Annotated in this window: 802 protein-coding genes, 3 rRNA genes, 16 pseudogenes and 2 CRISPR repeat arrays (2 of these 823 only partly in view); of the genes and pseudogenes, 371 read left to right on the forward strand and 450 right to left on the reverse strand. The window is 70.9% G+C overall.

Annotation, left to right across the window (positions count from 1 at the left end; all coding sequences use genetic code 11):
* The 3 genes from H4W80_RS12195 to H4W80_RS12205 all read right to left on the reverse strand — a co-directional run.
* A protein-coding gene (locus H4W80_RS12195) for an RHS repeat-associated core domain-containing protein (RefSeq protein ID WP_192785197.1) crosses the window boundary here: on the reverse strand, positions 1-4461 show its 5' portion. It extends 1662 nt beyond the left edge of the window; 4461 of the gene's 6123 nt are visible here — the first part of the coding sequence; the start codon lies at positions 4459-4461; the stop codon falls past the left edge of the window.
* Positions 4462-4940: 479 nt separating this feature from the next.
* Positions 4941-5228 (reverse strand): hypothetical protein, encoded by a 288-nt coding sequence (locus H4W80_RS12200; protein ID WP_192785198.1) that lies wholly within the window; start codon positions 5226-5228, stop codon positions 4941-4943.
* Between the two features lie 777 nt (positions 5229-6005).
* Positions 6006-6659 carry a TetR/AcrR family transcriptional regulator gene (locus H4W80_RS12205; RefSeq protein ID WP_225963384.1) on the reverse strand — a complete coding sequence of 218 codons (654 nt, stop codon included), beginning with the start codon at positions 6657-6659 and terminating at the stop codon, positions 6006-6008.
* A gap of 93 nt (positions 6660-6752) precedes the next feature.
* Here H4W80_RS12205 and H4W80_RS12210 point away from each other — a divergent pair, with 93 nt between their 5' ends.
* The 4 genes from H4W80_RS12210 to H4W80_RS12225 all read left to right on the forward strand — a co-directional run bounded on the left by H4W80_RS12210 (position 6753) and on the right by H4W80_RS12225 (position 11425).
* Positions 6753-7985 carry a metal-dependent hydrolase family protein gene (locus tag H4W80_RS12210; protein WP_192785199.1) on the forward strand — a complete coding sequence of 411 codons (1233 nt, stop codon included), beginning with the start codon at positions 6753-6755 and terminating at the stop codon, positions 7983-7985.
* Complete coding sequence (locus H4W80_RS12215; RefSeq protein ID WP_192785200.1) at positions 7982-8836, forward strand: alpha/beta hydrolase; 855 nt, start codon at positions 7982-7984, stop codon at positions 8834-8836. Before H4W80_RS12210 ends, H4W80_RS12215 begins: the two co-directional genes overlap by 4 nt.
* Positions 8826-10133: an NAD(P)/FAD-dependent oxidoreductase gene (locus tag H4W80_RS12220; protein WP_192785201.1), complete on the forward strand. Its 1308-nt coding sequence runs from the start codon at positions 8826-8828 to the stop codon at positions 10131-10133. Before H4W80_RS12215 ends, H4W80_RS12220 begins: the two co-directional genes overlap by 11 nt.
* 305 nt (positions 10134-10438) lie before the next feature.
* Positions 10439-11425: a serine hydrolase domain-containing protein gene (locus H4W80_RS12225; protein WP_192785202.1), complete on the forward strand. Its 987-nt coding sequence runs from the start codon at positions 10439-10441 to the stop codon at positions 11423-11425.
* A 104-nt stretch (positions 11426-11529) separates the two neighbouring features.
* On the opposite strand, the gene H4W80_RS12230 is transcribed toward H4W80_RS12225, so the two are convergent.
* Both H4W80_RS12230 and H4W80_RS12235 read right to left on the reverse strand, forming a co-directional pair.
* Positions 11530-12099: a cysteine dioxygenase family protein gene (locus H4W80_RS12230; RefSeq protein ID WP_192785203.1), complete on the reverse strand. Its 570-nt coding sequence runs from the start codon at positions 12097-12099 to the stop codon at positions 11530-11532.
* Positions 12096-12743, reverse strand: a complete 648-nt coding sequence (locus H4W80_RS12235) for a dihydrofolate reductase family protein (protein ID WP_192785204.1) — start codon at positions 12741-12743, stop codon at positions 12096-12098. The genes H4W80_RS12230 and H4W80_RS12235 overlap by 4 nt, the downstream gene beginning before the upstream one ends.
* 106 nt (positions 12744-12849) lie before the next feature.
* Here H4W80_RS12235 and H4W80_RS12240 point away from each other — a divergent pair, with 106 nt between their 5' ends.
* Positions 12850-13734, forward strand: a complete 885-nt coding sequence (locus H4W80_RS12240; protein ID WP_192785205.1) for a LysR family transcriptional regulator — start codon at positions 12850-12852, stop codon at positions 13732-13734.
* A gap of 533 nt (positions 13735-14267) precedes the next feature.
* Complete coding sequence (locus H4W80_RS12245; protein WP_192785206.1) at positions 14268-15470, forward strand: hypothetical protein; 1203 nt, start codon at positions 14268-14270, stop codon at positions 15468-15470.
* 751 nt (positions 15471-16221) lie between these two features.
* On the opposite strand, the gene H4W80_RS12250 is transcribed toward H4W80_RS12245, so the two are convergent.
* Positions 16222-16365, reverse strand: a complete 144-nt coding sequence (locus H4W80_RS12250) for a hypothetical protein (RefSeq protein WP_192785207.1) — start codon at positions 16363-16365, stop codon at positions 16222-16224.
* 476 nt (positions 16366-16841) lie between these two features.
* Complete coding sequence (locus tag H4W80_RS12255) at positions 16842-17732, reverse strand: helix-turn-helix transcriptional regulator (RefSeq protein ID WP_192785208.1); 891 nt, start codon at positions 17730-17732, stop codon at positions 16842-16844.
* 249 nt (positions 17733-17981) lie between these two features.
* Here H4W80_RS12255 and H4W80_RS12260 point away from each other — a divergent pair, with 249 nt between their 5' ends.
* Complete coding sequence (locus tag H4W80_RS12260) at positions 17982-18680, forward strand: SDR family oxidoreductase (protein WP_192785209.1); 699 nt, start codon at positions 17982-17984, stop codon at positions 18678-18680.
* A 752-nt stretch (positions 18681-19432) separates the two neighbouring features.
* Here the strand turns inward: H4W80_RS12260 and H4W80_RS12265 are convergent.
* Together H4W80_RS12265 and H4W80_RS12270 are read right to left on the reverse strand one after the other, a co-directional pair.
* Positions 19433-19660, reverse strand: coding sequence for a hypothetical protein (locus H4W80_RS12265; RefSeq protein ID WP_192785210.1), 228 nt, complete (start codon positions 19658-19660; stop codon positions 19433-19435).
* Positions 19661-19884: 224 nt separating this feature from the next.
* Positions 19885-20628: an MBL fold metallo-hydrolase gene (locus tag H4W80_RS12270; protein WP_192785211.1), complete on the reverse strand. Its 744-nt coding sequence runs from the start codon at positions 20626-20628 to the stop codon at positions 19885-19887.
* A gap of 211 nt (positions 20629-20839) precedes the next feature.
* On the opposite strand from H4W80_RS12270, the gene H4W80_RS12275 reads away from it, so the two are divergent.
* From H4W80_RS12275 to H4W80_RS12285, 3 genes are read left to right on the forward strand one after another with little or no spacing between them, the layout of a single operon-like run.
* Positions 20840-21355, forward strand: coding sequence for an ArsR/SmtB family transcription factor (locus H4W80_RS12275; protein ID WP_192785212.1), 516 nt, complete (start codon positions 20840-20842; stop codon positions 21353-21355).
* Entirely contained in the window at positions 21352-21879 is a 528-nt protein-coding gene (locus tag H4W80_RS12280) for an MFS transporter (protein WP_192785213.1), read from the forward strand. The genes H4W80_RS12275 and H4W80_RS12280 overlap by 4 nt, the downstream gene beginning before the upstream one ends.
* Positions 21860-23074: an aminopeptidase gene (locus H4W80_RS12285; protein ID WP_192785214.1), complete on the forward strand. Its 1215-nt coding sequence runs from the start codon at positions 21860-21862 to the stop codon at positions 23072-23074. The genes H4W80_RS12280 and H4W80_RS12285 overlap by 20 nt, the downstream gene beginning before the upstream one ends.
* 56 nt (positions 23075-23130) lie before the next feature.
* On the opposite strand, the gene H4W80_RS12290 is transcribed toward H4W80_RS12285, so the two are convergent.
* The 4 genes from H4W80_RS12290 to H4W80_RS12305 form a co-directional block, all read right to left on the reverse strand.
* Entirely contained in the window at positions 23131-23373 is a 243-nt protein-coding gene (locus tag H4W80_RS12290) for a hypothetical protein (RefSeq protein ID WP_192785215.1), read from the reverse strand.
* A gap of 139 nt (positions 23374-23512) precedes the next feature.
* Positions 23513-24238, reverse strand: coding sequence for a GntR family transcriptional regulator (locus H4W80_RS12295; protein WP_192785216.1), 726 nt, complete (start codon positions 24236-24238; stop codon positions 23513-23515).
* Between the two features lie 49 nt (positions 24239-24287).
* Positions 24288-25286 (reverse strand): acetylxylan esterase, encoded by a 999-nt coding sequence (locus H4W80_RS12300; RefSeq protein WP_192785217.1) that lies wholly within the window; start codon positions 25284-25286, stop codon positions 24288-24290.
* Positions 25287-25303: 17 nt separating this feature from the next.
* Positions 25304-26170 carry an amidohydrolase family protein gene (locus H4W80_RS12305; RefSeq protein WP_192785218.1) on the reverse strand — a complete coding sequence of 289 codons (867 nt, stop codon included), beginning with the start codon at positions 26168-26170 and terminating at the stop codon, positions 25304-25306.
* Between the two features lie 78 nt (positions 26171-26248).
* Between H4W80_RS12305 and H4W80_RS12310 the strand changes: the two genes are divergently transcribed.
* Together H4W80_RS12310 and H4W80_RS12315 are read left to right on the forward strand one after the other, a co-directional pair.
* Positions 26249-28141 carry a DUF8034 domain-containing protein gene (locus H4W80_RS12310; RefSeq protein ID WP_192785219.1) on the forward strand — a complete coding sequence of 631 codons (1893 nt, stop codon included), beginning with the start codon at positions 26249-26251 and terminating at the stop codon, positions 28139-28141.
* The gene (locus tag H4W80_RS12315) at positions 28138-29043 is read left to right on the forward strand and encodes an aldo/keto reductase (protein ID WP_192785220.1); all 906 of its coding nucleotides are present in this window, start codon (positions 28138-28140) and stop codon (positions 29041-29043) included. Before H4W80_RS12310 ends, H4W80_RS12315 begins: the two co-directional genes overlap by 4 nt.
* A 58-nt stretch (positions 29044-29101) precedes the next feature.
* Here the strand turns inward: H4W80_RS12315 and H4W80_RS12320 are convergent, their stop codons facing one another.
* Positions 29102-29896: an RraA family protein gene (locus tag H4W80_RS12320; RefSeq protein ID WP_225963386.1), complete on the reverse strand. Its 795-nt coding sequence runs from the start codon at positions 29894-29896 to the stop codon at positions 29102-29104.
* Between the two features lie 95 nt (positions 29897-29991).
* Here H4W80_RS12320 and H4W80_RS12325 point away from each other — a divergent pair, with 95 nt between their 5' ends.
* The 9 genes and pseudogenes from H4W80_RS12325 to H4W80_RS64515 form a co-directional block, all read left to right on the forward strand.
* Positions 29992-31251, forward strand: coding sequence for an alpha-L-fucosidase (locus H4W80_RS12325; protein WP_192785221.1), 1260 nt, complete (start codon positions 29992-29994; stop codon positions 31249-31251).
* Positions 31252-31335: 84 nt separating this feature from the next.
* Entirely contained in the window at positions 31336-32577 is a 1242-nt protein-coding gene (locus H4W80_RS12330) for an ABC transporter substrate-binding protein (RefSeq protein ID WP_192785222.1), read from the forward strand.
* Positions 32556-33518, forward strand: a complete 963-nt coding sequence (locus tag H4W80_RS12335; protein WP_318786828.1) for a carbohydrate ABC transporter permease — start codon at positions 32556-32558, stop codon at positions 33516-33518. The genes H4W80_RS12330 and H4W80_RS12335 overlap by 22 nt, the downstream gene beginning before the upstream one ends.
* A gap of 18 nt (positions 33519-33536) precedes the next feature.
* Entirely contained in the window at positions 33537-34391 is an 855-nt protein-coding gene (locus tag H4W80_RS12340) for a carbohydrate ABC transporter permease (protein WP_192785223.1), read from the forward strand.
* Positions 34392-34427: 36 nt separating this feature from the next.
* On the forward strand, positions 34428-37457 hold the full coding sequence (locus H4W80_RS12345; RefSeq protein ID WP_192785224.1) for a right-handed parallel beta-helix repeat-containing protein: 3030 nt from the start codon (positions 34428-34430) through the stop codon (positions 37455-37457).
* Positions 37458-37800: 343 nt separating this feature from the next.
* Positions 37801-38523, forward strand: a complete 723-nt coding sequence (locus tag H4W80_RS12350; RefSeq protein WP_192785225.1) for a hypothetical protein — start codon at positions 37801-37803, stop codon at positions 38521-38523.
* A 405-nt stretch (positions 38524-38928) separates the two neighbouring features.
* Positions 38929-39522 (forward strand): pyridoxamine 5'-phosphate oxidase family protein, encoded by a 594-nt coding sequence (locus tag H4W80_RS12355; protein WP_192785226.1) that lies wholly within the window; start codon positions 38929-38931, stop codon positions 39520-39522.
* A gap of 201 nt (positions 39523-39723) precedes the next feature.
* A complete protein-coding gene (locus H4W80_RS12360) occupies positions 39724-39954 on the forward strand; it encodes a hypothetical protein (protein WP_192785227.1) in 231 nt (76 codons plus the stop codon).
* 87 nt (positions 39955-40041) lie between these two features.
* Positions 40042-40191 (forward strand): annotated as a pseudogene (locus tag H4W80_RS64515) (helix-turn-helix domain-containing protein); the annotation flags it as partial.
* A gap of 177 nt (positions 40192-40368) precedes the next feature.
* Here H4W80_RS64515 and H4W80_RS12370 read toward each other — a convergent pair.
* A complete protein-coding gene (locus H4W80_RS12370; RefSeq protein ID WP_192785228.1) occupies positions 40369-42237 on the reverse strand; it encodes a DUF6528 family protein in 1869 nt (622 codons plus the stop codon).
* A 312-nt stretch (positions 42238-42549) separates the two neighbouring features.
* Here H4W80_RS12370 and H4W80_RS12375 point away from each other — a divergent pair, with 312 nt between their 5' ends.
* Positions 42550-42726, forward strand: a complete 177-nt coding sequence (locus H4W80_RS12375) for a hypothetical protein (protein ID WP_225963387.1) — start codon at positions 42550-42552, stop codon at positions 42724-42726.
* Here the strand turns inward: H4W80_RS12375 and H4W80_RS12380 are convergent.
* Complete coding sequence (locus tag H4W80_RS12380; RefSeq protein ID WP_192785229.1) at positions 42701-43312, reverse strand: TetR/AcrR family transcriptional regulator; 612 nt, start codon at positions 43310-43312, stop codon at positions 42701-42703. The two genes, H4W80_RS12375 and H4W80_RS12380, sit on opposite strands and share 26 nt — an antisense overlap.
* Before the next feature lie 86 nt (positions 43313-43398).
* Between H4W80_RS12380 and H4W80_RS12385 the strand changes: the two genes are divergently transcribed.
* Positions 43399-44910: a carboxylesterase/lipase family protein gene (locus H4W80_RS12385; protein WP_192785230.1), complete on the forward strand. Its 1512-nt coding sequence runs from the start codon at positions 43399-43401 to the stop codon at positions 44908-44910.
* Between the two features lie 54 nt (positions 44911-44964).
* Here H4W80_RS12385 and H4W80_RS12390 read toward each other — a convergent pair.
* A pseudogene (locus H4W80_RS12390) lies at positions 44965-45261 on the reverse strand (MFS transporter); the annotation flags it as partial.
* 111 nt (positions 45262-45372) lie between these two features.
* Between H4W80_RS12390 and H4W80_RS12395 the strand changes: the two are divergent.
* The 4 genes from H4W80_RS12395 (at position 45373) to H4W80_RS12410 (ending at position 48463) form a co-directional block, all read left to right on the forward strand.
* Complete coding sequence (locus H4W80_RS12395) at positions 45373-45822, forward strand: nitroreductase family deazaflavin-dependent oxidoreductase (protein WP_192785231.1); 450 nt, start codon at positions 45373-45375, stop codon at positions 45820-45822.
* A gap of 385 nt (positions 45823-46207) precedes the next feature.
* The gene (locus H4W80_RS12400; RefSeq protein WP_192785232.1) at positions 46208-46606 is read left to right on the forward strand and encodes a sensor histidine kinase; all 399 of its coding nucleotides are present in this window, start codon (positions 46208-46210) and stop codon (positions 46604-46606) included.
* Positions 46607-46747: 141 nt separating this feature from the next.
* Positions 46748-48064, forward strand: coding sequence for a cytochrome P450 (locus H4W80_RS12405; protein WP_318786829.1), 1317 nt, complete (start codon positions 46748-46750; stop codon positions 48062-48064).
* A gap of 216 nt (positions 48065-48280) precedes the next feature.
* Entirely contained in the window at positions 48281-48463 is a 183-nt protein-coding gene (locus H4W80_RS12410) for a hypothetical protein (RefSeq protein ID WP_192785233.1), read from the forward strand.
* A gap of 28 nt (positions 48464-48491) precedes the next feature.
* On the opposite strand, the gene H4W80_RS12415 is transcribed toward H4W80_RS12410, so the two are convergent.
* Entirely contained in the window at positions 48492-49121 is a 630-nt protein-coding gene (locus H4W80_RS12415; RefSeq protein ID WP_225963388.1) for a DUF305 domain-containing protein, read from the reverse strand.
* 78 nt (positions 49122-49199) lie between these two features.
* Positions 49200-49598: a hypothetical protein gene (locus H4W80_RS12420; protein WP_192785234.1), complete on the reverse strand. Its 399-nt coding sequence runs from the start codon at positions 49596-49598 to the stop codon at positions 49200-49202.
* Between the two features lie 298 nt (positions 49599-49896).
* Between H4W80_RS12420 and H4W80_RS12425 the strand changes: the two genes are divergently transcribed.
* Positions 49897-50877 (forward strand): C40 family peptidase, encoded by a 981-nt coding sequence (locus H4W80_RS12425; protein WP_318786830.1) that lies wholly within the window; start codon positions 49897-49899, stop codon positions 50875-50877.
* Positions 50878-51004: 127 nt separating this feature from the next.
* On the opposite strand, the gene H4W80_RS12430 is transcribed toward H4W80_RS12425, so the two are convergent.
* Both H4W80_RS12430 and H4W80_RS12435 read right to left on the reverse strand, forming a co-directional pair.
* The gene (locus H4W80_RS12430) at positions 51005-51613 is read right to left on the reverse strand and encodes a class I SAM-dependent methyltransferase (RefSeq protein ID WP_225963390.1); all 609 of its coding nucleotides are present in this window, start codon (positions 51611-51613) and stop codon (positions 51005-51007) included.
* 533 nt (positions 51614-52146) lie between these two features.
* Complete coding sequence (locus tag H4W80_RS12435) at positions 52147-54072, reverse strand: hypothetical protein (RefSeq protein WP_192794441.1); 1926 nt, start codon at positions 54070-54072, stop codon at positions 52147-52149.
* A 128-nt stretch (positions 54073-54200) separates the two neighbouring features.
* Here H4W80_RS12435 and H4W80_RS60600 point away from each other — a divergent pair, with 128 nt between their 5' ends.
* From H4W80_RS60600 to H4W80_RS12455, 4 genes are all read left to right on the forward strand, one after another.
* Positions 54201-54938: a helix-turn-helix transcriptional regulator gene (locus tag H4W80_RS60600; RefSeq protein ID WP_225963391.1), complete on the forward strand. Its 738-nt coding sequence runs from the start codon at positions 54201-54203 to the stop codon at positions 54936-54938.
* Between the two features lie 79 nt (positions 54939-55017).
* Entirely contained in the window at positions 55018-55545 is a 528-nt protein-coding gene (locus tag H4W80_RS12445; protein ID WP_225963392.1) for a hypothetical protein, read from the forward strand.
* Between the two features lie 197 nt (positions 55546-55742).
* The gene (locus H4W80_RS12450; RefSeq protein ID WP_192785237.1) at positions 55743-56783 is read left to right on the forward strand and encodes a GNAT family N-acetyltransferase; all 1041 of its coding nucleotides are present in this window, start codon (positions 55743-55745) and stop codon (positions 56781-56783) included.
* Between the two features lie 67 nt (positions 56784-56850).
* Complete coding sequence (locus tag H4W80_RS12455) at positions 56851-57813, forward strand: ankyrin repeat domain-containing protein (protein WP_225963393.1); 963 nt, start codon at positions 56851-56853, stop codon at positions 57811-57813.
* Between the two features lie 197 nt (positions 57814-58010).
* On the opposite strand, the gene H4W80_RS12460 is transcribed toward H4W80_RS12455, so the two are convergent.
* Together H4W80_RS12460 and H4W80_RS12465 are read right to left on the reverse strand one after the other, a co-directional pair.
* Positions 58011-59366 carry an FAD-binding oxidoreductase gene (locus H4W80_RS12460; protein WP_225963394.1) on the reverse strand — a complete coding sequence of 452 codons (1356 nt, stop codon included), beginning with the start codon at positions 59364-59366 and terminating at the stop codon, positions 58011-58013.
* 36 nt (positions 59367-59402) lie between these two features.
* Positions 59403-60374, reverse strand: a complete 972-nt coding sequence (locus H4W80_RS12465; protein ID WP_318786831.1) for an antibiotic biosynthesis monooxygenase — start codon at positions 60372-60374, stop codon at positions 59403-59405.
* Positions 60375-60486: 112 nt separating this feature from the next.
* On the opposite strand from H4W80_RS12465, the gene H4W80_RS12470 reads away from it, so the two are divergent.
* The gene (locus H4W80_RS12470; RefSeq protein ID WP_192785240.1) at positions 60487-61053 is read left to right on the forward strand and encodes a nucleoside deaminase; all 567 of its coding nucleotides are present in this window, start codon (positions 60487-60489) and stop codon (positions 61051-61053) included.
* 180 nt (positions 61054-61233) lie between these two features.
* On the opposite strand, the gene H4W80_RS12475 is transcribed toward H4W80_RS12470, so the two are convergent.
* The gene (locus tag H4W80_RS12475) at positions 61234-61887 is read right to left on the reverse strand and encodes a CAP domain-containing protein (protein WP_192785241.1); all 654 of its coding nucleotides are present in this window, start codon (positions 61885-61887) and stop codon (positions 61234-61236) included.
* Between the two features lie 218 nt (positions 61888-62105).
* On the opposite strand from H4W80_RS12475, the gene H4W80_RS12480 reads away from it, so the two are divergent.
* From H4W80_RS12480 to H4W80_RS12490, 3 genes are all read left to right on the forward strand, one after another.
* Positions 62106-64088, forward strand: coding sequence for a hypothetical protein (locus H4W80_RS12480; RefSeq protein WP_192785242.1), 1983 nt, complete (start codon positions 62106-62108; stop codon positions 64086-64088).
* Between the two features lie 89 nt (positions 64089-64177).
* Entirely contained in the window at positions 64178-64594 is a 417-nt protein-coding gene (locus tag H4W80_RS12485; protein WP_192785243.1) for a GntR family transcriptional regulator, read from the forward strand.
* Entirely contained in the window at positions 64591-65448 is an 858-nt protein-coding gene (locus H4W80_RS12490; protein WP_192785244.1) for an ABC transporter ATP-binding protein, read from the forward strand. The genes H4W80_RS12485 and H4W80_RS12490 overlap by 4 nt, the downstream gene beginning before the upstream one ends.
* A gap of 32 nt (positions 65449-65480) precedes the next feature.
* Here the strand turns inward: H4W80_RS12490 and nusG are convergent, their stop codons facing one another.
* On the reverse strand, positions 65481-67175 hold the full coding sequence (gene nusG, locus H4W80_RS12495) for a transcription termination/antitermination protein NusG (protein ID WP_192785245.1): 1695 nt from the start codon (positions 67173-67175) through the stop codon (positions 65481-65483).
* A 129-nt stretch (positions 67176-67304) separates the two neighbouring features.
* On the opposite strand from nusG, the gene H4W80_RS12500 reads away from it, so the two are divergent.
* Both H4W80_RS12500 and H4W80_RS12505 read left to right on the forward strand, forming a co-directional pair.
* Positions 67305-68336: a CHAT domain-containing protein gene (locus tag H4W80_RS12500; protein WP_192785246.1), complete on the forward strand. Its 1032-nt coding sequence runs from the start codon at positions 67305-67307 to the stop codon at positions 68334-68336.
* Positions 68337-68346: 10 nt separating this feature from the next.
* Positions 68347-69006 carry a hypothetical protein gene (locus H4W80_RS12505; protein WP_192785247.1) on the forward strand — a complete coding sequence of 220 codons (660 nt, stop codon included), beginning with the start codon at positions 68347-68349 and terminating at the stop codon, positions 69004-69006.
* Here H4W80_RS12505 and H4W80_RS63550 read toward each other — a convergent pair.
* The 7 genes from H4W80_RS63550 to H4W80_RS12540 form a co-directional block, all read right to left on the reverse strand.
* Complete coding sequence (locus tag H4W80_RS63550; RefSeq protein ID WP_192785248.1) at positions 68988-70775, reverse strand: tetratricopeptide repeat protein; 1788 nt, start codon at positions 70773-70775, stop codon at positions 68988-68990. The two genes, H4W80_RS12505 and H4W80_RS63550, sit on opposite strands and share 19 nt — an antisense overlap.
* Before the next feature lie 30 nt (positions 70776-70805).
* Positions 70806-71714: an LLM class flavin-dependent oxidoreductase gene (locus tag H4W80_RS12515; protein WP_192785249.1), complete on the reverse strand. Its 909-nt coding sequence runs from the start codon at positions 71712-71714 to the stop codon at positions 70806-70808.
* A gap of 36 nt (positions 71715-71750) precedes the next feature.
* Positions 71751-72854, reverse strand: coding sequence for an NAD(P)/FAD-dependent oxidoreductase (locus tag H4W80_RS12520; RefSeq protein WP_192785250.1), 1104 nt, complete (start codon positions 72852-72854; stop codon positions 71751-71753).
* Positions 72855-72941: 87 nt separating this feature from the next.
* Positions 72942-73409, reverse strand: a complete 468-nt coding sequence (locus tag H4W80_RS12525; RefSeq protein ID WP_318786832.1) for a MarR family winged helix-turn-helix transcriptional regulator — start codon at positions 73407-73409, stop codon at positions 72942-72944.
* Between the two features lie 48 nt (positions 73410-73457).
* Positions 73458-73694 carry a cupin domain-containing protein gene (locus H4W80_RS12530; protein ID WP_192785251.1) on the reverse strand — a complete coding sequence of 79 codons (237 nt, stop codon included), beginning with the start codon at positions 73692-73694 and terminating at the stop codon, positions 73458-73460.
* The gene (locus H4W80_RS12535; RefSeq protein ID WP_192785252.1) at positions 73691-75607 is read right to left on the reverse strand and encodes a DUF2264 domain-containing protein; all 1917 of its coding nucleotides are present in this window, start codon (positions 75605-75607) and stop codon (positions 73691-73693) included. The genes H4W80_RS12530 and H4W80_RS12535 overlap by 4 nt, the downstream gene beginning before the upstream one ends.
* 77 nt (positions 75608-75684) lie before the next feature.
* A complete protein-coding gene (locus H4W80_RS12540) occupies positions 75685-76698 on the reverse strand; it encodes a LacI family DNA-binding transcriptional regulator (protein ID WP_318786833.1) in 1014 nt (337 codons plus the stop codon).
* 169 nt (positions 76699-76867) lie between these two features.
* Here H4W80_RS12540 and H4W80_RS12545 point away from each other — a divergent pair, with 169 nt between their 5' ends.
* On the forward strand, positions 76868-77320 hold the full coding sequence (locus H4W80_RS12545) for a GNAT family N-acetyltransferase (RefSeq protein WP_318786834.1): 453 nt from the start codon (positions 76868-76870) through the stop codon (positions 77318-77320).
* A 27-nt stretch (positions 77321-77347) separates the two neighbouring features.
* Positions 77348-78580, forward strand: coding sequence for an epoxide hydrolase family protein (locus H4W80_RS12550; RefSeq protein ID WP_192785254.1), 1233 nt, complete (start codon positions 77348-77350; stop codon positions 78578-78580).
* Position 78581: 1 nt separating this feature from the next.
* On the opposite strand, the gene H4W80_RS12555 is transcribed toward H4W80_RS12550, so the two are convergent.
* Both H4W80_RS12555 and H4W80_RS12560 read right to left on the reverse strand, forming a co-directional pair.
* The gene (locus H4W80_RS12555; RefSeq protein ID WP_192785255.1) at positions 78582-79457 is read right to left on the reverse strand and encodes a dioxygenase family protein; all 876 of its coding nucleotides are present in this window, start codon (positions 79455-79457) and stop codon (positions 78582-78584) included.
* Positions 79458-79522: 65 nt separating this feature from the next.
* A complete protein-coding gene (locus H4W80_RS12560) occupies positions 79523-80839 on the reverse strand; it encodes a M28 family peptidase (protein ID WP_192793447.1) in 1317 nt (438 codons plus the stop codon).
* A gap of 76 nt (positions 80840-80915) precedes the next feature.
* Here H4W80_RS12560 and H4W80_RS12565 point away from each other — a divergent pair, with 76 nt between their 5' ends.
* Together H4W80_RS12565 and H4W80_RS12570 are read left to right on the forward strand one after the other, a co-directional pair.
* Positions 80916-81743 (forward strand): poly(ethylene terephthalate) hydrolase family protein, encoded by an 828-nt coding sequence (locus H4W80_RS12565; RefSeq protein ID WP_192785256.1) that lies wholly within the window; start codon positions 80916-80918, stop codon positions 81741-81743.
* Between the two features lie 46 nt (positions 81744-81789).
* On the forward strand, positions 81790-82434 hold the full coding sequence (locus H4W80_RS12570) for a HEAT repeat domain-containing protein (RefSeq protein WP_192785257.1): 645 nt from the start codon (positions 81790-81792) through the stop codon (positions 82432-82434).
* On the opposite strand, the gene H4W80_RS12575 is transcribed toward H4W80_RS12570, so the two are convergent.
* From H4W80_RS12575 to H4W80_RS12620, 10 genes are read right to left on the reverse strand one after another with little or no spacing between them, the layout of a single operon-like run.
* Complete coding sequence (locus H4W80_RS12575; RefSeq protein ID WP_192785258.1) at positions 82420-83367, reverse strand: phosphotriesterase family protein; 948 nt, start codon at positions 83365-83367, stop codon at positions 82420-82422. The genes H4W80_RS12570 and H4W80_RS12575 overlap by 15 nt on opposite strands.
* Complete coding sequence (locus H4W80_RS12580) at positions 83364-84587, reverse strand: FAD-dependent oxidoreductase (RefSeq protein WP_192785259.1); 1224 nt, start codon at positions 84585-84587, stop codon at positions 83364-83366. The genes H4W80_RS12575 and H4W80_RS12580 overlap by 4 nt, the downstream gene beginning before the upstream one ends.
* On the reverse strand, positions 84584-85276 hold the full coding sequence (locus H4W80_RS12585) for an SDR family oxidoreductase (protein WP_192785260.1): 693 nt from the start codon (positions 85274-85276) through the stop codon (positions 84584-84586). The genes H4W80_RS12580 and H4W80_RS12585 overlap by 4 nt, the downstream gene beginning before the upstream one ends.
* A complete protein-coding gene (locus H4W80_RS12590) occupies positions 85273-86037 on the reverse strand; it encodes a sugar isomerase domain-containing protein (RefSeq protein WP_192785261.1) in 765 nt (254 codons plus the stop codon). The genes H4W80_RS12585 and H4W80_RS12590 overlap by 4 nt, the downstream gene beginning before the upstream one ends.
* Positions 86037-86900, reverse strand: a complete 864-nt coding sequence (locus H4W80_RS12595) for an ROK family protein (RefSeq protein WP_192785262.1) — start codon at positions 86898-86900, stop codon at positions 86037-86039. The genes H4W80_RS12590 and H4W80_RS12595 overlap by 1 nt, the downstream gene beginning before the upstream one ends.
* Positions 86897-88912: a GH36-type glycosyl hydrolase domain-containing protein gene (locus H4W80_RS12600; RefSeq protein WP_192785263.1), complete on the reverse strand. Its 2016-nt coding sequence runs from the start codon at positions 88910-88912 to the stop codon at positions 86897-86899. Before H4W80_RS12600 ends, H4W80_RS12595 begins: the two co-directional genes overlap by 4 nt.
* Positions 88909-89709 (reverse strand): carbohydrate ABC transporter permease, encoded by an 801-nt coding sequence (locus tag H4W80_RS12605; RefSeq protein ID WP_192785264.1) that lies wholly within the window; start codon positions 89707-89709, stop codon positions 88909-88911. Before H4W80_RS12605 ends, H4W80_RS12600 begins: the two co-directional genes overlap by 4 nt.
* Complete coding sequence (locus tag H4W80_RS12610; protein WP_192785265.1) at positions 89706-90623, reverse strand: carbohydrate ABC transporter permease; 918 nt, start codon at positions 90621-90623, stop codon at positions 89706-89708. The genes H4W80_RS12605 and H4W80_RS12610 overlap by 4 nt, the downstream gene beginning before the upstream one ends.
* On the reverse strand, positions 90620-91906 hold the full coding sequence (locus H4W80_RS12615; protein ID WP_192785266.1) for an ABC transporter substrate-binding protein: 1287 nt from the start codon (positions 91904-91906) through the stop codon (positions 90620-90622). The genes H4W80_RS12610 and H4W80_RS12615 overlap by 4 nt, the downstream gene beginning before the upstream one ends.
* A 24-nt stretch (positions 91907-91930) precedes the next feature.
* Positions 91931-92698, reverse strand: coding sequence for a GntR family transcriptional regulator (locus tag H4W80_RS12620; RefSeq protein ID WP_192785267.1), 768 nt, complete (start codon positions 92696-92698; stop codon positions 91931-91933).
* A 165-nt stretch (positions 92699-92863) separates the two neighbouring features.
* Between H4W80_RS12620 and H4W80_RS12625 the strand changes: the two genes are divergently transcribed.
* From H4W80_RS12625 to H4W80_RS12645, 5 genes are all read left to right on the forward strand, one after another.
* Complete coding sequence (locus tag H4W80_RS12625) at positions 92864-94633, forward strand: ATP-binding protein (RefSeq protein ID WP_318786835.1); 1770 nt, start codon at positions 92864-92866, stop codon at positions 94631-94633.
* Positions 94634-94647: 14 nt separating this feature from the next.
* A complete protein-coding gene (locus H4W80_RS12630) occupies positions 94648-95787 on the forward strand; it encodes an exonuclease SbcCD subunit D (protein WP_192785268.1) in 1140 nt (379 codons plus the stop codon).
* Positions 95787-98213 carry an AAA family ATPase gene (locus H4W80_RS12635; RefSeq protein WP_192785269.1) on the forward strand — a complete coding sequence of 809 codons (2427 nt, stop codon included), beginning with the start codon at positions 95787-95789 and terminating at the stop codon, positions 98211-98213. Before H4W80_RS12630 ends, H4W80_RS12635 begins: the two co-directional genes overlap by 1 nt.
* Entirely contained in the window at positions 98210-99154 is a 945-nt protein-coding gene (locus tag H4W80_RS12640) for a hypothetical protein (RefSeq protein WP_192785270.1), read from the forward strand. The genes H4W80_RS12635 and H4W80_RS12640 overlap by 4 nt, the downstream gene beginning before the upstream one ends.
* 100 nt (positions 99155-99254) lie before the next feature.
* Positions 99255-100259, forward strand: a complete 1005-nt coding sequence (locus tag H4W80_RS12645) for an ABC-2 transporter permease (protein ID WP_192785271.1) — start codon at positions 99255-99257, stop codon at positions 100257-100259.
* 36 nt (positions 100260-100295) lie between these two features.
* Here the strand turns inward: H4W80_RS12645 and H4W80_RS12650 are convergent, their stop codons facing one another.
* On the reverse strand, positions 100296-100694 hold the full coding sequence (locus H4W80_RS12650) for a cupin domain-containing protein (RefSeq protein ID WP_192785272.1): 399 nt from the start codon (positions 100692-100694) through the stop codon (positions 100296-100298).
* 167 nt (positions 100695-100861) lie between these two features.
* Here H4W80_RS12650 and H4W80_RS12655 point away from each other — a divergent pair, with 167 nt between their 5' ends.
* Positions 100862-101275, forward strand: coding sequence for a ribonuclease domain-containing protein (locus tag H4W80_RS12655; RefSeq protein ID WP_318786836.1), 414 nt, complete (start codon positions 100862-100864; stop codon positions 101273-101275).
* 12 nt (positions 101276-101287) lie between these two features.
* Positions 101288-101665, forward strand: coding sequence for a barstar family protein (locus H4W80_RS12660; protein WP_192785274.1), 378 nt, complete (start codon positions 101288-101290; stop codon positions 101663-101665).
* A gap of 68 nt (positions 101666-101733) precedes the next feature.
* Here the strand turns inward: H4W80_RS12660 and H4W80_RS12665 are convergent, their stop codons facing one another.
* Positions 101734-102927 carry an MFS transporter gene (locus H4W80_RS12665; protein WP_192785275.1) on the reverse strand — a complete coding sequence of 398 codons (1194 nt, stop codon included), beginning with the start codon at positions 102925-102927 and terminating at the stop codon, positions 101734-101736.
* Positions 102928-102996: 69 nt separating this feature from the next.
* Between H4W80_RS12665 and H4W80_RS12670 the strand changes: the two genes are divergently transcribed.
* Entirely contained in the window at positions 102997-103479 is a 483-nt protein-coding gene (locus H4W80_RS12670; protein WP_318786837.1) for a MarR family winged helix-turn-helix transcriptional regulator, read from the forward strand.
* Between the two features lie 160 nt (positions 103480-103639).
* On the opposite strand, the gene H4W80_RS12675 is transcribed toward H4W80_RS12670, so the two are convergent.
* The 5 genes from H4W80_RS12675 to H4W80_RS12695 form a co-directional block, all read right to left on the reverse strand.
* Positions 103640-105295 carry a hypothetical protein gene (locus tag H4W80_RS12675; protein ID WP_192785276.1) on the reverse strand — a complete coding sequence of 552 codons (1656 nt, stop codon included), beginning with the start codon at positions 105293-105295 and terminating at the stop codon, positions 103640-103642.
* The gene (locus H4W80_RS63555; protein WP_192785277.1) at positions 105288-106736 is read right to left on the reverse strand and encodes an FAD-dependent monooxygenase; all 1449 of its coding nucleotides are present in this window, start codon (positions 106734-106736) and stop codon (positions 105288-105290) included. Before H4W80_RS63555 ends, H4W80_RS12675 begins: the two co-directional genes overlap by 8 nt.
* Positions 106737-106882: 146 nt before the next feature.
* On the reverse strand, positions 106883-107560 hold the full coding sequence (locus tag H4W80_RS12685; protein WP_192785278.1) for a fasciclin domain-containing protein: 678 nt from the start codon (positions 107558-107560) through the stop codon (positions 106883-106885).
* 248 nt (positions 107561-107808) lie between these two features.
* Entirely contained in the window at positions 107809-110196 is a 2388-nt protein-coding gene (locus tag H4W80_RS12690) for a YhgE/Pip domain-containing protein (RefSeq protein ID WP_192785279.1), read from the reverse strand.
* Positions 110196-112883, reverse strand: coding sequence for an MMPL family transporter (locus H4W80_RS12695; RefSeq protein WP_192785280.1), 2688 nt, complete (start codon positions 112881-112883; stop codon positions 110196-110198). The genes H4W80_RS12690 and H4W80_RS12695 overlap by 1 nt, the downstream gene beginning before the upstream one ends.
* Before the next feature lie 72 nt (positions 112884-112955).
* Here H4W80_RS12695 and H4W80_RS12700 point away from each other — a divergent pair, with 72 nt between their 5' ends.
* The 3 genes from H4W80_RS12700 (at position 112956) to H4W80_RS12710 (ending at position 115035) form a co-directional block, all read left to right on the forward strand.
* Entirely contained in the window at positions 112956-113573 is a 618-nt protein-coding gene (locus tag H4W80_RS12700; protein ID WP_192785281.1) for a TetR/AcrR family transcriptional regulator, read from the forward strand.
* Positions 113574-113626: 53 nt separating this feature from the next.
* Positions 113627-114109 carry an NUDIX domain-containing protein gene (locus tag H4W80_RS12705; RefSeq protein ID WP_192785282.1) on the forward strand — a complete coding sequence of 161 codons (483 nt, stop codon included), beginning with the start codon at positions 113627-113629 and terminating at the stop codon, positions 114107-114109.
* Between the two features lie 110 nt (positions 114110-114219).
* Positions 114220-115035 carry an alpha/beta fold hydrolase gene (locus H4W80_RS12710; protein ID WP_192785283.1) on the forward strand — a complete coding sequence of 272 codons (816 nt, stop codon included), beginning with the start codon at positions 114220-114222 and terminating at the stop codon, positions 115033-115035.
* A gap of 9 nt (positions 115036-115044) precedes the next feature.
* On the opposite strand, the gene H4W80_RS12715 is transcribed toward H4W80_RS12710, so the two are convergent.
* Positions 115045-115899: a nuclear transport factor 2 family protein gene (locus H4W80_RS12715; RefSeq protein ID WP_192785284.1), complete on the reverse strand. Its 855-nt coding sequence runs from the start codon at positions 115897-115899 to the stop codon at positions 115045-115047.
* A gap of 104 nt (positions 115900-116003) precedes the next feature.
* Between H4W80_RS12715 and H4W80_RS12720 the strand changes: the two genes are divergently transcribed.
* The 4 genes and pseudogenes from H4W80_RS12720 to H4W80_RS60615 all read left to right on the forward strand — a co-directional run.
* Positions 116004-116570: a TetR/AcrR family transcriptional regulator gene (locus tag H4W80_RS12720; protein WP_192785285.1), complete on the forward strand. Its 567-nt coding sequence runs from the start codon at positions 116004-116006 to the stop codon at positions 116568-116570.
* Between the two features lie 29 nt (positions 116571-116599).
* Positions 116600-116815: pseudogene (locus H4W80_RS12725) on the forward strand (LysR family transcriptional regulator); the annotation flags it as partial.
* 340 nt (positions 116816-117155) lie between these two features.
* A pseudogene (locus H4W80_RS60610) lies at positions 117156-117359 on the forward strand (NAD-dependent formate dehydrogenase); the annotation flags it as partial.
* Positions 117360-117394: 35 nt separating this feature from the next.
* Positions 117395-117709, forward strand: a pseudogene (locus H4W80_RS60615) (NAD(P)-dependent oxidoreductase); the annotation flags it as partial.
* Between the two features lie 160 nt (positions 117710-117869).
* Here H4W80_RS60615 and H4W80_RS12740 read toward each other — a convergent pair.
* The gene (locus tag H4W80_RS12740; protein ID WP_192785287.1) at positions 117870-118418 is read right to left on the reverse strand and encodes a TetR/AcrR family transcriptional regulator; all 549 of its coding nucleotides are present in this window, start codon (positions 118416-118418) and stop codon (positions 117870-117872) included.
* Positions 118419-118505: 87 nt separating this feature from the next.
* On the opposite strand from H4W80_RS12740, the gene H4W80_RS12745 reads away from it, so the two are divergent.
* Together H4W80_RS12745 and H4W80_RS12750 are read left to right on the forward strand one after the other, a co-directional pair.
* Complete coding sequence (locus H4W80_RS12745) at positions 118506-119720, forward strand: cytochrome P450 (protein WP_192785288.1); 1215 nt, start codon at positions 118506-118508, stop codon at positions 119718-119720.
* Positions 119721-119733: 13 nt separating this feature from the next.
* Complete coding sequence (locus tag H4W80_RS12750; RefSeq protein WP_192785289.1) at positions 119734-119934, forward strand: ferredoxin; 201 nt, start codon at positions 119734-119736, stop codon at positions 119932-119934.
* 56 nt (positions 119935-119990) lie between these two features.
* On the opposite strand, the gene H4W80_RS12755 is transcribed toward H4W80_RS12750, so the two are convergent.
* Positions 119991-121445, reverse strand: a complete 1455-nt coding sequence (locus H4W80_RS12755) for a PucR family transcriptional regulator (protein ID WP_318786838.1) — start codon at positions 121443-121445, stop codon at positions 119991-119993.
* 21 nt (positions 121446-121466) lie between these two features.
* Between H4W80_RS12755 and H4W80_RS12760 the strand changes: the two genes are divergently transcribed.
* Positions 121467-121829, forward strand: a complete 363-nt coding sequence (locus tag H4W80_RS12760) for a hypothetical protein (protein ID WP_192785290.1) — start codon at positions 121467-121469, stop codon at positions 121827-121829.
* Positions 121830-122508: 679 nt separating this feature from the next.
* Here the strand turns inward: H4W80_RS12760 and H4W80_RS12765 are convergent.
* From H4W80_RS12765 to H4W80_RS12790, 6 genes are read right to left on the reverse strand one after another with little or no spacing between them, the layout of a single operon-like run.
* Entirely contained in the window at positions 122509-123573 is a 1065-nt protein-coding gene (locus tag H4W80_RS12765) for an ADP-ribosylglycohydrolase family protein (protein WP_192785291.1), read from the reverse strand.
* Positions 123570-124532, reverse strand: a complete 963-nt coding sequence (locus H4W80_RS12770; RefSeq protein ID WP_192785292.1) for a carbohydrate kinase family protein — start codon at positions 124530-124532, stop codon at positions 123570-123572. The genes H4W80_RS12765 and H4W80_RS12770 overlap by 4 nt, the downstream gene beginning before the upstream one ends.
* Entirely contained in the window at positions 124529-125512 is a 984-nt protein-coding gene (locus tag H4W80_RS12775) for an ABC transporter permease (protein WP_192785293.1), read from the reverse strand. The genes H4W80_RS12770 and H4W80_RS12775 overlap by 4 nt, the downstream gene beginning before the upstream one ends.
* Positions 125509-126501 (reverse strand): ABC transporter permease, encoded by a 993-nt coding sequence (locus H4W80_RS12780; protein ID WP_192785294.1) that lies wholly within the window; start codon positions 126499-126501, stop codon positions 125509-125511. The genes H4W80_RS12775 and H4W80_RS12780 overlap by 4 nt, the downstream gene beginning before the upstream one ends.
* Positions 126498-127994 carry a sugar ABC transporter ATP-binding protein gene (locus H4W80_RS12785; protein WP_192785295.1) on the reverse strand — a complete coding sequence of 499 codons (1497 nt, stop codon included), beginning with the start codon at positions 127992-127994 and terminating at the stop codon, positions 126498-126500. Before H4W80_RS12785 ends, H4W80_RS12780 begins: the two co-directional genes overlap by 4 nt.
* Before the next feature lie 7 nt (positions 127995-128001).
* On the reverse strand, positions 128002-129030 hold the full coding sequence (locus H4W80_RS12790; protein WP_192785296.1) for an autoinducer 2 ABC transporter substrate-binding protein: 1029 nt from the start codon (positions 129028-129030) through the stop codon (positions 128002-128004).
* A gap of 199 nt (positions 129031-129229) precedes the next feature.
* Between H4W80_RS12790 and H4W80_RS12795 the strand changes: the two genes are divergently transcribed.
* The gene (locus tag H4W80_RS12795) at positions 129230-129943 is read left to right on the forward strand and encodes a GntR family transcriptional regulator (protein ID WP_192785297.1); all 714 of its coding nucleotides are present in this window, start codon (positions 129230-129232) and stop codon (positions 129941-129943) included.
* A 185-nt stretch (positions 129944-130128) separates the two neighbouring features.
* Here H4W80_RS12795 and H4W80_RS64520 read toward each other — a convergent pair whose 3' ends face one another.
* Entirely contained in the window at positions 130129-130422 is a 294-nt protein-coding gene (locus tag H4W80_RS64520; protein WP_192793451.1) for an RICIN domain-containing protein, read from the reverse strand.
* 330 nt (positions 130423-130752) lie between these two features.
* Here H4W80_RS64520 and H4W80_RS12805 point away from each other — a divergent pair, with 330 nt between their 5' ends.
* The 3 genes from H4W80_RS12805 to H4W80_RS12815 all read left to right on the forward strand — a co-directional run bounded on the left by H4W80_RS12805 (position 130753) and on the right by H4W80_RS12815 (position 131824).
* Positions 130753-131178 (forward strand): hypothetical protein, encoded by a 426-nt coding sequence (locus tag H4W80_RS12805; RefSeq protein WP_192785298.1) that lies wholly within the window; start codon positions 130753-130755, stop codon positions 131176-131178.
* Between the two features lie 147 nt (positions 131179-131325).
* Positions 131326-131565 (forward strand): hypothetical protein, encoded by a 240-nt coding sequence (locus H4W80_RS12810; RefSeq protein WP_225963396.1) that lies wholly within the window; start codon positions 131326-131328, stop codon positions 131563-131565.
* Between the two features lie 4 nt (positions 131566-131569).
* On the forward strand, positions 131570-131824 hold the full coding sequence (locus H4W80_RS12815) for a hypothetical protein (protein WP_192785299.1): 255 nt from the start codon (positions 131570-131572) through the stop codon (positions 131822-131824).
* A gap of 88 nt (positions 131825-131912) precedes the next feature.
* Here the strand turns inward: H4W80_RS12815 and H4W80_RS12820 are convergent, their stop codons facing one another.
* Both H4W80_RS12820 and H4W80_RS12825 read right to left on the reverse strand, forming a co-directional pair.
* Entirely contained in the window at positions 131913-133487 is a 1575-nt protein-coding gene (locus tag H4W80_RS12820; RefSeq protein ID WP_192785300.1) for an N-acyl-D-amino-acid deacylase family protein, read from the reverse strand.
* A 6-nt stretch (positions 133488-133493) separates the two neighbouring features.
* A complete protein-coding gene (locus H4W80_RS12825; protein WP_192785301.1) occupies positions 133494-134747 on the reverse strand; it encodes an MFS transporter in 1254 nt (417 codons plus the stop codon).
* A gap of 108 nt (positions 134748-134855) precedes the next feature.
* Between H4W80_RS12825 and H4W80_RS12830 the strand changes: the two genes are divergently transcribed.
* The 6 genes and pseudogenes from H4W80_RS12830 to H4W80_RS12855 all read left to right on the forward strand — a co-directional run bounded on the left by H4W80_RS12830 (position 134856) and on the right by H4W80_RS12855 (position 140521).
* Positions 134856-135488, forward strand: coding sequence for a GntR family transcriptional regulator (locus H4W80_RS12830; RefSeq protein ID WP_192793453.1), 633 nt, complete (start codon positions 134856-134858; stop codon positions 135486-135488).
* Positions 135489-136181: 693 nt separating this feature from the next.
* The gene (locus H4W80_RS12835; protein WP_192785302.1) at positions 136182-137318 is read left to right on the forward strand and encodes a mandelate racemase/muconate lactonizing enzyme family protein; all 1137 of its coding nucleotides are present in this window, start codon (positions 136182-136184) and stop codon (positions 137316-137318) included.
* A gap of 51 nt (positions 137319-137369) precedes the next feature.
* Positions 137370-138845: pseudogene (locus tag H4W80_RS12840) on the forward strand (sugar porter family MFS transporter); the annotation flags it as partial.
* A gap of 25 nt (positions 138846-138870) precedes the next feature.
* Positions 138871-139647: an SDR family NAD(P)-dependent oxidoreductase gene (locus H4W80_RS12845; protein ID WP_225963397.1), complete on the forward strand. Its 777-nt coding sequence runs from the start codon at positions 138871-138873 to the stop codon at positions 139645-139647.
* A gap of 45 nt (positions 139648-139692) precedes the next feature.
* Positions 139693-140076, forward strand: a complete 384-nt coding sequence (locus tag H4W80_RS12850) for a sensory rhodopsin transducer (RefSeq protein ID WP_192785304.1) — start codon at positions 139693-139695, stop codon at positions 140074-140076.
* A gap of 76 nt (positions 140077-140152) precedes the next feature.
* Positions 140153-140521 carry a hypothetical protein gene (locus H4W80_RS12855; protein ID WP_192785305.1) on the forward strand — a complete coding sequence of 123 codons (369 nt, stop codon included), beginning with the start codon at positions 140153-140155 and terminating at the stop codon, positions 140519-140521.
* Between the two features lie 18 nt (positions 140522-140539).
* Here H4W80_RS12855 and H4W80_RS12860 read toward each other — a convergent pair whose 3' ends face one another.
* The 3 genes from H4W80_RS12860 to H4W80_RS12870 all read right to left on the reverse strand — a co-directional run bounded on the left by H4W80_RS12860 (position 140540) and on the right by H4W80_RS12870 (position 142237).
* Positions 140540-141040: an IS3 family transposase gene (locus tag H4W80_RS12860; RefSeq protein ID WP_192785306.1), complete on the reverse strand. Its 501-nt coding sequence runs from the start codon at positions 141038-141040 to the stop codon at positions 140540-140542.
* The gene (locus H4W80_RS12865; RefSeq protein ID WP_192785307.1) at positions 141027-141314 is read right to left on the reverse strand and encodes an IS3 family transposase; all 288 of its coding nucleotides are present in this window, start codon (positions 141312-141314) and stop codon (positions 141027-141029) included. Before H4W80_RS12865 ends, H4W80_RS12860 begins: the two co-directional genes overlap by 14 nt.
* A 368-nt stretch (positions 141315-141682) precedes the next feature.
* On the reverse strand, positions 141683-142237 hold the full coding sequence (locus H4W80_RS12870) for a TetR/AcrR family transcriptional regulator (RefSeq protein WP_318786839.1): 555 nt from the start codon (positions 142235-142237) through the stop codon (positions 141683-141685).
* 88 nt (positions 142238-142325) lie between these two features.
* Here H4W80_RS12870 and H4W80_RS12875 point away from each other — a divergent pair, with 88 nt between their 5' ends.
* The gene (locus H4W80_RS12875) at positions 142326-143549 is read left to right on the forward strand and encodes an FAD-dependent monooxygenase (protein ID WP_192785309.1); all 1224 of its coding nucleotides are present in this window, start codon (positions 142326-142328) and stop codon (positions 143547-143549) included.
* A gap of 3 nt (positions 143550-143552) precedes the next feature.
* On the opposite strand, the gene H4W80_RS12880 is transcribed toward H4W80_RS12875, so the two are convergent.
* The 3 genes from H4W80_RS12880 to H4W80_RS12890 form a co-directional block, all read right to left on the reverse strand.
* On the reverse strand, positions 143553-144026 hold the full coding sequence (locus H4W80_RS12880; RefSeq protein ID WP_192785310.1) for a hypothetical protein: 474 nt from the start codon (positions 144024-144026) through the stop codon (positions 143553-143555).
* Positions 144027-144202: 176 nt separating this feature from the next.
* The gene (locus H4W80_RS12885; protein WP_192785311.1) at positions 144203-144430 is read right to left on the reverse strand and encodes a hypothetical protein; all 228 of its coding nucleotides are present in this window, start codon (positions 144428-144430) and stop codon (positions 144203-144205) included.
* The gene (locus H4W80_RS12890) at positions 144421-144657 is read right to left on the reverse strand and encodes an ATP-binding protein (RefSeq protein ID WP_192785312.1); all 237 of its coding nucleotides are present in this window, start codon (positions 144655-144657) and stop codon (positions 144421-144423) included. Before H4W80_RS12890 ends, H4W80_RS12885 begins: the two co-directional genes overlap by 10 nt.
* Before the next feature lie 10 nt (positions 144658-144667).
* On the opposite strand from H4W80_RS12890, the gene H4W80_RS12895 reads away from it, so the two are divergent.
* The 4 genes from H4W80_RS12895 to H4W80_RS12910 all read left to right on the forward strand — a co-directional run bounded on the left by H4W80_RS12895 (position 144668) and on the right by H4W80_RS12910 (position 148156).
* On the forward strand, positions 144668-144970 hold the full coding sequence (locus H4W80_RS12895) for a DUF397 domain-containing protein (protein ID WP_192785313.1): 303 nt from the start codon (positions 144668-144670) through the stop codon (positions 144968-144970).
* A 711-nt stretch (positions 144971-145681) separates the two neighbouring features.
* Positions 145682-145843: a hypothetical protein gene (locus H4W80_RS12900; RefSeq protein ID WP_192785314.1), complete on the forward strand. Its 162-nt coding sequence runs from the start codon at positions 145682-145684 to the stop codon at positions 145841-145843.
* Positions 145844-146621: 778 nt separating this feature from the next.
* Entirely contained in the window at positions 146622-147170 is a 549-nt protein-coding gene (locus tag H4W80_RS12905) for a PadR family transcriptional regulator (protein WP_192785315.1), read from the forward strand.
* A 74-nt stretch (positions 147171-147244) separates the two neighbouring features.
* Positions 147245-148156 carry an alpha/beta fold hydrolase gene (locus H4W80_RS12910; protein ID WP_192785316.1) on the forward strand — a complete coding sequence of 304 codons (912 nt, stop codon included), beginning with the start codon at positions 147245-147247 and terminating at the stop codon, positions 148154-148156.
* 266 nt (positions 148157-148422) lie between these two features.
* On the opposite strand, the gene H4W80_RS64525 is transcribed toward H4W80_RS12910, so the two are convergent.
* Both H4W80_RS64525 and H4W80_RS62655 read right to left on the reverse strand, forming a co-directional pair.
* Positions 148423-148962, reverse strand: coding sequence for a hypothetical protein (locus H4W80_RS64525; RefSeq protein WP_420540605.1), 540 nt, complete (start codon positions 148960-148962; stop codon positions 148423-148425).
* Positions 148862-149668 (reverse strand): hypothetical protein, encoded by an 807-nt coding sequence (locus H4W80_RS62655; protein ID WP_264085982.1) that lies wholly within the window; start codon positions 149666-149668, stop codon positions 148862-148864. Before H4W80_RS62655 ends, H4W80_RS64525 begins: the two co-directional genes overlap by 101 nt.
* 608 nt (positions 149669-150276) lie before the next feature.
* On the opposite strand from H4W80_RS62655, the gene H4W80_RS12920 reads away from it, so the two are divergent.
* The 7 genes from H4W80_RS12920 (at position 150277) to H4W80_RS12950 (ending at position 155390) form a co-directional block, all read left to right on the forward strand.
* Positions 150277-150996, forward strand: a complete 720-nt coding sequence (locus tag H4W80_RS12920) for a Hint domain-containing protein (protein ID WP_225963400.1) — start codon at positions 150277-150279, stop codon at positions 150994-150996.
* Positions 150997-151150: 154 nt separating this feature from the next.
* The gene (locus tag H4W80_RS12925) at positions 151151-151459 is read left to right on the forward strand and encodes a hypothetical protein (RefSeq protein WP_192785317.1); all 309 of its coding nucleotides are present in this window, start codon (positions 151151-151153) and stop codon (positions 151457-151459) included.
* A 601-nt stretch (positions 151460-152060) separates the two neighbouring features.
* Positions 152061-152381 (forward strand): hypothetical protein, encoded by a 321-nt coding sequence (locus tag H4W80_RS12930; protein ID WP_192785318.1) that lies wholly within the window; start codon positions 152061-152063, stop codon positions 152379-152381.
* A 513-nt stretch (positions 152382-152894) separates the two neighbouring features.
* Positions 152895-153509, forward strand: coding sequence for a DUF4328 domain-containing protein (locus H4W80_RS12935; RefSeq protein ID WP_192785319.1), 615 nt, complete (start codon positions 152895-152897; stop codon positions 153507-153509).
* Positions 153510-153565: 56 nt separating this feature from the next.
* On the forward strand, positions 153566-153736 hold the full coding sequence (locus tag H4W80_RS12940; RefSeq protein WP_192785320.1) for a hypothetical protein: 171 nt from the start codon (positions 153566-153568) through the stop codon (positions 153734-153736).
* A gap of 355 nt (positions 153737-154091) precedes the next feature.
* Entirely contained in the window at positions 154092-154499 is a 408-nt protein-coding gene (locus tag H4W80_RS12945) for a class I SAM-dependent methyltransferase (RefSeq protein ID WP_318786840.1), read from the forward strand.
* 90 nt (positions 154500-154589) lie between these two features.
* Positions 154590-155390, forward strand: coding sequence for a phosphotransferase enzyme family protein (locus H4W80_RS12950; RefSeq protein ID WP_192785321.1), 801 nt, complete (start codon positions 154590-154592; stop codon positions 155388-155390).
* Positions 155391-155560: 170 nt separating this feature from the next.
* Here H4W80_RS12950 and H4W80_RS12955 read toward each other — a convergent pair whose 3' ends face one another.
* From H4W80_RS12955 to H4W80_RS12990, 8 genes are read right to left on the reverse strand one after another with little or no spacing between them, the layout of a single operon-like run.
* A complete protein-coding gene (locus H4W80_RS12955) occupies positions 155561-155860 on the reverse strand; it encodes a hypothetical protein (RefSeq protein ID WP_192785322.1) in 300 nt (99 codons plus the stop codon).
* 48 nt (positions 155861-155908) lie between these two features.
* Positions 155909-157987: a hypothetical protein gene (locus H4W80_RS12960; protein ID WP_192785323.1), complete on the reverse strand. Its 2079-nt coding sequence runs from the start codon at positions 157985-157987 to the stop codon at positions 155909-155911.
* 3 nt (positions 157988-157990) lie between these two features.
* Positions 157991-158845 carry a carbohydrate ABC transporter permease gene (locus H4W80_RS12965; protein WP_192785324.1) on the reverse strand — a complete coding sequence of 285 codons (855 nt, stop codon included), beginning with the start codon at positions 158843-158845 and terminating at the stop codon, positions 157991-157993.
* Positions 158842-159807, reverse strand: coding sequence for an ABC transporter permease (locus tag H4W80_RS12970; RefSeq protein WP_192785325.1), 966 nt, complete (start codon positions 159805-159807; stop codon positions 158842-158844). Before H4W80_RS12970 ends, H4W80_RS12965 begins: the two co-directional genes overlap by 4 nt.
* A 3-nt stretch (positions 159808-159810) precedes the next feature.
* The gene (locus H4W80_RS12975) at positions 159811-161409 is read right to left on the reverse strand and encodes an extracellular solute-binding protein (RefSeq protein WP_192785326.1); all 1599 of its coding nucleotides are present in this window, start codon (positions 161407-161409) and stop codon (positions 159811-159813) included.
* Between the two features lie 42 nt (positions 161410-161451).
* Positions 161452-164739 (reverse strand): glycoside hydrolase family 38 N-terminal domain-containing protein, encoded by a 3288-nt coding sequence (locus H4W80_RS12980; RefSeq protein WP_192785327.1) that lies wholly within the window; start codon positions 164737-164739, stop codon positions 161452-161454.
* Entirely contained in the window at positions 164736-166241 is a 1506-nt protein-coding gene (locus H4W80_RS12985; RefSeq protein WP_192785328.1) for an FAD-dependent oxidoreductase, read from the reverse strand. The genes H4W80_RS12980 and H4W80_RS12985 overlap by 4 nt, the downstream gene beginning before the upstream one ends.
* Before the next feature lie 8 nt (positions 166242-166249).
* Positions 166250-167896 (reverse strand): FAD-dependent oxidoreductase, encoded by a 1647-nt coding sequence (locus tag H4W80_RS12990; protein ID WP_192785329.1) that lies wholly within the window; start codon positions 167894-167896, stop codon positions 166250-166252.
* Between the two features lie 142 nt (positions 167897-168038).
* Here H4W80_RS12990 and H4W80_RS12995 point away from each other — a divergent pair, with 142 nt between their 5' ends.
* Entirely contained in the window at positions 168039-169097 is a 1059-nt protein-coding gene (locus H4W80_RS12995) for a LacI family DNA-binding transcriptional regulator (protein ID WP_225963401.1), read from the forward strand.
* 617 nt (positions 169098-169714) lie between these two features.
* On the forward strand, positions 169715-170170 hold the full coding sequence (locus H4W80_RS13000; RefSeq protein WP_192785331.1) for a DEAD/DEAH box helicase: 456 nt from the start codon (positions 169715-169717) through the stop codon (positions 170168-170170).
* A 245-nt stretch (positions 170171-170415) separates the two neighbouring features.
* Here H4W80_RS13000 and H4W80_RS13005 read toward each other — a convergent pair whose 3' ends face one another.
* Together H4W80_RS13005 and H4W80_RS13010 are read right to left on the reverse strand one after the other, a co-directional pair.
* Positions 170416-171393 (reverse strand): hypothetical protein, encoded by a 978-nt coding sequence (locus H4W80_RS13005; RefSeq protein ID WP_192785332.1) that lies wholly within the window; start codon positions 171391-171393, stop codon positions 170416-170418.
* 150 nt (positions 171394-171543) lie between these two features.
* Positions 171544-172780: pseudogene (locus H4W80_RS13010) on the reverse strand (IS30 family transposase).
* Positions 172781-172884: 104 nt separating this feature from the next.
* Between H4W80_RS13010 and H4W80_RS13015 the strand changes: the two are divergent.
* Positions 172885-173802, forward strand: a complete 918-nt coding sequence (locus tag H4W80_RS13015; protein WP_318786841.1) for a sulfotransferase domain-containing protein — start codon at positions 172885-172887, stop codon at positions 173800-173802.
* Between the two features lie 75 nt (positions 173803-173877).
* Positions 173878-174694 (forward strand): IS5 family transposase gene (locus H4W80_RS13020; protein WP_225963403.1). Its coding sequence is split into 2 segments (ribosomal slippage): positions 173878-174429 and positions 174431-174694, totalling 816 coding nucleotides; the frame shifts between segments, so codons are not numbered across the junction.
* 71 nt (positions 174695-174765) lie between these two features.
* Here the strand turns inward: H4W80_RS13020 and H4W80_RS13025 are convergent.
* Entirely contained in the window at positions 174766-175980 is a 1215-nt protein-coding gene (locus H4W80_RS13025) for a WD40 repeat domain-containing protein (protein ID WP_192785334.1), read from the reverse strand.
* Positions 175981-176704: 724 nt separating this feature from the next.
* Between H4W80_RS13025 and H4W80_RS13030 the strand changes: the two genes are divergently transcribed.
* From H4W80_RS13030 to H4W80_RS13050, 5 genes are all read left to right on the forward strand, one after another.
* Positions 176705-177358: a C39 family peptidase gene (locus H4W80_RS13030; protein WP_192785335.1), complete on the forward strand. Its 654-nt coding sequence runs from the start codon at positions 176705-176707 to the stop codon at positions 177356-177358.
* A 16-nt stretch (positions 177359-177374) separates the two neighbouring features.
* Positions 177375-177959: a hypothetical protein gene (locus tag H4W80_RS13035; protein ID WP_192785336.1), complete on the forward strand. Its 585-nt coding sequence runs from the start codon at positions 177375-177377 to the stop codon at positions 177957-177959.
* Between the two features lie 497 nt (positions 177960-178456).
* Positions 178457-178780 (forward strand): hypothetical protein, encoded by a 324-nt coding sequence (locus tag H4W80_RS13040; RefSeq protein ID WP_192785337.1) that lies wholly within the window; start codon positions 178457-178459, stop codon positions 178778-178780.
* 524 nt (positions 178781-179304) lie between these two features.
* On the forward strand, positions 179305-179469 hold the full coding sequence (locus H4W80_RS13045) for a hypothetical protein (RefSeq protein WP_192794442.1): 165 nt from the start codon (positions 179305-179307) through the stop codon (positions 179467-179469).
* A gap of 69 nt (positions 179470-179538) precedes the next feature.
* Positions 179539-181626 carry an ISAzo13 family transposase gene (locus H4W80_RS13050; protein WP_192785338.1) on the forward strand — a complete coding sequence of 696 codons (2088 nt, stop codon included), beginning with the start codon at positions 179539-179541 and terminating at the stop codon, positions 181624-181626.
* A 128-nt stretch (positions 181627-181754) separates the two neighbouring features.
* Here H4W80_RS13050 and H4W80_RS13055 read toward each other — a convergent pair whose 3' ends face one another.
* The gene (locus H4W80_RS13055) at positions 181755-182741 is read right to left on the reverse strand and encodes an alpha/beta fold hydrolase (protein ID WP_192785339.1); all 987 of its coding nucleotides are present in this window, start codon (positions 182739-182741) and stop codon (positions 181755-181757) included.
* A gap of 141 nt (positions 182742-182882) precedes the next feature.
* On the opposite strand from H4W80_RS13055, the gene H4W80_RS13060 reads away from it, so the two are divergent.
* The 8 genes and pseudogenes from H4W80_RS13060 to H4W80_RS64535 all read left to right on the forward strand — a co-directional run.
* Positions 182883-183533: a helix-turn-helix domain-containing protein gene (locus H4W80_RS13060; protein ID WP_192785340.1), complete on the forward strand. Its 651-nt coding sequence runs from the start codon at positions 182883-182885 to the stop codon at positions 183531-183533.
* A 234-nt stretch (positions 183534-183767) separates the two neighbouring features.
* On the forward strand, positions 183768-183905 hold the full coding sequence (locus tag H4W80_RS13065) for a hypothetical protein (RefSeq protein WP_192785341.1): 138 nt from the start codon (positions 183768-183770) through the stop codon (positions 183903-183905).
* Positions 183906-184389: 484 nt separating this feature from the next.
* A complete protein-coding gene (locus H4W80_RS13070) occupies positions 184390-185667 on the forward strand; it encodes an acyltransferase domain-containing protein (protein ID WP_192785342.1) in 1278 nt (425 codons plus the stop codon).
* Positions 185664-188600, forward strand: coding sequence for an SDR family oxidoreductase (locus H4W80_RS13075; RefSeq protein ID WP_192785343.1), 2937 nt, complete (start codon positions 185664-185666; stop codon positions 188598-188600). Before H4W80_RS13070 ends, H4W80_RS13075 begins: the two co-directional genes overlap by 4 nt.
* Positions 188597-191242 carry a KR domain-containing protein gene (locus H4W80_RS13080; RefSeq protein ID WP_192785344.1) on the forward strand — a complete coding sequence of 882 codons (2646 nt, stop codon included), beginning with the start codon at positions 188597-188599 and terminating at the stop codon, positions 191240-191242. The genes H4W80_RS13075 and H4W80_RS13080 overlap by 4 nt, the downstream gene beginning before the upstream one ends.
* On the forward strand, positions 191239-192573 hold the full coding sequence (locus H4W80_RS13085) for a cytochrome P450 (protein ID WP_192785345.1): 1335 nt from the start codon (positions 191239-191241) through the stop codon (positions 192571-192573). Before H4W80_RS13080 ends, H4W80_RS13085 begins: the two co-directional genes overlap by 4 nt.
* On the forward strand, positions 192570-194981 hold the full coding sequence (locus H4W80_RS13090; RefSeq protein WP_192785346.1) for an SDR family NAD(P)-dependent oxidoreductase: 2412 nt from the start codon (positions 192570-192572) through the stop codon (positions 194979-194981). Before H4W80_RS13085 ends, H4W80_RS13090 begins: the two co-directional genes overlap by 4 nt.
* Before the next feature lie 262 nt (positions 194982-195243).
* Positions 195244-195420: pseudogene (locus H4W80_RS64535) on the forward strand (bifunctional 5,10-methylene-tetrahydrofolate dehydrogenase/5,10-methylene-tetrahydrofolate cyclohydrolase); the annotation flags it as partial.
* A 40-nt stretch (positions 195421-195460) separates the two neighbouring features.
* On the opposite strand, the pseudogene H4W80_RS13105 reads toward H4W80_RS64535, so the two are convergent.
* Positions 195461-196325: pseudogene (locus H4W80_RS13105) on the reverse strand (NmrA family NAD(P)-binding protein).
* A 242-nt stretch (positions 196326-196567) separates the two neighbouring features.
* On the opposite strand from H4W80_RS13105, the gene H4W80_RS13110 reads away from it, so the two are divergent.
* The 5 genes from H4W80_RS13110 to H4W80_RS13130 all read left to right on the forward strand — a co-directional run bounded on the left by H4W80_RS13110 (position 196568) and on the right by H4W80_RS13130 (position 208985).
* Positions 196568-197434, forward strand: coding sequence for a DUF4132 domain-containing protein (locus H4W80_RS13110; protein ID WP_192785347.1), 867 nt, complete (start codon positions 196568-196570; stop codon positions 197432-197434).
* Positions 197431-202254, forward strand: coding sequence for a DNA-binding protein (locus H4W80_RS13115; protein WP_192785348.1), 4824 nt, complete (start codon positions 197431-197433; stop codon positions 202252-202254). The genes H4W80_RS13110 and H4W80_RS13115 overlap by 4 nt, the downstream gene beginning before the upstream one ends.
* A 73-nt stretch (positions 202255-202327) precedes the next feature.
* Entirely contained in the window at positions 202328-203458 is a 1131-nt protein-coding gene (locus tag H4W80_RS13120) for an ATP-binding protein (RefSeq protein ID WP_192785349.1), read from the forward strand.
* Positions 203455-207015 (forward strand): vWA domain-containing protein, encoded by a 3561-nt coding sequence (locus H4W80_RS13125; protein ID WP_225963404.1) that lies wholly within the window; start codon positions 203455-203457, stop codon positions 207013-207015. Before H4W80_RS13120 ends, H4W80_RS13125 begins: the two co-directional genes overlap by 4 nt.
* Positions 207012-208985 (forward strand): SWIM zinc finger family protein, encoded by a 1974-nt coding sequence (locus H4W80_RS13130; RefSeq protein WP_318786842.1) that lies wholly within the window; start codon positions 207012-207014, stop codon positions 208983-208985. The genes H4W80_RS13125 and H4W80_RS13130 overlap by 4 nt, the downstream gene beginning before the upstream one ends.
* Before the next feature lie 35 nt (positions 208986-209020).
* On the opposite strand, the gene H4W80_RS13135 is transcribed toward H4W80_RS13130, so the two are convergent.
* From H4W80_RS13135 to H4W80_RS63560, 5 genes and pseudogenes are all read right to left on the reverse strand, one after another.
* Positions 209021-210826 carry an alpha/beta fold hydrolase gene (locus H4W80_RS13135; RefSeq protein WP_192785351.1) on the reverse strand — a complete coding sequence of 602 codons (1806 nt, stop codon included), beginning with the start codon at positions 210824-210826 and terminating at the stop codon, positions 209021-209023.
* Positions 210823-211422, reverse strand: coding sequence for a TetR/AcrR family transcriptional regulator (locus H4W80_RS13140; protein WP_225963405.1), 600 nt, complete (start codon positions 211420-211422; stop codon positions 210823-210825). Before H4W80_RS13140 ends, H4W80_RS13135 begins: the two co-directional genes overlap by 4 nt.
* A gap of 142 nt (positions 211423-211564) precedes the next feature.
* Positions 211565-211849, reverse strand: coding sequence for a protealysin inhibitor emfourin (locus H4W80_RS60625; RefSeq protein WP_225963406.1), 285 nt, complete (start codon positions 211847-211849; stop codon positions 211565-211567).
* Between the two features lie 56 nt (positions 211850-211905).
* Complete coding sequence (locus tag H4W80_RS13145) at positions 211906-213375, reverse strand: gluzincin family metallopeptidase (protein ID WP_225963407.1); 1470 nt, start codon at positions 213373-213375, stop codon at positions 211906-211908.
* A 271-nt stretch (positions 213376-213646) separates the two neighbouring features.
* A pseudogene (locus H4W80_RS63560) lies at positions 213647-213718 on the reverse strand (hypothetical protein); the annotation flags it as partial.
* Between the two features lie 449 nt (positions 213719-214167).
* Between H4W80_RS63560 and H4W80_RS13150 the strand changes: the two are divergent.
* The 4 genes from H4W80_RS13150 (at position 214168) to H4W80_RS13165 (ending at position 219416) form a co-directional block, all read left to right on the forward strand.
* Positions 214168-214761: a hypothetical protein gene (locus tag H4W80_RS13150; RefSeq protein ID WP_192785352.1), complete on the forward strand. Its 594-nt coding sequence runs from the start codon at positions 214168-214170 to the stop codon at positions 214759-214761.
* Between the two features lie 348 nt (positions 214762-215109).
* Positions 215110-216003, forward strand: a complete 894-nt coding sequence (locus H4W80_RS13155; protein WP_192785353.1) for a phosphotransferase family protein — start codon at positions 215110-215112, stop codon at positions 216001-216003.
* Positions 216004-216256: 253 nt separating this feature from the next.
* Positions 216257-216673 carry a hypothetical protein gene (locus H4W80_RS13160; RefSeq protein WP_192785354.1) on the forward strand — a complete coding sequence of 139 codons (417 nt, stop codon included), beginning with the start codon at positions 216257-216259 and terminating at the stop codon, positions 216671-216673.
* Positions 216674-216680: 7 nt separating this feature from the next.
* Complete coding sequence (locus H4W80_RS13165; protein ID WP_225963408.1) at positions 216681-219416, forward strand: tetratricopeptide repeat protein; 2736 nt, start codon at positions 216681-216683, stop codon at positions 219414-219416.
* Positions 219417-219872: 456 nt separating this feature from the next.
* Here the strand turns inward: H4W80_RS13165 and H4W80_RS13170 are convergent, their stop codons facing one another.
* The 4 genes from H4W80_RS13170 to H4W80_RS13185 form a co-directional block, all read right to left on the reverse strand.
* On the reverse strand, positions 219873-222050 hold the full coding sequence (locus tag H4W80_RS13170; protein ID WP_192785355.1) for a tetratricopeptide repeat protein: 2178 nt from the start codon (positions 222048-222050) through the stop codon (positions 219873-219875).
* On the reverse strand, positions 222047-222463 hold the full coding sequence (locus H4W80_RS13175; RefSeq protein ID WP_192785356.1) for a hypothetical protein: 417 nt from the start codon (positions 222461-222463) through the stop codon (positions 222047-222049). The genes H4W80_RS13170 and H4W80_RS13175 overlap by 4 nt, the downstream gene beginning before the upstream one ends.
* A 379-nt stretch (positions 222464-222842) precedes the next feature.
* Entirely contained in the window at positions 222843-223970 is a 1128-nt protein-coding gene (locus tag H4W80_RS13180; RefSeq protein WP_192785357.1) for a CU044_5270 family protein, read from the reverse strand.
* Positions 223970-224527: an RNA polymerase sigma factor gene (locus H4W80_RS13185; RefSeq protein WP_318786843.1), complete on the reverse strand. Its 558-nt coding sequence runs from the start codon at positions 224525-224527 to the stop codon at positions 223970-223972. The genes H4W80_RS13180 and H4W80_RS13185 overlap by 1 nt, the downstream gene beginning before the upstream one ends.
* 357 nt (positions 224528-224884) lie before the next feature.
* On the opposite strand from H4W80_RS13185, the gene H4W80_RS13190 reads away from it, so the two are divergent.
* The 4 genes from H4W80_RS13190 to H4W80_RS13205 all read left to right on the forward strand — a co-directional run bounded on the left by H4W80_RS13190 (position 224885) and on the right by H4W80_RS13205 (position 227248).
* Positions 224885-225265: a peptidase inhibitor family I36 protein gene (locus H4W80_RS13190; RefSeq protein WP_225963409.1), complete on the forward strand. Its 381-nt coding sequence runs from the start codon at positions 224885-224887 to the stop codon at positions 225263-225265.
* A gap of 203 nt (positions 225266-225468) precedes the next feature.
* Positions 225469-226407, forward strand: coding sequence for a TIGR04222 domain-containing membrane protein (locus H4W80_RS13195; protein ID WP_192785359.1), 939 nt, complete (start codon positions 225469-225471; stop codon positions 226405-226407).
* Positions 226408-226577: 170 nt separating this feature from the next.
* Positions 226578-226865, forward strand: coding sequence for an ArsR/SmtB family transcription factor (locus H4W80_RS13200; RefSeq protein WP_192785360.1), 288 nt, complete (start codon positions 226578-226580; stop codon positions 226863-226865).
* Positions 226862-227248, forward strand: a complete 387-nt coding sequence (locus H4W80_RS13205) for a VOC family protein (protein WP_192785361.1) — start codon at positions 226862-226864, stop codon at positions 227246-227248. Before H4W80_RS13200 ends, H4W80_RS13205 begins: the two co-directional genes overlap by 4 nt.
* 87 nt (positions 227249-227335) lie before the next feature.
* Here H4W80_RS13205 and H4W80_RS13210 read toward each other — a convergent pair whose 3' ends face one another.
* Positions 227336-228190: an NAD(P)H-binding protein gene (locus H4W80_RS13210; protein ID WP_192785362.1), complete on the reverse strand. Its 855-nt coding sequence runs from the start codon at positions 228188-228190 to the stop codon at positions 227336-227338.
* An 87-nt stretch (positions 228191-228277) separates the two neighbouring features.
* On the opposite strand from H4W80_RS13210, the gene H4W80_RS13215 reads away from it, so the two are divergent.
* Positions 228278-228718, forward strand: coding sequence for a MarR family winged helix-turn-helix transcriptional regulator (locus tag H4W80_RS13215; protein ID WP_192785363.1), 441 nt, complete (start codon positions 228278-228280; stop codon positions 228716-228718).
* Here H4W80_RS13215 and H4W80_RS13220 read toward each other — a convergent pair.
* Together H4W80_RS13220 and H4W80_RS13225 are read right to left on the reverse strand one after the other, a co-directional pair.
* Positions 228689-229318, reverse strand: a complete 630-nt coding sequence (locus H4W80_RS13220) for a nitroreductase family protein (RefSeq protein ID WP_192785364.1) — start codon at positions 229316-229318, stop codon at positions 228689-228691. The two genes, H4W80_RS13215 and H4W80_RS13220, sit on opposite strands and share 30 nt — an antisense overlap.
* Positions 229319-229323: 5 nt before the next feature.
* Positions 229324-232359 (reverse strand): CARDB domain-containing protein, encoded by a 3036-nt coding sequence (locus H4W80_RS13225; protein ID WP_192785365.1) that lies wholly within the window; start codon positions 232357-232359, stop codon positions 229324-229326.
* A gap of 85 nt (positions 232360-232444) precedes the next feature.
* On the opposite strand from H4W80_RS13225, the gene H4W80_RS13230 reads away from it, so the two are divergent.
* Positions 232445-232927, forward strand: a complete 483-nt coding sequence (locus H4W80_RS13230) for a hypothetical protein (protein WP_225963410.1) — start codon at positions 232445-232447, stop codon at positions 232925-232927.
* Between the two features lie 36 nt (positions 232928-232963).
* On the opposite strand, the gene H4W80_RS13235 is transcribed toward H4W80_RS13230, so the two are convergent.
* The 5 genes from H4W80_RS13235 to H4W80_RS13255 form a co-directional block, all read right to left on the reverse strand.
* Positions 232964-235525, reverse strand: a complete 2562-nt coding sequence (locus H4W80_RS13235) for an alpha-mannosidase (RefSeq protein WP_192785366.1) — start codon at positions 235523-235525, stop codon at positions 232964-232966.
* Entirely contained in the window at positions 235510-236223 is a 714-nt protein-coding gene (locus H4W80_RS13240) for a D-sedoheptulose-7-phosphate isomerase (protein WP_225963411.1), read from the reverse strand. Before H4W80_RS13240 ends, H4W80_RS13235 begins: the two co-directional genes overlap by 16 nt.
* Entirely contained in the window at positions 236216-237184 is a 969-nt protein-coding gene (locus H4W80_RS13245; protein WP_192785367.1) for an ROK family protein, read from the reverse strand. Before H4W80_RS13245 ends, H4W80_RS13240 begins: the two co-directional genes overlap by 8 nt.
* 110 nt (positions 237185-237294) lie before the next feature.
* The gene (locus H4W80_RS13250) at positions 237295-238335 is read right to left on the reverse strand and encodes a LacI family DNA-binding transcriptional regulator (RefSeq protein WP_192785368.1); all 1041 of its coding nucleotides are present in this window, start codon (positions 238333-238335) and stop codon (positions 237295-237297) included.
* The gene (locus H4W80_RS13255; RefSeq protein ID WP_192785369.1) at positions 238332-240164 is read right to left on the reverse strand and encodes an MBL fold metallo-hydrolase; all 1833 of its coding nucleotides are present in this window, start codon (positions 240162-240164) and stop codon (positions 238332-238334) included. Before H4W80_RS13255 ends, H4W80_RS13250 begins: the two co-directional genes overlap by 4 nt.
* A 44-nt stretch (positions 240165-240208) precedes the next feature.
* Here H4W80_RS13255 and H4W80_RS13260 point away from each other — a divergent pair, with 44 nt between their 5' ends.
* Complete coding sequence (locus H4W80_RS13260; protein WP_192785370.1) at positions 240209-241891, forward strand: glycoside hydrolase family 84 protein; 1683 nt, start codon at positions 240209-240211, stop codon at positions 241889-241891.
* Here H4W80_RS13260 and H4W80_RS13265 read toward each other — a convergent pair.
* From H4W80_RS13265 to H4W80_RS13295, 7 genes are all read right to left on the reverse strand, one after another.
* Positions 241812-243548, reverse strand: coding sequence for an alpha-amylase family protein (locus H4W80_RS13265; RefSeq protein ID WP_192785371.1), 1737 nt, complete (start codon positions 243546-243548; stop codon positions 241812-241814). The genes H4W80_RS13260 and H4W80_RS13265 overlap by 80 nt on opposite strands.
* Before the next feature lie 29 nt (positions 243549-243577).
* The gene (locus H4W80_RS60635; protein WP_318786844.1) at positions 243578-244405 is read right to left on the reverse strand and encodes a carbohydrate ABC transporter permease; all 828 of its coding nucleotides are present in this window, start codon (positions 244403-244405) and stop codon (positions 243578-243580) included.
* Positions 244402-245313 (reverse strand): carbohydrate ABC transporter permease, encoded by a 912-nt coding sequence (locus H4W80_RS13275; protein WP_318786845.1) that lies wholly within the window; start codon positions 245311-245313, stop codon positions 244402-244404. Before H4W80_RS13275 ends, H4W80_RS60635 begins: the two co-directional genes overlap by 4 nt.
* A 22-nt stretch (positions 245314-245335) precedes the next feature.
* Positions 245336-246727: an ABC transporter substrate-binding protein gene (locus tag H4W80_RS13280; RefSeq protein WP_192785372.1), complete on the reverse strand. Its 1392-nt coding sequence runs from the start codon at positions 246725-246727 to the stop codon at positions 245336-245338.
* A gap of 266 nt (positions 246728-246993) precedes the next feature.
* Positions 246994-253281 (reverse strand): RHS repeat-associated core domain-containing protein, encoded by a 6288-nt coding sequence (locus H4W80_RS13285; RefSeq protein ID WP_192785373.1) that lies wholly within the window; start codon positions 253279-253281, stop codon positions 246994-246996.
* Between the two features lie 184 nt (positions 253282-253465).
* The gene (locus tag H4W80_RS63565; protein ID WP_192785374.1) at positions 253466-257590 is read right to left on the reverse strand and encodes a LamG-like jellyroll fold domain-containing protein; all 4125 of its coding nucleotides are present in this window, start codon (positions 257588-257590) and stop codon (positions 253466-253468) included.
* Between the two features lie 195 nt (positions 257591-257785).
* On the reverse strand, positions 257786-260530 hold the full coding sequence (locus H4W80_RS13295) for an AAA family ATPase (RefSeq protein ID WP_192785375.1): 2745 nt from the start codon (positions 260528-260530) through the stop codon (positions 257786-257788).
* 335 nt (positions 260531-260865) lie between these two features.
* Between H4W80_RS13295 and H4W80_RS13300 the strand changes: the two genes are divergently transcribed.
* The 4 genes from H4W80_RS13300 (at position 260866) to H4W80_RS13315 (ending at position 263846) form a co-directional block, all read left to right on the forward strand.
* Entirely contained in the window at positions 260866-261558 is a 693-nt protein-coding gene (locus tag H4W80_RS13300) for a GntR family transcriptional regulator (RefSeq protein WP_192785376.1), read from the forward strand.
* Positions 261551-262708, forward strand: coding sequence for an MFS transporter (locus tag H4W80_RS13305; protein ID WP_192785377.1), 1158 nt, complete (start codon positions 261551-261553; stop codon positions 262706-262708). The genes H4W80_RS13300 and H4W80_RS13305 overlap by 8 nt, the downstream gene beginning before the upstream one ends.
* Before the next feature lie 376 nt (positions 262709-263084).
* Complete coding sequence (rraA, locus tag H4W80_RS13310; protein ID WP_192785378.1) at positions 263085-263555, forward strand: ribonuclease E activity regulator RraA; 471 nt, start codon at positions 263085-263087, stop codon at positions 263553-263555.
* Positions 263556-263600: 45 nt separating this feature from the next.
* Entirely contained in the window at positions 263601-263846 is a 246-nt protein-coding gene (locus H4W80_RS13315; protein ID WP_192785379.1) for a hypothetical protein, read from the forward strand.
* A 52-nt stretch (positions 263847-263898) separates the two neighbouring features.
* Here H4W80_RS13315 and H4W80_RS13320 read toward each other — a convergent pair whose 3' ends face one another.
* The 4 genes from H4W80_RS13320 to H4W80_RS13335 all read right to left on the reverse strand — a co-directional run bounded on the left by H4W80_RS13320 (position 263899) and on the right by H4W80_RS13335 (position 267795).
* A complete protein-coding gene (locus H4W80_RS13320; protein ID WP_225963413.1) occupies positions 263899-264546 on the reverse strand; it encodes a glycoside hydrolase family protein in 648 nt (215 codons plus the stop codon).
* A 126-nt stretch (positions 264547-264672) separates the two neighbouring features.
* Positions 264673-265251: a hypothetical protein gene (locus H4W80_RS13325; protein WP_192785380.1), complete on the reverse strand. Its 579-nt coding sequence runs from the start codon at positions 265249-265251 to the stop codon at positions 264673-264675.
* 293 nt (positions 265252-265544) lie between these two features.
* Positions 265545-267566 (reverse strand): beta-galactosidase, encoded by a 2022-nt coding sequence (locus tag H4W80_RS13330; RefSeq protein WP_225963414.1) that lies wholly within the window; start codon positions 267564-267566, stop codon positions 265545-265547.
* A gap of 1 nt (position 267567) precedes the next feature.
* Positions 267568-267795, reverse strand: coding sequence for a hypothetical protein (locus tag H4W80_RS13335; RefSeq protein WP_192785381.1), 228 nt, complete (start codon positions 267793-267795; stop codon positions 267568-267570).
* Positions 267796-267981: 186 nt separating this feature from the next.
* On the opposite strand from H4W80_RS13335, the gene H4W80_RS13340 reads away from it, so the two are divergent.
* Together H4W80_RS13340 and H4W80_RS13345 are read left to right on the forward strand one after the other, a co-directional pair.
* Entirely contained in the window at positions 267982-268992 is a 1011-nt protein-coding gene (locus tag H4W80_RS13340) for a LacI family DNA-binding transcriptional regulator (protein ID WP_318786846.1), read from the forward strand.
* Positions 268989-269441: an NUDIX hydrolase gene (locus tag H4W80_RS13345; protein WP_318786847.1), complete on the forward strand. Its 453-nt coding sequence runs from the start codon at positions 268989-268991 to the stop codon at positions 269439-269441. Before H4W80_RS13340 ends, H4W80_RS13345 begins: the two co-directional genes overlap by 4 nt.
* Here H4W80_RS13345 and H4W80_RS13350 read toward each other — a convergent pair.
* A complete protein-coding gene (locus H4W80_RS13350) occupies positions 269438-269899 on the reverse strand; it encodes a hypothetical protein (protein WP_192785382.1) in 462 nt (153 codons plus the stop codon). The genes H4W80_RS13345 and H4W80_RS13350 overlap by 4 nt on opposite strands.
* A gap of 39 nt (positions 269900-269938) precedes the next feature.
* Complete coding sequence (gene add, locus H4W80_RS13355) at positions 269939-270886, reverse strand: adenosine deaminase (protein WP_192785383.1); 948 nt, start codon at positions 270884-270886, stop codon at positions 269939-269941.
* 65 nt (positions 270887-270951) lie between these two features.
* Between add (H4W80_RS13355) and H4W80_RS13360 the strand changes: the two genes are divergently transcribed.
* Positions 270952-271692 carry an alpha/beta fold hydrolase gene (locus H4W80_RS13360; RefSeq protein ID WP_192785384.1) on the forward strand — a complete coding sequence of 247 codons (741 nt, stop codon included), beginning with the start codon at positions 270952-270954 and terminating at the stop codon, positions 271690-271692.
* Here the strand turns inward: H4W80_RS13360 and H4W80_RS13365 are convergent.
* The 5 genes and pseudogenes from H4W80_RS13365 to H4W80_RS13385 all read right to left on the reverse strand — a co-directional run bounded on the left by H4W80_RS13365 (position 271689) and on the right by H4W80_RS13385 (position 276580).
* Positions 271689-272447, reverse strand: a complete 759-nt coding sequence (locus H4W80_RS13365) for a class I SAM-dependent methyltransferase (protein WP_192785385.1) — start codon at positions 272445-272447, stop codon at positions 271689-271691. The genes H4W80_RS13360 and H4W80_RS13365 overlap by 4 nt on opposite strands.
* 87 nt (positions 272448-272534) lie before the next feature.
* A pseudogene (locus H4W80_RS13370) lies at positions 272535-273551 on the reverse strand (RNA polymerase sigma factor); the annotation flags it as partial.
* A gap of 139 nt (positions 273552-273690) precedes the next feature.
* Complete coding sequence (locus tag H4W80_RS13375) at positions 273691-274011, reverse strand: MmcQ/YjbR family DNA-binding protein (RefSeq protein ID WP_192785387.1); 321 nt, start codon at positions 274009-274011, stop codon at positions 273691-273693.
* 66 nt (positions 274012-274077) lie between these two features.
* Complete coding sequence (locus H4W80_RS13380; RefSeq protein ID WP_192785388.1) at positions 274078-275508, reverse strand: WS/DGAT/MGAT family O-acyltransferase; 1431 nt, start codon at positions 275506-275508, stop codon at positions 274078-274080.
* Between the two features lie 25 nt (positions 275509-275533).
* On the reverse strand, positions 275534-276580 hold the full coding sequence (locus H4W80_RS13385) for a winged helix DNA-binding domain-containing protein (RefSeq protein ID WP_192785389.1): 1047 nt from the start codon (positions 276578-276580) through the stop codon (positions 275534-275536).
* A gap of 9 nt (positions 276581-276589) precedes the next feature.
* Between H4W80_RS13385 and H4W80_RS13390 the strand changes: the two genes are divergently transcribed.
* Positions 276590-277777 carry a cysteine desulfurase-like protein gene (locus tag H4W80_RS13390; protein ID WP_192785390.1) on the forward strand — a complete coding sequence of 396 codons (1188 nt, stop codon included), beginning with the start codon at positions 276590-276592 and terminating at the stop codon, positions 277775-277777.
* An 85-nt stretch (positions 277778-277862) separates the two neighbouring features.
* Here H4W80_RS13390 and H4W80_RS13395 read toward each other — a convergent pair whose 3' ends face one another.
* Both H4W80_RS13395 and H4W80_RS13400 read right to left on the reverse strand, forming a co-directional pair.
* Positions 277863-278174: a hypothetical protein gene (locus tag H4W80_RS13395; protein WP_192785391.1), complete on the reverse strand. Its 312-nt coding sequence runs from the start codon at positions 278172-278174 to the stop codon at positions 277863-277865.
* Positions 278175-278263: 89 nt separating this feature from the next.
* Positions 278264-278980: an AfsR/SARP family transcriptional regulator gene (locus tag H4W80_RS13400; RefSeq protein WP_192785392.1), complete on the reverse strand. Its 717-nt coding sequence runs from the start codon at positions 278978-278980 to the stop codon at positions 278264-278266.
* Positions 278981-279120: 140 nt separating this feature from the next.
* Here H4W80_RS13400 and H4W80_RS13405 point away from each other — a divergent pair, with 140 nt between their 5' ends.
* Positions 279121-280776: an acetolactate synthase large subunit gene (locus tag H4W80_RS13405; protein WP_192785393.1), complete on the forward strand. Its 1656-nt coding sequence runs from the start codon at positions 279121-279123 to the stop codon at positions 280774-280776.
* Positions 280777-280817: 41 nt separating this feature from the next.
* Here the strand turns inward: H4W80_RS13405 and H4W80_RS13410 are convergent, their stop codons facing one another.
* From H4W80_RS13410 to H4W80_RS13420, 3 genes are all read right to left on the reverse strand, one after another.
* The gene (locus H4W80_RS13410) at positions 280818-281375 is read right to left on the reverse strand and encodes a hypothetical protein (protein ID WP_192785394.1); all 558 of its coding nucleotides are present in this window, start codon (positions 281373-281375) and stop codon (positions 280818-280820) included.
* Between the two features lie 244 nt (positions 281376-281619).
* The gene (locus H4W80_RS13415) at positions 281620-283314 is read right to left on the reverse strand and encodes a SulP family inorganic anion transporter (protein WP_378526096.1); all 1695 of its coding nucleotides are present in this window, start codon (positions 283312-283314) and stop codon (positions 281620-281622) included.
* Positions 283315-283476: 162 nt separating this feature from the next.
* Complete coding sequence (locus H4W80_RS13420; protein WP_192785395.1) at positions 283477-284100, reverse strand: TetR family transcriptional regulator; 624 nt, start codon at positions 284098-284100, stop codon at positions 283477-283479.
* Positions 284101-284166: 66 nt separating this feature from the next.
* Here H4W80_RS13420 and H4W80_RS13425 point away from each other — a divergent pair, with 66 nt between their 5' ends.
* The 4 genes from H4W80_RS13425 (at position 284167) to H4W80_RS13440 (ending at position 288580) form a co-directional block, all read left to right on the forward strand.
* Positions 284167-286161, forward strand: a complete 1995-nt coding sequence (locus H4W80_RS13425; RefSeq protein ID WP_192785396.1) for a HelD family protein — start codon at positions 284167-284169, stop codon at positions 286159-286161.
* A gap of 87 nt (positions 286162-286248) precedes the next feature.
* Positions 286249-286554: a hypothetical protein gene (locus H4W80_RS60645; RefSeq protein ID WP_225963416.1), complete on the forward strand. Its 306-nt coding sequence runs from the start codon at positions 286249-286251 to the stop codon at positions 286552-286554.
* A 339-nt stretch (positions 286555-286893) separates the two neighbouring features.
* Positions 286894-287541 (forward strand): PadR family transcriptional regulator, encoded by a 648-nt coding sequence (locus tag H4W80_RS13435; protein ID WP_192785397.1) that lies wholly within the window; start codon positions 286894-286896, stop codon positions 287539-287541.
* A 175-nt stretch (positions 287542-287716) separates the two neighbouring features.
* A complete protein-coding gene (locus H4W80_RS13440; RefSeq protein WP_192785398.1) occupies positions 287717-288580 on the forward strand; it encodes an alpha/beta fold hydrolase in 864 nt (287 codons plus the stop codon).
* 6 nt (positions 288581-288586) lie between these two features.
* Here H4W80_RS13440 and H4W80_RS13445 read toward each other — a convergent pair whose 3' ends face one another.
* From H4W80_RS13445 to H4W80_RS13460, 4 genes are read right to left on the reverse strand one after another with little or no spacing between them, the layout of a single operon-like run.
* On the reverse strand, positions 288587-289801 hold the full coding sequence (locus H4W80_RS13445; protein ID WP_192785399.1) for an ABC transporter permease: 1215 nt from the start codon (positions 289799-289801) through the stop codon (positions 288587-288589).
* Positions 289798-290526: an ABC transporter ATP-binding protein gene (locus tag H4W80_RS13450; protein WP_318786848.1), complete on the reverse strand. Its 729-nt coding sequence runs from the start codon at positions 290524-290526 to the stop codon at positions 289798-289800. The genes H4W80_RS13445 and H4W80_RS13450 overlap by 4 nt, the downstream gene beginning before the upstream one ends.
* Positions 290523-291581 (reverse strand): efflux RND transporter periplasmic adaptor subunit, encoded by a 1059-nt coding sequence (locus H4W80_RS13455; protein WP_318786849.1) that lies wholly within the window; start codon positions 291579-291581, stop codon positions 290523-290525. The genes H4W80_RS13450 and H4W80_RS13455 overlap by 4 nt, the downstream gene beginning before the upstream one ends.
* A complete protein-coding gene (locus H4W80_RS13460) occupies positions 291578-292105 on the reverse strand; it encodes a hypothetical protein (RefSeq protein WP_192785400.1) in 528 nt (175 codons plus the stop codon). The genes H4W80_RS13455 and H4W80_RS13460 overlap by 4 nt, the downstream gene beginning before the upstream one ends.
* Before the next feature lie 152 nt (positions 292106-292257).
* Between H4W80_RS13460 and H4W80_RS13465 the strand changes: the two genes are divergently transcribed.
* From H4W80_RS13465 to H4W80_RS13475, 3 genes are read left to right on the forward strand one after another with little or no spacing between them, the layout of a single operon-like run.
* Positions 292258-292911 (forward strand): response regulator transcription factor, encoded by a 654-nt coding sequence (locus H4W80_RS13465; protein WP_192785401.1) that lies wholly within the window; start codon positions 292258-292260, stop codon positions 292909-292911.
* A complete protein-coding gene (locus H4W80_RS13470; protein WP_192785402.1) occupies positions 292908-294074 on the forward strand; it encodes a sensor histidine kinase in 1167 nt (388 codons plus the stop codon). Before H4W80_RS13465 ends, H4W80_RS13470 begins: the two co-directional genes overlap by 4 nt.
* Positions 294075-294122: 48 nt before the next feature.
* Positions 294123-294719, forward strand: a complete 597-nt coding sequence (locus H4W80_RS13475; RefSeq protein ID WP_192785403.1) for an NUDIX hydrolase — start codon at positions 294123-294125, stop codon at positions 294717-294719.
* Positions 294720-294749: 30 nt separating this feature from the next.
* On the opposite strand, the gene H4W80_RS13480 is transcribed toward H4W80_RS13475, so the two are convergent.
* A complete protein-coding gene (locus H4W80_RS13480; protein ID WP_192785404.1) occupies positions 294750-296417 on the reverse strand; it encodes a TROVE domain-containing protein in 1668 nt (555 codons plus the stop codon).
* 743 nt (positions 296418-297160) lie between these two features.
* On the opposite strand from H4W80_RS13480, the gene H4W80_RS13485 reads away from it, so the two are divergent.
* Genes H4W80_RS13485 through H4W80_RS13505 form a run of 5 tightly spaced genes read left to right on the forward strand, consistent with a single transcriptional unit; the run spans position 297161 to position 301708 of the window.
* The gene (locus H4W80_RS13485) at positions 297161-297820 is read left to right on the forward strand and encodes a lysophospholipid acyltransferase family protein (RefSeq protein WP_225963417.1); all 660 of its coding nucleotides are present in this window, start codon (positions 297161-297163) and stop codon (positions 297818-297820) included.
* A gap of 57 nt (positions 297821-297877) precedes the next feature.
* Positions 297878-299452 carry a penicillin-binding transpeptidase domain-containing protein gene (locus H4W80_RS13490; RefSeq protein WP_318786850.1) on the forward strand — a complete coding sequence of 525 codons (1575 nt, stop codon included), beginning with the start codon at positions 297878-297880 and terminating at the stop codon, positions 299450-299452.
* Between the two features lie 58 nt (positions 299453-299510).
* Entirely contained in the window at positions 299511-300707 is a 1197-nt protein-coding gene (locus H4W80_RS13495; protein WP_192785406.1) for a M24 family metallopeptidase, read from the forward strand.
* A 32-nt stretch (positions 300708-300739) separates the two neighbouring features.
* Positions 300740-301126: a hypothetical protein gene (locus H4W80_RS13500; RefSeq protein ID WP_192785407.1), complete on the forward strand. Its 387-nt coding sequence runs from the start codon at positions 300740-300742 to the stop codon at positions 301124-301126.
* The gene (locus H4W80_RS13505) at positions 301127-301708 is read left to right on the forward strand and encodes a TetR/AcrR family transcriptional regulator (RefSeq protein WP_192785408.1); all 582 of its coding nucleotides are present in this window, start codon (positions 301127-301129) and stop codon (positions 301706-301708) included.
* Between the two features lie 51 nt (positions 301709-301759).
* On the opposite strand, the gene H4W80_RS13510 is transcribed toward H4W80_RS13505, so the two are convergent.
* Positions 301760-302110, reverse strand: coding sequence for a hypothetical protein (locus H4W80_RS13510; RefSeq protein WP_192785409.1), 351 nt, complete (start codon positions 302108-302110; stop codon positions 301760-301762).
* 37 nt (positions 302111-302147) lie between these two features.
* Here H4W80_RS13510 and H4W80_RS13515 point away from each other — a divergent pair, with 37 nt between their 5' ends.
* Positions 302148-302408, forward strand: a complete 261-nt coding sequence (locus H4W80_RS13515; protein ID WP_192785410.1) for a hypothetical protein — start codon at positions 302148-302150, stop codon at positions 302406-302408.
* Positions 302409-302458: 50 nt separating this feature from the next.
* Here H4W80_RS13515 and tnpA read toward each other — a convergent pair whose 3' ends face one another.
* Positions 302459-302875, reverse strand: a complete 417-nt coding sequence (tnpA, locus tag H4W80_RS13520; protein WP_192785411.1) for an IS200/IS605 family transposase — start codon at positions 302873-302875, stop codon at positions 302459-302461.
* A 22-nt stretch (positions 302876-302897) separates the two neighbouring features.
* On the opposite strand from tnpA, the gene H4W80_RS13525 reads away from it, so the two are divergent.
* The 4 genes from H4W80_RS13525 (at position 302898) to H4W80_RS13540 (ending at position 306064) form a co-directional block, all read left to right on the forward strand.
* The gene (locus tag H4W80_RS13525; protein ID WP_192785412.1) at positions 302898-304157 is read left to right on the forward strand and encodes an RNA-guided endonuclease InsQ/TnpB family protein; all 1260 of its coding nucleotides are present in this window, start codon (positions 302898-302900) and stop codon (positions 304155-304157) included.
* On the forward strand, positions 304126-304566 hold the full coding sequence (locus tag H4W80_RS13530) for a helix-turn-helix domain-containing protein (RefSeq protein WP_337959996.1): 441 nt from the start codon (positions 304126-304128) through the stop codon (positions 304564-304566). The genes H4W80_RS13525 and H4W80_RS13530 overlap by 32 nt, the downstream gene beginning before the upstream one ends.
* Positions 304567-304931: 365 nt before the next feature.
* Positions 304932-305576: a GntR family transcriptional regulator gene (locus tag H4W80_RS13535; protein WP_192785414.1), complete on the forward strand. Its 645-nt coding sequence runs from the start codon at positions 304932-304934 to the stop codon at positions 305574-305576.
* Entirely contained in the window at positions 305573-306064 is a 492-nt protein-coding gene (locus tag H4W80_RS13540; RefSeq protein ID WP_192785415.1) for an OsmC family protein, read from the forward strand. The genes H4W80_RS13535 and H4W80_RS13540 overlap by 4 nt, the downstream gene beginning before the upstream one ends.
* A 106-nt stretch (positions 306065-306170) precedes the next feature.
* Here H4W80_RS13540 and H4W80_RS13545 read toward each other — a convergent pair whose 3' ends face one another.
* Positions 306171-306860: a FadR/GntR family transcriptional regulator gene (locus H4W80_RS13545; RefSeq protein ID WP_192785416.1), complete on the reverse strand. Its 690-nt coding sequence runs from the start codon at positions 306858-306860 to the stop codon at positions 306171-306173.
* A 183-nt stretch (positions 306861-307043) separates the two neighbouring features.
* On the opposite strand from H4W80_RS13545, the gene H4W80_RS13550 reads away from it, so the two are divergent.
* Entirely contained in the window at positions 307044-308000 is a 957-nt protein-coding gene (locus H4W80_RS13550; protein WP_192785417.1) for a dihydrodipicolinate synthase family protein, read from the forward strand.
* A gap of 147 nt (positions 308001-308147) precedes the next feature.
* Here the strand turns inward: H4W80_RS13550 and H4W80_RS13555 are convergent, their stop codons facing one another.
* Positions 308148-310046: a sialidase family protein gene (locus tag H4W80_RS13555; RefSeq protein WP_192785418.1), complete on the reverse strand. Its 1899-nt coding sequence runs from the start codon at positions 310044-310046 to the stop codon at positions 308148-308150.
* A 244-nt stretch (positions 310047-310290) separates the two neighbouring features.
* Here H4W80_RS13555 and H4W80_RS62660 point away from each other — a divergent pair, with 244 nt between their 5' ends.
* The 3 genes from H4W80_RS62660 to H4W80_RS13565 all read left to right on the forward strand — a co-directional run bounded on the left by H4W80_RS62660 (position 310291) and on the right by H4W80_RS13565 (position 312594).
* On the forward strand, positions 310291-310416 hold the full coding sequence (locus H4W80_RS62660; RefSeq protein ID WP_264085983.1) for a hypothetical protein: 126 nt from the start codon (positions 310291-310293) through the stop codon (positions 310414-310416).
* A 266-nt stretch (positions 310417-310682) separates the two neighbouring features.
* Complete coding sequence (locus tag H4W80_RS13560; RefSeq protein WP_192785419.1) at positions 310683-311588, forward strand: endonuclease/exonuclease/phosphatase family protein; 906 nt, start codon at positions 310683-310685, stop codon at positions 311586-311588.
* A 163-nt stretch (positions 311589-311751) separates the two neighbouring features.
* Positions 311752-312594 (forward strand): polysaccharide deacetylase family protein, encoded by an 843-nt coding sequence (locus H4W80_RS13565; protein ID WP_192785420.1) that lies wholly within the window; start codon positions 311752-311754, stop codon positions 312592-312594.
* Between the two features lie 326 nt (positions 312595-312920).
* On the opposite strand, the gene H4W80_RS13570 is transcribed toward H4W80_RS13565, so the two are convergent.
* Positions 312921-313205 (reverse strand): DUF3040 domain-containing protein, encoded by a 285-nt coding sequence (locus H4W80_RS13570; RefSeq protein ID WP_192785421.1) that lies wholly within the window; start codon positions 313203-313205, stop codon positions 312921-312923.
* A gap of 134 nt (positions 313206-313339) precedes the next feature.
* Here H4W80_RS13570 and H4W80_RS13575 point away from each other — a divergent pair, with 134 nt between their 5' ends.
* The gene (locus tag H4W80_RS13575; protein ID WP_192785422.1) at positions 313340-314377 is read left to right on the forward strand and encodes an Rv2578c family radical SAM protein; all 1038 of its coding nucleotides are present in this window, start codon (positions 313340-313342) and stop codon (positions 314375-314377) included.
* A gap of 152 nt (positions 314378-314529) precedes the next feature.
* Here H4W80_RS13575 and H4W80_RS13580 read toward each other — a convergent pair whose 3' ends face one another.
* From H4W80_RS13580 to H4W80_RS13600, 5 genes are all read right to left on the reverse strand, one after another.
* Entirely contained in the window at positions 314530-315015 is a 486-nt protein-coding gene (locus H4W80_RS13580) for an SRPBCC family protein (RefSeq protein ID WP_192785423.1), read from the reverse strand.
* A gap of 40 nt (positions 315016-315055) precedes the next feature.
* Entirely contained in the window at positions 315056-315676 is a 621-nt protein-coding gene (locus tag H4W80_RS13585) for a hypothetical protein (protein ID WP_192785424.1), read from the reverse strand.
* Positions 315676-316164: a hypothetical protein gene (locus H4W80_RS13590; protein ID WP_192785425.1), complete on the reverse strand. Its 489-nt coding sequence runs from the start codon at positions 316162-316164 to the stop codon at positions 315676-315678. The genes H4W80_RS13585 and H4W80_RS13590 overlap by 1 nt, the downstream gene beginning before the upstream one ends.
* Positions 316165-316244: 80 nt before the next feature.
* The gene (locus tag H4W80_RS13595; protein ID WP_192785426.1) at positions 316245-316916 is read right to left on the reverse strand and encodes a response regulator transcription factor; all 672 of its coding nucleotides are present in this window, start codon (positions 316914-316916) and stop codon (positions 316245-316247) included.
* Positions 316913-318190 (reverse strand): sensor histidine kinase, encoded by a 1278-nt coding sequence (locus H4W80_RS13600; protein ID WP_192785427.1) that lies wholly within the window; start codon positions 318188-318190, stop codon positions 316913-316915. Before H4W80_RS13600 ends, H4W80_RS13595 begins: the two co-directional genes overlap by 4 nt.
* Positions 318191-318363: 173 nt before the next feature.
* On the opposite strand from H4W80_RS13600, the gene H4W80_RS13605 reads away from it, so the two are divergent.
* From H4W80_RS13605 to H4W80_RS13620, 4 genes are all read left to right on the forward strand, one after another.
* Complete coding sequence (locus H4W80_RS13605; RefSeq protein ID WP_192785428.1) at positions 318364-319917, forward strand: endonuclease/exonuclease/phosphatase family protein; 1554 nt, start codon at positions 318364-318366, stop codon at positions 319915-319917.
* A 321-nt stretch (positions 319918-320238) separates the two neighbouring features.
* Positions 320239-321012 (forward strand): class I SAM-dependent methyltransferase, encoded by a 774-nt coding sequence (locus tag H4W80_RS13610; protein ID WP_192785429.1) that lies wholly within the window; start codon positions 320239-320241, stop codon positions 321010-321012.
* A 61-nt stretch (positions 321013-321073) separates the two neighbouring features.
* Positions 321074-321826: a P-loop NTPase fold protein gene (locus tag H4W80_RS13615; protein ID WP_318787613.1), complete on the forward strand. Its 753-nt coding sequence runs from the start codon at positions 321074-321076 to the stop codon at positions 321824-321826.
* A 22-nt stretch (positions 321827-321848) separates the two neighbouring features.
* Positions 321849-322328 carry a hypothetical protein gene (locus H4W80_RS13620; RefSeq protein WP_192785431.1) on the forward strand — a complete coding sequence of 160 codons (480 nt, stop codon included), beginning with the start codon at positions 321849-321851 and terminating at the stop codon, positions 322326-322328.
* Between the two features lie 158 nt (positions 322329-322486).
* Here H4W80_RS13620 and H4W80_RS13625 read toward each other — a convergent pair whose 3' ends face one another.
* The 3 genes from H4W80_RS13625 to H4W80_RS13635 all read right to left on the reverse strand — a co-directional run bounded on the left by H4W80_RS13625 (position 322487) and on the right by H4W80_RS13635 (position 324923).
* The gene (locus H4W80_RS13625; RefSeq protein WP_192785432.1) at positions 322487-323017 is read right to left on the reverse strand and encodes a GNAT family N-acetyltransferase; all 531 of its coding nucleotides are present in this window, start codon (positions 323015-323017) and stop codon (positions 322487-322489) included.
* Positions 323018-323403: 386 nt separating this feature from the next.
* The gene (locus tag H4W80_RS13630; protein WP_318786851.1) at positions 323404-323907 is read right to left on the reverse strand and encodes a LysE family translocator; all 504 of its coding nucleotides are present in this window, start codon (positions 323905-323907) and stop codon (positions 323404-323406) included.
* Positions 323908-323987: 80 nt separating this feature from the next.
* Positions 323988-324923: a LysR substrate-binding domain-containing protein gene (locus H4W80_RS13635; RefSeq protein WP_225963419.1), complete on the reverse strand. Its 936-nt coding sequence runs from the start codon at positions 324921-324923 to the stop codon at positions 323988-323990.
* Between the two features lie 171 nt (positions 324924-325094).
* Between H4W80_RS13635 and H4W80_RS13640 the strand changes: the two genes are divergently transcribed.
* The 6 genes from H4W80_RS13640 to H4W80_RS13665 all read left to right on the forward strand — a co-directional run bounded on the left by H4W80_RS13640 (position 325095) and on the right by H4W80_RS13665 (position 329515).
* On the forward strand, positions 325095-325649 hold the full coding sequence (locus H4W80_RS13640; protein WP_192785434.1) for an NAD(P)-binding domain-containing protein: 555 nt from the start codon (positions 325095-325097) through the stop codon (positions 325647-325649).
* 43 nt (positions 325650-325692) lie between these two features.
* A complete protein-coding gene (locus H4W80_RS13645) occupies positions 325693-326355 on the forward strand; it encodes a hydrolase (RefSeq protein WP_192785435.1) in 663 nt (220 codons plus the stop codon).
* Positions 326356-326639: 284 nt separating this feature from the next.
* The gene (locus tag H4W80_RS13650; protein ID WP_225963420.1) at positions 326640-327710 is read left to right on the forward strand and encodes an LLM class flavin-dependent oxidoreductase; all 1071 of its coding nucleotides are present in this window, start codon (positions 326640-326642) and stop codon (positions 327708-327710) included.
* On the forward strand, positions 327707-328414 hold the full coding sequence (locus H4W80_RS13655) for an NADPH-dependent F420 reductase (protein ID WP_192785436.1): 708 nt from the start codon (positions 327707-327709) through the stop codon (positions 328412-328414). Before H4W80_RS13650 ends, H4W80_RS13655 begins: the two co-directional genes overlap by 4 nt.
* Before the next feature lie 16 nt (positions 328415-328430).
* Positions 328431-328571 carry a hypothetical protein gene (locus tag H4W80_RS13660; RefSeq protein ID WP_192785437.1) on the forward strand — a complete coding sequence of 47 codons (141 nt, stop codon included), beginning with the start codon at positions 328431-328433 and terminating at the stop codon, positions 328569-328571.
* A 101-nt stretch (positions 328572-328672) separates the two neighbouring features.
* Complete coding sequence (locus H4W80_RS13665) at positions 328673-329515, forward strand: alpha/beta fold hydrolase (protein ID WP_192785438.1); 843 nt, start codon at positions 328673-328675, stop codon at positions 329513-329515.
* Here H4W80_RS13665 and H4W80_RS60650 read toward each other — a convergent pair.
* Positions 329505-329834: a hypothetical protein gene (locus H4W80_RS60650; RefSeq protein WP_225963421.1), complete on the reverse strand. Its 330-nt coding sequence runs from the start codon at positions 329832-329834 to the stop codon at positions 329505-329507. The two genes, H4W80_RS13665 and H4W80_RS60650, sit on opposite strands and share 11 nt — an antisense overlap.
* Before the next feature lie 140 nt (positions 329835-329974).
* On the opposite strand from H4W80_RS60650, the gene H4W80_RS13675 reads away from it, so the two are divergent.
* Positions 329975-330367 carry an ester cyclase gene (locus H4W80_RS13675; RefSeq protein ID WP_192785439.1) on the forward strand — a complete coding sequence of 131 codons (393 nt, stop codon included), beginning with the start codon at positions 329975-329977 and terminating at the stop codon, positions 330365-330367.
* A gap of 223 nt (positions 330368-330590) precedes the next feature.
* Here H4W80_RS13675 and H4W80_RS13680 read toward each other — a convergent pair whose 3' ends face one another.
* The 8 genes and pseudogenes from H4W80_RS13680 to H4W80_RS13710 form a co-directional block, all read right to left on the reverse strand.
* A complete protein-coding gene (locus H4W80_RS13680; protein ID WP_225963422.1) occupies positions 330591-331775 on the reverse strand; it encodes a low temperature requirement protein A in 1185 nt (394 codons plus the stop codon).
* A 74-nt stretch (positions 331776-331849) separates the two neighbouring features.
* Positions 331850-332191 carry a GNAT family N-acetyltransferase gene (locus H4W80_RS13685; RefSeq protein WP_192785440.1) on the reverse strand — a complete coding sequence of 114 codons (342 nt, stop codon included), beginning with the start codon at positions 332189-332191 and terminating at the stop codon, positions 331850-331852.
* A gap of 288 nt (positions 332192-332479) precedes the next feature.
* Complete coding sequence (locus tag H4W80_RS62665) at positions 332480-332713, reverse strand: NAD(P)H-binding protein (protein WP_318787614.1); 234 nt, start codon at positions 332711-332713, stop codon at positions 332480-332482.
* Between the two features lie 6 nt (positions 332714-332719).
* A pseudogene (locus H4W80_RS62670) lies at positions 332720-332884 on the reverse strand (hypothetical protein); the annotation flags it as partial.
* 55 nt (positions 332885-332939) lie between these two features.
* Entirely contained in the window at positions 332940-333257 is a 318-nt protein-coding gene (locus H4W80_RS13695) for a hypothetical protein (protein WP_192785441.1), read from the reverse strand.
* Positions 333258-333376: 119 nt separating this feature from the next.
* Positions 333377-333520 carry a hypothetical protein gene (locus H4W80_RS13700; RefSeq protein WP_192785442.1) on the reverse strand — a complete coding sequence of 48 codons (144 nt, stop codon included), beginning with the start codon at positions 333518-333520 and terminating at the stop codon, positions 333377-333379.
* A gap of 77 nt (positions 333521-333597) precedes the next feature.
* Positions 333598-334530 (reverse strand): alpha/beta fold hydrolase, encoded by a 933-nt coding sequence (locus tag H4W80_RS13705; RefSeq protein ID WP_318786852.1) that lies wholly within the window; start codon positions 334528-334530, stop codon positions 333598-333600.
* Complete coding sequence (locus H4W80_RS13710) at positions 334527-334802, reverse strand: isochorismatase family protein (RefSeq protein WP_225963424.1); 276 nt, start codon at positions 334800-334802, stop codon at positions 334527-334529. The genes H4W80_RS13705 and H4W80_RS13710 overlap by 4 nt, the downstream gene beginning before the upstream one ends.
* Before the next feature lie 86 nt (positions 334803-334888).
* Between H4W80_RS13710 and H4W80_RS64540 the strand changes: the two genes are divergently transcribed.
* Positions 334889-335335: a LysR family transcriptional regulator gene (locus H4W80_RS64540; RefSeq protein WP_378526373.1), complete on the forward strand. Its 447-nt coding sequence runs from the start codon at positions 334889-334891 to the stop codon at positions 335333-335335.
* Here the strand turns inward: H4W80_RS64540 and H4W80_RS13720 are convergent.
* The 3 genes and pseudogenes from H4W80_RS13720 to H4W80_RS63580 all read right to left on the reverse strand — a co-directional run.
* A pseudogene (locus H4W80_RS13720) lies at positions 335298-335423 on the reverse strand (DNA-binding response regulator); the annotation flags it as partial. The gene H4W80_RS64540 and the pseudogene H4W80_RS13720 overlap by 38 nt on opposite strands.
* Positions 335420-335816 (reverse strand): annotated as a pseudogene (locus tag H4W80_RS64545) (ATP-binding protein); the annotation flags it as partial. The pseudogenes H4W80_RS64545 and H4W80_RS13720, both read right to left, overlap by 4 nt.
* 638 nt (positions 335817-336454) lie before the next feature.
* On the reverse strand, positions 336455-337405 hold the full coding sequence (locus H4W80_RS63580) for an AraC family transcriptional regulator (protein ID WP_192785444.1): 951 nt from the start codon (positions 337403-337405) through the stop codon (positions 336455-336457).
* Positions 337406-337527: 122 nt separating this feature from the next.
* Between H4W80_RS63580 and H4W80_RS13735 the strand changes: the two genes are divergently transcribed.
* Complete coding sequence (locus H4W80_RS13735) at positions 337528-338280, forward strand: SDR family NAD(P)-dependent oxidoreductase (RefSeq protein ID WP_192785445.1); 753 nt, start codon at positions 337528-337530, stop codon at positions 338278-338280.
* A gap of 53 nt (positions 338281-338333) precedes the next feature.
* Here the strand turns inward: H4W80_RS13735 and H4W80_RS60660 are convergent, their stop codons facing one another.
* The 5 genes from H4W80_RS60660 to H4W80_RS13750 all read right to left on the reverse strand — a co-directional run bounded on the left by H4W80_RS60660 (position 338334) and on the right by H4W80_RS13750 (position 342093).
* Positions 338334-339161 (reverse strand): hypothetical protein, encoded by an 828-nt coding sequence (locus H4W80_RS60660; RefSeq protein WP_225963426.1) that lies wholly within the window; start codon positions 339159-339161, stop codon positions 338334-338336.
* Positions 339115-340404 (reverse strand): recombinase family protein, encoded by a 1290-nt coding sequence (locus H4W80_RS60665; RefSeq protein WP_225963427.1) that lies wholly within the window; start codon positions 340402-340404, stop codon positions 339115-339117. The genes H4W80_RS60660 and H4W80_RS60665 overlap by 47 nt, the downstream gene beginning before the upstream one ends.
* Positions 340405-340626: 222 nt before the next feature.
* The gene (locus tag H4W80_RS62685; RefSeq protein ID WP_337959997.1) at positions 340627-340935 is read right to left on the reverse strand and encodes a site-specific DNA-methyltransferase; all 309 of its coding nucleotides are present in this window, start codon (positions 340933-340935) and stop codon (positions 340627-340629) included.
* Entirely contained in the window at positions 340817-341638 is an 822-nt protein-coding gene (locus H4W80_RS64280) for a DNA-methyltransferase (protein WP_337959998.1), read from the reverse strand. The genes H4W80_RS62685 and H4W80_RS64280 overlap by 119 nt, the downstream gene beginning before the upstream one ends.
* Positions 341635-342093 carry an XF1762 family protein gene (locus H4W80_RS13750; protein WP_192785446.1) on the reverse strand — a complete coding sequence of 153 codons (459 nt, stop codon included), beginning with the start codon at positions 342091-342093 and terminating at the stop codon, positions 341635-341637. Before H4W80_RS13750 ends, H4W80_RS64280 begins: the two co-directional genes overlap by 4 nt.
* Positions 342094-342475: 382 nt before the next feature.
* Here H4W80_RS13750 and H4W80_RS60675 point away from each other — a divergent pair, with 382 nt between their 5' ends.
* The 7 genes from H4W80_RS60675 to H4W80_RS13785 all read left to right on the forward strand — a co-directional run bounded on the left by H4W80_RS60675 (position 342476) and on the right by H4W80_RS13785 (position 351550).
* Entirely contained in the window at positions 342476-343507 is a 1032-nt protein-coding gene (locus H4W80_RS60675; protein WP_318786854.1) for a hypothetical protein, read from the forward strand.
* 5 nt (positions 343508-343512) lie between these two features.
* The gene (locus H4W80_RS13760) at positions 343513-345105 is read left to right on the forward strand and encodes a conjugal transfer protein TrbL family protein (RefSeq protein ID WP_192785447.1); all 1593 of its coding nucleotides are present in this window, start codon (positions 343513-343515) and stop codon (positions 345103-345105) included.
* Positions 345102-346028: a PrgI family protein gene (locus tag H4W80_RS13765; protein ID WP_192785448.1), complete on the forward strand. Its 927-nt coding sequence runs from the start codon at positions 345102-345104 to the stop codon at positions 346026-346028. The genes H4W80_RS13760 and H4W80_RS13765 overlap by 4 nt, the downstream gene beginning before the upstream one ends.
* Positions 346029-346204: 176 nt before the next feature.
* A complete protein-coding gene (locus H4W80_RS13770) occupies positions 346205-347749 on the forward strand; it encodes a VirB4 family type IV secretion system protein (protein ID WP_318786855.1) in 1545 nt (514 codons plus the stop codon).
* The gene (locus tag H4W80_RS13775) at positions 347746-350091 is read left to right on the forward strand and encodes a type IV secretory system conjugative DNA transfer family protein (RefSeq protein WP_192785450.1); all 2346 of its coding nucleotides are present in this window, start codon (positions 347746-347748) and stop codon (positions 350089-350091) included. Before H4W80_RS13770 ends, H4W80_RS13775 begins: the two co-directional genes overlap by 4 nt.
* A complete protein-coding gene (locus tag H4W80_RS13780; protein WP_225963428.1) occupies positions 350088-350921 on the forward strand; it encodes a replication-relaxation family protein in 834 nt (277 codons plus the stop codon). The genes H4W80_RS13775 and H4W80_RS13780 overlap by 4 nt, the downstream gene beginning before the upstream one ends.
* Positions 350918-351550, forward strand: a complete 633-nt coding sequence (locus H4W80_RS13785) for a C40 family peptidase (RefSeq protein ID WP_225963429.1) — start codon at positions 350918-350920, stop codon at positions 351548-351550. Before H4W80_RS13780 ends, H4W80_RS13785 begins: the two co-directional genes overlap by 4 nt.
* Positions 351551-351837: 287 nt before the next feature.
* Here H4W80_RS13785 and H4W80_RS13790 read toward each other — a convergent pair whose 3' ends face one another.
* Positions 351838-352104, reverse strand: a complete 267-nt coding sequence (locus tag H4W80_RS13790; protein WP_192785451.1) for a hypothetical protein — start codon at positions 352102-352104, stop codon at positions 351838-351840.
* Positions 352105-352215: 111 nt separating this feature from the next.
* Entirely contained in the window at positions 352216-360531 is an 8316-nt protein-coding gene (locus H4W80_RS13795) for a DNRLRE domain-containing protein (RefSeq protein WP_192785452.1), read from the reverse strand.
* A 1532-nt stretch (positions 360532-362063) separates the two neighbouring features.
* Between H4W80_RS13795 and H4W80_RS13800 the strand changes: the two genes are divergently transcribed.
* Entirely contained in the window at positions 362064-362426 is a 363-nt protein-coding gene (locus H4W80_RS13800; RefSeq protein WP_192785453.1) for a hypothetical protein, read from the forward strand.
* A 168-nt stretch (positions 362427-362594) separates the two neighbouring features.
* Here H4W80_RS13800 and H4W80_RS13805 read toward each other — a convergent pair whose 3' ends face one another.
* The 5 genes from H4W80_RS13805 to fxlM form a co-directional block, all read right to left on the reverse strand.
* Entirely contained in the window at positions 362595-363080 is a 486-nt protein-coding gene (locus H4W80_RS13805; protein WP_192785454.1) for a hypothetical protein, read from the reverse strand.
* 588 nt (positions 363081-363668) lie between these two features.
* A complete protein-coding gene (locus H4W80_RS13810; RefSeq protein WP_192785455.1) occupies positions 363669-364025 on the reverse strand; it encodes a hypothetical protein in 357 nt (118 codons plus the stop codon).
* A 343-nt stretch (positions 364026-364368) separates the two neighbouring features.
* Positions 364369-364905, reverse strand: a complete 537-nt coding sequence (locus H4W80_RS13815) for a DUF932 domain-containing protein (protein WP_192793483.1) — start codon at positions 364903-364905, stop codon at positions 364369-364371.
* A gap of 178 nt (positions 364906-365083) precedes the next feature.
* The gene (locus H4W80_RS13820; protein WP_192785456.1) at positions 365084-365395 is read right to left on the reverse strand and encodes a transposase; all 312 of its coding nucleotides are present in this window, start codon (positions 365393-365395) and stop codon (positions 365084-365086) included.
* 41 nt (positions 365396-365436) lie between these two features.
* The gene (gene fxlM / locus H4W80_RS13825; RefSeq protein WP_192785457.1) at positions 365437-366687 is read right to left on the reverse strand and encodes a methyltransferase, FxLD system; all 1251 of its coding nucleotides are present in this window, start codon (positions 366685-366687) and stop codon (positions 365437-365439) included.
* A gap of 99 nt (positions 366688-366786) precedes the next feature.
* Between fxlM and H4W80_RS13830 the strand changes: the two genes are divergently transcribed.
* Complete coding sequence (locus H4W80_RS13830) at positions 366787-367836, forward strand: phosphotransferase (RefSeq protein ID WP_192785458.1); 1050 nt, start codon at positions 366787-366789, stop codon at positions 367834-367836.
* 312 nt (positions 367837-368148) lie between these two features.
* Here H4W80_RS13830 and H4W80_RS13835 read toward each other — a convergent pair whose 3' ends face one another.
* From H4W80_RS13835 to H4W80_RS13865, 7 genes are all read right to left on the reverse strand, one after another.
* On the reverse strand, positions 368149-368466 hold the full coding sequence (locus H4W80_RS13835; RefSeq protein WP_192785459.1) for a MazG nucleotide pyrophosphohydrolase domain-containing protein: 318 nt from the start codon (positions 368464-368466) through the stop codon (positions 368149-368151).
* Between the two features lie 114 nt (positions 368467-368580).
* Positions 368581-369072, reverse strand: coding sequence for a hypothetical protein (locus tag H4W80_RS13840; RefSeq protein WP_192785460.1), 492 nt, complete (start codon positions 369070-369072; stop codon positions 368581-368583).
* A complete protein-coding gene (locus H4W80_RS13845; RefSeq protein WP_192785461.1) occupies positions 369072-370028 on the reverse strand; it encodes a nucleoside 2-deoxyribosyltransferase in 957 nt (318 codons plus the stop codon). Before H4W80_RS13845 ends, H4W80_RS13840 begins: the two co-directional genes overlap by 1 nt.
* A gap of 18 nt (positions 370029-370046) precedes the next feature.
* Positions 370047-370841 (reverse strand): PfkB family carbohydrate kinase, encoded by a 795-nt coding sequence (locus H4W80_RS13850; RefSeq protein ID WP_192785462.1) that lies wholly within the window; start codon positions 370839-370841, stop codon positions 370047-370049.
* A gap of 19 nt (positions 370842-370860) precedes the next feature.
* A complete protein-coding gene (locus tag H4W80_RS13855; protein ID WP_225963431.1) occupies positions 370861-371679 on the reverse strand; it encodes a hypothetical protein in 819 nt (272 codons plus the stop codon).
* Complete coding sequence (locus H4W80_RS13860; RefSeq protein WP_192785463.1) at positions 371663-372310, reverse strand: aspartate racemase/maleate isomerase family protein; 648 nt, start codon at positions 372308-372310, stop codon at positions 371663-371665. The genes H4W80_RS13855 and H4W80_RS13860 overlap by 17 nt, the downstream gene beginning before the upstream one ends.
* A 49-nt stretch (positions 372311-372359) precedes the next feature.
* A complete protein-coding gene (locus H4W80_RS13865) occupies positions 372360-373904 on the reverse strand; it encodes a radical SAM protein (RefSeq protein WP_192785464.1) in 1545 nt (514 codons plus the stop codon).
* Positions 373905-374756: 852 nt separating this feature from the next.
* Between H4W80_RS13865 and H4W80_RS13870 the strand changes: the two genes are divergently transcribed.
* A complete protein-coding gene (locus H4W80_RS13870) occupies positions 374757-375944 on the forward strand; it encodes a helix-turn-helix domain-containing protein (RefSeq protein WP_192785465.1) in 1188 nt (395 codons plus the stop codon).
* Complete coding sequence (locus H4W80_RS13875; RefSeq protein WP_192785466.1) at positions 375944-376879, forward strand: bifunctional diaminohydroxyphosphoribosylaminopyrimidine deaminase/5-amino-6-(5-phosphoribosylamino)uracil reductase RibD; 936 nt, start codon at positions 375944-375946, stop codon at positions 376877-376879. The genes H4W80_RS13870 and H4W80_RS13875 overlap by 1 nt, the downstream gene beginning before the upstream one ends.
* Before the next feature lie 88 nt (positions 376880-376967).
* Here the strand turns inward: H4W80_RS13875 and H4W80_RS13880 are convergent, their stop codons facing one another.
* Both H4W80_RS13880 and H4W80_RS13885 read right to left on the reverse strand, forming a co-directional pair.
* The gene (locus H4W80_RS13880) at positions 376968-377186 is read right to left on the reverse strand and encodes a DUF397 domain-containing protein (protein ID WP_192785467.1); all 219 of its coding nucleotides are present in this window, start codon (positions 377184-377186) and stop codon (positions 376968-376970) included.
* 31 nt (positions 377187-377217) lie between these two features.
* Complete coding sequence (locus H4W80_RS13885; RefSeq protein WP_192785468.1) at positions 377218-378078, reverse strand: helix-turn-helix domain-containing protein; 861 nt, start codon at positions 378076-378078, stop codon at positions 377218-377220.
* Between the two features lie 235 nt (positions 378079-378313).
* On the opposite strand from H4W80_RS13885, the gene H4W80_RS13890 reads away from it, so the two are divergent.
* From H4W80_RS13890 to H4W80_RS13945, 12 genes are all read left to right on the forward strand, one after another.
* Positions 378314-378787, forward strand: coding sequence for an ATP-binding protein (locus tag H4W80_RS13890; protein ID WP_192785469.1), 474 nt, complete (start codon positions 378314-378316; stop codon positions 378785-378787).
* 1528 nt (positions 378788-380315) lie between these two features.
* On the forward strand, positions 380316-380699 hold the full coding sequence (locus tag H4W80_RS13895) for a hypothetical protein (RefSeq protein ID WP_192785470.1): 384 nt from the start codon (positions 380316-380318) through the stop codon (positions 380697-380699).
* 863 nt (positions 380700-381562) lie between these two features.
* The gene (locus H4W80_RS13900; RefSeq protein WP_192785471.1) at positions 381563-382153 is read left to right on the forward strand and encodes an SAF domain-containing protein; all 591 of its coding nucleotides are present in this window, start codon (positions 381563-381565) and stop codon (positions 382151-382153) included.
* A 7-nt stretch (positions 382154-382160) separates the two neighbouring features.
* Positions 382161-382865 (forward strand): CpaE/TadZ family protein, encoded by a 705-nt coding sequence (locus tag H4W80_RS13905; RefSeq protein ID WP_192785472.1) that lies wholly within the window; start codon positions 382161-382163, stop codon positions 382863-382865.
* 20 nt (positions 382866-382885) lie between these two features.
* Positions 382886-384157 (forward strand): TadA family conjugal transfer-associated ATPase, encoded by a 1272-nt coding sequence (locus tag H4W80_RS13910; RefSeq protein ID WP_192785473.1) that lies wholly within the window; start codon positions 382886-382888, stop codon positions 384155-384157.
* 127 nt (positions 384158-384284) lie between these two features.
* Positions 384285-384989 (forward strand): type II secretion system F family protein, encoded by a 705-nt coding sequence (locus H4W80_RS13915; RefSeq protein WP_192785474.1) that lies wholly within the window; start codon positions 384285-384287, stop codon positions 384987-384989.
* On the forward strand, positions 384986-385852 hold the full coding sequence (locus H4W80_RS13920; RefSeq protein WP_192785475.1) for a type II secretion system F family protein: 867 nt from the start codon (positions 384986-384988) through the stop codon (positions 385850-385852). The genes H4W80_RS13915 and H4W80_RS13920 overlap by 4 nt, the downstream gene beginning before the upstream one ends.
* Before the next feature lie 24 nt (positions 385853-385876).
* Positions 385877-386065 (forward strand): hypothetical protein, encoded by a 189-nt coding sequence (locus H4W80_RS13925; RefSeq protein WP_192785476.1) that lies wholly within the window; start codon positions 385877-385879, stop codon positions 386063-386065.
* Positions 386062-386439 (forward strand): TadE family protein, encoded by a 378-nt coding sequence (locus H4W80_RS13930; protein WP_192785477.1) that lies wholly within the window; start codon positions 386062-386064, stop codon positions 386437-386439. The genes H4W80_RS13925 and H4W80_RS13930 overlap by 4 nt, the downstream gene beginning before the upstream one ends.
* Positions 386421-386861: a TadE family protein gene (locus H4W80_RS13935; protein WP_192785478.1), complete on the forward strand. Its 441-nt coding sequence runs from the start codon at positions 386421-386423 to the stop codon at positions 386859-386861. Before H4W80_RS13930 ends, H4W80_RS13935 begins: the two co-directional genes overlap by 19 nt.
* A complete protein-coding gene (locus tag H4W80_RS13940) occupies positions 386858-387268 on the forward strand; it encodes a pilus assembly protein TadG-related protein (protein ID WP_192785479.1) in 411 nt (136 codons plus the stop codon). The genes H4W80_RS13935 and H4W80_RS13940 overlap by 4 nt, the downstream gene beginning before the upstream one ends.
* Positions 387265-390099 (forward strand): AfsR/SARP family transcriptional regulator, encoded by a 2835-nt coding sequence (locus tag H4W80_RS13945; protein ID WP_192785480.1) that lies wholly within the window; start codon positions 387265-387267, stop codon positions 390097-390099. The genes H4W80_RS13940 and H4W80_RS13945 overlap by 4 nt, the downstream gene beginning before the upstream one ends.
* A gap of 374 nt (positions 390100-390473) precedes the next feature.
* A CRISPR array of direct repeats spans positions 390474-391907; the repeat unit is 28 nt; unit sequence GTCGGCCCCGCGCACGCGGGGGTGTTCC.
* Positions 391908-393120: 1213 nt separating this feature from the next.
* Here H4W80_RS13945 and cas2e read toward each other — a convergent pair.
* The 10 genes and pseudogenes from cas2e to H4W80_RS13990 form a co-directional block, all read right to left on the reverse strand.
* Entirely contained in the window at positions 393121-393399 is a 279-nt protein-coding gene (gene cas2e / locus H4W80_RS13950; RefSeq protein WP_185069385.1) for a type I-E CRISPR-associated endoribonuclease Cas2e, read from the reverse strand.
* On the reverse strand, positions 393396-394400 hold the full coding sequence (cas1e, locus tag H4W80_RS13955) for a type I-E CRISPR-associated endonuclease Cas1e (RefSeq protein ID WP_318787615.1): 1005 nt from the start codon (positions 394398-394400) through the stop codon (positions 393396-393398). Before cas1e ends, cas2e begins: the two co-directional genes overlap by 4 nt.
* Entirely contained in the window at positions 394289-395233 is a 945-nt protein-coding gene (cas6e, locus tag H4W80_RS13960) for a type I-E CRISPR-associated protein Cas6/Cse3/CasE (protein ID WP_318786856.1), read from the reverse strand. Before cas6e ends, cas1e begins: the two co-directional genes overlap by 112 nt.
* Positions 395230-396021, reverse strand: a complete 792-nt coding sequence (cas5e, locus tag H4W80_RS13965; protein WP_192785482.1) for a type I-E CRISPR-associated protein Cas5/CasD — start codon at positions 396019-396021, stop codon at positions 395230-395232. Before cas5e ends, cas6e begins: the two co-directional genes overlap by 4 nt.
* Entirely contained in the window at positions 396018-397166 is a 1149-nt protein-coding gene (cas7e, locus tag H4W80_RS13970) for a type I-E CRISPR-associated protein Cas7/Cse4/CasC (RefSeq protein WP_192785483.1), read from the reverse strand. The genes cas5e and cas7e overlap by 4 nt, the downstream gene beginning before the upstream one ends.
* A gap of 27 nt (positions 397167-397193) precedes the next feature.
* Complete coding sequence (casB, locus tag H4W80_RS13975; RefSeq protein ID WP_192785484.1) at positions 397194-397808, reverse strand: type I-E CRISPR-associated protein Cse2/CasB; 615 nt, start codon at positions 397806-397808, stop codon at positions 397194-397196.
* Positions 397809-397822: 14 nt separating this feature from the next.
* Positions 397823-399502 carry a type I-E CRISPR-associated protein Cse1/CasA gene (gene casA, locus H4W80_RS13980; protein ID WP_192785485.1) on the reverse strand — a complete coding sequence of 560 codons (1680 nt, stop codon included), beginning with the start codon at positions 399500-399502 and terminating at the stop codon, positions 397823-397825.
* A gap of 243 nt (positions 399503-399745) precedes the next feature.
* The gene (cas3, locus tag H4W80_RS60680; RefSeq protein WP_318787616.1) at positions 399746-401971 is read right to left on the reverse strand and encodes a CRISPR-associated helicase Cas3'; all 2226 of its coding nucleotides are present in this window, start codon (positions 401969-401971) and stop codon (positions 399746-399748) included.
* Positions 401948-402649: pseudogene (locus tag H4W80_RS60685) on the reverse strand (CRISPR-associated endonuclease Cas3''); the annotation flags it as partial. The pseudogene H4W80_RS60685 and the gene cas3, both read right to left, overlap by 24 nt.
* 193 nt (positions 402650-402842) lie before the next feature.
* Positions 402843-405613: direct repeats of the CRISPR family, unit length 28 nt; unit sequence GTCGGCCCCGCGCATGCGGGGGTGTTCC.
* Between the two features lie 1809 nt (positions 405614-407422).
* Entirely contained in the window at positions 407423-408082 is a 660-nt protein-coding gene (locus H4W80_RS13990; protein ID WP_318786857.1) for a DUF2637 domain-containing protein, read from the reverse strand.
* A 161-nt stretch (positions 408083-408243) separates the two neighbouring features.
* Here H4W80_RS13990 and H4W80_RS13995 point away from each other — a divergent pair, with 161 nt between their 5' ends.
* The gene (locus H4W80_RS13995) at positions 408244-411342 is read left to right on the forward strand and encodes a helix-turn-helix transcriptional regulator (RefSeq protein ID WP_192785486.1); all 3099 of its coding nucleotides are present in this window, start codon (positions 408244-408246) and stop codon (positions 411340-411342) included.
* Between the two features lie 83 nt (positions 411343-411425).
* On the opposite strand, the gene H4W80_RS14000 is transcribed toward H4W80_RS13995, so the two are convergent.
* Positions 411426-411911 (reverse strand): MarR family winged helix-turn-helix transcriptional regulator, encoded by a 486-nt coding sequence (locus tag H4W80_RS14000; RefSeq protein WP_192785487.1) that lies wholly within the window; start codon positions 411909-411911, stop codon positions 411426-411428.
* A 78-nt stretch (positions 411912-411989) separates the two neighbouring features.
* Between H4W80_RS14000 and wrbA the strand changes: the two genes are divergently transcribed.
* From wrbA to H4W80_RS14015, 3 genes are all read left to right on the forward strand, one after another.
* The gene (wrbA, locus tag H4W80_RS14005) at positions 411990-412643 is read left to right on the forward strand and encodes an NAD(P)H:quinone oxidoreductase (protein ID WP_192785488.1); all 654 of its coding nucleotides are present in this window, start codon (positions 411990-411992) and stop codon (positions 412641-412643) included.
* A gap of 10 nt (positions 412644-412653) precedes the next feature.
* The gene (locus tag H4W80_RS14010; protein ID WP_192785489.1) at positions 412654-414072 is read left to right on the forward strand and encodes an MFS transporter; all 1419 of its coding nucleotides are present in this window, start codon (positions 412654-412656) and stop codon (positions 414070-414072) included.
* Between the two features lie 158 nt (positions 414073-414230).
* Positions 414231-415151 (forward strand): S1C family serine protease, encoded by a 921-nt coding sequence (locus tag H4W80_RS14015; RefSeq protein WP_192785490.1) that lies wholly within the window; start codon positions 414231-414233, stop codon positions 415149-415151.
* Positions 415152-415182: 31 nt separating this feature from the next.
* Here H4W80_RS14015 and H4W80_RS14020 read toward each other — a convergent pair whose 3' ends face one another.
* The 7 genes from H4W80_RS14020 to H4W80_RS14045 form a co-directional block, all read right to left on the reverse strand.
* Positions 415183-416529: a glycosyltransferase family 4 protein gene (locus H4W80_RS14020; RefSeq protein WP_192785491.1), complete on the reverse strand. Its 1347-nt coding sequence runs from the start codon at positions 416527-416529 to the stop codon at positions 415183-415185.
* Between the two features lie 157 nt (positions 416530-416686).
* Positions 416687-419797: a S41 family peptidase gene (locus H4W80_RS14025; protein ID WP_192785492.1), complete on the reverse strand. Its 3111-nt coding sequence runs from the start codon at positions 419795-419797 to the stop codon at positions 416687-416689.
* Between the two features lie 177 nt (positions 419798-419974).
* A complete protein-coding gene (locus H4W80_RS62695; protein WP_264085984.1) occupies positions 419975-420100 on the reverse strand; it encodes a hypothetical protein in 126 nt (41 codons plus the stop codon).
* A gap of 86 nt (positions 420101-420186) precedes the next feature.
* Entirely contained in the window at positions 420187-422040 is a 1854-nt protein-coding gene (locus H4W80_RS14030) for a GTP-binding protein (protein WP_318786858.1), read from the reverse strand.
* 136 nt (positions 422041-422176) lie between these two features.
* On the reverse strand, positions 422177-422533 hold the full coding sequence (crcB, locus tag H4W80_RS14035) for a fluoride efflux transporter CrcB (RefSeq protein ID WP_192785494.1): 357 nt from the start codon (positions 422531-422533) through the stop codon (positions 422177-422179).
* Positions 422530-422991, reverse strand: coding sequence for a fluoride efflux transporter CrcB (gene crcB / locus H4W80_RS14040; RefSeq protein WP_192785495.1), 462 nt, complete (start codon positions 422989-422991; stop codon positions 422530-422532). The genes crcB (H4W80_RS14035) and crcB (H4W80_RS14040) overlap by 4 nt, the downstream gene beginning before the upstream one ends.
* Before the next feature lie 63 nt (positions 422992-423054).
* Positions 423055-423843 carry a SigB/SigF/SigG family RNA polymerase sigma factor gene (locus H4W80_RS14045; RefSeq protein ID WP_378526358.1) on the reverse strand — a complete coding sequence of 263 codons (789 nt, stop codon included), beginning with the start codon at positions 423841-423843 and terminating at the stop codon, positions 423055-423057.
* A gap of 217 nt (positions 423844-424060) precedes the next feature.
* On the opposite strand from H4W80_RS14045, the gene H4W80_RS14050 reads away from it, so the two are divergent.
* From H4W80_RS14050 to H4W80_RS14060, 3 genes are all read left to right on the forward strand, one after another.
* Complete coding sequence (locus tag H4W80_RS14050; protein WP_192785496.1) at positions 424061-424210, forward strand: GPGG-motif small membrane protein; 150 nt, start codon at positions 424061-424063, stop codon at positions 424208-424210.
* A 58-nt stretch (positions 424211-424268) separates the two neighbouring features.
* Complete coding sequence (locus H4W80_RS14055; protein ID WP_192785497.1) at positions 424269-424742, forward strand: hemerythrin domain-containing protein; 474 nt, start codon at positions 424269-424271, stop codon at positions 424740-424742.
* 148 nt (positions 424743-424890) lie between these two features.
* On the forward strand, positions 424891-425604 hold the full coding sequence (locus tag H4W80_RS14060; RefSeq protein ID WP_192785498.1) for an HNH endonuclease family protein: 714 nt from the start codon (positions 424891-424893) through the stop codon (positions 425602-425604).
* Between the two features lie 9 nt (positions 425605-425613).
* Here the strand turns inward: H4W80_RS14060 and H4W80_RS14065 are convergent, their stop codons facing one another.
* Positions 425614-426447: a GDSL-type esterase/lipase family protein gene (locus H4W80_RS14065; protein WP_225963433.1), complete on the reverse strand. Its 834-nt coding sequence runs from the start codon at positions 426445-426447 to the stop codon at positions 425614-425616.
* Positions 426448-426664: 217 nt separating this feature from the next.
* Here H4W80_RS14065 and H4W80_RS14070 point away from each other — a divergent pair, with 217 nt between their 5' ends.
* On the forward strand, positions 426665-427894 hold the full coding sequence (locus H4W80_RS14070) for an isochorismate synthase (protein WP_192785500.1): 1230 nt from the start codon (positions 426665-426667) through the stop codon (positions 427892-427894).
* A 13-nt stretch (positions 427895-427907) separates the two neighbouring features.
* On the opposite strand, the gene H4W80_RS14075 is transcribed toward H4W80_RS14070, so the two are convergent.
* Positions 427908-428528, reverse strand: a complete 621-nt coding sequence (locus H4W80_RS14075) for a YigZ family protein (RefSeq protein ID WP_192785501.1) — start codon at positions 428526-428528, stop codon at positions 427908-427910.
* Between the two features lie 79 nt (positions 428529-428607).
* Between H4W80_RS14075 and H4W80_RS14080 the strand changes: the two genes are divergently transcribed.
* From H4W80_RS14080 to H4W80_RS14095, 4 genes are all read left to right on the forward strand, one after another.
* Positions 428608-428949 (forward strand): hypothetical protein, encoded by a 342-nt coding sequence (locus tag H4W80_RS14080; RefSeq protein WP_192785502.1) that lies wholly within the window; start codon positions 428608-428610, stop codon positions 428947-428949.
* A 19-nt stretch (positions 428950-428968) separates the two neighbouring features.
* Positions 428969-429805, forward strand: coding sequence for a metallophosphoesterase family protein (locus tag H4W80_RS14085; protein WP_192785503.1), 837 nt, complete (start codon positions 428969-428971; stop codon positions 429803-429805).
* Between the two features lie 72 nt (positions 429806-429877).
* Positions 429878-430462 carry an ArsR/SmtB family transcription factor gene (locus H4W80_RS14090; RefSeq protein ID WP_192785504.1) on the forward strand — a complete coding sequence of 195 codons (585 nt, stop codon included), beginning with the start codon at positions 429878-429880 and terminating at the stop codon, positions 430460-430462.
* Between the two features lie 26 nt (positions 430463-430488).
* Positions 430489-431772: an MFS transporter gene (locus H4W80_RS14095; protein ID WP_225963434.1), complete on the forward strand. Its 1284-nt coding sequence runs from the start codon at positions 430489-430491 to the stop codon at positions 431770-431772.
* On the opposite strand, the gene H4W80_RS14100 is transcribed toward H4W80_RS14095, so the two are convergent.
* The 10 genes from H4W80_RS14100 to H4W80_RS14145 form a co-directional block, all read right to left on the reverse strand.
* Positions 431762-433390 (reverse strand): hydantoinase B/oxoprolinase family protein, encoded by a 1629-nt coding sequence (locus H4W80_RS14100; protein WP_192785506.1) that lies wholly within the window; start codon positions 433388-433390, stop codon positions 431762-431764. The genes H4W80_RS14095 and H4W80_RS14100 overlap by 11 nt on opposite strands.
* Entirely contained in the window at positions 433387-435411 is a 2025-nt protein-coding gene (locus tag H4W80_RS14105) for a hydantoinase/oxoprolinase family protein (protein WP_192785507.1), read from the reverse strand. The genes H4W80_RS14100 and H4W80_RS14105 overlap by 4 nt, the downstream gene beginning before the upstream one ends.
* A gap of 93 nt (positions 435412-435504) precedes the next feature.
* Positions 435505-436995, reverse strand: a complete 1491-nt coding sequence (locus tag H4W80_RS63585; RefSeq protein ID WP_192785508.1) for a PucR family transcriptional regulator — start codon at positions 436993-436995, stop codon at positions 435505-435507.
* Positions 436992-438044: a DUF917 domain-containing protein gene (locus tag H4W80_RS14115; protein ID WP_192785509.1), complete on the reverse strand. Its 1053-nt coding sequence runs from the start codon at positions 438042-438044 to the stop codon at positions 436992-436994. Before H4W80_RS14115 ends, H4W80_RS63585 begins: the two co-directional genes overlap by 4 nt.
* On the reverse strand, positions 438041-438961 hold the full coding sequence (locus tag H4W80_RS14120) for a hypothetical protein (protein ID WP_192785510.1): 921 nt from the start codon (positions 438959-438961) through the stop codon (positions 438041-438043). Before H4W80_RS14120 ends, H4W80_RS14115 begins: the two co-directional genes overlap by 4 nt.
* Positions 438958-440265 carry an MFS transporter gene (locus H4W80_RS14125; RefSeq protein WP_192785511.1) on the reverse strand — a complete coding sequence of 436 codons (1308 nt, stop codon included), beginning with the start codon at positions 440263-440265 and terminating at the stop codon, positions 438958-438960. Before H4W80_RS14125 ends, H4W80_RS14120 begins: the two co-directional genes overlap by 4 nt.
* A gap of 168 nt (positions 440266-440433) precedes the next feature.
* A complete protein-coding gene (locus tag H4W80_RS14130) occupies positions 440434-441390 on the reverse strand; it encodes an alpha/beta hydrolase (protein WP_192785512.1) in 957 nt (318 codons plus the stop codon).
* 101 nt (positions 441391-441491) lie between these two features.
* Positions 441492-442247: an ATP-binding cassette domain-containing protein gene (locus H4W80_RS14135; RefSeq protein ID WP_192785513.1), complete on the reverse strand. Its 756-nt coding sequence runs from the start codon at positions 442245-442247 to the stop codon at positions 441492-441494.
* Complete coding sequence (locus H4W80_RS14140) at positions 442244-443275, reverse strand: ABC transporter permease (protein WP_192785514.1); 1032 nt, start codon at positions 443273-443275, stop codon at positions 442244-442246. The genes H4W80_RS14135 and H4W80_RS14140 overlap by 4 nt, the downstream gene beginning before the upstream one ends.
* Positions 443272-444267, reverse strand: coding sequence for a sugar ABC transporter substrate-binding protein (locus H4W80_RS14145; protein ID WP_192785515.1), 996 nt, complete (start codon positions 444265-444267; stop codon positions 443272-443274). The genes H4W80_RS14140 and H4W80_RS14145 overlap by 4 nt, the downstream gene beginning before the upstream one ends.
* 118 nt (positions 444268-444385) lie before the next feature.
* Between H4W80_RS14145 and H4W80_RS14150 the strand changes: the two genes are divergently transcribed.
* Entirely contained in the window at positions 444386-445021 is a 636-nt protein-coding gene (locus H4W80_RS14150; RefSeq protein ID WP_225963435.1) for a TetR/AcrR family transcriptional regulator, read from the forward strand.
* Here the strand turns inward: H4W80_RS14150 and H4W80_RS14155 are convergent.
* A complete protein-coding gene (locus H4W80_RS14155; protein WP_192785516.1) occupies positions 445018-445842 on the reverse strand; it encodes an HpcH/HpaI aldolase/citrate lyase family protein in 825 nt (274 codons plus the stop codon). The genes H4W80_RS14150 and H4W80_RS14155 overlap by 4 nt on opposite strands.
* Positions 445839-447026, reverse strand: coding sequence for a CaiB/BaiF CoA transferase family protein (locus H4W80_RS14160; protein WP_192785517.1), 1188 nt, complete (start codon positions 447024-447026; stop codon positions 445839-445841). Before H4W80_RS14160 ends, H4W80_RS14155 begins: the two co-directional genes overlap by 4 nt.
* Before the next feature lie 57 nt (positions 447027-447083).
* Between H4W80_RS14160 and H4W80_RS14165 the strand changes: the two genes are divergently transcribed.
* From H4W80_RS14165 to H4W80_RS14175, 3 genes are all read left to right on the forward strand, one after another.
* Positions 447084-447737, forward strand: coding sequence for a GntR family transcriptional regulator (locus H4W80_RS14165; RefSeq protein ID WP_225963436.1), 654 nt, complete (start codon positions 447084-447086; stop codon positions 447735-447737).
* A gap of 124 nt (positions 447738-447861) precedes the next feature.
* A complete protein-coding gene (locus tag H4W80_RS14170; protein ID WP_192785518.1) occupies positions 447862-448587 on the forward strand; it encodes a hypothetical protein in 726 nt (241 codons plus the stop codon).
* Between the two features lie 31 nt (positions 448588-448618).
* Complete coding sequence (locus tag H4W80_RS14175; protein ID WP_192785519.1) at positions 448619-449323, forward strand: HAD family hydrolase; 705 nt, start codon at positions 448619-448621, stop codon at positions 449321-449323.
* Between the two features lie 81 nt (positions 449324-449404).
* Here H4W80_RS14175 and H4W80_RS14180 read toward each other — a convergent pair whose 3' ends face one another.
* The gene (locus H4W80_RS14180) at positions 449405-450178 is read right to left on the reverse strand and encodes an inositol monophosphatase family protein (protein ID WP_192785520.1); all 774 of its coding nucleotides are present in this window, start codon (positions 450176-450178) and stop codon (positions 449405-449407) included.
* Between the two features lie 104 nt (positions 450179-450282).
* Here H4W80_RS14180 and H4W80_RS14185 point away from each other — a divergent pair, with 104 nt between their 5' ends.
* Positions 450283-451023: a GntR family transcriptional regulator gene (locus H4W80_RS14185; RefSeq protein ID WP_192785521.1), complete on the forward strand. Its 741-nt coding sequence runs from the start codon at positions 450283-450285 to the stop codon at positions 451021-451023.
* Here the strand turns inward: H4W80_RS14185 and H4W80_RS14190 are convergent.
* Together H4W80_RS14190 and H4W80_RS14195 are read right to left on the reverse strand one after the other, a co-directional pair.
* A complete protein-coding gene (locus tag H4W80_RS14190; RefSeq protein WP_192785522.1) occupies positions 450967-451614 on the reverse strand; it encodes a DedA family protein in 648 nt (215 codons plus the stop codon). The two genes, H4W80_RS14185 and H4W80_RS14190, sit on opposite strands and share 57 nt — an antisense overlap.
* Before the next feature lie 69 nt (positions 451615-451683).
* Positions 451684-452673 carry an aldo/keto reductase gene (locus H4W80_RS14195; RefSeq protein ID WP_192785523.1) on the reverse strand — a complete coding sequence of 330 codons (990 nt, stop codon included), beginning with the start codon at positions 452671-452673 and terminating at the stop codon, positions 451684-451686.
* Between the two features lie 150 nt (positions 452674-452823).
* On the opposite strand from H4W80_RS14195, the gene H4W80_RS14200 reads away from it, so the two are divergent.
* From H4W80_RS14200 to H4W80_RS14210, 3 genes are read left to right on the forward strand one after another with little or no spacing between them, the layout of a single operon-like run.
* Positions 452824-453141 (forward strand): hypothetical protein, encoded by a 318-nt coding sequence (locus H4W80_RS14200; protein WP_192785524.1) that lies wholly within the window; start codon positions 452824-452826, stop codon positions 453139-453141.
* Between the two features lie 22 nt (positions 453142-453163).
* Positions 453164-453451: a hypothetical protein gene (locus H4W80_RS14205; protein WP_192785525.1), complete on the forward strand. Its 288-nt coding sequence runs from the start codon at positions 453164-453166 to the stop codon at positions 453449-453451.
* An 18-nt stretch (positions 453452-453469) separates the two neighbouring features.
* On the forward strand, positions 453470-453763 hold the full coding sequence (locus H4W80_RS14210; RefSeq protein ID WP_192785526.1) for a hypothetical protein: 294 nt from the start codon (positions 453470-453472) through the stop codon (positions 453761-453763).
* Here the strand turns inward: H4W80_RS14210 and H4W80_RS14215 are convergent.
* Positions 453753-454490, reverse strand: a complete 738-nt coding sequence (locus H4W80_RS14215) for a hypothetical protein (protein ID WP_192785527.1) — start codon at positions 454488-454490, stop codon at positions 453753-453755. The genes H4W80_RS14210 and H4W80_RS14215 overlap by 11 nt on opposite strands.
* 172 nt (positions 454491-454662) lie before the next feature.
* On the opposite strand from H4W80_RS14215, the gene H4W80_RS14220 reads away from it, so the two are divergent.
* From H4W80_RS14220 to H4W80_RS14260, 9 genes are all read left to right on the forward strand, one after another.
* Positions 454663-455040, forward strand: coding sequence for a DUF3592 domain-containing protein (locus tag H4W80_RS14220; RefSeq protein WP_192785528.1), 378 nt, complete (start codon positions 454663-454665; stop codon positions 455038-455040).
* A gap of 137 nt (positions 455041-455177) precedes the next feature.
* A complete protein-coding gene (locus H4W80_RS14225) occupies positions 455178-457091 on the forward strand; it encodes a glycoside hydrolase family 127 protein (protein WP_192785529.1) in 1914 nt (637 codons plus the stop codon).
* Positions 457088-458791, forward strand: coding sequence for an ABC transporter substrate-binding protein (locus tag H4W80_RS14230; RefSeq protein WP_225963437.1), 1704 nt, complete (start codon positions 457088-457090; stop codon positions 458789-458791). Before H4W80_RS14225 ends, H4W80_RS14230 begins: the two co-directional genes overlap by 4 nt.
* Positions 458792-459706, forward strand: a complete 915-nt coding sequence (locus H4W80_RS14235) for an ABC transporter permease (RefSeq protein WP_192785530.1) — start codon at positions 458792-458794, stop codon at positions 459704-459706.
* Positions 459703-460701, forward strand: coding sequence for an ABC transporter permease (locus tag H4W80_RS14240; protein WP_225963438.1), 999 nt, complete (start codon positions 459703-459705; stop codon positions 460699-460701). Before H4W80_RS14235 ends, H4W80_RS14240 begins: the two co-directional genes overlap by 4 nt.
* Entirely contained in the window at positions 460698-461510 is an 813-nt protein-coding gene (locus H4W80_RS14245; RefSeq protein WP_192785531.1) for an ABC transporter ATP-binding protein, read from the forward strand. Before H4W80_RS14240 ends, H4W80_RS14245 begins: the two co-directional genes overlap by 4 nt.
* Positions 461507-462319 carry an ATP-binding cassette domain-containing protein gene (locus tag H4W80_RS14250; RefSeq protein ID WP_192785532.1) on the forward strand — a complete coding sequence of 271 codons (813 nt, stop codon included), beginning with the start codon at positions 461507-461509 and terminating at the stop codon, positions 462317-462319. The genes H4W80_RS14245 and H4W80_RS14250 overlap by 4 nt, the downstream gene beginning before the upstream one ends.
* A complete protein-coding gene (locus H4W80_RS14255) occupies positions 462316-463590 on the forward strand; it encodes an alpha/beta fold hydrolase (protein WP_318786859.1) in 1275 nt (424 codons plus the stop codon). The genes H4W80_RS14250 and H4W80_RS14255 overlap by 4 nt, the downstream gene beginning before the upstream one ends.
* Positions 463583-464908 carry an aminopeptidase P family protein gene (locus H4W80_RS14260; RefSeq protein ID WP_192785533.1) on the forward strand — a complete coding sequence of 442 codons (1326 nt, stop codon included), beginning with the start codon at positions 463583-463585 and terminating at the stop codon, positions 464906-464908. Before H4W80_RS14255 ends, H4W80_RS14260 begins: the two co-directional genes overlap by 8 nt.
* Before the next feature lie 697 nt (positions 464909-465605).
* Here the strand turns inward: H4W80_RS14260 and H4W80_RS14265 are convergent.
* From H4W80_RS14265 to H4W80_RS14275, 3 genes are all read right to left on the reverse strand, one after another.
* Positions 465606-466424 (reverse strand): ACT domain-containing protein, encoded by an 819-nt coding sequence (locus H4W80_RS14265; protein WP_192785534.1) that lies wholly within the window; start codon positions 466422-466424, stop codon positions 465606-465608.
* Between the two features lie 99 nt (positions 466425-466523).
* Positions 466524-468596, reverse strand: a complete 2073-nt coding sequence (locus tag H4W80_RS14270) for an alpha-galactosidase (protein WP_192785535.1) — start codon at positions 468594-468596, stop codon at positions 466524-466526.
* Positions 468597-468713: 117 nt separating this feature from the next.
* On the reverse strand, positions 468714-469421 hold the full coding sequence (locus H4W80_RS14275) for a hypothetical protein (protein ID WP_192785536.1): 708 nt from the start codon (positions 469419-469421) through the stop codon (positions 468714-468716).
* 142 nt (positions 469422-469563) lie between these two features.
* Between H4W80_RS14275 and H4W80_RS14280 the strand changes: the two genes are divergently transcribed.
* The 3 genes from H4W80_RS14280 (at position 469564) to H4W80_RS14290 (ending at position 472131) form a co-directional block, all read left to right on the forward strand.
* Positions 469564-470148: a TetR/AcrR family transcriptional regulator gene (locus H4W80_RS14280; protein ID WP_318786860.1), complete on the forward strand. Its 585-nt coding sequence runs from the start codon at positions 469564-469566 to the stop codon at positions 470146-470148.
* Between the two features lie 213 nt (positions 470149-470361).
* Positions 470362-470685, forward strand: coding sequence for an STAS domain-containing protein (locus H4W80_RS14285; protein ID WP_192785538.1), 324 nt, complete (start codon positions 470362-470364; stop codon positions 470683-470685).
* A gap of 27 nt (positions 470686-470712) precedes the next feature.
* Positions 470713-472131 (forward strand): RNB domain-containing ribonuclease, encoded by a 1419-nt coding sequence (locus H4W80_RS14290; RefSeq protein WP_192785539.1) that lies wholly within the window; start codon positions 470713-470715, stop codon positions 472129-472131.
* A 92-nt stretch (positions 472132-472223) separates the two neighbouring features.
* Here H4W80_RS14290 and H4W80_RS14295 read toward each other — a convergent pair whose 3' ends face one another.
* The 3 genes from H4W80_RS14295 to H4W80_RS14305 form a co-directional block, all read right to left on the reverse strand.
* The gene (locus H4W80_RS14295) at positions 472224-472394 is read right to left on the reverse strand and encodes a hypothetical protein (RefSeq protein ID WP_192785540.1); all 171 of its coding nucleotides are present in this window, start codon (positions 472392-472394) and stop codon (positions 472224-472226) included.
* A gap of 193 nt (positions 472395-472587) precedes the next feature.
* On the reverse strand, positions 472588-473157 hold the full coding sequence (locus tag H4W80_RS14300) for a TetR/AcrR family transcriptional regulator (protein WP_192785541.1): 570 nt from the start codon (positions 473155-473157) through the stop codon (positions 472588-472590).
* Positions 473158-473304: 147 nt separating this feature from the next.
* Positions 473305-475008, reverse strand: a complete 1704-nt coding sequence (locus tag H4W80_RS14305; protein ID WP_225963439.1) for an ABC transporter ATP-binding protein — start codon at positions 475006-475008, stop codon at positions 473305-473307.
* A 519-nt stretch (positions 475009-475527) separates the two neighbouring features.
* Here H4W80_RS14305 and H4W80_RS14310 point away from each other — a divergent pair.
* Positions 475528-475713 (forward strand): hypothetical protein, encoded by a 186-nt coding sequence (locus tag H4W80_RS14310; protein ID WP_192785543.1) that lies wholly within the window; start codon positions 475528-475530, stop codon positions 475711-475713.
* Positions 475714-475755: 42 nt separating this feature from the next.
* Here H4W80_RS14310 and H4W80_RS14315 read toward each other — a convergent pair whose 3' ends face one another.
* From H4W80_RS14315 to H4W80_RS14345, 7 genes are all read right to left on the reverse strand, one after another.
* The gene (locus tag H4W80_RS14315) at positions 475756-478479 is read right to left on the reverse strand and encodes a DEAD/DEAH box helicase (protein ID WP_192785544.1); all 2724 of its coding nucleotides are present in this window, start codon (positions 478477-478479) and stop codon (positions 475756-475758) included.
* A gap of 86 nt (positions 478480-478565) precedes the next feature.
* Positions 478566-479453 carry a diacylglycerol/lipid kinase family protein gene (locus H4W80_RS14320; protein WP_192785545.1) on the reverse strand — a complete coding sequence of 296 codons (888 nt, stop codon included), beginning with the start codon at positions 479451-479453 and terminating at the stop codon, positions 478566-478568.
* Between the two features lie 16 nt (positions 479454-479469).
* Positions 479470-480354, reverse strand: coding sequence for a twin-arginine translocase subunit TatC (gene tatC, locus H4W80_RS14325; protein WP_192785546.1), 885 nt, complete (start codon positions 480352-480354; stop codon positions 479470-479472).
* A 31-nt stretch (positions 480355-480385) separates the two neighbouring features.
* Entirely contained in the window at positions 480386-480724 is a 339-nt protein-coding gene (tatA, locus tag H4W80_RS14330; RefSeq protein ID WP_192785547.1) for a Sec-independent protein translocase subunit TatA, read from the reverse strand.
* A 29-nt stretch (positions 480725-480753) separates the two neighbouring features.
* Entirely contained in the window at positions 480754-480954 is a 201-nt protein-coding gene (locus H4W80_RS14335; protein ID WP_192785548.1) for a hypothetical protein, read from the reverse strand.
* A complete protein-coding gene (locus H4W80_RS14340) occupies positions 480951-481916 on the reverse strand; it encodes a helix-turn-helix transcriptional regulator (protein ID WP_192785549.1) in 966 nt (321 codons plus the stop codon). Before H4W80_RS14340 ends, H4W80_RS14335 begins: the two co-directional genes overlap by 4 nt.
* A gap of 13 nt (positions 481917-481929) precedes the next feature.
* Entirely contained in the window at positions 481930-482916 is a 987-nt protein-coding gene (locus H4W80_RS14345) for a helix-turn-helix transcriptional regulator (RefSeq protein WP_192785550.1), read from the reverse strand.
* A gap of 38 nt (positions 482917-482954) precedes the next feature.
* Between H4W80_RS14345 and H4W80_RS14350 the strand changes: the two genes are divergently transcribed.
* Positions 482955-484022 (forward strand): DUF3866 family protein, encoded by a 1068-nt coding sequence (locus H4W80_RS14350; protein ID WP_192785551.1) that lies wholly within the window; start codon positions 482955-482957, stop codon positions 484020-484022.
* Here H4W80_RS14350 and H4W80_RS14355 read toward each other — a convergent pair.
* The 10 genes from H4W80_RS14355 to H4W80_RS14400 form a co-directional block, all read right to left on the reverse strand.
* Complete coding sequence (locus H4W80_RS14355; RefSeq protein WP_192785552.1) at positions 483968-484447, reverse strand: DUF3291 domain-containing protein; 480 nt, start codon at positions 484445-484447, stop codon at positions 483968-483970. The genes H4W80_RS14350 and H4W80_RS14355 overlap by 55 nt on opposite strands.
* 33 nt (positions 484448-484480) lie before the next feature.
* Complete coding sequence (locus H4W80_RS14360; RefSeq protein WP_192785553.1) at positions 484481-485125, reverse strand: helix-turn-helix transcriptional regulator; 645 nt, start codon at positions 485123-485125, stop codon at positions 484481-484483.
* Between the two features lie 9 nt (positions 485126-485134).
* Entirely contained in the window at positions 485135-485491 is a 357-nt protein-coding gene (locus tag H4W80_RS14365; protein ID WP_192785554.1) for a hypothetical protein, read from the reverse strand.
* 15 nt (positions 485492-485506) lie between these two features.
* A complete protein-coding gene (locus H4W80_RS14370) occupies positions 485507-486406 on the reverse strand; it encodes an FKBP-type peptidyl-prolyl cis-trans isomerase (RefSeq protein ID WP_192785555.1) in 900 nt (299 codons plus the stop codon).
* A gap of 141 nt (positions 486407-486547) precedes the next feature.
* Positions 486548-487480 carry an FKBP-type peptidyl-prolyl cis-trans isomerase gene (locus tag H4W80_RS14375; RefSeq protein WP_192785556.1) on the reverse strand — a complete coding sequence of 311 codons (933 nt, stop codon included), beginning with the start codon at positions 487478-487480 and terminating at the stop codon, positions 486548-486550.
* A 74-nt stretch (positions 487481-487554) separates the two neighbouring features.
* On the reverse strand, positions 487555-488913 hold the full coding sequence (pafA, locus tag H4W80_RS14380) for a Pup--protein ligase (RefSeq protein WP_185076838.1): 1359 nt from the start codon (positions 488911-488913) through the stop codon (positions 487555-487557).
* A 151-nt stretch (positions 488914-489064) separates the two neighbouring features.
* Complete coding sequence (locus H4W80_RS14385) at positions 489065-489601, reverse strand: hypothetical protein (RefSeq protein WP_225963440.1); 537 nt, start codon at positions 489599-489601, stop codon at positions 489065-489067.
* An 878-nt stretch (positions 489602-490479) separates the two neighbouring features.
* Complete coding sequence (gene prcA, locus H4W80_RS14390) at positions 490480-491274, reverse strand: proteasome subunit alpha (RefSeq protein WP_192785557.1); 795 nt, start codon at positions 491272-491274, stop codon at positions 490480-490482.
* A gap of 21 nt (positions 491275-491295) precedes the next feature.
* Positions 491296-492144 (reverse strand): proteasome subunit beta, encoded by an 849-nt coding sequence (prcB, locus tag H4W80_RS14395; protein WP_192785558.1) that lies wholly within the window; start codon positions 492142-492144, stop codon positions 491296-491298.
* Between the two features lie 467 nt (positions 492145-492611).
* Positions 492612-492800 carry a hypothetical protein gene (locus tag H4W80_RS14400; RefSeq protein ID WP_192785559.1) on the reverse strand — a complete coding sequence of 63 codons (189 nt, stop codon included), beginning with the start codon at positions 492798-492800 and terminating at the stop codon, positions 492612-492614.
* A gap of 78 nt (positions 492801-492878) precedes the next feature.
* Between H4W80_RS14400 and H4W80_RS14405 the strand changes: the two genes are divergently transcribed.
* Entirely contained in the window at positions 492879-493940 is a 1062-nt protein-coding gene (locus H4W80_RS14405; protein WP_192785560.1) for a DNA polymerase IV, read from the forward strand.
* Between the two features lie 195 nt (positions 493941-494135).
* Positions 494136-495200: an LLM class flavin-dependent oxidoreductase gene (locus H4W80_RS14410; RefSeq protein ID WP_192785561.1), complete on the forward strand. Its 1065-nt coding sequence runs from the start codon at positions 494136-494138 to the stop codon at positions 495198-495200.
* Positions 495201-495861: 661 nt separating this feature from the next.
* Here H4W80_RS14410 and H4W80_RS64550 read toward each other — a convergent pair.
* Positions 495862-496230 carry an endonuclease domain-containing protein gene (locus tag H4W80_RS64550; protein ID WP_420540606.1) on the reverse strand — a complete coding sequence of 123 codons (369 nt, stop codon included), beginning with the start codon at positions 496228-496230 and terminating at the stop codon, positions 495862-495864.
* Positions 496231-496316: 86 nt separating this feature from the next.
* Positions 496317-496526: a ubiquitin-like protein Pup gene (locus tag H4W80_RS14420; RefSeq protein WP_192785563.1), complete on the reverse strand. Its 210-nt coding sequence runs from the start codon at positions 496524-496526 to the stop codon at positions 496317-496319.
* Between the two features lie 145 nt (positions 496527-496671).
* Between H4W80_RS14420 and H4W80_RS14425 the strand changes: the two genes are divergently transcribed.
* Positions 496672-497076, forward strand: coding sequence for a hypothetical protein (locus H4W80_RS14425; RefSeq protein WP_192785564.1), 405 nt, complete (start codon positions 496672-496674; stop codon positions 497074-497076).
* Between the two features lie 70 nt (positions 497077-497146).
* On the opposite strand, the gene dop is transcribed toward H4W80_RS14425, so the two are convergent.
* The 6 genes from dop to H4W80_RS14455 form a co-directional block, all read right to left on the reverse strand.
* Entirely contained in the window at positions 497147-498661 is a 1515-nt protein-coding gene (gene dop, locus H4W80_RS14430) for a depupylase/deamidase Dop (RefSeq protein WP_225963441.1), read from the reverse strand.
* Positions 498662-498747: 86 nt separating this feature from the next.
* On the reverse strand, positions 498748-499827 hold the full coding sequence (locus H4W80_RS14435; RefSeq protein ID WP_225963442.1) for an acyltransferase family protein: 1080 nt from the start codon (positions 499825-499827) through the stop codon (positions 498748-498750).
* 67 nt (positions 499828-499894) lie between these two features.
* Entirely contained in the window at positions 499895-501061 is a 1167-nt protein-coding gene (locus H4W80_RS14440) for a pyridoxal-phosphate dependent enzyme (RefSeq protein ID WP_192785566.1), read from the reverse strand.
* An 85-nt stretch (positions 501062-501146) separates the two neighbouring features.
* The gene (gene hypF, locus H4W80_RS14445) at positions 501147-503402 is read right to left on the reverse strand and encodes a carbamoyltransferase HypF (protein ID WP_192785567.1); all 2256 of its coding nucleotides are present in this window, start codon (positions 503400-503402) and stop codon (positions 501147-501149) included.
* 181 nt (positions 503403-503583) lie between these two features.
* Positions 503584-505356: a proteasome ATPase gene (gene arc / locus H4W80_RS14450; protein ID WP_318786861.1), complete on the reverse strand. Its 1773-nt coding sequence runs from the start codon at positions 505354-505356 to the stop codon at positions 503584-503586.
* Between the two features lie 194 nt (positions 505357-505550).
* A complete protein-coding gene (locus H4W80_RS14455) occupies positions 505551-506402 on the reverse strand; it encodes a tRNA (adenine-N1)-methyltransferase (RefSeq protein ID WP_192785569.1) in 852 nt (283 codons plus the stop codon).
* A gap of 55 nt (positions 506403-506457) precedes the next feature.
* Here H4W80_RS14455 and H4W80_RS14460 point away from each other — a divergent pair, with 55 nt between their 5' ends.
* Positions 506458-507546: a GNAT family N-acetyltransferase gene (locus H4W80_RS14460; RefSeq protein WP_192785570.1), complete on the forward strand. Its 1089-nt coding sequence runs from the start codon at positions 506458-506460 to the stop codon at positions 507544-507546.
* A gap of 147 nt (positions 507547-507693) precedes the next feature.
* Positions 507694-508233: a hypothetical protein gene (locus H4W80_RS14465; protein ID WP_192785571.1), complete on the forward strand. Its 540-nt coding sequence runs from the start codon at positions 507694-507696 to the stop codon at positions 508231-508233.
* Between the two features lie 173 nt (positions 508234-508406).
* Here H4W80_RS14465 and H4W80_RS14470 read toward each other — a convergent pair whose 3' ends face one another.
* Together H4W80_RS14470 and H4W80_RS14475 are read right to left on the reverse strand one after the other, a co-directional pair.
* Complete coding sequence (locus tag H4W80_RS14470; protein ID WP_192785572.1) at positions 508407-509885, reverse strand: FHA domain-containing protein; 1479 nt, start codon at positions 509883-509885, stop codon at positions 508407-508409.
* 344 nt (positions 509886-510229) lie between these two features.
* Positions 510230-511366: a site-2 protease family protein gene (locus tag H4W80_RS14475; RefSeq protein ID WP_192785573.1), complete on the reverse strand. Its 1137-nt coding sequence runs from the start codon at positions 511364-511366 to the stop codon at positions 510230-510232.
* Between the two features lie 114 nt (positions 511367-511480).
* On the opposite strand from H4W80_RS14475, the gene H4W80_RS14480 reads away from it, so the two are divergent.
* From H4W80_RS14480 to H4W80_RS14490, 3 genes are all read left to right on the forward strand, one after another.
* Positions 511481-512341, forward strand: coding sequence for a RecB family exonuclease (locus tag H4W80_RS14480; RefSeq protein ID WP_192785574.1), 861 nt, complete (start codon positions 511481-511483; stop codon positions 512339-512341).
* A gap of 166 nt (positions 512342-512507) precedes the next feature.
* Positions 512508-513683, forward strand: a complete 1176-nt coding sequence (locus H4W80_RS14485; RefSeq protein WP_318786862.1) for a sensor histidine kinase — start codon at positions 512508-512510, stop codon at positions 513681-513683.
* Positions 513680-514363 (forward strand): response regulator, encoded by a 684-nt coding sequence (locus H4W80_RS14490; RefSeq protein ID WP_192785575.1) that lies wholly within the window; start codon positions 513680-513682, stop codon positions 514361-514363. Before H4W80_RS14485 ends, H4W80_RS14490 begins: the two co-directional genes overlap by 4 nt.
* Before the next feature lie 31 nt (positions 514364-514394).
* Here the strand turns inward: H4W80_RS14490 and H4W80_RS14495 are convergent, their stop codons facing one another.
* The 8 genes from H4W80_RS14495 to metH form a co-directional block, all read right to left on the reverse strand.
* Positions 514395-515423, reverse strand: a complete 1029-nt coding sequence (locus tag H4W80_RS14495) for an ABC transporter ATP-binding protein (RefSeq protein ID WP_192785576.1) — start codon at positions 515421-515423, stop codon at positions 514395-514397.
* Positions 515420-516448, reverse strand: coding sequence for an ABC transporter ATP-binding protein (locus H4W80_RS14500; protein WP_192785577.1), 1029 nt, complete (start codon positions 516446-516448; stop codon positions 515420-515422). Before H4W80_RS14500 ends, H4W80_RS14495 begins: the two co-directional genes overlap by 4 nt.
* Positions 516445-517458, reverse strand: a complete 1014-nt coding sequence (locus tag H4W80_RS14505) for an ABC transporter permease (RefSeq protein WP_192785578.1) — start codon at positions 517456-517458, stop codon at positions 516445-516447. The genes H4W80_RS14500 and H4W80_RS14505 overlap by 4 nt, the downstream gene beginning before the upstream one ends.
* A 93-nt stretch (positions 517459-517551) precedes the next feature.
* Positions 517552-519318, reverse strand: coding sequence for an ABC transporter substrate-binding protein (locus H4W80_RS14510; RefSeq protein ID WP_192785579.1), 1767 nt, complete (start codon positions 519316-519318; stop codon positions 517552-517554).
* A gap of 57 nt (positions 519319-519375) precedes the next feature.
* The gene (locus H4W80_RS14515; protein WP_192785580.1) at positions 519376-520374 is read right to left on the reverse strand and encodes an ABC transporter permease; all 999 of its coding nucleotides are present in this window, start codon (positions 520372-520374) and stop codon (positions 519376-519378) included.
* 265 nt (positions 520375-520639) lie between these two features.
* Positions 520640-521110, reverse strand: a complete 471-nt coding sequence (locus H4W80_RS14520; protein WP_225963444.1) for a cellulose synthase — start codon at positions 521108-521110, stop codon at positions 520640-520642.
* A 335-nt stretch (positions 521111-521445) separates the two neighbouring features.
* Positions 521446-522090, reverse strand: a complete 645-nt coding sequence (locus tag H4W80_RS14525) for an HAD family hydrolase (RefSeq protein ID WP_192785582.1) — start codon at positions 522088-522090, stop codon at positions 521446-521448.
* A 703-nt stretch (positions 522091-522793) separates the two neighbouring features.
* A complete protein-coding gene (gene metH / locus H4W80_RS14530) occupies positions 522794-526258 on the reverse strand; it encodes a methionine synthase (protein ID WP_192785583.1) in 3465 nt (1154 codons plus the stop codon).
* Positions 526259-526706: 448 nt separating this feature from the next.
* Between metH and H4W80_RS14535 the strand changes: the two genes are divergently transcribed.
* From H4W80_RS14535 to H4W80_RS14560, 6 genes are all read left to right on the forward strand, one after another.
* The gene (locus H4W80_RS14535; protein WP_192785584.1) at positions 526707-527162 is read left to right on the forward strand and encodes a universal stress protein; all 456 of its coding nucleotides are present in this window, start codon (positions 526707-526709) and stop codon (positions 527160-527162) included.
* Positions 527163-528150: 988 nt separating this feature from the next.
* Positions 528151-529005 (forward strand): PAC2 family protein, encoded by an 855-nt coding sequence (locus H4W80_RS14540; protein WP_192785585.1) that lies wholly within the window; start codon positions 528151-528153, stop codon positions 529003-529005.
* Between the two features lie 228 nt (positions 529006-529233).
* Entirely contained in the window at positions 529234-529725 is a 492-nt protein-coding gene (locus H4W80_RS14545) for a TetR/AcrR family transcriptional regulator (RefSeq protein ID WP_192785586.1), read from the forward strand.
* A 158-nt stretch (positions 529726-529883) separates the two neighbouring features.
* Positions 529884-530534 (forward strand): TetR/AcrR family transcriptional regulator, encoded by a 651-nt coding sequence (locus tag H4W80_RS14550; RefSeq protein ID WP_192785587.1) that lies wholly within the window; start codon positions 529884-529886, stop codon positions 530532-530534.
* Positions 530535-530538: 4 nt separating this feature from the next.
* Positions 530539-531363, forward strand: coding sequence for a class I SAM-dependent methyltransferase (locus tag H4W80_RS14555; RefSeq protein ID WP_225963446.1), 825 nt, complete (start codon positions 530539-530541; stop codon positions 531361-531363).
* Between the two features lie 46 nt (positions 531364-531409).
* Complete coding sequence (locus H4W80_RS14560; protein WP_192785588.1) at positions 531410-532363, forward strand: NAD-dependent epimerase/dehydratase family protein; 954 nt, start codon at positions 531410-531412, stop codon at positions 532361-532363.
* A 4-nt stretch (positions 532364-532367) separates the two neighbouring features.
* Here H4W80_RS14560 and H4W80_RS14565 read toward each other — a convergent pair whose 3' ends face one another.
* Together H4W80_RS14565 and H4W80_RS14570 are read right to left on the reverse strand one after the other, a co-directional pair.
* On the reverse strand, positions 532368-533555 hold the full coding sequence (locus H4W80_RS14565) for a glycosyltransferase (RefSeq protein WP_192785589.1): 1188 nt from the start codon (positions 533553-533555) through the stop codon (positions 532368-532370).
* Positions 533552-534784 (reverse strand): glycosyltransferase family 9 protein, encoded by a 1233-nt coding sequence (locus H4W80_RS14570; protein ID WP_225963447.1) that lies wholly within the window; start codon positions 534782-534784, stop codon positions 533552-533554. Before H4W80_RS14570 ends, H4W80_RS14565 begins: the two co-directional genes overlap by 4 nt.
* A 168-nt stretch (positions 534785-534952) precedes the next feature.
* Between H4W80_RS14570 and H4W80_RS14575 the strand changes: the two genes are divergently transcribed.
* Entirely contained in the window at positions 534953-535543 is a 591-nt protein-coding gene (locus tag H4W80_RS14575) for a D-glycero-alpha-D-manno-heptose-1,7-bisphosphate 7-phosphatase (RefSeq protein WP_192785590.1), read from the forward strand.
* Between the two features lie 46 nt (positions 535544-535589).
* Positions 535590-535832 (forward strand): WhiB family transcriptional regulator, encoded by a 243-nt coding sequence (locus H4W80_RS14580; protein ID WP_281398346.1) that lies wholly within the window; start codon positions 535590-535592, stop codon positions 535830-535832.
* A 13-nt stretch (positions 535833-535845) separates the two neighbouring features.
* On the opposite strand, the gene def is transcribed toward H4W80_RS14580, so the two are convergent.
* Positions 535846-536328 (reverse strand): peptide deformylase, encoded by a 483-nt coding sequence (def, locus tag H4W80_RS14585; protein ID WP_185076873.1) that lies wholly within the window; start codon positions 536326-536328, stop codon positions 535846-535848.
* Positions 536329-536557: 229 nt separating this feature from the next.
* Here def and H4W80_RS14590 point away from each other — a divergent pair, with 229 nt between their 5' ends.
* Both H4W80_RS14590 and H4W80_RS14595 read left to right on the forward strand, forming a co-directional pair.
* On the forward strand, positions 536558-537724 hold the full coding sequence (locus H4W80_RS14590; RefSeq protein ID WP_192785591.1) for a uroporphyrinogen-III synthase: 1167 nt from the start codon (positions 536558-536560) through the stop codon (positions 537722-537724).
* On the forward strand, positions 537721-538455 hold the full coding sequence (locus H4W80_RS14595) for a sirohydrochlorin chelatase (protein ID WP_192785592.1): 735 nt from the start codon (positions 537721-537723) through the stop codon (positions 538453-538455). Before H4W80_RS14590 ends, H4W80_RS14595 begins: the two co-directional genes overlap by 4 nt.
* A 51-nt stretch (positions 538456-538506) precedes the next feature.
* On the opposite strand, the gene H4W80_RS14600 is transcribed toward H4W80_RS14595, so the two are convergent.
* Entirely contained in the window at positions 538507-539661 is a 1155-nt protein-coding gene (locus tag H4W80_RS14600; RefSeq protein WP_318786863.1) for a mandelate racemase/muconate lactonizing enzyme family protein, read from the reverse strand.
* 173 nt (positions 539662-539834) lie between these two features.
* Here H4W80_RS14600 and H4W80_RS14605 point away from each other — a divergent pair, with 173 nt between their 5' ends.
* The 14 genes from H4W80_RS14605 (at position 539835) to H4W80_RS14675 (ending at position 558417) form a co-directional block, all read left to right on the forward strand.
* Positions 539835-540902 (forward strand): GntR family transcriptional regulator, encoded by a 1068-nt coding sequence (locus H4W80_RS14605; RefSeq protein ID WP_225963448.1) that lies wholly within the window; start codon positions 539835-539837, stop codon positions 540900-540902.
* 74 nt (positions 540903-540976) lie between these two features.
* A complete protein-coding gene (locus tag H4W80_RS14610) occupies positions 540977-542299 on the forward strand; it encodes an ABC transporter substrate-binding protein (RefSeq protein ID WP_192785594.1) in 1323 nt (440 codons plus the stop codon).
* Positions 542300-542342: 43 nt separating this feature from the next.
* Entirely contained in the window at positions 542343-543224 is an 882-nt protein-coding gene (locus H4W80_RS14615) for a carbohydrate ABC transporter permease (RefSeq protein WP_192785595.1), read from the forward strand.
* A complete protein-coding gene (locus H4W80_RS14620) occupies positions 543217-544062 on the forward strand; it encodes a carbohydrate ABC transporter permease (RefSeq protein WP_192785596.1) in 846 nt (281 codons plus the stop codon). The genes H4W80_RS14615 and H4W80_RS14620 overlap by 8 nt, the downstream gene beginning before the upstream one ends.
* Before the next feature lie 26 nt (positions 544063-544088).
* Positions 544089-545108, forward strand: coding sequence for a Gfo/Idh/MocA family protein (locus H4W80_RS14625; protein WP_318786864.1), 1020 nt, complete (start codon positions 544089-544091; stop codon positions 545106-545108).
* On the forward strand, positions 545105-545881 hold the full coding sequence (locus H4W80_RS14630) for a sugar phosphate isomerase/epimerase family protein (RefSeq protein ID WP_192785598.1): 777 nt from the start codon (positions 545105-545107) through the stop codon (positions 545879-545881). Before H4W80_RS14625 ends, H4W80_RS14630 begins: the two co-directional genes overlap by 4 nt.
* Positions 545878-546897 (forward strand): NAD-dependent epimerase/dehydratase family protein, encoded by a 1020-nt coding sequence (locus H4W80_RS14635; RefSeq protein ID WP_192785599.1) that lies wholly within the window; start codon positions 545878-545880, stop codon positions 546895-546897. The genes H4W80_RS14630 and H4W80_RS14635 overlap by 4 nt, the downstream gene beginning before the upstream one ends.
* Positions 546897-547967, forward strand: a complete 1071-nt coding sequence (locus H4W80_RS14640) for a dihydrodipicolinate synthase family protein (protein ID WP_192785600.1) — start codon at positions 546897-546899, stop codon at positions 547965-547967. Before H4W80_RS14635 ends, H4W80_RS14640 begins: the two co-directional genes overlap by 1 nt.
* On the forward strand, positions 547964-551830 hold the full coding sequence (locus tag H4W80_RS14645; protein WP_192785601.1) for an alginate lyase family protein: 3867 nt from the start codon (positions 547964-547966) through the stop codon (positions 551828-551830). The genes H4W80_RS14640 and H4W80_RS14645 overlap by 4 nt, the downstream gene beginning before the upstream one ends.
* 9 nt (positions 551831-551839) lie before the next feature.
* The gene (locus H4W80_RS14650) at positions 551840-552442 is read left to right on the forward strand and encodes a GNAT family N-acetyltransferase (protein ID WP_192785602.1); all 603 of its coding nucleotides are present in this window, start codon (positions 551840-551842) and stop codon (positions 552440-552442) included.
* A gap of 14 nt (positions 552443-552456) precedes the next feature.
* Entirely contained in the window at positions 552457-553704 is a 1248-nt protein-coding gene (locus H4W80_RS60695) for a carbohydrate-binding protein (protein ID WP_225963449.1), read from the forward strand.
* Between the two features lie 134 nt (positions 553705-553838).
* Positions 553839-555449 (forward strand): beta-N-acetylhexosaminidase, encoded by a 1611-nt coding sequence (locus tag H4W80_RS14665; RefSeq protein WP_225963450.1) that lies wholly within the window; start codon positions 553839-553841, stop codon positions 555447-555449.
* 635 nt (positions 555450-556084) lie between these two features.
* Positions 556085-557122 (forward strand): LacI family DNA-binding transcriptional regulator, encoded by a 1038-nt coding sequence (locus H4W80_RS14670; protein WP_225963451.1) that lies wholly within the window; start codon positions 556085-556087, stop codon positions 557120-557122.
* Positions 557123-557256: 134 nt separating this feature from the next.
* Positions 557257-558417, forward strand: a complete 1161-nt coding sequence (locus tag H4W80_RS14675; RefSeq protein WP_225963452.1) for a hypothetical protein — start codon at positions 557257-557259, stop codon at positions 558415-558417.
* Between the two features lie 234 nt (positions 558418-558651).
* On the opposite strand, the gene H4W80_RS14680 is transcribed toward H4W80_RS14675, so the two are convergent.
* Together H4W80_RS14680 and H4W80_RS14685 are read right to left on the reverse strand one after the other, a co-directional pair.
* Positions 558652-559314: a hypothetical protein gene (locus H4W80_RS14680; protein WP_192785603.1), complete on the reverse strand. Its 663-nt coding sequence runs from the start codon at positions 559312-559314 to the stop codon at positions 558652-558654.
* Positions 559315-559357: 43 nt separating this feature from the next.
* A complete protein-coding gene (locus H4W80_RS14685; RefSeq protein WP_192785604.1) occupies positions 559358-560116 on the reverse strand; it encodes a MerR family transcriptional regulator in 759 nt (252 codons plus the stop codon).
* Between the two features lie 494 nt (positions 560117-560610).
* Here H4W80_RS14685 and H4W80_RS14690 point away from each other — a divergent pair, with 494 nt between their 5' ends.
* Positions 560611-562170, forward strand: coding sequence for an alpha/beta hydrolase (locus H4W80_RS14690; protein WP_225963453.1), 1560 nt, complete (start codon positions 560611-560613; stop codon positions 562168-562170).
* Between the two features lie 345 nt (positions 562171-562515).
* Here the strand turns inward: H4W80_RS14690 and mshC are convergent, their stop codons facing one another.
* The 5 genes from mshC to H4W80_RS14715 all read right to left on the reverse strand — a co-directional run bounded on the left by mshC (position 562516) and on the right by H4W80_RS14715 (position 566501).
* A complete protein-coding gene (gene mshC, locus H4W80_RS14695) occupies positions 562516-563739 on the reverse strand; it encodes a cysteine--1-D-myo-inosityl 2-amino-2-deoxy-alpha-D-glucopyranoside ligase (RefSeq protein WP_192785605.1) in 1224 nt (407 codons plus the stop codon).
* Between the two features lie 10 nt (positions 563740-563749).
* Complete coding sequence (locus H4W80_RS14700) at positions 563750-564397, reverse strand: NRDE family protein (RefSeq protein ID WP_192785606.1); 648 nt, start codon at positions 564395-564397, stop codon at positions 563750-563752.
* Between the two features lie 95 nt (positions 564398-564492).
* Positions 564493-565260 (reverse strand): SCO1664 family protein, encoded by a 768-nt coding sequence (locus H4W80_RS14705; protein WP_192785607.1) that lies wholly within the window; start codon positions 565258-565260, stop codon positions 564493-564495.
* The gene (locus H4W80_RS14710; RefSeq protein WP_192785608.1) at positions 565257-565805 is read right to left on the reverse strand and encodes a DUF3090 domain-containing protein; all 549 of its coding nucleotides are present in this window, start codon (positions 565803-565805) and stop codon (positions 565257-565259) included. Before H4W80_RS14710 ends, H4W80_RS14705 begins: the two co-directional genes overlap by 4 nt.
* A 9-nt stretch (positions 565806-565814) precedes the next feature.
* Positions 565815-566501 (reverse strand): MSMEG_4193 family putative phosphomutase, encoded by a 687-nt coding sequence (locus H4W80_RS14715; RefSeq protein WP_192785609.1) that lies wholly within the window; start codon positions 566499-566501, stop codon positions 565815-565817.
* A gap of 124 nt (positions 566502-566625) precedes the next feature.
* Here H4W80_RS14715 and H4W80_RS14720 point away from each other — a divergent pair, with 124 nt between their 5' ends.
* Both H4W80_RS14720 and H4W80_RS14725 read left to right on the forward strand, forming a co-directional pair.
* Positions 566626-567573, forward strand: coding sequence for an aldo/keto reductase (locus H4W80_RS14720; protein ID WP_192785610.1), 948 nt, complete (start codon positions 566626-566628; stop codon positions 567571-567573).
* Positions 567574-567709: 136 nt separating this feature from the next.
* Positions 567710-568546 (forward strand): hypothetical protein, encoded by an 837-nt coding sequence (locus tag H4W80_RS14725; RefSeq protein ID WP_192785611.1) that lies wholly within the window; start codon positions 567710-567712, stop codon positions 568544-568546.
* Positions 568547-568710: 164 nt separating this feature from the next.
* Here H4W80_RS14725 and fabI read toward each other — a convergent pair whose 3' ends face one another.
* Positions 568711-569475, reverse strand: a complete 765-nt coding sequence (fabI, locus tag H4W80_RS14730) for an enoyl-ACP reductase FabI (RefSeq protein ID WP_192785612.1) — start codon at positions 569473-569475, stop codon at positions 568711-568713.
* Position 569476: 1 nt separating this feature from the next.
* Entirely contained in the window at positions 569477-570172 is a 696-nt protein-coding gene (locus H4W80_RS14735) for a beta-ketoacyl-ACP reductase (protein WP_192785613.1), read from the reverse strand.
* Between the two features lie 77 nt (positions 570173-570249).
* Between H4W80_RS14735 and H4W80_RS14740 the strand changes: the two genes are divergently transcribed.
* On the forward strand, positions 570250-571743 hold the full coding sequence (locus tag H4W80_RS14740) for a TldD/PmbA family protein (RefSeq protein WP_192785614.1): 1494 nt from the start codon (positions 570250-570252) through the stop codon (positions 571741-571743).
* Positions 571740-573110 (forward strand): metallopeptidase TldD-related protein, encoded by a 1371-nt coding sequence (locus H4W80_RS14745; RefSeq protein WP_318786865.1) that lies wholly within the window; start codon positions 571740-571742, stop codon positions 573108-573110. Before H4W80_RS14740 ends, H4W80_RS14745 begins: the two co-directional genes overlap by 4 nt.
* A 41-nt stretch (positions 573111-573151) precedes the next feature.
* Here the strand turns inward: H4W80_RS14745 and H4W80_RS14750 are convergent, their stop codons facing one another.
* Together H4W80_RS14750 and H4W80_RS14755 are read right to left on the reverse strand one after the other, a co-directional pair.
* Positions 573152-573709, reverse strand: a complete 558-nt coding sequence (locus tag H4W80_RS14750) for an arsenate reductase/protein-tyrosine-phosphatase family protein (protein WP_192785615.1) — start codon at positions 573707-573709, stop codon at positions 573152-573154.
* Positions 573710-573844: 135 nt separating this feature from the next.
* Positions 573845-574057, reverse strand: a complete 213-nt coding sequence (locus H4W80_RS14755; protein WP_192785616.1) for a dodecin — start codon at positions 574055-574057, stop codon at positions 573845-573847.
* 99 nt (positions 574058-574156) lie between these two features.
* On the opposite strand from H4W80_RS14755, the gene H4W80_RS14760 reads away from it, so the two are divergent.
* Complete coding sequence (locus tag H4W80_RS14760; RefSeq protein WP_192785617.1) at positions 574157-574471, forward strand: DUF3099 domain-containing protein; 315 nt, start codon at positions 574157-574159, stop codon at positions 574469-574471.
* 303 nt (positions 574472-574774) lie between these two features.
* On the opposite strand, the gene H4W80_RS14765 is transcribed toward H4W80_RS14760, so the two are convergent.
* The 3 genes from H4W80_RS14765 to H4W80_RS14775 form a co-directional block, all read right to left on the reverse strand.
* Positions 574775-575677, reverse strand: coding sequence for an NTP transferase domain-containing protein (locus tag H4W80_RS14765; RefSeq protein WP_192785618.1), 903 nt, complete (start codon positions 575675-575677; stop codon positions 574775-574777).
* A gap of 4 nt (positions 575678-575681) precedes the next feature.
* Positions 575682-576671 carry a GTP 3',8-cyclase MoaA gene (gene moaA / locus H4W80_RS14770; RefSeq protein WP_192785619.1) on the reverse strand — a complete coding sequence of 330 codons (990 nt, stop codon included), beginning with the start codon at positions 576669-576671 and terminating at the stop codon, positions 575682-575684.
* A gap of 122 nt (positions 576672-576793) precedes the next feature.
* On the reverse strand, positions 576794-577162 hold the full coding sequence (locus tag H4W80_RS14775) for a winged helix-turn-helix transcriptional regulator (RefSeq protein ID WP_192785620.1): 369 nt from the start codon (positions 577160-577162) through the stop codon (positions 576794-576796).
* A gap of 105 nt (positions 577163-577267) precedes the next feature.
* Here H4W80_RS14775 and H4W80_RS14780 point away from each other — a divergent pair, with 105 nt between their 5' ends.
* Complete coding sequence (locus tag H4W80_RS14780; protein WP_192785621.1) at positions 577268-577999, forward strand: NAD(P)-dependent oxidoreductase; 732 nt, start codon at positions 577268-577270, stop codon at positions 577997-577999.
* Positions 578000-578882: 883 nt separating this feature from the next.
* Here the strand turns inward: H4W80_RS14780 and H4W80_RS14785 are convergent.
* The 3 genes from H4W80_RS14785 to H4W80_RS14795 form a co-directional block, all read right to left on the reverse strand.
* Positions 578883-579371 carry a hypothetical protein gene (locus H4W80_RS14785; protein WP_192785622.1) on the reverse strand — a complete coding sequence of 163 codons (489 nt, stop codon included), beginning with the start codon at positions 579369-579371 and terminating at the stop codon, positions 578883-578885.
* A gap of 152 nt (positions 579372-579523) precedes the next feature.
* A complete protein-coding gene (locus H4W80_RS14790) occupies positions 579524-580681 on the reverse strand; it encodes a hypothetical protein (protein WP_192785623.1) in 1158 nt (385 codons plus the stop codon).
* Positions 580682-580900: 219 nt separating this feature from the next.
* Positions 580901-582742, reverse strand: coding sequence for an AMP-dependent synthetase/ligase (locus H4W80_RS14795; protein ID WP_192785624.1), 1842 nt, complete (start codon positions 582740-582742; stop codon positions 580901-580903).
* A 140-nt stretch (positions 582743-582882) separates the two neighbouring features.
* Here H4W80_RS14795 and H4W80_RS14800 point away from each other — a divergent pair, with 140 nt between their 5' ends.
* Genes H4W80_RS14800 through H4W80_RS14815 form a run of 4 tightly spaced genes read left to right on the forward strand, consistent with a single transcriptional unit; the run spans position 582883 to position 585652 of the window.
* The gene (locus H4W80_RS14800; protein WP_192785625.1) at positions 582883-584343 is read left to right on the forward strand and encodes a peptide MFS transporter; all 1461 of its coding nucleotides are present in this window, start codon (positions 582883-582885) and stop codon (positions 584341-584343) included.
* Between the two features lie 10 nt (positions 584344-584353).
* Positions 584354-584968, forward strand: coding sequence for a trimeric intracellular cation channel family protein (locus tag H4W80_RS14805; protein ID WP_192785626.1), 615 nt, complete (start codon positions 584354-584356; stop codon positions 584966-584968).
* Position 584969: 1 nt separating this feature from the next.
* On the forward strand, positions 584970-585272 hold the full coding sequence (locus tag H4W80_RS14810; RefSeq protein WP_192785627.1) for an antitoxin: 303 nt from the start codon (positions 584970-584972) through the stop codon (positions 585270-585272).
* The gene (locus H4W80_RS14815) at positions 585269-585652 is read left to right on the forward strand and encodes a type II toxin-antitoxin system VapC family toxin (RefSeq protein WP_192785628.1); all 384 of its coding nucleotides are present in this window, start codon (positions 585269-585271) and stop codon (positions 585650-585652) included. The genes H4W80_RS14810 and H4W80_RS14815 overlap by 4 nt, the downstream gene beginning before the upstream one ends.
* Here H4W80_RS14815 and yczR read toward each other — a convergent pair.
* On the reverse strand, positions 585636-587066 hold the full coding sequence (yczR, locus tag H4W80_RS14820) for a MocR-like transcription factor YczR (protein WP_192785629.1): 1431 nt from the start codon (positions 587064-587066) through the stop codon (positions 585636-585638). The two genes, H4W80_RS14815 and yczR, sit on opposite strands and share 17 nt — an antisense overlap.
* 63 nt (positions 587067-587129) lie before the next feature.
* Between yczR and yczE the strand changes: the two genes are divergently transcribed.
* Positions 587130-587735 carry a membrane protein YczE gene (yczE, locus tag H4W80_RS14825; protein WP_192785630.1) on the forward strand — a complete coding sequence of 202 codons (606 nt, stop codon included), beginning with the start codon at positions 587130-587132 and terminating at the stop codon, positions 587733-587735.
* A gap of 80 nt (positions 587736-587815) precedes the next feature.
* Positions 587816-589570, forward strand: a complete 1755-nt coding sequence (locus H4W80_RS14830; protein WP_192785631.1) for a glycoside hydrolase family 15 protein — start codon at positions 587816-587818, stop codon at positions 589568-589570.
* Positions 589571-589577: 7 nt separating this feature from the next.
* Here the strand turns inward: H4W80_RS14830 and H4W80_RS14835 are convergent, their stop codons facing one another.
* Positions 589578-590540 (reverse strand): lytic transglycosylase domain-containing protein, encoded by a 963-nt coding sequence (locus H4W80_RS14835; RefSeq protein WP_192785632.1) that lies wholly within the window; start codon positions 590538-590540, stop codon positions 589578-589580.
* A 149-nt stretch (positions 590541-590689) separates the two neighbouring features.
* Positions 590690-591466 (reverse strand): helix-turn-helix transcriptional regulator, encoded by a 777-nt coding sequence (locus H4W80_RS63590; RefSeq protein WP_192785633.1) that lies wholly within the window; start codon positions 591464-591466, stop codon positions 590690-590692.
* A gap of 92 nt (positions 591467-591558) precedes the next feature.
* On the opposite strand from H4W80_RS63590, the gene H4W80_RS14845 reads away from it, so the two are divergent.
* From H4W80_RS14845 to H4W80_RS14855, 3 genes are read left to right on the forward strand one after another with little or no spacing between them, the layout of a single operon-like run.
* Complete coding sequence (locus H4W80_RS14845; RefSeq protein ID WP_192785634.1) at positions 591559-592365, forward strand: phytanoyl-CoA dioxygenase family protein; 807 nt, start codon at positions 591559-591561, stop codon at positions 592363-592365.
* On the forward strand, positions 592362-592622 hold the full coding sequence (locus H4W80_RS14850) for a hypothetical protein (protein WP_192785635.1): 261 nt from the start codon (positions 592362-592364) through the stop codon (positions 592620-592622). The genes H4W80_RS14845 and H4W80_RS14850 overlap by 4 nt, the downstream gene beginning before the upstream one ends.
* A gap of 57 nt (positions 592623-592679) precedes the next feature.
* Positions 592680-595265 (forward strand): serine/threonine-protein kinase, encoded by a 2586-nt coding sequence (locus H4W80_RS14855; RefSeq protein WP_192785636.1) that lies wholly within the window; start codon positions 592680-592682, stop codon positions 595263-595265.
* A gap of 189 nt (positions 595266-595454) precedes the next feature.
* Here H4W80_RS14855 and H4W80_RS14860 read toward each other — a convergent pair whose 3' ends face one another.
* From H4W80_RS14860 to H4W80_RS14880, 5 genes are all read right to left on the reverse strand, one after another.
* Positions 595455-598772 carry a PQQ-dependent sugar dehydrogenase gene (locus H4W80_RS14860; protein WP_192785637.1) on the reverse strand — a complete coding sequence of 1106 codons (3318 nt, stop codon included), beginning with the start codon at positions 598770-598772 and terminating at the stop codon, positions 595455-595457.
* A gap of 100 nt (positions 598773-598872) precedes the next feature.
* Positions 598873-600000 carry a sugar phosphate isomerase/epimerase family protein gene (locus H4W80_RS14865; protein ID WP_192785638.1) on the reverse strand — a complete coding sequence of 376 codons (1128 nt, stop codon included), beginning with the start codon at positions 599998-600000 and terminating at the stop codon, positions 598873-598875.
* Between the two features lie 128 nt (positions 600001-600128).
* A complete protein-coding gene (locus tag H4W80_RS14870) occupies positions 600129-601307 on the reverse strand; it encodes an ROK family transcriptional regulator (RefSeq protein WP_192785639.1) in 1179 nt (392 codons plus the stop codon).
* A gap of 496 nt (positions 601308-601803) precedes the next feature.
* Positions 601804-603354, reverse strand: coding sequence for a carboxylesterase/lipase family protein (locus tag H4W80_RS14875; RefSeq protein WP_192785640.1), 1551 nt, complete (start codon positions 603352-603354; stop codon positions 601804-601806).
* Positions 603351-605849, reverse strand: coding sequence for a beta-glucosidase family protein (locus tag H4W80_RS14880; protein ID WP_192785641.1), 2499 nt, complete (start codon positions 605847-605849; stop codon positions 603351-603353). Before H4W80_RS14880 ends, H4W80_RS14875 begins: the two co-directional genes overlap by 4 nt.
* 235 nt (positions 605850-606084) lie before the next feature.
* Between H4W80_RS14880 and H4W80_RS14885 the strand changes: the two genes are divergently transcribed.
* The 14 genes from H4W80_RS14885 to H4W80_RS14950 all read left to right on the forward strand — a co-directional run bounded on the left by H4W80_RS14885 (position 606085) and on the right by H4W80_RS14950 (position 623270).
* The gene (locus H4W80_RS14885; protein WP_318786866.1) at positions 606085-606978 is read left to right on the forward strand and encodes an IclR family transcriptional regulator; all 894 of its coding nucleotides are present in this window, start codon (positions 606085-606087) and stop codon (positions 606976-606978) included.
* A gap of 71 nt (positions 606979-607049) precedes the next feature.
* Entirely contained in the window at positions 607050-608828 is a 1779-nt protein-coding gene (locus tag H4W80_RS14890) for an aldehyde ferredoxin oxidoreductase C-terminal domain-containing protein (RefSeq protein WP_192785642.1), read from the forward strand.
* 86 nt (positions 608829-608914) lie between these two features.
* A complete protein-coding gene (locus H4W80_RS14895; RefSeq protein WP_192785643.1) occupies positions 608915-609673 on the forward strand; it encodes an SDR family NAD(P)-dependent oxidoreductase in 759 nt (252 codons plus the stop codon).
* A gap of 2 nt (positions 609674-609675) precedes the next feature.
* A complete protein-coding gene (locus tag H4W80_RS14900) occupies positions 609676-611016 on the forward strand; it encodes a class-II fumarase/aspartase family protein (protein ID WP_318786867.1) in 1341 nt (446 codons plus the stop codon).
* Positions 611009-611956 (forward strand): thiamine pyrophosphate-dependent dehydrogenase E1 component subunit alpha, encoded by a 948-nt coding sequence (locus H4W80_RS14905; RefSeq protein WP_192785644.1) that lies wholly within the window; start codon positions 611009-611011, stop codon positions 611954-611956. Before H4W80_RS14900 ends, H4W80_RS14905 begins: the two co-directional genes overlap by 8 nt.
* Positions 611949-612929, forward strand: a complete 981-nt coding sequence (locus H4W80_RS14910; RefSeq protein WP_192785645.1) for an alpha-ketoacid dehydrogenase subunit beta — start codon at positions 611949-611951, stop codon at positions 612927-612929. The genes H4W80_RS14905 and H4W80_RS14910 overlap by 8 nt, the downstream gene beginning before the upstream one ends.
* On the forward strand, positions 612926-613387 hold the full coding sequence (locus tag H4W80_RS14915; RefSeq protein ID WP_192785646.1) for a VOC family protein: 462 nt from the start codon (positions 612926-612928) through the stop codon (positions 613385-613387). The genes H4W80_RS14910 and H4W80_RS14915 overlap by 4 nt, the downstream gene beginning before the upstream one ends.
* A 39-nt stretch (positions 613388-613426) precedes the next feature.
* Complete coding sequence (locus H4W80_RS14920; protein WP_192785647.1) at positions 613427-614275, forward strand: amidohydrolase family protein; 849 nt, start codon at positions 613427-613429, stop codon at positions 614273-614275.
* Positions 614276-614300: 25 nt separating this feature from the next.
* Complete coding sequence (locus H4W80_RS14925) at positions 614301-615407, forward strand: Gfo/Idh/MocA family protein (protein WP_192785648.1); 1107 nt, start codon at positions 614301-614303, stop codon at positions 615405-615407.
* Positions 615404-616408: a LacI family DNA-binding transcriptional regulator gene (locus H4W80_RS14930; protein ID WP_192785649.1), complete on the forward strand. Its 1005-nt coding sequence runs from the start codon at positions 615404-615406 to the stop codon at positions 616406-616408. The genes H4W80_RS14925 and H4W80_RS14930 overlap by 4 nt, the downstream gene beginning before the upstream one ends.
* Before the next feature lie 160 nt (positions 616409-616568).
* On the forward strand, positions 616569-617600 hold the full coding sequence (locus tag H4W80_RS14935; protein WP_192785650.1) for a LacI family DNA-binding transcriptional regulator: 1032 nt from the start codon (positions 616569-616571) through the stop codon (positions 617598-617600).
* Positions 617597-619588: a beta-galactosidase gene (locus tag H4W80_RS14940; protein ID WP_318786868.1), complete on the forward strand. Its 1992-nt coding sequence runs from the start codon at positions 617597-617599 to the stop codon at positions 619586-619588. The genes H4W80_RS14935 and H4W80_RS14940 overlap by 4 nt, the downstream gene beginning before the upstream one ends.
* Positions 619585-621876 (forward strand): alpha-xylosidase, encoded by a 2292-nt coding sequence (gene yicI, locus H4W80_RS14945; protein WP_192785651.1) that lies wholly within the window; start codon positions 619585-619587, stop codon positions 621874-621876. The genes H4W80_RS14940 and yicI overlap by 4 nt, the downstream gene beginning before the upstream one ends.
* Before the next feature lie 8 nt (positions 621877-621884).
* The gene (locus H4W80_RS14950; RefSeq protein WP_192785652.1) at positions 621885-623270 is read left to right on the forward strand and encodes a GH1 family beta-glucosidase; all 1386 of its coding nucleotides are present in this window, start codon (positions 621885-621887) and stop codon (positions 623268-623270) included.
* Here the strand turns inward: H4W80_RS14950 and H4W80_RS14955 are convergent.
* On the reverse strand, positions 623267-624130 hold the full coding sequence (locus H4W80_RS14955; protein WP_192785653.1) for an SAM-dependent methyltransferase: 864 nt from the start codon (positions 624128-624130) through the stop codon (positions 623267-623269). The two genes, H4W80_RS14950 and H4W80_RS14955, sit on opposite strands and share 4 nt — an antisense overlap.
* An 84-nt stretch (positions 624131-624214) precedes the next feature.
* Complete coding sequence (locus tag H4W80_RS14960; RefSeq protein WP_192785654.1) at positions 624215-624862, reverse strand: nitroreductase family protein; 648 nt, start codon at positions 624860-624862, stop codon at positions 624215-624217.
* Positions 624863-624923: 61 nt separating this feature from the next.
* Here H4W80_RS14960 and H4W80_RS14965 point away from each other — a divergent pair, with 61 nt between their 5' ends.
* Positions 624924-626330, forward strand: a complete 1407-nt coding sequence (locus H4W80_RS14965) for an APC family permease (protein ID WP_192785655.1) — start codon at positions 624924-624926, stop codon at positions 626328-626330.
* Positions 626331-626335: 5 nt separating this feature from the next.
* On the opposite strand, the gene H4W80_RS14970 is transcribed toward H4W80_RS14965, so the two are convergent.
* From H4W80_RS14970 to H4W80_RS14985, 4 genes are read right to left on the reverse strand one after another with little or no spacing between them, the layout of a single operon-like run.
* Positions 626336-627331, reverse strand: coding sequence for a LacI family DNA-binding transcriptional regulator (locus tag H4W80_RS14970; RefSeq protein ID WP_192785656.1), 996 nt, complete (start codon positions 627329-627331; stop codon positions 626336-626338).
* A complete protein-coding gene (locus H4W80_RS14975; protein WP_192785657.1) occupies positions 627328-628200 on the reverse strand; it encodes a carbohydrate ABC transporter permease in 873 nt (290 codons plus the stop codon). The genes H4W80_RS14970 and H4W80_RS14975 overlap by 4 nt, the downstream gene beginning before the upstream one ends.
* Positions 628200-629084 (reverse strand): carbohydrate ABC transporter permease, encoded by an 885-nt coding sequence (locus H4W80_RS14980; RefSeq protein WP_192785658.1) that lies wholly within the window; start codon positions 629082-629084, stop codon positions 628200-628202. The genes H4W80_RS14975 and H4W80_RS14980 overlap by 1 nt, the downstream gene beginning before the upstream one ends.
* Positions 629081-630397, reverse strand: a complete 1317-nt coding sequence (locus H4W80_RS14985; RefSeq protein WP_192785659.1) for an ABC transporter substrate-binding protein — start codon at positions 630395-630397, stop codon at positions 629081-629083. Before H4W80_RS14985 ends, H4W80_RS14980 begins: the two co-directional genes overlap by 4 nt.
* A 180-nt stretch (positions 630398-630577) precedes the next feature.
* Between H4W80_RS14985 and H4W80_RS14990 the strand changes: the two genes are divergently transcribed.
* Positions 630578-632551 carry a beta-galactosidase gene (locus H4W80_RS14990; RefSeq protein WP_192785660.1) on the forward strand — a complete coding sequence of 658 codons (1974 nt, stop codon included), beginning with the start codon at positions 630578-630580 and terminating at the stop codon, positions 632549-632551.
* Between the two features lie 149 nt (positions 632552-632700).
* Positions 632701-633534 (forward strand): SAM-dependent methyltransferase, encoded by an 834-nt coding sequence (locus tag H4W80_RS14995; RefSeq protein WP_192785661.1) that lies wholly within the window; start codon positions 632701-632703, stop codon positions 633532-633534.
* Between the two features lie 4 nt (positions 633535-633538).
* Here H4W80_RS14995 and H4W80_RS15000 read toward each other — a convergent pair whose 3' ends face one another.
* From H4W80_RS15000 to H4W80_RS15025, 6 genes are all read right to left on the reverse strand, one after another.
* Positions 633539-633913, reverse strand: coding sequence for a YchJ family protein (locus H4W80_RS15000; protein WP_192785662.1), 375 nt, complete (start codon positions 633911-633913; stop codon positions 633539-633541).
* Positions 633914-633918: 5 nt separating this feature from the next.
* Positions 633919-634755, reverse strand: coding sequence for an NAD-dependent protein deacetylase (locus H4W80_RS15005; RefSeq protein WP_192785663.1), 837 nt, complete (start codon positions 634753-634755; stop codon positions 633919-633921).
* A 133-nt stretch (positions 634756-634888) separates the two neighbouring features.
* Positions 634889-636649, reverse strand: coding sequence for an ABC transporter ATP-binding protein (locus H4W80_RS15010; RefSeq protein WP_318786869.1), 1761 nt, complete (start codon positions 636647-636649; stop codon positions 634889-634891).
* A complete protein-coding gene (locus H4W80_RS15015) occupies positions 636646-638391 on the reverse strand; it encodes an ABC transporter ATP-binding protein (RefSeq protein ID WP_225963456.1) in 1746 nt (581 codons plus the stop codon). Before H4W80_RS15015 ends, H4W80_RS15010 begins: the two co-directional genes overlap by 4 nt.
* A gap of 132 nt (positions 638392-638523) precedes the next feature.
* Entirely contained in the window at positions 638524-639999 is a 1476-nt protein-coding gene (locus H4W80_RS15020) for a hypothetical protein (RefSeq protein ID WP_192785664.1), read from the reverse strand.
* Positions 639999-642746, reverse strand: coding sequence for a lantibiotic dehydratase family protein (locus H4W80_RS15025; RefSeq protein ID WP_192785665.1), 2748 nt, complete (start codon positions 642744-642746; stop codon positions 639999-640001). Before H4W80_RS15025 ends, H4W80_RS15020 begins: the two co-directional genes overlap by 1 nt.
* A 313-nt stretch (positions 642747-643059) precedes the next feature.
* Here H4W80_RS15025 and H4W80_RS15030 point away from each other — a divergent pair, with 313 nt between their 5' ends.
* A complete protein-coding gene (locus H4W80_RS15030) occupies positions 643060-644148 on the forward strand; it encodes a PP2C family protein-serine/threonine phosphatase (RefSeq protein ID WP_318786870.1) in 1089 nt (362 codons plus the stop codon).
* Positions 644149-644236: 88 nt separating this feature from the next.
* Positions 644237-645400 carry a pyridoxal phosphate-dependent aminotransferase gene (locus tag H4W80_RS15035; RefSeq protein WP_318786871.1) on the forward strand — a complete coding sequence of 388 codons (1164 nt, stop codon included), beginning with the start codon at positions 644237-644239 and terminating at the stop codon, positions 645398-645400.
* A gap of 66 nt (positions 645401-645466) precedes the next feature.
* Here the strand turns inward: H4W80_RS15035 and H4W80_RS15040 are convergent, their stop codons facing one another.
* Positions 645467-646516, reverse strand: coding sequence for a glycerophosphodiester phosphodiesterase family protein (locus tag H4W80_RS15040; protein WP_192785668.1), 1050 nt, complete (start codon positions 646514-646516; stop codon positions 645467-645469).
* Between the two features lie 212 nt (positions 646517-646728).
* Here H4W80_RS15040 and H4W80_RS15045 point away from each other — a divergent pair, with 212 nt between their 5' ends.
* The 4 genes from H4W80_RS15045 to H4W80_RS15060 all read left to right on the forward strand — a co-directional run bounded on the left by H4W80_RS15045 (position 646729) and on the right by H4W80_RS15060 (position 651800).
* Positions 646729-648327 carry an ABC-F family ATP-binding cassette domain-containing protein gene (locus H4W80_RS15045; protein WP_192785669.1) on the forward strand — a complete coding sequence of 533 codons (1599 nt, stop codon included), beginning with the start codon at positions 646729-646731 and terminating at the stop codon, positions 648325-648327.
* A 113-nt stretch (positions 648328-648440) separates the two neighbouring features.
* The gene (locus tag H4W80_RS15050) at positions 648441-648656 is read left to right on the forward strand and encodes a helix-turn-helix domain-containing protein (RefSeq protein ID WP_020547488.1); all 216 of its coding nucleotides are present in this window, start codon (positions 648441-648443) and stop codon (positions 648654-648656) included.
* A gap of 151 nt (positions 648657-648807) precedes the next feature.
* A complete protein-coding gene (locus tag H4W80_RS15055; protein ID WP_192785670.1) occupies positions 648808-649623 on the forward strand; it encodes an enoyl-CoA hydratase/isomerase family protein in 816 nt (271 codons plus the stop codon).
* 290 nt (positions 649624-649913) lie between these two features.
* Positions 649914-651800, forward strand: a complete 1887-nt coding sequence (locus tag H4W80_RS15060) for an ABC transporter ATP-binding protein (RefSeq protein WP_192785671.1) — start codon at positions 649914-649916, stop codon at positions 651798-651800.
* On the opposite strand, the gene H4W80_RS15065 is transcribed toward H4W80_RS15060, so the two are convergent.
* Positions 651772-652656 carry a sulfotransferase family protein gene (locus H4W80_RS15065; protein ID WP_192785672.1) on the reverse strand — a complete coding sequence of 295 codons (885 nt, stop codon included), beginning with the start codon at positions 652654-652656 and terminating at the stop codon, positions 651772-651774. The two genes, H4W80_RS15060 and H4W80_RS15065, sit on opposite strands and share 29 nt — an antisense overlap.
* A 58-nt stretch (positions 652657-652714) precedes the next feature.
* On the opposite strand from H4W80_RS15065, the gene H4W80_RS15070 reads away from it, so the two are divergent.
* Both H4W80_RS15070 and H4W80_RS15075 read left to right on the forward strand, forming a co-directional pair.
* Positions 652715-653608: a S66 peptidase family protein gene (locus tag H4W80_RS15070; RefSeq protein WP_192785673.1), complete on the forward strand. Its 894-nt coding sequence runs from the start codon at positions 652715-652717 to the stop codon at positions 653606-653608.
* Positions 653609-653641: 33 nt separating this feature from the next.
* Positions 653642-654511 carry a hypothetical protein gene (locus tag H4W80_RS15075; RefSeq protein WP_192785674.1) on the forward strand — a complete coding sequence of 290 codons (870 nt, stop codon included), beginning with the start codon at positions 653642-653644 and terminating at the stop codon, positions 654509-654511.
* Between the two features lie 34 nt (positions 654512-654545).
* Here the strand turns inward: H4W80_RS15075 and H4W80_RS15080 are convergent, their stop codons facing one another.
* From H4W80_RS15080 to iscB, 11 genes are all read right to left on the reverse strand, one after another.
* Positions 654546-656843, reverse strand: coding sequence for an excinuclease ABC subunit UvrA (locus H4W80_RS15080; RefSeq protein WP_318786872.1), 2298 nt, complete (start codon positions 656841-656843; stop codon positions 654546-654548).
* A gap of 111 nt (positions 656844-656954) precedes the next feature.
* Positions 656955-659537 (reverse strand): exo-rhamnogalacturonan lyase family protein, encoded by a 2583-nt coding sequence (locus H4W80_RS15085; RefSeq protein ID WP_192785676.1) that lies wholly within the window; start codon positions 659535-659537, stop codon positions 656955-656957.
* On the reverse strand, positions 659534-660154 hold the full coding sequence (locus H4W80_RS15090; protein WP_192785677.1) for a rhamnogalacturonan acetylesterase: 621 nt from the start codon (positions 660152-660154) through the stop codon (positions 659534-659536). Before H4W80_RS15090 ends, H4W80_RS15085 begins: the two co-directional genes overlap by 4 nt.
* A complete protein-coding gene (locus tag H4W80_RS15095; protein WP_192785678.1) occupies positions 660151-661050 on the reverse strand; it encodes a carbohydrate ABC transporter permease in 900 nt (299 codons plus the stop codon). Before H4W80_RS15095 ends, H4W80_RS15090 begins: the two co-directional genes overlap by 4 nt.
* A gap of 12 nt (positions 661051-661062) precedes the next feature.
* Positions 661063-662037, reverse strand: a complete 975-nt coding sequence (locus H4W80_RS15100) for an ABC transporter permease (protein WP_318786873.1) — start codon at positions 662035-662037, stop codon at positions 661063-661065.
* Between the two features lie 58 nt (positions 662038-662095).
* Positions 662096-663619, reverse strand: a complete 1524-nt coding sequence (locus H4W80_RS15105) for an extracellular solute-binding protein (RefSeq protein ID WP_318786874.1) — start codon at positions 663617-663619, stop codon at positions 662096-662098.
* A gap of 32 nt (positions 663620-663651) precedes the next feature.
* Positions 663652-664281: a YesL family protein gene (locus H4W80_RS15110; RefSeq protein WP_225963457.1), complete on the reverse strand. Its 630-nt coding sequence runs from the start codon at positions 664279-664281 to the stop codon at positions 663652-663654.
* 123 nt (positions 664282-664404) lie between these two features.
* Complete coding sequence (locus H4W80_RS15115) at positions 664405-665061, reverse strand: DUF1961 family protein (RefSeq protein WP_192785680.1); 657 nt, start codon at positions 665059-665061, stop codon at positions 664405-664407.
* A 104-nt stretch (positions 665062-665165) separates the two neighbouring features.
* Entirely contained in the window at positions 665166-666185 is a 1020-nt protein-coding gene (locus H4W80_RS15120) for a LacI family DNA-binding transcriptional regulator (protein ID WP_192785681.1), read from the reverse strand.
* 291 nt (positions 666186-666476) lie between these two features.
* Positions 666477-667133 (reverse strand): acVLRF1 family peptidyl-tRNA hydrolase, encoded by a 657-nt coding sequence (locus H4W80_RS15125; protein WP_192785682.1) that lies wholly within the window; start codon positions 667131-667133, stop codon positions 666477-666479.
* A 163-nt stretch (positions 667134-667296) separates the two neighbouring features.
* Positions 667297-668619: an RNA-guided endonuclease IscB gene (iscB, locus tag H4W80_RS15130; RefSeq protein WP_192785683.1), complete on the reverse strand. Its 1323-nt coding sequence runs from the start codon at positions 668617-668619 to the stop codon at positions 667297-667299.
* 690 nt (positions 668620-669309) lie between these two features.
* Here iscB and H4W80_RS15135 point away from each other — a divergent pair.
* Together H4W80_RS15135 and H4W80_RS15140 are read left to right on the forward strand one after the other, a co-directional pair.
* Complete coding sequence (locus tag H4W80_RS15135; protein ID WP_192785684.1) at positions 669310-670335, forward strand: EAL domain-containing protein; 1026 nt, start codon at positions 669310-669312, stop codon at positions 670333-670335.
* A gap of 60 nt (positions 670336-670395) precedes the next feature.
* Entirely contained in the window at positions 670396-671673 is a 1278-nt protein-coding gene (locus tag H4W80_RS15140) for an aminotransferase class V-fold PLP-dependent enzyme (protein WP_318786875.1), read from the forward strand.
* Here the strand turns inward: H4W80_RS15140 and H4W80_RS15145 are convergent, their stop codons facing one another.
* From H4W80_RS15145 to H4W80_RS15175, 7 genes are all read right to left on the reverse strand, one after another.
* Positions 671674-672279: a response regulator transcription factor gene (locus H4W80_RS15145; RefSeq protein WP_318786876.1), complete on the reverse strand. Its 606-nt coding sequence runs from the start codon at positions 672277-672279 to the stop codon at positions 671674-671676.
* Positions 672276-673418, reverse strand: coding sequence for a sensor histidine kinase (locus tag H4W80_RS15150; protein ID WP_192785686.1), 1143 nt, complete (start codon positions 673416-673418; stop codon positions 672276-672278). The genes H4W80_RS15145 and H4W80_RS15150 overlap by 4 nt, the downstream gene beginning before the upstream one ends.
* Positions 673415-674149: an ABC transporter permease gene (locus H4W80_RS15155; protein ID WP_192785687.1), complete on the reverse strand. Its 735-nt coding sequence runs from the start codon at positions 674147-674149 to the stop codon at positions 673415-673417. The genes H4W80_RS15150 and H4W80_RS15155 overlap by 4 nt, the downstream gene beginning before the upstream one ends.
* A complete protein-coding gene (locus H4W80_RS15160; protein WP_192785688.1) occupies positions 674149-675033 on the reverse strand; it encodes an ABC transporter ATP-binding protein in 885 nt (294 codons plus the stop codon). Before H4W80_RS15160 ends, H4W80_RS15155 begins: the two co-directional genes overlap by 1 nt.
* A 93-nt stretch (positions 675034-675126) precedes the next feature.
* Positions 675127-675972: an ATP phosphoribosyltransferase gene (gene hisG, locus H4W80_RS15165; protein ID WP_192785689.1), complete on the reverse strand. Its 846-nt coding sequence runs from the start codon at positions 675970-675972 to the stop codon at positions 675127-675129.
* 64 nt (positions 675973-676036) lie between these two features.
* Positions 676037-676300: a phosphoribosyl-ATP diphosphatase gene (locus tag H4W80_RS15170; RefSeq protein WP_192785690.1), complete on the reverse strand. Its 264-nt coding sequence runs from the start codon at positions 676298-676300 to the stop codon at positions 676037-676039.
* Positions 676301-677493: 1193 nt separating this feature from the next.
* The gene (locus tag H4W80_RS15175; protein WP_192785691.1) at positions 677494-677658 is read right to left on the reverse strand and encodes an acetylxylan esterase; all 165 of its coding nucleotides are present in this window, start codon (positions 677656-677658) and stop codon (positions 677494-677496) included.
* Positions 677659-677811: 153 nt separating this feature from the next.
* On the opposite strand from H4W80_RS15175, the gene H4W80_RS15180 reads away from it, so the two are divergent.
* The 4 genes from H4W80_RS15180 (at position 677812) to H4W80_RS15195 (ending at position 682242) form a co-directional block, all read left to right on the forward strand.
* On the forward strand, positions 677812-678852 hold the full coding sequence (locus H4W80_RS15180; protein WP_192785692.1) for a LacI family DNA-binding transcriptional regulator: 1041 nt from the start codon (positions 677812-677814) through the stop codon (positions 678850-678852).
* A gap of 206 nt (positions 678853-679058) precedes the next feature.
* Positions 679059-680303, forward strand: a complete 1245-nt coding sequence (locus tag H4W80_RS15185) for an extracellular solute-binding protein (RefSeq protein WP_192785693.1) — start codon at positions 679059-679061, stop codon at positions 680301-680303.
* A 68-nt stretch (positions 680304-680371) separates the two neighbouring features.
* Positions 680372-681283: a carbohydrate ABC transporter permease gene (locus H4W80_RS15190; protein ID WP_192785694.1), complete on the forward strand. Its 912-nt coding sequence runs from the start codon at positions 680372-680374 to the stop codon at positions 681281-681283.
* Complete coding sequence (locus H4W80_RS15195; protein WP_192785695.1) at positions 681283-682242, forward strand: carbohydrate ABC transporter permease; 960 nt, start codon at positions 681283-681285, stop codon at positions 682240-682242. The genes H4W80_RS15190 and H4W80_RS15195 overlap by 1 nt, the downstream gene beginning before the upstream one ends.
* Positions 682243-682852: 610 nt before the next feature.
* On the opposite strand, the gene H4W80_RS15200 is transcribed toward H4W80_RS15195, so the two are convergent.
* The 13 genes from H4W80_RS15200 to H4W80_RS15260 form a co-directional block, all read right to left on the reverse strand.
* Positions 682853-685300 (reverse strand): glycoside hydrolase family 2 protein, encoded by a 2448-nt coding sequence (locus H4W80_RS15200; protein ID WP_192785696.1) that lies wholly within the window; start codon positions 685298-685300, stop codon positions 682853-682855.
* A 41-nt stretch (positions 685301-685341) separates the two neighbouring features.
* Positions 685342-686388, reverse strand: a complete 1047-nt coding sequence (locus H4W80_RS15205) for a LacI family DNA-binding transcriptional regulator (protein WP_192785697.1) — start codon at positions 686386-686388, stop codon at positions 685342-685344.
* Positions 686389-686610: 222 nt separating this feature from the next.
* On the reverse strand, positions 686611-688536 hold the full coding sequence (locus tag H4W80_RS15210) for a DEAD/DEAH box helicase (protein ID WP_225963458.1): 1926 nt from the start codon (positions 688534-688536) through the stop codon (positions 686611-686613).
* A 308-nt stretch (positions 688537-688844) separates the two neighbouring features.
* Positions 688845-689204 carry a metal-sulfur cluster assembly factor gene (locus H4W80_RS15215; protein WP_192785698.1) on the reverse strand — a complete coding sequence of 120 codons (360 nt, stop codon included), beginning with the start codon at positions 689202-689204 and terminating at the stop codon, positions 688845-688847.
* Complete coding sequence (gene sufU / locus H4W80_RS15220) at positions 689201-689638, reverse strand: Fe-S cluster assembly sulfur transfer protein SufU (RefSeq protein ID WP_192785699.1); 438 nt, start codon at positions 689636-689638, stop codon at positions 689201-689203. The genes H4W80_RS15215 and sufU overlap by 4 nt, the downstream gene beginning before the upstream one ends.
* Positions 689639-689640: 2 nt before the next feature.
* Positions 689641-690897, reverse strand: a complete 1257-nt coding sequence (locus tag H4W80_RS15225) for a cysteine desulfurase (protein WP_192785700.1) — start codon at positions 690895-690897, stop codon at positions 689641-689643.
* Complete coding sequence (sufC, locus tag H4W80_RS15230; protein ID WP_192785701.1) at positions 690894-691640, reverse strand: Fe-S cluster assembly ATPase SufC; 747 nt, start codon at positions 691638-691640, stop codon at positions 690894-690896. Before sufC ends, H4W80_RS15225 begins: the two co-directional genes overlap by 4 nt.
* A gap of 5 nt (positions 691641-691645) precedes the next feature.
* Positions 691646-691966 carry a non-heme iron oxygenase ferredoxin subunit gene (locus H4W80_RS15235; protein WP_192785702.1) on the reverse strand — a complete coding sequence of 107 codons (321 nt, stop codon included), beginning with the start codon at positions 691964-691966 and terminating at the stop codon, positions 691646-691648.
* Positions 691963-693084, reverse strand: a complete 1122-nt coding sequence (sufD, locus tag H4W80_RS15240; protein ID WP_192785703.1) for a Fe-S cluster assembly protein SufD — start codon at positions 693082-693084, stop codon at positions 691963-691965. Before sufD ends, H4W80_RS15235 begins: the two co-directional genes overlap by 4 nt.
* A complete protein-coding gene (gene sufB, locus H4W80_RS15245; RefSeq protein ID WP_185076969.1) occupies positions 693084-694496 on the reverse strand; it encodes a Fe-S cluster assembly protein SufB in 1413 nt (470 codons plus the stop codon). Before sufB ends, sufD begins: the two co-directional genes overlap by 1 nt.
* Positions 694493-695191 carry a helix-turn-helix transcriptional regulator gene (locus H4W80_RS15250; protein WP_185079281.1) on the reverse strand — a complete coding sequence of 233 codons (699 nt, stop codon included), beginning with the start codon at positions 695189-695191 and terminating at the stop codon, positions 694493-694495. The genes sufB and H4W80_RS15250 overlap by 4 nt, the downstream gene beginning before the upstream one ends.
* 95 nt (positions 695192-695286) lie before the next feature.
* The gene (locus tag H4W80_RS15255; RefSeq protein WP_192785704.1) at positions 695287-696513 is read right to left on the reverse strand and encodes a multidrug effflux MFS transporter; all 1227 of its coding nucleotides are present in this window, start codon (positions 696511-696513) and stop codon (positions 695287-695289) included.
* Between the two features lie 85 nt (positions 696514-696598).
* On the reverse strand, positions 696599-697384 hold the full coding sequence (locus H4W80_RS15260) for a VOC family protein (protein WP_192785705.1): 786 nt from the start codon (positions 697382-697384) through the stop codon (positions 696599-696601).
* A gap of 146 nt (positions 697385-697530) precedes the next feature.
* Here H4W80_RS15260 and H4W80_RS15265 point away from each other — a divergent pair, with 146 nt between their 5' ends.
* Both H4W80_RS15265 and H4W80_RS15270 read left to right on the forward strand, forming a co-directional pair.
* Complete coding sequence (locus H4W80_RS15265; protein ID WP_192785706.1) at positions 697531-698439, forward strand: ABC transporter ATP-binding protein; 909 nt, start codon at positions 697531-697533, stop codon at positions 698437-698439.
* On the forward strand, positions 698436-699233 hold the full coding sequence (locus H4W80_RS15270) for an ABC transporter permease (RefSeq protein WP_192785707.1): 798 nt from the start codon (positions 698436-698438) through the stop codon (positions 699231-699233). The genes H4W80_RS15265 and H4W80_RS15270 overlap by 4 nt, the downstream gene beginning before the upstream one ends.
* A gap of 4 nt (positions 699234-699237) precedes the next feature.
* Here the strand turns inward: H4W80_RS15270 and H4W80_RS15275 are convergent, their stop codons facing one another.
* Positions 699238-700455, reverse strand: coding sequence for an MFS transporter (locus H4W80_RS15275; RefSeq protein WP_192785708.1), 1218 nt, complete (start codon positions 700453-700455; stop codon positions 699238-699240).
* Between the two features lie 103 nt (positions 700456-700558).
* Here H4W80_RS15275 and H4W80_RS15280 point away from each other — a divergent pair, with 103 nt between their 5' ends.
* On the forward strand, positions 700559-701473 hold the full coding sequence (locus tag H4W80_RS15280; protein WP_318786877.1) for an EamA family transporter: 915 nt from the start codon (positions 700559-700561) through the stop codon (positions 701471-701473).
* Positions 701474-701797: 324 nt separating this feature from the next.
* Here H4W80_RS15280 and H4W80_RS15285 read toward each other — a convergent pair whose 3' ends face one another.
* Genes H4W80_RS15285 through H4W80_RS15320 form a run of 8 tightly spaced genes read right to left on the reverse strand, consistent with a single transcriptional unit; the run spans position 701798 to position 709098 of the window.
* Complete coding sequence (locus tag H4W80_RS15285) at positions 701798-702466, reverse strand: GntR family transcriptional regulator (RefSeq protein WP_192785710.1); 669 nt, start codon at positions 702464-702466, stop codon at positions 701798-701800.
* A gap of 12 nt (positions 702467-702478) precedes the next feature.
* Positions 702479-703414, reverse strand: a complete 936-nt coding sequence (locus tag H4W80_RS15290; protein WP_192785711.1) for an ornithine cyclodeaminase family protein — start codon at positions 703412-703414, stop codon at positions 702479-702481.
* Positions 703411-704424 (reverse strand): proline racemase family protein, encoded by a 1014-nt coding sequence (locus H4W80_RS15295; protein ID WP_318786878.1) that lies wholly within the window; start codon positions 704422-704424, stop codon positions 703411-703413. Before H4W80_RS15295 ends, H4W80_RS15290 begins: the two co-directional genes overlap by 4 nt.
* Positions 704421-705422, reverse strand: coding sequence for a proline racemase family protein (locus tag H4W80_RS15300; protein WP_192785712.1), 1002 nt, complete (start codon positions 705420-705422; stop codon positions 704421-704423). The genes H4W80_RS15295 and H4W80_RS15300 overlap by 4 nt, the downstream gene beginning before the upstream one ends.
* Positions 705419-706312: a dihydrodipicolinate synthase family protein gene (locus tag H4W80_RS15305; protein ID WP_192785713.1), complete on the reverse strand. Its 894-nt coding sequence runs from the start codon at positions 706310-706312 to the stop codon at positions 705419-705421. The genes H4W80_RS15300 and H4W80_RS15305 overlap by 4 nt, the downstream gene beginning before the upstream one ends.
* A gap of 22 nt (positions 706313-706334) precedes the next feature.
* The gene (locus H4W80_RS15310; RefSeq protein WP_192785714.1) at positions 706335-707720 is read right to left on the reverse strand and encodes an NAD(P)/FAD-dependent oxidoreductase; all 1386 of its coding nucleotides are present in this window, start codon (positions 707718-707720) and stop codon (positions 706335-706337) included.
* Positions 707717-707959, reverse strand: coding sequence for a (2Fe-2S)-binding protein (locus tag H4W80_RS15315; RefSeq protein WP_185076981.1), 243 nt, complete (start codon positions 707957-707959; stop codon positions 707717-707719). The genes H4W80_RS15310 and H4W80_RS15315 overlap by 4 nt, the downstream gene beginning before the upstream one ends.
* Positions 707956-709098, reverse strand: a complete 1143-nt coding sequence (locus tag H4W80_RS15320; protein ID WP_192785715.1) for an NAD(P)/FAD-dependent oxidoreductase — start codon at positions 709096-709098, stop codon at positions 707956-707958. The genes H4W80_RS15315 and H4W80_RS15320 overlap by 4 nt, the downstream gene beginning before the upstream one ends.
* 471 nt (positions 709099-709569) lie before the next feature.
* Here H4W80_RS15320 and H4W80_RS15325 point away from each other — a divergent pair, with 471 nt between their 5' ends.
* Both H4W80_RS15325 and H4W80_RS15330 read left to right on the forward strand, forming a co-directional pair.
* Complete coding sequence (locus H4W80_RS15325) at positions 709570-710565, forward strand: COX15/CtaA family protein (RefSeq protein ID WP_192785716.1); 996 nt, start codon at positions 709570-709572, stop codon at positions 710563-710565.
* A gap of 62 nt (positions 710566-710627) precedes the next feature.
* Positions 710628-711335, forward strand: a complete 708-nt coding sequence (locus H4W80_RS15330) for a SanA/YdcF family protein (protein WP_225963459.1) — start codon at positions 710628-710630, stop codon at positions 711333-711335.
* Here the strand turns inward: H4W80_RS15330 and H4W80_RS15335 are convergent.
* Both H4W80_RS15335 and H4W80_RS15340 read right to left on the reverse strand, forming a co-directional pair.
* Positions 711311-712501 (reverse strand): PrsW family intramembrane metalloprotease, encoded by a 1191-nt coding sequence (locus tag H4W80_RS15335; RefSeq protein WP_185076985.1) that lies wholly within the window; start codon positions 712499-712501, stop codon positions 711311-711313. The two genes, H4W80_RS15330 and H4W80_RS15335, sit on opposite strands and share 25 nt — an antisense overlap.
* A gap of 82 nt (positions 712502-712583) precedes the next feature.
* The gene (locus H4W80_RS15340) at positions 712584-713528 is read right to left on the reverse strand and encodes a heme o synthase (RefSeq protein WP_192785717.1); all 945 of its coding nucleotides are present in this window, start codon (positions 713526-713528) and stop codon (positions 712584-712586) included.
* A 248-nt stretch (positions 713529-713776) separates the two neighbouring features.
* Here H4W80_RS15340 and tkt point away from each other — a divergent pair, with 248 nt between their 5' ends.
* Genes tkt through pgl form a run of 6 tightly spaced genes read left to right on the forward strand, consistent with a single transcriptional unit; the run spans position 713777 to position 721917 of the window.
* Positions 713777-715885 carry a transketolase gene (tkt, locus tag H4W80_RS15345; RefSeq protein ID WP_192785718.1) on the forward strand — a complete coding sequence of 703 codons (2109 nt, stop codon included), beginning with the start codon at positions 713777-713779 and terminating at the stop codon, positions 715883-715885.
* A 7-nt stretch (positions 715886-715892) separates the two neighbouring features.
* Positions 715893-716984, forward strand: a complete 1092-nt coding sequence (gene tal, locus H4W80_RS15350; protein WP_192785719.1) for a transaldolase — start codon at positions 715893-715895, stop codon at positions 716982-716984.
* On the forward strand, positions 716984-718597 hold the full coding sequence (locus H4W80_RS15355; protein ID WP_192793515.1) for a glucose-6-phosphate isomerase: 1614 nt from the start codon (positions 716984-716986) through the stop codon (positions 718595-718597). The genes tal and H4W80_RS15355 overlap by 1 nt, the downstream gene beginning before the upstream one ends.
* Position 718598: 1 nt before the next feature.
* Complete coding sequence (gene zwf, locus H4W80_RS15360) at positions 718599-720194, forward strand: glucose-6-phosphate dehydrogenase (protein WP_225963460.1); 1596 nt, start codon at positions 718599-718601, stop codon at positions 720192-720194.
* 1 nt (position 720195) lies between these two features.
* Entirely contained in the window at positions 720196-721110 is a 915-nt protein-coding gene (locus H4W80_RS15365; protein WP_192785720.1) for a glucose-6-phosphate dehydrogenase assembly protein OpcA, read from the forward strand.
* Positions 721111-721143: 33 nt separating this feature from the next.
* Complete coding sequence (pgl, locus tag H4W80_RS15370; RefSeq protein ID WP_192785721.1) at positions 721144-721917, forward strand: 6-phosphogluconolactonase; 774 nt, start codon at positions 721144-721146, stop codon at positions 721915-721917.
* A gap of 48 nt (positions 721918-721965) precedes the next feature.
* Here the strand turns inward: pgl and add (H4W80_RS15375) are convergent, their stop codons facing one another.
* Complete coding sequence (gene add / locus H4W80_RS15375; RefSeq protein WP_192785722.1) at positions 721966-722979, reverse strand: adenosine deaminase; 1014 nt, start codon at positions 722977-722979, stop codon at positions 721966-721968.
* A 98-nt stretch (positions 722980-723077) separates the two neighbouring features.
* Here add (H4W80_RS15375) and H4W80_RS15380 point away from each other — a divergent pair, with 98 nt between their 5' ends.
* Positions 723078-723824: a class I SAM-dependent methyltransferase gene (locus H4W80_RS15380; RefSeq protein ID WP_192785723.1), complete on the forward strand. Its 747-nt coding sequence runs from the start codon at positions 723078-723080 to the stop codon at positions 723822-723824.
* On the opposite strand, the gene H4W80_RS15385 is transcribed toward H4W80_RS15380, so the two are convergent.
* The 3 genes from H4W80_RS15385 to H4W80_RS15395 form a co-directional block, all read right to left on the reverse strand.
* Positions 723813-724388, reverse strand: a complete 576-nt coding sequence (locus H4W80_RS15385) for a TetR/AcrR family transcriptional regulator (protein ID WP_192785724.1) — start codon at positions 724386-724388, stop codon at positions 723813-723815. The genes H4W80_RS15380 and H4W80_RS15385 overlap by 12 nt on opposite strands.
* An 11-nt stretch (positions 724389-724399) precedes the next feature.
* A complete protein-coding gene (locus tag H4W80_RS15390; RefSeq protein ID WP_192785725.1) occupies positions 724400-725269 on the reverse strand; it encodes an oxidoreductase in 870 nt (289 codons plus the stop codon).
* A 64-nt stretch (positions 725270-725333) separates the two neighbouring features.
* Complete coding sequence (locus tag H4W80_RS15395; RefSeq protein ID WP_192785726.1) at positions 725334-726080, reverse strand: hypothetical protein; 747 nt, start codon at positions 726078-726080, stop codon at positions 725334-725336.
* A gap of 72 nt (positions 726081-726152) precedes the next feature.
* Here H4W80_RS15395 and H4W80_RS15400 point away from each other — a divergent pair.
* Positions 726153-726626, forward strand: a pseudogene (locus H4W80_RS15400) (Clp protease N-terminal domain-containing protein); the annotation flags it as partial.
* A gap of 117 nt (positions 726627-726743) precedes the next feature.
* Here the strand turns inward: H4W80_RS15400 and H4W80_RS15405 are convergent.
* Entirely contained in the window at positions 726744-727763 is a 1020-nt protein-coding gene (locus tag H4W80_RS15405) for a GNAT family N-acetyltransferase (protein ID WP_192785728.1), read from the reverse strand.
* 563 nt (positions 727764-728326) lie between these two features.
* Here H4W80_RS15405 and H4W80_RS15410 point away from each other — a divergent pair.
* Positions 728327-729931, forward strand: coding sequence for an amidohydrolase (locus tag H4W80_RS15410; protein WP_192785729.1), 1605 nt, complete (start codon positions 728327-728329; stop codon positions 729929-729931).
* A gap of 79 nt (positions 729932-730010) precedes the next feature.
* Here H4W80_RS15410 and H4W80_RS15415 read toward each other — a convergent pair whose 3' ends face one another.
* The 5 genes from H4W80_RS15415 to gap all read right to left on the reverse strand — a co-directional run bounded on the left by H4W80_RS15415 (position 730011) and on the right by gap (position 733969).
* On the reverse strand, positions 730011-730355 hold the full coding sequence (locus H4W80_RS15415; protein ID WP_192785730.1) for an RNA polymerase-binding protein RbpA: 345 nt from the start codon (positions 730353-730355) through the stop codon (positions 730011-730013).
* 73 nt (positions 730356-730428) lie between these two features.
* Entirely contained in the window at positions 730429-730659 is a 231-nt protein-coding gene (gene secG / locus H4W80_RS15420) for a preprotein translocase subunit SecG (RefSeq protein WP_185076999.1), read from the reverse strand.
* 99 nt (positions 730660-730758) lie between these two features.
* Positions 730759-731541: a triose-phosphate isomerase gene (gene tpiA / locus H4W80_RS15425; protein ID WP_192785731.1), complete on the reverse strand. Its 783-nt coding sequence runs from the start codon at positions 731539-731541 to the stop codon at positions 730759-730761.
* Between the two features lie 7 nt (positions 731542-731548).
* Positions 731549-732736: a phosphoglycerate kinase gene (locus H4W80_RS15430; protein WP_318786879.1), complete on the reverse strand. Its 1188-nt coding sequence runs from the start codon at positions 732734-732736 to the stop codon at positions 731549-731551.
* Positions 732737-732964: 228 nt separating this feature from the next.
* Positions 732965-733969: a type I glyceraldehyde-3-phosphate dehydrogenase gene (gap, locus tag H4W80_RS15435; RefSeq protein ID WP_192785733.1), complete on the reverse strand. Its 1005-nt coding sequence runs from the start codon at positions 733967-733969 to the stop codon at positions 732965-732967.
* A gap of 186 nt (positions 733970-734155) precedes the next feature.
* On the opposite strand from gap, the gene H4W80_RS15440 reads away from it, so the two are divergent.
* Entirely contained in the window at positions 734156-734797 is a 642-nt protein-coding gene (locus tag H4W80_RS15440; protein ID WP_192785734.1) for a hypothetical protein, read from the forward strand.
* A 1036-nt stretch (positions 734798-735833) separates the two neighbouring features.
* On the opposite strand, the gene whiA is transcribed toward H4W80_RS15440, so the two are convergent.
* From whiA to H4W80_RS15475, 7 genes are all read right to left on the reverse strand, one after another.
* Entirely contained in the window at positions 735834-736814 is a 981-nt protein-coding gene (whiA, locus tag H4W80_RS15445) for a DNA-binding protein WhiA (protein ID WP_138670245.1), read from the reverse strand.
* A 71-nt stretch (positions 736815-736885) separates the two neighbouring features.
* On the reverse strand, positions 736886-737854 hold the full coding sequence (locus H4W80_RS15450; RefSeq protein ID WP_192793517.1) for a gluconeogenesis factor YvcK family protein: 969 nt from the start codon (positions 737852-737854) through the stop codon (positions 736886-736888).
* 350 nt (positions 737855-738204) lie between these two features.
* Positions 738205-739071 (reverse strand): RNase adapter RapZ, encoded by an 867-nt coding sequence (gene rapZ, locus H4W80_RS15455; protein ID WP_185077005.1) that lies wholly within the window; start codon positions 739069-739071, stop codon positions 738205-738207.
* An 82-nt stretch (positions 739072-739153) separates the two neighbouring features.
* The gene (uvrC, locus tag H4W80_RS15460; RefSeq protein ID WP_378526324.1) at positions 739154-741082 is read right to left on the reverse strand and encodes an excinuclease ABC subunit UvrC; all 1929 of its coding nucleotides are present in this window, start codon (positions 741080-741082) and stop codon (positions 739154-739156) included.
* A gap of 87 nt (positions 741083-741169) precedes the next feature.
* A complete protein-coding gene (locus H4W80_RS15465) occupies positions 741170-741616 on the reverse strand; it encodes a Rieske (2Fe-2S) protein (protein ID WP_192785735.1) in 447 nt (148 codons plus the stop codon).
* A gap of 45 nt (positions 741617-741661) precedes the next feature.
* The gene (locus H4W80_RS15470; RefSeq protein ID WP_225963462.1) at positions 741662-742129 is read right to left on the reverse strand and encodes a Rieske (2Fe-2S) protein; all 468 of its coding nucleotides are present in this window, start codon (positions 742127-742129) and stop codon (positions 741662-741664) included.
* A 143-nt stretch (positions 742130-742272) separates the two neighbouring features.
* Positions 742273-742689 carry a Rieske (2Fe-2S) protein gene (locus H4W80_RS15475; protein WP_225963463.1) on the reverse strand — a complete coding sequence of 139 codons (417 nt, stop codon included), beginning with the start codon at positions 742687-742689 and terminating at the stop codon, positions 742273-742275.
* Between the two features lie 630 nt (positions 742690-743319).
* Here H4W80_RS15475 and H4W80_RS15480 point away from each other — a divergent pair.
* Positions 743320-744048 carry a DUF2306 domain-containing protein gene (locus H4W80_RS15480; protein ID WP_192785736.1) on the forward strand — a complete coding sequence of 243 codons (729 nt, stop codon included), beginning with the start codon at positions 743320-743322 and terminating at the stop codon, positions 744046-744048.
* Positions 744049-744480: 432 nt separating this feature from the next.
* On the opposite strand, the gene uvrA is transcribed toward H4W80_RS15480, so the two are convergent.
* The gene (gene uvrA / locus H4W80_RS15485) at positions 744481-747321 is read right to left on the reverse strand and encodes an excinuclease ABC subunit UvrA (protein WP_192785737.1); all 2841 of its coding nucleotides are present in this window, start codon (positions 747319-747321) and stop codon (positions 744481-744483) included.
* A gap of 216 nt (positions 747322-747537) precedes the next feature.
* Here uvrA and H4W80_RS15490 point away from each other — a divergent pair, with 216 nt between their 5' ends.
* Both H4W80_RS15490 and H4W80_RS15495 read left to right on the forward strand, forming a co-directional pair.
* Complete coding sequence (locus tag H4W80_RS15490) at positions 747538-748332, forward strand: maleylpyruvate isomerase family mycothiol-dependent enzyme (protein ID WP_192785738.1); 795 nt, start codon at positions 747538-747540, stop codon at positions 748330-748332.
* Positions 748329-748985 (forward strand): MBL fold metallo-hydrolase, encoded by a 657-nt coding sequence (locus tag H4W80_RS15495; protein WP_192785739.1) that lies wholly within the window; start codon positions 748329-748331, stop codon positions 748983-748985. Before H4W80_RS15490 ends, H4W80_RS15495 begins: the two co-directional genes overlap by 4 nt.
* A gap of 345 nt (positions 748986-749330) precedes the next feature.
* Here H4W80_RS15495 and H4W80_RS15500 read toward each other — a convergent pair whose 3' ends face one another.
* From H4W80_RS15500 to H4W80_RS15560, 13 genes are all read right to left on the reverse strand, one after another.
* On the reverse strand, positions 749331-749603 hold the full coding sequence (locus tag H4W80_RS15500) for a hypothetical protein (protein ID WP_192785740.1): 273 nt from the start codon (positions 749601-749603) through the stop codon (positions 749331-749333).
* A 37-nt stretch (positions 749604-749640) separates the two neighbouring features.
* Positions 749641-750465, reverse strand: a complete 825-nt coding sequence (gene pssA / locus H4W80_RS15505) for a CDP-diacylglycerol--serine O-phosphatidyltransferase (protein ID WP_192785741.1) — start codon at positions 750463-750465, stop codon at positions 749641-749643.
* A complete protein-coding gene (locus H4W80_RS15510; RefSeq protein ID WP_192785742.1) occupies positions 750452-751093 on the reverse strand; it encodes a phosphatidylserine decarboxylase in 642 nt (213 codons plus the stop codon). The genes pssA and H4W80_RS15510 overlap by 14 nt, the downstream gene beginning before the upstream one ends.
* A gap of 108 nt (positions 751094-751201) precedes the next feature.
* Complete coding sequence (locus H4W80_RS15515) at positions 751202-752185, reverse strand: TerC family protein (RefSeq protein WP_192785743.1); 984 nt, start codon at positions 752183-752185, stop codon at positions 751202-751204.
* A 177-nt stretch (positions 752186-752362) separates the two neighbouring features.
* Positions 752363-753442, reverse strand: a complete 1080-nt coding sequence (locus tag H4W80_RS15520; RefSeq protein WP_225964885.1) for a glycosyltransferase family 4 protein — start codon at positions 753440-753442, stop codon at positions 752363-752365.
* A 170-nt stretch (positions 753443-753612) separates the two neighbouring features.
* The gene (gene murJ, locus H4W80_RS15525) at positions 753613-755226 is read right to left on the reverse strand and encodes a murein biosynthesis integral membrane protein MurJ (protein ID WP_192785745.1); all 1614 of its coding nucleotides are present in this window, start codon (positions 755224-755226) and stop codon (positions 753613-753615) included.
* Between the two features lie 73 nt (positions 755227-755299).
* Entirely contained in the window at positions 755300-756163 is an 864-nt protein-coding gene (locus tag H4W80_RS15530; protein ID WP_192785746.1) for a hypothetical protein, read from the reverse strand.
* A 1-nt stretch (position 756164) separates the two neighbouring features.
* Complete coding sequence (locus H4W80_RS15535) at positions 756165-757142, reverse strand: copper transporter (protein ID WP_192785747.1); 978 nt, start codon at positions 757140-757142, stop codon at positions 756165-756167.
* A complete protein-coding gene (gene steA / locus H4W80_RS15540; RefSeq protein ID WP_192785748.1) occupies positions 757139-758335 on the reverse strand; it encodes a putative cytokinetic ring protein SteA in 1197 nt (398 codons plus the stop codon). The genes H4W80_RS15535 and steA overlap by 4 nt, the downstream gene beginning before the upstream one ends.
* Before the next feature lie 73 nt (positions 758336-758408).
* Positions 758409-760163 (reverse strand): DNA repair protein RecN, encoded by a 1755-nt coding sequence (gene recN / locus H4W80_RS15545; RefSeq protein WP_192785749.1) that lies wholly within the window; start codon positions 760161-760163, stop codon positions 758409-758411.
* A gap of 60 nt (positions 760164-760223) precedes the next feature.
* The gene (locus H4W80_RS15550) at positions 760224-761123 is read right to left on the reverse strand and encodes an NAD kinase (RefSeq protein ID WP_192785750.1); all 900 of its coding nucleotides are present in this window, start codon (positions 761121-761123) and stop codon (positions 760224-760226) included.
* Positions 761120-761932, reverse strand: coding sequence for a TlyA family RNA methyltransferase (locus tag H4W80_RS15555; RefSeq protein ID WP_192785751.1), 813 nt, complete (start codon positions 761930-761932; stop codon positions 761120-761122). Before H4W80_RS15555 ends, H4W80_RS15550 begins: the two co-directional genes overlap by 4 nt.
* Positions 761929-762090, reverse strand: coding sequence for a hypothetical protein (locus H4W80_RS15560; protein ID WP_192785752.1), 162 nt, complete (start codon positions 762088-762090; stop codon positions 761929-761931). Before H4W80_RS15560 ends, H4W80_RS15555 begins: the two co-directional genes overlap by 4 nt.
* Positions 762091-762218: 128 nt before the next feature.
* Between H4W80_RS15560 and H4W80_RS15565 the strand changes: the two genes are divergently transcribed.
* Complete coding sequence (locus H4W80_RS15565; RefSeq protein WP_192785753.1) at positions 762219-762566, forward strand: SCP2 sterol-binding domain-containing protein; 348 nt, start codon at positions 762219-762221, stop codon at positions 762564-762566.
* A 789-nt stretch (positions 762567-763355) separates the two neighbouring features.
* Here H4W80_RS15565 and H4W80_RS15570 read toward each other — a convergent pair.
* Together H4W80_RS15570 and H4W80_RS15575 are read right to left on the reverse strand one after the other, a co-directional pair.
* Positions 763356-764327 (reverse strand): HAD-IIA family hydrolase, encoded by a 972-nt coding sequence (locus H4W80_RS15570; protein WP_192785754.1) that lies wholly within the window; start codon positions 764325-764327, stop codon positions 763356-763358.
* A gap of 365 nt (positions 764328-764692) precedes the next feature.
* Complete coding sequence (locus H4W80_RS15575; protein ID WP_192785755.1) at positions 764693-765115, reverse strand: tetratricopeptide repeat protein; 423 nt, start codon at positions 765113-765115, stop codon at positions 764693-764695.
* A gap of 120 nt (positions 765116-765235) precedes the next feature.
* On the opposite strand from H4W80_RS15575, the gene H4W80_RS63595 reads away from it, so the two are divergent.
* Positions 765236-766948, forward strand: coding sequence for a DUF1015 domain-containing protein (locus tag H4W80_RS63595; RefSeq protein ID WP_318786880.1), 1713 nt, complete (start codon positions 765236-765238; stop codon positions 766946-766948).
* 472 nt (positions 766949-767420) lie between these two features.
* Here H4W80_RS63595 and H4W80_RS15595 read toward each other — a convergent pair whose 3' ends face one another.
* Positions 767421-767840, reverse strand: a complete 420-nt coding sequence (locus H4W80_RS15595) for a single-stranded DNA-binding protein (protein WP_192785756.1) — start codon at positions 767838-767840, stop codon at positions 767421-767423.
* 110 nt (positions 767841-767950) lie between these two features.
* On the opposite strand from H4W80_RS15595, the gene H4W80_RS15600 reads away from it, so the two are divergent.
* The gene (locus tag H4W80_RS15600) at positions 767951-768886 is read left to right on the forward strand and encodes an MBL fold metallo-hydrolase (RefSeq protein WP_192785757.1); all 936 of its coding nucleotides are present in this window, start codon (positions 767951-767953) and stop codon (positions 768884-768886) included.
* A gap of 827 nt (positions 768887-769713) precedes the next feature.
* On the opposite strand, the gene H4W80_RS15605 is transcribed toward H4W80_RS15600, so the two are convergent.
* Entirely contained in the window at positions 769714-770730 is a 1017-nt protein-coding gene (locus H4W80_RS15605) for a prolipoprotein diacylglyceryl transferase (RefSeq protein ID WP_318786881.1), read from the reverse strand.
* A 39-nt stretch (positions 770731-770769) separates the two neighbouring features.
* On the opposite strand from H4W80_RS15605, the gene H4W80_RS60705 reads away from it, so the two are divergent.
* Positions 770770-772482 (forward strand): hypothetical protein, encoded by a 1713-nt coding sequence (locus H4W80_RS60705; RefSeq protein WP_225966529.1) that lies wholly within the window; start codon positions 770770-770772, stop codon positions 772480-772482.
* Between the two features lie 429 nt (positions 772483-772911).
* On the opposite strand, the gene rrf is transcribed toward H4W80_RS60705, so the two are convergent.
* The 4 genes from rrf to H4W80_RS15625 form a co-directional block, all read right to left on the reverse strand.
* Positions 772912-773028 (reverse strand): 5S ribosomal RNA (rrf, locus tag H4W80_RS15610).
* A 71-nt stretch (positions 773029-773099) separates the two neighbouring features.
* Positions 773100-776201 (reverse strand): 23S ribosomal RNA (locus H4W80_RS15615).
* 290 nt (positions 776202-776491) lie between these two features.
* Positions 776492-778012, reverse strand: a 16S ribosomal RNA gene (locus tag H4W80_RS15620).
* The 16S, 23S and 5S rRNA genes sit together here, the layout of an rRNA operon.
* A 590-nt stretch (positions 778013-778602) precedes the next feature.
* Entirely contained in the window at positions 778603-779046 is a 444-nt protein-coding gene (locus tag H4W80_RS15625) for a MarR family winged helix-turn-helix transcriptional regulator (protein ID WP_225963465.1), read from the reverse strand.
* A gap of 76 nt (positions 779047-779122) precedes the next feature.
* Here H4W80_RS15625 and H4W80_RS15630 point away from each other — a divergent pair, with 76 nt between their 5' ends.
* Together H4W80_RS15630 and H4W80_RS60710 are read left to right on the forward strand one after the other, a co-directional pair.
* Positions 779123-779509, forward strand: a complete 387-nt coding sequence (locus tag H4W80_RS15630) for a PPOX class F420-dependent oxidoreductase (protein WP_192785758.1) — start codon at positions 779123-779125, stop codon at positions 779507-779509.
* Positions 779510-780250: 741 nt separating this feature from the next.
* Positions 780251-781786 (forward strand): glycosyltransferase family 39 protein, encoded by a 1536-nt coding sequence (locus H4W80_RS60710; protein WP_225963466.1) that lies wholly within the window; start codon positions 780251-780253, stop codon positions 781784-781786.
* 153 nt (positions 781787-781939) lie between these two features.
* Here H4W80_RS60710 and tyrS read toward each other — a convergent pair whose 3' ends face one another.
* Positions 781940-783205, reverse strand: a complete 1266-nt coding sequence (gene tyrS / locus H4W80_RS15640; RefSeq protein ID WP_192785759.1) for a tyrosine--tRNA ligase — start codon at positions 783203-783205, stop codon at positions 781940-781942.
* 92 nt (positions 783206-783297) lie between these two features.
* Here tyrS and H4W80_RS15645 point away from each other — a divergent pair, with 92 nt between their 5' ends.
* Positions 783298-783699: a PH domain-containing protein gene (locus H4W80_RS15645; RefSeq protein WP_192785760.1), complete on the forward strand. Its 402-nt coding sequence runs from the start codon at positions 783298-783300 to the stop codon at positions 783697-783699.
* Here the strand turns inward: H4W80_RS15645 and H4W80_RS15650 are convergent.
* The 9 genes from H4W80_RS15650 to argC all read right to left on the reverse strand — a co-directional run bounded on the left by H4W80_RS15650 (position 783639) and on the right by argC (position 793094).
* Positions 783639-784475: a DNA-3-methyladenine glycosylase gene (locus tag H4W80_RS15650; protein ID WP_192785761.1), complete on the reverse strand. Its 837-nt coding sequence runs from the start codon at positions 784473-784475 to the stop codon at positions 783639-783641. The two genes, H4W80_RS15645 and H4W80_RS15650, sit on opposite strands and share 61 nt — an antisense overlap.
* Positions 784457-785893 carry an argininosuccinate lyase gene (gene argH / locus H4W80_RS15655; RefSeq protein ID WP_192793524.1) on the reverse strand — a complete coding sequence of 479 codons (1437 nt, stop codon included), beginning with the start codon at positions 785891-785893 and terminating at the stop codon, positions 784457-784459. Before argH ends, H4W80_RS15650 begins: the two co-directional genes overlap by 19 nt.
* A 167-nt stretch (positions 785894-786060) precedes the next feature.
* On the reverse strand, positions 786061-787260 hold the full coding sequence (locus tag H4W80_RS15660) for an argininosuccinate synthase (RefSeq protein ID WP_192785762.1): 1200 nt from the start codon (positions 787258-787260) through the stop codon (positions 786061-786063).
* A 39-nt stretch (positions 787261-787299) separates the two neighbouring features.
* Positions 787300-787806 (reverse strand): arginine repressor, encoded by a 507-nt coding sequence (locus H4W80_RS15665; RefSeq protein ID WP_192785763.1) that lies wholly within the window; start codon positions 787804-787806, stop codon positions 787300-787302.
* Positions 787803-788750, reverse strand: a complete 948-nt coding sequence (gene argF, locus H4W80_RS15670) for an ornithine carbamoyltransferase (protein ID WP_318786882.1) — start codon at positions 788748-788750, stop codon at positions 787803-787805. Before argF ends, H4W80_RS15665 begins: the two co-directional genes overlap by 4 nt.
* On the reverse strand, positions 788747-789913 hold the full coding sequence (locus H4W80_RS15675) for an acetylornithine transaminase (protein WP_192785764.1): 1167 nt from the start codon (positions 789911-789913) through the stop codon (positions 788747-788749). The genes argF and H4W80_RS15675 overlap by 4 nt, the downstream gene beginning before the upstream one ends.
* 70 nt (positions 789914-789983) lie before the next feature.
* On the reverse strand, positions 789984-790856 hold the full coding sequence (argB, locus tag H4W80_RS15680; RefSeq protein WP_192785765.1) for an acetylglutamate kinase: 873 nt from the start codon (positions 790854-790856) through the stop codon (positions 789984-789986).
* Positions 790853-792004: a bifunctional glutamate N-acetyltransferase/amino-acid acetyltransferase ArgJ gene (argJ, locus tag H4W80_RS15685; RefSeq protein ID WP_192785766.1), complete on the reverse strand. Its 1152-nt coding sequence runs from the start codon at positions 792002-792004 to the stop codon at positions 790853-790855. Before argJ ends, argB begins: the two co-directional genes overlap by 4 nt.
* Positions 792005-792071: 67 nt before the next feature.
* Positions 792072-793094, reverse strand: a complete 1023-nt coding sequence (argC, locus tag H4W80_RS15690) for an N-acetyl-gamma-glutamyl-phosphate reductase (protein WP_192785767.1) — start codon at positions 793092-793094, stop codon at positions 792072-792074.
* Between the two features lie 176 nt (positions 793095-793270).
* Between argC and H4W80_RS15695 the strand changes: the two genes are divergently transcribed.
* A complete protein-coding gene (locus H4W80_RS15695) occupies positions 793271-793804 on the forward strand; it encodes a hypothetical protein (RefSeq protein ID WP_225963467.1) in 534 nt (177 codons plus the stop codon).
* A gap of 25 nt (positions 793805-793829) precedes the next feature.
* Here the strand turns inward: H4W80_RS15695 and H4W80_RS15700 are convergent, their stop codons facing one another.
* The 5 genes from H4W80_RS15700 to H4W80_RS15720 form a co-directional block, all read right to left on the reverse strand.
* The gene (locus H4W80_RS15700; protein ID WP_192785768.1) at positions 793830-795869 is read right to left on the reverse strand and encodes a bifunctional aldolase/short-chain dehydrogenase; all 2040 of its coding nucleotides are present in this window, start codon (positions 795867-795869) and stop codon (positions 793830-793832) included.
* A 6-nt stretch (positions 795870-795875) separates the two neighbouring features.
* Positions 795876-797033, reverse strand: coding sequence for an L-rhamnose isomerase (rhaI, locus tag H4W80_RS15705; RefSeq protein WP_192785769.1), 1158 nt, complete (start codon positions 797031-797033; stop codon positions 795876-795878).
* Positions 797034-797043: 10 nt separating this feature from the next.
* Positions 797044-797361, reverse strand: a complete 318-nt coding sequence (locus H4W80_RS15710; RefSeq protein WP_192785770.1) for an L-rhamnose mutarotase — start codon at positions 797359-797361, stop codon at positions 797044-797046.
* Positions 797362-797499: 138 nt separating this feature from the next.
* On the reverse strand, positions 797500-800223 hold the full coding sequence (locus H4W80_RS15715; protein WP_192785771.1) for an exo-rhamnogalacturonan lyase family protein: 2724 nt from the start codon (positions 800221-800223) through the stop codon (positions 797500-797502).
* A 127-nt stretch (positions 800224-800350) separates the two neighbouring features.
* A complete protein-coding gene (locus H4W80_RS15720) occupies positions 800351-802279 on the reverse strand; it encodes a beta-galactosidase (protein ID WP_192785772.1) in 1929 nt (642 codons plus the stop codon).
* Positions 802280-802617: 338 nt separating this feature from the next.
* On the opposite strand from H4W80_RS15720, the gene H4W80_RS15725 reads away from it, so the two are divergent.
* From H4W80_RS15725 to H4W80_RS15750, 7 genes are all read left to right on the forward strand, one after another.
* Positions 802618-803619, forward strand: coding sequence for a LacI family DNA-binding transcriptional regulator (locus H4W80_RS15725; protein WP_192785773.1), 1002 nt, complete (start codon positions 802618-802620; stop codon positions 803617-803619).
* Complete coding sequence (locus H4W80_RS15730) at positions 803616-805028, forward strand: rhamnulokinase (RefSeq protein ID WP_192785774.1); 1413 nt, start codon at positions 803616-803618, stop codon at positions 805026-805028. The genes H4W80_RS15725 and H4W80_RS15730 overlap by 4 nt, the downstream gene beginning before the upstream one ends.
* A 72-nt stretch (positions 805029-805100) precedes the next feature.
* Complete coding sequence (gene fdh, locus H4W80_RS15735; protein ID WP_192785775.1) at positions 805101-808328, forward strand: formate dehydrogenase; 3228 nt, start codon at positions 805101-805103, stop codon at positions 808326-808328.
* A complete protein-coding gene (locus H4W80_RS15740; protein WP_192785776.1) occupies positions 808328-809125 on the forward strand; it encodes a 4Fe-4S dicluster domain-containing protein in 798 nt (265 codons plus the stop codon). The genes fdh and H4W80_RS15740 overlap by 1 nt, the downstream gene beginning before the upstream one ends.
* Positions 809122-810102 carry an NrfD/PsrC family molybdoenzyme membrane anchor subunit gene (gene nrfD, locus H4W80_RS15745; protein WP_192785777.1) on the forward strand — a complete coding sequence of 327 codons (981 nt, stop codon included), beginning with the start codon at positions 809122-809124 and terminating at the stop codon, positions 810100-810102. The genes H4W80_RS15740 and nrfD overlap by 4 nt, the downstream gene beginning before the upstream one ends.
* A complete protein-coding gene (locus H4W80_RS62705) occupies positions 810099-810224 on the forward strand; it encodes a hypothetical protein (protein WP_264085986.1) in 126 nt (41 codons plus the stop codon). Before nrfD ends, H4W80_RS62705 begins: the two co-directional genes overlap by 4 nt.
* Positions 810221-810757, forward strand: a complete 537-nt coding sequence (locus tag H4W80_RS15750; protein WP_192785778.1) for an NUDIX hydrolase family protein — start codon at positions 810221-810223, stop codon at positions 810755-810757. Before H4W80_RS62705 ends, H4W80_RS15750 begins: the two co-directional genes overlap by 4 nt.
* On the opposite strand, the gene H4W80_RS15755 is transcribed toward H4W80_RS15750, so the two are convergent.
* Genes H4W80_RS15755 through H4W80_RS15765 form a run of 3 tightly spaced genes read right to left on the reverse strand, consistent with a single transcriptional unit; the run spans position 810758 to position 814224 of the window.
* Positions 810758-812338 (reverse strand): arylsulfatase, encoded by a 1581-nt coding sequence (locus tag H4W80_RS15755; protein ID WP_192785779.1) that lies wholly within the window; start codon positions 812336-812338, stop codon positions 810758-810760.
* A gap of 58 nt (positions 812339-812396) precedes the next feature.
* Entirely contained in the window at positions 812397-813284 is an 888-nt protein-coding gene (locus H4W80_RS15760) for a sulfotransferase family protein (protein ID WP_192785780.1), read from the reverse strand.
* A gap of 55 nt (positions 813285-813339) precedes the next feature.
* Positions 813340-814224: a MurR/RpiR family transcriptional regulator gene (locus H4W80_RS15765; protein ID WP_192785781.1), complete on the reverse strand. Its 885-nt coding sequence runs from the start codon at positions 814222-814224 to the stop codon at positions 813340-813342.
* Between the two features lie 85 nt (positions 814225-814309).
* Between H4W80_RS15765 and H4W80_RS15770 the strand changes: the two genes are divergently transcribed.
* From H4W80_RS15770 to H4W80_RS15810, 9 genes are all read left to right on the forward strand, one after another.
* The gene (locus H4W80_RS15770) at positions 814310-815866 is read left to right on the forward strand and encodes an ABC transporter substrate-binding protein (protein ID WP_192785782.1); all 1557 of its coding nucleotides are present in this window, start codon (positions 814310-814312) and stop codon (positions 815864-815866) included.
* Positions 815866-816816 carry an ABC transporter permease gene (locus H4W80_RS15775; protein ID WP_192785783.1) on the forward strand — a complete coding sequence of 317 codons (951 nt, stop codon included), beginning with the start codon at positions 815866-815868 and terminating at the stop codon, positions 816814-816816. The genes H4W80_RS15770 and H4W80_RS15775 overlap by 1 nt, the downstream gene beginning before the upstream one ends.
* Positions 816813-817625, forward strand: a complete 813-nt coding sequence (locus tag H4W80_RS15780; protein ID WP_192785784.1) for an ABC transporter permease — start codon at positions 816813-816815, stop codon at positions 817623-817625. The genes H4W80_RS15775 and H4W80_RS15780 overlap by 4 nt, the downstream gene beginning before the upstream one ends.
* The gene (locus tag H4W80_RS15785; protein ID WP_192785785.1) at positions 817622-818785 is read left to right on the forward strand and encodes an anhydro-N-acetylmuramic acid kinase; all 1164 of its coding nucleotides are present in this window, start codon (positions 817622-817624) and stop codon (positions 818783-818785) included. Before H4W80_RS15780 ends, H4W80_RS15785 begins: the two co-directional genes overlap by 4 nt.
* Positions 818782-819843, forward strand: coding sequence for a serine hydrolase domain-containing protein (locus H4W80_RS15790; protein ID WP_192785786.1), 1062 nt, complete (start codon positions 818782-818784; stop codon positions 819841-819843). Before H4W80_RS15785 ends, H4W80_RS15790 begins: the two co-directional genes overlap by 4 nt.
* A complete protein-coding gene (locus tag H4W80_RS15795; protein ID WP_192785787.1) occupies positions 819840-821429 on the forward strand; it encodes an ABC transporter ATP-binding protein in 1590 nt (529 codons plus the stop codon). Before H4W80_RS15790 ends, H4W80_RS15795 begins: the two co-directional genes overlap by 4 nt.
* A 31-nt stretch (positions 821430-821460) precedes the next feature.
* The gene (locus H4W80_RS15800) at positions 821461-821889 is read left to right on the forward strand and encodes a winged helix-turn-helix transcriptional regulator (protein ID WP_192785788.1); all 429 of its coding nucleotides are present in this window, start codon (positions 821461-821463) and stop codon (positions 821887-821889) included.
* Between the two features lie 25 nt (positions 821890-821914).
* Positions 821915-822646: a carbon-nitrogen hydrolase family protein gene (locus H4W80_RS15805; RefSeq protein ID WP_192785789.1), complete on the forward strand. Its 732-nt coding sequence runs from the start codon at positions 821915-821917 to the stop codon at positions 822644-822646.
* Between the two features lie 111 nt (positions 822647-822757).
* Entirely contained in the window at positions 822758-823420 is a 663-nt protein-coding gene (locus H4W80_RS15810; protein ID WP_192785790.1) for a sensor domain-containing protein, read from the forward strand.
* A gap of 14 nt (positions 823421-823434) precedes the next feature.
* Here the strand turns inward: H4W80_RS15810 and H4W80_RS15815 are convergent, their stop codons facing one another.
* Positions 823435-824238: an SDR family NAD(P)-dependent oxidoreductase gene (locus H4W80_RS15815; RefSeq protein ID WP_192785791.1), complete on the reverse strand. Its 804-nt coding sequence runs from the start codon at positions 824236-824238 to the stop codon at positions 823435-823437.
* 70 nt (positions 824239-824308) lie between these two features.
* On the opposite strand from H4W80_RS15815, the gene H4W80_RS15820 reads away from it, so the two are divergent.
* Positions 824309-824854 (forward strand): TetR/AcrR family transcriptional regulator, encoded by a 546-nt coding sequence (locus H4W80_RS15820; protein ID WP_192785792.1) that lies wholly within the window; start codon positions 824309-824311, stop codon positions 824852-824854.
* Here H4W80_RS15820 and H4W80_RS15825 read toward each other — a convergent pair.
* Entirely contained in the window at positions 824839-828573 is a 3735-nt protein-coding gene (locus tag H4W80_RS15825) for a S8 family peptidase (protein WP_192785793.1), read from the reverse strand. The two genes, H4W80_RS15820 and H4W80_RS15825, sit on opposite strands and share 16 nt — an antisense overlap.
* A gap of 205 nt (positions 828574-828778) precedes the next feature.
* On the opposite strand from H4W80_RS15825, the gene H4W80_RS15830 reads away from it, so the two are divergent.
* Positions 828779-831766: an alpha-mannosidase gene (locus H4W80_RS15830; RefSeq protein WP_192785794.1), complete on the forward strand. Its 2988-nt coding sequence runs from the start codon at positions 828779-828781 to the stop codon at positions 831764-831766.
* Here H4W80_RS15830 and H4W80_RS15835 read toward each other — a convergent pair.
* Complete coding sequence (locus H4W80_RS15835; RefSeq protein WP_192785795.1) at positions 831763-832935, reverse strand: ROK family transcriptional regulator; 1173 nt, start codon at positions 832933-832935, stop codon at positions 831763-831765. The two genes, H4W80_RS15830 and H4W80_RS15835, sit on opposite strands and share 4 nt — an antisense overlap.
* Before the next feature lie 87 nt (positions 832936-833022).
* Here H4W80_RS15835 and H4W80_RS15840 point away from each other — a divergent pair, with 87 nt between their 5' ends.
* The 3 genes from H4W80_RS15840 to H4W80_RS15850 are packed head-to-tail and all read left to right on the forward strand — an operon-like array spanning position 833023 to position 836110.
* Positions 833023-834381 carry an extracellular solute-binding protein gene (locus H4W80_RS15840; RefSeq protein WP_192785796.1) on the forward strand — a complete coding sequence of 453 codons (1359 nt, stop codon included), beginning with the start codon at positions 833023-833025 and terminating at the stop codon, positions 834379-834381.
* Entirely contained in the window at positions 834378-835292 is a 915-nt protein-coding gene (locus H4W80_RS15845) for a carbohydrate ABC transporter permease (protein ID WP_192785797.1), read from the forward strand. The genes H4W80_RS15840 and H4W80_RS15845 overlap by 4 nt, the downstream gene beginning before the upstream one ends.
* Positions 835289-836110, forward strand: a complete 822-nt coding sequence (locus tag H4W80_RS15850) for a carbohydrate ABC transporter permease (RefSeq protein ID WP_192785798.1) — start codon at positions 835289-835291, stop codon at positions 836108-836110. The genes H4W80_RS15845 and H4W80_RS15850 overlap by 4 nt, the downstream gene beginning before the upstream one ends.
* A 468-nt stretch (positions 836111-836578) precedes the next feature.
* On the opposite strand, the gene H4W80_RS15855 is transcribed toward H4W80_RS15850, so the two are convergent.
* The gene (locus H4W80_RS15855) at positions 836579-838246 is read right to left on the reverse strand and encodes an endo-1,4-beta-xylanase (RefSeq protein ID WP_192785799.1); all 1668 of its coding nucleotides are present in this window, start codon (positions 838244-838246) and stop codon (positions 836579-836581) included.
* Between the two features lie 239 nt (positions 838247-838485).
* Here H4W80_RS15855 and H4W80_RS15860 point away from each other — a divergent pair, with 239 nt between their 5' ends.
* The 4 genes from H4W80_RS15860 (at position 838486) to H4W80_RS15875 (ending at position 842623) form a co-directional block, all read left to right on the forward strand.
* Positions 838486-840147 carry a class I adenylate-forming enzyme family protein gene (locus tag H4W80_RS15860; RefSeq protein ID WP_192785800.1) on the forward strand — a complete coding sequence of 554 codons (1662 nt, stop codon included), beginning with the start codon at positions 838486-838488 and terminating at the stop codon, positions 840145-840147.
* Between the two features lie 275 nt (positions 840148-840422).
* Positions 840423-840833, forward strand: coding sequence for a hypothetical protein (locus tag H4W80_RS15865; protein ID WP_192785801.1), 411 nt, complete (start codon positions 840423-840425; stop codon positions 840831-840833).
* A 28-nt stretch (positions 840834-840861) separates the two neighbouring features.
* A complete protein-coding gene (locus H4W80_RS15870) occupies positions 840862-841215 on the forward strand; it encodes a nuclear transport factor 2 family protein (RefSeq protein WP_225963469.1) in 354 nt (117 codons plus the stop codon).
* A gap of 115 nt (positions 841216-841330) precedes the next feature.
* Entirely contained in the window at positions 841331-842623 is a 1293-nt protein-coding gene (locus H4W80_RS15875) for an MFS transporter (RefSeq protein ID WP_318786883.1), read from the forward strand.
* A gap of 1 nt (position 842624) precedes the next feature.
* Here H4W80_RS15875 and H4W80_RS15880 read toward each other — a convergent pair whose 3' ends face one another.
* Positions 842625-843383 carry a metallophosphoesterase family protein gene (locus H4W80_RS15880; RefSeq protein ID WP_318786884.1) on the reverse strand — a complete coding sequence of 253 codons (759 nt, stop codon included), beginning with the start codon at positions 843381-843383 and terminating at the stop codon, positions 842625-842627.
* Between the two features lie 22 nt (positions 843384-843405).
* Between H4W80_RS15880 and H4W80_RS15885 the strand changes: the two genes are divergently transcribed.
* Positions 843406-844017 (forward strand): Uma2 family endonuclease, encoded by a 612-nt coding sequence (locus tag H4W80_RS15885; protein ID WP_192785805.1) that lies wholly within the window; start codon positions 843406-843408, stop codon positions 844015-844017.
* 6 nt (positions 844018-844023) lie between these two features.
* On the opposite strand, the gene H4W80_RS15890 is transcribed toward H4W80_RS15885, so the two are convergent.
* Positions 844024-844257, reverse strand: a complete 234-nt coding sequence (locus H4W80_RS15890) for a hypothetical protein (protein ID WP_192785806.1) — start codon at positions 844255-844257, stop codon at positions 844024-844026.
* A 78-nt stretch (positions 844258-844335) separates the two neighbouring features.
* Between H4W80_RS15890 and H4W80_RS15895 the strand changes: the two genes are divergently transcribed.
* Complete coding sequence (locus H4W80_RS15895) at positions 844336-844950, forward strand: Uma2 family endonuclease (protein WP_318786885.1); 615 nt, start codon at positions 844336-844338, stop codon at positions 844948-844950.
* Positions 844951-844992: 42 nt separating this feature from the next.
* On the opposite strand, the gene H4W80_RS15900 is transcribed toward H4W80_RS15895, so the two are convergent.
* The 7 genes from H4W80_RS15900 to infC all read right to left on the reverse strand — a co-directional run bounded on the left by H4W80_RS15900 (position 844993) and on the right by infC (position 852265).
* Positions 844993-847548: a phenylalanine--tRNA ligase subunit beta gene (locus H4W80_RS15900; RefSeq protein ID WP_192785807.1), complete on the reverse strand. Its 2556-nt coding sequence runs from the start codon at positions 847546-847548 to the stop codon at positions 844993-844995.
* Positions 847548-848588: a phenylalanine--tRNA ligase subunit alpha gene (gene pheS / locus H4W80_RS15905; protein WP_225964899.1), complete on the reverse strand. Its 1041-nt coding sequence runs from the start codon at positions 848586-848588 to the stop codon at positions 847548-847550. The genes H4W80_RS15900 and pheS overlap by 1 nt, the downstream gene beginning before the upstream one ends.
* Positions 848589-848718: 130 nt before the next feature.
* Positions 848719-849810: a sensor histidine kinase gene (locus H4W80_RS15910; protein WP_192785809.1), complete on the reverse strand. Its 1092-nt coding sequence runs from the start codon at positions 849808-849810 to the stop codon at positions 848719-848721.
* A gap of 50 nt (positions 849811-849860) precedes the next feature.
* On the reverse strand, positions 849861-850664 hold the full coding sequence (locus H4W80_RS15915; protein ID WP_192785810.1) for a TrmH family RNA methyltransferase: 804 nt from the start codon (positions 850662-850664) through the stop codon (positions 849861-849863).
* Between the two features lie 222 nt (positions 850665-850886).
* On the reverse strand, positions 850887-851270 hold the full coding sequence (rplT, locus tag H4W80_RS15920; protein WP_185077087.1) for a 50S ribosomal protein L20: 384 nt from the start codon (positions 851268-851270) through the stop codon (positions 850887-850889).
* Between the two features lie 24 nt (positions 851271-851294).
* Positions 851295-851489, reverse strand: a complete 195-nt coding sequence (gene rpmI / locus H4W80_RS15925; protein WP_192785811.1) for a 50S ribosomal protein L35 — start codon at positions 851487-851489, stop codon at positions 851295-851297.
* A 125-nt stretch (positions 851490-851614) separates the two neighbouring features.
* Entirely contained in the window at positions 851615-852265 is a 651-nt protein-coding gene (gene infC, locus H4W80_RS15930; protein WP_225964900.1) for a translation initiation factor IF-3, read from the reverse strand.
* Positions 852266-852537: 272 nt separating this feature from the next.
* Between infC and H4W80_RS15935 the strand changes: the two genes are divergently transcribed.
* Both H4W80_RS15935 and H4W80_RS15940 read left to right on the forward strand, forming a co-directional pair.
* Entirely contained in the window at positions 852538-852819 is a 282-nt protein-coding gene (locus H4W80_RS15935; protein ID WP_192785812.1) for a type II toxin-antitoxin system Phd/YefM family antitoxin, read from the forward strand.
* Positions 852816-853235, forward strand: a complete 420-nt coding sequence (locus H4W80_RS15940) for a type II toxin-antitoxin system VapC family toxin (RefSeq protein WP_192785813.1) — start codon at positions 852816-852818, stop codon at positions 853233-853235. Before H4W80_RS15935 ends, H4W80_RS15940 begins: the two co-directional genes overlap by 4 nt.
* On the opposite strand, the gene H4W80_RS15945 is transcribed toward H4W80_RS15940, so the two are convergent.
* The 10 genes from H4W80_RS15945 to H4W80_RS15990 form a co-directional block, all read right to left on the reverse strand.
* On the reverse strand, positions 853207-854064 hold the full coding sequence (locus H4W80_RS15945) for a shikimate dehydrogenase (RefSeq protein WP_192785814.1): 858 nt from the start codon (positions 854062-854064) through the stop codon (positions 853207-853209). The genes H4W80_RS15940 and H4W80_RS15945 overlap by 29 nt on opposite strands.
* 426 nt (positions 854065-854490) lie before the next feature.
* Positions 854491-855636 (reverse strand): endolytic transglycosylase MltG, encoded by a 1146-nt coding sequence (mltG, locus tag H4W80_RS15950; protein WP_192785815.1) that lies wholly within the window; start codon positions 855634-855636, stop codon positions 854491-854493.
* 211 nt (positions 855637-855847) lie between these two features.
* Complete coding sequence (gene mltG / locus H4W80_RS15955; protein ID WP_318786886.1) at positions 855848-857161, reverse strand: endolytic transglycosylase MltG; 1314 nt, start codon at positions 857159-857161, stop codon at positions 855848-855850.
* Positions 857158-857451, reverse strand: coding sequence for a hypothetical protein (locus H4W80_RS15960; RefSeq protein ID WP_192785816.1), 294 nt, complete (start codon positions 857449-857451; stop codon positions 857158-857160). The genes mltG (H4W80_RS15955) and H4W80_RS15960 overlap by 4 nt, the downstream gene beginning before the upstream one ends.
* Positions 857448-857927, reverse strand: coding sequence for a Holliday junction resolvase RuvX (gene ruvX / locus H4W80_RS15965; protein ID WP_192785817.1), 480 nt, complete (start codon positions 857925-857927; stop codon positions 857448-857450). The genes H4W80_RS15960 and ruvX overlap by 4 nt, the downstream gene beginning before the upstream one ends.
* A 1-nt stretch (position 857928) precedes the next feature.
* Positions 857929-860601 (reverse strand): alanine--tRNA ligase, encoded by a 2673-nt coding sequence (alaS, locus tag H4W80_RS15970; RefSeq protein WP_192785818.1) that lies wholly within the window; start codon positions 860599-860601, stop codon positions 857929-857931.
* A gap of 17 nt (positions 860602-860618) precedes the next feature.
* Positions 860619-860849 carry a hypothetical protein gene (locus H4W80_RS15975; RefSeq protein WP_185077094.1) on the reverse strand — a complete coding sequence of 77 codons (231 nt, stop codon included), beginning with the start codon at positions 860847-860849 and terminating at the stop codon, positions 860619-860621.
* Positions 860846-861238 carry a DUF948 domain-containing protein gene (locus H4W80_RS15980; protein ID WP_192785819.1) on the reverse strand — a complete coding sequence of 131 codons (393 nt, stop codon included), beginning with the start codon at positions 861236-861238 and terminating at the stop codon, positions 860846-860848. The genes H4W80_RS15975 and H4W80_RS15980 overlap by 4 nt, the downstream gene beginning before the upstream one ends.
* A 479-nt stretch (positions 861239-861717) precedes the next feature.
* Entirely contained in the window at positions 861718-862959 is a 1242-nt protein-coding gene (locus H4W80_RS15985) for a replication-associated recombination protein A (RefSeq protein ID WP_225964903.1), read from the reverse strand.
* Between the two features lie 82 nt (positions 862960-863041).
* Positions 863042-863524, reverse strand: coding sequence for a DUF2231 domain-containing protein (locus H4W80_RS15990; protein WP_192785821.1), 483 nt, complete (start codon positions 863522-863524; stop codon positions 863042-863044).
* A 169-nt stretch (positions 863525-863693) separates the two neighbouring features.
* On the opposite strand from H4W80_RS15990, the gene H4W80_RS15995 reads away from it, so the two are divergent.
* Positions 863694-864590: a peptidylprolyl isomerase gene (locus H4W80_RS15995; RefSeq protein WP_192785822.1), complete on the forward strand. Its 897-nt coding sequence runs from the start codon at positions 863694-863696 to the stop codon at positions 864588-864590.
* Between the two features lie 56 nt (positions 864591-864646).
* Here the strand turns inward: H4W80_RS15995 and aspS are convergent, their stop codons facing one another.
* The 3 genes from aspS to H4W80_RS16010 are packed head-to-tail and all read right to left on the reverse strand — an operon-like array spanning position 864647 to position 868331.
* Positions 864647-866398 carry an aspartate--tRNA ligase gene (aspS, locus tag H4W80_RS16000; protein ID WP_192785823.1) on the reverse strand — a complete coding sequence of 584 codons (1752 nt, stop codon included), beginning with the start codon at positions 866396-866398 and terminating at the stop codon, positions 864647-864649.
* The gene (gene hisS / locus H4W80_RS16005) at positions 866395-867651 is read right to left on the reverse strand and encodes a histidine--tRNA ligase (protein WP_192785824.1); all 1257 of its coding nucleotides are present in this window, start codon (positions 867649-867651) and stop codon (positions 866395-866397) included. Before hisS ends, aspS begins: the two co-directional genes overlap by 4 nt.
* Positions 867651-868331 (reverse strand): MBL fold metallo-hydrolase, encoded by a 681-nt coding sequence (locus H4W80_RS16010; protein WP_192785825.1) that lies wholly within the window; start codon positions 868329-868331, stop codon positions 867651-867653. The genes hisS and H4W80_RS16010 overlap by 1 nt, the downstream gene beginning before the upstream one ends.
* A 138-nt stretch (positions 868332-868469) precedes the next feature.
* On the opposite strand from H4W80_RS16010, the gene H4W80_RS16015 reads away from it, so the two are divergent.
* The 3 genes from H4W80_RS16015 to H4W80_RS60715 all read left to right on the forward strand — a co-directional run bounded on the left by H4W80_RS16015 (position 868470) and on the right by H4W80_RS60715 (position 871865).
* A complete protein-coding gene (locus H4W80_RS16015; RefSeq protein WP_318786887.1) occupies positions 868470-869357 on the forward strand; it encodes a peptidylprolyl isomerase in 888 nt (295 codons plus the stop codon).
* 62 nt (positions 869358-869419) lie between these two features.
* Positions 869420-870649 carry a DUF349 domain-containing protein gene (locus tag H4W80_RS16020; RefSeq protein WP_192785827.1) on the forward strand — a complete coding sequence of 410 codons (1230 nt, stop codon included), beginning with the start codon at positions 869420-869422 and terminating at the stop codon, positions 870647-870649.
* A 124-nt stretch (positions 870650-870773) separates the two neighbouring features.
* Positions 870774-871865, forward strand: coding sequence for a cupin domain-containing protein (locus H4W80_RS60715; protein WP_225963470.1), 1092 nt, complete (start codon positions 870774-870776; stop codon positions 871863-871865).
* A gap of 36 nt (positions 871866-871901) precedes the next feature.
* Here H4W80_RS60715 and H4W80_RS16030 read toward each other — a convergent pair whose 3' ends face one another.
* From H4W80_RS16030 to pgsA, 22 genes are all read right to left on the reverse strand, one after another.
* Positions 871902-874094, reverse strand: coding sequence for a RelA/SpoT family protein (locus tag H4W80_RS16030; protein ID WP_192785828.1), 2193 nt, complete (start codon positions 874092-874094; stop codon positions 871902-871904).
* Positions 874095-874281: 187 nt separating this feature from the next.
* The gene (locus H4W80_RS16035; protein ID WP_192785829.1) at positions 874282-874800 is read right to left on the reverse strand and encodes an adenine phosphoribosyltransferase; all 519 of its coding nucleotides are present in this window, start codon (positions 874798-874800) and stop codon (positions 874282-874284) included.
* 120 nt (positions 874801-874920) lie between these two features.
* Positions 874921-875916 carry a protein translocase subunit SecF gene (gene secF / locus H4W80_RS16040; protein ID WP_192785830.1) on the reverse strand — a complete coding sequence of 332 codons (996 nt, stop codon included), beginning with the start codon at positions 875914-875916 and terminating at the stop codon, positions 874921-874923.
* A gap of 1 nt (position 875917) precedes the next feature.
* Positions 875918-877735 (reverse strand): protein translocase subunit SecD, encoded by a 1818-nt coding sequence (gene secD, locus H4W80_RS16045; RefSeq protein WP_318786888.1) that lies wholly within the window; start codon positions 877733-877735, stop codon positions 875918-875920.
* Positions 877736-877778: 43 nt separating this feature from the next.
* Complete coding sequence (yajC, locus tag H4W80_RS16050; RefSeq protein WP_192785831.1) at positions 877779-878168, reverse strand: preprotein translocase subunit YajC; 390 nt, start codon at positions 878166-878168, stop codon at positions 877779-877781.
* A 212-nt stretch (positions 878169-878380) separates the two neighbouring features.
* Positions 878381-879421, reverse strand: a complete 1041-nt coding sequence (ruvB, locus tag H4W80_RS16055) for a Holliday junction branch migration DNA helicase RuvB (RefSeq protein WP_192785832.1) — start codon at positions 879419-879421, stop codon at positions 878381-878383.
* Positions 879422-879922: 501 nt separating this feature from the next.
* The gene (ruvA, locus tag H4W80_RS16060) at positions 879923-880543 is read right to left on the reverse strand and encodes a Holliday junction branch migration protein RuvA (protein WP_192785833.1); all 621 of its coding nucleotides are present in this window, start codon (positions 880541-880543) and stop codon (positions 879923-879925) included.
* A 202-nt stretch (positions 880544-880745) separates the two neighbouring features.
* Positions 880746-881276 carry a crossover junction endodeoxyribonuclease RuvC gene (gene ruvC, locus H4W80_RS16065; RefSeq protein ID WP_192785834.1) on the reverse strand — a complete coding sequence of 177 codons (531 nt, stop codon included), beginning with the start codon at positions 881274-881276 and terminating at the stop codon, positions 880746-880748.
* Positions 881277-881449: 173 nt separating this feature from the next.
* Positions 881450-882592, reverse strand: a complete 1143-nt coding sequence (locus tag H4W80_RS16070) for a GNAT family N-acetyltransferase (RefSeq protein WP_318786889.1) — start codon at positions 882590-882592, stop codon at positions 881450-881452.
* 59 nt (positions 882593-882651) lie between these two features.
* Positions 882652-884328, reverse strand: a complete 1677-nt coding sequence (locus H4W80_RS16075) for a carbohydrate ABC transporter permease (protein ID WP_192785835.1) — start codon at positions 884326-884328, stop codon at positions 882652-882654.
* A gap of 144 nt (positions 884329-884472) precedes the next feature.
* Complete coding sequence (locus H4W80_RS16080; protein WP_192785836.1) at positions 884473-885225, reverse strand: YebC/PmpR family DNA-binding transcriptional regulator; 753 nt, start codon at positions 885223-885225, stop codon at positions 884473-884475.
* A gap of 3 nt (positions 885226-885228) precedes the next feature.
* The gene (pdxT, locus tag H4W80_RS16085) at positions 885229-885807 is read right to left on the reverse strand and encodes a pyridoxal 5'-phosphate synthase glutaminase subunit PdxT (RefSeq protein WP_192785837.1); all 579 of its coding nucleotides are present in this window, start codon (positions 885805-885807) and stop codon (positions 885229-885231) included.
* 63 nt (positions 885808-885870) lie between these two features.
* Positions 885871-886731: an endonuclease/exonuclease/phosphatase family protein gene (locus H4W80_RS16090; protein WP_192785838.1), complete on the reverse strand. Its 861-nt coding sequence runs from the start codon at positions 886729-886731 to the stop codon at positions 885871-885873.
* A gap of 12 nt (positions 886732-886743) precedes the next feature.
* Positions 886744-887916, reverse strand: coding sequence for an MFS transporter (locus H4W80_RS16095; RefSeq protein WP_318786890.1), 1173 nt, complete (start codon positions 887914-887916; stop codon positions 886744-886746).
* Between the two features lie 61 nt (positions 887917-887977).
* Positions 887978-888406, reverse strand: a complete 429-nt coding sequence (locus H4W80_RS16100) for a MarR family winged helix-turn-helix transcriptional regulator (protein WP_192785840.1) — start codon at positions 888404-888406, stop codon at positions 887978-887980.
* A gap of 89 nt (positions 888407-888495) precedes the next feature.
* A complete protein-coding gene (locus tag H4W80_RS16105; RefSeq protein WP_192785841.1) occupies positions 888496-890184 on the reverse strand; it encodes an alkaline phosphatase D family protein in 1689 nt (562 codons plus the stop codon).
* A 219-nt stretch (positions 890185-890403) separates the two neighbouring features.
* Positions 890404-891318 carry a pyridoxal 5'-phosphate synthase lyase subunit PdxS gene (gene pdxS, locus H4W80_RS16110; protein ID WP_192785842.1) on the reverse strand — a complete coding sequence of 305 codons (915 nt, stop codon included), beginning with the start codon at positions 891316-891318 and terminating at the stop codon, positions 890404-890406.
* A 114-nt stretch (positions 891319-891432) separates the two neighbouring features.
* A complete protein-coding gene (locus H4W80_RS16115; protein ID WP_192785843.1) occupies positions 891433-892437 on the reverse strand; it encodes a DUF3048 domain-containing protein in 1005 nt (334 codons plus the stop codon).
* 77 nt (positions 892438-892514) lie between these two features.
* Entirely contained in the window at positions 892515-893057 is a 543-nt protein-coding gene (locus tag H4W80_RS16120) for a LemA family protein (protein ID WP_192785844.1), read from the reverse strand.
* Complete coding sequence (locus H4W80_RS16125; protein ID WP_192785845.1) at positions 893054-894184, reverse strand: glycosyltransferase family 4 protein; 1131 nt, start codon at positions 894182-894184, stop codon at positions 893054-893056. The genes H4W80_RS16120 and H4W80_RS16125 overlap by 4 nt, the downstream gene beginning before the upstream one ends.
* Positions 894181-895089, reverse strand: a complete 909-nt coding sequence (locus H4W80_RS16130; RefSeq protein ID WP_192785846.1) for a phosphatidylinositol mannoside acyltransferase — start codon at positions 895087-895089, stop codon at positions 894181-894183. Before H4W80_RS16130 ends, H4W80_RS16125 begins: the two co-directional genes overlap by 4 nt.
* On the reverse strand, positions 895086-895709 hold the full coding sequence (gene pgsA / locus H4W80_RS16135) for a phosphatidylinositol phosphate synthase (RefSeq protein WP_225963473.1): 624 nt from the start codon (positions 895707-895709) through the stop codon (positions 895086-895088). Before pgsA ends, H4W80_RS16130 begins: the two co-directional genes overlap by 4 nt.
* A 145-nt stretch (positions 895710-895854) precedes the next feature.
* Between pgsA and H4W80_RS16140 the strand changes: the two genes are divergently transcribed.
* From H4W80_RS16140 to H4W80_RS16150, 3 genes are all read left to right on the forward strand, one after another.
* Positions 895855-897996: an elongation factor G-like protein EF-G2 gene (locus H4W80_RS16140; RefSeq protein WP_192793534.1), complete on the forward strand. Its 2142-nt coding sequence runs from the start codon at positions 895855-895857 to the stop codon at positions 897994-897996.
* 130 nt (positions 897997-898126) lie between these two features.
* On the forward strand, positions 898127-899698 hold the full coding sequence (locus H4W80_RS16145) for a glycoside hydrolase family 10-like protein (protein ID WP_192785847.1): 1572 nt from the start codon (positions 898127-898129) through the stop codon (positions 899696-899698).
* Positions 899699-900147: 449 nt separating this feature from the next.
* A complete protein-coding gene (locus H4W80_RS16150; RefSeq protein ID WP_192785848.1) occupies positions 900148-902232 on the forward strand; it encodes a hypothetical protein in 2085 nt (694 codons plus the stop codon).
* A gap of 158 nt (positions 902233-902390) precedes the next feature.
* Here the strand turns inward: H4W80_RS16150 and H4W80_RS16155 are convergent, their stop codons facing one another.
* On the reverse strand, positions 902391-902921 hold the full coding sequence (locus H4W80_RS16155; protein ID WP_225963475.1) for an HIT family protein: 531 nt from the start codon (positions 902919-902921) through the stop codon (positions 902391-902393).
* 80 nt (positions 902922-903001) lie between these two features.
* On the opposite strand from H4W80_RS16155, the gene H4W80_RS63600 reads away from it, so the two are divergent.
* Both H4W80_RS63600 and H4W80_RS16165 read left to right on the forward strand, forming a co-directional pair.
* Positions 903002-903604, forward strand: coding sequence for an Asp23/Gls24 family envelope stress response protein (locus tag H4W80_RS63600; protein ID WP_192785850.1), 603 nt, complete (start codon positions 903002-903004; stop codon positions 903602-903604).
* 72 nt (positions 903605-903676) lie between these two features.
* Positions 903677-904399: a PIG-L deacetylase family protein gene (locus H4W80_RS16165; protein ID WP_192785851.1), complete on the forward strand. Its 723-nt coding sequence runs from the start codon at positions 903677-903679 to the stop codon at positions 904397-904399.
* A gap of 58 nt (positions 904400-904457) precedes the next feature.
* On the opposite strand, the gene thrS is transcribed toward H4W80_RS16165, so the two are convergent.
* From thrS to H4W80_RS16180, 3 genes are all read right to left on the reverse strand, one after another.
* On the reverse strand, positions 904458-906422 hold the full coding sequence (gene thrS, locus H4W80_RS16170) for a threonine--tRNA ligase (RefSeq protein ID WP_378526584.1): 1965 nt from the start codon (positions 906420-906422) through the stop codon (positions 904458-904460).
* Positions 906423-906487: 65 nt separating this feature from the next.
* On the reverse strand, positions 906488-907066 hold the full coding sequence (locus H4W80_RS16175; RefSeq protein ID WP_192785852.1) for a glycoside hydrolase family 25 protein: 579 nt from the start codon (positions 907064-907066) through the stop codon (positions 906488-906490).
* A 60-nt stretch (positions 907067-907126) separates the two neighbouring features.
* Positions 907127-908026 carry a TIGR03564 family F420-dependent LLM class oxidoreductase gene (locus tag H4W80_RS16180; RefSeq protein WP_192785853.1) on the reverse strand — a complete coding sequence of 300 codons (900 nt, stop codon included), beginning with the start codon at positions 908024-908026 and terminating at the stop codon, positions 907127-907129.
* Between the two features lie 98 nt (positions 908027-908124).
* On the opposite strand from H4W80_RS16180, the gene pgm reads away from it, so the two are divergent.
* Positions 908125-909756 carry a phosphoglucomutase (alpha-D-glucose-1,6-bisphosphate-dependent) gene (gene pgm / locus H4W80_RS16185; protein ID WP_192785854.1) on the forward strand — a complete coding sequence of 544 codons (1632 nt, stop codon included), beginning with the start codon at positions 908125-908127 and terminating at the stop codon, positions 909754-909756.
* Positions 909757-909781: 25 nt separating this feature from the next.
* On the opposite strand, the gene H4W80_RS16190 is transcribed toward pgm, so the two are convergent.
* Both H4W80_RS16190 and H4W80_RS16195 read right to left on the reverse strand, forming a co-directional pair.
* Entirely contained in the window at positions 909782-910474 is a 693-nt protein-coding gene (locus H4W80_RS16190; protein ID WP_192785855.1) for a DUF2786 domain-containing protein, read from the reverse strand.
* A 10-nt stretch (positions 910475-910484) separates the two neighbouring features.
* On the reverse strand, positions 910485-911723 hold the full coding sequence (locus tag H4W80_RS16195) for a hypothetical protein (protein ID WP_192785856.1): 1239 nt from the start codon (positions 911721-911723) through the stop codon (positions 910485-910487).
* A 586-nt stretch (positions 911724-912309) separates the two neighbouring features.
* On the opposite strand from H4W80_RS16195, the gene H4W80_RS16200 reads away from it, so the two are divergent.
* The 4 genes from H4W80_RS16200 (at position 912310) to H4W80_RS16215 (ending at position 914952) form a co-directional block, all read left to right on the forward strand.
* The gene (locus tag H4W80_RS16200) at positions 912310-912540 is read left to right on the forward strand and encodes a hypothetical protein (RefSeq protein WP_192785857.1); all 231 of its coding nucleotides are present in this window, start codon (positions 912310-912312) and stop codon (positions 912538-912540) included.
* 147 nt (positions 912541-912687) lie between these two features.
* Entirely contained in the window at positions 912688-913857 is a 1170-nt protein-coding gene (locus H4W80_RS16205; protein WP_192785858.1) for a cytochrome P450, read from the forward strand.
* Positions 913858-913875: 18 nt separating this feature from the next.
* On the forward strand, positions 913876-914631 hold the full coding sequence (locus tag H4W80_RS16210; RefSeq protein WP_192785859.1) for an HAD family hydrolase: 756 nt from the start codon (positions 913876-913878) through the stop codon (positions 914629-914631).
* A gap of 57 nt (positions 914632-914688) precedes the next feature.
* Complete coding sequence (locus tag H4W80_RS16215) at positions 914689-914952, forward strand: DUF4031 domain-containing protein (RefSeq protein ID WP_192785860.1); 264 nt, start codon at positions 914689-914691, stop codon at positions 914950-914952.
* A gap of 13 nt (positions 914953-914965) precedes the next feature.
* Here the strand turns inward: H4W80_RS16215 and H4W80_RS16220 are convergent, their stop codons facing one another.
* A complete protein-coding gene (locus tag H4W80_RS16220) occupies positions 914966-915610 on the reverse strand; it encodes an HD domain-containing protein (RefSeq protein ID WP_378526631.1) in 645 nt (214 codons plus the stop codon).
* Between the two features lie 153 nt (positions 915611-915763).
* Between H4W80_RS16220 and H4W80_RS16225 the strand changes: the two genes are divergently transcribed.
* The 4 genes from H4W80_RS16225 (at position 915764) to H4W80_RS16240 (ending at position 919139) form a co-directional block, all read left to right on the forward strand.
* Positions 915764-916939 carry an alpha-hydroxy acid oxidase gene (locus tag H4W80_RS16225; protein WP_318786892.1) on the forward strand — a complete coding sequence of 392 codons (1176 nt, stop codon included), beginning with the start codon at positions 915764-915766 and terminating at the stop codon, positions 916937-916939.
* A gap of 105 nt (positions 916940-917044) precedes the next feature.
* Positions 917045-917464: a hypothetical protein gene (locus H4W80_RS16230; protein WP_192785862.1), complete on the forward strand. Its 420-nt coding sequence runs from the start codon at positions 917045-917047 to the stop codon at positions 917462-917464.
* Between the two features lie 50 nt (positions 917465-917514).
* Positions 917515-917829: a hypothetical protein gene (locus H4W80_RS16235; RefSeq protein WP_192785863.1), complete on the forward strand. Its 315-nt coding sequence runs from the start codon at positions 917515-917517 to the stop codon at positions 917827-917829.
* Positions 917830-917888: 59 nt separating this feature from the next.
* Entirely contained in the window at positions 917889-919139 is a 1251-nt protein-coding gene (locus H4W80_RS16240) for a hypothetical protein (RefSeq protein ID WP_192785864.1), read from the forward strand.
* 1 nt (position 919140) lies between these two features.
* Here H4W80_RS16240 and H4W80_RS16245 read toward each other — a convergent pair whose 3' ends face one another.
* Positions 919141-919713 carry an RNA polymerase sigma factor gene (locus H4W80_RS16245; protein ID WP_192785865.1) on the reverse strand — a complete coding sequence of 191 codons (573 nt, stop codon included), beginning with the start codon at positions 919711-919713 and terminating at the stop codon, positions 919141-919143.
* Between the two features lie 182 nt (positions 919714-919895).
* Here H4W80_RS16245 and H4W80_RS16250 point away from each other — a divergent pair, with 182 nt between their 5' ends.
* The 3 genes in view from H4W80_RS16250 to H4W80_RS16260 are tightly spaced (at most 22 nt apart) and all read left to right on the forward strand, a layout consistent with a single transcriptional unit that may run on beyond the window.
* On the forward strand, positions 919896-920597 hold the full coding sequence (locus H4W80_RS16250; protein WP_192785866.1) for a Crp/Fnr family transcriptional regulator: 702 nt from the start codon (positions 919896-919898) through the stop codon (positions 920595-920597).
* A 22-nt stretch (positions 920598-920619) separates the two neighbouring features.
* Positions 920620-921903, forward strand: coding sequence for an oxygenase MpaB family protein (locus H4W80_RS16255; protein ID WP_192785867.1), 1284 nt, complete (start codon positions 920620-920622; stop codon positions 921901-921903).
* Positions 921900-922746 carry the start of an ATP-binding protein gene (locus tag H4W80_RS16260; protein ID WP_192785868.1) on the forward strand. 2360 nt of this gene lie beyond the right edge of the window, so only the first 847 of its 3207 coding nucleotides appear in the window; it begins with the start codon at positions 921900-921902; the stop codon falls past the right edge of the window. The genes H4W80_RS16255 and H4W80_RS16260 overlap by 4 nt, the downstream gene beginning before the upstream one ends.

Consider the following 922746-nt stretch of genomic DNA (forward strand, 5'->3'; position numbering starts at 1 on the left):
CGTGAAGCACTGCGTGTCCTGGCCGCTCGCCTTGTCGGCGATCTTGGTGATGTTGCCGACCGCGTCGTAGGTGTAGTTGACGTCGAGGTCGGTCTTGGCCGCGCCCTCCCGGTCGACCCGCATGCTGGTCAGCCTGCGGGTGGCCTCGTCGTGGGTGTAGGTGAGCCAGGTCTTCTTGCCCGCCTCGCCCAGCTCGTACTGCAGGGTCTCGCCCAGCTTGGAGTAGCGGGCCGCGCCCACGTACGCCGACAGGCCGTTGACCTTGGTCGTCTGGCCGAGCTCGTCGTAGGTGTAGACGACCTGCTCCTCGGCCAGCCCGCCCACGCCGGGGAAGCTGACCGACTGGACCTTGTCGTCGGCCGTGTAGCGGGTGTTGAGCACGTACGAGCCGGCGAGCTTGCCCTCCCGCTCGGGGACGGTGACCGTCTCGCGGAGCGGGCGGTAGTTGACGTCGATGGCGTTGATCTCGGCCTTGTACGCCTGCCCGCCCACGTAGCGGATGCTGGCGTTCATGTGGCCCTTGGCCAGGGCGTCGTACTTCCACTCGGCCAGCAGCGGCCCGGTCGCGGAGTTCTCGCGCAACTCCTTCTGCCGGCCCAGCTCGTCGTACACGTACCACAGGGTCTTGCCGCGCGAGTCGGTCGTGCTGACGACCTCGTCGGCGTCGTTGTACGTCATCGTCGTGACGCCCTTGTCGGGGTCCTCGGTCTTGATCTCCCGGCCGCGCATGTCGTAGTGGTGGCGCCACACGTTGCCTGCCGAGTCGGTCACCGTGGACAGCCGGCCGGCGGCGTCGTAGGTGTACTTGGTGGCCTCGTACTCGCCCGTCGGGGTCGCCCCCTTGTACTGGCGCAGCTCGATGAGCCGGTCCTCGGCGTCGCCGATGCGGGTGGTCGCCGTGCCACCGGGCGGGGGCGTGACGTGGACTCTGTCGCCCTCCTGCTTGACCGTGACCCGGTATTTCTCCGCGCCCTTCGCCTTGAGGATCTGGGCGTTGACCTCACCCGCGCCGTCGAAGGTCGACACGACCTGGTTGGGCACGTCGGTGTCGGCGACCGCGAGCAGGTCGGTGGAGGGCGTGCCGGTGGCGAAGTAGCCGGAGTTCGACTTGTACTCCTCGCCCTGGGAGTTGTAGAAGGTGTCGGTGATCGTGCGCCCGTCACGCAGGTTGGGGTCCTGCGTCTGCTCGTCCCTGGGCGAGGGTTCCTGGGTCTGGCGCTCGCGCATCAGGCCGTCGTACAACTCGTGGCTGGCGGTGTAGCCGCCGTCGGCGCGCAGCGTCTTGGTGGTGACGTAGCTGGGGCCGTCGGCGCGCATGACGTAGGCGTACTCGGTGCTGGGCGACTGGTTGCCCTCCTTGCTGCGATCGGGCTGCCAGACCTTGGTCAGGCGGCCGAGCGCGTCGTGTTCCAGGTCGGTACGGCGGTTGTTCGTGTCGATCTCGGCGACGGGCTCGCCCCAGGCCGGTTCGAGGACCGTGCGGTTGACGTGGCCGAGCTGGTTGGTCTCGGCGATCTCGGTCGCGAGGGCACCCGTGGCCGGGGTGTAGCTGGTCACGGACTTGTTGCCGAGCGTGTCGCTCTCGCTGGTCTCGCGGCCGTAGACGTCGTACGTGTGGGTCCTGTCGATGATCGTCGTGCCGTCACCGGAGACGACCTGCTGGACCGAGGTCACGTCGCCCTTGCTCGGGGCCTGGCCGTACGCCTTGCCGTCGTACTGGACCTTCTCATCCGAGATCACCTCGTCGTCGGCCAGTGTGGAGACGGCGGTGCCGCAGCTCGCGGCGACCTTCTGGATGCGGCTGGTGTAGTCGAGCATCCAGCTGGTGTCGTTGCGGGCGTAGGTGTAGCGGGTGCACTGGTCGTCGTCGGTCGTGGCCAGGTCGCCCTTCTCCTCCACCTGGGTGAGCAGGCCCTTGGTGTCGTACGTCCGCTCCTCGCCGACACGCCGCCAGGCACCGCCGGGCAACGCTTTACGGGTGACCGTGGACTTGGCCTCGACCACGTGCGCGGCCTTGGTGACGCCGCCCTGTGTGGACTCCGCGGTCTTCACCGACCACGGCTGCTCGGCGCTCGCGCTCAGGACGGCCCCGCCGTCCCCGTCGTACAGGATCTCCTCGCGCTCGAAGCCGGAGTACTGGTCGAGGTCGTCCAGCTTGACGCCCTCGGAGTCCTCGACCTGCGCGTCGCGCTTGGAGCCGTCGGCCTGCTTGTCACCGTCCATGCCCCGGAAGTACCGAAACTCCGTCAGCGTGCGCTTGGTGTCCTGCCCGTCGCCCTCGCGCACCCGGACCCGGCCGAACCCGCGGAAGTCCGACCACGTGCGGTGCTCGGGCTTGACGAGGATGTTGTCGGCGTAGTGCCAGGCGGCGCCGCCCAGGTATTCGTAGCTGGTGACCACGTTGGGCGAGCCCGAGATGCGGTCCACCTCGACCATCTGCGACACCACGTACTTGTGGAACCAGTCGGTCACCTCGGTCTCGTTCAACGGTGCCCAGCGCTGCGGGAAGCACAACTTGGTGTTCTTGTCGGCCGCCGGCAGTTCGCCGGCCTTGCATTCCGCGGGGGCGTAGTTGATCCGCAGCTCACCGCCGGTCCCGTTGTTCACGGCCTGCACGCGCCACTTGACCAGCGGGGCGCGGCCCTCGTTGGCGTCCACCCGGTTGGCGAGCTGCACGCCGACGAACGTGGTCCTGGGCGCCGTGATCGTGCCGCCCACGTGACCGGTCTGCTGGACCGAGGCCAGCCAGAGCGACGGGCTGAGGCCGTCACCCGTGGCGGGGAACTGGTGTGTCAGCGCCCAGGAGTCGACGTTGCGGTACGCGCTCCCGGACAGGATCTGCGTGGTGACCTTGACCAGGCGCTTGCGCGTGAAGAACGTCGGCGCCAGGCGGTCGGTGCACTTCACGCCGGAGTCACAGATCTGGTCGAACGGGACGTCCGGCCAGCTGCTGGCGGTCTCCTTCTTGAGCTGGTCGGCGGCACAGGTGATGGTGCCGCTGGGCAGGCAGCGCTCGGCCACGTCGAAGACGACGCGGGCGGCGGGAGCCTTGGTGAACAGCTCGTTCTGCAGGTAACCGTAGTCGATGCGGGTGAGGTGGCCCGCGCGGTCGTACACGGTGCCCAGCTCGGGCTTCATGTTGCGGCCGTAGTAGTTCTTCTCCTGGGCGTACCAGTACGTGGTGGCGTTGCCGTGGGTGTCCACCGCGTAGTCCAGGTTCCACCGGTAGGCCTGCTGGCACCAGGCGTTGGCCGGGGTGCTGTTGTAGCAGGGCTCGCCGCTGTTGTTGCCGAACACCGGCACCGTCTGGACCGACTTGGTCTCCGGCTTGCCGGTGGCCCAGCCGGGCAGGCGGTTCAGGCCGAAGGTGTACTGGGTGCCGTCAGCAGTGGTGACCCGCCAGTACTCGCCGTTGTTGTCGCCGTTGGTGGCCCCGGTGAGGTACTCGATCCGGGTGCCGTCGTCGCGCTTGGGCCGCCACTGCTTGCTCGTGGCGTCCTTGACCAGCTCGACGGCCGAGCTGCCGAGCGAGAGGATTGCGTTGTCCTGGTCCCAGCACAGGTCGCCGGTCTTCTTGCCGTCGACCATGCAGGACTTGTAGCGGCGCTCGATGTAGCCGCCGGGGTTGAGCTCGAAGCCCTCACCCGCCCAGGACGCCTGGTTGTTGGTGGAGGCGGTGCGCCCGTCCACGCTCTGGGAGGAGTAGGCCAGCGAGATCTCCGGCTCCTCGCCGCCCAGCGCGGGCGGGGTGCGCATGTCGTAGCCCCAGGTGAAGTCGCCGGTCTGGGTGCCGACGCTCCAGTCCGCCGAGGCACCCAGCGAGGTGGCGGAGTGGTCTCCGGACGGCCCGGAGGCGGCGGCGGTCAGGGCGTACAGGCCGTTCGTCTCGAAGTCGGCGGTCAGCGTGCCCGCCTTGACGTCGTTGTCGCTCTTGACGGGTTCGGGCAGGGCGCAATTGCTCGCCTTGGCGTCGAGCGCGCACCCCTCCAGCTTGACCAGGTGCAGGCGGGCGCCGTAGTCGCCGCCGTAGGCGTAGCGGAAGCCGGAGTAGTCGATCTGCAGGCGGGTCTTCTTGCCGGACGCGGCCTTGAGGTTCGCTCCCTGGCCGGGCGATACGCGCATCGCGAGGCCGAGCCGGTCCGTTTCGAGAAGCTCGACCTTGACCGGGTCGGCTGCGGCGGCGGCTTTGGCGTCTTTCTGCGGGGCCAGCTTCACGGGGAAGCCGGTCGCCGCCAGGGTACTCGCCCCGCTGCCGCCCAGCTCCGCCGCCTGGGGTTTGGGCCAGGCGGCGCCCGGTGGCGCCTTCCACGCCTGCTTCTCGACAGGATCGGCCAGCGGGGGCAGGACCGGGACGCTCGTGCCCTTGACCGGCTTCTCGTTCTCCACCGAGGGGGCCGACCGGGACGCGGCCTGCGCGGGCATGGCGTAGGTGAGGGGGACGACGAGGACGATGGACAGCACCACCGCGAGCCTGCGAGGCCAGGACGACTCGGGCTTGGGCGCCAGGAAACGGTTCCAGTAAGGGTCTGGAATGTCTGGTGCGTCGGATTCGTGAGGTCGATTCCAGCGGGATTCGGGCAGGTCTAACTCACTCGGCAGATCCATGAACCTCTCCCAGTCGAGGGATACTGATCGGGACTTACTGGGCGGGCGGATTTACTGTGGGATCTATTGGGCGGCAAGCGCCGGCCAGCGCGTCGTACGCCGGCGATGCGTGTAAAAGGGCGCCGGTGACTTCGCGGCTGTGGAACGGCCAGAGGACTCCGCCGCGCCAGTGCCCGGCTCCTCATCCAACTGCCAGTGACCGACCAGCGCGGCAGCACTGTTGACCAGGTCGGCGAACACACAATCTACGGCCGTGCCCTCGGCGGTTCCCCAGGGACAAAAGACGTATGAATGGGACCGCTTGTGATCATCGACGGTCCCGCCCCCGGGCATCGTCAGCCGCAGTGCGCACCACTCAGGTAGCGGTCTGCGTTGCCGGCGGTTGCCGAAACGTCGATGCACTTACCGGAAGCCGAGACATACGCAGGCCCGGCATAGTGCGCGTAATGCCCAGAGTCGATGACCCCCGAGCCACCAGCAACCCGGATAGCGGCCGCCTTAAAAGTGGTGGTGCCCGCCGTGGAGCCGTAACCGTAGGTGAGGGCGCAGTTCTTGCCCGAGCTGGAGTTGTAGTAGACCTCCAGGGTGCCGGCCCTGGTGCCGCTCTCCGGGATGGCGTACACGCCGACTCTGTTGTAGCCGCCGCCGCAGGGGCCGGTCGGCGCGCCGGCCGAGGCGGCGAGGCCGGCGAGCAGGCCACCTGCAAATCAGCACGATCCCTGAAACGGCCGCCAGTTTGCTGGTCAACCACTCATCCTTCCGCTTGTGCCGCCCTCCCCGATACGGGACGGCGACCTGGAACGCAGCGATCATCACGAGCAGGAGCAGGTCCGACAGGGGGTGCGCGCACACCAGGAAGTACGGGCTCCCGCCTCAGCGGGACGTCGTCAACGATACACCTTTTATGGAGCACATGCTCTGTTATTCGGCTCTCGACCCTACGGCGGCCCGTCGCCAACGCCGCAGTGATCCCGGGCCGGAGAACCCCTGCTCCCTCGAGCTCGGCGAAACCCGCGCGCAGCGCTGCACCGCTTCATTCGAAATGCCTCGGCGGCGGGCCCGAGGTCGGGTGCATCGCGGGAAAGGCCCGGGATGCGGGGGGGGATAACTGCCGGTCAGCGCTCTACCGGTACCGCGTAGGCGGTGGAGCGGCCGATGGTGAGGGTGCGGGCAGCTCGGTGATCGAGACACCGTTGTCGACCAGGCGGCGTAGGGCGGCCGGCTCGGCGAAGCCGATCACGCGCGGCCGGCCGGTCTTTCTTGCCGGGCAGTGTGGCACCGGTGGCCTCGCGGCGCCTGGCGGCGATCATACCCTCGGCCTGGCGCTCGGCTCGCGTCTCCAGTTCGTATTCCGCGGCCGCGGCCAGGACGCGGGTGCCCAGATCGAAGTTCGCTTCATCTCATACACCATGACGATCACGCGCTGGTGCGGGACGACCTGCTTGATGGTGCGGGCGTACTCCATCGTCTGAGTGAACACCGGCCGCGTTGCCAGGGAGCATGCGCAGGATCAAGTCGACGGCGTTCTCCGAGTGGACTCCTGGAGTCAGGACTTCCTGTAAGAGCAGGCCCCGGATCGCGGCAACGGTGACGGTGGCCATGGTCAGCGCTTCCCCGGCGTCGTGCCCTTCGCGTTCCGCGAGTGAGGCCAGCATTTTGGTCAGGTCGTCGAGCGAGTCGATGAACTCACGGAACTCCTCCGGCCTGTACGCGGCCAGCCCTACGACGTGGAAGAAGCCGCGGACACGCGACAACTGCTCCGGGCGGGTGTAGGTCCGCCAGATCGCCACGACGAGGTCGGCAAAGGTGCCCTGCTGGGCGGCTGCGAAAAGGGCCTCGTTGTCACGAGATCGCTGCGCCTTGAGCATGGCCGCCAGGACGCCCGGGAGTGACCCGAAGTGGTATCGCAGGAGGGCGTGGCTGGTCTCGGTCCGGGCGGCGATCTCACGGAGCGACACCTCCGGTGAGGGAAGGGCCTCGTCGAAGGCGTCGAGGAGCCGGGCCAGGAGGCGCTCGCGTGCGTCGCCTTTGCGTTCCGAGGTTGACAGGATCACTCCCACAGTTTATCCATTGGAAAAGATTGCTGGCGGTGCCGTGTTGCTTCGTACATGGTCGCAGTCAGCTCGCGACGGCGGAGGGAACGACTCGTGGGACGTTTACAGGTGGTCGGCGCGGCGGTCGCCGACGGGACGGGGCGCGACCCCATAGACGTCGACGTCACCGTCGAAGACGGGTGGATCACCCAGCTCGGGGCCGCCTCCAGCGACGAACCCGGCGAGCGGCTCGACGCCGGGGGACTGACGATGACGCCCGGCCTGATCGACGCGCACGTTCACCTGGGCCTGTCGAGCCCGATCCAGCCGCAGTTCTCGTTCCAGATCAGTGCCGCCGAGATCGCGGCGGACATCTTCGCCACGGCCGGCGCAGCGCTCGACGCCGGCTTCACGACCGTCCGGGACACCGGCGGGATCGACGGCGGCGTCGTCACCACGATCGCGAAGGGCAAGGTCAGGGGACCGCGCGTCCTGTCGTGCGGACCTGTGCAGTGCCAGATCGGTGGGCACGGCTACTACGGAGCCGCCTGGGAACCCACCGAGCTCTGGAGCGGCCATCACCTTCCGGGTCTGTGCGCCTTGTCCATGATGTCGGGCAACGCGGACGAGCTGCGAGGCAACGTACGTGAGGCCTTTCGCCGCGGAGCCTCCTTCCTGAAGCTCTGTGTGACCGGAGGAGTGGTCAGCGCTCACGACCGGCTGACCGACACCCAGTTCACCGTGGAGGAGATCGCCGTCGCTGTGCAGGAAGCCGCGGCACGGGGCACTTACGTGACGGTTCACGCCCACAACAACGAGGGCATTCGGAACGCGGTCGAGGCCGGGGCGCGCTGTGTCGAGCACGGCACCGACCTCGATGAGCCCACGGCCACCTTGATGGCCACGCGCGGGGTCGCCCTTGTGCCCACGTTCGCCGTCGTCGAGCGACTGCTGCACGACCCCGCGGAAGCCGGCCTCGGCGAGTCGGTCCGCGATCGTGTGCTGGGTGTCCGTGAGCGGATGACCGAGGCGCTCGCTGCCGCCAAGGAGGCCGGAGTGCGGATCGGGCTGGGTTCCGATCTCATCGGTCCGGCTCAGGACCGCCGAGGTGAGGAGCTCAAGTTGCGCGCGGAATTGGAGACACCGATGGAAGCCCTCGTGGCGGCCACGAAGACCAACGCCGAGATCCTCGGCCTGTCGGACCAGGTGGGGGTCATCGCTCCCGGAATGCAGGCAGACCTCGTGCTCTGGAACGGCAACCCGCTCGAAGATCCGAAGCTCTTCGCCGACCCCGCCAACGCCGTCCTCGTCGTCCAGGCCGGACGCGTAGTGAAGGACCTGCGATGAGCGCCATGTGGCAGGGCTGCCTCGCCGACACCGACTACTTCGAGCTGCGTTCCAGCGGTGGGTACGACTACGGCGTCTGGGTCACCACGCCACCGGGCTACGACCCCGCCACGACGCCGGCGCCCGCGGTGTACGTGCTCGACGGCAATTGGGCCGTGGGCATGACGGCTCCGCTCATCGTCACCCAACTGGACCCCATGCAGCAGATCCAGCCCTATATCCAGGTCAGCGTCGGTTACGCGGGCGAGGAAGCACAGCACTGGGCACGGCTGCGCAACAGAGACCTCGTGCCACCCGGCGAGCCCATCGCCCAGGAGCTCATCGATGCCGTGGAAAAGGGATTCCAAGCGGGAATGACGACGCGCGAGGAAGCCGACGCCTACCTCGCCGAGTTGAGCGACACCCGCGCCGATGCGTTCCTGAGCTTCCTCACCACGGAACTGCACCCGCGGATCGAACGCGACTACGGCACAGCCGCGAGCGGTCACGGCCTTTTCGGCTACTCCTACGGCGGACTTTTCAGCCTCTACACCTGGCTCTCCGGCAGCGCGCTCTTCGAGAGCGTCGGAGCGGGCAGCCCCGGCGTCACCAGTACGGACAGTCAGGTCTTCGCCCAGCTCGAAGAGATGGGCGACAGCCAGCGTGCGGCCAGGCTGCACGTGACCATCAACGTCCAAGAGCTTCTCGGCGACCTGGCCGTCTACCAGAGCATCACGAAGAACACCGCCACCCTCCTGCACCGCCTCACCTCACGCAGCGAAGCCGTCACCAGCGCGATCCTGGACGAAACGCACGTGACCGGCCTGCAGGCCTCGTTCCTCAGTTATCTCAGGACCTGCCGTGCCCGGTAAGCGCACGGACGTCGTGGTGATCGGGTCGGGGGTGATCGGCGCGTCGGTCGCCTTGGAACTCGCCCGCCGTGGCTGGCAGGTGACGGTGGTCGACAAGGCCGGGGGCGCCGGCCACGGCTCCACGAGTGCGTCCAGCGCGGTGGTGCGGTTCAACTTCTCCACCGCCGCGGGCGTCGCCACCGCCTGGGAGGCACACTTCGGCTGGAGGTCGTGGGCGGAGCACCTCGGCCGCGATGTCGGGCCGTTGGCTCGGTACGTACGGTGCGGGATGGCGATGCTGGACGTGGACGTGGCTCCTCGGTCGGTGTACCTGCCGCTGTTCCAGAACGCGGGTATCCCGTTCGAGGAGTGGACGAGTGCGGACCTGTCGGAGCGGATCCCGGGTATCGACGTCGGCAGGTACTGGCCACCGAAACGTATCGACGACGACGAGTTCTGGGCCGAGACCGAAACCACGCTGGGTGCCGTGTACACACCTGATGCGGGGTTCGTGAACGATCCGCAACTGGCGGCGCAGAATCTGGCCGCCGCCGCGCGGACACACGGTGCCGAGTTCCGGTTCCATGCGTCGGTGCGCGGGATCGAACGGGCCCATGGCCGGGTCACTGCGGTGACACTCGCGGACGGAAGCAGGATCCCCTGCGGCGTGGTGGTCAACGCCGCAGGCCCATGGTCGACCCGCATCAACGAGCTGGCCTCAGTCGGATCCGACTTCACCGTGGGATGCCGGCCGTTACGGCAGGAGGTCGCGCATGTCGCGGCCCCCGTGGGTTTCGGCGCCGACAACCACGCCGGGATCTGCGTCGCGGACATGGACCTGGGTGTCTACCTGCGCGGTGAGGCCGGCGGAGGACTGCTGGTCGGTGGTACGGAACCGGAATGCGACCCGCTGCAGTGGGTGGACGACCCGGATGCCGTCACTGCGCATCCGACGACGGCGGTGTTCGAGGCCCAGGTGACGAGGGCTGCGCGACGGCTACCGGCGTTGGAGATACCGAATCAGGCTCGCGGGGTCGTGGGAGTCTACGACGTCGCCGACGACTGGACGCCGATCTACGACCGTACGGAGCTGGACGGGTTCTACGTCGCCATGGGGACGAGCGGTAACCAGTTCAAGAACGCGCCGGTCGTCGGCAAGTTCCTCGCCGCGATCATCGAACAGACCGAGAACGGCGTAGATCACGACGAACGGCCGGTGCGATTCGTCGGCGAGCACACCGGCCTGGCCATAGACCTTTCGGCGTTCTCCCGCAAGCGTCCCCCCGGCACCGAGAACTCAGGCACAGTCCTGGGCTGATGCGCCTTCTCGGATGAGGAGCCACAGCCGGTGCGGGACCTTGCCCGGCGGCGAGGCCAGAAGCACCCACGGGCAGCAGTCGCGCTGCGGCGAACGTGTTGGTCACGGTGAAATAAGCCAGGCGAAGAGGCACGGTCGATCATTCTGCCGCTTGTTCCACACATGCGCTCCTCATGTCTGGATCGAGAGTATTCAACGGTCTCCGGGGCGGGCTCGCTGGTGGCCGCCGTCCTCGTGACGACGGCAGCCGACGGCCTGGGAGGCGCCCGAAACCCTGGGCCTCCTGGTCTGACAAGATCAGTTCCGTGTCTCAGCTGCAACAACGAATGGCCGCACTTGTCGACGAAGCCGGCTACCGCCGTGATGAGCCGATCGTGGTCGGCATGCAGCACGGCGATCGGCCACCCATCCTGCCGGCCCAGGGGCTGACACTCAATGGTGAGCCGCTGGGCGCGGCCACGCTCGCCTACACGGCTTCATTGTCGAAACAGATGACCGCTGCCTGCGCGGCGCGGCTCGCCCAACAGGGTGAGCTCGACATGGAGTCGGCCTTGTCGCGCTGGCTACCCCAGCTACCCGCGTGGGCGAACGCTGTCCGGCTTCGCCATCTCGTCCATCACACGGCAGGCATGCCGGCCGACGCCCAAATCGAAGCCCTCATGGATCGGGACGCCGACCGAACCACAGAAGGCATCATCCAGGCCCTTGCCCAGTTCCCAGCGTTGGATCGCGAGCCGGGCGCTGAGCACGCCTACTCCAACGCCGGATATGTCTGCCTTGCCGCCGTGGTGGAACGAGCGCTCGGCCGGCCGCTGCCCGACTTTGCCCGGCGTCAGCTCTTCACGCCGCTGGCGATGGTCAATACCCGTTACTGGACGGGGCCCGATCCCGCACCGCCCGGCGCCGCCCCGCTCGTCTCCCCTCATCCCGCTCCCCTGTCTCTCGGCGATGGAGGGGTGTGGAGCACCGCCACCGATCTGCTGCGATGGGGCCAGGCCCTCAACGCCGACGAACTCGGCATCTCGGCGCTCATCCAGACCCCCGGACGCCTGGATGACGGAACACCCATCGATTACGCCTGGGGCATCGGTGTCCGATCGCACGCCGGCTATCGCGTCTATCGCCACGGAGGAGGTTGGCAAGGCCTGCGCGTCCTCCATGCCCGAGTACCCGAGCTGGACCTGAGCATGGTCCTCATCGCGATCGCCGACCACACCGAACGCCGAGTAGACCTCCTCAACAGCCTTCTCGACGAGATGACCAGCCGCGGCTTCACCCACTCGATGGACTAGATCACCGTCTCCGTCGAGCAGGACATCCTCAGCCCGCTGGACCAGGCCGAGCGGGCGACCCTGCGCACCTTGCTCCAGAAGATCACCGCAGAGCTGCCGTACCCCTAAGGCTTGTCCCAGCCGGAGACGAACCAGCGCACTTCGCCCGTCTCGGGGTCGTACTCCCGCCGTTTGGTCGTGCCGATGTTACCGCCGTACACGTGGATCCCGATGGTGGGCTCGCCGCCGACGGCCGCGACGGCGTGGACGTCGTCGTCGGTGGTGCAGCAGACGGTCACCTGCCCCGGCGTCCACCGCGCGCCGCCCGCCGGCGTCAGCGGCCCGCTCGGGGTGGACGAGGTCGGCTTGAGGTAGCGGATCTCGTGTTCGACCCCGGCGTAGATGCCGACGACACCCCACGTCTCGTGCGAGTGCACGTTGGTCCGCTGGCCCAAGTCCCAGACCACGGACGCCATCGACCAGCTCTCGTCGGGGGCGATGTGCATCGGGTACGTCAGGTGACGCGTGGACGACGCCCGCGTCAGCTCCGGCGGCAACCGGTACCCCTCGGCCAGGAGGGCCGACAGCAGCTCGCCGACCCGCGCCGTGATCTCGTGCTCGTCGATCTCGTGCTCGTCGCCGGTGCTCCGCACCACGAGTGCGACGTTGTCGATGAACGTCTGGAGGCGGTTCATGACACCCTCCGGTACTTGAGGTGGGTGACGCCGGGCGCCTCGACGGCCCGTACCTGCTCAAGCCGTACGTCCGCGCCCCCGAGGTCGTCGAGGAGGCGGGAACCGCCACCGAGCAGCACCGGGACGACGTGCAGTTCGAGCTCGTCCAGCAGTCCCGCCGCCAGGTACTGCCGGGCGACGTGGCCGCCGCCCCACAGCATGATGTCCTTGCCCTCGGCGGCCTTCTTCGCCTGTTCCAGCGCCGACTCGATGCCGTCGGTGACGAAGTGGTACGTGGTCCCGCCCTCCATCTCCACCGGGCCACGCTCGTGATGGGTGAGGACGAACACGTCGTAGTGATACGGCGGGTTGTCGCCCCACCAGCCCTTCCATTCCTCGTCGCGCCAGGGACCGCCACCGATGGGGCCGAACATGCCCCTGCCCATCACCGCGGCGCCGATGTCGCGGATCGCCTCCTCGAACACCGGTGTGCTCGCGTTCACCTCGCCGCCCTCCCCGCCATGGGCCCGGCGGAAGGCGGCCAGCGCGGCCACCCAGTCGTGGAGCCGCTCGCCGCCCTCGCCGAGCGGGTTCTCCACACTCTGGTTCGGGCCGGCGACGTAACCGTCCAGCGAGATCGAGATGTGACACCTGAGCTTGCTCATTCCTGCCTCCTCAGCCGGGGTCGGCGCTTTCACCTATGAGCATGGCCGGGTGGAGAGATGACGTCTAATGGCAATATTTCGGGATTTACATCGATATTCTCGATACATGCTCAACCTGGTCCATCTCAGGGTTCTGGCCGCGGTGGCGCGCCTCGGATCCGTGACCGAAGCGGCCAAGGAACTGCACTACTCGCAGTCGTCGGTGAGCCACCACCTGGCCCGCCTGGAAGCGGCCACCGGCGTCAGGCTCATCCAGCGCGTCGGCCGCGGCATCCGCCTGACCCCCGAAGGCCGGCTCCTGGCCGGCCGCGCCACCGAGATCATCGGCCGCGTCGACGCGGCCACCAGCGAACTGGCCGCCCAGGCCGGCCTGCAGTCGGGCCGCGTCCGCCTGGCCGCCAACGCCTCACCACTGAGCACGATCGTCCCGAAGGCGGCCACCATCCTGGAGCGGACCCACCCGGGACTCGAACTGATCCTCATCGACCGCCACCCGGTCGAAGCCCTGCAGATGCTGCGCCAGGGCGAGATCGAAGTCGCCCTCGTCTTCCGGTACGCCAACGGCCCCGTCGAGGAGGAGGACGAGGGCTTCCGCCTCGTCCACGTCGGCGACGACCCGATCTACCTTATCAGCCGCCAACCCGACGACAGCCTCGCCAACCACCGCCACTCCCCCTGGATCGGCGGCTGTGAACGATGCCAGAACGAACTGATCAACGTGTGCCGCCGGGAGGGCTTCACCCCGCGCATCGCCTCGCTCAGCGACGACATGGTCGTCGTCCAGGCCCTCGTCGCCGCCGGCAAAGGCGTCACCACCCTGCCGGGACTCGCCCTCCAGGCGCACCGCCGGCCCGACATCCACGCCACCGAGCTGACCGGCTTCACCCGCCGCCTCTACGCCGTCACCTACGGCGACCCACCCGACCCACCGGCCACCGTCGCCCTGATCCAGGCCATCCGAAGCTCTACTGTCGACATCAGCGCCAGGTAGGGGTGCCGTTAACCAACGTGGCACCCGCCGCCAAATACGGATGACCCCTACGTAACCTCGTGTAATACTCGGACTTCACCACCGACCTGGCAGCGAAGGCGTGGTCCCGCGGCAACCGCTCGTGGTGGGAAGCGTTGGCCGGCCGCCACTGCTGACCCCGCCAATACGTCAGGAACGCTCAGCCCCAGCAGAGCCAGCGATCTGGTCCACGCCGCGCTCGTTCTCGTCCATTTCGAACACCGGCAGATCAGCTGAAATTCAGCGAGAAAACGTCATTGGCCAAGGCGCTGGTATACCGCCCCACGGGTCAGAATGAATGATCGTCTGGCCGATCTCGGGACGCTGGCGCTCGATGAGCGTCTTCCGTGACGAATTCTCCTCGCATATCGTCGGCGATGGACCAGCCTACGCGTACACCTATCGTAATGGACGCGCCAGTGGGGCCCCCTAGGGCCCCCTATGATTCGTCCAGGGGCCCCTATGCATTCCCTGGGCCATGTGCGCAGTTGACCGGCGATGGTACGAAAGCGTTCGTGACCAAGCGAAAAATATTATCCCTGACATCCAGCAGAATTCTCGGCGCGGTCGCGCTCACCGCGGGCCTGGCGACCGCGGCACCGGCGGGCGCGACAGCTGCGCCGGTCTGGGACCACCTGTCCTTTCCCTACGGGTACACCGAATCCGAGAAGCAACTCAAGGAACTCAACGATGTCGCCGCGCTGAGCGGCACCCAGGCTTGGGCTGTGGGGCAGGTGCGGATGGAGGGCCGGCCGTACCCGCCGCCGGGTGTGGTCTGCCCCGACCTGTTCCGCTGGAACGGTCAGAAATGGGTGAACGACCGGCCGGATATCACCTGCCGGGGCGCGCTGACCTCGGTGTCGGCCGCCGCGGAGAACGACGTGTGGGCCACCGGTTCGACCATCGCCTACCACTGGGACGGTACGGCCTGGACCCTCACTCCGTACCCGACCGAAGAGAACAACCCTTTCTACCTTGATGATGTCGCCGCGGTGGGCGGCACGGCCTTCGCGGTCGGCAGGTCCAACCAGTCGAGCGGTGAGGTTTCCACGGCGGGCGTGATCCGCTGGAACGGCACCGCCTGGCAGAAGATGAGCCTCCCGCCGCTCGCGGGCAACACCGACCTGAGCGCGGTGCATGCTCTGGCGCCGGACGACGTCTGGGCGGTCGGCACCACCAACCGCTACGGGCCGAGCGCCGATGCGCACACCCTGGTGCTGCACTGGGACGGCCACACCTGGTCCCGGCTGCCGGATCCGCCGAAGGAAGCGCTGGTCGAGACCACCCTGGACGCGGTGGCCGCGCGGCCCGGCGAGGTGTGGGCGGCCGGTCAGCGGACCACCTACGAAGCCAACGGCTTTTCGGTCAAGAAGCGCGAGGCGTTCGCCATGCGTTGGAACGGTAGCGAGTGGACGGTGACGCCGACCCCGGCGACCACCGGCTGGTACGGATCCTCCATCACCTCGCTGGCCTGGAAGGGCACCGAGGTGTGGGCCGGAGGCAGCGGGCAGGACGACGCCACCGCGCGCAGCGTCGGTGTGCTGCTGCGCTGGAACGGCACCGCCTGGCAGCAGGCGCCGAAACCGCCGCTGCTCGACGACTACCGGATCAAGCAGCTCGGCGCTGTACCGGGCGGCGGCCTGTGGGCCACCGGCTACGGCACCAGGGAGACCGACGAGCACGCCAAGGGCCAGTTCCTGGCCCGGGTCACCGGCTGAACCTTCCTCCCCGCGATGGAGTGGGTGATGTGCGCGAGCTGACCGCTGCGTCGGACGCCCCTGCCGCTACCCCGCTGTGGCGGGCGTGGGGGCGGTCGGCGGCGCAGGGCCTCCTTCGTCGGCCCCACGGCCTCGAGCAGGGTCTCCGCGGACCTCGCGATGCGGAGCCCGGCCGCGCCGACGAGCGCATCGGACCCATCCCGGTACGGGAGGCGGCCCTCGGGAGACGAGTCCGGCTGCCGGGATCTTTCGTGGCCGTCGGCCTGGCGTCCATGGCCGTGTACCGGGATCGTCAGTGACGGCCGGCCGGGGTTCTCTGATGATCGCTGACAGTGAGTCATGGGGACGGGAATCGTCGTCGGGTGACCAGCCCGGGCAGTACTGCACGTGGACGTTGGGGCCGGGCTTCCAAAATTGGGGTCCGCAGGTATGGGAGTCGGCAGGACGCGAGCGGCACCCGCGCGGTCGCCGCTGAACTGCGTGCTCTGGCCGACGACCCAGCGCAGGGCGGACCCCACCTGATCGCGCGCCTCTGGGCCGCGGAGAAGGTGCTCAGCACAGTGCTGCAGGAGGATGATTCGGCAGGGGTGAACGCCCGGCTCAGGCCGCGCGAGCGGGCGCAGGCAGAGATGCGGTTGGGCAAAGCACCCCACGGTCGGGACCTCCGGTTCTCATCGAGACGAGTCCGACACGCTGTGGCTGGATGCAAGGACACCCGGCCTGAGGCGACCTGACATCTGGCCCGGACCGGCTATGTTCCCCGGTCCTGACGCACCTGCTCGGCGCCCTCCATGTGCCTCGCATGCTCGGCGAGGTAATCGAGGCAGTTGGCGGCGTGGATCTGCTGGACCAGCGCACCGTCCTCGGCCCTGCGCCCGCCGAAAACTGCATCCATGCAGTTCAAGCGGCATGTGAGTACTCGTGGAGGACTCCGCTGAGTCGGTCCCTTCTGCATATGTTCAGCTCGGCGATTCGCGTCGGATCCGTGATCGGGTCAGTTAACGCGAGCGCAGGGCAACACGCTGGTAGGCGGGCAGATTTTGCCCGTCCAAGGTTTGCCTCGGTACGTCTGTCGCCTCGATGACCGGCTGGTTTCGTTGCAATGCGCTACCACCGTGAGCGCTTCGGTGGCTTACAGCTTCGCCTGGACGATCACCGCTGTGGTTCCCGTACCTGTCGGCCGCAGTCGACCAGCTGCGTGCCCAAGGCATTCCGGTCAAAGATCTCCGACACTGCCCAGCTCTCCGCTCGGCCACGCCCACCTCAACGTCCTGTGTGGCTACTCCATCTCCTCCTCAGCCGGACGCGAGCCTGCGGCAGCTCGGCTGGATTCCGATTCCCGCTGCCTCCCGGTGAGCAGGTCGGCGCGCTTCAACGCGGCTGGCCGGTGAGGTGTGCCGGCTGGGTGGCTGCCAGGCTGGCCAGGAGCTTGAGCCGCTCTTCGGAGGTGCTGCCCGGTTCAGCGGTGTAGATGGTGAGGCCGTACACCGTCCGGCTGGACACGGGCAGGTCGAGAGACTGGTAGGTCAGCTCCAGGTCGCCGACCTGCGGATGCCACAGCTGCTTGCTGCCATCATGGCGGATACGCACGTCGTGGACGGCCCACTGGCCGCGGAACTCGGTGCTGAGCGTGGACAGCTCACCGACGAGGTCGCGCAGGGCCCGGTCGTGGGGCTCGCGTCCGGCCTCGGCGCGCAGCAGCGCGGCGCTGACGACGGCGGCCTCGTTCCAGTCGGCGAAGAACTGCTGCGAGCCCGGGTCGAGGAAGACGTAGCGGGCGATGTTGGCATGGCCGTGCCGCGTGGTGGCAGGGCTGTCGAAGACCGGCGCGAGCAGGGCCCGGGCCAGCGCGTTGTAGGTGACGATGTCCTGGCGGCCGTTGCGTACGAACGCCGCCGACATCGTCATGGAGTCCAGCAGCCACTGGACCCGCTGCGGGACCTGGACGTCCTTGCGGCGCGAAGATGCGCGGCGGGCGGCGTGGGCCAGATGGAACAGATAGGTGCGTTCGTCCTGGTCCAGGCGCAGGGCCTGGGCCACCGCGTCGAGTACCTCTTCCGATACGCCGCTGATGTGGCCCTTCTCCAGCCGCGTGTACCACTCGGTGCTCACACCGGCCAGCACCGCGACTTCCTCGCGGCGCAGCCCGGGGACCCGGCGCCGGCCGCTGGTGGGCAGCCCGACCTGCTCTGGGGTCAGCTTCGCGCGCCGGGTGGTGAGGAAATCCCGGATCTGCGCACGGTTGTCGGGCCGGTGGTCCATGCCTTCCACGGTAACCGCAGGGTTCGCGCAGGTGGCGGTGGTAGAGGGGTTGAGCTTGTCCCCCCTATAAACGCGCTCTGCCTCGCGCGCGGCCAGGCGGGTTTCCTGGGATCAGCAGGTAGAACGCGACCTGCGATACGGAGATGGACCCTGTCCGGCCAGCTCTTGTAGTGGTGATCGGCCCGCCCATCACCGTCGAAGCCCTCCTGTGATGCACCAACTGGACCTCCAACACCCGGGAGTATGACCATGACCGGCAAGACCGTACTGATCACCGGCGCGACCAGCGGCATCGGCGCCCACACCGCACGATTGCTCCTCGACCGCGGCCACCGCGTGGCCGTCACCGGCCGCGACGAGACCAAACTCAAGTCCTTCCTCGACGAGACCGGCCACCCCGACCGGCTGCTCGGCATCATCGCCGACGCCGCCGACTGGCCGGCCACCCAAGCCGCCGTGACCCGCACCGTGGCACACTTCGGCGCCCTGCACGCCGCGGTGGCCAACGCCGGCTTCGTCCCCGCCGACCACCCGCGCACCATCGCCGACGGCGACCCGGAACTGTGGGCGCCCATGGTCCTCACCAACGTCCTCGGCCCCGCCCTGCTGGCCAACGCCGCCCTGCCCCATCTCGAGACCACGGGCGGGCGGCTGGTGCTCATCGGCAGCGTCGCCGGCCTGAAGAACAGCCCCGCCAACCTCTACTCCGCCACCAAGTGGGCCGTCACCGGCATGGCCGAGAACCTGCGGATGTACGCCACCAGCCGCGGCATCGGCGTCACCCTCGTCAACCCCGGCATGACCGACACCGCCTTCTGGCAAGGCGGTGTCCCGCCCTTCGCCCTGTCCCCCGAGCCCGTCGCCGAGGCCGTCTGCTTCGCCCTCGGCCAGCCGGCCGGCGTCGACCTCAACACCCTGACCATCCGGCCGGTCGGCCAGCCCGTCTGAGGCAGATCTGACGCCCTGTGGTGTCGCAGCCGGTCGCGAGCCGTGGTGTTCCCAGGGGAAGCGAGACAGCCACCCCGACAGGTGGCCAGAGATCTCCTGGTCGAGTCCGCGTGTGAGACATGCGGGGTCCCCCTCGTGAGGGATGACCTTCGGGCTTGTGCGAACACCGAGCAGATCATCATGTTGGAACGCCACCATGCCCGCACCGACCGGCGGGCACGGCATGCACGTGGTCCTGGAGGCCGTCGGCCTATCAGGACTGCCCAGGGCTGAGGCGTTGACGTCGAGCCCGGCCACCGCGGCGAGGTCCTCGACCACGCGGAGAGCCTGCCGGGCTCTCGCCTTCCCCACGTCGGCGCACGGTGATCACGCCACCATGACGGAGCATATAGTAACCATTCAGACACTGTTGGCGATTTCCAGAACCCGAGCAACCCGCACTTCGGGCCTGCATATCCATGCATCAGGGCTGCATAAACGGACCCCAAATCGGCACGAATGGGATATTTTTCCGCAGAACACGAGGGGCTCAAATTGACTCGGCGCATTTCCTCAAGCCAGAGCCTCACGAAGATCATTTTATATCAGACAGAATCGTCGACGCACTGTCCCATTACCAGCGGGTAACACGGATTTTGGCGCTGCCGTGTTCCGGCCGGCCCACGGACAGCGGGGAGTCCCGGCCAACAGCCGCCAGACCGCGCGTCGGTGTTCAACGACAGCGAACTATGACCGTTCGTCACGCCTGTCCGTCAGTCGCCTCCGTCGCCTCCGCCGCCGTCACCACCGTCACTGCCACCGTCGCCACCAGCCCCGTCGTGACGGTAGCTGGAACCACCGGATGAGTACTTGTGGCGCCCCTCAAATATCCACCAAAGTACGACCCAAGGTGCCCATAAGAACCAATAACTCAGAAATACGTCCAAAAGGAAGAGTCCGACATTCACCAGCTGGTTGTCGGTCGGTTCGAACATGGTCACAGGCTTCACCCTTACAGTCAAAGGTTTTGGACCGATGCTTGAGGTATAAGCGTGCCACCACCGCCGGTGTTGGTGCGGTACTCCGCCCACATGTCCACATCGCCCGGACCGTCGTCGTCGGGCTCCGTCTCGCCGGCCGCCTACTGCGCCTGCAAGCGATGGAGGGTGGAGTCTCACTCAAGCCCGCGTGCGGTGACATGTTCCTCGATCCCCGAAGCCTTGGCTCACGAAAGGTCGAAGATGAGACCGGATGTGGCGATGCCGATCTCACCGTCGTATCCGGCCCCAGCGGCGGCTCGCGCGGCTGGGGTGTCTGTGCCCGGTTGCAGGTGCGTCAGTAACAGGTGCCGGGCATCGGCTTCCAGGGCTTGCCGGCCCGCCTGACGGGCGCTTGTCAGGTAACGCCGGGAATCCTCCGGGACCTGGTTCACATAGGTGGCCTCGGCCAGTAGCAGGTCAGCACCACGCGCCAGTTCCACCCTGTCTGGGCTTGGGCCGCTGTCACCGGTGTACGCGAGCACCCGCTCGCCGGCTGTCAGCCGTATGCCGGCATTGGGTACCGAGTGCGGCAGCAGACGAGTCTGCGCGCGAAACGGGCCGATGTCGAATCCACTGCCGACGGTGAACTCGTGCAGGACATAGGCGTCGGTCAGCAACCCTGGGCGGTCCAGCGCGAGTACCGCATCCAGGGCGCCGGGCAGCGAGTACACCGGCAACGGCGCCGGCGGGTCATCACGCATTGCGCGCGCCCGCAACAGCGGGCTCAGATCGGCGCAGTGATCAGGATGTCCGTGACTGATGAACACCGCATCGATCTGATCGGCGCTGACCTGTTCCAGCAGCCTCGGCACCGTCGCATACCCAAGGTCGACGAGCAGCCTGAACCCGTCGTGCTCCACGAGGTAACCACTGCAGGCCTGGCCCGCCGCCGGCCACGCACCGCATCCGCCAAGGATCGTGAGCAGCATCCGTGAACTCTAACGGATGCAGCTCGTCCTCAGCGGTCGGCACGAAGTCGCGGTCCGCCGTAAGGCGCTGGAAGCCGAAGGAGGTGCAAGACTTCCTCGCCAGGCTGTCGCAGGTGTGGAATGCGATCGAACAGGTCGTGCCGTCCGGCCTAAGAACGCGTCGCAGAGCCACCTCTTTCCCAATAGTTGTTGGATAAATTAAAATCCCAAGGTGTCTTCGGAAAATCGGGATGACCTTGTTCCACTGCGTGCCCTGGCCAATCCGCTGCGCATCCGCATCGTGTCGCTGCTCACCGGCGCGTCGATGTCGGCCACCGAGGTCGCCGACGAACTCGGCATCGCGCACGCCTCAGCCAGCTACCACCTGCGCCAGCTGGCCAAGGCGGGCTTCCTCCAGCAGACGGATGAGCGGCCGCGGGCAGGAAAGGGCCGCCCGCAGCTGCGCTACCAGTACGATCCGTCCAGCGGCGAGCGCCTCGACCGGTCCGAGGGACGGCAGCTCCTCCACCAGGCGATGAGCACTGACCTGGCCAGGCGCCTGAATGAGACTGATCGCCAGCGCGTGTCCATGGACGCCGAGGTATGGCTGGCCAGGCCCGTCTGGGAGGAGATCGTCGGCCTGATCGGCCAGGCTGTGGCGCTCCTGCACGACAAGGCCGGACCGCCGCGCGACGGCGTCAAGGTCAGCATGACCGCGCTCCTGCTCGAACTACGTGACGAACGGTGATCGGCCGCCTGCTCGGCTGCGCGGCCGGTGCCTTTTTGTCGATCGGGCTGCTCATCCCGGCGGTTCCGCGATACCTCACCGGCCCGCTGGGCCAACAGGCGGGCGTGGTGGGCGTCTCGCCGGCCGTCACCGCGGCGGCCGGGGTGCTCGCCCGCCCACTGGCCGGACGGATGGCCGACCGGGCCGGACGGCGCACGGCCCTGTGCGCGGGCGCGCTGCTGCTGTCCGGCACGTCCCTCGCCCTGATCGGCGCCGGGCAGGGCCTCGGGCTGCCCGCCTTCCTCAGGATGGCGGTGCACGGCCTGCCCGCCGGCGAGCGCGGATCCGCCGTCGCCACCACGACGGCCTTCTTCGACATCGGATTCCTCAGCGCCGCCCTGGCCCTCGGCGCCCTCGCCGACCGGTTCGGCCTGGCCGGCGGCTTCGCCCTCGCGGGCGCCGTGTCGACCGCCGGAGCGCTGCTGTTTATGCCCGTACGCCACAACGAACACGAAGGAGCCCCCCTTGACCATTCCCCTCGCTGACCTGTCCGGCTATGCCGACGTCGTGTTCGACGTGGCCGTGCCCCTGCTGGCGGACGACCGGGTGCTGATCAACGCCGAGATCGAGCACGCCCCGCTCGCCCGCGCCCTGGCCGAGGCCGCCTACGCCAGAGGCGCCCGCTACGCCGACATCTGGTACTTCGACCCGCACGCCAAACGATCTCGCGTCCGGCACGCCGACACCGCGAGCCTGGCCGAGGTGCCCTCGTGGCTCGACGCCCGCAACGACGAACTCGAACGGCACGGCGGCATCCTCGTCAACATCCGCGGCGCCGCCGCCCCCGACCTCTTGGCTGGGCTGGATCCGCTACGCGTCGGGCTGGACCGCATGCCGTCCCTCACCTCCCGGCAGCGGCTCCAGCTCAACAACCTGGTCCGCTGGACGATCGTCCCCTACGCCACCCCCGAGTGGGCCCGCGCCGTCTTCGGCGAACCCGACCAGGCCAGGCTGTGGCGGCACGTACGCCGCATCCTCCGTCTCGACGAGCCCGATCCGCGCGCGGCGTGGCGGCAGCGCATCGCCGAACTGCTCGATCGCGCTCAACAGCTCACCGAGATGCGCCTGGACGCCGTGCGGTTCGAGGGGCCCGGCACCGACCTGACCATCGGCCTGCTCCCTGACGCCCACTGGACCGCCGCCCGCCTGGAGGACATCAAGGGCCGCCCGTTCCAGGCCAACCTGCCGACCGAGGAGGTGTTCACCACCCCCGACTACCGGCGCGTCGACGGCACGGTCCGCGCCACCCGGCCGCTGTCCCTCGACGGCACCGTCATCCGCGACCTGGAGCTGACCTTCGCTGACGGCGTCGTGACCGGTGTCAGGGCGAGCACCGGAGCTGACGTCGTGCGCGCGCACCAGGCCACCGACGCGGGAGCGGCCCGGCTGGGCGAGCTCGCTCTGGTCGACCGTTCCTCGCGGGTGGGCGAAAGCGGCATCACCTACCTGGAGACCCTTCTGGACGAGAACGCCACCTGCCACCTGGCCTGGGGCGCCGGGCTGCCTCCGGGCACGCCCGCCCACCTGCGCACGGACGATCCCGCACGGCTGGACGCGGCGGGCGTGAACACCTCGCGCGTGCACGTCGACTTCATGGTCGGCGGCCCAGACGTCACGGTCACCGGGCTGCGGCCCGGCGGGAAGGTGGTGCTCCTGCGCGACGACGCCTGGGAATTCTGACGTCCTGCCACAGCCGGGAGCATCAACGTAACGGCTGACCTTAGTTGTTGAAGTGGTCAGGCCGGCCGTGTGCCGCTCGAAAATTGTGTTCGCACGATCAACGCCTTGATCAGCCGGCGGGTGCCGCGCCGTCCCGGGCGCCGCCTGCCGGGGCAGGTCCATCTACGTGCCACGAGGTTGCGATGCCAGCGCAAGATCGTCACTGGAGCGACCGGGAACACCTCCACCCACTGACGGCGGTGGACCAGCCGCGACAACGCCGCCGCCGCGCCGATGAAAGCGACCACGGCGGCGACCACGTCGCGAACCCCCGGACCGCTCGCCTCCGCGATCGCGAGCAGGTGGCCGACGGGCCATCTCCATTCGCGCTGGGCGCATGCCGCCGGAAAGGTCGCCGTCAGGGAAATCGCCGTCAGAGCGTTCGCCGCCGGGGGACGGTCACGTGACGCTGCCCGCCGGCTTCCTGCGGGTGCGCCGGTCGGGCACCGGGGAACGGCCGGCGGCGTGATCGGCGAAGGCGTCGGCGGCTGTGGCGACGTCGCCTTCGCGCAGCAGCGTGACCAGGCGGCCGTGCTCGTCGGCCATCGCCCGCCAGTCGCCCTCGAACAGCGGGTCGGCGATGGCGCGCAGCGCGCGCAGGTTGGGTTCGAGTACCTCCCACATGCGGGTCAGGAACGGGTTACCGGCGATCTGGACGACCCGGGTGTGGAAGGCGATGTCGACGTCGCGGAACCGGCCGACGTCGTTGACCTCCACGGCCTCGCGCATCTCGGCGACCAGCTCGCCCAGCTCGCCGAGCTGTTCGGCGGTGATGCGCTCGGCAGCCATGGTGGCGGCCAGCCGTTCGAGCGGCTCGCGGACCTGGCGGGCGTACTCGGCGTCCTGGGTGGAGATCTCGACGACGAAGTTGCCGCGCCGCGGCACGTGCACGAGCAGGCCCTCGCGGGCGAGCTGCTTGACGGCCTCGCGGACCGGCGCTTGACTCACTCCGAGACGGCGGGCGATCTCCGACTCCACCACGCGGTCGTTCGGCGCGAGGTCGCCTTCGACGATGGCCTGCCTGAGCAGTTCGTACACCCGATCGGAGATCAGAGTGGGGCGAACGGAGTCTTTGCTCGTGGCCAGCCGCGAGGCGAAGCCGCTCACTTCCGGTGTCGATGCCATGTGTTCCCCATCATGCGCTGTCGCGTCCCCCTGTTCATCATAAGAGTGATCATCGCTTAGCAGGTATCGATGGTGACAACCGGCCGGCCAGCCAGGCGAGCTTGACGACCTCGTGGTCGGGGCCGCCGCCCTCGTGGTCGTTGAACGGGTAGACGCTGATCTGCTTGTCGCCGGCCGGCAGCGCGGCGCGCTCCCCGTAGTGGTTGAAGGCCGCGTACACGGTGGACGGCGGGCAGATGCGGTCCATGAGGCCGACGGAGAACAGCGCGGGGGCCGTGGCCCGCCGGGCGAGGACGGCGGCGTCGAAGTAGGACAGCGTGCGCATCACGGTCTCCGCGTGCGCGCGGTGGAGCTTCACGTACCGGGTGATCTCCACGTAGGGGGGCTGGTCGGTGAAGGTGGCGGCGCGCGGGAAGCAACACAGGAACGGCACGTCGGGCAGGACCGCCAGCAGGCGGGGCGCGAGGCCGGCCGCGGCGAGGGCGATGCCGCCGCCCTGGCTGGTGCCGGTCACCGCGACCCTGTCCGGGTCCACCGCCGGGTGGGCGCGCACGGCCGCCACGGCGCGCACCGCGTCGGTGTAGAGGCGGCGGTAGTAATAGCGCTCCGGGTCGAGCACGCCGCGGGTGAGGAACCCGGGCGCGGCGACGTCGCCGGTCGCGACGTCGGGGTCGGGGGTGTCGGCCCCCTGGCCGCGGCTGTCCATGACGAGGTGCGCGTAGCCGGCGCACGCCCAGAGCCGCTTCTCGTGCGGCACGCCGCGCCCGCTGCCGTAGCCCAGGTACTCGACCACGGCGGGCAGCGGCCCGGTCCTGGTGACCGGCAGGTGCAGCCAGCCCCGGACGGGATGGCCGCCGTAGCCGGCGAAGGTGACGTCGAAGGTGTCGATCGTCGCCAGGCCGTTCGCCACCGGCTCGGCCGTCATCGCCAGGTCGAAGGCGTCGCTCTCGGCGAGACTCTTCGCCCAGAACGCGTCGAGGTCGGGTGGCTCCGGCAGAGCCGGCCGGTACTGCTCAAGCTGGTCAAGCGGCAGATCGAACTGTGCCATCGCCCACCAATCATCGCTTATCGATCGTCAACCGATGCATCGAAGCAGGGCCCCCGATCGTTGTCAACCTGAGGCATCAGGCCGTACGCGCGCCTGGCGGTGCCGCTCAGCACGAGCCGGCGACCGGCGGCGTCCAGCCCGGCCAGCCCGCGCCGGGCCAGCCGCAGCGAGGCGGCCCGAGAGCCGCGGGCCAGGCAGATCGGCCAGTCGGAGCCGATCATGCACCGGCCGGGGCCGAACTCCCCGGCCGCGTGCGCGACCAGGGCGGCCACCCGCTCCTCGGGCACGCCGTGCTGCTGGGTGAGCAGGCCGGAGATCTTCATGAACACGCCGGACACCCGGGCCGCCCGCCGCACCTGCTCCCGCCACTCCCCCGGATCGGCGGCGGCGAGGTTCGCCGGGTTGCCGAGATGATCGACGATCACGGTCAGCCCGGGGTGGCGGGCCGCGGCCTCGGCCGCCGCTGGGACGGCCGCGTGGTGCAGGTTGACTTCGAGCGCGACGCCGTGCCGGGCCAGGACGGGGACGAGCGCCCGCGCGCCCGGCGGCGTGGCCTCCCACGAGGCGCCGCCGAGCCGCATGCCGTTCGGCCGGGTGCGCGCCAGCAGTTCGGCGAAGCGCGCCGGGCCGAGCCCGGCGCAGGCGTTGAGGTTGCCGACGTGGCCGAGGAGCAGGCCGGGGTGGCGCAGGCGCAGGTCGGGCAGCAGGACGTTCTCTGCCCGGTCGCCCCGGGACGCCTCGACCAGGATCGCGCCGGTCAGCCCGAGGCCCGCGCCCGACGCGGCCAGGTCGTCGGCGGTGAACGTCCGGTGGTACGGCGACCCCGGCCGGATCCAGGGATAGCCCTGGTCGAGGTCCCAGAGGTGGACATGGCAGTCGATCACGTCGGCTCCGTGTTGACAGGCGTATTCGGGCTCAAGAAGATTCATATCATCGGCTATCGATGAACGATTGGTGTTCTCATGCGCATCTCACACCCGCCGGCGCTGCTGGCGAGCCGCACCGTGACCGACCCGCCCGCGTGGGCCGGGCTGCAGCGCGAGCTGTTCGCCGCGCAGGACAAGGCCTGGCGGATCTTCGCCGACCGCTACACCGAGGGCGACGGTCGGCTGGTCTTCCGCGACCGGCTCGGCCAGGGGCTCGACGGCCGCGACGGCGTGGACGACTTCTACGAGGCGTTCTTCAACTGGCCGACCCTCTACCTGCTCGGCGGCAGCGACGACGTGCTGGCCGCGGCCCGCAGGCATTGGCGGGGCGTCACCGCGCAGCTCGCCGAGATGGGCATGCTGGTGGACGGCTTCGAGCGCGGCTACGACTGGTTCCACCAGGGCGAGGGCCTGCTGCTGTTCTACGGCCTCTGTCTGGCCGAGCCTGAGGACGGCGAGCTGAGGGAGCTGGCCACCCGCTTCGCCGACCTCTACCTGCCCGGCGGCCCCAACTACGACCCCGAGCACCGGGTGATCCGTGCGCCGCACAACGGCGCCGCGGGGCCGCGCTGGGGCTTCAGCGACCACGACGTCTACTTCCCGTGGAGCCTGGCGCTGCGCCCCTACGGCCTGCCGCTCGACTGGATCGCCGAGGCCGCCCCCTTCGACGACCTGGCCGCCGACCCGGCGCGGGCCCGCGCGTATGGCAAGGCGATGTGGGAGCGCATGGGTCGCGGCGACACGATCGTCAACCTGGCCGCGACCAGCCTCGTCGCCAACGCCTACCTCCTCGGCGGCGAGGCGCGCCACGCCGCCTGGGTGAGCGAGTACGTGGACGCCTGGCGGGAGCGGCTGGACGGCCGCGAGATCGTCCCGGACAACGCCGGCACACACGGCGTCGTCGGCGAGCACCTGGACGGTCGCTGGTACGGCGGCCACTACGGCTGGTCCTGGCCGCACGGCCTGCCGCCCGTCGGCACCGCCGCGATCGTCGGCGCGGCCAACGCCGCGCTGCTCACCGGCGACCGCTCCTACCTCGAGCTGGCCCGCAACCCCCTGGACGCGGTGCTGCGCGAGGCGGCACCCCGGCGGCCGGCCGAGGTGACCACGATCACCAAGCGCTGGCGGCCCCACCTGCGCGGGCTGGCGGACGAGCCGACGCTGCTGGCCCCGATGCGCCGCGACGACTCCGGCTGGTTCGACCACAACGTCATGCCGACCCAGCTCCCGGTCGCCCTGTGGCACTTCAGCAGGGACTCCGCCGACCGGGAGCGGATCGACCGGCTGCGGGAGGCGTCGAGCTGGGACTGGACGGCGGTGCACAGCCAGCGCACCAAGGAGGAGTCGGGCCACGAGGAGCCCTGGTACGAGTACCTCGCCGGCCGCAACCCCGGCTACCCCGAGCGGATGCTGCGCAGCGCCGCCGACGTCTGCGCCGAGCGGGTCGCCGCGATCGAGAACGACCCGGTGGACCCGGCCGTCGGGCCCGACGCGTTCGGCATCCACGACTGGCAGGACCGCAACCCGGTCGTCACGGAGGCGCTCCTGCAGCTCACCACCGGCTCGCCGCAGGTGCTCTACAACGGCGGCCTGGCCCAGATGCACGTGCGCTACTTCGACGCCGGGCGCCGCCGCCCCGGGCTGCCGCCGGACGTGGCGGCGCTGGTGTCCGCCATCGACCCGGAGCGCACGGTGATCGAGCTGGTCAACCTGGGCGGCGCGGCGTGCTCGCTGGTGGTGCAGGGCGGCGCGTTCGCCGAGCACCGCCTCGACGCGGCCGGCGCCGACGACGAGCCGCCCCGGCCGGTCGGGGGCCCGCACGTCGGCGTCCGGCTGCCGGCCAGGACGCAGGTGCGGCTGACGCTGGCCATGACGCTGCACGCCGCCCGCCCCGCCTGCGCGACGCCGCCGTGGGAGGTGGCGGGATGAGCGTCGCGCTGCCCAGGCTGGGCCTCGGCACCGCGCCCATCGGCAACCTCTTCGCGGAGGTGAGTGAGCGGGACGCCGCCGCCACGGTGGCGGCCGCCGCGGCCGAGGGCATGACGTACTTCGACACCGCCCCGCGCTACGGCCACGGGGTGGCCGAGGACCGGCTCGGCCGGGCCCTGGCGAGCGGCGCGGCACCCGGCGCGGTGATCTCGACGAAGGCCGGCTGGCTGCTGCGGCCCGGGGAGCGGGTGGTCACCGACTGGACCGAGCGCGGCCTGCGCGAGTCGCTGGAGTCGAGCCTGCGCCGGCTGCGCCGCCCGGCGGTGGACGTGCTGTTCCTGCACGACCCGGACGACTTCCGCGAGGAGATCCGGCGCACCGGCTACCCGGCGGCGCGCAGGATCCGCGAGGAGGGGCTGGCGGGGGCGATCGGCTTCGGGATGAACCACTGCGAGCCGCTGGCGGCGTACGTGGCCGAGTTCGAGCCGGACGTGGTCCTCATCGCCGGGCGGTTCTCGCTGCTCGACCACGACGCGCTGACGACCCTGCTGCCGCTGTGCGCGAAGACCGGGACCACGGTCGTGGTGGGCGGGGTGTTCAACACCGGGCTGCTGGCCGACCCGCGGCCGGGCGCGATGTTCCACTACCGCGAGACGCCCCCGGACGTGCTGGCGCGAGCGCGGCGGTGCCGGGCGGTCTGCGCGGAGTTCGGGGTGCCGCTCGCCGCGGCGGCGGTGCGGTTCCCGTACCTGCATCCGGCCGTGGGGTCGGTGGTGGTGGGATGCCGGTCGGCGGACGAGGTGCGCGCCAACGCGGCGGCGGCGCGGGCCGAGATCCCGCCGGAGCTGTGGCACCGCCTCGCCGCGGAGGGCTTCGTCCCGCCCGAGCTCCTGGAGGCATGACCCCCCACCGTGACCGGGCCCGCCGTGACCGGGCCCGGCCGGTCCCGGGGCGCCGGGGTCAGCCCGCGTCCCGGGACGCCAGGTACTCCTCCAGCCCGGCGCCGGTCAGCGGGTAGTAGTCGGACAGCCGGCCGCCCTCGTCCAGCCGCCGCCGGGCGAACTCCTCGCGGTCCTGGTGCAGCAGGGAGTCCTCGGCCAGCGCGACGGCGCTGCGCTGCGGCACGACGACCGCCCCGTCCTCGTCGGCGACGATGAGGTCGCCGGGCGTCACCAGCGCGCCGCCCACGCCGACCGGCACGTTGAACGCCGACGGGAACAGCTCGGTCTGCGAGGCGTAGTGCGGCGTCACCCCCGTGCACCAGATCGGCACGCCGAGGGCGCGCACGCGCGCGGCGTCGCGCACCCGCCCGTCGACCACGATGCCCGCGCCGCCGCGCAGCTTGAAGTAGCGGACCAGCATGTCGCCGAGGCAGCCGGTGAAGTGGCTGGCGTGGGCCGACACGACGAGCACGTCACCCGGCCTGATGGACTCCAGCACCGCCCACAGCGCGGTCTTGCGCTCGGCGTCCTCCTGCTCGCCGCCGGAGAAGACGTCCTCCCGCTGCGGGAGGAACTGCAGCGTGACCGCTCCCCCGGCGACGCGGACGTCCGGCTCGCGGTGCAGCGGCACGGGCCCGTCGATGAAGGTGCGGGTGATGCCCATCTGGTGCAGCTTGGCGCAGGCGGTGGCGGCGCTCACGCCGCCGAGCGCCGCCACCATCCGCGCGGTCGGCCGGACGAAGGGCGAGGACTGCGCCGGCCCCAGCATCGTCTCGTAGGTCTCCTGCTCAACGCCGTGCATGTTCGTGTTCATGCGATGCTCTCACCCAACCGTCGACAATTATCGCCTATCGATGGTAGATGTAACTGCCGATCAGCGAGGGCTGTCAACCGTGGGAGGAGACGCCGGTGTCAGGCGGATCGGCAGAGTGGTTCCGGGCGGCGCGGTTCGGATTGTTCGTTCACTTCGGCTTGTACAGCCTCGCCGCGCGGCACGAGTGGGTGCGCAGCCGCGAGGCCATGTGGGACGCCGACTACGACCGCTACCTGGAGCGGTTCGACCCCGACCTGTTCGACGCCGCCGCCCTGGCCAGGGCGGCGCGCGAGGCGGGGATGCGGTACGCGGTGCTGACCGCCAAGCACCACGACGGCTTCTGCCTGTTCGACTCGGCGCTGACCGGCTACACCTCCGTCCGGGCGGCCGGCCGCGACCTGGTCGCCGAGTTCGCCGAGGCGATGCGGGCGGAGGGGCTGCGGGTGGGGCTCTACTACTCGCTGCTGGACTGGCGCCATCCCGACTTCACCGTCGACCGGTACCACCCGCTGCGCGACAGCCTGCCGCCCGAGGAGGCGGCCGGGCGCGACATGGCGCGCTACCGGGCGTACCTGCACGGGCAGGTGCGGGAGCTGCTCACCGGCTACGGCCCCATCGACCTGCTGTTCTTCGACTTCACCTATCCGGCGAAGGGGCCCGCCGAGTGGGGCGCGGCGGAGCTGATGGCGATGGTCCGGGAGCTACGCCCGGGGATCGTGGTCAACGACCGGCTCGGCATCCCGGGTGACTACGTCACGCCCGAGCAGTACCAGCCCGACGCGCCGCTGACCCGCGACGGCGCCGAGGTCCTGTGGGAGGCGTGCCACACGCTGAACGGCTCGTGGGGCTACGACCGCGACAACCACGACTACAAGAGCCCGGACCTGCTGGTGCGCATGCTCGTGCAGTCGGTCGCCTGCGGCGGCAACCTGCTGCTCAACGTCGGCCCCACCGGGCGGGGCGCGCTGGACCCGCGGGCCGCCGAGACGCTGCGCGCGATCGGCGCGTGGACGTCCCTGCACGCGCGGGCGGTGCACGGCGCCGGGCCCAGCGTGTTCGAGCCGCCGCCGAACGCGCTCTACACCCAGCGCGGCGACCGGCTCTACCTGCACCTGCTCGCCTGGCCGCTCAAGCACGTCCACCTGCCCGGCCTGGCCGGCCGCGTCCGGTACGCGCAACTGCTGCACGACGGCTCGGAGGTGCGCATGCAGGAGCTGGACGGCGGCGACCACGAGCACAACAACCTCGCTCCCCCGGGCCGGGAGCCGGGCACGCTCACCCTCACCCTGCCGGTGGTCCGGCCGGACGTGCTGCTGCCGGTCGTCGAGCTCGTGCTGCGCGGCGAAGGGCACTGACGCCGCACGAAATGGCTCTTGAACAAGTGAGGCAGCCGAAATAACATCTCCTATCGATAGACGATTAATGATGGAAGTAGGCACATGAACAGGCGATTGCTGGCGGCCGCGGTGACGGCCCTCGTGTTAACGGCGGCGTCGGCGTGCGGTGGCGGCGGCGGCACGGAGGGCGGAGCGGGCAAGACCACGCTGCGGATGATCGTCAACATCACGCCCAACCTCACCGAGCAGTTCTGGAACGGGTTGTTCGACCGTTACGAGGCCAAGCACCCGGACGTGACCGTGCAACTGGAGCTCACCGGCACCATCGAGGCCGAGGCCAAGCTGCGCCAGGACCTCGCCGCGGGCGACCCGCCCGACATCGCACAGCACGTGGTGCCCACCCCGGAGACCGCCGAGCTCTTCGTGGACCTGTCCGGCGAGCCGTGGGCCGCGAAGACGCCGCTGTTCGACGAGTACGCGATCGGCGGCAAGCACTACGTGGTCGGCGTCGGCGAGCAGATCCAGTCGCTGGTCTTCTACAACAAGAAGGCGTTCGCCGACGCGGGCCTCGACGCCACCAAGATCCGCAACATCGCCCAGTTCGAGGAGGCGATGGGCAAGCTCAAGAAGGCCGGGCTGGTCCCGCTGCAGACCGCCGGCCAGTGGGTGACCGGGGCGCAGTTCAGCATGCTGGCCGACGCGGGCGTGCTCACCGCCGACCCCGACTGGACGGTCAAGCGCAAGAAGGGCGGGACGACCTTCGCGGCCAGCGGCTACAAGCGCTACTACGAGCTCTACCGGTCCTGGCTCGAGCAGGGCTTCCTCGACAAGAGCGCGCTCGGGCTGCAGTACCCCGACGGCCAGGCCGCCTTCCTCAAGGGCGGCTCGGCGATGTACATCATGGGCTCGTACTTCGTGCCCGCGGCCGACGAGGCGGGCAAGAGCGACGACATCGGCGTCTTCCCCGTGCCGTCCGACGGCGCGTACCCGCCCGGCCAGTTCGGCAACATGGCGCAGCCGTACACGGTGGTCGCGCAGTCCAAGCACCGCGAGGCGGCGATCGACCTGGTCGAGTGGCTGGTGACCGACGAGGAGGCCATCAAGGTCCAGCTCGCCGCCGACGGCAACCTCCGCAAGGGGTTCGCCTACGACGTCTCCAGCCTCGGCGACGGCGTGCAAAAGGTCCTCGACGAGGCACCGACCGTCCTGGTCAAGCAGGGCGACCGGCAGCCGGTCCAGGGCTACGCCGACGAGCTGAACAAGCAGATCCAGTCCCTGTTCACCGGCGCCTCGGCCGATGACGTCGCCACGAAGCTGGACCAGTGGTGGGACTCGCAGGGCTGAGCGCGGACTCCGTGCGGGTGGCCGCGCGGAGTCCCGGTTCCGATCGCAGCACGCCGGGCGGCCGGCGCCGCCGCCTGCGCGAGGCGGCACTGAGCGCGGGCATGCTCGCCCCCGCCGTCGTGGTGTACACGGTCATGACGATCGTCCCGGTCATCGTGGCGCTGTACCTGAGCCTCACCGACTGGAACGGCTTCTCCTCGGCGGCCTTCGTCGGCCTGGACAACTACGCCCGCCTGTTCGACGACCCGGACACCACCCGGGCCGCGGTGGTCACCGTGATCGTGGCCTTCTTCGGATCGGTGGGGATGCTCGGACTGGGCCTGGTCTACGCGCTCCAGCTCAAGGAGCGGAACTGGGCCAACTCCTTCTTCCGCACCCTCGCCTACTACCCGCACGTGATCAGCTCGCTCATCCTGGGCTTCCTGTGGAGCGCCATCCTCGGCACCAACGGCGCGATCAACAACACCCTCGCCGACCTCGGCGTCGGCCCCGTCGGCTTCCTGTTCGACGAGAACCTCGCGGTGATCACCCTGGTGGGCGTCATCGTGTGGGCGGGCTTCGGCTTCAACGTGGTGCTGTTCGTGGCCGGCCTGCAGACGGTGCCGCGCGAGCTCGTCGAGGCGGCGCAGATCGACGGCGCGTCGCGACGGCAGATCAACCGCAGGATCGTCATCCCGATGATCGCGCCGGTGGTCACCGTCGCCATGGTGCTCAACCTGGTGGGGCTGATCAAGGTGTACGACATCGTCGTCAGCCTCACCGACGGCGGCCCGGCCGGGGCCACCGAGACCATCGCGTACGTCATCCTCACCAGGTCGTTCGCCGGCACGGACGTCGGCTTCGCCACCGCCCAGGCCGTGGGCCTCATGATGGCCTCCGCGGCGCTGTCGGTCGTCGTCACCGCCCTGCGCAACCGGCAGGACCGGGCCGCGGCGAGCTAAGTACCCCAGGAGCCTTCCATGACCCCCAACCCCCGCGCCGGCGCGCGGCGGCCTTCGCCGGTCCGCGTCGCGCTGCTGACCCTGCTGTTCGCCGTCATGACCGTGCCGGTCTACCTCCTGCTGGTCAACAGCTTCAAGTCGCAGCAGGACATCCAGAACAGCCCGTTCTCGCTGCCGTTCGCCAGGATCTCGCTGGACCACCTGGCGGCGGCGGTGCAGAGCCCCCAGTACAACGTGCTCAAGAGCTACGGCTTCACGCTCGTGCTGGTGGTGGCCGTCGATGTGCTGTGCATCCTGTTCGCCGGGCCGGCCGCGTACGTGATCGCGCGCAGCCTCAAGCGGCGCACCCAGTTCCTGCTGCTGTTCTTCCTGGCCGGCACGTTCATCCCCGCCTCGGCCCTCATCGTGCCGCTGATCTACGTGCTGCGCGCGATCGGGCTGGGCAACACGGTGACCGGGCTGATCCTGCACGACGTCGCCATGACCCTGCCGGTGAGCATCTTCCTGTTCGTCGGCTTCATCCGGACCGTCCCCCGGGACATCGACCACGCGGCCGCGATCGACGGGGCCGGGCGGCTGCGCACGTACTGGCAGGTCATCTTCCCGCTGACCCGACCGGCCGTGATCACGGTGCTGATCCTCAACTCGATCGGGATCTGGAACGACTTCATCAGCCCCCAGATCCTGCTGAGCCCCGGGTCCGGCACCTACACGGTCACCACCGCCATCTACGCCGGCATCAGCCAGTACTCCACCGACATGACCAAGGTCTTCCCCAACCTCCTCCTCGCCGTGGCCCCGGTGATCATCTTCTTCGTCTACATGCAGCGGCACATCATCAGCGGCCTGACGGTCGGCGCGCTCAAGGGCTGAGCGGGCCCCACCCCCCACCTCCGGAAAGGCGGAAGAGTGTCCATCACACGACGGCTGCGCGCCACCCTGGCGACTTGCCTCCTGTTATCCCTGGCGGCGACGCCCGCGGTGGCTCACGCGGCGGTGCCCGCGGTGGCTCACACGGAGAGCGCGCCGCGGCCGCCAGGAAAGATCCTCTACGTCGCGCCCGGCGGTGACGACGCCGGCAGCGGGACGAAAGCCCGCCCCTTCCGCACCCTCGAAGGGGCCAGGGACGCGATCAGGAAGCTCAAGGCCCGCCACGGCCTGCCCCCCGGCGGGGTGACCGTCTACCTACGCGAAGGCGCTTACCAGCGGAGCGCGTCGTTCGCGCTCGACCAGCGGGACTCCGGCACGGCGAAGGCGCCGGTCGTCTACCGCTCCTACCCCGGCGAGACGGCCCGGCTCACCGGCGGGCGGCAGCTCGACCACGACAGCTTCACCCCGGTGACCGACGAGGCCGTGCTGCGGCGCATCGTGGACGAGCCGGCCCGGGGCAAGGTGCTGCGGGCCGACCTCAAGGCCCTCGGCCTCACGGACTACGGGCAGCTCAGCCGGCACGGCTACTGGAAGGCCAACGACGTCAGCACCGTCCCGCCCATGGAGCTGTACGTGGCGGGCCAGGGCATGACGCTGGCCCGCTGGCCCAACGAAGGCACCGTCCAGATGAACCAGATCATCGACGCCGGGCCCACCGTGAAGGACGCCGACCTGCAGAACCGCGGCGGCACGTTCAGCTACGGCTACGACCGGCCGCGCCACTGGACGCAGGCCGAGGACGTCTGGCTGGACGGCATCTTCGGCTACAGCTGGGAGTGGTCGTACAACAAGATCGCCGCGATCGACCCCGAGGCGAAGACGATCACCCTGCGCTACGGCGAGATGTCCGGCCTGATGAAGTCGTGGTACCCGGACTTCCACTTCGCCCAGAACCTGCTGGAGGAACTGGACGCCCCCGGCGAGTACTACATCGACCGGGCCGAAGGCGTGCTGTACCTGGTGCCCAACGCGGCCTTCCGCACGAAGCAGGGCGACATCACCGTCACCATGCTCAAGGAGCCGATGATCAAGACCGCCGGCGCCTCCCACGTCTCCTTCCAGGAGCTGGCGCTGGAGTACGGGCGCAGCCTGCCCGCGGTGATCCTCGGCGGCAGCCACGTCACCATCGAGCGCAGCGACATCCAGAACTTCGCCGACGGCGGCGTGTACATCAACTCGGCCGGCCGCTACGTCTACGACGGCATCCCGGACAAGAACAAGGGCCGCGACCACGCCGTGGTGTCCTCCACGATCCGGCACGTGGGCGGCGTGGGCGTCGTCCTCAACGGCGGCGACGACAAGACCCTGGAGCCGGGCCGCAACCGGGTGGAGAACTCCCACATCCACGACTTCGCCTACTACCACAAGGCGTACAACCCGGGCGTGATGTTCGACGGCGTCGGAAACACGGCCCGCGGCAACGAGATCCACGACGCGCCGCATCCCGGCATCATCGTCCACGGCAACGACCACCTCATCGAGTACAACGACATCTACGACATCTGCCAGGACTTCCAGGACCTCGGCGCGATCTACATGAACGCCGGCATGACGCCGCACGAGCGGGGCACCGTGATCCGGCGCAACTACTTCCACCACATCGGCGAGGGGCGCGACGGCGTCGAGGGCGTCTACCCCGACAACCTCACGATGGGCCTGACGATCGACGAGAACGTCTTCTACCGGATGGGCAACGACGCCATCAAGAGCGGCTCCGGCGACCACATCAAGACCAGGAACAACATCTTCGTCGACACCCACGTCCCGTACGACAACTACGAGATGTGGATGGGCGACCAGCCGGACAACACGGTGGACAAGAACTACCTGCCCGCCTGGCGGAAGCTGTTCGAGGAGAACGGCGGCTTCGCCGGCACCCCGTACGCCGCGAAGTACCCCGAACTGCTCACCTTCTTCGACGAGAACCACTACTTCCCGGCGAAGAACTTCTTCGAGAACAACCTCGTCTGGAACCCCGAGCTGGCCCGGGCTTCCAGCGTCAACCAGCACGGCGCGCGGGACGTCAAGAACCTGCTCAACTACGCCGGCAACTGGGTCGCCGACCGGAACCCCGGCTTCACCGACTGGCAGGCCGGCGACTTCTCCCTGACCGCGGACGCCGAGGTCTTCCAGCGCATCCCCGGGTTCAAGGCCGTCCCGTTCGCCGAGATCGGCACCCACGGCAAGGTCGGGCTGCCGGGCGGGCCCGACCGGATCGAGCTGACCGCCCTCCACCTGCCCGGCGACGAGCTCACCGTCCCGCTCGGCAAGACGGTGTCCGTCCGGGCCGAGCCGGTGCCGTGGAACGCCACCGACCAGGCGGTGACGTACGCGAGCAGCGACCCGGCGGTGGCCACGGTGAGCGCCGGCGGCGCGGTCACCGCGCTCATGCCGGGCACCACCACCGTCTCCGTCGCCTCCAAGGCCCACCCCGAGATCACCGACACGGCCACCGTCACCGTGAGCAAGGGCGACGGCGTCATGCACGCCACCGACTTCGAGTCCGGCGGCAACGGCTGGCCTGTCGATCCCAACCGCGCCATCGTCGCCGACGCCGCCGGCAACCATTGGTACCGGATCGTCAAGGGCGCCAACGGGCTGCTCGACCGCGCCTTCACCGACTACGCGCTGTCGTACCGGCTGCGGACGCCCGCGCAGGTGCCCGAGGGGGCCGTCCTCATCATGTACGACCGCCAGGGCGGCGCCGGCGGCGGCTACGTCCGCTACCGGCACGCGGCGGCCGGGCCGACCTGGACGCTCTACGACGCGCAGTGGCGGACGCTGAGCCAGGCCGTCCTGCCGGCCGAGCGCGGCCTGCGCCCCGACACCGTCTACGACGTGCGGATGACGGTGCGGGGGGCGTCTGTGAGCGTCAGCGTCGGCGGCGAGGCCGTTCTCGAAGGCGAGAACCCGGCGCACAACCCGTCCGGGAAGGTCGGCTTCTACGCCGAGGGCTTCACGCACCTCGACTTCGACGACGTCACGTTCTCGTTGCCACGGGCGTCCTGACCGGCGTCCGGGGCTGACCTCCTCGCCCACCCGTACCCGTCACGGATCTCCACCACCTCGCCGTCGCCGGCTCCTACGACGACCGTGCCGTCGTAGGAGCCGAACGCCTGCGCCTCTCGGCCGCGGACACTCGGCTGGCTGGTGTGGCCCCTGCTTTGCGCGCTGTGGAAGGGGCCACGACATGCCATTGATGGCGAAGCGCGCCCAGGGCTCGGCCACATCGCGGGCCGCCCATCCGCCTTCCGCCTGTCAAGCGCCGGCCAGCGCATCGGCCGGATAACGATTGCCGCCGGGGGTAGTTGTGATCCCAGGTTGTGATCCTCCTCTGGCACGATCGCCGACCATGAAGAAGATGATCACCTTGGTGGTGGCCTGCGGCGCACTGATGCTGGCCGCCGTGCCGGCGCAGGCCGCGCCGAAGGACCCTGTCAGCGCATTGAAGGCCCAGCTGGTGCCCGGGCACGGCGTGCGGTTCACCGACACCGTCACCTGGTCGGACGGCACCGACAATCGGGAAGCCCGGGACAACAAGGGCAGCTTCCAGTTCGGCAAGAAGGGCATCGCCGCCTTCGACATCACCATGGACTACGGCAGCGACGACAAGGAACGCTTCGTCTCCGTCGGCAAGACCGGTTACTACTCGGGCGGGCGCCTGGAAGGCCTGCTTCCCGAGGGAAAGACCTGGTTCAAGACCGGTGGCGGCGCCATTCCCGACTCCTGGGCCCAGTTCCTCAATCTGGCCGAGCCGAAGACGTTGGCCGCGTTGATCAAGAACGGGAAATCGAAGGGGAACTCCGTCACGGGCTCGATCACGCTGAAGGAACTCAAAGCGGTCTCGGCCTGGGTCGGTGGCGCGAGAACAGGCAAGGAGAACGACGGCGTCAAGATCGCCTACACTCTTACCCTGTCCTCGGCGGGCCTGGTGAGCAGGGTGCAGACGTCGTACACACTGTCACGCGACGGGGAGCTCGACGAGGTCACCGTCGACAGCCGCTACACCGGGTGGGGCAGCAAGGTGTCGATCAAGGCACCGGACCCCGACACGGTGACCAGCAAGTTCCGCTGACCCTCACCTTCCGCCAGCACCCAGGGCGGCCGCGCCTCCTCAGGCCCGGGCGCTCTGGCCACTGCCCCAGCAGTGCGCGCTGGTCCGGCCGGGACCGGAGATCATGGCGGGTCCGCGTGGATCACCGGCGCCATACGCCCGGACTGGGGCGGCGTCGACGCCATCGCGGACAGAATCCTCTTCGCAGAGGATCGGCTGCACGTGTCGTTGCCGGACATCTGCGTCCGGGCCGTGCAGGCCGCCGCTATCCCCACCATGGCACCTGACGCCTTCACCCGGCAGAGTCCCGCACGTCGGCAATCGACCGATGACGCGCAGACGAAGCAGGGCTGGTCGGCGATTCCGTTGGCGCGACCCCTGCCTCCTGCCGCATGGGACGGATCATCATCCCGTCATAATCGGCCCATGGGAAAGAGCTACGAACGGATAGACGGCAGGCTGCGTGCCTTCATCGAGGCGCAGCACATCTTCTTCACCGCTACGGCGCCACTGGACGGCGACGGCACCGTCAATCTTTCGCCCAAGGGCCTGAATGGGTCGTTCGCCGTGCTCGACGAACTCACCGTGGCCTACCTCGATTTCGCCGGCAGCAACGCCGAGACGATCGCTCACCTGCGCGAGAACGGCCGCATCACCTTGATGTGGTGCGCCTTCGATGGTCCTCCCAACATCGTTCGCGTGCACGGCCGTGGAGAGCCGGTCTTCCGCGACGATGCACGTTGGGCCGAGCTGATGGGCTACTTCCCGGACATCGACCCGACCCTGCATGGCCTGCGTGCGATCATCGTCGTGACCGCCGAGAAGATCCGCGATACGTGTGGATACGCCGTCCCATTCATGACCTATGACGAGGACCGCCCACTGCACGCGTCGCGCTTCGCGCGTGAGACCGATGAGTCACTCGACGCGTACTTCCAGAAGAAGGAGCACATCGCGACCAGCATCGATGGTCTTCCGGGGCTGCCCCTACCGCTGCCACCGCTTCCGCGCACCACATAACACCCGGCCGGTGGAGCGACACCCGCGGCGGGGTTCGCCCGGAAGATGGTCATGCCACCCGGGACTCCCCGCTCGGCCAGTAGGCCGCGCTCGAATCGGGCTCCGGAGCGCACCATGGCGACCATGTGGGGCGCATTCACCGCTCGCCGGCGGGCCTGGGCGGTCTAGGGATGATGAGACCGGAGAACCGGGAGCGGAACAGTGATCAACGATCATCTTGAACGCCTGTCAAAGGGCGACGATGGTCCCGAAGGCGCGACAGCCGGCGACCAGCCGTCCACGCCGATCATCGAGACGATGCGGGCGCTGCTGCTCGACCTGCCCATGGGCTCGTCGGGGGCGGTGGCGGCGGCGTGGCTGGGGGGCGCGGTCGTGCTCGGGCTGCCGGTGGCGGCCGTGCTGTTCCGCCGCCGTACCGCTTCAGGCGGCTAGTGTCATCCGCCGGAGGTTGTGGCGCATCCAGGACCGTCCGCAGTGGAGATCCACTTATCGGACAGTGAGCGGGCTCGGCTGATCGGCATGTCAGCGGAGTCGTCGAGGGTGGCGGTCCGGGCGAGGATCGTGCCGGCGTGTGCAGGGTCGGGGATCAGCACTGCGCAGGTGGCACGGGACCTGGGCCTTGCGGAGAGCACGGTGCGCAAGTGGCGTGCGGCTTTCGCCCGAGGTCGGCTCGAGGCGCTGGCCGACGACGCGCGCACCGGCCGACCCAAGGCGGAGCTACAGTGTCCCGGGACGAGCGGGCGGTGCTGCAGCGATGGGTGCGGCGGGCCAAGTCCGTGCAGGTCCTGGCGATGCGCGCGACAATCGTGCTGGGGTGCGCGGACGATATCCCGCCGGCCCCTTGGATCAGCTGAGGTCGGGAAGCGTAAGGAGATGCAGGCCGCCCTCCGGTGTCCCGGCCGCCGTCACCTCCAGCACGCTGCCGCTTCCGTCGGCCTTCGTCGCGCCGGCGTCCCACACCCCGGCGGCGTTGCGCCCGCGATCCCACACCCCGGCCCCCGGCACCACGGTCTGCACGTGCAGCGCGCCGTTGGGCAGAGCAGCCGCCGAGACGCGGGACACGGAGCCGTTGTCGTCGATCCGCGTCGCGCCGGCGTCCCACGCTCCGGCGGAGCTGCGCGCGCGGTTCCAGACTCCGCTCCCGGGCACCACCGTCTGTACGTGCAGCGTGCCGTTCGGGAGGGCGGCGGCCGAGATGGCACCTGCCTCCCCGTTGTCATCGATCTTCGTCGCACCGGCGTCCCATACGCCCGCGGCGCTACGGGTGCGATCCCACACCCCGGACCCGGGCACCACGGTCTGCACGTGGAGAGCGCCGTTCGGGAGCGCGGCAGCCGAGACTGCGCCCACCGCCCCGTTGCCGTCGATCTTCGTCGCGCCGGCGTCCCACACGCCCGCGGCGCTACGGGTGCGATCCCACACCCCGGCCCCCGGCACCACGGTCTGCACGTGCAGGGCTCCGTTGGGCAGAGCAGCCGCCGAGACGCGGGAGATGGTGCCGTTGTCGTCGATCCGCACCGCGTTCGCGTCCCAGGTGCCAGAAGGGCTGCGGGTGCGGTCCCAGACCCCGCTCCCCGGCACCACCGTCAGCACGTGCATGCTGCCGTCCGGCAGCGTCGCCACGGCCACGTCCGAGATGGAGCCGTTGCCGTCGATCCGGGCCGCGTTCGCGTCCCACGTGCCGGAGGGGCTGCGGGTACGACTCCAGACCGTGCCGCGCAGGGGCCGGTCGACGGCCCCGTAGTAGGGGCTCCAGACGCGCGCCTTGTAGAAGGCCGCGCCCGTGCGGGTGCGGGTCATGGCGGGCGCGAAGAAGTTCACGGTGTCCGTGCACCAGGTGTTGTACGTGCATCTGGCCGAACTGGCCTGGGTCTGGACGATCTGGCCGGACGGCTGGTTGCCGATGGACTTGACGGCGCCCCGGTTCGCGCCGCCGGGGAGGGCGGCGTCGAAGGTCTTCGTGGCCTTGTCGTACAGGTAGGCAGCCGAGCCCGTGGTGAGCCAGAGTTTGTTCGGGTCGTGGGCGTGGGCGTACACGTCGTGGCCGCCGGGTGTCGGCAGGACGGACCTGCGTGCGGTGTCCTCGCGCAGCTCCGGCCGGGCCAGGGTGCCCTCGACGGCCAGGGCGGTCAGGATGGGCTGCCCGGTGACGAAGTCCTGGCCGATGACCCACAGCCGCCTGATCGCCGGGTCCCACAGGGCGGCGTGCGCGTCGGTCAGCCGGTACTCGCCGTACGCGGTGGCGTCGGGGCCCTGCGAGGACGCGTACACCCTGACCCAGCCCCCGGCGGAGGCGGCGACCGCGATGTTGCCGTCGGGCAGCAGCTCGGCCGCGTGCAGGTTGCCCGGCAGGACACGCGCCCACTGACGGACACCGTCCGGGTAGGAGACGACGGCGGCGATGCCCCGCCCGCCCCCGGCGGCGACGACGAAGCTCTGTGCGCCGGACGGAAGCTCGCGGAGCTTGAAGTCGGCGATGAGCCCGAACGCCGACACCTCGTCGCTCGTGAAGCGGCCGGGCGTCACGCTGGGCTGCCATGTCCATTTCACGGACGGGGAGCTGTCCCAGTCGGCGGCCGCCGGGTCGAACGCGATCAGCCGCCGGGCCGCCTGGTCCCCGCCCACCACCCAGTAATCCCCCGGCGCGGCGGCCGCCCGCCCCGCGGGAAGCATCATGCCCAACAGCATGACGGCGACCATTGCCGACCTCTTCATCCGGTCCTCCACGATCGATGTTGATCATCGATCATGACTCAAAGCGGGCACGCCGTCGAGGACGGGCCGGCCGGATCCAGGTGTTCTGTCCCCATGAGGTCGGTGACGATGCCCCGCTGATCACCTTCGCCCCCTGATGCACGGGGCGACTCGTCAGGCGGCGTCTCACTGAGATCGCGAGCTGAGAGGTGACGGTCGCCCGGGGAAGCAGCGCGGTTGCTGGTGTGCCTCGGCCGGCGCTTACGCGGCAGGCTCCACCCTCGCGGAACGCCGCAGCATGCGCGATGACGCCCAGATGGCGAAGAGTGGACGTTGCATCAGCTGCGCCACAGCAGCGCGCTGACGCACCTGGCCGCCGCCGGCCGCACCGCTCCCGACGTCCAGGCCAGGGCCCGCCACCGGCATCTGGCTGGTCTTGGCCGCTACGTGCGGTTCGGCGCTCCTGTCCCCGCGCGGGCGCAGGTCACGCGCTCCGATCGTTCCCGGTGAACAACCTGTCCAGATGCAGATCGATCGCGGCCAGCGCGTCCGGGGGCCTGATCACGTCCAGTTCGATCAGGGGGGTGAGGCCGGTGAGGGCGAGGAGCAGGTTGGTCTCGGTCGCCGGGTCGCGGTCAGGGTCGATGTGCCCGTCGGCGACCGCCTGGCGGACCAACTGCTCGACGAGGGCCCGTCCTTGTACGAGGCCGCGGCGCGCCTGCTCGTGGACGGCCTCATCGTGCAGCGCTTCCAGGACGTAGGCGGCGCTCATCCGGCTGGTCGCGCGGGCGTCGGCATGCAGGGGGAGCATTTCCGCGAGCGTCAGCCGCAGCACGTCACGGGGGTGCGGACGGTCACCGAGCTTCTCAAGGCCCTGCTCCACCCGCAGCGAGGTCTGCTCGGACGCGAAGTCCATGGCGAAGGAGAGCATGGCGGCCCGGGAGGCGAAATAGTGCTGCAGCTGCCCGAGGGAGATGCCCGCCTCCTGCGCCACCACGCGCATCGTCAGATGCGCGACGCCGCGCTGCTCCACCACCCGCCACAGCGCGCGGGCGATCGCTTCGCGGCGCCCGCGGTGATCCACCTGTTTCGGCATCGCCGGCCTCTCCCTCGTACCCCGGAGCCTTTCCCATACAGCTGACATAATACAGTTGACCTATAACGTTCGAGGAAGGAAGCGCCATGCCTGAACAGCCAAGGGTGCGCACCACGGAAGGCCTGGTGCAGGGGCGCCGGCGGCAGGGGCACGCGGTGTTCCGCGGCATCCCCTACGCCCAGCCCCCGGTGGGAGCGCTCCGCTTCGCCGCACCCGCCCCGCCGCACCGTTGGGAGGGGACGAGGCAGGCGGTCGAGTTCGGCCCCGTGGTGCCGCTGTCCCTGCCGATCGACGTGCCCCCGCAGGGCACCGACTGGCTGACGCTCAACGTCGGCACTCCGGATCCCGGCGCGGCGGGACTGCCGGTGCTGGTGTGGATCCCCGTGGGCGGCTACCTCTCGGCGGCGTCGAGCGACCCGATGTTCGACCCGGCAGCGCTGGCCGAGGCGGGACTCGTCGTGGTGACCATCAACTGCCGCGTGGGCGCGGAGGGTTTCGCGTTCCTCGACGACGCGCCGCCCAACCGCGGATTCCTCGACCAGATCGCGGCGCTGGAGTGGGTGCAGCGCAACATCGCCGCCTTCGGAGGCGACCCCGGCCAGGTCACCGTGGCCGGGGTGTCTGCCGGGGCAGGGTCGGTCGCCGCCCTCCTGACGATGAAGCCGGCGCGCGGCCTGTTCCGGCGGGCCATCGCCCATTCGGTGCCGGGGCTGCACAGCACCCCCGCGCTGGCACGGCAGGTCACCGCCGCGTTCGCGGACCGGCTCGGCGCGGCGGCCCCCACCGCCGCGGCCTTGCGCGACATCGACCCCTGGCGCCTGGCCGCAGAGCTCACCTCCTTCAACGCCGGCCTCCATGCACACCGGGAGAGCTGGGGACCTCTCACGGAGACCGGCACTGCCCTGTGCCCCGTCGTCGACGGCGAGGTCCTCCCGGAAACGCCCTGGACCGCGCTGAGCGGCGCGCGCGCGAGCGGGACCGAGCTGCTCGTCGGCCACACCCGGGACGAGTTCAGGCTGTTCAGCGTCATGAGCGGGCGGCAGGGCACCTTCACCGAGCAGGACGCCCGTACAGCCCTGGAACTGCTCGCCCCCCAGCCGCACGGCGCGCAGGCCTACCGTGCCGCGTTTGCGCAGGCCAGCCCGGAGGAGCTGGTGGAGACGGTGTACTCCGACGCCCTCTTCCGCATGCCGTCACACAAGCTGGCCGAGGCGAACGCCGCAGCCGGCGGCACCTCGTACCTGTTCGAACTGTGCTGGACCGCCCCGGTCCTCGGCGGCGCCCTGGGCGCCTGCCACAGCCTCGACATCCCCCTGGCGTTCGGCACGCTGGACAGCCCCGTCGGCGCGCAGCTCATCGGCGACAAGCCCACCCCCGACGCCATCGCGCTCTCCCACGAGCTCCAGCAAACATGGATCCACTTCGTCACCACCGGCGACGCGGGATGGCCCGCCTACCGGCCCGACCAGCAGCTCACCCGCGTCCTGGACGCCGAGTCGGAGACTCTGCCCTACCCCGAACAGGCCTCCCGCCGGATCTGGGAAGGCCACTCCCCCGCCCCTTTCGATCTCTCGCAGGACGGAGACACTGCAGGGTGAACCCCAGCCGGTTGTGCGCTCCGCGTCGCTCGGCGATCGACGCCCGGCCGTCACCACTCCCGGGTAGCGCCCTTGCATCCCCTCCGGCGCGCCGGCCGCCGTCGTCGTGAAGGCAGCGGAGGTGACGATGGCCGCAGCCGCCGCGGCGGCCACGCGAGCCGCCATCAGGAACCAGTAGCCAGGAGCCACAGCCGCTGCGACATTGGCCAGCACGAAGACCAGCAGCCCGGCGACCATCACGGTCCGTTTGGGGAAGCGTTCGAAGACGACCGCGAGCGTCGGCGCGCCGATCGCATAGACGACCGCGAACACGGTCACCGTCCGGGGCGAGAGCCTGGCGGGCACGCCCATCGCCCTCTGGTTCTGGGCGTCATGGTGCGCGGCCGTGCGAGTGGATGAAAACGCACCGGCCGGGTGTTACAGCGTCCTGAACGTGAGTTGGCCGATCAAGGGATGGATGCCATGCCTCTTGCAGGTGAGTACGAACCCAGCCCGACGACGTGGGTGCGCGAGCAAGTGGAGCTGTACGAGAGCTCCGGCGGCACCGAGGGCACGACCCTGATGGATACGGGGATGCCCGTCATATTGCTGACCACCCTGGGTGCCAAGAGCGGCAAGATCCGCAAGACGCCGCTGATGCGCGTGGAGCACGAAGGCCGATACGCCGTGGTCGCCTCGCAGGGCGGGGCTCCCCAGCACCCCGTCTGGTACTTCAACATCAAGGCCCACCCTCTTGTGGAACTTCAGGACGGCCCTGCCAAGCAGGACATGAAGGCCCGTGAGGTGACCGGCGCCGAGAAGGCCGAGTGGTGGGAGCGTGCGGTGGCGGCGTATCCGCCGTACGCCGACTACCAGAAGAAGACGGACCGGGAGATCCCCGTGTTCGTGCTGGAGCCGCTGGACAGCGACTGACCGCGCGGAAGCCCTGCTCCACGGGACGTACGGGGTCCGCGCCCGCCGGGCGTCTGTGCGTCCCGTTGTGCTTCTCTCTTGCCTCCTGGTACGGACGGGTCGGTGACGTCGAGGAGGCCGAGCAGCCGCTGCTCGGCCCGACGCTCCTGCCGGAGATCGAGCGCAGGCTCGCCCACGTGAGAAGTCGGGCAACGCGGCGGTGTACGGACCGGACATCGACCGGCCGGCGCTCGCGCGCCTCGTCCTCGCGAGCGACAACACGTCACGCGACTGGACGCCACCACCACCGGCCGCAGAACGCTGACACGATTCATGGAACTCTCATCCCATCACCATGCGGTTCCAAGACCCCTCCACGACCCTGGTGCCGTAAGGAGGGGGAGTCATGACCGTGGTACCGGAAGTGATCATTGGGCCATCACCCGTCACAGGCCTGCGGGAGTCGGTGAAGGCGTTCGTGGCCGATTGGGGTGAGCAGGCGAGGATTCCGGTGGAGGTGTGGGCCCTGCCGGAGGGTGCGGTTCCCCACGAAGCGGCCGTCCTCGCCTTCGCGGTCCTGGTCGACGCGTTCTCGGCCGTCGAGCAGGCCACGTACGTCTCCATGGCGCTGACCGCGGGGGTCACCTTGAGGCTGACCGTCTGCGACGACGGGCCGGGGTCCGGCTCGCACGAGGTCATCGACCGGAGCGAGCTTCACGCCCGGGCCGCCGCGTTGGGAGGGCGGTACGACATCGCCTCATCGGTCGGCAACGGGACGACCGTCACGCTGGAGCTGCCGCTGTGACCCTCCGCCCTCATGTTGCGGGTGAGCGGGTCAGACCGGAGGCGGTGACGGTCGCCGGCGGATCTGCGGGTGCTCGGCGCCTTGCCAACCAGCCGCTCACGGGAGATACGTAGAAGAGATCCGTATGTCCATGGAGGTAACGTGCCGGTGATCCCCGGACCGCCCGTACGAGGTGACGGCGGGCTGCATGACATCGCTACCGCGGGCGGCCTGCACGCCTACCAACTGCAGCTGCACGCCGAATACGGGCCGGTCGTACGTTTCGAGCTGCCCGGCACGGACTCAGCGGTCTCCATCGCGGACCCGGTGCTGCTCGAGGCCACGGCCGGGGTCAACAAACGGCCGGACGAGCTGTTCGAGTTCCTGGCCCCGCTGTGCGAGGCCGGCAACCTGCAGACCCTGCCCGCGGACGAGCACACGCCATGGCGCCGCGCGGTCCTGTCCGTACTGGCCGGTCGCCGCTCCCACGAGGCCCACTTCCCCGGCTTGACCGCGCTCGCCGGCGGGCTGGCGGACCGGTGGGCGGAACAGGCCGGCGAGGGACCGGTCGAGTTGCAGAAGGACCTGAGCGCGCTGTCGCTCCGGATGATCTGCCAGTACGCCCTCGGCAACGGCGTCCACGACCCGGACAAGGTCGTGACGGCCTTCGAGGTCGTGCTCACGGAGTACCTGGGCCGTCAGTACCAGCCGGCCGACCCGGGAACCGAGGAACAGAGACGCAAGCGTGCCCAGGAAGCCCTGACCTACCTGCGCGCAACCGTGAACGACGTGCTCGCCTCGGCCCGGCAGGACGGCAACGCCCTGGCCGCGGCGCTGGTCGCGGCGGGAATGAGCCCGGCCCGGGTGCGGGACACCGTATTGATGATCATGCTTGCCGCCCACCACACGACCGGCGTGGCGGTCTCGTGGACCCTCTACCTGCTCTCCCGGCACCCCGCCGAGGCCGAGCGGGTGACGGCGGAGATCGACGAGGTCCTGTCCGATCGGGTCGCACCCGAGTACGCCGACCTCAAACGGCTGCCCCGTCTTCAGATGGCGCTCAAGGAATCGATGCGCCTGTATCCGCCGGGTCCGTACGGGGCTCGCGAGACCACCGAGGATCTCGTCCTGGCCGGCTACGAGATCCCCACCGGGACGACCATCTTCTATCCGTTCTGGGCCGTCCACCTGAACCCACGGTACTGGCCCGATCCCGAGACGTTCGACCCTGGCCGTTTCACCCCCGACCAGGTCGCCGGCCGACCTCGCTACGCCTACATCCCGTTCGGCCTCGGGCCGCGCAGCTGCGAAGGCGCGAGCCTGGCCATGGTCGAGGCCGAACTGGTGCTGGCGATCCTCCTGAGGAGGTTCCGCTTCCAGCCGGCCTCCGGACACGACGTCGTCCCCGTCGAACGGTTCGTGCTGTGGGCCGCGGACGGGATCCGCATGAACCTGACGCCACGGCCGACAACCCGGTGACGACCCAGGCTCCCCGCCGAGCCGTACGACCTGCGTCGACGCCGGCGCGGCCGCGGCCAGGCGGCTGCTGACCGCGCACGGCCTGAACGGCTTCTTCGCCGAGCGGTCCGCCGGGCCGGGGATCGTCGAGCTGGTCGCCAAGGGCGGGGCCATCGAGGGCGCGGCGCGCACGGAGCGCTGCTGTTCAGCCGGGACTCGGCCGGCGACGCCGAGCTGATGGACACCTACGCGGCGCTGCTGATCTCGTCCTACAACGGCTCGGCGGGCCGCTTCGTCCCGGTGCGGCCGGACGACGCGGTGCTGAGGCCGTTCGCCGAGATCCGCCGGCCGACCGACCTGCGCCGCGGCTACGACGCGGAGGTGGCCGAGCTCGCCGCCGCCCTCACTCAGAAGCGGTAGCGGTCAGGCGGCGGCGGGCTCCCACCTCTCAGAGGCGGTCGAGGATCTCCCGCAGCTGGGCGACCTCGGCCTGCTGGGCGGTCTCGATGGTCTTGGCCAGCTCCTTGGCCTCGGCGTTGGAGCCCTGCGCCTGCTCGGTACGCGCCATCTCGATCGCGCCGTTGTGATGGGCGATCATCAGCTCGGCGAACTGCCGGTCGAACGCGCCGCCCTTGGCCGCCTCCAGCTTCTTCATGTCGTCCTCGGACATCATGCCGGGCATGTCATGACCCATCCCGTGGTCCATGCCTTCGGACGGCATCGGCTTGCCCCAGGCCGTGAGCCAGCCCTTCATGGTCTGGATCTCCGGGTCCTGAGCGGCCTTGATCTTCGCGGCCAGCTCCTTGACCTCCTTGTCGGCGGCCCGGGTCCCGGCCAGGTCGGCCATCTCGACCGCCTGCTGGTGGTGCGGGATCATCATCTGCGCGAACATCACGTCCGCGTCGTTGAACGCCGCCGCGGGCGAGGCGCTCGCCGTCGTCGCGGCGGGTGCGCTGCTGGACATGCCGGCCATGTCCGGCCCCGTCGAGCCGCTGCCGGCGCCACCGCAGCCGGCGACCAGCGCGAGCACGGCTCCGGCCGCCGCGGTGGCAGCCGGGATCCTCATATTCGTGAACATGGTGTTTTCCTTCGGTGATGGAGGTACGCAGGCCGTCATCGCGGACCGGCTTTTCAGCCCATCCGCCGATATTTCGGCCTATATGCGCATCACCGAGAGCACCGCGGGGCCCGGCGCCAGGCGGCGCGGGGGCGCTCTGGCCGCCGTACGCGCCGGGGACCCCCAGCCGCCCATCCCCGCATGCCGGCAGAGTGCGGCGGCCCAGGCGACCGCGAGCAGCAGCGCGATGACCGAGGTGAGCACGGCCAGGCACACGTCGCTCGGGTCGAACCCGGCCGCGTCCCGCGAGCAGATCGCGGCCTCGCTCCGGTCCGTCCCGAAAGACCCCACGGGAGAGGCGTGAACGTGCGAGCCTTGAGCGACGGCGCCACCATGATGAGAGGCGAGGTGCCCGAGCGTGTGCATGCCGGCCACGCCGAACGCGATCAGCAGAGGCAGCAGCCAGGGAAGGCCGGGCAGGAGCGACCGCCGCGCCACGCGCTCCCTCCTCACCCCTGTCGGCCTTAGTATCCGCGCCAGGATAGCCAGCGGCATCACTGCTCACCCGGTCAACAGAACAACTACGACTCATAGTAATAGATGTGCCGGGACCATGAGCCTCCCGTTGAACGCCGCAGGCGCGGCGCGCGTATCTCCTCTTGGACCGGCGCAACCACCCCCTGGCGCAGGTGGCGCCCGCCGTTCCGGATCTTCAATGCCGCAAACAGGCCAGACAGCCCTTTCACTTCTGTACTATTTCGCCCCAGGTTCTGGAGATTTACGAGGAGGCGTCGTAGTGGCCCTGCCGACAAGGCTTGGACGAACAGCGGCGGCCGCGGCCCTGTCCATGGTCGCGCTGGCCGTCACTCCCGGCGCCGCCGTGGCCGAGCCGTCGCCGGCCAAGGCCAGGGCCAAGCTCGTGAAGCTGAACGAGCAGGCCGACCAGGTGGTCGAGCGGTACAACCAGGCCACGGAGGCCCACAAGAAGGCCAAGAAGAAGTACGAGACCCTCAACACCGAGCTCCGCCTCAAGGACGCCCAAGCCGGCGCCCTGCGCGACGACCTCGTCCGGCTGGCCGTGAACGACTACCAGTTCGGCCCGCTCAGGGGGTGGGAGCGGTTCGCCGGCCAGGCCGACCCCCAGGCGATCCTCAACAGCATGGCCTCCTTCCAGGAGATGACCGAGTCCCGGGCGGCCAAGATCCGCGCCTACGAGGCGGCCACCAAGGAGCTGCGCGATCGGCGCAACGACGCCAAGACCACGCTGGCGGAGGCCGACGCCGCGCGGGACAAGGTGCGCGACGAGAAGTCCAAGATCGAGAAGCTGATCGCCGAGCAGACCAAGCTGCTGCGCAGGCTGAACGCCTTCAAGACCGGCGACCCCAACAGTGCCGGCATCAAGTACACGGGCCCGGCCTCCGGCAACGCGCGCGTGGCGCTGCAGTTCGCCTTCGCCCAGGTGGGCAAGCCGTACCGGTTCGGCGGCACCGGGCCGGGCTCCTACGACTGCTCCGGCCTGACCCAGGCCGCGTGGCGGCAGGCGGGGGTCGAGCTGCCCCGTACGACCTGGACCCAGTGGAGCTGGGGCTCCGCCCGCCGCGTCCCCCTGAACTCGCTGCAGCCCGGGGACCTGCTCTTCAGCAAGGGGCTGGGGCACATGGGCATGTACGCCGGCAACGGGAAGATGGTGCACGCGCCGCAGACCGGGGACGTCATCAAGGTCGTCGATCTGGACGACTACTGGCGCACCCGCCTGCTCGGCGCGGTCCGCCCCTGACCGGGGGCGCGCGCTACGCGGCCCTCCCCTGACCGGAGATGCGCTACGCGGCCCTGCCCTACCGGGCAGGCTCGGCGCGGCCGTCCCCTGACCGCTCTACGTGGTCCGGCTCTGGCCGGGGGATGGTCTACGTGGCCCGGTGAGCCCGGCCGAGGAGGTGCGCGAGGGCGGGGACGGGCGGCTGAGGCGCGAAGGCGAACCGCTCGACCTCGTCCACGACGAAGCCCGCCCGCCGGATCGCGGCGAGCGTGTCGCGGTTGGGGCTGCACCCTCCGGCCATGCGCCGCCACAGCGGGGTGATCGCGTGCTGGAGCAGGCCGATCGCCGGGTTGGACGAGCGTACGTGCTCGTAGAAGCGCAGCTTCCCGCCCGGCCTGAGCACCCGGACGATCTCGGCCAGCGCCGCCGGCGGCGAGGGCACGCTGCACAGCACGAGCGAGACCACCGCGGCGTCGAAGACCTGGTCCTCGCCCGGCAGAGCCTCGGCGTGCCCGGCCACGACCCGCACGGGCACGGGTGCCGAGGCGGCCTCGGCCTCGGCGAAACGGCGCAGGGTGTCCTCCGGTTCGACCGCGACGACTTCGCTGACCGTCTTGGGATAGTGGGCGAAGTTGCGGCCGTTGCCGGCGCCGATCTCGATCACCCGACCCTCCAGCCCGTCGAGAAGCCGCTTCCGGTGCTCCCAGCCGCCACGCAGGTCCGCGGCGGCGGAGGTCTCGATGTACACGCGGGCCATGCGGGGATGCTGAAATCCGGACAGGTCAGTCACGACGATCACCTCTGTTAGCGGGCTACCGTCTTCCAGACTGGCTCATGACAGACGAAAACGGCCCACGACGGCTCGCGGCCGGGGTCGCACGACCGCTCGGGGTCCGGAGGCGTGCGACCGCCTCACGGCTGAGCGATGGCCTGCGGGCGCGCCCAAGCAGGACCGCGGCTGTGCGGCGGGCGGCTCGGCATGATCGTGCTCGACCAGCGCGGGTCTCGGCGGTCCCGGGCTGCTTGGCGCGACCGCGCTCAACCGGCGCAGGTCCCGATCGTCCCGGTCGGCGGTCGGCTCGGCGTGACCACGCTCAACCGACGTCGGCCCCGACCGTCGCGATCAGCGGTGGCTCGGCGTGATCGCCTTCAACCAGCGCTGGCCCCGGCCATCGCGATCGGCGGGCGGCTCGGCATGAGCGCGCTCTACCGACGCCGGCCCCGACCCGCCCGGGGTCGGCGTGCGTGCCGTCGCCTGTGCGACGTCCGGGCGGCGGCACGCACGGGCCGTCATTTCTCGCAACGCACGGGATAGGTGGTCTGCGCCGTCGGTTTGTTGTGGTTCAGGACCTCGATCTTGACCGTGCCGTCGGTCCTGGTGGGCCGGCTCCAGCTGAACGCCTGGATGCCGAGAACCCCACCCTCCGGGATCGTGTGGGTGAAGGTCTGCCCGGCCTGGCCGTCGATGACCCAGTGGTAGCTGACCTCCGTACCCGGCGGCGCCTTGAACTCGCCGAAGGCCGTCAGGTACGGATCGGCGACGCAGTCGCCGTAGTAACCGACCGACTCGATCTCGGTGATCTGCACCGTGCCCGGCGACGGGTCGGGCTGCGTGCAGGTCCAGGTGTAGGGCTCCTGCTTGGCGGGCTTGTTGTGGTTCAGGATCTCCAGGCGGACCACGCCGGAGCCGCTGGACCTGGTGTTGCTGTACCAGAAGTCGCCGATCCTGCTCCGTACACCGGGCTTGAGCGTGGCGGTCCTGAGCGTGCCCGGCTTGCCGTCGACGACCAGGCGGTACTTGACGTCCGCCTCGCGGTCCGTCACGACCATGGCGTCCGCCCGCAGGCTGAACGAGCCGTCGCACTGGCCGGTGAAGTGGGAGGTCAGCATGTACTCGACGGTCAGCTTGGCGTCGCCGCCCTCCTCGACGCAGGTGAAGGAGAACACGCGCTCGACCGGCTCGGCGGGGCCGCCCTCGACCGCGAGGCCGAGCGTGTGGGTGCCGTTCCGGCCGGAGTCGAGGCTCCAGGTGGCGGACACGTCACGGGTGCGGGGCTGGTCGCCGGCGGGGAAGTCGACGCTCTGCGGCGTCCACTTGACGCCGTCGAGGATCCACCAGTACGTGACCTTCCGCGCCGGGCCGGCCGGGAGCGAGATGCGGCCGGTGGCCTGGTACGAGACGGGCTCCAGGCAGCTGCCCTCGTAGTCGCCGGGGGTGACGTCGGCGATCCGCGGCACCGGCTTCTGCGCGGGCGGCTCCGACGGCGGAGGGCTCGTAGGCGGAGGCGTCGTGGGCGGCGGCGTCGTAGGCGGAGGGGACGTAGGCGGAGGCGTCGTGGGCGGCGGCGTCGTAGGCGGAGGGGACGTAGGCGGAGGCGTCGTGGGTGTGCTGGAGCAGGTCACCTGGTAGGTGGCACGTCCGGAGTCGCGGCCGCCGGCGTTGAGGATGCGGATGGCCTTCCAGCCGCCGGTGGAGCTGCCCACGGACAGCGGCAGCGTCACCTGACGGGTACGGGGCCCGCCCGCCGCGAAGTACAGCGACTCGGGCCGCCCCTCCCCCGCACTGCCGTCGATCCACTGGTAGTCGACCTTGGCGGGCGTGCGCGACACCTGGACGGTGCCCGTGAACAGCACCGTCGCGGGGCAGGCGCCGCGGTAGGTCGCCGGGCTAGCCGCGACGCCGGCCGCGGCGGCCAGCGGCCTGCCGGGATCGGCGGGCAGCGGATGGGCGCCGTCCCACACCACGACGGGGCCCGCGCACGCGACGCTGAAGCGGCCCTTGGCCGACAGCCCCTTCCTGCCGAGGATCTCCACGGCCTGCCAGCCGGCAGTGGTCCGCTCGAACGTCTGGCGGTCGGTCACGACCACCTTGCGCGTGCCGTTGACGCGGAAGCTCTTGATGGCGCCCTTGCTGCCGTCACCGCGTACCCAGCGGTAACGCACGGTTCCCCGGCCCTTGGCCGCGACCACGGCGGAGAACCCGACCGTGGTGGGGCAGGCGCCGGACTGCTTGGCGGGGCTCGCCTTGACCTTGGCCACAGCCGTCTTCACCGCGGGCCGGACCGTCTTGGCCCCGGGCGCGGCAGTCCTGACCGCAGGCGCGGCAGTCCTGACCGCAGGCGCGGTGGTTTTGACGGCGGGGGCGGCGAGCGCCGGAGGGGCGGCCAGCAGGCTGCTGAGCAGCGCGGCACCCAGCAGCAACGCTGTCCTTCTCATCGGGGGTCCCTTTCTTTCCACAGAAGAGGGACCATGCTTTCCGGCCCGGCTTGGGGATCACTTGGACCTCTCTTGTAACAACCGTCAAGGGATCGGCCAGAATGTTCCAGTACGGCGGTATCGGTCGGATGAGGGGGCGTGTGGACGAGAGCGTGTCGTTAGCCCAGCTAGCCCATCGGCTGGAGGAGGTGGTCAGCGAGCTGCGCGGCATCCCCGTCGACGTCGAACGGGTGGAGGACGACGAGCGGGTCCGGAAGCAGATCGCGGACGCCGTCCGCACGGCCGGCGAGCTGCGCGCCATGCACCCGGTGGGCTCGACGGAACGCGGCCGCGAGGAGCAGAAGAGCCGGCTGCGCGTGCTCGACGCACTGCGGCGCGGCATGACGATGCGCACGATCGTCCACTCGAGCGTCCTGGACCACCCCCGCAGGGCGGCCCGGCTCAGGGAGCTGCACGCCGCCGGCGACCTGCACCGGGTCATCGACGAGCCGATCCAGCAACTGCTCGTCTTCGACCGCGCGGTGGCGTTCGTCCGGATCACGCCCGTCCCGCACTCGCCGGGGGCTCTGGTGATCAGGCAGCAGAGCCTGATCGCCACCCTCGTCGAGCTGTTCGAGCGGACCTGGGCCAAGGCCAGGGAGGTCACCGAGCCCACGCACCGGCTGACCCAGCGGGAGCGCGAGGTGCTCGCGCTGATCGCCGAGGGGCGCTCCAACAGCGCCGTCGCCCGCGCCCTGTCGATCACCGAGGCGGCCGTCGGCAAGCACGTGGCCAGCGTGTTCACCAAGCTCGAACTGCCCGCGACCGCCGACGACAACCGGCGGGTGCTGGCCGTGCTCGCCTACCTGCGCGGCGCGGCGGGGTAGGGCCAGGACTACCCCGTTCTCGCCCCAGCCCCCCTGCGGACGGGATCCGGCTCGCACTTGAATGAACGTCATGCAACGTATGACTGGATTGTTGGTCGGCGCGGTCTTCGGCGCGGTTTTCGTCGTCGTCAACGCGCAGAGCCCGCTGAACACCTTGACCGTGAACGTCCTGCGGGCGGCCGCCTGCCTGGCGGCGGCGAGCGTGGTCGCCATGTGGTTCGTCGCGGCCCGGAGGGAGCACACCGCCGGGGGGCCGCGACCGAACATGTTCGGCCGCGGTTACTTGATCGTCGTCGCCGCCGAGGCGCTCCTGCTCTTCGGCGGCCTCCGGGTGCTGGCCGCCTGGGGGCTTCCCGCGCAGGCCAACGTGGCCTGGGTCGCGTTCGTGGTCGGCGTGCACTTCATCGCCCTGGCGCCGATCTGGAAGGACCGGGGCATCGCCGTACCCGGTGCGGTTCTCACCCTGCTCGGCGTCGCCGGCCTGATCCTGGCCCCGACGGGCGCGGTCGCCTGGGTGCCGCTCGTCAGCGGCGTGCTGTCCGGGGTGGCGCTCCTGACCGGCGCCGTCGCGTTCGGCTGGCGCGGCGTGACGGCGCGCACGGCCTAGCCCGCGCAAAGCCGCGCGCCGTAGGCCGCGCTCGGCGGCTACCTGCCCGAACGGGCCGCCGACCTCGACGACCTCAAGCCGGCGCTGCAGCGCCTCCTGACATGCCCCAGCCGCCGGGCCGGCAGCCATTGAGCGGGGCAACGAAGCCCCGGCGGACGCCCTTCCCCCGCGGCCGACATGCCGGTGAAATCAGGAGCATGATGACTGCCGACATCTCTCCCCACGATCTGGACGACGCTTCTGACGCGGATCTCCGAGGTCAGTACGACCTGGCGGTCGCCGCGTTCGCGGTGGACCGGCCCGACGCGCCGAAGCCTGACTACGACACGTTCGTGGGCCGGTTACGTGCCATTCCGCCCGGCGTGAGCAGGCAGTGGTGCTGGGTGGCGCGCCGGCGAGGTCGCATGGCGGGTATCGCGATCACGCAGTTGTCGGGGCCGGAGAACGACAACAGCGTTGTCGTCGACGTTCGCGTCCTTCCTGAGCTGCGCCGGCAGGGGATCGGGACGGCGCTGCTCCGCCGAGCGCTCGGCGAATCGCCGGTCGGAGACCGTGAACTCGTCGTTGGACGAGGTGTGACCGCCGGTGGCGACGGCGAGCAGTGGATCCGCGCGCGGGGGTTCACCGTCGTGCAACGGGTGGCCCTGCAGGTGCTCACGGTGAGTGAGGCGGACCCGGCACTCTGGGAGGTCCCCGTGCCTCCCGGTCACCGTCTGGAGCGATGGACGGGAGCCGCTCCCGACGCCCTCGTGGAGTCCTACGCGCGAGCCCGCGGGGCCATCGGCGACGCCCCTACCGGCGACTCCAGCTACCGTCATCCGCACTGGTCCGTACCCGGTGTGCGGCAGGCCGAGCAGGACGCGCGCCGGCGCGGCGTCGAACACCGGACCGTCGTGGTCGTGCACGAGGCGAGCGACGCCGTGGTCGGCCTGACAGAGCTGGAGATCTTCCCCGGCATGCCGGGCACGGCCGTCCAGCAGGACACGGCCGTGATGCCCGGGCACCGGGGACGCGGGCTGGGCCGCACCGTGAAAGCCGCCATGATGCGCCGGCTGCTGGCCGAGCGACCGGGGATCGCCGTGGTGGTCACGAACGTGGACGCGAGCAACGATCACATGACGCGCGTCAACCATCAACTGGGATATGTCACGACACGTATCATGCTCACCGCCGAGGCCGCTCTCGGCGCGCTCGAATCCCGGCTTGGCGCACCTGAAGGGCAACACGACCTTCCGTGACTCAAGCATCCGATTCTGTCGGTCCCGTACGCCATGATCAGTCACCCGACCCACGATGAGGAGCGCCATGGGTGACGAAAGGGGATGGTCCGGGATCGGCTGGGATTCCTGGACGGAGCTTGAGCTGATCCGTGCACGGCTCGACGCCGGCGCCGACCCGAATACCCACGTGGATTACCTCGGGACCCCGCTGCACGCAGCGGCCGAGCGGGGCTCACCCGAGGTGGTCGCCGAGTTGGCCGGACGCGCCGACGACGTCGACACCGCGTTCAAAGGCCGCACCGCGCTGTGGGCGGCCGTCTTCGCCAACCGCCCCCGCAACGTCCAGGCCCTCGTCTCCGCCGGGGCCGACCCGTGGCGTCCCATGATGAACGGCTGGTCACCGGGCCGTCTCGCCCAGGCCGGGCCCACCCCCGGCCTCTTACCGCCACCCTCGCCGGGGCTCGGCCTGTCCGAAGCCGAGGCGACCGCCGTGGCCGAGGCCGGACGCCTGATCGCCGCGCTCGGCAGCCTCCACTACGAGGGCCTGAGCCTGGCCTGCGTGGCCGGCATCACCGCAGCGGAGGCGGTCCGGCGGCTCGAAGCCACCCCCGCCGACGAGGACGACCTCGGACTCGTCGAGGACGACCCGTGGTCCGACTTCGACCGCAGCATCACCATCGTCGGCATCACCGACGTGCCCGGCGGCTGCGTCATCTCCCAACCGTGGGGCTACGGCGCCTCCACCCCCGGCGTCATGAAGCGCGTCTCGACCGGCACCGTCTGCTACGCCATGTACGCCAACCCCAAGAGCGGCAACCAGGGATGCGTCACCCGCGACGGCGACTTCACCGCCTGGGACACCCACCCGGGCGGCGGCTCCGTCGCCTCCGACGAACCCTCCGACGAGATCCTCGCCACCTACCTCTACCACGGCCACGCCCTGGCCTACTGCTGTGCCGGCGCGGGCCTCCGCCTCACCGACCCCCGCCCGATCATCGGCCCGCCCGACACGTGGCTCCGCCTCCCCGACCGCGACTACTGGTCCTGACGCGTCGCGGGGCCGAACGAAGCGGTGCCGGCCCCGACGCGACATGGTGTGAAGATCAGCTGACGTGCCTGGCCAGGTGCCGGTGGCGGGACTTGGCCTGGAAGCCGGGGGCGGTGCGGCCGGCGGCGGCCCGGAGGGGGCACGCGCGACCCTGGCACGGCGGTGGCCATCGGCGAGGTGACGGGGCTGCCGGAGCGTCATGGTTGCAGGTAGGGCTGGAAGACGCCCTCGGGGTCCCATCGCGCCCGCACCGCCTGCAGGCGCTCCCACGTGTCGGGCGTGAACGACCGCCGGCTTCGGGACGGAGCGGCCGGCAGATCGGCCTCCGCGATGTAATGCCCGGCCGCCGACGGCATGACCTTGCCCATCGCCTCGCGCAACCAGCGGATGTTGACCTGGTCGTGCGCCGGCGCCTGCCAGATCGCGTAACCGACGACGTAGCTCCTGCCCAGCGCCGAGAAGGCCATATCGGGCATCGCGGCTCCGCAGGGCGGCGCGGGAGTGATGTTCGCCAGCACGAGTGACTTGCCGGACGGAGCCTTGGCGACGTCGTCCGCGAGCAGCGGCAGCAGCGCGCCGAGGTCCTCCGTCGACCAGAGGGTGTCGGCCGCGACGCGGTGGCGCTCCGGCCAGAGCCCGTCGGAGCCCTCGAACAGGGCGTCGAAGGTGGCCGGCTGCTCCGCCGAGCGGGCCAGGGCGCGCCCGGCGAGGGGGCACGCCCGGAACGCCTCAAGAGATCGGGCCGCCTCGTCCGCGGAGTCCGCGAAACAGGTGGCCGTGACGACGATCGCCTTCGTCCCGGGCTCCTGCGGCGCCGTGCCGAGCGTGATGCTGAGCTCGACCGCCGGGGGGAGCGACGCCGCGACCTCGACGGCCCAGGACGTCACGTCCGCCACGTCCGTGAGCGGGAAGACGTAGGAGCCGGTGGTGATCGCCGCCGGGAGCCGGCGCAAACGCAGCCGGAACCGGGTGACGACCGCGAAGAACCCAGGCCCGGCTCCGCGCGCCGCCCAGAAGAGGTCGGCGTTCTCGTCCTCGCTGCACCGGACCACCTCGCCGGCCGCCGTCACGGCTTCGATCTCCGCGACGCTCAGGCAGGCCGGCCCCCACACTCCGGGGTTCCAGCCGAGCCCGCCGCTCAGCAGGTAGCCGCCGAGCGCGACGGAGCCGCAGTGCCCCACGGGGAAGGCCAGCCCGTGCTCGGCGAGCGCGGCGGCGAGATCGCGGCCTCTGACGGCGGGCTGCGCGCTCGCCGTGGCCGAGGCGGTGTCGACGGCGGACGCGTCGAGCCGGGAGAGGTCGATGAGCATGCCTCCGTCGCGCACCGAGGCGCCCACCCAGTTGTGGCCACCCGCCCGCACGGCGAGCCGCATGCCGGCCGAGCGGGCGAACCTGACGGCCGTCTGGACGTCCCGCTCGGAGGCGACCTGGACGATCACGTCGGGGAACCGCTCCGGCTTGAGCCCGTTCCACACCGCGGCCGCCCTGAGGGCCTCGTAGCCGGCCTCGCCTCGCCTGACGAGCAGTCCCTCGAGGTCTCGGCCCAGCTCCATGTCGGACATCCTAAAGGTGGTCGCGCGCCACGGCCGCTAACGGGTGATCACGGCGAAGACGGCGATGGACAGCGCGTAGCACAGCACGATCACGAGCGCTCCGGCGGCGCCGGCGAGGAACGAGCGGGGCACATCGGGGCGCAGCCAGGCCGCGAAGGCCCTGTTGACGAGCGGCATCAGGACCCAGGTGAGGATGGCGACGCTCAGCACGTTGCCGATGAACAGGACGAGGTAGAGGGGCAGGCCCGCGCCGCTCAGCACCCGGCTCACCGTCAGGTTCAGCGCCATCACGGTCGGATAGAGGGCCAGCAGCACGCACATGGCCTGCTTCCAGTTGGGCGGGACGCCCTCGCCGGCGGCTCCGCCGCCGAACCGGAACCAGCCGCCGAACGCCGACTTGACGGTGCGCACGTCGAAGTCGACGACGCAGTCGCGGCCTTCGTCCAGGAGCTTTCTGCGGGTGTCGGACGCGAGCCAGTTCTCGAGGTGTTCGCGGGTGTCGAACCGGGTCATGACCACCCAGTGCGGCTGTATGCCCGGCACGGGCGCGAACGCCTCGAATCCGAGGAAGCCGGGAAACCTCTCCTCCGCCCTGTGGAGTCTGTCCTGCCAGCGCGTGAAGTCGCCCTCGCGGCCCGGCCGCACGTTGTGGGAGATCACCGCCGTGACCGCTTCGCTGCCGGGCGTCCTTCCCGCGAGGACCTCCAGCGCCGGCGGCTCCTCCAGCAGCGGCCGGACCTCGTCGAGCAGAACCCTGCGCGACTCCGAATTCAGCCACCCGGTCAGCCGGGCGATATCCGAGAAACGAAAAACAGACACCCAGGAGGGCTGCTCGCCGGGAATCGGCGGATAAGCCTCCGCCCCCTCGAAACCAGCGAATGAGCGCATGCTCTCATTTATTTCCTGCTGCCAGCGGCGATATTCTTCCTCGCGGCCTTCACGAACCTTTGACGAAATGACCACGGTCACGCCGCGATCCGAGGCCCCACGGTTCGAACCAGGCTTCACCTGGGCAAGTATAGTCCACGACGGCTCGGAGAAGCATGGCGGCAATGACTTTGGGCAGGGCAGTCGAGGGGGACGAAATTTCAGCCGCAATTTACCTGCCGGAGGTTATGAGATGGGACCCAAGGAATTCATGGCCGAAGCCGTGCGACTCGCCACGGAGTCCGTCGTGAACGGCTGGGGCGGCCCGTTCGGCGCGGTCATCACCAAGGACGGGGAGATTCTCGCCCGCGGCCAGAACCGCGTCCTGCTCACCGGCGACCCGACCGCGCACGGCGAGATCGAGGCCATCCGCAAGGCCATCCAGATCCTGAACCCGGAGGCGCCCACCGTTACGGAGGACCGCCTGAACGCCTCGACGCTCGAACTCGTGCCGCGCCCGGAAGGATCGCCCGACCTCCTGCCCGAGCGGGCCCGGATGCTCATGGGATACTCCCTCTACTCGAGCGGGGCTCCGTGCCCGATGTGCATGAGCGCCATCTACTGGTCGCGGATCGACTCGGTCCACTTCAGCTCCGACCTCGAAGCGACCAGGAAGATCGGTTTCGACGACGGCTTCCAGTACGAGGACTTCCAGCGGCCCCTCGACCAGCGCAAGATCCGGATCGAGCAGATCTATCCTGAGCTCGGCGCCCAGGCGTACGCCGCCTGGGCGAACAAGCCGAACCACCACCCGTACTGATCCGCCGGACGCCTGGGCGGGGTCGTTCAGGAGTGCGAGCGCGGCGGTGGCGCGGGCGAGCTTCATGCCCGGCGCCCCGCGCAGTAGCCCGCTCGTCAGGCCCCTGGGCAGGAGAGCCGATGCGTGGCCCCCGCACCCCAGACGAGCGCCGGCGCGCCGAGCGTGCCGCAGCCGGCCCGGCTAGCGCTGGCAGCGCCCGTAGTCGACCACGAACGTCCCGCCGCCCGCCGCGCCCGCGCCGGCCGGGTCCGCCGCCCCCGCCGCCGCGCCGATGCCCACGTCGGTCAGCGTCGGGCTCAGGACGATCTGGCGGTGGCCGTACGTGCTGACGTACACCCACCAATGGACGGCGGCCCGGGGCGTGCCCGACCCGCCCCAGCCGGTGTAGGTGGTCTCGGCGTAGGCCCAGGAGATCGGGTTCGGGCAGTAGCCCGCGCCCGTTATCCGGCTGTACGGCGTCGAACCGGTCTGCGGGTTGGTGTGCGAGTCCGCGCCCGGCCGCCACCACTTCAGGGTCGCGGCGGCGCCGGCGTGCGCGGCCGCCGCGGCGTCGAGTTGGCTGTTGCGGGTGAGCGGCGCCAGCCCGGCGCTGGCGCGCTCGGCGTCGATGAGGCAGTGCACCGCCTGCCGCACCATCGTGAGGTTGGCGCTGGTGGGAGCCTGGTCGTAATACGCTGACGCGGCAGCGCAGTTCGGCGCGGCAGTGGCCGGGGCGCTCTCCACGGCGCTCAGCGCCGTCAGGCCGAGGGCGGCGGCGCCGAGCAGGCGGACGGTGCGCGACCGGACGGCGGGGAGCTGGGGCCGCCGCCGGATGGATGGTGACAGATCGCTCATGACAGGACTCCCTTCGTTGAGCCTCCAGTGAACGGCGGATCCCGGGCGGGCGCCTGAGTAGGCCCTACTCAGATGTCCGCGGGCCGAAGCCCGCCGGAGCGAGGTCGGCCGGCCCGCTCGACAGGGCCGCAGGCCGCGATCACGCCTCCGTTCGCGCACGGCCGTTCTCCCGGATTTCGAGTCGCCGGAAACACCGGAAACGTGCTACCTCTCAGGGGGTGCCCGACAAAGGTGATCTTCATATCGGGGCGTCGCAGGACCACGGCGACGCCATCACCGCGGTCGCGGTCTCCCCGGACGGACGGATCGGGGCGACCGGCGCGCGCTCCGGCGAGATCCGGCTGTGGGATCTGCGCCATGGCCTGCTGACCGCCTATCTGGGAGGGCTGCAGGCCGGACCTGTGGACAGCGCCGCGTTCATCGGCGACGCCAGGCAGCCCAAGTTGCTGACCACGGGCCCGTCAGCCTCGCTGTGGACGGTGACGACTGAGGCCCTGGAATGGCGACAGCTCCCCTGGGACGGCGGGCGGCTCCTCACCCCCTCAGACCGGGAGGCGGTGCTCAGGCAGTGCGGAGACCTTCGTTGGTTGGGCGTCTTCGGCTCGAGCAAGCAGCATGATCCGGCGGCCCTGGGACGCACCGGCTCCGGACTGATCGTCGTGAGCGATGGCAGAGGACCGATCGAGGCCTGGCGACGTCCCCCCGAGGAAAAACCGTACGCCGATGCCGAGGTCGTGTGGGCCTTCGGCGACAAAGGTGACGCGGCGGATCAGCGGCTGATGCGCTGTTGCGACCTATGGCGGCTCGTGGTGTCCCCGCGGCGCGGCCGGGTGGTCGTTCTCGACGCGGAGACCGGGGCGGTCGTGACCGCGTTCGTCCCGCCCGCCCGGCCGACGGCGATCGCGGCGCATCCGGACCGGCCGCTGGTGGTGCTCGGCGGGCGGGACGGTTCGCTGTCGTGGTGGGATGCCCGCTCGGGGCACTGTCTCGGACGTGTTCAGGCGCATGGCGGACGCGTCCGCGGGTTGGCGCTCGCCACCGGCACCGACCTGGTGATGTCGGTTTCCCAGGACGGCACGGCCGCGCTGTGGCGGCTGCACGGCCGTGGTCCCGTCGGCCGCTTCGCGCCGCCCACGACCTCCGGCCCCCGGGAGCTGACCCAGGTGGCCGGTACGCCGGACGGGCGGTGCTGGCTGATCGGCGGGCGCGGCGGCCAGGTCCACGTTCTCCACTGGTCCGGCCATGCCGGGCTCGTGCCGCAACGCGTCGGTCACCCCTCCCGGGTGATGGGCGGCGGTGACGTGGAGACCCTGCTCGACGACGTCCGCCACCACTGGGACGACGGCCCGGCGAGCGTGGCCGCGGTCCGTGAGCTGGCCTCGGACGACCTCGACGCGGCCTGGCAAGAGATGGCGGTGGACGCGCTGTGGGACCTGATCGTGAACGGTGCCGACCGAACGGCCCGGGAGTCCGCGGTGATCGCGCTGGCGGAGATCGACCAGGGCAAGGCGACCACCGCCCTCTACCAGATGTTCCGCCGTCACGACGGGCACGGTTCCGCCGGGCGATTACTGGCGTACTTCACCGGCGAGGACGAGCCAACGACGGAGGAGCTCATCGCGAGCTTGCCCGAGCTCGGCAACTTCCTCGGTGCGCTCACCTCGGCCGCCTTGGGGGAACGGGGCGCTGCCGCCGTCCCGGCGGTGCACGCGGCGCTCCGCGCGTTTCCCTTTCCGGCACGAGAGGACGCCGAGCACTGGTTCCGCGACGAGTCGGCCAAGTACCGGCTGATGTACGCCCTCAGGCAGGCCGGTGCCGCCGCGGCGCCCGCGACGCCGACCCTGCTGGCCGTGCTGGAGGATGACGAGATCTACCGGGACACCCGGCACCAGGCGGAGGTGACCCTGCAGGCGATCGGCCTCCCGGAGACGGCCGACACGATCGCCGCCGAGATCCGGCGGCGGGCAGACCTCGGCCACGACGGCGAGGACGAGGAGACGGAAGGCTTCAGCCTCCTGCTCGATGTGCTGCTGGGCATGCCACCCTCGGCTCTGGCGGCCTCCCGCGAGCTCGGACCGGCGCTGGAGGCGGTGCGGCGTCGCTTCGGTGGCGGCGTCAGCACGTACGAGGAGAACGGCGAACTCGTACAGGTCTACGAGATACGTCTTGCCGACTGCATCGACGAGAAGATCACAAGGTGAGCGGTCCGAAGATCGGGTTCTCTGGAGATTTGACAACACTCGATCACTGCAGCACCCTTTCCCTATTCGAATAGAGAAAGGGTGCTGCGATGATCGAGTTCCATCTCGACCGCGGCTCGGGCGTGTCGACCTACCTCCAGCTCGTCCACCAGGTCAAGCAGGCTCTCAGGCTCGGCACGCTGCGGCCGGGTGACCAACTGCCCACCGCCCGCGAGGTGGTCGAGAGCCTGGCCATCAACCCCAACACCGTGCTCAAGGCCTACCGCGAGCTGGAGCGGGACGGGCTGGTCGAAGGGCGGCCGGGCATGGGGACATTCGTGCTGCAGAGCGTCACGGGTTCGACGCTCGTCGCCCACACACGATTGCGGCGCGACCTGGAGAGGTGGGTACGCGAGGCACGCGAGGCCGGGCTCGACCAGGAGGACCTGAGGGCACTGTTCACCGTTGTCCTCGCGGACTCCCACAAGGACAGCCCCGGGAAGGGCGCGAAGGAAGGAGCGGCGTGAGGCCGGCGCTGAGGACGGACGGGCTGGGCGTGCGGTACCGCCGCTCCTGGGCGTTGCGTGACTGCTCGTTGTCCATCCCGGCCGGGCGCGTGGCCGCGCTCGTGGGACCGAACGGCGCGGGCAAGACCACGCTCATGCACGCCGCCGTCGGCCTGCTCAAACCCACGTGCGGCAGCGTCGAGGTGCACGGGGAGGTGGCGTTCGTGGCCCAGGACAGGCCGCTGACCGAGAGGTTCACCGCCGCCGAGATGCTCGCCTTCGGCCGCCGGGTGAACTCTCGATTCGACGACGGCGCCGCCCGTGACCGGCTCGACCGGCTGGGCGTGCCGCTGGATCGCAAGGTGGGTGTCCTGTCGGGCGGCCAGCGGGCGCAGGTGGCGATCACGCTGGCGATGGCCCGGCGGCCCGACCTTCTCGTGCTGGACGAGCCGCTGGCCAACCTCGACCCCCTCGCCAGGCACGATGTGATGCGCTCGATCATGGCGGAGGTGGCCGAGCGGGAGCTGACCGTGCTGCTGTCCTCGCACGTGGTCGCCGACATCGAGGAGACCTGTGACTGGCTGGTCATGCTGAACGACGGGCAGGTGCAGGTGAGCGGCGACATCGAGGAGTTACTGGCCGGCCATTACGTGCTCACCGGGTCCACCGAATCGGCCGGGACGATGGGAGCCGGGGCCGCGGTCGTGAGCGCGAGCCGTGCCGGGAGGCAGGCCGAGCTCCTCGTCAGGGGCGAGCCCGCGCCCGACCCGCGCGCGCAGGCGCGGCGGGCCGGGCTGGCCGATCTCGTCATGGGATATCTGCGCAGCCCCGAGTCGACGGCGCTGCCCGGCCCGGAGCACGTGATCCGGCGGTAGCCGGCGGAACGCGGCCAGCCGTGGTGAGCGCGTCAGGTCTTTTCGAGGACGTGCACCTGGGGGAGATCGCGGTGGCGATGGTGGGCTTGGGCGATCGCAGCGAGGTTGTCGCGTCCCAGGGCACGGTAGGCCATGGTGAGCAGTTCGTTCGCCTGGTGCTCACGTTCTGGGTCTCCCGCACTGATCCAGTGCAGGTCACGGCCGAGGGCGAGAGCGTCGGCGGGGTGGCCGGCGGCGCAGCGGCGCCGCGCCTCGGCGACGCGGGCGTCCCGGACGGCCGGGTCGCCGGTCAGCTCCTGTTGCAGGGCTGCGCAGAAGCCGCCGTCGTCCCATGGTCTCTGCCGGTCGCGTTTGATCGCGGTGTCACCGTCGACGAGCGCGCCGCCGCCGTCCAGGGTCTCGATCCGATCCGGATCTCCGTGCTCGAGCAATTCTGGGGATTGCCCGTAGGCCTTGTGGTAGTCCTCGCCCTGTTCGTCGCGGTCGCCGGTCTCGAAGGTCATCAGGACCTCGCGCAGGAGCCGTAGCCGGCGCCGTCGTGCGGCCACCTCGGGGTCCGTGGGATCGGCCGGATCGTCATCCTGATCTCCGAGGTGGCGCCATCCCCATTCGAGCGTGCGCCGGACTGCCTCGAGAGGGGTGCCCGACGGGAGGCCCACGCCGCCACCGTCGTTGTTGTAGTAGGAGGCGACTCCGGTGCAGGTGCGGCCGTCGTCATACCAGAGCCCGAAATGCAGCCCGTCGGTGCCGCCGTGCATGAACGTGAGGAACTCGGGCGGGTCGCGGTAGTAGCGGCCGTGTACGCGCACATCGATGCCGGGCCGGGAGCCGCGGGCGGGATCGTCGAACAGGTCCATGATCCCGAACGGGCACAGTTCCAGGTCGTCGAGGGCCTGCTTTCCTGCCGGGCCCAGGGACAGCAGGAAGGCCCGGAAGCGGAAGATCGGGTCGGGCAGCTGGAATCCCCAGTCGCGGGCAAAACGTTCTTCGATCGCGGCGCGTTCGCGCTCCACCTGGGCCACAGCAGCCGACCTCGCCTGCTCGTCCTGTTCCTGTGGCCGGTTCGCCGCCTTCCACACCGCGTAGTCCCGCAGTTCGGCGGCGCAACGCGCGGCGGCCCGCCGGCGGCCGGCCCGTTCCCACGGCGTCGGTGGCGGATCGGGTTCGCCGAGTATCGTCGCCCGCAGCCGTTCTTCGGTAGTGGAGCGGTCGATGCCCGGGTACCGCGACCGGCGCTCTTCCCGGGCGGCCTTGGCCGGCAGCCAGCGGCCGGGGTCGGCCGCCACCCGCCTTCTCGCCTCACCGGCCGGCAGGAGAGCGATCTCCTGATCGAACGTCCGCAACGCCGCCGCCCTCTGCCGCCGCACATGGGCGTCAATCTCGGCACACGACGCGGTGTAGGCGTCCCACTCCTGAGCCAGATCCTCCTCGGGAAGATCGGCGCGCTCGAGAAAGAACTCGAACCTTTTCCCATATTCGAGATCGTCGTATTGCGCCGCTATCTGCTCCCGCAGCCCCGCGAGGACCTGCCCGTCGTCTTCCTCCTCGCTGTACCACAGCGCGGGTACGTCCTCGGGGTGCGCCACCTGGTGCCGGTGGAGATCGACCGTTGTCCGCCGACCGAAGATCGACACGCGCGCCGTCAAGCTCTGCCCGTCGGCGGAGACGAGCTCCGCGTCAAGGCCGGCGAACGGGCCATCGACAATCCTCACGAACTGACGCTCCACGGTGGGGCCCCCATCGGCACGGACGATCTCTGGGGCAGCATGATAGAGATCGCCACCGACATACGGACCCGGCTCCCGAGCTCATGCAGAGCGCCGATCTGGTCGTAACGCTCGTGCGACGATTGCGGCATGCCTTCCGAGACCGGTGCCCCTCTGTCCTATCAGGGGGTTCGCGCGTCGCTGTCGGCGTCCGGGCGCCGGACGGTCATGGTCGAGTACTTCACCATGGGCGATGAGGTCGCCCTGTTCCGCGTGGCGGCGGAGCTCGCGGAGCCCGAGGTCGTGCGGTTGCCGCTGGCCCAGGAAGAGCTGCGGCGTTTCGTGGTCACGACCTTCGGGCACGCGGGCGGCGTACGAGAGCTGGTCTCGATGGGACTGGAGGAGCTCTGGTACGCCCACGACCGGCTGATCGAGCCGCTGGGCCGGTGGAGCGAACCGGGCGACCTGGTGGTTCTCGTGCCCCATGGCCTGCTGCACTACCTCCCCCTGCACGCGCTGCGCGTGGACGGCGGCCATCTCATCGACAGGAATCCCGTCTGCTACGCGCCCAGCGCGTCCGTTCTGCACGCGGTCCGCGAACGTCACCGCACCCGGAGCGAACGCGGCTCGGCGGCGGTGTTCGGAGACCCGCGCGGTGATCTCCCGGACGCCCGGGCGGAGGTCGCCGCCGTGGCGGCCCGGCTCGGGGCCACCGCTCAGGTGGGTGAGCGGGTCACGCGGCAGGCGTTCGCCGAGGCGGTGTCACATGCCGACATCGTGCACTTCGCCGGGCACGCGCGCTTCGACGAGACGGACGCGCGAGCCTCCGGTCTCGAACTGGCCGGGGGCGAGATGCTGACCGCTCGCGACATAGGCGACATGTCGGCGTGGCTGGTGACCTTGAGCGGATGCGAGACCGGCGTCAACACCCGCCATCCCGGCGACGAGCTGGTCGGTCTCACCCGGGCGTTCCTCCTGGCCGGGGCGGCGAGTCTCGTGGTCAGCCGGTGGCGGGTGGCCGACGCCTCGACGGCCCACCTGATGCGGCGCTTCTACGAGCATCTGTCCCGGATGGACAAGGCGGACGCGTTACGCCAGGCCATCGTGGACACCAAGACGGACCCGCGCTGGACCTCCCCGCACCACTGGGCCCCCTTTACCCTCGTGGGCGCCTGGGGGTAGGAATGACGTCATGGGCTTGATCGCCGACACCCCGCTCGAGGTCGACGACGAGGGCCTGGCCGTGGAGCGGGACGCCGACGCGGCCGGCCGGATCATCGGAGACCGCGACATCCGGCTGCTGTTGCGGGAGAACCGCATCGCCCTGTCCCGGGGCGAGACGAGCCGGGTCTCGGACACCGTGTGCGACGTTCCGCTGACGTGCGTGGTCCACTCGCATCCGCAGTGCCGGTTCGTCTGGTCGCGGCTGATGGTGGACCTCACACCGACCCCCGACGCGGTGATCAAGGACATGGCGCCGCGAGAGGTCATGGCGGATCAGCCCGTCGAGCTCAAGACCACCGTGGGGGTCGGGCTGAAGTTCGAGATCGCCGCCAAGGCGCTGAGCGCCGAGGCCAAGCCCGAGTACTCCAGCAGCCAGACCGTCTACTATCCCCGCATCGTCTCGTCGGGCACCGGATTCACCCGGGGTTACTGGGACTTCCTCGCGCTCGGCGAGCGCTACCTGCACGCCGACCGCGAGCTGCGCCTGCTGGTGTCGGCGCCAGAGGGCCGGCCGGTGCGGGCGCGCTTCCAGCTCCGCGCCCGCGTGCGGTTCGGCGGGCTGGCCGGGCTGATCCCGCTGCTGGCCAGGGGCGGCGCCATCGACGAGGTTCATCGCCTGGACGAGTGAGAGCCCAGCGCCTCCAACATCGCGCGGGCCTTGGCCCGTTCGACGTAGTCGTACGCCTCCACGGTGCGGCCCAGGGCGAGGCAGGTGGCGACCATCCGCTCGTACACCTCCACACGGGGCTCCCACCCGTAGAAGTGGAGCTGGTCCTGTTCCGCCTCCATGCTGGCGCGCGACCGCTCCAGCAGCTCGATGCTGCGCCGGTAGTGGTCGTAGGCGGTCCGCGGCTCGCCCGCCCGCTCGTACGCCTTCCCGAGCTCCAGATGGGTGATGCGGATCTGCGACTCGCCACGGCCGGCGTCGAGCGCCTTTCGCAGGAGTTCGATGGCGCGGGCCGGGTCGCCGTGTTCCAGGTGGGCGGCGCCCGCGCCGAGAAGGGTGGCGGCAGGGACCTTCCGGCCCGGAATGGCGCGGCCGGCGCGTAACGCCTCGTCGTACCGGCGGATCGCCTCGCCGAGATCGCCCCGCTGGCGGGCGGTGTTGGCCAGACCGTCCAGGGCCAGCGCCCTGGCGCCGGCGGCCGAGGGCGTGGCAGGCTCGCCGAGCCGCCCGGATTCGGCCAGCGCCAGCGCTTGGCGGAGCTGCTCCCCCGCCTCCGCGTAACGCTCCTGGCGCGCGTACAGCGTGGCGACGCTGTGGTACAGGGGGTAGCGGACGAAGGGATCTCCCAGGTCGTCGGCCAGCTTCATGGCGTTGCGGTACTGCCATGCCGCCCCCGAGTAGTCCAGGAGGCGATCGGAGTAGAGGTCGCCCAGCGTGCGCAGGGTCTCCGCGTGCTCCCGCTGAATGCGCCGGCGCGTCGCCACCTGGGCCGGCGGGTCCACTCCGGGGAGGAGGCGGTACGCGGCCTCGATCAGGTCGAGTGCCCCCTTCCGCGTCGCGACCGCCGCGTCGATGTCGCCGAGGTCGAGGTGCACGTTGTACTCCACGCCCAGCAGGTCGATCTTGCTCAGCTCCAGTACCAGAGGTGTGCCCGGCGCGTCGCCGAGCTCCTGGCGGGCCTGGTCGAGCACGCGCAGCGCCCGTTCGGGGTTCCCGGCTTGCCGCTCGGCCACGGCCAGGTCGTACAGCGCCTGCCGGCTGTCGGCGGTGTCGCGGCGCCGTTTCGCCAGCCGCCAGAGCCGGCGCCGCAACCGTACGGCCCGCTCGGGACGGTTCAGCGACTGATGAACCAGCGCCAACGTCGCGTACGCCGACCAGCGCAGGTCTGGGTCCGCCAGCGGACCGGGCGCCGCGACCAGCCGCGCCAGCCACAGACCGGTCCGCCACCGGCCGCCGGTCACGAGCCGGGGAACCCAGGATTCGGCGCCGAACGCCAGCAGGTACGCCGCCATCCCGGCCATCGCCGCGTACAGCGAGGGTTCGGCGAACGTACGGAAGATGGAGTCGTCCGGGCTGAACAGGCCCCCGACCAGCACGAGCGCGATGGGTACCTCCACGACGAGCCGGAACCCCGCCAAGACCGCCAGCCCCGCCCCCAGCACGGCGGTCACCTCCGCGGCGGCGGCCGCGTCCAGCGGTTCGCGCAGCAGCCACAGGCAAAGGGCCACAGGAGCCGCCAGCACGTACGGGGACAGCCGCGGCCAAGCCCGCCAATCGGCGCGCACGGTCCGCACACCCAGCGCGAGAGGGATGGTGAACAGCACCGCGCGCGACACCGACAGCCGATCCGCGCTCGGTGTCAGCGAACTCAGAACCTCCGGCACCAGCACGATTCCGGCGATGATGGCCACCACCATGCGGCTGATCGGGGAAAGCTGGGACTGCTTCACACCTTCCGACGTTCCCCCGGACGCGCCGCCTCAAGAGGCCTTGATCGCCTCGCGTACGGCCGGGACGATCTCCCCGGCCCAGCGGCCGAGGGTGACGAGGTCGGCGACACCGTGATCGGCCGAGAAGAGGATGAAGCCCGACGCGTCGTGCTCCAGCACGGCGCCGGTCAGCTCCTCGACCCACTGGCCGACGGAGCCGCCGATCCAGCGGCCGTCGCCGTCGCGGGTGGCGGGCAGCGGCCGGTCGGTGATGCGGCCAGGGAAGTTGTAGATCGTACGGATCTCGCGCGGGTCCCGGCCCGCGGCCGCCGCCGCCTCGTCGATGATCGGCCGCGAGGTCCGGTAGCGCTCGCTGAGCCAGTCCGCCGCGTGGCCGGGGAGCCAGCCGTCGGCCACGCGGCCGGTGGCGGCCAGGGATCTCGCGCCGTTCGATCCCGTCCACACCTGGGGCGCGGCCACGGGAGCCGGCTCGATCTGGCGCACCTGGTAGTGGCGGCCCTCGTGGGTGACCGGCGGGCCACCGCCCGACAGCTTCTTCACCAGGACGATCGCCTCCTCGAACGCGTCCACGGCGGCGCCCGGCGACAGCCGGGGCACGCCCATGTCGGCGATCCGGTCCCACAGCCCGCCCGCGCCCATGCCCAGCACGACGCGGCCCTGCGACAGCGCCGACAGCGACGTGACGGTCCTGGCCAGCATGGGGGCGGGGCGGGTCGGCAGGTTGGTGACGTTGGCGAGGCCGGCGATGTGCCGCGTACCGCCCAGGATGAAGCCGAGGGCGGCGTACGCGTCCAGGCGCCCGCCGAGGTAGGGGTGGTCCGACAGCGACAGGAGGTCGAGACCGTCGCGGTCGGCCTGCTGGGCCATGCGCAGCAGCTCCGGCGCCTCGTCGACGCTGCTGTGCGCGCCGAAGCCGAAGACGACGTCGTGTCCGGACAAGGTTCTGCCTTTCCTTTCGAATTTCATGATCACGGATCAGACGCGGACGGCGCCGAACTGCTCGGTGAAGCGGCCGGTGAACAGGTCGGCGCCCTTGTACGCCGACACCGTCCCGGCCGGCACGACGGCCGGGCCGTCGGGGCCGGGCAGCTGGCCGACGCCTCCGCGCGGTCCGAGCGGGAGCAGGATCATGGGGTGGGGCAGCGGCCGGTAGACGGCCGTGGGCCGCTCGCCGCGCAGCTGGGCGAGGATGTTGGCCGCGACGACCTCGGCGTGCTGCATCGCGTACCCGGCCATCTTGGCCTCGGGGACGTCGGTGAGGTCGCCGATCGCGTAGACGTGGTCGTGCCCGCGGACGTTGAGCCTCCCGGTGACCCGCACCTGCCCCTGCGGGGTGCGGGTGGTGAGCCGGCCGTCGGCGAGGTAGTCGCTGTTGACGCGCACGCCGTAGGCGCGGAACCAGATGTCGGCGGTGAGCTCCTCCCCGCCGGCGGTGGTGACGGTGAAGGTCCCGGCCCGGCCGGGCTCGGTCGCCGGCGGCGCGGTCAGGCCGGCGCCCAGCCGCAGGTGGATGCCGAGCTCGCCGAGCTGGCGGTGCAGGTCCGCGCGCAGCTCCGGCTCGAACCCCGCCAGGAGTTCCCCGGCCGGGTCGAGGACGGTCACGTGCTTGTGCGCCCAGACCTCCTTGATCTCCCCGGCCAGCTCCAGACCGACCGGGCCGGCGCCCAGGATCAGCACGCGTTCGGCGCCGGCCAGCTCCTTGTGGGTCCCGCGCAGGTCCTCCAGGGCCTGCTCGGTGGAGTCGGCGACGGGCTTGGCCGGGTAGGTGTAGCTGGAGCCGGTGGCCAGGACCAGGTAGTCGGCCTCGACCCGCTGCCCCGAGGCCAGGGTGACGCCGCCGGGGTCGACGGAGACCGCGCGGTCGCGGATCACCGTGCCCCGGGTCAGGAACCCGCCGTAGGGGAAGAACATGTTGCTCCCCCAGTCCGGCCGGGTCACCGACCGCAGCGACCCGGCCGTGTTGAAGAACGCGTCCCGGGGATCGACGAGGACCACCTCGACGTCGGCCTCGGCGTCCAGCGCCTTGGCGAGCGCCGAACCGCCGTAACCGCCGCCGACGACCACCACTTTACGACTCATGATTGCACGCCCCGATCAACAAAATAGGTTGAGTTCGTGCTACGAACCATATTAGTTCGCTACACGAACTGCAACCCGGGGATGACCTCAAGCGTGCTCGGCGGGCTCCAGGAAGACCACGGGGACCTTGTTGTCCTGCACGACCCGGCCGAGCAGGCCGGCGAGCGTGTCACGGTCGCCGGCGGCGAGGCCCGTCGTCAGGTCCTCGATCCGCCTGCAGGTCTCCGTGTAGAACTCCGCGGCGAGCTCGGAACCCTTCCCGGTCAGCGCGATCCGCAACGCCCGCGAGTCGTGCGGGTCCGGTCTGCGCTGGACCAGGCCGTTGCGCTCGGTGCGGTCCACCAGGCCGGTGAGGCTGGACTTGGCCAGCCCCAGCGTCGCGCCCAGCTCGCTCATGCCGTACGGCTGCGCCATCAGCACGCACAACAACTGCCCCTGCTGCGAGGTGAGCCCATATTCCCGGGCGGACTCGGCGTACACGGCGTTCACCAGGAACGTGGACCGCACCAGCCCGGCCACCACCCCGATCCGGCCATCATCATCATGCTTTTCCACGCGCTCAGCGTAACATTCAACCGCCCTACAATTCGTAGGACGAACTACTCACAGGCGGGTGGTCACGTAGGTCTTGCGCACGGTCTCGTGCACGCGCCACTCCCCCTGCCGGCCCGCGGGCATGACCAGGGTGCTCCCGGGGCCGACCTCCTGGGTCGTGCCGTCCTGGCCGACGATGGTGGCCCGCCCGGACAGGATCTGGCAGACCTCGTGGTAGCCGTCGCGTACGGCGGTGAACGGCCCCGGGCCGGCGGTGCTCGCGTCCGGTACGACGATGCTGTTCATCTCTGCTCCTGGTCGTCCGAGCTGCGGCGGGCGATCCTGTCGGCGACCCCCAAGACGGGTGACGTCAGCTCGGGGACGGGGCCAAGGCGGACGGTGATCGGATCTCCGGCGGGCGGCCGCAGGGTGACCTCGTCCCCGTTCACCCGCACCTCCGGCGCGAGCGGCTCCGGCTCGGCCGTGAGCAGGACCAGGCTGACATACACGGCGGTCCCGCCCGGGTGGACGTCGCGGATCAGGTACGGCGTGGCGGAGTGCGCTCCGAAGGCGTTCACGCCGTGCCCGCCCGCCACGCCCGCCCCCGTGTAGCCGTGCAGCCCGCGCACCACGCTGGTCAGGCCGTCCGCGCGCCGGGCCAGCGCCCAGGCGTCCCCGGAGCTCACCTCGGGGGGCCGCGGACCGGCCAGCGCGTGGCCGCCGTCGCGCACCTGGTGTCCGGCGGGCGCCGTGACCTGGTGGATCCGGATCTCGGCCGGGCCGTCGACCACGGAGGCGGTCACCACGCGGACGGGCCCGTCCTGGTACGCCGAGGCGGCGAAGCGCTCGCCCACGGCGAGGGGTTCGATGCGGCGCCGCCGGGAGGGCTCCCCCTCGGGTGAGACGACGGCGAGCTGCCCGTCGACCGCCTGCTCGCCGATGTCGGGGCCGGTGTGGCTGGTGTAGGCGAGCCTCAGGTAGTGCGGGTCCGGCGGCCCCGCCGGGTCCTGGACGCGGTCGCGGTCGCTGCCGTGGTTGACCAGCCGGACGACGCCGTCCGCGCGGGTGGCGTGCAGCAGCCAACCGGGCGGGGGCATCGCCACGACCTGGTCGGCGAGGTCGACCGGCGCGGCCTCCTCGGCGTCCGTCCAGGCCGGGTGCCCGGGGGGCAGCAGCAGGCCGAGGAAGGCCTTGCTGGCCCAGTACGGCGAGGCGGGGCCGGAGTAGTCCTGGGTGCCGGGCGGGAAGGCGTCGTACCAGCCGCAGGTGAGCAGGCCGCGCTCGTCGGGCGCGCCGCGCTCGACGAAGTGGCGCAGCACGCCGCTCGCGATCCGCCTGGTCCGCCCCGGGGGCAGGGGCGAGGCGCCGGTCAGCGCGCCCAGCCAGAGCGGAACGACCGTCGCGAACCGGTAGATCAGGGACCGCCCCTGGTGCACCGGCCCCCCGTCGGCGGCGAACAGGTGCTGGTAGTGCTCCAGGAACCGGCTCAGGCGCTCCGCGTAGAGCCGCGCGCGGGCGGTGTCGCCGGCCATCCGCGCCCACAGCGACGGATACAGGTGCATCGCCCAGCCGGAGTAGTAGTCGAAGTTCTTGCCCTTGCCGTCGGAGTACCAGCCGTCGACGACGTACCACTCCTCGATCCGCTCCAGCCCGGCGGCGATCTCGCCGGGCTCGTGCGGCCCGCCCACCTCGGCGAGGAACTGCTCCACGACGACCTGGAACAGCACCCAGTTGTTGTCCGGCGTGCGCCGCCCGACGAACCCGGCCAGCCAGGCCACCACCCGCTCCCGATGCGCCGGGGAGAGCCGGTCGAACAGCCAGGGCCGGGTCTCGTGCAGCGCGAGCGCGATGGACGCGGCCTCCACGAGCGGCTGCGACATGTCCGTCAGGGGCGGCCAGGCGTACGGGTGCGCTGGGTCGGTGCCGGCCACCAGCCCCGCGGCGTAGCGCTCCAGCAGGGCGGGCGGCACGTCGCCGCCCGCCCCTGCGATGCGGAAGGCCGCGAGCAGGAACGTGCGGGCGAACCCTTCCAGCCCGTCGCTGACGGTGCCCGACCGGCTCGGTCGCCCGGGCAGGCGGTATTGGGCGAAGCCGTCCGTGGCGTACGGCACCACGGAGTCGAGCAGGTGGTCCGCCACGCTCTCCCAGTGGGCGCGGGTCCAGCCGGTGAAATCGGACAGCCGCGGGTCGGCGGGCGGGAGGCGCAGGGGGGAGGACATGGACCGGATACTACGGCATCCACCTGCGCCGACCCTCGGTGGTTCGGCGGGTCCCGTGTAAACGGTTTAACCCCGCCTCACACGTGCAGGAGAGGGCGGACGGAGTCACGGACGATGATGTGCGTGCCGAGCATCACGTGCCGGCTCGCGCCGGCGGTGTCGGTGTCCAGGGCCAGCCGCACCGCGGTACGGCCCAGCTCCTCGTGCGGCACGTGCACGGTGGTCAGGTCGATGTCGTCGGCCGGCGGAAGGTCGTCGAACCCGACCAGCGACACGTCGTCCGGCACCCGCAGGCCGCGCTCCCGCAACGCCGCCCGGGCCCCGGCCGCCATCAGGTCGTTCCCGGCGAACACCGCGGTGAAGTCACGCGGCCCCGCCTCCAGCCGCTCCCGCATCATGCGGTAGCCGTCGCGCCGGTCCATCACCACGCTGTCCACCTCCAGCCCGGGGTCATGCGGCACCCGGTGCGCGGCCAGCGCCGCCCGGTAGCCCGCGATCCGGCTCTCCGGCGTCGTGTAACCGGCCCGCCGCCCCAGGAACAGGATCCGCCGGTGACCGGCCGAGAGCAGATGGCCGGTGATCGCCTGGGCGCCACCGGTGTTGTCGTACTCCACCACGATGGCCGGCACCTTCTCCCCCAGCGCCGGGCGCCCGCACAGCACCAGCCGCGACCCCGCCACCGCCAGCGCCCGCGCGTAATCCGCCATCCGCTCCCGGTAGGCGTCGTCGATCGGCATGTTGCCGACCAGGATCACCGCCTCGGCGTGCTCCTCCCGCAGCAGCCGCACCATGGCCAGCTCCCGCTCGGCGTCCCCGCCCGTGGTGCCCACGATGCACAGCCGGCCCTCGCGCACCGCCTGGTCCTGCACCCCTTGCGCCACATGCGCGTAATGCGGGGACACCACCGAGTTCACCACGATCGCCACGCTCTTCGGCCGCGCCCCCGCCAGCCCGCGCGCGTGCGCGTTGGCCACGTAGTCGAGCTCCCGGACCGCCCGCATCACCCTGCTCCGCGTCGCGGGAGCGCTCGGGTACGAGCCCGACAGGATCCGCGACACGGTCGCCACCGACACGCCGGCGTGCTTGGCCACGTCCCTGATCGTCGAGGGACGCGGCCGACCATCCTCAGGAACGGCCCGGCGAGGCATCCATCCCCCCATCCCCGGCGGTTAAAACGGTTTAACGATAGCGCACGACCGCGTGGCGGGGCGCCGGTCGCCGGCGACGGCGTCCGCGCCGGGGCCTCGTAGGCTGGCCCGCGTGGAGATCCGCGACAGAACCCCTGACGACCTGGACGCCTGCACGAAGGCCCTCGCCGAGGTCCAGGCCCGCGACCGCTACCCCGTGGACTGGCCGCGCGACCCGGCCCGCTGGCTGACGCCCGACGGCATGGTCAGGGCATGGATAGCGGTCGAGGGGGAAGCTGTGCTCGGCCACGTGGCGCTCACCCGGGACATGGAGGTCACCCGCCTGTTCGTCACCCCCGCCGCCCGCGGGCGCGGCCTGGCCGCCCGGCTGCTCGGCACCGTGCGCGCCGCCGTCGAGACCCCTCTCAAGCTGGAGGTCTCCTCCGAGGGGACGGCCGCCATCGCGTTGTACGAACGGTCCGGCTGGCGCAGGGTCGGCAGCAGCCGCGCCCGCTGGCTCAACGCGGCCGGCGAGCCGGCGCTGGTGTACCACTATGTGAGCCCGCCAGATACATCAGGAACTTAAATAAATTTCTGATATATTCTGCCGTCGATGGCGCCTACGCAGGAGACGACGATGTTGCAGCCGCAGCCGATCCACGTGCCCGACGACGTGCTCGCCGACCTGCGGCGGCGCCTTGAGCTGACCCGCTGGCCGGACGACGTGGGCAACGACGACTGGCGCTACGGCGTCAACGGGGCCTACCTGCGGGAGCTCGTCGACTACTGGCACACCGGCTACGACTGGCGCAAGGCCGAGGCCGCGATCAACGCCTACGAGCACTACCGCGTCGAGGTGGACGGCGTCCCCGTGCACTTCATGCGCAGGCCGGGCGTGGGCCCGAGCCCGACGCCGCTGATCCTCACCCACGGCTGGCCGTGGACGTTCTGGCACTGGTCCAAGGTCGTCGACCCGCTGGCCGACCCCGGCGCGCACGGCGGCGACCCGGCCGAGGCCTTCGACGTCATCGTCCCCTCGTTCCCCGGCTTCGGCTTCTCCACGCCGCTGCCGGATCACCCGGACATGAACTTCTGGAAGGTCGCCGACCTCTGGCACACCCTCATGACCGAGGTCCTCGGCCACGAGAGGTACGCCGCCGCCGGCTGCGACGTCGGAGCCCTGGTCACGGGCCAGCTCGGGCACAAGTACGCCGCCGAGCTGCACGGCATCCACATCGGCTCCGGGCAGAAGCTCACGCTGTTCAACGGCGACCGGGCCTGGGACCTGAGCGGCGGGCAGCCCATCCCCGACGGCCTGCCCGCCGACGTCCACGCCCGGATCGTCGAGCTGGACAGGCGCTTCGCCGTCCACCTCGCCGCCCATGTCCTGGCCCCGAGCACGCTCTCCTACGGCCTGACCGACTCGCCCGCCGGAATGCTCGCCTGGATCCTGGAGCGCTGGGTCAGCTGGAGCGACAACGGCGGCGACATCGAGTCGGTCTTCACCAAGGACGACCTGCTCACCCACGCCATGATCTTCTGGGTGAGCAACTCGATCGGCACCTCGATCCGCACGTACGCCAACAACAACCGCTACCCCTGGACCCCCTCCCACGACCGGCAGCCGCCCGTCGAGGCCCCCACCGGCATCACCTTCGTCGGCTACGAGAACCCGCCGGGCGTCACCACCGACCAGCGCGTGCGGCACTTCGCCGGCAGCGACCGCGGCGCCTGGTACAACCACGTCAACCTGACCGTCCACGACCGCGGCGGCCACTTCATCCCGTGGGAGATCCCCGCGGAGTGGGTCGACGACCTGCGGCGCACGTTCCGCGGCCGCCGGTAGGTCACCGGCTCTCGCGCAGCCGCAGCTCCACGTGGGCATGGCGGAACGGGACGGTCATGCCGTACGCCGCCGCCAGTTCCGCGTCCTGGGCGCGGACGAAGTCCAGCACCAGGCTGTCCTTGACGCCGAACACCGCGTCCGAGTCGAGGTAGGGGGACTCGGAGACGAAGACGTGCGTGGTGAGCGGCGCGTGGCCGTCGGCGCCGGCGATGAAGTGGATGTGCGCCGGCCGGTAGGGGTGGCGGCCCGCCGCAGCCAGCAGCTCACCGACCGGCCCGTCGTCGGGGATCGGGTACGGGGCGGGAAGGATCGTGCGGAAGGCGAACCGTCCCTGCTCGTCGCAGGTGAACAGGCCGCGCAGGTGCCCGGTGGGGACGTCGTCCCGCTGGACGTCGTAGAAGCCCTTCTCGTCGGCCTGCCAGACGTCCACGACCGCGCCGGGAAGAGGGTGGCCGCCGGCCGCGAGCACCTGCCCGGTCACGAGCGTCGGCTCGCCGCCGGGCACCAGGGAGATCGCGTCGCCGAGCCGCCGCGGCGGGGAGTCGACCAGGTGGAACGGCCCCAGGACGGTGGAGTCCGTGGCCCCGGCGGGCGCCCGGTTGGCCATGGTGTCCACGAGCATCGACAGGCCGAGCACGTCGGACAGCAGGACGAACTCCTGGCGGGTGTCGTCGCAGGTCTGCCCGGTCCTGGTGAGGAAGCCGACGGCCGCGTCGAGCTCGGCCTGGGTGAGCTCCACGTCCTTGGCGAAGGCGTGCAGGTGGCGGACGAGGCTGGTGAGGACCTGCCGCAGCCGGGCGTCGCGGGCGCCGGCGAACGACGCCGCGACGACGTCCTCGGAACGCTCTTCGGAGAACCGAACGGGAGTCTGTGACATCGTGATCACGTCCTGGCGGCGTTGGGGCGTTGTCCCCCAGCATGACCATGGCCGGCGGGGCGCCGCTACCCGGAGGCGGCGGCGCGCAGGTCCGCCGGGGTCCACCCGGCGGTGCCCGCCACGATCCGGACGGCCGCGCGGGCCAGCGGCTCCAGCCCCGCCACGTCGACCTTGTCGATCGTGTCGGCCGAGTCGAACAGGTACATCGGCGCCGACAGGAAGTGCACCAGCGGCACCCCCTCGGGATGGAAGAACGCGCCGTCCGTCGGCGGCATCGGCGAGAACACGTCGGGGGGCAGGACGAACGACCGCCGCAGGTCCTCCGCCTCCAGCGTCGCGGCGACCAGTTCCTCCAGCTGGGGGGCACGCGTCGTGAACCACCACCTGACCTCGGGCTCGGCGGTCGGCACGAGCGCGCCGTCCACCGCCTCGCAGCGGAGCGCGGCGTGCTCCAGGTGGAGTTCGAGCACGACGCCGGCCAGCTCCGGCCGGTGGCGGTCGATGAAGGCGCGGGTGCCGGCCGCGTGGGCCATGTGCCCGGAGGTGAGCAGGAACGTCAGGTTGTGCGGGCGTTCCCCGGCCGGGACGCGGGCCCAGTGGCGGGCGGTGGCCAGGACGAGGGCCAGGCCGGAGGCGTCCTCCACGGCCGAGGCCCAGGGGGCGTCGTGGTGCGAGGCGACGATGACCGTGTGGGGCGAGCCCCCCGGGAGGGTGGCGACCACGTTGTGGGTGATCACGGTGTCGGTGGCGGACTCGGCGATCAGCTCGCCCTCGCACGGGAGGCGGGCCAGGAGCCGGCGGGCGTCCGTCCCTGACAGCCACAGCGCGGGGATGGGGCGCTCGACCGCGTCGTAGGGCACGTAGTAGTCGCGGGTCTCCCAGGGGAGGCCGGTCAGCGCGCCGACGAAGCCCGCGGCCCCGGCGGCCAGGGCGGGCTCGACGACCTCCATCATCCGCGGGCCGAACGGGATCGTCTGGACGAGGGTGTCGAAGACGCCCTCCGGGTCGTACGCCGAGGTGGCGAGCGTCTTGACGTATGACTGCGGCAGCTCGCTGAAGGTCACCTCGTCCACGACGATGTCGCCCGGGCGGGCGTCGGCCGGCCGGGCGATCCGGCCCCGCAGGCCGCCGGTCGGCGCGGTGTGGGGCAGCGGCATGCCGGTCCACGAGGTGCCGTCGTCGAGGCGCAGCAGCCCGGTGCCCGGCTGCCAGCGCCGCACCTCGACCGGCTCGAGCGTCACCTCCAGGCCGAACTCCGCCAGGCGCTCGGCCAGCCACCGCTCGGTCCACGCGTCCGCCGGGTAGCCGGGGCGGCGGACGCCCTGCGCCACGACGGTCTCGATCCAGCCCAGCATCTCCGCCGCGGAGGGCACGTGCTCCATGGCCACGATCCAACCATTGACACGACCCCCTTGTGAAGCGAGAGTTTCGGTCATCCGTACAAATTGTGGAGGCTGTATGAAGTTCGTCGTGGCCGCCGTCGCGCTCGTGCTCGGGCTCCTGGCCAGGCCCGCCCAGGCCGCGGACACCATCGAGGCGCACTACAAGGTCGCGGGCCCCTGGACGGTCACGACCGCCGACGCGCCCGGATACAAGCTCTACTACCCGGCCGGCCTCGGGGCGGGCGGCTTCAAGCACCCGATCATCACGTGGGGCAACGGGACCAACGCGGTGCCCACGCAGTACCCGGGGCTGCTCAACCAGCTGGCCTCCTGGGGGTTCGCCGTGGTCGCCTCCACCGACACCACGACGGGCACCGGGTCCGAGATGATCGCCGCGGCCCAGTACCTCATCGACCGGAACACCGACAGCTCCAGCGTCTTCTACGGCAAGCTCGACGTGACCAGGGTCGGCGCGGTCGGCCACTCCCAGGGCGCGGGCGGTTCGGTGAACACCGCCACCAAGTCCGGCGGGATCATCGACACCGTCGTCCCCATCGCGCTGCCCGCCCCGATCTGGGTGAGCGCGGGCGACGCGTTCCACGTGGACCAGCTGACGTGCCCCGTGCTGTTCGTCAGCGGGTCCAGTGACACGATCATCTCCCCGAACTCGGCGCTGCAGGCGTACTACGACCAGGTCCCGGGCGCGGCGGCCAAGGCGGTGCTCAAGGGCGCCGGCCACAACACGGTCCAGGGCACGGGCGGCGGCTTCCTCGGCTACGTGACGGCGTGGCTGATGTACCAGCTCCAGGGCGACACGTACGCGCGCGGCGCCTTCGCGGGCGCCTCCCCCGAGATCAACACCAACGCCGGCTGGCAGAACCAGGTCGAGAAGAACCTTCCTTGACGAAAACCGATGGCCGCGCGGCGCGCGGCGCGCGACCATGCCTCCCATGGACGTCATCGCCGAAGCGGTCGAGCTGATCAGGAACGCCACCTGTCCTGGCGACCACGACCAGGCGTGGGAACTCGTGGGCAGGGCCATCGAGGATCGGGAGACCGCGGCCAGGCGGGGTTTCGCGCTGGCGCGGTCGCCCGATCCGGCCGAGCGCAAGATCGGCTGCGACCTGCTGGGCAGCGTGGCGCAGGTCGAGGAGTCCCTGCGGGAGCCGGTGCTGCTCGCGGTCCTGGGGCTGGTCGCGGCCGAGACCGATCATGCCGTGCACGCCTCGGTCGCGCGGGCGCTGGGCTGCACGGGCGACGAGCGGGCCGTGCCCGAGCTGCTGCGCCTGGCCGAGCACCCCGACGAGGACGTGCGCTTCTACGTCGCGTGGTCGCTGCCGCTGGGTCGCGCGGACGACGACGCGGTGATCGAGGCGCTGATCCGGCTGAGCGCCGACCCCGAGGACGAGGTGCGGGACTGGGCGACGTTCGCCCTGGGGACCCAGTGCCAGGCGGACGGCCGGGCGATCCGGGAGGCGCTGTGGGCCCGGGTCGGCGATCAGGACACCGAGGCGCGCGAGGAGGCGATCGCCGGGCTGGCCCGCCGCCGTGACCGCCGCGTCGTGCCGCCGGGTTGGCGATCAGTGCGGCCGTAGCGCGAAGGCGGCGCGCGGGTTGGCGATCAGCGCGGCCTTGGCCGCCTCGCCGAGCCCTTCCGCCTCCAGCCGCGGCACGAACCGCTCCAGCAGGTACGCCAGCCCCGGCCCACCACCCAGCCCCGGCCAGTACGACCGCCGCGCCAGGTCCATGCCGAACAGCAGCCGATGCTCCAGCCCGCGCCCGGCCAGCTCGGCGACGAGCGCGACGATCTCGCTGTCCGGCCCGTACTTGATCCGCCCGGGCCGGTCGAAGGCCAGGTACGCCCCCCTCTCCGCCAATGACGCGAGATATCCGGCGTCGGGATTGTGGTCGATGTGCCCGAGCACCACCCGATCGGCCCGCACGCCATGCGAGGCCAGCGCGTCCAGCAGCTCGTGCCCCATCGTGCCCTTGTCGCAGTGGGTGACGACCGGCACGCCGGTGCGCAGGGCGGCCGCGGCCACCGCGCCGATCAGCCGCTCCACCCCGCGCCCGAAAGCGTGGTACGACGTCGCGATCTTGATGGCCCCCGCCCGCGCCGGCGAGCGCCGCACCAGCGGCCCGACCAGCCCGTACTCGTCCATGCCCAGCTCGATCTCGGCCACCAGCAGCTCGGCGATCTCGCCGGGCGAGTAGTGGTGCAGCCAGTGGGCGTCGCTGTAGTAGGTGCTCTTGTGGAAGCCGGTCACCGCGATCACGTGCAGCCCGGTCCGCTCGGCCAGCGCCTTCATCAGCGACGGGCTTCGGCCGAACCCGAGCGGCGTCATCTCGACCACCGCGGACAGCCCGAGCCGCCGGGCCGCCGTCACCTCGGCGACGGCGGCCTCCAGGGAGTCGAGCCGGTAGTCGGGCTCGTTGCGGACGGGCCAGTCACCGGTCATGAAAAAGTGCTCATGCGCATAGGTGAGGCCGATCTCCTCGACGTCCCCCAGCACCGTGCGAACCGTCACAGGAGCGCTCCTTCCTCGCGGAGCCGGGCGCGAAGCAGCTCCACGTCCACCGCCGCGGGCTCCACCCCGGCCTGTACGGCCAGCGCCGCCGCCGTCCCGGCCGCCTGCCCCATCGCCATGCACTGCCCCATCGACCGGGCCGAGGCGTGCGCGTCGTGCGTGGCCGACAGGCACCGCCCCGCGACGATCAGCCCCTCGACCTCGGCCGGCAGCAGGCACCGGTACGGGATCCCGTAGGTCCCGTAGTCGTGCACGTACTCCCACCGGGTGGCCGCGCCGGCGGCGTGGTCCTCGATGGGGGCGCCGCACCGGGCGATCGTGTCGGGAAAATCCCTCCCGGCCAACACATCATCAGAAGTCAGGACATATCGTCCGACGAGCCGCCGGGACTCCCGCACCCCGATCCGCACGGACGTGCTCAGCAGCACCGCCGACTCGTACCCGGGCACCTTGGCCCGCAGGAAACGGACGTACTCCCGCACCTGCGCACGTCCCTCGCGTTCGGCACGCGACAGCTCGAACGGGTCGGTCGGGTCGAGCCCGCTCACTCTGGTCAGGTTGGTGTGCACGATCCCGTCGTTGACGGTCCTGTGCACGGAGCCCTCGCGCCTGGGCAGGTCGGCGTCGGCCATCAGCGCGTGCAGCTCGGCCGTGCCGGTGGCCGACAGGTCCACCCCGCCCAGCCGGAACGTGGCCGTCATCGGCTGCGACCGCATGCTCGGCCGCTCCAGCGTCGCCCCGGCCCGCCAGGCCACCTCGCCGTCGCCCGTCGCGTCCACGACCACCCGGGCCTTGACCAGGAACCGGCCGGCCACGGTCTCCACCTCGACCCCGGCCCCCGGCACGTACGCGCACACCCGCGCATGCAGCAGCACGCCCGCGCCGGAGGTGAGCTCGTCCCAGACGAGCTTGAGCTCCTCCGGCTCGTACGTGACGCCGGTGCCGGCCCCGTAGGTGTTGGGCCGCTCGAAGGCGGCTCCGGCGGAGAAGAGCCGTTCGCACACCTCCCAGCCGATCCCGCCGACGACCCGCCGCGAGACCGGGCCGGGGGCGTAGAAGCCGTAGAACGTGTCGAGCACGGCGACGCCGGTGCCGCCGAGGAAGCCGGCCGGCTCCACCAGCAGGCACGACGCGCCGGCGCGGACCGCCGCCACGGCCGCCGCGCACCCGGCGCTGCCGCCGCCGGCCACGACCACGTCGCCTTCCCACAGGACGTTCACCGCAGATGCCACCCTCCGTCGACGGGAATGACCGCGCCCGTGGTCCGCCCCGACGAGGGCGAGAGCAGCCAGAGCACGGCCTGCGCGACCTCCTCCGGCCGGCAGGGGCTCGCGCCGAGGGGCATCAGCGCGGGCATCCTGGCCTGGACGGCGGCGGACGTGCGGGCGCGGACGCTCATCGGCGTGGCCACCAGACCGGCCGAGACCAGGTTGACCCGCACCCCGCGCGGCGCGGCCTCGCGGGCGGCGGTCCTGATCAGCGGGATCAGCGCGCCCTTGGCCGAGGCGTAGGCCACGGTGCGGAAGTCGTCGTCGATCGACGTGCCGAGCGCCGAGCCGATCACCACGATCGACCCGCCCTCGGCCAGCGCGGGGATCGCCGCGCGCAGCAGCCGGAACACCGACTCGTGGTTGACCCGGTGCACCTCGCGCCAGGCCTCGTCGGTGCACTCGGCCACGCCGCCGTCGCCGAGCCGGCGTCCGGACATGCCGACCGCGTGCACGACGCCGGCCAGCCGCCCGTGCCGGGCCGTGGCCTGGGCCAGCGCCTTCTCGGCCCCGCCCGGCTCGGTGATGTCGATGCCGTCGCCCAGGTCCACGCCGTACGCGCTCGCGCCGGACGCCTCGACCGCCTCCACGCAGGCGCGGCCGATGCCGCCATCCGAGCCCGCCACCAGGACGGCGCTCATGGCTTCCTGAGCACGGCGGCGGCGCGGCGGGCGTGTTCGAGGTAGGCGGCCTCGAACAGCTCCTCGGAGCGGGGGCCGCCGACGAGCTTGGCGCTGGAGATGACCGGCGGCGTCCAGCCGCCCGCGACCAGCAGCTCGGCCGTGCGGACCTTGATCTCGTTGACCACGGAGACGGCCGCCAGCGTGCTGCCGGGACCGACCGGCTCGGCCAGCCCCTCGACCTGGCAGAGCGCGTCGCCGACCGGGGTGCGCAGGTCGACCACCACGTCGGCGTGGTCGGCCAGCCGGGTGCCGCTGGGGTGTCCGGGCTCGACGGCCATGGTCTCGTTCATCGAGGTCACGGCCACCACGGACAGGCCCGCCTTGCGCAGGCCCATGGCCATCTCGATGGGCACGGCGTTCAGCCCGCTGACGCTGAAGACGATGGCCGCGTCGCTCGGCCGCAGCTCGAAGTTGGCCAGGATGGCCTCGGCCAGCCCTTCGACGCGTTCGATGAACATGGCCTGGCGCATCCCGTTCGAGCCGGCCACCTGGGTGTAGAAGGTCGTGGACAGGTCGACGATGGGGTGGAAGCCGGGGTAGGAGCCGTAGCGGGGGAACATCTCCTCCACGCCTATCCGCGAATGTCCGGTTCCGAACGTGTGCACCACTCCTCCGCCGAGGATCGCCTCAGAGGCGATGCGAGCGGCTTCGGCAAGGGCGTCCTCCTGTGTCCGTTCGATCTCGCCGAGCAGCTCCATGGCGCGGCTTATCCACTTCATCAAGATCTCCTCCCGTAGAGTGCGGCGCCGATGGCCCCCGCCATCGGGCCGAGTACGGCGGGCAGCACCGTGACGTCTCCGATCAGCGGTCGTCTGCGCGCCAGTTCGTTGTGCAGGGTGGATCGCATGAGGTCGAGCGCGCCGGAGACGCCGCCGCCGACGACCACCGAGCCGACGCCGAGGAACGCGGCGGCGTCGCCCAGCGCCACGCCGAGCGCCCAGCCGGCCTGCTCGAACACCTGGGCCGCGCGCTCGTCCCCGGCCCTGGCCGCCTCGGCGACCTCCGCCGCCGCCGTGGCCTTGGCCGTCCCCGAGCGGAAGGCCCGCACGATGCCCGGCCCGGCGGCGAACGTCTCCACGCAGCCCCGGTTGCCGCAGCAGCAGACCGGCCCCCAGGGGGAGACGGTGACGTGGCCGATCTCACCGAGGTTGTCGCGCGGCCCGACGAGGACGGTCCCGCGCAGCGCCACGGCCCCGCCCACGCCGGTGCCGAGCACGGCGAACAGCACGTCGGCCAGGCCCCGGGCGGCGCCCAGCGCCAGCTCGGCGCGCGCGAACGCGCGGGCGTCGTTGACGACGGAGACGGGGACCCCGGTCAGCGCGCGCAGCCGGGCGCCCACGGGGTAGCCGTCCCAGTCACCCGGCGGATTCGGGACGAACAGGGCGGTCCCGGTGTCGCGGTCCACGTGGCCGGGGAGCCCGATCCCGATGGACCCGGCGTGCGGGGCCAGCGAGGCCGCGAGCCGCACCGTCTCGTCAGGGCCGGCCGGCGTGGGCACGGTGCCCGAGCCGGAGACCGCCTCCCCTTCCAGCGTCACCCATTTGGTGTACGTGCCGCCGACGTCGATCCCGAGCGCGGTCACGCCCCGACCTCCAGCACCCGGGAGGCGAAGCGGGCCCCGCCGCGCGGCCGCCGGAAGGGCTCGACGCCGAGCAGCCGCAGGTAGGCCAGCAGCGGCTGGGAGTGGCTGTGCAGGTTGGCGACCGGGTACGCCTGCATGGCTACGCCGACCTCGGCCAGGTCCCAGGTGCGCCCGGGGCGGCCGGTCTCGGGGGCCAGGTAGGCGTCGGGGCCCGACAGCGTGCCCTCCCAGACCTCCGGGTAGGCGGCCGTGTGCGCGGCCAGCGTCATCCGCCGCCACCAGTCCCAGGCCAGGTCGGGGAGGTGTTCGGCGGCGGCCCAGACGAGCGTCATGTTGATCGCGTACCAGATCGTGCCGACCCCGCCGGGGCCGTACGCGTCGCGGGCGGGCCAGCGCAGCCGGGCGCCCAAAGGGGAATCGGCGGCGGAAGTGCGCTCGATCGTGCGCAGCAGCTCCACGGCCCGCTCAGGCGGGGCGGCGCCGCACAGAACGGCCCAGGGCTGCACCTCCAGCCACAGATCGTCGTCGCCGACGACCGCTCCCGGGCCGTACGCGCGGCGGTACCAGCGCCCGTTCCACTCCCCCGCGACCAGGTCGCGCAGTTCCTCGCCCAGCTTGCGGGCCTCTGCGGCGGTCGCGGGGTCGCCGAGCCGCTCGGCCAGCGTCGCGTAGCGCGGCAGGACCCAGGCGGCCATGGCGGAGTTGAGGACGGACTCGCCCCGGTCGATCATCACCTCGCGTGGCACGCCGCTCTCGGTGATGGCCATGTCGTTCCAGTCGGCGTTGAGGATGCGGACGTGCCCGTGCTCGCCCCGTCCGACCACGTCGGCGAAGAACCTGAACTGCCTGCGCAGGTTCTCCAGCAGCGGCACGCCGGGGGTCTCGTGGACCGGGTGGTAGGGCACGTCCGCGTGGAAGGCGGCCTCGTCGCCCGTCGCGCTCAGGTATTCGGCGGCCAGCCACAGGGCCCACAGGTTCTGGTCCGACGGGCGGAACAGGTCGGTCCAGGGCCGCTTGTCCGGTCCGAGCGCGTACGGCAGGTCGCCGTCGGGCCCGCCCCACGCGCACGTGTTGCGCAGCACGGACAGCGCCAGGTCGGGCTCGATGTAGACGAGCGGAAGCGCGTGCTGGAGCGGGTCGCGGGCGGCGCCGTTGAAGCCGTGCCGGAAGGAGTAGCAGGATCCCTGGTCGAGGGTGTGTCCGCCGAGCACGCCGTCGGCGCAGGCCGCGCCGGTGAGCAGGGCGGCGTGCCAGGGGATCTCCCGCTCGGCCTCGGGCGCCCGCGCGGCGGACGCGCTCGGCAGCCGGTGGCGCAGGGCCGCCAGGCTCTCCTCGAACGTCGCGGCCTGGGAGGTGGAACCGGGTGCCGGACCTGAGGCGGCTGCCGGCGCGGGGTCGTCCAGCAGGCCGTAGCGGAGGTCCAGCACGCGTTCCTCGCCCGCACCCAGCTCCAGCGGGAGCGCGAGCCGCCCGGACCGCGTCCTGGCTCCGCCGATCAGCTCCAGCTCGAGCCCGGGGTCGTCGGCGTCGGCGGCGCCGGTGATGAGCTCGACCCGGGCCGCCCTGGCCGTCCACTCCTCGGTCGCCTCCAGCCGTACGGGCGCGTCGAGCAGGTTGCGCACCCGAAGCCGGATCAGCACCCACGGCTGCTCGCCCTCCGGGCAGAGGACCGTGCGTTCCAGGGCCACCCGCTCGTCGGCCACCCGGACGACGGCGAAGGTCGGCCCGAAGATCCGCTCAGATCCCGAAATATCGGTGGAAAGCTCGCCGATGCGGGTCACGCCGGTCCCCCGGGTGAGCCACAGCAGGCCGGTGTGCTCGTCGAACAGGTCGCTCAGCCCGTAGTTGTCCGACACCAGCGTGATCCGCCGGTTGCCCACGTGCGCGAAGTGCCGCCGCGTGGGCGGGTCCAGCACGGGGTCCCACTCGGCGCGCGGGTCCCGCTCCTGGTCCAGCGTGTACGCGAACGCGGGCAGCCCGTACGCCGTCGTCCACTCCCCGTACGAGCTCATTTGCGCACCCCTCCCAGGGTCAGCCCGGCGACGTAGTAGCGCTGCAGCAGGAACATCAGCGCCAGCGGCGGCACCGCCGTGATCAGCGCGGCGGTGCTCACCAGGCCGATGCTGAAGTCGTACTCGGTCTGGAGCTGCGACAGCCCCACCGGCAGCGGCCACAGCCCCGGGTCGTTGGCCACGATGAGCGGCCAGAGCAGGTTGTCCCACTGCGCGAGGAACTGCAGCAGGAAGAGCGTCAGCAGCGCGGGCCGCAGCAGGGGCACGCCGATGCGGGCGAAGATGCGCAGCTCGCTCGCCCCGTCCACCCGCGCGGACAGCAGCAGCTCGCGCGGCAGCGCCAGGGCGAACTGGCGGACAAGGAACACCCCGAAGGCGCTCATCATGAACGGCACGATCATGCCCTGGAAGGTGTCGATCCAGCCCAGCGCCTTGACGATGAGGTACATCGGCACGAGCACCACGACCGGCGACAGCGACAGCGTCCCCACGATCACCGCGAACAGCGCGCGGCTGCCGGGGAAGCGGAGCTGCGCGAGCGCGTAGCCGGCGGCGGCCGACAGGATGACCTCGAGGACCGCGATGCCGAGCGAGAGGATCAGGCTGTTGCGCAGGTAGAGCGGGAAGCCGCCCTGGCCGAACAGCTGCGCCACGTGCGCGCCCAGCTGGGAGGCGTCGAACGTCAGCCCGCCGAGGTCGCTCGCGTCCGAGGCCGAGGAGAGCGCGAACATCGCGTACACCGGCAGCAGCATGACGGCCACGACCAGCGTCAGGACGGTCCCGCGTAAGACCTTCACCCGTCATCGCCTCCCCGCAGCACGCGGAACTGCGCGACCGACAGCGCCAGCATGGCCACGAGCAGCACCATCGCGATGGCCGAGGCGTAGCCCATGCGCTCGAACGTGAAGCCGGTCGCCCACATGTAGAGCGGCAGCACCTCGGTCGCGCCCGCCGGGCCGCCCTTGGTCAGCAGGAAGGCCGGCACGAACGACTGCATCGCCCCGACCACCGCGATGACCAGCACGAACAGCAGCGTGCGGCGCAGCAGCGGCAGCGTGATGCGGAAGAAGATCCGCACCGGCCCCGCCCCGTCGAGCCCGGCGGCCTCGAAGACGCTCAGGGGCAGCCCCTGCAGGCCCGCGGTCAGGATGATCACGAACAGGCCGAGATGCTTCCACGTCGTCATGATCACCAGGGCCCAGAGCGCCAGGCCCTCGTCGGTCAGCCACGGCTTCGGCTCCGCGCCGGCCAGCCCGATCAGCGCGTTGGCCAGGCCGTCCTCGGCGAAGATCACCGACCAGGTCAGCGAGGTGGCCACCAGCGGCATCGCGGCCGGGATCATGACGAGGGCGCGGAGGAATGCGTTGTAGCGGCCCGGCTTGCTCAGCGGCACGGCGATCGCCAGGGCGAGCACGATCGACGGCACCACGGAGCCGGCGGTGTAGACGGCGGTGACCCTGGCCGAGTTCCAGAAGCCGGGGTCCTCCAGCATTCTGCGGTAGTTGTCCAGGCCCGTCCACTCGGGGGCGCCGGCGAGGTCGTAGCTGGTGAAGCTGAGGTAGACCGCCGACACGAACGGCACGACCCAGAAGAGCAGGAAGTACAGGGCGGCGGGCAGGGACAGCAGGGCGCCGGTGCGCGCCTCCGCCCAGCGCTGCCCCTGGCCCGAGACCCGCGCGACGCGAGGCGCGAGCGCCGGCGACAGCGTCATAGGGCGATCCGCATCGCCTGGTCGAAGTCCGCCGCGGCCTGCTCGGGCGTCTTCTTGCCGAACGCCACCGCGTCGCCGGCGTCGGTGAGCGCCTTGGCCATCTCGTTCCAGACGGGCGTCTGCGGGCCGAAGTCGGCGTGCGGGGCGGAGGCGGCCATGATGTCGACGGCCTTCTGGTCGGCCCCGGGCAGCTTCTCCCAGCCCTTGACCGGGGTGAGCAGGCTGGCGTCCCTGAGCTGCCGGGCGGCGACGTCCTCGCGCTGGAGGTAGTCGATGAAGTGCCAGGCGGTGTACTGGAGCTTGGACTTCTGGGCGACCGCCCAGCCCCAGGTGTAGGCGGGGGCGACCGGCCGGCCCGACTCCCAGCGGGGCATCGGCGCGATGTCGAAGCCCTTGCCGAAGGTCAGCCTGGGGTTGAGCGTCGGGAAGAGGTCCATCGCGAACAGCCCGGACACCAGCATGGCCGCCTCACCGGTGGCGAACAGCCCGAACCCGGACAGCGGGTTGGACAGCTTGGCGTTGCCCAGGCCGCCGTAGTAGCGCAGCGCCTCGATCCCGGCCTCCGAGGCGAGCGTGGCCTTGGTGGCGTCGGGGCTGAGAATCGTGCCGCCCTTGCCCTTGACCAGGGCGAGCAGCTGCATCAGCGTCCACTGCGGGTTGCCCAGGATCCACTGCAGGCCCACCTTCTTGCCGTCGGCCGAGGTCAGCCGCTTGCTGTACTCGGCGACCTCCTCCCAGGTGGTGGGCGGCTTGTCCGGATCGAGCCCGGCTTCTATGAACCTGTCCCTGCGGTAGTAGAGGTAGCAGATCGTGTAGTCGATGGGGACGCCGTACAGCTTGCCCTCGTACGACAGCGAGCCGATCGCGTGCTCGTCGTACGCCTGGACCAGCGCCTTCTCGTCGGCCACGCCCATGGCCCTGGGGATGATCGGGGCGAGCCGGCCCTTGCGGGCGTGGCCCGGGATCGTCCAGCCGCCGATCTTGACCAGGTCGGGCGGGACGTCGCCGGCGAACGCGGTCAGCAGCTTGGCGTCGAGCTTGTCGACCGGCACGTACAAGGGGGTGATGTCGACGCCGCCGAACTCCTGCATGTAGCTGCGCAGCAGCGGGTTGAAGACCTTGTCGTACGCCTTGGTCTGGTGCAGCCAGACGGACAGTTTTCCGCGCGGCACCCCGTCGGCGGGGACCGTGGCGGCCGGTTCGGAGCCGCAGGCGGCGAGCAGGCCGGACGCCGTCGCGAGGGTGGCGGTTCTGAGCAGGGCACGGCGGGTCAACCTGGTCATGCTCGACCTCCCGGTATGGGGGTTTTACTGGCCCATGAGTGCGTTGTTGGGGTCGTTGAGCTCCACGGAGAACACGGTGAGATCGCCGCGGGCGTGGCGGATGGTGTATTCGAGGGCGATCCCGCTCTCGGTGCAGGTGCTGCGGGCGGTGGCCAGCAGGGCCGCGGCCATGGGCACGCGCAGCAGCTCGGCGAGCCGGTAGTCGGCGTTGACCGCGCCGATCGTCTCCCGGCCGCTCGCGGGGGTGAGGCCGTACTTGGTGCGCAGCAGGTCGTAGAGGGAGCCGGTGAGGTCCTCGTCGAGGATGCCGGGGACCAGCTCTACGGGCAGGTGGGCGCTCTCCAGCATGCAGGGCACGCCGTCGAGCAGGCGCAGCCGCTCGACGAAGACGATCTCCTGGTCCTCCCGCACGCCGAGCGCGGCGGCGGCGTCGGAGCCGGCCGGCTGGAGGTGGGCCTTGAGCAGCCGCGTCGCGGGCTTGCGGCCCAGCCGCGCCATCGTCTCGGTGAACCCGACCGGCCGCGAGCCCAGCTCGGGGGCCACGGCCTGCGGGGCGGTGTAGGTGCCGCTCCCCTGCCTGGCCACCAGCAGCCCTTCCTGGACCAGGTCGCCGATCGCCCGCCGGGCGGTCGCCCTGCTCACGCCCGCGTAGACCATCAGGTCCTTCTCCGCGGGGATCATCGTGTCGGGCTCGCAGTCGCGGATCACCGCCCGCAGGCGCTCGCGCAGCTGGTAGTAGAGCGGCACCGCGGCTGACGGGTCGAGCGCCAGCCTGCGTTCCCAGTCGGTCATGACGTCCCCGCCTCAGTTGTACGGACGACCGTATCTTTTCTGCTCACCGGGGCGGGTGTCAACCATGTGAGGTACGAGCCGCTCGCCGGGCGTGAAATGCGCCGGACGCACACCTCAGGCCCACTACGCTCCTTGGAAGGGCGTTTCGTGGGGGCGGAGGGATGAGTGACGGTCAACGGGGCGGTAAACCAGCAGGCGGCCACAGCGGCTGACACGGCGGCACCCACGGCGGGTGAGGCGGTCGGGCGGGTGCTCGGCACCCAGGCGGCCTCGCCGCTGTCGTTCTGGGTCGGCCTGGAGCCGGGCAAGGTCGTCCAGCTCGACGACGTGGTGGTGACCAGGCGCGAGGTGCCCGGCCACGGCACCGTGCTGGTGGCGGGCGTGGTGACGACCGTGGAGGCCAGGCACGAGGGGGCCGCGTACGACTCCGACGTCTTCCTGATCGCCGACGGCGCGCTGCCGGCCGCCGTCGTCGAGGTGGCGGAGGTGCGGGTGACGCGGGTCGAGCCGGAGGTGTTCGTGCCGCCGCTGCCCGGCTCCAAGGTCTTCCTGGCCAGCTCGGGCGACCGCGACCAGGCCCTCTACTTCGACGTGATGGACCGCCGGATCCCCCTGGGCATGGGCCGCGACGGCCAGCCGCTCTACGTCAACTTCGACTTCCTCGACGGCACCCGCGGCGCCCACGTGTCGATCTCCGGCGTCTCCGGCGTGGCCACCAAGACCTCCTTCGCGACCTTCCTGCTCTACTCGATCTTCAACTCGGGCGTGCTGGAGGGAGAGGCCGCCAACACCAAGGCGCTGATCTTCTCCGTCAAGGGAGAGGACCTGCTCTTCCTCGACCACGACAACGTGCGGCTCGACGATCGCGCCAGAGGCGTCTACGCCCGGCTGGGGCTGCCCGCCAGGGCGTTCGGCAGCGTCCACGTCTTCGCCCCGCCCCGGCCGAACGACCCCAACGGCGTGCCGCACGTCTCCGCGCGCACGCAGGGGGTGAGCTCCTTCTACTGGACGCTGGTCGAGTTCTGCCAGGAGGAGCTGCTGCGCTTCGTGTTCGCCGACTCCGACGACGAGCGGGCCGGCTACTCCCTGCTGGTCGGCCAGGTCGCCGCCCGGCTGAAGGCGTGGGCCGAGCCGGTGGGCGACGGGGGGGCGGTCATGGTGCGGGGCACCTCCTGCCGTACGTTCACCGACCTCGTCGAGCTGCTGTCCGACCAGCTCCAGGACGAGGGCACGCGCGGCGAGTGGACCGGCGCGCAGACGCCGCTCGGCACCGTCAACGCCTTCCTGCGCAGGCTCCGCAGCGCCGTGCGCCCGCTGTCCCCGATCGTCCGGGGCGACCTGCCGTTCTACCGCAACCACTCGGTCCGCACCTCCGACGCCCAGGTGTCGATCGTGGACCTGCACAACCTGCCGGAGCGGGCGCAGCGGTTCGTGGTCGGCGTGGTGCTGCGCGGCGAGTTCCACCGCAAGGAGTCCTCGGGCACGGCCCGGCCGCTGCTGTTCGTGGTGCTGGACGAGCTCAACAAGTACGCCCCGCGCGAGGGCGACTCCCCGATCAAGGAGATCCTGCTGGACGTGGCCGAGCGGGGCCGCTCGCTGGGCGTCATCCTCATCGGCGCCCAGCAGACCGCCTCGGAGGTGGAGCGGCGCATCGTCTCCAACAGCGCCGTACGCGTCGCCGGCCGCCTCGACCCGGCCGAGGCCGCCCGGTCCGAGTACGGCTGGCTGCCCCCGGCCGTCAGGGAGCGCGCCACGATCGCCAAGCCCGGCACCATGTTCGTCGCCCAGCCGGAGATCCCGGTCCCGCTGGCCGTCGCCTTCCCCTTCCCGGCCTGGGCGACCCGGCCGGCCGAGGCCGCGACCGAGCCGGCGAAGGTCTCGGCCGATCCGTTCCAGGGCCTGCCCGGCGTCGAAGACGACATCCCGCCCTTCTGACCACAGGTGGTTTCGTGAAGATCCTGCACACCGCGGACTGGCACGTGGGCAAGGTGCTCAAGGGCCGCCCCCGCTTCGACGAGCACCGTGACGTGCTGCGCGAGCTGGTCGCCGCCGCCCGCACCCACGACGTCGACGCCGTCATCGTGGCCGGCGACCTGTTCGACACCTCGGCGCCCACGCCCGAGGCCCAGTCATTGGTGCTCAACGCGCTCCTGGCGCTGCGCGGCGACGGCAGGGACGTGATCGTGCTGGCCGGCAACCACGACAACCCGCAGCTGCTGGAGGTCTACCGGCCGGTGCTCGGCAAGCTGGGCCTGCACGTCATCGGCTCGTTCCGGCGCCCGGACGCGGGCGGCACGCTGGCCTTCACGGCGCGCTCGGGCGAGCCGGTGCGGCTGGCGGTGCTGCCGTTCCTGTCGCACCGCTACGTCGTACGCGCCGCCGAGGTCCTCACCGGCACCGCCGCCGACCACAACCGCGACTACGCCGCCCGCATCGGCGAGCTGATCGGCGCGCTCACCGCCGGCTTCCACGCCGACACCGTCAACCTGGTCACCACCCACGGCACCCTGCCCGGCGGGGCGTTCGGCGGCGGCGAGCGGGAGGCGCAGTCGATCTTCTCCTACTACTTCGAGCCGACCGCGTTCCCGGCCGCCACCCAGTACGCCGCCCTCGGCCACCTGCACCGCCGCCAGCAGATCCCCGGCCCGTGCCCGATCTGGTACAGCGGCTCGCCGCTGGCCGTCGACTTCGGCGAGGAGGGCAACACCCCGGGCGCGCTGCTGGTCGAGGTCACTCCGGGCAAGCCCGCCGTGGTGCGGGAGCTGGCGTTCGCCTCCGCGCGGCGGCTGCGCACCGTGCGCGGCACGCTGGAGCAGCTGGAGGCCATCGAGCCGGGCGACGACTGGCTCAAGGTGATCGTGGAGGAGAAACCCCGGGTGGGCCTGGCCGACGACGTGCGCGGCCTGCTCAACGGCGCCGTGGACGTGGTCCTGGACGAGCGGTTCCGGCCGGTGCCCGCCACCCGCCGCACCGGCTCGGCCGATCGCAGCCCGCGCGAGCTGTTCCGCGAATACCTGACCGCCACCGGCCGCCACGACGAGCAGGTGGCCACGCTGTTCGACCGGCTCTACGACGAGGTGACCGGCTGATGCGACCTCTCCTGCTGCACCTGGACCACTTCGGCAGCTTCCGCGAGCCGGTGACCGTCGACTTCTCCGACACCGAATACTTCGCGCTCGTGGGCCCGACCGGCGCCGGCAAGAGCACGATCATCGACGCGATCTGCTTCGCCCTGTACGGCACGGTGCCGCGCTGGGGCAGGGAGAATTCCATCGCCCACGCCCTGGCCCCGTCCGTCGCGGCCGGCAAGGTGGCGATGGTGTTCGACAGCGACGGGCGGCGCTTCGGCGTGGCCCGGTCGATGGTGCGCGACGCCAAGGGCGCGGTGCGCACCAAGGAGGCCAGGCTCGACGAGCTCGACCCGGCCGCGCCGCTCGAGCAGGCGTTCGACGCTGTGGTCAAGCCGCTCGCCGAGGGCGAGAACGTCACCCCGGAGGCGCAGCGGGTGACCGGCCTGGAGTACCGGTTCTTCACCCAGTGCGTGGTGCTGCCGCAGGGCCGCTTCGCGGAGTTCCTGCACGCGGCGCCGCGCGAGCGGCAGGACCTGCTGGTGCAGCTGCTCGACGCCGACGTCTACGAGCGGATCAGGCAGAGCGCCGCCCGCGAGGAGGAGGCCGCCAAGCAGGCCGCCTCCTTCGCCCGCGACCAGCTCACCAAGCTGTCCGGCGCGACCGCGGAGGCCGAGCGGGAACTGGCGGAGCGGCTGGAGGCGCTGCGGCGGCTGGCCGAGACCATCGGCGCCGACCTCGACCTGCTGCGGGCCCGCGAGGCCGACATCCGCCGGGCCGAGCAGGAGCTGGCCGCCATGGCCGAGCGCCGGTCGCTGCTGGCGTCGCTGCGCATGCCCGCCGCCGTGCCCACGCTGGCCTCGGCCCGCCGCGCCGCCGCCGAGGCGGTCGAGGCGCTGACGGCCGAGGTGGCCACGCTGGAGGCCGACGACCACGAGGCGTACGAGGCGCTGGCCGCGCTGGGCGACCGGGGCGCGCCACGGGCGGCGCTGGCCGCGCTGGACGCCCGCGAGCGCCTGGCCGCCGACGCCGCCCGCGCCAGGGCCGAGGCCGCGACGGCCGCCGCGTCGCTGCGGGACCTGGCCGGCGCGCGGGAAGCGGCCGAGGAGGCGCTGGCCGCCGCCGAGGCCCAGCGGGAGCGCCTGCGCGACGCCCACGCCGCCGCCCACCTGGTCCCGCGGCTGGCCGTGGGCGAGCCGTGCCCGGTCTGCCGGCACCCCGTCTCCGAGCTGCCCCGGCACGAGCCGCCCGCCGACATCCGCGCCGCCGACCGCGTCCTCGCGGGCACCCGCGAACGGGCCGAGCGCGCCAGGGCCGCCCACGCCCGGGCCGAGACCTCGGCCTCGATGCTCACCGCGCAGGCCGCGCGGGCGGAGTCCGAGCTGGCCGCGCTGCCCGCCCCCGGGGACCGGGCCGAGCTCGAAGGCCGGCTGGCCGCGATCGCCAAGGCCGACGAGCTGGCCACTCAGGCACGCAGGGCGCTGCGCGCCGCCCGCGGGAAGCTGGACGAGGCTCGGACCGGCGCCGAGCGCACCGAGCGGCAGGCCGAGAGCGCCTGGCGGGAGCTGGAGGCGGCCCGCGACCGGCTGCTCGTCTCCGGGCAGCAGGAGGACCCGCCGCCGCTCCTCGACCGGCGCGACCTGCATCAGGCGTGGACCGAGCTGCTCGGCTGGCGCGACCGGGCCGCGCAGGCCGCCCGCGCCGAGCTGGCCGAGCGCGAGGAGCAGCTCGGCCAGGCCCGCGCCCGGCTCGACGCCGACCGCCGCCGGCTGACCGAGCGGCTGGCCCAGCACGGCGTGGTCGCCCCGCGCGACGCCTCGCCCGACCAGCTCGGCGCCGCCGTCGCCGGGACCGTCGCCCGCGCCGAGAGCGCCCTCGAACGCCTCAAGGAGGAGCGCAAGCGCGCCGCAGACCTCGAGCTCCAGATCTCCCAGAAGGAGCACGAGGCGAAGGTCGCCCACGAGCTCGCCCTGCGCCTGCGGGCCAACGCCTTCGAGCGCTGGCTGTGCGCCGAGGCCCTGGCCGTGCTGGTCGCCTCGGCCTCCGACACGCTGCGCGAGCTGTCCGACGGCCAGTACGAGCTGGCCCTCGGCGACAAGACCGGCGACATCGAGGTGATCGACTACGGCGAGGCCGGCCTGCGCCGCAGCGCCCGCACCCTGTCCGGCGGCGAGACCTTCCAGGCCGCCCTGGCCCTGGCCCTGGCGCTGTCCGGGGCCGTCGCCCGGGGCCTGGACTCGATCTTCCTGGACGAGGGGTTCGGCACGCTCGACCCGGCCACGCTCGACACCGTGGCCACCACCCTCGAACGCCTGGCCGCCGGCCAGGACCGCCTGATCGGCGTCGTCACGCACGTGCCCGCGCTGGCCGAGCGCGTGCCGGTGCGCTTCGAGGTCAGGCGCGACGGCAAGGGCTCCCACGTGCGGAAGGCGGCCATCGCTCCATGACGGGATTCACCGTCGACCCGTGGGACCCCGGCTACGCCGCCGCCCTCGCCGTCGAGAACCTCTCCGAGATGGGCGCCACCAGCGCCGAGCTGGTCATCGACATCGAGCGGCCGGCCGCCGACTGGAAACCCGTCACGCCCGGGCCCGACGCCTCCCCGCCCGGGACGCTGCTGGTGGCCGACGGGGTCCGCAGGATCGACGCCCGCGTGTGGGTCGACGATCCCGACGCGCCCATGCCCGTCCCGGGGATCGCGGCGTCGTACGCGGCCGGGATCGTCCGCTGCGGCCCGGACGGCGCCGACCTGGCGGAGATCCAGGTCAACCGGTCGCTGATCTCCGCATCGCCGCACGCGCCCGAGGTCAAGACCACGCATGCCACGTACCAGCCGAGCAAGGCCGCCGACGCGAGCTTCGAGGAGCTGTCGCTGGCGCTGCAGCGGCTGGTCACCCAGCTGGAGGTGGACCTGGCGGTGCGGCACCGCAACCGCGGCGACGACCTGCTGCTGGTGGACGGGCCGCTGCGGGGGCGCACGCACCTGCCGCGCACGATCGGCTACATCAAGACCCACCACACCGCCTACCTGCCGCCGCCGCAGTCCGCGGTGGTCGCCGCGCTCGCGCCCGGCCAGCGCACGCCCGTGTTCCTGATGGGCACGAGCTGGCGGCGGCACGCCTGGTACCTGCGGCTTCCCGTCCAGTCGGCCGCGCCGTGGGCGGGCGTGGCGCGCTGCGAGGCCAGCGCCGACCTGGATCCGGCCCAGGTCGTACGGCTGGCCGACGCGGTCACCCTCGCCCTGCCGCCGCTGGCCGGCGTGGACTACAAGGACCCGCGCGCGCCGCAGAACCTGGTCCCGATCGGCGGCCTGGAGAAGCTCCTGCGCCACCACCTGGGCGACAGCCGCCTGCTCTACCGCGCGCTGCGCACGGCGGCGGCCGGTTAGCCACGCGCTCTGGAACGGGGCCGTCACGAAAGGCTTCGCTAGCCGTCAGGGAGGGAATGTCAGCGGCCCTCACCGGCGGGCGCCTGCCTAGCGTGGGCGCATGGGTGACTGGTGGGCGGCCTTCAGGCGATCGCCGTACTTTCCCGCGTCCGTCCTGACGCTGATCCTCTCGGCGGGGGCGGGGCTGTTCGCCGGGTCGTACACGTACGCGATGGCCTCGCCGACCCCGCACCACATGCCCGTGGCGGTCGTCGGCGTCAACGTCCAGACCGTACGTGCGAAGGCCTTCGTCACCGGCCTGGAGAAGTCGCTGGAGTCCTCGCTCGTCCTGCGCTTCCAGCGGACGTACGCCGACGCCGTAAGGGCCATCGAGGAGCAGCGGGTCTTCGCCATCTTCGTGGTGCGCGGGGACGACGTCGAGATGGACGTCTCGAGCGCCTCGGGCGCGTCGGTGGCGCTGCTGCTCGTCGAGCAGGCCCCGCGCGTCGCCGCCCGGGTGGGGGTGCGCCTCACGACGAGGGACATCAAGCCGCTCCAGCGGGCCGACCCGCGCGGCCTGGCGATCTTCTACATCACGCTCGCCGCCGTGATCGTCGGCTTCACCGGGGCGGCCCAGCTCAGCGCCCACGCCCCCCAGCTCAACCCCGGCGAGCGGATCGCCTTCACCGCCGCCTACGCCGCGTTGGGGGCGTTCGCCATCGTGGCGGTCGTGGACTGGCTGCTGGGCGCGCTGAAGCTGCCGGTCCTGGAGTCGTGGTCGATCCTGGCGCTGACCACGTTCACGACGGGGATGGTGTTCACCATGTTCAACACCTTCCTCGGGCGCTGGGCGATGCTTCCCACCTGGGGGCTGATGGTGCTGCTGGGCAACCCGTCCTCCGGCGGGGCGGTGTCGTGGCCGCTGCTGCCCTCGCCGCTCGGCGTCATCGGCCGCTGGTTGCCACCGGGGGCGTCGGTCAACGCCCAGCACACCGCCGTCTACTTCCCCGGCCACCAGAGCGCGATGCCGTTCCTGGTGCTGGGGGCGTGGTCGCTGGTGTCCTGCGTCGTCTTCCTGATCTGGCGCAAACGCCACCCGGGCGGCCGCACCGACGCCCCCGCATGAGGCGCGAACGTCGCCCCGGCGCCCTCTTATGAGCGGTCAGCCGCGTGGGGCGCGGCGGTCGCGGCGGCGTTCGAGCTCGTCCTCATCGACCAGGGTGAGCATCGGCTCGCCCGGGGCGCACAGCATCACGACGACGAAACGGCTCCACGTGTCGTGGAGGTTGTTGGCCGCCTGGTAGTGGATGACGTCACCGCCCGGCTCCCAGAAGGCCTCGCCCGCGCGGATGACCCGCTCGGGCTCGCCCTCGAGCTCGAAGATCATTTCTCCTTCGAGCATGTAGCCGAAGACGGGGCCGGCGTGGCGGTGCGGCGGGGTGCCCGGGTCCCCCGGCGGCAGCTCGATCAGGGCGGTCATCGAGCAGGCCCCCTCGGGGACCGTGGGGTGCTGTTCCTGAAGGAGCGTCAGGACGGTGTTCGATCGCGGAGAACTCTGCATGCCCAGCACGCTATGGCGCTTCCGGCCCTCTGAGAGGGCCAGTTATGGCCCGGCCAATTGGACCAATCCCTGAAGTGTTCATCTTTCCTTTAGCGATCTTTGTAGCTATTTGCCCCTTTCTGTGGGGATCATTGCGGTGTCCGTCGCACCCCCCACGAGGAGGCTTCGTGCACACCCCGCAACGCTCCGGACGTTCCTGGCCGGTCAGGCTCACCGTCGTCCTGACCGCCTTCGTGTCCCTCATCGGCCTGGCCGGCATCACCCCCGCCAACGCCTCGGTCTACAACTCCTGCACCATCTCGCGGTGCTCCGACGCGCGCTCGGCCAGCTCGACCTGGGCCTCCAAGGGCTACCCCACCTCCAGCGGCTGGTACTCCTGGCCGGACGGCCGCTACAACTACACCGGCGGGCGCTTCTACAACCGCGAGGGCCAGCTGCCCAGCGGCGCGACCTACTATGAGTACGACGTCTACTCCCGGGCGCGCGGGGCCGCGCGTGACGCGTACCGGATCGTCGTGAACCGCAGCACCGGCGTGGTGTGGTTCTCGCCCAACCACTACACCGACTTCTACCGCCTGTAGGGACGCACGCCCATGACCTCCGCCGAACGTCCGCTGCCGTCCTGGCTCACGGTGTCCACCGGCCCGGCGCCGGCGGTGGTCGACGGGCGGGCCTGCCGCACCCGCGCCGCCTTCTTCGAGGAGGTGGCGCGGGCGCTGCGCCTGCCCGCCTACTTCGGCCGCAACTGGGACGCGCTCACCGACTCGCTGCGCGACACCGGCGCCGTCGCCCTGTTCGTGGCGCACGCCGAGGAACTGCTCGGCGACGAGCCTCCCGAGCAGTTCGCCACCCTGCTGGCGGTCCTCTCCGACGCCGCCGAAGGCGGGCTGACCGTCACCCTGAACACCGAGCCCGCCCATGAGGCCCTGATGAGGGAGCGGACCGCCGCCGCACTGGGCTACGGAATGTGACGTCGCTCCGGCCCCCTTGAACGCGTCGGGCGCGCCGACGACCACGCGCACCACGCCCCGTCGGACGGTCACGTGACTACCCGCTTCTGACGTTCCGGGGTGGCCGCCTGGCCGCGGCGGCGGGGGAAGGTGGCGATCGCGGCCAGGTTCGCGACGGCGACGACCACGGCGCCGGTCAGCAACAGCCCCCGCCCACCGGCCAACCCGGCCAGCGGTGCTGCCATGGCCAGCCCGAACGGCCGGGTCGCGAACGAGATGAGCTGATCGAACGACCGCACCCGGCCCAGCGCCGCCTCAGGGATCTCCTCGGCGACCACGGTCTCCCACAGCGGGCTGAGCACGCCCAGCCCGAACATCGCCACGAAGTACGCCCCCGCGATCAACCACGCGCTCGCCGGCAGCGCCAGGGCCGCCATCGGCAGCACGTACAGCGCCGCGCCCACCTGCACGGCCACCAACGGCCGCCGGATGGGCAGCCTCGGCGCCGCGAACACCCCCGCGACCAGCCCCACCGTGCCGCTCTGCACAATCAGCACCCAGCCGGCCTCACCGCCCAGCTCCTTGACCGCCGCCAGCGGGCCGAGCGTGAGGAACAGGCCGGCCATGAAGTGCCACACGCCGTGGGCCAGGACCGCCGCCAGAAACCACGGCCGCCGCCGTACCTCGCCCCATCCCTCTCTCAGGTCGTTGAGGAACGTGGCGTTCTGGGCGCCGGAGCGCTTGGCCGTACGTACTCCGCCCAGGGTCAGCGCCGAGCAGGCGAACAGCGCGGCCGTGAGCAGCGCGGCCCAGCCGGGCCCGGCCAGCAGCACCACGCCGCCCGCCAGGGCGGGAGCGAGCACGGCGGCCACGCTGGTCGCGACGCCGAGCCGGGCGTTCACGCGCAGCCGCTCCGGCCCCGGCACCGCGGCCACCACCAGCCTCGGCACGGCCGGCAGCCCGAACGCGACCGCGACTCCCGCCAGCACGGCCAGCACGGCCAGGCGAGGCAAGCTGGCGGCACCGGTCAGCAGCTCGATCGCGATGGCGGCCTGCGTCAGGCCGCGTACCAGGTCGGTGACCAGCGCCAATCGCTCGGGTCTGACCCGGTCGGCCACCACCCCGCCCACCGGCAGGAACACCAGCAACGGAATCGCCTCACATGCCAGCACCATGCCGACGGCCCCGGCGTCACTGGTGGCGCGCAGCACGGCGAGAGTGATCGTGGTCGGGATCAACGCGGTGGCCAGGGCGGACAAGGCCCGGCCGATCAGCAGTCTCATGGTTCGGCAGATTATTTCGCCAGCTAATATTTCGTCAACAAAATACTCGCTGACGTATCGTTGTTCTCTGTGGACTCAGTGGATCGTCATCTCGCCCGATGGCGGGGCAAGGCGCCGTACGACGAGCGGGTCGAGGCGGTCGTGACGCGGATGCAGTTCCTCGTCAAGCACCTGCACCAGACGAAGGAGGCGGCGCTGGCGCAGGTGGGGATGCAGGACTTCGAGTTTGAGACGCTGCACCGGCTGGTCGCCCATGGCCGGGCCGCGACGCCGTCCGAGCTGGCGATCGAGCTGATGCTCTCGCCCGCCGGGATGACCGGCCGACTCGACACGCTGGAGAAGTCCGGACTGGTACGACGGCTGCGCAGCGCGGAGGACCGGCGGCGGGTGGACGTGGAGCTGACTGACAAAGGCCACGAGCTGTGGCTGGAGGCCATGCGGATTCGGGCCGAGGTGGAGGCGGAGATGGTCTATGCGCTGGACGCGCAGCAGCAGGAGACGCTGAACGGCCTGCTCAAACGCCTCCTGGAGAACGTGGAGTCGAACCGCTGACCCGCGTTTCCCCATCTGCGGGCCCCGTGATCAGGCGGTCTCCTAGTCCTCCTGTGTCCTGATCGTCGGTGCGGCAGCAGGGCGTGCGCCAGAAGAACGGAGGCAAGGACCAAGGTCATCTGACCGTCGTGGCCGCCGTTCTCCGTGACGCAGCAGCGGCCTACGCGGAGCACAGGTACGGCCGGGAGAGCGTCAGGGCGGTCGCCGTGAGGGCCATCCCGAGCAGGACCGGCGCGAGGTGCCAGAGGTCGACGTACCCGATGGCCAGGTGGGTCAGGACGGCGGGCACGAACCCGGCGACGGCCGCGAGCGTCAGCGTCCACCACACCCACGACTCACCGCGCCGCCATCCCCAGGCGCTCAGCAGGGTGATCGCCGCCGCGGCGGCCAGCAGCGCCCCGCCGAACCCGGCCCTGTCGTGCGCGATGAACGGCAGCAGCCGCGTCCCGGCCGCCGCCCGCAACGTGTCCGGCCCGGTTCCCAGGTACTCCAGGTCGCTCGGGACGAAGACGCCGCCGAGACCGACGGCCGACACGGCCACGCCGCCGGCGAACAGCCCGATCCCGGTGATCACCATGAGGAGCTGGCCGGTGAGCGCCCGGCGGCGTTCGCGTTCGGGTCCGTCCGGGCGGGAGGTCCATCGCGGGCGCTCCCGTGGCCGCCGGGCCGCGGCCAGGAACATGGGAAGGAGCACGACGGCCAGCGCCGTGTGCAGCGGCTCCGCGTACCCGTGGGTGAAGAGGTAGGGCACGGCGGCGAACCCGATCGCCCCTGAGACCAGGTACGCCTCGCGCGCCCACGGCCACCCGCGGCGCATGCCCCCGGCGGCGAGCCCGACGTAGAGGACGCCGATCGCCACCATGGTGCCCGCCAGCGTGATCCGGTCGTGCCGCAGGAAGTGGACCAGGTGGTGGTTGACGGCGTGCAACGACTCCTGGTCCATGTCGAGGAAGGCGCGGTCGTACCAGAGCAGCACCGGCCCGAGCGCGACCGCCGCGGCGACGAGCCCGGCGACCGCGATGACGACGCCGGTCGCCATCCCCCACCACCAGGCGGGCCACCGGCGGGGGTCACTGCCGGCGGGCCACAACGAGGGGGCGGGCGCGGTGGGGGTCGCCGCCTCCATCACCCGCCCGAACCAACCGGGGCCCGCCTCGATCAGCAGGGCCGGCGTGGCGAGCACGACCTTGGCGGGATCAGCAAGAACCCCGGCCACCGCTCCGACGGACGGAGAAGCGGGCAACACGATGCCCCCGCGGTGCTCCGAGGAGGGGCGCTCCGTGTCGCGCTCTGGGTGGGTCTGCGCCACGTCGCGCTCTGGGTGGGTCTGCGCCACGTCGCGCTGCGGGAGGGTCTGCGCCACGTCGTGCTCCGGGCGGTGCCGCTCCTCGTCGTCCGTCGGCAGGATCGCGTCCACGTGTGCTGCCAGGGCGGCGGTCACGGCCGGGTCCCCCGTGCGGACCAGCAGCGGCACCCGCCTGCCCGCCGCCGCCTGCCGTACCAGCGGCACGTCCGCGAGCTCGACCGGCTCCACCAGGACGAGCCCCGCCCCGAGCGGCGGCAGCGCGCGTACCGCGTCCCGGGCCACCTGCGGCGGCACCGCAGCGCCGAGCCGGCTGCGCACCGCCACCCCGGCCACCGTGCCCGACAGGTGCGCGGGCGGGTGCCGGTGCCCGAGCAGCCGCGCGACCAGCCGCCCGCCGCCGGGCAGCGATCCCGTCCAGGCCAGCGCCCTCAGTGCCACCCGCCGCGACCGCCGTACGCCCAGCAGCGCCCCCGCGATCCCCCGCAGCGGCTGGTACGTCCAGTCAGGCATCGCTCCCCGGCCTTCCGCCCCGCCCTCCACCCGGCCTCCCAGCCGACCTTCCACCCGGCATACCGCCCGGCATTCCCCCCGGCCCTCCGCTCAGCCCTCCGCACGGTCCTCCGCCTGGGCCTCTGCCGGGCTCTTCTCCTGGCATCCCTCCTGGCGTTCCGTCCGGACTGCCATCGAGCTCGGGCACCGGCCCGGTACCCCGTTCCGCCGGCTCGGGCGGTGTCCAGCCGAGAACCGGATCCATCGACCGCAGCAGCAGCCCGGGCGGCACCAGGCGGGCGGCGAGGTTCCGTGACCACACCCCCGGCCCCCACGCCACCAGGGACGCCGCCCCCAGCCGGGCCGACCGGCGGACGATCGCCTGGGTACGGGGCCGCCGCACCCGGTCGTACCGGGCGAGCGCCACGTCCACGTCGCGCTCCGAACGCAGGCAGGCGGCCAGCGTGACCGCGTCCTCCAGCGCCGTGCCCGCCCCCTGCCCCAGCGCCGGGTCCATCGCGTGCGCCGCGTCCCCCAGCAGCGCCACCCTCCCCCGTACGTACGTGGCCAGCGGCGGCATCGCGTACACGTCGTGCCGCAGCACGGCGTCCCCGGGCACGGCCGCCAGCATCTCGGGCACGGGATCGGGCCAGCCGCCGAACCTGCGCACGAGCCCCGCGTACGCGTCCCCCTCCCCGCCTTCGGGCACCCGGGCCGCCGCGAAGCAGTAGAACCGCCCGCCCGGCAGCGCCGCGAACCCGAAGCGCTCCCCTCGCCCCCAGAACACCGCCCCTTCGGCGCCTCGCCCGCCCAGCGGCCCGGTCACCGCCCGCCACGCCGTGCAGCCCGCGTACCGGGGCGCCCGCGCCTCCGGCCACCCCTGTTCCCGCACCCGGCTGCGGATCCCATCGGCCCCCACCACCAGGTCCGCCCGCACCCACCCGCCCCGATGCTCGACCACCACCCCCTCACCGTCGGACCACACCCGCCCGCCCCCGTGCTCAGCCGACGCCCCCTCGCCGTCCGCCAGGGTCCGCGCGTCCCGATGCTCGACCACCACCCCATCCCCGTCCGCCCGCACGGCCCGTACCTCGCTGCCGGGCCGCAGCACGTCGGGCGGCAGGGCGGCCACGAGCGCCCGCACCAGCTCCGCCCGGTGCACCATGAGCAGCGGCCACCCGTGACGCTGCGCGACGTCGGCGTTGTCGGTCCTGGACAACCATCGCCCGGCCCGGTCCCGCACCCCGCCCGCGGTCTCCACCCCGGCGATCGCCCGTACCCGCTCGGCCAGGCCCAGCGCAGCGAGGGCGCGCGTGGCGTTGGGCCAGAGCGCCAGCCCCGCCCCGATGTCTCCGAACTCGGCGGCCCGCTCCAGCACGGTCACCCGCCATCCGATCCGGTGCAGCGCGATCGCCGCCGCCAGCCCTCCGATCCCCCCGCCGACCACGACCGCAGCAGGCACGACCCGCACCCTCGACCCCCTCTTTGAGCGACTGCTTAATCAGACCATAGGACGATTTAAGCGATCGCTCAACTCCCTCAACGGCAACAGGAGCCGGCGGGGAGCGCGGCCGATGGTGACCGCGCTCCCCGATAGGTCAGATCCCGTCAGTGGGGCAGCAGGATCTTGTCGACGATGTAGACGGTGGCGTTGCTCGTCTTCACGCCACCACAGACGATCTTGGCGTCGTTGATGGTGAGGTTGTCACCGGAACCCTTCACGGTCAGGGACCCGCCCTGCATGGTCTTGAGCGTGGCGCCCTCGACCAGGTCGGACGGCGCCTTCTTGCCCATCACCACGTGGTAGGACAGCAGCTTGGTCAGCGCCTCCTTGTTGGCCATGAGCTTGTCCTGGGCTTCCTTCGGGATCGCGTCGAACGCCTTGTTGTCCGGCGCGAACACCGTGATGTCCGAGGCGGAGTCCAGTTTCTCCTGGAGCCCGGCCTTCTTCACGGCCTCCGACAGCTTCGACAGCTCGGAGATCTTGGAGAGGGCGGTGCCTACCGGCTGGTCCGCGACCTCGGCCAGGTTGCCCTCGATCGCGGAGCAGCCGGGTCCGGACGGGCTGGCGGCGGCGGTGGCGGTCGGCGAGGGCGACATTTCCGGAGAAGTGGGCGACATCTCTGGCGAAGTCGGTGACATCTCCGGAGACGTGGGCGACATCTCCGGCGTGGAGGTCGTTTCCTCCGGCGACGGCACCGGCGTACGCGTGTGGACAGCTGCGCCGGCGGTGCCGGTGGCACCGGCGGCCAGCGCCAGCGCCGCCGCGAGAAGCACTCGTTTCACTGTGATCCCCCCGAGTTCGGAGTGCCGCGGCGGGCGAACCTGCCACGGCTCGAACGCAGCCCCGGGCTCGCACCCCGGCTGCCTCTCCAGTGTGTGCAGCCATCGAGAACACGGGAGTTACATTTCGCCCAAAAAGCCACAAAAGCCGTACACCACAACTTTTGCCCGCTATGTCTCGGTGCAGGTTTGGAACCCGACGGAGCCGGGCCCGCCGGGGCCCGCGGGCCCCGGGTCCCTTAAAGGTGCGTTCAGGCCACCGGCCGCAGGTCCCGGCTGTCGAGCCGGAGGTCGCGCGGGCTGAGGGCGCGGCGGCGTTCGGTGGCGTAGAAGGTTCCGGCGAGCCCGATGAGGAGCCACACGAAGAGGTGCGCCAGCCCGCCGGCCAGGTCGCCGCCCGTTCCGGTGGCGATGGCGCGCAGGGCGGTGATCGCGCCGTGCGTGGGCAGCAGCGGTTCGGCCGCCGCGAGCGGGGCGGGGATCGACGACAGCGCGCCGGTGGCGACCGTCAGCACGAGGACCGCGACGGACAGCAGGCGGCCCGAGCGCCGGAGTACGGCGGCCGCGGCCTGGCAGAGCGCGGTGAAGGCGAGCGCGGCCAGCAGGGTCACGGCAAGGAACGCGAGGCGACCGCCCAGGCCGAGCCCCAGGAAGGGGGCCAGCCCGAGGCCGAGGAGCGTGCCGGTGACGACCGCGACGGTCGTCCCGGGGATCAGCGCCCGCCCGGCGAGCCGCCAGGTGGGCAGGCGGCTGGTCAGCACCGACGCCGGGACCGCGCGGATGACCAGGTAGGTCGCCAGCGCACCGGCCCAGAGCGCGAGCACCAGGAAGAACGTGGCCGCGATCGGGCCGAGGTCGCCGGTCGCGGCGGCGGGGGCCAGCACGGGGGTGGCGGCGACCTTGGACAGGTGCTCGCGTTCGGTCCTGGTGTAGGCGGGCACTTCGCCGAGGCCGTCGGTGAGGCCCTTGGCCAGGGTGGTGGCTCCGTCGTCGGCCTTCGCGGCGCCGCCGCTGAGCCGGTCGGCGCCGGAGGCGAGGTCGCCGGCGCCCTTGTGGGCCTGCGTGGTCCCGGCGGCCACCTGCTGGGCGCCGGTGTTCAGGCGGGTGGCGCCGGCGGCCAGCGAGGTGGCGCCCTGGGAGAGCTGCCCGGCGCCGGCGGACAGCTGCCGGGCGCCCTTGTCCGCGGCCTTGACGCCGGTGTCGAGCTGCCGCGCTCCCGTGGCCGCCGAGGCGATCCCGCCGGCGAGGGTCTTGGACTGGGCGGCGAGCCGGGAGGTGCCGTCGGCAACCTGCTCGGCGCCCGAGGCGAGGGTGTTCAGCGACTGCTTGATCTGGCTCGCCGCGCTCTTGGCGCGGGACTTCACGCCGTCGATGTCGCCGGCGATGGAGGCGAGCCGGTCGGAGGCGCGGGCCAGGCTCTCGCAGAAATGCGGGTCGGCGTCACGGGAGCCGGCCTCGGAACCGGCGGCGGCGCGGGAGCCGGCGGCGGCGCGCGAGCCGGCCTCGGAGCCGGTGGCGGCGCGCGAGCCGGCCTCGGAGCCGGTGGCGGCGCGCGAGCCGGCCTCGGAGCCGGTGGCGGCGCGCGAGCCGGCCTCGGAGCCGGTGGCGGCGCGGCATCGGGCGGACAGGCGGGCGAGGTCGTCCGTGGCGTCGCCGGCGGAGGGGACGGCGTCGATGGCGGTGACGATCCGGTCGGCGACCGGGGTGACGGTGTCGGCGAGCTGCCGGTTGCCGTCCGCGACCTGGCGGGCGCCATCGGCGAGGCGGCGGGTGAGGGCGGGGAGCTGCTCGGTGTCGCGGGCCGCCTTCGACAGGCCCCCGGCCAGGCGGTGCGACCCGTCGGCCAGGCGCCCGGTCCCGTCGGCGAGCTTGGTGGCGCCGGTGGCCAGCTGACCGGCGGCCGTGGCCAGCCGGGTCGAGCCCTGGGCGATGGAGTTGGCGCCCTGGGCCACCTGGGTGGCGCCGGAGCGCAGGTCGTTCAGCCCGGTGGCGAGCCCGCGGGCGCCGCCGGCCAGCCGTCGGGTGCCCGTCGCCAGGTCGCCGGTGCCGTCGGCGAGCCGGTCCGCGCCGTCGGCGGCCTTGCCCATCTGCTCGTGGAGGGTGGTGAAGCCGACGTAGACGTTGTCGAGGTAGGTCTCGACGACCTGGGTGTTGAGGGTACGCACGGCGGCGTCGGCCACGTCCTGGCTGATGGGCGCGTCCGCCAGGGCCGCCTCGGGGGACGTCTCGACCTCCAGGGTGGCCTGCGTCGCCTCCAGCGGCCTGCCGGTGGCCGACGACGTGGCCCGCTCCGAGAACGTACGGGGCACGGTGACGGACGCGGCGTACGTGCCGTCCCGCAGGCCCTTGCCGGCGTCCTCGGTGTCAGTCAGGACCCACTCGTACCGTTTGTCCGCGCCGTGGACGAGCTCGGCGGCGAGCTGGCGGCCGAGCGGGACGAGCCGCCCGCCGACGGTCACCGGCTCGTCGAGGTTGACCACCGCGGCCTTGGCCGCGCCGTGACCGCTCGACGGCGACCAGAACGCCCAGGTCAGCAGGCCCGCGACGAGGGCGGGGACGAGGAGGAGCGCGAGCCAGGTCCACCGCCTGGACGTTGCGGGGAACGCGTCGTCGAGGACGCGGGACAGCGAGGCGAGCATCAGCGAACTCCGGCAATAGCGCGGTCGAGGGACAGGTCGGTGACGGTGTCCGGGGGCAGCAGGTCGCGTACGAGCGCCGGGTCCTGGCAGGACACCACGGCGGCGGCCGGTCCGGTGTCCGGCAGCCGGGCCAGCAGGCGGGCCAGTTCGGCGCGCTGCTCGGTGCGTACGACGGCGTCGAGGTTCTCCAGCACGACCAGGCGCGCGCCGTTCGCGAGCGCGGCACGCGCGTCGCCGGCCGGGTCCTTCGCCTCGCGGCACGGGACGAGGGCCACCGCCCGCCGGACCGCGCGGGCGTGCTGGGGGACGATGTGGCCGCACACCTTCAGGTCGCCCTCCAGGGCGGGCACCCGGCCGGCGAGGGCGTGCAGCAGCGCGGACGCGCCGAGGCCGTGGACGCGCAGGACCTGTCCGGGCAGCAGGTGGATGGACACGCCGGAGAAGACGTCGGCGCCGCGGAGGTCGCGGACGCGCAGGTCCTCGGCGCTGACGAGCTCCGGCGAGCCGGGCGCGGGCCAGCCGGCCAGGCGCAGCTCGCGGGTCAGCCCCTCGCCCTCGGCGTCGAAGACGGGCAGCCGGCGGTCCAGCCAGCCGGGCAGCCACCACGCGCGGTGGCCGAGCAGCGCGAGCACGGCCGGCACCAGCGTCATGCGGACGACGAAGGCGTCCACGAACACGCCCACGGCCAGGCTGAAGGCGATCGGCTTGATGGTGGCGCTGCCCTCGGGCACGAACGCGGCGAAGACCGCGAACATGATGACCGCCGCGGCCACCACCACCGTCGAGGCCGACACGAAGCCGGACTCGACGGCCCGGTGCGGGTCGCGGTGGTGGACGTACTCCTCCCGCATCCGCGACAGCAGGAACACCTCGTAGTCCATGGCCAGCCCGAACAGCACGCCCATCAAGATGATCGGCAGGAAGCTGATCACGCTGCCGGTGTGCTGCACGCCGAGCGCCTGCGCCAGGTGGCCCTGCTGGAAGACGAACGACGTGGCCCCGAACGCCGCGCCCACCGACAGCAGGTATCCCAGCGCCGCCTTGACCGGCACCGCGATCGAGCGGAACACCATGGCCAGCAGGACCAGCGACAGCCCCACGACGACGGTCCCGAACGGCAGCAGCGCCCCGGCCAGCCGCGCCGAGACATCGATGCCCACGGCGGTGAACCCGGTGACGGCGATGGCGACCCCGTAGGCCCGCCGGAAGTGCTCCGCCCGATCGCGCAGGCGCTGGACGAGAGCCTCGGTCTGCGGCGAGTCGCCGGGCGAGTCGGGGACGACCTGGATGATGGCGGTGTCGCCCTTGCGGTTGGGCGTGGCGACCGGGACCGCCGCGACGCCGTCCAGGCGCTCGATCTCCGCGGCGATCTCGTCGGTGACGCCGACGGGGTCCGTGGTGTTCAGGACGTCGACCGAGACGACCAGCGGAGCGTTGTAGCCGGGCCCGAAATGCCGGGCGATGGCGTCGAAGGTGTCGCGGGCGGGCGTGCCGGGCTCCTCGGTGCCGCTGTTGGGCAGCGCGAGGCGCAGGTCCGCGGCGGGCAGCGCGCACAGCCCGAGCGCGCCGACGACCACGACGATCGTCACGATCGGCGATCTGGTGGCCAGGCGCACCCAGCGGCGGCTCAGCGGCACCCGTTCCCTGGCGGGACGGCGGCGGGGCCGGGGGCGCAGGCGTTCGCCGGCGACGGCCAGGAGCGCGGGCGTGGCCGTGACGGCGACGGCCACCGCGACGCACACCGAGAACGCCGCCGCGACCCCCATCGTGGTCAGGAACGGGATGCCGGCCACCGCCAGCCCCAGCAGCGCGATCACCACGGTGATCCCGGCGAAGACGACGGCCGACCCGGCGGTCGCGGTGGCGCGGGCGATCGACTCCTCGACCTCCAGCCCTTCGCCGAGCTGGTCCCGGTGGCGGGAGAGGATGAACAGCGCGTAGTCGATGCCCACCGCCAGCCCGAGCATGACCGCCAGCATGGGCGCGGTCGAGGAGATGGGCGTGAACACCGTGGCCGCGAAGATCAGGGCCACCGCGACGGCGACCCCGAACACCGCGGTCACCATCGGCATCGCGGCCGCGACGAGGGAGCGGAAGACGAGGAAGAGCACGAGGAAGGCGATGACCAGGCCGATGCCCTCGGTGGGGCTGAGCTTCGGCACCGCGTTGGAGAAGGCGTCCCCGCCGACGTGGACGGTCGCGCCCGCGCCGATGCGCCGCTCCAGCCCGGCGCCGATGTCCTGGAGCCGCTGCTTGGTGGCGGGGGTGGTCCGCGCCTGCGGGACGTCGAGGGGGATCGCGATGATGGCGGCCCTGCCGTCGGCGGAGACGGCGTTCTTGACGTTCTCGGCGAACGGGCTGGTCACCAGCGCGACCTGGTCGAGCCGTTCGATGTCCCGTACGGCCGCCTTCACCGCGCTCCTGACGGCGGGGGCGTCGGCGCGGGCGCCGGCCGGCATCACGACCACCATCCGCGCCGACGTGCCGCTGACCTCGGGGAAGACGTGGGAGAGGTGGTCGAGGGCGTCCTGTGACTGCGAGCCGGGGATCGTGAAGGCGTCGTCGGTCCCCTGTTGCAGCAGGCCCATCGCGCCGCCGGCCAGCGCCAGGGCCAGCAGCCAGGCTCCTAGGACGACGATCCGGGCACGTGCGGCGCTTCGGCCGAGTCTGTACAAGAAGGACGACACGGGTGGGCACAGTAGTTAATTGCACATCAATGTGCAAGTTTGATGATGATGGAGAGGCGATAGGGTGCAGCGATGACGCCAGACGCGACGGCACAACCGCGACGCAGCCACGCCCGCGCCAACCGCGCGCGCATCCTGGCCGTCGCCCGGCGGGAGCTGAGCGCCAACCCCGAGGCCACGATCGAGGAGATCGCGCGGGCCGCCGGGGTCGTCCGTCGCACGCTGTACGCGCACTTCCCCGGCCGTACGGCCCTGCTGGAGGCCATCGCGGACGAGGGCGCCGAAGCCCTGCGCGGAGCCCTGGCCGCCGCGGCGGTGCCCGCCGACTCACCCGAGCAGGCGCTGGCCCGCCACACCATGGAGCTCTGGCAGGTCGGCGACCGCTACCGGACGCTGCTCGCCCTCGGCCGCCAGTGCTTCGGCGACGCCTGGTTCGCGGACCTGACGGACCCGGCGCGGCGCGACGCCGTCGCCATCGTCCGGCGCGGGCAGGCCGACGGCGTCTTCCACGGCCACCTGCCCGCCGAGGTGCTCGCGTCCGCCCTCGGCGCGCTGATGCTGTCGCTGCTGGAGAGCGTCAACGCCGGCCTGTGGGAGGACTCCGGGCCGGGGGCGGCCACCGCGATCCTGATCGGGGCGGGGGTGCCGCCCGAGCGCGCGGCCGGCGTGGCGGCCGGGCTGGCGCGCTGAGAGGCGGCCCGGCGCTACCGGGATCCCGGGGGCGGAACGAGTAACGTGGACGGATGAGCAAGTCGTTCCTGGAGCCGGCGCAGTGGTACGCGACACTTCCGGCGTTCTACGCCTCGGCGTGCGCGCTGCTCACTGACACCGAGGACCGGGTCCTCATGGTCAAGCCCAACTACCGGCCCCACTGGGCGTTCCCCGGCGGCATCATGGAGGCCGACGAGCTCCCCCACGAGTGCGCCGTCCGCGAGGTCGGCGAGGAGCTCGGGCTGCGCGTGGCGGTGACCGGGCTCCTGGTGGTGGACTGGGCGCTGCCGGTGGGCGACAGGCCGCAGAGCATGATCAATTTCGTGTTCGACGGCGGCACCGTCACCGACCCTGGCCAGATCGTCCTGCAGACCTCGGAGCTCGACGACTTCGGCTTCTTCCCCTGGGACGAGGCGGCCCGGCTGCTCCCCGCCGCCACCGCCCCCCGCATCCCGGCGGCACGGCGGGCACGCGACGACGCCCGCACCATCTACCTCCCCTTCACCCCCCAGTAGCCCCCTCGGCACGTCCGGACGCCCATGGTCGTGTTTCGCGCACCCTCTTACCTAGGGCTCCTAGGAAATAGGCTAGCATTCCTAGGAACACAGATCGGAAGGGGATCATCATGGCCACGCTGGACGTACCGGGCGCCAGGCTCTACTACGAGGTCAGCGGCGAGGGACCCGCGCTCCTGCTGCTGCCGGGCGGCGGCGGCGACGCGGCGATCTTCGACGCGCCGGCCGGCCTGCTCGCCGAGCACTTCACGCTCATCGCCCTCGACCCGCGCGGCTACTCGCGCAGCCGCCTCGACGGCCCGGCCGTGGACCAGCGGGTCGAGGTGCAGAGCGAGGACGCCCGCCGGCTGCTCGACGCCGTCACCCCCGACCGGCCCGCCTACGTCTTCGGCGGCAGCAGCGGCGCCATCGTGGGCCTCGACCTGCTCGCCCGGCACCCCGGGCGGGTGCGCCGCCTGGTCGCCCACGAGCCGCCGTGCTTCGCCGTCCTCCCCGACGCCCCCGCGCAAGTGGCCTTCGTCGAGGAGGTTCACCGGCTCTTCCGCGAGCAGGGGCTCGCGGCCGCGTCCGCCCGGTTCATGGAGGGCATCGGCGGCACCCTCCGGCCGCTGCCGGACCCGGCCTCGCTGCCGCCCCGGGCCGCCGAGATGATGGCCCGGCTGATGAACAACGCTCCGATCATGATGGAGCATGAGCTGCGGCAGTTCACGTCCTATGTCCCCGACCTGGCCGCGCTCGGCCGCGTCGCCGACCGGCTGGTCCTGGCCGCCGGGCGCGAGACGAGGGGGCACCTGCCGTACCGGCCCGCCGCGCTGCTGGCGGAGCGGCTCGGGATCGGGCTGGTCGAGTTCCCGGGCGGGCACAGCTTCACCGACGCCCCCGAGGAGTTCGCCAAGCAGTTGATCGAGGTGCTCACCGCCCCCTGACCGGGGCTCTCACGCGCCGGCCACCTCGCGCATCAGCTCGGCCGAGGCCAGGGGGTTGCCGTAGTCGCGCGAGTGCACGATGAGCCCGTCCCGCACCGTCACGATCATGACGTACGTGGTGGCGAACGGCCGGCCGGTGGCCGTGACGGATCCGTGCAGGGTGAACTCGGCCACCATCACCTCCGGGTCCGCGGTCTCCAGCAGGTTGACCGCGTCCGCGCGCTCGAACCGCCACAACCCCTTCACCGCCTCGACCCGGGCACGCAGGAGATCGCTGCCGACCGAGCGCGCGGGCACGCCCGGCGGGGCGAACGGGATCTCGATGACCACGTCCGGCGCGTACAGGGCGAGCATCGCGTCGTGGTCGCCCGCCGCCGAGACCTCGATCAGCCGCGCGACGACCTCCTTGGCGCTCCCGGGCCGTACGGGCGCGAGCGCGGCCGCCAGCTCGGGCAGCATGCCGACGGCTTCGGCGGCGCCCACGGCGTTGGGGTAGTCGAGGTAGGAGAGCACGGCGCCGTCGCGGACGCGGATCACCCCGAGGGAGGAGGCGAACCGGAACGGCGTGCCGCCCGCGCTGCCCTCCGGCTCGAACTCGACGACGACCACCTCCGGGTCGGTGGTCTCGTAGACGGTGGAGTGGACGTCGTCGAAGCTCAGCAGCCGCGCGATCCCCCCGGAGGCGCCCTGTTTCATGTGCTCGCGGATGGTTTCTACGCCTTCGAACCGGCGCGGCCGCCCGGGCATGCCGAACCGCAGCTCATAGACGGCGTCGTCGGCGAACACGGCGGTGAAGGCGTCGGCGTCCCTGCTCGTCATGGCCTGACGTAGGTGCTCGACGACCGCCTGAAGGTTCTCGGACATGGTGGATCCCCTCGGAGAGAACGGAATAGAATCGGAACGCACGCCCCGTTTCAGGATTGAACGATACGGAACGCGCGCCCCGTTTGTCTAGAAGGGAGCCATCGATGACGCCGGACAAGCCGCTGCGCGCCGACGCCCGCCGCAACCGCGCCCGCGTGCTGCAGGCCGCCGAGGCCGCGTTCTCGGCCGAGGGCATGGCGGTGCCGCTGGATGAGATCGCCCGGCGGGCGGGCGTCGGCGCCGGCACGGTCTACCGGCACTTCCCCTCCAAGGAGGCACTGTTCGAGGCCGTGGTCCACGACCGGATCGCGCAGTTCGCCGAGGAGGCCCGCACGCTCGCGGCGGCGGAGTGGCCCGGCGAGGAGTTCTTCGCGTTCCTGGGCCGGATGGTCGATCAGGCGATGCTCAACAAGGCGCTGTGCGACGCCCTGGAGGCCGCCGGATCGCCGGTCAAGCCTTCCGACGGCGTCCAGCGCGACGTGTGGGAGTCGTTCGGCGCCCTGCTGGGCGCCGCCCAGCGCGTCGGCGCGGTCCGCGCCGACGTCGACGTGTCCGACCTGCGGGCCCTGCTGTCGGGGGCGCTCGCCATGGAGCGCCACGCCCGCGACGGCGACCGCCCCGCCGGCCGGCTGACCGGGCTCCTGCTGGACGCCCTGCGCCCCCGCCCCTGACCGCTGCGGCAGGCGCGCGGCGGGAGGGGATGGACGCGGCGCGTGCGGGCGGGGCATCCTGTGGCCTGCTGTTGCGCCAGTTGGAGTATCTGGTGGCCCTGGCCCTGGCCCGGGAGCGGCACTTCGCCCGCGCCGCCGCGGCCTGTCACGTCTCCCGGCCCTCGCTGTCGGCGGCCATCCGCAAGCTCGAACGCGAGCTGTACGTGCCCCTCGTCCGGCGCGGCCGGCGCTTCGCGGGGCTGACCCCGGAGGGCGAGCGGGTGCTGCTGTGGGCCCACCGGATCCTCGCCGACGCAGACGCCCTGCGCCAGGACCTGTCGAAGATGCGCGAAGGGCTGTCGGGCACGTTGCGGATGGGCGCGATCCCGACCGCGCTGACCGCCGCCTCGCTGCTGACCACGCCGTTCTGCGAGCGTTACCCGCACGTACGGGTGCTGCTGACGCCGTCCGGCGGCGAGCTGGCCGACCGGCGGATGGCGCGCTGGGCGGAGGCGGCCGCGCTGCCGCTGTGCCTGCTGGCCCGCGTACCTGACGGCCGAGCGCATCGCCCGCGCCCCCAAGCTGAAGCTGGCCGTCACCGCCGGCATCGGCTCCGACCACGTGGACCTGGACGCCGCCATCGCCCGCGGCATCATCGTCGCCGAGGTCACCTACTGCAACAGCATCAGCGTCACCGAGCACGTCGTGATGATGATCCTCTCCCTGGTGCGCAACTACCTGCCCGCCCACCGGACGGTGCTCGACGGCGGCTGGAACATCGCCGACTGCGTCGCCCGCTCCTACGACGTCGAGGCATGCACGTCGGCACCGTCGCCGCCGGCCGCATCGGCACGGCGGTGCTGCGCCGGCTCAAGCCGTTCGACGTGCACCCGCACTACACCGACAAGCACCGCCTGCCGCGCGAGGTCGAGGAGGAGCTCGGGCTCACCTTCCACCCCGACGCGGCCGCGATGGTCCCGCACTGCGACGTGGTGACCGTCAACGCGCCGCTCCACCCGCAGACCGAGGGGCTGTTCGGCGACGAGCTGATCGGCTCTATGAAGCGGGGCGCGTACCTGATCAACACCGCCCGCGCCAAGATCGCCGACCGCGACGCGATCGTCCGCGCGCTGGAGAGCGGGCAGCTCGCCGGGTACGCGGGCGACGTCTGGTACCCCCAGCCCGCCCCGGCCGACCACCCCTGGCGGACCATGCCGCACCACCGCCCACTCCTACACGACCCGGACGCGCTGACGCGGCCGGGCTCACCGGGGAAGCGGCCCCTCGTCCGGGACGAGGGGCCGCTTCTCTTGCCGGGGATCAGGGCTCCAGGCCCTTGCGGAGCAGCAGCCACGCCCTGTCGGCGGTCTCGCGCCGCAGGTCCGCCGGTATCTTGGCGAGCAGCCCCGCGATCATGCCCAGGGCCGTCACCAGGTCCTCCGTCGTGACGTGCTCGCGTACGCGGCCGGCCTCCCGCGCCCTCGCCAGCGGCCCCTCCAGCAGCGCCTCCACCTGGTAACGCAGGGCCATGATGCGCGGATCCGTGGCACTGACCATCGCGATGAACGCCGTCGAGGCGATGGCCTGCTCGGTCGTCAGCGCCAGCACGTCGTCGAGCGTGGCCGCGGGGTCGGTGGCCAGCGCCTCCAGCGCCTTGATGCCCTCGTCGAACACGGCCAGCGCCAGGCTGACGCGGTCGGGGAAGTGCCGGTAGAGGCTGCCCTGGCCGACGCCGGCCGCCCGCGCGATCGAGGTCAGCGGCGCGTCGAGGCCGTCGGTGGTGAACAGCTCGCGGGCCGCCGCGATCAGCGCCGCGCGGTTCTCGGCGGCGGCGCTGGGGCCTCTGTTGGGTCGACGAGTGTTGGCCATAGGAGTACGGTAGCAACCGGACGACATCGTCCGGTATTCCTGGAGCGCGACGTCGCCAGTTTCCGTACCCCTTTGAGGAGATACCGCATGACGCAGAGCGAGCAGGTCCTGAGCTACCCGATCCCGAGCGAGGCGGCGCTGGAGCCACCCGCCGAGTGGGCGGAGCTGCGGGGGAAGTGCCCGGTCGCGCGGGTCACGCTGCCCAGCGGCGACGAGGCCACGCTGCTCACCCGGTACGAGGACGTCAAGCAGGTGCTGGCCGACCCGCGCTTCACCCGCCTGCTGAACGCGCCCGACGCGGCCCGGCTGTCGGCCAACGACGACGGCGGGCTGTTCAGCAGCGAGATGGCGGCGGTCATCCCGGACAGCGGGGAGCCGCACCAGCGGTGGCGGCGCCTGGTCGGCAAGTACTTCACCGCCAAGCGCATGGCCGCGCTGCGGCCCGCCATGGCGCAGATGGCCGAGCAGCTCATCGACGACATGGTCGAGCGCGGCGCCCCCGGCGACCTCAAGGCGGCCCTGGGCTTCCCCCTGCCCGTGTACGTGATCTGCGACCTGCTCGGCGTGCCCGCGTCCGACCGGGACCGCTTCGCCCACTGGTCGGACAGCCTGCTCAACCTGACCAAGTTCACCCAGGCGGAGACCGACGCCTCGCTGGCCGAGTTCATCCAGTACATGTCCGAGCACGTGGCCGCCAAGCGGGCGACGCCGGGCGACGACCTGCTCAGCGAGCTGATCGAGGCGAGCGCCGCCGAGGGCGAGGGCCTGACGGACGTCGAGCTGCTGGCCACCGGGATGGGACTGCTCGTGGCCGGGCACGAGACCACCGCCAACATGATCGGCAAGATGGTGGGGATGCTGCTGTCCGACCGCACCCGCTGGGAGCGGCTGCTGGCCGACCCCTCGCTGGTGCGTACGGCGGTGGAGGAGGCGCTGCGCTTCGACGCCAACTCCGGCTTCGGCCTGCCCCGCTACCTGAAGGAGGAGACCGAGGTCAGCGGCACGGTGCTGCCCCGCGGCACCACCGTGATCTGCAGCATGGCCGCCGCCAACCGCGACGAGAGCGTCTTCGACGCGGCCGCCGAGATGGACCTGACCCGCACCCCGAACCCGCACCTGGCCTTCGGCTCCGGCTCCCACTCCTGCCTCGGCCAGTCCCTGGCCCGCACCGAGCTGCAGGTCGTCCTGGAGGTGCTGCTGCGCAAGCTGCCCACCCTGGAGTTGGCCGTGCCGGTGGAGGAACTGCACCGGGTGGAGGGGCTCGTGGTCGGCGGCCTGCGCCAGGTCCCGGTCCGCTGGTAAGGAGGAGACCCAGATGAAGATCACAGTGGACGAGGCCAAGTGCTGCGGCGCGGGCCAGTGCGTGCTGATCGCGCCCGACGTGTTCGACCAGAACGAGGACGACGGCATCGTCATCCTGCTGGAGGCCGAGCCCGCCGCGGACCGTCACGCCGCCGTACGTGAGGCCGCCGCCGTCTGCCCGGCGGCCGCCATCCAGGTGGACGAGGACGCCTGAGCCCTGACCGCGCCCGCCCCGGCGGGCGCGCGTCGCGGCGGGCGCGCGTCGCGGCGTCAGTCCATGAGACCGAGCTGGCGGCCGGCCCGCAGGGCCAGCCAGACCTCCGCGAACGCGGCGGTGGACGTCAGGTCGCGGCCCGTCAGCTCGGCGAACCTGCGCAGCCGGTAGGCCAGGGTGTTGGGGTGGATGTGCAGCGCGGTCGCGGCGTCCTCGGTGCGCCGGTCGCGCTCCATCCAGGTCCGTACGGACGTCAGGAGCTGGGACCCGTGCGCGGAGTCGTAGGCGAGCGCCTTGCCGAGCACGTTCTCGACCAGCGCGGTGAGCGCCCACGGGTCGTCGGGCAGCCACCGGCCGGTGGTGTCGTCGCCGTAGTGGATCAGCGCGCGCCCCGACTCGGACGCCGTGGAGGCCGCCCACACCGCCTCCCGTTTGGGGAGCTGCATGGACTCCCCCGCCGGGAACGGCCTGCTCATGCCCGCCGCGACCCCCGGCAGCGCGGCGACCACCGGGCCGAGGGCGGGCGAGCCGAGCACGTAGCGGTCCTCGCCCCGGCGCAGCATCAGGTGCGGCTCCTCGTCGAGCGCGCGGTGGACGGCCTCGTCGGGCACGTTCCTGATCACGAGGAGGGCCAGCTCCGCCTCCACGGGGATGCCCATCCTGACCAGGCGCCGCCGCGCCGCGGCCGGGTCGAGGACGTCCTGGAGCAGCTCGGACAGGGTCTCGGCGCCCTGGCGGCGCAGCGTCTCGCGTTCGTTGCGGGCCATGGCCACCTGCAGGGCGGCCACCGTGGCGATGTGCTGCACCACGGCCAGACCGGCGGGCCTGGCTCCCTGGCGCTCGAAGGCGACGAGGAAGCCGGCCGGGCCTCCCGGCGCGGGCACGGGCAGGACGAACCCGCCTGGGATGGTGGGCGGCGCCTCCGGCTCGGAAGGCAGCACGGCGACGTCGGGCACCGGCACCCCCGGCAGCAGCGGCCGCCCCTGCGGCGTGCACAGATAGACCTCGTAGCCGGACAGCCGCTCCAGCCGCTTGAACAGCGTCGCGCTGTCGAGGTCCTCGGCCGCCAGCCAGCGCAGCGCCCCGAACACCTGCAGCTGCGCGCCGAGGCGCTGCCTGGCGTCCTCCTGCACGGCCGCGGCCACCTCCTGGGCGATCGCGATGAACGGCACGGCCAGCGGCACCTCGAGCACGGGCATGCCCCGCTCCTCGGCGGCCTGGATGAACGCGTCGTGCAGCGGCGGCACGTGCAGCTGCGCCGACAGGGCGAGCGCGGACACGCCCGCGTCGTCGAGCCGTTCCAGGTAGGCGCGCTGCTTGGCGGCCTGGCGCGGGATCGCGATCCCCGTCGTCATGATGACCTCCGCGCCGAGCAGCCAGGGCGTGGGGTCGTCGAGCTCGCTGACGTGCGCCCACGACACCGACCGCCCCAGCCCCGCCTCACCGGCCAGGAGCCGTAGCTGGAGCGCGGGAGAGCGCAGCAGGTCCTCCACGGACACCTTTGTGGTCACCCACAAAGGATATGGCGCGTCTTGAGTGCTGCCCCGATTGAAGATCGGGGTGCGGAAGCATTCCGGCGCCGCGCGCACCAGCCGCAGCAGGGCATCCTTGGCCACGCGTCATCCAAGGTGAGCCGCCAGCCGGACGCCCGCACGAGCCGCCATCGCGACCGCGACCGAGGTCAGCGCGGTGCGCAGCTGAACGCCGCCGAGCGCGATGTCAGCCAACCGCCGGAGATACCGGCCGTGCACTCGAGCGGATGCCTGCCCACGGTGGGGGCGGTTCCCTTCCTCTGCGCGAACCCGAGCGTGCAGCGTGACCACATTCGCCATTGGCTTGACAACGTCTACGACAACCCCGGCCAGGTGCGGCAGAAGATCTTGAAAGCGCGCTGATCCACCGGCGGCCCCTGTTGCGGATCCGCCGCACCCGCGGCCATGCTCGATCTCGCAGCACGAATCGATCTCGGGAGGCGCGGTGCACACCCAGGGTCCTGGCGTCTCCCACCGGAGTCGGCCCTGACCCCGCCGGTCCGGCGCGAGGTGTCGGTCTCCAGGCGGGTGCGCACCCTGGCCGGGCTGTCCCTGCTGTCGCTGGCGCTGCTGCTGGCCGCGATCCTGGCCGGCGCCGCGAGCACGGGCGCCAGCCTGCGCACCATCGGGCATGACGCCGGGCCGCAGGTGCTCGCCACGACGGGCCTGTATCGGCAGATGTCGGAGATGGACGCGCTGGTCGCCGAGACCTGCTGTTCGCGCTCACCGACGACGGCTCGATCCACGCGCTCGCGGCCACGAGGGTCCGCGGTCAGTGAGTGTGATGGTGACACGGGTGCTGACCCGGCTGCTCGCGATCGCGGGTGTGACGGGGCTGGCCCTGCTGGGAGCGGCGGGCGCGCGTGGACCCGGAGACTGCCACTGGCCGCCGCAGCGCTGGTGACCGCGGGCGGCCTCACCGCGACACTCCTCGCGGTCGTTGCCCTCACGGCATCGTAAGGAAGCCACAACGCTGCTCAAGTCGCGCGCCGAGAGGGGCCGCTTCCGATCTTCGGAAGCGGCCCCTCTGTCCGGCCGCGGATCAGGCGTGCGTCACTCCCGGGCCGTACGCGGCGGGCACGGGGCGGGCGACGGCGGCCAGCCGGGCCGCCACGTCGGCCAGGTTCAGCCTGTTGGCCTGCTCGACCTGGGCGACGGTCTCCGCGGGGAGCGCGGCGATGCCGTGGAGCGCGCCCGCGACGGCCGCCGCCATGCAGCCGACCGTGTCGGAGTCGCCGCCCGCGGTGGCCGCGGCGACGGCCGTCTGGAACGGGTCACCGCCGGCCGCCACCAGCAGGCCGATGGCCGCCGGGCATGCCTCGGCGGCGGGCAGGCCGGTGCCGATGACGGCGGTGATGCGCTCGATGGCGTCGTCCAGGTCGCGGGACTGGACGGCGAGCGTGACGGCGAGGTCGATCCGCTGGGCGACCGAGGGACCCGGGACGTGCCTGCCCTGCTCGGATCCCAGCCGCTCGCCCAGTTCGGCGCCGTGCCGTGCCGCCCGTACGACCTCGAACAGGTCGGCGCCGTCCACGCAGGCGGCCGCGGTGGCGGCGGCGATGGCCGCGGCGCCGGCGACGCCGATGTTCGTGTGGTGGCTGGGCACGCAGGTCAGGTGCGCGGCGCGGACGGCGCCCTCGACGTCGCCGGGATGCACCAGGCCGGCGGGCGCGACCCGCATGGCGCCGCCGTTGCTGGCGCCCTCGCTCATGATGCGCCCGGCCCTGCCCACGTCCCAGGGGTCGTCACCGGCCTTGAGGCGTTCGATGGCCCGGCGCGTGGTGGGGCCGGCGAAGTGGGGGAAGTAGTCGGGATTGCCGGACCAGCCGATGAGCAGCTCGGCCATGACCTCGGGGGACACCTCGCCGCCGTGGGCGATGAACGCCTCGGCCAGCAAGAGCATCTGGCTGGAGTCGTCGGTGATCTGCGCCGGTCCGCGCCCGACCGCGTACGGCGCGTCGGGCAGCGGCGCGTGGAAGCTCTCCACACGTTGGCCGAACAGTTGCCGGATCTCCGGGATGGAGCGTTCCTCGGTGGGGGCGCCGAGCGCGTCGGCGATGCAGGCGGCGGCCAGGCTGCCGTGGATGCGGTCCAGAAGTGTGGTCATCGGATTCCTTGTAGACGAGGCGCGGTCTCGAGGGTGACGTTCCGCGCGTAGGTCTCGATGCCGGTGCCGGCATCGAGGTAGGAACGTGAGCCGAGGTGGCTGACGCAGAGGGAGGCGGTGGCGACGCCGGCGCGCAGGCTGTCGGCGAGGGAGCGGCCGAGGATCCAGGACCCGGTGAACGCCCCGGCCAGCGCGTCGCCCGCGCCGGTGGTGTCCACGACGTCGATCTCCGGCCCGCGCGCGGTCCAGCTCTCCTCCCGGCTGTGGCAGGCGGCGCCGTGCCGCCCGCCGGTCACCACGACGACGCGGGCGCCGGCGGAGATGAGCAGTTCGGCGCAGCGCGCGGGGTCGCCGTCCGCCAGTACCTGGACCGCTCCCTGGTTGCAGAAGACGAGGTCGCTGTGGCGGGCGAGGGTCCGCACCTGGTCCCAGCGCCCGGCGACAGCGTCGGGCTCCAGGTCCACGGCCACCTTCGCGCCGTTCGCGCGGGCGCGCGCGGCCAGGCCGATCGCCCAGTCCAGGTCGTCCGCGAGCGGGGCGACGACTCGCGCGGTGCGCAGCAGGTCGTCGGAGACCTGGTCGCCGGCGGGGATCTTCACCTCGGTCACGGCGCCCACGAGCGACTTCTCCCCGCTGCGGTCGAGCTGGATCACGCAGAACCAGGTGTGCCCGCCGGGGACGGTGATGCTGGCGGAGACGTCCACTCCCTGGGCCGCGAGCCGGTCCAGGGCCTGGCGGCCTGGTTCGTCGGAGCCGACCGCGGTGGCCAGGGCGGCGCGCGCGCCTGCGAACCTCGCGGCGGCGGCCAGGTTGGCGCTCATGCCGCCGCCGTACACGCCCACCAGCCGCCCGATCGCCTTGTCGTCGGCCGTCGCGATGTGCGGCACCCGTACGAAGTAGTCGACGCTGGCGTCTCCCACCGCCAGCACGTCGACGGACGGGACAGTCGCGCTGGTCATCCGGCGGCCTTCCTGCTGATCAGGTTGTTCAGCAGGGCCGCGCCGATGAGGACCAGGCCGAGGATGCCGGTCTGTACGGAGTTGCCGACCTGGGCCAGCTGCAGCCCCCAGGACAGGACCACCACGACGGCGAGCGCCAGCAGGACACCGCTGAGGTGGCCGCGCCCGCCGAAGATGTCGATGCCGCCGAGCACCGCGATGGTGATCGCCTGGAGCTCCATGCCGGTGCCCGCGCTGGGCCGGGCAGTGAGCAGCCACGCGTTCGTCACCACGGCGCCGAGCGCGGCCAGCGCACCGGACAGGCAGTAGAGGCGGAACCGGAGCCCGTTCACGTCGATCCCGGCCAGGCCGGCGGCCCTGTCGCTGGTGCCGACCTGGTGCAGGCGGCGGCCGAACGCGGTGCGGTTCTGCGCCCAGATCCCCAGCGCGAACATCGGCGCCAGGATCAGCAGGACCTGGGTGGGGACGCCGAGGATCGCGCTCTGCCCGAGCGCCGCGAAGCCCTCCCTGTCGAACCCGCCGAGCTGGCCGCCCTCGGTCAGCACCTGGGCGAGCGCGCCGTACAGGAAGAGCGTGCTCAGCGTGACGATCAGCGGCGGCAGGCCCAGCCGGGCGACCAGGACGCCGTTGACCGAGCCGAGCAGCGCGCCGAAGACCACGGCCGCCACCGCGGCCAGCCACGGGCTGAGCCCGAGGTTCTGGGCGAGCAGCCCCATGACGATCCCGGACAGGCTCAGCACGGACCCGACGGACAGGTCGATGCCACCCCGGCCGCCGAGGATGACGAACGCCTGGCCGAGCGCCAGCAGGCCGATGACCGCGCCGTACTGCGTCATCGCCAGGAGATTGCCTATCTGCAGGAAGTACGGCGACAGCAGGCTCATCACCACGCCGAGCGCGACGACGAGCACGGCGAGGAACACCCTGCGGTCGCCCACGCGATCCCGGACCGATCGCCTCGTCAGGGCTTCCGTTGTCATTTCCGCGCTCCGATCCGCTTGTCGAGGGTGCGCCGGGTCAGGACGTCGAAGGCCACCGCGAGGGCGACCGCCACCCCCACGAGCACGCCGTTCCACAGCGGCGGCACGCCCATCAGCACGACGCCGTTCTGCAGCAGCGCGATGAAGACCAGGCCGCCGAGTGTGCGCAGCACGCCGCCCTCGCCGCCCAGGATGCTGGTGCCGCCGACGACCACGGCGGCGATGGCGGACAGGGTCAGCTCCTGGCCGGCCGTGGCCTGGACGACGCCCACCCTGCCCACGTAGATCAGCGCCGCGACGCCGACGAGGGCTCCGACGAGCACGTACGCGGCGAACGAGGTGCGGGCGACAGGCACGCCGAGCAGCCGGGCGCCCTCCGCGTCGTTGCCGATGGCGAACAGCCGCCGGCCGAACACGCGGCGCCGCAGGACGTAGGTGAAGATCCCGAACACCGCCAGGACGACCAGGCCCACCAGGGGGACGCCACCGGCCCGGGCGGGCCCGAGCAGGGACACGACGGGACCGGCGAACACGTCGGTGCTGTCCCACAGGAGGAACAGCACGGTCTTGAAGACGGCGGCCGTGCCGAGGGTGGCGATGATCGGGGAGATCCGCCCGCCGACGATCAGCCCGGCGTTGACGGCGCCGAGCGCGCCGCCGAGCAGCACCGAGACCAGCACCACGAGCAGCGGCGGCAGCCCGGAGACGAACAGGCTGGCGCCGACCCAGGCGACCACGCCCAGCATCGGGCCGACCGACACGTCGATCCCCGCCAGCAGCACGACCAGCGTCATGCCCGCCGCCAGCAGCGCGAGGTCGGCCGAGTTGATGACCACGTTGGCGAGGTTCGCGCCGGACAGGAAGTCGGGGGCGGCGACGCCGAAGAAGATCACTTCGACGACGAGGAGGATGGGCAGCAGCGCGTCGCGCAGCAGGTGCAGCGCCCGGGTCGAGGGGGCGGCCGCCGGAGGGAGGACGGTCGTGGTCACCTGCTCACCCCCATGGTGGCGCGCAGCACGCCGTCCTCGGTCAGGTCCTGGCCGCTCAGCTCGGCGGCCATCCGGCCCTCGCGCATGACGTAGACCCGGTCGGAGACGGCCAGCAGCTCCGGCAGCTCGCTGGAGATGACCAGCACCGCCGTGCCGCCGCGAGCCACCTCCACCAGCCGCTGCTGGATGTCGGTCTTGGTGGCCACGTCGATGCCGCGGGTGGGCTCGTCCAGGATGAGGATCCTGGGCTCGGTGGCGAGCTGCCGGGCGAACAGCACCTTCTGCTGGTGTCCGCCGGACAGCCCGGTGACGGGGAAGCTCAGCGCCGGCGCCTTGATGCGCAGGCTGCGCACCCAGCCGCCGGCAAGCTCGCGTTCCTGGGCGCGGCGGATGACGCCGAGCCTGCCCAGCAGGGCGGGCAGCCGGACGGCCGTGAGGTTGCTCAACGTGTCCATGCCGGGGAAGATGCCCAACGTCTTGCGGTCCTCCGGCAGGTAGGCGATCCCGTGCGCCATGGCGTCGCGCGGGCTTCGCGGCGCGTACAGCCGGCCCTCCACGCGCATCGATCCCGCGCTGGGCCGCAGCATGCCGAAGACGGTCAGCGCCAGCTCGGTACGTCCCGCGCCGACGAGCCCGTACAGACCGACCACCTCGCCCGCGCGCACGGTCAGGCCGACGTCGGACAGCGTGCCGGGCACCGTGATCCCGTCGGCCTCCAGCACGACGGGGCCCGGATCGGGAGCCGACCGGCTGATCGTGGCGTTGACCGGCCTGCCGGACATCATCTCCAGAATCGCGTCGTGGTCCGCCGCCGCGGCCGGCAGGTCGCCGGCGAGCCGGCCGTCCTTCAGCACGATGAACCGGTCCGCGACGTGCGCCAGCTCCTCGAAGCGGTGCGTGATGTACAGGATGCCCACGCCGGCTTCCGACAGCCGCTCGACGATGCGGAAGAGCCGGCGGACCTCGGCGTCGGTGAGGATCGAGGTGGACTCGTCCAGGATCAGCACCTTGGCCTCGACGTCGACGGCCCTGGCGATCAGGGCGAGCTGCTGCTCGGCCAGGCTGAGCGCGTCCATGCGGCGGCTGAGAAGCGCCACGGGCACGTCGAGCCGCTTGAACAGCTCTTCGCCGCGCCTGCGCATCCCGCGCCAGTCGACCTGGCCGAGGCGGTCGCGGGGCTCGCGGCCGACGAAGAGGTTTTCCAGCACGGACAGGCGCGGGAAGAACGACGGCTCCTGGTAGACGATGCTGACGCCGGCGGCCAGCGCGTCGCCGGGTGAGGCGGGCCGGTGCGGCGCGCCGTCCAGGGTCATCTCGCCGGCATCCGGGCGGTGCACCCCGGCGATGAGCTTGATCAGGGTGGACTTGCCGGCGCCGTTCTCGCCGAGCACGGCCAGCCGCTCCCCCGCCCCGAGCGTGAAGCCGACGTCGGTGAGGGCCGCAGTGGCTCCGAAGCTCTTGAACAGGCCGGAGACCGAGAGGATGGTCCGCACGTCGCTCCTAGTAATCGAACTTCGCGATGTTCGACTTGGTGAAGACCATCGGCGGGCCCAGCACCAGGGTCTTGCTGCCCGCTTCGTACTTCACCTGCTGCTGGAGGCCCGGCACGGACGACTCAGGGGCGATCTGCTTGCCGTCCAGGAGCTGCTTCATCGCCCAGACGGTCAGGTTTCCCAGCTTCGGCACGTCCCAGAGGACCGTGGAGGTCATCGAGCCCGACTCCACGAACGTGCGCGCCGTCTTGGGCGAGCCGAAGCCGGAGACCGCGACCTGGCCGGCCTTGCCGGCGTTCTGCACGGCCTGCGCCACGCCGGGCACCGCCGTCGAGGGCACCGCGATGATCCCCTTGAGGTCGGGGTAGGCGGTCATGAGGTCCTGCGCCTCCTTGAGCGCCTGCGCGGTGTCGGTGGTGTAGCGCACGCCGCCCACGAGCTGGAGGTCCGGGTAGGCGGACTCCTGCCGCTTGCGAGCCTGCGCCACCCAGCTGTTGAACGTCTGCGTGTCGGCGGCCCCGGACACGATGCCGTACTTGCCCTTGCCGCCCATCGCCTTGGCGATCTCGTCCATGACCGTCGATCCGAGCGCGGCGTCGGTGGCCTGCTGCACGAAGAGCTGGCGCTGGCTGTCCGGCGCGTCGGCATCGGCGGTGACCACGACGATGCCCTTCTGCCGCGCCGCCGCGATGGCGGGGTTCATCGAGCGGGGGTCGAGCGGGGACACCGCGATCGCCGCGTAGCCCTGCTGGACGAGGCTGTTGAAGATGCGGACCTGCTCCGTCGCGTCGGCGGTGGCCGGTCCTGCCTGGGTGTACGACATGCCGAGCGACTGTGCCGTCTGCTCCGCGCCGTGCTTGAAGGCGGAGAAGTAGGGGACGCCCTCCACCTGGGAGACGAAGGCGACCTTCGTACCGCCGCCGCCACTGCTGCCGCCGGACGCGGCGCTGGGCCCGGCCGCACCTCCCACGGTCGAACAGGCCGCCAGCGCGGCCGCTGTCAGGGCTGCTACAAGCCCGACTCTGATGTTTCGCATAACGCATCCCGACGAGACGACTGACAGGTCCAAAGGCGCGCCCCGTGCCGCCTGTGCCGAACAGGCTAGGAATCAGTACCTAATACTGTCAAGAGTTGTAGGTACAAATCGGGATCCTGTTGGTATATGTTGTGCTTGTTCACCGTTCACTGGTACCTCGGTCTGCGCAGGCTTCGCGAGCGAGGGGAGATGGGCCCGCATGACCAAGCGCCATGCGCACGAGATCGTTGCTGATTCGCTGCGTACGCGGATCCTGGAAGGGCGGTACAAACCCGGGGAGCGGCTGCCGTCCGAGGGCGCGCTCACCGACGAGTACGGCGTCAGCAGGAACACGGTGCGCGTGGCGCTCGACCGCCTGGCCGCGGCCAACCTCATCACCCGGCGCCGCGGCTCGGGCAGCTACGTCAACGCGGAGATCGGCATCAGCCACTCGCTCGGCAGCCTGCGCAGCTTCACCACACTGCTGCGCGACCTGGGGCTGGAACCGGGCATCAGCGGGGTCGAGATCCGCCGCGACCCGAGCCCTCCGCTGGAGATACTCGGCTTCCTCCCCTCCGAGGTCGTCTGGCTGGTACGCAGGGTGCGGACCGGCTCGGGCTCGCCCTTCGCGCTGCTCGACTCCTGGCTTCCCGACCGCATCGGCTCCCGCATCGACCCCGAGGCACTGGCCCGGCGCCAGTCGCTCTACGCCTCGCTCGCCGAGGACCTCGACACCAAGGTCGCCGAGGCCACGGAGAGCATCCACGCCGAAGCCGCCGACGAGCGGGAGTCCCGCGTGCTCGGCGTCCCGCTCGGCAGTCCGCTGATCGTCATCAGGAGATGGACATACGACCGGGCGGGCAGACCGGTGGAGTACACGCGCTCGGCGGCTCGCGGGGATCGCTACCGATATGTGGTCAAGCTGCGCGCGTAGAGCACGGAGCTCGTCGTCGATCCATGACCGCCACGCCGAAAGCCATCAGGGCCGGTTGGAACACGGCCCAGATGGCCCGTCGGCAACTCATTGCGCCTCTCGGCCAGGTGGACGTGCCTACCGTCGCCGGCCTTGCCCCGCACGACGCCGGGGAACGCCGCGTCGAAGCCGCGCACGGCCACCGGTCATGGAAGTACCCACTTCTGGTTGGCGCCGCCGTAGCAGTCCCAGATATGCACCGGCGTGGCATCGGCCGAGCTGCCGCCCTTCACGTCCAGACAACGCCCGGAGTTCGGATTCTTCGTGCAGGTAGATGGCGATATCGAACGGGGCGAACAGCCGCCGCCAGCGCAGCGCCAGGCAGGCGGCCAGGTGCGGGCCGCCTGCCATGCCGAACGCCGCGCACCGGTCGGCGTAGCCGTCTTGGATGATGACCTCGCCGGGACGGTCCGGCGGCGCCCACCGCACCAGCAGCCCATCGAGTACAAACCCGGGGCCAAGCAGAGCCGCCGTGATGAGCCCGGAGTCTGGCTGACGAACCCGGGGCAGGCGGCGCAGCGCCGCCGCGAATGGGTGGCGGCGGGCGAGCATCCATGTGTGCGATCGCGTGGGGATGCCCCGCCCGGTGAGGGCGGTGGTGAGTGCGTGGACCAGGGTGGTTTTGCCAGTCAGGTCGAGCCCATCGACCAGGATGCGCATCGTTCCTCCCGGGTGCTTGGTTTGTGGCCTGCGCCATACGGTTGCGGTTGGTGCTATTGACGGTGCGCTGGGTGCGGCGCATCGTCGAGGGGGGCGCGATGTGAAGCGATGTGAAGATGGCCCCCCGACGCACACGCCCCATCGCCAACCAGGCTCTGGCCGCGTTGATCGCACAGGCCGGTTGGACTCTCGCCGCTACTGCGGGTCACGTCAATGCGATCTCCGCGGAAACCCGCGACCCGCTGTTCTATGACCGCTCGGCGGTCTCTCACTGGTTGACCGGGACCATCCCGCGCCCGGAGGGTATATGTGCTGCAGTGGAGGCGTTTTGCCGCCGCCTCGACCGTCCGGATCTCGGTCCTGCGGACCTGGGATGGCCCGACATCGCCTTCTCCTGGCCCGCTGATGACCCTTGGCAAGGCGATCCGGTTGCCCGGTTGGCCGTGCCGACCCGCGTGCCGAGCCCTCCGGCGTACGGCGCGAATACCGCCACGAAGATCACCGACCGGAGGAGATGGCAGGTCAGCGACCACTGATCGCGCGGCGACCCGGGAGAGCAGGTCCCGGTACGACGCGGGGTCGTCCAGCACCCGGAGCCGGGGCCAGGCGCGTCGGGGAGTTCCTTCAACTGCTGAGGGAACGAAGATCTGCGGTACTGAGCGGGGCCCGCCCTGGGTGGCTCCGTGCCGAACCGCCGAGTGTCGTACCAGCCGCTGCCCGCGCCGGGCGAGCGCCCGTTCCGCGCGCTGGAGAAGGGCTCCACGCAGCCGGTGGTGACCACGATGGCTTTCGTCCGGCTCGTCAAGGACCTCATGAAGGAGCCGGGGACGGGACGCCGCTGGGTGCCGATCGTCCTGCACGAGGAGTACGGCCTGGGCGTCGACGTCTGGGTCGGTCACGTCGTGGAGCGGCCTGCGCCGTGATGCCATGACCGCGACGGGCGTGCCGTACCCGTGGCAGGCCCTGGCCGAGATCCAGGGCCCGGTGATCGCGGTCAGCGACTGGATGCGCGCCGTACCCGACCAGATCCGGGCTCTGGATCGACCAGCCATGGACGTCGCTCGGCACCGACGGGTTCGGGCCGTCCGGCGCCCGCGAGTCCGTGCGCAGGCACTTCGGGGCGATCCACGCTCGATCACCGACGCGGTGCTCAAGGGCGTTGAAGAGACCTCCCGGCGATGAACGGCGGACGGTGCCGTCAAGCGGTGGCCCCGTCACCCGCCGACGGACCCGGTCGATATACGGCGAGCCGCACGCACCTCGCGAATGCTCAGCGTCCGCCCTTCAGCTGTCGCCCCGCCCTGGTTCCCAGGTGCATGCCGCTGTCGACCACCAGCGCGCCGTTGACCAGGACGTACGGCACGCAGTCCGGATACCGGTCGGGCATCTGGAAGGTGTCCAGCCGGGCGAGCCCCGCCGGGTCGAAAACGGCAAGGTCGGCCCAGGCGCCTTCGGCGATCCGGCCCCGTCCGGCCAGCCCGAAATGGTCGGCGACCATGGCGGTCATCTTGTGGATCGCCTCGGCCAGGCTGAGGGTCCGCTGCCGTTGAACGTGGTGAGCCAGGTAGTGCAGGTGGCCGGAGAAGAACAGCGGGTGCTGGGTGCGTGCCGCGAGCGGCCCGTCGAGCCGGCTGGAGAACCCGTCGACGCCCAGGCAGAACAGCGGATGCGCGACGGCCTCGGCGACGTGCTCCCCGGTGAACAGCCGCCCGATGAACTGGACGGCGAACATGTCGGGACCGGCCGCGCGAAGGATGTGGAAGAAGCAGTCCCACTCGTCCATGCCGAGCTCGTGGGCGATGTCAGGGAACGTCTTTCCTTCCAGCTCCGGGGTGGCCGGGCTGGTGGCCAGGGTAACCCGGTCCCATTCGCCGCGGTGGACGAAGCGCCAGTACCGGTCGCACTCTCCGCGCAGCCGCGCCATCGCCTCTCGGTCGCCCAGCCTGCGTGCCGCCTCCTCGGCGCCGCCGGCCAGCAGCCAGTCCGGGAGCAGGCCGACGGCCAGGCCGATCCCGTCGGGGTACGGCGTCATGTCGGCGAGCACGTCGAGCCCGCGCTCTCGTTCGGTGGCCAGCCTCTCGACCGCCCGCTCCCAGGCGCCCGGGTCCGCCCCGGTGTTGTGCCGGACGTTCAGATGGGACAGTTGCGCGCGCAGGCCGTCATCGGCCCGGGCCACCTGGAAGAACTCGTCCACCGCGGCGGCCAGGCCGGCGTCCCTGTTGCGGATGTGGCTGGCGTACATGCCGCCGCGGCGGCCGACGATCCGGGCCAGATCGAGCAGCTCGGCGGTGGTCGCGTCCCTGCCCGAGCCGTACTCCAGCCCGCTCGTCATACCGAGCGCGCCCGCGTCCAGGGCCTCCTCGAGATGTCTGGTGGCGTCGCCGGAGTTCCTGAGCGCCGTGTGCCCGACGAACCAGGCGAGGTTCTGGGCCGTCCCCCCGCCCTGTCCCCGATCGTGCACGCGTTCCAGCAGCTCACCGAAGGCGCGCCAGTCGGCCTCGCCCTCGTAGCCGTACGCGCGCAGGGCGGTCGCGGCCCCCTCGGCGTTGACGTCGGTCAGCGGGGCGTAGGTGACCCCGCAGTTGCCGACCACCTCGGTGGTCACGCCCTGCCTGATCGTGCTTTGCGCGTCCCGGTTGCCCAGGATCGACCAGTCGGTATGGCTATGCGGGTCGATGAGGCCCGGAGCGACCAGCATGCCGGTCGCGTCGATGGTGATGGCCGCGCCGTCGAGGCCGGGCCGTACGGACGCGATCTTGTCCGCACGCAGGCCCACGTCGGCGGGGTACGGCTCGGCGCCGCTCCCATCCACCACGGTGCCGTTCTTGATGAGCAGGTCGAACATGATCAATCAGTCCAGTTCCTCGCGGTGCCGGTCGCGGACGATCACCAGCAGGACGAGCGAGACGATCGCGCCGGCGGTCAGGTAGTACGCGGGCGCGACGTGGCTCCCGGTGCGGGTTGCCAGGAACGTGTTGACGAACGGCGCGGTGCCGCCGAACAGCGCGACCGCGATGTTGTACGAGCTGGAGAACGCCGAGCTGCGCACCCGGGTCGGGAACATCTCCACGAACAGCGCCGCCATCGGGCCGCACAGCACCGAGAAGGTGATGACGAACAGAAGCTGCCCGGCCAGTGCCCCCGCCACGGTGCCACTGGTGGCGAGCAGGAACATCGGATACGTGCCGACGGTGAATACCGCCGTGGCCCCGATCATCAGCGGCCGGCGTCCGACGCGGTCAGACAGAGACCCGGCCAGCACGATCAGCGGTACCTCGACGGCGAGCGCGATCACGTTGGTCATCAGCGCGTCGGCCAGCGGCAGCTCGGTCACCCCGGCCAGGAATGCCGGCCAGCTCGTGGCCGTGTAGCCGTACAGGGTGATGCCGAAGACGATGCCGAACAGCAGCAACCAGTTCTTGCGGGTACGGCCGGGCCGTACCTCTTCTTCCGCTTGTCCTTCCGATTGGACGCGCAGGTAGGCGGGGGACTCGTCGAGCTTGAGCCGTACGAACAGGCCGATGACCGCGACCAGGCCGCCGATCAGAAACGGCACCCGCCACGCCCACTCCTGATCCACCCGGATCAGGATGGCGGCCACACCGGTGCCGCTCAGGAAGCCGACCACGGTGGAGGCCTGGACGAGGCCGCCGAAGAAACCGCGCCGGCCGATGCGCGCGTACTCGATGAGGTAGGTCGCCCCGCCGGTCCACTCGGCGCCGACCGCGAGTCCCTGGATCATTCGCAGGACCACGAGCAGCACCGGGGCGAGCAGGCCGACGGACGCGTAGGTCGGCAGGAGCCCGATCAGCAGGCTGGATCCGCCGACCACGACCATGGTGATCGCCAGCATGTTCCGGCGACCGGCCCGGTCGCCGAACCGGCCGAGCACGATCGAGCCGATCGGGCGGCAGACGAAGCCGACCGCGTACGACGCCAGCGCGATCAGCAATGAGGTGGTCGGATCGCCCGACGGGAAGAACAGTTTTCCGATCACCGCGGCGAGCGCGCCGTAGACGGCGAAGTCGTACCACTCCAGGACGGTGCCCAGGACCGTGGCGGCGATGACTCGGGGTGGCGCGGTGACCGTCGATATAGGTGACATGACCCTGACCTCCGTATCGGCTGTGACGCGGCACACTAGCCAGACGGATGGCAGATGGTCAACCATTTACCATGCGCTATGATCTCGACCATGAGCAGGTCAGGTTCGATGTCCGAACCCGTTAGCGCGATACCCGAGTCCCGCCGCGACTGGCTGCTGCGCTGGCTACGGCAGGCGATCTCGTCCGGCGAGCTCAGGGCCGGGGACCGGCTGGTGGAGCGGGACATCTCGGCACGGTCGGGGGTGAGTCGCGGGCCGGTGCGCGAGGCCATCATGATCCTCGAACAGGAGGGCCTGGTCGTCTCCCATCCCTACCGCGGCGCCCAGGTGGCTCCGGTCTCACAGGCCGAGATAAGCGAGATCCTCGTGCCGATCAGGCTCGTCATCGAGCGCTTCGCGTTCAGGCACGCGGCGGAGAACGCCACCCCCGAGCTGGTCGACCGGCTCGCCGCCCTGGTCAGCGACATGGAGAAGACCACCTCCCCGGACCGGCTCGCCGATCTCGACCTCGCCTTCCACGAAGCGGTCATCGCGGCCTCCGGCCACACGCAGACGCTGTCCATCTGGCGGACCATCCAGCCGCGGGTCCGCGCCTACTTCGTCCGGGACGCGCCGGAGCACTCCGACCCCGCCGAGATCCCTCGCCAGCACCGGGCGCTGCTCGACGCCATCCGCGCGGCCGACCCAGACGCCACCGAACGCGCGATCGCCGAACACGTGGAGACCTACATCGGCGGGTAACCGGCGATACCTCCTGCTGCGGTGATCGCGCAGGCGGGCAACGGTGGCGGGCCGCCGATCCGGCTCGCGCCTGGCCGCGGTCACCTCGACCGTCGTGGTGTCCGCGTGCCCGGCCCATTCGAAGACGTCCGCGACGGTCTCACCCACCCGCCTGACGCGGGCCGCGCCGGCCGTCGTGGCCGAGCGGTTGCCCCTCCAGGCAGATCAACCGCCGGCATGTCGAAGTCCGACGAGAGGCTCTCTGTCGTGGACACCGGCATCGCACCGTAACGGTCGACGACCTCATGCACCCTCTCGGCCGACTCCGCGCGCAGCAGGCGCGTCAGATGAGAGCCGACATTCCCTGAGCCGCGACCCTCACAGCAGCCAGATCGCCGACGCCGTATGCGGCCCCGCCGTCAAAGCTCTGCGGACCATGCCGCCGATCCCTGATGGCACGCTTCGTGGAACGACTGCGATAGCTGAAGCCAATGGCAGATGGTTGACCATCTGCCATTGGAACGGTTAATGTTCCCCATCGCCTCATTGACTCACCTGCAGATGAGACGTAGGAGACACCGCGCCCTTCGCGCCGTGACATCGATCCCATCGCTCGGAAGGGCCCCCGCGCTCCGGCGGCTCCGACTTCATTCAACCGTCCGTCGGCTCGCCCAGAGCCGATGGGGAAACCCTCGCGCAAGGAATCAGGAACTCATGAAAATCCGTGACATTCGTGCGGCCGGCCTGCGGGGTGCCACCCCGGCGGGCGGGTGGCAGGAGGAACTCACCAATGATGACGTCGTTCACACCCTGGTGGCAGTGCACACCGACGAAGGACTGATCGGCATCGGCAGCGTGTTTACCAGCGAAGCGCTGGTCCGCGGCGCCCTTGAGGTGCTGCGCCCGCTGCTGATCGGAGAGGAGGCGACAGAGCCGGAGCGGGTGTCGGAGCGCCTGCATCGGACCACCTTCTGGCTGGGTCGCGGCGGGACGGTGACGCACACGATCAGCGGGATCGACATGGCCCTGTGGGATGTGCTCGGCCAGGTCACCGGCCAGCCCGTCGGCCGCCTGCTCGGTGGGCGGTACCGTGAGCGCGTCCGCCCGTACGCGTCCCTGCTCATGGACCGTCCAGAGGCACTGGCGGAACGGCTGAACCTCCTGGCCGCTCAGGGCTGGAAAGCCTTCAAGATCGGTTGGGGCCCGTTCGGGCGGGTCAGCGAGGACCTGGACGAGCGGATCGTGGCCACCGCCAGAGAGGCCGTGGGCCCCGATGCCCTGCTCATGGTGGACGCGGGCGGCAGCGACAGCGCATGGTCGAACGGCTACAAGTGGGCGCTCCGCACCGCCCGCATGCTTGACCGTTACGGCGTCGCCTGGTTCGAGGAACCGCTCAACCCCGATGCGCTCGAGGACTACGCGCATCTGCGCCGCGAGGCCAAGGTGGCGATCTCGGGAGGTGAGGTGCTGACCAGGCGGCAGAGCTTCCACGCCTGGCTGGAGGCCGGGGCCTTCGACATCGTCCAGCCTGACGTCACCAAGGTCGGCGGCCTGAGCGAACAGCGCCGCATTGGATGGGCGGCTCAGGACCACGGGGTGCGCCTGATCCCGCACGGCTGGAACACAGCCGTCGGGCTCGCCGCCGACCTGCAACTCGCCTCGGCGTTGCCCGGCACCGACCTCGTCGAGTACGTCACCGGATCGCCCTACGTCGACGCCATCACCACCAGTCCCTGGCGACTCGACTCCGACGGGATGCTCGCCATCCCCGACGCCCCGGGCCTCGGGATCCACCTCAACCCCGAAGCCCTGGCCCGCTACGCCGACGTCACCGCCCTGCTGCAGCCGTGATCATGAACGCCCGCGGGACGGCGCACCACTCGCAGTGATCCACTTCAACAGCGCGAGAGAAGAAAGCTCATGTCCGACGAGTCCACAGCTGCGCTCGCCCCTAGTCCCAATACCGGCAAATCGCTCCGCCGGGTGATTCTCATATCGATCGCGGGGGCCGTGGGCGGCTTCCTCTTCGGCTTCGACACAGCCATCGTCAACGGGGCCGTCGACCCCATCAAGGAGAATTTCCACCTCAGCTCGGTCGGTCTCGGCGTCGTCGTGGCCATCACCCTGTTCGGCGCCGCCATCGGGGCGCTGATCGCGGGTTGGATGGCCGACCGTATCGGACGAACCAAGGTCATGGGCGTCGCCGCCCTCATCTTCCTCGCCTCCGCGATCGGCTGCGGGGTGTCGGCGGGCTTCTGGGATCTGGCGGCATGGCGCCTGCTGACGGGAGTCGCCGTCGGATACGCGACGGTCCTCGGCCCGCTCTACATCTCCGAAATCGCCCCTGCCTCCATCCGCGGCCGGCTGTCCTCGCTCCAGCAGATGGCCATCGTCCTGGGGATCTTCACCGCCCTCCTCACCGATTCCCTCATCGCCGTCCTGCTCGGCGGCGCGGACGCCGAGGCGTTCCTCGGGCTCCCGGCATGGCGGTGGATGTTCATCGCCGGGGCAGTCCCGGCGCTCCTGTACGGAGCGCTCTCCCTCAAGCTTCCCGAATCCCCGCGCTACCTGGCGGCCCGCGGCCGCCGAGACGAAGCCTCCGGGGTGCTGGCCGACCTGCACGCGATCCCCCGCGATCAGGCCGAGCGGGACGTCGACCGCATGGAGGCCACCGTTTCGCGAGGATACCGCCCCCGCTTCCGGGACCTGCTCTCCCACCGGACCGGCCTCCTCCCCATCGTCTGGATCGGGGTGGGCATCGCCGCACTCCAGGCCCTCGTTGGCATCGACGTGATCTTCTACTACTCGAACTCCCTGTGGAAGTCGGTCGGATTCGACGAGTCCGCCTCGTTCGGGCTCTCCGTCCTGAGCTCGCTGATCAATGTGCTCTCCACGATCGCCGCGATCGTGCTCATCGATCGGGTCGGCCGACGCCGGCTGCTGCTCGTCGGCTCCGCCGGTATGGTGGCCAGCCTCATCCTGGTGAGCATCGGGTTCGCGCAGTCCGTCACGGTCCGCGGGGAACTGACACTCCCCGGCTCATGGGGCCCGCTGACCCTCATCGGCGCGAACGCGTTCGTGGTCTGCTTCGCCATCTCCTGGGGCCCAGTGGTATGGGTGCTGTTGGGAGAGATGTTCCCCAACGCCATCCGTGGGGTCGCACTCGCGCTGGCGGCGTCGATCAACTGGATCGCCGGCGTGGGGCTCAACCTCTCCTTCCCAACCATGCGCGAGATCTCACTGCCCGGAAGCTACGCGATCTACGCGGTGATGGCGGCGCTCTCCTGGCTCCTGGTCTACTTCGGCGTACCCGAAACGACGAACCGCGAGCTCGAGGACATGAGCAGCGGGCCGGCCCACCAGGACGCGCGTCCCTGACCGGGCTACCCTTCGTGTGAGGTACATGACCATGCAGAACGACATCACCTTGATCACCGGCGCGGGCTCCGGCATCGGGCGGGCCATCGCGCTCCAGCAGGCGTCGGCCGGGCGCTCGCTCGCCCTGATGGACAGAAACGAGCCCGCCGCGAGAGCAGTCGCCGCGGTGGCGAAGGAGCGCGGAGCCCCGCACGCGCTGGCCATCACCGCTGACATCTCCTCCGAAGCCGACATCACCAGCGCCTTCAAGCGGTGCCGAGCCTCTCTCGGCACCCCCACCAGGATCGTCGCCAACGCCGGCATCGAGATCGCACGAAAGGCGCACGAGACCACGCTTGCCGAATGGCGGCAAGTGATCGACGTGAACCTCACGGGCACCTTCCTCACCTGCCGCTACGCCATCAAGCTCCTCCTGGACGAGGGCCTTGCCGGGACCATCGTCTGCGTCTCGTCACCCTCCGCGTTCGTGGGCTTCGCCGGGGGAGGCAACAGTGCCTACGGAAGCTCGAAAGGCGGGATCTCCGCACTGATCAGAGCCCTCGCCATCGACTACGCACAATCCGGCATCCGCGTCAACGGCGTCGTCCCCGGTGCCACGGCGACACCTCTGCTCGACGTCGCCGCGAGTGGCCATGACGTTGCCGACCGCGCGCGGACCCAGATACCCATGGGCAGGCTCGCGCGGCCCGAGGAGATCGCCGAGGCGGTGGACTGGCTGCTCGGTCCCAAATCCAGTTATGTCACCGGCAGTCATCTGCACGTCGACGGTGGTCTTACGGCCAGGGGCGCCAACGACTTCTGACCTGCCCTTCCCCCAGGCATACAGCCCAGAACCGAAGGAAGACCCATGCACCCACGGCTGACCGGTATCGGATCCACCACCTGGGTCGTCGCCGACGGCTACATACCGCCCCGTAGCTCCGGACCCGAGCCGGAAATGACCAGTCACGACAGCATCTGCATGCTGAACCCGGGAGACAGCCAGGCACGCGTCGAGGTGTACGTCTACTTCACCGATCGCGAGCCGGCCGGCCCTTTCCTTCTCGCCATCGCACCCCGGCGTGCCTTTCACCAACGCATCAACGATCTCAGGCACCCGGAGCAGATTCCCGTCGACACCGATTACTGCCTGATCGTCACCAGCGACGTGCCCATCGTCGTCCAGCACACGCGCCTGGACTCCAGACAGGAAGCCAACGCGCTGATGAGCACCATCGCCTTCCCCGTGTGAATGGTGCACGGCGTGCCGTGAACACCTCGACCCCGCCACGCATGGACTGGTCCGTCTCATCGAGGCGCGACCGCTGGTGAGCTCTCTCGGCAAGTACCGCGTGCAGGATCTGGTCCCCTCGGCCGGGTACCACCTCAACCTCCTCGCCAAGTACGGCTTCATCGAGGATGCGGCTTCCAAGCGCACCGGGCGGGAGCGTCCTTGGCGGGCATGTGTCAGAGGCGTGCGATGGGCTGCCGGCGTGCCCGAACCCGGGTACGCCGAGGCCTCGCGCATGCTGCGTGACGCGCTCATCGCCCACGCCCTCGACGCCCTGACCGCTTTCCAGCGGGAAGAGGCGGGTTGCACGGCCGAATGGCAGGACGCTGCGTTCGTGCTCGCGGACGGCGCGTACATGACACCGGAGGAGCGTCGGGAAACTCATGGAGTTGCCCCGGTTCGGTAGGCACATCAGGGCTTGCGACTACGCGGCAGCATAGTCGAGGGCTCGTTCGGCCTCTGACCTGGTGCGGAAGGTGCGCCGGTCGATCAGTTCGCACTCCAGCGAGGCGAAGAAGCTCTCGATGATCGCGTTGTCGAAGCATGTGCCGGTGCGGCCCGTGGACGGGCGGACACCGGCCTGTTCACAGCGCCGGCCGAAGGCGATTGAGGTGTATCGGCTGCCCTTGTCGCTGTGATGAATCACCCCGGCCTCAGGGTAGCGCTGGTGCAGTGCCATCGCCAGGGCGTCGGTCACCAGTTCGGTGCGCATGTGTTCGGCCATCGCCCAGCCGGCGATCCGGCGGGAGAACGCATCCAGCACCACGGCCAGGTAGACGAAGCCCTGCCAGGTGGGCACGTACGTGATGTCGGCGGTCCAGACCCGGTTCGGCTCGGCTGCGATGAACTGGCGTTTGACCAGATCGGAGGCGGCCGCGGCGCGCCCGTCCGCGATCGTGGTGCGGCAGCCTCTACGCCTGCTCACCCCGGCCGGCCCAGCCCGGCGCATAAGGCCGGGCCACCCGCTTGCGACCGACCCGGACCCCGTCGAGTTCACGCAGGCCGGCATGGATGCGCGGCGCACCATGGATCTCGTCCGAGGCCCGGTGACGCTCGCGGATCAGCTCCGTCAACTCGGCGTCGCGGCGGGCTCGAGCCGATGGTCCGCGCAGCTGGCGAGCCGTCCAGGCGTAGTAGCCCTGGCGCGACACACCCAGCACCATCTGCCGGCGAAACTCCGGCGGATAGTTGTTCGGCACAGCAGACTCCTTCTTCCGGGGACCAGGGTTCCCCAGAGATCAGGCGTCCACCAAACCGGGCCAACTCCACTAACGCCGCAGTCCGCGAACTGTTCGCGCGCTACCGGGACCGACCCGTCGATCAGCGACCCGCCGGGGCACTGTCGGTACGGCTTTTCAGCTTCGGCGTCCCGGAAGCAGACGCACCACAGGACACGACTCAGCCGAAGACATGAGGAGCCGCCATGCCGACCGCACGGTCTGCGCATCGCACCGCGCATCAACGACGGATCCGTGTCTATTGGACCTGCCATTTCCTGCGCATGTCGGACCGTTACGGCGCGGGACGGGGTCGATCCCGGCCTGCTTCAGGATGTTCCAGACAAAGGTCAACGGACCATGCCGGTGAGGAGGTCGCGCATCGCCTCGATGAGCTCGTCCAAGGTGGGTGTGGCGCCCGCGCCCGCGATGGCGTAGAACATCAAGCCCTCTCCGAACGCCACCAGTTGGCGCGCATGCCGCACCGGGTCCCGCGAGCCCAGGGCTGCCAGCAGTGCGACGGCGGGGTCGCGGAAACCGTGGCCGGCCTCGTCGTAGATCTTGCGCAACTCCGGCCGGCGGGTCGCCTCCAAGGCCAGCTCATAACGAGCCAACGTCCGCCGCCGATCCGTCAGCTGGATGTACAGCGCCTCGGCCATGACGGCGGGCAGGTCCGACAGTTCGAACGAGGCGCTCTCGAACACCGAGGCCAAAGCCCGCATCTCCAGCTCCGTGAGCCGGGCCAGCGTCAGTTCCAGCAGGGCCGCGCGGGTGCGGGCCAGGTTGGACGTGGAGCCGGGCGGCAGGCCGGCGGCTTCGTCGACGGCCCGGTGGGTGAGGCCGCGCATGCCCCGGTCGGCCAGCAAGGTGATCGCCGTGTCGGCGACGATCTCTGAGCGCTTCACGGAACCCGATACTACAGCGGTAGTGCCCATGAAACTACAGGCGTAGTATGGTGAAACTACAGGCGTAGTGACGACGATGGAGCATGAGATGCCAGAAGCTGTGGTGATCGGTGGCGGTATCGGTGGCTTGACCAGTGGGATCGCCTTACGCCGCCGAGGATGGGACGTGACCGTGCTGGAGCGGGCCGCGAAGATCGATCCCATCGGCTCGGGGCTGGCCATCGCGGCCAACGCCCTCAGGGCACTCGACACGCTCGACCTGGGCGATCCCATCCGCAAACTCTCCAGGTTGCAGGGGCAAGGAGGGATTCGGAGGCACGACGGGCGCTGGCTCGTACGCACCACGACTGAAGCCGCGGACGCCCGTTTCGGGGACTCGGTGGTGGTCATGCTGCGGGCGACGTTGATGGACGTGCTCGTGGATGCGCTGGGGGCGGACCGGTTGCGGTTGGGCACCACAGTCACCGGGGTGGAGGCCGAGGGTGGCGTGGTGCGTACGGATGACGGTGATCTAGCGGCCGACCTGATCGTGGCCGCCGACGGCATCCATTCGAAGACCCGGCAGGCGCTCTTCCCTGAGCACCCCGGTCCGACGTACGCAGGGGTGACGGCCTGGCGCGGCCTCATCCCGCGGGGAGATCTCACGATCTCGGGCTCGGAGAGCTGGGGCAGGGGGCTGGTGTTCGGGATCACCCCGATGGCCGACGACATGGTCTACGTGTACGCGACCGACGTGCTGCCTGCGGGTACCGTGCTCGGGGACGAGTTGGAGGAGCTGCGGCGGAGGTTCGGAGACTGGCATGAGCCGATTCCGACCCTGCTGCGGACAGCCGATCCCGCTAAGATCATCCGGAACGACATCCACTACCTCCGCACTCCGCTGCCCTCGTACCACAAGGGGAAGGTGGCGCTGGTGGGCGACGCCGCGCACGCGATGCCCCCGAACCTCGGCCAGGGAGCTTGCCAGGCGATCGAGGACGCGATCACCCTGGCCTACCTCACCAACACAAGCAGCGGTATCGGACACGGCAACGGAAGCGGCGGTGGCATCGATACCCACAGTGGCACCGACCTCGCCGCCTACACCGCCGCCCGCCTGGAGCGCACGACAGCCGTGGTGCGTCGGTCGATGTCCATCTGCAAGGTGACCCAGCTCCGCAATCCTGCGGCGGTGTGGCTGCGGGACTTCGGGATGTCACTGGCGGCCAGGCTGAGCCCGGACCTGATGCTGCGGTCAATGAACGATCTCCTGGGCTGGCAACCGCCGACGGCATCCGCGGGCGGGGAGCATGGCCCAACCCCTCGCGCGTGACCGTCAGCTAAAGGTTCCGTCAGAGGCGCGACACCGGACCGTGCTCCCCGCCTTCGTCACCCAGGATGAATTCCTCGCAGCAGGAGGTTTCGGCCATGCAGAAGAGTCCTCGTGGGACATGTGGCCACCACTGGCGCATATCTGATCACTTCCTGTGGCGCGGCGGCGGGGCGCGATGGGTAGGGGATCACCGCCGCGCCGGTCACGGTTCCCGGAGGCCGCAGGGGCGTGCCCGCGCCCCCCGGGAAGCTCTTTGAGCTGGCCATAGATGGCTACGCCCAGCTTGCGCAACGCGGCACCGGGCAGGCGAAGGGTGCCAGCGCCGAAGTTGCTCATGTCTCGCGCCGCGAAGGCGTCCTCGGCGTCGGCGATCAGCGCACAGGCCACGGTGGTGCCGTCGACGTCAGCGAACAGGGACTCATCCACGTGGAGGGCACACAGGTCGATGTCGATCCCCTTCCGGTGATCGTTCATCATGGGCGTTCTCCTCACAATCGGCCCCATGGGGGGGTTCGGCTGCGCCAGATGCGGGGGTCCGGCCTTTGGGGGTCCCCGACCCGCCAACTGCGAAGGCAGCGGCGGGCCGGGGATGCTTGAGCGTGGTGAGGTGGCAGGCTGCGGCCGCTCTGCCTGTAGCTTGGCGGTTTCGCGGTTCACGACGGCTGCAAGCCAGCGTCGCCGCCCGCGCCGCCGTCTGAGGGCTGAGCGGTGGTCAGGTCGGCCCACACGACGCGGCGGCCCCGCTCCAGGAGGGCGGTGCCGCTGCGCACGGACAGGGCTGCCACGATGCCCAGGCCACGGCCCGATACGTCCATGGAACCCTGCCGAAGCGCGACGAAGCGCGGCTGCGGGTCACAGGTGCCTGGGTCGATCACTTCCAAGCGAAACCGTCCCCGAAGCCGAGTCGCACTTTGACCCAGTCGCGTTGCGGGCCCGCCGGCACATGCTCGATGGCGTTGTTGACCAGCTCTGACACCACCTGAAGGGCATCAGAGCGGACCAAGGGGTGACGACCAGCCAGCCATAGGTTGACCGCTTGCCGGGCTTGCCACGGCGTTTTCTCGCCGCGGCGCAGCGTAGCGCTTTCCCATACGGCCACGTCCGGCATCTGCGTGAGTATGGTTGCTGCTGGCACGAAATCACCGACTTATCCGAGTTACTGCCCGAGCTCCCCGAGACAGGCGCGCTGCCGTTTCGACTGTGTCGGCTCCCAGCATGAACAGTCACGGCACGAATGGGTACGTCAATCTCGCGAAACTTGCACGACAAAGAACGACAGCATCTTGGAAGTCGCTACCAATCTGCCCGACATCATCGCTGTCCGCGACAGCAAGGAACCTCACGGGCCCGCACTGGTCTTTACTCCCGGAGAGTGGAAGGCATTCCTCAAAGGCGCCAACCAAGGCGAATTCGACATCTAACGGCGCAGGTCAAGTAAGCCCAGCCGGGCAGCGGAGAACCCACGCGCCCGTCGTGACAACACCCGCCTCCGCAGCCCATCAAGCCAGTCGCGTGAGGCCCTCCGCAACCGCAGGGGGCCTTACGCGTTAACCCCGGCCGCAGGGCCAAATCCTGCCGTCACGCGAGTTGATTGGGTTACCGTTCAGCCCCACGTTGATGAGTCGCTCTGCTGTGGTGCGTACCCAGTCCCCCACCTCGGCCGGGAAATACCGAGGAACATAGCCACGAGCAGGACGCGGGGGTGATCGGCGTAACGGCGCGCATGCAGCAGCATCCCACTTCCCCACATCTTTGGCTTGCTGGCTTAAGAACTCCCCCCACGAAGGTCCAAAAGCCTGCTGGCTTGAAAAGAAGCCTGCGAGCTTTAAATCCCGGCGGGGCCCGAGCTGGCTCCCCGCCAACCAGCGCATTGCCCCGCCTCACGCCCACCTGGCATGCTCACCATCATGACGACACGAGGCAATGAAGGCGGCTGGACCCCGCAGGCGACCAGGGCGGCTGGGCGCCTTCGAGCGTAGACGGCGGCGCACGCTCCACGGGCGGCATGCGCCACACGGGCGGCTGGTAGCCACCCTTCCCCGGCCAAATCAAGGGCCCACCCCTCACGGGGCGGGCCCGGCGCGCGTCTCGGGCCAGGACACAAACGCTCCTCCCCCTCCACCATGCCGCTCATGGCCGCGGCGACCTTCGACATGCTGATCGAGCAGGGCATCGACTACGACTACGTCCACACCGTGCGCTCCCAAGCCTCCGGACAACCGCCCCTCGACCTGACCGGCTGCAACGGCGTCGGCGGAAGATCTGGCCCGAAGCGGTGCACCAGCCGACGGTAGGCAGCGTGGTCGCCGGCCTGGATCGGCTCATGACACGTCTGACACGTCTGACACGTCTGACACGTCGTCCAGTTGTTCCCCGTCACTCAAGATGGTGATCTAGGAAGCGCCTGAGTCATTCCTGATGGGGACGCTGGCGGATCATGTCCGGTTTCGTGTGCGACGACGTGGTGGAGATGAGCGGGCAGTGTGCTGGGGTTTCGCCGCTGTGATCTGACGATGCGGAATCGATCGCGTCGTTTGTGTTGATCGTCCGGCTGGGTGCGGGTCAGCGTGACCACGTTCGTGATAGGCCCCGACCCTCCCACTTTCGATTGGCGCCGAGACCGGGAGGGCCGTGGGTGCCGGAGGCACTACGTGGTCACGGTAGAGGTCGATGCGGCCTGCGTCGAGCGCAGGCTGAACCATCGTGAGCTGAATTGCCCCGATGCGGCGGTGAGCTGGCCCGATGGGGATTCGGGCGATCGCGCCGGTTGCGCGGTCCCGACGGCGAGGCGGAAATTCGGCCCCGGCGGTCGCGGTGCTTGGGTTGCGGGCGCCCCACATGCTGCTGCCGGTCGGGGTGCTGGCGCGGCGGGCCGACACCGCGGAGGTGATCGGCGCCGCGGTGGAGGCGGCTGCGGGCGGGCAGGGCCATCGTCGGATCGCGCCGCCACGAGCGGCGAGCTCACCAATATCGACCCCGGCTTCCCCGGACTCTCCTACATGCACGTTCCACACTAAAATCTTTTACTATTACCTGGACAGTTGGACGTGCTCTGGCAAAAGGTGGTTCTCCATGTCTCTTCGGATGGCCCTGCTGACGCTCATCGCCGGGCAGCCGCGCAGCGGCTATGACATCAACCAGGAGTTCGACGGAGTGCTCATGTTCGTCTGGCACGCCAAACCCACCCAGGTCTATCCCGAGCTCAAGCGCCTGGCCGCCGATGGGCTCATCCGTGAGCAGGACCAGGGGCCGCGGGGCCGGCGCCCTTACGAGATCACCCGTGAAGGGCTGCGCACGCTGCGAGACTGGCTGACGACCACCTCCGCCGACCACTCCCAGCGCAACGAGACCGTGCTGCGGACGTTCGCGCTGTGGACCGTCGAGCCCGAGGAGGCCCAGGCGTTCCTGCGCGAGGAACTGGAGTACCACCGGGCCCGCCTGCGGGGCCTGCGCGTTCTGCAGAAGGGGCTCGACCTCGACCGGCCCGCCGACCGAGCGGCGCTGCTCGGCCTGGAGGCCGGGGTCCGGCGCCTGGAGGCGGTCGTCTCCTGGGCCGAGTGGGCGCTCGGCGTTGTGGCGGCCTGGCCTGCCGGCACCGGCATGGCGCAGGACACGGGATGAAGCCGCCGCTCCTTCACCTCCACCTGCCGTCAACTCCACCCTGGTCGCCGACCGTAACCCACGGGAGCATCCTTATGAGCACCGCCATCTCGGCACAGCAGAGCATCACCCTGGAGGACGGGCGGCGGATGGCCTATGCCGTCTTCGGCGATTCGGCCGGGCAGCCCTGCCTGTTCGTCCACGGCTTCTCCTCCTCCCGATGGCTGGCCGGGTGGGCTCTGTCCGCGAAGGTCCTGCGACGCCACAGCGTGCGGTTGGTCGCCGTGGACCGGCCCGGCTACGGCTTGTCGACCGCCAACCCGGCAGGCGGGTTCACCGACTGGGCATGCGACGCCGCCGCGCTGGCCGGGCACCTCGGTCTCGGCCGCCTCGCCGTCATCGGCGTCTCCATGGGGGCCGGTCCCGCTCTGGCCCTGGCCGCCACCCGCCCAGACCTGGTCACCAGCACGACCATTCTCAGCGGCATGCCTCCCATCGGCCCCGGGGAACGTTGGGCTCCCGACAGCCGCGGCGATGCGCTGTACTGGCGGCTGGCCCGGCATGCCCCCTGGCTGCTGCGCCGGCTGTGCTCGGCCACCGCCACGATGACGGGCGCCTCCACCAGGGGCGACGCCGACAGGGTCATCCGCCGGGTCGAGCGCGGGCTGCCCGACGCCGATGCACGGGCATTCCGCGAGCTGGTCCGCGACGCCGACGCCAGGACCGCGTTCGTGGCGGATCTGTCTGAAAGCTCCCGCCAGGGCGGTGCGGCCATGGCCGACGATCTGCGGCGATATCTGCGGCCTTGGGGATTCGAGCCTGCCGACGTCTCCGGTCCGGTGCGCTTGTGGCACGGGACCGAAGACCCCAAGGTGCCGGTCACGCTGGCCCGGCGGCTGGCCGCACGGCTCCCTCGGGTGAGCGCACGGTTCGTACCAGGCGGGCACTTCGCCGCATTCGCCCACCAAGACGAGATCATCGGCGAGATCGAGGCCGAGAGGCGCTGAGCCGAGATCGAGGCGACAGCGTGGCGGCGATGAGGCGTCGGCAGATCGCGGAAGGTCACGGCCACGGTCGGCGGCACTCTGAGAACTCGCGGCAGCGTGCTTTTCGGACGGCAGGCTGTACCGGCGGGTGAGGGTGATCCACGGCAGCGGCAGTTCGTCCAGCCGCGGCCGGGACTACCCGGCTGGACAGGCGTCGACGCCGGTGGGCTGTTCAGCGTCGTCCTGGCGCCGCCACACCTCGCTCGGCGGCGTCAACGCGGCGGCGGTCATGTGGTGCCTTTCTCACGAAGCAGTGTGGCCAGTTGCTGTCGACGGGCAGTCAGCGGCACCTCTAGGCCGGGGCGCAGGTCAGGCCAGGTGCGGCGGCCCGGATAGACCGCCTCGACCGGCAGTCGTCCGGTTGCCAAGGCCATCCGGGTACGCAGGTGGCCCGGTCCCACGATGGCCAGTCGCCCCGCGCACAACCGCAGCGGATGGGCCGAATCGAGCGGATTCCTTGTGGCGGCCGCAGGTCGTGCATCGACCAGTTGACACCGAGCGAATTGTTGGCTCGCACGAGGACGGCGCGCAGGGAGTCGTAGTCCAGATCTCGGGGGTTCCGGCGGCCCACCGTTGCGTCGTCGGCGGCGTAGCGTCTTCCAGAGTCGTTCGTTCGGGCCGATCTGTCCGATCTCCGTGTGGTACAGGCGCAGCCAGACGAACGCTTCAGGGCTCGCAGGTAGCCACTGCTGGGCTCCACTTCCTTTGCGATGGACTCGAATCAGCTGATCGCCCCAGTCGATGTCGGCGCCGCGGACGCCGAGCAACTCGCTGGCCCGCGCGCCCGTGCTGATTGCCAGAGCCATGATCGCTCGGTCTCGGTTCGAGCGGAGCACGGCGAAGAACTCGGTCCAGCGCTCGTCGGACATGGCCCGTGGTCGCCGTTTGGGCACAGGCGGGTTGTAGCGAAGCTTTCCTTCCGGCCGAAACGGCTCCAAGGGGTTGTGGTGCGCGTTCGGGCGGCGGCCCTTGTCTCTTTTGTGTGGGATGGGGTTTGACTACTGGCCCTTCGCCACACTCGATCCAGTAGTCGTAGAACGATCGCAGGACGGCGTTGCTGTGGCGGATCGTACGTGGCTGGTAGCGGTCGTCGAGGTGCTGCCTGAGGGTGACGGGGTTGATGCCGCCGGCGAGTTGCGCAGTCTTCGTACGCGGCGAACGGCGCGGCTTGGTCGTGCGCATCAGCCAGAGCACGAAGTCGCGGTTCTCAACCGAGGTCGCTCGGTCCCACTCCACCTCGATGGCACGCAGGAAGCGCCACCACCGCTGCAACGCAAAGGCGTAGCTCCGCACGCTCTCCGCCGCGTTCCCTCCATCGACGAAGTCGCGGAGGAACAGCAGAACGGGCTGCACCGGTGCACCCGTCGGGTCGATGACGATGTACGGCACCACGTCCCGTGATGCGACCACGCGCCCCCAGGGTCCCGGGCCGATCGCGTCGATGTCCCGCTCCCCCTGGTCGGTGTCCTTCACACAGCCTCCATCCCGAGTAACTGTGAGAGTTCCTACCGAGCGGCGGTCGCGCATGGGACGAGGACACGAACATCGCTTGCCGTAGTCCGGTCAACACCTCGAAGTCCGCGCGGCGCACCGACAGGTAGGCGGCCGCGTCATCCCCCGTGCGCAGCACTCCCCGCTGGGCGGCGACCTCCAACGCGGGGTTGTCGTCGAATGCTTCCAGCGCGCGGCCGCGGTACAGCACGGCACCCTTGTGCTCGCCGCGCTCGGGCAGCAGTTTCTGCCGCGACAGTTCGACCACGGTGTCCGTGGAGACGTCCACGCCGGGAAAGCGGGCGGCGAGCAGCGCGGCCGCGCGGTGCGCCCCGGCGTCCGGCCTGCATCGGGAGCAGCACGCCAGGTGCGTTCGTCTGCATGTGCGGTGTCGAAGGCGGTGTCGATCCACCCGGCCTGGGCGCGTGGGGCGAAGGGCACCACTGGGCGGAACTCCCGGATAGCGGGAAGGCATCACCTTACGGATTGTCACGTACCAGACCTCCTCGTCGGCGACGCCATCGACTGCATGAATGGAAGCGCGGTCGGATGCGGGTTCTTTGCCTTGAACTTTGTGCCAGGGGGAGGCCTTGCGGCAAAAGGCATCAGCGGTGTCGCCAAGGCCTTTAAAGCACTTGGTCAAGGTGGGCAGCGGGATAGCGAAAGCGTGCAGCAGCTTTGTGCCGGGCACCCTGGTGCTGATGGCGGACGGAAGCCATAAACCGATCGAGGATGTTCGTGTCGGGGACGAAGTCCTGGCCACCGACCCCACCACAGGGGAAACGGTAGCCAAAAAGGTCACTGCGTTGATCAACGGTTCCGGCACGAAGCATCTGGTCGAGATCACCATCAAGGCAGAGGGAGCAGACAAAGCCGATCCTCAATCGATCTGGGTCGACGCAACATATCTCCAGCCGGGGACATGGCTACGCACCTCCGTGGGCACGAGGATTCAGATCACCAGCGTGAAGCGATGGACGACCACACAGAAGGTCCACAATCTGTCCATCGACGGTATCCCCACGTATTATGTGGGATCGGGCGGCGTTGACGTCCTGGTGCACAACACCTCGTGTCCCACGCTCATCAAACTCATTCGCAATTCGCCCGTTGACTACGCTACCAAAATTGCAAATGGGCACGGCTTCACAAAGCGCGTTGAAAAGAGAAAAGAGTTTCCCGGCACAAGCACGCGCAAGGAATATGCCGATTTGATCAGAGATATCATCAAGACCGGGGAAGCCAGGAACGTCAAGAATCAGCCGGGTTGTCGCATTCTGGAAAAATGGAGTTGTAGTCTTTTGGAATAGGTTGGACCCGGATATCGGCACGGCCTTCCCTCCGAAAACGGGCCAAGCGTACTGGGATAAGCTGTGATCACGTGCCGATGGAAGGGCGAAAATGAAGGCGGTACCACTACACGCCGATCGTTTCAGTTTCGAACTGTCTGCCAAAGAGCTTCGTGTGATCATAGTAGGCCTACGGGAGGCAGACCAAGAACTGGAAGACTGGGAGTTTCAAACAAGAACCGGATTCGAGCGGAGCACGATGCGGGCATTGCTTGAGGCCATCTTCAAGGAAGAGAGATGGGGTCAAGTCTATACTTACACCCTCGAATTCTCCGCCGAAGAGGTTCAAATGATCGTGGCAGGTTTGCGCGAGGCAGACCGGAAACTTGAAGACTGGGAATTTCAAACAAGGACCGGATCCGAGCGAAGCGCAATGAGAGCATTTCATGATGAGATCCTCGCGGCGCTAAACAAGACTGAGTAATAGCCGGGCCTGTACGTACGCTCCGTGGATTCGTTGTGGTTCTTGTGGTCTGGGTCAGGAATCCGATGATCAGTCGGAGCCGGTGCTGAAGCTTCATAGATATGCACCTGGCGTTCCGAATGAGTGGTAGGGCCGCCGGGAGGGATTTCGCCTCCCGGCCTCCACGGGGCCACCCCGGATGGCCGGCTCTTCTTCCATGCCTTCGGTGCGCTGGCCGAGCTCATCCGCGAACTCATCGCGGAGGGCGCGCACGAGGCTCCTTGCCGCCGACTGGCCGCCGACTGGGACACCGCCGCGGCGTCCACCTGGAACCGGCACCTGTCCGCCCTGGTCTTCTTCGCCGCCTGGCCCAGCGCCAGGACCTGCTGGCCGCAACCGATATCTGGGGTTGTCGGCCATTTCTCGCAGGTCAGAGCGAGATGATCTTTTCAGGCACGTAAGGCACTAAGGCACGTTGGCTGGCGCTGTAGGCATGGGTGCATCCCAGGAGTGTCCCCGGGGTTTCGGCCGGGCAGCGGGCCGGACTGGTCGACGTCGGCGCTGGAGACTGGCCTGGTCTGCGAGTGTGTCAGCGGGACCGGGCCGGTCGTGCTCGGCGGTGATGCGAGCGGAGATTCAATTCGCCCGGGCGGATCTCGCGGCCGACGCTGGCCGGGTGCTGCTGGCGGGACTTGGCCTGCAGCAGGTCGCCGGCCATCTCGACGACTTCGAAGGCTGGCTAGAGCACGACCCCTATCTGCGCGTCAGCGTCTGGGACGCTCGGCCTGCCGCCAACGCCAACCGAGGTCAGCTGGGGTTCGACAAATACCCGGCGGATCAGTACGGCAGCGTGTTGAAGCTGTCGAAGATCCCGCCGCATGCGGTCGAGATCCGCTCCCCTTTGCAGGTCCACCGGCAGGTGCGTACGCGCCGTCGATCTTGACCTTCCCCGTGATGACCGGCGTCACCGACGGCTGAGGAGACGGCGCAGGTGGCTGCAGCGGCCAGCTCGCCAGAACTTACCCCGCAGGTCAGACCCATGAGCGCCGGCGCATCGGCACGGGCTTGACCGGTCAGCTGTTCGGCCCGAGCGCGCAGGGCGGCCAACTGGTCGGCCGAGCACAGCTCCGACACCTCGGCCGGGCATTCATTGGCGACAGTTGCTGCTCGCCGTGTTCCCGCCACACCAGGATCGCGCACCGAAGACCGTCACCGACAGCGTACGATCCCGGCTTCGTCACAAGAGGATGGCGGGTCGGACCAAATGATCCTTTCCTGGCTGCCGGCCCGACATACTGGTACGCCCCGATTCAGAAAGGGCCGCGCCATGTATCCGCCACCCCCCTCCTATCCTGGCTATCCGCCACCGCAGATGCCCTTACGCCCGGTCCGCGGCGTCGCCATCTTCGCCGTGGTGGCCTTGGTGTGCGACTCGCTTACGGGGATCGTCGCGGCTGTGATCGATCTCTGGTACGCCTCGCTTGTGGACCGTATGATCGCCGACGTCGACTCCGTGCCCGAGGCGGAGATCGACACAGGCGATCTCGTCTACGGCCTGTCCGGCATCCTGGAGACGGTCGTCTACGTCGTGGCCATCGTGGCGTTCCTGGTGTGGTTGTTCAGGGTCCGGGCGAACGCCGAGATCCTCGCACCCGACGGTCACCGGCGCGGCCAGCCGTGGCTGATCTTCGGCTGGGTGGTGCCCATCGTCAGCTTCTGGTTCCCGAAGCAGATCGTGGACGACATCTGGTCTGCTTCCTCCCGCGTCCCCTCGCCTCCTCGGGGGCTGTTCAACGCCTGGTGGGCGGCCTGGCTGATCGGCACCTGGGTGGCCAACGTGGCCGGCCGCCTGCTGTTCAAGGCCGACGAACTGGAGCCGCTGGCCGCCGCCGCGCGGTTCGACGTGGTGGGTATCGCGCTGATGCTCATCGCGGCCGTGCTGGCGATCGGTGTCATCCGCAAGATCACCGAGGCCCAGGAGGAGCACCGATCAGCCGCCGGCATGCCCTCCGCAGGCATGCCTCTCGGTGGCATGGCTCCCGGCGCTCCCGGCGGCTACCCGGGGCACTGACGGCCGCTCCACCGGGCGCCAACCGAGGACCGGGCCAGGGCCGGACCGTCCATGGCTTGACGATGCACCGCCTGCAGGAAGCGTGTGCTGATGCCGGATTCTCATTGGCCGCCCACGACCACAGCACCCTCAACTGGCCGGCGAATGATGAGGCGACCACGGTGGCGGTCTTCATCGGCCGCGCCTATGAGGCCGTCAGCGGAGCCGGCGCCCGCGAGAGGACTTGATCGCCGCCACAGTGCTCCGCACCCGGGGCCGAACGCGGCCAGCACCCGCAGCCGCCCCTGCCGGGTGGCGGCCTACGGCGGTGCCGCAGCCGGTTGGCGATCACGGCTCAGGACGGCCGGTCCAGGCCGTCGGTAAGACCGACGTCGGTGCCGGGTACCTCTCCTCCATTGCGCCGGGCACGGCGCAGGCGACGCGGTGGTGGCTAAGGTGGCGGCTTCGCACAACCCTTCTGCGGCCGTCCGCCGGGTGCGATCCGCGCGGGTGAGATGCCGATGCTTCACCCGGCTTAGACCAGGCCCTCCCATACTCCGGATGTTCTGACGTTGCCGCACGGGCGCAGCTACCCTCGCTGCAGTGACCACCGACACCCTGCCTTCTGAGTCCCCCGATCGTCTGCGAGCCGACATGGTCGCCGAGCTCAAGGAAGGCGCCTGGATCCGCTCCCCACATGCCGAGGCGGCCCTCGCGAAGGTGCCACGTGAGAAGTTCGCCCCCGAAGCGCCGTCAATCGCCGCCGCTTACTCCCCCATGGACACCGTTGTCACCAAGCGTGATGCCAGCGGCAAGGCAACGAGTTCCGTCAGCGCTCCCTGGCTGCAAGCCGAGATGCTCGAAGCCGCCCAGCTCACGCGTGGGGCGCGAGTGCTGGAGATCGGCAGCGGCGGCTACAACGCGGCACTCATCGCCGAGATCGTCGGCCCGGAGGGGCTGGTGGTCACCGTGGACATCTTCTCTGTCAAGTCCGGCGTGTTGAACTTCTGACTATCAGTCCTCGCGGCCTAGTGCCGTGTGCGGACCGGTTCTCCCGAACAGAACCAGACGGCGCGACCCAATGTGGTGGACTACTAGACCATGAAGATCACGCCTCAGCTCAGCATGCTGTGGGAGTCAGCTGACCCCGAAGAAGCTCTTAGCCAGCGTTTTGGCTTCGCCGATGCTGTTTCCGCGGCCGGCTGGGTGGGTGACACCCTTTGGGACACCTGGGCCATCACGGTTGATGACTGCGAGCGCCTGGTCATCAGTGCCGGAAACCTGCTGGCGTGGATCACGACCGATGACATACGCCTCATCGCGAAATGGTCCGTCGACTCAAAGCTGTTCCAGCGCCTGGCCGATACGGCAACCCTTACCATGTGGCTTCACCGCTGCGGCATCCCTGTTGCTGCTCCGATTCCGGCAAGAGACGGTCGCCTTCGAGTAGAGCTGGATGACGTTTCGCTCGGCGTCTTTCCCGTCATCGACGGCGATCTTCTCGATGTAGGAGATCCGGCGCAGGTCATCGAGGCGGGCCGGATGCTGGCGACGCTCCACGAAGCGATGGCTGCCTACCCCCACCACATCGGCGGCGGCCCGTCGGCCCGGCATGAGCAGCTCGTCCACAATGACTTCCGGTCCGCCAACCTCCTTCATGACGGGACGAGCATCACGGCAGTCCTCGACTTCGAGGAGGTGACCTACCGCTCAAGGGTGTCGGACCTGGCCAAAGCGACAGCGCTGCTCGGAACTCGCTTCCACGATTGGGGGCCGACGAGCCAGCTCGTCCGGGAAGCGTTCGTCGGGGCATACTGCGATCAGGCTCCGCTGACTAATGCCGAACAGAGCCAACTGCAGAGCGGCATCGAAGCCGTCATGAAGCATTTCGGCTGGGCATAGACGGCGCGCCGGGGACATCGGAGCCACTCGTCGTGCTCGAACCAAGATGACAGGACCGCGCCTCCCGGTCAGTCCGGGTGGTGCAGTCGGAGGCATCTTGACCTGCTGCCGACGATCGCGCCGGGTGCCTGCGGCCGCTCACGGGTGGCGGCTGCAGGCGGATTCGCCGTCTATTCCGGGCGCGGGTGGCCGGGGATGGCCCGGAGCCGCGGGACGTCGCGGGCGTCAACGACCTCTTCGGGTCTGACGCCCGCCCGGTCCAGTTTGCGCCTCCAGAACGGCAAGCGCTCGTAGGCGTAGCCGGCCATCAGGGCCAGCCGTTCGCCCTGCAGACGGCGCATGTCACGGTAGGGCAGGCGCAGCACAGCAGGATCGTCGGCGTCGTAGTCGGGAAGGTGGGTCGTTTCGGCCATGGCGTCATTGTCGGAAGCCAGCGGGTCGAGGCGCTGCTGCCACGAGTGCACAGTCATCGGCCAGACGCGCACAGGGTCATGGGCCGCGTGCGGTCCCGGGCCCGCTCACGCGATGACCTGGTAACCGAACTGCACCACCAGCCCGCCGGCCCCGGTGCTGCCGAGTACGCGTACCTGCAGCCGCTTCGCGGCGGCCGTGCCGTCAACCACGTACGGCGAGGTGAGCGTCGTCGTCTGGAACGTCGTGGTGGCGCCGATCGCCGTCCCCCCGGCGCTGTCGCCGTCGGCGTCCAGGCGCACCTGGCAGGCCCCGGCGTCCAGCTTCCTGGCGACGCGGACGATGCGCAGCCGCTGGCCGTCGGCGTAGAGCAGGGTGGACAGGTCATGCAGGCCGTCGGTGACGGCGCCGTCGATGCGGGCGGTGAGCCAGCCGTCGATCTGCTGGACGCCCTTGTTGCCGTAGGCGCGGGTCTGCGCGGTCTGGGCGCCGGTCAGCGAGTAGGCGCCGGCGTGGTTGCCGTTGAGGTCGTTGGCGCTGATGAGCACGTCGGGTGAGGCGCTGACGATGCCGTAGTCCTGCCGGTTGACGCCGTCGCCGGCGAAGCCGCCGATGGCGTTGCCCGTCACCACCACGCGCGTGGCCGGCTCGCGGATGTTGATGCCGGCACCGTGCCGGTAGACCTCGCCGCCGCCCCCGTACGAGCCGCCGGGCTTGGCGCCTTTGAGGTCGAAGGCCGTCTCGCCGACGACCTCGATCGTCCACGGTCCCTCCAGCCCGGTGACGCCCGTGACGGTGACGCGGTCGTCGCTCTCCCAGCCGTGCGGGGCGGAGGTGGTGACGCGGACGCCGCCCGAGCCGTTGCCGGCCACGGCACTGATCTGCCTGGCGAAGTCCGGGTGCGCCATCCTGCCGTTGTTGCCGATCAGGCACCCGCTCACCGTGGTTCGGGCGGAGGCCACGTCGATGCCGTTGCGGCCGGCGCCGCGGATGACGCAGCCGGTGAAGGTGGCGCCGCCGACGAACTTGGGGCCGACGCGGACGTTGTCGTGTTCCCCGTCGGCGGAGATGTAGGTGTTGGCGAACTGGGCCTGCGCGCCTGCCTCCAGGAGGACCGGCACGCCGTGGCCGTTCTCGAAGCCGCCGCCCTCGAAGTAGACGAACTTGGGCAGCGCCTGGCTGCCGGTAGTGTTGCGCATCCACAGCCCGTGCCGTCCGAACAGGATGGCGGTCGCGATGAACTTGATCGAGCCGCCCAGGCCGTCGATGACGACGTTGTCGGTGGTCTTGTTGCCGCTTCCGGCCGCGATGCCGCACTGCACGAACTCGACGGGGTCGGCGCGCTGGTCGTCGGCGACGCCGTTGAGCAGGATGACCTGGTCGCCGGTGAAGGTGTTCCAGACGCAGTTCTGGAACCTGACCGTGTTGCAGGCCCGCAGCACGAGCCCGTTGTGGCCGTCGCGGAAGCGGGCGTCGGAGAAGGCCAGCATGTAGTTGCCGTCTTCCTTGGCCGTGCCGGCCCGTTCGGTGCGGATCATCGCGCCGCCGGTCAGGTTGAGGCCGCGGATCTGCAGGTTGCGGAAGCCGCCGCCGTGTACGCCGGTCAGCAGGAACCCGTCGGCGGCGCCGGTCTCCAGGAGGATCTGGGTGCCGTGGTCGGGGTGGTCGGTGTGGCCGGCGCCGTCGAAGGTGATCGGGACGCGCTTGACGGAGATCGTCTTCCTGATGAGGACCTTGCCGGGTCCGATCGCGATGGTGCCACCGGCGGGCAGGGCGTTGACGGCGCTCTGCAGGCGCTGGGTGTCGTCGTCGGCGCCGGTGCCGCGCCAGCCGTACCAGGCGAGGTCCACGGTGGTGGCGACGGGCCGCTTCCATCGGCCGGTGGCCACGCCGGCGACGGCGAAGACGGTGCCGCCGTCGTCGGGCTCGGTGCTGTTCTCGTCCCAGTACAGGTCGCCCCCGCCGCGGCCGGGCGTGGGCGTCACGCCGGGCTCGGCCTGGTAGTAGCCCAGCAGATAGATCTGCTCACCCGGCTGGCCGGGCGTCTCGCGCAGGTCGGTGACGCCGCCGATCTGCCGGACGTCCCGCTTGGCGGCCTGCGCGGGAGTGGCGGTCAGCGCCATGGCCGCCGCGCCGCCCGCGCCTAACACCGACAGAATCCGACGGCGGTCCTCGTTGATCTTCATGTGTCAGCCTTTCACCGCACCGATGAGGATGCCCTTGGCAAAGTGCTTCTGGAGGAACGGGTAGACGATCGCGATGGGGACCAGGCTCAGCACCAGGATCGCCATCTGCATGGACTGGGGAGGGGGCAGGAAGCCGCCCGACAGGTCCGCCGCGTCGACGCCCAGCGCGCTGTTGTCGACCACGTACGTGCGCAGGACAAGTTGCAGCGGCCACTTCTCGGTGTCGTTGAGGTAGAGCATGGCGTTGAAGAACGCGTTCCAGTACGCGACCGCGCTGAACAGCCCGACGACCGCGATGACCGCCTTCGACAGCGGCAGCACGACCCGCAGCAGGATGCGCAGCTCGCCCGCGCCGTCGATGCGGGCGGCGTCGATCAGCTCGCGCGGGACCTCCTGGAAGAACGCCCGCATGATGATGATCTGGAACCCGCTGGCCAGCCCCGGCAGGATGAGCGACCAGTAGGAGTCGAGCAGCCCGAGCTGCTTGATCGTCAGGTACATCGGGATCATGCCAGGCGCGAACAGCAGCGTGAACAGCACCATCAGCAGGATCGGCCGGTGCAGCAGCGAGCCCGGCCGGCTCAGCGAGTACGCCAGCAGCGTGATGCAGGTCAGCGAGAGCAGCGTCCCGACCACCGTGACCCCGATGGACACCAGCAGCGCCCGGGTGACCACCCCGCCGGCCAGGATGGCGCGGTAGGCGTCGAGGTTGGGCCGTTCGGGCCACAGGACGTAGCCGCCGGTGGCGGTGACCTGTGCCTGGTCGGCGAGGCTGGTGGAGAAGACGGCGAGGAACGGCAGTATCACCAGGGCGCAGCAGGCGGCCACGACCACGCCCTTGACGGCACGGATGATCATTTGGTGTAGAGTCCCCTCTCGCCCAGCAGGTGCGCGACCTTGTTGGCGCCGAGCACGAGCACCAGCCCGACCAGGCCCTTGACCAGGCCGACCGCGGCGGCCACGCCCCAGTTGCCGCCGACCACTCCGTAGGTGTAGACGTAGGTGTCCAGCACCTCCGACACCTCGGCGCCGACCATGGCCTGCTGGAGGATGATCTGCTCGAAGCCGACGGTGAGCACGTCGCCGAGCTTGAGGATGAGCATCAGCACGATCACGCCGCGGATGCCGGGCAGCGTCACGTGCCAGAGCTGGCGCATCCTGGAGGCGCCGTCCATGGCGCTGGCCTCGTACAGCTCGGGATCGACGCGGGAGAGCGCGGCCAGGAAGATGATCGTGCCCCAGCCGGCGTCCTTCCAGATCACCTGCGAGGTGATCAGCGCCAGGAACAGGTCGGGGTTGCCCATCAGCGGCAGCGTCGCGAGGTCGTGGGAGCGCAGGAACGTGTTGAGCAGGCCCGCGTTGCCCAGCATGTGCTGGAAGATCGCGACGACGACCACCCACGACATGAAGTGCGGCAGGTAGAGGATCGACTGGGCGAGCCGCTTGAGGCGCTCGCCGGCCAGCGAGTTGAGCAGCAGCGCCAGCGCGATCGGCACGGGGAAGACGAAGACGATCTGGACGAGCGAGATGACGAGCGTGTTGACCAGCGCGTTGAGGAACGCCGGGTCACCGTTGAAGATCACCCGGAAGTTGTCGAAGCCGACCCACGGCGCCTCCCAGATGCCCAGGAAGGGCTGGTAGTCCTTGAAGGCGATCACGTTGCCGAGCATCGGCACGTAGTGGAAGAGCAGGATGACGAGCAGGCCGGGCACGCCGAGCAGGAGCAGCAGCCCGTCCCTGCGCAGCCGGGAGACCTTCGGCGTCGCGCGCCGGGGCGGTGCGGCCACGCGGGCCGGCGGCGATTTCACGTCGAGCGCCATCGCTCAGTCGCCCTTGGCCAGCGCGGTCTCGTAGTCGCGGCGGATCTGGTCGCCGCCCTGGGCGCGCCACTGCTTGACGACCTCGTCCCAGTGGCCGATGGGTTTACGGCCGGAGACGATGTCCAGCTCGGCCTGGTCAATGATCTTGGTGAGGGTGCCGTTCTTGTTGACGGCGGTCTCGGAGTACAGGGCGGCGGCGGGGTTGCGCAGGATGCCGGGCACGACGCGTTCCTGGTAGGCGCGCTGGGCGTCCACCCGTTCGCGGGGGCGGGGGCCGAGCACGTGAGGGGCGTCGGCGACGTACTCGAGGGGCAGCTTGACCTCGGCCTTGCCGAGGCTGGTCGGCTCGGGGGCGCCGTCCTTCATCGTGTAGTGGACGCCCTCGACGCCGAACTTGCGGAACAGGTATTCGGTGGTGCCGAGCGGCGCGCTCAGCCAGTCGCAGATCCGCAGGAGCTTCGCCAGGCGGTCGCCCTCGGCCTTCTTGAACGCGGTGATGGCGAAGTGCGCCTGCCCCGCGCGGGCGGGCCCTGGCGAGACCACTGCGCCGACGTCCGCCTGGTAGGTGTCGGCGAGGATGTCCCAGGCGGCGTAGCCGTCGGCGTTGAGGGCGATGGTGCCGTTGCCGAACAGGTCGCGCAGGTTGAGTTTGCCGCCGATGGCGTCGGGGTGGAACAGACCGGCCCTGACCATCTCGGCGGTCTTGGCGATGGCCTCCTTGCGGCCTTCCACCTCGTGCTCGGAGGTGAATCTGCCGCCTTGCTCGCGCCACATGTTGGGGACGCCGAGCATGGTGCCGACGAACGTGATGACGCCCTTGGCGCTGCCGAAGGCCCACCGGTTCTTGGCCGGGTCGGTCAGGCCCTTGGCCAGGGCGAGGAAGTCGTCGTAGCCCTTGGGCCGGGCGCTCAGGCCGCGTTCGGCGATGAGGTCGGAGCGGGTGAACATGATCGTGCCGACGATGGCGCGCGGGATGGGGATGGCGTACACGCCGCCCTGGTAGGCGGTGGCCAGCCAGGAGTCGCGCGGGATGTTGGCCAGGAACGGGTAGGTCTTGACGGCGTCGCCGGAGACCAGGGGGCTGAGGTCGGCGCACAGGCGGGTGAGGATCTGCGCGCGGTTGGCCAGGTTGGCCGAGAGCATGAGGATGTCGGGCAGGTCGCCGCTGGCGATCACGGTGGACAGCTTGCTGACGTAGTCGGCGGCGGGCGCCATGGTGATGTTCAGCGTGGCGCCGAGCCGGGTGTTCAGCTCCTGCCAGAACCGGTTGGAGCCGGGGCCGGGCGGCACCGGGTTGAACATGTTGGTCAGCACCTTCACCTCGCCCAGTCCTTCGCCGGGCTTGTCGGTGAAGGCGGTGACGGGGTGGGCGGGGTAGGTGTAGTAGGCGGCCAGCACGCCGTCGGCGGTGGCCGGCAGGTCGGGTTTGACGAGGCCGGACGGGACGTACGCGGGCATGACCGCCTTGCGCGTCCCGGCCGGCGGGCTCGCCTGGGGTGATGACGGGCCGCACGCAGTCAGCAGGCCGCCCGAGGCGGTCAGCAGTGCGGTGCTCCCAGTGAGCTGGAGGAACTGGCGCCTGCTGTGACGCGCGTCCGACATGGCCTTTCCTTTCTCAGAAGAGCTTCGGTGTGGTGACGGCTCTTAGAAGAGCTTCAGTGTGGTGACGGCCCAGGGGCCGAGGCGGACGTGGCCGGCGGGGCCGTCGAGCTCGCCGAGCTCCGTCTCGTCGGCGCGGCACAGCACGATCCGGCCGGGGTGGCGCAGGCGTACCTCGCCGCCCTGGCCCGACAGGTCCTGGAGGCGGAGGAGCAGTCCGGTGCGGTCGCGCGGCTCGGCCACGGTCGCGGCGACCCAGTCGGGCAGGCCGAGGTCGAGCAGGCTCGCGGCGGGGGCGTCGAGCGGGCGGGGCTCGGTGCCGAACTTGTCGAGCCTGGTCACCTCCGACACCATGCGCGCCGCGCGTACCTCGCGGCCCAGCCGGCCGGCGGCCACCGGGTCGAAGGCGGGCAGGGGGCGGAAGGCGTAGCGGAGGGTCAGGGTGCCGTCCTGCTCGGGCGGGGTGTTGGTGGGCCAGTAGTTGTTCATGACCCACGAGTAGAGTGCGCCGCTCGCGGGAGCGAAGCGCTCGGGCCAGGCGCCGCGCACGATGTCCCCGGCGGTGAACAGCGGCGCGTCGGCCGAGGTCCACGCCACGGCGCCGGCGGATGAGGAGACGACCACGCCGTATTGGGTGGTGAACCACTCCTGGCAGGCGCCGGGTGCGTGGTCAGCGGCGGGGTCGATCCAGCCCTGCTGGCGGTCGTAGCGGAAGCGGGGGTCCTCATGCGTGAACGGGAAGACGACGTAGACCGACTCCTTGGCGGGCTCGCGCTCCTTCTCCAGGCGTACCAGCACGTCCACGCGGTCGTCGGCGTCCCTGAGCAGGACGTCCACCTCGACGTGCGGCAGGCTGGGCGCGCTGCCCACCGCCCGCAGCCGCCACCCGTCGTACGTGCGGCGCAGCCCGACCGGGCGCATGGCCGCCGGGAAGACGCCCAGCTCGGGCGGGTCGGCGTGCGGGCGGCGGCCGTCCAGGGAGGTACGCGGTGCGGGCGGGTGGTGGTGCGGCTCGCCGCTGTGCCCGGTGACGACGCGGGTGGACGGGCCGTTGCGGACGTACAGGACCTGGCCGAGGGGTCCGTCGAGCAGGGGGCGGCCGGTGGGCCGGTGAGTGAGGGCGAGCATCGCTCCGGTCTCGGGGGCGAGTTCGGCCTCCCACCGGGGGGTGAGCAGGCGGGGCGGCACCGGCTGCCAGCTCTCCTCGTGCGAGAACCGGGTCGCGCGGCGGCCGTCCTCCTCCCCCGGTGCGAGCGTGGCCGGGTCGGGGAGCGGGATCGTTCGGTAGCCGAAGGCGGGCACGTCGGCCACCGTCATCCGGTAGCGGCGCAGCCCGCCGCAGTCGGACAGCACCTCGGCGGGCAGCGGGGGCGACGCGGTGGACTCGTACTCGACCTCCACGTCTCTCGTCCAGCTCAGCGCGTTGTGCACGAGCAGCGTGGGGCCCTGCGTCGTGACCAGCTCGCCGAGCTGGCTCAGCGCCCGGCGGCCCTCGTCCACGGCGGTGCGCAGGGCGGTGTGCACCTGGTGGCGCTTCCAGTCGAGCTGGTCGCCGACCTGTTCGCCGTGGGGGTGCGCGAGCGCGTGCGACCAGGTCCAGGTGTGCTCGGCGCCGAACAACGCGCCTTCCCAGGCGGCGTCCAGCGCCTTGCGGTGGGGGCGGTAGGCCGGCTCGGCCCGCGCGACCAGGGCGCCAAGCCCTTCGACGGCGGGCAGCGCGCTCTGTGCCCGCCGGTGCTCGGCGACCACGGTGGCGCCGGTGCCGACGCCGTCCTCCCAGTAGCTGCCGCCGTCGCCGCGCCACACCGGCAGCCGGTCGGCCAGGGGGCGGACCGCGTCCAGGTAGCCGGCCATGGTGGAGACGACGATGCGGGGGTGGGCGTAGACGGCGTTCCAGCGGGCGGCGAAGCCGGCGTCGCCGTCGGCGAGGTCCTCGTTGTCGGCGTGGGTGCCGATGATCGCCAGGTCGTGCGGCAGGTAGTCGGGGCGTTCGTAGCGGGCCAGCAGGCGGCACAGGGAGTGGGCGCCGCCTTCGACGGTCTGCGGGTCGCCCACCATGAACCGCAGCTGGGAGTAGGTGTCGGAGAAGTGGGTGAGCACGCGTGAGCCGTCCACGCCCTCCCACATGACGGGGCTGAGCAGGTGCTGCCGGTCGCTGTCGGCGTTGCCGCCGCGGTGGTGGTTCTCGATGCCGACGAAGCCGTCGATGCCGAGCGCGGCCAGGATCGACGGCACGGCCGCGCTGTAGGAGGGCACATCGGTGAGGTTGGCGTACGTGACCGGCACGCCGTACTCGTCGCGCAGCCGCGCGGCCAGGTAGGCGGCCCGGTAGATCTCCTCCAGCGAGGCCACCCCCGACAGGAAGAGGCTGTGGAAGGCATTGACCGCGATGCGGCCGTCGCGCAGCGCCTGGAGCACGCGCCCGGCGCTCTTGTCCGAGCGGGTGGCCAGGTACTCGGCCAGCACCAGCGAGCCGTCCACGGAGAAGGCGAAGCCGGGGTCGCGGTCCAGGGCGGCCACCGCCCGGTCGAGGTTGCGGCTGTGCAGCTCCAGCACCTTGCCCTGGCTGTCGGTGTAGCCGACGTCGAGGTGCACGTGCGGGATGAGGTGCAACGTCCACGTGCGGGCCGGGGTGAGGGTGAACGTCACGGGGTCGCCGCCGTCCACCGTCACCTCGGCCGGGCCGCGCGCCTCGGGGACGGGGAAACGGACGCGGGCCTGGCCGAAGTCGCGTCCAGGCAGGTCGAAGGCGTGCGTACGGCCGGCGAGGCGGACCTGCGCGCGGCGGGCGGGCAGGGGCACGGTGAGTTCGACCAGCTCGCGCCCGTCGTGCAGGTAGAGCGGCGTGACCCGGAGCGTGGGCGAGGGCTGCGGTGCGGTCGCGGCTTCGAGAGTGATCGAGCGCCAGGTGATGCCGCTGCCGAAGTGGTGCCCGAACTGCTCACGGTGCCTGGTCGGCCCGCCGGAGGGGATCGTGACGGGGCCCGTGGCGGCCTCGCGGTCCAGGGTCGTGGTGATGGCCAGGACGTGATCGCCCGGCGGGAGCATGGAGCCGGGGATCGGCACGTCAAGCCGGACCTCGCCGGCGATGGGGCCGTGCCGGTAGACCTCGGTGCGGTCGTCGCGCCGCACCTCGGGGTGGACGAGCCCCCGGTGCGCGCCGTCTATTTCGAGCTCCAGGTCGGGACAGGGGCCGTGGCCGGCCGTGAACTCCAGCCGCAGCGACCACCGCTCGCGGGCCTCGCCCACGTGCAGCGGCAGCTCGATCCGGTGCGGCCGCCTGCCTGCGGCGGCGTCGAGCGGGCCGGGCTGGAACGGCGGGTCGGGGATCATGTCGCGGGCTCCAGCTCCGGCAGGGAGAGCACGCTGCCGTGTTCCTCCAGGGCGGCGGCGAGGTCGGGGTAGCGGTAGTCCTGCACGGCCCGCCCGGTGCGCAGGGACTGGGCGGCCAGCTCGCCGGCGGCCTCGCCGAGCATGCCGTAGTTCGGCTCCATGCGGGCCGACAGGCAGGCGACGTGGCTGGCGGAGAAGCAGACGGGGACGGCCACGTTCTCGACGCCGCCGCGGGCGGGGAAAAGGCACTCGGCGGGGATCTGGTAGAGGTCGGCCGGCTCGTTGTACTCGGTGCCGCTGGGCGGCCCCTCCCCCGCGATCGTGTGCTCGCCCTCCGGGTAGAGCTGGACGATGTGGCAGTCGATGCCGTACTTCCAGCAGCACACCGGGGTCGCCTTCGTGTTGCCGGGGATGCGCAGGTCGTGCTGGGTGAGGACGTACTGGCCGATCATGCGGCGGCCCTCGCGGACGTACAGGGCGTGCGGGAATCCGGCGCCGTACGGGCTGTCGGTGAACTCGTCGGCCGGCAGCCCGAACGCCCGTGTGTCGGCCCTGAACGGCTCCGGCAGCGACGGGTCGTGGGCCAGCCAGTACAGCATGCCCTGGTGCCAGCGCACGTGCTCGGCGATGACCTCCTCGCGCCTTGCCCACGTGCCGTCCGGGTAGTCCCACGACGCGCCCGGCAGGTCGAAGCCGATGAACAGCGCCTGGTTGGTCTGGTACTTGTCGCCGGGCGGCAACAGGGCCGTGTGCGTGACGATGTCCGACAGGCCCGCGATGCCACGCCGCCTGATGAGCTGGCCGAGCAGCCCGTACAGGGTCGGGTCGTATCCCTCGGGCTTGGGGAAGGGCAGCCGGTCGTGGGCCTTGGACAGCACGCCGCGGAAGTTGTACGCCTGGGTCTTGGCGTCGCCTTCGCCGGGCGGCTCCGACGGGGGTGGGCCCACCGGGTAGCCGACGTTGGGCGAGAACTCGCTGCGGCGCAGCGCCCGGTGCGGCAGCACGCCGGCGAACGGCTCGTCGTAGCGAGAGCGTGGCTCGCGCCCGTACGTGTACGGCACCCCGGCGGCGGCCATCAGGTCGCCCTCGTAGGAGGCGTCGATGAAGAAGCGTGCCCGCCGGCCGAGCACCGCCTGGATGCGGCGGCCCTTCGTCTGGACGTCGGCCGGGCCGTGGATGCGGGCGCCGGTCACCACCTGCGTGTCAGCCTCGGCGAGCAGCCGCCGGGCGACCCGTTCGGCGACCTTGGGCTCGAAGCGGTAGCGGGGCTCCGCGGTGCCGTACTCGTGGCCGACGCCGCCGAAGAAGCGGTCACGGGTGAGCCCGGCCAGAGCCTCGATGACGTTGGGCGGGTCGCTCTTGACCAGTCCGCCTGCGACGATGCCGCCCACGTGCCCGGTCGGCTCCAGGATCAGGCTGCTCAGCCCGCGCAGGTGCAGCCGCAGCGCGGCCATGATGCCGGCGAGCGTCGCGCCGTAGATGACGACGTCGTGCTGGTCCATTGACGGCCTCATGCGCGCCGCTCGGGCAGGACGTAGGTGGGGGTGGCGTTCTTGCGGGCTTGGGAGGGGCGCATGACGGCGATCTCCTCCGGCCAGGCCACCGGGACACCGAGCGTGCCGGTGAGCAGCCGCTGCAGGTCCTCGGTCAGGGTCGTGGAGTCGGCCACGGCGTGCGGCTCGGTGCCGCGGCTCAGGCAGAGCGCCGACAGCGCGCCGACGGCCTCGCCGATGCTCCACTCCACCGGGTGCAGCCGGTAGCTGCCGTTGGTGATGTGGGTGGTGCCGATGTTCTTGTTGGCCGGCAGCAGGTTCCGCATCCGGACCGGGACGAGCGCGCCCAGTGGGAGCTGGAACGGGTAGACCTCCAGGTTGACGTAGTTGATGCCGGCCGTGCTCGGGTGCAGGTCGATGTTGTAGTGGCCGACGCCCACCGAGTCGGCGAACCGCTCGGCCCCCGCGCCCTCGGGCCGATCCACGACCGCGATGTGCTGCTCCAGCACCGTGAAGCGGGCCTTGATGCGGCGCGACTCGCGGATGTAGGCGGCCTTCGCCATCCCGTCGGCCGTGCCGGTCAGGTCGGGCCGCAGCCGCAGGCCCGGGTAGCCGTGCCCGCCGTCCGGCCGTGGCGCCTCGGTCTGCATCCAGTGCAGGTACGACAGCGACAGCTCCTTGCACCGCTGCAGTGCCTTCTCCCGGTCGGCTCCGGGGCCGAGCAGCGGCGCCTCCCAGTAGTCGATGTTGGGCCAGTTCACCAGCGTGATGTCGGTGTCGATGACGCCGCGGTCGAACTGGGTGCGGGCCCTGATGCGGCGGAAGTGCCACAGGTCGGCCAGGCTCACGGCGTCCATGTCGCCTTCGAAGATCCGGTTGACCCGGCCCTTCATGGTGTGGATGTCGATCTTCTCCCAGGAGAGCTGGGGGCCCGGCCAGAAGGGGTCGACGTGGGTCTTCCAGTGGTCATAGGAGGCGGGCTTGTCGACGACGTGCTCCTCGCCGGGCCGGTACTCCAGCGGGAAGCACCAGGTGATCGCCTGCTGGTCCATGGGGTCGGCCACCGGGGCGGCGAACGGCTCGCCGGTCTCGTCCTGGGACTCGGCGCCGATGACGTGCTCGGTGCCGGTGAGCTCCAGCAGGTCGCCCAGCTCGGTGGCGTCGGCGACCAGCGGGGCGGCGACCGTGGTCAGCTCGCCGGTCCGGGTGCCGCGCAGGGTCACGGAGGTCACCCGGTCGCCGTCCGTCTCGGCGCTGACGGGGACGGTGTCGAGCAGGACGGTGATCCGGCCCGCGGAGACGTACGGCATGAGCATCTCCTCCAGGGCCGCCAGCGCCACCCGCGGCTCCACGCAGAGCTTGCTCACGTTGCCCAGGCCGGGGTTGAGCACCTCCTGCGCCGCCACCTCGGGCAGCAGCGGGTAATTGCGCCGGTAGTAGCCACGGATGCGGTCACGCAGCTCCCGGTAGCCGGATGAGACGTGCGGCGTCTCGATCCACGGATGCTCGTCCGACGGCACGGCCTGGGAGGTGAGCTGGCCGCCCAGCCAGTCCGTCTCCTCGGTCAGCAGCACCCGGTGGCCCAGGCGGGCCGCCGTCAGCGCGGCCGCCACTCCCCCAAGACCGCCACCCACCACCAGCAGATCAACCTTCAGTTCAGTCATTGCTAATTTATTAGCTTTCTCTGCGCCAGGCCGTCAGGTTTCACACATGTTAAGCCGCGGCCAAATCCGGCTGTCAATAGCTGATAGGAATGCAAATATCAGCACTGGACAGCCCGGCTATTACTAATGCAGAATCGGGGGCATGTCGCGATCAAGGGGGAGAGGGCCCAGCCAAGCGGACATCGCACGGGAGGCGGGCGTGTCGCAGTCGACCGTCTCGATGGTGCTGACCGGCTCGGGCGACCTCGGCCGCATCTCGGCCGAGACACAGCGCAAGGTGCTCAGGGCCGCCAGGCAGCTCAAATACGTCTCGGCGGGCCAGCAACGCGCGGCGGCAGGAGCGCGGCAGGCGCCGCTGCTGCTCGGCGTGCACACGTTCGAGCCGATCTTCCCGACCAGCGCCAGGGACTACTACTTCGAGTTCCTGCAGGGCATCGAGGAGCAGGCGGGGATTGAGGGCTGCAACCTCGTCCTGTTCACCGCGGCGCCCAACGAGGACGGCGTGCGCCGCATCTACAGCGGCTCCACGAACGGTCTGCGCCAGGCCAACGGCAGCCTGCTGCTCGGCCACCACACCCACCGCGAGGACCTGGCCAAGCTGGCCGCAGACCGGCACCCGTTCGTCTACATCGGCCACCGCGAGGTGCCCGGCACGGAGATCTCCTACGTCGGCGGCGACTATCGGGCCGCCACCGGGCGGATCGTGGACGACCTGGTCGGCCTCGGCCACCGCACCTTCGCCTACCTCGGCGAGGCCAAGCGTGACGAGCCGCAGACCGACCGCTGGGAGGGCTTCCGCGCCGCGCTGGAGCGCTTCGGGCTGCCCGTGCCCGAGCCCGTCTTCGCCCGTCCCGACGACCTGACCGCCCAGTGGCTGGACCGGATCGTCCGCGACGGCGCCACCGCCGTCCTCGTCGAGGCGGTCAGCCTGATCCGCGTCCTGGTCGCCATGGCCAGGCTGCGCGGCCTGGAGATCCCGGGCGACCTGTCCCTGGTCCTGCTCGTGGACGACCCCGGCGGCGAGTCCGGCCTCGACCCGCTCGCCACGCTGCGCATTCCCCGCAACGCCATGGGCCGCCGCGCGGTCAACCTCCTGACCTCTCAGATCACCGACCCCGCCGGCGACTACGAACGCCAGATCCTGCTGCCGTGCACGCACACGCTCGCCGGAACCGTGGCGCCTCCCCGCGGATCGGCGTAGCGGCCAGGACGGCGCTGTCGCGGCTGAGCAGCCCGCCCAGGTCAGCGGCGTCGCCCGGTGGGCCCCGCGCGCCCACCACGTCCCGGGGCACTTCCCGTCACGGCGCCCTGTCGGACCGTGCCGCCCGGTGGGTTGCCCATCAGGCTGATATGGGCTCGCGATTCGGCGACACGCTGCAGCACAGTCCGCTACAGCGAACACTTACTACTTAACCTGGAAAAACGAAATCACGGAAGGTCATAGATCGCCAGTGTGGGCGCACCCATGCGACCTGGAACGGCGTCCCGCGGTGGCACGCGTTCAAGCTTGACCCTGCGGGTTACGGGAACGACGGGGAGGCCATGACGAGTGCATCGCCGCACATAGAACATCGGAGCCGAGCGCGCCGAGTTCCTTCTCGCGCTACGCGACGAAACGCCCGCAGCATTTCTCGCTGCACGCCAGCTTCAACGCCATGACCGATGCGGTGCTCGGTAACACCTACGACCTGCCCGCATCGGCGTTCGCCGCCTTCGACCGGTCTCCGGCTCAGCAGATCGTCCGCTTCGGCGGCGGCCTCCCTCGAGGCGCTGTTTTCCTCGCTACCGGCCGATCCATCGGCCCCGCAGGAGCTGTGGGTGCGGCAGGCCGAAGTACTGCGGGCCTACCACCGCGACTACCTCATGTGCCAGGACGTGGCGATCGAGTTGCCAACCGGCGCGGGCAAGACGCTGGTCGGCGGCTTGATCGCGGAGTGGCGGCGGCGTCAGCACGGCGAGCGGGTAGCGTACCTGACGCCGACCAAACAACTGGCGCGCCAAGCCGCTGAGCGCGCCCGTTCCTACGGAATTTCCGTGTGTCTCCTGACCGGTCGCCACACCACATGGGATCCGGCCGAGCGGGCGCGTTTCCAACAAGGGCAGGCGGTGGCCTTCGCCGCTTACAGCAGTGTCTTCAACTCCAACCCCAAGTTGGAGGCCCAGACGCTGATCCTCGATGACGCGCACGCGGCCGAGGGCGCGGTCGCCGCCAACTGGAGCGTGTCGATCCCGCGCCAGTGGAGGCGCATTCGAGGGGTCGTCGCAACACGATGATCACTTACTAGCGGCAGCTAGCCTAGCGAGTCGGCTGGGTTTCCATATTCCCGAGTTGCGGGGCATACGGGAACCCGAAGCCAGGGGATCGCCAACGTGGGTGACATGAAGCCGACCGAAACCAGACCGGTCCGGTAGTCTCGGCTGATGGCGAAGATCTTGGTCACGGGGATGTCGGGCACCGGCAAGTCCACGGCGTTGGTGTAGAGGTCCAGCTCGATCACACCATCCGAGCCCTGCAGGCTTCACCCGCCGGGCTCAGCGCCGGTCATCTGGGTTTTTCCGTGCCGGGCCAGCAGCGGGAGGGCGGCGAGTTGGACGAGGGCGGCGGCGCCGAGGAGGCCGGTGGTGACCTCCTCCCGCCAGCCGGGGAGGTGCTCGGAGAAGCCTGACTGCTCGTTGCTGTACATCTGCAGGTTGCCCAATGCCACGAGAAGCAGCGTCAACAGGTAGACGACCGTGAACACTCCGACGATCAGCAGGGAGCGCGGACGAAGGCCGTGCCTACGCAGGAGGATCCCGTGCAGGGCCAGACCGGCGGCCGGCACGACGGCGAAGGCGCACACCTGCAACATGATGTCCAGCGCGAAGTCGGCCTCCCAGAAGGACCCGGGAGGGGCTGTGGCGCGGGCGATCCGGTCGGACACGAGGTTGGCCGCGGCGAAGGCCAGGAGGAACGCCAACGGGAGCAGGAGGAGCCACGTGCTCCAGGGGGAAGGCGGAAGGACCGCGTCCCGGCGCACGATGCCGCGCACTGCGAGGAGTTGGGCGATCGCGGCGGCGGCGAGGATCAAGCCGAGCAGCGGCAGGTACCACGGCGGCGACAGCGCGCCCATGTCGAAGGGCATCGTGGCGTATCCGCCCAACGGGCCGGGAAACAGCTCGTCGTAGCCGGTGACCGGGTTCAGGACGTAGACGACCGGCATCGCGGCCATGTAGGCGGCGCTCAGGAAGCCCGTCCCGAGCACGAGGCCCGCCGGTCGGCGGCTCAATCCGAACTCGACGAGGCCGAACAGTAGGGCGGCGGCGATGAAGCAGGCCCCGAGCAGGGCGATGCGCCCCTGGGCGAAGGGGATGAAGGCGGCGATCGCCTGGGGCACCACGTCCTCGTTCACCTTGACGGGGGCGGCGGGAAGGCGCCCGTTCACATCGCGGACGGCGAGAAAGTTGACGACGACCACGACGAGCCCGAACGGCAGTGGAAACCATGTCAGCTTGCCCATAACTGTTCGATGATCGCATGTGTTGATCGGTGCAAGTCGAACCCGGCGCTCCGCGCACTGGGCGAGTGTACGCCCGGGCGGAACCGCTCGTGGCCGACCGTGTCCATCCGGGCTTTAGCAGCCTCCACACGTTGGTTCCGAGACTCTCGGTCAAGCGCGGACTGCCAGAAGCTCTGCGAGGCGTTCAGCCGGGGTGTCCCAGCCGAGCGTCTTTCGTGGCCTAGCGTTCAACTCGGCGGCGACGGCGTCGAGGTGCTCGCGGGTGTGGACCGACAGGTCGCTGCCCTTGGGGAAGTACTGGCGCAGCAGGCCGTTGATGCTCAATAGGTGTTCTCATTGGAGCCGCGCTGCCAGGGGCTGGCCGGGTCGCAGAAGTAGACGGGCATGTCGGTGGCGATGGAGACCTCGTGGTGGCGGCCCATCTCGCTGCCCTGGTCCCAGGTCAGGGAGCGCTTGAGATGGGCGGGCAGCGTGGCCATGGTCTCCACCAGGGCGTCGCGCATGCGCTCGGCGCTGCGGTCGATGGGGAGGTGGACGAGCATCACGTAGCGCGTCGTGCGCTCGACGAGGGTGCCGATGGCTGAGGTGTGGTTCTTGCCGATAATGCAATCACCTTCCCAGTGGCCGGGAACGGCCCGGTCGTCAGCCTCAGCGGGCCGCTCGCTGATCATCACCATGGGCGCGCGGTAGCGGGGCTGGCGCTTGTGGGCCAGGCGGCGCGGCTTGCGCATGGCGCGATCGGTGCGCAATGCCTTGGTCAGCTCGCGGTGCAGCTCCCCGCGACCCTGAACGTAGAGCGCCTGGTAGATGGTCTCGTGGCACACATGCATCGCCGGCCGGTCAGGGAAGCTCCTGCGCAGGCTCTGGGAGATCTGCTCGGGACTCCAGCGCTTGGTCAGGTGGTCCTGGATGAAGGCCCGTAACTCCGGGTTCTGCCCGACCTTGCTGGGTTTAGGGCGGGGCCGGCGCGCGTCGGCGCGGGCCTGGGCCGCGTGCGGCCGGTACTGACCGCCTGTGGGGTGCCGGTTGCGGCGGATCTCCCGGCTGATGGTCGAGGGTGCACGACCCAGCTCGCGCGCGATCTCCCGGATCGACACCTTCTCCCGCACCCTGTCGGCGATGTAGATCCGCTCGTCCTCCCGCAGGTTTCGGGACGCGTCCGAAGGGGGCACCGTCGGTCGTCTGGCCGGCGGTGCCCCCTTCTCTTTTGCCTTGTTCGGTGCCGAGCCGTTCCGCCACCGCTTTCCGGTTCTGATGTTGATCCGACGATCCGGCACGCTTCGCGGCTGCTGAATCCTTGATCCATAAGCCGGAAGTATGCCTCCCGCTCACGGGTCAGCTTCTTCGGGCCTTGCCGCTCTCGGCTTGCCCTGATCTCGAAGTCCATCGCACTCCCCAAGCAGGGGTGTTGCGACGACCGCTAGAACGGAAGTGTCGTGCGGTGAATCATCTGGGCCTCACGGGATCAGATCCGCTGCAAGGATGACGGCCGTGCGCCGCTACGAGACGAGTATGTACGACAGCAACCGCTGGGACGGCTTCGAGCTCCGCCCCGGCGACATCATCATCAGCACCCCGCCAAAGTGCGGGACGACGTGGACGCAGATGATCTGCGCCCTGCTCATACTGCAGGAACCGGAGCTCCCGTTCCCGTTGGACACGCTCTCGCCGTGGATCGACATGGTGACTCGCGCCCGCACAGACGTGTTCGCGGACCTGGAAGCCCAGACGCACCGCCGGTTCATCAAGACCCACACGCCGCTCGACGGGATACCCAACGATCCGACGGTCACGTACATCTGCGTCGGGCGGGACCCGCGCGACGTGGGGCTGTCGATCGACCGCCATATCGACAACACCGACATCGGCGCGTTCCTCAGCCAACGCAAACGGGCGGCCGCGATCGACGGTATCGAGCTCGGACCATTGCGGCCACCGCGGCCGCGCCCCGACGGCGAGCGGGACCGCTTCTGGCAGTGGGTCGACGACGAGACGCCATCGACGCAGGTCGGGTCGTCGCTGCGGCGCACTGTAGAGCACCTGCAGACGTTCCGGGACGCCGCCGACGATCTCGACGTCGTGTACTTGCACTACGACGACCTAAAGGCCGACCTGGAGGGGCAGATGCGGCAGATGGCCGCGCGCCTCGGCATCGACGTCGACGAGCACCGATGGCCCCGCCTGGTCCAGGCGGCGACGTTCGAGTCGATGCGCAGCAAGTCCGACACGACCGTCCCCGCCGGCGGTCCGGAGCACTGGATCGATCCCGCCGCGTTCTTCAGCCGCGGTACGAGCGGCCAGTGGCGCGACCTCCTCGACGACGCCGACCTCGCCCGGTACGCCGCGCGCGTGCGGGCGCTCGCGTCCGACGATCTCGTCGAGTGGATACATCGCGAGCCGATCGACTGAGTGCGTGTTTGAGAAGATCGTTCATGTTCGGCGTGGCAGTGTGACGACGAGCGCTGGTGTCGTCAGGGTGGCCGGATGCCCCCTGATCGCTACCCTTCAGATCTGACCGACGCGCAGTGGGAGCTGATCGAGCCCTTACTGCCCGAGCCGGACACCGGCGGACGTCCCGAGAAGCATCCGCGCAGGGAGATCGTCAATGCCATCCTGTACGTGGTCCGCTCGGGCTGCCCTTGGCGGTACCTACCCACCGACCTACCGCCCTGGCAGACCGTGTACTGGTACTTCCAGCAGTGGGAACAGGCCGGCGTCACCGAAGCGCTGCTGACCGAGTTGCGCATCAAAGCCCGCCGCCAGGCCGACCGCGCCGACGAGCCGTCGGCGGGCATCATCGACTCCCAAAGCGTCAAGGGCGCCGACACCGTCGGCCGCGACAGCCGCGGCTACGACGCGGGCAAGAAGGTCAACGGCCGCAAGCGGTTCATCATCACCGACACCACCGGTCTGCTCGTCACGGTCGCCGTCATGGCCGCGAGCTGGCAAGACCGCGACGGCGCCAAGACCGCTCTGCTGTCGGCCTACCTGACCACCCCGATCCGGCACGTCTTCGGGCTTCGCGGGACGGCTGGTGGACTGGGCCCGCGACACTCTGCACACCACTCTGGAGATCGTGCCCAAGCCTGCTGACCAGCGCGGCTTCAGCGTCATCTCCCGCCGTTGGGTGGTGGAGAGGACGCTGGCCTGGCTGACCGCCTGCCGACGATTGGCTCGTGACTATGAACGCGACCCTGCCGTCTCCGAGGCGATCATCCGCTGGGCTGCCATCGCTGGCATGACCCGCCGCATCGCCCGAGGGGGACCCGCTCGACGTCAGCCCCGCTACGTCTGCGACTGAGGCTGCTCGTCCATCTCAAGCACGCACTCAGAAATGGCTCTTCCCAGGAAGTAGGCGTCAGTGATGGGTGCTCAGGCGAGACTCCACACCCGGATCGTGGTGTCGAGGCTGCCGGAGACGACGACGGGGGTGCCGTCCTCGCGTGTGCCCACAGCCAGAGCGCTGATGTCGTCGGTGTGGCCGGTGAAGGGGCCGCCAAGGGGTCGGCCGGTATCGAGGTTGCGCACCACCACGTTGCGGTCGTTGCCACCTGAGACGATGACCGGGGTGCCGTCACCGTCTTTGGTTGTCACGACGAAGGGGTGGTGGGCGTTTCCTTCATGCGTCAGGGGCTCCCCGAGGGGCCGGCCCGACTCCAGGCTCCAGATGCGCAGCGTCGCTGGTGGGCTTCCCTCGTCCAGAGGGAAGTTCGGGACTTCTGCCGAGATCATGACGCGCTGTCCATCGCTGCGCTCCGCGATCGCCATCCCGTACACCATGCAGGTGAAGCAGGTGTTGAGAGGCTTGCCGATGGGTTTACGCGTGTCAAGGTTCCAGATCCGTATCCTTGAGTCGGTGCTGCCGGTCACAAAGACGGGCTTCCCATCGGCGCGCTTGGTGACCTCAATGTCCATGACGCCGGAATAGTGACCCCACCACGGCTTGCCGATGAGCTTGCCGGTGTTCAGGTTCCACATGTGGAGCGCCACCGTTTTGCGGCCCTCGCCGCTGGAGATGATGACCGGCGTCCCGTCACTTCGCTTCCCGACGGCGACCGCGTGGACGAGCGCGTGCCCGGTTCTGAGCGGTTTGCCCAAGGGTTTGCCGGTGTCGAGGTTCCACATCCGTACGGTGCCGTCCTCACCGCCGGATACGATGACAGGGGTGCCGTCGCTGCGCTTACCGATCGCTACGTCGTACGCAGGCCGGTGATGGCCGGTGATGGGCCTGCCGAGCGGCTTGCCCGTGTCGAGGTTCCACACCCGCAGCGTCTTGTCGAAGCTGGCAGAGACGATGACTCGGGTGCCGTCGCTGCGCTCGCCGATCGCGAGCGCGCTGATGCCGCGTGTGTGGCCCTTCAACGGTCCGCGCAGCTCACTTCCGAAGGGCGGAGCCTCTGCAGGGAGTGCAGGCCTGGCAGGATGGCCAGCGAGGGCGACCGGCGTCGCCATCACCACGGGCGTGTGCCAGCACGTGCCTGCTACCAGGAGACCCAGCGCGACCGCCAGCGTTCCGGCACCCGTCCTTACTGCACGTCGCGCCATCTCCTCGTCCTTCCAGGCGTTCTGTCCCATGATCGTGATCACGGGCAGGCGTCACTGTAGCGGCCGGGATCCTTGTTCCGGAAGAGCTACGGATGCAACCTCCTGCTCAACGCACCAACGCCTCTCGTCACGGCGTCACGCCAAACATAAATACTCTTCTCAAACACTCTCTGAGATCCCCGTCCGGCGGTATACCCGCACTATCCAAAGCTGATCGTCAGCGCCGCCCGCCGCCCATAACTGCCGATCCGCGCTCGGGACCAACATCAGAGGTCTGCGCCTCAACCGACGCCGGATTCGGCGATCGGGGAAGGGTGGCAGCGCGCCCTCGCCTGGCGCCAAGCTGCTGCGCCAGTGGCCGGATGAGGCCACGAGGGTGGTGACGATTACGGCAGTCCACTCGGAGGCTGATGGGACGGGAGTGGCAGAGCCGAAGCGATCTGCCCTATGCGACCAGGCCGAGGCTTGGGTGCTTTCGACCCGGACCTCGCGGTTTGCGCCGAGGAGACGAGTCCGTGCGGGGCGCTGCTGGTCGTGGCTGAGCGGAAGGCCAAGACGTAAGGGGCAGCCGCAATTGAAAATGTGAGCCCCACTCTGTTTGTTTCGGTCCAACCTGACAGATCGCGATCATTGCGAGCGCAGTTGCGCTCTCTTAACGTCAGCGGCATGGGCCCTCCCGGGCCGGCCAGGAGGCGCAAGACGGTGACGACGTAACTCCCGCGTAGCGAAGGGATGGCATCGCATGTCACAACCAGACGAGAGCGTAATGATCAAGAGTCTCGGCTCCACATACTGGAGCTGGCGTCAATACCAGGAAAAGACATACTGGTGTTGGAACGCGACAACGATCAGCATCGCGAACTTCTACGCCAACGCGCGAGCATGGACCCAGTGCGGGTTCGCCACCGCGGTCCTCAACAGGAAAGACTCCCGGCTCGCCGCCCAGCAACCGTTCCAGTGCTGCCCGGACGGCGCGTTACGCGGGGACTGCAACCAGGGCTGGTGGCCGGATGCCGGGCCGCTGCAGCAAGCCGGGGTTTACGTCCCGGCCCCCGACGATGCAAGGAATTGCCTCGACTGGGTGGAGGCACCCGGGTGGGTGCAGATCAGAAGGTTCCCGGCGTTGACGAAGAACGAGGTCAAGGCGGAGATAGACGCCGGACGCCCGATCATGATGAACATCGGCTGGGGTGGCGGCCTCTCCGGCCACATCGTCAACATCTGGGGGTACAGCTACCGCCCGGAGACCGGTGAACTGGTGCACGTCTGGGTGCATGACCCGTGGCAGGGCACGCACGGGACATACGCGGGCCAGGAGAACGATCCCATCATGTGGGTCGCGTGGGAGACGCTCTTCGGCGGCTATCCGGGCGGCCCGAACGGCACCTGGAACAGGACCTTCAAGACTCGGCGAAACTAGCCACAGGGAGCATGCAATGCCGTTGAACATGCCTGAACCGCCGGGACGGATTCGGGAGGAAACACGCTCCCATCTCGGCCTGATCGCCAGAGCCAGCGGGGAGGGCCCGAAACTGCTGGGCGAGGTCTCCCCGGATGACGTGGAGGTGTCCACCCCCCACCGGGTGTTCGCCCTGCTCGTCAAAGACATCGAGGCCGGCGGCCGCCTGGAGGTGGCGCAGCCGGTGGGCTGGCGATTCCTGCTGGAGTCCGGCGGCAAGGTGCTCGCCGGCGCCGAGGTCGCCGAAACGCCGGACCGCACCTTCCCGCCAACGTTCTACAGAAGCTCATCCGTCGGAGCGACCGCGACCGCGGTTAGAGCCGCACGAGCCCTGCCGCAGCTCGAAATGGCAGGGTTCGATCTCCGGCTCCTGCAAATCCCCGAGCTCTACCAGACCGCCCTATGGTTGCACTCACCCAATACCGACCTGCTCATACCGCTGGCACCCTCCCCGATCGGGCACGAGGGCCAGGTCACACCACCACCGGTGTTCTTCCGGGAACTCGCCGTCCGTGCCCAGGAGTACAGAGGCCACCAGCCCCGCGACCGGGAGCCGACCTGACGCCATCCGCTCGCTCTCTCTGGAGATGATCGCAAAGAACCGCCGGTCGGCGTGAGCTGCTCGGGAAGCGGAGGCGACTTCATCGCCCCCGCTTCCAAGGCCGTGGTGCCCGCCACCGTCCGGTCGGGGCTCGACCCGGCCAGCCGAACCGGGCCTTTGGCTTGAGGATCTTCTGCGGCGGTCCTCCTCCGGTTCGGCTGCGACCCCGGAACCCTGGCGAGTCTCGTTCAGCGCCTCGATGACCGCGCGCACCCGGTATAGGGTGCGGCTACGCCTCTGTTCGCGGTCCTGCACGCGGGCCTCGATCGCATCCCGGTACTGGCTGATCGTCTTACCGTCCACACCCAGCAGTCGCGCGGGCGGCCGCGCTCAAGCTCGTCGCCACGGCGTTGTAGATGTCGGCGGGCATACGGCCCTGGCCGAGCCCTGATACGTCCACCACCTGAATTAGTGCCGCATCAGGCAATGTTTTGCCCCGTTTCGGTCATACTGCTCGTGTGATCGTCAGAATCGCGGCGGAGCAAGACTTTCCCGGCTTTCTTGGCCTGGCAGCCCAGGTGGAGCACTGGTTTGGTCCGATGGTTGAGGATCCGGGCTTCCACCACCACCTGCACAACAACATTCGCCGTTCGACGGCGCTCGTCGCGGTTTCCTCGGATCCCGGTCTGCTCGGCGGGCTGTTCTTCGGGGCCGACCACCCGGGTGCCGTTGCCAGCGGTGCGCGCGCCTTCTACGAGCGTCTCGGTTTCACCCCGGCCGAGGCCGCCGATCCGGGTCCGGAAGGCGGTTCCCGGCAGGTCTATCGTCTAGCCGTCATCTGATGATTCAGGCGACGTTGGCCCTGGCGACAACCTTGCGCAGGCGTTCATCGGCGGTGTGCTTGTTCCGCCAGATGATGTAGCGGCGGATCATGCTGCCCTGTTCCTTGTGACTGGCATGGTCGGTGCCGTCGAGAGTGAAGTAGCGCAGGGCGGTGAACTGGGCCTCGATGCGATTCAGTCAGGAGGAGTTGGTCGGGGTGTAGGCGATCTCGACGTTGTTGGATTGGGCCACGGTGTACAGGCGGTCGGGCTCAAGCTGGACGGGTGCGCGGCCCTGATGGGTGGCGACGAACGCAGCCTGCTTTATCTGGGGTCGTCAAGCTAAGTAGCTGGTCAGCCGCATGAGGGCCAGTAAAGGCATGTCAGGCAAAGTGAATTGGCCCGCCCTGCCGCACCGAGGTGTGAGTTGGCCGGCAGGTCCACCGCTGCCCTTTGTCGAGCAGAGCCCTCACCAGCACATTTGACCTCAACTTAGGTTGAGCTGATGGGCTGTCCGCGTCTGCCTCCGGGTCAGCGTCGTGCTGGTGGCGATGTCCATCTCGGGAACCGCGGTGGCGCTGCCGAGCATCGGCCGGGACCTCGACGCGTCCGGGTCCCTGCTGCACCGGGTCGTCGCCGGATACAACCTGGCCTTCGCGGCCATGACGCTCGTCGCGGGCCCGCATCCCCGTCGCGATCGAGTCACATAGCGTTACTGACGCTTCGAAGTCGTCAAGAAATAAAGCGTCGCTTTCCGATCATGGACTCGTTGAAGTGGTATGGCGATCTCCAACGAGGTTCACGAGCAGCTCGCGGCACGGTGTGAGGTGTTGCTGCCGCATCTCAACGAGCGTCAGCGGCGCCTGCTGCTGGCTCAGGAAGCGCGGTTGCTTGGGCATGGCGGGGTTCGGCTCGTGGCGGCCGTGGCAGGAGTATCGGAGACGACGGTTCGCGCCGGGGTGGCGGAGCTGGAAGCGGGCGAGGGGCCTCTGCCCGATGGCCGTGTGCGACGGGCCGGAGGCGGCCGCAAGCTGGCCGAAGCTCTCGATCCCGACCTGATCGCCGCCCTGTTGACACTGGTAGAGCCGGACGAGCGCGGCGATCCGACCTCACCACTGCGCTGGACGACCAAGTCGCTGCGGAACCTGGCCGAGGAACTGACCCGGCAGGGCCATCCTGTCTCCGCACCGACGGTGGGCCGGCTGTTACGCGGCCAGGGCTTCAGCCTTCAGGCGAACGCCAAGACCCTGGAGGGCGCCCAACATCCTGATCGCGATGCCCAGTTCCGGTATCTCAACGAGCAAGTCAAGCAGCACCAGGCGGCCGGCCAGCCGGTGATCAGCATCGACGCCAAGAAGAAGGAGCAGCTCGGACAGTTGCCGAACCTGGGGCGGCAGTGGCGCCCGAAGGGCGATCCGGTGCGGGTGGAGGACCACAGCTTCTACTTCATCGGCCCGGACGTTGAGGTGGCCATCCCGTTCGGCATCTACGACTTGACCCGCGATTCCGGCTGGGTGAACGTGGGCACCGACCATGACACCTCGGTCTTCGCGGTGGAGTCGATCCGCCGCTGGTGGCGCGCACGCGGACACCTCGACTACCCCGGCGCCGGCCGCTTGCTGATCACCGCGGACTGCGGCGGCTCCAACAGCTACCGCTACCGGCTCTGGAAGGCCGAGCTGGCGGCGTTCGCCGCCGAGACCGGCCTGACAGTGACCGTCTGCCACTTCCCGCCGGGCACCTCCAAGTGGAACAAGATCGAGCACCGGCTGTTCTCCCACATCACCCTCAACTGGCGCGGCAGGCCACTGACCAGCCACGAAGTCGTGGTGAACAGCATCGCGGCCACCCGCACCCGCACCGGGCTGCGCGTGCATGCCGAGCTGGACACCGGTGCCTACCCGACCGGAATTTCCGTCAGCCGCGACTACCTGTGCCTACTCCCGATCACCGCCCATGAGCACCGGGGAACCTGGAACTACACCATCGCGCCCACCGGTCCAGGCAGCACCGCCCTGAGCACCGACGAGCGCGAACAGTCCCGCACCCGCACCTTGGCCATGCTGGCCGATCCCCGGCTGACCGGCATGACCAGCGAAGAATTGGATGCCTTGTGCCGTCTTCTGGCACCCGCGCAAGCGGCCCAGGCCGAGCAGCGCAAGTTCCAGACACGCGGCCGCCGACGTCTCAAGGCTCCGGGCAACCACGGCCGGCCTCTGCTGACCCATGCCGACCGTGTCCTGGTCACCGTCATCTACCTGCGTCAGGTCTGCCCGCAGAAAGTCCTGGCCGCTCTGCTCGGCACCAACGCTGTCACCATCGGCGAGGCGATCCGGGAAACCCGTGCCCTCATGGACGAACAGAAGATCACGCTGGGCCAGACGACGCACTACTTCTCCCAGGCCCAAGACCTGCGTGACTGGCTCGACCACGGCGCGGTCACCAGTCAGATGCACATCTTCCAGGCGCTGACTCACCCACAGCTGACCGGCATGCCTCGCCAGGACTTCCACGCCCTGGCCGAACGGCTCACCATTCCCTACCAGGCTCTCCTCGAACAGCGCCGCCACCATCGCCGCGGCGGCGACCGACGACCGGGAACGCGCCGTGGCGTCTTCCCGCAGAAGATCACCGATGTCGACCGCATTCTGGCCACCGTCCTGGCCCAGCGCCACCTTTGCAGTCAACAGACCCTGGCCGATCTGTTCGGCGTCAGCCGGGGCACCATCCGCAACGCCGTCGATGACGTCCTTCCCCTGCTCAAACAGGAGGGGTATCTGCCCGAACCAGCCACCCGTCACTTCGCCACGGCTGCAGACGTTCTTGCGTTCGTCACCGGTGTTTCCGTCGACGAAACGCCAGATTGAATTTTCACAACTCCTTCTTGCCGCGCAGCGCTGTCATGAACTTGACGTTCAACAGGATTTTCACTCCGGCGGGCAAGCACCTGGCCACCAAGATGTGGTGCGTGCTGGACGCGGCCGGCCCGCCTGGTTCAGCCCCGGAGGGTGGCGAGCCAGCCGGTCAACAGGCGGTTGACCTCCTCGGGGCGCTCCTGCTGGATCCAGTGGCCGCAGCCGTCCAAGAGGTGGGAGGCCGACAGGCCGGGAAGGGTGGTGGGGTAGGCGTCGATGGCGTCGGACATCCAGGTGGTGGAGGCGTCCAGGGCGCCGCCGATGAACAGGGACGGCTGTTTGATCGGGGCTCCGCGGTGCGGGACGAGCTCTTCCCAGTCTCGGCCCATGTTGCGGTAGCGGTTGAGTGCGCCGGTGATCCCGGTGCGCTCGAACTCCCCGGCGTAGACGTCGAGGTCGTCCTCGCTCAGCCAAGCCGGGAGGACCCCCGTGGGGAAGCGGTCGCGCAGCCGGCCGCCGTGGGTGACGAAGTGCGGGTCGGGCTCGCCCGGGGCAGGCATGGTGTCGGCGGAGAGGGCCGCGTAGAAGCCCGCGAGCCAGCCCCGGACGTCGGGCTCGATCTCCGCCTCGGCGCGGCCGGGCTCCTGGAAGTAGGAGACGTAGAACTCCTGCTCGAGGCCGCCGATCTGGGCGAAGATCTCGCTGGGGCGGGGGCCGCCGGGCGGTGCGTAGGGGACGCTCAGCAGGCCGACGGCGCGGAAGACCTCGGGGTGGAGCAGGGCCGAGGCGGCGGCGATGCTGGAGCCCCAGTCGTGGCCGACGACCACCGCGTTCTCCTCGCCGAGAGCGCGCACGACGGCGAGGTTGTCCTCCACCAGATCGAGCATCCGGTAGGCGTCGATCGCCTCCGGCTTGGAGGAGCGGCCGTAACCGCGCACGTCGATCGCCACCGCGCGGTGGCCGGCCGCGGCCAGGGCCGGGAGCTGGCGGCGCCAGGAGTACCAGGACTCGGGGAAGCCGTGCACGAGCAGGACCAGCGGGCCGGTGCCCTGCTCGACCAGGTGCAGGCGCCCGGCCGGGGCCTCGACGGTGCGGTGGCGGAGCTCGGCGGTCGGCTCGGGCTGCATGGGCTTCTCCTCGGTTCGCGGGCGGGCGCGGCTACCCATCGATCCTGCTGCGCGGCACCCGCCCGACGCGACCAGCCTTGCCATTCTGGCAAACTCACAGGACAGAGCGGTGGAGCGGTACGGCAAGAAGGAGCGGGCAAGGTGGCAGCCGACGACGTGGACGGCACGCTGGCCGCGATGGGGCCCCGGTTGCGGGCCGCGCGCGAGCACCACGGCGCGACGCTCGCCGGTGTCAGCTGCGCGACCGGCATCTCGACCAGCACGCTGTCCCGGATCGAGACCGGCCGGCGCAAGCCCACCCTGGAGGTGCTGCTGCAGCTGTCGAAGGAGTACGGCGTCTCCCTGGACGAGCTGGCCAGCACGGCACCCGCCCCCGCGGCCGAGCCGCGCGCCAGGGCGCCGCTGAGCTTCGGGGATGACAAGGCGGTGCTGCCGTTGACCCGGTACGTCGGCGGCCTGCACGCCCACAAGCACGTCCTGCCCGCCCTCGAGGACCCGCCCGCGCGGCCCCGTCAGGTCTCCCACGACGGCCACGAGTGGCTGTGCGTCCTGTACGGGCGGCTGTGGCTCGCGCTCGGCGACCAAGACCTCATCCTGACCGCCGGGGACGTCGCCGAGTTCGACACCCGCATCCCGCACGGGCTGGCGAACGCCGGACTCGGCGGACCGGTGGAATATCTGATCATGTTCGGACCGCAGGGCGAGCGCCTACGGCTGCGCACCCCTCCAGCCGCCGGTCGCGGGAGCCGCCGGCCGAATCGTGCCGAGGCCGGCCGCGAGGCGCAGCCGTAGGCTCCGGAACCGCTCCGGCACGACAGCGAAACCGCGACTTGCGCGCAGGTTCGCGGCCAAGGACCGCGTCGGCCGGGCCACCCCTTCCTTTCCGATCGCCCAGCGGCGGGACCATCAGAAATGGTTTGAGGGCCGCCAGTATCTCCTCAGGTGCCTCTTCGGCCGGATAGTGGCCGCAGCCGGGGATGATCACGCTTTCCACGTCGTCGGCGGGTGACGATTGCCCGGTAGCCGGTGATCACTCCTGCCGCGTTCGTCCGGCTGGGCAACGCCGGCGTGCGGGTGTATGCCGGGGGCAAACAGGACTGGGCCGAGGCCGGGCTGGTCTTCGAGGGAGGCCGCGCGGCCGCCGCGGTAGGGGGATCGGTGTGAGAGGGCGGGCAGGGCGTGCCGCTGGCGAGCGTCGGTCTGCTTGTCGGTGCAGTGCCGCAGGGTGGATGAGGTCAGCCACGTCCGGCGTCCGCGGGGTGGCCGCTGGTGAAGGCGCGGGCGATGAGCAGGGCCCGGCGCGCACCGGTGGGGGCGCGCGCCGTCAGCATGGCGCCGCACTCCCCCTCCGCCCCCACCGGGTCACCCCAGAGGTCGCGCCCTAGGGGTGTTCCGCAAGTCCCGGCCGTGGTTATCGTCAAATGCGTCAATCCCCCGCACGCATCTTTATCACGGGGATCTCATGGGGGCGGCCGATTCGCCCGTCCGTCGTGCTCGGGAAGGGGAGACAATGCTGAGCACCATCGAAATCGTAGTAGGCCTTTTCCCAGGCCAGGGCGCTTATAAGCCGAACATTCTGGAGCGTTTGAAAACGCATGGCGATGGTGTCGCCAAAGCGGTCGAAACCATTGACGAAGTGGCCCGGGGAATGCTCGGGAAAGGCCTGGGGCGTGCCTGCTCCGGTGAATCCGCGGAGCGTCTGCTCGACGAGGCGCCGGACGTGCTGCAGCTGGCCGTCTTCGCCACGTCCACCGCGGCGTTCCGGGCGCTCGCCGACGAGGGCGCCCGGTTCAGCGTGCTGGTCGGGCACAGCCTCGGCGAGATCGCCGCGCTGGTCGCCGGCGGCGCGCTGGACGTCGCCGAGGGCGCGGAGATCCTCTGCCATCGCATCATCGCACTGCGCGAGCACGACAGCAGCGGCGGCGGGCTGCTGGCGCTGGGCTGTGCCGTGGAACGGGCCCAGCAGATCCTTGACCTGCTGCCGACCTCCGGGGCCGTGATCGCGGTGGACAACGGGCCGGAGCAGACGGTGGTGTCGGGGCCCGCCGACGCGCTGCGGCGCACGTCCGCGATCGCCGACGCTGTGGGCCTGTCCGCCACGGTGTTGCGAGCGCCGCATCCGTTCCACAGCCCGCTGCTCACGGCCGCCGCGCAGGAGCTGGGCCGCAGGCTTACCGGGTACGGCCGGCGGGGACTGAGCGTGCCCGTCTTCTCGCCCATCCTGGGCCGCTACTACCGCGACTCGGACGACCTCGGCCAGTTGCTCGCCGCCCATCTCGTCACGCCGGTGCGGTTCGGCGCGGCCGTCGAGCGGCTACACCGCTCGGGTGTGGGGGTCTGGGTCGAGGTGGGGGCCGGGCGGGCGCTGACGTCGCGGGTGCGGGCGGCGCACCGGGCCGCGTCCGTGCACACGCCGCTGCTGGCGGACGTGGACACGTTGCGGGAGACCGGACGTTTCCTGGCCCCCGCCGCCACCGGCCCGCGCATCGCCCCTGCCGTACCCACCGCCGAAGGCCCGCAGGCCACAGCCACCGCCGAAGGCCCGAACGTCACAGCCACCGCCGAAGGTTCTGGCACCGTCCCCACCGCCGAAGGCGCGCAGGCCACCTCCGCGGACAGCCCCGGCCGAGCTGCCGGCGCCGATGAGAGGCCCGCCGCCGCGCAGCCGAGGGAGGCGATCGCGGCGCGCGTGCGCGACCTCTACGCCACCACCCTGGAGTACCCGGAGGAGGTCTTCGAGGACCACGCCGAGCTGGAGGCCGACCTCGGCGTCGACTCGGTCAAGCGCGTGGAGCTCATGAGCCGGCTCGGCCTGCTGTTCGAGCTGGGCCCCCGCCCCGAGGATCTGCGGGTCTCCGACTACCGCACGTTCGGCCAGGTCGTGGACTTCGTGGTCGACTCGCTGGCCAGGGCGGACGCGGCATGACGGCGGTGAAGAGCGGGTTCGAGGGCCGGGTGGCCCTCGTCACCGGCGCCGCGGGCAGCGTTGGCGCGCACATCGTGCGCTCGCTCGCCGAGGCGGGCGCCACGGTGGTGCTGAACTGCTTCCACTCCTACGACGCGGCCAAGGCGCTGGCGGCGGAGCTGGGCGGCGGAGTGCGGGTGATCAGGGCGTCGGTGGCCAAGCAGGACCAGGTGCGCCGGATGTTCGACGAGGTCACCTCGGTGTACGGGCGGCTGGACTTGCTGGTCAACAATGCCGCCGCCGGCACCTTCGCCGGGTGGGCCGAGCTGACCGAAGAGCACCTGGACCAGGCGTACGAGACCAATGTCAAAGGCGCGCTGTGGTGCGCCCGCGCCGCCCGCCCGCTGCTGGCGGCCTCGGACGCGGGCTGCGTCGTCAACGTCTCCTCGGTCGGCGCGGCGTACGCGCCGGCGAACTACCTGCCGGTGGGGCTGTCGAAGGCGGCGCTGGAGGCGCTGACCCGCTACCTGGCCGCCGAGTTCGCCCCGGACGGGATCCGCGTGAACACCGCCTCCGCCGGGCTGCTGGACAACCCGGTCGGCCGGATGTTCCCCGGGTTCGCGTCGATGAGCGCGAACGCCGTGGCCGCGACCCCGATGGGCCGGCTGGCAACCCCGGCCGATCTGGCGAACCTGGTGCTGCTCCTGGCCTCACCGGGCGCGGCCTGGGTCACTGGCCAGACGGTGGTCGCGGACGGCGGCATGTCGCTGCACCGCGCGGCCCTGTCCCCCGACCCCGCCCCCGTGCCGGAGCCGGCACCGCCCGTGGACCGGATCCAGGACGTGGAGCGGATCCAGGACGTGGAGCGGATCCAGGACGTGGATCCGATCGCGGTGGTCGGCATGGGCCTGGCCGTCCCGGGGGCCGGCGACCCCGACGCGTTCTGGCGGCTGCTCAACGAGGGCGCCGACCTGTTCGTGGACGTCCCGCCGGACCGCTGGCCGGTGACGAGCTTCCACGACGACGACCACCGCGCCCCCGACAAGACCTACCAGCGTCGCTCCGGCTTCATCACCGGCTTCACCCCGCACCCCGCCCTGGCCGCCGAACGCCCGGACGCCGGGCTCGACCACACCACACTGTGGCTGCGGCACAGCGTTCACCAGGCACTCGAGGGCGTGACCAGGCGGGACTCCGACCGCTTCACCGCCTGCTTCGGCTACACCCCGGACGGCAGCCAGCACCTGCAGGAGGCCCTGGTGGACCGGGAGCTCGGCGGGCCTGGCGTGCTCCCCCACGGCGACGCCGCCCGCTCGCGGCCGCTCCCGCACCGGGTCGGCGCGAGCGCCATCGACGGCATCCTCCCGGCGGACACGCGGCTGCTCATGGTGGACACGGCGTGCTCGTCCTCCCTCTACGCCATCGACCTGGGGTTACGCGACCTCCTGGCGGACCGGGCCGAGATCGCCGTGTGCGGCGGCGCGTTCGCGCTGGCCCCCGGCGGCTCGGTGCTGTTCTCCAAGCTGCACGGCCTGTCGCGCGGCGGCGAGGTACGCGCGCTGGACCGGAGCGCCGACGGCGTGCTGTTCTCCGACGGCGCGGGCGTGGTGGTCCTCAAGCGGCTGTCGCGAGCGCTGGCCGACGGCGACAAGGTACACGGGCTCGTCGCGGGCGTCGGGCTGTCGGCGGACGGCAAGGGCAAGGCGATCTACGCGCCGTCCAGCGCCGGCCAGGAGCTGGCCATCGCGCGAGCCTTCGGCAAGGCAGGCGTCACCGCCGGCGAGGTCGACTGGGTGATCGCGCACGCCACCGGCACACCGGCGGGCGACGAGGCCGAGTTCCTCAGCCTGCGCGCCGCCTACGCCGGCACCCGCCCGGTGCGGGTGACCTCGAACAAGTCCCTGATCGGCCACACCGGCTGGGCAGCCGGCGTGGTGTCGGTCATCCACGCGCTGCTCGGGCTGCGGCACGGGGTGATCCCGGCCCAGCACCGCTTCTCTGCGGCGCCGGACGCCTTCGGCCTGGAGTCGTGCAACCTGAGCATCCCCACGCAGCCGGTGCCCTGGCCGCCCCGACCGGACGGGCCGCGCACCGCCGCCGTGTCGGGGTTCGGCTTCGGCGGCACCAACGCGCACCTGCTGGTGCAGGAATTCCGGTCCGGCCGGCCCGCCAGGGCGGGCTACGGGGCCAGGAACGGCGAGCCCATGGTGATCGTCGGCTGGTCGGCCCACGTACCGGGCGCCGAGGACAACGAGCAGGTCGGCGCGTGGGCACGCGGGCGGCACCTCCTGCCGGACTCGTTCGGCGACGGCTATCCGCACCCGCCGTTCGCCCGCCTGCGGCTGCCCGCCTCCACGATCCGGGCGACCGACCGCACCCAGCTCATGATCATCGAGTGCATGCAGCGGCTGGAGCCGCGCATCCGCGAGTTCTGCGCGCAGCACAGCCGCACGACCGGCGTGGTCGTGGGCCACACCGGGCCCACGCGCAACGCCGTCCTGTACGCCGTGCGCGCCTACCTGGACGAGCTCGACCACCTGGCGCACGAGCGGGCGGGCGAGCTGCGCGAGCGCGTGACGAGGCTGATCGCCCAGCCGGACGAGGACTCCTTCCCCGGCGAGATGCCCAACGTGATCGCCGCCCGCCTGTGCGGCTACTTCGACCTGCGCGGGCTCAACATCGCCGTGGACGGCGGCGCCGCCTCGCTGGCCGACGCCTTCGACCTGGCCGGGCGCTACCTGGACTTCGGCGACGTGGACGTCGCCCTGGTGGCGGGGAGCAACGGCAACAGCCTCGCGTCATGGGGCGAGCTGCTCGGCGGCGGCCCGATCGGCGAGGGGACGTTCCTGTTCGCGGTCACCCGCAAGTCGCTGGCCCTGGCCGAGGGGCTGCCGGTGCTGGCCGAGGTGTCCGTCGAGGCGGCGGCGCAGGAGAGGCTGGAGGCCACGGCATGAGCGGCGCTCGGACCAACCTGCTGGGCGCGCAGGGCGCCCGCGAGCTCATCGCCTTCCTGGAGGGCGGCGGCGACGGAACGATCGAACTCCGGCCCGATCCCGGCGCCCGGCCACGGCTCATCCGGCTGACCAGACCCACCGGCCAGGACGCCACCGATCGAAACGCCACCGATCGCCTGACCGACCCCACCCGCCGGGATGACACCGCCGCCCGGGACACCGCCGCCCGGGACACCACCGAGCGTGTGAGCGGGCGGCTGCTCGACCGGCACGTGTTCGAGCTGGCTCCCGATCCGCGGCGGCCCGTCCGCGCGGCCCCGCCGGCCGTCCCGCCGGACGCGGTCGTACTCACCAACGTGGCGGGCTTCGCGGCGGGCCGCGGTGACGGCGTGTCCGCGCACGTCAGGGTGATCGTGGACGCCACCGACCCCCGCCTGCGCGCGGCCCGCTGGTCGCAGCCGGCCGAGGACCTGCTCGACCTGCACGAACGCACCTTCATCAAGGCCAAGGAGTGCGCCCCGCACCTCGACGGCGGCTCGTTCGTGGTGAGCGTCATAGGCGGCGTGACGGAGGCGGGCGTGCCGCTGCCCTTCACCGGCCTGTTCACCGGCCTGGTCAAGAGCCTGGCGCTGGAGTTCCCCGGCGCCGACGTGCTGGCCACCGTGCACCAGGACGTGCCGCTCGACGAGGTGCTCGCCACGGTGAGCGCCGAGCTGGGCGCGCGGCGGCTCATCCCGGTGACCTACCACGCGGGCGGCCTGCGGCTCACCCCGAGGGCGGTGCCCGCGCCGGTCCCGCCGTCCGAGGCCCCGCCGCTGGGTCCGGACGCGCTGGTCGTGGCCGCCGGAGGGGCGCGCGGCATCGGCGCGCCGATCCTGGAGGCGCTGGCCGCGCGCCACCGGCCGCGTCTGGTGGTGCTGGGCAGCTCCGAGCTCCCGGACGAGGCCGGCGAGGAGCTCGACCGCAGCGCGTTCATCCGAGCCGAGGTGCGGCAGGGGGCCTCGGTGCCGGAGGCGAACGCCCGCTTCGACCGGCTCGGGGAGGCGCGCCAGGTCAGGCGCACGCTGGCCGGCCTGGAACGGCTGTGCGGCCCGGGACGCGTCCGCTACCTGCGCTGCGACCTGCGGGACGGCGGCGCTGTCGAGCGGGCCCTCGCGACCGTGGACGGCCCGATCGACCTGCTGCTCAACATCGCGGGCACGAACCGCGCGTCCGGCGTCGCCGCCAAGTCCGTCGCGGACTTCCGCGCGGTGCGCGACCTGAAGGTGCGCGCGTACCTGAACCTCAAGCAGGCGACCAGGGGCCGCGAGCCGCGCCTGTGGTGCAACTTCGGCTCGTTCATCGGCCTGACGGGCCAGCGCGGCGAGACCGACTACGGCGCCGCCAACGACTTCCTCAACACCAGCGCCATGAACGCCGGCGGGGAGTTCACGATCGGCTGGACCCTCTGGCGCGACCTCGGCCTCGGCGCCACCCCGCTGATGCGCGACTTCCTGGAGGGCAGCGGCGAGTTCACGCCGACGCCGACCGAGGAGGGCGTGGACCACTTCATGGCGGAGCTGGCCGCCGCCCCGAACGCCCCGGTCACCGTGTTCTTCGGCGACAAGGAGCGGGCCGCGATCAGGGCCGCGGTGCCCGAGTTCCTGGAGTTCTCGGCGGGAGCGCCGTCCGGCGCCCGGGCGGCGACGCGGCCCCTGCCCTACATCGACCGGGTGCTCCGCCGCGACGCCGCCGAGCTGGTGGCCGAGCGGACGTTCTCCATGGACAGGGACGGATATCTCGACCTCCACCAGGTGCGCGGCTATCCCACGCTGCCGGGCACGTTCGTCCCGGAGCTGGCGGCGCAGGCCGCCGTCGCCCTGGTGCCGGGCCGGGTGCCGGTCGTCTTCGAGGACCTGCGGCTGGAGTCGTTCCTGCGGATCTACCGCGCGGACCGGCCGGAGGTGAAGCGGCTCACCGCCAGGCTGCTGCGCGCCGACGAGCGCGAGTCGGTGGTGGCGGTGAAGGTGCTGGGGGACGTGGTCGCCCCGAACGGCGTCACCGTCGCCCGCGACCGGGTGCACTTCTCGGTCACCGTACGGCTGCGCGACGCCCCGGTGCCCGGCCCCGCCTGGACGCACTGGGACGAGCACGGCAGCCGGCCGCTGCGCGACCCGTACCACGTGCCGGGCTCCGAGGTGCTGCTGCGCGAGGTGTTCGCCTCCACCACCGGCACCCGGACGCATCCGCTGGGCCGGCGCGGCCGGCTCGCGCTCGACGCGCCCGCGCTGGGCCGCTGGTTCCCCGACCTGCTGGTCCCGTCCGTCACGCTGGACGGCCTGGTGCGCGTGGCCGTCCTGGAGCGGGTGGCGGGCCGCTGGACGCCCGTCGCGATCCCCCGCTCGATCCGCCGCATCGACCTGTACGGCGGGCACACCGATCTGACGCTCGCCGCGCTGACCGAGCCGGTGGAGCTGTACGTCACGCCCGTCGACCTCGACCTGGAGGACCCCGAGCCGGACAACCGGGCCATCGCGGTCGCGTCGAGCGGCGAAGTGCTGCTGCAGGTGAAGGACATCATCGGCGCCGTCGTCGGCTACGTGGACCAGGAGACCGGCGAGTACGTCGACAGAGAGCGATTCGATCGCGAGGAGCGCCCATGAACCGCGAAGGGACCTGCCCGGTCGCCCACGGCCCGCGAGGGCTGCCGGTGATCGGCGACGCCATCCCCTACTTCAAGGACCCGCTGGCCTACACGCTGCGCATGCAGGAGCGCGACTCGCTGGTGTCGGTGCAGCTGCCCATCCCGTTCGTCCAAATCACCGAGCCGGAGGCGATCGAGCGGGTGCTGCGGGTCAACCCGGACAACTACCAGCGCGGCACCCTCTACCAGGGCTTCTTCGGCATGATGGGGACGGGTCTGCTGACGCTCGACACCGACGGCTGGCGCGGCCCGCGCCGGGCGGTGCAGCCGGCGTTCACCCCGCAGCGGGTCACCGCCAACGCCCGCGAGGCGGTCGCCGCCACGCGGGCCGTGCTACGGCGCTGGTCGGAGCACGCGGCCTCGGGCGCGGTCGTGGACGTCGCGCCGGAGCTGATGGACGTGTCCGGCCGGGTCATGGGCATGGCGCTGGTCGGCCGGGACCTGTCGGGCACCGACTACTCCCGGGCCGCCGCGATCGCCAACAAGGTGATCTACACCAGTACGATCAAGGGCTTCTCGTCGCTGATCCCGTCGTTCGTGCCGACGCGCTACCACCGGGCCCGCAAGTGGTCGAACCGGGTGCTCGACGGCATCATCCGCCAGGTGATCGAGGAGCGGCGGGCCGCGGGCGAGCCCGGCTCGGACGCCGCCGGGCTGCTGCTGGCGGCCGGCCTGTCGGACACGGAGGTGTCGGACAACCTGCGCACGCTGCTGCTGGCCGGCTCCGACACCACCGGCCAGGCGCTCGCCTGGACCATGTACGAGCTGGCCCGCCACCCGCAGGCGCGCCGCGCCGTCGAGCGCGAGGTGGACGAGGTGCTGGCCGGCGACCCGCCCGACCCCGAGCGGCTGGGCGAGCTGCCGCAGACCACGGCGGCGGTGAACGAGGCGCTGCGCCTGCACCCGCCGGTCTGGCAGTTCCCCCGCGACGCCGTCGAGCCGGACACCCTGGCGGGGCGGCACGTCCCGGCCGGCACGACGGTCCTGCTCAGCGTGTACGGGACGCACCGCTCCCCCGAGCACTGGACGGACCCGGAGGCCTACGACCCGCAGCGCTTCCTGGACGGCGCCCAGGACGGCCGGCACAAGCACGCCTTCCTGCCGTTCGGGGGCGGGCGGCGCATGTGCATCGGCAAGGGGCTGGCGATGGCGACGCTGGTGACGGCGGTGGCGATGCTGTCGCAGCGGTACCGGCTGCGGCTGCCGGGCACGCGCCAGGTGCGCAGCGGCCACTACATCACGTTGTTCCCGAGCTCGGGCCTGCCGGCGGTCGTTCAGGAGCGGGCATGACGGTCGCGGCGCCCGCACCGGTGCGGCCGCACCTGGTGTCGTTCGAGACCGGCTCCTTCGTACGGCCCGTGCGCCGCATGGTGTGGGAGCCGGTGCCGCACCCGCTTCCGCCGCCGTCCCCGGTGGCGCGGCGGCTGCTCGTCATCGGCTCGGACGCGGACCTGGCCCGGCGCGTGGCCGACCGCCTCGGCGCCGAGGTGTGCGTCCCCGGCCACGAGCCGGAGGGCGGCGACTGGGACGGCATCGTCGACCTGAACGTCACCGGCGTCCCGTACCGGCTCGGCGGCGGCGAATGGCGGGACGCGCTGGCCAGGACCACCCGCATGGTGCGGCACCGGTACGGCGCCTGGCGGGAGGAGCCGCGCGCCGACCGGTGCTGCTACGTCGCGGTCACCGCCATGGGCGGGCTCATGGGCTACGACGACGGGCCGATCGACTCGCCCCTGGGCGGGATCTGGGCGGGATTCGCCAAGTGCCTGCCCCGCGAGCTGCCCAACCTGGCCGTGAAGGTGCTGGACGTCGACGCCGCCGAGGCCGCCGACGCGGACGCGCTCGCCGGGCTGCTGGAGGCCGAGCTGGCGGCCTGGGACCTGTTCGAGATCGGCTACCGGCGGGGCGTGCGCCACGCCCTCACCGCCCTGCCGAGCCCGGAGCCCGTACCCACCCTGAACCTGGGCCCGGACGACCTGGTGCTGATCTCGGGCGGCGCGCGCGGTGTCGGCTTCGCGCTGGCCCGCGGCCTGGCCGAGCGGTTCGGCTGCCGCGTCGTGGTGACCGGTCGCGACGAGCTGCCCACCGCCGACTGGCTCACGCTGCCGGACGACCGCTACGCCGCCCACCGCCGGGCCCGGATCGCCGCCGCCCGCACAGCCGGCGACCTGCGGGAGGCGCGGGCGGCGCTCAAGCGCGAGTCGGAGTTGCGCCACGTCGCCGCCAACCTGGCCGCCGCCGGGCGGGACGGCCTGCGCATCGCCTACGAGCCGTGCGACTGCGTCCGGCAGGAGCAGGTGGACGCCCTGTTCGCCCGCCTCCCGGCGCCGACCGTGGTGGTGCACAACGCCGGCATCGACCTGCCGACCAGGCTCGACCGGAAGACCCCTGAGGAGGTCGTGCGCACGGTCGAGGTGAAGGTGTCGGGGTTCGCGGCCCTGACCAGGGCGGTGCTCGCCACGCCGGAGCGGCGGGCGGCGCTCAAGGTCTTCTGCAACGTGGGGTCGCTGGCCGGACGCATGGGCGGGATGATCGGCCAGATCGACTACGCGGCCGGCAACGAGGCGCTGTCCAGGCTGGGGTTCTGGGCGCGCAACACGTACGGGCTGCCGACGCAGACGCTGTGCTGGCCGACGTGGGAGCGCCTGGGCGTGATCGCCAACTACGACGCGGCGGTCCGCTACGTGTCCACCATCGACCCCGCCGAGGGCGTGCGCCGCTGGATCGACGAGCTGCGTTCCGGTGGCACCGGCGAGGTCATGTTCATCGGCCAGGTCGGTGGCGCGCTCGTGCCCACCCAGCTGCGCGGCTTCTGGCTGTTCACCGGCCACCCCGACCTGCCCCGGCTACACGGCCTGGCCCACTTCCTCGGCACCGTCGAGGAGTTCCGGCCGTTCCGCTCCCTGCGCGGCTCGATCGTCCACCGGCCCGGCGCCCATCCCTGCCTGACCGACTTCACGGTGGACGGCCGGCCCGCGCTGCCGGTCTCGGTGCTGGTGGAGCAGGCGTGCTCGGTCGCCGACTGGGTGGTCCCGCCCGGCTGGCCGCTCCAGCACCTGGCCTCGGTGCGCGAGGTGCGGGTACGGCCGTCGGCGCTGGTCCTCGCCGAGGAGGGCAGCCGGTTCACCACGTCGGCGGTGGGCGAGACGACGGAGGAGGGCTGGACCGTACACGTCTCGATCACCGCCGCCGACGGCGCGGTCGCCGGTTCGATGCGCCTGCTCTACCGGCCCGAGCCGCCCTCGCTCCCGGCTCCGGCGCCCGTCCCCCACCCCGGCGCGACGCGGGACGGCGGCCGGCTGGCCTGGTCGGGGCTCGTCCTCGGGGCGGCGGACGGCCCGCCGCCCACCGTGACGGCCGCCGACCTGTGGACGACACCGTTCCCGCCGGCCCACGGCATCGCGCCCGCCGCCCTGGAGGCCGCCGTCCGCGCGGCCGGCCCAGTGACCGGCGACCTCGTCACGATCGACCGGATCGTCCCCTGCCCGGGGGCCCAGCACGTGGACGAGCTGCTGCCCGTGACCGGCGGCTGGACAGGGATGCGCGCGGGCGAGCCCGTGCTGTTCATCGCCCGGGTGACCACGGGCGGAACCTTTTCCGGTGGCCCTCGGCATGCTGGCGGCCTGCGTCGCGGACCTCGCGGCGATGTCGCGGACTTCAGGTCTCAGGCCGCTCGCCTGGGCACACCTGCCACGTAAGGGCGGGTCGCGGGACCGATGACCGTGGTGGGCAGGTCAGGGGCCGGGTTCGGATCTCGCGGAACATCGAGCAGGACGTGGTCCGCGTCAGCCACCGTCATGACACCGCAGACCTGGTGCGCATGGGGGCCGACGTCGAGCGCGCGGTGCTCTCCCGTGCCGTCGGCTGGCACCTCGAGGACCGGGCCGCCCGGCACGGCAACTCGACGACCAGCACGACGTCCCGCTTTCGGGAGACGAGGCGGTGGTGGTCGGCCGCTCGGTGCTGGTGGGCAAGCCGATGGCGCAGCTGCTGCTGGAACGCAACGCCACCGTCACCATTCGTCACTCCCGCACTCGTGACCTCGCCGAGGTGTGCCGTCGCGCGGACATCCTCGTCGTGGCAGCCGGCATCCCCGGACTGATCGGAGCCGACGCGGTCACCCCGGTTCCAGGCGGGGTCGGCCCGATGACCATCGCCATGCTGCTGGCGAACACCCTCACCGCGGCCAGGCGCCACCAGGGTTTCGGCTCTTGCGGAAGGCGTCCGCGTGGTCCTGCGCCCACTGCTCGAACGTGCGCGGCGGCCGTCCGAGCACGTTCTCCACGGTCGGGTGGACCGTCGTCTCGTCGAGCGTGCCGTCGACGAAGAACTGGAAGAAGGCGTCGACGTACTCGACCGGCATGCCCGCCTCCATCTCGGCGCGCGCCTGGCTGTTCGTCAGCCCCTCGCACCGCAGGTCCCGGCCCAGCACCCGGGCGAGAACGGCGACCTGGTCGGCGGGCAGCAGCGCGCGGGACCCGGTCAGCTCGTGGATCCGGCCCTCGTGCTCGCCGCTCAGCAGCGCGCGGGCCGCGACGGCCGCGATGTCGTACGGGTCGACGGCCGCCACCGGCACGCCGGCGAACGGCACCCGCACCACGTCGCCGGCCTCGAGCTGCGGGAGCCAGCGCAGCGCGTTGGACATGAACGACCTGGGCCGCAGGAAGGTCCAGGCCAGACCCGACTCGCGCACGGCCCGCTCCGAGAGCGTCATGTAGCGGGAGACGGCGTTATCGAGGTCCTCCAGCGCGGCCGAGCCGCCGGACAGGAGCACGACGTGCCGCACGCCGGCGTCGCGGGCGAGGGCCAGCAGCCCGGGCATGTCCGCGTAGCCCGGCATGAGGAACAGCCCCTGGGCGCCGTCGAGCGCTCCGGCCAGGCTCTCCGGCCGGTTGAGGTCGCCGGTCACGGGCTCGGCGCCCGGCCGGGAGAGTGGCGCGGTGCGGGTCCCGGACGAGCGCCCGGACCGGCCGGCCTGCGGAGGCCAGCGCGGCGATGAGTTCGGAGCCGACGTTGCCGGTGGCGCCGGTCACTAAGATCATGCCGCCAGCCTAGCGGGAGTCCCATCGCGAGGTTCGCGTACCGGGCGCAGGGCTCTGGTCAGGTGTCACAACCGCCGGATGCAGGTGACGGACGGATAGCGCGCCCGATAATTCGCGAGATTCACGCATTTGTCGGTCAAGGCCGCTAGGTTCGGCGCAACAACAGCGGCAGGGGCACGGAAACCCCTGCTCATTCGACGTTTCATGCCCGGATTTCGGGCTTCTGGAAGGCGGGAACCCTCTTGGGTTGGCTGGCAGCGGGCGACGGGTACGAGGTTGCCCTGATAGAGGGCCGGGTGGCGGCGCGAGCCACCTCCGGCCGGTCGGCGGGACGGCAGCTGAAATCGCTGCCGAAGGCGTTGCGCGATCACCCCGAGGTGGACCGGCTGCGCCGCTTCGCCGAATGGCTCGACCGCCACGCCGCCGCGTGCGTGGCGCAGGCGGACCTGTGGATGGTGTCGTCGCTGCCCGTGCCGACCGGGCTGCTGGCCCGGGTGTGGCCGGACGAGGCGTGGCAGTCGGCGCTGCGCGACCTGGCCGTGGTCGGCGACGACCCCGACGAGGTGGGCTTCCTGCGCGACGCCACCGAGACGGGCGAGCTGCGCGTGGTCAACCTCGACGGCGAGACCGTACGGCTGTCGCCGCGCACGGTGACGCTGCCCCACCCGGTGCTGCTACCCGACCTCGACGACCTGCGGGAGTTCGCCGCCGAGCTGGGCGTGGTCCAGAAGGTCGAGCAGATCCACCGCGCCACCTGGCGCAAGCCCGCCGACCTGGACGGCAAGGGGACGACCGTGACGGAGTTCTCCGGCGGCACGTACGACTCCCGCTTCGGCCTGGCCGCGCGGGCCACCACGCTCGGCTACCGGGTCACCGGCGGCTACGCCACCTGCCGGGTCCGCGACGCCGGGGCCATCACCGAGGCGAGCGTCTGGATCGGCGAGCCGTACTGGGACGACGAGGTGAGCACGGGCGGCCTGACCTGGCAGGACCTCGACGGCAGGACGCTGCTGCTGCGGGAGGTCGGCCCGGTGGCCTGGTCGGAGGGGATGCGGATGGCCGCGGCGCTGTACGCGGGGCGCAAGGTCGAGGAGGGCAAGGACGCATGAGTGAGCAGCTGCTGAAGGCCGGGGCGATCCTGCCGCCGGACACCGAGAGCGCGGTCGAGGGCGCCGTGCCGATGACCGCCCGCCGTTACCGTCACCCCGCGCTCGACGACCGCGTGGTCGTGCGCCTGGTCGCGGGCGAGCTGGGCGCGGCCGAGGACCTGGCCGCCGGGTTCCTGGGTCTGGAGCCCGACGGGGAGCCCGCGGTGGTCGGGCTCGGGTTACGGCGTTCGCTGGGCTTCCCCGAGTGGGTGCTGGTGCACCACCCCGGCGACGGGCAGCACGCGCTCGCCGTCGTGCCGGAGCTGGAGCGGATCGCCCGCCAGGCCAAGTCCAAGCCCAAGAACGCGCTCGACGGCTACCACGAGCTGGCCCGCCGGCTCGGCGCGTCCGTGCCGCACTTCCTGCCCACGTTCTACGAGCAGGCCGGACGGGTGTTCACCGGCGTGGAGAACGCCACCTACGCCGCCCAGATGTTCTCCAGCGCCCGCAAGGCGGAGGCCGAGCACGGGCTGGCGATCGACGAGGACCGGCTCGACTCGGTGTTCCTGGAGTTCGCGCTGGCGGGGGCGCTGCCGGTCAAGGTGCTGTCCGGTTACGCCAAGGAGCTGGCCGGCCGGGTGTCCGCCGGCGAGGCGCTGCGCCGCTTCTCCCAGCTGTGCGTGCGGCGCACGGCGGGCGGGATGACCCCCTCCGCCCAGATGGCCGGCGACCTGCGCCGCCTGGCCAGGGCGGCCGGCGCGGACGCCGACGCGACCGAGCAGGAGTACCTGCGCGAGCTGCTCGCCCTGCCCGCCACCCTGCGGGCCGCCACCGGCTGGTGGAAGGCCCACCGCGCGGCGATCGGGGCGCTGGGCAGGCGCGAACCCGAGGTGCGCGCGACGCTGCTCGCCGTCATGCCGCAGAGCCACGACAACGACATGCCCGGCGTGTGGCTGGACATCCTCGAGGCGGCGGGCGCCCTCGACGAGCTCGTCTCGGGCAAGGTGCCGCAGGACGGCGTGTCGGGCTGGCTCCGGCGCTTCCTCATCACCCGCAACGCCACCTGGGGCCTGCCGCCGCGGCTGCCGGCCCTCTACTCGCTCGTCGAGCGGCTCGCCGGCCGGCTGCGCGCCGAGCTCGCCGGGACCGCGACCAGGCTGACGGACCTGTACGACGTCGATCTGCTCGACCTGTTCCTGGCGCTCGGCCTGCCCGTGGCCGACCCCGGCGAGGGCGACTACCTGCGGCTGGAGCACTGGGCGCGGGGCGAGGGGCAGCGCGACCTGGTGGCGCTGGCCGCCGACGGCCGGTTCACGGCGTCCTTCCGGCGGGCGGCCGACACGTTCTCCGGCGACTCCGACGGGCTGCGCGCCGTCCGCCTGCTGGCCGCCTCCGACGGCGGCCGGCCGATGCTGGCCGGGTGGGTGCGCAAGGTCGCCGCGCGGTCGATGTCTTCCGGGCTGCCCGCGCTGCCCGACGCGCTGCGGCGGCTGTCCTGGCTGCCGGGCGAGGCCCTGGTGCTGGCCGAGGACGAGGTACGCCAGGCCGCCGCGGCCGACGTCTCCCCCGTGCTCGCCCGTACGCTGCGGACCGGGATCTTCGACGAGCTGGGCTGGCCGGCCTGGGAGGAGGCCGCGGCGACCCTCGTACCGAGGAAGGACGTCGACGACATCGTGGTCGCCGACGCCTGGCCGTACCTGATCGCGGCGGGCTCCCGGCAGGTCCGCGTGCTCGATCGCGAGGGCGCCGTGCTCACCCACGACCTGCGCGTCCCGCCCGACGACGCGTGGAACGACATCGGCTACCACTACGTGGACGGCGAGCTGCTCGTCTACTGGCAGTCCCGCACCGCCGACTACGCCTACCGCGGCTACTGGCACACCTCGGCCGACCGCGTCCATCCCGTCGAGAGCCAGAGCGGCAGCACCCGGGGCACGCGCATGGACTGGTACCGCGGCGACGACGCGGTCACCCTGGCGCTGCCCGGCGGCGGGCGCACCACCGGGCTCGGCGTGGTGCACCCCGGGGACACCACCGTCCCCCTCGAACGGTCCGTGATCACCGACGGCACCTCCTACTGGGTGTGGACCTGGGACGGGTCCGACCATGACACCCTCGGCTGGCACGAGTACGACCCCGTGAGCGGGCAGCACGGCAGGAAGAGCATGCCCGCCTTCCTCACCGACCTCCCCGCGGGCGCCACGTTGCACAGGGGCTGGCTGCTGCCCGCCCCGTCCGACGAGGCGACCCCGGGGAGCGTGCCCGTGGGCGGGCTGATCGGCTGGCGGGTGACGCGGCTGCCCGACGGGTCGCTGCGCGGCGAGGACCTGTCCGGCCGCGCCATCACCCTCCCGCCCGACGGCGGCAACCCGGCGCGCATCCTGACCTTCCCCGGCACCGACCGGCCCGTGGCCGTCCTCAAGGGGAGCTACCGGGTCGAACTGGTCGATGCCGACGGCGTGTGCGTCGCCACCGCCAAGACCGACGCCGCCCCCGGCGCGTTCGGCGAGGGCACGATCATCCTGCCGCCGCTGCGCTACTGGCACCACCTGCGGCCGAGGGACCCCGAGGGATCGGCGGCCCTGCGCGAGCTCGGCCCGGACACCGCCGCGCGGCTGCTGGCCGTGGCCGGTGAGGAGGACCTGCCGGCGCGCATCCGGGAGCTGCTGCCCCAGGTCAGCCACGACGGGCTGGTGGCGGGCATCGCCGGGATCGTACGGTTCGCCGGCGCGCAGCAGGCGTCGCTGGACGCCGTCTCCGCCAGGCTCACCGAGGCCCTGGCCGGCGGGCACCGCGAGCAGGCTGCCCCGGGGCCCACGGACCACGAGCTCCAGGAAGCGCTCAGCGGGCTGGAGGTCTCCACCTCCTCCTACTACTGGCGCGACGAAGCCGACGGGGCCTTCCAGCAGATCCGGAGGATCCAGGCGCTGGCGGACGAGGAGCCGGCCGGGGTGGGCCGCATCCACCTCGACCGGCCGGGGCTGCCGAACTCCAGCCTGGACTGGGAGCCGATGCTCGACCACCTGGACGCGGTGGCCTACCGCGCCGGATCGGCGACTATCGCCGAGGAGCACCGCGTCACGCAGGAGCGGCTGCTCCATATCGTGACCGAGGCCGGGCTGCCCACGGCGGCCGACCCGTCCCGGTGGCGCCGCGCCCGCGTCGAGCTGCCCAACCGGTATCTGAAGAAGCCCGACGGCGAGTGGCGCGAGGGCAACTGGTTCGGCGTCCTGCCGCTGGAGGACGGCGCGTTCCTGGTGCTCTTCAGCCACGACTCGCCCAACGACTCCGTGACCCGGTGGCGGGCGCTGTTCCACGACCCGTCCGGGCGGTTCGTCGTGCCCCAGCCGTACACGCTGAGCTCCTCCGACCCGGTCGGCGTGGACCGGCCGCAGGGGTGGCTGGAGGCGTTCCGCGCCGAGCTGGCCGAACGCGGGCCCGCGCCCTGGCGGCCGGAGGCGGCCGAGGAGTTCGCCCGGCTCACCGGCGTCTCCCTGACGCTGGCCCGGCTGGTCGTGGCGGGCCTGCCGTCCGTCGACGCGTACGAGCGCTCCTTCCTCACCAAGGAGACCCGCACCACGCTCGGCGTGAAGGTGGCCGACGCCGCCATCGCCCGCAACGAGCTGCGCAGGCTCGGCGCCGGGACCCGGCGGGAGATCGTCGGTGCGCTGCTGCCCCGGGAGCCCGCCCGGCTCTGGAGCGACGGCCCCGACGTGGCCGCCGCCGCGGCCGTCTGGAACGACAGGGTCGGCCCCCAGGTGGCCGTGCCCGAATGGCTGCTCGGCGAGGCGTCCCGCGCGGTCACGACCGGCCGGGACACCGGCCGCGCGCTGCGCGCCCTCATCGACCCGGCCGGCGAGCCGGAGCTCGGCCGCGACCTGGCCTGGGCCATCCGGGGCGACCGCGCCCACCCCGCCGACGACAACGCCACCGGCTTCACGGCCGACACCCTGTACACGACCATCGCGATGTCGCGCTGGCTCGCGCACCGGCTGCCCGCGGGCGACCCGATCCGGGCCGCGCTGCCCGGCGCGCTGGCCGCCGTACGCGACCGGCTGGCCGCCCCCGGCCTGCTGCTCGACCTCGGCCGGTACGTCGACCTGCCCGCCTTCCGCAAGGCGGCCGGCACGCCCACCGAGACCGGCGAGGGGTACGAAAGGTACGGCGCCGTCGTCATGGCCACCCACGACGACCGGCCCGCGCCCGCCGTCCGCGTGTCGCTCCTCGACGAGGCCGGTGACGACCCCTACCTGCGGGCCCTCATCGCGTCGGAGGGTCAGTTCCCGGCCATGGACGCGCTGCGGACCGTACGGGGCCCGCGCTTCGAGGCCCTGCTGGCCGACCCCGGCGACCCGCTCGCCGGGGAACGCGGGGCCGACGGCACGTGGTGGCCGCAGGATCCCAGCCGTTCCGTGCCCCACCTGGTCGTCGAGGTGGCCAAGGAGTTCGGGCTGGGCGAGGACGCCGCGACCGCGTACCTCATGCTGCTGGCCATGCCCGACCCGACCGACCGCAACGCGGCCCGGTGGACCGGCTGGAAGCCCGCCCGGCTCAAGTCGGCCCACGCCGAGCTGGCAGACACCGACCTGGTCGTGCGGGCCACCCGCGAGCGGGCGGGGCGCTCGCTGTTCCTGCCCGGCGGGTGGACGACGGGGAGCGCGCCGCGGCTGCCCCTGGAGCAGTGGAAGCTGGCGCTGTTCGACGGGGCGGAGACGTCCGGGGCGCCGCTCGTACCCGCCGAACCCGCCGCCGAGCTGTACGCCAGAGCCTGGGCACGGGTGCGCGGCGGGGACGCGCCGCGCTTCGAGGAGCTGAAGGTGAAGCGCGGACGCCGCCGCTGACCCCGCTCGGGGCGCGCCCCTTCCCCGGGGCGCGCCCGTCCATCCACCAATGACTCAGAGGACTTCTCTTCTCATGACCTTGACCGAAGATCGCGCCCCCTCGGCCCGGCAGGTGCTGCCCGCCGAGGAGCGCCACGCCGCCGAACTCGCCTTCCTCGCCGCCCACGACTCCGGCCCCCGCCCGCCCGGCTGGGCGCTGACCCCGCGCGCGGTCGTCACCTTCATCTGCGGCAGCGGCGACGAGACGCTGGACGGCCGGATGAAGATCGCGCCCAAGTTCGTCGGCGAGCGCGCCCTCGTCGAACGCTGCGTCGTCACCCTCGCCGGCGAGCGCGGCCTGCTCCTGGTCGGCGAGCCCGGCACCGCCAAGTCGATGCTCTCGGAGCTGCTGGCCGCCGCCGTGTGCGGCACCAGCGCGCTCACCGTCCAGGGCACCGCCGGCACGACCGAGGACGCCTTCCGCTACGGCTGGAACTACGCCCTGCTCCTCGCCCAGGGCCCCAGCCGCGCGGCGCTCGTCGACTCGCCCGTGCTGACCGCCATGCGCTCCGGCCGCGTCGCCCGGGTGGAGGAGATCACCCGCTGCCTGCCCGAGGTCCAGGACGCGCTCGTGTCGATCCTGTCCGACCGGCGGGTCAGCGTGCCCGAGCTGGCCGGGACCGAGGACGGGCAGGTCGCGGCGGCGTCCGGGTTCACCGTCATCGCCACGGCCAACCTGCGCGACCGCGGCGTCTCGGAGATGTCGGCCGCCCTCAAGCGGCGCTTCAACTTCGAGACCGTCGGCCCCATCTCCGACGCCGACGCCGAGGTCTCCCTGGTGCGCCGCCAGGCCACGGCCGTCGTCGAGCGCGCCGGCGCGACCTTCGGGGTGGACGACGCCGTGCTCGACGCGCTGGTCACCGTCTTCCGCGACCTGCGCTCCGGCCGCTCCGCCGAGGGCTGGGACGTCGAACGCCCCGGCACCGTCATGTCCACGGCCGAGGCCGTGCAGGTGGCGGCCTCGCTGGGGGTGGCGGCGGCCTACCTGCCGACCGGCGACGTGCTGGACCTGGTGCCCGGCCACCTGCTGGGGGTCGTGCGCAAGGACGACCCCGCCGATCACGGGCGGCTGCTGGGCTACTGGGACGGGCCGGTGCGCAGGCGCGCCGAGGACGGCTCGGCGATGTGGCGCCGCCTGTGGGACCTGCGGGAGAACCTCCGTTGACCGCTCAGAACCTCAATCCGCCCGCCCCGGACCTGGATCCGCGGGAGGCGATGGCCGCGCTGGCGGCCTCGTCGCGGCCGTACCTGCTGGGGGTACGCCACCACAGCCCCGCCCTGGCCGTGGTGCTGCCGGCGCTGCTGGACGCCGCCGACCCCGAGGTCGTCTGCGTCGAGCTGCCGGCGGACTTCCAGCCCTGGCTCGCGCACCTGGCCGACCCGGGGACGCAGGCGCCGGTGGCGCTCGCCGGGGCCCGGGTCGACGGCGGGCTCGGCTTCTACCCGTTCGCCGACTTCTCGCCCGAGCTGGTGGCCATCCGGTGGGCCTGGAAGCGCGGGGCGGAGGTGGTCTGCTGCGACCTGCCGCTGTCCGACCGCGGCTGGCAGGCCGCCGCGCAGGCTCCCCTCGCACTCGCCGAGGAGGCGGGCCCGCGTGGTGTCTCCTTCGCCGAGGGGCTGGCCAGGGCCGGCAGCGGCCGTGACGGCGACGACATGTGGGACCGCGCCGTCGAGGTCCTCGCCCCCGGCTGCGAACCCGAGGCCGTCCGCCGCGCCGCGCTCGGCGTCGGCTGGGCCCTGCGCCGCGACGCGGAGGGCGCGGGTGGCGTGCCCGCGATGGACCTGGCCCGCGAGGCCCACATGCGCCGCGCCCTCGCGGCCGCGGCGGCCGGCGGCCGCCGGGTCGCGGCGGTGATCGGCGCCTTCCACGCCCCCGCGCTCCGCCTGCCCTCCGACGACCTTGACGAGCCCGCCGCGGGGCCGGCTGACGGGGGCGGGCCGGCGCCCGTGACCTCGCTCGTGCCGTACGCGTTCGACCTGCTCGACTCCCGCTCCGGCTACCCGGCCGGCATCCGGGACCCGCGCTGGCAGCAGGCGGTGTTCGCGGCCGGGGGCGATCCCGGGAAGGTCCGGGACGGCGCCGCGCGCGCCATCACGGACCTGTGCCGGGAGCTGCGCGCGGCCGGGCACACCGCGGGCACCGGCGAGGCCGTCGAGACCCTGCGGCTCGCCTGCGACCTGGCCGGCCTGCGCGGGCTGCCCGCTCCCGGGCGCGGCGAGCTGCTGGAGGCGGTGACGACCGTGCTCGGCCAGGGCGAACCGCTCGGCCGGGGACGCGCCCTGGCACGGGCGCTGGACACCGTGTTCGTGGGCACCCAGCGGGGCAGGACCGCGCCCGGCACGCCGCGTTCCGGGCTCGGGCCCGCCGTGGAGGCCGATCTCGCCGCCCTGCGCCTCCCGTGCCCCGACAACCCCGAACCCCGGGAGGTGCGCCTCGATCCGCTCCGCTCCGACCTCGACGCCCGCCGCGAGGTCGCCCTGCAGCGCCTCCTCGTCTGCGGCGTCAACTACGGCGAGCCGATCGAGGTGATGGGCACGGGCGACGGCGCCGCGCTCACCACCAGGTGGCGGCTGGCCTGGACCCCCGCGGTCCCGGCCCTGCTGGACCTGGCGGGCGTGCGCGGGGTGACCCTCGCCCAGGCCGCGGCCGGGACGCTGCGCGAGACGTACCGCCGCGAGTCGGCGGACGGCGGCCCGACCTGCGCCCTGATTCTCGGCGGCCTGCGCGCCGCGGCCGGCTGCGACCTGCCCGACCTGGTGGCCGACCGCCTCGCCGACGCCGCCGTCACGCTGCCCGCCACCGCCACCCTCGCCGAGCTGCTCCAGGCCCTCGACCTGCTGGAGGCCCTGCGCCGCCGGCACCTGCCCGGCACCACGCCGGAGGGCCGCGAGCACGCCGCCGAGCTGTCCGGCACCCTCCTGGAGGCGGCGGTGCGCGCCCTTCCCGGGCTGGCGGGCAGCGATCAGCCAGAAGACGCGGTCGCCCTGGTCGCCCTCGCCTCCCGGGCCGGCGAGGAGCGCCTGGGCCTGCGCATGGACGACGCCCTGGCGGGGCTCGCGCGCACGGCCTCGCCCCTCATACAGGGCGCGGCCCTGGCAGCCCGCGTGCTGCTGGACCTGGACGGTCCGGCCTCGCTCGGAGACCGGGCGGCCGGCTGGATCGACACCGCCACCGGCCCCGACGGCCGCCTGCGGCTGAGCCGGCTGCTGACCGGCGTGCTCACGGCCGCCGGGCCGCTGCTCCAGTCGGCCCCCGCGGCCCTCGACCCGCTCATGAACCGGGTGGACGGGCTCACCGACAAGGAGTTCCTGGACCGGCTGCCGGCGTTGCGCGGCGGGTTCGACACGCTCAGCCCGGCCGGGCGCGCCCGGCTGCTGGGGGTCGTGTCCGAACGGCTCGGCGACCGGCTCGACGTGGCCCTGCACGCTCCGCCGGCGCTGCTCGCCCTCTGGACCGCCGCCGACGCGGCCGGGCTGGAGGCCCTGCGCGCGCTCCGGCTCCCCATCCCGGCCCTGACGTCCGGCCCCTCCGAGAGCACCACGGCACCGGTGCACGACCCCCGGGCCGAACCGTCGAAGGTCGCCGTGACCGACCTCCGGCGCAGGCTGCGGCCCGCGGACCGGTGGCGGTTGCTGCTCGGCCGGGAGTCCGAACAGCTCCCCCCAGGCGCCCGGACCTACGCCCGCGCCCTGGACGAGCTGTACGGGCAGGGCCGCGGCGAAGGCGCCAACGGCTTCGGGCCCGCCCCGGGGGACGCGGGCGGCCGGGAGGCGCCGTTCCCCACGGCCCGCGAGTGGTCGGAGGAACTGGAGGCGCTGTTCGGCACCGAGGTGCGCGAGGAGGTCCTGGCCCGCGCCGCCGACGCCGGACGCCACGACGTGCTGACCGAACTCGACCCCGCCTCCGTCCGGCCGTCCGTGGAGCTGCTGACCTCCGTGCTGTCCCTGGCCGGCGGCCTGCCGGAGCAGCAGGTCGCCAAGCTGCGCCCGCTCGTACGCCGCCTGGTGGACGAGCTGACCCGCGAGCTGGCCACCCGCCTGCGGCCCGCCATGACCGGGGTCGCCACGCCGCGCCCGACCCGCCGCCCCGGCGGCAGGCTGGACCTGCCGCGCACCCTGCGCGCCAATCTGGCGCACACGCGCCGCCTGGACGACGGCCGGCTGGTGGTGGTGCCGGAGCGGCCGGTGTTCAGCACGCGTTCGCGCCGGGAGGCCGACTGGCGGCTGATCCTGGTGGTGGACGTGTCCGGCTCCATGGAGGCGTCGGTGGTCTGGTCGGCGCTGACGGCCGCCGTGCTGGCGGGGGTGCCGACGCTGTCCACGCACTTCCTGTCGTTCTCCACGCAGGTGATCGACCTGACCGACCGGGTCAGCGACCCGCTGTCCCTCCTGCTGGAGGTACGGGTAGGCGGCGGCACGCACATCGCCGCCGGGCTCGCCCAGGCCCGTACGCTGGTCACGGTCCCGAGCCGCACGCTCGTCGTGGTGGTCAGCGACTTCGAGGAGGGCTACCCGATCGGCGGCCTGCTCGCCGAGGTGCGCGCGCTGGCCGGCTCCGGCGTGCACCTGCTGGGATGCGCCGCCTTGGACGACGACGGCGTGCCCCGCTACTCGATCCCCGTCGCCCAGCAACTCGTCGCGGCCGGGATGCCCGTGGCCGCGCTCAGCCCGCTCGCCCTCGCCCGATGGGTGGGCGACCGCCTCCGCGGAGAACACCGGTGAACCCCTCCACGTCAACCACTCCCGAAGCCGCTCCGGAGCCGGTCCCGTCCGGCGCTCCCGGTGGCGGCGGGCCGCTGCCGCCGGTGACCCCGGAGGTGGTCGCCGCCGCCGTCGAGAGCCTGACGTCGCGGCTGCGCAAGAAGCTGGACGCGGCGATCGAACAGTACGCCGCCCTGCCCGTCACGGCCGTCGGCGAGGGCGTCCGGATCGCCTGCGGCGAGGACGCGGTCGTCACGCTCTCCCCGGGACCGTCCGGGGTGATCGCCGACGGCGACCAGGCGTCGTGCAGTTGCCTGCTGGCGCCGCGCTGTCTGCATCGTGCGGCCGTATTGAGCGCCTGCCCGATCGGGGACGCGCATCCCGGCGGAGAGGAGGCCGCCTCCCGCGACTCCTCCGACGCCGAACCCGCACCCGGCGGCACACCTGACAGGGGAGCCAAGGGTGCCGACGGGGCTGAGCCCGTCGGAACTCAGTCGGACGAGGCTGAGTCCGTCGGAGCGGCTGAGGCGGAGGGGCCCACGGCGGCGCAGGTCGCGGCGGCGGCCGGGCTGTGGGCTGCCGCCGCGGCCGTGCTGTCCGCCGGGGTGCCCGCCGCCGGAGCCGTGCCCCAGGCCGAGTTGCTGAGGGCCGCGCACACCGCCCGCCTCGCGGGGCTGCCGGCAGCGGAGGCCGCCGCGCTGCGGGTGGTGCGGGGCCTGCGTGCCGCCCGCGCCCGCCACGACGGCCACCGCCTCGCCGACCTCGTCTCCGCCCTGCGCGAGCTGCTGCTCACCGCAGGCCGGCTGGCCGGGGCGGACCCCGACCCGGCGCTGGCCGGCACCGTACGGCGCAACTACCAGCCGGGCGGGAGCCTGAAGGTGTACGGGGTGTTCAGGGAGCCGGTGATCAGCGCCACCGGGTACGGCGGCGTGGTGACGCACGTCGTCGCGGAGGACGGCCGCTGGTATTCGGTGGCCGACGTCAAGCCGGGCGGATCGGCCCGTGCCCGGGGAGCCGCCACCGCGCCCGTCGCCATCGGCCCCGCCATGCTGAACCATTTCCAGCTCTCCCGTGCCGGGCTGCTGATCGCCGGCGCCACCGTCTCCCCGGACGGGCGCCTCGGGGCCGGCAAGGGCGTACGAGCCACCCCCGTCTCGGGCCTGCCGTGGACGGAGGGGCCGATGGCGGCCCTGTTCGCCCGGCCGCTGGCGGAGGCGGCGGGCGCGCGGCTCTCCGGTCACGCCTGGAGCGAGTCGGACACGGCGGAACAGGCCCGCGAACCGGTCGGCTGCGACCTGGTCATCGTCGGCGCGGCAGGCGACCACGTGCTGGCCCGCGCGCTGCTTCCCGGGGAGTCTGATTCCGTGGGGGGCTTCGGCCCGTTGATCCGGCTCGTCCCCGCCGGCCACCATCCCGAGCTGGCCCACGTCGACAACCTGCGGCGTCTCGCCTCCCGCCCGGGCCTGCTCGTACGGGTGGTGGGCCGGGTGGAGCCGGACCGGGCGGCGACGCTGCTCCCCCTGGCGGTCGGCCCGGTCCCCGGCACCGAGGCGACGTTGCGCCTGCCCCCCGAATGGCAGGGGCACGCCGACCTCGGGTACGACCGGCTCCAGGGAGCCCACCTCCCGCCCCAGGACGCCTGCCCGCCGCCCCCGGACGGCGACGAGGTGGACCCGGTGGCCGGCGCGCCGCTCTGGCGGGTACGCAGGCTGGTCGAGCTGGCCGTGTCCGGCGGGAGGCGGGCGGTGGCCGAGTCGGCCCGCAGCGGAGAGTCGTACGCCCAGCTGCGCACAGCCGGGTTCCAGGCCGCCGCCGACCTGGTCGCGGGGCTGACCGCCGAGGCGGACCGCCGGAGCCGGGACGTGTTCGGGCGGTTGACGGACACGGGGCCGGACCCGTACGCGTGGGCCTGGGTGGCCGCCGCCACCCACCTCGCCGCCACGGAACGGGCCATGATCCACGCCTCCTGGCAGCCCGACGACCCCCTCTGACCACCCGTCCCGGGGGGCGCGCGCCCGCCGCCCCCCTACGACGGCACGGCCGGAGGGCTGGGCTCCCGGACCTCCGCCGAGGGGACCCGGATGGCGTGGGCGAGCTCGTCCGGGTGTGTCAGCTGGGGGTGGTGGCCGGCTCCGGGGACGACCGTCACCGTGGCCCGCGGGAGCGTGTCCAGCAGCATGCGTCCCTCGGCGGTGAGCGGATCGTCGGCACCCACGATGACGTGCACGCTCCCCGCGTACCGCCGCAGCTTGGCCCGGAGGTCCGCACGCCGGTCCTCCCGGCCGACCTCGGCCAGGAGCCGGGCGACGCCGGCGGCGACGCGGCCACGGCGCAGGTCGGCGACGCTGGACTCCAGCGCCCCCGCGTACGCCACGTCCCCGGTGAGCCGCTCCGCCAGCGCCTCAGGGCGTACCCGGCCCAGATACCAGCGGCTCAGGAGCGCCGACCGCGCGGCGAGACCGGCGCGCGCCTGGAGGAAGAACGGCGACACGAACGTGAGCCGGTCCACCAGGCCGGGACGGGCGAGCGCGGCCTCCAGTGCGGCCGCCGCCCCCACCGAGTGACCCACGAGGTGGCGGGCGCCGGTCTCGTCCACGAGCGCGGTCAGCCAGCGCGGCCAGTCCCCGCGCCGTCCCGCGCTCAGCCCCAGCCCGGGCAGGTCCACGACGCGGGCGCGCCCCAGCGCGGCGGCGACCGGGTCCCAGGTGTCGGCGTTCACCGGCAGGCCGGGCAGCACCACGGTGGGCGCGTCCGGTTCGCCGAGCTCGAAGGTGCGGACCCCGCCGACCACGGTGAACCGCCGCCGGCCGGCGGGGACGACTCCGAACCGGTGGGCCGCCAGGTGGTCGGCCCAGCGCAGGACGGACGTGGTGACGTCCGGCATGGCCAGGCCGTGCCGGGCGGCGAAGGCGTCCGCCGGACCCGTGGGGTAGCGGTCGTCCGAGAGGAACGTCAGCGTCTCCGGGTCGGCCTTGGTGAGCGCTCGGGGGAGGCGCCGCAGGAGGGACACCGGGATCCGCGTACGCGGCGCCCTGACCTGGTAGTGCTCGGCGACGCGAGTGAGCAGATCGGGCAACGCGGGCGTCTCATCGTCGAGCACCCAGTACGCGTTCCGCTCGGCGGCCTCGTCCAGCGGCAGCAGGGTCATGAACCGGGCGAGATGGTCGGCCGTGACCACCGGCACGAACGTCGTGGCGCCTCCCGGCAGCGCCGGCATGGTGCCCTGCCAGATCTCCTTCACGCTCGACGCCAGGCCCAGTTGCTGGTCGGATTCGCCGGTGACGCTGTCACCGATCACGCTGGACGGGTTGACGATCGACCAGGGGACACCGAGCCGGTCCGCGGTGGCCTGGAACACGGCGTCCGACTCGACCTTGGACGCCTCGTACGCTCCCAGCGCCTCGTACGTCTCCCGCCGCCGCTCGTCGCTCCAGGGCTCGGGGTCCTGCCCGCCCACCCGGTACCCGGAGACGTGTACGAGGCGGGTCAGCCGGGGCAGCCGCGCCGCGAAGGCGACGATGGCGCGGACGCTGTCCACGTTGGCGCGGCGGGCCTCGTCCGCCGGCATCCCGAACCGGTAGGCGCCGGCGCAGTTGTAGATCTCGGTGACGTCCGCCGCGTCGCCGTGGATCAGCGACGGCGTCTCGAAGTCGACCCGGAGATCGGCCGGGGCCTCGCCGTGCCCGTGCTCCGCCAGCCAGAGGACGAGCCGCCGGTACGACTCGGCGCTCCGGGTGGCCGCGCTCACCCGTACGCCGGCCTGGCCGAGCGCGAGGATCAGGTGGCGTCCGATGAGACCCGTCGCCCCGAACACCAGAGCGTGCCGGCTCATGACGACCTCTCCCCCGTCAGAGGCTGGTCCAGCAGCGTGGCGATGACGTCGGCGGCGCAGCGCAGCGGCTCCGTGGACCGCTGCGCGCGCGACATGATCATCGCCCCTTCGACCGTGCTGACCACGGCCGTCGCCAGCGTACGGGCGGCCGGAGCCGGCCGGCCCTGGGCGGCGAGGTAGTCGGCCAGGGGGTCGATCCAGGAGCCGAAGGCGTTCGCGCAGGCGTCCCGGAGCCGCTCGCTCTGCGCGCCCATCTCCAGCGTGACCACCGAGACCGGGCAGCCGAGCTGGAAGTCGCTGTCCGTGAGCATCCCGCGCAGCACGTCGATCACGCGCCGGACCAGGTCGCCCGGGCTCCCCGGCTCCAGCGCCGACTCGACCACGAGGGCGCGGAACCGCTCGGCCGCGAGCTCGACCGCCTTCTCCCCGAGCGCCTCCTTCCCCTCGGGGAAGTGGAAGTACAGCGACCCTTTGGGGGCGCGGGCGTGCTCCACCACGGTGTTGAGGCCTGTGCCGCTGTAGCCGCGGGCCTGGATCAGTTCGAGCATCGATTCGACCAGCCGTGCGCTGGTCTGGGCGCCTTTGGTGCCAATCATGGCGTCAGAATAGACCGGTCTACCTATTTTTTCCAAACGGCCTGCCCTGCGGCGACCTGGACGCCGACCGGAGCCGGCGACGGCGGCCCGCTCACCGCATTGATGACCGGGCCGCGCGGCCGGCTCCGGCCGCGCGGCCCGATCAGGCGGACGGGCGCAGCAGCACGGCCAGCGGGTCCGCCGCCTTCGACGAAGGGTCGTCGGAGACCGTGTAGACCCGTCCCGCGCCGTTGCCGACGGTGATCCGGTACGTCATCAGGTCGGCGCCCACCTCCGAGGACCCGCCCTCGGCCGTGGCGGCGTCGATGGCGGACAGCGCCTCGTACACCCTGGCGGCCTGCGGCTCGGGGAGGTCGTCGGTGTCGTACTCGCCGACGGCCTCCTCGATGCCGGCGAAGCCGCCGGTTCTCTCGATCTTCACACGCATGTCTGACTCCCCCTGCCGTACCGCACGATACGGCGAGGTTCTCGCCGGGCTCGTGGTTACTTGAACGCCTTCTTCAGCGCGCTCAGTTGCGAGGCGAGGATGTCGTCGTCGTGCAGCTCGCCCTTGGCCGTCAGCTTGTCGGCGCCGATCACCTGGAACTCCGGCAGCTGCATGGTGCCGCAGCAGCCCGAACGGTCCTGCACCGCGCGCAGGCTGGCCGACGCCGCGTCGGCGGGCTTGACGTTGGTGATGTCCTTGGCGGTCTTGCCGTCGCCGGTGTAGTCGGCGTTCCTGAAGTCCATCTCGCCGGAGAGCATCTCGGAGAACGGCGTGGGCGACGTCACCACCTCGCGGAAGGCGAACCGGTTGCGGATGAAGGTCCGGTAGATGTTGGGATCGCCTTGGGCGGCCGAGACCTGCAGCATCTGGTTGACGACGTCCGTGTAGGTGGCCTTGGTCGCGGGCGCCTTCACGATCGCCTTGAACAGCAGCTCGCACAGCTGGTTCGCGACCTCCATGAGGATCACGGTGGGGCTCTTGAGCGCGCCCTGCCTGGTGCGTTCGAAGGCGTAGATGTCGGCGAGCACGTCGTAGATGCCGCCGGTGAACACCTGCGAGATCGCGTGCACCTCGTTGCTGACCTCGCTCAGCTTGAGGTCGTTGTCGGCGTTGCGCAGCCCGAACGGCCGGCCGAGCGCCTGCCCGAACTGCTCGGCGATGGCAGACAGGAACGACTTGGCGTGCAGGTTGGCCTTGGTGAGCGCGACGAGCGCCTCGGCCTGGTCCGGTTGCGCCAGCGTCAGGAAGATCGCGGTCAGGTCGCCGAACGACTCGTGCAGGCCGCCGGTCTGCGGCGGGTTGTCCGCGGCGAGCCAGCCCGGCTTGAGCCCGTCGAGGACCGCGTGGCCGGTCTCGTGCGCGACGATGTCCAGCGAGCGGCAGGTGAAGACCTGCTGCGTGGTGCCGGTCGGGGTGAAGAAGAGGAACTTCAGCGCCTTGGCCGTCCTGGTGTAGAAGGCGTTGGCCCCGACCGCGGCGTGCGGGAAGACGGTGAGCCGGTCGAGGTTCCCGCCGGTGTTCCACGCGAACGGGATGGGCGTGCCGCCGTTGTGGCGCTCGTACATCGTCAGCGTCTCCCGGACGACCGCGTACGTGTGCGAGCAGTCGAACTCCGGCGAGTTGGGGACGAAGATGAAGTCGCCGTTGACGCTGCGCGCCACGGGCGTGATGCCGGGCAGCTGGGTGACGATCCGGGCGTCGGTGGGCCCGCTGAGCACCGGGCTGGGGATGAAGATCGGCCTGACGCCCAGCTCGGCGACGGTGGGGTCCTGCTTGTAGATGAGAATGCGGGGCCCGACGATCGGCGGGATCGGGATGGGGACCGGAGCCGGGGCCGCCCGCTGAACGGGCGCCGGCTCGACCGTGAACGGCGGCTGCAGCAGCAGCTTCGTCGTGTCGGCCACGGCCGTCCCGGTGACCGCGCGGCCTTCGGGCACGCTCTTCTCCCGCATTTCCTGAATGATCATCTGATCTCCACTCCCCGTATCTCGGGCGCGGCGATAATTTGGACGCGCCTATCAGGTCGTGCCCGGCCTTGGATAATCGGGCGCACATGGGAAACCAAAGGTTCGATCGGACCCCTGTCAGGGCGTCCGGAGCACGGGTGGGCGGTGCTTGACCAGGCCCGGCCGCGCGGTGGAAGGCGGCCACCTGCAGGTCGCCGCGCAGCTGGGCGTCGAGCGGCTCGTCCATGAGCAGCGTCTCGGGGGCGCCGGCCGGCAGCCTGGCCAGGCTGACCCGGCGGCGCATCCCGCCGGACAGCTCGCGCGGGTAGTGCCGCTCGAACCCATCCAGGCCGACCTTCTCGATGAGCTCGGCCGCGCGGGCACGCCGCCGATCTCCAGGTCGAAGTCGCGCAGCGCCGCGATGCCGACGTCGCCCTTGACGAACTGCTTGCCCAGCCCGCTCACCTTGATCGCCGGACCGCGCATCCCGCGCCCGCCATCCGGGCTCCCGCGCTCACCAACCGGGCGGCCCAGGCCGGGCCCAGCGCGCCCGAACCGCAGGCCAAGAGCCGCCCACCAGCACCTGGCCAGCGTCGGTCACTACGTGCGACTCGGTGAAGAGACCTCGGGGTGCTGCCAGCCTGCGGAGACAGGCGACAGCGGTAATGTCCGGCATCTTCATCGCCCTCCAGAACGCGACACCCGACCGTCAGCCCTTCCCAGGAATTGAGTAACCCTTACTCATGTGGCGGCGGCAACTGGCACTGAGGATGAGCCCATCGATCAGCCAACGCGGACAGATAGGGAGCTCACGTGACCAGTTCCGATCATGACGGTGGCCTGACCCGGCGATCACTCTTGGGCAAGGCGATTGGTCTAGGCGCGGCAGCCACCCTCGCCGTCACCACCCTTTCAGCCGCTCCCGCCCACGCATGGACCGGCCCGCTACAGCACCCCTGGGACTACTGCAGGTGGTGTGCCGCGCTGGTCAACACGTCATGGTTCAACCACGGGTGCCCTGGAGACGGGCAGCATTGGAAGATCGGGTGGACGTTCCAACTCCCGTACACCGAGAGCACGATCCCCACCGGAACGCCCAACGATCAACCGGACTGGCGCCACTGCGACGGGTGCCTGACCCTTTATTTCGCCGGGTACAACCCGGCCGGAGTATGCCGCGGCAAAAACGGCGGGCCACATACACATAACGGTCTCTACGGCGGAAAGAACTACATCCTCCCCCACGATCTCACGAATACCGCCGGAACCCAGCCGGACTGGCGCTTCTGCACCAAGTGCAACGTGCTGTTCTACGATGGCTCGTCCTTCAAGGGCGCATGTGCAGCAGGAGGCGGTCACACCTCGCAAGGCTTCAACTTTGATATACCCGTCTACACCTACTACTAGCCTCGATCCGGCACGGGGAATGCCCCCAGCCAGGCAAGGCTGCCCGCAAAGGGCGCCGGTCAAGCCCACTGCCAACGCGCCGGGAAACCGCATGGCGGAACCCCGTGAGGTCGTCCCGAAAATGGAATTCTGCAGGACGGCTGGCCATCAACTGGCGGAGTCGGGCCGGTTCCGACAGCGACGGCCAGGTCCTCGCGTCGCCCTACAAATGGGTCCGCAACATCCAAGCAACCTCAATCACCAGCTCTCACTCCAATCGCTGTTGAACGTCATGAGAGTGTCAGTGCTTGGCGACAGAATCTGCGAGTAGCTGATCGTGGCCAACGCGTCCAAGAAGGAGCCGTTCCTGTGCCGAGCGACCTCATGGAGATTGCTATACGCGAGTTTCGCGTGGTCGCGGAGCGGCGTAAGGAGGGAGCCGAGTCCCGGTCCGGTGCCGCGGTCCATGCCGTGCGGACGGTCGATGGCGATGCCGCGTACCTCAAGGCCACTCCAGCCGCGTTGGGTGCGCAGGCACTGGCGGCCGCGCGGCGAGAGCTGCGGTTCTACCAGGACCTCGCACCGGTTGTCCCCGTGCGCACCCCCCGACTCCTCGACTTTCTGGACACCGAGAGAGGTGTAGCCGTACTGCTGACGGCCGCAGGCCGGCCCCAAGGCAGCGCGTCCTGGACTCCGGACATGTGGACCAAACTGGGCGAAGACCTCGCCGCCCTCCACTGCATGCCGCTGCCAACGGCCGACGGCTGGAACCGGCCCGATGCCTTGCTCGATGCCCTGGATTCCCCTGACCTCTTCGAGGTCACCGCTTTCTGGGCGACCACGCTCCCGCAGCTCGGCGATCTCCTCACCCGCCGTGCCGAACTCCGGGAAGAGATCACTGCGCTGGCGCCGGCCTTCATCCATGGAGACTGCCACACCGACAACATCGTGCTCTCGGCAAGCGCGCTCACCTTCTGTGACTGGCAGTCGACCGGAGCCGGTCGGCCCGTCTGCGACCTGGCCTTCCTCAGTGTGCGCACAACCCCCTCGGGCACGGTCGTCCCCCGGGCGTTCATGGACGCCTATCTGCATCATCGTCTCTGCGACCGCCGCGTTCTGGAACGCGCCCTGCTTGCGGAAGAGCTCGCCGTCTTCGTCTTCCTCTGGCCGCCTTACGCGTCATTCAACAGCACGGAAGGGATCGCTCGAGTTCACGCGAGAGCGCGCGAACTCGCAGACCGGTACCTCGGCGGTGCCCGCTGACCTCGACTCGACGCCGCACACCTAAACCGGCCGCTGGAGTGCTCCTCACGCCATCGCAGATAGTGAGCCATCATGTGCGGTAACGAGGATCTGTTCGTCCGCGATGCTCCGGCGAACCATGGGCGGCCCTCGAGCGATCGCGCCGCCGGGTTGAGCGGGCCGGCAGCGCTTATCTGCGGTTTGGCCCCGGCTGGTTGATGGCTGTCGCCGGCGCTACCGTGGGGGGCGTATTTCGGCCGTGAGGGGGATCAACGTGGATCCGATCGTTTTGGCTGCGGGCACCGCGCTGGTGACGGCTATGGCCACCGATGCCTGGCAGTCGGCTCGTGACGGTGCGATCGCGCTGTGGCGTAGGGTCCGCCCCGAGCAAGCCGACATCGTCGAAGCGGAGCTGGTCGAGGTCCGTGAGCAGCTGCTCGAGGCCCGCCGGGACGGTGACGCCGACACCGAGCAGGCTCTGGTCGGCTCCTGGCAGGTGCGGCTGCAGCAGTTGCTGCGCGCCGACCCGTCGCTGGCGCAGGAGATCAAACGCGTGGTGGACGAGGTGCTCACCCCGGCGCTGGAGCCGGCCGATCAGGAGCGGATCGGTTCGCTGGTGATGAAGGCGACCGCGAGCGGGCACGGCCGCGTCTATCAGGCCGGCCGCGACCAGACCATCAACGAGCGCTGATCATCGCATGCGGATGGAGGGGCGGGCCTCCGAACAGGGCCGGATGTATCAGGCCGGGCGTGATCTGACCGTCCACGAGACGGTGCTGTCGGCGCTGCGGCCGGTTGAGCAGGTGGCAGCACCGCCGCGGACGGTGAATCTCCCTGGGCATGCTGGGTTGTTCGTCGGACGTGCGAATGAGTTAGCTGAGCTGGACGCGGTGCTGCAGACCGGGGGCGAGGTCGTGGTGGCCGCGGTGCACGGCCTGGGCGGGGTAGGCAAGTCCACGCTGGCCGTGAGCTATGCCCGCGCCCAGGCCAGGAGGCGCAACCCGGTGTGGTGGATCACCGCTGACAGCCCCACCGCGGTGCAGGCGGGCCTGGCTGCTCTGACGGTCGCACTGCAGCCGGAGCTGACCGCGGCGTTGCCGTTGGAGGCCCTGGCCGAGTGGGCGTGCGGCTGGCTGGCGGCCCATGACGGGTGGTTGCTGGTGCTGGACGACGTCACCGACCCGGCCGATGTGACGCCGCTGTTGGGGCGTACGTTGGCCGGGCAGGTGCTGGTGACCAGTCGGCTCGGACAGGGCTGGCATCGCCTGAGCGCCCACGTGGTGCGGCTGGATGTGCTGAGCGAGGCGGAGGCGGTCGACTTGGTCACCCAGATCACCTCGGGCCTGAGTCCCGCTGCCGATGCGGGGGCGCATGAGCCCGAAGGCTTGGAGGGGATGCGGGAGCTGGTGCGCGAGCTGGGCTGTTTGCCTCTGGCGATCGAGCAGGCGGGCGCTTACCTGCACCAGGTCCGGCTGTCCCCGCGCGCCTACCTCGACCTGCTGGTCGAACGGCCGGCGGTGATGTACGGCCGCGCCGCCCGCGGCTCGGATGCCGAGCGCACCATCGCTCGCATCTGGCGACTGACCCTGGACCGGCTCACCGATACTCCACTGGCCGGGCAGTTGCTGCGCATCCTCGCCTGGTACGGGGCCGAGCCGATCCCCCGGACCCTGCTGGACGGCCTGGACACCGATGCGGCAGATGTCCAGCATGCCCTGGGTGAGCTGGCCGCCTACAACATGATCACCCTCGACAGCGAGCACATCGTCGTGCATCGGCTGGTCCAAGCTGTCGCCCGCACCCCAGACCCTGACGACCCCCATCGTCAGACCGCCGACATCGACAACGCCCGCGACCAAGCCACCCGCCTGATCGGCGATGCCATCCCCGAATCGGCGTTGAATCCTGAAGACTGGCCGACCTGGCGCACACTGCTGCCGCACATCACCGCTCTGACAGACCATGCCTCTCCCGGCACCGACGCCGTCGCCACCGCCCGACTGCTCAACCAGACCGGTGTCTTCCTGGACAACCAGGGCGCCACCGCCGATGCGATCCGCTGCCTCGATCGCGCACGCACGGCCTACGAGCGGGTGCTGGGCGCTGACCACCCCGAAACCCTGCTCTCCCGCAACAACCTGGCCGCCGCCTACGATTCGGCGGGGGACCTGCGCCGGGCCATCCCGCTGTACGAGGCGACGATCGCTGATCGGGAGCGGGTGCTGGGTGCCGACCACCCCTTCACCCTGATCTCCCGCAACAACCTCGCGAGCGCGTATGAGTCGGCGGGGGATCTGGGCCGGGCCATCCCGCTGTACCAGGCGACGCTCGCTGATCGGGAGCGGGTGCTGGGCGCCGACCACCCTGACACCCTGTCCTCCCGCAACAATCTCGCCTACGCCTACGAGTCGGCGGGGGACCTGCGCCGGGCCATCCCGCTGTACGAGGCGACGCTCGCTGATCGGGAGCGAGTGCTGGGCGCCGACCACCCCTCCACCTTGGCCTCCCGCAACAACCTCGCGAGCGCCTACGATTCGGCAGGGGATCCGGGCCGAGCCATCCCACTGTTCGAGGCGACGCTCGCCGACTGTGAGCGAGTGCTGGGCGCCGACCACCCCTCCACCTTGGCCTCCCGCAACAACCTCGCGAGCGCCTACGATTCGGCAGGGGATCCGGGCCGAGCCATCCCACTGTTCGAGGCGACGCTCGCCGACTGTGAGCGAGTGCTGGGCGCCGACCACCCCTTCACCCTGTCCGCCCGCAACAACCTGGCCGCCGCCTACGATTCGACGGGGGATCTGGGCCGGGCCATCCCGTTGTTCGAGGAGACGTTGGCTGATCGGGAACGGGTGCTGGGCGCCGACCACCCTGACACACTGACCTCCCGCAGCAACCTCGCGAGCGCGTATGAGTCGGCGGGGGACCTGGGCCGGGCCATCCCGTTGTTCGTGGCGACGATCGCTGATCGGGAACGGGTGCTGGGCACCGACCACCCTGACACACTGACCTCCCGCAACAACCTCGCCTACGCCTACTGGACGGCGGGGGACCTGGACCGAGCCATCCCGTTGTACGAGGAGACGTTGGCTGATCGGGAACGGGTGCTGGGCACCGACCACCCTGACACACTGACCTCCCGCAACAACCTCGCCTACGCCTACTGGACGATGGGGGACCTGGACCGAGCCATCCCGCTGTACGAGGAGACGTTGGCTGATCGGGAACGGATGCTGGGCACCGACCACCCTGACACGCTGACCTCCCGCAACAACCTCGCCTACGCCTACTGGGCGACGGGGGACCTGGGCCGAGCCATCCCGCTGTACGAGGCGACGCTCACGGCATGCGAACGGGTATTGGGCATCGATCATCCGACAACGCACGTGGTTCGGGCCGATTTACTGCAGGCGACACAACGACGCGATGGCCAATAGTCCGTTTTCGCGATCACGCGAACGGCATGCTTCATCGGTTGGCGATCTCTAGTTATCACTCCTTGCTGGTGAGCTCTTCGCGCTGGCCGCTTTCGCGGAGCTGTCGCAAGTCGGGAATCTGGTTGTAGAGCGTGCCCGGGCTGACCCCGAGCAGCTTGGCGATCGAGGTGATCGAGTTCTCCGGGTTGGGTGTCGCGGGCGGCGCGCAGCGGTTCGGGGGTGATGACGGTGGGTCGGCCGCCGGGGGTGGTGGTGTCGAGGGTTCTCGTGCAGGGAGGTGAAGCCGATCTCGTGCGTGCGGAGTTCGCCGACCATGGTGATGAGGTCGGCCAGGGAACGGCCGTAGCGGTCGAGCGCCGCCTAGGTTTTTGAAGGCATTTCGGGGCTCTGAAGGTGCCTGCTTCAAGATCTTCAAAAAACGATCGTTAAATGAAGCCGCCGCGGATCGTCAATAGATCAACCATCAACACGACCGCGCTGCCCCGACTGTGTCCGCCTGATGGCCGCTTTGAGGTTTTCCTGGACGACTTGAGTCGTCGGATGGTGCAGTCCAAGCACCCGCTCGCAGTCGGAAACCGTCGCCTCGTACAGCGGGATGGCCCGGCTCAGGTCTCCCGCCGCCCGGTAGGCGCAGGCCAGGTTGTTGCGGGAGGTCAGCGTTGAGGGGTGGTCGGGGCCCAGCACCCGCTCCCGTTCGGCGAGGGTGGCCTCGAACAAGGGGATGGCCCGGCCCAGGTCCCCCGCTGTCTCGTAGGCGTAGGCGAGGTTGTTGCGGCAGGTCAGGGTGTGGGGGTGGTCGGCGCCCAGCACTCTCTCGAAGTCGGACAGTGTCGCCTCGTACAGCGGGATGGCCCTGGCCAGGTCTCCCGCCGCCTCGTAGGCGCAGGCCAGGTTGCTGCGGGAAGTCAGGGTGCGGGGATGGTCGGCGCCCAGCACCCGCTCGCAGTCGGCCAGCGTCGCCTCGTACAGCGGGATGGCCCTGGCCAGGTCTCCCGCCGCCTCGTAGGCGCCGGCCAAGTTGCTGCGGGAGGCCAGGGTATTGGGGTGCTCAGGGCCTAGGATGCGTTCTTCTTCTGCCAGGTTGTGCTCCATCAGCGGGATCGCTCGTCCCAGATCACCTGCCGCATCGTAGGCGTAGGCCAGGCTGGCACGCGTGACCAGTACAGCGGGGTGGTCGAGGTCGTACACGCGTTGCACCAACGTCATGCACCGCTCCAGGTAGATCAGCGCACGGCCGATTGCCCCCTGGCTCTCCAAGAACAGACCGGTGTTACGGAGTAGATCGTCAGCATCGATGGCGTCGGTCTCGGGGGACATGCGCTCGAAGACGGCGTCGATGTGGGGCAGCAGCGTCCGCCACTGCGGCCACGAGGCCGGGATCTCGTACTCGTGGGGGCGGGCTTGATCCAGTAGCCGGATGGCGCGGGTGCGGGCGGTGTCGATGTCGGTGGCCTGGCGGTGGGGGTCATCGGGGTCGGGGGTGCGGGCGACGGCCTGGACCAGGCGGTGCACGGTGATGACCGCGTCATCGAGGGTGATCATGCTGTAGGCGGCCAGGGCTCCCAGCGCCTGCTGCAACTGCGGGGGGTCGGCCAGGCCGTCCAGGACGCTGCGGGGGATCGGCTCGGCGCCGTACCAGGCCAGGATGCGCAGCAGGTCTCCGGCCAGCGGCGTGTGGGTGAGCCGGTCCACGGTGAGGCGCCAGACGCGGGCGATGGTGCGTTCGGCGTCATTGCCTTCGGCGGCCTGGTCGTACATCACTGCCGGATATTCGGTGAGCAGGTTCAGGTAGGCGCGGGGAGTCAGCCGGGCCTGGTGCAGATACGCCGCGGCCTGCTCGATGGCCAGCGGCAGGTAGCCCAGCTCGCGTACCAGCTCGATCGCCCCGTCCAGAGCTTCGGGCATCTGCGTGCCGGGGGCGGGGGCGTGCTGGCGGGGGGTGGCGATCCGGGTGAGCAGCTCCAGCGCCTCCGCCTCCTCCAGCACGTCCAGCCGTAGCACCCGGGCGCCCAGGTGGTGCCAGCCCTGGCCGAGCCGGCTGGTCACCAGCACCCTTCCGGCCAGCGTGCGGCCCAGCAGCGGCGCCACATCGGCCGGGTCGGTGACGTTGTCCAGTATCAGCAGCCAGCCTTCATGAGCGGCCAGCCAGCCGGTGGCCCGCTCGGCCAGGGCCTCCAACGGCAACGCGGCGGCCAGCTCCGGCTGCAGTGCGAGCGCCAGCGCGGCCAGGCCCGCCTGCATGCCGGTAGCGCTGTCGGCGGTGATCCACCACACCGGATTACACGCCCCGGTCTGCGTGACGGCGAAGTGGGCGGCCAGCGTGGACTTGCCGATCCCGCCCAGCCCGTGCACTGCGGCCACCACCACCGGCCCGCTACCGCCCAGAGCCGCCTCCAGGGCGGCCAGCTCATCGCCGCGCCCCACGAACACCTGCCGATGCCCCGGCACGTTCACCGTCGCCGACGGCGCGGCCCTCTCGCTGACCGGTCGCAGCGCCGCCTCCGGCAGCACCGTCTGATTGACGATCTGGTCGCCCCCGGCCTGATACACGCGCCCCTGACCGGAGACGGTGGCGTCCAGCTGGACGTGTGACCGCCGGTTCGGGGAATCGGCCGCAGCGGGAGGGGCGGTCATCGCTCGTTGATGGTCTGGTCGCCGCCGGCCTGATACACCCGGCCCTGGCCCGAGGCCTGCGCCCGCATCTGCACGTTCCGCGTGTCATCACCGGTCGAGACGATGCCGGCGTTGTCGCCGCCGATGGCGACCGACCGCTCGCCTTCGGCCGAGACCTGAGGCGTCCTCTCCCCTGCGGCCGGTGAGTCAGGTGCGGCGACGGCAGCTGCCGGGGCGCGCTCGGTGCGCAGTTGCAGCAGCAACGCCACCACGGCGACCACCAGCCCGGCCGCGCCGATGAACATGCTGATCACACTGGCCCGCTGATCCAGCACACCCAGCACATCGGCCGACAGGTGCAGCGGGTCGGCGAAGAACCCGGCCAACCCCACAACCAATAACGCCGTCATCGCCACGATCGCGGCGATCACCATCCATCGCCGGCCCCGCGAACGTGAGGCGGGTCTGGATCCGACGGCTGTCTTCGACATGCCTCCAGAGTGCTCCCGTACCGGCATGAGCGGGACGCATGGCAACGAAGGCGTTACCTGTCCCTTGCTCCATGAACCGGTCGTTTGCGGGACGGGGGCGCGTTTCCGCAGGAACGACCGTCCCGAAACCCGTTGTCGGTTTCCGAAGTCACGTGCACGGGTGTCCTGGGCTTCCGGGGATCTGTGTCCCGGCCGGCCGGCCGCCGAGTCACGGCTGGGATTGGCCGCTGCGGATGCGGCGGCGGCCGAGGTACGAGCGGTCCTGCGCGAGGTCGTCGCCGTGCTCCGGGTGGCTGGGAATCCTCCCGCCGAAGCTCCGGGACTACTGGGGAAGGGCGGGCCTGGCGTCGGTCCAGCCCGAGTCCACGATCGACCAGTAGTCCAGCACCCTGCCGGGGACCTGCCACTTCTCGCTGTCCGGGCCCGGTTCGAGCTGGATGTCGCGGCTGCCCAGCAGCTTTCCGGTGCGCTGGTCGAAGAGCACCTGCTGCTGGATCGTTCCGCGGCCGTCCGCGCTCTCGAACGGGGCCGCGAGAGCGACCGCGGCGCGCCCGAGCGGGTCTTTGACGGTGCCCAGGCGCTGCACGCCGGGATAGTCGGTGATCAGGCGCATGAGGCCGGCTCGTACCTTGGGCGGGACGGGCGTGTTCGCGAGGAGGGAGAAGACCTGGTCGAGCACCCCCTTGGGTTCTGTGCAGCCCTTCGGCGCGCCGGTGCGGCCGTCGGCCAGCTTGATCGAGCCCTCGCACAGGAGCTTGCGCAGCTCCTCCGGATCGGTGGGCAAGTCCTGGAGTTCCTGGTAGGTGAAGTGACCGAGGCCGCCGATGTTGAACTCGCCGCCGCCCTGGGCGTCCGGGTCGTCCTCCTGCCAGGGGCCGGGCTTGGACGTGAGAGTCCTGGTGAGGCCCGACGAGCGGATCTGCCAGCTCGACGGGGAGCCCGCCGCGCGCCAGTCGTCGGCGTCGGCGCGGGTCTGGGGCTTGGCCGGGAAGATGCGGCCGTAGAAGGACGTGCCGTCGCCACGGCTGCGTCCCGTCCATCTGAAGTACTCGTCGCGCTCCTCCACGACGTACCCGCCGGTCCGGCCGAGCGCGCGCGCCGCGAAGGCGGTGCGCTGGTGCGTGTACCAGTAGCGGCCCTGCTGTTGCAGCTCCGCCTGGGTGGCGGCGGCCAGCATCATGCCGCGGGGCGATGAGGTGTCCGGGCCGGTCGTCACGCCTGGACGAGGTTGTACGGGGGCGCCGCCGGGCGTGAGCGTCAGGCCCGCCACCACCGCCGCGGCCGTGGCAGCGGCCACCAGGCCGAGCGGCATGCGCCAGGCACGACGCCGGCGCGCCGGCGGACGGTCGTCCTGGCTCAGCATGCGGCCGCGGGCGGCCGCCGCGGTGGCCGCGGACGGAGAAGGCGGGTCGTCGTACACGCCACGGACGAGATCCAGTTCGTTCATCATCAGGCCTCTTCCTCATCGAGCAGGGGGTTCGTGTCGCCCAGCGCCTTGCGCAGCTTCTTGCGAGCGCGGTTGAGCCGCGAGGACACCGTGCCGAAGGGCACGTCCAGCGCCTGCGCCACCTCGTCGTAGCTCAGCCCGGCGAGCGCCACCAGCAGCAGCACGTCGCGCTGGGCGGCGGGCAGGGCGGCGATGGCGCCGGCCAGCGGGCCTTTGACACTTTGTTGCGCGCTCACCTTGGCCGTCACCTCGTCCTCGTGGCCCCGGGCCGGCTCCGGCAGGGGATGCAGCCGATCCACGGCCCGGAGCAGACGCACCTCGTCGCGGCGGTGCCGGCTGATGAGGTTGGTCGCGATGCCGTACAGCCAGGGGCGGGCGCTGCGCCGGCTCAGGTCGTAGCGGCGGCGTTGGCGGAAGGCGAGGGCGAACGTCTCGGCGGACACGTCGTCGGCGGCGTGCGGGCCGAGCCGCCGGGAGGCGTACCGGTGGATGTCCGCGTAGTGGGCGTCGAAGACGGCGGCGAAACGTTCGGGCTCGTCCCAGGACCGCTTGATCGTCACGGCGTCGTCCTGCGACGGTGTGGCGGCACCCGTAGGAGCAGTCAGGTGTGGCTCATGCATGCAAAGGCCTTGCGGTTGTGGGGACGTCGGTCACCTGCTGTTGTCCGGAGCCCGCCGTCGCCTTCCCCTGATTTTTCCGATCTCTATCAGACGAAAGCCCGCTGCCTATGGGCGCCGGCCAACGCGGACAGGTTGTGCCCGGCATCCCGCTATGACGCGACCGCCACTTTCTTGCCGACCGCGAGTCCGGATCTTGTATCCGTCAGGTAGACGCGCTACGTGTCGGATCTGTTACACCCTGTGATGGAGCTGTCCTGGAAGCCCCTCCAGGCTGCACCGACACGAGGAGAGACCGTAATGAAGTCGACGACACGCGGCATGCGCATCGCATCGGTTACCGGCAGCGTCGCCCTGGCCATCCTGGCCTGCGCCGCCCCCGCCACGGCGGCGGCCCCACCCGTCTCCGGGTCGGCCAGGGCGGGCGACATCTGCCTGTGGAGCGGGCGCGACTACACCGGCTCGTCGTGGTGCTGGAACCCGGGCAACGGCTACGTGGACGTTCCCCCGGCCCTGCACGACAACGTGGGCTCCTTCACGGCGCACGCCGACGGATGTTTCATCAACTGGATCCACGTCCCCGACCGCAAGGAGACGCGCGTCGTCCGGGACGGCGACTACCGCAGGGTCTACAAGGACGACTTCGGCGGCAAGATCGACGCCGTGGCGCCCCGCTGCTGAGCCCCTGAGGCGAGCCCGGAAACGCGGGCCCCGGGCGCACGCGGCACGCGGCGCGAAAGGGGCCCGCACGCCCGCGTCGACAAGCGCCAGGACATCACCGGCCGAGAGCGCCGGGAATCTAAATGAGCAGAACGAAACCTTCAGCGGCTCCTTGCGCGTCTCTCAGATAACCAGCCTCATCGGCTGCACGGAGGGAGACCGTAATGGACGTGGTCCTGCTGATTCTCTCGGTGGCCCTGGCGGCGATCGCCGCCACCATCGCCTTCGCGATCAAACGCGAGCACGCCGCCACCCGGGCGGCCGCGGCCGGAGCCCGCGCTCGCGACCTCGACCATTACGAACTCGCCTATCTGGCGGGCGGATCCGAGAAAGTGGTCGACACGGCGATCACGCTCCTGGCCGAGAACGGAGAGCTGCGCGTGTCACGGGGGCCGCGCTTCTACACCGTCTCCAAGGAATCCGCCACGGACGACCCTGTCGAGCGGGAGACGCTGACCGCCGTCGCGGCGAACGACGGCCCGTCGAGGTTCCTGGTGAGCCGGGCCGTGGGCGGCGGCCCGGCCATGAGGGAGCTGGAGCACCGCCTCGCCGAGCTGGGGCTGATCGTGGCCGAGGCCCGGCTCGCACGGCTCACGCGACTGACCCGCGGGCTGCGGGTGATCTCCTTCCTGGCGGTCGCGGGGGTCGTCGCGGGGGCGGTCGCACTCGCCGCGGCCCCGGCGTTGCTCCCGCTGCTCGCCGTGCTCATCCTGGTGGCCACGGGGATCGTCGCGGTGGGCGTGCTCGCCGGCGACAGGAAGTTCAGGCGGGGCAGGCTCACGGCCGACGGCGCGGCGGAGTTGAGCGAGGTACGCAAGGCGCACCCTGCGGGCTCGGGAAACGGGCCGGTCTACATCGCGCTGTACGGTCACTGGGCACTGCGCGACACGGACCTGAGCAGGGCGCTGGACACCTACATCCCGCGGACGGCGCCTCGACGCAGGCCGCGGTCGACGTCCAGCAGCAGTAGCAGCAGCAGCGGCGCCGTTTACGGGGGTTGCGGCGGATCGGTCGGCAGCGGGTCCGGCTGCGGCAGCGGCTCCTCGGGCTGCGGCGGCGGGTCCGGCTGCGGGGGCGGCGGTTGCGGCGGTGGAGGCAGCTGACTGCGCGGGGCCGCGGTTGCGGCGGAGGCAGCTGACCTGCGGGGGTGCCGCGGTTGCGGCGGCGGAGGCAGCTGACCTGCCCGAGCGCGCAGCCCGGCGCGATGCGGGCCCGTGCGTGGCGTGACACCGCCGCTTTGACAGGCAAGTGACGACTTGCCTATCATCGCCGCATGGGCGACCTCTTCAAGGCCCTGGCCGACCCCACCCGGCGCACCATCCTCGACGAGCTGACCGAACACGACGGCCAGACCCTGTTCGAGATCTGTGTCCGCCTGACGAGCCGGCATCAGCTGAGCCTGACCCGGCAGGCCGTGTCCCAGCATCTGGCGGTGCTGGAGGAGGCCGGCCTGATCACCACGCGCAAGCAGGGGCGGTACAAGTTCCACCACCTCGACACCGCCCCCCTGGCCGCCATCTTCGAACGGTGGCCGATCACCAGCAAAGGACAGACACCGTGAAGATCTACATCACCAGCGTGTTCGTGGACGACCAGGAGAAGGCCCTCGCCTTCTACACCGGCGTGCTCGGCTTCGGCAAGAAGCGCGCCATCCCGCTGGGCGGCGCCCAGTGGCTGACGGTCGTCTCGCCGGAGGACCCCGACGGCACGGAGCTGCTGCTCGAACCGGATGGGCACCCCGCGGTCGGGCCCTACAAGAAGGCGCTGGTCGCCGACGGCATTCCGGCCGCCTCGTTCCAGGTCCCGGACGTCCAGGCGGAGTACGAGCGGCTGCGCGGGCTGGGGGTGACGTTCACGCAGGAGCCGCTGGCGGCGGGGCCGGTGACCATGGCGGTCTTCGACGACACCTGCGGGAACCTGATCCAGATCGTGACCCCTGCCTAGTGGCGCTTGGTCACGATCGGGCGTGACGGGCTGCGGCCGAGGACGAGGCGGCACAGGCTCCGCCGTAGTGGCGGAGGCGGAGGTGGATCAGGCGGTGCGGAAGGCGCCGGCGTTACGTGCGCACCAGGCGGCGAAGGTGCGGGGCTTGCGCCGGAGCAGGCGCTCCACGGTTCCGGTGCGGAAGCCGGCGGTGTCGGCGCGCATGAGGTGGAACCCCTCGATGATGGCCTCGGCCAGCGCCGGGGGCGCCCCGTTGGGAAATCGGGAGGCGACGGCCTCCTCCGCGGTGGTCACCGCGCGGACCGCGAGCTCCCTGCCGGCCGCCGCGGCGAGGATCTCGACCTGCTCGGTGACGGTGAACAGCTCCTCGCCGGTGAGGACGTACTCCTGATCTTGGTGGCCGTCACCGGTCAGGGCCAGGGCGGCGACGGCGGCGATGTCGGCGGGGTCGATCGGCGCGTATCGGCCAGGGCCGACCGGATCGAGGACGTAGCCCGCCTCGCGGATGGTGGGCAGCCAGTCGAAGGCGTTGGTCATGAAGCCGCCGGGCCGCAGGAAGGTGGCCGGGATGCCGGACGCGCGGATGGCCTGCTCGCGTTCGTGGTGCCAGCGGCCCATGGCGGGCATGGGGTCGCCGAGCACGTTGAACGAGGACAGGTGCACGATGTGGCGCACCCCGGCGGAGCGGGCGGCGGCGACGGCATGCCGGGTGTGGTCGAGGCCGATGCCGGGGGTGAGCAGGAACAGCCGGTCGGCTCCGGCGAAGGCGGGCGGCAGCGTCGCCGGGTCGCCCAGGTCCCCCACGACGCGTTCGGCCCGCTCGGGCAATGCGGCGGCGCGGGCCGGGTCGCGGACCAGCACGCGGAACGGCACGCCGGTCTCGTCCAGCTCGCGGACGAGCTCGCGACCGACGTTTCCGGTGGCACCGGTGACCAGTATCATGAGAACCCCTAAATCGTGTACCGGTTAATGATCGGGGGGAACGTTAACCGGTACACGATCTGCTGTCAATCACCGGAGGACCCGGACGTGCCCGAATTCCTGGACGTGCACAGCAAGACGTCGAAGGCGCTGCGGGCGGCGGCCGAGGCGGCCGTGCGGCGTCACGGGCTGCATCTGGGACAAGATCACCTCCTCGCGGTGCTGTGGCAGCAGGACGGCCGCACCCCCGGCGAGGTCGCCGCCGCGCTGAACGTCACCACCCCCAACGTCGTCAAGGCGGCCACCCGGATGGCCGCGGCGGGCCTGCTCACCCGGCGCCGCGACGACCGCGACAACCGGCTGGTCCGGCTGTGGCTCACCGACGCCGGACGCGCCCTGCAGGCCCCCATCGAGAGGGAACGGCGGTCGCTCGAGGAGCAGGTCACCGCCGACCTCACCGAGACGGAGCGCGAACACCTCCTCAGCGCGCTGAGGAAGATCCACCGATCGGCGAACGCCCTACTGGAGGCCCCCCTCGACCACCCCTGACGCCGCCCCGCTCCACGAGCCGCGGTGCACGACCTCCTCCAACGGCCTCCTGCCGCGCTTCAGCGAGGGCGAGCGCTTGTCCTGCGCCCGGTAGCCCACGCTGATCACCCCGATCGGCGTGTACGCCTCGGGCACCCCGAAGGCCTCCTTGAACGCCTCCGTCCGCCCGCCCGGCGGGATCCCGAAGAAGCAGGCGCCCAGCCCCTCGTCGACCGCGGTCAGCAGCATCAGCAGCGAGGCGAACCCGGTGTCGATGTCCCAGTACGGCACCGGCCAGCGGGCCTCGTCCCGGTCCTCCCAGCCCTTGTCGCGCTCGGCGTACCGGTCGAGGTAGGCCTGCTTGTGCGACAGGGCGACGATCAGCAGCGGCGCCCGCCGCAGCCCCACTCCCCATTCGGAGTCGTCGGTGGACGCCTCCCAGAACCGCTCGCGGTCGGCCGGATCCTCCAGCACCAGGAACGCCCAGCCCTGGCTGAACCCGGCAGAGGGCGCGTGCAGCGCGTTGCCGAGGATCCGGTCGACGACAGCGGCGGGCACCGCACGGTCCGGGTCGTAGTTCCGGACCATGCGGCGCCGCCGTACCACCTCTTGAAACTCCATAGGGGTCAGTATCGCTCGGCGACCCCTGTGTTGATCTCGACGAGGGCCACCATCGCGTCCGTGACGCCGATGAGGCCGGGGTCGGCGAGGGTCCGCTGCGCGTGCTTGGCGGCCTCGCCGACCGTGTGCAGGTGCAGCCGCTCGATCGTGATCGTGCGCACGGCCGTCGCCGCGTTGATCCGCCTGCTGCCCAGGTTGAAGTACGTGGTCAGCAGCTCGGCGCGCAGGTTGCGCGGCGGCAGCAGCGGCAGCGTGAACGCGGCCGCCACCTCCTGCTGGGACAGCCGGCCGTCGGGCGCCGAGCCGTCGATCCCGTCGAAGCGGGTGTCGGTGGCCTGGACCCTGGCCAGCAGCTCATCCGTCCGCATCGAGGGGAAGGCCAGCCAGATGCCCTGCGGGCGCGGGTCCCTGCTCGGCGCGGTCTCGGTCACGGTGCTGGCGGAGGTGGCCGTGGCCGGGGTGTAGGTGCAGCCGTTGGCGTTGCCGTAGGAGACCTGCGACTGCCCGGTCAGGACGGTCCCGCCCACCACGAGCAGGCTGGAACGGCTGGTGAAGGCCACGGTCGTGGTCGAACCGGCCGCCAGCGTGCCCAGGTTCCAGGTCAGCGTGCCGTTGTCCACCGCACCGGGCTTGGGGCCCGCGCCCTTGTCGAGGGCGGCGCTGTAGTACACCTCGGGCGGCAGCTTGTAGGTGAGCTTGGCTCCGGTGGCGCTCGCGCCTCCGGTGTTCTTCACCGTCAGCGTGGTCGTCACCGCCTCGGCAGCGCCGGCGGTGGGCGTCGCGCTCGCCGCCAGGGTGAGCTTCGGCGCCTTGACCGCGGTCGAGGCCTTGCCGGTGTTGTCGGACGTGTCCTCCTCCGCGCCGCCTGCCACGTTCTTGCCCACGACGGTGGCGGAGTTGGTGACCGTGGCGGCGTCGTCGGTCGCGCACGGGATCGCGTAGGTGAAGGTCTCGCTGCGGCTCGCCCCGGCGGCCAGGTCGGGCAGGTCGCGGGTGACGGCGGTGCCGTCGGGCAGCGTGTCGGTGAGCTTGACGGACTCCGCCCCGCCCTTGCCGACGTTGTCCACCTTGACCGTGTACGTGAGGGTGTCGCCGGGCTCGGCCGACTCCTTGTCGACGGTCTTGGTGGTGGCCAGGTCGGGGGTGTAGAAGTCCTGGAAGCCGGCCTCGATCCTGGCCGCGGTCACGAAGTCGATCTCACGGCCGGAATCGACGCCCGCGCCGGGCTTGGAGACGTCGAGCTTCAGGTGTCCCCAGTCGTCGTAGTCGGTGAGGATCGGGTCGCGGCCCTTGTCGTCGCTGCCCACCAGCGGCGTCGACTGGCACTTGTTGTCGGGCCCCTGGATGATCGCGTCGTTGAACTGGATGTCGTCATTCATCCTGGTGGAGTCGATCGTGTTGTTGGTGCCCGCCAGGACGCACACGTCGTCTTCAGAGTTGATGTCGGCCGCGATCGTGGGCGGGTCCTCCGTCCCGTTCACGTTCCAGTCCAGCCAGTCGACGGCCGGGTCGACCGGGCCGTACTGCTCCGGCTTGCTGGGGATCTTCCAGCGGGCGTAGTCGTCGCCGGGGCCGATGGCCTTGCTCTCGTCGAGGTGATCGCGGTCGAGCCGGGGCATCTTGCCCCGGCTGTAGTCCAGGCGGCGGGGCGCCGGGTCCACGCCCGTCGGGATGCCCGCCGGCTCGTAGGCGTAGTTCATGATGCTGAGGTAGTTGGGCTTGTAGTTGGTCCGGGTGTCGCCGCCGTGGGCGAGCCCGAGCGCGTGTCCCAGCTCGTGCATCAGCGTGCCGGCCTGGTCGCGGGCCGTACCGGAGAAGACGACGTCCGGACCGCTGCCCACCTTCATCAGCTGGATGTCGTCGGAGCCCTTCTTGACCTTGCTGTTGCAGACGTGGTCGGGGCCGACGCCGATCAGGTTGTCCTTGGGGAAGTCGTCTCCCACCACGGCGGAGTCCACCTTGCCGTTCGGGCCTCCGTCGACGCACCACGTGCGCCACTCGCCGAGCGTGACGATGAAGTCGCGGTTGCCGCGGCCGGGGTCGCAGCACCGGCCGGAGACCATGCTCCCGGCGAAGAGGTCGTGGGCGAAGATCGTGTAGTGCGCGTACGGCGCCAGCTCCTTGGGCAGGTCGGCCGTCCTGGCGTTGGCGAAGGCGGCGTCCGTCTCCGTCATCACGGCCTGCTCCGGGATGCCCGTGCCGACCATGGGGATGAAGTCCACCCCGTCGTCCAGCGGGACACCGCCGTACGGGCAGGGCTGGGTGGCCTTGACCGGGCCGTCCTCGAAGGCGCGCCTGAGCTCCTGGAGCGCGGCGTCCTTGGGCTTGTGGGTGTGCTGGGCGTCGCCGGTCATCCAGTCGATCCAGACGATGACCGTCTTGCGGCAGGGGTTGGCGCCCAGCTGCTTCAGGTCGAACTTCATCGAGTCGTCGGGGTTGCGGATGCCGAAGCGCTCGATGACGTCGGGGATGCCGTCGCCGTCGATGTCGGGCAGCGGGCCGCTGGTCCGCTCGATCTTGAAGCCGATCCCCGCGCGCTTGCCGTCGTGCGCGTTGGGGAAGTTGGGGTCGCCGTCGCCCTCCACGTAGGTCTGGCCCGGCGTGAGCAGGTCGCCGGGGTCGGTCCAGGTGTCGGTGCCGATGTCGTACTGGAGCTCGAGGTCGTCGTCCTGGTTCTGCGGGCTGATGTCCAGCTTGTCGTCGCCGCCGTTGAGGCCGCCGTCCTCGTCCCAGAGGCGGATGAGGATGGGCACCTTGGTGGTGTCGTCCGGGACCTGCACGTCCTGGGTGAAGATCCACGGAGGGTCGAACACGCTGGGATCGAAGTCGTCGTCCTCCACCGCGCTCCTGCGCTGCAGGTCGCCGTTCCCGATGCGGATCTCGGGGAAGTAGTTGCCCGTGCCGTTGTCGGGGCTCTCGATCTGGTGGATCTTGTTGATCGTGAGCCGGAGCGTGACGCCCGTACTGGCCTGAGCGGCGGGGGTGTCGACCACCACCACCAGGCTGAGCGCCATCAGGAATAACACTGTGAGTAAGCGCATGCTGCCAGGATGAAGTGACCTCGCCGAAAGCACATGAGTAGGGTCTACTCAGAACCCGGAGCGCCTCTCGCTCGTCATACCCATCATGATGAAGCTCATGATCGCCGTGGCCGCCACCTTGACGCTCGGCGCCTCCCCCGCCCTCGCCCAGACCAAGCCGGTTCTCGGCCCGAACGGCCTCGGCGGGGTGAAGCTCGGCATGTCGCTCAAGCAGGCCAGGGCCACCGGCACGCTCACCAAGAAGATCGACGGCGGCGCCGCCGGCTGCTCGGGCTGGGACCTGAAGAAGTATCCGACCGGCAAGGACAACGTCGGCCTGTACATCTCGCCGAAGCTGGGCGTGGCCGCCATCTTCGCGCCCAAGACCGCCAAGACCCCCGAAGGCGTGGCGATCGGGACGGCCGCGTCGCAGTTGAAGAAGCTCTACCCGCGCCTCAAGCAGGACACGCACGGCTTCTGGGTGACCACGGTGCCGGGCAACAAGCAGGCCTACTACTCCTTCACCGTCCTGCACGGCAAGGTCAAGGAGTTCGGCATGGCCCTGAACAAGCAGGACTGCTTCAACTGAGCGGTCCGACCCTCCGCAGGGGCGCCGCTCGTCAGGTCACCACGTCTCCACCGTGCACGCGCCCTTGCGGACGCCCAGCTCGACCAGGTCCGTCTCCACCGCGGAGAGCGGATCGTCGAGCGGGATCCGGAACGTGCGGATCTGGCCCGGCCCGAAGTCGGCCGTGAGCCTGATCCGGGCCAGCGGGAGGTCGAGGGTCGCCAGGGCGGCCCGGCCCGTGGTCTCGACGGCCCTGACGACCAGGTCGCGCGGCGTGTCCTCGTGCAGCTTGACCGCGGTCACCATGACCTGGCCACCGCCGTCGTCCAGGTAGCCGCGCGCCGCGGGGAGCGGCCCGTCGTGGAAGCTCTCCAGCATCGCGCGCACCGGGGAGCCGAGCAGCGCGGCGCGGCGGGTGAGCCCGGCGGCGCGCCAGTCGCCCGCGTGCGGCACCAGCAGGTACGTGAACCGCTGCACCCCCTGGTCCTGGTAGGAGTAGTCGCCGTCCGGGTCGAGCAGGCGCGGGTCGTGCCAGGCGTAGACCGGGCTGCGCACGGCGGTGATGCCGATGCTGTGGCCGCGCCCGGGGCCGGGCGGGGAGACGTCGTAGCCGTGCTTGGCGTTGTTCACGACGGCCAGCCCCGCGCCGGCTCCCGACAGGTCGACCCACGACTGCGCGGGCTCTTCCGCGCCGTCGACCGGCCTGGTCAGGTGGCCGAACGGGATCTCGTACGTGGCCACCGGGCTCTCCAGCGCGACCGGGAAGCGCAGCTTCATCAGGTGGGCACGCTCGCGCCAGTCGAGCGTGACCCGTACCTCCACCGCGTCGTCCCCGACGCCCAGGATGAACTCCTCGGCCATCGTGGAGCGGCCCCACTCGCGCTCGACGCGGATGCGGGCCCGCAGCGGGCCGCTCTCGCGCAGCACCACGCGGGTCGTCCGCATCGCCTCGCCCGGCCAGTCGTAGGACACGACGCGGTGCCCCCACGTGTCGGTCGGGTCCTCGCAGATCTGCGTGTGCTCGCCCTGCGCCCCGGCCACCAGGTCCACGCCGGTGCGCTTGTCGAGCAGGGCGGCCGGCCAGCCCGTCTCCGGGTCGATCTCCAGGCGGAGCACGTCGTTCTCGATGTGGTGCGCGGAGGCGGTCAGGCCGCTCGTGTACGGCGTCTCACCCTGGCGCAGCCGGTAGAGGCGGTAGCCCAGGGCGGGCAGCTCCGCCTGGAACACGGTGGCGCCGCGCCCCTTGTCGTCCGTGGTGGCGACCGACTGGGTGCGCTGGCAGGGGACGTCCTGACCGTCGGCGTCCACGACGCGCACGCCGGTGGGCGCGAGGCCGTACTGCATCTCGACCCGGGTCGTGACCGGCCACGGGTGCGGGTTGAAGACGACCACCGGCTGGGTGCCGTCCTCCTGGGGGATGCCGATGTCGCGGGCGATCACGTTGTGCGCCCTGGTGATGATCCGCTTGGAGATCGCGACCGCCTCGCCGAGCTGGTCGCGGGCGTCGTCGTAGGCGGGCTCGATGGCCGAGCCGGGCAGCACGTCGTGGAACTGGTTGAACAGCACCTGCTTCCAGGCCCGCCCGAGCTCCTCGCGCGCGTCGTGGCCCGCGACGGCGGCCCAGCGTTCGGCCGACAGCAGGGCCGCCTGCGCCCTGCGCTGCCACTGCTTGATGCCCGAGTGCGAGGAGTAGCAGCCGGCCGCGTGGTGCTGCAGGTCCTCGCGCCACACGGGCAGCTCGGCCAGGCCCTGTTCGCCCAGGCGCTTGGCCATCTCGTCGAAGTAGCGGCGCGGCGAGGACATCGTGAGCTCGCCGAACGTGCCCATCCTGTCGTAGCGGTGGATGGACTCGATGTTCGCCTTGGTGGGGCCGCCTCCGTGGTTGCCCACGCCGTAGAAGATCATCAGGTCGCCGAGCGAGCGGTCGAGCTGGCCGAGCGCCTTCTCGGTCTGTCCCGCGACCTCGCCGGGCGGGCTGCAGTACTCGAACGGGATCCGGTACGCCAGCACGCGGCTGCCGTCGCGGCTCTCCCACCAGAACAGCGTGCCGGGCAGCTCGCTCTCGTGCGGTCCCGGGCGCAGGAAGCAGTAGGAGTCCATGCCCTGGCCGCGCAGGATCGCGGGCAGCATGGCGTGGTGGCCGAACGGGTCGACGTTCATGCCGACCGTGGCGGTGACCCCGAACTTCTCCTTGAGGTAGCGCTGGCCGTACAGGCCCTGGCGGGCGAACGACTCCCCCGACGGCAGGTTGCAGTCGGGCTCCACCCACCAGCCGCCGACGTTGACCCACCGGCCCTCGGCGACCCGCTCGCGGATCCGGGCGAACAGCTCGGGATCCGACTCCTCCACCCACGACAGCAGGACGACCTGGTCGCAGGTGAAGACGAAGTCGGGGTACTCGTCCATGCGGTGGATCGCCGACCAGAACGTCGCCCGCGCCTCCTGGTAGCCCTCCTGCCACGGCCACAGCCACACCGGGTCGAGGTGGGCGTTCCCGATCATGTGCAGGGTGCGGTCGGGGGTGGCCGCCGGCCTCGGCGCCCTCGGGAGCCCGCGCGGCTGGCTGCCGGAGGGGGCGTTGGACATGGGGGCGGGCCGGCTCTTCATGCGGCCGCCCATGCGTCGACCTTCTCACTGATCATGTGCAGCATCAGTGTGTGGATCTCCTGGATGCGCGGGGTCTCGGAGGAGGGGGCTAGGAGGAGGCGGTCGGCGAACCTCGCCGCGGCGCCGCCGTCGCCGCCGCCGAACAGTACCGTGACCGCGCCATTGGTCTGTGCGGTCTCCAGCGCGCTGACCACGTTCGGGGAGTTGCCGCTGGTGGTGAACGCGGCCACGACGTCGCCCGGGCGGGCCAGGGCTCTGATCTGCCTGGCGAAGACGTCCTCGTAGGAGTAGTCGTTGGCGATGCACGTCATGACGGTGGCGTCGGTCGTGAGCGTCACGGCGGGGAGCGGGCGGCGGTCGCGCTTGTAGTGGCCGACCAGCTCGCCGGTGAGGTGCTGGGCGTCGGCCGCGCTGCCGCCGTTGCCGAGGGTGTAAAGGGTGCCGCCGTGGGTGAACGCCTCGATGAGCAGGTCCGCGGCGGCCTCCACGGCGGGCAGCAGCGCCGTCACGCCCCGGGCGGCGCTGATGTGGGCCTCGACCTGCTCGGCCAGCACGGAGGCCAACCCCGCCGCCGTCTCCCGAGCCGGGTCCGGCGCGGCTTCGGGGAGGGACGTGCGCCCGTTCGGGGCGGATCCGCGTCTGAGGGACGGATGCCGGGAGGCGGGGATCGCGTCCGGCGGGGACACGGGCAGGAAGATCGGGTCAGGCATGGGACTTCCCTGAGGCAAGAAGGTCGTGGGCCACGGCGCCGGCGCCCACGACGCCGACGCCGGCTCCGAGCCGGGACAGCTCGATGCGGGCGGTGCGGGCGGCGGGAGGCATGGCGTCCCGGGCGACGGCCACGCGGACGGGATCGAGGAGCCGGGCGCCGGAACGGGTCACGCCCCCGCCGAGGACGACGAGCTCCGGCTCGAACGCGTTCACCAGATCCGTGATCGCGCTGCCGAGCGCCCATGTGGTCTCGTTCCACACCTCGGTCGCGAGCGCGTCACCGGCCTCGGTGGCGTGGAAGACGTCCTCGGCCGTCGGGAGCTCGATCGCGGAGAGGGACGAGGCGCGGCCGGCGGCGAGGGCCTCGCGGGCGCGCTGGGCGATCGCGGTGCCGGACGCGTACGCCTCCAGGCAGCCGAGACGGCCGCACGAGCACCTGCGCCCGCCCGGCCGGACCATGACGTGTCCCAGCTCGCCGCCGTTGCCGGCGGCGCCCCGGTGCAGGCGGCCGCCGATGACGGACCCGCCGCCGACGCCCGTCGAGATCGTGAGGTAGAGCATCGTGGCGGTGCCGAGGCCCGCGCCGTACCGGAACTCGCCGAGGGTGGCGGCCGTGGCATCGTTCTCAAGCGCGGCGGGCACGCCGAACTCCCGCGCCGCCATGGGGCCCACCGGGACGTCGATCCAGCCCGGCAGGTGCGGCGGGCATTCCAGCACGCCGGCCGCGGCGTCCAGCGGCCCGCCGCAGGAGATGCCGACGGCTGCCACCTCGGGCCGCCCGGCCTCGGCGACGGACTTCCTGCCCAGGTCGAACAGCCTGGCCAGGACCGGCAGCGGCCCCTCCTCCCTGAGGGTGGGGGTGACCTGCCAGCCGTGGATCCGTCCGTCGCCCGTGACCACACCCGCGGCGAGCTTGGTGCCGCCGATGTCCAGTGACAGAACGGGACGATCGTGCTCCATAGGACCTCCGGCCGGAACGAGCGCCGCGCGAGAGGCTTGTGACATCGTTCCCACACGGGGATCCTAGGGCGCGCTTTCCCTACGGGTCAACGCGCCTGATGGGTGAAATGTCAGATCGTGGGGGGCGGTGCGGTGGATTCGCGGACGACGAGCCGCACCCCCAGCACGGTGGTGACCGAGTCGGCGTCCGGCATCTCGATGCGCTCATCCAGCCTGCGCACGGCGGTCGCGCCCAGGTTGAACGTGTCCTGGGCGACGGCGCTGACCTGGGGCGAGACCATGCTCATCCACGGCGCGTCGTCGAAGGCCACGAGGCTGATCTCCTCGGGCGCGCGCAGCCCGAGCTCGCCGATCGCTCGCCACACGCCCTCGGCGAGCACGTTGTTGGCGGCGAAGACGGCCGTGGGCCGGTCTGGCCCCGACAGCATGTCGAGCGCCCGGCGCCGCGAGTCGGCCACGTCCCAGCCCGACGCGACGACCAGGTCGGGATCGACCTTGATGTCGGCCGCGCCGAGCGCCTCCAGGTAGCCGTGGTAGCGCTCGTAGCCGGTGGTCCAGTCGGTCTCGTCGATGAACAGCGCGATCCTGCGATGGCCCAGCTCGACCAGGTGGGCGGTGGCGGTGCGGGCGCCGACGCGGTTGCCGACCACGACGCCGTCGGTGGAGCCCGCCGCGAACTGCCGGTCCACCTCGACGACCGGGATGCCGTGGGAGTTGAGATAGGTGGACACGGCCGGGGAGTTGGGCGTCACGATCGCCCCGGCCACCCTGAGCGCGACGAGCGCCTCGGCGGCCTCGCTCTCCGTCCCGGCCGACAGGCTCGTGTCCGCCAGCACCATCGTGTAGCCGCGCTCGCGGGCCTCCCTGCTGGCCCCCGCGGCCAGCTCCGCGTAGAACGGGTTGCGCAGGTCGCTCACCAGCACGCCGACCGACCTGCTCACCTGCTGTTTGAGCGTGCGGGCCATCACGTCGGGCACGTAGCCGAGCTCGGCCGCCGCCCTCAGGACGCGCTCGCGTACGTCGCTGGCGGCGTAGCCGCGCCCGGTCAGGGCCCGCGAGACGGTGGAGCGCGAGACTCCGGCGGCCTCCGCCACGTCCTTGATCGTGGGCCGCCGGGAACGGCTGAGAGGGCTTTGCCGCTCTGTGGTCATCGAATCCCTTCCCCGACCACGTCGACCAGCGCCTCCGCGTGCTGCCCGAGGCGCAGATCGCCGATGGTCAAGTCGACTGCGAGGCGAACGCGGCGTCGCGGCACGACGTCCGCGCCAAGACGGAGATGTACCTGCTCCATACCCCCTCCGGGCAGCCTTAGCGTCACAGGGCCTGGTTCGCGGCGCCAGCCCGGCGGGACGACCGGCTCGATGGTGGCCACGGCCTTGTCCGGCCACGGGTTGCGCACGGTGGCCGTCAGCGTGAGCTCGCCGCCTGCCGGGACGCTCGCGTAGTAGGGCGTCAGGCGGCACAGCACGCCGTCGGCCCCCAGGTCGAGCCGATCGAGCGGGAGCAGGTCGTGGTGGAGCGCGACCAGCTCCTCGCCGCGCGCGGTCAGCAGGTGCAGGTAGTCGTCGTCCACCCAGCGGGGCCGCCAGTGGCCGCTGACCATCAGGTCCGGGCGCAGGCGGCGGTAGAGCGCGGCGCTCTTCCGGTAGTCCTCGATCTGGAACCTGTTCTTGTACTGAAAATTCAGGATCTCCTGGCGTTCGTCCGGGATGCCCATCCCGTCCTGCTGATCGCCGGTGACGAGCACCCGGTGCCCGTCCACCTCGAACTCGTACGCCGCCGCGAACAACGTGTGCCCCGGCAGGTCGTGCACGGTGATCTCGTACTCGCGCCAGCGCACCGTCTCGCCCAGGCCGAGCACCCGGTCGGCCGGGATGGGCTCGAACCACTGGCACGGCAGGTCGTGGTGGAGCGGCGTGGCCAGGATGGGGGCGATGTGGGCGGGCGCCCAGATCTCGGTGCCCTCGACGTCGCGCAGCAGCGGCATGCCCGCCACGTGGTCGTCGTGGTAATGGGTGGGCAGGGCGACCTCGACGCTCGTGACGCCGTAGTGCTCGCGCAGGGCGGGCAGGGAGGCCAGCCAGGGGCGGCGGGCCGCGCGGGAGGTGTTGTGCACCAGGCCGGTGGTCATGTCGTACCCGAAGTCGAACACCATGGCCGCGCCGGACTCCGACAGCAGCACGTAGCTGTAGGACTGGCTGCTCCTGTTCATGAGCAGGTGGGAGGTCACCTGGACGAAGGGGTTGGCCAGGAGTCCCTTGACGTCCCAGGGGTGGGGGCGGCGGAAGTCGACGTAGCGCTGCATGGCGGTGGAGAGCCGCTCGAGGGCGTCCTGCGGGTCGGTCATCGGCTCGCCGTGCGACGGCAGTAACACGCCGACCTCCTCCCGCCGGAGCAGCTCGGAGCTCAGGATGACCATGGCGGGGCCCTCGTTCTCGGTGTACGACCACTGGGTGGCCGCCAGCGACCACACCTTTCCCGGGGCGTAGATCAGATCACCGGTGAACGCGACCTGCCCGACGATGTACGTCACGGAGCCGGGGGTGTGTCCCGGGGTGGGCAGGACCCGTACGTCTATCCCGCCGTAGTTCGCCGTCCGGTATTCGGGCACGACGCCGTCGACCGGCACCGGGTCGAGCAGCGAGAACCGGTCGTCGCGCAGGTCGTAGTCGTTGCTGAGCTGCCGGCCCGCCCACATCTCGTCGACCCGCTCGAACAGCTCGCGCTCGACGGGCGGCACGTGGACCCGCACGCCCGCCTCGACGGCCCGGTGCAGTCCTTGCGCCTGGTCACGGTGGTGGTGCGTCATCAGGACGTCGGTGAGACGGTCGAGGCCGAGCTCGTCGAGGAGGTCCAGCACGCGGCCCGAACCGAAGTCGACGGCGATCCCCGTGCGCTCCTCCCCGCCGACGGGAGCGGCGATGACGTAGACGTTGCAGGTGTCCGCTATGCGGAACACACCGGGGACAACTTCGGTCACATGGGGGCTCACAAGGCGCGATTCTATCCGGTATCGTTCCCACAATGGATCCCCTGGACTGGATCGTTCCCCTTCCCAAGAAGGCCGCCCTCGGCCCCTCGCACGTCGATCTGACCAGGTGCCGCATCCAGGGCGCCCCCGCCGCGACCACCGCCCTGACCGCCTTGCGCACCGCCCTCACCCCGGCCCCCGACACCGGGAGCGTGGTCATCGAGGTGCGGATCGACGCCGGGGCCGAGCTGCCGCCGGAGGGCTACACGCTGACCGCCGGCGAGGCCGGCGTGGTGATCGTCGGGGCGGACCCCGGCGGCGCGTTCTACGGGGCGCAGACGCTGCTCGCCCTCTTGGCGACCCCCTGCGACGAGCACCGGGCGTGCGTGCCGGAGTCCGATGTGCGCGACTGGCCCGACCTGCCGCTCCGGGGCACCATCGAGGGCTTCTACGGCACCCCGTGGACGCACGCCGACCGCATGGAACACCTGCGCTTCTCCGCCAGGCACAAGCTCAACGCCTACGTGTACGCCCCCAAGGACGACCCGTTCCACCGGGAGCGGTGGCGGGAGCCGTACCCGGCGGAGGAGCTGGCGAGGCTGGGCGAGCTGGTCGCGGAGGCGGCGGCGCAGCACGTGAGGTTCGTGTTCGCGCTGAGCCCGGGCCTGTCGATGGTCTACAGCGACCCGGCCGAGCGGGCGGCGCTGCGGGCCAAGGCTGAGCAGGTGTGGGAGGTGGGCGTGCGGGAGTTCGCGCTGCTCTTCGACGACATCCCACCCGAGCTGCGGCACGAGCCCGACCGGGAGGCGTTCGGCACGGAGGAGGGGGCGAGCGCGCGGGCTCACGCGGCCGTCTGCCGGGACTTCGCCGGCCGCTTCCTCGCGCCGCGCGGCGCGGACCGGCCGCTGACCATGGTGCCCACCGACTACGCCGGGACCGGGCGGACGCCCTATCGCGACCTGCTGTCGGAGGAGCTGCCGCAGGACGTGCTGGTCTGGTGGACCGGGTCCGACATCGTGGTGGGCGAGATCACGGCGTACGACATGACCGCCGCGGCCGCCTCCTACGGGCACCGCGTCACCCTGTGGGACAACTTCCCGGTCAACGACTTCGACCCCTCCCGGGTCTTCCTCGGGCCGCTGGCCGGGCGGGCGACCGACCTGGACTCCGTGCCGCTGGAGGGCATCACGGCCAACCCGATGGTGGAGGCGGCGGCCTCCCGGCTGGCGCTGACGACGGTGGCCGACTACGCGTGGCACCTGGCGGCCTACGATCCGGCCCGCTCGCACCGGCGGGCGGTGCGGCTGCTGCCCGGCGCGGCCGAGCTGCTGCCGCTGGTGGAGGCCTGCTCGTCGTGGCCGCCCGGCGACGACCAGAGCCCGGCCCTGACCGCCCTGTGCGCCGCCGCCCTGGAGGGAACGGCGCAACCGCTCCGAGCCGAGCTGACCCGCCTGGCGAGCCTGCCCACGGACGTCCCCGGCCCGTTCGCCGCGGAGCTGGCCCCGTGGGTGTCGGCCGCCAAGGACGTGGCCGCCGCGGGCCTGGCGGCCCTCGACCTGCTCGCCGAGACGCCGCCCTCCCCGGACGGCGGGCGGACCGCCGTCGAGCGGGCCCTCGAGCGGGCCGAGGCGCACAAGGCGAACGTGCTGCGCGGCGTCATCCCGCCGTTCGTGCGAGCGGTGCTGGACCGCCGGGCCACCACCAGTCCGCCACGCGACGGAGGTCCTCTCCGCTGATCGGCTCGCCGGAGTTGTCGATGGACTCGACGTAGTAGAGGGCGGGCACGCCGAGCGCGGGCTGCACCTCGGCGTAGGCGAGCCAGTCCGTCCTGCTGGGCATCGGCCACTGGTCGGTGTCGATCAGGTGCCCCGGCATGGCGCGGGTGGCCACCGCGTGGCGGAAGCGGAGCTGGTCGACGGCGGGGACGGGGTCGCCGTGGGCGTCGTACTCGAGCACGTCGTTGAGCCGGATCATGTCGCTGACGTCGCCGAAAGCGGGGTGCGGGGTGTGCGTGATCATGAGCGCGTCGGGTTTGACGCTCTTGGCGGCCTCGTACATGGTCCTGAGCAGTTCGTGCAGGAGGGCGAGCCCCCAGGTGGTCCCGTACGACTTCAGGTGCGACCCGCTGGGGAACCACTGCGTGAAGTCGATCTTGAATCCGTCGGCCCCGAGGTCGCCGAGCAGCCTTTCCATGATCGTACGGATCCTGCGCCGGTAGGCCGGGTTCGAGGGGTCGGCCGCCACGGGACGGCCGCCCGCGTCCGTCACGCACTCCTCGGCGGGCAGCCCGTCGGGCGCCCACGCCCGCCACCACAGCAGCACGCGCTGCCCGCGCGCGTGCCTGGCGGCGATCCACTCTCCCAACGCGGGCCACTTCGCCGGGTCGGGCGCGGGGTCGCCGTACGCGAGCTGCCACCGGTCGTCGACCACGATGGTCCCGGGCACGATGCCGTGCTCCTCCAGCCGGGACAGCCATCCGTCGTAGAGCTCCTGCCGGGCCAGCTCGGTCGGGGAGACGCCGTCGGCCCTGGCGCACTGCGCGCCCCAACCGCAGAAGATCGGCCTGCTCCACCAGTCGTGCCGCTCGCCGGCGGACGCGGCCAGGCCGTGCGCGACCAGGTCCTCGCGGTGTTGCGAGATCGCCTCCCACGGCGACGACGCGGGGCGGAACACGACGGCGGGCGAGCGCCAGGTCCCGCTCACCGAGGTGTGGCACTCGTAGTCGAGGCGCAGCAGCGCCCCGCCGTCCAGCGGCTCGTACGCGAGCTCGGTGAAGGTCAGGTCCGCGATGCCCGCGCGTACCGAGGCCCCCAGCCAGGGACCGCCGGGCACGGCGGTGGCCCCGTCCGGCTCCTCCTTGCAGAAGGCCAGCACCAGCGGCGGCGGCGAGAAGACCGCGTGGAGGCGGCCCGGCGAGGCGTCGCCGATCACGGTGAGCACGAGCGGCACGGACACCGGCCGCACCACCTGCACGGGATGGGTGGGCGTGGGGTTGAAGACGCCGCGCGCGTGCAGTCCCGTGCGGAACGTGCCCGCCGCCCGGGTGTTGAGCACGGCCCGCCCGCCCAGCAGCGTCACGTCGCCGATCAGGCCGTGGCCCTCGACGCGCACCTCCACCGCGATCGTCTCGGGAGTGCAGGTCAGCCGGACGGTCTTCGCCTCCCACCCGGTCGAGCGCTGGGGGAAGTCGAAGATCGCCTCACCTTCGCGCTCGGCGAGCACGGGCGGCAGCGTCTCGTAGGTCTCGTCGCGCCCGCCCGCGGTGCCGACCGAGGCGATCAGGCTGAGCGTCATCCAGCCTTCCAGCTCGGCGCTGGGGTCGGTGCGCGAGACCGTCAGCCGGTAGTGGCCGCTGTCCAGGAAATAGGCGGTGTCGGTGGTGGTGATGCGCATGGTTCAGCCGGAGCTCCAGTCGAGGTGGCTCATCCCTTGCTCCCCGTGGTCGCGATGCCTCTGAGGAAGTGCTTCTGGCCGAGGAAGAACAGGATGATCATCGGGATGGTGGTGATCACGCTGGCGGTCATGACGATCTCCCAGTGCCACTCCCCGCCGAACCCGAACTGGTCGAGCAGCGCCTTGAGCCCGCGCGGGACGGTGAACGTGGAGGAGTCGCGCAGGTAGATCAGCGGCCGCATCAGGTCCGTCCAGGCCGCCTGGAACTCGAAGAGCAGCGTCACCACGACCGCGGGCCGGCACAGCGGCAGCGCGATCCGGGTGAAGATCTTCCAGTTGTTCGCCCCGTCGAGCTTGGCCGCCTCGAACGGCTCTCGCGGCAGCCCCATGAAGAACTGCCGCAGCAGGAAGATGTAGAAGGCGCTGCCGAACAGGTTCTGGGCCCACAGCGGGGTGAGGGTGCCGACCATGCCGAGCGAGTTCCAGATGAGGAACACCGGGATCATGGTGACCACGCCCGGCAGCATCATCGTGGCCAGGAGGAGGCCGAACAGCGCCCCTCTGCCGGGGAAGCGGAAGTAGGCGAACCCCCACGCCACCATCGCGCTGGTGATCGTGACGGTCACCGCCGCCAGCACCGTGACCAGCAGCGTGTTGACCATCCAGAGCGCGAGCGGCGCCTCCTGCCACACCTTGACGTAGTTGTCGAGGATGAACGTCTCGGGGATCAGCCGGTGGTCGAACACCTCGCCGCGCGGCTTGAAGGAGGCGCTCAGCAGCCAGACGAAAGGGTAGATGAAGGCGACGGTGAGCACGCCGAGCGCGGCCCACGTCAGGATCCGCCCGGCCCGCTTCACGGCTTGCCTCCTTCGTAGTGGACGTAGCGCCGCGTCACGAGGATCTGCACGCCGGTGATCGCCATGATCACGATGAACAGCAGCCAGGCGAGGGCCGAGGCGTAGCCCATGTGCAGGAACTCGAACGCCTGCTGGAACAGGTAGATCGCGTAGAACAGGGCCGCGTCGTTGCTGTAGGTGGTGTTGCCCGAGCCGAAGAAGGCGGTGTACGCCTCGGTGAACGACTGCAGGGCGGCGATGGTGTCCACGATGAACAGGAAGAACAGCGTCGGGCTGATCATCGGCACGGTGATGCGCAGCGTGCGCCGCCACCAGCCGGCCCCGTCCACGAGCGCGGAGTCGTACAGCTCCTGGGGGACGCCGCGCAGCGCGGCCAGGAGGATGACGACCGAGGAGCCGACGGTCCACAGGCTCATCAGCACCAGGCCGGGCTTGACCCAGTCGGGGTCGGTGGTCCAGGCGGGCCCGTCGATGCCGAACAGGCCGAGGAAGCCGTTGATCAGGCCGCTCTGGCCGTTGAACAGCATCAGCAGCAGGATGCCGATCGCGACCGGCGGGGTCATCTTGGGCAGGAAGAAGACCGTGCGGAAGAAGCCGGTGGCCTTCGTGGCGCTGTTGAGCAGCAGGGCCAGGGCGAGCGACACGACGAGGTGGGCAGGGACCGACATCACGGTGAACAGGGCCGTGTTCCGCAGCGCGAGCCCGACCTTCGGGTCCTCGAAGAGCGCCCTGTAGTTGTCGAGGCCGACGAAGGACGGGTCGTTGATGACGTCGTAGTCGGTCAGCGACAGGTAGGCGCTGTTGATGACGGGCCACGCGGTGAAGATCAGGAACCCGATGATCCAGGGGCTGATGAACAGCAGGGCCGCCCGGGTGTCCTTCCAGCGCATGGTACGCCGGAAGGACACTTTGCCATGAGAACGGGACATCTCAGTTCGTACGCTTCGTCCAGCCGGCCCACGCCTTGTCGAGAGCGGCCTGGGCGTCCCGCTGCGCCTTGTCGAGCGCCGGCTGCGGCTTGTCCTGGCCGTTGAGCACCCGGTTCACCGCGTCCTGCCAGGCCGTCTTGAACTCCTTGTCGGCGGGGTTGGCGGGGAGGCTGAAGGTGTGCTTGTTGGCCTCGTAGAACGCCTTCACGCCGGCGTCCCAGACGGGGCCGCCCGAGGTGAGCATCTTCTCGATCTCCGCGTCGGCCTTGACGTTGCCGGTCAGGATGCCGGTGAACGGCTTGCCCTCCGCCTTGCGCTTGTCCAGCCGGACCTGGGCCGCGGCCTTCCAGGTGTCGACGAGCGTCATGGTCTTGGCGAAGCGGCAGGCGGCCGCGGCGTTCTTCGCCCCCTTGGGGATCGCCCACGAGGAGCCCGAGGAGAAGGCCAGCGGCCGGCCCTGCGGGGTGCGGAAGGTGTCGAACACCAGGGGCGCCTTGGGTGAGACGTCGTTGAGCACGTTGACGTACCACTGCTCCATGGGCATGGCGCCCAGCTCGTCCTCGGCGAACTGGTTGCCCTTGCCGAAGAAGTCGGCCGAGTCGCGCAGGGCCTTGACCTTGGCGAAGCCGCCCTGCGCGTCGTAGATGCCGACCGCGAACTCCAGCGCCTTGACCACCTGCGGGCTGTTAAGCTGCGCCGTCCGGCCGTCGGCCGACAGCAGGTCGGCGCCGTTGGCCTTGGCCCACAGCGGCAGGAACTCCGGCAGCTTGCTGTCGTAGCCGATCGCCTGAAGCTTGCCGCCCGGCGCCTTGTACAGCTTCTTCGCCGCGGCGGTGATCTTGTCCCAGCTGGAGCCGTTGACGTCGTCGATCGTCAGCCCGGCCCGCTTGAGCAGGTCGCCGTTGGCCATCGTGATCTGGACCTGGCTGAACTCGGGGATGGCCCAGACCTCGTCGCCGAAGGTCACCTGGCCGAGCGCGTCCTTGCCGTACATCGAGGTGTCGATCTGCTCGCCCTTGATGCACGAGGTCAGCGGGATGATGGCGCCGCGGGAGGCGAACGTGCCGATCTCGTCGCGGTTGGCGTAGACGACGTCCGGCGGGTCACCCGCGGCCACCGAGGAGAGGAACTGCTGGATGTCGAGGTCGCCCTCGATCAACTTGATGTCCGCGCCCCCGAGCGCCTTCTTGGCCAGGTCGACGCGGGTCGACCCGATCTCGTCCGTCGCGCCGAAGCCCATGACGGAGATGGTGCCCTGGTAGGTGGCGCTGGGGTTGAACTGACCCGCCGACGGGCTCGCGGACGTCCCGCCGCCGGTGCCCTTGGCGCAGGAGGTGAGGGCCAGTGCCAGGGACACCGGCAGAAGGGACCAGCGGACGAGTGGGGTTCGCATGGGGGGAATCGCCTCCGGCAAGCCTGATGACGGCCACCAATGTGGCAACGTTCACACATCTGAGAACGTACCCATACCGCCGAAACCCCGTCAACCACTCGAATCACAGCGTTTCAGTGTCGTTAATTTCGGTCGGGCGGTGTGGGAACGTGCATCCTTTTCCCAGAATCCCGTCCCATACACGGGTGCGACCCAGCGGGGCGCCGGAGCGGAACCGTGCGGCGCTCGCGCTCCGGGCCTCCACGTGAGCTAGGTGTCCGGCCCGCTCAGAAAATCTTGTTCCATCCCTTCTTGACCTTCGACCAGCCTGACTTCACTTTGTCGTACGTCTTGATCACGGTGTCGGCGGCGAGCCCGCCGAGCAGGCCGCCGACATAGCCACCCGCCGCGCCGCAGGCCGCCGCGATCACCACCGTACCGGGCAGGCACAACCCGACCCCCGCGCCCGCTCCGAGGGCCGCGCTGGTCGCTACGGTTCCGCCGCGGAGGGTGGCGCGGCCCACCCGCTCCCCCTTGGTGAGGCCGGAACCCTCGTCTTCCTCGTACTGTTCGTAAGCCGTAACGCCGAATTCGAGCCCGTAGCCCACTACGCCCAGAAATTTTCCGGCCTTGCTGAGACGCCTTCCCCACTTGATCCCGCGGTACAGAGCGCGGTTGGCATCGCCGTTGTACCAGAGGCGCGCACCGCGGTTGAGCCAGCGGTTCCGGTTGGTCAGAATCAACGCCGAACCCGTCTTCCTGATCCTGTCGTAGTTGCGGAGTGCGATCGCCGCCGACCGCCCTGCCCGGGAGTCGAAGCCGTCCGCGGCGGCGCCCAGGCCGAGCAGGAGCCAGCTCAGCCCGTCGAACTTGCGCGGGTCGACGCCCTCCACGGCGTTCTGGCAGAAGTTCTGGAGGGGCATGCCGAGCCCGCAGAAAGTGCTTACGGACTTCTTGGCGAAGGACGACACGCCACCGGCCGGGTTGGAGCGGCGACCGTTACCACCATGATGGCCGCTACCGCCGCTGCTACCGCCGCCGGCGCGGTCGATCCAGTCTCCGACGCTGCCCCCGCCGGGCGGGAACGGCGGGTGGAACGGCCCGTGGAAGATCTTCCCGTCCGGGTCGGTGAAGGTGACGGGGTTGTTGTTGGCGTAGGCGTAGGCGTTCATCTGCTGCGGGTCCTGCGAGTCGATGATCGGGTCGACGCTGATGAATCTGCCGGTCGCCGGGTCGTACTCGCGGGCGCCGAGATGGGTGAGACCGGTCGGGTCGTCGGTGCCGCCGACGAAGCCGCGCTCTCCCGGCCAGGTGCCGACCGAGGTCCCGCGCCGCTGGCCGAAGGGGGTGAAGCGGCGTTGCGACAGCTGCTGCGTGGCGGCGTCGATCGCGAGTTCCCCGGTGCCGTTCTGGTCGGCCGCCAGGAAGGTGACCCCCTTCGGGGTGCGGACCGCGACGGTGACCGTGTCGTGGACGTAGTAGCGGGTGGCCTCGACCTTGGCCGTGACGTTGTCCAGGCGCAACTCCATCCCCGGCAGGTACAGGGTGGCCCCGGCGGGGTCTCGGCGGATGAGCCGGTTGCCGTCGGCGTCGTAGCCGTAGGAGGTGGCCTTCCCGCCCTCGGTGGTCTTGCTGAGCCGTCCTTCGACGTCCCACTCCAGGCTCTGGTCGTTGCGACTCAGCGTGTTGCCGATGTCGTCGTAGGTGTAGGTGTCGGACCGCGCCCCGGCGCCGCCGGTCTGGGTGAGCGAGGAGAGCGCGTGCGGCCGGGGCGCCCCCGGCGCGGGATAGGTGTAGGAGCGGATGGTGTCGGCGACACCGCCGACACCGTGCTGGACTTCCTTCGTACGGTTGCCGGTCGGGTCGTAGGTGAACGACTGCCAGTACGGCGCCACGCCCCCGACCACGCCCGCGGCCGGCGTCCCGGCGCACGACGGCGTGCCCTGGGACCAGGCCTCGCTCATCCGGCGCAGGTAGTCGTAGGCGAAGCACTGCGTGTCGGTGCCGTCGCGCGAGACGTCCGAGATCATGGTGATGTTCCCGGCCGGGTCGTATCCGTACGTGGCCGCGCGGTCCACCCCCGCGACCTCCTCACGGTCGGTCCTGGAGGAGTGCAGGCGCTGGGTGCCGAACTCGTAGGAGTAGGTGAGCCACGCCTTCTTGCCGCCGGTGGACAGCTCGTACTGCTCCGGTTTGCCGGTCAGGCTGTGCGTGGACCTGGTCACGTACGGGGTGAGGCCCGAGGTGGTCGTCGGCCTGCGCAGCTCGTCGTAGCCGTAGACAACGGTTTCGGCCGCGAGGCCGCCGGAGTCGGGGAAGCTCGTCGACTGCGTCGTGCCGTCCAGCTTGTAGCGGTTGTCGAACTGGTAACTCCCGGCCAGCTTGCCCTCGGACGCGGGGATCGTCACGGTGGTACGGATCACCCGGTCGAGGCTGTCGTAGGCGTTGACCGCAGTCGTGTACGCCTGCCCGTCGGTGTAGCGGGTGGCGCTGGACAGCTGGCCCTTGTGGACCGTGTCGTAGGCCCAGGCCGTGATGACGGGCCCGTCCGCCGCACCCTCCCGGACCTCAGTCTTTCGGCCCAAAGCGTCGTAGGTGGTGAAGACCTTCCGGTGCCGGGCGTCCTCGATCGAGGTGACCCGGTCGAGGTCGTCGTAAGTGTACTTGGTGGTTCCCTTGTCCGGGTCGTCGGTCTGGATCTCCCGCCGCCGCAGGTCGTAGTGGTGGGTCCAGGTGTTGCCGACGCCGTCCTTCACGGTCGCCTGGTCGCCCATCGGGGTGTAGGTGTAGGAGGTCGCGTCATAGGCTCCCGCCGGGGTGCCGCCGCGGTACTGGCGCAGCTCGACAAGCCGGCCGCGGGCGTCGAAGACGGAGGTCGACGCCGTCGCACCCGGCGGCGGGGTCACCGAGGTCCGGTCGCCCGAATAGGCCGTCGTGGTGCGCCACTTCTCCCGGGTCTCCCCGTTCCCCACCAGGAAGCGCCGGACCGTCTCCCGGTTGCGGCCGTCGTAGTCGTGAGCCGTCTGCGACTCGACGTTGCCCTCGTAGGGGCCGAACAGGCTCGTCGAAGGAGCGCCGGTCGAGTAGTACTGGCCGTACTCGCGGGCGAGGTTGCCGCGAGAGTCGTAGAGGGTGTCGGCGATCAGCCGCCCGCCTCCGGGGCCCGGGTCCTGGACCTGGCGCAGTCGCAGCCACCCGTCGTACAGCTCGTACGTCGGCGCGGTCTGGTCTCCCTCGGCGGTCAGCCGCCGGGTGCCGATCGCGATGATCTGGCCGTCGGCGATACGGTAGCTGAACTCCAGGTTGGGCGTCTGTTTGCCCTGCTTGGACCGGTCGGGCAGCCACACCGCGCCGAGGCGGCCCAGGGCGTCGTACTGGAGGTCGGTGCGCTTGCCGTCGGCGTCCACCTTGGCGGTCGGCAGGCCGAACGCCGGGTCGCGCTCCTCGCGGATGACGTGCGCCGTGGTCTCGTCACCGGGTTTCGCCGGCGGCCCGGTCACCCGCACTTCGGTGGTCAGCCCGGCGGTGTCGGTGAAGACGGTGGTGGTGACGTTGCCCGCCGCGTCCTTGGAGGTGAGGTCGCGCCCGTAGGAGTCGTACGTGGAGGTCTCCGTCGCCACATACGTCGCCTTCGTGCCGTCGTGGGCGGCGATCTCCTCGCTCTTGGTGAGCAGGCCCTTGGCCGGGGCCGCGCCGACGGCCCCGCCGTCGTAGGACGAGCGCTCGGCCTCCAGCAGCTGCTTCGAACGGTCGGGAGTGACCGAGCAGCTCACCGAGACGGTCTCCGACCCGGAGGGGAAGTTCAGCATCCACCGCTTGTTGTCCTGGGCGTAGCTGACGCGGACGCACCGGTCGTCGGCGTTCGTGGACACATCGCCTTCGTCGTCGGTCTGCGTGACGAGGCCGACAGTCGGCTCATAGGTGACCGAGCTCTCCGTCTCGCGCCACTTGCCGCCGTCGAGCGCCGTCCAGGTGTGGGTCTTGGCGACGTTGACGAGGTTGGCGGTGACCGTCCCCCAGCTGCGGGTACGGCTCGCCGTCTGCCGCCGCCACGGGGTGTTGACGGTCTTGACCTCCACCGCACCGCCCGGTCCGGCGAACTCCGTCCTCTTCAGCTCGAAGCCCGCCAGGGCGTCATGGTCGACGTGCTCGCCGCCTTCGCCGTCGGAGATCTTGACGCTCTTGGCACCGCCGTCGGCGTTCAGGCGGTCGCCGTCCATGCCGCGAAGGTACAGGTGCTCGGTGAGGGAGCGGGGGTCGTTCCACCCGCCCGTCGTGACCTGGACGCGCCCGTAACCCCGCCACTGCGACCAGGTCTTGTACTTCTCCTTGGTGATGCCGTCGTCGTCGTCGAAGTGCCAGGCCGCTCCATCGGGATAGTCGTACGACGTCAGCATGTCGGGTCCGCCGCCGGTCCGGTCCGAACGGACGACCCGGGTGACGACGTACTTGTGGAACCAGTCCTGGATCGGCTCCTCGTAGCCGGCGGGCGTCCACTTCACGGGGAAGCAGCGGTGGGTGTTGGTCTCCGGTTTCGGCAGCGAGCCGAGCGTGCAGTCCTCGTCGGAGTAGTTGACGTCTATCTGGCCGCCGGACTCGTCGTAGATTGCGCCGAGCCGGTACTTGACGAACGGCGCGATGTCGTCGCCCTGCTTGTCGACGCGGTTGGGCAGCTGGACGTGGTTGAACGTCACCAGCGGCAGCGTGATGGCCGTGCCGGAGGCGAGACCGGTGTGCTTGATCGACTTCAGCAGCAGCGCTCGGTCGACGTCCGCGTCGCCCCAGTCGTGGTCGAGCGTCCACGACTCGACGTCGCGGTAGGTGCCGTCAGCCTTCTGCACCTGGGTCTTGACCTCGGTGAGCCGCTTGCGCGACCAGAATGTGGGGGTGAGCGCGCCGTGGGTGCCCTTGCATTCCGTACCGGCCGCGCAGTTGAGGTCCCACGGGACGTCGGGCCAGTTCAGCGGAGTGTCGTCGATCTTGTCCGGGGCGCACGCGGGGGCGTCGCCGAGGCAGCGCTCGGACACGCGGAAGACGACCAGTGCCGGGGCGTTGCCGGTGAAGAGGGAGTCCGCGCGGCGGCCGTACTCGATGCGGTCGAGCCAGCCTCCCCTGACGTACGGGGTGTCGTCGGCGGGCTCGAGGTCGCGGCCGTAGCGGTTGCCCTCCTGCTTGTAGAAGTACGTGATGGCGTTGCCACGCGGGTCCACCACGTAGTCGAGGTTCCACCGGTAGGCCTGCTGGCACCAGGACTTGGCGAACGTGTCGCCATGGCAGGGCTCGCCGGCGTCGTCGCCGAAGACGGGCTGGGTCCAGGCCGACCCGGTCTCGGGCTTGCCGGAGCTCCAGCCGGGCAGCCGGTTGAGGCCGAAGAAGTACTGCACGCCGTCCGGGGTGGTGAGCTTCCAGTACTCGCCGTCGTCGTCGCCGTTGGCGGTGCCTGTGTCCTTCAGCCGCTCGACGCGGGTGCCGTCGTCGTTCTTCAACCGCCAGGTGCCGTCACCGGCCTGGACCAGCTCGCCGCCCTTGCCGTTCCAGCTGATGGCGGCGTTGTCGTACGCCCAGCACTGGTCGCCCGGCGGGGTGCCCCATTCGTCCTTGGGCGCTCCGTCGTCGGCGCAGGGCTTGTACCCGCGCTGGATGTAGCCGGGCCAGTAGTCGAAGCCCTCGCCCACCCAGGACGGCTGGTTGTTGGTGTTGGAGGTGCGGCCGTCCATGGCGCCGGAGGAGTAGGAGAACCCGACCTTCGGGGTCAGCTCGCCGGGCACGGGCGGCACCCGGATCGGGTAGGACCAGGAGAAGTCGCCGGACTGCTCCGACACCGACCACGTCGCCGAGGAGGAGAGCTTGGTGGCCGAGTAGTCGCCCTTGTCGCCGGAGCCGCCCGCGACCGCGGCGAGCACCGTCTGACCGCCCGTGCTCGCCGATGCCGACGGCGACGACGGGGTGACGTCGGCGGAGAGTCTCTTGCGCTCCGTGTCGTTGTGCGAGGCCACCGGGGTCGTGGTCCGGCACTCGGGGTTCGAAGGCGTGGTCAGCGCGCACGAGGGCAGGCGCACCAGCCTGAGCCGGCTGCCGTAGGAGCCGCCGTACGCGCCCGCGAAGCCCGAGTAGTCGAGCTCCACCCCGACCGAGCCGTCCGCCGTCACGCCGAACACGACTCCGTCCACGCCGGCGCGCTCGCCCGCGGCCCGATCCATGATCTGGATCTTGACCTTGCCGGCGGCCGGCACGACGTTCCTGTCCGTGCCGCGCGGCGCGCGCACCCACACCGGGAGGTCACCCGCACGCTGCTCCTGTGCGGCACCCTCCACCTCGGCCTCGGCGGCGCCGGGACGGGGCCATCGCGCCGTCGGCGGGGTCGCTCCCCTCGCCGCGGGATCGGGCTTTCGGGCGACGGCTTTCAGTGGCCGCCCGGCGACCACCCGCTCCGTTTTCCCGACGCCGGGCGGCTCCTTCATGGGAGCCGCCGACGCCTGTTGGGGTACCGCCACGAGCATGCCGGCGGCGACCACCACCGCCGACAAAGCGGCGAGGTGACGCGTGAGCCTCCCGGGGCTCTTGGACCTGCCCATCTGCATCCTCCGGACTGCCGATCGCCGCGCGGCGGGCTCGCCGCGGCGGCGGAGAAGAGTTCGTGAAGTGCTCGCGCCCCCGGGGCGCGTGCCGTGACACGCCGGCGGCCGGGCGCGGGTGGCCGACCGGGTGCACGTGGCCGGGTGGCCCGGGCCGGGCGGCGCGCGCCCGGCCCGGCCGGGGTCAGGGGCCGGTGTCGGTGGGGAGTTCCGTGCCGCCTGCCAGCATCTGGATCTGTTCATCGGTCGCGATGCCCTGAAAGGCCCACACGTCGTCGATCACGCCCGGCCAGTACTCGCCGTACGCGCCGTCCGTCTTGGTCCTGCCGAGCTGCAGCCCCTTGCCCGCGTTGAACCCGAGCACGTTGTACCGCCACGACACGTGGTCCTCGGTCTGCTCCGGCTCGCCGTTGACGTAGAGCCTCATCTGGTCCCGGAAGGCGTCGTAGACGATCGCCACGTGGTCCCATTCCAGACCTGACTGGAAGGCGGAGTGACGGGCGGTGGGACGATTCGAACCGGTCGCGTCCTTGTCGGGCATCTCGATCTCGTAGCCGCCCGCGTCGGCCGGGGCCGCGGGGTCCGGCCGATAGCGCAGGGTGAAGGCGCTGTTCGCGGAGCCCTCCTGGCTGAAGATCGCCGAAGCCCGGCCCGGCCGACCGGCCGTGGTCACCCAGCCGGCAACGGTGAAGCTGTCGTCGGTGCGCACGACGGGGCCGGCGGAGGCGGCGTAGTCGCCGTCGCCGTCCAGGACGAGGGCGCCGGGCGGGGTGCCCACCCAGCCCGCGGCCTGGTCGATCCGGGCATTGCCGTACAGGGTGACGTGCCGTCCCGCGCCGGCGTCGTCCGCCGCGATCGTCAGCGGTGAGCCGGAGGCCATGGCGGCGATCTCCGAGTCGCTGATGATCTGGTCGAACATCCGGACCTCGTCGATGTCCCCGGGGAAGAACGACGAGGGCGAGCCGCTGTAGGAGCCGGCGCCTATCTGCACCGGTCCGGCGGCCTTCCACGGCGCGGTGTACGCCGTCGTGGACACGAGCTTGCCGTTGACGTACAGCTTGATCTGCTTGGCCGCGGCGTCGTAGACCCCCGCGAGGTGCGTCCACACGCCACCCTGCGGGACCGTCGTGGACTGCGCCCGGATGAGCGTCGCGTTCGCGTCGTTCCCGGTGCTCCGGTTGAAGATCCACCGGTCGTAGGAGGACGAGTAGTAGAGCTCGAACGCCGGTTTCACCGAGTCGGTCTGCGTGGCGATGATCCCGGCGTGCGCCGGTTTGGTGGCCGTCAGCTTCGCCCAGGCCGTGACCGAGAAGCTCTTGCTCGTGTCCAGCACGGGCCCGGCGGTCTTGAGATAGCCGGTCGTGCCGTCGGTGCGCGCCGCGTTGCCGTACTTACCCGCCGTGCCGAAGGTGACGCCCCCGACCTTGCCCGCCGGATGGGTGCCGGTGACCTCCTCGGCGCGGCCGGCGCCCGCCGCCTCGTCCAGCTTCCAGTAGGCGGTGCTCGGGCGGACCGCCGAGGCCGAGTCGTTCAGCTTCCAGCGGGCGTTCACGATGGGGTGCTGGGTGAACAGGTCACCGATCTCCTCAGGGGTCAGGATGCGGTCGAAGATCCGCACGTCGTCGATCTCGCCGGGAAAGAAGGATGCCAGCGCGCCGTTGGAGGACCCGGCGCCGATCCGCACCGGTCCGGCGGCCTTCCACGGCGCGGTGAACGCCGTCGTGGACGCGAGCTTGCCGTTGACGTACAGCTTGATCTGCTTGGCGACCGAGTCGTACACGCCGACCAGGTGCGCCCACTCCCCTCCCTGAGGAGCGGTGGCGGACTGCGCCCGGATGGTCGTGGCGTTCGCGTCGTTCCCGGTGTTCCGGTTGAAGATCCACCGGTCGTAGGCGGAGGAGTAGTAGAGCTCGAACGTCGTCCGCACGGAGTCGTTCTGACTGGCGATCATGCCCGCGTGATCGGGTTTGTCCTCCGGGAGCCGTGCCCACGCCGACACCGCGAAGCTGGCGGAGGTGTCGACCACCGGCCCGGCGGTCAGCGCGTTGCCGGTGGTGCCGTTGAGCTGCATCGCCGTCTTGGAGACGCCCGGCACCCCCAGTGTCACGCCTCCCTCGACGGTGGCCGGGAACTTGCCCGTGGCATCCGCGACCTGCATGGAGTCGACGGGGTCGTCCAGTGCCCACTGGGCCCGGGCCGGGGCGCCCGCCTTGGCGCGGTACGCGTAGTAAGCCCTCTCGCTGACGTTGCCCGCCGCGTCGAACGCCTGAACGGTGACGAAGTTGATGCCGGCGTGGTCGGGGGCGACCTCGATCGTCACCGGCCCGCCGGGCGTGACCGGCTTGCGCTCGATGGCCTGGGTGGGGTTGTCGTTGACCCCGAACCAGTACTTCGTCACGTCGGCATCCGGGGCGTCCGCGGTGAAGGTCGCGTAGCGGCCGACGCCGTCGTACCAGGGGTCGTCGTCGTTCGCCGGGTCGGACTCCGGGTAAACGGCGGAGGTCACCGTCGGGGACGCCGGCCAGCTCTTGTCGTAGGTGAAATAGCAGGAGGTCGCGTCGCCCGCGTAGCTCCACGGGCTGTACTGGTAGCCGTCCCAGGTCCGTACGGCCCAGTCGATCGTCTTCCTCTCGGGGATGGACGCGGGCAGCGTGACCTGGAAGGTCGACCCGCTGGTCTTCGGCCCGATCTTGGCGGAGGTCCACCGCCGCGCGCCGTCCCAGCCGGCGGCGAACTCCGCGTACACCTTCTTGGCGTCCCCGGAGTCCGGGTCGCGCAGCACCGCCAGCAGGGTCGGGGGCACGCGCACGGCCGGAGCGGGGCTGCGGACGCACTTGCCGCCCGGTTTCATCGCCAGGTCGCTCATCCTGGGCTGAGGCGGCGGGGTGTTGTAGTTGACGCGCAGGTAGGCGTCGTCGGCGAACCGTTTCCAGCCGTACGGATCGCTCTCGTAGCCGGCCCGCAACCCGAACGTCGTCGTGGACCACCTGAACGCGGCGGCGTCCTTCACGGCCTTGGTGGCGTCGAACTCCACGTCGCCGCCCGGGCAGTCGGAGGACCACCCCTTGGCCACGTCGCGGGTGTCCAGGTGATCGATCCAGTTGTCGTCGGTGGAGTTCCAGGTCGACCCGTCGATGAACGCCTTGGTGCGCCACAGCTGCACCGTGCGGCCGTCGCAGGAGTAGGACCAGGTCTCCTTGGCCACGAAGTCGGCCGAGATGATGTGCTTGCCCGCGTACGCGCTGGTCGGCATGCGGTAGAAGATGCGCTTGACGTCGGAGGGCGCGCACTTGGCGTCGCCGGCGCAGTGGCCGAGTCCGGCGTCCGGCTTGCCGCCGAACTTGTAGAACGAGGTGCTCGGGTAACTGCGCGACACATACGCCCAGGCCGAGGCCTTGACGGTCTTCCACACGGGGTCGATGTAGACGGGGAACGTCGTGTCGGGAGCGTCCAGCAGCCGCGCGTCCGGGGTGAGCGTAAGACCCTGCCCGTCCACCGTCGTCCCGATGTCGGCCACCTTCGACGTCGGGGACGGACCGTCCGCCAGGCCGTCCCCGGCGCGGGACGCGCGATCCCGCGCCGCCCCCGCGGGCTCGGTGGAGTCCCACATGATCGCCCCGGGCGCCTCGAAGACCGGGCCGCCCGCGGCCTGGTCGACGGCGCGCAGCCGTCCGTCCGCCTCCTTCCGGAGGGTGAGCCCGGCGCCGGCGATGCCCAGGCGCAGCGTGGCGAACGCGCCACCGGACAGCGCCTCGCGGGTCTTGACCACCAGCGTGTGGGCGAAGCCGTCGGTGTCGGCGCGCACGACCAGGTCGACGTCCTTCGACACGTCCCGGTAGACCGCCGAGTCCCCCCGCAGCTCAGGCTCTGGAAGCTCGCCCGGCCACCTCAGCTCCATGGACCGGCCGGCGCGCGTCATCCGCACGAGCGGCGCGTCGCCGCCGCCGGACACCGCCAGCTCGACGGTGGCCGCGCGTGGCCCGATGGATCCGTCGGCCCTGCGGACCAGAGTGGTGTCGGGATCCACCCAGTGATCACTCTGGCGCACGCGGACGGGACGCAGGTGCTCAACGGCCGTGTACGAACCGTCCGGGTTCGCGAAGACCTCCCGTGACTCTCCTCGCCTGGCGAGGATCTCCGCCTCGCGGCCGGTGCGGCGGGCGAGTGCGCGGGCCTGCTCGTCGGTTCGCGCTACGGGCTCGGGCTCGGCCGCCCGTGCCACCGGCCCCGCTCGTTGGACGTCGAAACCCGTGAGCATCGACGCGCAGACAATCCCCGCCACCGCGGCGGCGACCAGCCTTCGGAACACCGGCACCTTCTTTCGCGCGCACGCTGCGACACCGGCGCGACGCGCCGGGCCACCAGCACTGATGTGGGCACAAGATCAGCAAACGAGCCCACGGTACGCGCGGCTGCGCCTTCGCGAATCAGTCATCCGCGGGGCGCGTTCCGGGCCGGTTAAGTCGTCTCACGGCCGCGGTTGAGTATGCCGTCCCGGCGGCTCTCAGTCGGTGCGGACGACATCGGCCAGCTCGCCGCGCGAGGACACCCCGAGTTTGGGGTACGCGCGATAGAGGTGGGAGCCGACCGTCCGCACGCTCAGGAACAGCTGTTCGGCAATCTCCCGGTTCGTCCGGCCCTGCGCGGCCAGCCGTACGACCTGGAGCTCCTGCGCGGTGAGACTGCCGAGCCGGTCAGCCGCACGGCTGCGCGGGACGGTGACGTCGCCGCTGGCACGCAGTTCGCCGAGCGCCCGGGCCGCCCAGGGGACGGCGCCGAGCCGCTGGAACCGGTCCATCGCGTTCCTGAGCAGGTGCTGTGCCTCGCCGCGCCTGCGGGCGCGCCGCAGCCACTCCCCGTACGACAGCTCCGTGCGGGCCTGCGAGAAAGAATGCTGGGCCTTGTCGTGGAAGCGCAGGGCTGCCTGGAAGAGTTCCTCGGCCTCCTGCCGGGTGCCGGTCAGGGCACGGCAGCGCAGCACGACGGCATCTGCCCAAGGTTGCCGCACGGAGGACGCCCACTCCTGTAGCGGGCCGAGGCATTCTGCGGCGGCGCCGCTGCCGGTCCTCACCGCAGCCTCGACAAGGTCCTCCGCGGCCATGATCTCCACCAGGGCGTGGCGGTGCCGTCCGCGGGACAGCCCGCGAAGGTGCTCCAGCGCGGCCTCGTGGCGGCCGAGGCCGAGGTCGAGCAGCCCGAGCGCCCACGTCCCCATGGCGGCGCTCATGCGCAGGCCCCGGGACTCGCCGAACGACGTTGCCTCCTCCGCCAGCTCGCGGCAGCGCTTCTCATCACCGGTGATCGCGGCGAGCACCGCGCCGACCGCGGTCAGCCGACCCGATCCCTGGTCGCGCCCGATGTCGGCGGCCACCTGAAGGCCTTCCGACACATCGATGACCGCGTCAAGGCATTCCCCCAGGAACAGCCGGGCCTGGGCGCGTAGCTCAAGCGCCCCGGGCAGCAGCTCCACCATGCCGTGCGCGCGGTACTCCTCGACGAGCCGGCCGGCCAGTTCGGCGGAGGCCGCGCTGTCCCCCATGGCGAACGCGATGCAGGCGGCGCTCAGCCTGTCGCTCCATTCGCCCCCATGGGTGCGGCGTGCCTCCGCGATGGCCGCGCGGGCGGCCTCGAAGTCCCCCGGCTGCCGGCCGGTGAAGAAGTCGACCACCTCCGTCATGGCCGCGCCGAAACGGCAGGCGAAGGACCCGGGGGGAGCGGACAGCCGGCGGAGCCGGCCGACTGCCTGCCCGGCCACGGCTGGGCTGCCGGCGAGCAGCGCGCCCCGGACAGCCTCCACCAGCATCGCGGCGGCCTTGCCCGGGTCCGTCCCGGTGATGCGTTCGGCGCCGGTGATGAGCAGGTGGCCGGCCTCTTCCGGGGAGCCGCGCTGGGCCTCGACCACGGCCCGGACACGGTCGAGCTCCGCCAGCGCCGACGGCGTTCCGGTGAGATCCGCGGCGGCTTCGGCGAGGGTGACGGCGCGATCGAGCCGGCCGGACGCGACCGCCAGTGCCGCCGCCTCGCCCAGACGGCGCGCCCGCGCCGAGACTTCGCCGGTCAGCTCGGCCGCGCGTTCGTAGGCTGCCCCGGCCGCCGCGTAGCCGTTGGTGGCCCGTGCTCGTTGGGCAGCGGCTTCGAGCTCGGCCGCGGCCTGATCGTCCGGTCCGGTAGCGGCCGCCGCCAGGTGCCACGCGCGGCGGTCGCCGTCCCGGTCGCCGATCAGCGCGGCGGCCAGTGCCCGGTGCGCCGCGATCCGGCGGCCGAACGGAGCGGTCTGCAGGGCGACGGTCCGGATGAGCGGGTGCCGGAACATCACCTTCCGGCCGTCCAGGGTGACCAGACCGGCCGCCTGGACCGGATCCAGGTCGGCGACAGAAGCCCCGAACATGTCGGCGGCACGAAGGATCGGCTCCAGGTCGCCGCTGGTGTCGGCGGAAGCGACGAGCAGGATGGCCTTGGACGGTTCGGGCAGGCGGTCGATCCTGCTCTCGAACGCCAGACGGACACGGCCGGCCGGCGGGAGCATGCCGCGCCCGATGTCGAGCGGGAACAGGCTTCCCGCACGCTGCTCCGGCGTCAGCCGTCTCGGCAGTTCGACGAGGGCGAGGGGGTTTCCCTCGGCATCGTCCAGGAGCCGATCCCGCACGTGCGGCGCCAGGTCGGGCGCATGCTCGGCGAGCAGCGCGGCGGCCTCCGTCCGCGCCAGGGCGCCGAGACGCAACCCGGGCATCCCCAGCGGCTGCACGTCCCGCTCCCCGTCTCTGATGGCGAAGATCAGGGCAAGGCCCTCCGAGCCGAGCCTGCGCGCGGTGAACGTCAGCGCCTCGATCGAGGGCCGGTCAAGCCAGTGCGCGTCGTCGATCAGGCACAGCAGCGGCCGCTCGGCGGCCAGATCGGACAGCAGGGTCAAAGTGGCGAGGCCGACCAGGAACCGGTTCTCCCCCGGCGGGTCGCCCAGTCCGAAGGCGCCGCGCAGGGCGGCGGCCTGGCGGGACGGCAACGCGTCGACACGGTCGAGCACCGGCTTGAGCAGGAGATGCAGGCCGGCGAAAGGCAACTCCGCCTCGGACTCGACCCCGGTGGTGCGCAGCAGCTCCATGCCGCGCGCCTGCTCGGCCGCGTACTGCGCGAGGGCCGACTTGCCGATGCCCACCTCGCCTGCGATGACCAGCGCACCGCTGCCGCCTTCCCGGAGGCTTTGGAGCAGTTTGTCGATCTCCGCCTTCTCGGCGACTCGTCCATGTAACAAGGCACCCCTCCCTCGGCCGATCACCTGCCCGGCGTACCCAGTCTGCCATGGACGATCATCGCTGTGTCAGGACGGCTGTCATGCCAGATCGTCCGAGGGCTCAGAGCCAGGCCAGGTGCGGCGCCGAGCGCGCCGCGGCGTGGCCGGCTCTTGACGATCCCCGGGTCCCCTAGCACTGCGGCACCCAGGAAATGCGGACGCTGGGGACGTGCACCTTCTGCACCTACCGGTCGCATAACCTATAACGCTCACCACCGCAGCATCGAAGGGGGCGTTCGTCGACATGAGTAGCTGACGGTGTAGGTTATAACGGTCAGCCACGAGACAGGACAGCGATGGGCGAATCAGCGGCCGAGCTCTACACGACGAAGGCGGACTACGCCTACCTGCAGGTCAAGGAGCTGATCCTGTCCGGCCGGCTGGCCCCCGGCTCCGTCATCGCCCAGGCCCGGCTGGCCCGCGACATCGGCATCAGCACCACTCCCCTGCGCGAGGCGCTGCGCCGGCTCAAGAGCGAGGGGCTGGTCGAGCTGGACGCCCACCGCGACGCCCGCGTGGCACCGCTGGCCGCCGAGGAGGCCCGCGACCTGCTGGAGCTGCGCCGCTCCCTCGACCCCCTCGCGGTCGCGCTGGCCGCCGAACGCCGTACCAAGGCCGACATCGCCGCCATGCGCGCCGCCCACGAGGGCCTCGAACCCCTGCCCGGCAACCCCGCCTACGAGCAGCTCGTCGCGCACCGCAGGTTCCACGCCGCCCTTTACTCGGCCTCCCACAACGACCTGCTCATCCAGACCCTCGACAGCCTGTGGGACAAGAGCGACCGCTACCGCCGCCTCGCCCTGGAGGTCGAGCGCGGCCAGGACGCCCGCGACCGCAAGGCCGCCGAGCACGAGGCCCTGCTGGAGTACGTCATCGCGGGCGACGCGGAGTCGGCCGCCGGCGTGATGCGCGAGCACATCGACACCAGCCTCGGCGCCCAGGCCGCCTGGCGGCTGCGCAAGCACCAGCAGGACGAGGTAGATGCCTGACGCCTGGCATCGGCACGCGGTCCTGCTCGCCCACTCCACCGGCACCCAGGTGATCACCTTCGTGCTGCGGCCCACCATGTCGTACCGCGCGATCGAGCTCGACGTGCCCACGGCCTGGCTCGGCGTGCTCGGCGCCAGCTTCGCCATCGCGCCGCTGCTGCTGGCCCTGCCCGCCGGTCACGCCGCCGACCGGTACGGCGAGCGCCGCATGGCCGTGGCGGGCGCGCTCCTGCTCACCGCCTCCGCCGTCGCGTTCACCGCGTTCGGCCACACCGTCCCCGGCCTGGTCGCGGCCGGGATCCTGCTCGGCACCGGCCACCTGGGCAGCGTCATCGCGCAGCAGGCCCTGGTCGCCAACACCACCGAGCACGGCCGCCACGACACCGCCTTCGGCCACTACACCTTCGCCGCGTCCCTCGGCCAGGCCGCCGGCCCGCTCATGATCAGCCTGCTCGGCGGCGACGGCTCCATCCCCGACACCGGCCGCATCTTCGCCTGGTCCTGCGCCCTCGGCGTGCTCCTCCTCGCGCTGTCCGCGCTGCTCCCGCGCAGCGGCGCGGCCGCGGGGAACCGGGCCGAGGGCGGGGACCTGCGCTCGCTGCTGCGCCTGCCCGGCCTCGCGCACGCCCTGGTGACCAGCTGCGTGGTGCTGTCCGCGGTCGACATCACGCTGGCGTACCTGCCCGCGCTCGGCACCGAGCAGGGCCTGACCGCGAGCGCCGTGGGGCTGCTGCTGACCGTACGCGGCGTCGCGTCCATGGGCTCGCGCTTCTTCCTCGGCCACCTCGCCCGCCTGATCGGCCGGCGCAGGCTGCTGGTCGGCAGCACCCTCGCGGCGGCGGTCGCCATGCTGCTCACACCCGTGTCCATGCCGCTGTGGGCGCTGGCCGCGCTGCTGCTGGTCGCGGGGTTCGGGCTGGGGGTGGGGCAGCCGCTGACCATGTCGTGGCTGGCCGAGTCCGCCCCCGCCGGGATGCGCGGCCGGGCCATGTCCCTGCGGCTGGTCGGCAACCGTACCGGCCAGCTGGTCATCCCCGGCGCGGCCGGGCTCGTGGCCGCCGGGCTCGGGGCCGGCGGCGTGCTCCTCGTCACCGCGCTTAGCCTCGGCTGGGCCGGCATGGCCGCCCGGCGGCTTCCCGTCGATCCGTAATGCCGGGCGCGGACCCCTGGCTTCAGCCATGGGGGTAAGCCCGGCGCGGGAGTGCCCGCCAGGGCGCGAGCGTGCATTGACGGGAATCGACTGCGGTGACGTGCCCGGCGTGAGTATGGTGGGTCGCGGTCGAACACGAGTGATAACCAAGCTCGCGAGGGGGACCGGGCAAGGATCTGCTCGCCGCCGGGAGGGCGGAGCACGCACGACTCAGACCGGGTGCGCGTGTTGGGGCGTGGAAACCCGCGAAAGCGGGGCCGGAAGGTGAATCGCCAAGCAACAGCGTCGCGACCATGCGCGTAGCCGCACGGTTGGGACGGCTGGAATCCCCCGGATTCATCCGTGGGGAGCGCTTCAACCGTAGGAAGGTTCCACCATGACCGTTGTCACCGCAGACCTGTACGACGAGCGCGGCGACCAGCTCGACTCCTGCGACCTGCAGCTCCGCCAGTACGGCGGCCGGCGCGCCTTCAGCGGCACGGTCGTCACCGTCCGGTGCCACGAGGACAACGTCCTGCTCAAGTCCGTCCTGTCCGAGCCCGGCGAGGGCCGGGTCCTGGTGGTGGACGGCGGCGGCTCCCTGCACACCGCCCTCATGGGCGACGTCATCGCCGGCATGGCGGTCGCCAACGGCTGGGCCGGCGTGGTCATCAACGGCGCCGTACGCGACGTCGCCGCCCTGCGCGAGCTCGACCTGGGCGTCAAGGCCCTCGGCTCCAACCCCCGCAAGAGCGCCAAGGCGGGCGGCGGCGAGCGCGACGTCCCCGTCACCTTCGGCGGCGCCACCTTCCGCCCTGGCGCCGAGCTGTTCAGCGACGACGACGGGATCCTCGTCACGCTCGGCTGATCGGAGATCTTGCGCCGGCCGGCCCCATGGCCGAGCCTTTCCCTCATGACCTTGGACGCGGACACGGTGGCCGCCATCGACGAATACCTCGCCGGCTACGGGAGGCGGCGGCACCGGCTCACCCGGGAGAGCCGCATCCTGGTGGAGTCGCTGGTCATTATCCACGGGACGGACGTCCTCGACCGTCTGGTGCTGGACGACGGCCCGTGCGAGTGCTGCCTCGAGGCGCAGGCCCGGGTTGAGCGGCTGTCGTGGATCAAGTCCGAGTACCGCCGCAAAAGACGGCCGTGAGCAAGATGGCTCTTCTGGCCGCACCGGTGGGAGCGCTGCAGGTGAGGCGGGGTCAGGGGCCCTCGACGGGCAGGAGGGGGCCGGTGAGGGGCTCGTCGCGGTCGCAGGTCAGCTCGCCGTCCCGCACCCGCAGCCGGGCGGCCTGGACCGACGAGCGGCGGCCCCCGCCCGGGTGGGTGAAGTAGAAGATCACCGCCTCCTCCTCCCCCGTCACCACGACGTCCGCGTGATGGCCGAACCCGTCGTCGTCCGGGCGCGTGCCCGGCCGGTCGAGGATGAGGTCCCGCGGCTCCCAGGCGTCGAGGTCGTCCGAGACCAGCACGCGCTGGCCGCGCCACTCGTCGACGATCATCCAGTGCCGGTCCCCGAGCGTGAACACGTTGGGCCCCTCGTGCGCGGAGATCGTCACGGCGGGTCCGCGGACCTGCCAATGGTGCAGGTCGGCGCTGTCGGCGGCCCAGGTGTGCGAGCCGTCGCCCTCGTCCTTGTACCAGAGCCGGTGGCCGCCGCCGGGCAGCGCGGCCACGCAGGCGTCGATCACGTACGGGGAGGACAGGCCGAGGGTGGACCGGAACGTCCACCGGACGAGGTCGGGGCTGGTGTAGTGGCGGATGTGGCGCTCGTGCCCCGGCCACGCCTGGGGGACGCCGCCGTCCGACGAGGACGCGACGCCGAGGTCGGTGCCGTGCGCCCAGCTCACGTCCCCCAGCTCCGGGGCGCTCGCGCGGCGGCCGGTGTAGACGAGCCACCAGGCGCGCTCGGCCCAACGATACCGGCACGCGAAAAGGGCACCCCTGGTCAGGGGTGCCCTCGGGGGATGGCGAGCTCAGTTCGCGGGGAGCTTCACCGAAACCGTCTGGACGACCGGGTTGGCGTCCTTCTCGGCCCAGGCGCCGGTGGAGTAGGCGACCGGGTAGTTCTTCTTGCCGACGCCGCCGCCCCACTTGGTCACGACGTAGTCGATCTTGATGTGGCCAGCGCCGCCGACGCCGTCCACGGCGAGGGTGTCGGGGTTGAACGTGCCGCCGGTCAGCTCGGCGAACGTCTTGGCGTCGAGGTCGAGCATCACGCCGCTGTTGGAGGGGTTGCCGGGACCGCGGTCACCGACGAAGAACGGGAGCTTCTTGCCCTTGTAGATGACGTAGCCCTCGGTCATGAGCGGCCAGCTCGGGCTGGCGGCCAGCCCCTTCTGCATGGGCTTGCCGGCGGCGGGCAGACCGGTGTCACCCGCGCGGCCGGAGGAGTCGTCCCAGAAGTACGACGCGGTGGTCGAGCCCTGGAGCACGGCCGTCTGAGTGATCGTGCTGCCGGCCTCGGCGTCAGCGTGCGCCGCGGGCGAGCCGACGGCCATGGCGGTCAGCACGGAGGCGGTGAGCATGGCGATAGAGTGCAGGCGAGCAGACATGGGTAGGCGGGGTCCTTCGTTCGGCGACAGGGCAGTACGCTCTTCACTCACGTAGCCGGGCATGACGCCATGAGGGCGGCACGTGGAGCGTGAATCCAACCAGAGGGATCCGGCCGAGTGGTGCCTTCCACGTTGGTAAGGTCCAGGTCACTCGCCGGTAACGACTACCAAGCTACCCGCCGAAACGGACAAAGGCAAACATAACCCCATGAAACGGATATAGATCTACGTTTGGGGTAAAGGCTTGAGTCAAAAGCCCCGGCAGGCAGCCTGCCGCCGGGGCTTACGCAGGATTACGAGCGGGCGCGCCGGATGACCGCCGCCCCCAGAGGGGCCAGCTCGACCGGGCCCGACACCGCCTGCCCGGTGAGCAGGTCGGTCCCCTCCCCCTCGAACGGGACGGACGCGCCCAGCTCGCCGCTGTGGTTGAGCAGGAACACGTACTCGTGCTCCTCGTCCCCCCGCACGGCGCACTCCACGTGGGCGGGCGCCTGCGGGAACGGCGAGCGGACGCCCGCCGCCGCCACGGCCGCGAGCAGTTCGGCGTCGAAGGCGGCCTGCTCCAGGAGGGTCGCGAAGTAGACCACGCGCCCCGCGCCGTAGCGGTTCTCCACCACGGCGGCCCGGCCGGCCAGCAGCCCGTCGCCGTAGGTGGCCAGCGCCGTGCCGGTCTCCAGGTGCAGGTCGTCGCGCCACCACGTCGAGGTCGTCCGCCGCCCGTCGGGGAACTCCACGGAGAAGACCTCGTGCGGCCGCGCCGGCCAGTACTCGTCCACCTTGGCCCCGATGAGCTGCCGGAACGCGCCCGGGTAGCCGTCGGGCCGCACCCGGTTGCACTCGTCGACCACGCCGGAGAAGAACGACATGACGACCGTCCCGCCGTTCTCGGCGAACTCGGTGATCCGCCGCACGCCCTCGTCACCGATCAGGTACGCGTTCGGCACCACGAGCACCTTGTACCCGTCCAGCGACGACGACGCGGACACGACGTCCACCGGATGGTTGTTCGACCACAGCGGCGTGTAGTGCCGCATGACCGTGTCCGGGTAGCTGAGGTCCTGGCGTGGCAGCCCCGCGGTCTCCTCCAGCCCCCACCAGCCGTCCCAGTCGAACAGGATCGCGATCTCGGCCCGCGAGGTCGTCCCCGCCACAGGAGCGAGCAGCTTCATCTCCCGCCCCAGGTCCACGATCTCCCTGAACGTGCGCGAGTCCGGCCCGGAGTGCGGCAGCATCGCCGAGTGGAAGCGCTCCTGGCCGCCCCGGCCGGCCCGCCACTGGAAGAACATCACCGAGTCCGCCGCCCGCGACACCGCCTGCAGCGAGCCGAGCCGCATCCGGCCGGGCTCCTTGACGATGTTGAGCTGCCACTGGCTGACCGCGCTGGCCGCCTGCTCCATGAGCAGCCACGGCTGCCCGCCCTTGAGCGAGCGGAACAGGTCGTACTGGAAGGCGGCCGAGACGTGCGAGTCGGCGTCGGCGGGGTTGGGGTAGATGTCGAGCGCGACCGCGTCCTCCTCGGGCGCCCACTTCCAGTAGTCGGCGTGCTTGAAGAAGCGCATGAAGTTCGTCAGGACCGGGATGTCGTCGCGGAAGGAGCGGACGATGTCCCGCTCGGCGAGGTAGCACTCGAGGAGGGCGTCGGAGGTGAAGCGCTTGAAGTCGAGCCGGCGGGCCGGGTTCATCCACGTGCGCGGGATGTGGGGCACCTCGACCTGGTCCCAGTCGGTGTAGCGCTGGCTCCAGAAGCGGGTGTACCACGCCTCGTTCAGGGTCTCCAGGTCGCCGTAGCGGCGCTGCAGCCAGCGCCTGAAGTTGGCCGAGGCGGCCTCGTTGTACGCCGTGGGCCCGTACTCGTTGGAGATGTGCCACATCGCCAGCGCCGGGTGGAAGGAGTAGCGCTCGGCGAGCTTGGTGGTGATGCCGGCCGCGTACTCGCGGTAGATGGGCGACGACGGGTCGTAGTGCAGCCGGTTGCCGAACCCGAACCGCTCCCCGTCGGCCATCACCGGGAACACCTCGGGGTGCAGGTGGGTGAGCCAGACGGGCGGGGCCGCGGTCGGGGTGGCCAGGTTGACGCTGATGCCGTTCTCGTGGAGGAGGTCCATGATCTCGTCCAGCCAGCCGAACTCGTACTTGCCCGGCTCCGGCTCCAGGGACGCCCACGCGAAGACGCCGAGGGAGACGATGTTGACGCCGGCCTCACGCATGAGCCGGACGTCCTCCCGCCACACGGTGGGGTCCCATTGCTCCGGGTTGTAGTCGCCGCCGTAGGCGAAGCCCCCGATACGGGTCCTGAAAGCATCCAAGCGCGACATTTCACTGCTCCTGTAGGGGTGGGAGGATCCTCGGCGCTATCCCGGCGGTCGCCGCGGCGTCCGGGCCGGTGTCGCCGTCGGCGAAGGTGACGACGTACCGGAAGGCCGGCTCCAGCGGGCGTACGACGTCGGAGAGCGGGCCGGGGCGCCCCTCCGAGACATGCCCGGCGCCGAACGACCGGAGCCCGCGCCGCCACAGCCCCGCGAGCGGTTTTTCGACCCCGTTCATACACCCCTCGCCATCGGAAAGTTTCCGGCACACTTTCCGAAAGATTACCGTGACATTGCCGAAGGGTTACGGTAGGCTCGGACGCGCAGCGATGTCAACAGCGCCGATCGGGTAGCAGTCTGCTCCAGGTCAGCGGGCAACCTGTGGCTCTGAGGGTTTTTCCGAAAGTTGCAACGCGGAGGTCCTGTGGCTCGAGCAACGCTGGCGGACGTCGCCGCCGCCGCCGGAGTGTCCGTGCCGACGGTCTCCAAGGTCCTGAGCGGAAAGAAGCACGTCTCCGCCGCCACCAGGGACAAGGTGCTCGAAGCGGTCAGGGCCTTCGGATACGAGGCCCCGCGCCCGCCGAGCACTCCCCGGGCCGGTCTCGTCGACCTGCTCATCGACGGGCTCGGCTCCCCGTGGGCCCAGGTGCTCATCAGGGGCGCGGAGCAGGCGGCCGCCCGGTGGGGCTTCTCGCTCGTGGTGACCTCGTCCGCGCGGGCCGACTTCGACCTGCGGCGCTGGATCGGGATCGTGCGCAAGCGCAGCACCGACGGCATCGTGCTGGTGCTGTCGCGGGCCAACCAGGAGGAGATCTCGGCCATCGAGGAGCTCCTGCACGTGCCGCTGGTGCTGCTCGACCCGGTGGGCAAGCGTGATCCGCGCATCTCCACCGTCGGAGCCACCAACTGGTCGGGCGGCGTCATGGCCACGACCCACCTGCTGGAGCTGGGGCACACCAGGATCGGCTTCATCGGCGGGCCGCTCGAGACGCAGTGCACGCTCGACCGGTACGAGGGCTACCTGGCGGCGCACCGGACGTTCGGGATCGACCCCGACCCCGGGCTGACCCGTTACGGCGACTTCCTGATCTCCGGCGGCCGGGAGTTCGGGGCCGAGCTCCTCGAGCGCCCCGACCGCCCCACCGCCATCTTCGCCGGCTCCGACATGCAGGCGGCCGGTGTCTACCAGGCGGCCACCGAGCGCGGGATCCGGGTGCCGGCCCAGCTGTCCGTGGTCGGCTTCGACGACTCCACGTGGTGCGAGATGATGTCGCCGCCGCTCACCACGGTCCGCCAGCCGCTCGACGACATGGCCAATGAGGCGGTCCGCCTCATCTCGGAGGAGCTGACCCATCCGAGGGGCCCGGTCGGGACGCGCATAGAGCTCGCCACCAGCCTCGTCGTCCGCAGCAGCACCGCCGCTCCCGCCTCGTGATCATCACCAGGGAGCTGCGCGTGGCCGCGTACGCGATCTGCGTCGACGACGGCCGGATCCTGCTCGCGCGCTGGGTCGGCCCCTCCGGCGAGCGGCACTGGACGCTCCCCGGCGGCGGCATCGAGCACGCCGAGGACCCGGTGGACGCCGCGATCCGCGAGGTGGAGGAGGAGACCGGCTACACGGTGGCGATCGAGACCCTGCTGGGCATGAGCACCCTGCACTGTCGCTACCCCCGGGGCGAGGGCCGCGAGGCGGACTTCCACGGCCTGCGCATCGTCTACGAGGGCCGCATCACCGGCGGCGCCCTGCGCCACGAGGTCGCCGGCAGCACGGACCGGGCCGCGTGGGTGCCCCTCGACGAGGTGGCCGGCCTCGAACGGGCCGAGGTGGTCGACATCGGCCTGGAGCTGCACCGCGTACGGCCCCGCAACGGCCGGGTGGGCTAACCGGGCACGGCGAGGGCGCCACAGAGCAGGAGGAACAGTGCCACGCCCAGACCGCGCTGCCGCCAGGAGGCGCCCGGCGCGGTCACCAGGGCGGCGAACGGGTAGGCCAGCACGGTGCTCAGCACGCCGAACAGCATCTCGGGGCGGGCGCTGAGCTCCCAGAGCGGCACCAGGAACAGCGGGGCCACGAGCGCGACGTGCCACGCCGGCCGGACGCGCAGGAGGCCGAGCAGCGGCCAGGCCAGCACCGGCACGAGCCAGCGCCCGATCTCCCACGCCTCGACGAGCGGCTCGATGCACCCGAAGTGCCCGCATCGAGATTCGTCCGCCAGCGCGGCGCCGAGCAGCGCCCATCCGATATGGAGGAGCGGCAGCATCGCGCCGACCACCCCCGCGAAGACCACCCGCTCAGGCAGCCGCTGGGTCACGGACGGCGTACCCGGCTTCGATAAGTCCATGCCGACAGCTTCTCACGCGACCATGGGGACGCCCACGCGTCACTCGGCGGCGAGCCAGGCGTCCACCTCCGCCCGCAGCCGCGCCTTGACGGGCTCCGGCGCGAACGACGCCTCGATCGAGGCCCGGGCCAGGTCGGCCAGGTCCGCGTCGCCGTACCCGAACACGTCCCGCAGCCGCGCGTACTCGTCGGCCAGGGCCGTCTCCCCGTCGGAGTTGACCGTGACCACCAGCCCGGCCTCCCTCAGCCGGGGCAGCGGGTGCTCCGGCAGGGAGGGGACGAACCCGAGCAGGACGTTGGAGGTGGGGCAGACCTCCAGCGGGATCCCGCGCTCGCGCACCTCGGCCACCAGCGCGGCGTCGTCCAGCACCCGGATGCCGTGCCCGAGGCGCTCGGCGTGCCCCAGGGAGAGCGCCTCGCGGATGCTGGCGGCCCCGGCGGCCTCGCCCGCGTGGTGGACCAGGCGCAGCCCCGCGTCTCTCGCCGCGTCGAGCACCTGCGCGAACGGCGCCAGCGGGTAGCTCTCGTCGCCGGCCAGCCCCATGCCGATCACCCGGTCGTGGCGGCCGGCCAGCTTGAACGTGCGCCACAGCCGCTCCACCGGCCGCCGCCTTGAGTGGTCGAGCAGCACGTTGTACTCGATGCCGTAGCGGGACGAGCCCTCCTCCAGCCCCTCGATCACCGCCTCCAGCGGCATCTCCGGGTCCCCCACCCGCTCGCCGTGGGAGGCGGCGGTGAAGGTCACCTCGACGTAGCGGGTGCCCTGGGCGGCCTCGTCCTCGCAGAACTCCACCGCGATCCGGCGGAAGTGCTCGGGCGTGCGCAGCAGGTCCCGCACCCGCGCCCGCTCGTCGCCGAACTCCCGGAAACTCGCGAACAACTCGCTGCGCTCGGGCGTGCCGCCCAGGTCGCGCACGGTCGCGGGCCGGACGGTGCTCTCCAGGTGAACATGCAGGTGGGCCTTGGGCAACGCCCGTACGTCTCTCACTCCCCACACTGTAAAGGAGGGTTCGGAGCGTATGCAGCCGGATATTCGCGGCGTACGGTCGGGGAATGACCCTTGTGCTGGTTCACGGCGTCCCTGAGACCGCCGCCGTCTGGGACCCCCTCCGCGCCGCCCTGAGCCGCCAGGACGTGCGGGCGCTGCGGATGCCGGGCTTCGGCTGCCCCCGGCCGGACGGGTTCTCCGCCACGAAGGAGGAGTACGTGGCGTGGCTGGCCGGCGAGCTGGAGGCGATGGCGGGCGACGAGATCGACCTGGTCGGTCACGACTGGGGCGGCGGCCTGGTGGTGCGCCTGGTCAGCACCCGGCCCGACCTCGTACGCACGTGGGCCACGGACGCCGCCGGGCTCGGCCACCCCGCCTTCGAATGGCACGACCTGGCCAGGCTCTGGCAGACGCCCGGGGTCGGCGAGGAGTTCTTCGAGCAGCTGCTGGCCACGCCCCTGGAGGAGCGGGCCAAGGGGTTCGAGGGCTTCGGCGTGCCGTTCGAGCACGCCCTGGAGATCGCGGCCGGCGTCGACCAGGTCATGGCCGGCAGCATCCTGGCCCTCTACCGGTCGGCCGTGCGGGTCGGGGAGGAGTGGTCGCCCGGGTTCGCGGACGTCCCGGCGCCCGGCCTGGTGATCGTTCCCGAGGGTGACGCGTTCCTGGTGCGGAGCGTGGCGGAGGAGAGCGCGGCCAGAGCGGGCGCCACCGTGGCCGAGCTGCCGGGGCTCGGCCACTGGTGGCTGCTGCAGGATCCGGCGAGCGGCGCGGCCAGGCTGGAGGAGTTCTGGGAGTCGGCCCGCTAACCCTTGGTGATGCGGATCTTCGACTGCTTGTGCGGCCCGCGCTCCCAGTCGTCCATCAACCTCGCCCGCAGCCCGTACCGGGCGGCCAGCGCCACCAGCGTCTCGGTGCGGTAGTAGAAGTCCTCCCGCAGCACCTGGTGCTCCTTGCCCTCGGTGCGGTCGAAGGTGAAGTCGAACCAGGCGGCCGGTTTCATGACCCGCCCCACGTGGGCGAGGCACTCCTCGATGACGTGCAGCGGCGAGTGCGAGAACACGCTGTGCGCGTGGACGACGTCGAAGTGCTCGCCGGGCAGGAAGGCGAAGCGCAGGTCGCGGACGGGCGTGAGGTGGGGCAGCTTGTCGTTGAGCCCGTGCCCGACGATCGTGTCCTGGGCCGCCATGAGGATGTCGGGCGAGATGTCGATGCCGTAGTAGTTTCCGGTGTGCAGGTAGTCGATGAACAGCCGCCCGGCGCGCAGGTTGCCGCACCCGATCTCCAGCATCCGGTAGTCCGGCTTGAGCCCGTGGTCCACCAGATAGTCGAACTGCATGCGCCCCATCGCCAGCCACCGTCCGTGCCGGTGCGAACCGACCGCGCCCTCGGGGTCCCGCGCGGTGTCGGACTTCATGACGGCCCGGTAGTAGGCGACGTGATCGCGCGTGCGCAGCCGGAACCAGGTGTCGCGGGCCAGCCGCCGCAGGTGGGGCGCGATCCGGTCCGGGTTCTTGACCGCGTAGGCGAGTTGGTGGACGAGGCTCGATCGGGCGCGTTTCACTCCTGGGAATCTAGGACAGCCCGCCTGTCCCCACAGGTCCGTGGCGACAGTCTTGGCTCTCCGTTTGCGCAGCCTTTCAGTCGCGGGTCAGCTCAGGTAGTCGCGCAGCGCCAGGGATCGGGACGGGTGGCGGAGCTTGGACATCGTCTTGGCCTCGATCTGGCGGATGCGCTCGCGGGTGACGCCGTAGATGCGGCCGATCTCGTCGAGGGTCATCGGCTTGCCGTCGTTGAGGCCGTAGCGCATGCTGATCACGCCCGCCTCGCGCTCGGAGAGCTGGTCGAGCAGGGCGTGCAGCTGCTGCTGGAGCAGCGTGAACGACACCGCGTCGGCCGGGGAGACGGCCTCGGTGTCCTCGATGAGGTCGCCGAACTCGCTGTCGCCCTCCTCGCCCAGCGGCGTGCTCAGGGAGATCGGCTCGCGGCCGTATCCCTGGACCTCGATGACGCGGTCGACCTCGAGCTCGCACTCCTTGGCCAGCTCCTCGGGCGTGGGCTCGCGGCCGAGGTCGGTCTGCAGGCGGCGCTCCATCCGCGCGACCTTGTTGATCAGCTCGACCATGTGCACGGGGATGCGGATCGTCCGGGCCTGGTCGGCCATGGCCCGGGTGATGGCCTGCTTGATCCACCACGTCGCGTACGTGGAGAACTTGTAGCCCAGCCGGTAGTCGAACTTCTCGATCGTCCGGATCAGGCCCAGGTTGCCCTCCTGGATCAGGTCGAGGAAGAGCATGCCGCGCCCGGTGTAGCGCTTGGCGATGGAGACGACCAGCCGCAGATTGGCCTCCAGCATGCGCCGCTTGGCGACCTCGCCGTCCGCGGCGATCCACTCCAGATCGGCGCGCAGCTCGGCGGGCATGCACGGCTCGGTCTCGAGCCGCTCCTGCGCGAACAGCCCGGCCTCGATGCGCTTGGCCAGATCGATCTCCTGCTCGGCCGTGAGCAGCGGCACGCGGCCGATCTCCTTCAGATAAGCCTTGACCGAGTCGGCGCCGACGGCCGCGCCACCGTCGGCGACGTTGTCGTCGAGTTCGAGAACCTCTGCTGCTTCGGACAAAACACACTCCTCGCTCGCTTTGGACACACGACGCTGAAACGCGGGGACCTATGACATTGGGGCTGAAACCATCGGCACCTCGGGTCTGAGGGAACGGCGAAGTCGGGAGACCTGGCAGGCCGCCTCCTTCCAAGCTACCCAACTGCGCCCGCCAGTGGCCCCAGCCGGCCGCCGACCGGCGGGCGTGTCAGCGGGTCAGGGACCCCACGTAGGTGGCGGCCTCCGCCAGCAGGCCGCGCCAGACCTCCTCGTCCGGCGTGCGCAGGGACACCCACTCCCGCATCCGCCGGGCCGCCATGACCATCTCGTCGGCCGTGCCCCCCTCCACCAGCTCGGCCGCCCGCGCGGCGGGGAGCTTGAGCACGACCCGCTGCTCCTTGGAGAAGAACGCGAACACCTTGCCGTTGACCTTGAGACCCTCGGAGTGGAACATCCGCCCCAGGCTCACCTCGGGACGGACGAGCTGCTCGGTGACCAGGTCGTCGTAGAGCTCCCGGGCGGTTGACATGCGATGCTCCCTTCCTCGGCGCTCCCAAGGTCCCACACCGCACCGACAGTTCCGGCCTGGGTGGGGCTAGTGCGGGAGGGTCGCTTCCGCGTGGAGCAGCTCGTCGAGGGCCGCGCGCAGGTCGGCGGCCAGTTCCCAGGCGTCCGGCACCATCTCTCTGTCGGTGACGACCCCGATGTCGAGGGAGCCGTCATAGGAGAAGGCGGTGATGTTCACGCCGCCGCTCACGTCCGTGATCACCGACACCGGGTAGTGGGTCAGCAGCCGGGCCCCGCACACGTACAGGGGGAACTGCGGTCCGGGCACGTTCGAGACGCCCACGTTGATCGGCGGCGCGGTCTGCCCGACGAGCGAGAAGGCCGAGCGGGCGGCCAGCCCCATGAGCGCCGCCGGCATCGACTCGCTGAACTCGCGCAGCCAGCGCGCGGGCGACAGCGAGAAGCGGTCCTTGATCCGCTGCATGGCGTGCCGCACGTGGTGCAGCCGGGCGACGGGGTCCTCGACGTGCACGGCCAGCGGCGCGGTCATGATCGCCACCTGGTTGCCGGGGCCCTCCACGCCGGCCGCGCGCAGCGAGAACGGCACCCCCGCCACCAGCGGCTGGTGCGGGACGCCGCCGTGCGCGGCCAGCCACGCGCGCAGCGCGCCCGCGCACACCGCCATGACCACGTCGTTGACGGTGACCCCGAACGCCTTGCGCACCCGCTTGATCTCCTCCAGCGGCAGCGACACGAACGCGAAGCGCCGGTGCGCCGACACGGGACCGCTGAACGGCGTCCTCGGCGCGGGCAGCGCCGGCAGCTCGGGGGCCTGCCCGGTCCCGGCCAGCCGCCGGGCGAGCGAGGAGACGGCCTGGCTGCCCGGGATCCAGGACACGACGGGGATCTCGTCCAGGTGCGGGACGGCCCTGGCGGCGAAGCGCAGGGCGAGCGCCGGGTTGCCGGCCAGCCTCGCCAGCCCGCGCGCCACCATCTCCGCGGCCCCCGGAGGCGGGGCGTCGCGCGAGGGCTCCTCGGCGGGCGGCGGCGCGGGCGTCGGGCTGGTGTCCAGGAGGGCGGCCAGGACGTCGGCGCCCCCGATCCCGTCCACGGCCGCGTGGTGGATCTTGGTGTAGAGGCCCATCCGCCCGCCGTACAGCCCGTGGATCAGGTAGATCTCCCACAGCGGCCGGCCGCGGTCCAGCCGCCGCGCGTGCAGCCGCGAGACCTGGTCGGCGAGCTGCCGGTCGTCGCCCGGCGGCGGCAGGCCGATCTCGCGTACGTGGTAGTCGAGGTCGAGATCGTCCTCCTGCATCCAGTACGGGTGGTCCAACCCGAACGGCACGGGGGCCAGCTTGCGCCGCAGCGCGGGCACGTGCGGCAGCCGCCGCTCGAGCAGGGCCTGGAGATCCGCGCGGTTGAGGTCGCCGTCGAGGATGGCCAGGCCGGCGATGTTGGCGATGTTCGTGGCGGTCTCGAAATGGAGGAACTGCGCGTCCAGGGCGGTCAGCTGGGCCATAGGTGACACCTCCGCACCGAACCAATCAGACTCCGTCGATCACTTCAAGGGACGGGACCGCGTCGGGCTCCGCGAAGGCCAGCAGCCGCAGCCCCTCCTCCTCGAGCACGTCGAGAGAGGTGGAGGTGAACGGGCTGACGATCAGCGTGGCCTTCTTCGCGGTGCGCTTGATCTGCCACGTCCCGGCCGCGAAGCCGTCCACCAGGTAGACCGCCTTGACCCGGAGGTTCTTGGTGGCGACCCGGCCCTTGAACTCGTCGGCCAGCACGCGGGTGCGATCCGCGTGGCCCAGGGCCAGCGTGTCGAAGTCGGGCAGGAACCGCACGGGGGCGGGCGCGTCGCCGCCGGGGCGCGGCGCGCCGGGCAGGTCGTACAGCTCCCTTCCCGTGAAGTCCGTGAGCCTCTCCAGCTCCATGCCGGACATGACGCGTTTGAGGCCGCCCAGGCCGGACCAGGTCTGCACGTCGGCGGGGGTCGCCGGGCCGAACGCGGCCAGGTAGCGCTCGACCAGCGCCTCCACGCCCGCGGACTCCAGGGCGATGCCGGGCAGCGTGAACGCGGACTCGCGCGGGAAGCTCCACCGGTCCTCCGTCGGCACCATGATCAACGGGGTGAGCATGCGCACGGCGTACCCGAGCGCCCGGTCGTACGCGCCGGGGAACTCCTCCTCCAGCCTGGGCCTCAGCTCGTTGAAGGTCATGGGCCCCGCGGCCAGCAGCCGGTCGGCGGCGGCCACGACCGCGTCGAAGTCGACGCCATCGAAGCGGCGCGCGGCGGCGGCCAGCACGGGCCGCACCACCGGGCGGAACGCGGCGAAGTCCGCCGCGGTCACCAGGTGCAGCGTCGCGCGCCACAGGGTGGCCCGCACCAGCGTGCGGGCGTGCAGCGCCGCGTGCAGGTCGTCCCGCTCGAACCCCGCCAGCCGGGACCACACCCCCAGGTACGGCGGCCGCGGCTCCTGCGCCTGCAGGCCGACCAGCCGGTGTACGACATCGGTCACGTCACCCTCGTGCCGGTCGAGAAGGTGCTGGCGGGCCAAGGTGGCCCGGTTGAGGTCTCTGAGGGTGAGCATCTACCTATCATGCTCGATCCGACATTCCCCATCGAATTGGTACGTTCCTCCTACCCTGCGCTTGCCGACGGCTTCGCCTACCTCGACGGCGCGGCCGGCACCCAGACCCCGCAGCCGGTGATCGACGCCGTCTCCGCCGCCTACCGGGCCGGGATCGGCAACGTCGGCGGAGCCTTCCCGGCCAGCGACCGCTCCGGCGCCATCGTGGCGGCCTGCCGCGCCGCCGTGGCCGACCTCGTCGGCGGGCACCCGGACGGCGTGGTGCTCGGCCCGAACATGACCACGCTGACCTACCGCCTGGCCAGGGCCATCGCGGGGCCGGGCGACGAGGTCGTGGTCTCCAGGCTGGACCACGACGCGAACGTCCGGCCCTGGACCCAGACCGGCGCCACCGTACGCTGGGCCGAGGTGGACCCGGTCACCGGCGAGCTGCCCGTGGCGCAGTACGCGGACCTGATCGGCGAACGCACCAGGCTGGTCGCGGTGACGGCGGCCAGCAACATCCTCGGCACCCGTCCCGACGTGGCCGCGATCGCCGAGCTGGCGCACCGGGCGGGCGCGCTCATGTACGTGGACGGCGTGCACGCCACCCCGCACGGCCCGGTGGACATGCGCGCCCTGGGCGCCGACTTCTACGCCACGAGCGCGTACAAGTGGTCGGGCCCGCACATCGGCGCGGTCGTGGCCGATCCGGCGCTGCTGGAGACGCTGCGGCCGGACAAGCTGGCCTCCTCCCCCGACACGGTGCCGGAGCGGTTCGAGACGGGGACGGCGGCCTTCGCCGACCTGGCCGGGGTGACGGCGGCCGTGGACCACCTGGCCGCCCTGGTCCCGGGCACGGGCACCCGCCGCGAGCGCCTGCTGGCCTCGATGAGCGCGGCGGAGGAGCACGAGCTGGCGCTGTTCGCGGTGCTGATCGAAGGGCTGGAGACGATGCCGCACGTCACGGTGTACGGCAAACCCGCCAGGCGCACCGCCACCGCCTACTTCAACGTGGCCGGGCACACCCCGCGCCAGGTGGCCGAGCACCTGGCCGGGCTCGGCGTGAACGTCTGGAACGGCCACAACTACGCCTGGGAGCTGACCGGCGCGCTCGGCATCCGCGACTCGGGCGGGGCGGTGCGGGCGGGCCTGGTCCACTACAACGACCGCTCCGACGTGGACCGCCTGCTCGACGGGGTGGCCCGGCTGGGCTGAAACAGGGGTGGCCCCGCTTGGGCCGGAACAGGGGTGGACCCCACCCCGCGGGCGCGGGTGGGGTCCAGCTCAGTGGCCGAGATCGCTAGCAGCTGTGGTAACCCGAGTTGTAGCCGTCGGTGAACCCTCGCTGGTAGGCGCCGCCGCCGGAGTACTTCAGGCTGTAGGGCTCCTTCTTCTCGCAGGCGCTGCGGCCGTCGCTGTAACCGGCCATGCGGCCCTTCTTGTACTCGGCCTTCTTCTCCTTGGGTGGCTTGCTCGCGACGAGGGTGGTCGTCTGCGCGCTCGCCGCGGAGGTCTCCGCGAGCGCCTGAGCCGGCGAGGCGGCCAGGGGACTGAGAGTGACAGCGGTGAGAAGCGCTGGACCAGCCAGGATCAGGCTCTTCTTGATGCGCATTGCCGGTCTCCCTTCTGTCACCATCAGCGTGGAGGGGGCCGTGTCACCGCGCCGTGATGCCGACGTGACCGCAGCGTGACCGGGCTCGCTCAGCGACCGCGCAGGCTGGCCACCAGCTCCCGCAACCTGGGGGTCGGCTCGATGCCGAGCTCGGCCCGCAGGCTCTCCGTGTAGTGCCGGAAGTGGCGGATCGCCTCGGCCTGGTTGCCCTCCGCGAGATGGGCCTCGATGAGCGCGGCGCAGGCGCTCTCCCGCAGCGGGTCCGCGTGCGCGGCCACGCTCGCGGCCGCCACGGCCTCGGCGAACCGCCGCTGCCTGACGAAGATCGCCGACAGGGCCTCCAGGGCGTGCAGCCGCAGCTGGTGCCATTCGTCCGCGGCGGCCAGCACCCATTCCTCGTACCAGCCGGGCAGCAGGCCGTTGGCCAGCACCTCGACGGACCCCGCGCAGACCGCGGCCTCCTCCGCCTGGACGGTGGGGTCGATGAGGCGCTGCGCCAGCGCGCGAGCGTCGTCGAAGTCCACGCCGGTGTCCGGGGCCAGCCCGATCTCGGTCGTCCCGACGTGCAGCAGCGCCCGCCCGACCCCGTCGAGGCGTTTCAGCGCGGAGCGCAGGTTGGCGTGCGCGCGCCGCTCCGGCGCGTCGGGCCAGAGGGTGGTCGCCATCACGTTCCTGTGCACCGTCCTGCGGCTGATGGCGATGTACGCGAGCAGCCGTTCGGAGCCGTTGGAGACGGTGAGCTGCTCGTCGCCGGCCAGCAGCCGGAAGCCGCCCAGAAGCGCGAGACGGAAAGGTCGCTCCACCATGCCCCCGGTCCCCTCCTGGTGCGAGATCAGTCCGGGGAGCCGCTCCTTAGATACCCGCTGGCGAGGCCGGAACACCGGAATGAACGGTGGCCTTGCGGCGCTTGCAGGGAAGCAGTCGCTCAGGAAAGAAGGCGTGTCCCATGTCCACGCAGGCCGACGCGGCCCGGCTCATCGTCCAGGCGCTGGAGGCGGAAGGCGTCGAGTACGTCTTCGGCATCCCCGGCGAGGAGAACATCCACTTCGTCGACGCGCTCCAGGACTCCTCCATCCGCTACGTCCTCGTACGGCACGAGCAGGGCGCCGCGTTCATGGCCGAGATCTACGGCAGGCTGACCGGCAGGGCGGGGGTGGCCTCGGCCACGCTCGGCCCCGGCGCGATCAACCTGCAGCTCGGCGTGGCCGACGCCACCACCAACAGCACCCCGGTGGTGGCGATCAGCGCGCAGGTCGGGCTCGACCGCATCTACAAGGAGTCGCATCAGGTGGTGGACCTGGTGTCGCTGTTCAGGCCGATCACCAAGTGGTCGGAGCTCGCGCCGTCGCCGCAGGCGCTGCCCGAGATGATCCGCAAGGCGTTCAAGACCGCCCAGACCGAGCGTCCCGGCGCCGTCTACCTCGCCATCCCCGAGGACGTCGAGTCGGCGCCGGTGCCCGCGGACCTGCGGCCGCTCCCCGTCAACGTGGTACGCCCCCAGGACCCCTCCGCCGCGCAGATCGCCCGCGCGGCCGACGTGCTGGCCACCGCGCGCCGGCCCATCGTGCTGGCCGGGCACGGGGCCACGCGCGCCGGGGCCTCGCAGGCGCTGATCCGCTTCTCGGAGCGGCTGGGGCTGCCGGTGGCGACCACGTTCAACGGCAAGGGCGTCTTCCCCGACGACCACCGGCACGCGCTGGGAGCGGTCGGGTTCATGCGGCACGACTACGTGAACTTCGGGTTCGACGAGGCGGACGTGCTGATCAGCGTGGGGTACGAGCTGCAGGAGTTCGACCCCGTCAAGATCAACCCGCATCGCGACAAGCAGATCATCCACATTCACCGCTTCCCCGCCGAGGTGGACGACCACTATCCGGTGGCGGTCGGCGTCCAGGGGGACATCTCGCGCTCGCTCCACGCGCTCGCGGACGCCGTACACCGGCGCTTCGAGATCAACGGCACCGGCGAGAAGATCCGCCGCATGGTGCGGGAGGAGCTGGAGCAGGGGCGTTCGGAGGACGGGTTCCCGCTGTCGCCGCGCCGGATCGTGGCCGACGTCCGCGCGGCGATGGGGCGCGAGGACATCGTGCTGGCGGACACGGGGGCGGTGAAGATGTGGATGGCCCGCATGTATCCGACGTACGAGCCGAACACGATGCTGGTCTCCAACGGGCTGTCGTCCATGGGCTTCTCGGTGCCGGGGGCGCTGGCGGCCAAGCTGGCCTTCCCCCGGCGCCGGGTGCTGGCGGCGACGGGTGACGGGGCGTTCCTGATGAACTCGCAGGAGCTGGAGACCGCCGTACGGGAGCGGATCCCGTTCGTGGTGCTGGTGTGGGAGGACGGCGCGTACGGGCTGATCGAGTGGAAGATGGACCTGGAGCTGGGGCGCGACTCCAACGTCAGGTTCGGCAACCCCGACTTCGTCAAGTACGCGGAGAGCTTCGGGGCGCGCGGCTACCGGATCACCCACGCGGACGAACTGCTGCCGACGCTGCGCAAGGCGCTGGCGGACGACGTGGTGTCGGTGATCGCGGTGCCGGTCGACTACTCGGCGAACCTGGAGCTGACCGACAAGCTCGGCGAGCTCACCGGCCCCTTCTGAGCGGGCTTCACAGGCTCACCACTCCGAGTCCTGAGCGGGCTTCACAGGCTCAGGACGACGATGCCCACGCCGAGCAGGAGGTCGAGGACCATGCAGAACTCCGCCATCGACCGCGCCACGACCTGCTTGGCCCGCCACACGAGCAGGTCCTGCACACCGTGGGCGATCAGCGCCCCCGCGACCAGGAAGCCGCCGGCCTGGGGCGACAGGGTCAGCGCCAGCAGCGCCGCCCCGCCGAAGACCAGCATGGCCGGGACCTGCGCAGCCGTCAGCAACGGCTGCCGCAACAGCCCGCCCACCAGGCCGAGGATGATGAGGGAGACCGCGCCGCCGATCAGGGCGGGCCAGGCGTCGATCCCGAGCGCGTCCAGCACCACCCACGCCACGGTGCCGATGACGAACAGGGCCCAGACGGTGCCGGGCTTGCCGAGGACCGCCGCACCGAGGTAGATGAGCGCTGCCAGGAAGACGACGAACCCGAGCCCGCGGCCGTCCTCGAAGTCCAGGAGGGTGAGGACGGCGAAGCCCAGCCCGAGCAGAGTGGGCCAGCGATGCGCGACGGCCGGGAGCGCGCGGGGAGGCTCGGAAGTCCGTGTCATGCGCCGAGTGTCGCCGGTGGGGCGGTGGGGGATACAGGACTCGCGTGCTCCAGGTCCGAAATCTTGGTGAGCCGGTCCCCATCCATGGCGTCGGCCCCTCCCACCGAGGTCCCCGGGGAGGGCGCCCCTCCGGCACCGCACGCACGGCCGACGGACGCACGGTCAACGGACGGCGGTGGGCCGCACCCCGTGAGGTGAGGTGCCTCCCCCGATGGGTTGGGGGAGGCAGGTGGGGCGGAAGGGGTCAGCCGGCCAGGTGAGGGAGGACGCCGGTGTGGTGGAGGCGGTCGCGGGCGGCCGCGATGGCCTCGTCGGTCGTGGCGAACACCTGGCCCGCCTCGTCCAGCCGGGCGAGCACCCCGAGCGCCTCCAGCGGCTGGTGGTGGCCGTCCGGGATGCCCGAGACGTACACCAGGATGCCCCGCCCCTCGAGCTGTTCGATCGCGTCGCCCAGGACCAGCGCGCCGCTGGCGTCGATGGTGGTGACGCGGGACATGCGCAGCACCACCACGGACACGTCCGTCACCTCCGACAGCTCCATCAGGAAGCGGTGGGCCGCGGCGAAGAACAGCGGCCCGGCCAGGCGGTAGGTGACGATGTGCTCGGCGAGCAGCGCGTGCTCGTCCTCGGTGTGATGGGGCTGCAGGTCGTGGCGGAGCGGCTCGGCGTCGAGGCGGGCGTTGCGCGCCAGGGCGCGCAGGGCCAGCGCCCCCGCCACCACCAGGCCCAGGATGACCGCCACCACCGTGTTGAGCGTCAGGGTGGCGACGGCCGTCAGCACCAGGACCACGGCGTCGGCCCGGGTGGACCTGAACATGGCCTTGACGGCGTCGGTGTCGATCATGCGCACCGACGTGGCCAGCAGGACCCCGGCCAGCGCGGCCAGCGGGATCCGGGAGACGAGCCCGGCGGCGGAGTAGACGATCGCGGCCAGGATGCCCGCGTGGGCCAGCGCCGCGAGCCGCGACTGGGCGCCGGAGCGGACGTTGACCGCGGTGCGGACGATGGCGCCCGTGCCGGGCATGCCGCCGAACAGCGGGGTGACGAGGTTGGCCACGCCCTGCCCGAACAGCTCCCTGTCGGGGTCGTGACGGCATCCGGCGGTCATGCCGTCGGCGGCCTTGGCCGACAGCAGCGACTCCAGCGCGGCCAGGGCGGCCACCGCGACGGCCGGGGCGATCAGGGACGGCAGCGCCCCCGGATCCAGGAACCCCAGCGACGGCGCGGGCAGCCCGGCGGGCAGGTCGCCGATCCTGGCCAGCGGCAGCTCGGCCACCTCGGCGGCGACGGTGGCGATGGCCACGGCGGGCAGCGCGAACGGCAGGCTCGGCCGTACGCGTGCGGCCACCAGCACCACCGCGGCCACGGCCACGGCCACGGACGTCGCCCACCAGTGCGGGTGGGCGAGGAAGTCGAGGACGGCGTGCCAGGCCACGATCATGACCTTGTGGCTGTTCTCGGGCGGGACGCCGAGCGCCTGGGGCACCTGTTGCAGGCCGATCACGCAGGCGATGCCGACGGTGAACCCCGCCACGACCGGAGCGGGGACCACGGCCATGTAGCGCCCGGCGCCGGTGAGCCCCAGCGCGACCAGCAGCAGCCCGGCCAGCACTCCGACCGTGAGCACGCCGGTGGGGCCGTGGGCGTCGACGATCGGCATGAGCATCACCGTCATGGCGCCGCTCGTGCCCGTGACTTGCAGGTCGGAGCCGCCGAGCAGGGCCGCCAGCGCCCCGGCGACGACGGCCGTGGCCAGCCCGGACGCGGCGCCGAGCCCGGAGGAGACGCCGAACCCGAGTGCCAGCGGCAGCGCGACGACCGCCACCGTGAGCCCGGCGAGCAGGTCCTGGCGGGGGCGGCGGCACATGGCGGCCAGCGACTCGCGTTCAGGCAGCACGGCCCGCAGCCGCCCCCAGGCCAAGGCCAGCGCGCCGGTCACGAGCTGTTACCTTCTGGTCCGGAAATGTAACCGTCTTGGTGCGCGAAAGGTCCTCTCACCATCACTCCCTACGAGTAAAGAGCGCCCCGCAATGCACCAAATTGCATATTTTTGCAATTGGTCAAGAGGCTCAACGTAACAAGTACACCCCTTGCCACCTGCCTAAACGGGCTGTTCGCGAGGCGTGAACACGGGCAGCAGCGAGAACGCCCGCCCGGCGGCCCGGGTCGCCTCCCCCTCGACCTCCGCCATCGGCCGGCCTTCGGCCAGCATCGCCCAGTTGCGCCGGGCGAGCACTCGCTGCACGGCCAGCACCTGCCCGGCGACCAGCCCGGCGGTCAGCTCGTCGGTGATCTCCCCGAGCGCCTCGGCCAGGGCCTGCTCGTCCTGCGCCATGTGCTGGAACAGCCGCGCCGCCAGGCTCGGCGTCGAGAACACCATCCGGTGGTACGCCACCACGTCCGGATGGTCGTTGAGCCCGGTGACCGGGTCGCGCCGGGCGAGCCCGTCGAGGAAGTGGCGGCGCAGCGCCTCCAGCGGCCGCTCCCCCGGCCCCCGCCCCCGTACGACGCGGGCGGCCTCGCCCTGATGGTCGGCGATCCGGTGCAGCACCAGGTCTTCCTTGGTCGGGAAGTACTTGAACAGCGTCGGCTTCGACACCCCCGCCGCGGCCGCGATCTCCGTCACCGGCACCTCGTCGAAGCCGCGCGCCAGGAAGAGCGAGATGGCCGCCGCCGAGATCGCCTCGTGGACCCGCTGCCGCTGGATCTCCCGTAGTCCCGTCATGAACACAGCCTATCAAAGTGTTAACCTGGTTAAGTTCTTAACCGAGTTAACGCTTTGGGGGACGCGATGGGGACGCTCGACGACGAGAGGCAGTACGTCGAACGCTGCAAGGCCGGACTGCGCAGGATGCTCGAAGGCGCGCGCGACAACGTGATCATCGGAGAGACCGTGGCCGGCGACCGCTACAGCGCCGAGCGGCTGGGCCGCCACCTCAAGAGCCTGGCCAAGGAGCTGAGCGAGGAGCCCGAGGGCCCGCCGTTCTTCGGCCGGCTGGACTTCGGCGCGGGCTCGGCCGAGCACCGCGGGCGCGCGTACCACATCGGCCGCCGGCACATCACCGGCGAGCACGGCGGCCCGCCCGTGGTGATCGACTGGCGCGCGCCGGTCTCGCGGGCCTTCTACCGGGCCAGCGCCCGCGACCCCCAGGGCGTCGCGGTACGCCGCCGCTTCGGCTGGTCGGGCACGACGCTGACGAGCTTCGAGGACGAACGGCTCGAACGGGGCGAGGAAGGCGAGTCGCGCATCCTGGCCGCCGAGATCGAGCGCCCCCGCGTCGGCCCCATGCGCGACATCGTGGCCACCATCCAGCCCGAGCAGGACGACCTCGTACGCGCCGAATTGGACACCTCGATCTGCGTCCAGGGCGCGCCGGGCACCGGCAAGACGGCGGTCGGCCTGCACCGGGCCGCGTACCTGCTGTACGCGCACCGGCAGCGGCTCGAACGCTCCGGCGTCCTCGTCCTCGGCCCCAACCGGGCCTTCCTCGGTTACATCTCGGCCGTGCTGCCCGCGCTCGGCGAGGTGGACGTCGAGCAGACCACCCTGGAGCGCCTGCTGGCCCCCAGCACCGTCCCCGTCCCCGTCACCGCCGCCGACAGCGAGGCCGCCGCGCTGGTCAAGCACGACGTCCGGATGGCCGGGGTGCTGCGAGGGGCGCTGTACCGGCGGATCGCGAAGCCGGTCGAGCCGGTGGCGGTGGCGGACGGCTCGTACCGGTGGCGGGTGCCCGAGGACGAGCTGCGCCGCATCGTGGACGACACGCGCCGCGAGTCCCTGCCGTACGGAGTGGGCCGCGAGCGGGTGCGGGCCCGGATCGTGGCCGCGATCCAGCGCCAGGCCGAGGCGCGCGGGCAGACGGCGGGCGCGGCCTGGACCCGCAAGATCTCCCGCGCCGTCACCCCGTTCCTGGACGCCGTCTGGCCCGCCGTCAAACCCGAGGAGGTCCTGTACGAGGTCCTGCGCGGGCCGGCGGAGAGCCCGGGGGACGGCGCGCTGACGGAGGCCGAGTGGGAGGCGATCACCTGGGCCAGGCCGCCCCGCAGCGTCAAGAGCGCCAAGTGGACGACGGCCGACCTCGTCCTGCTCGACGAGATCGCCGCCCTCATCGAGCGCCCGCGCGGCTACGGCCACGTCATCGTGGACGAGGCCCAGGACCTGTCCCCCATGGAGTGCAGGGCCGTGGCCAGGCGCGCCGAGCACGGCTCGCTCACCGTGCTCGGCGACCTGGCCCAGGGCACCACGCCGTGGGCGGCCGCCTCCTGGCCGGAGCGCATGGCGCTGCTGGGCAAGCCGGACGGCCAGATCATCGCCCTGACCACCGGTTTCAGGGTCCCGGCGGCCGTGGTGGAGCTGGCCAACACGCTGCTGGCGGCGCTTGGCACGCAGGTGCCCGCGACGCGCTCGTACCGCTCCGACGGCCGCCTGCGCGTCACCCGCGTGAGCGTGCTGGAGAAGGGCGTGGTCGAGGCGGCGCGCGAGGCGATGGCGTTCGAGGGGTCGATCGGGGTGATCGCGGCGGACGCCGACGTCGAGGCGCTCGCGTCCGCGCTCCGGGACGAGGGCCTGGACGCGGGCGAACGCCTCACCGTGCTGCCCGCCTCGCTGGCCAAGGGACTGGAGTACGACCACGTGATCCTGGCCGAGCCCGCCGCCGTCGCCGAAGCCGAGCGGCGCGGCCTGAACCGCCTGTACGTCGCCCTCACCCGGGCCGTCTCCCGGCTGGACGTCGTTCACTCCAGGCCACTCCCGCCCCAGCTTTCTCATCCCACAGAAGCAGCCTGAAATCGGTAGATGTCCTGGTTCGTTCGGCTCGACAGGACTGGGCCCTTCGGTGTGTGATGTGGTTCACGTCTCGAGAGGAGCCCGCAAGTGACCTCTTCGCAGGACCCGCCCCAGGGCGACGATCCCAACACCCAGTGGTCGCAGCCGCCCCCGTATCCGCAGCCTCCTTACAAGCAGCCGCCGAGCAACCAGGTCCTGTCGATCATCGGGTTCGTCTGCGCGGTGGTGGCCGTGCTGTTCATCCCGATCCTGTTCGGCCTGGCGGGCATCGTGCTGGGCATCGTCGGTCACACGCGGGGCGAGCCGCTGGGCAAGTGGGCCGCCGTCGCCGCCGGCGTCGGGATGATCATCGGCATCGTCCTCGGCGTGATCCTCGTGAGCAGCATGTCCTGACCCGAGCCGCCCCGGGCGTCACCGACTCCGTATGACGTGACCCCCTCCCGGGGCGGCGCCGCTTGTCCTCCCCCGCCCACCCGCTCCCGTCCACCGGTTGAGCTGCCCTCCCGTAGCACCCCGCCTCCAGGACGCGCGGCGCACAGCAGGCCGCCTCCCGTAGCGCCCGACACCGCCTCCGCATGCAGGACGCGCGGCGCACAGCAGGCCCCTCACGCTCCCCCACCCCGCCGCGCCGCCTCCGATCTCGCGGACGCACCGCGCTTCCCTATTGCGTGGCGGATACTCGCGCGCGTATGCTCGCATACGAGTAATCGTCCACGAGGGAGTTGAGCCCGGATGACCAAACGGCGCAGGGTCGCGAACCTGCTGGCTCTGGCCGTGCTGACGGTGGCCGGGCAGCGGCCGATGCACCCGTACGAGATGGCCTCGGTGCTACGGGCGCGCGGCAAGGACCAGGACATGCCGATCAAGTGGGGATCCCTCTACACCGTCGTCCGCAACCTGGAGAAGCACGGCCTGATCGAGGCCGTGGAGAGCCTCAGAGAGGGCGCCCGCCCCGAGCGGACCGTCTACCGCGTCACCGAAGCCGGCCGGGAGGAGGCCGACGACTGGACGCGCGAGCTGCTGTCCACGCCCGTGCGGGAGCCGTCGGCGTTCGAGGCGGGGTTGTCGGTGCTGGGCGGGCTCGGCCCGGACGAGGTGGTGCCGCTGCTGCGGCAGCGCCTGGACCTCCTGGAGCAGCAGCTCCAGGAGGCGCGCCGGGCCCTGGAGCGGGACCGGGAGGAGGTGCCCAGGCTGTTCCTCCTCGAGTCCGAGTACGCGCTGGCGATGCGGGAGGCGGAGGCGGGCTGGGTGGGCGCGCTGCTGGCCGAGCTGACCTCCGGCACGTTCCCCGACCTGGATGGATGGCGGGCCTTCCACCGGACCGGCGAGCTGCCCCCTGAGGTGGCGGACATCGCGGAGTGGGGCAGCACAGCGGATTGACCTCGGCGACCGGCGAAGAGCCCGGTGGCCGATCGCAAGACCGGCGGCGGTGCGGGAACACCGCCGCCGGGAGACCTTCGTACCGAAATGCCCGTGAAGCGGGACCCCGGACACGAGATGGCACTCGTAACAATAGCCGGGCTCCCCTTCACGGACCGAACCATGGGGAGTCACCATGACCACGATCACGACCACTCTCGACACCGTGACGTCGAAGGACGGCACCACGATCAGCTACCGCCGGCTCGGCCGCGGCCCCGGGCTGGTGCTGCTGCACGGAGCGATGCAGACCGGCCACAGCAACATCGAGCTGGCCCAGGCCCTCGCCGACGAGTTCACCTGCTACGTGCCCGACCGCCGCGGCCGGGGCCGCAGCGGCCCGTCAGGTCCGGACTACCGCCTCGATCGCGAGGTCGAGGACCTCGACGCGCTGCTGACCGCGACCGGGGCGGACCGCGTCGTCGGCGTGAGCTCGGGCGCCATCATCACGCTGCGCACCGCGCTCGTGCGGCCCGGCCTGCGCAAGGCCGTCATCTTCGAGCCGCCGCTGGACATCGACGGCTCCTTCCCGGCCGGCTGGCTGGCGCGCTTCGACCGGGAGCTCGCCTCCGGCCGTATCCCGGCGGCGCTGGTCACCGGGATGAGGGCGGCGCGGCTGGGCCCGCCGGTCTTCAACGTCATACCGCGGGCGATCCTGGAGCCGCTCACGGCCATGATGCTGAAAAGTCAGGACAAGGCCGCGGTCGAGGGGGAGCCGACGTTCCGGGAGCTGGCCCCGTCGCTGCACAACGACGGGCAGCTGGTGGCGGAGACGGCCGGCGCCCTGGACCTCTACCGGTCGATCGAGACGGAAGTGCTCCTGCTCGGCGGCACCCGGAGCCCCGCCTATCTGAAGTCCGCGCTCACCGGGCTGGAGCGTGTCCTGCCCCATGCCCGGCGCGTGGACCTGCGAGGTCTGGACCACAGCGCGACCGGCAACGCCGACCAGCGCGGACGCCCCGAGCAGGTCGCGGCCGCGATCCGCGGCTTCCTGTCCTAGCAGCCCTCAGGTGGTGGCGAGGGCGACCGTGGGCGACAGGCGGGCGGCCCGCATGGCGGGGTACAGCCCGGCGAGCGTGCCGATCAGCAGGGTCGCCCCGACCGCCCCGCCCAGCGCCCACGGCGGGACCACCGGCGGCCAGCCCCGCGACAGGGCGTAACCGGCGGTCGCCAGCGCGCCCAGGACCGCGCCCGCCACCCCGCCCAGGGCGGACAGCAGCAGCGACTCGGCGAGGAACTGGACGCGCACCTGACCGCGGGTGGCTCCGAGCGAGCGGCGCAGGCCGATCTCCCTGCGCCGCTCCAGCACGGAGATGACCATGGTGTTGGCCACCCCGACCCCGCCCACGAGCAGGGCCACCGCGCCGAGCCCGAGCAGCAGGTTGGTGAAGGCGCCCGCGGCGGCGGCCTTGGCTGCCAGGGCGTCCGACGGCCTGCTGACGGTGACCTCCTCCGGGTTCTCGGGGTTGACGGTGCGGGGCAGCACCTGGCGCACCGACTCCACCGCCTCGTCCGAGGAGCGCTCGTAGATGGTGGTGGGGTAGCCGTCGAAGCCCAGCAGCTCCCGCGCCGCGGGGAAGCCGACCAGGGCCGAGCGTTCGATCTCCGGGGCCAGCGGCATCGGCCCGAGGATCCCGATGACCGTGAACCAGCGGCCGCCCATCCACACCTGTACGCCGGTCCTGGCCAGGCCGAGCCGTTCGGCGGCCTGCGCGCCGAGCACGACGGCCGGCTGCCGGGCGGTGGCGTCGTTGAGCCAGGTGCCCTTGGTCACCGAGCCCTCCAGGGTGGTCAGGAGAGTGGTGCTGGCCGCCTGGACGGCGATGCCGCCGGTGACGGCTTCGGGGATGTGGTTGTTGCGGCGTACGGTGGCCTCCACGCCGCCCGTGGCCGCGGCCGTCCGGACCGGGCGGATGCGCTGGACCATGGCCAGCGCGCCGGTCGGCAGCTTGGCCTCCTCCCCGAACATGGTCTGCCCCGGAGCCACCGTGAGCAGGTTGGTGCCGAGCCTGTCGAGCTGGCGCAGGAGCTGCTCGCGGGAGGAGGACGAGATCCCGATCACGGCGATCATCGTCGCGATGCCGATGGCGATGCCGAGGGCCGACAGGATCACCCTCGTCGGGCGGGCGCGCAGCCCGGCGGCCCCGACGCGCAGCACGTCCCCGAGGCTGAGCCGGCCGGGCGCGAGCCGCGCCCCGGCCCGGTGGTGGTGGTCGGTCAACGCCCGGCTCCTCTCAACAGCTCCACGGGGCTCAGGTGGTCGTGCTCGTGGCCGTCGACGACGAGGCCGTCGCGCAGGCGTACCTGGCGGGCGCACCAGCCGGCGATCTCGGCGTCGTGGGTGATGACGGCGACGGTGGTGCCGGCCTCGTGCAGGTCCGCCAGGACGGCCAGCACGTCGGCGCCCGCGTGGGAGTCCAGGTTGCCCGTCGGCTCGTCGGCGAGGAGCAGCGGAGGGTCGCCCGCCACGGCCCGGGCGACGGCCACCCGCTGCTGCTCGCCGCCGGACAGCTCCGACGGCCGGTGCCGCAGCCGGTGGCCGAGCCCGACCCGTTCCAGCGCGGCGGCGGCGCGTTCGCGGCGGACGCGGCGGCCCGTGCCCGTGTAGAGCAGGCCGTCGGCCACGTTGTCGAGCGCGCTGACGCCGGGCGCGAGGTGGAACTGCTGGAAGACGAACCCCAGGGTGCGCGAGCGCAGCCCGGACAGCTCCCGGTCCGACAGGGTCGCGACGTCGTGGCCGGCGACGCGCACGGTGCCGGAGGTGGGGCGGTCGAGGGTGCCGATCATGTGGAGCATGGTGGACTTGCCCGATCCGGACGGGCCGACGATGGCCAGCAGGTCGCCCCGGTCGATGGTCAGGTCCACGCCGCGCAGGGCGTGCACGTCTCCGGCGTACGTCTTGGTCACCCCGCGCAACTCGACGATGCAGTTCCCTGGGCCGTTCACTGGACCGGCACCCCGACCTTCATGCCCTCGGCCAGCCCCGCGCCCTTGATCTCGACCAGGCCGCCGCCGAACGCCCCGGTCTCGACCGCCACGATCCGGCTCGCCGCGCCCTCCACCACCTCGACCCCGAAGCCGCCCTCGCGCAGCGCCAGCAGCGCCTCGACGGGCACCGCCAGAACGTTCGGGTGGCGGGCGCTGGCCATCTCCACCTCGACCGGCGCCTGGTCCAGCTTCGTCCTCGGCGGTTTGGCGAGGGTGATGTCCACGTCGATGGTGGTGGTCGCGTCCCGGTCCGATCCCGAGGACTCCGCGACCGTCCCGACCGACGTGATCCGGCCGCCGGCCCGCTCGCCGCCGGGGAGCGTCACCGTGACCTTGGCGCCCTTGCGGGCCAGCGACTGGTCGCCGGTGTCCAGGTCCACGTGGACCAGGCGGCGGATGCCGCTCACCGTGAGCGCCTGCTGTCCGGGCGCGGTCCTGGCTCCGACCTCGGCCTTGGCGTCGGTCACGCGTACGGCGGCCGGCTGGAACACGACCTGGGCTGCGTCCACCCGCCCGCTCTCCGCCAGCCCCCTGTCCTCCTGCCAGTCCTTGACCGCCTGCTCGGTGGCGTAGCTGAAGTGGTCGTCCACGGTGAGGTAGTCGCCGTACCCGAGCGCCTTGAGGTTGCGCTCCAGCTGCTCGACGTCCGGCCCGTCGGACACGCCACGCTGCAGGGTCCGGTACAGCGGCAGGCTGCCGTACATGAGCACGAGCGGCCTGCGGTCCACCTTGATCAGCGGGCGGCCGCGGCGGACCACCGCGCCCTGGGCGGCCACCCACGTCACGGTGCCGGAGGCGCCGGAGGCGATCCGGCGCTCCCCCGCGTAGGTGAGGGCGCCGTCCACGGTCTTGGTCTCCACCAGGTCCTGCCGGGCGATGTCCGCGGTGGCGGGGACCGGGGACCTGGCGGGCGTGGCGGCGCCGGGGCCGCCGTCGTTCATGACGGCCACCGCGGTCCACGTCGCGGCGACGGCCAGGACCGTGCCGCCGCTCAGCAGGATCCCCTTCCTCACGACGTTTCCCCTGGCTTCTTGCCGCCGCCGGGCGCGTACTGCTCGCAGGCCTTGTGCGCGGCCTCGATCTTGTCCTTCGAGCCGTTCCTGATCTCGAAGCGCATGCCCTCGCCGGGCTTGGGGTCGGGCATGTCGACGCCGTGCCGGCGCATGCACTGCGCGAACTTGACCATCTGGTCGTAGTCCTGCCGGCTGGGCGTGTGGTCGCGGACGACGGCGTCCATGATGGGCTGGCACGCCTTCTGGGCCTTGTCCATCTTGTCGCGGCCCACGCTCTTGGGGACCTCCACCCGGAGCTGGCCGTTCTGCGGGTCGGGCACGTCGATGCCGTGCTCGCGCATGCACTGCGCGTACTTCAGCTGGGCCTCCTGCGGGTCCAGCGACGCCGACGGGGTGGCCGTGGGCCCGGCGGACGCGGTGCCGCCGCCGGCGCTGGCCACGCCGTCGTCCTTGGGCGCCGTGCCGCCGCACGCGGCCAGCGCCAGCGTGAGGGGGACGGCGGCCAGCAACAGCCGTACGTTCATGACGTTCGCTCCTTCGCGCCCGGGTCCTTCGCCCGGCGCGCGGCCTCACTCCAGCCCATGGGGTGCTAGAACCGGATAAGCCCGCCCCGCCGGTTTATCCGGCCCTAACACGTGATCCGTCACGCTCGGGTGCCAGAAGGAAAGGGGCGGCGATGCGGGTGCTTGTCGTCGAGGACGAGGAACGGCTGGCGGACGCGGTCGCGCACGGGCTGCGGCTGCACGCGATCGCCGTGGACGTGGCCTACGACGGGCAGGACGCCCTGGAGCGGGCCGCGTACGTGGACTACGACGTGGTGGTGCTCGACCGGGACCTGCCCGAGGTGCACGGCGACGACGTGTGCCGGCGGCTGCGCGAGGGCGGCGGGGGCGGCCGGGTGCTCATGCTGACCGCGGCGGGACAGATCCGCGACAAGATCGACGGGCTGTCGCTGGGCGCGGACGACTACCTGGTCAAGCCGTTCGCGTTCGCCGAGCTGGTGGCCCGGGTCCGGGCGCTGGCCCGCCGCTCGCCCCGCTCCGCGGTGCCCCCGCTCGAACGCGGCGGCATCGCGCTCGACCCGTCCCGCCGCACGGTCACCAGGGACGGGCGGCCGGTGTCGCTGAACCGCAAGGAGTTCGACGTGCTGCGCGTGCTGCTCGGCGCGGACGGCGAGCTGGTCACCTCCGGCGAGCTGCGCAGGAGCGTCTGGGACGAGCACGCCGACCCGGGCACGGGCGCGCTGCGGGTCACGATCACGTCGTTGCGCAAGAAGCTCGGCGTGCCGTCGGCGATCCTGAACGTGCCCGGCAAGGGGTACCGGCTTTGATCGTCGCCCGGTCGTGGTGGAGCAGCAGGCGGCTGCGGCTGCGGCTCACGCTGCTGTACGGCGGCCTGTTCTTCGTGGCCGGGTCGATCCTGCTCTGGCTCACCTACCTCATCACCGGCCAGGCGCTGAACCAGCAGTTCGTCACCGGGTTCAGGAAGATCCAGAACGCGCCCGGGGGCCTGGACGCGGCGCGCCCGATGGTCGAGGACGTCGTGTTCATGGGCGACATCGAGAACCGGGCCGGCAACGTGCTCAGCGAGATGGTGCGCTCGTCCATGCTCGTGATGATCCTGGTCGGCGTGGTGGCGCTCGTGCTCGGCTACGTGGTGGCCGACCGGGCGCTGCGCCCGCTCGACCGGGTGACGGAGGCGGCGCAGCGGCTGTCGGAGAGCACCCTGCACGAGCGCATCGGGCTGCGGGGGCCGCCCGACGAGGTCAGGCGGCTGGCGGACACGTTCGACGCGATGCTGGAGCGGCTGCACCGGGTGTTCGACGCGCAGCGGCGCTTCATCGCCAACGCCTCGCACGAGCTGCGCACGCCGCTGGCCATCAACCGTACGGTGCTGGAGGTGTCGCTGGAGGAGCCGGCCGCCTCCGAGGACCTCAAGGCGCTGGCCAGGGCGCTGCTCGGCACGAACGCCCGCTACGAGCGGCTCATCGAGGGCCTGCTGCTGCTCGCGCAGTCGGAGCAGGAGCTCACCGTGCGCAGGCCGGTGGACCTGGAGCAGGTCGTGCGCACCGCGCTGGAGCAGATCGACCTGCAGTCGCGCAGGCGGCCCGTCACGCTCCACCAGGACCTGCGGCCGGTGCTGGTCGAGGGGGATCCGCTGTTCCTGGAGCGGTGCGTGTTCAACCTGCTGGAGAACGCGATCAAGCACAACGTGCGCGACGGCGAGATCTGGCTCGCGCTGCGGCGGCAGGGCGGCGACGCGGTGGTCACGGTGCGCAACACCGGGCCGGCGGTGCCTCCGTACGAGGTGGACGACCTGTTCGAGCCGTTCAGCCGGCTCCACGGCGACCGGGTGCGCTCGTTCAAGGGCGCGGGGCTGGGGCTGTCGATCGTGCGGGCCATCGTGCGCGCGCACGGCGGCCAGGTCACCGCGGCCGCCCGGCCGGAAGGAGGGCTGAGCGTCACCGTACGGCTGCCGCACGGCCCGTCGTGAGACCCGGCCCCGGCGTGCCCGTCCGGAGCCCCGTGACATCCTTGAAGTGTGCTGTCGCCAATCGACGTGCTGCAGGAGCAGATCAGGTCCCATTTGACCGCCTTCGACCGCCGGCAGGTCCCGCCCACCGGCGGGGTGCGCAGGGCCGCCGTCACCGTGTGCGTCCTGGAGGACGCCGAGCGGGTCCCGTACACGATCCTGATCAAGCGGGCCGCCCACGGGCGCAACCCGGGTCAGTGGGCGCTGCCCGGCGGGCGCCTGGACGACGGGGAACGCGCCGTGGACGCGGCGCTGCGCGAGCTCGCCGAGGAGACGGGCGTCACCGGGGTCGAGGTGGCCGGGATGCTCGACGACTTCGTCACCGACTCCGGCTTCGTGATCACGCCGGTGGTGGCGTTCGGCGGCGTCCAGCAGCCGGTGGCCGACCCGCGCGAGGTGGCCTCGGTGCACGACGTGCCGCTGGAGTGGTTCCTGGCGCCGGGGGTGCCGCGCTGGCGCGGCAAGCTGCTGCAGATGCCGCTGGGGCCGTCCATCGTGGTCCACGCGCCGACGGGGGCGATCCTGTGGCAGTTCGCCGAGGTGGCGCTGCGCGGGCGCGAGCAGCGGGTCTTCGACGTGAAGCAGCCGCGCTGGACGAGGACCTGACCGGGCGCTCCCGGTCAGGTCCCACGCGTCCTACGCGCGGACGAACCCGTTGACGACCATCGGCAGCGACGCGTCCAGGCCCGCCACGTTCAGCACGCCCTCGTCGCCGGGGTCGCCGATCGAGTGGCCGACGGCGGTCATCGCCGCGACGACCACGCGGGCGTCCGCCGCCACGGTGCGGCGGTAGGCGCCGAGCTCCTGCGACGGGTGGGCGCGCCCCGCCCACGTCTCGTTGTCGGTGAACACCACGATGCCGTCCACCGCCATCCGCTGCTCGCGCGCCCAGCGGAACGGCAGCGACAGGTCGGTGCCGCCGCCGGACGGCTGCCAGGAGCGGATCTCGCGCAGGTTGGTGCGCGGGGTCACCTTCGAGGCGTGGACGTTGGTGTCCACGTCGATGACGTGCACGTTCCCGCGCTCGATGCGGGCCAGCATGACCGCCATGGCGCAGCCCACCTTGTACGGTGCGCCGATCGACGAGCCGCCGACCATGACGCCGCCCCAGCTCATCGAGGCGGAGGAGTCGACCGCGACCAGCAGCCGCCGGCCCGTGGGCTCGACGGAGCCGAACGCCAGCTCGTACGTCTCCTCCAGCGCGTCCCGGATCGCCGGGACCGGCGCCCACGTGTGCGCGTCGGCGCGCGGGTTGGGCTGGGCGCGGCCCGAGCCGTACACGCGCAGCGCCAGGAACGCGTCCATCGGGTGGATGCGCGCCCGCAGCAGCGCGTCGCGGTCGGTGAGCCGGGCGACCGCGCGCCGGGTGGCCTCGCCCTTCGGGGTGAGCGTGCCGATCCGCGTCATGCGGGCCAGGTTGCGCAGCAGCGCGGTCATGCCGATCGTGTCGACCAGCGCGTCCCACACCTTCGGCTCCCTCAGCACGGCGTCCGGCAGGAACTCCCACGGCACCTTGCGCTCGGTCACCACCTGGATCGCCTCGCGGGCCGTGGTGACCGCCTTGGCGGTCAGGAACCGGTCCACCGGCTCCAGCGTCTCGCGCGCCAGCTCGTCGGAGACGTTGCCGGCGATCCAGCCGAACAGCCGCGCCCGCTGCGGGCCGTCCGCCTTGGGGTGGGCGATGCGCAGGACGTCGCGCAGGTCGAACGTCTCGCCCTGCGGCGTCCTGCGCTGGCGGGCCTTGCACACCTTGAACGCGACGTCGTCGGGGCTGCCGGCGGAGAACCAGGAGGCGAGCGCCGTGCGCAGGGACCGGCCGGTGACCGGCGCGGTGCCGCGCGCGGTCGGCTTGCCGCCGAGGTTCTTGTAGTAGCCGAAGAAGGAGGCGAGGTGGTCGGTCGTGCGGGCCACCTTGGGCAGGGCGAGCTTGGCCGCCTGCCGGGTGGCCGCGTCACCGCGCGCGTAGGCGGCGGCCAGCGCGAACAGCGCAGGGCGCTGCTTGGGGGCGCGCGGCGGGCGCGCGGTCGAGATGCCGGTGAGCAGCTCGACGACGCGCGGGCCGTCCTCGGCGATCGCCTCGAACAGCGCCGCGGCGTTGCCGGCGGTGAGCTGCTCCTGCGACACGTAGTAGGTGCCGCCCGTGGTGCCGAGGATCAGGAAGTCCTCGACGCGCTGCCACAGGTCCTTCTCGAAGACGTAGCCGCCGGCCGCGTTGCGCACCTGGTCGGCGCGGCCGGGCAGCGGCTGGGTCTGCGGCGTGGCGAACGCGGAAACGCCGGCGAGGGGGTCACGGTTTCGCGCCATGGTTTTCACCTCGTACGTCTCGACCCGCCCGAATGGCGGATGTATGGAAAAAAAGGGGGACGGATATGGAAATGCGGACCGGTCTTTTACGGCGCGCTGCCACTACGCGACACGCGGAAGCACCCGCGCGGCGGGGAGTCGAACCCCGCGCTTCCGGCACCCGAAGCGATAACCGGCCTGCTTCGACCCGCCCCCGAGGCTCGGAGAGGGCACGGATATGGGGGTGTCCGCCGGCGTTGGCGCTCTGCCGACTGAGCTACCGGAGCGTTGGCCCCGGGCAGGACTCGAACCTGCGACTCCCCATTAAAAGTGGTAACCGACGAACTTCGACCCGTGCCCGCACCGAGTCGTGCTTACGTCGTGAATTCAACACGGCAGGCCAATAAGAGCTCAAATTATTTTCCCGGCGGAGCGGCGGTCACGGTGGGTGACCGGACGGACCCGGGGCCCTCGGGGGCCCTCGAAGATCGCCAAGCTCAGGTCACGTGTCGCCCATGAGGGGGGCGCGATTACCCCCATGCCCGGACCGTGTGCTTAACTCGAGTTGCCGATGTGGTCTGTGTCCCCCGGGCCGCAAATTACCGCCTTCACGGAATACCGTTCGGCTGGAGCCGTGTTGTGCATCTCGCCGAGGAGGCGACCGCCACATCGGCATCAACGACTTTTCCAGGCGTCCCGCCCAACGGGCGGGGCGCCTGCTTTATGGTGGGGTGGCCGACCGGCCCGATGATCAGGAGAGCTCGTTGCTGTACGAAGTGGTCAAGTTCGCCGCCGCGCCGCTCGCGCACGCGATGTGCCGGCCGCACATCTCGGGCGCGGTGCACGTGCCCAGGAGCGGGCCCGCGATCCTGGCCGCCAACCACCTGTCGATCCTCGACTCGTTCCTGCTGCCGGCGCTGCTGCCGCGGCACGTGACCTTCACCGCCAAGAACGAGTACTTCGACGGCAACCCGGTCTCCGGCTTCTTCATGCGGCTGGGCGGCAGCCTGCCGATCGACAGGGAGAGCGCGCACGCCGCCCAGACCATGCTCGACTCCGCCGCGGAGCTGCTGGAGCGCGGCGAGCTGTTCGGCATCCACCCGGAGGGCACCCGCTCCCCCGACGGCCGCCTCTACCGCGGCAAGGTCGGCGTGGCCTGGCTGACGCTCAAGACGGGCGCCCCGGTGCTGCCCGTGGCGCTCAGCGGCACCGAGAAGGTGCTGCCGGTCGGCTCGAAGGTGCCCAGGCCCGCGCGGATCGGCATCGCCATCGGCGAGCCCATGCGGTTCGAGGGCGACCACACCAAGGCGCGCGACCGGCGGCAGGTGACCGACGAGATCATGGCGGCCATCCAGAAGCTGTCCGGGCAGGAATACGTGCCGACCTACGCCGCCAGCTACAAGGCGGCCAACGGCGTGTCGTGACAATGTCGTCGAGGATCAGGGGGATGTAGCGTGGCGCGTGGTCGTACCATCGCGATCGTGTCCAGCGCCACCGTGCTCGCGGTGGGGGCCGCGGCCGGGGGCGCGTACTACCTGCTGCACACGAGGGGGACGCCCGCCGAGACGGCGCAGCGCTTCACCGCCGCGTGGCAGGCCGGCAACTGGACCGCCATGGGGGCGGAGCTCGCCAAACCGCAGCAGCTCAACGCGTACGACCAGCAACGCAGCGCACTCGCCGTCGAGTCGGCGGACATCAAGCTCGGCAAGATCACCGAGACCGGCGACCGGGCCCGCGCCCCCTACACCGCGACCCTGACCCTCAAGAACATCGGCAAGTGGTCCTACCAGGGCCAGATCGACCTCATGGTGGCCGACCGCACCTGGAAGGTCGACTGGAAGCCCGCCGCGCTCCACCCGTCGATGGCCGCCGGGGCCGAGTTCAAGCTCAAGACCCGCTGGCCCGACCGGGCCGAGATCACCGACGCCCGGGGAGACCGGATCGACACGGGCACGGTCGGCGGGTCGGTGCAGCAGCTCGTCGGCTACCTCGACAAGGCCGACAAGAAGGACGTGGCCAAGCTGGGCTCCGCCTACAAGGTCGGCCAGGCGGTCGGGCGCGGCGGGCTGCAGGAGACGTTCCAGAAGCGGCTGGCGGGCACGCCCGCCACCGAGATCCAGCTCGGCGGCAAGACGCTGGAGACCATCGAGGGCAGCGACGGCGAGCCCGTCCAGACCACGCTTGACCCGCGCGCGCAGGCCGCGGCGGTGGGCGCGGTCAAGGACATGAAGAAGCCCACGTCGATGGTGGCGATCAAGCCGTCCACGGGCGAGATCCTGGCCGTGGTCAACAACCAGGGTGGCTTCAACCGGGCGCTGGACGGCCGCTACCCGCCCGGCTCGACGTTCAAGGCGGTCACGGCGATCGGCCTGCTGGCGGCCGGGATGTCGCCGTCGGACACGGTGACGTGCCCGATGTACGCGACCATCGGCGGGCTGAAGGTCCGCAACTCCGACAAGGAGGCGTTCGGGTCGCTGTCGTTCCTCGACTCGTTCGCCCACTCGTGCAACACGACGTTCGCGCCGCTGGCCGAGCAGAAGCTGGGCGCCGACAAGCTGCTGAAGACGGCCGAGGACGTGGGCTTCAACCAGCCCCTGAACATCGGGGTCCCGGCCGCCAAGCCCAGCTTCCCCCGGGCCCAGTCCGACGCGGAGCTGGCCGCGGAGTCGTTCGGGCAGGCCAGGATCACGGCCAGCCCGCTGACGATGGCCTCCGTGGCCGCCGCCATCGCGGACGGCACGTGGCGGCCGCCGACGCTGGTGCCCTCGCTGAAGCAGAAGGCCACCGAGCGCCCGCTGCCCGACGGGGTCAAGGAGCAGCTGCACTCGATGATGGCGGCCGTGGTGTCCAAGGGCACGGCCAAGGCGGCCGGCCTGCCCGCCGGCACGCACGGCAAGACCGGCACGGCCGAGTTCGGCACCGGCGACGACCTGGACACCCACGCCTGGTTCATGGGCTTCAAGGGGGACGTGGCGTTCGCGGTGGTCGTGGAGGGCGGCGGCGCGGGCGGCAAGGTCGCGGCGCCGGTGGCGGCGTCGTTCCTCAAGGGGCTCTGAGGGGCCTCTGACGGCCGCGGCCAGGTGAACCGGCCTCTGACCTGGGCAGAACTCGAATGTGCTGGGGATCGGTGGCGAGGAGTACGCGGCGCGGCAGGCGGCCATGGGGCGGCTGGCCGCGCGGGCGGGGTTCCGCGGGGTGGTGGCCTGGTCGAGAGGCGGTTCGGCGCAGGACCATTACGCCGACGTCTACTACCTGACGGGCTTCTACCAGCACCAGCCGTTCATCCCCGACTTCCCCGGCCACTGGCGGGCGCGCGGCCACGCGGCCGTGGTCCTGCCCGTGGACGACCCTCCTCTCACTGAGCACCCCGCCGTCCTGCTGACCGACTCCAGGGACCTCCAGGAGCCCCGGCCGGCGGCGCGGGTCCAGGTGGCGCCCGATCTCGTGGACGCCCTGGCCGAGGAGATCAGGGAGTCGATCCGGCCGGGGCGGGTCGCGTTGATCGGCTACGAGGCGATGGCCGCGCCGTGGTGGTGCCGGCTGCGTTCGGTGCTGCCGGGGCACGAGCTGGTGTGCGCCGACGACCTGGCCTGGGAGGCGCGCCGGATCAAGAGCCCCGCCGAGCTCGACCTGCTGCGCGCCTCGGGGGCACTCGGGGTGCGCGCGGTGTCCGCCGCCCGGGAGGCCGCCGTGCCGGGCGCCACCGAGGCCGACGTGGCGGCGGCCGCGATCGCCGAGATCGTCCGGGCGGGCGGCGCCTACTCCGGCATGGGCATCTCCTCCGGCGCCGAGTCCTACACCTTCGCCGCCTCGGGCCCGACGCCCTACTCCGCCGACCGGCGGCTGGCCGAGGGCGACCTGATCAGGATCGACCTGTACGGCTCCGTGCGCGGCTACCTGTTCGACCTGGCCCGTACCTGGGTCGTCGGCGGCGAGCCGACCACGGAGCAGCGGCGGCTGCTGGAGGCGGTGCGGGAGAGCGTGCTGGCCGGGATCGAGCTGCTGCGGCCCGGCCGGCGCTTCGGCGAGGTGGCGCGGCGGTGTCAGCAGGTGTTCGAGCGGTCGGCGTTCGCCGTCCATCACGGGCTGCCCTGGTCGGAGACGGACGGCCTCTGGGGCCACGGGCTCGGCCTGTCGCTGGAGCCGCCGTGGATCACTGAGGGCGGTCCGGACGCGGACGGCCTCATCGAGGCCGGGATGTGCCTGGCGCTGGAGCGCCGGATCGCGATGCACTCCGTGGGGGGCGCCAGCCACGAGGAGGACGTCATCGTCACCGACTCCGGCCCCGAAGTCATCACCCGCGACCCTTGAGACTTGTTATCCGTCTGTGTAAATTTACTCGCATGGATAATAAAGTATGGGCTGCCGTCCGCGCCCTCTTCGTGGCCGTGCTCGTCATCTCCGTCGCGACCCTCGGCGTGGCCGCCCTGATCGGCGGCAACTGGGTGGTGTGGCTCCGCGGCGCCGCCGTGGCCGTGACCGCCGTCTGGCTCGTCGCCCTCGCGGGGCAGGCCGCCCGGGGAAAGAGATCGGCCTACGTACGCATCCGCTTCGTCACCATCGCCGCCCCCATCGGGATCGTCCTCATCCTCGTCGCCCCGGACAGCGGCTATCCCGGCTGGATGAAGGCGGAGCAGGCCCTGGTCGGCGTGCTGGTCGCCGCCGTCGCCCTGCTCGTCAACCGACGTGCCGTACGGCAGGCGTTCCCGAAGCGTGGCAAGCTGGGCTGAATGCAGAGCTCCGCGACCCGCCGGGCGGCCACCGAGGCCCGCAAAGCACAGATCGCCTCCGCCACGATCGCCGTGCTGGCGCGGCGCGGCTACGCGGAGACCACGTTCGAGGCCATCTGCGAGCAGGCGGGGCTCAGCAGCAAGCGGCTGATCTCCTACCACTTCTCCAGCAAGGACCACCTTTTCGAGGCCGTCGTCCGCCAGGTCGTCGAGGACGCGGCCGCCTTCATGCGCCCGGCGCTCGACGCCGCCTCCGGGGCGCGCGCCCAGCTCGAGGCGTTCATCAGGGCGAACATCGCCTTCATCGCCGCCCATCCCGAGCACGTGCGGGCGGTGCAGCAGATCGCGTTCAACCAGGTGCCCGTGGGCGGCGACGAGCAGGACGCCGCGGTCGCCAGGCTGGCGGCGCTGTTCGCGGAGGGGCAGCAGGCGGGGGCGTTCCGGGAGTTCGACGGCGGGTTGATGGGCACGGCTCTGCGCGCGTCCATCGACGGGGTGGCCGACCGCCTCGTCAAGGGCCTCGACCCTGATCGGTGCGCGGACGAGCTGGTCGAGCTCTTCGACCGCGCGACACGCGCCTGACCTCGCCGATCAGCGGGAGGCGCGGGCATGCTTCCCGCCCGACCTCGCCGATCACCGAGGAGCGCCGGTGTGCTCGCGCACGGCCGCGATGACGGCCGCCGCGCCGTCCTCCGTCCGGATCCAGGTCGCGAGCTCCACGGCCCTGCGCCGGTAGGAATCCTCCATCACGGCGGCGTTGAGCGTCGAGCGGCTCGTCGGAGCGCAGGTCGAGCCGCTGTGCGCCCCGGGCGGCGCGGACGGCGGCCGCGTTGTGCTTGCCGGCTCGGCGGGCCATGACCTCGGAATGTCGATACCGTTGAGCCGTCCTCGGATGGCGGGGCGGGCTGGCTGGGCAATGGCCAGACCGGGGCCGAAGCCGGCCTCGATCACCCGGTCCGTGGGCTGCACGTCGCGCTGGGACACCACCCACCCAGCGGTTGCGTTGGCGATTGGAGGCGCGGTGAGCCATGAGGTGTCCGGTCAGACGGCGCGGTCGGCCGAACTGACGTACGACCCGGGTTATCACGCGTTGCTTGAGCGTCTTCGACCTCACGGGCGCCAGCCGACGGCTTCAAGCGCCCTTGACGTCAAGCCGGACGAGCTGTTGACGATCGGCGAGCTGGCCAGGACCACCGGTGTCGCCACCTCGGCGTTGCGCTACCGGAATCGTCGGCAGTGCTCCGGCCTTCAGGCCGGAGGTGAAGCCGACCAGCCCGCATAGCGGGGCAAGAATAGCCGTTTCGCCGCCGGGCGAAACGGCGTCCACCCAGCTCAGACGGGCCGGCTCTGCTGCTCGATGTACTGGCGCAGAACACTGATCGGAGCACCGCCCACCGATCCGGCGAAGTAAGAGCCTGACCACAGCTTGTTCGCCCGGTAGTAGTGGCCGGCCAGTTCGGGGAACTCCTGACGCATCCGGCGCGAGGACACGCCTTTGAGGCTGTTGACCAACTTGGACAGGGCCACCTTGGGTGGGAAGTTGACCAGCAGGTGGACGTGGTCGTCTTCGCCGTTGAACTCGCGCAGTTCGGTTTCGACGTCGGCGCACACGGATCTCATGATCTCTTGTAGTCGGATGAGGTGCTCGCCGGTGAACACGCGATGGCGGAACTTCGTTACGAAGACCAAATGCGCGTGCAGCACGAAAACGCAATGTCTGCCGGTCCTGATATCGCCGTCGTCGGCCATAACCCAACCGTAGGGTGATCGTGTGCAGTTGCGGTACTCCTTCCGGATCGACCCGACCCCGGGCCAGCGCATCGCGCTCGCGCGAGCGTTCGGGTGCGCCCGGGTGGTGTTCAACGACGCGGTCGCACTGCGCAACCACGCCCATGAGCGGGGCTTGCCGTTCATCACCGACGCGGAACTGTCCCGCCTGGTGATCACCCAGGCGAAGCCGGCACCGGAACGCTCCTGGCTGGGCGAGGTGTCGGCGGTGGTGCTCCAGCAGGCGCTGGCCGACGCCTGCGCGGCGTTCCGGAACTTCTTCGCTTCTTTGGCCCAGACCCGCAAGGGGCCCAAGCTGGGGCCGCCGCGTTTCCGGTCCCGCAGGGACAACCGGCAGGCGATCCGCTTCACCCGCAACGCCCGTTTCACCATCACCGCAGCCGGCAAGTTGCGGCTGCCGAAGATCGGCGATGTGGCGGTGCGCTGGTCACGGAGCCTGCCATCCCAGCCCTCTTCCGTCACCGTGGTGAAGGATGCCGCCGGGAGGTATTTCGCCTCGTTTGTGGTCGAAGCAGCCGAAACCCCCTTGCCTGCGACCGAGGCCGAGACCGGGATCGACCTGGGCCTGACTCACTTCGCGGTGCTGTCGGGCGGGCGGAAGATCGACAGCCCACGGTTCCTGCGCCGAGCGGAGAAGAAACTCAAGCGGGCACAAAAAGCCCTGTCACGTAAGGAGAAAGGCAGCAAGAACCGGGCCAAGGCCCGGGTGAAGGTCGCCCGCCGGCATGCCAAGGTCACCGACGCGCGCCGCGAGTTCCACCACCGGCTGTCCACGATGCTGATCCGCGAAAACCAAGCGATCTACGTGGAGGATCTGGCGGTCAAGGGACTGGCACGCTCCGGACTGGCCAAGAGCGTGCACGACTCGGGCTGGGCATCGTTCCTTGGCATGGTGGAGTACAAGGCGAAGCTGTACGGTCGGACGTTCGTGAAGATCGGCAGGTTCTTCCCCTCCTCCAAGCTCTGTTCGGCCTGCGGGGCGCTGGCCGGACAGATGCCGCTGGCCGTACGGGAGTGGACCTGCCCGTGCGGGGTCACCCATGACCGGGATGTCAACGCCGAGATCAACATCCGGGCCGAGGGACGCCGGATCGTCGCCGCTGGACGGAAACCCGTGCCTGAGATGGGCGGGAAGCGGAGACGGAAAACGCCTGCGGAGACCGGTAAGACCCCTCCGCCCGCTCCTCGGGGCGAGCGCGGGGGCACGGTCGATGAAACAGGAAGCCACAGAAGTGCCGCGTGACACCACACGGCACAGGCTGAATCCCCGGCGTTCACGCCGGGGAGCGCGTCAATGGGAAGAGCTCGGCCCGCCCGCCCCGACCCGGGTCTCGGGCCAACGGCGTTATCCCGCCTCGGCGATGGCAATCGTCGGCCTGATCCTGTCGTTGCAGGACATCGGCTTCTCCCTGCGCGAGCTGAAGGGGCTCATCACCTCTCGTTACGAAGACGCCGACGCCTGGCGCGAGCTCCATCAGCGCAAGCTCGCCGAGCTCGACGAACGGATCGTCCGGGCGCAGGCCGCGCGCACCGCCATCGCCCACGGGCTGGCCTGCAGGCACCCGGAGGGCATCTTCCACTGCCCCACCTTCGCCCGCGTCATCGCCGCCCGCCTCGCCGGCTCCCCCATCCACGAGGCCCACACCCACTGATCACCACAATCACCACCCACCTAACCGGATCCCCTCCACGACGCCCACTCCCGCTGATCACCCCACCGGACCCCCAAGAGGCCCACAGCCACCGACCACCCCACCGGACCCCCAAGAGGCCCACACCCACTGACCCCCCACCGGACCCCCACGAGAGGCCCGCACCCACCGCCCCCCCACCGGACCCCCAAGAGGCCCACACCCACTGACCACCCCACTGGGTCCCCGCCGCCCGCCCCTTCCCGTCACGCACGGCTCAGAGCGGCCAAGCCATCGCGTCACTCACCCCGAATGCAACAGCGCTCCTCGCTTGCATACAATGCGTCCATTGCATGCAATGCATGCCGTCCGCTAACCTGATCCGCATGCAGACCGATGTGGCGCGGAGGCGGCTGAGGGAGTTGATCCTCGACGGCGCGTACCCGCCAGGCGCGCGGCTGACCGAGATGGAGGTCGCGGCCGCCCTGGACATGAGCCGCACCCCCGTACGCGAGGCGCTCCGCGCCCTGGCCGCCGACGGGCTCGTGCGCCCCTCCGGGCGCGGCGTGGTGGTCGTGGCGTTGGAGCAGGGCGACCTGGACGAGGCGTACCAGGTGCGGGCGGCGCTGGAGGCGCTCACCGCCGAGCTGGCCGCCACCCGCCAGCGCGAGGGCCGCATCGCCCCCGCCGACCTCGCCGGGCTCCGTGAGATCGCGATCGAAACCGCCACGGCCACCGCCGAGGGACGGTTGGCGGAGGCGGTGCGGCTCAACCGCCGATTCCACCGCGTGATCGCCGAGCTGGCGGGCAACTCGATGGCGTTGCACACGCTGGAGCGCATCTGGGATCAGATCCAGGTGTCCACGTTGCGCTCGCTGGCGCCGCCGTCGCGGCCCGCGTACGTGTCGGGCCAGCACGAGGAGCTCGTCGCCGCGATCGTCCTGGGCCGTCCGGAGGAGGCCGCCAGGGTCGCCCGCGAACACGTACTCGACACCCGTAGCATCACCCACAGCAAGGAGGACGAAGCATGACCCGCGAGCACACCTACCCGGTCGTGGTGACCTGGACCGGCGACAAGGGCACCGGCACCAGCGGCTACCGCGACTACGGCCGTGAGCACGAGCTGACCGCCGAGGGCCCGACGGCCATCGCGGCCAGTTCCGACCCGGCCTTCCGCGGCGACCCGACGCGCTGGAACCCGGAGCAGCTCCTGGTGGGCGCGCTGTCCCAGTGCCACATGCTGTCGTACCTGCACAAGTGCGCCGTGGCGGGCGTCGTCGTCACCGGGTACGTCGACAACGCGGTCGGGACCATGGCCCAGACCGCGGACGGTGGCCACTTCACCGAGGTGGTGCTGCGCCCCTCGGTCACCGTGACGTCGCCCGAGATGGCCGATGCCGCCGCCGGGTTGCACGAAGACGCGCACAAGGCCTGCTTCATCGCCAGCTCCGTGAACTTCCCGGTACGCGTCGAGCCGACCATCCGCGCCACGGGCACCGACGCCGCCCCGTCCCGTTAGAAGGTCGCTGAAGACCTTGTGACGCGGGCTGTGTCACTGGCGGTGGATGGACTGCGCGCTGTCTGAGCCGGGCCGGGGTAAGTGTCCGGACACCACCGGCGCTATGTCAGGATGGCGGCGCGGGTGCCGGCCGGGCCTGCGCCCGCGCGATGCGCGCCTTGACGTCGCGGAAGTGCAGGCGCATCGCCTCCTGGGCGGCCTCGGCGTCCCGGGCGCGAAGCGCCGCCACGATCCGGCGGTGGTTGACGGTGATCTCCGCGGTCCGCTCCTCCGGCGGGCCGAGCGTCGGCTCGACCTCGTGGTAGACGTCCCAGAACAGGCCGATCAGCTGCAGCACCAGTTCATTGCCGCACGACTCGTACAGCAGCGCGTGGAAGGCCCGATCGGCTTCCGGGTCCCGATCCATGCCATTGGCCAGGGCCTCCAACGCGGCGAGCCGGGGGGCGCTGGTGCTGTGGGCCACCTGAGCGATCAGCCCGGTCTCGAGCAGCTCGCGGACCTCGACCAGATCGTGCAGCGCGCGGATCCCGCCCGGCCCCGAACGCACCCGGAAGGCGAATGACGGGGTCAGCGCGTCGAGCGGCGCGTGCCCGACGAACGTCCCATGACCGTGCCGGATCTCGACGATGCCCAACGCCTGCAGAGCCCGGACGGCCTCGCGAACGCTGTTGCGGCTCGCCCCGAGCAGCTCCATCAACTGCACTTCGGTCGGCATCGGCGATCCGGGGACCAGCCCGCGCTCGTGAATCAGGGCGACGATGCGCTCCTGAAGCGACGCGCCGTCACCGGTACGCATGCCACCTCCAGACTCGTCGAAGACCTTGCGTCAAACATCCCACCTCTCGGGTCCGGAAGGCCAGCCGAGGACAGGAAAGTTTACGCCGACGACACGGAAGGCCCACCGGCCGGACACGGCTTGTTCGCTCCCGCATTCCGGACATAGGATGTTCTACGTGTACCGACCGGATGACGGGGCGTTGTGGAGACATTGACGTCGGACACGCTCGGCGGCACCTGGGGCACGGTCCTGCTGCCCATCCGGGACGACGAGTCGATCGACTGGGCACGCCTTGAGGCGGAGCTGGACGCGCTCGTCGCCGTGGGACTCGACGGCCTGTACGCGCACGGCACCGCGGGCGAGTTCCACACGCTCGGCGAGGACGAGTTCGACCGCGTCAACGCGCTGCTGGCCGAGAGGTGCGAACGGCACGGGCTGCCGTTCCAGATCGGCGCCGCCCACATGAGCGCGCAGACCTGCCTGGCCCGGGTGGCCCGCGGCCGGGCGCTGCGGCCCGGCGCGATCCAGGTGACGCTGCCGGACTGGTTGCCGCTGTCGCGCGGCGAGGTGGTGAGCTTCCTGTCCCGCGTCGCGGCCGCCGCCGATCCGGTGCCGCTCGTGCTGTACAACCCGCCGCACGCCAAGACGCAGGTGCCGGCCGACCTGTATCCGATGATCCGCCGCGAGGTGCCCGCGGTCATCGGGATCAAGGTGGCCGGCGGTGACGCGCGGTGGTACGCGGAGATGCGGCGCCACGCGGCCGGCCTCGCCGTCTTCGTCGCCGGCCACGATCTGGCGACCGGACGGCGGCACGGCGCCGCCGGCTCCTACTCGAACATCGCCGCCCTCAGCCCGGCCGGCGCCATGGCCTGGCAGCGGATGATGGTCGCGCGACCCGATGCCGCGCTCGACGTGGAGCGGCGGATCCACGAGTTCTTCGCCGCGCATGTCCGGCCGCTCCAGCGCGGCGGGTACGCCAGCGCCGCGCTGGACAAGTTCCTGGCCCACCTCGGCGGCTGGGCCGACATCGGCACTCGGGTCCGGTGGCCGTACGACTCGGTCGACGCCTCGCTCGCCGTACGGCTCAGACCCCTGGCCCGGGCACGATTGCCCGAGCTCTTCCCGCAGGACGTAGGACGTCCTGCGGCTGCCCGGTGATGGACGCGATGGCGCCCGCGGGGCCGCGAGCGCCATCGTCAAGCGGTTCACGCTGCCTGAGCTGACGCGAGCCCAGCCGACGCGAGCCCAGCCGACGCGAGCTCAGCCCACGCGAGCTCAGCCCACGCGAGCTCAGCCGACGCGAGCTCAGCCGACGCGATCGAACGGCAGCCGCAGCGCAAGCTGGCCGCCGATCGGGAGATTCCGCCCTCGGATCAGGTTCAGCTCGGTGTCGGTGAGCGCGCGCCGGTAGACGCGTACCTCGTCCAGCGTCCCGCGGAAGCGGTCCACACCGTCCAGCCGCTGCCCGATGTGGATCCCCTCGAGCCCGAACTCCTTGCCGAGGGTCAGCGAACCGGCCGGCACCGCCGCCGACGAGACCTGCACGCCGTCCACCAGGAGCCGGAGTTCGCCGCGTGCCCGCTGGAGCGCCACGAAGTGCCACTGCCCGTCGTTGTACGCGCTCGGCGACTGCACGGTCACGTTGAACCGGTCGACGGAGAGGACCGCCCGGATGCGGTTGCCGGCCGGTTCTGCCCGCAGCCACAGCGCCGGCGGGTTGGTGCCCCTGTTCACCCGGTGGAACCAGAGGATCGCGTGCGCGCCCGCCTGCTCCGAATACCGGATCCAGGAGGTCAGCGTGAAGTCCTTCGCGCCGAGGTCGATGGAGTCGTCGAACGGCACCTCCACCCGGTCGTCCACCCGGTCCAGTGCCAGCCCGCCGCCGAACCGCCCGTCGGTGGTCTGCGCGCCGCCGCGCACGTACGGCTGGTTGCGGTGCGGCGACTCGTCCGGCGTCGTCGGGCCGGGTGCCGGAGGGCCGGGGATGCCGGGCGGGGTGCCGTTCGGCGTCTCCAGGTACGCCTCGTTGAACCGTGCGAACCGGATCTGCTCGTACGGCGTGATGGTGCCGGCCTCGTACATCAGGGCCGCCTCGTCGCCGTCGAGGCGCACCATGTCCGAGTACGCCGACGGCCCCCAGTAGAAGACCTTGCCCTCGTCCCAGGTCTCGAAGCGGCGCCCCTCGTCGTAGGACGAGCGGATCCCCATCGCTTCCCGGGCGCCCGGGTGCATCGGCGAGGAGAAGAGGATGCGCCCTTCGCTGAAGCGCAGCAACGACGCCTGGATGTCGGTCGTCGCCAGCGCCGGCATGGTGCGGAACGGGACATCCCACGTCTCGCCACCGTCGCTGCTGGTCGCGTAGGCCCGGCTGCCCTCGTCGGTGCCGCGCTCGCGGGCCGAGGCGTAGATCCGCCCGTCGGTCAGCTCGACGACCGTGACCTCCTGGGCGATGACCGTGCCGTCGTCGCGGGACGTCTCGGCGCCGATGTTCCAGGTCACCCCGCTGTCGTCGCTGTAGAGCAGGTGCGTGCCGTAGACGTGCTTGCCGACCCGGTCCCAGCTTTCGAAACTCGCCCCGACCACCAGCCGGCCAGCATGCGGGCCGTGCTTGAGCTGGATGCCGTGCATCGGGCCGGTGGCGTACCAGAAGTTCCACTCCGGACGCTTGCCCTCGGTCATCTCCCTGGCGGCCGACCAGGTCGCCCCATGGTCGTCGCTGAACTGCACCCAGGGGTCGCGGTCACAGCCGTTCGGGCACGGCTCCGCACCGTTGTGGGTGCTCACCAGGACGACCCGGCCGGTGCTCTCGTCCACGATCGGCACCGGGTTGCCATGGGTCGTGCCATTGCCCTCCGAGACCACCTGCAGCGGCCCCCAGGTCCGCCCGCCGTCGGCGGAACGGCGCAGCACGAGGTCGATGTCCTCGTCGTCGCCGCAGTCCTTCACCCGTCCCTCGGCGAACGCCAGGAGCATGCCGTTCGTGGCCCGCACCACGGCGGGGATCCGGAAGCAGCCGTATCCGAAGTCGCCCTGTTTGTAGAGCACCTGCTCGTCCACGAACGGTGCCGTGCCTGCGGCCTCCGGGGTTTCCGCCGGCGCCGCGGTCGCCGGCGCGCCGAACACGCTGACGAGTAAGCCGGCGAACGCCAGTACGGCGCCCGCCCGGCGGCGGGCACGCCCCTTCGGGGGATGACCATCGTGCATGCCTTCGCCCTTCCTGCAGGAGAAGATTACCGATGGGACATCCTACGTCCAACGTCCCATGTTAAATAGATGGTGAACGTAGAATGTTTGCCCGACTTGACGCAGCATGTCTGATGCCGGTCAGGTGACCCGGCCTTCCAGGCACGGCTGTCAGGTTGCTTCGTCTCGTGCCGTCCGGACCGGCTCGGCTGTCGCCGGCGCGCCACCTCCGGGGCGCGGGGCGGCGGGGACGGGGGGCGCGGCCATGGTGGCGCTGGGCCTCGCCGTCGCATCCCGGGCGATCGCCGACGACAACCCTGCCGCGAGCGGGCCGCTGTCACGGGTGCCGGCGACCGACCTGACGGCGGGCCAGGCGGCGGGACGCGGCTGACGTCATGGGACGCGGACTCACGGCCACCTGGCCGCAGGGGCAGGGCCGCAGGCGCAGGGCCGCAGGCGCAGGCCGCACGTCGGAGAGCCTGACGTGACGGTCGACCACGCGCTTGCGGACTCACGGGTGGCGGCGCGGGCCTTCCGCGTGCTGGTGCCGCAGCACACTGGTCCACCCTGCTCGGCCCGTGACAGGAGCGGTGGTGCACATTTGCTTACATGAAAACCGCTTTATGGCGAGGCGTGTCGCGACGGCTTTGGGCAGTGATGGCGACGGCCGTCACGATCGCCGTGACGACGATGACGCCGTCCGACGCCCACATGAGCACCGCCACGACGTACCAGATCTGGCACTGGAACATCGCCGGCCACAGCAAGCACCTCGGCTCCACGACCAACGGCATCATCCAGGCGATCGGCGGCTCGATCAGCGCTCGCAACCCCGACTTCGTGTCGGTCAACGAGATGTGCCACAACCAGTACGGCGCGGTGATCGACTACCTGCAGGGGATCGGCTGGCCGCAGAATCCGCTGAACTTCGCCCGTTACGAGCGGGTGACGCCGGCCGACGACTCGAGCTACTGCGCCGGCACAGGCTACGGTGTCGCGATCTTCAGCCGCTTCGCCCTCGGCCCCACCGACCGCTTCACACTTCCGCAGGCTGCCGAGGACAAGCAGCGCAAGCTGCTGTGCGCGCCCGTCGCCGCCCGGCCCCACCTGCGGTTCTGCACCACCCACCTCACCTATGTCAAGGACTCCCAGGCGGCGCAGCTCGACTACGTGCACGACGTCATCGAGCGATATCGCGCCCAGGGCGACACGGTGCTGATCGCCGGGGACTTCAACATCCAGCCGCACAGCCCCCTGCTCGACAGCTGGTACTCGCCCACGGTCAACACGGTGAACAACGCCGGCAACCACGGCCGGTATCACGAGCTCGACGATGAGGACCCGATCTGCCCCGGGTGGGGAGAGCAGACCACCGAGAGCGGCACCCCGGGCTCGTGTGGTCAGCCGGGCAAGGTGGACCTCGTGTTCTCCGAGGCCGACAAGCTCACCGGCTACCGGGAGGACTCCCAGCCGATCGGGTACATCTGCGGCGCCAACCGCGACAAGGCATGCTCCGACCACCGAATCGTCAACGCCTTCGCCACGGTGACGGTGATGGACTAGCACTCCAGTGAGTGGTGGTGGCCGTGTCGGGCTGTGGCCTGATGGCGGCGGCGCCAGCCCGACCAGCGCAGGATGGGGGTCTTGGCCGTAGACCTCATCGCCGGTCGCCCAGCGGGCCGAAAACCGGTGGGATGTCCCCCTTCGCACCCGGCAGGCTTGGAGCATGAACGATCTTCTCGGCTTCGAGCCCGACGCGCGCCTGCTGATCGTGAACAGCGACGACTTCGGCATGCACCGGGCGATCAACGACGCGGTCGTGCGCTCGATCGAGGAGGGGATCTCGGGCTCGTGCAGCCTGATGGCGCCCTGCCCGGGGGCGGAGCACGCCATGGGACTGCTGCGCGACCGGCCGGAGATCCCGTTCGGGATCCATCTGACGCTGGTGTGCGACACGCCGCGCCGCCGCTGGGGGCCGCTGGCAGCCAAGGAGGAGGTGCCGTCGCTGCTCGACGCGGCGGGTGAGCTGTTCACGCCCGACCGCGTACCCGAGCTGCTCGCCCAGGCCCGCCTCGACGAGGTGGAGCGCGAGTTCCGTGCGCAGATCGCCGCCGTGACGGACGCCGGGCCGGCGCCCACCCACCTGGACTGGCACTGCCTGGCCGACGGCGGGCGCCCCGACGTCTTCGACCTCACGGTGGCGCTGGCCCAGGAGTACGGCCTGGCGGTGCGGGCCTGGCTCGACCCGGCCCGCCAGAAGGTACGGGCGCGCGGCCTGCCGGTGGTCGACCACGACTTCCTGGACAGCTTCCGGCTCGAACTCGACGGCAAGGCGGCCACGTACGCCAGGCTGCTGCGGGAGGTGCCGGTCGGGCTGAGCGAGTGGGCCGTCCATCCGGGGCTCGGGGACGAGGACGCGCGGGCGATCGAGCCCGGCGGGTGGCGCGTGCGGCGGACCGACTACGAGTTCCTCACGTCTCCGGAGGCGCGCGAGATCCTGCGGAGCGAGGGGATCACCGTGCTCGACTACCGGGTCCTGCAGGAGGTCTGGGTCGGACGAGGCACGTAAACCAAGGACAGGCCCAGCGAGGCGCACGGCGTTGCGACTGGTGCAGGTCCCGGATGCCGAGGACTGCACCACCACCGTGGGACCCGGGTCCACCACTGGGCAGGACCATCACGCGACGCATGTCCGTCCGACGCGCCTCAAGCACGATCACCATGCGACGCAAGTCCGGCACCCTCTCGTGCGACGCGCATTCGACCAGGAGCCCCGACAGAGGCGCAGAGCCAATGCTCCGGAACACAGCATGAACAGGCCGAGAACGGTCCGTGACGCAGCGTGTGGGAGGCGGTTCAGGCGGCGCACGGAAGGCGCCGATCCGGGCAGGACGGCTAGAAGTGGGCGGCGGCCAGGGCGAGCGCGGCGGCGGCCTCGTGGCGGAGCACCATGATCAGGAGCGTGGCGACCAACGTGGCTATGAGCAGCCAGCTGATCAGGATGATGACCGTCGAACGGCGTGGCCGCCGCCTGCGGCCCGGTTGCCCGTTGGCCTTCGCCTCGCTGCGACGCACCCGCTCGTTGAACGACTCCAGTCGTGCGACGAGTCGCGGATCGTCGGCGACGAGGTGCTGCTCGATCTGGGCCAGCATCCGCTCCTCGTCCTGCGACCAGGCCATAGACGCACCTCCCGAACGCAAGCTCTGCGACGTCTTTCTGCCCAACCCTGAAGATCATTAGCCCCCGCCTGACCAGGTAATTGCAACCTCTTTTCAGTTTGCGATCATGCTCGAACTCCTGTTCTAATCATGGCATGCGCTGGGACAACCTGCGCCTGGCCGGGCCCGGTCAGGACGATCCGGCCGTGCCGCTGTTCGCTCGCGGCGCGGTCACCCGCACGTTCGACACGCCCGAATTCAGGGGGATGACCTTCTACGAGATCCGGGCCAGATCCATCATCAACCGGGTTCCGGGGGCCAGCCGGGTCCCGTTCGAGTACACGATCAACCCCTATCGAGGGTGCACTCATCGCTGTATTTACTGTTTTGCCCGAAAAACGCATGAATATCTAGATTTTGATGCCGGGGCGGACTTCGACTCGAAGATCGTCGTCAAGGTCAACGCCGCCGAGCTGGCCCGCAAGGAGCTGGCCTCGCCGCGCTGGGGCGGCCACCACGTGGCCATGGGCACCAACGTCGACTGCTACCAGCGCGCCGAGGGCCGCTACAAGCTGATGCGCGGCATCCTGGCCGCGTTGCGCGACGCGCGCAACCCGTTCTCGATCCTCACCAAGGGCACGCTGATCCTGCGCGACCTCGACCTGCTCACGGAGGCGGCGGACGTCACGGACGTGAGCACCAGCGTGTCGGTCGGCTTCGTCGACCCGCAGGCATGGCGCGCGGTGGAGCCGGGCACGCCCAACCCGCGCAGGCGCCTCGAGGTGTGCGCGACGCTCAACGACAACGGCATCGCGTGCGGTGTCCTGATGGCCCCGATCCTCCCGTTCCTCACCGACTCCCCCGACCAGCTGGAGACCACCGTCAAGGAGATCGCCGCCTCGGGCGCCACCCACATCGCCCCCATCGTGCTCCATCTGCGTCCTGGGGCGCGCGAGTGGTGGCTGGGGTGGCTGTCGCGCGAGCATCCGCGCCTGGTGCCCCGCTATCTGGAGCTGTACGGGCGCGGCGCGTACGCGCCCAAGGCGTACCAGGAGCGGGTGACGGGCCTGGTCAAGGAGCTGGCCGAACGCCACGGCGTGGGCCGCGCCACCCCGGCCATGGCCCGCCGCCTCCCGCCCCGGCCCGCGCCCGCGCTGATCACGGACGAGCCGGAGCAGCTACGCCTGCTCTGAGCGACACCACCACCGCACTCGCCCTGACCCGCGCAGTACGCCTGCTCCGAGCTCCGCACGACATCACCGCATCCGGCCAGGCCCCGCGCAGTACGCGTGCTCCGAGCTCCGCACGACACCACCGGGTCCGCCCTGGCCTCATGCGGGCCGGTTCAGCTGTCGTCGCGTGCGGCTCCGGCCGGGCCGAACAGGTGGCCGAGCCGGTCCAGGAACTGCTCCCAGCCGGCCTTGGCGCCATCGGCGTGCGCCTGGTCGGTGTTGACGCCGGCCTGGTGAAACTCCAGCCGGGTCACCTCATCGACAGCGGTCAGGGTCACCGTCACCACCGATGCCGGAAGGCCGTCGGTGTTGTTGGGGTCCCCCGTGGTAAGCACCAGGCGCGCGGGCCGGTCCACCTCCCAGTACGAGCCCGACAACGGCGCCTCGTTCCCCTCCGGCGAGACCAGGAGCGCCGACCACTGCCCGCCCGGGCGCACGTCGAGCGACACGGTGGCCTCCGGCGTGGTGAAGCCGTGCGGCCCGAACCACCGCGACAAACGCGCCGGCTCCGTCCAGGCCGCGAACACCTCCTCCGGCGCCGCCGAGTACACCCGGCTCAGCGTGGTCTCCGCGGTGATGGGGTTGGTCACGGCGTTCATTCACTTCTCCTTCGAAGACGATGATCGGTAATCGCGCCGGTCAGGCGCGTGGTGTGACGACCGGGTGGTCCCGGTCGCCGCGTTTCGCCGTGCCGAGCGTCAGCCCGGCCAGGTGGATCGCGAGGTAGGCGACGGGCAGGAGCAGCAGCAGGTCCGCCAGATGGGCGACAGCCGGTTCGCGCGGGATGCGGCTGAGCGGGAAGGCCAGCGCCCCCGCGCACAGCAGCACGCCGACGGCGACCGGCACCACCCGGATCCGCGCCAGCACCGCGCCGAGGGCCAGCATGGACAGGGGGAACAGCAATCCGGCGATCCAGAACGCGAAATACGCCGCGAACGGGTGCTCGCCGAGCAGCCGCACCGCCTCGACGTGATCGGTGCGGAGGAGCTCCTCGTGCATGCCCTGCACACCGAAGGTGACCCCGCCGACGCAGCCGTACATGGCCGGCGGATAGGCGATGGCCGTGTACCGCGGCGCGTACGGCTCGATCGAGCGGAACACCGCCGTCAGGCCGACGATCCAGCACACCGTCGCCAGGACGATGAGCGTCCCGGTGTCGACTCCCTGGTAGCCGTCTCTCCAGAAGAACGTCGAAACGCCCTGGAACATGGGCGCGGCGACGAGACAACCGGCCGCGACGAGCCTGCGCGGGCGGTCCATCAGCCCTCCCTCGAGACGTTCAGGCGGTGCGCGACCCAGCGGATCGCGCCGGACGCGATTCCGGCGAGCACCGACGCCTGGTACACGACGACCGCTCGTCCCAAGCCGTCCTGGAACACCGACTCGGACAGCGGCTCCCCGGTGAGGATGACGATCCGCAGCAGGACGATGACACACCAGCAGGCCACCGCCGGGATCGCCGCGACGGCGAACGGGCGGACCAGCAGCCGCCACGTCCATGCGCCGGCACCGGCGCCCGCTGCCAGCACCACCCCGCCGACCAGGAAGAACAGCACGGCCGCCATGTTGGTGGCGCTGGCCAGCGCGATGCCGCGGAGCGGCGTGCCCGCGTACAGCAGCAGCATCAGCGCCAGGCCGGCGCCGCCGGCGATCCCGGAAGAGCGCCAGGGCCAACGGCTCAGCAGCTGTGTCACCCCTGTGCCGGGCAGTTGTCGCGATCGTCTTGTGGTGGAATTCGTCCCCGTCATGGTGTCAACGCTAGGGATCAACGGGTGCGGCGCCATCGGCTCAGCGCCGCGCCCGCCGTACCGCGTTCGCGGTGCCGCGACTACCGCGACCGCGGTATGCCGGCCAGGCCCGACTGGTAGGCGATGACCACCAGCTGCGCGCGGTCGCGTGCCTCCAGCTTCGCCATCGCCCGGTTGACGTGCGTCTTGGCGGTCGCGGGGCTCATGCCGAGCCGGTCGCCGATCTCCTGGTTGGACAGGCCGTCGGCGACCAGCGCGACGACCTCACGTTCGCGATCGGTCAGCGTGGCCAGACGCTCCAGCGGCACGCCGCGGCTTCCGGGCCGGCCGGCGAACGCGCTGATGAGCCGGCGGGTCACGCTCGGCGCGAGGAGGGCGTCGCCGCGGGCTATGAGACGTACGGCCCGGCGCAGCTCCTCAGGGGCGACGTCCTTGAGAAGGAAGCCGCTGGCTCCGGCCCGCAAGGCGGCGAAGACGTACTCATCGAGGTCGAACGTGGTGAGCATGAGCACCCTGACGCCGGGGAGCCGCGCGTCGCCGACGATGCGCGCGGTGGCGGCCACGCCGTCGGTGCCCGGCATGCGCACGTCCATCAGCACCACATCAGGCCGATGCGCCCGGGCCAGCGCGATGGCCTCGTCGCCGTCGGCCGCGTCGCCCACGACCTCGATGTCGTCGGTCCGTTCCAGCAGCACCCGAAAGCCGGCGCGGACCAGCGTCTGGTCGTCGGCCAGCAGCACCCGAATCGTCATGTTCCGACCGCCACGGGGAGCCAGGCGCGTACCCGGAAGCCGGCGCCGCCCTCGACCGGCCCGGCGTCGAGCCGGCCACCGACGCTCGCCGCCCGTTCGGCCATGCCGCGCAGCCCGTTGCCACCGGTACTGCCGCCGGCGTCACCACCGGAGACGCCGGAGAGTCCCACGACGCCGGAGACGCCGGACGGGACGTCGCCCGGCGGGCGCGCGACGCCGCGGCCGTCGTCGCGGATCTCCAGCGCCAGCCCCGCCGAGCGGAACTCGACCGTGATGTCGACCCGGGTCGCACGGGCATGGCGCAGCGCGTTCGTCATCGACTCCTGCACAATCCGATAGGCGGTGGTCTCCAGCAGCCGTGGCAGCGTGAGACGGTCGCCGACGTAGGTGATCTCGACTCGCGGCCCGGCCGCGCCATGCACGGCGGCGAGATGCTCCAGCCGTTCCAGCCCGTACGCCGGCTCCGGAACGTGCGGCGGCCCGTCCGCGGGAGTCCGCAGCAGGCCGACCGCCGCCCGTAGCTCTCCCATCGCCTCTCGGCACGCCGTACGCACCAGCTCCACCGCCTGACCCGCCCGCTCCGGCTCGTCGCCGATGAGCTCGGCGGCCACGTTGGCCTGCACGGCGACGACCGCCAGCGTGCTCGCCGACACGTCATGCAGCTCCCTGGCGATCCGCAGCCGCTCGTCGGCGAGGAGCTGCGCGGCGGCCCGCTCCTTCTCGGCGGCCAGGAGCGCCAGGCGCGCCTCGTGCTCCGCGCGCCACGCCCGGCGGCTGCGCACCGCGTCCCCGAGCAGCAGCGCGGCCAGAAACAGCACCGTCGAACCGTCCAGCACCGCGTCGAACAGCCAGGCGCCGGTGTCCGCGGTGCGGGCGAGCGCGTCGCACACCAGCAGCCCTCCGGCCACCGCCAGGCCGGCCCGCCGCCGGGCCGCCACCGCGACCGAGTACAGCGCGATCCACACGGGCACGGCGGGCTCCCCGCCGGGGTAGTCGAGGACGTGGTACGCCAGCCAGAGCAGCACGACACCGCTCAAGGTCATCGTGGGGCACCGCCGCCGGGCCAGTAACAGGATCGACATCGCCACGCCGATCCCGTACGCGATCAGGTCCGGTGCCTGATCGCCCACCTCCCGCACGCCCCAGCCGATCCGGTAGACCGTCGCGACACCGGCGAAGGCGGACAGCAGGACGTCCATCGCCGCCGGTGGCAGATCGGCCGCCAGCCGGCGCAGCCTCCCCCATGGGATCCTCCGGTCGCCGCCTGCCCGCACGCCGATCAGCGTACGTGATCAAGCAGACCGGGACCAGACGAGCGGGGTGTCCGCGGCGACCTCACGCGTCGGCACTCGGGGTTTCCTCCGGCCGCCGACGGTCTGCCACGGCTCGTTCACGCGATCGTCACCAGCTTGGCCAACGCTGCAGGAGGTCCATCAAGGAGGCGCGAATGCGTTGGCTCAAGTCGCTCGTCGTGGCGATGTTCGTCCTGTTCATTGGCGTGATCCCGGCGTCGGCGTCGCCGACCCCGGACGGGACGCTGACCCTCGCCGCGCCGACCGTGCGTCGTGGCGAGCCGATCAAAGCGTCCTACACCACGCCCCGCCCAGCCCCGACCAACTGGCTCGGCCTCTACACCGACCCGGGCGACGGGCCGGTGGACGAGAAGTTCGTCGGTCCCTCGGTGCGCTGGACCTACATCGCCGGGGGAAGCGGTGAGGCCACGCTGCCGACCGACGGGCTGGAGCCGGGCAATTACCTCGTCTTCGCCCTGGCGCAGGACGGCTACCGGTGGCTCGCCGCCCCGGTGAAGGTCCGGATCGTCAGCGACGCGCCGCTGCACTTCATCACCGACGCCTTCAAGCTGCGCAACGCCCGCGCGCTCGCCCCGTACCAGGCGAGGGTGGGCGGCCTCGTGCGCGGGGACACCGACGGGCTCACCTTCCGCAAGCTCAGCGGGCCGCGGTGGATCAGCGTGTCGGCCGACGGCGAGGTCACCGGGACGCCGCGCCCGCCCGACTCGCTGCGTTCGACGCCCCTGCGCGTCGAGGCGCGCAACGCGCGGGCCGAGACCAGCACGGCGACGGTCGCCATCGACGTCCGCCGGCCGGGCCAGGACCTGGTGCCCGAGCTCAAGGCGATGAGCTTCAACCTGTGGCACAGCGGCAGCCAGGTCGACGACGGCCGGGAGAAGGAGCTGCGGTTCCTGCTCCGGTCCGATGTGGACGTCGTGGGCCTCCAGGAGACCTCGGCCGTCTCCACCCGGGAGCTGGCCGAAGCGCTGGGCTGGGACTATCACCAGTCGGGCACCGACATCGGCGTGATCAGCCGGTACCCGATCACCGAACGCAAGGAGCCGGTGGCCGGCGGCCCGCTGTCGGTGGCGACGAAGGTCCGGGTACGGATCGGTGAACGCCAGGACGTCGTGGTGTGGAACGTCCACCTCGGCTACAACCCGTACGGCCCGTACGACACGTGCTTCGGCAAGCTGACGCAGGAACAGCTGCTGGCCAACGAGGAGCGCTCCGGCCGCACGCCCCAGATCAAGGCCGTGTTGCGGGAGATGGAACCGGACCTGGCCGCGGCGCGGCGCACGCCGGTGCTGCTGACGGGCGACTTCAACGCCCCGTCCCACCTGGACTGGACCGAGGCCACGCGCCGGTGCGGTTACACCTCGGTCCCGTGGCCGACCTCGGTGCTGCCCACGCAGGCGGGGCTGCGGGACTCCTACCGGGTGGCCCACCCGAACCCGGTGACCGCGCCGGGCGTCACCTGGTCGCCGATCTATCCGGTGTTCACCGGCGGTTACGGGTACGACCCGCACAAGGGCGAGCCCGAGCCGCAGGACCGGATCGACTTCGTCTACTACGCGGGCCCGCTCCGCGTGACCGACTCCAGGGCCCTGGTCGAGGGCACGCCGACGGCCGTCCCCGACCACCGCGGCAACGCCTGGTCCTCGGACCACGCCGCCGTACTCACCACGTTCCGCACGTCCCGGCTCTGACCGCCCGACGGGCGCAGGATCGACCGCCGCACCCTGCGGGGTGCGGCGGGACGTGGCCCGAGGGAACGCGGGGCGAAGCGGCGCGTAACCAGTGGCGTTGTAGCGCTCCACCACCGGCCCCGAGACCCCGGGCAGCCCGGGCGGCACGCAACCGGCTCAGGAGATCCACGCCGTCGGGCTGCGTCGACAACTCGGCGGGGCGCTTCGGCCGATGGATCGCCAAGCGCCAGGCTCGGCGTCCAGGCAGCTCATGGCACTCGGCTCCCCACCGCATGAGAATATCCTTTAAGCCGACATGCCGACCGGGGTAGATTCGGCAGTGTGCTGAAGCGCATCAACTACGACGACCGACAGCACCTGGTGTACGCGCGCGGCCGAGCGCTGCCCCCCGACGTCGTCGCCGCCTGGATGGCGGAGTTCGCCCGGCACTCGCCGTCCCGGCGGCCGCTCACGGTCCTGGACCTGGGCAGCGGCACCGGCCGGTTCTCCCCGGCCCTGGCCGACGCCTTCGGCGGCCCGGTGTACGGCGTTGAGCCCTCCGCCCGGATGCGTCAGGTGGCCACGACCACCGCCGCTCACCCGTCGGTCGGCTATCTTCAGGGCTCCGCCGAGAAGATCCCGCTGCCGGACGACCACTGCGACCTGGCCCTGCTCTACCTGGTGATCCACCACATCCAAGACCTGCCGGCGGCGGCCCCGGAGATCGCCCGCGTGCTGGCCCCGGGTGGTCGGCTGTTCATCCGCAACGCCTTCGCCGACCGGATGCAGGACCCGCTGTGGCACCGCTGGTTCCCCCGCGCCCGGATCATCGAGGAAGAGCTCTTCCCCACGGTCGCCGAAGTCGTGGACGCCTTCGCCACGGTCGGCTTGCGCCCTGTCTCCCTCACCTCGATTCGGCACCGGCTGGCAGCCAGTCGCACCGACTACGCAGCACGACTGCGGCTGCGCGCCAGCTCGGTCTTCGACCAGATGACCGAGCAGGAAATCGCCGAGGGATTCGCCGCCATGGACGCGGACCTCGACGCGCATCCCGGCACCGGCCCGGTCGAGGAAGACTGCGATCTGCTCACCCTGGCGGTCCCCCTGGAGGCGTGAGGCTCAGCGGTCCCGGGCCGATGAGGCCGGCTGGGCCGGTCGAGCGTGGCACCGTGCACCCATCGCGACAGTGATCGCGCTACGGCTGGTGGAGACACACCTCACGCAAGCGGGAACGTCTTTCCTGCTGCATGTGGACGGTCCGTGGGGCAGCGGCAAGAGCAGCCTGCTGAACCTGGTGGAAGAGCGGGTCGCACCGTACTTCCAGGTGGTCAGGTTCGACGCGTGGCAGCAGTCCCGGCTGGCGCCCGCTTGGTGGTCGCTCTTGACGGCACTGCGCTCGGAGATAACGCGCAGCCGCCCGCAGTGGCGGCGGCCGTTCGTACGCATCAGGGAGTCGGCCACACGGATCCGGCGCACCGGTTCGCCCTATGCGTTGGCGTTCGTGCTCGTGGCCATCGTCGCCGTCCTGCTGGGTTACCTACTGTGGCCGCGGCAGCCCGCGCCGCTGGACTGGCAGCAGCTGGCCAAGACCGTCACGGCCCTGTTCGCCGCGCTCGGCACGCTGGGCGCCGGAGCCATCCTCGCGGCCCGGCTGTTCCTGTGGGACTCGGCACGCGGTGCCCGGCTCTTCGAGCAGACCCAGGCCAACCCGATGGCCGATATCTCCGCCCGCTTCCGCTGGCTGCTCAACCGATCGGAGAAACCGGTCGCATTCTTCATCGACGATCTCGACCGGTGCGACCAGAAGTACGTGGTGGAGTTACTCGACACTATCCAGACGATGGTCCGCGACATGGGCGGCGCGCAGCAGCGTCCGCCTGCTGAGCGCGCCGCCTACTTCGTCGTCGCCGCCGACGGCCAGCGCGGATGAGGGGCCCCGCAGGCGCCGCAGGGTGCCGCAGACCGACGGAGGCCTACAAGAACGGCTGCGGCAGTTCGAGGAGGGACGTGCTCAATCAGCGGTCGCGGCCCTGTCGGTCGCCGCCGCGGAACGCCGCCGGACCGAGCACACTCTGCGGAAGTTCGCGCCCGTGCTGGGCGACAACCCGCGAGCGGTGAAGAAGTTCCTCAACACCCACAGCGTGCTGCGCTCCATTCGGTTTCTGGAGGATGTGCACGTGGATCCGGACGCCTTGGCCTTGTGGAGCCTGATAACGGTCCGCTGGCCGAACATCGCCCACCACCTGGCGGCATGCCCGGAGGCCGTGGCCGGAATCCGTGATCCCCTATGGTGTCCGGACCACTTCCCTGAACCGCTCCGCTCGGCCGCGACCTCGGCCGACCTGCGCGCCGTGGTCACCTCTCCTGATGGGGGACCGCTGACACCTGACCTCATCCGCCAGTGCTGCGGTGCCTCCGCCGCGCCGTGCTAGCTCTTGAGAGGGCGTTACGCACGTTGATGCCCCTTCCGTCGCTGACGCTCGGGATGGCGTGCTGGTCAAGGGCCTTCGACCGTTCGAACGCCTCATCCACGACCTGCCACGATCGTGAAGATCACCAACAGCATCAGGGGAAGCGTCAGATGGCCCCATCACGTGGCCGGGGGCCGCAGGCCGAGCCACTGCTCGGCGTCCCAGGCCTGGAACCGCTCGACCTCGGTGAACCCCAGCTTTGCCGCGAGGCGCATCGAGCCGACGTTGGCGCTCTGGGTGGTGAGCACCACCGGCTCGCCGGGAAGGACGCCGTCAAACCAGTCGAGTGCCGCCGCGCATGCCTCTGCGGCATACCCTTGCCCCCAGGCCTGCGGCAGGAACAGGTAACCGAGATCGGCCTTCCCCACAGCAGCCGGGCGACGGTGCCCAGCTGCTCTCCTGAGCAGGATCTGGCCGATCATCGCCCCGTCGAGCTCGACGACGAAGCTTCCGGGCCATCGCTCGGGCACCTCGGGCATCTCGCGCTCAAGCTCGTCACGCGGGCGGGGGCCGCCGAGGTAGGTGTGCACCTCTGGCGAGGCGAGCAGCTCGATGAACGTTGTACGGTCCCGCGCCTCGGGCTCACGGAGCACGAGCCGCTCGGTCCGGATCAGCTCAGGCGGCCAAGCCACATGTCCCAGATCTGACATGCGCGCAGGCTAACGACCCTGCCGGACGACGTTCAACGTGGGCATGAACGCGGGGCTCACCGGCCGAGCCATGGGCGCGGCCGGGTGAACAATCCCGGCCCGGTCTCGACGAGGATGCCGCGGCCGGCCAGGCGTTCGAGTTTGGCCTCGTGCCCCACGCTTGAACTGGGCGAGCGATTCGCCGGGCTGACCTTCGCCGCAGGGGGACCGTCCGAGGTGTGAGGCGCCCGGCCGGGATGCGGGAAAACGGGCACCCACCCTGGTTGAGAGGGCCCGCCGACGGCCTCCGAGCCGGGCTGATCGACGCCCTGACCCACCTGTGCGCGCAAACGTGGGGACCAGCGGTCGGGCCGCGGGTAGCTGCGGCTATCGGCTCGCCACGTCCTCTACCGCGAGCAGCCCGGCGAGCCCGAGGAAGCAGATGCCGCTGCCGAGATCGATCCTGCCGCGGGTCCCGGCTCGCCGGCGAACTGGGGCAGCAGCGCGGCGAACAGCAGCAGCGCCTTGGGGTTGCTGATCGCGACGACGAACTCGTTACCGACCAGCGGCCACACGCCCCCTCCACTCGGTGCGGGTGGTGCCTCCGCGCCCGACAGCGCCTGCCGCGCCTGCCGCGCCTGCCACAGGCTGGAGATCCCGAGCCAGGCGAGATAGCCGACCCCCACCCACTTGATCACGGTGAGCGCTGTGGCCGAGGCAGCCAGCGTGGCGCCGAGCCCGGCCACGACCAGCCCGACGAGTACGACGAACGCGGCCAGACGCCCGCCGATGCCGGCGAGCGCGGCCATGGTGCCGTGCCGCACGGCGTTGCTCAAACCGAGGAGTTGGTTCGCCCCGGGGATGAGGGACACGAGCAGGGCTGCGGGTACGAAACCGACCCAGTTGATCACGACTGTCTCCTGAGCTTGACCTTCGATCTCGGTCGGTGCGGTCCATGGCCGTGGTGGTGGCGGGGCCGCGTCTTCACGCGTCACGTCATGGGGTTGCGTAGCCATTTGTTGCGTTCAGCGCAACGTCGGGCGGTGTCGACGACGCTCGCAATGGCCGGTGACGGATCGTTCGCGGGCCACAGCACGAAGAGTTCTGCCATGATCAGCGGATCGACGACGTCACGGACAACAATGCCGGGGCTGGTCTTCGCGGCGTGCTCAGCGAACGATGTCGGGGCCAAGCTGACCTCGCGTCCGCTGGAGAGCCGGGCGAGCATGGCGTTCACCGGTGGTTCGTCGAACGCGCAGATATCGGGTGAGAAGCCCGCCTCGTGGCACGCGGCGACGATGGCGTCGTAGTACGCCGGGGCGTGGTGGCGGGCGAACAGCAGCAGCGTCTCGTCGCGGAGGGCCGTCACCGGGATCCTCGGTGCGTCAGCGAGGCGGTGGCGAGCGCTGAGGACCGCGGAGACGGGCTCTTCGCGGAGGAGCTCGCCATCTACCCCGTCGAGGGGCTGCGGTGAGAGAGCGAGACCGGCGTCCAGGTCGCCGGCACGGAGACGTTCGGGAATCTCGGCGCTGAAGAACTCTCGAGCGTCGACCATGACGTCGGGATGGTCTTCCCGGAGAGTGTCCAGGAGCGCCGTGAGCGTGTCGAAGCTTGTCACCGGTGTGTAGCCCAGCCGAACCGTCGTCGCGATCCCTGCCCCGGCCAGCCGGGTGAGCTGCACGGCTTGCTCCAGCGCGGCCAGCGCTTTCGGCGCCTCGCGAGCCAGTGTCCGGCCCGCGGAGGTGAGCTGCACGCTACGGCTCGAACGCACGAACAGCGGGGTTCCGAGGGTCTCCTCGAGCTTGCGGATCTGATGACTCAGGGATGGCTGAGCGATGTAGAGACGCGTGGCCGCGCGACCGAAGTGGAGTTCCTCGGCTACGGCCATGAAGTAGCGGAGGACACGGGGGCTGACATCGATAGACAAATCCTACCGCTGGAGGTCCGGACAAGTCTTGGACGCCCGCCGGATGGCCGCCGTAGTGTCGTTCTCACGACGCGGGAGACGGTCCAACGTGCCCCCGTCGAGCCTGGTCGGAGCCGGTTTCGGTTCGCGTGACCGGCCGACGAACCACCTCAGCCTCGCAAGGAATGAAGCATGAACATCACCGTGATCGGACGAGGCAACGTCGGCGGCGGGCTGGCCGGCCTGTGGGAACGTGCCGGGCACCAGGTGACGCGGCTGGGGCGTGGAGGCGGCAATGTCGGCACCGCGGACGCGGTACTGCTCGCCGTCCCGGGAACCGCCGTGGAGGTGGCGCTGTCATCCGTCGTCGGGCTCGAGGGCAAGACAGTGCTCGACGCCACGAACCTCTACGGCGGCGCCCGGCCTCCGGCCGGGTTCTCCTCCAACGCCCAGTACGTCAAGTCGGTGACGGGCGGGCCGACGGCGAAGGCGTTCAGCACCAACTTCGCCTCTCTCCTCGGGCAGGTCGCCGATGCCCGTGTACGGCCGAGCAACCTGTGGTCCGGTGACGACGAAGTCCAGGGCGTTGTCAGGCAGCTCAGTCTCGACGCCGGATACGAGGCGGTCCGCCTTGGCGACCTGGGCATGGCCGCCACGCAGGAAGGCCTGGCCGACCCGATGTTCGCGATCGCGCAGTCCGGACTCGGCCAGTTCGTCTACCGGCTGGCATCACCCGAACAGCTCTGACTCTGACCATCGAACGTTCAACCCATCGCGCAGAAGGAACACAGTGACGCGCACCGCAAAGACCGGACTCGAGGCACTGCTCACCCCCGAGGAGAGCGTCCTGGTGCTCATCGACCACCAGCCCTACCAGTTCACCAATCTCAACAGCCATGAACCAACCATGATCGTCAACAACGTGGTCGGCCTCGCCAAGGTCGCCAAGGTGTTCGACGTCCCCACTGTGCTGACCACGGTGATCGAAGAACGTGGCGGTTACCTCATCAAGGCTCTCCAGGACGTGTTCCCGGACCAGAAACCGATCAACCGCACGTACATCAACACCTGGGAAGACCGTCGTGTCGTCGACGTCGTGGAGAAGACGGGGCGCAAGAAGCTGATCATCGCCGGGCTGTGGACGGAGATCTGCGTCGCCATGCCCGCCATCCAGGCGCTGGGTGAGGGCTACGACGTCTTCGTCGTCACCGACGCCTGCGGCGGGGTCAGTGCCGAGGCGCACGACATGGCGGTGCGCCGCATGGAGCAGGCCGGCGTGGTGCCCATCACCTGGATGGCGGTGTCCGGCGAGTGGCAGCGCGACTGGGCCCGTGAGTCGACGGCCAACGCGCTCGGGCCGGTGCTCCAGGAGCACGGCGGCGCCAGCGGGATCGCGTTCGCCTGGGAGCTGCAACTGCTGGCCACACCCACCACCGATGGAGCTGGTGTGTAGCGCCGACGGACGCTGAGCCGGAGGCGAGCCTGGGGCACGTGGCGTGCCCCAGGCCGCCTCAGTGCGGTCACATTCGGAATCGGGGGCGAGTGGGAGCATCCCCGCGTCATCCAGGTGCGATTCCAGAGCGTCACCGACGCCGGTCCGGAGCAATTCGATCACTCGTACACGCAGGTCGTCGTCGCCCCGGCCGAAATACATTTCAGGCGATTTCCGCTACCCCTACCTCTCGTGAATCTCGCACCGTCGCGCACGGGCACAACGAAAGCTCTGAGGAAGTTGCCATGATGGACGTTTCGAAGATCGAGTTCGGTATCGACAGCTTCGGGGACCGGCCCCGTGACAATCGGGGTGAGGTCGTCTCGCACGCGCAGGCGATCCGCGCCGCGGTGACCGAGGCCGTGCTGGCCGATCAGGTCGGCATCGACGTGGTCGCGTTGGGGGAGCACCACCGGCCGGAGTTCGCGATCTCCAGCCCGGAGACGGTGCTGGCCGGCATCGCGACCGCCACGAAGCGCATTCGGCTCGCCTCAGGTGTCACGGTGCTGTCCTCGGACGACCCGGTGCGGGTCTTCCAACGGTTCGCGACCGTGGACGCGCTCTCCAGCGGCCGGGCGGAGGTGATCCTCGGACGTGGTTCGTTCACCGAGTCGTTCCCGCTGTTCGGGTATGACCTGAAGGACTACGAGGTGCTGTTCGAGGAGAAGATCGACCTGTTCCACCGGCTCCTGGACGAGACACCGGTCACCTGGGAGGGCACCACCCGGGCCGCCCTGAATGACGCGGACGTGTACCCGAAGACCGATTCGGGACGGCTCAGCACCTGGGTGGGAGTCGGTGGGTCACCGCAGTCCGTGCTCCGTACCGCCCACTACGGGTTCCGGCTCATGCTCGCCATCATCGGCGGCGCCCCCGCCCGGTTCGCTCCCTACGTGGATCTTTACCGGCGGGCGAACCAGGAGCTCGGCACCACCGCACAGCCGGTCGGGATGCACTCGCCCGGCTTCGTCGCCGCCACCGACGAAGAAGCCAAAGAGCTGTTCTACCCCGGGTACCGGGAGATCCGCGACCGGATCGGGGCGCTGCGCGGCTGGCCACCGCTTCGCCGGGAGGAGTTCGACGCCGAGGTGGGGCGCGGGTCGCTGTATGTCGGTTCGGTCGAGACGGTCGCGAACAAGATCGCCCACGCGATCCGGGTGCTGGATGCGGGCCGGTTCGACATGATCTACTCCGCCGCGGGCACCGTTTCAGCCACCGCCCGGCTACGTTCGGTCGAACTGTACGGCACCCAGGTCATCCCCCGGGTCCGCGAGCTGCTGGCCGAACAGCCCGCCGTCACGGCGGCGACACGATGACCACCCCCGTGGCCACCATCGGGATCCTGGGGGCCGGGAAGGTCGGCACCGTCCTGGCGCGCCTGGCGGTCGCCGCCGGCTACCGGGTTCTGATCTCCGGCTCCGGTGACCCCGCGAAGATCGCGCTGACCACCGAGGTGCTCACCCCTGGCGCGACCGCCGCGTGGCCGGCCGAGGCCGCGCAAGCCGCGGACGTGGTGATCCTCGCTCTCCCGCTCGGCAAACTCCGCAACCTCCCGGTCCCGGCGTTGCGGGGGAAGCTGGTCGTGGATGCGATGAACCACTGGTGGGAAATCGATGGTCCCCGCGACACGATCGTCCCGCCGGGTACGTCCTCGAGCGAAGTCGTGCAGCAGTTCCTGACGGGCGCGCGAGTGGTGAAAGCCTTCAACCACATGGGCTATCACGACCTCGAAGACGGGGCTCGCCCATCCGGCCACCTCGGGCGCAAGGCGATCGCGATCGCCGGTGACTCACCCGAGGATCTCACCGCCGTGTCAGAGTTGATCGACACACTTGGGTTCGACCCACTCGCCATCGGTGACCTCGCGGCGGGTGCCCGGCTCGAGCCCGGCACCCCTGCCTTCGGAGCCAACGTCGACGCCGAGCAGCTTCGCGCGCTCACCACTACCCCTGCTCCGGCCACTGAACCGTCTCTGGCCTATTCACAAAAAGGACAGCCAGATGACTCAGGGATCAGTTGACAACAGCGGTGCATCCGTGACGGTCAGGCTCGAGGTCGCCAGCCCGATCAGCTCCTACACGGTGAACCTCGCCAATGAATCACCCGTCGGCAGGGTCGACTTCGTCGACTTTCCCGAGGAAGACGATGACCGGATATTTTCCACACCATGGCGATGAATTCGCCGCGAATGGCGGTGTCTTCCGCCAGCCGGCACCTGCCGACATCACACTGGTCACGCGCGCCAGCGTTGGGCTGGTCAGCACCGAAAGGGAAGACCATGGGATACATCACCGTTGGGAACGAGAACAGCACGCCGGTCGAGCTGTATTACGAGGACCAGGGATCGGGTCAACCGGTCGTCCTCATCCACGGCTACCCGCTGAACGGGCACAGCTGGGAGCGTCAGACGCGCGAGCTCCTCGCGTCCGGGTACCGGGTCATCACTTACGACCGTCGCGGATTCGGGCAGTCGTCGAAGGTCGGCTCCGGATATGACTACGACACGTTCGCCGCGGACCTGAACACGGTCCTGGAGACCCTGGACCTGCGCGATGTGGTGCTGGTCGGCTTCTCGATGGGCACCGGGGAACTGGCCCGGTACGTGGCACGCTACGGGCATGAGCGAGTAGCGAAGCTCGCGTTCCTCGCCTCGCTCGAACCGTTCCTCGTCGCCCGCGACGACAACCCCGAGGGGGTCCCACAGGAGGTGTTCGACGGCATCTCCGCGGCCGCGAAGGGCGACCGGTACGCCTGGTTCACGCGGTTCTACTCGGACTTCTACAACCTGGACGAGAACCTCGGCTCCCGGATCAGCCAGGAGGCCGTCACCGCCAGCTGGAACGTCGCGATCGGCAGCGCCCCGGTCGCCGCGTACGCGGTCGTCCCGTCCTGGATCGAGGACTTCCGCGGTGACGTCGAGGCGGTGCGCGCCAGTGGCAAGCCGGCGCTGATCCTGCACGGCACCAAGGACAACATCCTCCCCATCGACGCCACCGGGCGTCGCTTCCACGCGGCGTTCCCCGAGGCCGACTATGTCGAGATCGAAGGCGCCCCGCACGGTCTGCTCTGGACCCACGCCGACGAGGTGAACACCGCACTGAACACATTCCTCAACACGTAGGACCTCCACCGATGATCTCGGTGGTCGGACCGCTCCGGATCTGGCGGTTGAAGATGATCTCCACGTTGTGCGGAATCGAGGTCTCCCACCAGTAGCCGGCGTCCCGGTCGGTATCGGTGAACGGCAGCGGCAGCCTGGAAAGCCGGCGTTGTACGAACACGTTGATCACGCCCGGGCCGAGCCGGTCGCAGATCGCCTGCAACACGGTCGGATCGTCGGTGGTGGCGAACCCGTTGGACAGCTCGGTGAAGCCGATCCCGGCCTGGGCCCGATCACCGTGCGGGCCGGAGCAGGCCACTGGATCCCGAAAGCCGAGCACCGAGCACTCCTTCTGGACGATACGTAAGGAATTGCGGACTCCGCATCATTGATCGTACTCGGCTGCTCCCGCAGTATCGATGTCGCAGGTGAACCATGAGTACACGAGAACAGCCCGGACACCGGGCGAGAAAGGCAGTCATGTCCGACTTCAACATGCGCGAGTTCTACGACCGCTACTGCGAGGCGCTCAACGCGCATGAGTTCGACCGCATGGACGAGTTCGTCAACGAGTCCATCCTCTCGCACGGCGAGCCGGCCACTCGCGCGGACGTCGTCGCGGCGCTCAAGGGCATCACCGACGCAGTTCCCGACTTCCACTGGGAGATCAAGGAAGTGGCGATCAACGGTGAAACTCTGGCCTGCCACTCCGTCAACCACGGCACCCCCACCAAGGAATGGCTCGGGGTGGCTCCCACGGGCGCTCCGATCGAGATCGACGAGTTCGCCATCTACCGGATCCGCGACGGGAAGTTCGTGCAGATGTCGGCCGTTCACGACGCTGAGGCCCTGAAGAAGCAGCTCGCGGGCTGATCCAGTCGGGGCTCAGGCAGGCCACGCAGAGCCCGCCGCATGCTCAAGCTCGCCCAGCGTGCGCCCGGCCACGCCATCGCCGCGAACGGCCGGTATCGAAGGCTACGTCTCGATGGTCTTCGCCGCCGGCGCGACGGTCGTCTGCGAGGTGCCCGGTAGGCCGACGCCGACGTCGCGCTCGGGGGCGCCGATCAGGCCGATGGCTCCCGATCATGCGGTCAGGTCAAGAAGCCGGTCCACAACCGGTCTGCGCCGGTGGCTGCAGGACTAGGACAACGACGACGAGCACGAGGACCACGGCGGTCAGCGTGACGGGAACCGCGATGAGCGGGTCGCACAGGACCAGAACTGCGGCCAGCGGGACGGCTGTGTTGACGAGCCGGTCGGCGTGGTCTCGGATTGCGATCCACCAGGTGCCTGCCAGGAAGATCGCGACCGGGACGGTCACGGCGAAGGAGGCGGTCGGGTTGCTGAGCTCGCTGTGCCCGGTCAGGACGTCGATCTCGACCTCGATGCCCGCGGAGAACGCACCGGCGGCGGCGAACACGAAGTAGTGGACGTAGCCGTAGCGCAGCGACCCGCCGAAGCTGGTGATGGACCGGTGGTGGGGCGGCCAGAAGTAGATCCACCACAGGGCGGCGGTCGCGACGAAGGTGAGCGCGCCGATCGAGATCAGCCGTCCGAGGGCTTCGGCGTCGTGGACGGCCTCGATGATCGCGTTGGAGGAGGCGAGCAGGCTCTCGCCGAGCAGGATGAGCGTGAACAGGCCGTAGCGCTCGGTGATGTGGTGGGGGTGCCACGGGGTGGTGCCGCGCCTCTGGGCGATGACCGGGATCGCGACTTCGACGCCGATGAGCAGGACCAGCGAGATCAGGCCTGGTACTTCGGGCAGTGTCAGCTGCAGGAGCCAGAGGACCTGGACCGCCGCGATTCCCCCGGCGTAGACCTGGGCGGTGCGGCGGATGGACGCGTCAGTGCGTGCAGCGCGCAGCCACTGGGCGACCATGGCCAGGCGCATGACCACAAAGCCGAGGATCGGCAGAGTGTAGTCCGCGTCGGTGAAGGCCGGCTCGATCCCGGTGGCCAGCACGAGCACGCCGGCCATCTGGACGATGGTCAGCGCGCGGTAGAGCCAGTCGTCGGTGTCGAAGGAGGTGGCGAACCAGGTGAAGTTCATCCAGGCCCACCAGATCCCGAAGAACACCAGACCGTAGGCGACCAGGCCATCGAGGACGTGCCCCTGGGTCAGGGAGTGGTGAAGTTGGACGGAGGCGATGCTTACCGCGACGACGAAGACGAGGTCGAAGAACAGCTCGAGCATGCTGGCCGACCGGCCCTGCTCGTGCGGGTCGCGGGGTGCCATCGGGATGAGGCGGAACCTGCTCGCCGAGGACGGAGGCGTGGTCATCGTCGTGCTGTCCTTCCTGCCGCAAGCGTGAGGGGCATCATGGCGGCTGGCTCTGATGTGCGCTTGTGCTCGGTTCAGCGCAGAGCGCGCAGGTGCTCGGGTCTCACGGGGTCGGTGGCGTCGTCGAAGTCGTGGTGTCTGGACAGCCACTTCTTTACGTAGGGGCAGACGGCCACGATGCGGTGCCCCGCCTGGACGCTGGTGCTCAGTGCGGTGCGAGTAAGAATGCCAGCGAGACCGCGGCCTTCGAATTCGTCGAAGACCACGGTGTGGTAGAAGATCCGCTGTGGTACCGGTGCCGCTCCGAGATCCTTGTACATGGAGAACCCGGCATGGGCGCCCTCGACGAGGATGTCGAAGCGGCCCTTCTCGGGGTTGTCGCGAACGGTGACGCCCTGCTGGTTCTGATCATTCATCGCTGTTGTCCTCTCGGTCGTTGGCGGGTTCTGATCTCGGCGCTGAAAGGCCCGGGTCAAGGAGGCGCGCGGTGGAATCGGCCGGAACGGACCGAGGTCTGGCCGGTGCGGATCAGATGCCACCCGTTCCAGGAGCCGCCCCCTGTCGCTGGTCGTCACGTGTCGGCGCATCGGGTTGACCGTCGTCGAGCGACGTGATGATGCGTGCGGGGGTGGCGCGGCGCACGCTCGGCCAGCTCGCTGACAGAGAGGACCTCGATGTCCGCGCCGGCGAGAGTCTGGCTCGTCTCAGCGGATGTTGCGTCGCACCGCCTCCGGAATCGGGGTGTCCCCGGTGTTGAGCTCGAGGATCTGGCGGCCGATCCGCGGCTCGTGTATCAGGGCGGCCAGGGTCTCGGCGACATCCGCGCGGGGGATCTGGCCGTGGAGTTCCGCTGGACCGAGCGACACGACGCCGGTCCCGGGATCGTCGGTGAGCGGAGACGGGCGCAAGATCAGCCAGTCCAGGCCGCTGCGGGCCACGACGACCTCGGCGTCCGTCAGCGCGGACGCGAGATCCATCGAGCTCATGAGGGCGAGGTCACCGACGACCGCGTCGATCCCCTCAGCGGCGAGAACATCCTGCTGCTCCTCCCTGCGCACGAGTCCGCCCACCTCGTCACCGTGGGATCGAAGCGCCCTCGCGAGCAGCCCTCCAGTTTTCCCGCGATTCCGATGACGAACACGTTCACTGCGATCTCACTTTCCTTCACTCGACCGTGCCTGCGTCGTTGCGGACGCCGGTCACCGGTCCTTCCCGCGTCGCGACGAGTTCCGAGGGCCGCGGATCGTCCCCGCCGGCAACGCGTACCTGTGGCGCCGGATAGGCCAGCACCGCGGCGCCGCACACCACGACCGCCGCCACCAGCCACGCACCCACCCGGAGGAGGACACCGCGTCTCGGCCACCACTTCGCGGTCACCACGAGCGCGGCGAACAGCAAGGCGACCAGGCTCCAGCCCCACCACGGGCTACGGTTGAGCCACAGGAGGAGTGAGGCGAGGACCGCCAGGAGAGCCGGCGACACCCAGGACCATGCCGAAGGCCTCGGCGCGTTTCCGCGGGGCGCGACCTTTCGGGCCTCCCGTGCGGCGGTCGTGTCCGCGCCCTCCTCCCTGTCGGGTTGGCGACCGCTTTGGCGGGTGTTCATGCGACCTCGATCGCGGTGACGACGCCGGTCGCGGCCATGGTGAGCAGGGCTGCCCACAGCGCGACGATCAAGGGCTGAACGAACTCTGGCACCTGTGCGACGAGGTCCTGGAGCCACTCGTAGGGGTTGGAACCTGACATGGGTGTCTCTTTCGTTCGAGGGCGAGGTCGGCGCCCGGATGGTCGTGTCCGCTCGGTGCCGACCAAGCAGGTGCCGGCTACGTGGAGGGCCGGCTCTTCAGGGCGAGGCGGGAGGTTGCGCGGTCAGCGACGCGCCCTCGCAGAACCTCGAGCTTCTCCCCCAGGCTGCCGATCGCGAGCGAGAGGTGTCCCTGTCCTGGTTCAAGGTGTGGCACGGCCGTGGGCAGGTGCTCGGCCAGCCACTGGCCGTGCGCTACCGGGACCATCCGGTCCACGGTGCCGTGCCACAGCTCGATCGGCGCGGTGACGGCGTCGAGGCCGAAACCCCACGGGCTGGTGAGCGCGGCCAGATCCGCGATCCAACCCTCGTCTCCTCGGGACAGGCCGTGGTCCATGTTGGCCGCGTTGTCCGCGCCGAACTCGGCGGTCAGTACATCCAGGTCCACCGGGGGCAGCAAGGAGGCCATCTCGGTCGCGACATCTGCCGACGCGTGGCCCCGAACCGCCGACGCCATCCGTCCCACGAGTTCGCGCATCGCCGGTTCGCCGTGTCCGGCCATCCCGAACTGTGCGACGTTCTGTGCCCCCATGCCCTTGATGTAGTCGAGGCCCTCGGCGTCGAACGGCGCGAACGAGGCGATGAGCAGCACGCCCTCGACGCTCTCAGGGGCGACCGCCGCGCTGGCCAGCGCATGCGGCCCGCCGGCGGACCACCCGGCAACGAGGTAGCGGGTGACGCCAAGGTGGGTGAGCAGGAAGGCGCAATCAGCGGCGGTGTCGGCGACAGTCCGGCCGGCGGCGGGGCTCGATGCGCCGTATCCCGCCCTCGAGTACGTGATGATCCGGAACCCGCGCTCTGTCATCGAACCCAGGACCGCGTCCATCGGGACAGCCGAGCCCGGCATGCCGTGGTGGAACAGGACGACCGGGCCTGTGTTCGGTCCTGGCACTTCGTACTCGAGATCGCGCCCATCGGGCAGCCGCAAAAGTGGCACTGGAATCTCCGTCACCTTCTGGGATCGAACAGAACGTGGTCAAGGTCGCACCGCTCGGCGCACCACCAGGAGGCGGCCTGGAGCACCGGCCCGAGCGCGTTGGTCGTCGACTCACGGGCCCAGTCGCGCTGCCACTCGCCGGACACCGCCATCCAGGTGATGGGCACCACGCCGGCCTGCTCCATGCGGCGCACCGCCATGTCGTGCGCCTCGGCACTGACCCCGCCGCAGGCGTCGGTGACGACGAAGACGTCGTAACCCTCACCCAGCGCCTGGATGGCGGGCATGGCTCCTCAGGGGTGAGCAGTGCCTCGAGCCCGACCTTGGCGGTACGCGTCACGATGATCCTTCTGCGTGATGGGTTGAACGTTCGATGGTGAGGCTCAGAGCTCGACGGGCGGGCCGGAGCCTCTCCCGTGGCGTCACACGACGCTATGGCGGCCGCCCGGCGGGCGTCCAAGACTTGTCTCGAGGCCTGGCGATAGAATCTGTCTATCGATATCAGCCCACGCATCCTGCGCTACTTCCTGGCCGTGGCCGAAGAGCTCCCTTCGGCCGTGCAGCCATGCGCCTCTACATTTCCCAGCCGTCCCTGAGTCCTCAGATCCGCAAGCTCGAGGAGACCCTCGAAACCCCGCTCTTCGTGCGTTCGAGCCGCCGGGTGCAGCTCACCGCCGCAGGCCGGACGCTCCTTGAGGAGACGCCGAAAGCGCCGGCCGCGCTGGAGCAAGCCGTGCAGCTCAATAGGGTGGACGAGGCACGGGACACTAGCTGCTGCCGGCCGCATTCGCGGCGGTCGACGCGCTCAGGGCATTACTGATGACGGTGATCTCGCCCTCGAGCGGCAGCAGCGCAGCCATCGCCTTGCGCAGCAGGGCTTCGTCGTCGGCGAGTACCACCGTGGTCATCGGTTCTCCTGTGCTTCGGAACGTCGGTGCGGCAGGGTCGCGGCGGTCAGTAACCGTCCATCGTCCTGCTCGACCGTCAGTTCACCGCCATCGCCGGCGACGCGTTGCCGCAGGGCGGCCAGCCCCCCGGAGTTCGGGCAGTGGTGCGCGCTGGGCGCCGTCGTTGACGATGGTGATGCTCCTCGCCGACAGGGTGATCCGCACGCGCGTCGCCTGGGCGTGGCGAAGGATGTTGGTGGTCGTCTCGCGGAGGACCTGGCCCAGCAGTTCGCTCGCGTCCTGGTCGACGTCGGCCTCGCGGTTGACACGCACCCTGATGCCGGCGGCCTCGAAGAGGTTCCGCGCGTTCTCCAACTCGGCGGACAGGTTGAGCCGTCGTTGTGCGTAGGTGACGGCCAGACAGGAGAGCGCGACGCGCAGCACCTCACCCGCCGCCCACCGCGTGAAGCAGACCATGGTCGCCACCACACCGGTGCCGAGGATGACGGCCTCCCACCAGGACCGGGCGTAGACCGCCACCGAGATCGCCCCGGCCACGGCGAGCAACGGCAGGAACATGGTGAGGTTGAGCTTGCGGAGCTGTCCCTGCGCAGGCTCGGTGTCCATGGGTGGCTCCCCAGGATCGAACGGCAGGGGTCTGCTCCTCAGCATCGTTCAGCTCCGGCGGTGGGCACTAGTGACACCGCGTCGCGTCTTCCCCCCGAACAATGTCATGCGAACTGATGACGTGGGTCGCACTGGCGATCGTCCACTCAGGTCGCTGAGGTTGAGAGTATGACACCAGCAATCCGCGTTGACCGGAGGGACCTGGCTGTTCTCGTCGCCACCGTGATGGCGTTGACCCCGGCGACAGCGTCGGCGAAGACGCCGGGCCCGCCGAGGTGGGGTGCGTGCCCGGCGGACGTCGCCAAGCCCGGGGCTTGGAGCATTCGGTCATCGGACGTGGACTGGTCGGCGAGGTAGAGCCGTCTCGCTCGAAGCGCCAACTCTGCGCCAGCGTGAGCGGCGCAGCCGAGCACAGGATGCCTCCTTCAACTTCCGTTCGCGGCCGAGCGCGGTGACTGCCGTGCCTGGTTCCGGAACTGTGCGGGCGATGAGCCGACCACGCGGCGGAACGCGGTGCTGAACGCGCTCTCGGACCGGTAGCCCGTGGCCCGCGCGAGCTCGGAGATCGACAAAGTGTCGCGGGTGAGGGCGTCGCGCGCGAGGCTCATGCGCCATTGGATCAGGTACTCCAACGGCGGGACCCCGACGTGGCTCTTGAAGGCCTGGGCGAACGCGGAACGCGACATGTGGCTGATCTCGGCGAGCTCCTTGAGGCTCCAGGAGTGGGCCACGTCCGCGTGCACGGCACGCAGGGCGGCACCGATGCCGTCCTCGTTCAGGGCGCCCAGCCAGCCGGTGGGCCGGTCTGTCTGGCCGGCGTGAGCACGCAGCATGTGCACGAGCAGGATCTGTGCGAGGTGGTTCTGCACCAGCGGGCCGCCGGCGGCGGCGACCCCGACCTCGGTGGCCAGGAGATCGATCAGCTGCGCGAGCCGCCTGCCATGAGGATCGGCCACGCGGACGATCACGAGCGGCGGCAGAAGATCGGTCAGGAGGGCCGCGTTCCTGTCGTCGAACGCGATGTGCCCGACGCAGAGGTAGAGGTCCTCCTCGGACTCCGGGCCGATCCGCACGAACCCGTCTTCGGCACCCGCCCACACCGGCGCCGCAGGGCGCGGGCTCGCGTCGAGCGTGCTGGCCAGGACGTAAGGCGGGGGGTTGCCCAGCATGAAGGTGTCACCCTCCTGCAGGAGCACCGGCTCGTGCCCTTCGAGGATCAACCAGCACGTGCCGCGCACGAGGCCGCCGATCCGCACGTGCAGGAACGTGTCGAAGCGCAAAGCCCACTCTCCCGCGGCCCGGAGGCTGGGTCCGATCACCGTGCGGGGCCTGAGCAGGCCGATCGCGTCAGCCACTGGATCCCGAAATCCGAGCACCGAGCACTCCTCCTGGACGATACGTAAAGAACGCCGGACTCTGCATCATGGATAGTATCCGCGATCTGTCGCAGTATCGATGCCGAAGGGATCGGTATCGAGAGAGTGATGGAGACACCCACATGGGACAGCTGGAAGGCAAGACGTCGGTAGTCACCGGGGGCAGCACCGGTATCGGTCTGGCCACCGCCGTACGGCTGGCGGACGAGGGCGCGTACGTGTTCGTCACCGGCCGGCGCGAGGCCGAACTGGAGGCAGCCGTCAAGACCATCGGAGCAGACCGGGCCACCGCGGTCGTCGGCGACATCTCGAAGCCGGAGGACCTGGACCGGCTCTATGAGGCGGTCCGGGCGCGAGGCAAGGGTTTGGACGTGCTCGTGGCGAACGCGGCGGTCGGTGCGTTCGTGACGCTGGAACAGACCACCGAGGAGCACTTCGACCAGACCTTCGCGGTCAACGTCCGAGGCACCCTGTTCACCGTGAAGAAGGCGTTGCCGCTGCTCAACGACGGAGCCTCGATCGTCCTGATCGGTTCGACGGCCGGCGACCGTGGAGTAGAGGCTTTCGGCGCGTACGCGGCGTCGAAGGCGGCCGTCCGGTCCTTCGCGCGGACGTGGTCCAACGAGCTCAAGGACCGCGGCATCCGGGTCAACGTGGTCTCGCCGGCATGGATCGAGACTCCCGGGGGCACCGCCGCTTTCGGCGACGAGGAGACCGCCCGGGCCGTCAAGGAGAATGTCGCCGCGACCGTGGCCAAGGGCCGCATGGGTCAGCCTGAGGAGGCCGCCGCAGTCGTGGCCTTCCTGGCCTCGGAACAGAGCAGCTACGTCGTCGGCGCGAACATCTACGTTGACGGAGGCACGAACCAGATCTGAGCAGGCACCACACGATGGATGGCATCTGAAGCGCCCCAGGTTCTATGCCGCTGCTATCCAGGCGGCGCAGCCACCAACGTCGACGCCGGCGCCGAGATCGACCAGCAGGTCCACGGCCCGAGCGGGCTCCTCGGCGAGGAGTCGAGCCGATGCCGCCGAATGGGCTGCCGACCGCGCTGCGCGTTCCGGCCAACGAGGCTGACAACAACCCCGGTACCAACATCCACAGACCAGATGGCCGGGACAACGTCGGCGTGCCACGCCAACGCACAGCTGGGTATGAGGTGTACGGCATGGCATTGGATCTCCAGCAAGCGGACGTGCTCCACGACGGGCATGCGGGACGCCTCGTGCGCTGAATCCGGCGCACCGCCCGAGTGTTCGATTCCACACCACCTCACCCCCTCCCGACCAGGGAGAACAAGGGTGGTGGATGCGGCGAAGGTCATGTACGTATCGAGTGTGTCCCCCCTCGGACACACTTTGGTACATGATCGCCCAAGCTCAGCTTGGGCGATCACTGCGTTTCGGGCCGGTTCATAGATCAGGCGCAGGCCGAGCTCGCCATAGACCTCGGCCTTGTCCTGCGGGTCCGCAGTGCGAAGTGCCCTGCGTATGTCTCCGATCGTGGCCACCATCTCGGCTATCTCCTCTTCGGTGAGTCGTTTCGGGATCTTGCTCATCACCTTGTCCAGGCGCATCTGCTCGACCTTCCGCTTCGCCTCCGTCTCGGCGATCCAGCCGACGACCACAGCCGGATCGCTCCCCGCATCGACGAGGGCGCGGTAAGAGGTCAGCTTTCGCTCACACTCGGCCACGGCCTGTCGGACGGTTTCAAGTTCTGCCAGGCGGTGGTCGTCGGCGAGCTGAGCACCGGACATCGCGCGGATCGTGCCCGGGCAGGTGTGCGGGATCGAAGATCGTGGCCAACCACTCATCCAGTGGCTGGACTATCAGCTCCTCTCTCACATAGACGGAGCGCGGGTGGTCTATCTGGTTGGTCTGCGCGTACTCGCGTGGGAAGACGCAGCGGTAGTGCGGCTTGCAGTTGTTCCAGCTGCCCTGCATACGCCGCTCACAGATACCGCAGAACAGCAGCCCCCGGAAGACGTACGGGCGGGAAGTCCGGCGAGGCTTACGCCCCTCCTGGGCGCGTCCAGGAACCGCCAGCAGCGCCTGAACCTGAGCGAAGGTCTCGTCCTCCACCAGCGCCTCATGAGCCGCCTGCTGGGACCAGATCCAGTTGTCAGAGTCGTTCCAGCGAAGCTTGGTCATGTGGCCGAGGGCGACGTCGTTGACGTCGATGAGCACCTCATCCTTGCGCTGCCGGTTCCAGACCTGCCGACCGGTGTAGCGAGGATTGAGCAGGATCGCCCGGACCGCCGCTTTCGACCAGGCGATCCCGCTGCGATGGCGGTTTCTGGCCCGGTCGTAGGCCGAGGGGCACAGGATGCCGTCGCGGGTGAGCCCTTCTGCGATGGCGAGTAGTCCCCTGCCCCCAAGAAACTCGGCGAAGATGCGCTGAACCACAGGGCCGGTGAGCGGATCCGGTTCAAGGCGACGCAGGCGCTTGCCGTCGGCGGCCTTGGCCGGGTTGGGGTGTGGACCGGCATCGACCAGGCGATAGCCGTACGGTGGACGCCCTCCGAGATAGCGGCCCTCTACCTGGGCGAGCGCGGCCATAGAGGTGCGAACCCGCAGCTTGATGCGATTCCGCTCCCCCTTACTGATCCCGCCGAACATCGACATGATCAGCTCGTGGGCCTCGTTGACAGGATCGACAGGTCCCCCGACCTCGGGTACCCAGAGCGGGACGTCGAAGTGCTCGAACAGCGGGAAGGTCAGTCCGAACTGGTTGCCGTAGAAGGCCCGCTGCGGTTCACCGACCACGACGGCGTCGAACCCTCTTGCGGGGTTGCTCAGCTCGTCCAGCAGGACCCCGGCCCGTGGCCTGCGTTGCGGCGGGATCGATCGTGACTTGTCGATGTCGAAGAACTCCGCGACGATCACACCGCCATGGGGCTCGATCAACGCTCGTGACCTGGATAGTTGCCAGTTCCTCGATGAGGTGGGGTCCTGGTTGTCCTCTGTGGACACCCGTCCCCAGAAGGCGAACGGGATCATTCAGTGTTCCTCGCTTCCTGCTGGCGTTCTGTCAGCGCGCAGTTGCATTTCAGGAGAATCCGCAGGAGGGCACGAGCCGCTCCGGCGGTCAGACACGGGCCCTTCTCAGGCACCTCCACTCGCAGTTCGCATCGCTGCCCGCCGATCCCGGACCGCGCGGGCCCTGCAGAGTACGCCTCTGAGCCCGTTTCCGGAGGCCCTGAGCAGGCCCTTTGTAGCTGGTCAGACACCCTGGCCCCCTGAGTCGGTGAGGCGGGTGCGCGCCAGGTCGCAGTAGGCGGCGTTGAGTTCGATGCCGGCGAAGGTGCGGCCGAGTTGCCGGGCGGCAAGGCCGGTCGTGCCGCTCTCCATGAACGGGTCCAGGACCTTGCCGCCCAAGCGGCAGCCGGCGGCAATTGCCCTGAGCGGGATGTCAATCGGGAACGCCGCGAAGTGGGCCGCCCGTAGCGGGCGAGTGGGGATCGACCAGACGTCTCCGGGGTTCTTGCCGTCCGGATGGGCGGCGGCATGCCGCCTGCCCGTGGGGCACATTGCCGCGCCGTGTCGGGGACCTGCCGCGTCCTGGCCGGTCATGCCATACTTGCCGGTCGGCGGCCAGGCAGTGGTGATGCTGTTCGGCTTGTTGCCGCCTGAGCGTGCCCTCCTGGTGAGCGGGCGGTCTCCCGTGTACGGCTCGCGGATGGGACCCAGGTCGAATCCATAGTGCCTGCTGTTTGACCAATAGGAAGATCAGCTCGTACCGGTTGGTGAGGCGGTCTCGGATGGACTGCGGCATCGCGTTGGGTTTGTGCCAGACGATGGCGTTGCGCAGGATCCAGCCGTCCTCCTGGAGGGCGAAAGCGACCCGCCAAGGCATGCCGAGCAGGTTCTTCGGAGGAACCGACTGGCGGGCTCTGGGCCGCACGAGGGGCTGGCGCCGGTTGAAGGCCGCCCCGCGGGCACAGCCGTCGGAGTTGGCGGCGTAGACGTCGCCGAGGTTGAGCCAGCAGGTGCCGTCGTCCGTCAGGACCCTGCGAGCCTCGGCGAAGGTGGAGCGCAGGGTCTCCACGTACGCCTGGATCGTGGGCTCCTGACCGTACTGGCCGTCGCAGTAGTGCCGCAGCCCCCAGTACGGCGGGCTGGTGACGATGCAGTCCACCGAACCTGCGGGCATCTCGGCCAGCACCTGGCGGGCGTCACCGTGGTAGATGGTCGCCTGCCCGTCGCTCCAGTACGGGTCGCGCAGGGCGGTCATCGGCCGCCTCCCGCCGTGCTGGCCTCCCACACGATGCAGGAGTCACCGGCCGGCCGGAAGCCGGCGGCGCGCAGGCTGGTGCTCCGCTCGTCGGGGCGGATGCAGGCGATCAGCCGCCGATAGCCCGCCGCCCTCGCTGCCCGCCGGGCAGCGCCCAGCAGGGCCGAGCAGGCGTTGGGCGTGCCGTCGGTGGACAAGCAGACGATCTCGGCCGTGACCTCGTCGTCGGAGCTCCAGCCGTCGACGAACACGACGCCCACCAGGGTTCCGTCATCGGTCTGGACGCCGAGGACGATCTCAGCCTGTGGGGCGAGGTGGCGGTCTGTCCAGGCGGTGAATGCCCGCGCGGTCTGAATTGCGACCGGAGTAACCGTCAGACGCTGATTAGGCTGCCTGAGCAGAATGGCCGGTCCGCCGTCGTGCGCGTTCGCGCGAATCTCATTGTGGTTCTCCATTGTCGTTGTCGGGACACGTTTTCCGGATGTGTGCCGCCCGGGGCCCGAAGCGTGGGCCTGGGTAGCTGGTGACCAGGCAAGCAGCAGGCTCAGAGTCTGCTCAGAAGCCAAGCAAGAGGGGCTCAGAAGTCACCCGGACGTATGAGGTTCTGGCGAATTTCTGAGCGGACTCCCAGCGTTCTTCTCAGCCATTTCTGAACAGGTGCGTACACCGGATTCGAGACCACAGAGATTCTTGCTCGACCGGGAGTACGACATGAGCGCTCATCGCCTTGATGAATCGCCTTTGGACACCGCGGAGACCTCGTTCCGGTTGCTGACCACCGGCCCAGGGAGCCTGTCCTTGGACTGCCCCGCGCCTGGCCTGCCTCGAGGGCCGATCGTGCTGCTGAAGCTGCGCGAGCTGCTCACCAGCAATGAGGTCACCGATGACACACGCGATGCTGTCTGGCGGGAGCTGGTCCTGCGGGCTCGCCGATCCGGACCGTCCTGGACGGTAGCGGCCGTCGGGATGGCGATGCCCGCGCTGCGCCGGATCGCGCTCTCGCTGACCCGCGACCTGCCCTGCGGGGACCCCGTGGATGTCGACATCGCGATCCTGGCGGGCTTCCTGCGGGGAATGCACCGTGTGGACCTGCAGCTGGCAGATATCCGCCCCCGCCTGTGCGAAGCAGCCCACTGGTCAGGTGAGAGCACCCGTCGCTACATCGTCGGCATGGCGCCGGCGAGTGAGCCGCCGCTCGCGCCGCGCCCCTGGTATCACCCCGAGATGACGCTGATCGACGCGATCGCCGACGGCGTGCTCACCGAACACGAGGCCGAGCTGATCAGCCTGACCCGGCTGGAGCACACACCCCTGCGCCCTCATCCCCTGACCGCTTCCCCGCCTGTAGGGGAAGCGCCCACGAATTCCGCACGAAGCCAGGCAAATCCGGATGCAGACCAGGCAACCGACAGCAGAGGAGGCGGGGACACTACCCCTGGCTCCGTGCGGATCTCCCCGAACCACCCGTCCGTAGCCGGGCGGGCCAAGCGGCGGCGCACATCGCGGCCGCTCCGGCGCAGGAAGCGCCACCTGTGTGGCCTCGCGGCGCCGCTGATTGCCGCGGCGGCAATCGCGGTCCTGCTGATTGCCGTGGCGGCAACCAAGGCGCTTGCCGCGTACCCAGCGGCTGCCGCTCCCGCGGATCTGAACACGGTGTTCACCAACCTGCGGAACTGGCTGATCGGGCTGTTGGCCACTCTGGCAACGCTCATGCTGACCATCGGCGGGCTCCGCTACCTGATCGCGGGCGGCGACCCAGGAGAGATCCAGAAGGCCAAAGCAGCGCTGAAGGCAGCGGCCTTCGGCTACGCCCTGGCAGTGCTGGCGCCGCTGTTCATGAGCGTGCTCAGGCGAATCGTAGGCGGCTGATCCCGATGCCGCACAGCGACCTCGCTTCTTCCGCCACCACCGTTTCTGGTCCGTTCTGCTTGCCGCGTCCACTCATCGGTATTTCCGCCGGTCGGACAGCGACGCGGCTGGCTCTGGCCACTGCCGTCGTTGCCGGTTCCGTTGCCGCGATGACGGCTGCCGCCGCTGCCGCCACGCCATCGCCTTCTCCTGTTCCTGTGCCGTCCCCTTCGCCGGGGGATGTCTCGATCGAGAATCCCGGAGGCGGGTTCGGCATCAGCGACTGGATCGCGGGCTGGGTCAACTCGTGGTTCTCCAACTTGGTGGCGCTGGCGATCGAACCCATGCTCAAGGTCCTCGCAGTGACACTGCTCGCCACCCCGGACGTCACTGGCAATGCCAGGGTGTTCGACCTGTGGAAGGCGAGCGCTGTGATCGCCAACAGCGGGTTCGTTCTGCTGGCCACCATCGGTGCGATCGCGGCGATGGGGCATGAGACGGTTCAGACCCGGTACGCGGTCAAGGAAGTGTTGCCCCGTCTGTTCGTCGCTGTCCTGGCCACCAATTCGAGCTTCACGCTCTGCGGCAAGATCATCGAAGTCGCCAATGCGCTGTCGCAGGCCCTGCTCGGGCAGAACTTCGACGGCCGGCGTGCGTTGACGACCCTGCGATCCATGATCTTGCCACCAGCGCAGGACGAGAGCTTCTACATCCTGCTCGCACTGGTCGCCGTCATCCTCATGGCCCTGCTGCTGATCGCCTTCGTGATGCGGGCCGCGCTGGTGCTGCTGCTGGTCGTGGCCGCGCCGCTGGCGCTGGCCTGCCTGGCGCTTCCCTACACCGATGGGCTGGCCCGGTTCTGGTGGCGGGCCTTCACCGGCCTGTTGACCGCTCAGATCGCCCAGTCCCTGACGCTGGTGATGGCCGTACGGATCTTCTTCAACCAGGACGGGCGCCTGCTGCTCGGGCTCGTACCGTCCGGCCAGCTCATCAACCTGATCCTCGCCATATGCCTGTTGGTCGTTCTGGTGCGCATTCCGCGCTGGATGTCGCGTCGGATCTTCGCTCAAACGGCAGGCCGTGGCTCATCGGTCATGAAGATCATCAAGTACGCCGTGGCGTACAAGTTCGCCTCACCTGTGCTGAGCGCGCTACACCTGACCCGGGGTGCTCGCGGCCGAGCTGCTACCGGTGCCCGAGCAGGACAGGGCATTCAGGGCAGAGTGCTGCCCCCACGCCGTCCGCCCGGCTCCTCCGGCCCAGGAGGCCCTGCCGGTTCGGGCGGCCCTCGTCCGCCCGCCGGGCCGACTCCCCGCAGCGGTCCGAGCCAGGGTCAGCGTAGGCATCACCCCGGCCACCAACGGCGCTCGACATTGATCACACAGTCATCGCCCACTCCGCCGACCCACGGCACGAACATGAGCAGCCCGCCCCAACCGTGGTGGCAGCCACCTCGCCCCCTCAGCACCGGACCAGGCCACGCACCACGCGGCCACCACCCTTCCCAGCCTGGCCGCCGTCCAGTTCCGCCAGCCGTGTTCCTGCCGCCGGTCTATCCCGGCAACACCACGAGCGCTGGGCGGCGTACTCCGCCTGGTACAGGAGGTGAACGCAGGTGAGCTGGTCGGTACGGATCCCCGCTGACATAGAGCAGGACGACCGGATCGTCGGAGGGTTCACCGCGCGTCAGCTGGCCATTCTCGGCGGCACCGGGGCATTGCTGTACGTCGCATACCTGATCGCCGGTGAGCGCATCGACCTGCTGGTGTTCGCTGCCGGAGCTTTGCCCATTGCGGCGGCAGGACTGCTGTTGGCGATCGGGCGGCGCGACGGTGTCGCGCTGGACCGGTACCTGCTGGCCGCGTTGCGCCACCTGGTCTCGCCCAAGGCCCTGACCTCCATGCCCGAGCAGCCAACGGCGGCTCCCGTGTGGGCGGCTGCTCACTCTGGCCCCAGGTCTGCGCCACTGCGGCTGCCCGCTCACGGGGTGGTCGGTGACGGGTTGATCGATCTCGGGCCGGACGGCGTCGCCGCAGTGGCGGAGGTGTCCACCGTCAGCTTCGCCCTGCGCACACCTGAGGAGCAGGACGCGCTCGTGGCGACCTTCGGACGCTGGCTCAACTCGCTCTCCGGCCCGGCACAGATCCTGCTGCGCGCCCAACGAGTGGACCTCGCTCCGACGATCAACCAGTTGGTGGAGGGCGCCGGTGCTCTTGCTCACCCAGCGCTGACGACCGCCGCGCACGAGCACGCCTCGTTCCTGGCTGATCTGTCCGCCCGGCATGACCTGCTGCGTCGCCAGGTCCTACTGATCATCCGCGAGCCCGCCGACGGCGGACAGGACGCGGCGGCGGCTCGGGCGCTGCGGCGGGTGGAGGAAGCCGCGCGGCTGCTCCCGACGTGCGGCGTCACTGTGCAACTTCTGAGCGCCGAGGCCACCGGCGCCGTGCTGGCGTCGTGCTTCGACCCAGCCGCACCGCCCCTGCGCGCCGATCAACTCGCCGAGGCCGGCGAGGTCATCACGAGGGGAGAACACCAGTGAAACTCCGACGTACGAAGTCGCCTCGTAGCCGGCTTGGTCCGGAGGCAATCCTGGTCAGGCCATCCCATCTACGGGTTGGCGGTGGGCTGTGCGCGACGCTCGCCGTCAACGGGTATCCGCGAGAGGTCGCCTCCGGGTGGCTGGAGCCTTTGCTTACCTATCCCGGCCGTCTGGACGTGTCGCTCCATGTGGATCCGGTGCCGTCCCTGGTGGCCGCCGATCGGCTGCGCAGACAGCTGGCCCGGTTGGAGTCCGGGCTGCGCAGCGACCAGCAGCACGGGCGTCTCCTCGACCCGAGCGCCGAGGTGGCCGCGGAGGACGCTCAGGAGCTCGCCTCCCGGATCGCACGCGGGCAGGCCCGCCTGTTCCGCGTCTCGATCTATTTGACCGTTCACGCGGCCACTCAGAACGAGCTGGACGAGGCGTGTGCCCAGGTACGCGCGCTGGCCGCGTCCCTGCTTCTGGACGCCCGCCCGGTCGCATTCCGCCAGCTGCAGGGCTGGGTGTCCTCACTGCCGGTGGCCTTCGACAACCTCAACACCACTCGCACGTTCGACACTCCGGCCTTGGCCGCCGCGTTCCCCTTCACCAGCCCGGACCTGACCGCCGCGACGGGGCCAACAGCCGTCCTGTACGGGGCGAACGCGGCCAGTGCCTCCCTGGTGACCTGGGACCGGTTCGCCCAGCCCAACCACAACTCGGCGATCATCGCCAGCAGTGGAGCCGGCAAGTCCTACCTGGCCAAGCTGGAGGCATTGCGCTCGCTGTACACCGGGGTCGAGGTCGCGGTCATCGACCCCGAAGACGAGTACGCCCGGCTGTGCGAAGCCGTGGGTGGCGCCTACCTTCACCTGGGCGCGCCCGACGTCCGGCTCAATCCCTTCGACCTACCCGCCGACGGACGAGACGCGCTCACCCGCAGGGTGCTGTTCCTGCACACGCTGGTCGCGATCATGCTCGGCGAACCGCTGGATAAGACGGGCAAGGCCGCACTGGATCGGGCCATCCTCGCCGCGTTCAAGCAGGCCGGAATCACCTTCGACCCGGCCACCTGGGACCGGCCGCCGCCGTTGATGCGAGATCTGGTAACCGCGCTTACCGAAGATGCCGCCGAGCTGGCCGCCGGACTCGCACCGTACGTGACGGGCAGCCACCGCCGGCTCTTCGACGGACCCACCACCACCCGGCCCGACTCCCACCTGATCGTGTTCTCTCTTCGGGACCTGCCAGAAGAGCTGAAGGCCGTCGGCACGCTGCTCACCCTGGACGCCGTCTGGCGGCGCGTGTCCAACCCCGACCTACGGCGTCCGCGACTGGTCGTGGTCGATGAGGCGTGGCTGCTCATGAAGGATCCCGAAGGGGCGAAGTTCCTGCTCCGGATGGCGAAGGCGGCCCGCAAACACTGGGCCGGGCTGTCGGTGGTCACCCAGGACGCCGCCGACCTGCTCGGCTCCCCCGCCGGGCAGGCCATCATCGCCAACTCAGCCACGCAGATCCTGCTGCGACAGGCACCCCAGTCCATCGACGCGATCACTGACGCCTTCAACCTGTCAGAAGGCGAACGACAGCTCCTTCTGTCCGCCGACCGTGGCACCGGCCTGCTCGCCGCGGACTCCGGCTCCTCCCGGGTCGCATTCCACGTCCTGGCGAGCCCCACCGAACACCGCCTCGTCACCTCCTCCCCTCAAGAACTCGCCCAGTACGAAGAGGAAGATCTGTGACGCTCTACGACCCGGACGCCCTACTGAACCTCGGCCTGGAGTGGCTCCGCACGCACGGCCAGCAGATAGCGATCTTGCTTCTGGTCAGCGTGCTCGTAGCGAGTCCGAGCCGGTTCCTGCTCGTACGGCTGCGCCACCACGCCGCCGCCCGAGGAGCACGCTGCCTGGAGATCTTGGCTCCGCCGGTCGCGGACCTGCACGGCGCCGAGGCGCTGTGGGGCAACCTGCTCGGGCTGCTGCGCCCGGCGTGGAAGCGAGTCCTCTTCGGCCAACCACACCTGACCTTCGAGTACGTCTTCGGTGCTGGTGGGGTGCGGATCCTCATGTGGGTTCCCGGCACCGTCCCCCAGCACCTGGTGGATCACGCGATCGAGGCCGCCTGGCCCTCCGCGCGTACGACTGTCGTGGAGGCGACCACGCCGGTGCCGCTGAGGGGGCGTGCCACCGGCGGGTGGCTCATGATCGCCCGAGAGGAGCGGTTGCCGATCCGGCACGACCACGACCAGGACCCCCTCCGTGCCTTGCTCGGCGCGGGGGTGGGCATGCCAGTCTGGCAGCACGCCACAGTGCAGATCCTGGCCCGTCCGGCCACCGGCCGCCGCCTCTCCCGCCCAGGACTCCCTGCAGCGCTGCTGCGCGCCGCCCTCGATCTCGCCATCCCGGGGCATGCTCGCCAGCACCGGGAGCTGGATCATGCCCTACGGCTGGAGCACTACGCCGAGGCCCGCGCCGTCCGAGACAAAGCCCTCCGCCCCCGCTATGAAGTGGCCATCCGCTACGCCGTCCAAGCGGACGATGACAACGCGGCCAAGCTGCGCCGCCAGGCCATCCGCGGGCGGGCACACGCGATCGCCGCCGCCTTCGCCCTCTACTCCGGACACAACCGCCTGGAACGGCGCCGACTGCTCCGACCTGCGCAGGTGCTGGCGTCCCGCCGTCTCGGACGCGGGTTCCTGCTGTCGATCCCTGAACTCGCCGCGCTCGCTCACCTCCCGACCGATCCCGCCGTCCCAGGCCTACAACGAGCCGGGGCGAACACGGTCGCTCCCACGCCACGAGTCGCCCAGCACGGCAAGGTGCTCGGAACCGCAGACGCAGGCCACCAGCGACCCATCGCGCTCCGCGTACCCGACTCCTGCCATCACGTGCACATCCTCGGCCCGAACGGCACCGGCAAGAGCACCCTGCTCGCCCAGATGATCCTGTCCGACATCCAGGCCGGACGCGGCGTCGCCGTCATCGACGCCAAGGGCGACCTGGTCGCCGACCTCCTCGGCCTCATCCCCGAAACCGCCGGACAGCGCATCGCGCTCATCGACCCCGACGACCCCCATTCCCGGCCCGCGCTCAATGTTCTGAGCGGCCCGAACCAGGACACCCTCGTGGACAACCTGGTCGGCATCTTCCACAAGATCTACGCCGACTCGTGGGGACCACGCAGCGACGACATCCTGCGCGGCTGCGCTCTCACCCTGTCCCGCAGCGGCGGAACCCTCGCCGACATCCCCTCCCTGCTCACCGACCCCCACTACCGCCACCAGCTCACCGAACGCCTGAACGACCCGTTCCTGGCAGGGTTCTGGACCTGGTACGAACGCCTGTCGGAGCAGGCCCAATCCCACGTCACCGCGCCGATCATGAACAAACTCCGCGCGTTCCTGCTCCGCCCCTTCGTCCGCGACATCCTCGGCTCTGCCCAATCCACCTTCGACATCGGCGACGTCCTGAACGGCAAGATCCTGCTCGCCCGCCTGCCCAAAGGCGTCCTCGGCGACGACACCGTCCGCCTGCTCGGCTCACTCCTGCTCGCCCAGGTCTGGCAGGCCGCCTCCCACCGCGCCCGCCTCGGCCACAGCCGCGCCCCCTCCGCCCTGTACGTCGACGAAACCCAGAACTTCCTGAATCTCCCTCGCGCGCTGTCAGAGATGCTCGCCGAAGCCCGCGCCTACGGCCTCTCGATCGTCCTGGCCCACCAGCACCTGGCCCAGCTCCCCCACGACCTCCATCAAGCCATCAGCTCGGACGCCCGCAACAAGGTCTACTTCTCGCTCTCTCCCGAAGACGCCCGGGAGACTGAACACCACTTCAGCCCGTACCTCACCCGCCACGACCTGGCCAATCTCGGCGCCTACCAAGCCGCCGCCCGCCTCATCGTCCGTTCCGGTGAGACCCCGCCCTTCACCCTGCGCACCCGCCCCCTCCCCACCCCGGATTCCGAGGTCGCGCAACGCGTCCGGGTCGCCGCCGCCCAAGCCCACGGCCGTACCCCGGTCCGTCCCAAAGCCCTGCCGCACGACGACCCGCGGCAGCAGCCCAACACCGAAGGAGACGCTCACCCATGAACGAGCACTACACGCCAGCCGTCATGGCCTCACTCGCCACCCAGCTCACCAGCCGCGACCGGCACCTGCTCCGCCTCGTCTGGACCCACAAGGTGCTGACCAGCCACCAAATCACTCGCATCGCCTTCAACGACCCGACCACGGCGCGCCACCGTCTGGTCAAGCTGCATCACATCGGCGTCCTGAACCGCTTCCGTCCCAAACCGCCGACCGGTTCCGCCCCCTGGCACTACGTGCTCGGCGAACCCGGCGCCGTCGTGCTAGCCACCGAAGACGGCATCGAGTTGGCCGAATTCGGCTACCGCCGCGACCGCGTCCTGTCCATCGCCTACAGCCAGCGTCTGGCCCACACCGTCGGCACCAACGACGTCTTCGCCCACCTGTCCGGCACCGCCCGCCAGACCACCGGATGCCACCTGCATACCTGGTGGCCAGAAGGACTCTGCGCCACCCAATGGGGCACCCACGTCCGCCCCGACGCCTACGGCCGATGGACCGAGAACGGCCAGACGGTGGACTTCTTCCTCGAATACGACACCGGCACCGAAACCATCGGCCGAGTCGTGGCCAAACTGGACGGCTACGCCGCCCTCACCGCGGCCACCGGCATCACCACACCCGTTCTGTTCCTGACCAGTTCCGCACGCAGAGAGAGCACCGTGCAGGACCGCCTCCGACTACGCGCCATCCAGACTTCGGTGCCCTGCGCCACCGCCGTCACCGGCTCCAGCCCGCATGGTCCCGTCTGGCTCCCCCATAACCGCCGAAACCAGCGGCTGCGGCTGGCCGAACTCGCCAACCACTGGCCCCAACCGGGGGCTCCCTGTTGATCGCAGAAACCGGGCTGTCATCGATCTTCGCTGCAGCCGCCAGCCTAATGGGTGCCATCGTCCTCCTCGCCGCAGTCGCCGGAGGTGCTTACGTCACAACCACGACGACCACCGCAACGTGCGACGGCACCAGCCCCGAACCACTCTCGGTGGAACCGTGTGGGCAGTTCCCCAAGGTGATACCTGCTGAAGGGCTCGCAGGACCTGAGCTCGGACTGATCGCCGTGCAAACCGCGCTGCACATGCGCGGCGTCCCGTACTCCTGGGGCGGCGGCAACGCCAACGGGCCCAGCTTCGGCATCGATCAGGGTGCCCACATTCGCGGGTTCGACTGCTCCGGCCTGGCCGAATACGCCTGGGCCAAGGCGGGAGCCCGAATCGGCGGACACACCTCCGCTCAATGGAACGCAGGCGTCCGCGTCCCCAGAAGCCAGATCCGCCCAGGAGATCTGATTTTCTTCGCCACCAACCCCGCCCGTCCTTCAACGATTCACCACGTCGGCATCGCCGTCGACGCCACCCGCATGGTGCACGCACCCTCCACCGGCAGCACCGTACGCATCGACACCTGGGCAGGCGTCCCCTACCGCGAACAAGAATTCATCGGCGCCATCCGACCTGCGTCATAAAATGATCGTTATGCCCACGGCCCATCCCACGCAACTTCGTGAATTGGCATTGGGGAGCGTGGCGCGGACTGGACACATGTCCTACTGATCGCAGACGTCCAGGTCCTATGCGAGCGCTGCCCGCGTAATGACCGGGGCAGCTGCTCGCACCGACACTGTGAGCCGGCCAGGGAATGCGTGCCAAGCTGACGTGGCGCACTGCAATCACTGTCAGCAGGGCGATCAGGAACGGAATGACTAAGTGTCACGATGGGGCTGGTTGGGTGATCAGACCGGTGCGAGACCTTTCAGCCTCTGTACAGCCAGGGAGCGAGCAGCCCCTCAAGTTCGCTATCTGTCATGTTGCCCCCTTGTCCAAATCCGTGCCACCCCAAGGCCCGCTGCATGACGTAGACCGGAATCCCAAACGCTTCGTTGAGAACCGCTGTGGCCGCAACCGGCCCGAACCTTTCGCCAAGGAGTTCTTGAACATATTGCATGAGTCCGGTGGCGCTCACGCCGTTCGCCCTGGCATTGACAACTGACACGACCGCATCGTTGCGCCAGTCCGACATACTATGACCATCTTTCTCGAAGTCCTGCGGATGGACAGCGGGCAACTCGAGAGCGCGGTCTTCGAGTCGCCCGCTGGTTAGACGTGAGCTATTATCTCACACAACCCAGACCTACCGGAAAATCACGCCCACGTTCGTGTATTCTCCGTGATTTCCGCGCAGCTCTACGAATTCGACGCTGCGTGTAAATCCATGGCGTCCCGCCATCTTGCCGGTGAATGTCGCACGTGCGGCGTCATCAAGAGACATACCCGACCGGATCGCCGCGTTGAACGAGTCCAGATTATCCCTGAGTTTGTCCCCGTTCTGCCAATAGGCCTTGACTCCCTTCACATCACCTCCGAAATACTTCATGGCGTTTCCGAACATCTCACTGCCGCGAGGGGTGTCATCGGCCTTTTCTACAGCCATCGTCACGATGCCGTTCTCGTCCAGATCGGCAATGATGCCCCGCCCGCTCGGATAGATCTCGTTATATGTCTTGATCGGAAAGGGGAAGTCTCCAGGCCCCTTGATGCGCGCACCGTGCGGGCCCGGAAAGAAGAGAGATGGGTCGTTGCCGCTCCGGAATCCTCTCCAGTAACTGTCGGGATCCAGATCGCAGCCGCACTCCATTCCGTGGTTCTTTTTTCTATTGATGTACTCCTCAGGAGTGTCTCCCGTAAGGGGCTGGGTGAGCATGTACCAGAGGCCGTCAAGGGCGCCACTAAGGTTAGCAATTGCACTATCGACCCCCGTTGGGGCCTTCTTTGAGTAGCTACACCCTCTTCTGCATGGATTGCCTGCCGGTAGATTGACGTTGTTGCTCTTATTTCGGTAGTGCTTTAGGTCTCTCTGCCATCCGTCATAACCGCCGTTCTTTCCATTGGCGTAATCGTCGGGAATGTGGCCATCGAGTTCCACAATGTTGATGGGGTTGCCGCCAGTGAAGGCGTAGCGGTTGCTAGTCCAGGGATCGAGGCCAAGGCTCAGGTCATCGAGGGCGCCGTTGTAGGTATCGAGGTTGAGGAAGCGATTAAGGCCAGGGTTGTAGTCGCGGAACCCCATGTCGTACATGCCAGTGGAGTTGTCCCAGCGCTTGGCGTTGAAGCGATAGGGGTTGTACTCCTCCTTGGCGGTGGGGTCGACGGGGTCTGGTTTGTCGACGCCGGTGAAGAGCTTGTCGTCGTTCTTGCCGTAGGCGGTGTAGCCGTAGGTGGCCCGGGTGTCGCCCGACTCCGAGGTGATCTGCTCGACGTCGGTGTGCGGGTTGTAACCGTAGTAGGACGACTCCTCCGACCCGTCGGTCTTCGCCTTGACCTGGGACAGGCGCTCGCCCCACGGCGAGTACTGGAAGGACTTGACCAGTTTGCCGGCCACCTCTTCGTCCAAGACCTCGCCGGAGAGGCCGAGGTAGGAGTAGGTGGTGGTTTTGGCTGAGGCGGTGCCTTCCTTTTCGGTCTTGGTGGTGGTGCGGTCGAGTGGGTCGTAGGTGTAGGAGGTGACGGTGTTGGTGGTGCCGTCGGTGCCGAGTTTTTCGTGTTTGGTGACGTGGTCGAAGCCGTCGTAGGTGTACTTCTCCCAGGTCTTGCCGCCGCCCTGGACGGTGCGCAGCCGCCCGTACGGGTCGTAGGTGTACGTGCTGGTCTGCCCGCCACTGGCTGAGGTCATCAGGCGGTTGCGGTCGTAGGTGAAGGTGGTCTTCTTGCCGAGGACCTCTTCTTCCCACACGTTGCTGTTGGCGTCGTGGGAGTAGGTCTCGGTCTCCGCCGTCCCGCCGCCGACCGGGGTCTTCACCGTCTTGGTGATGCGGTCGCGGGGGTCGTAAGTGTAGGCGTAGTCGTGTTCCAGGTAGGCGCCGGGGTTGTCGGCGTTCTGGATCTTGGCGTGGTCGCTGGCGCGCTGCAGATTGCCTTGGTAACCAATCGTGTGCTCGGCTACCACCGTCGCGTTGGGCTTCTTCTCCAGGCTGTGGCGCAGGACGCCGGACAGGAAGTAGTCGTAGGTGACGGCGTTGCCGTTGGCCTTGGTCTCGGTCTCGCGTTCGGCGCGGGACGTGAAGGTGTAGCGGGTGGTCTTCGGCGCGAGGTCGGTGGCCGACTTCTTGTTGACCACCTGCTCGACCAGGTCACGGACGTCGTAGCCGTAGGTGGCGACCGTCTTATCGTGGGTGCGCTCAATGACTGCGCTGTTCTCGTTGTAGCGGTAGCCGGTGGTGTTCTTCAGCGTGCCGTTGAGCGACTCCTTGACGGTGTCGATCTGGTTGAGGTTGGTGTAGGAGATGTCCCACAGGTCGATCTTGGCGGTCGGGGACTTGTCCCGGATGGCGGTGAGGTTGGCGTTGGGGTCGTAGGTGTAGGTGAAGTCCTTCTTCTCACCGTCAGTGTCGCCGCTGTTGTCGCGCACCAGCTTGACCGCATCGGCCGCCACGGTGCCGTTGGCGTCGTCGGTGAGGATGACGCTGTGGGCGGTGCCGGCGGTGAAGGTGTAGGAGCCGAGTTCGACCCAGGTGCCGGGGTTCTTGGTCTGGTCGAGGGTGACGCTGGCCTCGCCGTTCTGGTGCTTGATCTTGTATTTGGCGTTGGTGGCCGTGGCGCCGGACGGGTACCGGACCTGGACCTTGTAGGTGCCATCCGACGGGGTGGTCAGGTTCCAGGCGAACGACGATTGGCCGGTGCCCGCGGACGCGGTGGCGTAGTCGTAGCCAACGAACCCGGTGGCCGGCTCGGCCTGGGGGCCGACGATGTTGGATGCCGAGCCGCTGCCGGCGAGGGTCCAGGTGCCGGTGGTGGTGGTCTGGTCGGTGTCGGAGTTGTCGGACAGGACGACGTCGAGGCCGAGGGGGACTCCGTCGTCGGAGTGGGTCTTGAGTTTGCCGTCGGGGTAGTACGACCAGTCCAAAGCCCGCTGGCTGGAGCCGCCCGCGCTGGTGACGGTGCGGTTGGTCTGCAGGCCGATCTCGTTGTAGTCGTAGGTGGTCTTGATGTCCCACGGGTCGGTGGTGGTCTTGGACCAGCCGTTGTCCCAGTAGGTCATCGTGGAGACGTTGCGGATGCTCTGCCCGTGCGAGGGCGGGTGCGAGATCTCCTTCAGCCGGGAGACCGCGTCGTAGGCGTACAGGACGCTGTCGGGCTTGTTGTAGACCGGGTCGGACCGGTCGTAGGGGTAGATCTCCTCGATCGGCCGGTTGAGCTTGTCGTACTTGGTTTCGGCGACGAAGTCGACCAGGTCGCCGCCGCGTTCTACCCCGCGCGGGGTTATGGTCTTGGTCTTGTTGCCGACCTGGTCGTAGGCGAACTGGGTGGTGACGTACTTGATGACGCCGTCGGTCTCGGAATGCGGGACCTTGGTTTCGACCACGTCGCCGCGCTCGTTGTAGGCGGTGATCGCCTTGTTGTCGTCCTGGTCGGTCTGGCCCACAACCCGGCCGTCCAGGTCGTACTCAGTGGATGTCTCGTATCCGGCGGCGTCCTTGACGGTGGTGACGCGGTGGTTGCGGTCGTAGGTGTAGAACGCCGTGTAGTCGCCGGTGTCGGCGGTGGCGTTCTTGCGTGGGTCGATGACCTTGGTGACGTTGCCGACGTCGTTGTACTCGTAGGTGATCTTGTTCTGTCGAGCGTTGGCGACGTCGGTGGCAGTGACGCCGATTAGCTGGTAGATGTCGTCGTACGTGTACGTGGTGGTGAACTGGGCCGGGTCCGCGCCGGGCAGGTTGCCCTTGGGTTCGGTCTGGTTCTTCAGATTGCCGGCCAGGTCCCACGTGAAGGTGGCCTTGCGTTCCGGTCCGTTGTCGCTGTCCTTGGGCAGGAACGACTCTGTCAGCTGGTCGGCCTTGTCGTAGACGGCGGTGGACACGGCGCCGTTGGGAGCTATCGCCTTGGTGATGTTGTCGTTGGCGTCGTATTCCGGGGCCGGGGTGACGATGAACACCGGCGGGGAGGCGTCCTGGTCCTTGGGGACCTTGGACTCGAGCGGGCGTTTGAAGATGTCGTAGGTCTGGCTGGTGGTCTTGCCGAGTGCATCGGTGACCGACCGCACGTTGCCGCGCACGTCGTATTCGGTGACGGTGCTGTGCTCGTACGCGTCGGTGATCTTCTGGGGGTAGCCGGTCGGGTGGTAGTCGGTGAAGGTGGTGGTGTTGCCGTTGGCGTCGACTGACGTGGCCAGTTGGCCGACAGGGTCGTAGGTGTAGGTGGTGGTGTAATCGTCAGGATCGGCCGTTAAGACGCCGAGCGGATCGGTAACCGTCTTCAGGTTGCCGTTGCCGTAGTAGCCGAACTCCCACGTGTAGTGCTTCGCGCCGTCGCCAGCCCCCAGGGTGTTGCCGTTCGGGCTCGTCTTGAAGCGCAGGTCGGCGACGAAACCGTTGAAGTTGGCCGGACCCTCGTAGATCAGGATGGTGGAGGCGGTGCGGTTCTCGTTGGCCTCCGCGTCGGTGATCTTCAGCGGGTAGCCGGTCTTCGGGTCGTACTCCCACGTCGTAACGGCATATTCCGTCTTGCCGTCGTCCTTGCCCTTCTCGATCAGCGTGGTGACGTTGTGGTCGTCGTCCCACTCCAGATCAGTGATCTCGTTGTTGGCGTTGGTGATCAGATCCGGGCGGCCGTACTTGTCCAGCACGTACCTGGTGGCCTTGTTCGTGCCTTGCTGGAGCGGGTCGGTAACGGTGGCGTTGATGACTGCGCCCTGCGGGCCGTCTGGGTCGACGTAGTCGAACTTGGTGACTCCGTCGAGCCGGTCGGTGAGGGTTTCGACCTTCCACTTGTCCTCGGGGTCGACCTGCGGCTCGTAGTACTTCAGCTTCGTGTCGTGCCCGCGCGGGTCCTTGACGGCCACGAGCTTGACGTTCTTGTTGCCCTGGGTGGCGTCGTAGGTGAAGGCGAACGTCTTCGCTTGCTCGTCGCCGGCGCCGTCGACCATCTTGGCCATCAGGCCCTTGTCGGTGTAGGCGAAGGTCACCTTCCGGCCGGCGATGTCGGTGATCGACTCGACGTTGTCGATGATGTGCGGGTTGGTCAGCTTGGTGTCGTTGACAGGCTGGCCGGCGTCGTTGATGTAGGTGTAGTCCTGGCCCTTGGCGTAGTAGTCGAAGGTCAGGGTGCGACGCCCGGCCGCGTCGGTGATGTACTGCAGGAACTTGGTCGGCTTGTTGTTGGAGCGGCGACGTTCGTAGGTGAACGACATGGTGTTGCCGTTCTTGTCGACGATCGCCGACTGGAAGCCCTCGTCGTCGAAGAAGAACTGGGTGCGGTCCGGCTTGGTGAACACCCACTGCCGCAGCGGGTCGGCCGAGCCGGTCTTCTGCAGGTACAGATGCACGCCGCGCGGGTGCTTGTACTCGCAGTTGGAGGTGCAGGTGGGCGGGTCGCGCAGCCACACGTGGGTGGTGCCGTCCCCGTCGGTCAGCCGCACCTGCTCGGGCCAGACCTGACCGGGAGGGTGAAGGTGCAACTGTGAGCCGAGGCGCTGCAGCGTGGAGGTCTGCAGCGACCAGCCGTAGCCCATCGACGATGCGCTGGTGTCCAGGCTGTTGTAGGTCATCCGGACGAACGTCTGCGCGCCGCGGGAGGGGTTGGTGAAGGCGTTGTAGTTCCACACCACGTTGCCCGCGTACGGGTTGACCAGGGCGGTCGCTCCGGCGCCGGTGTTCTTGCCGGTGTAGGCGTAGAACTTCTCCAGCCCCAGCAGGTCGCTGGTCGGGGACTCCAGGCGGATCTGCTGCGGCAGTTGCGGCAGCTGGTGGCTGGCGGACTTCCAGCTGTTGGTAGTGGTGTCGTGCACGTCCCACACCAGCGAGGCGGCGTCCGCCAGGTTGCCCGAGGCCAGCGTGGGGGCCTTGACCTGGGCCTGAACGGTGACCGTGTCACGTGGCTCCAGCGCTGCTTCCAGCGGGGTGAACAGCTGGGTGTCGCCGGTCACGTCCGTGCCGTCCGGCAGTTTCCAGAAGTAGCCCAGCCGGGTGGTGCCGGCCGGCCAGGTCTCGCTGGTGGTGTTGGTGATCGTGACGTCGACCGTCCGCTGCTCGCCGCCGGCCATCCGGGACGGGGTGCTGGGGGCGCTGTAGGTCTGCGTCGGGTCGTAGTAGAGGACGTGCAGCCACGGCCGCACTTCCGGCTCGGCCGCCTCGGAGGAGGTGAAGGAGTCGCCGTCGCCGCTGGTCGGGCAGGCCTTGGACGACTCGCTGTCGGCGCGCAGCAGCAGGCCGTGGTTGGTGGACGGGTCGCTGATCCAGCGCTGCACCAGCGCGTCGAACCCGCGTGGCGCCCACCAGTGTGAGAAGTCGGGGTCGGTGGGGGAGGTGAAGAAGCCCTGCCCCACCGAGGTGGTCTCGTGGTCGCCGCCCGCCTTCGTCCAGGGCACGCCGGGTGCGGCCTGCTGCCAGGAGGCGGTGGCCTCGTCGAAGGAGCGGGTCAGCGGGTAGAAGTGGTAGCTCGGCTCGAGGCCGCGGTGGGCGACCTGGAAGATCCGCAGGTTCGCCATGACCTCCTTGATGCCTGCCGGGATGATGGAGGTGTCGAACTTCAGCAGCGCCCTGGTGGTGCCGAAGGCGGTGCCGCCGAATCCGGCCGACAGGTTCGCGCGCTCGCCCAGCTTGTCGTGCCCGACGCTGGGCTGGCAGCTGGTCAGCGTGGTGTCGGCGCTGGGCGGGATGGTGGCCGCGGTGATGCCCGCGTTGGGCAGCTCCACGATCAGCGGCCCCGATGTCGAGGCCTGCCCGGCCGAACGCACGGCGACCACCTGGTAGGCCACCTTCGTGTTCGGCGTGGCCGAGGTGTCCACGTACGTGGTCGCCTTGCTGTCCAGCGGCGCCACCAGGGTGGCCGGGGACGGGGTGAAGGAGAGGTCCCGGCTGCGGTGTATTTGGTACTCGGTGACCTCGCCAGGCCCGTCGTAGGGCTTCCAGGCCAGCTCCGCGCCGGTGGCGTGTACCACCAGCGGCCGTCCGAGCTGCACCGACGGGGTCCCGTAGGTCAGGGTCAGCTTGGGCATCGGGTTCTCCGGGAAGCCCTTGCCCCATTCGCCCTCCGCGTACTGCGGACCGCCCGCCGCCACCGTCTCGTTGACCGCCTTGACCATCACGCCGTGGTTCGGCGTCGTCCCGGCCAGCCAGGCGCGGGCCAGGTCGGTGACCGTGTAGGTGTGCCAGAGGTTGGCCTGGGCGGCCTGGAAGGTCGCGGTGGCGGCGACCTCGCCCATCGCGGTGTTGATCGAGTTCCAGGTCACCGTGCTGGGGTCCCACGGCTGGGTCACCCGCCGAGCCTCCAGCGCCACCGATCCTGTCGAGCCGGCCAGCGTCTGGTCGTAGTACAGCCCCATCTCGGCCTTGTCGATCGTCGTCCCCTCGGGGACCAGCCCCGTCAGGTCGAACCGCACCAGGCCGCGGTACACGCTCGTCCCCGATCGGCCCACGCTCAGCCGCAGGTCGACGTCGTAGTTCGTGGTCGGCGAGGTGGAGACGATCATCGCGTCGCTGGAGGTTGACCAGTCCGGTGCGATCACGACGGTCGGGTCGATGGTCACCGGCCAGGAGCGCTCGGGAGCGGCCAGCCAGCCCGCGTCGGGGGTGACCGTCAAGGTCGACTGCTCGCCCAGCGTCTGGGTGACGGCGGCAGAGAAGCGCTTGCCGTACGGCGAGGCCGCGTCGTCGGCCGTATCGATCATGTACGGCTTCGGGATCGTGAACACCGCTGCCTTGCCGGACGGCGGCACGAAACCGATCGACCCGTCCGGATTCGCCTTGGCCTGCAGGCCACCGGACATGCTGACGGTGAACTGGTACGACGGGCTGCCCTGCGGGGCGCGGGCGAGCACGATGCCCTCCTTCACCCCGGACGCGGTCACCTCGTACACCAGGTCGGCGCCCTCACCGAACGCGCCCCGGTAGGTGACCTTCGCTCCGTCCACCTCCGGCTTGATCGTCCGCGGCTCGCCCGGCAGACCGAAGGTCACCTGCGCCTCGCCGAGCCCGACCCGCACCAGCCGGTCACTGCGCTCGCCGAACCGGGCGACGTACCCGGTCCGCTCGGCCGCCAGCGTGAACCCGTCCTCGGCCTGCTCCCGCACCCGGGTGTCCACCGGCCGCCACGTGCCGGACTCGTCCCGCACGTGCTGGCGCACCGCCGAGATCTCCACCTGGCGGCGGCCATCCTCCAGCTCGAAGGTCTTACTCACCGCGGTGCGCTGCCCGGTCAGTTCCTTGACCCGCTTGCCCGGCTCCTTGACCGGATCCAGCTTCAGCTGCGCCGGCGTGCCATCTCGCCCCGGCAACGTGATCGGCGCCTGAGCCGGGCGTATCTCGCCCTTCGGCTCCTCGGCGAACCAGCCGGCCACCTGCCCGGCCAGCCAGCTCGACTGCGCGGTCAGCCAACTCGACGCGCGTGCCAGCAGCCCAGGCTCAGCCGGTCCGCTCTGCGCCGCGGCGGGCGGTGCCGAAGCGAGCGAGACCACCAGCGCGAGGGCGGTGATGAGGACGACATGCCGACGTAACCGTGCGTGACGTCTAGGTCGGCGCCGTGGGGCCGATGGCGGTTCTGGGATGGGTAATTGCGACACGGACACACTCCACACTCACGCGACCCGCCAGGGGTCGCAGATAAGGAGGATCTAAAGATCCCTTGAAGCAAAACATCCGCATCACGCCACAAATCGGCACATTCGGTCAAGAACCACGGAAGGTGACTTACCCGAAGTGTCGAACACACTGTTGAATGGGATGTGGCAAGCCTGTCGGACTGCGAAGATCCACCCAAAGATGGGGTTCCAGTCAACCTTCGGGAAATGTTACGGAGAGTGAAAGATCCAGGTCACTGAAACCGCTCCGCGAAGTACCTGGGAGTCAACTCCCAGCGAACTCACAGCAACTGACTCAGTCCGTAAACCTTCCTCGCAGGCGCCTTCGACGTGCAGAAACGCACGTCAGGCAGGCATACGGCGACGAATCTTTGCCCGACGCCCTTGACCGCCGTCACCATCCATGTCTAGATCGATAAGGTTTGCCGTTGCCCGCCCTCGCCTCCGAGAGGACATCCATGTCATCGACCAGAACGCGTCCACGGTGACGACCCGGCCCCACCAAGCCATCACCGAACGGCGTCGCACCCGCGGGCAGGCGATCAGGACCGCCACCGTCCTGGCAGGTCTCCTCCACCTCGTCGCGGCCGCTCTCCTGATCGGCATTCCCGCCAGCTCCCCCACCTTCGACGAAGTGCCGACTCCGGAGAGCAACACCACCAGCCAGCCCCCAGCCGCCCTATCCGCCCGCCCCAACGCCACACCGACAAGAGCCACCTCGGCGCCACGCCGGATCATCGCCTCCGCCATTGCTCCGACCAGCCGCCCGCGCCCGACCCCCACTTCACGCCGAAAGCGCACCACTCCACCCGCTGCCGGCGCCCAGGCAACGCCTCCACGACACCACCCCCATACTCCAGCCGCGCTGCCGGACGTCCCCAAGCCGTCGAAACCCGACAGCCGACCCACCGCGACCGGCACGCAGCAGGCGTCGCTGAGCGCACCTCCCGAGACCAGCCCTTCGCACACCCCACCCGGCCAAGGCGGACAACCACCGGGCCAAGAGAAGAAATCAGCACAACTACCTGTGGATGGCCAGCCCTCCAAGGACCTGCACACTCCACCCGGCCAGGAGCGGAAAGTGACATCGCCGTAGTGCGGCTACAGCAACCCTGGGCGAGCATCCGTGACGAGGTGTCGCAGCCGTTGCCCCCTGATCGCCTCCACACGGCTTCCGACCGAGCACTGGGCACGCGCCCACGACCAACTCATCAAGTTGACCTTCACCACCGACCGGTACCGGCCCAGGTGACTGAAGGGGCAGGCTCACGCACTGCCAGGCTTCAAGCTGACCACGTCCGTTCAGGCCCGCTGGCGATCGGAGAATGCGCCCCAGATTGTCGCCCTGGTCCCTGCCGGAGCCGCTTTGAGAAGGGATGCTTGGTCGAACGTGAGGAACGAGCAGCCAGATGACGACACACGAGCCACTGACCGATGAGGAACTGGCCGCGATCGAAGATCTCGCCGAGGCGGCAACTCCAGGCCCGTGGTTCGTCCGGCACCTCGACGACGAGGCGGCCATGAACCTCGTGGCCATCAGCACCGTTCCTGACACCGGCCGCGGCGAACGGTGGCCGAACTTCGATCATCACGAGATCGTGGCCGCCACTCTCATCCAGCGCCCTCGTTATGTCGACGTCGCCGATGAACTCTGGGATGAGAACGCCCAGTTCGTCGCGAACGCCCGCCAAGATGTCCCTCGGCTGATCGCCGAGATCAAACGACTCCGTCAGCTACTCGCCCAACAGGGACAGCAAGACTTCGAGGCGTAATAACGCTCACCACCGTTCCACAGGTATTGGCAGTTGCTCCGCGGCACCCCTCCGGGCCACATCCTGGCAGTGCCCAGCACCAGGCAGTAGGCTCGCGACGACTGACCTCGATCTGCCTTTGTTCACAGATTTGAAGTTGGTCGAGGGCCGGTTCCTCAGAACCGGCCCTCACTCTCCGGCAAGGCACCGCTGCAGCAGAACGAAACCAGGCATGGTCTCCGCCGGCTGGACGCCGACGTCGAAGATCTCCGGGTCTTCGAACACGGGCTCTCCGTTCGGGCGGCGGACGTACGCCACCCGTCCGTAATCGACACCATCTTCACGGTCGAAGCTCATCCAGGTGATGGCCTCCTGTTCCCCCTCCCGGAGCGGGTGGTTGGAGACAGCCCGGACGGCGACCGTGCTCGGCGGCTTGAACAACCACACTTGCGGAACGGCCAGCACCCACCGAACGGCGTCGATCTCCAGAGCCTTCCCCGCCGCCCTGTTCTCGATCGCCTCCGCCGATTCGGCGTCGCGCAGGTAGTCGTAGTAGCTCAGGGCAAGCTTGTCCCTGCCCTCCATGGCGACGATGGCCGGACACTCCTGGGCCATGATGTTCTTCTCCATGCGCTCCACCGCGTCGAACAGCAGATGCGCCGTCGCCTCGTTCATGTCGTCTCCGCCCTGCCTCTTCCGCAGCGTGCTCCGCAGCATCAGTCAGGGTTTCAGAAACGGCCAGATGCGGGATCAGAACTCGCGAAGCTTTCCGCAGTATGACGTCAGAACTCTGGTGTTCTGTCAGGACCCAGCCGGGGTGCTGACAGGCATGGACGCGCTGTGGCCGGATCGTCGCCAACGCGCCAGGAGGCGCGAAGCGCGCAGCCCAGTGCTCGTCCGTTTCTCAACCGGCACTGGCTGTTTGGCGGCATCGTCGCGGCAGAGCGAAGTCCGGCGTGATCCATTCGAGCCGGCCCGCCGGGCTGAAGGTCTCTGAGTCTTCGAAGACGATCTCCCCGCTTGGGAGGAGCCTCCCGGCATTACGCCTCTCAGAACCCGCCAAAACCGTTGACGCGCTGGGCAAGGCCGCCGGGAACGTCGTCAGCCCCAAGCCGAAGGACTCGCTCGCCTATGTTGGCGGGCGGAACTACACCAAGGCGATCTCCTTCCGCTGTTTCGGAGAGACATCGGGACGGTCGGCCTTGGTGTACCCAGCAGGGACCTGGCCCGTTTCCGATTCACACAATGGTCAGAACAAGCTCGTCACCGCTCCAGGTCATGGAGCCGGATGGTGGTACTGGTGGCGTGCAGCACCACATCGCGGACGCGGAGAAGATCCACATAGCAACGGACACATCGGATCAGCCGCATCCGATAACCGGACCAGCGGTTGATGTGAGTGGCGTCCGTCCACAGGTGGGTGTCCCACAGACATGCCATGCACTTGACGACGTCGGCACCGGTCGGCATCGGAGCCAGCCAGCACGCAACCACATACTCGCGTTCTGCGTCCGGATCGGCCGCTGAAACCAGCGTCGCCGTGTCGTTCCCAACTTCTCCGATCGCCACGATCCGCATTACGCGTCCACCACCGGCAACGGTCAGGTCTCTGACCGTCATGCTCGTCTTCCTCCTTGATCTGGGTTGGGGCGTAGGTGCCAGGAGACGCGCGGCATCTCCGGACAAGCTGCGGAATTGCTGCGGGACGACTTGCACCGAGGCCTGATAGGGCTGGTCAGCAACTTGAACCTTGCCGTCGGCCGGAAACCCGGTCCGCCAGTCGCGAAGCGCGCCGTTCTGTACTTCTGAGTCGTTTCTCACGGGGGCGCGGCCGACGCCGCCAGGCATACCAGGCAGCAGGTGCGCGAAGCTGCCTTGCGAGGGAGTACGTCCACATCATGGTCTCTCCCTTCGGTCGGCTCCCGGCACAGGCCAGGAGCCGCACCACATCGTCAGCGGGCTTTCAGACAGAGACGGCGAGTGAGCGGTCCAACACCTTGGAGAGGGTGCTCAGGGTGTCGCGGTCGAGTTCGTCGACGCCGCCGGTGGCCGCACGCAACATGTTGCGCTCGGCCCGATCGGCTCCCCGTACATGCTGTTCGTGGTGGGCGAAGGTGTTGACCGCCTGCACCACACCCCAGGCCGTCCCCTGCCAGGGCGACACCCGCAGGTCGTGGTTCCAGAGTCTGGTCAGTGTGTCGCGCTTGCTCTCGGCCATGGTCCGGCTGCGGCCCGGATGGTTGGGCATCGAGACGTGGGCGTCCAGGAAGGCGTTCCACTGCCATCGGCTGACCGAGATCCGGCACAGGTCTCCGACAGCTCGCGAGAACTCGTCGGCCAGGGTGTAGACGATGTTCAGCGCCTCGCGCGCCTCAGTGATCCGGAACTTCGAGTGCCGCGAGTGCTTGATCTTGACCTGCTGTCCGCGTTCGGCGAGCCCGGCAGCCATCGTGTTGTCGCACACGATGTTGGTCACCGCTCGCTTGAAGGTGGTGGCCAGGGACCCGTCGAGCGTGCACCTCGGCGATGCGCTCGGCCAGCTCCCCGTCGCGCATCGCGGAGCCCGGGCACGCCACTGCGGCGGGCGTAGAAGGCGGCACGGGAGACTCCCAGCAGCTCACACGCCCGTTTGACGCTGTGGCCGCCCTGCTTTTCCGCCTCGATGAACGGGTGCACGCTCACCGGGTCTCCTTGGCGAAGAAAGCTGTCGCTCGCTTGAGGACGTCGACGTCCTCGCGCAGCCGCCGATTCTCCCGCCGCAACGCCTCCAGTTCCTGGCGTTCGCTGCTGGTCAGCCCGTCCCGCTGCCCGGCGTCGACCTCGGCCTGGCGGATCCACTGGCGCACCGCGGTCTCGGTCAGATCGAAGTCCTTGGCCACCTGACCGACCGAGCGGTCACCGCGCCGGCACAGCTCGACGATCTCGGCTTTGAACTCCGGCGTGAACGAGCGGCGAGGACGCGGCTTCTTCTTCCCCATGCTCTCCATCATGGACATCCTTCCGGGGACAAGCCACTGATCTCGGATGTCCGTCAAACCGGATCAAGCCCACTCCAGTCCACCACCAGTTGAGTGTGGCGCTTGAGAAAAATTCGGCCTATGACGGGAGCTGACACCACCACGTCCGCCGGGTGGAGGGTGAACTGCGGGCCTGGGTGTTGCCGCCACTCGCGGTCCCATGTCGCCAGGTGAGCGGCAAGTCGCTCGGCGAGCTCGACGCCGTGGCGGCCATGGCTGTGGATACCGAACTCGAGGTGGCGCCCTTCGGTCTCATGGTCCCGGTGTGCCTCTCGATAAGTGAGGTAGGCGAAGCTGTCGGAAGTCACGAGGGCGGGGCAGAACCAACGCAGAACAGGTTTGATGAGGTCGCCTTCGCCGTCGTGGTCGGGGTTCGGCCAGATCACGCCGAAGGTGTCGTCGTGAGCCGCGAGCCACAGGTGCAACGTGTCGAAGGGGTCGTTGGAACGGACGACAATGCCGGTCCACAGTTCGCACGCGTCGCCGGTCAGCGCTTGGTCGAGTGCGTCTGTGTCCAGGGCCGGCCCGCCATCGAGCGTCAGCGTGACCGCTCCGCCGGCCAGAGCGGCGACCTGCTCGTGGTGCGCTCCGGCGCCCTGCATCGGCACGAACCCGCACACCGTCGGATCCAGCCCGACGAGCCGGTCACCGTCCCGGACAAAGGTGATCGACCGAGTGATCCCGCAGAACCGCAAGGGGACGATCATCCGGCCGCCTGGGGCGAGCAGGTGCCCCCACGGACAGTCCCAGGCACCGACCGTGACGAGGATGGCGTCATAGGGGCCGTCCTTATCGCCGATGTGCTCGGCATCTCCGAGGACGACCTTCACCTGTGGGTAGCCGGTTTCGGTGAGGAAGCGAGTCGCTCGCTCGGTGACGAACGGATCGATGTCCATGGTGACCACCAGCCCCTCCGGGCCGACGATCTCGGCGATGAGTGCCGCGTTGTAGCCGCCGCTGCCGATCTCCAGCACTCGCGCCCCACGCGTGAGCTGGGCGGCTTCGAGCATCTCGGCTTGCAGCCAGGGAGCGCTGACGGAACTCGTTGCCTTGCCGCTGGCATCACGCTTGGTGACAACGGTGTCCATGGCGGAGTAAGCGGCGGCGATTGACGGCGCTTCGGGGGCGAACTTCTCGCGTGGGACCTTCGCGAACGCTGCCGCGACCTCAGGAGAGCGGATCGATCCCCGTTCCTTCAGCTGGGCAACCATGTCGGCTCGCGCAAGATCCGGAGACTCAGATGATGACAGAGTGTCGATGGTCACTCGCTCAATGTTAGCCCCGGGCCCGGCGTGTGACCTCGGCTCGCCAGATGCTTCCCACTCAACGGATACATCTCACGGCAGTCGCGTACGTTGCTTGACGTGACCGACGACACCCAGAGGATCTACCCTGACATCACCGATGACCTTGCTGTCATTCAGGAGGCGTTCGGTCTGGGCATCCTCAACGCCGAGGATCTGACGTATCTCCCCGCCGGGATGATGAACCGCAACTGGCGTGTCCGCACCGGCCGCGGAACGTACGCGTTGAAGCAGATCCTGGACGTGCCGCTGGACATGGCACGACGCAACCTGCGCGTTCAGGCCATGCTCGCCGTGGACGGAGTTCCCGCTTGCGTACCCGAGATGAGCATTGGCGGTGACATCGTCGTGGAAGCAGCCGGCCGCGGCTACTGTCTCCTCCCTTGGGCTAAAGGCTCCCACCTGCCGGGCCCGGAGCTGTCGCTGGAGCAGGCCGGCCGATTGGGCAAGCTGGCCGGGCACATCCACCACCGGCTGAACAGCCTCCCGCCAGGATCTGGCCTGGCCCGGGTGACCGCCGCTCCGCGTTCCAAGGTCACCGGCCAGAGTGCCGCCATCGCCGAAGCGGACCGCTACCTGCGGCTGATCTCCTCCCTTGAGGTACGGCTGCCGTTCGACGTGACCGTGGCCGAGCTGCTGGAGCAGCGGAAGATCCTGCTCCAGGAGTACGGAGAGCGACGGCCCGCCAGTGACTCCCCTGCCGGGCCAGCCGGGTGGACCCACGGCGATCTGCAGTACCGCAACCTTCTGTGGCACGACGGGGAGATCGCAGCGGTGCTGGACTGGGACCGCATCCAGGTCCGGACGTTCGCTGAAGAAGTCACCCGTACGGCGATGGTCCAGTTCATGTCCGAGGAAGGCCTCTTGGATCTGGAACGCGTCAGCGCGTTCGTCGCCGGCTACCGCCACCTGATACCGCTGCGCTCAGAGGAAGTGGCGGACGGTCTCGACCGGTTGTGGTGGAGACGTATGACGAGCTTCTGGCAGTTGGACTTCCACTACAACCGGGGCAACCGCGGCGCTGCCGAGCTGGTCGTCCCGACGGAGCGGTTGCTGGCGTGGTGTGCCGAGCACCGGGAAGAAGTGGCAGCCGCCTTCACGGCGATCTGAAGACGGGTTGCACAGGCGGCGCCTTGCCAGCCAGAACGTGTCGGTCCGCCCATCTGAATCCCAGAGGCTCATCACGAATGAATGTCCTCGACGTTGCGCAGTTGGCGCACGCGATTGCCCTCGCTCATGGTCGGTAAGGTCAGGGTTCTCAGCAGCGGAAATTTGCCGGATCTCCTGCGGCCTATCGACACTGACAAATAACCCATCACACACTGTGACCACTAGAAGGGCATCAGTGAACGCAGCCGCTTCGCTCGTCCGAGGTGTGGAACGAGCCCGCTACACAGCTGCTGGCGTTCGACGTTTCGGCTCTCAACCCTGCTGGGTTTCTTCGCCAACCTTGATCAAGGTTCCATTGGCACCGCGCTCATATCGGCGGGCCTCGTTCTTCGCCATCTTGGCCTCAACAGCCGAATCGAGGTCGACGCCGGACATCTCCGCGATGCTGGTCAGGAAGATCAGGACATCGGCGAGTTCCTCGCCAAGGGTCTCGGGGTGCTTGCGGGCCGCTTCGAAGGCTTCGGACAGTTCGCCGTGGGCAAGGGCGAACTCCAAGGGTATGTCGGAGGTGTTGAACCCCTTGGCCAGCTTGTTCTCCCAGGCCCTCTTCTGGACGTCTCGGAGGTGCACCCGATTCTCCTGTGGCCGTGGAGCCTCATGGGCTCTGTGAGGATGACGGACAGGCTGTGAGCCTAGCGGCCATCGTTCCGTCGGTCAGGCGAACGGCTTCTCTCGTACGTCGCGTCAGGCGGCTTGTTCGTTGTCCACGATGAGGACTTCCGTATACCTCGCCAGGTCCGCAAAGACCGTGAAATATCGGGCCGTGAGCAGCCGCAGTTCGTCGAGGGTGGGTGCCGTCCCGTCGCGGGCGAGAAGACGGGCATGGATGTGTTCCGGCCTGGCGGTGAGATGGACGAGGACACCTCGGCGGACGGCCACCATGCCGAGTAACGCGGCGGTCTGCGACGAGGTGAGGCGGCAGCGGCCGTGCAGTAGCGGGCCGTAGACCAGTTCGCTGATGAAACTGCGATCCAGGACCAACCGGCCGGCCAGGGCCAAGATGGCCTGGTGGCGCTGGAAGAGATCCGCTCCCTCGGGGGTGCGATCGGCATGCACCCGCCGGTAGCCGTATGTGGTGGCGAGCGCCGTGGCGTAGGTCGTTTTGCCCACCCCGTCGCAGCCCTCCAAGATGATCACCTCGTAGCGGTCGGCCCACATTGCGAGATTGGCTGCCATCAGGTCTCCAGGCGTTTCGCGAGTTCGTCGAGATCGCTGAAGGTGCCGGTCAGGCCGTACTGGATCATGAGGTTGCGGTAGTTGGGCTCACGGCCGTGGGCGAAGGTCCACCAGCAATCGGGCTCAGGGGCGAAGACGGGACGGCCGGTGGCCGCGCAGGCGCCGATGACCAACGCCGCGCCGGGAGGTGTCTCGGGTCCGCGAACGTCCACCACGGCGAGGCTTGCCTGTGCCAGGGCGGTCCAATCGTCTGCGGCCGTCAGGGCCGGATCCGCCGCGGCGTTGGTGAACCTCCCAGCGTGGTAGGTGGCGAACCCATGGGCACGTAGAGCATCGGAAACCCGAGCCGTCCAGCCCCCATCTCCGTACAGAGGAGGCTCCAGATAGGCCAGCCGCCGGTCGTTGACGGTGGCAGGCGGCAGGGCGGGGCGTGCTGTTAGCTCGCTCGTCAGAGCGTGAACTGCCTCGATGGCTGCGCAGGTGACGGTGTGAAGGTTCTGGGTGAGGAAACGCTCGAACCGAGCATCCTCACCGCCCGGGGGACCGAGTTGGGGCACGGAGATGACTCGGCTCACCACGTGCTGGAAGAGCGGGTCAGGGAACGGTAAGCGTAGCGCGGTGTCCGCAGTGGGGCCGTATGACTGGAAATCGGTGGTGACCGCGAGGATGGGAACGCCCCGACCGGCGGCGTAGCCAATTTCCATGCAAACGCCGTCGTCGAGGCTCGGGCCGTGCAGGATAGCGACCATGGCGTTGATCCGGGCCAGGCGTTCGCTGTCCAGTTCGAACAGGCGCCGACCCTTGCAGGGGTGGTTGAGGTTTTCCTCGTCGGTGTCGCAGAAGGGAAGGAACACGGCGTCCGGCCCGAAGCGGCGGGCGAGGTGGTGGGCGATGTAGGCGCCCAAGGCGCGGTCATGGGCGGCGAACAGACGGTGGGCCACGTAGTAGAGCGCCACGGTAGAGCCTCCCTGTGATCATGGGGATTCGTATGGCAGGCCTGGGTCACGAGCTTGGTGGGTGGCAGCGGTCACGGCCGACGCGAGCGCTTCCTGTTCCGTCGAGCCTTGGAGGATGTCGGCCAGGTAGGCGCCGGCGAGGGTGTCCCCGGCGCCGGTCACCTCCGTCACTGGGCCGCCTTGCGGTAATTCGGTGTCGATCGCGCGACCGTGGCGCAGCAGTACGACTGCGCCCGACCCATCGGAGACGACTACGGTGGCCAGCTCGTTCACGGCGACCAGATCGTCCAGGATCCGGTACTCGGCGGCGTTGACGAACACCGCCACAGCGTGCGGCAAGGCGTTTGTGGCCGCATGGATCTGCTCTGCTGCGGAGGCAAGGTGGAAGTCCAGGCTGAACGGATGCCCCGCCATCACGAGCTGCTCCAGGACCGGTCTGACGTCCAAGGGGCGGCGGCAGCATATGTGCCAGTGATCGCAGGCTGATCCGTCCAGCACGTCCAGTACGTGAGCGGTGAGAGCTGTGGCGCAGCCGTATGCGGCGGTCAGTCCGACGACCTGGCCATCCGTGCTGTAGGTGATGTCGAACCGGCAAGATGCGCCAGCCGCGGTGGTCACATGGGAGAGATCGAGCTTCTTGGGCCAGGGGCGAGCGTGCAGGCGGGTGAGATCTGCGCCGATGACCGCGACGGGGCGAGCGGGCGTTCCGGCTCGGGCGGCGGCAAGGGCGACGTGTAATGCGGCGCCGCCGATCAGGGCGTAGGTGCGGCCGTCGGGGTAGCGGGTGGTGTCGATCGAGATGTTGCCGATCACGCCGAGACAGGGCACCTGGCTACCTCCGCCGTCGGGGCGGATGGTCGCAGTCGAGGACGGTGGAGCAGGCGGGCCGGTTGGCGCACACTCTCGGGCTGGTCGGAGGGTTGAGGAACAGGCGTTTGAAGTAGATCAGGACCAGGTGCAGCCACCACGTGGGCGTTGACTGGTCGGGAATGGTGACCCGGTACCCGCGGGTGGTGATGAGGTCCCGGTAGCGGGAGGCGTCGGCGGCGGCGCAAGCCTCCAGCAGGAGCCGCATCCGCTCGTGGGCGAACGTCCCACTGCCCACCTCTATCCCGAGGAGCGGAGCGAGCTTGCCGACCATGCCGGAGTCGACGGGGATGATGCCGCAGTGGTAGCCGCGGGCGTAGAGGGCGGCGCACTGGGCGACCTTGTAGGAGGCGCCGTTCACCTCGGCGGCGAATGCCTCGATGAACGCGTCGGCCGGCATGGTGACCGGGCGCCGGCCGCAGGCCTCCGACATGGCGACGAAGGTCTCCAGAGAGCGGAGGTAGCGGACGCGGGCGTCTGCCAGGCCGATTGGGCGGATGAGTTCGACGACCTCGGAGTCCTGGAAGTTGATGAGTTCGTCCCAGCCATAGGCGTCGGCCTTCTTCACCACCTCGGCGTAGACGTCGACCATGGCGTAGGAAACACGAGTGCTCCATCCGGCCACGAGCATCCGTATCCGCCAGTCGTCCACGTGCAGGGGCCACCACTGGTTGTTGTCGTGGTTGGCCTCGACCGCCGCCTTCACCTCCTCCTGCGCGCTGACGACCGTGACCAGGTCGTACAGGCGGGGGGCGAGTTCGGAGGTCTCATCGGTGGTGTTCACGGGTACTCCCGAGGGCGTGCTGGGCTATGGCGGCGTTCGAGGAGGTTACGAGCCGTCCCAGCCGGCGCCGCAGCATCCTGATCGCGGCCTGGGTGGGCCAGCCTGTACAGGACAGTACGATCGCGTCCGCTTGTCGTAGTGCCTCCTTTCCCAACTGATCCACGAGCGCAGCCTGTTGGTTGAGGGTGACCTCGGCGTATCCATCGGCCAGGCCGAGGCTCGCCGAGCCCGTGACAAGGACGCCCCGCTCGGCGAATTGGGTGACCTCGACCTCCGTGATCTCGCGTGGATAGGGCGTGATTAGCGCGATCTTCCGCGCCCCGTGCTTCTGGAGCTGGGCCAGAATCGCCTCGAACGCGCTGACCACACGCACCTGAGAACCAGCCGTGACGTCGGCGAGGCGGCCGAGCTGGGTGAAGGCCGCCGACGTGCACGCCAGGTAGGAAAGCTCGAGCGATAGCCGGGACAGCTGGTGGAGCGCCCCGGGGACGGCTTCGATCAGGCCGGACAGGAAATCCTCATCCAGCGCCGTGCCACCGTGGGCGGGCACCAGACGGGCGTAGTGCCACACGGTCCGTCCGCGTCCCCACTGCGGCAGTTCTGCCTCTACGACCGTGTTGGCCCAGGGCACCAGCACTCCAACGTGCGGCACAGAGGGATGCAAGGACGCGCGGCGGCGGTCAGACGCTTGTTGGAGCGCCATCGCGTTCTCCGTAGATGTAGCGGGGCGCGTGGGAGGTGACGGTCATGTCGGCGACCTCGTACAGCGGGCGGACGGCGTCACGTTCCACGACCTGGATGGGGTAGGAGCCGAGGCGCCGATGCCAGGTGCCCCGGGTGGTGACGAAGAAGGAGTGCAGGTCGGTGATTGTGCGGCCCTGGGGGTAGACGCGCTGCTTCATCGGCTGGTCGAAGACGTGGTCGATATCGGCCTTCCAGCTCGTGAAGTGCTCGGCCGAAGGCGGCGGCTCCTGCTCCTGGATCTTGGCCAGTGGCGTGCTGGGGTAGGCACGGGCTTGCCGGACATTGATGCGGTGGCACAGCAGCCCGGCGTCCAGGATGCGCACCAGCCCAGTGAGGTTCTCGTAGTGGGTCCGGTGCGTCTCACCTGGCAGGCCGTAGATCAGATTGAGGCCAGGCAGCAGGATGCTCAGCCCGCCGGGGCCTACTTGGGCGCCCGCCTGGTTCACATGCTCGACGGCCCGCAGAAGGATGTCGGGCGTGCAGGTGAGGGTGTTGCGCTTGATGACCTCCAGGTCGAAGGACTCGATGCCCATCGGCGCGCAGTTGCCTTCGGTGCAGTATGCGGCGACCAGGCGGGCGATCTTCGCCCCTGCCGGAGCGGCGACGGCGAGCGGGTCGGCGTTGTCGATGTGCAGGGTCACCAGGTCAGGGGCGGCGGACTCCCGGATGCCGGCCAGCAGCTTCTCGATGGCTGCGGCGTCGCGGTTCATGTAGGAGAAGAAGCAGGTCTGTTGGCCGAGCCTGAAGTGTCGTATGCCGGCGGCGTGCAGGATGGCCACCTCGGCCAGGACGTCCTCGACCGGCCGGAAGTCCACCACCGGGGCTTTGACCGGCTCGTTGCAGAAATCGCAGAAGCGGCGCCGGGTACAACCCCGGTAGAGCTCGATCTCGGCGACCGGCGTCCAGCGCAACTGGTCGATCAGGCCGCGGTAGTCGACGCGGTCGACGGCGAGTCGCTCGTACGGTGCTGCCTGCCGGGTCCCGGAGGTGATGTCGGCCGAGGTGATCGTGTGCGTGTGAACGGCGTCGAACAATCCGCCGTAGGCGGCCGGGTCGGCCAGCGCGTAGGCGGCCAGCGGGCCGAGCAGTACGCGGCGGCCGCGCGTGCAGGCCAGGGCCCGCGCGATCTCCTCGACCGAACCGTTCTGCGCCTGCAGATGCACCGAAGGCACGGCATCCCCGGCGATCACCACGGTGAGAGCAGCGTCGCCGAGCAGGCGCAGCGCATCCTCGCGATTGACCGTGGCCGAGTAGGTGAGCCGATCCGACAGCGGAGGCCGCTCATGCGGCTGGCCGCCGTTCAGGCACCAGCGGACGTCGTCGATCGTGAGGTAGGCGACCCGGGCTCGCGGTTGCGCCGTGCGCAGCGCGCCGTAGGCGGCTCGGGCGTAGGTGGACAGGTACGGCGGAACCCCCAGGCCGGAGGGCTCGACGGTGTAGCAGTCCAAGATCAGCAGGGTGGTACGCGATGTCGTGCTCATGTGCACTCCAATCGTCAGCGTGCCCGTGTGGGGGTGGGGCTCGACTGCTCTTGGTCCTCGCTCATTGGTAGGTCTTCCCGCTCTGGCGCGGTCGGCTCGCCGAAGTGCGGGGTGGATGAGAAGAATGGCCGGGTCATGGCGGCCAGAACGATGCTGTTCATCGGAGGACTTTCGACGACGCGCGACGGGTAAATCGCAGCGAGGGTGAAGAAGGCGGAGCAACGTCTGGTGACCGGCGTCCCTCCGCCTCCTCCAAGACCGGCCGCAGTACCGCGACGGGGTTCGTGGAGGACGCGGCCGGATGACCGGGGGGAAGGCGTTGTCTGCCCGATCGTGGGACTCGTGGCCTTGGGAGAGGGACGTGGTCTCGTCCCAAGGCCACGAGGTCATCGCAGGACATGGCCCAGCTTGGCCGTGTCCTGGGCACTCGGTTCATCACCGTGCCGTTCCTAGGGCAGTGGCTGAACGGGGCAGGGCTAACTGGGCCGGCGTCGGCTGAAGGTCGGCTACGGCACCGAGGAAACGCGCCTCCTAGACGCCGCCCGCGACCGCGTGCGGAGGACGCCAGGTCGAGATCTCGACCAAGTCGAGGTTGCGGAAGCCCAGGAATTGCCGGTTCTCTCGGGCGGCGTGCTCGACACCCGATGCGACCTTTCTCGTTCGGTACGCCCGGATTGATCTCCGGGATGCAGAAAGAGAAGATCACGGGATACTCCAGACCACGGGAAAGTGACGTCGGACAGGCACATATCCATCACAGCCTGGTAAGGCCTCATGGCGGGAGGGGAGACTGGAGGAAGCGTGAGGAAGCGTTTCCGCCCCCTACTTCCTCCCCGGCGGCGAGGTGCACGGATGGATGACCAGGCGATACCCGAATGGGCGATACGGCTTCGCCAGGCCCGGCTCGACCGGCTGCTCAGTCAGAAGGCCCTGGCCCGGCTGATGCGGGAGGCGGCTGGCGAGGACATGCCGCTGGCCAAGACCGCAAGCTTGTGCCGAAACATCCGCTACTGGGAGGCCGGCACCTACAAACCCAACGCCCTCGACCGCATGCTGCTCTGCAAGGCCCTCGGCACGAGCGAGGCGGAGCTGTTCTGCGGCCAGTCCCCGGAGACCGCGATGCCGCTCCCGGTGAGAGGCTCGGTGGCCAGGCCTGCCGGGGAGCAGTACAGCGACGTTCTGGACCATCTACGGGAGCGTGACAACCTCCTCGGTCCCCGCCATACCATTCCTGCAGTTTGCGAGCAGATCGCCATCCTTGAGCAACTGCTCGTCCCCGCCCGCAGGGCCGATCGAGTCGAAGTGCTCCGCCTTGCGGCTCGCTATGCCGAGTCGGCCGCGTGGCTGTACGAGGACGCCGGCGAGGTGGAGCTGGGCGGGCGCTGGGCTGATCGAGCGGCCACTTGGGCGTACGAGGTCGGCGACGACCACATGATCGCGTGGACCATGTTCCGGCGCAGCCAGCAGGCCATGAGCGGACGGCGGGCCGGTGACGTACTCGGCCTGGCCGCCTCCGCACTCCGACAGGCCGACCGCCTGCCCACGCCGATGCGCACGGCGATCGTCCAGCAGCAGGCACAAGGGCATGCCCTCGACGGGGAAGAGCGGATCTGCCAGCGGCTCCTGGATGAAGCCCACGCGCTGGCATCTGCCGTGAACGACGATGGCGACGCCCGAGGCGGCCACGGGTCGTTCTGCACCCCGGCCTATGTTGAGATGCAGCGCGCCCGCTGCTGGCTGGAGCTGAAGCAGCCCCAGCGTGCTGCCACCATGGACGAGAAGGCCATTCCTGGGCTGCCACCTGTGTACCGCAGGGATCGGGGTATGGCTCTGGCAGGGTTGGCCGCCGCCTACACCGGACTGGGGAACCCTGAGCAAGCCGCAGTCCAGGCCGTCGAAGCGCTGGACATCGCTCGCGCCGCAGGTTCCGTAAGGATCATCAACATGTTGACCTCTGTTGAGCAGACTTTGAGCATCCATCGTCGGCTCCCGTCCGTGGCCGCGTTCCGGCTCGCCCTCACAAACGCCAGGACCAACTGATGGCCTCCAGCCTCGAACTACAGGCCATGCGGTGGGCCATCGCCCTGTCCGCTCACGGACTCGGGTCCACCAGCCCAAACCCGCCCGTCGGCTGCGTGATCCTCGACGCAGAGAGCCGTCCGATCGGCGAGGGTTACCACGCGCGAAAGGGCGAAGCGCACGCCGAGGGAAACGCCTTGCTGGCCGCCGGCCCCGCAGCGCAGGGCGGGACGGCTGTGGTGACCCTGGAGCCGTGCAACCACGTCGGCCGCGCGCCCGCTTGCCGCCAGCTCCTGGTCGACGCAGGGATCGCGCGTGTGGTCATCGCTCTGCTCGACCCCACTTCCCGAGGCGAAGGAGGCGTGAACGAACTGCGGAAGGCGGGCGTGAGCGTGGAGACCGACGTGCTCGCCGAGGAGGCGATGCTCGTGCTTGGCCAGTGGCGAACCGCGCTCGCCCTGAGCCGTCCCGTCCTCACCTGGGTCTACACCGAGCTCTCCGAAGGACGGACCGGCGCCATCAAACGCGTCCCGTCGGCTCGTGAACTGCTCCTGACCGCTGATGCTGTCCTGGACGCCGATGGCAACTTGGGCGAGGCTACGCCGCACAGCCATGGAACAGGCACGATCCTTCTTCCGCCTGACCCATTTCAGCTTGAACGCCACGAGCTGCTGAAGGCGCTCCACATGGGTGGAGTCCGGCACCTCCTGCTCGACGGCGGCCTGGACCTGGCCGCGCCTTTCCTGGCGGACGGCCTTGTGGACCACGTCGTCGCCTACATCCCCGATCGAGGCCCATCTTCGCCTCCGGCTTCTCCCGGTGGGGAGCTGATGCTGCCGGAGGGTTTCCACCTCACGGGAGTGAACCGCATCCCGCGCTATGTAAGGGTCAGCGCAACCAGTAGGGACGAAACGCGACCTCGCACGACAGGGAGCCGCACGAGGCGCCACGCCTGAAATTGAGGCGGTCAGCGCTGCCTCTCTTCAGGGCATTCATCTCACGCTGCCGCTCGCATTGCGGTCCGGGGCAGACAACGTCGAGGTCTTACGAGGGCAGGTCGAACTCTCGCTTGCTCACGCCATCAAGAAACGCGTCCCACTCCTCGTGGCTGAAGACCAGGACAGGACCATCAGGGTCCTTGCTGTGGCGCACAGCAATAATGCCAGGCAAGTTCCGAGCAACCTCCACGCACGCCCCGCCCTGGCCGTTGCTCTTGGAAGACTTGCGCCAAACGGCACGGGAAAGATCATCATGCTCTGCCATCCCATACCTCCTTCTCTCTCGGACGGGCCCGCTACTGGTGGAGATCACGAGCAACTTGCTCGATGAGCGCACGCGAGTCGCCGACCGACAGTGCCGTAGCACGTAGATGGTCGAACTTTTGCGCATATTGCTCCACTTCCTGCGCCTTCTCCAGGTAAAGGGTACCTGCGTGGTATTCGATGTACACGACGCTGGGATCCGTCGGCTCGAAGCGCAGCATGTGGAACGCCCCGTCCATAGCGGGATGCGCGCCGGCGGCGAACGGAAGCACCTGAAGCGTGACGTTCGGCAGCCTTGTCACCTCAAGTAGCCGCTCAAGCTGTGCCCGCATCACGTCGGGTCCACCCACTACACGGCGGATGACGGCCTCGTTCACCACCAGCCAGAGCTTCGGAGCTTCCTTGCTTGTCAGCAGCTTCTGGCGGGTCAACCGAACCGTCACCCGCTGCTCGATGTCTCGATCGGGAGCGTCCACGAGGGTAGCGCGGTGAACAGCTCGGATATAGTCCTCGGTCTGCACGAGGCCGGGAATGAACTCGCTCTCGTAGATGTACAGAGAAGACACAGCGGCCTCCAGCCCAAGGTAGACCTTGAAACCTTCGGGGATCGCTTGTCCGTATGCCTGCCACCAGTCGCGTTGGCGAGCCTCGCGGGCCAGGACGAGCAGTGCGTCACGATCGGCTTGGTCTACCTGATAGACGTCCAGCAACGCCCGTACGTCGCTTGGCTGGATCGCCCTACGAGCCGTCTCGAACCGGCTGAGCTTGGTCGGATGCCAGTCGAGTTGGTCGGCGACCTGTTCGATGCTCAGCTCGCGTTCTTCTCTGAGCTCACGAAGAGCGCCCGCCAACTGTCGTCGTCGCACGGTTGGGCTCCGTGTTTCGTTCGCCATCAGATCACCCTCTTCAGTCTTCCAGCATCGGAGCTAGCCAGCACCAAGTTTGCCAGTTGCCATCTGGCACTTGCCAATTCTCAAGTGCTCATGGACACTAGCCATTGTGGCGCTCGCCAGCAGGTCAACGCTCGACCAAGCAAGTAACCCAACGTAACAGACCTATCACCAATAGGTGATGGAACCGTCTTGGCCAGTGCCCGAGCTCAGGACGCAGGCGAAAAAGATTCACGTCATGGATCCGGAGGTAGGCGTGTTGAACGGAGACTTCCTCGCCGAAATGGTGTTCCCAGGAACACGCCGCACGGTGCCGCTAGCCCGTCACTGCGTCGAAAGGGTGCTCACCCAAGCAGGGCACCGGAACGTGGACAACGCGACCGTCGTGGTCAGCGAACTGGTAAGCAACGCCGTCCTCCACAGCCGATCGACGCAGCCAGGCGGGCAGATCATCGTGGTGGTGACAGAGATCGGCGATGCGCTGGCTCGCATAGAGGTGACCGACGAAGGGCCGATCATGGTCCCCCGTCCTCGGCTGGCGAGAGAGGACGAATGCTGCGGGCGCGGCCTGCAAATCGTCGAAGATCTCTCCTCCCGATGGGGCGTGCGTCCGAGATCTCGCACTTGGAAGACGATGTGGGCCGAGGTGCTAACGACGGAAAACGCTTCGATCGCCGTCACGGATATGCCGCTTAGCAGGGCGGAACTGTGACGTCGCCACGCGAGCTGCCCAAAACGGCCAGATGGCGCACGGACAGGTCCCGTTGGTGCAGTGGTATTCACGTCAGCCTGCCGGCGCCCCATTCCGAACAGTTGCTTTGGATCGCTCCAAGCCAGGATCAAGAGGTCGGCTACGCACTTCTGCGGACTTGCGTCTGCCAGGGGTTTTACTACGAGCTGTGGCAGTCGGGCAGTTCGCGGTTCATTCGTCGAGTCCGGACGGAAGAGCAGGCCACGGTCATCGAGGAGAGCCCGCGATGGGACGGCGGGATGGCCATTGCGCAGTGGACTGCCGCGCTGATGGGACACCTTCGGTGAGGTGGACGGTGCAGGCCGATCGCGCCCCAGAGGGCAAGGGCCGATCGTGAGAAGCCTGAAGACCCCGGGTAGCCGTGTGATGATCATGGAACTGAAGCACAGTCCGGCGATGACGCGCTCCTGCGGACTGGAACTGGAGGGCTTGTGTGGCGTCATCGTGTCGCTGATAAGGTCCGGTCGGATCGCTGTGGTACGACTCGACGGCGACTCGGGGGATTGGCCTCGCGGGGTGCGGCGTTGGTCGGTCGCTTTGGATGACCTGACCGCGATCGGGAACGATGAGAACGTTTCTGCTGCACAGGAAACCGTTTATCCCCTGGGTGTCACGGGCCGTGGACTGAGGATCGTCCAGCACGGGGTGCGGCCGGAGACTCGCAGAGGCCTTTGCGGGGTCGAAGCACGGCCGTTGCCGTTCTCCGGTTGGTCCCTGCGATTCGTAACCTCAGCCCGGAGAGCCTGTCCCGAGTGCGTCGAACTGGCGGCGGGGAACGAGGGGTCTCATGATCCGCCTGAACACTTGGCCTGAGATGCCGCATGACCTTCCATCGCCTCACGAGCGCCCGACCAAGGACGATTCGAGGGACGACGTATGAGACGGGGTGTGGTGATGTGTTGGCGTCTCCCTTGAGACCCGGCGAGGACGCCAACACTGCCAGCATCACCACATCCTTGCGGGTGGCAACGCGGTTGACGCTCCCCTTGCCGCTGGGGTTGAGCGCCCGCGTTGTCACCCGCCTGTAGCACTACGATCTCCGCCTCCACGAACTCGGCCGCCAGTAGGGCGCCGAGGAGTGGGGCCTGCCTCCCATCCCGCCATGTCGCATGCGCGGTCGTCATCCGTGTGCCCGTTGAGTACCTGATGGCGTGACACGTTGGCCCGCCGATCTCCGCACACGAGCAGTGCATAAATATCGAGTAATGATCGGCTAGCCGGGCCGCAAGCTGCACGAGGACGACGACTACCCTAGCTTGGCGACTGTGTGTAGTGAATCAACTTCGATACGTAAGGATCCTGGTTGGTGAGGGTCGATTCGCCAAGTTCTAGATTGGTCATGCCCCTGGCAGCGGTGCTTGCCGTGGCACTCGCCGTAGCCGCATGCGCCAGCGACTCTGCGCCCAAACTGGCAGCCACGGCGGCACCTCCCACAGCCACTCCCATACCGACCCCCAGCCCTTCTACGGACAAGGACGCCGTCCTGGCCGTGTACCGCGAGCTGTACCGTGTCGGGCCACGCGCCGAACATGCTCGTCCCGAAGAGCGAATGGCGATCCTTGAGCCGGTCGTTACACAACCCCTTCTGAGCACGATGTTGAAGGGCATCGCCGCCCTTCGCGCCAAAGGGCGGTTCACCTACGGGACTCCCACCTTCCATACCTTCAAGGTAGAAGTCCGGGGCGACCGAGCGGTCGTGCACGACTGCCAAGACGGCCGGGACGGCGGCCAAGCAGACTCTCGAACAGGAAAGCACCTCACTCACGGCATGCCCGGCACTTATATGGTCGCCGCCCTCGCCAAGGAGGCGGATGGCGCGTGGCGTGTCGCAAAAGTTGAGCAGTTGGATTCGCCGTGCTCGCCAGCGGCATGACTCACCTGCTGGTGGCAGGGCTCGTCTTCTTGCCTCTCGGAGCCGATGACGACGACGGCGTCGGCGTGTCACGCAACTACTTCGACTACCTCATATCGGCTCGTGAGAAGCCCCGCCGCACAGCTGTCTCCCCGGTCGGCAACACGAAACCGAAGGTCACCTGCACCTACCAGCGATGGTGGTACCCCAACGGGCTGCAGAAGGTAGGCCGGGAGTACGCGGATCCCGGCAGAACCCTCAGCAGCGAGCCGGTCAAGGGCGCCTGGTACCTGGCCACATGTTCCAACGGAATCCGGAGAATCGTCTGGCTCGACAACGAGCGCGCTCCGCGTGCGTCTGCCGAGCAACTCGCTCAACGGGCGTACAAGCGAATTTCGATCACGCCGCCACAGGTGCTGACCGCTCCTCCACGTGGTCGGGACGGACTGGTCGGACTCCCCCATTGGTTCTATCTAGCCAAGGGTGAGTGGCGAGCCAAGTCGAAGCGGTTGCGTACCGGAGCTGTCTGGGCCGAAGCCACAGCCACACCACAACGGATGGCTGTCAGCACCGGCGACGGCCACACCCTTGTCTGCCACGGCCCCGGAACCGCGTATGACCCTGGCCGCCCAGCTGAGCAACAGAGATCCACCTGCTCATACCAGTACGGAGAACCGGCTAGCGCACGACAGGTAAGCGTGTCGGTGACGTGGGGTGGCACGTGGCGGGGCTCGGGCGGCGTAGGTGGAGCGTTGCCGCCGATCACCAGGTCGGTCACGTTCCCAGTTCGCGTCGTCGAAGCCCAGACGCTCGTCACGGAGGGATAGACGTTAATGCTGCTTCAGCGGCTTTCACCGCCCAGAGAAGCGGGCCAGGTGCGTCCGTTGCCTGGTCGGCGCAGCCCGATGATGCTCGTGGTGGGCGTCGCGTTGACCGCGCTGGGCGCCTTGGTGGCCTGGCAGGTGTACGGAGTCGCCAGCGGGCGGGTTCCAGTGCTGGTCATGGCTCGTGACGTGCCGGTCGGCCAGCCGCTCCAGGCTCAGGATCTGCGTACGGTCGCGCTCGGCGTGGACGCGGCGGTCCAGACCGTGGACGCGGCCGGCAAGAGCACGGTGATCGGAAAGCGCGCCGCAGTCGACTTGAAGGCGGGCAGCTTGCTGTCACCCACGCACGTGACCGAGACGCTGGTGCCGGTGCCGGGTGAGGTCGTGGTGCCGGTGGCGCTGAAGCCCGGCCGACTGCCGGCCAGAGGCATCCAGCCCGGCGACCGCATCGTAGTTACTGCCGTCTCATCCGGTGAAGCAGGCCACGGGCCGGCACAGGATCACCCGGCCAGGGTGGATCGGGTCGGTCAGCCGGACGCCGACGGGTTGGTCGTGGTCGACTTGATCGTCCCAGCGGCGGCTGGTACGGCTCTGGCCCGCCAGGCGGCTGATGGCCAGGTGGCCATCGTGTTGCAGTCGCGGGCCAGGTGAGCTGCCCATGCTGATCGTTCTGTGTTCGGGCGGACACAGCCCTGGCGTGACGACAGCCGGGCTGGCCCTGACTCTCACCTGGCCACGTGAGGTGCTGTTCGCCGAGTGCGACCCCGCTGGTGGCAGCGTACTGTCCGGGTATCTGGTCGGACATCGGCAGGATCGCGGCCTCGGCGAGTGGGCGGTGCAACTGAGGCGCGGCGCCGATGCGCCGGCTACGTTGGCCGAACAGGTGCTTCAGTTGGAAGACCGCCGAATCCTGCTGGGACTGGCCAGTCCCTCCCAGGTGTCGTCGGTCCAGCCGCTGTGGCCGGGCATCGCCGAGACCTTCGCCACCATGGGTGGGGATGTGATTGCCGACATCGGGCGAATCGGCGGCTCGGATACACCGACTCCGCTGCTGGCCAGAGCGGACCGAATCCTCGTCATCGCCCAGCCCACGCTACGAGATCTGTCCGCGCTCGCTCCCCGTCTGGCGGAGATCAACCACCGAGTCAGCCCACACATGCTGCTGACCGGTGACGGGCCCTATGGACGCCGGGAGGTGGCCAGGACACTGGGCGTAGAGGTGGTCGGCCACCTTCCGCATGATCCGAAGGCGGCGACGATCCTGACGCACGGTGCCGGCAGCGAGCGGTACCTGTCGCGTTCCCTGCTCCTGCGGGCCGCCCGCTCGCTCGGGACCAAGCTGTGCGAACGGGTGGCGGCGTGAGTTTCGACGTGCAGAGAGCAGTGCGAAAGATCCTGCCGCAGGTGACCGAGGCGCTCGACAACGCCGCGGTTACTGGCGACGAGGCTGTCCGGGAGTACGCAAGGGCGGTCATCATCGACCTCGTCCGCGAGTACGCAGACAGCAGGACGCTGGCCGGCCGGAACGTGCCCACCCTGCCGGAAGAGCGGCTCCTGGCCGAGGCGGTCTACAACGAGATCTTCGCCTTGGGACGCCTGCAGCCGTTCGTCGACGACCCCGACGTGGAGAACATCGACGTCAACGGTTGCGATCAGGTGTGGATCACCTACCGCGACGGCCGCAAGCTCCCCGGCCCGCCGATCGCCGACAGCGACGAGGAACTGGTGGGCAACGTCCGCAGGTGGGCCGCCTACCAAGGCCAGACAGCTCGGGACTTCTCCATCGCCCGCCCGCGCCTGCATCTGTCGGTCGGACGGACGCGTATCGCCGCGCTGATGGGCGTCACGCCGCGCCCGTGCCTGTCGATCCGCAGGCACGGCATGATCCACGCTGATCTGGACGATCTGATGGCCTCCGACACCCTGGACAAGGGCTGCCGCGCGTTCCTGGCCGCCGCCGTACGTGCCCACAAGGACATCGTGATCACCGGCGGCATGGGTGACGGGAAGACCACCTTCGCCCGGGCCCTGGCGGCCGAGATCGACCCGGACGAGCGGATCGCCACCGTGGAGAAAGAGTACGAACTCTTCCTCCACGCTCAACCCGACCGCCACCGAGACGTGCTCGCGTTGGAAGCCCGCGAGGGCAATACCGAAGGCTTCGGCGCGATCACCCTGCACCAGCTGATCGAGGACGCCCTGCGCTTCAACGCCCGCCGCATCATTGTCGGCGAGGTCCGTGGGGACGAGCTGGTCCCGATGCTGGAGGCGATGAACACCGGCGGTGCCGGCTCCATCTGCACCATGCACGCCGACTCCGCCGACCAGGTGTTCGCCCGAATGCTGATCCTGGCCGGATCGGGTGGCCTGGCGATCGCGCCGGAGACGCTGTTCCGCACCATCGGCATGGCCGTGGACTTCGTTGTCCATCTGCGGCACGAGCTCCGCCACGACCTGGACGGGCTGGTCAACCGCCGCTACGTCGCCGAGATCCACGAGGTCCTGCCCCCTGCCGACGGCCTGGAACCGGCGGTCAACCGCGTCTACGTACCCGGGCCGGACGGACGAGCGGTGCCGAAGACGATCCCGCAGTGCATGGACGAGCTGGTCGCGGCCGGCTTCGACCCCAACCTGTTCACCGGAGGTTGGGCATGACCGGGTGGCTGGCTGCCCTGGCCGGGGCGGCGCTGATCGCGGGGCCACTGGTCGCCGTCGCCGGATCACGGCGGGTTCCGGTACGACCACCCCGCCCGGCACGGCGCCGGATACCCGGGCAACGGTCATGCCGTTGGCGTACGGGCTGGCCGCGTTCTCTGCCACGTGGTGGCTGACAGGCTGGCCGGTCGCCGCCGCCGGGGCCGCAGCGGGCGCGGTAGCACTGCCGCGCATGCTGACCAGCCGCGACACCGTACGGCGGATCGAGCGGCTCGAAGCGCTGGAAGCCTGGATCCGGCACCTGGCCGACGTACTCGGCGGCAGCGCGGGCATCGAGGAGGCGCTGCGCTCCAGTGCCGACCATCCGCCTGCGCCGATCGCCGCCGAGGTGCGCGCGCTGGCCCGCCGGCTCACCTACCGCACCCCCACCGAACAGGCACTGCGCGCGTTCGCCGACGACCTCGCCGACCCGACCGGCGACATGATCGCCGCAGCGCTGATCCTGGCCTGCCGGGCCCGCGGCCAAGGACTACGCGACGTCCTGCAACGCCTGGCCCGCACGGTCGCGAAGGACGTCGCCGCCAGGCGCGAGATCAACGCCGAACGCGCCACCCACCGTGTCACCGCCCGCTGGGTCGTCGGCGCGCTGCTCGGCTACACCACCTTCGCACTGCTCAACACCACTTATGTCGCTCCGTTCGGCACGATCGGCGGGCAGCTCGTGCTCGGGACCGTGATCGGTCTGTACGCGGGCGCGTTCGTCTGGCTGCACCGCCTGGCCAGGCCGCCGAAGGGGCACCGTTTCCTCAACGCCGCAGGTGGGCGCTCATGATCGGGATCGTGCTGGCCTGCGGCGCAGTCAGCGGCCTCGGGATCGCTCTCACCCTCACCGCCGCCTTTCCGGCTCCGCCCGCGCTCGCCCCTGCGATGGAACGTCTCCGGCCAGGCACACATGCTGAGCCCGAGCAAGACTGGAAGTCACGCCTGGTCAGGAGGCTCCCGGGCACGCTGATCGGCGCGCGAGTCCCGCACACGGATCTGGCGTTGCTCGGCAAGACACCCCACGATTACCTCGCCCAGAAGGCGTTGATGCTCAGCTTGGGGGCGGCGGGTCCGTTCGTGTTCTGGGCGTGGTGTGCGCTGCTTGGCGTCATCTTGCCCTGGCTCGTCTCCTGGACGGCGTGCCTGGCGTTCGCCGTCGCGGTGTTCTTCGCCCCAGATGCGGCCATCCGCGGTCAGGCCGCCGAAGCACGCGCGGCGTTTCGCCAGGCCATCGTCGCGTACCTCGACCTGGTCGCGCTCGCCCGCGCCGCAGGAGCAGGACCGGCCGAGGCGCTGGAGTCCGCGGCGAAGATCGGCCACGGGTGGACCTTCCAGCGGCTGGCCCAGGCGCTGGACCCCGCGCGCCGGGGCACCGGCAGCGCGTGGGACGAGCTCTCCCGCCTGGCCAAGGAGATCGGCGCCCCCGAGCTCGCGGACATGGCCGCCATCGCTCAGCTCGCCGGCACCCGAGGAGCAAGCATTCTCGACACCCTGATGGCCAAGGCACAGTCGCTGCGCGAGGCCGACCTGTCAGCCGAGGTCGCCAAGGCCAGATCCCGTACCGAGACCATGACCGTGCCGATGGCGCTGTCCGTCCTCGGATTCCTACTGCTGCTCGGCTATCCCGCCTTCGCGCGGATGACCGGCGGCTGACCCGTTTCCAGGAGGTACCCACCGATGATCCGTAATCGTATGCTCGCCGTTGCCGTACGGCTGGAACTGCTACTCCGACGCGGCCAGAACCCCGAACGGGGTGCGTCGACGGTGGAATGGGTGATCATCGCCGCCGTGGTCTTCCTGCTGGCCATCGCCGTCGGCACGAAGATCACTTCTGTCGTCAACGAACAGCTCGCCAGAATCAAATGAGCGAACGCGAGCGAGGATCCGCGACGCTGGAGGCCGCCCTGGTCTATCCCGCGGTGCTCCTGCTCGTCATGCTCACCATGAACACCGCCCTGTGGTTCCACGCCAGAACCCTCGCCATGGCCGCCGCCCAGGAAGGACTACGCGCCGGCCGAACGCATGGCTCCAGCCCGTCAGCCGGCCAGGCGACAGCCGAACGCTTCATCCGCGAGATCGGCGGATCGTTCCTCACTCACCCGAAGGTCGCGCTCACCCGCGATGTGGACACTCTCGAGGTGTCGGTCAGCGGCCAGGCCATCAGCTTGGTCCCGCTGCTGACGCTCACCGTGACCCAGGTCGCCCGCGCCCCCATCGAGAAATGGACCACGAGCGGATGACTCGCGAGCGCGGATCGACGGCCCTGGAAATGGCCATCATCGCACCAGCGCTGATAGCGCTGCTGCTGATGGTCGTCGGGCTGGGCCGTGTCGCCCTCGCCCGCAGCGCTCTCGACGCCGCCGCCCGCGACGCCGCCCGGCAAGCCTCCCTCGCACGCGATCCCACCACTGCCCGATCGGCGGCTGTGACGAGCGCACGGGCAGCACTTGCTCGTGAAGGACTGGCATGCGCACCGTCGGTGACCGTGGACACCGCAGGCTTGTCAGCACCACTGGGCAGGCCGGCCTCAGTGATCGCCCGAGTCTCCTGCGAGGTGAACCTGGCCGACCTCGGCCTACCAGGAATCCCCGGCACCAAGAACATCACCAGCAGCTTCACCAGTCCAATCGACCCGTACCGCGCACGAGGAGACCAGCCGTGAACGCGGAGAGAGGCTCGGTCACGCTGTTCACCGCAGTGGTCGCGTTCGCACTGCTGCTGTGCGCCGGACTCATGGTGGACGGCGGCGCCAAGATCCAGGCCTACCGCGAAGCCTACGCCGCAGCCGAGGAAGCCGCCCGCGCCGGAGCCGGACAGATGAACACCGGCCACGCCTACACCAGCGGCCAGTTCAAGATCGACCCCGCCCAGGCAGCGAACGCCGCCCGCGCCTACCTGTCCTCGGCCGGCCACGCCGGCACCGTCTCCACGACCGGCAACCAGGTGCGGATCACCGTCACGGTGACCAAGCCCACCGTCCTGATCTCCCTGATCGGCATCGGCACCGTTTCCGCCACAGCCACCGCCTCCGCGCGAATGTTCCACGGCATCGAACAAGGACAATCATGACGATGTACGGGCTGCGTCATCCACTGCTCGCCAGAACCGCCGCCGGCGCGGCACTCACCGGCCTGCTGGCCGGGATCCCCACCATCCTTCTGATCTTCTTCTGGCCCATCGACCTGCCCACCCTCGACGACCTGGCCACTCCAGGCGAGCCCATCGTCATCAAGACATTGCTGCTGGCCACGGTGTGGACCTGCTGGGCCCTGTTCGCCCTCGCGGTGACAGTGGAACTTGTAGGCACGCTCCGCGCCCAGCGCAGCCAGGTACGCCTGCCGTTTCAACGACTCGCCGCGTACCTGATCACCACCATCACCGTGGCCGCCGCCGCCCCCATCGCCGCGCCTCGCGCCCTGATCCCAGCTGCAGCGATCGCCGCGGCCTCCACGGAGATACACGATCACCCTGCGACCGCCGCATTGGACAAGGGCGAGACCGCGAAGCCATACGTGACCTATGTAGTCCAATCCAGAGACACCCTCTGGACGATCGCCGAAAAGCAGCTCGGCGACCCGATGCGCTACCGGGACATCATCGCCCTGAACCAGGGCCGCACCATGAACGACGGCCGCCCCTTCACCCAGGGCGAGTGGCTGCAGGCCGGCTGCACCCTGCACCTGCCCACCGACGCCAGGAAGCCTGAGCCTACGCGGCTACGGACGCATACCGTCACCTCGGGCGAAACCCTGTGGGGCATCTCCAAGCAGCACCTCGGAAAGGGCATCCAGTACAAAAAGATCTTCAAGCTGAACAAGGGACGCCCACAGCCTGGCGGGACCCGGCTAACCGACCCTGACGTGCTGGAACCGGGCTGGCGGCTGATCCTGCCCAAGCACGGACGTGCCACGCAGAAGACCAAGTCGGTCCACCGCCGCACCCTCCAACGGCACGCAGCCAAGCCAACTCATCGCACCCCTTCGTCGCACCACTCGGAGGACCCACCTAGCTTCCGGACCTCGTCATCTCCCCTCGCCACCGAGACAGGGCCCTCCTCCCGGGATATCGCCCCACCTCATCCGGCTACCGGAACAATCGCGCTCCGCCCTGTTCTCAACCCCGCCTCGCCCCACCCGCCTGCTGAGCCTGCGCCACAGATTCCGAGACCAGCCGCAGTAACGACCTCTTCCGAGGTGGTCATGCTGCCCCAGGGCGGGATGATGGCGCTCTCCTTCGCCGCGGGCATCGCCGTCGCACTCGCCGCCACCCGGCTCCACCGCAGACGCCGTCTGCCCGCCCCGACCATCGACGAACCCGTCAGCGTGCTCGCCCCAGAACCCCAATCCCCAGCCGTACGAGCGCTCGAACAAGCACACCGCAACAGTGATCCAGAAGCGGCACCACCGGACGACTTCGAACTGGTCAGCTCGGCGTTCGAGATCGACCCACCCGTCACGCTCAAAGCCGGAATGCGTAACGACGACCCCGTACACCTGCCCCTGTCCGGACTGAACCTGGCCCTCACCGGCTCAGGAGCCGACGATTGCATCCGCGCCATCATCCTCGACCTGCTCACCCAGGCCGACGCCCACCGCGCCAGCATCATCATCCCGATCCAAGACGCCGAACGCTGGTTCGGCGCCACCATCACCACCCTGACCAACCACCTGCCCGAGCTCCACCTGACGGCCACCCTCGACGAAGCCATCAACCACTTCGAAGAACAACTCGTCAGCCGCCGCGGCCTCCTCCAGGACTACGAGGCCGACGACATTCAGCAACTCCGCCAAGCCGAACCCGGAGAACCCCTCCCCGCCCTACTGCTCGCCACCTCCTGCCCCGACGGCCACACCTACCTGGACACCCTTCTGACCACGGCAGCCCACCTCGGGCTCGGCGCCGTACTGACCGGCCACTCACCATCAGGAACCACCTGCGAGCTCGACCAGAATCGCCACGTCACCGAAGCAACCGGCCCCATGGCCACCGAACTCCGCAACGTCACTCTCTTCCACCTACCGCCAGATGCCGCAACATCGGTGCTCCACACGCTCGCCACCGGCAACGGCATGCCCACCGAACACCCCGAACAGCCAGCCGATCTCCCGATCCCTCCGCCCAGCACGACACCCCAACCAGTACGGTTCACCCTCCTGGGAGAACCCGCGATCGACGTACGCGGCACACCCGTGGACCTCACTCGACGCACCAAAGCACTCGAACTGTTCGTCCTCCTCGCCCTTCACCCGAAGGGACTGGACCGCGAGGAGATCTGCGAGCGCCTATGGCCCGACCTGGAGGAAACCCTGGCCAGCTACCGCTTCCACGCCGCTCTCAAAGACCTGCGTACCGCCCTTCGCGACGCCTCCACCCCTGACGACAAGAAGGCCCATTTCATCGAACGTAGCGGCAAGACCTACCGCATCGAGCCCCAACACATCGACGTCGACCTCTGGAGCTTCCATCAAGCACTCGCCGAGGCCCGTACCGCCACCAACGCACAGGAAAAGCTCACAGCCCTGGAAACCGTCGCATCCCTATGCCTCGGGCAGCTCTGCAAGGGCCTCAAATACGACTGGCTCGATCAGGACCACCGCTGGCCGCTCACCATCGCCAGCGTCAAAGCCCTCCTCCAGCTCGGTGCCCTCCACGAACACGCAGGACATGATGAACGAGCCCTGGAGATCTACGATCAGGCCTGCGCCCTCGACCCCGACATGGAAAGCGCCGCTCGATCTACCATCCGCCTCCTGACCACCCTCGGCCGCACCGACGAAGCCCGGCAACGCGCCCGGCAGCTCAAAGCCCGCCTCAACACCCTCGGCGTCACCCCCTCACCCGAAACCCAAACCGTCCTAAAACAACTGAACGCCCCTTCAAACCCGCCATACAGGCTTTAGCTGCTGCGCGCTGGCTACAACCGTCCAGCAACAAGGCGCTGATGCCTGCCCACGTCACCTTGTGAAACTGGCCAGCTTGCGTTGGCCTGCGATCGAGTCTGAAGGCATAGCCCAGCGGAGCTTGGAACCGTACCTGGTTGGGCCACCCTGAACTGCCTCAAAGGCACTCGTGCCCCCAACCAACTCCGTACCCTAGGTACATCGCCACCGACAAACATCGCTGCCAGGCACACCGCGATACCCTTCACCTCCTCGACGAAGTTAGTGGACCCAGCATTTCTGGAGAGGAGCGCAGGAAGGTGAAACAGCACCCCGCTGTTGCACAACCGAAGGAAAACGGCGCCTTCCGCCGATAAACCCGCAGGTGAACAAGTGTCGGCCCCGCGCACGCGGGGGTGTTCCGGTCGGGGAAGCTCCGGCGCTTGTCGGAAGGGGGTCGGCCCCGCGCACGCGGGGGTGTTCCGCCCAGGCTGATCAGCTTCTCCGCCTGGGCGGTGTCGGCCCCGCGCACGCGGGGGTGTTCCGTCCTTCCGCGGGGGATTGGGCAGGGAGGCGGAGTCGGCCCCGCGCACGCGGGGGTGTTCCCCGCCGCCAGCGTGGCGAGGACAGTATTTACCTGTCGGCCCCGCGCACGCGGGGGTGTTCCCTGGGGCACTCTCCTGCAGGCCCGGCCCGACCAGTCGGCCCCGCGCACGCGGGGGTGTTCCGGAGGCCTGCGAGGTGGTGGCCACGCCGCTACGGTCGGCCCCGCGCACGCGGGGGTGTTCCGTCGGTCAGCGTGCGGCCGCGCGGCTGGTCGCAGTCGGCCCCGCGCACGCGGGGGTGTTCCTCGAGGTCTACCTGCTCGACTGCCCATCGGCGCGTCGGCCCCGCGCACGCGGGGGTGTTCCTGTGCATAGTCGGGCCTTAGGAGTATTCTCTTTGTCGGCCCCGCGCACGCGGGGGTGTTCCGGCCGGCCCCTCCTCCTCCGGGGAAAAGCTCGCGTCGGCCCCGCGCACGCGGGGGTGTTCCTTCGGCTCCGCAGCAATCCCCAAGTCCTCGCTCGTCGGCCCCGCGCACGCGGGGGTGTTCCTCCGGCACGCCCTGCCGTTCGGCGGCCGGAACGGTCGGCCCCGCGCACGCGGGGGTGTTCCATTGCCCCGCCTCGGGCCCTGTGGTTATCGGTGGTCGGCCCCGCGCACGCGGGGGTGTTCCCCTCAGGGTCGGCCCCGAGCTCCGTGATCGCGCGTCGGCCCCGCGCACGCGGGGGTGTTCCGACCTCCCGCACGACTCGCCGCGCCCCGCCTTGGTCGGCCCCGCGCACGCGGGGGTGTTCCCTATTTCTCCGGGCGTATCCGGGTGGATTATCCGGTCGGCCCCGCGCACGCGGGGGTGTTCCCGCAGCGACCCCCGCGCGGTCCGCGCGCACGAGGTCGGCCCCGCGCACGCGGGGGTGTTCCGATGGCGGCCTTGATGCTCCCGCCGTTGTCGGCGTCGGGCCCCGCGCACGCGGGGGTGTTCCTGACTGACACCAACCCGAACGTTAACCCGCCTGGTCGGCCCCGAGCACGCGGGGGTGTTCCGCGTTGCGTCCAGTCGCGGAAAACCCTGGTCACGTCGGCCCCGCGCACGCGGGGGTGTTCCGCAGGACCTGCTGGCCGACCTCGGCACCGCGCTGTCGGCCCCGCGCACGCGGGGGTGTTCCGTGGGTGGTGGAGGTGGACGGGGAGCGCGCCCCGTCGGCCCCGCGCACGCGGGGGTGTTCCGCGCGCCACGGCCTGGTCGCGGTTCCGGGTACAGTCGGCCCCGCGCACGCGGGGGTGTTCCCTGGAGGACCTGTTCCAACTGATGGCGTGGGTCGTCGGCCTCGCGCACGCGGGGTTCCCACGCAGGTCCCGCCGTCGCTCCGTGGCCTGATGTCGGCCCCGCGCACGCGGGGGTGTTCCGCGACGCCTGGCGTTGATCGAGCGGGGCGAGTGGTCGGCCCCGCGCACGCGGGGGTGTTCCCTCGGTGATCGAACAGCCGACGTTGGAGGCGTAGTCGGCCCCGCGCACGCGGGAGTGTTCCCCTGGGCCGCTCCGACTTCGATGGCCCGGTGCCGTCGGCCCCGCGCAGGCGGGGGTGTTCCGCCGCCTGAGGGCAGGCCGGGCCGGGACGCCGTGTCGGCCCCGCGCACGCGGGGTGTTCCACCGCAGGTGGTCAAGGCCGTCCCGGTCGCACGGTCGGCCCTGCGCACGCGGGGGTGTTCCGCTCGCCAAGACCTTGGTCTCAGGCATCCGGTCGTCGGCCCCGCGCACGCGGAGGTGTTCCCCCTTCGTAGGCGATGTGCACGATGTCGCCGTGGTCGGCCCCGCGCACGCGGGAGTGTTCCTAGCCGTTCGACTCGCTGGGTAGCATCTCCACGATCGGCCCCGCGCACGCGGGGGTGTTCCGGCGGACTCGGCGTCGAACGCGGCTTCTACGCCGTCGGCCCCGCGCACGTGGGGGTGTTCCGCCCCGCCGTATGGGATTGCCGTCCCGGCGGGGGTCGGCCCCGCACACGCGGGGGTGTGCAGGGGGCACCGCCGGGGCGAGTATCGGGGCGCTGTCGGCCCCGCGCACGCAGGGGTGTTCCCCTGGGGCCCCTTCCCTATCAGATAAGTCAGGCGTCGGCCCCGCGCGGGGTGTTCCGCGGATCACGCTGCCACCTCCGTCCGGTTGGACGGCGGCCCCGCACGCCGGCGGTGTTTCCCTCCAGGCCAGGGATAGAGGGAGCCCTGGCGTCAGCCCGCGCACGCGGGGGTGCTTACCACCATGCTCGGATCCGCGCTCGTGTTGCAAATCCCTCTTTGGGCGACGCGTGGGTGAGTCGGTGAGCATTCCCCCCACGGCGTCGTCGTGATCCCTGCGTGTGGAGGCCGACAGCATGATCCGTGGGGTTAGCATGGGCGCGTTCGGGTGATCCGCGCGGGCCAACCGACCTGCATCGTGAGGCCGACCTCTCCATCGAAGGTGATTACGCGATGAAGAGGTCGAGGGCCGACATTGTTGAGCTGTCGTTTTATCGGCGGTTGCGGGCGGAGAGAATCAGCCCGTCGAAGTCGACGGGGTACCAGCGGTCTTTCCCTGCCGTACGGAGAGCCCAGCCTTGTTCGTTTGAGGCGGGTTCGACGAGGATGGCCTGGCCATCGCCGATGCGGTTGGCAAGGAGGGTCCAGATGCGGTCGCGGATGCGTTTGCTGGGATTTCCGACGAACATGCCAGCGCTGACTTCGACCATCCAGCGGGTGAGGTGGCCGCGCAGTCCTTCGGGAGCGGCCACCAGGACGATGACGGTCATGAGTTGCTCGCCTCATCGGTGTGGAAAGGTTTGTCGAAGTCAGGGCCGATGACGGCGATGTGGTCCTCGCCCATGGTGGCTTGGTTGAACTCGGCGTAGAGGGGATCGTCGGGGAACTCTTCGGTTCCGGCCCAGTTGACGCCTCCTGCGACGGTGCCGACCTTGTCGTCCCAAAGTTCGTTGACATCGATCTCGGGGACTTCGGTCCCATCAAGGGCCAACAAGGCTTTGATGTCCCGGACGATGCGGCCGAGGAGTTTGTCTTCGGCGATGCGGTCGCGCAGGCGGAGGCGGGCGTCGCGTTCTTCGGTCAGGCCTTGGGCAGCCAGGTCAAAGGCGAGGGGGATGGTGTAGTCGGCTTTGTAGAGGTCTGCGATGTCCATGACGAAGGAGGTGGCGGAGCCGGTGTGGACGAAGCCGAGGCCGGGGCTGGCGCCGAGGCCGACGATGACGGCGTGGGAGATGCCGTACAGGGCGGTGTTGGCCGCTGACAGCAGGCGGTTGAGGTCGTCGCCGGTGGCGAACGGGTCGCCGGGGCGGTAGTCGCGGCCAGTCCAGGCCACGCCGGTGCGTTGGGAGTGGTGCTGGTACTGCTTGCGGACGCGGGCCCCTTCGCGTCCGCGCAGTTGTTGCATGGTCATGGAGGAGACGTCTTCGCCGGGAAATCGCATGCCGTACATGGCGCGGGCGACGGCGAGGCGTTCCTTGGGGCGGGTGACGAGCCAGGCCTGGCGGTAGAGCAGTCCTGCGCCGCGGCTAGGGCCGAGGCCTGAGGCGTAGAGGCGGACGCCTTGTTCGCCGACCCAGCACACGGCGGTGCCGGAGTCGCCGAGGAGTTGAACGGCGCCGTGGGTGATGCGGGTGCCGGGTCCGATCAGCATGACAGCGATCATCGCGGCGGGGATGCGGACGGTGTCGCGTTTGTTGATGACGACGACGGCGTTCTCGTCGCGGTCGATGTGGCTGCGTTCGATGTAGACGCTGGAGACGCGGTCGGCGATGCGGTGCAGGTCGTGAGGGTGTGCCTTCTGCCAGATGTCGGCCATCGCCTCTCCTGCCGTAGGCCAGGCAAGGGAGCGAGGGTGAGCAGGCCGCAGCCGTAGGACTTGGCCGGGCCGATGCCGCCCAGGAGCCGCTCGGTGAACGCGACCGCATCCGTGATGCGTAGTCGGCCTTCGAAGGTGGCGGTGTGCAGGACGACCGGTTTGGCGCCGTTGTTCTTCTTGCGGAAGGAGCGGCGCGCTCGGGCGGTGATGCGTACCTCGCGGGGCGTTGACGGCTGCTGCTCGTCGTCGGCGGCGTGCAGGCCGAGGGCGGGCGGGTCGGTGTGCGCGAGTGGGATCTCGAATCCCCACTGCTGGGTGCGGGACAGGAACCAGGCGAGTTGCTGGTCGGCCGTGCGGTGGCCGATGCGGAAGGACCGGCGTTTGGTCTCGGCGGCGCGTTCGAGTTGCGTGGCGGTGGGTTTGGTGGGGGTGGAGGTGTTCTGGACGGGGTTGGCGGTGAGGCGGAAAGCGAACTCGCGGCCGACGGCGATCTGACTGAGCAATGGGGCGTAGTCGCGGATGGCGGCGTGTTCGCCGTCGGCGTCGGGCCAGCCGGCCTGTTCGACGAGGTGGCTCCAGTCCGGGCGGGTGGCGGTGAGGACGAACAACATGGGCCTGCGGGGGTCGTCCGCGTCCAGACGCCACAGGATGCGCTGGTCGGTGGGTGCGTCCGGGATGCCGTACATGACGGCGCCGTGCATGGCGTGCGGGCTGGCCAGCAGCACCCGGCTCTTCTCGCGCAGGGGGTTGATTCTGATGCGGGATAGGTAGGTCATGTCGGTGGTCACCAGCCCAGGAGGGCGAAGGGGTCGTGGCTTGACGGGCTGTCCTGAGTGCTGCGGGCGTTGGAGAATCCGGTCGGCAGGGTGATCCAAAGGTGGTGGATGCGGCGGCTGGTGAAGCTGCGCTCGTGAGGGGCGAAGGAGCGCGGGACGTCGGTGGCCGAGTCCTCGCCGTTGGGGTCGTCCACGGTGGCCGGGAGGCGAACTGTGGCGGGGCGGCCGCGGTCGCGGGCGTAGAGCTGTTTGGCGGTGTCGGTGGCCTGCCAGGGCTCGTTTTCCAGTGCCTCGAGTAGAGGTGTTTGGCGGACGGCGAGGAAGAGGGGCTGGGTGGGGACGCAGGAGCGGCGGCCCAGCGCGAGGGGGAAGGCGGGACGTTGGACGGCCTCGGCCAGCGTTTCCACCAGGGCGGTGGGACCGTGCAGAGCGGCGAGGAAGACCGCGTCCTGGAGGTAGAAACGCTGGGTGACGTGCGTGTGCTTGGCGGGTGAGGTCGGCTTCTGCACGCCTTTGGCGGATACGCCGGCCTGCGGCAGCGGGCGTCCCCGGTAGTCGCTGACGGTGTGGTAGTCACGCAGCAGGCTGCCGGGCTGGTCAACGCGGACGCCGAGATGGAGGCCGAGCAGGTCGTCCAGGGGTTCTTCGCGGGCTCGGCCGGAGGCGGCGGCGAGCAGGCCAAGGATGCCGGATTTGGTGGGTTCGGGACGGGTCTCGCGGCGGTTGAAGACGCTCCGGTCGCCCCAGGACTGCAATGGGCCAGCCAGGCGCAGGACCAGCGTGGCCTGGGGCGTGGTCATCGGGTCTGCTCGATCTTCTCGGCCAGCCTGGCGTGCAGGTCGGCGATCAGGGTGGGGAAGGGGGTGTTGGGGCCGAGGATCGTGGTCAGGCGTTCGCCGGTGTGCCGGTCGGGGTCGAAGGTGTGGCAGACGGCGACGTACGCGGGGGTGTCTCCCCATTGCCGAGTGGCGCGGTCGTGTTCCACGGCCAGACGGATTGCGGAGTCGGCGGCCAAGCCCTCACCTTCCTCCTCAGGCTGGAGCGGCTTTTCGAAGGCGGAGACGAGGTTGACCGGCTGGTCTTCGCGTACGACGACGGCGAGCAGGCTGGGCAGGGTGCGGTGGGCGAAGGAGTTCTGGTGCCCGGAGGGGATGGAGCGGGCGAAGTGCTCGATGAAGGCGTCGACGGCGGTCAAGGCGGCGTCGCCGTCGCCGAGGTTGTCGATCAGCTGTGGGACGTTGACGGTGGCGTACCGGTACAGGGTGGCGGAGTTGAAGCCGATCTGGCCGATCATGCCGGCGCCGGTCTCTTCCTTGGGGTTCTCGTCATCGACGGCGGTGTAGTAGTCGAACTCCAGGTCCACGGCGTGGGTGGACAGCGCGTGGGCGACCTGGACGGCGGCGTCGACGTTGAGGGCGGGGATGTCGGCGACCATGCGCCCGAACATCGCCACGTCCATCGGGTGGCCCTGCTGGAGTTTCGCGGCGACCGGGAGGTCTTTGACGGCTTTGGCCAGTTCCTCGTCCTCCAGGGCGATCAGGTCGGTGGCCTGGTCGGCGACCAGATCGATGATGTCCTCCAGCTGGCGGTAGCCGAAGAACAGCAGGTAGGCGGTGTCGCCGGCCTTCTTGCCGGGTTTGATGCCGAGCGGCTGCAGGAGCGCCGTGGCCAGGCGGGTGGCCTGCTCGGTCTCGAGGCCGGTGCGACCGGCCAACCGCTCGGCGAGTTCGGCCGCGATGCGCTTGGTTCGGGTGGCGTGGTCCTGTTCATGCGTGTGCTCGGCGAAGCGGGTGCGGGTGGCGCGCTTCCACGCCTGTGACGAGACCCGGGCTCGGCGGTGCCCGCCGAAGTAGGCCTCCTTCGGGTTTCCCTGATCGTCGCGGTTCAGGTTCGCGGGCGGGACGGTCTGGATGATGTGTACGTCGACGTACAGGCGCTTGGCCATGGGAACTCCGGATGAGATCAGGGAACGTTATTCGGGGCTGAGCGTGGACTCGGCATGCGCCTGCGGGGTGGGCTGCCAGCCGTAGTAGTCGAGTCCGAGCCGGCGTCGGGCCAGTTGCCGGGTGTCGGGGCGTTGCCAGTCGTGGATGTCGCGCAGCAGCCGGTCGTAGTCCAGCGGCGCGCCTACGGTCCGCAACTGGGAAATCAGGCCGCGCAGGTGGGTGAGGAAGGCGGAGACCTGGGTGGCCGAGGCGGCGGCGTTGACCCGCCGGTCCACCGCCTCCCGGGAGAACCCCTTGTCGTGCTCCGACTGCTTGTGCAGACGCCGCAGCGCCTGGCCGAGCCGGGCTCCAGGGCGGTGCATGGGATCGGAGCGGGACTGCTGATGCAGCCCGTACAGGGCGAGCGCGGCATGCTCAGCCGTCAGCTCGGGCGAGACCTTGCCCTGGCGGGCGAGCCGGTCGTCGATGGGCGAGCTGTAGTACGGCCACAGGGCCGGCACCGTACCCGCGGGGCGGCCCAGTCCGGCGCGGAAGGCGGCCAGGTCCTCCCCCGGCGGCGGCCCCTGTTTGGGACGCCAGGTGCCGTCGGCGGCCACATAGCGGGTCCAATACCGGACGATGCGATCGTTGCTGGAGGTCATGGGTGTCCTCGTTCTCAGGCTGGCTGGGGTGCCCGTCCGGCGGAGAGTTCCGCCGAGCCGGCGTCCGGGTCATCGCGTACGGACTGAGCCCAGCGGGGCAGTGCGGCGCGTAGCCGCTGGCGGAAGTTCTGCTCGGCGGAGGCCAACCGGTAGACGTACTCCGTCTTGTCCTTCTTCACCACGCGCCCGGCGAACTCGCTGCCGGTGGCCGTGGCCAGCAGCTTGTCCGCCACGTCCTGGGTGTGCCGGTAGGCGAGCTTCTCCCAGGCGGTACGGCCCCGCTCCAGCAAGTCGGGATCATCCGCGCTTGCCCGTACCCCGACCAGGAAGCGCCGCACCAGCGGGTCGAGGGCGTGCAGCACGAACTCGCCGGGGCGTTGTCCCCTGTTCCAGGGGATCGGATCAGCTCCACGCGCTCGCCGCAGATCGCCCGACAGGTTGTTCACCGCCCGTGCCAGGTCCTCGGCCTGCTCGGTCACCTCGACCAAGGTGGTGTAGGTGTCGGTTTCAGTGCGTAGCCCGGCGATCGGCAGCGGGATCGAGTCGAACAGCACGTCCTCCACGACCGCGGACTGGGTGCCGTAGACGATGCCGATCGTCTGCACCTGCAGCGGGTAGTCGAAGGGAAGAGCATCGTCGGCCTGAAGGTCGGCGAGCTGGCTCAGCAGCACCGAGGTCTCCACGCCGCCGTCACCGTTCTGCCGCTCCGCGGCCAGCAGCGCCTCCATGCCACGCCAGGCGGCCTTGCCCGGTACGTGCCGCCGCGGCCGGCGCACTGTGCCTGTGGGACTCTTGGTCTCTTTGGCGAAGGTCCAGGCCGTGTGCGGCTCCCATTCCGGGATGGCCTGCAACCGGTCCCCCGCGCACAGCACGACCCGGCAGACCCGCAAGCCGTGCTCGGTCTGTTCTGGGATCAGGCGGATCCGCCGCGCCTGCCAGGTCCACAGGTCCAGCAGACCGGTAGCGTGTCTGGGTGCCCACTGCCCTGATGAGGGAGGGCGTCGCCACTGTGGGAGGTCATCGGCGGGTTGGCGTCCGATCGGGATGTTGAGCATCAACGTCTCGAACAACGTGCGCCCCATCGGAACGATCACGCCTAGCGACCCCAAGGGACCTGTGACGTTTCCAGTGGTTTTGCCCGCTTTTGCTAGAGTGTCATCAGCCGCGCCCGACTTGATGCCTGCGGTGTCCCAGCAATGCGTATGCAACAGCCAGTGGACCGCCTCAGCCGGAGTCAACGGCAGCGGCTCGCCCTCGGTGCGGGTTGAGAACAGCGGCACATTGTTCCCTGACGCTTGGCTGGCCACCAGGAGTGCGGAGCCTTTCGTCTCGTCCTTCGCCGTGTGCAGTCCGGCCGCCTGAGCGAACGGCGCCTCCGAGCCGAACAGGTCGAAGCGAGGCCGAACCTCGTCCAGATAGGCGCTGAGCGTTTCTTGCTCGGTCTCGGTGAAACGCCCGTTGGCGAACCGGCGAGCCCACTGTTCGCGGTCCACGGGTCGTCCCAGCGCGTGCATGACGACGGGCAGAAGGACCTGGCGCAACAGCGCCGGGGTGTGCGTGGAGACCTCGACTTCCAGCGCGTCGAATTGGTCCGCGTGGAGCAACGTCTCCCGCAAGGAGCAGGGTTTTGCGGCGGTCTCGCCCCGTGGCCGGGGAAGCAGCCACGGGGAGTCGACCAGGTCGTAGCTGAACATTGAGAGCTCCTCTAACTAGTCCTGTTTAGAGGTTGCGGTTTGGAGCGTGCCATGCCGAACGTCAGCGCGTCTCGAGAATCCGTAAAGTGGTGTGGGTCGGCCCTGCGTCACCGATGCCGCGGGGATGGCCCGTGGTCGTGTTTCGGGCATACGTCGGCCCCGCTATGCGGGGATGCAACCCCGCGCGAGCCGGGCGGTCTTCTCCATCAGGGCAGTGCCTGAAGCCGTCTGGCCGTGCGGGGCTCATGTGCGTCTCCGAGGTGGGCGCCGTGGACCGCCGTCGACCAACAGCCCGAGCTTCTCGTCGTACCGCACCTGATACTCACCCAGGGTGGTGGGGGTATCGGCCGTCAATTTCAGCGCCCGGCTGTGTTTCAGCCAAGGGTGGCTTCGCCAGCCGTCCAGCGGCGCCAGTTCGCGCTCGGCCGGCTCAGTCAGCTTGGATGGCAGTCGTACGGTCGCGCCGAGTACTTCCTCCACCACATCGTCTGACAGCGCCTCGCCATTGACTCCCAGCCAGCGGCCTGCCAGCGTGTGGTAGCCCCGCTGGTCCTCACGTACGAGGATCACCTCCACGCTGCGCTCCCCGTCCCGGACCACGGCCTCCAGCCTTTGCTCGGCCAGGCTGCCGGGGGCAGCGCCATAGTGCAGGCCATCCAGCGTCTCGTTCGTGTGCCCACCGGCGCGGGTGAGCAGGAAGTGCTCGGCGCTCCGGGCCCGTTCCTCCTGCTGGGCCGTCCACTTCTGGCGGGCCTGCTGCTCGTCCGCGCTCCACGCGGGCGGGACCACGTCGGTTGCATCGCCGTACACACGCTCGACCAGACGTGGCACCTCACTCGGCACCGACCAGCTGCCGCCGTCCGCGGCACAAGCCATGGCGGCAGTGCGCAACAGCAGGTAACGGCCGTAGATGGCCTCGCTCGCCGGCAATATCCATGGCGCCTTCTCTTCGTGCGGCGCGAACCCGGTGATGATCACCTCTGGCCGATGTACTCGTGCCGGCCGGGCTACCCCGTCGTGGCGGTGCATCCGGCCGAGCCGTTGCAGCAGCAGGTCGATCGTGGTCAGATCGGTGACCAGCACGTCCGCGTCCACGTCGAAGGACTGTTCGGCCAGCTGCGTCGCGACCAGGATCAGCCGCTCCGGCCGTCGTATTCCGTCCTTGCCCGGCGGGCCCAGCAATTGCAAGCATTCCTCGGTGCCCTCCGCGCGATCATGTGCGGTCATGCGACCGTGCAGCAGTCGCACCTCACCGTCGCCGAACCGCTCGCGCAGCACCTGGTACGCACGCTGCGCCCGGGGCACGGTGTTCCGAATCACCAGCGCGCACCCGCCCTGAGCCAGCCGGTCCTGCAGCAGCTCGGCGAGGTCGTCCTCAGCCTGCCGGCTCTCTTCCTCTGCTGTGTCCGCGCCGTGGATCTCCGGCAGGACGGTCACCGTCACGTCCAGGTCCGGCCGCCACTGCGGCGCGTCATCGACGTCGTAGACCGCCCGGCCGTCGACCAGGCACGCTGCGGTGACGCTGGGATAGCTCTGCGGCGGCGGCAAATCCGTGACGTCGAACGTCTCCGCCGAAGCTGCACCGGCCAGATACGCCGCAACGAATGCGCGGCGCTGCGCGGGAGGCAAGGTGGCCGACAGCAGGACGACCGGCACCTGCGCCTGCCCCAGCCAGCGCAATCCCTCCAGCAGAAACTGGGACATGTACACGTCAGCGGCGTGCACCTCGTCCAGGACCACGACCTTGCCCATCAGCCCGGCGGCGCGCAGCATCACGTGCTTGGTCCGCGTCGCCGCGAACAGCAGCTGATCAATCGTGCCGACCACGAACGGGCTGAGCAACCCGCGCTTACGCCCCAGGAACCATTCCGCCGGTGCCTGCCGCTCCGCCGTCCCCGCGTCGCCGAACGGCGAGTCGGCCAGCCCGTACAGGTCGTCTTCTTCGATACCGCCATAGAAGCTGTCGGGGGCGGCGTCCGACCCGTCCAGCAGACTCTGCCACTCCTTGTTGAACATCCGCTTGCCGTGCAGGAGCGCCACCTGACCTGCCAGCTCAGGATCGATCTTGTTCAACCAGGTGCGGACCTGGCTGAACATCGGGTCGCTCGTCGCCTGCGTCGGCATGCCTACAAGCACCCCGTCAGCACCGAACCTAGCGGCCAGCACCTCGGCCGCGCCCAGCGCCGCCTTGGTCTTACCCTCGCCCATCGGCGCCTCGACGATCAGCAATCCCGACCCCGGCATCCGGCGGGCCACGTCCAGCACGAGTTCCTGTGATGGGCGGGGCTTTTGATCAAACCGGCACGCGAAGGCGTCCGGCGTCGGGGCATCCAGCCGTCCCCAGCCGCCCCTCAGGCCGAGTCTCCCCCACGCCTTCACCGCGCGGTCCCGAGCGCCCTGCATGGTCACATCGCCCAGGTCATCGACGCCAGGGAAGTGCCGCTCATCGCTGGCGACCCAGTCCGCCATCACCACCAGGCCGCTGAGCTGCAGTTGCACCGCCCGGCTGGGCACCCGTTGAGGCTGAACGTCGGCCAGATCTGCGAACCCGACCAGCCGCGTGAACACCTCCACCACCGCCGCCTGTACGCGCGCCCAAGCGGGACCTTTTCCTTGAGGTTCGCCCCGGCCCGTCCGCAGCCCCAGCAGCGCCCCCTAGGACGGCACCGTTCCGTGATGACCGGCGACCAGTGGCCACAACCAGGCGATCTGCTCGGCCTGCCAGCCGGCCTCCTTCAGCAGACGCAGCAGGAGCGTTCCGCCAGCCTTGTCATGCCGCCATCGGGCCTTCTGCACCACCGGCTCGAGCCAGCTCAACCCAGCCCGTCGGACCGCTTCCGCTCCCTCGGGGTCAACCCTCTGGAATGCCGGAGTCGCCTTGCCGCAGTCATGAATCCCACACAACCACGCGAAAAACAGCCTGCCCCGACCCTGCGAAAGCGTGTTCAGTACCCGTTTTGTGGAGGGAGCCAGATAGTTATCCCATATTTGCTCCGCCACCGCCGCAGTGTCCAGTAGATGCGAAAGGAGGAGATTTGTCCTGCCTCCTGCTTTTTGGCGCGATTTACCCCATAGCGCACCAAGTTGCCGGGTCACGACCGGGTCGTAATCAAGCGCGTCATGCCACTTCATCGCACCTCCTCCCATCAAGCCCGCACCCTAACCACCGCCACCGACAAAACAGAGCCACACAGCGCATCTCCGGTATCGTTCAACTTCTGCGTGCGTTAGCAGGAAGATCAACCTGAAGAGAAGCCGTAGGCAGGGAATGCAGCAGCCCACCGATTCGCAACCGAAGGAAACCAGCGCACTCCACTGGTAAACCCGCAGGTGAACAAGTGTCGGCCCCGCGCATGCGGGGGTGTTCCCCTTGTTCTGGGCCGCCAAGCTCGGTGACGAGTCGGCCCCGCGCATGCGGGGGTGTTCCGCGGCTGCTTACTGACGTACAGGTCAAGATCACGTCGGCCCCGCGCATGCGGGGGTGTTCCCTCCCGGACGAGCGGACCGGAGCCCGGAAGTACGTCGGCCCCGCGCATGCGGGGGTGTTCCGCTCCCGGAGATCGGCATCAGATCTTCTTTCCGGTCGGCCCCGCGCATGCGGGGGTGTTCCGCCGCGATCAACTATTACTGCGACCAGCTCGGCGTCGGCCCCGCGCATGCGGGGGTGTTCCGCGGACGCTCGCGGGAGCGTCACCGATCGGCTCGTCGGCCCCGCGCATGCGGGGGTGTTCCCATCGCCGCCGCGCGGGGGCACTCCTGGTCGGGGTCGGCCCCGCGCATGCGGGGGTGTTCCCAGGGCCGGCGAGTGCCCGTCCATCTCGATCTGGTCGGCCCCGCGCATGCGGGGGTGTTCCCAGGGCCGGCGAGTGCCCGTCCATCTCGATCTGGTCGGCCCCGCGCATGCGGGGGTGTTCCGCGCACGGACGACGGCAAGATCGCGGTCGACCGGTCGGCCCCGCGCATGCGGGGGTGTTCCGCGCGGCCTCCGCTGAGCCGACCCTTCAAACCGGTCGGCCCCGCGCATGCGGGGGTGTTCCCCCCGTCAGCGGCCCGGCCGGGGCCGGCGGCGGGTCGGCCCCGCGCATGCGGGGGTGTTCCCTGGCCCTGCGCATGTCGCCGCTGGTCGCGTTCGTCGGCCCCGCGCATGCGGGGGTGTTCCCTGGACAGCCCGGTTGTAGGAGTAGCCGACCCCGTCGGCCCCGCGCATGCGGGGGTGTTCCGCCCGGAAGGATCACCCGATGCCAGAGAACGGCGTCGGCCCCGCGCATGCGGGGGTGTTCCGGGCGCGGCCCCCGCCTCCGCACTGATCGTTGGGTCGGCCCCGCGCATGCGGGGGTGTTCCGCCGGGCACTCCCTGCCTGCGCTGGTCGCGGAGGTCGGCCCCGCGCATGCGGGGGTGTTCCGGTGGCATGCGAAACCCGCCATCCGCACGCCTGGTCGGCCCCGCGCATGCGGGGGTGTTCCCTGCGCGGGGAACGTCGCTGCCGGCGTGGACGGGTCGGCCCCGCGCATGCGGGGGTGTTCCCGCCCAGAAGTTCGCGCGGGACTGGTTCGCCGGGTCGGCCCCGCGCATGCGGGGGTGTTCCGACCTGGCAGCGACGAGGAGGTGAGTGCCCGGCGTCGGCCCCGCGCATGCGGGGGTGTTCCTGCGAGGTCGGCAGCGTGTTCTTCCGGAACGGCGTCGGCCCCGCGCATGCGGGGGTGTTCCCTTCCACACGGCCACCAGGTCGTCTCCGTGCCAGTCGGCCCCGCGCATGCGGGGGTGTTCCCCGGTCCGAGCGCACGGCTCGTGCTCGTAAGGCGTCGGCCCCGCGCATGCGGGGGTGTTCCCCCCTTGATCGTCATCCCGGGCCCGGCCGTCACGTCGGCCCCGCGCATGCGGGGGTGTTCCGATCAAATCTCCCAGCCAGGTGATGATGGAGATGTCGGCCCCGCGCATGCGGGGGTGTTCCCCCCACCATCCCCAGCACGGCCGGCGTCGCCGTGTCGGCCCCGCGCATGCGGGGGTGTTCCGCGCATGAGCCCTATCTCAAGGCCGTCGTCATCGTCGGCCCCGCGCATGCGGGGGTGTTCCGCCGACCACCATCAGCGACCGGATCGTGGCCGCGTCGGCCCCGCGCATGCGGGGGTGTTCCCGCGACGGGCCCGGCCGTCCTGGCCGCGGCGGCGTCGGCCCCGCGCATGCGGGGGTTTCCGGTGACGAACACCTTCCCCCCGGACCGCACCCCGTCGGCCCCGCGCATGCGGGGGTGTTCCGATGGTGCTGCTCGCCGCGTACCTCAACATCGCGTCGGCCCCGCGCATGCGGGGGTGTTCCGATGGTGCTGCTCGCCGCGTACCTCAACATCGCGTCGGCCCCGCGCATGCGGGGGTGTTCCGTGGGGCTATGCCCGCCACGTCATCTGAGGGCCGTCGGCCCCGCGCATGCGGGGGTGTTCCGTTGCTTGTCACAGTCCGGGCAACGCCACGGCGGTCGGCCCCGCGCATGCGGGGGTGTTCCGCGGAGGAGGTGCACGCCGAGCTGTGCCGCCACGTCGGCCCCGCGCATGCGGGGGTGTTCCCGAGTTGCGTGCCGCTTCGGCGCCCACCTGGGCGTCGGCCCCGCGCATGCGGGGGTGTTCCGAAGGGTGGTCGGGCCTCCGACTTTCAGAAGGAGTCGGCCCCGCGCATGCGGGGGTGTTCCCGGTTTGTGCTTCCGTCGTCCGACCGCTTAACCGTCGGCCCCGCGCATGCGGGGGTGTTCCGCCCGTACGGGCGAGACGATATAGAGCTTGCGGGTCGGCCCCGCGCATGCGGGGGTGTTCCGTTCGCGCCTGCGCCGTGGAACGGCGGGTACGAGTCGACCCCGCGCATGCGGGGGTGTTCCCCCGCTGGGCGAGGTGCCGGTGGTGCCGTTCGTGTCGGCCCCGCGCATGCGGGGGTGTTCCGTCTCGCGCGGGCCGGTCCGTGAGCTGGAGGAACTCGGCCCCGCGCATGCGGGGGTGTTCCCGCGCACGAGGAGATCCACGGCAGTCGGACGGCGTCGGCCCCGCGCATGCGGGGGTGTTCCGACACTTCCCGGCATGGCATCACCCTCCAGCACGTCGGCCCCGCGCATGCGGGGGTGTTCCGTCGTAGGCGACGGTCGATTGGTGGGCGGCGGCGTCGGCCCCGCGCAGCGGGGGTGTTCCTGGACGAGAAGGCCAAGTCCAACGTCCGCGCCCGTCGGCCCCGCGCATGCGGGGGGTGTTCCGCTCCTGGGGGCCGAGCGGGCCGCCCAGATCCGGTCGGCCCCGCGCATGCGGGGGTGTTCCCACCACGAGCGGCGTTTTCAAGGGCGCGCTGTGGTCGGCCCCGCGCATGCGGGGGTGTTCCGGCGTCTACGTGAGTTGGACTGACAGGTTCGCCGTCGGCCCCGCGCATGCGGGGGTGTTCCCGATGCCATGTGAATTTCGTCCAGGAACGCGGGGGCGGGCCCCGCGCATGCGGGGGTGTTCCGGCGAACGTGGCCGGCGTCGTGCTGCCCGTGGTGTCGGCCCCGCGCATGCGGGGGTGTTCCCGCTGGCATCCGTATCTGCCTGCGCGTGATGGGGTCGGCCCCGCGCATGCGGGGGTGTTTCGTAGCCGTTGGAGTCGATCCGCTTGTACAGCTTGTCGGCCCCGCGCATGCGGGGGTGTTCCCGCTCTGGTCACGCTGGTGCTCAGCCTGCTCGCGTCGGCCCCGCGCATGCGGAGGTGTTCCGCGGCAGGTGGCTGCACAGAAGGCCGCGCGCATGCGGGGGTGTTCCATGCCGAGCACGAGCACGAAGGCGGCCCCGGCCGTCGGCCCCGCGCATGCGGGGGTGTTCCGCTCTCCAGGCGCCCCTCCTCGATGCCGTCGCAGTCGGCCCCGCGCATGCAGGGGTGTTCCGGCGTTCACAGGCCGGCGGGTCGCCGCCCTGGAGTCGGCCCCGCGCATGCGGGGGTGTTCCTGGCCGTTTTGCTCCACTCGCGACCCGTATTGGGTCGGCCCCGCGCATGCGGGGGTGTTCCGGGCGAGACGGGCGTTGACGACCCGGCTTACGCGTCGGCCCCGCGCATGCGGGGGTGTTCCGGCGGCGTTGACCTCCGCCGCTTCCTGCTTCGCGTCGGCCCCGCGCATGCGGGGGTGTTCCCTCCTGCTGGATGGCCAGCTCCGACTCCAGGGGGTCGGCCCCGCGCATGCGGCGGTGTTCCGCTGACAACCCAGGCCGAGCTCGGATGGGGCCCGTCGGCCCCGCGCATGCGGGGTGTTCCGGTGTGGGCGGTTGCCCACCACATCCGGGTGAAGCCGGCCCCGCGCATGCGGGGGTGTTCCCCGACAGGGGCGGTAGGCGATCTTTGCGGCGTTGTCGGCCCCGCGCATGCGGGGGGTGTTCCGTTAGTAGGTTGGGTTCCCCAAACGCAGGGAGGGTCGGCCCCGCGCATGCGGGGGTGTTCCACTGCTAAGTCCGTTGGCCGGATGATCGCTGAGGGTCTGCCCCACGAATGCGGGGGTGTTCCCGTGATGCCGAGCTGGGCAACGTCGTACTCCGTGTCGGCCCCGCGCATGCGGGGGTGTTCCGACCAGGGCCATGGTCCCGACGGGGACCATCGGGTCGGCCCCGCGCATGCGGGGGTGTTCCGCCGACGAGGGCGGCCGGTACGAGTGGGGGGCGTCGGCCCCGCGCATGCAGGGGTGTTCCCGGCAGGAACGCGAGTGCGGTCTCCGCTCGGGCGTCGGCCCCGCGCATGCGGGGGTGTTCCTGGCACGGCGGAGATCTGGCTGTACACGGACTCGTCGGCCCCGCGCATGCGGGGGGTGTTCCCCCGCTCAGGGGCGGGTGCCTGGGGTGGAGCTCGTCGGCCTCGCGCATGCGGGGTGTTCCGCTCCAGGCGGCAGTCATGGCCGGGTCGCCAACGTCATGCTTGGTATCCGCTGTGTCACGCGGCAGTGGAATGATCGCGCCCTGCGAGCTTCCCTTCAAGGCCAATTCGCTTGATCCAACGCCCCCACCGAGCACTCCGCGCGAACTGCTCAGCGATAACCCGGCCCGACGGGAGCGCCCCATCAGGAAGGCGATTCGCCAGAGCCCACCGCCAAGCGGTTCGACGGAGATCTTCCCTCCCGAGCTCATCAGGACCCGCCTGCTCTAGCGAATCGTGGTCATGGTCCCTGACAGGTTCCGGATCCCTCGCCACCTCGCCCTGCACCACAGCCGACTCTTGGGCGGAAGCCCGACGGATCTGGGACATCAAGAGCTCGTAACTGCCGATCAAAGCGGCGCTTGGCCAGGCCGCGATGATGCGACCGATCAGGCTCGGTTCGGCGACGGCGATGTTGGCTCCGAGGCTGGCCAGGCTACCGACCAGCAACATCGTCCGCGCCAGCAACCCACCTCGGCAGCCAAACCGATTGGCCAAGAGGATGGACATCGAGGCGACGACGATCGCACCATCGACCGCAAGAGGGATGAGCACCGCCGCCAGGTGATCCTCACCGTGGCGAAGACAGAGCGCGTGCATATGGCGGAACGACACAACCGCCGCGATGGCCGCGAGGACGAGAACCCCTGTGATCGTCGTCCGCTGGATGCGGCGCACGGCCCGTATGTTCGGCTCCACGACTGCTCACCACCCCTCCCGACCTGGGAGAACGAGTGTGGTGGAGGCGCTGAAGGGCATGTACGTATCGGCTGTGTCACCCCGGGGACACGTGCGTGTGGAGAGATCGTTCCGAGAGTGGCGTGGGTTACTGTTTCCGCATGGTTCTGGGGCGGATCGCCGAGCGGGCCCGGATCGACGACCTGCTCGCTAGCGCCTGTGCGGGCCGCCGTGGAGCGCTGTTGATCACGGGCGAGGCCGGGATCGGCAAGACCGCGCTGCTCGACCATGCCGCCGCCGCGGCGGCCGACCTGCGGGTGCTGCGTGGCGTCGGCATCGAATCGGTGGCCGAACTGCCCTTCGCGGGGCTGCACCTGCTGCTCCATCCGTACCTCGACCGGCTCGGCGCGCTGCCCGGCCCGCAGGCGGCGGCGTTGCGGACGGCGTTCGGGCTGGACGAGGGGACGGTCTGCGACCGGTTCCTGATCGGCGCGGCGACTCTGTCGCTGCTGTCGGAGCTGAGCGGCGACGGTCCTCTGGTATGCCTGATCGACGACACCCAGTGGTTCGACCGGGCGTCCTTGGACGCGCTGTTGTTCGCCACGCGGCGGCTGCATGCCGATCCCATCGCGATGATCTTCGTGGCCGGAGGCGGGGACGGGGACGCTCCGCCGCGCCAGGCGGATCCCTTCATCCGCCCCGCGCCCCTCGCCGGCGACCCGGCGTCGGTGGCTTTCGCCGCGCCCGTGCCGGGCCTGGACGTACTCCGGCTCGTCGCTCTGGACGTACTCCGGCTCGTCGCTCTGGACGTACTCCGGCTCGTCGCTCTGGATCAAGAGAGCGCAACGTCGCTGCTCGACGCGCACGCCCGGGGCCTGGCCGCACCACTGCGCGAGCGCGTGCTCGCCGAGTCGCGCGGCAACCCGCTCGCCGTGATCGAGCTGGCCACCGCGCTCAGCTCCCTGCCGGGCGACGGCCGTCCCGCGCCGCCGCCCGGCGCGGGTCACGTCCAGGACGCCTTCCAGGCGCGGATCGCGGGCCTGCCCGCGGCGACGCGGCTGCTGTTGCTGATCGCCGCGGCCGACGACACGGGCAGCCTGCAGGTGATCCTGCGGGTCGGCACGCTGCTCGGCGTCGCCGCGGCCGACCTGGAGCCCGCCGAACGGGCCCGCCTGGTCGTGCTGTCGCCGGGCGGCAGGGTGACCTTCCGGCATCCGCTGATCAGGGCCGCCGCCTACCAGGTCGCCCCGCACGCCGGGCGGGTTCAGGTGCACGAGGCGTTCGCCCGGGCGCTTGATGGCGCGTACGACGCCGACCGCCGCGCCTGGCACCTGGCCGCCGCCCCAGGGCCGGACGAGGCAGTCGCCGCCGAGTTGGAGCGGGCCGCCCGGCGGGCCGGTCGGCGGGGCGGGGTGACGGCGATGATGAGCGCGTTCGAACGCGCCGCCCAGCTCAGCACCGACGAGACGCGGCGGGCGTGGCGGCTGATCGCCGCCGCCCGCGCCGCCTACGACGCCGGCCTGCCCGACCACGCCGCCGAACTGGCCGACCAGGCCGCAGAGCTACCCGACCGGACCGCCGGCCCAGTCGACCGGGCCCTGGGGCTGACCGGCCGAGGTGCTGGCTCGACCGACAGGGCCCCGGGGCTGACCGACCGTAACACTGAGCCGGCCGATCAGACTCTGGGACTGACCGACCGCAACGATGAGCCGGCCGGCCGGGTTCTGGGGCTGCCCGCCCACAACGCTGGCTCGACCGATCAGGCTCTGGGGCCGACCGACCGCAGCGCCGAGTCAGCCGGCCGGGCTTCGCAAGCAGCCAACCGGCCTGTGCGCCCGTTTCGTGATCCGTCGGTGACGGCCGAGGCGGCGTGGATCCGCGCCCAGGTCGAGTACGAGCGCTCCTCGCCCGCCGTAGCCGCCGCCCTGGCGCTGGACGCCGCCGCGCTCATCGCCGCCACCGACCCCGAGCGGGCCGTGTCGATCCTCACCGAAGCCGTCTGGTACGCCCGCGACGCCGGCGACCACGACCTGGTACGCCAGTGCGCCGCCCTCCTGGAGACCGTCGAACCCGGCGCGCCGGTCGTGGCGGGACTCATCGGGTTCTGGCATCTGTACGACGGCCGCCCCGCCGTGGGGGTGCCCGCCATGCGCGAGCTGGCCGGGTCCGCCGGGCGGGGCAAGACCGGCGGGTTCGTGGAGCGGCTCATCGTCGGGTTCGCCGGGATGCTGGTGGCCGAGGACGAGATCGCCACGGAGGTGCTGGAGTCGCTGGTCGCCGACGTGCGGGAGCAGGGCGCGGTGGGCCGCCTGACGTACGCGCTCGAACCCCTGGCGATCGTCCAGCTGCTGCGCGGCCGGTTCATGGACGCCGACGCCGGCGTGACCGAGGCCATCTCCCTGGCCACCGACCTCGGCCAGGACCTGCAGGTCGTCGCGCTGAACGCGATCGCCGCATGGCTGGCCGCGGTGGGCGGCGACGAGATCGCGTGCCGGTCGCTCGCCGCCGGCGTGCTGGAGCACCGCACCAGGCACCCCACCGACGCCGCGCTGGCCTCGTGGGCGCTCGGCCTGCTCCACCTGGCCGGCGGCCGGTTCGACGAGGCCGCGGCTCGGCTGGACGAGGTGTGCGGCGGCCCGGCCCGGCATGACTTCCTCATCAGGGCCGTACCCGATCACGTCGAGGCGGCCGTGCGGGCCGGGCTCCCCGAGCAGGCGGCCCGTCATCTGCCCGCCCTGTCCGACTGGGCCGAGCACACCGGCCGGCCGTACGCGATCGCGCTGGCCCGCCGCTGCGCGGCGCTGCCGGCCGACGAGGACACCGCCGCCGAGCACTTCACGGCCGCGCTGGAACTGCACGGGCGCGACCCCCGTCGGTACGACGAGGCCAGGACCCGGCTGGCGTACGGGGAATGGCTGCACCGGCATCACCGCCGCACTGAGGCGAAGGGCCAGCTGGCCGACGCGCTGGCCGCCTTCGAGCGGCTCGGCGCCCGGATGTGGGCGAGCCGGGCCCGCGCGGAGCTGTCCGCCCTGGGCGACCGGCCCTCGGCCCATCCCCGGGCCCTCGACCCGCTCGCCCGGCTCACGCCCCAGGAGCTTCAAGTGGTACGGCTGGCGGCGGCGGGCATGAGCAACCGGGAGATCGCCGCCCGGCTGTTCCTCAGCCCCCGTACGGTCGGTCACCACCTGCACAAGGCGTACCCGAAGCTGGGGGTGACCCGCCGCTCGGAGCTGGCCCAGCTCGTGCCGCATGGGTGACACGCTTCGCGGGCGGCGTGGCCCGCGATGACCGGCAAGGCGGGCCCGCCTCCTGACCCGCGGCTGCGGCGTCGGCCGGCCGGTCAGCGTCGGGTGGGCTTGCCCGGTCCGGGGCGTCGGGCGTGTGCGTGGCGGGGAGTTCTGGTGTCCACGTTGCTGGTCAAGGTGTTGAGGATGCCGGGTAGGTCGGCCACCGTCTCGGCGGGCAGGCCGGTCACGGTCTCCTCCGCCAGGGCGCACCACAGCTGCTTGACCTGATCGGCCAGGGCTCGGCCGCTGTCGGTGAGTTCGACGATGCTGGCGCGCCTGTCGGAAGGGGCGGGCTTGCGGCGGATGTGGCCGGAGGCTTCGAGTTTGCGGGTCATGAGTGTGACGCTGGGCGGTTCGCAGCCGAGCGCCTCGCTGAGCTCGGCCTGGATCCTTGGGCCGGTCCGGTCGAGCTCGAGCAGGAGCGCCTCCTGGCCCGGGTACAGGCCGAGCGGGGCGAGCAGCGCCGCGGCCCTGGCCCGGTGGCGCAGGCTCAGCAGGCGGATGGCCTGGTTGAGGGCGTCGGCTTGCTCGAAGTCCATGGGTGCTCCTTGACAGATTAGTTATGCGGATAATAGTTATCTACATAACTAATCTTACACGACAGCGAGGAGCCAGGCATGACCGCGAAGGTCGCCGTCATCTACTACAGCGCGACAGGCAGTGTGCACACGCTCGCACAGGCCGTCGCCGAGGGCGCCGCCTCGGCCGGGGCCGAGGTACGGCTGCGGCGGGTGGCCGAGTCGGCACCCGACAGCGCGATCGACCAGGACCCCCGGTGGCGGCAGCACGCCGACGCCACCACGTCGATCGCCCAGGCCTCGGTGGAGGACCTGGCGTGGGCCGATGCGTTCGCGTTCGGGACGCCGACCCGGTTCGGGGCGCCGGCCGCGCAGCTCAAGCAGTTCATCGACCAGGCCGGCGGGCTGTGGCGCGAAGGCGTGCTGGCCGACAAGCCGGTGACGGCCTTCACCTCGGCGTTCAACCGGCACGGCGGCAGCGAGGCCACGATCTTGTCGCTGAGCAACGTCTTCTACCATTGGGGGGCGCTGATCGTGCCGCCCGGGTTCACCGACCCGGCCGTGTACGGCGCCGGCGGCAACCCGTACGGCACCTCGCTGGTGACCGGCCCGACCGGAACAGGCCCGGACGCCGCGGTGCTGGAAGCGGCCAGGTACCAGGGGCGGCGGCTGGCCCGGATCACGATCCGGCTGCTGGGGAACGGCCACGCCACCCGCGAAAGCGTGGCCGCGATGACCTCCCGGACCGTGTGAGCGGCCGGTCATGACAAGCACCAAGAGCGCGTCTCAGCGGGCCAGGCCGTACGCCGGCCTCTCCTGGCTGGTCCTGGCGCTGGCCTGCGCCTGCCAGTTCATGGTCATCCTGGACGCGTCCATCGTGAACGTCGCCCTGCCCTCGGTCCGCGAGGAACTCGGTTTCACCCCTACCGGACTGGCCTGGGTGGTGAACGGCTACCTGCTAAGTTTCGCCGGGTTCATGCTGCTGGGAGGCCGTGCCGCCGACCTGTTCGGGCCGCGCCGGATGCTGGTCGCCGGGCTGTTGCTGTTCTCCGCCTCAAGTCTGGCCGGGGGCCTGGCGACCGCGCCGGAGGTCCTGGTGGCGGCCCGGGTCACGCAGGGCGTCGGCGCCGCCATGATGGCCCCGGCGACGCTGGCGGTGATCAACACCTTCTTCACCGAGTCGAACGCGCGGGCCAAGGCGTTCGGCGCGTGGTCCGCCTCGGGCGGTGTGGGCGGCATGGTCGGCGCGCTCGCGGGCGGTGCCATCACCACCGGCCTGTCGTGGCGGTGGGTCTTCCTCATCAACGTGCCGATCGGCGCGGCTCTGATCGTCGTGGCCATGATGTCGCTGGCCGGAACGAGAGCCGGCCGGCGGGAACCGCTCGACCTCATCGGCGCGGTCACCGGGACGGCGGGGCTGGCGGCGCTGATCTACGGGGTCATGCAGAGCGCCGATCATGGATGGGCGTCCGGGCCGGTGGTGGCGGGTCTGCTCCTGCTCGGCGCCTTCATCGTGGTGGAGGCGCGGTTCGCGCGCCGGCCGATGGTGCCGCCGCGGCTGTTCAAGATCCGGGGGGTGGCGGTCGGGAACGGCATGCTGCTGCTGTTCGGTGGGATCACCATCGCGATGTGGTACTTCTCATCGCTGTTCCTGCAGAACGTCCTGGGCTTCAGCGCGCTGCAGGCCGGGCTCGGGCAGACACCCGCGGCGGTGACGTTCATGGTGATCGCGCGGTGGGCCGCCGCCCTGCTGCCGCGAACGGGTGTGCGCCCCCTCGTGCTGGCCGGCAGCGCCTGCTTCCTGGCCGGTTTCGGCTGGCTCTCCCTCGGCCATGCCGGCAGCGGGTACGTCGCCGGCGTGCTCGGCCCCACGCTGCTCATCGCGGTCGGCATCGGGCTGACCTTCCCCACCCTCATGGCCGTGGCGACCGCCGACGTTCCCGAGGGCGACGCGGGGATCGTCGGCGGCCTGGCCAACACCGCCGCCCAGGCAGGGGGATCGATCGGGCTGGCGGTGCTCGCGACGGCCGCCGGCGCCAGGGCCGCGGCATCGGAGGCCGCCGGGAGTTCCCCGGTCGACGCCCTCGCCGCCGGTTACGGCCTGGTCTTCCTCATGGCGGCCGGGCTCGGCCTGGCCATCGCGGCGGTCAGCTTGCTGCTGCCGCGGCACCGGCGCGACTGAGCACCGGCACAAGCGCGGCTGACCGCCGATGCCGGCGCGGCCGACCCCCCAGTGCCGGCGCGGCTGATGGCGGGGGGCGAAGCAGGTCAGGGGTTGGGTGGAGTGCGCGGGGGCGAATGTGGAGTTAACGTGTAATCCTGTAAGCAAAGGAGTGCACGATGGTGGATCCACTCGACGCTTACTCGCGCGTCGTCTCCTCCGTGGCGGCCGAGTTGCTGCCGAAAGTGGCCAGCGTGCGGGCCGGCCAGGGCAGCGGGTCCGCGGTGGTGTTCACCGCCGACGGGTTCCTGCTGACCAACGCGCACGTGATCGGCAGTTCCCGGGCCGGCACCGTGGCCTTCGCCGACGGGACCTCGGGGGACTTCACCGTGGTGGGCCGGGATCCGCTGTCGGATCTGGCGGTGATCAGGGCGCAGACGGCCACACCCCCGCCGGCCACGCTCGGCGACAGCGACGAACTCGTCGTGGGACAGCTCGTCGTCGCCGTGGGCAACCCGCTCGGGCTGACCGGATCGGTGACGGCCGGGGTGGTCTCGGGGCTCGGACGGTCGTTGCCCGCGCGCAGCGGGTCGGCCGTACGGCTCATCGAGGACGTCATCCAGACCGACGCCGCGCTCAACCCGGGCAACTCCGGCGGCGCGCTGGCCGACTCGCAGGCCCGGGTGGTCGGGATCAACACGGCGGTGGCCGGGGTGGGGGTGGGGCTCGCCGTGCCCATGAACGCCACGACCCGATCCATCATCGCCGCCTTGATCAGGGATGGGCGGGTACGGCGGGCGTTCCTGGGACTGGTGACCTCGCCCGCGCCGCTGCCCGATTCGTTGCGGCGGCGAACCGGGCAGACGGGCGCGCTGCGCGTGGTGGAGGTGGTGCCGGGCTCGCCCGCCGACCGGGCCGGACTGCGCTCCGGCGACCTCGTGCTGAGCGCGGGGCGCAACCCGGTGGGGGACGCGCAGAGCCTGCAGCGGCTGATGTTCGCCGACGCCCTCGGCCGGCCGTTACCGATCACCGTCCATCGGAACGGCGCGCTGGTCGACGTCATCGCGGAGCCGGTGGAACTCACCGGCTCCGGCGTCTGACCCTGCCGCCGTAAGAGGCGAGAGCGCCGCCTCAGGCAGGAGCCTGGCCGTCCGAGGTTGCCGGCGGCCCGTCCGGCCCCGATGCGGGAGAGGCCGAGGCATCGGTGGCGGCAGGCTGGGGGCGGACGTAGGTGCCGTTGCGGCGGGCCAGGAGCTCGGCGAGGAGCGCGTCCCACTTCTCCCCCACCGCATCCACGTCGTACGTGAGCGCCGTCTCCAGCGCCCCCGCCGCCAGGTCCCGCCTCAGCTGCTCGTCCTCGATCACCCGGATGATGGAGGAGGCCAGGTTGGCGTTGGTCCGCGGCTTCACCAGCAGCCCGTCGACCTCGTCAGTGATCATCTCCTTGGGCCCGTGCGGGCTGTTGAAGCTGACGATGGCCAGCCCCTTGCCCATCGCCTCCAGGATCGTCATCGGGAAGCCCTCGTGACGCGAGCTGAGCACGAAGATGGACGCCTTCTCCAGCTCGGCCCCCACGTCGGACGTGGGCCCGGGCAGCTCGACCTTGCCCTGCAGCCCCGCCTCCACGATCTGCTGGGCGAGGTTCTCCTCCTGCGGCCCCGCGCCGAAGATGCGCAGCGTCCAGTCGGGATGGGCGGCGGCGACCGTCTCCCAGGCGGTGATGAGCCGGTGGAACCCCTTGATGCGGGTCATCCGGCCGACCGCGATCGCGACCTTGGCGTCCAGCTTGGAGATGCCGCCCGTCATCGGTGGCACGGCGTTGGGGATGCGGGCCAGCTTCTTCGGCTTCTTCGGCAGCGTCTCACGGTAGTCGCGCAGGTCGGCCTTGGTGAGCGTGACCAGGGCGTCGAGGCGGCGGTAGCGCCACTTGATGAGCTCCTGCATCGGCTCGGCCTGGGTGCGGAGCGCCACGTGTTCCTGCCCGATCGTGATGACGTTGGGCAGCGCTAACTGCGCCACCGCCAGGTTGAGCCCGGGGCGGGTGGCCATCAGCACGCCGGTGTCGAGCGAGCGGATGTAGCGGGCGAGCTTGAGGTCGGTCCACAGGTTGAAGCGGTGGTAGGCCGACTCCTCCTTGGGGATGATCCGGCTCGGCATCTTCGACAGCATCGCGCGCAGCGGGTCGGAGCTGGGGTTGATCCGGTCGTCGAGGAACCGGAACTTCACCCGCGGGTCGACGGGGAAGAACGGCTCCTCGGCCTCCTTCAGGATGCTCACGATCTCGACGTCGTGCTCCTTGGCCAGGTAGCTGGCCAGGTTGAACACGGTCCGGATCGTGCCTCCCATCCCGTACGCGTGCAGCAGCAGAATGCTGACCTTCCGCGTCGAAGGCGGCGGCGCGTTGAGCATCTTGCGCCGGTTGTACCCCCGATACAGCCGGCGCATCGCCGACTTGCCCTTGCGTGCCAATGCGCGCACCTGACAGATCCCCCTTTGTCACCCGGAAGAAGTCTCAACACACATGGCCGGCGACGAGGAATCTCGCCACCGGCCTATTGTCTCGCTTCGGCGGAGTGCACGTGTTCATCCCCTATGCGCTTTCCCCACCTATGATCCTTAGACGCCCGTAACTTCACTAAGGTTGCATCCGCGGCCGATGCCGGAGATCGGGAGTATGCGGCGGACGCTCGGCCAGCAGCTCCAGCGCGACGTCGATGGCCCGCTCGAGCTGCGTGTCCACGCCTCTGGCGTAGTCCTGCGGCGTGATGTCGACCTCGATGTCGGGATCGGTGCCGTAGTTCTCGACCTGCCAGCCGACGTCGTCGAAGGCGAAGGAGAACTCCGGCTGTGTCGTCACCGTGCCGTCGGCGAGCTGGTGGCGCGGCCAGATGCCGATGACGCCGCCCCAGGTGCGCTTGCCGACCAGCGGCCCCAGCTTCAGCACCTTGAAGGTGTGGCTGAAGATGTCGCCGTCGGAGCCCGCCCACTCGTTGGTGATCGCCACGAGCGGCCCGCGCGGCGACTCCGGCGGGTACGGCTCCGGATCGCCCCACCGCGGGTAGTCGTAGCCGAGCCGCCGCCTGGACAGCTTCTCCAGCAGCAGCGCCGACACGCTGCCGCCGCCGTTGAAGCGCACGTCCACGATGAGCGCCTGCCGGTCGTACTCGGCCAGCAGCCCGCGGTGGAACTCCCCGAACCCCTCGGGCCCCATGTCGGGCACGTGCAGGTAGCCCACCCGGCCGCCGGAGCGCTGGTGGCACTCGGCGCGGTTGAGGTTGACCCAGTCGCGGTAGCGGGCCGGCCGCTCGTCGGAGACGGCGCGCACGGTGACGGTGCTCACCTGGCCCTCCCGCCGCAGCGTCAGCTCGACCTCCTCGCCGGCCTGGTTGACCAGGCGCTCGTTGGGGGTCGCCGTCGCGCCTATGGGGGCGCCGTTGATGGCCAGGACCGCGTCGCCCGCGCGTACGTCGACACCGAGCCGGTTCAGCGGCGAGGTCGCCTCCGGATCCCACGGGTCACCGGTCACGATGGAGCGGATGTGGTAGACGCCGTCGCGGTAGTCCCAGTCGACGCCCAGCTTGCCCTGGGTGTAGTCGGGCCCCGGGCGGTATTCGCCGCCGCTCTCGAAGGCGTGGCTGGTGGCGAGCTCGCCGTGCAGCTCCCACAGCAGGTCGGAGAACTCGCCCCGGGTCGTGACCCGCTCCACCAGCGGCCGGTAGCGGTCGTAGACGGCCGGCCAGTCGACGCCCGCCATGTCCTCGCTCCAGAAGTTCTCCAGCTGCAGCCGCCACGCCTCCCGGAACATCTGCCGCCACTCCGCCTCCGGGCAGACCGACACCTTGATCCGCGACAGGTCGATCCACCCGCTCTCCCGCCCCGGCGCCTCCTCGTCCTCGGGCGGCTCGTTCGCCTTGACCACCCGCAGCCGGGAATCCGCGCGGTAGAGCAGCGTCTTGTGGTCGCGGCCCAGCTCGAAGTCGGTGACGCCGTCGGCGAAGTGCACCTTCTTACCCTTGGCGAAGTCGAACAGGTGCAGCGAGCTCTCGCCTTCGAGCGGGCTGGTCAGGATCAGCGCCTTGCCCTTGAGCCCGGCCACCTGCTCGTAGCGGCCCTCGGGCAGCGGGAACTGGGTGACGCGCCGGGTCAGCCCCTCGACGTCGACGCGCAGCGGCTCCGGCTCCTCGCCGTCCTCCTCGTCCTCCCCCAGGGGCCGCTGCAGGGGCATGAACGGGTCGGGCGCGTCCGCCTGCAGCGCCACCGCGTACGGGCGCGTGCCCAGCGGGAAGCCCAGGTCGAACTGGAGCTGGTCGTAGACCGGAGAGAACGTGCGCTGGCCGATGAAGTAGAGGTAGCGGCCCTGCGGGTCGAACGCCGGCATCGAGTCCTCCAGCACCGGCTCCGTGGCCTGCAGCGTCCGCCCGGTCTCGGGGTGGTGCAGCTTGATCGCGCTGGACTGGGCGTTGAGCGGGCTCGAGTACGCCAGCCACCGCCCGTCGTGCGACCAGGCCGGGTCCTCGGGCGAGCCGTGCGGGTTGGCCTCCACCAGCGCCGGCCGGCCGGTGACCAGGTCGAGCAGGTGCAGCTCGTGGCGGTGGTTGACGACGGCCACCCGGTCGTGGACCGGGTCGGGGACGAGCGCGGTGATCCGCCCCAGCCTGGCCACCTCCGTGCCGCCGCCGCCCTCGTGGCCTTCGAGGATGACCAGCCGCTCCTCGTCGCGGTCGTCGCTCGCCGCCGCGATCAGCCGGGTGCCGTCGTTGAGCCAGGTCAGGAACCGGTAGCGGACCCCGTCGGGCGAGCCGTGCTGGGTCACCGGCCCCTCCCAGTCGGCCATCGCGTACGCCTTGCCGCGCGCGGTGACGGCCAGTGCGCTGCCGTCGGGACTGAGCGTGGCGCCGTCGAGGTAGTCGGCGGGGTCGACGAACCTGCGGTTGCGCTGCGTCCGGGAGCTGGCCAGTTGCACGTCCAGCCGGCGCGCCGGCTCGGGCTCGGCGGGGTCGAGCAGGTAGAGGTCGGCGCCGGCGTGGTAGACCAGCCGGTGCCCGTCGCCCGACAGGTTGCGCGCGTAGTAGTCGTCGTGGTGGGTGTGCTTGCGCAGGTCCTGGCCGTCGGGGGTGCACGAGTAGACGTTGCCGACGCCCTCGTGGTCGGAGATGAAGCACACCCGGCCGCCGCTCCAGCAGGGCGAGGCCAGGTTTCCCGGCAGCCTGATCAGCCGCCGGAACTCGCCGTCGCCGCTCGGGTCGATCCACAGGTCGCCGACGGTGCCGCCGCGGTAGCGCTTCCACCGCGCCGGGTCGGCGGTGTTGCGGCCGAGCACGATCATGCCGTCCGGCCCGTACGCGATCGAGTTGGCCGGGCCGTACGGGAGCCGCTCGGGGACCCCGCCGGGCGCGACGCGGTGCAGCCATTTGCGGTGCTCGAACGGCTGGGCCGCGTCGCTGGCGTACAGGATGCGCCCTTCGGGGTCCCAGCCGGTGACCGTGCAGCGCGCGCCGTGGAACGTGAGCCGGCGGGCGGCGCCGCCGTCGGACGGCATGACGTACACCTCTTCCGGGCCCTCCTCGCGGCCGACGAACGCGAGCTGGTCGCCGCGCGGCGAGATGCGCGGATAGCCCGCCTCGGCGAGCCCCGCGGTCAGCCGGAAGGCCCGCCCGCCCTGGGCGGACACCATCCACAGGTCGTCCTCGGCGGCGAAGACGACCACGTCCTGGAAGACAGCGGGAAAGCGCAGGTAGCCGGACATGAGAGCCACTCCTGGTCGAGCCGACAGCCGAGGGCGCGCGCCCCCGGCTGTCAGATCACATCACCCGGGTCAGACATTTCGCCACAGCTGCCCGGCCGTACCGACCGGCGGCCAGAAACTCCCCCGCGACCGCCTGGTCGTCCGCCCGGGCGGCGGGCCATCGCTGCCCCGTCCGGGTCACTCCTCGCCGGAGGGCGACTTGCGGGTCTCCCGCTTCGTCTCCTTGGCCTGCCTGCTGGTCTTGATGGCCTGCTTCTTCGACTTGCCGGACTTGGCGGCGGGTTTCTTCTTCGTGTCTGCCATGGGATTCCCCCCTGTACGGACATGTGCACCGGAATGGTGCACTGTGCCCCTTAATACCCATCTAGCCCAGAAATCCGACATACCACCTATCGGACCCGCCGATCACCGGCCGACGCGGACCACCAGACGCCCTCTCCGTGCGACAGCCCCGGCAGCCGACGCTCGAACTCGTGCACCGCGGCCGCCGGGATCTCGCCCTCCAGCACCCAGGTGTCGTCGCGCCTGCCGGTGTCGTGGAGCTCACCGCCCAGCGCGGCGAGCCGGGCGGTGACCGCGCTGAACGTCTCCAGCGGCACCTCCAGCTCGAACCGGTGGCACGGCTCGTACACGGTGGTGCCCGCCAGGCGCAGCGCCCGCACGAGCACGGCCTGGGCGCGGCCGCGGAAGTCGGCCGCGACCGTGACGGGCGCGACGTAGCCGGTCCTGGTCACGGTGACGAGCACGTCGGTGACCGGCCAGCCGTGCGGGCCCTCGCCCAGGGCCAGGCGCACGCTCTCCTCGATGGCCCGGTGGTAGGCCGGCGGCAGCGAGCCGAGATCGACCTCCAGCCGGTAGCCGACGCCGGAGCCCTTCGGCCCCGGCTCGACGCGCAGGCCCACGGTGGCCATGAACTCGTTGCGGCCCTGGCGCTGGATCTCCTCGACGACCTCCGCGGCGCCCGACGGGCGCTCGAAGTAGACGGGCCGGCTCGGCTCGAAGAGCGCCTCGACGCCGAAGTCCCTGGCCAGGGTCTCGCCGATGACCTCTTTCTGCACCTCCCCGTACAGCAGGACCGAGGTCTCGCCGCCGGCCAGCGTGCGGGTGCCGATCAGCGGGTCCTGCTCGGCCAGCGCGAGCAGCGCGGCGTGCAGGCGCGGCTCCTGGCCGGGGACGCGGGGCCGGACCACGGTCTCCAGGCTGGGCGGGGTGAAGTGGGCCTGGTGATCGGGGCCGGCCTCCCCCAGGTGATCGCCGACGCGGATCTCGGGCACGCCCCAGACCTTGACGATGTCGCCGGCCACCGCCTGCCGCCGCCCGGGGGAGCCCGCGACGGCCAGCGCGGTCAGCCGGCCGTCGTAGGCGTGCCGCCCCCGGTGGAAGGCGAGGTGCTCGCGCGCTCGCAGGGCGCCCGCGCGTACCCGCAGGTAGGCCGCCTTCTCCCCGGACGGCGCGCGCTCGACCGCGAACACCGTCGCCCGCGCCGCCTCCTCCGGGTCCCCGGCCGGCTGGGCGACGGCGGGCAGCAGGTGGACGGCGTCGAGCAGCTCGCCGACGCCCTGCCCGGTCAGCGCCGAACCGAACAGCACCGGATGCGCCTGCCCGGCGGCGCACTGCCGCGCCAGCGCCGCGCGTACCTGGCCGAAGTCGGGCGTCTTGCCCTCGACGAGCAGCTCCAGCAGCCCGTCGTCCCGCTCGGCGAGCACCTCGGCCGCCGCCTCGGGCGAGGCGAGGCCGGCGGTGACGGCCGCCTTGGAGCCGAGGTGCCGCACGGTGTTCAGGGCGACGCAGTACGGCGAGAGCCGCCGCCGGACGTCGGCCAGCAGCTCCTCCTCCCTGGCCCCGGCCCGGTCGATCTTGTTGACGAAGATCAGCGTGGGCAGGCGCAGCTTGCGCAGGGTCTTCATCAGGACCCGGGTGTGCGGCTGCACGCCCTCGACGGCCGACAGCACCAGCACGGCGCCGTCGAGCACGCCGAGCGCGCGCTCCACCTCGGCCACGAAGTCGGCGTGGCCGGGCGTGTCGACCAGGTTGACCCGCAGGTCGCCCAGGGTGAAGGAGGCGACGGCCGTGCGGATGGTGATGCCGCGACGGCGCTCGATCTCGCCGGAGTCGGTCTGTGTGCTGCCCTCGTCAACGCTGCCGAGCCGGTCGATGACCCCGGTCTCGAACAGCAGCCGCTCAGTGAGGCTGGTCTTGCCCGCGTCTACGTGCGCGAGGATGCCGATATTCAGGATGTGCACGGTGCTGGAAGTCCTCGGGAACTCTCGTGCCAATGGGGCGCTGGGAGATTCCGGGGCACCGCATCTCATGCTCCTGATCGTCGGCGGACGGCTGCCCGGCCATCCTGCCACCGCGGCAGTGGCACCGGCGAACCATTTACAGGGCCTGCGCCAGGGCCGCCCCGCAGTAGGCCGCGCCCAGCCCGGCCACCACGCTGGCGGCCGCGTTGGCCACCGCGTGGAAGCGGGCGCCCTCCTCCATCAGCCGCACCGTCTCGTATCCGAACGTCGAGTACGTGGTCAGCGCCCCGCAGAACCCGGTGCCCGCCAGCGCCATCGCCCCGCCCCCCGCGGGCAGCGCGATCAGGAAGCCCAGCAGCGCCGAGCCGGCCACGTTCACCGTCAGCGTCCCCCACGGGAACACCGTGTCGTGCCGCGCCTGCACGGCCCGGTCCGCGAGATAGCGCAGCGGCGCGCCGAGCGCCGCCCCGAGGACGATGAGCAGCACCGTCATCGCACGCCCGCCAGCATCCCGGCGATCCGCCTGGTCAGCCACATGCCCGCCACCACGGCCGCCAGCGCCGCCACCAGCGTGGCCGCCAGGTAGACCAGCCCCGTCAGCGGCGCCCCCGCCTCGACCGCCCGCTGGATGTCCACCGCGTACGTCGAGAACGTCGTGTAGCCGCCCAGCACCCCCACCCCCAGGAACGGCCGCACGAGCCGGTGCGCCGGCCGCACCTCCGTGATGACCACCATGAGCACGCCGAGCAGCAGGCACCCGGACACGTTGACGAGGAACGTCGCCCAGGGGAAGTCCGCGGGCCCGGCCGGCAGCGCCGCCTGCAGGCCGAAGCGCGCGAGCGCGCCCAGCGCGCCCCCTGCCGCGATCGCGGCGAGCACGGGCCAGTGCAGCTCGGCGCGCTGCGCCGGGATGTGCAGATCGACGTCCGGGTCGATCGGGCGTTCGGTCACACCAGGCACGTTACATCGGCATGCGACGGCGCAAACGCCGGCCTCGACGGTCAGGGCTGAGGATCAGGCCGTCAACGCGGTGCGCAGCTTGGTGAGCACGGCACGCAGGATGCGCGAGACGTGCATCTGCGAGATCCCGAACTCCTGGGCGATCTCCGACTGGGTCATGTTGCCGTAGAAACGCATCAGCAGGATGTTCCTCTCCCGAGCCGGCAGGGCGTCGATGAGGGGCTTGATCGCCTGCGCGTCGACCAGGGTGTCGAGCGAATGGTCCTGCGCGGCCAGCAGGTCGCCCAGCTCGGCCGCGTCCTCGTCGCCGCCGCCGACCGGCGCGTCCAGCGACAGCGCCGAGTAGGCGGTGGACGCCTCCATCGCCAGCAGCACGTCCTCCTCGGAGATGTCCAGCTTGGCGGCCAGCTCGGCGACGGTCGGCGAGTGGCCGAGGACCTGCGTCAGCTCGGCCGTGGCCTTGTTGATCTCGATGCGGCGTTCCTGGTAGACGCGCGGCACCCGGACTGCCCAGGTGCGGTCGCGGAAGTGCCGCTTGACCTCGCCCAGCACGGTGACCATGGCGTATCCCCTGAAATCGTGTCCGAGCGAGGGGTCGTAGCCGTTGACGGCTTTCATCAGCCCGACATAGGCGGCCTGGCGCAGGTCGTCCATGGACTCGCCGCGGTAGCGGTAGCGGCGGGTGATCTCGGTCACCAATCCCTCATGCATCTCCACCAGACGCTCGCGGATGCGCGCGGCGTCCAGATGGGAGGTGGCCGGGTCGGCCAGGCGGGCCAGGAGGTCCTCGGCGGTGAGCTGGTCGGAGGTGAACTGGTCGGAGGTGATGGTCAGGACGGGCACGTGCTTCTCCCAGATGTGCCGGCGGCCCCGTCCATGGAAAAAAGCCCATGCAGAGGCACGCCTCGGTTCGCGTGAGAGGAAGCCCTCTGCTGGACTTCGAGATCCACCCTCCCCATTGGCGGCCCTCCCATCACCTTCCGGGTGGTAACGGATTCATAACTGATACACGAAGCGCTCTGCTCGTTTCCGGGCCGAGGTTCGGGGCAGTGGCGCGTCCATGGCTACCCTCCTGTGGATCATCGCCGTCATCCTCGTCATCGCCGGCATCTACGTGCTCCTGGCTCGCCGCGACCTCCTGTGGGGCATCGTCCTGATCGTCGTCGGGCTGCTGGTCGGCCCCGGCGGAGTGAGCATCTTCAACGTCTGACCCGGAGCTCGCCCGCCCGAACCGTCCCGTCCGAACCAACCAGCCCGAGGAGCCGTCCATGGACGCCATCGTGATGCTCAAAGACGACCACAAGACCGTGGAGAAGCTGTTCAAGCAGTTCGAGAAGACCGACTCCGAAGCCCATCAGGACAAGCAGAAGATCGTGGCCGAGGTCATCGAGGAGCTGACCGTCCACACGTACATCGAAGAGACGATCTTCTACCCGGCCGTCCGCTCGGACGCCCCCGACACCACCGATCATGTCCTGGAGAGCGTCGAGGAGCATCACGTCGTCGTCTGGATGCTTTCGGAGCTCAAGAGCCTCGACCCGGCCGACGAACGCTACGACGCCAAGATGACCGTCCTGATGGAGAACGTCCGCCACCACATCAAGGAAGAAGAGCAGGACTGGTTCCCCGAAGTCCGCCAGGCCATGGGCCGAAACCGGCTGCGGGAGCTGGGCGAGCAGATGGCCACGGCCAGGAGCGACGCTCCCCGCGACCCCCTCGCGATCCCCAGCGCCTCGCAGTAGCGGGCGCTACCCGACCCGCTCTGATCAGGGCGTTCCCCGAACTTCAAAGGCCAGGGGTGATGTGACGATCAGTCACACAACCCTCCCCGTGTCAGAACACCTGATGCCGGGAATTTCTCTAGACAACCTTTGATGTTCGGAGGCCTGCTTGAGCACGAAGGACGCCATCGCCCTTCTAGCGGGAGCCATCATCGCCGTTTCCTTCGTCGGCGGCACCAAGACCTCTCCGGCCACGGCGGCCAGCCCGCTGGGCAACACCAGCGGGACGCGGCCCGGTCTGGCACCCATCGTCTCGGACGCCGACAAGGGCAGGGCACGCGGCCTCATCAAACGCGTGCGTGTCAAAGGGCTCGGCCCCAACACCGGCTACGAGCGCATCCGGTACGGCGGCAACTGGGCCGACACCGCGCGCGGGGTGCCGTACGCGCGCAACGGCTGCCGCACCCGCGACGACCTGCTGGCCCGCGACGGCCGGAACGTGAAGTACCGGTCGGGCTCCAGCTGCGAGGTCGTCTCCATGGAGCTGAGCGACCCCTACACCGGCAGGACCATTCACTGGCACAAGGACAACCCGGACGAGGTGCAGGTCGACCACGTGGTGCCGCTGAACTACGCGTGGCGCATGGGCGCGCCGCGCTGGCGGATGTCCAAGCGGCTCGACTTCGCCAACGACCCGCTGAACCTGCTGCCCGTGGCCGGCTACGCCAATGAGCAGAAGGACGCCTCCGGCCCCGCGAGCTGGTTACCGCCGCAGCGGCGCGTGCGCTGCGCGTACGTCACCCGCTTCGCGCAGGTCGCGCTCAAGTACGACGTGCCCGTCACGGCGGCGGACAAGAGGATGATGCTGGCCCAGTGCCGCTGAAAAGGCGGGCTAGCGCGGGTCGGCCCAGGTGAAGCCGCGCTCGAACGTCTGCTCGGCCAGGACCCGCTGCCCGTCCATGTTGGGATGGAAGTAGTCCCACTTGCTGACGTGGTCGACCGTGAACGGGTAGGAGAACACCGCGCCCCCGTCGGTGCGGCAGGCGGGCCCGAACCTGGCGCACGCCTGGGCCGCCGCCCGGTTGTAGGCCATGACCCGCGCCCGCACCCGCTGGCGGCGCTCGACGTCGGCGCGCTTGGTCGAGGTGGGCTGGGCGAGCATGGACTGGCAGATGTGGCCCGCCGTCCAGAACGTGCGGGCCAGCGGGAGGGTCCTGCCCACCTGCCACAGCCGCCGCAGGTCGGGGATGCTGGCGATGAACACCCGGGCCGCGGGCATGCCGGCCCGCAGCTCGGAAAGCGCCGCGTCCATCCGCCGCCGGTAGGTCTCGACGGGCGTCATGGCCTCCTCGGTGCGCACGCACGCGTCCTGGGCGCCGATGAGGATCGTCACGTAGTCGGCCTTGGCCTCCACCGCCTTGCGCACCTGGCCGAGCAGGTCGGCGCTGGTGGCGCCGGGGACGGCGAAGGTGAGGTTGTGCTTCTGGAGCGCTCCGGACATGGCCGACAGGCGCAGGTAGTGGCTGTTGACCCCGGGGTTGTCGCCGGAGGACCACGAGCGCATGGTGCAGGAGACGTAGAAGCCGCAGGCGTTGAAGCCGGTGGAGATGGAGTCGCCGAGCGCGGCCATGATCTCGGGGACGGGCTGGGCCGCGGCGGCCTGCGCCGGACCCGTGGCGGAGACGAGGAGCGTTGCGACGAGGACTGAGCCCAGGCGACCGATCATGGACCCAAGGTAGGAAGCGGATCGGCGACCGGCCATGACGTACGGGCCAGGTCTGTGATTTCAGGACCGACTTCATATCGCCGCTTGACAGCCCGGACCCCATCGGGATGGGGTAAATGCAGCTCAACGTCTGGTTTTATCCGGGTTCGTTGACCGTAACCTCGCATTCACGGGGGTCTGAGTCGAACGTGTTCAGTTCCCGCATAGAGTGTCTTGGGTGAGTGTCGCGCTCGGAACAACCCGCCCGCTACCGGTTCGCACCACCCCTGTCGGCGACCCGGGCGACCTGCTGGCATCCCTGCCCAGGACCGCCCCCTACGCCTGGGTCAGGAACGGCGAGGGCCTCGTCGGCTGGGGACAGGCCGCACGGGTGGCCGTGCCCCCGGGGCCGGGCCGGTTCGCCTGGGCCCGCCAGTGGCTGGCGACCGTGTTCGGCGACGCCCACGTCGACGACGCCGTGCGCACCCCCGGCTCCGGCCCGGTCGCCTTCGGCAGCTTCACCTTCGACGAGGACGCCCACGGCTCCGTCCTCGTCGTCCCGCGCGCCGTGCTGGCCCGACGCGGCGGCCACGCCTGGCTCACCACGATCGGCGACGCGCCGCTGGAGACGTTCTCCCCCATCCGCGACCCCGGCCGCATCAGCTACGGCGACGGCAGCCTGAGCGCCCCCGAGTGGGAGCACGTCGTGGCCAGGGCCGCCAAGCGCATCCGCGAGGGCGAGCTGGAGAAGGTCGTGCTGGCGCGCGACCTGGTCGCCACCGCCGAGCGGCCCATCGACGTGCGCCTGCTGCTCACCCGGCTGGCCCGGCGCTATCCCGAGTGCTACACGTTCTCGGTCGCGGGGCTGGTGGGCGCCACGCCGGAGCTGCTGATCAGGCGTACGGGCCAGGAGATCGAGTCGCTCGTGCTGGCCGGCACCACCCCGCGCGGCACCGGCCCGGCCGACGACCTCGCCCGCGGGGCCGCGCTGTTCGCCTCGCCCAAGGACCGCCACGAGCACGAGTGCGCCATCGCGTCGGTCCGCCAGACGCTCTCCCCCCTCTGCGCCTCGCTGGAGACGCCGGACGAGCCCGAGCTGCTGGTGCTGCCCAACGTCCAGCACCTGGCCAGCCACGTCACCGGGCGGCTGGCCGACGGGGCCTCCGTCCTCGACGTGGTCGCCGCCATGCACCCGACGGCCGCCGTCGGCGGCACCCCCACCCCCACCGCCATCGAGGTCATCCGCGAGCTGGAGGGCATGGACCGGGCCGGCTACGCCGGGCCCGTCGGGTGGATCGACGCCCATGGCGACGGCGAGTGGGGCATCGCACTGCGCTCGGGGCTCGTGCAGGGCCGCCGGGCCCGCCTGTTCGCGGGCGGCGGCATCATGGGCGACTCCGACCCGGCGGCCGAGCTGGCCGAGGCCCAGGCCAAGTTCAGGGTCATGCAGTACGCGCTGGAGGGCTGATCAGGCAGTGTGATCAGGCAGGGACGTGGATCTCCTCGCCCACGTCCACGCGCGCCCGCCCGGCCGTCAGCGTCGCCACCCAGTCCGCGAACGGCGCCACCTCGTCCTCCCCCACGGAGACGGCGAAGGTGACCTCGCCCGCGTACGTCACCTCGCGCACCGGGTGGCGCGAGGCCCGCAGGTCGTTCTCCACCCGCCCGGCCTGGTCGTGGGCCACCGCGACGCGCACGACCCGGGCCGGCACCATCCGCACCGGCTCGGCCCGGTCGAGGGTCTCGGTCACGGCGGAGCCGTAGGCGCGCACCAGCCCGCCCGCCCCCAGCAGGGTGCCGCCGAAATAGCGGGTCACCACCGCCACCACGTCGCTGAACCCCCTGCCCACCAGGGCCTGCACCATCGGCGTGCCCGCCGTGCCGCCCGGCTCGCCGTCGTCGTCGCCCTTCTGCACGCGCTGCCCGACGACGTACGCGGTGCAGTTGTGGGTGGCGCCGGGATGCTTCTGCCGCCGCTCGCCGATGAACGCGATCGCCTCCTCGACGCTGCGCGCGGGCGCCAGCGCGCAGATGAACCGCGAGCGCTTCGCCTCCGTCTCGTGCTCGACGACGGAGGTGAGGGTCAGGTACGGCACAGGCACATTCGACAGGTTATGCCCTTGCCGGGCGAACTCCGGAAGCTACCATCTCGTCATTCCACAAGGACCCACGGGAGGTCTCATGGACACGGTGGACCACCTCATGCCCTTCGTCTCCTCTGCGATCGACGCCTACGGCGTGAGCGTGCTGGCCAAGACCCGGGAGCTGGCCGCCGACACGGCCGTGGCCCGGGGCGCCCGCATCCTGCAACGGGTCTTCGGCCGCGGTGACGCCGCGTCCAGACAGGTGATCGAGACGGTGGCCGGCGCCAAGCCGGACGACGAGCCGAGCCGCGCGGCGTTGAAGCTGGCGATCATGGAGGCGTTCCGTGCCGACCCGCACCTCGCGGGCGAGGTCGCGGCCATGTTGCCCAGGACGGCGGATGGCATGATCGTCACGGGGGACAACGCCCCCGTCCTCTGACGCGAAGGAGGGACGTCCCTTGCCCAGCGAAGGCGGGAGCAGGCTGCTGGCCGTCAGCGATCTGCACGTCGGCTACGAGGAGAACCGGGCCATCGTCCAGGAGCTGAAGCCGGCCGACCCCGGCGACTGGCTGCTGGTCGCGGGCGACGTCGGCGAGCGGCTGGAGGACATCGCCCGGACGCTGGGCCTGCTGGCCGCGCGGTTCGAGCGGGTGGTGTGGGTGCCGGGCAACCACGAGCTGTGGACCCCGCCGGGTGACCCGCCGGAGCTGCGGGGCGTGGCCCGCTACGACCATCTCGTCGCCATGTGCCGCGAGCTGGGCGTCGTGACGCCGGAGGACGACTATCCGGTGTGGGAGGGAGCCGGCGGGCCGGTCCGGATCGTGCCCCTGTTCCTGCTCTACGACTACACGTTCCTGCCGCCGGGCCACCGTACCAAGGCGAGCGCGCTCGCGTACGCGCACAGCACCGGCGTGGTCTGCACCGACGAGTATCTCCTGCACCCCGACCCGTACCCGAGCCGCGAGGCGTGGTGCCGGGCCCGGGTGGAGCTGACCGGGCGGCGCCTGGCCGGGCTGGACGACGTGCCGCTGGTCTTCGTCAACCACTATCCCCTGGTACGCGAGCCGACCGACGTCCTGCGCTACCCGGAGTTCGCCCAGTGGTGCGGCACGACCGCCACCAGGGACTGGCACACGCGCCACCCGACCGCCGCCATGATCTACGGCCACCTCCACATCCCCCGCGTCACCTGGTACGACGGCGTGCGCTTCGAGGAGGTGTCGCTCGGCTACCCCAGGGAGTGGCGCCGCAGGCCGGGCGGCCGCACGCTCCTGCGGGACGTGCTCGTCACCTAGCGGCCCAAATTGCAAACAGTTCTTCGCGAAGAAGTGTTTGCGAAGAACTGTTTGCGGTTTAGGCTTCGTGTCATGACGCGATCTCCTGACAGCGTGGTCGTCCTCGACGCCAAGGGCCTGCGCGCGCTCGCCCACCCCCTCCGGGTGCAGCTCGTGGACCTGCTGCGCAAGCACGGCCCGTCCACCGCCACCCGCCTGGCCGAGCGCCTGGGGGTGAACTCGGGCACGGCCAGCTACCACCTGCGCAGGCTCGGCGCCGCCGGGTTCGTGGAGGAGGACCTCGAGCGCGGCAACGCGCGGGAGCGCTGGTGGCGTTCGGTCCACCGGGTGACCCAGCTCACCGACGACGACGGGCTGTCCGACCGGGAGCCGGAGGCGGTGCTGGCGTACATGCAGTCCATCGCCGCCCTCTACAACCTGCGCACCCAGCACGCGCTCAACGAGCTGCAGACCATGCCGCAGCCGTGGCGCGGCGTGCTCGACCTCAGCTCCATGCCGTTCCGCCTCACCCCGGAGGAGGCGCTGCGGCTGCGCGCGGACCTGACGGAGCTCTTCGCGCGCTACCGGCGCGACGGCGACGAGGCGCCGCCGGAGGCGGTCCGGGTCTACCTGATGACGCAGGTCATCCCCGAACTGGACGACCCCGAGGAGCCGTGATGGAGCCGCGCGGGTCTTTACGGCCGATGGCCGGGGTGCTGGCGGCCATCGCCGTGTCGACGACCGGGACGCGGGTCTCGGCCATCGCGCTGCCCTGGTTCGTGCTGACGAGCACCGGCAGCGCGGTGTGGACGGGGCTGGTGGCGTTCGCGGAGATGGCCCCGTACGTGCTGGTCAAGGCGCTGACGGGGCCGCTCGTGGACCGGGCGGGGCCGCGCCGGATCTCGTGGATCGCCGACGTCGTGAGCGCCTCGGCCGCCACCGCGATGGTCGTGCTGCACGCGCTCGGCCTGCTGCCGCTGGGCGTGATCGTCGCGCTGGTCGCGGTGATCGGCGCGGCCCGCGGGCCGGGCGACCTGGCCAAGGAGATCATGGTTCCGGAGGCGGCCGAACGCGGGCGGATGCCGCTGGAGCGGGCCTCCGGGCTGATGGGCGTGACGGAGCGGCTGGCCGTGACCGTGGGGCCGGGGCTGGGCGGCGCGATGGTGGCGCTGCTCGGCCCGCTGTCCGGCCTGGGCGTCAGCGCCGCCCTGTTCGCGCTCGGATCGGCGGTCGTGGCCGTGGCGCTGCCGCGCGGGCTCGGGCACCGCGCCCCCGGCGCTCCCGAGCACGAAGAGGAGGAGGGCTACTGGCGGCGGTTCGGCCAGGGCTTCGCGTTCCTGCGCGGCGAGCCGCTGCTGCTCGCGATGATGGTCATGGTCGCCGCCACGAACCTGCTGGACGCGGCCTGGAGCCAGGTGCTCGCGCCGGTGTGGGCCAAGGAGTCCGGCCACGGGCCCGCCGTCCTCGGGCTGAGCCTCAGCGTGATGGGGCTGACCGCGGTCGGGGGCAGCCTGGTGGCCGCGGCGGTGGCGCACCGGATGCCGCGCAGGCCGGTGTTCTTCGTGGCGTTCCTGCTCGGCGGGCCACCGAAGTTCCTCATGCTCGCCGTGGACCTGCCGGTGTGGGGGCTGGTGGCGGCGTTCGTGGTGATCGGGTTCAGCAGCGGATTCCTGAACCCGATCCTGAGCGCGATCACGTACGAGCGCGTGCCCCGGCACCTCCTGGGCCGGGTGGGCGCCCTGACGGGCGCGGTGATGTGGGCCGGCATGCCGCTGGGCGGCCTGCTGGGCGGAGCGGCGGTGACGGCGGCCGGCCTGGCGCCGGTGCTGCTGGCGTGCGGGGTCGTCTACGCGCTCGTCACGAGCCTGACCGGGCTGCGTCCCGAGTGGCGCGAGATGGACCGGCTGCGCGGCCACGGCCCTCCCGCCGTACCGGCGCCAGAGGGCAGCGTCGGTACGGCGGGAAGATCTGGTGGCATCAGCCGGTGATCAGGCCCTGGGTCAGGTCGGCGGCCGTGGCCGCGTGGGAGCGGCGGGCGGCGGGGCCGTAGCCGCCGCCACCGCCCGACTCGCAGCGCAGTACGTCCCCCGCCGTGACCGGCAGCGCGTTCACCTTGAGCATCTCGCGGGCGTCCGGGGTGCCCGGGTTGAGGGTGACGCGGGGCGGCGCGCCCGGTTCGCCGCCCGCCAGGCCCCAGGCCGGGGTGACCGAGCGCTCGAACCAGAGCGACAGCGAGGTGTCCCCGCAGAACTCGTACTCGCGCACCACCCCGTTCCCGCCCCGCCACTGACCGGCGCCACCGGTGCCGGGGCGGATCTCGTAGCGGCGCACCCGGACCGGGAACAGCGTCTCCAGCACCTCGATGGGCATGTCCCGCAGGGCGCCGTTGACGTTGTTGATCAGGCAGGTCTCGCCGTCGCCGCCGTCCCAGGCGCCCCAGCCGCCGACCGTGGCCTCCTGGGAGACGTACAGCTTGCCGGTACGTGGGTCCGTGCCGGTGAACTGCACGATCATCGAGTCCCCGTACGACGCCGCGGCCGCCTTGTCCGGCAGCACCGGCGCCAGCGCCCTGACCACCAGGTCGATGAGCAGCCCCAGGTGCGAGTAGTAGTACTGGCAGGCGGCGGGCGACTCGGCGGCCAGCATGGAGCCGGGCCGGGTCTCGACCGACAGCGGGCGGAACGAGCCGCCGTTCAGCGGCACGTCGCCCGAGACCAGCAGCTTGTAGCCGACGCGGACGGCGGCCACGGCCTGGGCCGCGCCGCAGTTGACCGGGCCGAGCGCCTGGTCGGCGCAGTCGGTCAGGTCCACGTGCATCGCCTCGCCCGACACCGCGACCGTGACGTTGACCGGCAGCGGGGTGGCGAGGTCGATGCCGTCGTTGTCGAGGAAGCCGGAGGCCTCGTAGACGCCGTCGGGGATGGCCGCGATGGCCGCGCGTTCCATGCGCTCGGTCTGGGCGAAGATCTCGTCGCGGGCGGCCAGCACCGTGTCCAGGCCCCACCGCGACACGATCTCCTTCAGCCGCCGCTGCCCGGTCATGGCGCAGCTCACCTGGGCGCGCAGGTCGCCGAGCGTGGCGTGCGGGAAGCGTACGTTGCGGGCGATCACCTCGTGCAGGTCGCGGCAGGGCGCGCCGCCCGCGTACACCTTGACCGGGCCCATCCGCAGGCCCTCCTGGAAGATCGACGTGGAGTCCATGGAGCCGCCCGGGTCCTTGGAGCCGACGTCCAGCCAGTGGGCCCGCGACGCCGCGAAGCCGGCGAGCTCCCCGTCCACGAAGATCGGCCCGTAGACCGTGACGTCGTTGAGGTGGGTGCCGCCGATGTAGGAGTCGTTGAGCACCCACACGTCGCCCTCCTGCCAGACCTCCCACCCGTACAGGCGCTCGGTCTCGCGGGTGCACACCTCCAGGTTGCCCAGGAAGATCGGCAGCCCGGACGACTGGCCCAGCACGTTGTGGTCGCGGTCGAGCAGCGCGACCGCGCAGTCCTTGGCCTCGTAGATGACGGGGGTGTAGGAGCTGCGGATGAGGGTGGTGTTCATGTCCTCGGCCGCCTGCAGCAGCGCGCAGCGGATGATCTCCGTGGTGACAGGGTCGATCAAAGGTTCACCTTCACGATGAGAAAGCCGTTGGGGTCCACGGTGGCCACGCAGCCGGGCGGGACGACCGTCGTCGCGGTCTCCTCGACCACGATCGCGGGCCCGGCCAGCTCGCCGTCGAGGCTGGAGCGCCGCAGCACCGGGGTGCTGTGCACGGCCCCGTCGAAGATCACGTCCCGTACGTACGCCGCCCGCTCCTCGGGGGCCTCCTGCGCGGCGGCGGCGGTGCGGGGGAACGAGCCCAGCCCGGTGCTGCGCAGCATGACGAACTCCACCGGCGCCTCCGGGGTGGCGTGCCCGTAGCGGCCGGTGTGCGCCTCGGCGTAGCGGGCCGCGATCGTCTCGAGGAACCCGGGCTCGGCGGGCTCGACCGCGTCGCGCAGCGGGATGGTCAGCGTGTAATCCTGGCCCTCGTAGCGCATGTCCACGGCGTGCTCGACCCGGCGCCGCTCCTCGGGCACGCCCTGGGCGGAGAGCGCCCCCAGGGCCTCTTCCTCCAATATCCCGAAATTTCGGGACATATCGGGGCCGTCGAGCGTGTCCTGCGACCGGAAGTACGGCTGCGTCAGATCCCGGCGTACGTCGGCCTCCAGCATCCCCCACGCCGAGAACGCCCCCGGGAAGCGCGGCACCACCACCTCGGAGATCCCCAGCTCGCGCGCGATGAACACGGCGTGCATCGCCCCCGCGCCCCCGAACGCCACCAGCGCGAACTCCCGCGGCTCGATCCCGTGCTCCACGGTCAGCGTGCGGATCGCCTGCGCCATCTTGGCGTTGGCCACGTCGCAGATGCCCTCGGCCAGCAGCAGCGGGTCCATGTCCAGCTCGTCGGCCAGCGTGGCCACCGCCGTGCCCGCCGCCTCCACGTCCAGCGTCATCAGCCCGCCCGCGAACCAGGCCGGGTCCACCCGGCCGAGCGCCACGTTCGCGTCGGTGACCGTGGCCCGCGTGCCGCCCCTGCCGTAGCAGGCCGGCCCGGGCACGGCTCCGGCCGACTCGGGCCCGACCCGCAGCGCGCCCGCCTCGGCGTAGGCGATCGAGCCGCCGCCCGCGCCGATCGTGTGCAGGTTGACGATGGGCATGAGCACCGGGTAGCCCTCGATGCGGGCCTCGGCGCTGACGTCCGGCCGCCCGTTCACGACGAGCGACACGTCGAACGACGTCCCGCCCATGTCGATGCAGATGGCGTTCTCCCTGCCCATGAGCCGGGCCGCCGCGACCCCGCCCATCGTGCCGCCCACCGGCCCGGACAGCAGCGTCTGCAACGGCCGGCGCATCGCGTACGAGGCGTTGACCAGCCCGCCCGACGACTGCATCACGTGGACCGGCACCGCCAGCCCGCGCTCGGCGAAGCGCCGCTCGATCCTGGCCAGGTAGCGGCGCACCACGGGCCCGGTGTAGGCCTCCAGCACCGCCGACGAGGTCCGCTCGTACTCGCGCCACTCCCGCGCCACCTCGTGGGAGAGCACGACCAGCACGTCGTCGCCCAGCTGCTCGCGCAGGATCTCGCCGGCCCGCAGCTCGTGCGCCGGGTTCGCGTAGGAGAACAGCAGGCACACGGCCACCGCGTCGAACCCCTCCTCCCGCGCGCGCCGCCCCGCCGCCCGCACCGACTCCTCGTCGAGCGGCACGAGTTCGCGCCCCAGGTAGTCCAGCCGGCCGCCGGCCTCCATGACGTCCTGGCGCGGGACCAGCGGCGCGGGCTTGCGGTACCGCAGGTCGAACATGCGGTCGCGGTTGCCCCTGGCAATCTGGTAGACGTCCCTGCCGCCCTGACCGGCCAGCAGCAGCACCCGGGCACCCTTGCGCTCCAGCAGCGCGTTGAGCCCCTGGGTGGTGCCGTGCACGAAGAACGAGATCCCGGCCGGATCGTCGACGACCCGGCCCAGCGCGGCGAACACCCCCTCGGCCAGGTCTCCCGGAGTGGTGGGCGCCTTCGAGGCGGTGACCGTCCCGCTGCGTTCGTCGTAGCAGACGACGTCGGTGAAGGTGCCGCCGATGTCCATGGCGACGCGATAGCTCATGCGCTGCACCGTACGCCGACGGGGGCGCCGCCCGCATGTGCGGCCCGCACAGGAGGAAGGGCCCCTCAGTGCATCCCGCACGCCTGAGCGCGGTCAGCGGAGCAGGACGTGGCAGGCGAGTTGCAGAGCCAGGCGGGTGGCGGCGTCGTCCAGGTCGAAGCCCGCGGACTTGATGCGCTCCAGCCGGGTCGTGATCGTGTTGCGGTGCACGCCCAGCCGCTCGGCGGCCTTCAGCGCGCCGCCCTCGTCCAGGACCGCGGCCAGCGTCTCCAGCAGCGTGCCGTCCTTGTCGACCGCCAGCAGCGGCCGCAGCACGACGGTGGCCGGGGTGCGCAGGACGCCGGTGGGCAGCGCGCCCAGCAGCTCGGCCGGGCCCATCCGATCCGCTCGCGCCACCGTCCCCGGTCCCGCCACGAACGCCGCCGCCTCGGCCCCCAGCAGCGACTCCTCCACCGCCCGCAGGCCCTCCACGCGCGCGCCCACCCCGGCGGCGCACGGCCAGGGCATCGTCCGCAGGCAGCGGTGGAGGCGTCCGGCCAGCTCGCCGGGGTCCAGCGCCGACCATCCCGCCCAGCCCTCGCCGCGCGGCAGCACGGGCACCTGGCCCACGGCCGCGGTGATGAGCGTCCCGGCCAGCGCGGCGTCGCCCGCCTCCGCCGTCGGCCGGACCTGGTAGGCGGTCAGCGCGCCCTCGACGGGCCAGCCCAGCGCGATCGCCTCCGCCCTCGCCCCGCCCTCCTCCGGCTCCCCGGGCTCCTGCTGCTGGGCGTCGGTGAGCAGGCGTTCGGCGAGGGCGCGCCGCAGGGCGACGTCGCGGGAGGCGCGCAGCCGCTCCTGCGCGGCCCAGGCGGTCAGCGGGGCCACCGCCAGCCTCAGCACGGTACGCACGGCCGCCGGCCATCCGGGCGACCGGGACGACCCTCCGGCCACGAGCGTGCCCAGCACGCCGTCGTCCAGATCGGGCACCTCCACCTCGGCCGACCACCGCGCCCCCGCCCCACCGCCGTCGGCTCCCTGGGCATCCGCGCCCGGGCGAGCGGCGCGGGCCCCGGCCAGGTGGCGGCCGTGGCGGTCGAGGAGGGTCACCGAGGTGCCGGGCAGCTCGGCGTTCAGGACGCCCAGCACGCGACGGGCCGAGGGCCCGGCCTCGGCCAGGCGCGTGGCGCAGCGGGCCACGAGCTGGGTGCGGGCCGCCTCCGGCCGGGCGGCGGCCGACGCGATCCGGACGGCGACGATCAGCGGATCCTCGTCCACGAAGATCAGCGTGACGCCGAGCCGTTCGGCCAGCACCTCGCCGGAGCCCTCGCTCAGCCCGCCCGCGGGCGCGATCACGCACGCCGCCGCCTGCTCCCACGCCCGGCGGGTGGCCATCTCGACCGCCCATCCGCCGCTGGCCGCCGTCCCGATCAGGACCACCGCCGTGTGCGGCGCCACGCTCCCGAACACCGACAGCTCGTCCACGATCCGCACCTGGTGCACGGGGTTCTCGCCCGATCCGTACATCCTGGCCCCGGCCAGCGGCCCGGCGTTGACCAGCTCGGCCACCGTGACCGGCGCCTCCCACCCCGCCCGCGGCCCCGTCACAGCGGGATCCCGAAAGCGTGCAGCCCGCCCAACCTCTGCCCCCGTTCCGTGTGCCACACCGGTGCGGCCTTCACGACCATGACGTCCACCTCCAGGCCGGGCACCGCCTTGTCGACGTCCACGACCATCCCGTCGGCCGTGGCGATCATGCAGATCTGGTCCGGCGTCATCGCCACCGCGGCCCCGTCGGCCAGGGCGAGCACGATCTCGTTGTGGGCCTCCAGCCGTACCAGCCGGCGCAGCCCCTCCGTCTCCTGCACCACGATGCTCGACGGCAGCGACGGCAGCGACAGGTCGGCGCCGTGCCCGGTGCTGCCCTCGACCGTCAGGATCCGCCCCCGGCACAGGGTCCGCACGCCGAACGGCGCCGCGGTCGCGCGGGGCGCCCCGGGCTCGCCCGCGCGCAGCAGCAGGCTCACCGTCCCGGGCACGAGCACCCGCGCCAGGTCGCCGGTCGCCATCGGGTAGCAGGCCGCCACCGCCCACCCGCCGACCGACAGCACGACGGGGCGCATCAGCTCCTCCACCCGGTCGCCGGCCGTCTCCAGCAGCACCAGCTCGCCCGACCCGCCCGCCAGCGCCAGGGGCGCCGGGCTCATCCCGCCCAGCGCGTACGTCGTCTGCTCCAGCAGCGGGAACACCCGCCCCGTGCCGTCGCCGTCCACCAGCGGCACCCCCAGCTGGGCCGCCGCGATGAGCGGGACGAGGGCGTTCTCGGCGGCCAGGTTGAGGGCGACCACGGCCCCGGCCCGCTCCCCCAGCCTGCGCTCCAGCGCCCGTACGGCGCGGGCGGGCTCGTCGCCCCTCGGCAGCTGCTCCCCCAGCGCGGTCGTGGACCCGACCAGGCTGACCGCCACGCACAGCGTGTCCGGCGCCAGCCCTCCGGCCGTCACGAGCTCGACGCCGGGCCCGATCAGCGAGCCCGCCCAGTCGAGGGTGAGGGTGTGCGCCGACTCCGCCGCCCCGGTCGCGAACATCCTCGCCCCGGCCGACAGCCGCGCGAGCCCGTCCTGGTCGATCATCACGGCCTCGCCCGCGCGCGGGTTCACGGCATCGTCCCCTCGGCCGTCACCCGCACCCGGTAGAGCCCGTCCGGCAGGTACGACAGCGGGTTGACGGTCGTCTCCGCGATCGTGGCCGAGCCGGGCAGGGCGCCCGCGCTGACCACGCGGGTGAGGGCCTCGTCCCTGGCGTCCTGGAGCACCCGGTCCAGCTCCGCCCGCCCCCGCGCCTGCACGATCCGCTCCACCTGCGCCTCCGGCCGCCCGATCGCCGCCCCGTACGCCGCCGCCACCTCGCCGGGCACGCCGGGCAGGGCCACCCGCCCGCGCGCCAGGCTCGCCGTGCCGCCCAGGTCGCAGGCCAGCGGGTAGCGCCGGAAGTAGTGGGCCGACACCAGCCCGCCGCCCGACCTGGCGAAGAAGACCGGCACCCCCGGCAGCTCCCGGGCCGCCTCGTCGGCGATCCGCCCCGCCTCGGGGCCGAGCGCCGCGTTGCGGATCGTGGCCTGCTCGCGCTCGCGCAGCCCCGGGTGGCCGAACTCGTACGACAGCGTGATCCGCGCCTGCGGCACCTCGGCCGCGATGATCGCCGCCACGGCCAGCTCGTGGTCGGCCAGCATCGGGGAGCCGGTCGCGGTCACCGCGAAGTCGCTCAGCCCGCACGTGGCGGCGAAGCGCCGGACCGCCTCGGTGTCCAGCGGCGCCAGCACGCGCCCGGTGAGGCTGTGGCCTCCGCGCACGATCGTGGCGACCCCGGAGCCGACGCGCGGGCGCAGCGCCTCGGGGCACGGCCCGCCCACCCGGACGGCCGCCACCGCGGCGGTGGGCACGTCGCCCAGGTCCACGGCCACGCACGCCCGCGCCGCCGCGCGGGCGGCGGCGCGGCTCACCGGCCACTCGGGCGCGCCGTCCCTGACGGCCACCAGCACCGGCGAGGGCCGTACGAGGGCGACGCCGAGGATCACTCCAGCTCGCGTCCTTCGGTCTCCGGCAGCGGCACGGCCAGCAGCGCCGTGGCCACCATGAACGCGTTGATGACCAGCATGGTAGCGGTGAACCCGGTGGCGTGGGCCAGCAGCGCCCCCACGGCCGACGGCGCCACCGTGGTGGCCACGAGCTGCGCGGCCGTGGCCCACGAGTAGCCGGTGCCGCGCAGGGCGGTCGGGTAGAACTCGCCGTTCCAGGTGTTCCAGACGCCCCAGGCGCCGAGGCTGAAGAACGACAGCACGAAGTTGCCGAGGTACAGGCCGGTGGTCGAGGTGGCGGTGGCGAACCAGAGCCCGCCCAGCACCGCCGCCACGACGTAGACGAGGAACACCTTCTTGCGGCCGAACCGGCCGGTGAGCAGGGAGGCGCTCACGTACCCGGGGATCATCATCAGCGCGCTCAGCGCCGCGAAGCCGAGCGAGGCCGACAGCGTCAGCCCCTTCTGCTGCAGCAGCGTCGGCAGCCACGTCTGCAGGCCCCAGTAGCCCCAGTTGAAGACGAAGTTCAGCAGCAGCATGACCACGGTGATCCGGGCGAGCCCGCCGCGGAACAGGTCGAGCGGCCGTCCCACCCGCTCGCTCGCCACCGTGAAAGTGGCTTCCGAGTCAGGGCTGTTCAGCGCGCGCAGCACCGCGCGGGCCTCCTCCTGGCGGCCCCTGGCGGCCAGCCAGTACGGCGACTCCGGCACCCACGCCCGGATCGCGAACGCCCACAGGCCCGCCGCCGCGCTGGCGATCACCACGACGTGCCAGCCCAGGCCGCCCAGCGTCGTAGACGCCCCGATCGCGGCCAGCATGCCGATCGGCCACCCGATCGACAGGTAGACCGCCGCCCGCCCGCGCGAGCGGGTCGGCAGCAGCTCCAGGAAGTAGGGGAAGGTGATCGTGTAGACGCCGGCCAGCGCCAGCCCGGAGGCCACCCGCAGGGCTACCAGCACCACCACGTTCGGCGCGAACGCCGAGGCGAGCGCGATCACCCCGTACGCCAGCAGCGACCAGAACGCGACCGGCTTGCGACCGGCGCGGTCGGCCACCGGCCCCCACACCAGCACGCCGGGGATCATGCCGAAGGCGACCGCCGACAGCACGACGCCGACCCCCGCCTCGTCGATCCCGAAGGCGGTGCCGAGGTCGCCGGAGACGTAGACGAGGGCGAGCTGCTCCCACGACTCGATGACGAACGCGATGAACAGCGCGAGCGCGATGAGCGCGTGCCTGCGGGTGAACGGCATCCGATCGAATGCCGCGCCGATGGGGATCGTTCGGGAGTCGACGGCGGTCATGGAAGCTCCTCGGAGGGGGGCGCTGAGTACGGCCGCACCATAAAGCCGCCCTCGTCCGGCGGCCCTGTGCATGCCGCACTGGCGGGCCGCACGATCTGTGCGGCCCGCCCTGCGTCACGGGCGGGCCGCGTAATAACGGCCCCGGGGGAACCGCCGCGGGCGCGTAGATCAAGACTCGATCCACCGCCGCAGCATGGTCGTGGCGAGAGTCATGGCCGTCTGGCAGGCGTTCGTGTCGCGCAGCTTGTCGAGCATGACGAAGTCGTGCACGATGCCGGCCATCCGCACCGCGGTCACGTCGTTGCCCAGCTCGCGCAGCCGCGCCGCGTACAGCTCGCCCTCGTCGCGCAGCACGTCCGCCTCGCCCGTGATGACCAGCGTGGGCGGCAGGCCGCGCAGCTCCTCCGACCGGGCCCGCAGCGGCGAGGCGTGACTCTCGGCGCGCTGGGAGGACTCGGGGGTGTACTGGTCCCAGAACCACTTCATGCCGTCGCGGTTGAGGTAGTAGCCGGAGGCGAACTGCCGGTAGGACTCGGTGTCGAAGCTCGCGTCGGTGACCGGGTAGAACAGGCACTGCCCGCGCAGCCGTACGGCGTCGTGCTTCCTGGCCATCATGGCCAGCACGGTCGCCATGTTGCCGCCGACCGAGTCCCCGCACACCGCCATCCGCGTCGCGTCCAGGTCCTTCTCCTTGCCGTGCTCCGACACCCAGCGGGCCGCGACGTAGTTCTGCTGGATCTGCGTGGGGTACTTCGCCTCGGGAGCGCGGTCGTACTCCGGGAAGACGACGGCGGCGCCGCAGCGCACGGCCAGCTCCCGCACCAGGCGGTCGTGGGTGTGGGCGGAGCCGAACACCCAGCCCGCGCCGTGGATGTAGAAGATGACCGGCAGGGTGCCCGTGGCGCCCTTGGGCTTGACGATCCGGACCGGCACCAGGCGGGTCGGGCCGCCCTGGACCTGGATCCACTCCTCGTCGATCTCCGGCCTGGGCACGTTCGGGTCCGACTGGAGCCGTTCCAGCGCCTCGCGCCCCTCCTCGGGCGGCAGCTCGTAGATGAAGGGGCGCCGGGCGGTGGCGTCGGCGAACTCCTGCGCCGCCGGCTCCAGGACGACCCGCTTGATCATTGTGGTCACGATGACCCCCAGGTGAATGTCACGCCGAGGGATTAGTGCCTGTTCGCACCTCCAGACCACCGCCCAAAATCGTCAAATTCCCCCCAAAACGGTCACTCCCGCTCTAGCTCGTGCGCCAGCTCCTCCAGCTCCGCCCCGCCCGCCATGAGCGCGGTCAGCTCCTGCGTGGTGATGTCGGCCTTGCCGTACTCGCCCACGCCGGCGCCCCGGTTGAGCAGCAGGAACCGGTCGCCCACCGGGTAGGCGTGGTGGGGGTTGTGGGTGATGAAGACCACGCCGAGCCCCCGGTCGCGGGCCCGGGCGATGTACCGCAGCACCACCCCGGCCTGCTTGACCCCCAGCGCGGAGGTGGGCTCGTCGAGGATGAGGACGCGGGCGCCGAAGTAGACGGCCCTGGCGATGGCCACCGACTGCCGCTCGCCGCCGGACAGCGTGCCGACCGGCTGGTCCACGTCGCGGATGTCGATGCCCATGGCGCGCAGCTCCTCGCGGGCGACTTTCCTGGCCTTGGCCACGTCGAAGGCCAGGCCCTTCGTCGGCTCCGAGCCGAGGAAGAAGTTCCGCCAGACCGACATGAGCGGGATCATCGCCAGGTCCTGGTAGACGGTCGCGATGCCGCGGTCGAGCGCGTCGCGGGGGCCGGCGAAGCGCACCTCCTGGCCGTCCACCAGCAGCGTGCCGACGTCGTGCTGGTGCACCCCGGCGAGGATCTTGATGAGCGTGGACTTGCCGGCGCCGTTGTCGCCGAGCACGCAGGTCACCTCGCCGGCCCGCACGCCCATCGACACCTCGCGCAGCGCCAGCACCGACCCGAACGTCTTGCCGATGCCCCTGGTCTCCAGGATCAATGCTTCACCTCCTCGGCGTACCGCCTGACCAGGCGGTTGGCCAGCGTCGCCAGCAGCAGCATCGCGCCCAGGAAGAACTTGAACCAGTCGGCGTTCCAGCCCAGGAACACGATGCCCTTGTCGGCCATGCCGAAGATGACCGCGCCGATGGCGGCCCCGATCGCGGAGCCGTACCCGCCCGTGAGCAGGCAGCCGCCGATGACGGCGGCGATGATGTAGATGAACTCCTGCCCGATGCCGATGTTGGCCTGGACGGAGGTGTAGCGCAGCGCGAGGATCGAGCCGACCAGCCAGGCGGCGAACGCCGTCGTCATGAACAGGGCGATCTTCGTCCGGGCGGCGGCCACGCCGACCGCGCGGGCGGCCTGCTCGTCGCCGCCCACCGCGAAGATCCAGTTTCCGGCCTTGGAGCGCATGAGCACCCAGGTGGCCACGGCGGTCGCCAGGATCCACCACACGATCGCCACCCGGAACGAGGTCCCGCCGATCTGGATCGTCCCGGCGAGGATCGCGTTCGCGGTCTCGAAGCCGGAGGCCCGGCGCAGGCCGCTGACCTGCACCGTCCCGGTGATGGCCTTGGTGACGCCGAGGTTGACGCCCTGCAGCATGAGGAACGTGCCCAGCGTGACGATGAAGCTGGGCAGCTTGGTCCTGGTGACGATCAGGCCGTTGGCGAACCCGATGGCCAGCGCCACGACCAGCCCGATGAGCATCGCCGTCCACACGTCGAACCCGTAACGGGTGGCGAGGGTGACCAGGATCAGCCCGCTCGTGCCGGTCAGCACGCCGGCCGACAGGTCGAACTCGCCGCCGATCATGAGCAGCGCGACCGCGACGGCCATGATGCCGAGGGTGGCGGCCGGGTCGAGCCAGTTCGCGATGCCGTCCAGGGACCGGAACACCGGCGACTGGGAGGCGAAGAACACGAACACCACGACCAGCCCGACCACCGCGCCCAGCTCGGGCCGGATCAGCAGCCGGCGGGCCAAACCGACGTCGGCGACCCGCTCATCGGCCGCCAGGGTCATCGCGTGCCCGCCTCGGCCAGCTTGGCCACCTGCTCGGCGTTGTCCTTGGTCACGAAGCCGGGCCCGGTGTTGACGGGCAGGCCGCCGCCGACGGTGTTGAGGTTGTTCTTGTACAGGTTGAGGAACGTGATCGGCAGGTAGCCCTGCAGGTACTGCTGCTGGTCCACGGCGAACAGGATCTCCCCGTCCTTGATCGCGCTCACCACGTCGCCCGACAGGTCGAACGTGGCCAGCTTGGCCTGCGAGCCCGAGTCCTTGATGGCGTCCCTGGCGGCGATCGCGACGGCCGGGTTGAGCGCGAGCACGCCGTTGACCTGCTTGTCCGACTGGAGCTTGGCGGTGACCTTGGAGGTGACGTCGGCCAGGTTGCTCACGTCGACCTGCAGCCGCTCGACCGCGCCGCCCAGCGTCTGCTCGGCGCCCTTGCAGCGCTGGTCGAGGCCGACGTTGCCGGCCTCGTGGATGACGCACAGCAGCTTGGTGACGCCGGCTGCCTTGAGCTGCTCGCCCGCGCCGCGTCCGGCCACGTCCTCCGACTGCCCGACGTGCGTGATCGCGCCGAACGCCTTGGAGGAGTCGGCGCCCGAGTTGATGGTGACCACCGGGATCTTCGCCGCGACGGCCTTGCCGATGGCCTCCTTGAGCGCGTCGGGGTTGGCCATGGAGACCACGATGCCGTCCACCTTCTCCGAGACGGCCTGGTCGATGAGCTGCGACTGCTTGGCGGGGTCGCCGTCGCCCTGATAGGTGACCTTCACCCCGTACTGCTTGCCCGCGGCCTCGGCGCCGTTCTTGACCACGTCCCAGAAGGAGTCGCCGGCGCCTGCGTGGGTGATGACGGCGAAGCTGGCGCTCGCGGCGGCCGGCGCGGCCGCGGAGCTCGCGCCCGAGTTCGCGGCTGTAGCGCTCTGCGCGCTCTGCCCCCCGGAGGAGGAGCAGCCGGTGACGGCGAGCGCGCCCAGCAGGGCCAGCACGATCGGGGTACGTCTCATAGGACACCTCCAAGACCAACGGGCTCGCCCTGGTTCTACCTCAATATCATTTCTATGTATAGACATGCGGACTTGTCCACACTAGAACGGAATCTTACGTTCCGATATACTGGCCGGTATGACGAGCGCACCCATGAGCGGCCGCAAAGCGCAGGCCGCGCGCAACGACGAGTTGATCCTGCAGGCGGCCCGGGCGGTCTTCACCGCCGACCCCGGCGCCCCCATCGCGGCCGTGGCCGAGAAGGCGGGCGTCGGGATCAGCGCGCTCTACCGCCGCTACCCCAGCAAGGAGGCGCTGCTGCAGAAGCTGTGCGGCGACGGCCTCCAGCTCTACATCGAGGTGACCGAGCGGTCGCTGGCCCAGGAGGGCGACCCGTGGGAGGCGTTCGCCGCCTACATGCGCGGCATCGTGGACGCCGACACCAACTCCCTGACGATCAAGCTGGCGGGCACGTTCACGCCGACCGAGGAGCTGGGCCGCGCCGCGGTCCAGGCCTCGTCGCTGGCCACCGAGGCGCACCGCCGCGCGGTGGAGGCCGGCGTGCTGCGGCCGGACGTGACCACGGCGGACATCGCCATGCTGTTCGAGCAGCTGGCCTCGATCAAGCTCGGCGACGAGGAGCGCACCGCGCAGCTGCGCCACCGCTACCTGGCGCTCGTGATGGACTCCCTGCGGGTGCCGCCGGCGCACCGGGACCTGCCGGGCCCCGCCCCCGTGGACGAGGAGCTGTCGACGCGCTGGTACCCGTCCTAGCCCTCCGGCTCGGCCAGGCGGCGGGCCAGCGCCACGGTGCGGCGCGCCCGGGCGACGATGGGGGCGTCCACGAAGCGGCCGTCGGGCAGCGCGACCGCGCCCAGGCCCGCCCGCTCGGCCTGCTCGGCCGCCTCGACGATCTCCGCCGCCCTGGCCGTCTCCTCCTCCGAGGGGCGGAACGCCCGCCTGATCACGGGGATCTGGCGGGGGTGGATCGCGGTCCTGCCGAACATGCCGAGACCGCGGCCCGCCAGGCAGGAGGCCAGCAGGCCGGCCTCGTCCTTGACGTTCGGGTAGACGGCCATGGGCACCGGCGGCAGGCCGGCCGCCGCCGCGGCCAGCACCACCTGGAGCCGCAGGTGGTCCATGGCCCGCTCGTCGGTGATGGCCAGCTCGGCGGCCAGGTCCTGCTCGCCGAGCGCGACGCCGGCGACCTTCGGGTGCGCCGCGATCTCGCGGGCCGCGACGATCCCGGCCGCCGACTCCAGCAGCGCGTACGCCGGAGCGCCGGTGACCGCGTCGAGCACGGCCACGGACTCGACCTTGGGCAGCCGCACGGCGTCGGCGAGCTCCCCGACGGCCTCGAGGTCGGCCGGCCCGCGCGCGGTGGCCAGGTCGTTGACCCGCACGTGGACCCGCGCCTGCCCCTCGGCGCCTCGGCGGGCGCGCAGGTAGGCGACGGCGTTGGCGCGGGCCTCGTCCTTGCGGGCGGGCACGACCGCGTCCTCGAGGTCGATGATGACGACGTCCGCGCCGGAGGCCACGGCCTTGTCGAAGCGCTCGGGCCGGTCGCCGGGCACGTACAGCCAGGTGACGTTCACGCGATCACGCCCTGTTCGCGCAGGGCGGCGATCGCCTCGCCGGTGTAGTCGAGCTCCGCGAGCACCTCGTCGGTGTCGCGCCCGAGCCGCCGTCCCGGCCAGCGGACCTCGCCGGGCGTGTCCGACAGGCGGAACAGGACGTTCTGCAGGGTGACCGAGCCGAGCTCCTCGTCCGGCCTCTCCACGAACGTCTCCAGCGCCGCGTACTGCGGGTCCTCGGCGATGTCGGAGACGTCGTAGATGGGCGCGATCGCGGCCTGCGCCTCCTCGAAGCGGGCGATGACCTCGTCGGCGTCCCGCTCGGCGATCCACGACGCGACGGCCTCGTCCAGCTCGTCCACGTGCTGGACGCGCCCGGCGCCGCTGGCGAACCACGGCTGCTCCACCAGGTCGGGCCGCCCCACCAGGGTGACCACCCGCTCGGCGACGGGCTGGGCGCTGGTGGAGATGGCCAGCCACCGCCCGTCCCGGGTCCGGTACGTGTTGCGCGGCGCGTTGCTGCTGGAGCGGTTGCCGGTGCGGCGCGGCACGACGCCCAGCGCCTTGTACGCGGTCATCTGCGGCCCGAGGATGCCCAGGATCGGCTCGATGATCGCCAGGTCGATGACCTGCCCCCGCCCGCTCTGCTCCCGGGCGCGCAGGGCCACCATGATCGCGTACGACATGGCCAGGCCCGCGATGCCGTCGGCGAGGGCCAGCGGCGGCAGCGTGGGCGGCCCGTCGGGCTGCCCGGTCATGGCCGCGAACCCGCTCATCGCCTCGGCCAGCGTCCCGAACCCCGGCTGCTTGGCCATCGGCCCGAACTGCCCGAACCCGGTCATCCGCGCCACGATCAGCCGCGGGTTGAGCTCGAGCAGGTCTTCCGGGGCGAGGTTCCAGCGTTCGAGGGTGCCGGGGCGGAAGTTCTCGATCAGCACGTCGGACCGCTCGGCCAGGCGGCGCAGGATCGCCTGGCCGTCGGGGTGCGACAGGTCCACGGCCGCGGCGCGCTTGTTGCGCGCGAGCGTCTTCCACCACAGCCCCACGCCGTCCACGGACGCGCCGTGCCCGCGCGAGGGGTCGCCGCGCCGGGGGTGCTCGATCTTGATCACGTCGGCGCCGAAGTCGCCCAGCATCATCGCGGCGGAGGGACCGGCGAACAGGGTCGCCGCGTCGATGACCCGCAGGTCGGCGAGGCTCGTCATAGGTATGTAACTTATAAGAAATATGTCATAGGTCAACCAGACGGGACACTCTTGGACATGTCGCCTACTGAGCCGCGGCCGCCGATGAGCAAGGCCGAGTACGTCTACAGCGTGCTGCTCGACGAGATCCGCACCGCCCGGATCCCGGGCGGCACGGCGCTGCGGGCCGGGGAGGTGGCCCGCCGGCTGGGCGTGTCGGTCACCCCCGTGCGCGAGGCGCTGCGCAGGCTGGAGACGGACCGGCTGATCAGCTACGAGGCGCATCACGGCGCGACCGTCGTGGACCTGGGCGACGAGGCCCTGGCCGAGTACTACGGCCTGCGCGCGGTGGTCGAGGGCCTGGGCGCGCGCCTGGCTGCGGACCGGATCACCCCGGAGGAGCTGGCCGGGCTGCGCGAGCTGCACGCGTCGATGGCCGAGGACGCCGCGCACGGCAGGCACGACCGGCTCGGGGAGCAGAGCAGGCGGTTCCACCTGCGCATCGTGGACATCGGCGGCCCGGCCTTCCTGGGCGCGCACGCCAGGTCCGTGCGCAACAGCTTCCCGGTGCCCGCCGAGGCGTCGCTGTGGCTGGACGAGGCCCAGGTCAAGGCCCAGCTCGAAGCGCACGAGAGCATCCTGGCCGCGCTGGCGGCCGGCGACGCCGAGGCCGCCGAACGCGTCATGATCGACCACGTGCGCCGGGCCGGGGATTACCGGCAACAGCACTGACCGAAGACGTACGTCACGTCCGCCGATGACAAAAATCAGCGTTCGGCCCTGCTCTATTGCAACTCGATTACAGCTGTTGCACGATGGCCACTCAGGTGGTCTGGCACCCGAGGGGGCAGGGACTGTGGCGGACGCGTGGACACTGCATCCCGACTACCGGACCCCTCCGGTCCCCGCGGCCGCAGGCGTCGTCCCGGGCCCCTGGCGGCACCCCGACGGCGGCCAGATCATGAACGGCACCTACGAGCGGCCCCTCCCCGACCGGCAGGTGGAGGTCGTCACCATCTGGTACGGCTACGCGCTCAGCCACTGGAGCGGGCCGCGCATGCCGCGCTTCAGCAGCCCGCTGGTCTCGGCCTGGAACCCGGTGCTGGCCCAGGGGCTGGCCGTCGACCCGGGCTCCCCGTCGCCGTACCACGACGAGCTGTGGTGCGACCGGTGGATCGCCGACGCCCTGCTGTACGGGCGCAAGCCGTACGGCGCGTTCACGCTGCCCGCGGCCGAGGCGCTGCGCTGGTTCGCCAAGAGCGGCGGCACCGGCCTGGTCTACCACGCGGAGCCGGCGGGCGGGCTGATCAGGGTCGTGGCGGGCACGGCCGAGCGCTACGCGCAGCTGTTCGACCTCGACGCGCTGATCGCCGACTACCGCGGCGCGCTGCCGCCCGAGCTGGCCGAGCCGGAGGTGGCGGCGCTGGAGGCGCACGGCGGCCACTCCCCCGCGCTGCGCTACATCCTCAGCGAGAACGGCGAGGCCCGCTTCGCCCAGGCGCCGCTGTCGGTCCGCGGCCTCACCCTCGGATACCCTCCACGGGAGACGGCCGCCCGCATCGCCGCCGCGGCCCTCTCGTGACCGCACCCGCCACCGGAGCCGGAGCCACGCCGTGACCGCCAGACCCATGCCGGGCGTCAAAGGTGTCCTGTTCGACCTGGACGGCACCCTGCTCGACCACCGCAGCGCCGCCGACGCCGCGATCACGGCCTGGATGACCGCGCGCTTCCCCGGCCACCCGCGCCTGGAGGAGGTGGCCGCGCTCTGGGCGGTCCTGGAGGGGCGCTACCTGGCGATGTGGCACGCGGGCGAGTGCACCCATCAGGAGCAGCGGCACCACCGCCTGACCTCGCTCTGCCGGGAGCTGGCCGTGCCGGTGCCCGGCGACCTCGACTCGGCCTACGCCGACTTCGGCGAGCGCTACCGGCAGGGCTGGAGCGCCTACCCGGACACGGCGGGGGCGGTGGCGGAGCTGGGCGGGTTCGCGCTCGGGGTGCTGACGAACGGGGCGCAGCCGATGCAGGAGGCGAAGGTCCGCGCGATCGGGCTGGCCGACCTGGTCGGGCCGGTGCTGACGGGCGAGGTGCTGGGCGGCCACTTCAAGCCGTCACCCGCCTCCTACACCGGCGCTGCCGCGGCGCTGGGGCTGGCGCCGGAGCAGGTGCTGCTGGTGGGCGACGACGTCGACAAGGACGTGACGGGGCCGGCGGCGACCGGGATGCGCTCGGTCTGGCTCGACCGGCTCGGGGTCGAGCCGCCACCCGCCGGCTTCCCGCGCATCACCTCACTGACCGAGCTCCCGCGGCTGCTCCGCTAGCGGCGTCACCGCGACTGCTTCGCCGGCGGAGTCACCGCGGCTGCGTCACCGGCTGCGTCACCGGCTGCGTCACCGGCTGCGTCACCGGGGCGCCAGCTCGGCCAGCACCGAGCCGTCCAGGTCGAAGCCGGCCACGTGCGCCAGGTAGGACCCCTGTGCCAGCGGGTCGCCGAGGTAGACGCCGCCCGCCCGGCGCACCAGCAACGCCCCCGCGGCCACGTCCCAGGGGTGGGCGCGGGTGCCGTAGGCGGCGTCCGACCAGCCGGCGGCGACGTGCGCGAGCTTGAGCGCGGCGCTGCCCGGCTTGCGCACGGCCGAGAAGGACTCCAGGAACCGGCCGTAGCGGCGCAGCGCCTCCTCGCCGTCCGCCTCCAGGTCCGCGGGCGTCGGATAGCTCGACAGCAGCATCGCCTCCCGGTCTCTCGTGGCTCCCGCGCTCCTCATCGGCGTGCCGTTGCACCAGGCGCCCTCGGTGGAGGCGCCGAACTCGTCCTCGCGCACGGGGTCGTACACCACGCCGGCGACCAGCTCGCCGCGCGTGGCCACGGCGATCGACACGCAGAAGAACGGCAGCCCGGCGGCGAAGTTGGCGGTGCCGTCGATGGGGTCGATGTACCAGACGAGGTCGCCGGAGCCGGTCGTGCCGCCCTCCTCGCCGACGATCACGCTCTCGGGCGCGCGGGCGGCGATGACCGCGCGGATGGTCTCCTCGGCGGCCCGGTCGTGCTCGGTCACCGGGTCGTGGAAGTCGCGTTTGGTGGACACCTCGGGCCGGGATCTGAAGGCCTTGCGCAGCCGGGGCCCGACGGCTCTGGCCGCCTCGGTGGCGATGTCCAGCAGGTACGTCACGTCCATCTTCACTCCCGAAACAGGGGAAAGGGCATCATGTCCCTCTATGCCCACTTCGCCCGCCACCGGTTGTTTGTCAGGACATTCTGACCTGCGTTAAGCTGATCAGCATGACCGCGAATCTCGCCATCGACCTGGACCGGTCCAGTCCCGTGCCGCTCTACTTCCAGGTGGCCGAGCAGATCGCCGAGGCCATCCGGCGAGGGGACCTGGCGCCCGGCTCCCGGCTGGACAACGAGATCCTGCTGGCCGACAAGCTGGGCCTGTCGCGGCCCACGATCCGCCAGGCCATCCAGTATCTCGTGGACAAGGGCCTGCTGGTGCGCAAGCGCGGCGTCGGCACCCAGGTCGTCCACGGGCAGGTCAAGCGCTCGGTGGAGCTGACGAGCCTCTACGACGACCTGCGCAGGGCGGGCCAGGAGCCGGCCACGCAGGTGCTGGCCCTGGAGCCGCGCCCCGTCGAGGAGGAGGTCGCCCAGATCCTGGGTGTGGAGGCGGGCGCGGAGATCCTCTATCTCGAGCGCCTGAGGTTCGCGGCCGGGGAGCCGCTGGCGGTGCTGCACAACTGGCTGCCGCTCGGCCTGGCCCAGCTCACCGCCGCCGACCTGGAGAGCCGCGGCCTGTACGAGCTGCTGCGCGCCGCGGGCGTGCGCATGCGGGTCGCCAACCAGCGGATCGGCGCGCGGGCCGCCACCCAGGCCGAGGCCAGGCTGCTGGACGAGCGCCGCGGCGCGCCGCTGCTGACCATGATCCGCACCACCTACGACGACCAGGGCCGGGCCGTCGAGCACGGCTCACACGTCTACCGGGCCTCGCACTACTCCCTCGAGGTCACCCTCATCGAGCGCTGAGGCGGCCCGCCGCTTCAGATAGAGCGTGGTGCAGATCCCGAACACCACGGCCACCGCGAGCCCCACCCACGAAAAGCCCTTCAGCCACTTCTCGGCGACGAGCCCGAGATAGAAGATCACCGTGGTGGTGCCGCCCGCCCACACGATCCCGCCGAGCACGTTGGCGACGGCGAACTTCCAGTACGGCATGCGCAGCGCCCCCGCCAGCGGCCCGGCCAGGATGCGCAGCAGCGCGATGAACCGCCCGACGAAGACCGCCCACACCCCGAACCGCTGGAAATACCCTTCGGCCTTGGCGATGTGCCGGGGCCCGAAGTGCTTCGGGAAGCGCCGCCCGAGCCGCTCGAACAGGGGCGCGCCGCCCCTGCGCCCGATCGCGTACCCCACGGAGTCCCCCAGGATCGCCCCGGCGCTCGCGCACGCACCGACCCAGAAGGGGTGCACCACGCCCTTGGAGGCCAGGATCGAGGCGCTGACCAGGACGATCTCGCCGGGCAGCGGGATGCCGAGGCTCTCGAACCCGATCACCAGCGCGACCATGGCGTAAAGCCAGCCGGCCGGGATCGCCTGCAACCATTCGTCGATATGCACGCGCGCAACCCTAGCGCCGTCACATCACCACAAGACCCGCGATCGAGACCTTCCTTCCGCACCGGACGGTCAGCGTTCGCTGTCCAGCATGGACATCTGCGCCTCGGCGTACCGCGAGCCGGCGGCGGCGCCCTCGGGGACGGCCGCCTCGATGGCCGCCAGGTCCTCGGCGGTCAGGCTCACGTCCAGGGCGCCCAGGGCCTCGGCCAGCCGCTCGCGCCGCCGCGCCCCGACGAGCGGGACGATCTCCTCGCCCTGGGCCAGCACCCAGGCGATGGCCAGCTGCGCGACCGTGGCCCCCTTGGCCTCGCCGAGGCTCCGCAGCGCCTCCACCAGGGTGAGGTTGTGCGCCAGGTTGTCGCCGGAGAAGCGCGGGCTGGCGGCGCGGAAGTCACCGGCGGCCACCTCGCGGTCCTTGGACCAGTGGCCGCTGAGCAGCCCCCTGGACAGCACCCCGTACGCGGTCACGCTGATGCCCAGCTCGCGGCAGGCCGGCAGGATGTCCCGCTCGATCCCCCTGGACAGCAGGGAGTATTCGAGCTGCACGTCGGCGATCGGGTGGACGGCGTGGGCCCGCCGGATGGTCTCGGCCCCGGCCTCCGACAGCCCGACGTGCCGCACGTGCCCCTTGGCGACCTCCTCGGCGATGGCGCCGACGGTCTCCTCGATCGGCACGGCCGGGTCGACCCGCGCGATCCGGTAGACGTCCACGTGGTCGGTGCCGAGGCGGCGCAGGGTGTAGGCGAGCGAGCTCTTGACGGCCGCGGGCCGGCCGTCGTAGCCGAGCCAGTTGCCGTCGTAGTCGCGCTGCGCCCCGAACTTCACGCTGATCTGCACGTCGTCGCGCGAGCGGCCCTCGAGCGCCTGGCGGATGAGCAGCTCGTTGTGGCCCATGCCGTAGAAGTCGCCGGTGTCGAGCAGCGTGATGCCGGCGTCGAGTGCGGCGTGGATGGTGGCGATGGACTCGGACGTGTCGGCCGGCCCATAGAAGTCGGACATTCCCATGCAGCCCAGCCCGAGGTCGGACACGACAGGTCCGCCGGTTCCCAGAGTTCTCATGCGGCCAGTATGCCAATTGGGCTGACAGATTTCAATTTTTGTCAGCCAGTGGAAGCCGCCCGCCCAACGCAGACTCAACGATTCCTCAACAACGCCGGGCCTACCTTCCTGTCATCGGCTCGCAAACCGAGCGACGGGAGGGAGAAGATCATGCGTCTGCGCACGTCAGCGGCCGCCGTGGCGCTCGCGGGGGCGGTCACGGCGGGCTTCGCCGCCGGACCGGCCTCAGCCGCCACCACCAGCGCCACCAGCGCCCAGGCCGCCGCGCCCTGGTGCCTCGGGCACCGCCTCAACGCCAAGGGCGCCGTGGACAAGCTCTGGGTCTGGAACAGCTGCAAGTCCAACCAGAGCTACAAGGTCAGGCTCGCCAACGTGCCCGACCTGGCCTGCCGGCAGCTCAAGCCGGGCGGCGCCGACTACTTCACCTGGGGCTGGCCGGGCCGCTTCGACGGCCTGGTCACCTGCTGAGACCACGGAAGGGAACAGGCACATGCGCACCAGAACGATCCTCGCCGCGGGCGCCTTCGCGGCCGCCGCCATCGCCGTCTCGCCCGCGCCCGCTCAGGCCGCGGCCCCGTCCTGCCTCACCTACAAGCTGGACGACCGGGGCGCCCAGGACGAGCTCTACGTGTGGAACACCTGCAAGCACCCGGTGAGCTACAAGGTCAGGCTGGCCAACGGGGCGGACCTCCACTGCGACTACAAGACCCCCAACAGCGGCTACGACAAGTGGTGGTGGAAGTGGCCCCGCCGCTTCGACGGCCTCGTCAGCTGCTGACCGGAAGGAGCCGAGAACATGCGCGCGATCGCCATCGCCCTGCTCGCCGGCCTCACCACGGTAGGTGTCGCGGCCCCGGCCGCCCAGGCGTCGGCCGCCGGCCGGGCGCCGTCCTGCCTGGCGTACAAGCTGGACGACAGGGGCGCCCAGGACGAGCTGTGGGTCTGGAACAACTGCAAGAAGGCCGTGAACTTCCGCGTCCGGCTCGCCAACGGGCCCGACAGCTACTGCACCTACAAGGAGCCGCGCTCCACGTACAGCAAGTTCACGTGGGAGTGGCCGCAGCGGTTCGACGGGCTCATCACATGCTGAGGTCCCCCGTCTCCATGTAGATCTCGTCCACCACCTCCACCTGGGCGTGGAAACCGTGCTCCCCGGTACGGGAGACGCCCAGGTCGAAGTCCCCCTCCGCCGTGTCGCCGGCCACGAGCCGCCGCCGGGGCGTGTCCACCCGGCCGAACGTCACCGGCACCGGACGCCCGAAGTCCGCGGGCGGCTCTCCGGTGACGCCGGGCTCGTGGCGCACGGTCCCCCGGACCAGGCGGACGGCGAGGACCTGGTCGAAGTCGGGGCGGGCGGTGATCTCGTGCGCGAGGTGCAGCCCGCCCGCCCGGCCGAAGCACAGGTAGCCCAGCGGCGCCCGGTCGTCGTGACGCGCAGCCGGGTCGAGCCGCCGGAAGAACAGGACTCGCGTGATCCGCGCCGTGACGTCCTCGGCGACCGGGACGCCGCCGCGCTCGAAGTGCCCCCGGAAGACGGTGCCCCGCACCGAGGTCCGCACCGGCCCGCCGTCGGGGTCGAGCTCCAGGATGTCGAACGGGTCCGGCACGAACGTGCGCAGGCCCTCGATCTTGCGCACCGCCTCGCGCACGTCGTCGCGGAAGCCGACCTCCATGAGCACCTGGAAGCGGTGCGCCGGGACGTGGAACATCGGCAGGTGCGAGAAATAGAGCGGGTCGTCGCCGAAGAGCAGCATTCCGTGGACGTCGAACGTCTCGGGCTGGGCCCGGTGATGGGCAGGGTCGTGGTGCGCGCGCATCGTCGCCTCCGGTTTTCCGCTGGGCACCCAGTACAGCCCCGCGGCCCGGTGAACGCCTGAGTACGGGCTACTCAATCGCCCCCCTGTAATCGGCGCTCAAGCGGCGTGCAATCCGCCTCGCGTACAACTCGGGACAACGCCCGCGGCGGGCGAGGAGAGGGCGGGGAGAGCGATGGGCACGGGACTGGGGCTGGCACTGGCGATCACGGGCGCGACGATGCTGGTCCTGGCGTGCGTCTGGCTGCCGTTCCTGATCGCCTCCTGGACCGGCCGGCAGCTCCTGGCCACCGGCATCGCCGCGCAGGCGGTGATCGAGTCGATGGCCGACACCGGCGTGACGATCAACGGGCAGCCGCTCGTCAGCTTCGTCCTGGGCGTGCGGACGCAGGACGGGCAGGTGCACCGGGTCACGCACCGGCAGTCGCTGCCGCGCCTGCCCATGGGCATGGTCGTGCCCGGCGCGGTGGTGCCGGTCAAGGTGGACCCGCAGCGGCGCGACCGGGTGCGCATCGACTGGGCGTCCTGGCGCCCCGCCCCGCACGGCGCGTAGCCGCCCAGCGTCAAACCGACCCGTCCGGTGGTTTCCGGACGGGTTACGTTCTTTTTTCCATCCGGTCCTAACCCTTGGCAACTTACCTCCCAGACACCTAAGGTTCAGTGCAATGCCACACATTACTGGGAAGGTTCATGACGTCCAAGCAGGTCAGGCCCCTGGCCGGCGCCGTACGCACCACCGCAGGAGCGGTTCGGCCGCTGTCCGGAGCACGCATCACCGGCGGACTGCTGCATGACTGGCAGCGCCGCAACCGCAGGGCCACAATCCCCCACACCATCGAGCAGCTCCGCGCGGCGGGCAACGTCGCCAACCTGAGCCGCCTCCTGGAGGACGACCCCGCCCCCTACCGGGGCCGCTACCCCTTCCTCGACACCGACCTGTACAAGACCCTCGAAGGTCTGGCGTACGAGCTCGGCGACGGAGACACCCCGGCCAGGGAGTTCTTCGACGAGGTGGTCGGCCTGCTGGAACGGGTCCAGGCCGGCGACGGCTACCTCAACTCCTTCTTCCAGGACCCGGCTTCGGACAAGAAGCCCTGGGAGGACCTGGCCTGGGGACACGAGCTCTACAACCTGGGCCACCTCATCCAGGCGGCCGTCGCCGCCAACCGGCGGATGGGCGACGACCGGCTGCTGCGCGTGGCCACGCGCTTCGCCGACCTGGCGGTGGAACGTTTCGGGGAGACGGGCATCTGCGGCCATCCCGAGGTGGAGATGGCGCTGGTCGAGCTCTACAGGGAGACGGGCGAGCGCCGCTACCTGACGCTGGCCTCGGCGTTCGTCGACCGCCGCGGCACCGGGCAGATGGAGCACCGCACCTTCTCCGGCGAGTACTTCCAGGACCACGTGCCGTTCCGCGAGCTCCCGTCGGTGACGGGCCACGCGGTGCGCATGGCCTACCTGGCGGCGGGCGCGGCCGACGTCTTCCTGGAGACCGGCGACCGGTCGCTGTTCGAGGCGCTGGAGCGGCTCTGGGACGACATGGTGGCGACCAAGCTGTACGTCACCGGCGGCCTGGGCAGCCGCCACTCCGACGAGGCGATCGGCGACCGGTACGAGCTGCCGTCCGAGCGCGCCTACAGCGAGACCTGCGCGGCCATCGGCGTCATGCAGTGGGCGTGGCGGATGTTCCTGGCCGGCGGCGACGCGAAATACCTCGACGTGTTCGAGCGCGTGCTCTACAACGCCTACGCCGTGGGCCTGTCGGCCGACGGCACGGCGTTCTTCTACGACAACCCGCTGCAGCGCCGCCCCGACCACGCGCAGCGCAGCGGCGCGGAGGCCGGCGGCGAGCCGCTGCGCCGCGCCTGGTTCACGTGCCCGTGCTGCCCGCCCAACATCGTGCGGTGGATGGCCCAGCTCGCCGACTACGTGGCAGCCGAGCGGGACGGCGCCGTGCTGATCACCGCCTACACGCAGGCCACCATCCGGACGGCCGAGCTGGAACTGGCGATGGAGACGGCCTACCCGTGGGACGGCGACGTGCGCATCTCCGTCGAGCGGGCGCCGGAGGGGCCGTACGGGCTGGTGCTGCGCGTGCCCGGCTGGGCCCGGAACGTGACGGTCACCGTCAACGGCGAGCCCTGCGAGACGCCGCGGTCCGGCGGCTGGGTCACCCTGCACCGCGCGTGGTCGCCGGGCGACGAGGTGCGCCTCACCCTGCCCATGCCGGTCCGCGCGCACGGCTCGCACCCCTACCTGGACGCCACCCGGGGTGCGGTCAGCCTGGCCCGGGGGCCGCTCGTGTACTGCGTCGAGCAGCACGACAGCCCGCAGGCCCCCGTCGACGACCTGCTCGTCGGCGCCCACGACGTTGTTAACGCGCACACCGAGCGCCGTGACGCGGCCGTCGTGCTGCGTCTGGAGGCGGACGCGGCTCCCCCGCCCGCCACCGAGCTCTACCCCGAGCTCCCTCTGCACGAGGCGCTCCCGGAGACGAGGGCCACCGCGACCTTCGTCCCCTACTTCCTGTGGGGCAACCGCGGCCCCCAAGCCATGCGGGTCTGGGTCAGGACCCCCTGGACCAACGGAAAGAAGGCATCATGATGAGGAGATCGGCGGCGCTCGCGAGCGTCACCATGACCACCGTGCTCGCGCTCACCGCGTGCGGCGGGGGCGGCGGCGCGGCGGCCCCCGGCACGGGCGCCGGCACCGGCGCCTCGGGCGGGCCGGGCGCGCCCGCCGCGACGGGCGGCACCGTGCGCATCCTGGCCAAGGCGGACTTCTCCCATCTGGACCCGGCGCGGGGCTTCGACGGCGGAGTGAACAACTTCTACCGGCTCATCTACCGGGGACTGACGATGTTCGGCGCGGGTCCGGGCGCCGAGGGCACGAAGATCGTGCCCGACCTGGCCACCGACACCGGGACGCCGTCGGACGGCGGCAAGACGTGGACGTTCAAGCTCAAGGACAACCTGTTCTTCGAGGACGGCTCGCCGATCAACAGCGAGTCCGTGAAGTTCGGCTTCTCGCGCTCGTTTGACCCGGAGGCCGGGATCGGCTCGCCGTACGGGAAGCTGCTGCTGGACGCGCCGAAGGACTACAAGGGCCCGTACCTGGACGGCGACCTGAAGACGATCGAGACGCCCGATGACAAGACGGTCGTCTTCCACCTGAAGAAGCCCTTCGCCGACTTCCCGAGCGCGCTCGCGCTGGCCAACTTCACGCCCTTCCCCAAGGGCACGGGGGCGGGCGCGGCCTTCGACACCAAGCCGATCGCGAGCGGGCCGTACAAGGTGGCGAGCTACCAGCGCGGCGCATCGCTGAAGCTGGAGCGCAACCCGCAGTGGAAGCGTGAGACCGACAGCGTGCGGGCGGCCAAGCCGGACGCGTTCGAGTGGACGTTCGGCCTGGACCCGGCCACGATCGACGAGCGCATGCTGGCCGAGCAGGGCACCGACACCGACGCCATCGGCCCGTCGATCCAGGCGGCGACCGTGGCGCGGGTGCAGGCGCCGCAGATCAAGCAGCGCACCCTGTCCGGGCTCAACGGCTGCACCACGTACATGGGCCTGAACACCACCAAGAAGCCCCTGGACGACGTGCGCGTGCGCCAGGCGATCAACTACGCGATCAACAAGGACACCGTGGTCGCGGGCATGGGCGGCGGCGCCCTGGCCGCCAAGGGCACCTCGATCCAGCCGCCCACGGTCGCGGGCCGGGTGGACTACGACCCGTACCCGTACAACCCCGAGGAGGCCAAGAAGCTGCTGGCCGAGGCCGGCCAGGCCGACGGGTTCACCCTGACGCTCGACACCCGCCCGGACCCGAAGATGGCCGCGGTGGCGGTGGCGATCCAGGACGCGCTCAAGCAGGTGAAGATCGACGTCAAGATCAACAACATCGACACCTCGACGTACTACGAGGTCATCGGCACGCCGGCGCAGCAGCACGACGCCGCCGTCACCGGCTGGTGCCCCGACTGGGCCTCCGGCGCGACGTTCCTGCCGCCGCTGTTCGACGGCCGCAACATCACCGCCAAGGGCAACTCCAACCTCGCGCAGATCAACGACAAGGGCATCAACCAGCGGATCGACGAGATCGCCGCGATGACGGACGTGCAGGCGGCCAACGCGGCCTACGGCGAGCTCGACAAGCAGATCATGAAGGAGGCGCCGATCGTCCCGCTGGCCTACGAGAAGCTCATCCTCCTCGTCGGCTCGAACATCGCCGGCGCCTACCAGTCCAACTCCTTCTCCGGCGGCATCGACCTGATCTCCGTCGGCCTGGCGAAGCCGACGAAGTAAATGGCCGTCGTCGCTTACTCCCCGAGCACGTCGAGGGCACGGGTCACGAGCGCGCTGCTGCGCGACAGGGGCGCGGTGCTGAGCACCGCGTTCCTGTCGCTGATCGTGCTGATGGCGATCTGCGCGCCGCTGATCAGCGCGATCACCGGCCACGGCCCGAACGACTTCGACACCGCCGCCGTCAACACCGACCTGGGCGGGGTGCCGCACGGGTCGCTCGGCGGCATCAGCGCCGAGCACCTGCTGGGCGTCGAGCCGCAGAACGGCCGCGACATCCTGGCCCGCATCGCCTACGGCGCCCGCGTCTCGCTGCTGATCGCGGCCTCCGCCACGGTGCTGACGACCCTGCTGGGCGTGGTGCTGGGCATGCTGGCCGGGTTCTACCAGGGCTGGGTGGACCAGCTGATCTGTCGGGTCATGGACTTCCTCATGGCCTTCCCCGCGCTCATCTTCATGATCGCGATCCTGTCGTCGCTGCCGCAGGGGAACCGGCCGGTGCTGCTGGTCCTGGTGATCAGCTTCTTCGGCTGGCCGTACCTGGCACGGGTGGTGCGCGGGCAGACGATGACGCTGGTGAACAGGGAGTTCGTGGAGGCCGCCCGAGCGTCGGGCGCCTCCACGGGCGCGCTGGTGTTCAAGGAGATCCTGCCGAACCTGCGCAGCTCGCTGATCGTGATGACCACCCTGGCCGTGCCCGGCTACGTCGGCACCGAGGCGGGGCTGTCGTTCCTCGGCGTCGGCGTGCAGCCGCCGACGCCGTCATGGGGGCAGATGATCTTCAGCTCGGTCGGCTGGTACGCCGTCGATCCGATGTACTTCGCGATCCCCGGCGGGTTCCTGTTCCTCACCGTGCTGTCCATGACGGTGCTCGGCGACCGGCTGCGGGCCGCCTTCGACGCCGGGGAGGCCTCATGATGGCGCGCTACATCGCCGGGCGGCTCGCCTGGGTGCTGCTGATCCTCTTCCTGGTGTGCCTGTTCACGTTCATCATCTTCTTCACGCTCCAGCCCGACCCGGCGGTGATGATCTGCGGGAAGACGTGCACGCAGGAGCGCATCAACGAGATCCACGCGGTGCTGGGCCTGGACGAGCCGCTGCTGACGCAGTTCTTCGGCTTCCTCTTCGGGATCTTCGCCGGGCGCGACTACGGCCAGGGCGCGAACCTGGTGCACTGCGGCGCCCCGTGCCTGGGCTACAGCTTCCAGACCGGCCAGTCCGTGTGGGACATGGTGGTCGACCGGCTGCCGGTCAGCGCCACGGTCGCGATCGGCGCCGCGGTGCTGTGGCTGCTCATCGGGATCGCGGCGGGCCTGCTCAGCGCGGTCAAGGAGGGCACCTGGTGGGACCGCACGGCCATGGGCCTGGCGCTGGGCGGCTCCAGCGTCCCCAACTACGTGCTGGCGCTGGCGCTGCAGTACGTGCTGGTGGTGCAACTGCAGGTGCTGCCGTTCCCGCGGGCCGTGCCCTTCGCCGACGATCCGGTGGTGTGGTTCCAGTCGTACCTGATGCCGTGGATCGTGCTGGCCACCGGCTACGCCTGCCTCTACAGCCGGCTCACCCGGGCGAACGTGATCGACACCCTCGCCGAGAACTTCATGCGCACGGCCCGCTCCAAGGGCCTGAGCCCGGCCCTGACCATGCGCAGGCACGCCCTGCGCCCGGCGCTGACGCCCATCGCCACGATCTTCGGCATGGACTTCGCCGCGCTGCTGGGCGGCGCGCTGATCACCGAGACGGTGTTCGGGCTGAACGGGGTCGGCAAGATGGCGGCGGACTCGATCTACAAGAACGACCAGCCGGTGATCATGGCGGTGACGCTGCTGGCGGCGTTCTTCGTGGTGGTCGGCAACCTGGTGATCGACCTCGTCTACACGAGGCTGGACCCGAGAGTGAGGATCACGGCGAAATGAGCGACCTGCTTGTCGTGGAGGACCTCACCGTCACCTTCCCCACCACGCGCGGCCCGGTGGACGTGGTCAAGGGCGTGTCCTTCACCGTCGGACGGGACGAGACCGTCGGGATCGTCGGCGAGTCCGGGTCCGGCAAGTCCATGACCAGCCTGGCGGTCATGGGGCTGCTGCCCAAGGGTGCCAGGACCAGCGGGAGCATCCGGCTGGACGGCACGGAGCTGCTCGGCCGCCCGGACCGCGAGCTGCGGCGGCTGCGCGGCGACCAGATGTCGATGATCTTCCAGGACCCTCTGTCGTCCCTGAACCCGTACTACACGGTCGGCCTGCAGATCGAGGAGATGTACCGTGCCCACCGCGGCGGCTCGCGCGCGGCGGCGCGGAAGGTCGCGGTCGAGGCGCTGCGGCAGGTGGACCTGCCCGAACCGGAGCGGCGGGTGGACTACTACCCGCACCAGTTCTCCGGCGGGCAGCGGCAGCGCGTCATGATCGCGATGGCCCTGGTGTGCTCGCCGGCGCTGCTGATCGCCGACGAGCCGACCACGGCCCTGGACGTGACCGTGCAGGCGCAGATCCTGAAGCTGCTGGCCGGCCTGCGGCAGGAGCGCGGGATGGGCATGGTGTTCATCACGCACGACCTGGCCGTGATCAGCTCGATCGCCACGCGCGTGCTGGTGATGCGGCAGGGCGAGCAGGTCGAGTACGGCACGGCCGAGCAGGTCTTCGCCGAGCCGCGCCACGACTACACCCGGATGCTGCTGGAGAGCATCCCGCGCATCGACGATCCAGTAGACGGTGAGGTGAAGGCATGACGCTGCTGCGGGCCAAGGACCTGACCAAGCGGTTCGTCTCGCGCGGCCCGCTGGGCGCCAAGGCCGAGTTCACGGCGGTCGACCAGGTCAGCTTCGAGGTACGGCTCGGCGAGACGCTCGCCGTGGTCGGCGAGTCCGGCAGCGGCAAGTCGACCACCGCCCGCATGATCGCCAAGCTGATGGACCCGAGCGAGGGCGCGCTGGAGTTCGACGGCGAGGACGTCACCCACGCCAAGGGGGCGGCGCTGGCCCGCTTCCGCGCCAACGTCCAGGTCGTCTTCCAGGACCCGTTCTCCTCGCTCAACCCCCGCCACACCGTCGAGCGGATCCTGATGGCGCCGCTGGACTACCAGGGCATCGCACCCGATGGCGGGCGGCGGGCGCACGCCAAGGAGCTGATGGAACGGGTCGGGCTCAACCCCGACCACTCGCTGCGCTACCCCGCGCAGTTCTCCGGCGGGCAGGCGCAGCGCATCGGCATCGCCCGCGCGCTGGCCGTCAACCCCAAGCTCGTCATCTGCGACGAGGCCGTCTCGGCGCTGGACGTATCCGTGCAGGCACAGGTGATCGAGCTGCTGCGGCGGCTGCAGCGCGAGAGCGGCTTCAGCTACGTGTTCATCGCCCACGACCTGGCCGTGGTCCGGCAGATCGCGCAGCGGGTCGCGGTGATGAGCAAGGGGAAGATCGTCGAGCTGGGGGACGCCGAGCAGGTCTTCGGCGAGCCCCGGCATGATTACACGCGTACGCTGCTGGCGGCCATCCCGCGCATCAACCCGGAGTGGGACCGCCGCAGGAGGGAGAAGCTGTGATCACCGCAACCTACACCATCCCGGGGATGCGGGTACGCGACCACGTCGTGGAGGTGCCGCTCGACTGGGCGGACCCCGAGGCCACGATCAGGGTCTTCGCCAGGGAGCTCGTGGACCCCACCCGGGACGGCGACGACCTGCCGTGCCTGCTCTACCTGCAAGGAGGGCCCGGCGGTAAGGGGCCGCGTCCCGTCGGCACGTCGGGCTGGCTCGGCAAGGCGCTGGAGACGTACCGGGTGATCCTGCTCGACCAGCGGGGCACGGGCCGCAGCTCGCGGATCGACGGGCGCGTGATGAGCGCGCTCGACCCGCAGGAGGGCGCCGACTACCTGGCCCGCTTCCGCGCGGACTCGATCGTGGCCGACGCCGAGCACCTGCGCAAGACCGTCTTCGGCGGGCGGCGCTGGTCGACGCTCGGGCAGAGCTACGGCGGCTTCCTGACGATGACGTACCTGTCGCAGGCGCCCGAGGGGCTGAGCGCCTGCTACGTGGCGGGCGGGCTGCCCTCCCTGGACCCCGACGCGTCGGAGGTCTACCGGCGCACCTATCCCCGGGTCGCAGCCAAGAACGCCGAGTTCTACCGCCGCTACCCGCACCACGCCGAGACGGTGTCCCGGCTGGCCGACCGGCTGGCCTACGGCGACGTGCTGCTGCCCGACGGCGACACGCTCACCGTGCGGCGGCTGCAGTCGCTGGGGATCGACTTCGGCATGAAGCCGGGGTACGAGCGCATGCACTGGCTGCTCGACGAATCCACTGAGTTGCCCGAGACGTTCCTGCACCAGGTGCTGGCCCGCTCCTCCTACGCCGACAACCCGCTGTTCGCCGCGCTGCAGGAGAGCATCTACGGCTCCGGTCCCGGCGCGACCGCCTGGGCGGCGCAGCGCGAGCGCGCCAACCACCCCGCCTTCGCCGAGGGCGCCCGGCCCCTGCTGTTCACCGGCGAGATGATCTACCCTTGGATGTTCACGGAGATCCGCGCGCTGCGCCCCTTCCGCGACGCCGTCGACCTGCTCGCCGAGCGGGCCGAGTGGCCGGCGCTCTACGACCTGGACCGCCTGGCGGCCAACGAGGTCCCGGTGGCGGCGGCCGTCTACTTCGACGACATGTACGTCGACTCGGGGCTGCAACTGGACACCGCCTCCAGAGTGGGCAACACGCAGGCCTGGGTCACCAACGAGTACGAGCACGACGGCATCGGCGAGGAGCGCGTCTTCGCCCGCCTGACCGGACTGGTGCGCGACATAGGAGGAGGAATCACCAGTGAGTGATGGCAAACCCCCCAAGCTGACAGAGGTCCCCGCGTTCCTCGAGTTCATCGCCCAGGGCTGGGACGCCCCCGCCCGCACCCCCGACCTCGTGCCCGGGGCGGCCGAGGCCGCCGCCGCGCACCGCGAGCGCCTGGCCGCCGCGCTGCCCGGCAGGACCGTGGTGGTCAAGGCGGGCCGGGCGCCGGTACGCAGCAACGACACCGCCTACGACTTCCGCGTCGACAGCGACTTCTACTGGCTCACCGGCTGCGCCGTGGAGAACGCCGTCGCCGTGATCGCGGACGGCGCCGCCACCCTCTACCTGCCGCCGCCCGCCCGCCCCGGCGACCTCGGCTTCTTCTCCGACGCGGCGTACGGGGAGCTGTGGGTGGGCCCGTCCCCGTCCCTCGCCGAGTGGTCGGCGGCGCTCGGGGTCACGGTGCGGCCGCTGTCCGACTTCACGGACACCTCCGAACCGGTGGAGGAGCTCCCCCGGGTGCTGGCCGAGCTGCGCATGATCAAGGACGAGTGGGAGATCGGCCAGCTGCGCGAGTCCGTGGACCGCACGGTCGAGGGCTTCGCGGCCGTGCTGGCCGAGGTCCCGGCGGCGATCGAGGGGGCGGGCGAGCGGTGGCTGCAGGGCACGTTCGACCGCTACGCCAGGGCGTACGGCAACGGCCCCGGCTACGCCACCATCGTCGGCAGCGGCCCGCACGCCCCCACCCTGCACTGGGTGCGCTGCGACGGGCCCGTCCTGCCGGACCAGCTGCTGCTGCTCGACATGGGCGTTGAGGTCCGCAGCCACTACACCGCCGACGTCACCCGCACCTTCCCCGCCTCCGGCGCCTTCTCCCCCGCCCAGCGGCAGGTCCACGACCTGGTGGAGAAGGCGCACCGGGCGGGCCTGGCGGCGGTCGGCCCCGGCCGGCGCTTCACCGACTTCCACCACGCAGCGATGGAGGTCATCGCGCGCGGGCTGGACGACTGGGGGCTGCTGCCGGTCTCGGTGGACGAGGCCCTGTCGGACACCGGCCAGCACCACCGCCGCTACCTGATCTGCGGCATCGGCCACCACCTGGGCCTGGACGTGCACGACTGCGCCCAGTCCCGCCCTGAGGCCTACCACGGGGCCGCCATGGCGCCGGGCATGGTGCTCACCGTCGAGCCCGGCCTGTACTTCCACGCCCACGACCTCACGGTCCCGCCGGAGCTGCGGGGGGTGGGGGTGCGGATCGAGGACGACCTGCTGGTGACGCCGTCCGGCACGGAGATCCTTTCGGACGCCCTGCCCATCGACGCCTCCGGCCTGGAACGCTGGGCCAAGGAGTCCATCGTCTGACCCCTGCGGGTTCTCCCGGCACCACCCCACACGGCGCCGGAAGAACCCGCCTCCCGGGGACGGACCGCCGAGGCGCAGTGTCGGCGAGGTACGGCGCGACCCGCGCCTGGGCGAGTGCGCCACCCCGCGTCCCGCCACAGACGCACCCGAAGGCGGCGTCCCAGCCCCGCCCCACCATCGGCCCCTCCAGGCGCGGCCCAGCGCCATCCCTTGAGCGGCCCCTCTCAGACGCGGGCCCAGCGCCATCCCCCGAGCCCCTCTCAGACGCGGGCCCAGCGCCATCCCCCGAGCGGCCCCTCTCAGACGCGGGCCCAGCGCCATCCCCCGAGCGGCCCTCCGGATCCCGCATGCGCCGCTCCAGGCGCCCCGGGCCAGCGAGACGTGCATGCGGCACGACCCCGCCCGAGCAAGCGCGCCACTCAGCACTCCCAATCCCGCCGCCCCGAGTGCGGGCCCCTCCCAGCGGCTCGGGTTGCCCTCCCAGGCGCGCCTGCGCCGGCACGCTGGGCGGCCCATCTCCCCGGGCGCGCACGTTGCGCCGAGCCGCACCGCACCACGTCTCACCGACCCGGCGCCGGGAAGGGACGCTCGCAGGATGGCGCCATACCGGGCCTGGCGGGCGGGCCAGCCCGAGCCACCGCACCAGGCGTGGCGGGCCGGCCCGAGCCGCCGCGCCGGGCGTGGGCGGTCGGCCGGGTCAGGATGAGCCGCTGTAGCGGGCCTGGCGGGCGGTGGAGGTGAGGGCCGCTGCCCGGGCCGCCTCCGTCGGCGTGAACGGCAGCTCGGGACGCCGGATCAGCAGCGCCCGATCCGGGTTGACCGAGATCACCATCGTGGTGTTGAGCTCGGCCCCCTCGTCCACCGTGTCACCCGGCCGCCGCCACTCCACCTCCGGCACCCGCAGCAGCTCCGCCATCGCCTCCGGCAGCCGGTCCGGGTCCGCGCTCACCCGCTGAGCCAGCACCAGCGCCTGGACGCCGGGATCGGTGAGGTCCTTGACCTGCGCGGGCACGATCACGACGTCATGCCCGCCCGCCTCCGTCAGCGCCCCCGCCAGCGCCTGCAGCGCCAGCCCCGGCGGCGCCTCGATGACGAACTCGTCCAGCGCGTCACACCCCGCGGGCGTGATCGCGCTGCTGCCGGTCGGCGCGATGTGCAGCGCCAGGATGTTGCAGCCCAGCCCCCCGAACGCCCCCGCGACCGCCGCGAGCCGCCCCGGCCGCTCCACAACCCTCATCCGGATGCGCCACAAAACCATGGCCGCCCCCGCGCCCTCCCCCACGGGCAGCGCGGGGACCTTGCGTACGGGGCGGTGGCCCATCCGCTTGTGGACCGCCGCCCCCACGATCAGCGCCGCCCCCAGCCCGACCATCACCACCGGACCGGGTTCGCGGTGGCCGAGCAGGGTCGCCAGCAGGTGCGCCAGGCCGACCGCGAGGAACAGCGCGGCCAGCTCGACGATCTCCCGCCGCCAGGAGCGCCGATTTCCGTTGATCACCTTCGGTGCATCGCTCATGCGCCCCAGTGTGTGCGGGGCGTGTTTCCTGATCACGAACGGCGCGGTTGCGACGGCATTAAACCGCCCTAACCGCATGGCCCGTTCATGACAGGCCCCTTACACCCGCTCGACCTCGAAGACCAGCGCCGACTCGGCCCGCAGCACGGGAGCGGGCAGCCCCAGCTCGCCCAGGACCGCGCCGCTCAGCCGCACCGGGCCCGAGGTCCACTCCGGCAGCCCGGCCGCGCGGGGCTTGGGTCCCGCGACCCGCACCTCGTACGTCGCCGCCGGGTCGAGCCCGGGCAGCCTCAGCGGCGCGGGCCCGATCGCGGTCCTGGAGGTGAGCTGGACGAACGCGAACACCCCGCGCTCCGGCAGCACCACCCCGTGCAGCAGCGCCGACGGGTCCGGATAATCGGCCCGCACCACCCGCCCGGCGTGCAGCGTCGGCCGCAGCCGCTTGTGCAGGGCGATCCACTCGGCCAGCTCCTCCAGCTCCGCCTGGCTCGCCGAGGTCAGGTCCCACTCCACGCCCATGTGCCCGAACAGCGCGGTCGCGGCCCGGAAGGCCAGCGGCAGCGACCGGCCCGTGCTGTGGTCCTGCGGCGCGCCGACGTGGCTGCCCATCCGCTCCGGCGGCACGAGCAGCCCGGTCCAGCGCTGGATCGCCTGCCGGTCGAGCGCGTCGTTGCAGTCGGACGTCCACACCCGGTCGGTGCGGGCCAGCACGCCGAAGTCGACGCGGGCGCCGCCCGACGAGCACGACTCGATCTCCAGCTCGGGGTGACGGGCCCGCAGCTCGTCCAGCAGCCGGTACGCCGCCAGCGTCTGCGCGTGCACCCCGGGCACCCCGTCGTGCACCGGCTCGGCGATGTCGCGGTTGTGGTCCCACTTGATGTAGTCGAGCGCGTACTCGCTCACCAGGCTGTCCAGCCGCTCCAGCAGATAGTCGTACGCCTCGGGCCTGGCCAGGTCGAGCACCTGCTGGTTGCGCTGCGGCGGCGGCATGCGCTCGGCCTGCCCGAGGATCCAGTCGGGGTGCGCGCGCAGCAGGTCGGAGTCCGGGTTGACCATCTCCGGCTCGAACCACAGCCCGAACTGCATGCCGAGCTTGCGCACGTGCTCGGCGAGGGGGTTCAGGCCGTCCGGCCAGACGCCCTCGTCGACGTACCAGTCGCCGAGCCCGGCCCGGTCGTGGCGGCGGTGGCGGAACCAGCCGTCGTCGAGCACGAACCGCTCGATCCCCGCCGCCGCGGCCTTGTCGGCCAGCTCCAGCAGCCGGTCGAGGCCGTGGTCGAAGTAGGTGGCCTCCCAGTTGTTCAGCGTGACCGGGCGCACCCCCAGCGGGCGGGCGGCGCGCAGGTGGTCGTGCAGCCTCGTGCTCGCCTCGTCCAGCCCGCCGCCCGACCAGGTGAAGTACGCCGTCGGCGTGCGGTAACTCTCCCCCTCGGCCAGCACGATCTCGCCGGGCTCCAGCAGCTCGCCCGCCGCCAGCAGCGCCGGGCCCTCGGCCAGCCGCTCGGCGTAGTGGAGGTGGTTGCCGCTCCAGCCCGCGTGCACCCCCCACACCTCGCCGCCCCGGAACCCGAACCCCGCGGTCCCGGCCACCAGCAGCCCCGTGCCGTCGTGCCCGGTCCGGCCGCGCCGGTTCTCCCGCGACCACACGCCGTACCCGAACGCCGTGCGCTGCGGCACCTTCTCCAGCGCCCACCGGCCGGTGAAGTCCAGCAGCTCGCCGGCGCGCGCCGGCACCGGCAGCGCGCAGACCAGCCCCTCCAACCGGTACGGGGCGGCGGCGGTGTTCGTCAGCGTGTGCCGCATCGTCACCAGGCCGCCGCCGTCCATGGCCAGCTCGCTGACCAGCTCCAGGCCCGCGCGGGCGTCGGAGGCCGCGACGGTCACCGTGCCGCCCCGGCCGGGCGTCGCGTCCGCGTCGAACCGGTCCAGCGTCCAGCGAACCGGCCAGTGCTCGCCGTCCCGGCCGCCCGACAGGCCCGGCCTGCCGTACCAGCTGTCTCCCTGGGCGGGCAGCAGCGGCGGCGCGGCGGTGAGGGAGGCCAGCGCCGGCGCCAGGTCGGCGCCGGTCGCGGACCCGAGGTCGGCCCCGAAGTGGCGCACGCGCGGCAGGCCGGAGCCCGAGGCGTCCAGCACCAGGGCGGCCCCCGCGGCGGAGAGGATGAGGGGTGACAAGTCAGGCTCCTCGTTCAGCTCGGCGTTACGACGCGAACCTACAGGAACAGCACACTTGCCTCGATCATGGGGCGGCCCCTCCGGGGCGAGAGCCGGAAGGGCCGCCGCGACGCGGCGTCAGGCGGGCTCGGGCGTGCCGCCGAGCACGACGCGCAGGTCCGCCTGCGTGGGCGGCTTCGTCCAGGTGAGCCCCGGCCCGCCGGCGGCGATCAGGCGCGGCGCGACCTCGCGCAGCAGCTCCCCGGCCGCGGCCTCGGGCTGCTTCTCCCGGGCCTCCCGGTACAGCTCGAGCACCCTGGCCAGGTCGAGCATCATCGTGTTGGTCTCACCCACGGTGACCTGCAACGCTCCAACGGCGGGGTCGGCCCACCAGGGGCACGCGCCGGACACGGCCTCGCGCACCGCCTCGGCGAAGGCGGCCCGGTCCATGCCGTCCACCTCGCCGTCCAGCCAGTCCGCGCGCAGGTGCAGCACCCCGGGCCGCTCCACCGCCCCGAGGTGCGCGATCAGGGCCACGACCGTGCCCTGCGGATCGTGCAGCGCGGCGTCCCCCCGGGCCGCGAAGGCGTCGGCGAGCAGGTGCAGCGAGATCAGCCGGGGCGGCTCGTACGTCGTGAGCACCCCCCGCCGGCCGCCCGCCCGCAGCGGGTAGGCCCGCAGCCCCTCCATGAACGCGGGCTCGACCTCCGCCGGGATCCCGAGATCCATGTCCGCCTCGACGGTGGTGCCGGCGTCACCGGCGTCACGGCCGGCCGGGTCACGGCGGAACCACCAGACCGTCGCCCCCACGACAATGGCGGCCAGCACTACGACTGCGATCCACACGATGTTGTTTGCTTTCCCCTCGTACCTGACAGCGGTAGCAGCGTAGTGTGATCCGACCGGATGAATGCACAAATTTCTGTAAATGCGGCTAGCACGCACCCACGGGATCGTGTATACCCGGGCGGCTGACAGAATTGGAAAGGTGACAGATGGCATCCTGACACCGGACCAGATCCTCTCGGCGGCCCAGGACGTCCTGCGCCGCTACGGTCCGGCCAAGGCCACGGTCGTCGACGTCGCCCGGGCGCTCGGCGTCAGCCACGGCAGCGTCTACCGGCACTTCCCCAGCAAGACGGCCCTGCGCGAGGCCGTGACCCAGCGCTGGCTCGACCAGGCCCATGCCGAGCTGGCCACGGTGCTGGCCTCCGACGCCCCGGCCGGCGTGCGGCTGCGCGAATGGCTGGGCGCGCTGTTCCGCTCCAAGCGCAAGCGGGCGCTGGACGACCCCGAGCTGTTCGCCACGTACGTGTCCCTGGTGACCGAGTCCAGCCAGGTCGTCGAGGGGCACGTCGCCGACCTGGTCGGCCAGATCCGGCAGATCGTGGACGCCGGGCTCGCCCGGGGCGAGTTCGCCGCCCCCGACCCCGCCGCCACCGCCCGCGCCGTCTTCGACGCGGCGGTACGCTTCCACAACCCGGCGCACGCCGCCGAATGGAGCCGGCCGGGCATCGAGGATGACTTCACCGCTTTGTGTGATCTCATCCTTCTCGGGCTTGAAGTCCGCTGATGGTGTGATGGTTTTTACATCTGGTAACCGGAATTGTTCTCCTGGGGATTAGCTCTCTCCACCTGCATCTCCGTTCAGCACTGAACAGACATGTACACTCAGATCGAACACTGTCGCTCTCAGTGACGCCATCATGGCAACAGGTGCCCAACGCAAGGGCTGGCCCGCAACCGGCAGGAGGTTCCCGGCCCTGCCAGAGCGCGGAGCCGATTCATGGAGCCACTACAGCTGAGCACCACCCGCCACAACGGGAGCCTTACCGTCAGCGTGTCCGGCGAGCTCGACATCGCCACCACCGAGCGCCTGCGCGCCCACCTGCTCGACCTGCTGCAGGAGGCGGCACGCGCCCCGCACAAGCAGGTCGCGCTGGTCATCGAGGTGAGCCGGCTGACCTTCATCGACGCCGCCGGGCTCGGCATCCTCGTCTGCGCCCGCAACCACGCCCGCGCCCAGCAGACCCCGCTGCGTCTCACCGGCGTCCCGCCCGCCCTCCGGCGGCTGCTGCGCATCACCGGCCTGGAGGCGCCCCTCACCTGAACACCCGCCACCTGTAGGTTGTCAGGCGTGATTCAGGTTCCCGATCAGATACCCCTGAAGCTGGAGGACGGGTTCGAACGCGTCAGGCGGGAGCTCGACCTGCCGGACGGCTTCCCCCGCACCGTGCTCGACGAGGCGGCGTGGGTGGCGAAGGTGCCGCGGCTCGACGCCGAGGACCTGTCCGACGTGCCGTTCGTCACCATCGACCCGCCCGGCTCGATGGACCTCGACCAGGCGGTGCACCTGGAGCGGCTGCGCGCCGGCTACCGCGTCTGGTACGCGATCGCCGACGTCGGCGCGTTCGTCCGCCCGGGCGGCCCCATCGACGCCGAGGCCCGCACCAGAGGCGAGACCGTCTACCTGCCCGCGGGCAAGGTGCCGCTGCACCCCAAGGTCCTGTCGGAGGACGCGGCCAGCCTGCTGCCCGGCGCGCTGCGGCCGGCCGCGGTCTGGCGCATCGACCTCGACGCCGACGGCCGCACGGTCGGCGCCGACGTGCAGCGCGCGCTCGTCCGCAGCCGCGAGCGTCTCGACTACGCCTACGTGCAGGCGGCCGTCGACACCGGCACCGCCGACGGCGTCCTGGGGCTGCTGGCCGAGATCGGCCGCCTGCGCCTCGCCCTCGAACGCGAGCGCGGCGGCGTCACCCTGCCCACCCCCGAGCAGGAGGTGGTCTCCGACGGCGACGGCGCCTACCGGCTGGAGTTCCGGCTGCCGCTGCCCGCCGAGGCGTGGAACGCCCAGATCTCCCTGCTGACCGGCATGGCCGCGGCCTCGATGATGCTCGACGCCGAGATCGGCATCCTGCGCGTGCTGCCCCGGCCGCACGCCGACGACCTGGCGAAGGTCCGCAGGGTGGCCCAGGCGCTGGACGTCCCCTGGCCCGACGGGGCCGCCTACGGCGCCGTGGTGCACGACCTGGACCCCAAGAACCCGCAGCAGGCGGCGTTCCTGCACGAGTCCAAGGTGCTGCTGCGCGGCGCGGGCTACGTGGCCTTCGACGGCGCGCCGCCCAAGCTGGCCGAGCACGCGGCGGTGGCGGCGCCGTACGCGCACGTCACGGCGCCCCTGCGACGCCTGGTCGACCGGTACGCGACCGAGGTGTGCCTGGCGGTCGCGGCGGGCGTGCCGGTGCCGTCCGACATCCGGGCGGGCCTGGCGGCCCTGCCCGGCGTCATGAGCTCGACCGGACGGCGCGCCGGGGCGGTGGAGCGGGCGTGCGTGGACCTGGTGGAGGCGTTCCTGCTGCGGGAACGGATCGGGCAGGCGTTCGACGCGGTGGTGATCGACGTGGACGAGCGCCGCGGGGGCGGGCAGGTGCAGCTCGTCAACCCGGCCGTGATCGCCCGCTGCGACGGCCCGCTCCCCCTCGGCGAGCAGGTCACGGTACGCCTGACGCAGGCCGACCCGGCCACCCGCGAGGTCCGCTTCACCCTGGCGACGTGAACCTCGGGCGACGTGAACCTCGGGCGACGTGACCTTCCTGCGCCCCGCAGGACCGCGCACGGCATGCACCGCGCGCGGCCCTGCCCTGGGCGTCACTTCTTCAGCACGCTCCACCCCGCGCCCACACCCATGAGGTGGAGCGCGACGCAGAGCAGCCCGGCGGTGCCGAGCGTGGCGACGGTGACTACGCTGCCGACCGCGAGGCCGGCGATCTCGAAGACGAGGGCGAGCACGAACAGCAGTGCGGCGACAAGGGCGAACATGGGGTGGCTACCTCCGAACGGGGCCGGCCGGACGCCGCGCGTCCGAGGGGGCGGGCCTCGGCGAGTGCGTCCGAGGATGTCTCTGACATGGGGATTTCCAGCACGATCGGCCGAAAAACTGCCCCTAAGGTGACGTTCCGTGAACGAATGACGACACCGCTTTGACCGGCCGGTCAGTCTCCCGCCACGGGGCTCAGGCCCCCTTCACCCGCATGCCGTCGCAGACCACGTCCGCCATCCGTACCGTCGCCCCTCTGGCCCGCGCCCTGCGCTCGGCCACCAGGCATCCGCGCAGCAGATCCAGCACGTCCTCCCCCGCCAGATCCCCGCGCGCCGCCCCGGCCCGCTGCGCCCTGACCAGTAATCGGGCGACGGCCCTGCCGAGATCGTCCTGCAACGAGACCTTCATCCCGGCCCCGCTGTCCAGCATGTCGCACAGCGCCTGGCTCTCCGACGCCTGCTCGACCACCTTGGCGAACCAGGCGAAGAACGCCTTCCCGGGATCCTCCGCCGTGGCCAGCGCGCGGGCGTCGGCCACGAACCGCTCGATCCGCCCCAGCAGCACGGCCTCGAACAGCGCCTCCTTGGTCGGGAAGTGCCGGTAGACGGTGCCCACCCCGAACCCGGCCCGCCGCGCGATCTCGTCGAAGGAGATCGTCAGGCCGTCACTGGCCAGGGCCTCCTGCGCGATCTGCAGCACCCGCTCCCGGTTGCGCCGGGCGTCGGCCCGCAACGGCCGGGCCGAGCTGTGGTCGTCGCCCATGAACGAACCTGCCTTCAACAAACGGAGGGATCTCTCCGATTCTATCGACGCCCCCTCGCCCCCGCACCCGTCCCGATCCCCGACGACCGGCACCCCGGACACCGAAACACCCGCCCCCGAAAGGGCGGGTGTTTCGGGACGGGGCGGTCAGGGGTTCGTGGTCCGGCGGTCGGTCAGGGAGGGGCCGTCCGTGGTCAGCGGGCGCGGGTGGGTGCGGGCGAAGCGCTTGAGGCGGATGCGCTCCTCCCTGTGCACGGGCGACAGCTCCACGATGCGCGCCCCCTCCGGCACGAAGCGCAGGTCGTGCGTGATGAGGAGCGTCGTCCGTCCGGCCATGAGCCGCAGCAGCGGCTTCATGACCTGCGCGGCCGTGGCCTCGTCCAGCCCCGTCATGGGCTCGTCGAGCACCAGCACCGGCGCGTCCCGCAGGACCGCCCTGGCGATGGCGATCCGCTGCCGCTGGCCGCCGGACAGGAGCCGCCCCCGCTGCCCCACCGGCGTGTCGTAGCCCTGCGGCAGGAGTTCGGCGAACTCGTGCACCCCCGCCGCCTCCGCCGCCCTGACGATCTCCTCCAGCGAGGCGCCAGGGCGGCCGTAGGCGATGTTGTCGCGTACGGACCCCGAGAACAGCAGCGTCTCCTGGTGCAGGATCGTGATGTTCTCGCGCAGCGACCGCCGCGTCAGGCGCCGGATGTCGACCCCGTCCAGCAGGATGCGGCCCGCTTCCGGGTCGTAGAAGCGCAGCATCAGCTTGGCCAGCGTGGACTTGCCCACCCCGCTGGGCCCGGTGAGGACGACGACCTTGCCGGGCGAGGCGGTGAACGTCACATTCCGCAGCACCTGCCGCCCGCGCCTCGGGTACGTGAACGCGACCCGGTCGAACTCGACCAGGCCCCGGCCCCGCCCGGCGGGCACGGCGTCCTGGGCGTCGGTGACGGCGGGCCTGACCTTGAGGATCTCGATGACCCGGTCGGACCCGGCCGCCGCCTCCGACACCGTCAGCGCCAGCTCTCCCAGCGACTGGACCGCCGGGTACAGCAGTGCCAGGTACGCGGCGAAGGCCAGCAGGCCGCCCAGGGTCAGCCGGCCCGCGGCGATCTCCCACGCGCCGAACCCGAGGATGACGATCAGGCAGACGGTCTCGATGACCTGGACGGTGGGCCCATACAGGCCGGACAGCCAGGCCTGCGACATGTTGGCGCGCAGCCACATGCCGCCCTCCCGGTGCAGGCGGCGCGACTCGGCCTCCTGCCGGTTGTACGCCTGCACGAGCGGCTGGTTGGCCAGCCCCTCCTCCAGGACGCTGTTCATGGCGCCGTTGCTGTAGCGCTCCCGGGCCGCGGCCGTTCTGAACCTGCCCGCGAACACCTTGGAGACCACCAGGAACAGCGGGATCAGCGCCATCGTGAGGAGCGCGAGGTCCCAGCGGATGAAGAAGGCCGCCCCCGCGAAGAACACCACACTGGCCGCCGTGGTGAGCGCCTTGACCAGCCCGGACCCCACGAGTTCCTCGATGGCCTCGATGTCGTCGGTCAGCCGGGCCATCAGGTCGCCGAGGCGGCGGTTCTCCGAGAAGTCCGGCGCGAGCGTCTGCAGGTGCGCGTAGACGCGGTCGCGCAGAGCCAGCAGGAACCGTTCGGCGCCCAGCGCGGTGCTGTACGTCGCCGCGAACGACGTCACCCCGGCGATCGCGGCGAGCCCGAGCCAGATGGACGCCGGGGCCCAGAACTCGCCCAGCCGCCGGGTGGTCAGCACCTCGTCGGTGATGTGGCCGAACAGGCGGATCGCGGCGACCTCGCAGAGCGCGGCCACGACGGCGAACACGACGCCGGCCGCGAATAGGCGGCGCAACCCGCGGGTGTCCGGCCAGAACTCGCGGAAAGTGCGGCGAATGGAAATCGCCGGGGCGAGTTCGCGGCCGGAGACAGTCAATGAGAGCCGGCGGCCAGGCCACCGGCTCTCACGGGAGCGGTTTACCACCCCCACCACCAGCGCCGGGAGCGGCAGCGCCAACCGCGCCAACCGCAGCCCCAACGCCTGCGGCGACGGCAGCAGCGCTGCTGGAAGTCGAACCTGGTGAGCTGAGTGCTAGCCATGATTCCTCCCCCGTTTGCCTACTTGCACAAATCGCACGTTAGCACCCGAAATGCGACAAAGCACGAGATATCGCCTATTTAAAAGGAATTTGACCACAGAAACCAGCCGACAAAGGCCGTCGCCCGCACCCGTTAAATCGAGCGTAAATAAAAAGAACCGCTAACTCGGGTAACGGTAATCCCAAAGGATGCTGCTCAGAACTGGTTCCAAGGTGTAGGTCACCCGATACTTTGGTCCGATGGATCGGACGTCTGAGCAGGGGATCATGGACGCATGGCATTCCTCGGCGTCATCCTCATGATCCAGGGCTTCGGCGGCCTCATCGCCGACCACTTCTTCGGCAAGCACTTCGGCCTGCTGCACCTGGTGCTCGACGGCACCGCCCTGACCGTCGTGAGCGCCGTGGCAGGCGTCGCGGGCCTGCTCCTGACGATCGGCGCGATCGCCAAGGACAACTGAGACCCGCCCCCCGGCAGGGGGCGGGTCGGACCTTTCCGAAGGTCAGGTGAGCGAGGAGTAGGCCACCACGCCGCGCCGCATCGCGTCGACCGCCTTGCCCGCCGTCTGCTTGATCTTGCTGCCCGGCGGGGCCGCGTTCCCGAGCTGACCGAGCAGGTCCATCAGCTGCTTGACCCACCGTACGAAGTCACCGGCCGCCAGCTCGTTGCCGTTCACCCCGTCCCGCAGGACGGCATCCAGAGTGTGCCCCTTCGTCCACCGGAACGCCGCCCACGCGAACGCCAGATCCGGCTCCCTGATCGTGGACAGCCCATGGTCGGACTCGATGCCCTCCAGCTCCCCCCACAGCCGGATCATCGACGTCAGCGCCTCCTGCGTCCGCCCGGCGGGCACCTTCGGCCGGCGCGCGTCATCGGCGGCCCGCGACTCGAACACCAGCGCCGACACGCACGCCGCCAGCTCCGCCGGGTCGAGCTCCTCCCACAACCCCTTGCGCAGCGACTCGGCGGTCAGCAGGTCGAGCTCGGTGTAGATACGGCCCAGCCGGCGGCCCTCGTCGGTGACGGCCTCCCCCTCGAGGTAGCCGAGCTGCTCCAGCACCGAGCAGATCCGGTCGAACGTGCGCGAGATGACGTGCGAGCGCCCCTCGACCCGCCGGCGCAGCCCCTCGGTCTCGCGCAGCAGCTTGTAGTAGCGCTCGGCCCAGCGGGCGTGGTCCTCACGCTCGTCGCAGCCGTGGCACGGGTGCTGGCGGATGAGCCGGCGCAGCTCGTTGACCTCGTCATCCTCCACCGTGTGGTCACGCGCCCTGGCCGGCTTGCCCAGGTCGCGGTCGCCCAGCTTGGCCAGCAGCGTGGAGACGAGGTTGGCACGCTCCTTGGGCGAGCGGCCGTTGAAGTTCTTCGGGATGCGCAGCTTCTCCAGCGGCTCGACCGGGACGGGGAAGTCCGCCGGGTCGAGCTTCTTGACCTGCTTGCCGATCGTCAGCACCAGCGGGCTCGGCCCCTGACCGCGCGGGTTGCGGCCCGGATCGAGCACGATCGCCAGCCCCGCCCGGCGCCCGCCCGGCACCCGGATGACGTCACCCGGCTGCAGCGCCTCCAGCGACCGCACCGCGGCCGCCCGGCGCGCGGCGCCGCGCTGCCTGGCCAGCTCGGCCTCACGGTCGGAGAGCCGGCGGCGTAGCGCCGCGTACTCGGGGAAGTCTCCCAGGTGGCACGTCATGGCCTCCTGGTAGCCCTCCAGCGCCTCCTCGTGCTTGCGCAGCTGCTTGGCCAGCCCGACCACCGCCCGGTCGGCCTGGAACTGCGCGAACGACTCCTCCAGCAGCGTCCTGGCCCGCTCCCGGCCGAACTGCCCGACGAGGTTGACCGCCATGTTGTACGACGGCTGGAAGCTCGACCGCAGCGGATACGTACGCGTGCCGGCCAGCCCCGCCACCGACAGCGGATCCATGCCCTGCTGCCACAGCACCACCGCGTGGCCCTCGACGTCGATGCCGCGCCGCCCCGCCCGCCCGGTCAGCTGGGTGTACTCGCCGGGCGTGAGGTCGGCGTGCGTCTCGCCGTTCCACTTGTCGAGCTTCTCGATCACCACGCTGCGCGCCGGCATGTTGATGCCCAGCGCGAGCGTCTCCGTCGCGAACACGGCCTTGACCAGCCCGCGCGTGAACAGCTCCTCCACGACCTCCTTGAACGCCGGCAGCATGCCCGCGTGGTGCGAGGCCAGCCCGCGCTCCAGGCAGTCACGCCACTCCAGGTAGCCCAGGACGGCCAGGTCCTCGTCCGGCAGATGCGCGGTGCGCTCGTCCACGAGCTGCCTGATCTCGTGCCGCTCGCGGTCGGTCGTGAGCCGGATCCCGGCGTACAGGCACTGCTGAACGGCGGCGTCGCACCCCGCGCGGGAGAAGATGAACGTGATCGCCGGCAGCAGCCCCTCGCCGTCGAGCCGCTCGATCACCTGCACGCGGTCCGGCGGGCGCGAACGCTGCGGGCGGCCGTAGCCGCGCCTGCCCCGCCCCGCCGTCAGCCGCTCGGCGTCGCGCGTCACCCGCATCAGCGTGGGGTTGACGCGCGGGGTCAGGTCGTCGTTCACGAACATGTCGTAGAGGCGGTGGCCCACCATCATGTGCTGCCACAGCGGCACCGGACGGTGCTCGTCCACGATCACCGTGGTGTCGCCGCGCACCTCGCCCAGCCACTCGCCGAACTCCTCGGCGTTGCTGACCGTCGCCGACAGCGCCACCAGCCGCACCGACTCCGGCAGGTGGATGATCACCTCTTCCCACACCGCGCCACGGAAGCGGTCGGCGAGGTAGTGGACCTCGTCCATGACCACGAACCCGAGCCCCGCCAGGGTCGCCGACCCGGCGTAGAGCATGTTGCGCAGCACCTCGGTGGTCATGACGACGATGGGGGCCTCGCCGTTGACGCTGTTGTCGCCGGTCAGCAGGCCCACCTTGGCGGTGCCGTAGCGTTTGACCAGGTCGTTGTACTTCTGGTTGGACAGCGCCTTGATGGGGGTGGTGTAGAAGCACTTCTGGCCCTGCTCCAAGGCCAGGTGGACGGCGAACTCGCCGACCACCGTCTTGCCCGACCCCGTGGGCGCCGCCACCAGCACGCCGTCTCCGGCCTCCAGGGCGCGGCAGGCGTCTAGCTGGAAGTCGTCCAGCTCGAAGTCGTAGAGACCTCGGAACGATCTCACCGCGGCCCCGTCGTCCCCATACTTCTGACGGAAGGCCGCATAGCGTTCCGCTGGCGTTGTCATACCCGCCAGCCTACCGAAATCGCCTTTCCGGTCGGTCCCCCCGTAGACCGGCCGGCGTCCGACCGAGCGCCTTTACAATGTAGATTTCAAACGATGACCCGTAACGCCCCAGGGCGCACCTCGCACTGGATCGGCGCGGGGCCCACGCGTTCGCCGTCGGCGTAGGCGAGAACGTCGGCGGCCTCCAGCCGCACGCTCCGCACCCGCCGCACCGTCACCGCCCGGTGCCCCACGTGCGTCCCCCGGTAGACGCTCGGGAAGACCCGCAGGAACTCGGCCTTGGACACCGCGTCCAGCATCATCACGTCCAGCAGCCCGTCGTCGGGCCGCGCGTCGGGGCACACCCGCATGCCCGCCCCGTACGAGCAGGTGTTGGCCACCGCCACCAGCATGGCCTCGCGTTCGATGACCTCCCCGTCGTCGAGGGTCACCCGGAACGGGATCGGCCGGAACGAGCGCAGCTCCTCCACCGTCGCCACCGCGTAGCGCGCCATCCCCGGCGGCCACGTCTTGCGGTTGGCCCGCTCGTTGACCCGGGAGTCGAACCCGCAGCACATCACCCCCGCGAACACCTCGTCCGCCTGCCCGGCCCGGATCCGGGCGACGTCCACCAGGCGCGACTTCATGCGCAGCACGACGCGGGCCGCCGCGACGGGGTCGGCGCACGGCAGCCCGAGCGCGGCCGCGATGTCGTTGCCGGTGCCGGCGGGGATGATGCCGAGCTGCACGTCGGTGCCGGCCACGGCCTGCACGGCCAGGTGCACCAGCCCGTCGCCGCCGAAGGCCACGAGTGCGTCGGGGCGCTCGGCCACGGCGGTGCAGGCCCGCGCGAGGGCGTCGGCGGCGTCGTCGCCGACGATCACCGACAGCTCGGCCCCGCCGGCGCGCAGCCGGCGCGCCACGGGCTCGAGCAGGCGCAGCGTACGGCCGCCTCGGGCGGCGGGGTTGACGAGCAGGGCGAGTTGAGGGGCCACGCCCGGAACCTATCGCCTAGCGCGTGGAACCGGAATCCTCCCCGGGGCGATCGTCGTCGACCGGAGCGGAGTCCTCCACCAGCGGGGAGGCCTCGTCGTCGGACAGGTGGGAGAAGTCCTCGGTGGCGGGCATGCGCTTCTCGCGCACGAACATGAAGAACTCGGCCAGGAAGTACAGCACGACCATGGGCGCGGCCAGCGCCATCATCGTCAGCGGGTCGCCGCCGGGCGTGATGACCGCGCCGAAGACGAACATGGCGAAGACCACCCAGCGGCGGTGCTTCTTGACCGTGGCGTGGGGGAGCACGCCGATGATGTTGAGGAACACCAGCAGTAGCGGCAGCTCGAACGAGATGCCGAAGATCACCACCATGATCAGCACGTAGTTGACGTACTCGTCGATCTGGATGATGGCCACGGTGTCGCTCGGCGCGAACCCGAGCAGGATGGCCAGGCTGGTGTCCATGATGATGTACGCCAGCGCGGCGCCGATCACGAACAGCGGGATCGCCAGCCCGAGGAAGGCGATCGAGTAGCGCTTCTCGTTGCGGTAGAGGGCCGGGGTGACGAAGGCCCAGACCTGGTAGAGCCAGACGGGTGAGGACACGACGACGCCGACCATCGCCGAGACCTTCAACGTCAGGAAGAACGACTGGAAGATGCCGCCGTAGGTCAGCGTGCACTCGCCGACACGCAGCTGCTGGGCCTGCGGCGTCTCACAGAAGGGCTCCTTGATGAACGCCCAGACCGGATCGAAGAAGATCCACCCGATGATGATGCCCACGACGACGGCGACGGCCGCGATGAGCAACCTGTTGCGCAGCTCGCGCAGGTGCTCCATGAGGGGCATGCGGCCCTCGGAGTCGGGTGCGGGCCGGCTCGACCGTTTGAGCAGCGCCATCTAGCAGTCCAGGTGACGAGGAGGGATGGGATCAGACGCGCTTTTCAGCCTGGGAGGCGGCGCTGGCACGCAGCCTGGCGGCCTGCTCCTCAAGCTGCCTGGCCTGCTCCTCCGCCGAGAGCGTGGGGGCGGGGACGGCCTGGATCTGCTGGGGCTGCGCCGGCTGGGGCTGGGGCTGAGCCGGGGCCTGCGCCTGCGCCTGGACGGTGTGGTTGTCGTCGTCGTCCTCACGGAGCTTGGCCGTCTCGGACTTGAAGATGCGCAGCGACCTGCCGACGCCGCGGGCCATCTCGGGCAGCTTCTTCGCACCGAACAGCAGGACTAGCACCAGCGCGATGATCAGAAGTTCGGGGACTCCGAGATTCGACATGAAACGCCCTTTTCTAGCGAGTGCCTGTTTCAGCCACGATCGTACGCTGCCTGGGGCGTGGTCTCACCCCCCTGGCCCGCCAATCTGGCCCGCCTCGGCTCCAGCTGGGCCGTCGCCTCGGCGATTTCCCTCTTCAGGGTACGTGCCGCCACGACGACGCGGGCACCCGCGATCCCGACCACGCCGAGCCCCGCCACGCACAGCCCGGCCGCCACGTAGATCCACGTCATGACTGGTGAGCGTACAGGGCCAGGGCCCGCTCGGCCTCCTGGCGCACGGTCTCGGCCATCTCGGGGGGTGAGACGACCCGGCCGGTGTCGCCCAAGCGCAGCGCCAGCTTGAGGATCCAGTCCTCGTCGCGGGCCCGCAGCGCCACCCGCAGCCGCCCCTCGCCCAGCTCGGTGACCTGCTCGCACGGGTAGTACTCGGCCACCCACCGCCCGGCGGCGCTGAGCTCCAGCTCGACCAGCTCGTCGGTGGGCGAGGGCCGGAAGACGCCCCGGGTGACGTCGATGGGCTCGGCCTCGGCCGGCGGGTCGGCGGGCACGTCGAGCACCTCCACGCCGAGCATCCGGTCGAGCCTGAACAGCCGCATCGCCTCGGCCCGGTAGCACCAGCCCTCCAGGTAGGTGCGGCCGTCGACGACCACGACCCGCGTGGGGTCGACCTCGCGCGGCGTCACCTCGTCGCGCCCGGGCACGTAGTAGCGCAGCGACAGCCGGCGGCCCCTGGTGAGCCCCTCGCGCACGCGCGGCAGCGCGTCGGGGGCGGCGTCCACGTCGACCGCGAGCTGGCTGCTGAGGGTGGCGGCGCCCTCGCCGGCGGCCCGCTCCAGCTTGGCCGTCACGCGGGGCAGCGCGTCGCCCGGCACTTCCGCGAGCTCGGGGGTCGCGGCCAGCATCCGCAGCGCGACCAGCAGCGCGCTGGCCTCGTCGATGCCCAGCCGCAGCGGCCTGGCGATGGTCTCGGCGTTGTCGATGATGATCTCGCCGCCGTCCCAGGAGACGTCGATGAGGTCGCCGGGGGTGTGGCCGGGCAGGCCGCACATCCACACGAGCTGCAGGTCGTCGATGAGCTGCTTCTCGCTCAGCCCGAACACCGCGGCCACCTCGTCGACCTGCGCCCCCGGGTGGGACATCAGGTACGGCACCAGCGCCAGCAGCCTGGGCAGCCGGTCGGCCGACCCGCTCATCTCAGCTCCTCTGTCATGCCATTGCCCCCTTCAGTCGGCGGATGACGGCCTCGCGGGCGTCCGGCGGCTCGACGACCTCCACGTCGGCGCCGAGGCTGGCCATCCAGCCGGCCAGGCGTTCGGGGTCGGTGAAGGGCAGGTCGGCCTCGTCCCACCCGCCGTCCCCCGTGCGCACGGCCGAGGCGAGCTGCCGAAGCCCCTCGCACGTGCCCTGGCGTACGCGCACGACGGCCACCCGCTCGTCCGTCGAGTCGTCGGGAAAGCCGACCATACCCCGCAGATCGACCCCTTCGGGCACCTCGACGGCTCCGGGCCTGCCCATGACGGTGACCTGGCCGGTGACGCGGCTGAGCCGGAAGACGCGCGGCGCCTGCCGGTCGCGGTCGAACCCGGCCACGTACCAGCGGCCGTTGCGGCTGACCACGCCCCACGGCTCGACGGTGCGGGCGCGCACGCTCTCGCTGCCGGCGCTGCGGTAGTCGAAGCGCACCACGCGCCGGTCGCGCACGGCGTCCCACAGCGCGGGGAAGGCCGGGTCGCGGGTGTCCACGCGCAGCTCCAGCGCGCCCCCTCCCATGGACGCGCCCATGACCCCGCCCATGGACGCGCCGACGGGCCGGTCGGTGGCCACGCCGCCGGCGCGCAGCTTCAGCAGCGCCCCCGAGGCGGCCTCGGCCAGGCTGGCCCGCTGCCACACCTGCGCGGCCAGGCCGAGCACGGCGGCCTCGTCGGGCTCCAGGGTGATCTCCGGCAGCTCGTACGACTCGCGCTCGATCCGGTAGCCCGGCTCGTCCTCCCAGGGGTCGCGCACCACGTCGATGGGGATGCCGATCTCGCGCAGCTCGTTCTTGTCACGCTCGAACATGCGCTGGAACGCCTCGTCGCCATCGCGGTCGTAGCCGGGGACGGCCTGGCGGATCTGCTCGGCCGACAGTGGCCTCCGGGTGGCGAGCAGGCAGATCACGAGATTGAGCAACCGTTCGGTCTTCCGGCGCGACATCTGCCTCACTCCTCCTCCATCGACGCTACCCTGCCCCCGTGATCAGATGGCGCAAGGGCGAGGTTGTACGGATCCGACGCGAGTGGCCGGGAGCGGTGGAGCTGGACGTCGCCGTCCCCGAAGGGGAGTGCCGGGCGCTGGCCTATCCGCCGTTGGTCGGCCGCCCGGAACCCGGCGACGAGGTGCTGCTCAACACGACGGCACTCGCGATGGGTCTCGGTACGGGAGGTTACGCCATGGTGGTGGCCGTCCCGAACCGTTTGCCGCAAGATCCCGCCGGTCCGGGTCACCTGGTGAAGGCCCGATACACGCCGCTGCAGGCCACGGTGCTGGGCGCCGACGAGCAGGACTCCCCGCATCACGACAGATTGCGCGAGGCCGACTCCCTCGACGGGATGCCGGTGGTGGTGGCCGACCTGCACTCGGCGCTGGCGCCGATCCTGTGCGGCCTGTACGCCGACCGGCCCGGCACGCGGGTGGCGTACGTGATGCAGGACGGCGGCGCGCTGCCGGTGTGGTTCTCGATGGCGGCGGCCCGGTTGCGCGAGATCGGCTGGCTGGCGGGCGTGGTGACGGTCGGGCAGTCGTTCGGCGGCGACGTGGAGGCGGTGACCGTCCACACCGGGCTGCTGGCGGCCCGGCACGTGCTGGAGGCCGACGTGGCGATCGTCGCGCAGGGCCCCGGCAACCTGGGCACGGGCACCAGGTGGGGCTTCTCGGGGGTGTCGGCGGGCGAGGCGGTGAACGCGGCGGGCGTGCTGCGCGGCCGCCCGGTGGCGGCGCTGCGGGTCAGCGAGGGTGACCCGCGCGAGCGCCACTACGGGGTCTCGCACCACTCGCTGACCGCCTACGGCCGGGTCGCCCTGACACCCGCCGACGTGCCGGTGCCGCAGCTGCCCGGGGAGTTCGGCGAGCGGGTCAGGGACCAGTCGGAGCTGCTGGCCGTCCGGCACCGCCTGGTGCCGGTGCCGGTGGAGGGCCTGCACGAGGCGCTGCGGGAGTCCCCGGTGCGCCTGTCGACGATGGGCAGGGGTTTGGAGGAGGACCTGGCCTACTTCGTGGCCTCGGCGGCGGCGGGCAGGCTGGCGGCCTCGCTGCTGGGGTAGGAGTCCTTGAACGTGAACGCCTCGGGGCTGGGCCCCTCGGCCTTGAGGCGCTCCAGCCGCGCCATGCCCTCGGCCAGCGACGGGATGTGACCCTCGGGGATCCACCACATCACCATGTACGGCTCCGCCATGCGCAGGAACCACTCCCTGCGCCGGCGCAGCACGCCCAGGTGGGCGCTGCGGTAGGTGTAGTCCCACAGGGTGTCCAGCGACTCCCACACCGAGAAGTTGATCAGCAGGTGGTCGCCGTAGTCGTGGATGACGGTGGCGGTGGGGTCGCTCTCGCTCTCCTTCAGCCGCCACACGAACCCGGGGGCTTCGTCGGCGATGGTGTTGATCGGCTCGAGGAGGGCGACGAACTCGGCGAGCTCCTGACTGTCGATGGGCGCGCGCAGATGGGCGATGTTCAGCTCAGCGAGATGCATGACGCTCAGCACACCACCCCTTCGCCTTCTATGTCAATCCTCATTTGTTTTAGAGAGGGAGACGCAGCACTCCCCCGGCCGCGGATCGAGCCTGGCCCTGCCCGGCTCGTCGCCGAGCCCTTCGAGCAGCCCCTGGCACAGGGCCAGGTTCATGGAGCACACCAGCAGCGGCTGCTCCTCGGCCAGCACGTGGAACGGGCAGTTGCGCAGCCGCAGCGCGCCGCCCTCCTCGTACGGCTCGTAGCCGCGCTCCCTGAGCACCTGCTCGACCGGCTCACCGGCGTGCCCCTTGGCCAGCCGGGCGCCCGCCTCGCGCGCCGCCCGCTCGGCCCGCTCCTCCGCGCCCAGCGCGTCGACGACCTCGGCCAGGACGGAGGCGAGCGCGGCGTAGTCGCGCGGCGGCAGGCTCACCGACCGCTCACCCCTGGCCCGGCGGTAGACCTTGGCGGGCCGGCCGCTGCCCGGCCCCTTCTTCTCCTGCTGCCGGAAGCCGCTCTCGAGCAGCCCCGCCTCGACGAGCTTGTCGAGGTGGTGGCCGGCGAGGGTCCTGGAGACGCCCGCGGCCTCGGCCGCCTCCCCCCTGCCCACGTCGCCGCCGCGGCTCGCGACGGCCGCGTACAGGCTGCGGCGTACGGGGTCGTGCAGGAGGGCCAGCGCGTCGAGGTCGTCGCTACTCACAACGGGAGTCTATGAAAGCTTCCGCTCCACGTGCGTGTACGTGCACGCGCGGCTGGCGTTGGACGGGACGTTGCCGTACCTGCGCCAGCACGCCCCCTTCTTGATCACCCAGATGTCGACCCACTCGGGCGCGTGGTAGCGGCGGTAGGCGGCCTTGGCGTTCTTCAGCACGCGGGCGGCCACGACCCTGGCCTGGGCCTTGCCGGAGGCGGAGGTGTTCACCCACGTCGTGCCGGCGTCGCCGCCGACGACGCAGGGCTTCTTGACGCCCTTGCAGAAGGGCGGGTCGCCGGCGGCGGCGGCGGCCGTGGCGCCGCCGAGGAGGACGGCTAAGGCGGAGGCGATGACCAGGAAAGTACGGAACATGAGGATCATCCTGCCTCAATAGGCGGCGATGACGTCCACGACGTAGACGAGCGTGTCGGTGCCCGTGATGCCGTGGGCGGGGTCGCCGGCGGGGCCGTAGCCGTACGAGGGCGGGACGACCATCAGGACCCGGCTGCCGGCGGGCACCCCGACCAGGGCCGCCTCCCACCCCTTGGGCACGCCGCCGTCGCCGATCCTGAACGCCTTCGGCCGGCCGCTCGCCCAGGTGGCCTCGAAGACGCGGCGGCGGCTCCAGATCGCGCCCTCGTACTGGGCGACCACGAGCTGCCCGGCCCGCGTGCCGCGCCCCTCGCCCCTGGACAGCACCTTGACCTCGAACGCGGCCGGCGGGGCGGTGGCGGGCACCTCCAGCCCGGGCGGGGCACCGGCGGTGACGCGCACGCCCGCCAGCGAGCCGCCGCCCGCCTCGACCGAGGCGCCCTTGGGGTGGGCGCCGAGGATGTCGACGACGTAGACCAGCTCGTCATCGGGCCCGACGCCGGGCGGCAGGCGCGCGCCACGGCGTTGATCGGGCGGGACGGCTGCCAGGACCCGGCTGCCGACCCTGCGGCCCCGCAGCGCCCCGTCCAGCCCCGGCGGCAGCTCCCCCAGCGGGAACGCGGCCGGGGTGCCGCGGTCGAAGGTGGAGTCGACCAGGCGGTTGTCCCCGCCGTCCCAGACGTGCGCGGTGTACTGGACGATCGCCGTGTCGTCCGCGCCGAGCCGGGCGCCGTCGCCGGTCGCCAGCTCCTCGACCTTGAGCCCGGCCGCCGGGCCGCCGCCCGCGAAGGTGATCGTCGGCCTGGCCCCGAACGGGCCGTCCACCGTCATACCGAGCTCGCGCGCGGCGCCGCCCGAGCAGCCGGCCAGCAGGAGGAGGACCGGCAGTAACGCGGCGGTACGGCGGTGCGGCATCGGTCCTCCCACGCGGCGGTACGGCGGTGCGGGCATGGGTCCTCCCACGCGGCCGGGCTGGGCGTGGCGATGCTACCGCGTCAGGCCCGCGGGCGGGCCGGACGCGGAGGCGTGCTCAGACGACGGACTCAGACGACGGACTCAGGCGGCGCCGAGGATGTCCACCACGAACACGAGGGTGCTCTTGGCGGGGATGCCCTGCTGCGCCTGGTCCCCGTAGCCGAGGTCCGGCGGGATGCTCATCACGACCCGGCTGCCGACGGGCACGCCGGCCAGGCCCTGCTGCCAGCCCTTGATGACCCCCGACAGCGGGAACTCGGCCGGCTGGCCCCGCTCCCAGCTGGAGTCGAACTGCTTGTCGCTGCCCCACAGCTTGCCCGTGTAGTGGACGGTGAGCGTCTGGCTGGCCTCCACCTTCGGGCCGGTGCCCTCGATGAGGGTCTTGACGACGAGCTTGTCCGACGGCTTGTCGCCGGTCTTCGTGGTCAGCGTGGGCGCCTTGTCGCCGCCCGGGTTGTCGACCTTGACGCCCTTGAGGCTGTCGCCGGTCTCCTTGCCGGTGGCGGCCTTCAGCGGCGGCGGCTGGGTGCCGACGATGTCGAACACGAACACCTTGGTCGGCTCGGCCGGTTGCTGCGTGGCCTGCTGCTGGGCCATGCTGTCGTTGGCGAGCACGGCCAGCAGCCGCCCGCCGTGCTTGACCTTGGTGAAGCCCTCCTGCAGCACCTGCGGGATCTGCTGGTCGACCGCGATCGTCTCGGGCTTCTTGGTGTCGTAGGAGGAGCCCTGGACCGCGTTGCCCTTGCCGTCCCAGTTGTAGACGGTCAGGTTGACGATCACCCGGTCGCCGGCCTTGATCCCGTCACCGGTGCCCGGCTGGATCACCTCGTACGACGACTTGGTGGCGGGCGTGCCGCCGGGGAAGGTCACCGTGGGCTTGCCGCCCACGTCACCGGTGACCTTGACCCCCGACCCGGCGCCGGTGGCGCCGGTGCTCGCGCCGTCGTCGGAGCCGCAGGCGGCGGCGAACAGGATCAGTGGCACGGCGGCCAGTACGGCCAGAGCGCGGCGCATGGGTTTCCCTCGGGAAGACGGCAGATTCGCGTCACCCTACCCGACATCGAGGTAGGCCCGAGGTAAACCACGCGCTACATCCCTGCTATGAGCTTGTCCACCCTCTCGTCCACGCTGCGGAACGGGTCCTTGCACAGCACCGTGCGCTGCGCCTGGTCGTTGAGCTTGAGATGCACCCAGTCGACGGTGAAGTCGCGCCGCTTCTCCTGCGCCTTGCGGATGAACTCGCCGCGCAGCCGGGCCCTGGTCGTCTGCGGCGGCACCGACTTGGCCTCGAAGATCTTCAGGTCGGACGCCACCCGCTCCACCGAGCCGCGCTTCTGCAGCAGGTAGAACAGGCCGCGCTTGCGGTGCACGTCGTGGTAGGCCAGGTCGAGCTGGGCCACCCTGGGCGAGGACAGCGGCAGGTCGTACTTCTTGCGGTAACGCTCGATGAGCTGGTATTTCGTCACCCAGTCGATCTCGCGCGAGACCAGGTCGAGGTTGCCGGTGTCGACCGCGTTCAGCGTGCGCTCCCACAGCTCCAGCACCCGGTGGGCGATGGCGTCGCCGCCGCGGCGGTCGACGAAGTCCTTCGCCTTGGACAGGTATTCCTGCTGGATCTCCAGGCTGGAGGCCTCCCGCCCGTTGGCCAGACGCACCCTGCGGCGGCCGGTCATGTCGTGGGAGACCTCGCGGATGGCCCTGATCGGGTTCTCCAGCGACAGGTCACGCATCACCGTGCCCGACTCGATCATGCGCAGCACCAGGTCGGTGGCGCCGACCTTGAGCAGCATCGTGGTCTCGCTCATGTTGGAGTCGCCGACGATGACGTGCAGGCGGCGGAACCGCTCGGCGTCGGCGTGCGGCTCGTCCCGGGTGTTGATGATGGGCCGGGACCGGGTCGTGGCGCTGGAGACGCCCTCCCAGATGTGCTCGGCCCGCTGCGAGACGCAATAGACGGCGCCGCGCGGCGTCTGCAGGACCTTGCCGGCCCCGCAGATGATCTGCCGCGTCACCAGGAACGGGATCAGCACGTCCGCCAGCCGCCCGAACTCCCCGTGCCTGCCGACCAGGTAGTTCTCGTGGCAGCCGTAGGAGTTGCCGGCCGAGTCCGTGTTGTTCTTGAACAGATAGATGTCACCCGCGATGCCCTCTTCGCGAAGCCGTTTCTCGGCGTCGACCAGCAGGCCCTCGAGGATGCGCTCGCCCGCCTTGTCGTGCGTGACGAGCTCGATGACGTTGTCACACTCGGGTGTGGCGTACTCAGGATGGCTGCCCACGTCGAGGTAGAGACGCGCGCCGTTGCGGAGGAAGACGTTGCTCGATCGGCCCCAGGACACGACCCGCCGGAACAGGTAGCGCGCGACCTCGTCGGGCGACAGCCTGCGCTGTCCCCTGAACGTGCAGGTCACGCCGTACTCGTTCTCCAGCCCGAAGATGCGACGATCCATCACCTCACACTATGCCCATGGATCCGCGAGCGGGAGAGATCTTCCAGGTGTTTTCCCACCCGGCCCTCTGTGACCCCTCTTTTATCCCCTTTGTCCCGCGCCCGCCCCCACGGGGCGCGGGTCCGTTTTCCCGCGTTTCCAGGGCCCCGTGTCAGGGCGTCCAGATCTCCTGAACCTGGACAATCTTCCCCTTGTAGACGGTGATGAGCGCGGGCTTCCCGTCCCGCTTCATCAGCACCGACCTTGGGCAGCGCTTGTTGCCCAGCCCGGTGTTCCGGTTGACCGTCATGCCGGCCTCCGACTTCCCGCAGCCGAACGCCGACAGATAGACCACGTCCTTGGCGACGCGCGAGGCGTACGCCATGACGTCACCCTCGGGCGGGCCCACGAAGTAGCCCTCTGTCTCGGTGCCCTTCTTCCACTTGATCGGCTCGTACTCGGCCACGTCCCCGCGGATCTCGGTGATCCGGCCGCGCAGGATGCCGTCGTGGCGGGAGTGGATGCCCTTGGTGAAGTCATGCTTCGGGTCGGACTGGAGGGTCGTGCCGAAGGGCTTGGGCGCCTTGAACTTGGGGAACGCGGCGGCGTACCCGGAAGACGCACCGGCCGCCGCGGGGGCGGCGTGGGCGGCCACACCGGAGCTCAGCACCACGGCCACGGCGGCACCGGCCGCCAGGAGGCCACGCATGGGAGTGTTCACGGATTCTGAGATCCGCCATCACCCCCCGAAGTTCACCCCAACCCGAGTGATACAAATCACACTCCCCCACACCGCCAGCTTCTCCACCACCCCACCGCGCCCCAGCGGCCCACCGCACCCCAGCGGCCCCGTCGCCTCCTGCTGCACGCGGTCGCCGTGGCGCTCGCCGAGGCGGTCGAGTGCACCCCACCGGCCCCTCCGCACGCCAGCGGCCCCACCGCACGCCGCGGCACCCACTCGCCTCGCCGGCCCGACCGACCCCTGCCCACACCTCAGCGCCCACGTCCCACCACGCCACGCGCCGACGCTCCGCTCCACCCACCTCCACGCGCCGACGCTCCGAGCGCCGCCCGCCAATCACGGGCCCTCATCCCCACGCCCCGCCGCAAAGGGGTGCGCGTCATCGCCACCGCAGGGTCCCCTGTGACGCACTGCGCCCCGCCTTCCCCCATGCCACCCGCCACCGCCGCCCAACTGCCAGACCTCATCACCGCCGTGCACCGCCCACAATGGGCGCCGCCGACACCGCAGGGCCCTCTGACCACCGCCGCGCGCCCCGCCACCCTGCTCGCCTCGCCCAGCCCGCTCCCCGCCCACCGCCGTCCAACGCCACCCGCCCCCGCCGAGTCGCGCAACCGCCCGCCCCCTTGGCGCGACGGGCGCGGCGTCCACCGAAGCCCTGAGGCCCCGTCAGGCCCGTGGCGAGTTGCCGTGATGACGGCCGACCCGACGGCGCCCGGAAATCGCCGCTGCCTCCCCTGGCGAGCGGGAAAACCACCGCGGGACGACAAAAACCCGCCAGGGGCCGCCGTAGCAGCCCCTGGCGGGTCAAAGAAGGGTGGACGGGTTGGGAGAAGGGTGGACGGCTACAGCGGCGCCGAGCCGTCGTCCACGTCGCCCTCAGGCCCCGTGGGAGGCGGGGTGTCCTCGGCAGAGGGCTTGGCCGCGGGCGGCGGGGTGGCGGCCGGAGGCGGGGTGGTGGTCTGCGCCAGGAGACGCTCCAGGCGGGCGCCCGTGAGCCGCAGGAACTTGCGGTGCTCCCGGTTGCGGTCGAGGACCGCCACCTCGAGCTGCGCCACCGGCGGCCGCTCGCCACCCGGCTCGGTCAGCGCCGTCAGCGCCACCTCCAGCGCGTCGGCCAGCGACATCGACTCGCGGTAACGCTCCTTGAGCCGGGTGGACACCGCGTCCGCCTGGCCGCCCATGGCCGCGAAGCCGTGCTCGTCGAAGACCGACCCGTCGAAGGTGAGCCGGTAGATCGCGTCGCCGTCCTTGGTCTCGCCGACCTCGGCGACCACGACCTCCACCTCCAGCGACTTGATCGACTCGGTGAAGATGCGGCCCAGGTTGGAGGCGTACAGGTTGGCCAGGCCGCGCCCGGTCACGTCGGAGCGGTCGTAGGTGTAGCCGTTGATGTCGGCGTAGCGGATGCCGCCGAGCCGCAGCTCCTCGAACTCGTTGTAGCGGCCCACGGCCGCGAACCCGATGCGGTCGTAGATCTCGCTGATCTTGTGCAGCGCCCGCGACGGGTTGGGCGCGACGAACAGGATGCCGTCGACGTACTGCAGCACGACGACGGAGCGGCCCCGCGCGATGCCCTTGCGCGCGTAGTCGGCCTTGTCCCGCATGATCTGCTCAGGGGACGCATATCCAAAAGGCATGGACACGTGCGGTGGTCCTTTCTAGCGCAGCGGGGCGATGGGGCCGTCAGGCGAGATCAGGCGGGCTTCGAGCATCTGCTCCACGTAGTCGGAGACCTGCTCCTCGCTCAGCCTGCGGAAGCCGTCGGCGTCGATCAGCGACACGATCGGCCAGATCTTCCTGGTGACGTCGGGCCCGCCGGTCGCCGAGTCGTCGTCGGCGGCGTCGTAAAGGGCCTGGATGAGGGTCATCGCCATGTCGTCGGCCGACGCCCCGTCGCGGTAGAGCTTCTTCAGCGACCCGCGCGCGAAGATCGAGCCGGAGCCGATCGCGTCGAACCTCTCCCGCTCGTACGGCCCGCCCGCGACGTCGTAGCTGAAGATGCGCCCCTCGTCCTTGTCAGGGTCGTACGCGGCGAACAGCGGCACCACCACCAGCCCCTGCATCGCCATCGGAAGGTTGCCCCTGATCATGGTGGCCAGCCGGTTGGCCTTGCCCGCCACCGACATCGTGCGGCCCTCGAGCTTCTCGTAGTGCTCCAGCTCCACCCGGAACAGCCGGGCGAACTCGATGCCGGTGCTGGCCGTGCCCGCGATGCCCATGCACGAGTAGTCGTCGGTGCGGAAGACCTTCTCCACATCGCGCTGCGAGATGATGTTGCCCGAGGTCGCCCGCCGGTCGCCCGCCATGATCACGCCACCGGCGAAGGTGGCGGCCACGATCGTCGTCGCGTGCGGGACCTGGTCGCCGATCGGGGTGGCCAGCACCTCATTCCGCTGCGGCAGCAAATCAGGCGCATACGAGCTGACAAACTCCGTGAACGAGGAACTTCCGGTGTTGCGGAAAAGCTGGTTGACCAAGCCGGCGGGCAGATCCCTGTGCGATGCCACGCGACTCCCTCCAAACGTCAGTGTTCCTAGGGCGACCCTACTCATGTTGCGTTGTTGTCTGCACTTCCCACGATCAGCTCACGGCGAACCCGCGTGATCACACGCCGCCCCGTTCCGTGTTCAGATCGTTTCTTCACGGCTCCCTGCGGCCATGCGACCGTCGGCATGTCCGCACACCCTGAACACGAGGCCGACCTGCGATTCCCCAGCCGACCTGCGATGATCGCCCTCTGGCCGCCCTCGCCCGCACGTCCTGCGGCACCGGCGCGAGGCCCCCGGCGGCGGGAGGGCCGCACGCATGATCCGCCACACCCTCGGCAGACTCGCGGCCACCGTCGTGCCGGCCTTCCTTCACGCTCCCCATGCTCTGGCCGGCAAGGTGTTCCCCGGAGGGCCGACCGCGCCGCCAGAGCCGCGGACCTCGCCGCCCGCCTCGGCCTCGAAGCCCGCGCCTCCCCCGAACGCCTTCAGCGCGACCTCGCCGTCACCACCGTCTCCGTCACCCACGACCAGGCCGAACCCTCGCACTCGCCGACCGTGTCGCCGCCATGTCCCGACGGCCACATGATCCAGACCGTCACCCTGCCGAGCTCTTCCACCGCCCCGCCACCCCTCATCCAGTCATCCAGGCCGTCGTCCAAGAAGGCGAGAACCACCCATCGGCACCCCCGTCTGGGCCGTCCCCACCGCGCCCTCATCTACCGCGACGACCGCCTCACGCCATACTTGGGACCATGAGGGACTGGATCCTTCACGTCGACCTCGACCAGTTCATCGCCGCCGTCGAGATCCTCCGCCACCCCGAACTCCGCGGCAAACCCGTCGTCGTCGGTGGCTCAGGAGACCCCACCCAGCCCCGCACCGTGGCCGCCACCGCCACCTACGAGGCCCGCGAACACGGCGTCCACTCCGGCATGCCACTGCGCACCGCGCTCAAACGCTGCCCCGAAGCGATCTTCCTGCCCAGCGACCCACCCGCCTACGAAGCCGCCTCCGCCCGCGTCATGGCCGTGCTCCGCGAGTTCCCCGTACGCGTCGAAATCTGGGGCTGGGACGAGGCCTTCCTCGGCGCCACCACCGACGACCCCGAAGCCCTCGCCGCCACCATCCGCCAGACCGTACGCGAACGCACCGAGCTGTCCTGCTCCATCGGCATCGGCGACAACAAACACCAGGCCAAACTAGCCTCCGGCCTCGCCAAACCCGCCGGGATCTACCGCCTCACCAGCGACAACTGGGCCGAGATCATGAACGACCGCCCCACCGACGCGCTCTGGGGCATCGGCGCCAAGATCTCCAAGAAACTTGCCGCCCTCGGCCTCCACACCGTCGCCCAGCTGGCCGCCGCCGACCCCGTTCACCTCGCCCGCCACTTCGGCCCCACCAACGGCCCCTGGTACCGCTACCTCGCCCTCGGCAAAGGCGAAGCCGAAGTCGTCACCACGCCCTGGGTCGCCCGCGGGCACAGCCGCGAAACCACCTTCCAGCACGACCTCACCGACGAAGCCGACATCGCCCACCACGTCTCCACCCTCGCCGCCCAGGTCGCCCGCGACGCCCGCGAAGCCGGCCGCGACATCACCCGGGTATCGGTCAAGGTCCGCTTCACCCCGTTCCTCACCCGAACCCGCCAGTCGAAGCTTCCCGCCCCCACCACGGACCCGGCCACCATCCAGCAGGCGGCCCTCACCGTTCTCACCCGCTTCGAGCTCACCCGTCCGGTCCGCCTCCTGGGCGTCGCCGTCGACTACACCCTCCCCAGAGAAGATCAGCCCACCCTCGACACCGTCGAATAGAACTCGCCCCGAAGCCGCTCCCCAGCCTCAATCAACCCCCGAAGCTCCTCCTCCGAAACCTCGGCCTCGTCGAACTCCTCAACGGTCGCCTCCCGCAACCGCTCGGCGCCGGCTGTCCGATCGACCTCGGCGGGCTCGATCCACCGTCTGGTGGCAGGCTGAGTACGTTCGATTCTTTGCGCCTTGGAGGTTCTGATGCGTGCAGGCGTCGTGGTCACCGCACACCCCGGTGTGGAGGACCTCGCCGTACAGGCCGAGGAGTTGGGCCTGCACAGTTTCTGGCTCAACGACACCCCGATGGTCCACGGCGACCCCTTCGTCGCCCTGGGACTGTGTGCGAAGGCCACCAGCCGCATCAGGCTCGGCATCGGCGTGACCTCACCGGCGCTGCGCTCGGCCCCGGCCGCCGCGAGCGCGTTCGCCAGCCTCAACGCCCTGGCGCCGGGCCGGATCATCTGCGGGATCGGCACCGGGAACACCGCCCGGCGCACACTGGGCATGCGGCCGACCACAGCAGCCACGATGGAGAACTTCACCGCCGCACTGCAGGACTTGTGCGCCGGCCGCACCATCGAGTACCGCGAAGGGGACCGGGTCCGCGACGTCCGGTTCCTGCACACCGGGGCGCACGCGAACACGGCCGACCCGATCGAGTTCGTCGTGGCCGCGCTTGGACCGAAGGCCGCCGCCGTCGCCGGGCGCCGCGGGACCGGCCTGATCTCCTTCGGCCTGCTGGACCCCACCGCCTGGCAAGCACTGCATGACGCGCGCCGCCACGCCGCTCAGGACACGCCACGCGACCCCGAATCCCGCACGGACTCCTACCTGGTCACCGCGCTGCACATACTCGACCAGGACGAGGACCCGCGCGGCGACGCGGTCCGGGACGCAACTGGCCACATCGTCCTGTCGCTGCTGGCCTTCGCCGCCGACACGGCCGCCGACTCACACGCTTTCGCCGACCGACTCGGCCGCGAGGAACGAGAGGCGGTGCGGCGACTCCTCGACCGGCGCGGCACCACCGCCACCGCACCCGATCGGCACACCAGGCTCTACCCCGACTACCTCCAACGCATCGCGCCGGAGGACAGGGACCTGATCCTGCCCTCACTGATGAACACTTTGGCCTTGGTCGGGACCCGCGACGACCTCCGCGCCCGCATCACCACCCTGGAACAGGCCGGCATCGACGAACTGCTCATCCAGCCGGTGATCGACCCACCGGCCGAGATGGCCCAGCTCGCGAAACTCCTCACCTGAGCGGACCCGCCGGCCGTGCGCACGCGGTTCACCGGCAACAAGACCTGAGGAGGTTCGGCCGAAACCGTTCGGATCAAGGTGACGGGCCGCAGGGCGGCATTACGCATCGCGGTGAGTGCGCCCTTGCGTCCGCGTTTCCGGAGCTCTTCTGCTCTGGCGTCCATCGCATCGGACAGGGCTTGCACTTCATCGTAGGTAAGAGGCCGCCGGCCGGGTTGCCCTTCATGATCGGCGACATGAGTGGCCCGGTTGTCCTCGTGGAAGAGTTGCCGAGGTGCCTGCCCGAATCGCTCAAGGCACTCCGCCGGCCAGCCGAAGCGCCAGCGTGGTCTCGCAGGCCCGCCGTGTCGACATGGTGATCGGCCGTTCGCGATTCGGAGATCGAAGATGCGCGATGAACGCCTCGCCGTCGGCTGGTCCCCACTCCCACGGGTGCTGGTTGGTGATATCCACCTGGCGCCGTGCCGACGCCACCCTCGGCTTGTTCGTTGAGGAATCGGGTGCGTTGCCGGCGCACCCATCCCCTCAGCATCGCCTCGAAGACCCCCGGTTTGGGATCGATGACCCCTTCGACGAGTTTCAGGCCCGCAGCCCCAGGTAAATCGGCTGTTTGCCCCACAAGCCCTTCGTTGCGTCACATGCAACGTTGTGCCGAAGAAGATCAGGATCCGGCCGTGCGCACCACCTTCGACCTGGGCTTACGCGACATCGCCCGACAGGGCGAATGATGCATTTGATGCGACTTCGCCGGTTTGTTGCGGTTGACACAGAGAATGCCCCGGACCGGGCCGGTCGCGTGGCCGTGGTCGACGAACGCGCCGGAGACGGCCCGGCAGATGGCGCAGAGCCCGCCCTGACGGGCGAGCATGCGCTCGAAGTCGTCCTCGGTGATGCCATGGCGGTAGCCGAGCAGATAGTTCCGCTCGCTACCGGGTTTTTGATCTTGTTCTCGCGGCTCACGATGGTGGCACGGCGGGCCCCGTTGTCGCCGGACTCGCTCCTGGTCTTCGTTTCGCCGCGCCGAGCGCAGTGTTTGTGCCCGTCGGGAACCTCACGCCCATCACGCACGACCTTCCGGCGTTTCCACCCGACTTACCCCTTTGATGTCCGCTTGCCCTACTCTCCGCCCTTCTGGACGTAGCTGCGCACGAATTCCTCTGCGTTCTCTTCGAGAACTTCGTCGATTTCGTCCAGAATTGCGTCGACATCGTCCGTGAGCTTCTCCTGGCGCTCCTGGACGTCCGGCGTCACCGACGCCTCGGTCTCCTCGACTTCGCTCTCGCGCCGACCGGCCTGCTTCTGGCCTCCGGTGTCCTTGGTTGCCATGTCCTACCTCCGGTTGGGGGACTGCCTCTAGGCATATCTTCCCCGAACCGGGCGACATTTCGCGCCGATCGCCCAGCGATCTTGCCGGCTTGACTAGATAGCTAAACTATCCAACAATGGATCCACTACGCACGAGGAGGTTCCGATGTCCCCCGAATCCCTGAGCACCGCCGGTGTGCTCCTCATCACAGTCCCCGGAGTGGCCTTCGGCGGCGTCACCCTGTTGAAGTTCCTGATGCGCGACGTCCCCGGCTATCTGGACAACCCGGTCCGGCGTGGCCTGTGGCGGGCCGGGCACGCGCATGCGGGCGTGCTGGTGCTGTTCGCGCTGGTGGCGATGCTCTACGTGGACCAGGCGAGTCTGCCTGAGGGCGTGAAGGCCCTGACGCGGGTGTTGATCGTGGCCGCGCCGATCCTGATGCCGCTGGGCTTCTTCCTGTCGGTGGTGCGTCCGGGTGACACGAAGCCGAGCAGGTTGATCTGGCTGACGGCGGCGGGCGGGGCGTGCCTGGCGGTGGGCACGCTGACGCTGGGTGTGGGCCTGCTGTAAGAGGGCGTGGGCCTGCTGCAGGAGACCGGCCCGCGCAGGAGACCGGCCCGCGTGGGCCGGTCTGAGGGGGTCAGTCGCCGCCGGTGAGGGCGGCGACGAGGTCGGCGGCGGTGCGGCAGCGGTCGAAGAGTTCGCCGACGTGGGCCTTGGTGCCGCGCAGCGGTTCGAGGGTGGGTACGCGCTGGAGTGATTCGCGGCCCGGGATGTCGAAGATGACGGAGTCCCAGGAGGCGGCGGCGACGGATTCGCTGTATTGGCTCAGGCAGCGGCCGCGGAAGTAGGCGCGGGTGTCGTTGGGCGGGTGTTCGACGGCGCGCTGGACCTCGTCCTCGGTGACGAGGCGCTGCATGCGTCCGCGGGCGACGAGGCGGTTGTAGAGGCCGCGGTCGGGGCGGATGTCGGAGTATTGCAGGTCGACGAGCTGGAGTCTGGGGTGGGACCAGGGCAGGCCGTCGCGGGTGCGGTAGCCCTCGAGGAGTTCGAGTTTGGCGACCCAGTCGAGTTCGCGGGAGAGCTGCATGGGGTCTTCGGCGAGCCGGGTGAGGACGGACTCCCAGCGGTCGAGGATGTCCTTGTTCATCTCCTCTTGGGCGGTGCCTCGCTCTTCGACGTACTTGCGCGCTTGTTCGAGGTATTCCATCTGGAGCTGGATGGCGGTGAGCTTGCGCCCGTCGCGCATGGCGATCTCGTAGCGGCAGGTGGGGTCGTGGGAGACGGCCCGGAGCGCCTGTACGGGGTTTTCGACGGCGAGGTCGCGGGTGAGGAAGCCCTCCTCGATCATGGCGAGGACAAGGGCGGTGGTGCCCAGCTTCAGATATGTCGAAATTTCCGACATGTTGGCGTCGCCGATGATCACGTGCAGCCGGCGGTACTTCTCGGGATCGGCGTGCGGCTCGTCGCGGGTGTTGATGATGGGCCGCTTGAGCGTGGTCTCGAGGCCGACCTCGACCTCGAAGAAGTCGGCGCGCTGGCTGATCTGGAAGCCTTCGCCGCGGGAGTCCTGGCCGATGCCGACCTTGCCGGCGCCGACGACGACCTGGCGGGAGACGAAGAAGGGGGTGAGGTGCCGGACGATGTCGGCGAAGGGGGTGGCGCGCCGCATGAGGTAGTTCTCGTGGCAGCCGTAGGAGGCGCCCTTGGCGTCGGTGTTGTTCTTATACAGCTGGATGGGCGCGTTGGAGGGGATGGCGGAGGCCCGGGTGGCGGCGTCGTACATGACGCGTTCGCCGGCCTTGTCCCAGATGACGGCGGCCCGGGGGTTGGTGCACTCGGGCGAGCTGTATTCGGGGTGGGCGTGGTCGACGTAGAGCCGGGCGCCGTTGGTGAGGATGACGTTGGCGAGGCCGAGGTCCTCGTCGGTGAGCTGGCTGGGGTCGGCGACCTCTCTGGCCAGGTCGAAGCCGCGCGCGTCGCGTAGCGGGTTCTCCTCTTCGAAGTCCCACCGGGCCCTGCGCGCGCGGGCGGCGGAGGCGGCCAGGTAGGCGTTCACGACCTGTGAGGAGGTCACCATCGCGTTGGCGCCCGGCTGGCCGGGTACGGAGATGCCGTACTCGGTCTCGATGCCCATCACCCGACGCACCGTCATGCAACACCCTCTGTTCGTCCGGATCTGTCTATCCGCCGTTTATATGCCCGAGCCTATGCCCTTCACAGTGCCCCAGGGTCACAGAGTTATGGCACCGACGCCTTTTCAACCTGTACGGCGGGAGCTGACGGGGTTTGCGTGGATCTGCGGGGCTTGAGTAGTCGCTGGATGGGCCGTTCGGCAAAGGCGTACACCAGATACGACAGCGCCACGGCCGTCAGGACGGTCGTGGTGGCGATGGCCCAGGGGGGCAGGTGGCCGGTGAGCGCTGGGATGAGGGCCACCGCGACGACGCCATGGAACAGGTAAAGCGGGTATGTGATGCCGCCGAGCGCGGTGAGCGTCCTGGACGGTTTGAGGCGGATCAGCCCGAGGGCGGCGACGGCCATCACGGCGAAGATCAGCGTGATGGTGATGATCACGCTGACGTCGGTGACGGGCATGTTCTTGAACCCGACGTTGTCGACGCGCCGGTGGACGCGGTCGAGCGCGGAGCCGATCGACAGGGCGTAGCCGCCGGCCACGTAGAGCCACGGGAGCCAGGCGCTGCCGCGTTTGTGGATGAGGTAGAGGGACATGCCGGCGATGAAGTAGGGCGCGTAGTCGGGCATGACGATCTCGTTGACGATCTCGTTGCCGAGCAGGTCGGCGCCGAAGGCGGCCACCAGCCAGACGCCGGAGAAGATCAGGACGCGCCCGTACGTGACCCCGATGATCACGAGGATGACCATCAGCAGGTAGAAGCGGAGCTCCGCCCACAGCGACCAGTAGACCTGGCTGGCGTCGGTGACCTTGAACAACCGCTGGAACATGGTGGCGTTCACCAGGTAGTCGCCTGGTGAAAGTTTTGGGTCCAGCGCCTTGGCGCCGGTGAGCCCGTAGAGCGCCGCGGTGGCGACGAGGCTGAGCCAGTACGCGGGATAAAGGCGGACGAACCTGGACCGGGCGAACGCGCCGAGGCCGCGCCCCCACACGCTCATGAGGATGACGAACCCGCTGATGATGAAGAACAGCTCGACGCCGAGGATGCCTAACCCCGCGAAGGGCGCCAGCGGCGGGAACAGCGCGGCGGGCCGGGCCCCCCAGACGGACGCGTACGCCACCAGGTAGTGGAAGGCGACGACGGCCAGGGCGGCGAGGAAGCGCAGGAGGTCGAGCTCGGCCAACCGGCCGTCCCCCCGAGCATGCTTGGGCCGGTTAGGTGCGTGCACGCCCCTTTTGACGTCACGTGGATCACTTTGGTTCCAGGGGTCCCTCCGTTCCCACCAGCAGCGGCCGCGAGGCGTCGTCGAGCGCGAGCGCGTCGCGGGCCGCGGGCGTGAGGGCGAGCAGGCCGGCGGCTCCGGCGGCGCCGCACTCCGACAGGTGGACGCCGTGGCCGGCCAGGAGGCGGGCGGCGTCGGCCGCCTGGTCGTCGGTGATCGTCATGTAGAGGTCGGCGAGGTGGTGGAGGAGCTGGTGGGCGATGATCGAGGGCTCCAGGCAGTCGAGGCGGCCGAGGGCGGTGCGGCCGCCCTGGACGCGTACGGGCTCGCCGGCCCGGGCGCTCTCGAGCAGGCAGGGCGCGCCTTCCGGCTCCACCACGACGATCTTGGGCTGCTCGCCCCAGCGGTCGCGCACGTAGGCGGCCCCGGCGGCGGCGAGCCCGCCGACGCCCGCCTGGAGGAACACGTGGGTGGGCGCGCCCGCCGCCCCGTGGGGCGCGCTGTGGCCGCCGGTCGCGGCCGAGGAGCCGTTGAGACTGCCGGAGTACGCCTCGAGGCCGGCGCGCGCTCCTGGGGACGCGGCGGGGCCGCCGGCGCGCGGGGGGACGGCGGGCAGGGCGCCCGGGTCGGCGAGTTCGTCGAACAGGACGGTGTAGCCGCGCATGACGTCGAGCGGGACGCCGGTGTAGCCGTTCCAGGAGCTGTCGGCGACGAGCCGCCAGCCGTTCAGCTCGGCGGCCTCGATCGCGGCGGCCATGCTGGCCTCGTAGTCCTCGCCGCTGCGCCGCACCTCGGCGCCGAGTCCGCGCAGCCGTTGGGCGAACGCCTCGGGGACGCCTTCGCTGAGGTACACGACGCAGTCCACGCCGACCTCGGCGGCCCCGGAGGCGACGGAGACGCCGTGGTTGCCCGCGCTGGCGCACACGAACGGCGTGCCGCCGCCCTCGTGCTCGGCGAGCAGGTGGACGGCGTACGCGCCGCCGAGCGCCTTGAAGCTGCCCAGCCCCATGCGCCCGCTCTCGTCCTTGACGTGGACGGCTTCGGTTCCGGCCAGGCCCGGGATAGTGCGGACCGGCGTGGGCCGGTAGGAGGGGTGCCGGGCGAAGTGGGCGCGGGCCTGGCGGGCGTGCTCGGTCCCGATGAGCGCGCGGTCGTGCGCGGTGTACGGGGCGCGGGCGGGATTGAGGTACTCCATGATCGCCATGCTAGGCGGGCCCGCTGCTCTCCCCGGCCCGCCACTCCGCCGGAACAAGAGCACGAGGAGAGCAGGGGGCAGCCGGTCAGGCGCGGTCGCGGGCGGCGGCGACGGCGGCCTGGCCGAGGCTGACGCCGCCGTCGCCGGGCGGCACCCGCACGTGCTTGAGCACCCGGAACCCGGCCGCCCGCAGCCGGGCCACGGTGGCCTCCAGCAGCAGCGCGTTCTGGAACATCCCGCCCGACAGCGCCACCGCGGTCAGCCCGGTGGCGGCGCGGAGGGTGTCGCAGGCGCGGGCGACGGCGTCGGCGAGGCCGTTGTGGAAGCGGCCGGCGATGGCGCGGGTGCCGGTCCCGGCCGCCAGGTCCGCGGCGGCGGCCCGGACGAGGTCGGCGGCCTGCACGACGAGCAGGTCGCCGTGGGTGATCCCGGCCTCGTACGTGCCGCGCTCGGCCGGGTCGGCGTGCTGTTCGAGCTCGACGACGGCCTGCCCCGCGTAGGTGATCTTGTCGCGGACGCCGAGCAGCGCCGCGACGGCGTCGAAGAGGCGGGCCGCGCTGGAGGTCAGCGGGGAGCCGGGGGCGAGCCGGAGGGCGTCGGCCCAGGGATTGCGGCGGGCCACGTCCAGGCGGGTCACGTCGAGGCCGGGGTGGTCGTCGCCGAGGTAGGCGGCGGCCATGCGCCAGGGCTGCCGGACGGCGGCGCTCCCGCCCGGCATGGGGACCTGGGCGAGGTGGCCGAGGCGTTCGTAGGAGGTCAGGTCGGCGCGCAGGAACTCGCCGCCCCACAGGGTGCCGTCGGGGCCGTGGCCGAGCCCGTCGAGGGCCACGCCGAGCACGGGCCCGGGGTCGCCGTTGTCGGCCAGGCAGGAGGCGATGTGGGCGTGGTGGTGCTGGACGCCGAGGAGCTGGACGCCGTGGATCTCCATGGCGTGCCGGGTGGACAGGTAGCCGGGGTGCAGGTCGTGCGCCACGACCTCGGGCCGGATGCCGAACAGGCCGCAGAAGTGGTCGATGCTCTCGACGAACGAGCGCAGCGTCTCCTGGTTCTCCAGGTTGCCGATGTGCTGGGAGACGAACGCGCGCCGCCCTTCGGCCAGGCAGAAGGTGCTCTTCAGCTCGGCGCCGCAGGCGAGCACCGGCCGGGGCGCGGGCCAGCGCATCGCCAGCGGCTCGGGCGCGTACCCGCGGGCCCGGCGCAGCACGGTCACCTCGCCGGCCATGGGCCGCACGACCGAGTCGTCGGCGCGGACGTGGATGGGGCGGTCGTGGATGAGGAAGGCGTCGGCGATGCCGCTCAGGCGGGTCAGCGCGTCGTCGTCCTCGTAGGCGATGGGCTCGCCGGAGACGTTGCCGCCGGTGAGGACCATGGGCTCGGCGAGCTCGGCGAGCAGGAGGTGGTGCAGGGCCGTGTAGGGCAGCATGAGGCCGAGGCTGCGGGTGGCGGGCGCCACGGAGGCGGCGACGGGGGCGCCGGGCAGGCGGGGCAGCAGCACGATGGGCCGGGCGCGGCCGGTGAGCAGCTCGGCGGCGTGCTCGTCGATCTCGCACAGCCGCCGCGCCTGCGCCAGGTCGGCCGCCATGACGGCGAACGGCTGCTCCTCGCGGTGCTTGCGGCCGCGCAGCAGGGCGGCGGCCTGCTCGTCGGCGGCGGGCACGGCGAGGTGGAAGCCGCCGAGGCCCTTGACGGCGACGACGCGCCCGGCGCGCAGCAGGGTGACGGCGCCGGCGACGGGGTCGCCGCACAGCTCGGTGCCGCGGGCGTCGCGCAGCCGCAGCCGGGGCCCGCAGGCGGGGCAGCAGGTGGGCTGGGCGTGGTGGCGGCGGTTGCCGGGGTCGTGGTACTCGGCGGCGCACGCCTGGCACATGCCGAAGCCGGCCATGGTGGTCAGCGGCCGGTCGTACGGGACGCCGCGCACGATCGTGAAGCGGGGCCCGCAGTTGGCGCAGTTGATGAACGGGTAGCCGTGGCGGCGGTCGGCGGGGTCGGCCAGCTCGCGCAGGCAGTCGTCGCAGGTGGCCCCGTCGGCCCGGACGAGGGGGCGCAGCGGGCCCGACGGGAGGCCGGCGGCGATGGTGAAGCCGTTGTGGCCGGTGGGGCGGGCGCTGACGACGGTGACGCGTTCGATCTCGGACAGGGCGGGCGCGTCGCGTTCGAGCGCGGTCAGGAACTCCTCGACGCCCGCCAGGGCGCCTTCGACCTCGATGTGCACGCCGTTGACGTCATTGTGCACGCGCCCGGCCAGACCCAGCCGGCGGGCGAGCGCGTGCACGAAGGGACGGAAGCCGACGCCCTGGACGACGCCTTCGACGTGCACGTCTACTCGTTTGAGCGTGGTCATCAGCCCAGTGTGCGCCTGATCGGGGCGGCGTGCATGCGTATCGGCCGTGTCGCCCCCGGGTCGCCCCCGGGTCACCCCTGAGTCGCCTCCGGGTCGCCGCCCGGGTCGTCGCGCCGCCCGCCGCGGCGGGGCCCGGACATGCGGACGGGAGGGCCGCGGCGGGCCCTCCCGTCCGAGGGTTCTACAGGTACTGGCCGGTGTTGGCGACGGTGTCGATGGACCGGCCGGCTTCGGTGCCCTGCTTGCCGGAGACGAGCGTGCGGATGTAGACGATCCGCTCACCCTTCTTGCCGGAGATGCGGGCCCAGTCGTCGGGGTTGGTGGTGTTGGGCAGGTCCTCGTTCTCGGAGAACTCGTCCACGCAGGCCGTGAGCAGGTGCTGCACCCGCAGGCCCTTCTGGCCGGTTTCGAGGAACTGCTTGATGGCCATCTTCTTGCCGCGGTCGACGATGTTCTGGATCATCGCGCCGGAGTTGAAGTCCTTGAAGTAGAGGACTTCCTTGTCGCCGTTGGCGTAGGTCACCTCGAGGAAGCGGTTTTCCTCGCTCTCGGTGTACATGCGCTCGACGACGCTCTGGATCATGCCCTGGATGGTGCCCTCGCGGGAGTCGGCGTGCTCCGTCAGGTCGTCCGGGTGCAGCGGCAGGTCGGCGATGAGGTACTTGGAGAAGATGTCCTTGGCCGCCTCGGCGTCCGGCCGCTCGATCTTGATCTTGACGTCCAGGCGGCCGGGCCGCAGGATCGCCGGGTCGATCATGTCCTCGCGGTTGGAGGCGCCGATGACGATGACGTTCTCCAGGCCCTCGACGCCGTCGATCTCCGACAGCAGCTGAGGGACGATGGTGTTCTCCACGTCGGAGGACACGCCGGAGCCTCGGGTGCGGAAGATCGAGTCCATCTCGTCGAAGAACACGATCACCGGGGTGCCCTCGGAGGCCTTCTCCCGGGCCCGCTGGAAGACCAGGCGGATGTGCCGCTCGGTCTCGCCGACGTACTTGTTGAGCAGCTCGGGGCCCTTGATGTTGAGGAAGAAGCTCTTGCCGGACTGGCCGGTCTTCTCCGCGACCTGCTTGGCCAGGGAGTTGGCGACCGCCTTGGCGATGAGCGTCTTGCCGCATCCGGGCGGGCCGTACAGCAGCACGCCCTTGGGGGGCCGGAGCTTGTGCTCGCGGAACAGGTCGGCGTGCAGGTAGGGCAGCTCGATGGCGTCCCTGATCTGCTCGATCTGCCTGCCGAGGCCGCCGATCTCCTCGTAGGAGATGTCGGGGACCTCCTCGAGGACGAGCTCTTCGACTTCGGACTTGGGAATGCGCTCGTAGACGTAGCCGGAGCGCGGCTCGAGCAGGAGCGAGTCGCCGGCCCTGATGGGCTGGCCGACCAGCGACTCGGCCAGCCGCACGACGCGCTCTTCGTCGGCGTGCGAGATGACCAGGGCCCGCTTGCCCTCGTCGAGCAGTTCTTTCAGCATGACGATCTCGCCGACCTCTTCGTAGCCGAGGGCTTCGACCACGTTGAGCGCTTCGTTGAGCATGACCTCCTGGCCACGCCGCAGCGAGTCGATGTCGACGGCAGGGCTGACGTTCACCCGGAGCTTGCGGCCACCGGTGAACACCTCGATGGTGCCGTCTTCTCTGGCCTCGAGGAAGGTGCCGAAACCGGATGGCGGCTGCGCCAGCCGGTCGACCTCCTCCTTGAGGGCGACGATTTGGTCCCGGGCCTCCTTCAGTGTGGCGACCAGGCGTTCGTTCTGGCCGGTCACGGCCGCGAGATTCGCCTGCGCCTCATGAAGACGCTCTTCGAGGACCCTGGCCTGACGGGGTGACTCGGCCAGCTTCCGCCTCAGCGCGGTGATCTCCTCCTGGAGGAAGGAGACCTGTGTTGAAAGATCAGCGACCTCCCGTTCGCGCTGCGCGGCTCGAGCCTCAGCATCATCGCGAGCTGCCACGCCCGTCACCTCCTTCCCAGTCGAGGGCGACTACTAAGGACCTTACCTATCTCGGGCCCCTCCGTAACCTGGCCGGGCAGTGTTCGTAGAGTGACATTCAGTATTCGGTGAATAATCCTCAATAGTGCGTTTAATACTCCCAGCACATGCACACGGGAATCTGTTCCCGTGTCACGCACCAACGCACCCTCGTGGCCAAATTGTCATAGTTCTTCGGTGGTCCCCTTCGGTCGACGGCGTCTCGGCGGGGGCGTCACTCCGTCCGCCATGCGGCGGGCGGTGACCAGGAACCCCGTGTGGCCGATCATCCGATGATCCGGTCTCACCGCGAGTCCTTCGACGTGCCAGTCGCGAACCAGGGTCTCCCACGCATGCGGCTCCGTGAAACACCCGTGATCGCGAATCGTCTCGACCGTCTTGGACAACTGCGTGGTCGTGGCGACGTAACAGCAGATCACGCCGCCCGGGGTGAGCGCCTTGGCGGCGGCGTCGACGCACTCCCACGGGGCGAGCATGTCGAGGATGACCCGGTCGACGTCGCTCTCGTCGATGGAGGCGACCAGGTCGCCGACCACCAGGCGCCAGTTGTCGTCCATGGGGCCGCCGAAGAACTTCTCCACGTTCTTGCTCGCCACGTCGGCGAACTCCTGGCGCCGTTCGTAGGAGGTGACGTGCCCGTCGGGGCCGACGGCGCGCAGCAGGAAGCACGTCAGCGCGCCGGAGCCGACACCGGCCTCGATCACCCGCGCGCCCGGGAAGACGTCGGCCATGCCGACGATCATCGAGGCGTCCTTGGGGTAGATGACGGCCGCGCCGCGCGGCATGGCCAGCGTGTAGTCCTGCAGCAGGTGGCGGAAGGCGAGGTACTGGGTGCCTCCCGAGGAGCGCACGACGGAACCCTCAGGCTGCCCGATCAGGTCGCTGTGCGGGATGGCGCCCTTGTGGGTGTGGAAGACGCCGTCCTCTTTGAGCGTGATCGTGTGGCGTTTGTTCTTGGGGTCGGTGAGCTGCACCTGATCCCCCGCCTGGAAAGGCCCATGCCTGCGGAAACCCATGGCCGCAAGGTTATAGGGCTTTCGAGGGCGTCCGGACGCACGGTATCTATGGGGGATGCTTCCGCGCGACGTGATCTCCACCGGTCCCCTGATTCTCCGGCCTCCCGCGCAGGAGGACGTCGAGGCGATCGTGAAAGTGTGCAACGACCCGGTGACCGCCCGGTTCCTGCCGGCGTTGCCGTCGCCGTACCGGGCGGAGGACGCCCACGACTTCCTGGAGAAGGCGGCGGCGAAGTGGGCGAGCGGCGGCGCGGAGTACGTGATCACGCAGGACGGCGGGTACGTGGGCTCCGTCGGGGTCGTGCCGCCCGATCACTGGGGCGTGGCCTCGATCGGCTACATGGTGGCGCCGTGGGCGCGGGGCAGGAACGTCGCGGCGACGGCGGCCAGGGCGGTCACCGACTGGCTGTTCGACCACGGGGTGCGCAGGGTCGAGCTGCAGGCCGCGGTGGAGAACGTGGCGAGCCTGCGGGTGGCCGTCAAGGCCGGCTTCCTCGAGGAGGGGCGCCGGCGGGACGCCAAGCGGCTGCGCGACGGCCGCTACGTCGACATGGTCACCTTCGCCCGGCTGGCGGGGGACCCGGTGGCGGCGGAGCCGTACCTGCCGTTCTTCGCGGACGGGGAGCTGTGCGACGGCGTGGTGCGGCTGGTGCCGATGGCCGTGACGGACGCCGGCGACTTCCACCGGATGCTGGCCGACCCGACGGTGGCGGCCTATCACTTCGGGCCGACGGGCACGCTGGAGGAGCACGAGCGGCGCTGCCGCTACACCGGCTACTGGTGGGTGTCGGGGCAGCGGATCGAGCTGGCCGTCAGGGACGCGGCGTCGGGGGCGTTCGCCGGGCACATCCAGCTGGCGCACGTCGTCCCCTCGCTGGGGCAGGCCATGGTGGGCTACTCGCTGGTGCCCGAGTTCCGGGGCAAGGGGTTCATGACGCGGGCGGTCAGGCTGCTGGTGGACTGGGCGTTCGCGAACACGGCGCTGCACCGGATCGTGGCCGGCACCGAGCCGGGCAACGCGGCCTCGCACGCGGTGCTGGAGCGGGCCGGGTTCACCCGGGAGGGCGTGCACCGGGGGCTGTTCGTCAAGGCGGACGGGACGCGGGTGGACGACCTGGCGTGGTCGGTGCTGCGTCCCGAGTGAGGCCCGCGGGCCCGGAGGGGGCAGAAATCCCGATTTCCTGTTGAGGGCTGGTCAGGAGCCGCGTCGGGGGTGATAGTCAGGGCAGCCGCACTTCAGTTTCGCGCGATCGGGCCGCGCGATCTCTTCTCCCCCCGAGGGAGCACCGCGATGTCATACGACCATGCCGATGCCGCCATGCGTGAACTCATCGCCTCGTTCTCCTGCCTGGAGGCCGTCGACCTGCTCGACCGGCTGGCGCGTACCGCCGCCGCCGTCACGGGCACGGCCTACGCGGGATTCGTGCGCGTGGACGCCCTGCGGCTGGAAGCCGACGCGATCCACACCCACGCCCCTCCCGGCGATCCCCAGCGCGTGCGCCGGTGGCTGGCCGGGTCGGGGGTGCTGAAGGAGCTGGCGACCGTGCCGGCGACGGTCCGGCTGGCGCGCGACGCGGCGGTGGGCGAGCCGGGCTTCCTGGCCACTCCCCTGCCGCTGGCGACGCGGGACCACACGTTCGTGTGGGTCGCCGGGCGAGGGTTCGGCGACGGGGACGAGCACCTGCTGAGCCGCTTCGCGACCGCCGCCGGGCGGGCGCTGGAGGCCGCGAGCGGGCTGGAGGCGGCGGTACGGCTGTTACGCGGGGTACGGGCGTTCTGCCCGGCGCAGCCGCCGCACCTGCCCGTTGCAGGCGACCGGATCCCGGGATAAGGGACGGCCGGTCGCCGGCCCGGATCGGGCGGGAAATGACCACTTCCCGCCCGCCTCATTTGTCCAAAGATTTTGCGGATATTTGGCCATTTATCAATAAATCATGGCGTTACTGGCGGCGTACGGAAAAGCCCGCGGCCCCGGACGGGGACGCGGGCGTTCCGGCGGCGGGGTCATCCCCGGTGCGCCTCGAAGCGGAGCGTGCGGGAGACGCCGACCCGGACCGTCGTCCCGGGGGCGATGGTGACCGGCTCGTTGGGCGGGATGTCGTAGAAGTTGGGGTCGCCGGGCGGCTGGATCTGGGTGCCGTTGACCGAGCCGAGGTCGACCAGGTTGACGTCCCAGCCGTCGAGCGCCACCCGCAGGTGGCGGCGCGACACCGAGCCGTCCGGGCTGGTCACCTTGGCGGGCCTGGCGGTGCCGCCGGCCACCTCGGGCGCCCGCTCGGGGTCGCGGCCCAGCAGGTAGTCGCTCTCCAGCGGCAGCGCGGTGCCGTCGTCGAGGATGAGCACCCCGAGCGACGGGCGCGGCCCCTTGTAGGGGACGAGGGTGCGCTGCACCAGCGCGATGCCGCAGACCGCGCAGTAGGGCGAGCGGGGGTCGTTGAAGTGGTCGTTCTTGCAGTCGACGCCGTAGACCAGGGGCCGGTCGCCGTGGTCCTGCTGCTGCTCCTGCGGCGGCTGGCCCGGGTGGTCGAAGTGGTCGGGCGGGCCGAGCAGGGGCGGCGCGGGCTGGTCGAAGTGGTCGGGCGGGCCCAGGTGCTGCGGCATCGGCTGGTCGGCCACGCCGTTGCCGGGAGGCGGCGGCTCGTCGTAGGAGGGGAACTGCTGCGGCTCCGGCAGCGGCGGCGGCTGCTCCTGCGGCGGCGCGAAGAAGGGGGCCGGCTGCTCCTGCGGCGTGTGGTAGGGCGGCTGGTCCTGGGGCGGCCCGTACGGCGGCTGATCCTGGGGCGGCCCGTACGGCGGCTGGTCCTGGGACGGGAGGTAGGGCGGCTGCTCCAGCACCGGCGCGGACTGCGGGCCCGACGGCGGCCCCGGCACGACCGGCGGCTGATCGGCCAGCGGGTAGGGCGGGCGCTCCACCGGCGCGGGCGGCTGCGGGACCAGGTCGGCCTCGAGGTGGATGGCCGTGGCGGGCATCTCGCTGGTGAGCGGCCTGGACGGGGCGGGCGCCGAGGACCGCTCGGTGAGGTCGCCCACGACGCCGCCGCCGTGGACCACGCCGCCGTCGAAGCGGACCGCGGGGTGCGGGGTGCCGGCGCCGGGCAGGCTCAGCTCCACCCGCTCGACGGGCCCGGTGACGAGCCGGTCGGCCCAGGTCAGCGAGTCGCTGCCGGCCAGCCGCGTCTCACCGCCCGGGGTGGCGATGGTGGCCGCGGCCGAGCCGCTGACCAGGACGGCCACGCCTTCTCCGACCCGGCCGGCGACGGCACAGGTGGCCGGGTCGCCGGCCATGTTGGCCGCGAGCACCTGAGCGGCGCGGCGGGCCAGCGCCCGCCCGTCGCCGCCGGAGGCGGCCGTCTCGCGCAGGGCGTCGAGCAGGTCGTCGGCCGCGGCCTCGCCGGCGTCGCACACCAGCAGCAGCCCGCCCGCGTAGGCGACCAGCCCGTTACCGGGAAGCGGACGCACCACTCCGAAGCCTTGGTCGGTCATGCGTCCTCCCTCATGACGACGGCGCTGCGCTGCTCATCGGTGCCCTCGCTGCGCTCGGTCACTCATTTCTCCTCCCCGGAAGCCGGCGAATTTACGGCACCCGCACTGCCGTGCTGGCCACCAGCCATACGCATACCCAGACGAAGGGGCCGTGCCGCGGCCACGTCATCTCGATTCGGTGAACCGGTGGCCCGCGACAAACCCCTCAACTGTGCAAGTCTGGCCAAACAGAACACTATCGGCCAGTCGTCACATCGCAGTAACCGGCCGGAGTCGGCTCCGGCCGCCCGAAACTGCTGGACACGACCCTATCCATGGCCCGCCGCTTAAACGAGTGGGACAAATCAGACGCCCGTGAAAACCCGGTTCACGTCGGCCGTGGCGAGCACCCCGTAGATCTCGCCGCCCCGTTCCACCAGGAGGTACTCGCTGCCCGGGGCCTCGCGCATGGCGTCGATGAGCGGCTCTCCGTTGAGGTCGGCCGCGAGCACCATGGTGGGCTCCAGGGACTTGGCGACCGAGCCGGCGCTCACCCAGGGGCGGCGGTGCTCGGGGGTGGCCTGGACGGCGGCCTCGTTCACGATCGCCAGGGGCTCGCCGTCGTGGCCGATCACGACGAGGGCGCCCGCATTGCGCTCGGCGGCCTGCCGCAGCGCCTCCGACAGCGGCGTCTCGGCGGTCACCGGGATCGCCCTGCGCGCCAGCGCGCGGGCGTTGACCTGCGGAATCCTGGCGCGGATCTTGGCCACGCGCAGCGACTGGCTCGCGCCGAGCCAGATGAACGACGCCAGCACGAACGGCCACACCAGGTCCATCGTGTCGCTCACCTGGCCGCCCTGCAGGGCCGTGGCGATCGAGAACACGACGAGCAGCACGGCCAGCACGCGGCCGCCCCAGGCGGCGACGATGGTGCCGGAGCTGGGGTTCTTGGTCAGCTTCCAGACGCCGGCGCGGAGCATCCGGCCGCCGTCCAGGGGCAGGCCGGGCAGCAGGTTGAACACGCCGACGATGAGGTTGGCCACCCACAGCTGCCAGATGAGCACCTCGGGGATGCCGCCGCCGTTGATCACGTAGGTGTCGGCGGCCAGGCCGAGCCCGGCCAGGCCCAGCGACAGCGCCGGCCCCGCCGCGGCGACCAGGAACTCCTTGGCCGGCGTGGGCGGCTCCTTCTCGATCTCCGAGACGCCGCCGAGCAGGTAGAGCGTGATCCTGCGCACCGGCAGGCCGTAGTACTTGGCCAGCACGCTGTGGGCCAGCTCGTGCAGCAGCACCGACACGTACAGGAGCACCGCGAACGCGAACGCGACCGCGTAGGCGGCCGTGCTGTCGAGCTCGGGCAGCATCCGGCTCACCTGGCGCTCGAACGCCCAGGTGATGAACGCCGCCACGATGAACCATGTCCACGAGACGTACACCGGAATGCCGAACGGCTTCCCCATCCGAAGACCGGAGAACTCCCGCCGCGGGCTCTGCTCGCTCACCGCACTCCTTGAACGTCCATTACGTGCTGTTGCTGCCTTGATGCTACGCGCCGAATCGGGCGATCATCGTGGCACGAAGGCTATTCTGTCGGGGTCTTGACCTAGAGTGCGTGCATGACGTTGACCGAACCGGTGATCATCGGAGCTCTCTCCCCCTCCCGGGCGGGCGATTTCATGACCTGCCCGCTGCTCTACCGCTTCCGGGTGATCGACCAGCTCCCCGAGAAGCCCTCGCAGGCCGCGGTGCGGGGCACGGTGGTGCACGCGGTCCTGGAGCGCCTCTACGACCTCCCGGCGCCGCGGCGCTCGGTCCAGGCGGCGCTGGAGCTCCTGGAGCCGCAGTGGCAGCGGCTGCTGGAGGAGGACTCACAATACGCTGAGATGTTCGCCGACGAGACCGAGCAGGCCGAGTGGCTGGTCCAGGCGCGCGGCATGCTGGAGCGCTACTTCACGCTGGAGGACCCGACGCGGCTGGAGCCCGCCGAGCGCGAGCTCTACGTCGAGGCGGTCCTCGACGGGGGGCTGATGCTGCGCGGCTACGTCGACCGGCTCGACGTGGCGCCGACCGGCGAGGTCCGGGTGGTCGACTACAAGACGGGCAGCGCGCCGGGGCCCGACTTCGAGGCCAAGGCGCTGTTCCAGATGAAGTTCTACGCCCTGGTGCTGTGGCGGCTGCGCGGCCAGGTGCCCCGGCTGCTGCAGCTGGTCTACCTGGGCGGGCAGGGCGAGGTGCTGCGCTACGCCCCGGACGAGGCCGACCTGCTGGCCACCGAGCGCAAGGTGATGGCGCTGTGGACGGCGATCGAGCGGTCGCTGGAGTCCGGCGAGTGGCGGGCCCGCCGCAGCCGCCTGTGCGACTGGTGCGACCACCAGGCCCTGTGCCCGGAGTTCGGCGGCACACCCCCGCCGACCCCCGCCCGCCGGCCGGGCGACACCACCCGCTCGCACCGCCGCGCCGCCACCGACGAGCTCTGACCCACCCGGCGCCACGCGTACGGCGCGCAGGCCGGGCGGGCGCACTGCCGACAACCGGGCGGGCCGCCGTCGCCGGTTCCGCGGGCGCGGGGGTTTGAGGGTGTATGGGCGGTAATCCTCCCGAGGGAGGAGGTTACGGGTTTTCACCTGGGCCTACAGTGAAGCGGTGCGCATAGACCGGACCACGTTCCACGACACGGTGCTCGCCGGGGTGGTGGCCGCGGCGTCGGTGGCGATGTTCGTGTTCTACGGTCCCAGCCGGCTGGCGGCGCAGGGCCTGGCGGTGGACGGCATGCGCGCGCCCGACCCGCTGGGCGGGGTCCTGGTGGTGCTGGCGTGCGTGCCCCTGGCGGCGCGCAGGCGGTGGCCGCTGGCGGCGATGTGCGCGGAGCTGGTGCCCGAGACGCTGCTGGGCGTGCTCGGCTACGGGACCGGGATCTCGGGGCTGGCCGGGCTGATGCTGCTGTACTCGGTGGCCTCCTACCGCGGGCTGGCGATGGCGCTGGCGGGGCTGCTGATCTCGCTGGTGACGTACGCGCTGGGCACCCTGGCGGGCCCGGTCAGGGCGACGAGCTGGAGCGAGCACGTCGTGGTGGCCGTGGTGCTGGTGGCGGTGTGGGGCGCGGGGCGGAGCCTGCGGTTGCGGCGGGCGTACCTGGACGAGCTCAAGGACCGGGCGGAGCGGCTGGAGCGGGCGCGCGCGGCCGACACGAGGGCGGCCCGCGCCGAGGAGCGCTCGCGGATCGCCCGCGAGCTGCACGACGTGGTGGCCCACCACGTCAGCGTGATGACCGTGCAGGCGGCCGCGGCGCGCAGGGTGCTGGCCTCCGATCCCGACCTGGCGCGCGAGGCGCTGTCGGCGATCGAGCACACCGGCCGGATGGCGATGACGGAGATGCGCAACATCGTCGGCGTCCTGCGTACCGACGCCCGCGCCGAGCTGGGCCCGCAGCCCGGCGTGCAGGACCTGCCCGCGCTGGTGGAGCAGATGCGCGAGGCGGGGCTGCCGGCCCGGCTGGTCGTGGAGGGCGAGCCGCGGCCGCTGCCCGCCGGGATCGACCTGGCCGCCTACCGGCTGGCCCAGGAGGGGCTGACGAACAGCCTGCGGCACGCGGGGGCGGGGGCCAAGGCCGTGGTGACCGTCCGCCACGACCCCCGTGAGCTGGACGTACGGGTGGAGGACGACGGGCTGGGGGCGGCCGGGGTGTCCCGGCGGTCAGGGCACGGTTTGGTGGGCATTCGCGAACGGGTCGCACTCTATGGTGGAATCCTCAACATCGGTCCGCTACCGGGGGGCGGTTTCGAAGTGCGGGCGAGATTCCCGTTGAAGGACGGCCAATGACGATCAGAGTGCTGCTGGTGGACGACCAGCCGCTGCTGCGCACGGGATTCCGCCTGATTCTGGAGGCCGAGTCCGACATCACGGTGGTGGGGCAGGCCGGCGACGGCAAGGACGCCATGGAGCAGACGCGGGCGCTGCTGCCCGACGTGGTGCTGATGGACATCCGCATGCCGGGCGTCGACGGCATCGAGGCGACCCGCAGGATCGTGCGGGAGGCGGCGCCGACGGCGCACGTGCCGAAGGTGCTGGTGCTGACGACGTTCGACCTCGACGAGTACATCGTGGAGGCGCTGCGCTCGGGCGCGTCCGGGTTCCTGCTGAAGGACGTGCCGCCCGACGAGCTGGTGCAGGCGATCCGGGTGGTGGCGGCGGGCGACGCGATCGTGGCGCCCAGCGTGACGCGGCGGCTGCTCGACAGGTTCTCCAAGCGGCTGCCGTCGGCGTACGAGCAGCCCGCTCCGGCGCGGCTGGACCGGCTGACGGAGCGGGAGCTGGAGGTGCTGCGGCTGATCGCCAAGGGCATGTCCAACGCGGAGATCGCGGCCAAGCTCGTGGTGAGCGAGACGACGGTCAAGACCCACGTCGGCAACGTGCTGACCAAGCTGGGGCTGCGCGACCGCGTGCAGGCCGTGGTGCTGGCCTACGAGACCGGGCTGATCACGCCGGGCACGTACTCCTGAGATCGGGGCGCGCCCCGATCTCAGGACACGATCAGGACGCGGCGGCGGGCGCGGCCTCCGCCGAGGCGGGGGCGTTCTCCGGGAAGTGGCAGGCGACGCGGTGGCCGCTGGCCAGCTCCTCCAGGGGCGGCTCGACCGTCTTGCAGATCTCCTGCGCCTTCCAGCAGCGGGTGTGGAAGCGGCAGGCGGGCGGCGGGTTGAGCGGGCTGGGCACGTCGCCGGACAGCCGGATGCGCTCGCGCTCCTTGCGCGCCTTGGGGTCGGGCACGGGCACGGCCGACATCAGGGCGTTGGTGTACGGGTGCATCGGCGCGCTGTAGAGCTGCTTGCGGTCGCCGATCTCCACGATCTTGCCCAGGTACATGACGGCCACGCGGTCGCTGATGTGCCGCACCACCGACAGGTCGTGGGCGATCACGACGTAGGTGAGGTCCAACTCGTTCTGCAGGTCTTCGAGCAGGTTGACGACCTGGGCCTGGATGGAGACGTCGAGCGCGGAGACCGGCTCGTCGGCGATGATCAGCTTGGGCTTGAGCGCGAGGGTGCGGGCGATGCCGATGCGCTGCCGCTGGCCGCCGGAGAACTCGTGCGGGTAGCGGTTGTAGTGCTCGGGGTTGAGCCCGACCAGGGCGAGAATGTCCTGGACGGCCCGCTTGACGCCGTGCTCGGTCTTGACGCCCTGGATGCGGAACGGCGCGCCGACGATGGTGCCGACCGTGTGGCGGGGGTTGAGCGACGAGTAGGGGTCCTGGAAGATCATCTGCATGTCGCGGCGGAGCGGCCTCAGCTTGCCCTGCCCCATGTGCGTGATGTCCTCGCCCTCGAAGACCACCTTGCCGGCGGTGGGCTCGAGGAGCCGGGTGACCAGCCGGCCGGTGGTGGACTTGCCGCAGCCGGACTCCCCCACCAGGCCTAGCGTCTCGCCCTTGAACACGTCGAAGCTGATCCCGTCGACCGCCTTGACGGCGCCGACCTGCCGCTTGAGCAGGCCCTTCGTCACGGGGAAGTGCTTCTCCAGGCCCTGTACGGAAAGGAGCGGCTCGTTCTTGGGCTCGGTCACTGGGTCTCCAGCAGTGGCTTGATCTCGTTCTCCCACAGCTCCCGCCGCTCCGTCCGGTCCATGTGGCAGCGCACCAGGTGGCCGCCCTGGGTCTGGAGCAGGTCCGGGACCTCGGACTTGGCCTTGCCTCCGGTCCGCTCCGCGTACGGGCAGCGGGGGTGGAAGGCGCAGCCCGGCGGCACGTTGATCAGCGACGGCGGGGAGCCCTTGATCGGCAGCAGCCGGTCGGTGGGCTCCCGGTCGAGCCGGGGCATCGATCCCAGTAGACCCCACGTGTAGGGGTGCTCGGGACGGTAGAAGATGTCGTCGGCGCTGCCGTACTCGATGCACTTGCCCGCGTACATGACCAGGATGTCGTCGGACAGCTCGGCCACCACGCCCAGGTCGTGGGTGATGATGATCAGCGCGGAGTTGAACTCGCGCTGCAGGTCGACCATGAGGTCGAGGATCTGGGCCTGCACGGTCACGTCGAGCGCGGTGGTGGGCTCGTCGGCGATGAGCAGCTCGGGGTCGCACGACAGCGCCATGGCGATCATGGCGCGCTGGCGCATGCCGCCGGAGAACTCGTGCGGGTAGGAGTCGACGCGGCGCTGCGGCTCGGGGATGCCGACCCGGCCGAGCATGTCGATGGCGTGCTTCTTCGCCACGGCCTTGGTGACCTTGTGGTGGATGCGGTACGCCTCGATGATCTGGTCGCCGACCGTGTAGAAGGGGTGCATCGACGACAGCGGATCCTGGAAGATCATCGCCATCTTCTTGCCGCGCAGCCCGCGCACGTGCTCCTGCGAGGCGCCGACGAGCTCCTCGCCGTCGAGCCAGATCTCGCCGGAGACGTTGGCGCCCTTGCCCTTGTGCAGGCCGAGGATGCCGAGGCTGGTGACCGACTTGCCGGAGCCGGACTCGCCGACGATGCCGAGCGTCTTGCCGCGTTCGAGGTCGAACGTCAGCCCGTCGACGGACTTGACCAGGCCGTCGTCGGTCGGAAAGTGGATCTTGAGGTCTTTGACCTGGAGGAACGCGCTCATGCCAGCCTCACCCTCGGGTCCACGACCGCGTAGAGCAGGTCGACGATCAGGTTGGCCACGATGATGAAGACCGCCGCCACCAGGGTGACGCCCATCACCTGGGGGAGGTCGTTGCGCTCGATGGCGTCCCTGGCGTACTTGCCGATGCCGGGCAGCGAGAACGTGCTCTCGGTCAGCACCGCGCCGCCGAGCAGCAGGCCCAGGTCCAGGCCGAACATGGTCAGCACCGGGGTGAGCGTGGCTCTCAGCCCGTGTTTGAGCACCACGGCCCGCTCGGGCAGGCCCTTGGCCCTGGCCGTGCGTATGTAGTCCTCGGACATGGTCTCCAGCATGCCCGCCCTGGTGAGCCGGGCGTAGCCGGCGGCGTACAGGAAGGCGAGCGTGATCCAGGGCAGCATCAGGTTGTTGGCCCAGGTGAGCGGATCCTCGCTGAACGGCACCCAGTCGGCGACGTCGCCGACGAGGCCGAGCTGGTCACGGAAGATGGCCAGCGACACGATGCCGGTGAAGAAGATCGGCAGCGACACGCCGGCCAGGGCGACGCCCATGGAGATGCGGTCGAAGAAGCTGCCGCGCCGCAGCGCGGAGACCACGCCGGTGGCCACGCCGAAGACGACCCACACCACGGCCGCGCCGAGCGCGAGCGACAGTGTGATCGGTATGCGGTCGAGCAGGTCGGGCAGGACCGGGTTCTGCGTGACGTACGAGTAACCGAGGCAGGGCGCCGGGCACAGCTCGACACCGGGGCCGTAGTTACGCTCGACGCCGACGAAGATGCCCTTCACGAACCGCCCGTACTGGACCAGAAGCGGGTCGTAGAACCCCAGGCGGATCGCCGTATCGTGGATGACCTGCTCGTTGGCGGCCTTGCCGACGTAACGAGAGGCGAGGTCGTCAGCGGACATCCCAGCGAGCCGAGGCACGAGGAAGAAGATGGCGAACGTCGTGATGCTCACCACGAAGAGCAGCATGACGGCCGCTATCAACCGTCTGAGAATGTATGTGAACACTGATCTCGGCCATGGCGGCCGGGCCTCGTGAGCCCGGCCGCCGGAGCCTTCACCTGCTTTCGACGTACGTGTCCGGCGGGGTCGCCTGACCGATTACTGGGTGCTCAGCGTGAGGTACTCGTACATGCCCCAGTTCTGGCTGACGAAGACGTTCTTCAGCGTCGGCGGCCGGTAGAACAGGCCGTGCGCCCAGACGTAGGGCAGGATGAACGCCGAGTCCATGACCTGCTTGTCGACCTGCGCCCAGATGGCGTTGCGCTTGGCGGCGTCGGTCTCCGCGGCCGCCTGGTCGATGAGCTCGTCGATCTTCGGGTCCTTGACGCCGAGGTTGGTGTTACCGGCGTCGCGGATGACACGGCTGTCGACGATCTGCTGGAAGAAGCCGAAGCCCTCGGGGTAGTCGGCGCCCCAGCCGTAGACCATGAGGCCGAGGTTGTTCTTCTTGGCGAAGTCGGGCTTGCCGGCGTACAGCTTGAAGTAGTCGCCCTGCGGGTAGCCCTTGATCTCCAGCTTGATGCCGACGCGGCCGAGCGACTGCTGCAGCGACTCGGCGGTCAGCTTCTCGGCGGCGCGCTCGTTGCGGTAGGAGATGGTGGTGCTGAAGCCGTTGGGCTGGCCACAGGCCGCCAGCTCCTCCTTGGCCTTGGTGAGGTCGCCGGTCGGGTTGGCCTCGACGCCGTACGGGTCGATCTTCTGGTAGCCGGTCATCTTCGACGGCATGAGGCTGAGCGCGACGTCGCCACCGGCGTCGGGGCCGCCGTAGGCGCCCTGGATCGCGGAGCGGTCGGCCGCGTACATCACGGCCTTGCGGCAGTGGATGTTGTCGAACGGCTTGACGTCACCGTTGATGTTGGTGAACCAGGTCCGGTCGATCGGGGCCGAGTCGGCGTACTGCTTGACCTTCGGGTCGGTCAGGACCGTCTTGCGGGCGTTGGCCGCCACGCCGGTGCTGTTGATCTTGACGTCGATCTTGCCGGACAGCAGGCGCTGGTCGAGGTCGTCCTCGTTCTGGCCGAGCAGCACCTCGATGGAGTCGTTGAGCTGCTTGCGGTTGGGGTCGGTGGCCGGGTCCCAGTTGGGGTTCTTCACGAGCTCGATGCGCTTGGTGAGCTCGTGCGACTTGAACATGTAGGGGCCGGTCGCGACCGGGTGCTCCTTGTACTTCGAGCCGGTGTCCTTGGCCTCGGGCACGGGGGCCGTCTGCGGGAGCATGGCGAAGTAGTCGAAACCGCCGTACGCCTTCTTCAGGTGGAAGACGACGGTGGAGTCGTCGGGCGTCTCGATGGCCTTGAAGTCGTCGAGCTTGCCCTTCATCTTGTACGGGCCGGTGTAGCCCTGCACGTCGAGCCAGTCGTTGAAGTAGGTCGGGCCGCTGGGCAGGATGTCCTTGTCCAGCGAGCGGGCCACGGCGTACTTGACGTCCTTCGACGTCACCGGGGTGCCGTCCTCGAACTTGATGCCCTTGCGCAGCTTGTACGTCCACGTCTTGCCGCCGTCGCTGGGCTTGCCCAGGTCCTCGGCCAGGTCGCCGACGAGCTGCAGGCCCTCCTCGCCCGGCACCGGCTTGAACATGGTCAGCGCGCGGGTGTAGAGGCGGGAGAAGTTCCACGCGTAGCCGTAGTACTGGTCACCAGGGTCGACGGAGTCGAAGTCGCCCGGCATGCCCATGTGCAGGGTGCCGCCGGTCTTCTCCGACGGGTTGACGACCTGCGTGACACCCGCGTTGTACTGGCTCGCGGGCTTGTCGTCACTGCCGGTGCCGCTGGTGCTCTTGGCACCGCCACCGCCGCCACACGCCGAGACGACCACGGCGAGAGCGGCGGTCATCGCCACTGCCGACGCCTTTGATCTTGTCTTCATCGACCTGACACACCCCTTGTATCTAGGAGTTGAGAACTTGCTGAAAACTCACGAGGGCTATCGGGCCTTGGGGTCGAAGGCGTCCCTGAGGCCGTCACCGAGCAGGTTGAACGCCAGCACGGTGATGAAGATCGCGAGACCGGGGAAGATCATGAAGTTGGGCGCCACCTGGTAGTTGTGGACGGCGTCCGACAGCATGCCTCCCCACGTGGGAGTCGGCGGCCGCACGCCCACGCCGAGGAACGACAGCGCGGCCTCGAACAGGATGTTCGAGGGGATCAGCAGCGTCGAGTAGACGAGGATCGGCGCCAGGAGGTTGGGCAGGATCTCCTTGAACAGGATGGTGTGGTTGCGCGCGCCCAGGCTCCTGGACGCGTCGACGAACTCCCGTTCGCGCAGGGACAGCGTCTGCCCCCGGATGATGCGCCCGATATAGGGCCAGTTGAAGAACCCGATGATGAACACCAGCAGGCTGATCCGCAGCGTGTCGCCCGACATGCCGAACGCCTTGTCGGGGATGACGCCGGCCAGCGCCAGCGCGAACACCAGCAGCGGGAAGGCCAGGAAGATGTCCATGAGGCGGCTGATGACGGTGTCGACCCAGCCGCCGAAGAAGCCGGCGATCATCCCGAGGACGGTGCCGAGCACCACGCACAGCAGGGTCGCGAAGAACGCGATCAGCAGCGAGATGCGGGCCCCGTACAGGACGCGGCTGAACAGGTCGCGGCCCGAGTCGGGCTCCACGCCGAACAGGAAGTCGCTGCTGATGCCGCCGAAGGCGCCCAGCGGCGCGCCGATGGAGGGGTCGAGCTTCTCCCGGTGCCACTCGCCCGGCGGGTGCCCGAACCACGACACCAGCAGCGGGGCGAAGACGGCGACCAGGATGAGCAGGAGGATGACGATGCCACCGGTCATCGCGATGCGGTCGCGCTTGAGGCGCATCCACGCGATCTGCCCCAGGGAACGTCCCCTGATGACCGAGGTCCCCGTCCCGTCAAGAACGGTCTCCGGCCCTGCTTCGATGGCCGATTCCGGAACATCGAGCGGTGCGGTCATGCCAGTAGCCCCCTGGATTCCAGACGACATCGTCCGTGTCGGCGCGGTCCCGGTCAGGGTAGTGCGCCCATGCGTATGCGGTCCGCGTGTCGCGGCCCCAGGAGGCAGAATCTATGGCCTGAGCTGCTGTGACTAGTCCCTCTGAGCTCTATGTGGCTCAACTGTGATTGACCAGAAACTCATTCGTATCGATCTTGAGGAGAATGTCTACGAGCCGTCCCGGTTGCGTCTCGGAACTGTGACACAGCCCAATTCGCCCGTGGATTCAGCTGATGCCACGCTTTTTGAGCAGCGCCTCGATATCGGAGAAATCGTCCTCCGCTTTGGGAGACTGCTTGGGGGCGACGGCCGGCTGCTGAGGCTTGGGGGCGGCTTTGTTCGCTGAGGGCTTAACGTCGGGGGCCTCTGCGGGGGTCTTCTTCCTGAAGCTCGCCAGTTTCCGGCCGCGCATGACGCCCGAGGCGACGAACAGCACCACCGACAGCCCCGCCACGGCGACGCCCGCCCACACCAACGGGTTGAACACCAACTGCGTCACGAAACCCACGACGGTGGCGCCGATGGTCCACAGCGCCTGCAGCGCGCCAGTCAGATAGGCCGCCACCGGCAGCAGCGCCCACGCTGCCATCCGCATCCCCGAGGCCGCTCCCCTGCGCCTGAAGGCCAGAAAACTGAACACCAGGCCCACCGCCGTCAGTCCGGCGCACAGCGGCAGCCAGGCGATCGAATTGAACATCACGCCGCCCCTCATATCGACTACGTCTCCCATCCTGGCACGCGAAACGCCGACCGCCCCTCCTCCGCAAGAACCACTTGCCCCCTAAGGGTCTGACTTGCCACCCCAGGGCCGGCGGTCGCGATCGGGTTCGCGAGCGCCCACCGCCGCGACCGGCGACGTTCCGGCCGCGCGACATCGCCCACCGCCCGCCCCTCCCTCCCGGGCCGATCGCGGCGCCGCCGCCTCTGCTCCGGGCTCGTGGAGCGTTGGCACGGGCGGTCCCCGATGGGCGGGCCGGCGGGATGCGGCAAGGAGGACGCAGGCTCGGGAGGTGGGGACGGATGGGGCGGGGGTCAGGTCGAGATGAGGGCCCGGAGGTCGGCGACGGTGACCTGCTCCAGGGACGGCACCACCAGCCGGCCGGGGGCGGGGTCGACCTCCAGCAGGCTCGGGACGGCCACCACCGCGCAGCCCGCCGCCGTCGCGGCCGCCACGCCGTTCGGAGAGTCCTCCAGCACCACGCACCGCACCGGCTCCACCCCGAGCAGCCGCGCGGCCGTCAGGTACGGCTCGGGGTCAGGCTTGGTACGCGTGACGTCGTCCGCCGTGACCACCGCGTCGAACCGGTCACGCCCCACGCTCTTGAGCACCGCCTCCGCGATCTCCTTCAGCGACGAGGTGACCAGCCCCACGGGCACCCCCTCGTCCCGCAGCGCGTCCAGCAGTTCCAAGGCACCCGGCATGGCGTAGACGCCCGCCGTCAGCCGCCGCACCATCCCGCCGGTCATCCACTCCCGCACCGTCGCGGCGGGCACGTCGGCCCCGGACACGGCCAGCATGTAGTCGACCGTCCGCTCCATGGATCCGCCCAGCAGGTGGACCTGGTGCTCCGGTGTCCATTGGGCGCCGAGCCTGGCCATCACGTCCGTCTCGATCTCCAGCCAGACGCGCTCGCTGTCGACCAGCAGCCCGTCCATGTCGAAGAAGACCGCTTCCATGCCTGTCCCCGATCGGTAGTGTTTTGCCCGCCATTGTCTCCACCCCGCCCGCTACGCGGCCAGGCCACCCCCTTCACCGGCCACCCGTGCTGCACCGATCCGTCCACCGGCAGAGCCGCCTTGGTGCCGGCGGCCGGCCCTACGGCGTGGGGCCGCGACGGCGGCGGGCTGCGCGGTGGTGGCCGTCCCGAGCCTGCCGGCCATCGACCCCGCCCCCGGCCGGCTGGTGGTGCCGTCCCTGGAGCAGGTCACCGTCGCCGACCTCCGCGATCGCCGGCCGGTGACCGGCGGGCCGCAGGGGCCGGGCGCTGGTCGTTCCTCCGCGGGTGAACGGCGTACCGACTCGGTGCCGGGTGCCCTCCCCCGCCGCCGGTGGGCGCCGGTGGAGCAGCGGGCCATGAGCCTCCATCTCCCTCCGACCGGAGAGACCGCCCACCCCCGACTCGTGCGCCACAAGAGCCGCCATCCCCGCCGACCGGAAGATGACCGTCCGCCCCGGCTCGGGAAGCCGCCATCCACCCCCGGCCAGGAAGCAGCCACCCGCCCGCCAACCGGAGAGCGACCGCGGCCGGCGCAGAGAGCCGCCACCCTCACGGACCGGAAAGCAACCGCCCACCCGCCAACCAGGGAAGGGCCGTCCCTTCGGTCCAAGGAGCCGCCGTCCGCCCGCCGGCCGGTGAAGGGCCGAGCGGGCAGGGGTGGATCAGACGTTGAAGTACTTCGCCTCGGGGTGGTGGGCGACCAGGGCCGAGGTGGCCTGCTCAGGATGGAGCTGGAACTCCTCCGACAGCGACACCCCGATGCGCTCGGGGTCGAGCAGCTCGAACAGCTGCTTCTGGTCCTCCAGGTTGGGGCAGGCCGGGTAGCCGAAGGAGTAGCGGCAGCCCTGGATGTTGACCTTGAGCATGTCGTCGAGCGACTCCTCGCCGCCGATCGCCCACTCCGAGCGCACCCTGGCGTGCCAGTATTCGGCCAGTGCCTCGGTGAGCTGCACCGACAGGCCGTGGAGCTCGAGGTAGTCGCGGTAGGCGTCCTTGGCGAACAGCTCGGCCGTGGCCTCGGAGATCTTCGCGCCCATGGTGGCGACCTGGAAGCCGACCACGTCGACCTCGCCGGAGTCCTTGGCGCGGAAGAAGTCGGACAGGCACAGGTGGCGGTCGCGGCGCTGGCGCGGGAACGTGAAGCGGGTGCGCTCGCTGCCGTCGTCGTCGAGGATGATCAGCGAGTCGCCGTCGGAGACGCACGGGAAGTGGCCGTAGACGACGGCCGCCTCCAGCAGCCCCTCGGTCTGGATGCGGTCGAGCCACATGCGCAGCCGCGGCCGCCCCTCCAGCTCGACCAGCTCGTCGTAGTCGGGCCCGGAGCCGCCCCTGGTGGGCTTGAGCCCCCACTGGCCGAGGAACAGGGCCCGCTCGTCGAGGTAGGCGGCGTAGTCGGTCAGGGAGATGCCCTTGACCACGCGGTCGCCGTAGAAGGGGACCTTGGGGATGGGGTTGTCGGCGGCCACGTCGGAGCGGGCGGGCAGCTCCTCGACGGGCGTGCGCTGCAGCACCGCGCCGGTCTTGACGCGCCGCTCGCGCAGCGGCGGCAGCGTCGCGCCCGCGACTCCGCGCTTGACGGCCATGAACGAGTCCATCAGCCGCAGCCCCTCGAACGCGTCGCGCGCGTAGCGCACCTCGCCCTCGAACAGCTCGGCCAGGTCCTGCTCGACGTAGGCGCGGGTCAGGGCGGCGCCGCCGAGCAGGACGGGGTATCTCTCGGACAGGCCCCTGGAGTTCATCTCCTCCAGGTTTTCCCTCATGATGACCGTCGACTTCACCAGCAGCCCCGACATGCCGATGACGTCGGCCTTCTGCTCGTCGGCGGCCTCGAGGATGGCCGAGACCGGCTGCTTGATGCCGAGGTTGACGACCTGGTAGCCGTTGTTGGACAGGATGATGTCGACGAGGTTCTTGCCGATGTCGTGCACGTCGCCCTTGACGGTGGCCAGCACGATGCGGCCCTTCGACTCGCCCTCGACCCGGTCCATGTGAGGCTCGAGGTAGGCGACGGCGGCCTTCATGACCTCGGCCGACTGCAGCACGAACGGCAGCTGCATCTGCCCGGAGCCGAACAGCTCACCGACCGTCTTCATGCCGTCGAGCAGCACGTCGTTGATGATCTCGAGGGCGGGCCGCTGCGCCAGCGCGGTGTCGAGGTCGGCCTCCAGGCCCTTGCGCTCGCCGTCGATGATGCGCCGCTTGAGCCGCTCCCACAGCGGCAGCGCGGCCAGCTCCTCGGCCTTGCCGGCGCGCATGGCGGCCGCGTCGACGCCCTCGAACAGCTCCATGAACCGCTGCAGCGGGTCGTAGCCCTCGCGGCGGCGGTCGTAGACCATGTCGAGCGCGACCTGACGCTGCTCGTCGGGGATGCGGGCCATCGGCAGGATCTTGGAGGCGTGCACGATGGCGGAGTCGAGCCCGGCGTTGACGCACTCGTTGAGGAACACCGAGTTGAGCACCATGCGGGCGGCCGGGTTGAGGCCGAAGCTGATGTTGGACAGGCCCAGCGTCGTCTGCACGCCCGGGTAGCGGCGCTTGAGCTCGCGGATGGCCTCGATGGTCTCCAGGCCGTCGCGCCTGGTCTCCTCCTGACCGGTGGCGATGGGGAAGGTCAGGCAGTCGACGATAATGTCCTCGACCCGCATGCCCCAGTTGGTGGTCAGGTCCTCGACGAGGCGGCTGGCCACGCGTACCTTCCACTCGGCGGTGCGGGCCTGGCCCTCCTCGTCGATGGTGAGCGCGACGACGGCCGCGCCGTGCTCGCGCACGAGGCGCATGATCTTCTGGAAGCGGGAGTCGGGGCCGTCGCCGTCCTCGTAGTTGACGGAGTTGACCGCGGCGCGCCCGCCGAGCATCTCGAGACCGGCCTGCAGCACCGCGGGCTCGGTCGAGTCGAGCATGATCGGCAGCGTGGACGCGGTGGCGAACCGGAACGCCAGCTCCTTCATGTCGGCCACGCCATCGCGGCCGACGTAGTCGACGCACAGGTCGAGCATGTGTGCGCCGTCGCGGGCCTGGTCGCGGGCCGTCTCGACGCAGTCGTCCCAGTGGCCCGCCAGCATGGCCTCGCGGAAGGCCTTGGAGCCATTGGTGTTGCAGCGCTCGCCGATGGCCAGGTAGGAGGTGTCCTGGCGGAACGGGACCGTCTGGTAGAGCGAGGACGCGCCCGGCTCGGGGTGCGGCCGGCGCGGCGCGACCTGCTTGCCGCGGACGCGCTCGACGACCTGGCGCAGGTGCTCGGGCGTGGTGCCGCAGCAGCCGCCGACCAGCGACAGGCCGTAGTCGCGGGTGAAGGTGCCGTGCGCGTCGGCCAGCTCCTGCGCGCTCAGCGGATAGTACGCGCCGTCGGACGTCAGCACCGGCAGGCCGGCGTTGGGCATGCAGGAGAGCTTGAGCCGGGAGTGGCGGGCGAGGTAGCGCAGGTGCTCGCTCATCTCGGCGGGGCCGGTCGCGCAGTTGAGGCCGACGACGTCGACGCCGAGCGGCTCGATCGCGGTCAGCGCGGCGCCGATCTCGGAGCCGAGCAGCATCGCGCCGTTGGTCTCGATGGTCACCTGCGCGATGACCAGGATGTCGCGGCCGGAGTCTTCGATGGCCCGCTTGGCGCCGACGACGGCCGCCTTCACCTGGAGCAGGTCCTGGCAGGTCTCGATGATCAGCGCGTCGGCGCCGCCCGAGATCAGGCCCGCGGCGTTGTCGCGGTAGGCGTCGCGCAGGTCGGCGTACGGCAGGTGGCCGAGGGTCGGGAGCTTGGTGCCGGGCCCCATGGAGCCGAGCACGAAGCGCGGCTGGTCGGGCGTGGACCAGTGGTCGGCGGCCTCGCGGGCGATCCTGGCCCCCGCCTCGGAGTATTCGAAGACGCGGTCGGAGATGTCGTATTCGCCGAGGGCGGCGAGGTTGGCGCCGAAGGTGTTGGTCTCGACGCAGTCGACGCCGACGGCGAAGTAGGCGTCGTGGACGCCGCGCACGATGTCGGGCCTGGTGACGTTGAGCACCTCGTTGCAGCCCTCGTGCCCGTGGAAGTCGTCGAGCGTCGGGTCCTGGGCCTGGAGCATCGTGCCCATCGCCCCGTCGGCCACGATGACGCGCTGGGACAACACTTCTCGGAAGGACGGGGAGATGCTCATGGGGTAGAGCTTATCGGGTGCGGCCTGGAGCCCTACTCGCAAGCGGCTCGTACGCCTGTTCGCCCTGAGCGCGAAACCGGGGCCTCCAGGGGCGCGAGCGCCCCGGCCTGCGGAACCCGGGCCGCCCTGGGATGGGTGCCGGGCGGCCCTGGGATGGGTGCCGGGCGGCCCTGGGATGGGTGCCGGGCGGCCCTGGGATGGGTGCCGGGCGGCCCTGGGCGGGTGCCGGGCGGCCCTGGGCGGGTGCCGGGCGGCCCTGGGCGGGTGCCGGGCGGCCCTGGGCGGGTGCCGGGCGGCCCTGGGCGGGTGCCGGGCGGCCCTGGGCGGGTGCCGGGCGGCCCTGGGCGGGTGCCGGGCGGCCCTGGGCGGGTGCGGGGCGAGCCTGGGCGGGTGCCGGGCGCTATTGTACCGACTGTCAATTGAACGCCGCGTCCAATTGGAGGTCTCCGTGACCTACCGCACCGTGCTCGTCGGCACCGACGGCTCGGCCTCCTCCTTCCGCGCCGTCTCGGCGGCGGCGTCCCTGGCCGCGGCGACCGGCGCCACCCTGGTCCTGGCCTGCGCGTACCTGCCGATGCGGGAGAGCGAGCGCGCCGCGGCCGCCGACCGGCTGGGCGACCTCGCGTACAAGGTGGGCGGCTCCACCCCGGCCGACGACGCCCTGCGGGCGGCGCGCGGGCACGCCGTGGCGGCCGGCGCCTCGGACGTCGTGCTGGCCGCCGAGCAGGGGGACGCCGTGGACGTGCTGGTCTCGCTGGCCGCCCGGCACCGCGCCGACCTGCTCGTGGTCGGCAATCGCGGGCTCAACAGCCTGGCGGGGCGGCTGCTCGGCTCCGTGCCGTCCGCGGTCTCCCACCGCGCCGCCTGCGACGTCCTGATCGTCCACACGACCGACGGGCGCTGACCCGCCCCCTTCCCTAGCCCTTTACGCGCACGCGCGCGCGAGAGGCGCCGGGCATACGGGGGCCGTGCGGCGCGGTGGTCGTGGCGCAGTGAGTGCAGGTGGAGTGGCGCGCGCTGCCCCGGATGACGCAGATGGCGCGGTGCGCGGCTCCGGGGACGCGGATGGCCTAAGTCGCAGGAAGATCACGTCTGCGCCGCAGCGGTAGATATCTGGCTACAGGGGGCATATCTGCGCATAGAACCGCACATTGCACACGAGGCGCATCAACCGCAGGAGACGCAGAGCTTGCAGAAGACGCATCAGGCGCAGAGGCAGGGCACAGCGGGCGCGGGAAGCACCGCGCGCACGGACGCCTCGGTACAGGGGCGATCGGCGCGGCGGCAGTTGCTGCAGGGGCGCATGGTGCTGCAGGCGGAGGCACAGCGGGCGGGGATGCGGGCGACGTCGGCCGGCGAGGTGCGAAGGGCCGGCGGCCCAGGAGGGTTGCGGGCGATGGAGAGGCATCGACAACGCCAGAGGCGGCCGAGTGGAGGAGTGCCGGAGGGGGCGAACGCCGGAGAGGCGCGGGAGCCCGGGCGGGCAGACGAGTGCGGCAGCGCCGGAGGGACGCGGCGGTGCCGGCGGCGAGCAGGTGCAGGAGTGCGGGCGAGACGCGGCGATGCGGGCGGCTGGCAGGCGCAGGAGTGCAGGAGAGACGCGGCGATGCGGGCGGCGGCCGAGTGTGGGGGGTGCTGGAGGGGTTGCGGGTGCTGGAGGCGGGATAAAGGTGCAGGAGGTATGGGTGACGTGGGGTGGTGCAGGGGTTTCGGACGGGCGTGGTGGCGGGCTGGGATGGGTGGTGGGGAGGCGCGGTGAGGTGTTCGCCTGAGGGCACGGGGATGGCGCGTTCGCGCTTGACAGGCGGGTTGCGCGTTCGCGGGGAGATCGGTGACGCCGAGTACTCCCGACCGCATAGGCTAAGCAAGACGATGGAGAGAGGAGGCGACACGTGATAGAGCTCGAAAGGCTCCCCGAGCTCGTAGACCCGGTGCTCATTGCCGCGTTCGAGGGGTGGAACGACGCGGGCGAGGCCTCTAGCGGTGTGATCGCCCATCTCGAGTCCGCCTGGAAGGCCGAGCCGCTGATCGCGCTCGACCCGGACGACTACTACGACTTCCAGGTCACCCGGCCCGTCGTGGAGATGGGCGAGGGGCTGACGCGTTCGATCGTGTGGCCGACGACGCGGCTGCTGCGCGCCCGCCCGCCGGGTCTGGAGCGCGACGTCGTGCTGCTGCGCGGCATCGAGCCCAACATGCGCTGGCGCTCGTTCTGCGCCGACATCATCGAGATCTGCCGCGAGCTGGGCATCGAGCTGGCCGTCATGCTGGGCGCGCTGCTCAACGACTCGCCGCACACCCGGCCCGTGCCCATTCTCGGGGGCGCCACGGACGAGGGGCTGGCCCGTTCGACCAACCTGGAGCTGAGCCGCTACGAAGGCCCGACCGGCATCGTCGGGGTGCTGCAGCACGCGTTCGGCGAGGCGGGGCTGGACGCCATCTCGCTGTGGGCGTCGGTGCCGCACTACGTCGCCCAGCCGCCCAACCCGAAGGCGACGCTCGCGCTGCTGCGCCGCCTGGAGGACGTGCTGGAGATCCCCATGCCCCTGGGCGACCTCGACGAGGAGGCCCGCGCGTGGGAGCGCGGCGTCGACGAGCTGGCCTCGCAGGACAGCGAGGTGGCCGAGTACGTCAAGGAGCTGGAGGAGCGCAAGGACGCCGCCGAGTTGCCCGAGGCCAGCGGCGACGCGATCGCGGCGGAGTTCGAGCGTTACCTGCGCCGCCGGGACCGGGACACTGACAGCTAACCCTCAGGGATAAAAACCGCGAAATTTTCGGGATTTCGGGTAATAATCGGGGCCGTACAAGATTGCACCATGCTGGGGCTCCAGACACAAACCCGATAAATCCAGAAAACCCCTCGGCTTCGCGCCGTGATGCCTACTCAACTGACCGCGCACGTTAGGCACGCCATGGCGACTTCCCAAGTTGACCCGCACCAAAGAAGTCAGGACACCAGGCGCCGCGTCCTCGAGATGGCCGTCTCCCTGCGGGAGGACCGCTCCGGGGGCTCCGTGGACCACTTCCTCGCGCTGCTGCAGGACCGCCTTCCGCTCTGGCTGAGCATTCTTCACGATCTCTCTTATCGCATCGGAAAAGGGAGCGTAGCGGACAACCTTCTCCCTGTTGCCCGAGCGGGCATTAATTACTACATCGACGTACAGAGTGCGGCACTTCCCGCTTTCACCTCGCCGAAGGTGACGGTCCGCTTCCGCGAGGCCGTCCGCGACACGGGGCTGGGGCCGCGCACCGAAGTCGCACCGCTGGCCGCGTACCTGGCGGCCGAGCAGGACCTCGGGCGGATAGGGCCCGAGGTGGACCCGGAGGCCAGCGCGCGACTGCTGATCGCGGGCTGCTTCCACCGGGCCTATCTCGAGATGTTCGTCGGGGCCGACGCCGGCCCGACGCTGGAGGCCAGTGCTCGCGAGATCGTTCGCGAGCTGCGCCTCGATCCCGTCCCCGCCTGAAATCCGAACATACGGCGACAGCGCTCCGGCCCGCCTGACATCCAGAGACGGACATACGGCGACAGCACCCCGGCCCCGCCCGCGGCGATCCCGCGGGCGGGGCCGGGGGTTTCGCATGCTCTGGCCAAGAGACTGAACACGCGTTTAGCATGCTGAACATGTGTTCAGCGCATGCGGACCTGACCGCCCAGGCCAAGATCCGGGACGCGGCCATCGCCCACTTCGCCCGCGACGGCTTCCAGAAGACGAACCTGCGGGCCGTCGCCGCCACCGCGGGCGTGAGCGCCGCCCTGGTCATCCACCACTTCGGCAGCAAGGAGAAGCTGCGCGGCGCCTGCGACGACCATGTGCTCGGCGTGCTGGTACGCCGGGCGCACGAGGCCGGGACGTCCGGCCTGCTGGGCGAGTTCATGGCGAACCCGGAGGAGTACCAGCTCCAGGTGCGCTACATGGTCCGGGCGATCGAGGAGGACACCCCGGCGGGGGCCAGGTTCGCCGACGCGCTGGTGGCCGAGTCGGAGTCGATCCTGCGGGCCGGGATCGCCGAAGGTTCGGTGCGGCCGTCCTCGGACGTTCGGGCGCTGGCCGTGCTCACCGTGCTGACCAGCCTGGCCACGCTGACCATGGCCCCGCCGCTGACGCGCGCGCTCGGGCACGACGGCTTCGGCCCCGAGGTCCTGCGCCGGATGACGCTGCCCACGCTGGAGCTCTTCACCCACGGCCTGTACGCGGACGACGCGCCGCTGAAGGCGGCCAAGGCCGCCTGGGAGGCCGCCCAGGAGAGCAGCCGCTCAAGAGAACAGGGATGAATGAATGATGGCGACCCCGCTTCCCGCTCTGACCCCCCTCCAGGACACCCTGTGGCTGACGCTGTGCGGCAGGGCGCTCGACAACCGCCTGCCGCGCCCCGTCCTGGGCGACCGGATGGCCGACGAGATCGTCCGCAAGGTCGGCTACGACTACGGCAAGCTCCACATCCCCTCCTCCAGCGCCCTCTACATCGCGCACCGGGCCAGGAAGCTGGACGAGATCGCCCGGCGCTTCCTCGCCCGCCACCCTGACGCGATCGGCCTGGACCTGGGGACCGGCCTCGACAGCCGGGCGCTGCGCGTCGCCCCGCCGCCCACCGCCGCATGGCACGACGTCGACTTCCCCGAGGTCGTCGCCGCCCGGCGGCGGCTGCTGCCGGAGGACGCCAGGCCCCACGACCTCGCCGCGGACGTCACCGACCCCGCGTGGCTGGACGGCCTGCCCACCGACCGGCCGGCGGTGATCGTCGCCGACGGGCTGATCGCGTTCCTGTCCCTGGAGGAGATGATCGCGCTGGTGAACCGCCTCATCGGCCACTTCCCCACCGGCGAGATCGCCTTCAACGGCTACAGCAGGTTCGCCGTGTGGGCCCAGAAGCGGGTCGCCGTCGGCAGGAACGTCGTCGACGTCTCCAAGTTCCCCGGACTCGACGACCCACGGGAGCCCGAACGCTGGCACCCGAAGCTGAAGCTGGTCAAGGAGGTCCTCATGACGCGGGAGCCGGAGGTGGCCGGGTTCCCGGCCTGGCTGCGGCTGATGAACCGCCTGACCGCCCCCAGCGCGGCACTGTCGCGGAAGGGGAACGTCGTTCTCCATTACCGGTTCTAAGGGCTAGACTGATTGTCAGTCTCACTGATGATTTGGAGAGCTGACCATGATTCTGATCACCGGCGGGCTGGGCTTCATCGGCACGCACACCACCCAGGCCCTGCTCGACCTCGGCGAATCCTGCGTGCTCGTCCAGCGCAGGCCCGCCGTACTGCCCGAGAGGTTCGCGAACGCGCCCGTCGTCGTCGAACAGGCCGACCTCACCGACGAGGCGGCCCTCCTGGCCGTCGGCGAGCGGCACAAGATCACCGGCATCCTGCACCTGGCCGGCTCCATCCCGTGGCCGCCCGGTGCGTACCAGCCCCTGGAGGGCGCGGACAAGTCCATCCGGAGCCTCCTGAACGTGTTCCGCGCCGCGAGCGAGTGGCAGGTGGCGCGGCTCGGCCTGGCCAGCACGATCGGCGTGTACGGCGGCGTCACCGGCGAGGGCGCGCTCAAGGAGGACCTCCCCCTGCCGATGATGTCACCCCACCCGATCCCGGCGTTCAAGAAGATCGGCGAGCTGCTCGGCGACCATCTGGCCGGCGCCATGGGCCTCGACGTGGTCCACTACCGCATCGGCGCCATCTGGGGCCCGCTCGGCCACCCCCAGTCGCCGTTCTTCGCCGCGCCCCAGCTCGTGCACGCGTCCGCCCGGGGCACCGAACCCGACCTGTCCGCGCTGCGCGCCGGCGCGTACGCGCAGGACGGCATCGACCTGTGCTACGTGAAGGACTGCGGCCGCGCCCTCGCCCTGCTCCAGCTCGCGGACCGGCTGTCGCACCGCACGTACAACGTGGCCTCCGGCAGGGCGACGACCAACGGCGAGGTCGCCGCGGCGATCAGGAAGCTCGTCCCCGACGCCCGCGTCGGCCTCCCCGAGGGCCGCGACCCCGCCGCGCGCGACACCTGGCTCGACATCACCCGCCTGCGTGAGGACACGGGATACGAGCCCGCCTACGACACCGAGCGGGCGGTCGCCGACTACCTGGGCTGGCTGCGCGCCGGGAACGAGCGCTAGGCGCTCAGCCTCCGAGAGCGGCCAGGCGGCCCACCGTACCGTCGATGACCTGCGTGTAGACCGCCTCGGTGAGCTCGGCCACGCGCGCCCAGCCGTACCTCTCCCGGGCCCTGAGCGCCCCGGCGGCGGCGAGCTCCGCCCGCCTGCGCGGGTGGTCGAGCACGTCGCTCAGCGCCCTGGCCAGGGCGCGCGGGCGGCGCGGCGGCACCAGGACGCCGCAGCCGGCGACCGTGTCCAGGTGCCCCCCGACCGCCGAGGCCACGACGGGCACGCCGCACGCCATCGCCTCGATCGCCACCATGCCGAACGGCTCGTACCACGGCACCGCCACCAGGACGTCGGCCGAGCGCATCAGCGCCGGCACGTGCTCGCGCGGCACGCTGCCGATCACGTGGACCCGGCGTTCGAGCCCGTACGCCCGCGCCAGCTCGTACAGCCTGACCGCCTCCTCGTCGTCCTCACCGCCGCCCGCGATCACCAGGTCGGCGTCCGGGATCCGGCGCAGCGCCCTGATCACGGTGTCCACGCCCTTGCGCGGCACCAGCCTGCCGATGCTGAGGATCATCCTGCCGCCCGTGCCCGGCGCCACGGGCCCGTCGGGGCGGAACACCGACAGGTCCACCCCGCACGGCACGACCGCGATGCGCCGCTCGGGGACGCCCATCGCGCGCAGCTCGGCCACCTCGTCGCCGCAGGTGGCCAGCACGGCGTCGGCGCGCCTGCCGATCGCGCGCTCGGTGTCGATCCGGTGGGCGGGGCTGGTGTCGGCGTCGCCCTGCCAGCGCCGCTTGACGGTGCCGAGCGCGTGGAACGTCTGCACCACCGGCACCCCGCCGGCCGCCTGCAGCGCCGCCTGCCCGCTCATCCAGAAGTGGGCGTGGACGACGTCCGGGGGGCTCGCGGCCCAGCGGTCGGCCAGGCGCGCGGCGAACTCCCCCAGGTACGGGGGCAGCTCGTCCTTGGGGAGGGGGACCGGCGGGCCGGCCGTGACGTACTCGACCGTGACGCCCGGCGCCATGATGACCGACCGGGGCTGCCGCTCGGACGAGCGCCGGGTGTGGACGACGACCGTGTGCCCGCGCCCGGCCAGCGCGCGGGCCAGTTCGGCGACGTGGACGTTCTGGCCGCCGGAGTCGACGCCGCCGACCGGCGCCAGCGGGTCCGCGTGCTCGGAGATGAGATCTATCTTCACTGCGTCAGCTCCCTTACTGCCTTGACCACCTGCTCGCTTGTCACGTGAGACAGGCACGGGTGCCCGGGCACCGGACAGTCGCGCGCCCTGCTCGCGCGGCAGGGCGCCTCCTGGTCTCCGAGCAGCACCGTGGGCACCCCGTACGGGGCCCACCGCGCCGCGGGGACGACGGGGGCGAACAGGCTCACGACCGGTGTCCCGACCGCCGCGGCCAGGTGCGCGGGGCCGGTGTTGCCCGCCACGAGCACGCTGGCGCCGTCGATGACGGCGGCGAGTTCGGCGAAGGTGGTCACGCCTCCGAGGTCGGCGGCGTCTTCGCCGGCCACGTAGGCGGTGAGGTCACGTTCGTTGCCGGTCACGACGACCCGGTGTCCGTCCTGCGCCAGCTCCCTCACGGTCCGCCGATGCCGTTCGGCCGGCCAGGTCCGCGCGGGGGCCGATGCCCCTGGGTGCACCACGACGTACGTGCCTTTGCCGGCATCCGCGCCGGCGCCGGCCCCCAGCAGGTGCCCCAAATTTGCGCTGATATCCGGCAATGGCCGCTGAACAGCGAGTTTGCCGTCATCGCCCGCCGGCAGCTCGAACCCGGCCGCCCTGGCGACCGCCAGCATCCGCTCCGCCTCCGGCACGTCGACGCTCTCGTCCACGACGTGCCGCACGTCCAGGAGCGAGCCGGGGTAGTCGTTGCTGATGGCCGTGATCCTGCGGACGCCGGCCAGCCTGAGCAGCAGCGCCAGCGGGAGCGCCGACTGGTGGAACGAGGTGAGGATCACCGCCTCGTCCACGCCCGCGAGCCTGCCGACCAGGTCGGCCGCCTGCCCCTTGGTGACGGGCGGCGGGGTGTGGTCGATCCACGGGGCCCGCCATTCGATCACCCGGTCCACGCCGGGCAGCAGCTCGGCCGCCGCCCTGCCGCCGGGGCCGGCCAGGAAGACGACCTCGCGGGCCAGCGTGCGCACGGCCCTGACGGCGGGCCCGGCCAGCAGCACGTCGCCGGCGCCGTCCAGCCGAGCCACCAGCACCCGGCCCCGGTCGTCCGGGCCGCGGCGGCCGGCGGCGCGGACGACCGGCTTCCTGGCCGACGCGCGCGGGACGGTTCGCATCCTGCGGCGCGGGGGCGAACCGCACAGCACCGCTCCCGGCATCCGGCCGCTCGTCGCCGCCTGCGCGCGCGGGCACCAGGTGGCGGCCGGGTCGTGGAACATCGCGTCGATGCCGAGAAACCTCATCGTTCCCCCTCAGAGGCCGGGAACCGCTACCGAGAGGAGCGATGCTCCAACCTTCCCCATAGCGTTGAGCAGCGCAAACAGGAGAAACGGCCTGGAGTTGGTCACGTTGAGTAGTTGTTTGCCCGGTCAGGCCCCGGGTAGCTGGCGGACACGCGACGGAGGTGGAAGGTGTTCGAAAAGCGACGTCCCGGCGCGGTACTCTTCGACCGGGACGGGACCTTGATCAGGGACGTGCCGTACAACGGTGACCCGAAGCTCGTCGAGCCCATGCCGGGCGCGATGGAGGCGGTGGCCAGGCTCAGACGGGCCGAGGTGCCGGTGGCCGTGGTCACCAACCAGTCCGGCGTGGCCAAGGGCCTGCTGTCACCGGACGACATGGATCAGGTGAACGCCCGGGTGGAGGAGCTGCTGGGGCCGTTCGACGCGTGGGCGATCTGCGTGCACGACGACGCCGACGGCTGCACCTGCCGCAAACCGGCGCCCGGCCTCGTGATCAGGGCCGCCGCCGTGCTCGACGTCAGCCCCCGCGACTGCGTGGTCGTGGGGGACATCGGCAGGGACATGGAGGCGGCCAGGGCCGCCGGCGCCAGGGGCATCCTGGTCCCCACCCCGCAGACGCGCCAGGAGGAGATCATGCAGGCCACCGAGGTCGCGGACGACCTGATCGACGTCGTCGACCTGGTGCTCAGCGACGCGGAGGCGCCGGTGCCGGCCATCAGCGCCCCGTGGGCCCGCGCCCTCGGCTGGAGCCGCTGGTGAGCCGGCGGAGGTATGAGAGCAGGTCGCGTGGGTAGGCGCCAGCACCATGATGATGCTCGACTGGACCCGCAGGGCCGCCTGCCTCGACCTGGACCCGGAATTGTTCTTCCCGATCTCTCTGGAAGGGCCCAGCCAGTCACAGGCCGAACGGGCCAAGCACGTGTGCGCCGGCTGCCCCGTACGTGAGCCGTGCCTGGAGTACGCGCTGACCACGCGGCAGGCGTACGGCGTGTGGGGTGGCACCGACCCGCAGCAGCGCAGGGAGCTCGTCCTGCGCTCGGCCGCCTGACCGACCCCCCGGCTCAGCCGGGAAGAGCCGCAGCGAGGAAGCGCTCCCGCTCGGCCGCCTCCAGGTGGTCGCTGAACAGCACGCCGTCGAGGTGGTCGACCTCGTGCTGCAGCACCCGGGCCAGCACCCCCAGCGCGCGGACCGTCACAGGCTTGCCCAGCATGTCGCGGCCACGCGCTGTGACCATGTAGGAACGTTCCAGTGGCCACCACAGCCCCGGCGCCGACAGGCACGCCTCGTCGGCCGTGACCCGCCGCTCCGACAGCTCGAGGCGCGGGTTGACCAGATGGCCCGACTTGCCGTCGTAGGAGTAGACCACCACCCGTACCGGCTCGCCCACCTGCGGCGCCGCCAGGCCCGCGCGGCCGGCGCCGGCGCGCATGGTGGCGGTCAGCGACTTGACCAGGCGCCGCAGCTCCCGGTCGAAGTCTTGGACCGGCTCCGCGACCGAACGCAGCACCGGATCGTCGAACGTGCGAATAGGCCGGACCGTCACCCGCTACTCCCCGATAGGCCGCGTCGTCACCGTCAACGTTTCCCGTGACCGCGCCTCGCCAATCCCTGAGGACCTGGCTTGTAGCACAGCGGTAACAGAGGGGACCCGCGGGCGAAACCACCCGAAAGCAGTATCGGAGGGTGATCTCACTTGCGTCACACGTGCCTGTGATGCCTGGCCGGGTGCTCGGGGCCCGGCCAGGCGTCTTCGACTACCTGGAGGTGCCGGCATGAGCGTGCTTGCCCTTGAGGGCGGGTCCTCCCCGGAGACGGCCCCCGACGCCCTGGCGGGCTTCACGGTCGGCGTGACCGCGACGAGGCGGCGCGAGGAGTTCGGCGCGCTGCTGGAGCGGCGCGGCGCCCGGGTGGTCAGCGCCCCCGCGATCCGGCTGGTCCCGCTGGCCGAGGACGCCGACCTGCTCGCCGCGACCCGGCTCAGCCTGGCCGAGCCGCTCGACGACGTGGTGGTCACCACCGGCGTCGGCTTCCGCGGGTGGATGGCCGCCGCCGAGGGCTGGGGCCTGTCGGCCGATCTGGGCGAGCACCTGGCGAACGCGCGGCTGCTGACCCGCGGCCCCAAGGCCCGGGGCGCGGTACGCGCCGCCGGCCTCAACGACCACTGGACGCCTGCCACCGAGTCGTGCCAGGAGGTCAAGCAGTACCTGCTCGACCAGGACCTGCGCGGGCGGCGCATCGCGGTGCAGCAGCACGGCGAGCCGCTCAGCGACTTCGTGGCGGACCTGCGCGAGGCGGGGGCCGAGGTGATCGAGATCCCGGTCTACCGGTGGCTGCCGTACCGCGACATCTCGCCGCTGCGCCGCCTCATCAGCCAGACCATCTCCGGCTCGGTGGACGCGGTGGCCTTCACCAGCGCGCCCGCCGTGCACGCGATGCTGGGCGCGGCCCGCTCGGAAGGGCTGGAGGAGTCGCTGCTGGCGGCCTTCAGCGGGACGGTCGTGGCCGCCTGCGTCGGGCCCGTCACCGCCGAGCCGCTGACCTCGCGCGGCGTGCCGACGCTGCAGCCCGAACGCTCGCGCCTCGGCGCGCTGGCCCGCGCCCTGGCCCGGCACCTGCCCGAGCACGGGGTGACCCGGCTCGTGGCGGGCGAGCACCGGCTGGAGATCCGCGGCCACGCGGTGGTGGTGGACGGCGAGCTGCGCCCGCTGCCCCCGGCCCCGATGGCGGTGCTCAAGCGCCTGGCCGACAAGCCGGGTCACGTGGTGTCCCGCGCCGACCTGCGTACCGTGCTGCCCGGCAGCATCGCGCGCGACTCGGCCGAGCACGCGGTGGAGATGGCGATCACGCGGCTGCGGCGGGCGCTCGGGCCGAGCGGGATCGTGGAGACGGTGGTCAAGCGCGGCTACCGGCTGGCCTGCCAGTACGAGGCGGGGCTGTGACGGGACGTACGGCCACGCTGGTCCTGGCCGCGCACGGCACGCGCAGTGCCGCCGGGGAGTCGACCCTGTCGGCCCTGGCGGAGACGGTCAGGATGGCCCGTCCCGGGCACCGGGTCGAGCTGAGCTACCTCGAGATCAGCTCGCCCCTGCTGTCCGACGTGCTGCCCGCCGTCCGCGGACCCGTGGTCGTCGTCCCGCTGCTGCTGGCGGGCGGCTACCACGCCCACATCGACCTGCCGGAGGTCATCGCCTCCCGCCGCCCCGACGCCGTGATCGCCGGCTGGCTGGGGCCGCACCGGCTGCTGACCTCCGCGCTGGCCCGCAAGCTGGCGCGCGCCGGCCTGCGCGCCACGGACGCGGTCCTGCTCGGGGCCGCGGGCTCCTCCGACCCGTCCGCCCTGGCCGACGTCCGCGCCGCCGCCCACCGGCTCGCCGTGCGCCTGGCCCGGCCGGTCACGGCCGCCTTCGCCTCGGCCGGCTCGCCGTCCCTGGAGGAGGCCATGGAACGGCTCGGCTCGACCCCGGCCGCGCGGGTGGCCATCGCCTCGTACGTGCTCGCGCCCGGCCACTTCCACGACCGGCTGGCTTCGGCGGGGGCGGGGCTGGTGAGCGACCCGCTCGGGCCGGATCCGGACGTGGCGGCGCTCATCTGGCACCGCTACGACACAGCCCTCGCCAGGCGCCACCCGCTCGCTCCGCGTTCACCCGGCTTGCACCAGGCGTCCCTGTAACGGAGGGTCGCGGCTTCTCGGCGGGGGCGCCCGCGGATGGTTGCGCACGGCCTACGGCCAGGCCGGTCGAGCGACGTCCAGGGCCCGGACCGCGTCCTCGTCGACCTCCACGCCCAGGCCGGGGCCGGAGGGCACCCGAGCGGTGCCGTTGCTGATCACAACGTCTGGACCGCGTACGTAAGGCGATCGGACGAACTGGGGGCCGTTGAGGTCGGCCGGGTGAGTGATGCCGAACGCCGCGAACAGGTGGAGGGAGGCCGCCAGGCCCAGGGCGGAGTCCGTTAGGCCGGAGCCGACGATGCCGATGCCGCTGTCTTCGGCCAGCGAGCAGAGGCGGCGGGACAGCTGGAGGCCGCCGGTTCGCTGGACCTTGGCCACGGCCAGGTCGAGGGCGCCGAGATGAATGAAGGTGGCCAGGTCGGACGGGTGGACCAGGCTTTCGTCGAGGGCGATCGGGATCGGGCTCCGGTCGCGCAGCCGGCTCAGGCCGATCGGGTCGTTGGCCCGAAGCGGCTGTTCGAGCAGGCTGACGGCCAGTGGCTCGATGCGGCGTGCCAGGCGGAGCGCCTGGTCGAGGGTGTAGGCCTGGTTGGCGTCGATCCAGAGCGGCGCGTCGGGCGCGCGGGCGCGGACCGCGGCCACCCGCTCGGCGTCGTGTTCGGGAGAAGAGCTGCCCACTTTCGTCTTGAACGCCCGATATCCGGCCGCCAGGCCCTCTTCCGTCTCCCTGGCCGCCGATTCCGGGTCGGCGCCCGACACGATCCAGGCCAGGGGGATCTCGTCAACCCGGCGTTGGCCCCAGAGCTCGCCGATGGAGACGCCCAGGGCCCGGCCGACGAGGTCGTGCAGGGCCACGTCGACCGCCGCCTTGGCCAAGGGGGCACCGAGGGTGTAGCCGGGACTGATGGCACGCCCGAACAGGCGGACCGCGCCGTCGAGGTCCCAGGCCGGGTGGCCGAGCAGGGCCGGGGCCAGGTATCCGCGGATGGTCGAGACGATGCTCTCCGTCGTCTCGTAGGTCCAGGTCGGGGCCGGAGTGGCTTCTCCCCACCCGGTCAAGCCGTCCGCGCCGACGCGGACCAGGACACGGGCATGCGCGCCGCCCGCGCGGGTGACGGTGCCGCCGGAGATCTTGAAGTCCCGGAGCGCGGGCAGGTGCAGGACAAAGCATTCGACCGAGTCCACGGTCATTCTCGAGCCGGGCACTTTCCTCCTTCAGAAAGGAAGGAATTCATTCCATAAAGCCGCACCTCAGAGAGGGTGACAGGCAGGAGGAAATCACGAAATTAACTGTTAAACAACTATTGACCGTGTATTGCGGCTCAGGCATGATTCCGGCCATGACACCGCCAAACGGTCCGAATTCCTTCCCTCAGGGAATGAAATCGGAAAAGGTCGCGGCCGCGCTGCGGGAGCAGATCGCCGACGAGGGCTGGCCCGTCGGCGCCCGGCTGCCGACCGAGCCGGAGCTGGCCGCGACCTTCGGCGTCGGGGTCAACACCGTCCGGCGAGCGGTGGGGATCCTGGTGGACGAGGGCGTCGTGGTGCGGCGGCAGGGTTCGGGCACCTACGTGGTGAGCCGGCCCGCGCCGACCGGCCGCAGGCTCATCGGCGTGCTCGTCCCCTCGACCTCGTACTACTACCCGCGGGTCATCGAAGGCATCGAGCAGGCGCTGACCGCGGCCGGCGCCGGAGTCATTCTCGCCAGCTCCGAGAACCAACCCGGCCTGGAGCACGCCCAGACCCGCAGGCTTCTCGACAGCGGAGCCGAGGGGCTCATCCTCGTGCCCAACCTGAACGTCATGGACGACCCCCAGGCGCACATCGAGGCCCTGCGCAAACTGCCCGTCCCGTACGTGCTGGTCGAACGCCGTCCGCCGATGCCGGAGCCGGACGACCCGACCTCCTACGTCGTCACCAACCATGTCGGCGGCGTTCACACCGCGGTCCGGCACCTGGTCGGACTCGGCCACTCCAGGATCGGTTTCGCCGGGCGGGTCAGAACCGGGAACGCCGACGTCGTCGCCGATGGATTCGAACGCGCGGCCCGGGCGTTGGGCGTCGAACGGGTCGCCGAGGCGGTCGTCAGGCGCACGGAGTGGCCGGCCGAGGAACTGTTCGCCTTCGCCCGGGACTGCCGCGACCACCGGGTGAGCGCCGTCTTCTGCCACGGCGACCGCGACGCCGCGACGCTCGTCGTCCAGGCACGCAGGCTCGGCCTGCGGGTACCGGACGACCTGGCGCTCGTCACCTACGACGATGACGTCGTCGACCTGATCGACCCTCCGCTCACCGCGGTGGCCCCGCCCAAACCACAGGTCGGAGCGCTGGCCGCACAACTGCTCCTGCGCCGCATCGACGACCCCGACCTCCCGGCCCACCGGATCGAACTGCAGCCCCGGCTCGTCATCCGATCCTCCTGCGGCGGGAACCGCACGACTCCTTAGCCCCCCAGAACGACCGATCACCTTTTCGTCGCCTCCCAGGCAACGCGTCACCCCCCAGGAGAGCAGGTACCCCCATGCCTGAAAGAGAACGTTCCAGAATCGCCGCGCTCGGGACGGCCCTGACCCTGACCCTGACCACGATCGCGGCCTGCGGCGGAGGTGGCGGCGAAGCGGCCGGCGGCAAGGTCACCCTGACGCTCGGCTACTACGCCGAAGCCGGTGGCCCCGCGGACGGCACGATGCGCAAGCTGGTCGACCAGTTCACCAAGGCCAACCCCGGCATCGAGGTGAAGATCGAATCCGCCGACTACGACCAGTTCTACAAGCGCCTGCGCACCCAGCTCGCCGGCGGTCAGGCACCCGACGTGTGGCTGTCCGACGGCGTCCTCGTCCAGGAGTTCAGCGGCCGCAACAGCCTGCGCGACCTCACCAAGTACGCCTCCGACCTCGACCTCGCCGGCTACTACGGCATCGACATCATCAAGAAGGGCGACCCGCAGGGACGCCTGTTCGGCTTCCCGCAGGGCGCCCAGTCCACCGCGCTGTTCTACAACAAGGCGATCTTCGCCAAGGCCGGGGTGGAGCCGCCGACCGCGGACTGGACCTACGACGACCTTCTCGCCGCGGCCAAGAAGCTCACCCAGGACACCAACGGCGACGGCAAGACCGACGTCTACGGCTTCCGCGCCTACTCGCCCAGCTTCGTCGAGAGCTGGTGGCCGATGGTCAAGGCTTTCGGCGGCGACGTCCTCGCCGACAACGGGAAGATCGCGATCGACAGCCCGCAGAGCCGCGAGGCCCTCACCTGGATGAACCGGGCGATGTACGAGGAGAAGATCGCCCCCGACCCGGTGACCACCGAGGCCCTGGGCAAGTCCCAGATCCTGTTCCCGAGCGGCATCGTGGCGATGCAGTTCGGCATCTACGCCCGGATCCAGACCGCGGCCCAGGGCAAGATCGACATGGGGGCCGTGCCGCTGCCGAAGGGGCCGACCGGGCAGCGCGGCGACCTCGCCAACATCAACTCCTGGGTGGTCAACCGCGCCTCGTCCGAGCCCGAGGCCGCGGCCGCCTGGAAGTGGATCAAGTTCTTCGCCGGCGAGGGGCCGCAGGCCGAGTGGATGTCCATCGGCGAGGCCATTCCGATCAACAAGAAGGTCGCGCAGACCCCGGCGTTCCTCAACCCCGCCACGCCTCCCACCGATCGCAGGCCCTTCACCGACGCCCTCGCGGACGCCGATGACCTCGGCCTGAACCCGGTGTGGAGCGAGTACACCGCCGCGATCACCAAACAGGTCACCGCCGCGCTGTCGAAGCAGACCGGGATCGAGGACGCGCTGAAGATCGCGCAGACCGACGCCCAGGCCGTCGTCGACCGGTTCAAGCCGGCCGGATGACCCGGCACATCAAGGGACGGGAAGGGGCCGGCAAGTGGCGGCCATGACCGGATCCGGAAAGCTCGTCGAGAAGCTGTGGGCGGGCCTGTTCGCCTCCCCCTACCTGGCCCACCTCGTCCTGCTCACGGCCTGGCCCGTCCTGGCCCTGAGTTACCTCAGCTTCACCGATTACGACACCGTCTCCTCGCCGAACTGGATCGGCCTGGACAACTACACCAGGCTGCTGAAGGACGAGCACTTCTGGAACAGCCTGCTCAACACGGGCCTGTTCGCCCTCCTCTACGTGCCGCTGCAGACGGTCCTGGCGCTCGTTCTGGCCGTCGGCCTCAACCAGCGGTTGAGGTTCATGCCGTTGCTGCGCGGCGCCTATTTCGTCCCGGTCGTATCGTCCTGGGTGGTCATCGCCTACGTCGCCGACGCGGTGTTCAACCCGCGCACCGGTTCGGCCAACACCGTCCTCGGCTGGTTCGGGGCCGACCCGCAGACCTGGCTCAAAAGCCCCGCGCTGGTCATCCCGACCCTCGCCCTGGTGGCGGTCTGGAAGGGCGTCGGCTACATGATGGTGCTCTTCCTGGCCGGGTTGCAGTCCATTCCGAAGGAGCTGTACGAGGCAGCCGAAGTGGACGGCGCCGGGCCCGTCCGCCGCTTCTGGCGGATCACCGTTCCGGCCGTGTCCGGGACGACGTTCCTCGTCCTGGTGCTGTCGACGATCTCGGTCCTTCAGGCCTTCGAGCAGGTCTACGTCATGACGGGCGGCGGGCCGGGCGATGCCAGCGAGGTGACCGTGCTGTACATGTACCGGCAGGGCTTCGAGTTCTTCCAGATGGGCTATGCGGCCGCCGTCGCCTGGGTGCTGTTCGGCATCACCCTCGTCCTCACCCTTTTCCAGCTGTGGCTCCAGCGGAAGTGGGTGCACTATGCCTAGCCGCGTCCTCAAGCGCGGCGTGCGGCCCGGCCGCCTGCTGGCCTACACGTTCGTCGTCTCCGGCGCCGTGATCATGCTGCTGCCGTTCGTGACGTCCCTGTTCAACTCGCTCAAGTCCTACGCCGACTTCATCGCCATCCCGCAGACGCTGCTGCCCGACCCGCCGGTCTGGTCGAACTACACCGAGGTGTGGGGCCGGGCCCCGTTCGCGACGTACGCGATCAACAGCTTCGTCATCGCGGGACTGGCGACGATCGGGGCCGTGATCAGCAGCGCGATGGTCGGGCACGCGATGGCCCGGATGCGCCTGCCGCTGCGCAACGCCCTGCTGACCGCCGCGCTCGCCACGCTCATGCTGCCGACGGTGGTGACGATCATCCCGACGTTCATCATGTTCCGCGAGTTCGGCTGGCTGGACACCTTTTTGCCGCTGATCGTCCCGTTCTGGCTCGCCACCCCCTTCGGGATCTTCCTGATGCGGCAGGCGTTCCTGGCCATCCCCAAGGACTTCATGGAGGCCGCCACCCTCGACGGCGCCGGCCTCTGGACGGTCTTCGCCCGGATCCACCTGCCGCTGGTCAAGCCGTCCCTGGCGACGCTCGCCGTCTTCACCTTCATGACGTCCTGGGGCGCGGTCCTCGAACCGACGGTCTACCTGACCTCCCCGGAGAAACTGACCCTCCCCATCGGGGTGATGGGCCTGCGCGGCCAGTTCGTCGGCAACGACCAACTGGTGACGGCCGGGGCCCTGATGTCGCTCGTCCCGATCCTCGTGGTCTTCATCGTCGCCCAGCGCTACTTCGTGCGCGGCGCAGCGGCCTCCGGCCTCAAGGGCTGAGCCCGCCCAAGCCTAAGGAGTTGTTTGTGCCTACCATCGAGCCCTCGTTCCGGCTCGGCCTCATCGGTACCGGCATCGTCGGCGACCTGCATCTGCGGGCCGCGCGGAACCTGCCCCAGGTCACGGTCGGCGCGGTTTGCGACATCCGCGCCGACGCCGCGCGGAGCATGGCCGAGGAGGCGGGCGCCACCGCCTACACCTCGCACCGGGAGATGCTCGCCCGTGAGCGGCTGGACGGCGTGATCATCACCTCGCCGCACAACCTGCACGCCGAGATGACCGTGGACGCGGCCGGCGCGGGTGTGCACGTCCTGGTGGAGAAGCCGATGGCCACCACGGTCGCCGACTGCACCGCGATGATCGAAGCCTGCGCGGCCGCCGGGGTGACGCTCGCCGTCGGGCACGTGCTGCGCTTCAGCGCCCACGCCCACCAGGCCGCGGCGCTCCTGGCCTCCGGTGAGCTCGGCCCGGTCCACGCGATCAACCACCGCAGAACGGCCCATTACGAGCGCGGCTCACGCCCCGACTGGTTCTTCGACCCGGTCGTGGCCGGCGGCGGCATCGTGATGAACGTCGGCACCCATGGCCTCGACCGCATCCAGTGGCTCGGCGCCGGCGAGGTCGAGTCGGTCCACGCCCACCTGTGGAAGCGGGGCGGCCTGGACATCGAGACCGACGCGATCGGCGTCGTCGGCCTGTCGAGCGGCGTCAAGGCGAGCTTCCTGTTCACCAGCGCCGGCCTGCCCTTCACCGACGAGACGGTCGTCATCTGCGAACGGGGCTCCCTGCGCTGGTCGGCCACCGAGGGCACCTTCGTCAGCGAAGGCGGTACCGAGCGGCAGATCGCGCCGGGCGGGGACCATCCGGTGGCGGCCTTCACCGAGCAGCTCGCCGACTTCGCCGACGCCTGCACGACGGGCCGGCCGCCGCTGGTCGGGGGCGACTACGGCCGGTCCGTCGTGGCCGCCGTCCTGGCGATCTACGAGTCGGCCGGCCACGGTCGCCCCGAAACGGTCGGCTCCGCCTTGCTGAGGAGCACGGCATGAGCGGGCGCCTGGCCTTCAGCACCCTCGGCTGCCCCGGCGCACCGGTCGAGCAGGTGATCGAGCTGGCACGCGAGCACGGCTGCGAAGGCATCGAGCTGCGCTGCGCCACCGGCGAGATCCTTCCGCCCGCGGCCGCCGACGCCGAGGCCCGGACGGTCGGGGCCCGGTTCGCGGAAGCGGGCATCGAGATCGTCTGCCTCGCCTCCTACGTGCAGGTCGGGATGCCGGGCGAGGAGGCCGCGCTCGCCCGGCATCTGGAGCTCGCGCGGCTGGCCGGCGCGTCGTTCGTACGGGTCTTCGGAGGGGACCCGGACGATCCCGGCGTGGCGGCCCACGCCGTCACGACCCTGCGAGCCGGGGCCGAGAGCGCCGCACGGTCCGGTGTGCGGATCCTGCTCGAGACCCATGACGCCTTCCTCACCGGACGCGCCGTCGCCGGAGTGCTCGACCAGGTCGGCTCCCCGCACGTCGGAGCCCTCTGGGACGTGGTCAACCCGTGGCGCGCGGGCGAGCCCCCGGCCGTCACGGCCGAGGCGCTGCGTCCCTGGCTGGCCCACGTCCAGGTCAAGGACGTCGCCTCCGTCACCGATCTCGCGCCCGTGCTGCCGGGCGCCGGAGCCGTGCCCCTCGACGCGTTCGCCGGGGAACTGGCCCGTCTCGGCTATGGCGGCTGGACCTCCCTGGAGTGGGAGGCCGCCTGGTACCCGCAGGCCGCGCCCCTGTATGAGGCCCTGTCCGCCTTCCGCTCGCTGACGTTGGAGCACATCCGATGATCGAGAACCTGAACGATCTGCGCGAAGCGCTCAGCGCCCCCTCCGAGGCCGTGGCCGACGGCCTCGCCCGCACCGAAGGCGACCTGATGCTGCTGGGCGCCGGAGGCAAGATCGGCCCCGGCCTCGCGGTGATGGCCCGCCGCGCCCTCGACGCCCGCGGTTCCACCGCCCGGGTCATCGCCGTCGCACGCACCCTCTCCGGCGACGACGAGACGTTCATGAAGCAGGCCGGAGTGGAGATCGTCCGGGCCGACCTGCTCGACCACGCCGACCTGGCCCGCCTGCCCGAGGCCGAGCGCGTCGTCTACCTGGCCGGACGCAAGTTCGGCACGCACGGCTCCGAACCCGGCACCTGGGCGCTCAACACCTACCTGCCGGGACGCGTCATGCGGCGCTTCCCCGCATCGCGCGTCGTCGCCTTCTCCACCGGAAATGTCTACCCCCTGGTACCGGTGACCAGCGGCGGAGCCGACGAGACCACCCCTGCGAGCCCTGTCGGCGAATACGCGCAGTCCTGCCTGGGCCGCGAACGCGTCATCGAGCACTTCTCGCGCGCCCAGGGCACCCCGGCCGCCATCGTCCGCCTGAACTACGCCGTCGAGATGCGCTACGGCGTCCTGCTCGAACTGGCGCAGGCCGTCCTCCGGGGCGAGCCGATCGACCTGGCGACGGGCAGCGTCAACGTCATCTGGCAGGGCGACGTCAACGCCATGACGCTGAGCCTCTTCGAGCACTGCGCCACCCCGCCGCTGATCCTCAACATGGCCGGACCCGAGACCGCGTCGGTCCGCTGGCTGGCCGGGCAGCTGGCCGCGCGCCTCGGGGTCACGCCGCGCTTCACCGGTGGTGAGGAGCCCACGGCCCTGCTCTCCAACGCCGCACGCTCGCACGCCCTGTTCGGCTACCCGACGGTTCCGCTGATGCGCCTCCTCGACGAGACCGCCCGCTGGGTGGCCGAGGGGGGAGCGGTGCACGGCAAGGCCACCCACTTCCAAGAACGAGAAGGACGCTTCTGATGCCAGCCATCCTGGCGCCCGCCGCAGCACGCACCCTGCTCGAAGGCGTCATCATCCCCGCACACCCCCTCGTCATCACCGCCGACGGCACGCTCGACGAGCGCCGCCAGCGAGCGCTGACCCGGTACTACCTCGACGCCGGCGCGGGCGGCCTCGCCGTCGGCGTCCACACCACCCAGTTCGGCATCCGCACGGCGGGCCTGCTGGAGCCGGTGCTGCGGCTGGCCGCGGAGGAAGCCGCCACGGCCGCCGCTCGGGCGGACGGCCCGGCCCCGGTGCTGGTCGCGGGCGTGGCAGGCGGTACGGCGGAGGCCGTCCGCGAGGCCGAGATGGCCGCCTCCCTGAGCTACGACCTGGCCATGGTCATCGTGCGCGGGCTGGACCACCTGCCTGACCGCGAGCTCGTCGCCCACCTGGCCGAGATCGGTGAGGTGCTGCCGCTGTGCGGGTTCTACCTGCAGCCGGCCGTGGGCGGTCGCGTCCTCGGCGTGGACTTCTGGCGCCAGGCGGCCCAGCTCCCGGCGCTGCGTGCGGTGAAGATCGCGCCGTTCGACCGCTACCGCACGATCGACGTGGTCCGGGCGGTCTGCGAGTCCGGCCGGGCCGAGGAGATCGCCCTGTACACCGGCAACGACGACAACATCCTCGTCGACCTGCTCACCGAGTTCTCCATCGAGGTGGACGGCGAGCCGGTGGTCAAGCGCATCGTCGGCGGCCTGCTCGGCCAGACGGCGGTGTGGACCCACCGCGCCGTCGAGCTGCTGAACCGCGCCCACGAGGCGGTCAGGAGCGGGCAGGTGGACACCGAGCTGCTCACCCTCGCCGCGCGGCTCACCGACGCCAACGGCGCGGTCTTCGACGTGGCGCACGGGTTCGCGGGCTGCATCGCCGGAGTGCACGAGGTGCTGCGCCGCCAGGGCCTGCTGGCCGAGGTACGGCTGCTCGACCCGGCCGAGGGCCTGTCGCCCGGCCAGGCCGAAGAGCTCGACCGCGTCATCGCCGCCTACCCCGAGCTGGTGGACGACGAGTTCGTCGCCCGGCACCGCGACGCGTGGCTGAAGGCGGCGTGAAGAAGATCACCGCCTTACTGGCGGCGCTGATCGTGGCCTCGGCGCCGCTTCAGGCGATGCCCTCCCCCGCCGCGGCCGCCGCCGACGGGCAGAACCTGGTGCCGAACCCCGGGTTCGAGACGACCACGCCCTCAACCGAAGCCTGCCCGGCGCCCGCCTGGTGCACACCGTGGCAGAGCTCCACCTACACGATCGACACCGCGGTGGCCGCCGAGGGCGAACGCTCGATGCGGATCGACGGCTCGCCGGCCAAGAAGATCGGCGGCTTCGTCACCGTCCCGCTCAACCAGACGACCACCCCCATCGTGCACATCTCGGCCAAGGTGAAACTGGATGCGATCACCCTGGCCGACTACACCGACTTCCCCGGCGCGGCCCGCGTCTCGCTCAGCTTCAGCTACGTCGACAGCGCGGGGAGCACCGTCTACACAGGCTCCGGCCTGCTCGGGGGCATCCTCACCGGCAGCACGGACTGGACCACCGTGCAGGGCACCTTCAAGGTGCCGCCGCTGACCACCCGGGTCCAGATCATCAACACCGTGCAGACCTCCACCGGCACCATGTGGGTGGACGACGTGCGGGTGACACCTGGATCGGCCTGGCTCTACCCCGAACGCGCCACCAAGAAGGCCGCGCCGGGCAGCGACGCGACGTTCCTCGTCACGGTCACCAACCGGCGGGCCGTGGCCGACACGCTGCGACTCGCGGTGGACCGCGGCACGGTGAGCCCGGCGGTGACCGCGCCGCTGAAGCCGGGCGAGTCCACCCTGGCCACGGTGACGGTTCCCGGCGCGGGCTCGGCCGTACTGACCGCCACGCCCAGTGGTGACGCGGCATCCGCGCGGCGGGCCACGCTCACGGTGGAGGAGGCCACCGCCAAAGGCGGCGAGCCTCGGGTCTACGCGACGCCCGCGGAGCTGGAAACCCTGCGCAAGCGCATTTCGGGGCAGCCGTGGGCGGCCAAGGCCTTCGACACCACCGTCAAGGCGGAGGCCGATGCCTGGCTGGGCAGGCCGCTGGACAAGACGGTCTTCCACGGCGGCTGGAGCGGCAACTTCAAATGCCCCGGCACCAACACCATGCTGACCTTCGACTACGACAGCCCCACGAGCCACCGGTGCCCGCTCGACGGCAAGACCTACAGCGGCGAGCCGTACGACAGCGCATGGGTGGAGATCTGGCACAACAACGCCGCGCAGGGCGCCTCCGATCTGGCGCTCGCCTACCGGGTGACAGGCGGCGAGCAGTACGCGGCCAAAGCGCGCGACATCCTGCTCTACTACGCCGATCGGTTCCTGGCGGTGCCGCTCAACCCGCTCTACGGGCGCATCCATTACCAGTCGCTGGACGAGGCGGTCGCGGCCATCGGGCTGATCGACGCCTACGACCTGATCCGCGACGGCCTCACCGAGGCCGAGCGGGTGAACATCGAGGGCAACCTGCTGCGCCCGCTGGCCGAGCTGCTGATCTCCAGCCCGATGGCGACCTCCAACTTCCAGGCGTGGACGGCCGCGGCGGTGCACGGGGCCGGCGCGGCGATCGACGACGCCGGACTGCGCGATACCGCGCTGAAGGACACCGAGTTCCTGCTGGACAAGGCGATCGTGAGCGACGGCTGGTGGTGGGAGGGCTCGGCCAGCTACCACCTGTACGCGCTCCAGGCGCTCACCCAGGTCGCCATCTCGGCGCGGGAGAAGGACTACCCGCACGATCCGCGCTTCAAGTCGATGTACACCACGCTGCTGCCGTACCTGTACCCGGACCAGACCGTACCCGCGGCCGGTGACGGCGGCACCTGGGGACGGAGGTTCGGCCCCAACTTCACGATGTTCGCCGAATGGGCCTATGCCACCTACGCCGACCCGGACTTCGCCGCCGGGCTCGGGCTGGCCTACCACAATCTCGGCCAGCCGCGGGGCGACCGGTGGGCGCTGCGGTACGGCGCCGACGAGATCCCGAAGAGCTCGGGGGTACGGCAGCGCAGCACGACCTTCCGCGGCCTGGGCGAGACCGTGCTGCGCGGCGGCGAGCCGGCCAACCTCATCCCCAACGGGGACTTCACGGAGGCGGCGCTGGAGGATGCGGGCAAGCCGGCCTCCTGGGCGCTGACCGGGACCTGGAAGAAGGGCGCCGTGACGGGCCGGGCGACCCAGACCTTCCCGGTGGACGGCACTCGCCTGTCACACCTGCGGCTGTCGGTCCTGGGCCGTGGAGCGGTCACGCTGACCTTCCTCGACGGCAAGGGCAGGAAGATCAGCGCGACCGAAGGGGAGACGGAGCTCCAGGTGCCGGTCAAGGCGCGTGCCGTACGGCTGGCCATCGACGGCGGCTTCGAGCGGCTCGACCTGTGGCCGGCCGACCTGGCCCGGGACGGCGGCTTCGAGGACGGCGGCAAGGCCTGGGCCCGCGAGGGCCGCACGGCGATCTCGCCGCTCGCCTACCGCGGCGGCTCGGCGGCGACGGCCAGGCAAGGGCGCTGGAGCAGCGACATCCCGGTCACCGGCGGCCTCGTCGGCACCGTCGAGCTGACGGCACGCGTCCAGGGGACCGGCCGGATCGAGCTGTCGTTCGTGAACAAGGACGGCACGACCACCGAGCCCGTCTCCACGGCCTTCCTGGGCACCTGGAAGGCGGTCGCGGCGCGCGGCGCGGTTCCGCGTGAGGCGGTCGCGGCACGGGTGGCGCTCGTCTCGGACAGGGGCGTGGGCTTCTTCGACGACGTCGCCCTGCTGTACGGCTCGGCGGTGGACCCCTTCCAGGCCGACGCGATCCGGATGGACCACGGCATCCCGGGCGGCAGCCATGGTCACGCCGACAAGCTCCACATCGACGTGACCGGCGGCGGGCTGCAGTCGACCGACCTCGGGATGGTCTACGGCTCCGACAACGCCGACCTGACCAACAACTGGTACCGCGAGACCGTCTCGCACAACACGGTCGTCGTGGACGGGCGGAGCCAGGACCGGGCCATGCGCGGCTCGCTGAACTTCTTCGGCACCACACCCGGGCTGCGGGTGGCCGACGCCGGGGCCAAGGACGGGGACGTGGCCATCCGCCGTGCGGACCTGATGACCGACCGTTACACGCTCGACGTGTTCGACGCCTCGGGAAGCACCGCGCACCGCTACGACCAGTCGTGGCACGGGCAGGGAACGCTGGAGGTCGGCGGGCCCGCCATGACGCCGCCGCCCTGCGGCGACTGCGTGCTGGACCCGGCCGACACCGACTTCGGCTACCACCGGCTCAAGCGGGTCGCCGAGGGCACCGCGGCGGACGGGCGGTGGAAGGCGCAGTGGACCTCCGACACGGGGGTGCTCTCGCTGCGGTCGCTGGAGCCGGTCTCGACCGGAGTCCTGCACACCAGCGGGCCGGGCGAGGCCACCACCGGCCGGCCCATTCCGTTCCTGCTGGCCAGGCGGGAGGGGGCGGCGAAGACGCGGTTCACCACGCTGATCGAGACCCGCTCGCCGGCTGACCGGCCGGCCGTGAGCGACGGCCGGCGGATCGCCGACGGGCACGTCCAGGTCGACCTGGCCGACGGTGTCCGCGACGACGTGCTCTTCGACTCCGGCTACGCGCTGCTCAGACGGGCCGCGAACGGTTCACCGGTCAGTGTGGACCTGATGCGCCGCGCCGCGGTCTCCGTGGACGGCGTCGACTGGGTCAAGGTCTCGCGGCCGATCGAGCGGGCGTCGGTGGCCTACGCCGGGTCCGAGCTGCGGCTGACGGTGCCGCGCGGAGAGCCCGGACGGTATGAGATTTCGGTTCACGCGCCGGGCGTACGCGATGTCACCCTCAACACGCGCTCCGTTGAATTCGCCCGGTCCGGTGACATGATCACCGTCGCCGTCACCGTCTCCTAGGAGCTCGCCATGGCAGCGCACCTGCGGCCCTACCATCCTGCCGACCTGGCCGGGATCTACCGGGTGTGCCTGCTCGTCGACGGGGCGGGCCGGGCGGAGGCACCCCGCTTCCACGCCCCCGACCTGCCCGGTCACCTCTACGCGGGGCCGTACGCGGTCGCCGATCCCGGCCTGGCCTTCGTCGTCGCCGACGAGCACGGGATCGGCGGCTACATCGTCGCCACCGCGTGCACCGAGGAGTTCCTCGGGTGGGCCCGCGAGCACTGGTGGCCGGTGCTGCGCGAGCAGTACCCCCGCCATCGCGACCCCGGCGACGGCACCCTCGACCACCGGTACGTCGATGTGATCCACGACTACCCGGACGCGCCCCGGCCCTGGTTCGCCAGCCACCCGGCCCAGGCGCACATCAAGCTCACCGCGCGGCTGCAGGGCAGCGGCTGGGGCCACCGCCTCATGTCAGCCCTGATCGCGTCGTTGCGGGAACGGCAGGTGCCCGGCCTGCACCTCGGCGTCGCCGAGACCAACGGCCGGGCCCTGGCCTTCTACGCCGCGCTCGGCTTCACCGAAGCCGAGCGTCACCCCTGGGGACGCACGCTCGTCCTCGATCTCTGAACAGGAGCCAGCTCATGAGAGGAAAAGTCCTCACCGCACTCGTCTCCTTATTCGCCCTCGTCCCCGGCACCGCCCTGGCCGCACCCCGCGTCAACACCTTCGAACGGCCCGAGCGGGGCAGCGCCTACACCCTGAGCCAGTGGGCGGCCGACGGGTGGAGCGCCCCCTGGCAGGAGGGCATGGACACCCGTACCTGGATCGACGGTTACAACTTCAACCACTCGGGCGGCAAGTCGCTGCGCGTCTTCTACCCCAAGGGCAAGATCGGACCGGCCGACTCCGGCGCCCAGGCGCCGCTCGCGCTGAGCCCGGCCCGCGAGTACTACCTGTCCTACTGGGCGCGCTACAGCAGCGACTTCAGCTGGGGCACCACGGAGTTCGCCGGGAAACTGGGACTCGGCCTGGCGGGCGGCAAGGCGTGCTCGGGAGGCCAGGTCTGCGACGGCTACAACGGCTTCAGCTCGCGTATGATCTGGCGGCGCGACAACGGCCAAGCGGCGATTTACTACTACCACATGGGTCACGCCGGGCAGTACGGCGACTACGCCGTGCTCAAACGCAACGGCGCCGACATCCTCTATCCGCGCGGGGAATGGTTCAACATCGTCCAGCGCCTCAAGGTCAACACCGTCACCAACGGTAACGCCAACCCCGACGGCGAGATCGAGATCTTCTACAACGGCGTCTCCGCCGCCACCGTCACCGGGCTGCGCTTCGTGCGCAACGGCGACCTGATCGACAGGGCCTACTTCTCCTCCTTCTTCGGCGGGGCGGACACCACTTTCGCACCTGCCAACGACTCCTGGATCTGGTACGACGACCTCAAGGTGTCGACCAACCGGGCCGACATCTGCGAGCTGGCGCCCGGCGGCTGCCACACCCGGACCTTCCAGGCCGAGAGCTACAGCGCGATGAAGGGCGTGATCACCGAGCCCACGCCCGACACGGGTGGCGGGCAGCACGTCGGCTCCTTCGACAGCACCGACTGGATCGCCTTCGGCGGGGTCACCATCCCGTCGGCCGGTCGTTACCTGGTGGAGTACCGCGTCGCGTCGCCGCACGACGGCGGGGTGATCTCGCTGGACATCAACGAAGGCGCCACGCCGCTCGGAAACGTCGACTTGCCGAACACCGGGAGCTGGTCGAGCTACCGGACGATCTCCCGTGAAGTCGACCTACCCGCCGGGACACACCAGTTCGGCGTCTACGCGGCGACGGGCGGCTTCAACCTCAACTGGTGGAAGATCACCCGGCTCTACTGAACCGCCACGAGGTGGCACTCGAACAGGCCGTGATGGTGCGCGGCCTGTTCGGGGCCGCAACACGCCCTGCCGGGGAGGCCGGCGTCGTCCGCGCACTGCCGTCGATCCCTTCCGAGACCTGTGAGGAAAGCCGCATGAGCCTCGTCCCCTTGCCCGCCGCCGTGATCCCGGCCTATGGAGTCTTCGCCCTCACCGCGGAAACCGGCCTGACCGCGCCGGACGCCCTGCATGGAGTCCTGGCATGGTTACAGGGAACCCTGCGCGCGGGGACCCGGCTACCCCTGCGCGAGTCGGCGTCCGGATCGATCCGGCTGGAACTCGCCCCGGATCTCGCCCCCGAGTCCTACCGTCTGCGGGTCACCCCCGACCACGTGCGCATCGAGGGCGGCGACCCCGCAGGCGTGTTCTACGGCTGCCAGACGCTGCTGCAGCTGCTCCCGCCCGCCGTACACCGACGGTCATGCACAGCCCCCGGCACGGAGTGGGTCATCGGCGCGACCACCATCACCGACGCGCCGCGCTTTCCGTGGCGCGGAGTCCTGCTCGACGTCGCACGGCACTTCATGCCGGTGCACGACGTGCTCAGGTTCATCGACCAGATGGCGGCGCACCGGCTCAACCGGCTCCACCTCCACCTCACCGACGACCAGGGCTGGCGTCTGGAGATCCGGCGTTACCCCCGTCTGACCTCGGTGGGAGGGTGGCGTACGGAGACCCAGATCGGTTCCGGGCCGGACGCGGGGACCGATGGCCGGCCGCACGGCGGCTATTACACCCATGACGACATCCGCGAGATCGTCGCCTATGCCGCCGGACGGTTCGTCACGGTGGTGCCGGAGATCGAGATGCCCGGCCATGTCCGCGCCGCCCTGGCCGCCTACCCCGAACTCGGCGCCGGGGCCGAGCGGCTGCCGGTGTGGACCCGCTGGGGCATCGACGATCACGTGCTCAACGCCGAGGAGCACACCGTCAGGTTCTTCTGCGACGTGTTCGACGAGGTGATCGAGCTGTTCCCGTCGCCGTATGTCTGCGTGGGCGGCGACGAGGCCCCGAAGACCCGCCTGCGTCACGATCCGGCCTCGCGGGCCAGAGCCGCCGAACTCGGGCTCGACAGCGTGGACCGGTTGCCGGGATGGTTCCTGGGGCGCATCGGCCGTCACCTGGCCGGGCGCGGCCGCCGCCTGCTCGGCTGGGACGACCTGCTCGAAGGCGACCTGCCGGTCGATGCGACGCTCCTGTCCTGGCGCGGCATGTCCGGCGCCGTCGTCGCGGCCCGCCGGGGGCACGATGTGATCAGCTGCCCCGACAACTACGCCTACCTCGACTACCGGCAGTCGGACCTGGACACGGAGCCGATACCGCAGTCCGTCGTCCTGGACCTCGACCGCGTCTACGCCTTCGAGCCCGTGCCCGCGGAGCTCTCTCCCGAGGAAGCCAGGCATGTGATCGGAGGCCAGGCCAACATCTGGACGGAGTACATGGACTCCCGACGTGTGGTCGACTATTTCGCCTTTCCCCGCCTGGCGGCGATCGCGGAAGTCCTGTGGACTCCGGCCCCTCTGCGTGACCTGCCCGGTTTCCGCGGGCGCATGGAAACCCACCTGCTGCGCCTGGAGGCCATGGGAATCGAGTTCCGCCGGCCGCAGGGCCCGAAACCGTGGCAGCAGCGGCCCGGGATCGCCGGACGCCCCAGGACCGAGGAGGAACGCGACGCCCACATCGCCCGCATCACCGGCCGGTCATAGGCGTTGACGCTGCTTGATCCTGGCGATCCCTGGCCGCGCGCCGGGCCGCGCCGATGGCCTCCGCCGATGGCCTCGGCGGGCACCGATCGGGCCGGGCGGGTGAGGACGCGGCGGACGGTATCCGCGGGCACCTTGGGCTCGCGGTCCTCGGTGAGCAGCCCGTTCGGCTCCTGCTCGGTGTCCGTCAGCCGGGTCCAGCAGAGGCCGGCCGGCTCCGGGTTGTCCAGTACCGCGTCCACGAGCTGCCGGAACCTCTCGGCCGGTTCCTCGGTGGAGCCGACGGTGGCGTACCCGTGCCAGGGCTCGTCCCGCGCCGGGCGGAGGCTGGTCCCGCCGCTCGCGGACAGCACCACCGGCCGGCGATACGGTTCCCATGGGGGCTCCGGTCCGTCTTCATGCGATGCCGACCGGCCTCGATCGAGGCTCCGCATGTTTGCGCAAACTTAAGCTCGGCACCTGTCATCGTCGAGACCGCTGTTGTGAGGTTCGGAGAGGTTGCGCTCCACCTCGATATATCCGCATGTCCAGCCACTCTAAGAGAATGCAACGATGTTTGCGGAAACATCAACCATGGCTATCACCCTCCAGAGATGCCGCTGTACTCTGTCGGCGACGACGAAGGGAGACGACCCGGCATGGCTCGACTACCGGGGACGAGAGCGTCAGGCGGCCCGTCGATGGCGGACGTCGCCAAGCTCGCCGGCGTCTCGGGCCAGACCGTGTCCCGGGTCGTGAACGGCAACGACCGGGTGACCGCCGACACCAGACTCAAGGTCGAGACGGCCATGAGACAGCTCGGCTACCGCGCCAACATCGCCGCGCGGGCGCTGGCCACCGGCCGGTTCGGCACGATCGGCGTCGTCATGTTCAACCTCAGCGCCGTGCTCAACGTCTGCATCCTCGAGGCCGTCGTGACCGGCGCCCAGGCCCGCGGCTACTCGGTGAGCGTCGCGATGGTCGACGGCCCGACCGAGAAGGACATCCGCGCCGCCGTCCGCGGCCTCACCGACCGTGCGGTGGACGGCGTGATCGTGATCGAGGCCCGGGTGCTCGACACCCCGCAACTGCACCTCCCCGAGGAGGTGCCCGTGGTGATCGCCGACAGCAGGGCGGCGCACCGGCACCCCACCTTCGGCATGGACGAGGCCGCCGGCGTCCGCGCCGCCGTGGACCACCTGCTCGGGCTCGGCCACGCCACCGTGCACCACGTGGCCGGACCGACCGGCTCGAACCCGGCACAGCGACGCAGGGCTGCCTGGCAGCGGCTGCTGAAACGCTCGGGCCGCGCCGTCCCCCCACCCGCCGTCGGCGACTGGTCCCCGCAGTCGGGGTACGACGCCGCACGCCGCCTGCTGGCCGGCGACGACGTGAGCGCCGTCTTCGCCGCCAACGACCAGATGGCCGCGGGCGTGCTCAGGGCCGCCGCCGAGCTGGGCCGCAAGGTGCCGGACGACCTGAGCGTCGTCGGCTTCGACGACCTCGACTTCACACCGTTCCTCGCCCCGCCGCTGACGACCGTCCGCCAGGACCTCGCGGCGGTGGGACGCCGCTGCCTCGAACACCTGATCGCGCGGATCGAGGCGCCGCCCGGGATCGAGGCGGCCCAGCCCGCCAGCAGGTTCGTCCGCCCGGAACTCGTGATCAGAGCGTCCACCGCGCCCCCACGCCGCTGAGCCCGCCGCCACGGCCATTGACAGGCCGATCAAGTTAGCGCAAACATGACTTCGCGGATGTGCCACCGACACTGTGGCCAGGTTCCTCCGCCCCTCTCCCCCGCACTTCTCCGAGCCCCAGGGAGCAAGGCCCCATGCCGCTTCGCCGACTATCGATCATCGCGCTGACCGCCGTCCTCGCCGCCTCGGCCACCACGCACACCGCCGCCGCCGCTGAAGGCAGGCCTGTGAAACTTGCGTACGGCGCCCTGGGCGCCAACTTCAACCAGAACCTCGACGCGCTGGACTACCGGGAGCTTCGCGAGGCCAAGGCCCGATGGGTCCGCGGGTTCTTCCCGATGCCCGCCACCGACCAGGGCGATCCCGCCGCGCACTTCGCGATCCGCACCATCACCCAGGCAGCCGGGCGAGGCCACGACACCATCCTCAGCCTGAAGTTCCCCTACGACCGGACCTCCTTCCCCGCGCCCGGCAGCGCCCGGATGGCCGCCGAACTGGCCCGCCTGGACCGGGTCCTGCCCACTGTGCTGAACAAGGTGGACATCATCACGATCGGCAACGAGCCGTTCATCGAGAGCCTGCCCGCCGAGCGCGACGCGCGGCTCAACGAGTTCTACGAGACCGTCGCCCGACACGTGATCGACTACAGGCGCCAGCACTGCGGCGCGGACTGCCGCACCGTGCTCTACATGGGCGCGCTGAACCGGCTCGACCTGCCCGACCGCCGCACGCCGGCGGCCGAGCGCTGGATGACCTTCGTCCGCGAGACGCCGGAGATCGAGGGCGTCGACATCCACCCGCACGTGCCCTCGCCCCAGGCCGTCCAGCCGTTCCTCGACTACATCCTGCCGCGGATGCGCCCGCAACAGACGTTCCTCGTCACCGAGTTCTCCCTCGTGCATCACTGGAGACAGCACCTGCGCGACACCGTCGCCACCAAGTTCGCACAGCAGTACGGCTTCGCCCCGGACACCCAGGTCTGGCAGGTGATCAAGGCCGCCATCAACAAGCCGTTCAGCGAGCGGAAGTGGGACGACTTCCTGACCAGCAGCCCGTGGTTCACCAGTCAGGCCGGCTTCCTGCGCGACCAGATGAAGCTGTACCGGAGCACCGGGCGGCTGGCGGTCGCCACCTACGCCTTCAAGCAGGACGATGCGATGGTCGAGGACTTCGGCCCTGACAAAACCCCGTGGCTGCTCAACAGCGTGTACGCCCCCTACACCGTGCAGCCCCGCGGCGCCATGTCGGGGCGCGGCTACTGGCTCGACGACTTCCGCGCGCTGCAACAGCGCTGACCACCATCACCAGTGCGCTGTCCGCGGCCGGCTACGATCCTCGGTGGCGACCAGGACGTCGAGGAGCAGCTCCTGCAGCTCGGCCCGGGCCGCGCACGGGCTCCTCGTACGGGTGGCCGCTGGTTGCGGTACTCGCACAGCGCCCAGCCCCTGACCGGCGATGTCACCGACGTCCACGCTGATGGGCAACGGCGTCCATCACCGCGCTCCTACCGCTGATCGGTCGAGCCGCTCTCAGCCCTTGGCCATGGAGTCCAGCAACCAGTTGTATCGCAGGCGCAGTGCGCGCTCCCAACCGGCCGCCGCGGCACCGACCGCGAGCGTGATGTTGAGCCATCCCGGCAAATGGATGGGCGAGGTGAAAGTCCCGAAGCGCTGCGTTACCGGGGGGAATTTATAAACCACTTCGATGAGCTGCGGGATGAGGAGAAGCAGCGGGATGACGAGCAAGATCAGTGAGCAGAAAGCGATCCAGCGGCTCAGTGCGGGGTGCTCGCGGGCGAGGTGCGCGCGGCGTCCTTCACCGGAGCCGCGATCCGGGATGAGTTGGTGCTCGGTCCCCTCGGCAGTGACGTAGTGGCAGCGCTTGAGGCCGAAGGCTGTCGGTGCTACTTCGATCGTGCCGCCCTGGACGGCAAAAACGGCGGGGAGCTTGGACTCGGCGTGATGCCTGCCGTCGAGGTACAGGTGGGCTTTACCCTTGCCGTTGTCGGACAGAAACCGCTGCACATGGTTGACGTCGATGGCATAGACCACCTGCCGGCCATCATCGTTCTTCAGCGGAAGATAGAACAATGCCCGGGAAAGCGGCTGCCACCAGCGGAAACGCTTGAGCGAACGTCCATTTCCGGGCTGAACCCGTTGCACGGCCCGGCTTCTCCGCCAGTCCTTCAACATCTCAGGCTCCACATCATCATTCGGAAAGCGCTTCGGCGAGACCTCAGTCGTGGGCAGCGCCGTGCCGGGGTGTGTCGTCGTTCGTGTCCGTCGCCTGTCCGAGGAGGACGTTCAGGCGCTGCAGGACTCGTAGCTGTGCGGGGTTGTAGAGCTCCACCAGCGCGTGTGCCATCGTGCTCTCGGCCAGCTCCGCTCCTCGTGGCGAATCCGCCACCGGGTCGTTCGACCACGGGTGCTCCTCCCGCATCCTGCGCACCAGTGGCAGAATTCGCTCGGCAACCCGGTCGACCGTGGCATCGTCGGCCTCCGGGGGAAGGGCGTCGAAATCGTCACCGACGTCGTCGCGCACGGCGATGATCCGACGGAATTCCTCCATGCCCTCCTCGCTGAAAACCGTCGAAAAAATCATGAACAAGGACTGGTTCGTGTCGGAGAGTTCTTGAGAGAGGGGCGCGAATTCGGGCAGCGCATGCATCGGTGCGCGATGACGCAAGATGACAGCCAGCTCCGCACGCACCCGCTGGAGCCGTTCGATCGTCGCCTCCAGCTCGGCGTCCAGCACCCGGATCTCCTCTTCCGACTCCTCGTCGGCCTGCCCCATCGCGGCGATCTGCGACAGCGGCAACCCCAGATCACGCAACCGCTTGATCTGCAACAGCCGGATCAGATGCGAGACCTTGTACTGCTTGTACCCGTTGGCCGCGCGCTCGGGCATATCCAGCAACCCGATCTCGTGGTAATGCCGAATGGCCTTCACCGTCGAGCCCGTAAGATCGGCAAGCTGCCGGGTGCTCCACGCCATTCTCTGCCTTCCTCGTCGTCCGCGACTGCAGGTGTCCCACCCCACGCGTCCCTTACGACAGTCCACACCATGCCCCAAGGGCACAGTCAAAACGGGGCCCAGACGTGTCGCCCGCGCCCGAACGGGGCTCTTCTCCAACCGCGACAACCGCTCCGTGGCCGGATCTGTGGCGCTTCTTGACCGTGCCCCAAGGGCACGCTGTTAGCTCGGTGTCGCAAACAGCACGACCAGGGGAGCCACCTGACGGCCGGCCCTGCGGTTTCGTCGCGCGCCGGCCGAGTATCCGTGGCTGACCAGCCTGGGGTCACGCGCCCTGACCGGTGACGAACGCGCGGCCAGGACAGTGGCGCCGGCGCTGCGGGATCCGTACAACGAGGCGCAGCTCGACGTGCTCTGCCGCATGCACGTCCACGCCGTCCGCGGTGCCGCGCCGGACGTGGGCTCTGCTCGCACCTCCGGCCCTCATACGCCCCTCCGACAATGGGAGAAAGCACATGCCATATAGCACGAGATCGGCCGTCTTCATGGGGGCCGCGGCACTGACGCTGCTGCTCGGCGCCTGCGCCGGTCAGGCCGGCGCGGCCGGCACTCTCCAGGCCGGTCAGCAGCCCGCCTCGCCCGGCACCGGCCTGGACCGCTTCTACGGGCAGAAACTGGCGTTCAAGCCCTGCGATCCGCAGATGCCGCCGGGCGCACCGGCCGTCGAAGCCGAGTGCGCGCGGCTCAAGGTGCCGCTCGACTACGGAAAGCCGGAGGGTGAACAGGCGGAGATCGCGTTGCTGCGGGTGCCCGCGCGGGGCAAGGATCCGATCGGGTCGCTCGTGCTGAATCCCGGCGGTCCCGGCTTCGGTGGCACGGATCACGCGGCCATCACCGCCGCCGTGTGGGCGAAATCGCCGATCACCGAGCGCTTCGACCTGGTCGGGTTCGACCCGCGCGGTGTCGGCGCCTCGACCCCGGCGCTCGACTGCTACACCGACGCCGAGCGCGACCGCGACGCCAAGCTCTCCTCGATCCCCGCCGGCCTGGACGACTGGACCAAGCAGGAAACCCGCCGGCTCGTCGAGCAGTGCGCCGAGCGCTCCGGCGGCAAGCAGGTGCTCGCACACGTCGGCACCCGCGACGTCGCGCGGGACATGGACGTGCTGCGCCAGGCCCTGGGGGATGAGAAGCTCTCCTTCGCCGGCACCAGCTACGGCAGCCGGCTGGGCGCCGTGTACGCGGAGATGTTCCCGAAGAAGGTCCGCGCGCTGGTGCTCGACGGGGCGATGGACCCGCTGGCGGGCACCCACGAGCGACGTGTTCAGCAGGCCACCGGGACGCAGGCCGCGTTCGAGCGCCTGGCCGCCTCGTGCGCCACCAAGAAGGACTGCCCGCTCGGCACCGACCCGAAGCGCGCCACCAAGGAGTTCCAGAAACTCGTCAGGCCGCTGGTCGACAAGCCCGCGCGGACGTCCGACGGGCGCGGGCTGACGTTCGGCCAGGCGGTCGAGGGAGTGACGGCCGCGATGTACAGCAAGGCGAGCTGGCCCGACGCGATCGCGGGCATCGCCGAGGTGAAGGCCGGCAAGGGCGACACCCTGCTGAAGCTGCGCGACAGCTACCACGGGCGGACCGCCGACGGCGGCTACCCCGACTCGCTCGAGGCCACGCTGGCGATCAACTGCCTGGACGAGGAGCGCCACACGCCGAAGCAGGAGACCGCGATGAACCGGGCGTGGTTCCGGGCGGCGCCGTTCACCGACCACGGCCGTCCGATCAAGCTGGCGCGCGACGGCTGCGAGCAGTGGCCCGTCAAGCCGACGCTCGGCTACCCGTACGCCACCGGCGTCAAGGGCTTGCCCGACACCCTCACGGTCTCCGTCACGGGCGATCCCGTGACGCCGCACGAGGGCGGCGTCACGCTGGCCAAGGAACTGGGCGGCAGCCTGCTCACCGTCGAGGGCGAGCAGCACGGCGCCCTCCTGGCCGGCAACGCCTGCGTCAACGAGGCCGTGGCCGCCTACCTCATCGACCTCAAGTCCCCGGAGGAAGGGGCGCGGTGCAAGCTCTGAGCCGGGTACTGGCACGTCGAAGACTCCTGCGATCGGCCTGACGGCCAGGACCAGGCTCTGCGCTCCGCCATACACCGTCCCGCCGATCCGGCACTGGGGAGGTGCGGGATGGTGTGGGGGGGCGTGGCGTTACCGGCCCGATGTGCGGGCCCGATGTGCCGGGCCGACGTGCCGGGCCGATGTGCCGGGCCGACGTGCCGGCCTGACGGGCTGGGCCGCGGGGCGGGCCAGGGTCTTCGCGGCGCGACGCCTCGCACGGCGCCGCTGAATCCGACCGTCCCGCAGAGCGCCGTTCAACCGATGGTCCCGCCGAGCGCCGTTCGACCCGGCGCTCGCGGGACGGCGTCAGAGGGCGATGCCCAGGAGGGCGTCTGCGAGGTCGCGCACCAGGGCGGGGGCGGTGGCGTCGGGGCCGCCCCGGGTGAGGGCCTCGTCGGCCCAGGCGTCGATGGCGGACAGGGCGCCCGGGGAGTCGAGGTCGTCGGCCAGCCGGGCGCGTACCGTGGCCAGCAGTTCGTCGGCGTGCGGCCCCGACGGCAGCGCGACCGCCGAGCGCCAGCGCTCCAGCCGCCGCTCGGCGTCGGCCATCAGGGACGGGACGTACTCCCAGTCCGCGCGATAGTGGTGGGCCAGCAGCACCAGCCGGACCGCCATCGGGTCGTGGGCCACCCGCAGCCTGGACACGAACACCAGGTTGCCCTTGGACTTGGACATCTTCTCGCCGTCCAGCGCCACCATGCCCGCGTGCGTGTAGAACTTGGCGAACGGCCACTCGCCGGTCAGGGCGTGCCCCTCGGAGGCGCCGCACTCGTGGTGCGGGAAGATCAGGTCCGAGCCGCCGCCCGCCACGTCGTAGCCGCCCCCCAGGCTGTCCAGGGCGATCGCCGTGCACTCGATGTGCCATCCGGGCCGCCCCCGGCCCAGGGAGGAGTCCCAGGCGGGCTCTCCGGGCCGCTCGGCCCGCCACAGCAGCCAGTCGAGGGGGTGCCGCTTGCCCGCCCTGTCGGGGTCGCCTCCGCGTTCGGCGAACAGGGTCAGCATCTCCGCCTCGTCGTAGCCCGACACCTGGCCGAACTTGGGCGCGTCGGCCACGCTGAAGTAGACGTCGCCGTCCAGGACGTACGTGACGCCCTTGGCGGACAGCCTGGAGATCAGCTCGGCCACCCGGCCGACGACCTCGGTGACGCCCACGTACTCGCGGGGCGGCAGGATCCGCAGCGCCTCCATGTCGCCGCGGAACAGCTCGATCTCCCGTTCGGCCAGCTCGCGCCAGTCGACGCCGGTCTGCTCGGCCCGCTCCAGCAGCGGGTCGTCCACGTCGGTCGCGTTCTGCGTGTAGTGGACCTCGTGACCCGCGTCCCGCCACATCCGGCCGACGAGATCGAAGGCGTGGTAGGTGTTGGCGTGGCCGAGGTGGGTGGCGTCGTAGGGGGTGATGCCGCAGACGTACATCCTGGCGGTCGGCCCCGGATCGGTCTGCCTCACCTGCTTGGCCGAGGTGTCATAGAGACTCAGCGGAATGCTCTCACCTGGGAGCTTTGGAACGTTCTGGGCAGCCCACGATCTCATGTGTTTGAGCCTATCTGTCCCGATCAGCGGTCAGGTCGGTGAACTGGTACGTCACGTCCTCCGCGGAGAGTGAGACCTCCATCACCGACAGGGAGGCGAAGACCCGCCCGTCGGGGAGCTTGTGCCGGACGATGAGCGCGCCGGGGTCGGCGGACGGCTCCGCCTTGATGAGCTCGCTCCAGGTCTCGCTCTCGAACCTGGGCAGGTACACGACGACCCGCTCACTCGCCGGGTCCAGGCCGGTGTTCACGATCATGCTGACGCCGTCGGGCAGGTCGGTGATGGCCAGCCGGTCGCCGTCCCAGCTGAACATGCGGATCCGCGCCAGCTCGGCGAGCACCAGGTGGAAGGGGTCGTAGCAGGTCAGGTCGGGGCCGGGCGGCCCGCCGGTGGACGCGGCCCGCAGTGCCAGGTCGCCGCGCGAGAGCCGGCCCGCCTCCGGCGCGGGCCGGCCGCGCCCGTTGAGCAGGGCGGCGGCGCGGCGGGCCGCCGGGTTGACGGCCAGCCAGGTGCCGCCGGCCTTGAGGTCGCGCCCGCCGACCACGCCCGGATGTTCCGGCCAGTGCTCGCCCGGCGCCTCCCACGGGCGGTCGGTGAACTCGTCTCTGACGCCCATGAGGGTGAGCGTCCGCCCGGGTTTCACGATCAGCGTGCACATGGGGCAAAGGGTAATAAACGGGCTTCGGCCGCCGCAGGGAGGGGCGGGCCCTGACGGGCCCGCGGATCGAGGCCAGGTTCAGATCGAGGCCAGGATCAGATCGGGGGCCAGGGGATGGCGGGCCAGCCTTCGGAGGGGTACGGGTGCACGCCGGTGTCCAGCAGCCGCCTGACCCGCCGCCAGGTCGCCTCGACCTCCTCCAGGCTCAGCAGCTCGCGCAGCCTGCGCCCGAGGGAGCCGGACTCGATGTCGCGCTCCAGTTTGGCCAGCACGGCCACCGCCTCGCGGGCGAGGGGCTTGCCGCGCCACTGCCAGAGCACGGTGCGCAGCTTGTCCTCGGCGGAGAAGCAGACCCCGTGATCGACCCCGTAGACGTGCCCCGTGGGCAGCGGCAGCAGGTGGCCGCCCTTGCGGTCGGCGTTGTTGATCACCGCGTCGAACACCGCCATCCGGCGCACCAGCGGATTTCGGCTCTTGACCAGCCGCTGGAGGTCGATCTCGCGCTCGGTGTCGATCCACAGCTGGACCATGCCGGGGCCGAAGGGGCCGTCGCGGTAGACGGTGGGCGGCACGATGTTCCAGCCGGTCGCCTGCGACACCTCGAACGCGGCCACCTCACGGGCGGCCAGCGTGCCGTCGGGGAAGTCCCACAGCGGGCGCTCGCCGCGTACCGGCTTGTAGACGCAGGCGGCCGAGCGGGAGCCCAGCTTGACCGAGCAGTAGAGCGTCATGTTGGTGGCCTCGACGAGGCGGCCGGCCACCTCCAGCCGGCCGTCGCGCAGCAGCGCGAGCGCCTCGTCCTCCGGTATGGACGGCGGCTGCCGGGACGGCTTGACTGCCGGTTCGCTCTCCGGAGCGGTCATGAAGCCGCCTCACCCCCGCGATATCCGTTGAGGCGTACGCAGACGTGCCCGGTGGCGTCGAGCGGCTGTCCGCACAGCGGGCACGGCGGGCGGCCCGCGGCGACGATCTCGAGGGCCCGCCGGGTGAAGGCGCGAGCGGCTCCCGCGCTGATGCGCACGCGCAGCACCGCGGGGTCGGCGTCCTCGACGTCTTCCTCGTCGACGACCTCCTGCGCCTCGATCACCACCTGCGATTTCTCCGCGTCCCAGGCCAGCGCCATGGTGCCCACCCGGAAGTCCTCCGCGACGGGCACGTCGAGCGGCGCGTCGTCGGCCAGGTCGGCCGGGGCGAGCGCGGGGACGTGCGCGGTGCCCCCGCTCAGGCGCAGCACCTCGTCCAGCAACTCGTCCAGCCTGCCCGCGAGGGCGGCGACCTGCAACTTCTCCAGCGCCACCGTGGTCAGTCTGCCCTCGGCCCTGGCCTGCAGAAAAAAGGCGCGCGCGCCCGGCTGCCCCAGGGCACCGGCGACGAACCTCTCTGGTGGGTCGTAGTCGAAGACCGGCATACGCTGACCTTACGTGGTTCCGGGTCCGCCGCCGACGGCGGCATCGCTCCCGGTGATGTTTTCTCCCCCGTCTTTCTCCTCCGAATCCTCGGGAAGCCGCAATTCCCCCATATCGTTGAGCCTGAGAACAAAGGGGCGCAGGGGGGCATAGCGAATGATGGTGAGGGCCGCAGGATCGGCTGTTATCCGCTGAAAGTGATCGAGATGCAGGCCCAGAGCGTCCGCGACGATCGATTTGATCACGTCGCCGTGGCTGCAAACCAGGTAGACAGCCTTCTCCCCCAGGCGTTGATTCCACTCCCGGACCGCCGCGACCGCCCGGTGTTGCATACCGGCCAGGGACTCCCCTTCCGGAAATGTCACGGCACTGGGGTGCGCCTGCACCACCCGCCACAGCGGCTCCTCGGCGAGCTCCTTCAGCGGGCGGCCGGTCCAGCCGCCGTAGCCGCACTCGATGAACCGGTCGTCGATCAGCACGTCCATCCCGCGCCCGTCGGCGACCGCGTGGGCGGTCTCCCGGCAGCGTTCGAGGGGGCTGGAGACGACGGCGTCCAGCCGGACGCCCGCGACGCGGGCCGCCAGCGCCGCGGCCTGCGCGCGGCCGGCCTCGCTCAGATGCACCCCCGGCGTACGTCCGGCCAGCACCGGGCCGGTGAGGTCCGTCAGCCCGTGGCGGGCCAGAAGCAGCGTGGTCACCTGGCAAGTGTCGCAGGCGCGGATCACAACTTTTCACCATGGGCCGCCGCTGCCGCGTCAACCGCGAACAACAGTGGTGCGGCAGCCTGATGAGCAGGTTTCTTGTTGGTAACCTGGCGGGATCATGGAGCAGCGCTATGTCGGCCGCAGCGGCCTGTCGGTGTCCCGGCTGGGGCTCGGCACGATGACCTGGGGGCGTGACACCGACGCCGACGAGGCGGCCGCCCAGCTCCGTACGTTCCTGGACGCGGGCGGCAATCTCGTCGACACGGCCGACGTCTACACCGGCGGCGACTCCGAGCGGCTGCTGGGCCGGATGCTGCGCGACTCCGTGCCGCGTTCGGAGCTGGTGATCTCCACCAAGGCCGTGGTGACGCCGACCGGCCGCCGGCCGCGCGACGCCTCCAGGCGCCACCTGATCGCCGCGGTCGACGACTCGCTCAACCGGCTCGGGCTCGACTACGTCGACCTGTGGCAGCTGCACACCTACGACGCCGAGGTGCCCCTGGAGGAGACCCTGGCCGCGCTCGACGCGATCGTCTCCTCCGGACGCGCCGTCTACGCGGGCGTGTGCGACTACACCGGCTGGCAGCTGGCCGCCGCGGCGGTCACCCAGAAGATGATCCCCGGCCGCATCCCGATCACCTCGGCGCAGGCCGAATACTCGCTGCTGGCCCGCGAGCCCGAGCGCGAGCTGCTGCCCGCCGCCGCCGATCTGGGTGTCGGCGTGCTGGCCTGGTCGCCGCTGGGCCGCGGGGTGCTGACCGGGAAATACCGCACCGGCATCCCGGCCGACTCCCGGGCCGCCACCCCGCACTTCGCCGACTTCGTCCGGCCGTATCTGGATGAGCGCAGCCGCAGCGTCGTCGAGTCGGTCATGACCGCCGCCGACGGGCTCGGCGTCTCACCGCTGGCGGTCGCCCTGTCCTGGGTCCGCGATCAGCCGGGGGTCTCCTCGGCGATCGTCGGAGCCCGTACGCGCGCGCAGCTCACGGGGGCCTTGACGGCCGAGGACGTGGTGCTGCCCATAGAGATCCGAGATGCCCTCGATGACGTGTCGTCACCAGACTGACCCCTCGCCCCCGGAACGAGAGGGCCCCTCGCGTATCACTAGTCGATACCGAATCGCAACTTTACCTGCCAAACGCCTGCGTCTCAGGTCCGATGTCCATAAAGATTTCCCCCGGAAGCGACGCAGGAGGGGACGGATGGGGAGCAGGGCCGCGATCTCGGCTGGAGTTCTCGCGGTGGCGCTGGCGGCCGTCCCAGGGGCCGCGACGGCCGCGTCGGCCGACGCACAGGACTGTACGCGCGACGGGGGCCTGCTCTCCGGGGTGACCAACACCCTGTGCGACGTGGTGAACACGCTCACCGGCACGGTCGACACCTTAACCGGCGGGACCACCAAAAAGGTGACGGACGGCGTGAACGACACCACCAACGAGGTGCTCGGCCGGGTCGGAGAGGTGGCCCCGACCACCAAGTCCACGCCCGCCACCGAGTCCTCCCCGTCGCCCTCCGACTCCGCCACGGAGCAGGAGGACGACCCCCGGGACAGCGACTGCCGGGCGGGGCAGGCCTGCGCGGAGCAGGACGCCACGCAGAAGCTCTCCCCCTCGCCCACCCCCTCCCCCTCGCACACGTCGCGGCCCCGCGAATGGGGCGTGGAGTCCCTGCCCAGCAAGAGGCCCACGGCGCCGGAGCAGCGCCCGCAGACCGTGGACACGGGGCGGCCGGTGATCGAGAAGAAGACGAGGGTCGACACGGACGAGCCGCGGGTGGACCTGCTGTGGCCCAATCCGTTCGCCCATGAGCTGACCCTGCCCATGCAGGACAAGCGGGTGGTACGGCCCAGCCCGCCCGCCTCGGACGTGCTGGGGACGGCGCTGACGATCGCGCTGCTGGGGTCGGCGGTGCTGGCCACGCGGATCGTCCAGCAGCGGCGCCAGCGCACGGAGCCGGCGGATTCGATCCCCTTCGAACCGGCGCGCGCCGGCAGCGGCAGCGGGACCGGCAACAGCAACGGCCGTCACCGCCTGGCCTGAGCGCCCGCGCACCCCGAGAGCGGGCCCCGGCCCGCGTACCTCAGAGCGGGCCTTGACCCGCGTACCTCAGAGCGGGCCTTGACCCGCGCGTGTAAGAGCGGGCCTGGGTCCGCGCACCGCAAAGCGGGGCCCCGCGACCCGCGAGACCCCGCGACAGCCTTGGATCAGGAGCCGACGGCGTGGACGCCGCCGTCCACGTGGACGATGTCGCCGGTCGTCGCCGGGAACCAGTCCGACATGAGGGCCACGCACGCCTTTGCCGCCGGAATCGTGTCCGACAGGTCCCAGCCCATCGGGGCCTTCGCCGGCCAGCTGTCCTCGAACTCCTTGAAGCCCGGGATCGACTTGGCCGCCATGGTGCGCAGCGGACCGGCCGCCACCAGGTTGACGCGGATGTTGTGCGGCCCCAGGTCGCGGGCGAGATAGCGGCTGCACGACTCCAGGCCCGCCTTGGCCACGCCCATCCAGTCGTAGACGGGCCACGCCTTCGTGGCGTCGAAGTCGAGGCCCACGACCGCGCCGCCCTCCTTCATGAGGGGCAGGCAGGCCACGGCGAGGGACTTGAACGAGTAGGTCGACACGTGCAGGGCCGTGGCGACGTCCTCCCACGTGGTGTTGAGGAAGTTGCCGCCCATCGCCGTCTGCGGAGCGAAGCCGATCGAGTGGACCACGCCGTCGAGGCCGTCGACGTGCTCGCCCACCCGCGCCGCGAGCGTGTCGAGGTGCTCGTTGTTCTGGACGTCGAGCTCCAGCACCGGCACCGGCTCCGGCAGCCGCTTGGCGATGCGCTCGACCAGGCTCAGCCGGCCGAACCCGGTGAGCACCACCGTGGCGCCCTCCTCCTGGGCCAGCTTGGCCACCGAGAACGCGATCGAGGCGTCGGTGAGCACGCCGGTCACGAGGATCCGCTTGCCTTCGAGAATTCCCACGTCAGTGCCCCATTCCGAGTCCGCCGTCGACCGGGATCACGGCCCCGGTGATGTAAGAGGCGTCGTCGCCGGCCAGGAAGCGAACGACGCGTGCCACCTCCTCGGGCGCCGCCTGGCGGCCGAGGGGGATGCGGGAGACGATCGCCTCCTGGTCGAGGTCGGCCGTCATGTCGGTGGCCACGAAGCCGGGCGAGACCACGTTGACCGTGATGTTGCGCGAGCCGTACTCGCGGGCCAGGGAGCGGGCGAAGCCGACCAGCCCGGCCTTGGAGGCGGCGTAGTTGGCCTGGCCGGCCTGGCCGGACAGGCCGATCACGGAGGAGATGAGGATGATGCGGCCGCGCTTGAGCTTCATCATCGGGCGGATGGCGCGCTTGGTCACGCGGTAGGCGCCCGTGAGGTTGGCGTCGATGACGTCGGTGAAGGTGTCTTCCTTCATCATCGCCAGCAGCGTGTCCTTGGTGATGCCGGCGTTGGAGACGAGGACCTCGACCGGGCCCTGCTCCGCCTCGACCTTGTCGAACGCGGCCTCGACGTCGGCCATGCTGGTGACGTCGCAGCGCACGCCGAACAGGCCCTCGGGCGGCTCCCCCGATCGGTAGGTGACCGCGACGGCGTCGCCGGCCGCGGCGAGTTCACGGGCGATCGCGAGGCCTATGCCGCGATTGCCCCCGGTGACGAGTACAGAGCGTGCCATGGCATCAGACGCTATCTCCTACCGGCGGGTATCCGGTTGTCCGGGTGGCACAAGATCACAGGGTTAGGATCGTGGACATGCGCCAGATCGATCCCGACTTCCTGGAGCTGCCGCTGCGGCAGCTGGCGGACGCCGCCCTGCAACGCGCCCGCGAGCTCGGCGCCGAGCACGCCGACTTCCGGCTCGAACGTGTCAGAGCCGAGACGCTCAGTCTCTATGACGCCCGGCTCGAAGGCGCCATGGACGCCGACGACCTGGGCTACGCCGTGCGTGTCGTCAAGGGCGGCACGTGGGGGTTCGCGGCGGGCATCCACCTGACGCCGCAGGCCGCCGCGGCCGTGGCCGAGCAGGCGGTGCGGGTGGCGGAGGTGAGCGCCCCGATCAACCGCGAGCCCATCGAGCTGGCGCCCGAGCCGGTGCACGCCGAGGCCGTGTGGGTGTCGGCGTACGACGTCGACCCGTTCGAGGTCTCCTCGGCCGACAAGGTGAGCCTGCTGGCCGACTGGTCGGCCGGCCTGCTGAAGGGCGCCGACCACGTGTCGGCGCGGCTGCTGCAGGTCAAGGAGCAGAAGTTCTACGCCGACACGGCCGGCACGGTCACCACGCAGCAGCGGGTGCGGGTGCACCCGAAGCTCAACGCGATGAAGGCGCACGAGGGCGGCTTCGACGACATGTCGACGCTCGCGCCGCCGGTCGGGCGCGGCTACGAATACCTGACGGGCACGGGCTGGGACTGGCAGGGCGAGCTGGCCAGGCTGCCCGAGCTGCTGGCGGAGAAGCTGGCGGCGCCCTCCGTCGAGGCGGGCGACTACGACCTGGTGATCGACCCGTCCAACCTGTGGCTGACGATCCACGAGTCGATCGGCCACGCGACCGAGCTGGACCGGGCGCTCGGCTACGAGGCGGCGTACGCGGGCACCAGCTTCGCCACGTTCGACCAGCTGGGCGAGCTGGTCTACGGCTCGCCGCTGATGAACGTGACCGGCGACCGCACGGTCACGCACGGCCTGTCCACGATCGGCTACGACGACGAGGGCGTGCAGGGGCAGAGCTTCGACATCGTCAAGGACGGCGTCCTGGTCGGCTACCAGCTCGACCGGCGGATGGCCCTGATGAAGGGGCTCGGGCGGTCCAACGGGTGCGCGTTCGCCGACTCGCCGGGGCACATGCCGATCCAGCGCATGGCCAACGTGTCGCTGGCGCCCGCGCCGGACGGGCCCTCCACCGACGAGCTGATCTCGGGCGTGGAGCGGGGCATCTACATCGTCGGCGACAAGAGCTGGTCGATCGACATGCAGCGCTACAACTTCCAGTTCACCGGGCAGCGGGCGTACAAGATCTCCCACGGGAAGCTGGCCGGGCAGGTCAGGGACTTCGCCTACCAGGCGACCACGACGGACTTCTGGCAGTCGATGGAGGCCGTCGGCGGGCCGGGGACGTACGTGCTCGGGGGCGCCTTCAACTGCGGCAAGGGCCAGCCGGGCCAGGTCGCGCCGGTCAGCCACGGCTGCCCGTCGGCGCTGTTCAGGGGCGTGCGGATCCTCAACACCGTTCAGGAGGGTGGCAAGTGACGCCGCAGGAGATGGTCGAGAAGGCCCTGGAGCTCTCGGCGAACGACGACTGCGTGGTGCTGGTGGACGAGCAGTCCACGGCCAACCTGCGCTTCGCGGGCAACACGCTCACCACCAACGGCGTCGCCCGCTCCGCCCGGCTGACCGTGATCTCGATCGCGGGGCAGGGCGTCGGGGTCGTGTCGCGGGCCGCCGTACGCGATGATCAGCTCGCGGACGTGGTGGCGGCGGCTGACGCGGCCGCGCGGGAGGCCCAGCCCGCGGAGGACGCCCGCGCCCTCGTCGAGGGCGTGCCGCAGTCGCCGCACTGGGGCTCGGCCGTGGAGCCGACCGACATCGGGGTGTTCGAGGGGTTCGCGCCCGCGCTCGGCGACGCGTTCGCGGCGGCGGAGGCGGGCGGCCGGAAGCTGTACGGGTTCGCGGAGCACTCGCTGACCTCGACGTTCCTCGGCACGTCGGCGGGCCTGCGGCTGCGCCACGACCAGCCGACCGGGCGCCTGGAGCTCAACGCCAAGTCGGCCGACCTGAAGCGCTCGGCGTGGACGGGCGTGTCCACCGAGGACTTCACGGACGTGGACGTGGCGGCGCTCGACTCCTCGCTGGCGCAGCGGCTGGAGTGGGCCAAGACCCGGGTCGACCTGCCGGCCGGGCGCTACGAGACGCTGCTGCCGCCGAGCGCGGTGGCCGACCTGATGATCTACCTGTACTGGTCGGCGGGGGCCAGGGACGCGCTCGACGGGCGCTCGGTGTTCTCCAAGCCCGGCGGCGGCACGCGGGTCGGCGAGCGGCTGGGCACGCTGCCCGTCACGCTGTCGAGCGACCCGTCGGCGTCCGGCATCGCGTGCGCGCCGTTCGTCGCGGCGCACGCCTCCAGCCGGGAGAGCTCGGTCTTCGACAACGGGCTCCCGCTGGGGGCGACCGACTGGGTCAAGGACGGGACCCTGGAGGCGCTGCAGCAGACCCGCTACTCGGCGGAGCTGAGCGGCCTGCCGGTGACGCCGGCGATCGGCAACCTGATCATGTCGGGCCCCGAGGGCGGCCGGTCCATGGAGGAGATGATCGCCTCCACGGAGCACGGGCTCCTCGTCACCTGCCTGTGGTACATCCGCGAGGTCGACCCGCAGACGCTGCTGGTGACCGGGCTGACCCGGGACGGGGTCTACCTGGTCGAGCACGGGGAGGTCGTGGGCGAGGTCAACAACTTCCGCTTCAACGAGAGCCCGGTGGACCTGCTCGGGCGTCTGACGGAGGTGGGCGCGGCCGGGCGCACGCTGCCCCGGGAGTGGAACGACTACTTCCAGCGCACGATCATGCCGGCGGTGCGGGTGCCGGACTTCAACATGTCCACGGTCAGCCAGGCCAGCTGACCTCCGCGGCGGCCGCGCCCGTCCCGGGCGCGGCCCCTTGGTCAGCGGGGGCCCAGGAGGGCGCCCAGGGCGTGGCTGAGCGCCTCGCCGAGGGTCTTGGTGCACGCCTCGTAGCCTTCGTACGGGCCGCCGTACGGGTCGAACACCTCCGGCGCCCGCCGCGCGTCGCGCCGTTCGGCGGCCGACTCGACGATCGCCCGCGCCCGCTCGGCCGTGTCCGAGCGATAACGGCGGTGCCCCGCCCCTGCCGCGAGTTCGGCGAACTCCGGCAGCGTGAACGTCCTGCGCTCCGCCTCAGGGGCGATCCCGACGGCCACGGCCCGGTGCCCGGCCTCCATCGTCAGCAGCAGGTCGGCCGACCTGACCAGGTCGAGGTCCAGCATCCGGGCACGGTGCGCCCGGCCGTCCAGGCCCAGCCGGTCGAGGGCCGTGATCGCGTGGGGGGCCATCGGCCGGCCGACCAGCGCGCGAACCCCGGCGCTCCCCGTCGCCACGGGCAGGTGCGCGGAGTTGAGCATCGCCTGGGCGATCACCTGTGCCATGGCGGAACGGCAGATGTTCGCCGTGCACACCAGCAGGATGCGGAACTCGACACTCACACCGGCCAATCTAACCTCTGGCCTCCGGCGAGGGGCGGGGGGACGGCCCTGCGATCCGGCGTCCGGCCCCCAGGGACCCCCGGGGCGCCTACGGCCGGCAGAGAGCCGTACGCGGCCCGCGAGGCGTCCTCGAGATCAGGTGTCCTCGAGGCGGAAGCCCACCTTCATGCCGACCTGGAAGTGCGCGACCTCTCCCGCGTCGAGGTATCCGCGGATCTCCGTCACCTCGAACCAGTCGAGGTGACGCAGGGTCTGGGAGGCCCGTCTGATGCCGTTGCGGATGGCCTCGTCGACGCTCTCCCCCGACGTTCCGACGATCTCGGTCACCCGGTACGTTCGATCCGTCATCTCCTCATCCTCCTTACTCAAAGGCCATGATCGCATGACCCCTGTTCCCGCACCGGGGCGCTGTCGCACCCGGCCTGTTCCAGGTCTACGGTGGAAGACATGAAGGGGTGGCGCAGGAGAGCAGACGTCCACCAGGTCACGGACGCCAAGCCGTCGCTGACGGACGACATCCGCAAGCGCGAGATCGGCTACCTCATCAAGATGGGCATCCGGACGATCTGCCTGATCCTGGCGGTCGTGGTGCCGGTGCCGTGGCCGTACCGGCTGCTGTTCATCGCCGCCGCAGTCTTTTTGCCATACATAGCCGTAATCGGGGCCAATGAGAGAGGGAAGGCTGCCCCTCCGCCTACCTTTGACACCCCTGAAGCTAACCAAACCGAGATACCGCTGCATCGACGCGAGATCGGGTCGTGACTAAGTCTTGACGCATCCCACGGGTTGTAGGTGTACGCTTTAGGCAAGCGCTCCGGTCCCCCGTCGGAGTGCTGGTGCCGGCGTTCCGGGCCCCCGTCGGAACGCCGATGACGCGACGCCGGGTGGTTTGCCCCCGTAACCACCCGGCGTCGCCCTTTCCCGGAAGTTTTTGATCAGTTGGCGACGCCGACCGCAGTCGGATAGGGCCGCTTTCCCGAAACCGTTTGCACTCCCTCCCGCCTCGTTATTCACAGGAAATCTTCAGGCGGGAGGGCGGCTTGACTTCAAGAGTTCGTTCGAGTGTCAGCTGTCTGTCAGCGTCTCGGTCGTGGCCTGTCCCCAGTTCTTCGCCAATGTGATCAGTTTCGCCACGGCGTCGTCGGGGGCGGTCCCGGCGCCCTGGGCAAGGCCGAGCAGATACGCCGTCAGGGGCGCGGCCGGTCTGGCCACGCCGTGGGCGACCTCCTTGGTGAGGTCGAGGATCAGGTCGCGGTCCACGTCGGCCGGGTCGATGCCCAGCTCCTTGCAGGCCAGCGCGGTCCATTCGTTGAGCACGTGCATACGAGCCTCCTCCAGGTCGTCCATTGTGTCGCAGTCGAACCACGGCCTACCCGGCAACGACAGCCGTACGGCCGTGAGGGGGCCTAGCAGGCCCTTGAGCGAGCGGCCCGAGTAGGCGGCGAGGGCGCCCTTGAGCCGCGCCGCCGGCCACACCCCGGCCAGCCACTGCTCCCGCCCGCCGTCATCCACCATCACCACCCCGCCGACCGGCCCCTCCTCGGGGGCCGCCCCCGCCACGTCATCGGGCACGGCGGGCATCGGGTGTGCGGGGCCGGTGCCGGGAGGTCGGGTCGTGGCGGCGTTCAGCAGGGACGTGACGTGGGAGGCGGTGATGAACGGCAGGTCGCCCGCGAGCAGGACCACCCACGGGGCGGTGACGCCGTTCAGTCCGGCCGCCAGGGCCGGGACGGGGCCGCTCCTCGGCGGGTCCTCGCGGACGAACACCACTGCGGGGATCGGGCGCTCGGGGCCGACGACGATGGTCGTACGGGCGTCCGCGACCGCCGTCACCACGTGCTCGACCAGGGGTCTGCCGCCCACGCTCAGGCCGGGTTTGTCCGCCCCGCCGAGCCGGCGCGCCTCTCCCCCGGCCAGGATCACCGCGTCGAAGACCGCCTGACCCGGGCTCTCGGCCGAGGGCGCCACGCCGTCAGCCGCCGATGGCGGACATGGGCCGGGCCGGCTGGAGGAAGGACGGGTCGTCGATGCCGTGGCCGGCGCGCTTGCGCGCCACGGCGGCGACCCAGCGTTCGGCGAGCTCCTCGTCGGAGGCCCCCTCGCGCATGCGCGTCTTCAGGTCGGACTCCTCCCTCGCGAAGAGGCAGTTGCGTACCTGGCCGTCGGCGGTGAGCCGGACCCGATCGCAGGACCCGCAGAACGGGCGCGTCACCGACCCGATCACCCCGACCCGGGCGGGCCCCCCATCCACGAGGAACCGCTCGGCCGGCGCGCTGCCGCGCTCCTCCAGGTCGTCCGCCGTGAGGTCGAACCCGCCCGACAACCGGTCGAGGATCTCGTCGGCGGTGACCATGCCCTCACGGGTCCAGCCGTGCTGGGCGTCGAGCGGCATCTGCTCGATGAAGCGCAGCTCGTAGCCCCGGTCGAGGCACCACCGCAGCAGCGGCACGGCCTCGTGGTCGTTGAGGTCGCGCATGAGCACCGCGTTGACCTTGACGGGACGCAGGCCCGCGTCGTCGGCGGCGGCGAGGCCGGCGATCACGTCGGCGTGCCTGTCACGGTGGGCCAGGCGCTTGAACGTGTCAGAGTCGAGCGTGTCGAGCGAGACGTTGACCCGGTCGAGCCCGGCCGCGGCCAGCGGCCCGGCCAGCCGGGCCAGCCCGATGCCGTTGGTGGTCAGCGAGATCTGCGGCTTGGGGGTCAGGGCGGCGGTGCGGGTGACGATGTCGACCAGCTCACGCCTGATGAGCGGCTCGCCGCCGGTGTAGCGGACTTCGGTGATGCCCAGGCGTTCGACGCCTATGGTCACGAGGCGGACGATCTCGTCGGCCGTGAGGAGCTGCGCGTTGGGGAGCCAGTCGAGACCTTCGGGGGGCATGCAGTACGTGCAGCGCAGGTTGCACTTGTCCGTGAGGGACACCCGCAGATCCGTCGCCACCCGTCCGAACGAGTCTCGCAACATGGGGCGTCACCTCCTGTTCGTTCGCCAGAGGGCCAGACTACGACGCCTTTCGGGCGACGTTCAAAATCACTCCTTCACCGCACGACAACACTTTGTGCCCTAGATCGATTCCGCTCAGGGGTTCATCCCGCCGCCTCGTGCCATGCCTCGCGGGCGTGCATCAGCTCGGCCAGGTGGTTTCTCGACCACTCGCAGCCGGCGTTCATGGGTTCGATGAGGCTGCGGCCGAGGTCGGTCAGCTCGTACTCGACGCGCGGCGGGATCTCGTCGTACGCGGTGCGGGTGAGGAAGCCGTCGCGTTCCATGGCGCGCAGGGACTCGGTGAGGACCTTCGGGGTGATGCCGCGCAGCGTGACCTGGAGTTCCTTGAAGCGGCGGGGGCCCGATTCCAGGCAGCGGATGAGCTTCGCGGTCCACTTGTCGCCGATGCGGATCGGCGCGACTACCGGAGGGCATCCGGTGAACATGTCCGGATCGAGTGGCTCGGCCATCCCGACATCGTAGGTAACTATCGTTGCGGAAAGCGATATCTCGCCCCTTACCGTCTCCGCTGAGTGGCCGGGGAGGCCGGCCCAGGCAGAAGGGGTGTGGTGAAGGTGAGCAGGATCGTGGTGTTCGGCGCCGGTGGGCGGGCCGGGGTGCGGGTGGTCGCGGAGGCGGTCGGGCGGGGGCACGAGGTGACGGCCGTCGTCCGGGATCCCGGGAGGTACGCGGGCGCTTGGGGGTCGTCCGGGGCGGGGTCATCCGGTGTGGGGTCATCCGGTGTGGGGTCGTCCGGGGCGGGGTCGTCCGGGGCGGGGTCGTCCGGGGCGGGGTCGTCCGGGGTGCGGGTGGTGGCCGGGGATGTCACCGACCTTGCGAGTGTGGCGGAGGTGGCGGCGGGGCACGACGCGGCCGTTCAGGTGGCGGCGCGGCTGGACGTGTCGTCGGAGGAGTTCTACACGGCGGCGGCCCGGGCGCTGGTCGGCGGGCTGGGGCGGGCCGGGGTGTCCCGGCTGGTGGCGGTCGGGATCGGGAGCCTGCTGGAGGTCTCGCCGGGGGTCCGGCTCGTGGACACGCCGGACTTCCCGGCCGAGGCGCGGGCGTTCTCGCTGGGGCATGCGGCGGAGCTGGAGGTGTTCGAGAAGTCGGGGCTCGACTGGGTGGTGCTCGCGCCGCCCCCGGTGCTCCTCGACGAGTCGGCGTCCCGGACCGGGCGGTATCGGATCGGGGGTGGGGCGGTGCCGGCGGTGGAGCCCGTGTTCTCGTTCGCCGATCTGGGGGTGGCGGTGGTGGACGAGGTCGAGCGGCCCCGGCACCACCGCGTCCAGGTCGCCGTGTCGTATTAGGGGTGGCCGGTTGCCGCGCTTCCGGAACGCCTTTGCCGCGCCGCCGGTTGCCGCGTTCCGGAAGCGCGGGTGGTAGGAGACGTCCTGGGAAAGCCCGGGCGATGGAGCACCGTGGGGCCGTGAGACGCGGGGCCGGTGGCACGTAGGACGCGCCCGGCGTGGGTGCGCCCGGCGTGGGTGCGCCCGGCGTGGGTGCGCCCGGCGTGGGTGCGCCCGGCGTGGGCTGCCGCCGCGCATAGGCCTGCGGAGCGTGGGCTGCCCGGGGCGCGGGGCGCGGTCGCGAAGCGCGAGGCGCGGTCGCGAAGCGCGAGGCGCGGTCGCGAAGCGCGAGGCGCGGTCGCGAAGCGCGAGGCGCGGTCGCGAAGCGCGAGGCGCGGTCGCGAAGCGCGAGGCGCGGTCGCGAAGCGCGAGGCGCGGTCGCGAAGCGCGAGGCGCGGTCGCGAAGCGCGAGGCGCGGTCGCGAAGCGCGAGGCGCGGTCGCCGAGCGCGGGGCGCGGTCGCGGAGCGGGCTGCGTGGGCTGCTCGGGTGGGGCTGCGCTGGATACGCGGAGGGCTGCGGTGGCTGTGGAGCATGCGGGACGCGAGGCCCACCGGGTATAGGGCGCCCTCGGCGTGCGGCGGTGCGGCGCGCTGGTCATGCGGCCTGCGGCGCGCGGCGTGCCGGACCTGCGGCGTGCCGGCCGTGCGACACCCTCGGCGTGGGGCGCGGAACCTCGGCGTGCGGCGCGCTGGGCGTTGGGCGCGCGGGAGGCGAGAAGCCCGGGAGGTGAGGTCTTGGGATGGGGAGGGCGAGGTGTGGGGCGGTGCGGAGGGTGCGGGATGTGGGGAAAGGGGTGGGAATGGGAAACGCCCGGCCGGGAAAGGCCGGGCGTTTCGGGGTGGATCAGCGGCGGCCGACGACCTTGACCCAGTCCTTGCCCTCCGCCGGGGAGAGCCAGCGGGAGCCCTCGAAGACCGCGCGCCACGTACCCGACGTGCGGGCCGGAACCCGCGTCGAGAAGTAGCCCTTGCCGCTGGTCCTGATGGTGTCCACGTACTCCCAGCGGCCGCTGCCGTCAGGCTGGAAGAGGATCACGATCCGCTTCGAGGCCAGGCGGTGCCAGCGCTCCGAGTCCTTGCAGTAGTCGGCGTGGTGCACCGAGACGAGGCCACTGATGTAGTCCTCGTCGCACTGCACGGAGAGCTTGCCCTCGAGAGTGATGGGCCGGCCCCGCCATGCGGGCTCGGGGTTCGCGTCGAACTGCAGGCTCGTGTAGCCCGCGACATCCGGGTCCAGGCCCGGGTCCGGGTCCGCGAGCGCGGGCGAGGCGGCGGTCGCCACCATCGTCGCACCCAGGGCGGCAGCCGCCAGGCCGGCGGCTAGACGTCGCATCTTCAAAATGGAATTCCTTCCCCGTCTCGAACGCGGCCCCAAGACGGGGCCACGTCAACGCCAATGACGCGTAAGGGTAAGGAAAAGTTGTAGTAAAGCTGATCACAATTCCGCAACGGCGGTTTAAGGCCGTGCTATAGGCACCTTTTTGGCTATTGCGTAATTTGTCGGGACTTGGAGGCGTCTGCGGCGTAGTGTCCTGTTCCGGGGTAGCGGACGCGCCAGAGGCCGCCCGAGCGGCCCGTGACCGTCGTCTCGAAGGTCCCGGAGCCGTCCGTCGTCGTCTGCCCGATCCGCTCCCAGGCCGAGGACTCGTCGCCGCGCCACAGGATCTCCAGCCGCTGCCCGGCGAACGGGCCATAGTCGGTGTAGCCGCGCGGGTCCACCCGCCTGAGCGAGCCGCGCAGGCGTACGAGGTCGGAGCCCTCCAGCTTGTCGGCCCGCACCGACGAGAGCTTCGTGTCCCGCCTGAACTGGAACGACGCGTACTCGGTGACCGTCGCCCCGCCCGCTCCCCTGGCGGTGGCGGTGATCGTCCAGGTGCCGGTCGGGTAGTAGCGGTTCAGCTGCTTGTCGGGGAGGAAGCGCCAGGTCTCCCAGCCGTTCGCCATGCGGGCCGGCGGGCCGGATCCCGGTCCTGCGGTGCGCCAGGTCAGCTGCGGAAGGGTTCCCTCCGGGCCGTCCTCGGCGGCGTGCGGTGGTTGCGCTGCTTTCTGGTCGAGAGAGAGGGCCTGGCTGGGCACTGAAGCGGGAGCGGGAGCGAGTATGAGTGCGGGTGCGGATGCCTGGGCGGGTGCGGGTGCGGGTGCTTGAACCGGTGCTTGAACGGGTGCGGGAGCCGCGGGCCGGGGGCCGGGTCGGTGCTGGTTCGGCGGTGCGGGCCGGACGACCGGTGCCGGACGGACCGCCGGTGCCGGCCGGGCCACTGGTGCCGGCCGGGCCACTGGTGCCGGCTTGGGCGCCGTGCCCGGGGCGGGGCGGGTGCCGGCGGAGCCGCTGGTGGGGGCGGGGCCGGAGCCCGCTGAGCCGGTGTCGGGGGCGGGCGCGGGGGCCGGGGCCGGGATCGGTAGCTTGTCGGTCAGTACGGGGCCGGGCGGGGCGCCGGGTTCGACTTTGACGGTGATGCCGTCCTTGCCGCGCGCGCCTTTGGCGACGACGTCGACCACCAGGCGTACGGAGTCGTTCGGCCCCACGACGGGCTCGGCCGGACGGACGGTGATCGCGCGGATGGCGGGCTCGGGCGCGGCCGGAGGGGCGGGCACGGTGAGCGGCCCGGCCGCGAGCGAGACGAGAAGAAGGCTTCTGGTCATGATCGAGACGGTAGGAACCGCCCGGTAATGGCCAGGACCTCGACACACGCCACGAATGGCAAAACCGGGATCAGCAGCCGGAGCAGCCGCGGCCCCGCCGAAAGCGGGCCGGCGAAAGCGGGCCGGCGAAAGCGGGCCGGCGAAAGCGGGCCGGCGAAAGCGGGCCGGCGAAGCCGGTCCCCGAGAACCGGCTCGCCGGAAGAGCGGCCCGGCGTGCGGCTAGCGCGGGCCGCTGTAAAGACCCTCGATGACGTCGGCGTACTTCGCGTGGATGATCCGCCGCTTGAGCTTCAGGCTAGGGGTGAGCTCCTCGGTCTCGGCCGTCCACTCCGCGCCTAGCAGCGCCCACCTCTTCACCTGCTGCACCCTGGCCAGCTTCGCGTTCGCCGCCTCGACCGCCGTCTCCACCTCCTTGACCACCTCCGGATGCTCGGCCAGCTCCGCCAGCGAGGCGAACGCGATGCCGCGCGCCTGCGCCCACCCCGGCGCCACCTCCCCGTCGAGCGTCAGCAGGGCCACCGGGTGCGGCCGGTTGTCGCCGTAGGCGAGGGCCTGGCCGATGAGCATGTGCTCCTTGAGGTGGTTCTCGATCTCGGCCGGGGAGATGTTCTCGCCGCCCGCCGTGATGATCAGCTCCTTCTTCCGGTCGACCACCCGGTAGAAGCCGTCCTCGTCGACCGTGCCGATGTCGCCGGTGTGCAGCCAGCCCCCGTCGTCGATGAGCTCGGCCGTGGCCTCGGGCCGGTTGACGTAACCGCGGGTGTTGAGCGGGCTGCGGGTGAGGATCTCGCCGTCCTCGGCGATGCGGATCTCGACGCCGGGCTCGGCCCTGCCGACGGTGCCCAGGCGGTAGCAGGAGGGGCTGTTGCCGGTGAACGCGCCGGTCGTCTCCGTCATGCCGTACACGTCGATGACCTTGAGCCCGAGCCCGGCGTAGAAGTGCTGCACCTCGGCGGGCAGCGGCGCGGCGCCGGTGGCGGTCCACTCGGCGCGGTCGAAGCCGATCATGCCGCGGATGACCGACAGCAGGGAGGCGTCCGCCTGCTCGTAGGCGGCCCGGATCTCGGGGGTGATGGTACGCCCGTACTGGCCGGCCTCCACGTACGCGGCGCCCGCGCGCATCGCCTGGCGTACGGCGGCCTGCTGCTCCTCCGGCTGGGTGGCGAGCACCGCGAGCAGCCGGGCCATCATCTTCTCCCACACGCGCGGCACCCCGAAGAACATCATCGGCCTGACCTGCCCCAGCGTCTTGCCCAGGTTGGCCAGGTCGGTGCAGAAGTGCACGTGGGAGACCTTGACCAGGGGCAGGTAGAGGCTGAGGATGCGCTCGGCGATGTGCGCGTACGTGAGGTAGGAGATCTGCGTGCCCCGGACGGGCAGGCTCGTGATGCGGTCGGTGGCGGCGACCTCGTAGAAGACGTTCGTGTGGGTGAGGGGGACGCCCTTCGGCATGCCGGTGGTGCCCGAGGTGTAGAGGACGGTGACCACGTCGCCGGGGGTGACGGCGCTCATGCGGGCCTCGACCTCGGCCGGGTCCGCGGCCAGGCGCGCGCGGCCCAGCTCCAGGAAGTCCTCCCACGACATGAACCGCTCGTCCTCGGGCACCCCCTCCAGCATGATGATCCTGCGCAGCCCGTCCAGGCGGGACAGGACGGGCTGCCAGCGAGCCAGCTCGGCCGGGCCGCCCAGCACCGCGTACCTGGCGGCCACGTCCCCGGCCACGAACGCGATCTGGTCGGGCGCGAACGTCGAGTACACCGTGCAGCCGACCCCGCCGGCGTGCACCGCGCCCAGGTCGGCGAGCACGTGCTCGCTGCGGTTGACCATCATCAACGCCACCGACTCCCCCGGCTGCAGCCCGAGCGCGGCGAAACCCGCGGCGATCTCCAGGACCCGCTGCCGCGCCCGCGCGTAGGTCAGCGTGGTCCAGCCGTCGCCGTCGGGGTCGGAGTAGGCGGGGGCGTCGGGGTGCTGCTCGGCGGCCTGCCGGAGCTGTTCGCAGACGGTACGGCCGGCGATCTGCCGCTCGATCTCGGCCCGGACTTCGAGGTCTTCGGCCATGGCGCGCGCCTCCAGTCAGTGTTCACTTGCGTGAGTGGCCTGCATCGCACCACACCAAGGGGGTAGCGGCAAGAGCCGGGGGAGAAACACCCGCGTCCTTCACGTAGAGTGATCGACCGGGTGCACAGAGGGGGCGGCACATGAGCGGCAGGACGTTCTTCGGGCATCCCTGGGCACTGGCCACGCTGTTCGGCACCGAGATGTGGGAGCGGTTCAGCTGGTACGGGCTGCGGGCGATCCTCGCCACGTTCCTGGCCGCCTCGCCGGCGCAGCACGGCCTGGGCCTGTCGCAGGAGACGGCGCAGGCGGTCGTCGGCGTCTACGGCGCGCTCATCTACCTGGTGGCGCTGCCCGGCGGGTGGATCGCGGACCGGATCCTGGGGGCGCGCAGGTCGGTGTTCTGGGGCGGGTTCGTCATCATGCTGGGGCACATCAGCATGGCCCTCCCGGTGTCGTCGCCGTTCTTCGTGTGGCTGGGCCTGCTGCTGATCATCGCGGGCACCGGCCTGCTCAAGCCGAACATGTCCGTCATGGTCGGCCGGCTCTACCCCGAGGGGGACGACGCGCGCAGGGACGCCGGGTTCTCCCTGTTCTACATGAGCATCAACCTGGGCGCGTTCTTCGCTCCCATCGTGGTCGGCTGGCTGGCCGACGGCGACCGGTGGCACCTGGGGTTCGGCGCGGCGGCCGTCGGGATGGCGTTCGGCCTGGCCCAGTACCTCCGGGGCGGGCGTCACCTGCGGGGCATCGGCGAGCGGCCGGTCCACGTGCAACATCGCCTGTTCTGGTGGGTGGCCGGGATCGCGGCGGCGGCGACGGCGATCGCGCTGGGCGCGTGGGCGGCGACCGGCACGCTCACGGTCGACCGGCTCACCGTGGCGATCACCGTGGTCATCCTCGTCGTGCCGGTGGCGTATTTCGCCTACATCCTGCTCGGCAGCCACGACCTGACCGAGGACGAGCGGATCCGGATGAAGGCGTACGTCTGGCTGTTCGTGGCCGCGTCCGTCTTCTGGATGATCTACGACCTGGCGCCGAGCAAGCTGCTGTTCTTCGCCAGGGACCACACCGATCTGTCGCTGTTCGGCCTGCCGATCCAGCCGGCCACGACGCAGTCCTTCAACCCGCTGTTCATCATGATCTTCGTGCCGGTCTTCGCCGCGTTGTGGGTGCGGCTCGGGACGCGGGTGAGCACGCCGCAGAAGTTCGCGTTCGCGCTGATCGTCATAGGGTTGAGCTTCGTGGTCATGGCCGTCGCGGCGGCGCTGGCGGGGCCAGGCAGGGTGTCGGTGTGGTGGCTGGTGCTCGTCTACCTCATCCAGGTGTTCGGGGAGCTGTCGCTGAGCCCGGTCGGGCTGTCGGTGACGACGAAGCTGGCGCCCGAGGCGTTCAAGGGGCAGATGCTCGGGGTCTGGTTCATCTCGCTGTCGGTGGGCGACGCGGTCGGCGGGCAGACGGGGCGGCTCGGCCGGGTGCTGTCGGATCCGATGTACTACCTGGTGCTGGCGGCGATGGCGATCGTGGCGGGGATCGCGTTGTTCATGTTCGCGCGGAGGTTGCGGGTGATGATGGCCGAGCACCACGAACCGGTCATAAGGTAAATATTCCGACGTGTCTGAAATTCTCGACCTTCTCGGCATCTTCGTCTTCGCGCTGACGGGCGCGCTCATGGGCGTGCGCAAACGGCTGGACGTGGTCGGGATGGTGGTGCTCGCCGAGATGACCGCCCTGGGCGGCGGCGTCGTACGCGACCTGATCCTCAACGTCCGGCCCGCCGCCTTCCAGAGCCTCGGCTACGTGCTGGTGCCGGTGGCCGCGACGGTGATCGTGTTCTTCTGGCATCCGCACGTGGCGCGGGTGATGCCGCTCATCCTGGTGCTGGACGCGGCGGGGCTCGGGCTGTTCTGCGCGGTGGGGACGGAGAAGGCCCTGGAGTACGGCCTCGCCCCGCTGCACGCGGCGCTGCTGGGGGTGGTGACGGGCATCGGCGGGGGCATGCTGCGCGACATGCTGGCCGGGGAGATCCCGACCTTGCTGTACGACCGTCAGCTGTACGCGGTGCCCGCCATGCTCGGGTCGGGGGTGATGGCGGCGCTGTCGGCGTACGGGCTGCACGGCTGGCCGGCCACGCTGGCGGCGGCGGTGCTGGCGTTCGGGCTGCGGATCATGGCGATGCGCCGCAAGTGGCGCGCCCCGCTGGCCCGGGGCTCCGGCTCGGGCGAATGAGGTGCTCGAATTGCGGGAAAGCAGACGACGTCGCACGCTGGAAGCGACTAGCGTGAGGGAAGCGACACAGAGCGTGGCGAAGACGATACGCATTGATGACGTCCCGGACGAGACGTATGAGGCGCTCCGCGTTCAGGCGGAGGCGGAAGGCCTCACGGTCGCCGACTATCTGCGTCGCCGGCTGCGGCTCATCACCCGCCCCACGACCGCCGAGGTCATCGAGCGAGCGCTTCAGCGGTCGCGGGAGAACGGTCCGACCAACGACGACATCCTCGCGGCGATCCACAAGGCCCGCGGCGCATGATCGTGGTCGACGCCTCGGCCTGCGTCCATGCCCTTCAGGCCGAGCGACCCGATCCCGACCTGGTGCGCACGCTCCAGAAAGCGGGGTCGCTGCACGCTCCCACACTGCTCGACGTCGAATTCCTGAGCGCCCTGCGCGGGCTCGTGATCAGCGGCAAGCTCCCCATCGACTTCTCCGATCTTCCCCTCATCCGCTATCCGGTCGAGAAGCTCGCCGATCGGATCTGGGCGTTGCGCAATAACCTGACCGTGTACGACGCCGCGTACATCGCTCTGGCCGAAGCCCTCGGATGCACGCTGGTCACCACGGACGCCAAGTTGCGCTCCGCATGCGGGCATCGGGCGGAGGTCGAGGTTTACCCCCTCACACCATCGCGATGAGCGCGTCCGACGGGCGGCTGGGGCCGGTGGGGCCGTGGTCGCGGGCGGCGCGGATGCGGGTGACCGCTTCCGTCAGGACCTGGGGCGGCTGGGTGTAGGGCAGGCGCAGGTAGCTCTCCAGGGTGCCCTCCAGGCCGAACCAGGGGCCGGGCGCGAGGCGTACGCCGTGGTGGGCGGCCGCCTCCGCGAGCGGCGTGGCGCCCGGGCCGTTCAGGCGCACCCACAGGGTGCCGCCCCCGCGCGGCACCGTGAACGTCCACTCGGGCAGGTGCTCGCGCAGCCCCGACACCAGCGCGTCGCGTGAGGCGCGCAGCGTGCGGCGGCGCTCGGCGCGGGTCTCCTCCAGCCGGTCGAACAGCCGCGCCACCACGAGCTGTTCCAGCACCGGGCTGGCGATGTCCACGGCGGCCCGGAACATGGCCAGCCGCCGGGCCAGCGCGGCGGTGGTGCGGACCCAGCCGATGCGCAGCCCGCCCCACCAGAGCTTGGAGGCCGAGCCGATGCTGATCATCCGGCTGTCGGTGTCGAACGCCGCCGCCGGCGACGTCCTGGGCACCTCGTCCAGCGCCAGCTCCGACCAGGTCTCGTCCACCACCAGCACCGTGTCCGTACGCCGGGCCGCGCCCACGACGGCGGCACGGGTGGCGTCGTCCATGAGGGCGCCGGTCGGGTTCTGGAAGTCGGGCATGAGGTAGGCCAGCCGCGCACCCGACTGGCGCATGGCCCCCGTCACCAGGTCGGTCTGCCAGCCCTCGTGCGAGATGCCGACCGGGACGATCCTGGCGCCGCGCTGCCGCGCCACGTCGATGGCGTGCGGGTACGTCGGTGACTCCACGAGCACCGGGTCCCCCGCGCCGACGAGCAGGCCGAGCACGAGCTGGATGGCGTGCTGGGAGCCGGTCGTGACGACGATCTGCTCGGGCCGGGTGGCCAGGCCCCTGGCGGTGTAGTTCGCGGCGATGCGCTCCCTGAGCACGGGCAGGCCGATGGGGTCGTAGCCGTTGCCCATGCCGTACCTGGGCAGGTCGTCCACCGCCTCCAGCATCGCCTGCCGCAGGGCCGAGGGCGCGGGCGGGGCGGCGCACTGGAGCTGGACGAGGCCGTCGCCGTCGGTGCTGAGCCACGGGTTGTCGGCCGTGGTGGCCGGGTCGGGCAGGGCGGTCCAGCTGCCGGAGCCCTGGCGGCTCTCCAGGTAGCCGCGTTCGCGCAGCAGGTCGTAGGCCGAGGTCACGGTGGTGCGGCTGACCTTGAGGGTCTCGGCCAGGTGGCGTTCGGCGGGCATGCGGACGCGTACCGGGATCTGGCCGTCCATGATGCGGGCGCGCACGCCGTCGGCGAGCGCGCGGTAGTACGGGCGCGCCGCCGGGTCGATCTTGATGAGCCGCGCCACCTGGGTCGCCGACAGATGCCTCATAAGGCCACTTTTCGTGATTGGCTCTGTTTTGGCAAGTCGGCGGGATGCCAATCTGTGGCCACTATGAGTGAAGCGACCGTCCCCCGGCTCAGTTCGTCCCTTCCCGCGCGCCTCGTCAGGCTGTACGGCGGGCTCGCCCTGTACGGCACCGGCATCGGCCTCCAGGTCGAGTCCGGCCTGGGCAACGACCCGTGGGACGTGTTCCACCAGGGCCTGGCCCTGCGGACCGGCCTGTCCATCGGGACCGTCATCATCGGCATCGGCGCCCTGGTGCTGCTGCTGTGGATCCCGCTGAAGCAGAAGCCCGGACTGGGCACGCTCAGCAACGTCGTCTTCCTGGGCCTGTTCGCCGACGGCGCGATCTTCCTGCTGCCCACCCCGTCGCACCTGGTCCTCCAGAGCCTGTACGTGGCGCTCGGCGTCGTCGCCATCGCCCTGGCCACCGTGCTCTACATCGGCGCCGGGATGGGCCCGGGCCCCCGCGACGGCATCATGACCGGGCTGATGCGGCTCGGCCTGTCGGTGCGGCTGGGCCGCTTCCTCATCGAGATCACGGTCCTGGCCGCCGGCTGGCTGCTCGGCGGCACCGTGGGCGTGGGAACGCTGGTGTTCGCGCTGGCCATCGGGCCGTTGACCCAGCTGTTCACCCGCTGGTTCCCCCTGACGTGATCCCGTGACCGGGGCCGGGCATGACGCGACATGATCGGACCCGCTCACGGGATCACCCCTCATCCGAGTAGCGTCTAGGCATGCGGATCGAGGACTACGCCCTCATCGGGGACATGCAGTCGGCGGCTCTGGTGGGCCGGGACGGTTCGATCGACTGGCTGTGCCTGCCACGGTTCGACTCTCCGTCCTGTTTCGCGTCGCTGCTCGGCAGCGAGCGCAACGGACACTGGTGGCTCGGCCCCACGGGCCGCAGGCCGGCCACCCGCCGGCGCTACCGGCCCGAGACGCTCATCCTGGAGAGCGAGTGGGACACCCCGACGGGCACGGTCCGGGTGATCGACTTCATGCCGCCGCGCGACCGCAACCCCGACGTCGTGCGCATCGTGGAGGGCGTCTCCGGGAGCGTGGAGATGTCCACGCAGCTGCGGGTGCGCTTCGACTACGGCCGGATCGTGCCGTGGGTGCGCCAGAGCGACGGCCACCTGCAGGCCATCGGCGGGCCCGACTCGGTGTGGCTGCACTCCCCCGTGCCGCTGAAGGGCGGCGACTACGCGCACCGGGCCACGTTCACGATCAAGGAGGGCGAACGGCTGCCGTTCGTCTTCACCTGGCACCCCTCGCACGAGCCGATGCCGCCGCAGATCGAGGCCGAGACGCAGCTGCGCGAGAGCGAGGCCATGTGGGCGGAGTGGGTCGCGCGCTGCACCTACCAGGGCCCGTACCGGGACGCCGTGGTGCGGTCGCTGATCACGCTCAAGGGCCTCACCTACGCCCCCACCGGCGGCATCGTCGCCGCGCCCACCACGTCGCTCCCTGAGGACGTGGGCGGGGTGCGCAACTGGGACTACCGCTTCTGCTGGCTGCGCGACGCGACGCTGACGCTCGACGCGCTGATCTCCTCCGGCTACCTGGAGGAGGCCGCCGACTGGCGCGCGTGGCTGCTGCGGGCCATCGCCGGCCGGCCCCAGGACCTGCAGATCATGTACGGCGTCGCGGGCGAGCGCCGGCTGCCCGAGCTGCGCCTCGACTGGCTCGACGGCTACGAGGACTCCCGGCCCGTCCGCATCGGGAACGAGGCGGTCAAGCAGCTCCAGCTCGACGTGTACGGCGAGGTGATGAACTGCCTGTTCGTCTCGCGCACGCGCGGCCTGTCACCCGACGACCGGGCGTGGACCATCCAGCGGGAGCTCCTCGACTACGTGGAGGACCACTGGGACGAGCCCGACGAGGGCCTGTGGGAGGTGCGCGGGCCCCGGCGGCACTTCGTGCACTCGAAGGTGATGTGCTGGGCGGCGCTGGACCGGGCGGTCAAGTACGTGGAGCGGTTCGGGCGCACCGGCCCGGTGGACAAGTGGCGCACGCTGCGCGACGTCGTCCACGCCGAGATCCTCTCGAAGGGCTACGACGCGCGGCGCAACACCTTCACGCAGTCGTACGGGTCGTCGGAGCTGGACGCGGCGCTGCTGATGATCCCCATGGTCGGCTTCCTGCCGGCCGACGACCCCCGGGTGGTCGGGACGGTGGCGGCCATCGAGAAAGAACTCATGTCGGACGGGTTCGTGCTGCGCTATCCGCTGGCCGAGGACAACGACGTGGACGGCCTGCCCGGCGGGGAGGGCGCCTTCCTGGCGTGCAGCTTCTGGCTGGTGGAGGTGATGGCGATGCAGGGCCGCAAGGAGGAGGCGACGGCGCTGTTCGAGCGGCTGCTGACGCTGCGCAACGACGTGGGGCTGCTGGCCGAGGAGTACGACCCCCGCTACAACCGGCTGGTCGGCAACTTCCCGCAGGCCTTCAGCCACGTCCCCCTGATCCACGCCGCGCGCGCCCTGTCGTAGCGGCGACCTACGGGCCGGTGAGGCGGCGCTCGCCGGCCGTCGTGATCACGAACACCTGCCAGTTGTAGTAGGCGTAGTAGTTCCTCGGGTCGCGCTTCATCTGGCGGGCGTGCAGGAGGATGGCGTTCACGTACGCCCGGGAGTGGTTGTAGGCGTACAGCGCGCGCCGGTAGTCGCGGGGCGCGCCCGAGGCGCGCAGGTAGTTGGCGGCGCCCATGACGGCGTCGCGCGGGTCCTGCACGTCGCCGCCCATCCCGTACGCCTTCCAGGTCCCGGGCATGAACTGCATGGGCCCCTGGGCTCCGACGTGGCTGTCCGACTTCACCCGGCCGAACTTCGTCTCCGCGAACATCACCGCCGCCAGCACCTCCCACTCCACCCCGAACCGGCGTTCGGTCTTCTTGAAGTGGCCGAGCAGCTCGGCGGCGGGCGGGGCGGGCTGCACCTTGAACGTGGCCGAGGGCTTGATCGGGTGGGCCAGGGAGAGCAGCTCGCGGATGGCGGCCGTGTTGTCCTTGGCCTCGGCGGCCAGCCCGGACGGCAGGCGGGCGAAGGCCCGGGCGGCGAGCTCGGGGTGGCGGGCGGTGTAGCGGTAGACGCGCTGCTGGTGAAGGGCCAGGAGCTCGACGTCCCTGGGCGGCTTGCCGGTCTTCGGCCAGGCGTCGATCGCGGCGTCGAGCGCGGCGCTGGTCCCCTTGAGCGCGGCGGCCAGCCGGGCGGGGTCGCCGGGGATCTTCTGGTCGGGCGCGGGCAGCGTCTCGCCCGCCTGCGGGGTGGACTCCTGCGGCGTGGACTTTTGCGGCGTGGACTTTTGCGGGGCGGACGCGGGCGGGCTCGGCGCGGATTGCCGGCCGGCCGCCGAGGCCGCCGGGGCCGGGTCGCCGCAGGCGGCCGTGCCGAGGAGGGCGGCGAGCGCCATCGCGGCCAGGGCGCGGGCGGGGCGGCGGTGATGATCGTGGCGTTCCTCCATGGTCGGCCAACCTACCGGGTACGGCCCGCCCCCGACGCCAGGCGGGCCCGGACACGCCCCCGGCCCCGCGCGCGGACACGCCCCCGCCCCCTCTGCCGGACACGCCCCGGCCCCGCCGTTGACCGGGGCCGCTCGCGCGCAGGTGGCGGCTACCCGCGCCGCTGGTCGGGGCCGCTCGCGCGCAGGGCCCGGGGTGAGGCGCCCAGCTCGCGCCTGCAGGACTTGTTGAACGCCTGCAGGTCCGGGATGCCCACCGCCGCCGCGATCGCCGGGATCGCCAGGGTCGACTCGCGCAGCAGGTGCAGCGCGCGGGACAACCTCCTGCGGCGGATGTACGCGACCACCGTGTGCCCCGTCTGGGCGCGGAACAGCCGGGTGAGGTGGTTGTGCGACACCCCGGCGGCGCGGGCGATGCCGGGCACGGTCAGCGGCGCGGCCAGGTCCGCGTCGATGTACTCCATGGCGGCCGCCACGACGGCGTGCGCGCTGCCGGCGACGGGCAGGTTGGCGATCCGCCAGAGCACCGTCCACACCTCGGCCGACGCCCTGGCCCTGGTGTCGGGGACCGCCGCGATGGCCTGCCGCAGGGAGGCCGCGACGATCGGCGCCTGGTCCCCCGCGTCCCGCATGACGGGCACGACCCGCCGCTCGCCGCCGCCGGGCAGCCTGAAGTGCGCGTACAGGTGCTCCGACCTGCCCCGGTAGTGGTAGTGGACCTCGGCGCCCGGCGGGATCAGGCTGACGTGGCCGGGCTTGATCGCGTGCACGGCCCCGTCGAGCACCAGCTCGGCGGCGTAGCCGTACAGGTGGAGCTGCCACAGGTCGGGCAGCCGGAACACGTCGTGGGCGCTGACCACGCCGTGCACGCCCACCCCCGCGCCGGCCACCGCCGGCGGGTCGGAGAGCGCGATCGTCACCTGCCGCACGAAGATCTGTTCTATCGCAGCCGGGGAAAATGGACCAGTAGTTGATGATTACAACCCACGACGCGGCCGGTGTCCGGTTCTAACTTCGAGGCATGCGAACCACTTTGCTGACCTCCGCGCAGGTCGCCGGATTCGTGGCCGCCGGCTATCTGCGGCTCGACGGGATCGTCCCCGACGAGCTCAACGACCAGGCGATCGACGTGCTGGAGGCGGGCATCCCGCGCCCGGCGTACGGCACTCCGGTCGCCCAGGCCTACCCCGAGGGATCGTTCGCCCGCCGGCTGATCGAGCTGCCCGCCGTCGCGGGCGCGCTGCACTCGCTCGTCGGCCCCGATCCGACCGTCGACCACCACGCCGTGCACGTACGCGAGCCGCGCAACGGCCACGCCCAGCCGCTGCACGCCGACGCCATCATCGACACCCGCATGGACGCCTTCGACGTGCAGCTCATGTACTACCCGCGCGAGGTGACGGCCGACATGGGCGGCACCCTCGTGGTGCCGGGCAGCCACCTGCGCCGGATCAACGAGAGCGACACCGGCCGCTACCAGAACCTGCGCGGCCAGACCCGGCTCACCTGCCCCGCCGGGACCGTGATGCTGCTCCACCACGGCATCTGGCACGGCGGGCGGCGCAACGACAGCGACGTGCGCAGGTACATGTTCAAGATCCGCTTCAACCCGACCGTGCCGCAGGTGCGGCTCTGGGACACCTCCGACCTGGACGATCCCGCCGTCGCGGCCGAGCTGGGCCGGCGCTTCCCCTGGTATGAGCAGGCGACGGGGCGGCTGGAGGTCCACAACCGGGTGCGGATGTGGCGGGCCCTGACCAACGATCCGTCGTTCGACATCGAATACTGGACGACTCGCGTGAACAACCGCCCCGGGAGGGTCGCATGAAGCAGCAGGTGCTCGTTCTCTACCTGGCCACCTCCGCACTCGACGCCGAGGTGGTGGGCTGGTCGCGCTACGACGGCACCGGGCGCACCGAGCCGACGGCCGGTGACGGGGACGAGCCGCCGTACGAGACGGGGGTGGAGGCGTTGCGCGACGGGTGGCGGCTGTTCCAGGCGTCCCAGCTCATCCCGCCGTATCCCGGGCACGAATATGACACGTCGTTCATGAAGCACGAATTCTTCTTCGAGAAAATGTCGTAAATCCGGACGTACGGCCTTATCGTGTGATCGCTCGATCTGGCCCGAGGAAGGAGCGGGATGCCGGACCTGCGCCCGCTCCGGCCGGGCGATCCCGAGCGGATCGGCTCGTACCGGCTCGTCGGCGTGCTCGGCTCCGGTGGACAGGGCGTGGTCTACCGGGGCGTCGGCGACGACGGACGCGAGGTCGCCGTCAAGGTGCTGCGCCTCGACCACGACGAGGACGTCACCAAGAGCTTCCTGCGGGAGGTGGAGGCGGCGCGGCGGGTGGCCGCCTTCTGCACGGCCGCGGTGCTGGACGCCGGGATGGCGGACGAGCGGCCGTACATCGTGAGCGAGTACGTCGCAGGGGACACGCTCCAGGCGCTGGTCCAGGCGTCGGGACCCCGGTCGGGCGGGGCGCTGGACCGGCTGGCGATCTCCACGCTGACCGCGCTGGCGGCCATCCACCAGGCGGGGATCGTGCACCGGGACTTCAAGCCGGGCAACGTGCTGATGGGGCCGGACGGGCCGATCGTCATCGACTTCGGGATCGCCAAGGCCCTCGACGCCACCACCCGGACGTCGGTGCCGGTGGGGACGCCCGCGTACATGTCGCCGGAGCAGTTCAGGGGCGAGCGGGTGGGGCCCGCGTCGGACGTGTTCAGCTGGGCGGGGACGATGGTGTTCGCGGCCACCGGGCGCACGCCTTTCACGGGGGACACGCTGGCGGCGGTGGTGAACCGCGTCCTGAGCGGTGCCCCGGACCTCACGGGGGTGCCGCCGCACCTGCTGGGCGTGATCGAGGCGTGCCTGTCCAAGGACCCGTCCACCCGCCCGGACCCGACGACCCTGCTCCAGCAGCTCATCCGCCAGGCCGGCCCGATGGCCCGCATCCCCGGCCCGAGCCCCGCGACACCCCCCGCAACCCCGCCCGCCGGGCCGTCCGCCCCCGGCAGCCCGTCTACCGGGCCGTCCGCATCCACCGCTCCGCCTGCCGGGCCGTCCGCCCCCAGCACCCCGCCTGCCGGGCCGTCCGCACCCGCCACCCCGCCTGCCGGGCCGTCCGCACCCGCCACCCCGTCTACCGGGCCGTCTGCCCCTGCCGCCCCGCCTCACGGCTCGGTACACCCCGCGCCCGCCGGGGCTGCTCTGCCGCCCGTCGCCGCCTGGGCGCCGCCCGCTGGAGCGGTCCCGTCTGGTCCGGCTCCTTTGGGGACGGCGCCTCCGCGCGGTGTGGCGGCGCAGGCCGGGCCTCCCCCGGGGGCATGGTCTCCTTCCGGTGCCGAGCCCATCTCCGGCTCCGCCGCCTTCCCGACGGAGCCCCCTGCCGGGAATGCCGTTCGGACTGGCCCCGATGCCCGGAGCGGCATCTCGACGGGACCTGACGCCCGGAGCGGCATCTCGACGGGACCTGACGCCCGGAGCGGCGTTCTGGCGGGGGCCCACGCCGGGACCGGGCCGGTGGCGGGTGCGGACACGGAGACCGGGCGGGGCCGGTCGGTCAGCCGGCGGGCGGTGTTCGGCGGGGCCGCGGCGGCGGCCGCCCTCGCGGTGTCCGCCTTCACCGTCCTGCGCCCGAGGAACGACCTCCTCCCCCCGGACGACCGGCGTACCGAGCAGCCGCCCACCGAAAGCCCCTCCCCCAGCAGCACGTCCCCGTCACCGACGCCGACACCGACACCGTCCGCCGAGCCCTTCGGGACGCAGGTCGCGGCGTCCGCGCCCCTGCCCAAAGCGGACGGCGCCGTCACGGCGCTGGCCGCCACGGGGAGCACCGTCGTGTGCGGGACCGCCAAAGGGGCGGTGTTCACGTGGGGCCTGGGCCAGGCCGCCACCCGGCTGGGGGACGGCGGGGCCACGACGACGGACGTGGCCGTCGGCGAGGCCGGCGGCACGCCGGTGCTGGCCTCCGGGCACGCCGACGGGCGGATGCGGCTGTGGGGCCTGACCGGCCAGAGCCTCGCCTCGCACAAGGCGAGCGACCCCGTCATCGCGGTCACCGTCACGGGCGGGGGCAAGGCGGTGGCGGTGTCGCAGAAGTACGACTCCATGAAGGACCTGCGCAGCGTCGTGCGGCTGTGGGACCTCTCCACCGGCAAGCAGATCGGCCCCGCGATCACCGACCACTTCCAGGGGATCAGAGGGCTGGCGTTCGGCCGGCTGGGCGAGGACGACGTGCTCGTCACGGGCGACGGCGGGCAGCGCGTCCGGGTGTGGCGGCTGTCGGACGGGCGGATGACGCACTCGTTCCGCACCGGGGAGATCGGCGGGATCGAGCGGCTGGCCTGCGGCGAGATCAAGGGCAAGCCCGTCCTCGTCTCGACCCACCTGGACGCGACCCTGCGCGTGTACGACCTGGCCACGGGCAAGCGCAGGAAGAAGTGGGCGTTCAGCGAGCGCAGCCCGGACGACCGGGGCACCTCGGCCCTCGTCGCGGGACAGTGGGGGGACGTGCCCATCGCCGTCGTCGTCCACGGCCCGTCGAACGACGACGTGATCGTCCGCGTCTGGAACCTCGACGACGGCGACACCGTCGGCGCGCTCGCGCCGGGCCCCGGCGGGGCGATCCCCATGGCGGCGCTCGCCGAGCAGGGCGGCCACCCGGTGGTCGCCGGCCTGTCCGAGGACCGCACCCTCCGCACCTGGAGCCTCGGCCCCGCCTGACCGCACCCGGAAACCCCGGTGTCCGTCGCACGCGTTGCGCCGGACACCGCCGCACCCCCTCCCGCCGCACCGGCGTCCCGACCTCCGGCGGGCCCGCGCGTGTGGCGGGGGCGGTCGAAGGGGCCGGGTCGCGCGGCGGTCGGGCGTGGGTGCCCGGCTCGGGCCGGAGCCCTGGCCAGGCACCAGCCCTTACGGGGTGGTGAGGCGGTTGATGAGGGCTTGGGCGTCGCGGGTCAGGATCGCGCGGGACGTCGGGTCGGGGACGTTGGTGCGCTTTTCGGCGGCCTTGATGAAGCGCTTCAGCGCCTCGACCGCCTGCCCCGGCCGACCGCGCTTCTCGTGCCGCTCCGCCGCGTCGAGCTGCTCCAGCAGCTCCCGGGCTCCCTGGTCGGTCACCGTGCGTGCCTTCTTGAAGTGCGCGATCAGCGCGCGCACGTCACCGTACGAGGTCGTGGTCGAGAACGTGACGGTCGAGGTCACCGTCCGCCCCGCCCGGTCCGTCGCCGTGGCGACGAGGGAGTGGTCGCCGAGGGGCAGGGTCCACAGGCGCACGGGCGCGCCCGCGGGCACCGCGGTTCCGTCGAGCTTGGCCGTGGCGCCCTCCACGCCCGAGACCGCGTCCGTCGCCGTCAGGACCGGGGTGACGGTGCCCGAGTCGCCGTACGGCTTGGCCTCCACGCCGGTGACCGTCAGCGCCGGGTCCGATTTGTCGATCTTGACGGTGACCGTGCCGACCTGGGAGACGTTGCCGCCGTTGTCGGTGGCCCGGTAGCGGACCTCCTTGGCGCCCTCAGCGCTGAGCGTCACCGGGTTGGCGGCGTTCGCCCAGGTGGTGCCGCCGTCGAGCGAGTACTGGCGGCTGGCGACCGTGCCGTTGTCGGTCGCGGTGACGGTGAGGGTGACGTTGCGGGTGTACCAGCCGTTCGCCCCGTCGGGCGAGGCCGGGTTGAGCGTGGCCGTGACGGCGGGCGGGCTGGTGTCGGCTACGCCCCCGCCCTGGAACGTGAACGCGTCCACGTCCACGCCGCCGGTCGAGGTGACGTACAGGCGGCCGGTTCCCGCGGGCGGGTCGGCGAGCGCGGTGGTGATCGTCTGCCGGCCGTCGCCCGGCGGGATCGTCACCGTCGCGAACGGCGCGGCGGTGGGCGACTTCCAGCGCAGGGAGAGCGTCCCCGCGCCCGAGGCCCTGGTCTGGACCCCGGTGATGCCGGTGAAGTTGACCGGGTCGTAGGCGAGCCAGTCGCCCTCGTCGAACGAGGTGATCTTGAACTTGCCCGACGCCCCGTCGTCGGCCGTCCTGGTCACGCCGCTGCTCTGGTCGGCGTGCTCGGCCTGCGCGAGCTTCGGGTTGAGGGTGAGCGCGGCCTCGCCGAGCGCGCCGGGGATGCCGTTGGCGCCGTTGTCGCGGTAGCTCACGACGACCACGCCATAGATGTTCTCGGTCTCGCCGTGCTCGGGCGCGTTCGCGGGCGTCGGCCAGGCGCCGGTGCAGCCGGTGCCGGTGGTCTCGGGGTGGGCGTGCACGTCGTGCCCGAGGCCGAACGTCCACTGCATGCGCGAGCACACCGGGCTGTCGCCGTCCTCGGCGTCACGCACGGCGATCTTGTACGGCACCGCGTTCCCCCAGTCGAAGAACCCGCCGTCCGGCGGCGTCTGGACGCTGACCTCGGGCGCGGTGTTGCCGACGGTGATCTCGGCCGAGGTGAGGCCCGCCCGGCCGCCGGAGTCGGTGACGCGCAGCCGCGCCACGTACTGTCCCAGCTCGGTGTAGGTGTGCGTGGCAGTCGCCCCGGTGGCGTCGAACGTGCCGTTCCCGTCGAAGTCCCACTCGTACGTCAGCGTCCCCGGCTCGGTGTCCCTGGACGACGACGCGTCGAAGGCGACCGTGAGCGGCGCCTGGCCGCTGGACGTCCTGTCCGTGGTCATCCTGGCCTGGGGCGTCTTGTTGTCCGGGGTGTAGTCGATCCGGTAGAGCCCGGCGTCGGGGTTCGCGCGGAAGAACCCGTCGCCGTACTCCAGCACGTACAGCGACCCGTCCGGCCCGAACTCGATGTCCATCGGGCTGTCGGTGATGGGCTGCGCGGCGTCCTTCAGCTCGGCGTTGGGCAGGAAGTGCTCCAGCTTGGTGACCGGTCCGTCCGGGTACGTCACGGTGAACGCCGCCAGGTAGTCCTGCGAGAACTCGGCGAAGAACGCCTTGCCGTCCCAGTACGCGGGCAGCTTGCCGGGCGCCGGGTTGTCCGGGTCGTAGTGGTAGATCGGCCCGCCCATCGGCCCCTGGCCGCCCTGCGGGTCGAAGTCCACGAGCCCGGCCCACTCGGCCGGCTGGTGGGTGTTGTTGTCGCCGTAGTAGAGGTCGGCGGGGACGGCCGGCGGGAGCCGGTCGATGCCGGTGTTCCAGCGCGAGGTGTTCAGCGGCCCGGCCGCGCAGTCGAACCACGGCCCCGGCTGGGCGGTCTCGAAGTCCCAGTCGTTGTAGTTGAAGTTGTTGCCCGTGCAGTAGGGCCAGCCGCTGTTCATGGGCTTGGCGAGCGGGGTGATGTTCCACTCGACGTAGCCGAGCGGGCCCCGGTTCGGGTCGGGGGTGCCGGCGTCGGGGCCGTAGTCGGCCCACGACAGGGTGCCCGTCTCCGCGTCCACGTCCATCCGGAACGGGTTGCGCACCCCGGTCACGAAGATCTCCGGCCGCGTTCTGTCCGTGCCCGGCGGGAACAGGTTGCCCTGGGGGATCGTGTACGTGCCGTCGTCCGCGACCTTGATCCGCAGGATCTTGCCGCGCAGGTCGTTGCTGCTGCCCGCGCCGCGCCGGGAGTCGAAGCCGGGGTTCATGCCGGGCGCGTCGTTGTTGGGCGCGTACCCGTTGGCGCCCGGCGCGCCCGCCGGGGTGTTGTCGCCGGTGGCGAGGTAGAGGTTGCCGTCGGCGTCCCAGTCCACGTCGCCGGCCACGTGGCAGCACTGCCCGCGCTGCGTCTCGACCTTGATGATGACCTGCTCGGTGGACAGGTCGAGCGCGTTGCCGGTCCACTTGAAGCGGGAGAGCTGGTTGTAGCCCTTCCACTGGTTCCAGTACGTCTCGTCGGCCCCGGCGGGCAGCGAGTTGGGCGCCGAGCCGGCCGGGGTCGTCTCCGGGTAGGGCGCCGACATGGTCTTGGGCGCGTAGTAGAGGTAGACCCAGTGGTTCTCGCTGAAGCGGGGGTCGAGGGAGACCGTCTGCAGCCCGTCCTCGGAGTTGTTGTAGACGGGGACGGTGTTGACGATCTTCGTGACGCCGCTGGCGGGGTCGGTCAGCCGCAGGTCGCCGTTGCGCGCGGTGTGCAGGACCCGCCGGTCGGGCAGGACGGCCAGGTCGATCGGCTCGCCCACGTTCTTGGTCAGCGTGATCTTCTCGTAGCTCGACCACTCGGTGGCCGGTTCGTGCGCCTGGGCAGGGCCGGACAAAGGACCGGGTAAGACGAGTGCCGTGGCGGCCAGGCAGAAGCCGCCGAGCACCGCGAGGGTACGCTGCATGGTGATGCCGCTCCTAGGACGAGGAGTGTCATGACCCGGGCCGCCACGCCTGCCGCTGCAACGGCAGGGATCGCGTGGCGGTCCGGCCCTGAGGTGAGGGTCAGCCGCGCAGGGCGGCCAGGTTGCGGTAGCTGAGCTCGGCGTACTGCAGCGACTGGCCCGGGTCCGCGCCGGGCGCGTTGTCCTGCTCGTACATCGGGTTGTGCAGGCCCCTGGAGCGCAGCCGGCCGAAGAAGCGGGCGTAGTCGATGTCCCCGGCCCCGAACGGCACCATGTCGTAGCCGTTGGCGGTGCCCGGGTTGGACGTGCCGTCCTTGGCGTGGAACAGCGGGAACCGCTTCTCCTGCGCCAGCACGGTGGCGAGCGGGTCGAAGACGTCGGTCTGCGCCGAGCCGTCGGGCGCGGTGTACGTGCGGTGCTTGAACTGGGCCACGTGCGCCCAGAAGATGTCCATCTCGAAGTAGACCCGCCTGGGGTCGCTGATCTTGAAGAAGTACTCCAGCTTGCGGATGCCCGAGGAGCGGGTGGGCCGGCCCTGGTCGTCGAGCGGGCCGCTGTCGAGCAGGAACGCGTACGCCGCGTCGTGGTTGTGCGTGTAGAGCTTGAGCCCGGCCTGGCAGGCGAGCTCGCCGAGCGCGTTCCACTTCTCCGCCGCCACGTCCCAGTCGGCCTTGTACGCGCTGCCCGTCGGGTCGGAGCCGGTGCCCACGTGGTCCAGGCCGAGGATGTTGGCGATCTCCAGCACCTGCTTGAACCGGTCGAGGTCGGCGGTGCTGAGCGGCCACGAGGCCGGGATGAAGCCGTGGTTGCCCTCGGCCCGCAGCCCGTTGTCGTCGAGCCAGCTCCGCAGCAGCCGGGCGCCCTCGACGGTCTCCAGGTTCGCGCCGCCCTCCGCGTTGGCGTGCTGCCGGTATCCGGCGAACTCGACCTGCTGGTAGCCGATGCGCCCGAGCGCCTCGAACACGCGGCGGAAGCCGGACGGAAGGGTGGTGGACGCCGGGTCGCGGCCGATGGCGTCGCGGACGGTGTAGAGGATGATGCCGCGCTTGCCCGGCGGGATCAGCGGCCGGTTCCACCCGCTCTGGGCCTGCACGGGGTCGGCGGCGGCGGGCTGGGCGAGGGGGACGGCGGCCGCGGCGGCGATGCCGGCGGTGGCCGCGAGCAAGCGGCGGCGGCTCAGGCCGAGTGTGCGGCGGAGCGCCTCTTCCTGCTCATGGAGCTGGCTCACGCGGGTTTCCCTTTCTCGAGGGACGCGTGCGCCGACCACGTCACGGCGGAACTGTGCCCGGCTCCACGAGCATGCCACCGCGCGGGGAGCCTGCGACGATCAATTGTTACTACGCCGCACAGACGCGGTCAATGGTGTCCGAAAGCCTGATCGATGGCGTCCGGCGCGAGCACGTGGTCGACGATCATGACGGCGGCTCCGACGACGCCCGCCCGGTCGCCGAGCCGGCTCGACCTGATGCCGAGGTGCTGGGTGGCCAGCGGGAGCGACCGGCTGTAGATCGTCTCCCTGACCCCCGCCAGCACCTGCTCGCCCGCCTCGGCGACGTCCCCGCCGATGACGATGAGCGAGGGGTTGAAGAAGTTCACGATCGAGGCCATCACGGCGCCGACCTCGCGGCCGGCCTGCCTGACGAGCCGCGTGGCGCGCAGGTCGCCCGCGCGCATCAGCGCCACGACGTCCCGGCTGCCGTGCGCCTCCACCCCGGCGGCGCGCAGCTGCGCGGCCATGGACGCGCCGCCCGCGAGCGCCTCCAGGCAGCCGGTGTTGCCGCACCGGCAGGGCGCCTCGGAGGCCGGGACCCGGATGTGGCCGACGTCCCCCGCGGCGCCCTGCGCGCCCCGGTGCAGCCGGCCGCCGGAGATGATGCCGCAGCCGATGCCGGTGCCGATCTTGATGAAGATCAGGTGGTCGATCTCGGGCCCGGCGGCCCAGTGCTCGCCGAGCGCCATGATGTTCACGTCGTTGTCGGCCAGCACCGGCGCGCCGAGCCGCGCCCCGAGCCAGCCGGGCACGTCGAAGCCGTCCCAGCCGGGCATGATCGGCGGGTTCACCGGCCGCCCCGACGCGTGCTCCACCGGTCCGGGCAGCCCGACGCCGACCCCGCACACCTGGTCGAGGTCGCGCCCGACATCGGCCAGCAGCTCGCGGAAGGCGGTGGCGACCCACTCCAGGGTGGGCTCGGGCCCCCGGTCGACGGGCAGCTCGGCGGCCCGTTCGGCGAGCACGGTCATGCCGAGATCGAGCACGGCCAGGCGGGCGCGGGTGGCGCCCAGATCGGCCGCGAGCACCACCCGCGCGCCCTCGTTGAACGCGAACACCGCCGCCGGGCGGCCCCCGGAGGAGATCGAGTCGTCGGCGGCCACCACCCAGCTCCCGGCGATCAGCGCGTCGAGCCGCTGCGACACGGTGGACCTGGACAGGCCGGTGAGCTGGGCCAGCTCGCCGCGGGTGCGCGCCCGCCCGTCCCGGAGGATCGCCAGCAGCGCCCCCGCTCCCGCGCTCTGGCCGTTGGATCCCGTTGGCATGAGCACTAGCTTACTTCGATGATCGACCGACTTATGTTGACAGAAACTAAAAGCCCGATCTATCGTCCCGAAATGTGCCGGACATATGTGGGCAACAGTCCACATTTCGTGAGATCGTCCGGCAATTCCCGAGCTCCGGCCCGGGATCAACGCTCCACGTCTGGAGGATTCGGTCCGGCCCTCGCCCGCAGTCGCGCCGAGACGCGGGCCCCGAAGGGATGCCACCCGGCCGGATCCTCCACAGGACCTCGTTCCAGCGATCCGGAAATCAGCGTTTCGGGAGCGCTCCCAAATCTATCAGGCCCCGATTTGAGCTGCTCGCATACCTGTAAATCCTGCGACAGGCCGACGTAATCACGTCGAGAGGGCGGTCCTGACACCCCAGACAGGCCATACTTCGCTTGGGAGCGCTCCCGTAGGCAGGGAAACCCTCGTCGCGGGGGCCGCCCTTCGCGAGTCCCTGGGATCTCGCGGGCGGCCCCCGCGGCGCATCAGCTCAGCCGGCCTCCCACAGATCGCAGTTGTGCTCGGCGAGCATCGTGGCCAGCGGGACCGGCGCGGACCGGCCGCCCGCCCTCAGGGACATGACGAGGGAGGTCCCGTTGAAGGCCGGCCAGCGCGCGGAGTGCGCCGCCCGCGGCTGCCCGGTGATCGTGAACGACCCCCAGTAGTGCACCATGTCGCGGGCCAGCCGCCGCTCCGAGGCGTCGAACGTCGGCGCGATCGGCGTGCCGTTGTCGAAGCTCGGCCACAGGTAGGCCAGCTCGGCGGCGTGCCCCGCGCCCCACTCGTAGCCGGCCGGCTCGGGGCTCAGGCCGGGGCCGGTGCGGTGGTCGAAGCGGTAGCCGTACACGCGGGTGTGGGCGGACAGGGCCTCGATGAAGCGCAGCGCCGGGCAGCCGCCGAGGCCGGCCAGGAAGCCGGAGTCGGTGAAGACGGCCGCCGCCAGGTACGCCGAGGTGAACTGGTCGGACTGCGCCGGCCACGGATACCTGGCCAGGACGGCGTCGGCGCGGTCGGGGAAGAGGCCGCGGACCCAGCCCTCGTACTGCTCCCTGGTCCAGCCGCGGGCGCCCTGCAGGAACGTGCGGCCCTCGTCGCGGGTGGAGCCGACGATCAGGGGGACCCGCTGGAAGCGGCCCGCCCGCGCGGCGCTGTCGGGGTTCTCCGGCAGGGCGGGCGTGCCGTACAGGAACGAGGCGAACTGCGGCCCGTCGACCAGCTTGGCCGCGCTCAGCCCGCGCAGGCAGGCCAGGTCGGAGCAGCCGAGCGTGGTGGCGATGGAGGCGCCGGCCTGCTCGCCCTCCGCGTACGGGCGGCTCGTGCAGGACCCGCTCTGGATGATCGCGCGGGCGAACAGCCCGGCCGAGGCGGGCGAGGTGAGGTTGGCGCAGACGGAGAAGCCGCCGGCCGACTCGCCGTCGATGGTCACCTGGCGGGGGTCGCCGCCGAACGCGGCGATGTTGCGGCGCACCCAGCGCAGCGCGGCCTGCTGGTCGGCCAGGCCGTAGTTGCCGGACGTGCCCGCCTCCGCGGCCAGCAGCGGGTGGGCCAGGTAGCCGAACACGCCGAGCCGGTAGTTGACGCTCACCACGACGACGTTCTCGAGCTGGGCGATCAGGGTGCCGTCGTGCTGGTTGGCCGAGCCGTTCTGCAGGCCGCCGCCGTGGATCCAGAACAGCACGGGCAGCCGCTGCCCGGCCTTCGTGCCGGCGGGGCGGAACACGTTGAGGTAGAGGCAGTCCTCGGTCTCGGATCGGGGGCCGTTGGTGCCGGCGGCGGCGGGACAGCGGTTGCCCCACTGGGACGCCTCGCGCACGCCCTGCCACGCGGACGCCGGCCGGGGCGCCCGCCAGCGCAGCTCGCCGACGGGCGGGGCGGCGTACGGGAGGGCGAGGAAGCGGTCGACGCCGTCCGCGCGGGCCCCGCGTACGAGGCCGGTGTCGGTACGCGCGATCGGCCGGTCGCCGCCCGACGCCGCGGCGGGCACGGGGAGGGCGGCGGCGGCCAGGACCGCCGCGGCGAACGCGATCAGTAATCGTCTCATCGGATGGTGACCTCCTGACGTAGACGCAGGTCCCTGGAGGAGGACCCGACGTGGACGGTACGGCGGCCCCTCGCGAGGGTCCACCGGCCGTCGGACCAGTACTGCAGTGCGCGTGGCGGCACCGCCACGGTGACGCGGCGCCGCTCGCCGGGCGACAGCCCCACCCGGGCGAACCCGGCGAGCGCGCGGGGCGGCATCGGGACCGGCGGGCCGGGCGGCGAGCCGAGATACACCTGCGGCACCTCCACCCCGGCGCGCCGGCCGGTGTTGGCGACCGTGAAGGACACGCTGAGCCCGCCGCCCGCGGCCCGCACCGACAGGCCGTCGTACTGGAAGCGGGTGTAGGACAGGCCGTGCCCGAAGGGGAACAGCGGCTCGATGCCGTGCGCGTCGTAGTGCCGGTAGCCGACGAGCACGCCCTCGCTGTAGTCCGCGACGCCGCCGACGCCCGGGTAGCGCTCGGGCCGCGCGGTCGGCACGTCCTCGGCCCGCCGGGGGAACGTCACCGGCAGCTTGCCGCCCGGACTGGCCCCGCCGAGCAGGAGCGTGGCGGTGGCGTCGGCGCCCTCCTGGCCCGGGTACCACATCTGCAGGATCGAGCTCACATTTCCCACCCACGGCATGAGCACCGGGTCGCCGGTGTTGAGCACGACCGCGGTGCGGGCGTTGGCGGCGGCGACGGCCCCGATGACCGGGTCCTGGCCGTTCGGGAGGGCGAGGGCGGCGCGGTCGGCGCCCTCGGTGCCCTCGTTGAAGGCGAACACGAGCGCCGCCCGCGCCTTCTTGGCCAGCGCGGCGGCCTCCCGCAGCGCCTCCTGGCGGCGCCGAGGGGTGACCCAGGCCAGCCTGACCTGCAGCGGCGTGCCGGCGACGCCGGTGGCGGCGACGGTGACGGGCTTGGCCACCCCGGCTTCGAGGCGGACGGTCGCGCCGGCGTTCGTCAGGCCGCCGGAGGTCGCGATGAGGCTGCTGTTGCCGCCGAGGAGGGCGCCGACGGAGCCGATTTTGACGCCGTCGAGGGTCAGCGAGATCGAGCCGTTGAACGACGGCACCCCGCCCGCGCCCTGGATGCGCAGGTCGTAGTCGCCGGTCTCGGGCGCGGTGAGCGTGCCCGTCCACGTCCACGACGAGCCGGCGGGCAGGGCGTCCGCGCCGGTGTGGTCGACCTGGGCGGCGGCCTGCGGGGCACCGCCCTGCTGGGCGCCCTGTTGAGTGCGCTGCAGCGCCAGCGCGGAGGCGGGCACCGGGACCCCTTCCAGGTCCGCGCCCGTGGCCCAGCGGATGCGGCCGCCCGGGCCGGCCTGGCGGCGCAGGGCGGTCAGCGGGCTCTCGGCGCTCGCGGGGATCACCCTGGCGCTGCCCCCGCCGCCCACGAGGGGGCTGGCCGCGGTGGGGCCGATGACGACCAGGTCGGCCAGGTCGGCGCGGCCCAGCGGGAGCAGGTCCCGTTCGTTGCGCAGCAGCACGGCGCCGGCCAGCGCGATCTCCTTCGCGGCGCGGGCGCCGCCCGCCGGGTCCGGGGCGGGCCGCGGCCGGCCGCCGCCGAGCAGGCCGAACCGGTCGAGCTGGACGAGGACGCGGCGCACCGCGGTGTCCACCGCCGACTCGGCCAGCCGCCCGGAGGAGACGGCGGCGGCCAGGCCCCCGTAGTTGACGCCGAAGGGCATCTCCATGTCCATCCCGGCGGTGAGCGCGGGCTTGCCGCTGTGCGTGGCGTACCAGTCGGACATCACCCAGCCGCCGAAGCGCCATTCGTCGCGCAGGATCCCGGTCAGCAGGTGCGGGTGCTCGGCGGCGTACACGCCGTTGACGTGGTTGTAGGCGGCCATGACGGCGCCCACGCCCGCCTGCACGGCGGCCTCGAAGGCCGGCAGGTAGATCTCGCGCAGGGTCCGCTCGTCCACCTTGACGTCGATCGTCTGGCGGGCGTTCTCGAAGTTGTTGGCCGCGTAGTGCTTGACGGTGGCGATGAGGCCCTCGGCCTGGATGCCGCGGATCTCGCCGGCGACGAGCGCGGCGGCCAGCAGCGGGTCCTCCCCGAGTGTCTCGAAGTTCCGGCCGGCCTGCGGCACGCGGACGATGTTGGTCATCGGCGACAGCAGGACGTCCATGCCCAGCGCGCGGCCCTCCCTGCCGATGACCGCGCCGAACCGCCGGGCGAGGTCGGGCGCGAACGTCGAGGCGAGCGCCACCGGCGCGGGCAGGGCTGTGGCGCTCGCGGTGACGCGCACCCCGGCGGGGCCGTCGGCCAGGCGGAGCTCGGGGATGCCGAGGCGGGGCACGCCGGGCACGTACCCGGCCTGGCCCTTGGAGGCGGGGTCGGTGGCGCCGTGCAGCAGCGAGACCTTCTCCTCCAGCGTCAGCTGCCGCAGGAGCGCGTCGACGTCCGCGCGGCGGGCGGTCCACCGCGAGGGGACCGCGGCGACGGCGGCGGCCGCGCCGAGCAGCCGGGCCGCGTCGCGGCGGGTCAGCGACGGGTTGAGCGCTTCAGCCATGTGAACAGCTCCTTCGAGGAACGGGCCGACCGGCTGGGGTCGCGCCCGCAACATATGAGCCGCGGACAGGTTGCGTAACCGCGTTCTCCGTTGAACGGAAGACTTTTCAGAACGTCGTTCGGTGTGTTTCAGGATTGTTATCCATCGCAACAAACTCTGGGGCTTAGAGGGCTGGACCCGCAGGCAGCACGGGTTTACGTTGCCGCAAACAACATAAAAACCGGAACATCGCGGGGTGACAGGTCCGAACCGGGAGGCGGCGACCATGACCACGACCGACGACGGCCCGGCCGCGGCCACGATGCGCCGGGGCGTTCACGCTCCCGGCGGCACCAAGCAGCCGGCGGGCCGGACGGCTTCCGGAAGCGCGCGGCGGCCCGCCGGCCGGACCGTGACGAGCCGGGTCCTCAGCGTGCTCAGCGCGTTCTCCGGCGAGTGCCCCAAGCTGAGCCTGTCCGACATCAGCCGCCGCGCCTCGATGCCGTTGACGACGGCGCACCGGCTGGTCAGCGAGCTGATGTCGTGGGGCGCGCTGGAGCGCGACCGCGACGGCCGATACCAGATCGGGCTGCACCTGTGGGAGGTGGGCGCGCTGGCGCCGCGCGGGCTGGGCCTGCGCGAGGCCGCCATGCCGTTCCTCGAGGACCTGTACGAGGTCACCCACCAGCACGCCCAGCTCGCCATCCTGGAGGGGCCCGACGTGCTCTACCTGGAGCGCATCTCCGGCCGGGACGCGGTCGGCGTGCGCAGCCGGGTGGGCGGGCGCTTCCCGGCGCACGCCACGGGCGTCGGGCTGGCGTTGCTGGCCCACACGCCGCCCGCGACGCAGGAGGCGTACCTGGCGGGGCCGCTGGCGGCCTTCACCGACCGGACCATCGCGGACCCCGGGCGGCTGCGGGGCGTGCTGGCCGGGGTGCGGCGCCACGGGTACGTCATCAGCGACCGGCAGGTCACGCTGGACGCGGTGTCGGTGGCGGCGCCCGTGCGGGACGCGGCGGACGAGGTGATCGCCGCGCTGTCGGTCGTGGTGCGGGTGGGCGCGCCGCAGCCTGGCGCGCTCGTGCCGGCCGTCGTCAGCGCCGCCCGCGGGTTGTCGCGCTGGCTGCGGTCGCACCCGGAGCGGCCCTGACGGGTTGCCTTTCCCGGGTGTTGTGTGATGTGGTGCGGCTCGCTTTCCTCTATCGCTCTGGAGGCTTGACCGTGCCGTTCATCGTGGACCTGACCAGCGGGAACGTGGAGAAGGAGCATCACCCGGGCGAGATCGGCGGATCCGTGCTGGGGCTGCGGCTGATGGCCGCGCGCACGCCCGCCGGGCTCGATCCGTACGATCCGCGGGCGCTGCTCTACGTGGCGGCCGGGGCGCTGGGCGGGACGGCGGCGCCGGGGCTGGCCAAGGCGGTGTTCCTGGCGAAGTCGCCGCTGACGGGGGTGGCCGGGGAGTCCCACGCGCTCGGGCCGTTCGCGGCGGGCCTGCGCGGGGCGGGCGTCAAGGCGCTGGCCGTCACCGGGCGGGCCGCGCGGCCGTCCTACCTGCTCGTCCAGGACGGGCAGGTGTCCCTGCACGACGCCTCGGAGCTGCGCGGGCTGGGCACGGCCGCGACGACGGACGCGCTGCGGGGGCGGCACGGCCGGGGCGCGCACGTGGCGGCGATCGGGCCGGCCGGGGAGAACCTCGTGCGGTACGCGAGCGTGGTGACCGACCACGCCTACGCCGCCGGGCGCTACGGGCTCGGCGCGGTCTTCGGGGCCAAGAACCTCAAGGCCGTCGTGTGCGTCGGCGAGGCCCCGGCGAAGGGCGCGGCGGAGGTCGCCGACCCTGGGGCGGTCGCCGGGCTGGCCGCCTACTACCGCGACTCGCTGGCCACGAACCCCCTGGCGGCGATCCAGGCGGGGATGCCCGGCTTCGCCGGATGGGTGGGCGATCCGCCCGCCCCCGGGTACGCCGCGGTGCGCAACTTCTCGGTGACCGGCGCGCACGGGCTGCGGGTCCCGTCCGCGGCCGACTACGACGGGCGCGCGGTGGCGACCACCGGGGCCTGCCCCGGCTGCCCCAACGACTGCCTCAAGGTGTACGCGCCCCCGGGGCTCGCCGAGCGGCGGACCGGCGGGCTGGGGCAGGAGGCGTTCCTGTCGCTCGGGTGGAACCTCGGGATCGACGACCTCGACACCGTGCTGGCCGCCAACGCCCGCTGCAACGACCTCGGGCTGGACCCGGTCTCCCTCGGCGGGACGCTGGCGTTCGCCATGGAGTGCGCCGAGCGCGGCCTGCTGCCCGGCGGGCCCGCGTTCGGCGACCCGGCGGCGTTGCCCGGGCTGATCGATGACGTGGCGGGGCGCACGGGCGAACTCGGCGATCTGCTGGCCGACGGCGCGGCGCGGGCGGCCGCGAGGCTCGGGCCGGCCGCGGCCCCGTACGCCATGACCGTCAAGGGCGCCGAGTTGCCCTGCTTCGACCCCCGCGTCCAGCCGGGCATCGGCCTCGGGTACGCGATCGCCCCCGGCGGGCCGCGCTACGACGCGCTGGAGCACGACCTCGACTTCGACCCCGTGGCCGGGCTGGCCTACAGCTTCGGCGAGGCCCGGCGGATCGGGGCGGAGCCCGCGCCGGTCGCCGAGCTCGACGCCGAGCGGGGCCGGCGCACCGCCCGGCTGCTGCGGCTGTGGAGCGGGCTCGACGCGCTCAACCTGTGCGTCTTCGCCTCCTCCCCCACCCGCCCGCTGACCCTCGACCACCTGAGCGCCCTGGTCACGGCCGTCCTCGGGCGGGAGTTCACCCTGGAGGACCTGCTGGCGGCCGGTCAGGCGCGGCTCGACGCGATGCGCGCGTACGCGATCCGCGAGGGTGGCGGGCCCGACGAGCTGCCGGCCCGGATGCACGAGGCGCCCGTCACGGCGGGGCCCCACGAGGGCGCGGTGCTGGATCGCGCCTCGTTCGAGGTCGCCCGCGCCGCCTTCTACGAGGAGCTCGGCTGGCGCTGATTTCCCGATCATCCTCTTGTCTGGTTTGTGCCGTTCGAGCTATGTTCTGGTCAATCGTTTGAACGAGAGACGGGAGGCCCTCGGGGATGGCTGTCACGATCGACCTGGGCGGGCGGACGGCGCTCGTCACGGGCGGCGCGGGAGGGCTCGGGTTCGCGTGCGCCCGCGCGCTGGCCGAGGCCGGGGCGGACGTCGTGCTCTCCGACCTGGAGGGCCCGCGGCTGAGCGAGGCGGCGGCCGAGCTGGGCGCCGAGGCGCGGCCGGCCGACCTCACCGACCCGGCCCAGGCGGCGGCGCTGGCGGGCGCCCGCGACCGGATCGACGTGCTGGTGAACTGCGCCGGGATCATGCGCACCACCCCGCTGCTCGACATCGAGCCCGGCGAGTGGCTGCGGATCGTGGACGTCAACCTCAACGCCACGTTCTGGCTCACCCAGGCCGTCGGGCGGGCGATGGCCGAGCGGGGCGGCGGCTCGATCGTGACGCTGGCCTCGGTGGCCGCCCGCTCGGGCCGCCCCCACGCCGCCCACTACTCCGCCACCAAGACGGCCCTGCTCTCCCTGACGAAGTCGGCCGCCGAGGCGCTGGCCCCCGTGCGGGTGAACGCCGTGTGCCCCGGCGTCTTCCTCACCCCCATGTGGGACGAGATCATCGCCGACCGCGACCGGCGTTTCGGCCCCGGCGCGGGCGCCGGCTACCTGAAGGAGGTCGGCGAGCGCTCGCCGCTGCGCCGCCCCGGGCGTCCCGAGGAGGTCGCCGCCGCGGTGCTGTTCCTGGCCAGCGACCTGGCGTCGTTCGTCACGGGCCAGGCGCTCAACGTCGACGGCGGACTGGAGATGAACTGACCGTGCGCCAGACGTTCAAGCTGCTGCCCGAGCTGTTCGGCGACGGCGCCATGGCCGAGATCTTCTCGGCCGAGCGGGCCGTGCTCGCCTGGCTGCGCACGGAGGCCGCGCTGGCCCGCGCCCAGGCCGAGGAGGGCGTGATCTCCGAGGCCGACGCGCGGGCCATCGAGGCGGCCTGCGTGCCCGCCACCATCGACGTCGAGCGCCTGTGGTCGGAGGCGGTCAACGTGGGCTACCCGATCCTGCCCCTCGTACGGATGATCTCCGCCGCGCTCCCCGAGGGGCCCGACGGCCGCGTCCACTACGGCGCGACCACGCAGGACATCATGGACACCGGCCTGGCCCTGCAGATGGGCGAGGCCCTCGATCGCCTGCGGGCGCTGCTCGGCTCGTTCGGCGGCGCGCTGGCCCGGCTGGTGGCCGAGCACGCCGGCACCGTCGTCGCCGCCCGCACGCACGCCCAGCAGGCGGTGCCCACGACGTTCGGGGCGAAGATGGCGGTGCTGCTGGCGGAGGTGACGCGCCAGCGCGACCGGGTGGGCGAGGCGGCGCGGCGGGTGCGGGTGGTGTCGCTGTTCGGCGCGGGCGGCACGTCCGCCGCGATGGGCGAGCGCTCCAGGAACGTGCGCGAGCGCGTGGCCGGGATGCTCGGCCTGGCCACCACCGAGGTGCCCTGGCACGTGGCCAGGGACGGCGTCGCCGAGTTCGGCGTGACCTGCACGAGCCTGGCGGCCACCGCGGCGCGCTTCGCCCGCGAGGTCGTGGACCTGTCCAGGACCGAGGTCGGCGAGGTGCGCGAGGCGGGCGGGCACCACCGCGGCGCCTCGTCCACGATGCCGCAGAAGGCCAACCCGATCGGCTGCGAGGCCGTCATCGGCATGTCGGGCACGGCGGGCGCGCTCAGCTCGGGCCTGTTCCGGGCGATGGAGGCCGGCCACGAGCGGGCCGCCGGCGAGTGGCAGGTCGAGTGGTACGTGGTGCCGCTCCTGGCCGAGCTGGCCGCGGGCGCGCTGGCCACGGCCGCCGAGGTCGCCGCCGGGCTGCGGGTCTACCCGGAGGTCATGCGGGCCAACCTGGACGCCGAGGGCGGGCTGATCATGGCGGAGGCGTACATGATGCGGCTGGCCCCGGCGCTGGGCCGGGAGCGGGCGCACGACCTGGTCTACAAGGCGGCGCACGAGGCCCGCGAGCGCGGGCGGGCGCTGGCCGACGCGCTGCGCGACGTGGCGGGAGCGGACGATCTGGCGAGCCTGGGCGCGCTGCCCATCCCGCCCGAGTCCTACATCGGCGACGCCGAGGCGATCTGCGCCGCGGCGCTTGAAGCCTGGAGAAGTGATGAGTGAACGCAGGCTCGCGGATCTGCTGGCCATGTGGCGGATCCGCGCGTTCGAGGAGAAGGTGCGCGACCTGCGCGCCGAAGGGACGATCGTCGGCTCGGTGCACCTGTGCGTCGGGCAGGAGGCCGTCCCGGTGGGCGCGTGCGACGCGCTGGAGCCGCACGACGCGCTGTTCGCGACCTACCGCGGCCACGGCTGGGCGCTGGCCAGGGGCGTGCCAGCGCAGGCGCTGTTCGCCGAGCTGGCGGGCCGGGCGAGCGGCGTGAACGGCGGCCGGGGCGGCTCGGCGTACTTCACCGCGGCCGAGTACGGCTTCCACGGCGAGAACTCGATCGTGGGCGCGGGCGCGCCGATCGCGTGCGGGGCGGCGCTGGCCGGGCGGCACGACGGCTCGAACCGGGTGGCCGTGAGCGTATTCGGCGACGGCGCCATGAACCAGGGCGCGGTCCACGAGGCGATGAACTTCGCCGCCGCGTTCTGCCTGCCCGTGGTGTTCGTCTGCGAGAACAACCGCTACTCCGAGCTGACCCCGATCGCCGACATGGTGCGCAACCAGCGCCTGGCCGACCGCGCCGCCGCGTACGGGATGCCGGGCCACCGCGTCGACGGCAACGACGTGGAGGCCGTGCGCTTCCACGTGCGCGACGCGCTGGAGGCGGCCCGCGAGGGCGGCGGGCCGACGCTGCTGGAGTGCATGACCGAGCGCCTGGTCGGCCACTACATCGGCGACGCGGAGACCTACCGGCAGCCCGGCGAGCTGGAGCGGATCGCCAGGCGCGAGCCGATCGCCCGGCTGCGCGAGGGCCTGCTCGCCGACGGGGTGCCGGCCGCCGACCTGGACGCCGTGGAGCGCGGGGCGCGGGCCGAGATGGCCTCGGCCGCCGAGCGCGCGCTGGCCGCGCCCCTCGCCGACCCCGCCACCGCGAGGGAGCACCTGTATGCCTGAGCTGTCCTACGGCGAGGCCGTGAACGCGGCCCTGCACCGCCTGATGGAGGAGCTGCCGGAGACGCTGGTGTACGGCGAGGACGTCGCCCTGCCCGGCGGCGTGTTCGGCGTGACCAGGGGCCTGCGCAAGCGGTACGGCGACCGCGTGTTCGACACCCCGATCAGCGAGTCGGCGATCCTCGGCAGCGCGGTGGGCGCGGCGATGTTCGGCCGCCGCCCGATCGTCGAGATCATGTGGGCCGACTTCTCCCTGGTGGCGCTGGACCAGATCGTCAACCAGGCGGCCAACGTCCGCTACGTGTCGGGCGGGCGGCTGCGGGCCCCGCTGACCATCCGCACCCAGCAGGGCAACGCGCCCGGCGCGTGCGCGCAGCACTCGCAGTGCCTGGAGGCGCTGTTCCTGCACGTGCCGGGGCTGCGGGTGTGCATGCCGAGCACGCCGCAGGACGCCTACGACCTGCTGGTGACGGCCGTGCACGCCGACGACCCGGTCCTGGTGGTCGAGAACCGCACGCTGTACTTCGGCCCGAAGGAGCCGGTCACGACGGACGGGCCGGTCCGGCCGATGGGCGGGGCGCGCACCCGCCGGACGGGCTCCGACGTCACGCTCGTCACCTGGGGCGCGATGACGCACCGGGTGCTGGCGGCGGCCGAGGCCCTGGCCCGCGACGGGGTCGAGGCCGAGGTGCTGGAGACGCCGTGGCTCAACCCGTTCGACACCGAGGCTGTGATCGAGAGCGCGCGCCGCACCCGCAGGCTGGCGGTCGTCCACGAGGCGAACGTCACCGGCGGCTTCGGCGCCGAGGTCGTCGCCCGCGTCGCGGGGGCCGGGGTGGCGCTGGCCGCGCCGCCGATCCGGATCGGCGCGCCCGACGTGCGGATGCCGGCGGCGCCGGTCCTGGCGCAGGCCCTGATCCCCGACGCGGCGCGGATCATCGAGGACGTCAAAGGCTTGATCGCGGGAGCACGATGAGAGGCGTCTGGCACTTCTCCTTCACGGTCTCCGACCTCGACAGGTCGGTGGAGTTCTACCGCGACCTGCTCGGGTTCGCGCTGGTGCACCGGCAGGAGCAGGACAACGACTACACCCGCAGGCTCGTCGGCTACCCCGACGCCGTGCTGCGCGTGGCCCAGCTCGCCGTGCCCGGCCAGCCCCGCGGCGTCTCCACGCACGACCTGGAGCTGGTGGAGTACGTACGGCCGAGGGGCGCCCCGCGCGACCCGGCCCGCCACCTGCCGGGCGCCGCGCACCTGGCGCTCACCGTCGAGGACGCCCCGGCCGAGCACGCCCGGCTGGCGGCGGCCGGGGTGCGCTTCGTCAACCCGCCCGAGGCGATCACCGCGGGGGTGAACCGGGGCGGCTATGCCTGCTACTTCCTCGACCCCGACGACATCACCTTGGAGCTCGTCCAACCGCCGGGCAACCCCTAATATGTCACGCTCAAACGATTGATCACGTGAGGAGGCTGGATGACCGTCGTCGACGCCCACCAGCACTTCTGGAACCTGGAGACGGGCTCGTACCCGTGGCTGACGCCGGAGCACGGGCCGATCCACCGCACGTTCGAGCCGGCGGAGCTCATCCCGCAGCTCGCGGCGGCCGGGGTCGGCCGCACGGTGCTGGTGCAGTCGATGGACTCCTACGCCGACACCGACGCCATGCTCGCGCAGGCCGACGCGCACGACTTCATCGGCGCGGTGGTGGGCTGGGTGCCGCTGCACCGGCCCGGCGAGGCGGCCGGGGCGCTGGAGCGATACCGGCGGCATCTCCGGTTCGCGGGGGTGCGGCATCTCATCCACGACGAACCCGACCCCGACTGGGTGCTCCAGGACCCGGTGATCGAGGGGCTCGGGCTGCTGGCCGCGGCCGGGCTGCCGTTCGACGTGGTGGCGGTGCTGCCGCGGCACCTGGAGCACGTGCCGGTGCTGGCCGAGCGGGTGCCCGGGCTGCGGATGGTGATCGACCACCTGGCCAAGCCGCCGATCAGGGAGAAGGGCTGGGAGCCGTGGGCGTCCCTGCTCGCCCGCGCGGCGGAGTGCCCGGATGTGTACGCCAAGGTGTCCGGCCTGAACACTGCGGCCGACGCCGCGACGTGGACGGCCGGGGACCTGCGGCCCTACGTGGAGCACGCGCTGGAGGCGTTCGGCCCCGAGCGGCTGATGTTCGGCAGCGACTGGCCGGTGGCGCTGCTGGCCGGCGACTACGCGAAGGTGTGGCGGGAGACGAACGCCCTGGTGTCGGGGCTCCCGCCGGCCGATCGCGCGGCCGTACTGGGCGGCACCGCCACCCGCTTCTACGGCCTCCAGGAGGCATCATGACCCGCCCCCAGCGGGGGGCCGCCGCGTGATCGACGTGTTCGCGCCCATCGCCGCCGCGGCCGACCTGTCCATCCCGGCCGCGCACCGGCTGCCCGTCGCCGTCGTCGGCGCCGGGGCCATCGTGGACGTGGCCCACCTGCCCGCCTACCGGCAGGCCGGGCTGGAGGTGACCGGCCTGTACGACCTCGACGCCGATCGCGCCGCCGAGGTGGCCCGGCGGCACGGGGTGCCCAGGACGTACGGCTCGCTGGAGGAGCTGCTGGCCGACGAGCGCGTGGCCGTGGTGGACATCGCCGTCGCGCCCGGCGCGCAGCCCGCGATCGCGCGGGCGGCGCTGGCGGCGGGCAAGCACCTGCTGTGCCAGAAGCCGTTCGCGCCCGACGTGGCGACCGGCCGGGGCATCGTCGACCTGGCGGCGGGCAGCGGCCTGAAGGTCGCGGTCAACCAGCAGCTCCGCTTCGACGAGGGCGTCGCCGCCGCCCGGGCCATGGTGCGCGCGGGCTGGATCGGCGAGCCGACGGCGATGACGTTCACCGTGAACATCCTCACCGACTGGAGCGCCTGGGACTGGCTGGTCACCACCGACCGGCTGGAGATCGTCTACCACTCCATCCACTACCTGGACGCCATCCGCTCCGTCCTGGGCGATCCCGAGCTGGTCTTCTGCACCGGCAGCCGCACGCCGGGCCAGCTCGCCAGGGGCGAGACGCGCACGATGAGCACGCTGGTGTACCCGGGCGACCTGCGGGCGCTCGTCCACGTCACGCACGAGAACCGCACCGGCGACCAGGAGGCGTCCTTCCGCATCGACGGCACGCAGGGCGCGATCAAGGGCACGCTCGGGCTGCTGTACGACTACCCGCACGGCCGCCCCGACACCCTGGCGGTCAACAGCCGGGCGCTGCCGACGGACGGCTGGCTGCCGTACCCGGTCACCGGGCGGTGGCTGCCGGACGCGGTGGCCGGGCCGATGGGCTCGCTGCTGCGGGCCGTCGCCGAGGGCGGCGAGCCGGAGACGTCCGGCGCGGACAACCTCGGGACGCTGCGCCTGCTCGACGCGCTCTACCGCTCGATGGACACCGGCGAAAGCGTGCGCTGCCGCCCCGCGGACAGGGGAGGATCGTCGTCATGAAGCGTTCCCGGGTGACGCTGGCCGACGTCGCCGCCGTCGCCAAGGTCGACCGGGCGGTGGTCTCCCGCGTCGTCAACAAGGACCCCACGCTCAACATCCGGCCGGAGACGCGCGAGCGGGTGCTGGCGGCGGTCGAGGAGCTCGGCTACCGGCCCAACGTGGCCGCGCGGAGCCTGCGCACGTCGCGGGCGCACATGTTCGGGCTGTTCATCCCCGACTTCGCCAACCCGGTCTACGCGGAGATCATCAAGGGCGCGGAGGCGGAGGCGGCCTCGCAGGGTTACGTGCTGGTCACCGGCAGCGCGTCGGGCGCGGCGCTGGGCGACTACATGGACCGGATCGGGCAAGGGCGCATCGACGGCCTGCTGCTGGCCGGGACCGGCGACGAGTCGGGGCTGATCGCGCAGCTCGACCGGGCCGCCATCCCGTGGCTCATGCTCAACAACCGCAGCAGGAGCGTCAAGCGCTACGTCATCCTCGACGACGCGCGGGCCGCCGCGCTGGCGGTGGAGCACCTCGTACGCCTGGGCCACCGCCGCATCGCCCACCTCGCGGGCCCGTCGCGCGCCGACACGGCCACGCGCAGGTCGGCGGGCTACTCGGCGGCTATGCGCGAGGCCGGGCTGCCGGAGGGGCCGGTCGTGGCGGCCGACTACACGCCGGCGGGCGGGGCGGCGGCGATGGCCCGGCTGCTGGCCGGCCCCGAGCGGCCGACGGCGGTGTTCGTCGCCAACGTGGCCTCGGCCATCGGGGCGATGGAGGGCGTGCGGACGGCCGGGCTGGAGATCCCGCGCGACGTCTCGATCGTCGCCGTGCACGACCTGGAGCTGGCCGGCTACCTCAATCCCGCGCTCACGACGGTCCGCATGCCGCTGGGCGAGCTGGGCCGCCGCGGCGTGACCCTGCTGGCCGCACTGGAACCGGACGACACGGTGGCCGAGGTGCTGGCCGGGCCGATCGAGCTGATCCAGCGCCGCTCCACCGCTCCCCCGGTGTCATGAAGCGATCCGCTCGGCCGCGTGAGGTGCCCGGCCCCGGGCGGCGGCGATGCGCCGCGCACGGCGACGTAATTTAGGACGCCCGATTTCACCCCATTGACAGCCCCGCAAACTCCGTCCTACGTTGTGCGAAACGTTTCGACTCCGGCGGATCGGCAGTGGCATGTCTTCGATACGTGACGTGGCGGAGCGGGCACGGGTCGCGGTGAGCACCGTGTCCGCCGCGCTCAACGGCACCCGCCCCGTGGCGGCGGACACCCGGCGGCGGATCGAGCAGGCGGCGGCCGAGCTGGGATACCGCCCGAGCCTGCTCGCCCGCGGCCTGCAGAGCAAGCGCACCCGCATCCTCGCCCTGCTCTACCCCACCCCGCGCAGCGGTTTCGGGCTGACCGAGATGCAGTTCGCCACCGGCGCCGCGGAGGCGGCCCGCGAGCTGGGCTACCACCTGCTGCTCTCCCCCGAGCACGCCGAGCCGGTCGAGGAGCTGCGCCACATCACGGGGCTGGGGCTGGTGGACGGCGTGCTGCTGATGGAGGTCGGGCTGGACGACGAGCGCACGGACTTCCTCCTGGAGGCGGGCGTGCCGTTCAGCATGATCGGGCGGACCCGCGACCCGGGCTCGATCGACTACGCCGACATCGACTTCGCGGCCACGGCCGCGGCCGCCGTCGCGCACGTGGCCGGGCTCGGGCACCGCAAGCTGGCCTTCTTCAACCTCTCGGCCGACCGGCACGCGGCACGGTACGGGCCCGCGATCCGGGCCGGCGCGGAGTTCGCCGAGGCAGCCCGCGCGGCCGGGATCGGCTACGTCGACGACTTCCGGCCCGGCTCGGCCGACGAGGGCGGGCAGGCGTTCGAGCGGCTGGTCGCCGCGCATCCCGACACGACGGCGCTGGCGGTGATGGACGACCACGCGGCGGTCGGGGTGATCGCGGCCGTGGCGGCGCGCGGCTGGCGGATCCCCGAGGACCTGACATTGCTGCTGGTGCTGTCGTCGGCGCGGGTCGCCGAGATGTTCCACCCCAGGCTCACCACGCTGGAGCCGCCGAGCGCCGAGCTGGGCGGCCTCGGCGCCCGCATGCTCATCGGCCGCTTGGAGGGCGACGGGCCGCCCGCGCAGCGGCTGCTGCCCTGCCGCCTCGTGGTCGGCGACAGCTCCGCCCCACCCCGCGCAGGCGAAAGGACCGGATCGTGACGGGACGACTGGGCACGCACACGCTCACCGCCGGGCGCGGGCTGCTGTTCGGCGGCGACTACAACCCCGAGCAGTGGCCCGAGCACGTGTGGGCCGAGGACGCCGAGCTGATGCGGGCCGCCGGGGTCAACCTCGTCACGGTCGGTGTCTTCAGCTGGGCGCGCATCGAGCCGGAGCCGGGCAAGCGGGACTTCGCCTGGCTGGATCGGGTGCTCGACCTCATGGGCGAGTCCGGCATCGCGGTGGACCTGGCCACCCCCACCGCCTCGCCGCCTCCGTGGCTGGGGCACCGGTGGCCGGAGACGCTGCCGGTCGACGAATCCGGGCATCGCCTCTGGTACGGCTCGCGCAACCAGTTCTGCCCGTCGTCGCCGATCTATCGGGAGCGGGCGCTGGCGATCGTGAGCGACCTGGCCGACCGCTACGCGGGTCACCCGGCTCTGGCGCTGTGGCACGTGGGCAACGAGTACGGCCAGGTCTGCCACTGCGATGACTCCGCCGAGGCGTTCCGCGCCTGGCTGCGGGAGCGATACGGCGACCTGGACACGCTCAACGAGGCGTGGGGCACCACGTTCTGGAGCCAGCGCTACAGCGACTGGGCGGAGATCCTCACCCCGCGTCGCGCTCCGTACATCATCAACCCGTCGCAGCAGCTCGACTTCTGGCGTTTCGGGTCCGACGCGCTGCTCGCGCACTTCCGCGCCGAACGCGACCTGCTCCGCAGCCGGACTCCGGACATTCCGGTCACCACGAACTTCATGGGTCTGTTCAAGCCGGTCGATTACTGGTCGTGGGCGGAGGAGGAGGACATCGTCTCCAACGACCACTACCCGGACCCGTCGGATCCGCTCGCGCCGGCCCGCACGGCCCTCACCCATGACCTCATGCGCGGTCTGGCCAAGGGCAGGCCGTGGCTGCTGATGGAGCAGGCCGCCGGGGCGGTCAACTGGCGTCCGCACAACCCGTCCAAACCGCCCGGCCGGCTCAGGCTGGAGTCGTTGCAGGCGCTCGCCCGTGGCGCGGACGGGTTGTGTTACTTCCAGTGGCGGGCCTCCCGTTTCGGGGCCGAGCGTTTCCACTCGGCGATGCTCCCGCACGCGGGGCCGGACACCCGGCTGCATGCCGAGGTGCGCGCGCACGGGCGGGAGCTGCGTGAGCTGGCCTGCGTGGCCGGGCGGCCGGTGCCCGCGCGGGTGGCGATGGTGTTCGACTGGGCGAGCTGGTGGGCGCTGGAGGAGCGTGGCAGGCCGAGCGACCGCCTCAACGCGACCGAGCAGCTTTTCGCCTACTACCTGCCGTTCTGGGAGCGCGGCGTGAGCGTGGACCTGGTGCCCCCGTCGGCCTCGCTGGACGGCTATGCCCTGGTCGTGGCGCCGAACCTGTTCCTGCTCGGCGACGCCGACGCCGCCGCGCTGACCGCCTACGTGCGCGGCGGCGGGGTCCTGGTCGTGGGCCCGTTCTCGGGGATCGTGGACGAGCGGGCGCACGTGCGCACCGGGCGGTTCCCCGCGCCGCTGCGCGAGGTGCTCGGCGCGTCCGGCGAGGAGTGGCGGCCCGTGGAGGAGCCCGTGCGCTGCCGGTGGGACACGGGGGCGGAGTTCGTCGCGCACGCCTGGACCGAGCTCGTCGCCGCGGAAGGCGCGGAGACGGTGGCCGAGTTCGCCGAGGGCGGTCCGGCGGTGCTGCGGAACCGGGCCGGGCAGGGCGTCGCCTGGTACGTGGCGACGATGCCCGAGCCGGACGCCCTCGGCGAGCTGGCCGCCCGGGCATTGGCCGACGCGGGCGTGCGGGGCGTCCTGCCGGACCTGCCGCCCGGCGTCGAGGCGGTACAGCGCGGCGACGTGCTGTTCCTGCTCAACCACGGCTCGGACACGGCCCGCGTGCCGCTGCCGGGCCCGGCCACCGACCTGCTGACCGGATCGGTCACGGGCGACCAGGTCACGCTGGCGCCGCAGGCCGTCGCGGCCCTCGTTCAAGGAGTGGAATGAAGTTCAAGGACGGCTACTGGCGGCTGCGCCCCGGGGTGCGGGCCGACTACGCCACGGCGGCGCACGACGTGACCGCCGACGCCCGCTCGCTGCGGATCCTGGCCCCGGTCAGGCCCATCACCCACCGGGGATACACGATCGACGGGCCGGTGCTGCGGGTGGACCTGTCGTCCCCGATGCCGGACGTGATCCGCGTCCGCGTGGTGCACTTCGCCGGATCCGTCCCCGCCGCCCCGGTCTTCGAGGTGCGCGACGACGCCCCGGACGTGGACCTCGCCGTGGACGCCGAGCAGGCGAGCCTGACCAGCGGCGCGCTCACCGTGCGGGTGCGCAGGGACGACCCGTGGGAGATGACCTTCAGCGCCGGCGGGCGCGAGCTGACCCGCAGCGCCGGCAAGAGCCTGGGCGCCATGCGCGACCCGGACGACCGGCACTTCATGGTCGAGCAGCTCGGCCTAAGTGCCGGGGAGCTCGTGTACGGGCTGGGCGAGCGCTTCGGCCCCCTGGTGCGCAACGGCCAGTCCGTCGACATCTGGAACGAGGACGGCGGCACCAGCAGCGACCTGGCCTACAAGAACATCCCCTTCTACCTCACCAACCGCGGCTACGGCGTGTTCGTCAACCATCCCGGCCGGGTGTCGTTCGAGGTCGGCTCGGAGTCGGTGTCGCGGGTGCAGTTCAGCGCCGAGGGCCACGACCTGGAGTACCTCGTCGTCCACGGGCCCACGCCCAAGGACATCCTGCGCCGCTACACGGCGCTGACCGGCCGCCCGGCGCTGCCACCCGCCTGGTCGTTCGGGCTGTGGCTGTCCACGTCGTTCACCACCGACTACGACGAGGCGACGGTGGCCTCGTTCGTGGACGGGATGGCCGAGCGGGACCTGCCGCTGAGCGTGTTCCACTTCGACTGCTTCTGGATGCGGCGCTACCGGTGGTGCGACTTCGAGTGGGACCCGGAGGTGTTCCCCGACCCCGAGGGCATGATCCGGCGGCTCAAGGAGCGCGGGCTGCGGGTCTGCCTGTGGATCAACCCGTACATCGGGCAGGCGTCGGCGCTGTTCGACGAGGGGGCCGCCGCCGGTCACCTGCTGCGGCGGCCGGACGGGAGCGTCTGGCAGGACGACCACTGGCAGGCGGGCCGGGCGCTGGTGGACTTCACCTCCCCGGCCGCCCGGGAGTGGTACGCGGGCAAGCTGCGCGGGCTGCTCGACATGGGGGTGGACGCGTTCAAGACCGACTTCGGCGAGCGCATCCCGACCGACGTCGCCTACGCCGACGGCGCCGACCCCGAGCGCATGCACAACTACTACACGCTGCTCTACAACGAGACCGTGCACCGGGTGCTGGCCGAGCGGGGCGCGCCCGTGCAGTTCGCCCGCTCGGCCACGGTGGGCGGGCAGCGGCTGCCGGTGCACTGGGGCGGCGACTGCGAGTCGACGTTCGAGGCGATGGCCGAGTCGCTGCGCGGCGGGCTGTCCCTGGGGCTGGCCGGGTTCGGGTTCTGGAGCCATGACATCGGCGGGTTCGAGGGGCGGCCCGATCCGGCCGTGTTCAAGCGGTGGGTGGCGTTCGGGCTGCTGTCGTCGCACAGCCGGCTGCACGGCAGCAGCTCGTACCGGGTGCCGTGGCTGTTCGACGAGGAGTCGGTGGACGTGCTGCGCTCGTTCACGCGGCTGAAGGCGCGGCTGATGCCCTACCTGTACGGCGCCGCCGTCGAGGCCGCGGCCGAGGGGCTGCCGATGATGCGGGCCATGCAGCTGGAGTTCCCCGGGGACCGGGGCTGCGACCATCTGGAAGCCCAGTACATGCTCGGGCCCGACCTGCTGGTGGCGCCGGTCCTGTCGGCTGATGGCGATATTTCGTACTACGTACCGGAGGGGACCTGGACCCGGCTGCTGGACGGCGAGACCGTCAGCGGTCCGGGGTGGCGTACCGAACGGCACGGGTTCGACAGCCTGCCGCTGCTCGTGCGGCCCGGCGCGGTGCTGCCGACGGGCGCCCGCGAGGATCGGCCCGACTACGACTACGCCGACGGCGTCACCCTGAACGCCTACCGGCTGCCCGACGGCGCCCGCCGCACCGTCACCGTGCCCTCCCCTGGGCCCTCCCCCGACGGCGGCGCCGGCGCCGTCTTCGAGGTCTCCCGCACGGGCGACCGCGTCAGCGCCCGGCGCGTGGCCGGCGCCCCCGCCCGCTGGAGCCTGCGGCTCCACGGCGGACCCCAGACTTCGGACGGCCCGCGGGTCACCGCGGAGCCCGGCACCGACGACATCGAGATCACCCTGTGAGGAGCAGCATGACCACCTTCCCCGAGAACTTCCTGTGGGGCACCGCCACCGCCGCCTACCAGGTCGAGGGCGCCTGGAACGAGGACGGCCGCGGCCCGTCGATCTGGGACACCTTCTCCCACACCCCCGGACTGGTGACGAACGGCGACACCGGTGACGTGGCCTGCGACCACTACCACCGGCTGGAGGAGGACCTGGACATCCTCGCCGGGCTGGGCGTAGGCGCGTACCGGTTCTCGATCTCCTGGCCGCGCGTGCGGCCGGGCGGCCGGGTCAACCAGCCGGGCCTGGACTTCTACTCGCGCCTGGTTGACGGGCTGCTCGCCCGCGACATCGCCCCCGTCGCCACCCTCTACCACTGGGACCTGCCGCAGGAGCTGGAGGACGCGGGCGGCTGGCCCAACCGCGACACCGCCCACCACTTCGCCGAGTACGCCGACCTCATGGGCCGCACGCTCGGCGACCGCGTCCGCTCCTGGATCACCCTGAACGAGCCGTGGTGCTCGGCCTACCTCGGCTACGCCTCCGGCGTGCACGCCCCCGCCAGGACCGAGCCCGCCGCCGCCCTGGCCGCCGTCCACCACCTGAACCTCGGCCACGGCCTGGCCGTCCAGGCGCTGCGCGCGGTCGTCGACCCGGCCGCCCAGATGTCGGTCACGCTCAACCTGCACCACGTGCGCGGCGTGTCCGAGCGGGACGCCGACGCCGTGCGCCGCGTGGACGCGCTGGCCAACCGGGCCTTCCTCGGCCCCATGCTGGAGGGCGCCTACCCGCGCGACCTCATCGCCGACACCGCCGCCGTGACCGACTGGTCCTTCGTACGCGACGGCGACGAGGCCACCGCCTGCCAGCCGCTGGACGTGCTCGGGGTCAACTACTACAACCCGACGCTGGTCCGCCAGTGGGACGGAGCCTCCGAGCGGGCGACCGCCGACGGGCACCAGGACGGGGCCGCGTCGCCGTGGATCGCCTGCGACGACGTCGAGTTCGTCCCCCAGCCGGGCCCGTACACCGAGATGGGCTGGAACATCGACGAGACCGGCCTGACCGAGCTGCTGCTGCGGCTGCACCGCGACTACCCGTCCATGCCCACGATGATCACCGAGAACGGCGCGGCCTTCGCCGACGCCGTCGACCCCGACGGCCGGATCCGGGACGAGCAGCGCGTCGACTACCTGCACCGTCACCTGTCCGCCGTGGCCGAGGCGATCTCGGCGGGGGCCGACGTACGCGGATACTTCGTGTGGTCGCTGATGGACAACTTCGAGTGGGCGCACGGGTACGCCAAGCGGTTCGGCATCGTGCGGGTGGACCCGGACACGCGCGAGCGCACCTGGAAGGACAGCGCCCACTGGTACCGCGACGTGGTCGCCACCGGCAAGCTGCCCGCCTAGGGTTTGCGGGCCACGCCTCCGACGAAGGTGTGGTACGTGATGCCCGGCGCGGCGCGGTCGTCGGGGCCCGGGCGCCACTCGGGCAGCGGCACCAGGCCGGGCTCCAGCAGTTCGAGACCGTCGAAGTAGGCGAGGATCTCCTCGCGGGTGCGCCACCGGCCGGTGCCGAGGCGCTCGTTGAAGATCCGCTCCGCCTCGTACGCCTGCTTCGACACCTCGGGGTGCTCCTCGCCCGGGTTGTGGAAGTGCGAGATCACCACGTGGCTGCCCGGGGCGAGCGGGCCGATGAGCGCGGCCGCGACGCCGGCCGGGTCCTCGTCGTCGCCCAGGTGGTGCAGGATCCCGAACATCAGCAGCCCGACCGGCTCGCTGAAGTCGATCAGCGAGCGCGTCTTCTGGTCGTCGAGGATCTTCTCCGGCTCGCGGGCGTCGGCCTCCACGATCGTGGTGCTGGCGTCCACGGCGAGCAGCGCGCGGCCGTGGACGAGCACGATCGGGTCGTGGTCCACGTAGACGACCCGCGACTGCGGCGCCACCGCCTGGGCGATCTCGTGGACGTTGCCCTGCGTCGGCAGCCCGGAGCCGATGTCCAGGAACTGGCGGATGCCCGCCTCGGCCGCCAGGAAGTGGACCGTGCGCCGCAGGAACTCCCGGTTGGCCATGGCCGCCTCGGGCGCGTCGGGCGCGACCTGGAGAGCGGCCGCGGCCACCTGGCGGTCGATCTCGTAATTGTCCTTGCCGCCGAGCATGTAGTCATAGACACGGGAGACACTGGGCTTGGTGGTGTCGATCCCGCGAGGCGCGCGCTCCTGCTCGCTCTCGGGCACTGTCGGCTCCTTGGTACGGATGAGTGGAGCCATGATCCTAATTGGGAACCCCTGATTTATGCCGATATTTCGGGACGCAATCGGCGGGGCTGACGATGCGGCGCCGTCACCGTGCGCCTACCAGCGATCGACGTGCAGCACGTCGTCGAGCGGCTGCCGCTTCGCCGGGGCGAACGTCTCGCCGAGATAGTAGGCGGTCGGGATGAGCACGCCCTGGCGGACGTCGCCGGGGATGCCGAGCAGCTCGGCGACCTCGGCCTCGTACGCCAGGTGCAACGTCGTCCACGCCGTGCCCAGCCCGCGGGCGCGCGCGGCCAGCATGTAGCTCCAGGCGGCGGGCAGCAGCGACCCCCACAGCCCGGCCTGGTTCCCCGGGGGCAGCCCGCCGCCCGGCAGCGTGATGCACCCGATCACCAGCACCGGCACGTCCCCCATGTGCTCGGCCAGGTACAGCGAGCTCTCCCCCACCCGCCGCTGCTGCGCCGCCCGGACCGGGTCGTCCTGGAACAGCGCCCCCGCGGAGGTGCCGGACTCGAAGTACGCCTGGTGCGAGCGCTCGTAGTAGCTCCCGACCGCCTTGCGCAGCTCGGGATCGGTCACCACCATCCAGTGCCACCCCTGCCGGTTGCCGCCGCTGGGCGCCTGGAGCGCGACCTCGAGGCACTCGCGCACGAGCTCCAGCGGGACGGGGCGGGTGAGGTCGAGACGCTTGCGCACGCTGCGCGTGGTGGTGAGCAGGTCATCGGGGCTCAGTTCGATCGTCATACGGCCATCATGCCCCCGCGATCACGGTTTCCCCGCGGCTCCCAGGGAGAAGGACTACCTCATGTCCCAAACCAGACCCCCCAGTCCGACCGAGGAGACCAGCGGCGCCGGCGAGCCGAGTCTGAAGCAGGTGATGGGTCCCGGCCTGTTGCTGCTGTTCATCGTCGGCGACATTCTCGGCACCGGGATCTACGCGCTGACCGGCGAGATCGCCGGCGAGGTGGGTGGCGCCGCCTGGCTGCCGTTCGCCGTCGCCTTCGCCGTCGCGTTGATCACCGCCTGCTCGTACCTGGAGCTGGTGACGAAATACCCGCAGGCCGCGGGGGCCGCGCTGTACGTGCACAGGGCCTTCGGCAAACACCTCCTGACCTTCCTGGTGTGCTTCGCGGTGATGTGCTCCGGCATCACCTCCGCCTCGGCGGCGTCCCGGGCCTTCGCCGCCAACCTCTCCACCGGCTTCGGCCTGGACGCCGGCAACGGCGTCATCCTGCTGATCGCGCTGGCGTTCATGCTCCTGGTCCTGGCCGTCAACCTCCGCGGCGTCGGCGAGAGCGTCAAGATCAACGTACTGCTCACCGCGGTCGAGCTCTCAGGTCTGCTGATCGTCATCCTGGTCAGCCTCTACTTCATCCTCGGCGGGAACGCCGACTTCTCCCGCGTCGTCACCTTCGAGACCGCCTCCGACAAGAGCGTGTTCCTGGCGGTCAGCACGGCCACGTCGCTGGCCTTCTTCGCCATGGTCGGGTTCGAGGACTCGGTCAACATGGCGGAGGAGACCAAGAATCCGGCCCGGATCTTCCCTCGCATGATATTCACCGGGCTCGGGATCACCGGGTTGATCTACGTGCTCGTGTCCATCTGCGCCGTCGCCGTGGTCCCCGTCGGGCAGCTCTCCGAGAGCGAGACCCCGCTCGCGACGGTAGTGCAGACCGCGGCCCCCGGCTTCCCGATCTCCGATCTGCTGCCGTTCATCTCGATGTTCGCCGTGGCGAACTCCGCGTTGATCAACATGCTGATGGCCAGCCGGCTGCTCTACGGCATGGGCAAGCAGGGCGTGCTGCCGCCCTTCCTGGCCAAGGTGCACCCGGGGCGGCGCACCCCGCAGGCGGCGATCGTGTTCACCACCGTGATCGCCCTCGGGCTGATCACGTTCGTCTCGCTGAGCCCCGACAGCCCGGTCGTGTCGTTGCTGGGCGGGACGACCTCGCTGCTCCTGCTGGCGGTCTTCGCGCTGGTCAACGTGTCCGTTCTCGTCCTGCGCAGGGAACGGGCGGCGAGCGAGCACTTCAGCGCGGGGCGCGTCCTGCCCGTGGTGGGCGCGATCACGTGCGTGTACCTGGTCCTGCCCTGGTCCTCGGGACGTCCCTCCGGCCAGTACGAGATCGCGGGCGTGCTGCTCGCGCTCGGCCTGGTGCTCTGGGTGCTCACCTGGTTCGCCCGCAGGAAGGAGAACGCGAACGCCGGCTGAGCGGATCAGGCCGACTCGCGGATCACCAGCTCCGTGGGCAGGACCACCGGATCCACGTGCTCGGCGCCGTCGATGAGCGCGAGCAGCAGGCGTACGGTCTCCTGCGCCACCTCCGCCAGCGGCTGGCGGATCGTGGTCAGCGGCGGGTGCGTCGAGAGGGCCACCGACGAGTCGTCGAACCCGCCCACCGCCACGTCGTCCGGCACCCGGCGCCCCGCCGCCCGCAGGGCGGCCAGGGCGCCGGCGGCCATCAGGTCGGAGGCCACGAAGACGGCGTCGAGGTCGGGCGTGCGGGCCAGCAGCTCGGTCATCGCCCGCTCGCCGCTGGCCTGCGTCCAGTCGCCGTGCGCGATCAGCTTCTTCGTCGCCTTGCGGCCCAGCACGTCGGCGAAGCCCTCCAGGCGCTGGATGCCGCCGGGGGTGTCCATCGGGCCGGTGATCATGGCGATGCGCCTGCGGCCCTGGTTCACGAAGTATTCGGTCATCTGGCGGCCGCCCAGGCGCTCGTCGGCGGCGGCGTACGGGATGACGCCCTCGCTGCCGATGACGGCGCCGCAGGAGACCGCGGGCGGCCCCGAGCGCAGCGCGTCGATGAACGGGTCGCCGGCGTGCGTCGACATCAGCAGCACCCCGTCGGCGTGGCCGCCCCGGACGTAGCGGACCACCCGCTCGCGGTCGCCCTCGTCGCCCGCCAGCATCATCACCAGCGACAGGTCCCGCTCGCCGAGCATCCTGATGGCGACCCGGATGGTCGTGCTGTAGTTGGGGTCCTCGAACAGCTTCTCGTGCGGCTCCGACAGCACCATCACGATCGACCCGGTGCGCTGGGTGACGAGGCTGCGGGCGGCGCGGTTGACGACGTAGCCGGTCTCGGAGATGGCCCGCTCGATCGCCACGCGTGCCCCCGGGCTGACGTACTTGTCGCCGTTGAGCAGCCGGGACACCGTGCCGCGGGACACGCCCGCGGCGGCGGCGACGTCATGGATCGTAGGGCGCTTCATTTCACGGCTCCGGAGGACAGGTCGGTCTTCCAGTATCGCTGCATCGTGAGGAAGAGCGCGATCAAGGGGACGAGCGACAGGAAGGCCCCGGTGAGGATCAGGTTGTAGAGCGAGGGCTGGTTCGCCCCCGACTGCAGCAGCGTGAACAGGCCCACCGTGAGCGGGAACTTGCCGTCGTCGCCGAGCATGATGAACGGCAGCAGGAAGTTGTTCCAGATGGCCACGAACTGGAACAGGAAGATCGTCACCATGCCCGGCACCATCAGCGGCAGGGCCACCCGGTACATCAGCCGCCACTCGGTGGCCCCGTCGATCCGACCCGCCTCCAGCAGCGAGTCCGGGATGGCCGCCGTGGCGTAGATGCGGGCCAGGTAGATGCTGTACGGGTGCAGGATCTGCGGCAGCAGGACGGCCCAGTAGGTGTCGGCCAGCCCGACCTTGGAGAACAGCAGGTACTGCGGGATCGCCAGCACCACGGCCGGCACGAGGATACCGCCGATGAGCAGGTTGAAGATGAGGTTGCGGCCGGGGAAGCGGAACTTCGCCAGCGCGTACCCCGAGATCGCCGAGACCGCGGTCGACAGCAGGGCGCCGCCGCCCGCGTACACCAGCGTGTTGGCCGCCCACAGCCAGAACACCCCGTCCCGGTAGGCGAACAGCTGGCTCACGTTGTCGGCGAAGCCGGTGCCGAAGGCCAGCGTCGAGGTGGTGAACAGCTCGCCCGGCGACTTGGTCGCCGCGATCAGCACCCAGAGCACCGGGAACAGGCAGTAGATCGCGCCGAGCAGGAGCAGCCCGGTCGGGGCCACTCCCCACGGCCTGCGTGCGGCCGCCGCCCGATGTGTCGTGGCGCGGTGTGTCGTGGCCATCAGCCCTCCCCGAAGGCGCGGCCGCGGACGACGCGCAGGAACCCGAACGACAGGACGAGCGAGATCGCCGCGATGACGATCGAGGTGGCGGCGGCCGAGTACAGGTCGCCGGTGACGAACGCGTCGCGGTAGACCTTCATGAGCGGGCTCCACGTGGAGCTGATCGTGTTGGTCAGCGGCCGCAGCGTGGTGGGCTCGGTGAACACCTGGATGGTCGCGATGATCGAGAAGACGGTGGTCAGGATGATCGCCGGGGTGAGGATCGGGATCTTCACCCGCAGGGCGACCTGGAGCTCGGACGCGCCGTCCAGCCGCGCGGCCTCGTACAGGTCGCGCGGGATCGCCCGGAGCGTGGTGTAGAGGACGAGCATGTTGAAGCCGGTCCCGCCCCACACCGCCACGTTCGCCATGGAGTACGTGACGGTGCTCGCGCCGAGGAAGTCGACGTCCAGGACGTCCCTGATGGGGCTGAGCGAGGGCAGGTAGAGGAAGCCCCACAGCAGCGTGGCGGCCACGCCCGGCACCGCGTACGGCAGGAAGATCGCGATCCGCGAGAACCGGGCCAGCCGCGCCCGCGCCGAGTCCAGCAGCAGCGCGAACAGCAGGGCCAGCCCCAGCATCACGACCAGCACCAGCGTGCCGTAGCCGAGCACGCGCAGCCAGCCGTGCCACAGCTCGGGGTCGGACAGGGCGGCGGAGAAGTTGTCGAACCCGACGAAGACCTCCTTGCGCGCGCCCCTGCCCAGCCCGAGCCCCGACACCTTGGTGCGGCGCGTCGCCAGCCAGACGGTGTACCCGATGGGCACCGCGAGGAAGAGCGTGAACAGCACGATGGCGGGGGTCAGGAACAGGTACGGCCACGCCCCCCTCCCGGACTTGTTCATGAGGCGATCTGGAATCCGGACTTGCGCATGTCCGCGACGGTCGCGTCCTGCATGCCCTGGACGGCGTCGGAGAACGATGACTTGTTCTGCACGGCCTTGTCGAAGTTGTCCTTGAAGGCGTTGTACGTCACGCCGACGTTCGGGCCGAAGGTGAAGCCGCGGGCGACGGCGGAGACGGCGGCGGCCTGCTGCCAGAAGTCGGGCTGGCCGGAGAAGTAGTCGGGCGCCTGGCCGAGCGACGACTGGGCCTTGGTGGCGGCCGGGTAGATGGCGGCCTCCTTGACCAGCAGGTCCAGGGCGGCGGGGTCGGTGTTCATCCAGGTGGCGAACTGGGCGGCGGCGGCCTTGTTCGGCGTCTTGGCGGACACGGCCGTGGACGAGCCGCCCCAGAAGCCGCTGACGTTCTCGCCCGCGTTCCACTGCGGCAGCGGCGCGGCGGCCCACTTGCCCTTGGCCTTGGGCGCGTTGCTCGCCAGCACGCCCGGCGCCCAGACCGCCGACGGCCAGGTCAGGAGCTTGCCGTCGTTGAGCGCCTTGTTCCACTCGGGGGTGAAGAACGGCATGTCGTCGATGACACCCTCCTTGACCAGTCCGCCCCAGTAGTCGGCGACCTTCCTGGTGGGCTCGTCGGCGATGTTCACCTTCCAGGACTCGCCGCTGATCGACCACCACTGGGCCCCGGCCTGCTGGGCCAGGCCCGTGAACGCTCCCGGATCCTTGCTGGAGAACGTGCCGAGGTACGCCTTCGGGTCCTTCTCGCGCACGGTGCGCGCGGCGTCGGCGTACTCCTGCCAGGTCTTGGGCACGGCGATGCCGTACTTGTCGAACAGGTCCTTGCGGTAGAAGAGCATCATCGGGCCGCTGTCCTGCGGGATCCCGTACACGCCCTCCGTGCCGAGCGTGACCAGGCCCCACAGGCCCTCGGCGAACTCGCCCTTGATCGAGGCGGTCTCGGCCTTGATATCGGCCACCGCGTCGGCGGCCACGAACGAGGGAAGGTGCTGGTACTCGGCCTGCACCAGGTCCGGCGGGTTGCCGGCCTTGGCCGCGGTGAGGAACTTGGCCGCCGCGTCGTCGCCGCCCGCCTGCTTGCTGACCGTGATCTGGATGTCCGGGTGCGCCTGGTTCCAGACGGCGGCGATCTTGTCCATGTTGGGGGCCCAGGTCCAGTACGTCAGCTTGACCGGTCCCTTGGCGGCGGCCGCGGGGCTCTGCGCCGCCTCGGTGCTCGGGGCGGGTTCGCTGGACCCGCAGCTCGCGAGAGTGGCCGTGAGCACGACGGCCAGGGCGGCTCCGAGGCGGTTGGCGCGCATGCGTACCTCCAGAAGGTTCTGTGAACGTGCACAGAGTGAAACAGCCACGAAACGTCAGTCAAGGGGTCGTTATGCTCTCGTTAATCAGCCATTATCGGGATAAGTCGGGGCGACTGTTCCCGGGAAGGCCGGGTCGGCGCTACTGTGCACGTTCACAGAAGAGCTTCTCTAGGGGGATGGATGTATCCGGAGCGTCCTGCCGGCATCGCCTTTGGCGGCGACTACAACCCGGAGCAGTGGCCACGCGAGATCCTGGAGGAGGACGTGGCCCTGATGCGCGAGGCCGGGGTCAACCTGGTCAGCCTGGGCCTGTTCTCGTGGGCGCTGATGGAGCCCGCGGAGGGGCGCTACGAGTTCGGCTGGCTGGACGAGATCGTCGACCGGCTGCACGCGGCCGGGGTCGCCGTCGATCTGGCCACGCCGACCGCCGCCCCGCCCGCCTGGTTCATCCGGAAATATCCGGACGTGCTGCCGGTGACCAGGGAGGGGACGCGGATCGGGTTCGGCGGCCGGCAGAGCGCCTGCTCCAGCGCCCCGGCCTTCCGCGAGGCGACCGCTCGGCTGGTGCGCGCGCTGGGCGAGCACTACCGCGGGCATCCCGCCGTGGTCATGTGGCACGTGCACAACGAGTACGGGGCGCCGCTCGGCGAGTGCTACTGCGAGCACAGCGTGGCGGCCTGGCGGGTGTGGCTGGAAGCCACGTATCGCGATATTTCCGCATTGAACGACGCCTGGGGCGCCACCTTCTGGGGCCAGACGTACACCGACTGGGCGGAGATCGACGCCCCCCGCTTCAACCACACCGTCGTCAACCCGGCCCAGCGCCTCGACTACGCCCGCTTCAGCGACGGCCAGCACCGCGAGCACTACGCGCTCCAGCGCGACATCCTGCGCGAGCTGACCCCCGGCCTCCCCGTGACCACCAACTTCGCCGGCACCGTCAACTGCAAGTCCGCCGACCTGTGGCAGTGGGCCCGCGAGCTGGACGTGGTCGCCAACGACCACTACCTCCAGGCCGAGCGGCCGGACAACCACATCGACCTGGCCATGTCCGCCGACCTGGCCCGCTCGGTGGCGGGCGGCGCGCCGTGGATGCTCATGGAGCACTCGGCGGGGGCGGTCAACTGGCAGCCGCGCAACCTCGCCAAGCGCCCCGGCGAGATGCGCCGCAACAGCCTGGCGCACGTGGCCCGCGGCTCGGACAGCGTGCTGTTCTTCCAGTTCAGGGCGTCGCGGTTCGGGGCCGAGAAGTTCCACTCGGGGATGGTGCCGCACGCGGGGACCGGCTCCGCGCAGTGGCGCGAGGTGGTCCGGCTGGGCGCCGACCTGCGCCGGCTGGCCGATCTGCGGGGCAGCCGGGTGCGGGCCGAGGTGGCGCTCGTCTGGGACTGGGAGTCGTACTGGGCGCTGGAGCTGGACTGGCGGCCGTCGGTGGACCTGGCGTTCAGGGAGCGGATGGACGCCTTCTACGAGGCGCTGTGGCGGGAGCACGTCACGGTGGACTTCGTCCACCCTTCCGCCGATATTTCGGGATATCGGGTGGTGGTGGCGCCCAGCTCGTACCTGCTGACCGAGGCGTCCGCCAAGAACCTCCACCGGTACGTGGAGGCGGGCGGCAACCTGCTCGTCTCCTACTTCTCCGGCATCGTCGACGAGCACGACACCATCCACCCGGGCGCCCACCCCGGCGCGCTGCGCGAGCTCCTGGGCCTGTCGATCGAGGAGTTCCACCCGCTGCGCGAGCACGAGACGGTGACGCTGGCGGGCGGCGGCACGGCCCGGATCTGGTCCGAGCGGGTCCACCCGGCGGGCGCGGTCCCCGTACGGGACTTCGCCACCGGACCCGACGCGGGACACCCCGCCCTCACCCGCCACGACCTCGGCGCGGGCACCGCCTGGTACCTCGCCACCGCTCCCGTGACGGGCCTGCGCGAGCTGCTCGCGCAGGTGCTCGACCACGCGGACGTGTCCCGGCCGCGCGGCCTCCCCGACACCCTCGAACTCGTACGCCGGGGCGGCCACGTCTTCCTGATCAACCACGGCGACGAGCCCGTGACGGTCGAAGGGGTGACCGGGACCAGCGTGTTCGACGGCGTACGGCACGAGGGATCGGTCACCGTCGCGCCCGGCGCGGTCACGGTCATCGCCCCCTAGGGAGACCTCGACGAATCCGGCGGACCCGTCGCCGGGTCTGACAGGATTCCGTGACCGGCATTTACCGAAATTGCGGAAATCTGGCTGACCGCAACACTATGATCGCGTTAAGCCACATCCGCACCACGGTGCGTACCCGAAGGAGCCCCATGGCCGACCGCCGGCCGGAGCGCGCGCCGCGCGGAATCGACACCTCCAGGCCCAGCGTCTCCCGCGTCTACGACTTCATGCTCGGCGGCAAGGACAATTACGAGGCCGACCGCGAGCTGGGGCTGCGGGCGCTGGAGATCGCCCCGGACGCGCGCGAGTCGGCGCGGGCGAACCGGGAGTTCCTCGGGCGGGTGGTCAGGTTCCTGGCGGCGGGGGCCGGGCTGCGCCAGTTCCTGGACCTCGGCTGCGGGCTGCCCACTCGGGACAACGTCCACGAGATCGCCCAGTCGGCCGCTCCCGGCAGCCGGGTCGTCTACGTCGACCACGACCCGATCGTGCTCGTCCACGCCCGCGCGCTGCTGGCCGTGAACGACGCGACCACGGTCGTCGAGGCCGATGTCAGGGACCCGGACGCGATCCTCGACGACCCGGAGACCAGGCGTCTCATCGACCTCGGCGAGCCGGTCGGGCTGCTGATGTTCGGCATCCTGCATCACCTGGCCGACCACGAGGACCCGGCCGGGATCGCCGCCCGCCTGATGGCCCGGCTGCCGGCCGGCAGCCACCTGGCCGTCTCCCACTTCTGCGACCCGGGCACGGCGCACCCCGAGGCGTCCGCCCAGGCGTACGCCGCCGAGAAGCTGTTCGACGAGGGCCTGGGCACCGGCCGGTGGCGCGCCCGTGAAGAGATCCTGGCCTGCTTCGACGGTCTGGAGCTGCTGGAGCCCGGGCTCGTGCCGCTGCCGGAGTGGCGGCCGGACCCCGGCGACCTCGCCCGGCCCGGCCTGTCCCGTCACACCCTGGCCGGCGCGGTCGCACGCAAGGCCCGGTGAGGGGTCACAGCGCGCCCGCGTACACCCAGCGGCCCTCGAAACGGACGAAACTGCTGTTCTCCTCCAGCTCCCCCGGAGTGCCGCGTTCGACGTAGTGGGCGCGGAAGCGCACCGTGCCCTCGGTGTGGACGACGCTGCCGCCGGTCGTCTCCAGCACCTCCAGCCGCACCCAGCGCGTCTTCCTGTCCAGGTCGAGCCGGGCGGGGCGGGCGGACGGATGCCAGCTGCGCAGCAGGTAGGCGGCGTCGCCCACACTGAACGCGCTATATCTGGACCGCATGAGCTGCTCGGCGGTGGCGGCCACCGCCTCGTCCCGGTGGAGCCTGCCGCAGCAGTCCTGGTAGGGGGCGGGCAGGCCGCACGGACATGTACGAGGCATGACGCCTATTGTGCCGGGACCGGCAGCCGCACCGTGAGCTCGGTCAGCGTAGGGCCGAGCGGGGCGTCGAGGGTGAGCGAGGCGTCGGCGTCGCCGCCGGTCTCCCCCTGGTTGACGATGGCGATGGGGATGCCGAGCGAGGCGGCCTTGGTGACGAACCGCAGCCCCGACCTGACCGTCAACGACGACCCCAGCACCAGCAGCAGGCTCGCGCCCGCCACCAGGGCGAAGCACTCGTCCACCCGGGGCCGGGGGACGTTCTCGCCGAAGAACACCACGTCGGGCTTGAGCATCCCGCCGCACGCCGCGCAGTCGACCACCTGGAACCCGGCGACCTGCGCGTCGGTGAGCACGGCGTCGCCGTCGGGGTTGATCCGGGCGCCGGCGGCCTCCCAGTCCGGATTGGCGGCCCGCAGCCGCCGCTCCAGCTCGGCGCGGGGCGTGCGCTCGCGGCACGACAGGCACACCACCCGGTCGAGCCCGCCGTGCAGCTCGATCACCCGCCGCGCCCCGGCGGCCTGGTGCAGGCCGTCGACGTTCTGGGTGACGATGCCGGCGAGCAGCCCGCGCCGCTCCAGCTCGGCCACGGCCCGATGGCCGGCGTTGGGCCGGGCCTGGCCGATCTGCCGCCAGCCGACGTGGCTGCGGGCCCAGTATCGCTGCCGCGCCTGCGCGCTGCCGGTGAAGCGCTGGTACGTCATCGGCTCCGCGCGCCGGGCCCGGCCGGTCGGCCCCCGGTAGTCGGGGATGCCGGACTCGGTCGACAGGCCCGCTCCGCTGAGCACGGCCACGCCTCCGCCCGCGACCAGCTCGGCCAGTCGTGTCACTGTCACACCATCCATGGTGCCCGATCTCCACGCCTGCCCGTCCCCCGGCCCGGCCGTCACGACACCGGAGCCGGGGGGACGGTTGCCCGGCCGGGGAGACGCCCGGCCCGCGCCGGCCGCCGGGTCCGAGGGGACGGCCGTCTCCCGCTCAGTCGCCCGTGCGTTCCTCCGCCTCGGCGATCCGCTCGGCGCTCCACAGCCGCCGCATCTCCGGGCAGCTCTCCAGCAGCTCGCCGAGCCGCCCCCGCCCCGCGACCCGGCCGCGGTCGAGCACCACGATCTGGTCGGCGCGTTCGAGCGCGGCCTGCCGGTGGGAGACGACCAGCAGGGTGCCGTGGCCGGCGATCCGCTCCCACAGCAGCCGCTCGGTCTCGACGTCGAGCGCCGACGACAGGTCGTCCACGACCAGCAGGTCCGGGTCGCGGACGAGGGCGCGGGCGGCGGTGGCCCGCTGCACCTGCCCGCCGGACAGCCGCACCCCGCGCGGCCCCACGACCGTGTCGAGCCCGTCGGGCATCGCGGCCAGGTCCGGCTCGAACGCGGCCAGCTCCAGCGCCCGCCCGAGCTCGGCGTCGGTCGCGGGCCGGCCGAGGAGCAGGTTCTCGCGCAGGGTCTCGGAGAACAGCCTCGGGACCTGGCTCGCGTACGCCGCCCGGCCGGGGACGAGGAACGTGCCCGGGTCGGCGACGGGCACGCCGTTCCACGAGATCGTGCCCTCCTCCAGCGGCAGCAGGCCGAGCAGGGCGCGTACCAGGGTGGTCTTGCCCGAGCCGACCGCGCCCGTGACGACCGTGAACGAGCCGCGCTCGACGCGCAGGTCGATCCCCCGCAGCCCGCCCGCGCTCAGCCCGCGGGCCTCCAGCACCCGCAGCGGGCCCGGGTGCGGGGGCACGGCCGCGACCGCGGGCGGGTCGCGGCGCAGCCAGACGTCGGCGCCGCGCGACAGGTCGCCGGCGCTCTCGTGCGGCGCCATCAGCCGGGTGAGCCGCTCGGTGGCGACCGCGGCCTGCGGCAGGCGGTACAGGACGGTGCCGATCGACCGGGGCAGGGCCGTCAGCCAGCCGATGTAGCTGGTGAACAGCGCGAGGTCGCCCACCGTGAACTCGCCGCCGCGCATCGCGGGGGCGGCCAGGAGCAGGACGAGCCCGATGCTGAGCTCGACGGTCGCGCCGGTCGTGGCGTCCAGCAGGTCGGTGGCCAGGCGGTCCTTGACGGCGGCCGCGCGCCGCCGCCGGTTGTGCTCGCGCAGCCGCTCCAGCGCCGCCTCCTCGGCTCCCGCGGTCTTGATGGCGAGCACGCCGCCGAAGATCTCGCCCACGTACGACGTGACGGCCGCGCCGAGCGTCCTGGCCCGCTGGTGCAGCCTCCCGATGGTCTGCCGCATGAGCCTGCTCAGCACGCCGATCGCGACCATCGGCAGCACCAGCGCCAGCGTGATGACGGGATCGGCGGAAGCCATGATCGTCAGCGCGGCGGCGGCGAAGAGCGTCGTCCCGGCCAGGCTGACGCTCTCGTCGGTGAAGTCGACCGCGTCGGCCACGTCGTCCCGCAGGCGGGCGACGGACTCGCCGGGCGAGTGCGGCAGCCGCGCCGCGGCGGGGCCGCGGGCGGTCAGGATGGAGCGCAGGGCGTTGGCGCGCAGCAGGGTGGCCGCCGCGGCCCACCAGTAGACCCCGTACGTCCACGCGATGACGATCATCAGGCCCCGGGCGACCTCCACGCCCACGAACGCCGCGCACAACCACAGCGCCCAGCCCGGGTCGCCGCCGAGCCCGTCGAAGATCCGCTGCAGGACGAGCCCGCTCGCCAGCGGGATCACGTGGACGGGCAGCCAGAGCAGCGCCCCGATGAGGTAGCGGCGGAAGTCGAACGTGGCCAGCCTGGTGGCCACCAGCATGACCGGCTTCACCGGCTCACCCCCGCCAGGTCGAGCAGCCGCCCGAACCTGCTGCCGGGGTCGGCGGCGAGGTCGGCGCGGCGGCCGTACTCGACGATCTTGCCGTGGTCGAGCACGGCGATCTTGTCCACGCGCGACAGCGAGGACAGGCGGTGCGCGATGATCACGCCGGTCCGGCCGTCGAGCAGCCGGTCGATGCTCTGCTCGATGCGGCGTTCGGTGGCGGGGTCGAGCCTGCTGGACGCCTCGTCGAGCACGACGAGCCCGGGGTCGGAGAGGAACGCGCGGGCGAACGCGATGAGCTGCGCCTCCCCCGCCGACACCGCGCGCAGCTCGGTGTCGAGCCCGTCGGGCAGCCCGGCCAGCCACTCGCCCAGCCCGACGCCGTGGAGGACCTCCCGCAGCCGCGCGTCCCCCGGGGACGGCCGGAAGAGCGTCAGGTTGTCGCGCAGGCTCGCCGCGAAGAGCTGGACGTCCTGTGTGACCACGCCGATCCGCGTTCGCACGGACGCCTGGCCGGCCTCGCGCAGGTCCAGCCCGCCGACCCGCACGACGCCCTCGGACGGGTCGTACAGGCGCAGCGCCAGGCGGGCGAGCGTGGTCTTGCCGCTGCCGGTCCGCCCCACCAGGCCGAGCGTCTCGCCGGGGGCCAGCGTGAGGGTGACGCCCGACAGCACCTGCTCGTCGTCGCCGGGGTAGGCGAAGCCGACGCCGTCCAGGCTCAGGCCGAGCGGGCCGGTCGCGGGCAGGGGGCGGGTGCCCTCGGGCAGCGTGCGCCGCTCGGCCAGCAGGTCCGCGATGCGGGCCAGACCGGCCAGTGCCGCCTGGTACTGCCTGATCTGGTCGATGAGCCGCTCGAACGGCGTGCGTACCATCAGCGTGTACTGGAAGATCAGCACGGCGGTGCCGATCGTGAGCGTCCCCGACCGCAGCGCCCAGGCGGCGAGCCCGAGCATGATCGCGGTGCCCGCGGCGAACGCCACCGACGTGCCCGCCAGCAGCGTGGTCCCGATGCGCGCGTCCCTGACCTCGGCGCGGTAGAGGGCGGCGCTGACCTGGTGGAAGCGGCGTACGGTGTGCTCGCCCGCGCCGTTGGCCCGCAGGTCCTCGGCCCCGGCCAGCCGCTCCTCCAGCAGGCCGAACAGCCGCGCGCTCGCCGCGCGCGACCGGGCGGCGGCCGGCACGGCCAGCCGCTGGGCGCGGGCCATCCCCCACCCGATGAGCAGGCAGTAGACCAGCAGCGCGCAGCCGATGCGCCAGTCGACGCCGAACACGATGACGACCACCCCGGCCAGGAGCAGCACGCTCGCCACGACGTCCATGAGGAACGCGACGACGAAGTCGGCCACGGCCACGACGTCGCCGTCCACGCGTTCGATCATCTCGCCGGGCGTGTGCCGGCCGTGGAAGGCCAGGTCCAGGCCGAGCGCGTGCCGGGCGAGGCGCTCGCGCAGGCGGTTGGTGCCGTCCCAGGCCAGGCGGCCGGCCAGCCACGCGGCGACCGGCCGGGCGGCCTGGCCGGCGACGGCCAGCGCCAGGTAGCCGACGGCGATCAGGGTCAGGTGCCTGATGCTCGCGCCGCCGATCGCGTCGTCCACGAAGCGGCGGGTGATCTGCGGCGCCGCCAGCGGGAGCGCGGTGGTGGCGGCTATGGCCGCGGCGAGCGCGGCGCCCTGGCGACGGCCCGGGCGCAGCAGGCGCAGGACGGAGGGGCTATGCGGTGGAATCCCTTGGTCGAACGATCTCGATGACAAACGTCATGCCCTTTGGATAGGAGGTCTCATTGCTCTGGCGGGACATGAACGTCGTCCTCATCGCCGGCCTCCTTGATCCGATGGGCTCGCTCCAGGGAGTACAGCAGCCCCGCGCGGGCCGGGGCAACCGGTTTACCCGCTGCCCCGCAGCACCCCTGCCCGCGCCAGCCCGGCGGTCAGCCGCGCGCGGGCGGGGCCCGGGAGGCAGTCGAGGGCGTGCGGATCGTGGGCCGCGAGCCGGGAGACGGGCGCGATCTGGTACGGGTTGAGCCGGAACGATTGCCCCGACCGCAGGCTCACCGCGAACGTCCCGGGCCCGCACCCGTCGGGCCCCGCGCCGCCGGCCACCACCTGCGCGCACGGGTCCCACCCGGGAACGGGTTCCGCGCCGGCCACGGAGCAGGCGGCCAGGCGCCCCGGCGGCAGCCCGGGAAGCCGCTCCAGCCACTCCTTGATCATGCGGGTGACCTCATAGGCCCGCATCGTGCCGGGCGCGTCGAACTCCACCCACCTGACCAGGTCGTCCCCGGCCCTCGGCGGGAAGCGCACGCTCTGCCCGGCCCACTCCGAGCGGATCGCCATCCGGTACGGCCGCAGCCCGGCCAGCCGGACCCCGCCGGCGCCCGCCGCCAGCAGCTCGACGGACTCCCCCGCGGCGCCCGCGGCCACGCCGGGCGCGCCCAGCACCAGCTCGCACGCCACCGCCACGCCCGGCGGGATCGCGGCCAGCAGCCGCCGCAGGTTGACGGTCCACCCGTTCAGGCCGGTCACGGCGGCCAGGAAGTCGATCCGCGTCACGGCGATCGTCAGGCCGCGGCAGCGGGCCAGGACGTCCCTGGGGAAGGCGGCCACCCGCTCCGCGTCCAGCCATCCGGCCCACGGCCCGCCCTCGGGCGGGCGGCACGCCCCGGTCACCCAGCGCACCTGCTTCCCCGGCCGGGTGTCCGAGGCGTCCCGCGACCGTGCCCCTTCGACGGGCCCGGCGTCCGTGTCCTTCCCCTTGCCGGCGCGCCACGGGGGGCGGATCACCCGTTCGGGCGACCACGCCGAGAACTCGGCCCCGGCCAGCTCCGGCACGCGCCGCAGCGCCGCGCCGAGCCGGGCCACGAGCCGCCCGCACAGCGTCACCCGCTCCGCTCCCAGCGCTCCCACCAGCGCGAACGCCGCGGGCAGCTGCCGGGCGGCGTCCAGCGCGACGTGCGCCCGCCGCCCGGCGGCGACCTGCGCGGCCAGCTCGACCTCGGGCCGGAACACCTCGCACCGCCCGGCCGCGCCGAGCACGTCCCTGCTGCTCTGCATGCTGCCCTCGGCCAGCTCCAGGTCGTCGATGCTGAGCCGGACCGCGGGGTCGGCCGCCAGCCGCAGCGCCGTGCCCACCGCTCTGAGGCGGGCGTCGTCGAACGCCTGCCGCTCCAGGACGGCCGCCGCCGCCCGCTCGAGCAGCGCCGCCTGCGGCCCGCCGTCGAGCCGTTCGGCGGCGGCCCGCAGCCGGGACGGGTCGGCGAGGCGTGCGACGACGTGTTCGTTGAGGTCGAGCACCTCGGCTCCGGGAGGCGGCACGACCTCGGTGGTGAAGTCGGTCAGCGGCGGGATGACGAGCAGCTCCATCAGCGACACTCCCCCTGCCATGGGTACGGGTGCGCCGCCCGAGCCCCCTGGACCACCGGGCCGGCCGCCCGCGAGCACGAATCCGCGCGCACGTCCGCCGGCCCCGGATAGCGGGCGACCGCCCGCGAGCGCGCCGCCGGGGAGCAGGTGTCGCCCCCTTCCGCTTTCGGCCGGGCGGCCGGGGAGCGGGTGTCGGCCGTCTCCGCTTTCACCCGGACCGCTGAGGGGCGGGTCTCGGCCGTCTCCGATTTCGGCCGGGGCACCGGGCGGCCGCCGGCCGGGCGCAGGTAGACGCAGCGCAGCTCGGCGGCGAACCGGAGCCCGCCATCCCGCAGCCAGCACTCCTCCGGCCCCGGCAGGGTCTCCGTCAGCGTGAGCCGCTCGGCCGTGGCCGCCAGCCGGCCCAGCCCCTCGACCAGCGCGGGCGAGCGGGTGTCGACGTGGATCGGCCGGCGTTCGCGGGCGGACGCGGCGAAGAACGTCACGGGCAGGTCGTGCGTCTCCCGCAGCCGCGCCATCGCGACCAGCAGCTCGCGATCCCCGACCGCCTGCCCGAGCGCGTCGAACGACGCCCGGCCCACGCGCCACACGCGCCGCGAGATGACCACGTTGTCCCAGGTCAGCCTGGGCACCCTGGAGAGGTGCCGCAGGTCCGGCCGGCGCACCCTCGGCAGGGCGAGCGCCGTGTGCAGCGCCGTGTCGTCGTGCTCGCCGTTGTGCAGCAGCAGCGGCCCGTCCACCCCCTTGGCCCGCAGGACGGCCCGGCGCCCGTCGCTGTGCACGTACAGCTCGTCGAGCCCGATCCGGCGCCGCCCGCCGTCGGCCGTCACTCCGCCCAGCTCCAGCACCGGCCCGGGGAACTCCAGCGGCGGCCGGCCCGTGGCGCGGCGCGAGATGACGTTGAGCGCGGTGTGGCCGCCGAGCGCCCGCGCGATCGCCGCGTCCCGCTCGGCGACGAGCGCGGCGCCGTCGGGGTGGAACTGCAGGGCCCACGGCGTCAGCAGCGCGACGTCGTGGAGGTCGCCGAGCACCAGCGGGGTCAGCCCCGGCTCGTACGCCTCCAGCGACGGCGCGGCCACCATGACGTCGGCCGAGCAGAGCACGGGCGCGGCCGGCGGCTCGGGGTCGTCCAGCAGGCCCGCGAGGTCGACGGTGGCGGCGCCGGGCGGCGCGGCGCGCACGATCGCGGCGATCCGCTCGGCGAGGCGGTCGCCGTAGCGGATCTCCAGGTCGCCGGTCGCCCCCAGCACCTCGGCCAGCCCGAACGTGCCCGCCCCGAGCCGGCCGGCGAGCCGCCGGTTGGTGCGCTGCCTGGTCAGCTCGGCGTCGGCGGCGAGCAGGTCGAGCACCTGGGGCACGCGGCCTTCCAGGTCGGCCGCCAGCCCCGCGCCGACGCTCACCCGGAGCGTGCCTGCCGCGGCCTCGTGCACGACGACGCGGTCGTCGCCGGGCCGGTCGTCGTGCGCCCGTCCGCTGCCGGCCAGCGTCTCGAGCCGCCGCTGCAGGGCCAGCTTCACGTCGGGAGAGGCGGCGGGATACTGGGCGAGCAACTCGGTGATCTCCCGCACCCGCCGCCCCACCGGCAGATCGCCCCCCGAACGGTGGGCATCCGGATGGGGGGCCTCCGAGCGGGAGCCATCCGAACGGTGAGCGTCCCGGTGGGAGGCGTCCGGGCGGGAGGCGTGCGGGCGCGGGGTTTCGGCGGGGAGGCGTTCGCGCAGCCAGGACAGGGGGTCGGCGACCGTGGCCGGCGGGCAGAGGTCGTGGGTGAGCAGCCCGCGGCGCACCGCCACCGCCAGGGCCGCGGCGGCCTGCTCCAGCTCCATCCCTGACTCGGCGGCGATCTCGGCCAGCGTCCGGCTCCCGTCGCACAGCGCGACGAACGGCGCCGCGCCGGACACGGCGTCCGGCACGGCGCGCGTCCAGGTCCGGCGGCGCGGCACCAGCCCCGCCACGAGCGCGGGGTCGGCCAGGACGCGCCGCTGGAGCGCCTCGCCCACCCAGTCGGCCGGGTACGCCACCCGCCGCGGGCGCGCCCGGTGGCCCGACCACGTGTGGCCGCCGGGCGCCGCGGGCTCGACCCGGCCGTGGTCGAGCGGCCCGAAGCTGCACGTGGCGCAGAGCCCCTGCAGGACCGAGCCGACCAGGCGCCGCAGCCGGCCGCCCTTGGCGACGCCGCGCCGCAGGTCGCGGTAGAGGCCGGGCGCCGAGCGCACGAGGGCGTCGAGGAAGCGCTCGTCGGCCGCGATCCCGGCCGCCGCCGCGCGGGCGAGCGCCGCGTCGGCCGCCGTCGTGCCCGCCAGGGCGAGCCGGGCGTCCTCCAGCGCCCCGGTCGCCTCGTTCCAGGCGGCGAGCCAGCCGGCGGGCGCGGGCGTGTCGTCCGGGAGCGGGCGCAGGTCACGCAGGCGGCTGCGCAGGCCACGCGGCAGCCGCCCGCCGCCCGCCCCACGTACGGGACGGGCGTCCCCGCCTGCGGCGCTGCGGACCGGGCGGGGGTCATCGGCCGGAGCCCGGCGGCCCGGGCGGGGGTCCTCAGCCGGAGCCCGGCGATCCGGGCGGGGGTCTTCGGCCGGGGCGTGGCGGGCCGGGGCCTCGGCGAGCAGGTCGAGCGCCCGCCGCTCCAGCCGGACGACCTCGGCGGCCGCCGCCGCGGCCCGCGGGTAGGCCAGGGATCGGACGAGCTCCCAGGCGAAGCCCGCGCTCCGGACGGTCACGGCCGGCAGCAAAGTCCAGTCCTGCTCGCTCACACGGCCACCCCTTCTCGCGCGGAATTACACCCGGCACGTCTTAACTCAAAATGCTTACAAGATCATCTTTGCTTGTCAATGAGACCGCCGATGAGAAATCAATGAGCAGGTCTTAACGACTCCACCGCCCGCACCTGCAAATCCCGCCATAGGGTGCGGAGTCGTTTACTTCTGGTTTTCATCCCCTTATCTGCCCTGCACAGGGGCCGGAGTCCGGCGCGGCGGCCCGAATTCGGACGCCCATTTCGCGATTTCTTCCGTACGTTCGAGAAAGCCGCCGTTACGCCGTTCCATGACGGGGGATGAAGGAATCGTGACGGATGGCGGGCGGCGCGAAGGGCCGAATCTCTCGACACCGGCGTTCGTCGCCGGGCTCGCCGTCATCACCGCGATGGTGGCCGCGCTCGACATCCTCTCGGGCTCGGCGGTGCGGCTGTTCCCGCTGCTGATCTTCCTGCCGGCGATCGTGGCGGGGCTGGGCACCGTACGGCAGACGATCGTCGCGTCGGTGTGGGTCGTCCTGGCGGCTGGGGGGATCACCACGTACCTGGGCGGCGAACCCAACGACAACCTGCTGGCAGCCGGGTTCACGGCCGTGTTCGGCGCGCTGAGCGTCTTCGGCTGCGCCTACCGGGTGCGGCGCGAGGAGGAGGTGCACCGGCTGCGCTCGGCGGCCGCCGCCCTCCAGCAGCTCATCGTGCGCCCGCTGCCGCTGCGCACCGCCGACGTCGTCATCGACGGCCTCTACCAGCCGGTGGAGGAGGACACGATGGTGGGCGGCGACATGTACGAGGTCGCCGTCTCCCACCACGGCACCCGGGTGCTCATCGCCGACGTGCAGGGCAAGGGCCTGCCCGCCATCGGGACCGCGCTGGCCGTGCTGGGCTCGTTCAGGGAGGCGGCCTACCGGGAGGAGACCCTGGCCGGGGTCGTCGAGGCGATGGAGAACGCCGTGGCCAGGCAGAACACCTTCGCCGCCACCACCGGTGAGCCCGAGCGTCTGGTCACCGCCCTGGTGCTGGACATCAGCCGGCGGCTGGACGTCGAGGCGGTCAACTGCGGGCACATCGCCCCGTACATGATCCACCGCGGCGACGCCCGGCAGGTCGACCTCGGGGAGCCGTCCGTGCCGCTCGGCGTGGGCACGCTCGCTCCCGGGCCGCGCGGCGGCGCGCGGTTCGCGTTCCCGCCCGGCGCGGCGCTGGTGCTGTGCACCGACGGCGTCACCGAGGCCCGCGACCCCCGCGGCGCCTTCTACCCGCTGGAGGAGCGCCTGGAGGGCTGGGCCTCCGACCCTCCCGATCGGCTCGCCCAGGTGCTCGGCGAAGACCTGCGCGCGTTCACCAGGACGGCGCCGCGCGACGACATCGCGATCCTCACGCTGCGCCGGTCCGAGTCCTGACCTGCCGGGAACCGGCCCGCGCACCGTCATGAACCGGTCGGTCCACCCACGCGTACCTACACACATCGGACATGTCCATGGAGGTGTCGTGGAGCTCAGCCTCTTGCGGGCACAGGCTCACAGCCCGTCGTACTTCTCGTTGATGCGTGCCTCGTCAGGAGAGCGCGCGCCGGTTGACTTCTGCATCCCGTGCAATCCATATTTCCCGACCCCGGAGATCTTCGAGCATCTCGGGAGAAACCTGGAGACGATTCTCAAGTTCTATCCGAGCGACGCGGGCACGATCACCGCGGAGCTCTGCGCCACACTCGGGCTCCACCCGAAGACGGTCGCCATGGGCAACGGGTCGACCGAGCTGATCACCTGGATCGATCACCTGCTGGTGCGCGAGAGCCTCGCGGTGCCCATCCCGACCTTCGGGCGCTGGACCGACCAGCCGCTGGAGACGGGCAAGCGGGTGGACATGTACCCGCTGCTGGAGAGCCGCAACTTCACCCTCGACGTGCAGGACTACGTCTCGTTCATCCGCATGCGCGGCTCCCGGGTCGCGGTGATCTGCAACCCGAACAACCCCGACGGCGGCTACCTCCCCAAGCACGACGTCCTGCAGCTGCTGGACGAGCTCATCGACCTCGACCTGGTGATCGTGGACGAGTCGTTCGGCGACTTCGTGGACTGCGAGCCGGACGCGGGGCTGGCGGCGGAGGCGGCGGTCCGGCCGAACGTGATCGTCCTGCGCAGCCTGGGCAAGAACTTCGGCCTGCACGGCATCCGCTTCGGCTACATGGTCGCCAACCCGGCGCTGGCCGGGCGGGTGCGCGACGCGCTGCCCAAGTGGAACCTCAACTCGTTCGCCGAGGTCATCGTGTTCATGATGCGGCAGTTCATGGGCGAGTACCAGAACAGCCTCAGGCTGGTGGGCCAGGACAGGCGGGCCATGTTCCAGCAGCTCGGCACCATGCCGGGGCTGTCGGTGTTCGCCTCGCAGGGCAACTTCCTGCTGATCAAGCTGCCGCCCGGCTACGACGGGGTGGGACTGCGCGACCACCTGCTCTCCGAGCACGGCGTCTATGTGCGCGAGTGCGGCAACAAGCTGGGCACGACCAGCCAGTTCATCCGCCTGGTCGTACGGCCGCAGGACGACGTGCGGCGGCTGCTCATCGGCATGACGCAGTTCCTGTACTCCGGCAGCCTGCACGAGATCCCCGTCATCGGGGTGCACCACCGGCACGTCAACCCCCTGTCGGCCTGAGACGCCGCCGACCTGAGATTCCGCCCGGGCCCCGGCAGCGCTCCGCGGGGGCCCGGGCGGGCCCCGCTACCGCCGGTGGAGCCGGTAGCGCTTGGGCGGCTTGAACCCGCGCTCGGCCATGATCTGCCGCAGCCGGTCGGGGTAGTCGGTGATGATGCCGTCCACGCCGTCGTCGATGAGCTTGTTCAGGGTCGGCCCGTCGTCGATCGTCCACGGGATCACCTTGAGGCCGAGGGCGTGGGCCTGGTCGACCATGTCCTTGGTGACGTACGCCTGGTAGCCGGGGTCGGTAACCTTGCCGTTCTGCGGGAACCCGTGCACCGGCGAGAACGCGTCCGCCCCGAACGACCTGACGGCCTTGAGCGGGTCGCCGCCGAAGTCGTCGATGTCGATGCCGCCCAGCCAGGGCGAGGCGCCCGGCTGCCCGGTCTGCAGGAAGTCGCGGTTGGTGAGCGCGACGAGCGGCAGCCGCGGCTCCAGCTCCCGCATCCGCATCAGGGCGCCCCAGTCGAAGCTCTGGATGGTGACCTGCCGCAGCATCCCGGCGCGCCGGATCTCCCGCAGCGTCACCTGCGCGAACTGCTCCCTCGGCGCGGTCTCGCTCGGCGCCCCGGCCTCCACCTTGGTCTCGACGTTGAGCTTCACGCCCCACGCCCGGTACCGGCGTACGAGGTCGAACACCTCGCGCAGCGTCGCCATGGGCGCCCCGGGCACCGCCCGCTGCCCCGGGAACTCGGCCAGCGTCCGCGACCCGCAGTCCATGGTCCTGACCTGCTGGAGGGTGAGGGCGTTGACGTACTTGCCGACGTACGGGAACTCGGGGTCCCCGGGCACGGCGGGCGCCGTGTCCTGGCACTTCCTGTCGCTGATCCGCCTGTCGTGCGTGACGACCGCCTGGCCGTCCTCGGTGATCTGCACGTCGAGCTCCAGCGTGCTGACGCCGAGCTCCAGCGCGTTCGCGAACGCGGGCAGGGTGCTCTCCACCACGAGCCCGAGCCCTCCCCGGTGGGCCTGGAGGTCGAACGCGCGCCGGCCGTCGGCGAGCGCCGCCTCGGGCGCGGCCGTCAGGGTCACCGCTGCCGTCGCGAGGACCGCGAGCCATCTCTTCGTATTCACACGCGACAAGATCTGGCACGACGGGGACGGCGGGGCGTACGCGAGATGAGCGCGGGACGAAGCCTTCGCGATCAGGCGACGTGCCCTGGCGAGGGTTAACCTGCCGACACGTGGGTCCGAACAGCCTACACTGATCCGTATGCATACTCCCGATTGATCTGGCGTCGCACGCCTCAATCCTCCGTTTCCTAGCTCGGGAGTGTTCCGCCAACATGATCATCGCCAGTGACATAGAGCTGCGCGCGGGCGCGCGGCTGCTTATTGAAAAAGCCTCGTTCCGGGTCAACCCGGGCGACAAGATCGGGCTCGTCGGCCGCAACGGCGCGGGCAAGACGACCCTCACCAAGGTGCTGGCGGGCGAGGGCCTGCCCGCCAGCGGGTCCGTCACCACCAGCGGCAGCGTCGGCTACCTCCCCCAGGACCCGCGCACCGGCGACCTGGAGGTGCTCGCCCGCGACCGCATCCTGTCGGCGCGGGGTCTCGACGAGGTCCTGCGCAAGCTGCGCGAGGCCGAGCTCGGCATGTCCTCCGCCGACGACCGCACCCGCGAGAAGGCCGTCAGGAAGTACGGCAGGCTCGAGGACCAGATGCACGTGCTGGGCGGATACGCGGCCGAGTCGGAGGCCGCGTCCATCGCCTCCAGCCTCGGGCTGCCCGATCGCGTGCTCTCGCAGCCGTTGCAAACGCTTTCCGGCGGTCAGCGCCGGCGCGTGGAATTGGCGCGAATTCTTTTCAGCGGAGCGGAAACTCTCCTTCTCGACGAGCCGACAAACCACCTAGATGCCGACTCAATCGGGTGGCTTCGTGATTTTTTGCGTTCGCATCAAGGCGGCTTGGTGATCATCAGCCACGACGTCGCTCTTCTTGAAGCGACGGTCAACAAGGTCCTGCACCTGGACGCCAACCGCTCGGTGATCGATCACTACAACGTCGGCTGGAAGGCCTACCTCGCCCAGCGCGAGACCGACGAGAAGCGCAGGAAGCGCGAGCGCGCCAACGCCGAGAAACAAGCAGGTGCGCTGCTCGCGCAGGCCGACAAGATGCGGGCCAAGGCCACCAAGGCCAAGGCCGCGCAGGACATGATGCGGCGTGCGCACCGGTTGCTGTCGGGCACCGAGGAAGAGCGTAAGAGCGACAAAGTGGCGCGGTTGCGCTTCCCCGAGCCGCAGCCCTGCGGGCGCACCCCGCTCACGGCCGAGGGGCTGTCCAAGTCGTACGGCTCGCTGGAGGTCTTCACCGACGTCAGCGTGGCCATCGACCGAGGTCACAGGGTCGTCATCCTCGGCCTGAACGGCGCCGGCAAGACCACGCTGCTACGGATTCTCGGCAACATCGAGACTCCCGACACGGGCGAGATCCGGCCCGGCCACGGCCTCAAGGTCGGCTACTACGCCCAGGAGCACGAGACCCTCGACCCCGGCCGCACCCTGCTGGAGAACATGCGGTCGGCCGGGGGCCAGTTCACCGACACCGAGCTGCGCAAGGTGCTCGGCTCGTTCCTGTTCACCGGCGACGACGTCGACAAGCCCGCCGGGGTGCTGTCCGGCGGCGAGAAGACCCGGCTGGCGCTGGCGATCCTGGTGCTGTCGAGCGCCAATGTCCTCCTTCTCGACGAGCCCACGAACAACCTCGATCCGGTCAGCCGGGAGCAGGTTCTCAATGCGCTGAGGTCCTATTCAGGAGCGATCGTCCTAGTCACACATGACGAGGGTGCCGTTGACGCCCTGTCACCGGATAGGGTGATCTTGCTACCGGACGGAACTGAAGACGCATGGAGCGACGAATTTTCCGATCTTGTGGCACTTGCCTGATCTTAATTTGAGTGGGTACGGATCTTTTCCCGTGGAGTAGGTAGCCGATCCCGCTGAAATGACTGATCATGGCGGAGTAACGCTGCGGAAGTCCGGCACTACAGGAGGTACTCGTGGCCGAGACACTGAAGAAGGGCACCCGGGTCACCGGGGCCGACCGGGAAAAACTGGCCGGCGATCTCAAGAAGCGCTACGCCGCGGGTGAGAGCATCCGCGCCCTGGCCGCTTCGACCGGTCGGTCTTACGGGTTCATCCACCGCATCCTGAGCGAGTCCGGCGTGACTCTGCGCGGGCGCGGCGGGGCGACCCGAGGCAAGTCCAAGCGCTGACGGCCGCCTCGGAACGTGCGACCGCAGCCGCCCGTCCCTAGTCAGCCATACCGTCGCGCCCGGGCCAGAACGATGTTCTGTAGGCTCGGGCGCGACGGTCAGCACACTGGGCGCGCACTCCTTGCGCGACCAGGACTGGAGGGAGCGGGCGATGGCGGAAGCGCAGGCGCGACAGCGCGGGGGGAATGCGGACGAGGTCTCCGGATCGACGGAGCACGGAGTTCGCTTCGAGGTGGACGGTGAGATAGCGACGATCACGCTGGACCGGCCGGAAAAGCGGAACGCGCAGACGTTCGCGACATGGTCGGCGCTGGCTCGGATCGGCGAGAGCCTGCCCGAGCAGGTGCGCGTAGTCGTCGTGAAAGGTGAGGGACCGTCCTTCTCGGCAGGGATCGACCTGCGGATGTTCACACCTGAGGGGGTGCCCGGACAGGGCTCGTTCAGCTCGGCGGCCAAGAGCGACGACGCAACCTTCGAGCAGCGCATCAGCCAGGCACAGGCGGGGTTCCTGTGGCTGCGCCGCCCGGAGATCGTTTCCATCGCCGCAGTGCAGGGGTACGCGATCGGCGCGGGGTTCCAGCTCGCGCTCTCCTGTGACCTGCGGATCGTGGCCGATGATGTTTCCTTCTGCATGAAAGAGCCCGCACTGGGCCTGGTGCCCGACCTGACGGGGACCAAGCCCCTGGTCGAGCTGGTGGGCCTGGCCAAGGCGATCGACCTCTGCCTGACCGCCAGGACCGTGCACGCGGACGAGGCCATGCGCATCGGCCTCGCGGAGAAAGTGGTCGCTCGGGGCGACCTGGATCAAGCCGTACGAGACAAGGTCGCGGAGCTGCTGGCCGTCAACCGGGACGCGGCGATCGCGACGAAGCGACTCCTCCAGGGGGCGCAGGGCCGCTCCCTGGAGGAGCAGTGCGCGGCCGAGCGGCTCGAACAGGCGGCCCGCATCAAGGCCCTCTTCACCTGAGCCCATCGGACGACCGCTCGCCGCCGTCGGACCTCCGTCCTTCGGGGGGTTGGAGAGGCGAGGCCGTCACCTCCGTCCTTCAGGAAGGCGCGAGGCTGGACGCTCGCCACCGTCGTCACACCCGTCCTTTTGGGAGGGTCCCTTCGGGGGCAGGGGCGTCGCGGGGCGGACTGGTCACGCGGGCGGGCGGTAGGTTGGGAAGGCGGCGGCGGGTTTCGCGGTGAGCGGACGGGGGAATCGCCGGGCGCGGTGGTGGTGCTCTCTCCCGTGGAGGAGGAGGGATCCCCCGTATGGCGATGATGGGAGGGGGCTTCGGCCCCAATGTGATGGCGTCCCTGCGGCGCGACGGCTCGGTGACCAGCCAGCGGCTGCGGCCCGGCACCGTGCGGCGCATCGCCCGCTACGCCAGGCCGTACAGGACGCACATTGCCGCGTTCCTGCTGCTCGTCGTGGCTGGCGCGGTCATCGTGATCGCCAACCCGCTGCTGATGAAGGCGATCATCGACGACGGCATCCTGGCCAAGCGGCCGGGCGTCGTGGTCGGGCTGGCGGTGACGATCGGCGCGCTGGCGCTGGTGGACGCCGGGCTGACGCTGGTGCAGCGGTGGTTCTCGGCGCGCATCGGCGAAGGGCTGATCTACGACCTGCGCACCGAGGTGTTCGACCACGTGCAGCGCATGCCGGTGGCGTTCTTCATGCGGGCCCAGACCGGCGCGCTGGTCAGCAGGCTCAACACCGACGTGATCGGCGCGCAGCGGGCGCTGACGAGCACGCTGTCGTCCGTGGTCTCCAACGTGGTCAGCCTGGTCCTGGTGCTGGGCGCGATGCTGGCGCTGTCGTGGCAGGTGACGCTGGTCGCGCTGGTGCTGCTGCCGATCTTCATCGTGCCCGCCAAGTTCGTCGGGCGGCGCATGTCGGCGCTGACGCGCGAGCAGATGCAGCTCGACGCCGAGATGAGCTCCGTGACGACCGAGCGGTTCAACGTGGCGGGCGCCATGGTGGCCAAGCTCTACGGCCGCCCGGAGGACGACGCGGAGGTGTTCGGCCGCAGGGCGGCCCGGGTGCGCGACGTGGGCGTGACGGTCGGCATGTACGGCACCGTCTTCCGGGTCGCGCTCGGGCTCGTCGCCGCGCTGGCCACCGCCCTGGTGTACGGCATCGGCGGCGTCCTGTCCGTGTCCGGCGTCTTCGAGCTCGGCACGCTGGTGGCCCTGACCGCCCTGCTGATGCGCCTGTACGGCCCGCTCACGTCCCTGTCCAACGTGCACGTCGACGTGATGACCGCGCTGGTGAGCTTCGACCGCGTCTTCGAGATCCTGGACCTCAAGCCCATGGTGGCCGAGCGGCCCGGCGCCGAGCCGATCCCCGGCGGGCCGGTCACGATCGAGTTCGACGACGTGCGCTTCCGCTACCCGGCCGCCGAGGAGGTCTCGCTGGCCTCGCTGGAGTCGGTCGCCAGGCAGGACAGCGGCCCGTCCTACCCCGTACTCAAGGGCATCTCGTTCACGGCCGCGCCGGGCCGGATGGTCGCCCTGGTCGGCCACTCGGGCGCGGGCAAGACGACCATCACGTCCCTGGTGTCCCGCCTGTACGACGTCAACGAGGGCGCCGTGCGCATCAACGGGCTCGACGTGCGCGAGGCCACCCTCGACTCCCTGCGCGACACCGTCGGAGTGGTCATGCAGGACGCTCATCTCTTCCATGACACGATCGGGGCCAATCTCCGTTATGCCAGGCCGGAGGCGAGCGACGAGGAGATCTGGGAGGCTCTCAGGGCCGCGCAGATCGGCGACCTCGTGGAGGCCCTGCCCGAGCAGCTCGAGACCGTCGTGGGCGACCGCGGCTACCGGCTGTCGGGCGGCGAGAAGCAGCGCCTCGCGCTGGCCCGGCTGCTGCTCAAGGCGCCGCGCGTGGTCGTGCTCGACGAGGCCACCGCCCACCTCGACTCGGAGTCCGAGGCGGCCGTGCAGGTGGCGTTGAAGACCGCGCTGGAGGGCCGCACCTCGCTGGTGATCGCGCACCGGCTCTCGACGATCAGGGAGGCCGACGAGATCCTGGTGATCCACGAGGGCCGCATCGCCGAGCGGGGCCGCCACGAGGAGCTGCTGGAGCGCGGCGGGCTCTACTCCGAGCTCTACCGCACCCAGTTCACCTCTTCAGGTAGCCCAGGCGGTTGAGCTCCTCCCTGGCCACCTTCTCCACCAGCTCCAGATCGGGTCCCCGGAGCTTGGCGCGCCAGGCGCCGACCTTGGGGACACCGGTGTCGTACAGGACGACCTTGGACACCCGCGTCTCCACGAACTCCGCGAGCGTGGCGACCGACGGCGCCGGCTTGTTCACCAGGTCCTCGTAGCGCAGCGTCAGGAGCTGCTCCTCGGGCAGCGTCCTGCGCAGCTCGGCGCTCATGCGCACGGCGCTGCGCCAGCGCAGGGCGCTCTTGCCCGCCGCCGGCATGCCCTTCCAGCGCTCGAGGTGCTCGTCCTTGTTGACGCCGAGGAACGGGTTGGGGAACTCGGTCTGCTCCGACAGCATGACCGGCTTGAACCAGGCCAGGCAGGCGGGGTCTTCGAGCATGCCGGCCACCACGTCCCTGCCGTCGCGGATGAGCTGCACGAACCGCGCGTCGGGGAACGCCTGGAGCAGCACGGGGGCGCTGTAGAGCAGGTCGGGGCTGCCGTCGCCGAACCTGGTGATGTCGCCGGCCGAGACGCAGGGACCGGTCCCCGTGACGCCGCCCGCCTCGCGGCACGGCTCGGCGCACTGGCCGCACGACCGGGGCAGCACCTGCCACGACTCGGCGAGCGCGTCGCGCATGACGCGTACGGCGCCGGAGGTCTGGCCGATGGACGGCTTGCGGGCGAAGGCGTACACCACGTGAGCCACACTCGCGCGGCCCATGGTCACATGGAAGCCGGGGGATCGTTTCAGGGCGCGGGCCAGCAGGTCCGTACCGGAATGCGGCGCTCCGATCAGGAAGACCGGCCGGCGGACCTTGATGCCGTTGACCACGAGGATGTGGGGCGGAAGTCGCATACGAGAGGTAAGTGTGACACCGTTTGCCACGTGTACGAGCCAAACGAGGAGTTGATCCATGCGACCCGGTGACACCGTCGCGGTCGTCTCGCCGTCGGGGCCGCCCAGCGCGGAGCTGCTCAGGCGCGGCGTGGAGCGACTGGAGGGCCTCGGGCTGAAGGTCGTGGTGGGCGCGCACGCGCTCGACCGCCGGCCGCTCGGCTACCTGGCGGGCGACGACGCCGACCGGGCCGCCGACCTGCAGTCCGCCTGGTGCGACCCGGCCGTCTCGGCGGTGTTCTGCTGCCGCGGCGGATATGGCGCCGGCCGGCTCCTCGACCTGCTCGACTGGGACGCCATGCGGGCGGCCGGCCCCAAGGTGCTGCTGGGGTCGAGCGACATCACGGCGCTGCACAACGCGTTCGCCATCGAGCTGGGCGTGCCCACGCTGCACGGGCCGATGGCGGCCTGCGACGTGCTGGCCGCCGAGGAGGGGCCCGAGCCGCGCACGTGGGAGAGCCTGCGGGCGGCGCTGTTCGGGGCGCCCCAGACCGTCCAGGGTGAGCGGGCGCTGGTGCCGGGGCGGGCCGAGGGCGTGCTCTCCGGGGGCAACCTGTCGTTGCTGGCCTCGATGTGCGGGACGCGGTGGCAGCCGTCGTTCGCGGGCAGGATCGCGTTCCTGGAGGACATCGGGGAGGAGCCGTACCGGATCGACCGCATGCTGACCCAGCTCCTGCAGGCGGGGGCGTTCGACGGGGTGCGCGGGATCGCGCTCGGCTCGTGGGTGGACTGCGGTGACCCCTACCCGGTGCTCGAGGACCGGCTCGGGGGGCTCGGAGTGCCCGTCCTGGCGGGGCTTCCGGTGGGGCACGGGTCGCCGCAGATGAGCGTGTGGCTGGGGAGACTTGGGGTTATCGATACCGAATCGTGCTCGCTAGCGGGCATCGTCAGTGATGAGGGCCAGGCAAGGTAGGAGGGACGAATCCGACAGAAAGGGACACGGCGCGTGAGCTTGTTCAAGCGTGACCGCCGGCCCTCGCGCCGGCCGGTCGAGGACGTCGACCTGGACTCGCTGCTCTCGCTCGTCGCGGAATCCCTCGGATACTCCTTCGAGTTCGCCAGGGACGGCGGCTCCGTGACCCTCAGGGGCGACATGGAGCTGGTCGTCAGGCTCACCGGGCTGCGCCGCGAGGCGGGCCGCCGGGCCAGGGAGGACTGGCCCATGCTGGTCTCCGAGCACCTCGCGCACGCCGTGGCCACCGCGGGCGAGCGGCTGGACGTGTGCGACCTGGAGCAGGCCCGCCCGCTGCTGCGCACCCGCGTGGACGCCGTGGACGCGGTGCCCGACCTGACCCGCGTGGTGGGCCGCCACCTCAACGCCGACCTGGTGGAGCTGCTCTTCGCGGGCTCCCGGCCCGTGCGGCCCGAGCAGGCCGGGTGCTGGCCCGTGGCCGCCGGGAAGGCGCTCGACCTGGCCGTCTCCAACGTCCGCCGCGAGGGGCGGCTGGAGGTGGAGACGATCCTGCTGTCCGGCACGCCGGTGACGCGGCTGACCGCCATGACCCCGGCGGCCGCCACGCATCTGCGGTGGCTGGGCGACTACCTCCCCGTGCCCTCCGACGGGGTGCTCGCGGTGCTGCCCGACCCGTACACGCTGCTCGTGCACCCGGTGGACGGGATCGGCATCGTACGCGCCATCGAGCGGCTGCGGGTGCACGCGGCGCGCACGGACGGGCTGAGCTCGCAGGTCTACTGGTGGCACGAGGGGCGGCTGACGCACATCAGGGCCGACCTCGTCAGCCAGGAGGGGCAGACCAGGCTCGTGGTGGCGCCGCCGCCGGAGTTCGCCCGCGTCCTGGCCCGCCTGGCCGTCTGAAGGACCTGGGGCGGGCTCCAGGAGCGCGGAACGGTCAGGACCTGCTCACGTAGTCGCGCAGGTGGATCGCGGTGAGCGAGGTGCCGTCGGCGACCAGCTCGGCGGGGGTGCCGGAGAAGACGACCTGGCCCCCGTCGTGACCGGCCCCGGGGCCGAGGTCGATGATCCAGTCGGCGTGCGCCATGACGGCCTGGTGGTGCTCGATCACGATGACCGTGTTGCCGTCCTCCACGAGGCGGTCGAGCAGCGCCAGGAGCTGGTCCACGTCCGCCAGGTGCAGCCCCGTGGTGGGCTCGTCCAGCACGTACGTGGTGCCGCTCTTGGCCATGTTGATGGCCAGCTTGAGCCGCTGCCGCTCGCCGCCCGACAGCGTGGTGAGCGGCTGGCCCAGGCCCACGTAGCCGAGCCCGACGGCCACCAGGCGGTCGAGGATCGTGCGGGCCTGCCGCTCGGTCAGGAAGTCGCGGGCCTCGGCCACCGGCATGTCGAGCACCTCGCCGATGTTCTTGCCGCGCAGCGTGTACGTCAGCACCTGCGGCGTGAACCGCCGGCCCTCGCACTCCTCGCACACCGACGCCACGCCGGCCATCATGGCCAGGTCGGTGTAGATGAGGCCGATGCCCTTGCAGGCCGGGCAGGCGCCCTCGGAGTTGGCGCTGAACAGGCCGGGCTTGACGCCGTTGGCCTTGGCGAACGCGGCGCGGATCGGGTCGAGCAGGCCGGTGTAGGTGGCCGGGTTGCTGCGGCGCGAGCCGCGGATCGGCGACTGGTCGGCCACCACCACGCCCTCGCGCCCGGCGATGTATCCGTGGATGAGGGAGCTCTTGCCCGACCCGGCCACGCCGGTGACCACGGTCAGCACGCCGAGCGGGACCTCCACGCTCACGTCCTTGAGGTTGTGCAGCGTGGCGCCCGTGATCGCCAGGTGGCCGGCCGGCTTGCGGACGTCGTCGCGCAGGCGCACCCGGTGGTCGAGGTAGCGGCCGGTCAGCGTGCCGGAGGCGCGCAGCCCGTCGAGGTCGCCGTCGTAGCACAGGCTCCCGCCCGCGGTGCCCGCGCCGGGGCCGAGGTCCACCACGTGGTCGGCGATGGCGATCGTCTCCGGCTTGTGCTCGACGACGAGCACCGTGTTGCCCTTGTCGCGCAGCTGGAGCAGCAGGTTGTTCATGCGCTGGATGTCGTGCGGGTGCAGCCCGGCCGTGGGCTCGTCGAAGACGTAGGTGACGTCGGTCAGGCTGGAGTTGAGGTGACGCACCATCTTGACCCGCTGCGCCTCGCCGCCGGACAGCGTGGACGACTCGCGGTCGAGGCTCAGGTAGCCCAGGCCGATCTCGACGAGGGACTCGAGCGTCGAGCGCAGCCCGTCCAGCACCGGGCCGACGGCGGGGTTGCCGATGCCGCGGACGAAGTCGGCCAGGTCGTTGATCTGCATGGCCGCGCACTCGGCGATGTTGCGGCCGGCGATCCGGGCGGAGCGGGCGGCCTCGTTGAGCCGGGAGCCGCCGCAGGACGGGCAGAGGGTGAGCTTGAGCGCCCGGTCGGCGAACGCCCGCGCCCCGGCCTGCATCGACTCCCGGTCCTTGCCCAGGTAGGTCCGCCTGACCTTGCTGGCCAGGCCCTCGTAGGTGAAGTTGCTGGAGCCGTACTTGAGCTTGGTGGGGGGCTTGTGCAGGAAGTCCTCCCACTGCTCGGGCGTGAAGTCCTTCAGCTTGACGGCCGGGTCGAACAGCCCGGAGCCCGCCATGACCTGCCACTGCCAGCTGTCCACCGGGAACCCGGGGACCTTGATCGCCCCTTCGTTGAGCGACAGCTCGCGGTCGACCAGGGCGTCGACGTCGAGGATGGACGCCTTGCCCAGCCCCTCGCACTCGGGGCACATGCCCTCGGCCAGGTTGAAGCTGAAGGCGCCGGCCCCGCCGACGTGGGGCTCGCCGATGCGGCTGAACATGATCCGCAGCATCGTGTGGGCGTCGGTGGCCGTGCCCACGGTGGAGCGGGCGTTGGCGCCCATGCGCTCCTGGTCGACGATGATGGCCGCGCTCAGGTTGTGCAGCGCGTCCACGTCGGGGCGGGACAGGCTCGGCATGAACGACTGGATGAACGACGTGTACGTCTCGTCGATCAGCCGGCGCGACTCCGCGGCGATCGTGTCGAAGACGAGCGAGGACTTGCCGGAGCCGGACACCCCGGTGAAGACGGTGAGGCGGCGCTTGGGGAGGTCGAGGGAGACGCCCTTGAGGTTGTTCTCGCGCGCGCCGCGGACCTGGATGAGGTCGTGGCTGTCGGCGGCGGTGTGATCGCGGTGGACGGCGCTGGCCTGGCTGGAAACCACGGAACCCTTCCATCTTGGGATGTTCTGCCATAGGGGAAAGCCGGGACAGCGTACAGCGCCGCCCCGACATTTCCGGGTTCCGTACAGCGTACCGTACGTCATACGGTACGGTTATGACTCCTTCAGATGCGCTCCGATCAGGGCGAGGTTGTGGATGGCGGCCAGACCGTACTGGGCGGCGCCGTTGGTGCTGACGAAGGCCGCCTCGTGCACCGGTGACAGCACGTCCGGCCCGTCCACCAGGGTCAGGCGCCAGTCCTTCTCCCGCTGCATCGGGTTGCTGTTGAGCTGGTCCCCCTCGTCCAGGAAGAACTTGCGCCACGCCCAGGCGGCCAGGCCGGCGTCGCCCGTGCGGGCGGCCGCGTACGCGGTGAGCCTGCTGTGCGCCTGGATCAGCGAGATCCCGCTCAGCCGCTCCCCCACCTCCGCCTCCTGCTGCTCGGGCGGCGCGAGGTAGAGGCGGCAGTACCGCAGCCACGCCTGCTCGAACCCGGGCACGTCCAGGTCCAGCCCGATCAGCTCGGCGCACATCTCCGGCAGGCCGAACAGCGACGACAGGTGCGAGACGGAGATCTTGTCCCGGGAGGTGTCGAACCGCCCGGTCGCCAGGTCCAGCCGGGCCTCGCCGGTCAGGAAGCCGTTCGGCAGCGCGCCGATGTCGGCCATCGTGCCCAGCAACCGGTCTCTGGCCCGCTCGTCGCCGTAGCGCTCCCACCGGGTCAGCCACGCGGCCGCGAGCGAGCCCCAGTCGGTGCCGAGGCCGACCGACAGCGCCGACGGGTCCGGCGTGTAGACGTCCTCGCGCACCTTGCGCTGGGGGTCGATGACGGTGAACGTCTCCTCGGGGACGCTCAGCTCGTCCATCAGGTCGCCGGTGCGCTCGTCGGCGGTCAGGTAGTAGTAGAAGCGGCGGTAGGCGGCGTTGGAGATGCGCAGCTGCTTGCAGCTGCACCCCCAGTGCTGCACGTTGTGCCTGCTGCCCAGGCCCTTCCAGCGGCCCGCGTGGTAGACGTCGACCTCGCCGGTGTGGCGGGTCATCGACTCGGCGAAGCGGAAGACGTCCGGCCGGCCCGTGCGCAGATACTGCAGCCACAGCCACAAGTCGGGCGAGAGCTCGGAGTTGTCCCAGGCGTAGCCGCCGATGTCGTAGCGCCAGGTGTGGCGGTCCGGGTCGTAGGTGTGCATGACGTCGCCGTAGTCCCAGAACCCGTACCACCTGCGCTGCTCGCGCTCGCGCACGTACAGGTCGAACAGGAAGTCCAGCCGGTCCTCGATCTCGGCGTGGGCGGGCGTCGAGCGGTCGGGCAGCTCCCAGACGCCGAAGACGCCCGCCTCGCGCATCCGCTCGGGGGACACGGCCAGCAGCCCGGGCTGGTTCATCGCGGTCGCGTGCCGGGACAGGTCCTGCGCGGACGGCGTGGCCTCGTAGGCGCGCAGGGTCAGCTCGTGCGTGCGCGCCACGCCGTGGGCGTCGCCGAAGCCCGGCTCGTAGTCCTCGTAGGTGACCTCCAGGCCCTCGAGCTGCTCGGCGAAGGTGTCCTGGCCCATGCCGTCGTGGTAGAAGCGCAGGTCCATGGCGGGCGCGGACGGCGACCACAGCCAGGCGGTCACGGTGGCCAGGTCGGTGGCCGCGTTCCTGACGTCGAGGCGGGTGGGGTGCAGGCGCCAGAAGTCGCGCAGCCCGAAGCCGAGGCCGCCGCCGGCGCCGCCGACGTAGCCGTAGCCGGCCGAGCGGGTGCCGGAGGGGATCGTCACCCAGGAGTGGCCCTCGGCGGTGCGCTTGCGCAGCGTGAAGCCGTCGGCGGAGCCCTGGTCGAGGGTGTAGTCGTTCCAGGCGGGGATGAGGTGCAGCCGGGTGGCGACCTCGGGGGCGATCTCGCCGACCGGCCGGCCCTCGACCTGCGCCCGCCGTACGGACTCGCCGGGGTCGAGGCGCAGGCCGGTCAGCCCGCGCACGGCCTCGGTGAGGAAGCCGCCGCTGCCGGCCAGGCGCACGTGCCGGTCGTGCGGCTCGTCCCGCATGACCACGTCGGCGCTCAGCCCGAGCCCGGCCAGGAAGTCGCGCTCGGGGTCGCCGTCCCAGACGAACGTGTGCATGATCCGCACCTGCTCGGCGCCCGCGTGGAAGTACAGGCGCACGGTGAACGGCAGCCAGTCGCCGTGCCTGCCCTCCAGCCGGACGACGGCGCGCACGGGCCCGTCCTGCTCGACCGTGACCGTCTCGACCTGGCCCGTGGCCCGTTCGCGGGCCACGGGGCCGCCCTCGTCGGGCGTGGGCTCGCTCTGGCGGAGGCTGACCAGGCGCACGTCCCTGGCGATCTCGCGGCTCCCGCGCGAGATCGAGCGGGCCAGCGTGCCGCCGGACTCCTCGATCGTCCAGGTGACCACGCCCGTGCTCACGGTCAGCACGCCGTCCCGGCGGGCGACGGTGACGGGGGTGGCCGCCGCGGCGGGCTCGCGTCCGGCCTCGATCCGGTACGACAGCGCCGCGGGCCGCGCGCCGATCGCGTGCGCCGACCACTTGACCGAGCCGTCGGGCCAGGTGGCGGTCACCCAGCTCTGCACGGGCACCTCGCGGCCCTCGGGGTCGGCCAGCGCGAACGGCGCGTCCCGCTCGACCGCACCGCGCGGCCACGGAACCCCCCAGGTCACCCCCTGCTCCCCCGGTCGGTCCAGCCAGCGAAGTGCCGTCATCGAATCTCCCTCAGTCGCTCGGCGACGATCGCGGCCACCTCGTCGGCGCCGCGGAAGCTGAAGTGGGTGTCGTCGGCCACCCCGTCCGGGTAGAGCGGATGCTCCCCCGGCGGGAAGTGCGTGAACAGGGCCTTGGAGCCGCCGGGGCCGAGCCGCTCGTACAGCCCGGTCGTGGCGGCGGTCAGGTCGATCAGCGGCACGCCCTCGGCGGCGGCCAGCGCCCGCACCCGGTCGGGGTAGTCGCCGTGCGTGGGCACCAGCCGCTCCCCGTCGAACCTGCGCCGCTGCACCGGCGTGCACAGCACCGCCGCCGCCCCCGCCCCGCGCGCCTCCTCGACGAAGGCGCGCAGGTTGTCCTGGTACGGGATCGCGGGATCCTTCTGGTCGTTGTGCCCGAACTGGATCACGACCAGATCACCGGGCGCCGTCTCCCGCAGCAGCGCCGCCCACAGCCCCTCGGCCCGGTGACTGGCCGTGGTGGCGCCGCCCTTGGCGAAGTTGCGCACGGGCCCGCCCGCGTACGCGCCGAGCTGCGCCCCCCACCCGGACATGGGCGCCTCCCAGGCCGGGCACGAGGCGACCGTCGAGTCACCGGCCAGGAGGATGGCGCGGCTCACTCCTTGACGCCCCCGATCAGGACGCCCTTGGTGAAGTGCTTCTGCAGGAACGGGTAGAAGAACAGGATCGGCAGCGTCGCGATCACCACGACCGCGAACTTCAGTCCCTGCTCCGGCGGCACCCAGGTCCGGTCCATCTGCGACAGGGCGTTGGCCGCGTCGGTGCTGACGAGCTGGCGCACCAGGATCTGCAGCGTCCACTTGTTCGGGTCGGTGATGTAGAGCAGCGGCGACATGTAGTCGTTCCAGATGCCGACCGCGTAGAAGAGCGAGAACGTCGCGATGATCGGCTTCGACAGCGGCAGGACGATCTTGAAGAAGACGCCCATCTCGTTGCAGCCGTCGATGCGCGCCGCCTCCTCCAGGGCCTGCGGCAGCTCCTGGAAGAAGCTCTTCACGATGATCAGGTAGAAGGGGTTGATCGCCAGCGGCAGGATCAGCGCCCAGTAGCTGTCCAGCAGCCCCAGGTCGCGCACCACGAGGTAGGTGGGGATCATGCCGCCGGTGAAGACCAGCGTGAAGATGATCAGGTTCAGCACCAGCGCGCGACCGGGCAAGTAGCGCTTGGCCAGGGGGTAGGCCATGGTGAACGTCAGCAGCACCTGCACCACCGTGCCCACCGCCGTCACGATCACGGTCGTGAGCAGGGCGCGGATGAACGCGTCGGTGGCGAAGATGTACTCGTACGACTCCGTGACGAACTTCTCCGGCCACAGGAAGAACGGGCGCGTGGAGATCTCCGACTCACCGGCGAACGACCCGGCCAGGACGTACAGCAGCGGCAGAACCGTGATCAGCGCCAGGCCGACGAGCACGGCGACGTTGATCGCGTCGAACACCCGGCTGCCCACGGTGCTGTATTCGGTGTTCAGCTTCTTGTGCTTCATGGTCTTCATGTCAAGGGCTCCTTAGAACAGTCCCCGCTGGCCGAGGCGCTTGGCCAGCCAGTTGGAGCCGAAGATCAGGATGACGCCGGCCACGCCCTTGAACAGGCCGACGGCGGTGGAGTAGCTGATCGCGCCCTGGGTGATGCCGGAGTAGTAGACGTAGGTGTCGAACACGTCGGCCACCGAGCGGTTCAGCGAGGTGGTCATCAGCCAGATCTGCTCGAAGCCGGAGTCGAGGAGGTTGCCGGAGGCCAGGATGGCCATGACGACGATCGTGGGGCGGATGGCGGGCAGCGTGACGTGCCAGAGCTGCTTGAAGCGTCCCGCGCCGTCCATGCGCGCCGCCTCGTACAGCTGCGGGTCCACGCCGGCCAGCGCGGCCAGGTAGATGATCGTGCCCCAGCCGGTCAGCTTCCACAGCTGCTGCAGGATGATCAGCGGCCGGAACCAGTCCTCCTGCGCCATGTAGTCGATCTTGGACGTGTCACCGAGGAAATCCCGGATCCATCCGGAGAGCACGCCGAAGTCCGCCGCGAACAGTACATAGGTGAGCGCCGCGACGATCGTCCAGGACAGGAAATGCGGGATGTAGACCAGCGACTGGACCGAGCGCTTGAGGATGTTGATCCGCAGCTCGTTCAGCAGCAGCGCGACGACGATCGGCGCCGGGAAGACGATGAGCATGTGCAGCAGCGCCAGGAACAGCGTGTTGAACATCAGCCGGCCGAAGTCGGGGCCGGCGAAGAGCTCCTCGAAGTGCTTGAACCCGACCCAGGGGCTGCCCGAATAGCCGAGGAACGGCAGGAAGTCCTGGAAGGCGATCGTGACGCCGTACATCGGCAGGTACTTGAAGAGCGCGAAGTAGACGATGCCCGGAAGGAGCATCAGGTAGAGCCAGCGGTAGCGCCCGAACACGGCGCGCAGCCCCACCCCTGGGCGTCGGTGCCCGGATTTGCTGGCCGCCTTCGTGGGAGGCGGCGCCAGGTCGGTGGCCACAGCGGCCTCCTTTCATGTGAGGGACCCGGGGGCGCGTCCCGGGTCCCTCAGGGCGAGGTCAGTTCGTCTTGCCGAGCTTGGAGACCAGGTCGTTGACCTCGGTGGCGACCTGCGTGCCACCGCTGTCGTACCAACGCTTGATCTCGCCCTTGAGCTGCTCCTCGGTGAGCTCACCCGACAGGAACTTGATCCGGGCGTCCGGGATGATCGTGTCGATCTGGGCACCCCGGGACACTGCGGTGGGCGAGACCACCGGCAGCGCCGGGTTGAAGACGGCCGTCTTGAGGTCCTCGTCCATCAGCTGCTTCTGGAGCTTGAGCATCTCCTTGTACGGCTCCCCGGACGGCGTACGCACGTAGGCGAGACCTCCGAAGTCGTTCGTGCCCTTGGTGCTGAGCTGGATGAAGGCGTTGTCCACGTCCTTCTGGACGATCTCGACCTTGGGGTCCGTCTCGTTGATCAGCGACGCGGTGTCACCCTCGACCTTGAAGTTGCGACCCTCGATGCCGTTCTGCAGCAGGACCTGGCCCTCCTTGGTGGCCAGCTTGTCCAGGGTCTTCAGCACGTTGTCGAGGTCCTGCTCGGTCGGCACGCTCTGCCTGGAGATGGCCAGGACGTCGGCGTAGCCGGTGAACGGGTAGGAGAACTTCTGGCCGTCGGAGCGCTTGAGGTTGCCGACCATGGCGACCTTGTCGCCGTAGTTCTTCGGGTCATCCTCCCTGAACAGGTCGAGAACCTGCCTGGAGCGGATGTTCACGTCGATGATCATGCCGCCCTTGCCCTGGTGGAACGGCTCGTTCCACTTGGCCGAGTCCAGGGTTGCGAAGTCGGGGTTGACCAGGCCCTCGCTGACCATCTTCTTGAGGAACTTGTTGGCCTCGAGGAACTCTGGGGTGTCGAAACCGGGGACGAGCTTGCCGTTCCGCTCACCCCAGCCGTTCGGGGCGCCGAACCAGGTCTCCAGCACGTCGTAGGGGCTGGCGCTGGCGTAGTTTCCCGGCCACTTCGGGATGATCAGGCCGTAGGTGTCCTTCTTGCCGTTGCCGTCAGGGTCCTTCTCCGCGAACGCCTTGGCGATGGTGTAGAGGTCGTCGACCGTCTCGGGCAGCTTCAGGCCCAGCTTGTCCAGCCAGTCCTTGCGAATGATCATCGCCGAGCGCAGCGACGGGCGCATCCGGTAGAGGCCGTAGATCTTGCCGTTGATGGAGGAGTTCAACGCGGTGCGCTGGTCCGCCGGCTTGAGGTTCGGGTACTTGTCCAGCTTGCTGGTCAGGTCCCAGAACGCTCCGGCCTCCGCCGCCTTGACGAAGCCCGGCAAGTGCGGGTCCACGACCATGACCTGTGGGAGGTTGCCCGAGGCGAACGTGACATTGAGCTTGTCGGTGTACTCGGCGTTGGGAACCCAGTTCATCTTGAGCTTCTTGCCGAGGAACTTCTCGACCGCCTGTTGCATCTCGCCGTTCGGGTCGGGTGCGGTGCCGAACAGCTTGGCCATCACGGTGATCGTGTTGGGGTCGGTCTGAGGCGCGTCACCGCCGCCCGAGCAGGCCGAGGCGGTGAGTGCAGCCGTGAGCGTTAACACACCGGCCAGAAGCCGGCGACGACGGGATGCGCTCATGAGTTCCCTTTCGAATGCAGACGCGCCTCGTTCTCCGCGAAGAAGCGCTGGCAGAGCCACGTGTTGAGATAGATCCACGCGCCGAAGCTGATCACCGGCGCGAGGATGGGCGCCGCCGAGGTCGCGTAGGCGATGGCCGAGAGCGCTAGCAGCAACAGCACGGACGAGGCCGGGCGCAGGAGCGCTAGCTGCGCCGCCTTGGGCCAGTAGGCCCGTAGCGGCAGATCGTAGTGCGCGTACAGCGGTCCCACGTACGCCCCCACACCGGCCAGTGCGATGAGCGCCACGAAGGTCGCGATCCGCAACGCTCCCATGCTGGGCCCGAGAGCGGAGAGGTAAAGATAGTTGCCGACCAGGACGATGGCCAGCGCCGCCACGGGAAGGACCAGCAGCGAGGACCGGACGAACTCCCGTCGGTAGACGGTCCAGAATTCGGCCCAGCCATGAAACGATTCATTACGAGTCCGCCGCCGAGCCAGCGTGTACGCGGCGACGGTGGCGGGCCCCAGCCCGCCGATCACGCCTCCAGCGAGCGTGAAGACGATCCACATCAGGTTGAGCTGGACCGCCCAGATGAGCTCTGAGCAGGCAGCTTGAAGCCTGATAGACATGGCGGGATGGTTCATCCGGCACCACCTCTCGTGGCATGTGCACGGATACGGGGGTGGGGTTGTTGCACCGCGATTCCTGCCCCGTTACAAGCCAGTGAACGGCGGTTGGTGCGAAATTAGTGTTGAATCGACTCAAAGTCAATGACGAGACACCCGGAGATTTGCGTACTCTCCGATCAGCGGAGCCATCTGCCGGAACCCGACCTTGCCTCCTGCCAGGGCGGGACCGCCGATCGAGCCGTCGTCCACCCATCGGAACGAGACCAAATCGTTGACCGAGAACGTGATCGCACCGGCCTCGACCTCGAGGCGCATCGCGTACGGGCCCGCGGCGTCCAGCACCGCGGGCAGCGGGTCGGGACCCTGTGCGACCAGGTGAAAGCCGTGGCTCTTGCGCAGGTTGCAGGTGTGCAGGGCCCGCTCCGAGGCCCACATCCGGCGGAAATAGGAGACGTGGTAGGCGTCGATGTCGCCGTGGTGATACTGGTCGTACGGGCCGGTGCGGGCGGCCAGGCCCGGGTCGAACAGGTCCTCGCCGTTCCTGCCGCGGGCATGGAAGAACATGATGGCCAGGCCGGGTTCGCGGACGGGCCAGAAGTCCCACTCGATCCGCACGTCGGCGGGGAACTCCTCGGGACACCAGAGCACCAGGTTGGCCGCCTGGCCGTCCGAGGGCGGCCTGAGGCTCTCCAGGCGCAGACGTCCCTGGGGGAAGGAGGTGGCGCCGTCCCCCTCCAGGCGGAATCCTGCCAGGTCATCGGGGGTGGCCAGGGGGTTGCTGTAGAGCTCGGTCAAGGGGGCTCCTTCACGGGGTCGCTCGGCTCGCCGGGAACGCGCGCAGGCCGAACGGGCCGGCGGGCGCGCGGCCGCCGGCGATGAAACGGTTCACGGACGCGGGGTCAGGAGCGCCGGTCGAACGCGCTCGACTCCCGGATCACCAGGTCGGGCTGGAAGATGACCTGCCGGTGCCGGTGCTGCTCCGGGTCGGCGACCTCTTCGAGCAGCAGGTCAATCGCCGTACGTCCGAGCAGCTCACGGGGCTGCCGGACCGAGGACAGCGGCACCGCGGCGGCCGCGGCGAAGTCGATGTCGTCGTACCCGATGATGGCCAGGTCCTCGGGCACGCGCAGCCCGTGCGTGGCCATCGCCTGTAAGAAGCCCAGCGCCATCATGTCGTTCGCGCAGAACGCCGCCGTCGGCCGCTCGTCGGCGGGCAGCGCGGCGACGCGCTCCCCGACGGCCCGGCCCTCGGCGACGGTCAGCGTGGGAGCGGTGGAGGTCAGCAGCTCGACCGCGCCGTCGGCCGCGGCGACGGCGCCGCTGATGCCCGCGTGCCGGTCGGCCACCTGTCTTATGGACGTCGGCCCGCCGACGAACATGATCCGCCGGTGCCCCCGCTCGATCAGGTGGGCGCCGGCGATCTGGCCGCCGAGCCGGTCGTCGACCGCCACCGAGCACTGCAGGCCGGTCGCGGGGCTGTCGACCAGCACCACGGGCGTGCCCCGGGCGGCCAGGTCCTCCAGCCAGGGGCTCTCCATCTCCACCGGGGTGATCAGTATGCCCATGACGCGCTGCTGTTCGAGCTGGTCGAGGTGGCGGCGCTCGCGGCCGGGGTCGCCGGCGCTGTTGCAGAGCACCACCATCGAGTCGTGGTCGTCGGCCACCGACTCGGCGCCCTGGGCCACGTCCACGAAGAACGGGTTGGAGACGTCGAGCACGACGAGGCCGACCGTGCGGCTACGGCCCACCCGCAGGTGGCGGGCCACCTCATTGCGGACGAAGCCCAGTTTCTTGATCGCTTCGAAGACGCGTTCGCGTGTGGCGGGGGACACGATCTCCGGGCGGTTGAGCACATTGCTCACCGTGCCCACCGAGACGCGCGCCAGCTGCGCGACCTCCTTGATGTTCCTGGTCGCCATCGATCCTCACGAGGCCGTGCTGCTTGAAATGCATAATCCGCTACTTGGCGGTGGTCCGCTCGACGCGGCCCACCGAGGTGCTGCGGCGGGCCGCCTTGAAGCGGTCCACCGTGGATGCGCCCTACCGCCACCTGCGGCGATCCGCTGGACGCGGTACGCCGTGGGCGCAGGGACACGGACGAACCGCCGATGACGGTCCTCCGCGAACTCTCGCATCATAGCGGCATTCAAGATTCTTTTGAATCGTCTCAAACTCTCAAACCGGTCACAGCGCCCCGTGAAGGGATGAGGTCAGGACGGGTCGACGACGCGGACGCGGGTCGCGCGGAAGGACGCCGGGGTGTCCCGGAGCACCGCCAGCCTGGGGTCGGGCACCACCAGGAACGGCTCGGTCTCCAGCGCCAGCAGGGGCGCGAGCCGCCGGTCGGCGCGCAGGGCGTCCATGGCCCGGCGGTCCCCGCCCAGCACCACCCCGTCCAGCTCCCCCAGGTACGGCGTCAGCACCCGAACCGCCGTCTCCACCGCGTCGTCGTACGCCTGCGCCGCCTGGTTGCGCCGCCGCCGGGCGAAGCGCTGCTGCGACCACCCGCCCGCCGCCGTGCGCCCCTGCACCAGCCGCGACCCCACCTTGGAGGCCACCAGCGACGCCCCGGAGAAGACCCCCGCCGCGTAGCCCCCGAGCCGCACCAGGAACACCCCGACCTGCCGCGCGGCCTGGGCGTGCGTGACGAGCCGGGTGACGTGCGGCGGCCCCGGCGGCGTCATGGGCGGGAACGGCACGTGCAGCTCGGCCAGCGCCCCGTCGTCGGCGAGCAGCCGCACGACCCGCTCGTCGCCGGTCGCCGTGAAGGGCCCGTGGCGCCCCGCGAACCCGTCGATCCACGGATGCAGGCGCTCCGGCGGCACCGTGACCCACCGGCCGCCACCCCTCGCCGGACGCGCGCTCATGCCCCGAAGGCTAACCGACCGCGCGACCGGGACAACCTGCAAACCGAACGACATCCCCCGCAACCGGCGGGGGACCTAGAGCGGAAGGTCGGTGAATTTCGCGGGGCTCTGTGGCTTCCGATACGGCCGGATCATTGGATCAGCGCCATGGAGACCCGTGCCTTCAGGCAGGCGAGAAAACGGCCTCCGGCCTGGATGATTCGTTCCGAAAGGTGTAGGCGTATCCGTCCCCCCGTTGCAGCAGGCGGACGTGACGATGATTGAGGTCTTCAACAGTCCCGTGGGCGGTGGTGACGTTGAAATATCCGCTGGCGCGGACGGCGACACGACCCGTGTAGGTGCCCTGCTTCTTGCCGGTGGGGACGAGGGCGGTCACCAGGTCGCCAGTGGCATAACCGAAGAACCGCTTCTGGCGGGGAAGGCGCAAGCGAGGAAAGCCGTGCCGGTCGGTACGAGTACGGGTGTGGGTGCCGCGGCCGGCGCATCCGGCGACCAACACCGCCGACACGGTTTCGGTGACGGTGTCGAGCTTGCCCACGGCCAAGGCGTCCAGGGTGTGGCTCTTGGGCAGGCGGTTGCGGGTGCGGTTCCACTTCGTGCGGCCACCCGAGGCCACGTGGGTGGGCAGGCGGGCGTCGAGTTCCTGCCACAGCGCCCAGCGGGTGGACTGCACCGCAGCGGCGTCCCGCAGAGGAACCTTCGCCTGCGCCAGGATCGCGGCCAGCAGCTTCGGCTTGCGGGCGAGGAAGTCCTCAACCAGTTGGTTGCCTTTGGCCTGGTTGCAGGGCACGCAGGCCAGGGTCAGGTTGGAGACCCGGTCCGAGCCGCCCAGGCTGCGGGGGTGGATGTGGTCCAGGTTCAACGGCACATCCGACAACCCACAGTAGGCGCATCGTCGCCCCCACTTGGCCAGCAGGTACTCGCGAACCTCGGCTCCGTGCAACGTACCGTGCTGGTATTCCGCCCCGTCCAGGGATCGGCCGGCGCTGAGGGCGTGGGTGTCGAAGGCGACCCGCTCCAGGTGCACCGCCCGCACCGGCGCCCAGCGGCACAGCCGGTCGATCCAGGAGACAGTGGTGGCCACCCGATGGCGCAAGGACGGCGGCAGCCACCCCTGGGGGCGGGTGCGGTTGGCAAAGCGCGGCTTGCGATAGCGCAGGTTCCGGCTGCGGCGGCCACGCCGGTAGGCGGCCCGCTGCCCCATCTTCCTGCGAATCTGGGCGCCGCGATGGTCGAGCCGAATGGCGTAGCGGGCGCGGCGCTCGCCTGCCTTGGCGGTGAACACGGCGACGCCGGTGTGCCGGGAGCCGGGATCAGTGCCCAGTTCTACCCCGTCTACCTCGCTCTCATCGATGGTGCGGTCCTTCAATCGGATGACGAACGGTGTACGGCGATGCACCGCGGCACGGCCCTTCTTCAGCAACTGGCGCGCCCTGGCCGAAGTGCAGGGCTGTAGCGGTCGTCCGCGCTTGTCGAGCACGAACACGTAAGGATGGGACTCACGTCCCTTCTCCCGGACCGGGCGGTCCAGGGTGACGCCCCCTGCGGCAGGTGAACCGCTGAGGGTCTCCTCTCGCACATGTCCCGCGCCGGGTGCCGCCTTGCGGCGGCCCTCGGCCCCCGTTTCGTCCCTGATCCCGGGGTTGTCTGCTGAACCGAGTTCCAGAGCAGGCCGCTGAGGAAGCACAGCCTGGTGGGTCATCTGTCCTGCGCGGAACGTAGCCAACCTCGGTCACCTCCTACCTCGGTGTTGGCTGGTGCTGGTAACACACGGACTGTCAGCCGTCTCGGCTGAAAGCCCCCACATTCACGTGGGAGATCCGGTTACGGGGCTGGTGAGCAGGGATGACGACATCGAGTAATCGACACAATACCAAGAGTTTGCCCAGCAGTATAGAACAAGTGCGCGATACGCGCCGACAGGCTCATACACGGCACCCGCTCAGGCGGCGCCATGACTCACAGGCCACCACCCAGGCCACCACCCTCGGCTGAACGCGCGTTCATACACCGAAGGAGGTAACGGACCCTGCACCAGGCAACCCCCAGGTCACCGGTCCTCAAGGAAGCCGAAAGATTTTTCCCTCTCGGTCGGTGGGGAACTGAAGGGTAAATGTCGGTAAATTCTGTTTCGTGGGCCTTCTATGGCTCCCGCTATCAGCGGAATTATCTGAACGTGTCGTCCTCCCTGCTCGACAGCCCCATGGTGGACCTCGACACCGGGGCGGTCATCGCGCACCCCGCCATCGTCGAACAGGGGGGCACGCTCAGGGCGGCTCCCCTGCCCATGGTGCTGGAGCTGCCCGTCAGGGTCGTCCTGGCGGGCGCGGGCGCCCTGGCGCCCCTGCACGAGGCACTCCGAAGAGCCGGCCGGCATCCCCGCGAGGCGATCCTGCTGCTCACTGGACCGTGCCAGGAACAGGACCGGCCGCTGCTCAAGGTCGGGCTCGACGGCCTGCGCACGATCGGCTACCTGCTCGGCTTCGCCGACGTCGGCACCACCGGCGCGGCCCTCGACCTGGTCGCCGACACGAGCCCGTACCTGCTGGCCCTGGATCCCGAGGTGGTCACGCGCATCCCCGGGGACCATCGCGCGACCGCGGTGGCGCGGTCGGTGGTCACGCTGGCGCGCGGCCTCGGCGCCCACGTGCTCGCCCCCGGCGTCGAACGCGAGCCGCAGGTCGCGGTGGCCCGCGGCCTCGGCGTGCGGCTGGCGCACGGCCCGCTGCTGGCCCCCGGCCCCGACGGCAAGGTGCGGGTGCCGCTCCCCGTCACCGACGAGCCGGTCTCGGTCATGCTCGGCCCGCGCGTCCAGGAGCTGCTGATCCCGGCGGTGACGCTGCCCGTGGAGGCCAAGGCGGAGGATGCGGTCAAGGCGTTCGGGCACGAGCCGACGATCACCAGCGTGATCCTGGTGGACGAGTTCCAGCGGCCCAAGGGCAGCCTCGACCGCAGCCGGTTCCTGCTGTCGTTCGCGGCCCGGTACGGGCACGCGCTGCACGGCGCGAAGCCGGCGCAGCGGCTGGCCGACCCGCCCCGCACGGTGCCGCGGACGACCCCGGCGATCGCGGCCATGCAGGCGGCCGGCCGGGACGCGGCCCGCGTCTATGACGACCTGGTGGTCACCGACGAGATGAACCGCTGCCTCGGCATCGTCCGCGTCTCCGACCTGATCAGGCAGGTCACCGCGATCAGGACCTGAAAGAGACCCGCGTGGGTCCTGGGCGCGGGCGCGCGGCCGGGATAGGAAGTAGCCATGCGGGTGGACAGGAGAACCCTGCTCGGAGCGGGGATGCTGGCCGGGATGGCGGCCGCGTGCACGACGGCGAAACCTCCGGCGAAGCCGGAGTTCGACCCCGGCGACTGGGCGTCCGTGCGGGCCCAGTTCGCGCTGGATCCGGCCTACGGGCAGTTCGCGGCGTTCGTGCTGGCGCCCGCCCCGGCCCCGGTACGCGAGGCGATCGCCAGGCACCGCGACGCCCTGGACGCCGACCCCGAGTACACGCCGCCCGGCGGGCAGACGCCCGACCAGGCGGTACGCGAGGCCGCGGCCCGCTATCTGGGCGCCGGGGCGGAGGAGGTCGCGCTGACCGACAGCACCACCATGGGCCTGGCCCTGCTCTACTCCGGCCTCAGGCTGCGCCCCGGCCAGGACGTGCTGACCACCGAGCACGACTTCCTCGCCACCCACGAGGGGCTGCGGCTGCTGGCCGAGCGCACGGGCGCGAAGGTGCGCAAGGTCAGGCTGTACGACGACCCGGCCCGCGCCGACGCCGGCCGGATGGTGGCGGCGGTCAAGGCGGGGCTCGGCCCGCGTACCAGGGTGGTCGCGATCACCTGGGTGCATTCGAGCACCGGCGTGCGCGTGCCCGTCCGCGCCATCGCCGACATGCTCGCCGAGGCGAACAAGGGCCGCGACGAGCACGACCGGGCGCTGCTGTGCGTGGACGGCGTGCACGGGTTCGGCGCGATGGCCGACGGCCCCGGCGACCTGGGCTGCGACTTCCTGGCCAGCGGCACGCACAAGTGGCTGTTCGGGCCGCGCGGCACCGGCATCGTGTGGGGCAGGGCCTGGGACGCGCTCTCCCCGATCATCGCCAGCTTCAGCGGGGCGTCGTTCCAGGCGTGGCAGGGCGGCACCTCCCCGGGGGCGAGCACGGCGGAGCTGGTCACGCCGGGCGGTTTCAAGGCGTTCGAGCACCGGTGGGCGATGCCGCAGGCGTTCGCCTTCATGACGGCGATCGGCAAGGACCGGGTGCGGCGGCGCACGCAGGAGCTGGCCACCAGGCTCAAGGACGGCCTGGCCGGGATCCCGCACGTCACGCTGGCCACGCCGCGCTCGCCCGAGCTGTCGGCGGGTCTCGTGTGCTGCTCGATCGAGGGGATGGCGCCGATGGAGGCCGTCGGCCGGCTGCACGCGAGCAAGGTGATCGCGAGCGTGACGCCGTACGACCCGCCGCTGCTGCGCTTCGGCACCAGCATCGTGACCACTCCCGAGCAGGTGGACCAGGCGGTCAAGGGGGTGGCCGCACTCGGCTGATCAGAGCCAGCCCTGCGCCTTGGCGCGCTGCACCGCCTCGATGCGGTTGCGGGCGTGCGTCTTCTGGATGGCCGAGGACAGGTAGTTGCGCACGGTCCCCTCCGACAGGTGCAGCTTGCCGGCGATGTCGCCGATCGTGGAGCCGTCCACCGCCGCCTCCAGCACGTCGCGCTCCCGCGCCGACAGCGGGTTCGGCCCGGCGCTGAGGGCGGCCGCGGCGAGCCCGGGGTCGATCACCCGCTCCCCCGCGTGCACCCGCCGGATGGCCGCCGCCAGCTCTCTGGCCGGGCTGTCCTTCACCAGGAACGCCGACGCCCCGGCCTCCATGGCGGTGCGCAGGTAGCCGGGCCGCCCGAACGTGGTCAGGATCATCACCCGGCACCCGGGCACCTGCCGCGTGATGCTCGCGCAGGCCGCGAGCCCGTCCATGCCGGGCATCTCGATGTCCAGCAGCGCGATGTCGGGCCGGACCTTGGCGGCGACCGCGACCGCCTCCTCCCCGTCGGCGGCCTCGCCGGCCACCTCGATGTCGGGCTCCAGGCCCAGCAGGGAGGCCAGCGCGCCGCGTACCATGCCCTGGTCCTCCGCCAGCATCACGCGGATCACGCGCACGCCTCCTTCCCGACCGGCACCAGCACCCGCAGGCGGTGGCCGCCGCCCCGCGCGGGGCCCGCCTCCACCGTGCCGCCCGCGCCCGCGACCCGCTCGCCCAGCCCGCTCAGCCCGCTGCCCATCTCGTACGGCCCGTCGCCGCCCGTTCCGTTGTCCATGATCTCCAGGGTGGCGTGTCCGGCGTCGAACGTCACCTTGATCTCGCACCGGGTGGCCCGCGCGTGGCGCACGACATTGGTGACGCCCTCGCGTACGGACCAGCCGAACAGCCCGTCGAGCAGCTCGGGCAGCGGCGTCCCCGAGACCCGCACCTCGGCGGCCACGCCCGCCGCTCGTAACACGGTCCTGGCGTTGTCGAGCTCCTCGGGCAGGCTGCGCTGGCGGTAGCCGGTGACGGCCTCGCGCACCTCCGTCAGGGCCTTCCTGGCGACGGTCTCGATGTCGGCGATCTCCCGGTGCGCCTGCGGCGAGTCCTCCGACAGCCGTCCGGCCAGCTCGCTCTTGAGCACGATCAGCGACAGGCTGTGCCCGAGCAGGTCGTGCAGGTCGCGGGCGATGCGCAGCCGCTCCTCCGTGGCCGCCAGCCGGGCCACCTCGTCCTGGGCCAGGCGCAGCTTGACGGTCAGCGCCCTGGTGTTGCGCACGCTGATGAACAGCACGCCGAGCGTCAGCACCTGCAGGCCCAGGACGATGATCGTGTCGGCGTCGTCGTGGTTGACCAGACCGGCCCCGACGACGACGGCCAGCTGGGCGGCCACGGCCACGACGGCCCACAGGGGCGGCAGCGTGAACCCGTACAGCACGACGGTGTAGACCGGCAGGCTCAGCCAGGAGCCGCCGAAGGCGGTGGCTCCCACCACACCGAGCACGCTGGTCACCAGGAGCAGCGGATAGGTCAGGCGGCTGTGGTCGAACATGCCCTTGTTGACCAGCACCGTCGCGAGGAAGGACGCGACGAACGTGACGAGCAGCACCGCCGCCCACACGGCCCGGGCCCCCGTCAGGGTGCCCCCGACGATGTCGCTGACGGGGAAGACCAGGTAGACCAGGCCCACTGAGATGCCGAGGAGCCGCCGCTTGCGCGACGGCTTGGCATCCGCGTCCCCGAAGGTGATCCTCTCGGCGAAGCTCATACGCGTACGGTAGCCCGCCGGTAGAGGAGGACGGCAGCGCCCCCGAGCACGATCCCCCATCCGGCGACGACCAGCACGTCCGTCATGGGCAGGCCGTGGCCCGCGACGATGCTCTGGCCCAGCCTGGCGTAGTGGAACGACGGGGTGACGTCCGCGACCGTGCGCAGGGTGTCGCCGAGCACCTCGGGCGGGAACCACAGCCCGCCGGCGATCGCCAGCGCGAACATGCAGATCATCGCGGCCGGCTGGGCGGCGTCGGCCGAGAGCACGGACCCGATGGCCAGGCCCAGGGCGACGAACGGCAGCACGCCGAGCCAGAGCGCGAGCAGCAGCTCCGCCCACGTGCCGAGCGACAGCGACACGTGCTGCTGCACCACGGCGGCCAGGCTCACCAGCACCAGCGAGGGCAGCACGAGCACCATGGTGGCGCCGAGCTTGGTCGCGATGATCGCCCAGTTCGGCAGCGGGGTGATCTGGAGCTGGCGCAGCCAGCCGGACTGCCGCTCGGTGGCCCACGGCACGGCCGAGCTCATCATGGACGAGGCCAGCGCCCCGTAGGCGGCCATCGACACCATCAGGATGACGCTGTACTTCACGCCGCCCGCGTCGGTCTGGTTGCCGTAGATGTTGGAGTTGATGAGGTAGAGCAGGACGGGGAAGGCGACCACGAAGATCAGGTAGCGCCGGTTGCGCAGCATCCGCATGGCCTCGGTCTTGGCGTAGTAGAGCATCAGGACTCCCTGGTGAGGGCGAGGAAGGCGGATTCGAGGTCGGCGCTGGAGAGCTTCAGCTCGCGCACGTCGAGGGTGGTGCCCCGGTAGAGCGCGGCGAGGGTGGCGTCGGTGTCGGAGGTGTGCAGGGTGGCGACGCCGCCGGCGACCTCCACGGCGGTCACCCCGGGCAGCCGGTCGAGCCCGGCCGTGGGCTGCTCGCCGAGGGCGAAGCTGACGGTGTGACCCCCGGCCCCGGCCTTGATCTCGGCGGCGGTGCCGTCGGCGGCCAGCCGGCCCTTGGCGATGACGATCACCCGGTCGGAGTGCTCGTCGGCCTCCTCCAGGTAGTGCGTGGCGAACAGCACGGTCCGGCCGGCGGAGGCGTAGTCGTGCATGCTGGCCCAGAAGCGCAGCCTCGATTCGACGTCCATGGCCGCGGTCGGCTCGTCGAGCAGCAGGATCCTGGGCGCCCCCGCGATGGCCAGGGCGAACCTGACCCGCTGCGACTGGCCGCCGGACAGCTTGTTCGCCCGCCGGCCCGCGAGCTCGGTCAGGTCGGCCAGCTTGAGGATCTCGTCGAGGGCGAGGGGGTTGGGGTAGAGGCGGCGTACCAGGTCGATGAGCTCCTTGACGGACAGCTCGGGGATGAGCGCGCCGTTCTGCAGCATGGCGCCCATCTGGCCGGCCCGGACGGCCTCGTCGGGGGTGCGGCCGTGTACGGCGATCGTGCCCGCGGTGGGCTTGAGCAGGCCGAGCAGGAGGTTGATGGAGGTGGACTTGCCGGCGCCGTTGGGGCCGAGCAGGGCCACGGTGTTGCCTGGCTCGATCGTGAGGGAGAGGTCGTCGACGGCGAGCACGTCCCCGTAGTGCTTGCTGACGTGGTCGAACACGATGGCGTTCATGGAAAGAACGCTATGGCCGCGCCCTCCGGGCGGTTAGTGCGTTACCTCCGGCGTTGGCCGTGACATTTGTCAGGCCAACGCCGGGGCGGAACGTCACACGCGGCAGGCGTAGATGTCGGTGACCAGGATCGCCCGCGCGCCGATGTCCCAGAGCTGGTCCATCACCCGCTGGTGGCCCTGGCGGCGGACCATGACGCGCACGGCCACCCAGCCCTCGCGGTGCAGCGGGGAGACGGTGGGGCCCTCCATGCCGGGGGTGAGCGCGATGGCGTCCTCGATGCGCTCGGCCCGGATGTCGTAGTCCATCATCACGAAGTCGCGGGCGTGCACGACGCCCTGGAACCGGCGGACGAGCTGCTCGACGGCGGGCGTGTCGGGCGAGCTCTGCTGCTTGATCAGCACCGCCTCCGAACGCATGATCGGCTCGCCGAAGACCTCGAGGCCGACGTTGCGCAACGTGGTGCCGGTCTCGACGACGTCGGCCACCGCGTCGGCCACGCCGAGCCGGATGGCGGTCTCGACGGCGCCGTCGAGCTTGATCACGCGGGCGTCGACGCCCTCGTCGGAGAGGTATTTGTCGAGCAGGCCCGCGTAGGAGGTGGCGATGCGGCGGCCGTTGAGATCGGCGGCCGAGGTCATCGTGCCGGCCGCGGCGGCCAGGCGGAAGGTGGAGCCGCCGAAGCCGAGCGGCATGATCTCCTCGACCGGCGCGCCGGAGTCGACGAGCATGTCACGGCCGGTGATGCCGACGTCGAGCGTGCCTTCGCCGACGTAGACGGCGATGTCGCGGGGTCGCAGGAAGAACAGCTCGCAGCCGTTGGCCTCGTCGACGACGACGAGCTCCTTGCTGTCGCGGCGGGAGCGGTAGCCCGCCTCCTTGAGCATGTTCTGGGCCGCCTCGCTGAGCGAGCCCTTGTTGGGTACTGCCAGACGCAGCATGTCGGGATCCTCGATCTGTCTCGCTGTTGCTTCTCCAGGGGCTTGGTGGCGGGCGCCGGGCGCCCTAGAGATGCTTGTAGACCTGGTCGAGGCCGATGCCCTTGGCGATCATGAGCACCTGCACGTGGTAGAGGAGCTGGGAGATCTCCTCGGCGGCCCTGTCGTCTGACTCGTGCTCGGCGGCCATCCAGCTCTCGGCGGCCTCCTCGACGACCTTCTTGCCGATGGCATGGACGCCGGCGTCGAGGGCGGCCACGGTGCCCGAGCCCTCGGGCCGGGTCCTGGCCTTCTCGGACAGCTCGGCGAACAGCTCTTCGAAGGTCTTCATGGTCTCTCTCGTGGTTGGCTGACGTGCTTGTCAAGCGTCTCTGAGCAGCGTAGCGATCCTATCTCAGACATGACTCCGGATCGCTTCCCACCGGGGTGGGGTGGCGTGTGCGTGGAGGTGGAACCCCGCGCCTAACGCTGCCCCGCGTGGACGGTGTCGTCTGGTGGGTGTGCTGATCGCCTGCCCGCCCTGGTGCCGGTGGGCTGCGCGGGGCAGCCTCCTCCGGTCCGTTGGTGCGGGTCCCTCCGGACGCTGACCCGCCTGGCCGTTGGGCCGGGCGGGGGAGGGTGCCCTGCGTCGCCTGGGCGCGGGGCGTGTGGGCGCCCACTTCCACCCTGCGACCGCGGGCTTGTCCGGCGCTTTGCAATGCCGCAGCGGAGTCAGACATTGCGGGCATTGCTTGGAGGTGTTGCGGGCGGGCACGGTCACCATGGCGATGCCGATCTCGGCGGCCAGGTGCCGAATGCGGTCCGAGATCTGGCCGCGCACTTGCTGCGACAACCGGGTGTTCAGGGTGCGGCCCATCCCATGGGCCTCCAATGAACGCAGATCTTCCAGATAGATCGCCGCCGCCCCGGCAGCGGCCGCCTGGCCCGAGCCGCCTCAGTGCCATCCAAGCCTGCGACGGCAGACGTCGCCCGCCGACATCCACTCCGCCCGCCAGCACCTCGACGTCGACGCGGTTCCAGTGCACCGCCGGCAACCCTGCAGCCATGACCGATACCAACTCGGCGCACCAGCCAACCCGCTCGGCCAGCACCGCCGCGGACACCGACTCCCCGCTCTTCTCCACCACTCCGCCACGCAGCAGCACGCGAGCACATGCCGTGTAGGCGGTCTCGCCTGGGGCCAGCGTCAGACGTCGCTTCACCGGCCGCCCCCGCCACTGTCGCGTGGGCCACATCGCGCCAGCACAAAACGCTCAGGCCGCGCCGGGAACAACCCCTCCAGCCGCCAACCGCCGGGCCAGGAGATCCGCTGCGTCGCCTTGCCTGCGGCTTCGTCGACGGCACGCTCCCGGTCGACACGGCCTGCACAGGTGGGCACATTCCGCTGGTACGCCCGATCGAGAGTAAACCTACCTGCGTGCACGGCGCGCACCTCCCCTACCCAATTCTCACCCTGAGTGACCGATAGGCTACCAATCTTTGGTCTGGTTGTATAGAACATGCGAGCGATACATGGACGCCCCATCACTCCATTCCGAAAATCCGGCCTCCAGCCCGCGTGAACTCGGGGGCGAGGTCGTGGGTGCGGACCTCGGCGAGCGTGCACTTCCAGAAGGCGTCAAAGTCGGCGGGCTCGGCGCGTTCGGGGAGATACTCGCATGGCTGGGCGAGTGGCATGTCTACGAACATCGGCCCTCATGGAGGACACATCGGGGCGCCCTCACCGTAACGGTGAAGGCGCCGGCGCGATCATCCGGTCGCGGGAGGGCGGGCGTTCCGGCCGCCAGGAGAGCCGCGGTTTTCGCTGATACGGTTCAGTGAAAGTTTCAGAGAGGAGCACGGGTGAAGAGGCCAACGATCGCCGACATCGCCAGACGGGCCGGCGTGTCCAAGGGAGCCGTCTCCTATGCGCTGAACGGCCAGCCCGGTGTCTCCGCGGAGACCAGGGCGCGCATCCAGGCGATCGCCCAGGAGATCGGCTGGCGGCCCAACCTGGCCGCGCGCTCGCTCAGCGGCGCCAGGGCCGACGCCATCGGCCTGGTCCTGTGCCGCCCGGCGCGCTTCCTCGGCGTGGAGCCGTTCTTCATGGAGCTGATCAGCGGCATCGAGGGCGAGCTGGCGGCCAGCTCGTGCGCGCTGATGCTGCAGGTGGTGGCCGACCACGAGGCCGAGATCGCGGTCTACCGGCGCTGGTGGGGCGAGGGCCGGGTGGACGGCGCGATCCTGGTCGACCTGCACGCCGACGATCCCCGGGTGCCGGTGGTCGAGCGGCTGGGCATGCCCGCGGTGGTGACCGGGCACCCGTCGGGCGCAGGCTCGCTGCCCGCGGTGTGGTCGGACGAGGTGGCCGTGCTGCGCGAGGTGATCGAGTATCTCGCGGCGCTCGGCCACCGGCACATCGCCAGGGTGGCCGGGCTGCCGGGGCTGCTGCACACCAGGATCAGGGACGAGGCGTTCGCGGAGCTCTGCGCCGAGTCGGGGGTGGGCGAGCACCCGGTCGTCCACACCGACTACACGGGCGAGCAGGGCGCCCGCGCGACCAGGCGGCTGCTCAGCTCCCGGGCCAGGCCCACCGCGATCGTCTACGACAACGACATCATGGCGGTGGCCGGGCTGTCGGTCGCCCAGGAGATGCGCCTGGACGTCCCCTCCGAGCTGTCGATCGTGGGCTGGGATGACTCGCCGCTCTCCCAGGTGGTGCGGCCGCCGCTGACCGCGGTGACGCGCGACATCCCCGCCTGCGGCGCGCACGCCGCCCAGACCCTGCTCCGGCTGATCGACAGCGGGGAGACGGGGAGCCTGGAGGGGCCGCCGGCGCGCCTGCTGCCCCGGGGCAGCACCGCCCCCGCGGGCCGTGACCGAACCGTTTCACGGGCGATGTAGCCACAGGTCAGCGGCTCCATAAGGGGAAACATTTCAGCAATCTCCAAGGCTGGCTATTGTAACTTACCCGTTTAAGTGGTGAGATCCCTACACCATTGAATTTGGGCGCCAGTCGTGGGGATGCCCTCGCACATCCGCACGCCCTTTCGCACGGGAGTCCCGGCGCCCATCCGACCGATAGATCGGACAGCCCCATGCGACGAACGATGGCAGCGTGCAGCGCGGTCCTGCTGACGGTCCTGAGCGCGGCCTGCGCCACGAGTGGCCAGACGGAGACCAAACAGGCAGACCAGAACGCCCCCGCGACCCTGTCCTTCTGGTCCACGGGCGGAGATGACGAGACCGCGACCTTCCAGAAGGCGGCCGACCTCTACCACCAGAAGCATCCGAACGTGACGGTCAAGGTGCAGACCCTGTCGTGGAGCGACGCGTACGCCAAGTTGCTGGCGGCGGCCACCAGTCGCAACGGGCCCGACATCATCTCCGGCGGCATGACCTGGACCATCCAGTTCGGCACCAGGGGCGCCATGGTGGACCTGCGCAAGTACGGCGCCGACTCGCTCAAGGCGCAGGCGCTGCCCGCCCAGTGGGAGTCGGCCATCTCCCCCGACGGCTCGGTGTACGGCGTGCCGCTGGACATGTCGACCCTGGCCCTCTACTACCGCACGGACCTGCTGGAGAAGGCCAAGGTCGAGCCGCCCAAGACCTGGGAGGAGCTGACCGCGGCCATCGACAAGCTCAAGGCGGCCGGCGTGAAGAAGCCCTACAGCCAGGACTGGGGCAACCTGGACTGGATCGGCTACTTCAACTACCTCTACCAGGCGGGCGGCTCGTTCTACACCGCCGACTGCAAGCCCTCGCTCAACACCCCGCAGGCCGAGCAGGCGCTGACGTACTGGGCCGACCTCTACAAGAAGCACGGCGCGCCGACCGCCACCGTGGAGGGCTCCGACGCGCTGGACACCGGCACCGCGATGGTGGTGGCTGGCAACTGGATCGCCAAGGGCATCGACGTCAACAAGCCGAAGCTGAAGGGCAAGTGGGCGATGTCCACGATCCCCGCGGGGCCCGCCGGGCCGACCGCGTTCATCGGCGGCCGGGCGATCGGCGTGACCTCCTTCAGCAAGTACGTCGAGACGGGCGCGGACTTCGTCAAGTTCATGTACAGCGACGAGGCCATCGCCGCGATCTCGGACGAGGCGAAGAAGCGGAACATCTCCTACATCTCGCCGCGGGCCGACAAGATCGTGAACGGCTCGGTGTTCGCGCCCGAGCAGGCCCAGGTGTTCGAGGCGTCGATCAAGACGGGCAAGGCCGCGCCGGGCTGCCCGGGCTGGGACGAGAGCGCGCCGGACGTGACCAAGCAGCTCCAGTCGGTCATCCTCGGCAAGTCGGATGCCAAGACCGCGCTGGCGGAGGCCGCCAAGGTCATGGAGCGCAACGCCGGTTAGCCGCTCGCCGGGACCGGCGCGGCCCGGTCCCGGCCCCGATGATCCAGGAGTCTGACCCAGGAGTCGACATGGCCTCCCCCATCCCCCTGCGCAGCAGGCTGCGCCGCTACGGCACTTCGTACGCGATGCTGCTGCCCTTCCTCGCGCTGTTCGCGGGCTTTCTGATCTGGCCGCTGGCCAACTCCCTCTATCTGAGCTTCACGAAGTTCGACGGGATCAACCCCGCCGCGTTCACCGGCCTGGAGAACTTCCAGCAGTTGGCCTCGGACGCCAGGTTCCGCCACGCGCTGGGCAACACGGCCCTGTACGTGGTGGCCTCGGTCGTGCTCGGCACGCTGCTGTCGCTGGGCCTCGCCCTGGCCTTCAACGGCACCGGCTGGCTGCACCGGATCATGCGCACGGTGTTCTTCCTGCCGTCGGTGACCTCCTCCATCGCGCTCATGCTGATGTGGAAGTGGGTCCTCTACCCCAGCGACGTGGGCCTGGCCAACACCATCGTGGGCTGGTTCGGCGGCAAGGCGGTCGCCTGGCTGGCCACGCCGGGGCTGACGATTCCCATCCTGGTGGTGATGTCGGTGTGGGGCGGCATGGGCTACGGCATGGTGCTGTACGTGGCCGGGCTGGGCTCGATCCCCGAGGAGTACTACGAGGCAGCCAAGATCGACGGCGCCTCGACCTGGCACCGCTTCCGCCACATCACGCTGCCGCTGCTGCGCCCCGTCACCACGTACGTGGTGGTGACCGGCCTGATCGGCGCCTTCCAGGTGTTCGAGGCCGTCTACATCGTCTTCTCGACGGGCGCCAACACCATCGGCGGCGTGCTCGACTCGGGCCTGATGATCGTCCCCTACCTCTACGACCAGGGATTCACCCACTTCAGGCTGGGCTACGCCTCGGCGATCGCCTGGGTGCTCTTCCTGATCATCTTCGTGCTGAGCCTCGTCAACCTGCGCGTGGGCCGCGCCATGAAGGAGCTGTGATGGCCGTCGCCCCGATGGACACGATCGCCCCCGCGCCGCAGCCGTCCCGGCACGCGTCCCCGGCGGGCGGCAACCGGCGCGCGAAGATCAACGGGCATCTGCTGCGCCTGCCGTTCTACCTGCTGGCGCTGACGATGATCGCGCCGTTCTACTGGCTGCTCATCACGGTGTTCAAGCCGCCGAGGGAGCTGGCCAGGACGCCTCCGTCGTTCGTGCCGCAGAGCCCCACGGTCGCCAACTTCTACGACACGGAGTGGACCCCCAAGGGGATCAACCCCGGCCACCTGGCGGGCATCTTCCAGCGCTACCAGGTGGATCTCGGGTTCTGGCGGTTCATGCTCAACAGCCTCGTCATCACCACCGCCATCACCGTCGGGTCGCTGCTGATCTGCTCGCTGGCCGCGTACGTGATCTCCAAGCACGACATCAAGGGCCGGCGGACGATCTTCCTGCTGATCATCGCCTCGATGATGGTGCCCTGGCAGACGACGCTGATCCCCAACTACGTGATCATGCGGAACCTGGGCTGGCTGGACAGCTACGCCGCCTACATCGTGCCGGCGCTGGCCAAGGCGTTCGTGCTGTTCTTCCTGGTGCAGTTCCTGCAGTCGCTGCCGAACGAGCTGATCCAGGCGGCCAGGGTGGACGGCGCCGGGGAGTGGCGGATCTGGTGGAAGATCGTGCTGCCGCTGCTGCGGCCGGCGCTCGCCGCGATGTCGATCTTCATCGTGCTCGCGGAGTGGAACAACTTCCTCTGGCCGCTCATCATCGTCCAGAGCGACGAGATGGCGAACATACCCGTCGCGCTGGCCAGGCTCAACTCCTACTACGTGGGACCCGATCACCAGGGCGCGATCATGGCGGGCGGGCTGCTCGCGTCGGTCCCGACGATCACCTTCTTCGTGATCTTCCAGAAGTACTTCACCCGCGGCATCGCCCTCAGCGGCCTCAAGGGCTGACCGTTCCTAGGCAATATCTCCGGCGTCAGCCGGATCGCCATGACCTGGACCCGATCTAGGTCCGGGTGCACCCCGAACGGTCTTGGGTGCGGGGGGCTGCGCGAGTTGGCCGCCTGGGCCCCGGCAGGTCTTGCCGCCCTCGTGGGACGTGCCTACGGTCCTGGGCGGGCGCGTGGCCCCTTGCACTTTCGGAAGCGATACGGCCTGGCCGGTAGCTCTCCGCACCGCCATCCTCTGGTGGCGGACGGTCACACCTGGCCGACGCCGTATCGCATGCCCGAAAGCGCGTCGTGCGATCGCCACCGCAGCAGCATGATGCCGGGTGGCAGTGCTCTGCTAGCCCCTTCCCTGCCCTCACACTCCCGCCCGCCCCGTCACCCTTTCGCGAAGTTGCCCGCCGCACCAGGAGCACTCAAGATCAGCACGTCCAGACCAGCAGCGAGCCGGTACGTGCAGGGCTTGCCCCTCGCCGGATAATCGCTCTGAGTGATCGATAGGCTACCGAAACTCGCCGCTGCCGGGTAGAACATGTGAGCGATACCTGGAGCAGGGCGGCGCCTAAAGAGACCGGATTTCGATGACCCCGCCGGGGCTTCCAACCCATGACGTCTCATCGAACCACCACATCGTTGACACACCGCAGCACCGGCGCGCGGATCAGGGCCCGCTCGTCCAGGCCCGCAGTGTCGATCAGGAACTCGGCCCGCTCGCCCGGCAGCAGCGTGACGAGCTGGTCGTCGGCCTGGGCGGCCGGGTCCAGCCGGTCGGGGAAGACGGCCAGGTCGCGCAGGAGGGTGCGCGCGGTGACCGCCAGCCGGAGCCCGCCGGGGGTGGCCTCGGCCACGGTGTCGTAGCGCGGCTCGGGCAGGCGCAGGTCCCGGTCGGGCGCGAAGAACCACAGCGCCCGCCCCACCGCCAGGTCACCGCCGTCCGGCTCGGTGATCGCGGCGATCGGCCCGGTCTGCTCGCCCGAGTCGGTGATCGCGGCGGTGATCAGCTCGCTCGCCGGGTCTCCCGGCTCGGCGACGGGCGCGGCCAGCGGCAGGGTGACGACCGCCCGCGGCGGCACGTCCAGCGCGAGGTCCTGCGCCGCGAGCGCGCTGCCGTCGAAGCCGTGCCGTACGGCCCGCGCCGACGCCCGCCACGGCCGCGCGCTGTCGTTGACGGCGACCAGCGCCAGCCCGCCGTCGCGCGGCTGCACGGTCAGCAGCCGGTCGGCGTACGCCCTGCGCAGCGCGTGGAACAGCGGCTTGCGCCGCCCGTCCCCGTCCACGGCCGACCAGGACGTGACCGGCCAGCAGTCGTTGAGCTGCCAGACCACGCTGCCCGCGCAGTGCGGCCACAGGGCCCTGAAGTGCTCCACCCCGAGCTGGATGGCCCGCGCCTGGTTGACCTGGGTGAGGTAGTGCCAGTCGTCGAAGGTCCCGGGGACCGGGAAGTGCGGCTTGAGCCCGACGGCCAGCTTGAGGTTGCCGTCGACGGCCTTCTGGTGGTGCAGCAGGCCCCGGGAGTCGGGCAGCAGCGGCTCGTCGCTGATCGCCCGGCGGATCGTGGCGTACGCGGCTGGCCCCTGGAAGCCGAACTCGGCGGCCATGCGCGGCCGGTAGTCGCGGTAGACGGTGTAGTCGCGCTCGTTCCACACGTCCCAGATGTGCATGGTGCCGCGGGCCGGGTCGTTGGGCGGCAGGTCCATGGAGCCCGAGTAGGGGCTGCCCGGCCAGTACGGGCGGGTCGGGTCCAGCTCGGCCACCACGCGCGGCAGCGTCTCCAGGTAGAAGCCGCCTCCCCAGCTGCGCCCCTGGAGCGGCTCCTGCCAGCCCCAGTCGGCGTAGCCCTCGATGTTCTCGTTGTTGCCGCACCACAGGACCAGGCTCGGGTGCGCGCTCAGCCGGGCGACCTGCTCGCGCGCCTCCGCCTCCACCTCGGCCCCGATCGGGTCCTCCTCGGGGTAGGCGGCGCAGGCGAACGGGAAGTCCTGCCAGACCATCAGCCCGAGCCGGTCGCACAGGTCGTAGAAGTCCTCGCTCTCGTACAGGCCGCCGCCCCACACGCGGACGAGGTTGACGTTCGTCTCGCAGGCCTGGGCGAGCCGGGCGGCGTAGCGGTCGCGGCCCACCCTGGTGGGGAAGCAGTCGTCGGGGATCCAGTTCACCCCTCTGACGAACACCTCGACCCCGTTGACGGCCAGGGTGAACGCGCCGTCCTCGGTACGCAGGCGCACCTCGCGCAGCCCGATCTCGCGGCGCCACACGTCCTCGCCGGCGGTCACCTCAAGCTCGTAGAGCGGCTGCTCGCCGTACCCTCGCGGCCACCACAGCTCCGGGTCGGGCACCTCCAGCGTGAGCACGACCTCGTCACCGTCCTCGGGGATCACGGCGCGGGCCGCCACCCCCTTGATCGCCGCGCTCACCTCGGCGGCGCCCGTCTTCTCCACCCGGACGTGGACGTCCACCCGGGCCGTCCCGTCCTCGACGGTCACCAGCGGCCGGACCTCGGCGATCCTGACCCCGCTCCACTCGTGCAGCCCGATCGGCCGCCAGATGCCCGCCGTGATCAGCGTCGGGCCCCAGTCCCAGCCGAAGTTGCAGGCCATCTTCCTGATGAAGTTGTAGGGCTGGGTGTAGGCGCCGGGCCGGTGGCCGAGCTCCTCCCGCAGCCGCTCGGCGTATTCGAGCGCCGACCCGAACGTGACCGTCAGCCGGTTGCTCCCGGTCCGCAGCGCGTGGCGCACGTCGAACCGGTACGAGCGGTGCATGTTGGCCGACTCGCCCACCCGGACGCCGTTGAGCTCGACCGCCGCCACGGTGTCGAGCCCCTGGCACACGAGGTCGACGTGCTGGTGCCCGGTGCCGTCCCAGGAGAACTCCGTCTCGTAACGCCACTCGGTGCGCCCGATCCAGGCCAGGTGGGTCTCGTTGTCGTCGAGGTAGGGATCGGGGATCAGCCCCGCCGCGAGCAGGTCGGTGTGCACGCAACCCGGGACGGTGGCCGGGGCCCGCACGTCGCCGCTCGCGGAGCGGACGGTCCAGGCTTCATGAAGGGGGCGGAACGGGCTCATCAACCCTCCGGGCTCGAGCAGCGGGAATTGTCATCGCATCACTAAACCCGTTTAGTTTCAACGTTTCGCTGAACGGGTTCATGTACGGGGGCGGTGCTGCCCCTGCTGACCATGCGCGGGTTGGCCAGACGCGCGTCGGCCACCTCTCGGCCCCGGACCAGATCGAGCAGGGCGCGGGCGGCGTGGGCGCCGCAGGCGGCGATGTCCCTGCTGACCGCCGTCAGGTGCGGCCGGGCCAGCAGGCACAGGGCGGAGTCGTCCCAGGCCACGACGGCCAGCTCGCCGGGCACCGAGATCCCGGCCTCGCGGGCGGCGGCGGTGCCCGCGACCGCCATCACGTCGTTGTCGTACACGATGGCGGTGGGCCGGTCCGGCCCGCGCAGCAGGTCGAGCGTGGCCCGCTCGCCGCTCTCGCCGCCGTAGTCGGCGTACACGGTGACGCTCTCGACGCCCAGCCTGGCGGCGGTGGCCCGCATGGCGGCGGTCCTGACGCCGGTGTGCATCAGCTCCTCGGGGCCCGCGACCCTGGCGATCCTGCGATGCCCCAGCCCGGCCAGGTGCTCGATCACGGCGGCGAGCGCGCCGCCGTCGTCGATCCACACGGCCGGCAGCCGCCCGGTCCCGCCGGGGCCGCCGATGACGACGGCGGGCAGCCGCAGCTCCTCCAGCACGGCGATCCTGGCGTCCTGGACCCGCAGGTCCACGACGAACACTCCGGCGACCCGGTGCTGCGCCCACCATTTCCGGTAGATCGCGATCTCGGCCTCGTGGTCCTCGGTCATCTGCAGCAGCAGCCCCACGGACGCGGCCGACAGCGTGGCCTCGATGCCGGAGATCAGCTGCATGAAGAACGGCTCCAGCCCGAGCGTGCGCGCCGGTCGGTCCACGACCAGGCCCAGCACGTCGGGCCGGCCGTCGAACAGGGCCCGCGCCAGGCTGTTGGGCTGCCAGCCCAGCTCGGCGGCGATGGCCTGGATGCGGCGGCGCGTCTCGCTGGAGACGCCGGGACGGCCGTTGAGCGCGAACGACACGGCCCCCTTCGAGACGCCGGCCCTGCGCGCGATGTCGTCGATCGTGGGTCGCTTCATCGGCCGCCCCCTGGATTTACCGGTTCATATATCGCCCAGCGCGACTCTACGGCAAATGACACCGCCCGCCGCACCCCTTGCGGGGTCCGGCGGGCGGATGGGAGATGAAGCGGCGGGTCAGCGCTCGAAGCGATTTCCCATGTGGCGGCGGGTCAGCGCTTCGAGCGGCGGCCCGAGTTGCGGTGGGTCAGCGCTCGAAGCGGCGACCCGGGCTACGACGGGTCAGCGCTCGAAGCGGCGGCCCGAGTTGTTGCGGCGGTAGCCGCCGCCGTTGCCGCGCTCGTCCGAGCGGCCGCCGCCGGAGCGGTAGCCGTCGCGCGGGCCGCGCTCGTCGGGGCGGGAGCCGCCGCGCTCGCGGTCGGCCGCCGAGAACGGGCGGCTGCGGTCGGAGGCGTAGCGTCCGCCACGGTCGTCCGAACGGTAGCCGCCGCCACCGCGCTGCTGGCCGCGGTCGTCCTGGCGGAACGGCCGGTCGTCCGAGCGGTAGCCGCCGCGCGGCCCGCTGTCACGGCGCCGGTCGTCACCGAAGGTCCGCGGCTCCTGCGAGCGCCCGAACGGCCGCTCACCCTCGGCGTGCGGCCGGGAACGACGGTCCTCACCGGAGTTGAAGGGCCGCTCGCCGTCTGTGTGACGGCGCGGGCGACGGTCCTCACCGGAGTTGAAGGAACGCCCACCGTCCTCGTGACGGCGCGGACGACGGTCCTCGCCGGAACCGTACGAACGCTCGCCGTCCTCGTGACGCCGGGGGCGGCGGTCGCCGTCGAAGTCGCGGCGGGGACGGCGGCCGTTGCGGCGCTCGCCCTGGCCGCCGCCGCCCTCACGGCGGGGGCGGAGGGGCTTGCGCACGTCCGGCTCCCAGACCGGGATGGCCTCGCCGCTCGGCATGCGGGCGCCGGTCACCTCGGCCACCCGCGGGTGACCGGGCGTGGCCTTCAGGCGGAACGGGTGGATGCCGGCCCGCCGGGTGAGCGCGTCGGTGGAGCGGCGCTCGCTGGGCAGCACCAGCGTGACCACGGTGCCCTTCTCACCGGCGCGGGCGGTGCGGCCGCCCCGGTGCAGGTAGCTCTTGTGGTCCTGGGGCGGGTCCACGTGCAGCACCAGGCTGATGTTGTCGACGTGGATGCCGCGCGCCGCGACGTCGGTGCAGACGAGCACGTTGATGGCGCCCTCGCGGAACTCGGCGAGGATGCGGGTGCGCTGGTTCTGGCGCTTGCCGCCGTGCAGGCCGCCCGACTTGACGCCGACCCTGGCCAGCTGCTTGCAGAGCCGGTCGACGCCGTGCTGGGTGCGGACGAAGATGATCGTACGGCCCTCACGGTTGGCGATCTCGGCGGTGACGTCGAACTTCTCGTCGCGCGTGACCTGCATCACGTGGTGCTCCATGGTGTCGACCGGCGAGGTCGCGGGGGCCACGGAGTGGGTGATCGGGTTCTTGAGGAAGCGCTGCACCAGCTTGTCGACGTCGCCGTCGAGCGTGGCGGAGAACAGCAGCCGCTGCCCGTCGGCCGGGGTCTGCGCGAGCAGGTCGGTGACGACGGGGAAGAAGCCGAGGTCGCACATGTGGTCGGCCTCGTCCAGGACGCTGACCTCGACGTCGGCGAGCGAGCACTCGCCCTGCCGGATGAGGTCGCCGAGCCGGCCGGGCGTGGCGATGACGATGTCGACGCCGCGCCGCAGCGCCTCGATCTGCTTGCCCATGGACATGCCGCCCACGACGACCTTCATGCGCAGCCCCAGGCCGCGGCCGAGCGGCTCCAGGGCGTCGTGCACCTGGAGCGCGAGCTCACGGGTGGGCACGAGGATCATCGCGCGGGGGTGGCCGGGAGCCGGCCGCACGCCCGCGAGGCGGGCCATGGTGGGCAGTCCGAACGCGAGCGTCTTGCCGGAGCCGGTCTGGCCGCGGCCGAGCACGTCGTTGCCGGCGAGCACGTCGGGAATCGTCGCGCTCTGGATGGGGAACGGGCTGTCGATGCCCTGCTTGGCCAGCCCGTTGATGAGCGGCTTGGGCAGGCCCAGCAGCTCGAACTCCGACGGCCTCGGGTCGGCGTCTCTACCAGAGGCCGAGGCCGTGGGGCCGGAAGGGGCCGGCGAGTCGGAGGCCGCCGCACCGGCGGTCTCGTCGAACGCGGGCATGACAGCGTCAAGCATGGTCACGAAAGTCGTGCCTTTCCGTCGAAGTGGCACGTCACTTCTGCGAAAGGACGAGCCGGGACGTGCGGCGCACGCCGCACAGGGGTTCTGGTCACCCGCCATACGGGCGGGTCAAATCATTTAAGGGGGGAACACACCGGGCACCGGCCGCAGGCGATGCAGACGCGCGATGAGACGTCAGGTGCGTTTGGTACCAACGCCGGGATGCTATCTGAAATTCCCGGGGCGGGTCCGGACCTTCCGCAACCCTCTATGGCACGCCGAAGCGGCTGACGAGTCAGCGTCAGCCGTTTCAGCAGAAAAGATCAGACATTGAATCCTAGCATACGGAGCTGCTCGCGCCCCTCGTCGGTGATCTTGTCCGGGCCCCATGGCGGCAGCCAGACCCAGTTGATCTTCACGTCGGACACCATGCCCTCGAGCGCCGAGTGGGCCTGGTCCTCGATGACGTCGGTCAGCGGGCAGGCCGCGCTGGTCAGCGTCATGTCAATGGTGGCCACGGGCCGCGCGCCGTCGGCCGGGTCGAGGTTGAGCCCGTAGATGAGGCCCAGGTCGACCACGTTGATGCCGAGCTCCGGGTCCACGACGTCCTTGAGCGCCTCCATGACCTCGTCGACGGTGGTCTCACCGTCGAAGTCGGTCGGAGTCTCCACGGGCTTACTCATCGGGCACTCCTCACTACCGCATCCTTGTAGGCCATCCACGAAAGCAGCGCGCATTTGACGCGCGCCGGGAACTTGGCCACGCCCGCGAACGCGACCGCGTCGCCGAGCACGTCTTCGTCGGCCTCCACCTGTCCCCTGCCCTGCATGAGCCTGGTGAACTCGTCGACCACGGAGAGCGTCTCCTCGACCGTCGAGCCGGTGGTGAGCTCGTGCAGCACCGAGGCGGCGGCCTGGCTGATCGAACAGCCCTGACCGTCGTAGGAGACGTCCAGGACCTTGCCGCCGTCGCCCACCTTCACCCTGAGCGTGATCTCGTCGCCGCACGTGGGATTGACGTGGTGAACCTCGGCGTCGTACGGCTCACGCAGCCCCCGCCCCTGCGGGTGCTTGTAGTGCTCCAGGATCAGCTCCTGGTACATCGACTCGCCGATCATGGCTATGCGAACACCTTCTGAACGTGATGGAGGCCGCGGACCAGGGCGTCGATCTCGCCCGTGGTGTTGTACAGGTAGAACGACGCCCGCGTGGTCGCCGGTATTCCAAAGCGTAGGTGCAGGGGACGCGCGCAGTGGTGACCGACGCGTACGGCGACGCCGAACTGGTCGTCGAGGATCTGGCCGACGTCGTGCGGGTGGACGCCCTCCAGCGTGAACGACACCGTGCCGCCCCGCTGCTCCAGCGAGTCGGGACCGATGAAACGCAGGGTGGGCACCTCGCGCAGGGCGTCGAGCGCGTAGGCCGTCAGCGTGCGCTCGTGCGCCTCGATGGCCTCCATGCCGACCTCGGTGAGGTAGTCGACGGCCGCGCCCAGCCCGATGGCCTCGACGATCGGCGGCGTGCCGGCCTCGAACTTGTGCGGCACCGGCGCGTACGTCGAGTGGTCCATCCAGACCGCCTCGATCATCTCGCCGCCGCCCAGGAACGGGGGCATGGCGTCGAGCAGCTCGGCCTTGCCCCACAGGACGCCGATGCCCGACGGGCCGACCATCTTGTGGCCGGTGAAGGCCACGAAGTCGGCGCCCAGCTCGGTGACGTTGACCGGGTGGTGCGGCACGGACTGCGAGGCGTCCAGCATGATCAGCGCGCCGACCTCGTGCGCCCGCCTGGCCACCTCGGCGACCGGGTTGACGGTGCCGAGCACGTTGGACTGGTGGGCGATCGAGACGATCTTCGTCCGCTCGGTGATCACGGACGGGTCGTAGTCGAGCCGTCCGTCGTCGGTGACGCCGAACCACTTCAGCGTCGCGCCGGTGCGCTGCGCGAGCAGCTGCCACGGCACGATGTTGGAGTGGTGCTCCATCTCGGAGATGACGATCTCGTCGCCGGCCCCGAGCGTGAAGCGCGGATCGGTGTTGATGGGGTTGCCGAAGGCGTACGCGACGAGGTTGAGCGCCTCGGAGGCGTTCTTGGTGAAGATCACCTCGTCGCGCGACGGCGCCCCGACGAACGCGGCGACCTTGTCGCGGGCGCTCTCGTAGGCGTCGGTCGATTCGGCGCCGAGCACGTGCATGGCCCGTCCGACGTTGCTGTAGTGCAGCGCGAAGTGGTCACGCATGGTCTCGATGACCTGGGTGGGCTTCTGTGAGGAGTTGCCCGAGTCGAGATAGACGAGCGGGCGCCCGTCGGGCAGCTCGCGGGAGAAGACCGGGAAATCCTTCCTGATCTTCTCCACGTCAAAGCTGAGCTGTGTCATGCAGATGCCTTCGTGTACTGCTCGTAGCCCTCGGCCTCGAGCTTCTCGGCCAGCTCCGGCCCGCCCTCCTCGACGATCCGCCCGCCCGCGAAGACGTGGACGAAGTCCGGCTTCACGTAGCGCAGGATGCGGGTGTAGTGCGTGATCAGCAGCACGCCGGTCTCACCGGTGGCGCGGAAGCGGTTGATGCCCTCCGACACCACGCGCAGCGCGTCGACGTCGAGGCCGGAGTCGGTCTCGTCGAGCACCGCGATCTTCGGCTTGAGCAGCTCCAGCTGGAGGATCTCGTGGCGCTTCTTCTCACCGCCGGAGAAGCCCTCGTTGAGGTTGCGCTGGGCGAAGGCGGCGTCGATGGACAGCGCGTCCATGCCGCTCTTGAGGTCCTTGGCGAACTCGCGCAGCTTCGGCGCCTCGCCGCGGACCGCGGTGACGGCCGAGCGAAGGAAGTTCGAGACCGACACGCCGGGGACCTCGACCGGGTACTGCATGGCCAGGAACAGGCCCGCGCGGGCCCGCTCGTCGACCGACAGCTCCAGCAGGTCCACGCCGTCGAGCAGCACCTGGCCGCCGGTGATCGTGTATTTGGGGTGGCCGGCGATCGCGTAGGCGAGCGTCGACTTGCCCGAGCCGTTGGGGCCCATGATGGCGTGGGTCTGGCCCGAGTGGACGGCCAGGTTGACGCCGCGCAGGATTTCCTTGTCCTCGACGGCGACGTGGAGGTCGCGAATCTCAAGGGTGGACATTGTTGTTATGACTCCTTCGAGAGCGAGACGAGCACGTCATCGCCGTCGATCTTGACTGTGTAGACGTTCACGGGCTGGGTCGCGGGCGGGCCGGTGGGCTTGCCGGAGCGCACGTCGAAGCACGAGCCGTGCAGCCAGCACTCCAGGGTGCCGTCGTAGACCTCGCCTTCGCTGAGCTTCACCTCGGCGTGGGAGCAGACGTCGTGCAGGGCGAACACCTCGCCGCCCTTGCGCACGAGCGCCACCGGCGTCTCATCGATCTCCACCCCGATGACTCCCCCGTCGGGGATGTCGTCGAGCTTGCAGACCTTCTCGAACGAACTCATCGCGCGAGCTCCGCCTCCAGCGCGTTCAGCACGCGCTCACGGATCTCCCCGACCTCGATCTTCTCGACGAGCTGGCCGAGGAAGCCCCTGATGACCAGGCGGCGGGCCTCGTCGTAGGGGATGCCGCGGGCCTGGAGGTAGAAGATGTGCTCGTCGTCGAGCCGGCCGGAGGCGGAGGCGTGCCCCGCCCCGGCGACCTCGCCGGTGAGGATCTCCAGGTTGGGCACCGAGTCGGCGCGGGCGCCGTCGGTCAGGATGAGGTTGCGGTTGAGCTCGTAGGTGTCGGTGCCCTCGGCCTCGACCCTGATGATCACGTCGCCGATCCAGACGGCGTGCGCTTCCTCGCCCTGCAGGGCGCCGCGGTAGTCGACGTTGCTCTTGCAGTTGGGCTGCGAGTGGTCGACCAGCAGGCGGTGCTCCAGGTGCTGCCCGGCGTCCACGAAGTAGACGCCCGACATGTCGGCGTCGCCGCCGGGAGCGGTGTAGGTGACGTTGGGCGACAGGCGTACGAGGTCGCCGCCGAGCGTCACCACGAAGCTGCGGAAGGTCGCGTCCTTGGCCAGCTGGGCGTGGTGGTGGGAGACGTGGACCGCGTCGTCGTCCCAGTCCTGCAGGCTGACGACCCGGAGCGAGGCGCCGTCGCCGACGACGAACTCGATGTTGTCGGCGTAGACCGCGCTGCCCTTGTGGTCGAGCACGACCACGGCCTCGGCCAGCGGCTCCACCTTGACCACGAGGTGGCCGTAGGCGGCGCCGTCGCCGGAGCCGGTGAGGGTGAGCACGGTCGGCTTGGAGGTGACGGCCTCGCGCGGCACCGTGATGACGGTGGCCTTCTCGAAGCTGTTCCACGCCTGGGCGCTGACCCGGTCGGTGGGCATGAACGCCTTGCCGACGCGGACGTCGTCGCGGCCGACCGTCTCGACGGTGACCTCGGGCGCCGCGTCGACGTCCACCCGGACGTGGCCGACGGCCTCGGCCTTGCCGTTGTGCAGGCCCTTGAGGCGGGACAGCGGCGTGAAGCGCCACGCCTCCTCGCGCCCGGTCGGGACCTCGAAGTCGCCCAGCTCGTAGGACGCCTTCTCGTGCAAGGTCGACAGGGGCTTCTCGTTCAGGCCCATCAGCCGACGGCTCCTTCCATCTGCAGCTCGATCAGCCGGTTGAGCTCGAGCGCGTATTCCATGGGCAGCTCACGCGCGATCGGCTCCACGAAGCCGCGCACGATCATCGCCATCGCCTCGTCCTCGTCGAGCCCGCGGCTCATGAGGTAGAAGAGCTGGTCCTCGCTGACCTTGGAGACCGTGGCCTCGTGGCCCATCTTGACGTCGTCCTCGCGGACGTCGACGTAGGGGTAGGTGTCGGAGCGGCTGATCTGGTCGACCAGCAGGGCGTCGCACTTGACGGTGCTGGCGCTGCCGTGGGCGCCCTCCTCGATCTGCACGAGACCGCGGTAGGAGGTGCGGCCGCCGCCGCGCGCCACCGACTTGGAGATGACGCTGGAGCTGGTGTTGGGCGCCAGGTGCACCATCTTGGAGCCGGCGTCCTGGTGCTGGCCCTCGCCCGCGAACGCGACGCTCAGCGTCTCGCCCTTGGCGTGCTCGCCCATCAGGTAGACGGCCGGGTACTTCATCGTGACCTTGGAGCCGATGTTGCCGTCGATCCACTCCATGGTCGCGCCCTCGTAGGCCACGGCGCGCTTGGTGACCAGGTTGTAGACGTTGTTCGACCAGTTCTGGATGGTCGTGTAACGGCAGCGGGCGTTCTTCTTCACGATGATCTCGACGACCGCGCTGTGCAGCGAGTCGGAGGAGTAGATCGGCGCGGTGCAGCCCTCGACGTAGTGGACGTAGCTGTTCTCGTCCACGATGATCAGGGTCCGCTCGAACTGGCCCATGTTCTCGGTGTTGATCCGGAAGTAGGCCTGCAGCGGGATCTCGACCTCGACGTTCGGCGGCACGTAGATGAACGAGCCACCGGACCAGACGGAGGTGTTGAGGGCGGCGAACTTGTTGTCGCCCACCGGGATGACGGAGCCGAAGTACTCCTTGAAGAGCTCCTCGTGCTCCTTCAGGCCCGTGTCGGTGTCGACGAAGATGACGCCCTTCTCCTCGAGGTCCTCACGGATCTTGTGATAGACGACCTCGGACTCGTACTGGGCGGCGACACCGGCGATGAGGCGCTGCTTCTCCGCCTCGGGGATGCCGAGCTTGTCGTAGGTGTTCTTGATGTCGGCGGGCAGCTCCTCCCAGGAAGCGGCCTGCTTCTCGGTGGAGCGCACGAAGTACTTGATGTTGTCGAAGTCGATGCCGGTGAGGTCAGAGCCCCAGGTGGGCAGCGGCTTGCGGTCGAACAGGCGGAGGCCCTTCAGGCGAAGGTCGAGCATCCACTCCGGCTCGTTCTTCAGAGCGGAGATGTTGCGGACGACCTCCTCGGACAGGCCGCGCTTGGCCGCCGCCCCGGCGGCATCCGGGTCGGCCCAGCCGAACTTGTAATTCCCGAGGCCTTCCAGCTCCGGGCGGTCGGTGACAGTCACCTTCCGGTCTCCTTGCTCTTGTCTCTATGTGCGGATTCACCCAGCGACTGTGGGCTCACATGTGTCGTGCAGACCCCGTCGCCGTGGGCGATCGTGGCCAGGCGCTGCACCGGGGTGCCGAGCAGCTGCGCGAACGCCTCCGTCTCGGCCTCGCAGAGCTGCGGGAACTCCGCAGCCGCGTGGGCCACCGGGCAGTGGTGCTGGCAGAGCTGGTCGCCGCCCGACTTGGCCTTGCTGGCCGAGGCGGCATACCCCTCCGCCGACAGCGCCTGCGCCAGCACCTGCACGCGCTGGTCCGCCGGCACCGTCCGCATGACCGGCTCCAACCGCTTGAGCAGGCTCGAGACCTGCAGGCGGGCGAAGTCGGCCACCGCTTCCTCTCCCATGCGCTCGGCCAGGAAGCGCAGCGCGCTCCCGGCGAGGTCGTCATAGGCGTGCTCGAAAGCACTGCGCCCCGCGTCGGTGATCGCGAACAGCTTGGCGGGGCGTCCGCGCCCGCGCTGCCCCCGTGGCCCGACCGTGCGAGGCTCTATCATCCCGTCGGCCAGCAGCGCGTCCAGGTGGCGGCGGACGGCGGCGGGGGTGAGCCCCAGCCGCTCGCCCAGCGCGGCGGCCGCGACGGGACCGTGCTCAAGGATCAGCCGGGCGACGCGCGCACGCGTGCTGCGCTCGCTTCCTGGCTCGATCCCTGGCACGTTTTTCACAACATCAGTGTGCCGTAATTCCTTCCCGGTTCACAAACGGATCCGAGCAGCCCGGGAATGGAATTTCTCACGCAGGGCAGCCTTACCTAACTCTTCCGCAGGAGAGCGAAGGTCAAGCTTGCGCAAATCATGAGGCCCAGCATCACGCAGGCCATCGGCACGGCGCTGCCGGCGCCCGCGAGGCCGACCAGCGGGGCCGCTGCGGCGCCGAGCGCGAACTGCAGCACGCCGAGCAGGGCCGAGGCGCTGCCGGCGATCTGCGCGGGCTGGCTGGCCAGGGCCAGCGCACCGGTGGCCGGCATGACCAGGCCCTGGCCGAGCATGATGACGAACAGCCCGCCCACGATGCCCCACAGGCCGAGCCCGGTGAGCGCGGCGGCCAGCAGCAGCGAGGCGCCGGTCAGCGCGACGGCGAGCCCGGTGATCACGAGGGTCACCGGCGGCACCCGTCCCGACAGCCGGCCGCCGAGCTGGGCCATGGCGGTCAGGCCGAAGGCGTTGAGGCCGAAGATGAGCGAGTACTGCTGGGGCGTGGCGCCGTACACCTCCTGGAGCACGAACGGCGAGCCGGAGATGTAGCCGAACATGGCCGCGAACGCCAGGCCCGCGGTCAGCGCGGTGCCCATGAACGTCCGGTCGCGCAGGAGCCTGCCGAACGTGCCGACGGTGTGCCGGAGACCGCCGCTCTCGCGCTCGGCCGCGGGCAGCGTCTCGCGCACGCCGCCCAGGACGGCCAGCAGCAGCACCACCCCGGCGACGCTGAGCGCCACGAACACGCCGCGCCAGGAGGTGAACGCCAAAAGCTGCGCGCCGACGATGGGCGCCAGGATCGGCGCCAGGCCGCTGACCAGCATGAGCGTGGCGAAGATGCGGGCGATGGCGGCGCCGTCGTACAGGTCGCGGACGACCGCCCGCACGATCACCAGGGCCGCGCCGCCCAGCACGCCCTGCAGCAGGCGGAAGGCGATGAGCATGGGCACCGACGGCGCGAACGCGCACAGCAGCGAGGCCACCATGAACCCGGCCACGCCCACGATCAGCGGTGTCCTGCGGCCGCGCACGTCGCTGACCGGACCGGCGATCACCTGGCCGATGGACACGCCGATGAGGCAGGCGGTGAGGGTGAGCTGGACCTGCGCCGGCGCGCTGAGCATCTCGGAGGTGATGGCGGGCAGGGCCGGGAGGTACATGTCGATGGACAGGGGGCCGATCGCCGACAGAGCGCCCAGGATCACCAGCAGCAGTCCGCGGGCGCCCCTCCTCTGCTCGATCGCGATGGTGGACGTGGACGTGGCTTCGGCCGCCACGGACATGCGTGATCCCCTCTCCCTCGCAGGCTCTTGGCCCCACGAGGGCCGAGGGATCAAACCAGGATCCGGTCCTCCGAATTCCCGGTTATCAGATATTTCCGGCGATTTCGTGAAGCTGGATGATGGAGAACGTCGCGCCCTGCGGATCGGTGAGCATCGAGAACCGGCCGGGCGGCGCCTCCATCCCCCGCACCAGCACGCTCGCCCCGGCTCCCTCGGCCGCGGCCGTCGTGGCTTCGAGGTCGGCGACCGCGAAGTACGTCATCCAGAACGACGGCGTCGCCGCCGGGTAGTCGGAGAACATCTCGACCATGCCCGCCACGGCCCGCTCCCCCAGGTGCCACTCCGTGTACTTGATCCCGTCCAGCTCCCGCAGCCGCGGCATCCAGCCGAAGACGGCCGGGTAGAAGCTCTCGGCGGCCGACGGGTCGCGCGTGACCAGCTCGTTCCAGCAGCACGAGACGGGCTCGCCGGCCAGCTGCGCCCCGTGGTGGTTGCCCGCCTGCCAGGCGGCCGCGTACGAGCCGTCAGGCGCCTGGAAGACCGTCATGACGCCTTCGTCGAAGACCGCCATCGGCTCCATGGTGACGGTGCCGCCAGCGTTCCTGACCCGCTCGGCCAGCGCGGCGGCGTCGTCGGTGGCGACGAACATGTTCCAGAACGAGGGCGAGCCGCCGCCCATGACCGGCCCCAGCCCGGCGACCTGCCTGTCCTGGTGGAGGAACATGCCGTAGCCGCCGGCCTCGGGGTCGTCGATCATGTCGGCCTGCCAGCCGAAGACCTCGCCGTAGAACCGGGCGGAAGCGTCGACGTCGGTGCTGGACAGGTCCACCCAGCACGGGACTCCGGGGTCGTATCCACTGCGTTGCGCCATTGCGCCCTCCTGCTACACGGAGCTCGTGGTCAGACTTTGGCCTCTGTTGGCACCTTTCTGGGAAAGGTCCGGGTCAAGACATGTCCAAATCCGGCCAACCCCACCTGCGGCTCGAACTGCCTGCCCCAGTCCCTAAACTCGTGGCCATGGAGTCCCCAGCCGTCGAGATCATCGGCCTGGTCAAACGCTACGGCGGCATCACGGCCGTGGACGGCCTCACGCTGCGCGCCGAGCGGGGCGCGGTGACCGCCGTGCTCGGGCCCAACGGCGCGGGCAAGACGTCCACGGTGGAGATCTGCGAGGGGTTCCGCAGGGCCGACGCGGGCACCGTCCGCGTGCTCGGCCTGACGCCCACGCTGCCCGAGCTGCGGCCGCGGGTGGGGGTCATGCTGCAGTCGGGCGGCGTCCCGCCCGCCATGCGCTGCGCCGAGTGGCTGCGCCTGGTCTCGCGCTTCTACGCCCGTCCCCTCGACGCGGGGGCCCTGCTGACGCGGCTGGGGCTGGCCGATCACGTACGCACCCCCTACCGGCGATTGTCGGGCGGGCAGCAGCAGCGGCTGTCGCTGGCCGCGGCCGTCATCGGGCGGCCCGAGCTGGTCTTCCTCGACGAGCCGACGGCCGGGCTCGACCCGCAGGCCCGGCACGCCTGCTGGGAGCTGGTGGGCGAGCTGCGCCAGGCGGGCGTGTCGGTGGTGCTGACCACGCACCACATGGACGAGGCCGAGCGGCTGGCCGACCAGGTGGTCATCATCGACAAGGGCCGGGTGGTGGCCGAGGGCAGCCCGGCCTCGCTGACGGGTGCCGAGCGGCAGCTGCGCTTCCGGGCCCGGCCGGGGCTGGCGCTGGAGGAGCTGCTCAACGCGCTCCCCGCGGGCAGCGCGGCCAAGGAGTCGCCCGCCGGGCACTACATCATCGAGGGGCAGGTGGGTCCCGAGCTGCTGGCCACGGTGACCGCCTGGTGCGCGGCCGAGGGCGTCACGGCCGACGACCTGCGCATCGAGCGCCGCACGCTGGAGGACGTCTTCCTGGAGCTGACGGGCAGGGAGCTGCGATGACCGGATCGGAGCGCGCGCCCGCCGGGCAGATCGCGCTGGACTTCACGCCCGCGCCCGGGGCGGCGCCGTTCCCGCGCATGGTCCTGGCCCAGGCGGGCGCGGAGGTCCGGGCGATGCTGCGCAACGGCGAGCAGCTGCTGCTCACCCTGATCATCCCGGTGCTGCTGCTGACCGGGTTCTCGCTGGCGCCGCTGATCGACATCGGCGGCGGCAGGCGCATCGACTTCCTGGCGCCCGGCGTGCTGGCGCTGGCCGTCATGTCCACGGCCTTCACCGGCCAGGCCATCGCGACCGGCTTCGAGCGCCGCTACGGCGTGCTCAAGCGGCTGGGCGCCACCCCGCTGTCCAGGGCCGGGCTCATGCTCGCCAAGACGTCCGCCGTGGTGGCCGTGGAGGTCATCCAGGCCGTGGTGATCGTGTGCGTCGGCCTGGCGCTGGGGTGGCGGCCGCACGGGTCGTTCCTGAGCGCGGCGCTGCTCATCGTGGTGGGCACGGCGGCGTTCAGCGGGCTGGGGCTGCTCATGGCCGGCACCCTGCGCGCGGAGGCCACCCTGGCCGCCGCCAACCTCGTCTACCTGCTGCTGCTGGGGGCCGGCGGGGTGATCTTCCCGCTGTCGAAGTTCCCCGAGGGCATGCGCCAGGTCCTCGAACTGCTGCCCATCTCGGCCCTGACCGGCGGCCTGCGCGCGGTCCTCGCCCAGGGCGCCGCGCTGCCCCTCGGCCCGCTGGCCGTGCTGGCCGCGTGGGCGGTGCTGTCGCTGGGGCTGGTCTCGCGTACGTTCCGCTGGGAGTAATAGCTCACCCGCTCTGGGGCCGCTCCCCGTGCACGGCGCCGTAGCGGTGCCTGGTGAGGGCGGCCGCGGCCGTCAGCGGGATCGCGGCGGCGGCCGCCAGGCCGAACAGCAGGGCGTAGCGGCCGTGCTCGGCCAGCGGGCCGGCCGCCCACGACGCGACCGCGCTGCCCACGAAGAGCGCGCAGGCGAAGAAGGCGATCGTCGTCCCCCTGGCCTCGGGCACCACCGAGGTCGCCCACGTCTGCAGCGAGGAGTGCAGGAAGGACCAGCCGCCGCCGAGCAGCAGCGCCGTGACCGCCACGGTGGCCATGTCCACGCGCACGGCGACGATCGCGAACCCGGCGCACAGCTGCGCCCCGCCCACCGTCATCAGCGCGGGTGTGGGCCAGCGCCCCGACAGCCGCCTGACGAGCTTCGTGAACACCCACAGGCCAAGCCCGTACGCGGTGATGGCCAGCCCGGCCACGGCGGCGGCGTACCCCGCGTGCTCCAGCGCGGTGGCCAGGAACGGCATGGCGCCGAGCATGATCGCGCCCTCGACGAACGCGAGCCCGAACACCAGCAGCGCCCAGCCGTGCCCGAGCACCGCGCCCAGGTACCGCCCGATGCCGACTTCTGGGCCGAATCCCCGACCGGTGACAGGGCCGTGCGGGAGGGCGCGGGACGGCTCCGGCAGCGAGCGCAGCGCGAGCGCGCAGGCCAGGGCGCAGGCGGCGGGCACCGTGAACGCCACCCGCCAGTCCACCAGGCCCGCGAGCACCCCGCTCAGCCCGGTGGCCAGCGCCGTGCCGAGGGCGGCCGCGCCCATCAGATCGGTCAGGGCGCGTTGCCGGGTCGACGGCTCCACGGTGTCGCCCACGTACGTCAGCCCGGTCGGGATCACCGCGCCGAAGCAGGCGCCCGTCACGACCCTGGCCACCACCAGCGCCCCCAGGACCGGCATCAGCGCCGAGGCCAGCCCCGCCAGCGCCGCCCCGAGCAGCGTCCCGCGCATCACCCGCACGCGGCCGAACCGGTCGGACAGCAGCCCCCACAGCGGCTGGGTGAGCCCGTAGGCGAGGTAGTAGCCGCTGGCGGCCGCGACGGCGGCGGACAGCGGGACCTTCAGGTCCACCGCGATCAGCACGAGCATGGGGCTCACGGCGAAGCGGTCGAAGCTGCTGACGAACGAGGCCGCGGACAGGGCCAGCGGCGGCCGGGCGAGACTCGCGGGGGACTTCATACGGTCAATGATCCAAGAGGCTGCCAGAACACCCTATGTCGGGTCATGTCGCAGGCCACGAGTACGCTCTGTCCGTCATCCCCTGAAGTCCGTGAGGAGTCCTGTGACCGCGTTCGCCCTCGACGATCCCGTCGATCGCGGCTCCGGCCTGCCCAGGCCGGGAAACCTGCTGCGTACGGCCGCCGACTCGATCCCGCCGTCCGGGCTCGTGCTGCTGGCCATCGTCTCGGTGCAGCTGGGCGCCGGGTTCGCGAAGGAGTTGTTCGCGGCGCTGCCGCCGAGCGCGGTGGTGTTCCTGCGGATCACGGCCGGGGCGTTGATCATGGGGGCGCTCGTCCGGCCCCGGCTGAAGGGCCTGTCCTGGCGTGACTGGGCGATGGGGATCGGGTTCGGGGTGACGCTCGCCCTCATGAACCTGACGTTCTACGAGGCCCTGTCGCGGCTGCCGATGGGGATCGCGGTGGCCATCGAGTTCCTGGGGCCGCTGGGGGTGGCCGTGGCGGCCTCGCGGCGCAGGATCGACCTGCTGTGGATCGGCCTGGCGGGCGCGGGCGTGGTGCTGCTCGCGCCATGGGGGCAGTCGGCGTCGGTGAGCTGGGTCGGGATCGGGTTCGCGATGCTGGCGGCCGTCGGCTGGGCCGGGTACGTCATCCTGTCGGCGGCGGCCGGGCGGCGCTTCCCCGGCACGAGCGGGCTGTCGTTCGCCATGATCGTGTCGGCCCTGGTGGTCGCCCCCGTCGGCGTCGTGTCGGGCGGGGCGGAGCTGCTGCAGCCGGAGCTGCTGCTGATCGGGCTCGGCGTGGGCCTGCTGTCGTCGGTGATCCCGTACTCGCTCGAGCTCCAGGCGCTGCGGCGGATGCCCAAGCACGTGTTCGGCATCCTCATGAGCCTGGAGCCGGCCGTGGCGGCGCTGGTCGGCGTGATGCTGCTCAACGAGGTCCTGCACACGCAGCAGTGGGCGGCGATCGTCTGCATCGTGGCCGCCAGCCTGGGCTCGACCCGGCGGCGCAAGGTCTGACGCGGGGGGCTGTGGCGGGCCGCCGCGCGCCCGTGGGATGGGGTCTCGGGCGCGCGGCGGAGGGCTCGGCTTTGGATGGGCGGGGTAGGCCGAGCCCATGGAAGGTCAGCGGAGTGCGGGTGTCCGCGTGACCAGGCATGCGCCACCCACCGCAATCGGTGGTGGCCGGTCCGCTGGGGACCTGGACGGCGGGGCCGCCGGCGGACGCTTGGGGCGTCGCTCTGTCGACCCGAGACGAGAGTACCGCCATCCCGGTCCGCGCGATTGCCAAATGCCAGAACTTAGTAGGCTAAAAACGGACGAGTCGGTCCATGGGCTGCTTTCTCAGTGCTCGGCCCAGATCCCCCGCACGTGGCCGATGTGCTCCGTCATGAGGTGCTGGACGGCCTGGCGGTCGCCGCTCTTGAGCGCGTCGAGCAGCGTCAGGTGCTCCCTGGCCGAATCGGCCAGCACGTCGCGCTCCCGGAGCTGGGACAGGCCGTAGAGCCTGGCCCGGTTGCGCAGGTCGCGCACCACCTCGACCAGGTGGACGTTGCCCGCCAGGGTCAGCAGCTCGACGTGGAAGCGCAGGTCGGCGTCCACGTACGCGAGCAGGTCACCGCGTTCGGCGGCCGAGACGATCTCCTCGGCGACGGGCCTGAGCCGCTCGAACTCCTCCTCCCGCGCGCGGCCCGCCAGCCGGGCCACGGTGGGCACCTCGATCAGCTGGCGGATCTCGGTGAGCTCGTCGAGGTCGCGGTCGGACAGCTCGGTCACCCGGAAGCCCTTGTTGCGCACCGCCTCGACCAGGCCCTCCTTGGCGAGGTCGAGCATGGCCTCGCGCACCGGCGTGGCCGAGACGCCGAACTGGGCGGCCAGCACCGGCGCGGAGTAGACCACTCCCGGCCGCATCTCACCGGTGATCAGCGCGGCACGCAGCGCGTGCGCGACCTGCTCGCGCAGGCTCTGCCGCTCCCCCACCATCGGCAGGTCGAGCCGGTCCTCGGCAGCCATCCGCATCCCTCTCTAGTTCCACGCCTCGTACGCGGCGGCCGCGACCACGAGGTCCTCCCAGGCCATGCCCGTGCTCTTGAACACGCGCGGCCCCGTGCCGGCGACCACCCGCCCCGCGACGAGGTCGGCGAGGTTGCCCGCGAGATGACCGGCGGTGATCGTGCCCTCGCGGATCGGGATGAGCAGATCGCCCGCCTCCTCCAGGGCGGCCGCCCTGGCCTCGACGACCACGGTGGCGCGGGCGACGAGGTCGCCGTCGAGCTCGCGGGCGCCGGGCTCGTGCGACCCGACCGCGACGACGGTGACGCCGTCGCGGGCGAGCTTACCGGGGAACAGCGGTTCCCTGGCTGTCGTGCAGCACACGATGACGTCGGCCCCGGCCAGTGCTTCCGCGGAGCCGGACCGCGGGAGGGCACGGGCGGTCAGGCCGAGCGCGCGGCAGCGGCCCGCGAGCGCCTCCGCTCGGCCCTGGTCGCGCCCGACCACGGTCACGTCCTCGATGGGGCGCACCTCCCGCAGCGCGAGCACGTGCCCCCACGCCTGCGGGCCGCTCCCGAACACCACCAGCCGCCGGGCGTCCCCGTCCGCCAGGTGGCCGACGGCGAGCGCCGAGACGGCGGGGGTGCGCAGGGAGGTGAGCGCGATCCCGTCCAGGGCCGCGAGCGGGGTCAGGGTGTCGCCGTCGAACAGCAGGTACGTCCCCTGGATCCGGGGCAGCTCGCGATCGGGGTTGCCGGGCGCGATGGTGACGGCCTTCACCCCCGCGTACCGTCCGGCCGCGGCGGGCATGAGCAGGAGCTGCCCGGCCGGCAGGTCCACGATCGGCCGCTGCGGCGTGGCCTCGGGGTCGAGCCCGGCGCGCAGGGCGTCCCGCAGGATCCGTACGGCGCTCCCCATCGGCACCAGCCGCTCCATCGTGGCGGCGTCGAGATACGGCAGTCCGGTCATCGCAGCGTGAACCCCACATCCATCGGGTCGTCGGGATCGAGCTCGAAGACGTGCCGCCCGGTCCGGTAGGCCATGCCTTCGATCTCCGGGACGACCCCCTCGCCGAGCACCTCGGCCACCCGCGCCAGGAAGGTGCTCCCCACGACGCTGTCGTGGATCAGGGGCGCGCGCAGCCCCGAGTCGTGCAGCAGCGCCATCCGCGCCGCCGTGCCCGACCCGCAGGGCGAGCGGTCCACCTCCCCGTCGGCGAACACCGTCACGTTCCGCTGGTGCGCCGCCCCGTCCCGGTCCGGCAGCTCGTCGTAGAAGATCACGCCGTAGACGCCGGACAGCCGGTCGTCGGACGGGTGCCGGGCGGCCGGATGGTCCGCCAGGTCGGCCTTGATGCGGCGGGCGTGGCCGATGAGGGCCGTCAGGTTCGCGGGCGCCACGGACAGGCCGACCGCCGCGGCGGGCAGCGACGCGTAGATCGCGCCGCCGTACGAGAGGTCGACCTTGGTCCTGCCCGCAGCCACGTCCCGCGCCAGCACGAAGGACGGCACGCTGACGAACGTCACCCCCGTCACCTTGCCCCCGGAGCAGCGCACCCGCGCCGTGACGCGCCCCGAGGGCACGTCGACGACCACGTCGGTCTCCCCGTCGGGGTCGGCGGCCACCAGCCCCTCGTGCACGGCGTAGGCGCCGAGCGCGATCGTGCCGTGGCCGCAGGCGGTGGAGAACCCGTCCTTGTGCCAGAACAGCGCCCCGAACGCGGCCCCCGGGTCGTCCGGCGGGACGAGGAAGCAGCCGTACATGTCGGCGTGGCCGCGCGGCTCCTGGCACAGCAGCCGCCGCACGCCGTCGAACCGGGGGTCGGCGGCGGCGGTGGAGCGGCGCGAGAGCACGTCAGCCCCGGGGACCTCGGGCACGCCGCCGGTCACGATCCGGAACGGCTCCCCGCCCGTGTGGTAGTCGGTCGTCGTGACCGTGGTCCCGGCCAGGCCGGAACCACGTCCGTCACGCTCGCTCACAGCTCGAACCCGGCGGGGAACGGGTCACGCGGGTCCAGGAAGTACTGGGCGGTGCCGGTGACCCAGGCACGGCCGGTGATCGAGGGCACGACGGCCGGCTCGCCGCCCACGGTGGTCTCCTCCAGCAGCCGCCCGATGAACCGGGTCCCGATGAACGACTCGTTCACGAAGTCCCGGCCGAGCGGCAGCTCGCCCCTGGCGTGCAGCTGCGCCATCCGCGCGCTGGTGCCGGTGCCGCACGGCGAGCGGTCGAACCAGCCCGGGTGGATGGCCATGGCGTGCCGCGAGTGGTGGGCGTCCGAGCCGGGGGCGGCGAAGTAGACGTGGTGGCAGCCCCGGATGCGGTCGTCCTCGCGGTGGACGGGCTCGTCGGCCGCGTTGATCGCCTCCATGGTGGCCAGGCCGGCGGCGATGATCTCGTTCTTGGCCCTGCGGTCGAAGGGCAGGCCGTAGGAGTCGAGGTCGACGACGGCGTAGAAGTTGCCGCCGTACGCGAGGTCGTACGGGATCTCCCCGAACCCCGGCACCTTCACGACGGCGTCGAGCCGGTCGCTGTAGGAGGGCACGTTGCGCAGCGTCACCGACATGGCCTGGCCGTCCTCGACGGCCACGTCCACCTCGACGAGGCCGGCCGGCACCTCCAGGCGCACGGTGGTGACCGGCTCCACGACCTCGACCATGCCCGTCTCGACGAGCACGGTGGCCACGCCGATGGTGCCGTGCCCGCACATCGGCAGCAGCCCCGACACCTCGATGAACAGCACGCCGTAGTCCGCGTCCGGCCTGGTGGGCGGCTGCAGGATGGCGCCGCTCATGGCGGAGTGGCCGCGCGGCTCGGTCATCAGCAGGGTGCGGATGTGGTCGAGGTGGTCACGGAAGTAGACGCGCCGCTCGGCCATGCTCGCGCCCGGGATCACGCCTATCCCGCCGGTGATGACGCGGGTGGGCATGCCCTCGGTGTGGGAGTCGACGGCGTGGAAAACGCGTTTTGTCCTCATCGCAGCCCTTCTGCCAGTGCCTTCTCGGTCGCCGCTCGCACGATAGCGGCCTGCTCGTCCGTCAGCGGCTGCCTGGGCTGCCTGCACGGCCCGCCGTGGCGGCCCGCGAGGTCCATGGACAGCTTGATGGCCTGGACGAACTCCGTCTTGGAGTCCCAGCGCAGCAGGGGGTGCAGCGTCCGGTAAAGAGGCAGCGCGGTCTCCAGGTCGCCGGCGACGGCGGCGCGGTAGAGCGCGGCGTTGGAGACGGGCAGCGCGTTGGGGTAGCCGGCGATCCAGCCCACCGCCCCGGCCACGGCGAGTTCGAGCAGCACGTCGTCGGAGCCGATCAGCAGGTCCAGCTCGGGCGCCAGCTCGGCCAGCTCGTACGCGCGCCGCACGTCCCCGCTGAACTCCTTGACCGCCACGATCAGCCCCTCCTCGTGCAGCTTTGCGAGCAGCGCGGGGGTCAGGTCCACCTTGGTGTCGAACGGGTTGTTGTAGGCCACGACGGGCAGGCCCGCCTTGGCGACCTCGCGGTAGTGCGCGATGACGGCCCGCTCGTCGGCGCGGTAGGAGTTGGGCGGCAGCAGGAGCAGCGAACCGCAACCGGCCTCGGCCGCCTGCTCGGCCCACCGGCGCGACTCCGCGGCGCCGTACGCGCCCACTCCGGCCATCACCCTGCGCCCGCCCACGGCCTGGACGGCGGTCTCGACCACCTTGGCCCGCTCCTCCGAGGTGAGCGTCTGGTACTCGCCCAGCGAACCGTTGACCGCGACGCCGTCGCAGTCGTTGTCGACCAGCCAGCGGCAGTGGTCGGCGTAGCCGTCGTAGTCGACGGAAAGGTCGTCGCGCAGGGGCAGCGCGGTGGCCACCATGATGCCGTGCCAGGCTTTGGTGCGGTTGTCCATAGGAAAGTCCTCCATGTCAGAGTCAGTGGGCGGGGGGAACGTCGGGAAGATCGGAAACATCGGGAAGCTCGGCCAGCGCGCCAAGGGTGACGGGCTGGGCGATGGGGCGGCGGGGCGGCCGCTGCGGCTCCCCGGCCAGGCAGGAGACGGCGTAGCCGCAGATGCGGCCCTGGCACCAGCCCATGCCGGGCCTGGCCAGCAGCTTGATCGAGCGCGCGTCGGTGGCGCCGAGGTCCTGCGCCTCGCGCAGGCGGGCCAGCGGCACCTCCTCGCAGCGGCACACCGTTGTGTCGTCGCGCAGCCAGCCCTGCCAGCCGGGTTTGACGGGGTAGGCCCGCTGCAGCGCCTCCCCGAAGGCCCGCCCGCGCTCCCGGCGGCGCAGCAGCAGCCCTGACTCCGCCCCCGAGGCCGGCCGGGAGCCGCGCGAGTCGGCCACCACGGCGCGGCCGGCGATGCGGCCCTCGGTCTCGGACAGGAGCCAGCCGCCCACGCCCGTGGGCTCCCCAGCGGCCCAGACCCCGGGCACGGAGGTGCGCTGGGCGGCGTCCGCGTCGAGCACGGGGCTGCCGTCCACGTCGTCGCGGGTGGCGCAGCCGAGCTGGGTGCCCAGGTCGATCTGCGGCACGAACCCGTAGCCGACGGCCACCGTGTCGCACTCGACGACGCGGGTGGCGAGAACGTTCCACTCCTGGTCGAGGCGGGCCACGGTGACGGCCTCCACCTCGCGCTCGCCGTGCGCCGCGACCACCGCCTGGCGCGTCCGGTACGGCACGCGGTGCCTGGCCAGGCTGGCGGCGTACCCGGCGGCCTCCCCGGCCTTGCCCAGGGCCAGCAGCGGATGCCTGGCCAGCCCGAGCCCGCCGTTCGCCTCGAGCACCCCGAGCACCCGCGCCCCCGCCCCGGCCAGGCCGGTGGCCACGGGCAGCAGGAACGGGCCGGTGCCGGAGACGACGATCCGCCGGCCCGCCACGACGCCGTTGCCCTTGAGCAGCGCCTGCGCGCCGCCGGCGGTCAGGACGCCGGGCAGGTCCCACCCGGGGAACGGCAGCGGCCGGTCGTGCGCGCCGGTGGCGATCAGCAGCCGCCGCGCCCGCAGGACGACCTGCCGCTCCGCGGAGCCCTCGGCACGCGTGACGCAGTGAACGACGAGGTCCCCGCCGGGCTCGCGGCTGACGCTCCACACCTGGTGGCGTAGTAGCACGTCGGCGCGGGCGTCCAGGGCCCGCGCCTGCCGCAGGAACCGCTCCAGGCCGGGCGCGGGCTCGGGGTCGGCGGCGTGGCGGAAGTACTGGCCGCCGAGCCGTACGGAAGAGTCCAGGAGCGCCACCCGCAGTCCGGCCAGCGCCGCCGTGAGCGCGCCGGCCACCCCGGCGGGCCCGCCGCCGATCACCGCCAGGTCGTACGTCATGACGTCGTCACCTCGTCACCGGGCGCGGCCTCCACCAGGCAGGCCCGCTCGGGCGCCCGCCCGTTGACCGAGATCAGGCAGTCGAAGCAGACCCCGATCCCGCAGAACAGCCCGCGGGGCCGCCCGCCGAAACGGGTGCTGCGCCACGACCGCACCCCGGCCGCGTGCAGCGCCGCCCCGATCGTCTGCCCGGGCACGACGGGCACCGGACGCCCGTCGATCGTGATGTGGAACGTCAAGAGGACTCCTCCGCGAAGCGATCCGGCCGGAAGGGCCGCAGGTCCAGGTCGGTCGGGGAGCCGGTGAGCACCTGCGCGAGCAGGTGACCGGTCGCCGGGGCGAGCCCGATGCCCGCCCCCTCGTGCCCGCAGGCGTGATAGAGCCCGGGAACGCGCGGGTCGGCGCCGATGACGGGCAGGTGGTCCGGGCAGTACGGCCGGAACCCGCAGTAGGACCTGATGGCCCGCACCTCGCGCAGCGCGGGGAACAGCGCCACGGCCTGCTCGGCCAGGCGGGCGAGCACCGGCACCGACGTCGTCCGGTCGAACCCGACCCGCTCCCTGCTGGCCCCGATGAGCACGGTGCCCGCGGGCGTGCCCTCCACGACCGCCGACGTCTCCAGGCCCTCCGAGTCGCTGGCCACGTTCGTGACGTAGGCGGCGGTGTAGACCTTGTGCCTGATCAGCGGCTGCGGCAGCGGCTCGGTGACGAGGATGAACCCGCGCCTGGGCAGGATCGGCAGCTCGACCCCCGCCAGCGCGGCCACCTCGCCGCCCCAGGTGCCCGCCGCGTTGATCACCGCGTCGCCGAGCACGTCACCCTGGGGGGTGCGCACGCCCGCGACGCGGTCCCCTTTCCGGATGAAGCCGGTCACGGCCGCCCCGAGGCGCAGCCGGAGCGTCCCGTGGCCGAAGCTCTCCGCGCCGTGCCTGAGCAGGCGCGCGGCGGCCAGCATGGGCTGCACCTGAGCGTCCTCGGGGTAGTAGACCCCGCCGGCCAGGCCCTCGGCCAGGTGCGGCTCGTAGTCGCGCAGCGACTCGGCGGGCACCAGGGTGTGCTTCACGTCCTGCTTGGCGGCCAGCTCGGCGAGCTGCCGCCGGACCTCGCCGGTCTCGGCGACCACCAGGCCGCCCTTGGGCTCGAACTCGAACCCGCCGAGGTCCGCCAGCGAGCGCCAGAGCCGGTTGGACAGCAGGGCCAGCTCCAGCTCGGGGCCCGGCTCCTTGTCGGACACCAGCACGTTGCCCTCGCCCGAGCCGGTCGTGCCGCCCGCCACGGGGCCACGGTCGACCACGGTCACGTCGAGACCGGCGCGCGCGGCGTAGTAGGCGCATGCGGCGCCCACGACTCCGGCGCCGACCACGATGACGTCGGACATTCATCACCTCCCAGATCTGTAATATGTCACATACCCCGCTCTCTTGAGAAGGCCCTTTCCACCGGCTGGACGACACCGCCGCCCCTGACCCCGCCGCTACCCACCGACGCCATATCACCACCTCGCCGCACCCGCCCGAACTCCCTTCGAGGGGGGCGGCCGACGCGCCCCGCCGCACTCCGGCTGGGGTCCTTCAAGGAGAGGTGGCTGAAACGCGCCCGCCGCACTCGGCCGGGACCCCCGGGGATGGCCGACGTGCCCGCCGCACTTCGGCTGGGGTCCTTTCGAGGACAGGTGGCCGGAGCGCCGTCCCGCACGCTCGACAGCGCGCCCGCCGCGCGACGGCCGCACGCCACGCCTCGCCGGGGCTTCGGGTGGGGGAACCTGGAGGACGGCCGAGGGTTCGTCGTGGGGTCGGGGGTGGGGTGACCGGTGGTGGGACCGGGTGGGTGGGCCCGTACCATCGATGGCGTGAAGCTACCCACCGACCACCCCAACCGCCACGTGCGCAGCCTGTTCTCCGTCTGGGCGCCCACGAAGCAGTCGATGCGGGCCTGGGCGCTGGCGTCCGTGGTGGTCAACGCGGGCATCGCGGTGACGGGCGCGGGCGTGCGCGTCACCGGTTCCGGGCTGGGCTGCCCGACCTGGCCCAAGTGCACGCCGGACAGCTTCATCCCGGTCGCGCACCCCGAGGTGTCGATGCTCAACATGCTCGTCGAGTTCGGCAACCGGCTGCTGACGTTCCTGGTGCTGGCGGTGGGCGTGGCGTGCGTGGTGTCGGCGTTGCGGCTGGCGCCGCGCAGGCGCTCGCTGGCGGCGCTGGCGCTGCTGCAGCCGGCGGGCGTCCTGGCGCAGGCGCTGTGGGGCGGCCTGGTGGTCAGCACGATGCTCAACCCGTTCACGGTGGGCATGCACTTCCTCATCTCCATCGGCCTGATCGCCGCCTGCTGGATGCTGTACGCCCGCGCGGGCGAGGGCGACGGACCGGCGCGGCCGGTGGCCCACCGCGACATCCGCAAACTCGGCTACGCGCTGCTCGCGGCCGTGTTCGCCCTGCTGGTGGTCGGGGTCGGGGTGAGCGGCACGGGCCCGCACTCGGGCGACGAGATGGCCTCCCGCTTCGACCTCGACATCGAGGCGGTGGCCCGGCTGCACGCCGACGTCGCGTACGTCGTGGTGGGGCTGACGTTCGCGCTGCTGTTCGCCCTGCATGTGAGCAAGGCGCCCCGGCCCGCCCGGCTGGCGGCGCTGGCGCTGCTGGCCGTGGAGCTGGGCCAGGGCGTGCTCGGCTACACGCAGTACTTCCTGGCCGTGCCCGCCGCGCTGGTGCTGCTGCACGTGCTCGGCTCCACGCTGGTCTGGATCGCCGCGCTCAGGGTGGTCACCTCGCTGCGCGCCCGCTCCCCGCAGACCGCCCCCGCCGACCACTCCCCCGCCGAAGCCGCCGGAGCACCCGCCGCCGTCTGAGTGGATATGCCAGGGTATGAGGGGATCGGTCCGCCACTCCCCCACCGCCTGGAGGGTGTGATTTGTTACTGAAAGTCCGCCCCACTCGGAAGGCCCTGCGGCGCGCGTACCAGAGTCTGGTGCTGGTCAGCGTGCTCTGCCTGGCGCCCATGACGTGGGCCTGGCTCGGCAGCTCGGCGCACCGCGTGACGGCCGTCGGCGACGGCTGGCTCGGGCGGGTGCCTGCGGCGCAGGCCGCGCTGGTGCTGGGCGCGGGCCTGTACGGCACGCAGCCCACGCCGATGCTGGCCCACCGGCTCGACATCGCCGCCGAGCTCTACCGGGCGGGCAAGGTACGGGCCCTGCTGCTGTCGGGCGACAACAGCCGCAAGGAGTACGACGAGCCGACGGCCATGCGCGACTACCTGCTCCGCAGGGGCGTGCCGGACCGGGTGATGGTGCTGGACTACGCGGGGTTCGACACGTGGGACTCGTGCGTGCGGGCGCGCAAGGTGTTCGGGGCGCTGCGGGTGACGGTCGTGACGCAGGAGTTCCACCTGCCCAGGGCCGTGACGCTGTGCCGGACGGCCGGTCTGGAGGCGTTCGGGGTGGGTGACGACTCGACCAGGGAGTTCGCCGCGCCCACGTACGCCTACGCCACCCGCGAGCTGCTCGCCACCGCCAAGGCGTTCGCCGACGCGATGGTGCTCCACTCCGACCCGGTCTATCCGGGCCCGCGCGAGGTCTCCCTGACCGACATCCTGGCTCAGCCCGGCGCGCCGGGCGCGTAGCCGGGCGGCGGGGTGCCCCGCGCGACCGACCGGGCATGCGCCGTCGGCACCGGGAAGTCCGCCCTGGCCGTGCTCATGCACTCCAGCAGCGCCCGCTGCTCCTCGTGGAAGCCCTGCTCGTCGACCATGTGGCGGGCCGCCCGCTCGTGCAGCAGGCCCAGCTCGGTGGCGGCCAGCTGGTAGTCGCGCATGGCGCGCAGCCCGCGCTTGCCGCCGTGGGCCTTGGCCCACTGCCTGGCCTGGCGCCGCCGGGGGAAGGTCGACAGCATGTAGATGTCGGCCTGGGTGACCAGCTTGGTCGGCTCGTACGGCGGCAGGTAGCGCTGGATGAGGGCCACGATGCGCCGCCGGTCCTTGAACACCACGCCGATGAGCACGATCAGCACGGCCAGCAGCGCCAGGTAGGCCACCACGAGCCCGGGGAAGCCGCCGTAGGAGGCCAGGCCGTTCCACAGGCCGTGCAGGATCATCGCGCCCGACCAGCCCGCCAGGATGTAGAAGACCCGCTCGGGCCCCTCGCGCCGGGCGGCGTAGGCGACGGCGACGCCGATCATCGAGCTGAACAGCGGGTGGGCCAGCGGCGACAGGATGCCGCGCAGCACCACGGTGACCGCCAGCCCCTTGACGCCGGAGTTGGACAGCGCGGCGAGGTAGTAGCTGACGTTCTCGCTCATGGCGAAGCCGAGCCCGACCATGCTGGCGTAGATGATGCCGTCGGTGGGGCCGTCGAGCTCGGCCCTGCGGAACCTGAGCAGCCCGAGCAGCACCAGCCCCTTCATCGTCTCCTCCACCACGGGCGCGCCGAAGGTGGCCGCGACGTTGCGGGCGCTGGCCTCCGACAGCTTGGCGGTGTCGATGATGTAGTGCAGGTTGAGGTAGTTGATCAGGCCGGCGACCAGCACCGCGACGCCCGCGCCCCAGGCGAAGGCGAAGATCAGGTTGCTGCGCGGCTCCGGCTCCATCCGGTCGAGCGCCAGCACGGCCGCCAGCAGCAGCGGCACCGGCGCGAGCGCCAGCATGAGCGCGATGAAGAACTGCACCGGCGCGCCGTTGAGCACGTCGAAGGAGAACGAGACCAGAGCGCAGACTCCGGTGAGGACGAGCCCGATGATCAACGCGAACGACGGGCGGTCCTTCAACACCCAGCGTGGATCACGGGTCGCCATACGGTGACTTTAACGGATCAGAGGGCCGGGGTCCGTGCCGGTCAAGACAGCGTCACCCTCCAGACACTCGGCCGCGCCGCGGTCAGGCCAGCAGCGGGTCGATGGCCACGGCCAGGAACAGCAGCGCCAGGTAGGCGTTGGACCAGTGGAAGAAGCGCATGGGGCGCAGGTCGACGCCGCTCTTGCCGGCGTTGAGCCGGGCCAGCAGGCGGTGGACCTCCCACAGGCACATGGCGCCGAGGAGGGCGGCCACGACCGGGTAGAACAGCGTCGTGCCGGCCACCGGCCACAGCGCCAGCGAGCACAGCACGGTCGCCCACGTGTAGGCGATCGACTCCAGGATCACCCGCCGCTCGGTGGCCACGACGGGCAGCATGGGCACCTTGGCCGCCGCGTAGTCCTCCTTGTAGCGCATGGCCAGCGTCCAGGTGTGCGGCGGCGTCCAGAAGAACACCACCCCGAACAGCACCAGCGGCGCCCAGTCGAGCCGCTCGGTGATGCCCGCCCAGCCGATCATCACCGGCATGCAGCCCGCGATGCCGCCCCACACGATGTTCTGGGCCGTGCGGCGCTTCAGGATCATCGAGTAGACGAGCACGTAGAACAGGATCGCCCCGGTGGACAGCATCGCGGCCAGCCAGTTGGTGGTCACCCACAGGCCCACCAGGGACAGCACGCCGAGCACGATCCCGAAGACCAGCGCGCCCCGCGGCGACACCTGGTGCCTGGCCAGCGGCCTGCGGCGGGTGCGGCGCATCTTCTGGTCGATGTCGCGATCCACGTAGCAGTTGAGCGCGTTGGCGCTGCCCGCCGATAGGGTGCCGAACACCATGACCGAGATCGACGTCCACAGCGGCGGCAGGCCGCCCGCCGCCAGGAACATCACCGGCAGCGTCGTGATCAGCAGCAGCTCGATGATCCGCGGCTTGGTGAGCGCGATGTAGGCCTTGACGATCATGCCGATCGAGCGCGGCCCCTCCACCTGCGGAGATCGGGCCGTCGCCTGCCTGTTGGTCAGCACCGTCAAGGCGCTTCCAGCCTGTGCGGAGTCAACGCGTAACCTCTGATTAGAGCGGATCCATGGGTGGGCGCCGTGGCGCCCCTGCGAACAAACAAACTGTAGTCGCAGGGACGGCCGGTCCGGCCAATGGGGGGCTTGCGCCGCACATGGACCCGTGCGGGTGGGATGGGAATCGTTCGCCGGCTCCACTCGGTTAGGGTCCCGTGTGGGCGGGATAGCCAATCAATGACAACTAGATTCCGGAGATCGAGCACTTGAGCACCGAACTCGTGCCAGCCCTCGAATGGACCGACCTGGACAAGCAGGCGGTCGACGTCGTTCGAGCCCTGGCGATGGACGCAGTGGAGAAGGCGGGCTCGGGTCACCCCGGCACCGCCATGAGCCTGGCTCCCGCCGCATACCTGTTGTTCCAGCGTGTGATGCGTCACGACCCGACCGATCCCAAGTGGGCCGGGCGCGACCGTTTCGTGCTGTCGTGCGGGCACTCGAGCCTGACGCTCTACATCCAGCTCTACCTGTCCGGCTACGGCCTCACGCTCGACGACCTGCGCCGGCTGCGCCAGTGGGACAGCCTGACGCCCGGTCACCCCGAGTACGGCCACACGGCGGGCGTCGAGACCACGACCGGCCCGCTCGGCCAGGGCCTGGGCAACGCGGTCGGCATGGCGATGGCGGCCCGCCGCGAGCGCGGCCTGTTCGACCCCGACACCGAGGCCGGCGGCTCGCCGTTCGACCACCACATCTGGTGCGTGGTCAGCGACGGCGACATCGAGGAGGGCATCAGCCACGAGGCCAGCTCCCTCGCCGGCCACCAGAAGCTGGGCAACCTCATCGTCCTGTGGGACGACAACCAGATCTCCATCGAGGACGACACGCTGATCGCCAAGTCCGAGGACGTGGTCAAGCGTTACGAGGCGTACGGCTGGCACACCCAGAGCGTCGACTGGACCGAGACCGGCGAGTACGCCGAGGACGTCCAGGCGCTCTACGACGCGCTGCAGGCGGCCAAGGCGGAGACCGACCGCCCGTCGTTCATCCGGCTGCGCACGATCATCGGCTGGCCCGCCCCCAACAAGAAGAACACCGGCAAGATCCACGGCTCGGCCCTGGGTGAGGCGGAGGTCGCCGCCACCAAGGAAGTCCTCGGCATGGACCCGGCCAAGACGTTCGACGTCCCGGCCACGGTGCTGGAGCACGCCCGCGGCGTCGCCCAGCGCGGCCGCTCCGAGCACGCAGAGTGGGAGAAGGGCTACGCCGAGTGGCGGCTGGCCAACCCCGAGCGCGCCGAGGAGTTCGACCGCATCTCCCAGCGCGAGCTGCCCAACGGCTGGGCCAGGGCGCTGCCGTCGTTCGAGGCGGGCGCGTCGATCTCGACCCGCAAGGCCTCCGGCGACGTGCTCAGCGCGCTCGCGCCGGTGCTGCCGGAGCTGTGGGGCGGCTCGGCCGACCTGGCGGAGTCCAACAACACCACGATGAAGGGCGAGCCGTCCTTCATCCCCGAGGAGTTCCAGACCAAGGAGTTCCCCGGCAACCGCTACGGCCGCACGCTGCACTTCGGCATCCGCGAGCACGCCATGGGCGCCATCCTCAACGGCATCGCCCTGCACGGCGGCACCCGCCCGTACGGCGGCACCTTCCTGGTCTTCTCCGACTACATGCGCCCGTCGGTGCGCCTGGCCGCGCTGATGAAGCTGCCGGTCACGTACGTGTGGACGCACGACTCCATCGGCCTCGGCGAGGACGGCCCCACCCACCAGCCGATCGAGCACCTGTGGGCGCTGCGCGCGATCCCCGGCCTCGACGTGGTGCGCCCGGCCGACGCCAACGAGACGGCCTACGCCTGGAAGGCCGTGCTCAAGCACACCGACCGGCCCGCCGCCCTGGCCCTGACCAGGCAGAACCTTCCGGTCGTCGAGGGCACCAGCGCCGAGGGCGTGGCCCGCGGCGGCTACATCCTGCGCGAGGCCTCCGACGGCCAGCCCAAGGTCATCCTCATCGCCACCGGCAGCGAGGTGGAGATCGCGCTGGCGGGCCGCGAGCTGCTGGAGGGCAAGGGCATCCCGACGCGGGTCGTGTCGATGCCGTGTGTCGAATGGTTCAAGGGGCAGGACATCGCATATAGGCAGACGGTTCTGCCTTCGTCGATCCGGGCTCGGGTCGCGGTCGAGGCCGGCATCGCGCTCGGCTGGCACGAGTTCGTCGGCGAGTGCGGCGAAGTGGTCGGGCTCGAACACTTCGGTGCCTCCGCCCCGTACAAGACTTTGTACGAGCTGTTCGGGCTCACGGCGGAGCGCGTGGCGGCGGCGGCACATGCGAGCCTGGCCAAGCTTGGTCAGGAAAAGGGCGAGACGACGGGAAACTGAAGAAGAGATGAGCGAGATCCTCAAGAACCTGTCCGGCCAGGGCGTTGCCATCTGGCTCGACGACATCAGCCGTGAGCGACTGCGCACCGGCAACCTCGAGCAGCTGATCCGCGAGAAGAACGTCGTCGGGGTGACCTCCAACCCGACGATCTTCGCCAACGCGCTCAGCAAGGGTGACGCCTACGCCTCCCAGCTCCACGACCTCGCCGTACGCGGCGTGGAAGTGGGCGAGGCCGTGCGCGCCATCACCACCTACGACATCCGCTGGGCCGCCGACGTGCTGCGCCCCGTCTTCGACGCCACGGGCGGCGTGGACGGCCGCGTGTCGCTGGAGGTGGACCCGCGCCTGGCCCGCGAGACCGAGAAGACGGTCGCCGAGGCCCGCGCGCTGTGGTGGATGGTCGACAGGCCCAACCTGTTCATCAAGATCCCGGCCACGGTCGAGGGCCTGCCCGCGATCACGCAGGCGCTCTCGGAGGGCATCAGCGTCAACGTCACGCTGATCTTCTCCCTCGAGCGCTACCGCGCGGTCATGGACGCCTGGCTCGCCGGCCTCGAGGCGGCGCAGGCCAAGGGCCTCAACCTCGCCTCGATCGAGTCGGTGGCCTCGTTCTTCGTCAGCCGCGTCGACACCGAGATCGACAAGCGGCTCGACAAGGTGGGCAAGCCGGAGCTGAAGGGCAAGGCGGGCATCGCCAACGCGCGCCTGGCCTACGCGGCGTACGAGGACGTGATGAACTCCGAGCGCTGGCAGCGCCTGCGCTCGGCGGGCGCCCGTCCGCAGCGGCCGCTGTGGGCCTCCACCGGCGTCAAGAACCCCGACTACTCCGACACCATGTACGTCGACCAGCTCGTCGCCCCCGGCACCGTCAACACGATGCCGGAGAAGACGCTTGACGCCACGGCCGACCACGCCAACGTCACCGGCGACACGGTCCGCCCCTTCTACGAGCAGGCCTGGAACACCATGGCCGCGCTCAAGGAGGCCGGCATCGACTACGACGACGTGGTGAAGGTGCTGGAGGACGAGGGCGTCGAGAAGTTCGAGGCGTCCTGGAACGAGCTGCTCGAGAGCGTCACCAAGAACCTGGTTCCGTGATGGAGGTTTCCTACCGCGAGGAGGGGGTGGCCTCGGCCGCTTCCTCCGTCGCGGGGCGCCTCGTCGCCGACGGCGTGCCCGCGCGGCTCGCCGCCGGCGACCCCACGCTGTGGGGTGAGGACGCCGAGCGGGAGGCGGCGGTCAGGCTCGGCTGGCTGACCCTGCCCCGCTACTCTCGCGAGCTGCTGCCCGTGCTGGGCGGGCTCGCCGAGCGGGCCCGCGCCGCGGGCCTGACCAACGTGGTGCTGGCCGGGATGGGCGGCTCGTCGCTGGCGGCGGAGGTCATCTGCGCCACCGCCGACGTGCCGCTCACCGTGCTGGACACGACCGACCCGGGGCAGGTGCGGCGCGCGCTGGCCGAGCAGCTCGACGCCACGGTGGTGGTCGTGGCCGGCAAGAGCGGCGCGACCGTGGAGACCGACTCCCTGCTGCGGATCTACGAGCGGCTGTTCACGGACGCGGGGCTGCCCCCCGCCGACCGCGTCGTGGTCGTCACCGACCCCGGCTCGCCGCTGGAGAAGCGGGCCGTGGAGGCCGGCTACGACCTGGTGCTCGCCCAGCCGGACGTCGGCGGCCGCTTCTCGGCGCTGTCGGCGTTCGGGCTGGTGCCCGGCGCGCTGGCGGGCGCCGACGTGGCCCGGCTGCTGGACGAGGCCGGGGAGGTGCTGCCGCTGCTGTCGCGCGACACCGGCAACCCCGGGCTCGACCTGGGCGCCGCGCTCGGCGGCGCGGCGCTGGCCGGCCGCGACAAGCTGCTGCTGGAGGACCAGCTCTCGGCCATCACCGGGCTGCCCGACTGGATCGAGCAGCTCGTGGCCGAGTCCACCGGCAAGCAGGGCAGGGGGATCCTGCCCGTCGTGGGCGCCGACCCCAACGAGAGCGGCGACGAGCTGGTCGTCGCCATCGAGACCGACGTCGGGGACGTGCGCGTGGACGGGCCGCTGGGCGCGCAGTTCCTGGTCTGGGAGTACGCCACCGCCCTCGCGGGGCTGCTCCTGGAGATCAACCCGTTCGACCAGCCGAACGTGACCGAGTCCAAGGAGAACACCGCGGCGCTGCTGGCCCTGCCCGACCTGCCGGCCGGCGCGCCGGCGTTCGTGGACGGGCCCGTCGAGGTGTACGGCGCGGTCACGGCCCGGGACCTGCCCGGGCTGTTCGCCGAGCTGCTGAACGCGATACCGGCGGACGGCTACCTGTCGATCATGGCCTTTCTGGACCGGATGGCGGCCTTCGACGCCCCGGTGCCCGACGGGGCCGACTTCGAGCAGATGACCGACGCCTGGATGATGGCCGATCCGGCGACGCTGCGGGCGCTGCTCGCGCTGCGCACCAACCGGCCGGTGACGTTCGGGTGGGGGCCGCGCCTGCTCCACTCGACGGGGCAGTACCACAAGGGCGGGCCGCAGAACGGGGTGTTCCTGCAGATCACCGGGGCGGTGGCCGAGGACGTTCCGGTCCCCGGCCGGCCGTACACGCTGGGGCGGCTCCAGCTCGCCCAGGCGCTCGGCGACCTGGGGGCCCTCGAGACCCGCGGGCGGCCCGCCGTACGACTGCATTTGACCGATCGCGCGGCGGGTGTCGCGCGCTTGCTCGCAGCAGCACAGGAGGCTTGAGATGACTGACCCGGCAGCACCCGTGGAGGAGGCCGTCGCGGCCGCCGTCGCGGGCACCGCCACCACCGAGGAGGTGGCCGCCGCCAACCCGCTGCGCGATCCGCGCGACAAGCGGCTGCCGCGGGTTGCGGGACCGTGCGTGATGGTGTTGTTCGGCGTGACGGGTGACCTGGCCAAGCGCAAGCTGTTGCCGGCGATTTACGACCTGGGCAACCGGGGGCTGCTGCCGCCCGGCTTCTCGCTGGTCGGCTTCGCCCGGCGCGATTGGAAAGACCAGGATTTCGCCCAGTTGACGCACGACGCCGTCAAGGCGCACGCCAGGACGCCCTTCCGTGAGGAGGTCTGGAAGCAGATCCGCGAGGGCATCCACTTCGTGCCCGGCGAGTTCTCCGACGACGGGGCGTTCGACGCGCTGGCCATGGCGCTGGCGGAGATCGACGAGACCCGGGGCACGGGCGGAAACTACGCGTTCTACCTGTCGGTGCCGCCGAAGTTCTTCCCCGTGGTGGTGGAGCAGCTCAAGCGGACCGGGCTGGCCGACGCGCCCGACGGGTCGTGGCGGCGCGTGGTCATCGAGAAGCCGTTCGGGCACGACCTCAAGTCGGCCCACGAGCTGAACGAGATCACCACCTCGGCCTTCCCGGAGAGCTCGATCTTCCGGATCGACCACTACCTGGGCAAGGAGACCGTCCAGAACATCATGGCGCTGCGGTTCGCCAACAACCTCTACGAGCCCATCTGGAACCGCGGCTTCGTCGACCACGTGCAGATCACCATGGCCGAGGACATCGGCATCGGCGGGCGCGCGGGCTACTACGACGGCATCGGCGCGGCCCGCGACGTGATCCAGAACCACCTGCTCCAGCTCCTCGCGCTGGTCGCCATGGAGGACCCGACCTCGTTCGACGCCTCGGCGCTGCGGCGGGAGAAGGAGAAGGTGCTCAAGGCCGTGCGGCTGCCGGCCAACCTGGCGCTGAACACGGCGCGGGGCCAGTACTCCGCCGGCTGGCAGGGCGGCGAGAAGGTGGTCGGCTACCTCCAGGAGGAGGGCATCTCGGCCGAGTCCACGACCGAGACGTACGCGGCCGTCAAGCTGGAGATCGCCAACCGCCGGTGGGCGGGCGTGCCGTTCTACCTGCGCACCGGCAAGCGGCTGGGCCGCCGGGTGACGGAGGTGGCCGTGGTCTTCCAGCGGGCGCCGCACCTGCCGTTCAGCAAGGACGACACCGAGATCCTGGGCCAGAACGCGCTGGTGGTGCGGGTCCAGCCGGACGAGGGCATCACCGTGCGGTTCGGTTCGAAGGTGCCGGGGACCGCCATGGAGGTCCGGGACGTGTCCATGGACTTCGCCTACGGCGAGTCGTTCCTGGAGTCGTCCCCGGAGGCGTACGAGCGGCTGCTGCTCGACGTGATGATCGGCGATCCGCCGCTCTTCCCGCACCAGCGGGAGGTCGAGCTGTCGTGGAAGATCCTCGACCCGATCGAGGAGTTCTGGGCCACGCAGGGCCAGCCGGAGCCTTACGAGGCCGGTTCGTGGGGGCCGCCGTCGGCCGACGCGATGATGGCCCGCGACGGGCGCGTGTGGAGGAGACTCTAAATTGACTACTTTCATGCTGTCGGACACGACGGCGGGGAAGATCTCGGCGCAGTTCACGCATCTGCGCCACCAGATGGGCGCGCCCGCCATCGGCATGGTGCTGACGCTCGTGGTGGTCTGCGAGGAGCGCCACCAGTACGACGCGCTGCGCGCGGCCACCGACGCGGCCCGCGAGCACCCGTCGCGCATCATCGTCGTGATCAACCGTGAGGCCGAGGAGCCGATCAGGCTCGACGCGGAGCTGCGCATCGGCGAGTCCACGCCGGGCGAGGTCGTGGTCCTGCGCCTGTACGGCGAGCTGACCCAGCACGCCGACTCCGTGGTCAGCCCGCTCCTGCTGCCCGACACGCCCGTCGTGGTGTGGTGGCCGGGCGCGGCGCCCGACGTCCCCGCCAAGGACGCGGTCGGCGCCCTCGCGCAGCGCCGGATCACCGACGCCAGAGGGTTCGACGACGGCGGCGTCAAGTCGCTGGTGACCCGGGCCAAGGGCTACTCCCGCGGCGACACCGACCTGTCCTGGGCCCGGCTGACGCCGTGGCGCAGCCTGCTGGCCGCCGCGTTCGACCAGCCGGTGGGCAAGGTCCGCAAGGGCGTGGTGGAGGCCTCTCCGGGCAACCCGAGCGCGCCGCTGCTGGCCGCCTGGCTGTCGGACCGGCTCGGCGCCCCGGTCAAGGTCGTCGACTCCCCCGGCCCCGGGCTGACGGCCGTGCGCCTGCAGCTCAACGACGGCGAGCTGACCGTGGTGCGGACCGACGCCCGCCTGGCCACGCTGTCGCGGCCGGGCCAGCCCGACCGCAACGTGGCCCTGGCCCGGCGCCAGACCGCCGAGCTGATGGCGGAGGAGCTGCGCAGGCTCGACCCCGACGAGATCTACGAGGCCGCGGTCAAGCGGTTCGCACGCACGTACAAGGGATGACTTGGGACCGCAGTGGCTGAGAAAGTAGTACCCGTGAGCGTTCCCAGCGTGGTCGTCCACCGCGACGCCGACGTCCTTGCCAATGCCGTGGCGGCGCGGATCATCACCCGCCTGGTCGACGTGCAGTCGGCCAAGGGGTCGGCCTCGATCGTGCTCACGGGCGGCACGGTCGGCATCGCCACGCTGGCGGCGATCGCCGCGACCCCCGCCCGCGACGCCGTCGACTGGCGACGGCTGGACATCTGGTGGGGCGACGAGCGCTTCCTGCCCTCCGGCGACAAGGAACGCAACGAGACCGGGGCCCGGGAGGCCCTGCTCGACCACGTGGACGTCAACCCGGAGCGGGTCCACGTCATGCTCGGCCCCGACTCCGGCCTGACGGCCGAGGAGTCGGCCGAGTCCTACGCGGCCGAGCTGCGCAGGGCGGCCCGGCCGGAGGACCACGGTCCCGTGCCGGGCTTCGACGTGATGCTGCTCGGCATGGGCCCCGACTCGCACGTGGCGTCGCTGTTCCCGGGCATGCCCGCGCTGTACGACACGCGCCCGGTGGTGGCCGTCCACGGCGCGCCGAAACCCCCGCCGACCCGCATCTCGCTGACGCTGCCTGCCATCCAGTCCTCGCGCGAGGTCTGGGTGGTGGCGGCCGGTGAGGAGAAGTCGGGAGCCGTCCGGCTGGCGCTGTCGGACTCGGGGCACGTCCAGGTGCCCGCCTCGGGCGCCAGGGGGCGGGCGCGCACGCTGTTCCTGCTGGACCGGGCGGCGGCCAGCAAGATCCCGCCGGAGCTGGGGCGCATCTCGTCCCCCTGATGGCCGCGCCCTGATTACGGACAGGGCGGGGGCCGCGCGGTCCCCGCCCTACCGGGCCAGTTCGTCGATCTCGTCGATCAGCGCCTGCTTGCGCTCCTCGGCCAGGTACGACGCCCGCACGCCGTTCCTGGCCAACTGGGCCAGCTCCGGCTTGCCGAAGCCGAAGGCCCGGGCGGCGGCCCGGTACTCGTCGGCCAGCGTCGTGGCGAACATGGGCGGGTCGTCGCTGTTCAGCGTCACGTACAGGCCCTCCTCCAGCATCCTCGGCAGCGGGTGCGCGGCGAGGTCGGCGACCTGGCCGGTGCAGACGTTCGAGGTGGGGCAGACGTCCAGCGGGAGCTGGGTCTCGCGCAGGTGGGCGACCAGGCGCGGGTCGGCGAGGCAGTTGATGCCGTGGCCGATGCGTTCGGCGCCGTAGCCCTCGATGACCTCCCAGATCGTCTCGGGGCCGCTCATCTCGCCGCCGTGCGGGACGCTGTGGAGGCCGGCGGCGCGGGCGGCCGAGAACGCCGATCGGTACGCGTCCCGATATTTCGTGCGCTCCTGCTCGATGCCGCCGATCCCGAAACCTACCAGCGCGGCGGGAGGTTCCTGGAGCGCGTGCTCCACGGTCACCTTGGCGGCCTCCTCGCCGTACTCGCCGGGGATGTCGAAGATGTACGCCATCTCCACCCCGTGATCGGCCAGCGAACGCTCCGCGGCCAGGTCGAGGGCCTGCGTCACCTCGCGCATGGGCATGCCGACGACGTGGTGGGCGTACGGGGTCACCTGGAGCTCCACGTAGCGGGCGCCCTGCGGGGCCAGGTCGCGGGCCAGGCCGAGCACGAGGGTCGCCACGTCCTCCGGCTCCCTGACGAGCGCGTTGACGGCCCGGTACACCTGGGCGAAGTGCGGGAAGTCGCGGAAGGTGTAGAAGCGGCGCAGCTCCTCCTCGCTGGTGGGGACCGGGCCGCCGGGGTGGCGGCGGGCGAGCTCCAGCACGGTGGGGACCGAGGCCGAGCCGATCAGGTGGACGTGGAGCTCGACCTTGGGCAGCGCGTCGATGAAGGCGTCGATGGTCATGGCGACGACCATACGAGCCATATTTCGCGAAAAAATAGCCTTCATAGGGAAATTTCACACAAGAATGTTAGGTTCGGCGGCTGGGATAGGGTGAGGGCGTGACCAACGCCGAAGCGTACGATCGCGGCTTCGCCCAGCTGAGCTCCCACACCGTCGGCCCCCTGCTCGACCGGGCGCGCGCGCCGCGCCTGCTCGACGTCGGCTGCGGCACCGGTGTGGTCACCTCGGCGGCGCTCGCGTTAGGCGCCGAGGTCACGGCCGTGGACGCCGATCCCGGCATGCTCGAGCTGACCGCGCGCCGCCATCCGTACGCGACGATCCGCCAGGCCGTCCTCCCCGACCTCCCCTTCGACGACGGGGAATTTGACGCCATAGCCGGAAATTTCGTCATCAATCATGTGCCCGACACGGCCAGGACGCTCAAGGAGCTCCACCGCGTGCTGCGCCCCGGCGGCACCATCGCCCTGACCTGGTGGAAAGCCGACGAGATGACCGCCACCAACGTCTTCGCCGACGCCATCGCCGCCGCCGGGGTCCCCTACGAGCCGCCGGCCCGGCCGTTCACCGGCAACGACACGCCGCGACGCTTCACCGAGCTGCTGGAGGCGGCGGGGTTCGAGGCGGCGGCCGTCGATGCGGTGCGCTGGCGCCACCGGGTCGACCTGGCCACCTGGTGGGACGACGTCGTGCAGGCGGGCGGCCCGCGCTTCGCGATGATCGCCAGGCAGCCGCCGGAGACCGTCGAGCGGATCAGGGCCTGCTACACCCGGCTGGCCGCCCCGTACGAGCGGGAGGGTTTCCCGGTGTGCGCCTACCTGGCGCACGCCACCCGGTCAGCCCTTTGACCAGGCGGTCACCAGCGGCATCAGCACCCCGTCGACCGACTCGGCCACGAACTCCGGCCCGAACGGCGGCCCCGCGAAGATCATCCGATGCCAGACCAGCGCCTCGGCGATCGTGAAGAGCCGCCCGGCGTCGACGGGCCCCGACAGCTCCCCGCGCTCGACGGCCCGCTCCAGCAGGGCCTGCACGTCGTCGAGGTCCTTCGTGGGCATGTGCGCGCGCAGCGTGCGCGCCAGCTCCTGGTTGGACACCAGCGTCGAGGACAGGCCGATGACGAGCGTGTGCTTGCGCTCCACCGTCTGGCACAGCCCGCGGAAGATCGAGACCAGGTCGCCGCGGAGCGACCCGGTGTCCTCCCCCGCGGGCGCGTCCATGTCGAAGCGCCGGCAGATGACGTCGACCACCAGCTCGGGCTTGCCCGCCCAGCGCCGGTAGATGGTGGCCTTGCTGGCCCTGGCCCGTTTGGCGATCTGGTCGACCGACATCCGGTCGTAGCCGACCTCCGACAACAGCTCCATCGTGGCGTCGAGAATGGCCCTGTCACGATCAGGGTCTAGTGGAGCCACGCACACGTCCTTCAGCTGTAGGCGATCTCATCGAATCGTACGCCCGTCATCTCCGTGGACACGTCCCAGAGCCGCCTGGCGTCCGCTTCCGAGCGCGCCCTCTCCGAGGGCGTGAGGCGCTTGAGCTTGGGGCCGATGAACTCGCCGCCGTGGACGTCGGGCGAGGTCGCGGCGTAGAGCGAGGGCACCGCCCCGGCCGCCGCCGACTTGAAGAACACGCCCATAAGGGGCTGTAGCGGCCCTAGCTTGACGATGTTCGTGGCGGTGGTGCCCGGGTGGGTGGCGACGCTGATGAGGCCCGTACCGGCCCTTTCAGCGCGCCGCTGGAGCTCCAGGGTGAAGAGCAGGTTGGCGAGCTTGGAGCGTCCGTACGCGCCGAAGCGGCTGTATCCGTGCTCCAGGCCGAGGTTGCCGAAGTCGATCCTGCCCATGGCGTGGGCGTCGCTGGAGACGTTCACCACGCGGGCGGCGGGGGCGGCCAGCAGGAGCGGCAGCAGCAGGCCCGTGAGGGCGAAGTGGCCCAGGTGGTTGGTGCCGAACTGCATCTCGAAGCCGTCCTTGGTCTCCTGGCGGGAGATCATGCCGATGGCCGCGTTGTTGACCAGCAGGTCGAGCCGGTCGACGCCCTCGGCGAACCGCCTGACCGAGGCCAGGTCCGCGAGGTCGAGCCGGCCGTACTCGACCTGGCCGCCGGGCACCGCCCGCAGGATGTCCGCCACGGTCGCCTCGCCCTTCTCGGGCGAGCGCGCGGCGACGATGACGCGGGCGCCGTGCCTGGCCAGCTCCAGCGCGGTGGGCCGGCCGATGCCGCTGTTGGCGCCGGTCACGATGGCCGTCTTGCCGGTCAGGTCGGGGATCTCGTCAGGGGTCCAGCCGGTCATCGCCGCTCCTAGGGTCTGGGCGCACTATGGCTCGTAGGTGTACGAAACCGTTTCGTACACCACCCTAGCCCAATCTCTGCCGCGCGTGCCGCTCCTCGCGCCGGGCGACTTCCAGCCGCTGCTCGCTCTCGGTCAGCCTCTTGCGGGCCTTGCCCAGCTTCCGCTCCAGCGCCGCCACCCGCTCGGCGCGCTCGTCGCGCTCCCGCACGGCGGACTCCAGCGCCGCCTGCCACTCCCGGTGCGCGGCCTCGGTCTCCTCGCGTTCCCTGGCCTTCCTGGCCTCGGCCTCCTCGCGCTTCCTCGCCTCCTCCTCGGAGGGCGGCCGCTTGGGGGGCCGCTCGCGCCGGACGGGGGCAGGGGCGAAGCCGCTGTAGCTGAGCGGCTTGGCCAGGCGGCCCCGGCGCACCTGCCCGGCCGCGTCGGCGTCCACGATGGCGGACTCCAGCGTCTGGTCCACCTCGGCCGCCGCCGCGGCCGACAGGCCGCCCTCCTGCCGGACGAGCCTGCCCACCTTGCCCATGACGGCGGAGCGGCGCCGCGTCAGCTCGGCCAGCGCGTCGGCGTCCTGCTCCTGCCAGGCCGCGCGCAGCCGCTCCCCCACGTCGAGCAGCTCGGCCAGCTCGTCGGGGTGCTCGCGGGAGACGCGGTTCACGGCCCAGGCGGACACCGTGGGCTTGCGGAGCTTCGCTATCTCGCGGGCGAGCCCCGCCTCACCCGCGTCCTTGGCCGCGCGGGCCTCGGCCTCGCGCGCGGCGGTGAACTCGGACGGCGGCAGCGCGTAGAGCCGGCCGGCCACCTCGTCAAGATCCACACAGGACAAATACCCCACATCCGCTGGTTTGTAGCGCATAGTGGAGGCAGTGGCAGTCGAACGGAGGCCCCCGTGTTCGAACGCTTCACCGACCGTGCCCGACGGGTCGTCGTCCTCGCCCAGGAGGAGGCGCGGACGATGAGCCACAACTACATCGGCACGGAGCACATCCTGCTCGGCCTGATCCACGAGGGCGAGGGGCTGGCCTCACTGGTGCTCGACGGCTGCGGCGTGGAGCTCGAGCACGTACGCGCCTTCGTCGAGCGCGAGGTGGGCCACGGCGCCAAGTCGCCCAGCGGGCACATCCCCTTCACGCCGCGCGCCAAGAAGGTCCTGGAGCTGTCGCTGCGCGAGGCCCTGCAGCTGCGCCACAACTACATCGGCACCGAGCACATCCTGCTCGGGCTGATCAGGGAGGGAGAGGGGCTGGCGGCCCAGGCGCTCGTGGACGCGGGCGCGGACCTGGCGGACGTGCGGCAGCGCCTGCTCGACCGCGTGGGCCGCGGGTCCAAGGAGCGACCCACCGAGATGTTCTTCGCCGGCGGCTCCGTGCTGGGCGAGCGGCTCACCCGCATCGAGGAGAGCCTGGAGCGCATCGAACGCCACCTGGGCATCCAGCCGCAGGCCGACCAGCGGCCGGACGAGCCGCCGCGCGAAGAGGGCCTAGGCTGAGACCATCGTGCCGACCGGCAGCCTGCCCTCCATCACCCCGGGGTCCTCGGTGTAGCCGAGCGTGGCGCCCAAGGAGATCAGCAGCCTGCGCATCCTGGCGTTGTCGGACAGCAGCGTGGCCTTGACCTCGGCGTACCCGAGGTCGCGGGCGCTCCTGACGAGCATCCTGGCCATCGCCGTGCCCAGACCGCGCCCCTGCCAGCGGTCCTCGACCAGGAAGGCCATCTCCGCGATGCCCGGGTCGGGGGTGAACATGAGGTTGGCCATCGCCACGACCTGCCCATCGTGCCCGCCGACCAGCGAAAATCCCCTGCTCCTGTCGCACAGCCGATCGAACGTGCGCGCCGGCAGCGCGGGCATCGAGGTGAAGTAGCGGAACCTGCGCGACTCGGGCGAGCACCTGTCGTGCAGGTCGCGCACGGCCTCGCGGTAGATCGAGGTGAGCGGCCGGACCGTGACCTCCACGCCGTCGGAGAGCTTGATCGCGCGCTCGGCGGCGCTCGTCTCCGCGGGCTGGGCGAGCCTGGCGAACGAGGCCGCCCTGGCCGCCTCGGTCAGCGTGAACGGCAGCTCCGCGCGGCGCAGCCGCACCGCCCGCCTGGGGGCCACGGGGACGACGAGCTGGGTCGGGTCGGGAAGATCACTCACCGCTTCACCATAGATCCACCTGGCGTCGTCCGCGCGCAGCAGCTCGGCCAGGAGCTCGGGCAGCCGCCACGGCATGGAACGCAGCCTGGAGGCCAGCAGCAGCGCCCTGGTGGGCTCGTCGGTCAGCTCGTGGGCGGTGGCGGGGACCACCTGGACGCGGCGGCCACCGGCCGCCTCCAGCGCCTCGCGCACCGTCTCGGGGTTGGCGGGGATGTCGGCGACGAACTCGTCGACGGTGCCGTCCGCGTCGGACTGCACGCTCAGGCCGAGGATGTTGCCGCCCCTGGCCGCCAGGGCCGCGGCGAGTGAGGCCAGCCGGCCGGGTCGCTCGTCCACCGTGGTGCGGATGCGCAAGAATCCCATGGCTTGAGCATGCCTGGCAGCTGTTACACGACCGCTAACGATGTGTTTCATCGCGTAATTCATCGCGAGATGGTGTGATTTATCCCCATATATCACTCCATCACCCCACATGCCCGCCGCAGCGCGACCACCCGTCACGGCCGCGGGACTTGAGCCCCGCCAGGTGGACGGAAGCCGCACCACGGCATGGCCCGACGCCGGCCACTTCACCGCGTTCGCGGCCATCACCGCCCGAAGATCCGGCATCACCTCGCCGGTACGGCCATCACGGCCTCCCTCACCTCACCGGGGACGGCCATCACGACCTCCAGCGCCTCGCCGGTGCGGCCATCACGGCCTCGTTGTCGGCGATCACCGGCAAGCAGGTGGCCGAAGGCCGCGAGGTCGAAGCAGGCGAGCCCCGTACGGACCCGCGGCCGAAGGCCGTGCGGTTGGAGCAGGCCGGCCCCGTCACGGCCGCGAGCCGAAGACCTCCCCCGCTTGTCGCAGGTCACCGGGCCGGGCGGGAAGATGTACGGCGGGCTCGGAGCGCGCGAGCCGGATCCACCACAGAAGGGAACCCCATGAACATCCTCTTCCGAGGAGGCCGCGTCTTCACGCCGGGCGGCGTGCGGGACGAGGCCGTGCTGGTGAGCGACGGCGTGATCGCCTCGGTGGGGCCGGAGGGCGAGCTGGCCCGCCAGGCTCCGTCCCACGAGACGGTGGATCTGGAGGGCGGCCTGCTGGTGCCCGGCTTCACGGACGCGCACATGCACCCGGTCCAGGCGGGCCTCGAACGATCAAAGTGCGACTTGTCAGAAGATTTCGGCCTTGACGCGTACATAGCCGTGATAGCCGACTATGCCGCGAAAAATCCGTCTAAAGAGTGGATTGATGGCGGCGGCTGGGACATGTCGGCGTTCCCCGGCGGCCTCCCCCACCGCGACCAGCTCGACTTCCTCGACCGCCCCGCGTACCTCATCCAGCGCGACCACCACGCCGCCTGGGTCAACACGCGGGCCCTCCGGCTGGCCGGCATCACCAGGGACACGCCGGACCCCGCCGACGGCCGCATAGAGCGCGACGCCGCGGGCGAGCCCACCGGCGTGCTGCACGAGGGCGCCATGGACCTCGTCGGCCTGCTCACCCCGCGCCCGACCGCCCAGGACCTGGAGGACGCGCTGGAGGACGCACAGCGGCACCTGTTCTCGCTGGGCATCACCGGCTGGCAGGACGCCATCGTGGGCTCCTATGCGGGCTCACAGGACCAACTGCCCACCTACCTGTCCGCGGCCCGCTCAGGCAGGCTCAGGGCGCGCGTGGTGGGCGCTCTGTGGTGGGACAGGACGCGCGGCCTGGAGCAGATCGAGGAGCTGGTCGAACGCCGTGCCGCCGCCGAGGGGCTCGACCGGTTCAGGGCCACCTCGGTCAAGATCATGCAGGACGGCATCACGGAGAACTTCACGGCCGCCACCCTGGAGCCGTACTGCCTGTGCGGCGGCACGGGCCTGTCGTACGTGGACCCGGACAAGCTCAAGCAGTACGTCGCCGAGCTGGACCGGCTCGGCTTCCAGGTACACTTCCACGCCATCGGCGAGCGGGCCGTGCGCGAGGCCCTGGACAGCTTCGAGGGCACCGACCCCGCCAACCGCCACCACATCGCCCACCTGCAGATCATCGAGCCGTCGGACGTGCCGCGCTTCGCCGCCCTCGGCGTCACGGCGAACCTGCAGCCGCTGTGGGCCACGCACCACGCCCAGATGGACGAGCTGACGCTGCCCTACCTCGGGGAGCCGCGCTCGTCGTGGCAGTACCCGTTCGCGGACCTGCTGGCGCACGGCACCCGCTTCTGCGCGGGCAGCGACTGGCCGGTCTCCAACGCCGACCCGCTGCAGGGCATGCACGTCGCGGTCAACCGCACGGAGCCCGGCGGCTCGGTGCACGCCGGCTACCCGACCGCGCAGACCCCGTTCCTGCCGGGCCAGCGCATCGACCTGGCCGCCGCCATGACCGCCTACACGGCGGGCTCGGCCTGGATCAACCGCTCTCCGGCCGGCGCCGTCGAGCCGGGCCGCCCGGCCGACCTGGTGGTGCTGGACCGCGACCCGTTCGAGCTCGCGCCGGGCGAGATCTGGACGACGCGGGCGCGGCTGACGTTCGTGGATGGCGAGCCCGTCCACGGAAACTGAGTCCACGAAGGCCGCCGATCGGCCGCGGAAACGGCGAAAGGGCCTCGGAGAACCGAGACCCTTTCGCCGAACCCAGCCACTACCAGGGGGACTTGTTGTTCCTCAGGCGCTCCAGTGCCTCCTCGAGGATCGCCTTGCCGTCCTTGTCGCTCCTGCGCTCCTTCACGTAGGCAAGATGCGTCTTGTACGGCTCGTTCTTCGGTGGGGCAGGCGGGGCCGACTCGTCCTGTCCGGCAGGGAGGCCGCAACGGGGGCAGTCCCAATTCTCGGGAACCGCCGCGTCACTGGCGAAACTGGGGCGCGTCTCGTGCATGTTGGCGCACCAGAACGAGACCCGCACTCTCGGAGCTGCCTCGCCGCGCTCGGCCTCCCCCATAGGGCCGGCGCCGACTCGGCTGCCACGGATCGCGTTGCCACTACCCACGGATGAACTCCTCGCTCGATCGCCCCGCGCGCAGGCACGGGGGGAGAATCACTGTCACGCGTTAACTTGTTGCTCAGGGCTTCATGAGAAGGCCGAGAGCGATGATGCAGACGAACCAGATCGTGCCGGTGATGATCGTCAACCGGTCGAGGTTGCGCTCCACCACCGAGGAACCACCGAAGTTCGACGAGAAACCGCCGCCGAACATGTCAGACAGGCCGCCACCCTTGCCCTTGTGGAGCAGCACGAGCAGGATCATGAGACCGCTCGCCAGGATGAGGGCGATGGAGATTCCGATTTCCACGGTATGCCTGTTCCTTCGATGCTTTGTTACGCGTGACGATTCAGACTTGCCTTCTGAGGGTACGGCCTGTTGTCAAGTCGCACCCCCAGAACGACTCAGTTAGCCTGGCATATCGGAGAAACGGCAGATCTTCGCGAACTCTCCGGCGTCGATGCTGGCACCGCCCACGAGCGCGCCGTCGACATCGGGTTGAGCCATGATCCCCGCGATATTGCCCGACTTGACCGAGCCACCGTAAAGGATACGGACCCCGGAGGCCACTTCTGAGTCGTAGAGCTCGGCGAGTCTGACTCGCAGCGCCCCGCAGACCTCCTGGGCGTCCTCCGGGGTGGCCACCTCGCCGGTGCCGATCGCCCACACCGGCTCGTAGGCCACCACTATCGATTTTGCCTGCTCGGCGCTGATTTTGCGCAGCGCGCCGTCGAGTTGTCCAAGACTGTGCGCGATGTGGCCGCCCTCTTGACGGACCGACAGGCCCTCCCCGACGCACAGGATCGGGGTGATCGAGTGCCGGTAGGCGGCCTGCACCTTGGCGTTGACCAGGTCGTCGTCCTCGTGGTGATACTGCCGCCGCTCGGAGTGGCCGATCACCACATAGGTGCAGCCGAGCTTGGCCAGCATGGCGCCCGAGATCTCACCCGTGTAGGCGCCGCCGTCGTGCTGTGACAGGTCCTGGGCGCCGTACACGATCCTGAGCTTGTCGCCGTCGACCAGCGTCTGCACGCTGCGCAGGTCGGTGAACGGCGGCAGGACGGCGACCTCGGCCTTGTCGAAGTCCTTGTCGTTGAGTGCGAAGGCCAGCTTCTGGACCAGCGCGATGGCCTCGAGGTGGTTGAGGTTCATCTTCCAGTTGCCGGCGATGAGCGGCTTGCGCGTGCTCATGGGTAGCTCAGTCCTCCAGGGCCGCGAGTCCGGGGAGGGCCTTGCCCTCAAGGTATTCGAGGCTGGCCCCGCCACCGGTGGAGATGTGCGAGAAACCGTCCTCGGGGAGCTCCAGCTTGCGTACGGCCGCCGCCGAGTCGCCGCCGCCCACCACGGTGAACGCTTCTGAGGTGATCAGCGCCTCGGCCACCGCCCTGGTGCCGCCGGAGAACGCGTCGAACTCGAACACGCCCATGGGGCCGTTCCAGAAGACGGTCCTGGCGTCGGCCAGCTTCGAGGCGAACAGCTCGCGCGTCCTGGGCCCGATGTCGAGCCCCTCCCGGTCGGCCGGGATCTCGGTGGCCGCGACCACGTCGTGCTCGGCGTCCGCCCCGAACGTGACCGCCGCCAGCACGTCGACCGGCAGCACGAGGTCGACGCCGCGCTCGGCGGCCGTGTTGAGGAAGCCGCGCACCTGGTCGAGCTGGTCCTCCTGGAGCAGCGACTTGCCGACCTCGTAGCCCTGGGCCTTGAGGAACGTGTACGCCATGCCGCCGCCGATCAGCAGCCGGTCGACCTTGGTCAGCAGGTTGGCGATGACGCCGAGCTTGTCGGAGACCTTGGCGCCGCCCAGCACCACCACGTAGGGCCGCTCGGGGCTCTCGGTCAGCTTCTTCAGCACCTCGACCTCGGCCACGACCAGCCCGCCCGCCGCGTGCGGCAGCAGCCCGGGCACGTCGTAGACGCTGGCGTGCTTGCGGTGCACCGCGCCGAACCCGTCGCCCACGTAGAGCTCGGCCAGCCCCGCCAGCTTCTCGGCGAACGCCGCCCGCTCGGCGTCGTCCTTGGACTCCTCGCCCGGCTCGTAGCGCAGGTTCTCCAGCAGCGCCACCTCGCCGTCCTGGAGCGTCTCAACCGTGCCACGGGCGCTGTCGCCGACCACGTCGGTCGCGAACGCCACCTCCTGGCCCAGCAGCTCACCCAGCCGCCCGGCCACCGGCCTGAGCGAGTATTTCGGGTCGGCCTTGCCCTTGGGCCTGCCCAGATGGGCACAGACGACGACCTTGGCGCCACGTTCCACCAGCGTCTTGATCGTCGGCACCGACGCCCGGATGCGGCCGTCGTCGGTGATCGTCTCCCCGTCGAGGGGGACGTTGAGGTCGGCGCGCACAAGCACGCGCCGGCCCTTCACGTCGAGATCGTCGAGCGTGCGCATGCTCATGCTCCCTGTCTATGGCCTCCGCTCCGCGGAGGCAGGCTCGGTCGCTTCGAGCCGTCGCCTTCCCTCGTCGCTCCGGTCGCTTCGCTCCCGGCGCTCCTCAGTCCAGGCGACGGCGCTCCCTCGCGAACACATGGGTCCACTCCACGGCGGCGGCTTGATCACTCTGGGCCGTTGCCTCACCCATACGCGCAAGGCAACGGCGTTCCCCACCGGCTTGGTGGGTCAGAGGTCGCGGCCGACCAGCTCGATCAGGTCGGCGAGGCGGTTGGAGTAGCCCCACTCGTTGTCGTACCAGCCGACGACCTTGACCTGGTTGCCGATGACCTTGGTCAGGCCGGCGTCGAAGATGCACGAGGCCGGGTCGGTGACGATGTCGGAGGAGACGATCTCGTCCTCGGTGTAGCTGAGGATGCCCTTGAGCGGCCCCTCGGCGGCGGCCTTGACCGCGGCGTTGACCTCCTCGACGGTGACCTCGCGGCTGACGTCGACGGTGAGGTCGGTGGCCGAGCCGGTGGGGATCGGCACGCGCATGGCGAAGCCGTCGAGCTTGCCCTTGAGCTCGGGCAGCACCAGGCCGATGGCCTTGGCGGCGCCGGTGGAGGTGGGCACCACGTTGAGCGCGGCGGCGCGGGCGCGGCGCAGGTCCTTGTGCGGGCCGTCCTGAAGGTTCTGGTCCTGCGTGTACGCGTGGATGGTGGTCATCAGACCCTTCTCGATGGTGAAGGTGTCGTGAAGGACCTTGGCCATCGGCGCCAGGCAGTTGGTCGTGCAGGAGGCGTTGGAGATGACCGTGTGGCTCGACGGGTCGTAGCTCTTCTCGTTGACGCCCATCACGATCGTGACGTCCTCGTTCTTCGCCGGAGCGGAGATGATGACCTTCTTCGCGCCGTTGTCGGCGTGCACCTTGGCCTTCGTGGCGTCGGTGAACAGACCCGTCGACTCCACGACCACGTCCACGCCGAGGTCGCCCCAGGGCAGCTTGCCCGGGTCGCGCTCCGCGAAGACCTTGATCGCCTTGCCGTCGACCGTGATCTCGTCACTCGTGGCCTTCACCTCGTAAGGCAGGCGGCCGAGGATGCTGTCGTACTTCAGCAGGTGCGCGAGCGTCGCGGTGTCGGTCAGGTCGTTGACCGCGACGATCTCGATGTCCTTGCCGCTGGCGGCGACAGCGCGCCAGAAGTTGCGACCGATGCGGCCGAAGCCGTTGACGCCTACGCGGATGCTCACGGGAACCGATCTCCTCGAAACCAGATGGCGGGCTGAAACCTCAACCACGAACCTTATCGGACCTAAATTGGTTTAGACCACTGCAGGTCCCCGCGTGTGAATCAGCGTTCCGGAGGCACGTTTTGCGAGGTTCGAGTAAAGTGCCCGACTCATCGATGTAAATTCGTGCATTCTCTGGGGGCTGAGATGTCACACAAGCGGTCCGGCCTGCTGCCCGGACTCATTGTAGGCGTGCTATCCGCGCTGGTCAGCGCGGCACTGCTGGGGGCGGCCGTCCTGTTCCAGACCCGCCTGCCCGCCGCCGTGATCGCCTTCGGCAACGGCCATCCGCTGTCGCTGGCCTCGTCTCTCGTGGTCGCCCTGATCGTCGCCCTGGCGATGGGCGCGGTACGACCCCGCAGCATCCTCCTGATCCCCGTGGCCGCGCTGTACGCGGGCGGCGCCATGGCCGCGGGTCAGATCGCCGGCTCGTCGATCATGATCGGCTCCACCCTGCGCACCCCACCCGCCGAACGCGGCCCCGCCGACCTGTCCGACATCACGCTGGACAACTTCTCCGCCGGCCTCCCCTACGCGCCCGCGCTCTACCGGGATCCGCTCTCGGTGTCGTGGGCGGCCTGGCTCTACATCGCCGTGGCCGCCCTCGCCGCACTGCTCCTGCTGACCCTGCGCGTGGCACGGGTCCGCCGCGCCCAGAGGGCCCAGGCGGCCGAGGCCGAGGCGGAGTCGTCGGAGCCGGAGTACCGCGCCCCGTTCGAGCCCGCCCAGGCCCCCACCCCGAAGCCGACGACAGACCTGTTCACTCCCCGCAACCAAACAAAGGACTGAACACCCCGACAGCCCCGGGCCCTACCCCGCTGACAGGACACCCCCCAAGCACCCCCGGCCCACCACCAGGCACACCCAATCGGCCGCCGGCCCGCCACCAGGCGCACCCCAAACCACCGGCCAGCCGACCAACGGGCACACGCAAGCCGCCCGCCAACAGGCACACCCAAGCCGCCCGCCAACCGGCGGCGGGCGCGCCCAAGCCACCGGCAACCCGGCGATAGGCGCACCCCCCGGCACCACCGGCGCCCTCATCACCCCCGGCGACCCGCCGCACGCGCACCACAGCAACCCGGCAACCGGGCACCCGCCGACAGGCGCTCCCAACCGCCCGTCCGCCCAACCACCGGGCGCCAACCACCCAGTGCCCGCCGGCAGCGCCCAGCCCCAGTCAGCGCCCAGCCTCAGTCCGCCCCCGGTTCGGCGCCAACGAGCCAGCCAGGCGCTCCAACCAGCCGCTGGACCGCCCAAGCGCCTGGACCATCCACCATCCAGTCACCCGCACCCAACGGGCCAGTACGCCGCCCCTGGGCCCATCCACGCCGCGCAGGGCCACCGCCGCGCAGGGCCACCGCCGCGCAGAACCACCGCAGCGCAGAGCCACCGGCACCCAGCCCACCAGGCACTCCAGCCACTGGCCGTACAGGCGGCACTGCAGCCATCCCCGCAACGCAACGCAACGCACAGGCCATGGACACCCCTGCCAAGCCGACCACGGAGCCGGCCCAGAATGCGCGTCGTCACGGCGAGCAACCCGTGAGCCTTCACGACCGGCCATGACAGCCGGCCACCCACGTCGGCGCGTGCGGCCCACCGTGCGCAGCCGTAAAGGATGGGCCTGAAGACGAGCGCCCACCGTGCGCAACCGCAAAGCACGCCTGAAGACGAGCGCCCACCGTGCGCAACCGCAAAGCACGCCTGAAGGCCAGCGCCCACCGTGCGCAGCCGCAAATGTGGGCTTGGAGCGCCCCGCAGCAGATGGCAGACCGACCCCACCAGCCACAGCCATGGCATCCGCAGATCTAGGGAGACTCCGTCACGGGGCGAGCATGTCGACGGTGAGGTTGGCCTCGGTGTTGGGGATGCCCAGGTCGGAGGCGCGCTTGTCGGCCATCGCCAGCAACCGCCGGATGCGCCCCGCGATCGCGTCCTTGGTCAGCGGCGGGTCGGCGATCTGCCCCAGCTCCTCCAGAGACGCCTGCTTGTGCTCCACCCGCAGCCGCCCCGCCACCACCAGGTGATCCGGCGCCTCGTCCCCGAGGATCTCCAGCGCGCGCTGCACCCGCGCCCCCGCCGCCACCGCCGCCCGCGCCGACCGCCGCAGGTTGGCGTCGTCGAAGTTGGCCAGCCGGTTGGCGGTGGCCCGGACCTCGCGGCGCATCCGCCGCTCCTCCCAGGCCAGCACGCTGTCGTGCGCCCCCAGGCGGGTGAGCAGCGCGCTGATGGCGTCGCCGTCACGCACCACGACGCGGTCGACGCCGCGCACCTCACGCGCCTTGGCGTGGATCTTGAGCCGCCGCGCCGAGCCCACCAGGGCGAGCGCCGCCTCCGGCCCCGGGCAGGTGACCTCGAGCGACATCGAGCGCCCCGGCTCGGTGAGGGAGCCGTGCGCGAGGAACGCGCCGCGCCAGGCGGCCTCCGCGTCGCAGGCGGCCCCCGCCACCACCTGGCGGGGCAGCCCGCGCACCGGGCGGCCGTGGTTGTCGATGAGACCCGTCTGGCGGGCGAGCGCCTCGCCGTCGCGGTAGACCCGCACGACGTAGCGCGAGCCCTTGCGCAGGCCGGCGGGCGCGAGCACCAGCACCTCGGCCTTGTGCCCGAACACCTCGCCGATGTCTTTGATCAGTCGCCGTGCGGTGGCGTTCGTGTCGAGCTCGGCCTCGATCACGATCCGCCCGCCCACCAGGTGCAGACCGCTGGCGAACCGCAGCAGCGTGGAAACCTCCGCCTTGCGGCAGCACGGCTTCAGCACCGGCAGGCGGCTCAGTTCGTCTTTCACCACACCTGTCATGGCCATGCGTTAGTCCTCTCCCCCATTCAGACCGGCTCTCAGCAGTCTCTCGCACCTTCGCGGCACGCCGACCAGGATCAACGCTTCTGGAGGAAAATCTCGTCCAGGACGGAGGCAAGACGTCGTGGGTCATGCCTCGGGGAGCCGTCCGCGGCAGCCACGTCGGCCATCACGAGCCGCGCGCCGAGCGCCGCCGCGGCCTTGTCCAGAGCGCCGGGGTCGTCCACCACCCCGGTGTCGGCGAGCACGACGTCGATCGACAGGTCGGGAGCGTGCTGCCTGAGCACCTCCAGGTGTTGCTGGGGGGAGAAATCGTCCGTCTCACCCGGCTGGGGCGCCAGGTTGAGCGTGACGAGCCGCTTGGCCTTGGTCGCGTGCAGGGCCCTGGCGAGCTCGGGAACCTTGAGATGCGGCAGCACGCTGGTGAACCACGATCCCGGCCCGAACACCACCCAGTCGGCCTCCAGCACCGCCTCGACCGCCTCGGGCCGCGCGGGCGGATCCTCGGGCACGAGGGAGATCGCCTGCACCCGTCCAGGCGTCAGCGCGCACGCCACCTGCCCGCGCACGGTCGATCTGACGCCGTCGAGCTCCACCTCGGCCACGATGTCGAGCGGCACCGACGCCATCGGCAGCACCCGGCCGTGCGCGCCCAGCAGGCGTCCGACCCAGTCGAGCCCGGCCACGGGGTCGCCGAGCAGCTCCCACAGGGCCACGATGAGCAGGTTGCCGACGGCGTGGCCGTGCAGCTCGCCCTCGCTGCGGAAGCGGTGCTGCACCACCTCGCTCCAGGTGCTGCCCCACTCGTCGTCGCCGCACAGCGCGGCCAGCGCCATCCGCAGGTCGCCCGGGGGCAGCACGCCGAGCTCGCGCCGCAGCCGCCCGCTGGACCCGCCGTCGTCGGCGACGGTCACCACGGCGGTCAACCGGTCGGTCACCATCCGTAATGCGGACAGGGACGCGTAAAGGCCGTGCCCGCCGCCCAGCGCCACGACGTGCGGCCCGAACCCCGAGAAGGATCTCGCGTACGTCCCGCGCTCTGGCACGGGGTTGCCCGCGGCCGGCCGCGCGAGCCGCACCGGACACACGCCGTCCTCCGGGCTCTCGTCACCGCCCACACCAGCCCCCTGAGAACCCAGACTCACATCAGGTCCGTCCGAGTCCGCAGAACCCGAACCCGGCCCGTCAGAACCGGGACTCACACCGGGGCCATCCGAGTCCGAGCTCCCCTCAGAACCTGGACCCACCGCAGCCGGGCCGGGCCCGTCCGAGTCCGAGCTCCCCTCAGAGCCTGGGCCCACCGCAGCCGGGCCGGGCCCGTCCGAGCGGGTCACCGCGCCGCGAAGCTCACCCTCCGCGGACCGCGGCGAACCTGCTGCCGCGAAGTCTTCATCGATCACTCCCGCCCCACATCCCGATGGCTCACCTGGACCTCCATCCCGCGGTCGCGCAGGCGGGCGGCGACCTGTTCGGCCATGGCCACGCTGCGGTGCTTGCCGCCCGTGCAGCCCACCGCGAGCGTCGCGTAGCTCTTGCCCTCGCGCGCGTATCCGGCCGCGACCACCTGCAGGACCTCCTCGTACGCGTCGAGGAACTCCTTGGCCCCCGGCTGCCCGAGGACGTAGTCGCGCACGGGCGCGTCGAGCCCGTTCATCGGCCGCAGGTCCGGCACCCAGTGCGGGTTGGGCAGGAACCGGCAGTCGACCACCAGGTCGGCGTCCACCGGCAGCCCGTACTTGAACCCGAAGGACACGATGTTGAGCCGCAGCCCCGGCCGGTCCTCGCCGCCGAAGTAGGCGACGATCTTGTTGCGCAGGTCGTGCACGTTGTGCGACGAGGTGTCGATCACCAGGTCGGCGTTGGCCCGCACCTCGCGCAGGATCCCCCGCTCCCGGGTGATCCCGTCGACCAGGCGCCCCTCACCCTGGAGGGGGTGCGGCCTGCGGACGTTCTCGAACCTGCGCACCAGCTCCTCGTCGCTGGCCTCCAGGAACACCACCCGCACCCGCACGCCGCGCCCCTCGAGCTCCTCGATGGCCGCGTTGAGGTCGGTGGTGAAGGCCAGGCTGCGCACGTCGACGACGGCCGCCACCTTGTCGGCCGCCAGCTTGACCTTGCCCGCCTCCTCCGCCATCGCGAACAGCAGCCCGGGCGGCAGGTTGTCGATGACGAACCAGCCCAGGTCCTCGAGCGCTTTGGCGGCTGTGCTGCGCCCCGCCCCGGACATGCCGGTGACGATGACGAACGCCGGCTCGGTGCTCATGGCCTCTCTCCGTCCCGCACGCCCTGCCCGGGCGTGCCACCATGGCGGAGGCACCCGGACAGGCCGTGGCATCCTGGCGAGATCATGGTGACTCTCCCTTCAGTGTCGACACGATGACCTCGGCGATGGACGGGCCGATGCCGGGAACCTCGCACATTTCCGCGGCAGTGGCCTCGCGTAGCTTCTTCACGGAGCCGAAGTGTTTGAGCAGCGCCTGCCTGCGCGCCGGCCCGAGGCCGGGCACGCCGTCGAGCGCGCTCTCCTTCACCGTCTTGGACCTCTTGGAACGATGGTAGGTGATGGCGAACCTGTGTGCCTCGTCCCGCACGCGTTGCAGCAGGTAGAGACCCTCGCTTGAACGAGGCATGATCACCGGCTGGTCATCGCCGGGCAACCACACCTCCTCCAGCCGCTTGGCCAGCCCGCACACGGACACGTCGTCGATGCCTAGCTCGTCGAGCGCCCGCTGCGCGGCGGCCGCCTGGGGGCCGGCGCCGTCGACGACGACCAGGTTGGGCGGGTAGGCGAACTTACGTGGTTTGCCGGTCTCCGGGTCGATGGGGCCGTGGCCGGCGTCGTCGTCGGCGGCCAGCTCGCCGGTGGCCGAGCGTTCCTCCAGGTAGCGGCGGAAGCGGCGCATGATCACCTCGTAGATCGAGGCCACGTCGCCCTCCTTGGTCTTGACGGCGAAGCGCCGGTATTCGCTCTTGCGCGCCAGCCCGTCCTCGAAGACGACCATCGACGCCACGACGTTCTCGCCCTGCAGGTGGGAGACGTCGTAGCACTCGATGCGCAGCGGCGCCTGGTCGAGGTCGAGCGCGTCGGCGACCTCCTGCAGCGCCTTGCTGCGGGTGGTCAGGTCGCTGGCGCGGCGGATCTTGTGCTGCGCCAGCGACTCCTTGGCGTTGCGTTCGACGGTCTCCATCAGCGACTTCTTGTCGCCGCGCTGCGGCACGCGCACCTCGACCCGGGCCCGGCGCTGCTCGGTCAGCAGCTCGGCGACCGCGTCGTTGTCGGGCGGCAGCGCGGGCACGAGCACCTCGCGCGGCATCGAGTCGGGGCTCGCCTCGGCATACATCTGGAGCAGGAACTGCTCGACCAGCTCGCCGGGGGAGGTCTCCTCGACCTTGTCGACCACCCAGCCGCGCTGGCCGCGGATGCGGCCGCCGCGCACGTAGAAGACCTGTACGGCGGCTTCGAGCGGGTCCTCGGCCAGCGCGATCACGTCGGCGTCGGTGCCCTCGCCGAGCACCACGGCCTGCTTCTCCAGCGCCCGCTGCAACGCCTGGATGTCGTCGCGCAGCCGCGCGGCGCGCTCGTACTCCTGCTCGCCGGCGGCCTCGCGCATCTCCTTCTCGAGGCGCTTGATGAAGCGGCTGGTGTTGCCCGCCATGAAGTCGCAGAAGTCCTCGGCCAGCTCGCGGTGCTCCTCCGGGCTGACCCGGCCGACGCACGGCGCCGAGCACTTGTCGATGTAGCCGAGCAGGCACGGGCGGCCGATCTGGCCGGCCCGCTTGAACACCCCCGCGCTGCACGTGCGCACCGGGAAGACCCGCAGCAGCAGGTCGACGGTCTCGCGGATGGCCCACGCGTGCGAATAGGGGCCGAAGTAACGCGTGCCCTTGCGCTTGGCCCCGCGCATGACCTGCACGCGCGGGAAGTCCTCGCCCATGGTGACCGCGAGGTAGGGGTAGGACTTGTCGTCGCGGTATTTCACGTTGAAGCGCGGGTCGAACTCCTTGATCCAGGAGTATTCGAGCTGCAGCGCCTCGACCTCGGTGCCGACGACGGTCCAGTCGACGTCGGCGGCCGTGGTCAGCATCGTCTGGGTCCGCGGGTGCAGCGCGGAGAAGTCGGCGAAGTACGAGTTGAGCCGCTGGCGAAGGCTCTTGGCCTTGCCGACGTAGATCACCCGGCCGTGCGCGTCCCTGAACCGGTAGACCCCCGGGGAATCGGGGATCGAACCCGGCTTGGGCCGGAAACTCAAGGGGCTGCCCGCTGATCTCGCCACGTTCAAAGACTAGTAGCCCCCACCGACAAGGTTGCCCGCCGCGCCTTCCCACCAGGCGCGGCGGGCCCTCCCTGAAAAGGGGCCCGATTACGCGAGCGTGATCTGGTCGCCCTCGACCTTGATCTGCTGCGCGGGCAGCGGCTTGTCGGCCGGTCCGTCCTTGACCGACCCGTCCGCGATGGCGAACTTGCTGTTGTGACACGGGCAGACGATCACCCCGTCCGAGACGCTGCCGACCGTGCACCCGTTGTGCGTGCACACGGCGCTGAACGCCTTGAACTCGCCCGAAGTGGGCTGCGTCACCACGATCTTCTGGTCCTTGAAGATCGTCCCACCGCCGACGGGGATGTCGGCGGTCTTGGCCAGCGCCCCACCGGCTTGCGGCGCGCCCGACTGCGGGGCGCTCGACTCGGAGGCGGTGCCGGCGGACTGTGCGGTATCGGTGCCGCCGCCGCAGGCGGTGAGCGCCAGCGCGAGGCCGCCCGCACCGACGCTCGCGAACACTGCGCGGCGGCTCTGAAGGTCATCTCCCATGCGCTCACCCAACCGCACCTAGGTGAGAAATTCATGAGACGCGATCTACGCGAGCTTGATCTTGTCACCGTCCACGGTGATCTTCTTTTCCTCAAGCGGGTCGCTCGCGGGCCCGTCCTTGACGGAGCCGTCGCTGATGCTGAACTTGCTGCCGTGACATGGGCAATTGATCGTCTTGTTCGAGACGGTGGCGACCGTGCAGCCCGCGTGAGTGCAGACCGCCGTGAACGCCTTGAACTCCCCGGCGCTCGGCTGCGTGACCACGATCTTCTCGTTCTCGAAGACCTTCCCACCGCCCTCGGGGATGTCGGCCGTGTCGGCCAGCGCCTTGCCGCCGCTCTTCGCCTCGGCCTTCTTCTTCGGCGACGACGACTCCTCGGTGGGCTCCTCCGCCGGTGGTTCCGCGCTCGCCTCCGTCGTCGGCGAGCCGTAGCTCGCACACGCCGTCAGAACCGCCGCGAGCCCGGCGCCGCCGGCGCCGAGCATCATCGCCCGGCGAGTCGTTTCCGTCATGGTGTGTTCCTCCCAGATTGGCTTTCACTTCAGGTACGGCCAGCGCCCTCGCGCCGGTTCAGCGTGCCCGACCCCAATCCGGTTCTCTACGCATAAGTACGCGTTCACCCCACCGCCTCGCGCCACCACGTCAGGCGGCCGCCTCAGGCGACCACGATGCCGTCACCCTCGACCCTGACCTTGTAGGACGTCAGCGGGGCGGACGCAGGCCCCTTGGTGGCCTTTCCACTGTCGGCGGCGAACTCACTGCCGTGGCAGGCACACCTGATGACGTTCTCCTTGGGAGTGCTGACCGCGCAGCCCTTGTGCGTGCAGATCGAGCTGAACGCCATGAAGACGCCCTGAGTGGGCTGGGTCACCACGACCTGCAGGTCCTCGATCACCTTGCCCCCGCCCACGGGCACGTCGGCGGTCTTGGCGATGACCTTGCCCTTGAGACTCGGCTGAGCCTTGGCGCCTCCCCCACCACACCCCGCCAGCGCCAGCGCGCACGCCGCGACCCCGGCCGCCCCCAGCATCTCGCGCCGCCCGAACCCCGTTTCAGCCCCTGTTTCAGGCATGGCTGCGCCCCGCTCCGTAACCGTCATGAACTGCCGACCCTCCGCGTCCCCGCTGACCCCCTGCAGGTCAGGCCGCTACCGTCACCCAACCTTATTGCCGCCACCCCTCGGTCCCCCCGCCGGGTCGCGCCCCTCAACAACCACCGCAGCCGGGCGCTACACCCCGCAACCAGGCCACTGACACCCCGCAACGTGCCACCCCAGTCGGGCCGGGCCACTAACGCCCCGCAACGGCGGCCCCCGCAGGGCACTAACGCCCCGCCACGACCGCCACCGCGCGGCGCGACTGTGAGCACCCTCACCCACCCGCAATCATCGACACCGACGAGCAGCCCAGCTGCTTCCCAGCCACCCCGCCAACGAGAAGACACCCGGCAGTCCCCAGCCGCTCAACCAGCAAGGCGACCCACAACCGTCCCCCAGCCTCGCGCCCCGATGGCCCCCCGCCGCCGCACCAGCGAGGCGACCCAACAGCCCCAACCACGCCCACCAGCGAAACTGCCCAACAGCCCCACAACCGCCCGCATTCCGGCGGTCGTTTACCGAGACGAGAACTCGACTACCGCCCGGAGTGATCTGCGGTCAGCGGGCGGTAGGCCGATGGTCAGCGCCGAAGCCCACCCTGCCCGTATGACGCTCACGACAGAACGCCCGACCACACCCCCCGTCAGACCCCGCTGGTGGCGGCGTCCCTGGGTGGCCCCTCTGGCGGTGGTGGCGATCGCGTTCGTCGCCTTCTCGCTGCCGCCGTACCTCTCCATGAATCCGACCATGTCCCGCGTGCCCGCCCCTGACTTCTTCCCGCCGCACTTCGCGGTGCTGTCCCTGCACGTGATCTTCGGCTCGATCGCGATGATCACGTGCTGCCTGCAGATCTGGCCATGGTTCCGCCAGCGCTATCCCCAGGCTCACCGCCGGATCGGCCGCGTGTACGTCTTCGGCGGCTGCCTGCCCAGCGGCGTGCTGGGCCTGATCGTGTCGGTGACCACGCCGTACTTCGGCCCGGTGACGGCGGCCAGCGGCGTCGTACTCGCATCCCTCTGGGTGGCCTGCACGCTGGCGGGCTGGCGGATGGCCAGGCAGCGCAGGTTCGTCGACCACCGCCGGTGGATGGTCCGCAGCTTCGCCCTGACCCTGTCCATCATCACGAACCGCCTCTGGGGCGTCGTGTTCGTCATCGCCCTGTCGCCCGAGCTGGAGACGACCTTCCACGGCGACGAGGCGCTGATGGCGAGCACGGTGAGCGCGCTGAGCGCGTGGCTGGGCTGGGTGCTGCCGCTGCTGTTCGCCGAGTGGTGGCTGGAACGCGGCGACGCCGCCAAGCGCCGCGCCCGCGCCGCCGGCCGCCAAGCAGCCTGAACATACAGTTCACCCCGCTACCGCCCTGCGCAGTACTCCAACTTCCCCAGTTACTACGCCCCGCACGCAAGCCAGCACCGGCATGGCACCCACCTCCGTCCGCAGGCCGCCCGCCCGTGCACACCCGCCCACTTAGGCACCCACTTCACGCGTAACCACGCATATCGCCAGGCACCAGCACTCAGCAGGTGCCATGCGTGTTGCCACGACGCGCCCGGACACCCGCATCCGCCCGGCAACGTCCCGGCACGCCCCGGACCCGTTCCATCCGGCCGCCCTCCCGGACCGCTGCACCCGCACCAGCGTTCCGCGCGCGTGCCGCGTCGGGGGCCCGCCACCGGCCCCCCGATCGGCCACACCGCCAGAAACTGCCGCTCGATCGGCCACACCGCCAGAACTGCCGCCCGCACGAGGAAACTCCCCGTGCGGCGCTCAGAAGGAGAGGATCTTCCGCAGGAAGCGGCCCGTGTGACTCTCGTCCACCAGCGCCACCTCCTCAGGCGTCCCGCTGGCGACCAGCGTCCCACCCCGGGACCCGCCCTCGGGCCCCATGTCGATGATCCAGTCGGCGGTCTTGATCACATCGAGGTTGTGCTCGATCACGATCACCGTGTTGCCGCCGTCGACCAGCCGCCCGAGCACCCCCAGCAGTCGCCGGATGTCCTCGAAGTGCAGTCCGGTCGTCGGCTCGTCCAGCACGTAGATCGTCCGCCCGGTCTGCCGCCGCTGGAGCTCCGAGGCGAGCTTGACGCGCTGCGCCTCACCGCCGGACAGCGTGGTCGCGGGCTGCCCGAGCCGTACGTAGCCCAGACCCACGTCGTTGAGCGTCTGCAGGTGACGCTTGATCGCCGGGATCGCCTCGAAGAAGCCCAGGGCCTCCTCGATCGGCATGTCGAGCACCTCGGAGATCGTCTTGCCCTTGTAGTGGACCTCCAGCGTCTCCCTGTTGTAGCGGGCGCCGTGGCAGACCTCGCAGGGGACGTAGACGTCCGGCAGGAAGTTCATCTCGATCTTGATGGTGCCGTCGCCCGCGCACGCCTCGCAGCGCCCGCCCTTGACGTTGAAGCTGAAGCGCCCGGGCTGGTAACCGCGCATCTTCGCCTCGGCGGTGGCCGCGAACAGCTTGCGGACGTGGTCGAACACGCCCGTGTACGTGGCCGGGTTGGAGCGCGGCGTGCGCCCGATCGGCGACTGGTCGACGTGGACGACCTTGTCCACGTGGTCCATGCCGTTGATCCGCGAATGCCGCCCCGGCACCGTGCGGGCGCCGTTGAGCTCCTTGGCCAGCGCGTTGTAGAGGATGTCGTTGACCAGCGTCGACTTGCCGGACCCCGACACACCCGTGACCGCCGTGAACACGCCCAGCGGGAAGTCGATGTCGACACCCTTCAGGTTGTGCTCGCGCGCCCCCTTGACCGTGATCTGCCGCTTCCGGTCGCGCTTGCGGCGCTTGGCCGGGATCGCGATGCTCTTGCGCCCGGACAGGTACTGGCCGGTCAGCGACTCCTCGCTGCTCAGGAGGTCCTGAACGGTGCCGGACACGACGACCTGGCCGCCGTGCTCACCGGCGCCGGGGCCGATGTCGACCACCCAGTCGGCCGCCGCGATCGTGTCCTCGTCGTGCTCGACCACGATCAGCGTGTTGCCCATGTCGCGCAGCCTGACGAGGGTGTCGAGCAGCCGCATGTTGTCGCGCTGGTGGAGCCCGATGGACGGCTCGTCGAGCACGTACAGGACGCCGACCAGGCCGGAGCCGATCTGCGTGGCGAGCCTGATGCGCTGGGCCTCGCCGCCCGCCAGGGTGGCGGCGGCGCGGTCCATGGTCAGGTAGTCGAGGCCGACGTCGAGCAGGAAGCCCATGCGGGCGTTGATCTCCTTGACCACCCGCTCGGCGATGTGCATGTCGCGGTCGGACAGCTTGAGCCCGGCCAGGAACTTCGCGCACTCGCCGATCGACATGGCCGCGACCTCGGCGATCGACTTGTCGGCGACGGTGACCGCCAGCGTGACCGGCTTGAGCCTGGCGCCCTTGCAGGCCGGGCACGGGATCTCCCGCATGTAGCCCTCGAACCGCTCGCGGGTCGAGTCGCTCTCCGCCTCGGCGTGCCGGCGCTGCACCCACGGGATGACGCCGTCGTAGGTGGTGTAGTAGGAGCGCTGGCGGCCGTAGCGGTTGCTGTAGCGTACGTGGACCTGCTCGTCGTGCCCGTACAGCAGCGACTTCTGCGCCTTCTTCGGCAGCTTCTCCCACGGCGTGTCGAGGGTGAACCCGACCGCGTGGCCGAGCGCCTCGATCAGCCTGACGAAGTATTCGCTCGTGTGGCCGCCGGACCAGGGGTGGAGCGCGCCGTCGCCGAGCGTGCGCTCGGGGTCGGGCACCACCAGGTCAGGGTCCACCTCCATCTTCGTGCCGAGGCCCGTGCACTCGGGGCAGGCGCCGAACGGGGAGTTGAACGAGAACGAGCGCGGCTCCAGCTCCTCGAACGACAGGTCGTCGTAGGGGCAGTAGAGGTGCTCGGAGTAGAACCGCTCCCGGTTGGGGTCGTCCTCCGGCAGGTCGACGAACTCGAGCGTGATCGTGCCGCCGGACAGCTGCAGCGCGGTCTCGACCGAGTCGTTGAGCCGGCGCCGCGCCGACTCCTTGACCGACAGGCGGTCGACGATGACCTCGATGTCGTGCTTCTCGTACTTCTTCAGCGTCGGCGGCTCCTCCAGCCGCACGACCGTGCCGTCGACCCTGGCCCTGGCGAACCCCTTGGTCTGCAGCTCGCGGAACAGCTCGGCGTATTCGCCCTTGCGGCCCCTGATGACCGGCGCGAGCACCTGGAAGCGGGTGCCCTCCTCCAGGTCCATCACGCGATCGACGATCTGCTCGGGCGTCTGCCTGGCGATCGGCCGCGCGCACACCGGGCAGTGCGGCTTGCCGATGCGCGCCCACAGCAGCCTCAGATAGTCGTAGACCTCGGTGATCGTGCCGACGGTCGAGCGCGGGTTCTTGCTGGTGGCCTTCTGGTCGATCGACACGGCGGGCGACAGGCCCTCGATGAAGTCGACGTCGGGCTTGTCCATCTGGCCGAGGAACTGGCGGGCGTAGGCCGACAACGACTCGACGTAGCGCCGCTGCCCCTCAGCGAAGATCGTGTCGAAGGCCAGGCTCGACTTCCCGGAGCCGGACAGGCCGGTGAAGACGATCAGTGAGTCTCGCGGCAGGTCGAGCGAGACGTCCTTGAGGTTGTGTTCTCGTGCACCACGCACGATCAGGCGGTCTGCCACGGCGATCCCGGAGGTCAAAAGGCGGATAGGTCCACGGGGGATGGTAGACGGAGGCTCCGACAATTTCGGCGGACCGTTGCCCGGCCCCCGAAAATCCGTCCTTCACAGGTTACGGCCATCTCCGACCCCGGCAGGAGCCCTTCCACATTCAACCAGCTGACCTGCGGCTTTATGCCGGACACCAGCCCACGCCCCCAAATGATGAAATATCCAGACATGACCGTCCTACTCGCGCTGCAGGCCGAACTGGCCTCAGCCACCGGCCGGCTGCTGGCCACGGCCGCGTCCCTGTCCGACGCCGATCTCGCCGCGCCCTCCCTCCTGCCCGGCTGGACCAGGGGACACGTGCTCGCCCACGTCGCGCAGAACGCCGACTCCCACCTCAACCTCCTGACCTGGGCCAAGACCGGCGTCAAAATCCCACAGTACGCCTCCTACGAGGCCAGGACCGCCGCGATAGAGGCCGCCGCGGCCCATCCCGCCGCCCGGCACCTGGCCGATCTGCAGGAGGGCGCCGCCCGCCTGGTCACCGCCGTCCGCGACCTGCCGCAGGAGCGCTGGTCCGCCCGGGTGGCGGGCATGCGCCCGCCCGAGCACCCCGCCTGGTACCTCCTGGTACGCCGCCTGCGCGAGATCGGCCTCCACCACGTGGACCTGGCCGCCGGGTACGGCCCCGCGGACTGGCCCGAACCGTTCGTCCTGCGCGAACTCCACGACTGCCGCGCCTGCTGGCCGCACGCCCGCAGCACGGTGAGCGAGATCGTGCTCAAGAATCCGTCGGGCGAGATCGCCGCCAGATGGCCCGGCCTCGGCTCCGGTCCCGCGGTCGAGGGCGCCCCGGCCGACATGCTGGCCTGGCTGACCGGCCGGTCGAGTGGTCAGGGCGTTACGCTGGTGCCAGTGGGGCAGTCGTTCACGCCCGAGGGCGCGGGCCTTCCGGAGCCGCCGCCGTGGCTGACGATGCCGGCCCCCGCTGATCTGCCCACGACACCCCCGAAGGACTACCCATGACCTACACAGGTGACGTCCAGGTCGGCGGTCCCGCCGACGTGCGCGAGCTGCCCGCGCTCACGATCTACAAGCTCGCCGTCGGCCCGTTCGACAACAACGCGTACCTGCTGCGCTGCACGGAGACCGGCGACGGGCTGCTGATCGACGCGGCCGCCGACGCAGACCGGCTGCTCGCCCTGATCTCCGACGGGCCGGTTCGCTCGATCGTCACGACCCACCAGCACGGCGACCACTGGCAGGCGCTGGAGCAGGTGACCAAGGTCACCGGCGCCCAGGTGATCGCCCACCCGCTCGACGCGCCCGCCCTGCCCGTGCCGGTGGACCGCACGGTCGAGCACGGCGACACGATCACCGTCGGCGCCGTCCCGCTGGAGGTCATCCACCTGCGCGGCCACACGCCGGGCTCGATCGCCCTGCTGTACGACGGCGGCGAGGCGGGGCACCACCTGTTCACGGGCGACTCGCTGTTCCCCGGCGGCGTCGGCAACACGCAGAAGGACCCGCAGCGCTTCACCCAGCTCTACAACGACGTGGTGGAACGCATCTTCGACCGCCTCCCCGACGAGACCTGGGTCTACCCGGGCCACGGCAAGGACACCACCCTCGGCACCGAACGCCCGTCCCTCCCGGAGTGGAAGGCCCGCGGCTGGTGATTTAGACACCACTTCACGGCTGTTCACTGTTTGAACGGACTTGCGCGGCCTGCCACGCGGGGATGACCGCCTGCAAGCGAGGAACGCCTCTTCCGACGGAGGTATCACGCTCTCGATGCCGCCGTGGTCAGGGCTCACCACCGAGCCGGCCCAGAATGCGCGTCGTCACGGCGAGCAACCCGTGAGCCTTCACGACCGGCCATGACAGAGGGCCACCGACGTCGGCGCGTGCGGCCCACCGTGCGCAGCCGTAAAGGATGGGCTTGAAGACCGGCGCGCGGCCCACCGTGCGCAGCCGTAAAGGATGGGCTTGAAGACCACCGTGCGCTGCCGTAAAGGATCGGCTTATTGGCGGCGGAGGACGTGGAGGATGCGGTCGGCGGCGAGGGCGGGGTCGTCGGCCAGGCCGACGAGCTCGCCCCACGACCACCGATAGAACCATCCCTCTGACATCGGCACGCAGTCGACGGTCTCCGCCAGCAGCGCCGTGTCGGGATCGCTGATCCGCAACGCGGGCGGGTAGGGCCGCAGCGTGGCCGTCAGCCCGCGTTGCTCCAGCTCTGTGGCCAGCTTGCCGAGATAGTACGTGCGCGTGTGCTCGCGCGGCGTAGCCGACATGGCTCCATCAAAGCCGAAGTAAGACGAAAAATCCCGGTCAGTTGTTAATACGTTCGGCTTCGCGGCGCTGCTCCCGCTTGTAGACCAGCACCCGCAGAGGGATCGCCGCCACGAGCGCGATCTGCATGCTCGCGCCGATCTTGATCGGCATGTCGCCGCCCTCGGGCCAGGCCACCCAGAAGGTCAGGAACGCCACGTTCACCATGATCCAGCCCAGAACCCCCGCCAGGAGCTGGCCCTTCGGCTTCGGGTACTCGATCCGGCTGACCATCAGCCACGCCACGGCGAGCACCGCCAGCAGGGACCAGAAGCTCGGCTGGAACAGCAGCACGATGGAGATCACCGTCATGGCCCCCATGGGGATGGGCAGGCCCATGAAGTCGCCGCTCTTGGTCTTGACGCAGGCGAACCTGGCCAGGCGTACGACGCCGGCCACCAGCACGGCCGCGGCCGCCCCGACCACCATCGGGAACGGCACCTGGTCGGTGAACCCGCCCCAGATCACGACCATGAACGCGGGCGCGAACCCGAAGCTGATGACGTCGGCCAGGTTGTCGAGCTCGGCGCCCATCGCGGAGGCGCGGAAGCGCCGCGCGACGAGGCCGTCGAACAGGTCGCACGTCGCGCCGATGAGCAGCAGCACGATGGCGGTGGCGAAATAGCTGGGAGCGGGCGCGAAATGACCGCCGGCGACCTTCAGCTGCTGGATCGCGGAGTACGCCAGAACACACACCGCGAGGAACCCGCAGACCGCATTGCCCAGCGAGAGGGAGTCCGCGGCCGACAGGCGGAACGCCTTGCCGACGGGACCCCGAGGTTCTTCCTCATCCGCCTGCCAGCTGCCGGCGTCAGCCGCGGTCAATTCTGGTCACCCCCGCAACCGTCTTCTCACCCACGGACACCGCGGGAGAGATCCCTTCGGGCAGGTAGATGTCGACGCGCGAGCCGAACCTGATGAGCCCGATCCGCTCGGCCTGCGCCACCTTCGCGCCACCGCTCACGTACGGCACGATCCTGCGCGCCACCGCGCCCGCGATCTGCACCATCTCGATGTCGCCCAGCGCGGTCTCGAAATGCCACACCACGCGTTCGTTCTGGTCGCTGTCCTTGTTGAACGCCGGCAGGAACCCACCTGCCACATGCTGCACGGAGGTGACATTTCCCGCAAGAGGGGCCCGATTGACGTGTACGTTCAGCGGGCTCATGAAGATCGCGACCCGGGTGCGGCCGTCCGGCCAGGGGTCGATGCTCTGCACCACGCCGTCCGCCGGCGACAGGATGCGTCCCTCGCCGGGAGTGCGGTCAGGGTCGCGGAAGAACCAGAGCATGCCGCCGGTGAGAGCGCTCAGCGGCACCGCCGCGAGCGCCCAGCGCCGGTCTCGGCGCGTCAGCAGCGCGGTGGCGGCCGCCGCGGCCACCGTCGGGAGGAGCCACGGGGAGACCCCGCGTGCGAGCCTGACGCGGCTCGACTTGGCAGAATCGTCTGACACGAACAACCTTTGATGGTGACTGGATTGGGCGCTTTGCCGTGATGTTACAGAACTAGCAACTATTACACGGCACAACTACACAAGCAAAGCGCCTCGAAGCCCTTTTCGCTAGACCTGCTCCGGGTGCGGTTCCTCGCCCTTGCGCGCGTCGATGCGGGCCTTGATCAGGCTGGCCACGGTGGTGATGACCATGGTGGCGCCGATGACCGAGAGCGACACCCAGATGGGAATTTCGGGCGCCCAGGAGACATGGCTGGCGTGCAACGCCTCCAATATCAGCTTAACCCCGATGAACCCCAGGATGAACGCCAAACCATAGCTGATGTAGACCAGTCGCTGCAGCAGCCCGCCCAGCAGGAAGTAGAGCTGACGCAGTCCCATCAGGGCGAACGCGTTGGCCGTGAAGACGATGAACGGGTCCTTGGTGAGCCCGAAGATCGCCGGAATCGAGTCGAGCGCGAAGAGCAGGTCGGTGCTTCCGATCGCGACCATCACGATGAGCATCGGGGTCACCATGCGCCTGCCGTCGATCTTGACGGTGACCTTGGAGCCGACGTACCCGTCGGTGGTGGGGAAGGCCCTGCGCACCCACCTCAGCACGACGTTCTCGTTGAACTCCTCTTCCTCGCCCTTGAGGTGCTGGCGGATGAGGTTGATCGCGGTGTAGACGAGGAAGGCGCCGAACACGTAGAAGAGCCAGCTGAAGCGCTCCAGGGCGGCGGCCCCGAGCGCGATGAAGATACCGCGCATCACCAGCGCGAGCAGGATGCCCACGAGCAGCACCTTGTGCTGGTATTCGCGTGGCACGGCGAATCTGCTCATGATGATGAAGAAGATGAACAGGTTGTCGACGCTCAAGCTGTATTCGGTGATGTAGCCGGCGAAGAACTCACCGGCCTTGTCTCCACCGACCGTGGCCCACAGGAGCACCCCGAACACAATGGCGAGGGCGACATAGAAGGTCACCCAGTATCCGGCCTGCCGCATGGAGAACTCTCGGGCTTCTCCACGGTCGACTATCCACAAGTCAATGGCGAGGACGACAAGGAGACCGCCGATCACGGCGATCCAGGCCCACACGGGTACAGTCACGTCAAGACCCTCCGGCATGCACGACTCATTGCCGGAGGTCTCTCCCGCCCGCTGAAAACCGCGGACCGGCAGCCCCGGGGGCCCCGTGGAGCGGGGCTGCACCGTGATGACGAGGCTGTCGCGAAGGGATACTCCCCTCCCTAACCCAGGCAGTATATGAGAACCGTTCGGCGCGGCCTAATCATCCTTTGGATCTTGACCACCGTAAACGGCCAGCACGCTCTCGACGGCGTCGTCCTCCCCGGGCATCTCCCGCCCCCGCCGCACAGCCGCCGCGGCCAGCGTTTCCGCAGCTCCAGGCACTACAAGCGCCTGTACGGCCCGGCGCAGCGCCTCGACGTCGCCGGACGGGACCAAGATCCCGGCATCTCCCAAAATTTCTGGAATCCCACCCACATCAGAGGCGATTGCCGGCGTTCCCGACATGAGCGCCTCGCGGAGGGTCAGCGGCTGCCCCTCCCACCGGCTCGGCATCACCAGCGCGACGGCGGCCCCGAGCAGGTCGGGCACGTCGTCCCGGTTGCCCAGCAGCACCACGGGCAGGCTCTCGGCCTGGATCCTGCTCTGCAGCTCCCCGCGCAGCGGCCCGTCCCCCGCGACCACGAACAACGGCTGCCCGGACGGCCACGGCCCGGCGGCGACGTCGAGCAGCGTCTCGAGCCCCTTCTGCTGGGCCAGCCGGGCGACCGTCAGCAGCACCGGCCGGTCGCCCGCGCCCAGCTCGTTCCTGACCTGCCGCGGTGTGCGCTCCGCCGGCCGGAGCCCGGGCGCGGGCACCACGGCGGCCCGCACGTCGCGGGCCCCGAGCCGGGCCATGCCCGCGCCGAGGTCCGGTGAGACGACGAGCACGTGATCGGCCCGCCTCGCCACGATGCGCTCCAGGACGCCGTAGACGAGCCCGACGAACCCTGCGGCGGTCAGCGCGTTGTGCAGGGTGACCACCAGCCGGGACTTGCCCCGCTTCCCGAGGGCGGCCAGTGCCCCGGCCCGCAGCCCGTGGGCGTGGACGACGTCGGCGTCCCGGGTCAGCCGCCCGATGGCGAGCGCGGTGCGCAGGTCGTTCGCGGGGTGCGGCCGGTCAGAGACGGCCACCTCCGCGAACCGCGCGCCGGCACGGCCGTAGGAGAACTGCTCCTCGACGCTGCGCGGCCCGATGACGGCCACCTGGTGCCCGCGCCGCACCAGCCCTTCGACCAGCATCCGGACATGCCGTCCGGTGCCGCCGGACGTGGTGCCCAGCACGAAAGCCACCCGCAAAGCCCGCTCCTTCCTCACCGCTCCCGACCGCCGGGCCATGGAACACCCCGCCCAACCTGACCCGCTCAGGCCGCCCGCCTCAGCCCTTGCCCGCCTCAAACCCAGCCGCGCCAGCCTCACCTGCCTCAAACCCGGCCAGCTCAACCCGGCCTGACTCAACCCCTGCCCACTTAACCCCGCCCGCTCCTGCGCAGCAGCCCGGCCACGGCATCGGCGTCCGCCCGATCGACCAGGGCCACGACCACGGCCCCCACCACCAGCGCGACGACGGCGGCCAGGACCGTGACCCCCACGTTGGGCCAGATGCCGCTCGCCCCGACCAGCTCCACCACACCGGCCCCGGCCAGGTAACCCAGGAACCCGCCCCCGGCCGCCGCGGCCGCCGCCCGGGGCAGGCCCGCCACCGCCGCGCTCCCCCGGTCGCGGACCACGGAACCGAGCAGCAGCGCCCCGCCCACGCTCATGCCGACGCTCATGCCGAGCGCCAAGCCGCCGATCTTCCACCCCGCCGGCAGGACCAGCGCGAAGATCACCTGCGCGACCGCCGCCACCACCCACGCCGTCACGGTCCCCGTGGCGACCGCCCGGCTGCGGCCGGCCGCGTAGAGCACCCGGCTCAGGTGAGCGATGAGCCCATATCCGACCAGGCCAGGCGCGAACAGCGCGATGGCGCGGGCCAGCTCCACCGGGGACACGACGGTCTTGAACCCGAGGAACACCACGGCGCCCGGCCCCGAGGCGGCGGCCAGCACCCCGGCGGCCAGCCCGGACACCAGCACCACGGCCCGCGTGGTGCGCGCCGCCAGCTCGGCGAACGCCCGCGGCTCGCCGGCCCGCGCGGACAGCCGGGGGAAGGCGCTGGTGGCGATGGGCACGGCCAGCACCGCGTACGGCACCAGGTAGATCGCCCACGCGTAGTTGTAGACGACGATGGCGCCGGTGCCGATCGCGTTGTTCGACAGCACCAGCACCACGATCATGGCGGCCTGCTGGGCGAGGAGCCCGGCGATCCCGGCGAAGGCGAGCCGGCGCACCTGCCCGGCCACCCCGTCGGGGAAGCGCAGGGTGGGCCGCCATCTCAGCCCCAGCCGGGCCGTGGGCCCGATCACGGCCAGCACCAGGGACAGCACCCCCAGGCTGGTCCCCAGCGACAGCGCCAGCTCGGCCGGGCCCAACAGTGGCTCCGGGTTGCTGTCACCGCCGCTGAGCGGCACGAACAGCAGGTAGGCCACGATGACCACGATGCTGGACACGAGGGGCGCGACCGCGGGCCCGGCGAAGCGCTTGTGCGCCTGCAGCACGCCGTAGAGCACGACGGCGACGCCGTAAAGAGGGATCTGGGGCGCGAAGACGACCAGCATCCGGCTGGCGACCGCCGTCACCACGCCCATGTCGCACCCCTCGATGGGGGAGCCGAAGAACAGCCCGATGACCGGCCCGGCGAACAGCGCGGTGAGCACGGCCAGCGGGACGAGCACCACGACCACCCACGTCAGCAGCGCCGAGCTGATCCGGCCCACCCGCTCGCCGGTCTCCCGGTCGTCGTCCGAGGCGCGGGCGGCGAGCACCGGGACGACCATCCCGGCCAGGGCCCCGCCGACGACCACCTCGAACACGATGTTGGGGATCTGGTTGGCCGTCATGTAAGCGGTCGAGAGGCAGTTGGTCCCCACCGTCTGGGCGAAGGCGTACTGCTTGGCGAACCCGGCGACGCGGGCCAGCACCGTGATGGCCCCGATGAGCATGGCGCCGCCCGCGACCCCGCGCGCCGTCACCACTGCCACCCGGCCTCCCCAGCCCCGCACCCGATCGTGCCGACGCAGAACATCCTGGCAGGTCGTACCGACAAACGAGCGGTCACACAGGGTCGGCCGGACGGCGGCCGAGCATGTCGAGGCGGTTGAGCACGGGGTTCGCGGCGATGACCTTGGTGAAGCTGACCTTCTCCGCAGCGGCGGTCAGCGCCACGACGGTGCCCAGCAGCACGTAGCGGCCGGGACGGCCCAGCTTGGTGACGGCGGCGAGCCCGAGCAGGGCGCCCAGGGAGTTGGCCCCGGCGTCGCCGAGCATGGCGCGCTCGCCCAGGTCGTCCGGCAGCAGCGCCGCGGCGGCTCCCAGCGGCACGGCGGCCAGCGCCGCGGCGGCGGGCGAGTCGCGGAAGAGGGAGGCGGCCAGCAGCGGCCCGCCGGCCAGCAGGCCCACCTTGATGGCCCGGCCGGGGCGCAGGTCGAAGAGATTGGCGAGGTTGGCGGCGCCGGCGATGGCGGCGCCGTTGACCAGGGTGTCGACCGGTCCCTGCGAGACGAGGGCGGCGGCGCCGAGCCCGGTGGCGCCGATGCCGAGGATCTTGACGGCGCCGCTGGTGACCTCGCCCCGGGCGAGCGCGGTCAGGTGGCCCTTGAAGCCTTTGGACGACGTGGTGCCGTACAGGTCGTCGTAGGCGCCGAGCGCGCCGCTGCCCGCGCCCGCGACGAGCGCGGCCAGGCGCAGCCGCCCCGGCAGGCCGGGCGTGAGCGCGGCCGCCGTGCTGGCCCCGGCCACGAACGAGGGGCCCTCGAGCAGCGTGATGGGCTCGCCGCGGTGGTTCTTGCGCGTCCAGCGGCCGCTCAGGTCGGCCGGCCTGTTGCGGGTGAACGCGGCGTACGCGACGCGGGCGGCCGCAGCGCCGATCGCGGCACCGGCGAGCGCGTAGAGGAGACCACGGGCCTGGGTGGCAGGCATGTCAGCTCCCTGACTGGGTGGTGGGGGACGGAGTGGCGTTCGTCACCGTGGGCAGCATCGCCGAAGCGCCCTTGCCGATGCCGTACTGGCCGGCGCGCCCGTTCAGCTGCTCCCGGAGAGAGTAGACGATCGCGACCCGGCCCGCGGGCATGTCAGCGGTATCGACCGAGCTGACCCGCTTGGAGACCTCCCCGTCGTCGCGCAGGGCGGCGATCGGGTCGCCGGGCGCGGCGGGAGTCGCGACAGTGCCGGCCAGCACCGTGCCCTTGCCCGCCAGGTCGAGCCCACCGGCCACGGAGACGAGCGCGCCCGCCTGGACCTCGGCGCTCTCGCCCTCGTACGGCTTCTCCGGCGCGAGCACGACGGCGAGCGTGGCCCGCTTGACCGGGTCGCCATCGATGGTGAGCAGCCCGCCGGTCTCGAAGGAGCTGACGACGTCGGCGGTGGCCGGGTTGGGGGTGTTGGCCTGCGCCTGGTCGGGGGTGACGAACGCGGCCGACAGCAGCGTGGCGGCCCGGTCCCAGGAGGTGGCCGTGGGCGGGAACACCATGTTGGCCGGTTTGAGCTGGTTGACCAGGCCGTCCAGGACGCCCGTGCCCTTCGGGTCGAGGAACTTCTCCGTCAGCGTGACCGGCCCGGTGATCTCCGCACCGGCCTGCGTGAGCGCCTGCTGCGCGGCCTCGCGGACGGTGGCGCTGGAGCCGGGTGTCTCGACGAGGAGCACCCGCTGGCCCGTCAGGTCGCCGGCCACCAGGTCCGGCGTCAGAGCGGTGATGAGTGCGTCGTTGCCGGACTCCCTTCCGCGCAGGGTGTCGAGGTCGGCGCGCAAGCCGGTGTTCGTGTTGGTCAACTCGGCGCTGGTCCTTTTCGCCAGGTCGATCGCGGGATCCTGCAGCAGCGTAGTGCCCATCACGATGCCGACCGCGAGCGCCAGGAAGATCGCGACGATGGAGACGAGGTGGTAGCGAAAATCGATCACGAGAAGAGTCCGACCAGCCAGAAGATGAAGGCGTTCCAGGCGTCTTGCAGACCGTTCAGCCAGGTCTGGCCGATCGGCGAGATCAAGAGTGCGACGCTCATCGTGATCAACGCCGTGATCACGAGGAGGAGCAGCTGCGGGGTGGAGATGCGGCTGCGGTAGAGCCTGCTCACGCCCTTGGCGTCGATGAGCTTGCCGCCGATGATCAGCCGGGTGAGGAAGGTGCTGGCCATGCCGGAGCGCCCCTTGTCGAGGAACTCCTCCAGCGTGCCGTGGGTGCCCACGGCGACGATCAGCTCGGCGCCCTTGTCGTCGGCCAGGAGCATCGCGATGTCCTCGCTGGTGCCGGTGGCGGGGAAGATCACCGCCTCGCGGCCGAGCTGGTGGACACGCTCCAGGCCCGGCGCCCTGCCGTCGCGGTAGGCGTGTACGACGAGCTCGGCGCCGCAGGTCAGGGCCTTGGTGGAGACGGAGTCGAAGTCGCCCACGATCACGTCGGGCAGGTAGCCGGCCTCCAGGAGCGCGTCGGCCCCGCCGTCGACGCCAATGAGGACGGGACGGTATTCGCGGATGTAGGGACGGAGGGTGGCGATGTCTTCCTTATAGTGATACCCGCGCACCACGAGGAGGACATGCCTGCCCTCCATGGGGGTGCGGATCTCGGGCACGCCGACGCCTTCGATGAGAAGCTTGCCCTCACCGCGAACGTACTCCATGGTGTTGACGGCGAAAGCCTCGATCTGCACGGCGAGCCCGGCGCGGGCCTCGGCCATGGCCGACTCGACGGCCTCGACGGTCTGCTCGTCGCCCTTGCCGACGACGTCGTCGTCGAGGTAGACCACGCCGTCGTTGACGCGGACGACGTCGCCGTCCTTGACGCGCTCGAACAGCTCCTGATTGGCGTTGTCGACGAACGGCACGCCTGCTTCGAGCAGAATCTGGGGCCCCAGGTTGGGGTAGCGGCCACTGATGCCGCAGGCGACGTTCACCACCGCCGCGGCACCGCATGCCACGAGCGCCTCCGCGCTGACCCGGTCAACGTCAACGTGGTCGATAATCGCAATTTCCCCGGGCTGGAGGCGCTTTGTCAGCCTCTTGGTCCGCCGGTCGATTCTCGCCACTGCCGTTACACCAGGAAGGTCTCCAACCTTCCGGCCGCGGAGGCCCGGCATCTTGCTTCCCGGAACCTTCATCAAGACCATCCTGCCAGAGCGAAACAGCGCAGAGGCCACGCATGACGCGGCGTGTCCACTATGTCACCCAGGATCACCTGTCTGCCGCGGCGAGCCCCAGGAGTTCTTCCGCGTGCGCTCTGCCCAATTCGGAGTCCTCCAAGCCCGCCAGCATGCGGGAGAGCTCGCGTACCCTGCCCTCGTGGTCGAGCGTGACCACGCCGCTGCGCACGATGCTGCCGTCGCTCGCCTTCTCGACCACCAGATGCTGGTCGGCGAACGCGGCGACCTGCGGCAGATGGGTGACCACTATCACCTGCGCGGTGCGGGCGAGCCTCGCCAGCCGGCGCCCGATCTCGACCGCGGCCTTGCCGCCGACCCCCGCGTCCACCTCGTCGAACACGAACGTCGGCACCGGGTCCGCCCCCGCGAACACCACCTCGATCGCGAGCATGACCCGGCTCAGCTCGCCGCCGGAGGCGCCCTTGTTGAGCGGCAGCGGCGGCGCGGCGGGGTGGGCGGCCATCCGGAGCTCCACCTCGTCGCGGCCCTCGGGGCCGAACTCCTCGCTCTGGCTGAGCTGCACCACGACCCTGGCATGGGGCATGGCCAGCGCCGTCAGCTCCTCGGTCACGGCCTGGCCGAACCGCTCGGCGGCGCTCTGGCGCACCCTGGTGAGCTCGGCGGCCAGCTCGGTGAGCCGCGCGGTCAGCTCCTCGTGCTCGCGGGTCAGCTCCTCGATGCGCTCGTCGTCGCCCTCCAGCTCGGCCAGCCGCGTGGCGGCCTGCTGTGCCCAGGCCAGGACGCCCGCGCTGTCCTCCGCGTATTTCCGGATAAGTCCGGACAGCACGGAGCGGCGCTCCTGCACCGCCGCCAGCCGCGCCGGGTCGGCCTCGATCGACTCCGCGTAGGCCGCCAGGTCGGTGGCCACGTCGGAGATCAGATAGCCGGCCTCGGCCAGCCGGTCGGCCACGGAGGCGAGCTGGGGGTCGAAGTCGCGTACGCCCTCCACGGCCGCCCGCGCCTCGCCGAGCAGCGAGATCACGTCGTGAGGGCCGCCCGCCGCCTCCATGGGGTCGCCGAGCAGCGCGGTGTGCGCGGTGGTGGCGGCGCTGCGCAGCGCGTCGGCGTGCGAGAGCCGCTCCTCCTCGCCGCGCAGGTCGGTGTCCTCGCCCGGCTTGGGGTCGACCTTCTCGATCTCCTCCAGGCCGAACCGCAGCCGGTCGGCCTCCTGCGTCCGCTCCCTGGCCCTGGTGGTCAGCTCCTCGAGCAGCGCGCCGACCTGCTTGTGCCGCTTGTACGCCTGAGAGTAGGCCCGCAGCGGCTTGACCAGCTCGTTGCCGGCATAGCGGTCGAGCGCGGCGCGCTGCCTGGCCGGCTGGAGCAGCCGCTGCTGGTCCATCTGCCCGTGCACGGCCACCAGGTCGTCGGCGAGGTAGGTCAGCGTGCCGACGGGCACCGTGCGCCCGCCGAGCCAGGCCCTGGACCTGCCCTCGGCCGAGACGGTGCGCGAGATGATCAGCTCGCCGTCCTCGACCTCGCCGCCGATGTCCTCGACCTGCTGGGAGACGCGCCCGCCCGGCTTGATGACCAGCGTGCCCTCGACGCTCGCCCGATCGGCCCCCGGTCGGATGCGCGAGGGGTCGGCCCGGCCGCCGAACAGCAGCCCGAGCCCGGTCACGACCATCGTCTTGCCCGCGCCGGTCTCGCCGGTGACCACGTTGAAGCCCGGCGAAAGCTCGAGAACGGCCTCGTCGATGACGCCGAGCCCCTGGATGCGGACCTCCTCGACCCTTGGTCGCACTGCCCACTCCCGTTCACTGCCGTGTCTGATGGTCACCCGCGTCATCTCCGAACACGTGTGCCAACGTGTGCCCACGCGATCCTACGCGGTCCCGCCTCCATTGACTCAGGGTCGCACCCTTCCGCGCCAGCCCTGAACAGGAAGCTCGAATTTGGCGACCAACCTGTCGGTGAACGGCGCGCCGCTGTTCTCCACGCCGTGCAGCCGCGCCAGCCGTACGGGCTCGGCGCCTCTGCGCACCTCGACCCGCGAGCCGGACGGCAGCTCGAAGCGGCGCCGGCCGTCGCACCACAGGACGCCGCCCGGCGTCTCGGGCAGGATCTCGACGGCCAGCGTGGAGCGCGGCGAGACCACCAGCGGCCTGGCGAACAGCGCGTGCGCGCTGATGGGCACCATGAGCAGCGCCTCCACCTCCGGCCACACGACGGGTCCGCCCGCCGAGAAAGCATAGGCCGTCGAACCCGTCGGGGTGGCGCAGATCACGCCGTCGCACCCCCACCGCGACAGGGGGCGGCCGTCGATCTCGGCGACCACCTCGAGCATGCGCTCCTGCTTCTCGACGGTCACCTCGTTGAGCGCCCACGTGTCGGCGATCACCCGGCCGTTCTGCCTGGCGAGAACATCGATCGTCATGCGTTCCTCGACGTCGTAGCGGCCCGCCACGACGCTGTCGACCGCCTCGGCCAGGTCGGCGACCTCCGCCTCGGCCAGGAACCCGACATGCCCCAGATTGACCCCCAGCAGCGGCGTGCCCGCCGGCTTGGTCAGCTCGGCCGCGCGCAGCAGCGTGCCGTCGCCACCGAGCACGATCATGACCTCGGCGTCCTTGACCGCGCCCGGGTCTCCGGGCACCGCCTCCACGCCGCCGCAGCCGACCTCGACGTACTCGGACTCGAGCACCCTGACGTTGATACCGGCGTCCACCAGCCGGTTGATGACCAGGCGAGCGCTCTCGACTGCGGCGTCACGCCCGGTGTGTACGGCGACCAGCACGGTCCGTTTCATTGCGGCCCTTCCGCGACGGCACGTTGGATCTCGGCTTCGAGGTCGGCGACAGCGGGCTCGCCCTCCCCTTTGCCCAGCCAGAGCAGATATTCGACATTTCCCGATGGTCCCGGCAACGGGCTGGCGGTCACGCCACGCACGGTCAGCCCCAACTCCTGGGCCTTGGCGGCGGCATCACTCACCGAACGCCTGCGCAACTCGGGATCGCGCACGACGCCACCCGCCCCGACGAGGTCCTTGCCCACCTCGAACTGCGGTTTGACCAGCATCACGAAATCGGCCCGCGGCGCGGCGACCGAGGCCAGCGCGGGCAGCACCAGCCGCAGCGAGATGAACGACAGGTCGCCCACGACCAGCGTGGGCGGCTCGCCGACCATCTCGGGGGTCAGGTCGCGCACGTTGACGCGCTCCATCACCGTCACCCGCTCATCGGTACGCAACGACCAGGCCAGCTGGCCGTAACCCACGTCCACGGCGAGCACGTGGCCGGCGCCGCGGCGCAGCAGCACGTCCGTGAACCCGCCGGTGGAGGCGCCCGCGTCGAGGCAGCGCCGGCCCTCCACCCTCAGATTCTCGAACGCCTCGAGCGCGCCGAGCAGTTTGTGCGCTCCTCGCGAAACATAGTCGGGCCCGTCCTCCGACTCGGCCACCACGATGGCGGAGGCGGTCTCGACCTGGGTGGCGGGCTTGCGCGCCGCCTGACCCCCGACGCTCACCCGGCCGGCCTCGATGAGCTGGGCGGCCTGCTCGCGCGACCTGGCCAGGCCCCGGCGTACCAGCTCGCTGTCGAGGCGGATCCGCCGGCTCACTGCTCTTCCACTGCGGTGGCCAGCGTGGACTCGAGCCCGGAGAACGCCTCGTCGAAGACCTGCACGTGCTCACTCACCGGCAGCTCGCCAAGGCGGCCCAGACCGGCCACGATGGCATCGACCCGCTCGTCGCCGGTCTCCTCCGGCAGCTCACTCATGACTCGACGTTAACGCCTCCCGCGAGCGCCCGGGACCTTGGCAGGCGTGTCACGCGTTGAAGCTCATACGGGGGTGCTACTGATGTGGAACGCTACCGTCCGCAAAGGAAAATGAAAGGATACGCATCATGGCAAGCGTCGAGGAGTGCCGGGCGGCACTGGTGAAGCTCGTCGCCCAGTTCGACGAGATCGACGAGCAGGATCGTGCCAAACACGTGGTCGAGCGGACGGTCAGCTGCCGGGTTCCCGACCTCGACGTGATCTTCTACGGCCGGCTGCACCACGGAGGGCTCGACCCGTTCAGCGAGCACCCGCCATCGAACGGCAAGCCGGCGGACGTCAAGCTCACGATCGCGAGCGACGACCTGATCGCTTTGGTGGACGGGGAACTGGACCTCGCTCGCGCGCTTCTCGGAGGACGAGTGAAGGTCGACGCCAGCTTCGGCGACCTCCTACGCCTCCGCAGACTCCTCTAAGACAACCCACCCCACCATTCCACCCAACGAACACCCACCCCACCCAGTTAGCCGACCCACCACGAACCGCCGACCCCTACTCACCACCCACCACCGACCACCCACCAAACGAAACCCACCCAGAAACCCACCACCCCCGCCCAACGGCCCACCACCCAGCGAGGAACGGCCACCCCGCCCAACTAACCCACCTCACCCACGAACCGGCCACCCCCACCCGACGGACTCGCCGCCCCCAACGAACCCGCCGCCCCGCCCCAGAGGCCGCGACCCTTAATCCTCCCCAGCCGCCCACTCCAAGGGCGGCTCACCACTCACCTCCCCTGGCCCCCTGCCCGCCGTTCCCTCCGGCCGAAGCAGAACACCTGACGACCACCAACCGCGATCGGCATGGCCAGCAGGCTGGCACTACCGTCCCTGGCGCCAGCCCACCGCTGACACCAACCCGCCCAAAACCGATGCCGTCCTGACCCCCGCGACACCACGCAACTGCGACATCCGAGCCGCCCACCGGTCCAACAGCACTGACCACGGCAACAGCGGCAGCAACGGCACAACACGCCAGCGCCAGCAACGCCGAGGGCCAGCACGAGGACGAGGGCCAGCACGAGGACGAGGGCGAGGCGACCACAGCAGCGACGACGACAACCACGGCGACACAGCAGCCGCAGCCAAGAGGCAGCAACAACCACCCGACAACCCTGCGCCCGCTTCACCCAGTCCGGCCTCTAGCCGGCAACACCACAGCGAGACCGGCGCACCCTCAACGGTGACCCAGCCCCGCGAACCTCAGCCCAACCGATCCAGCACGGGCTTCACGGCATCCTCCTCGACCCGCCCCTCGCCGGCCACAGCCCACGCCGCGTCGCAGGCAGCCCGCAGCCCATCAATCCGGCTCCCGTCGCCATCGAGGCGCAGCACACCGTCCTGCCACCGGGCCCGCCACCCCCCGCAAGCTCCATCCCGCACCTCGGGATAGGACTCCAGCAACGTACGCAGATCCTCACCGACATAGGTGGGCCGATGACGCGGTCCCGCCGTCAGTACATCGACAGCCGTCGCCACCCCGGTCAGCACCAGCAGGCTCTCAACCCCCGCGTTGGAGGCCCCCTCGATATCGGTGTCCAGCCGGTCCCCCACGACCAGCGGCCGCCGCGCCCCCGTACGGATCATGGACTCCCGATGCAACGGCGGATCAGGCTTACCGGCATAAATTGGCTCAATCCCGGTAGCCGCCGCGATCACCCGAACCATCGCCCCGTTCCCCGGCAACTCCCCTCGCCCGGTAGGCATCGTGCTGTCCCCGTTGGAGGCCACGAACAACGCCCCCTGCCGCACCGCCAGCGCCCCTTCCGACAGCAGGCCATACGACAAACCGGGGGCGATCCCCTGCACCACGGCAACAGGCGACTCGACGGCCGTAGAAACCGGCCGAAGCCCCCGATCCCGTACGGCCAACCGCAACCCGGACCCTCCGACGACGAGCACGTTCGACCCAGGCGGCACTCTTTCAGCGACCAACCGGGCAGCGGCCTGAGCCGAAGTCACCACATCGTCGGCCGAGGCCGGCGCCCCAAGCTCACGCAGGTGAGCGGCGATGGCAGCAGGCGTACGAGAGGCGTTGTTGGTGACGTACGCCAGCCGCGCCCCACGCCGCTGAGCCTCCTCCAACGCCGCCGGCGCCCCCGGCACCGCATGGCTGCCCAGATAGACCACACCGTCGAGGTCGAGCAGCAGGGTGTCATAACCGTCGATCAGCACAGTGCCTCTCCCCGTTTGACTCTCACGCCGCGTGCGACTTTAGCGCCGCCGCAACCATCCCCCGCACAAAGGCCGGCCATTCAACGCTCCACCGCCCGACAGGACGGCCCCTCACCCCTCCGCCCAAAGCTCCACGCTGCCGATGGCGTGGGCGATGTGATGTCCCGTACCACGAGCCCACCTTGCAAACCTTGACCAGTCTTCACAGCGCCCCGGCGCCATGAGCTCACTCAAAGACAACCCCCATGCCCCGCCGGTCTCATCGCTCAACGCGCATCCCCGCACCCAAACCCAAACAAGCTCAGACAGCCAAAGAAGACGACCACTAGAGACCAGGCGGCTTACCGACGCCCCATGTCCTCCGACTACATTTCGCGACGAGCTCGCAAGGTAGCGCGAACACTCTTCAAAGCCGACACATAATGCCGCTCATCCGGCCGCATGGCCACCGCGATGGCCAAGGGCTCCTGGGCCCCCTCCACATCCCCGGTCCGCCACAGCGACAGCCCCAACCCAAAGTACGCATAATCCTCGGCCGGATTAGCATTCACGATCTGCCGGAAACTGGCGGCAGCCTCCGCGTACTGCCGGGAATTGAACTGCGCCCGAGCCAACGCCTCCAAAATGCTCCGCGATTCGGGTTCGGCCGCGGCGGCACGCTCCAGCAACGCGGCAGCGGCAGCCGGGCTGCCCTCTTTCAGCAATCTCACCCCACGCTGATACCAATCGTAAACACCGCCCCCAGGAGCACCTGGGTTCTCGTCGTGAACGTTTCCATCGTGGGCCATGAGTGGGGACTCCTTCATCGCTGAACGACGGACCCGCTTCGCCCTGCTACGGAACGGGCACGGGCTGCAACCATGGGGCGACTACCGGAAGGGACGAGCATTTATGGGAGCATGCCCGGTATGGGGATTCCTGAACTGCCGATGCCGGACGGGCTGGTGCTACGGCCCTTCCGAGGGGTACGTTTCGCCGTCGAAGATCCCGCCAAGGTGACCTCCCCACCATACGACCTGATCTCCGACGCCGACGTGGACGCCCTCCTGGACTCCCATCCGAACAACGTCGTCCGACTCATCCTTCCCCGCTCCCCCCGAGACGATTCCTCCGCCAAGTCACCAGCCCCCCATCGGCAACAGAAACCCAACCAAACACGCAACACCGCGCCCCACCGCCCGTCGGCCGACGTCGAGCCGGCCAGCACGCAGCAGCAGGCGTCCGCTCCTCCCACACCGTCCGGCACCGGGCTCGAAACCCGCTACGCCAAGGCGCGGGACACCCTGAGGGCCTGGCTGGACTCGGGGGTCCTGGTGCCGGACGACGTTCCGGCGCTCTATGTGTACGAGCAGAGCGGGCCGAACGTCCTGCAACGAGGCTTGATCGGCGACGTGGGCCTGGCCGATCCGGGGCAGCGCATCATCCTCCCCCACGAGGACGTCATGCCGGGCCCCATCACCGACCGGCTCGCCCTCATGAGCACCACGCAGGCCAACCTCGAACCCATCTTCCTCCTCTACAACGGCGACAACGGCACGGCCACTCGCCTGGTGGACGAGGTGGCCTCGAAACGGCGCCCCCTGATGTCCGCCCACACTGAGGACGGCCTAAGGCACCGCCTGTGGGCCATCACGGACACCTCCGAGATCAACGCGATAAACGCCGATCTCCACGACCGCCAAGCCCTGATCGCCGACGGCCACCACCGATACGCGACGTACCGCGTACTCCAACGCCAGGAGCACGCCACCCACCGCGCTGCCCAGCCCGAGCGGCCAACCTCCACCACCTCAACAGCTCGACCCGACGCCACGTCTCAGGCCCCGTCGTCTTCCTCTGACGTCGAGCCAGCGGCTCAAATGCCTCATCCCGCCAGCCCTTCGGAACCACAGCCGTCTTCTCCCAGCGAAAATCTCGACCTGGATGGGAAGCCGCCGATCCCGGACGTCCCCCTCGCTTCCCAGGTCTCCGCGACCTCTGCTGCCACGGGTGTCTCCGGTGAGGCCGGATCTGGGCGCTCGAGCGGCGACCGTTCCACACCGCAACCCGTGGTCGGTCCGTGGGACTTCGGGCTTGCACTGCTCGTCGACTCCACTGCGTACCCGCCCAATCTGCAGGCCATCCACCGCGTGATCCCCGGGCTCCCCCTTGCCGAGGCGGTCGCCAAGGCCAGGGGCGCGTGGCGGGTTCAGGACTTCGACGACTTGGCGCAGGGCCTGGCCGCCCTGAAGGAGGCGGCGGAGCCGGCGTTCCTGCTCGCCGGGGAGGGCGGCACGCATCTGCTCACCAACCCTGACCCGGTGCAGCTCGCCCGCGCCATGCCGCCCGACCACTCCGATCGCTGGAACTCCCTCAACACCTCCGTTCTCACGGAGTTCGTCCTGCCCAAGGTGTGGGGGATGCGCGACGACGAACAGGCCGTGCGCATCGTCCATCACGACACGGACGCGGCGGTGCGACTGGCCATCCGCACCGGCGGCACCGCGGTGCTCCTCAGGCCGCTCGCGGTCGACGACGTGCTGGCCGTCGCCGCGGGCGGCGAACGAGTCCCCCGCAAGTCCACCTCCTTCGGTCCGAAGCCCAGGACCGGCCTGGTCCTCCGTACGTTCGCCATCGACTGAACCGACCATCTCCTCCCGACCGCGGCGCATGATTCCTCACGACCGCGGTCGTCCGCCGTCTGCGCGGCGAGCGGAAGGACGTCCCCGCCGTCCGTAGAGGGCTGGGCGGCAGTTGCGCGCGGTGGCCCTGCGAGAACCAGCCGTGGGCGACGAGCCTCACGGATCGGTGCAAAACACGCAGCGCGACCGCCCCACCCGCGCAGACAGTCCCGATCAGATGGCCGGCGCAGCCGCCCACCAGCGAGCGCGTCCTGGCCGAACGACTCCACGTGATGACCGGCGACCGGCACCGCTGACCGCAGCGGCCGGTTTCGTGCTCTCGGTCGACGTCTGCGCCGTGCGCGGTCGAGGACATCCATGCCCGCGGCAGGCCAGGCCGTCCCCCACGAGAGGCCGCTGTCCCACGACCAGGCGAGGGTCCGGCGGCCTTCGCCCACGCCAGCCCTCCATGTCCGGTGGCGCGGCGGGTGGGTCAGCTTGCTGGGGCTAGGTAGGCCACTTGGCGGGGGATCAGGGCTGCGAGACTTCCGTGGGTGCTATGGGTGGGGTTGTCCGGAAGGTCGTCAGGGAGGGGAACGTCGGCTTCGTACGGTCTGGCGGAGCTCACCTCCACCTCGTACCGCCAGATCTTGGCTGCGGACGGGCCGAAGACGCGGCAGCGGAAGGAACCGGTCACCTCCATGTAGTCGCGGGGCTTGAGGCCGCGGACTGTGGCCGCCGTCTCCGGGTCGAAGGTGACGCACGGGATGCTGTCGGTCAGGGTCGCTCCGCGTCGGTTGCGGCGTCGGCGCACGATGATGCGCCACTTCGCCACGGTGTCGCCGCTGGGCAAGGAGTGTTCCTCGACCCCCGCCGACAGCCGGCCTACCAGCAGGACTTCGTTTCGGTCCACTGTCGTCCTCCTATCGGTGCTCTGATGGAGATCACTATCTACGATGAGGAGGAGGCCGGATCGGCTGGAATGCCGTTCTGGGGACAGCGGCTGGAGGGGCGGGAGTTCCTGTGGACAACATCACCGCGTTGGGTGGCGACGTCTATGAAATCGACACCAAAATGGCTGGATACACGGGTATCACGGCCGGCTATCTGATTTTGGGGGATCGGCCGTGCCTCGTGGAGACGGGTACCTCGACCTCGGCGCCCGTGGTGCGCGACGCGCTGGCCTCGCTGGGTGTCGGCCCGGAGGACCTGGCCACCGTCGTGGTGACGCACATCCACCTGGATCATGCCGGTGGCGTGGGCGACATCGCCAAGTTCTTCCCGTCCGCGCAGATCGTCGTACACGAGAAGGGCGCCCGCCATCTGGCCGATCCGTCGCGGTTGATGGCCAGTGCGCGGATGGTGTGGGGTGACAAGCTCGACACACTATTTGGTGAACTGTCGCCCACCGAGGCCGAACGCATCGTGGCCCTCGGCGACACCGGAGCCATCGACCTGGGCAACGGACGCACGCTGAACAGCCACTACTCCCCTGGGCACGCGAAACACCACGTGGGCCTGATCGACTCCGCCACCGGCGACCTGTACGTCGGCGACGCGGCTGGCGTCTACCTGCCCGAGACGGGCGATCTCCGTCCGGCGACGCCGCCGCCGGACTTCGACCTGCAGACGGCGCTCGACTCGATCGCGTTGTTCGAGGCGCTTGGGCCGCAGCGACTGCTGTTCAGCCACTATGGGCCGGTCGATGCCGTACAGGACACCTTGGAGCGGTCTGCGGAGGAGCTCCGCATCTGGGTTGATCTCACTCGGCAGGCTCATGCTGAAGGGATGGATCTGGACCACGCCGTCGCCATGGTCAGGGATCGCACCAAGGATCGCTATCGGGCGTTGGAGGCTGAGGGTGGGGAGGATGGGGCGGCTGAGCAGTTCGAGCTGTTGAGTGGTGCTCCGTCGAACGTGGCTGGGATCCTCCACTGGCTCAACCGGGTCTCACCGTAGTCGCGTGTCGTGGGAGGTGCCGGGCGCTGGGGGCGGGCGGATGTCCCCGCCGTCGCCTGGCCGGGGCCCGCTTTCGTCGCCTGGCCCGTAAAAACCGTTCAGAAGCCGGGTGTGTGGCGGTTCTCGGCGTCATACGGGTCAGGGGGCGTTGTGCCGTTGCACGTGCGTCGGCCTCATCGACGTCAGGTGCCTGACATCAGGGCCGTACAGGGCTGCTCGAAAGTCATCGCTATGCAGGATTTCTCGCCGTCAAAGACTGCGGGATCTTTTGCCGGGAGACCGGTGCGAGACTTCACGCCGTTGGATGCGGACAGGACTCCACCGTTCGGATGCGGGCGAGACTTTGCGCAGTCAGACTGGGGCCGGGTCCTCGTGCGCATGCCGCGCGCCGCGCCCGCTTACTGCAGGGCTCGCACCGCCAACGCGTGCAAGGCTCCCCGCCCCTGGCCGCGTGGCCCGCACCGCCAGGCGCGGGCGAGGCTTCCCCCATCCCCGCTGACACGCGTAACTCCGCACCGCCGAACGCGTGCCAGCTCCTCGCCGTCAAAGACCTGCAGGATCTATGGACTTCACGCGGTCGGATGTGTGTTGGATCTCAGGCTCCGGAGAAGTGGTTCCTCGGCGCCGTACATGTGCCGAGTTCTTCGCCGTCAATCGCGCGGAGCAGCCTCATGGCCATTCCGTATGGGATCGCTCGGCGGACCGGGTGTGTGAGCGTTCGTCATTGGATGAGGCCGTGAGCGGTCACCCACCCGTCCCCGCCGTAGCGGACCGGCTTGACCGTCGGCTGGCGACGGTAGCGGTCCGGGTACGGCGGGGACGTGGGGTCAGTCGTCGGACTTGCGCTTGGCGTCCGAGGTGGCTTCGTCGGACTCGTCGTTGAGCGAGTCACCGAAGTCGGGCTCGATGAATGCCGGCGTGATGCTCAGCGTCTCGGCCTGCTTCGGGGCCTCCTGAGCCGGCCCCTCAGTCCGCTCCTCGTCAGCGTCGGCGGGGCCGGGCTGCTCGGGCGCTTCGGCCGGGGCAGCCTGCTGCCCGCGATCCGCCGCGTCCGCGGAGGCTGCTTCTCGCGACTCCCCATCCCGTACGTCTGCCGGGGCCGCCTCCTGCGGCTCATCTTCCAGAACGTCGGCCGACAGTACGTCGGTCGGCGCCGCTTCCCGCGGCTCCTCCTCGGCCGGGGCCGTCTCCGGGGACTCCCGGTCGACTACGTCGGCTCGCGCCTCGTCCGAGACGTTCTCCGGGGAGGCCAGGAGGTCGCCCGCTTCGGCCAGGGCCGTAGCGTCATCCACGTCCTCGGCCGCCTCAGCTGCCTCGGCCGCGCCGGCGTCGTCGAAGTCGTCCTCGTAGTCGAAGTCCTCCTCGACGTCCTCGATGACGGACCCGGTCAGCTCGGCGTAGCGTTCGGCGGCGTCGGTCTCCCCGTCCTCGTCGAACGCCATCGCCCGCCCGAACCAGTCCGTAGCCGCCTCCTGGTGCCCGGCATCGGCCAGAGCGTCCGCATACGCGAACGCCAGCCGCGCCGACCACGGCCTGGGCTGCGGGTCGCGCAGCTCAGGGAGGCGCTGCAGGGTGATCACGGCGGCGTCGTGCTGGCCCAGGTCGCGGCGGGCGCCGGACTCGACGATGGTCAGCTCGATGCGTCCGGCGCGGTCGAGGCGCTCGGCCTCTGGCGAACGTACGAGGTCGAGCGCCCGCTCCGGACGGCCGAGACCGCGCTCGCAGTCGGCCATGACCGGCAGGTACGCGTCAGAGCCCGTCATCCTCCTGGCCGCGCGCAGATCGCTCAGCGCCTCGGAGAAGTGTCCCGCGCGGTAGGCGACGATGCCCGCGGCCTCCCGCACGACACCGATCCTGGCTGCGAACCTGCGTGCAACCTTCGTGTGCTCGTGCGCCCGGTCGGCGTCGTCGTCCTCGAGCGCTCGTTCGGCGGCGACGAGGTGCCGCCCCACCAGCTCGGCGAGGTCGCCGGGGAGGGAGCGCAACTCCTCGCGGACTTCCTTGTCGAGCTCGTCCGCGGTGATGTCGGGCGCGATCTCGGGCAGCTTCTCGCGCTGCGGGGCCTCCGCCTCGCGGTCGGACCTGCCGTACCTGGCGCGGGTGCCCGAGGAGGCGGCACGATCGTCGCGGTCGTCCCGCGAGAACGGCCGCGAGTCCCGGCGGGGACCGAAGCCGCCTTCGCGACGGTCTCCGCCACCACGCGGGCCCCGGTCGCCCTCGCGCCTGCCGCCGAACCCGCCTTCACGCCGCGGGCCCCGGTCCTCCCGGAACCCGCCCTCGCGGCGGTCGCCGTAACCGCCTTCACGGCGGGGGCCGCGGTCGTCCCTCGCGAACGGACGCGAGCCTTCGCGACGGGGGCCGTAGCCGCCCTCGCGACGGTCACCGGAGCCGCCCTCACGACGAGGACCGCGATCATCCCGATCCCGGAACGAACGACGCTCGTCACCCTCACGACGCGGACCACGATCGTCGCCCTCACGACGCGGACCCCGATCGTCACGGAACCCGCCCTCGCGGCGCGGACCGCGATCGTCACGGAACCCGCCCTCACGGCGCGGACCGCGATCGTCACGGAACCCGCCCTCACGGCGCGGCCCTCGGTCTTCGCGGGACCCGCCCTCACGACGGTCGCCGTACCGGCGCTCGCCGAAGCCGCCTTCCCGGCGCGGGCCACGGTCCTCACCGGAGCCGCCCTCACGACGGTCCCCGTACCTGCCCTCACGCCGCTCGCCGAAGCCGCCCTCGCGACGCGGACCACGATCATCCCGATCCCGGAACGAACGACGCTCATCACCCTCACGACGCGGACCACGGTCGTCACGGTCCCGGTAGGTACGACGATCGTCACCGCGAGGTCCACGATCATCACCTTCGCGTCGAGGCCCACGGCTGTCGCCGAAGCCTCCCTCACGACGCGGGCCACGGTCCTCACGGAAGCCACCTTCGCGACGCGGCCCACGGTCCTCACGGAAGCCACCTTCGCGACGCGGACCGCGATCATCACGGAACCCGCCCTCACGACGCGGACCCCGATCATCACGGAAGCCACCTTCGCGGCGCGGCCCTCGGTCGTCGCGGAACCCGCCCTCGCGGCGCGGGCCGCGGTCTTCGCGGGACCCGCCCTCACGACGGTCGCCGTACCGGCGCTCGCCGAAGCCGCCTTCCCGGCGCGGGCCACGGTCCTCACCGGAGCCGCCCTCACGACGGTCCCCGTACCTGCCCTCACGCCGCTCGCCGAAGCCGCCCTCGCGACGAGGACCACGATCATCCCGATCCCGGAACGAACGCCGCTCATCACCCTCACGACGCGGACCGCGATCGTCTCTATAGCCTTCATCGCGCCGCGGCGTGCTGTCTCCACGACCGTACGAGCGCGACCTGTCGTCGGAACGGAACGGACGGTCGCCGCCGGAGTCTCGCCCGCGAGAGCCGTACCCGCCGCTCCTGCCGCCTCCGCTGGAGCGCCTGTCCCCGTAGTCGCCGCGCCCGCGCTGTCCGCCGTCCGATCCGTTATCTCTGTTCACTTCTGGTCCATTTCGTTGGCTCACCCAGCGGACTCACAACGACGGTCCACTGTGGCTGGTCGCTGCCTCTAGGGCCTTACGCGACGAAGGCCACCCGTGGGGTGGCCCGGTTCCTCTCAGCCTAGCAAGCCCCGGTACGTCCATGAGCCCGGACGCAAGCCATATATCGGCGGGGCGACAAACGCACGGTCAGTGACGGCGAACGCTATGTCACCACGCCTCACGGAAATCTTGATCTGACGAACGGGATTCGCCAATGTTGCCGCTCTCCATGCTCGCCATCTGTCCATGAAGGCATTCGAATTGCGCAACAACCCACCGCTGCGCCGTCAGCGGACGAGACAGTTACAGGCATGTGCGCTCGGAAGCCAATGTGGTCAGAGAATGCAAGGGTCGGCGACGGACCGTGCGAGGGGACACGTCTCACGGCTCCACCCCGCCGGCACAGCACACAAAAAAAAGGGGGTCCGACGCCCAAGGCGTCGAACCCCCTCAAAGATTGTCCGGCGGCGACCTACTCTCCCACACCCTCCCGAGTGCAGTACCATCGGCGCAGAGAAGCTTAACTTCCGGGTTCGGAATGTAACCGGGTGTTTCCTTCCCGCCATAACCGCCGTAACCCTATGAAACTATCAAGCACTACCGCTTGTTGTTTCAGAATTGCCTAGTGGACGCGAGCAAGAAGCTTTGTGGTCAAGTCCTCGGCCTATTAGTACCGGTCAGCTCCACACGTTACCGTGCTTCCACCTCCGGCCTATCAACCCGGTCGTCTACCGGGAGCCTTACCCACTCTCGTGGTGGGAGACCTCATCTCAAGGCAAGCTTCCCGCTTAGATGCTTTCAGCGGTTATCCCTCCCGAACGTAGCCAACCAGCCGTGCACCTGGCGGTACAACTGGCACACCAGAGGTTCGTCCGTCCCGGTCCTCTCGTACTAGGGACAGCCCCTTTCAAGTCTCCTGCGCGCGCAGCGGATAGGGACCGAACTGTCTCGCGACGTTCTAAACCCAGCTCGCGTACCGCTTTAATGGGCGAACAGCCCAACCCTTGGGACCTACTCCAGCCCCAGGATGCGACGAGCCGACATCGAGGTGCCAAACCATCCCGTCGATATGGACTCTTGGGGAAGATCAGCCTGTTATCCCCGGGGTACCTTTTAGCCGTTGAGCGACACCGCTTCCACACGCCGATGCCGGATCACTAGTCCCAGCTTTCGCTCCTGCTCGACCCGTCAGTCTCACAGTCAAGCTCCCTTGTGCACTTACACTCAACACCTGATTGCCAACCAGGCTGAGGGAACCTTTGGGCGCCTCCGTTACCCTTTGGGAGGCAACCGCCCCAGTTAAACTACCCACCAGACACTGTCCCCGATCCGGATCACGGACCAGAGTTAGACATCCAAAACGACCAGAGTGGTATTTCACCAATGACTCCACCCGAACTAGCGTCCGAGCTTCCCAGTCTCCCACCTATCCTACACAAGCCGTTCCAAACACCAATGTCAAGCTGTAGTGAAGGTCCCGGGGTCTTTCCGTCCTGCTGCGCGAAACGAGCATCTTTACTCGTACTGCAATTTCACCGGGTCTGCGGTTGAGACAGCGGGGAAGTCGTTACGCCATTCGTGCAGGTCGGAACTTACCCGACAAGGAATTTCGCTACCTTAGGATGGTTATAGTTACCACCGCCGTTTACCGGCGCTTAAGTTCTCACCTTCGCCCAGCAAGCTGGACTAAGCGGTCCCCTTAACGTTCCGGCACCGGGCAGGCGTCAGTCCGTATACATCGTCTTACGACTTCGCACGGACCTGTGTTTTTAGTAAACAGTCGCTTCCCCCTGGCCACTGCGACCCCCACCAGCTCCGAGTGCAAGACTCATCACCAGCAGAGGTCCCCCTTCTCCCGAAGTTACGGGGGCAATTTGCCGAGTTCCTTAACCACAGTTCACCCGATCGCCTTAGTATTCTCTACCTGACCACCTGAGTCGGTTTAGGGTACGGGCCGCCACAACACTCGCTAGAGGCTTTTCTCGGCAGCATAGGATCATCCACTTCACCACAATCGGCTCGGCATCACATCTCAGGCTTAAGGAACGCGGATTTGCCTACGTTCCGCCCTACATGCTTACCCCAGGACAACCATCGCCTGGGCTGGACTACCTTCCTGCGTCACCCCATCGCTTACCTACTACCCAATCAGGCCGAGCGTTCGGTCTAACACCAGTCCCGAAGGACCAGCTGACTTAAGGACTCTTAGTATCAAGGGGTTCAGTATGGGCGCGTTAAAGCGGGTACGGGAATATCAACCCGTTGTCCATCGACTACGCCTGTCGGCCTCGCCTTAGGTCCCGACTTACCCTGGGCGGATTAGCCTGCCCCAGGAACCCTTGGTCATCCGGCGCGAGGGTTTCTCACCCTCGATTCGCTACTCATGCCTGCATTCTCACTCGCACAGCCTCCACAACTAGATCACTCTGCTGCTTCGCCGGCTGCACGACGCTCCCCTACCCATCAACACAACATGTGTGTCAATGCCACGACTTCGGCGGTGTACTTGAGCCCCGCTACATTGTCGGCGCAGAATCACTTGACCAGTGAGCTATTACGCACTCTTTCAAGGGTGGCTGCTTCTAAGCCAACCTCCTGGTTGTCTCTGCGACTCCACATCCTTTCCCACTTAGCACACGCTTAGGGGCCTTAGTCGGTGATCTGGGCTGTTTCCCTCTCGACTACGAACCTTATCGCCCGCAGTCTCACTGCCACGCTCTCACTTACCGGCATTCGGAGTTTGGCTGACGTCAGTAACCTTGTCGGGCCCATTAGCCATCCAGTGCTCTACCTCCGGCAAGAAACACGCGACGCTGCACCTAAATGCATTTCGGGGAGAACCAGCTATCACGGAGTTTGATTGGCCTTTCACCCCTACACACAGATCATCCCCCAGGTTTTCAACCCTGGTGGGTTCGGTCCTCCACCCAGTCTTACCTGAGCTTCAACCTGCCCATGCGTAGATCACTCCGCTTCGGGTCTACAGCATGCGACTCAACGCCCTATTCAGACTCGCTTTCGCTACGGCTCCCCCACACGGGTTAACCTCGCCACACACCATAACTCGCAGGCTCATTCTTCAAAAGGCACGCAGTCACATCACACAGAAGCAAGCTTCTGTAAGCTCCTACGGCTTGTAGGCACACGGTTTCAGGTACTATTTCACGACCCCTCACCGGGGCACTTTTCACCTTTCCCTCACGGTACTCGTGCACTATCGGTCATCAGGGAGTATTTAGGCTTACCAGGTGGTCCTGGCAGATTCACACAGGATTTCTCGAGCCCCGTGCTACTTGGGATCCCCTCAAACAGTCGACAAGGTTTCGCCTACCCGGCTCTCACGGTCTACGGCAGCCCTTCCCAGAGCTTTCAACTACCCCATCGATTTCTTACTGTCCGGCCGATCGGCAGATCGACCAAGAGGGTCCCACGACCCCGGACATGCAACGCCTGCCGGCTATCACACACGCCCGGTTTAGCCTCATCCGCTTTCGCTCACCACTACTCACGGAATCACTGTTGTTTTCTCTTCCTACGGGTACTGAGATGTTTCACTTCCCCGCGTTACCACCAACCGCCCTATACATTCAGGCGGAGGCAACACCACATGACTGGTGCTAGGTTTCCCCATTCGGACATCCCCGGATCAACGTCTGGTTGGCGACTCCCCGAGGCTTAACGCAGCCTCCCACGTCCTTCATCGGCTCCTGATGCCAAGGCATCCACCGTGTGCCCTAAAAAACTTGGCCACAAAGATGCTCGCGTCCACTATGCAAATCTCAAACAACAAACAGCAACCGCATCCAAGCCCGGGAAACCCGAACCCTTCAGCGGCCCTGTACTCCAGAAGAACCGGTCACCCGTTTCCTCAGGACCCAACAGTGTGTCCGACACCTCATGATCGCGGTACCAGCGTTCCCACTCCCCGAAGGGCGGTACTAGCCAGCCGTTGACCATGCTGTGCCGAGTAGCCAGTGCTCCACTAGTGAGCTGTCACCCCACCACACATTCGGTGGTGAAGGGTGAAGATGCTCCTTAGAAAGGAGGTGATCCAGCCGCACCTTCCGGTACGGCTACCTTGTTACGACTTCGTCCCAATCGCCAGCCCCACCTTCGACCGCTCCCCCCAGCAAGCTGGTTGGGCCACGGGCTTCGGGTGTTGCCGACTTTCGTGACGTGACGGGCGGTGTGTACAAGGCCCGGGAACGTATTCACCGCAGCATTGCTGATCTGCGATTACTAGCGACTCCGACTTCATGGGGTCGAGTTGCAGACCCCAATCCGAACTGAGACCGGCTTTTAGGGATTCGCTCCACCTCACGGTATCGCAACCCTCTGTACCGGCCATTGTAGCATGTTTGCAGCCCAAGACATAAGGGGCATGATGACTTGACGTCATCCCCACCTTCCTCCGAGTTGACCCCGGCAGTCCCCCATGAGTCCCCACCACCCCGAAGGGCGTGCTGGCAACATGGAGCAAGGGTTGCGCTCGTTGCGGGACTTAACCCAACATCTCACGACACGAGCTGACGACAGCCATGCACCACCTGTCACCCAGTCCGAAGAGGCGCCTGTCTCCAGGCGTTTCCGGGTGATGTCAAACCTTGGTAAGGTTCTTCGCGTTGCGTCGAATTAAGCAACATGCTCCGCCGCTTGTGCGGGCCCCCGTCAATTCCTTTGAGTTTTAGCCTTGCGGCCGTACTCCCCAGGCGGGGCGCTTAATGCGTTAGCTCCGGCACGGAGATCGTGGAAGATCCCCACACCTAGCGCCCAACGTTTACAGCGTGGACTACCAGGGTATCTAATCCTGTTCGCTCCCCACGCTTTCGCTCCTCAGCGTCAGGTAAGGCCCAGCAAGCCGCCTTCGCCACCGGTGTTCCTCCTGATATCTGCGCATTTCACCGCTACACCAGGAATTCCACTTGCCCCTACCTACCTCTAGCCGGCCCGTATCCACCGCAGACCCGCAGTTAAGCTGCGGGCTTTCACGGCAGACGCGACCAGCCACCTACGAGCTCTTTACGCCCAATAATTCCGGACAACGCTTGCGCCCTACGTATTACCGCGGCTGCTGGCACGTAGTTAGCCGGCGCTTCTTCTGCAGGTACACGTCAACTTCGTCCCTGCTGAAAGAGGTTTACAACCCGAAGGCCGTCATCCCCCACGCGGCGTCGCTGCGTCAGGCTTCCGCCCATTGCGCAATATTCCCCACTGCTGCCTCCCGTAGGAGTCTGGGCCGTGTCTCAGTCCCAGTGTGGCCGGTCGCCCTCTCAGGCCGGCTACCCGTCGTCGCCTTGGTAGGCCACTACCCCACCAACAAGCTGATAGGCCGCGAGCCCATCCCCAACCGAAAAACTTTCCACCACCACCCGATGCCGGGGGCGGTCGTATCCGGTATTAGACCCAGTTTCCCGGGCTTATCCCAGAGTCAGGGGCAGGTTGCTCACGTGTTACTCACCCGTTCGCCGCTCGAGTACCCCGAAGGGCCTTTCCGCTCGACTTGCATGTGTTAAGCACGCCGCCAGCGTTCGTCCTGAGCCAGGATCAAACTCTCCAAACAATGTCTTTCGTTTGGATTGTGAATCCAAGCAATTTCCGTCAATAATGACGGGGATATGCATGTATCTCATGCACTGGCTTTTAACACACTGTTGAGTTCTCAAGAAACGGACGCGTACATCCTTGCGTAAGTCTCTCGACCTTCGCTCGGAGGCGTGCCTCGCGTTTTCCTAAAATTTACCGAGCTTGTTGATTCCCGTCAAATCCAGGGATTTGCTGGAACCTGCTCAGACTTGCTTAGGATGGTGCACCCCGGTCGGCCCGGGGCAACCCTCGTAACTTACCGTGTCATCCAGAGCCTGTCGAATCAACCGATTTTCCGGTGATCTCCATGCGCCAGACGACGACCCGGGCTACGAGCGCGCCGAAGCGGCTCTGCCGAGTGGCTCGTCATTTCAAGGGGCTTGCGCGGGGGCCCGTCCGCCTGATCGGCGTCCGGCTCACTCCCGGCGCGAACTGAAAGACTAGGTCGCAATCCGCGACACGTCAAATCGCCTCGCCAGGGGGCGTGTCGCGGACGATCCCCACCACGCGGTGGGAGCCATCCGCGGCCCGGCCGCCCAGTGACATGGCCGGACGGGCCTCTTCATGTCACAGCTCCTGGGTGGCACGGGCGATCGCCTCGGCGCACCGGGTCAGCAGGCCGCGCAGTTGCTTCCGTTCCAGCGCGTTGAACTCGCCCGCGATCGCTCGTTCGATCACCACGGCGCGCTCGTCCGCCGCCTTCAGCGCCGCACGCCCGGTCTCGGTCAGCCGGGTCTCCAGGATGTTTCGATGCCAGGGGTGCGGGGAGCGTTCGATGAAGCCGCGTTCCTCGAGGTTCTTGAGTACGACCGTCATGGCCTGGGGGGTGACCAGGCATGCTCTGGCCAGCGCCGCGCCCGAGATTCCCGGGCTGTCGGCCAGTGCGAACAGCGTCGCGTACTGGGGCACGGTCAGCCCCGCCGGCCGGACGGCGGCCTGCTTGGCCGCGATCAGCGCCTGCTCCGCGCGCTTGATGTCCAGACCGAGGCGTTCGTCCGCAGGCATCCCCATATCGGAAATAGTACAACATTGATGGTTATCAAAGCTTTGATAACCTGGGCGCGTAGTGACGCTTTGGAGGAGAGACGTGATCATTCCCGACACTCACTTGGACCTGCTGAATCGCCCGCTGTTCGCCCACCTGGCGACGATCGGGGCCGACGGTACGCCCAACGTGAACCCGGTCTGGACGATCTGGGACGGGGAGCACTTGCGCTTCACGACCACGATGGATCGCTTCAAGTACCGAAATGTCAAGCAACATCCGCAGGTAGCGGTCTCCATCAACGACCCTGAGCAGCCGTACCGGTATCTGGAGATCCGCGGCGTGGTCGAGCGGCTGGAGCCCGACCCTTCGGGCGACTTCTTCGACGTGCTGGCCAACCGCTACGGCCTGGAGTACGAGCGACCGGTCGGGGATGCCGAGCGGCGGGTGGTGATCGTGGTGAAGCCGACGCGCGTCACCCGGCAATGATTACGGGTCGGCTCTGGCAAGGCTCTGGGCAGCCGTTCGGGGATTCGCTCCGGGTGAGAGAACGCTGTGGCTGGGGGCGTGGGCGGCGGCGGAACGGCCTCCCGTAGGCATCTGAGTGCTGCCCGAAACGCTGTGGGCGACTGGCGAGGTGGGGCGGCGCGCGCGACGCGGGGAGTGGTGGCGGACGAGCGGTGGCCCCCAGGACGTGGTCGCCAGGAATGTGGCGGGAGCTGGGAACGCAAACAGCGCGGGCGGCGATCGGCAACGTGGTGTGGTGGGCGCTGACGAGGCTGGGCCGCGGGGGCGGGATCGGTTCGACGCGGTCCGTGCCGCTCATTGCCGGCGGCGAGCGGCTCGGGCGTGTGGTCTTCCCCGACAAGGTGGTGCAGCCTCCCACCGTCCCGCCAAGGCGGGCCATGAATGTAGTGGTCCCGGGCCGGATGGCGCGAGCCGTTGGTGTGGCCAGGCTGCTACGTGAGCACCACTGGCTGCGCGACATCGAGGGCGAACTGCCTCACGAGCGGCCACATGGAGATGGGCCCGCGGGGAGGCAGTTCGGTTTCGAGGCGTCGTGGAGGCGGTCGGGCTGAAGGCTCTGGGCCCGATTGCGGTGCCGGATAAGGGGCGAACGCGAATACTCCCGACCTTCCCCCCGCGTATCCTGCCCCGGTGACCACTGCCGCCACGCTAGCTCCCCCCGCCCGTCCGGCCGAGCGTCTCCGCACCTCCACCTCATGGTGGATGTCCTTGCTCGCCGGTATCGCGGCGTTCACAGGTACGGGGTCCGCCACCCTGAACGGCGACGAGCTGGCCACCATCAGCGCCGCTTCCCGTTCGCTGTCCGGGATGTGGGAGCTGGCCCGGCACATCGATGGTCACTTCCTGCCGTACTACCTGTTCATGCACCTCTGGGTGAAGGCAGGTACGGCGGAGTTGTGGCTGCGCCTGCCGTCGGCGGTGGGGATCGCCGTGGCCGCCTGGTTCCTGGTCGATCTGGGGCGGCGGTTGCACAGCACGCGGGCCGGGGTGATCGCGGCCGCAGTCTTCGCGATCCTGCCCTCGGTGTCCTACTTCGGGGCTTTCGCCAGGTCGTACGCGTTCGCGGCGGCCGCGGTGGCGTTCTCATTCTGGGCGCTGCACCGGGCCGTGGAGCGCTCCGAGGTCAGGCGGTGGGTGGTGTACGGGGTCGCGGTGGCCCTCGTGTGTTCCACCCATCTGTTCGCGGTGCTGGTGCTGCCCGCCCAGTTGCTGCTGCTGCGCCGGGACCGGGTGGTGCCGATGCTGGCGGCGATGGCCGTCGGGTGCGTGCCGGCCGCGGTGCTGGGGCTGGTGGGGTTCGGGGAGCGGCACGCGATCAGCTGGATTCCGCAGCGCGGGCCGGAGGTATGGCTGAAGTTCCCGAAGATGGCGGCGGGGGCGACCGGGCTGGGCCTGATGTTGTTCGCCCTGGCGCTGGCCGGCGCGGTGCTGCTGTGGAGGGCGGCGCCACGTGGAGCCGGTGCCCTCCCGCCGTGGAGGGCGGCCCCGCGTGGGGTCGAGGAAGCCGGAACAGCTGGGGTCGAGGAGGCCGGCAGAGTCAGGGGCGAGGAAAGCGGCGGAGCTGGGGCCGGGGTGAGCGGCGGAGCCGGGGCCGGGGCCGGGGTAAGCGGCGGGGCCAGGGTGTGGGTGTTCGTGCTGGTCGGGTGGCTGGTGTTGCCGCCGGTGCTGCTGCTCGCCGTGTCGCAACTCGTGACGCCCGTCTACGTGGATCGCTACCTGTTCGTGACCGCCCCCGCGCTGGCGCTGCTGGCGGGGCTCGCCGTGGCGGCTCTGCCCCGGTTCCAGGTGGTGGCGGCGGTCGTGGTGGTGCTGCTCGGGTGTGCGCTGTCCGTTCAGGAGCACGTCACGGTACGCGAGGAGAACGGCCGTTTCGAGAACATCCCCTGGGCGTTGCGCGTGATCAAGGCCGAGCCCGACGACGCGATCGTGTACGGCCAGAGCCAGCTCCGCACGGGCTTCGAGTACTACGCGGACTCCTTGATGCCGGTCGACGTGCTCAAGACCGGGGACGCGCCCTCGCCCGACGGGTTCGGTTATCCGGAGCGGCCCGACGCGGCGGCCGCGCTGGACGGGCGTGACCGGGTGTGGGTGGTGTGGCGCGGGAGCAAGCAGTCGGGCCTCGACGGCGACGCGGTCCCGCGGGTCGCCGAGGTGGTGAAGGCGGGGTTCAAGCTGAGCCTGGCCAAGCACTCCGCCGAGCTGCCGGGGCTGACTGTGGCGCTGTTCGTCCGCCGCTGACAACGCACCTGGCGCGCCTGACGCACCATACGTCGTTCGCCCCTGACAGCCACACATCATCCGCCGCTGACGCATCGGACGTCGTCCGGCGCCGACGGACCATACGGAAAAGGGCCCTTCCCCCGGTCAGGGGAAGGGCCCGTGCTGTGCAGGTCAGCCGACCTCGACACCGCCGATCGACTTCTTGCCGCGCCGGAGCACCATGAAGCGTCCGTGCAGCAGGTCCTCGGAGCCGGGTACGTACGCCTCGTCGGTGATCTTGACGTTGTTGAGGTACGCCCCGCCCTCCTTCACCGCCCGCCTGGCCGCCGACTTCGACTCCACCAGCCCGCTGTCGGCCAGGAGGTCGACGAACGGCGTCCCGAGCGCGGGAACCGTGGCCTTCGGCACCTCGGCCAGCGCCGCCCCGAGCGTGGAGGCGGGCAGCTCCTCCAGCGCGCCCTGTCCGAACAGCGCCTTCGAGGCCGCCACGACCGCGTCGAGCTCCTGCTTGCCGTGGAGCAGCTCGGTGAGGTCCTCGGCGAGCGTCCGCTGCGCCTCGCGGGCGAAGGGGCGTTCGGCGACGGCCTTCTCCAGGGTCTCGATCTCCTCGCGGGTCTTGAAGGTGAAGACCTTGAGGTAGTGGATCACGTCACGGTCGTCGGAGTTGAGGAAGTACTGGTAGAAGGCGTACGGCGAGGTCATCTCCGGGTCGAGCCAGAGGGCGCCACCCGCCGTCTTGCCGAACTTGGTGCCGTCGGCCTTCGTGATCAGCGGCAGGGTGAGTGCGTGGACGTGCCCGCCCTCGATGCGGCGGATGAGGTCGGCGCCCGCCGTGATGTTGCCCCACTGGTCGCTACCGCCGATCTGCAGCGTGCAGTTGTGGCGGCGGAACAGCTCCAGGTAGTCGTTGGCCTGCAAGATCTGGTAGCTGAACTCGGTGTAGCTCAGCCCCTCCCCCTGCAGACGCGCCGAGACGGACTCCCGGGCGAGCATGCGGTTGACCGGGAAGTGCTTGCCGATGTCGCGCAGGAAGTCGATGGCGCTCAGCTCGCCGGTCCAGTCGAGGTTGCTGACCAGCTGGGCGGCGTTCGGCTGGACGTCGAAGTCGAGGAAGCGGCCGACCTGGCCGCGCAGACGCTCCACCCACTCCGCGACGACCTCGCTGGCGTTGAGCGAGCGCTCGGTGTTGCGCCCGCTCGGGTCGCCGATCAGGCCGGTGGCGCCGCCGACCAGGCCGATCGGACGGTGCCCGGCGAGCTGGAGGCGGCGCAGCGTGAGCAGCGGCACGAAGTGGCCGACGTGCAAGGAGGCGGCGGTGGGGTCAAAACCGGAATAGACCGTGATCGGGCCCTTGGCCATGGACGCGCGCAGGGCGTCGAGGTCGGTGGACTGCGCGATAAGCCCTCGCCACGCGAGGTCATCGAGAATGTCGGTCACGGTGCCGGCTTTCCGTAGAGACGTTGGACGTTGAGTATGACAAGCGTGCCCGATCGCCCAGGTTTGCCGCCACTTGGATACGCTCTGTCTCCATGTGGAGGGTCCGTCGCGAGCTGGCCGTTTTCAAGATTTTAGGGGCTCTGGCGTGTGCTGGGCTCGCCGTCTACTGGTGGGTCGACGGCGATGTCCGCGGCGTGATCCTGGCGGTGCCGGCGGCCGTGCTGGTTGGCGGGATGGGGCTGCGCGATCTGATCGTCCCCGTACGGCTGGCGGCCGATCAGAGCGGGATCACCGTGGTGCACGGGTTCGCGGGCAAACGGCACGTGCCCTGGGAGGCGATCCGGGACATCAAGGTCGACGTGAACAGGCGATGGGGGCGGCGGAGCGAGATCCTGGAGATCGACACCGGCGACAACCTGCACATTTTCAGCCGTCACGACCTGGATGCCCCTCCCACCGAGGTGGCCGCGGCGTTGCGGCGGCGGGGTACGTGAGCGCGGTAGGGCGACACGGTCGGGTCACCGTCGATCCAGAACCGCCACGGCGTGTCCTTGGCGGTCGAGATGCCGGTACGCGGGCCTGACCTGATCGACGCCGCCTCCGGCGGAAGGCCCTCCAGCATGGCCGCGGCTGCATGGGGAATGCCGGTCAGCCGCTGATCGGCCGCGTCGGCTATATCGGCTATGTCGGCTACGAAAGAGGCCCCCGCGATCGCGTCGAGGCCGTTGTGCTCGCGGAGCAGGCCGAGGGCGACGGCGAGCCTGGCCGGGCCGCGGGCGAGGTCCCGGTCGGGGATCACCCGGCCGCTCGCAGCCCTGCCCGGACCCGTAGGGCCGGTGCCCGTGGACGTGCGGCCGTCGCCCGAAGAGGCGGGACCGGTGCCTGGAGACGTGCGGGCGGTGCCCGGGGATGTGCGCCGGGCGCGGGCCTCGTCGATGCCCGCCACCACCTCGCCCGCCCGCAGCAGCACGGCCGAGCCGAAGCCCTCGGGCAGGCACACCAGGTTCGCGCAGAAGTGCATGCCGTACGTGAAGTACACGTACAGGTGCCCCGGCGGGCCGAACATGACCGCGTTACGCGGCGTCTTGCCCCGGTAGGTGTGCGCCGCCGGGTCCTCGCCGGGGCCGCCGTACGCCTCGACCTCGGTCAGGCGCACGGCGACGGGACCGTGTACGAGCACGCGCCCGAGCAGGTCGGGCGCGACCTCGTGCGACGGCCGGTCGAAGAAACCCCGCGGCAGCGCGGCGGAGCTCAGCTCCCCGCTGCCCATGCCGCCTGCGCGTCGACCGCCTCCCGCAGCGCGACGAGCTGGTCGCGGACGCGGTCGGGCGCGGTGCCGCCGTGGGCCTTGCGCGCGGCCAGGGCGCCGGGCACGTTGAGCACGTCGCGGACGTCGGGCGTCAGGTGCGCCGACACCTTGATCAGCTCCTCGTCCGTGAGGTCGCCGAGGTCCTTGTCGTTGACCTGGCACCACACCACCAGGTGGCCGACCGCCTCGTGGGCCTCGCGGAACGGGACCCCGCGGCGGACGAGCAGCTCGGCCAGGTCGGTGGCCAGCGCGAACCCATCGGGCGCCGAGGCCTCCATGCGGGCGGTGTTGACCCGCATGGTCGCGACCAGCCCGGCCATCGCCGGCAGGACCAGGAGCAGCGTGTCGACCGCGTCGAAGACGGGCTCCTTGTCCTCCTGCAGGTCGCGGTTGTAGGTGAGCGGCAGGCCCTTGAGGGTGGTCAGCAGCGACATCAGGTTGCCGATGAGGCGCCCGGACTTGCCGCGGGCCAGCTCGGCGACGTCGGGGTTCTTCTTCTGGGGCATGATCGACGAGCCGGTGGAGTAGGCGTCGTCCATCTCGATCCAGCGGAACTCCTGCGAGGCCCACAGGACGATCTCCTCGCCCAGCCGCGACAGGTGCACGCCGATCATGGCCGCGTCGAACAGGAACTCCGCCGCGAAGTCACGGTCGGAGACGGCGTCCATCGAGTTGGGCGCGGCGGCCGCGAAGCCGAGCTCCTCGGCCACGGCCTGCGGGTCGAGCGGCAGCGACGAGCCCGCCAGCGCGCCGGCGCCGAGCGGGGAGATCGCGGCGCGCTTGTCCCAGTCGGTGATGCGGTCGATGTCGCGGGCGAAGGCGTGCACGTGGGCCAGGAGCTGGTGGCCGAACGACACCGGCTGCGCGTGCTGCAGGTGTGTCATGCCGGGCGCGGCCGTCTCGGCGTGCGTGGCGGCCTGGGCCATGAGCGCCGTCTCCAGCTCGACCAGGCGGGAGACGACCGTGCGGGCGTGATCGCGCAGGTAGAGGCGCAGGTCGGTGGCGATCTGGTCGTTGCGCGAGCGCCCCGCGCGCAGCTTGCCGCCCAGCGTGCCGAGCCGCTCCAGCAGGCCGCGCTCCAGCGCCGTGTGCACGTCCTCGTCGGCGACCGTCGGCCGGAACTCGCCCGCCTTGCAGGCGCGCTCCAGGTCGTCGAGCGCGCCGATCATGCGCTCGAGCTCCTCGTCGCTCAGCAGCTCCGCCCTGTGCAGCACGCGGGCGTGCGCCCTGGACGCGGCCAGGTCGTACGGCACGAGCCGCCAGTCGAAGTGCACGCTCACCGACAGCCGGGCCAGCGCGTCGGACGGACCGCTCTCGAATCGCCCGCCCCACAGCCGCATCGGCTTGCCATCACTCACCGTTATCTCCTTCGTGACCATGTCCATGGTCGCACCCGCTTCGGGACTCGTTGGCATCGTTCCTCGCTCTCTCGCCCCGAGCTCCTGTGCTCCGGCGGTCCATGGTCGCACCCGCTTCGGGACTCGTTGGCATCGTTCCTCGCTCTCTCGCCCCGAGCTCCTGTGCTCCGGCGCGACCTTAGTGCACGTCACCCTTTCTTGGCGTCCCGTGCGGCGGCGATCTTAGTGGGGAGGGAGAACAGCTGGACGAACCCCTTGGCCAGCGACTGGTCGAACGTGTCGCCGGTGTCATAGGTGGCCAGCGAGAAATCGTACAGAGAATCCTCCGAGCGGCGGCCGGTGACAGTGGCCCGGCCGCCGTGCAACGTCATGCGGATGTCGCCGGAGACGTGCTTCTGCGCCTCGGCGATGAGAGCGTCGAGGGCGCTCTTGAGCGGCGAGAACCACAGGCCGTCGTAGACGAGCTCGCCCCACCGCTGGTCCACGCCGCGCTTGAAGCGGGCGAGGTCGCGTTCGACGGTGACGTTCTCCAGCTCCATGTGCGCGGTGATGAGGGCGACGGCGCCGGGCGCCTCGTACACCTCGCGCGACTTGATGCCGACCAGGCGGTCCTCGACCAGGTCGATCCGGCCGACGCCGTGCGCGCCGGCGCGCCGGTTCAGCTCGTCGACGACCTGGTACGGCGTCAGCGCCCGCCCGTCGATCGCGACGGGGACGCCCTGCTCGAACGTGATGACGACCTCGTCGGGCTCGCGCGGCTCGGCCGGGTCGCCGGTGTAGGAGTAGACGTCCTCGGTGGGGCCGTTCCAGATGTCCTCGAGGAAGCCGGTCTCGACGGCGCGGCCCCAGAGGTTCTGGTCGATGGAGAACGGGTTCTTCTTCGACGTCTCGATGGGCAGGCCCTTGGCCTCGGCGTACTCGATGGCCTTGTCTCGCGTCCAGGCGAAGTCGCGGGCGGGCGCGACGACCCTGAGGTCGGGGGCGAGGGCGGCCAGGCCGGCCTCGAAGCGGACCTGGTCGTTGCCCTTGCCGGTGCAGCCGTGCGAGACGATCGTGCCGCCGAACCGCTTGGCCGCCGAGACCAGGTGCTTGACGATCAGCGGGCGCGACAGCGAGGAGACCAGCGGGTAGCGGTCCATGTAGAGGGCGTTGGCCTGCAGCGCGGGCACGCAGAAGTCGGCGGCGAACTCCTCCTTGGCGTCCACCACGACCGACTCGACCGCGCCGCAGTCGACGGCCCGCTGCTGGATCGCCGCCATGTCCTCGCCGCCCTGGCCGAGGTCCACGGCGACGCAGACGACCTCGGCGCCCATCTTCTCGGCGAGGTACGGGATGGCGACCGAGGTGTCGAGGCCGCCGGAGTACGCGAGCACTACCCTTTCGGACATTACATATCTCCGGATATCAGATGTTGGCCAGGCGGCGGGCTAGCCGCGCCGGTCGGCCACTCTCAGCAGCGCGTCCGCGACGGCCTGGCCGCCCGTCGGATCGCGGCTGATCACGAGGATCGTGTCGTCGCCCGCGACCGTGCCGAGGATCGACTCCCAGTCGGCGTGGTCGATGGCGGAGGCCAGGAACTGGGCCGCGCCCGGCGGGGTCCGTACGATGACCAGGTTGGCCGACGCCTCGGCGCCGACCAGCAGTTCCTCGGCGATGCGGTGCAGTCGCGCGGCCGGGCTCTCCCCGGTGCCCAGCCGGGTGAGCGGGATCCGGGCCCCGCCCTCGCCGGGCAGGGCGTAGACCAGGGATCCGTCGTCGGCGCGCAGCTTGAGCGCGCCGAGCTCGTCGAGGTCACGCGAGAGCGTGGCCTGGGTGACCTCGACGCCGCTCTCGGCGAGCAGCTTGGCCAGCTCCGGCTGGGAGCGCACGGCCTGCCGCTGCAGCAGATCTGTGATCTTGGCCTGCCGCGCCGCCTTGGTCATGGGGATCATCATCTATGGGACACCAGCCAGTGCAGGAGTGCCTTCTGGGCGTGCAGCCGGTTCTCCGCCTGGTCCCACACGACGCTCTGCGGGCCCTCGAGGACCTCGCCGGTGATCTCGTAGTCGCGGTAGGCGGGCAGGCAGTGCAGCACGATCGCGTCGGGCGCGGCGTGCTCCAGCAGCTCGGAGTTCACCTGGTACGGCATGAGGGCGGCGACCCGCTCCTCCTTGCCGTCCTGGCCCATCGACACCCACGTGTCGGTCGCGATCACGTGGGCGCCCTGGGCGGCGGCCACCGGGTCGGACAGCGCGATCACCGAGCCGCCCGTCCTGGCGGCGATGGCGGCGGCCTGGTCGAGGATGACCGCGTCGGGCTGGTAGCCGGCCGGGGCCGCGATCCGCACGTGCATGCCGGCGGTGGCCCCGCCGAGCAGGTAGGAGTGGGCCATGTTGTTGGCGCCGTCGCCCAGGTAGGTGAGCGTGACTCCGGCGGTGCGGCCCAGCTTCTCCTGGACGGTCTGCAGGTCGGCCAGGATCTGGCAGGGGTGGAACTCGTCGGTGAGCGCGTTGACGACCGGCACCCGGGAGTGGGCGGCCATCTCGTCGATGAGCTCCTGCCCGGTGGTCCGCCACACGATGGCGGCGACCTGCCGGTCGAGCACCCGGGCGATGTCGGCGGTGGGCTCGCCGCGGCCCATGAGGACCGAGACGTTGTCGACGACCAGCGGCAGGCCGCCGAGCTCGCCGATGCCGGTGTGGAAGGAGACGCGCGTGCGGGCCGACGGCTTGTCGAACAGGACCGCGACCGTCTGCGGGCCCTCGAACGGGCGGTAGCCGAACCGGTCCTTCTTCATGGCCGCGGCGAGGTCGAGCACCTCCGCCTGCTCGGCGGACGTGAGGTCGTCATCGCGAAGGAAGTGTCTGATTTGCGCCGAGTCCGCGCTGTGCCTGGTCACTTGGCCGCCTCCGACAGGATCGCCGGGTAGGCGGCCAGGAACTTGTCGATCTCCTCCGCCGTGACCACCAGCGGCGGCGCGATGCGTACGGCGTCCGGCTGGAGGGCGTTGACCAGGAAGCCGGCGCTCTGGGCGGCGCTCTGGACCTCGGCCGAGCGGGGCTCGTTCAGCACGGTGGCCAGCCAGAGGCCGCGCCCGCGCACGCTCTTCAGCAGCGGGTGCCGGATCGACTCCAGGCCGGAGCGCAGCCGCGCGGAGGCCGACTTGACGTGGTCGAGGTCAAGGTTGTCGAGCACGGCCAGGGCGGCGGCGCAGGCGACCGGGTTGCCGCCGAACGTGGAGCCGTGGTCGCCCTTGGCGAACAGCTTGCCCGCGTCGCCGAACCCGATGCACGCGCCGATCGGCAGCCCGCCGCCCAGGCCCTTGGCCAGGGTCAGGATGTCGGGCGTGACGCCGTCGGCCTGGTGCGCGAACCAGTGGCCGGTGCGGCCGATCGCGGACTGGATCTCGTCGGCCACCAGGAGGGCGCCCGTGGAGTCGCAGATCTCGCGGGCCGCCTCGAAGTAGCCCTCGGGCGGCGGGACCACGCCGGCCTCGCCCTGGGTGGGCTCCAGGAAGACCGCGATGCAGTCGCCGGTCACGGCCTCCTTGAGCGCGGTGGCGTCACCGTACGGGACGAAGCGGACGTCGATCGGGAACGGGCCGAACTGGTCGCGGATCGACGGCTTGCCGGTCAGCGACAGCGCGCCGATCGTGCGGCCGTGGAAGCCGTTCTCGGCGGCCACGAAGTAGGAGCGGCCCTCGCGCTTGCCGTACTTGACGGCGAGCTTGTAGGCGGCCTCGTTGGCCTCGGTGCCGGAGTTGGCGAAGAAGACCTTGCCCGGGGCGTTGAGCAGGTCGAGGAGCTTCTCGGCGAGCAGCACCTCGGGCTCGTGCAGGAACAGGTTGCTGGTGTGCGCGATCGTGGCGACCTGCTTGGAGACGGCCTCGACCAGGGCCGGGTGGGCGTGACCGAGCGAGCTGGTCGCGATGCCGCCGATGAAGTCGAGGTATTCGTTGCCGTCCACGTCCCAGACGCGAGTGCCCTCGCCTCGCGCCAGCGCCACCGGCGGCACGCCGTAGTTGGGCATGAAGGCCGTCTCGAACCTCTCATACAGGTTCATGCGGCCGACTCCGTCGTCCGCATGAACCTAAGGTTGCTGTGCTTATCGATTCGCTCGCTACGCTCGCTCATCAGGGCACCACCATCGTTCCGATTCCCTCATTGGTGAATATTTCCAGCAGCAGTGAGTGCGGCACGCGGCCGTCTAGCACGTGGGCCTGCGGGACGCCGCCCTGGACCGCGGTCAGGCAGGCCTCCATCTTGGGGACCATGCCGCTGGACAGCGTCGGCATCAGCGTCTCGAGCTCGTCGGCGTCGAGCTGGTCGATCACGTCGGTGTCGTCGGGCCAGTTGGCGTACAGGCCCTCGACGTCGGTGAGGACGATCAGCTTCTGCGCCTCGAGCGCCACGGCCAGCGCGGCCGCGGCGGTGTCGGCGTTCACGTTGTAGATCTGCCCGTCGTCCCCGCGCGCCACGCTGGAGACGACCGGGATGCGGCCGTTGTCGATCAGGGCCCGCACCGCGCCCGGATCGACCTTGATGATCTCGCCGACCTGGCCGATGTCCACGGGCTCGCCATCCACGATCGCGTGCTTGCGCACGGCCGTGAACAGGTGGGCGTCCTCGCCGGACATGCCGACGGCGAACGGGCCGTGCCGGTTGACCAGGCCCACGATGTCGCGGTTGACCTGGCCGACCAGGACCATCCTGACGACCTCCATGGCCTCCGGCGTGGTGACCCGCAGCCCGGCCGTGAACGTCGACTCGATGCCCAGCTTGGCGAGCGCGCTGCTGATCTGCGGGCCGCCGCCGTGCACGACGACCGGGCGCAGGCCCGCGTGCTGCAGGAAGACGACGTCCTCGGCGAAGCCCGCCTTGAGCGACTCGTCGGTCATGGCGTTGCCGCCGTACTTGATGACGACGGTCGCGCCGTGGAAGCGGGTCAGCCAGGGCAGCGCCTCGATCAGCGACTCGGCCTTGGCCTGCGCGCTGAGGGACCTCACGAGGAGTACGCCGAGTTCTCGTGGACGTACTCGGCCGTCAGGTCCGTGGTGTGCACCGTCGCGGTGTGCGGGCCCGCCGACAGGTCGATCGTGATCGTCACGTCCCTGGGGCGCATGTCCACCTTGGAGCGGTCGTCGCCGACCGCGCCGCCGCGGCAGATCCAGATGCCGTTGATGGCCACGTTCAGGCGGTCGGGCTCGAACACCGCGTCGGTGGTGCCGACGGCGGCCAGGACGCGGCCCCAGTTGGGGTCCTCGCCGTGGATGGCGCACTTGAGCAGGTTGGAACGCGAGACCGCGCGGCCGACCTTGACCGCGTCGGCCTCCGAGTCGGCGCCGACGACCTCGATGGCGATGGCCTTGGAGGCTCCCTCGGCGTCGACCAGGAGCTGCCTGGCCAGGTCGGCGCAGACCTCGTGGACCTTCTGCTCGAACTCGGCCAGGTCCGGCTTGACGCCGGCGGCGCCGCTGGACAGCAGGAGCACGGTGTCGTTGGTGGACATGCAGCCGTCGGTGTCGAGGCGGTCGAACGTCCTGGCGGTGGCCCTGCGCAGCGCGGCGTCGAGCTCCTCGCTGGTCAGGTCGGCGTCCGTGGTGATCACGCAGAGCATCGTGGCCAGGGCGGGGGCGAGCATGCCCGCGCCCTTGGCCATGCCGCCGACCATGTATCCGCTGCCCCGCCGGAACGAGATCTTGGAGACGGTGTCCGTGGTGCGGATGGCGTCGGCGGCGGCCAGGCCGCCGTCGCGGGAGAGCTGGGTGGAGGCGCTCTCGACGCCGGCCAGCAGCGCGTCCATCGGCAGCCGCTCGCCGATCAGGCCGGTGGAGCAGACCGCGACCTCGCCCGCGGAGTCCTGGAGCACCTCGGCCACCTTCTCGGCGGTGGCGTGGGTGTCCTGGAAGCCCTCGGGGCCGGTGCAGGCGTTGGCGCCGCCGGAGTTGAGCACGACCGCGCGCAGCCGCCCGCCGGCCAGGACCTGCTGCGACCACAGGACGGGGGCGGCCTTCACGCGGTTGGCGGTGAAGACGCCCGCGGCGGCCCTGCTGGGGCCGTCGTTGACGACGAGGGCCAGGTCACGGGCGCCGCCGGACTTGATCCCGGCGGCGATGCCCGCGGCCCGGAAACCGAGTGGTGCGGTTACGCTCACGCCGCCTCCTTCGTCGGCAACGCAAGCGTTGGACGCCCGTGCCCATTGGTTCGTTCGCTGCGCTCTCTCACGGTGCGACTCCTGTCAGGGGAAGGCCGAGCTCTTCGGGGAGGCCGAGTGCGAGGTTAACGCTCTGGACGGCGCCTCCGGCCGTGCCCTTGGTGAGGTTGTCGATGGCGATGACGGCGACCACGCGGCCCGCGCGTTCGTCGAGCGTCACCTGCAGGGCGGCGGTGTTGGCGCCGTAGGTCATGGACGTGGCCGGCCACGTGCCCTCGGGCAGGAGCTTGACGAACGGCTCCTCCTTCAGCGCGACCTCGTACGCCGTCCGCAGCGCCTCCTTGGTGAGGCCGGGCGCGGCCGGGGCGGTGCAGGTGGCGAGGATGCCGCGGCTCATGGGGGCCAGCGTCGGGGTGAAGGAGACGCGGACCCGGGTGCCGGCGACGGCCGACAGGCCCTGCTCCATCTCGGGAGTGTGCCGGTGGACGCCGCCCACGCCGTACGCGCTGACCGAGCCCATGACCTCGCTGCCGAGCAGGTTGGGCTTGAGCGACTTGCCGGCGCCGCTGGTGCCGCTGGCGGCCACCACGACCACGTCCGGCTCGGCCAGGCCCGCGGCGAACGCGGGCGACAGGGCCAGCAGGACGGAGGTCGGGTAGCAGCCGGGGACCGCGATGCGGGTGGCCGTCCGCAGGACCTCCCGCTGGCCGGGCAGCTCGGGCAGGCCGTAGGGCCAGGACCCGGCGTGCTCGCCGCCGTAGAACTCCTGCCAGGCGGCCGGGTCGGTGAGCCGGTGGTCGGCGCCGCAGTCGACGACGATCGTCTCCGCGCCGAGCTGGGCGGCGACGGCGGCCGAGTGGCCGTGCGGCAGGGCGAGGAAGACGACGTCATGCCCGGCCAGCGTGTCGGCGACGGTGTCCTCGATGATCCGGTCGGCCAGCTGCGGCAGGTGCGGCTGGTGGGCGCCGAGGCGGCTGCCCGCGCTGGACGCCGCGGTGAGCGCGCCGATCTCGAACTCGGGGTGCCCGAGCAGGAGGCGGAGCAACTCTCCTCCCGCGTAGCCGCTGGCCCCCGCGACCGCTGCCCTCATTCCGCCCTCTCTCCTGCATATTCATGCATTATTGCTCATGACCTTACTGTGAAGATAATGCACTCCACGGGATGGACATGCAAGCTGGAGGCGTCCAGATGACCACATCGTGAGACGGTGAGTGTTCCCAGTCGGCTGCAGGTGAATGCCAAGCCGGGGCGGCGACGATGGGGCACATGAGCGACTTCATGCCCGATATCCAGTTTGTCACCCCTGGTGGGAGGGATCCGGGGCGGCTCGGGCGGATCGTCCTCGTGCTGCTCTGGCTGACGGTGTGCCTGGCGCCGGTGGCGTTCGCGATCGGCGATCTGGAGCTGGCCACGGGGCGGGCCGGCACGCCGGGGACGCTGCGGGTGGCCTCGTGCGAGGCGCTGGGCCAGGGCCGGTACGACTGCCAGGGGATCTTCACTCCGGACTCCGGCGGGAGCGCCGTGGCGGTGGACGCCTCGCCGGACTCCGAGGCGGGCGACGTGACGCGGGCCCGGCTCACGCCGGAAGGCGACCGCGCGGTCCCGGCCGGGACGAAGGGGGTCCTGGCGGCCTTGACGTTGCCGGCGGTCGGCTTCGGGGGGCTGGGGTTCCTGCCGTACGTGATCATGTACTGGGCGGGCGCGCGCAGGGGGCGGCGGGCCGCCGTGGCCGGGGGTTGCCTGGTCACGGCGGCCGGGGCCGCGCTGACGGTGATCGGGATGGTGGCTGCCTACTCCTGAGCTGTCAGTCTCCTGAGCGGTCAGGTCAGCGGAGGAAGGCGGCGGCCACGCCCGCGTCCACCGGGATGTGCAGGCCCGTGGTGTGGGTGAGGTCGTTGCCGGTGAGGGCGAAGACGGCGGCGGCCACGTGCTCGGGCAGGACCTCGCGCTTGAGCAGGGTCCGCTGGGCGTAGAACTCGCCGAGCTTCTCCTCCTCCACGCCGTAGACGGCCGCGCGGTTGGCGCCCCAGCCGGAGGCGAAAATGCCGGAGCCGCGTACCACGCCGTCGGGGTTGATCCCGTTGACGCGGATGCCGTGCGTGCCCAGTTCGGCCGCCAGCAGCCGGACCTGGTGCGCCTGGTCGGCCTTGGCCGCGCCGTAGGCGACGTTGTTCGGGCCGGCGAAGACGGCGTTCTTGGAGGAGATGTAGACGATGTCGCCGCCCAGCCCCTGGTCGATCAGGACCCGGGCCGTCTCGCGCGCGACCAGGAACGATCCCCTGGCCATCACGTCGTGCTGCAGGTCCCAGTCGTCCAGGGTGGTCTCCAGCAGCGCCCGGGACAGCGACAGCCCGGCGTTGTTGACGACCAGGTCCACGCCGCCGAAGGCCAGCACGCCCGCGCGTACCGCCGCGGCGACCTGCTCCTCCGAGGTGACGTCCACGGCGACCGCCACCGCGACGTCGGACACCCTGTACGCGGCCGCGCCGATCTCGGCGGCGACCTTCTCCGCGGCGGCCACGTCGCGGTCGGCGACCACCACGCAGGCGCCCTCGGCGGCCAGGCGGCGGGCGGTGGCCGCGCCGATGCCCGAGCCGCCGCCGGTCACCAGCGCGACGCGGGTGGCCAGGGGCTTCGGCTTGGGCATGCGGCGGAGCTTGGCCTCCTCCAGCTCCCAGTACTCGATGCGGAACTTCTCCGACTCGGGGATGGGCGCGTACGTGGAGACGGACTCGGCCCCGCGCATGACGTTGATGGCGTTGACGTAGAACTCGCCGGCCACGCGGGCGGTCTGCTTGTCCTTGCCGAACGAGAACATGCCGACGCCCGGCACCAGCACGATCGCCGGGTCCGCGCCGCGCATGGGCGGCGAGTCGGGGGTGGCGTTGCGGTCGTAGTAGGCGGTGTAGTCGGCGCGGTAGGCGGTGTGCAGCTCGCGCAGCCGTTCGACGGCCTGCTCCAGGGGCGCGTCCGGCGGCAGGTCGAGCACCAGCGGCGCGACCTTGGTCCGCAGGAAGTGGTCGGGGCAGGACGTGCCCAGGGCGGCCAGGCGCGGGTGCTCGGCGCGGGAGACGAAGTCCAGCACCTCGGGCGTGTCGGTGTAGTGGCCGACGACGCGGAGGTCGGTGGAGGCCAGGCCGCGAATGTGCGGGAACAGCGCGGCGGCCCGCGTGTGCCGCTCGGTCTCCGGCAGCGTCTCGTAGATCACCGAGCCGAACGGGTCGGGGCGGCCGTGCTCGGCCAGGTACGCCTCCGCGGTGCGGATGATCTCCAGCGAGCGGGACTCGCACTCCTGCGCCGTGGCGCCCCAGGCGGTGATGCCGTGGCCGCCGAGGACGCAGCCGATGGCCTGCGGGTTGGCCTCCTTGATGGCGGCGATGTCCAGGCCGAGCTGGAAGCCGGGCCGCCGCCACGGCACCCACACCACGCGCTCGCCGAAGACGCGCCTGGTCAGCTCCTCGCCGTCGGCCGCGGTCGCGATCGCGATCCCGGCGTCGGGGTGCAGGTGGTCGACGTGCGCGGCCTCGACCAGGCCGTGCATGGCGGTGTCGATCGACGGCGCGGCGCCGCCCTTGCCGTGCAGGCAGTAGTCGAACGCGGCGACCATCTCGTCCTCGCGCTCCACGCCCGGGTAGACGTTCACGAGCGCGCGCAGGCGGTCCAGGCGGAGCACGGCGAGCCCGGACTCCTTCAGCGTGCCCAGGTCGCCGCCCGAGCCCTTGACCCAGAGGAGTTCGACGTCCTCGCCGGTGACCGGGTCGGGCGCCGCGCCCTTGGCCGAGGTGTTGCCGCCCGCGTAGTTGGTGTTGCGCGGGTCGGCGCCCAGCCGGTGCGAGCGCTCCAGCAGTTCCTTAACGACTTCCATGGTTGGTCAGGCCCCCCAGCCGGCCTGGTTGCCGCCGACACGCTCGGCGGCAATTTTCTCGAAATATCCGGACTTGGCGTACGCGGTCATCGGGTCGGGCGCCAGCCCCGACTCCTCCCGCAGCTCGGCGAGCAGCGGCCGCACGTCGGTGTTGTAGGCGTCCATGAACACGGCGTTCGCGCCCAGCACGTCGCCCTCGGACTGGGCGGCGGCCAGCGCCTCCCGGTCCACCAGCAGCGCCTTGGCGGTGGCCTCCTGGACGTTCATGACCGAGCGGATCTGGCCCGGGATCTTGGGCTCGATGTTGTGGCACTGGTCGAGCATGAATGCCACGCCGGCCTCAGGGTCGAGCCCGCCGCCGCGGACCACCTCGAACATGATGCGGAACAGCTGGAACGGGTCCGCCGCCCCCACCATCAGGTCGTCGTCGGCGTAGAAGCGCGAGTTGAAGTCGAAGCCGCCGAGCTTTCCCTCGCGGAGGAGGAAGGCGACGATGAACTCGATGTTGGTGCCCGGCGCGTGGTGGCCGGTGTCCACCACGACCTGCGCCTTGGGGCCGAGCTTGACGCAGTGGGCGTACGCGGTGCCCCAGTCGGGCACGTCGGTGGCGTAGAAGGCGGGCTCGAAGAGCTTGTACTCCAGCAGGAAGCGCTGGCCCTCGCCGAGCCGGTCGTACACCTCGGCCAGCGACTCGGCCAGCCGGTCCTGGCGGGCCCTGATGTCGTCCTGGCCCGGGTAGTTGATGCCGTCAGAGAACCACAGCTTGAGCGTGTCGGAACCGGTGGCGTCCATGATGTCCACGCACTCGAGCAGGTGGTCGGTGGCCTTGCGGCGCACCCGCGCGTCCGGGTTGGTGACGCTGCCCAGCATGTAGTCGTCGTCCTGGAAGACGTTGGAGTTGATGGCTCCGATGCCCACACCCAGCTCGCGGGCGTGCCTGGCCAGGTCGGCGTAGTCGTCCACCTTGTCCCACGGGATGTGCAGGGCGACCGTGGGGGCGATCCCGGTGTAGGCGTGCACCTGGGCGGCGTCGGCGAGCTTCTCGTACGGGTCGCGCGGCACCCCCTTCTGCGCGAACACCTTGAACCGCGTGCCGCTGTTGCCGTAGGCCCAGGACGGCGTCTCGATGTGCTGCGCCCGCAGCGCGGCCTTGATGTCAGTCATTACTCCCCGATCAATCCAGGTGGAACACTTCGTCCAGCGGGTGCATGCCCTCGTCGGGCCGCCCGTCGAGGCTCTCGAAGAACGGCGCCATCTCGGCCTGCCAGCGGGCGTTGACCTCGGTCTCGGCCATGGCCTTCCTGGCTGCCTCGAAGTCCTCGGTCTCCAGGTAGCCCACGAGGAGGCCGTCGTCTTTGAGGAAGAGCGAGTAGTTGTGCCAGCCGGTGCGCGCGAGCGCCTCTCGCATGTCCGGCCAGACGTCTCGGTGGCGTTCGCGGTACTCCGCCAGCCGCTCTGGGCGGACTTTCAGCAGGAAGCAGACGCGTTGCACTGACACTCCCTTCAAAACGTTTTAATCCTTCGTGCAGGAAACTATGATTCCTGGTGCTCGCTGTCAATGCACCCGGGCCCACGGACGGCGTGCGGTGATCGCCCGGTCACGGTGACACGTTTTAATCCCCGGCGACGGTCAGGTGGGGAGTCTGTCGCCGACGAGGGCCAGGTTCTGGATGGCCGCCAGACCGTACAGGGCCGTGGTGTTGGTGGAGACCCAGGCCGCCTCGTCCGTCGGGTTGAGGGTCGTGGTGACCTTCTCCGACTTCCACGGCAGGTCCGGCGCGTACCCGTCGCCCGTGGCGAACTCCGTCCACGCCCGGGCGGCGAGGTCGTCGCGCTGGAGCCGGACCGCCGCGTACGCCGTGAGCCGGGAGTGCCCCTGCTTGAGGATGAGGTTGCCGAAGTTCGCGCCCGTCTCGGCGGCCTGCTCGGCCTTGGTGGCGTTGAACAGGCGGCAGTACTGGAGCCAGGCCCGCTCGAAGTCCGGCATGTCCACCAGGTCGATGAGCTCGGCGCAGATCTCGACCTGGCCGAACATGGCCGACAGGTGGGACACCGCGACCTTGCGGGCGGCCGGGGCGAACTCGCCGGTGCTGAGGTTGTAGAGGCCCTCGCCGGTGACGAAGCCGTTGGGCATGGCGGCGATGGTGCGCATGGTGGCCTTGAGCTTCTTCTCGGCCACGGGGTCCCCGCCGCGTTCCCACTCGGTCAGCCAGGCGGCGGCCAGGCCGCTCCAGTCGGTGCCCAGCCCGATGGCGAGGGCCGACGGGTCCGGCGTGTACGGCTCCGTGCGGATCTTGCGGAGCGGGTCGATGGCCAGGAACGTCTTGTCGGAGTCCACCAGGGCCCGCATGAGGTCGCCGGTGCGCTCGTCGGCGGTCAGGAAGTAGAAGATGCGCCGGTAGACCGCGGTCGAGATGCGCTGCTGCTTGGCGCTGCACCCCCAGTGCTGCACGTTGTGCCGGCTGCCGAGCCCGGCCCAGGGCCCGAGGTGGTAGACGTCCACCTCGCCGGTGTGCCGGGTCATCGCCTCGGCGAAGCGGAACACGTCGGCGCGCCCCGAGCGCAGGTAGGCGTACCAGAGCCACAGGTCGGGCGAGAGCTCCGAGTTGTCCCAGGCGTAGCCGCCGACGTCGTAGCGCCACACGTGCCGGTCCTCGTCGAAGGTGTGCATGATGTCGCCGTAGTCCCAGAACCCGTACCAGTGCCGCTGCTCGACCTGCTTGCGGTAGTAGTCGAAGAGGAAGTCGAGGCGGTCCTCGATGGTCTTCCTGCCGGGCGTCGACCGGTCGACCGGGCTGAACAGGCCGCCGAACACCTTGGCGGCGGCCAGGTGGGCGGGTGGCGCGACGATCAGGGGCGGCGTGCGGACGGCGTCGGCCATCGCCCCGAGCCGGGCGGCGTCCGGGGTGGCGGCCAGCGCCCAGAAGGTCAGCTCGCTCGTACGCGCGATCCCGAGCGGCGTGCCGAAGCCGGGCTCGTAGTCCTCGTACGTGATGTTGAGGCCCTCGATCTGCTCCGGGTAGGTGTCCTGGCCCATGCCGTCGTGGTAGAAGCGGGTGTCCATCGGCCCGGCCTCCGGCGACCAGAGCCAGACGGTGACCTCGGCCTCCTCCGAGGCGGCCCCGCGGATGTCGAGCTGGGTGGGGTGCCGCTGCCAGAAGTCCCGCAGGCCGAACGCGAGCCCGCCGCTCGTCCCGCCCACGTACCCGAGCCCCGAGGCGCGCCGGCCCTGGTCCACGGCGACCCAGCCGTACCCCTTCTTGGTGCGCTTCTTGAGCGTGAAGCCCTCGGAGGACAGCTGGGCGAGGCTGTAGTCGCCCCAGTCGGGGATGAGCTGGACGCGGCTGCTGACCCGCGTGTCCCAGGTGGCGATGTCCGGCAGCCGCTGCCCGGCCACCTGCGCCTTCCGCACGGCCGCGCCGGGGTCGCGGCGCAGGCCCGTGATGCCCTTGACGGCCTCGGTGAGCAGGCCGTGCCCGTCGCCGACGAACCGGATGTGCCGGTTGTACGGCTCGTCCCGCATCGGGACGCGGAAGCGCACGCCGAGCCCGGCGACGAAGTCGTGCTGCCCGTCGCGGTCGAAGACGAACGTGTGCGTCATCCGCACGCTCTCCGCGCCCGCGTAGAAGTAGAGCCGGATCGTGAACGGCAGCCACGAGCGGCCCTTCTTGGAGGTGTGGCGGCCCTCGATCCGCACGACCGCGCGCACCGGGCCGGACTGCTCGACCTCCACCTTCGAGATGTCGCTCAGGTAGGAGTCGACCTCGACCGTGCGGTCGTCACCGTCGTCGATCTTGCCCTGGCGGAGGTTGACGAGCTGCCCCTTGCGCGCGATCTCGGTCTCGCCGCGCCAGATCTGGCTGATCAGCTCGCTGCCGCTCTTGCGGACGCGGGCGCGGATCACGCCGGTGTCCACGTCCACGTACTGCTTCTCGTCCTTGACGGTGACCGGCTTGACGGGAGCGGCGGCTGTGGCCGCGACTGGGCCGGGCCGCAGCGTGTACGTCTCGGCCGGGGGCGTCCCGGGACCGACCGCGTGGGCCGTCCACTTGAGCGACCCGTCCGGCCAGTACGCCAGCGGCCACGTCTGCATCGGCACGGCGGCGCCGTCGGCCGCGGTGAGCGCGAACGCCTGCTCCTTGGCCCAGCTCATTGGCACGGCGCCCTTCGGCCAGGGGACGCCCCAGGTGGTGCCGGGCGCCTCGGCGGGCTTGTCCTCCAGCCAGCGCAGGGGGACGTCGGGGACGGCCGGCGCCGCCAGCGCGGGCGACTCCAGGGCCGAGGCCAGCGGGACGGCGGCGCCGGCGACCGCTAACCCCTTCAGGGCGTCGCGGCGTGAGATCTGCTCGGACACAGGTGCACCTCCAGGCGGGGAGGGGCGCGCTCGCACGCGCCCCTCAGGGGGGTTGGTGGGTGGTACAGCTCCCTGGGGAAGCGCTTTCCAAAGCCGGATGGCGGAACGCCCGCGGGCGCCCCGCCGATCAGGCGGAGATCACGCGGACGTCGCCCGCCGCCACCGTGACCGGGTCGCCGCCGGGCGGGGTCACGACCGCGTCCTCGCCCGTGTGGTTGACGGCGAACAGGTAGGAGCGGCCGTCCGCGTGCGAGCGCCGTACGACCTCGACCCCTGCGGGGGCGGCGGCGACGGGTTCGACGCCCGCCTCCGTCGCGACGGCGGCGATGACCTCGGCCAGGCCGTCGTCGTCGGGTCTGGTGGTGAGGTAGTGGGCGAACCCGTCACCCCACTCGTTGCGGGTCCAGGCGGGCTCCCCGGTGGCGTACGTGTCGAGGACCTTCGCGCCGGTCGCGTGCGCCACCTCGCTCCAGGCGGTCCCCGACGCGCCCGAGGCCAGCGCGATCGGCCCGTCGAGGGGGAAGAACTCCTCCACGCTCACCCCGAGCAGGTCGCGCCACGCCCCGGGGTAGCCGCCGAGCCGCACCCGGTCGTGCTCGTCCACGATCCCGCTGTACGGGCCCACGAGCGCGACCCCGCCCCGCTCCACGAACCGTTCCAGGTTGGCCGCTCCCGCGTCGCTCACCAGGTAGAGCGCGGGCACCAGCACCAGGCGGTAGCCGGTCAGGTCGCCTTCGGGGTGGGCCAGGTCGCAGGTGAGGCCGGCCCGCCAGAGCGCGGCGTGCCAGCGCTTGGCCTCCTCCACCGGGTCCATGTCCGCAGAGGGCTGGGCCGGGTGGTCCTGGGCCCAGACGCTGGAGTGGTCGATGAGGATCGCGACGTCGGCGCTGACGGTGCTGCCCGCCACGTCGGCGAGGCCGGCCAGCTCGGCGCCGAGCGCGGCCACCTCCCGCCAGATCTTGGTGTTCGTGCCCGCGTGCGGCAGCATCGCCGAGTGCCACTTCTCGGCGCCGGCGCGGGAGGCCCGCCACTGGAAGTACATGATCCCGTCCGCGCCCCTGGCCAGGTGGGTCATGGAGTTGCGGCGCAGCTCGCCGGGGGCCTTGGCCCGGTTGCGCGGCTGCCAGTTGACGGCGCTGGTCGAGTGCTCCATCAGCAGCCAGGGCCGGCCGCCGTTGAGCGAGCGGGCGTAGTCGGCGGCGAAGGCCAGGTCGATGTGCGGCTCCGCGCGGGCGCCGATCAGGTAGTGGTCGGTGGAGACCACGTCCATCTCGGCGGCGAAGGCCCAGCAGTCCATGTCCCAGTGCGCGCCCGCCATCAGGTTGGTGGTCGCGGGCACGTCCGGGGTGATCTTCCTGAGCAGGTCGCGCTCGGCGGTGTAGAGCTCGATGAGCGCGTCGGAGCTGAAGCGGCGGAAGTCGAGCTGCTGGCCGGGGTTGGGGAAGGTGGGGGTGGCGCGCGGCGGCAGGATCTGGGCCCAGTCGCCGTAGCGCTGGGACCAGAACGCGGTGCCCCAGGCGTCGTTGAGCGCGTCGAGCGTGTCGTAGTGCGAGCGCAGCCAGGCGCGGAAGGCCGCCGCCGAGGTGTCGCAGAAGCAGCGCGCGTTGTGGCAGCCGTACTCGTTGTGCACGTGCCACAGGGCCAGCGCCTCGTGGTCCCGGTAGCGCGTGGCCAGCTGCTCGGCGATGCGCAGCGCCTTCTCGCGGTAGATCGGCGAGCTGGGGCAGAAGCCCTGCCTGCTGCCGTGGGTCAGCCGCCGCCCGTCGGCGTCCACCGGCAGCGCCTCCGGGTAGGCGTCCCCGAACCAGGGCGGCGGGGCGGCGGTCGGCGTGGCCAGGTTGGCCTTGATCCCGTTTGTGGCCAGCAGGTCCATCACGCGGTCGAACCAGCCGAAGTCGAACACTCCCTCGGCCGGCTCCAGCAGCGACCAGGAGAAGATGCCGACGCTGACCCGGTTGACGCCGGCCTCGCGCATCAGCGCGACGTCCTGCTCCCACGTCTCCTCGGGCCACTGCTCTGGATTCCAGTCCCCGCCGTAGGCGATGACGTCCGGCATGAAACCTGCCTTTCGCAAGTCTGTTAGCGCTCACAGCGTGTTACGTCAGCGTTTACGGGGGATTAAAACGTTCCTCACGCGCGTCGCACAAGGCCCGGCTTGCGTCCTGGGCGGGTTCCCGCTGATCAACAGGGGTGATTGCGCAGGCAGACCCGCCGAATCCAGGCGCGCCCCGTTACTTTAACGTTATGAACGATGGGGAAAGCGTTCTTCGTGCGCACCCGGATACAAACGTTTTACTGGACAGCCGCACAACTCCGCCCACTTCAGACCCGGAAACGCCGCTCCACCGGTGCCGCGACTGGCGCCTTGGTCGTTAGTACGTTTTAATCGTCCCCATGGCCATGGTCAGCATCAAGGACGTCGCCGCACACGCCGGCGTCTCCCCGGGCACGGTCTCCAACGTACTGAACCGGCCCGGGAAAGTCGCGCCCGCCACCCGGGAGCGGGTGGAGGCGGCGATCAGCGAGCTGGGGTTCGTCCGGCACGGCTCGGCCTCGACGCTGCGCGCCGGGCACAGCAGGACGATCGGCCTGAGCGTGATCGACATCGGCAACCCGTTCTTCACCGAGGTCGCGGCCGGGGTCGAGGACGTGGCCAGCGAGCTCGGCTACGCGGTGATCCTGGGCAACTCGGCGGGCTCGCAGGACAAGGAGGAGCGCAACCTGCGCGTGCTGGCCGAGCACCGGGTGCGCGGCGTGCTGATCACCCCCTCCGGCGAGGACGCGGGCCGTCTCGACCGGCTGCGCGAGCGCGGCATCAGCGTCGTCCTGGTCGACCACCCGGCGCACCGGCCCGACCAGTGCGCGGTGGCCGTGGACGACGTCGCGGGCGGCCGGGCCGCGGTCACCCACCTGCTGGCCAAGGGCGCGCGCACCGTCGCCTACGTGACGGGCCCGATGACGATCAGGCAGTGCGTGGAGCGCTGGGAGGGCGCCAAGGCCGCGATGCGGGCCGCCGGGCTCGACCCGGGCGACCTGAAGGTGACCGAGACCGCGACGATGACGGCCCGCGCGGGCGAGAAGGCGGCCGCCGGCCTGATCGAGAACGGGCTGCCCGAGGCCGTGTTCTGCGCCAACGACCTGCTCGCGCTCGGCGTGCTGCGCGCGCTGCTGCGGGCGGGCGTGCGGGTGCCGGAGGACGTGGCGCTGATGGGCTACGACGACATCGACTTCGCCGCCGCCTCCACCGTGTCGCTCAGCTCGATGCGGCAGCCGACCTACCAGCTCGGCCGGATCGCCACCGAGCTGCTGCTTGACGAGTGCGACAACCCGGACACGCACGCGCACCAGCACATCATGTTCCAGCCCGAGCTCATCGCCAGGGAGTCCACACAATGAGCCGCCGTTTCGCCGCCGTCGACCTCGGGGCCTCCAGCGGCCGGGTGATGCTGGCCGACCTCTCCGACGGCCTGGAGCTGACCGAGGTCCGCCGCTTCCCCAACGAGCCGGTGACCGTGGCGGGCCGCCTGCAGTGGGACATCACCCGCCTGTACTCGGAGATCCTCGCCGGCCTGCGCGACGCGGGCCCGGTGTCGTCCGTCGGCGTGGACTCGTGGGCGGTCGACTACGGGCTGCTCGACGCGTCGTCCTCGCTGATGGGCGACCCGGTGCACTACCGCGACGACCGCACGCGGGGGGTGGCCGAGCGGGTGGCCGAGTCGGTCGGGGCGGAGACCCTGTACGACGTGTCCGGGCTGCAGGTGCTGCCGTTCAACACGATCTACCAGCTGCTGGCCGACCGGCTCGACGGGGCCGTGACGATGCTGCTGATCCCCGACCTGATCGGCTACTGGCTCACCGGCGAGGTGGGCGCGGAGGTGACCAACGCCTCGACGACGGGGCTGCTCGACGTGCGCACCAGGTCGTGGGCGTTCCCCCTGATCGAGCGGCTCGGGCTGCCGGCCGGGCTGTTCCCGCCGCTGCGGCAGCCCGGGGAGGCGGTCGGCGAGCTGCGGGGGCGCGCGGCCGACGCGGTCGGCTGGTCGGCGCCCGTCACGGCGGTCGGCTCGCACGACACGGCCTCGGCCGTGGCCGCCGTGCCCGCCTCCGGGCCCGCTTTCGCCTACATCTCGTGCGGCACGTGGTCGCTGGCCGGGGTGGAGCTGCCGCAGCCCGTCCTGACGCCCGAGAGCCGGGCCGCGAACTTCACCAACGAGGCCGGCATCGACGGCACCGTCCGCTACCTGCGCAACGTCATGGGGCTGTGGCTGCTGCAGGAGTGCCTGCGCGCCTGGCCGGGCTCCGACCTGCGCGAGCTGCTGAGTGCGGCGGCGGGCGAGCGGCCGTTCGCGGCCGTGGTCAACCCGGACGAGCCGGTGTTCCTGCCGCCGGGCGACATGCCGGCCAGGATCGCCGCCGAGTGCCGCCGCACGGGCCAGGAGCCTCCGTCGTCCCCGGCCGCGTACGTGCGGTGCGTGCTGGAGAGCCTGGCGCTCGGCCACCGGCTGGCCGTGCGGCAGGCGATGGAGCTGTCCGGGCGTGACGTCGAGGTCGTCCACCTGGTGGGCGGCGGGTCGCGCAACGAGCTGCTGTGCCAGTTCACCGCCGACGCCTGCGGGCTGCCGGTGGTGGCCGGGCCCGCGGAGGCGACCGCGCTCGGCAACGTGCTCGTGCAGGCGCGCTCGGCGGGGCTCGTCTCGGACCTGGCGGAGATGCGCTCGCTGGTCGCCGCCTCCCAGCCGCTGCGCCGCTACGAGCCCTCCGGCGACCCCCAGGTGTGGGAGAAGGCCGCCGCGCGCCTCGCCTGACCCCCTCCGACCTGCGGGTTTTCGCCTCCCGGGAGCAGGGCAGAAACCCGGCCAGGGGTTTCGGGGGGCGTCATGGACATGCGTTGGCCGCTGCTGCGGCAGTTGACCGGCGAGGACCGCAGCGGGCGGGGAGCGGCGGTGAAGTCGGCCAGGACTGCGGCGCTGCGTGCCCGCACGGCCACGGCCGACCGGGTGGTCAAGTCGATCTGCCCGTACTGCGCGGTGGGCTGCGCCCAGAACGTATACGTACGGGATGAACGGGTCGTCCAGATCGAGGGCGACCCCGACTCCCCCATCAGCCGCGGCCGGCTGTGCCCCAAGGGCGCGGCCAGCCTCCAGCTCACCACCGCGTCCGGTCGCAGGCATCAGGTGCTCTACCGCCCGCCGGGCGGGGCCGACTGGCAGGAGATCGACCTCGGCACGGCCATGGACATGGTGGCCGACCGGGTCATCGCCACCAGGCGCGCGACCTGGGAGTGGGAGCGGGACGGCAAGCGCACCGCCAGGACCCTGGGCATCGCCAGCCTGGGCGGCGCGACGCTGGACAACGAGGAGAACTACCTCATCAAGAAGCTGCTGACGGCGCTCGGCGTGGTGCAGATCGAGAACCAGGCCCGGGTCTGTCACAGCTCCAGCGTGGTCGGGCTCGGCACGTCGTTCGGCCGGGGCGGGGCCACCACGTTCATGCAGGACCTGCAGCACTCCGACTGCGTGGTCATCCAGGGCTCCAACTTCGCCGAGGCGCACCCGGTCGGCTTCCAGTGGGTGATGGAGGCCAAGGCGCGCGGCGCGGTGATCATCCACGTCGATCCGCGCTTCACCCGCACCAGCGCGCTGGCCGACCTGCACGTGCCCATCCGCGCGGGTTCGGACGTGGCCCTGCTCGGCGGGATCATCAACCACGTGCTGGACAACGACCTGTACTTCCACGAGTACGTGGTCAACTACACCAACGCCGCCACGATCCTCCGGGAGGACTACCGCGACGCGGAGGACCTCGACGGCGTCTTCTCCGGCTTCGACCCGCAGACCCGCGTCTACGACGACGAGAGCTGGCAGTACGAGGGGATCGCGGTCTCGCCGGCCTCCGGCGAGCGCGACAAGGACTACGAGCGGCGGGTGGGCAAGCTGCCGCCGGGCCGCTCCGAGGTGCTCGGCGCCACCGGCCTGCCCATGGAGGGGACGCCGCGGCGCGACGAGACGCTGCGCCACCCGCGCTGCGTCATGCAGGTGCTGCGCCGCCACTTCGCCCGCTACACCCCGGAGACGGTCGAGCGGGTGTGCGGGGTGCCGCGCGAGCTGTTCCTGCGGTTGTGCCGGCATCTGACGGACAACTCCGGCCCGGACAAGACCTCCGAGTTCGTCTACGCGGTGGGCTGGACGCAGCACAGCGACGGCTCGCAGTTCATCAGGGCGGCGAGCATCCTGCAGCTGCTGCTCGGCAACGTGGGCCGGCCCGGCGGCGGCATCCAGGCGCTGCGCGGGCACGCCAGCATCCAGGGCTCCAGCGACGTGCCCACGCTGTTCAACCTGCTGCCGGGCTACATCCCGATGCCGCACGCGCACGAGGACCTGGGCCTGCGCAAGTTCCTGCGGGCCGACGCGCCGCACCGGGGCTGCTGGGCGAACATGCCCGCGTACCTGGTCAGCCTGCTCAAGGCGTGGTGGGGCGAGTCCGCCCAGCCGGACAACGACTTCAGGTTCGGCTACCTGCCCAGGCTGACCGGCTCGCACAGCACGTACGACACCGTGCTGGCGCAGCTCGACGGCGTCTGCAAGGGCTACTTCCTGCTCGGCGAGAACCCCGCGGTCGGCTCGGCCAACACCCGCATGCAGCGCCTGGGCATGGCGAAGCTCGACTGGCTGGTGGTCCGCGACTTCAACCTGATCGAGAGCGCCACCTGGTGGAAGGACGGCCCGGAGATCGAGACGGGCGAGCTGGTCACCGAGGACATCGGCACCGAGGTGTTCTTCTTCCCCGCCGCGACGCACACCGAGAAGAGCGGCACCTTCACCAACACCAACCGGCTGCTCCAGTGGCACCACCAGGCGGTCGAGCCGGCCGGTGACGCGCGCAGCGACCTGTGGTTCATGTACCACCTGGGGCGGATCATCAGGGAGAAGCTGGCGGGCTCGACGGATCCGATGGACGCGCCGGTGCTGGAGCTCACCTGGGACTACCCGACCGAGGGAGAGGTGGCCGAGCCGTCCGCGGAGGCCGTGCTGGCGGAGATCAACGGCTGGGGCCCCGGCGGGCGGCCCCTGTCCGGGTCCGGCGAGCTCAAGGACGACGGCTCCACGGTGTGCGGCTGCTGGATCTACTGCGGCGTGTACGCCGGCGGCGTCAACCAGGCCGCCCGCCGCAAGCCGCACACCGAGCAGGACTGGATCGCCGCCGAATGGGGGTGGGCCTGGCCGGCGAACCGGCGCATCCTCTACAACCGGGCCTCGGCCAGGCCGGACGGCAGCCCGTGGAGCGAGCGCAAGAAGCTCGTCTGGTGGGACGCGGACGCGGGCCGGTGGACCGGGTTCGACGTGCCGGACATCGACGAGGACAAGGACCCCGGCTTCCGGCCGCCGGAGGACGCGCAGGGCGTGGCGGCGCTGTCGGGGATCGATCCGTTCATCATGCAGGCCGACGGGAAGGGCTGGCTGTTCGCGCCGTCCGGGGTGGTGGACGGGCCGCTGCCGACCCACTACGAGCCGCAGGACTCGCCGGTGGCCAACCCGCTCTACGGCCACCAGCGCAACCCGGCGCGCAAGGTCTACCCGCACGAGGACAACCGCTACCAGCCGAGCGGCGGCGAGCCGGGGGCGTCGGTCTACCCGTACGTGGTGACGACGTACCGGCTGACGGAGCACTTCACGGCGGGCGGGATGAGCCGGCACACGCCGTACCTGGCGGAGCTGCAGCCGGAGATGTTCTGCGAGGTCTCGCCCGAGCTGGCCGCCGAGCGCGGGCTCGTGCACGGCGACTGGGCCACGATCATCACGGCGCGCAACGCCATCGAGGCCAGGGTCATGGTCACCGACCGGATTCCGTCGCTGCGCCTGGACGGGAAGGTGCTGCACCAGATCGGGCTGCCGTTCCACTACGGGCCCAACGGCCTGGCCAGGGGCGACGCGGCCAACGAGCTGTCGGCGATCTCGCTGGACCCCAACTCCCACATCCAGGAGGTCAAGGCCCTGGCGGCCGACATCCGGCCCGGGCGGCGGCCGCGCGGGCCGGCGCTGCCGGAGCTGGTCAGGTCCTATCAGGAGCGCGCGGGCGTCGTCGCCGGCACGGGGACGGAGGCGTGATGGGCCGCGTGGGGTTCTTCACCGACACGAGCATCTGCATCGGCTGCAAGGCGTGCGAGGTGGCCTGCAAGGAGTGGAACGCCGTCCCCGAGGACGGCCTGGCCTTCACCGGCATGTCCTACGACAACACCGTGAGCCTGGGCGCCGACACCTGGCGGCACGTCGCGTTCGTCGAGCAGCGCCGGCCGCTCGGCCACCAGGAGCCCGGGGTCGGCGACATGGACTTCCGCTGGCTGATGGCCTCCGACGTGTGCAAGCACTGCACGGAGGCGGCCTGCCTGGACGTGTGCCCGACGGGCTCGCTGTTCCGCACCGAGTTCGGCACGGTCGTGGTGCAGCAGGACGTCTGCAACGGGTGCGGCTACTGCGTGCCCGCCTGCCCGTTCGGGGTGATCGGCAAGCGGGAGAGCAGCGGCGTGGCCGCCAAGTGCACCATGTGCTACGACCGGCTGGGCGACGGGCAGGAGCCCGCGTGCGCCAAGACGTGCCCGACGGACTCGATCCAGTTCGGGGACCTCGACGAGCTGCGCGAGCGGGCCGAGCGCCGGCTCGGCCAGGTGCGCGAGGCGGGGACGGCCTCCGCCCGCCTGTACGGGCACGACCCGGGCGACGGGGTGGGCGGCATGGGGGCGTTCTTCCTGCTGCTGGACGAGCCCGAGGTCTACGGCCTGCCGCCCGGCCCCGTGGTGACCACGAGAGATCTGCCGTCGATGTGGCGGCACGCGGGGGTCGCGGCGTTCGCCCTGCTGGCGGGCGTGACGGCGATGGCGCTGCCGATCTGGAGGAGGCGGGGATGACCAGTCAGACCGACGTGCGCCTGGACGGCGCGGCCGAGCTGCGCACCGAACGCGAGGCCACGCCGGGCTCGGCGGGCGACCGGCGCGAGCGGCCGGAGGCGGGCCCGGAGAAGGTTTACGACTCCTACTACGGCCGCCCGGTGCTCAACGAGCCGACGTGGCAGGAGCACGACATCGCCGGCTACCTGTTCCTGGGCGGCCTGGCCGGCGCGTCGTCCACGCTGGCGGCCGTCGCCGAGCTCACCGGCAGGCCGCGCCTGGCCAGGGTGGGCCGGGTGGCCGCGCTGTGCGCGCTGGGCGGCTCGTTCTACTCGCTGATCCACGACCTGGGGCGGCCCGAGCGGTTCATCAACATGCTGCGGGTGTTCAAGGTGACCTCGCCAATGAGCGTCGGCACGTGGATCCTCACGGCGTACGGCCCGCAGGCCGTGTGCGCGGGGGCCGCCGACCTGTCCGGGCGCCTGCCCAGGCTGGGCCGGGCCGCCACGGTGGGGGCGGGCCTGGCGGGCCCCGCGGTGGCCACCTACACCGCCGCGCTGATCTGCGACACCGCCGTGCCCGCCTGGCACGAGGGGTTCCGCGAGATGCCGTTCCTGTTCGCCGGCTCGGCCGCGGCGGCGGCGGGCGGGCTCGGGATGCTGGCCGCGCCGCTGTCGGAGGCGGGCCCGGCCCGCCGGGTGGCGATGCTGGGCGCGGCGGTCGAGTGCGTGGCCGCCACCCGGATGGAGCGGCGGCTGGGGCCGCTGGCCGAGCCGCTCAAGCGCAGCCGGCTGCTGCGCGCGGGCGAGGCGCTGTCGCTGGCGGGCGCGCTGGCCGGGGTGACCGTCGGCCGGCGCAGCAGGATCGCGGCCGTGGCGGCGGGCGCGGCCCTGCTCGCGGGCTCCGCCTGCACCAGGTTCGGGATCTTCCGCGCCGGGATGGAGTCCGCGAACGACCCCAAGTACACCGTCCAGTGGCAGCGGAGGAGGCTCTCATGAGCCGCAAAGTCATCGCTTACCTGCCGTTCTTCGGCATCGTCCTGGTCACCTGCGCGGCTTCCTGGCTGGCGGGCAGGACCGTCCCCGAGGGCCGGATCCGGGGACGTACGATCAGCAGATGACCGAAAAGACCGAAACCACGCCTGGATGGCTCTCGCCCGACGAACTCGAGTCGGTGCGAGGCCAGCTGCCCATCCTCTACGTCGACGCCGTGCCGGTGCGGGTCGACGACACCGGCGTGGTCACCCGCGTCGGCCTGCTGCTGCGCATCGCGTCAGACGGCACGGTCAGCCGGGCGCTGGTCTCGGGACGGGTGCTGCACCACGAGCGGATCCGCGACGCGCTCCTGCGTCACTTGGAGAAGGATCTCGGCCCCGTGGCGCTCCCCCACATCCCCGCCTCCCCTCAGCCGTTCACCGTCGCCGAGTACTTCCCCACGCCCGGCGTCACCCCCTACCACGACCCCCGCCAGCACGCCGTCTCCCTGGCCTACATCGTCCCCGTCGCGGGCGACTGCCGGCCCCGCCAGGACGCCCTGGACCTGGAGTGGTTCACCCCGGAGGACGCCGCGTCGCCGGCGGTGCAGCAGGAGATGACCGGCGGGCAGGGCGTGCTGCTCAAGCAGGCCCTCGCCCACGTCGGCTGCCTGCCCTGATCAAACGGCCTTACGGAAGGAGAGGGAGCGTCCGCCCGCGTCGAACTCGGCGCGGGCGGTGATCCGCCTCCCGCTCCCGCCGGGGAGCGCGAAGCCGACCGAGATCGCGCTTCCCGGGTCCACGCGCGGCATCGTGCGGGCCCGCGCGCGGTTGAGGCCCAGCTCGACCTCGCGCCAGGGCACCGACGAGCCGTTGTAGAGCGTCACCACGACCTGGCCGCCGGTGATCTCCGTCTTCAGCCCGTACGGGAGCCGCGGGTCCGGCCCGATCGAGTCGTCCAGCAGGCTCATCAGCTCGTCCACCAGCGCCGGCCGCTCCCCCGCCAGGTCGCGGCGCTCCCCCGGGTCGGTGGCCAAGTCGTACAGCTCGACCCGGCCCTGCGGCCCCGCGCCCGCGATGTGCGGCGCGAAGCGGACCAGCTTCCACCGGCCCCGGCGGATGGCCTGGGCCTTGCGGGGCCGGTTCCACACCAGGTGGTCGTGCTTGCGGGCGCCCGCGCCGGTGAGCAGGCCGCGGAAGGACAGGCCGTCGAGGTGCGCGGGCACCGGCACCCCGGCCAGGTCCGCGAGGGTCGGCAGCACGTCCCACGAGGCCACCGGCTGCTTGACCACGCGCGGGCGTAACGCGGGCGACCAGGCGATCAGCGGCACGCGGATGCCGCCCTCATAGACGTCGCGCTTGTCGCCGCGCCAGGGCCCGTTGGAGTCGAACAGCTCCGGCGTCACGCCCTTCTCGCTGTGCGGCCCGTTGTCGCTGGTGAACAGCACGAGCGTGCGCTCGGCGACACCGGCCGCGCGTAACTCCCGCACCAGCGTGGCCACGTCGGCGTCGAGCCGGGCCACCTGCGCGGCGTGCCGCCGGTTCGGGCCGCTCCAGGGCCGGTTCTCGTAGCGGCCGGCGTCGCCGGGGATGACGCTTGGCGAGTGCGGCAGGTTGGTGGGGAAGTAGAGCAGGAACGGGTCGTCGCCGCCGCGCCTGATGAACTCGATCGCCCGCTCGAGGAACAGGTCCGGTGCGTACTGCCTGCCGTCGAGGCGCACCTTGGCGCCGTTGTGCCACAGGTACTTGGGGAAGTACTGGTGGGCGTGGGCGTGGCCGATGTAGCCGAAGAACTCCTCGAAGCCGCGCTCGTTCGGGTGCGAGGCCTGGCCGGGCCGCTCGGGGCCGAAGCCCCACTTGCCGAAGCAGGCCGTGCGGTAGCCGGACAGGCGCAGCAGCTCGGCGAAGGTGAGGTCGGCGTCGTTCAGCGAGCGCTGCGGCCCGCCCTCCGGGTTCTCGCGTACGGTGCCGTGGCCCGCGTGCAGCCCGGTGAGCAGCGCGCAGCGCGACGGCGCGCAGAGCGGCGCCCCCGAGTAGGCGGTCTCGAAGCGCACGCCCTCGGCCGCCAGCCGGTCCAGGTTGGGGGTGCTGATCAGGCGCTGCCCCTGGCTGCCGATCTCGCCCCAGCCCAGGTCGTCGGCCAGGATGACGAGGATGTTGGGCCGGGCGGGGAGTCCCGGGGCCGCGAGAGCGGGTTTGGGCAGGCTGAGGCCGGCGAGACTTCCGGCGAGCAGGGTACGGCGCGAGGGCCCGTCGATCACGATCGGCAACCTATCGGAGACCAAGGCGACGAGGAGACAAATCGCAGCTGAACTTCCGTCACCGCGTATAGCCCCACAAGCGGCAGATCTCGCGCAGCTCCTCGGGCACCTCGTCCGCTGACGGCAGGGGGCGGCCCGCGACGACCGTCCCCGCGCGGATCTTGTCACGCCAGTCGCCGATGCCCTTGACGAAGCCGCCGTGGTCCTTCTGGCCGTAGGTGAGCATGACCGGCTCGAACTCCACGCCCAGGAAGAGGCAGAGCCGCCGCAGCTCGCGCTCGGGGTCGGCGACCAGGTCCTCGTAGCGCAGGGTCAGCCCGTCGAGGTGGGTGCGGGCCTCCTCCAGGTACGTCATGTAGCTCAGCGTGCGCGGCACGGCCTCCTCCATGGGCCGCTTGCCCGGGTCGGCCTCGTGCCAGGACTGCACGATGGACATGGGGTGGCGCAGCAGGAAGACGAAGCGCGCGTCGGGCCAGCAGGTGGCGATGCGCCGCCAGGCGAACACGTTGCTCGGCGTCTTCTCCGCCAGCACCGGCTTGCCGCTGCGGGTCAGCTCGCGGTGGAGCAGCCGGTCCCACACGATGTGCTCGATGTCGCTGTGGGTGTGGCCGAGCGCCTCCATGGCCTGCCGCACGGGCTCGGTGCCGAGCCCGACCGTGAGCCGCCTGAAGTGCGTCTCGATGGGCGAATGCACCTGCGAGTGGCTGTTCAGCATGACCCGCAGGAGCGTGGAGCCCGACCGTACGGACGACAGCAGGAAGACCGGCTCGCGCAGCAGCCGGTCGTGCGCGGGATCGGCGGGCGGCCGCACCTCGTCGCCGGGCAGCCGCTGGAGCGCCAGCGGCGGCGGTGGCGGCGGTTTCGGCGGCTGCTTCCGCGGCCGCCGCGTCAACGTGTATCCGGTCAGGCCCTCCAGCGTCGTGTTGGCCCGGTACCTCCAGCTCATGGCCCACCAAGGTAGAGACAGCCCGTGAACCCCAGGTGAATCCGGGCTGTGAACCTCATCCGCGCTTGTGCACGACCCGCTCGTGGACGACCGCGTACGTGTTGCGCAGCGCCGCCATCGACTCGTCGTAGGAGGCCTGCGCGACCCCCGTGAACAGGCAGTCCACCACCATGAGCTGGGCGATGCGGCTGCCCAGCGCGCCCGAGCGGAACTTCGTCTCCCGCGCGGCCGTCGTGAGCGTCACGTCGGCGGCCCGGGCCAGCGGCGAGTCGTGGAAGTTCGTGATGGCCACGGCCGAGGCGCCCGACTTGCGGGCGATCGACAGGAACTCGACCGTGTCCACGGTGGCGCCCGTGTGGGACACGGCGACCGCGACGCAGCCGGAGTCGAGCGTGGCCGCCGACGTCCAGGCCGAGTGGGCGTCGTGCCAGTTGATCGCCGTACGGCCGATGCGTGACAGCTTCTGCTGCAGGTCGAGCCCCACGAGGGAGCTCGCGCCCACCCCGAAGCTGTCGATCCGCCGGGCCGCCAGCAGCAGCGACACGGCGGTGGCCAGCGCGTCCATGTCCAGCGAACGCGCCGTGTCGGCGATGGACAGCGTCTCGTTCATCGCCACCTTGGAGACGATGCCCTCCAGGCTGTCGTACCGGTCGATGTCGCCGGAGGCCTCCGGAAGGCTCGACGTGGTCAGCTCCTCGCGCGCCACCGCCCTGGCCAGGTCGATCCTGAGGTCCTTGTAGTGGGCGTAGCCCATGCGCTGGTAGAAGCGCACCACCGAGGTCGTCGAGGTCGCGCAGCGGGCGGCCAGCTCGGCGATGGACAGGTTGGCCGCCTGCGCGGGATCGCCGACGAACTCCTCCGCGATCCGCCGCTCCGACGGCCGCAGCGCGGGCAGGGCGGCCCGGATGCGGATCAGCACGGTCCCGTCGTCCTCGGCCATCCTCATCCATCCCCGCAACGGAAAGAAAAGTACCCCAGTGGTAGGGTCTGCGTAATTTTATGACCGACTCCCCCCAGGAGACCACATGCCCCGTGGCGCAATCTCCGCGGTAGGCATCGCCGCTGCGCTGTCCATCGCCCTCACCAGCTGCTCGTCGTCCTCGCCCTCATCCTCTGGGCCCGCCCCGGGCGCCGGCGGCGCGGCCTCCGGCAAGACCCTCGTGGTCGGCGTGACCTCCGACCCGGACACGCTCTTCCCCTGGAAGGCCACCCAGTTCCAGGCCGTCAACGTGCTGCAGAACCTGTACGGGACGCTCACGGAGTTCGACAAGGACCTGAACGTGGTCCCCGGGCTGGCCGAGTCGTGGCAGACCTCGGACGACGGCAAGAAGCTCACCCTCAAGCTGAGGCAGGGCGTCACCTTCGCCGACGGCAGCGCGTTCGACTCCCAGGACGCGAAGTCGTCGCTGGAGAAGATCATGGACGAGAAGACGGCGGCCGTGGCCAGGGCGTCGCTGTCGTCGGTGAAGTCGGTCGAGGCGCCCGACGCGGGCACCTTGGTGCTGGAGCTGACCGGGCCCGACGCCGCGCTGCCGGCCAACCTGGCCACGGTCAACATGGCGATGCTCTCCTCCGACGACACCGAGGAGAAGCTCAACACCACGCCGAACGGCACCGGGCCGTTCAAGCTGGGCAAGCGCGTGGCGAGCCAGTCGATCACGCTGGCCAGGAACGACGCGTACTGGGGCAGTGAGAAGCCGAAGGTGGCCGCGGTCGAGTTCCGGGTGATCCCCGACGAGTCGTCCATCGTCTCGGCCATGCAGTCGGGCAACGTGCAGCTCGCCATCTTCAACGACCCGCTCGTCGCGCAGACGGCGCAGGGCGGCGGCACGCTCACCGTGACCAAGACGCCGCAGCTCAACTACCACGTGCTCCAGCTCAACGCGCAGCACGGCGACCTCAAGGACGTCAACGTGCGCCTGGCGATCCAGTGCGCGATCGACCGCAAGCAGGTGCTCGACACCGCCGCGCTCGGCGAGGGCGAGGTGACCGGGCCGATCACCGCTCCCGCGTTCAAGTCCGACCCGAACAAGCGGCCCTGCCCGGCCCGCGACCTGGCCAAGGCGGCCGAGTATCTCGGCAAGGCGGGCAAGTCCGGCGGGGTGACCGTCAAGACCATCGTCTCCCAGGGCGAGTACGCGACCTCCGTCAACGAGGCCCAGAACCTCAAGGCCCAGCTCGCCGAGGCCAAGATCAACCTGGAGCTGGAGGTGCTGGAGTCGGGCGCGTTCGTGGACCGCTGGGTGGCCGCCGACTTCGACGCCGCCGTGGCCCTCAACGGCGGCCGGCCCGACCCGGACGGCTCCTACGGCCGCTACTTCACCAGCAAGGGCAACCTGAACAAGGTCGCCGGCTACAGCTCGCCCGAGCTGGACAAGCTGTTCGCCGAGGGCAAGGCGACGACCGACCAGGCCGCCCGCAAGGCGATCTACGAGCAGGTCTCGGCGAAGCTGGAGGAGAACGCCCCCTGGATCTGGCTGTTCTCCGGCTACACCTACACCGCCACGACCTCCGGCGTGCAGGGCTTCGTGCCGATGGCCAGCGGCTCGCTGCAGTACCTCCGTACGACCTCGGTGGGCTGATGCGCCTGCGCAACCGGATCCTGAGCACGGCCGGCACCCTGTTCGGGGTGGCCGTGCTCGTGTTCGTCATGCTGCGGGCGATCCCCGGCGACCGGATCACGGCCGGGCTCGGCACCGAGGCCGCCGCGCTCACGCCCGCCCAGCGGCAGGCCCTGGAGCAGTACTACGGGCTCGACCAGCCGCTGGTCACGCAGTTCTTCTCGTGGCTGGGCAACATGTTCACGGGCAACTTCGGCTACTCGGCCCGCCAGCAGCAGAGCGTGCTCGACCTGACCCTGCACTCGCTGCCGGTGACGTTCGAACTGGCGGTGCTCTCGATCCTGCTGGCGCTGCTGATCGGGGTGCCGCTGGGCATGCTGGCGGCCTCCAGGGCCAACTCCCCCAGGGACGCCCTCGGCCAGTTCGTGAGCCTGGCGGGGCTGTCGGTCCCGGCGTTCCTGCTGGCCACGGCGCTGCTGTCGATCTCCGCGGCGTCGTTCGGGTTCAACCCCAACGGGCAGGGCTTCGCCATGCTCTTCGACGATCCGCTGCTCAACCTGCGGCAGATGCTCCTGCCGGCGCTGGTGCTCGGCTTCGGCATCGCGGCGCCGATCCTGCGCACCACCCGCACGGCGGTGCTGGAGGTGCGCTCGGACGACTTCGTCCGCACCGCCCGCGCCAAGGGCGTGCCGGAGCGGCGGCTGCAGGTCAGGCATGTGCTCGGCAACGCGCTCGTGCCGATCGTGACCATGACCGGCCTGCAGTTCGGCTACCTGCTCGGCGGCGCGGTCGTGGTGGAGCAGATCTTCTCCGTGCCGGGCGTCGGCCGGCAGGTGCTGCTGGGCATCCAGCAGAAGGAGTACGCGGTCGTGCAGAGCACGGTGCTGGTGATCGCGCTGGCGTTCGTGCTGGTCAACCTGCTGACGGACGTGCTCTACCGGGTGATCGACCCGAGGGTGAGGGCCTCGTGAGGAGGAGTCCCGCCCTGGTGGCGGGGTCGGTGATCCTCGTGCTGCTGGCGATCGTGGCGGCGCTGTCGTACGCCGGGCTGCTGCCGTACGACCCGGTCGCGCAGCACCCGCCCTCCCGGTTCGGGGCGCCGTCCGGCGCGCACCTGTTCGGCACCGACCAGTTCGGCCGGGACGTGTTCTCGCGGGTGGCGGCCGGGGTCGGCAACTCGGCGCTCATCGCGGTCGTCGCGGTGGCGTTCGCGACCGTGGCGGGCACGCTGGGCGGGCTCGTGTCCGGCTTCTACCGAGGCGTCGCCGACGGCGCGATCGGCGGGGTCACGAACGTGCTGTTCGCGTTCCCGCCGCTGCTGCTGGCGCTGTCGCTGGCGTCGGTGCTGGACCGGAACTGGTTCACCATCGCGGTGGCCATCGCCATCGTGTACGTGCCCATCTTCGTGCGCGTCACCCGGGGCCCGGTGCTGTCGCTCAGGGAGATCGAGTACGTGAAGGCGGCCGTCTCGACCGGCATGAGCCGCTGGCAGATCATGCTCAGGCACGTCCTGCCGAACATCACCTCGATCGTCATCGTCCAGGTCGCCCTGTCGCTGTCGTGGGCGGTGCTGACCGAGGCGTCGCTGAGCTTCCTCGGCCTGGGCACGCCGCCGCCCGCGCCGTCACTGGGCTCGATGATCTTCGAGGCGCGCAGCCTGGTCTTCGTGGCCCCGTGGACGCTGATCGCGCCGGGCGCGCTCGTCGTGCTGCTGGTGGTGGGCCTCAACCTGGTCGGCGACGGCCTGCGTGACACACTCGACCCGCGAGGAAGACGATGAGAATTCTTGGGATGATCTCCGGCACGTCGCACGACGGGATCGACGTGGCCGTCGTGGACTTCGAGCTCGTCGGCGGCCTGCTCGAAGGCCGGGTGGGTCACACGGCGAGCACGCCGTACCCGGCGGAGCTGCGGGCCCGGCTGATCGCGGCGCTGCCGCCGGCCGAGACGACGCTGGCCGAGGTGTGCGTGCTCGACACGCTCATCGGGCAGAGCTTCGCCGAGGCCGCGGCGTCGGCGATCGCGCTGGGCGGGCCCGTCGACCTGATCGTCTCGCACGGGCAGACCGTCTTCCACTGGGTGGAGGGCACGCACGCGCTCGGCACGCTGCAGATCGGCCAGCCCGCGTGGATCGCCGAGCGGACCGGCGTCCCGGTGCTGTCGGACGTGCGCGTGCGGGACATCACGGCGGGCGGGCACGGGGCGCCGCTGGTGTCGGTGCTGGACGGGCTGCTGCTGCGGGCCCACGAGGGCGGGGCGGCGGCGCTCAACCTGGGCGGCATCGCGAACATGACCGTGGTGCGCGGCGGCGAGCTGTACGCCTACGACCTCGGGCCCGCGAACGCGCTGATCGACGCGGTGGTCACGAGCAGGGGGCTGAACGAGCGGGGCTTCGACGCGGACGGGCGGATCGCGGCCTCGGGCCGGGTGGACGAGCGGCTGCTGGAGGTGCTGCTGGACGAGCCCTACTACGCGCTGGCGGCCCCCAAGAGCACCGGCAAGGAGCTGTTCCACCTCGGCTACGTGGAGGCCGCCCTGGCCCGGGCGGGACGCGCGCCCGGGGACGCCGACCTGGTGGCCACGCTCACCGAGCTGACCGTCCGGACGGTGGCCCGGGACGTGCGGGCCGCCGGGGTGGGCGCGCTGGTCGTCTCGGGCGGCGGCTGCCGCAACCCCGTGATCATGGACGGGCTGCGGGCCGCGCTGCCCGGCGTGGACGTGGCGCCGTCCGACGACTACGGAGCCCCGTCCGACGACAAGGAGGCCATCGCGTTCGCGCTGATCGGCTGGCTGACCGCGCACGGCCTGCCCGGCACGGCGCCGGGAGGGACGGGCGCCCGGGAGGCCCGCATCCTCGGCACGCTGACGCCCGGCGCGGGGCCGCTCGCGCTCCCGGCGCCGGTCGCCGAGCCGCCGCGCTCGCTGGTGCTGACACGATGAGCCGGTCGCCGGGCGACGAACAGGTGAGCCCCCCGCCGGGCGTGGTCATGGCCGCGCGGACGCCGTGGTTCGACCTCACCGAGTGCTCCGGTCACCGGACCGTGCGCCGGCAGGGCGGCGAACTCGTCGGCGAGGCGCCGATGACCCTGGACACCAGCCACGACCTCGCCTCGGTCACGAAGGTCGTGGGCACCACGACGGCGCTCATCCGGCTGGTGTCCGACCGGCTGGTGGACCTGGACGCGCCGCTGAGCGCGTACCTCACCCGCTCGTACGAGGCGATCACCGTGCGGGACCTGCTCCTGCACCGCGGCGGGCTGTGGGAGTGGTGGCCGCTCTACATCCAGCCGGCGCCGCCGCCCCCGCGCTACCGCCCCGGCCGCGCCCGCCACTACTCCGACCTCGGCTTCGTGCTGCTCGGCCGGATCGTCGAGACCGTCACCGGCCTGGGCCTGGACCAGGCCGTGACCGAGCTGGTCACCGAGCCGCTCGGTCTCGGCTCGACGGGGTACGGCCGCCCGACGGGCCCCGAGGTGGCCATGGGCGCCCTGGACGACCGGATCGAGATGGCCATGCTCGACACCGGCCGGCCCTACCCCGTGCCGTACCGCAGCTCCGACTTCGCGCGCTGGCGGGCCGGTCCGGTGCTCGGGGAGGTCGCCGACGGCAACGCCCACCACGTCTTCGGCGGGGTCGCGGGGCACGCCGGGCTCTTCTCGACCGTGCCGGACCTGCTCGCCTACGGCCTGGCGATGTCCCGCTACCAGGAGTACGACCGGCTGTGGCGGCCCGAAGTGGCCAGGGAGTTCTTCACCCCCGGCCCCGACGCCGGGCAGGCCCTGGGGTTCCGCACGTACGAGCTGCGGCTGTCGGAGGAGACCGTCACCGTGCTCGGCCACCCCGGCTTCGTCGGCTGCGCGGTCGGCTTCGTGCCCGGCCGCGACATCGCCCTGGCCCTGGCGAGCAACCGCCTGCTCGTCGAGGACGACCCCACCCCCACCGACGCCCTCTGGGACGGCCTGCTCCAGGCCACCACGCAACGATCGAGGACCGCATGACCCCCCTCCTGGAGATCCGTGACCTCTCGGTCGCCTTCCGCACCCGCAGGCAGGACGTCACCGTCGTCAAGGGCGTCTCGATGGAGGTCCTGCCCGGCCAGACCGTCGCGGTGGTCGGCGAGTCGGGCTCCGGCAAGTCCACCACGGCCGCCGCCGTCAACCGGCTGCTGCCGGACAACGGCCGCGTCACCGGCGGCCGGATCCTGTTCGACGGCCGCGACCTGACCGCGCTCTCCGGGCGCGAGATGCGGGCGATCCGCGGCGCGGGCATCGGCCTGGTCCCCCAGGACCCCATGTCGAACCTCAACCCGCTCATGCGCGTCGGCGACCAGATCGCCGAGGCGCTCGAGGTCCACGGCGTGGCCACCGGCAAGGCGGCCCGGTCCCGCGTGCTCGAACTCCTGGACCTCGTCGGCATCCCCGACCCGGCCCGCCGGATCGGGCAGTACCCGCACGAGTTCTCCGGCGGCATGCGCCAGCGCGCCCTGATCGCCATGGGGCTGGCCTGCCGGCCGAAGCTGCTCATCGCCGACGAGCCAACCTCCGCGCTGGACGTGACCGTGCAGCGGCGCATCCTCGACCAGCTCGAACAGCTCACCGCCGAGATGGGCACGGCCGTCCTGCTCATCACGCACGACCTGGCGCTGGCGGCGGAGCGGGCCGACGTGGTGGCCGTCATGCACGACGGCCGGATCGTCGAGACCGGGCGGGCGGCGGAGATCCTCGCCGAGCCCGCGCACGAGTACACCAGGCGGCTGCTGAACGCCGTGCCGAGCCTGTCGTCGGTGCGCGTCGCGCAACCGTCTCAGGAGAGCGAGGACCTGGTGGTGGTCGAGGGCCTGCGCAAGGTGTTCCCGATCAGGGGCACGGGCGAGGAGCTGACCGCGGTGGACGAGGTGTCCTTCCGGATCCCGAAGGGCCGTACCGTGTCGATCGTGGGCGAGTCGGGCTCGGGCAAGTCGACCACCGCCAACCTGCTGCTCGGCCTCGACGACCTCACCTCCGGCAGCATCCGCTTCGACGGCACCGACCTGGCCGCGCTCGGCAGGCGGGAGCTGTTCGCCTTCCGGCGGCGGGTCCAGCCGGTGTTCCAGAACCCGTACGCCTCGCTCGACCCCCGCTACCCGGTCGGGAAGTCGATCGCCGAGCCCCTGCGGGTGCACCGCGTCGGCACCGCGGCCGAGCGCCGCAAGGCCGCCGCCGAGCTGCTGGAGAAGGTGTCGCTGCCCGCGTCCATGGCCGACCGGCTGCCGCACGAGCTGTCCGGCGGCCAGCGCCAGCGGGTGGCCATCGCCCGGGCGCTGGCGCTCTCGCCCGAGCTGGTCGTGCTGGACGAGGCCGTCTCGGCGCTCGACGTGCTGGCGCAGGCGCAGATCCTGGAGCTGCTCGCCGGGCTGCAGCGCGAGCTCGGGCTGAGCTACCTGTTCATCAGCCACGACCTGGCCGTCGTACGGATGATCTCGCACGAGGTGCACGTCATGCGCGGCGGGCGGATCGTGGAGAGCGGCACCGCCGAGGACGTCTTCGACCGCCCGGCCGCGGACTACACCCGCGAGCTGCTCGCGGCGATCCCCGGCAACAGGTAGGTTGGAAATTCGGACTCTCTCGGAGGTGAGCATGCCCAGGGAATGCTCGATCGCCAACGCGCTGACGGTCGTCGGCGAGCGCTGGAGCCTGCTGGCCATGCGGGAGGTCCTGCTGGGCGTGCGCCGCTTCGACCAGATCGCCCGCAACACCGGCGCCAGCCGCGACATCCTCACCACCAGGCTGCGCAAGCTGGAGGAGGTCGGGCTGCTGGAGCGCGAGCTGTACGAGTCGCACCCGCCGCGCTACGAGTACGTGCTGACCGAGGCGGGGCGGGCGCTGCACTCGGTGCTGCTGTCGCTCATGGACTGGGGCGACCGGTACGTCACGAAGGGCGAGCCGCCGACGGTGTGGCGGCACAGCTGCGGCGAGCCGCTGGAGCCGCTCATGGTGTGCGCGCACTGCCGCGAGCCCGTCCACACCGAGGACATGTCCGTTATACGCGTACACCAGCCGCAGTAGGCCCTCCACCCGTCACAGTGGAAGGGTGAAGATCCTCCTGGTTCAGCCCCCTCACTGGTCTCCCGACGGCCACGCCAACTTCGACGCGATCGAGCAGCTCGTCACCGCGCGCTCGGGAGACGTGCTGCTCCTGCCCGAGCTGGCGGGCGCCGACCTGCCCCGTGCCGAATACCTGGCCAGGGTGCGCGACCTGGCCAAGGCCACGGGGATGGCGGTCGTCGGCGGGTCGCACTACGACGGACCGGTCAACCGGGGCGCCGTGTTCGACGCCGGGGGCGAGTTGCTGGCCGAGTACGACAAGGTCCATCCCTACGACGTCGAACGGCGCTCGGGCGTGGTCCCCGGCCTCCCGAGCGCGGGCTTCGAGTTACACGGCCGCCGCATGCACGTCCTGCTCTGCGCCGACCTCTGGTATTCGGCCAGCCTGGCCGGGCGCGACGGCCTCGACGCGGTGCTGGTGCCGGCCTTCTCGATCACCCGCTGGGACGGCCCCGCCCCGGCGCGCGAGCTGTGGCAGCACATGACCGTGGCTCGGGCGTACGAGTTCATGACGTACGTGGCGGTCAGCGACTGGCACCACGAGACCACCTACCACGGGCATCCCTGCGCGGGCGTCGCCGGGGTCGCCAACCCCTGCCCGCGCACCCGCGCCGGCTTCTTCACCGGCACGGGCGACGACCCGGTCTCGGCCCACGACCTGGACTTCGACCGCCTGGACGCCTTCCGCCGCGACCGCGCGGACCGTGGCTTCCGTTAGGGGCTTCCGTCAGGGGCTTCCGTCAGGGGCTTCCGGTAGGGCTGTCCCTACCACGGAATGGGCCGCGCGCAGGTTCGATCCGGTCCGGCCGCCGCTCGTAGCGTCGTGTCCATGACAACCCTCCAGCGCAGACTCGCCGCCGACACCCGCTACACGCTGCTCGGGCTCCCCCTGTCCGTGGCCTCCTTCGGCGTCACCGTCGTCGGCGTCTCGGCGGGCCTGGGCGGCGCCGTCGCCTTCGTCGGCCTGCCGGTGCTCGCCGCGACCGCCGCCGCCTCCCGGCACCTGGCCGACCTCGAACGCGTCGCGCTCCCCGGCGTGCTCGGCCACCCCGTCGCCCGCCCGCCGTACACGTCCGCCCCCGAGGGCGCCGGCTGGTTACGCCGCATGATGAACCCCCTGGCGAGCGGGCAGGCGTGGATGGACCTGCTGCACGGGATCATCGCGTTCCCGTTCGCGCTGGCCTCCTTCGTGCTCACCGCCACGTGGTGGCTCGGGGCCGTCGCCGGCCTGACCTTCCCCGTCTACGGCTGGGCCGTGGCCCGGATCCCGGGCGTCGGCGACGGGCTGCCGGAGTGGCTCGCGTTCTACGGCGACCCCACGGCGTTCGTGATCGTCAACACCGTGGCGGGCGCCCTGTTCGCCCTGACCCTGGTGCCGGTGGCCCGGATGGCCGCCCTGCTCAAGGCGGGCATCGCGCAGACCATGCTCACCCGGGCCGCCTACCCGCGGCCCGCCGCCACCCAGGAGCAGGCGTGGATCGCCGGCCGGTGACCCACCCGTCCCCCTCAGCCATGTCCGGGCGAGGGCGTGAGGGCGTCGGCGACCTGGCGGGTGACGCGGCGGCCGATGAGGGCCAGGAGCTTGCGCGGGCGGCGCGGCATCAGGTGGGCCAGGCCCAGGTTGCCGCGGCCGGGCACCACGTAGCCGCGGTCGCGGTCGAACGCGCGCAGGGCCGTCGTGACGACCAGCTCGGGGGTGGCGAGCTTGGCGCCGATGGCCGCCTGCCTGGAGCCGATCCGGTCGAAGAACGGGGTCTCGACCGGCCCCGGCGCGACCGCCAGCACCTTCACGCCGGTGCCGCGCAGCTCGCTCCAGAGCGCGAGGCTGAAGTTGAGCACGAACGTCTTGGACGAGGCGTACGTCGCGAAGTACGGGGCGACGTTGAAGCCGGCCGTGGAGCCCACGTTCAGCACGCCGCCGGAGCCCCGGGCGAGCATGCCCGGCAGGAACGCGTGCGTCAGCCCCACCAGCGCGACGACGTTGACCATGAGCTCCTCGTGCTCGCGCTCCGGCGCGATCCGCGCGAAGTGCCCGGCCGTGCCGAAGCCGGCGTTGTTGACGAGCAGCTCGACGGCGATGCCGCGGGCGGCGACCTCTTCGGCGACCCGCGGGGCCGCGTCGGGGGCGGACAGGTCCTGGACGAGCACCTCGGCCCGCACCCCGTGGGCCTGGCGCAGCGAGGCGGCGAGGGCGTCGAGCGCGGGGCCGGACCTGGCGACCAGCACCAGGTCATGCCCTCGGGCGGCCAGTTGACGCGCGAACTCGGCGCCGATCCCGGAGGAGGCTCCGGTGACAAGTGCGTAAGTCATGAGTTAGAAAGTAGCACTTTCTAATAGATCTGCGCCATTTAGTCTCAGTTTTTGGCTGTAGCGTTCCTCTATGGGAAGACTGCGGGCCGACGCCGAGCGCAGCATGCGCGCGATCATGGCGGCGGCGGAAGACGTGCTCAGCGCCAATCCGGTGGCCACGATGGAGCAGGTCGCCGAGGCGGCGGGGGTGGCCAGGGCCACCGTCCACCGCAGGTTCGCCAGCCGGGAGGCACTGATCGAGGCCATGGAGGTGGCCGCGTGGCGGGAGATCCAGGACGCCGTGCACGCCGCCCGCCCGCACACCGCGCCCGCCCAGGTGGCGCTGCACCAGGCCACGGCCAACATCCTGCAGATCAAGCCCGGCTGGCGGTTCACGCTGGCCCGCCCGGTGCCGCTCAGCACGCAGGCGCAGGCGGTGCGGGCCGAGGTGATGGAGCTGTGCGAGGCGGTGTTCGGGAAGCTGCTGGGCCCCGGCGCCGACCTCGTCTGGGCCCGGCAGGTCTATCTCGCGCTGCTGGGGGAGGCCGCGCACGGCTCTCCCCCAGGCTCCGATCCGGACACGCTGGCCACGAGGGTGATCGACACCCTCCTGCACGGCGTTCAGCGCACCGCGTAGGCGCGGATCACCTCCTGCGACAGGGTGTTGCCGTTGACGTCGGCGGCCTTCAGCCGCAGCGAGACGAAGCCGGACGGCGAGCGGTCGAGCGTCGTCTCGTAACTCCGCTCGCCCTTGTCCCGCAGGCGGGCCGGCTTCCAGGTGGCGCCGTCGTCGTACGACACCTCCAGCGAGACGTCCTTGACCGCGCTCTCCTGCGCGCCCTCCTGGTGGTAGAGGGACAGGCCGAGCCGGTGCGAGCCGGCCTGGTTCTTCAGGTCCACGGGCGCGTCGAACGAGGCCAGCAGCAGCGGGATCACCGTCGTCCCCGTGGCCCGCTCCGAGCCGAACGTCCACACCGCCCTCGTACGGGTGGACAGCTTCGCCCACTCGGCCTCGTTGGCGAGGTCGTACTCGATCCGGTACGTGGCCCGCTCCGGCGGGAGCATCCCCGACCCCGAGGGCAGGTAGTTCGTCTGCAGCAGCAGCTTGTCGCCCTGGTAGAGCCGGAAGTCGCTCTTCAGGCCGTGCTCGAACATGCTGGTGTAGCCGTCGCCGTAGTTGCGGTCGGCGTCCACGAAGCCCTGCATCGAGATGCGCAGCCGGTCGCCGTCCCGGCGCAGCGGGTTGCGCGGGTTGATCCCGGGCATCAGCGGCTGCTTGAACAGCGTCCGGCCGACCCGCTCCCCCGCCTCGTAGGGGCGGAACTCCGGCGACGACATCAGGATGCGCGGCGTGTCGGGGTGCGGCCACATGTTGTTGTAGGACCGCTCGGGGCTGCCCGCCGACGAGCTCCACTTCAGCTCGGGGTCGGGGGTGACGTAGTCGGTGCGCGTGCGCGGCGTCTTGGCCAGGGGGAGGTTCGTGGAGATGGACGAGGTGTCCCACGGCTCGAAGACGAACCTGGCCTCGTTCATCGTCACGTCGTCGGCCAGCTGGCTGTGGTAGCCGGTCTCGATCCTGGCCAGCGACCTCGACCTGACCACGTACGCGAGCGAGTCGCGCACGCGGCCCTTCTCGCGCAGGTAGAGGTCGTAGACGTACGGGCTGGCGACGATGCCCTTGGCGAGGATCGGCACGGGCAGGTGCCGCAGCCGCGCGACCAGCTTGAGCCCCTCCTCGTGCGTCAGGCGCACGGTCGGGACGGCGAGCTTCACCATGTTGCCGCCGGTGGTCACGTCGGAGCCCGGCCGGTCACTGTAGACGGCGACCATCTTCGCCCCGGCCGCCGCGGCGGCGTTGGACTGGGTGGAGACGGGCACGCCGTCCGTGCGGCGGATGACGGCGAGCTTGCCGCGCAGGTCGCGGGCCTTGATCTCCTCGGCGCTGCCCCGCCCCGCGTCCACGGCCATGAGCAGCCGGGTGCCGTCCAGGCGCGGGTACTCGGTGGAGAAGTCGCTGAACTGGACCGGGTCGACGTACTGCGGCTCCAGGTCCAGGCCCGGCGTGGACAGCTCGATCTCGGGGGCCGCCAGCCGCCAGCGGGTGGCGACGGTGAAGACGCCCTTGGTGACCTTCCTGGTGGGCTGGACGAACAGCCGCTCCTCGATCTGCGCACCGGGCGAGATCGTGGTGCCGCCGCGCAGCGCGGTGCCCTGCTCGCCGGAGCGGTACCACATGAGGGCCCCGGCGGCGCCGGTGTTCCGCTTGGTCCGGTGGTCGGGCGTCTCGACCTTCACCTCGACCGCCTTGCGGGCGTCCAGCACGACCTCGGTGTTCTCCGTGATCTTCATTTCCGGGTCGCCGAGCAGGCTCTCGTTGAGCGGCTTGCCGCCGGCGGTGCTGTCCTGCGTGGCGGGCATGGTGAAGATGTGGCCGAGCACGGAGTAGGTGCCGGGCTTGACCAGCAGGCAGGTGCCGGTGCCGTACTTCTGGTCGGTGCAGGGCTGGGAGGGGTCGCCGGGGAGCAGGCGGCCGACCAGGGTGCCCTCGTCCAGGTTGAGGACGGTGAAGCCGCCGCGGCCGGGGCGGCCGTCGCGGGCGATGCCGCGTACGCGCAGCTCGACGCGCTTGTCGTCGACGCTCGCGGTCAGCAGCGTGCGGACCGGGCCGCCGCCCGCGACGGCGGCCGTCAGCTCCTGGCGCACCAGCCCGCTCCGGGCCGCCTTGGCCGTGACCGTCACCTCGGCCTTGCCGCCTGCGGGCACGGTGAGCTTCGACGGCTCGACCGTGAACGCGTCGCCGGCCGACAGGTCCAGCTCGGCGGGCGCCTGGCCGAGGTTGTGGTAGCCCACGGTGAGGCTCTTCCGCTCGCCGGTGGTGAGCTTGCCGAAGCTCGCCGAGCCCGTCGAGGCCACGACCGAGCCCTTGAGCGCGGCGGCCACGTCGATGCGGCCCGCGCCCTGCGCGTCCACGGCGATGTCCTGGCCGGGCCTGGCGGTGGCCATGAGCAGCGACTTCAGCTCGTTGCCGGCGATCCCCGGGCGGGCCTGGCGCAGCAGCGCCGCCGCGCCCGCGACGTGCGGGGTCGCCATCGAGGTGCCGGAGAGCGTGAGGGTGCCGCCGCCCGCCTTGGCGGCGGTGATGTCCACGCCGGGGGCGGTGACGTCGGGCTTGACCGACAGGTCGGCCGTGATCGGGCCCCTGCTGGAGAACGGCGCCAGCGCGTCCCGCTTGTCCACCGCGCCGACGGTCAGCGCCTCGGGGGCGTCGCCCGGGGTGCCCACGCACCCGTCGCAGCCGTCGTTGCCGGCGGCCACCACGAACAGCGTGCCGTACTGCTTGCTGAGCCGCGTCACCGCCGCGGTGAGGGGGCCGCCGGCCGCGCGGTCGCCCAGGCTCATGTTGACGACCTCGGCGTGCTTCTCGCCGGCCGCCCACTCCATTCCGTCGATGATCCACGAGAGCTGGCCGTAGCCGTCGGCGTCGAGCACGCGGCCGTTGAGCAGCCGCGCGCCGGGCGCCACGCCCTTCCCGACGCCGCCCGCGCCGGTGCCCGCGACGGTGCTGGCGACGTGGGTGCCGTGCCCGTGGGGGTCGCCGGTGACGCTCTGGCCGGTGAAGTCGCGCTGGTCCGCGACCTTGCCGGCGAGGTCGGCGTGCGCGGCGTCCACGCCGGTGTCGAGGACGGCCACGGTCGTGCCGGTGCCGTCGTACCCGGCCGCCCACGCCTCGGGGGCGCCGATCTGCGGCACGCTCTGCTCCAGGTCCGGCCGCACCTTGCGGTCGAGCCAGATCTTCCGCACGCCCGCCAGCGGGCCCGACGCCCGCAGGCTCGGGGTGGCCAGCCTGGCCAGCTCCGCCCCGAACGCCGCGGCGTCCCGGGTCGCCACCGACACGCCCGCGCCGCCGATGCTCTCCAGCGTGCGGGTCTGCTTGACGGCGGGGATGGCGGCCTTGGCGGCGTTGCCCTCGTAGGTGAGGATGAGCGGGATGGCGCCTGCCGCGTAGCCCTGCTCGGCCAGCTCGGTCACGTTGAACAGCGCGGTGTCGAGCCGGTCGGGGACCAGGGCGGCGACGTCGTCGGGGACGACGGTCACGCCGGTGTCCGTCTCCAGCACCTGGAACGTCGGGACGGAGCCGTCCGCCCGCGGCGCGGGGGTGACCGTCACCGCGCGGTGCTCGCCGTCCACGGCCCGCACCTGCACCTGGTCACCGGTGATCAGTGTGATCTCGCCGGCCGGGGCGCTCGTGAACGCCATCGGCGGGCCGGCCGCTTCGGTGCCGGCGTGCGCGCCGGGTGCCGAGAGTAACGATGCGACCATGACCATGGAGACGGCCGCAACCCGCCATCGTCCCATGGACGACCTCCAGAGAATCGGTAAGCACGAATACCGAATTACTAGTCATCCGGATGGGCGTTGTCTATGAGGTTGGTGTGGCTAGATCCCGACTTGTCGGGAACCCGCCATCTGAGATGATCCGGTTCGTGCATTGCCGGGGGCGATCAGGTTGCTTAACGTGCTAAAGGCTGATCTGTCGACTTTCCGTGGGGAGCCGCCTGACATGCATGATGACCGCAACCTGGTCGAGGCCCGCCTGCAGCGGGTGCTGGACGAGCGCATCCGCCCGGCCGTGTACCCCGAGTCCGTCCCGCTGGAGGTGGCGGTCTGGCACGCGCCGGGCGAGCCCGTACCGGTCGCGGAGGGGCTGGCGGCGACGCCCGAGCCGATCGCGCCCGGCGCCGCGTGGGGCGCACCGTGGGGCACGAGCTGGTTCACGGTCACCGGCACGGTGCCCGCCGAATGGGCGGGCAGGACCGTGGAGGCCATCCTCGACCTGGGCTTCAACGAGAACATGCCGGGCTTCCAGTGCGAGGGCCTGGTCTACCGCCCCGACGGATCGCCGGTGAAGGGCCTCAACCCCCGCAACCAGTGGGTACGTGTCGGCTCCCCCGCCGAGGGCGGCGAGCGGGTACGCCTGCACGTCGAGGCCGCCTCCAACCCCGTCATCCTCGGTTTCCCGCCCTTCCGGCCGACCCACCTCGGCGACAAGGAGACGGCCGGGAGCGACCCGCTGTACCGGCTGGCCCGCATGGACCTGGCCGTCTTCGACGAGAGCGTGTGGCAGCTCGTGATGGACCTGGAGGTGCTGGGCGAGCTGATGCTGGAGCTGCCCGCCGACGGCACCCGCCGCTGGGAGCTGCTGCGGGCCCTGGAGCGGGCGCTGGACGCCGTCGATCTGCAGGACGTCAACGGCACGGCGGACGCCGCCCGGGCCGAGCTGACCGGCGTGCTGTCGTCCCCGGCGGCGCCCTCGGCGCACCGGATCAGCGCCGTCGGCCACGCGCACATCGACTCGGCCTGGCTGTGGCCGCTGCGCGAGACCGTGCGCAAGGTGGCCCGCACCGCCTCGAACATGACAGCCCTGCTGGAGGACGAGCCGGACTTCGTGTTCGCGATGTCGCAGGCGCAGCAGTGGGCGTGGATCAAGGAGCACCGCCCCGAGGTGTGGGCGAAGGTGACCAAGGCGGTGGCCGCGGGCCGGTTCGTCCCGGCGGGCGGCATGTGGGTGGAGTCCGACACGAACATGCCCGGCTCCGAGGCCATGGCCCGGCAGTTCGTGCACGGCAAGCGCTTCTTCATCGACGAGTTCGGCATCGACAACGAGGAGGTGTGGCTGCCGGACACGTTCGGCTTCGCGGCGGGGCTGCCGCAGATCATCAGGGCGGCCGGGTCGAAGCGGCTGCTCACGCAGAAGATCTCGTGGAGCCAGACGAACACGTTCCCGCACCACACGTTCCTGTGGGAGGGCATCGACGGGACGCGGATCTTCACGCACTTCCCGCCGGTGGACACCTACAACTGCTCGATGAGCGGCCACCAGCTGGCGCACGCGGCCCGAAACTTCAAGGACAAGGGCGTCGCGCGGCACTCGCTCGCGCCGACGGGCTGGGGCGACGGGGGCGGCGGCACGACGCGCGAGATGGTCGCCAAGGCGGCCAGGGTGCGCGATCTGGAGGGCTCGCCCGCCGTCACGTGGGAACCGCCCGCCCACTTCTTCGCCAAGGCCGAGGCCGAGTACCCCAACCCGCCGGTCTGGGTCGGCGAGCTCTACCTGGAGCTGCACCGCGCCACGCTCACCAGCCAGGCCAAGACCAAGCAGGGCAACCGGCGCAGCGAGTCGCTGCTGCGGGAGGCCGAGCTGTGGGCGGCCACCGCGGCCGTGCGCGCCGGGGCCGCTTACCCGTACGAGCGGCTCGACCGGATCTGGAAGACGGTGCTGCTGCACCAGTTCCACGACATCCTGCCGGGCTCGTCGATCGCGTGGGTGCACCGGGAGGCGCGCAGGACGTACGAGGCGGTGGCCGCGGAGCTGAACGAGATCATCGACACCGCGCAGCGCGCCCTGGCCGGCGAGGGCGACCGCCGCGTGGTCTTCAACGGCGCCCCGCACACCCGCCACGGCGTGCCGGCTGGGGGCGCCCGGACCGTCTCCGGCGTGCGGCGGACGGAGCCGCGCGAGCGCGACGGCGGCGGCTTCGTCCTCGAGAACGACCTGCTCAGGGTGGAGATCGACGCCCGCGGCCTGGTCGTGTCCGCCTACGATCTGACGGCGGGCCGGGAGAGCGTCCCGCCCGGCCAGGCGGCGAACCTCCTGCAGCTCCACCCCGACTTCCCCAACAAGTGGGACGCCTGGGACGTGGACGAGTTCTACCGCAACACGGTCACCGACCTCGTGGACGCCGACGAGGTGAGCCTCGACGGCGACGGGGTCCGGATCCGGCGCTCGTTCGGGTCCTCCACGGTGACGCAGGTGCTCACGCTGGCCGGCGGGCGGCTCGACATCCTCACCGAGGTCGACTGGCACGAGACGGAGAAGTTCCTCAAGCTGGCCTTCCCGCTGGACCTGCGCGCCGACCGGTACGCCTCCGAGAGCCAGTACGGCCACGCCTACCGCGCCACGCACACCAACACGAGCTGGGAGGCGGCCAAGTTCGAGGCGTGCAACCACCGCTTCGTGCACGTGGAGGAGCCGGGCTGGGGCGTCGCGCTGGTCAACGACTCGACCTACGGCCACGACGTCACCCGGGCCGTCCGCCCGGACTCGGGCACGACCACCACCGTGCGCGTCTCGCTGCTGCGCGCCCCGCGCTTCCCCGACCCGGAGACCGACCAGGGCGTGCACCGCTTCCGGCACGCGCTCGTGCCGGGCGCGACGATCGGCGACGCGGTGCGCGAGGGCTACTTCGTCAACCTGCCCGAGCGCCTGGTGACCGGCGCGGCTACGGAGGTGGAGCCGCTGGTCACGGTGGACGACGACGCCGTGGTGGTGACCGCGGTCAAGCTGGCCGACGACGGGAGCGGGGACGTGGTCGTACGCTTCCACGAGTCGAGGGGCGGCCGGGCCCGCGCCACGCTCACGCCGGGCTTCCCCGTCGCCGAGGTCGTCGCCACCGACCTGCTGGAGCGCCCCACGGGGGCGCCGGGGCAGGGCCTGTCGGTGTCGCTGCGCCCGTTCGAGCTGGTCACGCTCCGGCTGAAGCGGGCCTAGCCGCTGAGGAGGGCGCCCAGGCGGGGCGCGTACGTGGCGTGGAAGACCAGTGAGGCCGCGCCGATCGCGGCGGCGTCGGCCGCGATCGGCGAGGTCTCCACGCGGACGGCGTGCAGCCGCCTGGCCAGCGTCCTGGTGGACACGGCCCGCGCGATGACCTCGCGGTAGAGCTCCCCCACCTCCCTGAGCGCGGGCCCGCCGAGCACGAGCAGGTCGATGTCCAGCAGGTTGACCACGCTGACGGCGGCGTCGGCCAGTCGCTCCGCCACCCGTTCGATCACCCGCCGCGCCTCGGGCTCCCCCTCGGCGGCGGCCGCGCAGACGGCCTGGTGGGAGGCGCGCCCGCCCATGGCGGCCTCGATGGCGCTCGGGCAGCAGACCGCCTCCACGCACCCCCGGTTGCCGCAGTAGCACTCGGGCCCGTCGGGCTCGACCGTCATGTGCCCGAACTCGGCCGCGTTCAACGACCGCCCCCGATATACCTGGTTATCCAGAAATATCCCGCCACCGATGCCCGTCCCCAGGTACAGGTAGGCGAAGCTCGGCGTGGTCCGCGCGATCCCGGCCCACCGCTCCCCGATCGCCGCGGCGGTGGCGTCGTTGTCCACGGTCACCGGGAACCGCGTGTGCTCGCGCAGCAGCGCCTTGATCGGCACCCGGTCCCATTCGGGCAGCCTGGGCGGCGAGACCATCACCCCGTCCCCGTCCAGCGGCCCCGGGCAGGCCAGCCCCACCCCGAGCACCTTGCCGTCCGCCACGCCCGCCTCCCGCAGGATCCGCCGCGCGGCCCTGGCCATCTGCCGGACCACCGCCTCGGGCTCCAGGCCGGGCCGTACGGGCAGGCGCAGCCGCTCGACCGGCCGCCCGGCCAGATCGGCCAGCACGCACGAGATCTCCCCGGGGTCGAAGTGCACCCCGACCGCGTAGCCGGCGTCCGGGTCCACGCGCAGGATCGTGCGCGGCTTGCCCCCGCCCGACGGCACGGACCCGTCCTCGACGACGAGCCCCTCCTCCAGCAGCCTGCGCACGATCACGGACACGGTCTGCGCGGTCAGCCGGGTGCGGGCGGCGATCTGCACGCGGCTGATGCCGTCGGACGCCTGGATCGCCTCCAGGACCACGGCCCGGTTGTAGCTCCCCACCTTGGGCAAGTTCGTGCCCAGTCGCATGTGAGCCATGTCACCACAGAGTGTTGACTTAGTAAATCAAATAGATTTACGTTCTCCGCAAACCCAAGGCAACACGGGGAGCGCGTGATGAAACGTACGCTGGCCGGTTCTCTTCTCCTCCTCCTGACAGCCGTCGCCGGGTGCGGCGGCGGCACCCCGCAGAACACCTCAGGCGCCAAGGAACTCGAGGTCCTCTACAAGGTCGAGACGACGTGGCCGTACCTGGAGAAGATGCTCGGCGCCGCCAAGAAGCAGTACGAGTCCGCCCACCCGGGCGTCACGATCAAGCTCACGGCCGTCCAGGGCAACAACGAGGCCTACTACACGAAGCTGGCGCTGCTCAACCGCTCCCCCGACTCGGCCCCGGACCTCTACTACCACGACACGTTCCAGGTCAACGCGGACGTCGCGGCCGGCAAGCTGGCCCCGCTCGACGACTACCTGGCCAAGTGGCCCGACTGGAGCACCCAGTTCCCCGACTCGGTCAAGCAGGCCGCCAAGGGCGGCGACGGCAAGATCTACGGCGTGCCGATCAGCACGGACACGCGCGGCCTCTGGTACCAGAAGGACGTCTTCGCCAAGGCCGGCCTGCCGGTGCCGTGGGAGCCGAAGACCTGGAACGACGTGCTGACGGCAGCCCGCACGATCAAGCAGAAGCTGCCCGGCGTCGTCCCGTTCAGCATGTACGCCACCAAGATCCACGGCGAGGCGTCGACCATGCAGGGCTTCGAGATGCTCCTGTACGGCACGCCGGGCGGCACCCTCTACGACGACGCGCAGAAGAAGTGGGTGGCCGGCGGCAAGAACTTCACCGACGCCCTGACCTTCGTCAACACCGTCTTCCGGGAGGAGCTGGGCCCGAAGCAGGCCGACGCCCACAACGCCAAGCTCGGCGACAAGGTGACCATGGAGTGGTTCCCCGAGGCCAAGCTCGGCATCTCCCTCGACGGGGCCTGGGCGAGCTCGGCCTGGAAGCCCACCGGCACCAAGCCGTGGCCCGAGTGGACGGAGAAGATCGGCTGGACGCCCATGCCGACGCAGAACGGCGAGGCGCCGGGCGCGGTCAGCATGTCGGGCGGCTGGGTCATGGCGATGAGCGCGTACACCAAGCACAAGCAGGAGGCGTTCGACTTCATCACGACGGCCACGAACAAGGAGAACTCGATGGCGTACTCGGTCGGCACGGGTGACCTGGCGCCCCGCAAGGACGTGGCCGCCGACCCGAAGTACAGCGCCGACAACCCGAGCGTCAAGTTCTGGACCGACCTGGCCTCCGTCACCCACTACCGGCCCGCGTACGAGGTGTACCCGAAGGTGTCCACCCAGGTCCAGGAGGCCATGGAGGCGGTCGTGACCGGCTCGCGCACCCCTGAGGAGGCCACCGCGAACTATGCCAAGGCGCTCCCGGCCGCGGTCGGCGGACCCGACAAGGTCCTGTCGCGATGACGATCGTCACCGCCCCGCCCCCGCCCGTGACGAGCCGCCCGGTACGCGGCTCGTCACGGCGGGGCGCCATGCGCTGGCTCCTGCCCCTGGGGCCCGCCCTGGTCCTGCTCGCGCTCTTCCTGGCGGGGCCGATCCTGTGGAGCGTCTACATAGCCTTCACCAACGAGACGTTGACGGGCTCGGCCTCGGTTCACTCGCGGTTCGTCGGCGTGGCCAATTTCGTCAAGCTCTTCGGCGACCCCAACTTCCTGAACTCGTTCCTCCTGACGTTCGTCTTCGTCATCGGCTCGGCGGTCATCGGCCAGAACACCCTCGGCCTGATCATCGCCCTCCTCCAGCGCGGCCGCGGCCGGGTGACCCGCAGCGTCGTCAACGGCGTGGTGATCGCCGCCTGGGTGGTGCCGGAGGTCGTGGCGGCGGCCTGCTGGTTCTCGTTCCTGGCCGAGGAGGGCACGCTCAACAGGGTGCTGGGGGTCTCCCAGGAGTGGCTCTACACGGCGCCCATGCTGGCGGTGATCCTCGCGAACATCTGGCGCGGCACGGCCTTCTCCATGCTCGTCTACTCGGCCGCGCTCTCGGAGGTGCCCGCCGACCTGGTGGAGGCCGCCGCCGTGGACGGCGCGGGCCCCGGCCGCCGGCTCCTGCACATCACGCTGCCGCTGATCCGCCGCTCCATCATGGCCAACCTCATGCTGATCACGCTGCAGACCCTGGCCAGCTTCGGCCTCATCTACGCCCTGACGGGGGGCGGCCCGGGCACGGCCAGCCAGACGACGCCGCTGTACATGTACGAGCAGGCGTTCCGCTATTTCGAGATCGGCTACGGCTCGGCGATCGCGCTGGTCATGCTGGTGATCGGCGCGCTGTTCTCGCTGGTCTACCTGCGCCTGATCAAGGTGGAGGACGCATGACGAGGGTCGCCGCCCGCGCCGCCGCCCTGCTCGCCCTGGCGCTGATCACCCTGGCCTTCCTGGGCCCGTTCCTCTGGGTCCTGCTCGCCTCCGTCCAGCCCGAGGCGAGCCTGGCCGCCAAGCCGACGCTCTCCTTCTCCCTGGACAACTTCAGGGCCGTCCTGACCTGGGACACGATCATCCTGCCCCTGATCAACTCGATCGTCATCTCGGGCGCCACGGCGGTGCTGACGGTCCTGGTGGCGGGGCTGGCCGCGTACCCGCTGTCGCGCTACCAGCTCCGCTACCGCCGCCACTTCATGCTGAGCCTCCTGTTCACCACGGGCCTGCCGGTGACGGCGATCCTCGTGCCGGTCTACGCGATGTTCTTCCGCTTCAACCTGTACGGCTCCGTGCCGGCCATGGTGCTGTTCCTGACGGCGAGCTCGCTGCCGTTCTCGATCTGGATGATGAAGAACTTCATGGACGGCGTGCCGGTGAACCTGGAGGAGGCCGCCTGGGTGGACGGGGCCGGCTGGCTGCGCTCGCTGACGGCGGTGGTGGGCCCGCTGATGGCCCCGGGGATAGCCGTGGTGGCCATCTTCGTCTTCGTCGGCCAGTGGGGGAACTTCTTCGCCCCCTTCGTCCTGCTGGACACGCCCGAGAAGCAGCCGGCGGCGGTCACCGTCTACACGTTCTTCTCCCAGTACGGGCAGGTGGCCTACGGCCAGCTGGCCGCCTTCTCGATCCTCTACACGGCGCCGGCGGTGTTTCTCTACGTGGCCGTCAACAAATATCTGGCCAGTTCCTTCAGCTTCGCCGGCTCGGTGAAGGGTTGAGCTTCAGCTTCACCAAGGCATCGCGTGGGGAAGGTCGACGCTTGACCCGCCCCACGTTAGCCTTACCTCTGTTCGCATGTACTCCACTACATGCGGCGGCCGTTTAGTCGATCATGGCTGTGGTAGCGCCGATCGCTATGACAACGGCGGCAAGTATGACGAGAAACCGTACGGTCCGGGGTGTTGACTTGATCGCATCCCGGACTATGCGTCCGAGCTCTTGCACGATCGTGGTCCCAAAGCCCGATGGATCGCACATCGCACGTTTCACCTCCTCCTCCCAGATCGGGCCCCTGACCTGCACCGTCCCTCCTTTCTCAATCTTGGTTCCACGGTGCATGAGGGTCTCCCAATCTGCAAGCAGCCTTCACGTGGTTCTCCAAGCGTGAAAGTAAATTTCAGTCCACAGGCGCACCACGACCTGCCGGTCAGAAAACCGGCAGGTCGTGAAGGCCCGGGAGATCGGGCTTATGCGCAGGTGTAGCCGGAGGGCGTCTGGGTGTTGCCGCTCGGCCGGCTGACCTGGAACCCGAAGGTGGTGCCGGCGTTCGGGGCCAGGTTGCCGTTGTAGGCGAGGTTCTTGGCGGTGACTGTCTGCCCGCTGACGGTGAGGGTGGCGTTCCACGAGCCGGTCAGCGTGTGCCCGGCGGGCAGGGTGAAGGTGACGGTCCAGCCGGTGATGGCGGAGGTCCCGGTGTTGGTGACGGTCACGGGCTGGACGACGTACCCGGTGGCCCACTGGGTCTGCACGGTCCCGGCGGCCGTGCAGCCACCGCCGCCGCCCGGGCCGGCCGTGGTGGTGAAGGTGCCCAGGGCGGAGTTGGCCGAGACGTTCCCCGCTCCGTCACGCGCCCGGACGTACACCTGGTACTGGGTCGAGGGGCTGAGCCCGGTCAGCGAGATCGAGTTGGTCGTGGACTGGCCGAGGAGCTGGTCGGTCGCGCCCTGCTCGCGGTAGACGTCGTACCCGGCGAGCCCGCTCCCGCCGCTGTCGGTCGAGGCGGTCCAGGTGAGCGAGGCCGAGTTCGAGGTGACGCTGCCCGCCGAGGGGATGCCGGGGGTGGTCGGCGGGGTGGGGTCGGTGGTCGTGCCGCCGGCCAGCGCGTCGTGCACGGCGGTGTACGACGGCTTCTGCTGGTAGCTCTCGTCGTAGATCAGGGCCGCGCCCTGGCCGGAGAACGTGTCGGGCACCCAGGAGTACTTGTCGGTGAAGCCCCAGATCGTCACGCCGGCGCAGGCGGTCACGGCCAGGCAGGCGTTGACGACGTTGCGGTAGTAGGTGGCCTGCGTGGCGTCCTTGGTGGCGTCCCTGGGCATCACCATGCGCACGTCCAGCTCGGTGATGCGGACCTGGACGCCGAGGGCGGCGAAGCGCTGGAGGTTCTGCTGGAAGTCGTTCGGGAAGCCGTACTGGATCGCGAGGTGCGTCTGGAAGCCGACGCAGTCGACGGGCACGCCCTGCTGGCGCAGCGACGAGACCAGGTTGTAGATCGCCGTGCTCTTGGCGTTGATCCCCTCGGTGTTGTAGTCGTTGATGCACAGCCGGGCGTCGGGGTCGGCGGCGCGGGCGGCCCGGAAGGCGTCGGCGATGTAGCTCTGGCCCAGCGTGTTGTACCAGAACGACGTGCGCAGGTTGCCGCTGTCGTCGAAGACCTCGTTGACCACGTCCCAGGAGACCACGGCCGGGTTGTCGGCGTAGTGGCCGACGACCTGGCTGATGTGGTTCTGCATGGCGCTGCGCATGGCGGTGGCGCTCAGGCCCTGCACCCAGCCCGGGGTCTGCTGGTGCCAGACGAGCGTGTGGCCGTGGACCTGCTGGTTGTTCTGGGTGGCGAAGTTGACGATGGCGTCGGCGCCGGAGAAGTTGAACTGGCCCTGGCTGGGCTCGGTCGAGTCCCACTTCATCGCGTTCTCGGCGGTGACCTGGCTGAACTCGGTGGCGGCGAGGTTGCGGTAGGCGCTCTCGCCGGCGAGCTGGCCGGTGGCCAGCGCCGCCCCGATGAACTTGCCCTTGGCCGCCGCGTGGGTGCGCAGGGGCGCGGAGGCGTGGGCCGGGCCGGCCGGCAGGAGGAAGGTTGCGAGCATCCCCACGAGGACGAGGAGGGCTCTGACGGGCGAGGACGAATGCACGGACATCTACCTCCGAAAGCTTTCGATCCTGATGGATCGCACCGGAGACGGTATTGACATGGGAGATCAGGGTCAATGCCGGCCCCGTGCGGCTACTAAACCAGCAGCTGAACACCAGAAACTATCGGAAAATAAATGAAACTTTCATGAGCTTTGGCCCGCTCCCGGCGAGCTAGCGCAACGTACCTACCGGTCGGTACTGTGATTTATCCAGAATAATCGTCCACCAGCCGGGAGTTCTGCGTATGTCCCTTTCGCATGCCCAGGTCGTGGCCCAGCTCACCGGACCCGGCCAGCTGTTCGAGATCGAGGAGATCGGCGACACCGGGATACGCACCTGGAAGCACGCGCCCACCCACTTCCGCGCACTGCTGGAGATGAGCCGCTTCCACGGCGAGAAGGTCTTCCTCGTGTACGAGGACGAGCACATCACGTTCGAGGACCATTTCCGCCGCGCCGCCACCCTCGCCAACCGCCTGGTCGAGGAGTACGGGGTGCGCAAGGGCGACCGGGTGGGCGTGGCCATGCGCAACTACCCCGAATGGGTCGTCTCGTTCTCGGCCGCGCTGGCGACGGGGGCCGTCGCCGTACCGCTCAATGCCTGGTGGACGGAGGCCGAGCTGGCCTACGGCGTGCGGGACTCCGGCGCCAAGGTGCTGATCGCGGACGGCGAGCGCGCCGCCCGCCTCGCCTCGACGGGCGTCCCCCTGATCGTCGCCCGGGGCGAGGTCCCGCAGGGCGCGCGCGGCTTCGACGACGTGCTGGGCGAGGTCGCCGCCGACGTCACGCTCCCCGCCGTCGAGCTGGCCCCCGAGGACCCCGCCACGATCTTCTACACCTCCGGCACGACCGGCAGCCCCAAGGGAGCCCTGGGCAGCCACCGCAACCTGGGCCAGTCCCCCATGACCGTCGCCTTCGGCCTCATGCGGGCGGTGGCCATGGCGGGCAAGGACGTCGCGGCCGCGGCGGGCACCCGCCGGGTCACGCTGCTGACCGTCCCCCTGTTCCACGTCACGGGCTGCTTCTCCGCCCTGACCACGACGATGTTCGCCGGCGGAGGCCTCGTGCTCATGTACAAGTGGGACCCCGAGCAGGCATTGCGGCTGATCGAGCGGGAGCGCGTGACGGCCATGATCGGCGTGCCCACGAACGCCTGGCAGCTCATGTCCCACCCCGACTTCGGCAAGTACGACCTGTCGTCCCTCGCCACCCTCGGGTACGGCGGCGCCCCCGCCCCGCCCAAGCTGCTGGAGCGCATCACCCGCAACCTCCCCGACCGCGCCCCCTCCAACGGCTATGGCATGACCGAGACGACCGCCCTGGCCATCGGCAACGGCGGCGCCGACTACCGGGCCAAGCCCGACAGCATCGGCCTGCCCTCACCCGTCGTGGACGTGCGCGTGGTCGACCCCATGGGCGCCGAACTGCCGCCCGGCGAGGTGGGCGAGCTGTGCGTACGCGGCCCGAACGTCATCCTGGGCTACTGGAACAAGCCGGAGGCGACGGCGGAGACGTTCGTGCACGGCTGGCTGCACACCGGTGACCTGGCCAAGATCGACGAAGAGGGCTTCGTCTACATCGTGGACCGGGCCAAGGACATGGTGATCAGGGGCGGCGAGAACGTCTACTGCGCCGAGGTGGAGGCGGCCCTGTTCGAGCACCCGGCGGTCGACGACGCGGCGGTGATCGGGGTGCCGCACGACGAGCTCGGGGAGGAGGTCGGCGCGGTCATCCGCCTGGCGCCCGGCACCTCGGTCGCCACGGAGGACCTCCAGTCGTTCCTCAAGGACCGGATCGCCAAGTTCAAGATCCCGGCGCACGTCTGGTTCCGGGAGGGCGAGCTGCCCCGCAACCCCGGCGGCAAGATCCTCAAGACCCACCTGCGCAGGGAGATCCTGGGCGCCTGAGCCCTCCCCGGCCTCCCGGTGCCGCACGCCCGGGAGGCCGTCGCATGCCGGTGCCGCACGCCGGGGAGTCGCATGCCGGTGCCGCGCGCCCGGGAGGCCGTCGCATGCCGGGTGACCACCGTCACATTAGGCCCGTCACCGCAGGTGGAACGGGCTATCGGCTGATCCCTTTACGTGGCGGGTAATCGCGCCCCCTACGTGGTGGCTGACATCTTTCAGGTGTCGCGAAAAACCGCCACGAACCGCCACGAACTGCCACCAAGGGAGCCCGAGACATGAGCACCGCCCTGACCGTCACCGCCGACCGGATGAAGTTCCTGCGCCTGGCGCTGGCCGCCGACGCCGTCGTCACCGGCGGCAACGGGCTGGTCTACCTCGCCTTCGCCGGCCCCGTGAGCGACCTGCTCGGCCCCGGCGCGGGCCTGCTGCGCGGCATCGGCGCCTTCCTGCTGGTGTACGGCGCCGCCGTCGGCCTCCTGGCCACCCGCCGCGCCATCAGCCCCGCCGCCACCAGGGCCGTGATCGCCCTGAACATCGTCTGGACCCTCGGCAGCGTCGCCGCCGTCGTCACCGGCGCCGCCGATCTCACCACGATCGGCGCCATCTGGACCATCGCCCAGGCCCTGGTGGTCGGCGCGTTCGCCGAACTCCAGATCGTCGGCCTCCGCAAGACCCGCAACAACTGACCAACAGCGAACAGAAGGAATGACCACCATGAACCTCATCGAGCGCTACGTCGCCGCCTGGAACGAGACCGACGCCGACGCCCGCGCCAAGGCCGTGGCCGAGCTGTGGACCGAGGACGGCACCTACACCGACCCCCTGGCCGACGTGAAGGGCCACGACGCGATCGCCGCGGTGATCGCAGGAGCCCAGGGCATGTTCCCCGGCCTGGTGTTCACCCCGGGCGAGGTGTACGACGCCCACCACCACATCGCCCGCTTCACCTGGCACCTCGGCCCGGAGGGCGGGGAGGCGGTCGCGGTCGGGTTCGACGTGGTGGAGCTGGCCGAAGACGGGCGGATCCGCACGGTCCTCGGCTTCCTCGACAAGGTCCCCGCCGCCTGACCCGCCGCCCCCTGGCCAAGGCCCCCGCTGCTCCCTCCCAGCGGGGGCCTTCCGCATGCCCCTGTCTGAAAAACGATTTGCCGCGATCCTCACCCGAGACCGAAAATTGACGCTCGTGCTGCCCACCGGACGACTGAAGCGCCTGCTGCGTCACCTCACCCTCGACGTCAGCCCGCTGCGCGACTCCCGCGACTACCGCCTCCTGTTCGCCTCCGGCGTCATCACGATGTTCGGCACGTTCATCACCATGGTCGCGGTGCCGTACCAGATGAAGGAGCTGACGGACTCCTACCTGGCGGTCAGCCTGGTGAGCCTGGCGGAGTTCGTCCCGATGGTGGTGTGCGGCCTGTGGGGCGGCGCGATCGCCGACGCGCTCGACCGCCGCAAGATCATCGTCCTGAGCGAGCTGGGCCTCCTGGTCACCACGGGCGCGCTCACGGTCAACGCGATGCTCCCCAACCCCCAGATCTGGGTCCTGTACGTGATGGGCGCCGTCTCCACGGGCATCTCCTGCCTGCAGCGTCCCAGCCTGGAGGCCGTGTTCCAGCAGGTGGTCAAGCACGAGCAGCAGGGCGCGGCGGCGGTGCTGTCGAGCATGCGCTGGAACTTCGGCGCCATCGTCGCCCCGGCGCTGGGCGGCCTGCTGGTGACCGCCTTCGGCCCGGCGGCGGCGTACGGCATCGACACGCTGAGCTTCGCGCTGTCGCTGGCGCTGCTGTGGCGGATCAGGTCGCTGCCGCCGGCCGAGGACGCCGCCCCCGCGTCGCTGAAGTCGCTGGTCGAGGGCATGCGCTACGCGGCGGGCCGCCCCGACCTGGTGGGCACGTACCTGGTGGACATCGCGGCCATGGTGTTCGCGATGGGGACGTCGCTCTTCCCGTTCCTGGCCGACGAGCTGCACTCCCCCCAGGCGCTGGGACTGCTGTACTCGGCGAGCGCGGTGGGCGCGCTGGCCGCCTCGATCACCGGCGGCTGGGCGGCCCGCGTACACCGCCAGGGCCTGGGCGTGATCGTCGCGGCCGCCCTCTGGGGTGCGGCGGTGGCCGCGTCGGCGCTGGCCCCCAACGTCTGGGTACTGTTCGCCTGCCTGGCCTTCGCGGGCGCCGCAGACATGGTCAGCGGCATCTTCCGCATGACGATGTGGAACCAGACGATCCCGCCGGAGCTGCGCGGGCGGCTGGCCGGGATCGAGCTCCTGTCGTACGCGTCCGGCCCGATGCTGGGCAACGCCCGCGCCGGCCTGATGGCTGACTTCGGCGGCACCCGCTTCTCCCTCGGCGCGGGCGGCCTGCTGTGCGTGGGCGCCGTGCTCGGCCTGGCCGCCGCACTGCCCGCGTTCCGCACGTACGACGCCAGGACCGACGACCACGCCCTGGCGGAGAAGGCCCGCAGGGAGGCCGCCGTCTAGGTCACCGGCCTTCCGCCTTGGCGAACACCGGCAGCGCCTCGGCGTCGGAGTGGACGTTCGTCACGTAGCCGGCCACCCACTCCTCGATCCCGTCGAACCTGCTCTCCCGCACCAGCCGCTCCCCCACCCGGGCGGCGTCGAGCGGGGTCCGGCGCAGGGTCACGGCGCCGGTGTCGCCGTCCAGCAGCGCCCAATGCGCCCCGCTCCGCCCGTACGGCATGCCGACCGACCCGGGGTTCACGACCAGCACCCGATCGGCCAGCCGTACGAAGGGCATGTGCGTGTTGCCCAGCACCACGGTGCCGGCGCTCTCCCCGGCCAGCACCTCGGCCCACCGCTCCAGCGAGCTGTCCACGAGGATCATCTCCTCGTCGCTGCGCGGCGTCGCGTGCACGAACAACGTGGTCCCCAGCCGCCCCAGCTCGACGACCTGCCGATCGGGCAACCCGGCGAGCAGCTCGACCTGATCGTCGCGCAACTGCCCGGCGGCCCACTGCGACACGGGATAGGGAACGGCCTTCCCGCGCGCCGCCTCCACCAGCTCCCTGTCGGCGTTCCCGTTGACCCACAACGCCCGCTCACCCAGCGAGACGAGCACGTCCAGCGTCTGGACCGGCATCGGCCCGGCGGCCATGTCCCCGGTCAGCGCGATCACATCCGCCCCGGCCACCTCCGGCTCGTCCAAGACGGCCTCGAGCGCGGGCAACACCCCATGGATATCGGACAACACAGCAATACGCATACGGCCACTCTCCCCCATCAGGGACCGCTAGCGTTGGGCCATGACAGCCGACGCGGTGGTCCAAGAGAGCGCGACGAGGCATCCCTCGCTGCCCGACTGGGTGTTTCCTCCACCCGGAGGCTTCATCGCGGAAAACCTCGATCACATTCCGGATTTGCCTGCACACACAGAGTTGATTGATGGAAGCTTGGTCTTCGTGAGTCCCCGAGCCTCCTTCCACATGCGCGTCGTATCGTTTCTCGAGAGCGAAATTCGCCGTGCGGCACCTCAAGACCTTCGCGTGCGTCGCGAGATGACCATCATTCTCGGCCCTCGCCAGCGCCTAGAGCCCGACCTCATCGTGATCAAGGCCGGCGCCGCCCGCGACGACGACGAGACCTTCTACAAGGCGCAAGATGTGGTCTTCGCGATAGAAGTCACCACTCCCGCGTCCGAGGTCCGCGACCGCCACCGCAAGCCGCAGCTCTACGCCGAAGCCGCGATCCAATACTTCTGGCGGGTCGAGAAGAATCCGGACAAGCCCGTGGTCTATGCCTACGAACTGGATCCCACCACCAGCTCCTATGCCCTCACCGGCATCCACCGCGAGTGCGTCAAGGCAACCGCCCCCTTCGATCTGGTCATCGACCTCACCGAGATCGACCGGCTCTGAGCCACCTCAGCCCACTTCCCGCCACCCTTCATATCGCTCCACCAGCCCATCCACTCTGGCCAGCGCGCCCTCATCCAATCCTTCGACGACGACCAGCCACTGCGCGTCCTCGGCGTCGTCCTCCCCGGCCAGCGTCTCCCGCCACACCCGCGGCACCCCGAGCGCCGGGAACCACTCCCCGAGCGTCTCCGCGACCTCCTCGGCGTCATCCCGCTCGGCGAACACCAGCAGCTGCCTCATCGTCCCCTCACCTTCATCTCCATGAGCGTATGCAGTCGTTTACCAGGCGTGAGCGGAATACATTGGTAGCGTTGGATCGTGACTGCCGAAGCGGTGATCGTAAAAATGACGCCTCCCTCGCTGCCCAGCTGGGCTGTCCCGCCGCCGGAGGGCTTCGTCGCCGAAGACCTCGATCACATTCCGGATTTGCCTGCGCACACAGAGTTGATTGATGGAAGCTTGGTGCTCGTGAGCCCGCAGCGACACTTCCATCACACCGTCATCTTCCGGCTGCATGTCGCGCTGGAAGACTTCGTGCCACCAGGCCACGAAGTGGTCCAGGAGATGAGCGTCAAGCTCGCCCCGAAGCAGCGTCCAATGCCTGACCTGATGATCGTGGGCCCTCATGCGGTCATCGGCGGCGAGGTCACTCTGTTCCAGGCCAGCGACGTCATCCTCGCTGTCGAAGTGGTCTCACCCGACTCCCAAGTGCGTGACAGAGACCGCAAGCCTGTCCTCTACGCCGAAGCGGGAATCCCCCATTTCTGGTTGATCGAGGAGGACAACGGCAAGCCGACTGTCTTCGTCTTTGAGCGCAATCCCGTGACAAAGTCCTACGAGGCCGCCGGCACTTATCATGAAAGGCTGAAGGTCACCGTCCCGTTCGATCTCGACATCGACCTCACCAAGCTGTACCAGGCTCGAACGCGTTAAGGGCTGGCACGGCGTCCGCCGTACCAGCCCTCCGAAAGCGGCTCAGGAGCTGCGGAGCTGAGCGCCCACGCGGTCGGTCGCCATGGCCACCGCCGCGTCGCGAGCCGCCGTCGTCTCCTCCACCGTCAGCGTCCGGTCCGCGGCGCGGAAGCGCATCGTGTAGGCGAGCGACTTGTTCCCCTCACCCACCTGCTCCCCCGCATAGACGTCGAACAGCCGGATGGACTCCAGCAGCTCCCCGGCCCCGTCGCGCAGGGCGGCCTCCACGTCGGCCACCGGCGTGAAGTCGGGCACGATCAGCGCGACGTCCTGCGTGGCCACCGGATAGGCCGACACCGGCGGCGTCTGGACCGGACCCGGCATGGCGGGCTCCAGGCGCGACAGCTCCAGCTCCATGGCCGAGGTGCGCGGCGGCAGCCCGTACGCCTCGATGACGCGCGGGTGCAGCTCGCCGGCGTGCCCCACCAGCGTGTCGCCCACGTAGAGGGCGGCGCACCGGCCGGGGTGCCAGGGCTCGTGCTGGTCGGCGCTGATGGACAGCTCCAGCCGCGCCTCGCCCGCGACCAGCCGCGCGGCCTGCACCGCGTCGGCCCAGGAGGCGGTGCGGGCGCCGCCCCACCAGCCGGACCGCTCGAACTCCCCGGCCAGCACCACCGCGACCCGCAGCGGCTGGTCGGGCAGCGCCGACTCGATCGAGGCCAGCTCCTCGGCGGTCGGCCGGCGCTCGACGCCGAGCACCGGGGCCACCTCGGGAGCGCCCTCGCGCGGCCGGTAGACCGACCCCATCTCGAACAGCGCCACGTCGGAGAACCCGCGCCCGGAGTTGCGCACCAGGGTCTTGAGCAGCCCCGGCAGCAGCGTCGTGCGCATCAGAGGCTCGTCCTCCGACAGCGGGTTGGCCAGCCGCATGGCGCGGCGGCGCGCGTCGTCCGCGGGCAGGAGCAGCCGGTCGAAGTCGTCGGGGCTGATGAACGGGTAGTTGAGCACCTCGACGTAGCCGCCCTCGGCCAGCGCCCGGCCGACCCGGCGGCGCAGCCGCTGGCCCTCGGTGAGCCCGGCCCCGGCGGGGGCGGAGGGCAGCACCGACGGCAGGCTCTCGTAGCCCTCCAGCCGGATGACCTCTTCGGCCAGGTCGTTGGGGTCGGTGAGGTCGGGCCGCCACGACGGCGGCGTCACCGTGATCATGTCGTCGCCGGTGACGGCCAGTCTGGCCGCCAGGGCGCCGCCGGTCACGACGCCGGTCGGGTCGACGCCGCCCTGGCGCACGGCCGGGTCGTCGCCGTCGACCACGACGCAGCCGACCTGCTGCAGCCGGGAGACGACGGTCTCCTTGGAGTAGGGGACGCCGGCCACGGTGCCCGGATAGCTCGACGGGATCGCGATGCGCGCGGGCGACACCTCGACCTCGGCGTGCGTGACCCCGGGCTGGATGCTCGCGCCGCCCAGCTCGGCCAGCAGCTGCACGGCCCGCCACGAGGCGACGAGCGGCAGCTCCCGGTCGACGCCGCGTTCGAAGCGCTTGGACGACTCCGACACCAGCCCGTGCCTGCGCGACTCGCGCGAGATGCCGGTCGCGGAGAAGTGGGCGGCCTCGATGACGATGTCGGTCGAGGCGTCGGAGATCTCGGTCTCCAGCCCGCCCATGGTGCCGGCCATCGAGATCGGCCCCGACTGGTCGGTGATCAGGATGTCGTCGGGGTCGAGCTCGCGTACGACGTGGTCGAGCGTCTCGAGCCGCTCGCCCGCGACGGCGCGGCGCACGACGATCTCGCCGCGCAGCTTGGCGCGGTCGAAGGCGTGCAGCGGCTGCCCGAGCTCCAGCATCAGGTAGTTGGTGATGTCGACGGCCAGCGACACGGACCGCATGCCGGCGCGCTGGAGGCGTACCCGCATCCAGAGCGGGCTCTGGGCGGCGGGGTCGAAGCCGGTGACCTCGCGCAGCACGAACCTGTCGCACGCGGTCGGGTCGGCGATCGACGCCGGCCACGCCGTGCCGGTCTCGGCGGGCAGCTCGACGTCGGCGGGGTCGCGGAAGGCCACCCCGAACCCGGTCGCCGCCTCGCGGGCCACGCCCCTGATCGACAGCGCGTAGCCGATGTCGGGCGTGATCTCCAGCTCGATCACGTCGTCGCGCAGGCCGAGCAGCTCGACCACGTCGGCGCCGATCGGGGTGTCGGCCGGCAGCACCATGATGCCGCCGTGATCGTCGCTCAGCCCGAGCTCGCGCTCGGAGCAGATCATGCCCTCCGACATGCGCCCGTACGTCTTGCGCGCCCCGACCTCGAACCCGCCGGGCAGCACGCCCCCGGGCAGCACGACGGGCACGCGGTCGCCGGCGACGAAGTTGGTGGCGCCGCAGACGATCTCGCGCGGCGTCGCCTCACCGGTCTCGACCTTGCAGTGCCGGATCGGCTTCTTGAAGCCGGTCAGCTCCTCGATCACGAGCACCTCGCCGACGACGACGTTCTTGACGTCGTGGCCGTGCGAGGTGATCGACTCGAGCTTGAGCCCGGCGGCCGTGAGCTTGTCGGCCACCTCGTGGGCGGTGACCGCCGGGAGATCGACATACTCCCGCAGCCAGGAAAGCGGGACCTTCATCAGATCTCCATTCCGAACGGGAGCGTGAAGCGCACGTCTCCCTCGACCATGTCACGCATGTCCTCGGCGTTGTGGCGGAACATCAGCGTCCGCTCGATGCCCATGCCGAACGCGAACCCGGAGTATCGCGACGGATCGACCCCGCAGGCGATGAGCACGCGCGGGTTGACCATGCCGCAGCCGCCCCACTCGATCCAGCCCTCCGACTTGCACGTGCGGCAGGGCGGGTTGCCCGGGATCGCCGAGCTGCCGCGGCAGACGAAGCACTTGAGGTCCATCTCGGCGGACGGCTCGGTGAACGGGAAGTAGTTGGGCCGGAAGCGGGTCGTGATGCCCTTGCCGAACATCACCTCCGCGAACCGGTCGAGCGTGCCCTTGAGGTGGGCCATCGTCAGGCCCTCGTCCACGGCCAGCCCCTCGGTCTGGTGGAAGACCGGGGTGTGGGTGGCGTCGAGCTCGTCGGTGCGGAACGTCTTGCCCGGCGAGATCACGTAGACCGGCAGCTCGCGCTGGAGCAGCGCGCGGATCTGCACCGGCGAGGTCTGCGTGCGCAGCACCATGCCGGAGTCGGTGGACCCGACGAAGAACGTGTCGTGGTCCGAGCGGGCCGGGTGGTCCTTGGCGATGTTGAGCGCGTCGAAGTTGAACCACTCGCCTTCGAGCTCGGGGCCCTCGGCCACTTCGTAGCCCATGGCGACGAACGCGTCGGCGATGCGCTCCTGCAGCGTGGTCAGCGGGTGGCGGGCGCCGCGCGGCCGCCGGTCCCACGGCAGGGTGACGTCGACGGTCTCCTCGACGAGCACCCGCGCGTCGCGCTCGGCCTCGAGCTCGGCCTGGCGGGCGGCGAGCGCCTCGTTGATCGCCTTACGGACGGTGCCGACGCGCTTGCCGGCCTCGGCGCGGGCGGCGGGCGGCAGGGCGCCGATCTCGCGGTTGGCCAGGGCGATGGGCGAGCGGTCGCCCGCGTGCGCCAGCCTGGCCTGCTTGAGTGCGTCGAGGCTGTCGGCCGCCTTGATCGCCGCGATGGCGTCGGCCTCCATGCGGGACACCTCGTCGGCATGCAACGGTGTCACCTCGACGGGGTCGTAGTCAGACAAGAGTGAGCTCCGTATCCAGGGCTTGAGCGGAAAAGAGTCTAGTGGGGCCCGCCCACCGGGGCCGACTCGATCGCTAAGGGGTGGCGAAGTCGGGCGTGCCGGTGGGCACGGTAAATCGGAACTCCGCCCCGCCCTCGGGCGCCCGCTGCACGGTGATCGTGCCGCCGTGCGCCTCGACCAGGCCCTTGACGATGAAGAGGCCGAGCCCGGTGCCACCGCGCCTGCGGCTGTTGCCGCCTCGCCAGAACTGCCTGAAGACGCGCGGAGCCAGCTCGGGCTCGATGCCCTCGCCCTCGTCGCGCACCGACACGGCAACTCCCCATTCGACGGACTCGATCTCGATTGTCACAGTGCCGCGCCCGTGGCGCAGCGCGTTTTCCACCAGGTTACCCAGGATCTGGTCGATCTTGTCCTGGTCGAGCCACATCTCCGGCAGGTCGTCGCCGACGATCAGGCGAAAACGCCCCTCGGTCTCGCCCGCCGCGACCCGGCCCGCGATGAGCCTGCGCACCCGGGCGGGGATGTCGACGACCTGGCGGCGCACCTCCAGCCGCCCCGACTCGATGCGCGAGACGTCGAGCAGCTCGGTGATGAGCCTGGTGACGCGGTCGGCGTCGTTGTTGACGGTCTCGAGCATGACGCGCTTCTGCTCGTCGGTGAAGCGCTCCCACTTGGCCAGCATGGTGGCGGTGAAGCCCTTGACGCTGGTCAGCGGCGAGCGCAGCTCGTGGGCCACGGTCGAGACCAGGTCGGCGCGGCTGCGCTCCAGCCGGGCGCGGGCGCCGCCGTCGCGCAGGGTGATCGTGACACGCTCGACCTCGCCGCCACGCTCGGGCTCGCGTACGAGCCTGGCCGCGACGTACAGCTCCTGGCCGCCGGGCAGGTGCAGCGGGCGCTCCGGCGCCCTGCTCCTGATGCGCAGCCCGCCCTCGGGGTCGAGCGCCTTCCACCAGTCGCGCCCGTCGTGGTCGCGGAACGGGAACACGTCGCTCATGTGCCTGCCGACCGCGCGCTCCATGGCGACGCCGGTGAGCCGGGCGGCGGCCCGGTTGACGGCCAGCACGCGGCCGTCGCGGTCGGTCACGATGAGGCCGTCGGGAAGGTCGTCGATGGCTATCGTGCACGCGGCGGCCACAACTCGCCCGTCGGTGTCTGCGCCGTGCACGACCTCGCCCCCTCCGCCTACATCGCCGACAATAGCGGGTTTCCCGCCGCCTAGGGCACTCGCTGAGCCCTAGCCGAGGAGTAAAGGCATACCGCCGCGGCGGTGGCCAGGTTCAGGCTTTCGGCCTGTCCGTAGATGGGCACTCTGACCACGTCGTCGGCCTCAGCCAGTACGTCCTCCGGCAGTCCCCAGGCTTCGTTGCCGAAGATCCACGCGGTGGGTCCGCTAAGATCGACATCGTCGAGCGTGTGCTTGCCCGTGCCGTCGGCCGCCAGCACGCGCAGGCCCCGCTCCTTGAGTTGACGCACGGCGGCGCTCACCGGTGCACCGATGACGACGGGCAAGTGAAACAGGCTGCCGACGCTGGCGCGTACGCACTTGCCGTTGTACGGGTCCACGGAGGCGTCGGTGAAGACCACCGCGTCGGCGCCGGCGGCGTCGGCCGCCCGCATGACGGTGCCGGCGTTGCCCGGGTCGCGCACGTGGGCGAGCACGGCGACCAGGCGTGGCTGCTCCGCCAGCGCCTCGTCCAGGGGCACGTGGACGAGCGTGCAGACGGCCACCAGCCCCTGCGGGGTCACGGTCTGGGACAGCTCCGACATGACCTCGCCGCTGGCCCGGTGCACGGGCACGCCCTTCAGGCGGGCCTCGGTGATCAGCTCGGGGTGGCGCAGCTCGGCGTCGGCGGTGCTGAACAGCTCCAGCGTCACGCCGTCGAGCTTGAGCGCCTCGCGCACCGCCTGCGGCCCCTCGGCCAGGAACCTGCGGTCCTGCTCCCTGAAGGCCCGCTTGGTGAGCCGCCTGGCCGCCTTCACCCGCGGCGACTTCACGTTGGTCAGCTCGGACCCGGCCATGCTCTCTCCCTGTCCCACACGGCGACGTGACTCACGACGAGCAACGTCTTACACAGCAGCGTCCTCACGGAACGTCGCACCCAGCAACGCTCGTCCCGGCAACGCGCAACTTGGCGACGCCTCACACAGCCACGCCCATACAGCAACAGCCCATACAGCAACAAAGGGCCCACCGTCATCGGTGGGCCCTCGATTAAGACGATCGCCTCAGCTCGCGGTTCTTCAGCTCGCGGCCGGAGCGTTCACGTTCGCCGGAAGCGCCTTCTTGGCGGCCTCGACGAGCGTGGCGAAGGTCTGGCTGTCGTTGACCGCGAGGTCGGCCAGGATCTTGCGGTCGACCTCGACGCCGGCCAGGCGCAGACCCTGGATCAGGCGGTTGTAGGTCATGCCGTTCTGGCGGGCGGCGGCGTTGATCCGCTGGATCCACAGACGGCGGAAGGTGCCCTTGCGGTCCTTGCGGTCCCGGTAGGCGTACGTCATCGAGTGGAGCATCTGCTCCTTGGCCTTGCGGTACAGACGCGACCGCTGGCCACGGTAACCGCTCGCCCTCTCGAGGACGACCCTGCGCTTCTTCTTGGCGTTGAGCGCCCGCTTCACGCGTGCCATGTTTCTTCTCCCCGGGGAATCGCGCTACTTAGCGAGCAGCTTCTTGATCTTCTTGGAATCGGCGTCGGAAAGGACGACCTCGTTCTTGAGACGGCGCGTCAGCGTGGACGACTTCCACTCGTTGTAGTGCGCGCGGTTGGCACGGCGACGCTTGATCTTGCCTGAACCGGTAAGCCGGAACCGCTTCTTCGCACCGCTGTGCGTCTTCATCTTCGGCATGTCGCCGTCTCTCCTCGTTTCGGTCGTGCCACGGGCCGGGCCGGTGCTGGGCCGACCCGGTCGCGGCGTCTTCGTCTGCTGGTGGCTGAATCGGGGCGCTCTGTAAGGCTAACCCCAACCGCGGGTCATCCTTCCTGTAGGGAAGTGTCCTCGCTGTCGCTGCCACGCTGTGCCTTGGCTGCGGCCTTTTCGGCCTTGGCCTCGGCCTTCTTCTTGTGCGGACCGATCACCATGATCATGTTACGACCGTCCTGCTTGGCGTGGGACTCCACGAAACCGAGCTCCTGGACGTCGTCCGCGAGCCGCTGCAGAAGCCGGAAACCCAACTCCGGCCGGGACTGCTCGCGACCACGGAACATGATCGTGACTTTGACCTTGTCTCCCGCCTTGAGGAACCGCACCACGTGACCCTTCTTGGTCTCGTAGTCGTGCGGGTCGATCTTCGGCCGGAGCTTGATCTCCTTGATGATCGTGTGCGCCTGATTCTTGCGCGCCTCGCGCGCCTTCATCGCGGACTCGTACTTGAACTTGCCGTAGTCCATGAGCTTGCACACGGGCGGTCGAGCCGTGGCCGCGACCTCGACGAGGTCGAGGTCGGCCTCCTGGGCGAGCTTCAGGGCGTCGTGAATCGAGACGATGCCTACCTGCTCGCCGTTCGGGCCCACGAGGCGAACCTCGGGAACTCGGATACGCTCGTTGATGCGGGGCTCAGTGCTGATGGGGCCTCCTAGGTTTGCGATCCCTACGTGCTCGTCGTGCCGGGAGCTCCTCGCCAACGCGAAAAGCCCCGCACGTCGCGCATGCGGGGCCACTGAGCTCTTCGGCTTTCGTGGCCTTGAGCTCCCCGGAGTAGTCCGGCGTGATCCTGGACCCGGCCACCTTTCCGGCGACTCAGGTGGGAGGGAGACCTCCGCTTGCGCGTCCAGCAATGGCATGCCGGACCGATCAGAGAGCTACATTACCACAACGACCAGAGGCCCTCGAATCATCCCGGCCGGTCCGATCCCCTGCGCTAAACTTCTGTCCAGTCTAGACAGAAAGGGGTCACATGGCCGCGATCCAGACGGAAGTGACCAAATGGCAGCTACAAGAGGCCAAGCAGCACTTCAGTGAAGTCGTGAGGAAGGCTCACGACGAGGGGCCACAGATCGTCACGAAGCACGGCAAGGACGTGGTGGTGATCCTTGACATGGAGGAATACCGCCAGCTCAAGGGCAAGCAGCCGGACTTCAAGGAGTTCCTGCTGTCGGGACCCGACTTGAGCACACTCGACCTCACTCGCGACAAGAGCACCGAGATGCGCGCGATCGATCTCGGAGACGACGAGTGAGCTACCTCCTCGACACCAACGTCGTGTCAGAAATGACCAAGCGCACCAAGGACGACAGCGTGCAGGCCTGGCTGGACACCATCACCGGGCCCAGCCTCTACCTGAGCGTCATGGTGTTCGGTGAGATCCGCAAGGGCATCGAGCTCCTGCGCCGCCGGGACGTCATACAGGCGCACGGCTACGAGACCTGGCTGGACCGGCTTCAGCACGAGTTCAGGACCAGGATGCTGCCCGTCACCGCCGCTGTCGCCCAGGAATGGGGGCGGATGCAAGCCGTGCGTCCCCTCCCGATCGTCGACGGCCTCATCGCCGCCACCGCCAGTGCGCACGACTGCGTTCTCGTGACCCGCAACGTCAAGGACTTCGTGGGGCTCGACGTCGAGACGATCAACCCGTTCGACTGGCCGATCGCCTAGCGAGCTCCGCCTCGCCGGCCGCGCGCATGGCCTCCACCGGCACGTCCGTCCGGCCCGTCATCAGCTCCACCTGCCGCACCGCCTGGTGCAGCAGCATCGCGAACCCCCCGACCACGGTGCCGCCCGCAGCCCGGACGGCCGCCGCCGCGCTGGTCGGCCAGGGCGAGTAGACCACGTCGAAGAGCGCGGGCACCCGCGCCAGCCGGTCGGCGAACGCGTCCGCCGCCCCGCCCGGCAGCGTCGAGACCACCAGATCCACCCGCGTGGCGGCATCGAGCTTGTCGAACGGCTCCACCGCCAGCGCCACGCCCAGCCGCTCGGCCACCTCCACCGTCTCCCCCGCCCGCGCGGGGTCGCGCACCAGCAGCGTCGCCGAGAACAGCCCGAGGTTGCGCAGCGCCGCGAGCGCCGAGGCCGCCGTGGCCCCTCCGCCCAGCACGGTCGCCGAGCCCGGCGCGGGCACACCCGCCTCGGCCAGCGCCTGCTCGATGCCGTAGACGTCGGTGTTGTGGCCGTGCCGGCGCCCGTCGCGGAAGACCACGGTGTTGGCCCCGCCGACCTCGACGGCCAGGTCGGACACGGTGTCGAGCAGGGGCAGCACGGCCCGCTTGAGCGGCATGGTCAGCGACAGCCCCGCCCACGGGTCCTCACCGCCGGGGACCTGGCCGCGCACGGGCACCAGCTCGCCCAGCAGCGCGGGCAGCCGCGCCTCGTCGCACTCGAACGCCTCGTAGCTCCACCCGTCGAGCCCCATCGCCTGGTAGGCGGCCCGGTGCAGGTAAGGCGAGAGCGAATGACCGATGGGCGAACCCATCACCGCAGCCCGCATCCACACTCCTTCCGAACATGACGACCCTATCGCCCCGTCCGCCACGCTTCGCCGCCCGGACGGCCCACGGGGCGCGCGTCACGGCGGGTCGTCCCGTCACCTGAGAAGCGTCCCTTGGACGGGGGGCTTCGCACGTCGGCGGGAGGTGCCCACCGTGCGCAGCCGTAAAGGATGGGTGTCCCCCGCGCAGGCCCGCCACCCTCCGCACGGCGGCCCACCAAGAACGGGCGTCCCCGCATGGGCCCCGCCGCACGGCGGCCCCCCAGGAACGGGCGTCCCCCGCACGAGCCCCCGCCGTACGGCGGCGCGGCCGGGAGGTGCGCCCCTCGGTCATACGGCGCGTCCTCAGGTCGGGCGGAACCGGGCGCAAAAGGACGCCCGCCCACCGTGGCGGTGGGCGGGCGTGTGGCGCGTCGGATCCGCCGGTCAGCCGCCGTTCCTGCGGTATTCGGCCAGCAGCGCCAGGCGTTCGGCCTCCGTGGTGGCGAACTTGGTGACGTTGCTCTTGGGGTCGGTGGCGACGAAGTAGAGCCAGGGCCCCTTGGCGGGGTTCAGGGCGGCCTCGATCGCGTGGTCCCCGGGGTTCGTGATGGGCCCGGGAGGCAGGCCGAGGTGCAGGTACGTGTTGTAGGGGCTCTTGGTCTTCGTCTCCGGGATCGAGGCGGCCGTGCCGTACTTGTTCAGCGCGTACATGACCGTGCTGTCCATCTCCAGCTTCATCTGCGGCTGGCGCTCCAGCCGGTTGTAGATGACGCGGGCGATCTTCGGCATGTCCTCCTGGCGACCGGCCTCGGCCTGCACGATGCTGGCGATGACCATGATCTCGTGCGGCGTGTGGCCGAGTGCCTTGGCGCCGCCCTCGAGGTCTACCTGCTCGGCCGTCTGGTTGAACCGCTTGACCATCGCCGCCAGGATCTGCGTCGGCGTGCTCTTGGGCTGGACCTCGTACGTGGCCGGGAAGGCGTATCCCTCAAGCTTGCCCTTGGCGTATTTCGGCAGGTCGAGCTGGTCCACGTCCTTGGCCGCCGCGGCGAACTCCTTGATGGGCTTGCCGGTCTCCTCGGCCAGCGTCTTCAAGGTGTCGGACAGGCGCAGGCCCTCCTTGAGGGTCACCGTGGCGCGCATCCGGTTGTCCGGGACGAGCAGCGCCACCGCGCTCGCGGCCGACATGTTCTTGCGCAGCTTGTACGAGCCCGGCTGCAGCGAGCCGCTCCTGTTGGCGTTGCCGATCGCGTTGGTGAACGCCCTGGCGCTGGCCACGACCCCCTGCCGCTCCAGCTCCTGCGCCACGTCCGAGGCGCTCTGGCCGTCCTTGATCTCCACGACGACCTCGCCGGTGCCCTGACCGGTGTAGTCGTCGGGGACGAGCGCGTCGTTGAGCCACATGTAGCCGTAGTAACCGCCACCGCCGATGATGCCCGCCAGTACGACGAAGGCGAGCAGCGGCGCGATGAAGCCGCCACGGTTGCGGCGTCGGCGCCGTCGGCGGCCGCCACGGCCGCCGCGACCGCGCCGGGTACGACCGCCGTCGTCCTCGGCGCCGAGGAGGGTGTTCAGATCGAGATCGTTCATAGGTGCGCTGGCCAATCTCCCGGTATGACCGGCCGGGCGTCAAGCGAAACCGCCAAACCGGCTTGGGTCACCGAGCGGAACTGGGGGGTCCGCCGGACATGCTCCCACGACCAGCGGAGATCACTCTGGGTAGCCATGCTAAGGGATGGGAAGAGGGCGCATGTCCCGTTTTGGGGCATTCGCCCCGGGACGGAGGGAGTCCCGTCGAACATCAACCCGTCCCGAGGTTCTTATTCAGCTCTTCCCGGTATCTCACGAACTCGCTCTCTTTGTTGGTGAATTTGGTGATTCTATGCGCCGGATCCGTCGTCACAAACCAGTGCCAATCGCCTTGTGCTGGGTTCAGCGCCGCCATCAGCGCCTTCTCCCCGGGATTCGCGATGGGCCCGGGAGGCAGCCCTCTGTGCTGGTACGTGTTGTAAGGAGAGTCGACCTTGGTGTCACGCTCCGTAATCTTGAGACTCCGCCGGTTCTGCGCGTACAGGACGGTGCTGTCGATCTCCAGCGGGGTGCCCTTCTGGAGCCGGTTGTAGATCACCCTGGAGATCTTCGGGTAGTCCGCGTCGACCCCGCCCTCGGCCTGGATCATGCTGGCCACCGTGACGGCCTCCAGCGGCGTCAGGTGCTTGCGGGCCGCCTCCCTCTCCAGGCCGATCTGGCGGGCGGCGAGCTCGAAACGCTCGACCATCGCCGCGAGCACGTCCACCGCCGTGTCGCCGGGCTCGATCTCGTACGTGGCCGGGAACAGGAACCCCTCGAGCCCCTCGGCGTACGAGGGCAGCCCGACGAGAGCCTTGTCGACGCCCTGCAGCTCCTTGAGCGGCAGCCCCGCCAGTTTGGCCACGCGGGCCAGCACCTCGGACGTCCGCAGGCCCTCGGGGACGGTGACGCGCCGCACGACCCTGGACGAGGGCGCGAGCAGCAGGTCGAGCGCCGCCTTGGCGGCCATGCCCTTGCGCAGCCGGTAGTGTCCGGGCCGCAGCCGGTTGGTGACCGCGCGCTCCTCCGTCACCCGTACGAACGACTGCGCGCTCGCCACCACCCCGGCCTCGGCCAGCACGGAGCCGATGGCCTGCGCGCTCGAGCCCGGCGCGATCCGCACCGTCACGGCGCCGCTGCCGGGCCCGTCGAAGTCGTCGGGGCTCAGGTACGGCTTGAGCACCGCGATCCCACCCGCGCCCAACGCCACGAGGGCCACGATCAGGCCCGCGGAGACCATCCCGGCCTTGCGCATGGCCCGCTTGCGGGGCGCGACCGGCCCTGCGACCTCCGCCTCCCCCGCCGCATCCGCCGCGCCGACCTGCCCCGGGCCGACCTGCCCCGGGCCGGACCCCGGCGCGCCGGTCTCCGCCGCATCGGGCTCATCCGCCCCATCAGGGTCCGCCGCCGCATCAGGCTCGGACCGCGGTCGCTCGTCGTTCGGCTCGCGCTCCGCCGGGCCCTCCGGCCCGTCCTGCTCGGAGTCGTCGGTGGAGAACGGGATCACGTCGCCGAGGTCGTCCTCACCCTCGGGCCTGCCGTTCACGCGGCCACCCCACCGTCAACCGAGCAGACCGCCAGAACCCCCGCAGCCGCCGAGCAGATGACCCGAGCCTCCGCCGTCATCCAGCCACCGGCCCTGCGATCGACGTGACCGCCCGCGGCCACCGCCCCGCCATCAGCCGAGCAGACGGCCAGAACCGTCGCGGCCGTGTCCCGTGTGCGCGCCGCCTGCTCGCGGGCGATCCAGCGGTGGACCTGCGGCCACGCCGTGGCCATGCGTCCCGCCGTGTACGCCGCCCGCGCAGGCGCGACCCCCGTGTCGCGCGCGCTCATGAGGCAGGTCCGTCGGCCGCTGGGGGCGGTGCGACGGGCCTGCCTGGGGGTCTGTCGGTGGCGCGTTCTGAGTCGAGCGCGTCCTGCAGCAGCACGACGGCCGCGGCCTGATCCACGACGCCGCGCTGCTTCTTGGCTTTCATGCCGCTGGCCCGCAGCCCGTGCGTCGCGGCGACCGTGGTCAGCCGCTCGTCGAACAGCCGCACGGGCGTCGGCGCGAGCCGGACCGCGAGCTCGGCGGCGAACTGGCGGGCCAGCCCCGCCGCCTGCCCCTCGCGTCCGGACAGCGAGGTGGGCAGCCCCACGATCACCTCGATCGCCTCGTGCTCCGCGACGATCGCGGCGATGCGGTCGAGGTCGCCCTTGCCTCGCTTGACGGTCTCGACCGGCGTGGCCAGCATCCCGGAAGGGTCACTGCGGGCCACGCCGATGCGTACGGATCCGACGTCCACGCCGATCCGCGTGCCGAACCTCATATCAGCCGAGCTGATCCGCGATAGCCTGCTCGACCAGCTGCAGCGCGTCGCCGATCGCCTCCGGCCGTGTGCCGCCGCCCTGCGCGACGTCGTCCTTGCCGCCACCGCCACCCCCAAGAGCCTTGGCGGCGACGCCGACCAGCTTCCCGGCCTTGAGCCCGCGCTCGCGCCCCGCCTCGTTGACCGCGGCAACCACCACAGGTCGGTCGGAGGGGACGCCAGCGATCACGATGACCGCCGGCCGGTCCGCCGGGAACCTGCCACGCACATCCAGCGCGAGCTTACGCAGATCATCCGCACCGGTGCCATCAGGCGCGCGGTGTGTCACAACGGAGACTCCACGCAGGTCGCCCGCCTTGGCGGCGAGATCACCGGCCACCTGGAGCACCTGGGCGGAGCGGACCTTCTCCAGCTCCTTCTCCGCCGTGCGCAGCCGGGTGACGATGCCGTCGATGCGCTCGGGCAGCTCCTCGCGGCGCGCCTTGAGCTGCTCGGTGAGCTGCGCGACCAGCACGCTCTCGCGGGCCAGGAAGCGGAAGGCGTCGATGCCGACGAGCGCCTCGACGCGGCGCACGCCCGCGCCGACCGACTGCTCGCCCAGCACCTTGACCAGGCCGAGCTGGCCGGAGCTGTGGACGTGGGTGCCACCGCACAGCTCGCGCGAGTAGTCGCCGATCTCGACGACGCGGACCTCGTCACCGTACTTCTCGCCGAACATCGCCAGCGCGCCCATCGCCCTGGCCTCCGCCTGCGAGGTGTAGAAGGCGTTGACCTTGAGGTCGTTGATGAGCACGGCGTTGACCTCGTCCTCGACGTCGCGCAGCACGCTGGCCGGCACGGCGCCCGCCGCGGTGAAGTCGAAGCGGAAGCGGCCGGGCGAGTTCTCCGAGCCGGCCTGGGCCGCCGTCTCGCCGAGCGCGTTCTTGAAGCCGCGGTGGACGAGGTGGGTGGCGCTGTGGCTGCGCGAGATCGCGCGGCGGCGCTCGAGGTCGATCTCCGCCTGCGCGTCGTCGCCGACCTTGAGCTCGCCGCTGCGGATCTTGCCCCGGTGCACGACCAGGCCCGCAAGGGGCGTCTGCACGTCGACGATCTCGACCTCGGCGCCGCTGGTGCGGATCACGCCCTGGTCGGCGAGCTGGCCACCGCCCTCGGCGTAGAACGGGGTGCGCCCGAGCACGACCTCCACGGTCGCGCCCGCGCCGGCCGACGGGACGGGCACGCCGTCGACGAGGATGCCGACCACGCTCGTGTCGGCCTCGGTCTGGTCGTAGCCGAGGAACTCGACCTTGCCCGCCTTCTCCAGCAGCTGCCCGAACACGGAGATGTCGGCGTTGCCGGTCTTCTTCGCCGCGGCGTCGGCCTTGGCCCGCTCCCGCTGCTCCTTCATGAGCCGGCGGAAGCCGTCCTCGTCGACCTTGAGCCCGTGCTCGGACGCCATCTCCAGCGTCAGGTCGATGGGGAAGCCGTAGGTGTCGTGAAGCTGGAACGCCTGGTCGCCGGAGAGCGTGGTGCCGGACTTGCGCTTGGTCTCCTCGACGGCCACGTCGAAGATCGCGGTGCCGGTGCGCAGCGTGCCCAGGAACGACGCCTCCTCGGCGTCGATGACCGCGTGGATCTGCGGCGCGTCCGCCTTGAGCTGGTCGTACTGCTCGCCCATGACGTTGATGGCGACGTCGGTCAGCTCGTGCATGTAGCGGTCGTCGCCGGAGCCGAGCAGGCGCAGGTTGCGTACGCTCCTGCGCAGGATGCGGCGCAGGACGTAGCCCCGGCCCTCGTTGCTGGGCAGCACGCCGTCGGCCACCAGCATGGTGCCGGTGCGGACGTGGTCGGCGATCACGCGCAGGCTCACGTCGGCCCGCGGGTCGCGCCCGTAGCGGGTCTTGGTGAGCTCGGCCGCCTTGTCGAGGATCTTGTACGTGGTGTCGATCTCGTAGATGTTGTCGACGCCCTGCAGGATCGCGGCCATGCGCTCGAGGCCCATGCCGGTGTCGATGTTCTTCGCCGGCAGCTCGCCCGCCACGTCGAAGTCGACCTTGGTGCGGACCTGGCTGAGCTGGTACTGCATGAAGACGAGGTTCCACACCTCGAGGTAGCGGTCCTCGTCGGCGACGGGGCCGCCCTCCTTGCCGTATTCGGCGCCGCGGTCGTAGTAGATCTCCGAGCAGGGGCCGCCGGGGCCGGGCACGCCCATGTGCCAGTAGTTGTCCTCCAGGCCGCGGCGCTGGATGCGGTGGTCGGGCAGGCCGACGCGGTTGCGCCAGATGTCGTAGGCCTCGTCGTCCTCGAGGTAGACCGTCGCCCACAGCTTGTCCTCGGGGAAGCCGAAGCCGCCGTCGGACTCGGAGCGGGTGAGCAGCTCCCACGCGAACGGGATCACTTCGGCCTTGAAGTAGTCACCGATGGAGAAGTTGCCCAGCATCTGGAAGAACGTCGCGTGCCGCGTGGTCTTGCCGACCTCGTCGATGTCGGGGGTGCGCACGCACTTCTGCGCGGTGGCCAGCCGGGACGCCGGAGGCTTGCGCTGCCCCAGGAAGTACGGCTTGAACGGCACCATACCGGCATTAACCAGGAGAAGCGTGGGGTCCTCAGCGATCAGGCTGGCCGAGGGCACTACCTTGTGCCCACGCTCCTCGAAGAAGCGCAGGAAGCGGCGGGCGATCTCTGCCGACTCCATGTTGGCCATCCTTTGCGTTAGTTGTTGTCTTCAGCGTTGCCGAGCCCGAAGCGTGCTCGCAACTCGGTTTCGCGCTCCGCGGCCTCGCCGAGCGCGTCGGAAGTAAAGTCTCTCACCTGCCGGAGCATCCCCGCGGCGCTGTTGGCCGTCCTGCGGGCGACGTGGTCGGGGTGGAGCGCCTGCAGCCTGCGCATCACCCAGAAGGTGAGGAACGCGCCCAGCGACAGGTAGAACAGCCGCCTGATCATCGCGCCTGCCCCTGACGCGTCCTCGGGACGGCCTTGCGGGGCCTGCGGGCCTCGATGGCGCGGCGGACGCCGTACGCGAGCGAGGACACCTTGATCAGCGGCCCGGTGAAGATGGTCTGCGTCACCGCGCTGAGCTTCGCCGCGTGGCCGCTGACCTGCTTGACGTCCTTGGTGATGGCCTCGACGGCGATCAGCTGCCTGTTGGTCTCGTTGACCGTGACGCTCATGTCGTCGAGCAGCGGCGTCAGGCGGTCGTTCAGGTCGGAGACCGCCTTGGTGGCCTCGGTGAGCAGCCTGGCCAGCTTGACGAGCACCATGGCGAGCACGCAGACCAGGACTATCCAGCCGGTGGCCGCGATCAGGCCGGCGACCTCTCCAGCGGTAAGCATGCGCTCATCTCCCTCGTACGCTGGGCCGGAACGGCAAGACCTTATCGCGTTCGAGTGACAACCTTGGTGAGGACGCCGTCCTTGATCGTGCTGCCGCGTCGGCGTCCGGCCCTTGCCCGGCCGCCCGCGTGCCGCCCCGATCCCGTGCGCCACCAGCCGTCCCCGGCCCGGGCCGTGTCCCCACGCCCGCGCACCCAAACCTACGCCATCCCCCGCCCTGCCCCACACGCCAGGACGTCCGGAGGCACCCCGGCCCACCAACCGCACGAGGTCGCGCCGCTCGCCACCGCACCCCGACCCGGCGCCGGGCAGGAGTGCCGGCCTCAGCGCCCCTCGCCACACCGTGGTCGGCGGGTTGCGGTGTGTTCGACGCGACGCGCTCGGCGAGGTGGTGGGGAGGGCCGGAAGCCGCGGAGGCCGGCACTCTCGCCTCCGCGGCCCGCCGACCCCGGCCGTGGCGAGGGGCGCTGAGCCGGGGGTCAGGAGCCGCGGAGGAAGTCGCGGATCTTGGCCCAGCGGTCCGCGACCGGCGCCTCGGCGCCGTGGCGGGTGGGCTCGTAGTAGCGGCGATCGCGCACCTGCTCGGGCGCGTACTCCTGCCGCACCACCCCATGATCGAAATCGTGGGGATACTTGTAGCCGTCCCCGTGCCCCAGCTTGGCCGCCCCGGGGTAGTGGGCGTCGCGGAGGTGGCCGGGGACCTGGCCGATGAGGCCGCGGCGGACGTCGCCGACGGCCGCCCCGATGGCCTTGACCACGGCGTTGGACTTGGGGGCCATCGCGCAGTGGATGACCGCGTGCGCCAGGTTGATCTGCCCCTCCGGCAACCCGATGAGCTGCACCGCCTGGGCCGCGGCCACGGCGGTCTGCAGGCAGGTCGGGTCGGCCATGCCGACGTCCTCGGAGGCGAAGATGACGATGCGGCGGGCGATGAAGCGCGGGTCCTCCCCGGCCTCGATCATGCGGGCCAGGTAGTGGAGGGCCGCGTCGGCGTCGGAGCCGCGCATCGACTTGATGAACGCGCTGATCACGTCGTAGTGCTGGTCGCCCTGCCGGTCGTAGCGTACGGCGGCCTTGTCGACGGCCTTCTCCACCACCTCGATGGTGATGTCGTCGGCCAGCAGCGCGGCCGCCTCCAGGTACGTCAGCGACCTGCGCGCGTCGCCGCCCGCCAGGCGTACGAGATGCTCCAGCGCCTGGGGCGCGAGCGTGGCGCGGCCGCCGAGGCCGCGCGGGTCGGAGACGGCCCGCTCCAGCACGGCGCGGATGTCGTCCTCGGACAGGGACTCCAGGGTGAGCAGCAGCGAGCGCGACAGCAGCGGCGAGATGACCGAGAAGAACGGGTTTTCGGTGGTCGCGCCGATGAAGGTGACCCAGCGGTTCTCCACGGCGGGCAGCAGCGCGTCCTGCTGGGCCTTGTTGAAGCGGTGCACCTCGTCCACGAACAGCACCGTCTGCCGTCCGCTCATGCCGAGCTCGCGCCGCGCGTTGTCGATGGCGGCGCGGACGTCCTTGACGCCGGCCGACACGGCGGAGACCTCGACGAAGCGGCGTTTGGTGACGTTGGAGACGACGTAGGCGAGCGTGGTCTTGCCGGTGCCGGGCGGCCCCCACAGGAACAGCGACATGGGAGCCTCGCTCTCGACCAGGCGCCGCAGCGGGGTGCCGGGGCCGAGCAGGTGCCGCTGACCGATCACCTCGTCGAGCGTGCGCGGTCGCATCCGCACCGCGAGGGGCTGCGGGGTGGCCTCTTCGGCCGCGGAATCGAACAGGCTATCCACATCATGAGATTACACGCGCGGACTACGCTCCCCAGACCGCTCGCGCGCCCGAGTCACCGGCGCGGAAGACGTAGTAGCCCGCCACGGCGGCCAGCACCAGCGTCAGGGCCGACAGGGTCAGCGTCGCTGCCCGGCCGAACCGGTCGCGGCCGACCGAGTCGCGCGCCGGGCTGGTGGCGTACACGAGCAGCAGCGCGGCCACGGCCAGCCCCAGCACCGACACCAGCAGCGGGTTGGCGAAGCTCTCGTGCGCGTTGATGCGGGACCCGAGTTCGCCGTCCGCCGTGGCGAAGCGGGCGGCCTTGAGGCTCTCGCCGCTCTCCTTGGCCGCGAAGACCGCCACCGGAGAGGCCAGGGAGAGCAGCACCACCGCCCACGCCGCGTACGTACGCCAGCGCGCGACGATCGCATAGACGGCCGCCACGACCACCAGCAGCGGGGTCAGCACGACGGCGAAGTGGATGATCAGCGGATGCGCCGGCAGGCCGAGGATCTGGTCGAACATGAGGTGCTCCTTAGTTCTCATTTCAACTACGAATCTCAGCACCATATGGTTCGCGACCTCACATGTCGCCCGCTGCCGCTTTCGCCACTTACGTCCGGCACATATCGAAGGCCGGTAGCATGCGCGGAGTTGTTTGGTCATGCACGGGCAAAGATGAGAGGACATAGCGGTGAGCGGCGACGACCGCCAGAACGAGGAAGACCGCCAGAGCGAGCTGGCGCGGGAGCACAAGGAGCGGCAGGCGAAGCGCGCCGCCGCCCAGACCGCCAAGTCACGGCGGAACACCTTCATCGGCGCGGGCGTGGCCGTCGTCGTGGTCGCGGGCGGCATCTTCGCCGCGACCACGCTGGTCAACAGGGAACCCAGCAAGGTTTCGGCGGAGAGCACCCCTTCGGCCTCGGCCTCGGCCTCCACGGCGCCGTCGGTCACGCCGTCGGCCAAGACCGGCCCGGTCACCTGCACCTACAAGCGGGAGACGGAGGTGCCGAACAAGTTCGTCGGCCTGCCGGGCAAGAAGCCCAACATGAAGCTGAAGAAGATGACGATCGTCACCAACCGCGGCACCGTCGTCGTCGATCTCATGACCGACGCCGCGCCGTGCTCGGTCAACTCGCTCAGCTTCCTGGCGAAGAAGAAGTTCTACAACAACATGAAGTGCCACCGCCTGGTCACGCCCGACGTGTCCGGCGTGCACATGCTGCAGTGCGGCGACCCGCTGGCCAAGGCCGACGGCAAGAACCCGACCGACGGCCAGGGCACCGCGGGATACGTCTTCGGTGACGAGAACAGCGACATCTCCCTGTCGAAGGGCGTGGTGTTCATGACCCAGGCGGGTGACGCGATGGGCCAGAACAACAGCCAGTTCGCCATCTCGCTGTCGGACGAGAACAACCAGATCGGCTCGGGCTACAACGTGGTCGGCGTGGTCAGCGAGGGCATGGACATGCTGCTGGGGCTGGCCACCAGCGGCAAGGACCTGCTCCTCAACGACGCCGACATCACCGGCGACGGCGGCACCACGGCGCCCAAGAAGCCGGTGATCATCAAGACCATCACCTTCAAGTAGGGCGACAGCGAGAACGGCGGGCACCGGCTCCTCCGGTGCCCGCCGTTCTCACGTGCCTAGACCTCGGCCTTGGGCTTGGCGTCGACGCCCGCCTCCTTGCGCTGCTCGCCCGTGATCGGCGTGGGCGCGCCCGTGAGCGGGTCGAAGCCGGAGGCCGTCTTCGGGAACGCGATCACGTCACGGATCGAGTCGCCCCCGGACAGCAGCATGCAGATGCGGTCCCAGCCGTAGGCGATGCCGCCGTGCGGCGGGGGCCCGTACTTGAACGCCTCCAGCAGGAAGCCGAACTTGCTCTCCGCCTCCTCCTTGGAGATGCCCAGCACGTCGAAGACGCGCTGCTGCATCTCGGCCCGGTGGATACGGATCGAGCCGCCGCCGATCTCCATGCCGTTGCAGACCATGTCGTACGCGTACGCCAGCGCCTCGCCCGGGTGGTCCTGGAAGTTGTCGGCCCACTCCGGCTTCGGCCCGGTGAACGGGTGGTGCACGGCGGTCCAGCCGATCTCGCGGCCCACCTCATCGTACACGGGCTCGAACATGGGGGCGTCGACGACCCACAGGAACGCCCACGCCGACTCGTCGATCAGGCCGCAGCGACGGCCGATCTCCAGGCGGGCCGCGCCGAGCAGGTCGCGGGAGGCGTGCTTCGGGCCGGCCGCGAAGAAGATCGCGTCACCCGGCTCGGCGCCGACCTTGGCCGCGAGCCCGGACAGCTCCTCCTCGGTGAGGTTCTTGGCGACCGGGCCGCCCAGCGTGCCGTCCTCCTGGACGAGCACGTAGGCCAGGCCCTTGGCGCCGCGGCTGCGCGCCCACTCCTGCCAGCCGTCGAGCTCCTTGCGCGTCTGCGAGGCCCCGCCCGGCATGACCACGGCGCCGACGTACTCGGCCTGGAAGACGCGGAAGGGTGTGCCGGCGAAGTAGCCGGTCATCTCGACCAGCTCCTGGCCGAAGCGCAGGTCCGGCTTGTCGGAGCCGTAGCGGGCCATCGCGTCGGCGTACGTCATGCGCGGCAGCGGCGTCGGCAGCTCGTAGCCGGCGATCTCCTTCCACAGCCGGCCGATCAGCGTCTCGCCGACCTCGATGACGTCCTCCTGGTCCACGAAGGACATCTCGACGTCGATCTGCGTGAACTCCGGCTGCCGGTCGGCCCGCAGGTCCTCGTCGCGGTAGCACTTGGCGAGCTGGTAGTAGCGCTCGAGGCCGGCGACCTGGAGGAGCTGCTTGAACAGCTGGGGCGACTGGGGCAGGGCGTACCAGTTGCCGGGCTGCAGGCGCACCGGGACCAGGAAGTCGCGCGCGCCCTCGGGCGTGGAGCGGGTCAGGGTCGGCGTCTCGACGTAGACGAAGCCCAGCTCGTGCATCACCTCGTTGGCGAGGTAGGTGGCCTTGGAGCGGGTGCGCATGGCGTTGGCCACCTGCTGGCGGCGGATGTCGAGGTAGCGGTACTTGAGCCGGGCCTCCTCCGAGACCCCCACGTTGCCCTCGATCGGGAAGGGCAGCGGCGCGGACTCGCTCAGCACCTCGACCTGCTCGGCCACGACCTCGATCGCGCCGGTGGGCAGGTCGGGGTTCTCGTTGCCCTCGGGGCGGACCCTGACCTGGCCGACGACCTTCACGCAGTATTCGGCGCGCAGGTCGTGGGCGTGGTCCTCCTCGCGGAAGACCACCTGCGCCGAGCCGGAGGCGTCGCGCAGGTCGATGAAGACCACGCCGCCGTGGTCACGGCGGCGGGCCACCCATCCTGCGAGCGTCACCTGCTGCCCGGCGTGCTCCTCGCGGAGCGACCCGGCCTTGTGCGTGCGGATCACTGCAGTTTCCCTTTCAGAACGTCGACGACCTCGGCCAAGGGCACCTCGGTCTGCTCAGCGGTGGTCAGGTCCTTCACTTGCACGGCCTCGGCCGCCAGGTCACGCTCGCCCAGGATCAGGGCGAAACGGGCGCCGGAACGATCGGCCCCCTTCATCGCGCCCTTGAGCCCCTTGCCGCCGAAGGACATGTCGGCGGCGACACCGGCCGCGCGCAGCCCGCTCACGAGCTTGAACATGGCCCGCGCCGCCTCGTCGCCCAGCGCCACACCGTACACCTCGCAGCGGGCCGGGGTGTCGAGCACGACGCCCTCCCGCTCCAGGGCGATGACGGTGCGGTCGAGACCGAGGCCGAAGCCGATGCCGGGCAGCGCCGGCCCGCCGATGGCCTCGGAGAGCCCGTCGTAGCGGCCGCCGCCGCCGATGCCGGACTGCGCGCCCAGCAGCGGGTGGTCGAACTCGAAGGTGGTGCGGGTGTAGTAGTCGAGCCCGCGCACCAGCCTGGGCGCGTCCTCCCACGGGATGTCCAGGTCGGCCAGGAGCTGCTTGACCCGGTCGTGGTAGGCCTTGCAGTCGGCACAGAGGTGGTCGCCGATGAGCGGCGCGTCCTCGAGCTGGGCGCGCACCTCCGGACGCCGGTCGTCGAGCACGCGCAACGGATTGATCTCGATGCGGGCCCTGGTGGCCTCGTCGAGGTCGAGCGCGCGCAGGAAGTCCTGCAGCCTGGCCCGGTAGATCGGGCGGCACTCCTTGCAGCCGAGCGAGTTGAGCAGCAGCCGCACCTGGGTGAGGCCGAGCGCGGCGTACCACTGCGCGGCCAGCGCGATCGTCTCGGCGTCGACGGCCGGGTCCTCGCTGCCGATGGCCTCCAGGTCGAGCTGGTAGAACTGGCGGTAGCGGCCCTCCTGGGGCGCCTCCGCGCGGAAGACCGGGCCGTCGGTCCAGACCTTCACCGGGAGCTGGCCGCGGTGCAGGCCGTACTCCAGGACCGCGCGCAGCACGCCGGCGGTGAACTCCGGGCGCAGCGTCAGCGACCTGCCGCCGCGGTCGGTGAAGGTGTACATCTCCTTGCTCACGACGTCGGTGGACTCGCCGACGCCACGCGCGAACAGCTGGGTGTCCTCGAAGACCGCGGTCTCCAGGTAGGAGTATCCGGCCCGCCTGGCCGTCTCGGCGAAAACTCCGCGAATCGCGTAGAACGTCGAGGCCTGCGGTGGAACGTACTCTTTGACACCTTTTGGTGCTTGGAAGCTCATTAGATCCCTCGTGTGGGACCGGACTGCGGCGCCGCTTCCTTCAAGTATGGGTTGGTAGCGCGCTCGCGGCCGATCGTCGTCTGTGGTCCGTGGCCCGGCAGGACGACCGTATCGTCAGGCAGCGTCAGGCACTTGGCAGCCAGGCTGCGCAAAATGGTCGTGTAGTCGCCGCCGGGCAGGTCGGTGCGGCCGATGGAGCCGGCGAACAGCAGGTCGCCCGAGAACATGACCTCGTCATCGGGCAGCCGGAAGCTCACCGACCCCCTGGTATGGCCGGGCGTGTGGTCGACCACGAGCTCGAGGCCCGCCAGCTCCAGCACGGCCCCGTCGGACAGCTCGCGCACGTCGTCGGGCTCGCTCAGCGTCAGCCCGCCGAACATCGAGGCGCTCGTGCCCGACCAGCCGGCGGCCGGGTCGCTCAGCAGGTGGCGGTCGTCGGGGTGGATCCACGCGGGGACGTCACGCGCGCCGCAGACCGGGGCGACCGACCAGACGTGGTCGAGGTGGCCGTGGGTGAGCAGGACCGCGACCGGCTTGAGCCGGTGCTCGCGCAGCAGCTCGTCGACGCCCTCGGTCGCGTCCTGACCTGGATCGACGATCACGCATTCCTCGCCGGCCGCGGGCGCGACAACGTAACAATTGGTCTGGAAGGCCCCTGCGGGGAAGCCGGCGATGAGCATCTGCCTCAGGTGATCTCGTCGAAAAGCCAATGGGAATGTAACCGAAGGGTACCGGTGCGGGTCGCCGGGCTGCGAATCATTACCCGTTGGCCGATACGATTCGCCCACCTCAGTTGATTGACTATGGGAGGCAAAGCGGTGGCCACGGGGAAGGACCGGCAGAGGCAGCTCGCTCGTGAGCACTACGAGCGTCAGATGCAGCGCCGGGTCGAACGCGAGCAGAAGGCCAAGCGCACGGCGATCATCGGCTCCTCGGTGGGCGTGGTGATCGTGATCGGCGGCATCGTCGCGGCGGTCGCGCTGCTGGGCGGCAACGGCGCGGGGACCGACGCGGCCTCCTCGCCCTCGGCGTCGGCCGCCGACACCGCCGCGCCTTCGGCCTCGGCCTCGGCTTCGGCCGCGGCGGGGCCCAAGCCGTACGACGCGGCGACCGGCACCTGCGACTACGTCAAGGACGCCGGAGGCGGGAAGGTCAAGGACGTCGGCATGCCGCCGGCCAAGGTCAAGACCACGCCGGCGACCAAGACGATGACGATCAAGACCAACCAGGGTGACATCGTCGTCGAGCTGAACAACGCCAAGGCGCCCTGCACGACCAACTCGCTGGAGTTCCTGGCGAAGAAGAAGTACTACGACGGCAGCAAGTGCCACCGGCTCGGCAGCGCCCAGTTCCCGATGCTGCAGTGCGGCGACCCGTCGGCCAAGGCCGACGGCAAGAGCCAGGACGGCAGCGGCGGCCCCGGCTACGTCATGGCCGAGGAGAACCTCCAGGGCGCCCAGTACAAGCGCGGCGTGATGGCCATGGCCAAAACGCAGGCGCCGGGCAGCACGGGGAGCCAGTTCTTCCTCGTTTTCGGCGACATCGGACTCACCCCGGATTACACGCCGGTGGGTACGATCACCAAGGGGCTCGACATCCTGGACAAGGTGAACAAAGCAGGCGTCATCGGGGACGCGGGCGACGGGACGGGGGCGCCGAAGCAAACCGTCGAAATCAAAGACGTGACAATCGCCAGCAAGGGCTGACGTAATACAAACTAGGGACGAAGTAGTCCCGAAGGGTCTGATGGAAAGTGCGGGAGGACACGGTGAGCACCGACCCGTGGGGCCGGGTAGACGACGACGGCACCGTCTACGTGCGTACGGCTGAGGGAGAGCGGGCCGTCGGCTCCTGGCAGGCCGGTGAACCCGAAGAGGCACTGGCCTACTTCCATCGCAAGTACGACGAGCTGGCCGGTCAGGTGCAGCTGCTGGAACAGCGCGTCAAGGGCACCGACCTGGCTCCTGCCCAGGCCGAGGCGAGCATCGTCAAGCTGCGTGAGGCCGTCTCCGACGCCCACGCCATCGGCGACCTCGACGCGCTGACGGCCCGGCTCGACGGCCTGACGGAGCTGGTCGCCCAGCGCCGCGAGGAGGTCAAGGCGGCCCGCGAGCACGCGCGCGCCGAGGCCAGGTCGGTCAAGGAGCGCATCGTCGCCGAGGCCGAGCGCATCGCGGACGAGACCACCCACTGGAAGTCGGGTGGCGAGCGGCTGCGCCAGCTCGTCGAGGAGTGGAAGGCCGCCGACCGCATCGACCGTGTCACCGAGGCCGCGCTGTGGAAGCGGCTCTCGGCGGCCCGTACGGCGTTCGCCAAGCGGCGCAAGGTGTACTTCGCGGGGCTCGACGAGCAGCGCGAGGGCGTGCGGGCGGCCAAGGAGCGCATCGTCGCCGAGGCCGAGGCGCTGGCCGACTCGACCGACTGGGGCCAGACCGCGGCGATCTACCGCGAGCTGATGCAGCAGTGGAAGAGCGCGGGCCGGGCCTCGCGCGAGGCCGAGGACGAGCTGTGGGCCCGCTTCAAGGGCGCGCAGGACCAGTTCTTCCAGGCCCGTTCCGCCGTCTTCGCCGAGCGCGACGCCTCGCTGGCCGCCAACGCGGAGGTCAAGGAGGTGCTGCTGGCCGAGGCCGAGAAGATCCTCCCGGTCACGGACGTGCGCACGGCCCGCTCGGCGCTGCGGAGCATCCTGGAGCGCTGGGAGGCCGCCGGCCCGGTGCCGCGCGAGCAGCGCGACCGGCTCGAGGGCGGGCTGCGCAAGGTGGACGAGGCCGTGCGCAAGGCCGAGGACGCCGAGTGGAAGCGCTCCAACCCCGAAGCCCGCGCCCGCGCGCAGAGCACCGTCGACCAGCTGCGCACCTCGATCGAGCAGCTGGAGCAGCGGCTGTCCAAGGCGCAGGCCGCCGGTCGCGCCAAGGACATCAAGGAGACCGAGGAGGCGCTGATCGCCCGGCGCTCGTGGCTGGAGGAGGCCGAGCGCACGCTCGCCGAGTTCAGCTGATCCCGGCGGAGGCCGGTGGAGGCCCGACCGGCCTCCACCGGGCCACGCCACCGTTCGCGAGCGAGTGGTGGCGGTGCGTGAAATGGGGCGGCGGCGGAAGGGGCTGAGACCTAGGCTGGCGGGCATGGATCCCGTCAGCGCCGCACGCGCCCTCGTCGAGGAGATGTTCCCGGGGGCCCTGTACGCCTTCGTCGGCGGCAGCGCCCTCACCGAGCGCCGCACCAGCACCTCGGACCTCGACGTCGTCGTGGTGCTCGACGGCCTGCCCACCCCCTACCGCGAGTCGCTGCGGTGGCGGGAGTGGCCCGTGGAGCTGTTCGTGCACAGCGAGACCAGCCTGCGCGCCTACCTCGACAAGGACTTCGACCGGCGCCAGCCGAGCCTGGCCCGCATGTGCGCCGAGGGCGCGGTGCTGACCGACCGGACCAGCGGCCGCGCCAGCGACCTCCAGGCGGCGCTGAGCGAGCGCCTGGCGGCCGGACCGGGCGGTCTGACCAGCTCACAGGCCGAACGGGCCAGATACGCCCTGTCCGACCTCCTGGACGACCTCTCGGGGGCCACGGACCCGGGCGAGCGGACGTTCATCCGGTGGCAGGTGGCGCAGGAGACCGCCAGGATGGCGCTCGGGCTGGGGCGCAGGTGGCAGGGGAGCGGCAAGTGGCTGCTGCGCGAGCTGCGCGCCCACGACCCGGAGCTGGCGCAGGCGCTGCTCGGGGCCGTCGACGACTCGGCACGGCTGGCCGCCGTCGCCTCGGACGTCCTGGAACGCGCTGGAGGGCGTCTCTGGGAGGGCTACAGGGCGGAGGGGGACCCGTTCCACCAGCCGCTGCGTCACGTGCCCTCTGGGGAGCTCTCGGGCGAAACGGCTCAGAGCTCCGGCATGCGCCGGCTCGCGGCGATCAGCGGGGACACGGCCGGGTCCGCCCGCCTCTGGATGGGCCAAACCCACGTCGCGCCCGCCACCCGCTCGTCCGACCACCACCACGGGGCCTCGGAGACGGCCATCTACGTGGTCAGCGGCACGCCGTCGTTCGTGTTCCTGGAGGGCGGGGATGAGGTGCGGCTGGACACCAAGCCCGGCGACTACGTCTTCGTGCCGCCGTACGTGCCGCATCGCGAGGAGAATCCGGACCCGTCGCAGGAGGCCGTGGTCGTCATCGCCCGCAGCACCCAGGAGGCGATCGTCGTCAACCTCCCCGACCTCCGCCCCCGCTGACCCACCGCCCGGCCGCCGGGGCCCGCCCGGCGGCGGTCAGCTGCCGGCGCCGCTGACGCGGTAGACGTCGAACACGCCCTGGATGCTGCGCACCGCCTTGAGCACGTGCCCCAGGTGCTTGGGATCGCCCATCTCGAACGTGAACTTGCTGATCGCCACCCGGTCCCGCGATGTCGTGACCGACGCGCTCAGGATGTTGACGTGCTGGTCGGAGAGCGTGCGCGTGACGTCGGACAGCAGGCGCGGCCGATCCAGCGCCTCCACCTGGATCGCGACCAGGAACACGCTGTCGTCGCTGGGCGACCAGCTGACCTCCACGAGCCGGTCGGGCTGCTCCTTGAGCTGCTGCACGTTGGTGCAGTCGGCGCGGTGCACCGACACCCCGTGCCCCCGCGTGACGAACCCGACGATCTCGTCGCCGGGCACCGGGGTGCAGCACTTCGACAGGCGTACCCACACGTCGGCGTCGCCCGCCACGACCACGCCCGCGCCGCCACCGCCACGGGGGCGGCCGCGCAGCCGGGTGGGCAGCGAGGTCTCGGCGATGTCCTCCTCGGCGCTGTCGACGCCGCCGATCGAGGCCACCAGCTTCTGCACAACGGCCTGCGCCGCGATGTGCCCCTCCCCCACGGCCGCGTAGAGCGCGGAGACGTCGGGGTAGCGCAGGTCGCGGGCGAGCGCCAGCAGCGCCTCGCCGGACATCAGCCGCTGCAGCGGCAGGCCCTGCTTGCGCATGGCCCGCCCGATGGCCTCCTTGCCCGCCTCGATCGCGGTCTCGCGGCGCTCCTTGGAGAACCACTGCCGGATCTTGTTGCGGGCCCGGCCCGACTTGACGAACTTGAGCCAGTCGCGCGACGGCCCGGCGTCCGGCGACTTGGAGGTGAAGATCTCGACCGTGTCGCCGTTGCCGAGCCGCGACTCCAGCGGCACCAGCCGCCCGTTGACCCGGGCGCCGATGCAGCGGTGACCCACCTCGGTGTGCACGGCGTACGCGAAGTCGACCGGCGTGGCCCCCTCGGGCAGCGCGATGACCTGCCCCTTCGGGGTGAACACGTAGACCTCGGACACCGACAGGTCGAACCGCAGCGACTCCAGGAACTCGCCCGGGTCGGAGGTCTCCTTCTGCCAGTCGAGGAGCTGGCGCAACCAGGCCATGTCGCTGCCCGGCTTGACCTTGCCGGTGGGGCCGGGGCTGCCGACCTCCTCCTTGTACTTCCAGTGCGCGGCCACGCCGTACTCGGCCCTGTGGTGCATCGCGTGGGTGCGGATCTGCAGCTCCACCGGCTTGCCCTCGGGACCGATCACCGTCGTGTGCAGCGACTGGTACATGTTGAACTTGGGCATCGCGATGTAGTCCTTGAACCGCCCCGGCACCGGGTTCCACCGGGCGTGGATGGTGCCGAGCGCGGCGTAGCAGTCGCGCACGCTGTCGACGAGGACGCGGATGCCCACCAGGTCGTAGATGTCGTCGAAGGCCACGTCGCGGGCGATCATCTTCTGGTAGACCGAGTAGTAGTGCTTCGGCCGGCCCTTGACGACGGCGCGGATCTTGGCCTCGCGCAGGTCGCCGGAGACCTTCTCGATGACCTCCTGCAGGAACAGGTCGCGGCGCGGCGCCCGCTCCGACACCATGCGCGCGATCTCGTCGTAGCGCTTGGGGTAGAGCATGGCGAAGGCCAGGTCTTCCAGCTCCCACTTGATCGTGTTCATGCCCAGGCGGTGGGCCAGCGGGGCGAAGATCTCCAGCGTCTCGCGCGACTTCTGGTGACGCTTGTGCTCGGGGAGGTAGCGCATGGTGCGCATGTTGTGGAGCCGGTCGGCGAGCTTGATGATCAGCACGCGGATGTCGCGCGACATGGCGACGACCATCTTGCGCACGGTCTCGGCCTGCGCGGCGTCGCCGAACTTCACCTTGTCCAGCTTGGTCACGCCGTCGACCAGGGACCCGATGGTGTCGCCGAAGTCGCCGCGCAGCTCGTCGAGGCTGTAGGCGGTGTCCTCCACCGTGTCGTGGAGCAGCGCGGCGCACAGGGTCTCGTCGTCGGTGCCGAGCTCGGCCAGGATCGTGGCCACGGCCAGCGGGTGGGTGATGTACGGGTCGCCGGACTTCCGCTTCTGGTCGCGGTGGTGGTAGGCGGCGACGTCGTACGCACGCTCGATCAGGCGCAGGTCGGCCTTGGGGTGGGTGGCGCGGACCGTGCGGAACAACGGCTCCAGCACCGGATTCATGGCCCCACCCCCAAACCGCCTTCGACGCACCGCTGGAACACCGGACGCCTCGGCGTTGCCGGAGTCGGTTACGTCGGGCACGACCACATCACGGGGCACACAGACTCCTCACGCAATGGCTCCTCACGTTCGAGTCCAGATCCCTCAGTGTATCCAGGCGGCGAACCTGGGCCGTCGCGGGCCGGGCTCAGACGATCACGAGGGAGTGCAGGTCCACTCCCGTAAGCCGCTCACGTCCCCTGAGAAAGGCCAGTTCCATGAGCACGGCGATGCCGACGACCTCGGCGCCGGCCCTCTTCACCAGCTCCACGGCCGCCTTCGCGGTGCCACCCGTGGCCAGCACGTCGTCGACCACGAGAACGCGGTCGCCGGCTGTGAAGGCGTCACGGTGGACCTCGATGGTCGCGGAGCCGTACTCCAGATCGTAGGACTCTTCGAGGGTTTCGGCGGGCAGTTTCCCCTTCTTCCGTACCGGTACGAAACCCGCCCCCGCCCGGTACGCCACCGGAGCCGCGAGGATGAACCCGCGCGCCTCGATGCCCACGATCTTGTCCACCTGGTGGAGCCCGGCCAGTTCGTCCACCACGGCCGCCATGGCGATCGGGTCGCCCAGCAGCGGGGTGATGTCCTTGAACATCACGCCCGGCTTGGGGTAGTCGGGCACGTCCCTGATCCTGTCCAGGATCAGCGTGCTCAGCTCGGTCATGGCGTCTCCTCGCATATCGTGCGCCGGCGGTGTGCCGGGCTCCATGATGGTGCATCCTCCGCGCACGCAACGACGCCCCCGACCCCGTGAAGGGCGAGGGCGTCGTGACGTGCGCGCTTGCTATCCCTTGGCTACGGCTGCGCTTTTGGAACCCTTCGGGCCCTTGCCGCTTCCCGTCGAGGCCAGCCTCCTGGCGATGGCCTGGTACTTCGGCTCCCGCTCCTTCAGCGTCACCAGCAGCGGCGTGGCGACGCACAGCGAGGAGTACGTACCGACGATCATGCCGACGAACAGCGCCAGCGACAGGTCCTTCAGCGTGCCCGCGCCGAGCAGCGTGGTGCCGATGAACAGGATCGCCGCCACCGGCAGGATGGCGACCAGCGAGGTGTTCAGCGACCGGATCAGCGTGTGGTTGAGCGCGTTGTTGGCCGCCATCGAGTACGTCATCTTCGACGTGTGCCCCAGCTTGGCCGTGACCTCCTTGATCATGTCGAACACCACGACCGCGTCGTAGAGCGAGTAACCGAGGATGGTCAGGAAGCCCAGCAGCGTCGCCGGCGTGACCTCGAAGCCCGACCAGGCGTAGATGCCGGCCGTGATGACGAGGTCGTGGATGAGCGCGACGATCGCCGACATGGCCATCTTCGGCTCGAACGCCATCGACAGGTACAGGATGATCGCCAGCATGAACACGCCCAGGCCGATCCAGGCCTTCTGGGAGACCTCACCGCCCCAGGACGGGCCGATGGCCTGGACGCTGACCTGCCCGACCGGGGTGTTGAAGTCCTTGGCGATCTGGGACTGCACCTGCTCCCGGGTGTTCTCCGGCAGGCTCTCGGTGGTCACCCGCCAGCCGCCGGTGCCGGCCGACTGGACGATCGCCTGGTGCGCGCCCTCGTTGAGGACGGCCTCGCGGACCGTTTGGACGGTGGCCTGCTCGGACTTGAACGAGAAGACCGTACCGCCTCTGAACTCCACGCCCAGGTTGAGCCCGTTGATCAGCAGACCCGCGATCGAGATGAGCAGCAGAATGCCTGACAGGCTGTACCAAAGTCTCCACTGGCCGACGAAGTCGACATTGATCTCGCCGCGGTAGAGGCGACGCGCCAGTCCCATCTCAGGCCTCCTGCGGGGTGGTCGGGCGGCCGGACGAGCCGGCCTCGCTCATGCGCTCGGCGTCGAGGCCGGACAGCGGATGCCCCTTGGCGAAGAACTTGAGCCGCGCCAGCAGGGCGATGAACGGCTTCGTGAACAGGAACACCACCACGATGTCGATCAGCGTGGTCAGGCCCATCGCGAAGGCGAACCCGGCCACACCGCCCACCGCCAGGAAGTAGAGCACGATCGCGGCGATGAACATGACGGCGTCGGCGATCAGGATCGTGCGCCGGGCACGGACCCAGGCCACCTCGACGGCCGCGCGGAGCGTCCGGTGGCCCTCCTTCATCTCGTCACGTATGCGTTCGAAGTAGACGATGAAGGAGTCGGCGGTGATGCCGATGGAGACCACGAGGCCGATGATGTGCGGCAGCGAGAGCCGGAAGTTGGCGTTGTGGCCGAGCACGACCACCGCCGTGTACGTCAGGATCGTGGCGACCACGAGGCTCAGCACCGCCACGAGGCCGAGGCCGCGGTAGTAGAGCATCGAGTAGACCACGACGAGCGCGAGGCCGATGAGGCCCGCGACCAGACCGCCCTGCAGCTGGTCCTGGCCCAGCGTCGAGGAGACCGTGTCGACCGAGCTGCGGTTGAACTTCAGCGGCAGCGCGCCGTACTTGAGCTGGTCGGCCAGCTGGGTGGCGCTGACCTGGTCGAAGCCGCCGGTGATCTCGGCCCGGCCGCCGGGGATCGGGCTGATGATGTTGGGGGCGGTGATGACGACGCCGTCGAGCACGACCGCGACCTTGTTACGTGGCTCCTGCGAGTTGTAGGCGGCCGTGGTGAGCTTGCTCCACTCGGCCGCGCCCTTGCTCTTGAAGTCGAGCTGGACGACCCACTCGACGGTGCCCTGGCGGACGCCCGCCGAGGCCGTGTCGATGTCGGTGCCGACGACCTTGGCGACGTCGAGGACGTACTTGTAGCTGCCGTCGGTCTCACAGCCCGCGTACTGCTTCTTCGGGTCGTCCTGGACGCCCTGGCCGCGGTTGGCCGGGTTGGCGCAGTCGAGCTTGTTGAACTGGGCCAGCACCGCCGGGTCGATGCCCTGGGTGTTGACGCCCGCGTTGGGGTTCTGCGCGGGCGGCGTGCTGGGCTGGCCGGACGGGGCCGCCGTCGGGGTGGCCTTGGCGTTCTGGCCCTTGTTCTGCTGCTTCTGGGGGGTGTCGGTGGCGCCGGGCTGCGCCGTCGCCGACGCGGCCGGCGTCGGCGCGGTCAGCGCGGACGACAGCGCCTTGCCCGTCGGGGACACGCTGGGCTGCGGCGTGGAGGCCGCGGGCGCGCCAGACTTGTCCGACCTGGGGGTGGTGGACTTGTCGGACTTGGGGGTGGCGGGCTGGCTCGCCGAACCCGACGGGCTCGGCGTCGGCGCGTTGGTGGCCAGGTTCTGCGGAACCTGCGTGGCCTCCATGGCCAGCACCTGGCGGAAGCGCAGCTCCGCGGTGGTGGCGACCAGCTTGATGGCCTCGCTCTGTCCGACACCCGGGATCGAGATGATGATGTTGCTGCCGGACTTGGCGACCTCCGCGTCGGAGATGCCGGTGCCGTTGACTCGTTCGCGGATGATGTTGACCGCGCGATCGAGGATCTCATCCGGCGGCGCCGCGTTGTTCAGCGTCACCGGGGACAGAGTCACCGTCGTGCCGCCGGCGAGGTCGAGACCCAGCTTGGGCGTGAACGCCTTCTGCAGGAACATCGTCCCGCCCAGGGCGAGGATGAGCGCCAGCAGCACCAGGAGCGTTCGCCCCGGTCGGCTGTGGCGGCTGGTCGGTCGGGCCACTGGTCGTCAGTTCTTTCAGATAGAGGTTTGTCGCAGAGCTTAGTCAGGACTGCTTGGTGCTGGAGTCCTGGTCATCGTTGCGATCCACGGTGGCCTCGGACTCCTTCTTGCCCTCCTCACCCGGTGCGGCCTCGTCGTCGGAGGACTCGTCCGCCGCGGGAGCGTCCCCGGGCGTGACCACGCGGCCGATCGCGGCCTTCACCCAGCGGGTCTCGATCCCCGGCGCGACCTCGAGGACCACATCCTCATTGTCCACCGCCTTCACGGTGCCGAACAGTCCGGTCGTGGTCATGACCCGGGCACCGGGAGCCAGGGAGTTCTGCATTTGGATCGCCTCTTGCTGCCGCTTGCGCTGAGGGCGGATCAGCAGGAAGTAGAACACCACCACCAGCAGAATCAGCGGCAAGATGCTACCGAGTTGTCCCATGTCCATAAGGGGCGACCTTCCATTGTCGTACAAGAAGTTGACACCGGCCTCGCGCCGGAAATTCCGTGCGTTGCGTCGGGGCCGCGCCGCTCAGCCCGTCAGCCTACACAGCCAGCCAAGCCACGGAGTGTAGGCCGTTGTTGCGAAACGCGGCAACGAGGCAGCGTTTCGGCGCGCGGGGAAGTTCCCATTTTGAAACGGTTGCAACCGTTCTGTGATCAGCCGTCTGAGTCGAATACCGCTGCTCCGAACGCGTCGGGGGGCGGGGTCATGCCGAGGTGGCTCCACGCGGCCGCCGTCGCGACCCGGCCGCGCGGGGTCCTGGCCAGCAGGCCCTGGCGTACGAGGAACGGCTCGGCCACCACTTCGACGGTCTCCGGCTCCTCCCCCACGGCCACGGCCAGCGTGGACAGGCCGACCGGGCCGCCGCCGAATTTCTTCAGCAGCACGCCGAGCACCGCCCTGTCGAGCCGGTCGAGCCCTTCGGCGTCGACTTCGTACAGGTTGAGGGCCGCCGCCGCGATTTCCCTATTTATCACCCCATCGGCCCTTACGTCCGCGAAATCCCGCACTCGCCTGAGCAACCGGTTCGCGATACGGGGCGTCCCCCGGGACCGCCTGGCGATCTCGTGCGCCCCGTCCGTGGGCAGGATGACGCCGAGCAGCTTGGCCGACCGGTAGAGCACCTGCTCGAGCTCGCCGACCTCGTAGAAGTCCATGTGCGCGGTGAACCCGAACCGGTCGCGCAGCGGCGCGGGCAGCAACCCGGCCCGGGTGGTGGCGCCGACGAGCGTGAACGGCGCGATGTCGAGCGGGATGGCCGTGGCTCCCGGGCCCTTGCCGACGACGATGTCGACCCTGAAGTCCTCCATGGCGAGATAGAGCATCTCTTCGGCGGGCCTGGCCATCCGGTGGATCTCGTCGATGAACAGCACCTCGCCCTCGGCGAGCGTGGACAGGATGGCGGCCAGGTCGCCCGCCCGCTCCAGCGCGGGACCGGAGGTGATCCTCAGCGGCGCGTTGAGCTCAGCGGCGATGATCATGCCCAGCGTGGTCTTGCCGAGCCCGGGCGACCCGCTCATCAGCACGTGGTCGGGCGGCCGCTGCCTGCGCAGGGCGCTCTCGAGCACGAGGGAGAGCTGCTCGCGCACGCGGCCCTGGCCGATGAACTCGCCGAGCCGCTTGGGCCGCAGCGCCGCCTCGATCTGCAGCTCGTCGCCACCGGCGTCGGACGACACCAACTCCCGCTCAAACCCCACACCCACACCCCCTCACACCAGCTCCATCGCCAACCCACCAGGAACCGCTCGCACCAATCCCCGCCACCGGCCAGGCACCCGAACGCCGCAACGCCACCAGGGGCGCGCCCGCACGGCGCGACGTCGCCGAGCCGGCGCACGGACGGCACGACATCGCCCAGCCGACGCACGGACGGCACGACATCGCCGAGCCGACGGCCGCACGACGCGACATCACCGCGACGCTCGCTCCCGGCGCCTGGCGGGAGCCCACCGCGCCGCGACGGCGGGACGTGGTGCGGCGGAGACCGGCGCAACATGATTGGCGCCCGGCCGGGCCACGGTGCCGGGTGCACGACTCGCTCGTCACGGCGAGCAGCCCGTGAGCCTTCACAACCGGCCATGACAGACGGGAACCGGCGTCGGCGCGTGCGGTTACCTTGGCCCCGCCGTAAAAACCGGGTTGGAGAACGGCCACCCTGGCGCAAGAGAGCCCGGCGCGCGGACGGACAGGGCGACCGGTCATCGGACGCTCAGGGACTGCAGCGCGGCCTTCAGGAGCGCGGCCACCTGGGGACGGCGCCCGGCGGCGAGATCGGCGTCGGCGACCGGCTCCACGGCGGCGACGGCCTCGTCTGCGTCCTTGCTGGAGTAGCCCAGCCCCACCAGCCCCGAGTGGACCTGATCGCGCCACGCCGCCACGCGCCGCTCCCCGTTGAGCGCGGCGTTGACCGCCTCCTCCGGCGTGCCGAGCCGGTCCTTCAGCTCCAGCACGATCCGCTGCGCCCCCTTCTGCCCGATCCCCGGCACCTGCGTGAGCGCCTTGAGGTCGGCGCCGGCCACGGCGACGCGCAGCGCGTTGGGCGTGTGGACGGCGAGCATCGCCAGCGCCAGCTTGGGCCCGACCCCGCTGGCCGTCTGCAGCAGCTCGAACACGGCCCGCTCGTCGTCCGTGGCGAACCCGTAGAGGGTGAGCGACTCCTCCCGCACCACCAGCGACGTGGCCAGGCGGGCGTCCTCCCCGACCCGCAGCGTGGCGAGCGTGCCCGGAGTGCAGTGGGTGAGAATGCCGACGCCACCGACCTCGATCACGGCTCCTTCGGGAGCGATCGCGGTCACCTTGCCCGACACCGACGCGATCACAGCCCACCATCCTTCCACGCCGCCGGGGCCCGCACGCCACCGGCGAGGGTCACAGCCCGACATCCTCCCGCATGATCACGGACGACACGCCGCGGGCGCGCGGGCCATCGGCACGGCACGCCACCCCCGAAGCCCCCGAAGCGCCCAAAGCCTCCGAAGCCCTCGGAGCCCCCAATGCCCCCGAGACCCTCGGAACGGATGGTCACGGCCTGGTGTCCTTCCGGGTGGCCTTGGCGAGGGCGGCGGCGAGGCGGTGCTGGGCGCCGCCGCGCCACACGTGGCAGATCGCCAGGGCCAGCGCGTCGGCGGCGTCGGCGGGCTTGGGCATCTCGCTCAGGCGCAGCAGCCGGGTGACCATGGCGCCGATCTGCTTCTTGTCGGCGGTGCCGCTGCCCGTGATGGCCGCCTTGACCTCGGACGGCGTGTGCAGCGCCACGGGAAGCCCGCGCCTGGCCGCGCACAGCACGGCGATCCCGGCCGCCTGCGCGGTGCCCATGACGGTGCGTACGTTGTGCTGGCTGAAGACGCGCTCGACCGCCACCGCGTCGGGCCGTACGTCGTCGAGCCACTGCTCGATGCCGGCCTCGATGCCGACGAGCCGCGCACCGAGCTCCTCGTCGGCTCCGGTGCGCACCACCCCGACGGCCACGAGCGTCAGCGGCGCGCCCGGCCGCCCCTCGACAGCGCCCAGCCCGCACCGGGTCAGCCCCGGATCGACGCCCATCACCCGCACCGGCCAGCCCCCTCGTCGCCGAACACCTGTTCGGCACGAGACTTTACCCCGGCCGGGGCGCGTACGCACCGGCAATCGCCCGCACGCCGGGGAAGGAAGCCACAGGCGCGCCCCGGACCAGAAGCCTCGGGTCAGAAGCCTCGGGTCAGAAGCCTCGGGTCAGAAGCCTCGGGTCAGAAGTAGTCCAGCATGTACGGCTTGGCGGCGAAGGCCGTGTCGAGCGCCTCGTCGTAGCGGTCGTCACCGGACATCAGCCCGCTCAACCGCAGCGTCGCCGTCGGCACCCCCGCGTACAGCGCCGAGAACCCGTTCACCGAGAGCGTGACCCCGGCCCCCTCGACGGGCGTCACCGCACCGGACCCGCCCGCGACCTCCAGCCGCCACGACCCCCCGCCGCCCAGCGGATCGTCCACGGTGAGCACGGCCTCGCAGCTCACGTACGCCGGAAAGCCCCGCCGCTCGACCGCGGCGGCCACGTCCAGCACCCTGAACATCCACCGCGACTGCCGCACCTCCTCGCTGGACCGCTCCCGCAGCATCCACAGCACCGGGTCGTCCGGAGCCACGGCGGCCACGACTTTGCGGGCGACGGAGGACGCGCTGCCCACCAGCGACCAGAGCGCCCGGGCGGTCTCGGCCGAGCCCGCGACCAGGTTCTCCACCTGCATGTCGTCGCCCCGCCACCGGTAGACGACGAAGCCGTCCTCGGCCAGGTAGAGGAAGTCGTCCTTGTTCTCCAGCCACAGGGACCAGGTGGCCTCGTCCCAGGAGATGGGCCCGCTGGCGCGGGTGGCCGAGTGGACGCGGTGCAGCAGGGAGACGACCTCGCCCGCGTCATCCGGGCCCATCCTGCGCAGCTTGACCTGCCCGGACGGCCGGATCTGGCGCAGCGCCTCGGCCGGGAGCCGGACCTTGTACTGGCCACCGGCGTGCTCGAAGCCGACCGAGCGGTAGATCGGCGTGGTGGCCGGATAAAGCGCCGAGACCGCGTCACCCAGCGCCGCGGCCCGCTCCACGACGGCCCGCATGATCAGGCTGCCGACGCCACGGCCCCGGTCCTCGGGATTGACGGTGACGCCCGCGACGCCCGCCATCGGCTGCGGCCTGCCGTGCCACCACTGCGTGAACCGCCGCAACCGGGCGGCCGCGGCGAGCCTGGAGCCGTCGAACGCGCCCAGATAGCGGCCCTCGCCGAGCGCCGGGAGCACCGCCCGGCGCCACTTCTCGTTGTCGCCGGGGGGCAGCGGCCCGAACGAGCGCCTGCGCAGGTCAAGAACGTCGTCGAGGTCTTCAGCGATCAGGTTGCGAATCTCCACGAGGATCCAACCTATGGCGGGCCGCGCCGCCGGTCCACTTTGGGCGGCCGGCGTCGCGCCTACGCGGCGCCGGCGCGCGCCCGGGAGCGGTTCGTCGTGATGGCGAGCCTGTCGAGGTAGAGCAGCTGGGCGGCCACGGCGGCGATCAGCGCGACGGCGACGACGAGCAGCGGCGTGGCGGCGCCGACGTCGGGCTTCGCCGCGGAGAAGGAGCCGAGCTGGGCCATCTGCGCCACCGGCGCGGTGAACAACGCGGGTTTCTGCGCGACCAGCAGCGGCCAGAGCAGGTCCTGGGCGTTCATCAGGGCGACGGCTCCGGCGAGGATGCCCGCCATGGGCAGCGACGGGACGAACACGCCGCCGAAGAAGTCCTTGTCGGTGCGCTCGGCCAGCCCCTTGCACAGGAGCGTGAGCACGAGCAGGGCCGGGACGCTGACGAGGAGGGGCGGGAAGAGGGCCAGGAAGGTGTCGATGAGGCCCATGTTGCGCATGTTCTGCCAGTTCGCGACGCCGAGGGGCCCCGTGCCGACGAACAACCACGGCGCGAACACCAGCAGCAGCCACTCGCTCCCCCGCCCCAGCGGCCGCAGGCCGCCGATCCCGAGCGCGGCCAGGTAGGCGACGCCCACCGAGACGACCGCTCCGCCGATCGCCGGCACCCACGTGTTCACCTGGGAACGCGGGGAACCCGCCTCCGAGGCGGGCGAGGCGAGCACGCCGTCGATCCACGGCCAGGCGCACACGAGCGCGACGGCGAGGAAGACCACCAGCACCACGATCCCGACGGCCATCCCGACGCCCCCGGCACCACGCCCGGCGGTCACCTCCGCGGGCGGGGTCGGCGCGGCCGCGCCCGGCTCCGGTACGGTACGCGGCGTCAGCGTGACGCTCAGCCTCGAGGCCGCCACGACGACCGTCGCGACGATGCCCAGCACGCCGAGGATCACCCCCGTGAGGGTCGCAACGGACGCGCCAGGGCCGAACTCGGCCATCCGGAAGGCGAAGTCGTACTCCAGCCCCGCGAGCGTCTCTGTGGAGCGCTCAGGGCCTCCCCGGGTGAGCACGAGGCCGAAGGAGAACGTCTGGAGCCCGACCGCGACCGTGGCGATCGCGACGAGCACGCCCACCGCGAGCATCGCGGGCGCCGCACCGCCGCGAGAGTCCCCAGAAAAGCCCTGCGGGACGGAGCCGGCGCGCAGGGCGGGCAGGAACGCCATGACCGCCAGCGCGCACACCACCCCGAACGTGCCGGCCGCGACGATCAGCCGGAGCGTTCCAGGCGCGGTCGCGGGATCGCGCAGCCCTTCGGCCAGCCCCGCCAGGCCGGGCGCGTCCGGCGCCAGCCCGCGCGTCCAGGCCGCCGCCACCCCCACCGGCGAGAACGTGACGATCGCCAGCGACAGCGCGATCCGCCCGGCCCGCCGCGGCCACGTGCCCGCCCGGTCGAGCGCCACCGCCAGCAGCGGCGCCACCACCACGGCCACCAGCAACGGCATCGCGACCAGCGACAGCGTGAACCACGCCGCCCGCCAGAACTCGCCGTCGCCCAGCAGCTTGCCGTAGTTGGCGAACCCCACGTACGTGCTCTCGCGCAGGACGCCGCCCCTCTGCAGGCTGAGCCAGATCGTCTGGATCGTGGGGAGCACGAGCGAGATCAGCGTGCCGAACAGCGCGGGCACGGCCAGCAGCCAGCCGAGCGCCGGAGAGGGGGCCTGTGGAGGGGTGGGGGAAGTCACGTCGCCCGACCCTACGCTGCCCCGCCCCTTCTCGCACCCGAAGAAAGCCCCGGAACCCCCGAAGAAAACCGGGGCCGGAAACGCGGGGGTGGGCGCGCATGAGTAAGGGCCCGGCGTGGCCGAGCCCTTACGTCGGAACGACTGCTAGTCCAGCGCCGCCAGCACGTCGTCCGGCACGTCGAAGTTGGCGAAGACGTTCTGGACGTCGTCGCTGTCCTCCAGCGCGTCGATGAGGCGGAACACCTTCTTGGCGCCCTCCTCGTCGAGCGGCACGCTCATCGTCGGCAGGAAGCTCGACTCGGCCGAGTCGTAGTCGATCCCGGCGTCCTGCAGCGCCTTGCGGACCGGCACCAGGTCACCGGCCTCGGAGACGACCTCGAACGACTCGCCCAGGTCGTTGACCTCCTCGGCGCCCGCGTCGAGGACGGCCATGAGCACAGTGTCCTCGTCGAGCCCGTTCTGCTTGGGCACGATCACGACGCCCTTGCGGTTGAACATGTAGGAGACGGACCCGGGGTCGGCCAGCGAGCCGCCGTTGCGGGTCAGCGCGACGCGGACCTCGGAGGCGGCGCGGTTGCGGTTGTCGGTGAGGCACTCGATGAGCACCGCGACGCCGCCGGGCGCGTAGCCCTCGTACATGATGGTCTGCCAGTCGGCGCCACCGGCCTCGAGGCCGCCGCCGCGCTTGCGGGCGCGCTCGATGTTGTCGTTGGGCACGGAGTTCTTCTTCGCCTTGAAGATGGCGTCGAAGAGGGTGGGGTTGGCGTCCGGGTCGGGGCCACCGGTCCGTGCCGCCACCTCGATGTTCTTGATGAGCTTCGCGAACAGCTTGCCGCGCTTGGCGTCGAGCGCGGCCTTCTTGTGCTTCGTCGTCGCCCATTTGGAGTGGCCGGACATTACCTAGAGCTCCCTCACCATGTCTACGAAGTAACGGTGCACGCGCGTGTCCCCGGTCAGCTCGGGGTGGAACGACGTCGCGAGCAGCGGCCCTTGACGGACCGCGACGATCCTATCCCCAGGCTCGCACCTGCCCAGCACTTCGACGTCGCCGCCGAGGGATTCGACCCAGGGAGCGCGGATGAACACCGCGTGCACCCGCTCCCCCGCGAAGTCCAGGTCGGACTCGAAGGAGTCGACCTGGCGGCCGAACGCGTTGCGCCTGACCACCATGTCGATGCCGCCGATCGTCTGCTGTCCGGCGACGCCGTCCTCGATCCTGTCGGCCAGCATGATCATGCCGGCGCACGAGCCGTAGGCGGGCATGCCTTCCTTGATCCGCAGCCGCAGCGGCTCCAGCATGTCGAAGGTCTCGGCGAGCTTCCACATGGTGGTCGACTCCCCGCCGGGGATGACCAGGCCGTCGATCGCGTCCAGCTCGGCGGGCCGGCGCACGGCGGTGGCCGACGCTCCTGCCTCCTGAAGCATGCGCGCATGCTCGCGCACGTCTCCCTGGAGAGCGAGTACACCGATCGTGGGCACAGTCGATCCTTCCGTCTGGGTGCGGGTTCCGACAATTCAACACCAGGATGGCCTGGGATCTTCCTAAAGGGCCACTTTGACATGGACGGGCTTGTGGTCGGACAGCGTCACGTCCCGTGCGACGCGGCAGGTCCGCACCGTGCCCTTGGGGGCGAACAGGTAATCGAGCTTTTTACCCTCCCTGGTCCACCGGCCGGTGCGCCGCGCGCCGCGCTGGTCGCATTCCTGGTACGCGCGGTAGAGCGGCGCGACGGCCCGGCGACCGGCGGCGGCGCCGTATCCGCTGTCCGGGGGCGCCACGTTGAGGTCTCCGCCGAGGATCGTCCGGTGTCCCGGCTCGGCCGCGATCTCGAGCAGCCGCCTGATCTGCCTGGTCCGGTAGGGGGCGCCGGGCTGCCGGTCGTCGTCGGCGCGGCCGGAGGACAGGTGGGTGCCGCAGGCGCGCACCTTCCTGGCGGGGACGGTGGCGCAGAGGACGGCGCGCTTGACGTACCAGGGCGGGGCGGGCAGCGGGTGGACCTCGAAGGCGGCCCCGTCCTCGGCTGGGTCGCCCGCCACGGCGACCGCGATGCTCTGCGCGCCGCGCGGGCGGCCGAGGCGGTCGGGGTGGCAGGCGTACGGGGTGCCGTCGTGGGAGGTCAGGCCCCATGAGCCGATGGTCCAGGCGCGGCCGGTGCGCTGTTCGAGCCAGAGTTCGAGCGTGCCGGCCGCGCCCGTGCAGAACTCCTGCAGGAAGATCACGTCAGGGGGGCCGTTCTTGATCGCGTACCCGCCGATGCTCTGCGCGAGTTCGAGCGCGCCCGCGCGGTAGAGGGGGCACGCCGCGTTGGTGCCCGCGCAGACGTTCCAGGTCATCACGGACAGCTCGGCCCGTGCGGGCGCCCCGAGCAGGCCGGCCACGAGTAACAGGACAGGTCCCACCATGTGGGGAAATTATCAACCAGCGGGAGCCACCGCGTCCTGGAGCGTGTGGTCGGCGTCCACCCGGTTCAGGACGCGCAGGTGGTGGCGCCGGAAGTAGAGGATGGCCATGCCGACGAAGCAGCAGGCGGCGCCCAGCGCGTACGGCACGGCGACGCCGATCTCCTCGCCCAGCTTGGTGGCGATGAACGGGGCCAGCGCGCCGCCCATCCAGCGCACGAAGTTGTAGCCGGCGGAGGCGACGGGCCTGGGCGCGTCGGAGACCTCCATGGCCGACTCGGTGAACACGGTGTTGTTGAGGCCGATGGGGATGCCGGACAGCACGGTGAACACGATGATCCCGGTGTGCCCGGACAGCGCGATGCCGACCTGGAACACTGCCAGCAGCGCCAGCGCCAGGTGCAGCACGTTCACCGAGCCGATCCTGCGCTGCAGCGGCGGCGCGCCGAACACCGAGGCCAGCGCCACGCACACGCCCCACCCGAAGAAGACGGCGCCGATGCCGTAGGGCGACATGTGCAGGATGAACGGGGTGAAGGCCAGCACGGTGAAGAACGCGAAGTTGTAGAAGAGCGCGGTGAAGGCCGTGGTGGACAGGCCGCCGTGGGCGAGCGCCTTGATCGGCGCGGCGAGGCTCGTCCTGGCGGCGGGCTTGGGGGTGGCCCTGAGCAGGGTGACGATCAGTACGAAGCCGACGGCCATGAGGGTGGCGGTGCCGAAGAACGGGGCCCGCCAGTTCCAGTCGCCGAGCAGGGCGCCCACCAGCGGGCCGGCGGAGATGCCCAGGCCGAGCGCGGCCTCGTACAGGATGATCGCCGCCTCCGCGCCGCCGCTGGCCGCGCCCACGATGACTGCCAGCGCGGTGGCCACGAACAGCGCGTTGCCCAGGCCCCAGCCGGCGCGGAAGCCGACGAGCTCGCCGACGCTGGTGGAGGTGCCGGCGAGCGCGGCGAAGACGATGACGAGGGCGAGCCCGGCCAGCAGCGTCCGCTTGCCGCCGATGCGGCTGGAGACCCAGCCGGTGAGCAGCATCGCCACCGCCGTCACCAGGAAGTAGCTGGTGAACAGCAGCGACACCTGGCTGGGCGTGGCCTTCAGACCTTGGGCGATGGAGGGGAGGATGGGGTCGACGAGGCCGATGCCCATGAAGGCCACGACCGCGGCGAACGCGGTGGCCCAGACGGACACGGGCTGGCGAAGGATTCCGCCGCCGGATTGCATGGTGCTCCTTTACCGGGGGTGGGGGGCTTTACCGGGGGTTTCGGCCGAGCTTGGCCAGGACGGGCAGCGCGGCCGCCAGCGTGGCGCGCTCGTCGTCGGTGAGCGCGGCCAGCTCCTGGCTGAGGTGGGCGATCCTGGCCCGCCGGACGGCCAGCAGCCGCTCGCGGCCCTCGCCGGTCAGCTCGACCGTCCTGACGCGGGCGTCGGCCGGGTCGGAGCCGCGCGCCACCAGGCCGGCGTCCTCCAGGCGGTTGATCTGCACGGTCATCGTGGGCAGCTGGACGGCGTGCTCCTCGGCCAGCTCGGTCATGCGGCGCGGGCCGGGTTCGAGCGAGCCGAGCACGGCGTACTGCTGGCTGGTGACGGGCTGGCCGGCGACGGTGCGCCTGAGCAGGAGGACCAGGTGGCGCAGCACCGTGGAGACCTGCTCGGCCAGGCGGGTGGGGTCGTCCCTCATGCTTAGCCCAACTAACTTAGCCTGGCTAATATTCCGGTCAAGAAAAAAGCGGCACCCCGGAACCGGGGTGCCGCTCGCCGGAGCGATCGTCAGGGACGCTCGGTCTCCAGGCGGACCGTCTCCTCCACGGTCAGCTGCTGCTGGGCGCGCAGCGTCGGGTCGAGCGGGCGCAGGTACGTCTGCTGCACCCCCGGCACCCGGTCCTCCACGACGAACGTGGCCCGCGTGTAGACCTCGGCCCCCGGGGTCTGCACCTTCGGCACCACCCTGAAGTCCGCGGTCAGCTGGTCGCGCTCGATCTTCGTCAGCACGTAACCGCGCTGGTTGTTGTAGAACTTCAGGTGCGGGTTGATCGTCAGGAACGGGTGCGTGGACGGGTCGGAGTCCGCGCCGTCGCCGCCCGTCGAGATCGAGGTGGCCACCAGTTCGGAGCCCACCGACGGTCCGGTCGGGTCGTCGTAGTTCAGCTTGAGGTCGCTGGCCCAGTGGGCGTGCACGTCGCCGGTCAGCACGACGGCGTTGCGCACCTTGGCGTCCACCCAGCCCTGGGTGATGCGCTGCCGGGAGGCGACGTAGCCGTCCCAGGCGTCCTGACTGGTGATCCTGGCGGGGCCGGCGTTGTTGTCGCGCTGGGCGAAGAAGACCTGCTGGCCGATGATGTCCCACTGCGCGCGGGAGTGGTGGAAGCCGTCCAGCAGCCAGGACTCCTGCTCGGCCCCCGTGATCGAGCGCGCGGGATCCACGGCGGCCGGGCAGTCGCGGTAGCCGTCGCCGCAGCCCTGGTCGTCGCGGTACTGGCGGGTGTCGAGCATGTGGAACATGGCCATCCGCCCCCACCGGATCCGCCGGTAGAGCTGCATGTCGATGCCGCGCGGGATGGAGGTGCGGCGCAGCGGCATGTTCTCGTAGTAGGCGCGGAAGGCGGCCTCGCGCCTGGCCAGGAAGTTCGGCTGGGGGACCTCGGGCTTCTCGGGGATCTCGTCGGCCCAGTTGTTGTCGACCTCGTGGTCGTCCCACACCACCAGCCACGGCGCGGCCGCGTGCGCGGCCTGCAGGTCGGGGTCGGCCTTGTACTGGGCGTGGCGCTGGCGGTAGCCGGCCAGCGTCTCGGTCTCGGGGCCCTCGTGGTCACGGACGTTGCCACCGGGGATGGTGTAGGTGTCCTTGGTGTACTCGTACTGGTAGTCGCCCAGGTGCAGGACGAGGTCCGGGTTGTCCTCGGCCAGCCGGCGGTAGGAGGTGAAGTAGCCGTGCTCGTACTGGGCGCACGAGACGAACGCCATGGCCAGCGAGCTGCCGTACGACAGCGGGTGCGGCGCGGTGCGGGCCCGCCCGACCGGCGAGACGTACCTGCCGACGCGGAAGCGGTACCAGTAGTCACGGTCGGAGCCCAGCCGGTCGACCTCGACGTGCACGCTGTGGCCCCACTCGGGCGTGGCCACGCTCACCCCGGAGCGCACGACGCGGCGGCAGCGCTCGTCGGCGTACACCTGCCACTGCACCGGGAACGGCCGCTGCGGCATGCCGCCGAACCCGTCCTCGGCCAGCGGCTCCTGGGCGAGCCTGGTCCACAGGACGAAGCCCTCGTGGTCGGGATCGCCGCAGGCGACGCCGAGCGTGAAGGGATCGGTACGCAGCTCGCGCGAGGCCGCCTCGACGGCGGGATCGGTGCCGGGATCGGCGCCCGGATCAGCGAAGGCGGCGGTCGCGGGGATGGTCACGGCGGCGCCCGCCGCTAACCCTGTGACCAGAAAGTGCCGGCGGTTCAGCTTGGACACGAGACGCTCCTGTGACGATCAAGGGTGAGGGGGACGCCAGGTAGCTTTACTGAAGATCATGACTACGTGGTGAACGCCACACAACACCAAAAAGGCGACATCCTTCGCGGATGCCGCCTCATCTGGCGATTTTCATCGTCACGCTGTGGTGTGCCCCCGCCTGCCGTACGTGATCATGTCACACGGGCGGGCGTGGCGACCTGCAGCGACGCGCCGTCCCTACCAGCCGCGCTCGGCCAGGCGGTGCGGCTGCGGGATCTCGTCGACGTTGATGCCGACCATGGCCTCGCCCAGGCCACGCGAGACCTTGGCGATGACGTCGGGGTCGTCGTAGAAGGTCGTGGCCTTGACGATGGCCGCGGCGCGCTTGGCCGGGTCGCCCGACTTGAAGATGCCCGAGCCCACGAACACGCCCTCGGCCCCGAGCTGCATCATCATCGCGGCGTCGGCCGGGGTGGCGATGCCGCCCGCGGTGAACAGCACGACCGGCAGCTTGCCGGTCTTGGCGACCTCGACGACCAGCTCGTACGGGGCCTGCAGTTCCTTGGCCGCGACGTAGAGCTCGTCCTCGGGCAGCGAGGTGAGGCGCTTGATCTCGGCGCGGATCGTGCGCATGTGGGTGACGGCGTTGGAGACGTCGCCGGTGCCGGCCTCGCCCTTGGAGCGGATCATGGCCGCGCCCTCGGTGATGCGGCGCATGGCCTCGCCCAGGTTGGTGGCCCCGCACACGAACGGCACGGTGAACTGCCACTTGTCGATGTGGTTGGCGTAGTCGGCCGGGGTCAGCACCTCCGACTCGTCCACGTAGTCGACGCCGAGCGCCTGCAGGACCCTGGCCTCGACGAAGTGGCCGATGCGGGCCTTGGCCATCACGGGGATCGACACGGCCTCGATGATGCCGTCGATCATGTCGGGGTCGCTCATCCTGGAGACCCCGCCCTGGGCGCGGATGTCGGCGGGCACACGCTCGAGGGCCATGACGGCCACCGCGCCGGCGTCTTCGGCGATCTTGGCCTGCTCGGGGGTGACGACGTCCATGATGACGCCGCCCTTGAGCATCTCGGCCATGCCACGCTTGACACGGGCGGTTCCGGTGACGGGGGTGCTTTCAGGCGTGCTGGTCGACACGGTCATCCTCACGGCTCTCACGGCTTCGGTAAGTTATCAACCCCATGGTAGGTCCTGAAGGACCCCTCCCCCGACATGCCAAGATGTCAGGATTTATCGCCATACTTGGACAGAAAGGCGCTAGGGGATGACGGGTTTGCGGCTGGCGAGCGCCACCCAGACCTGGCCGGGCGCGAAGTTCATCGGCTCGCCGCTCTCCGTGGTGAACGTCGTACCGGTGTCCTCGGATTCCCGCTCCCAGTTCGCCTTGTACGCCTTGCCGTCGCGCAGCACGATCGCCTTGCCCTTGCCCGTGGTGTGCACGAGCGGCGTGTAGCTCTGGTTCTTGTCGTGGAACTCCGAGCGCTCGGTCTTGGTGTACTGGATGACGATCGTCGGCGCGCCGAGCTGGCCGCCCTCCGCCGCCATGTCCTTCTTGCCGTCCTGCCAGATCAGCCACTGCTCCTTCTCCGCCGACCAGGCGAAGGTGAAGCGCGCCGCGGGCCACTTGACGCTGTACGACTTCTTGTCCACGCCGCCCTCGGCCGGGGCCTCGCCGAAGGTGAAGCCGATGTCCTTGGCCTTGCTCGCCTTGGGGGCCTTGGCGAGGAGGTCCTTGGTGTTGGCGAAGAGGTTGTAGGGGGCGAAGCGGCCCGGCTGGCGGAAGTACGCCCCGGGGTTGCGCGTGTCGCCGACGTCGAACAGCGACGCCTTGGCCACGAACGGCAGCATCTTGGTCTGCACGCCCGAGTAGGCGAAGGCCGGCTTGCCGAACTGCGGCGTGATGTGCAGGTCGGAGATGCGGGCGCTGCGGACGGGGCCCACCTTCGCCGGCACCTTGGAGGAGAAGATCGCCATGAGCCGGGTCAGGCCCGCCTCGACCTGCTCGATGTAGACGATGTCCGCGCTCTTGAGGCCGAGCTGCGGCTTGCCCGCCGCGGTGTTCTCGATCTTCACCGCGAGCACCGGCTTCAGGCCGTCGTACGGCTTGCCGGTGAACGGGTGGCCCTCGGGCGCCTCGGTGGGCTCCTCGCTGGGAGCGGCCGTGGCGGCCTGGGGCGCCTTACCCGGGGCGGGCTCCTCCGAGGAGGAGCAGGCCGCGACGGGCAGCAGCACCGCCGCGCCGGCCAGTGTGACCGTGATCATCCGGGATAGCCGCACCTGAACACTCCTCGCTTCAGCCCGAAAAACGGGATGAAGCTTACTGGCTTCCCCAAATTAGGTCATTCAGTTGCCATAGCTGCCGGCGGATTGTCATCGATTTCGAAGAATTCTGGATATTCGGTATGCCCGGCCAGGCGGAGGGTTCTGGCCAGCCAGCGCCGCTGAGCCGTACGCGTGACCGAAACCGCATTGTTGTAGAAGCGGCGCGAGTAGACGACCTTGGCCACCGCCGTGTCGAGCTCGTCCAGCAGGTCGGCGCCGCCGGGCGACTCCGCCAGCTTCTCCCTGAACCGCTCCTGGTCCACGACCGCGCGCAGGGTGCCCGACAGGTCGCTCTCGGCGTGCTCGCGCTCCTCCGGGCCCGCCGTCCTGGCCTCGTGCGCCGCGGCGGCCAGCACCAGGGAGGTCGCGGGGTCGAGCAGGCGCGAGCCGGCCAGCTCCAGCACCACCGCCCTGCGCCGCATCAGCGCGGCGTCCAGCGACTCCTGGGCCAGCTCCAGCCGGATGTGCAGGCGGTCGAGCCGGCCCGCGCGCCAGGAGATGTAGACGGCCGTGAGCACCACGACGATGCCCACGACCAGCACGATGATGGTGGATGTCACAGATCTTCCTCCACGCGGCCCGCCCCGCTCGTGGCGACCGTCTCGTAGACGCGTACGACGTCCCGCGCGACCGTCGACCAGTCGTACTTCCGCACCGCCACCAGCGCCTCGGCGGCCAGCTTGGCCCGCCGCTCGGGCGCGTCGAGCAGCGCGGCCGCCTCGCGCGCCAGCGAGCCGGCCTCGCCGTTGGCGAACAGCGCGCCCGCCTGCCCCTCGCCCAGCACCCTGCGGAAGGCCGGGATGTCGCTGGCCAGCACCGTCGCCCCGGACGCCATGGCCTCGGCCAGCACGATGCCGAAGCTCTCCCCGCGCGTGTTGGGCGCGCAGAAGACGTCGACCGAGTGGTAGGCGCGGATCTTGTCGGCCTCGCTCACCATGCCCAGCACGGTCACCCGATCGTGGAACTCCTTCGGCACCCGCTCGTAGACGTCCTTCGCGTCGCCGGGCCCGGCCAGGAGCAGCTTCAGGCCGGGCCGCTCGGCCGCGAGCTTCCTGAACGCGTCGAGCAGGATCGGCAGGCCCTTGCGCTCCTCGTCCATCCGGCCGAGGAAGCCGATCGTGGCGCCGTCGGGCCCCCAGCCGTCGAGCGGCTCCGCCTCGGTGTAGCGGGAGACGGTGACGCCGTTGGGGATCAGCACGGCGTCGCCGCCGAACTGCTCGACCAGGCTCTTCCTGGCCGCGTCGGAGACCGCGATGCGGCCCGTCAGCTTCTCCAGCGCGCTGCGCAGTAACGGCTCGGCCACCGCGATGGCCCGCGAGCGCGTGAACGACGCGTGGAACGTGGCCACGATCGGCCCCCTGGCCGCCCAGCAGGCCAGCACGCCCAGGCTCGGGATCAGCGGCTCGTGGATGTGCAGCACGTCGAACCCGCCCGTACGCACCCACCGCCGCACCCGCGCGGCCGACAGGAAGCCGAACGACATCCTGGCCACCGACCCGTTGTACGGCACGGGCACCGCCCGGCCCGCGCCCGTCACGTAGGGGGGCAGCTCGTCGTCGTCGGCGGCCGGCGCGATCACGGAAACCTCGTGCCCCTGCGCCATCAGCGCCTGGGCCAGGTCGTCGATGTGCTGCTTGACCCCGCCCGGCATGTCCCACGAGTAGGGGCAGACGATGCCGATCCTCATCGGGCGAGGTCTTCCAGCCAGAGCCGCTGCAACATGTGCCAGTCCTCCGGGTGCTCGGAGATGCCCTTCTCGAACACGTCGGCCAGCCCCTGCGCCACCGCCGCGACCTTCTCCTGCCGGGTGCCCTCGGCCGGGACCGGGATCTCCTCGTGGATGTGGATGCCCCAGTCGTCGCCCACGTTGTAGACGATGGCCGGGAGCAGCGCGGCCCCCGTCTGCACGGCCAGCAGCGGCGGCCCGGCGGGGACCTTGGTGGCCGCGCCGAAGAAGCGCACCTCGACGCCGCTCTTGGTCAGGTCGCGCTCGGCGGGCAGGCACACGACGCCGCCCTTGCGCACGCGGGTGGCCAGCGTGCCGAAGTTGTGCCCGTCGCCGCCGGTCAGCGGCAGCACCTCCATGCCGAGCCCCTCGCGGAAGGCCACGTACCGGCGGAACAGCGACTCGGGCCTGAGCCGCTCGGCCACGGTCGTGAACGGGTGGCCCACGCCGACCAGCCACGCCCCCGCCTGGTCCCAGTTGCCCATGTGGGGCAGCGCCAGCACCACGCCCCGCCCGGCCGCCACGGTGGTGTGGACGTGCTCGGCCCCGATGACGTGGCTGCGCCGCACGATCTCCTCGACGCTCATCGACGGCAGCCGGAAGATCTCGTGGAAGTAGCGGAAGTACGAGCGCATGCCGGCCCTGCTGAGCTCACGCAGCTCGCGGCCGCCCACGTCGAGCCCGGTCACCCTGGCCAGGTTGGACTCCAGGCGCAGCACGGACTTGCCCCGCCGGCTCCAGACCCGGTCGGCCAGGAAGCGGAAGACCGCGGCCGTCGGGCGCTCGGGCAGCAGCGGCACGAGCTTCCAGCCGGCCGCGAACCCCGCGGCCACGACACGATCACCGAAGGACGCCTTGTCGCTCATCTCTCCCTCGTCTGCCGATGGACGGCCACCACGCGCTGCCCCACGGTGAACACGCTGGCCGCGGCCAGCAGCCACATGCCCGCGGGAAGAATGTACGGAACGCCGAGCCCCGCGAAACAGGCCGCGACGAGCGCGACGACCAGCCGCTCCGGCCGCTCGGCCAGCCCCACGTCGGCCGTGAGCCCGAGCCCCTCGGCCCTGGCCTTGGCGTACGACACCAGGGAGCCCGCGATCAGGCAGACCAGCGTCACGGCGGCCATGAGCGTGTCGTGCCTGGAGATGAAGTAGAGGATCAGCCCGGCGAAGATGGCCGCGTCGGCCACCCGGTCGAGCGTCGAGTCGAGGAACGCGCCCCAGGTGGAGCCGCCCTTCCCGCCGAGCCTCGCCACCACGCCGTCGAGCAGGTCGAACAGCACGAAGACGGTGATCACGAGAGCGCCCCAGGTCAGCTGACCCAGGGGGAAGAAGAGCAGGGCGGACACGACCGTGCCGAGGGTGCCGATCGCCGTGACGGCGTTCGGGCCGATCCCGCGGCCGACGAGGGCCCTGCCCAGCGGGGTGAGTATCCGGGTCATGGCCGGGCGCAGGAGTTTGAGCATCGCGGTCCGATCGTAGGCCATGGAACGCCTGACAACTTTCTTTGCCCCACCCCCCTTGTGATATCCGCCACAGGGGTATTTGGTGAACACACCGCGTCCATGCGGTTTCCAGACACCCTCCGCTGGGGCGCGGTCGTTGGAACATCCGGCGATGCGGGAGGCTGTTGTGGCAGAGAAGAACACCGGTGGCGCTGCGGGAGCCGCGGGCAGGGCACCCACGGCCGACAGGGCGGATGCGATACGCAATGTCGTGCTGGTCGGCCACTCAGGAGCGGGTAAGACGACCCTCGCCGAGCAGCTGCTGGCCGCGACCGGCACCGTCCAGCGCGCCGGCCGCGTGGAGGACGGCAACACGGTCAGCGACTTCGACGAGGTGGAGGTCCGTCAGCAGCGGTCGGTCAACCTCGCCGTGGCACCGCTGGTGCACAACGGCATCAAGATCAACCTCCTTGACACCCCCGGTTACGCCGATTTCGTGGGCGACCTGCGCGCGGGGCTGCGCGCGGCGGACGCCGCGCTGTTCGTGGTCTCCGCCTCCGAGGGGATCGACGGGCTCACCCAGATGCTGTGGGAGGAGTGCTCCCAGGTCGGCATGCCGCGGGCAGTGGTGATCACCAAGATCGACCACCAGCGGGCCGACTTCGACGAGGTCCTCACGACGTGCCAGGACGTCTTCGGCGACGGCGTCGCGCCCCTTTACCTGCCCGTCATCACCAACGGCCACGTCAACGGCCTGATCGGGCTGCTGTCGCAGAAGTTCTACAACTACGCCACGGGCACCCGCACGGAGAAGGAGCCGGGGGCGGAGTACGCGGCGCAGATCGAGGAGCGCCGCGGCGAGCTGATCGAGGGCATCATCCAGGAGAGCGAAGACGAATCGCTCATGGAGCGCTACCTCGAAGGCGAGCCCATCGACACCAAGGTCCTGGTGGAGGACCTGGAGAAGGCCGTCGCGCGCGGCAGCTTCTATCCCGTGCTGTGCAGCGGGCTCGGCGTCGGCGCGCAGGAGATCCTCGAGATCATGACCCAGGGCTTCCCGTCGCCCCTCGAACACCCCTTGCCCGAGATCACCGACCTGTCGGGCAAGCCGGTCAAGGGCATCGCCTGCGACCCCGACGGCCCGCTCGTGGCCGAGGTCGTCAAGACCACCAGCGACCCGTACGTGGGCCGCATCAGCCTCGTACGCGTCTTCTCGGGCACGCTGCGCCCCGACATGACCGTGCACGTGTCCGGGCACGGCCTGGCCGACCGCGGGCACGAGGACCACGACGTGGACGAGCGCATCGGCACCCTGACCTGCCCGCTGGGCAAGCAGCAGCGCCCCGCGGCCAAGGGCGTCGCGGGCGACATCGTCGCGGTCGCCAAGCTGTCGCGGGCCGAGACCGGCGACACGCTGTCCGAGGTCGACCAGCCGCTCCTGATGACCGCCTGGGCCATGCCCGACCCGCTCCTGCCGGTGGCGATCAGGGCCAAGTCGAAGGCCGACGAGGACAAGCTGTCGCAGGCCCTGGCCCGGCTGGTGGCCGAGGACCCGACGCTGCGGCTGGAGAACAACGCCGAGACCAGGCAGCTCGTCCTGTGGTGCATGGGCGAGGCGCACACTGACGTGCTGCTCGACCGCCTGTCCAAGCGCCACGGCGTCGAGGTCGAGCGGGTCGAGCTGCGGGTGCCGCTGCGCGAGACGTTCGGCGGCAGGTGCCAGGCGATGGGCCGCAACGTCAAGCAGACCGGCGGCCACGGCCAGTACGCCATCTGCCACCTCGAGGTCGAGCCGCTGCCGTCGGGCGGCGGGTTCGAGTTCGTGGACAAGATCGTGGGCGGCGTGGTGCCGCGGCAGTTCATCCCGTCGGTGGAGAAGGGCGTGCGGGCCCAGATGGAGCGGGGCGTCGTGGCCGGCTACCCGATGGTGGACGTGCGCGTCACCCTGTACGACGGCAAGGCGCACTCGGTCGACTCCTCCGACATGGCCTTCCAGATCGCCGGCCAGCTCGCGCTGAAAGAGGCGGCGGCGAAGGTGCCGACGCTGCTGCTGGAGCCGGTGGACGAGCTGTCGGTGCTGGTCGCCGACGACTACGTGGGGTCGGTGATGTCCGACCTGTCGTCGCGGCGCGGGCGGGTGCTCGGCACGGAGCCCGTCGGCACGGGCCGTACGCTGGTCAAGGCCGAGGTGCCCGAGCTGGAGATCACGCGGTACGCCATCGACCTGAGATCCATGTCCCACGGCACCGGGACGTTCCAGCGGTCCTTCCTGCGCTACGAGCCCCTGCCGCCGAACCTCGCGAGCAAGGTGGCCGCCACCGCTGACTGAGGCTGGACGGAGCCGGGAGGGCTTTGCTCCCTCCCGGCCCAGCAGTTTACCTTTGTCACAGAAGCATCACGAGTCGATTTCTTTTTTTCGTACCGAGCATGCCGGAGCAACTGCCACACTGGGTGGCATTATGCGAAACGGACGCCCACTCCTAGCCGCTGCTGCTCTCGCGGTCGTCACCACCTCCGCCGCCTACGTCTTCGGCCCCGGAGCCGGGGAGAGCCCAGCAGCGAGCAAGAAGAAGACGGCCGTCGCCGCCGCGCCCGACGCACCCGCCGCGGCCTGCAAGGCCGACGCCCGCTATCCCAAGCGGGAGCTGCGCGGGGTGTGGATCGCCACCACCCAGAACATCGACTGGCCCTCCAAGACGGGCCTGTCGCCCGACCGGCAGCGGGCCGAGTACGTCAAGATCCTCGACGGCGCCGCCAAGCGCAACCTCAACGCCGTCTTCGTCCAGGTCCGGCCGGCCTCCGACGCTCTCTACAAGTCGTCGCTGGAGCCCTGGACCCAATATCTGACGGGCACGGCCGGCAAGGACCCCGGCTGGGATCCGCTGCCGTTCCTCATCGACGAGGCACACAAGCGCGGCATGGAGTTCCACGCCTGGTTCAACCCGTACCGCGCCTCTTACGGCGACAGCACCGCCAAGCTGCCCGCCGGCCATCCGGCGCGCAAGCACCCCGACTGGACGATCAAGTACGGCGGCCGCCTCTACTACAACCCCGGCCTGCCCGCCGTCCGCGACCACGTGACCAAGGTCATCACGGACGTGGTGTCCCGTTACGACATCGACGGAGTGCACTTCGACGACTACTTCTACCCCTACCCGGCGGCGGGGCAGAAGTTCGACGACGGAGCGGCGTTCGCGAAGTACGGCGACGGCAAGAAGCTCGCCGCCTGGCGGCGCGACAACGTCAACACGCTCGTCGCCCAGGTGGACAAGGCCGTCCACGACACCAAGGGCCACGTCAAGTTCGGGATCAGCCCCTTCGGCATCTGGCGTAACAAGTCAAACGACCCGACCGGCTCGAACACTTCGGGCATGTCCGCGTACGACTCGATTTATGCGGACGCGCGCGCCTGGATCAAGTCGGGCACCGTCGACTACGTGCTCCCGCAGCTCTACTGGCCGCGCGGCCACAAGCTGGCCGACTACGACACGCTGGCGGCCTGGTGGTCCGACGAGGTCAAGGGCACGGACGTGCAGCTGTACATCGGCCAGGGGCTCTACCGGGTCGGCGCCAAGGACGACCGGGCCTGGACCAAGCCCGGCGAGCTGGCCGCCGAGGTGGGCGTCAACCGGGATCACAAGCAGGTGAAGGGCGAGGTCTACTTCAGCGCCAAGAACCTGCTGGACAACCCCCTCGGGTCCGTGGACCGCGTCGCCAAGAACCACTACTCCCGGCCCGCCCTGCTGCCCCTGATCAAGGAGCTCGGCGGCTCCGCCCCTCCCGCCCCGGCCGGCCTCAAGGCCACCGGCACCCAGCTGTCCTGGAAGCCGTCCCAGGGGGCGCGGGCGTACGCGGTGTACCAGGTGCCGAAGTCCGGCAAGGACTGCCACGGCACGGACGCCCGCAACCTGGTCGCCGTCGTGACGAGCCCGTCGTTCACGGCCGCGCCGGACGCGACCTACGCGGTCACGGCCGTGGACCGCCTGGGCCACGAAAGCAAGACCACCAAGGTCAAGACCCCGGCCCCCTGACGCCTCCACCATCAACCGGCCCCGCCCACGCGGGGCCGCACCACACCGAAGCCCCGCCACGCCGGGGATGCGCCACGCTGGGGACGCGCCACCCTGAGACCGCGCCCCACCGGGGCCGCGCCACCCCGGACCCGCGCCACCCTGAGACCGCGTCCCACCGGGGCCGCGCCACCCCGGACCCGCGCGACGCCGGGGACTCCCTCAATGCCGCGTCCCCGGCCCCCCGAACAAGCGCCGCAACGGCGAGACGTCGTACGGCGGAGCCCGGCGCAAGGCGCACGCCGCCCGGCCACCCCACCCCAACCGCCCACAAGCGGGAAAAGCTCACCCAAATGAAACGGCGCACGTGATACATGCACCGCATGAGAGGGTAGTCGGGTCCGGTGGCGCCGGAACATGACCTTGCTCTACCGTGCCACGGAACCATTCGATCACGGAAGGTCATCGGAATGAGGCGCGCGCTAGTCGTGCTGGCCGTGCTGGTCGGGCAGGCTCTGATCGGTCAGGGACTGTTCACCGGCCCGGCCCAGGCCACGAAGGACGCGAGCGCGGGCCGGGTCGCGCTCATCGGCGTGTCCGGCCTGCACTGGAACGACATCACCCAGGCGGACTCCCCCAACCTGTGGGACCTGACCAGGTCCAGCGCGATCGGCTCGCTGTCCATACGTACCGTCGGCGGCGTGACCTGCCCCTACGACGGCTGGCTGACCGTGTCGGCGGGCACCAGGTCCGCGGCCGGATACAGCTGCGGCGCGCCCCCCGTGCCCGAGCAGCAGGGCGCGGGCGCGGTCATCCCCGACTACCGCTACCTCATCGACGTGGCCGGGCAGCGCAACGCGGGCACGCTGGGCGAGTCGCTCAAGGCGGCCGGGCAGTGCTCGATCGCCATCGGCCCCGGCGCCGCGCTGGGCCTGGCCGACCGGCAGGGCGCGGTCCAGCAGTACCGCTCCTCCCCGCTCCAGGTCAGGACGCCCGACCTCGAACGCTGCCGGATGATCGCCATGGACGTGGACGACCTGGTCCGCCCCTACCTGACCAGCGGCAAGCTGCCCAAGGTGCCCGACCAGCTCAGCGCCGCCGAGCGGCGTGACGCGCTGCGGATGGCCGACGCCAAGGCGGGCGCGCTGCTGTCGATCCTGCCCGCCGACACGACGGTGCTGCTCGCGGGCCTGTCCGACCACGGCTCCGTACCCCACCTGCGGGTGGCCGCGCTGCGCGAGCCCGGTGCGCAGGGCCACCTGCTCGGCGCGGCCTCCACCCGCCGCGAGGACATCTCGATCCTGCCCGACCTGACCTCCACCATCCTGACCAAGCTCGAGGTGCCGGTCCCGAGCACCGTGGTGGGCGTCCCGCTGCAGGTCGGCGGGCCGGGAGCGACGTTCGAACGGCTCCAGCGGGCCGACGCCACCGCGCAGGCGATCCGCTCGGTCAAGGGCATCTACTTCACGGTCGTGGCCGTGCTGCAGGTGCTGTTCTACCTGGTCGCGTTCCTGCTGCTGCGCCGTCGCAAGGGCCTGGCACCGGTACGTTTCGCGGCCGTCGCCCTCGCCGCCCTGCCCGTCTCCAGCTACCTGGTCAACCTGCTGCCCTGGTCGAGCCTGCCGCAGCTGGTGGCCGGGGTGCTCGGGTGGGCGACGGTCGTGACAGCGGTGGCGTTCGCGGGGCCGTGGCGGCGCCGGCCTCTGGGGCCGCTGGCGGTGGTGGCCGGCATCACCGCGCTCACGCTGGCGGGCGACCTGCTGACCGGTACGACGTTGCAGCTCAACAGCATCATGGGCTACAGCGCGGACGTCGGGGCCCGCTACTACGGCCTCGGGAACATCCCGTTCGCGCTCCTGGCCACCGGCACCCTGCTGGCCACCACGGTGATCGCGCACCGGTGGCCGGGCAAGGTGGGGCTGGCCGCGATCGTGGGGCTGGGGACGTTCGCGATGGTGCTCGGCGGGTCCGGGATGGGCAGTGACTTCGGCGGCGTGATCGCGTTCGTGCCGGGCATCGCGGTGACCGCGCTGCTGCTGGCGGGCAGGCGGGTCTCGCTGGTGAAGCTGGGCGCGTTCCTGGTGGCCGGCGGGTTGATCGTGATGTCGTTCGCCTGGCTCAACTACCTGAAGCCGGCGGACGAGCAGACGCACCTGGGCAGGTTCGTGGGGCAGGTGCTGAGCGGGGAGGCGTTCGACGTCATCCTGCGCAAGCTCCAGGCCATGCTGGCCACCCTGCTCAGCCCCAACCTCATGCCGATCGTGATCGCGGCCGCCGCGTTCCTCGTCTACGCGATCCTGCGGCCCGAACAGGCCTCGGCCGGGGTGGTGCCGGCCGCGTTCGAGCACTCCCCCGCGCTGCGCGCCGGGCTGATCGGCACGCTCGTGAGCGGCGTGGTCGGGATGCTCGTCAACGACTCGGGCGCGGCGGTGCTGTCCATGGCGCTGGCGCTGGCCGTACCCCTGCTGCTGGCCACCGGCATCGGCGCGCTGCGCCGCGACCGCGAGCCGGTGGCGGGCCGGGTGTCGTCGGACTTAGCGATCGCCACGAAGTAGCGCCCCCTCGGGGGCGCCCCCCGGCGAAGTGACGCCCTCTCGGACGCGGCACCCGTCCGGCGGCGCCCTCCCGGGGGCGTTCCTACGGGCGCGGGGCCCTGCCCGGGGCGGTTTGGTCCCGGCGGGCGAGTCTCGGGCGTCGGCGAGCAGCCGTCGGGTCAGTCCCAGGCGTCGGCGAGCAGCTGGCGGGTGTCGCGGAGCAGTTGCGGCAGGACCTTGGTCTGGGCCACGACCGGCATGAAGTTGGTGTCGCCGCCCCACCTGGGCACCACGTGCTGGTGCAGGTGCGCGGCGATGCCGGCGCCGGCGACGTGTCCGAGGTTCATCCCGACGTTGAAGCCCTGCGCGCCGCTGGCCTTGCGCAGCGCGCGCAGCGACTTCTGCGTGAACTCCCCCAGCTCGACCAGCTCGGCCGGCACCAGCTCGTCGTAGTCGGACACGTGCCGGTAGGGGACCACCATCAGGTGGCCGGAGTTGTACGGGTAGAGGTTGAGCACGGCGTAGACCGTCTCGCCCCGGGCGACGATCAGGCCGTCCTCGTCGCTCATCTTGGGGATCGCGTCGAACGGGCACCCGTCATCGGGGCCGTTGCCCGTCGGTTTGTTCTCGCCCTTGATGTAGGCCATGCGATGCGGGGTCCACAGACGCTGGAAGTTGTCGGGGGACCCTGCCCCTGCCTGATCGTGCATACCTAGCAGCATAGGACCACGGACAAACGGCCCGCTCTTCCGGCACAATCCCAAGCATCGCCTACAGGAAGCCGCAATGAGTGACGCCCTTAGCCGAGCACGACTTAGCCGAGCACGAGCCCCTGCCGACCGTCCACTCCGCCCCGTCCGCCGACACCCCGTCCGCCGACACCCCGTCCACCGACACCCCGTTCGCCGACACCCCCGGCCCGGCCGCGGCCCCCGCTCCCGACCCGGTCGACGACGTGAGCCCCCCGTCCACCAGCGCACCGCCCTCGGAGGCGCCCTCCTTCGGCGCCGTCGTCAAGGGTCGGATCAAGGTCGCCGCCCTGGCGGCGCTCGAGGTGACCGGGGTCGCCGACCTGGGCGGTGACCTGGCGCGGGCCTTCGAGTCCGTACGCGACCGCATCGGCATCGGCTCCCGGCGCGCCAATCAGGGGGTCAGCGCGCAGATCCAGGACCATACGGTGGCCGTGAGCGTGACCATCGTGGTGGAGTACGGGCACGTGGTGATGGAGGTCGCCTCCGAGGTCAAGACGAACGTGGCCAGGAACGTCAGCCACATGCTCGGCATGCGGGTCGCGGAGGTCAACGTGACGGTCGACGACGTCCGCCTCCCCGGCGAGCCCCGCCGCCCCCTCCGCGACACCTCCCCCGACGACACCCTCCCCTCCCCCCTCTGACACCCGTCCAGGCGCCCGTCGTCACGCCGCTCGCACCTGCGGCCGCCGCGGAGCGCCCTTAGGGTGTGGGCCATGACCGATCAGCTGGAGCCCATGCCCGACGACTGGCAGCGCGCGCTCGCCATCGTGGCCCACCCCGACGACCTCGAGTACGGGTGTGCCGCCGCCGTCGCCACCTGGACCGACCAGGGCCGCGAGGTCGCGTACCTGATGGTCTCCAGGGGCGAGGCGGGCATCGACACGCTCGCCCCGGCCGAGGCGGGGCCGGTGCGGGAGCGGGAGGAGCGGGCCAGCGCGGCCGTCGTCGGGGTGACGAACGTGGAGTTCCTCGACCACGCCGACGGGGTGATCGAGTACGGCGTCGCGCTCAGGAAGGACCTCGCCGCCGCCATCCGCAGGCACCGCCCCGAGCTGGTGATCACCCTGAACCCGGACGACACCTGGGGCGGAACGTACTGGAACACCCCCGACCACCGGGCCGTGGGCCGGGCCGTCCTGGACGCCGCCGGGGACGCGGGAAATAGGTGGATATTTCCGGATACGGAGGCAGAGCCCTGGGACGGCGTCCGCTGGGTCGCCGTCGCGGGCACCGACTCCCCCACCCACGCCGTGGACGTCACCGACGGCCTGGAGCGCGGCGTGCGCTCGCTCGTCGAGCACCGCGCCTACATCGAGGCGCTCACCGACCAGGACCCCGAGTCGTACGCCCGCGACCTCATCGAAGGCTTCGCCCACCAGGCGGCCGAGCGCTTCGGCGGCCGCCCCGCCATCACCTTCCGCCTGTTTCTCCGTTGATCCCCCGAGAACGGAAGACGGCGGAGCCGAAAGGCCCCGCCGTCTTCCGTTCTTCGCGTCAGACCTGGACGCGCCGCTCCACGGCGTTGACGATCTCCGCCACGGCCTCCTCGATCGGGACGCCGTTCTTCTGCTCGCCGTTGCGGTAGCGGAACGACACCGCGCCATTGGCGATGTCGTCGTCACCGGCCAGCAGCATGAAGGGCACCTTGGCCTTCTGCGCGTTGCGGATCTTCTTCTGCATCCGGTCGTCGGAGGCGTCGACCTCGATCCGGATGCCGCGCTCGCGCAGCCTCTTGGCGACGTCCTGCAGGTAGGACACGTGCGCGTCGGCGATCGGGATGCCCGTGACCTGCACCGGCGCGAGCCAGGGGGGGAAGGCGCCCGCGTAGTGCTCGGTGAGCACGCCGAGGAAGCGCTCGACGGAGCCGAACAGCGCCCGGTGGATCATGACCGGCGTCTGCCTGCTGCCGTCGGCCGCCTGGTATTCGAGGCCGAAGCGCTTGGGCTGGTTGAGGTCGAGCTGGATGGTGGACAGCTGCCAGGTGCGCCCGATCGCGTCCTTGGCCTGAACGGAGATCTTCGGGCCGTAGAAGGCCGCGCCGCCCGGGTCGTCGACCAGCTCCAGCCCCGACTCGGTGGCCACCTGGCGCAGCGCCTCGGTCGCCTCGTCCCACTCGGCGGGCTCGCCGATGAACTTGTCGGACTCGTCGCGGGTCGACAGCTCCAGGTAGAACTCCGGCAGGCCGAAGTCACGCAGCACGCTGAGCACGAACCTCAGCAGCGACTTGATCTCATCGGCCATCTGCTCCCGGGTGGTGTAGATGTGCGCGTCGTCCTGCGTCATGCCGCGCACCCGGGTCAGGCCGTGGACCACGCCCGACTTCTCGTAGCGGTAGACCGAGCCGAACTCGCACAGCCGCAGCGGCAGCTCGCGGTAGGACCGCCCGCGCGCCCTGAAGATCAGGTTGTGCATCGGGCAGTTCATCGGCTTGACCCGGTATTCGATGCCCTCCAGCTCGAACGCCGGGAACATGTCGTCGGCATACCACGGCAGGTGCCCCGAGGTCTCGAACAGCGACGACTTGGTGATGTGCGGGGTGTTGACGAACTCGTAGCCCGCCTCCGCCTGCCGCCGGCGCATGTAGTCTTCCATCTCCTTGCGGATGATCCCGCCCTTGGGATGGAAGATCGGCAGGCCGCTGCCCAGCTCCGGCGGGAAGCTGAACAGGTCGAGCTCGACCCCCAGCTTGCGGTGGTCGCGCTTCTCGGCCTCCTCCAGCAGCTTGAGGTAGTCGTCCTGCTTCTCGCGGGACTCCCAGGCGGTGCCGTAGATGCGCTGGAGCTGCGGGTTCTTCTCGCTGCCGCGCCAGTAGGCGCCGCCCGAGCGCATGAGCTTGAACGCCGGGATCGACCGGGTGGAGGGCACGTGCGGGCCGCGGCACAGGTCCTTCCACTGCAGCTCGCCGGTCTTGGGGTCGAGGTTGTCGTAGATGGTGAGCTGCCCGGCCCCGACCTCCACGGACTCCTCGTCCGCCGCGCCGCCCTTGAGCCCGATCAGCTCCAGCTTGTACGGCTCCGCCGCCAGCTCCTCGCGCGCCTCGTCGTCGGAGACGGGCCGGCGGGAGAACAGCTGCCCCTGCTTGACGATCTCCCGCATGCGCTTCTCGATGCGCTTGAGATCGTCGGGGTGGAACGCCTGGGCCACGTCGAAGTCGTAGTAGAACCCGTTGTCCACGGGCGGCCCGATGCCCAGCTTGGCCTCGGGGAACAGCTCCTGCACCGCCTGCGCCATGACGTGGGCGGTGGAGTGGCGGACGATGGCCCGGCCGTCCTCGCTGGAGACCTCGACCGGCTCGACCGCGTCACCCTCGGACAGCGGGTGCGCCAGGTCACGGAGCTCGCCGTTGACCCGGGCCGCGATGACCGAGCGGCCGTCGGCCTCGAGGGCCTCTCCGGCCGTCGTGCCGGCCGCGACCACACGCTCGGCTCCGGCGAGGGTGATGCGTAGCTCGGCTGACACGGTGACTCCCTTGGATCGCGCCCCGGCGCTCGACACCGGAGCTGCTTCGATGGTGAACACCGATGCTATCGCGGGTGAAACCCCAGGTTTGTCAGCTCCTGCCGGGTCCCGTGGAACACGTTGCGGTCGAGCGGGCTGTGGACGTACTGATGGACGGCCCAGCCGCGCCAGGGCGGCGGCACCGCGGGCTCGCCGCGCGGCTTGTCGGGGGCGGCGATCCATAACGGGTACTCGCCCAGGCCCGCGCAGTGTCCGCCCCGCGCGAACGCCCGGAAGGTGTGGACGAACGGCCGTACGCCGCCGTGCCGCTCGACGTGGTGGCACCAGCGGCGCGCGTGGCGGGCGACCTGCTCGGGGCGCAGGCCGTCGTCGGTCTCCAGGTCGAGGGCCACCAGGTCGCCGGCGCGTAACCCGCCCGCCTCGTCGATCGCGGCCAGGAAGTGGCGCGCCTGCCCGATCGGGTCGCCCCCGGGCCTGGCGCAGTGGTACGCGCCGCGCACGATCCGGCTCTCGCGCAGGCCGGTCCAGTTGCGTTCGAACAGCTTGTCGATGGAGTCGCCGCCCTCGGTGGCCCTGGCGAACGCGAAGCTCACCCCGGCCGCCGCGTGGCCGGCCCAGTCGACGGGCCCCTGCCAGTCGGACACATCAACGCCATGCAGCAAGCGATCTTCACCCCGCCGGAGAACTATGGAGATGTCTTGGGATCAGCCCTTCGCCGCGCCGATCAGCAGCGCCCGCGTGCGTTCCTTGCTCGCGAACACCGAGCCCACGAAGTCGGTCACACCGGCTTCCCGCAGCACGTCGAGCTTGGCCAGCACCGCGTCCTCGTCGCCCACGATGGCGACGTCTCCCGGGGTGGCCGCGCCTTCCCTGTCGAGCATCGCACGATATGAGGGGAGCTGTCCGTAGACGGCGAAGATCTCGTTCGCGCGATCGACGGCGGCGGCGGGGTCGTCGGTGACGCAGATCGGCAGCGCGCAGACGATCCTGGGCGCCGCGCGGCCCGCCTCGGCGGCGGCCGCGGTGATGGTGGGCGCCACGTGCTGGGCGACCGTCTTGGGGCCGGTCATCCACAGGACGGTGCCGTCGGCCACGGTGCCGGCCAGCTTGAGCATGCGCGGGCCGAGCGCGGCGACGAGCACGGGGAAGCCGCCGCCGGGGGTGGTGAGCCGCAGGTTGGCCTTGAGCGTCTCGCCCTCGTACTTGACGTGCTCGCCCCGGCTGAGCGGCAGCAGGATGTCCAGGTACTCCTTCATGTGCCGGTACGGGCGCTCGAAGCTCTGGCCGTACATTCCCTCGATGACCATCTGGTGCGACAGGCCGATGCCGAGCGCGAGGCGCCCGCCGAGCGCGGCGTTGGCGGTCATGGCCTGCTGGGCCAGCACGGCCGGGTGGCGCGGGTAGGTCGGGACGACGGCGGTGCCGAGCTCGATGCCGGGCACCGGGTTCCCGGCGGCGGCCAGGGCGGTGAGGGCGTCGAGGCCGAAGATGTTGGAGAGCCAGGCCGAGGTGAAGCCGTCCTGCGCGGCCTGGGCGATCTGGGTGCGCAACCCGCCGATCGGGTCATCTCCTTTGGGCTCTGTCAGGTAATAACCGAATCGCATAGGAACCGAACTCCGTTCTAGTAATCGACGGAACTGTACCTTCCCACGCCCGGCCGCGCCCATCCGCCGGCCGGAGGCGGATTTGTAAAGTGGCCTACATGACGCACGAACGCGCAGGACAGCCAGCCCAGCCCGCCGACCTCGTGGCCGTCGACAGGCTCGTGACCTCCTATTACGCGCTGCATCCCGATCCCGGCGACCCGGGGCAGCGGGTGGCGTTCGGCACGTCGGGGCACCGGGGGTCGTCGCTGAGGACGGCGTTCAACGAGGACCACATCCTGGCCACCACGCAGGCCATCTGCGAATACCGGCGGATGCAGGGCACCGACGGGCCGCTGTTCCTCGGCGTCGACACGCACGCGCTGTCGGAGCCCGCGCGGGTGTCCGCGCTGGAGGTCCTGGTCGCCAACGGGGTCCAGGTGCTGATCGACTCCCGCGACGGCTACACGCCGACCCCGTCCGTCTCGCACGCCATCCTGCGGCACAACCACGGCCGCACCACCGGGCTCGCCGACGGCATCGTGATCACGCCGTCGCACAACCCGCCGGGCGACGGCGGGTTCAAGTACAACCCGCCGCACGGCGGTCCGGCCGACACCGACGCGACCACGTGGATCCAGGACCGCGCCAACCGGCTGCTGGCGAGCGGGCTGGAGAGCGTGCTGCGGGTCTCCTACACGAAGGCCGTGGAGGCGGCGGGGCGTTACGACTTCCTCGGGATGTACGTGGACGACCTGCCGTCCGTGGTGGACCTGGACGCGATCCGGGCGGCCGGGGTGCGCATAGGGGCCGATCCGCTGGGCGGGGCGAGCGTGGCGTACTGGGGGGAGATCGCGGAGCGGCACCGGCTCGACCTGACCGTGGTCAATCCGCTGGTGGATCCGACGTGGCGGTTCATGACGCTGGACTGGGACGGGAAGATCCGGATGGACTGCTCGTCGCCGTACGCGATGGCCTCTCTCATTGCCAATCGCGATAAGTACGACATTTCCACCGGAAACGATGCCGACGCCGACCGGCACGGCGTCGTCACCCCCGACGGCGGCCTGCTCAACCCCAACCACTACCTCGCCGTCGCCGTCTCCTACCTCTACACGCACCGCGACGGCTGGCCCGCGGCCGCCGGGGTGGGCAAGACGATGGTCAGCAGCGGGATCATCGACCGGGTCGTGGAGTCCATGGGGCGGCGGCTGTACGAGGTGCCGGTCGGGTTCAAGTGGTTCGTCCCGGGACTGCTGGACGGGTCGCTGGGGTTCGGGGGCGAGGAGAGCGCGGGAGCGTCGTTCCTGCGGCGCGACGGGTCCGTCTGGTCCACGGACAAGGACGGGATCATCCTGGCGCTGCTGGCCTCCGAGATCCAGGCCGTCACCGGCAGGTCGCCGAGCGCGCACTACCGGGAGCTGGTCGAGCGGTTCGGGGAGCCCGCGTACGCCCGGGTCGACGCCCCCGCCACGCGCGAGGAGAAGGCGGTGCTCGGGAAGCTCTCGGCCGCTCAGGTGAAGGCGTCGTCGCTGGCGGGCGAGCCGATCACGGCCGTCCAGACCACGGCGCCCGGCAACGGGGCCGAGCTCGGCGGGGTGAAGGTCTCGACGGAGAACGCCTGGTTCGCGGCCCGGCCGTCGGGGACGGAGGACGTCTACAAGATCTACGCCGAGTCCTTCCGCGGGCCCGACCACCTGGCCAAGGTGCAGGAGGAGGCCCGCTCCCTGGTATCCGACGCCCTCGGCTGAGCACGCCGGCCCCTGGCCGCGCGGGTCAGTGGCCGGGGGCCAGCTCGGGGGCCGTGTCGGTGGTCATTCCGGTACGGCCGAGGTCGGCGCGGCGGCCGGCGGCCACCCCGTCCCGGTAGCCCGTGCCGCTCGTCCTGGGCACGCTCACCCGGATGTCCGGATAGTGAGCGGCCACCGCCCGTTCGACCTCGGCCCGGCGGTCGGCCAGGACGAGCGCGGCGCCCGTACTGGCCTGCTCGGCCTGTGACTCGGCCACGCACAGCAGCCGGTACACCTCGTCCGTGAACCCCAGCAGCCACGACCGCCGGTAGGCCCGCACGGCGGTCACGCCGTCGGGCACCCGCACCCGCGCCAGCCCGGTCGCCATCTGCAGCAGCAACGACGTGGCCAGCAGGTCGGCCCGCTCCAGATCGGCCGCGAACCCGAACACGTGCACCCGCTGCCCGCCCTCGCCCCGCCCGATGAGCAGGGGGCGGCAGCGCACGGCCTGCGCGACCAGGCTGACCAGCCGGGCCTTCTCCCTGGCCCAGGGGTTGGGCAGGGTGACGACCCGGTCGCCGGGCGTCTGCCGGGTGCCCGCTGGGGGGAGCGAGTCGATGCCGTGCTTGGCCATCAACGCCGACGCGGCCGCCATGAACGTCGCCCGCTCGTGCTCGTTGTCGGTGCGTTCGGCCTTGGCCAGGAGTTTCCTGACGCGCTCGAGCGTGCGCTCCCGCAAACGTGCTCCTCTAGGACTTGGTCAGCACCCGCCCGTCGTCCGCGATGGCGGGGAAGGCGCCCGTGTCGACGATGCCGTGCTGCTGGAACAGCGCCTCGATGAGGGCGTGCGCCTGCGGCTCGAGCTTCCACAGGGCACGATACTCGCGCGCCGTGGCCAGCGAGATGCCGATCTCCTGGGCGATGTCCACCGTACGCGGCACGATGCCCTTGGCGATCTGCCGGTCCCAGAACGCGCGGGCCTGGCGCATCAGCGCCGCCCGCTGGGCGGTGTCGACGACCTGCGGGGTGGTGTCGAGCACCTCGATGTCCTCGTCCTCCTCCTCGACGAGCTCGGCCAGCGCGGGCGGCAGCGCCGGGCGGGCGGGCACCGGGTTGCGCTCGGGCTCGGGCTCCCACGGCACGCGGGGGTCGGCGTCGATGAGGGCGGTGGTGTTGTAGAGGGCGGCGATCTGGGCCAGCAGCGCCTCCTGGCGGCCCTGGTCGACGGCCAGCCCGGTGTGCTCGACGGCCTGGTCCATGGCCTTGTCGAGCTTGGCCAGCGCGGCGCGCATCTTGCGCTCGGAGGCCCCGTTCTCGCGCAGCGCCTTGGCCCGCTTGGCGGCCAGCGCGACCCTGGTCAGCCGGCGGTGGGCGTCGACCTCGCTCGCCGTACGGTCGCTGACCTCGGCCAGCCCGACCCGGACCAGCAGCCGCTCGGGCGTCAGCCGCCAGTTGATGCGGCCGGTGCCACGGATGCGGTGCCGCTCGATGGCCATGCCGCGCTCCCACAGCCAGGCGGCGACCAGCGGCGCGGCGAGCCTGAACACCGCCTCGGGCAGGCTGCGCGCGTCCATGCTGGACAGTACGGCGGTCAGGCAGGTCAGCGCCCACACGGCGATGCCGTCGATGCCGGCGGAGAAGTTCTCGCGCATGTTGCGGCGGGCCCGCACCGCGCTCGTGATGATCGCGACCTCGATGAACGCGAACAGCAGCAGCCGCAGCGGCCCGTCCAGGCCGAGCACGTCGCCGGAGAAGCGCCACATGCCCTGCGCGGACACGCCGGTGGCGATGGAGGCGGCGACGATGGTCAGCACGTCCTCGATGGGACGGTTGGCGACGTACCGGGAGAACAACCAGGCGGTGGCCCGCCAGACGATCCTGAGCACCAGGAACGCCAGCGCCAGCCCCGCCAGGCTCAGCAACGCGATGACGGCGGTGGCGAGCGGCTTCTCGGTGACGAAGGCTGCTATTTCCTCAAATGTCGGCATCTGTCACTATCCGTGGGGGCTCAAACTCCGGCTCTATGCGACGAGATCATCGCAGAATGTCGCCATCTTGTACGCCAAACGCCATCTGCCGCCCCATTTTGCCCCTGTTTCACTGCAGTTCCGACGTCTCCGCACAAGCCGTCCTCCGGGGGCCCGTCGTGCCGCGCCAGGCGGGTCGCCCTCCGGATGGCGCGGTCCAACGACGAAACAGCACGCGGAGCGTAACTGCCCCGGCCCCCGAGCGACCCCGAACACCCCACGAACGGCACGCGGCACGGCGGCCCGAAGCAACGCCCAGCGACGCACGGAACCGAAGCGGCGCACGGGCGAGCGACTTGCGAGCTGGGGCATATGGGACGGCGCGGGCCGGGGCGGGGCGTGGGACGGCGCGGCCCAGAGCGGAGCGGGGTGGGAGACGCGGCGCGGCGGTGGGAGACGCGGCCAGGAGGTGGTGACGTTGGGGATAGAGGTGTGGAGTTGGGGGTGGTCGTGGGGCGGGGGCGGGCGCACAATGGGCCGCGAGGAGGGGATGGTGAGCAAGCGATCACGCAGACGCCGCGCTCTTCCCAGCGGCGCACCCGCCTGGATGCCCGGATACGGCCCCGGCGAGCCGCACTGGCCCGGCGAGAGGGGTTTCCCGTTCGACGACCCGCCGGAGGGTGGCGAGGGCGGGGTGCGCGAGCCACGCAAGCCCAAGCCCGCCCCGCCGGCGCTGTCGGCGGAGGCCCCGGTGCCCGAGCCGCTCCTGTACGCCCGCGACCGGACCGAGCCGCCGCCTGATGAGGTGACCGGGGTTCTGGCTGGTCAGGGTGCGTAGGACGGCCAGGTGAGGGAGGCGGTGGGGGCCGCGAGGGGGAGGGGAAATTCGTCCTTTCGGAGGGCAACATCCGCCGCTCCGGGTGGCACCATCTATGGAGGGATTTATCCCAAGATGGCGTGATGTATCCCAGCAGGACGGATATCGATGTCAGACAATGAGTTCCCCCTCGTCCAGTTCATGCGCGAAGGCTTCGACCCCGTGGGCGAGCTCGGACGGATCCGGGCCGAGCACCCGGTCTTCCCCATGGAGATCCCCGGCAGCCAGACCGTCTACCTCGTCACCCGCTGGGAGGACGTACGCGGCGTCCTGAGCGACCACGAACGCTTCAGCAACGACTTCGCCGGGGTCATCGGCCTGGGCTCCAACCAGGAGGACCCGGGCGGCCTGGGGTTCCGCGACCCGCCCGAGCACACGCGGCTGCGCAAGTACCTGACGCCCGAGTTCACCATGCACCGCCTGCGCAGGCTGGAGCCGCGCATCGAGGCGATGGTCGAGGAGCACCTGGACCGCATCGAGGCCAAGGGCTCCCCCGTGGACCTGGTGGAGGAGTTCGCGCTGCCGATCCCGTCGCTGGTGGTGTGCGAGCTGCTGGGCGTCCCGTACGAGGAGCGCGCCGACTTCGTGAAGATCAGCAAGGACCGGTTCGACTTCACGGCCGGGCCGGAGGCGTCGCTGCAGGCGATCAACGACGCCATGGCCTATCTGACCGACCTGGTCGCCCGCGAGCGGCAGAACCCCGGGGAGGGACTGCTCGGCCAGCTGCTGCGCGAGCACGGTGACGAGCTCGACGACCGTACGCTCGCCAGCATGGCCGACGGGCTGCTGACCGGCGGGCACGACACCAGCACCAGCATGCTCGCCCTGGGCACCCTGTGGCTGCTGCAGAACCCCGAGCAGGCCGCCAAGGTCCGCGAGGTCGACGGCTACATCAACGACGTCGTCGAAGAGCTGCTGCGCTACATGACGGTCGTGCAGGTGGCCTTCCCCCGCTTCGCCCGCGACGACCTGGAGCTGCACGGCGTACCGATCAAGAAGGGCGAGATGGTGCTCTGCTCGCTCACCGGCGCCAACCGCGACCCCGCCCTGGGCGAGGACATGGACCAGGTGCAGCCAGGCAGGGAGACGGCGGGCTCGCACATGGCGTTCGGCCACGGCATCCACCGCTGCATCGGCGCGCCGCTGGCGCAGATGGAGATGCGCATCGCCTTCCCCGCGCTGCTGCGCCGCTTCCCGGGGCTGCACGTGGCGGGCGAGGTGCCGTTCAGGGAACTCGCCATCGTGTACGGGGTCAAAGAGCTACCCGTCGCCTGGTAGAGCGGTTACGTTCGCCATGTGAACGAGCCTGTCATCGATCTGACCACGATCAGCGCCGTCCTGTTCGACACCGACGGCGTGGTAACCGACACCGCTCGGGGGCACGCGGCCGCCTGGAAGCACGTCTTCGACGCCTTTCTGCGCGGCCGCTCGACACCGTTCGACATCCGGGACGACTATCTGCGGTACGTGGACGGCCGCCCGCGCCTCGACGGCATCCGTACCTTCCTCGGGGCACGCGGCATCACGGTGCCCGAGGGTTCGCCCGACGACGAGCCCGGCGCGGCCACCGTGCACGGGCTCGGCCTGGCCAAGGACCAGGTCTTCATGGCCCAGGTGGACAAGTACGGGGTGGCCGCGTTCCCGTCCACGGTCTCGCTCCTGCACGAGCTGCGGCAGCGGGGCGCGCGTACGGCGGCCGTCTCCGCCAGCCTGCACGGTCGCAAGCTGGTCACGTCGGCCGGTGTGCTGCACCTGTTCGACCTGGTGGTGGACGGCAACGACGCGGCCCTGATGAACCTGCCCGGCAAGCCCGACCCCGCCCTCTTCCTGGAGGCGGCGCGCCGGCTGGCGCTGCCCGCCGCCGGGGCCGCGGTGGTGGACGCGGCGCTGCCCGGGGTGGAGGCGGGCGGGAAGGGCGGGTTCGGGCTGGTCGTCGCGGTGGCCAGGGACGGGGCGGAGGCGGCGGAGCTGCGCGCGGCGGGGGCCGAGGTCGTGGTGTCCGACCTGAGCGAGCTGGCGGTCCGTGGCAGGGTCCCGCCCACGACGGCGTGACCCGGGCCAAGTGATCCCGGAGCGCGGGCCGGTGGGAGCGGCTCTACCCTTGACGGCGTGACCGTTCTCATCGACCCGCCCAACTGGCCCGGGCCGCGCGGCCTGATGTGGTCGCACCTGGTCAGCGACCGCTCGCTGGAGGAGCTGCACGACTTCGCCTCGCGGCTGGGGGTGCCGGAGCGGGCCTTCGACCGGGACCACTACGACGTGCCGGAGACCGTGCACGCCCGGGCGGTGGAGCTGGGGGCCGAGGCGGTCAGCTCGCGCGAGCTGCTCCTGCGGCTGGTCGCGTCCGGACTGCGCCGCCGTAAGCGCCGCTGACCGCGCCCGCAGGTCATGGCGTGTCGCGGTCCGACGTGAGCGATGCCAGCTCGCGTGTCATGTTCGACCGCGCCCGTTCCTCCCACAGCTCGCGGGCGCGTCCGGTCCGGTAGAGGCGCGGTACGGCCAGCAGGCGGCGCAGCACCTCGGCCCGTCCCGCCCTGAACAGCTCGTCGGGCACGTGGGCGTACTCCTGCCGGATCCGCCCCGCGTAGTCGTCGTAGCCGGGCAGCCCCAGCACGGCCAGGTCGGCGTCGCACAGGACGGCGCCGTCGCGGTCGCCGGCGGCCAGCGTGTCGTGGGCGGCGGTGAGGCGTACCAGCCGGGCCACCTCGGCGACCCGTGCGGCGGGGACCCCGCACCTGGGCAGCCTCGACTGCGCGAGCTGGGCGCTGCGCTCCTCGTCCAGGCCCGGCCGCCCGTCGTAGACGGCGTCGTGGAACCAGGCGGCCAGGAGCACGGCGGGCAGGTCGTCCGCCGCGGCCGCGAGCTGGGCGATCCCGGCGAGCACGGCGGCCAGGTGGTCGAGGGTGTGGTAGCGGCGGTGCGGCTCGGACCAGCGGGCGATCAGCTCCGCCCCCGTGGCGAGGGACGCCGGCGAGTCCCCCGCGAGCACCGCCCAGTCCCGCCCCAGCACCGCCGGGTCCCCAACCGGCACCGCCCACTCCCGCGCGGGCCCCGCCAAGTCCCCCGCCGGTGCCGTCGAGTCGTCGATCACGGTCTCACCGTACCTTTTGGTAGCGTCCAAGACATCGACGGGAACGCGAAGGAACCCCGGCGCCTGCCCCGCTGGCGGGAGCTGCGGGCCGTCGTGCCCCGGCGTCCGCGGCTGTCCAGGGCGCGGCGGGTGGCCGACGCCGCCGACATCGCCGATCTCCGGCTGCTCGCCAGGAGACGCGCCCCGCACATGGTGTTCGACTACGTGGACGGCGCGGCCGAGGGCGAGCTGTCGATGGCCAGGGCGGTGGAGGCGTTCCGGCGGGTGGAGTTCAGCCCGCGGGTCCTGCGCGACGTGTCGCGGGCCCCGACCGCGGTCGAGATCCTGGGCAGGCGGATCGCGATGCCGGTCGTGCTCGGGCCCACCGGGTTCACCCGGATGATGCACCGCGAGGGCGAGCGGGCCGTGGCCAGGGCGGCCGAGCGCGCGGGCGTCCCCTACACGCTGTCCACGATGGGCACCACGACGGCCGCCGGCGTGGCCGCCGCCGCGCCCGGCGGGTGGAACTGGTTCCAGCTGTACGTGGTCCGCGACCGCGCGCGCAACCTGGAGACGCTCGCCCTGGCCCGCGAGGCGGGCATGGACGTGCTGGTCGTGACCGTCGACGTGCCGGTGGCGGGGGCGCGGCTGCGCGACGTGCGGCACGGCCTGACGGTCCCGCCGTCCCTGCGCTGGCGCAGCGCGCTGCAGGCGCTGCGGCACCCGGCGTGGTGGTTCGACTTCCTCACCAGCGAGCCGCTGAGGTTCGCCACCATCGAAGGCGCCCCGGACGATCTGCCGGGGCTCACGAACCTGATGTTCGACCCCTCCGTGACCATGGACGACCTGGAGTGGATCCGCTCGGCGTGGCAGGGGCGGCTGCTGGTCAAGGGCGTGCAGCGGGTGGACGACGCCAAGGACCTGGCCGCCCTCGGGGTGGACGGCCTGGTGGTGTCCAACCACGGCGGGCGGCAGCTCGACCGGGCCGCCACGCCGCTGGAGCTGCTGCCCCAGGTCGTGGCCGCCGTGGGGGATCGCACGGAGGTGTTCCTGGACGGAGGCGTCCGCAACGGGGCCGACGTCGCCGCCGCGGTCGCGCTCGGCGCGCGGGCCTGTTTCATCGGCCGGGCCTACCTGTACGGCCTGATGGCGGGCGGCGAGATCGGGGTGCGGCGGGCGCTGGAGCTGCTGCGCGCGGAGCTCGTACGCACCCTTCAGCTGCTCGGCGCCGGCGGGATCGACGGGCTCACCCCCGACATGGTGCGTCTCAGGGTCGGCACCGGCATCTGACCAATGCCCGGCATTTATTGACAGAACGGACACGTATTTCGCCACCTGGGTTGCCGCTCTGCTCCTTCACACGGGGACGACGTTCCCACCGGAAAGGAGATCGGAATGGCAACCGGAGAATTCCAGGTGATGAAAGTACCGGCCGAGCAGCTCGCCGGCGTTCTCCACGGCCAGGTTGTCGATCCCGGCGCGCAACCCACGAACGTCGTGCACCGCAACGAGGGCTGGACCGTGGACGTGAGCTGGGAGGTCGCCGGCGAGCTCATCGACTGGCTGGCGGGCCGCTGGAACTTGGAGATCATCGCCGACCTGCTGGGCGGCGGTGAGACCAGGCACCCCTCACCCCCTGTCGAACTGACCTTCACGCCTGGCTCGGGCAGGTACACCGCTTCCGTCCCGATGCGGGGTCAGCTCTCGCCCGGCACCTATGACCTGGTGGTCAACCTCACCACCACGACCGCCGCCGGCACCGCGGGGGCGCTCGGCGGTTTCGTGGTGATCAGCAAGATTGTGGTCAAGGAATGAGGGCCGCCGCCCCGGGCGGCCCGCCCGGGGCGGCCGTGGACGGAGCCGCCATGTCTCTGGTGCTCAACCCCGTGTGGTGGGATCACGGCCGGTCCGGTCCCGCGGCGATGGGCGCGCTGATCGCCACCGATCGCCTGCTGTCCTACGTGACGAACGAGGAGACGGTCTTCACCCTGGCCCGCGCCGACATCCGGGCGAGCTGGCGGCCCCTGCGCGTCGACCTCACGTGCGCCGGGCGCCGCTTCCGGCTGCGCTTCCTGCCGCCGGGGGCCCTGCCGCGGCCGACCGGCGTCCTGCAAGCCCGCCGTAAGTCACGCGCCCTACGCTCCTGGCTGGCGGCCACGGGGGAAAGACCGGCCGCCTGACGTATCTGACGCCGCTGGAGACGCTCTTGTCTCCTTGAGGCGAACCAACGGGAGATCCCATGTCCGACACTCCGATGACCGCGGACGACGTGCTGCGCATCGCCGCTTACAAGGACCGGAGCCCGGCACTCGAAGCGATGGTCATCGCCTACAGCTACCACCGCGTCGCCGGGGACCTCGCCCAGCACCTGGGCAAGGACGCGAACAACTGGTACTGCTACGCCACCTGGACCTCCAAGGCCATCGGAGAGAGCCTCGACCTGAGCCCCGACTCTCCGTTCATCCTGGACTTCGGCCGCAGGATGCGGGTGCCCCACCGGTTCAGAAGGGTGTTCAGGGCGTTCCTGCTCACCCTGCTCGGGCCCAGCTACCAGCTCGGGCTCGCGCTCGCCAACCGGGCCATCTTCCTGGAGACCGCCAGCCTCGCGGTCAACCTGTGGAACGACTCGCCCGACCGTTTCCTCAAGGTCAGCCCGGAGTCGGACCTGACGCCGAGCCCGCCGGCGTTCCTGACGGACCTGCTGGCCGAGGCCGACCCCCGCTATCTCAAGGACGCCGCGCAGCTCCTGGTCGAGGCCAAGCGGACCGCCGACCCCGAGGCCCGCGCCGAGCTGATGTTCGGCGCCTGCGTGGCGCTGTCCGCCTACGAGCAGGCCCGCGCGCAGAAGGCCCTCGAGCTGGTGCTCTACCGGCCGGTCCGGTGGCTGACGCGGGTGTCGTGGCGCTCGCTGCGCTCGCTGGTGACCCGGCGCCGCTTCCCGAGGTTCCGCCTGTACGCCGCGCGGCACGAGGACCAGCCGTGGCTGACGCGCTGGCTGGAGGGCAAGTGGTCCTCGCTCTACACCCGCCACCTGTTCGCCGTGCAGACCCCGCTCAGCGACATCAAGGTGGGCCGGCCGCTCACCGCGCCGGAGGGCGTGGACCTGGACGAGGTCTGGGCGCCGATCCAGAACGAGAAGGTCCGCAAGCTGGCCGAGGAGTTCATCACGGCCGACCGGGAGGCGTCCACGGCCGGAGTGGCCGACTGGGTGTCCTACCGCGACCGCATGCGCTTCATCGTCAGCTATTTCCGCGTCTACCAGCACGTGAGCGCGCTCTACGACGTGCCCTTCGCCAAGGACGTCGCCGACGGCCTCGCCCGGGAGATGGAGCTCGGGCTGGTGCCGCAGGCCGTCAACATGATGCTCACCCGGGGCGGCCGCAGGATCTACGAGTATCCGGCGGAGAGCGACCCGGACGTGTTCGAGATGGCGCACTTCGACTTCGAGCCGTTCCTGGAGGCGATCCGGCTCGACCCGTCGATGAAGTGAGTCAGTCGAGGAAGTCCCTGGTGATCTCGCGGGCCTGCAGGAGCCCGCGGAGCTTCGCGAACGTGCGGGCTCGGGTGGGCCCGATGCTCCCGACCGGCCTGCCCAGCCTGCGCGCCACGTCCACGTAGTGCGGCTCGGAGGTTTCCGTGAGCGCTCTGAACAGGACCCGCTGCGCCGCCGGCAGCTCCTCGACCAGCTCGTCGAGCGTGCCGGCCAGCCAGATCCTGGCCAGCTCCCTGTCCACGTCGTCCGTGCTGCCCAGCGTGTCGAGGTCAGGGGTGCAGATCTCCTTCGTCCGCTTGGTGAGCTTCAGGCACTCGCGGAAGGCGATGGTGGCCAGCCAGCCCGCCATGCGCTGGCCGTCCGCCACGCTCCTGAGGTTCTGCCAGGCCAGCAGCCAGGTCGTCTGGAGCACGTCCTGGGCGTCCTCGTGGCTGAGCCTGAACCGGCGGATTCGGGTCTTGAGCATGGGGCTGAACTCCTCGATCAGCCGCTCCCAGGCCATGGCGTCGCCGTCCTGGGCGGCCGATACGAGGGTGGCGGTATCGGGCCGTTCGATGGTGTCCACGTACATGTCGATCTCCCTGCCGGGCCGGGCACTCGGGGGGTCGCCATCACCGCCCGGCCTCACAACGGTGCGCCGAGTGATCGCCAGGGGCTGTCTCGCACGTGACAGTCACGATGTGTTCCTCATCACAATCGGGACATCCAGGACGGTCGACTGTTCGTGCGCGGGATGCGGCCTAAAGTTCTTGCATGAGCGGGTTCCCGAGCGATGTCCAGCCGGTGGCCTCCGTGCTGGCGGAGATCCCGCTGTTCCGCGTACTCGGAGAGAGCGGCATCGAGAACACGGCGCGGGCCGGGATCGCGCGGCGATACCGGGCCGGGCAGATCATCATCCACCAGGGGGATCCGGGAGAGTCCCTCTACGTGGTGCTGGACGGCCTGGTGAAGGTGGTGTTCACGACCGAGCACGGCGACGAGATCGTGCTCAACATGCTGGGCCGCGGCGACACCTTCGGCGAGCTGGCGCTGCTGGACAACTCGCCGCGCTCGGCGTCGATCGTGACGGTGCGCCCCGCGTGGGTGTTCGCGCTGCCCAGGGCGCGGCTCCTGGAGCTGATGCGCGAGCATCCCGGGCTGGCCGACGAGTTCCTTCGCCTGCTCGGCCACATGGTGCGCAGGCTCACCGACCAGGCGGCCGACCTGGCCTTCCTCGACCTGGGCGGGCGGCTGGCCAAGCTGCTGCTGCAACTGGCCGACAAGCACGGCCACGACGACGGGGTGGTGGACCTGCCCGGGTTGACGCAGTCCGACCTCGCCGCGCTCATCGGCGCGTCGCGGCCGGCGGTCAACCGGGCGCTGCAGTCCCTCGTGGCGAGAAACCTCATCGCCGTCAAAGGCCGGGCGATCACGCTGCTGGACGTCGCCGCCCTGCGGAAACGGGGCGGCCTCTGACCGAATCTGGAGTACGGGGTAGATGAACGATCACGAACGCTGGCCGGAGGAGAGATTCCGCCAGCTGCGACAGCAGGCCGACCCGGACATCGACAAGGTCGTGGCCGGATACCTGGACGACCAGCCCCCGGGAAGCGGGCCCCTGGAGCTGGTGAAGGCGGTGATCCAGGAGCTGGCGGCGGCCAAGCGGGAGGCCAGGGCGCCGTCGGGCGAGCCGCCCGCCTCCGCGATCTTCGAGGCCATCGACTTCGCCGCGGACCTGCCCGATTGGGGCGACGACCGCGAGCTGCTGGCCAAGGGGCAGGCCGTCTTCGCCGACTACGGGCTCTACCAGTCGGCCGCGCTCTTCTGCAAGTGCCTGCCCATGGCGTACGTGGAGGTGTCCAGCGCCAAGGTGCTGGCCGGCGTGTCCCGGCTGGCCACGCACAGCCTCACCCGCCGGGTGGCCGAGACCGGCCAGATGCTGGTCGACGTGATGGGCTTGAAAGCGACCAACAGCCTGGAGCCGGGCCGCCCCGGGCACACCACGGCGCTCGGCCTGCGGATCCTGCACTCCTTCGTCCGCGCCCTGGTCAACGAGCGGTTCGGTGACCACTGGGACACCGCGCGGTTCGGCCCTCCGGTCAACCAGGAGCTCCTGCTGGCCACCATCTTCGACTTCTCTGTGGTGACATGGGAGGCTTTGGAGAGTATGGGCGTGACGCTCTCCGAGGAGCAGCGTGCGGCCCACCTCTACACGTGGAGCGTGTTCGGCCATCTCATGGGCGTGGAGGCCTGCCGTGACCGGCCTCTCACGCTCGAGGACGTCGAGCCGGTCAGCGAGCGCCTGGGCCGCCTGTACGAGTCCAGCGACGAGGGCCGCCGGCTGATGGCCAGGCTGCTGGAGGAGATGGAGGAGTTCATGCACCTGGGGTGGCGCAAGCTGCCGCGCAGCCTGGTGCACTGGGTCTTCCGCGACGCCGAGTACGGCGCCGACCGGGTGCCCGAGCTGCTGGGCGTGCCCAAGCCCGCCTGGTGGTTCACCGCGCTGTTCGCGGCCGGCCGGGCGGCCAACCGGCACGCGGCGCTCGCCGGCCCGGTGGACGGCGTCGTCCGCTGGCTGGTGCGCAGGCTCGGGCGGCAGATCGTGGTCGCCCTGGTCGACCGCCACTCCGACGGGCAGGCGGCCTTCCGGATCCCCGAGGACCTGGCCGGCGCCTGGCGGATCAGGCAGTCGCGCACCGCCGTGAAGACGCGCGAGCTGCGCCGCACGGTCCGCCAGAAGGTACGCGCGCCCGCGCGGCGGCTGAAGGAGCGGCCCACGTGACCGCTCCGCACCCGCCCGGCACGCTGACCACGGCGACCATCCTGTTCACCGACGTGGTCAGCTCCACCGCCATGCGCATCAGGCTGGGCGAGGAACGCGCCAACGAGGTCTTCCGCCGCCTCTACCAGCTGCTGCGCTCCGTGGTGACGGCCAGCGGCTCGACGTTCACCAAGAGCCTGGGCGACGGGCTGATGGCCGTCTTCGACTCGGCCACGGCCGGGCTCGACGCGGTCATCGCGGTGCAGCAGGCGGTGGCCGACGAGAACGAGCGCGCCCCCGACAAGATCTCCATCAGGGCCGCGCTCGCCGCCGGCGACGTGTGCTGGGGCCACGACGACGTCAGCGGGCTGCCGACCGTCGAGGCGGCCCGGCTGGTCGCCATCGCGGAGGGCGGCCAGGTGCTCTGCACCGACCTGGTGCGGCGGCTGGCGCAGGGGCGCAGCCGGCACGAGTTCAAGGACCTGGGGCGGCTGCCGGGCAAGGGGCTGCGCGAGCCGCTGCACACGTACGAGCTGCACTGGCAGAGCGCCGACCACCACCAGGTCGCCGGGCTGGCCCCCTGGCTGGAGGACGGTCACGTGCTGCCGTTCGTCGGCCGGGACGAGCAGCTTCGGGCGCTCGACGGGGAGCTGGCGGCCGCCGAGTTCGGCAGCGGGCTGGTGATCCTCCAGGGCGACTCGGGGGTCGGCAAGACCCGGCTGGCCTCGGAGGTGGCCCGGCGGGCGCTCAAGCGGCAGTTCACGGTGCTGGCCGGGCGGTGCACGGATCCGGCGCGACGGGCGTACGAGCCGATCGCCGGGGCGGTGGAGCGGCTGGCCCGCGCCTCGCCCGCGCTGCTGCTGC

It is taken from the genome of Nonomuraea angiospora, assembly GCF_014873145.1.
GTDB classification, from domain to species: Bacteria; Actinomycetota; Actinomycetes; order Streptosporangiales; family Streptosporangiaceae; genus Nonomuraea; species Nonomuraea angiospora.

What these genes read in the sequence shown, in the direction of transcription:
- H4W80_RS12215 (WP_192785200.1), top strand. Translation starts at nt 7,982, where the DNA reads ATGAGCGCCATGTGGCAGGGCTGCCTCGCCGACACCGACTACTTCGAG.
- H4W80_RS12230 (WP_192785203.1), bottom strand. Translation starts at nt 12,099, where the DNA reads ATGAACCGCCTCCAGACGTTCATCGACAACGTCGCACTCGTGGTGCGG.
- H4W80_RS12235 (WP_192785204.1), bottom strand. Translation starts at nt 12,743, where the DNA reads ATGAGCAAGCTCAGGTGTCACATCTCGATCTCGCTGGACGGTTACGTC.
- H4W80_RS12240 (WP_192785205.1), top strand. Translation starts at nt 12,850, where the DNA reads ATGCTCAACCTGGTCCATCTCAGGGTTCTGGCCGCGGTGGCGCGCCTC.
- H4W80_RS12250 (WP_192785207.1), bottom strand. Translation starts at nt 16,365, where the DNA reads ATGGATGCAGTTTTCGGCGGGCGCAGGGCCGAGGACGGTGCGCTGGTC.
- H4W80_RS12255 (WP_192785208.1), bottom strand. Translation starts at nt 17,732, where the DNA reads ATGGACCACCGGCCCGACAACCGTGCGCAGATCCGGGATTTCCTCACC.
- H4W80_RS12260 (WP_192785209.1), top strand. Translation starts at nt 17,982, where the DNA reads ATGACCGGCAAGACCGTACTGATCACCGGCGCGACCAGCGGCATCGGC.
- H4W80_RS12270 (WP_192785211.1), bottom strand. Translation starts at nt 20,628, where the DNA reads ATGCTGCTCACGATCCTTGGCGGATGCGGTGCGTGGCCGGCGGCGGGC.
- H4W80_RS12295 (WP_192785216.1), bottom strand. Translation starts at nt 24,238, where the DNA reads ATGGCATCGACACCGGAAGTGAGCGGCTTCGCCTCGCGGCTGGCCACG.
- H4W80_RS12300 (WP_192785217.1), bottom strand. Translation starts at nt 25,286, where the DNA reads ATGGCACAGTTCGATCTGCCGCTTGACCAGCTTGAGCAGTACCGGCCG.
- H4W80_RS12310 (WP_192785219.1), top strand. Translation starts at nt 26,249, where the DNA reads ATGCGCATCTCACACCCGCCGGCGCTGCTGGCGAGCCGCACCGTGACC.
- H4W80_RS12315 (WP_192785220.1), top strand. Translation starts at nt 28,138, where the DNA reads ATGAGCGTCGCGCTGCCCAGGCTGGGCCTCGGCACCGCGCCCATCGGC.
- H4W80_RS12320 (WP_225963386.1), bottom strand. Translation starts at nt 29,896, where the DNA reads ATGAACACGAACATGCACGGCGTTGAGCAGGAGACCTACGAGACGATG.
- H4W80_RS12330 (WP_192785222.1), top strand. Translation starts at nt 31,336, where the DNA reads ATGAACAGGCGATTGCTGGCGGCCGCGGTGACGGCCCTCGTGTTAACG.
- H4W80_RS12340 (WP_192785223.1), top strand. Translation starts at nt 33,537, where the DNA reads ATGACCCCCAACCCCCGCGCCGGCGCGCGGCGGCCTTCGCCGGTCCGC.
- H4W80_RS12350 (WP_192785225.1), top strand. Translation starts at nt 37,801, where the DNA reads ATGAAGAAGATGATCACCTTGGTGGTGGCCTGCGGCGCACTGATGCTG.
- H4W80_RS12355 (WP_192785226.1), top strand. Translation starts at nt 38,929, where the DNA reads ATGGGAAAGAGCTACGAACGGATAGACGGCAGGCTGCGTGCCTTCATC.
- H4W80_RS12370 (WP_192785228.1), bottom strand. Translation starts at nt 42,237, where the DNA reads ATGAAGAGGTCGGCAATGGTCGCCGTCATGCTGTTGGGCATGATGCTT.
- H4W80_RS12380 (WP_192785229.1), bottom strand. Translation starts at nt 43,312, where the DNA reads ATGCCGAAACAGGTGGATCACCGCGGGCGCCGCGAAGCGATCGCCCGC.
- H4W80_RS12385 (WP_192785230.1), top strand. Translation starts at nt 43,399, where the DNA reads ATGCCTGAACAGCCAAGGGTGCGCACCACGGAAGGCCTGGTGCAGGGG.
- H4W80_RS12395 (WP_192785231.1), top strand. Translation starts at nt 45,373, where the DNA reads ATGCCTCTTGCAGGTGAGTACGAACCCAGCCCGACGACGTGGGTGCGC.
- H4W80_RS12400 (WP_192785232.1), top strand. Translation starts at nt 46,208, where the DNA reads ATGACCGTGGTACCGGAAGTGATCATTGGGCCATCACCCGTCACAGGC.
- H4W80_RS12410 (WP_192785233.1), top strand. Translation starts at nt 48,281, where the DNA reads ATGGACACCTACGCGGCGCTGCTGATCTCGTCCTACAACGGCTCGGCG.
- H4W80_RS12415 (WP_225963388.1), bottom strand. Translation starts at nt 49,121, where the DNA reads ATGTTCACGAATATGAGGATCCCGGCTGCCACCGCGGCGGCCGGAGCC.
- H4W80_RS12430 (WP_225963390.1), bottom strand. Translation starts at nt 51,613, where the DNA reads ATGGCCCGCGTGTACATCGAGACCTCCGCCGCCGCGGACCTGCGTGGC.
- H4W80_RS12435 (WP_192794441.1), bottom strand. Translation starts at nt 54,072, where the DNA reads ATGAGAAGGACAGCGTTGCTGCTGGGTGCCGCGCTGCTCAGCAGCCTG.
- H4W80_RS60600 (WP_225963391.1), top strand. Translation starts at nt 54,201, where the DNA reads ATGAGGGGGCGTGTGGACGAGAGCGTGTCGTTAGCCCAGCTAGCCCAT.
- H4W80_RS12445 (WP_225963392.1), top strand. Translation starts at nt 55,018, where the DNA reads ATGACTGGATTGTTGGTCGGCGCGGTCTTCGGCGCGGTTTTCGTCGTC.
- H4W80_RS12450 (WP_192785237.1), top strand. Translation starts at nt 55,743, where the DNA reads ATGATGACTGCCGACATCTCTCCCCACGATCTGGACGACGCTTCTGAC.
- H4W80_RS12455 (WP_225963393.1), top strand. Translation starts at nt 56,851, where the DNA reads ATGGGTGACGAAAGGGGATGGTCCGGGATCGGCTGGGATTCCTGGACG.
- H4W80_RS12460 (WP_225963394.1), bottom strand. Translation starts at nt 59,366, where the DNA reads ATGGAGCTGGGCCGAGACCTCGAGGGACTGCTCGTCAGGCGAGGCGAG.
- H4W80_RS12470 (WP_192785240.1), top strand. Translation starts at nt 60,487, where the DNA reads ATGGGACCCAAGGAATTCATGGCCGAAGCCGTGCGACTCGCCACGGAG.
- H4W80_RS12475 (WP_192785241.1), bottom strand. Translation starts at nt 61,887, where the DNA reads ATGAGCGATCTGTCACCATCCATCCGGCGGCGGCCCCAGCTCCCCGCC.
- H4W80_RS12485 (WP_192785243.1), top strand. Translation starts at nt 64,178, where the DNA reads ATGATCGAGTTCCATCTCGACCGCGGCTCGGGCGTGTCGACCTACCTC.
- H4W80_RS12500 (WP_192785246.1), top strand. Translation starts at nt 67,305, where the DNA reads ATGCCTTCCGAGACCGGTGCCCCTCTGTCCTATCAGGGGGTTCGCGCG.
- H4W80_RS12505 (WP_192785247.1), top strand. Translation starts at nt 68,347, where the DNA reads ATGGGCTTGATCGCCGACACCCCGCTCGAGGTCGACGACGAGGGCCTG.
- H4W80_RS12520 (WP_192785250.1), bottom strand. Translation starts at nt 72,854, where the DNA reads ATGAGTCGTAAAGTGGTGGTCGTCGGCGGCGGTTACGGCGGTTCGGCG.
- H4W80_RS12530 (WP_192785251.1), bottom strand. Translation starts at nt 73,694, where the DNA reads ATGAACAGCATCGTCGTACCGGACGCGAGCACCGCCGGCCCGGGGCCG.
- H4W80_RS12535 (WP_192785252.1), bottom strand. Translation starts at nt 75,607, where the DNA reads ATGTCCTCCCCCCTGCGCCTCCCGCCCGCCGACCCGCGGCTGTCCGAT.
- H4W80_RS12550 (WP_192785254.1), top strand. Translation starts at nt 77,348, where the DNA reads ATGGCGCCTACGCAGGAGACGACGATGTTGCAGCCGCAGCCGATCCAC.
- H4W80_RS12555 (WP_192785255.1), bottom strand. Translation starts at nt 79,457, where the DNA reads ATGTCACAGACTCCCGTTCGGTTCTCCGAAGAGCGTTCCGAGGACGTC.
- H4W80_RS12560 (WP_192793447.1), bottom strand. Translation starts at nt 80,839, where the DNA reads ATGGAGCACGTGCCCTCCGCGGCGGAGATGCTGGGCTGGATCGAGACC.
- H4W80_RS12565 (WP_192785256.1), top strand. Translation starts at nt 80,916, where the DNA reads ATGAAGTTCGTCGTGGCCGCCGTCGCGCTCGTGCTCGGGCTCCTGGCC.
- H4W80_RS12570 (WP_192785257.1), top strand. Translation starts at nt 81,790, where the DNA reads ATGGACGTCATCGCCGAAGCGGTCGAGCTGATCAGGAACGCCACCTGT.
- H4W80_RS12585 (WP_192785260.1), bottom strand. Translation starts at nt 85,276, where the DNA reads ATGAGCGCCGTCCTGGTGGCGGGCTCGGATGGCGGCATCGGCCGCGCC.
- H4W80_RS12590 (WP_192785261.1), bottom strand. Translation starts at nt 86,037, where the DNA reads ATGAAGTGGATAAGCCGCGCCATGGAGCTGCTCGGCGAGATCGAACGG.
- H4W80_RS12600 (WP_192785263.1), bottom strand. Translation starts at nt 88,912, where the DNA reads ATGAGCTCGTACGGGGAGTGGACGACGGCGTACGGGCTGCCCGCGTTC.
- H4W80_RS12610 (WP_192785265.1), bottom strand. Translation starts at nt 90,623, where the DNA reads ATGACGCTGTCGCCGGCGCTCGCGCCTCGCGTCGCGCGGGTCTCGGGC.
- H4W80_RS12615 (WP_192785266.1), bottom strand. Translation starts at nt 91,906, where the DNA reads ATGACCAGGTTGACCCGCCGTGCCCTGCTCAGAACCGCCACCCTCGCG.
- H4W80_RS12620 (WP_192785267.1), bottom strand. Translation starts at nt 92,698, where the DNA reads ATGACCGACTGGGAACGCAGGCTGGCGCTCGACCCGTCAGCCGCGGTG.
- H4W80_RS12635 (WP_192785269.1), top strand. Translation starts at nt 95,787, where the DNA reads ATGCGACCTCTCCTGCTGCACCTGGACCACTTCGGCAGCTTCCGCGAG.
- H4W80_RS12640 (WP_192785270.1), top strand. Translation starts at nt 98,210, where the DNA reads ATGACGGGATTCACCGTCGACCCGTGGGACCCCGGCTACGCCGCCGCC.
- H4W80_RS12645 (WP_192785271.1), top strand. Translation starts at nt 99,255, where the DNA reads ATGGGTGACTGGTGGGCGGCCTTCAGGCGATCGCCGTACTTTCCCGCG.
- H4W80_RS12650 (WP_192785272.1), bottom strand. Translation starts at nt 100,694, where the DNA reads ATGCAGAGTTCTCCGCGATCGAACACCGTCCTGACGCTCCTTCAGGAA.
- H4W80_RS12660 (WP_192785274.1), top strand. Translation starts at nt 101,288, where the DNA reads ATGACCTCCGCCGAACGTCCGCTGCCGTCCTGGCTCACGGTGTCCACC.
- H4W80_RS12665 (WP_192785275.1), bottom strand. Translation starts at nt 102,927, where the DNA reads ATGAGACTGCTGATCGGCCGGGCCTTGTCCGCCCTGGCCACCGCGTTG.
- H4W80_RS12675 (WP_192785276.1), bottom strand. Translation starts at nt 105,295, where the DNA reads ATGCCTGACTGGACGTACCAGCCGCTGCGGGGGATCGCGGGGGCGCTG.
- H4W80_RS12690 (WP_192785279.1), bottom strand. Translation starts at nt 110,196, where the DNA reads ATGCTCGCCTCGCTGTCCCGCGTCCTCGACGACGCGTTCCCCGCAACG.
- H4W80_RS12700 (WP_192785281.1), top strand. Translation starts at nt 112,956, where the DNA reads ATGACGCCAGACGCGACGGCACAACCGCGACGCAGCCACGCCCGCGCC.
- H4W80_RS12705 (WP_192785282.1), top strand. Translation starts at nt 113,627, where the DNA reads ATGAGCAAGTCGTTCCTGGAGCCGGCGCAGTGGTACGCGACACTTCCG.
- H4W80_RS12710 (WP_192785283.1), top strand. Translation starts at nt 114,220, where the DNA reads ATGGCCACGCTGGACGTACCGGGCGCCAGGCTCTACTACGAGGTCAGC.
- H4W80_RS12715 (WP_192785284.1), bottom strand. Translation starts at nt 115,899, where the DNA reads ATGTCCGAGAACCTTCAGGCGGTCGTCGAGCACCTACGTCAGGCCATG.
- H4W80_RS12720 (WP_192785285.1), top strand. Translation starts at nt 116,004, where the DNA reads ATGACGCCGGACAAGCCGCTGCGCGCCGACGCCCGCCGCAACCGCGCC.
- H4W80_RS12740 (WP_192785287.1), bottom strand. Translation starts at nt 118,418, where the DNA reads ATGGCCAACACTCGTCGACCCAACAGAGGCCCCAGCGCCGCCGCCGAG.
- H4W80_RS12745 (WP_192785288.1), top strand. Translation starts at nt 118,506, where the DNA reads ATGACGCAGAGCGAGCAGGTCCTGAGCTACCCGATCCCGAGCGAGGCG.
- H4W80_RS12750 (WP_192785289.1), top strand. Translation starts at nt 119,734, where the DNA reads ATGAAGATCACAGTGGACGAGGCCAAGTGCTGCGGCGCGGGCCAGTGC.
- H4W80_RS12765 (WP_192785291.1), bottom strand. Translation starts at nt 123,573, where the DNA reads ATGACCACACTTCTGGACCGCATCCACGGCAGCCTGGCCGCCGCCTGC.
- H4W80_RS12770 (WP_192785292.1), bottom strand. Translation starts at nt 124,532, where the DNA reads ATGACCAGCGCGACTGTCCCGTCCGTCGACGTGCTGGCGGTGGGAGAC.
- H4W80_RS12775 (WP_192785293.1), bottom strand. Translation starts at nt 125,512, where the DNA reads ATGACAACGGAAGCCCTGACGAGGCGATCGGTCCGGGATCGCGTGGGC.
- H4W80_RS12790 (WP_192785296.1), bottom strand. Translation starts at nt 129,030, where the DNA reads ATGCGAAACATCAGAGTCGGGCTTGTAGCAGCCCTGACAGCGGCCGCG.
- H4W80_RS12795 (WP_192785297.1), top strand. Translation starts at nt 129,230, where the DNA reads ATGACCAAGCGCCATGCGCACGAGATCGTTGCTGATTCGCTGCGTACG.
- H4W80_RS64520 (WP_192793451.1), bottom strand. Translation starts at nt 130,422, where the DNA reads ATGGGCTGCTGGTGCGGTGGGCGCCGCCGGACCGTCCCGGCGAGGTCA.
- H4W80_RS12815 (WP_192785299.1), top strand. Translation starts at nt 131,570, where the DNA reads ATGACCGCGACGGGCGTGCCGTACCCGTGGCAGGCCCTGGCCGAGATC.
- H4W80_RS12820 (WP_192785300.1), bottom strand. Translation starts at nt 133,487, where the DNA reads ATGTTCGACCTGCTCATCAAGAACGGCACCGTGGTGGATGGGAGCGGC.
- H4W80_RS12825 (WP_192785301.1), bottom strand. Translation starts at nt 134,747, where the DNA reads ATGTCACCTATATCGACGGTCACCGCGCCACCCCGAGTCATCGCCGCC.
- H4W80_RS12830 (WP_192793453.1), top strand. Translation starts at nt 134,856, where the DNA reads ATGTCCGAACCCGTTAGCGCGATACCCGAGTCCCGCCGCGACTGGCTG.
- H4W80_RS12835 (WP_192785302.1), top strand. Translation starts at nt 136,182, where the DNA reads ATGAAAATCCGTGACATTCGTGCGGCCGGCCTGCGGGGTGCCACCCCG.
- H4W80_RS12845 (WP_225963397.1), top strand. Translation starts at nt 138,871, where the DNA reads ATGACCATGCAGAACGACATCACCTTGATCACCGGCGCGGGCTCCGGC.
- H4W80_RS12850 (WP_192785304.1), top strand. Translation starts at nt 139,693, where the DNA reads ATGCACCCACGGCTGACCGGTATCGGATCCACCACCTGGGTCGTCGCC.
- H4W80_RS12875 (WP_192785309.1), top strand. Translation starts at nt 142,326, where the DNA reads ATGCCAGAAGCTGTGGTGATCGGTGGCGGTATCGGTGGCTTGACCAGT.
- H4W80_RS12880 (WP_192785310.1), bottom strand. Translation starts at nt 144,026, where the DNA reads ATGATGAACGATCACCGGAAGGGGATCGACATCGACCTGTGTGCCCTC.
- H4W80_RS12890 (WP_192785312.1), bottom strand. Translation starts at nt 144,657, where the DNA reads ATGCCGGACGTGGCCGTATGGGAAAGCGCTACGCTGCGCCGCGGCGAG.
- H4W80_RS12895 (WP_192785313.1), top strand. Translation starts at nt 144,668, where the DNA reads ATGGTTGCTGCTGGCACGAAATCACCGACTTATCCGAGTTACTGCCCG.
- H4W80_RS12900 (WP_192785314.1), top strand. Translation starts at nt 145,682, where the DNA reads ATGGCCGCGGCGACCTTCGACATGCTGATCGAGCAGGGCATCGACTAC.
- H4W80_RS12905 (WP_192785315.1), top strand. Translation starts at nt 146,622, where the DNA reads ATGTCTCTTCGGATGGCCCTGCTGACGCTCATCGCCGGGCAGCCGCGC.
- H4W80_RS12910 (WP_192785316.1), top strand. Translation starts at nt 147,245, where the DNA reads ATGAGCACCGCCATCTCGGCACAGCAGAGCATCACCCTGGAGGACGGG.
- H4W80_RS12930 (WP_192785318.1), top strand. Translation starts at nt 152,061, where the DNA reads ATGCGAGCGGAGATTCAATTCGCCCGGGCGGATCTCGCGGCCGACGCT.
- H4W80_RS12950 (WP_192785321.1), top strand. Translation starts at nt 154,590, where the DNA reads ATGAAGATCACGCCTCAGCTCAGCATGCTGTGGGAGTCAGCTGACCCC.
- H4W80_RS12955 (WP_192785322.1), bottom strand. Translation starts at nt 155,860, where the DNA reads ATGACTGTGCACTCGTGGCAGCAGCGCCTCGACCCGCTGGCTTCCGAC.
- H4W80_RS12960 (WP_192785323.1), bottom strand. Translation starts at nt 157,987, where the DNA reads ATGAAGATCAACGAGGACCGCCGTCGGATTCTGTCGGTGTTAGGCGCG.
- H4W80_RS12965 (WP_192785324.1), bottom strand. Translation starts at nt 158,845, where the DNA reads ATGATCATCCGTGCCGTCAAGGGCGTGGTCGTGGCCGCCTGCTGCGCC.
- H4W80_RS12970 (WP_192785325.1), bottom strand. Translation starts at nt 159,807, where the DNA reads ATGGCGCTCGACGTGAAATCGCCGCCGGCCCGCGTGGCCGCACCGCCC.
- H4W80_RS12975 (WP_192785326.1), bottom strand. Translation starts at nt 161,409, where the DNA reads ATGTCGGACGCGCGTCACAGCAGGCGCCAGTTCCTCCAGCTCACTGGG.
- H4W80_RS12980 (WP_192785327.1), bottom strand. Translation starts at nt 164,739, where the DNA reads ATGATCCCCGACCCGCCGTTCCAGCCCGGCCCGCTCGACGCCGCCGCA.
- H4W80_RS12985 (WP_192785328.1), bottom strand. Translation starts at nt 166,241, where the DNA reads ATGGACCAGCACGACGTCGTCATCTACGGCGCGACGCTCGCCGGCATC.
- H4W80_RS12990 (WP_192785329.1), bottom strand. Translation starts at nt 167,896, where the DNA reads ATGACTGAACTGAAGGTTGATCTGCTGGTGGTGGGTGGCGGTCTTGGG.
- H4W80_RS12995 (WP_225963401.1), top strand. Translation starts at nt 168,039, where the DNA reads ATGTCGCGATCAAGGGGGAGAGGGCCCAGCCAAGCGGACATCGCACGG.
- H4W80_RS13005 (WP_192785332.1), bottom strand. Translation starts at nt 171,393, where the DNA reads ATGGGCAAGCTGACATGGTTTCCACTGCCGTTCGGGCTCGTCGTGGTC.
- H4W80_RS13030 (WP_192785335.1), top strand. Translation starts at nt 176,705, where the DNA reads ATGATCAAGAGTCTCGGCTCCACATACTGGAGCTGGCGTCAATACCAG.
- H4W80_RS13035 (WP_192785336.1), top strand. Translation starts at nt 177,375, where the DNA reads ATGCCGTTGAACATGCCTGAACCGCCGGGACGGATTCGGGAGGAAACA.
- H4W80_RS13050 (WP_192785338.1), top strand. Translation starts at nt 179,539, where the DNA reads ATGGCGATCTCCAACGAGGTTCACGAGCAGCTCGCGGCACGGTGTGAG.
- H4W80_RS13055 (WP_192785339.1), bottom strand. Translation starts at nt 182,741, where the DNA reads ATGCAGCCCGAGCCGACCGCCGAGCTCCGCCACCGCACCGTCGAGGCC.
- H4W80_RS13070 (WP_192785342.1), top strand. Translation starts at nt 184,390, where the DNA reads ATGCTCGGGAAAGGCCTGGGGCGTGCCTGCTCCGGTGAATCCGCGGAG.
- H4W80_RS13075 (WP_192785343.1), top strand. Translation starts at nt 185,664, where the DNA reads ATGACGGCGGTGAAGAGCGGGTTCGAGGGCCGGGTGGCCCTCGTCACC.
- H4W80_RS13080 (WP_192785344.1), top strand. Translation starts at nt 188,597, where the DNA reads ATGAGCGGCGCTCGGACCAACCTGCTGGGCGCGCAGGGCGCCCGCGAG.
- H4W80_RS13085 (WP_192785345.1), top strand. Translation starts at nt 191,239, where the DNA reads ATGAACCGCGAAGGGACCTGCCCGGTCGCCCACGGCCCGCGAGGGCTG.
- H4W80_RS13090 (WP_192785346.1), top strand. Translation starts at nt 192,570, where the DNA reads ATGACGGTCGCGGCGCCCGCACCGGTGCGGCCGCACCTGGTGTCGTTC.
- H4W80_RS13115 (WP_192785348.1), top strand. Translation starts at nt 197,431, where the DNA reads ATGAGTGAGCAGCTGCTGAAGGCCGGGGCGATCCTGCCGCCGGACACC.
- H4W80_RS13120 (WP_192785349.1), top strand. Translation starts at nt 202,328, where the DNA reads ATGACCTTGACCGAAGATCGCGCCCCCTCGGCCCGGCAGGTGCTGCCC.
- H4W80_RS13135 (WP_192785351.1), bottom strand. Translation starts at nt 210,826, where the DNA reads ATGAGCCGGCACGCTCTGGTGTTCGGGGCGACGGGTCTCATCGGACGC.
- H4W80_RS13140 (WP_225963405.1), bottom strand. Translation starts at nt 211,422, where the DNA reads ATGATTGGCACCAAAGGCGCCCAGACCAGCGCACGGCTGGTCGAATCG.
- H4W80_RS60625 (WP_225963406.1), bottom strand. Translation starts at nt 211,849, where the DNA reads ATGCGTGTGAAGATCGAGAGAACCGGCGGCTTCGCCGGCATCGAGGAG.
- H4W80_RS13145 (WP_225963407.1), bottom strand. Translation starts at nt 213,375, where the DNA reads ATGATCATTCAGGAAATGCGGGAGAAGAGCGTGCCCGAAGGCCGCGCG.
- H4W80_RS13165 (WP_225963408.1), top strand. Translation starts at nt 216,681, where the DNA reads ATGCGGATGGAGGGGCGGGCCTCCGAACAGGGCCGGATGTATCAGGCC.
- H4W80_RS13170 (WP_192785355.1), bottom strand. Translation starts at nt 222,050, where the DNA reads ATGACCGCCCCTCCCGCTGCGGCCGATTCCCCGAACCGGCGGTCACAC.
- H4W80_RS13175 (WP_192785356.1), bottom strand. Translation starts at nt 222,463, where the DNA reads ATGGTGATCGCCGCGATCGTGGCGATGACGGCGTTATTGGTTGTGGGG.
- H4W80_RS13180 (WP_192785357.1), bottom strand. Translation starts at nt 223,970, where the DNA reads ATGATGAACGAACTGGATCTCGTCCGTGGCGTGTACGACGACCCGCCT.
- H4W80_RS13190 (WP_225963409.1), top strand. Translation starts at nt 224,885, where the DNA reads ATGAAGTCGACGACACGCGGCATGCGCATCGCATCGGTTACCGGCAGC.
- H4W80_RS13195 (WP_192785359.1), top strand. Translation starts at nt 225,469, where the DNA reads ATGGACGTGGTCCTGCTGATTCTCTCGGTGGCCCTGGCGGCGATCGCC.
- H4W80_RS13200 (WP_192785360.1), top strand. Translation starts at nt 226,578, where the DNA reads ATGGGCGACCTCTTCAAGGCCCTGGCCGACCCCACCCGGCGCACCATC.
- H4W80_RS13210 (WP_192785362.1), bottom strand. Translation starts at nt 228,190, where the DNA reads ATGATACTGGTCACCGGTGCCACCGGAAACGTCGGTCGCGAGCTCGTC.
- H4W80_RS13220 (WP_192785364.1), bottom strand. Translation starts at nt 229,318, where the DNA reads ATGGAGTTTCAAGAGGTGGTACGGCGGCGCCGCATGGTCCGGAACTAC.
- H4W80_RS13225 (WP_192785365.1), bottom strand. Translation starts at nt 232,359, where the DNA reads ATGCGCTTACTCACAGTGTTATTCCTGATGGCGCTCAGCCTGGTGGTG.
- H4W80_RS13230 (WP_225963410.1), top strand. Translation starts at nt 232,445, where the DNA reads ATGATGAAGCTCATGATCGCCGTGGCCGCCACCTTGACGCTCGGCGCC.
- H4W80_RS13235 (WP_192785366.1), bottom strand. Translation starts at nt 235,525, where the DNA reads ATGGGCGGCCGCATGAAGAGCCGGCCCGCCCCCATGTCCAACGCCCCC.
- H4W80_RS13240 (WP_225963411.1), bottom strand. Translation starts at nt 236,223, where the DNA reads ATGCCTGACCCGATCTTCCTGCCCGTGTCCCCGCCGGACGCGATCCCC.
- H4W80_RS13245 (WP_192785367.1), bottom strand. Translation starts at nt 237,184, where the DNA reads ATGGAGCACGATCGTCCCGTTCTGTCACTGGACATCGGCGGCACCAAG.
- H4W80_RS13250 (WP_192785368.1), bottom strand. Translation starts at nt 238,335, where the DNA reads ATGACCACAGAGCGGCAAAGCCCTCTCAGCCGTTCCCGGCGGCCCACG.
- H4W80_RS13260 (WP_192785370.1), top strand. Translation starts at nt 240,209, where the DNA reads ATGGATCCCCTGGACTGGATCGTTCCCCTTCCCAAGAAGGCCGCCCTC.
- H4W80_RS13265 (WP_192785371.1), bottom strand. Translation starts at nt 243,548, where the DNA reads ATGCGCATCACCACCACCGACACCGCCTATTTCCTGGACAGCGGCCAC.
- H4W80_RS13280 (WP_192785372.1), bottom strand. Translation starts at nt 246,727, where the DNA reads ATGCGAACCCCACTCGTCCGCTGGTCCCTTCTGCCGGTGTCCCTGGCA.
- H4W80_RS13285 (WP_192785373.1), bottom strand. Translation starts at nt 253,281, where the DNA reads ATGGGCAGGTCCAAGAGCCCCGGGAGGCTCACGCGTCACCTCGCCGCT.
- H4W80_RS13300 (WP_192785376.1), top strand. Translation starts at nt 260,866, where the DNA reads ATGGGCGAATCAGCGGCCGAGCTCTACACGACGAAGGCGGACTACGCC.
- H4W80_RS13305 (WP_192785377.1), top strand. Translation starts at nt 261,551, where the DNA reads ATGCCTGACGCCTGGCATCGGCACGCGGTCCTGCTCGCCCACTCCACC.
- rraA (WP_192785378.1), top strand. Translation starts at nt 263,085, where the DNA reads ATGACCGTTGTCACCGCAGACCTGTACGACGAGCGCGGCGACCAGCTC.
- H4W80_RS13315 (WP_192785379.1), top strand. Translation starts at nt 263,601, where the DNA reads ATGACCTTGGACGCGGACACGGTGGCCGCCATCGACGAATACCTCGCC.
- H4W80_RS13325 (WP_192785380.1), bottom strand. Translation starts at nt 265,251, where the DNA reads ATGTCTGCTCGCCTGCACTCTATCGCCATGCTCACCGCCTCCGTGCTG.
- H4W80_RS13330 (WP_225963414.1), bottom strand. Translation starts at nt 267,566, where the DNA reads ATGTCGCGCTTGGATGCTTTCAGGACCCGTATCGGGGGCTTCGCCTAC.
- H4W80_RS13335 (WP_192785381.1), bottom strand. Translation starts at nt 267,795, where the DNA reads ATGAACGGGGTCGAAAAACCGCTCGCGGGGCTGTGGCGGCGCGGGCTC.
- H4W80_RS13350 (WP_192785382.1), bottom strand. Translation starts at nt 269,899, where the DNA reads ATGGACTTATCGAAGCCGGGTACGCCGTCCGTGACCCAGCGGCTGCCT.
- H4W80_RS13360 (WP_192785384.1), top strand. Translation starts at nt 270,952, where the DNA reads ATGACCCTTGTGCTGGTTCACGGCGTCCCTGAGACCGCCGCCGTCTGG.
- H4W80_RS13375 (WP_192785387.1), bottom strand. Translation starts at nt 274,011, where the DNA reads ATGTCAACCGCCCGGGAGCTCTACGACGACCTGGTCACCGAGCAGCTC.
- H4W80_RS13380 (WP_192785388.1), bottom strand. Translation starts at nt 275,508, where the DNA reads ATGGCCCAGCTGACCGCCCTGGACGCGCAGTTCCTCCATTTCGAGACC.
- H4W80_RS13385 (WP_192785389.1), bottom strand. Translation starts at nt 276,580, where the DNA reads ATGCTCACCCTCAGAGACCTCAACCGGGCCACCTTGGCCCGCCAGCAC.
- H4W80_RS13390 (WP_192785390.1), top strand. Translation starts at nt 276,590, where the DNA reads ATGCTCGATCCGACATTCCCCATCGAATTGGTACGTTCCTCCTACCCT.
- H4W80_RS13395 (WP_192785391.1), bottom strand. Translation starts at nt 278,174, where the DNA reads ATGCGCATCAAGAAGAGCCTGATCCTGGCTGGTCCAGCGCTTCTCACC.
- H4W80_RS13400 (WP_192785392.1), bottom strand. Translation starts at nt 278,980, where the DNA reads ATGGTGGAGCGACCTTTCCGTCTCGCGCTTCTGGGCGGCTTCCGGCTG.
- H4W80_RS13405 (WP_192785393.1), top strand. Translation starts at nt 279,121, where the DNA reads ATGTCCACGCAGGCCGACGCGGCCCGGCTCATCGTCCAGGCGCTGGAG.
- H4W80_RS13410 (WP_192785394.1), bottom strand. Translation starts at nt 281,375, where the DNA reads ATGACACGGACTTCCGAGCCTCCCCGCGCGCTCCCGGCCGTCGCGCAT.
- H4W80_RS13420 (WP_192785395.1), bottom strand. Translation starts at nt 284,100, where the DNA reads ATGACGGGACTACGGGAGATCCAGCGGCAGCGGGTCCACGAGGCGATC.
- H4W80_RS13425 (WP_192785396.1), top strand. Translation starts at nt 284,167, where the DNA reads ATGGGGACGCTCGACGACGAGAGGCAGTACGTCGAACGCTGCAAGGCC.
- H4W80_RS13435 (WP_192785397.1), top strand. Translation starts at nt 286,894, where the DNA reads ATGACCAAACGGCGCAGGGTCGCGAACCTGCTGGCTCTGGCCGTGCTG.
- H4W80_RS13440 (WP_192785398.1), top strand. Translation starts at nt 287,717, where the DNA reads ATGACCACGATCACGACCACTCTCGACACCGTGACGTCGAAGGACGGC.
- H4W80_RS13460 (WP_192785400.1), bottom strand. Translation starts at nt 292,105, where the DNA reads ATGAACGTACGGCTGTTGCTGGCCGCCGTCCCCCTCACGCTGGCGCTG.
- H4W80_RS13465 (WP_192785401.1), top strand. Translation starts at nt 292,258, where the DNA reads ATGCGGGTGCTTGTCGTCGAGGACGAGGAACGGCTGGCGGACGCGGTC.
- H4W80_RS13480 (WP_192785404.1), bottom strand. Translation starts at nt 296,417, where the DNA reads ATGGCGCGAAACCGTGACCCCCTCGCCGGCGTTTCCGCGTTCGCCACG.
- H4W80_RS13500 (WP_192785407.1), top strand. Translation starts at nt 300,740, where the DNA reads ATGGATAATAAAGTATGGGCTGCCGTCCGCGCCCTCTTCGTGGCCGTG.
- H4W80_RS13505 (WP_192785408.1), top strand. Translation starts at nt 301,127, where the DNA reads ATGCAGAGCTCCGCGACCCGCCGGGCGGCCACCGAGGCCCGCAAAGCA.
- tnpA (WP_192785411.1), bottom strand. Translation starts at nt 302,875, where the DNA reads ATGGCCGACGACGGCGATATCAGGACCGGCAGACATTGCGTTTTCGTG.
- H4W80_RS13530 (WP_337959996.1), top strand. Translation starts at nt 304,126, where the DNA reads ATGAAACAGGAAGCCACAGAAGTGCCGCGTGACACCACACGGCACAGG.
- H4W80_RS13535 (WP_192785414.1), top strand. Translation starts at nt 304,932, where the DNA reads ATGCAGACCGATGTGGCGCGGAGGCGGCTGAGGGAGTTGATCCTCGAC.
- H4W80_RS13540 (WP_192785415.1), top strand. Translation starts at nt 305,573, where the DNA reads ATGACCCGCGAGCACACCTACCCGGTCGTGGTGACCTGGACCGGCGAC.
- H4W80_RS13545 (WP_192785416.1), bottom strand. Translation starts at nt 306,860, where the DNA reads ATGCGTACCGGTGACGGCGCGTCGCTTCAGGAGCGCATCGTCGCCCTG.
- H4W80_RS13555 (WP_192785418.1), bottom strand. Translation starts at nt 310,046, where the DNA reads ATGCACGATGGTCATCCCCCGAAGGGGCGTGCCCGCCGCCGGGCGGGC.
- H4W80_RS62660 (WP_264085983.1), top strand. Translation starts at nt 310,291, where the DNA reads ATGGTGGCGCTGGGCCTCGCCGTCGCATCCCGGGCGATCGCCGACGAC.
- H4W80_RS13560 (WP_192785419.1), top strand. Translation starts at nt 310,683, where the DNA reads ATGGCGACGGCCGTCACGATCGCCGTGACGACGATGACGCCGTCCGAC.
- H4W80_RS13565 (WP_192785420.1), top strand. Translation starts at nt 311,752, where the DNA reads ATGAACGATCTTCTCGGCTTCGAGCCCGACGCGCGCCTGCTGATCGTG.
- H4W80_RS13570 (WP_192785421.1), bottom strand. Translation starts at nt 313,205, where the DNA reads ATGGCCTGGTCGCAGGACGAGGAGCGGATGCTGGCCCAGATCGAGCAG.
- H4W80_RS13575 (WP_192785422.1), top strand. Translation starts at nt 313,340, where the DNA reads ATGCGCTGGGACAACCTGCGCCTGGCCGGGCCCGGTCAGGACGATCCG.
- H4W80_RS13580 (WP_192785423.1), bottom strand. Translation starts at nt 315,015, where the DNA reads ATGAACGCCGTGACCAACCCCATCACCGCGGAGACCACGCTGAGCCGG.
- H4W80_RS13585 (WP_192785424.1), bottom strand. Translation starts at nt 315,676, where the DNA reads ATGGACCGCCCGCGCAGGCTCGTCGCGGCCGGTTGTCTCGTCGCCGCG.
- H4W80_RS13590 (WP_192785425.1), bottom strand. Translation starts at nt 316,164, where the DNA reads ATGACGGGGACGAATTCCACCACAAGACGATCGCGACAACTGCCCGGC.
- H4W80_RS13595 (WP_192785426.1), bottom strand. Translation starts at nt 316,916, where the DNA reads ATGACGATTCGGGTGCTGCTGGCCGACGACCAGACGCTGGTCCGCGCC.
- H4W80_RS13605 (WP_192785428.1), top strand. Translation starts at nt 318,364, where the DNA reads ATGCGTTGGCTCAAGTCGCTCGTCGTGGCGATGTTCGTCCTGTTCATT.
- H4W80_RS13625 (WP_192785432.1), bottom strand. Translation starts at nt 323,017, where the DNA reads ATGTCAGATCTGGGACATGTGGCTTGGCCGCCTGAGCTGATCCGGACC.
- H4W80_RS13640 (WP_192785434.1), top strand. Translation starts at nt 325,095, where the DNA reads ATGAACATCACCGTGATCGGACGAGGCAACGTCGGCGGCGGGCTGGCC.
- H4W80_RS13650 (WP_225963420.1), top strand. Translation starts at nt 326,640, where the DNA reads ATGATGGACGTTTCGAAGATCGAGTTCGGTATCGACAGCTTCGGGGAC.
- H4W80_RS13655 (WP_192785436.1), top strand. Translation starts at nt 327,707, where the DNA reads ATGACCACCCCCGTGGCCACCATCGGGATCCTGGGGGCCGGGAAGGTC.
- H4W80_RS13665 (WP_192785438.1), top strand. Translation starts at nt 328,673, where the DNA reads ATGGGATACATCACCGTTGGGAACGAGAACAGCACGCCGGTCGAGCTG.
- H4W80_RS13675 (WP_192785439.1), top strand. Translation starts at nt 329,975, where the DNA reads ATGTCCGACTTCAACATGCGCGAGTTCTACGACCGCTACTGCGAGGCG.
- H4W80_RS13680 (WP_225963422.1), bottom strand. Translation starts at nt 331,775, where the DNA reads ATGACCACGCCTCCGTCCTCGGCGAGCAGGTTCCGCCTCATCCCGATG.
- H4W80_RS13685 (WP_192785440.1), bottom strand. Translation starts at nt 332,191, where the DNA reads ATGAATGATCAGAACCAGCAGGGCGTCACCGTTCGCGACAACCCCGAG.
- H4W80_RS13700 (WP_192785442.1), bottom strand. Translation starts at nt 333,520, where the DNA reads ATGTCAGGTTCCAACCCCTACGAGTGGCTCCAGGACCTCGTCGCACAG.
- H4W80_RS13710 (WP_225963424.1), bottom strand. Translation starts at nt 334,802, where the DNA reads ATGCCCGCCATCCAGGCGCTGGGTGAGGGTTACGACGTCTTCGTCGTC.
- H4W80_RS64540 (WP_378526373.1), top strand. Translation starts at nt 334,889, where the DNA reads ATGGTGAGGCTCAGAGCTCGACGGGCGGGCCGGAGCCTCTCCCGTGGC.
- H4W80_RS13735 (WP_192785445.1), top strand. Translation starts at nt 337,528, where the DNA reads ATGGGACAGCTGGAAGGCAAGACGTCGGTAGTCACCGGGGGCAGCACC.
- H4W80_RS60660 (WP_225963426.1), bottom strand. Translation starts at nt 339,161, where the DNA reads ATGTCCGGTGCTCAGCTCGCCGACGACCACCGCCTGGCAGAACTTGAA.
- H4W80_RS60665 (WP_225963427.1), bottom strand. Translation starts at nt 340,404, where the DNA reads ATGATCCCGTTCGCCTTCTGGGGACGGGTGTCCACAGAGGACAACCAG.
- H4W80_RS62685 (WP_337959997.1), bottom strand. Translation starts at nt 340,935, where the DNA reads ATGTGCCCCACGGGCAGGCGGCATGCCGCCGCCCATCCGGACGGCAAG.
- H4W80_RS64280 (WP_337959998.1), bottom strand. Translation starts at nt 341,638, where the DNA reads ATGACCGCCCTGCGCGACCCGTACTGGAGCGACGGGCAGGCGACCATC.
- H4W80_RS13750 (WP_192785446.1), bottom strand. Translation starts at nt 342,093, where the DNA reads ATGGAGAACCACAATGAGATTCGCGCGAACGCGCACGACGGCGGACCG.
- H4W80_RS13760 (WP_192785447.1), top strand. Translation starts at nt 343,513, where the DNA reads ATGCCGCACAGCGACCTCGCTTCTTCCGCCACCACCGTTTCTGGTCCG.
- H4W80_RS13780 (WP_225963428.1), top strand. Translation starts at nt 350,088, where the DNA reads ATGAACGAGCACTACACGCCAGCCGTCATGGCCTCACTCGCCACCCAG.
- H4W80_RS13790 (WP_192785451.1), bottom strand. Translation starts at nt 352,104, where the DNA reads ATGTCGGACTGGCGCAACGATGCGGTCGTGTCAGTTGTCAATGCCAGG.
- H4W80_RS13800 (WP_192785453.1), top strand. Translation starts at nt 362,064, where the DNA reads ATGACGACACACGAGCCACTGACCGATGAGGAACTGGCCGCGATCGAA.
- H4W80_RS13805 (WP_192785454.1), bottom strand. Translation starts at nt 363,080, where the DNA reads ATGAACGAGGCGACGGCGCATCTGCTGTTCGACGCGGTGGAGCGCATG.
- H4W80_RS13810 (WP_192785455.1), bottom strand. Translation starts at nt 364,025, where the DNA reads ATGACGGTCAGAGACCTGACCGTTGCCGGTGGTGGACGCGTAATGCGG.
- H4W80_RS13820 (WP_192785456.1), bottom strand. Translation starts at nt 365,395, where the DNA reads ATGATGGAGAGCATGGGGAAGAAGAAGCCGCGTCCTCGCCGCTCGTTC.
- H4W80_RS13840 (WP_192785460.1), bottom strand. Translation starts at nt 369,072, where the DNA reads ATGGCAGCCAATCTCGCAATGTGGGCCGACCGCTACGAGGTGATCATC.
- H4W80_RS13865 (WP_192785464.1), bottom strand. Translation starts at nt 373,904, where the DNA reads ATGAGCACGACATCGCGTACCACCCTGCTGATCTTGGACTGCTACACC.
- H4W80_RS13870 (WP_192785465.1), top strand. Translation starts at nt 374,757, where the DNA reads ATGGATGACCAGGCGATACCCGAATGGGCGATACGGCTTCGCCAGGCC.
- H4W80_RS13875 (WP_192785466.1), top strand. Translation starts at nt 375,944, where the DNA reads ATGGCCTCCAGCCTCGAACTACAGGCCATGCGGTGGGCCATCGCCCTG.
- H4W80_RS13880 (WP_192785467.1), bottom strand. Translation starts at nt 377,186, where the DNA reads ATGGCAGAGCATGATGATCTTTCCCGTGCCGTTTGGCGCAAGTCTTCC.
- H4W80_RS13885 (WP_192785468.1), bottom strand. Translation starts at nt 378,078, where the DNA reads ATGGCGAACGAAACACGGAGCCCAACCGTGCGACGACGACAGTTGGCG.
- H4W80_RS13890 (WP_192785469.1), top strand. Translation starts at nt 378,314, where the DNA reads ATGGATCCGGAGGTAGGCGTGTTGAACGGAGACTTCCTCGCCGAAATG.
- H4W80_RS13905 (WP_192785472.1), top strand. Translation starts at nt 382,161, where the DNA reads ATGCTGATCGTTCTGTGTTCGGGCGGACACAGCCCTGGCGTGACGACA.
- H4W80_RS13915 (WP_192785474.1), top strand. Translation starts at nt 384,285, where the DNA reads ATGCCGTTGGCGTACGGGCTGGCCGCGTTCTCTGCCACGTGGTGGCTG.
- H4W80_RS13920 (WP_192785475.1), top strand. Translation starts at nt 384,986, where the DNA reads ATGATCGGGATCGTGCTGGCCTGCGGCGCAGTCAGCGGCCTCGGGATC.
- H4W80_RS13925 (WP_192785476.1), top strand. Translation starts at nt 385,877, where the DNA reads ATGATCCGTAATCGTATGCTCGCCGTTGCCGTACGGCTGGAACTGCTA.
- H4W80_RS13930 (WP_192785477.1), top strand. Translation starts at nt 386,062, where the DNA reads ATGAGCGAACGCGAGCGAGGATCCGCGACGCTGGAGGCCGCCCTGGTC.
- H4W80_RS13935 (WP_192785478.1), top strand. Translation starts at nt 386,421, where the DNA reads ATGGACCACGAGCGGATGACTCGCGAGCGCGGATCGACGGCCCTGGAA.
- H4W80_RS13945 (WP_192785480.1), top strand. Translation starts at nt 387,265, where the DNA reads ATGACGATGTACGGGCTGCGTCATCCACTGCTCGCCAGAACCGCCGCC.
- cas2e (WP_185069385.1), bottom strand. Translation starts at nt 393,399, where the DNA reads ATGACCGTCATCGTCCTGGTGGCCGCTCCCGAAGGACTGCGCGGCCAC.
- cas5e (WP_192785482.1), bottom strand. Translation starts at nt 396,021, where the DNA reads ATGACCACGCCCCAGGCCACGCTGGTCCTGCGCCTGGCTGGCCCATTG.
- cas7e (WP_192785483.1), bottom strand. Translation starts at nt 397,166, where the DNA reads ATGGCCAAGCGCCTGTACGTCGACGTACACATCATCCAGACCGTCCCG.
- casB (WP_192785484.1), bottom strand. Translation starts at nt 397,808, where the DNA reads ATGACCTCCAGCAACGATCGCATCGTCCGGTATTGGACCCGCTATGTG.
- casA (WP_192785485.1), bottom strand. Translation starts at nt 399,502, where the DNA reads ATGTTCAGCTACGACCTGGTCGACTCCCCGTGGCTGCTTCCCCGGCCA.
- cas3 (WP_318787616.1), bottom strand. Translation starts at nt 401,971, where the DNA reads ATGGCGGACTGGGTCGCCAGCGATGAGCGGCACTTCCCTGGCGTCGAT.
- H4W80_RS13995 (WP_192785486.1), top strand. Translation starts at nt 408,244, where the DNA reads ATGGTTCTGGGGCGGATCGCCGAGCGGGCCCGGATCGACGACCTGCTC.
- H4W80_RS14000 (WP_192785487.1), bottom strand. Translation starts at nt 411,911, where the DNA reads ATGGACTTCGAGCAAGCCGACGCCCTCAACCAGGCCATCCGCCTGCTG.
- wrbA (WP_192785488.1), top strand. Translation starts at nt 411,990, where the DNA reads ATGACCGCGAAGGTCGCCGTCATCTACTACAGCGCGACAGGCAGTGTG.
- H4W80_RS14010 (WP_192785489.1), top strand. Translation starts at nt 412,654, where the DNA reads ATGACAAGCACCAAGAGCGCGTCTCAGCGGGCCAGGCCGTACGCCGGC.
- H4W80_RS14015 (WP_192785490.1), top strand. Translation starts at nt 414,231, where the DNA reads ATGGTGGATCCACTCGACGCTTACTCGCGCGTCGTCTCCTCCGTGGCG.
- H4W80_RS14025 (WP_192785492.1), bottom strand. Translation starts at nt 419,797, where the DNA reads ATGTCCGGCTACCTGCGCTTTCCCGCTGTCTTCCAGGACGTGGTCGTC.
- H4W80_RS62695 (WP_264085984.1), bottom strand. Translation starts at nt 420,100, where the DNA reads ATGGCAGACACGAAGAAGAAACCCGCCGCCAAGTCCGGCAAGTCGAAG.
- crcB (WP_192785494.1), bottom strand. Translation starts at nt 422,533, where the DNA reads ATGACGGTGCTGCTCATCGTCCTCGGGGCGGCGCTCGGCGCGCCGCTG.
- H4W80_RS14050 (WP_192785496.1), top strand. Translation starts at nt 424,061, where the DNA reads ATGGCTACCCTCCTGTGGATCATCGCCGTCATCCTCGTCATCGCCGGC.
- H4W80_RS14055 (WP_192785497.1), top strand. Translation starts at nt 424,269, where the DNA reads ATGGACGCCATCGTGATGCTCAAAGACGACCACAAGACCGTGGAGAAG.
- H4W80_RS14065 (WP_225963433.1), bottom strand. Translation starts at nt 426,447, where the DNA reads ATGATCGGTCGCCTGGGCTCAGTCCTCGTCGCAACGCTCCTCGTCTCC.
- H4W80_RS14080 (WP_192785502.1), top strand. Translation starts at nt 428,608, where the DNA reads ATGGACACGGTGGACCACCTCATGCCCTTCGTCTCCTCTGCGATCGAC.
- H4W80_RS14090 (WP_192785504.1), top strand. Translation starts at nt 429,878, where the DNA reads ATGACGCGATCTCCTGACAGCGTGGTCGTCCTCGACGCCAAGGGCCTG.
- H4W80_RS14095 (WP_225963434.1), top strand. Translation starts at nt 430,489, where the DNA reads ATGGCCGGGGTGCTGGCGGCCATCGCCGTGTCGACGACCGGGACGCGG.
- H4W80_RS14105 (WP_192785507.1), bottom strand. Translation starts at nt 435,411, where the DNA reads ATGAGCTATCGCGTCGCCATGGACATCGGCGGCACCTTCACCGACGTC.
- H4W80_RS14125 (WP_192785511.1), bottom strand. Translation starts at nt 440,265, where the DNA reads ATGACCGCCGTCGACTCCCGAACGATCCCCATCGGCGCGGCATTCGAT.
- H4W80_RS14130 (WP_192785512.1), bottom strand. Translation starts at nt 441,390, where the DNA reads ATGATCAAGCGGGTCGTCCTGGAGCCGGCGGCGCAGGAGTTCGCCGAC.
- H4W80_RS14140 (WP_192785514.1), bottom strand. Translation starts at nt 443,275, where the DNA reads ATGACCCTGGCGGCCGATGAGCGGGTCGCCGACGTCGGTTTGGCCCGC.
- H4W80_RS14145 (WP_192785515.1), bottom strand. Translation starts at nt 444,267, where the DNA reads ATGAGACGTACCCCGATCGTGCTGGCCCTGCTGGGCGCGCTCGCCGTC.
- H4W80_RS14150 (WP_225963435.1), top strand. Translation starts at nt 444,386, where the DNA reads ATGACGAGCGCACCCATGAGCGGCCGCAAAGCGCAGGCCGCGCGCAAC.
- H4W80_RS14160 (WP_192785517.1), bottom strand. Translation starts at nt 447,026, where the DNA reads ATGACGAGCCTCGCCGACCTGCGGGTCATCGACGCGGCGACCCTGTTC.
- H4W80_RS14165 (WP_225963436.1), top strand. Translation starts at nt 447,084, where the DNA reads ATGTCGCCTACTGAGCCGCGGCCGCCGATGAGCAAGGCCGAGTACGTC.
- H4W80_RS14180 (WP_192785520.1), bottom strand. Translation starts at nt 450,178, where the DNA reads ATGGACGTGACGTACCTGCTGGACATCGCCACCGAGGCGGCCAGAGCC.
- H4W80_RS14185 (WP_192785521.1), top strand. Translation starts at nt 450,283, where the DNA reads ATGACCGCGAATCTCGCCATCGACCTGGACCGGTCCAGTCCCGTGCCG.
- H4W80_RS14195 (WP_192785523.1), bottom strand. Translation starts at nt 452,673, where the DNA reads ATGAGAACTCTGGGAACCGGCGGACCTGTCGTGTCCGACCTCGGGCTG.
- H4W80_RS14200 (WP_192785524.1), top strand. Translation starts at nt 452,824, where the DNA reads ATGCGTCTGCGCACGTCAGCGGCCGCCGTGGCGCTCGCGGGGGCGGTC.
- H4W80_RS14205 (WP_192785525.1), top strand. Translation starts at nt 453,164, where the DNA reads ATGCGCACCAGAACGATCCTCGCCGCGGGCGCCTTCGCGGCCGCCGCC.
- H4W80_RS14210 (WP_192785526.1), top strand. Translation starts at nt 453,470, where the DNA reads ATGCGCGCGATCGCCATCGCCCTGCTCGCCGGCCTCACCACGGTAGGT.
- H4W80_RS14215 (WP_192785527.1), bottom strand. Translation starts at nt 454,490, where the DNA reads ATGCGCGCGCACCACGACCCTGCCCATCACCGGGCCCAGCCCGAGACG.
- H4W80_RS14220 (WP_192785528.1), top strand. Translation starts at nt 454,663, where the DNA reads ATGGGCACGGGACTGGGGCTGGCACTGGCGATCACGGGCGCGACGATG.
- H4W80_RS14225 (WP_192785529.1), top strand. Translation starts at nt 455,178, where the DNA reads ATGACGTCCAAGCAGGTCAGGCCCCTGGCCGGCGCCGTACGCACCACC.
- H4W80_RS14230 (WP_225963437.1), top strand. Translation starts at nt 457,088, where the DNA reads ATGATGAGGAGATCGGCGGCGCTCGCGAGCGTCACCATGACCACCGTG.
- H4W80_RS14235 (WP_192785530.1), top strand. Translation starts at nt 458,792, where the DNA reads ATGGCCGTCGTCGCTTACTCCCCGAGCACGTCGAGGGCACGGGTCACG.
- H4W80_RS14240 (WP_225963438.1), top strand. Translation starts at nt 459,703, where the DNA reads ATGATGGCGCGCTACATCGCCGGGCGGCTCGCCTGGGTGCTGCTGATC.
- H4W80_RS14245 (WP_192785531.1), top strand. Translation starts at nt 460,698, where the DNA reads ATGAGCGACCTGCTTGTCGTGGAGGACCTCACCGTCACCTTCCCCACC.
- H4W80_RS14250 (WP_192785532.1), top strand. Translation starts at nt 461,507, where the DNA reads ATGACGCTGCTGCGGGCCAAGGACCTGACCAAGCGGTTCGTCTCGCGC.
- H4W80_RS14265 (WP_192785534.1), bottom strand. Translation starts at nt 466,424, where the DNA reads ATGAGCGATGCACCGAAGGTGATCAACGGAAATCGGCGCTCCTGGCGG.
- H4W80_RS14285 (WP_192785538.1), top strand. Translation starts at nt 470,362, where the DNA reads ATGGAGCCACTACAGCTGAGCACCACCCGCCACAACGGGAGCCTTACC.
- H4W80_RS14295 (WP_192785540.1), bottom strand. Translation starts at nt 472,394, where the DNA reads ATGTTCGCCCTTGTCGCCGCACTGCTGTTCGTGCTCGCCCTCGTCTTC.
- H4W80_RS14300 (WP_192785541.1), bottom strand. Translation starts at nt 473,157, where the DNA reads ATGGGCGACGACCACAGCTCGGCCCGGCCGTTGCGGGCCGACGCCCGG.
- H4W80_RS14310 (WP_192785543.1), top strand. Translation starts at nt 475,528, where the DNA reads ATGGCATTCCTCGGCGTCATCCTCATGATCCAGGGCTTCGGCGGCCTC.
- H4W80_RS14315 (WP_192785544.1), bottom strand. Translation starts at nt 478,479, where the DNA reads ATGACAACGCCAGCGGAACGCTATGCGGCCTTCCGTCAGAAGTATGGG.
- tatC (WP_192785546.1), bottom strand. Translation starts at nt 480,354, where the DNA reads ATGGCGCTGCTCAAACGGTCGAGCCGGCCCGCACCCGACTCCGAGGGC.
- tatA (WP_192785547.1), bottom strand. Translation starts at nt 480,724, where the DNA reads ATGTCGAATCTCGGAGTCCCCGAACTTCTGATCATCGCGCTGGTGCTA.
- H4W80_RS14335 (WP_192785548.1), bottom strand. Translation starts at nt 480,954, where the DNA reads ATGACGTGGATCTACGTGGCGGCCGGGCTGTGCGTGGCGGGGCTCGGC.
- H4W80_RS14340 (WP_192785549.1), bottom strand. Translation starts at nt 481,916, where the DNA reads ATGAGCGGGTCGGCCGACCGGCTGCCCAGGCTGCTGGCGCTGGTGCCG.
- H4W80_RS14345 (WP_192785550.1), bottom strand. Translation starts at nt 482,916, where the DNA reads ATGTCGCGCCGGAAGACCGAACGGTTGCTCAATCTCGTGATCTGCCTG.
- H4W80_RS14355 (WP_192785552.1), bottom strand. Translation starts at nt 484,447, where the DNA reads ATGCATCTCGCTGAGCTGAACATCGCCCATCTGCGCGCGCCCATCGAC.
- H4W80_RS14365 (WP_192785554.1), bottom strand. Translation starts at nt 485,491, where the DNA reads ATGTTCCGTACTTTCCTGGTCATCGCCTCCGCCTTAGCCGTCCTCCTC.
- H4W80_RS14370 (WP_192785555.1), bottom strand. Translation starts at nt 486,406, where the DNA reads ATGCCGCACCGCCGTACCGCCGCGTTACTGCCGGTCCTCCTCCTGCTG.
- H4W80_RS14375 (WP_192785556.1), bottom strand. Translation starts at nt 487,480, where the DNA reads ATGCGCCGCGCTCTGGCCGTACTGGCCGCCGTGCCACTGATCCTGTTC.
- pafA (WP_185076838.1), bottom strand. Translation starts at nt 488,913, where the DNA reads ATGGATCGTCGCATCTTCGGGCTGGAGAACGAGTACGGCGTGACCTGC.
- H4W80_RS14385 (WP_225963440.1), bottom strand. Translation starts at nt 489,601, where the DNA reads ATGCGTGGCCTCCTGGCGGCCGGTGCCGCCGTGGCCGTGGTGCTGAGC.
- prcA (WP_192785557.1), bottom strand. Translation starts at nt 491,274, where the DNA reads ATGCCTTTTGGATATGCGTCCCCTGAGCAGATCATGCGGGACAAGGCC.
- H4W80_RS14405 (WP_192785560.1), top strand. Translation starts at nt 492,879, where the DNA reads ATGAGGGACTGGATCCTTCACGTCGACCTCGACCAGTTCATCGCCGCC.
- H4W80_RS14410 (WP_192785561.1), top strand. Translation starts at nt 494,136, where the DNA reads ATGCGTGCAGGCGTCGTGGTCACCGCACACCCCGGTGTGGAGGACCTC.
- H4W80_RS14420 (WP_192785563.1), bottom strand. Translation starts at nt 496,526, where the DNA reads ATGGCAACCAAGGACACCGGAGGCCAGAAGCAGGCCGGTCGGCGCGAG.
- H4W80_RS14425 (WP_192785564.1), top strand. Translation starts at nt 496,672, where the DNA reads ATGTCCCCCGAATCCCTGAGCACCGCCGGTGTGCTCCTCATCACAGTC.
- dop (WP_225963441.1), bottom strand. Translation starts at nt 498,661, where the DNA reads ATGACGGTGCGTCGGGTGATGGGCATCGAGACCGAGTACGGCATCTCC.
- H4W80_RS14440 (WP_192785566.1), bottom strand. Translation starts at nt 501,061, where the DNA reads ATGGAGTACCTCAATCCCGCCCGCGCCCCGTACACCGCGCACGACCGC.
- hypF (WP_192785567.1), bottom strand. Translation starts at nt 503,402, where the DNA reads ATGACCACGCTCAAACGAGTAGACGTGCACGTCGAAGGCGTCGTCCAG.
- H4W80_RS14455 (WP_192785569.1), bottom strand. Translation starts at nt 506,402, where the DNA reads ATGGGTTTCCGCAGGCATGGGCCTTTCCAGGCGGGGGATCAGGTGCAG.
- H4W80_RS14460 (WP_192785570.1), top strand. Translation starts at nt 506,458, where the DNA reads ATGCTTCCGCGCGACGTGATCTCCACCGGTCCCCTGATTCTCCGGCCT.
- H4W80_RS14465 (WP_192785571.1), top strand. Translation starts at nt 507,694, where the DNA reads ATGTCATACGACCATGCCGATGCCGCCATGCGTGAACTCATCGCCTCG.
- H4W80_RS14470 (WP_192785572.1), bottom strand. Translation starts at nt 509,885, where the DNA reads ATGACCGACCAAGGCTTCGGAGTGGTGCGTCCGCTTCCCGGTAACGGG.
- H4W80_RS14480 (WP_192785574.1), top strand. Translation starts at nt 511,481, where the DNA reads ATGACGTTGACCGAACCGGTGATCATCGGAGCTCTCTCCCCCTCCCGG.
- H4W80_RS14490 (WP_192785575.1), top strand. Translation starts at nt 513,680, where the DNA reads ATGACGATCAGAGTGCTGCTGGTGGACGACCAGCCGCTGCTGCGCACG.
- H4W80_RS14500 (WP_192785577.1), bottom strand. Translation starts at nt 516,448, where the DNA reads ATGAGCGCGTTCCTCCAGGTCAAAGACCTCAAGATCCACTTTCCGACC.
- H4W80_RS14510 (WP_192785579.1), bottom strand. Translation starts at nt 519,318, where the DNA reads ATGAAGACAAGATCAAAGGCGTCGGCAGTGGCGATGACCGCCGCTCTC.
- H4W80_RS14515 (WP_192785580.1), bottom strand. Translation starts at nt 520,374, where the DNA reads ATGACCGCACCGCTCGATGTTCCGGAATCGGCCATCGAAGCAGGGCCG.
- H4W80_RS14520 (WP_225963444.1), bottom strand. Translation starts at nt 521,110, where the DNA reads ATGTTCAATTCGATCGCCTGGCTGCCGCTGTGCGCCGGACTGACGGCG.
- H4W80_RS14525 (WP_192785582.1), bottom strand. Translation starts at nt 522,090, where the DNA reads ATGGAAGCGGTCTTCTTCGACATGGACGGGCTGCTGGTCGACAGCGAG.
- metH (WP_192785583.1), bottom strand. Translation starts at nt 526,258, where the DNA reads ATGAGCATCTCCCCGTCCTTCCGAGAAGTGTTGTCCCAGCGCGTCATC.
- H4W80_RS14545 (WP_192785586.1), top strand. Translation starts at nt 529,234, where the DNA reads ATGGCCGTCTCCCTGCGGGAGGACCGCTCCGGGGGCTCCGTGGACCAC.
- H4W80_RS14550 (WP_192785587.1), top strand. Translation starts at nt 529,884, where the DNA reads ATGTGTTCAGCGCATGCGGACCTGACCGCCCAGGCCAAGATCCGGGAC.
- H4W80_RS14555 (WP_225963446.1), top strand. Translation starts at nt 530,539, where the DNA reads ATGATGGCGACCCCGCTTCCCGCTCTGACCCCCCTCCAGGACACCCTG.
- H4W80_RS14560 (WP_192785588.1), top strand. Translation starts at nt 531,410, where the DNA reads ATGATTCTGATCACCGGCGGGCTGGGCTTCATCGGCACGCACACCACC.
- H4W80_RS14570 (WP_225963447.1), bottom strand. Translation starts at nt 534,784, where the DNA reads ATGAGGTTTCTCGGCATCGACGCGATGTTCCACGACCCGGCCGCCACC.
- H4W80_RS14580 (WP_281398346.1), top strand. Translation starts at nt 535,590, where the DNA reads ATGATGATGCTCGACTGGACCCGCAGGGCCGCCTGCCTCGACCTGGAC.
- H4W80_RS14590 (WP_192785591.1), top strand. Translation starts at nt 536,558, where the DNA reads ATGAGCGTGCTTGCCCTTGAGGGCGGGTCCTCCCCGGAGACGGCCCCC.
- H4W80_RS14605 (WP_225963448.1), top strand. Translation starts at nt 539,835, where the DNA reads ATGAAATCGGAAAAGGTCGCGGCCGCGCTGCGGGAGCAGATCGCCGAC.
- H4W80_RS14610 (WP_192785594.1), top strand. Translation starts at nt 540,977, where the DNA reads ATGCCTGAAAGAGAACGTTCCAGAATCGCCGCGCTCGGGACGGCCCTG.
- H4W80_RS14615 (WP_192785595.1), top strand. Translation starts at nt 542,343, where the DNA reads ATGACCGGATCCGGAAAGCTCGTCGAGAAGCTGTGGGCGGGCCTGTTC.
- H4W80_RS14620 (WP_192785596.1), top strand. Translation starts at nt 543,217, where the DNA reads ATGCCTAGCCGCGTCCTCAAGCGCGGCGTGCGGCCCGGCCGCCTGCTG.
- H4W80_RS14630 (WP_192785598.1), top strand. Translation starts at nt 545,105, where the DNA reads ATGAGCGGGCGCCTGGCCTTCAGCACCCTCGGCTGCCCCGGCGCACCG.
- H4W80_RS14635 (WP_192785599.1), top strand. Translation starts at nt 545,878, where the DNA reads ATGATCGAGAACCTGAACGATCTGCGCGAAGCGCTCAGCGCCCCCTCC.
- H4W80_RS14640 (WP_192785600.1), top strand. Translation starts at nt 546,897, where the DNA reads ATGCCAGCCATCCTGGCGCCCGCCGCAGCACGCACCCTGCTCGAAGGC.
- H4W80_RS14650 (WP_192785602.1), top strand. Translation starts at nt 551,840, where the DNA reads ATGGCAGCGCACCTGCGGCCCTACCATCCTGCCGACCTGGCCGGGATC.
- H4W80_RS60695 (WP_225963449.1), top strand. Translation starts at nt 552,457, where the DNA reads ATGAGAGGAAAAGTCCTCACCGCACTCGTCTCCTTATTCGCCCTCGTC.
- H4W80_RS14665 (WP_225963450.1), top strand. Translation starts at nt 553,839, where the DNA reads ATGAGCCTCGTCCCCTTGCCCGCCGCCGTGATCCCGGCCTATGGAGTC.
- H4W80_RS14670 (WP_225963451.1), top strand. Translation starts at nt 556,085, where the DNA reads ATGGCTCGACTACCGGGGACGAGAGCGTCAGGCGGCCCGTCGATGGCG.
- H4W80_RS14675 (WP_225963452.1), top strand. Translation starts at nt 557,257, where the DNA reads ATGCCGCTTCGCCGACTATCGATCATCGCGCTGACCGCCGTCCTCGCC.
- H4W80_RS14680 (WP_192785603.1), bottom strand. Translation starts at nt 559,314, where the DNA reads ATGTTGAAGGACTGGCGGAGAAGCCGGGCCGTGCAACGGGTTCAGCCC.
- H4W80_RS14685 (WP_192785604.1), bottom strand. Translation starts at nt 560,116, where the DNA reads ATGGCGTGGAGCACCCGGCAGCTTGCCGATCTTACGGGCTCGACGGTG.
- H4W80_RS14690 (WP_225963453.1), top strand. Translation starts at nt 560,611, where the DNA reads ATGCCATATAGCACGAGATCGGCCGTCTTCATGGGGGCCGCGGCACTG.
- mshC (WP_192785605.1), bottom strand. Translation starts at nt 563,739, where the DNA reads ATGAGATCGTGGGCTGCCCAGAACGTTCCAAAGCTCCCAGGTGAGAGC.
- H4W80_RS14700 (WP_192785606.1), bottom strand. Translation starts at nt 564,397, where the DNA reads ATGTGCACGCTGATCGTGAAACCCGGGCGGACGCTCACCCTCATGGGC.
- H4W80_RS14705 (WP_192785607.1), bottom strand. Translation starts at nt 565,260, where the DNA reads ATGACCGCTCCGGAGAGCGAACCGGCAGTCAAGCCGTCCCGGCAGCCG.
- H4W80_RS14710 (WP_192785608.1), bottom strand. Translation starts at nt 565,805, where the DNA reads ATGCCGGTCTTCGACTACGACCCACCAGAGAGGTTCGTCGCCGGTGCC.
- H4W80_RS14720 (WP_192785610.1), top strand. Translation starts at nt 566,626, where the DNA reads ATGGAGCAGCGCTATGTCGGCCGCAGCGGCCTGTCGGTGTCCCGGCTG.
- H4W80_RS14725 (WP_192785611.1), top strand. Translation starts at nt 567,710, where the DNA reads ATGGGGAGCAGGGCCGCGATCTCGGCTGGAGTTCTCGCGGTGGCGCTG.
- H4W80_RS14735 (WP_192785613.1), bottom strand. Translation starts at nt 570,172, where the DNA reads ATGGCACGCTCTGTACTCGTCACCGGGGGCAATCGCGGCATAGGCCTC.
- H4W80_RS14740 (WP_192785614.1), top strand. Translation starts at nt 570,250, where the DNA reads ATGCGCCAGATCGATCCCGACTTCCTGGAGCTGCCGCTGCGGCAGCTG.
- H4W80_RS14755 (WP_192785616.1), bottom strand. Translation starts at nt 574,057, where the DNA reads ATGACGGATCGAACGTACCGGGTGACCGAGATCGTCGGAACGTCGGGG.
- H4W80_RS14760 (WP_192785617.1), top strand. Translation starts at nt 574,157, where the DNA reads ATGAAGGGGTGGCGCAGGAGAGCAGACGTCCACCAGGTCACGGACGCC.
- moaA (WP_192785619.1), bottom strand. Translation starts at nt 576,671, where the DNA reads ATGTTGCGAGACTCGTTCGGACGGGTGGCGACGGATCTGCGGGTGTCC.
- H4W80_RS14775 (WP_192785620.1), bottom strand. Translation starts at nt 577,162, where the DNA reads ATGGCCGAGCCACTCGATCCGGACATGTTCACCGGATGCCCTCCGGTA.
- H4W80_RS14785 (WP_192785622.1), bottom strand. Translation starts at nt 579,371, where the DNA reads ATGCGACGTCTAGCCGCCGGCCTGGCGGCTGCCGCCCTGGGTGCGACG.
- H4W80_RS14790 (WP_192785623.1), bottom strand. Translation starts at nt 580,681, where the DNA reads ATGACCAGAAGCCTTCTTCTCGTCTCGCTCGCGGCCGGGCCGCTCACC.
- H4W80_RS14795 (WP_192785624.1), bottom strand. Translation starts at nt 582,742, where the DNA reads ATGGCCGAAGACCTCGAAGTCCGGGCCGAGATCGAGCGGCAGATCGCC.
- H4W80_RS14800 (WP_192785625.1), top strand. Translation starts at nt 582,883, where the DNA reads ATGAGCGGCAGGACGTTCTTCGGGCATCCCTGGGCACTGGCCACGCTG.
- H4W80_RS14815 (WP_192785628.1), top strand. Translation starts at nt 585,269, where the DNA reads ATGATCGTGGTCGACGCCTCGGCCTGCGTCCATGCCCTTCAGGCCGAG.
- yczR (WP_192785629.1), bottom strand. Translation starts at nt 587,066, where the DNA reads ATGAGGCATCTGTCGGCGACCCAGGTGGCGCGGCTCATCAAGATCGAC.
- yczE (WP_192785630.1), top strand. Translation starts at nt 587,130, where the DNA reads ATGAGTGAAGCGACCGTCCCCCGGCTCAGTTCGTCCCTTCCCGCGCGC.
- H4W80_RS14830 (WP_192785631.1), top strand. Translation starts at nt 587,816, where the DNA reads ATGCGGATCGAGGACTACGCCCTCATCGGGGACATGCAGTCGGCGGCT.
- H4W80_RS14835 (WP_192785632.1), bottom strand. Translation starts at nt 590,540, where the DNA reads ATGGAGGAACGCCACGATCATCACCGCCGCCCCGCCCGCGCCCTGGCC.
- H4W80_RS14845 (WP_192785634.1), top strand. Translation starts at nt 591,559, where the DNA reads ATGCGAACCACTTTGCTGACCTCCGCGCAGGTCGCCGGATTCGTGGCC.
- H4W80_RS14850 (WP_192785635.1), top strand. Translation starts at nt 592,362, where the DNA reads ATGAAGCAGCAGGTGCTCGTTCTCTACCTGGCCACCTCCGCACTCGAC.
- H4W80_RS14855 (WP_192785636.1), top strand. Translation starts at nt 592,680, where the DNA reads ATGCCGGACCTGCGCCCGCTCCGGCCGGGCGATCCCGAGCGGATCGGC.
- H4W80_RS14860 (WP_192785637.1), bottom strand. Translation starts at nt 598,772, where the DNA reads ATGCAGCGTACCCTCGCGGTGCTCGGCGGCTTCTGCCTGGCCGCCACG.
- H4W80_RS14870 (WP_192785639.1), bottom strand. Translation starts at nt 601,307, where the DNA reads ATGCCAACGGGATCCAACGGCCAGAGCGCGGGAGCGGGGGCGCTGCTG.
- H4W80_RS14875 (WP_192785640.1), bottom strand. Translation starts at nt 603,354, where the DNA reads ATGAGACGATTACTGATCGCGTTCGCCGCGGCGGTCCTGGCCGCCGCC.
- H4W80_RS14880 (WP_192785641.1), bottom strand. Translation starts at nt 605,849, where the DNA reads ATGGCTGAAGCGCTCAACCCGTCGCTGACCCGCCGCGACGCGGCCCGG.
- H4W80_RS14895 (WP_192785643.1), top strand. Translation starts at nt 608,915, where the DNA reads ATGGCTGTCACGATCGACCTGGGCGGGCGGACGGCGCTCGTCACGGGC.
- H4W80_RS14905 (WP_192785644.1), top strand. Translation starts at nt 611,009, where the DNA reads ATGAGTGAACGCAGGCTCGCGGATCTGCTGGCCATGTGGCGGATCCGC.
- H4W80_RS14910 (WP_192785645.1), top strand. Translation starts at nt 611,949, where the DNA reads ATGCCTGAGCTGTCCTACGGCGAGGCCGTGAACGCGGCCCTGCACCGC.
- H4W80_RS14915 (WP_192785646.1), top strand. Translation starts at nt 612,926, where the DNA reads ATGAGAGGCGTCTGGCACTTCTCCTTCACGGTCTCCGACCTCGACAGG.
- H4W80_RS14920 (WP_192785647.1), top strand. Translation starts at nt 613,427, where the DNA reads ATGACCGTCGTCGACGCCCACCAGCACTTCTGGAACCTGGAGACGGGC.
- H4W80_RS14930 (WP_192785649.1), top strand. Translation starts at nt 615,404, where the DNA reads ATGAAGCGTTCCCGGGTGACGCTGGCCGACGTCGCCGCCGTCGCCAAG.
- H4W80_RS14935 (WP_192785650.1), top strand. Translation starts at nt 616,569, where the DNA reads ATGTCTTCGATACGTGACGTGGCGGAGCGGGCACGGGTCGCGGTGAGC.
- yicI (WP_192785651.1), top strand. Translation starts at nt 619,585, where the DNA reads ATGAAGTTCAAGGACGGCTACTGGCGGCTGCGCCCCGGGGTGCGGGCC.
- H4W80_RS14950 (WP_192785652.1), top strand. Translation starts at nt 621,885, where the DNA reads ATGACCACCTTCCCCGAGAACTTCCTGTGGGGCACCGCCACCGCCGCC.
- H4W80_RS14955 (WP_192785653.1), bottom strand. Translation starts at nt 624,130, where the DNA reads ATGGCTCCACTCATCCGTACCAAGGAGCCGACAGTGCCCGAGAGCGAG.
- H4W80_RS14960 (WP_192785654.1), bottom strand. Translation starts at nt 624,862, where the DNA reads ATGACGATCGAACTGAGCCCCGATGACCTGCTCACCACCACGCGCAGC.
- H4W80_RS14965 (WP_192785655.1), top strand. Translation starts at nt 624,924, where the DNA reads ATGTCCCAAACCAGACCCCCCAGTCCGACCGAGGAGACCAGCGGCGCC.
- H4W80_RS14970 (WP_192785656.1), bottom strand. Translation starts at nt 627,331, where the DNA reads ATGAAGCGCCCTACGATCCATGACGTCGCCGCCGCCGCGGGCGTGTCC.
- H4W80_RS14975 (WP_192785657.1), bottom strand. Translation starts at nt 628,200, where the DNA reads ATGGCCACGACACACCGCGCCACGACACATCGGGCGGCGGCCGCACGC.
- H4W80_RS14980 (WP_192785658.1), bottom strand. Translation starts at nt 629,084, where the DNA reads ATGAACAAGTCCGGGAGGGGGGCGTGGCCGTACCTGTTCCTGACCCCC.
- H4W80_RS14985 (WP_192785659.1), bottom strand. Translation starts at nt 630,397, where the DNA reads ATGCGCGCCAACCGCCTCGGAGCCGCCCTGGCCGTCGTGCTCACGGCC.
- H4W80_RS14990 (WP_192785660.1), top strand. Translation starts at nt 630,578, where the DNA reads ATGTATCCGGAGCGTCCTGCCGGCATCGCCTTTGGCGGCGACTACAAC.
- H4W80_RS14995 (WP_192785661.1), top strand. Translation starts at nt 632,701, where the DNA reads ATGGCCGACCGCCGGCCGGAGCGCGCGCCGCGCGGAATCGACACCTCC.
- H4W80_RS15000 (WP_192785662.1), bottom strand. Translation starts at nt 633,913, where the DNA reads ATGCCTCGTACATGTCCGTGCGGCCTGCCCGCCCCCTACCAGGACTGC.
- H4W80_RS15005 (WP_192785663.1), bottom strand. Translation starts at nt 634,755, where the DNA reads ATGGATGGTGTGACAGTGACACGACTGGCCGAGCTGGTCGCGGGCGGA.
- H4W80_RS15020 (WP_192785664.1), bottom strand. Translation starts at nt 639,999, where the DNA reads ATGGAGCTGCTCGTCATCCCGCCGCTGACCGACTTCACCACCGAGGTC.
- H4W80_RS15045 (WP_192785669.1), top strand. Translation starts at nt 646,729, where the DNA reads ATGATCATCGCCAGTGACATAGAGCTGCGCGCGGGCGCGCGGCTGCTT.
- H4W80_RS15055 (WP_192785670.1), top strand. Translation starts at nt 648,808, where the DNA reads ATGGCGGAAGCGCAGGCGCGACAGCGCGGGGGGAATGCGGACGAGGTC.
- H4W80_RS15060 (WP_192785671.1), top strand. Translation starts at nt 649,914, where the DNA reads ATGGCGATGATGGGAGGGGGCTTCGGCCCCAATGTGATGGCGTCCCTG.
- H4W80_RS15065 (WP_192785672.1), bottom strand. Translation starts at nt 652,656, where the DNA reads ATGCGACTTCCGCCCCACATCCTCGTGGTCAACGGCATCAAGGTCCGC.
- H4W80_RS15070 (WP_192785673.1), top strand. Translation starts at nt 652,715, where the DNA reads ATGCGACCCGGTGACACCGTCGCGGTCGTCTCGCCGTCGGGGCCGCCC.
- H4W80_RS15085 (WP_192785676.1), bottom strand. Translation starts at nt 659,537, where the DNA reads ATGACGGCACTTCGCTGGCTGGACCGACCGGGGGAGCAGGGGGTGACC.
- H4W80_RS15095 (WP_192785678.1), bottom strand. Translation starts at nt 661,050, where the DNA reads ATGAAGACCATGAAGCACAAGAAGCTGAACACCGAATACAGCACCGTG.
- H4W80_RS15110 (WP_225963457.1), bottom strand. Translation starts at nt 664,281, where the DNA reads ATGAACCATCCCGCCATGTCTATCAGGCTTCAAGCTGCCTGCTCAGAG.
- H4W80_RS15120 (WP_192785681.1), bottom strand. Translation starts at nt 666,185, where the DNA reads ATGGCGACCAGGAACATCAAGGAGGTCGCGCAGCTGGCGCGCGTCTCG.
- H4W80_RS15125 (WP_192785682.1), bottom strand. Translation starts at nt 667,133, where the DNA reads ATGAGCGCGCGTCCGGCGAGGGGTGGCGGCCGGTGGGTCACGGTGCCG.
- H4W80_RS15150 (WP_192785686.1), bottom strand. Translation starts at nt 673,418, where the DNA reads ATGAGCTTCGCCGAGAGGATCACCTTCGGGGACGCGGATGCCAAGCCG.
- H4W80_RS15155 (WP_192785687.1), bottom strand. Translation starts at nt 674,149, where the DNA reads ATGCTCTACTACGCCAAGACCGAGGCCATGCGGATGCTGCGCAACCGG.
- H4W80_RS15160 (WP_192785688.1), bottom strand. Translation starts at nt 675,033, where the DNA reads ATGAACGCCATCGTGTTCGACCACGTCAGCAAGCACTACGGGGACGTG.
- hisG (WP_192785689.1), bottom strand. Translation starts at nt 675,972, where the DNA reads ATGCTGCGTCTGGCAGTACCCAACAAGGGCTCGCTCAGCGAGGCGGCC.
- H4W80_RS15170 (WP_192785690.1), bottom strand. Translation starts at nt 676,300, where the DNA reads ATGAAGACCTTCGAAGAGCTGTTCGCCGAGCTGTCCGAGAAGGCCAGG.
- H4W80_RS15175 (WP_192785691.1), bottom strand. Translation starts at nt 677,658, where the DNA reads ATGTTCGTAGACATGCCACTCGCCCAGCCATGCGAGTATCTCCCCGAA.
- H4W80_RS15185 (WP_192785693.1), top strand. Translation starts at nt 679,059, where the DNA reads ATGGCAGCGTGCAGCGCGGTCCTGCTGACGGTCCTGAGCGCGGCCTGC.
- H4W80_RS15190 (WP_192785694.1), top strand. Translation starts at nt 680,372, where the DNA reads ATGGCCTCCCCCATCCCCCTGCGCAGCAGGCTGCGCCGCTACGGCACT.
- H4W80_RS15195 (WP_192785695.1), top strand. Translation starts at nt 681,283, where the DNA reads ATGGCCGTCGCCCCGATGGACACGATCGCCCCCGCGCCGCAGCCGTCC.
- H4W80_RS15200 (WP_192785696.1), bottom strand. Translation starts at nt 685,300, where the DNA reads ATGAGCCCGTTCCGCCCCCTTCATGAAGCCTGGACCGTCCGCTCCGCG.
- H4W80_RS15205 (WP_192785697.1), bottom strand. Translation starts at nt 686,388, where the DNA reads ATGAAGCGACCCACGATCGACGACATCGCGCGCAGGGCCGGCGTCTCG.
- H4W80_RS15210 (WP_225963458.1), bottom strand. Translation starts at nt 688,536, where the DNA reads ATGCTTGACGCTGTCATGCCCGCGTTCGACGAGACCGCCGGTGCGGCG.
- H4W80_RS15215 (WP_192785698.1), bottom strand. Translation starts at nt 689,204, where the DNA reads ATGAGTAAGCCCGTGGAGACTCCGACCGACTTCGACGGTGAGACCACC.
- sufU (WP_192785699.1), bottom strand. Translation starts at nt 689,638, where the DNA reads ATGATCGGCGAGTCGATGTACCAGGAGCTGATCCTGGAGCACTACAAG.
- H4W80_RS15225 (WP_192785700.1), bottom strand. Translation starts at nt 690,897, where the DNA reads ATGACACAGCTCAGCTTTGACGTGGAGAAGATCAGGAAGGATTTCCCG.
- sufC (WP_192785701.1), bottom strand. Translation starts at nt 691,640, where the DNA reads ATGTCCACCCTTGAGATTCGCGACCTCCACGTCGCCGTCGAGGACAAG.
- H4W80_RS15235 (WP_192785702.1), bottom strand. Translation starts at nt 691,966, where the DNA reads ATGAGTTCGTTCGAGAAGGTCTGCAAGCTCGACGACATCCCCGACGGG.
- sufD (WP_192785703.1), bottom strand. Translation starts at nt 693,084, where the DNA reads ATGGGCCTGAACGAGAAGCCCCTGTCGACCTTGCACGAGAAGGCGTCC.
- H4W80_RS15255 (WP_192785704.1), bottom strand. Translation starts at nt 696,513, where the DNA reads ATGTCCGTGGCGGCCGAAGCCACGTCCACGTCCACCATCGCGATCGAG.
- H4W80_RS15260 (WP_192785705.1), bottom strand. Translation starts at nt 697,384, where the DNA reads ATGGCGCAACGCAGTGGATACGACCCCGGAGTCCCGTGCTGGGTGGAC.
- H4W80_RS15265 (WP_192785706.1), top strand. Translation starts at nt 697,531, where the DNA reads ATGGAGTCCCCAGCCGTCGAGATCATCGGCCTGGTCAAACGCTACGGC.
- H4W80_RS15270 (WP_192785707.1), top strand. Translation starts at nt 698,436, where the DNA reads ATGACCGGATCGGAGCGCGCGCCCGCCGGGCAGATCGCGCTGGACTTC.
- H4W80_RS15275 (WP_192785708.1), bottom strand. Translation starts at nt 700,455, where the DNA reads ATGAAGTCCCCCGCGAGTCTCGCCCGGCCGCCGCTGGCCCTGTCCGCG.
- H4W80_RS15285 (WP_192785710.1), bottom strand. Translation starts at nt 702,466, where the DNA reads ATGGCTGCCGAGGACCGGCTCGACCTGCCGATGGTGGGGGAGCGGCAG.
- H4W80_RS15290 (WP_192785711.1), bottom strand. Translation starts at nt 703,414, where the DNA reads ATGACCGGACTGCCGTATCTCGACGCCGCCACGATGGAGCGGCTGGTG.
- H4W80_RS15300 (WP_192785712.1), bottom strand. Translation starts at nt 705,422, where the DNA reads ATGAGGACAAAACGCGTTTTCCACGCCGTCGACTCCCACACCGAGGGC.
- H4W80_RS15305 (WP_192785713.1), bottom strand. Translation starts at nt 706,312, where the DNA reads ATGGACAACCGCACCAAAGCCTGGCACGGCATCATGGTGGCCACCGCG.
- H4W80_RS15310 (WP_192785714.1), bottom strand. Translation starts at nt 707,720, where the DNA reads ATGACGTACGACCTGGCGGTGATCGGCGGCGGGCCCGCCGGGGTGGCC.
- H4W80_RS15320 (WP_192785715.1), bottom strand. Translation starts at nt 709,098, where the DNA reads ATGTCCGACGTCATCGTGGTCGGCGCCGGAGTCGTGGGCGCCGCATGC.
- H4W80_RS15335 (WP_185076985.1), bottom strand. Translation starts at nt 712,501, where the DNA reads ATGGCGACCCGTGATCCACGCTGGGTGTTGAAGGACCGCCCGTCGTTC.
- tal (WP_192785719.1), top strand. Translation starts at nt 715,893, where the DNA reads ATGAGCGAGATCCTCAAGAACCTGTCCGGCCAGGGCGTTGCCATCTGG.
- H4W80_RS15355 (WP_192793515.1), top strand. Translation starts at nt 716,984, where the DNA reads ATGGAGGTTTCCTACCGCGAGGAGGGGGTGGCCTCGGCCGCTTCCTCC.
- zwf (WP_225963460.1), top strand. Translation starts at nt 718,599, where the DNA reads ATGACTGACCCGGCAGCACCCGTGGAGGAGGCCGTCGCGGCCGCCGTC.
- add (WP_192785722.1), bottom strand. Translation starts at nt 722,979, where the DNA reads ATGACCATCGACGCCTTCATCGACGCGCTGCCCAAGGTCGAGCTCCAC.
- H4W80_RS15390 (WP_192785725.1), bottom strand. Translation starts at nt 725,269, where the DNA reads ATGACCGGCTGGACCCCTGACGAGATCCCCGACCTGACCGGCAAGACG.
- H4W80_RS15405 (WP_192785728.1), bottom strand. Translation starts at nt 727,763, where the DNA reads ATGGGATTCTTGCGCATCCGCACCACGGTGGACGAGCGACCCGGCCGG.
- H4W80_RS15410 (WP_192785729.1), top strand. Translation starts at nt 728,327, where the DNA reads ATGAACATCCTCTTCCGAGGAGGCCGCGTCTTCACGCCGGGCGGCGTG.
- tpiA (WP_192785731.1), bottom strand. Translation starts at nt 731,541, where the DNA reads ATGAGCACGCGCAAGCCGCTCATCGCCGGCAACTGGAAGATGAACCTC.
- H4W80_RS15430 (WP_318786879.1), bottom strand. Translation starts at nt 732,736, where the DNA reads ATGCGCACGCTCGACGATCTCGACGTGAAGGGCCGGCGCGTGCTTGTG.
- H4W80_RS15440 (WP_192785734.1), top strand. Translation starts at nt 734,156, where the DNA reads ATGTCACACAAGCGGTCCGGCCTGCTGCCCGGACTCATTGTAGGCGTG.
- whiA (WP_138670245.1), bottom strand. Translation starts at nt 736,814, where the DNA reads ATGGCCATGACAGGTGTGGTGAAAGACGAACTGAGCCGCCTGCCGGTG.
- rapZ (WP_185077005.1), bottom strand. Translation starts at nt 739,071, where the DNA reads ATGAGCACCGAGCCGGCGTTCGTCATCGTCACCGGCATGTCCGGGGCG.
- H4W80_RS15465 (WP_192785735.1), bottom strand. Translation starts at nt 741,616, where the DNA reads ATGGGAGATGACCTTCAGAGCCGCCGCGCAGTGTTCGCGAGCGTCGGT.
- H4W80_RS15470 (WP_225963462.1), bottom strand. Translation starts at nt 742,129, where the DNA reads ATGACGGAAACGACTCGCCGGGCGATGATGCTCGGCGCCGGCGGCGCC.
- H4W80_RS15475 (WP_225963463.1), bottom strand. Translation starts at nt 742,689, where the DNA reads ATGCCTGAAACAGGGGCTGAAACGGGGTTCGGGCGGCGCGAGATGCTG.
- H4W80_RS15480 (WP_192785736.1), top strand. Translation starts at nt 743,320, where the DNA reads ATGACGCTCACGACAGAACGCCCGACCACACCCCCCGTCAGACCCCGC.
- H4W80_RS15490 (WP_192785738.1), top strand. Translation starts at nt 747,538, where the DNA reads ATGACCGTCCTACTCGCGCTGCAGGCCGAACTGGCCTCAGCCACCGGC.
- H4W80_RS15495 (WP_192785739.1), top strand. Translation starts at nt 748,329, where the DNA reads ATGACCTACACAGGTGACGTCCAGGTCGGCGGTCCCGCCGACGTGCGC.
- H4W80_RS15500 (WP_192785740.1), bottom strand. Translation starts at nt 749,603, where the DNA reads ATGTCGGCTACGCCGCGCGAGCACACGCGCACGTACTATCTCGGCAAG.
- H4W80_RS15530 (WP_192785746.1), bottom strand. Translation starts at nt 756,163, where the DNA reads ATGCCTGCCACCCAGGCCCGTGGTCTCCTCTACGCGCTCGCCGGTGCC.
- steA (WP_192785748.1), bottom strand. Translation starts at nt 758,335, where the DNA reads ATGAAGGTTCCGGGAAGCAAGATGCCGGGCCTCCGCGGCCGGAAGGTT.
- recN (WP_192785749.1), bottom strand. Translation starts at nt 760,163, where the DNA reads ATGACGCGGGTGACCATCAGACACGGCAGTGAACGGGAGTGGGCAGTG.
- H4W80_RS15550 (WP_192785750.1), bottom strand. Translation starts at nt 761,123, where the DNA reads ATGAAACGGACCGTGCTGGTCGCCGTACACACCGGGCGTGACGCCGCA.
- H4W80_RS15560 (WP_192785752.1), bottom strand. Translation starts at nt 762,090, where the DNA reads ATGAGTGAGCTGCCGGAGGAGACCGGCGACGAGCGGGTCGATGCCATC.
- H4W80_RS15565 (WP_192785753.1), top strand. Translation starts at nt 762,219, where the DNA reads ATGGCAAGCGTCGAGGAGTGCCGGGCGGCACTGGTGAAGCTCGTCGCC.
- H4W80_RS15575 (WP_192785755.1), bottom strand. Translation starts at nt 765,115, where the DNA reads ATGGCCCACGATGGAAACGTTCACGACGAGAACCCAGGTGCTCCTGGG.
- H4W80_RS63595 (WP_318786880.1), top strand. Translation starts at nt 765,236, where the DNA reads ATGGGGATTCCTGAACTGCCGATGCCGGACGGGCTGGTGCTACGGCCC.
- H4W80_RS15625 (WP_225963465.1), bottom strand. Translation starts at nt 779,046, where the DNA reads ATGGGGATGCCTGCGGACGAACGCCTCGGTCTGGACATCAAGCGCGCG.
- H4W80_RS60710 (WP_225963466.1), top strand. Translation starts at nt 780,251, where the DNA reads ATGTCCTTGCTCGCCGGTATCGCGGCGTTCACAGGTACGGGGTCCGCC.
- H4W80_RS15645 (WP_192785760.1), top strand. Translation starts at nt 783,298, where the DNA reads ATGTGGAGGGTCCGTCGCGAGCTGGCCGTTTTCAAGATTTTAGGGGCT.
- H4W80_RS15650 (WP_192785761.1), bottom strand. Translation starts at nt 784,475, where the DNA reads ATGGGCAGCGGGGAGCTGAGCTCCGCCGCGCTGCCGCGGGGTTTCTTC.
- argH (WP_192793524.1), bottom strand. Translation starts at nt 785,893, where the DNA reads ATGGTCACGAAGGAGATAACGGTGAGTGATGGCAAGCCGATGCGGCTG.
- H4W80_RS15660 (WP_192785762.1), bottom strand. Translation starts at nt 787,260, where the DNA reads ATGTCCGAAAGGGTAGTGCTCGCGTACTCCGGCGGCCTCGACACCTCG.
- H4W80_RS15665 (WP_192785763.1), bottom strand. Translation starts at nt 787,806, where the DNA reads ATGATGATCCCCATGACCAAGGCGGCGCGGCAGGCCAAGATCACAGAT.
- H4W80_RS15675 (WP_192785764.1), bottom strand. Translation starts at nt 789,913, where the DNA reads ATGAACCTGTATGAGAGGTTCGAGACGGCCTTCATGCCCAACTACGGC.
- argC (WP_192785767.1), bottom strand. Translation starts at nt 793,094, where the DNA reads ATGAGGGCAGCGGTCGCGGGGGCCAGCGGCTACGCGGGAGGAGAGTTG.
- H4W80_RS15695 (WP_225963467.1), top strand. Translation starts at nt 793,271, where the DNA reads ATGAGCGACTTCATGCCCGATATCCAGTTTGTCACCCCTGGTGGGAGG.
- H4W80_RS15700 (WP_192785768.1), bottom strand. Translation starts at nt 795,869, where the DNA reads ATGGAAGTCGTTAAGGAACTGCTGGAGCGCTCGCACCGGCTGGGCGCC.
- rhaI (WP_192785769.1), bottom strand. Translation starts at nt 797,033, where the DNA reads ATGACTGACATCAAGGCCGCGCTGCGGGCGCAGCACATCGAGACGCCG.
- H4W80_RS15720 (WP_192785772.1), bottom strand. Translation starts at nt 802,279, where the DNA reads ATGCCGGACGTCATCGCCTACGGCGGGGACTGGAATCCAGAGCAGTGG.
- H4W80_RS15725 (WP_192785773.1), top strand. Translation starts at nt 802,618, where the DNA reads ATGGCCATGGTCAGCATCAAGGACGTCGCCGCACACGCCGGCGTCTCC.
- H4W80_RS15730 (WP_192785774.1), top strand. Translation starts at nt 803,616, where the DNA reads ATGAGCCGCCGTTTCGCCGCCGTCGACCTCGGGGCCTCCAGCGGCCGG.
- fdh (WP_192785775.1), top strand. Translation starts at nt 805,101, where the DNA reads ATGGACATGCGTTGGCCGCTGCTGCGGCAGTTGACCGGCGAGGACCGC.
- H4W80_RS15740 (WP_192785776.1), top strand. Translation starts at nt 808,328, where the DNA reads ATGGGCCGCGTGGGGTTCTTCACCGACACGAGCATCTGCATCGGCTGC.
- nrfD (WP_192785777.1), top strand. Translation starts at nt 809,122, where the DNA reads ATGACCAGTCAGACCGACGTGCGCCTGGACGGCGCGGCCGAGCTGCGC.
- H4W80_RS62705 (WP_264085986.1), top strand. Translation starts at nt 810,099, where the DNA reads ATGAGCCGCAAAGTCATCGCTTACCTGCCGTTCTTCGGCATCGTCCTG.
- H4W80_RS15750 (WP_192785778.1), top strand. Translation starts at nt 810,221, where the DNA reads ATGACCGAAAAGACCGAAACCACGCCTGGATGGCTCTCGCCCGACGAA.
- H4W80_RS15760 (WP_192785780.1), bottom strand. Translation starts at nt 813,284, where the DNA reads ATGAGCTGGAGGTACCGGGCCAACACGACGCTGGAGGGCCTGACCGGA.
- H4W80_RS15765 (WP_192785781.1), bottom strand. Translation starts at nt 814,224, where the DNA reads ATGGCCGAGGACGACGGGACCGTGCTGATCCGCATCCGGGCCGCCCTG.
- H4W80_RS15770 (WP_192785782.1), top strand. Translation starts at nt 814,310, where the DNA reads ATGCCCCGTGGCGCAATCTCCGCGGTAGGCATCGCCGCTGCGCTGTCC.
- H4W80_RS15775 (WP_192785783.1), top strand. Translation starts at nt 815,866, where the DNA reads ATGCGCCTGCGCAACCGGATCCTGAGCACGGCCGGCACCCTGTTCGGG.
- H4W80_RS15785 (WP_192785785.1), top strand. Translation starts at nt 817,622, where the DNA reads ATGAGAATTCTTGGGATGATCTCCGGCACGTCGCACGACGGGATCGAC.
- H4W80_RS15790 (WP_192785786.1), top strand. Translation starts at nt 818,782, where the DNA reads ATGAGCCGGTCGCCGGGCGACGAACAGGTGAGCCCCCCGCCGGGCGTG.
- H4W80_RS15795 (WP_192785787.1), top strand. Translation starts at nt 819,840, where the DNA reads ATGACCCCCCTCCTGGAGATCCGTGACCTCTCGGTCGCCTTCCGCACC.
- H4W80_RS15800 (WP_192785788.1), top strand. Translation starts at nt 821,461, where the DNA reads ATGCCCAGGGAATGCTCGATCGCCAACGCGCTGACGGTCGTCGGCGAG.
- H4W80_RS15810 (WP_192785790.1), top strand. Translation starts at nt 822,758, where the DNA reads ATGACAACCCTCCAGCGCAGACTCGCCGCCGACACCCGCTACACGCTG.
- H4W80_RS15815 (WP_192785791.1), bottom strand. Translation starts at nt 824,238, where the DNA reads ATGACTTACGCACTTGTCACCGGAGCCTCCTCCGGGATCGGCGCCGAG.
- H4W80_RS15820 (WP_192785792.1), top strand. Translation starts at nt 824,309, where the DNA reads ATGGGAAGACTGCGGGCCGACGCCGAGCGCAGCATGCGCGCGATCATG.
- H4W80_RS15825 (WP_192785793.1), bottom strand. Translation starts at nt 828,573, where the DNA reads ATGGGACGATGGCGGGTTGCGGCCGTCTCCATGGTCATGGTCGCATCG.
- H4W80_RS15830 (WP_192785794.1), top strand. Translation starts at nt 828,779, where the DNA reads ATGCATGATGACCGCAACCTGGTCGAGGCCCGCCTGCAGCGGGTGCTG.
- H4W80_RS15835 (WP_192785795.1), bottom strand. Translation starts at nt 832,935, where the DNA reads ATGCGACTGGGCACGAACTTGCCCAAGGTGGGGAGCTACAACCGGGCC.
- H4W80_RS15840 (WP_192785796.1), top strand. Translation starts at nt 833,023, where the DNA reads ATGAAACGTACGCTGGCCGGTTCTCTTCTCCTCCTCCTGACAGCCGTC.
- H4W80_RS15845 (WP_192785797.1), top strand. Translation starts at nt 834,378, where the DNA reads ATGACGATCGTCACCGCCCCGCCCCCGCCCGTGACGAGCCGCCCGGTA.
- H4W80_RS15850 (WP_192785798.1), top strand. Translation starts at nt 835,289, where the DNA reads ATGACGAGGGTCGCCGCCCGCGCCGCCGCCCTGCTCGCCCTGGCGCTG.
- H4W80_RS15855 (WP_192785799.1), bottom strand. Translation starts at nt 838,246, where the DNA reads ATGTCCGTGCATTCGTCCTCGCCCGTCAGAGCCCTCCTCGTCCTCGTG.
- H4W80_RS15860 (WP_192785800.1), top strand. Translation starts at nt 838,486, where the DNA reads ATGTCCCTTTCGCATGCCCAGGTCGTGGCCCAGCTCACCGGACCCGGC.
- H4W80_RS15865 (WP_192785801.1), top strand. Translation starts at nt 840,423, where the DNA reads ATGAGCACCGCCCTGACCGTCACCGCCGACCGGATGAAGTTCCTGCGC.
- H4W80_RS15870 (WP_225963469.1), top strand. Translation starts at nt 840,862, where the DNA reads ATGAACCTCATCGAGCGCTACGTCGCCGCCTGGAACGAGACCGACGCC.
- H4W80_RS15880 (WP_318786884.1), bottom strand. Translation starts at nt 843,383, where the DNA reads ATGGGGGAGAGTGGCCGTATGCGTATTGCTGTGTTGTCCGATATCCAT.
- H4W80_RS15885 (WP_192785805.1), top strand. Translation starts at nt 843,406, where the DNA reads ATGACAGCCGACGCGGTGGTCCAAGAGAGCGCGACGAGGCATCCCTCG.
- H4W80_RS15890 (WP_192785806.1), bottom strand. Translation starts at nt 844,257, where the DNA reads ATGAGGCAGCTGCTGGTGTTCGCCGAGCGGGATGACGCCGAGGAGGTC.
- H4W80_RS15900 (WP_192785807.1), bottom strand. Translation starts at nt 847,548, where the DNA reads ATGAAGGTCCCGCTTTCCTGGCTGCGGGAGTATGTCGATCTCCCGGCG.
- pheS (WP_225964899.1), bottom strand. Translation starts at nt 848,588, where the DNA reads ATGGAGGCCGACGCCATCGCGGCGATCAAGGCGGCCGACAGCCTCGAC.
- H4W80_RS15915 (WP_192785810.1), bottom strand. Translation starts at nt 850,664, where the DNA reads ATGGCCGGGTCCGAGCTGACCAACGTGAAGTCGCCGCGGGTGAAGGCG.
- rplT (WP_185077087.1), bottom strand. Translation starts at nt 851,270, where the DNA reads ATGGCACGCGTGAAGCGGGCGCTCAACGCCAAGAAGAAGCGCAGGGTC.
- rpmI (WP_192785811.1), bottom strand. Translation starts at nt 851,489, where the DNA reads ATGCCGAAGATGAAGACGCACAGCGGTGCGAAGAAGCGGTTCCGGCTT.
- H4W80_RS15935 (WP_192785812.1), top strand. Translation starts at nt 852,538, where the DNA reads ATGGCCGCGATCCAGACGGAAGTGACCAAATGGCAGCTACAAGAGGCC.
- H4W80_RS15945 (WP_192785814.1), bottom strand. Translation starts at nt 854,064, where the DNA reads ATGCGGGCTGCGGTGATGGGTTCGCCCATCGGTCATTCGCTCTCGCCT.
- mltG (WP_192785815.1), bottom strand. Translation starts at nt 855,636, where the DNA reads ATGAACGATCTCGATCTGAACACCCTCCTCGGCGCCGAGGACGACGGC.
- H4W80_RS15960 (WP_192785816.1), bottom strand. Translation starts at nt 857,451, where the DNA reads ATGAGCGCGCGCGACACGGGGGTCGCGCCTGCGCGGGCGGCGTACACG.
- ruvX (WP_192785817.1), bottom strand. Translation starts at nt 857,927, where the DNA reads ATGAGGTTCGGCACGCGGATCGGCGTGGACGTCGGATCCGTACGCATC.
- alaS (WP_192785818.1), bottom strand. Translation starts at nt 860,601, where the DNA reads ATGGAGTCGGCAGAGATCGCCCGCCGCTTCCTGCGCTTCTTCGAGGAG.
- H4W80_RS15975 (WP_185077094.1), bottom strand. Translation starts at nt 860,849, where the DNA reads ATGATCAGGCGGCTGTTCTACCTGTCGCTGGGCGCGTTCCTCACCTTC.
- H4W80_RS15980 (WP_192785819.1), bottom strand. Translation starts at nt 861,238, where the DNA reads ATGCTTACCGCTGGAGAGGTCGCCGGCCTGATCGCGGCCACCGGCTGG.
- H4W80_RS15985 (WP_225964903.1), bottom strand. Translation starts at nt 862,959, where the DNA reads ATGCGACCGCGCACGCTCGACGAGGTGATCGGTCAGCGGCACCTGCTC.
- H4W80_RS15990 (WP_192785821.1), bottom strand. Translation starts at nt 863,524, where the DNA reads ATGTTCGACCAGATCCTCGGCCTGCCGGCGCATCCGCTGATCATCCAC.
- hisS (WP_192785824.1), bottom strand. Translation starts at nt 867,651, where the DNA reads ATGAGCTTCCAAGCACCAAAAGGTGTCAAAGAGTACGTTCCACCGCAG.
- H4W80_RS16010 (WP_192785825.1), bottom strand. Translation starts at nt 868,331, where the DNA reads ATGCTCATCGCCGGCTTCCCCGCAGGGGCCTTCCAGACCAATTGTTAC.
- H4W80_RS60715 (WP_225963470.1), top strand. Translation starts at nt 870,774, where the DNA reads ATGGATCCCGTCAGCGCCGCACGCGCCCTCGTCGAGGAGATGTTCCCG.
- H4W80_RS16030 (WP_192785828.1), bottom strand. Translation starts at nt 874,094, where the DNA reads ATGAATCCGGTGCTGGAGCCGTTGTTCCGCACGGTCCGCGCCACCCAC.
- H4W80_RS16035 (WP_192785829.1), bottom strand. Translation starts at nt 874,800, where the DNA reads ATGACCGAGCTGAGCACGCTGATCCTGGACAGGATCAGGGACGTGCCC.
- secF (WP_192785830.1), bottom strand. Translation starts at nt 875,916, where the DNA reads ATGGGACTGGCGCGTCGCCTCTACCGCGGCGAGATCAATGTCGACTTC.
- yajC (WP_192785831.1), bottom strand. Translation starts at nt 878,168, where the DNA reads ATGGACATGGGACAACTCGGTAGCATCTTGCCGCTGATTCTGCTGGTG.
- H4W80_RS16080 (WP_192785836.1), bottom strand. Translation starts at nt 885,225, where the DNA reads ATGTCCGGCCACTCCAAATGGGCGACGACGAAGCACAAGAAGGCCGCG.
- H4W80_RS16090 (WP_192785838.1), bottom strand. Translation starts at nt 886,731, where the DNA reads ATGGTGGGACCTGTCCTGTTACTCGTGGCCGGCCTGCTCGGGGCGCCC.
- H4W80_RS16100 (WP_192785840.1), bottom strand. Translation starts at nt 888,406, where the DNA reads ATGAGGGACGACCCCACCCGCCTGGCCGAGCAGGTCTCCACGGTGCTG.
- pdxS (WP_192785842.1), bottom strand. Translation starts at nt 891,318, where the DNA reads ATGACCGTGTCGACCAGCACGCCTGAAAGCACCCCCGTCACCGGAACC.
- H4W80_RS16115 (WP_192785843.1), bottom strand. Translation starts at nt 892,437, where the DNA reads ATGATCACGGTCACACTGGCCGGCGCGGCGGTGCTGCTGCCCGTCGCG.
- H4W80_RS16125 (WP_192785845.1), bottom strand. Translation starts at nt 894,184, where the DNA reads ATGAGGATCGGCATCGTCTGCCCCTACTCGTGGGACATGCCGGGCGGG.
- H4W80_RS16130 (WP_192785846.1), bottom strand. Translation starts at nt 895,089, where the DNA reads ATGAGCGACAAGGCGTCCTTCGGTGATCGTGTCGTGGCCGCGGGGTTC.
- pgsA (WP_225963473.1), bottom strand. Translation starts at nt 895,709, where the DNA reads ATGGCCTACGATCGGACCGCGATGCTCAAACTCCTGCGCCCGGCCATG.
- H4W80_RS16145 (WP_192785847.1), top strand. Translation starts at nt 898,127, where the DNA reads ATGCGAAACGGACGCCCACTCCTAGCCGCTGCTGCTCTCGCGGTCGTC.
- H4W80_RS16150 (WP_192785848.1), top strand. Translation starts at nt 900,148, where the DNA reads ATGAGGCGCGCGCTAGTCGTGCTGGCCGTGCTGGTCGGGCAGGCTCTG.
- H4W80_RS16155 (WP_225963475.1), bottom strand. Translation starts at nt 902,921, where the DNA reads ATGCACGATCAGGCAGGGGCAGGGTCCCCCGACAACTTCCAGCGTCTG.
- H4W80_RS16165 (WP_192785851.1), top strand. Translation starts at nt 903,677, where the DNA reads ATGACCGATCAGCTGGAGCCCATGCCCGACGACTGGCAGCGCGCGCTC.
- H4W80_RS16180 (WP_192785853.1), bottom strand. Translation starts at nt 908,026, where the DNA reads ATGCGATTCGGTTATTACCTGACAGAGCCCAAAGGAGATGACCCGATC.
- pgm (WP_192785854.1), top strand. Translation starts at nt 908,125, where the DNA reads ATGACGCACGAACGCGCAGGACAGCCAGCCCAGCCCGCCGACCTCGTG.
- H4W80_RS16195 (WP_192785856.1), bottom strand. Translation starts at nt 911,723, where the DNA reads ATGCCGACATTTGAGGAAATAGCAGCCTTCGTCACCGAGAAGCCGCTC.
- H4W80_RS16200 (WP_192785857.1), top strand. Translation starts at nt 912,310, where the DNA reads ATGCCCGGATACGGCCCCGGCGAGCCGCACTGGCCCGGCGAGAGGGGT.
- H4W80_RS16205 (WP_192785858.1), top strand. Translation starts at nt 912,688, where the DNA reads ATGTCAGACAATGAGTTCCCCCTCGTCCAGTTCATGCGCGAAGGCTTC.
- H4W80_RS16230 (WP_192785862.1), top strand. Translation starts at nt 917,045, where the DNA reads ATGGCAACCGGAGAATTCCAGGTGATGAAAGTACCGGCCGAGCAGCTC.
- H4W80_RS16235 (WP_192785863.1), top strand. Translation starts at nt 917,515, where the DNA reads ATGTCTCTGGTGCTCAACCCCGTGTGGTGGGATCACGGCCGGTCCGGT.
- H4W80_RS16240 (WP_192785864.1), top strand. Translation starts at nt 917,889, where the DNA reads ATGTCCGACACTCCGATGACCGCGGACGACGTGCTGCGCATCGCCGCT.
- H4W80_RS16245 (WP_192785865.1), bottom strand. Translation starts at nt 919,713, where the DNA reads ATGTACGTGGACACCATCGAACGGCCCGATACCGCCACCCTCGTATCG.
- H4W80_RS16250 (WP_192785866.1), top strand. Translation starts at nt 919,896, where the DNA reads ATGAGCGGGTTCCCGAGCGATGTCCAGCCGGTGGCCTCCGTGCTGGCG.
- H4W80_RS16255 (WP_192785867.1), top strand. Translation starts at nt 920,620, where the DNA reads ATGAACGATCACGAACGCTGGCCGGAGGAGAGATTCCGCCAGCTGCGA.